The sequence below is a fragment of the Arthrobacter sp. OAP107 genome, from assembly GCF_040546765.1.
Lineage (GTDB): Bacteria > Actinomycetota > Actinomycetes > Actinomycetales > Micrococcaceae > Arthrobacter.
Genome location: NZ_JBEPOK010000001.1, coordinates 1647207 through 2560799, shown reverse-complemented (window position 1 = coordinate 2560799; position 913593 = coordinate 1647207). Strand labels below are relative to the sequence as shown.

The window sequence follows — 913593 nt, the reverse complement described above, 5'->3', positions numbered from 1 at the left end:
GATCAGGAGCGACTCGTAAATGGACTGCTGGACCATCGGGTTCACTGTGGGTGCGAACGGGTTGAAGTTCTGCACAAACGTGCCCATGTCCTCACGCGGGATGGTGAGGAACGCACTGGCGTTGGTCGCGGCGCCACCGTCTGCGGGCTTGTCGACTTTGGCTACGCAGCCGGTCAGCAACATCGCGCCTACCGCCAGACCGGCCGCGGCGATGCGGGCCGGCCTGAAGAATGTGGGTTGTGTCATGATTGGGTTGTCTCTTTCCTGTCTTCATCAGCAAGGTGAAGGGTGGGTGGGGTAGCTCTTCGACGTTGATTTCGCGGTCAGACCGAAGAGCGTTCTAGCAGCGGACAGTCGACCAACTGCTGGTCGGCAGTGATCGGCTGTCCTGCTGTAAGCGCGGCGAGCGTCTGGACTCCCAGGGCGCCCATTTTTTCGAACGGCAACGCAACAGTGGTCAGCTTGGGCCTGAGGTAGGCGGCAATGAGTTCCTGGTTGTCGAAGCCGATCACGGCGATGTCCCCGGGGATGGCCAGGCCGCGTTCCTTGATGGCGTCGTAGGCGCCCATGGCCATGCGGTCATTGAGGCAGAACAGGGCCGTTGGCCTGTCCTTGGCGGGGTAGCGGTCAAGGATTTGGCAGGCAGCGTCGTAGCCGCCGTCGGCCGTCGCATACCCGGCCACCACGAGCTCCGGATCAAGCTCCAGCCCGGCGTCGGCCAGGGCCTCACGGACGCCCTGCAAACGCCCAACGGCTGCCGGGATGCGGGGGTCCAGGTTGATCACACCGATCTTGGTGTGGTCGGCCTGGAGCAGCCGTTCGACGGCGACCCGTCCGCCCGTCCGTTCGTCCGGGACGATCGAGGGCAGTTTCCCGTCCAGGTCGAAACAGTTGATGAGCACCGTGGGCACTTCGTGGGCGCTTCGGGGCACATGTACGCCGCGGTGGTGCGTTGCGGCGTACAGCAAACCTTCCACCCGCTGTTCCAGCAGCTTCTCGACAGCAGCATCCTCCATTCCCTGTTTGGGTCCGGCCGCATCACCCTGGACCGACGGGGCGATAAGGAGGAAGCGGCGGTCAAGCCATGCCTGGTCCTGGGCGCCTTTGATGATGTCCACGGCGAACGGCGCCGTGACGATCTCGGTGACTATTCCGTACCAGTCGCTGCGCTGGGATGCCAGGGCCCTCGCCCCTGCGTTTGGACGGTAGCCCAACGCCTGAACCGCGTCAGCGATGCGGATCCGCGTCTCCTCCGAGATGCTGGCGTTTTCGCGGTTGCTCAGCACGAATGAAACAGCCGTCCGGGACACTCCGGCATGCCTGGCGACGTCATTCATGGTGACACCACGCTGCCGGGCAGTGCCGGCTTTGTCTGAGGAAGTGGTTTTCGCCATTGAATGCTCCAGTGGTCTTCGTTGAGCTGGGTGATGCCAGTAGTGACTCGCGTTGGAGTCTGGCAATTGCCGAAGGTAACACGCGTTACCAAGGCGACTGTGATCTAAGTTACCCGCGTTACTCATCCGTGTCAACCAATTTTTTGTCGACGCGGTGATTTCCCAGGTCTCCGTCCAGGGAGCTGCGGGCAGAACCCGGGCCGGATTGCGGTGGGCTGGGGTGTCCAGCACCGCCGTCCTTGATGGGGTCGTAGGGCGGTTCAGGGACGGTTCTGAAAGGATTCGACCTTCCCCGGGTCTCTTTCGACCACGGGGCCGAGGATGTCGTCGATCTTCAGGAGCAATTCGGGGTCGAGTCTGACTCCTGCGGCCTGGACGTTGTCTACGAGTTGCTCTGGCCGATGCTCCGACGATGGCTGCTGAGACGTTGGGGCTCTGCAGGACCCATGCGACAGCGAAGGCTGCCATGGACAGTCCGGCCTCGTCGGCCAGGGGCCACAGTTGCTGGACGCGGGTGAGGATGTCCTCGCGGAGAAAGCGGTGGTCGTTCTTGAGGTCGCCGTTGTCGGCACGGAAGCGGGAGCCTTGCGGGGCTGCCGCGCCGGGGGCGTACTTGCCGGTGAGGACTCCCTGGGCGAGCGGAGACCAGCAGATCTGCCCGATGCCCAGTTCCTCGCTGAGGGGAACGATTTCCTGTTCGATGACGCGCCAGAGCATGGAATACTGCGGCTGGTTGGAGATGAGCTGGACGCCAAGTTCGTTGGCAAGGGCAACTCCGGATCGGATCTCGTCCGCCGTCCACTCCGACACCCCGATGTAGTGCGCTTTCCCGGCCCTGACAATATCGGCGAAGGCCTGCATGGTCTCTTCCAGTGGGGTCTCGTAGTCGTACCTGTGAGCCTGGTAGAGGTCGACGTAGTCGGTTTGGAGCCGGCGGAGCGATGAGTTGATGGACTCCATGACGTGTTTGCGGGACAGGCCACGATCGTTCCGGCCCTCCCCGGTAGGGAAGTAGACCTTGGTGAAAATCTCCACGCTTTCGCGGCGTGTACCTTTGAGCGCCTCGCCCAAGGCTTCTTCGGCCCGGTTTCGGGCATAGGCATCGGCGGTGTCGAATGTGGTGATGCCCAGGTCCAGTGCCTGCTTGACGCACTGCGCCGCGGCGGCCTGGTCGATCTGCTCACCGTGGGTGAACCAGTTTCCGTAGGCGATTTCGCTGATGTACAGGCCCGAGGAACCCAGCTTGCGGTGTTCCATCAGGCTTTTTCCTTTCCGAAGTCGGTGAGTTGGAGCGCAGCGTCGGTTGTGCCGCCGGTGGAGTACAAGGTGAGGGATGTTTGGGCGGCATCGGGGAAGATCAGTTCGGTCACGGTGGCGAGCCCGGCGTTCGCGAAGACTTCCACGGAGCAGTGGTCAACGAAGATCTGCAGGGTGTAGCTGCCGTCCTGTCCGGCAGCAATCGGGGCGCGGCTGGCGGAGGGAAAGGCTTCATGGAAGCCGGTGTCGCCGGAGTGGGTCCGGTCCACGATGAGTTCTCCGCTGCCGGGGCGGATCCCGATCCGTGTCCCGACCGTGCCGTCGGCTGCCCCCCGGACCACAAGGCCGAATTCCTCGGCACTGCCTGGCGTGAAGGTGATGTCAACGAGCTGCACTGCCGTGCCCCCCTTGACTTCCATTGCCCCGTCTACGCTCACCCGCCTCACGGGACCCGGTTGCGAAGTTGCTCTCACTTCCGTCACGGGTTGCTGCACGAGCCGGGGTTGCCCGTTCACGGAAACGAGGGACACATCCCGGACGAGGCTCATGGGGCTGCGCCAGGGCGAGGTGGGAATGTGGTTGGCATACTGCCAGTTGTTCATCCAGCCGATCATCAGCCGCCGGCCGTCCGGGACATTGCTGAACGAGACGGCGGCGTAGTAGTCACGGCCCCAGTCAAGCCACTGGTAGTCGGTTATGCATTCCGGGTCCTGCATCCCCTCGGTGAGCGTTGTCTCGGAGCTGAACGTAACGCCGTCGAACTGTCCCACAAAGTACTGGCCTGCGGAACCGCCGTTGGGTCCCCCGGGGTTCATGTTCACCGTCAGGACCCATTTCCTGGCCGCGGCATCACCGTCCAGCGGCAGCTCAAAGAGGTCCGGGCATTCCCAGATTCCACCGGTGCCGTTTGCAGGGCCGAAGGTGCTGAGGTATTCCCAGTTTTTGAGGTCCTCCGAGCGGTAAAGCAGGACGGTGAAGTCGTGTGCTTCCACGGCCACCATAACCCAGTAGCTGCCGGCCGGGCCGTTGTAGCGGAAGACCTTGGGGTCCCGGAATTCCGGTGAGTTCCTGGTCAGGACTGGGTTGCCGGCGTACTTGGTCCAGGTGTAGCCGCCGTCGGTGCTCCACGCGATGGACTGGGCCTGGGTGCCCTGGCGGGGGGAACCCGGTTTGTACGCGCTGGTGTAGACGGCCACCAGAGGAGGTTTTCCGTCTGCGCCGAATCCGCTGGTGTTGTGGGTGTCTACCACGATGCTGCCGGAGAAGATCTCCTCAATGTCATCGCAGGGGATCGCAACCGGCTGTTCCTCCCAGCTGACCAGGTCCGTGGAGGTCGCATGACCCCAGGACATGTTGCTGTGGACGTTTCCGAAGGGGTTGTTCTGGTAATACAGGTGATAAGTGCCCTCGTGGAAGACCAGTCCGTTGGGATCGTTAAGCCACGTGTCCCTGGCGGCATAGTGCATGGCCGGTCTGTAGGTCTCAAGGGTGGAGGTGACGCTGTTCATTGTTCTCGTTTCATGGACGGGCGTGAGGTCCGCGGACCCGTAAAGGAGGCGTGCTTCGGCGTGGAGGAGCAGCCCGAACTCGGACAGGCTGGGCCGGAGCAGGAGCAAGGTGGTCAGGAGATCATTTGTATTGGGGCTACACCTGGCCGGCCGGCCTGAAGAATGTGGGTTGTGTCATGATTGGGTTATCTCTTTCCTGTCTTCATCAGCAAGGTGAAGGGTGGGTGGGGTAGCTCTTCGACGTTGATTTCGCGGTCAGACCGAAGAGCGTTCTAGCAGCGGACAGTCGACCAACTGCTGGTCGGCAGTGATCGGCTGTCCTGCTGTAAGCGCGGCGAGCGTCTGGACTCCCAGGGCGCCCATTTTTTCGAACGGCAACGCAACAGTGGTCAGCTTGGGCCTGAGGTAGGCGGCAATGGGTTCCTGGTTGTCGAAGCCGATCACGGCGATGTCCCCGGGGATGGCCAGGCCGCGTTCCTTGATGGCATCGTAGGCGCCCATGGCCATGCGGTCATTGAGGCAGAACAGGGCCGTTGGCCTGTCCTTGGCGGGGTAGCGGTCAAGGATTTGGCAGGCAGCGTCGTAGCCGCCGTCGGCCGTCGCATACCCGGCCACCACCAGCTCCGGATCAAGCTCCAGCCCGGCGTCGGCCAGAGCCTCACCATGGACGCCCCACAAATGCCCGGCCGTAACCGCGAGGCCACGGCGGGGAGCGGTTCGGGATCCCTCTTCAGGGAGGCGGTTCTCGCCATTGAATACTCCAGTGGTGTCGTTGAACTGGGGGTGCTGCCAGTAGAGGGATTGTAGTTGGGCGCTTCTTGGTAACTCGCGTTACTAGGAGTGCTGTGATCTAAGTTACCCGCGTTACTTCTCGAGTGTCAAAGAGTTTTTTAAGTTGGGGGTAGCCATCCACAGACTTTCCCCTCGCCAGAGCCGGACGATCATCGTCGGCAGACTAACCGTCAGCCGCAGGGCCACCACGTTGTATACGGCGCTCGGCCGCTTGGCCGGTAAGGATCAGACAACTGCGTACGACCGCTGTGTTAGTCAACGGTCTTGAGAAGCCCCGCGTAGGGAGAGAGAGTATCGCGTGCGCCAGCCCATGGCTTTGTAAGTCTTTACCCGGTTGTTCTGTGAGCGGCTGGCAGTCTGGTGATGTGGCCGGGGCAGGGATGTGACTCACCCGTCCGGCCGGCCGGACCGAGAGGATAGAGCGTGCATCTGCTGCTTCGGGGTTTTCCCGGCTCGATATTGAATGTTATCGAGCGGCCGTCCGGGCAGGAGTGACACGCTCCGGGATCCTGGTCACAAGTACACCGCCCACCGCTCCTGTCCACGGTGTATCGCCTGGGCCGGGCAGCAAGAGATGCGCGAAAACGTAGCCCTGCTGAAGCGCAATGACCTGTGAGGTGGTCTTGGTGCAATCCAGCGCGAGCTCTATGGGCCGGAAGGGGGCGCCGGGATGCTCCTGCCCGACGGCGACCTTCGCACCGGAAGCACCAACACAGGCTGCGTTGACGGTGTATTGCCCGCTAGCCGGTACCTTCTCGGTACTGCCGAATCCCCTCAGCGGGCCGTCCAGGGGTCCCACGTCGTAAAGGATAACGGGCTCCGGCAATGGCGCGAGGAGCCGGTCCAGCTCAGCGTAGTTCCTGGCCTCCTGTTCCAGTACCAGCCGATCGCTATAAGGCTTCGGGGCGCCCCTTGCCGGTGCCGGATCGGCAGTTGGGGTATGCCCCGGACCGGGGCCAGCTGCTGGGATGTGCACGGGCTCGGGGTAGTCGTAGATGCACCCCGCCGTTCCACTCAGAGGGATCAGTAGACACAGCACAAAACAGAGGCTGCGCCCGCCCTTGGTACACACAATTCCATGGTGGGCGGGCCGGCCGTACAAAGCAACCACCGCCGATCCAGGCGGTCACGGCTCACATTCAGGACACGCCCGCTACCTTCACCGCGTAGGGCAGTGACAGAGGGACCATGAATCCATGACGGCTCCAACAGTGGAAGCATCGATCAACGCCCAATGGATCGCGCCTGGAATGTTGTCTATGACCTGTTCTCGGAGCGGGGCCTGCTCCGTGACGGGCTGGACGTCGAAGAGTACGTCAACAAATCCGGGTCCCCAATATCAGGTTGGGGTGTAGTTTCAGCTGATATGACGCATGTCTGACGCTGATGTGGTCAGGAGGTTCTTGCGTCAGCGGGCAGGAGCAGGCGGATCTGGGCCCTGATGTCCTGCACAATGTCCTCGACGCGAAAAGCGGGATCTGCACTCGCTGCCATGCTGAGGAACATGATCGCCGAAACGATGCGTGCGGTGGTTGTGGCATCACCGGCATTGAAAAGTCCATTGCGGCCCAAGACGGCAGCGATGGCCTCTTCGGTCCGTGCGACGATGGAGAGGGCCTCATTGTGGTGTGGCTCCGTCGGGTCGCCGAAGACCATCTCCCGCAGGTAGGTGCGTCCGTTGTCGACCTGGGTGCGGTTGCATTCAACGATCGGTTGCACGATGGACGTCACCGCTTCCAGCACATCCGGAACGGTCTCAGCAGCAGCCCGGCCCCGGGCAAGGGCCTCGGCGTAATGGGCGTTTTGCACGAGCAGGAGGAGTTCTCCCTTAGTTCTGGCGTAAAGGAACAAGGTGCCGGTGCCGACGTCGGCCTTATCGGCGATCTGCTGCGTCGTGACATCCTCGACGCCGTGTTCAGCGAACAGCTCGCTGGCTGCGGCAGTGATGCGGTCCAGCTTCTGCTGCTTGTTCCGCTCGCGCCGTCCGACGGGCTGGGGAGCGACAGGCATGATGGTTCCTCCCGGAATAAACTGACTATGCTCAGTTATGAGTATAATCTCCCGGCAGTGCTCATAACCATTCGCACGAGATGTTCATTGTTGTCTTCCCGTCGGCGTGCCCATCAGGTGGCAAGGAAGTTGACGGCGACGGGGGTGAATCTGGCGTGGTGCTGGAAGATGCCGCCGTGGCCGGAGTCGGGGTAGATGATCAGTTCGGATCCCTTGATGCGCTGGTGCAGGTCTTCAGAGAGGACTGACGGAACCATGCGGTCGTTGTCGCCGTTGACGATAAGCGTGGGCTGGGTGAGCTTTGATAGGTCCGCCGGGACGGAGCGGCCGAACTTCTGGATTGCCTTCAACTGCGTCTGGAAAGTCCTGGTGCTGATCGGTTTGTCGCGGTCGACAGTGCGCTCCTGGAGGCGCGTGATGAAAGCCTTCGCAGCCGCCTTGCCGGCGGCGTTGCGGCTGAAAAACAGAAATTCCTTCGGGTCCGACCGTGTCAGTACGGCACGGAGGACGTCGTAGTAGGTAGTGCCGACGACCTTGTCCATATTCTTGCCGCCGCGTGGCCCGGTGCCGGTAAGTACGAGTTTGCGGACAAGGTTGGGATGCTTGAGGACCAGGTCCTGGGCAATCATTCCTCCCATCGAAAAAGAGAAGACATCGATCTTGTCGAACCCGAGGGCCCTGATGAAGCTGTAGGCGTCCTCGGCCATTGCCTCGATGCTGTCGGGAACCAGCCCCGTGGAGGCGCCGACGCCGCGCTGATCGAAGGTGATAACGTGTCGGTTCTTCGCGACGGGGTCGATGATGCCGGGGTCCCAGTTGTCCAGGGTTGCGGCGAGGTGCACGAAGAAGAAGACCGGGATGCCGCCCTTCGGTCCCAGCTCGCGGTACGCGAAGGTGACGCCGCCGGCGGTGACCGTACGGGTTGGTGCGTCCGCATAGGAGGTGACGACGGATTCGTCCGGGCTGGCGGTGTTGTTCATGATGATGTTCTCCTGGATGGCGCACGAAGTGAATGGCCGACGGCGGGTCCGCCGGCAAGGGTGACGACGGCTTTGCCGCGGATGCCGCCGCCGGATAGTGATTGCAGCGCTTGGGGCGTCTGGGCGAAGTCGAAAACCTTCCCCACGATCGGGCGCAGCACGCCCTCGTCCACGAGGGTTGCGATCTCACGCAGCTGGTCGCCGCTGGCATGCATGAAGAGGAACTCGTAATGGACGCCGAGCTTTTTCGCCTGCCTCCGGATCTTGCTGCTAAGCCCGGTGATCGCCAACCTCAGCATCGGGTTGAGGCCGACCTCGCTAGCGAATGCCGGGTCCGGCGGCCCGGTGATCCCAATCGCTTTCCCGCCGGGCCTCAGGATGCGAAGCGACTTCTCGAGGTTCCTTCCGCCGAGGCTGTCCAGGACGAGGTCATATCCGTTGAGGATCTGTTCGAAGTTCTGCGTGCGGTAATCGATCACCGTGTCCGCGCCCAGGCCGCGCACGAAGTCGGCGTTGGGACTGCTCGCGGTGGTCGCAACGGTCGCGCCGAGGTGCTTGGCGAGTTGGATCGCGATCGACCCGACCCCGCCGGCGCCGGCGTGAATGAGAACCTTCTGCCCCGGCTGTACATTGCCCTTCTCGACGAGCGCCTGCCACGCCGTAAGCGCCACCAGCGGCAGAGAGCCAGCCTCCACCATACTGACGGATGCGGGCTTAAGTGCCAGATCGGTTTCGGCGACGGCGATGCGCTCGGCGAACGTGCCGATGCGGTCCTTGTCGGGGCGGCCATAAACCTCGTCTCCCGGTTTGAACCGGCGCACATTTGCGCCTACGCGAATGACGGTGCCCGCGAGGTCGTTGCCGAGGATCAGCTGCAGCTTGTAGGGAAGGATCTGCTTGAACTCACCCAACCGGATCTTCTCATCCAACTGGTTCAGGCCAGCTGCCTGCACCTGAACGAGCACATCCCCGTCGCCGACAGCGGGCTCAGGGACGTCCACTTCGCGCAGCGGCTCCTTGTACTTCGTGACGACGAACGCTCGCATGCCTTGATGCTCCTTTTTGACGATGGTGGGCTAACAGTTGCTGCCAGTGACGCAGGCAAATCCCTTGGGGCGCCGGTCGGGTCGCAGGGGCATTGTCCGTAAACGCCGCTCCTGTAATCGGACTGAGATGGACTCCGACTATGCTCAATTATGAGTAGAGTCAGTAATTTAGTCAAGGGAGAGCCGTGGCTATAGGTGCCGTGATCATGACCCCAGGTCATAATCACGGCATTACCGTTTCCCTAGGCTTTGGTGTGCGCAAGTTGTGGGTAGAGAGCCTCGATTGGGCCGCTGAGCCCGGCTTTGAGCTGTACGGAGGTTTCGTCCGCGAGAACCTCGTACTCGCCGGCTTCCACGGCATCCATCACGGTGCGTAGTAGATCGGCTGGGTCCATCTTGGGCCCGGCGGCCTGCGTAGCCATCGCGGTGTCGACGTAGCCGACGTGGACGCCCAGCACGTGTACACCAGTGGGGGCGAGTTCCAGGCGCAGTGAGTTGGTTACAGACCAGAGGGCGGCTTTGGTGGCGCTATAAATGCCACCGATGGCGTACCAGCTCATTGCGGAGTGGATGTCGATGATCACGGATTCATCGTTCGCGGACAGGGTCGGTGCGAATGCGCGGGTGAGGAACAGCGGGCCGAGGAAGTTCGTCTCGACATTGGTTCGGATTTCCTCCTCGGTGTGGGTGAGGATGCCCGTGCTTGCCACGCCGGCTCCGGCGTTGTTGATCAACACCGTGACGTCCCCGGCGGTCTCGGCTGTTGCCTGGATGGAGGCGGGGTCGGTGACGTCGAGGGTGAGCGGGACGATGCGCTCGTCGTCCCAGGTGCGGGGGGTGCGGGCGGTGGCGTAGGCCTTGCTGGCGCCGCGGGCGAGGGCGTCGTGGACGAAGTTTGTTCCGATGCCGCCGTTTGCTCCGGTGACGAGGACGACTGCTCCATTGAATGTAGGCATTTCAGAGTTCCTTCTTGTTGCTGGGTGCATCGCACAGCAGGTCGGCGCGGATGGTTTGGCTGTTGTGTGTGAACCACGAATCAGGACCACGAGTAAATGCCAGCCAAAGAATCGTAGTGATTACACTCGTAACTGAGCGCAGTCAGGAAAAATTCCCATCGCCATACCTTCGTCCTTTGTCGTCAGCCTGCCCTGCCACCTGCGAGCTAGCAGGGGAGCGTCGATAGGAGGGCTCCGGACGGTATGCGGAATCTTCACTCCGTCATTGACGAGCACAGAAACCGCGAAACGTGACGTCACCTACTTGTCGGCCCTGTCTCGCTCCTCCGAAAACGGTCCAGGCTGAATGTCGTCGTCGCGATGAGATCTAAGACCGTCACGACAATTTGTCGCTCATCGGGCCTCCGCTGGCCCATATGCGTGCTTCGTAGACAGCCCCCGCGGCCACCACCCGGTACGAGGCCGCCGAACGCTACGCTGCCGCGGATGGAGCGTGAGCGTGTGGTCCTGCCGAAGTGCCCCCGCACAGTCGTGATCGGCGGGTGTTAGAACAGCTTCTCTACAACCGCGCGGGTGAGTTTGTGGATGACCCCGGTTCGCGCTGGAATGTCCGCCATGCTCCTGCCCAGGGTGTACACCACGAAGGCGTAGGCCCGGCCGCTCTGGACCAGGATGGACGCGTCGTGGAGGTACCCGTTCAGCAGCCCGTACTTGTGGAACACGGTGATGGCGGGTGGGACGGCGGCGGGGATGAGGGTTTCGTAGTTCGTGTGTTGCATGTAGGAGAGCAATTGGTTCGCATGGGCAGTGGTGATCAGGCGCCCGGTGTACAACAGATAGAGCAGTGTGGCCGTCTCCGCGGGGGACAGCTCGTTGAGGGTCCTGTAATAGGAAATCCCCAGGGCTGCGGCGTAATCATGGATCCGTTGGTTGCCGAGGGCGCCAAGAATCAGTGCCCAGGACTGGTTGTTGCTCTGCTGGATCATCTGGTGGATCTGATAGGCCGCGGTATGGCCGCCCATCGGTGCCGTGAGGGACAGCAGGCCCCGCTCCGCGTAGTGGTAGTAGGCGCCCGCGGCCAAGATCTTCGCTGTGCTGGCCGCAACAAACTTTCCCTGGACGCCGTAGGTGTGGATGACGCCATCCGACATGTCAATGAGGGCGACGCCGAGCTGGTACTGGGGATAGGTGGCTATGATGGCGTTTAGCTGTTTCCGGAGAGCGCCGTAGGGTGGTGCGGCCTGAATGAGTCGTTCAGCTGGAACGGCAGCTGTTCCGACAGACGGGCTGAAGGGCTTGGGCCACTGGCCGCGTGCCGGAAAGGCCACGGTGCGGATTTCTGTGGAACTGGTCTCCGACGTGATCGTGTCGCCGACATTGACGTAAATGCTGGCGCGGGGGAAGGACATGCGCTGGATGGCCTGGCCGGGTGCCTCCGAGCCGACCGCGATGTTCCAGCTCTTGGGGGATGATGGCTCATCGTCGGCAACGGCGAAGCTGCTAAGCGACAGTGGCAGGACCAGCGCCGCAATGGATGCGATGAGGCCGCGCCCGAGCCATGTTGTCGGGTGGGTAGTCGATCGGGGAGACATGCGACGTACGCCTTCTACTCTGGGCGGAGTGCCCGCCGGGCTCTCTGGAACGAGCTCGGCGGCGGGGTTCGTTCTGCGAGCAGCAGAGTCCTGGTTGATAACCGATGCAGGCCTGGTCAAAGCCCGATCGGCTCGACATGGTAAATACAAGTTCATGGTGCTCCGGGCGGTTGGAATTGTCGAGGACTTTGGGTTGTTGTCCCGGCTGGTGCATAGCGCGGGTCATTGGTTCAAGAACTCCCGCCTGAAGGTTGGCTACCTAGAGCTCGAGGAAACACCGAATGGTCTGTTCCGGACAAACAGGGCAAAGGCCAGTGAAAGGCCGGTCCCTGTCCAAGGAGGCACCACTCGCCTTCCAGCACACGAACTGAAATCTGGCGCCGGACCAAGGCGCTTGCCCAGGGCCGGGTCCTGCTTCTGATATGCAAGCAAGGAGATGTGGTCCAGGCTCGGTGTACTTCAAGCTGACGGGTAATCACTTCTTCAAGCGCCCGAGCTCTGTGCCTGGAGGACGGCGGGCGGAAACCGGAACTGGGCTCGTGTCGGTTGAGGCGCAAGGCGGACGCTCGGAGTCTTGAGCCGGGTTGCCCTGAAGCGGCGAGGTGTTTGCGGATGGCTTCTTCACCAGCCAGCTCTACGCGTCAGAGCTGATGCGGACAGAGTGAGGCTCCGGGTGGCTGAGTCGGGAAATTTTCCTCGACTACTTGGCTCGCGGGACTTTGGAAACCTGAAGCTGAAAAGCAGTATCTTATGATTCAGCGTCTCTTTGTTGCATTAAATTTCGCGATTACAAGCTCTGCCCGAAAGCGACTCGACGCCATTCATCGCTCATATACCTGAAAACCGGCTAATGGAGCCGCTGGGCTCCATGGGCTTTTGCTGCCGAGGCGAGCGACCAACGGAAGCAGCTTCCCCTGGACTGGCTAAAAAAATATAAGTGGGTAGGGTATCGAGTAACGCAAGCAAAGAAAGGTGTGATTCCGATGTCCGGAAAATCCCCCAGAAGCGGCGCGGCCAAAAAAGCCGGCAAATCCATTCTGGAAAAGCGCGTCGAAAAAAGAGCCAAAAATGAAAACAGCGAACTGAATTTTGTAAAACCCCGCAAAAACCAGCGCTGACATGTCAGCGGGCGCCGGCTCCGGGACTCCTGGCCCGGCCGGCCGCCCTCTGCACATCACGAACCACGTTTTTGAAGGACTTGATCATGCATACCCCCTGCAACGCCCTCGTTGTCCCGGCCCGACTAGCCCACCCGGTACACATCAAAGCTGTTGAACTGGACACGACAACACTGCAGCGGGTGGCCAACGGGGAGGTCGGCGTCATCGCCGGCCGTGCCTGGCACGTCTACCTGGACAGCGAAGCGAACCGGATGGCCGCCCAGAACCTCCGCGCCGAGGTACTCATACGCGAAACCGGCATCAATGTCGAGGAAACCCTCCACGGCACCGCCCTGTTCCTGGGCCACGGGTGTTCCGGCGAAGAGGCCGACGTGCCCCGCCACCTCATCAGGCTTGCTGAGCAACTGTTCGACATGCCGCTCGCCGCCTAAGCAGTGGTGCACAGGGCGCGATGGAGGGCCCTGCCAACGGTAGCGGACGACGGCGGGTAGTCCCGCCGTCGTCCGCTTGCTTTATGTGCGTCCCGCGTAAGGGGGACTCGGCGTGCCAAGCCAACCGCGGATCCGCGTTATTTCACACAGTCCCGTCACGCTTTTTCTGCAGTCTCCGCCGGACTAGATGTTCGAGAGCCCGGAAGGGCTTCGCCACCTCGCTGCGTGGTCCCTCAAAAGACAAAAAGGACGTGCACAATGTGCACACCAGGCTTCGGGTCTTCGTCCTCACCGGCGGACAGGCACTGGCCGAGCACGGCGTGATCGCGCGGATAAGAGAGGACGTCGATGTCTTTGCGCTGTCTTGCCCAGAGAGCGCTGGTGATGGCTGCCGTGGCGATCAGCGGTCTGCAATTGACCGGCAACGAGGGCAGTTCGGTTCCTTCGGTCCGAAGTTGGCGGGGCTCCAGGACGCCTGCCCCGATCAGCGTGTCGGCGGCATCAGTCCGAGCGATTCCGCCGGCCAGTCCTGCCACTCGTACTTGTTGCCGTCATTGCCAGGCCCTATGGCCAGGTGGTTCAAACTTAGGGTGCTCTTCAGCCGCAGCTGACGCAGCGCCAGACGAAGCCAACGATCGCGGCGGCCCCTTCTCGGGGAGCGGTCTCCGGGTTAGTACCCTCCCACTGCTGACTTGATCATCTCCCCGGCGGGACTCACGAGGTACCAGACATTGTTGACTCCCTGGCCCAGGATGTCTCCGGCCTGCTTGTCCTTGGCGTAGTAGTAGACGGGCATGCCATTGATGGTGATCTGCTTGGAACCATCAGCCGTGGTGATGGTACCGATGGTGCCGCTCACTCCATCCGCGGCGGGTGCTGTGGACGTTGTGGTGACTGCGGGCCAGGCCGCCGCGCAGGCATCCTTGCAGGCACTCTTTCCGGAGTCCTTGATGTCCTTGGTGAAGAAATAGACGCTCCTACCGTCTTTGTCCACCACAATCTGCCCCGCCGTTGATGCTGCGGTTTTGAGCTCGACGCCGGCTGCAGGGGTAGTGGACACGCCCGGCGCCGGAGCGGTGGCGCTCGTTGGCAGAGAGCCTGTGGTGGGGCTTGTTGTGCCTGAGTTCCCGCCGCAACCGGCAAGCGCCACAGTCACGGCCAGCGCGGCGAGGCTGACGCGCAGTTGCTTATTCATGTCTCCTCCTTGACCTGATCTCTTGGGGATTTTGCCCCCGCTGGCGCCCAAATCAACGGTCAGAGCACAGGCCTGCAGATCAGAGCGGCTATACGGTACGACGCCGTCTGCCAAAGAATGGTTCAGATTAACCGACGAGGCAGGCTCAACTCCCGATCCATCCGGCTGCCTTCATCACGGCAGCCGCCCCTCAATGTTCTATTGCGGCAGGGATTTTGACGACGGCGGCGCACGCGATTGGGCCTGTCGAGACCAACGCGCCTTACCTCCGCTGTTTGTCCCGTCGCTTGTCCAGGGGCGGGGCGGGCCTCACCCGTGTTCCCTTGGTGCCGATGAAGGTGCAGTGGTCTCCGTCTGGTGCCTGGAGTGTCAGGTGTACCAGGCCATCGTGTTGCTCGGCGGCCAACACGTGGTAGTCATGGTTCCTGATACGCAGTACTGTGCCTTTAATCACAGCGTTGAGTTTGAGCGGATTGTCCGCAGTAGCTTGTTTTGTCTTCATGCAACTTCATCCTGATCTATATCTGTTGATATAGATTTAGTAGCACTCGCCGCCGCATCGCACAAGGTTTCTGTTCCGGTTTCCCGCCCGAAAACTCTTGCGCCCGCGCTGCTGCAGTGCTAAAAATCTATGGTGGTTGATATAGATCATTGATGAGGCTGACACGAACTGACCGGTATTGCACAGGCGGCACGCACCCGTAGCTCAGCCGGGAGAGCAGGGGACTTTTAATCCTCGGGTCGTGGGTTCGATTCCCACCGGGTGCACGCCGGAACAGTGCCGCCGGACTCCTGGTTCGGCGGGGTCCAGACGAAGGGGCGGTGATGCGAAATGGACTCAGAACTCCAGAGGCTGCGGGCACTGGCGGCGGTCATAGCAACCGCCGAAGCCACCCTGGATGTTGCATACAGAACGCTTCGGGAATCCGCCGCGGCGCTGCTGAGAACCGGGGATGCCACCCTTGCCGAGGTCAGCGAGGCGACCGGGCTGAATCAGGGTGAACTGCTGGATCTGCTCAGCCGGAACATTCCCGGCCGGGAACCGTCTTGGAAGAAACCAGGGATTGCAGGCCTTTCGTAGGGATGCATAGGTTCTGTTCCGCCGTGTCAGCGGGCCCCGTGGACGCTGCAGGGCGGGCGCGCCTGTCCTGCCGGAGCCGGTCCGTGCCGCGCAGCCGGCGTGAGGCGGCGGGGGTCCTGGTGCATTACATGCTGTCCTCGTTCGGGCGGGCGCTTCGGGCGCGCTTTAGCTGGCGCCGGAGTCGGGCATTGTCCATTTCCAGTTCCAGTACCTTGGCGACGCCGGCCAGATTGAGCCCCTCCTCCAGGAGTTCTCCGATCCGGCGAAGGACGGCAAGGTCGGATTCGCTGTACTGGCGGGTGCCTCCCTCGGTCCGTTCGGGCGTGAGCAGGCCGCGGCGTTCATAGAGCCGGATGTTTTGTTGGCCCGTCCCCAGGAGTTCCGCCACCACCGAAATCGCGTAGAGCCTTCGTCCGCTCCTGTGCTGGTTTGCCATCACTTTCCCGTCAATTCAGTTGGATTTCCTCTTGCACCAGTTTGTCACCAGTGCTATAAGAAATCTATATCCACTGTCACAGATACCCGGCGGTGGGTAACCATGAAACCTAGATGCTGAAGGGAGTGGGAAATGATGCTAATCCGTACTGACCCGTTCCGTGAGCTGGACCGGCTCACCCAGCAGGTCTTCGGAACAGCAGCCCGTCCGGCCGCCATGCCGATGGACGCATGGCAGGAAGACGGGGAATTTGTCGTGGCCTTCGACCTGCCAGGGATCTCACCCGACGCCGTGGACCTGAACGTTGAAAGGAACGTCCTCACCGTCCGGGCAGAGCGCCGGGACGCCACCCAGCCCAATGTCGAACTAGTGGTCTCCGAACGGCCACGCGGCGTCTTCAGCCGCCAGCTTATCCTCGGCGACACCCTCGACACCGAGAACATCAAGGCCAGTTACGACGTCGGTGTGCTGACATTGCGGATCCCCGTGGCGGAGCAGGCAAAGCCGCGCAAGATTGAGATCGAAAGCAAAGGCCAGCAGCACCAGATCGAGACATAGCCCTTCGATGCGCGTGACGGGACGGCGTCCGGATTTCTGCCTTTGGGCGTCTGCCGGAGGCCGCCCCGGGCCGCTGCCAGCCGCAAAGACCAGCACAATGTTGCAGTAGCCACAGGCTTCATGATGACCAGATCTGTCCCGGACTATTACGCAGTCCTGCACGTTTCCCCTGGCGCATCGCCACGGGAAATCGCGCGCGCCTACCGCACCCTCATGCGCCGGCACCACCCCGATGTTGCCGGCCCCGAAGTGACAGGCGGAGGGGCTGCGCCGGCCGAACTGCAGCTGATCATGCAGGCCTTCTCCGTGCTCCGTGACCCCAAGCGCCGCCACGCCTACGACCGGGAAGCCTCCCGCGCCGGGACCGCAGTTCCGACTCCGGAGCGCAATCGGCCGCAGCAGCGTGGGGACGCGGATGGCCAGGAAACCCGCCGGAGCACCGAAAAGTGGGACGGCAACAGTCCGCAAGATATTCCGGTCCGCTTGGTCCGGCGCCGGGAGCCGCCACTGCGCGTCACACCCGTCAGGTGGGAGAGCGGACCGTGGGCGTAACAACACATGAATCAGACCCAGAGGAGAACAACCACGATGAGCGACTGGCGCCGCTACGACTCGCACCTGATCCCGGCCTTCCACGAGCGCTTCGAACAGCGCTGGGGCAAGGGCACGGCCCCGTTCCTGGACCCCGAGGCCCACGAGGAGCCGCTGCCACGGGCGCAATGGATCAACCCTGCAACCGGTGCCGCCCTGGCTGTGGTGCCCATCTGGAGCGACGACGACCATCAGCACCGTTCCTTCGGGGTGTTCTACCTGCCGCCGGCCGGGGATATCTGGGTGCTTCGCCCGGGCTTTACCGGATTTCTTGAACCCGGCGTGGATGACATTGAACACCTGGCGGCGCTTCGGAATGACGCGTTCCGCAAAGCCGTGTCGCACGCCAACGAATTCCTCTTCGGCCCTCCTCCGCTCGTGGACTAGCTTCAGTCCTGTTCGCACGCGCCCGTGTTATCAGCGGGGCACGGCTGGGCCCACGGCCTATGCGTGGATGGGGACCGTGCCGATGACCAGTGTTCCCTGGGCTGCGGCGTGCCGGATGTCCAGCCCATTGGTCGTGATGACGAGATTGTCTCCGCTGATGACCAGGACGTGGCCGCCGCGGGCGGCCTCGAGCCACAGCGCGTCCTCGGCTTCATCCGGGTGGAGCTGTTCCCCGAAGAGGGTTCTGCCGCCGATGCTGAGGGTGATCAGGCCCTGTCCTGTCAGGGAGAAGCTGCAGCTGGCCGACGTTTCGACGGCGTCTTCCAGGATGCCGGCGTAGTCGGGGCTCATGGCCAATTGGAAGCCGTGGAAGAGCAGGATTGAGACGAGGGCGGAGGTCAGGTCGCCGTCGTTCTCCCGAAAAGCCACCACGGGGACCAGTGTGTACGCCAGCATCGGCACCAGGCGTTCCTGCCCGTTACCGGACTGCTGGGTGAGAACCATCCGGGCGGCCATGGGGGTGAGTCTGTTTGGTACCCACTGGCTCCGCTGGACATTCAGGCCGGGATCACTGCACCGGCGGTGGCAGACGCAGTCGGTGAAGGTGACGTAACTGGTTCCGTCCGGTGCCGTGCTTTCCGTGACGTTCACCAGCAGTGAGAGCGGCTCGCCGGACTCAAGGGGTCCCCCGCAGGCTGCGCACGCGCTGGCCATGGAGGCAGCCGTGAGCACATACTGTGTCGTGTCCCTGCCCTTAAAGCATTCCAAACGCCTGTCCCAGGCAACATTGCGTGTGACTGGCATTTCACTGAGTCTCCCGTCCTCCTCATGGTCTGGTCACGTCGTGCCCCTTCGTCGTGTGGTGTGGCGCGGTCCCCGGGTCACCGGTACCGGGGACCGCGCCCGGGAGGGGCGTCTATCGCCCCGCGACTGCCTGTGCGCGAATGACACGTCGACGTTCATCCCTGAAGGTCAGGCGCGCTGAAACAGCCTGGCGGTTCGGGGCCCCTCCATCCCGGCTAGGCACTGATCTGCTGCTGGGCGCCCTGGCCGCTGGTGATTTCGATCTTCCGTGGCTGAGCCTTGGCAGCGACCGGGATCCGCAGGGTCAGCACCCCGCCGTCGTACCCGGCGGTCACCTTCTCGCCATCCAACGCCTCGCCCAGGACCAACTGCCTGCTGAAGACGCCCTGCGGCCGCTCGGCGGCCACCAGCTCGGCCCCTTCGGGGGCGGTGTTCTTCCGTTCAGCCTTCACGGTCAGGACGTTCCGCTCGATGTCGACGTCAATTGAGTTCACGTCCACACCTGGCAGGTCAACCGCGATCACAAACTCGGTGTCCTCCCGCCAGGCATCCAGTGGCATGGCGGCCGGGTGGGCGGCCGTGCCAAAGACCTGCTGGGCAAGCCGGTCGAGCTGGCGGAAGGGATCGCTCATCATCAACATGACGTACCTCCTTGATCATCATTGACTCAGGCGGATCGATCTATATCCGCTGATATAGATTTTTTACCACTTCGGTTAACCACTGGCAAGAGGTCGGGCGCGTGAAATTCGGCCACCATAACCCCCTTGCTGGCTCGTTCCTCGGCGGAATTCGACGGTGACTGTTTGGCCGGGGCTCTTGCTTCTCAGTGCGGCGAGCAGGTCCTCGGGAGATTCGAGCTCGTCGTCACCGAGTCTGGTGAGGACGTCACCGGGCCGGAGACCGGCTTTGTCTGCGGTCCGCCTTCCTGGACCGTGAGTGCCAGCGCCCCACGGGTGGTGTCCGGCAGCCCCAGTTCTTCGGCGATCTGCCGGGTGATCTCGCCCAATCCCAAGCCTATGAAGGAATGCTCGGCTGTTCCGTCCGCGTGGAGTTGGTCGGCTACCTTTACCGCAGGGCAGCCGGGATGGCGAACCTGAGTGCCACGGCCCCGGACTGCGCGGGTATGTAGGCCTCGCTGATCCCGACGACTTCGCCGCTGCTGTTCACGACTGCGCCGCCGGAGTTTCCGGGGCGATCGCGGCATCGGTTTGGATGAGGTCTGCCAGGGACTGGCTGCGGGACGCAGCCCCCGGGATCTGCCGGTGCAGGACCGAGATTATGCCGGCCGTCGCCGTGTTCTCAAATCCGAGCGGTCAGCCGATCACGACGGCAAGTTCACCGATGCGGGGCAGGGCAGGCTGGAATTTGGCGGCAGTCAGGCCTGTCCGCTTAGCCTCCACCACGGCAAGGTCCGAGATTGGATCCATTGCCCGTACCGTTCCTCTCTCGTATAGGGCCTGGTGCCGCCAGGTGCACCTCGTCCTCCCGCCAGGATTCAGCCGTGGTGAAGTTTTCGAAGTCCGTGGCAAAGGGGAGCGGCACCTGAGTGCGAACGTCGGCCATGTGGAGATCGCCGACGATCAGGCTCAGGTTTTCTGCCGCGCGGTGCGTCGCCGCCAACCCCGCCGGCTAAGCGGTCCGGCTTGAGCCACAAACCACATCGATGTATACGTGCTGACATAGATTTAATAGCAGCGGCGTAACGGGCTGACAAGGTAGTTTCCCGACCGTAGGCGATCTACCCTCGAACCGAATTTGAGACCCCAGTTCTCCCCGTCGGGGACCGCCGCCGGCTTCTCCGGCGCGGGGAGCCCTTCAGTCCTCCCAGCGTAGGATCCCACTCCGCTTCGGCGGGAATGCGCAATCCGCCATGTCAGTTGTAAAGGTTAGATGGATAAGAAAGGAGGAGTACCAACTAGCGTGGGCACATATGAACGAGCGGGTGCGAGGTTCTGTGACTACTACTCTTTCATGTCGTACGCAGACTTCACGGCGTGGGTTGCGGCCGATGATGAGTCCCTCCCCGAGATCTCGTTTTCCGAGACCTCGCTCCGCGGCTGACACTTTCGGCCCCACTGCACAGCCTTTCCCCAGGGCCGCCACCGTCGCCCGTAGTGGAACGCTTGGCCGGGCAGGTGGTGCGGCCCGGTGGATCCGGGCTTGGTCTTTGATTGAGGCGTGACCTGGGGGCTGCGACGCTCAACCGGGCTCGGTTTCGTTGATCGTCACTCCCAAGGGCGCGCGAGGTGGAGCAGAGTGCCATGTCCGGTCAATTCGAAGTTTTCTCGTCTCCCGACGGCGACTAGTGGTTCCGGCTGGTGGATTCTTCCGGGGCTACGTGGGCGACCTCCTCGGAGACGTTTGCCACGAAAGGGGCAGTAGCGGCGGCCATAGCCCCTGTCCGGGTGATCGCCGGGACTGGATACGGATTGATGTCATTGGCCGGCGGTTTCACCAGGCCGTTCGCAGGGCACACCGGAAACCCGGAGCAGTTGAGGCTTCCGATGGTGTCGCGGTTCAGGTGGCGCCGAAGGAAGGAGACGTCATCCCTGTGGATCACCTGCCCGCCCTGGTCCGGATGGATTTCGATGGCCTGACTGACGCCGATCTGATCTTCAGGTACCGGACTATAGGTAGCCCCCGGTGGATCAGTCCCGGTGAGCCCGGGTGACGAAGTGCTCAACCCGGCGGTCAGGAATCAGCCAGATCAGGGCCACGATGGTGTAGACGGCAACCCCAAGCAGTGGCTGGACTGCGGTCAGCCCAAGGCCTGCGAGATAAATCAATGGCGACGTTTTGCCTTTCCAGTCCCGGCCAATTGCCTGCGCGAGGGGGCCATTCCGGCCCTGTTGACGGATCAGTGCCTGTTCCAGGATGAAGTACGCGATCGCGGCGCACAGCAAGTTGATCCCGTATGTCAGCACCGGGATCTGCACGAAGCCGGACTCATCCATCCAGCGGGTGGTGAACGGGATCAGTGAAAGCCAGAACAACAAGTGCAGATTGGCCCAGAGGATCGCGCCGTTGACCCTGCTTGCCAGATGGATCATGTGGTGGTGATTGTTCCAGTAGATTCCGACGTAGACGAAGCTGAGCAGGTAACTGAGGAACGTCGGCAGGACGGACCCCAAACCACGCCAGGTCGGTTCGTCCGGCACATGGAGTTCCAGCACCATGATTGTGATGATAATGGCGAGCACACCATCACTGAACGCCTCCAGGCGGTTCTTGTTCACCGGATTCCCTCCGTCAAAGCAACATCATAATTATGGATCCTCAGCCAGGACCCGGAGAGCTCGGCACGTGACGATCGTCCGTTCATCAAGACCTCCCCGCTGCCAGAATCTGAAGCTCATGCAGGGCCTGCACGGAAAACGCCAAACCGTCATTTTTCCGGGAGTGGGACGTCTCTTCCCCGATCTGGCTCCGGCGTGGGCGATACCTTTCTGCCCCGCGGGGTAGGGAGCAGAGCGCGCAATGTCTGGATGGTGTCGGCCTCCGCGGCCGTCTTGTCGTCACGGTAGCGCTTGACGCGTGCGAACCGGAGGGCGATTCCACCCGGATAGCGGGGAGAGTGCTGAACGCCGTCGATGGCGATCTCGACCACGGTGACCGGCTCGGTCCAGACCGTACCCGCCGTACGCCGCACCTCCAACTCCTGGAACCTCTCCGTCTGCCATCGCAGCAGCGCGTCGGTGAGGCCTTTGAATGTCTTGCCCACCATCACGTAACCGCCGGGTTCACCAAACTCGCCAACAGGGTCCAGGGCTCCCAGGTGCAGGTTCGACAGCAGCCCAGTGCGCCGTCCTGACCCCCATTCGCAGGCGAGCACCACCAGGTCGTAGGTGAGCACCGGCTTCACCTTGATCCAGTTCGAACCCCGCCGCCCGGCGGCGTACGCCGAGCCCACCGCCTTCACGACCACACCCTCATGGCCGGCGGCAAGCGCATCGCGTGACACTCGCTCGGCAACAGCCGCATCCGCAGTGATTTTTCCCGGGATACGGTGACCAGGGGCGATGCGCTCGAGCACGCCGATGCGTGTGGACAGCGGCTCGTCGAGCAGGTCGCGCCCGTCGATATGCAGCACGTCGAAAAACCATGGATGCAGCAGCGTGGTGCGTGCCGCGTCCGCCCCGAACCGGGACATGGTCTCCTGGAACGGCCGGGGCCCGCCGTCCTCGTCGAGGGCTAGGGTCTCGCCGTCGAGGATCACATCGCGCACGGGCAGTCCTCGCACCACCTCCACCACCTCAGGCAGCCGGTGGGTCACTTCGGCCAAGGTGCGGGTGTAGATATGCACGTCGTCGCCGGCACGGTGGACCTGGATGCGTGCGCCGTCGAGCTTGTATTCCACTGAGGCTTCCCCCGTCGCCGCCAACGCCTCGGCGGCATTGGCCGCGGTTGCGGCGAGCATGGGCTGCACGGGACGTCCGACGACGAGGCCGACTGCGTCAAGCTGGGCCGCGGTCCCCGTGATCGCCAGCAGGGCGGCTCCGCCGAGGTCGCCGGAGAGCATCGCAGCACGCCGTACGGCCTCGACCGGCCGGCCGGCGGCGCGGGCAATTGCATCCGTCAGTACGCCTTCGAGCGCACCGGTACGAAGTTCTCCGAGCAGCACGCCGGCGATGAAGGCCTGCTCCCGTTCGGTGGCTTCCGCCATCAGAGCCCGAAGGGTGGTGGCGCGTTCCACGGTCGAGCCGGCGCCTGCGGCTGCCCGCAGCCGGTCGAAGGCAGCGTTGAGGTGGGCGATAGTGAGATTCGGCTCAGGAGCGGGTTCGCCCGCCGCCGCCCTCATGCCGCTCCAGCCGATCCCGAGTCGGCCTTGGCGAGGCTTGGCGGTGAGCAAGCCGACCGCCGTCGGGATGTCCGTTGGGTCGAGCCGGAGCAGCAGGCCTGCCAGCTCGTTGACCTTGGTGAGCCGGGAGCGGGTGGCCGCGACGGCTTCCAAGGTCCTCACGAGCTCGTCGAGCAGCATGACACCAGTCTGTCACGGCCGCTGGCTATGGACAGCGAATAGGCCCTGTTCCAGAATGGGCACGTGGGAATTATCGTCGCCAACCTGTTTGTCACCCTCGACGGCGTCTACCAGGCGCCGGGCGGCAGCGAAGAAGATACCGCGGACGGGTTCGCCTTCGGAGGCTGGCAGGCTCCCGTGTCCGATGACGAGGCCGGCGCTGCCATCGGCGAGGAGATTCGCCGCATCGACGCCCTGCTCCTCGGCAGAAAGACCTACGACATTTTCGCGGCCTACTGGCCGCACCAGTCTGACGAGATCGGCAGCACGCTCAACCGGGTACCCAAGTTCGTCGTCTCCAAGTCGCTGGTTGATCCGGCGTGGGCGGGCACCAAGGTGCTGCCAAATGCAGAGGCAGCGGGCCAGCTCCGTGAAGAGTTCAACGAGGTGCACATGTTCGGCAGCGGCGTCCTCATCCGGTCGCTACTCGCGGCGGACATGCTCGACCGCCTCCACCTCTGGCTCTATCCGATCACCCTTGGGCAGGGCAAGCGCATCTTCGACGCTGGAACCGTACCCGCCTCCTTCCGCCTCGCCGAGCCGGCGCGCACCTTCCCGAAGGGGGCAGTGTCGCTGGTCTACGAGCGAGCAGGCAGCGTGGAGACGCAGGACATGCCGGGGGCCTGATGGGAGGGCATCGCGTCTGTCCCGACGTCCGTTGACGGGTTTATTACCGGCCCAGACGACAGGCCCGGGTGCAGCCCGGGCAAGGGCGGAGACCGTATGCGCTGCTGCGTGATGGGCGGCGCGTGGACCTACTACGGCGGGCACAAGTTCCGGATGCACGGCCCCGCCAAAACCGTTGGCTGGTCCAAGACGACCGCTACCTGAAGACGCATGCGGCCCCGTAAAAAGCTGTCCGACCGAAGTGGGCCACGGGCCGGTCAAGCTTCGGGCCGGTCAGGCTTCGCCCGGAATACAACGCTGCGGACCGCCAGTATCCAGGGTGTAGCCCGGACCGGTCCTACGGCGGTGTCTTGTTGTTGGTTCTCGGGTGCGGGAACCTTGGTGAGTCAGGTCAGTTCACGTTCTACGGGGAGACCAGCCGTGTCATCCACGAGCACCAGGGGCGCGTTCCACGTCTCAGAGCAAGTGGCCGCAGCCGTGGCGGGAGGGCGCCCTGTCGTCGCTTTGGAATCGACCATTTTTACTCACGGCCTTCCCCGTCCGCGCAATCTCGAGGTTGCTTTGGAAGCCGAGGAACGCCTCCGCGGTCAAGGGGTCGTTCCTGCAACAATCGGTGTCTTCGCCGGCGCTCCGACGGTAGGGCTCAGCCTTGAGCAGATCACCTCGCTCGCCAATGACGCGGCAGTGACGAAAATCAGCCTCCGTGATCTTCCTGTAGCCGCTGCTCTTCGGCTCCATGGCGGCACCACGGTGGCGGCGACGGCGTTCCTGGCACACCGAGCCGGCATCAGAGTGTTCTCGACCGGTGGCTTGGGCGGAGTTCACCATGGCGCGGCAACATCATTCGATGAATCTGCCGACATGACGACCTTGGCTACTACCCCGATCATCGTCGTCAGCGCCGGCGTGAAGTCCATACTGGATGTCGCCGCCACCCTCGAACGGTTCGAAACGCTCAACATCCCGGTCGTCGGCTACAAGACCAGGAAGTACCCCGGCTTCTTCGTTTCCGACTCGGGGCATGAGATCGAGTACGTGGTCAACACTCCGGACGAAGTTGCGGCGATCTGCAGCGCCCGCGATGACCTGCACATCGAATCGGCCATCCTGTTGGCAAACCCGGTCGCAGAGGACAAGCAGTTCCCTCCGGCCGAGCTCGAGGACATTCTCTCCCGGGCGTGGGCGCAGGCAGCGAAGAACGGGATCAAGGGCAAGGACACCACACCGTTCCTTTTGGACTTCATTCAGCGCGAGACGAACGGCCGCAGCGTGACTGTAAATGTCGAGGTGTACCGCAATAACGTCTTTCTCGGTGGCGAAGTCGCCATTGCGCTGACCCGTTAACCCGGGGGAGTGACCTTGCTAAGTGCGGTCGGGCGGTTAAGTGCGGTCGGGCGGTTAAGTGCGGTCGGGCGGCGGATTACGCGGGGCGCTCATGGCGGTCCTTTAACGAACCCGCGCTGGGGCAGCTTCTGCCCCCAGAGTGGTGTTTCCCCTGTTCGGTGGCCTCCAGGCCCCTGAGTCCATGGCCGCCACGCCATCGTCGCTCTCCTCGAAATTAATTCCAATCTCGTGATACAGCTTGAGCCGATGACGTATGGCGGAGTGGTTATCGTCGCTGCGGCCAGTTTCCTTCGCGCGCCCCAAAAGGCGTGCAGCCGGCTCCTCGTCGTCAGCAGTCAGCCGGAGAACGACATCGAGTCTCTGGCCACCATCGGCCAGTATCTCGTCCAAGTACTCTCCCTGGGCCGTGGTGCGTGGGAAGCCTACGAGCAGATCCTTCAGGATGCCTTTGGCCGCGCATGCACACGGTATGGCATTGGGCCGACCGGCGGCGCCGACGCAGAGCTCGCTGCGGCTGTACGCAACGCCGTTGCCCACGAGGACATGCCGGCTGCCGTTGAAACTCCAGGGCGACAACCACAAGCTGGTGGCTCGGTCCAACGCCGACGACAGCTTCCTGGACATCAGCATTCCCAAACTAGGTGCAGATTGGCATGCCGTGTTTACCGCTGAGCAGGCCGGGGCCTACAAGCTGGGTTTCCGGGACCTTGTCATGCTGGACCGTGGCGCTGAACCCTTCGCTGATGGCTACAACATCTTCACCGTGAACTCCCTGGACGAGCTCAACAAGCACCTCGGTCTCTGAGCCGACTACGGCCCGGGGGGACGCGGTCTCCTGGAGCCCATCCTTATCGTCAATGGTGCTCATTCCCCGGACGAGGATTAGCATTTCCGGGAAGCCTGCCAGCGATGCTGGCAGGCTTCTTAAATTTTCCGGAACTCTGCCTGGTTCTCGCGGCGAGCGCAAGGAACTCCGGGACTTCGTGACGGAGACCATCGCCCGGTCAGGGTACCGGCTCGGTTGCTGGAATCTGGCCGGCCCTGCTAGGCCTTGCGGTGCTGCTCCGCTTCTTTCACTAGTTCAGTCAGCCAGGGCCGGTGCCCCTTGTGGAAAATCATTCCTGCGGGCAGGCCCTGGACCGTCGGTACCGAATTGGCGATGTCGATCGTGATCCGGCCGCCGCCCATGGGGGCGTTGGTGATGTGCAGGTCGCCGTAGGACTCCGGGAGGACGGGATCCATCCAGAAGCCGCCGCGGGAAACATGGGTGTCGTACCGCATCAGAGTCGTCACGAGCTGGATCGGTGTTGTGGCTGCCCAGGCCTGGGGCGAACACGCTGTCGGGTAGGGGACAGGCTCGGCGAACTGGTCCCGGCTGAAGCCGCAGAACAGCTCCGGCAGGCGGCCGTCTGAATATTCGGCCGCCTCCAGGAGGGCCGTGGAGATGCGTTGCGCCTCCGCCACGAATCCGTACCGCATCAGGCCTGCCGCAATGACCGCGTTGTCGTGCGGCCAGACCGAGCCGTTGTGATAGCTGGCGGGGTTGTAGGCGCCCATGTCGCTGGCCAAAGTGCGCACGCCCCAGCCGCTGAACATCTCCGGCGACATGAGGTGTTCAGCCACCTGCGGCGCCTTATCCTCATCCACCAGGCCCACCCACAGGCAGTGGCCCATGTTGGACGCGCACGCATCGACTTGCCGCTTCTTGCCGTCCAGGGCTATGGCGTAATATCCGCGCTCTGGGATCCAGAACTGCTCGTTGAACCGCTTCTTCAGTAGCTTCGCGCGGTCGGCGAGTTCATCGCCCAAAGGCGTGTCGCCGGCGTCGTACGCAATCCAGGCGCGGGCCATGTAGGCGTCGTAGACGTACGCCTGCACTTCACAGAGCGCGATAGGGGGCTCGGCCATGCGGCCGTTGGCGAAGTTGATGCCGTCCCAGGAGTCCTTCCAGCCTTGGTTGATAAGCCCCCGCGGATTAAGGCGCTCGTATTCGACGAACCCGTCGCCGTCCCTGTCGCCGTAGTCGCGGATCCAGTCCAGTGCACGGTCCGCGTGGGGCAGCAGTGCGGCGATGGTTTCCTTGCCGAAGCCCCAGCGGCTCACCGATCCAAGTACTGTCACGAAGAGCGGGGTGGCGTCGATGCTGCCGTAGTAGACGGACTTGCCGCCGAGCGCGAGCCCGCTGGAGACGTCCAGCCTGACCTCGTGCAGGATCTTGCCCGGTTCCTCCTCGCTCATCCGGTCCACCACGTTGCCTTGGCGGTCGGCCAGCGTTTGCAGCGTGCCCAGCGCCAGGGAAGGGTCGACAGGCATTGCCATCTCCGACGCCCACAATGAGTCGCGGCCGAACAGGGTCATGAACCACGGCGCACCGGCCGCCACCACGACCCGCTCTGGATGGTTCGGGTCCTCGATGCGGAGCGCGCCCAGATCGTCGTAGCTGCGCCGCAGGGTCCGTTCGATGGAGTGGTTGGCCATATGGAGCTTGGGAATCTTGGCCACCCACTCCTGCCGGCGGCGGTCCCGCGGGGACAGTTTCTCGCCGTCACTATGGATGAACGACGGCGGGGGAGGACTCGTTGCCTCGGCGCTCGGCACCGCGGTGAGCACCGTACTCCACTGGCTGTGCGGCGCGAGGGACACGCGGTAGGTCAGGGCATCCTGCACGACGTCGGCTCCGGGAGCCTGGACCAGAAGTCCCTTCCGAACATCCTGCCAGACAGCGCGGATGGTCAAGGTATCGCCGTCCACTTCCCGGGTTTCTTCCCAGCGACCCTGGATCCGCGCCTCCTTGACCTCGAAAAGGTCCGCGAAATCTGCCTCAGCCCTGACGGAAATGGTGCATTCGGCCGGGTCCGTGGAGTAGTTGCGAATCGTGACCTGCTCCTGGATGCCTGCCCCCACTTCGCGGAGGCGCTCCACAATCAGCGGGCTGTCGGCATACCCATCGGAACGGGTGACCCGACCGGCAAACAGCGCGCGATACGGTTCCTTCGTCTCCGCGGCCAGCGGTTCCAGAGCCTGGCCGTTAACGGTCAGGCTCCAACGGGAAAGGATGCGCGTGTCCTGAAAGAAAACTCCGTGCGGATATTCCGGATGGATGTCCCCGTTCGGCAGGGAGATGCAGAAGTACGTGCCTTCCACCAGGGTGATCGTCCCCGCCCCCACAGGTCCGGCAGCAGTGTCAGCGTTCCATCCAGCCACTCCCGGCCCCTCCAAGAACCCAACGCCACGGTGCCTGACCTCATGTGCAGGCAGCCGCCGTCGCCAATTCTGCCACCGACGGTACTCTTGCTTGCTGGCGTAGGCCAGAGCTCCGTACACCGAATCATTCCAGCGACGTCTTCTTCACCCTCATCCGCGTGTGGTGTGCGCTTCTGAGCAGGTCCAGATGTAGGAGTAGACATTGCGGGAAACCAGCAGGTCGTAGTCATCCTCGACATGGAACAGGCGACGGTCTCCGATCTGGTCTGTTACCCAGATCGTTCGACCATCCTCAGTCCGATCATCGATCGAACCCTTGTAGCATTCGACGCCCTGCCGGCAAAGAGTGATGACGTCTCCGCGCTGAAGTGACGTCCACATGGATACACGACGGCTCTGTCGCATGTTGTGTGCCTTTCTGTAACTGCCCCGGTGGCCCCGCCCGCCCTTCCTATCATTCGCTCCGGAAAAACGGTCATTCGCGGGCAGCTGCCGGTGGAAAAACTTCCACGCAAAGCCTATCGTCGATTGTTGACAATTGCTAGGATGAGATCCGTGCCTTCCAACGCAGGCAGGCAGCTACGTACAGGGCGCACAGCCCAGAAGGAGCAACTATGGTCAAGGCGACCGTCATGAGCGACGCAACAACTGCACACCCGGGGGAACCCAAAGCCAAGGAAACCTCAATTACCGAAGGGCAGACCGAGGTCTCCCTGCGTCTCTGGGCCAGGGACGACCTCAAGACGGGCATCTGGGAGGTAACACCGGGAACGTTCAAGAGCACCCGGCCCGGCTACGACGAGATCTGCCAGATTCTGAGCGGGACCGGCACCATCACCGAGCCGGACGGCACAAGCTTCGACATCGGCCCGGGTACCCTGTTCGTTACTCCTGCCGGCTGGGAGGGGAGTTGGACTATCCACGAGACGGTACGCAAGATGTGGGTTGTCAAGGACCTTCCGGCCACGGCTGAGTAGTTCTCAGCACCCCGAGTCCCCCCGGGCAGCAGCAGCAGTTGTCCGGGGGCTCGTGTCCCCGAAGATGCGGCCAGGTACTGGGCCCGGGGTGTCAGCTACTTGGTGGCGGTGAGATCGTCCACGGCCTTTTGCATGTGCCGTTTGATGGCGTTCTGGAGTCCCCTTCTGTCCCGTGCTGCCAGGAGATCCAGGATGTTCTGGTGTTCCTGCACGAGATCATCCACACGGGGATAGGAGACCTCCAGACTGAGAATACACATCCGGGATTCGGCGGCCAGGGTCTCGTAGACCCGGATCAGGCGGGAATTTCCTGTGCCGGCGACGAAGGAGGTGTGGAATTGCATGTCCAGCCGTGCGATTGCCTGCCAGTCGGAAACGGCAACCTGCTTTGCCATGTCCTTGATGATTCCCTGCAGCACGTCGCAGGTGTCTGTGATCTGTGCCTCGCTGCCGTCCAGCAGCGTATTTGCTGCGGCTATTTCCACGGCCTCGCGGACTGCGTAGATCTCCTTGATGTCCTCGGTTGTAAGCTCCAGAACGAACACTCCGCGGTTGCGGTGATTGACCAGTATCCCTTCCTGGCACAGTCGCTGCAGTGCTTCCCGGAGCGGTCCCCTGGACGTGCGCAGCCGGCTGGCCATGGCAGACTCATTGATCTGCTCGCCCGGACGGAAGATCCCCTGCACGATTTGCTCCCGCAGTTGATCGGCAATCAGCTGGGCCGTGGGCCTTCCCTCCAGGACAAATAATCCTTCGGTCGCTGCCATTTCATTCCTCATTTCACTCTTCGGCATATTACCTTTACCAGCCCAGGGCCGGATGCCTGTTCATGCTTTGTTAGAGCACCTTTTCCAGGAAGGACCGAGTCCGGCGCTCCTTCGGGTTGCGGAGAATTTCCCTGGCGTCGCCGCGCTCGATGACGCAGCCTTCCGCCATGAACAGCAGCGAATCTGCGACTTCGCGGGCGAACCCCATTTCGTGGGTAACCACCACCATGGTCATCCCTTTGCTGGCCAGGTCCTTCATGACGGCGAGGACTTCGCCGACCTTTTCGGGGTCCAGGGCCGACGTCGGTTCATCGAAGAGCATGATCTCGGGGTCCATCGCCAGGGAACGCGCGATGGCCACGCGCTGCTGTTGGCCGCCGGACAGCTGAGCGGGATAGTGGTCGCCGAAACCAGAGAGGCCCACACTGGCCAACAGCTCGCTTGCCTGCGTGGCGGCCCGCTTCCTGTCATGGCCTTTGACCAGCACGGGGCCGGCCATGACATTCTCCTGGGCGGTCATGTTGGGGAAGAGGTTGAACTGCTGGAAGACCATGCCGATCCTGGTGCGCTGCCGGGCGACATCCTTCGGGCTGAGGGCGTGATAGGCAGTTTCGGTTTCGTAGTACCCCAAATTTTCACCGTTGACTTTCAGCACTCCAGTATCGACGGTCTCGAGGCCGTTGATGCAGCGCAGGAGGGTGGACTTTCCGGAGCCGCTGGGGCCGATGATGCAGCAGACCTCTCCGCTGGCGATGTCCAGATCGATGCCTTGCAGCACTGTTTTCGGTCCGAACGACTTCCGGATTCCACGGGCGTGAATGGTGCCGTCGGCAGTCATCGTGCCATGCCTTCCGGTGCTGTCAGGGACCCTCGTCTTGCCTTCCTCGGCAGTGCGGAGGTTGCACGCGAGTACCTTTTCTCGAGCCTGGATTGCGGGTAGCTCAGCAGCAGGGTCATCGCGAGGTACCAGAGGCTGGCGACGATAAGCAGCGGGATGGTCTCGTAGGTGCGGGCGTAGATGAGCTGGGCGCTTTGGAGCAGCTCGGCGACGCCGAGCACGCTGACGAGGGAGGTTTCCTTGAACATACCGATGACCTGGTTTCCGGTCGCAGGGATGATCGAGGGCATCGCCTGGGGAATGATGACCTTGCGCATCTTCATCCCGGCGCTCATGCCGAGGGAGTCCGCGGCCTCGATCTGGCCCTTTCCGACGGCGGAGAAGCCTCCTCGGATGATCTCCGCCATGTAGGCGGCTTCATTGAGCGTGAGGCCGACAAGTGCTGCAGTGATGGGTGCCATCAAGGCATTGACATCGACGGCGGTGCTGATGTCGGTGAACGGAATGCCGATCGTCAGGTTCGGGTACAGCGCAGCGATGTTGAACCAGAAGATCAGCTGGACCAGGACCGGGGTGCCGCGGAACAGCGTGATGTAGACGCCCGCGGTGACGGCCACCGGTTTGATGCTGGACGCCCTCATGATGGCAAGCAGCAGGCCCAGCAGGGTACCGAGGGCCATGCTTGCCAGGGTCAGGAAGACCGTGAGCAGCAGGCCGCGGATGATGGTCTCATGGGTGAAGTATCTGGCGACAACATGCCACTTGAAGTTGGGATTGGTTGCAACAGAGATCAGAATGCCAAGACCAAGCAGGGTGCACAGAACCCACGCCACGTACTCAGGGGTGCTCCGGCGCCGCAGCCTCGGTTTAAGGGCGGGGTTTGTGGCGCGCAATGTCTGCTGCCTTCCGCGATTGATGAACTTCAGCACTGTGGGTCCTCAGTTAAGCTTCGCTTCGGTGATGGCGCCTGATTCCAAGCCCCAGTTGCCGAGCGACTTCTTGTATTCGGGGCTTTCAAGCACGGACTGCGTGGCCTTCTGCAGTGCAGGAGTCAGCGGTGATCCCTTCTTCAGGCCAATGGCGGCCACGTGATCCGAGCGCGTATCTACCTGCGGAGACAGAATCGTGAAGGTGTTCGGCTGCTGCAGGTCTGCCCAGACCAGTGAAGGGGTGTCATACAAGATGCCGTCGATCCGCTTGGATGCCAGCTGCGTGAGGGCTTCCTGGATGTTGGGGAGCGTCACAGCGTTAATGGCCTGCTTGCCCTTGGAAGTGCAGGTCCACTCCGAGATGTTCGGAAGATGCTTCAACTGGGCGTTGGATCCCTTGGTGACCGCGATGTTCCTGCCGCACATGTCGTCGTTGCTGATATTCAAAGGATTGCCGGCGCTCACGGCAACCGACAGGCCGCTGTTGAAGTAGTCAATCATGTCCAGCACCTTCAGCCGTTCGGCGGTGGGGGACATGGTAGTGACAGTAAAGTCGTACCGGCCGCCATCAATGCCGGGAATGATGGTGTCAAACGAGGTGTTCTCGAACTTCAGCTTCAGGCCCAGTTTCTTGGCCACGAGGCGTGCGATGTCCGGGTTCAGGCCGATCGGCGTGCTGTTATCGTCTGCCAGGAACGTGGTGGGCGGGTAGTGCAGGTCCATCGCCACCGTCAGTTCACCCTTGTCCTTGTAGGACTGCGGCAACAGCTTGCCTGCGGCCGCGTCGGGCTGGACACCCTCGGAGATGTCGGCCGTACTTGACGTCTTGGAATCGGCTTCCGAATCGCTGTTGGCACCCGAGCCACACGCGGCCAATGCCAATACAACCGCCAAGCCTGCTACCACGCTCTGGACCCTGGTTCTGATCCTCATCGCTGCTTTCCTATTACGACGGCGGTGCCGGACTTGTTCTGCATGCTTTCCCGCCGCCTCCTACCTAATAATGCAACCACCGGATAGCAGATCATCGACAATTTACAGAAAAATTTTTAAGTTTTATCTCCGCCTATCCCTTCCGCGCCGGTGATCCGGTCCTCCCCTCGCGCTCGTGCACTTCCAACGAAGTGCGCTTCGAGTGACTCTCTAGGCGGTGATATCGATGTCCTGCCTGGATGCGGTGAGGTCCTCCACACCCTTTTGCATATGCCGCTTGATGGCGTGCTGGAGTCCCTTTCGGTCTCCTGCTCCCAGCAGGTCCAGGATGCTCTGGTGTTCCTGCACCAGAACATCCACCCGAGGGTAGGCGACTTCCAGGTTGAGAATACACATTCTCGATTCCGCTGCCAGGGTCTTGTAGATCCTGATCAGGCGTGTGTTGCCGGCACCGGCAACGAAGCCGGTGTGGAATTCCATGTCCAGTCGAGCGATCGCCTGCCAGTCTGAGACAGCGACCTGCTTCGCCATGTCCCCGATGATTCCCTTCAGCACCTCGCAGGTGTCGTTGATTTCCTGCTGCCCGGCGTCGAGCAGTATATTCGCGGCGGCTAGTTCCACGGACTCGCGGACGGCGTAGATCTCCTTGACGTCCGCCGTAGAAAGCTCGAGGACGAAGACTCCGCGGTTGCGGTGGCTAACCAGGATCCCCTCCTGGCACAGACGCTGCAAAGCTTCCCGGAGAGGTCCCCGGGACGTTCGAAGCTGGCTGGCCAGGAGAGATTCGTTGATCTGCTGCCCGGGACGGAAGGTTCCTTGGACGATTTGTTCCCGCAGCTGATCTGCAATCAGCTGCGCCGTGGGCCTTCCCTCCAGTACGAACAGTCCCTCTGGTGCCGCCATTGATATCCCCTCATCTCACTCTTCGGCATATTGCATTTTCAGACGGCTATTGCCGTGTACTTGTACTCAAGAAATTCTTCAATGCCGACCTTGCCGCCTTCACGTCCCAGTCCCGACTGCTTGATGCCACCAAAGGGAGCTATGGGGTTGGACACGAGGCCTGTGTTGAGGCCGACCATTCCTACTTCCAGTTCTGCAGAGAAGCGGAGGGCCTTGTCCATGTTTTCGGTAAAAACGTAACCAACGAGACCCCATTCGGTGTCATTGGCCAGGCGGAGCACTTCATCCTCGCTGTCGAAGGGGGTGATGGCGGCTACCGGCCCGAAGATCTCCGTGGTCATTAGCTCTGCATCCGTGGTCACGTCGGTCAGGACGGTGGGGGTGAAGAAGTATCCCGGGCCTTCCGGGCGGCTTCCGCCGGTGAGGATCCGCGCACCCTTCGCGATGGCATCGGTGACGAGGCCTTCGACCTTGTCCAGGCCCTTCTGTTCGATCAAGGGTCCGACGTCGGTTCCCGCCAGGGCGCCATTGCCGACCTGCAGTTCCGACATCCTCTTGGCGAACTTCTCGCCGAATTCCTCGACGGCGGAACGGTGCACGAAGAAGCGGTTCGCCGCGGTGCAGGCTTCGCCCATGTTGCGCATCTTGGCCTTCATGGCACCGTCCACGGCCTTTTCGATGTCCGCGTCGGCGAGGACGATGAACGGAGCATTGCCGCCCAGTTCCATGGAGGAGCGCATGACGTTCTCCGCTGCCTGGCGGAGCAGAATCTTGCCGACCCCAGTAGACCCTGTGAAGCTGATCTTGCGGGCGATGCCACTGTTGGTCCAGTGCTCAACCACGGTGGCTGCAGTGGACGTGGTCACGACGTTGAGGACTCCCTCCGGTAGACCCGCCTGCCGGAAGATGTCCGCGAGGGCCAAGGAGGTCAGCGGTGTCAGCTCGGCAGGTTTGAAGACCATGGTGCAGCCTGCTGCCACGGCGGGAGCAATTTTGCGGGCGCCCATGGCCAGCGGGAAATTCCAGGGGGTGACCAGCACGCAGGGGCCGACGGGTTCCTTGGTGATCAGGATTCGCGTGTTGCCATCCACTGAAGTGGTGTGGTCTCCGCCGATCCGCACGGCTTCTTCGGAGAACCAGCGGAGCATTTCGGCGCCGTAGGCCACTTCGCCCTTGGCCTCGGCCAGGGGCTTGCCCATCTCCGCGGTCATGATGGCTGCCAGCCGGTCGGTGCTGGCGATGACCAGTTCGTAGGCGCGGCGCAGGATGTCGGCGCGTTCACGGGGAGTGGACTTGCCCCATTCCGCCTGGGCGCGGCCTGCTGCTTCGATAGCGCGTGCGGCGTCTTCAGCGTCGCCGTCCGCCACCTGGGCGATGATTTCATTCGTGGCCGGGTTCTCGACGGGGAACGTCGCGCCATTGCTGGCTTTCTGCCAGGCGCCGCCGATAAACAAGTCTGTGTGAAGGGTGCTGGGGTCAAATGAGAGGCTCATTGTCACACTTTCAGTGATGGTAGGACGGGGCCATGCCCGGGCGGGGTCTGGATGCGCCACCGGCGAAGCCCATTCCGGGTTTGGACTAGGAGGTGGCCGCTTTCAGCGCCTGGGTAAACCTGGCGAGACCGCTCTGGATCTCGTCACTGCTGACGTTGAGTGCCGGAATGATCCGGATGACGTTGCCGTAAGGGCCGCAGGTGAGGAGCAGGAGCTCTTCCTTGACTGCCGCCTGCTGGACCGCCAGTGCGGTGGCGGCATCCGGAGTTCCATCTGCTGCGGTGAATTCGACAGACTGCATCAGACCCCGGCCCCGAACGTCCCCGACGGCCGTAAATTGAGCCTTGAGGCCTTCAAGTCCGGAGCGCAGCTCGTCGCCGCGGACGTGTGCATTGGACACCAGGTTCTCGCGCTCAATGACGCCCAGGGTTGCAACCCCGGCTGCGGCGGCGACGGCGTTTCCGCCGTACGTGCCGCCCTGGGAGCCAGGCCATGCTTTGCCCATCAGTTCCGTCGAGGCGGCAATCGCTGAAATGGGGTATCCGCTCGCGAGGCCTTTGGCGGTGATGACAACGTCCGGGGTGATGCCCGCCCAGTCGTGTCCCCAGAACTTGCCGGTGCGGCCCACGCCCGCCTGGACTTCGTCCAGGATGAGGATGATCCCGTGCCGGTCGGCGCGTTCCCGCAAGCCCTGCAGGAATGCCACTGGGGTGGGAATGTAGCCGCCGTCACCGAGAACGGGCTCGATGATGAAACCTGCCGTATCACTGGGGCTGCTGATGCTGACCAGGAGGTGGTCCAGTTCCTTCAGGGCAAAGGCAACGGCTGTTTCTTCATCCCAGCCGTACCTGTAGGCGTGCGGGAAGGGTGCAACGTGCACGCCGCCCATCAGGGGGGAGAATCCGGAACGGAATTTCGTGCCTGCAGTAGTGAGGGAAGCTGCCCCGACAGTGCGGCCGTGGAAGCCGCCCTGGAAGGAAATGATGTTCGGCCGGCCGGTTGCCATCCGGGCCAGGCGCACTGAAGCTTCCACGGCTTCGGAGCCCGAGGTGGCGTAGAAGACGCTGTCCAGCCCCGAGGGCAGGAATTCCCCCAACTTTTCTGTGAGCTCAAGGAGGGGCTTGTGCATCACGGTGGTGTATTGCGCATGGACAATCTTGCCCACCTGTTCGCGGGCGGCGGCGACGACGTCCGGGTGGCAGTGGCCCGTGCTGGTGACACCGATGCCGGTGGTGAAATCGAGATACTTTTTGCCGTCGGTGGCGTGAATCCAGGAGCCGACTGCGTGATCAACGATGACCGGAGTGGCCTGCTTGAGGATGGGGCTAAGAGTTGCCATGGCTTCATACTTTCTCAGGAGGTGTAGATTGTCAACAATTGGCGATACTGGGTGCGCCACGTTGTGTCCGACAAGATGGGTGGTCAGGCGGTGAAACGTTGGGGCCGCGTGAAATCCAGTCCGTCGAAGGACCGTTTGCCGAGGGCTTCGTGGGCGGCGATTTCGCCGAAGCCGGTGGCGTTTTTGAAGCCGGCGCCGGAGAAGCCGGTGGCAACGTAGATTCTGCTGCCCTCGCTGAACCGGCCAAGGAGGGGGTGGCTGTCTTTGGTGTAGAGGTCGGGGAATGCGTCGGAACGGACGATATTGGGGAACAATCCGGGGAAGAACTCGGTGACGGTTTCGGTCGTTTCAGTGATTTCCGCGCTAGTCAGTTCCCTGGGGACGGTGTCAGGGGAAGGGGTTGGTGTTCCGCGGCCGTCGAGGGTGGCTTTGACGGTGACGCCGTCGACGGCGGGTGCGCCGTACATGGACCGGTCCCCGGAGATGCGGATGAAGACGGGGAACTTGTCCGGGGCGAACTGGGCTGCGTCGCGGGCGACGAACCAGGTCAGGAAGATGCGTTTGGTTTGGGTTGCTGCTTTGAGGTGGTCGGGCATGAGCTTGCGGGACCAGCCGCCGGAGGAGACGATGACGTTCTCGTAGGTCCAGGACTTCTCGCCGGAGGTGATGAGGACGCCGTCGTCGGTTTCGGTGATGCTGTCGATGGGGGTGTTGGTGTGGATGGTGGCGCCGTTGGCCTGGGCGGCGGTGACGGCGGCGGTGACGGCGCGGTCGGTGCGCAGGGCGCCGGCGTGGGGGTCGTAGACGGCGATGTCGTCGGGCCGGAGGTTGTGCTGGGGGTAGCGTTCGGCCATTTCGGCGCGGCTGAGGATGGCGTGGTCCGCGCCGTTGGTCCTGGTGGTTTCGAGCAGGGCGGTGAGGTAGGGGCCGTCTTTGGTGCCGATGGAGAGGCCGCCGCAGCGGGTGAGGATGTCCTGTCCGGTTTCGGCTTCGAGTTCGGCCCAGAGGCTGCGGGAGCGTTCCAGGATGTGGTAGTAGCCGGGGTTGCCGCGGTAGATCATGCGGAACAGGCGGGTGTCGCCGCCCACGGCGCTGCGGGTGTGGGCGGGTGTGTGGGCTTCGAATCCGGTGACGGAGTCGGTGAGGCGGGAGGCCTGCCAGAGGGCCATGGAGCCGATGCTGCCCAGGCCGATGACTGCGAGTTTGCCGTTGGTCATTTAGATCACCTTGTCCAGGAAGGCCTTGGTGCGGGGTTCTTTGGGGTTGGACAGGACGTCGCGGGCGTCTCCGCGTTCGACGACGCAGCCGTCGTCCATGAAGATCAGGGAGTCGGCGACTTCGCGGGCGAAGCCCATTTCGTGGGTGACGACGACCATGGTCATGCCTTTTTTGGCGAGGTCCTGCATGACGGCGAGGACTTCGCCGACCTTTTCGGGGTCCAGGGCGGAGGTGGGTTCGTCGAAGAGGATGATCTCGGGGTCCATGGCCAGGGACCGGGCGATCGCGACGCGCTGTTGCTGGCCGCCGGAGAGCTGGGCCGGGTAGTAGTCCCCGAACCCGGCCAGGCCGACACTGGCGAGCAGGTCGTGCGCCCGTTTTATGGCTTGTTTCTTGTCGTGGCGTTTGACCAGGACGGGGCCGGCCATGATGTTTTCGTTGGCGGTCATGTTGGGGAAGAGGTTGAACTGCTGGAAGACCATGCCGACCCGGGTGCGCTGCTCGGCGAGCTTCTTGGGGGGCAGGGCGTGGTAGGCGGTGTCGGTTTCGTAGTAGCCGAAGTTTTCGCCGTTGACTTTCAGGATTCCGGTGTCGACGGTTTCCAGGCCGTTGATGCAGCGCAGGACGGTGGACTTGCCCGAGCCGGACGGGCCGATGATGCAGCAGATCTCGCCGCTGGCGATGTCCAGGTCGATGTCTTTCAGGACTGTTTTGGATCCGAAGGACTTGCGGATTTTACGGGCGTGAATGGTGCCGTCGGTACTCATCGGGCGATACCTTCCGGTGCTGTCAGGACAACCTTTTTCGCCTTCCGGGGAAGCCTGGAGGTTGAACGGGAATATTTTTGCTCGAGCTTGGACTGCGGGTAGCTCAGCAGCAGGGTCATCACGAGGTACCAGAGGCTGGCGACCAGCAGCAGCGGGATGGTCTCGTAGGTGCGCGCGTAGACGAGCTGGGCGCTTTGGAGCAGTTCGGCGACGCCGAGCACGCTGACGAGGGAGGTTTCCTTGAACATGCCGATGAACTGGTTTCCGGTGGCCGGGATGATCGAGGGCATGGCCTGGGGGATGATGACCTTGCGCATCTTCATTCCGGCGCTCATGCCCAGGGAGTCGGCGGCCTCGATCTGGCCCTTGCCGACGGCGGAGAACCCGCCGCGGATGATCTCGGCCATGTAGGCGGCCTGGTTCAAGGTCAGCCCGATCAGGGCTGCGGTGATCGGGCCCATGATCGCGTTCGTGTCCACGGCCGTGCTGATGTTGGTGAACGGGACGCCGATGGTCAGGTTCGGGTACAGGGCTGAGATGTTGAACCAGAAGATCAGCTGGACCAGGACCGGGGTGCCGCGGAACAGGGTGATATAGAGCCCTGCGGCGATGGAAACCGGCTTCACGTGAGAGGCGCGCATGACCGCCAGGAAAAGACCCAGCAGGGTACCCAGGGCCATGCTGGCAAGTGTCAGGAAGATCGTGAGCATCAGCCCGCGCAGGATCGACTCGGCGAAGAAGTACTTCCCGACCACGCCCCACTTAAAGTTGGGGTTGGTCAGAACCGAGACGAGGATCCCGATGCCGACGAGAATGCTGAGGACCCATCCGGCGTACTCGGACGGAGTCCGAAGCCGAAGCCGTGGCTTCAGGGCTGCGTCAGTGCTGACCATCGTTGATCTGCTGCTTCCTTTGTCAATAGCTGTGACCATGACGGGGCTCCCGCTAGTTCAGCTTGGCGTCGGTGATGGCCCCGGACTCCAGGCCCCAGTTCTGCAGGGACTTCTTGTACTCCGGGCTCTTAAGCACGGACTGGAGCGCTGCCTGCATGGCCGGGGTCAGCGGTGAGCCCTTCTTCAGGCCAATGGCGGTCAGGTCGCTGTTGCCGACGTTGACCTGGCCGATGATCGTGAAGGAGTCCGGCTGCTGCTTCTGGGCCCACGCGAGGGAGGTCGTGTCGTAAAGGACGCCGTCGATCCGCTTGGAGTGCAGCTGCGTCAGCGCCTCCTGGACATTGGGCAGCGTCACGGCATTGATCGCCGGCTGTCCCTTGGAGGTGCAGGTCTGCTCACTCAGGGCCGGGAGGCGCTTGAGCTGGCCGGTCGAGCCCTGGGTGACAGCGATGTTCTTCCCGCAAAGGGTCTCAACGGTGAGGTTAAGCGGGTTCCCCGCGGCTGCGGCCACGGAGTTGCCGGCCTTGAAATAGTCGATCATGTCCAGGACCTTGAGCCGCTCTTCGGTCTTGGACATGGTCGTAGCGGTGAAGTCGAAGCGGCCGCCGTCCAGGCCGGGCACGATCGTGTCGAACTTCGTGTCCTCGAACTTCAGCTTCAGGTCAAGCTTCTTGGCAAGGAGCCTGGCAATGTCCGGGTTCAGGCCGATCGGGGTCTGGTTGTCCTCCGCGAGGAAGGTCGTCGGCGGGTAATGCAGGTCCATCGCGACGGTGAGCTCGCCCTTGTCCTTATAGGACTGCGGCAAAAGCTTGACCGCGGCCTCGTCAGGCTTGATGCCCTCCGAGATGTCCGAGGTGTTCGAGGTCTTAGAGCTGTCCGCGGCAGTATCGCTGGCAGCAGTACCTCCACAGGCGCTCAATGACAACAGGACGGCAAGGCCCGCGGCGGCTGTCTGTACTTTGCTGATGGTCTTCATGGTGCTTCCCTTCGAATGGTTTCAGCTGAACTGGGTCCGCTGAAACGGGTGCATTCTTTCCTGGACCGTTCGCTCGTCTTGCCGTGCTGCCGGAAGAGGCGAAAGCGGTGCGTGGTGCTTGGTGCTTCATGCGGTTTGTGATCCGGATCTCGTTCCGCATCCAACAGCAATGGAACGCGCTCAATCACCGATTGTCAACAATTGACGATAAATAAAGACTGGTGATTTTCTGTCCGGCGCGATGAGAAGGAATCTCACTAGGAACTGTTGACAATTTACAATTTACGCGCCTACAGTCGAGAGCAACGGGCTGAAGAGTCTTCCAGCCTGGAAGAAACCAGCAGCTCGGACCACATAGCGGATGGCCAGCAGCCCGGCCACGCATAGAATTTCTAATGGACGGACGAATCATGGCAGAGACCAATTTCCGGCCGAAGTACATCTCTTTCGATGTCTACGGCACGCTGATCAACTTCGACATTGACCCGACCACGCGCCGCCTGCTGGATGGCCGCATCTCTGACGAGCAGTGGCCTACGTTCAAGAAGCAGTTCCGCGGGTACCGGTTCGACGAGGTCCTTGGCGACTTCAAGCCCTACGAGCAGATCCTTCAGGATTCCTTTGACCGCGTGTGCAAGCGCTGGGGCATTGGACCGACCGAAGGCGCCGGTGCCGCGTTCGCTGAGGCGGTACGCGGCTGGGTTGCCCACGAGGACGTGCCGGTTCCGCTGAAACTCATGGGCGATAACTATAAGCTGGTGGCTCTGTCCAACGCCGACGACAGCTTCCTGGACATCAGCATTCCCAAGCTCGGCGCAGATTTCCACGCCGTGCTTACCGCTGAGCAGGCACAGGCCTACAAGCCGCGCTACCAGGCCTTCGAGTACATGCTGGACACCCTGAACGCCAAGCCGGAGGACTTCCTGCACATCTCCTCGCACACACGCTACGACATGCATCCGATGCACGACATGGGCTTCCGGAACCTCTGGATGCTGGACCGTGGCTATGACCCCATTGGCCCGGGCTACGACCTCAACATTGCTAAGTCCCTGGACGAGATCAACAAGCACCTCGGTCTCTAAACCGACTTCGAGGCGAAAGGTCAAACCGTGAAACTCATTCCTTACTGGCTGGACACAGCCGAAGCATCCGGGGACTACCGGCAGACTCCGGTACCCCAGAATGTCGATGTGGCAATCATCGGCGCCGGATTTACGGGGCTGTCCGCGGCCCTTGAATTTGCCAGGCAAGGCGCCAGCGTTGCCGTTCTCGAACGCCACACCGTGGGGTGGGGCGCGTCGGGCCGCAACGGGGGAATGGCGACGACCGGGTTGGCCATCAGCTTCAGCACCGCGGTCAAGCGCTACGGCGCGACGCGCGCCGTGGAGATGTTCCAGGAATACAACGACGCCATCGACACCATCGAGAAGCTCGTCCATGACAATGGCATCGACTGCGACTACAACCGCTTTGGAAAGCTCTCGCTGGCCTTCCACAAGTCCCACTACGAGGGCTTCCTGAAGTCGCAGGACAAGCTGGCCACCCTGGCCAACCACCATGTCACCGTGATCCCCAAGTCCGAGATCCACAGCGAAATCGGCACGGACTTCTACCAGGGCGCGATGGTTGACCCGCTCGGGGCGGGCCTACACGTGGGCAAGTTCGTGCATGGCCTGGCCGGGGTGGCCGTTGCTGCCGGGGCCGATATCTGCGAGAACGCTGCCGTGACCGAGCTGAAGAAGGTCTCCGGCACCGTGCACGACGTGCACACCACCCGGGGCATCACCCGGGCCAAGCAGGTACTGGTCGCCACCAGCGGCTACACCGGCGGGATCACCCCGTGGCTGCAGCGCCGCGTGATCCCGGTGGGCAGCTTCATCATTGTGACCGACCCGCTGCCCGAAGACGTGGTCAACCGCATCCTGCCCAACCGCCGCCAGGCCTCGGACAGCAAGATGCTGACCTACTACTTCCGGATCACCCCGGACAACAGGCTCCTCTTCGGCGGCCGCGCCCGCTTCGCGCTGTCCAGCCCGGACTCGGACGTCAAGAGCGCGGAGATCCTGCGGAAGGCCATGCTCGAACTCTTCCCCTACCTTTCCAACGCCAAGGTGGACTACATCTGGGGCGGATTGGTGGACCTCTCCATGGACCAGATGGTCCACGCAGGTGTCCACGACGGTCTCTTCTACTCCCTCTGCTACAGCGGACACGGGGTACAGATGGCCGCCCACATGGGCAAGAGAATGGCCCACTACATGGCCGGAGACAAGAGGGCCAACGTGTGGGAGGACCTGAAAAACCCGCCCGTGCCCGGCCACTTCGGCCCGCCCTGGTTCCTGCCCTTCATCGGCGCGGCCGCCAAGATCATCGACCGGGTCAAGTAGGCAAGGGCTAACATGACGCTATCCGAATCCCTCGCTGACGCGCGCCCGGAAACAGGGTACAGCCGGGCAGAAATCGCTAACCTTCCCGGCGGTGCCTTCTTCGAAGGCCAATGGCAGACCACCGACATGATCCTGGAAATACGGGACCCTGAAGACGGCATTCTGCTCGGCCGGGTCTGCTCCTCTTCGCCCCAGGACGTCCGCAGGGCGGTCGCCCACATCCACCGCCATCTAATGGGTGCGGAGTGGCCTCTGCGGTCCCGCAGACAGGCGTTGGAGACCGCAGCGCAGATTCTCGCCGATCAATCTGGGCGGTTCGCCAGGATCATCGCCGCGGAGAGCAGCAAAACCATCACCGAGGCGGAACGTGAGGTGCGCCGCTGCATCGAAACCCTGCGCCTTTCAGCTGCCGCTTCCGGAGAACTCACAGGGGAGACCCTGGGCTTCGAGGACAGCATGGCCGGTGCGGGCAAGATCGGCTGGTACAGCCGGAAGCCGGTGGGAATCGTCGCGGCGATCACCCCGTTCAACGATCCGCTCAACCTCGTGGCACACAAGCTGGGCCCGGCCCTCATCGGAGGCAACGGCGTCGTGCTTAAACCGTCCGGCCGGACCCCGCTGACCGGGCTGGCGTTCGTCCAGTTGCTTCTGGAAGCGGGTGTCCCCTCCGGACGCCTCGCCGCGATCGTCGCCGGGCCCGGAGTTTCCGAAGCGCTGGTGGGCGATGAGCAGGTCGATCTGATTTCCTTCACCGGCGGTCCCCGGACTGCGGACCGCATTGCGGCGACAGCCGGAGCAAAAAAAATCCTTTCTGAACTCGGCGGCAACAATGCGACGATCGTGTGTTCCGACGCGGATGCGGTGCAGGCATCTGATGCCATCGTGGCCGGGGCGTTCGGTGTTGCCGGGCAAAACTGCCTCTCGGTTCAGCGCGTCTACGTGCACATCTCGCTGTTCGAGGACGTACTCGAGCGGGTAACCCGCGGCACAAAGGCGCTTAGGACCGGGCCCAAACTGGACCGCAGCACCGACGTCGGGCCGCTCATTTCTGAGGCGGAAGCCCGGAGGGTTGAGGAGTGGGTCGACGAGGCCAGGGCTGCCGGGGCGCGCGTGCACGCCGGGGGTAAGCGGCGGAATGCCTATTATGAGCCGACGGTCCTGACCGATGTGCCGGCGCAGTGCCGGGTGATCTCCGAGGAAGTTTTCGGACCGGTGGTCAGCATCATGCCCTTCATCAGCGTCGCAGACGCTGTCCATGCCGCCAACGGGTCCGACTACGGACTTCAGGCAGGCGTCTTCACCCAGTCTATTGACCGGGCGCTGGCAATAGCCGAGAAGCTGCAGGTGGGCGCCGTGGTGATCAATGAGACCAGTGATGTGCGGATTGATTCCATGCCCTTCGGCGGCTTCAAGAAGTCCGGCGTAGGCCGCGAAGGCGTTAGGTACGCCGTCCGTGAGATGACGGAACCCAAAAGCACCATAGTCAACCTTGGAGAATCGCGTACCGGCTGGCAGCAGCTGCCGGGCGGCCTGCCGGAACGGAAAACGTCATGAGAATCCACAAGATCGCTGTAATTCCGGGCGACGGCATCGGGAACGAAGTCGTCCCCGCCGCCATCGACTGCCTCGAGCGGATCGCAGAACTTCACTCCCTGGAGTTGGAGTTCACATACTTCGACTGGGGATCCGCATACTATGCCAGCCACGGACGGATGATGGCCGCTGACGGGCTGGAGCAGCTCGCCAAGCACGACGCAATTTTCCTCGGTGCGGTAGGTTCCCCGGAGATCCCCGATGCCGAATCGCTGTGGGGGCTGCTGATCCCCATCCGCCGGGAGTTCCAGCAATACATCAACCTCCGTCCCGTGAAAACGCTCGACGGCGTTGCGTCACCTCTTGCGGCCAAGCATCCGATCGACCTCCTCATCGTCCGGGAAAACAACGAAGGGGAATACTCGGAGATCGGCGGAAGGATGTACCGAGGACTGCCCGAGGAAAGCGCCATGCAAACCACGGTCTTCACACGACTTGGCATCCTGCGGGCCGCACATTACGCAGCCCGTCTCGCCGCGTCCAGGAGCGGGCACCTGACCTCGGCCACCAAGAGTAACGGCATCGTGCACACCATGCCGTTCTGGGACGAGATCGTCGCGGAAACGGTTCGCGAGTACCCCACTGTAACTCTCACCAGCGAACTGGTGGACGCCCTGGCCGCACATCTTGTCCTGAAGCCCTGGACCCTGGATGTCATCGTGGCTTCCAACCTGTTCGGCGACATCCTCTCGGACCTGGGCAGCGCAGCTACAGGATCCATTGGTCTGGCACCCAGCGCTAACCTGAACCCGGAGGGGGATTTCCCGTCCCTGTTTGAGCCGGTTCACGGCTCGGCCCCGGATATCGCCGGGAAGGGTCTGGCAAACCCTGTGGGGCAGATCTGGTCGGGCGCCATGATGCTTGAACACCTCGGCCACCCCGAGGCCGCCGCCCACCTGCAAGCCGCGTTCGAATCCGCTCTCCGGGAGGGCCACGGGACCCGTGACGTCGGGGGAACCGCATCGACGTCGGAATTCACCGCCGCTGTGCTGTCCTCTGTCGATGCCCTTGCCGGGAACTACGCCGACAGCACGCCCGCGATATCGGCGCGATGAAGGTCCGGGAACGCAAACGCCCCGTTGTCGCGGCACTCTACCGCGAGGCGCTGCCGCCCCGCCTGACGGAGGTCGAGGAGCTCGCGGAGGTTAGGCTGACCAAGGCCGACGGACTTGCGCAGGCCTTGGACGGCGCAGACGTGCTGTATCAGTGGCACTCGTTCTCGCCGGCCTTGCGGGAGAACTGGGGCGCCGCCTCGTCCCTGAAGTGGGTCCATGTCACGGCGGCGGGAGTCAGCCAGCTGATGTTTGACGGGCTGGTGGCGAGCGACATTACCTACACAAACTCCCGCGGCGTGCTGAGCAGGGCGATCGCTGAGTTCGCGCTGGGTTTTGTGCTGGACATGGCCAAGGATGCACCGGGCTCGTTCAGGCTGCAGCAGCAACAGCGCTGGCAGCACCGGGTCACCCGCAAAATCCACGGGCGAAGCGCCCTCGTGGTGGGTACCGGATCCATCGGCAGGGAGATCGCGCGGCTTTTCCGTGCCGTCGGCATGGACGTCGACGGCGCCGGCCGGACCGGCCGTCCCGGGGACGAGGACTTTGGGCGGATTCATTCCTCCCGGCACCTGGGCGGCGTCGTGCACGACTACGACTATCTCGTGCTCACGGCACCTTTGACCGATGAGACCAGGGGACTCGTGGATGTCGAGGTCCTTGCCGCGATGAAGGCGTCCGCCTGTCTGCTCAACGTGGGTCGCGGGGAACTGGTTGATACCGAAGCGCTGGCGGAAGCGCTGGCCTCGGGAGCCATCGCCGGTGCCGCGCTTGATGTCGTGCATCCCGAGCCCCTGCCGGAAGGGCATGCCCTGTGGGGCATGGAGAACCTCATCATCACACCCCACATGAGCGGCGACACCGAGGGCTATCTCGACGATCTCGGCAAGCTGTTCGTGGACAACCTGAAGCGGTATAGCAGCGGTGAGCCACTGGAAAATGTCGTGGATAAGGCTCTCGGGTTCGTCCCTGCTCCACCCGAGGATTGAGCAATGACACACAGGACCGTGGCGTATTGGTCCTCTTCTCCGGGATGCTCAAGCGCGTCGCAGTGAAGCTGTAGCAAATTTGCAGGTCCACACCGCCTGCACCAGTAGTTAAGGAACTTTCATGCCCACCCTCGCCAAAGCCTATGTCGCAATCTCGCCCACCGCCCCGTTGGAATCCGGCACCGTTGAACGCCGCGATCCCGGTGAGTGCGAGGTGGGCATCGCCATCAAGTTCACAGGGATCTGCCACTCCGACATCCACACGGCCCGTGGCGACTGGACCAGCATAAATTACCCGGTGGTCGTCGGACACGAGATCGCCGGTGTCGTAGAAGCCGTCGGCGCCAAGGTGACGCGCTATTCAGTGGGGGACCGTGTGGGCGTGGGTTGCTTTGTCGATTCCTGCCGCGACTGTGCCAACTGCCGTGCCGGCGAGGAGCAGCACTGCCTCCTGGGAGCCGTCAGCACCTACAACTCGGTGGGCCGGGACGGGCTGCCGACCGCCGGAGGCTACAGCAGCAGCATAGTGGTGGACGAGAACTACGTCCTTCGGATTCCTGATGGTCTTCCGCTCGATTCCGCCGCCCCTCTGCTGTGCGCCGGCATCACTATGTACTCGCCTTTGCGGAACTGGAACGCCGGACCCGGGAAGCGGGTCGCAATTATTGGTATGGGCGGGCTGGGCCATATGGGCGTCAAGATGGCGGCTGCCATGGGTGCCGAAGTCACTGTACTCAGCCAGTCACTCAAGAAGGAGGAGGACGCGCGCCGGCTGGGGGCGCAGCATTACTACGCCACCTCCGACCGCGCCAGCTTCGAAGTCCTGGCGGGTCGCTTTGACCTGATCATCAACACTGTCTCGGCGGATATCGACGTCGACCAGTACCTTTCGTTGCTTGCCCTGGACGGCACCCTGGTACTCGTAGGTCTGCCTTCGAAGCCGCTGACGCAACGCGCCTGGTCACTTGTAGCTTTCAGGCGGAACCTGGCCGGATCCAAAATGGGCGGTGTCCCTCAGACGCAGGAGATGCTGAATTTCTGTGCAGCCCACGGCCTCGGGGCAGAGGTCGAGGTCATTCAAGCGAGCAAAATCAACGACGCTTTCGACCGGGTTATCGCGAGTGATGTGCGGTACCGCTTCGTGATCGACGCCGGCACGTTCTAGGATGCCCTATTCCGGCCCGACGGCTGGTTGCACCAGGTGGTACATTCTGCTCGCCGGACGGGCACTTACCTTGAAACTCACCACGGACGTCGTCGATCGTTGGCCTGGCCGAAGCCCTGCCTGCCCGGCAGCCACTTGTTCGCATACCAACGGCAAGCAGACGCAGTCTCTTGCCGGGGGAAGGGGATGCCCAGATCCTGACGGCTTCGATAATTCGGGAACTCGGCATGAACCGGGTTCAGCTCTGGATCTACTATCTGGATATCGGGGGCAACGCCGATGACAGCAAGTCAGTGCCTACGCCGCCGAGAAGGGCGGCCGCCTACCCGTTCAGTCCTCGAAGTGCAGTCGATTTTCGGCGCTGCCGCTGAGACGGGCGATGATGTCCGCGGCGACGGCATGCAGTTTCTGGTTTCTGTGGCTTGAGGCTTTGCTGAGCAGATCGAACGCTTCCTCGGGACCGCAACGGCTCTGTGACATGATGACTCCACAGGCGCGGTCGATAACGGTTCTGGTGGCCATCGCCGATTTCAAGTCCGCATTGAGCTGTTCCACGGCTTCGATCCTGATCGCCAGGCGTAGGGTGCTGCCGGCAACGTGCGCGAAGGCCGTTGCTTCTTTGATCACGGACTCCGTGAACAAGCCTGCCCTCGGGGCGAAGAAGTTCAAGACCGCTTCGGATGTTTCGCCCAGGTCCATGGGCACACCCAGGGCGCTGTGGCAGCCCTCGGCGGCCAGCGCGCTGCTGTACTGGGGCCAGCTGGTGTCGGTGGCGACATCGGCCAGCAGCACGGGGCGGCCGGCGTCCAGAGCCTCCAGGCACGGTCCTTGGCGAAGTGTTTGTTCGATGTGGTCCAGGTGCACGGCCCGCTCACTGCTTCCGGCGATCGTGGCAGTGCGTTTGCGCCGGCGAAGCGTCAGCGCGCAGTCGATCGTTTCCCTGGTCGCTTGGCTCATCGCGTCCGAGGCAAAGACTGTCACTCCATTGAGGATTACTTTGAGGTCTGCGCTGCCCGCCACGAGCTCATGCAGGCTCCGGATGTGCTCAGCATGTCCTATGGATGTCATAGGCCTAATCGTAAGAAGACATCTGCTCCGCGTCACCTGCTATTCGGCCCGGTCTTCCCACCTGGCCCGCCTTCGACAAGACGACGGGGAAAGTCGGCAGTCCGCAAAGACCGGGCGCAGCCGTCAGTCGTCATTGCCACGAGCCAACAAAGCGAGCGGTTCTTCCGTGTAGCAGACACATGTCCACCAGTCCGGAACGGGCGGCCGTTCCTCGGCCTGCACGGTCCCGGCCCATGGGCCACCGGAAGAGCTTCCCGCTGCCATCCGGTTCCTCCCCAGAACTTCGTTAAGCCTTTTGGCCGGGAAGCACCGGACCGTCGGGGCCGACGAGGATCCCTGCTTTTACCAGGTGTCGGGCTGCCTCTGCGATGTGCTGGGCGTCAATGCCTGCCCAGGCGAGAAGCTCCTGGCCGGTTCCGGATCCGGGCATGCCCCGGACGGCCAGGTGGGTAATGGACAGATCACTTGGTGGTGCCATGAGCAGGGCGTCCTTGGCTGCTGATCCCATGCCGCCTTCAGGGTGGTGGTCTTCAGCTATGACGACGCGGCCCTGAGTCTCGCCTGCTGCGGTGAGCAGCGTCTCTGTGTCTATGGGCTTGATGGAGTAGCAGTCGACGACGCGGGCCTGGATTCCTTCAGCGGCCAGGATTTCTGCAGCCTTGAGTGCTTCATGAAGGGTGACCCCCGCGCCGATGAGGGTGACGTCATCGTTGTCGGAGGACCGGAGGAGCTTGGAACCGCCCACGGGGAACTGCTCTGCAGGGCTGTACAGGACGGGGTAGGCACCGCGTGTGGTCCGGAGATAGCTGATGCCTGGGGTTTCCGCCATGCTCTGCACCAGTGCGGCTGTGCTGGTGGCGTCGGCAGGGTAGAGGACAGTGGAATCATGCACGGCCCGCATCATTGCGAGGTCTTCCAAGGCCATCTGGGAGGGGCCGTCGGCGCCAATCTCAACGCCCGAGTGGGACCCGCAAAGGCGAAGATCGATCCCGGATATGGAACCCATGCGGATGAAGTCATAGGCGCGGGTGAGAAATGCGGCAAAGGTGGAGGCGAAGGCTTTATATCCCCGGGTGCTGAGGCCAGCTGCGGCCGCAATGAGTTGCTGCTCTGCGATGTACATCTCAAAGAACCGGTCAGGGAACGCCTTGGCGAATTCATCGGAATGGGTGGAATTGCCGACCTCCCCGTCCAAGGCGACAACGGCGGGGTCGTTGCCACCAAGCGCCGCCAACGCGTCGCCGTAAGCCTTTCGCGTTGCGATCTTCTCGCCAATTTTGTAGCTGGGGAGCGCTCTGCTGGGAGCGTTGATGTCCGCTTTTGACCCGGCCTCTGGCTGAGGCCCGCGCAGGGTCAGCGCCCTTTCGCCGCCGAGTTCGGCAATCGCCCTCTCAGCCATTTCGGGCGGGAAGGGTTTTCCATGCCAGTCAGGGCTGTCTTCGACCTCGGCGAAGCCCTTTCCCTTGATGGTTTTGGCAAGGATGACAACAGGCTTGTCCTCGGGCGCTTCTGCTGCAGCCGAAAAGGCCTCGTCTATCATGTCGAGATCGTGACCGTCGATGATGATGGCCTGCGCGCCGAAAGCCTGGACCCGCCGGGCGTAGTTCTCCATGTCCCAGCCGAGCTCGGTCGCGCCCCGCTGCCCCAGCCGGTTGACGTCGACGATGGTGATCAGGTTGGTGAGGCCATAGTGGGAGGCCTTGTCCAGGGCTTCCCAGATGGAGCCTTCCGCCATTTCGCTGTCGCCACACAGCACCCAGACCCGGTAGGGGAGCCGGTCAAGGTACTTCCCGGCCAGGGCGACGCCGACGCCGTCGGGTAGTCCCTGCCCCAGTGAACCGGTCGCGACGTCTACCCACGGCAGTGCCGGCGTCGGATGTCCTTGCAGGCGCTGGCCGAAGCGGCGGTAGCCGGTCATGAGCTCCTCGTCAGAGACGACGCCGACCGCCTTGAAGACCGAGTACAGCAGGGGAGAGGCGTGGCCTTTCGAGAAGATCAGGTGATCGTTGACGTCCAGGTCCGGTGCGTCCCAGTCGTAGCGCAAATGACGGCTCACGAGGACAGCCAGCAAGTCTGCGGCGGACATGCTCGACGTTGGGTGGCCGGACCCTGCGGAGGTGCTCGACCGGATGGAGTCCACCCGAAGCTGCGCAGCGAGTTCAGCGACCCTTAAGAGGTCGGGGCCGAGGTTTTCGTGATTTGGCGTGGGCATGGTGATGTCCTTCATCGATGAAACTTCCCGGACCCCTGCAGCGTGCCCCCGGGAGCGGGAGCGAGTCAAGGGCTCTGGTAGTTGTCCGGGACGAAGGCTGCGACGTTGGTGTTGAGTGGTAGCCAGGCTGCGTTCGCGGTTCCGCACAGATACGGGCGGCCTGTTGCCGCGGAAGGGCCCTCGATAAACTTTAAATGCGCCTTTAGCGGGGCGCAGAGATTCGTCAGCGAAAGGCAAGATCATGACGGACAGCAACGGATTTGACGAGCCCACGGATGAGTCAGCCGGTGAAGAACCCGAACTCCGTGGCAGGTATGTCAAAGGCGATTACGGAACCGCGGGAACCGAACGTGGCCGCCACACCGACGATGAGGAAGGCCAGTACATCCAAGGGGACTTTGGCGGGGCCGGCAGAGAGGGCGGCCTACCCGAACCCCTCGGCAGCAAGGCCCGGGAAGCTGGGCGCTTCGTGAAAGGCGACTACGGCTTGGCAGGGGGCGCCGGTGGGCGAACTGCGGAGTCGGAGATAGGCCGCTACACAGAAGGCGACTACGGGCGCGACGGAACTGTAGACCCGACTCGCAAGGCCGCCACCGGAACGGAACAAACCGGCGGACCGGATGAGAAGCCAAGCACATAGTTGGTGATTCATGCGGCCGAAGGAGGCCTGCCTGAGGGCCGCCGGGTGGCTCCGCCCATGATAACCATGGCGGGATCCAAGGGGTTGTGGATAGATCCCGCGATACAGAGGTTCACTTCACGCCGGGAGAGGTCCTCGGCGATGTCCCGCGCGCTCACGTGCCGCCAAGAGGTGGATCCCCAGCCCTGTTTGTCCGATCTTTGCGGGCGTAAGATCTGGCTGCGCCGACTCTGTCCGCGGAACCCGTCCGCCCGGCCGGCAGGCACATATTGAGGGAGTCCACCATGACAATCCTGACCTATAGCACCGTGCCCGGCATGACCCGGGAACAATATGAAGGAACCGCGGCTGCCCTTACGGACAAGCTCAAAACCACTCCTGGATTCATCGCGCATTACGCCTGGGAGCAGGATGGCGGGCTAAGGGTTGTGGAGGTCTGGGAGAGTGCGGAGCAGCACGACGGTTGGTTCAACGACAGCGTCAAGCCAAACTTGCCGGTAGAGGTCACCCCGGAAAAACACGAGCTGATGAACAAGGTGACGCCGTAGCAGTCGCCATCTGCCCTGGCCGCAGAACGGCACTCTGTTATCGCCTGACCCAGCGGCGGTGCGATTCCAGCCGCACGGGGCACGTGGCATAACCGAACTGGTCTGCACGCTGATGACGGCATCGAGGCCCGGGCAACGCCTGCGCCAACAACCGCATTGAGCGACCGCAGATCCTGAAGCCGACGACGGCCTGGGTGGCCAATCCGATCCCGGAGGGCGGAAGGGCAGCCAGCGGGAGAGGTGCCCGATAGTTTGAAACGGAATGCTAAGCATGCTTAGCTGATGTTTATGGCCGTTTGGAACGGCCGCCAACCAGAGGAGGAAACACCATGGGACTGGGCGACAAGATCGAGAACGCCGCTGAGAAGGCCGGCGGCAAGGGCAAAGAAACTGCAGGCGCCGCAACCGGTGATGAGAGCCTGCGCGCCGAAGGCCAGGCCGATCAGGCCAAGGGCGATTTGAAGCAGGCCGGTGAGAAGGTCAAGGACGCCTTCAGGAAGGACTGAGCCGAATGCCCGCGAAAGGGGTGCGCCGCATCGCGGCGCACCCCTTTCACGTGTCGCGGTTATGGCGTGCCCCATCGGCTGGCTGGTTTCACCGTACCCAGCTTTGGCCCCTGGAAATCAGGACTCCCGGCAGAAATGTCGGCGGTTCAGGTCACGAGCAAGAGCGGGCCGATTCTGACACCCGGGCGATCTTTACGTCCAGGTCCAAGTCGGTGCCTTCTCCGGCGAGCCGCTGGAGCAGGTACGCCCGGAGTGCAGCGCTGCTGGTCGTATGCGGGGCAGGCAGGGCTTCACCGCTGAACAGGGCGTAGGAGTCGCTGACGTGAAACACGGAAAGGATGCAGTCGTGGACCTCATCAGTCCGCAGACTCAAGACGGTGTCGCGGAAGCTGCCCTGTGCACCGTTTTTGGGCATGGCCGTCATGGAAAATGTAACTGCCTTCGCCATGAATTCGGCCCTCCGCACGTTTCCTGCCCATGATCGTTGCCCCGGGCCACCACCGAAAGGTTAGCGTCTGAATCCGGCGAGCATAACCCTTACGCGCCAGTAAGTTCTGGGGCTTTTAGCCTTTGCCTTGTTCAAGGGCAATCCGGCCGGGGGCGGTGACCGGGGGTTCAGCCTTTCAGCGTCGTGTCGAGTAGAGCCCGCAGCTCCCGGAAGTGCCGTTCGGTGGCGTCCGGGTCGAAGACGGAGGTGTCGGCCATGGTGTAGCCGTGAGGCGCCCCCGCGTAGATTTGGTTGGATGCCTCAAGCCCTGCGGTCTGGAGGGCTTCGCCGAGCCGGGCGACGGCGTCCGCTGCCATGCTGCGGTCATGGTCCGCATGGCCGAATACGAACCGGGCCCGCGCGTTGCCAAGCTTGAGGTGCGGGCTGTCCGGCTCGTCCGTGGCCAGGCCGCCGCCGTGGAAGCCGCCACACGCTGCCACCACGTCCGGATGTGAGGTTGCCGTCCGCACAGCCAGCCGGGCGCCCATGCAGTAACCTGTGGTCCCGATGGGACCGGGAGTTACGCCGTCGAGCCCGGCCAGCGCGGACACCCACGCATCGATGTCCCGCAGCGCCTTGTCCGGCGTCAGGCGGCCAACCCGGGGAAAGGCAGCCTTGCCTGCAGCCTCCCTGCCTTCCTGGGTGGACATGTCCCCGGCCGGGGCAAGCTCAGCGACTGATCCATCACGATAGAAGACGTTTGGCGCCAACACCACGTAGCCCCAGTCGGCGATGCGCTGGGCCATCTCCTGGATTCGGGGCCGCAGGCCGAAGGCGTCCATGTAGAGGATGACGCCGGGAACAGGGCCGGTTGCGGTGGACGGCCGTGCCACGAGGGCCTCAGCGGTGCCTTCTGCGGCAGGGATTTCGAGGGGCATGAGCCCACACTATCGGAGGCCAGCAGTAATGCCGGGTCCCGCCATGAAATCGGGATGCGGAGCGGTGCCCCCACGGCTACGTACAGTTAGCCGACGACGGCGGGAGGTACCGCCGTCGTCGGCTGTTCCGTCAGACGGTGCTTGAATACGCCTTGACGCGTTGTTCTACCACAAGGTGGATGAGGGCGAAGACGCCGTCATTATCGATGGCGGCAAGGGCCGCGGCGAGGGCCGCGGGAACGTCCTTGTCCTCGGTGACTGTGACGCCGAAACCGCCGAACGCCCTGGCCATCAGTCCGAAGTCGGGGTTCTTCAGTTGGGTGCCGGAAACGCGGTCCGGGTAGTGGCGCTCCTGATGGGTGCGGATGGTGCCATACTCCTGGTTGTCCATGACGATGACCAGCGGGGTGGCGCCATACTGGGCTGCCGTGGCCAGTTCCTGCCCGTTCATGAGGAATTCCCCGTCGCCGGCGATGGTCACCACCCGGCGCTGCGGTTCCGCAAGGGATGCCGCGACGGCCGACGGGATGGAGTAGCCCATGGAGCCGTTGCGGGCGCTGATCATGGAGGCATAGCGGCGGGTGGGGAAGTATCGGTGCGCCCAGTTGGTGTGTTCGCCAGCGCCGAAGGTCACCAGCGCGTCCTCCGGCAGTCCGGGGACCAGGTTTGCCATCAATGTGTCCATCCTTGCCCTGCCTGCAGATGGAGTCGACGCCGGGAGCGCGGCAAAGGACTCCTGCTCGGCCCTCATCCGGCCCGTCCATGCCTTCCACTCCTCCTTGACCGGTAGGTCGATCAGCGCAAGGTCGTGGACAAACGCCTCCGGTTTCGCGAGGATCTGCCGGGAGACCGGACCCGAACGGCCGCGCAGTGCGGGGTCGCTTGTGACCAGGAAGTTCTGCTTGCTCCAGTCCTGCCGGCAGACGAATCCGTCCGTAATCACGTCTCCCGGCACCGTGCCAACAAATACCAGGAGGTCGGTTTCGTCAAGCAGGTCATACGTGGGGCGCGGCCGGCCGTATCCGATGGGCCCGACATAGGACGGGGAATCGAAGGAAACGGTTCCTTGGGTGCGCCACTCCGCTGCAGCGGGTATCTGGTGCCGTTCCAGCCAAGCGGTCAGCTGGTCCGCCGCTGACTGGGTCCAGTCGTTGCCGCCAGTCACAAACAGCGGCTTAGTGGACTCGGCAAGCGCTGCCCTGAGAGCCTCCGCATCCCGGCTGCTCATTCCGCCAGCCGCGACGGGGATAGGCGGGTGCAGTTCCGGCTTAACCTTCTGTTGGAGGATGTCCTCGGGCAGGCCCACCACTACTGGCCCGGGACGTCCGCTCATGGCGGCGAACATCGCCTCGGCGACAATCTCGGAGGCCCGCTCCGCGTGGTCAAGGACCATAACCCGTTTGGCGCCGGTGTCGAACCAGGCTTTGATGTCGAACTCCTGGAACGCTTCGCGGTCACGGTGCGCGAATGGGATCAGGCCGACGAACAGGAGCACCGGCGTCGAATCCTGCCATGCCGTGTGCAGCCCGACGTGCGCGTTGGCGGCGCCGGGCCCGCGGGTGACCATGGCGACTCCAGGCAGCTGGTTCATTTTGCCGTCCGCCTCAGCCATGTAGGCTGCCCCGCCCTCATGGCGGCACACGATCGTCTCGATGTCGGAGTTGTGCAGCCCGTCCAGCACGTCGAGGAAGCTTTCACCGGGAACGACGTAGGTGCGCGCCACGCCATGGGCCGCGAGCGAGTCCACGATCACGTGGCCGGCAGATTTCAGGGCCGGGCCGTGTGCTTCGGCTTCGCCATCGGACTGGACCTGTCGGGGCTTTGGTTCTTGGGGCCGATCATCGTGCGAACGGTTGTCGGATGCGGTCAAGGTGGACTGAGACTCTGTTGTCATGTGCTTTCTTTGTCTTGCTGGCGGGCTGGGTTTTGTGGTGATGCAGGTCTTATTTGATGGGTATCGGGTTGGCGATGACGGGGGACATGCCGGTGAAGCCTTCGCGGGCTTCGGCGATTTCGTGGATGCGTTTGCGGCAGGCGTACCAGCCGGCGACCATGAGGGCGATGGCGATGAGTGTGACTACGAGGGTCAGGGGTGAGTCGATGAAGACCATGACGAGCACGCCGATGAGGAAGAGCAGGGAGAGGTAGCCGGTGTAGGGGGCGCCGAACATCCGGAAGGAGGGGCGTTTGAGCCAGCCTTTGTCTGCCCAGCGTTTGAGTTGGATCTGGCAGAGGACGATGGTGGCCCAGGTGACGATGATGCCGACGGAGGCGATGTTCAGGACGATCTCGAAGGCCTGGGAGGGGACGAGGTAGTTCAGCGGGACGCCGAGCAGGGAGACGCCGGCGGTGATGGCGATGCCGCCGTAGGGGACGCCGGCCTTGTTCATGCGCTGGGCGAATTTGGGGGCGGAGCCGGCCACGGACATGGAGCGCAGGATCCGGCCGGTGGAGTAGAGGCCGGCGTTCAGGGAGGACAGGGCGGCGGTGAGGACGACGAGGTTCATGATGACGTCCACGCCCTGGATGCCGATGGAGCCGAAGAACGTCACGAAGGGGCTGACGCCTTTTTGGTAGGAGGTGAAGGGCAGGAGCAGGGCGAGCAGGATGACGGAGCCGACGTAGAACACGGCGATCCGGAAGACCACGGAGTTGATGGCCTTGGGCATGATTTTTTCGGGGTTTTCGGTTTCGCCGGCGGCGGTGCCGACGAGTTCGATGGAGGCGTAGGCGAACAGGACGCCCTGCATGAGGATGATCATGGGCAGCAGGCCGTTGGGGAAGATGCCGCCGTTGTCGGTGAGGAGGCTGAAGCCGACCTCCTGGCCGGGGACGGGGGTGCCGAAGATGACGAAGTAGGTGCCGATGAGCAGGAACGCGACGAGGGCTGCGACTTTGATGATGGCGAACCAGAATTCCATTTCGCCGAAGACCTTGACGGAGACGAGGTTCAGGCCGAGGACGACGATGAGGGCGGTCAGTGCCCAGACCCACTGGGGGACGTCGGCCATCCAGGGGACGTAGTTGCCGAAGAAGTTCATGTAGAGGGCGGCGGCGGTGATGTCCACGATGGTGGTGGTGGCCCAGTTGATCCAGTAGAACCAGCCGGAGACGAAGGCTGCCTTTTCGCCGAAGAATTCGCGGGCGTAGGAGACGAACGAGCCCGAGGAGGGCCGGTGCAGCACCAGTTCGCCGAGGGCGCGCAGGATCAGGAAGGCGAAGAAGCCGCAGACGGCGTAGGCGATGACCAGGGACGGGCCGGCGGCGTTGAGCCGGCCGCCGGCGCCGAGGAACAGGCCGGTGCCGATCGCGCCGCCGATGGCGATCATCTGGATCTGCCGCGGCTTAAGGCTCTTGTGGTAGCCCTTGTCCTCGGCATGCAACGCCGCTTCCGAAGCATGTGCCTGCTGCGGGATCGCCTGGCGCAAAGCAACCGCATCATTGGGGCTGTTGTGAGGCATGGTGTTCCTTTCTATTGGGAAAGATCTGGCTGGGGTGAGAGGGGAAGGAACCGGTCCGGGGGTATCCGGGACGGGCTGCAGGTCAGAAAACGGACCAGCCGGTGCGGTCGGACAGGTCGGCGAGGGCCGCACTGCCGGCCAGGGAGTTGCCTTTGGCATCCAGGCGGGGGCTCCAGACGCAGATGGCGCAGTGGCCGGGGACGATAACCACGATCCCGCCGCCCACACCGCTTTTTCCGGGCAGTCCTACCCGGTACGCGAATTCACCGGCGGCGTCGTACATACCGCAGGTCAGCATGATGGAACCGATGCGTTTCGCTTCACTCCGGGACAGCACCGTGCCGGAGGCTCCGATACCGCCCCGTGCGAGGAACAGAGCGGCCTTGGCCACTTCCTCGCAGGTCATCATGATGGAACACTGGCGCACGTAGTTTTCCACCACAGACTCAGCGGACTGTCGAAGATTGCCGAAGTCTTTGAGGAAGTGGGCCAGGGCGAGGTTGCGGCTGCTGTTGGAAAGCTCGGTCAGTGCCGCTGCTTCGTCAATGAACGGCCCAGGGCCACCGGCCTCTTCAGTGAGGAAGCGCAGGAGCGCAGAGGCGGCGTCTTGAGTTTCCTTCATCAGGTGGTCGGTGACTACCAGGGCGCCGGCATTAATGAATGGGTTCCTCGGGATGCCGTGCTCCACCTCCAGCTGGACCAGCGAATTGAAGGCGGTGCCGGACGGTTCGCGTAAGACCCTGGACCACACCGAGACAGGACCCTCCCGCTGCAGGGCCATGGCCAGGGTGAACACCTTGGAAATGCTCTGGATTGAGAATGGAACGTACGCGTCCCCTGAAGTAAAGACCTCCCCGGACACGGTAGCCACTGCTATCCCGAACCTGTTGAAGGGGACTGCCGCTAGGGACGGGATGTGAGTCGGGACCGTTCCGGATTCCCGCTGAGGCCTGTGGGTGCGGACGATGTCATCGAGTAGCGGGTCCAGAGGCGGGGCATCGAGTGTTGTAGTCATTTCCTGCCTTGACGTTCGTTATTGGTAGCGCCCAATGCCTGGATATGCAGGATGGCGACCAGCGCATCACGGGGCTTGCCGAAATCCAGCCCAGTGACACGGGCCGCCTTGCTGATCCGGTAGTAGACGGTGTTTTTGTGCAGCGCCATGCGCTTGGCGCATTCGGCAACGTCAAGCGAGACGTCGAAGTACACCCGCAGGGTTTCGGCGAGCTCGGCGTCGTCCCGCAAAAGGGCGGACAGACTGCTGTGACGGAACGGTGACGTCAGGAAGCTCCGAACGGCGTCACGGAAGAGGATTTCGCCCTCGAAATCCGCCACGGTGGCTACGGACCTTTCACCTGATGTCCCAACACAGTCCAGCAGCGCCTCGGTGATCGGGGTAAGGGAATGCAGGGTCAGCAGGTCAGGAGCCACCGGGCTCACAGCGGCGAAGGGGCTGATGCCCAGGTGCTTGTCCGCGTCGCGGACGATGGATTCGGCCATGCTGCGCAGACCGGGTTCCGCGGCGGCTGACTGCAGGCCCGGGATAACGACGGCGGTGACGCCCTTGAACTGACCGACGACCGCTGACGCCTTGTAAGCCGCGGCGTGGATGGAGGCCAGGCTGGCGAGCTCGCCATGCTTCAGCGCGGCATCATCAGCCTGGGAGTCGGTTGGGGACATTCCTATCAGGATCAATGCCGCGGGCCGCTCCGCGGGGATCTTCCCGCTGCGGGCACTGGCGGCGGCCTCCGCCGAACCGGACAGAATCCGGGCAATGCGGTCCTCGCGCATATGCACGGACTGCTGATTGCGGTAACGGATGAGCTCGGCGGAGGCCCGGGCAGCGGATCCGGTGAGCACGTAGTCAACATCGGCGGTGAAACCATCCCCGGTTTCCTGGAGCCAGATATAGCCCATGATCCGGTCACCGGCAAACAGCGTGATGGCCACGCGCTCCCTCAGCCCGTCCTGCGGCCTGGCCGGCACACGCACGGGGAGCCGGGTTCTGTGCAGTTCGCGGTAGGCACCGAGGTCCTTGAGCAGCAGTTCGTACTTCCGCGGGCCGCGCCGGGCCAGGATGGACGCCTTCCGCAGTTCGTCGATGTCGTTCGAGACCGTGGAGTAGGCCAGGACCTTGTTGGCAGCATCCTCTATAACCACATGGCTCGAGGTCAGGCGTGCGGTGGTCTGGGCGATGGCAAACAGGTCTTCTTCCAGCAGGGTCAGCACTTCACTCTGGTAACTGCGCGGCTGGATCCGGTCCTTGGCGATCGACAGGAGTCGGTCCCAATCGGCAGCGGGGTCCACCAGCAGCAGTCCCGTGCCGGCGGCGCCCAGCAGTTCCTCGGCGTCAGTCAGCTCTTCGCGGTTTCCCTTGACCGCAACAACCGGCGGCGGGTTCTTCAGAAGCCGGCGCAGCGCCGGCAAAGCTGAGCGGCCACGGACGCCGATCAGCAGGACAAAGGCTGCGCCGGCGTCGGACGTTTCATCATCGGCATCGACGATCAGGAACCTTTCGACCGCCGAACGCTCGGGGGCGGGGCGCATGATGAGGGTGGCGAAACCCAAGGGGAAGTCCGAAAGGATATCGTCCACAGTAACCGCGGTCATGGTTTCCTTCTGCGTCGATCCGCCCGGACGGCTCTGTCCGGTCACCTCATGGTAGCGAGCGAACTCCACCGAAAATATGTGACGCGATCCAAATGGACCGGTGGATTTTCGGTTTCCGGTCCAAATCGTCTTCAGGTCGCGAGCGGGAAGGTCCTGCACGGATCGTGAATCCGCGCCGTGACGTTGGACTCGTATCTTCCGTCATAGGAATAACGCCGGCCCCAAGGGCCTTGTTCTAATCGGGCTCCGACCATCGGCTGCCCCGCGAAAGGACCACTTTGCCTACTGCTTTTATCCCGTTCACCATGTGCGCCACAGTGCGCGACGAGCATGCGCGCTCCTTCCGCACCGACTTGGAACGCCTCACCTCCAGCCACCGTGGCTGGGCGCCGTTGGACATGGTTAAGTCAACCAACACCAAGGCATTTCTCCGTGGAGCGGTTCCGCAAAGCGATCACACCGCCACCGACGCGAGTCTTGCCCGTTACCTCCAGGACCGCCTCGTCGCCGACAAGGACATCCACTTGGACCTTGTCGTCAGCATCCAGCGGTAACTGAAAGCTGCGAGGGCTGGGGCACCGCTGCTGCCCGGGCTACTGCTCCAGCGCCCCGCCCACCCCGCCGTCACGGGTCCGGAAGGGCATCTGGATTCCCCTGACGATCGGGCGAATCAGCGTCCTCATCGCCTGCGGTCCCGGCTGAGGAGCTCCCCGGGTGGGGATGGCCCAGGGTCGTGGAGCCTGATGCGGGGGAGAGGCCGAGTCGTCGGACCACCTCGGCGGCTTCCTCCGCAGGGGTCCGGCCAACGTCCACGACAATGGTGTTCTCATCTGGTCCGGGCGGCTCCAGCGTCGCGATCTGTGAATCCAGGAGCGTGGCTGGCATGTAGTGGTCCATGCGCGCCGTGAGGCGGCGGGCGATCTGTTCCCTGGAGCCGGACAGGTGAACGAAAACGACGTTTTTTTCGCGGAGGCGGTCCCGGTAGATCCTCTTGAGCGCAGAGCACGTGATGATGCCCGGTATCCCGGCCATGGTGTGCTCGATGATCCAGGATGCGATGGTATCGAGCCAGGGCCACCGGTCCTCGTCCGTCAGCGGAACGCCTGAGGCCATTTTCGCGACGTTTTCCGCCGGGTGCAGGTCGTCTCCCTCTTCGAGGTCCCAGCCCAACTGGCCGGCAAGTATGCCCGCGACCGTGGATTTCCCGGATCCGGACACGCCCATGATCACGAGGACGGGTTGTTGGACCGACGCGGGGACCGGTGCTGCTCCCGGCTGGGTCATAAGATCACCAGGGACAGGATCAGGACCAGCCCGAAGCCGACGACGGAGATGAGCGTCTCCATGACGGACCAGGTTTTGAACGTTTCCCCAACCGTCAGGCCGAACAGTTCTTTGACCAACCAGAAGCCTGCATCGTTCACATGCGAAAGGAAGAGCGAACCGGCGCCTACGGCGAGGACCAGCAGACCTGCGTGGCCTGGGGACAGGGAACTTGCGAGGGGTGCCACGATGCCGGCCGCGGTCACCGTGGCCACCGTAGCGGAGCCGGTGGCCAATCGTATCGCGACGGCGATCAAGTAGCCCAGCACAAGCACGGAGATGTTGGCACCCGTGGCCCACTTGGCTACGGCATCGCCCACGCCCGCGCCGATGAGGGTCTGCTTGAATCCTCCGCCGGCACCGACGATAAGGATCACTGCCGCGATGGGGCCTACTGAAGCGCCGACCTTGCTGCCGATTTTTCCGCCGCCGAAACCGACCGCGTAGCCGAACGTCACTATGGCCAGCAGTACTGCCAATGTCATGGCCACCAGCGGTTCGCCGATGAAGTCGAAGAACACGCGGACGCCGCTCGGGTTCTTGGCGTCCGGATCAACGATGTCGACGATGGCCTTGAGGAGCATCAGCACGACCGGGAAGACGATGGTCAGCAGCGTGATGAGGAAGGTGGGTTGGCGCTTTGCATCGGGATCCGCCTGGGTGTGCTCGGTGTCGACGCCGCCCGCAAGCTTGGGTGCGTCCACCGGCACCCAGCGGGCGGCCAGAGTGGAAAACAGCGGCCCACAAATGATGACGGTCGGAACGGCCACCAGCAGACCGAGCGCCAGGGTGATGCCGAGCGGCGCGTTCAGGCTGGCGATGGCGACAAGCGGACCCGGATGCGGCGGGACCAGCCCGTGCAGGACAGACAGGCCGGCGAGGGCTGGAATCGCCACCCGCATGAGCCTCCCGCCGGAGCGCAGGGCGACCAGGACGATGACCGGCAGCAGCAGCACGAGGCCGATTTCGAAGAACATCGGCAGGCCGATGATCACGGCGACGAGCGCCATGGCCCAGGGGAGCAGTCTCGGAGAGACCTTGCCGAGCAGGGTATCCACTACGCGGTTGGCACCGCCGGAATCAGCCAGTAATTTCCCCAGCATGGCACCCAGCGCGATCAGCAGACCGACCTCTTTGAGTGTGGCTCCAACGCCGTCCTCAAAGTTGCTGATGACCTTGCCGAACTCAACGCCTGACGCCAGGCCAACAAACGCAGAACCGAGGACGAGCGAGAGGAACGGGTGGAGCTTGATCTTAACGATCAGGACCACGATCAGTGCGATGCCTATGGCGGCCACCACCACTAGCTGGGTGTCGTGGCCATTCCACGGCTCCACTGCAGCCGGAAAAAGAAGGGGTTCCATGAGTGTCCTCGAAGTTGAAGGGCAGCCGGCACCCTCATGCTAGTCCCCGACCTGCAGATATGCGACGGCGCACACCCAGAACACGGGAACGGCTCCAAAAGTAGAGACAGCGTTCACGGCCGGTATGAGCCCTGCTTAGGAATCGTTCCGCCACAGTGACAGTGGCACCACGCTGCGGCTGCATCCTGATTCATCCAGGACGTGGCCCAGGCGCTTAAAAGTCCTGACTACAGCTTGGCGGGAGATGACAGTGCTGCCGGGAGCCCTCTCGGACAGTTCGCGTTCGTAGGCCTGGACTTCCAGGTAGTTGCGGACCCACAGGGTGACCAGCAGGTTCTGCGCACCGAGGACTTGGGCGCTGAGCCGGCAGTTGCCCAAAGCGGCGAAGTAGCGTCCGACGTCGTCAATGTGTTGGGCCGGGACGTTCAGGACGAGCGTGACTTCCCGGAGGCCCTGCTGGGCAGAGGTGGACGTATCGCACCGAAGCGCTATGTAACCCGTGGCGAGGAACCGTTCTACCCGCCGTCGGGCTGTCTGCGGTGAGACGCCGCAGGCGGCCCCCAGCTCTGCCCAGCTGGCGCGGCCATCCTTCGTGAGTTCGTCCAGCAGCGCCGCATCAATCCGGTCCGGCGCGAAGGCCGGCTGCTCACGGAGGGGTTCCGCGGATACGAGCCGGGCGCGTGCGGGTTCGAGGGTCCCGCTGCGCCATTCCGAGGCTTGCCGGTACAGCTTGGTGACGAAAACGACCTCGCGGTGCGTGATGCCGGGCAGCCCCGGAAAGGCGCCCGTGACGATGTCCATCAGTTCATCGTGGCTGGACGCGAAGCAGTCCACAAAGAGGTCGTGTGCGCCGGTGACCAGGGAGACGGTGCCGAATGCGGGTTCCGAGCACAGACGTTCGATGAGTGCCTCACTGTCGCGGGGTGTTGAGGAGATGTGGATGAAGGCCGACCAGCCTGCGCTGAGGTAGCGCTGACCGGGAGCAGGCGTGATCCACGCCTGGCCCTGGTCGCTGAGGGCGTGCCATCGCCGTGCCACAGTCGGGCCCGACAGGCCCAGGGCATCCGCAACGCGGCTCCACTCGGCCCGGGGGTTGATCTGGAGGGCATTTACGATTTCAAGATCCGATTCTGAAATCATGGCTGATTCATTCAATGTTTCCTGCCCAAGCAACGATTTAGAGCATTTCCAAGGCCAGCTTAGACGGTGGTCATAGCGTGGTGGCTTGCATCACCACCACTGGCGAGTCCCGCCAAAACAGCAGGCACACACACCATAAGGAATCACATGGAAAGCAAGACGGCCCCTCCAGCTACCGCGGGCACAACACGCAGGACGATCGCGGGCATGATCCTGGCAATGGCGCTGATTGAATCGCTCAGCGGGGTCACCCAGGGATACCTGAATCCCATCCTGCCGGCACTCGGGCCGGTCTTCGAGATTGACGACCCCACCATCAACGGCATCTTTCTCATCTCGAACGTCAGCTTTGCGGTGCTCACCCCGATCATTTCCCGGCTCGGCGACAGCTACGGATACCGCCTGGTGCTCCGCTGGTCCATCGGCGTTGTAGCGGCTGGCGTGCTTCAAATGGCCCTGTGGCCGTCCCTGTGGACAGTGACGCTGGGCGTCGTCATGCTCACCTGCGTGGTGGGCTTCATCCCGCTGATGATGGGAATCCTGCGGGTGAGCAGCCCTGCTCATACCCGCACGGGCGTGAGCGTCCTGATCGGCATGCTGATGATCATGGTGGGGGCCGGCGGGCTTCTCGCCGGAATCGTTGGCGTCACCGATCCGACGCTCGGCTTCTGGGTGGCTGTCCCGTTCGCGGTGGCCGCGGTCGCCTGCTCGTTTGCGCTGCCCTACGCCGGGATCCCGACTCGTGAGGGCATCGCCATGGCGCCGCTCCTGGCTTGCTCGCTCGGGCTGATTGGTTTTGTTGTGGCGCTCTCCATGGCACCGGAGTGGGGTTGGCTCGACGGCCGGACCCTGGTGGCAGGAGTGGTGGGCCTCGCACTTCTGGCGTACTGGGCCACACGCGACTCCAGCGCCAGCGAAGGCCGGAGATTCGTGGATCTGCGGATGCTCACCAACCCGCGTATCCGCATCGTCTCGCTGGCTACCTTCTTTTTCGGCTTCGCCTCCATCAGCTACTTCGGCACCAATGGCATCTTCCTGCATGCCGACCCGGACAAGACCGGTTATGGCTTCGCCATGAGCCCCCTGATGATCGCGATTGTCCTCGCTCTGGCCTCGGTTCTCTCGCTGGTCTCCTCGCTGCTGACGGCCAAGGCCATGAGGAAGTTCGGCGAACGCGCGACTCTGGTTTTCGCCGGCCTCCTGCTGGCGGCCGGCTTCCTGGTGATGGTCGCTGCCCACGGCTCGCTTGCGGGCTACTTCGCGGGCTTCGCCATGTTTAACCTGAGCCTGGGCATGTACCAGGCGGGAACCCGCGCGCTATCCGTTGAGGGCGTCCCCTTGGAGGAAACTTCGACCGCAGCCGGGCTCAACGAACTGGCCCTGTCCGTTGGTATCGCGGTAGGAGCAGCCGTTGTGAAGCTGATCTCTTCAGCGTCTGTGGAATCCGGGCACATCACTGAGGCCGGGCTCGTCCTAATCTGGGGGGCCCTGGCCACCGCAGCCCTGGTCGCCGCAGCTGCGGGTGCCCGCTACCCGAAGCGGCTGACTACGGAGGCGAGTGCATGATGACTGGACCCAACACCGGTATGCGGGGAACCGCCGTCGAACACCCGTCCCACGATGACATCCAGGCCGCACTTGCTGCCGCGGTGGAACGCTGGGAGGCAGACGTCCTGGATCTAAGCCATGCTATCCACGCAGACCCTGAGCTTGGCGGGCGGGAATTCCGTGCCGTCAAACGGGTGCGGCGGGTGCTTCGGATGGCCGGGTTCAGCTTTGATGAGGTCCAGCCCGGGCAACCCACGGCATTCAGTGCGCGCTTCGGAACCGGCAGTCTTGTGGTGGCACTCTGTGTTGAATACGACGCACTGCCTGCCATCGGCCATGCATGCGGGCACAACGTCAACGCGGCCAGCGCGGTTGGGGCGGCCCTGGCTCTGGCAGCGGTCGCTGACGACGTAGGTTTAACCGTCAAAGTGCTCGGCACCCCCGCCGAAGAAACCACAGGCGGCAAAGTCGACCTCATCGAGGAAGGGTTCTTCGACGACGTGTCCTTGGCCATGATGGCCCACGCCGCCGCAACGGATGTGGTTGGTGGTACGTCGTTGGCCATGTGCATGTGGGATGTGCTGTTTGAGGGGCATCCGTCCCATGCCGCCGCTGCCCCCTCGGAGGGTGTCAACGCCTTGGACGCGCTGGTTGTTGCACAAACCGCGATCGCCTTGGCCCGGCAGCAGCTGCCCGCAGGTTCGATCGTTTCGCTGATCGTCACCGAAGGCGGCAGTGCAGTGAACGTCATCCCGGACAGGGCCCGGGCGAACATCGAAATGCGGGCCCCAGGCATCGAGAGCCTCGGCAGGATCCAGGACAAGGTGCGGCGGGCCCTTGAAGCGGGCGCCCATGCGAGCGGCAGCACGTTACAGATCACGCCGCACGGCAACGACTACGCCGAACTGCGTCAGGACGCCTTCCTCACGGAGGCCTACCGGGCAGCCATGACGTCACGGGGGAGGAACGTCGTCTTCAGTGCCAAGCCCGTCGCCTCCACAGACATGGGAAACGTTTCACGGATGGTGCCAAGCATCCATCCGATGGTCGGCTACGACGTAAGGGGCAGCGCCCACCACACCGCAGAATTCGCCTCGTTCGGCGCCTCAGCAGGGGCGGACAGGGCAGTCCTGGACGGCTCCTTCGGCTTGGCCGCAGCTGCATGCGCTGCCGCCTTGGACCCGGAGGAGAGGAACCGATTGCTATCAATGAAGTTGGCGCCGGACTCAACGTCCGGCGCCAACCACGTCACATGCCCGGCGGACAATTTGTCCGCCACCCGCCACTAACCGATCGGCGTGGGCGGCTGCTCGCCGCGGAGCACGGCAAGCGTGTTGTCGGCGGCCAGCACTGCCATGGCGGTGCGCGTCTCGACGGTGGCCGAGCCGAGGTGCGGCACGAGTGTCACATTCTCGAGGTCCAGCAACTCGGGGTGGACCTTGGGCTCGTGCTCGAAGACGTCCAGCCCGGCGCCGGCGATGACGCCCTCGCGCAACGCGGCGGCGAGCGCCGCTTCGTCGACGATGGGTCCGCGTGCGGTGTTGACGAGGTACGTGGAGCTCTTCATCGCTGAAAGCTGTTCCGCGCCGATCAGATGGTGCGTGGCGGGTCCGTACGGACAGTGCAACGAAATGACATCGGAGACAGTCAGCAATTCGTCGAGGTCGACCCGCCGGGCGCCCAGTTCCGCGGCGATGGCAGGGTCGATCTCGCTGCGTGACTGGTAGACGATGTCCATGCCGAAGGCCTTGGCGCGGCGTGCCGTCGCCTGGCCGATGCCGCCCATGCCGACGACACCAAGGGTCTTGCCCTGCAGGCTGCTGCCGAGCAGGAAGAACATGCCCCACTTCCACGCCTGGCCGGCGCGGATGAGCCGTTCGCCCTCACCGAGCCGGCGCGTTGCCATGAGGATGAGCCCGAACGCGATGTCGGCCGTCGCCTCGGTGAGGACACCGGGTGTGTTGGTGGCGACGATACCCCGTTCCGTGCAGGCAGGCACGTTGATGTTGTCATAGCCGACGGCCACGTTAGAGACGACCTTGAGCTGGGGGCCCGCGGCGTCGAGCAGTTCGGCGTCGATGCGTTCGGTGAGCAGGCTCACGATGGCATCGGCCCCCGCGACGCGGCGCAGGAGCTCGTCGCGGCCAATCGACTCCGGACCGGCCCATGCATCGACCTCATGCTCGGCACGGAGCTTTTCGAGCGCTGCCTCGGGCACCCTGCCCGTCACGACTACCCGGCTCATGCCGTCACGATCCATTCGCGCAGGCGTCCGAGGCCCTCGCGGATATCTGCCGCCTCGATGCCCGAGTAGGCGAGCCGGATGTACTGCCGGTCCTCACCGGGCAGTCGCCGGCCAAAGTGCTCCCGCGTGCAGAAGGAGACGCCGGTCTTGTACAGGGCGTCGGAGGCGAAGTCGCCGACTGCCTTGTATCCCATGCGCTCCATGACCTCGGTGACATCGGGGAACAGGTAGAACGTCGACTGCGGCACGGCGACGTGCATGCCGGGGATGGAATTGACGAGCTCGCACGCGGTGTCGCGGCGCGTCTGCAGGGTGTCAAGCATCTGCTGCACAGAATCCTGGGGGCCGCGGAGCGCTTCGATGCCGGCCCACTGCACATAGTGGGTGGTGCAGGACTCGTCGTTGGTGTTCAGGGTGCTGAGGACCTGGGCGATCTCACGTGGCGCGACAGCGCAGCCGAGGCGTGAGCCGGTCATGGCGAACTTCTTGCTGAACGTGTAGAGGATGACCGTACGCTCTGCCATGCCGGGGATCGATGTGATCGAGCTCGAGACGCCCTCGTAGCGGGTCTCGAAGTAGGCCTCGTCGGAGAGTACCCACAGGTCGTGTTCGATGGCGAGCTGTGCGATGGCCTCGCGCTCGGCTGCAGTCGACTCGGCGGAGATGGGGTTCTGCAGGTCGTTGTAGATGATGGCGACCGTGTTCGGGGTGATCGAGGCGCGGATCTGCTCAAGGTCGATCGCGAAGCCCGTGCTCGTGGGCACATAGCGGTACGGAACGGCCGTTCCGCCGAGGTACTCGATCTGTGATTCATAGATCGGGAAGCCGGGGTTGGGGTAGAGCACTTCCTGGCCGGGGTTCATGACAGCCTGCAGGAACTTGGTGATCACGGGCTTGCCGCCGGTCATCACGACTACGTTCTCGGGGGAGAACTCGATGCCGCGGCGTGAGCCGATATCGTCCGCGAGGGCTTCACGCAGCTGCGGGATGCCCGGCCCGGGGCAGTAGCCCGTGTAGCCGTCAGCGATCGCCCGGTTCATCGCATCAACGATGTTCGGGGCGGTAGGGATGTTGATATCGCCGAGATGGAAGGGGTACACCAGGTTCCCCTTGGCCTTCCAGGCGGCGGCGGCTTGCGCGACGCTGAAGGCGGTTTCGGTGCCTAGGCGTTCAAGCCGGTGCGCGAGTTGCTGCATATTCCACTCCTCATCGAGTTGACGGTCGATCTTCTATTGACCACACCTAGTATAGGACTAATATATTAGAACGCGGAAGTTGATCGGCAAATGAAATTTCAGAAAGTTCCGCCACGCTCGCTGCCCTGAACGACGGCCCGTCCGGCCGCCGGCCCAAGGGTCTGGCCGGCCGCACCTAAGGCTTCTTCCCGAGGGGCATCGCAGTTGTGGGACGGGCCGCTTACTTCGACTCTTGCCTAACCTCAGCCGGAGTCCATCCCAGCGCGGGACCCAGATTGCCGGCGATGTCGGTAAGGATCTGGAGGTAGTCCTCGTGATCGAAGCTGAATGGCAGCGCGAAGGCCACCTCGTCGACTTCCTGAAATCCCGCGTGCGCGTACAGTTGCCCGGCGATATCATCGCTGGTGCCGATGAGATCCGGGGCGAACAGCATGCCCTTTGGCCCCTGCGGCGCCCGTGTGCGGGGAGTGCGTTCGTCGACGTACCGCTGGTACTTCTCCCGCTGAGCCGGCGACGCTGAATCGGTCGGGATTACCACCAAGCCCTGCGAGACGCGGGCGGGTCCGTGTGCTTGGGACGAGGTTGCGGCGGCTTCACGGAAGGCACGAATCTGCGATTGCTGAATCTGGGCAAAGTCCGGTTCCTGATCCATCTCGGGAAAGACCACACTGCTGGAGAGCAGATTAAAGCCGTTTGCCCCGGCCCAGACGGCCGACTTCCTGCTGGCCGCCCCGTACCAAAGGCGATCACGCAGCCCGGGGGAGTGCGGCTCGACGCGGTTGGAGTATTCCTCGACCACACCCTGCCTGCCGGAAAAGTCCCGTACCTGTTCGCCTGCGACCAGGCGGGCGAACCGGTCCACGCGGGCGTAGCCGAAGTCCTCCACCTCTGACGAATCCGGGTACAGCTGGTGCTTCACTGTGTCATAAAGCATCGGTTCGCCCACGCTCAGCCCAGGGTTGATGCGTCCTCCGGCGAGCAGATCCACGGTGGCCAGGTCCTCGGCCAGGCGCAATGGATTTTCCCAGCCCAACGGGGTCACAGCGGTTCCAAGCTCGATCCGTGAAGTGCGCTGGCTGGCAGCGGCCATCATCGCGACGGGAGAGGAGATTCCGAACTGCAGGTGGCGGTGGCGCAGCCACGCGCTGTCGAAGCCAAGCCGCTCGCCAAATTCGATGATGCGCAATGTGGATTCATGGCCCGAGGCGGGATCCGCAGGATCGAACAGGCCAATGGTGAGAAACCCAAGCTTGCGTAGAGGGCGTGAGGTGTCGGGCATGACTTCCTTCTGGATCGGCGCGGCTGATCCCCAGACTATGCGTCCGGACCCGGCGGTTCTGCTGACAATGAAGGAGATTGCCCATCGTGTCATTGACAGACGATTTCAAACTTCGAGATGCAACTGCTGAGTTGCCAGGGCATCATTTCATTTCCCCTTGGGTACGGTATCCCCATGGCGGCATCCGAGAAGCGAAAAGAGTCCGGCTCCACACTGCTGACAGTTATCATCGCCTTTACGGCGAACGCGCTTGTTGCCGCCGCCAAGTCGGTCGCCGCCGTCCTCACTGGATCTGCCTCAGTGACCGCAGAAGCCGCGCACTCCTGGGCGGACACCGGCAACCAGGTGTTCCTCTTCATGGCCGAACGTCGCTCCCGGCGCCCGCGGGACACAAGCCATCCGATGGGCTACGGCCGCGAAGCATATGTCTGGTCGATGTTCGCCGCTTTCGGGCTTTTCACCGCAGGGGCGGTGGTGTCCATCCTGCACGGCATCCAGCAGATCATCGAACCGGAGCCCGCGTCCGACTTCCTGGTCGCGTACGTGGTCCTGGCGGTGGCATTTGTCCTCGAAGGAGTTTCGTTTGTCCAGGCTTTCCGCCAGACCAGGTCGGCAGCCCATGAGCTGGACCGGAACACCCTGGAGCAGGTCTTGACCAGCTCCGATCCCACCCTGCGCGCGGTATTTGCAGAAGATGCCGCCGCGCTCGTCGGCCTGGTGGTCGCATTTGCGGGCGTTTTCCTGCACCAGGTCACCGGATCGGCTCTGCCGGACGCCGTGGGATCGATAATTGTCGGCGTTCTGTTGGCAGTTGTTGCGGTTGTTCTGATCGACCGAAACCGGCGGTTCCTGGTGGGCCAGGGCGTCACCCCGGACATCGAACAATCCATGGCCCGGCGGATCCTCGAACACCGGGACATTGCCCGGCTCACCTACCTCCACCTGGAGTTCGTCGGCCCCCGCAAGCTGTACCTTGTTGCGGCAGTGGATCTGCAGGGCGACCACCCGGAACACGAGGTAGCCGTGGCCCTGCGCAGGATCGAGCGCGAGTTGGAAGACCACGAGACCGTGGAGGAAGCCGTTCTGACGCTTGCGACTCCGGACGAATCCGCCTTGCGCTTCTAGGAGGCCGTTGTTGATGACGGGGACCTTGAAGAAAGCTCCGAACAAAGAGCCATGCCCACAAAGATGAGGAGCGGCGCGGCCGTCCGCGAGGATGCCGCGTGCTATGCTCCCACAATTCCACTCGAACGGATGCCAGTTGCAGTCACTGAGGAGGTTCGCTTTGCCGGACACCACCTGCCACATGTCGATCTCACTGGACGGCTTCGTCGCCGGGCCCGACCAAAGCCGCGATGACCCCCTTGGCAAGCGGGGGAGGGAGTTGCACGGCTGGCACATCGGCGACCCGCGGGCCAACGATGCCGACAAGGTTGCCAACGGGTGGCTCATGCGCCCGAGGGGCGCCTATGTGATGGGCAGAAACATGTTCGGCCCGGTCCGTGGGGATTGGGATGAGGAATGGACCGGCTGGTGGGGCCCAGAACCGCCTTACCACGCGCCGGTGTTCGTGCTCACCCACCACGCACATGACCCCATCCAGATGGACGGCGGAACAACCTTCCACTTCGTCACCGGGGGCTTCGACGCTGCCTACACAGCAGCATGCCAGGCCGCCGGGGACAAGGGTGTGGACATCGCCGGCGGGGCCTCGACCGTCCGGCAGGCGCTGATCGCCGGCGTGATCGATGAACTCACCCTCGACATCGCGCCGGTCCTGCTCGGTTCGGGCGAGCGCATTTTCGATGGCGTTGAATCCTTCGGTTTCGAACCCGCCGAGGTGCTGCACTCGCCGCTGTCCACCCACATCCGCTATCGCCGTGTTAGGTAGCTCCGGAGGACGAAGAAATCCTGACCAGGGGCAGTGTCCGATGCGTCATGCCGCCCTCTGTTCCTGCTTCTAACAGTGGTCAGAATGATCCGACGAGGGCCGCGAATTGTGCTGCCAGGGAAAGCTGTTCGCTGTCGCGCGGGTTGAAAAGGGCGGGTTCGCGGCTGTCCTTGGCCTCGGCTTCGGTCATCCGCTGCCCATCCAGCGCTTCGTATGGTTCTCTGTCGGAGTACACCAGGCGGTGCAGGCCGGTCATACTAAATTCTTCGATGCACGACGAGCAAATGGGCAAGCCGCGGATGTGGGCGTGGTTCGGATTCGTCCAGCAGATGTCGCAATAAATAGTTTCTTCAGGCATTCGGTTCCTAACTGTCTGTTGATGCGGGTCTCACATGCACCACGTGCCCGACGCCGGGAGCGCAAGTGACCACGGGCCAGTGCCAGGGATCGCGCTCCTGGACCAAGTCACCGGCTGCCGCCAGGAAGTTCGGGTTTCGGACCGGTGATCAGAAGCCTGGCAGGGGGATGTGTCGGGGCATATGGTCACCACGACCAAATCACGTAGTGGTCTGTGAATTGGCCTTACCCTAGGGGCGCAGGTGCGTCGCGGACGTTCGGTAGGGCCATTGTCGGGTTGAACTCCTGCCCTCAATTTTGCCAGTTCACGACGTCAGAGTTGGCATAGCGGACTTGTGAGATTCGCCATTGGACGGCCTGTTGCGACCCCGGGTGCGACGTCGACATGGGGCGTTTCCCAGTCACCTTCGAGGCTTTTGCCCTTGGCACTGCGGCCTGCATCCTTGCCCTGGGTCACAAAGCAGCGCCACGGAGGGTATTCCGTGGCGCCTGGTTGCCTTGAATGGCTCGGCCCTTATGAGCCGCTCGGCTGCATTCGTTTGCGTTCCGAAATGTGCTCCACCAGTTCGCCCACACGGTCTTCCGAGTAGTTACGTGCGATGTCACCCTGGCTGATGATGCCAACCAGCTTGTGGTCAGCGATGACTGGGAGCCGCCGGACCTGGTACCTTTCCATCATTTCGATGGCCGCGTCGACGTTCGCGTCGGCGTCGATCCAGTAGGGCCTGCCCGTGGCGAGGTCGCGGGCCATCATCTCGCGTGGATCGTGGCCCACGGCCACGCACTTGAGCACGATGTCCCGGTCGGTGATCATGCCCCGCAACTTGCCGTCGTCGCCACAGATAGGCAACGAGCCGCAGTCCAGATCCAGCATCATCCTTGCTGCATCTGCGAGGGACTGGTTCTCCTTGATGCACTGTGCATCCGTAGTCATGAATTCACGTACAGCACTCATTGGTCCTCCTCCATCGATTGGGGTATCGACGCAAGAGTCACCGGGCAGATGCGCCGATGTTGCCAGCCTACGCCGGGTCTTGCGCCGATGTCGACGGCGATTGCGAACCTTCGGGGAGGGGCGCATCGGCCAGCATCGTTGTGCTTCACCAACACGGCGCATGCCCATCCGTCGGAAATATCTTTCCGACTGAGCGCGTGGGCCATGCCCCGAAGCTACTGGCTCACAGAACCGGAAGAATATTGCAGGTTCATGCAGAATGCGGCAGAGTGGGATCCTAGGTGTAATTCCCACTGAGGTTGTGAACGCGGCTGATGGGGGTCTTGCCGCCGATGCCGGTATGGGTTCTGTGGTGATTGTAGTGGTGGAGCCAGGCCTCGTAGGTGGCGGCGCGCTCGGTTTCTGAGGTGTAGGGCCTGGCGTAGGCCCATTCACTGGCGAGGGTCCGGTTGAAGCGTTCGACCTTGCCGTTAGTCTGCGGCCGGTAGGGGCGGGTCCGCCGGTGCTTGACGTGCGGGCCCAGGGCAGCTGCGAAGGCCCGGGAGCGGTAGCAGGATCCGTTATCGGTGAGCACGGCCTTGACGGTGATTCCGTGCGCGGCGAAGAACGCGACGGCCCGGATCCAGAAAGCGGCAGCGGTTTCCTTTTTCTCATCGCCGAGGATTTCTGAGTACGCCAGACGCGAATGGTCATCGACGGCGTGGTGCAGATACGCGTACCCGGTCCCGGCACGGCGGTTCCGCCGACCCCTGGCACGTCCCAAGGCGCGGTGTCCGCCGCCATCGGGGATTCGTCCGAGCTTCTTGATGTCCACGTGGACCAGATCCCCGGCGTTCTCGTGTTCATAGCGTTGCGGCGCCGGCTTTCGGACGGGCAGTCCGGTGCCCTGGTCCAGGCAGGCCAGCCTCGGCATCCGGTACCTGGCCAGAACCTTGCCCACGGTCGAGCGGGCCAGGTGAAGGTGGGCAGCGATCCGGTGCGGTCCCCAGCGGCGTGTGAAACGCAGCGCCACAATCCGTCGCTCAGTGCGCGCGGGCGTGCGGTTCGGGCTCCGTCGAGGCCGGGACGACGCATCAGCCATGCCATCCTCACCCAAGGCCCGGTAGCGGTCCACCCATTTCTTGGCCGTTGCCGGCGAGCACTGGAACCGCTCCGCGGCCCGGCGCAGCGTCCAGCCCTGCTCGATGACCAAACAAGCGAGTTTCCCCCTGGCCTTAGGTGTCAGGTCGGCATTGGCATGGGTAACGTAGGACACGAGGGCCTCCTGGCGTCGAGATGAGTGTGGTAACCCAAATCGATACCGGAGGCCCTCGCCCTTTACATCACGCCACGCTGTTCACAACGTCCCTGGGAATTACACCTAGGGCAGCTAGATCAGCAACATATTTCAGAATCGGGTCGGGTCTTGGACGACGTCAAAAGCATTGGGGCGAACATCAGGCGAGCGCGGAAAGCCGCAGGCATAACGCAGGACATCCTCGCCGACCTGGTCGGCACCTCAGTGCGGACGATCCATGCGATTGAGACAGGGACGGGCAACCCGTCGCTGCTCACGGTCGCTGCCGCCGCCAACGCGGTGGGCCTGCGCCTGAGGGCAAGTGATGACTGAGGAGCTGGAGCGCCTGAAATTCGTCCGCAACGCTGACGTGTACAAAGCAGGGGTGTTGGCTGGTCACCTGGAGCGGACTGGGCACGGCAGTGTGCTCTTTGCGTACGCGCCCGACTACGCCGGATCCGGCGGCGGCCCGGTGGCCAGCTCGCTGCCCGTTACGACGCACTCCGTGGAGGCTCCAAGCGGGGCGCTGCCCGCCTTCTTCGCTGGCCTTCTCCCCGAAGGTCACCGTCTCACCGTGCTTAAGGATGCCGTCAAGACCAGCCTGGCGGATGAGCTGACCCTGCTTTTGGCCATCGGGGCCGATGTCCCCGGCGATGTCCAGGTTGTCCCCAAGGGGAAGCTCCCCGTGGAACCGCAGCCCCTGGCCGACGCCACACGGCCCGAAGATCTGGACTTCGCCGCCCTTGCCGAGGCCGTGGACCTGCACGGTCTGCCGGGTGTTCAGAACAAGGCCAGCGCCTCAATGCTGACCACGCCGCTGGCTCTGGCCAGCCGGCGTTACCTGCTCAAGCTGGATCCGCCGGCCCACCGGCATCTGGTGGTCAACGAGGCCGCGCATCTGGCCGGGGCGAGGGAGTTGAAGATCCCGGTGGCGACCCACCGCGTTGTCGCCGACCGGAACGGGCTGCCCGGGCTGCTCGTCGAACGCTTCGACCGGGTCAAGAACGGCGACGGGCCGCTGCGGCTGCCTCTGGAGGACGCCGCGCAGGTCCTGGATCTGCCGCCAGCCTCCAAGTACGCCGTTAGCTCCGAGGAGGCCGTACTCGCACTGGCAGGGCTCTGCAAAGCGAGGCCGTGGCCGTGAGAAACCAACCGCCATTGACCTGGAGACCCTGCCGTTCACCGGGTCACCGCTTAAAGGTGCCCTGCGCGAGCTACGGTTTCGCCGCGCGGAGCTCGCACGTGCCTAGCTGTCCGCAGGACGCCGCGAGGCCAGGGCGGTGTACTTCAGGGCATTGCCCCGAGCGAGTTCGACGGGGTATTTCTGCGCGTTGACGTCGATTTTGGCCCGGAGCGCCATTTCAAGGTCGACGTCCAGCACGTCGGCGAGCCGCAGCAGGTACCCGAAAACGTCAGCCATCTCGTGTTCCACGGCAGTCCTGTTGGACGGGTCATCGAGCCATCCACTGACCTGCCCGTCCCGGAGCCACTGAAAAAGCGACAGCAGCTCGCCGGCCTCGCCGCTCAGGGCCATGGCCAGGTTCCTGGGCGTGTGGAACTGCTCCCACTCGCGGTCCTGGGCGAAGTCGCGCAACTGGGCCGTCAAAGACTCGATACTCATGGAGCCAGCCTAGGCGAACCTCTTCGGCCGGATGCAGCGCCGGGGCTGCCTTCGTTGGCTCCGAGGGCACGCCGGCGTCGCGTTCACCGGCGTTGCCGCGCGGAGTATATTGGCATTGATGGACGCATTCCCGCTGATGGGCTGAACATACTCCCTCTCGAATGCTGAAGTTCGGAAGTGAGGATCCGATGTCTCACCCAATCCCGCCGGGCGCCAGTGCCCGTCTGTACAACGAGGATTTGGCACCGGCCAAACATCGCACGTGGGGTTTCTATTCACTGTTTGCGATGTGGATGTCGGATATTCACTCGCTCGGCGGTTACACCTTCGCCGCGGGTCTTTTCGCCTTGGGCCTGGGTGCCTGGCAGGTTTTTCTTGCCCTGGTGATCGGAATCATCCTCGTCTTTGTCCTGATGAACTTCTCCGGCTACGCCGGCCAGAAGACCGGCGTTCCCTACCCGGTGCTGGCGCGGATTTCGTTCGGGACATTCGGTGCCAACCTGCCTGCCCTGATTCGCGCGCTGGTGGCCATCGCCTGGTACGGCATCCAGACCTGGCTCGCCTCCCGCGCCGTCATCGTCATCGCTCTGAAGCTCTGGCCCGAACTGAACGGGCTGGCGGCGAACAACTTCCTGGGTGAATCCACTCTCGGCTGGCTGGCCTTCCTGCTGATGTGGGCGCTGCAGCTTCTGCTGCTACGCAACGGCATGGAGACTATCCGGAGATTCCAGGACTGGGCCGGCCCTGCTGTCTGGGCGGTCATGGGCCTGCTGGTGATCTACATCCTGATCAACGCGGGCTGGAACGTTTCCCTTGACCTGCCGGGAGGAATTTCCCAGTGGGGTGCCTTGCATGCCTTCTTTGCCGCCATAGCGCTGACCGTCACGTACTTTTCCACGCTGATGCTCAACTTCTGTGACTTTTCGCGCTTCGCCCCCTCCCGGCGGGCGGTTCGAACGGCGAACCTGTGGGGGCTGCCGGTGAACTTCATTGCGTTCTCCGTGGTCTCGGTCGTCGTTACTGCGGGAACCTTCAAGGTGTACGGGGAACACATTTACGATCCGGTTGAGATCGTCGGGCGGATCGACAGCATCTGGGCGCTTCTGCTCGGGGCTGTCACTTTCGCTATCGCAACCCTGGGTATCAACGTGGTCGCGAACTTCGTTTCTCCGGCTTATGACCTGGCGAATGCGTGGCCGTCAAAGATCGATTTCAGGCGCGGTGGCCTGATCGCAGCGATGATCGCACTCGTCATCACACCCTGGAACCTGTTTAACAGTCCGGTCGTGATCAACCTGTTCCTCGGCGGGCTGGGTGCGCTGCTCGGGCCGCTGTTCGGAATCATCATGGTTGACTACTACGTGCTCCGCGGGCAGCACGTGATCGTGCAGGACCTCTTCAGCGAATCGGGCTACTACACGTACTCGCGCGGCTGGAACCCCAAGGCCGTGGCCTCCTTCGTTCTCTCTGCTGTCCCTGCAGTTATCCTGGCGCTCGTCCCGCTCTTTGGAGCCCTCTCAGCCTTCTCATGGTTTATCGGGGCAATCCTTGCGGCCGCGATGCACTACGCCATCTCGCGCAACGACACGACTCTGGCTGAATCGGTCAGAGCCGCGATAGCCGCAGAAGCCGAACCTAACCCGACATCAGCGCACACTTGGTGAGACGCCGTCTGAGGGCGTACGCCCTGTCATCGACCAGACGGGCGGGCGGTCGGCTCCTAGTCGGGCCTTCCGACGACGACGCTTGACGGGCTGTGCGTGACGTATCCAGTGAGCCAGGAGGAGAGGGCACGGATCTTCTGTTGCGTGCCGGGAAGCAGTGCGAGGTGAACCCCGAGCCAGGAGAGGAACGCCAGTGGTCCTTGCAGCTGGATGCGTTTGCGGCCCAGTTCGGCGACGGCTGCGCCACGGCCCACCATGGCCATGTAACCCTTGTCCCAGTAGGCGAAGGGTTGCCGCGTGCCGCCGGTAAGGTCTGCCTGGATGTTACGGGCTGCCCATTTCCCGGACTGCTGGGCGACGGACCCGAGTTGGGGCAGTTTGGCGCCGGTGGCATCTGTGATGTTGGCGGCGTCGCCCAGGACGTAGACACCTTCGGCGCCGGGCGCGGTCAGGTCCGGCGCCACGTCGATCCGTCCGCCTTTCCCCTGCGGCAGGCCGGACTCGGCAATGACTTTTCCCGCCTTCAGCCCGCCGGCCCAGACGACGATCTGCGCGGGGATGGTGGTCCCGTCCGCCAAGGACACGCCGTCGGCGCGGACTTCGGTAACCCCCTGGCCCATGTGCAGTTGAACGCCGAGTTTTGTCAGCCGGTCACGGGTGTACGCCTGCGACTTGGCAGAGAAGGGCATGAGCACGTTCGGCACCATGTCCACGAGATGGACCCGGCACCGCGCTGCCAGCGCGGGCGAAAAGTATTTTGGAACCAGGTACTTGATGTTCTCGGCGAGGGCTCCCGCGGTCTCGACTCCGGTGGGGCCGCCGCCGACCACCACCACGTCTGCGCGGCCGGAGTTCGCACGGTCCGCGTGGTCCAGGGCTGTAGTCAGGGCGGTGCTCAGGCGGGTGGCGTCGGCCACTGAGTACAGCGGGTAGGCATGTTCCTCGGCTCCGGGTGTGTTGAAGAAGTTCGGGACCGCTCCCGCCGCAATGACCAGGATCTTCGCCTGGTAACGGGAGCCGTCGACGGTGGTGACGGTGCGGGTGGAGGAATCGATCGCTGTCACCTCCGCGGTGAGGACCCGGACAGTTCTGGTGCCGCGGAACACCGACCGCAGCGGCCGGGCCACGGCGGACACGCCGATCTGCGAAGCAGCAACCTGGTAGAGGAGGGGCTGGAACTGGTGGTAGTTGTTGGCATCGATGAGGAGCACCCGGATGCCTTTACGCCCGAGCTGCTCGGCTGCTGTCATGCCGGCGAACCCGCCGCCGACCACGATCACCTGATATGAATCGTCCATTCGTGCAACATACCTTGCCTGGCGACCGTGCAACAGGGCAAGGAATAGACCGCACACTCAGCCCCGGGCCCGACGGGACCGGGGCCTTTCCGAGCACCACAAGCCCATGTGTACCGTCCGACCGCTTTAGACGTAGGTCAGGCTCACCAGCAGCGCCTTGAGTTGGGCGTATTGGTCTGTTGCCATCCACGCCCGGGCGGCGCCCCTGTTCGGGAATCCGTGATTGAAAAGAACACGGGTGCTCAGGCCGCCGTTACCTGTTGGCACGAGATTGCACCACGATGCGACGTCCTCGCCTTCCTCCAATGACCGGGGACCGGTCAGTCCCATGACGTAGGCAATACCAACACCGTTTCCATAGCTTTCCTCGGCGAACCCGAAAACGGGCTCTGTGCCGTCCGGTGCGATCATTCCCGGAACCGCTGCCTGGTCGAGAACACGACGCGATACGGGACCGCCGGCACAACCAGCGGTGAAGCCATTGCCAAGGGAGAGCAGATCGTTGGCCGAATCATCAGTGACGATCGCTTCAACTCCAGGAACGCCGGCAGGGGGGAGCACGGTCCGCACCGACCACGCCGCCGGGTAGGCGAAGGAGATGTGGCCGTCGGGGAATTTGAAGGTCTTCAGTTCTGGATCTGCATGCTTCTTCGAAGAGGCAGCCACCACCGACACAGGCACCTCATTCGCGGCAGCATTGCCTCGCGCCGGTGACCCCCATCCCCCAAGCAACATGCTGGCGGCAAAACCCGCCGTGATGACGGCCGTAAAGAAGCCGCTGCGCTGTGCATTCATTTTCTGTACCCCCGGTTTCTGTGACGGCGGGCTGAACTGCCCGCTCGATAACTAGGTTTCCGGGACCTGGCCAGGAGTTACCGTCAGCAGAAGGAAATCCGGCCGCTGCACCGGCCCGGATGGATCCTGGCGCCGTGACCGCCTAATTGTGCATTGCCTCGTGGATCTGCAATGCAAACCAGAGCTGGGCCGGCGTGGACGTTTCTGTCATGTCCAGCCCCGTCAATTCGCTTATTTTGCGGATGCGGTACATGACGGTTTGCCGGTGGGTGAAGAGCGCCGCGGCGGTCTTTTGCCAGCGCGCTGGCCATCGGCGAGAAGCTGCACGCCCCGGAGTTGCTGCCGGAATTCCTCGCGGCTTGCGAGCAGTTGCCTTTGCGGACCTACCTGGACACCAAAGGTAGCCAGATGGGGTGTGCGCGTGTGCACAACCCATCTGTCGCCGGACTGCACGTACCGCCACCTGAATGGCTCGCCCTTTGCGAGCCGTGCCGCCCGTAAAGTAAGCAGGGTGACCAACAGAATCTGCCCCTACGACGCATGGCAACGTCTGCTTGAAGGGAACGAGCGCTTCGTCTCGGGGGATTCGAAGCACCCAAACCAGAACGCCTCCCGGCGCAGCGAACTGGTGCACTCCCAAAATCCGTTCGCAGTCATCTTCGGCTGCGCGGACTCCCGGCTGGCGGCGGAGATCATTTTCGACGTCGGCCTTGGTGACGTTTTCGTCGTGCGTACCGCCGGGCATGTTATTGATGACGCCGTTCTCGGCTCGCTCGAATACGGCGTCTCGGTGCTCCATGTGCCGCTGATCGTTGTCCTCGGACACGACAACTGCAGCGCCGTTACGGCCGCGAAAGACGCCGTGGAAACTGGAGATGTGCCGCAGGGCCACATCCGCGATTTGGTTGAACGGATCACGCCGTCGGTACTGAGCTCGCTGCGTGAGCACAAGACTGACATCAATGACATGGTGGTCGAACACGCCAAGCAGACGGTACGCCGGCTGCTTGACAGTTCACGGATGATCTACGACGCCGTTGACAACTACTCCACCGCGGTGATCGGCGTCGCGTACCGGCTCGAAGAAGGGCGCGCGCAGCTCGTATCCACGTCGGGCGTCCTCTAGAGCCAGCGGTAGATCGGGGCACGGACCGGCGGCCTGCACAGCGTCGAGGTTTTTCTGCTGCCGGCCTAACGTGAGGCAAGCCACTTGTGCTTTAGTAAAGCCATGGCTGCTCCCATCGAGGATTACGCTCTGCTGTCTGATCTCCAAACCGGGCCCCTGATCTCCAGGAACGGGAGCATCGACTGGCTCTGCTTCCCGCGGTTCGACTCGCCGTCCTTATTCAGTTCCCTGCTTGGAGTCGACAGTCACGGCCGCTGGCTGCTTGCTCCCCGCCAGTCCGAAGCAGCAGTGGTGGAGCGGCATTACGTCGATTCAACGTTTGTGTTGGAAACGGTATGGAGGACGCCCACAGGACTTGCCCAGGTCACGGACTTCATGCCGGTTGGGCATACGGGATCGTCCATTCTGCGCCGGGTCACCGGGCTGGAGGGGCGGGTGCAGATGTGCCAGGAACTCATTATCCGTCCGCGGTACGGCACGGTGGTGCCCTGGTCCAGGCGAATCCAGGACGGCGCTGCCCCCGGCGGAATGGTGCTTTTGGCCATGGCCGGTCCGGATGCCGTTGCGCTGCGGGCACCGCACCTGCCTGAGGCGCACGCGCATGGGCACTCGGGTGAATTCGATGTAGCGCAGGGGGAGGTTGTCGATTTTGAACTGACATGGTTTCCTTCACACCGGCCTGTCCCTCCGGCGGTGGACGTCGAAGCCGCACTTGAACAGTCCATCGATTACTGGACGCGGTGGGGCAGCCACTGCCGTTCCGACGGTCCTTACGGGGGCGCGGTGAAGCGTTCCCTTTTGGTGCTGAGGGCGCTGACGAATTATGAGACCGGCGGCATCGTTGCCGCGCCTACGACTTCGTTGCCGGAGGAGTTCGGCGGTCCGCGCAACTGGGACTACCGCTTCTGCTGGCTGCGTGACGCTGCCTTGACGCTGGAGTCCATGCTGACCCACGGCTATGAAACCGAAGCCCTCCACTGGCGCAACTGGCTGCTTCGGGCCCTCGCCGGCGAGCCCGAAGATTTGCAGATCATGTACGGCATTGGTGGGGAACGGGACTTGCCGGAGAGCGTCCTTGACCATCTGCCGGGTTACCAGGACTCACGGCCGGTGCGCATTGGTAACGCTGCAGTCGCCCAGTTCCAGGCCGACGTCGTAGGTGAAGTGATGGTCGCCCTTGAAAGACTCCGTCTGGCCGGCGGCAAGGAAGACCACTTCTCCTGGGCGTTGCAGCAAATCCTGCTCGGCTACGTTGAGAAGCACATCGAGGACAAGGACTTTGGCCTGTGGGAAATGCGTGGAGATCCGCAGTTCTTTACACACTCACGGGTGATGATGTGGGCTGCCTTCGACTGCGGCATACGCGCAGTCCGGAACCATGGCCTGGACGGACCGGCTAATCACTGGGAACAGCTGCGCGAGAGGCTACGGGCCGAGATTCTGCGCGAAGGGTTCGATCCGGATCTCAACGCCTTCACGCAGACCTACGGCGGGGGGCAGACGGACGCCGCGCTGCTCGTCATGCCCCAAGTCGGCTTTCTGCCCTACGACGATGACCGCATGCTGGGAACCGTAGCCCGGCTGGAGGAGGAACTCCTCACCGAGGACGGGCTGTTGTTGCGGTACCGCACCGAGACCGGCGTCGACGGACTGGACCCGGGGGAGCACCCCTTCCTTGCATGTTCCTTTTGGCTGGTTGAGCAGTACGCGCGCACTGGCCGCAAGTTCGAGGCGAGGAACCTCATGGAAAAACTGGTGGGCTTCTCCAATGAACTCGGCCTGCTAAGCGAGGAGTACGCCACGAAGGAAGGCCGGATGGCCGGCAATTTCCCGCAGGCGTTCTCGCACCTGGCGCTGGTCCGCGCGGCGGACGCCATGCACGGCGTGGACCTGCTTAGCTTGGCAACCCACGCCAACGTTTGACTGCCTCGACGATCTTCCGGAGCGCCCGGGGACAGCGGGCCAGGACGTCCCATACAAAAGGGTAGTTAAAACCATCCAGAATAGGTGTTTTATCTGCCCGGCAACACAAGAATGATGGAGTCAGGCCCACCCCTCGGGGGAGGGGTTGAAGTTACCCGCACTTCGCCGTTGCCGACCCGGCGTGTACAACAGAAAGGCAGATCCAATGAGCAAAACCTTCCAGCCCACCGAGCTCTTCCAGGGCAAGCTCGACGAAGCACCGCTCGGCCCTCCACTGGCCGAGGTGCTGGGTGACGAGATTCAGACGCGAATCGCCGTTCCTTTTACCAGCGACGACTCCCGCATCCTCTCCGGAGTCTGGGAAGCTGAACCGGGCCTCTCCCGCTGGGAGTTCCTGGAGCGCGGCGAGGTCATTCACGTCCTCGAAGGACGCATGGTTGTCACCGAGGACGGCGGGCAACCGGTCACTCTGGAAGCTGGTACTGCCGGCTTCTTCCCCATTGGATGGCAAGGAACCTGGGAGATCCAGGAACGGATCCGCAAGTTCTTCGTGATTTTCAATTCCTAACCAACAACCCTGTACATCTCCGCCTGGGACATTCTCCTGCGGAGACAAATGCCGACCCAGACGTCGATCAGACGAGGCGGAGATGTACAGGATCTTCACGGCGTGCCCACGTGGATGATAGTGCACGGTGTGATCTAAATAACACATGCCTGTGATGGGAACCACATTTAGCCCGATTCCTGCCTTGCATATTCGGGTGTAGCCTGGTATAAGTCACCAGCGATGGTGCTGGTGCTGACCAAGGAGTCGTACCATGAGTATCGAATCAAGCTCCGCGGCAGGGACAGTCCCGGCGGGAAGTGGTCGCAGGACTGAAAATCCCCCAACAGCCCAAGGCGCTGTTGTGTCCCCGCAGGCGGGCATCACGCCGCCATTTGCTGATCCGGCGGCTTTAGGTCTGGGCGCATTTGCGATGACCACGTTTGTCCTCAGTGTGATCAACGCCGGCCTTATCCCCAAGGCCGACGAACCCGTGGTCCTCGGGCTTGCGCTGTTCTACGGAGGAATTGCGCAGTTCGGCGCCGGAATCTGGGAATTTGCCAACCGCAATGTCTTCGGCGCGACGGCCTTCTGCTCATACGGGGCCTTCTGGCTGTCGTTCTGGTTCCTGAGCCAGTTCAACGCGGCCAGCCTTCCGGCAGCGGACGCCGGGAAAGCAGTCGGACTCTATCTGCTGGCCTGGGCCATCTTTACGGCCTACATGACTGTCTCCGCCTGGCGCGTAAGCATGGGTGTCTTCGCCGTCTTCGTCTTGTTGACCCTGACGTTCATCGCACTGTTCCTCGGTGCCTTCGCCGGGGCAACCGGGCTGACGGTGCTGGGCGGCTGGCTGGGCATCGTGACGGCGCTTATCGCTTGGTACTGCTCCCTCGCCGTGGTCGCGAACGCCACCTACAAGCGGTCCGTACTCCCGGTGGGACGACGGTGAGAGGCCATGACCGCAGGCCCAAACGAATCGGATGAGACTCTCGCAAACCTGTTGCACGAGCAGCGCCGGTTTCCTCCGGAAGCAGGCTTCTCCGCCCAGGCCAATGCCACGTTGTCGGACTATGAGGAAGCCGACGGCGACAGGCTGGCGTTCTGGGCACGGCAGGCGGAGCGGCTGGACTGGTCCCAAAAATGGACCGATGTATTGGACTGGTCCTCTCCGCCATTCGCCAAATGGTTCGTCGGGGGCAGGCTCAATGCCGCCTACAACTGCCTCGACCGGCATGTAGCTGCCGGCCGCGGAGACAGAGTCGCCTACTACTTTGAAGGCGAAGGCGGAGATGCCCGTACGATCACCTATGCCCAGCTCACCCACATGGTCTGCCAGGCAGCAAACACGCTGAGCAGTCTGGGCGTGCGGGCGGGTGACAGGGTCGCCATCTACATGCCCATGATTCCCGAGACGGTCGTGGCGATGCTGGCCTGCGCGCGAATTGGCGCACCGCACACGGTCGTGTTCGGCGGGTTCTCCGCGGACGCCCTCCGCACGCGGATCCACGACTGCGATGCGCGGATCGTCATCACCTCCGACGGCGCCTACCGCCGCGGCAAGGCCAACGGGCTGAAGCCCGCCGTCGACGAAGCGCTGCAGGACTGTCCGGATGTCCGCAACGTCCTGGTGGTACGGCGCACGGGACAGGAGGTTGACTGGACCGAGGGGCGCGACATCTGGTGGCACGAATCGGTCGAGCAGGCGCCCATTGAGCACCATGCCGAATCCTTCGACGCCGAGCATCCCCTGTACGTGATGTACACCTCGGGCACCACGGGCAAGCCCAAAGGCATCCTGCACACCACCGGCGGCTATCTGACCGAATGCGCCTACACCCACTGGGCAGTGTTCGACCTTAAAGCCGATACCGATATTTTCTGGACCGCCGCGGACATCGGCTGGGTTACCGGACACAGTTACATCGTGTACGGTCCGTTGGTGAACGGGGCCACGTCCGTTCTGTACGAGGGCACCCCCGACACTCCGCACCAGGGCCGCTGGTGGGAAATCATCGACAAGTACAAGGTCTCGATTCTCTACTGTGCCCCGACGGCCATCCGTACGTTCATGAAATGGGGCGCCCAGATACCGGCGAAATACAGCCTCAGCAGTCTGCGGGTGATCGGCACCGTGGGCGAACCCATCAACCCCGCTGCCTACATCTGGTATCGGGAGAACATCGGTCACAATCAAACGCCTGTTGTGGACACCTGGTGGCAGACCGAGACCGGATCCATCATGATCAGTCCGCTCCCGGGAGTGACGGCAGGCAAACCCGGTGCCGCCATGAGGGCGCTGCCGGGCGTCGTGGCAGACGTCGTGAACGACGCCGGCGCGCCCGTTCCTAACGGCTCGGGCGGCTACCTCGTCCTGGGCGAACCTTGGCCATCGATGCTGCGCACGATCTGGGGCGACAACGACCGTTACGTGGAAACATACTGGTCACGGTTCCCCGGACTATATTTTGCCGGGGACGGCGCGAAGAAGGACGAGGACGGGGATATCTGGCTTCTCGGCCGGGTGGACGACGTGATGAACGTGGCAGGACACCGGCTTTCGACGACAGAAATAGAATCAGCGCTCGTCGCGCATCCCAAAGTCGCCGAAGCCGCTGTCGTCGGCGCCCTCGACGACACCACCGGGCAGGCCATCGTAGCCTTCGTCATCCTTCGCAGCGAGGCGGGCGACGGCGGGCCGGAGGTGGTGCAGGAACTGCGGGAACATGTGGCCAGGGAAATTGGCAAAATTGCCCGGCCCCGGCAAATCATGGTGGTGGCCGAGCTGCCCAAAACCCGTTCCGGCAAGATCATGCGACGGCTCCTCAAAGACGTGGCACAGGACAAGCCGATTGGGGATGTCACCACCTTGGCGGACTCGTCGGTCATGGATCTCATCAAGGCCGGCATGCCGGGCGGCGCAGGCGGCGCGCAATAAAACCAAATTGCAGGCGGCACGCTGACACAGAGATTTTTTGGATACTTAGTCGACACTGGCCCGCTGCACCTGTCGGCCATCAGAGGCGGAGCACGGCACCCGGTCAGTGCAGTATCGCGCTGATCTCCGCCCGGACCAGCCGCTCGGCCAGTTCGCCAAGGTCCAGGTTCAGAACGGCCTTGAGGGCGCGCGCCATGTTGGGAGCGGCGGCGAGGAATTCGGCCAGCCCGGGATCGGATTCCAGCTCCCGGCCAAGCTTTTCCCTGACGTCATCGGCGGTCCAGTGGCTGTCGGTATGCTGACTGGTGAGTACAGTCCTGGTGTTCATGGCCCCGCCCTTCCTTCGTCCTGTGCATTTGGCTTTGCCATAACCGACTTTGCCGCGGCGGGGTCAAGAATCGGTCAGGCAACAGGCCGGATTTGGACAGGTTTCGGCCAAGTTTTGAGAAAGTAAGTGGCGCCGGACACCCGGGGAAGCGGGACTAATTCGGCGGCTGGTGCAGTTATGCGGAAAGGGCTGGGACCTGGACCAGACCGGGATGGGCGCACGCACCGCACTCGAATGACGACGGGAATGAGATTTATGACGACGACGGCTGCCGAAGGAGTCGGATTCCGTTCCCGGCGGGGACCCATCCTTATTGCCCTAATGCTTTCGACAGGCTTGGTGGCGATTGATTCAACCATTGTTGCGACGGCGGTGCCTTCGATCGTGGCCGACGTTGGCGGATTCACGTCGTTTCCGTGGCTTTTCTCCGCCTACTTGCTGGCGCAGGCCGTCTCGGTGCCCGTCTACGCGAAACTCTCGGACGTGGTCGGCCGCAAGCCGATCATTCTGACCGGTATCGGCCTTTTCCTGCTCGGTTCGATCCTCTGCGGAGTGGCCTGGAGCATGCCGGCCCTCATCGCGTTCCGTGTGCTGCAGGGCCTGGGCGCCGGAGCCGTCCAGCCGGTGGCGATCACCATAGCCGGCGATATCTACTCTCTGGCCGAACGGGCGAAGGTGCAGGGCTACCTTGCCAGCGTGTGGGCGGTCTCCTCTGTTGTTGGCCCGACGCTCGGGGGCGTGTTCTCCTCGCTGGGCATCTGGCGCGGCATCTTCCTCGTGAACATCCCGCTGTGCCTCCTGGCAGGGTGGATGCTGGTCCGGGCGTTCCATGAGGATGTCGAGCGCGCGAAGCACCGGGTGGACTACCTGGGGGCAGGGCTGCTGACGGTTTCGCTCAGCCTGCTCATCCTTGGAGCCCTCGAGGGCGGCCAGGCGTGGGCCTGGAACTCTCCGGTCAGCATCGCCGTCTTTGCCATCGGCGCACTCCTGTTCGCCGTCTTCATGCTCGTCGAGCGGAAGGCAGCGGAGCCGGTCCTCCCGCCGTGGGTTGTGTCCCGGCGGCTGCTGGCTACGACGGCGCTGATCTCGTTCGGCGTCGGTGCCGTCATGCTTGGCCTCACCTCATACGTTCCGACGTTCCTCGAAGGGGCACTCCGGACCTCTCCGGTTCTCGCCGGGCTCGCCCTGGCGGCACTGACCATCGGCTGGCCCATCAGCGCGTCCCAGGCGGGCCGGTTCTATCTGCGGATCGGGTTCCGGAGGACCGCCCTGATCGGCGTCACGGTCACGGTCATCGGGACAGCCGTGTTGGCTCTCACCGCCCCGGCACCGAACATTTTGGTGGCAGCGGCAGGTTGCTTCGTCGTCGGACTTGGCCTGGGGCTGGTGGCGACCCCGAGCCTCATTGCCGCCCAGTCAAGCGTCGAATGGAATGAGCGCGGTGTGGTCACCGGCACCAATCTTTTCGCGCGCTCGATCGGCAGCTCCATCGGTGTCGCCGTTTTCGGGGCAGTGGCCAACGCAATCTACGCCGGTGCCCCCAATGGCGTTACCGATCCGCAGACCATCGTGTCGGCGTCGACAGCTGTCTTCATCGCCGTGCTGGTCAGTGCCGTACTCACCGTGGTTGCCGTAATCGCGATGCCGGCCGTGGACGGCAAGAGCGCCGCCCCCGGCGCGGCCGCCAAGGCCGGCACTGCGGCCGCACAGGACTAAGACCGGACGGGCCCCGCGGGCGCCGCCAGCCGCTGCCTCTTCGATCGAACAGCCGGAACTGGCTGCGGGCGGGTGACGGCCAGGATCATGCCGACGCCGGCGAGGGAAGATATCATCGCGGAGCCGCCGTAGGAGATGAACGGCAGGGGCACGCCAATGACCGGCAGCAGACCGGTGACCATCGCGATGTTCACCACGGCCTGGCCGATGATCCAGGTGATTACGCTGGAGGAGACAATGCGGGCGAACGTGTCCTGGGTCCGGGCAATGACCTTGAAAACGGCGATACCGAGGACCGTGAACAGCACAAGCACCAGGAGGGTTCCGGCCAGGCCGAGTTCCTCGCCCAGGATCGTAAAGATGAAGTCATTGTGGGCTTCGGGGATCCAGTTCCACTTTTGGCGGCTCTGCCCAAGCCCCACTCCCAGCCAGCCGCCGGAGGCCAGGGCGTACTGGCCGTGCAGCGCCTGGTAGCCGACTCCCTGGGAGTCGTCAGCCGAACCCGCGCCGAGCCAGGACGAAATGCGGGACACCCGGTTGCCGCTGGTGGCCGCCAGGACGAGGGCCAGCAGGGCGCCGGCGATGCCCGCGGCTCCGAAGACTTTCATCCGTACGCCGCCGTAAAACATGGTGGCGGCGAGGATCATCATGATGATCATGGCCGTGCCCAGGTCGTGACCGAAGGCGACAAGCCCGATGATGATGGCGCCGGTCGGCAGCAGCAACGGGACGATGGCGTGCTTCGACTCATGAAGAAGTGCCTGCTTGCGGGACAGGACGGCCGCCGCCCAGACGATGAGCGCGAGCTTGGCGAACTCGGACGGCTGGACGGTGAAACCTCCGAAGCCCAGCCAATTGCGGTTGCCGTTCACGGTCATGCCCAAGGGTGTGAACACCAGGCCGAGGGATACGACGGCGGCCCCCAGAAGCGGCCATGCCAGCCGGCGGATGTGCCGGGTCCGGAGGCGTGCCAGCCCGAACATGATGGCTATCCCGGCAGCCGTCCACATGGCCTGCTTCAGCGGAAGGTCGTAGGGGTTCTTACCGGCCGCCACGGACTCCACCGACGACGCCGAGGCCACCTCGATGAGGCCGAGCGCGGCCAGAACCAGCACCACTGCCAGGATGACCGGCCGGGTGCGGTCCCCGGACTCATCACCGAGCCAGCGCCCGATGCGGAGCAGAACGTCGCCGCGCTCCGTCACCGTGCCCGACGGAAGCTTCACGCTCATTTGGCCATCACTTGATTCCTTCCCGCGGGTCCGGCCCTTGTTCCGGGCCATTCCGGGAAGGAGAAACCCACCGGGGAGAAATCATACGTCCTGGCGGGCGGGATCCGGTGCTTTGCCGGCTGCGGCTGTTATGCCGGACACCGGGTCATCCCCGATAGAGGTGCCGGCGGTAGAGGTGGCTGCGCCGTGGCTGCCCGACCGGGGGAGCGGAACAGAATCGCTGGAGGTCGGCGACCATCCGGAAGTACCTGTCGGATTCGAGGGCGGCGAGTGCCCGGTCGTAGGCCGCTTCGTACGCGGGTCCTTGGGCGGGGCCGTGGATGTGGGCCCGGTTCTGATCGTGCACCGGTGCCGACTGGCTGAGCGGGCCCAGGGCTTCGGAGAGCCAGGCCAGCTCGCCTCGGAGCCCATCCACTGCGGTCCTGTCGAAGAGTCTGCGGTCGCCGAGAACAGACCAGACCCGCCCCGCGGCGGCATTCATTTCACTGGAGGCATCCCGTTCACCGGCTCGCACGCCGGGATCGTAACCGAGTAACGCCGCGACCTGATCGCTAAGGAAGGATGATGCCTCCGGTGCGGCTTGTTGGTGGGTTTTCTCCAGAGCTTTCAGCATTTTCTGTCCCCGACTGTCCCGATGCCCGGGCCGGAAGAAGGCCCAGATAATTTCATCGCCATCGATACCTTTATGATGATCCGGGGACCTGAGACAGCCATGAGAAGCCTGTGAGGGTCTTCTCATAAGCAGCGCCATTGGACCCTGTGCCATGGGTGTTTATGCTGATGCTTGCAAGGAAGCTCACCGCGAGGCGAACAAGGTCGCCGTCAGGAGGGTAGCGCAATGACTGAAGGTACGGGCCGGGTGGTCTGCGACATCACGGTTACAGCCGACGGATTCTCAGCCGGGCTCAACCAGACCGAGCAGCGCCCGTTCGGTGACGACGGCGGCGACGGCAGCGGCGACGCACTGCACGCCTGGATGTTTAAGACTCCGGACGAGAACCGGGCGGAAATCGACCAAATCACCCGTGCCAAGGCATTCATCATGGGACGCAACATGTTCGGCCCCGTACGTGGTGAGTGGGACCGGCAGTGGAACGGGTGGTGGGGCGAAGACCCGCCGTTCCACGGCCCGGTCTTCGTGCTCACGCACCACGCCCGCGAACCGCAGCCGATGGATGGCGGCACCACCTTCCACTTCGTCACCGACGGCATCGGGTCGGCGTTGGCTCAGGCACGCGCGGCGGCCGGCGGCGGAGACGTCGCGATCGGGGGCGGCGCCACCACCGTCAACCAGTACCTCGCCGCCGGCCTGATCGACGAGCTGCGCCTGCATATCGCGCCGCTCACGTTCGGCGCCGGCACGCGGTTGTTTGAGGGGGTGCCGCCGCTGAAGCTCGAGCAGGTGAAGTCGCGGGCAGCGAGCCTGGTCACGCACGTGACATACCGCGTGCTGTCCTGATCCGGTCGAGCAGCAGCTCTAGGCCAGGTACGCGTCGGCCACAGACAGGGCCTCGTCCAGGATAGCCACGCCAGCGGCCGCATCAGCGTCGGTCACGTTGAGGGGTGGAGCGACATTGACCCGGTTGCCCTGGACCAGCGGCAACAGCCCCCGGTCCAGGCACGCCCTGGCGACGGCAGTCATCGGCGCGTTGTCAGCGGCTGTTGCTCCGGCGCGCACGAGCGGTTCTTTCGTCTGCCTGCTCCGTACCAGCTCCAGGCTCCAGAGCCCCCCGATACCCCGCGCATCACCAACGGACTGGTGCTTCTCTGCCAACCCCCTGAGTGCCGGCCCAAGGACATCGTTGCCCAGGCGGGCAGCTGCCGCCGCGGTCCCTTCCTCGTGCATCGCATTGATGGCGCCCACTGCTGCTGCGCAGGCAAGGGGGTGGCCGCTGTAGGTCATGCCCGCCGGGTAAGGGCGTTTGGTGAACGCCTCGTAGATCGCGTCGCTGACCAGGACGCCGCCGAGCGGAACGTACCCGGAGTTGACCCCCTTCGCGAACGCCATCAGGTCTGGTGCCACATGGGCGTGGTCCACACCGAACCAGGCTCCGGTGCGGCAAAAACCAACCATTACCTCGTCGGCGATATAAACAATCCCGTGGCGGTCGCACAACTCGCGGACCCCGCGCAGGTAGCCAGGCGGCGGCACGAGGACTCCCGAACTGCCAACGACTGATTCCAGGACCAGTCCTGCGATCGTGGTCGGGCCTTCCAGCAGGATCACCTGCTCGAGATGGGCCAGCGCCCGCTCGGACTCTTCCTCCGGCGTCTGCGAACCGAAGGCCGATCGGTACAGGAATGGACCGAAGAAGTGCACGGCGCCCGCCGTGCCCGTGTCCGAGGCCCAGCGGCGCGGATCGCCTGTGAGGTGGATCGATGTGGTCGTGGAGCCGTGGTACGAGCGGTAGGCTGCGAGCACTTTGGGCCGCCCCGTGAAAAGCCGCGCCATCCGCACCGCATGCTCGATGGCCTCGGTCCCGCCGGTGGTGAACAGCACGTGCCCCAGATGCTCCGGTGCCACCTCGATGATCAACCGGGCCGCCTCGCCCCGCACATCGGAAGCATGGCCCGGCGCGAGGGTGCACAGGCGGTCGGCTTGCTCCTTGATCGCAGCCACAATACGCGGATGCTGGTGACCGAGGTTGGTGAACACCAGCTGCGAGCTGAAGTCCAGGTAGCGCCGTCCGTCGACGTCGACGACGTGGCTTCCTGAGCCGCCGACCATCGTGGGCACCTCGCGCGGCCCCTGCACAACCCAGGGATGGAAGACCAGATCATCGGGATTCATGACATCCTCCGTTGGTTGCGTGCGGGGTTGTTTGCATGCCGGGCGTGTTCCGCTCCACTGCTTCACCTTGGCACCTTCCGGCAGCAGTTTCCAGATGCCGGGGACCCTTGAACGGCCGCTCGCTCCGCGGATAGCATTGCCGGCACGGGCGTCGACGGCGCAGCGTTCCGGCGGCCCTCACTGTCGATCAGATCGGGGACACGGCCATGGGCGAGACAACTGCAGAAACGTCATCAGCGGAACTGATGGTAGACCTGATCATCTCGCTGGACGGATATGCCTCGGCCGAGGGGTGGCCCGGCTGGTGGGGACTGGAGGGCCCGGAATACCTGGCCTGGCTCGAGGAGGAGGGAAAGAAAAACTACACCTTCCTCCTGGGCGCAAACACCTACCGCGTGATGTCCAGCATGTCCGGGGAGGCCGCGGCCGAGGGGTCAGGATTCTCCGAGGACGAGGGAGCCGCCCTGACCGGTCTCGATTCCGTGCCCAAGGTGGTCTTCTCCTCCACCCTGCAGGCACCCCTGACGTGGCCCAACTCGGAGCTGGTCACCGGCGACGCCGTCGAGGCCGTGAGGGAAATGAAGCGGACCGGAACAAGGCCTTTGAGCACCCTGGGCAGTCTCAGCCTCTGCCGGTCGCTGCTGACCGCAGGCCTTGTGGACAGGTTCCGGCTGGTCGTCTTCCCGGTGATCACGGGCCGGACCGGGCGGGAGCGCATCTACGACGGCTATCCGGACGTCTCGCTGGAGATGGTGGACAGCAGGACCTTCGACGGCCGGCTTCAGCTCCTCGAGTACGTCCCCACGGTGCTCACCGGGCCGCCGGACAGCAGCCCGGCGTGAGTTGACGTACCACCGTTCTGCGGCTTTTTCGACCATTGACGGCTTGCCCGGGGCTTGGCAAGGTGGAATTTGGATGGAGGAGGCGACCACCATGCAAGAGAAAAGCTGGTCGGTGAACATCGCAATCGACGAACATGAAGGCCAAACGAGGGCCACGGCGCGATTGCGCGCCGGGAACAGCCCGGAACTGGAAGGTATCGGAATGGCCAGGCTGAACCCCGCCGACTCCGACGTCCCCGACATCGGGGATGAGCTGGCGACCGCCCGCGCTCTGGCGGATTTGGCGCATCAGCTGATTGAGGTCACCGCTGCCGATATTGAAAAAGTCACCAACGCTCCTGCGCATCTGCGCGCCTAGCCCTGAATGGGCAGCTCTGAAGGATCAGAGCAACGCCCGGCCGGGAAATCCCGGCCGGGCGTCGGAGTGGCTTGCTTGAGCTGCTACAGGTTCGCTTCAGCGTAGATGCGCAACGCGTCACGGACGAAAGCGGCTCCGGACTCGCCGCCGTAGTTTGCGCTGAACCGCGGATCCGCGACATACATCTCACCCAGGCCCATGACATAGCCCTTCACGTCACCGTGGGGCGCTGCCGCGGGTGTTCCTGGGATGCCGCGAAGCCATTCCACCTGCCGCCGGGCAAGATCCTGGGCCTCGGCGCTGTCGGCTGCGATACCCGAGCCCGCCGCGGCGGTCCAGTCGCTGCCGAGCTGCTGTGAGCGTTGCTTCCAAGCCGCCCTCTGGCCGGCGTCCATTCCGCGCCACCAGGCGTCGCTGCTGGCATAGGCATCCTTGCCCCAGCGCTCCTCCACCTCATCCTTGTAGCGGGCGTGGTCAAAGCCATCGAACATGTTTTCTGCCATAAGTTCTCCACCTCCTTTCACCGCGTCAATCGTGCGCTGGACCGACGAAATTTGCCGGTTCAGCCTGTCCTGCTCCTGCCGGAGCCACTGCAGGTGGCCACTCAGGGCTGTGGCGGCGTCCGCCTCCTTGCCCAGCACCTCGGCGATCACCGGCAGGCCCAGGCCCAGCTCACGCAGCAGCAGGATCCGCTGAAGCTGGATCAGTGCTTCCTGGTCGTAGTGCCGATAGCCGTTGCGGGCAATGCGGCTGGGCCTCAGCAGGCCGATGTCGTCATAGTGGCGCAGGGTCCGGCTGGTGGTCCCGGCGATCCTGGCGATCTGCTGGATCGACCAGTCCATGCCCTCCTCCTTCCGCTTTTGATCCGATCTTCCGACTCTAAAGGTTGACGTTGCGGCAAGGTCAAGGCCGGCCATCGAGACGCCTGGGCTCGTACTTTGCCTCAAGGGAGAGATTCCGGGATGGCGACGGCGCGGTCACAGGACGACAAATTCTTTGAAGCTTTAACTAACTGGGATTACGCTTAACTTCAAGGTTCAAGTAATCCGCAATGGAACGGCGAGGACCCCAGATGACCGGTTGCGCCGCCCAGATGCTGGACGCCCTCGGCGACACGAGCATCCGGCTGCTCAGCAACAACCCGGACAAGGCCGCGCAGCTGACAGCTCTGGGCATCAGCGTCACCGAACAGGTTCCCACCGGCGTGTACCTCTCGCCGGCCAATCGCGCCTACCTGGCGGCCAAGCGGGACCGCACTGCACATACGCTGGAACTTTCGAGGGCCGACGTCGGGCCCGTACGGCCGGCACCGGCAGGCACCGTTCCAGCCACGATGAGATGCTCAGCCGCGTTGACGATCTGGTTCCCCGCCTGCGGGAACGGGCGGAGGAAACGGAGCAGTTGCGCCGCCTCCCGGAGACAACCATGAAAGACCTGAAGGAGGCCGGCGTCTTCAGGATCCTCGCTCCGAAGAGTGTGCGCGGCTACGGCATGGGTGTGGAAACCTATGCCCAGGTCATCCGGCGGCTTGCCCGGGGCTGCGCGTCCACGGCATGGACAGCCGGGCACCTGATCGAGCATGTCTGGATGCTGGCCCGGTGGCCCCGGCGGGTCCAGGACGAAGTCTTCGCCAACGGGCCTGCTCCGCTGGCTGCGGCCACGAGTGCTCCCGTGGGCACGGCCAGGAAGGTCACGGGCGGATTCTCGATCTCGGGCCACTGGAGTTTTGCGTCCGGGATCATGCATTCGGAGTGGGCCCTGCTTGCGGTGGACTCCGACGGCGTTCGGCTGCAGTGCCTGGTCCCTGTGGCCGAGCTGGAGCTGCTTGATGTGTGGCACACGGACGGGCTGCGGGGAACGGGCAGCAACGACCTGCTGGCGGAGGACCTGTTTGTTCCGGAGCACCGGGCCATGGAATGGACACACCTGGGCGCCGCAGACAATCCAGGCAGCCTGATCCATGCGGACACGCTGATCCACACGCCCATGGCAACGCTGCTGAACCTGGTGGAACCCGCGGCTGCCCTGGGAGCAGCCGAGTACGCTCTCGGCGTCTTCCGGGAACAGATGCTGGTGCGCAAGGTGAAGAACACTGCTGACAACCGCCAGGCGGATTCACCGCTGGCCCAGGCGCGCTACTCGAAAGCCTTCGGACTTGTGGCCACTGCGCGCCTGCACTGGCAGGAGGCGGTCAGAACGGTGGCTGGATCCCATCGGCGCCAGCCAGCAACACTGACGGACGAGGAGCGGGCCGGCTACCGGCTCTCGCTTGCGCTCAGCGGTGAGGCAGCGGATCCAGCGCGACGTGAATGTGCTCCACAACCACCCGACCCTGAGCCTGGATCCGATCCTTGAGCAGGCGGGCCGGGGCTTGCTGGGCCGTGGGTTCACAGTTACGTCCTTCTAACTCCCCGCCGGTTCACCGGCACCTTGGCGGCCCCGCCGGTCGACCACACTGACGGTCCTTGGTGCCTGGAAGGACAGCAGCCGGATCCATTCCGGTTCGTGGTCCCGCAGCTGGATCCCGGGCAGCGCCGCCGCGGCTTCCTGGACGATAACGGCGGCCTCCAGTTCGGCGAGCTTGGCTCCGAGGCAGCGGTGGATGCCCGAACCGAAGACCAGGCCGGTTGACGGTCCGCGCCTGGCCTGCTCCGGCAGGGACTGGCTTTCCGATCCGGCGCCCGCAGTGATCTGGTTGCCGGACAGCTCAAGGAGTATCTCGGTACCGGCCGGGATCCGGTCGCCGCCGAGGTCCGTGCTGTGGGCTGCTACCCGGCGCCAGGTGGGGACGGATGATTCGGTGGCGAGCACATGCCGGACAACCGACTGGGCACCGGCGTCAGAAGCCGCTTCCGTCCATGCCACGGGTGCGGCACCCTCCAGCAGCCGGAACAGCGTGGTGCTGATCAGCTGGGTGGTGGTTTCCTGTCCGGCGATCAGCAGGAAGTAGCCGAGTGAGCACATCTCGGTCCTCGAGAGGCCGTGTCCGGCCAGTGACTTGAACAGGTTGCGTCCCGGAGCCGCCACGGAGTCGGCGACGAGCCGGCGCAGCCAGTCGTAAAACTCGGCGGCGCTGCGGGCCAGTTCAAGCTGCCGGTCCGCGTCAGGCCAGCCCCAGAACAGTTCCATTGAGTCAAGGCCCCAGAGCTTGAGGGCCGCCAGGTCCCGGACGGGCAGCCCGAGCAGTTCCAACATGATGACTGCCGGGGAAAGTGCCGCCACTGTCTGCACGAGGTCCGCGTGCCCGGTCCGCGCGAGCTGGTCCGCGGTGTTCACGGCCGCTTCCCGGGCGAGTTCGCGGATCCGAGGCTCCATCGCGGCGACAGTGGCGGGCGTGAAGAAGCCGGCTACCACCTTCCGGATTCCGCCGTGCGTGTCGGTGTCGTTGCTGGCCAGCACGGGTGGCAGCGCGAAGCCCGCCCGCTGCAGCACGCGCAGGGCGGGTCCCTCCAGCGGGGTCACCGCCACCAGCGCATTCGCGGGGCTGAAGTCGGCGGGCCGGTGCAGGATGTCGCGGACCGCGTCCGGGTCCCGGACCACGAGGTATGGGCACCTGGACCCGTCGGGAGCATGCGCCGGGGGCGCCTCCATCGCCGCCGCGATCATGCGGGCATCCCGTTCAGCCATGCGGCGGCGCCGGCGCGGAAGTCAGCCGGGGACAGTTCCGAGGCGCGCTCGGGCAGGGCCCCGATGACCGGCACGCGCAAAGATCCGAGTACCTGCCGGTTGCTGTGGTGTACCGCATCGGGGCTGGCGGGCCAGCTGCCGAGCACGACGCCGAGAACCTCCAGCCCGCGCGCGGCCAGTGCCTCGAGGGTCAGGGCGGTGTGGTTCAGCGTCCCGAGGCCGGGCCGGGCAACAACCACAAATGGCGACGCCAGCAGCGATCCGAGGTCTGCCAGGGTGCCGCCGTCCGAATCCAGCTCCACCAGGACCCCGCCGGCGCCCTCGATCAGGACGTGGTCGTGGGTTGCGGCGAGTTCGCGGATCCGCCCTGCGTGCGAAGCCAAGGCCGGCAGCGGAGTTCCGTCGATGGCGGCAGCCGCGACGGGCGCCATGGGTTCCTGCAGAACAACGCCGGCTTCGGCCGGCACGCCGGCGAGCCGGACAATTTCGGCTGCGTCGGAGTCGCCGTCCGCGGCACCCGACTGGCACGGCTTGAAGACCGCCACGCTGCGCCCCTTTCCGTTCAGGGCGGCGGCGAGGGCCGCCGTCGTAATGGTTTTGCCGACGCCGGTGTCCGTTCCGGTGACCAGAATGACGGGGGACAGGTTCATGGAAGTTCCTCCAAAATGCCGCGCAGCACCGCGCAGCTGTCTTCGATTTCTTCGGGGGTGAGGGTGGCGCGGGCGGTGAGCCGCAGCCGGGAGATGCCATCCGGAACGGACGGCGGCCGGAAACAGCCGATCCGGACGCCGGCGCGGCGGGCGGACTCCCCGGCGGCCAGTGCCGATTCCGCGGACGGCATGGGAATGGACTGGACGGCGCCTACTCGCGGGTCCGGCATAACGCCGCGGGCGGCGAGGGCTGGCGCAAGCCCGACGGCCAGCGCTGCCGCGTTGCTGTGCACAGATCCCGCCCGCCATGTTTCGTCCCCGAGGATCTGCACCGCGGCGAGGGCGGCTGCGGCGGACGCTGGCGCCAGACCGGTGTCGAAAATGAAGCTACGTGCCCGGTTCAGGAGGTGTTCCCGCAGCAGTCCGGATCCCAGGACAGCACCGCCCTGGCTGCCCAGCGCCTTGGACAGGGTTGCCGTCACGATCACGTTCGGGTGCCCGGCAAGCGCGGACCCGGCGACAGAGCCGCGCCCCTGGAAGTTGCCGGCGCCGGTGACGCCGAGGCTGTGCGCTTCATCGATGAGCAGCATGGCGTCGTACTGCTCGGCCAGGGCCAGCAGCTCAGCGAGCGGCGCCGCGTCGCCGAGGACGCTATAGACGGATTCGACGGCGATCATCGCCCGCGGCTCCGGCCGGCCCGCGAGCAGCCGGCCGGCTTCCTCAACGCAGTTGTGGGCGAATGACTCGGTGCGCGAGCGGCTGAGCCGGAACCCGTCGATCATCGAGGCGTGGCAGTGCTCGTCCGCGATGATCAGGGTCCCGGGGCCGCCGAGCGCCGTGATCACCCCGATATTGGCCAGGTAGCCGGAGGAGAAGACCAGCGCCGCTTCCATCCCGGCCAGCGTGGCCAGTTCCTGCTCCAGGTCCAGGTGCAGGTTTGTGGTTCCGGCGACCAGGCGTGAGGAGGTGGCGCCGGCGCCCCACCGCGCCGCGGCCTCCGCGGCTGCCCCGGTAACCCGCGGGTCCGTTGCAAGGCCCAGGTAGTCGTTGCTGGCCAGGTCGATGAACCGTTCGTGCGGGGCGCGGGGAAGAGGCCGGCGCACCTGGCCCCGCCGTTCCCGGACGGCGGCCTGCCGCTCGAGCCACTGGTTCATCGAGCCGCTCACGAGGCACTTCCGGTGTAGGCCGGGACGCGTTCGACCCGGGCTTCGTGGACCTCCGCGACGGCTGCGGTCATGCCCGCGGTGATCTGGGCGATGTCCGTGGCGGTGCTGATGTAGGGCGGCATGGTGTAGATGAGGTTCCGGAACGGCCGGACCCAGACGCCGCGGCGGATGGCTGCCGCGGTGACGGCTGTGACGTCAACGGCGTCGTGCAGCTCGATGACTCCGACGGCGCCGATGGTTCGGACGTCCCGGACGGCCCCGAGTTCCAGGGCAGGCGCCAGCCCGGATGCCAGTCCGGTGCCGATCCGGGCAACGTCGGCACGCCAGCGCCCGTTCTCTATAATGCCGAGGCTGGCATTGGCGACGGCACACGCCAGCGGGTTGCCCATGAAGGTGGGGCCGTGCAGCAGGGCGCCGGCCTGGCTGGCCGAAACAGCCGAGGCCACCTCAGCCGTGCAGAGCATGGCGGCAAGGGTCAGGTAACCACCGGTCAGGGCCTTGCCCACGCACATGATGTCCGGCACGACGCCGGCATGGCCGGCCGCGAACAGTTCGCCGGTGCGGCCGAAGCCGGTGGCGATCTCGTCGAAGATGAGCAGCAGTCCGTGCCGGTCCGCCACCTCGCGCAGTACTGTGAGGCATTGGGCCGGGTAGGCGTGCATGCCGCCGGCACCCTGCAGGACGGGTTCGACGACGATCGCCGCCAGTTCCGCCGCGTTCGCGGCCGCCAGCTCCGCCACACCGTCTGCCCACGCCTGCACCGCTTCCGGGGTCGCCGACGCCGCAGCGGGAGGGCGGGGCCCAAACAGGTTGCCGGCAAGCAGACCCGGAAATGCCGAGTGCATGCCGTCCACCGGATCGCAGACCCCCATGGCCGCGAACGTGTCGCCGTGGTAGCCGCCCCGGAGGCTCAGGAACCGCTGCCGGCGCGGCCGCCGGGCCGCAGTCTGGAACTGCACCGCCAGCTTCAGCGCCACCTCGACGGCCACAGACCCCGAGTCCGCGAGGAACACCCGCTCCAGCCCGGGACCGCCGGGCGCGGCAGGGGCCATGGCGACGAGCCGCTCGGCCAGTTCCACCGCCGGAGCGTGCGTTAGCCCGCCGAACATCACGTGGCTGAACGTGTCCAGCTGTCTTTTGGCGGCGGCATCCAGGACCGGGTGGCGGTAGCCGTGGATCACCGACCACCACGAGGACATTGCATCGGTCACCTCGTGCCGGGTGCCGTCTTCGCCGCGGAGGCGCAGCCGCACGCCGTCGGCCGCCTCCACCTCCCACAGCGGAAGGTCGGGTGAGGCGGGCGCGTAGGGGTGCCAAAGCCGGGCGCGGTCCCGCTGGATCAGGTCCTTCTGCTGCGAATCCTGCATCACGGGACCAACACCCCGTGCCGCGAACATTCGGCGGACCAGCCCAGCGGCGTCACCTGCACTTTCATCCGCCGCCGGCAGGCGGTGCAGTACCGCGGCGGTTCCATGGCCAGCCGTTCGCCGCACTCCCGATGGGCGGACGACGGCGGCCCGTCGCCGCGGTCGTGCGTCCCGCCGCAGTGTCCGCAAAAGGCTGCACCAGTGGTTGGGCTCCCGTTGCTTGAGCGCGTCGAAACCCCGGTCACAGCGTCTTCTGGAGTTCCTTGATCGGCATGTTCAGCTCGACCAATAGATTCAGGTCTGCCGTCGCCGGGCGCCCCAGCGTGGTGAGGTAATTGCCGACGATCACGGCGTTGATGCCGCCGAGGAGACCGTCGCGGGTGCCGAGGTCGCCGAGCGTGAGTTCGCGGCCGCCGGCATAGCGCAGCACGGTGCGTGGCATGGCGAGGCGGAAAGCGGCGATGGCGCGGAGTGCGTCCTTGCCGTCCATGATGCCCTGGTTCTCGAGCGGGGTGCCGGGGCGGGGGTTGAGGAAGTTCAGCGGGACCTCGTGCGGTTCCAGGGCCGCGAGCTGGCCGGCGAGTTCGGCACGCTGTTCGAGGGTTTCGCCCATGCCGATCAGGGCGCCGCAGCACAGCTCCATGCCGGCGGCCTTGACCATGTTGCAGGTGTCGAGGCGTTCCTCGTAGGTGTGCGTGGTGACCACTTCGGGGAAGTAGCTGCGGGCCGTTTCCAGGTTGTGGTTGTAGCGGTGCACGCCCCACTCTGCGAGCTGGTCCACCTGGCGCTGGGTGAGCATCCCCAGCGAGCAGGCGATGTTGATGTCCACTTCCTCGTTGATGCGGTCGATCGCGAACTTGATCTGGTTCATGAGCTTGATGTCGGGGCCGCGGACGGCGGCGACGATGCAGAACTCGGTGGCTCCTGTGGCGGCGGTTTCCTTCGCGGCTTTGACCAGTTCGGGGATGTCCAGCCAGACGCCGCGGACGGGAGAGTCGAACAGGCCGGACTGGCTGCAGAAGTGGCAGTCCTCCGGGCAGCCGCCGGTCTTGATGGAGATGATGCCCTCCACCTCGACGTCCTCGCCGCAGTGCCGGAGCCGGACCTCGTGGGCCAGTTGCAGCGCGGCGGGAAGGGCTTCGTCCGGAAGCCGAAGTACTTCCTCTAGTTGCGCCTGGGTGAGCCCGATGCCGTCCTCGAGGACCTGCTGCCTGGCGGTTTCAAGGATGGGGAAAGGGGCCGGGATGGTCGCGTGGCTTGTGGTTTCGCTCGCGTCTGCCTGAATCGTCATTGATGGGTCCTTTGCGTGTGATGGCTGCGGATATTCCTCTGAACTGACGCTAATTCCCCATCAAGGGCAAGATTTTGTGGGGTACCGACAAGGAGACGGAGGGACGTTGGTCGGGTCCCTACTTCGACCGCGGATCGGACGGGCAAGGGCCGCCGTCGCATTGGTGCGGTGGCGGCCCTTGGGTTCCGGTGGGGCGGTTGGCCGGTGGGGGTTAGCCGTTGATGATTTGGGGGATGCCGAGGTGTTTGAGGCCTTCGACGCCGAATTCGAGGCCGTAGCCGGATTGTTTGGCGCCGCCGAAGGGGACGCGGGGGTCCACGGCGCCGTGTTTGTTGATCCAGACGGTGCCGGCTTGGATGCGGTTGGCGACTTCGCGGGCTGCGGTCAGGTTGGGGGACCAGACGGAGGCGCCGAGTCCGACGTCGAGGGCGTTGGCGTAGTCGATGGCCTGGTCGATGGTGGTGTAGCGGATGATGGGCAGGGCGGGGCCGAACTGTTCTTCGGTGACGAGGGGGTTGTTGTTGTCGATGTCGGCCACGAGGGTGGTGGGGTAGAAGTAGCCGGGCTGGTCGGGGTGGGGGTTGCCGCCGAGCAGGATCCGGGCGCCGGAGTCGCGGGCTTCTTCGACGAGGGCGGCGACGATGTCGTACTGGGCTTTGTTTTGGAGCGGGCCGAGGACGTTGTTTTCGTCCAGGCCGTTGCCCATGGGCATGGTTTTGGCGATGGTGGTGAGTTCGTCGCAGACGGCGTCGTAGATGTCGTCGTGGACGTAGAGGCGTTTGAGGGCGGCGCAGGTCTGGCCGGTGTTGATGAAGGCGCCCCAGAAGAGGCCTTCGGCGATGGTTTTGGGGTCGGCGTCGGGCAGGACGATGCCGGCGTCGTTGCCGCCCAGTTCCAGGGTGAGGCGTTTGACGGTGTCGGCGGAGGATTTGATGATCGCTTTGCCGGCGGCGGTGGAGCCGGTGAACATGATCTTGCCGACGGCGGGGTGTTCGGCGAGGCGGGCGCCGACCTCACGGTCCCCGGCGATGGCGGTCAGGACGCCGTCGGGGAGTTCTTCGTTGAGGACCTTGATCAGGGCCAGGACGGAGAGCGGGGTCATTTTGGAGGGTTTGACCACGGCGGTGTTGCCCATGCGCAGTGCGGGGGCGATCTGCCAGATGGTGATCATCATGGGCCAGTTCCAGGGGCCGATCGCGCCGACGACGCCGATGGGCTTGTAGTGCAGTTCGGCGTAGGTTTCGCCGTCGTCCACGACGACTTCGGGTGTGAGTTCGGTGTCGGCGGTGGCGCGCAGCCAGGCGGCGCAGGCGCCGACCTCGAAGCGGGCGTTGGGGCCGTTGAGGGGTTTGCCCTGTTCGCGGGAGAGCAGGTGGGCGAGTTCCTCGGCGGAGCGTTCGACGGCGTCGGCGGCCTTGAGCAGCGCGGCGGACCGGGCGTCGTGGCCCAGCGCGGCCCAGGCCGGCTGGGCGGCGAGGGCCGCCGCCACCGCGGTCTCGAGGTCCTCAACGGTGTGGACCGGCGCCTGGCCGACGACGCCGCCGGTAGCGGGATCGAAAATGGTCCGGCCGTCTTGACCGGGCGCTGCGGTAACGCTGGCAAGCAATGAATCGTAGGTTTCCATGGGTGTTCCTCAGGAGAGTGGCTTCGTGGGCTAATGCTTGTGGTTGTCCTGCGGGTATTCGGTGTGGTTCAGGACGGTGAGACGGGAGTTGAAAGGCAGAATCACAGGTTCGGCGGCGGGTTCGTCCCAGCCGAACATCCGCCCGATGGAGCGTTGCTCGCGCAGGTCAATGAGGAGGACGGCCTCAACGGTCATCACCTTTTCGGTCCAGAAGAACAGGTACAGGTCCTCGCCAACGTCGAAAGTGAGGCAGCGGTCGGTGTCGGCGAGTCCGGACTCACCGCCGCGAAGGCAGTGCCAGGTGAAGGTGCCGGCGTTCAGGTAGATGTGTTCGTAGGTTTCGACGTCGCTGTAGCGGTAGTAGATCCGTTTGCCGACCAGCCCGCTGGAGCGGGAATGAAGGGCAGCAGACCCTTCCACGTTTCCGTGGCTGAATGTGGTGGCGCAGCGGGTCTTGTCTCCTTCGGCGATGAAAGAACTGACCGCTGTTGTGACGGCGCCGGTGTTCCTGTCGAAGATGATGGTGACATTCTCAGCCTGGTGGTCTTCGCCCCGGATGAGGTCGATGATGAAGATCCCTGGGCGGGCTTCGATCGCCTTGTAGCTGGCTGCTCCGCTGTGGCGGTCTTCGCCGGCAGAGGTCCACGTCAGGGACTGCGCGTCGTGGAAGGTGTACGTCGTGGTGTGGCCCCGGTCCTGGGGGAGGTGCAGTGCGGTGCCGGCCAGGGCCGCGGAGGCGGGGAGGGTCTGGTCTCCGAATCCGTCGAGCATAGTGGCCACGGAGGGCCATTCGTTTTCGGGAACGTAGTCCTGGATATCAGTCGCGGTCATGGGTTTTCCTTTGGTTGAGGTGATTCCTGTTGATCGAGGTTGGAGGAGCGTTTTAGCGTCAGACGATTTCGGAGGCGTAGTCGATGGACCGTTTCTGGGCTCCCCGGGCTATTCCTGCGATGAGGGCCAGGGGGATGCCGAGCAGGAGCCAGCGCGCAACACCGCCGGCGCCGCCGAGCAGGGCGTCGTAATTGTCCAGGGTCAGGTAGCCGATGATGATGAACGAAATGAGGGACAGGACGGGTGCGATGACGGTTACCCAGAGGTTGTCCCGCATCTTCGCCCTGGCGAAGAAGACGATGATCGCTGCGGACGTCAGGAGGAGGATGCTGATGAAGCCGGCGGTTCCGAGGGCGACGAACCACGCGAAGACTGTGGTTATGGGATCGGCCCCTGAAATCAGGAAGACGCTGATGATCACCAGCACGGTGACGCCGTTGACCAGCCCGGCGAATGTCGGGGCGCCGGTCTTGGAAACGGACGCCAGCTTTGCTGGCAGTGTTCCTGCCCGGCCCAAGGCGAAGAGGTATCGTGCGAACATGTTGGCAAGTCCCAGCATCATGGCAATAAAGCTGGTGACGACGAGGATTTGCATGGACAGACTGAGCCACGAGCCGGCACTGGACTGGGCGAGATCGAAGATCATGCCGGCGGGATTCCCGGCGGCTTCTGACTGGATGCGGTCAATGCCGATCGCTCCGCTGATGGCCCAGGTTGAAATCATGTAGAAGAGGCCAACGAAGGCAATGACCAGGTATGCCGCTCGGGGAATCGTCTTGCGCGGGTTCACCGCTTCTTCAGCGAAGACGACTGTCGCCTCGAAGCTTGTGAAGCAGGCAAAGGCAAACAGCAGCGAGATGCCCAGTCCGGGACCCACGATGTTGGCGCCGGTGAACCCCTCGAACGTGAAGATCCCCAGCCCCTTTTGTGCGATCAGAGAGACAACCAGGGCCGCAACGACGAGGGTTTCGCCCAGGATCAGTACGCCCAGAACCTTCAGGCTGGCGTCCACCCCTTTCATGGTCAGGGCGGTGGCCATAGACAGCACGAGGACAATCCAAAAGTACGGCGGGAGCCCCAGGCCTGTCAGGCTCTCAACGAGTTGCTGGGCGAAGACACCGAACTGGGACCAGAGTCCCACCTGGAGGCTGATGTAGGTCAGGATCGCGATGCCTGCACCGCCGGTGGCCCACTTCGTTCCAAGCCCCTTGGCTATGTAGGCAACAAATCCGCCCGCGTTGGTGATGCTGTGGCTCATGCGAAGGTACCCAACGGAAAACAGGGCCACGAGAAGGGCCGCGATGACGTAGATGACGGGGGTGCCGGGGCCGCTGGCCGCGAAGAGGACGGGACTCGCGCCGACAACGGCGGCCATGGGTGCGGCAGCAGCTATGGCGAAGAAAGCAACCGCGAGGACCCCCAGCTTGTTAGGCCGCAGGCGGCCCGACGTGACCGGGGTGTTCTGGTACGCGGGCATCTGCCCGGTTTGTTGGTTCATGATGTGGCTCTTTCGCCAGGGCATGGATTCATGGGTCATGCCGGTGTGGGTAAGTAGGGATACCGGCTGAAGGCGCACCCCCTCGTGCGCGTCTTCCGGCAGAAGCGTTGGTGGTCTCCGGCACGTGAGCCGGATCACGAAACAAAACTCTACAAGTGTTTAGTTTCGTGTGTCAAGGGTCCCAACGCCGAAGGTGCGGGCGGGCTAAAATCGGCTTATGAGCCTCGATTCCCAACGTTTGCCCTACGGGGATGGCCGCGATGCCCTGCTGGCGGCGGTCATTGATGTAGTGGCCGAGAAGGGCCTCCGGGGAGTCACCTACCGTTCTGTGGCCGCCCGTGCGGGTGTGAACCATACGCTGATCACGCATCACTTCGGATCGATCGAGGGGTTACTTGCCGCCACCCTTGAATGGGCCGTGCAGCGGTCGATCGAGGAAACCGGGCTTGCCCGCGTGGCGGATTTCGACGAGAAGTTCGCCGACGCTCTCCTGGCGTCCGTGTCCTCCGAGCCGGAACTGCAACTTTTTCAGTTCGAGATGCTTCTCGAGGCCCGGCGAAAGCCCGAGCTGAAAGCCCTCCTGGACCGCCTCTATGACAACTACATCTCCACGGTGGAGACGGCTCTCCGCGGGCGTTCCCTCGATACCGACGATGAACTTTCCAGGGCAATTTTCGCTGCGCTGGACGGGCTCATGCTCCAGTTTCTGACCTTCGGAAATCCAGCGAAGATCCGTTCCGCCGTCATCCAGGTTGGCCGCCTACTGGAACGTTCGGGCGCAGCCGGCGACGCGAACGCCGCCGGCCTCTCCCCGGCCGGGAAGTAACATCTTTCACTTACCTCCGCTCAGGCATTGCGCCCGTTGAGGATGCCCCGGGCTGCTTCCAGGCCGCTTTCGATGGCGCCGTCGATGAAGCCGCCCCAGCCATTGGCGTAGTCCGAACCTGCGAAGAGGAGGGCACCCTGCGGCTGTTGGAAGCTGGCCAGGGACTCTGTCAGGAAGCCCGGCCGGTGCATGGGCCAGGTCTGGCCCGACAGCGGGTCACTGGTCCAGTCGTGGCTGGCGACGTCCAGGACTTCAAGGTCCGGTGCGAGCAGGTCGAGGGCTGTCTGGACCTGCGTGGCGTCGCTGGCGTCGAGCCGGGCAGTGTCGGGCCCGAAGGCAACGAGAATGGTGTTGCCGTCCTGGTCGTATTCGGCCTGGACAAAATTCAGTGGCCAGTCAGCGGCGCCGAGGGCAACGAACGGCTGCACTTCGCCCTTGACCGTGATCCAGACCTTGATGCCCTTGGAGACCTGGCCTTCGGCGATGCCCTTCCGGCCAGGCGCCGGCAGGGGAGGATCGAAGGCGATGGCGCCCATGGCGCCGAGGGGAAGCGTGCAGACCACGTGCGCTGCCCGGAATTCCTCGCCGTCGTTGGTAATGACGGTGGCGTTCCCTTCGGTGTAGGTGACGGCCGAAACGGTCTTCCCGAGGCGGACGTCTGCTCCGGCGGCGATGGCGTTGATGAGTTCGCCGGTCCCGCCCTGGATCTTGTACGTGGCGCAGGCCTCGAAGTTGACCATCCAGTCGCCATTGGTGAGCGCCACCCAGCGCAGCGCCTGGGTGTAGGCGGCGTCGTCGATGGGGCCGTTGAAGTTCAGTGCCCAGAAGGATTCCAGGATCTCGCGGGAGGAGTCCGGGATTTGCAGTTCGGCGATTTTCTGGGATAGGGACACATGGTCGATGCCTTTGATGTCCGGGTTGGTGAACGGGGCGAAGGGCTGCGGGAAGAACTCGCGGGACTGTTCCATGAGCCTTCGGTTGGGGGCATCGATTTCCTTCAGCAGCTCGTCCGGGCTGCCCTCGTGCCGCGCACTGCCCGACCACCAGTAGGCCCGTTCCGGGACGGGGCTCTGAACGGTGCCGATTCCGTAGCGCTTCATTTCCGCCCAGACGTAGGGCTGGGTCCAGTGGACCCAGGTGCCGCCGATTTCCAGCGGGCGGCCAAGGCGGTCATCCAGCCAGGTGCGGCCGCCGATCCGGTCCCGTGCTTCGAGAACGGTTACGGACAGGCCGGCCTGGAGAAGTTCACGGGCGGCCGTGAGGCCGGCGAAGCCTGCGCCGATAACGACGACGTCGGTCGGCTGGGTGTTGTGGGTGGTGGCAGTCACGGTAGGCCTTCTGTTTCAGATGTTCTGGTTGGCGGTCAGGAGTAGACAAAGAATTCGGTGGTGTCTTCCACGACAGTCCAGCGGGTCTGTGCACCTTTGTTGAAGGAAGCGGCCGAGCCGGGCAGCAGGTCGAAGGTCCCGCCGCCGTCGACCTCAATGTGCATGTGGCCCTCGATGATGTGGATGGTCTCATCCGCCTCGATGAGCAGGTCGAACGGCTCGGGAGCCTCCTCAGTGGTGACGTGCCAGAAACCGGCAGACAGCGCAGGACGGCCGCCGTCTCCGGGGCGTCGCACCCAGTGGACCCGGCCCAGGATGAAGGGCTCGTACCTCTGCGGGTCAAGGGCGTCGTGCACGGTGAATTCGACGGCGTTCGTGGACGTGGACATTGGTTCCTCCTTGGATTGCCAACAACTCCGCAGTTGCTTAGTTGTGTATTGCATCACAGCTAAGCATTTGCTGAGGTTTGAAGTCAATACCCGTCTGCCGGGAGCTAGAATCGGAGACATGAGCGGGCAGAAACAGAACGGCTACGGCACAGGGCGGGAGGCTTTGTTGGCCGCGACTGTGCATGTTGTGGCGCGCAAGGGACTGCGGGGCCTTACATTCCGTGCCGTTGCCGAGCACGCCGGCGTCAATAACACCCTGGTGGTCCATCACTTCGGCAAGCGGGATGCCCTCATCGAAGCCGCACTCGAATGGTCCGTGCGGCAGTCGATCGGGCTGTCACACCTGGAAGCGCTGCCTGCCACCGAGGAGGAGTTCTGCCAAAGCATCCTGTCGCTGATTGACGACAACCCCGACATCCAGATCTTCCAGTACGAGATGATCCTGGAATCGCGGCGGCGCCCCGAACTGGCGGCGCCGGTGCAGCACCTGTACGAAAGCTACATTGCAGCGCTCTCCGACGGCCTGCAACGGATCGGTTTCGGCGGCCAGGAAGGTGCTGCCCAGGCCGCCTTCGCGGCGTTGGACGGCCTGGTGCTGCAGCTCCTGGCCGGTGCGAACACCAAGGGCGTCGAGGCGGCCATCCGCTACCTTTGGGCGGCGTTGGGCGGCCACGTAACCATACCGGCGGTCAACGCCAGCTGATATAGGACGGAGTCCCGCATGCGCGTTCTGGCAGTGAACCACCTCAGCCTCGACGGCGTCCTGCAGGGGCCGGGGCGCCCCGACGAAGACACCCGTGACGGCTTCCGGCACGGCGGATGGGCCCAGGATGACAATGACCCGGCCATGTTCGCCGCCATGGGTGAGCGGCTTGGCCAGGGTTTCTCATGGCTGTTCGGCCGACGCAGCTACGATGACATGCTCGCCTACTGGAACCAGGCCGGCGGCCCATTCAAGGACAGCCTCAACGCGACACGGAAATACGTCGCCTCCGCCAACCCCGACACCCAGCTGAAGTGGCCGAACTCCATGCTCCTGGGTGGGGACGTCCCCGCTCAAGTTGCTGCGCTGCGCGGTCAGCCCGGGGGCAACCTGGTGATCATGGGCAGCGGCCAGCTCATCCGGTCCCTGCTCCCGCTCGGCCTCGTCGACGAGCTGTTCCTGATGATTCACCCGCTGGTGCTCGGCTCGGGCCGCCGCTTGTTCGGACCGGACCACGACGCGCGCCGGCTCCGGCTGGTCGACTCCGCGACCACAGGGACGGGCGTGCTGATGGTGACATACCGGCCGGCGTAACGCTTTCCTCCCGGTGACATCGGCTCCATACTCGATCTAGGTGTGGCCAAACACGACCAGGTGGCGGTGATCATGACTAATACGGGCAGCCGCAGCATTGACCTGCCCCTGGTCGACCACCACTGCCACGGCGTTGCCGAGGCCGAACTGACCGAGGACGAGTTCCGGAGCCTGGCCACGGAGTCCGACTGGCCGGCACCGGCAGGAACGGACAGCCTCGACTCGCCCTTCGGCCTGGCGGTTCGGCGTTTCTGTGCACCGGTCCTCGGACTCGAGCCGCTTGCGCCCCTGGACGAATACCTGGCGCGCCGCAGGAGCATCGGCGCCGCCGAAGCGAACAGGCTGCTGCTTCGCAGTACCGGAACTTCCGACTACCTCCTTGACACGGGCATACGGGATGATCGGCTGCCTGGCCCCGACGCCATGGCGGTGCGTGCTGGCGCGCGGGTTCGCGAGATCGTCCGCATCGAGAGAGTAGCCGAGGACTTAGCGGGGGTGTCCACTGCGGCCGGCTTCGTGGCAAAGTTCCCGGAGACGCTGGCAGCCAGAACCCGGGCGGCTGTGGGAGTGAAATCCATCATCGCCTACCGTCACGGGTTCGACATCCCCGCGGAACGGCCATCCGGGCGTGAGGTCCTCCAGGCGGCTGATGAATGGTTCCGAACCGCCGAGGAAACCGGGTCGTTCAGGATCACTGACCCGGTCCTGCTGAGGTTCGGGCTCTGGTCCGGGATCGACACCGGCCTCCCCATGCAGCTTCACACGGGATACGGCGATTCGGACGTCCAGCTCTTCCGGGCCGATCCATCCCGGCTCAGTCCGCTGTTCCACGCCGCCAGGTCACTGGGCGTTGATTTCATGCTGCTCCACTGCTACCCCTTCGTCAGGGAGGCGGGCATCCTTGCCCAGGTTTTCCCGCACGTCTACCTCGATGTGGGCCTCGTCTCGCATTACCTGGGCCCGAGCGCCGGCACGTCAATCCGCCAGGCACTGGAGATCGCACCATTCAGCAAGATCCTCTACTCATCGGATTCGTACGGCCTTGCCGAGCATTACGCCGTCAGCGCGGCCAACTGGCGGGCTTCCTTCGCTGCCCTGATGGACGACTGGATCGCCTCGCGCTGGGCAACCGCCGATGACGCCGAAAGGATCGCCGGGATGATCGCCTCGGAGAACGCCAAACGCGTCTACACCCTGAATCCCTGAAGCTCAATGCCAATCGCCTGAACAAGTCGTCAGAAGCATGGAAAGGAAAGCTGTGACTTCAAATCCAAAGGCGGATATGGATCTCCAGTATGTCAGGGCTCTCGTCATTTCCTGCCTGGACAACGCGGGGGTAGCAAGGGTCAAGGTTCTGCCGGGACCCAAGGTTGAGGATGCCTTCTCCAATGGCTGCGGCGTCTCAGTGAGCGTCGGAGTCCTGTTGGCCGCCGACGACCACGTCACCCGGTCGTCGGAGATCGATCCCATCGTTGGAGACCTCCGCGGCATACCTGACCGCTCGGCTGTTGCTGTCGTCGATAAGACCACCGGCCTCGCCTGGGCGCCCGCCGACCTGGTGGACATGCATGGTGCTCCTTATCCAACCTGCCAGCGCACGGCACTCAAACGGGTGGCATCCGAATGGGCCACGGCAGGGCTGGAGGTTTCCGTGGGCCTCGAGCTGGAGTTTACGGTGTTCGGCGGCACTCAGGACGCGCCTGTCCTGGCGCACGAAGGTCCGGGTTACAGTGCGGCCGCCTTCCTGCAGCTGGAAGCATGGAGCCTGGACGTGCTGACGGCGCTTGTGGAAGCCGGCGTTCCGGTGGAACAGATCCACCCCGAGTATGGCCGGGGCCAGGTGGAGATCGCCCTGGCCCCGCGGAACCCGGTCCAGGCCGTCGATGATTACCTCCTTGCGCGGTTCATCGTCGCCAGGGTCTCCCGCCGGCATGGACTGCACGTTTCGTACTCCCCGATAGCGGATTCCACAACTGCGACCAACGGATGCCACATCCATTTCTCCGCGAGGAACGGTGACGGAAACGTCTTCTATGACGCAGCAGCCGGCACCGGGATGAGCCCCGGGGGCGAGAGCATGATCGCGGGCGTCCTCGGCAAGCTGGCCGAAAGCGCATCATTGCTGGGCGGAAGCGCCCTGAGCGTGGCCCGGCTTCAGCCGCAACAGTGGGCGGGCAGCTTCATCTGCTGGGGCACGGGCAACCGCGAGGCCGCCGTGCGCTTCGTGCCGGGCCTCAAGGGCTACGAGGACAGGCAATCGAACGTGGAAGTGAAATGCTGCGATGGTGCCGCCAACCAGTACCTCGCCGTGGCAGCAATTCTTGCAGCTGCGCTCGAGGGCTTCAGGGGACAGCTGAGACTCACCGCCGAGGTCACCGTCGACCCCGGGACATTGAGCGCGGCGGAGAGGGAGCGCCTGGACATCCGGGCATTTGCCCCCGACATGTTCACGGCCCTGGACGATCTGGACGGCAGCAATTTCCTCCGCTCAGCATTGGGCCATGAATTGGTGAATGCTTATGTGGCGGTGCGGAGGGGCGAAGCCGAGCGGTTTGCACAGCTCGACCGTGAAGCAGTGATCGCCGCCCTGCGGTGGCGGTACTAGCGGAAGATGAGCCCGTCCGAAGCCTTCAATGCGGGTACAGCCTTTGCACGCCTGGCCGGCGAGGTGCAAAACGTCGAGGAGCTGCACAGGCTGTCCGCGGTACTCACGGTCGGGACCATTCATGCCGGCGGCAGCCCCAATGCAATCCCGGAAGAGGCAACGGTGGCGGGAACCATCCGCACCATGACGGAGCCGCAACGCCAGATGATCCACACCCGCCTGCGCCAGGTGGCAAACGGCGTCGCCACTGCCCACGACTGCACAGTGCGGCTCGAAATCCGGAGGGGTGAGCCGATACTGGAAAGCGACGCCGAACTTGCCGCCGGGATCGGGCGCCACCTTGGCGCCCAAGGGTACGAAGTACGTGAGTTCCGTTCGTATGGTTCGGATGATTTCGCGTTTTATGCCTCGGCGGCCCGCGCCGTGATGATCTTCACCGGGATGCCGGCGGCGAGCGGCAACCTGCACGCCAGCACATTCGCGCCCGATGAACAGGCGGTCGGCCGGGTGGCCACTGCCATGCTCACCGGCTACCTGGTGTCCGCCCAGGTGCTGGCCGGGGGAGGGCGTGAAGCAGGCAGCCAACCAATCAGGAATCGAGAAGCCGGGCCACCGCAAGTGAGATTAGGGTGAGGAGTGCGAAGAATCACAACCAGGAGGGCGCATGCCATACACCGTAGACTTCCAGAACGTGTCCACCGTCGGCCTGGAGTCGTCCCCAGTGGCGGACGCCTTGGCGGGACTGCGTGCCAACGAGGCACGTTATTACAAGAACAAATACGACCACGTGTTCACCGTCGAGCCCGCCGGCGATGCGCCGGAAACGCTCGACTGGGTGAACCGCATCCTGTCCGACGAACGCAACATCGCGTTCTCAGCCCGGCCGCTCGAGGTGACTTCCTTCGAGGTGGACGGCCTTCGGATGGCGTATGTGTTCTACGAATCCGGGCTGTCCGTCAACGTCATGTACGGCATCGAGCAGGGTGCGAAGCGGGCAGTCGGTTTCAAGCTCTCACAGGGCATGGAAGTTCCCGAGGAACTCGCCTCCAGCTTCAAGTTCGCACGGCAGAAGTCGAAGCTGGCCGGCGAGATCCGCGGCTCCTACTTCGTGATCAAGGGCGAGTACTAAGCGGCCCCGCGAAGGCAACCGGCCGCCGTCGTCATTAGCTAGTCGGCGGCCGGCGCTTTTGCTGCCTTTGCGGCGGCCTTGGCTGCCTGCTTGCTGGCGCGCACCTTCGTCAGCGACTCCGGGTCCACGATGTCCGCCACCGAGAGGTAGGAACCCTCCTCGCCGTAGTGGCCCGCGGCCTCACGCCAGCCCGGCGCTTGGAGCCCGCACTGCTTACCGAGCAGCGCCAGGAAGATCTTGGCCTTCTGCTCGCCGAATCCCGGCAGTGCCTTCAGCCTGCGCAGGACTTCCTTGCCGTCGGGTTCCTCCCGGGTCCAGATGGCAGTTGCCTCGCCGCCCCACTCGCTCTGCACGGCCTCGGCGAGCGCCTGGACGCGGGCGGCCATGGAACCGGGGAAGCGGTGGACAGCCGGGCGTTCCTTGAAGACCTCAACGAAGCCTGCCGGGTCATGTTCGGCCACGGCGGCAGGGCTGATGGAGCCGATGCGCGTGCGGATCTTTTCGGGTCCGGCGAAAGCGGACTCCATGGTCACCTGCTGGTCAAGCAGCATGCCGGTGAGAAGCGCGAAGGCGTCGTCGCTGAGCAGTTTGTCGGCGGCATCGTCGCCGGTGATGTGCAGTTCCATGCGCCCATCCTCCCACTTCCGGCCCGTGTCCCGGGTACCGCACGGTGAATCCGTGTCAGGATCAGTCATGGTCAACCGCCTGATGCTGCTCGACACCGCGTCCCTGTACTTCCGCGCCTTCTACGGCCTGCCCGACACCATCCGCCGCGCCGACGGCACCCCGGTGAACGCCGTCCGCGGCCTGCTCGACATGATCGCCCGGCTCACCACCGACTACGGCGCCACGCACCTGGTGGCCTGCTGGGATGATGACTGGCGGCCCCAGTGGCGGGTGGACCTCATTCCCACCTACAAGGCCCACCGGGTGGCGGAGGTGGTGGCCGGGGCGGCCGACGTGGAAGTGGTGCCGGACGGGCTGTCGGCACAGATCCCGCTGATCCGGCACGTGCTGGGCCTGGCCGGCATCGCCGTCGTGGGTGTCCCGGAGCATGAGGCCGACGACGTCGTGGGCACCTACGCCAGCCACGCCGGCCTTCCCGTCGATGTGGTGACGGGGGACCGGGACCTCTTCCAGCTGGTCGACGACGACCGCCGGGTGCGCGTGATCTACACCGCCCGCGGCATGCGGAACCTCGAAGTCCTCACCGACGCTGTCGTCGTCGAAAAGTACCGCGTGCTGCCGCAGCAGTATGCCGACTACGCCACCCTCCGCGGCGACGCCTCGGACGGGCTGCCCGGTGTGGCCGGCATCGGCGAGAAGACCGCGGCAGCACTGCTCCTGGAGCACGGCACCCTCGACGGGCTGCTCATGGCCGCGGCCGATCCCGGCGGCGGGGTGTCCGCGTCGGTGCGCTCCAAGCTTGCCGCCGCCGCGGGTTATCTCAAGGTGGCGCCCGCCGTAGTCAATGTGGTGCGCAATCTGGAGCTGCCGTCCCTGGAGGAAGCGGGCGCGGAACTGCAAACCGTCACCGGTGAGGCGAGGGAGGAACTCGACCGGCTCGCCACCGAGTGGAACCTCGGCGGCTCGGTCCGGCGGCTCCTGCAGGCGCTGGACCGCCTCGGCTAGCCTTCACTTACCCAGCCCGGCCTCAGCCATCAGCTCCGTCAGCCACGGCCGGTGTTCGCGGTGGAAGGTCAGCCCCTCCGGCAGTCCCTGCACGGACGCCTCGGAACCCGTGATGTCGATGGTGATCCGGCCGGCCCCCATGGGCGCGTTGGTGATGTGCAGATCGCCATAGGATGCGGGCAGCACCGGATCCATCCACACGCCGCCACGGGACACGTGGGCGTCGTAGCGCATCAGGCTGGTCACCAGCATGATCGGTGTGGTGGCCGCCCACGCCTGCGGGGAGCACGCCGTCGGATACGGCACAGGTTCAGTGACCTGGTCCCGGCTGAAGCCGCAGAACAGTTCCGGAAGCCGGCCGTCGGTGTAATCTGCCGCCTCGAGCAGGGCCGTGGCGATCCGTTGCGCCTCCTCCACGAAGCCGTAGCGCAGCAGGCCCACCGCAATGACAGCGTTGTCGTGCGGCCAGACAGAGCCGTTGTGATAACTGGCAGGGTTGTAGGCGCCCATGTCGGTGCCCAGCGTCCGGACGCCCCAGCCGCTGAACATCTCGGGGGACATCAGCCGCTCGGCTACGAGCGGCAGCTTGTCCTCATCCACGATGCCGTGCCACAGGCACTGCCCCATGTTCGAAGCGCACGCATCAACGGGCCGCTTGTCCCTGTCGAGTGCCACAGCGTAGTACCCGCGGTCAGGCAGCCAGAACTGCTCGTTGAATTTCCTTTTCAGCTCCGCCGCCTCATCGGTGAGCCGCGCCGCCAAAGCCGTGTCACCGGCGTCGTACGCCATCCACGCCCGGGACAAAAACGCCGAGTACACCAACGCCTGCACTTCGCACAGTGCGATCGGCGGCTCTGCCAGGGTCCCGTCGGCAAAGTTGATGCCGTCCCACGAATCCTTCCAGCCCTGGTTGATGAGGCCCTGGTCGTTGAGCCGCTCATACTCAACGAATCCATCGCCGTCCTTGTCGCCGTATATCCGGACCCAATCCAGCGCACGGTCGGCGTGGGGCAGCAGTGCGGCGATGGTGTCGCGGCCGAATCCCCAGCGGCTCACCGAACCGAGCGCCATGACGAACTGCGGGGTGGCATCGACGCTGCCGTAGTAGGCGGACTTGCCGCCCAGCGCCAGCCCGCTGGAGACGCCCAGCCTGACTTCGTGCAGGATCTTCCCGGGCTCCTCCTCGCTCATCGGGTCCACCACTTTGCCCTGCCGGTCGGCCAGCGTCTTCAAGGTGCCCAGCGCCAGGGACGGGTCCACCGGAAGCGCCATTTCCGATGCCCACAGTGAGTCCCGGCCGAACAGCGTCATGAACCACGGCGCACCCGCGGCCACCACGATCCGCTCAGGGTGGGCGGGATCCTCGATCCGGAGGGCGCCCAGGTCGTCGTAGCTGCGCCGCAGGGTGCGCTCGATGGAGCGGTTGCCCATGTGCAGCTTGGGAATCTTGGCGACCCATTCCTGCCGGCGCCGGTCGCTCGGGGACAGCTCACCGGCGGCCGGACGGATCAACGACGACGGCGGGACCCCGCCGCCGTTGGCGGCAGGCGCCACGCTCACCCGAGAGCTCCACACACCGCGCGGCGGGACCACCGTCCGGAAAGTCAGCGAGTCGGCGGTGACCTCGGCGCCGGCTGCGTTGACGATGACGCTCTTAACGAGGTCCTGCCAGCCGGCCTTGATCACCAGCGAGTCGCCCTCTGGCTGTCGGGATTCCTCCCAGCGCCGCTGGACGCGGGCCTCCTTCACTTCAAAGAGATCCGCGAAGTCCGATTCAACACTGAGCGAAACGACGCACTCGGTCTCCTTCGAGGAATAGTTCCGGATGGTGATCTCCTCGCGGATGCCCGCACCAACCTCCCGCAGGCGCTCCACGATCAGGGGACTGTCCGCGTACCCGTCAGAGCGGGGAACCCGGCCGATGAACAGGGCCCGGTACGGCTCCTTGGTCTCCGCCGTCAGCGCCTCCAGGGGCAGGCCGTTCACTGACAGGTTCCAGCGGGACAAAATGCGGGTGTCCTCATGGAAGACCCCGTGCGGATGTTCCGGATGGATATCCCCGTTCGCCAAGGAAATACAGAAGGACGAACCTTCCACCAGGGTGACCGTGCCCGCCCCCACCGGACCGGCGGCCGTATCAGCGTTCCAGCCAGCAGCCATTTCCGCCTCCTTCGACGGCTCAGGAGGGAGACGGCGCTGCGCGGACCGGAGCCGCACTGCCCTTCACCGCCTACTCCGTTGGGCATGACGCTACGCTCGAACGCGCCCCGATAAAAGGGTCTCTGGCGGCCTTCGGTGAAGACGGCGAGAATGGATTCGTGCCCCAACTTCGCGCCGGGACGGACAACGAGGCGATGAATCCGGCGGCCCGCAAGGTGCAGCGCATCTACCTGACGCTGACACTGGGCAATACCCTTGCAGCCTCCTTCATTTGGGGCATCAACACGCTCTTCCTGCTCGATGCCGGGCTCAGCAACCTTGAAGCCTTTGCCGCCAACGCGTTCTTCACCGCCGGGATGGTCATTTTCGAGGTACCCACCGGCGTGGTGGCTGACGGCTGGGGGCGCCGGGTGTCCTTCCTGCTCGGCACCGCCACGCTGTCCATCTCGACACTCCTCTATTACCTGCTGTGGCAGCTTTCAGCGCCATTCTGGGCGTGGGCACTCGTGTCAGTACTGCTCGGCCTGGGCTTCACGTTCTTCTCCGGCGCCGTGGAGGCATGGCTCGTGGATGCACTGCATTTTTCCGGCTACGACGGCGCGCTGGAGACGGTGCTCGGGCGCGGCCAGATGGTCTCCGGCACCGCCATGCTCATCGGATCAGTCGCAGGCGGCGTGATCGCCCAGGCCACCAACCTCGGCGTGCCATTCCTGCTCCGGGTTGGCGTGCTGCTGGCCATGTTCGGAGTGGCCCTCTGGCTCATGCACGACGTCGGCTTCACCCCCGAACGCTCGGCGCGGCCCCTTCAGGCGACGCGCGCCGTTCTGTCTGCCTCCATCGAGAACGGCCTGAAAAATCCGCCTGTGCGCTATGTGATGCTGGCCGCGCCATTCACTGCAGGCGTCGGGATTTATGTCTTCTATGCCCTGCAGCCGTTCCTGCTTGAGCTGTTCGGCGACCGCGGCGCATACGCCATCGCGGGCCTGGCGGCAGCCATCGTGGCGGCGGCGGAGGTCCTGGGCGGCTGGCTGGCACCCCGCTTTCGGCGCCTGGTCCGCAAACGCACCACGGTGCTGATCCTCAGCGGGGCAGTCAGCGCACTGATCCTGGTGGCGCTCGGATTCACGCGCGCGTTCTGGGTGGCCCTGGTGCTGCTGGCTGTGTGGGCGCTGGTGGCCGAGGTGGGGATTCCGGTGGGGCAGGCCTATCTCAACGACATGATTGACTCCAGGCAGCGGGCCACGGTGCTCAGCTTCGCCTCCCTCATGGGCTCCAGCGGCGGCGTGGTAGTGCAGCCGGTTCTCGGCCGGGCAGCCGACGTGTACGGCTACTCAGCGTCGCTGGCGTTCAGCGGCGTGATCCAACTGCTCGCCGTACCGTTCCTGTATGCAAGCCGCCGGCAGCGCGCCGCCGCTGACGAAGCACACAGCCGGTGACCGGGCCCTACAAGGGCAGGGCTGAAACTCCGGGCCGGTGAATGTTTTCGCCGTTGAGTGTCCTTCCGCCGCGGAGTAGCGTGACAGTACCGTCAACCCGCAATACTCACACCCGGGAGCGACCATGCCATACCTGAGAAGCCGAGTAGCAGCCGTCACCACGGCACTGGCAATGAGCGTGACGGCAGGGGCCGTCGTCAGCCCCGCGTTTGCTGACGAGCGGGTGACCGAAAAGACGGCCACCGCCACCGGCTACGGCGGCGCAGTGAGCACCGTGGACCCCGAGGCATCCGCCGCGGCCATCGAGATCCTCCGCAGGGGCGGGAACGCGGCGGACGCCGCCGTCGCAGCTGCGGCCACCCTCGGCGTGACCGAGCCCTACAGCGCAGGCGTGGGCGGCGGCGGGTACTTCCTCTTCTACAGCTCACACACCGGCCATGTGAGCACCATCGACGGCCGTGAGACAGCGCCGGCCGCCATGCCGCATGACGCCTTCATCGACCCCAAGACCGGCAAGCCCTACAACTTCACTCCCGAGCTCGTTACCAGCGGCGTCTCGGTGGGCGTGCCCGGCACGCCGGCAACGTGGGAGCGCGCGCTGGACCGGTGGGGAACCAAGGACCTTGATGACGTCCTCGAACCCGCCATCAAAGTGGCCGACCGCGGCTTCGTGGTGGACGACACCTTCCGCCAGCAGACCCTGGACAACAAGCTGCGCTTCGAGGCGTTCACCCCCACCAGCAAGCTCTTCCTCCCCGGCGGTGACGCACCCGCCGTCGGCAGCATCTTCAAAAACCCGGACCTCGCGGCAACCTACCGGCTGTTGGCAGACAAGGGCACCCGCGGCTTCTATCACGGCGCGCTCGCCAAAGAGATCGCGGCAACGGTCCAGGCCCCGCCGAAGACCAAGACCACCAAGCTGCCCATCCCGGCCGGCCACATGACGACGGCGGACCTGGCCAGGTACCGCGCCCTGAACCAGCCGCCCACCCACGTGGAATACCGCGGCCTGGACGTCTACGGCATGGCTCCATCGAGCAGCGGCGGCACCACCGTGGGCGAGGCGCTGAACATCCTTGAGCCGTCCGACCTTTCAGGGATGTCCACGCCCAGCGCGCTGCACCACTACCTCGAAGCCAGCGCCCTCGCCTTTGCGGACCGCGGCAAGTACGTGGGCGACCCCGCCTTCGTCGAGGTTCCCACGGACGCACTCACGGACCCGCTGTTCGGCAAGGAACGCTCGTGCGAGATCAACCCGAAGCTTGCGGCCGTGAAGCCCGTCGCGCCGGGTAACGTAACAAATTACGACGGCGCGTGCCCGGCCGCCGCGGCGACCCCCGCCAGCGAGAAGGACACCGAGAACATCTCCACCACCAACCTGACGGTCGCCGACAAATGGGGCAACGTCGTCGAGTACACGCTCACTATCGAGCAGACCGGCGGGTCGGGCATTGTGGTCCCCGGCCGCGGCTTCCTGCTGAACAACGAGCTCACCGACTTCTCCACCGTGTATGACCCGAAGGATCCGAACCGGATCGATCCCGGCAAGCGCCCGCGGTCCTCGATGTCGCCGACGATCATCCTCGAGGACGGCGACCCGTTCCTCGCCCTCGGCTCGCCCGGCGGTTCGACGATTATCACCACCGTCCTGCAGACCCTCCTGAACCGGGTGGACCTGGGGATGAACATCTCCGAGGCCATCGCGGCTCCACGGGCGGCGCAGCGCAACTCGGCCAAGGTCACGGCCGAGCCCGGATTCATCGCAGCGTACGAGAGCAAGCTGGCGCCGTTCGGCCATGAGTTCACACCGTCCGGCGACGCGTTCACCTCGGCAGCGGAGATCGGTGCGGCCACCGCCATCGAGTTCAAGTCAGGCGGGCGCCTGGTCGCCGCGGCTGAACCGGTCAGACGCGGGGGAGGCTCCGCCATGGTGGTCCAACCCGCCCGGTAAGACCCGGCGCGTCGTGCTTCTGCTGTCGTGCTTCTGCTAAGGCCGGCCGCCGCCGGAGCCCGGCAGCAGCTGCCGGTTCCTGATCTGGGACGGTCCGAACTCCACCGTGAGCGGACGTATCTCCCAGGAGCCGCTGCTTTCCCGTGGCCGGTGTCCGCCCGGGCGGTCCTGTAACTTCGGCTTGCCGACGGCAACGTGGGGGCGCCACCGCGGATACCTGTAGCCCAGGGCACGGGAGCTGAGGATGAAGTCGTCGGGGTTGTCCACCAGCAGGTCATCCAGCAGCTCACGGAGTGCCTGAACGAGCGAGACCTGGAAGTCCCGGACGCTCTGGGGCACGTCCACCTCAAGGCCGGACACCCGGCCGCCGCCCAGCAGGACCAGCCGCTCCGCCGTTCCGGAGAAGCCCTCCAGCACGGGCAGGGCGCGCAGCCAGTCAGCCGTCATGACGGTAGCCTCGGCGGGATCCGTGGCGCCCTTGGTCCAGTCGGCAACGTCGGCCGCGAAGTCCTCCAGGACGCCGATGTGGAGCAGAGTCATGTGCAGGCCCTGCGGGCTGCGGAGCCCGTCCGCGTAGACGGCGAGCTGTTCGTAGTCCGCCGGTTTGGTCCCGATGCCAAGCACCGGAACCTCAACTGTGATGCGGGGAAGCCTCAGCATCCGGACCTCCTTAGTCCCATGCCGCCGTCGTGATTTTTGCCTGTGACTGATGCCATTATGCGCTTCCTAGGGTTCCCCGAGGTTTTCCCAACTTGCGGAGCCGAGCATATGCCCGGGGTGCAAGCTGTATGGCTGCGGAGACTAAACCGATCAACAGTGAGGACATGCCATGGGCGCGCTACGGAAACTCAGCACGATCGGGAGCCTTGGGCTGCTGCTGTCGGGTAGCCTGGTTTTCGGTTCATCACCTGCCGCGCTGCGGCCACCTGCCGTCCCGGAACGGCCGTCCCTGTGACCAACCCTGGGGGCAAGGTACTGACCGCCACAACCTTCGAGGGCAACACCATCGCCCCGTTCGTGGCCACGCGGTCGGGCAACGCAACGGTGGCCGTTGCGAGCCCCAGGGCCCACACCGGCACCTGCTCGGTCCGGCTGCGGGCCACCGATACCGTCGGGTCAGTGGCCAATATGGGATACGGCCTGGAGGCCGGCACTAAGCGGGCAAGCGCCGACGCCTGGGTCAACATCGTTTCCGGCGGGCTCCGGGGAAACAACGTGCCCTACTTGCGGTTCTTCTCAGGCGGCACCCGCATTGCCGACGTCTTCCGTGACAACGTCACGGGCATGCCCTGGCTGCGGACCACGAACCCCAACGGGACGTTCTCGTACACCAGGCTCCTGGCCCGGAACATGACCCTGAACACCTGGCACCATGTGCAGATGCAGGTCAGGGCCAATGGCGACAAGTCCTCGATTGAGATTTGGCTCGACGGCGCCCGGGTGTTCGCCAACAACAGGGTCGCCCTTGGCGGCACAAGCCTGAGCAAGGTTCAGTTCGGCGCCGAGCACCCACGCCAGATGGGCGACACCTACATCGACGACGTCGTGGTGCGGCGGTAGTTCGGCTGTCTGCGGGGCCAAAGCTCCTGCACGGTCTGCTTTCCCAGGCCGTGCAGGTCCCGGTGTGGGCCTTCGTTCACTTGAGTGCCCAAGTCGGTAGCAGATCAGGGCGTTCCCAGCGCTGGGAACGCCCTGATCTGCTACCCGGTTTTCATTCAAAAAGATTTTTTCGGTCCGGTCCGCAGGGGGTGTGCTTTCCGCCCTTATATTGTCGTAGCCCCCTGTCATGCTGTGAATATGGATAGCGCAGTAGTTGCGGAGACGTTGGAGGCCATCGGTGCCTCTGCTCTTTCGCTGGCTGCTGGGCTGGAACGGGTGGCTGGTCCGGGTCCGCTGCCTGGTGCGGTGGATCCTTTGGGGGATCTGGCGGATGCGTGCCTGGAGGGTCTGGCCGGTGTGACTGCGATGGAGGCCCGCCTGGCGGCGGTGAAGGTGCACCTCGCCGCCGGGTTCGCCGCGGCGGAGGAGGCCATGACTCCGCCGGGCGCGTCCGGGCAGGACCGCACCGTCCGGCAGATGTCACTGACTGCTGAGGTGGCGTGCGCGCTGACCGTCAGCGAAGGATCGGCGGGACGGTTGCTGGTCGAATCCGCCAAACTCACCCGGGATCTGCCGTTGGCACTGGCCGCGCTCGGGGCGGGAACGCTCTCATGGCAGCACGGGCGGATCATGTGCGACGAAACCGAGGGGCTGGGACCGGAAGCGGCGGCAGCGTTTGAGGCGCACTTCCTGGACCCGGACGCACCCGGGTACGCGCGGGGTTGCCCGGCGGGGGAACTGACGCCGGCGAGGTTCCGGGCCAAGGCCCGGTATTGGCGGGAACGGCATCATCCGGTCAGCATCGAAAAACGCCACCACAAGTGTGTGCAGGACCGGCGGCTGGAGTATGCCCCGGACCGGGACGGCATGGCCTGGCTCTCCGCGTATCTGCCCGCGGACCAGGCCGCCGGGATCTGGAACCGCACCACCACCGCCGCCCGTGCCCTGCAGGGCCCAGCCGAAACCCGCACCCTGACCCAGCTCCGCGTCGACGCCGCCGCCGCATGGCTGCTCGGCCCAGCCCCGGAAGTGGGCAGCCCGGCTGACGACCCGGCCACAGGGTCGGAGCTGGCCGGGCCCCGAGGGTCTGTGCCGGCAGGTGGATCGCTTTCCACAGATCTCCCGCCCGCGGCTTCCCCGTCCACGGGATCCGAGTCGGCCGGGTCTGCGGAATCGGTATCGGCTGGTTCCGTTTTGCCCGGTGGTGTGCCGTCACCGGCGGCGCAGGTCCTGGTCACCGTGCCGGTGTTTTCGCTGCTCGGCCTCTCCGGGGAACCGGCCACTCTCGACGGGCACGGTCCGATCCCGCCGTCCATGGCCCGGCGGCTCGTCGCCGACGGCGCAACCTCATTCCTCCGGGTCCTCACCGACCCGCGCGACGGAGCACCCCTGGAGATCGGCCGCACCAGCTACCGGCTAACCAAACCAATGCGCCAATGGCTGCGGCTCCGCGACGCCAAATGCACATTCCCCAACTGCAACAACCACTCCCTGGACAACGACGCCGACCACATCCTCGCCTGGGCCGACGGCGGCGGCACCGGGGCCGCCAACCTCGGCCAGCCCTGCCCCAAACACCACAGGCTCAAACACACCACAGCGTGGCAACCAGTCGGCGCCACCCGCGACACCCCACCGGGCTGGATCTCACCCAAGGGACGGTCCTACCCCGCCGAGCACCAGGACTGGGAACCACCCACCTGGCCAGAACCACCGCCCGGCCAAGACTGGCGCCAAGCGCCAATCAGCGAAGTCTGGCCCATGCCATCGAACTGGCGGGACGTATCGGACCCTCCCGACGATCTTGACGATGTTGAGCACCCGATGGATATCGACGGCGTTGACCCACCGCTGCCCGCGGATCCATGGCCCTATTGGTCCTCCATAGCTGCCTAGTAATACACCTGCCCGTATCAAGTCCCCTCGCTGTCACCGGCACAATGGAAGGGTGACTTCCGCCCCCCTCCCGCAAGACGACCTACTCGATGCCTTGGGCCAATCCGCGCCGTTCGACCTCCAGGCCATCGGCTCCGGCCTGGTTTTTGCGGAGTCGCTGGCGGAGTTGGCCAGTGTGCTGGCAAGGCAGGGCGCAGGCGGAACCGCGGTGGTCCAGGCCCCGCCGGGCACCGGAAAAACAACCTTGGTCCCCCCATTGGTTGCCAACCTTGCACAGGCTGCCGCAAACGGCGGCAGGCCGCGCATCGTCGTGACCCAGCCGCGCCGGGTCGCCGTCCGCTCCGCCGCCCGGCGGCTGGCGGCCCTGGACGGGACGAAGCTGGGGGACCGGGCGGGCTACACTGTGCGCGGCGAACGACAGGCCGGCTCCGCCACGCTGATCGAGTTCGTGACGCCGGGCATCCTGCTGCGCCGCCTGCTGGCCGATCCCGGCCTCGAAGGCACCGCCGCCGTCATTCTCGATGAGGTGCACGAACGCGGCCTGGAAACCGACCTGCTGCTGGGCATGCTTGCGGAGGTGCGCCAGCTGCGCGGCGACCTCACGCTCGTCGCAATGTCCGCAACCCTGGACGCACCGCGGTTCGCGGCGCTGCTCGGTGGCGACCCCGGCTCCGGGGCGGACCCAGACGGGGAGCACAGCGAGGCCGACGGCGGCGGGCCGGCTCCCGTCGTCGATTGCCCTTCCGCCCTTCACCCGCTCCAAACGGCATGGGCACCCGCGCCGGTACCGCGGATCGACGCCCGTGGCGTGACCCGCGGCTTCCTCGACCACGTGGCGGACACTGCCGCCGCGTCCTACGCGGCAGTCCTTGCCGCAGATCCCGGCACCGACGCCCTGGTGTTCCTGCCGGGCGCCGCGGAGGTGTCCCATGTGGCCGGCCGGCTGCGCACCCGGGTGGGTCCCGGCGTCGAAATCCTGGAACTTCACGGCCAGGTTAGCCCGGCAGCCCAAGACCGCGCTGTTTCCGGCCGCAAGCCCGGGGAACTGGCCAGGATCATCGTGTCCACCGGGCTCGCCGAATCATGCCTGACCGTGCCCGGTGTCCGGCTGGTGGTCGACGCGGGGCTGTCCCGCGAACCGCGCCGCGACGCCGGCCGCGGCATGACCGGCCTGGTCACCGTCTCCTGCTCGCGGGCCTCCGCGGAACAGCGCGCCGGACGCGCTGCGCGGCAGGGGCCGGGGAAGGTGGTCCGCTGCTACGACCAGAAGACCCTCGGGGCCTCACCTGCACACCAGACACCCGAGATCGCCGTGTCCGATCTGACGGGCGCTGCCCTGGTCCTCGCGTGCTGGGGTTCACCGGGCGGCCGCGGGCTGGCCCTGCCTGACGCCCCGCCGCAGGCAGCCATGGCCGATGCCGAAGAGGTGCTGCGCGAGCTCGGCGCGGTGGGGGAGGACGGCCTGGCCACGGACTTGGGCAAAGCCCTGGCACGTATTCCTGCCGATCCACGCCTCGGACGTGCCCTGCTCGTCGGGTCAGCGCTGCTGGGGCACAGGCTGGCAGCAGAGGTTGTTGCCGCCGTCGCAGGGGACCAGCGTGCCGCGGGCGCCGACCTGCCGCGGTTGGTGTCCGTTCTCCGGTCCGGCAAGGATCCTGCTTCCAGGCGCTGGACCGAGGAGGCACGTCGCCTGGACGCCCTGGCACGCCAGTCGCCGCCCGGCGTCGGGCTTCCCTCGGTGGAGGTTCCGGTACTCGACGTGCCGGCGGCAACCGCCGAACAGATCGGCCTGGTGGTGGCCCTGGCGTTCCCGGACCGGGTGGCCCGCCGGGTCCCCGGGGACGGGCCGGAGCGCTACCTGCTGACCTCCGGTACGCGGGCTGGCCTTCCCACCGGCAGCCCGCTCGCCGGGCACGAATGGCTGGCCGTAGCCGAGGTAGCGCGGGCAGAAGGACGGCACACCGCCGGGACCGGCGCGGTGATCCGTTGCGCCGCACCGCTGACGGCGGAGACAGCCGAGGCCGCCGCGGCGCACCTGCTGCTCGACTCGGTGGAGGCAACGTTCAGCCAGGGCCGGGTTACGGCCCGCCGGGAGCGGCGGCTGGGCGCCATCCAGCTCTCCTCCACGCCGGTCCGGGCGTCGGCAGGTGACGGCCGCGCCGCCGTCGCCCGGGCTTTGGCGGAGCAGGGGCTGGGAGCCATCGGATGGTCGACGGCGGCAGAGGCGCTGCGCCGTCGACTCGCCCTGCTGCACCGGGAACTTGGCGATCCCTGGCCGGACATGTCCGAACAGGCGCTGCTGGCCCGGCTCGACGACTGGCTGGGGCCGGAGCTGGAAGCGCTGGCCGGAGGTGCCGGAACCTCCGGCATTGACCTCACGGACCCGCTGCGGCGGCTGCTGCCGTGGCCCGAAGCCGCCAGGCTGGGCGAGCTCGCGCCGGAATTCCTTGAGGTGCCCAGCGGCTCCCGCGTACGGATTGACTATCCGGACGCGGGGGACGACGCCGGCAGGCCGGTAGTAGCCGTCAAACTCCAGGAATGCTTTGGCTTGGACCGGACGCCTCTGCTGGCCGGCGGAAGGGTGGCGGTGCAGTTCCATCTGCTGTCCCCGGCCCGGCGGCCGTTGGCTGTCACGGACGACCTCGCCTCGTTCTGGTCCGGACCTTATGCGCAGGTGCGCGCCGAGATGCGCGGCCGCTACCCGAAGCACCCTTGGCCCGAGGACCCTTGGACAGCGACGGCCACCGCACGGACCAAGGCGCGGAAATGACCGACGCGCTGCACCAAATGGTGCCGAGTTGACTACCGGGCGGACGGCACACCGGTTAGCCGGGCGTACAGGGCCAGATGGGCATCCACCATGCGTTCGGTGCTGAAACGGTCTTCAGCCTGTGCCCGGACTGCCCCGCGGTCCAGGTCCGCCGCGCGTTGTAGAAGGCCCGCCAGGTCTTCCGGCGAGGAAGCCAGGTAGCCGCTCACGCCGTCGTCAACGATTTCCGGGGCTGAGCCCATCGGGGTGGCTACGACGGGTGTGCCGGTGGCCATCGCCTCGATCATCACCAGCCCGAACGGCTCCATCCACTGGATCGGATTGAGCAGGGCGATGGCTTGTCCGAGCAGTTCATACTTGTCCGCGCCGCCCACCTCGCCCAGGAACTCCACGTCCGGACCCTGCAGCGGTTTCACGACATCGTGGTAGTACTGCACTTCGGCGGGTTCCCGCATCTTTGCCGCGATCCGCAGCGGAATTCCGGCCAGTTGGGCCACGTTGATGGCCTCCAGTACGCCTTTGTCGGGGCACATCCGGCCAAGGAAACACGCATAACCGCCCTGTCCGTGCCCTATCGGAACAGCGGCCACCTCCATGCCATGGGGGATGATGGCCGCGACGCGGTCCGCCAGCACGCTGCTGACCTGGCTTTTGGAGATGGCGATCAGGGTTGTGTCCCGGGCGGCTGCGCCATAAACGGCGGCGAACGAAGGGGACAGATCGCTGTGAATGGTTGTCACGACGGGCAGTCCCTCCGGCCGGCCCCGGTAGAGCGGGCCGGCCAGCGTGTGGTCATGGACCAGGTCCACCATGCCGTCCATCCCGGCATACGCGTTGATGACGTGGCTGAGCTCCGAGGAGGTGAAGCCAACGAAGTCAGGTTCGGAGGAACGCATCCCGGGGAGCCGTTCCACCGGGCAGGTGCTGTCCGAGGCGGCGGCGAGCAGCACCTCATGGCCCGCCCTGGTGAAGCCCCTGGCCAAGGCGTCGACCACCAGTTCGATGCCTCCGTAACCGGCCGGGGGAATCGGGTACCAAGGCCCCGCAATTAAACCGATACGCATCAGCAGCTCCCTTGTCGTCCGGATGTACTGAGACCGATTTATTACTGAGACCATTCAGTTGTGGGTGGGACCGGCAGTTACGGCGCCATCAGCCGCTCCAGCGGCGGCCGGGGCTGGTTGAGCACGATCATGCCCTGCGGCAGGCCCTCAATGGAACCCTCGCTACCGGTGGCGCTCAGGGTGATCCGGGAATGATCCATCTGCACGTTATCGGCGCGGAAGCTGCCGAACCCGGCGGGCAGAACCGGGGCCAGGCAGACCTCCTCGCGGGGAAGCAGGGGATCGAAGCGGAGAAGGGTCCGCATCAGGTGCACCGGCGCCGCCGAGGCCCAGGCCTGCGGCGAGCAGGATGTGGGGAAGGGCACGGGATCGGGGAAATCGTCCCGGGAGAATCCGCAGAAGAGTTCCGGCAGCCGCCCGTCGAACAGCTCGGCTGCGTCGAACAGGCCCGTGGCAACCCGTGTGGCCTCCTCGACGAACCCGTACCGCATGAGTCCGCCGGCGATCAATGCAGTGTCGTGGGGCCACACCGAACCGTTGTGGTAGCTGACGGGGTTGTAGGCGCCCATGTCAGAGGCAAGCGTCCGGATTCCCCATCCCGTGAACATCTCCGGCGACATGAGCCGCTCTGCCACCAGGGGTGCCTTGTCCGCGTCGACGATGCCCACCCAGAGGCAGTGTCCCATGTTGGAGGTACAGGCATCCACCGGGCGCTTGTCCTTGTCCAGGGCCACGGCGAAGTATCCCCGCTCCGGGAGCCAGAACTTCTCGTTGAACTCTGCCTTGATATCGGCAGCGCGGCGGTTCCACTTGCTCGCGGTCTCCTCGTCGCCCAGCTGCTGGGCGAGCAGCGCGCGTCCCAAGTAGGCGCTGTAGACGTAGCCCTGCACCTCACACAGTGCGATCGGAGCCTCCGCCATCCGGCCGTCAGCGAAGTTGATGCCGTCCCAGGAGTCCTTCCAGCCCTGGTTTAGCAGCCCGTGCTCGTTGGCGCGCTGGTACTCCACGAAGCCGTCGCTGTCCCGGTCGCCGTAGTGCTCCACCCAATCCAGCGCCCGGTCGGCGTGTGGCAGGAGCGAGTCCAGCAGGTCGCCCGCCAGCCCCCAGCGTCCCAGTTCCGCCAGCAGCGACACGAACAGGGGCGTCGCATCCGCGGTTCCGTAGTACGCCTGGCTGCCGCCGAGTGCGAGTCCGGCGGTGACGCCCAGCCGCACCTCGTGCAGGATCCTCCCTGGCTCCTCCTCGGTGTCCGGGTCAACCTTCTCGCCCTGCAGTGAGGCCAGCGTCTGGAGGGTCCCCGCGGCCAGCTTCGGATCCACGGGCAGCGCCATGTAGGAGGACAGGATGGAGTCCCTGCCGAAGAGTGCCATGAACCAGGGGGCGCCGGCGGCCACTGCTGCCCGCTCCGGGTGGTCGGGATCGAAAATCCGGAGGGCACCAAGATCCTCCTGGCTGCGGGTGAGGACCTTCTCCACGTTCTTGTCCGTCACGGTCAGCCGGGGAACATGTTCCTCCCAGGCGGCGTAGCGCTGGGCGCCCACGTGCGGAGCCGACTCATGCGTGAACGGCTGTTCCGGTCCCGTGCCGTCAATCAGGGGTGTGGTGAGCACGGTGGCAGTCCACAAGCCACGCGGTGCCAGTTCGGCGTCGAACGTCAGGGAATCCTCGGAGATCGCAGCGCCCTCCGCGCTGATGACCACCCCGCGGTGGACGCCGTTACGGATGGCGTCAATCTGCAGGGCGTCGGCCCGGACCTTGCGGCTGTGCTCCGCGGACGGCACCACCTTTCCGCCTTTGACGTCGAACAGGTCGCTCAGGTCTGCATCCACCCGGATCTGGATCCGGCAGGTCCGCGGCTGTTCCGAATAGTTGTGGATCTTGATGTCGTCACGCAGGCCGGGCCCGACCTGCCGGCTGTGTTCCACCACCAGCGGGCTCTCCACCGCACCGTTGGCCCCGCGGGGCCTGCCGACGAAGACCGCCCGGTAGGGCTCACGGGTCTGGCCTGACAGCGGCTCGAGAGGAACGCCGTCGACGGTCAACTGCCAGCGGGACAGAATCCGGGTGTCCTGGTAAAAGGCGCCCTGCGGCTGGCCGGGAAGCACGTCCCCGCTCTCGGCCGAGATGCAAAAGGACGAGCCTTCCACCACGGTCACTGCTGTCAGTCCGGATGATCCAGCACCGATATTTTCATTCCACGCACTCATCGACTGCTCCCTGGCGACTAGTCGGATGGCATGGGCCGGCCTGTGCGGCCACCTTATCCATCGTCCCCCTACCGTGATGACGCCGCAACGGTTATTCCCTGCCGGCGCGGCCGGGGGCGGGAGCGGCCCCGCCGCGCCCGTCGGACTCGCGGTATGGCGCCCGGACCCCTTGCTGATCAGCAGCTTTAGGTGTCGAATCTTCTTACTAAGGCCGCTTGGCGGCTTACGACTAGCAAGCCGGGAGATGGTCATGTCGGCAAGAGGTACTAATGGCCGGGGCAAGGGCCCCGGCCGAGGCAGTTCCGATCTCCGGCGGGCGGACGCGTCCGCCGGAGCACCGGTGGACAAGCCGGAGGGCATCCGCAACGTCGCGCTCGTGGGGCACTCCGGAGCCGGCAAGACCATGCTCCTCGAGGCGCTTCTCGCCGCCGCCGGAGCCATCCCGCGGATGGGTTCCATTGTCGACGGCAACACGGTCAGCGATGCGGAACCGTCCGAGATCCACCAGCAGCGCTCCGTGGTCCTGTCCGTGGCGCCGCTGATTTACGACGGCGTTAAGGTGAACCTGCTGGACACTCCGGGCTACGGGGACTTCACCGGCGAGCTGCGGGCCGGGTTGCGCGCCGCAGACGCGGCACTGTTCGTGGTGTCGGCCGTGGACGGCATCGACGCCGCCACCACCGCGCTGTGGGCAGAGTGCGCCCAACTGGATACGCCGCGGGCCGTGGTGGTCAGCCGGCTTGACCACCCGCGGGCGAATTTCGACGCCGCCCTGGCCGCCTGCCAGGGCGCCTTCGGCCAGTCGGTGGTGCCCGCCTACCTGCCGGTCAGCGGGAATGGCGGCGTGACGGGACTGCTGGGGCTTCTCTCAGGTCAGGTGTCGGAGTACGACGGCGAATCCCCGGAACCAGCGGTCCGGGACGCCAGCGCCGATGAGCTCGCCGCCGCCGAGTCCGAGCGGGGCACACTGATCGAGGGCATCATCTCCGAGAGCGAGGATGAGTCCCTGATGGACCGCTACCTTGGCGGGGAGGACATCGACGTCGATGTCCTGGTGGGCGACCTCGAAACGGCTGTGGCGCGCGGATCGTTCTTCCCCGTCCTGCCTACCTCGGCGGAAACGGGCCTTGGGATCACGGAGCTGCTGGACATGCTGACCAGAGCTTTCCCGACCCCCTTGGAGCGTGCCGTCCCGGACGTGACGGACCTCTCCGGGGAACCGGCCGGGCCGTTGTCCTGTGACCCCGACGGGCCCCTGGCCGGTGAGGTGGTCCGCACCACCATGGACCCGTTCCTGGGACGGGTCTGCCTGGTGCGCGTCTTCTCCGGCACGCTGCGCGAGGATTCGGCCGTGCACGTCAGCGGCCGCGGCCTGGCCGAACGGGGCCATGAGGACCACGACAGCGACGAGCGCCTCACCCACCTCTATTCCCCAATGGGGGCCAGCTTGAAGCCCGTCCCGTTCAGCGTGGCCGGCGACATCTGCGCCATCACCAAGCTGGGCAGCGCCGAGACTGGCGATACCGTGTCCGCGAAGGACGCCCCGCTGCTGATCACCGCGTGGGACATGCCGGAGCCGCTCATGCCGGTCGCCGTCGAGGCCGCCACCCGCAGCGACGAGGACGCCCTGGCCAAGAGCCTGGGCAAGGTGGCCGCCGGCGACCCGACCCTCCGGGTGGAACGAAACTCGGAAACCCATCAGCTGATCCTGTGGTGCATGGGTGAGGCGCACGGCGAGGTGATCCTGGACCGGCTGCGGGACCAGGGCGTGAAGCTGCAGACCGTGCCCGTGGTGACGCCGCTGCGGGAGACCTTCGCCGCGCCGGCCGCGGGGCACGGGCGCTACGTCAAGCAGTCCGGCGGCCACGGCCAGTACGCGATCTGCGACATCGAGGTGGAGGCGCTTGACCGGGGCGCGGGCTTCGAGTTTGTGGACAAGACCGTGGGCGGTGTGGTGCCGAACCAGTTCATTGGCTCTGTGGAGAAGGGCGTGCGGGCGCAGATGCAAAAAGGCGTTTCCGCCGGCTTCCCGGTGGTGGACATCCGTGTGACCCTGGTGGGCGGCAAGGCCCACAGCGTTGACTCCTCGGACGCCGCGTTCCAGTCCGCCGGCGCGCTTGCCCTGCGCGAGGCCGCTGCCGCCGGCCGCATCCAGCTGCTGGAGCCGGTCTCTTCGGTCACTATCAGCATCCCGGACGAATACGTGGGGGCCGTGATGAGCGACCTGTCGTCGCGCCGTGGCAGGCTCACAGGCACGACGTCGTCCGGCGGGGATTTCACGGAGGTCACCGCCGAGGTCCCGGACGGAGAATTGCTGCGGTATGCGGTCCAGCTGCGGGCGCTGACCGCCGGCACGGGCCGGTTCCGGCGCAGCTACCTGCGGCACGAACCGGTCCCGGGCAACGTGGCACCGGCGGCGGCGAACGCCTGAGGTGCCTGGCCGGCCGGACCGGGAATCAACGGGCGCGGGCGTCAGGCGGAGCTGTTGGCCCGCATGAACGCGGCGACCGGCGCCGCCAGCGAGGCACCGATGTCCTCTGCGGTGCGCTTGTTTCCGGCAACCGCGAACGAGTGGTCCCCACCCTCGCACCACTGCAGCGTCGCGGTGGGCCCGATTCGTGCAACCACGCCCTCCAGCAGTTCCCGGGTGGCGAAGGTGTCGCGCGTCCCCTGCAGGAAAAGCATCGGGGCAGTTACCCCGTAGAGGTGCTCATCGCGGAGCTTCTCCGGCTTGCCCGGCGGGTGCAGCGGGTAGCCGAGATAGATCAGGCCGGCGGCCTGCATACCCTCGGCCACGGCCATGGACGCCATCCGGCCGCCGAACGACTTCCCGGCCGCCCACACCGGTTCAGTGCCCCCGGCGGATTCTTCCCGGGCGGTTGCCTCAGCCATTGCCGCCCGCCAGGTGGCGATCGCGGCTGGCGGCCGGTCAGGGAACTTCCGCCCAGCCTCGCGGTACGGGAAGTTGAAGCGCAGGGTGGCGACGCCGTCGTCGTTTAAAGCGCCGGTGAACCCGCGCATGAACGGATGCTCCATGCCAGCGCCGGCGCCGTGGGCCAGCACGAGCGTTGCGAACGGATCGGCCGGACGCGCGTAGGAGCCGGAGACGTGGCCGTCACCGACGGCAATGGTGATGGGCGAGTCAGCGGTGGGCATGACTCCATCATGCCCGATCCGGCGGGCAGGTCTGCGGTCCGGCCGTCAGCCTGGATGAAGCCGCAGTGGGTCAGTTAGCGGGCCGGGACCACCCGGAGCCAGGTGTAGTCCTGCGGCAGCAGCACCAGTCCCTCGTCGATCCGCACCGGCTGCTCGGAAAACAGGTCCAAGGCTTCGGCCGCGAACCCGGACAGCGTTTCTGCCGCCACCACCTGCGGCCCGTCACTGAAGTTGGCCAGCGCCAGGACAACCGTCCCCTCTCCGGGCCGCTGGTACCCCAGCACGGCGGGGTTGTTCGAGGTGAACGGAATGAGGCGGGTGCCAGCCAGCTCCGGGGTTGCAGCGCGGACCTCCACCAGCCGCCGGAGCCCCGCATACACCGCCCCCTCAGGTGTCGCGGGGTCGAGGCGCTTCGCGTATTTTTCGGCCGGGAACTGCGGACGGTGCACCCACCGGCTGTCCGTCTCGTGGCCTTCCTCCTGCGCATAGCCATAATCGTTAAGCTGCCCCACCTCGTCGCCCAGGTACAGCAACGGGATGCCGCCGGTGCTGAAGGCCACCGAATGGGTCAGCAGGACGCGGCGGATGGCCTCGGCCGACCCGTCCTCAAGGCCGCACAACGACGCCGTGGTGCCGGAGATGCGGCAGTCACCGGTCCGCGGGTTGTCCTGGAACGGGACACCGTAGGCGAAGCTGCCGGGGAAACGGTTGACGTAGAAAGAGTTCAGGAACCGGCGGTGGTCGAAGCCGTTGATGCCGAACTCAGCCGCGTCCTCATCGGCGAACGTCCAGCCGATGTCATCATGGCTCCGTACGTAGTTCACCCAGGAAGTGCCTGCTGCAATGTTGTGCCGCCGCTCCAGGGCCTGGGCCAGCAGCGACACGTTGCGCGTGGCCAGGGCTTCCCACGTCAGCGCCATCTGCAGCGGGTTGTAGGAGAGCTGGCATTCTGCCGGATCGATGTACAGTGCCACTTCGTCCGGGTGCACTATCGCCTCGGACTTGAACAGCAGCGACGGCGCGGCGAGCCGGCAGACCGCGTTGAACGCCCGCAGCAGGGTGTGCGCCTCGGGCCGGCTTTCGCACGAGGTTCCGAGCTGCTTCCAGATGAAGGCCACCGCGTCCATCCGCAGGATGTCCACGCCGAGGTTGGCCAGGAACAGCATTTCGCCCGCCATGGCCCGGAACACCTCGGGGTTGGAGTAGTTCAGGTCCCATTGGAAGGTGTGGAAGGTGGCCCAGACCCACCGGCCGTCCGGCAGCTGCACGAAGGAGCCGGGGTGGTCCTCCGGGAAGATCTCCCGCACGTTCTGCTCGAACGCGTCGGGCATCGCCCGGTCCGGGAAGATCCAGTAATAGTCGCTGTACCGCGGATCGCCATTGGCCGCCCGTTGCGCCCACTCGTGTTCGTTGGAGGTGTGGTTGAAGATGAAGTCCACCACCAGGCTGATGCCGTTGGCCCGCAGTTCGGCGGCGAGCGCCCGCAGCTGGTCCATGGTGCCGAGCTTCGGGTTGACCTCGCGGTAGCTGGACACGGCATAGCCGCCGTCGGACATGGGCTCCGGGGCCAGGAACAGCGGCATCAGGTGCAGATAGGTGAGCCCGAGCTCTTTGAAATAGGGGACGCGGGCCCGCACGCCTTCCAGGTCGGCCGCATACCGGTCCACGTAGCAGACGCCGCCGAGCATCCGGTTGGACTGGAACCATTCGGTATTTCCCTCGCGGCCGGCGTCGAGTTCCTTCAGGTCTGCGGGCCGCTCCTGCCAGGAACGCGCGATCTCTAACGCCAGGGCGGCCAGCTGCTCCTCGACATCCGGCCGCGATCCGTAAAGCGAACGGAACAGCCTGGACAGGTCGGGGAAGTGGCGGTCGAAGCGCTGCTCCAGTTCGTTCCAGTCCCGGCCTCCCGGCGCCATGCCTGCCTGCCCGGCCACCGTGCCGAACAGCTGGTGGTTGCCTGTGGGGGACACCCCGGATGGCTGCGGTGCACCCGATTCCTGTGCTGTACCGGATCCCTGAGCGGCGGATGGTCCTTGGGCTGCGTCCAGACTCGGGGATTCAACCATGGAACGGGTCTCCTTCGAGGGTGTTCTGCGCCTGCCGGCGCCCGGTGTTTTCATCCTTACAGATGGCCCCGCCGGTGCCCAGAGCGCACGGAGAAGTTTCTTGAGGCCCGACGGCGGGACCCACCTGAGCGGTCCGCCGGCCATGGACAGCGGCACGAATCGCGGCAGGCGTACTGCTGACGCCGCGGGCCTCGCGGGGTAGGTTGTCCCCATGGCCAGTGAACAGACCACCATCAGTGTCGACGGGCCCCACGGCCCCCGGGAAATGCGCGTCTCCAGTCCGAGCCGGGTGTTGTGGCCCGACCTGGGACTGACCAAGCTGGACCTGGCGCGCTACTTCGTGGATGTGGGGGAGGCGTTCATCCGGGCCAATGGCGACCGGCCGGTGGCGCTGCAGCGGTTTTCAGACACCGTGGACGGCGACCAGTTCTTCTCCAAGAACCCGCCGAAGGGAACGCCGGACTTCATCCGCACGGTCAAGGTCACCTTCCCGAGCGCGCGCTCGCATCCCATGCTGGTCCTGGACGAGCCCGCTGCGGCGGTCTGGGCAGCGCAGATGAACACGGTGGTTTTTCATCCGTGGCCGTCCCACGCGGACAACTCCGACAACCCGGACCAGCTGCGGATCGATCTGGACCCCCAGCCGGGCACCGACTACGACGACGCCATCCCCGCCGCCCTCGAACTGCGCAAGGTGCTCGCCGAGGCAGGGCTGGACGCCTTCCTGAAAACCTCGGGAAACCGCGGACTGCACGTCTATGCCCCCATAGAGCCGACGCGCGAGTTCCTCGATGTCCGGCACGCCGTGATCGCCGCCGCCAGGGAGCTCGAGCGGCGCATGCCAGACAAGGTCACTACCAACTGGTGGAAGGAGGAACGCGGGAAGCGCATCTTCGTCGACTTCAACCAGGCTAACCGGGACCGCACCATCGCGGGCGCATACAGCCCGCGTGCCCTGCCCCATGCGTCCGTGTCCTGCCCGATCACTTGGGCCGAGCTGCCGGACGTCCGCCCCAAGGACTTCACCATCCTCACCGTGCCGGACAGGCTGAAAACTGTGGGGGACCCGTGGGCGGACATGCACACCAAGGCGGGCACCATCGACACGCTGCTCGAATGGTGGGAGCGCGACGTCAGGAACGGACTCGGCGAGCTGCCGTTCCCGCCGGACTATCCGAAGATGCCGGGCGAGCCGCCCCGCGTGCAGCCAAGCCGGGCGAAGAAGCCGGAGTAGCCGGCGGGGCAACGCCTGCCCGGGATGGCGCGGCCAGCTGCCTGAACCGAAACCCTACTCGAACCGGGACGGATCGCCGGTGCCGCGTCGCACTACCTCAGCGGTGCCGCCGGAGAAGTCGACGACGGTGGTTGGCTCGGCGCCGGTGTCGCCGGACTCGATGACGGCGTCCACCACATGGTCCAGACGCTCCTTGATTTCCCAGCCCTGGGTCAGCGGGTCCTCCTCGTCCGGCAGCAGCAGCGTGCTGGACAGCAGTGGTTCGCCGAGTTCGGCCAGCAGCGCCTGCACGAAGTTGTGCCGCGGGATGCGCACACCCACGGTCTTCTTCTTGGGGTGCAGGAGCCTGCGTGGGACTTCCTTGGTGGCGGGCAGGATGAACGTGTAGCTGCCCGGCGTGACGGACTTGATGCTGCGGAACACGTCGTTGCCGATGTTCACGAACTGCCCCAGCTGGGCGAAGTCCCGGCAGACCAGCGTGAAATGGTGCTTGTCATCCAGCTGTCGGATGGAACGGATCCTGTCCAGCGCTTCCTTGTTTCCCAGCTGGGCGCCGAGGGCGTAGCAGGAGTCGGTGGGGTAGGCGATCAGCCCGCCCGAATGAAGGAGCTGCACGATCTGTGAGATCGCGCGGGGCTGGGGGTCTTCGGGGTGGACATCAAAGAATTTCGCCATGCGTTGAGCCTACGGCCCGGCGGCCGTCGGTGCACGCACCCGCGCAATAAGCTCACCCCACGTGCACCCAAGGACGCTTGGTGACATCCGGCTCGGCTTCGCGCAGGACCTCCCGGGTGACGGGGGCGATCTCACCCTCCCCCAGGAACAGGAAGCGCAGCAGGTTCACCACCGGGTTGCCCTCGGTCCAGCGGAAATAGATGTGGGGCATGAGCCCGGTAACGTCCCGGATGTGCAGGAGCACGGAGGCGATGGTGTTCGGCACCACCGGCCCGTGAACTTCGAGTACGCGGTAACCGTGCCGCACCACGCCCTGCACCTGCAGTTCGGTTTCGAAGTCCGAGGAGTCGTCAACGATCACCTCGAGGAACAGCGCCTGGTAGTGGACCGGCAGGTGGCTGACCTCGATGGCTGACGTCAGCTTGTCCCGGTATGCCTCCGCGGTCAGCCGGCGCGGCTCGTGCGCAATGATGCCGATGGGGCCGCTCTCATCCGCGGCGACGAACTCCAGGGCCGTCCGGTCGAGGCGCACGTGCGTGGCGTGCAGCTCAAAGGACCGCCCGATCCTGGACAGCAGCGAAACCACGATGATGCCCGCGATGAAGAATGCGGCGATGCGGATGCCCTCGGGCCGCTCAACAATGTTCGCCACCGTCGTGTAGATGAACACCACGGCGACCAGCCCGAAGCCGGCAGTGCGCGCCCGCTGCCGGCGGCGCCGGGCGGACAGGGCGACGGCGACTGCCGCCGAGGTCATCAGCACCAGCACGCCGGTGGCGTAGGCACCGCCCTGGGCGTCGACGTCGGCTTCGAAAAGAATGGTGACCAGGAATGCAATGGCGCCAAACACCAGAACCAGCGGCCGGACGGCCTTGGCCCACTCGGGCGCCATCCCGTACCGCGGCAGGTACCTCGGCACGAGGTTCAGCAGCCCTGCCATGGCGGACGCCCCGGCGAACCAGAGGATGGCGATGGTGCTGAGGTCGTAGACGGTGCCGAACCCGTTCCCCAGATACTCGTGGGCCAAGTAGGCGAGGGCGCGTCCGTTGGCCTGGCCGCCGGGCTGGAATTCGGCGGCGGGAATGAGAATCACCGTGCTGAAGCTGCTGGTGATGAGGAACGCGCTCATGATCAGCGCGGCCGTGGTCAGCATGCGGCGGGTCCCCTCGACGCGGCCCGCCGGATGCTCCTCCGTGTCCGAATCCCTGCCACGGACCTGCGGCATGACCGCCACACCGGTTTCGAAGCCGGACAGGCCCAGCGCCAGCCTGGGGAACACCAGCAGCGCGATGGCGACGGCGAGTACCGGATTTCCGTGGGATGTCCCCAGGGCCTGCCACCAGTCCCCGACGGCGGCCGGGTGGCCCAGGGTTTCGACGGCGGCTCTCGCCACCACCACGACGTTCAGTCCCAGATAGATCGCCACCAGGACGACGGCGATCCCGATCGCCTCCTTGAACCCCCGCAGGAACACGGCGGCGAGCAGGGCGAGGAGGACGAGGGTCACCGTCACCTCCTGCCCCTGCAGCCAGGCCGGGGCAAAGGGGTTCTGGATGAGGTGCGCGGTGGCGTCGGCGGCGGAGAGGGTCATGGTGATCATGAAGTCCGTCGCGGCAAAGCCCAGCAGCACCAGGACAAACAGCTTGCCGCCCCAGCGGGGGAGCAGCCGCTCCAGCATGGCGATGGAACCCTCGCCGTGGGAACTCTCGCCTGCCACGCGGCGGTACACCGGCAGTGCGCCGAACAGCGTGACGGCTACCAGAACCAGCGTGGCCAGCGGGGAAATGACGCCTGCCGCGAGCGCGGCGATGGCGGGCTGGTAGCCGAGGGTGGAGAAGTAGTCCACGCCGGTCAGGCACATGACCTGCCACCACGCATGCTTCGGTTCATGCGCCATGGTGCGGCCGCCGGGCCCCTGATGGGATCCCTTGCTGTCCTGAAGGCCCAGCAGCAGCCAGCTGGCAAGCCGCTGCCTGCGGGTAGGGTGCAGCTCAGAGGGTTCCGCCGGCGGGCGGCTCATGGTGGTCATGGTGCCTTTCATCCGTGTGGTGCCCCTCTGCCTATCGCAGCGGGCAAAGCCGAACGTAGCACCGGGCAGGAAGGCAGGAACCGCCGGCAGCGGAATCTTGACGGATCCTTAACGCGGTTGTGAGGCACCCCCATCGCGCGTGCTGCCCGGGCCGGTGGACAGCACAGAGGCCGGTGACAGCTGGGAGACGGGCAGTGAAAGAATGGCGTCATGGCAGGGGAACGGATCGTCATTGGCCTGTCGGGAGGCCTTGAGGGGGAGGTCCTGATCCGCCGCGCCGTCAAGGTCCTGGACGGCGCCGGCGGCGGGGACCTGATCGCCGTGCACATCCGCTCGGCGGAGGGCGCGTCGCGCGAATCAACCAGCGCCCTCGAATCCCAGCGCAGGCTGGTGGTGGATCTGGGCGGCAGCTACCACACCGTCGCCGCGCACGACCCCGTCGAAGCACTCCTCGCGTTCGCGTCCCACGTCGGCGCCACCCGGCTGGTCATCGGCCAGTCACGGGCACACCCGGTGTCCAGGATCCTGACCGGCGCAACGGAGACGCGGATCATCCGCCGTGCCTGTGACCTCGACGTGCAGGTGGTGCCGCATCCGCTGGCCGGGCGCGGTGCGGGCCGCAGGCGGCAGCGGGACCTTGGCCGCGTGCGCGTCGCCGCCGGGTTCGTGCTGGCGGTCGCCATTCCCATCCTGATGCAGCTGGCGCTCGCCGTGATCGAGCACAGCGTGGCCACCGCCACCCTGGTCCAGCTCGCCGGGGCCGTGGCCGTGGCACTCGTGGGCGGCCTGTGGCCGGGTGTGGCGGGTGCGCTCTGGAGCAGCCTGCTGGTCAACTACTTCTCGACGCCGCCGGTGGGTGAGCTGGCCATCAAGGACCCGCAGGACCTGCTGGCCCTTGGCGTGTTCGTGGGTGTCTCGGTGGCCGTGGCAGGCGTGGTGGACAGGTCTGCCCGGCGCTCCAAGGAGGCCGCCCGGGCGCGGGCCGAGGCGGCAACACTCGGCGAGCTGGCCCGCGGCGCCACCCGCGCGGAGGACACGGTGGGCAGCCTGCTGGAACAGGCACTGGACGTCTTCGGTGTCCGCGGCGCGGCGCTGTACAGCGGGCCCGCTTTCCGGAATGGGGCAGATTCCCCTGACACGCCGGCTTTCGGAGACCCGGAGGCCATCCGGGACGGGGAGAGCATCCCACGGAGGAAGCTGCTCGCGAGCGCGGGCGAGCTGACCGATTCTGAACGGGACGGCGCGGACTTCGCCGGGGACGCCGTGGAACCCGAGCACACCGTGGAGCCGGTCGACGACGACACCTGGCTGGTACTGTTCGGCAGGACGGTGCCCGCCGCGGACAGCAGCCTGCTGGGCGCCTTTGCCGCGCACGTGCTGGCCCAGCTGGAGCGCCAGCAGCTGGCAGCCAGCCGCCTGGAGGTGCTGCGGCTGGCCGAGGGAAACACCATGCGCACCGCCATCCTGCGGGCCGTCTCGCACGACCTCCGCACACCGCTCGCCGGTATCAAGCTCGCCGTCGGCGGTCTTCTGCAGACCGCCGTCACGTACACACCTGAGGAGCAACAGGAGCTGTTGGAAACCATCGACGAATGCTCGGACCGGCTGGACGCCCTGGTGGGGAACCTCCTCGACATGTCCAGGATCACGGCCGACTCTGTACGCCCCCTGCTGAAGCCCGTCCGCTGGCTCGACGTCGTTCCGGCAGCGCTGCGCGGCCTGCCGCAGGGCAGCGTGCGGGTAGTGCTGCCGCCGAACCTGCCCGCCGTCGACGCCGACGCCGTCCTGCTGGAGCGCGTCATCGCCAACATCGCGGAAAACGCCGTCAAATACGCGCCGGCATCCGACGTCACCGTGACGTCGGCGTCGGGCGGGCTCAGCGGCGCGGTCCTCAACGGCCACCCGGCCGGTGAACTGCGGATCATCGACCACGGGCGCGGCGTGCCGGACCGCAACGTGCCGGCCATGTTCCGCCCCTTCCAGCGCCTGGACGATCTTTCCCAGTCAACCGGCGTCGGCCTGGGACTCGCCGTGGCCAGGGGATTCGTCTCGGCCATGGGCGGCAGCCTGGCGGCAGAGGAGACGCCCGGCGGGGGACTCACCATGGTCATCCGGCTTCCGCTGTCGACGGGACACGGTGCAACGGGACACGGCGGGGACGACGGCGGGTCTTCCGCCGCTGCTGCAGTCCCACCTGCCGTTTCGCCGCAGGAGACTGCCCAGTGACCGGCGTCCTGGTGGTCGACGATGACCAGCATCTGCTGAAGGCCCTGCGGATCACGCTGCAGGCGCACGGCTACACAGTGGAAACTGCCGCGGACGGTGAGGCCGCCCTGATTGCTGCCTCACGCAACCCGCCGGGGATTGTTGTCCTGGACCTCGGACTGCCGGACATGGACGGCGCGGCGGTGCTTCGGGAGCTCCGCCGCTGGAGCACCGCCCCGGTGCTGGTGCTCTCGGCCCGTCACGGCTCATCAGACAAGGTGGACGCCCTCGACGCCGGTGCGGACGACTACATCACCAAGCCCTTCGGGCTCGAGGAACTACTTGCCCGGCTTCGCGCACTCCTGCGCCGGGCCCCGGAAGCCACTGAGCCGTCCACGGTGGACACGCCGGAGTTCAGCGTGGACCTGGGCCGGCGGATGGTCACCCGGAATGGCGAGCCCGTAAAGCTCACTCCCACGGAGTGGAGCATTCTCGAGCTGCTGGTGCGGAATCCCGGGAAGCTCATCACCCAGCAGCAGATCCTGGCCAGCGTGTGGGGACCCGCCTACGAGAAGGAGGCCAACTACCTGCGGGTCTACATGGCGCAGCTCCGGCGCAAACTGGAGGCGGACACAGGCAATCCGCGCCATCTGCTGACCGAGGCGGGCGTGGGCTACCGCTTCCGGCCCTGACCTGCGCTTATGAACGGCCCGTGAACTTCCGTGAACCCCTATGAAGGGGCGCCGGATTCCGGCAACATGTGTAGTGCCGGGCGCCGCACACCGGGCGCCGTACGTACAGCCGAAGGAGAACCGATCGTGTCCACCCTGCTTAACCCGTACCTCAGCTTCCGTGACAACGCCCGCGACGCCATGACCTTCTACCAGTCGGTGTTCGGCGGCGACCTGGCGCTCAGCACCTTCGGGGAGTTCCAGGCCAGTGAGGATCCCGCGGAGGCGGATAAGATCATGCACGGGATGCTGACCTCGGAGAAGGGGCTCGTGCTCATGGGCGCCGACACCCCCAATTCCATGGACTACACGCCGGGGAGCAGCATCTCCGTGTCGCTCAGCGGCGACGACGAGGCCGAACTGCGAGGCTACTACGACAAACTGTCCGGGGACGGCGGTTCCGTCACCGTCCCGATGGAGAAGGCTCCCTGGGGCGACATCTTTGGCATGTGCACCGATAAGTTCGGCATCGCGTGGCTGGTGAACGTCAGCGGAGCTTCAGCGGCTCCTGCTTCCTAGATGTCCCCGGTTCCTGAATAAGGGACGCGGGGTCATTAGTCGCCCAATGGCAGGAGCTTATTGGGCGACAAGTGACCCCGCGTTGCAGTTTCGGCAACTTATGGTCCGGGAGCGGGACGGGTGTTAGGACTGCGGCGGCGACCAGACCCACCCGCGGATGTCGGGCAGGTCCTCGAAATGCTCCCGGATATATTGGGCGTGGGCGTCCAGCTGCCGGTTGCAGTGATCGGCCAGTCCCTCCGCGCCGGCGAACTGCCGCGGCAGCCGGCGGAGTGCCTCCAGCGCCAGGTGGTAGCGGCTCATCCTGTTGACCACCACCATGTCGAACGGCGTGGTGGTGGTGCCCTGCTGGCTGTAGCCGCGGACGTGGAACCTTTCCGGGTTCGGCCGTCCGTGCAGGAGCTGGTGGAAGGAGCGGGCGTAGCCGTGCCACGCCACCACCACTTCGCAGGAGTCCGTGAACAGTGACGTGAACGTCGCGTCGTCGAGCCCGTGCGGGTGCGTGTCCCGCGGCGGCAGCACCATGGCGTCCATGATGTTCACCACGCGCACGGTGGCATCGGGAACGTGGCGCTGCAGCAGCCAGGCCGCCGCCAGTGCCTCCTCGGTGGGGATGTCGCCGGCGCAGGCGAGAATGACGTCGGGTTCAGTGCCGCCGTCCTCGTTGCCGGCCCACTCCCACGTGGAGGCTCCCGCCTCGGCGTGCGCACAGGCTTCTGCCAGTGTCAGGTACTGGGGATGGGACTGTTTGTCCACGACCACAAGGTTGACGTAGTCCTTGCTGCGCAGGGCGTGCTCTGCCGCGGCCAGCAGGGTGTTGGTGTCCGGCGGCAGGTAGATCCTCGTCACCTCGCCGGACAGGGACAGCACCGTGTCGATCAGGCCCGGCCCCTGGTGGCTGAACCCGTTGTGGTCGTTGCGCCAGCATGTGGAGGTCAGCAGGATGTTCAGGCTCGGCACCGGTGACCGCCATTCCAGCTCGCGGGCATGCTGCAGCCATTTGGCGTGCTGGACGGTCATGGAGGCGCTGACCATGGCGAACGCCTCGTAGCTGGCGAAGAAACCGTGCCGGCCGGTCAGCAAGTAGCCTTCCAGCCAGCCCTGGCACAGGTGCTCGGAGAGCACCTCCATCACGCGGCCGTCCGTGGAAACGTGGTCGTCTCCGTCGCCCCCGTCCTGCCCGGGGAGCATGAGGCAGCGGTCGGTGGCCTCGAAAACGGCGCCCAGCCTGTTGCTGTTGGTTTCGTCAGGGCAGAACAGCCGGAACCTCGGATTGTCCGCCGTGCCGGTGTAGAGGTCGCGGAACAGCTCGCCCAGCGGCTTGGTGGTTTCGATGCTGGTGGAACCCGGCTGTCCCGGGTCGACTGCGTACTCCGCGAGGTCCGGAATCTCCAGGGGTACGGACGGCTGGCCGTTGGCCCACGGCGCCGCCCCCATCCGGAGCCTGCCTTCGGGAGCAAGCGCTGCCAGTTCGGGAACAAGCCGGCCGTCGTCGTCGAACAGCGATTCCGGCCGGTAGGAGCGCATCCACTGCTCCAGCAGCGCCAGGTGCTCGGGATCGTCCTTGACCCCGGACAGGGGAACCTGGTGGGCGCGGAATGTGCCCTCCACCGGGCGGCCGTCCACGGTTTCCGGGCCCGTCCAGCCCTTGGGCGTGCGCAGGATGATCGCCGGCCAGCGGGCCGCCGTCACTCTTTTACTGCTGCCGGAGCCGCCATCCCGTGCTATCTGCTGGATATCCCGGATGGTGGCATAAGCGTCATCCACGGCGCCGGCCAGGGCCCGGTGGACCTTCTCGGGCTGGTCGCCGGAAACGGTCACGGGCTCCCAGCCGTTGGCGCGCAGCAGGGCCTCAACATCGTCGTCCGAGCGGCGTCCCAGGACGGTAGGCCCGGAAATCTTGGCCCCGTTGAGGTGCAGGATGGGCAGGACCGCGCCGTCCCGCGAGGGGTTGAGGAAGAACGGCGCCGTCCAGGAAGCGGCGAGCGGGCCGGTTTCGGCTTCGCCGTCGCCCACCACGCAGGCGGCAATGAGATCCGGGTTGTCCAGCACCGCGCCGGTGGCGTGCATGAGTGAATAGCCCAGCTCGCCGCCCTCATGGATGGATCCGGGGGTGGCCGGGCCCACGTGGCTGCCCACACCGCCCGGGGTCGAGAACTGCCGGGCCAGCCGGCGCAGGCCGGCGGCGTCGCGGCTGATGTCCGGGTAGATCTCGGAGTAGGTGCCCTCGAGGTAGACGTTCGCCACCACGGACGGCCCGCCGTGGCCCGGTCCGGCGATGAACAGGACCTCGGCCGAGGTGTTCCTGATCAGCCGGTTCAGGTGCGCGTAAATGAGTGACAGCCCTGGTCCCGTGCCCCAGTGGCCCAGCAGCCGCGGCTTGATATGCTCCGGCCGCAGCGGCTCCCTCAGCAGCGCATTGTCCTGAAGGTAGATCTGGGCCACCGTCAGGTAGTTCGCCGCGCTCCAGTAGCGGTGCAGGAGGTCCAGTTCTTCGTCCGAAATCGTTCCGCTTGCCCCGGCCATGCCCATGTATTGCCTTCCGTCGAATCCGCTCCAGCGCTGACCGGCACAGTCTACCGCGGCGATTTACTGGCCCTCAGATCCACTGCCCGCGCCAGATTCAGCCGGCCCTCAGATCCACTTAGGGGCTGCGGGAACGCGGGACAGCACTTCTGTCCCGCGGCTGGCGGTGACGCCGGAGCCGCCTGCTGCAGCTGTCCGTCCGGCGGCCCAGGCAGCCACGCCGGCGAGCGGGCCGCTGACCGTTACCGGATCCCGCCCGCCCTTGTCGCCGAACTCCATGTTGGTGCCCACCACCCGGATGACCAGCCCGGCATCGGTGCCGCGGGCCTGCCAGGCGCCGGTGATGTCCCGTAGCAGCCGTTCGAGGACGGGTTCCGGGATGTCGGCGAAGGTTGCGCCGTTGTCGAGGTCGACGGCGTGGGTCCAGACTTCGCGGGTGCGCATCCACACGGTTTCGGTCGCGGGGACGGTGCGGCCCTGGATGGTCTTGACTTCGTTGGCCCAGTCCCGCCCGGGCAGGTCTCGCCATTCGGCGGACAGGTGCACGGCGGAGTGGTCGAAGAGATTCCGCAAGGCAATAGGGCTCAGCGTGGCGCCGAAGTTGATCTCGTGGTCCCGGACCTCGGTGGAGGGGTACATGGGTGTCTCCACCCCGGTGCCGGCCCATTCCACCAGGCGGGCGATCGCGCGGGCGTTGTAGCCGACGTGGGCCACGACGTGGCGGCGGGTCCAGCCGGGGAGGAGGGAGCCGCCGTCGAGTTCCGTGTCGGTGAGTTCGTTGAGTTTGCGGGCGAAGAACGCGGTGCCCCGCCGGGCCTGCAGGAGCTGTTCCTGCAGGCCCGGATCGGTGGTGAGGTCGTGCCGGGCGGGCATCAGGCCTCCTTGACCACGCGGTTGGTCAGCTGGCCCAGGCCCTCGATGGTGGTGACCAGGACCTGGTCTTCCTGCAGGTAGCGTTTGGGGTCCTGTGCGTGGCCCACGCCGCCGGGGGTGCCGGTGGCGATCACGTCGCCGGGGTTCAGCGTGATGATCGTGGAGATGTACGAGACCAGGAATTCCGGGGTGAACACGAGGTCCCCGGTGGGGGTGGTCTGCTGGATCTCGCCGTCCACGGCCGAGGTCATGAGCGGGCCTGCGCTGAATTCGTCCTTGGTGACCAGGGCGGGGCCGAACGGGGTGGAGTTTTCCCAGGTCTTGCCCTGCAGCCACTGGACGGTGCGGAACTGGTAGTCGCGCATGCTGATGTCGTTCAGCACGGAGTAGCCGGCGATGTGGTCGGCGGCGTCGGCCTCGCTGATCCGGCGGCCCTGCTTGCCGATCACGACGGCGAGCTCGGCTTCCCAGTCCACGTTGTCGGATTCCTGCGGCAGCGCCAGGTCATCGTTCGGGCCGATCAGGGATTCGGTGTACTTGGCGAACAGGGTGGGGTGGTCCGGGATTTCGCGGCCCATCTCCTTGATGTGGTTCCGGTAGTTGTGGCCCACGCAGATGATCTTGCCCGGGGAGGGTACGACGGCGGCGAGGTCGGCGCCGTCGAGCGCGCGCGTCGCGCCGTTGGCCGCCTTCGCCGTGGCCTCCCAGTTTTCGTTGCGGAGGAGTGCTCCGACGTCGGCGAAGCCGTCGATTTCGGTGAGGGTTCCGCCGTCCTGGCGGACGGCTTTGGTTCCTTCAGCGGTGCGGAGGGTGAGGAGTCTCATGCGTTCTAGCGTCCTTCGGTGTAGGTGCGGTTGAAGTTCAGGCGTTCAAAGATGGGGGCGTCGCTGAACCGGAAAAGATCAAACTCGGTTTCCGCGTCAAGAGACCATTCCTGCCAGGACGGAACCACGAACAGGTCGCCCTTGGCGAGGCCCTTGCGTTCGCCGTTGAGAAGGACGCTGCCGGTGCCTTCGAAGACCTGCCAGACGCTGGAGCCGACCTCGCGCAGCGGCTCGGTGGTGGCGCCGGCGCGGAGCCGGTGGAATTCGGCGCGGATGGTGGGCATGACGTCCCCGCCGGTGGTGGGGTTGGTGTAGCGGATCGCGGCGTGGCCCTGGGAGACGGTGGCGGGGTGGCCCTCGTCCTCCAGGAGGAGCTGTTCGCGCAGGGCCCGGTCGGTGTGTTCCCAGCGGTACGCGGCGATGGGGGAGTTGGTGGTGTTGTCCAGGCCGGACAGGGGGCGCAGGCCGGGGTAGGCCCAGAGGCGTTCGGACCGGGAGATGTCAGGGGTGGCCTCGTCGGTGACGCGCTCGGTGCCGAACTCGAAGAACCCGGCATCGGCGTAGTGCACGAACGGGATGTCCAGGCCGTCGATCCACGCCATCGGTTGATCGGTGTCGTTGTGGTGGCCATGGAAGTTCCAGCCGGGCGTGAGCAGGAAGTCGCCGCGGCGCATCGCCACCGGATCCCCATTCACCACTGTCCAGACGCCTTCGCCCTCGACGACGAACCGGAAGGCATTCTGTGAGTGGCGGTGCTCGGGTGCGGTCTCCCGGGCGCCCAGGTACTGGATGGCTGCCCACAGCGTCGGTGTCGCATAGGGCGTGCCCCCTAACCCCGGGTTGGCCAGCGCTATGGCCCGGCGTTCCCCGCCCCGCCCCACCGGAACCAGGTCTCCGGCGCGGGCAGCCAAGGGATAGAGATCGTTCCAGCGCCACACATGGGGCCGGGCCCTCGGTGACGGAACCATCGGCATCAGGTCACCGATCTCGGTCCACAAGGGGATCAGGTTCTCCTGCTCGAAGTCCTTGTACAGCTGCTCCAGCTGCTCGGCCTCCTCCGGAGTGGGCTCCTGGGCCACCTGGGCGGCGGCAACAGATTCATGGGTCGTGGTCTCGGCGCTGATGGACACGGCGGCCTCCTCGGTGTGTACGGATGATGATGTCTTCGCGTACTACCGAGATTAGGTAGACCGGGGCTGTGAACCACAGCATATTCTGGCTTGCAGAATTATGCGCTCTGGCCCGGCTGCCCTCAGCCGGGTGAGGCGGGATTTGCCGCGATGTCGATCTCCAGCTGCCTGCGCGTTTCGAGCATGACCGGCACCAGCCCGGCGTCGAACACCGCGCGGAACCTGGTCACCGGGGTGGCGACGCTGAAGGCGCCCACCACCTCGCCCTTCCCGTTGTGCAGGGCCACGCCCATAGCACTGATGCCCTCCTCGGTGCCCTCGAAATTCGCCGCGAAGCCGTTGCTGCGGACCGTTTCGAGCTCGCGCAGGAACGCCGGGTACTCGGCCTCGGGAATGCTGTCGCCGCCAATCTCCGCATTGGCGCTCCGGAACAGCTGCTCAAGCAGCGCCGGCTCCAGTTCGGCGAGCATCGCCTTGCCGCCCGAGGCCCTGTTGGCCGGCAGCACTGTGCCCTGCCTGTCGCCCACACGGAGGGCGCTGGTGCCTTCCACCGTTTCCAGGAACCGGACCTTGGTGCCCACCCGGATCATGAGGTTTACGGTCTCGTTGAGGCGGGCGCTCAGCAGCTCCATGTGGGGGCGGGCCAGGTTCCGCAGCAGCCGGGTCCAGGTAACACCTGCCGGGCCTGCCCCCATCGCAGGCCCGGGGACGTAGCGGCGGGTCTCGTCCTGCACGGCGAAGCCCCGGTACACCAGCATGGCCAGCAGGCGGTGCGCGGTGGACGGGGCCACGCCCAGTTCCGTGGCCGCATCCTTGAGCCGCAGGCTTCCCCCGTCGCGCAGGAGCTGCAGGAGCTGCAGCGCGTTGTCCACTGCCTCGATCGAGTAGGTGGGCTTCTTCCGGAGCGGCAAGTTCTGCATAACAGAATTCTATTGGAGGGCCGGTGCTTCAGCCATGAGAGTTGGTGGCATGAATCACACACCTTCCGCTGCCGCGACGGAGCGGCCCGCGCCCGGAGCAGCCCTTCCGCCGGCAACGCCCCGGTTTTCCAAACAGTCCGCCCTGGCCGTGCTCGTCTGCTGGCTGCTGGTGGTCTTCGACGGCTACGACCTCATCGTCTATGGGACCGTCCAGTCGGCCCTCATCAACGACACCGGCTGGGGACTGACGAAAGCCACCGCCGGGACGGTCGGGTCCATGGCGTTCCTGGGCATGATGATCGGCGCCGTCTTCGCTGGCCGGATGGCCGACACCTGGGGCCGCCGCCGCACCATCCTCGGATGCGCCGTGCTGTTCTCCGTGTTCACCATCCTCTGCGCCTTCGCCCCGACCGCCATCATTTTCGGCGCGCTTCGGCTGCTGGCCGGCATCGGACTCGGTGGACTCGTGCCCTCCGCCAACGCCCTCGTGGCGGAACTCGTGCCGGCCAAATGGCGGTCCACCATCGCCACCCTGATGATGTCCGGCGTGCCGATCGGCGGATCACTGGCCGCGCTGGCCGGAATCCCGCTGATCCCGGCCTTCGGCTGGCCCGTGATGTTCCTCGTGGCGGTAGTGGCCCTGGCGGTCATCATCCCCCTGGGCCTGCGCTACCTGCCGGAGACCCTGCCGCCGGCAGGCGTCAAAGGGACCAGCCCAACACAGTTGCCGGACGGACCCGCAGCCGCGGAAAACCGGCGCGCAGGTTTCGGTTCCCTGCTGCGGGCACCCTACCTGGGCGTGAGCGTCCTCTATGCCGTGGCCACGCTGGTGACCCTCTTTGCCTGGTACGGCCTCGGTACCTGGCTGCCAAACCTGATGCAGCTGGCCGGCTACAACCTCGGTTCCGCGCTCACCTTCGCTCTGGCCCTGAACCTCGGTGCCGTGGTCGGCTCCGTCGCCACGGCCTGGGCCGGCACCCGCTTCGGCCCCGTCCCGACGGCGGTCGTGGCCGCGGCGGTAGCCGCCGTCGCCCTCCTGGTGCTCGTCACCGGTCCGCCCGTCACCGTGGTGTACCTGATGCTGGTCCTTGCCGGCGTCGGGACACACGGGACACAGTGCCTGGTGATCGCCGCCGTTGCCAGCCATTACCCCGCCCACCTGCGGGGGACGGCCCTGGGCTGGGCCCTCGGCGTGGGCAGGATCGGCGCGGTGGCCGCCCCGCAGGCCGGAGGCCTGCTGCTGGCTGCCGGCCTGGGCGTCAACTCCAACTTCCTGGCATTCGCCGGGGCGGCCGCCGTCGCAGCACTCCTGCTGATCGCCGTCCGCGCCAAAACCATCCGCACAACCTCAACCCCCGTAGGAGTCAATAATGTCTAACCCGAAACCGTCCACGGACGTCCTGGTGATCGGCGGCGGAATGGCCGGCCTTGCCGGCGCCCTCGCCCTCCGTGAGAACGGCGCCGAGGTCACCCTGCTTGAACGGGCGCCGGAGTTCGGCGAGGTCGGGGCGGGCCTGCAGATGGCACCCAACGCCTCCCGCGTCCTCAAGCGCTGGGGCCTGCTGGAGAAGGCGCTCGAGATCGGTGTCCGGCCCAGGCACCTCGTCTTCCGGGACGCCGTGACGGGTGAGGAACTCACGCGGCAGTCTCTCGGCGACAGCTTCGAGGAGCGCTACGGCGCCCCCTACGTCGTCATCCACCGCAGCGATCTGCACCGCATCCTCCTCGACGCCTGCCGGGACGCCGGCGTCCGCCTCGTCAACGATGTCCTGGTCGAAACTGTCCGTACCGTTGACGGCCGCGCCACCGCACAGGCGGCGGACGGGGCCGCCTACGAGGCAGACGTCGTTCTCGGGGCGGACGGACTCAAGTCCACGCTCCGCCGCGAGGTGGCGCAGGACGGCCCGGTGTCGTCGTCGTACGTGGCCTACCGCGGAACGGTTCCCATCACGGCTGACACGCCCCGGGGCGACCTCGAGGACGTCATCGTCTACCTTGGTCCGGACTGCCACCTGGTCCAGTACCCGCTGCGGAAGGGCGAGCTGCTCAACACGGTGGCCGTCTTCAAATCGGCATCCTTCGAACGCGGCGAGGAACAGTACGGGGGAGTGGACGAGCTCGAGGCCGCTTACCGGGACTGCGTGCCGGCGGTCCGTGACGCACTGAAGAACCTGGCCACCGGCATCCGCTGGCCCATGTACGACCGCGATCCCATCGAAAACTGGGTGGCCGGCCGGATGGTCCTGATGGGCGACGCCGCGCACCCCATGCTCCAGTACCTGGCCCAGGGCGCCTGCCAGGCCCTGGAGGACGCCGCCGTGCTGCAGGAGACCAGCCTCGGGACCGTCTTCACCGCGGACGGCGCCGACGCCGGCGGCTGGGACGCCGCCATCCGGAACTTCAACGCGGCCCGCGCCGCACGCACGGCCCGGGTGCAGCGCACCGCCCGCGTATGGGGCGAGTCCTGGCACGTCTCCGGACTGGCCCGCACACTCCGGAACCTGCTCTTCAAGAGCCGCAAGGACGGCGACTACCAGTACAACGACTGGCTTTACGGCCAGGACGGCGACGGCGTGCCCTCCGCAGCGGCGCCTGCTGCCCGGGAGCAGGTTTCCGCCTAGCGTGGCCCCTTGCCCGTCCCGGCGCCCTGTCCGTAGCGTTGGCGGCAGAGCCGCGGGCAGTGAAGGAACCGGGTGGAGAATACAGTCACGCTGTACCTGGATGTTGACGGCGTCGTGTGCCCGTTCGGCCCCACGGGCACCACGCCGTGGGGCTCGGCCTGGCACTACGCGTACGCGGGGATGCTGGAAGTGGCCTATGCCGCGGAGCTGGTGGCGGCCCTGAACCGGCTGGCGCTGCGGCCCGGGGTCCGGTTCGCCTGGCTGACCAGCTGGGAGGAACTTGCGCCTGCCGTGCTGTGCCCGGTCACCGGACTGGCCGGAAGCACATGGCCGGTGCTCACCGCCGACGGGGCCGGAAGCGGAGCGGAGTGGTGGAAGCTGGAGGCTATCCAGGCCGATGTGGGCAGGAACACGCCGGAGCGGATCATCTGGGTGGACGACCAGCTCGCCTTCGAGGGCCGCGCGCAGGCCTGGGCACGGATCCTTGGCCGCCGGGCCCTGCTGGTCTCACCGGATCCCCGGACCGGCCTGTCGCCGGGCGACCTGGAGGCCATCCGTGCCTTCGCGGGCCGCCAGGACCGGCAGGTGTGACAGTGCCAACGCGTTGCAGGTTGGACCTCGTCTGCATGGCGCGTACCATCGATAAGGTTTCAAGCCGCGCTGCAGCTCCGCTACCCCCACCCCCAGACGTTTTCTTAGACATCGGGTGAACTATGCTGTGCAGTGCAGGCAGGGGAAGTGGAACTGCTGTACGTAGACTCTGCAGATTGGGCAACAGGTGGACATCACCTTCATGGTGGCGCTGGTCATTGCGCTGGCGTTATTTTTCGACTTCACTAACGGTTTCCACGACACCGCGAACGCTATGGCCACCCCCATTGCCACCGGTGCCATCAAGCCGAAGACTGCCGTTGCCCTCGCGGCGGCCCTCAACCTCGTCGGTGCGTTCCTGTCCACGGAAGTCGCCAAAACGGTTTCAGGCGGCATCATCCGGGAGGGGTCCGGCGGGGTCCAGATCACGCCGGACATCATTTTCGCCGGTCTGATGGGCGCCATTCTGTGGAACATGATCACCTGGCTCAAGGGCCTGCCCTCCAGTTCGTCCCATGCGCTGTTCGGAGGACTCATCGGTGCCGCGATCGTTGGCATCGGTTTCCACTCCGTCAACCTTGAGACGCTGCTTCAGAAGGTCATCCTGCCCGCCGTTTTCGCCCCGGTCATCGCCGGGCTTGTGGCCTACGTCTGCACCCGCATCGCCTATGCGCTGACGTCCCGGCACGATCCGGAGACGGGCAGCAAGCTCACGCAGAAGCGCGGCGGCTTCCGGACCGGCCAGATCTTCACCTCCAGCCTGGTGGCGCTGGCCCATGGCACCAACGACGCCCAGAAGACCATGGGCATCATCACCCTGGTGCTCATCTCGGCGGGAACGCAGCAGCCCGGTTCGGGCCCGCAGCTGTGGGTCATCACCGCATGCGCCCTCGCCATCGCCGTCGGAACGTACGCCGGCGGCTGGCGGATCATCAGGACCATGGGCGCCGGCCTCACCGAAGTGAAGCCCGCCCAGGGCTTCGCGGCCGAGTCGAGCACCGCCTCAGCGATTCTGGCCTCCTCGCACCTTGGCTTTGCCCTGTCCACCACGCAGGTGGCCTCCGGATCGGTGATCGGCTCCGGCATGGGCCGCAGGGGCACCACGGTGCGCTGGGGCATGGTGGGCCGGATCGCCCTCGGCTGGCTCCTCACGCTGCCGGCCGCAGGCATCGTCGGTGCCCTGACCGCGCTGCTGGTCAAGACCGGCGTTGTCGGTGTGGTGATTGCAGCAGTGGCCGGCATCGGCACCGTCATGTACATGTTCCTGGTGTCCCGCAAGTCCCAGGTTGGCCACCACAACGCCGTTGAGGTCGAAGAGGCCGGTCAGGCCGTCCGCTTCGCGAAAAAGAAGGCCCTCGCCAGGGCACGCGCCGCCGAGCGCGCCAAGAACAACAACCCGAAGGGCCCGCAGCGATGAAGTGGCTGGAACTCCTCACCGTGGCCGGCGCCACCCTGATTGCCGCCGTGACCGTAGTGGTCCTGTATTCCCTCGGCGTCCGGCTGACCGCCATCGCCGGTGACCGCCAGGCCGTCGCCCCGGCGTGGGTCAGGTATCTCTCTTATGTCTGCTTCGGGCTCTGCGGCATCGCCGTGCTGTTCGGCCTCTACCTGATCATTCCGTACTTCAGCAGCTAGCCGGCCGGGTCCGGCACGGACGCCGCCGGGAGCTTCCCCGCCTCTGGGAAGAGGGAACCTGAGTGGCTAGGCTGGGCCCATGCCCAGTGTCCAGTATTACGTTGCGTCCTCCCTCGACGGCTTCATCGCCACCGCAGACGACGACCTCGCTTGGCTGCTGCAGTTCGACGGTTTCGAAGGCGGCAAGGAAAGCTACGAAAACTTCATGGCCGGCGTCGGCTGCATCGTCATGGGCGGGACCACCTACGAGTGGCTGATGGAGCACGAACCCGGCAACTGGCCCTACCCCGGCACGCCCTGCTGGATCTTCACCCATCACGAGTTCAGCACCCCGCCCGAAGCCGACATCACGCTCGTGCGCGGCGAGGTGACCGAATTCATCGACGACCTCCGGCGTGACGCCGCCGGCAAAAACATCTGGATGGTGGGCGGCGGCGAGCTAGCCGCCCAGTTCGCCCGCGCCGGCCTGCTGGACGAACTGATCGTGTCGGTCATCCCGGTGGTGCTCGGTGCGGGAAAGCGGCTGCTTCCCCTCGCCCAGGGCCCGACGGCGCCACTTGAGTTGCAGGAGGCCCGTCCCCAGGGGCGGGGAATCGTAGAGCTCCGGTACCGCTGGCCCGAACGCTAGGGTTACCGGCGCTGCCCCAAAGACGGCCGTCACCGGCCGATGTCCCGGATGAGGTTGGTGATGCGCGCCGTGGACAGCCGGCGTCCCTGCTCATCGGTCATCACGATTTCGTGGGTGGCCAGCGTGCGGCCCAGGTGAATGGCCGTGCAGGTTCCGGTCACCGTGCCGGCGGACACGGCGCGGTGGTGTGTGGCGCCAACCTCGATGCCCAGTGCCTGGCGGCCGGGACCGGCATGCATCCCGGCCGCAAACGACCCCAGCGTTTCAGCCAGCACCACGTGCGCGCCGCCGTGCAGGATGCCCGCCACCTGCGTGTTCCCCTCCACCGGCATCGTGGCCACGCACCGTTCCGGACTCATCTCCAGGAACCGGATCCCCATCTTCACCACGAGGGCGCCGATGCCGTACCCGGCAAGCCAGTCGTGGAGGTGTTCCGGGACGCCGGCGGCAAACAGCTCTTCCCTGAAGTCGGCTTTGGCTGCGGCCTCCACGGCTGTGGGGCTGGCCTCACTGGCAGGGCCGGGCGTGAAATTGTCCATCATGGCAACTAGGCTGGCACCTGTGAGTGAAACAACCAAACCGGCCCCAATTCCGTCCACAACCCAGACCCTCGAGGACATCGCCGTGTCCCCGTCCGACGCCCCGTCGGTGTCGGCCACCGAGGCGCCCGTCGTCCCCCTGACGGAGCAGCCACGGCTTCTGGTGCTGGACGGCCACTCCATGGCCTTCCGGGCCTTCTTTGCCCTTCCGGCCGACAAATTCTCCACCGCCCGGGGCCAGCACACCAACGCGATCCACGGCTTCACGTCCATGCTCATCAACCTGATCAAGGAACAGAAGCCCACCCACATCGCGGTCGCTTTCGACGTCTCCGACGACACCACTCACCGCAAAGCCGAGTACAGCGAGTACAAGGGCGGCCGCAACGAGACGCCCCGGGAGATGAGCGGCCAGATCGACCTCATCGACCAGGTCATGGGCGCGTGGGGCATCAAGACCATCAAGATGCCCGGCTACGAGGCCGATGACATCCTGGCGACGCTCGCCGCCATGGGTGAGAAGGCCGGCTATGAGGTCCTGCTCGTGTCCGGCGACCGTGACGCCTTCCAGCTCATCACCGACAACGTCTTCGTGCTGTACCCGAAGAAGGGCGTCAGCGACATCCCGCGGATGGACGCCACCGCCGTCGAGGAAAAGTACTTCGTCACCCCCTCCCGGTACTCCGACCTCGCCGCCCTGGTGGGCGAGACCGCGGACAACCTGCCGGGCGTTCCCGGCGTCGGGCCCAAGACGGCGGCGAAGTGGATCAACCTCTACGGCGGCCTGGAGGGCGTGCTGGAAAACCTCGACGCCATCGGCGGGAAGGTGGGCGACTCGCTGCGCGCCAACGTGGATGCCGTGAAGCGCAACCGCAAGCTGAACCAGCTCCACACCGATCTTGCCCTCCCGGTGACGCTGGAAGAACTCGCCGATCCGCGGCCCGACCAGCAGGCCCTCGAAGAGCTCTTTGACGAGCTCGAATTCAAGACCATCCGCACCAGGCTCTTTGACCTTTACGCCAGCGAGGCGCCCGTGCCGGAGCGCGAAGCCCTGGAGACAAGGGACTTCGCCACGCTGACGGACGCCGACACGCTCCGGGCCTTTTTCGCGGCGGGGGCCGGTCAGCGCTCAGCCCTGGCCGTGGACGTGCTGCCCGGCCGGATTGGCGAGGACGCGGACGCGGTCGCGATCGTGCGGCACGATGCCGCTGCGTACGTGGACCTCACCACGCTCGACGCCGAGGCGGAAAACGTCCTGGCGCAGTGGCTCCGGGACGCGGAATCCCCGAAAGTGATGCACGGCTACAAGGCGGCACTGAAAGCCCTGGGTAACCGCGGGTTCGGTCTGGAAGGCGTGGTGGACGACACCTCCATCTCCGGCTACCTCATCCAGCCCGACCGCCGCACCTACGAACTCGGCGAGCTGGCCCAGTTCCACCTGAACATCCACATCACGCCCGAGGCCGCCAAGGCGGGCCAGCTCGAGCTGTCGTTCGACGACGACGCCGCGGCGTCCGGCGCGCTGGTCCAGGTGGCCGCCGTCGTCCATAAACTGAGCCACTACTTCGAATCGGAACTGAAGGAGCGCAAGGCCGAGGACCTGCTGGCCACGCTGGAACTGCCGGTGAGCCGGGTGCTGGCGGACATGGAGACCACCGGCATCGCCGTCTCCATGGAGCTGATGGACGAACAGCTGGCGGACCTGGCCAGGGTGATCGACGACGCCCAGGAGCGGGCGTTCGCCGCTATTGGCCACGAGGTGAACCTCGGCTCGCCGAAGCAGCTGCAGACCGTTCTCTTCGAGGAGCTGCAGCTGCCCAAGACGAAGAAGATCAAGTCCGGCTACACCACGGACGCCGCATCCCTGAAGAACCTGCTGGAGAAGACCGGCCACGAATTCCTGGTCCAGCTCATGGCCCACCGCGAATCGGCCAAGCTGCGGCAGATGGTGGAGACGCTGAAGAAGTCTGTGGCCGAGGACGGCCGCATCCACACCACCTACGCCCAAAACGTGGCTGCCACCGGACGCATCTCGTCCAACAACCCCAACCTGCAGAACATCCCGATCCGGAGTGAGGAAGGCCGCCGCGTCCGCGGCATCTTCGTGGTCAGCGACGGCTACGAGTGCCTGCTCTCCGCCGACTACTCGCAGATCGAAATGCGCATCATGGCGCACCTGTCCGGGGACGCCGGCCTGATCGAGGCCTACCGCGAGGGGGAGGACCTGCACCGCTTCGTCGGCTCGTCCATCTTCCACGTGCCGCCGGCCGAGGTCACCAGCGCCATGCGGTCCAAGGTCAAGGCCATGTCCTACGGCCTGGCCTACGGGCTGACGTCCTTCGGCCTGTCCAAGCAGCTCGAGATCTCCGTGGACGAGGCCAGGAACCTCATGAAGGACTACTTCGACCGCTTCGGCGCCGTGCGCGACTACCTGCGCGGCGTGGTGGACCAGGCCAGGGTGGACGGCTTCACGGCCACGATCGAAGGCCGGCGGCGCTACTTGCCGGACCTCACCAGCACGGACCGGCAACTGCGGGAGAACGCAGAACGGATCGCGCTGAACTCGCCCATCCAGGGTTCGGCCGCGGACATCATCAAGCGCGCCATGCTGGGCGTGCATTCGGAACTGGCAGCACAGGGACTGAAGTCACGCATGCTGCTGCAGGTCCACGACGAACTCGTGCTGGAAGTGGCCAAGGGCGAACGTGCAGCCGTTGAAAAGCTCGTCACGGAGCAGATGGCTGCCGCCGCGGAACTCAGTGTTCCGCTTGAAGTCCAGATCGGCGTCGGCACCAGCTGGTACGACGCCGGCCACTAGCCTTACCGGGTTAAGCCGAACTGTGACGCGCCCGCCGCAGGCGCTTCAGCGTGCCTGTGGCGGGCCGGCGGGTCCATTGGCTAGGCTCGGGGTTGTGTCGAATCTGAGCGTGGACTATGAAATCCGCCGGTTCCAAGCGGCGGCCAAGGACGATCCTGCGTATGCGGACTCGGTTGCGTGGATGCGCGCGGTAGCCTTCGGCTTCCACGAAGCCCGTCGCAGCGACGAGCGCGTGGACAGGAGCATCGAGCTGCAGCGCACCGACGGGCGCGTCATGACCGGTGTTTACCAGACCGGAACCGTGGCCGACCATTCACTCGGCGCCGATGTTCCCGTGGCCACCTTCGGGACCATGACCAAGACTCTGAACATCGGTTTTGGCCGGCTGCTGGATACCCGGCTGGTGACCGCCGTGACGGTCCGAACCTCGCACCGGCGCCGCGGCCTGCTGCGCCGCATGATGGGGGAGGACCTCGCCCTGGCCAAGGCGGAAGGCCTCTCCATGGCAGCCCTCACCGCCTCCGAGGCATCGATCTACGGCCGGTTCGGGTTCGGCGTGGCAACGTCCGAGCAGGCTGTGAAGGTGGACACCACCGGACGTTTTCTTCTCAACCACGCCCCCGTGGGCAGCGTCGAGGTCGCCGACCCCAGCGTGCTACTGGAGCTGGCTCCGGAAATCTTCGACCGGGTGCACCGCAGCACGCCCGGATCGATCGGCCGGCATGAGTTCTACCGGCAGTTCGCCTCCGGTTCCGTCAGCCGCGACGGCGGCGAGGACCCGAAGGTCAAGGTGGCACTGCACTACGGGCCCGGCGGCGACGTGGACGGGTACGTCTCGTACAGGTTCGCCGGCTGGTCCAGCGCGCCGTACACCATGGAGGTCGTGGACCTGGCGGCGGCCACCGGGGCGGCCTACCTTGAGCTGTGGCAGTACCTGGCCGCCATCGACCTGGTGGAACGCGTCACCTGGGAGGAAGCGCCTGTGGATGATCCGCTGCGGTGGGCCCTCGAGGACGCGCGTTGCGTGGAGTCCTCGGCTGCCCGGGACATGCTCTGGCTGCGGATCCTCGACGTGAAGCAGGCACTCGAGGCCCGGCACTACCCTGCCGACGGGCGGCTCGTGCTGAAAGTCGCCGACCCCCTTGGCCTGACCGGCGGCACCTTCACCTTGGAAGTTGACGGTGGCACCGCCGTCGTCACAGCCGCGGCGGGCGGCATGCCGGATCCCGGTACTCCCGACCTGGAACTGGGTGTGGCGGCGCTGTCCGCCATCTACCTCGGGGGCGTCAATCCCGTGACGCTGGCGGCGTCCGGGCGTATTCTGGAGTGCACGCCGGGCGCGGCGTTCCGGGCGGCCCGGATGTTCGCCGTCGAACGCGCACCGCACTGCCTGACGCATTTCTAGCGCTTTGACCCCGGTTGGCGCTTGCCACTAGAATAAACGGGCGTGTACTACGTACATGTTTTTTCTTCAATCCACAAAATCAGGATGACCAGGCACTTCGTTGCGGAGTGCCCACACCTGCGCCTGCGTTCCATAACGCAGGCGCGGCGGTTTGCCTGACCGACTAACTATCCACAACGGAGCCCCTACTACATGACCATCACCTCCACCGAGAAGCCCGGTACCCCCGTAGTCGCGATCAACGACATCGGTACCGCTGAGGACTTCCTCGCAGCTGTCGACGCGACCATCAAGTACTTCAACGACGGAGACCTCGTCGAAGGTACCGTCGTCAAGGTCGACCGCGACGAAGTTCTGCTCGACATCGGTTACAAGACCGAAGGTGTCATCCCCTCCCGCGAGCTTTCCATCAAGCACGACGTTGACCCCGGAGACGTCGTCTCCGTTGGCGATCAGGTCGAAGCCCTGGTGCTCACCAAGGAAGACAAAGAAGGCCGCCTGATCCTCTCCAAGAAGCGTGCTCAGTACGAGCGCGCCTGGGGCGACATCGAGAAGGTCAAGGAAGAAGACGGTGTTGTCACCGGTACCGTCATCGAGGTTGTCAAGGGTGGTCTTATCCTCGACATCGGCCTGCGCGGCTTCCTGCCCGCATCCCTCGTCGAGATGCGCCGCGTGCGCGACCTGGCTCCGTACATCGGTCAGCAGATCGAAGCCAAGATCATCGAACTGGACAAGAACCGCAACAACGTTGTGCTGTCCCGCCGCGCATGGCTGGAGCAGACCCAGTCCGAGGTCCGCTCCACTTTCCTCAACAAGCTGGAAAAGGGCCAGGTCCGTCCCGGCGTCGTTTCCTCCATCGTCAACTTCGGTGCCTTCGTGGACCTGGGCGGCGTAGACGGCCTCGTTCACGTTTCCGAGCTGTCCTGGAAGCACATCGACCACCCGTCCGAGGTTGTCGAGGTTGGCCAGGAAGTCACCGTCGAGGTCCTCGAAGTGGATCTGGACCGCGAGCGTGTCTCCCTGTCGCTCAAGGCTACGCAGGAAGACCCGTGGCAGACCTTCGCCCGCACCCACGCCCTCGGCCAGGTTGTTCCGGGTAAGGTCACCAAGCTGGTTCCGTTCGGTGCGTTCGTTCGCGTCGAAGACGGCATCGAAGGCCTCGTGCACATCTCCGAGCTGGCTGTCCGCCACGTTGAGCTGGCCGAGCAGGTTGTCTCCGTTGGCGACGAACTGTTCGTCAAGGTCATCGACATCGACCTCGAGCGCCGCCGCATCTCCCTCTCCCTCAAGCAGGCGAACGAGGGCGTTGACGCCGACAGCACCGAGTTCGACCCGGCTCTGTACGGCATGGCCGCAGAGTACGACGAAGAGGGCAACTACAAGTACCCGGAGGGCTTCGACCCCGAGTCCAACGAGTGGCTTGAAGGCTACGAAGCACAGCGCGCAGCATGGGAGCAGCAGTACGCTGACGCCCAGACCCGCTGGGAAGCACACAAGAAGCAGGTTGCCCAGCACGCTGCCGACGACGCCGCTGCTGCGACGTCCGGCGACAGCGACTCCGGCACCACCAGCTACTCCTCCGAGCCGGCTGCCACCGATTCCGGTGCAGGCACGCTTGCTTCGGACGAGGCTCTTGCCGCTCTGCGCGAGAAGCTGACCGGCAACTAATTGCCCGGTGCTGGCTAACAGCCAGTAGAACTGCACAGCAGTAAAAAGGTGGCCGTCCCCGGAAGGGGGCGGCCACCTTTTTTAGTCCCGGCGCTTTGCTGTGCCGGCTGAAATGAAGATGTCAGGCGGTCTGCCCGGCATGCTCGCCCTCGGCAATCTCCTCCAGCACTTTGTCGTTGAACGCGGGGAGGTCGTCCGGCTTCCTGCTGGTCACAAACCCCTGGTCCACCACGACTTCCTGGTCGCTCCAGTTGGCGCCGGCATTCCGAAGGTCAGTGGCCAACGTGTGGTAACTGGTGAGGTTCCGGCCCCTGACGACGCCCGCATCGATGAGCAGCCACGGTCCGTGGCAGATGGCCGCGACCGGTTTGTGCTGTTCAAAGAAGCTGCGGGCAAATGCCTGCGCGTCCTTGTCCACCCTCAGGTGGTCGGCGTTCACCACGCCGCCCGGAAGCACCAGGGCGTGGAAGTCCGAGGCGTTGGCGTCCTTCAGGGCCAGGTCGACGTCGAAGGTGTCGCCCTTCTCCACGCCTTGGAAACCCTGCAGCTTTCCACTCTTTGGAGCCACCAGGACTGGCTCGCCGCCGGCGTTCTTGACCGCGTCCCACGGGCTGGTCAGTTCAACCTGCTCCACGCCGTCCGTCAGCAGGAAGGCCACCCTCTTGCCGGTGATGTCGTGCTCTGACATGTGTCCTCCTTCTCCGTGTTGATGCCTTACAGGACCACCCTAGGAAAGCAGAAACTCATAAGCAAGCTGATTATTCCCTGGACCTGCCGTCAGGGCGGGACGTCAATCCACTCCGTGCCCTCGGGCTGGAGGACCGCACTCCCGGCAGTCATGGCAGCCAGCCGGTCCGCAGCCGCCGCCAGGTCATCGGCCGTATCCGGCAGGGCCAGGCGCAGCACCGTGGAACGGGCCTCGTAGCCGGTCTCCGCCATCGCATAGCCCGCGCTCCGAAGGTCGTTCTCCAGGCGCCCAGCGGCGGCGTGCGGTACCCGCACGGCACAGATGCGAAGACGGCGCCGCTGCACCATCGGAGCGAGCTCCAGCGCCGTCGAGACCGACTCGGAGTAGGCGCGCACCAGTCCGCCGGCTCCCAGCAGAATCCCGCCGAAGTAACGCACGACGACGGCACTCACGTCACTGAGGTCCGTCACCCCGGGCGCGGTTTCCCGCCGGAGAAGGGCTTCCAGCATGGGGATCCCGGCGGTGCCGGAGGGTTCGCCGTCGTCGCTGGAACGCTTGATGTCCCGGTCCGGCCCCAGCACAAAGGCGGAGCAGTGGTGCCGGGCGTCATGGAACTCGCGGCGCAGTTCGGACACCAGGGTGCGGGCCTGCTCCTCGGTGGCCGCGCGGCGCAGCACGGTGATGAACCGGGAGCGCTTGATCTCGATCTCGTGGCGGAATCCGTCCCCGGCAGCCAGCGTTGTGAAGGACGACGTCCTGCTCTCTTGCTCTTGCACCGCCCAAGTCTAGTCCGGGCATAGTCTTGGGGGGTGCTGAAGATTGGGTTGACGGGCGGCATCGCCTCGGGGAAGTCGCTGGTGGCAACACGCCTGGCGGAGCTGGGGGCGGTGCTCGTCGACGCCGACGCGATCGCCCGGGAAGTGGTGGAACCGGGCACTCCGGGCCTGGCCGCCGTCGTGGACGCTTTCGGCCCGGAGATCCTCGACGGCGGGGGGCGGCTCGACCGGCCACGGCTCGGGGCCATAGTGTTCCAGCATCCTGAACGGCGGGCGGAGCTCAATGGCATCATCCATCCGCTGGTCCGCGAACGCGCCGCGGCGGTAATCGCGACCGCATCGGCGGAGGCCGTGGTGGTGCAGGACATCCCGCTCCTTGTGGAAACCGGACAGCAGACGAACTTCCACCTCGTGCTGGTGGTGGATGCGCCCGAGGATGTCCGGCTGCAGCGCATGACCGAGCACCGTGGCATGACGGAAGCGGACGCCCGCTCACGGATGGCCGCGCAGGCGTCCCGGCAGGACAGGCTCGCCGCAGCGGACGTGGTCCTCATCAACACCGGGACGCGCGAAGAGCTGCTGGCCGCGGTGGACCGGCTGTGGAACGAACGGCTCGTACCCTTCGCGCGGAACATCAGCCAGGCCGCGGTGGCTGCCCGCAGCGGCGCGCCAGTCCTCGTCGCCGCGGACTCCGACTGGCCGCGCCAGGCTGCCGGCCTGGCCGAACGGCTGAAGGCCGCCGCTCCGGAGGATGTGCTGGCGGTGGACCACATTGGGTCGACGGCGGTTCCCGGCCTCGAGGCGAAGGACGTCATCGACCTGCAGCTCGCGGTTGCTGACCTGGCCACGGCTGACCGGATTGCGCCCCTGCTGGGTGCCGCGGGGTTCCCGCTCTGGCCGGGGATCCTGATGGACAGCCCGCATGGGCGTCCCGGCCCTGCTGCCTGGTCCAAGCGCCTGCACGGCAACGCCGATCCCGCACGTCCGGTGAATCTCCATGTCCGGGTGGCCGGCTCGCCGGGCTGGCGCTTTGCCCTCTGCTTCCGCGACTGGCTGCGCGCCGATCCGGCCGCCCGGTCGGAGTACGCCGCCGAAAAGCGGCGCGTGGTTGCCCTGCATGCCGCCGACGACTCCACCGCAGGCTACGCCCAGGGCAAGGAAGCCTGGTTCAGCGAGGTGGCGGTGCCGCGCATGGAACGGTGGGCCGAAAGCAGCGGCTGGCAGCCGCCGTCGTACGTTTCCACCTCCGCCGACGCCGGCCAACCGTGACGGGTACAGCCCAAAGCTGAATCAGAGGTTCCTGTCAGTGGCCAGCGGTAGATTAGATGCATGAGTCTTGCGCAGGAGATCAACCGCGTCGTTGCGCCCTTCGAGGTCATCAGCGAATTCAAGCCGGCAGGTGACCAGCCGGCGGCCATCGCCGAACTCACCGAACGCATCAAGAACGGTGAAAAGGACGTGGTCCTGCTCGGCGCCACGGGTACAGGTAAGAGCGCCACCACGGCGTGGCTGGTGGAGCAGATTCAGCGGCCCACACTGGTGATGGTCCAGAACAAGACCCTCGCCGCGCAGCTGGCCAACGAGTTCCGCGAACTGCTGCCCAACAACGCGGTGGAGTACTTCGTCTCGTACTACGACTACTACCAGCCTGAAGCCTACGTGGCGCAGACGGACACCTTCATCGAGAAGGACTCCTCCATCAATGAGGAAGTGGAACGGCTTCGCCACTCAGCCACCAACGCCCTGCTGACCCGCCGCGATGTGATCGTGGTGGCCACGGTGTCCTGCATCTATGGCCTCGGCACACCCGAAGAGTACATCGCCGGCATGGTCACTCTCCGCAAGGGTGATGAGATGAACCGCGATGACCTCCTGCGGAAATTCGTGTCCATGCAATACGTGCGCAATGACATGGACTTCCACCGCGGTACCTTCCGGGTTCGCGGCGACACCGTGGAGATTATCCCGATGTACGAGGAACTGGCCATCCGGATCGAGTTTTTCGGCGATGAGATTGAGAACATCCACACGCTGCATCCGCTGACCGGTGAAGTGATCCGGGACGAGGAGGAAATGTATGTCTTCCCGGCCTCGCACTACGTCGCCGGACCCGAGCGCATGGCCAGGGCCATCAAGCGGATCGAAGACGAACTTGCCGACCGGCTGCAGGTCCTGGAAAGCCAGAACAAACTCGTGGAAGCCCAGCGGCTGCGGATGCGCACCACGTACGACCTCGAGATGATGCAGCAGATGGGCTTCTGCAACGGTATCGAGAACTACTCCGTACACATTGATGGCCGTGCCCCCGGTACGGCTCCGCACTGCCTCCTTGACTATTTCCCCGACGACTTCCTGCTGGTGATCGATGAATCCCACGTCACCGTCCCGCAGATCGGCGCCATGTACGAGGGCGACATGTCCCGCAAGCGGAACCTGGTGGACTTTGGGTTCCGCCTGCCCTCCGCCATGGACAACCGTCCGCTTAAATGGGATGAATTCCTCCAACGCGTAGGCCAGACCGTCTACTTGTCCGCCACCCCCGGCAAGTATGAACTCGGCAAGGCCGACGGCTTTGTCCAGCAGATCATCCGCCCCACCGGTCTGATCGACCCCGAAGTGGTGGTCAAGCCCACCAAGGGTCAGATCGATGACCTGCTCGGTGAAATCAAGACCCGGACGGAAAAGAATGAACGTGTCCTTGTCACGACGCTCACCAAGCGGATGGCGGAGGACCTCACAGACTACCTCCTCGGCCACGGAGTGAAGGTGGAATACCTGCACTCCGACGTGGACACGCTGCGGCGCGTGGAGCTGCTCCGCGAACTCCGGATGGGCACTTTCGACGTCCTGGTCGGCATCAATCTGCTCCGGGAAGGCCTGGACCTGCCCGAGGTCTCGCTGGTGAGCATTCTGGACGCGGACAAGGAAGGCTTCCTGCGGTCCTCCACGTCGCTGATCCAGACCATCGGCCGTGCCGCACGTAACGTCTCCGGACAGGTGCACATGTACGCCGACCGCATCACGGACTCCATGGCCCACGCCATCGAGGAGACCAACCGGCGCCGCGCCATCCAGGTGGCGTACAACACGGAAAGAGGCATCGATCCGCAGCCGCTGCGGAAGAAGATCGCCGACATCACGGACCAACTGGCCAAGGAAGACGCCGACACCCATGCGCTGTTGGGAAGCTTCGACTACGGCAAGGGCAAGCGCGGTATTACCTCGGCGGCCAAGCCCGGTGCCAAGGATGGCAAGGGGGCCAAGAAGGGCGCTGCTATCGTCCGGGCAGACGGGCTGGCGGCCGCGCCTGCCGAGGACCTGGTAGGCCTTATCGAGCAGCTGACCGAACAGATGCACGGAGCGGCCGCCGAGCTGCAGTTCGAAGTCGCGGCCAGGATCCGCGACGAGGTCGCCGAGCTCAAGAAGGAACTGCGCCAGATGCAGTCGGCGGGACACGCGTAGCCTCACGTGGAGCGGAGCACGCCGCCTCTAGGGTAAAGTTGTGGACACGTAGGGGAGTATCCCAAGCGCTACGAACGTCAACACGCAGGGCACGGATGCCTTGCCGGGCGTAGCGGGCAGCCACATCAGCACAAAGTGCACAGGTTCGCCGGAGAGACTTACACCGGTTTTCTGTACCCTGCGAAAGGCATTTTTGTGGAACTTCCCGTCTGGTTCGAGGTCGGCTCGTTCGTCGTCCTCGGCATCATCCTCCTTATGGACCTGCTTCTGGTCGTGCGCCGTCCGCACGAACCCTCCATGAAGGAAGCCGGCCTCTGGGTGGCCTTCTATGTGGCACTGGCCCTCGTGTTCGCCGGTGCCATGTTCTTGTTCACGGGACCCGAGTACGGCAGCCAGTTCGTGGCCGGTTGGGTGACTGAGTACAGCCTCAGCATCGACAACCTGTTCGTCTTCATCATCATCATGGCCCGGTTCTCGGTGCCCCGTAAGTACCAGCAGGAAGTGCTGATGGTGGGCATCATCATCGCGCTGATCCTGCGCGGCATTTTCATCATGCTCGGCGCGATCGTGATCGAGCAGTTCAGCTGGGTCTTCTACATCTTCGGCGCCTTCCTTCTCTGGACCGCCTGGAAGCAGGCGCAGGACGAGGGCGAGGACGAAGAGGACAAGGAAAACGCCCTCATCGGCAAGCTCCGCAAGGTGATCCCGATGTCCGAGAAGTTCGACGGCGGCAAGCTGCGCACCACCGTGGACGGCCGGAAGGTGTTCACGCCAATGGTGATCGTCTTCATCACCATCGGCATGACGGACCTGCTGTTCGCCGTCGATTCCATCCCCGCAATCTTCGGCCTCACGCAGAGCGCCTTCATCGTCTTCACCGCGAACATCTTCGCCCTGATGGGCCTGCGGCAGCTGTACTTCCTGCTCGGCGGCCTGATGAACCGCCTCATCTACCTGAAGCACGCGCTGTCCATCATTCTGGCCTTCATCGGCGTGAAGCTGGTCCTGCACGCCATGCACGTCAATGAACTGCCGTTCATCAACGGCGGCCACCACATCGAGTGGGCTCCCGAAATCCCGACGTACGTCTCGCTGGCTGTCATCATCGGCACGATCATCATCGCCGTCATCGCCAGCCTCGTCAGCTCCGGAGCGCAGAAGGCCAAGCTGGACGCCCGCCTTGAAGAGGACGCCCGGAAGAGCCTGAGCGACGTCGACTAGGCTTCGGCTCCCCGTCACAACAGAAAGCAACCCCGGCCACCTGATGGCCGGGGTTGCTTTGTCCGTATTGGAATCTGTCTGGCGAGTTCGCGCGGCATATGTGCCCGTTCGCGCTTTGCCTCAGCGGGCGGAGCGGACCATGCCCAGCAGCCGCCCGAAGATGGCTTCGCCGTCGTCGGCAATGCCGTCGTGGTGGAACTCCCCGGTCTCCCAGGTCTTCAGCTTGCGGACGGCGGCAGCGGTCTCCAGCGAGAGCCCGTGGTCCACATAGATGTCGTCGCGGTAGACGGCAGCGGCGGCCGGAACGGTGTTGGCTGCCAGCTGGTGCGCGTCGTACAGCGGCTTCCAGTCGGCCTTGGCTGCCAGCAGTTCCGCCACGTCCTTCAACGGACTGAGTGCGGGATCCTGCTCGAAGTACCACGGGTAGACCATCTCGCCGGTGAGAAGGATCTCGGCAGCGTCCGGGCTGAACTCGGGGAACTCGTCGAGCACCCGCCAGGCCGCCCATGCCGTGGCCGCGCCCTGGCCGTAGATGGATTCGTGCATGAGCGCGTACAGGGGATTGGCAGCGCGCGAGACCAGGCTGCGGACCTGCTCCAGGAACGGGTCGGAGAGCCGGGGACCGCCAGGCGTCTCCACGAAGGCGTCCTCCAGCAGGTTGTGCAGGTTGTCCACCCGGGTGTTCCCGCCGAGGAAGGATCCCACCATCTGGAACCGCTCCACCGTGAGCTGGGAGCCGTCGGCGAGGTGTTCCGGGATGCTGCGGAGGTGACGGGCAATCCGGTTGACGGCGTCCCGGTCCTCCGGGTACCAGCCGAAGTACTCGGCGTTGCGGGCCGCCACCCGCTGGAACGTCTCGCGGTAGACCCGGTCGGGGGGACCGGTCAGCGGGGCGAGCCCGCCGGTGATCAGCACTTCGCGCAGGCCGGTGGGCGCGAACGACAGGTACGTCAGCGCACAGAAGCCGCCGTAGCTCTGCCCGTAGACCGTCCATGGCCCGGAACCGAGCGCCTGACGGATCAGCTCGGCATCGGCAACGATCGAGTCGGCCCGGAAGTGCTCAAGGTATTTCGCCTGCGCCGCGGTGTCACCGCGCAGCGGCAGCGTGTTGCGGTCAATGGGGGAGGAGAGGCCGGTGCCCCGCTGGTCCAGCATCAGGATGCGGAAGTCCTTGGCGGCCGCCTTGCTCCAGCCGCCCAGCGACGCGAAGCGGTTGCCGCGCCCGCCGGGGCCGCCCTGCAGGTACAGCAGCCACGGCAGTCCGGCCGCCTCGGCCTCGCTGTGGTCGGTGGACACGTATTCCCGGGCGAAGACCGTGATGGTCTCGTCCGCGTCCTCGCCGTCAGCCCCGGCAAAATGGTCCAGCGGCACCGTGAAGTAGTGTTCTGCCGTCCGCATGCCGCGGAACTTGTGCCGGGCGCGTACTGTATGGACAGGGTCCTTCCTTGCAGTGGTGTCCAGCGTTGCCTCAGCCATGGACACCAACCTCGCTGCGGCTGCCGAATTCGGCCAGCGCCGTTCCGGTCAGCCGGAACGTGGACCATTCCTCCATCGGGAACGCGCCGAGCTTCCGGTAGAAGTTGATGGACGGTTCGTTCCAGTCCAGGACGCTCCATTCGACGCGTGCGTATCCGCGTTCGACGGCGGTCGCTGCCAGATGCTGCAACAGCGCCTTTCCGTGGCCCTCGCCGCGTGCCTCCGGGGTGACGTAGAGGTCCTCCAGGTAGATCCCGTGCACGCCCTCCCACGTGGAGTAGTTCAGGAACCAGAGTGCAAAGCCACGCACCTCGCCGTCCTCGTTCTCGGCCATGTTGGCGTACACGCGGGGGTTGCTGCCGAAGAGCACCTCGGTGAGCATCTCAGGGGTGTTGCGGACGGCGTCCGGCTCCTTTTCGTAGACAGCCAGTTCGTGGATCAGCTGCAGGATGACGGGAACGTCGGCGGGTGTTGCGGGGCGGATTACACTCATGGTTCGAGCTTACTGCGTCCCCAAGAGAGCACAGGCGGAGGAAATTGGAGTACATGCTGTTCAATCGAATGCCCTATTACCAGTACCCTAAAAACGGTGCAGCAACCCTATGGAGGCAATGTGGAAAGGCCCGCAGAGCGAGGCATTGACCGGATCCTCTTGGCGGCCGTGAGGCTGTCCGGTGTCGACCTTGGCCAGGCCGGCATCCTGGACCAGGCCGAGCGGCAGCTGGCACTGTCCTTCGGTGCCGGGATCCACCGGGACAGGTTCGTGGCCGGGCGTATCGCCCTGCGCCTACACGCCGCCGCAGTAGCGGACGTCAGTGCCGGCGGGCTGCGAGCAGACTACCTCTGCCGGGAGTGCCGGAAGGACGACCACGTGCACGGTATGCCCCGGTACACGCCCCGCCCCTCCGGTCCGGTTGTCCTCGCGAGCCTGAGCCGGGCCGAGGATTGGTGCCTGCTGGCCGCAACAGCGGATGACCAGGTGCTGGGAGTCGGCGTAGACCTGGAGGCCAGTACAGCCGCTGGCTTCGCCGGCTTCAATGAGGTCGCACTTTCCGAGCGTGAGCGGCAACATCTTCAGCGGGCTGAGCCCGCCCTCAGGCCGGGTATTCAGACACTCCTGTGGACTCGGAAAGAGGCAGTCCTCAAGGCGTTGGGGAGGGGGCTGGCCGTCATCGATCCCAGTCTCGTGGACGTTGCCGGTCCGCTCCCTCTTCTGCCGGGCTTTTTGGAGCCACCTGCCGTCCGGGTGGCCCCTCCGGATGGACTGTCGCCGGTCCGGCCTTCGAAGACGGGCGTGCCTGTGGTGGGGGGCCAGTCAGGCAGCGGCCACCATTGGTTGGTCGACTCCGTGAATCCAGATTTGCTAGGTTTGCCGGATTACTTCACCGGGGCAGTAGCGGTTCTCCTGAAGCGTTATTCGTAGCCCGCGACTCCAGTGCCCCGGAGGTCAGTCCGGACGTGGCCAGTGGTCGGAATCGCCATCTTCAAATGGCGTGGGCCCGGCCGCGAATCCGTTTTGTGCGAAATAGTCCAGGAAGGTGCGCTCGATTACGTCCGAGCCGGCCGGACCGGCAGCTCCGAAGCTTGAGCCATCACCGTCGTGGACGAACCGTCCGCCGTTGGGCGACGCGACCATATCCAGGTTCAGGTTCAGCGTGGTCTGGGACAGTTCGCTGCTGCTTAGGGAATCCACGAAGTGCTTGGAACCGAGCAGATCAACCTCTTCAGCCCCCAGAAAGCAGAACGCACCCTGTTTTTCGGCTTGACCCCGGATTCGGCCATCCAGCGGGCGGTTTCGGGGATAGGGGCTACACCGCTGCCGTTGTCGTTGATCCCGGGACCGCGGCGCACTGAGTCCAAATGTCCTCCCACCACGATGGTGCGGGCCGGATCGCCGGCGGTGTCCGCCAGGATGTTGAAGGTCTCCACGTTGGTGTCCCGCCTGTCGTCACGGTACGTAAAGACCTGACGCACCGGCTTGTACCCGGCTGCACGCAACTGTTGCTCAACGTAGCTGGCGGCGGCGTCGTAGCCTAAAGTGCCGGAAGCACGGTTTCCTCTCACAGCAAATAATGCTCCTGCTGTCGTCCTTCGCAGTCTACGCCTTGAGCGGAACGCGTCTACGATTGAAAGTCACTGTCTGGTGAGCTGCCCGGAAAGACTTTGACAAGAGTCGAGTATGAGGCCGCGCGGGGGGTGCAAGTGTGAGTAAGTAGGTACTCACAGGGCTTTGGATGCAGGTACTCGAAGTGGTTGCGGTTGACCTCGAAACCTGTCTACTGTCGAACCAGCAGGTTGGAAGACTCAACTTCATCTCGGGGTATTCGCGGTGGGGAAACCGGGTATTCGCTGCTGGGGGAAATAGCGGTGGCCGCAGTGTTCCATTCGTGCCGCTTTGCGCGGCTCTTCTTGAAAAGTGAATTGGTCCGGACGCAGATGTCCGCCACCTTCACACACAAGCTGGCATGAACATGGCAGGAAGATCCCCACCCCTGGCCAGGCTCATGGCAGGGGGAACGAGTGAGAACATGCCGATTATCAAGGATCCGCATCTGTTCAACGAGGAATGCCTGTTCATCGACCTGGAAGGAGTGCTGGACCGCCGTCTCTATCTGAAGATCGAGGGGTTCAATTTCGCTGGCTCAATCAAGCTCAAGCCCGCGCGGGAGATGGTTGAGCGCGCCGAGCGCGAGGGGCTGATCGGCCCCGGCTCCATGCTCGTGGAGTCCTCCTCGGGCAACCTCGGGGTCGCGCTCAGCATGATCGCCGCCAGCAAGGGGTACCGCTTCGTGTGCGTGATCGATCCGCGCTGCAACCCGGCAACCCGGCAGCTCATGGAGTCGCTCGGGGCGCAGGTGGACCTGGTCACCGAACCGGATCCCGTCGACGGCTTCCTCGGAGCCCGGCTGAACCACGTGCGGGACCTGTGCGCGTCCGACGAGCGGTACATCTGGCTCAACCAATACACCAATCCCGGCAACTGGGGAGCGCACTACCGCTGGACTGCCCCCGAGATCTCCGATCAGTTCCCCGACCTGGACGTGCTATTCGTGGGAGCCGGGACAACGGGGACCCTGATGGGTTGCGCGCGGTACTTCCGCGAGCACCGGCCCGATGTCCGGATTGTCGCGGTCGACGCTGCAGGATCGGTCTCGTTCGGCGGCCAGCCGGCCACCCGCCTGATCCCGGGACTGGGCATGAGCGTGCGGCCGCCGCAGCTCGACGAGTCCTTGATCGATGACGTGGTGATGGTCGAAGAACTGGACACGGTGCGCGCCTGCCACCGCCTCGCGGCGGCCGGCTTCATGCTCGGTGGCTCCACCGGGACCGTGGTCCACGGCGCCACGTCCTGGCTCGCCGACCACGACGCCCAGGACCTGACGGCGGTGGCCATCTCCCCGGACATGGGCCGCCCCTACCTGGACACCATCTACAACCCCGACTGGGTGCACGATCATTTCGGAGCCGCAGCGCTGGCAACCGCCGATTTGACAGGGGCCCCGGGCCGCCGGTCCGACCCGGTGCCCGGGTCACAGCACCCAGCCCGCGTACCCGTGGCCGCTTACGTGGCCACCGCCGCACTGGGGAGTTTCCTGCGGTGAAAATGCGTCTCGATAACCTGCAGGGCGCCCCGCGTTCCACATCTACCATCGATCCCCGCATTCCTGAGACACCCGCCGCTCCGGCCGGGGACGGCGCTGCAGCCACGCCGGCCACGGGAGCGGACGTTGTCCTGGAGCGCCGGCTGGCGGATCTGCTCGCATCGGTGGTGAACAAGGACGCTGTCCCGGTGAACGCCAACTTCTTCTACGAATTGGGCGCGGACTCGCTGGCGATGGCGCAGTTCTGCGCCCGGGTGCGCAAACAGCCGGACCTGCCGACGGTGTCCATCAAGGACATCTACCAGTACCCCACGATCTCGGCGCTGGCCGCGGCCCTGGCCCCGGTGGAAGAGGCGACGGTGCAGGTGCAGGTGCAGGACCGGTTGGCGGAGATGCTCGCCGGCGTGCTGGACATCGAGCACGTGCCGGTGGGCGCTGACTTCTTTCAGGATCTGGGCGCGGACTCGCTGGTGATGGCGCGGTTCTGTGCCCGGGTGCGCAAGCATCCGGACCTGCCGGCGGTGTCGATCAAGGACATCTACCAGTACCCCACGATCTCGGCGCTGGCCGCGGCCCTGGCCCCGGTGGAAGAGGCGACGGTGCAGGTGCAGGTGCAGGACCGGTTGGCGGAGGTGCTCGCCGGCGTGCTGGACATCGAGCACGTGCCGGTGGGCGCTGACTTCTTTCAGGATCTGGGCGCGGACTCGCTGGTGATGGCGCGGTTCTGTGCCCGGGTGCGCAAGCTGCCGGACCTGCCGGCGGTGTCGATCAAGGACATCTACCAGTACCCCACGATCTCGGCGCTGGCCGCGGCCCTGGGTAGTGCCGAACCGTTGGCTTCGGGCAGCCTGGTGGTTGCAGGCACGCCGGGCTCAAAGGCAACAACTACGGGTACGCCGTTGGCCCGCACACCTGTGGTGGCGTCTGCGCGGAAATCTCGCGGCGGCCGGTACCGCGCTTTCCCCGCGGAACGGGCACGGGCTAGTACGGTCGAGTACGTCGTATGCGGCATGCTGCAGGTGCTGATCTTCCTGGCTTACGCTGCATTGTTTTCGGTGATGTTCGAGAGTGGCCTGGGGTGGATCTGGGCAAGCCGGACTCCGTTTGAGGTCTACCTGAGAAGTGCCGCCTTCGGGGCTGGCAGCTTCGGGGTGATGTGCGCGTTTCCTATCCTGGCCAAATGGGTTCTCGTCGGCCGTTGGAAGCCCGAAGAGATCCGAATTTGGAGTCTGGCGTACGTGCGGTTCTGGTTGGTCAAGACGTTGGTGGTGGCTAACCCGCTGGTTCTCTTTGCAGGCTCCCCACTGTATCTGCTTTACCTGCGTGCCCTGGGAGCCAGGGTAGGGAAGGGCGCGGTCGTTTTCACCCGGCACGTGCCTGTCTGCACTGACATGCTTAGGATCGGCGAGCATGCCGTGATCGACAAGGACACCTTCCTCCTCGGCTACCGAGCCGTCAGCGGTGTGATCCAGACCGGGTACGTGTCAATCGGCAAGAACGTCCTCATCGGTGAGAAGGCCGTGCTGGACATCGATACCTCACTGGGGGACGGGGCCCAGTTGGGCCATGCTTCCTCACTGTATGCTGGTCAGGCCGTTCCCGCCGGCGAGCATTGGCACGGTTCGCCCGGGCGCCGGACGGATTCGGATTACCGTGCTGTCGCACCGGTTGAATGCCGCCCCTGGAAGAGGACGCGGTACGGCATTCTCCAACTGATGCTCCATCTGGGCTTGACGCTCCCGTTGGCATTCGGTGGACTTACATTGGTACTTAAGGTGCCGTGGCTGTCGACCCTCCTCACGGCTCCAGCGGTTTCGTTCACCGGCGCAGCGTTTCTCGGCCTCGTGCTTGCCACCTCCGTGATCGTCTTCTTCGGACGCATCCTCCTCAGCCTCTTTTTTGTCATGACTGTCCCTCGCGTGCTCAACCTCTTTATTAGACCGGATCAGGCCTATCCTCTATACGGTTTCCGTTTCGCATGCCACCGGGCTGTCGAGCGACTGTCCAATCGGCGTTTACTGCACACCCTTTTTGGTGACAGTTCCTTCATCGTCCCGTACCTTCAGCGCCTTGGGTACAAGCTCGCCCCGGTGGTTCAAACCGGGTCGAACTTCGGCACTGAAATCAAACACGACAATCCATACCTCAGCTCCGTCGGCCGCGGAACAGTGGTTGCCAGCGGCATCTCAATCGTCAATGCCAATTACTCCAGCACCTCGTTCAGCCTCTCTCGGACTTCAATCGCGGCCAACAGCTTCTTGGGAAATGAGATCCTCTACCCTCCCCAGTCCAAGGTCGGCCAGGATTGCCTCATTGCCACGAAGGCTCTCGTACCCATCGATGGGCCGGTCCGGGAGGGTGTCGGGCTCTTGGGCTCACCGGCCTTCGAGATCCCCCGCACAGTGCTGCGGGACAGCGAATTTATCCGTATGGCCGGCGACGATGAGTTCCCGCGTCGGCTCGCAGCAAAGAACCGGCACAATCTCGGCACCATCGGGTTGTTCCTGATGGCACGCTGGTTCTACGCCTTTGCTGTCTCCTTCTTCGGGTTCTTGGCGATAGACCTAAACGATACGTTAGGAGCTGCATCAGTGATACTGCTCACGGTGTCCACGCTGCTGTTCAGTGTGTTCTACGGCGTCATCATTGAGCGCGCATCCACGGGATTCAAACCCTTGAAGCCCAAGCACTGCTCAATCTACGACATTGACTTCTGGCGGACGGAACGCTTCTTCAAGCTCGAAGCCGAGGTCAGTCCGCTCTTTAATGGCACGCCGTTCAAGGGCACGATTCTGAAGATGCTGGGTGTACAGGTCGGCAGGCGACTCTTCGACGACGGCGCACAGATGGCGGAGAAAAATCTCATCACCCTCGGCGACGACGTTGCCCTCAACGCTGGGGCCTGGGTTCAGTGCCACTCGCAGGAAGACTACGCCTTCAAATCCGACGCGATCACGATCGGTTCGGGCTGCACGGTCGGCGTCTCCGCGATGATCCTATACAGCGCGAAGATGGGCGACGGCGCTGTGCTCGCGCCGGACTCCTTCCTGATGAAGGGTGAGGAGATTCCCGCGTTCGAGCGTTGGGGAGGTAATCCTGCCGAGGCGTTGGCCGCTTCGGCCTCTGGCCGGCCGGGTCGGCCACTCGGCATTGCCTCACCAGCATCGAGTGGCGGTGCCACAGATGCAGTCGCAGCCTTTTGATCGAGGAGACCAAAGTATGGTTGTGCTGAGTGATGAGCAGCGTGACTTCTGGCGGGCCATGCTCGCTGGAGGCGGGCGCACTGCCCTCCCGCGGTGGACCCCGGATCCCCATCCCGGACTGGACGAGCACCACGAGAACATCCCCCATGATCTGATGGGGACCCTGAGTCGCCTGGTGGACGGCCTTGGGACGACCCCGGACGTTCTGCTGCTGGCCGCCCACGCCAAAGTGGTCGCCGTGTTGGCAGGGGAGCGGGAGGTCATCATCGGGTATGCAGCGGTTCCCGGGCGCCAGCCGGTGCCGTGCCGGTTGACGACCGAACCGACGTCCTGGCGGGCGCTCCTGACAGAAGCGGGCCGCCGGGAGCGGGAGTGCCGCCAGCACCTTGAGGCCGGCGGGTACGGGGATCGCCTCGACGGCCTTTGCCAGGAACTGAATCTGAGCCGCCCGCTCTTTGAGACCGTGCTCGACCCGCGGGACGCCCTGCGGGAGCTGGCCGAGGACACGGTTCTGCAGGTGGCCATATCCCAAGGCATCACCGGTTCCCGGTTGCGGCTGCGGTATCGGACCGATGCTCTTGACGCTGCCGCCGCGGCGCGCATTGCCGGCTACCACGTGGCTGCTTTGAAAGCGATCGCGGCGGACCCCGACGAAGAGCATGCTCGCGTGTGTCTGCTCGCCCCTGAGGAACTGCGTCTGCAATTGGAGGAGTTGGCGGGCCCCAAGCGTGAGCTCCCGGATCTGCGGGTGCACGAGATCTTCGAGCAGCGGACCGAGTCCGGTCCGGAAGCTGTCGCTGCCATTCACGGCGAAAGCCGTCTGACCTACCGCGAGCTGAACGCCCGGGCGAACCGGCTGGGCAGGGCGCTGCAGGCTCGGGGACTCGACCAAGAGGCGGTGGTCACCGTGGTGATGGAACGCAATTTGGATTGGATGGTGACCGTTCTGGCGATCTGGAAAGCCGGGCTGGCGTACCTGCCGCTTGAGCCGCACTTCCCACCCGAGCGCATGGCCACGGCCATATCGCGGGCGGAGTCACCACTGGTCATTACAGAGCGCGCCAGTACCGCCACGCTCGACCAAGCGCTTGCCGCCCTGCCCGAGGTGGAGGAGCTCTTCATCGAGGACCTCGCCGCCGAGGACCACGCCGAGGGGAATCTCGGCGTGGTCGTTGCCCCGGACCAGCTCGCGTACATCCTGTTCACGTCCGGGTCCACCGGGCAGCCGAAGGGCGTGATGTGCGAGCACGCCGGGATGCTGAACCACATGTATGCCAAAATCGAGGACCTCGGAGTGCGCGAAGGCGAAGTCATCCCCCAAACCGGTCCACAATGCTTCGACATCTCGGTGTGGCAGCTGGTGGCGGCCCTGCTCGTTGGCGGGCGGACCCTGTTCGTGGACCAGGACGCGATCCTTGACGCCGAGCGGTTCGTTGACACGGTCGTGGACGGGCGGGCGGGCGTGATCCAGGTTGTTCCGTCATACCTTGAGGTCATCGTGTCTTACCTGGAGCAAAACCCGCGGAAGCTGCCGGACCTGCACTGCGTGTGCCCCACCGGGGACTTCCTGAAGAAGGAGCTCGTCCAGCGCTGGTTCGCGCTCTACCCTGATGTTCCGGTCGTGAACACGTATGGGCTCACCGAGACGTCGGACGACGCGGTCCACGAGATCATGGACCGGGCCCCGGCAGGGCCACGGGTGCCCCTCGGAAGACCGATCAACAATGTACACGTTGACGTGGTCGACGAGTTCGGCAGCCCGGTACCGCTCGGCGCGCCTGGGCTGATTGTGTTCTCCGGCGTGTGCGTGGGCCGCGGGTACGTCAACGATGCAGAGCGGACCGCCGCGATGTTCGGCCCCGATCCGAACCGTGCCGGTGAGCGCATCTGCCGTACCGGTGATTATGGCCGGTGGATGCCGGACGGAAAGCTCGATTTCCTGGGACGGCGCGACAACCAGGTGAAGATCAGGGGATTCCGGATCGAAATCGGAGAGATCGAGAATGCCCTGCTTCGCGTGCCCGGAGTGCGCGACGGCGCCGTCGTCGTCGGTGAGGGCGCCGATCAGGCCAAGTTCCTCGTGGCCTTCTACTCGGGCAGGCGGCCACTCGAGATCGCCGAGTTGCGCAAGCAGATCGCCTCGCAGGTACCGGAGTACATGGTCCCGTCCTCGTACCGGTGGCAGGAGAGCCTGCCTCTGACCGGCAACGGGAAGATCGACCGGAAGTCCCTGGCCAGTACGGCGCAGGACATCGTTCCCGAGGCCGGCAACGTCACTGACGCCCTGTCCGCCACCGAAGCCCTCTCAGCCGCCGAGCAGCGGCTCGCCGGGGCCTGGGCGAGCGTGCTCGGACTGCCAGCGGCCAGGATCGGCGGACAGGACTCCTTCTTTGCGCTGGGTGGGACCTCGCTGTCCGCAGTGAAACTCGCCGTCCTGCTCAAGCGCGCAGTGTCGATCAAGGACATCATGCAGACGCCCGTCCTGTCGGACCTGGCAGCCCTGCTCGAGGCCGCTTCCCCGGCAGACACTGCCGTTCCGCCCGCACCCCGTCCGGCACCAGCCGCCGCCGGGCCCGACTCCATGGCCCCGGTGGGAAGACCTGTCGGCCGCCCCCACCCGCTACCCGTGAAACGAAAGGACCTCTGATGCCGTCGCCTTCACCCAGACTCCAGTTCGACCTGGAACGCCAAGCCGGCCAGCCACCAATGCTCACCGTCGCGGACGGCCACAACCCCGTCCAGTGGGCCGAACAGCACCAGGAATCCCTGCGCACGGCGGTAGCGGAGCACGGCGCCGTGCTGGTACGCGGTCTCGCCCTCCGGGATCCAGCCGAAGTCGCCGATGTCTTTCACCGGCTGGCCCCGGACGGGCTCATGCCGGACCGGGAGGCCTTCGCCGCACGGCAACCCTACCTCGACGGCGTCTACTCGTCCCTGAAATGGCCCGCTAACCAGCCCATGTGCATGCACCACGAGCTCAGCTACGCGCTCGAGTTCCCCGGCCTGATGCTCTTCGCCTGCCTCCACGCACCCAGCGCCGGTGGCGTAACCGGCGTGGCCGACTCCCGCGCCGTGCTCAATGCCCTGCCCCCGAACATCGTCGAGCGGTTCGAAAGCGAGGGATGGCTGCTCGCCCGCAGCTTCAACGAGGACATCGGTGCCTCCTACGAGGAAGCGTTCGGGGTGGCCGACCGCGCCGGCGTCGAGGAGTACTGCCACACCCACGCCATTGAGTTCCAGTGGCAACCCGACGGAGAGCTCCGCACCCGGCAACGGCGCCCCGCCCTAATCCGACACCCCCTGACCGGCCAACGCTGCTGGTTCAACCAGATCGCCTTCCTGAGCGAATGGACGATCGCTCCCGAAGTGCGGGAGTACCTCGTGGACGTCTACGGCCCGGACGGGCTGCCGTTCAACACCCGCTTCGGCAACGGCGAACCGATCGGCGAGGACATCATCGCCCTCCTGAACGATACCTACGAGACCCACACCCTCCGCACCCCCTGGGAGACAGGGGATCTCATGCTGGTCGACAACATCCGCATGGCCCACAGCCGGGAAGCCTATGAGGGGCCGCGGGAGGTGCTGGTCGGCATGGCCGAACCGCGCAACGTATTCGATCTCGACACCCACGCCCAGGACGGTGCACGATGACAGAATTTGCCACTTCCCCAGTCACAGCGACCGCAGAGCCGAAGACGGTCCCGCCGTTCGCGGTCATTCCCGGGGCACAGGTACAGGAAGTACTCAGCGGCCGCGAGAAGCAGCTCGTCGAGCTGGTCGAGCAGACCTACCGCACGCACGCGGCCGGCGACTCGGTAAACCCCCCGTCCTACTTCCTGCGCTTCCCGGACCGGCCCACCGCTCGCATCATCGCCCTGCCCGCCTCGATTGGAGGTGACATAGGAGTCGACGGCATCAAATGGGTCTCCAGCTTCCCGGACAACGTGGCGTCAGGGATACCCCGCGCCTCCGCAGTGTTGATCCTCAACGACCCGGCCACAGGCTACCCCTTCGCCTGCATGGAGAGCTCCATCATCAGCGCCTCCAGGACGGCTGCATCGGCCGCCGCAGCCGCCGACTGGCTCAGCCGCGGCCGCAGACGCCCACGGAGCATCGGGTTCTTCGGGGTCGGCCTCATTGCCCGCTACATCCACACCTTCCTGGACGCAACCGGCTGGACCTTCGACGACATCGGAGTGTTCGACCTCTCAGGTGAAAGTGCAGAGGGATTCAAGGGCTACCTTGAACGCAGCGGCACGCCAGCCCGGGTGACAGTGCACAACGGCCCCGAACAGCTGATACGAAACAGCGACCTCGTCGTATTCGCCACCATAGCGGGCCAGCCACACGTGCACGAAGTGGCGTGGTTCGATCACAACCCGCTGGTACTTCACGTGTCCCTGCGCGACCTCGCCCCGGAAATCCTGCTGGCCTCAACCAACATCCTCGACGACGTCGACCACTGCCTGAAAGCCGAAACGTCGGCCCACCTCGTGGAGCAGATGGCCGGCAACAGGGACTTCGTGGACGGCACCCTGGCCGACGTCATGGAAGGCAAGGTCTCACCCGCCGACGACCGCCCCATCGTGTTCTCCCCGTTCGGCCTGGGCGTGCTCGACCTGGCAGTAGGCAAATACATCTACGACGAACTTGCCCGCAGCGGCCAGCTCGGCGTAATCGACGGCTTCTTCTCGGAGCTGCGTCGGTATGGCTAACGTGGAAAGCTCGGACACGCGGGAGGAGGCGTATCCGGCATGGGCAGAGTGACAGGCTCAGTACGTACCGCCGGGTGCGAGTGGCTGCAGTACGACTATGGTCCCGGTTTGGTTCCGGAAGAGGGGCCTGGACCATTTACGATGTGGCGGTACCGCCACCTCCTGCCCATGTCCGACGGGCCAGTGCGTTACCCCCTGCCCATCGGAGGCACGCCGCTGCTTCCGGCCCCAGCGCTAAGAGTCGCCTTGGGGACACCGTCCCTGTGGATCAAGGATGAGACCCGGGGCCCGACGGCGTCAAACAAAGACCGGGCTACGGCGCTGGTGATTGAGGACGGGTTGCGGCGCGGCCTGGATACCATCACGACGGCTTCGACGGGCAACGCCGCAGTTGCGACGGCGTTCGGGGCGGCAGCTGCGGGAATGCGGGCAGCGATCTTCGTATCGATCGATTGTCAGGAGGACAAACTCGCACTGATGACTCAGGCCGGGGCATGGGTGTTCCAGGTGCCTGATGGCTACGCGGCCGCCGTCGACCTTTCGCGCGCAGCGGTCGAGGAGTTCGGCTGGGTGGACCGGAACACCGGAGTGAATCCGCTGACGACCGAGGCCAAGAAGACCGTGGCGCTGGAGATCTGGGAGCAGCTTGGCCGCCGGATGCCGGACGTGATGGTCGCTCCGGTGGGGGACGGTCCCACTCTCGCCGCGCTCGAGAAGGGCTTCGCCGAGTTGGTCGCGTGTGGAGTTGCCGCCAGTAAGCCCCGCCTGGTCGGTGTGCAGGCCCGGGCCTGCCAACCGCTGGTGCGCGCCTGGCAGGGAACCGATCCAGCACCCGACGAACTGGACCCGGGGTCCACGGTGGCCGACGGGATCGCCGTCTTGCGGCCCGCCGTCGGCGATGCGGTGCTCCAGGCGGTACGTTCCAGCGGCGGCGCGATGGTCGCGGTGAGCGATTCTGAGCTCATGGACGCCGTCGGTTTGCTGGCCTCGACGGCGGGGGTCGGTGCGGAGCCGGCCGGCGCCGCGTCGCTGGCGGGCTTGCGGAGTGCTCTGCGTGAGGGGTTGGTGAACCGCAATGAGACCGTCGTCGTGCTGGTCACCGGCCGCGAGATCAAGGCGGCGGGCTCCCCGAGCCGGGGCAGGGTCGCAGTGGCCGACCGGCTGGATGACGTACGGCAGGCATTCGGAAGGGTTCCCCTGTAACGGAGACTCCGAAGGTGACCGCCCGCTGGCGCAAGGAAGGAAGAGATGACGCAATGAGGAGCAATCCCAAGACCACCGATGACTAGGCTGCCAGCGCGCGCGTGCTGCCAATCCAGTCCCATCAATTCGTGCCCATCCGGGCATCAATTCGCACTCAATGAGGAGTGACACAATGCTCTCGTTACTGCAGATGCTGGGGGATGTGTCCAAAGCGCACGTCCAGTCGCCTGATGGCTGGGCACGGTCGGTCACCGACGTCGTGCGGGACGCCGCGATCTACCACCAAGCCGGAAACGGCTTCTACCGTGCCCAATGTGACGCGTTGGGAGTCGATCCCGCCGCGATCAATGACATCAGGGACCTGCAAGACCTCCCTCTGTTGCCGGTCGCCATGTTCAAGCGTCCCGACGCCCAGGTGCTGCTCACCTGCTCCCTGGCCGACGTCGAGACCGAAACCCGCTCCAGCGGAACCCGCGGTGTCCAGTCCGTCGCCCCCCGCAACAGCGAGACATTGACCCGGGCGCTGGTCGGCCTGACCGGGACCTACCGGGAGTTCTTCAGCCTGTCCGGAGGCGCGGGACTTTTCTTGAACCCGTCGGACCCCGAAGCCTCCGAGATGGGACTGCTCAAGGACTTGAACCTCCTGAACAGCGTCTTCGACCACCACACATATCTCGTCGCCGACGAGGCGTTTGACGCCGGTGAGGCGCTGGAGCACCTGCGCCGGTGGAAGGGCCACATGACACGCCACATCGTCAGTCCGCCATTCCTCATCGGCCGGCTCCTCCGGTTCCTTGAGCGGGAAGAGATCAATGTGCGCATGGACCCGTACAGCATGATCATCACTCTCGGCGGCTGGAAACGGCACACGGCCGAGGCCATCCCTGATGAAGGCTTTCGGCAGCGGTGCCACGACTTGCTCGGCGTGCGCGAGGAGAACGTGCGCGACATGTACGGGATGATCGAGTCGAACATGCTCGCTGTCGAATGCCACCTGCATCGCAAGCACGTTCCGCCGTGGTGCTACATCTCCATCCGGGACCCTGGCCAGGGCGGCAAGGAGCTCGCCCCGGGGGAGACCGGCACCATCGCCATACTGGACGCCCTCAGCACAAGCTACCCCGGTTTCCTCCTCACCGACGATATGGGCGACGTCGAAACCGGCACCTGCGGGTGCGGCAGAACCGGCCAGGTCATCAACTTCCGCCGCCGGGGACAGGGCGGCGCGCTTGGCCATTGCCCCGTCAGCATCGAGCGCTACCTCGGTTCGGGCACCACCGCCGAGGCTGAGGCGGCGGCACTGCTGGGCCGTGTCACGGTGATGGAAACGACAGACCCATGGAATTGGCAACTTCCATCGCCGGAACCCGCCCGTTCCTGAGTACCGCCACCGCCAAGCATAAGGAACCGGTACCGACCGTGGTCAGCCAGATGCATGAGATAACGACGGGCAGCAGCATGCCACCCGCAGTGCAGACGGATCCCGCCGCGAATGTACAGGCGGACGTCACCATCTATTTTCTGGGCGGCGAGCAGAACCTGCTCTACGTTGAGGTCAACGGGCAGTGGGTGGAATACGTCAAGTCCGCCCCGCCGTTTCAGGACCCGGACCCGGTAGCTCAAGCACCCCTGACCCAGCCAATTCCGCACACGGATACAAGCCAAAATGCCCGGCCGGGCCCTGATCCCTGCCCGGGCCCTGTGCACTGGGCAGGCTACACCTGCCACAGCCCGTACGAAATTACGCGGGAACGGAAGCGGCGGGTCTACCATGACCCGGCCGCCAGGCCGGACCTGTTCCCTGTTTTTGACGGGCAGCCGCCCACCCTGCCCCTGCCGGTCCTGGAGCTGACCGGCGACCCGGACCCTGCACCGTGGCTCGACCCCGACACCGGGGAGCGGTTCTCCTCCGACCGGGCAAGCTTGGTCCTGAGACTTTTGATGTACTCCCCTCGAAGTCCGTTTACGACATCCGCTGTTTGGTAAGGCACACGGAGGTTCAGTTTGGCGAATAGCCTGAATGGTCAGCAAGGGCCAGGCCGGCTAAATCGTACGGCCCCCAGACTGTCCGCTAGAGCCTGTTCACCCCGGTCACCCGGACTACTGCCGTACCGGTCCCGTCCGAGGCGGCCAGATCCACCTCCGCGGAAATCCCCCAGTCGTGGTTGCCCGCCGGGTCGTCGAAGATCTGCCGGACCTTCCATACGCCGGGTTCTTCGGTGATGATGAGCAGTCCGGGGCCGCGGGCGTCAGGGCCGGTGCCGATGTCGTCGTGCTCGTCGAAGTAGTCGTCCAGGACGTCTTCCCAGCGGTCCGCATCCCAGCCGGCGTCACCGTCGAGCTCTCCGAGTGCAGCGGCGTCCTCGTCGGCAAAAAGCTCCACGCGCCGGAACATCTCGTTCCGGACCATGACCCGGAACGCCCGGATGTTGGACGTGAGCGACGGCGGCGGGGGAGGCGGCGCGTCGTGCGGCGTCGGGGCGGCCCCGGAGGTCAGTTCCTCCCACTCATCCAGCAGGCTCGAGTCCACCTGCCGCACCAGTTCGCCGAGCCAGGCGATCAGGTCCTCGAGGTCCTCCCGCAGCGCATCCTGCGGCACCGTCTGGCGTAGCGCTTTGAAGCCGTCCGCCAGGTACCGCAGCACGATGCCCTCGGAGCGGGCAAGGCCGTAGAACTGCACGAACTCGCCGAAGTTCATCGCGCGTTCGTACATGTCCCGGATCACCGACTTGGGGGCCAGTTCAAAGTCGCCCACCCACGGCGCAGCCTTCCGGTACACCTCGAACGCCTCGCCCAGGATTTCCGCGAGCGGCTGGGGATAGGTGACCTCGTCGAGCATGGCCATCCGCTGCTCATACTCGATGCCGTCCGCCTTCATGGCGGCCACGGCCTCGCCGCGCGCCTTCTTCTGCTGCGCAGACAGGATCTGCCGCGGCTTCTCCAGCGTGGCCTCAATGACGGAGACCACATCGACGGCGTAGGACGGGGATTCCGGATCCATCAGGTCCAGCGCGGCCAGGGCGAACGGGGACAGCGGCTGGTTGAGTGCGAAGTTCGGCTGCAGGTGGACGGTCAGGCGAACCGTGCGGCCGTCCGCCCCCTGCTCCGCCGCCGGGATGCGCTCCACAACCTCGGCCGCGAGCAGCTCCCGGTAGATCCCCAGCGCCTTCTTCATCAACCGCAGCTGGGAAGGCCGGCTTTCGTGGTTCTCCGTGAGGAGACGCCGGGCCGCGGCGAACGGGTCGCCTGGACGCTCCATGAGGTTCATGAGCATCGCATGGGTCACGGTGAAGCTGGAGTTCAGCGGCTCCGGCACGGATTCCACCAGGCGGTTGTAGGTGGGCTGGCCCCAGGACACGAACCCCTCCGGCGGCTTTTTCTTCACCACCTGGCGCAGCTTCCGCTGGTCGTCGCCGAACTTCGCGGTGGCCTTGGCCATCGCCTTGACGTTCTCCACCACGTGTTCGGGCGCCTGCACCACCACGGTGCCGGCTGTGTCGTACCCTGCCCGGCCGGCCCGGCCGGCAATCTGGTGGAACTCACGGGAGTTGAGCAGGCGGGTGCGTACGCCGTCGTACTTGCTCAGTGCGGTGAGCACGACGGTGCGGATGGGCACGTTGATTCCCACGCCCAGCGTGTCCGTGCCGCAGATGACCTTGAGCAGGCCGGCCTGGGCCAGCTGCTCCACGAGCCGGCGGTATTTGGGCAGCATGCCCGCATGGTGGACGCCGATGCCGTGCCGGACCAGCCGGTTCAGCGTCTTGCCGAAGCCTGCCGCAAAGCGGAAGTTCGCGATCAGCTCAGCGATTTTGTCCTTTTCTTCGCGCGTGCACACGTTGATGCTCATGAGCGTCTGGGCGCGCTCGATCGCCTCCGCCTGGCTGAAATGCACTACGTAGACCGGCACCTCCCTGGTGCCCAGCAGCTCTTCAAGGGTCTCGTGGACCGGCGTCTCGCGGTAGTAATAGTGCAGCGGAATGGGGCGCTCAGCCGAGCTGACGGTGGTGGTGGGCCGTCCCGTGAGTTCGGTCATGCCGGCTTCGAAGCGGCTGACGTCGCCCAGCGTGGCGGACATCAGGAGGAACTGTGCCTGCGGAAGTTCCAGCAGGGGAACCTGCCACGCCCAGCCGCGCTGGGGATCGGAGTAGAAATGGAACTCGTCCATGATGACGGAGCCCAGCTCGGCCGCCGAGCCTTCGCGCAGGGCGGTATTGGCCAGGATCTCTGCGGTGCAGCAGATGATCGGCGCGTCCTGGTTCACCCCGGAGTCGCCGGTGATCATGCCCACGTTCTCCGCACCGAAAATCTCGCAGAGGGCAAAGAACTTTTCGGACACCAGGGCCTTGATGGGCGCGGTGTAGTAGCTACGTTCGCCGCGGGCCATCGCCTGGAAGTGGGCGGCAATGGCAACGAGGGACTTGCCCGATCCGGTGGGCGTCGCCAGGATCACATTCGCGCCGGAAGCCAGCTCCATGATCGCCTCGTCCTGGGCCGGGTAAAGCTGCAGGCCACGGCTTTCGGTCCAGTCCACGAAGCGCTCGTACAGCGTGTCCGGGTCCGCGCCGGCTCCGGTGGCGATCCGTGCGGACGGGGCGGGGAGCTGTTCAACGAGTTTCATTGCCTTCCAGCTTAGTGCCAGCGCGTCCCTCAACGTTTTCGCGCCGGCCCGGCGCTAGGCTCGCTCTGCCAGCACAAATCGTCAACAGGCAACCGGAGGCCATGTGTGGGATCCCGCCAGATACGTCCAGTTTGGTGACTACCGGCAGCGTCCGTTTTTTGACCTGACGGGCCTCGTCCTCGCCGACGCCCCGCGGGAGGTGGTGGACCTGGGCTGCGGCCCCGGGGACCTGACCGCCACCCTCGCGACGCGTTGGCCTGACGCGCGGGTGGTGGGCCTGGACTCCTCCGCCGAGATGCTGGCCACCGCCGAACGGCACCGGCAGTCCGCGCCGGGGCTGGAGTTCAGCCTCGGTGACATCGCCTCCTGGCAGCCGTCCCCGGACACCGATGTGGTGGTGACCAACGCGGCACTGCAGTGGGTCCCGGGGCACCCCGAACTGCTGGCTGGCTGGCTGGGGGCGCTGAAGCCGGGCGCGTGGTTCGCCCTGCAGGTGCCGGGCAACTTCACCTCCGCGTCCCACACGCTGATGCGCGACGTCGCCGAGTCGCCCAGGTGGGCCGGCAAGCTCGCCGGCGTGCTGCGCCACGATGAGGCGGTTGCCGCGCCCGCACGGTACCTGGAGATAATGCTCGACGCCGGGTGCGCGGCGGACGCGTGGGAAACCACCTACCAGCAGGTGCTTTCCGGCGATAATCCGGTGCTGGACTGGGTGCGCGGCGCCGGCCTTCGGCCGGTGCTGGCCGCGCTGCCGCCGGAGGACGCCGCCGCGTTCGAGGCCGACTACGGCGCCCGGCTGGCCGACGCCTATCCGGCCACGGCGCACGGCACGGTGTACCCGTTCCGCAGGATCTTCGCGGTGGCCCGCAAGCTTTAAGGCCGCTGCACCCGCCGCGCGGGTAATGCCCCGCGCGGACCCATGTGATCTGGCTTACAATGGCCAAGCGGTTATTGGGGGCCTGCCCGGGCTCCCGTACGCCTTGGCAATGGAGGAGGCGCGGTGCTGATTCGCTTATTGCTCCGCCTCCTCGGCGAGCACCGGGCCGCGGTCTGGGCGATCATCCTGCTGCAGGTGCTGCAGACGGCGGGAAATCTGCTGCTGCCCACTCTGAATGCCAGCATCATCGACGACGGCATCCTAGCCAACCAGCCCCCAGTGATCCTGGGGCTTGGGGGCTGGATGCTGATCATCACGGCAGTGCAGGCCGCAGCCGCCCTGGGCGCCGGGTACCTCGGCGCCGGTGTCGCCATGAAGATCGGCCACCGGCTGCGGCGGGAGCTGTTCGACCAGGTGCAGGCGATGTCGTCGCAGGAGATCGGCATCTTCGGCACCCCCAGCCTCGTCACCAGGGCCACCAACGACGTCCAGCAAATCCAGACCTTTGCCGTCCTGGTCTTCACCATGCTTGCCGCGGCACCTGTCATGGGCATCGGCGGAATCATCCTGGCCGTCCAGCAGAATGCGGCCCTGTCCTCCGTCGTGATCGTCATCGTCCCCGTGCTTGTCCTCATCATGTACCTGATCGTGCGGCGCCTCATCCCGCTCTACCGGCAGGGACAGGCCCTCATCGACGGCATCACCCGGATCCTCCGCGAGCAGATCATCGGCGCCAACGTCATCCGCGGCTTCGTCCGGCAGCGGCACGAGATTGCCCGCTTCGCGGAAGCCAACCGGCGGCTGACCCGGAACAACCTCCTATCGGCCCTTCTGGTGGCCGGCATGCTGCCGATGATCATGATCGTGGTGAACCTCTCCTCCGTGGCGGTGGTCTGGTTCGGCGGGCACCTGATCAGCAGCGGTGCGATGGAGGTGGGCGCCCTGACCGCCTTCATCGCCTACATCCTGCAGATCCTGCTGGCCATCATGATGGCCATGTACGTATTCAGCACCGCACCTCGCGCGGCCGTCTGCGCGGAACGGATCCAGGACGTGCTGGACGTGACGCCGGCCGTGGCCGGACCTGCTGCGGCAGGGTCCGCCGGAGCAGGGCATGCCGGGGGGCCACCGGTGAGGACACGGCCCGCCGCCGCTGCTTCTGCGAGCCGGGACGGCGGGGGAGTGGAGTTCAGCCACGTCTGGTTCGCCTACCCCGGGGCGGAATCCCCGGTCCTGGCCGACATCTCGTTTTCTGCCCGCCCCGGCACCACCACGGCCATCATCGGGGCCACCGGCAGCGGCAAGACCACGCTGCTGAATCTCCTGCCGCGGTTCCTGAACGCCACCTCCGGTGAGGTCCGGCTCGGCGGAGCCGACGTCCGGGGCCTGCCCGCCGAGCGGCTGAGGCAACGGATTTCCGTGGTGCCGCAGCACTCCTACCTGTTCTCCGGAACGGTGGCGGGCAACCTGCGGATGGGCGCGCCGGAGGCCACCGAGGACGAACTGTGGCGGGCCCTGCAGCTGGCGCAGGCCGAGGACTTCGTCCGTAAGCTCCCGGACGGCCTGCAGGCGCCCGTCGCCCAGGGCGGCGCCGGGCTTTCCGGCGGGCAGCGGCAGCGCCTCTGCATCGCCCGTGCCATGCTCCGCGCCGCGGATCTGTACCTCTTCGATGACAGTTTTTCCGCTCTGGACTACGCCACCGAGGCCGCCGTCCGGCAGGCGCTGGCGCCCGTGTTGCAGGCAGCCACCGTGCTGATGGTGGCCGAACGCATTCCCACCATCATGGGTGCGGACCGGATCCTGGTGCTGGAGGAAGGCCGGTTGGTGGCCCAGGGAACCCATGCCGAGCTGCTGGGATCGTCTCCCACGTACCGGGAGATCGCCGAGTCCCAGCTGGCCCTGGATGAGCAGCCGTGAGCAGCGGTCCGTCGTGAAGGGCACGCACGCGGCCATACGGACCACCGGCAGTTTCCTGCCGGCGGCCAAACGCCTGCTGGGCCTGCTGCGTCCGTCCAAGGGCAGGATGGCCCTGGCCGTCGCAGCAACCTGCGGCTTCGCCGCCCTCAATGTGGCCGCTCCCAAGCTCCTCGGTGACGCCACAGATGTCGTCGTTGACGGTTTCATGCACGGCAGGTTCGACGCCGGCAAACTCGCCATGCTGCTCGGTGTGGTGTCCCTGATGTACGTCGGCACTTCCGTCTTCAACTGGGTCCAGGGCGCCCTGACCGCCCAGGCGGTGCAGCGGCTGGTCTTCGGCCTCCGTGCCGCCGTCGAGGACAAACTGCACCGGCTGCCGTCGACGCACTTCCACGAGCAGGCCCGGGGCGATGTCCTCAGCCGGGCCACCAACGACGTTGACAACATCTCCCAGGCCCTCAACCAGCTGCTTACGCAGCTGATCATGTCCGTTCTGATGCTGTGCGGTTCCCTGGCCATGATGCTGTGGATCTCGCCGCTGCTGGCGGCCATCGCCCTGGTGTCCGTTCCCATCTCCACGCTGATAACCGTGTACATGGCCCGGCAGGCCCAGACCTACTTCGCCGCCCAGTGGGCCTCCACCGGGGAGCTGAACGCCCACATCGAGGAATTCATCACCGGACATGAGGTCATCAAGGCGTTCGGGCAGCAGGACACGGCGTCGGGCATCTTCGGCCGCGGCAATGACCGGCTGGCCCGCACCAGCGCACGCGCCCAGTTTGTTTCCGGAGCGGTGCAGCCGCTGATGGTCTTCGTCGCCAACATCAACTACGTGGCGGTGGCCGTCGTGGGCGCCCTGCAGGTGGCAGCCGGGGCCATGACGATCGGCGGGATCCAGGCGTTCATCCAGTTCAGCCGCCTGTTCACCCAGCCCATGGGGCAGATCGGCGGCATGCTCACCCTGATGCAGTCCTGTGTGGCCTCGGCGGAGCGGGTCTTCGAGCTGCTTGACGAGCCGGAGATCCCCCGCCAGCAGGCTGCCCCTGCCGGCCAGGAAAACCTGCGCGGCCGGATTGACTTCGAGGACGTCACCTTCGCCTACACGCCGGGGTCGCCGGCCGTCAGCGGGCTGTCCTTCTCGGTCCTGCCGGGCCAGACCGTGGCCATCGTCGGCCACACGGGTGCCGGCAAGACCACCGTGGTGAACCTCCTGATGCGCTTCTATGAACCTGATTCGGGCCGCATCACGATTGACGGCACGGACATTGCCACTGTGCCTGTGGACTCCCTGCGGTCCAATTTCGCCGTGGTCATGCAGGATGTCTGGCTGTTCAGCGGAACGGTCCGCGACAACATCGAATACGGCTGGCCGGGCGCCGATGATGACCGGGTCCTGGCAGCCGCCGAGGCCAGCCACGTGGACCACTTTGTGCGGTCGCTGCCCGCCGGTTACGCCACGGTCCTGGGAGACGACGGCGATTCGCTGAGCCAGGGCCAAAGGCAACTGATCACCATCGCCCGGGCCCGCCTCGCCGACCGCAGCGTCTTGATCCTGGACGAGGCAACAAGCTCCGTGGATACCCGGACCGAGGTGCAGATCAAGCTTGCGATGAACCGGCTGAGGAAGGGCAGGACGAGCTTCATCATTGCCCACAGGTTGTCCACGGTGCGCGACGCTGATCTAATTCTCGTCATGGATCACGGACGCATTGTTGAACAGGGGACGCACACCAGCCTGCTGTCCGTGGACGGGCATTACCGGCACCTGTATGAGGCCCAGTTCCGCGGGGTGGACCGCGAACTCGGCTCTATCCGCCGGCACCACGGCAGGCACGCCGCCGGCCAGCACCGCTACCGGGAGTCCGGCCTGTGACCGCCGGCGATGCCTTCCCAGGACAGTGGAAGCCGAACACCGGCAGCTCCGTGGCCCTCTTTGAGCAGCTGCGTCTCCACGTGATCGAGCAGGCCGACAAGGGAAAACTTGCCCCGGGCACGCGGCTGCCTGCGGTGCGGGCCCTCGCCGAAACCCTGGGCGTCGCACCCCACACCGTGGCGAGGGCGTACAAGGAGCTGGAGGCCGCGGGCGTCGTCGCCACCAAGGGCCGCAACGGCACGGTGGTCTGCGCCCGGGACGAGCGCTGGGGCGCTTTGTCCGAGGCCGCAGCCGACTATGCCGCAGCCGCCAAATCGCAGGGTGCAACCTTCGCCCAGGCGGTCCACCTGCTGGCGGCCGCCTACGACGCCGAGTAACGGCAGTGTCGTAGCACACCCGCGTGGATATTCGAAGAAGTTTTCGACTAGCATTAGTGGGTGCCTAAAGCCGTAGCTGAAGAAACCGCTGTTGCCCCCTCCGCCGTCGTCCCCCTGAGCCCCGCCAAACCGGCGCGCCCGGACCTGTCCCGGCTGGTGGTCAAGGGCGCCCGCGAGCACAACCTCCGCAACGTCGACCTCGACCTGCCGCGCGACGCCATGATCGTCTTCACGGGGTTGTCCGGCTCCGGAAAGTCGTCCCTGGCCTTCGACACCATCTTCGCCGAAGGCCAGCGCCGCTACGTCGAATCGCTCTCCGCCTACGCCAGGCAGTTCCTGGGGCAGGTGGACAAGCCCGACGTCGACTTCATCGAGGGCCTGTCGCCCGCGGTCTCGATCGACCAGAAGTCCACCAGCAAGAACCCCCGTTCCACCGTGGGGACCATCACGGAAATCTACGACTACATGCGTCTGCTGTGGGCGCGCGTGGGCCGTCCGCACTGTCCCGTCTGCGGCGAACCGGTCATCAAGCAGACCCCGCAGCAGATCGTGGACCAGCTGCTCGAGCTGGAGGACGGCACCCGTTTCCAGATCCTCGCGCCGGTGGTGCGCGGGCGCAAGGGTGAATTCGTCGACCTCTTCAAGGAGCTGACGGCGAAGGGCTATTCCCGCGCCCGGGTGGACGGCGACCTGGTCCAGCTGAGCGATCCGCCCAAGCTGGGCAAGCAGTTCAAGCACACCATCGAGGTGGTGGTGGACCGGCTCGTGGTCAAGGAAGGCATCCGGCAGCGGCTGACTGACTCCATCGAGACGGCGCTCGGCCTCGCCGAGGGGCGCGTCCTGGCTGACTTCGTCGACCTCGAGTCCGACGACCCCCACCGTACCCGTGCCTTCTCGGAAAACCTTGCCTGCCCCAACGAGCACCCGCTGGCCATCGACGAAATCGAGCCCCGGTCCTTCTCGTTCAACAACCCGTTCGGTGCCTGCTCGGCGTGCAGCGGCATCGGCACCCGGCTGGAAGTCGATGAGGAACTGATCATTCCCAACCCGGAGCTGGCACTGGAGGACGGAGCCATCGCGCCGTGGTCCCTCGGCACCGCCACCACCGAGTACTGGAACCGGCTGCTTGCCGGGCTCGCCAAGGAGCTCGGGTTCTCCATGACCACGCCGTGGCAGGACCTCCCGTCAAACATCCGGCAGACTGTCCTGCACGGCAAGGACCACAAGGTCGTGGTGCAGTACCGCAACCGGTTCGGCCGGGAGCGGAAGTACAGCACCGGCTTCGAAGGCGTGGTGCAGTACGTGCACCGCAAGCACACCGAAACCGAGTCTGACTACGCCCGGGACCGCTACGAGGAATACATGCGGCAGATTCCCTGCGCCGCCTGCGACGGCGCGCGGCTGAACCCGGCGTCGCTCTCGGTTCTCATCAATGGCAAGTCCATTGCCGACGTCGCGCGTCTCCCCATGCGGGAATGCGCAGCATTCCTGGACAACCTCGTGCTGACCGGCCGTGAGGCGCAGATCGCCCATCAGGTCCTCAAGGAGATCCAGGCCCGCCTGACCTTCCTGCTGGACGTCGGCCTGGAGTACCTGAACCTGGAACGCCCCTCCGGCACCCTTTCCGGCGGCGAAGCCCAACGCATCAGGCTGGCCACCCAGATCGGCTCGGGGCTCGTGGGTGTCCTCTATGTCCTGGACGAGCCCTCCATCGGGCTGCACCAGCGGGACAACCGGCGCCTCATCGAGACCCTGACCAGGCTGCGGGACCTGGGCAACACGCTCATCGTGGTCGAACACGACGAGGACACCATCCACGAGGCCGACTGGATCGTGGACATCGGCCCGGGAGCCGGCGAGCACGGCGGGCAGGTGGTCCATTCCGGGTCCTACAAGGAACTCCTGGCGAACACGGAGTCCCTCACCGGCGACTACCTCTCCGGCAGGAAGAGCATCGACGTCCCCAAAGAAGCGGCGCAAATACGACAAGAAGCGCGAACTGAAGGTGGTCGGCGCCCGCGAGAACAACCTCGTCAACGTTGATGCCGCTTTCCCGCTGGGACTGTTCACCGCGGTGACCGGCGTCAGCGGCTCCGGCAAGTCCACCCTGGTCAACGAGATCCTGTACAAGGTACTGGCCAACAAGCTCAACGGCGCCAAGCAGGTGGCCGGCCGCCACCGCACCATCCAGGGCCTCGAACACCTGGACAAGGTGGTGCACGTGGACCAGAGCCCGATCGGCCGCACGCCGCGCTCCAACCCGGCCACGTATACGGGCGTGTTCGACCACATCCGGAAGCTCTTCGCGGAGACCACGGAGGCCAAGGTCCGCGGTTACCTCCCAGGACGTTTCTCCTTCAACGTTAAGGGCGGCCGCTGTGAAGCCTGCTCCGGTGACGGCACGCTCAAGATCGAGATGAACTTCCTGCCGGACGTCTACGTGCCGTGCGAGGTCTGCCACGGTGCGCGGTACAACCGCGAGACCCTCGAGGTGCACTACAAGGGCAAGACCATCGCCGACGTGCTGAACATGCCCATCGAGGAGGGTGCCGAGTTCTTCGCCGCATTCTCCCCGATTGCACGCCACCTCAAGACACTCGTGGACGTCGGCCTCGGCTACGTCCGGCTCGGCCAGCCCGCCACCACGCTGTCCGGCGGCGAGGCGCAGCGCGTCAAGCTCGCGGCCGAACTCCAGAAGCGGTCCAACGGGCGCAGCGTCTACGTCCTGGACGAGCCCACCACCGGGCTGCACTTCGAGGACATCCGGAAGCTGCTCATGGTGCTGCAGGGACTCGTGGAGAAGGGCAACACCGTCATCACCATCGAGCACAACCTCGACGTCATCAAGAGCGCCGACTGGATCGTGGACCTCGGCCCCGACGGCGGCTCCGGCGGCGGACGCATCGTCGCCACCGGCACCCCCGAGCAAGTCTCCAAGTCCTCGGAAAGCCACACGGCGAAGTTCCTCGCCGAGATCCTCGGCTAGGAGCCCCCGCCAGTACGGCGGACAAAAACTCCACATAAGTGGCGGAAGTATTCCTCCGACGGCATACGAGTTTGAGCAGGCGTGCCATCGTGAGAAACTAAGCCGGTGACTTCAACAACAGTGCCCGTGATCTTCGACTTGGACGGCACTCTTGTCGATCCGGCCGGTGGAATAACGGACGGCATAGCCACCGCCCTTCGGGAACATGGCCTCCCCGTCCCCAGCCAGGAGCTCCTCGATGCGATGGTGGGACCCAAGCTGAGCGATTCCCTGCTGAAGGTCGCGGCTGTACCCCCGGCCATGCTGGAGGCGGTCATCCGCACCTACCGGATGCATTACCTCGACGTTGGCATCGCCCAAAGCCGCCTGTACCCGGGCATCGTCGAGCTGCTGGACGAGTACGTGGAGGCGGGGCGGCCCGTGGCGGTTGCGACGCAAAAGCCGGAAGCCCTTGCCCACATTGTTCTTGAGCACCACAAGATCGCCCGCCAGTTCCTCGCCATCAGGGGGTCAGCCGCAGACGAGGCCGCGGCCGCCGCCGGTCCGGTCGGAAAGGCCGGCATCATTGCCGCGGCCATGACGGCCCTCGGTACGCAGCACGCCATGATGGTGGGAGACCGTGCCCAGGATGTGGCCGGTGCCCTGGCCAACGGTCTCGACTGCATCGGAGTCAGTTGGGGCTTCGCGCCCGACGGCGAGCTGGAGGCGGCCGGGGCCGTGGCGGTGGTGGATGACGCCGACGGCCTCCGCAACAAGGTGGACGAGCTGGAAAGCGTCCGTTCCACGGCCCTGAGCGAGGTGCGCAACGATGGAGCTGTTTGACGGCGTCCGCTGGACCACGCGGACCCTCATCTCCGGCAGTTGCCGGCCGACCGTTATCGGACTGGAGAATGTGCCCAAGAGCGGGCCGTTCATTGTGGCGCCCAACCACCTCTCCTTTCTGGACAGCGTGATCGTCCAGGCGCTCATGCCCCGGCCCGTCGCGTTCTTTGCCAAGGCGGAGTACTTCACCACCAAGGGCTTCAAGGGCCGCGTGATGAAGTCCTTCTTCACCGCCGTGGGCTCCATTCCGGTCGAGCGCGGCGAGCAGGCCGCGAGCGTGCAGGCCCTCAAGACACTCCTGGACATCCTCGAGGACGGCAGGGGAATCGGCATCTACCCGGAGGGCACCCGCTCCCGCGACGGAATCCTGTACCGCGGCCGGACCGGCGTCGGCTGGCTGGCCCTCACCACGGGTGCGCCGGTGATTCCGGTGGGACTGATCGGCACCGAGAAGCTGCAGCCCGCGGGCCGCAACGCCGTTAAGCCCCAGCACTTCACCATGAAGGTGGGGGAGCCGATCTACTTCGACAAGACCGGCCCGGACCATTCGCTTCCCGCCCGGCGCCAGGTGACCGACAAGATCATGGACGCCATCGCCGAGCTCAGCGGCCAGCAGCGCTCCACGAGCTACAACCAGAGCAAGGTCATCGAGTAGACCGGCTGTCCGCGGCGGCAATCCGCATCCCCTCAGCTCAGTAGACTGGAAACGTGGCAGATCCATCGAGTTATCGACCCCAGACGGGTGAAATTCCAACCAATCCGGGTGTTTACAGGTTCAGGGATCCCCATGGGCGGGTCATTTACGTCGGCAAGGCCAAGAACCTCCGGTCGCGCCTGAACTCGTACTTCGCGAACCCCGCGGGGCTGCTGCCCAAGACCCACGCCATGGTGTACGCGGCCAGCAGCGTCGAGTGGACCGTGGTGGGCAGCGAGCTGGAATCCTTGCAGCTGGAATACACCTGGATCAAGGAATTCAAGCCGCGGTTCAACGTGGTTTTCCGGGACGACAAGACCTACCCGTACCTTGCCGTCACCATGGGCGAGAAGCTGCCCCGCGTGCAGGTCATGCGCGGCGAGCGGCGGAAGGGCACCCGGTACTTCGGGCCCTATACGGCCGGTGCCATCCGGGAAACCATGGACACCCTGCTGCGCGTCTTCCCCGTGCGCAGCTGCAGCCCCGGCGTGCTAAAGCGTGCCCAGGCCAGCGGCCGGCCCTGCCTGCTGGGCTACATCGACAAATGCTCGGCGCCCTGCGTCGGCCGGGTCACCCCCGAGGAACACCGCGCCCTCGCCGAGGACTTCTGCGCCTTCATGGGAGGCGAGGCGAAGCGCTTCATTTCGCGGCTCGAAAAGGAGATGGGCGCTGCCGTCGCCGTCCTTGACTACGAACGCGCCGCCCGGCTGCGCGACGACATCACCGCCCTCCGGAAGGTCTTCGAGCGGAACGCCGTGGTGCTCGCCGAGGACACCGACGCCGACGTTTTCGCCCTGCACGAGGACGAGCTCGAAGCGGCCGTCCAGGTGTTCCACGTCCGGGGCGGACGGGTCCGCGGCCAGCGAGGCTGGGTGGTCGAAAAGGTGGAGGACTTCACCACTCCCGACCTCGTCGAGCACCTCCTCCAGCAGGTCTACGGCGAGGACGCCGAGGTCCAGGGCAGGCTTCCCCGTGAGGTCCTCGTTCCTGTCGAGCCGAGCAACGCGCAGGACCTCGCCGTCTGGCTCGCCGGCATCCGCGGGACCAAGGTGGACATCCGCGTGCCGCAGCGCGGCGACAAAGCCGCCCTCATGTCCACGGTCCGCGAGAACGCCGAGCACGCGCTCCGGCTGCACAAGACCCGCCGGGCCGGTGACCTGACCGTCCGCTCGCAGGCGCTCCAGGAACTGCAGGAGGCACTGGAACTACCCGTCCCGCTGCTGCGCATCGAATGCTACGACGTCTCACATGTCCAGGGCACCAACGTGGTGGCCTCCATGGTGGTGGTGGAGGACGGGCTGCCGAAGAAGTCGGACTACCGGAAGTTCTCCATCACCGGGGCTGCGGCAACGGACGATACCGCCGCGATGCACGACGTCCTGACCCGCCGCTTCCGCCACTACCTCGTGGACAAGACAGCCCAGGTCGAGGCCGCCGAACTCGTCGCGACGCCGGCGGCCGGCGCCAACGCGGCGGCCGCCAACGGAACCAACGGGACCAACGGGACCAACAAGGCGGCCGTCGCCGCCCTCGACGCCGCACTGTCCGACACCACCACGCCCGCACCGCGCGCAAAATTCGCGTACCCGCCCAACCTCGTGGTGGTGGACGGCGGCAAGCCCCAGGTCAACGCGGCCGCCCGGGCCCTCGAATCGCTGGGCATCGACGACGTCTACGTGGTCGGGCTCGCCAAGCGCCTCGAGGAAGTGTGGCTGCCGGACAGCGACTTCCCGGTCATCCTGCCCCGCTCCTCCCAGGGCCTCTACATGCTGCAGCGCATCCGTGACGAGGCCCACCGTTTCGCCATCTCGTTCCACCGGCAAAAGCGCGGCAAGGCGATGACCGTCTCTGCCCTCGACGGCGTGCCCGGCCTGGGCGATTCCAAGCGGAAGGCGCTGCTCACCCACTTTGGCTCCGTCAAGAAGATCAAGGCGGCATCGGCGGAGGAACTGACGGCTGCCAAGGGGGTCGGGCCGGCGCTGGCCGCTGCCATCGTCACGCACTTCAGTCCGGGCGGAGCCGGCGGCGACACGGGGGACGCCGTTCCGGCGATCAACATGACCACGGGTGAAGTGCTCGAAACTTAGCCCGCGCCCGGAAACTTGGTTAGGGTAAGTACGGGAAATCGGCGTGTGCCGCAAACACTAGCAAACGGCTACCGGGCGGTAATTGCGCGCGGGTAGCAGCAGCAGGAATGAGGCTGGAATCAATGGCAGAGTCGACGGCGGAGTCCAGCACGGAAGAGGACGGCCTGACACCGGTCAAGCCCGCCGAAGCGGAACTGCTTATCGTGACCGGAATGTCCGGCGCAGGCCGCAGCACCGCGTCCGATGCCCTGGAGGACCACGGCTGGTACGTCGTCGAGAACCTGCCGCCGCAGATGCTCGGAACGCTCGCCGAACTCGTGTCCCACGCCCCGCAGTCCATCCCCAAGCTTGCCGTGGTGATGGACGTCCGCAGCAAGGCGCTCTTCGCCGACATCCGGGCGGCGCTGCGGGCGCTCGAAGCCAGCGGCGTCACGTTCCGGGTGCTGTTCCTTGACGCCAGCGACGACGTCCTGGTCCGCCGTTTCGAACAGGGCCGGCGCCCGCACCCGCTCCAGGCCGGCGGCAGGATCCTGGACGGCATCGCCGCGGAGCGTGAACTCCTCAAGGAACTGCGCGACTCCTCCGACCTCGTCCTGGACACCTCGTCCCTGAACGTGCACGGGCTCGCCACCGCGATCACCGAACTGTTCACCGACACCGGACCCATCGCGATCCGCCTGAACATCATGAGCTTCGGCTTCAAGTACGGCCTGCCCGTGGACGCCAACTACGTGGCCGACGTCAGGTTCATCCCGAACCCGCACTGGGTGCCCGCGCTGCGGCCGCACACCGGCCTGGACCAGGACGTCAGCGAGTACGTCCTCGGAGCCGAGGGCGTGCCGAACTTCGTGGAGCGCTATGTCCTCGCGCTTGAGCCTGTCCTGGAGGGCTATCGGCGGGAGAACAAGCACTACGCCACCATCGCCGTCGGATGCACAGGCGGAAAGCACCGCTCGGTTGCGGTCGCCATGGAGCTGTCCAAACGGCTCGCGCAGTATCCCCGGGTTACCGTGACCACGACGCACCGGGACCTGGGCCGCGAGTAATGGGTGTTCTAACCGGCCCGCTGCCCCTGATTCCGCCGGCCGGCCTGACCGGTTCCCAACAGGCCAAGGGGCCCACCGTCGTCGCGCTCGGCGGCGGCCACGGCCTTTCGGCCTCCCTCTCCGCACTGCGCCTGCTGACGTCGGAACTGACAGCGGTGGTCACCGTGGCGGACGACGGCGGGTCCTCCGGCCGCCTCCGGGAGGAGTACGGCGTCCTTCCGCCCGGTGACCTGCGGATGGCGCTGTCCGCCCTGTGCGATGACACCGACTGGGGCCGCACCTGGCGCGACGTCATGCAGCACCGCTTCCGGTCCGCCCGCGGCGGCGCCTCCCTGGATGAACACGCCATGGGGAACCTGCTGATCGTTACCCTCTGGGAACTGCTCGGCGACGCCGTGGCCGGCCTGAAATGGGCCGGCGCCCTGCTCGGCGCCCGGGGACAGGTGCTGCCCATGTCCACCGTTCCGCTCACCATCGAGGGCGACGTCCGCGTGACGGCACCGGACGGCACCAGCACTGTCACCACCATCACGGGCCAAGCCCGCTGCGCGGTCGCGGGTTCGCTGGAGAGCGTCCGGCTGCTTCCCGAGCAGGCTCCCGCCTGCGTTGAGGCCCTGACCGCCGTCGAGCTTGCCGACTGGGTGGTGCTGGGTCCCGGCTCCTGGTACACGTCCGTGCTCCCGCACCTGCTGCTGCCGGAAATGCGGCAGGCGCTCTGCGACACGCCTGCGAAGCGCTGCCTCACCATGAACCTCGCCATGGACACCAAGGAAACGTCAGGCATGTCCGCCGCCGACCACCTTCACGTCCTGCGTGACTACGCGCCGGAGTTCAGCGCCGATGTGGTACTCGCGGACCCGGCGTCGGTTTCAGACCTGGCCGAGTTTAAGCGGGCAGCGGGGATGATCGGCGCCGAGGTTGTCTTGGGTAGAGTAGGGGCTTCGGGCCGGCGACCGGTCCACGACCCCTTGCGGCTGGCCACGGCCTACCAGGATATTTTCGGGAACAGTTAGGAAAGGTGCCATGGCACTGACAGCATCAGTCAAGGAAGAACTCTCCCGCCTGGACATTAAGAAATCATCAGTCCGCAAGGCTGAGGTCTCGGCCATGCTCCGCTTCGCCGGAGGACTGCACATCATCTCGGGCCGGATCGTCATCGAGGCCGAGGTGGACCTCGCCTCCACCGCCCGGCGCCTGCGCGCCGCAATCGCTGAGGTCTACGGGCACCAGAGCGAGATCATCGTCGTCTCCGGCAGCGGCCTGCGCCGCGGCAGCCGGTACGTGGTCCGCGTGGTCCGCGACGGCGAGGCGCTGGCCCGGCAGACCGGCCTCCTTGACGGCCGGGGACGGCCCGTGCGCGGGCTGCCGTCCGTCGTCGTAAATGGCTCGGCCGCCGACGCCGAAGCGGTGTGGCGCGGCGCCTTCCTGGCCCACGGTTCCCTCACCGAGCCCGGCCGGTCCTCGTCCATGGAGGTCACCTGCCCCGGCCCGGAATCGGCCCTCGCACTGGTCGGCGCGGCGCGCCGGCTCGGCATTCAGGCCAAGGCCAGGGAAGTCAGGGGAGTGGACCGCGTGGTGATCCGCGACGGCGATACCATCGCCGCGCTGCTCACCCGGATGGGCGCCCACGACGCCCTCATGGTCTGGGAGGAACGGCGCATGCGCAAGGAGGTCCGGGCGACGGCGAACCGGCTCGCCAACTTTGACGACGCCAACCTCCGCCGCTCGGCGCAGGCTGCCGTCGCGGCCGGCGCACGGGTTGACCGGGCCCTTGAGATCCTCGGCGACGACGTCCCGGACCACCTCAAGTACGCCGGTGAACTCCGGGTGGCCCACAAGCAGGCCAGCCTCGACGAACTCGGCCGGCTTGCCGATCCACCCATGACCAAGGACGCCATCGCCGGGCGCATCCGCCGGCTGCTGGCAATGGCGGACAAACGCGCCTCCGATCTTGGCATCCCGGGTACGGATGCCAATGTGACGCCGGAAATGCTGGACGAGTAAACGGCGCCCATAGAATCAAGACCAGGTGGCGGCTGTTGCCGCCATCGTAGTTTTCCGGATGACCCGTCGTCCGGGATGCACAATCCGAGAGTTAGCACAACCGGACAAACTGTCCACGACATTGGAGGATTTTGTGACCGAGTACGTTCTGCCCGAACTCAGCTACGACTACGCAGCGCTCGAGCCCCACATCTCTGCACGGATCATGGAGCTGCACCACAGCAAGCACCACGCCGCGTACGTGACGGGCGCCAACAACGCGCTGGCCCAGCTGGCCGAGGCGCGCGAAAAGGGCGACTTCGCCAACATCAACCGGCTTTCCAAGGACCTGGCCTTCCACACCGGCGGCCACATCAACCACTCCGTGTTCTGGAACAACCTCTCCCCGGACGGAGGCGACAAGCCCGAAGGTGAGCTCGCCGCAGCCATCGACGACGCCTTCGGCTCGTTCGACGCCTTCCGTGCCCAGTTCTCCGCAGCCGCCCTCGGCCTGCAGGGATCGGGCTGGGGCTTCCTGGCCTATGAGCCCATCGGCGGCAACCTCGTCATCGAGCAGCTCTACGACCAGCAGGGCAACGTCGCATTGGGCACCACCCCGCTGCTGATGCTGGACATGTGGGAGCACGCCTTCTACCTGGACTACGTCAACGTCAAGGCCGACTACGTCAAGGCGTTCTGGAACATCGTGAACTGGGCTGACGTGTCCGCCCGTTTTGCCGCCGCGCGCGCCAATGCGACGGGCCTCATCACCCTCTAAGTGTGATTTGGCGAACATAAAGCAGTAACAAACTTCACATTCGGCGACTTTAGGGCCGAATTCTGGACGGTCTGCCCCCGCACTTGCGGGGGCAGACCTACTTAAACGTAAGATGGATCACGGAAGGCGGTTAGCCTTCAGCAATGAGGCTGGTCGCCCTCCGATCTGAAAAATATCTCTGCCCAATGGCGTGCGGGATCTGTTAGTTGGCTTCAACGCCCGCTTACTAGTTGTGCTTCCAAGGCACAAAGGAGACTAAAGTGACGACCCGTATTGGTATCAACGGCTTCGGCCGCATCGGCCGCAACTACTTCCGCGCAGCGCTTGCCCAGGGCGCGGATCTTGAGATCGTAGCCGTCAACGACCTCACCAGCCCCGAGGCGCTGGCACACCTGCTCAAGTACGATTCCGTGGGCGGACGCCTGGCCGAAACCATTGAGGTCAAGGAAGGCAACCTCGTCGTCAACGGCAACGCCATCAAGGTCCTGGCCGAGCGCGACCCCGCCAACCTCCCTTGGAAGGACCTGGGCGTTGACATCGTCATCGAGTCCACCGGCTTTTTCACCAAGGCTGCTGCGGCCAAGAAGCACATCGAAGCCGGCGCCAAGAAGGTCCTGATCTCCGCCCCCGCCTCGGACGAGGACATCACCATCGTGATGGGCGTCAACGACGGCCTCTACGACCCCGAGAACCACCACATCATCTCCAACGCTTCCTGCACCACCAACTGCCTCGGACCGCTGGCCAAGGTTGTCAACGATGCCTTCGGCATCGAGCGTGGCCTGATGACCACCGTGCACGCCTACACCGCAGACCAAAACCTGCAGGACGGCCCGCACAACGACCTCCGCCGTGCCCGCGCCGCCGCCATCAACATGGTTCCCACCTCCACGGGTGCGGCCAAGGCCATCGGCCTGGTCCTGCCGGAGCTCAAGGGCAAGCTGGACGGCTACGCCATCCGCGTTCCGGTCCCCACCGGCTCCGCCACCGACCTCACCGTGACGGTCTCCCGCGAGACCACCGTCGAGGAAGTCAACGCCACGCTCAAGAAGGCCGCAGAGTCGGACGAGTGGCAGGGCATCCTGACCTACACCGACGCCCCGATCGTCTCCTCGGACATCGTCGGCGACCCCGCCTCGTCCATCTTTGACTCCGGTTTGACCAAGGTCATTGGCAACCAGGTCAAGGTTGTTTCCTGGTATGACAACGAATGGGGCTACTCCAACCGCCTCGTGGACCTGACGGAGCTTGTAGCGGCCAAGCTGGGCTAGGGTTAGCTACATGACATCTCACACCCTCAACGAACTGATCGCTGAAGGTGTCCGCGGGCGGTACATTCTGGTTCGAAGTGACCTGAATGTGCCGCTCGACGGCTCTACAGTGACTGACGACGGCCGCATCCGGGCCTCACTGCCAGTACTGGGAAAGCTCACGGACGCCGGTGCCCGCGTGCTGGTAACAGCCCACCTCGGCCGCCCCAAGGGCGCCCCCGAAGACAAGTACTCGCTCAAGCCGGCGGTGGCCCGCCTGGCCGAGCTGGCTTCCTTCCCTGTCTCCCTCGCGGAGGACACGGTAGGACCCTCGGCCAAGGAGAAGGCGGCTGCGCTGCAGGACGGCCAGGTCCTGGTCCTCGAGAACGTGCGGTTCGACGCGCGCGAGACCAGCAAGGACGGGGCCGAGCGCGGCGCGTTCGCTGACGAACTGGTAGGACTCACCGGTGACAACGGCGCCTTCGTGAACGACGCCTTCGGCGCCGTGCACCGCAAGCACGCCAGCGTTTACGACGTCGCCACCCGGCTCCCGTCGTACCTCGGCGACCTTGTGGGCACCGAGGTGGAAGTCCTCCGCAAGCTGACCGCAGACACCCAGCGTCCCTACGTTGTGGTCCTCGGCGGTTCGAAGGTTTCTGACAAGCTCGCGGTCATCGACAACCTGCTCGGCAAGGCTGACACCATCCTGGTGGGCGGCGGCATGCTGTTCACGTTCCTGGCAGCCGAGGGTCACAAGGTGGCCGGAAGCCTGCTGGAAGAGGACCAGATCCCGGTCGTCCAGGACTACCTCAAGCGCGCAGCCGACGCCGGCACGGAGTTCGTTATCCCAACGGACGTCGTGGTGGCAGCCAAGTTCGCCGCCGACGCCGACCACGAGACGGTCAGCGCCGACGCCATCGAAGGCAGCAGCTTCGGGGCGCAGGGCATCGGCCTGGACATCGGACCCGAGTCCGCCCGGGCGTTTGCCGAGCAGATCAAGGGCGCCAAGACCGTGTTCTGGAACGGCCCCATGGGCGTCTTCGAGTTCGAGGCATTTTCCGCAGGCACCCGGGCCATCGCCCAGGCGCTGACGGAGACCGACGCGTTCACCGTCGTCGGCGGCGGCGACTCCGCCGCTGCCGTCCGCACGCTCGGCTTCGCCGATGACCAGTTCGGACACATTTCCACCGGCGGCGGCGCCAGCCTGGAATACCTTGAAGGCAAGGAACTTCCCGGCCTGAGCGTTCTGGACCGCTAAAGACACACCAGCCGGCAGGGCACCTTCCGCACCGCGGAGGCGCCCTGCCGGCTGTTCACATGATCAGCAGATTGACCGGCACTATTGGAGAACACGTGACTACGTCAACCAACGGCACCTTTGACCGTACGCCTTTGATCGCAGGCAACTGGAAGATGAACATGGACCACGTCCAGGGCATCACCCTCCTGCAGAAGCTGGCCTGGACACTGTCCGACGCCAAGCACGACTACAGCCGTGTGGAAGCCGCCGTCTTCCCGCCCTTCACCGACCTCCGGGGTGTGCAGACCCTCGTCCAGGGCGACGAACTGGACATCGTCTACGGCGGCCAGGACCTGTCGCAGTTCGATTCCGGCGCCTACACCGGGGACATTTCCGGCCAGTTCCTGAACAAGCTCGGCTGCAAGTACGTCCTCGTCGGCCACAGCGAACGCCGGACCATCCATGCTGAATCTGACAAAGTCCTGAACGCCAAGGTCAAGGCTGCCTACCGCCACAACCTCATCCCCGTGCTCTGCGTCGGGGAAGGCCTGGAGATCCGCCAGGCGGGCACACACGTCCAGCACACACTGGACCAGCTCCGCGCCGACGTCGAAGGCCTCACCCCCGAGCAGGCGGCCGAACTCGTCGTCGCCTATGAGCCTGTCTGGGCCATCGGCACCGGTGAGGTTGCGGGCCCGGAGGACGCCCAGGAGATGTGCGCCGCGATCCGTGCCGAGCTCACCGAGCTGTTCGACGCTGACGTGGCCGCCAAGGTCCGCCTGCTGTACGGCGGTTCGGTCAAGGCCAGCAACGCTGCCGCCATCCTCAAAGAGCGCGACGTCGACGGCGTGCTGGTGGGCGGTGCCAGCCTTGATCCCGCTGAGTTTGCTAATATTGTCAAGTTCGAGAGCCACCTCGTAACGGACTAGTCCGGTACCGGCACGCTCCCGCATCCACCAACTTTGGAAAGGCCGTCGTGGACGTTCTTCATGTGATTCTGCAGATCCTGCTGGGCATTACCAGCCTTCTGCTGACCCTGCTCATCCTGCTCCACAAGGGGCGCGGCGGCGGCCTGTCGGACATGTTCGGCGGCGGCATGAGCTCGGGGCTGGCCTCCTCAGGCGTTGCTGAGCGCAATCTGAACAGGTTCACCATCATCCTCGGCGTCACCTGGGGCGTCGTGATTATCGCGCTCGGCCTGCTGATGCGCTTCACGGGTGTGGCTGACTCCTAAGGCTGACGCAGCCGTTTAGTACGACGAGCCCGGCCCGGTCAGGATCTGTTCCTGATTGGGCCGGGCTTTTCCGTGCCGCCAAGGGAAGCACGCACTGATATGTAGATCCGGTTGTCAAGAGGCATATGGATGAGCGGCCTCCTGGGCTCGGTTTTTTGGGGGCCGCTCATCCATATGCCAGCCGGGCGGTGGGCTGCTGGGGTGTTGGCGGGTCGTTGTCGACTGCAGTGTCAGTCTGATATTCGCGGGTTGGTTACCGCAGGACGATTTGTTCGGCTGGAGCAATATCGGTGTCTAAGATCGAGCGTCGGCGGAGATGGGTGGCCCGTCTGCTCATAGTGCGTTCTCGAGTTAGCTCCGGATGCTGGCCTTCGCCCTCCGCTGCTTTCACCGCTCGGTGGCACGTTCGTTAGGCCGCGGTCATGCGACCTCCCTGCTGGAGCGGGGCCGCCAGAGACCAGCACCAGCCGGCGAGTTCGCGGGCGATCGCGGTGTTGGCCTTGACGGGCATCTTGTGGCGTTCGTCGAAGTGTCGCCACTTGCGATGCAGCCGGTGGTTCCCTTCCAGAGCCCGGATGCGGGTTGCTGGGGGACGAGATCAAACTGGCGCAGCAATCGATCCCCCGGCCGGGAGTAGGGGCGCCGGTGCTGCCAGGCTGCTTCAATCAGGAGGCTTCGGGCGTAGGTGTTCCCCGCCTTGGTGATCGGGCCTTGGTGCCGTGATTGGCCGGATGATTCTTCGCTGGGGACCAGGCCAAGATAGGAGCCGATGGACGAGCCGGTGAAGCGGGTCCATTCACCGATCTCGACGGCGAGCCCGAACGCTGTCGTGAGTCGGATGCCGCGAAGACACATCAGTGCGTCAATGACCTGCGTGTAGCGGCAGTTTGCCGCCCTGCTGGCGATTTGTGTATCGATGCGCGCCAGGTGGGTGGCCAGCAGCTCGGCCTGCTCGACATCGGCGTCGTAAGTGAACTGCAGCGCTAGCTCAGGAAAGTGCTGGTGGAGCAACCACGCACGGTGCTCCTGAGTCCACCTTGTAACTTTGGGGTAGCGGATCCCGTGGCGCAACAGGACGGCATTTACCCGCTGGCGGGAGTGCGCGAGGTCCTTGGCCGTGGCGGCGCGCAGCCGCGACAGATCGCGCAAGGCTTCTTCGTCAGGATCCGGGATGCGGACCTCCGTGACCGACCCGACCGCCAGCATGTCAGCCAGAACCTGCGCATCCCGCCGGTCCGTTTTCACCCGGTCGCCGGGGGCCCTCAGCAGCTTTGAAGAAGCCGCCACCACACAGTTGATGCCCGCCTCCTGCAGGTACCGGGCCAAAGAAAACCCGGTGGGGCCGGACTCGTACACAACCTTGACAGGCGGCTCGAACCGCCGCACCCACTCCAGAACTACGGCCGGGTCGACGCCCATCGTGTGCCTGACAATTTCACCGGTGCCTGGGTTCAGTGCATGACCAACTACGTTGACCGCGTGAACATCCAGACCAATGAAAGTATGCTCGAACATAGCCGGGACCTCCCAACCTCACATGTGGCACTACCATTGCACCCCCGATTGGTCACCCAGGCCACGGGAGCCGCCTAATGGCAACCCACGGATGCCGTGAAACAGAAGGCCCCGGCCCCCGTCCCTGTGTACCTGGCCCGTCCGGGATAAAGGACATGACCGCCGGGAAACAGGCCCTGCAGCGCCGCTCCCCGCATCAGGCCAACCGAATCACATCAAGCCGGCGCTGCAGGACCGGCCCCGGCGATGATGGCCGGCACCCCGGGCGGACCAGGTGACCCGTTCCACTTCATATCGTCTAAACTGTCGCTATCGGATCTAACGGCAGCGCCGCCATTAGCAGCGAGGGAGTTCCCATGGTGCATACCTCTTCAGGATTCCGCGGCACCCGCGTGGGTGTCATTCAAGGAGCCGGAATGAAGAACCAGGGGGATGATCCTCTCGGGGAGCCCCTGCCACGTATTTGTGTCTCCTACTGGTGCGCCATGGGACACGAGACGCGGCCTGTCTTTCTTAAGCTGCCGGACGACCAGATTCCGGACTTGTGGGACTGCCGCCACTGCGGCCGCCCGGCGTCGCGCAATCCCGGTGCCGGGCTGCCCGGCGAAACCCCGGAAGAGGGCTTCAAGACCCACCTCGAATACGTTAAAGAAAGACGCTCCAGCCAGGACGCCGAAGACGTACTGGCTGGAGCGCTGGAGCGGCTAAGAGCCGGCCGGCGCCTTCCTGACTAGCTGTTCAGGAACGCGCGAGGCCGCGTTTTCGTCGATCAGCCACAGCGTCCGGGACCGGCCCGCGGGACCGGACGCCGGCACCTGCACGGGATTGGCCCCGGCGAGGGCCAGGCCCACGGCACCGGCCTTGTCCTCGCCTGCCACCACCATCCACACCTCAGCGGAGGTGTTGATCGCCGGCAGGGTCAGGGAGATGCGCTCGGGCGGCGGCTTGGGGGAGTTGCGGACCCCCACCACCGTCAGCTGCTTCTCGCGGATGCCGCCCTGCTCCGGGAACAGGGACGCCACGTGCGCGTCGGGACCCACGCCCAGCAGCACGACGTCGAACCGGGGTAGCCGGCCCGGCTCCTCGGGGCGGTCGTCCGAAGCGTCCGCGGCGTGCTCGGCCGCTGCCGCCTCGCTGAGGCGGCGTGCGTAGTCCTCTGCAGCCTCCTCCGGTGAGCCGAAGTCATCCGTCGACCCGGGCACGTGGACGCGCGCGGGATCAACATTGATGTGCTTCAGGAGCGCTTCCTGGGCCTGGACCGCATTGCGGTCCGGGTCCTGGGCGCCCACGAAACGCTCGTCGCCCCACCAAAAGTTCACCTTTGCCCAGTCCACCGCGGGCGCGGCCGGCGAATCGGCCACGGCCTTCAGCGTTCCGATGCCCACCGTGCCTCCGGTTAGCACCACCGTCGCTTCACCGAATCGGTCCTGCACGTCCACGAGCTTGGTGATCAGGCGGGCCGCAATGGCTGCCATGAGTACGGAAGAGTCAGGATGGATGCTTACTCTGGGCTCAGCGCTCACTGGGACGGACACTCCTTAGATTGGTACGTGGCAGTCCAATAGTAATCACTTCGCCGAATACTTCGTCGGGGTCCAAGCGGCGGAGCTCCTCAGCGAGGCAGTCGCGGAGGCTGCGGCGCGGCAGGGAGATCCGTTGCGCGGGCTGGCCGGGCTGGGTGAGTTCGGCGATGGAGAGTCCGGGGCGGAAGAGCTGGACGTCGCCGCCCGGGCGGGTGAGCCGGACGCGGCGGATGCCGGTGCCTGCGGGGTCCGCCACGATCGTGACCGGGGCGTCCAGGGACAGGGTCAGCCAGGCCGCGAGCAGGATGGTGCTGGGCGAGTCCGAGGCGCCTTCGACCGCGACGGCGGTGACGGGCGAGGAGTCGGCCTGGTCCAGTACGGCGGCGAGCTGGATGCGCCAGTTCGTCAGCCGGGTCCAGGCGAGGTCGGTGTCGCCGGCCTTGTAGGTGTTCCGGATGTTCTCCAGCGCCACCTGCGGCTCGGCCTCGTTCGCCGAGTCGGTGATCCTGCGGTGCGCGATGCGGCCAATCGAGGTTTCGGATGCGTTTTTCGGTGCACCGTGCGGCCACCAGGCCACGATCGGAGCGTCGGGCAGCAGCAGCGCGGCGACCAGGGACTCGCTTTCCTCGGCGAGCTCACCGAAGCCCCGCAGCACGATGACCTCGGAGGCTCCGGCGTCGCCGCCGACCCGGATCTGCGCGTCGAGGCGGTTGGGCGCGGACGAGCCGGCGTCGGCGAGCACGATGATCCGGCAGGGGTGTTCGCGGCTGGCCTCGTTGGCCGCCTCGATCGCTTCTTCCTCGAGCCCGGACTTGGTGACCACCACGAGGGTCAGGACCCGGCCCAGGGCGATCACGCCGCCCTGCTCGCGCAGGGACTGGATCTTCTTGGAAACGTTCGAGGTGGTGGTGTTCGGCAGGTCTACGATCATGGCCTTCTCCAGGTGCGTCCGTCGCGGGCGAGCAGCTCGTCAGCCGAGGCCGGGCCCCAGCTTCCGGGCGCGTACGGCTCGGGCTGTTCGCCCAGGCCGGCCCAGTACTCTTCGAAGGGGTCCAGGATCTTCCAGGACAGCTCCACTTCCTCGTGCCGCGGGAACAGCGGCGGCTCGCCCAGGAGCACGTCCAGGATCAGCCGCTCGTAGGCTTCGGGGCTGGACTCGGTGAACGAGTGCCCGTAGCCAAAGTCCATGGTCACGTCCCGGACTTCCATCTGCGTGCCGGGGACCTTGGACCCGAACCGGATCGTGGCGCCCTCGTCGGGCTGGACCCGGATCACTACCGCGTTCTGCCCGAAATCGTCGTCGCTGTGGTCCCGGAAGAGCAGGTTCGGTGCCCGCTTGAACACCACCGCGATCTCCGTCACGCGGCGTCCGAGCCGCTTGCCGGCCCGCAGGTAGAACGGCACCCCGGACCAGCGGCGGGTATTGATATCCACCCGGATCGCGGCATACGTTTCGGTGGTCGAGTCCGCCGGGATGCCCTCTTCCTCCAGGTACCCCTGAACCTGCTCCCCGCCCTGCCAGCCGCCGGCGAACTGCCCGCGGGCCGAATGCGTGGACAGGTCTTCGGGGAGCCTGACCGCGGCCAGGACCTTTTCCTTCTCCGCGCGCAGGTCATCGGCGTTGAAGGAGATGGGTTCCTCCATCGCTGTCAGGGCCAGCAGCTGCAGCAGGTGGTTCTGGATCACGTCCCGGGCCGCGCCCACGCCGTCGTAATACCCTGCCCGGCCGCCGGTGCCGATGTCCTCGGCCATGGTGATCTGCACGTGGTCCACGTAGTTCGCGTTCCAGAGCGGCTCGAACAGCTGGTTCGCGAAGCGCAGCGCCAGGATGTTCTGGACCGTCTCCTTGCCCAGGTAGTGGTCGATCCGGAACACCGCGTCCTGCGGGAACACCGACTCGACAATGTCATTGAGTTGCCGTGCGGATTCGAGGTCGTGGCCGAACGGCTTCTCGATCACCACCCGGCGCCACTTCTCGCCCTCGGCCTGCGCCAGGCCATGCTTGGACAGCTGCCGGCAGACCTGCTCAAACGCCTTCGGCGGGATCGACAGGTAGAACGCGTGGTTCCCGCGGGTGCCGCGGTTCTCGTCGAGTTCCTTGATCGTCTCGCCGAGCCGCTCAAACGCGGCATCGTCGTCGAACGCGCCCTGCACGAACCGGATGCCCTCGGAGAGCTGGTTCCAGACCGCCTCATCGAACGGGGTCCGGGCGTAGGACTTCACGGCGTCCTTGACCTCGGAGGCGAAGTCCTCGTTGTCCCAGTCCCGCCGGCCGAAACCGACCAGCGCGAAGCTCGGCGGCAGCAGGCCACGGTTGGCGAGGTCATACACGGCGGGCATGAGCTTCTTACGGGCAAGGTCCCCGGTGACTCCGAAGAGCACAAGCGAGGACGGTCCGGCAATCCGGTTCAGCCGCCGGTCCCGCGGGTCCCGCAAGGGGTTCCCGGACCGGCTGGCTGTCCTTTTGCCGTTCAAAGTATCTGGCATGGTGGAATCGGTGCCTTAGCTCTCAGTGGCGGATGCTGCCGTGGCGGCCAGCGACGAAACAATCTCCTGCAGCTGGGCCACGCCCGCTGCCCGGTCGGTCAGGTGCAGGCGCAGCACGGGCCGGCCGTGCTCGCTGAGGACCTGGGCGTCGCCGGCGGCCTGGGCCGCGATCAGCTCGCCGAAGGTGAACGGACGCTCCGGAATCGCGAGGTCCTGCGCGGACGCCGCCGTGACCTGCAGGAAGACACCGATGGCGGGGCCGCCCTTGTGGAACTGGCCGGTGGAGTGCAGGAACCGGGGTCCCCAGCCGAAGGTGACCGGACGGCCGCTCACGGCGGCGAGGTCGTCCCGGACGCCCTCAAGCGGCGCGTAGGCCAGGCGGTCGAAGTAGGCCTGGACGCTCAGGTAGCTGTCGGCCTCGAGTGTGTCCAGCAGTGCCTTTACGGCGCCCTCTGCAGTGGAAGCCTTGCCCAGCCAGTCGCCGCCGCGGACCTCGATGGCACCGTCAACGAAAGCAGCCGGCGTCGGTTCCGGCTGCGCGTCCAGCAGACCGCGGGCAGCCACCTTGGCGGCTTCGACGTCGGGCTGGTCAAACGGGTTGATGCCCAGCAGGCGCCCGGCGACGGCGGTGGCGAATTCCCAGACCATCATCTGCGAGGCGAGGCCCCCGGCAATCGCAACTTCGTTCTCGCCGAGTTCGACGTCGGCATCCGGGTTCACGAGGCGGACCACCAGGACATCTTCGGCGCCGGAGGTGACCTCCGGGGCGTCCGGCCCGGCGACCACCGGCAGGATGCCGGTGCCCAGCTTGCCCGTGGATTCGGCGATGAGCTGTTCGGCCCAGTCAGCGAAGCCGACGATGCCGGAGCCGTCCTCCGCGATGACCACCTTGTTCCGCAGCGGGTTGGTGCCGCCCAGGGTGGCACCCAGGACCAGCCCGATGTTCTCGGGTGCGTCCTCGTTCAGGATCTCGGCGGCTTCCTCTGCCTCGTCCAGCAGGGCCGCGATGTCCACCCCGGCCAGGCCGGAGGGGACCAGGCCGAAGGCCGTCAGGGCCGAGTAGCGGCCGCCCACGTTCGGGTCCGCGTTGAACACGGCCCGGTAACCGGCGTCCCGGGACGCCTTGTCCAGCGGGGACCCCGGATCGGTGACAACGATGATCCGGCTCTTGGCGTCGAGGCCGGCCTCGGTGAAGGCGTGCTCAAAGATCCGGCGCTGCGAATCGGTTTCCAGGGTTGAACCGGACTTCGAGGACACCACGATCGCGGTTTCCTCCAGACGTTCCGCGAGGGCAGCACCGACCTGTTCGGGGTCGGTGCTGTCCAGCACAGTCAGCTCGACGCCAGCGGTGCCGGCAATCACTTCAGGAGCGAGGGAGGACCCGCCCATGCCGCACAGGACAATCCGGGTCACCCCCTCGGCCTTTAGGGCATCCCGGAGTTCCAGGATGCCGTCCACCAGGGACCGGGAGACGGTGGCCGCCTCGACCCAGCCCAGGCGGATGGCCGACTCGGCTTCCGCATCCGGACCCCACAGGGTGTGGTCCTTGGCGAAGATCCGGGTGGCAACCCGGTCTTCCACGAGGGCGGGCAGGTGCTGCTCAAGAGCCTTCCGGGCGGCACCGGTGGCGTCGTAGCTGAGTGTGCTCATGTTGGGTTAGGAAGCCTTCCGTGCGGTGGCGAGAGCGCCTTCAACGTCGGCCAGCAGTTCCTTCCAGCTGGCCACAAACTTGTCCAGGCCTTCGGATTCCAGCAGGGCGACGACCTCGTTGTAGGACACGCCGAGCGCGTCGAGGGCGTTGAGGGTGGCGTTCGCTTCATCGTAGCCGCCGGTGATGGTGTCACCGGTGACCACGCCGTGGTCGAACGTGGCGTCCAGGGTCTTCTCCGGCATGGTGTTGACTACGCCGGGGGCAACGAGCTCCGTGACGTACAGGGTGTCCGGGTAGGCCGGGTCCTTCACGCCGGTGGAGGCCCACAGCGGGCGCTGCGGCAGGGCGCCGGCTTCGGCCAGCACAGCCCAGCGTTCGGTGGAGAAGAGCTCCTCGTAGACCTGGTAGGCGAGGCGGGCGTTGGCGACGCCGGCCTTGCCCTTGAGGGCCTTGGCTTCCTCGGTGCCGATCGCGTCCAGTCGCTTGTCGATCTCGGTGTCCACGCGGGACACGAAGAACGAGGCGACGGAGTGGATCTTGGAGAGGTCGTGGCCGTTGTCCTTGGCCTGCTCCAGACCGCTCTGGAAGGCGTTGATGACGGCGCGGTAGCGCTCCAGCGAGAAGATCAGGGTCACGTTGACGCTGATGCCCTCAGCCAGGGTGGCCGTGATGGCTTCCAGGCCCTCAAGCGTTGCAGGGATCTTGATGTGGACGTTGTCGCGGTTGACCTTCTTGTACAGGTGCTTGGCCTCGGCGATCGTTCCGGCAGTGTCCCAGGCGAGGCGGGGGTCCACCTCGATGGAGACGCGGCCGTCCACACCCTTGGTGGCGGCGGCAACCGGGGCGAAGAGGTCGCAGGCGTCGGCGACGTCCGTCGTCGTGATTTCGAAGATGGTCTCTTCGATGGAGGCGCCGGCAGCGGCCTGGGCCGCGATGGTGGCGTCGTAGTCGTGCCCGGTGGTGATGGCGGCGTGGAAGATGCTGGGGTTCGTGGTGACACCCACAACGTTCTTCTCTTCGATCAGCTTCTGCAGCGTGCCGGTCTTCAGGCGGCCGCGGGAGAGGTCATCGAGCCAGATGGAAACACCGGCGTCGGAAAGCTGCTGGGTGGGAGTGCTAGTCATTTCTAATCTCCTTGAACTGTGGGGTGCTGTCAGGACTGGAGTCCGGCGAGGGAATCCTTGGCGGCGGCGGCAACTGCTTCTGCCGTGATGCCGAATTCCTGGAAGAGGCGCTTGTAGTCTGCCGAGGCGCCGTAGTGCTCGAGGCTGACGGAGCGGCCGGCGTCGCCGACGAATTCCTTCCAGCCAAGGGCAAGTCCCGCTTCGACGGACACGCGGGCCTTGACCGCTGCGGGCAGGACTGCCTCGCGGTAGGCGGCGTCCTGCTTGTTGAACCACTCGACACACGGCATGGACACCACGCGGGTGGCGATGCCTTCGGCCTGGAGTGCCTCGCGGGCCTCGACAGCCAGCTGGACCTCGGAGCCGGTGCCGATCAGGATGACCTGCGCGTCCACGGTCTTGCCGTCCTTGGACGCCTCGGCCAGCACGTAGCCGCCCTTGGCAACGCCAGCAGTCGAACCGAAGGTGTCACCCTCGGCCGCGCCCTCGCCACGCTCGTAGGTGGGGATGTTCTGGCGGGTCAGGACAATGCCGGCCGGGTTCTCGTGGTTTTCCAGCATGGTCTTCCACGCTGCCGCGACCTCATTGGCATCGCCCGGACGGACGACGTCGAGGCCGACGATCGCACGCAGCGAGGCGAGCTGCTCCACCGGCTGGTGCGTCGGGCCGTCCTCGCCCAGGCCGATGGAGTCGTGCGTCCAGACATACAGGGACGGCACGCCCATGAGGGCGCCGAGGCGGATGGCGGGACGCTGGTAGTCGCTGAAGATCAGGAACGTGCCGGAGAATGCGCGGGTCTTGCCGTGCAGGCTGATGCCGTTCACGATCGAGGCTGCGGCGTGCTCACGGATACCGAAGTGCAGGACGCGGCCGTACGGGTTGCCGGACCAGGCGGTGGTCTGCTTCCCTGCAGGAACGAACGACGGCGAGCCTTCGATCGTGGTGTTGTTGGACTCGGCGAGGTCGGCCGAGCCGCCCCAGAGTTCCGGCATGACCGGGCCGATGGCGTTCAGGACCTTGCCGGACGCAGCGCGGGTGGAAACATCCTTGCCGGCCGGGAAGACCGGCAGGGCGCCGTCGAGCTCGGCGGGGAGCTGGCGGGCCTCGACGCGCTCCAGCAGGGCGGCAGCTTCCGGGTTGGCGGACTGCCAGGCGGAGAAGGACTCTTCCCATTCCTTGCGTGCGTGGGCACCGCGGTCGACGACGGCACGGGCGTGGGCCAGCACGTCCTCGTCCACCTCGAAGGACTTCTCGGGGTCAAAGCCGAGGACGTTCTTCAGCGCTGCCACTTCTTCCGAACCCAGGGCTGAACCGTGGATCTTGCCGGTGTTCTGCTTCTTCGGGGCCGGGTAGCCGATGATGGTGCGCAGCGAAATGATGGACGGCTTCGAGGTTTCCGCCTTGGCGGCCAGCAGGGCCGAGTAGAGCTCCTGGACGTCTTCCTTGTAGTCGCCGGTCTTGGTCCAGTCAACGCGCTGGGTGTGCCAGCCGTAGGCTTCGTAGCGCTTCAGGACGTCCTCGGTGAAGGCGATGTCGGTGTCGTCCTCGATGGAGATGTGGTTCTCATCGTAGATGACCACGAGGTTGCCAAGCTCCTGGTGGCCGGCGAGGGAAGAAGCCTCGGAGGTCACGCCTTCCTGGAGGTCGCCGTCGGACGCGATGACCCAAATGGTGTGGTCGAACGGGCTCTCGCCGGCGGGAGCATCGGCGTCGAACAGGCCGCGCTGGCGGCGCTGCGAGTATGCGAAGCCGACCGAGGAGGCGAGGCCCTGGCCCAGCGGGCCGGTGGTGATCTCAACGCCGGCGGTGTGCTTGTACTCCGGGTGGCCCGGGGTCAGCGAGCCCCAGGTGCGCAGAGCTTCCAGGTCCTTCAGTTCCAGGCCGTAGCCGGAGAGGAACAGCTGGATGTAAAGCGTCAGGGAAGTGTGGCCGGGGGAGAGGATGAAGCGGTCGCGGCCGATCCAGTCCGGGTTCGCCGGGTCGTGCCGCATCAGCTTCTGGAACAGAAGGTAGGCGGCCGGCGCCAGGCTCATCGCGGTGCCGGGGTGGCCGTTGCCCACCTTCTCGACGGCGTCGGCGGCCAGGACGCGCACAGTGTCAACGGCGCGCTGGTCGAGGTCGGTCCAAGTCAGTTCTTGCTCTTTCAAATGTGCCACGTAACCGGGCCCCTCTCTGTGTTAACGGCAGCGATAAGAACACACAGCGGCAGGGCATAATTGGTGCCCGCTGCATTTCGTGCCTACCAGCCGTTCACCATTGAAACGTTGATCTTCATTCAGTCGCCGGACGGTCTGGAATGCGGTTTCTAGCCCGTCTTCCAGTGTGCGCTGATCTGCAGACAGCTTAGCTCTATTCCACACTTCGGGCGGCCAAAATCTCACCAGTTGGACGCAATTTCTCTTTTGTGAATCATCCGTGCCGTGAGGCTGCGTTAATGTGATTGAAGCAAGCACGAACGAATCATTTTCAGTGATTTGCCGTCACACGCCGATGCCAACGATCCATGCGGGACCGCGGTATGATATCGGGAGGCCACCGGCGGACAGGGCGGGTTCCACTGCGCACACGACAGCCCCGCCAGCCGCCGTTGAGGGATCGGTCCGGACCGCGTGTCCAGAGCGGCCGATCAGATAAACAGCCAGACAGAAACAGAGTGACTGCCACGTGAGCACAACAGATACGCCGCTGACCTCTTCCCGGGTCCACGGAAGAGCCGGACTAGCCCGCAAGGCGAAGGCGTACCTTGCACTCACCAAGCCCAGGGTCATTGAACTCCTGCTGGTCAGCACCCTGCCCACCATGATCTACGCGCAGCGCGGCTTCCCCTCGCTGGGCCTCATCATGGCCACCCTCGTCGGCGGCGCATTCGCAGCCGGCAGCGCCGGTGCCTTCAACTGCTACATCGACCGCGACATCGACAAGCTGATGCACCGCACCGAGAAGCGCCCCCTGGTGACCGGCGAAGTCACGCCGCGCGAGGCCCTCATCTTTGCGTGGCTGCTGGGAGCTGCGGCCATCGCCATCCTCTGGTTCGGTGCGAACCCGCTCTCCGCGTGGCTCGGACTCGGCGCCATCGTTTTCTATGTGGTCATTTACACGATGATCCTCAAGCGCCGCACGGCACAGAACATCGTCTGGGGCGGCGCCGCCGGGTGTTTCCCTGTACTGATCGCCTGGTCCGCCGTCACCAACACCGTCGAGTGGCCGGCCATCGTCCTCTTCATGGTGATCTTCCTCTGGACCCCGCCGCACTACTGGCCGCTGTCCATGCGTTACGGCGAGGACTACCGCAACGCCAACGTGCCGATGCTCGGTGCCATTGCCGGCGCCAAGGTCGTGTCCGTGCAGGTGGTCCTGTATGCCTGGGCCATGGTGGCTTGCTCGCTGCTCATGATCCCGGCCGGCAACGCGGGCTGGGTCTACACCGCCGTTGCCGTGCTGGCTGGCGCCTGGTTCCTGTACGAGTCCCATGCGCTCTACAACCGTGCGCAGGGCGGAGACCTCTCCGACAAGGGCGCCATGAAGGTCTTCCACGGTTCCATAAGCTACCTGACGCTGCTCTTCATCGCGCTGGCGGTCGACCCGTTCGTCGGCTTGCCGCTCATGGGCTAACCCGCAACCCGCCCAGAACGCTTCCTCACCTCCCGCACGTTTTCCCCGGACGCTCCCTCAGGTCCTGCAGGTTTTCAAGGGACGCTCCCTCACATCCTGCGGGTTTTCCCCGGACGCTTCCTCAAATCCTGCCGAATGCAGAAACGCCCCTTCGCTTCATGTGAAGGGGCGTTTTCCTTCGCCGCAGGGACTATACATTTTCTGGGTAACTGCTGAGGAAGAAGGAAAGCCCGTGACGGATGTGACGGCCGCCGCGAACGACGCGGAGGATGAGGAACTGGTCCGGCAGCTGACGGAGCGTGCCCGGGCCGAGGGCCTTGCAGCTGACCGGTGAGGGCGGACTGCTGCAGTAACTGACCAAGCTGGTGATGGAGCTGGCCCTGACCGCAAGCGGCCCCACTGAGGAAGCGTCAGGGGTGAAGCAACGAAACCTGAGGAAGCGTCGAAAACTACCCGACGGGGCTGGAGCGGGCAATGTCGGCGGCGTTGGTTGCCGCGGCCATCAGCAGGGCGGCACCCAGCATGTGCGCGCCCACGAGCAGCGCCGGAATGCCGTTGTAGTACTGCGTGAAGCCGATGATGGCCTGCAGCACGGTAACGCCGAGGAGCATCAGCACGGCCGTCCTGAACGTGCCGGAGATCCCGCGGCGGAACACGAAGTACAGGGCGAGCAGCGTGCCGGCGGTGACCAGATACGCGGGCACGGCGTGGATGTGCGAGAACAGGTCCCAGTCCAGGTCGTTGCGTGGCGCGTTGGCGTCACCCGCGTGCGGGCCGGCGCCGGTCACCACGACGCCAAGCATGACCGCAATCCATGCAAACACTGCGACGGCGGTCATGGCCGGCCGAAGCACGCCCGGCAGGGCAGCGAGCGGCGAGCTCCGGAACTGGCCGGTCCTGCCGTATGCCCGGTTAACCAGCAGCGTGGCGAATACCACCAGGGCCATGGACACCAGGAAATGCAGTCCAACCACCCACGGGTTCAGCTGGGTAAGCACGGTGATGCCGCCGATGATGGCCTGCGCCGGGATGCTCGCCAGCAGGCCAAGGGCCAGCAGGAACAGGTCCTTGCGCTCCCTGCGCAGATTCCACAGGTACACGAGCATGAGTGCAGCGACGGCGGCCAGGGCAAACGTCAGGAGACGGTTGCCGAACTCGATGAAGCCGTGGATGCCCATCTCGGGGGTGTTCACCAGGGAGTTGCTCGTGCACCTGGGCCAGGTGGGGCAGCCCAAGCCCGAGGCGGTCAGCCGGACGGCGCCGCCGGTGACCACCAGGACCGTCTGTCCGATCAGGGACAGCACGGCCAGGCGGCGGACGGTCGAATCGACGGTGACGGGAAGCTTGGATGCCAGGCGGCCGACGAACTGGGGGAGGCGCGAAGCCGTGCTCACTTTAGTCTCAATTCCATTTGAACCAGCGGATGGCTGCTGCGCCGGCGAGAACCGTCCACATCAGCAGGACAAGAACAGCGTTGCCGTTCACGGCGCCGTGCAGGAACGCGTCCCGCAGGCCTTCGCCGAGGGACCCGGACGGCAGCAGGTGAACGGTGTTCTGGGCGAGTTCCGGCAGCCGCTGCATGGGGATCACGATGCCGCCCAGGGCGCCGAGCAGGATCCACAGCAGGTTGGTGATCGCCAGGGTCGCCTCGGGTCGGACGGTGCCCGCCACCAGCAGGCCAAGGGCCGTGAACGCGGCAGCGCCCAGGACCAGCAGGCCCAGGCCCGGCAGAATCCCCAGGGCATTGGGATGCCAACCGAGGGGAAGGGCGACGGCAGCGACGATGACCACCTGGATCACCAGGACGGCCAGGACCGCGAGGATCTTCCCGGCGATGAGGCCTGCGCGCCCCAGCGGTGTGGTGGACAGAAACCGGAGCACGCCGTAGCGGCGGTCGAAGCCGGTGGCGATGCCCTGCCCGGTGAACGCAGTGGACATGGCGCAGAGCGCGAGGATGCCGGGGACGGCAACGTTGACCCGGCTGTCCCCGATGCCGTCAAGCAGCGGGGTGACCGTCAGTCCGATCAGCGCCAGGAGCGGCAGGACCACGGCCAGAATCAGCTGCTCACCGTTCCGGAGCATGGTGGTGGCCTCGTATTTACCCTGCAGCAGGATCCGGCGGAGCAGGGGAGCGGGTGCGCTGCCCGTGGCTGTCGTCATCGGATTTCCCTTCCGGAAATGTCAAGGAATACATCTTCGAGGCTACGGGCCTCCATGCTCAGCGAGCCCGGCATGATGCCGTGGTGCGCCCACCAGGCCGTCAGCGCGGCGAGGTCCTCGGGTGTCAGCGCCCCCGTGGCCGCGTAGCTTCCGGAACGCGTCTCACGGATCTCGATCTCGGCCGGCAGCACGCCGTCGAAATCCAGCCCCGGCACGGCATCGAAGTGCAGCGTCCGCACGTGGTCCCGGTGGGGCGTCTCCGGCATGTTGTGCTGGAGAAGCTGGGCGACGGTGCCCTCCGCAACGTTCCTGCCGGCGTCGATGATGTACACGTAATCGGCCAGCCGCTGCGCGTCATCCATGAGGTGGGTGGTGAGGATGATCCCCATCCCGCCGTCCCGGAGTTCGGCAATGAGTTCGAAGACCAGCTGGCGGGACTGCGGATCCAGGCCGGCGCTGGGTTCGTCCAGGAACAGGACCTCCGGGTTGCCGATCAGCGCGGCGGCGAGGGCCAGCCGCTGCTTCTGTCCGCCGGACAGCCGCCGGACATTGGTCCTGCTGAACGTGTCGATGCCCAGCCGCTGCACCAATTCATCCAGCGGCCTGGGATTGCGGTACATGCCGGCAACGTGCCGGAGCAAGGGAATGGGGCGGGCCGACGGCGGGAGCCCGCCGTCCTGGAGCATCACTCCCACGCGGGCGCGCAGTTCCGCACCGGCGGTGCCGGGATCCGAGCCGAGCAGCGTAATGGACCCGCCCGTCCGCTGCTGCAGCCCCTGGGCGCATTCGATGGTGGTAGTCTTGCCGGCACCGTTGGCTCCGAGCAGCGCAGTGACCTCGCCACGTCCGGCGACGAGCGAGACGTCGCTCACCACCCTGAGCATCTTGCCATCGAGGGTGGGGAGCGGACCGACGTCCTTGATGAGCCCGTCGATGGTCAGTACGGGGGATTTGGGGGATCGCACCCCAATATTCTACGTGAAGTAGTACTGTCACGTTGGAGCACCGTGCCGGAGCCGCGTATCGGACACAGGTCAGCCTTGCCTTACTGGTACGCCGCAATAAATTACGACATGATTGTGTTGTGTATTCCATGACCAAGACCACTTCCGCGCCTTTGGCCGGACAGGGCGCGCCTGCGGGTGCGCTGCGCGGTGGAAATCGTGCTGCCCTGGCATCCGTGCCTGCCGCGGCCGACTCCGATGAGCGCACGCGCGACCGCGTCCTCAGCGCCGTCCTGGAACACGGGCCGGTCAGCGCCGCGGAACTGGGTGACCTCCTCGGGTTCACCCCGGCCGCCGTCCGCCGCCACCTGGACCACCTGTCCCGCGCCGGCGTTATCGAGGTCAAGCGCGTGGCCCGCGCAGGCGCCGGTGCCGGACGGCCCGCCCGCCGCTACGTCCTCAGCTCCCAGGGCCAGTCCTCACTGGGCGACGACTATCTGAACATCGCCACCCTGGCGCTCAAGCAGCTCGGCGCGGTGGCAGGCGATGAAGCCGTCCGCCAGTTCGCCGTCGAGCGCTTCGCGGAGATGGAACGGCGGTACGCCCCCGAGGTAGAGGCGGCCGGAACGGACATCACCGCCCGCGCGCAGGCACTGTCCGCCGCCCTCTCCCGGGACGGCTTCGTCGCTTCCACTGCCACCATCGAAGCCAAGGCCCCGCTGCCCGCAGCACTGTCCAGCGTCCAACTGTGCCAGGGCCACTGCCCCATCCAGCAGCTGGCCACCCAGTTTCCCGTGTTCTGCGACGCGGAAACGGAAATGTTTTCGCGCCTCGTTGGTGTCGATGTCCGCAGGCTTTCCACGCTCGCCCGCGGGGGACACGTCTGCACCACCCATATACCCACAGGCCGTCCGGCCGTGACGGTGGCCCTGGCCACCGACGCACCGGACAACCTGGACGAAGTATCCAACCATCTGCAAGAAAGGCCGTTATGACGGACCAACTATCAGAGAAGAAGGTTGCCGAGCCTGGTGTTATCGCCGAGATTCTGGAAAAGAATCCCGAGCTGCACGGCATCGGAACCTATGAGTACGGCTGGGCCGACAAGAACGACGTCGGCGCTAACGCCCGCCGCGGCCTTAACGAGGACGTGGTCCGCGACATCTCGGCCAAGAAGAGCGAGCCGGAATGGATGCTTGACCTACGCCTCAAGGGTCTGAAGTACTTCGACCGCAAGCCGATGCCCACCTGGGGTGCTGACCTCTCCGGCATCGACTTCGACAACATCAAGTACTTCGTGCGCTCCACCGAGAAGCAGGCCGCCACCTGGGAAGACCTGCCCGAGGACATCCGCAACACGTACGAGAAGCTCGGCATCCCGGAAGCCGAGCGCAGCCGCCTGGTCTCCGGTGTGGCAGCCCAGTACGAGTCCGAGGTTGTCTACCACCAGATCCGCGAGGACCTCGAGGCCCAGGGCGTCATCTTCCTGGACACGGACACCGCGCTGCGCGAGCACCCGGAGATCTTCCAGGAATACTTCGGCACCATCATCCCGGTGGGCGACAACAAGTTCGCCTCGCTGAACACGGCTGTTTGGTCCGGCGGATCCTTCGTGTATGTGCCCAAGGGCGTTCACGTCGATATCCCGCTGCAGGCCTACTTCCGCATCAACACGGAAAACATGGGTCAGTTCGAGCGCACGCTGATCATCGCCGACGAGGACTCCTACGTCCACTACATCGAAGGCTGCACCGCGCCGATCTACACCTCGGACTCGCTGCACTCGGCCGTCGTCGAGATCGTGGTCAAGAAGGGCGCCCGCGTCCGCTACACCACCATCCAGAACTGGTCCAACAACGTGTACAACCTCGTGACCAAGCGCGCCATCTGCGAAGAGGGCGGCACCATGGAGTGGATCGATGGCAACATCGGCTCCAAGGTCACCATGAAGTACCCGGCCGTGTACCTCACGGGCGAGCACGCCAAGGGCGAGACCCTGTCCATCGCGTTCGCCGGCGAAGGCCAGCACCAGGACACCGGCTCCAAGATGGTGCACATCGCGCCGAACACCAAGAGCTCCATCATCTCCAAGTCCGTTGCCCGCGGCGGCGGACGCGCGGCCTACCGCGGCCTGGTCCAGGTCCGCGAGGGTGCCAAGCACTCCGCGAACACGGTCCGCTGCGACGCGCTTCTGGTGGACACCATCAGCCGCTCGGACACCTACCCGTACATCGACATCCGCGAGGATGACGTCCAGCTGGGCCACGAGGCCACCGTCTCGCGCGTTTCCGAGGAGCAGCTCTTCTACCTCATGTCCCGCGGCATGCGCGAAGACGAAGCCATGGCCATGATCGTGCGCGGCTTCATCGAGCCGATCGCCCGCGAGCTGCCGATGGAATACGCCCTCGAGCTGAACCGCCTCATTGAACTCCAGATGGAAGGATCCGTCGGTTAATGACTGCCGAAATTACTACTGAAAAGGCCCGCATCGGAGCTCCTTCCATCGCCGGGTTCACCGAGGAAGGCGAGGCGCTGGTCCCCGCTAAGGTGGACCACAGCCACAACCACGGCGTCACCGTCATGTCCTCGCGCGCCGAACGGCTCACGAGCTTCGACGTCGCCGACTTCGCGCTGCCCACCGGCCGCGAAGAGGAATGGCGCTTCACTCCGGTCCGCGGACTGGCCAACCTGTTCTCCGACGCAGCGTCGGACGGCGAGGCGGCCACGTTCACCGTGGAAGCCCCCGAGGGCTACGTCCGGGGGAGCCTGGCACAGGGCGCCGCCCCGCGCGGCACCGTCCTGACCCCGGCCGACCGTGCCGCCGTCGTCGCCTCCGCCAACACGGACGAGGCCCTGCACGTGGTCATCCCGGCCGACGCGGAACCGGCTGAGCCGGTCCGCATCCTGGTCGACGGCGCGAGCGCAGGCCGCCGCTCCAACGCACACTTCGTGCTGGAAGCCGGCGCCAACTCCCGCAGCGTCGTTATCGTCGAGCACACGGGTGCCGCCGACCACAACGGAAACCTGGAAGTCATCGTCGGCGACGGCGCGCAGCTCACCTTGATCTCGGTGCAGCTCTGGGACGACGGCGCGCGGCACCTGGGCCAGCACGACGCCCAGGTGGGCAAGGACGCCGTCTACAAGCACATCGCCGTTTCGCTCGGCGGTTCCGTGGTGCGACTGAACTCCAACGTCCGCTTCTCCGGTGAGGGCGCCGAGGCCGAGCTCCTGGGCCTCTACTTCGCCGACGCCGGGCAGCACCTGGAGCACCGGTCCTTCGTTGACCACAACGTGGCCAACTGCAAGTCCAACGTGCTCTACAAGGGCGCCCTGCAGGGCAAGAACGCGCACACCGTCTGGGTGGGCGACGTGCTGATCCAGAAGCAGGCCCTGGGCACCGACTCATACGAGAAGAACCAGAACCTGGTGCTCACCGACGGTTGCCGTGCGGACTCCGTGCCCAACCTCGAAATCGAGACGGGCCTCATCGAGGGTGCCGGCCACGCCAGCTCCACCGGACGCTTCGACGACGAGCACCTGTTCTACCTGATGGCCCGCGGCATTCCCGAAGACGTGGCCCGCCGTCTCGTGGTGCGCGGCTTCCTCAACGAGATCATCCAGCAGATCAAGGTTCCGGCACTCGAAGAGCGCCTGACCGAGGAAGTCGAGCGCGAGCTCGCCGCCACCGAGAACTGACCGTACGGAAACCAGGCCCGGCCCAACCAGCCGGAAACGACAGCACAGGACAACGGATGACTGAACAGCCAAAGGGCGAGCTCGTCTGCAAAGCAAACGAGATCCAGCCCAAGCAGGCCCTGCGGATCCTGATCGACGACTTCCCCGTCGCGATCGTCAAGGACTCCATGGGAGAAATCCACGCAATCGGCGACACGTGCTCGCACGCCGATATCTCCCTCTCCGAGGGTGAAGTGGAAGGCTGCGCCATCGAGTGCTGGGGCCACGGCTCACAGTTCGACCTGCGCAGCGGCGAACCCCTGCAGTTGCCGGCCTACGACCCCGTTCCAGTGTTCGCGGTGGAGATCCACGGAGACGACGTCTACGTGGACTTCACCAACGTCCTGAACGGCGCCGAAGCGCCGAACTTCAGCTGATCCGCAGCCAAGCCTGAAGCCCAGGCGGGCCTGAACCAGAACTTAACAACTTCCAGACCAAAGACCGCACCGCCGACAGAACGGCACGGTGCAGAGGAGAACAAGACACATGTCTACTCTTGAGATCAAGGACCTGCACGTCAGCATCGACACCGAGCAGGGCACCAAGGAGATCCTGAAGGGCGTCAGCCTGACCATCCGCACCGGTGAGACCCACGCCATCATGGGCCCCAACGGCTCCGGCAAGTCCACCCTGGCGTCCACCATCGCCGGCCACCCGCGCTACAACGTCACCCGCGGCACCATCACGCTGGACGGCGAAGATGTGCTGGCCATGAGCGTTGACGAGCGCGCCCGCGCCGGCGTCTTCCTGGCCATGCAGTACCCGGTGGAGGTCCCCGGCGTTACCATGACCAACTTCCTGCGGACCGCCAAGACCGCCATCGACGGCGAAGCCCCGGCCCTGCGCACCTGGACCAAGGACGTCAAGGCCGCCATGCAGCAGCTGCGCATCGACGCCGACTTCGCCCAGCGCAACGTCAACGAAGGCTTCTCCGGCGGTGAGAAGAAGCGCGTGGAGATCCTGCAGCTGGAGCTCTTCAAGCCGAAGTTCGCCGTCCTCGACGAGACCGATTCCGGCCTGGACGTCGACGCCCTCAAGGTGGTCTCCGAAGGCGTCAACCGCGCACACGCCACGGGCAACATGGGCACCCTGCTCATCACCCACTACACCCGCATCCTGCGCTACATCAAGCCTGACTTCGTTCACGTTTTCGTGAACGGCCAGGTTGTGGAAGAGGGCGGCCCGGAACTCGCCGACCGCCTCGAAGAAGAAGGCTACGACCGCTACGCCGCGGGCGCCGGATCAGCCACGGCTGCCGCAGCGGTCCAGGCCTAGTTAGGACTGACCGACCATGACCGAAATCGACGCAGCCCGCACCGGGCTGGAGGATGTCGAAGAGGCACTCAAGGACGTCATCGACCCCGAGCTCGGGGTCAACATCGTGGACCTGGGCCTGCTGTACGGGCTCAAGTACTCGGAGGACGACGGCGCCCTGCTGATCGACATGACCCTCACCACCGCCGCCTGTCCGCTGACCGACGTGCTCGAGGAGCAGGTCGGCAAGGCGCTTGACGGCGTCGTGGACGACTGGCGCCTGAACTGGGTATGGATGCCGCCATGGGGTCCGGAGCGGATCACCGACGACGGCAAGGACCAGATGCGGGCCCTCGGCTTCAACATCTGAATAAGTACGACGGCGGCCGGTCACCTTCCCAGTGAAGGTGACCGGCCGTCGTCTTAATCAGCCTGAGGGTTACAGGGTTCTGGCGCTGAACGTGTCGCACTGGTTAATGTCGCCGGTCTTGTAGCCCTGGTAGAACCACTTCTGCCGCTGTGCGCTGGACCCGTGCGTCCAGCCTTCCGGGTTGACGCGTCCCGTGGCGGCCTTCTGGATCCGGTCGTCGCCAACGGCGGACGCTGCGGAGAGCGCGTCGTTCAGGTCCTGCTGCTTGAGCGGCTCAAGGAAGGGCTTGCCGGTTTTCGGGTCCTTCTGCGTGGTGGCGTACCGGGTCCAGAGCCCCGCGTAGCAGTCGGCCTGCAGCTCCACCCGGACAGCACCGGATTCCGCACCCTGCGGATCCTGCTGGGCCTTGTCCAGGTCGCCGAGGATGTTCTGAATGTGGTGTCCGAACTCGTGGGCCACCACATACTCCTGGGCCAGCGGGCCGCCGGAAGAACCGAAGCGGGTCACCAGGTCCTGGAAGAAGCCGGGATCGAAGTAGGCCGTGGTGTCCGGCGGGCAGTAGAACGGGCCCACCTCGGACGTGGCCGTGCCGCAGCCCGTGCGCGTGGCGCCCTCGAACAGCACAGCCTTCGGCCGCGGGTACTTCACGTTGTAGTCGGCGAGGTACGCGGGCCAGAACGCGTTGAGGCTGTTCACCGTCCCGGCAATCCGGCAGTCGAGGTCCTTGTCGGCGTCGGAACCCAGCTTGCACTGGGTGAGGGGTGTTCCCGTGCTCCGGGCCGGCTGTTCCTGCCCGCTGCCCAGAAGCGGGCCAAGCAGCTGCGGGTTGATGCCAAACAGTGCCGCAAGGAGCAGGATGACGCCGCCCCCGATGCCTCCGCCGATCTTTGTGCCGCGGCCTACTCCGCCGCCGCGCCGGTCTTCCACTTGGGATGGGTCCAGCTCGACCCCGTCATTGAAGCTCATGTTGTCACAATAGTCTTCACCTCGGGGCGGTGGCGGGTTCGGCCCGGTAAAGTTGGTCCGATGCCTTTTCTCAACAATCTCCAGCGTTGGGCCGATGAACGCCCCGACGACACCGCCGTCGTCGTGGCCGGAAAACGGCTCAGCTGGGCCGAACTGCGCGACGCCGCGCAGGCTGCCGCAGCCTCCAGCACGGCTCCGATCACAGTCCTCGCCCAGCCCAATTCCACCCGGTTCGCCGTTGACTTCGCCGCCGCCGTGGCCGGTGACCGTGAGTGCGCGGTCCTGGACCCCACATGGCCGGAACAGCTGCGGGACGAGATCGTCCGGCGTCTGGGCAGCGGCGTTGATCCGGTTGCCGGGGGTGCCGGCAGTGACCTGGCGGATGGGGACCCGGCCGCGTCTTTCCTCATCGGCCTGACCTCCGGCACCACCTCCGTACCCAAGGCGTTCACCCGTTCGCGCCGCTCCTGGCAGCAGTCCTTCGAAGCGTCGATGGAGTTCTTCCGGCTTAGCCAGCAGGACAAGACGCTGGCACCCGGACCGCTGGCCGCCAGCCTGAACCTGTATGCGCTGGCTGAATGCCTCTACGCCGGTTCGGAGTTCCACACCCTGGAATCGTTCGACGTCGGGGATGTCCACGCGGCCATCACCCACGACGGCATCACCCGGCTGGTGCTGGTTCCCACCATGCTGCGGCTGCTCAGCGAACGCGGACTCCTGGGCTGCGTGGACGCGTCGGGTGTCCGGACCATCATCTGTGCGGGTTCGAAGCTGGACGCGCGCACGCTGGAGGCGGCCCGCCGATGGGCGCCGCATGCCACCATCTACGAGTATTACGGGGCGTCGGAACTGAGCTTTGTCTCCGGCGCAGGCCTGGCCGCGGGGGAGCCGTTCGCCGCCGGCAGCACCGCGATCGGCCGGCCGTTCCCGGGCGTCGAGGTGCGGATCCTGGACGACTCCGGCGCGGTGCTCCCCGACGGGGCGGCCGGCAACATCAGCGTCCAAAGCGGGATGGTCAGCAACGGCTACCTCTGGGGCGACGACGGCCAGGCGCTGCGCTGCTTCGACGGCTGGTTCACCGTGGGCGACCAGGGCTACCTTGCCGACGGGGTGCTGCACATCCTCGGCCGCCGCGCCGACATGATCATCACAGCAGGCAAGAACGTCTATCCGCATGAGGTGGAGCTGGCGCTGTCCTCGGTGCCCGGCGTCGCCTCGGCCATTGCCGCCGGCATGGATGACGACCTGCGCGGCCAGCGCGTGGTGGCCGGCATCGTTCCCTCGCATGGCGGCGTCACCGCGACGCAGCTCAAGACCGGGCTGGAGGACGTCCTGCCCAAGGACAAGCGGCCGCTGCAGTACTATGCCCTCGACGAGCTTCCGGTGACGGACCGCGGCAAGGTCAGCCGGCGCCTCCTGCTCGACTGGATCGCGGCCCGTGACAGCCGGGTCCGGCACCTTGTCTAGCGTGCCGTCCGGGCCGGTACCCGGGCATCCGGGGTTCCAGCTGCCGGACGACCGGCAGCCGGTAATCATCGCGGCGCTGCGCACACCCGTCTGCCGGGCGAACGGTGCGCTCAAGCACCTGCGCTCCCACGAACTGCTGGCACCGGTCCTGACGGCGCTGCTGGCTGAAACGGGGGTGGGCGCCCGCGAGGTGGCTGACGTGGTCATCGGCAACGCCGTCGGTGCGGGCGGCAACGTCGCCCGGCTCGCTGCCCTCGAGGCCGGACTGCCCGTCACGGTTCCGGGCCTGACGGTGGACCGCCAGTGCGGCTCCGGCCTGGACGCCATCGTCCTCGCGTCCCGGCTCGTCGCGGCGGGCGCCGGCACGTACCTTGCGGGCGGCGTCGAAAGCATCAGCACCGCGCCGCTGCGCGCGCACCGGAACGACGACGGCGAACCCGCCTTCTTCAGCCGTGCCCAGTTTGCGCCGCACACCCACGGCGACCCGGACATGGGCGTCGCGGCCGAGAACGTTGCCCAGGAATACGGCATCAGCCGCGCCCGGCAGGACGAGTTTGCGCTGCGCAGCCACCGCAGGGCAGTGGCTGCGCAGTCAGACGGCACGTTTGGCCGGGAGACGGTGCCGCTGCCTGCAGCGTCAGGAACGGTTCCGGGGACGGTGACGGCCGACGACGGTCCCCGCCCCAAACTCAGCGAAGCCCTGATGGCGCGGTTCCCCGCGGCCTTCGTGGACTCCGGGACTGTCACCGCGGGAAACTCGTGCTTCGACGCTGACGGGGCCGCCGCCGTCGTGATCACCTCACTGGCCAGGGCCCGGGAACTGGGTGCCGCCGACGGGCTGGCCGTCCTGGGCACGGACACGGCCGGGGTGGAACCGCAGCTGCTGGGGATCGGTGCCGCAGCCGCCGCCTCGCGGCTACTGGCCGCGCAGTCGGTGGACGCGGCGGACATGGACCTTGTGGAGTTTAATGAGGCGTTCGCCTCGCAGACCCTTGCGTGCCTGGACCACCTGGGGATCGATCCGTCCCGGGCCAACGCCGACGGCGGGGCGCTGGCTTTGGGTCATGCGTACGGCGCGTCCGGCGCCGTGCTGGTGACCAGGCTGCTGGCGCAGGCCCGGCAGTCACCGGCCGCGGCTGCTGACGGGAAGCTGGCCCTGGCCATGATCAGCATCGCGGGCGGCATGGGCACTGCGGCACTGTTCCGCCACATCCGGCTGTAAGCCGGGCGCACCTACGGACGTCGATGACTCCCTTGAGGTGCTGCAGCTGGGCGACCTCTGCCCCCAACGCTCTATCAGTTCCTGCAGGTTTTCCCGCGACGCTTCCTCAGCTTCCGCAGGTTTTCCCGCGACGCTTCCTCAGCTCGTGCAGTTCACAGCTCGAGGGGCGCGCGGGTTGGCTGACAATGGAGCCATGTGAGCGTGCCGGCCGCGAACAGCCACAAGGCCGCAGCCAGTGGACGGGCCGATGCACTTCGGTGGGTGACGGACCGCTTCTTCGTATCGGTCCCGGGACCAGGGCCGTGAGGAGGAGCCGGACGAACGGCAGAAGGAGCCTCTAACGCCACTACGGCCCCGAACCTTCGCCGTCAGTCCGCCCCTTGGCCATCCGCAGAATCCAGCCGGCGATGAAAACCACCGCAACGACGGCAACCGCCATCAGCGCCAACGCCAAAAACACGACGACGTGCCAGCCCTCAAGCCTCATCGGTTCCCCATTCCCAATCCGACGCTTTCACCGACCCTACCCCTGCCAAGGTCCATCTCGTAACCTTTGTTGGATGACGGGGGAGAATGCGGGCCGGGTAAAAGTGGGCGGCGCAGAAATCTATTGGGAGACGTCGGGAAATCCCGCGGGGATTCCCGTGCTCTACCTCCACGGCGGCCCCGGCGCCTCTCCTGGCCAGGGTTACCGGACCCGCCATGACGCTTCAAGGTTCTGGACCGTCGGCCTGCACCAGCGCGGCTGTGGGCAGAGCACGCCGGCCGTCCAGGACGATCTTGCTTTCCTGCCGGCCAACACCACCCAGGCCCTGATCGAGGACATCGAGGCCGTGCGCCGGCACCTCCAGGTCAGGAAGTGGATTGTCACAGGAGCGTCGTGGGGGAGCACCCTCGCCCTGGCATATGCCCTTCAGCACCGGGACCGTGTGCTTGGGCTCGCACTGATGGCCGTGACCACCACGAGCCGCGAGGAGGTCGAGTGGATCACCGAGGGCGTGGGCCGGATCTTCCCGGAAGCATGGGCGCAGTTCTCAAGCCAAGCCAAATGCCGGTCCGGGGAACGGGTGGTGGACGCGTACGCCCGCCGCCTCGCGGGCGAGGACCGCGACGATGCCGAGGCGGCAGCCCTGGCATGGGATCGGTGGGAGTCCACGCACATCTCGCTGGATCCGCTGTGGCAGCCCGGCCTGATGTTCGACGACGATCGCAGGCGTATGACCTTCGCCATCCTCGTCACCCACTACTGGTCGCACGACGCATTCCTCAGCGGCGGGCAAGCCATCACGCAAAGGATCCACCAACTCAACGGTATTCCCGGCTACCTCATTCATGGGCGCAAAGACGTCAGCGGGCCCGTGATCACGCCTTGGAGGCTTCATCAGCGCTGGGAGGGGAGCCGACTCCTCGTCGTTGAGAACGAAGGGCACGGCGGCCCGGAGTCGATGGCCGCACTCGTCGACGCCGTCGAAGAAATCGCGGCTGGGCGGCACCGAGCGGTCAGGCCGGGGACATAACAGGACAGCACATCGTGCTTTAGGCTTACACCACATCTCGCGGCCACCCGTCGCGGGTGGCGTATGGACCTGAAGGAAGAGAGGCAGAGCTATGCAGCCAGACCTCGGCCAGCGCGCCGCGAACGAGCACGCCGACGTCGCCCGGTCCCTGCTCGCCGCAGCCGAGCAAGCACTGTCGGGCGCCGATGTCGACGCCGAACTCCAGATCAGGCTGGCCCAGGCCCATGCCACCCTTGCCCTCGCACTCGAAACGCGCGCCGCCGCCTACGACACCCGGACTGCCGCGTACGTTGCATATTTGGCAACGCTCAAATCGGAAGCCCGCGCGGAGAAGAACCAGCACGCCGCCGTCGTCGCGAAGCTTGTCCGCGACCGCCTCGGTTTCGAGGCCGAGTAAGCGGCGGCCCCGTCAGCTCCACCGCTCCCAGTAATCGTCTGCGGCCTGCAGGAACCGGCGCTTGCGGATTTGTTCTCCCAACAGCGGATAGCCGTCGGCCCTTCCCAGCGGTCCTGAGGCATCACCCATGGGTGAATAGCTGATCGCCACCAGCACGGCCAGTGCGGGCAGGGAACCAAGATTGACGGCGGCAAGCGCAAGACCGAGACGGCGACAGCAGGCCCCCAGACAAGAACAGAATAGGTAAGGAAAGCGAAAAGAAGCGAAGGCCAATCGACTAATAAGACCTCCGGATCGTTCATCCGCCGATTCTTACATGAGGGGCCCGCTGGGAGCCGAGCCGTGCCGTTTGTTACTCGTCGATGCCCGTGCTGAGGCTCAGGTCACGCCACTGGTCCAGTTCCGCGCGCTGCGCGTCTGCAACGGCGGCAAACGCGCCGTACGCGTCCTGGCCCAGAACCAGCAGCGACGGCGGGGTGGGGCTTTCGACGACGGCGATGATCGCCTCCGCTGCCTTGACCGGGTCGCCCGGCTGGGTGCCGTGGACGGTGTCGTGCTCCTTGCGGCGCTTGCCGGCCGTCTCCGCGTAGTCCGGAATCGCCGTCGCTGACTGGGTGAGTGAACGGCCGGCGAAGTCGGTGCGGAACGCGCCGGGTTCGATGGCCGTGACACTGATGCCGAGCGGCTGGAGTTCCTTGTGCAGCGAACCCGAGAGGCCCTCCAGTGCCGCCTTGGTGGCGGAGTAGTAGCCGGAACCGGCGGGTGAGATGCGGGCGCCGATGGAGGAGATGTTCAGGATCGCGCCCGCCCGCTTTGCGCGCATGCCCGGCAGGACTGCTTTGATCATGTCGACGGCGCCGAAAAGGTTCGTGTCGAACAGCTGCCGGATATCGGCGTCGTCGGCTTCTTCCACGGCGGCACGGTAGCCGTAGCCGGCGTTGTTGACGAGGACGTCGATACCGCCGAACCGGGCCTGCGCCTGCTGCACCGCGGAGCTGATCTGTTCCTTGTCGGTGACGTCGAGGGGGAGTGCCAGTGCAGTGTCCGGGTAGTCGGCCGCGAGGTCCTTCACTGCGTTGACGTTCCGTGCGGTGACCACCGCGTTATGGCCGTGGGCGAGTACGGCCTGGGCCAGGGCGCGGCCAAGGCCGGTGGAGCAGCCTGTGATGAGCCATGTGGTCATTCGATTTACCTTCCGTCGGTCATACGGGACTTGCGAGTGACATGTCCAGAAAACCGTACTCCGGGCGCGTATGACAGTGGCTGCTGGTACAGGTAACGCCAATGCCTCCCAAGGAGGCCCGAGCGGAGAAATTAATTAAGGCAAACCGTCAGGACACGCCGAGCACGGTCAGGACGATCAGCACGCAGTTCAGGCCGACGATGAGCGTGGCGCTGGTCCATCCGGCGATCTTCAGCGGCGTCGAATCAGTGTGGATGCCCATGACTTCGCGCTTCCCGGTGAGCCGGATCAGCGGAATCAGCGCAAACGGGATGCCGAAGCTGAGGAGCACCTGGCTCAGGACCAGGGCCAGCGTCGGCTCGATGCCGGCCCCGAGGATCACCAGCGCCGGAATCAGGGTGATCACCCGCCGGGTCAGCAGCGGAATCCGGACCTTCAGCAGACCGCCCATGATCGTGGCACCGGCGTAGCAGCCGACGGAGGTGGAGGCCAGGCCCGAGGCGAGCAGGCCGATGGCGAAAACGACGCCGATCGCCGGGCCCAGTGCCTGCGTCACCGCCGCGTGCGCACCGGCAATGGTGTCGGTCCCTTCCACGCCGCGCAGGCTGGATGCCGCCAGCAGCAACATTGCGATGTTGACGACGCCGGCCAGCAGCAGCGCACCGGCTACGTCAAACCGGGTGGCCCGGATCAGGCGGGTCCGCACGGCGGGGTTTTCGGAGAAGCCGTGCCGGTCCCGGGCGAGGGCGGAGTGGAGGTAAATGGCGTGCGGCATCACCGTAGCACCGAGCATGCTCGCGGCGAGCAGGATGGTGTCCGTTCCTTCAAAGCGCGGCACCAGGCCGGTCAGCGCGCTGCCGGCGTCCGGCGGACTGACGAACAGGCCCGACACAAACCCGACGGCGATGACGCCGAGAAGGGTCAGAATGGCCACTTCGAAGGACTTCTGGCTCCGGTTCGACTGCAGCGAGAGGAGTGCCATCGACGCGAGGCCGATGATAATCCCGCCTGCCAGCAGCGGAAGTCCGAACAACAGGTTCAGAGCGACGGCGCCGCCGATCACCTCGGCCATGTCGGTCGCTCCGGCCACGATTTCCGCCTGGGCCCAGTACGCGCGCCGGCGGCGGGTGCCCAGGCGTTTACCCAGGATTTCGGGCAGGCTCATGCCGGTGGCCAGTCCCAGCTTCGCGGACTGGTACTGCACCAGCACGGCCATGGCATTGGCTGCTACGAGCACCCAGACCAGCAGATATCCGTAACTGGCCCCGGCGGTCAGGTTCGCTGCAACATTGCCCGGGTCGACATAGGCGATGGCCGCCACGAACGCAGGACCCAGCAGCAGCAGGCGCGACCACACCCGTGCCGGTGCAGTGCGTTCTGAAAGGGTCGAAACAGCCATCATTCATCCTCGCCATTGGGGGTACCGATAAGACGAGGATAACCGAGATTTAGGTGTACCGAAAAGTAGGGATTAGGCGAACAGGTGGATGCTGGTTCCGGTCAGTAGGCATGCCCTTCCATCGACTTAAGAGGAGAGTGCCCCGCGCACCTCGTGAGAGGCGGTGCGGGGCCTTCCTAGCGGCAGTCCCACGAATCTGCGTGGCAACTGGGGACAAGGTTCTAAAGCAATCCTTCGGACACGCTTATTAGCAACTGGGAATTGCCTGAGAATCAGGCAGCGGCCGAGCCTAGGCAGCTCCAGTTGCGGAAAGCCATCGCAGGGCCGGCCGCCGGAAGTGGGTGGACCCCCTGATCTGGGGGAGGTCGTTGCCGCCGTGCGGTCCAAACCCCCCAGCCAGCACCGGGCGCAGGCCTCGCCAGCGGTGCAATCGGCATCTCTACCGGCAAAAACGGCCCAAGGTTTCCGCAAGGCATCCTCCGCAATCTTGCACCGTCCAATGCAACGTTCAATCAGCGTTCAATCAACAAAATAGGCAGGTACGTCATGAAAGCGTTCCACCCAATAAAAGCCATCGGAGGTGATCGGACGGCATCCCGTGGAGCACCTCGGCGCCCGAAGCACGCACGCGGGAGCCGGCGGCGCCTCTTCGGCGCACCTAACCGCATCGTCGCCGCCGGCGTGGTCATGTCCCTGGTGGCGGCCATCGGCCAGTCAGCAACCATCGCGGCCAACGCAGTGACCGCCCCGGTGGGCCAAGGCTTTACCGTCACGGCATCAGACCTGGCGTTCATCCTCAAGCAGATCAAGATCGCGGAAGCCCATGTGGCCAACACGACGTCGGCCACCGGCCCCTGCGGCGCCCTCATCGGTACGGGGCCCAACCAGATCCCGGACGCCCTGACCTCCTACGGCCTGCGCACTGTCGACGGTTCCTGCAACAACCTCCTGGCCGGGCGCGAAACCTACGGCGCCGCTGATCAGAAGTTCCCCCGCTACACCACGCCGGTCTTCAACGATGCAGACCCCGTGCCCGCCGGTTTCGGTCCCGCCGGCCCCACCTCTTACAAGCAGAAGAGCGGGAACGTTTTCGACAGCAAGCCTCGCGACATCAGTAACCTGATCGTGGACCAGACCTCCACCAACCCTGCGGCCGTGGCTGCTGCCGGCTTCCCGGTCCGCACCCAGGGCGACGTAGGCGTCCACCCCTGCACCACCGACCCGGATCCGCTGGCCACCCCGCCCGTGGAGGGAGTTCCCGCCGGCTGCGTGCCGTCACACAACACGCTCTTCATCCCGAATGTCACCACCGACGTCGGCCTCTCGCCACCCTACAACTCGATGTTCACGCTGTTCGGACAGTTCTTCGACCACGGCGTGGACCAGACCGTCAAGAGCGGCGGCAACGTGTTTGTGCCGCTCCGCTCCGACGACCCGCTGGTGGCCGGCCCGGACCACATCTTTGGCAACGCCGACGACCTGCCCGCCAACCAGCGCTTCATGGTGCTGACGCGTGCCCAGAACCAGCCCGGCCCCGACGGTGTAATGGGCACCGCTGACGACGTCCAGGAGGCCTCCAACACGGATTCCCCGTATGTGGACCAGTCACAGACCTACACGTCGCACCCGTCCCACCAGGTGTTCCTGCGCGAGTACGTGAATGATCCCGACGGCAAGCCGGTTTCCACAGGCAAGCTGCTCGGCGGTGCCGCAGGCACCAACGCGGAGAAGGGCATGGCCAACTGGGCCAACGTCAAGGAACAGGCCAAGACGCTGCTCGGCATCCAGCTCCTGGACAAGGACGTCCTGAACGTGCCGCAGCTCGCCGTCGATCCCTACGGCAAATTCATCCCCGGCCCCGCCCGCGGCCTGCCGCAGTTCGTGACCGCAAGCGGTCTCGTCGAGGCGAACCGTGCCGACAACGGCGGCCTTGGCACCCTGGTGCCGGCGGACGTCCGCTACTTCGACACCCCGTTCCTCACGGACATTGCGCACAACGCGGACCCGTCCCCGCAGGACACGGACCACAACCCGGCCACCCCGCCGGTTACACCGGCGCCCGACGCCGATACGGTTGCCTCGGCTGATTTCGCCAGCCAGCCCCCGGGAACCTACGACGACGAAATGCTGAACGCTCACTTCATCGCCGGTGACGGCCGCGTCAACGAGAACATCGGCCTCACAACCATCCACCAGATCTTCCACTCCGAACACGACCGGCTCGTGGATGATTTCAAGAACACGCTGACCAACGACACCTCGGCCACCGGCGTCGCGGCCCTGGCCGAGTGGAAGCTGGCCGCCGGCACCACCGACGGCTGGAACGGCGAACGCCTCTTCCAGGCCGCCCGTTTCGTCACTGAGATGGAATACCAGCACCTCGTCTTCGAGGAGTTCGCCCGCAAGGTCCAGCCCGCGATCCAGCCGTTCCACGTCTACCACACGGACGTCAACCCTGCGATCCATGCCGAGTTCGCCCATGCGGTGTACCGGTTCGGCCACTCGATGCTGACCGAGACCATCGCCCGCACCAACCCGGACGGAACGGACAACTCGATCCCGCTGCTGAACGGCTTCCTGAACCCGCCGTCGTATACCGATGACGGCCACGGAAACCAGCTCACCTCACAGCAGGCCGCAGGTGCCGTCGTCATGGGCATGAGCGACCAGACGGGCAACGAGCTGGATGAGTTCGTCACCGACACGCTCCGCAACAACCTGCTGGGCCTGCCGCTTGACCTCGCGACGATCAACATGACCCGTGCACGTGAAGCCGGCGTTCCGCCGCTGAACGAGGTGCGCCGCCAGCTCCACGACTCCACCGGTGACGGACAGCTTGCCCCGTACACCAGCTGGGCTGACTTCGGCCAGAACATCAAGCACCCCGAGTCGTTGATCAACTTCGTGGCCGCCTACGGCACCTACCCGAGCATCGTGAACGCCGCCACCTTGGCGGACAAGCGTGCAGCCGCGAAGGCAATCGTGGATCCGGGCCCCAATGCCGTGCCTCCCACGGCGGACATGATCGACTTCATGAACAGCTCCGGCGCCTGGGCCAACCAGGAAACCGGCCTGAACAAGGTTGACCTGTGGGTCGGCGGCCTCGCCGAGAAGACCAACCTCTTCGGCGGCCTCCTCGGCAGCACGTTCAACTACGTGTTCGAGAACCAGCTGACGGACCTGCAGAACGGCGACCGGCTGTACTACCTGGCCCGTACGCCCGGCATGAACCTGCGCACGCAGCTCGAAGGCAACAGCTTCTCCGAGATGATCATGCGCAACACTGACGGCGTGAACACGCTCAAGGCCGATGTGTTTGCCACGGCAGACTGCAAGTTCCAGCTGGGCAACCTCTCCGGCACGTCAGCTGGGTTCACCTCATTCGGTCCCGCAGTCGCAGACGACACCACGACCACCGACTGCAACGAGAACGCGCTGCTCCTGCGGAAGCCTGACGGCACCATCCAGTACCAGGAGAAGAACACCGTGGATCCCTCCGGCATCAACGGCCAGTCCGTGTACAACGGCACTGACGGCGTGGACCGGGTGACCGGCGGCAATGACAACGACACGTTCTGGGGCAACGCCGGCAACGACGTCATTGAAGGCAACGGCGGCGACGACGTGGCGCTCGGCGGCGAAGGCAACGACAGGATCACGGACCTTGCCGGTGCCGATGTGCTCAAGGGCGGTCCCGGCAACGACTACACCAATGCCGGCATCGGCGACGACATCATGATGGGCGGTGACGGCCAGGACTTCATGAACGGCGGCGCCAATGACAACGAGACGTTCGCAGGTCCCGGCAACGACTTCGTCCGGGCCGGTGACGGTGCGGACGCGGTGTTCGGCGACGGCGGCGACGACTGGATCGAGGGCGGCTCGGGGCAGGATCTGCTCCAGGGCGACCACGGTGCTCCGTTCTTCGATGATCCGGCCCAGACCAAGCCGGGCAACGACATCATGGTTGGCCAAGTCGGCGAGAACGACTACGACGCTGAAGGTGGCGACGACCTCATGGCCGCCAACGCTGCGATCGACCGGTTCGCCGGTGCGGCAGGGTTCGACTGGGCCATCCACCAGTACGACACGGTGGGCGCCAACGATGACATGAAGATCAACCAGAACCTGGGCGGCCTGCTGCTGCAGATTGTGGTCAACCGCGACCGGTGGCAGGAAACGGAAGCCAACTCCGGATCCGCGTTCGACGACGTGATCAAGGGTGATGACCGGGTGCCCAGCACCGTGGGCGGCGCCGGCTTCAGCGGCTGCGACGTTCTCGACCAGGCAGGCATCGACAGGATCGCCGGCCTGGGGGACATCCTCCCCGCGCCCAGCACACCGCTGGAACCGATCGCGGCGGCTTCGGCAATGGGAGCCTGCCCGCTTGAGGGCCCGGTATGGGGCGACGGCAACATCCTGCTCGGCGGCCTCGGCAGCGACCGGCTGGAAGGCCGCGGCGCCAACGATGTCCTCGACGGTGACCGTTACGTCCAGGTCCGGATCAGCGTCCGCACCAACCCGAGCGATCCGGCAACGGAGATCGGCAGCACGGACCTCATGGAGCACACCTACCAGGCGGGCAACCCGCACACCCTGGAGGCCGACGTCGCCGCTGGCGTCATCGACCCGGGCAACCTGGTGGCAGTCCGTGAAGTCATCACGCCGACGGCGGCCCAGACCGCGGGCAACGTCGACACCGCAGTGTTCTCCGGTCCGGAGGCCAACTACACCGTCACCACCACCGGCGGCGACGGCACCCTCGGCTCACCCGGTTCGACCACGACGGTAACCGACAACGTCGGCGCCGACGGCACCGATACGCTGCGGAACATCGAATCCCTGGCCTTCGCCGACACGGTGGTCACCAACGCTCCGGTCATCGGTGTCGCAACCGCCGGCAACGCCCGGGCCACGATTACCTGGACCGCGCCGACCATCGGCATCGCCAGCAGCTTCAACGTGAAGACGCTCGATGTGACGACGAACGCGGGCGGTGTCCAGGTGGGCGGCCTGCTCACCGCGCCGGGTACGGACACCAGCCTCGTGGTGCCGGGCCTGACCAACGGCAACAAGTACGTGTTCCAGGTTTCGGCAACGAACGCCCAGGGCACGAGCCCGTTCTCGGCAGCATCCAACGTGGTGACTCCGGCAGCAACCGTGGAGGTTCCCCCGCCGCCTGCCGCCACCGCACCCGGTGCTCCCACCGGAGTGACCGCCACCTCGGGCAACGCGGCAGCGACGCTGGCCTGGACCGTTCCGGCCTCCGACGGCGGTGCGCCGATCTCCGGCTACGAGGTCCGCACGTTCGTTGGCTCGGCAACCACGCCGACACGGACACTGACCGTCGGAACCGGCGCGGGCGCCGTCGTGGACGGGCTGATCAACGCCACCGGCTACACCTTCGATGTGGCGGCGATCAACTCGGCCGGCACCGGAGCCAGGTCGGCCCGGACGGCAGTCACCACCCCGCGCACGGAGTTCGTTGCCCCGACCATCACGGCACGGACCCCGGCAGCCGGAGCGAAGTCGGTCAGCCAGAGCAACAACCTGGCTGTCACCTTCAGCGAGCCGGTGGCCAACGTCACCACGACGTCCGTTGTCCTCCGGCTCGGCACGACGGCCATTCCTTCAAGCGTGGTTTACAACAATGCCACGAGGACTGCCACCATCAACCCGAACGCGAACCTTCTCGCTGACCGGACCTACACGGTCTCGGTGTCCGGGGCTGCTGCGGCCGTCGCAATCCGTGACACGGCCGGCAATACCATGCCGAACGCGGCGTGGCAGTTCACCACAGGTCCCGCCCCCACACTGGTCTCGGTAAGCCCCGGGATCTCGGCTCGGGGCGTGTCCCGGACGGCCAACGTGACGGCCCGCTTCAGCGAACCGATCACCGGAGCCAGCACGGGAACGGTGGTGCTGCGGCTCGGCACAACGGTCGTCCCCGCTGCGGTGAGCTACAACAACGTCACCCGGACGGTGACGCTGAACCCGTCGGCCACTCTGGCGGCGAACCGGACCTACACCATGTCGATCTCGTCCTCGATACACGACCTGGCCGGCAACCCGTTCGTCACCCGGAGCTGGACCTTCACCACGGGAACGCGGTGATCGGGACTAGCCACTGAACCGCAATAACCAAGGGAGCGGGGACCGTCTGTTGCAGACGGTCCCCGTTCCGCTGCGCTGTTGGGCCATGATGGCGGTGTGGCTTACTATGCAGGGTGCCGGGGATTCGCCGCCGTTGCTTCTGCCAGTGCGATGGTGGTGATGGCTGCTGCGGGCTGCGCAAGCTCCTCGGCCGGGGAACCGCCCTGCTTCCCGCCCCCATATTCGGTGAGCCCATCAGAAGCCAGACCGGGGGAGCACGTGACCGTCCAGGCACAGGATGCGGGCTGCAGTCCCCGCTACGGCGCGAACGCGCGGATCCAAATAGGTGTGACTGATTCCTCGGGAGCAAAAGTCATCAACACTACTTCGGCAATGAACGACGGCGGCGCCTTTACTTACACTTTCGTCGTCCCCGCCCGGACTGCCAAGGGCCAAGCAACGGTCACGGCGGTGCCGTACAACATTGACTGGTGCGACGACACCGGCAGGAACAACCGCGTGGCGGTGGGCGCCGTCGTTCTACTGCAGCGGGCGTCGTGTGTATTTCCGGTGAAGCCGTTGACCATCAGCCGGTAGGGCTCCGTCTCCCGAAAGCCGGGAGGCGGACTGCCCCAGGCGTGCCCGGTGAATTGCATGCGCAGAGCATGGCAGCAAGGGCCGCTATGAACCACCCCCCTGCGCTGCCCGGTCACGGATTCACTTATGGATTTACGCGCGTTTCCCGGTCGCTGCCCCGGCCGCTTTGCACTTGGCCCTGAGAAAGGACTGCTCTGCCTGTGACAGCTGATGTTCGCCGTGCTGGTCCTGGGCGACGTGGCCGCCTGAGACCTGGTACACCACATTTGCCACGGTCCGCGGAAGAACCACGCAACCGGGATTTTCAATGAGCCACTTCTTTGTGGGCTCATCAAGCTCATTCCACCACTCAGCAATCGGCCGTTGGCCCATGACGTGCTCCTCGGATTTGAGACCTCAACTAGTTGACTGCGGCCGTCGGGGCTTGCGCTTCAGGCCACATGACGTGCAGAAATCGCCAAAACACACATCGCCTAGGTACTCATGCCCACCTGCCCCCGTCGCGGCGCCGGACCGTCAACACCGCTGCCTGTGAGGTGTCGAGAAGAATTCACGAATTTGTTAATGGGTAATCAGTATCGAGTGTGGTCCCGATGCAGGGAGGGGTCAAGGGGCACCCGTAACGTCGCGCAACCGGCAACGAAAGCCATTCCTGGTGGTCAGCCACTATGCGGGGAAGGGACGGTGGAGTAGCTTTTACACGTCCGGATGGCCGTGCGGCGTCCGCCAGCGAAGACCCTGCTGCCACCCGCCACGAGGAGCCCTCGATGACACGTAAGACAACCGGCCCCCTTGCTGATTTCGGCAGCGGGGACCTTGCGGCCGCCGGTGGGAAGGGCGCAGCACTGGGCGAACTGCTGCGGCACGGGTTTCCGGTGCCTCCCGGATTCATCGTCACCACGGATGCCTACCGCTCGCTCCTCGACGAGACAGGACTGGGAGCGGCCCTGGACGGCATGGATCAAAACATGGCCGACGGCGGCGCCCTCCGTGCGCTGTTCACCCGCTTTGGCATGCCGGCAGCTGTCCGGTCGGAGATTGGCGAAGCGTACGCCGCTCTGGGAGGGGGAGCCGTGGCAGTGCGTTCCAGCGCCACGGCCGAAGACCTGCCCGGGGCGGCGTTCGCCGGCCAGCAGGACACGTTCCTGAATGTCGCCGGTGAGGAAGCTGTCGCCCAAGCGGTCGCCGGCTGCTGGGCGTCGCTCTGGACCGACCGGGCCATTGCCTACCGGCAGCGGCGAGGGATCGACCCCCGCGAGGTGGCGATCGCCGTCGTCGTCCAAAAAATGGTGCCGGCCGACGTTGCCGGCGTCATGTTCACGGCGAACCCGGTCACGGGTGAGCGCGGCGAGATCGTGGTGGATGCCAGCCGGGGCCTGGGGGAGGCGGTGGTCTCGGGAAGGGTGACGCCCGAACACTATGTGCTGGACCGCACGGGCAGGATCCGTAGCTTCGCTCCCGGCGGCGGAGAGGTGGTGATCAGTCCGGACGCAGACGGCGGCACGACGGAGCACCCCGGCAACCGGTCGCCCGTGCCGTCCCTTGCCGAGGCCCGGCTGCGGGAGCTGGCCGACCTGGGCTGCAAGGCGCAGGAGCACTTCGGCCGGCCGCAGGACTTGGAATGGGCGCTGGCCGGGGGCCGGATCCATGTCCTGCAGTCGAGGCCCATGACGGCCCTGCCGCCGCAGCCGCTGCGGCTCAATGCGGTGCAGCGCCGGGTGGGGCCGTTCTTCATCGAGATGTTCCAGGAGCGGCCCTATCCGCTGGATGTATCCGGCTGGATGGGGCGGGGGATCCTGGCCATGCTGCACCGGATGGCCGGCAGCGTCGGAGTGCGGTTCCCCGGAGTTGGGGAGCTGCTGCCGGAGGAGGATGGTGTGGTGGTGCAGCTGGTGCCGCCGGTCCCGCACCCTACGCTCCGCACCCTGGCGGCACCGCTGACCCTGGCCCGCCTTGCGAGACGGTTCAGAATGGCTGAGTGGAAGAACGATCCCCGGTTCATCACCTTCCTGGAGCAGGTGGACCGGCTGAACGCACGGGACCCCCAAGCCTTGCGCTGGTCCGAAATTGTGGGCGTAGCGCGGGACTCCTTCGCCACGATGCAGGGCATCACCGGGCTGCGCAGCTCTTACATGCCCGGGATATTCCTGCCCATGCTTCGGCTGCGCCTGATGCTTCTGCTGTTGGGGCGCCTGAGGCTGGCGTCCGCCCTGGTCGCGGGTTCGGAAACCATGACGAGCCGCGCGAACCGGTCCCTGGAGCAGCTGGCTGCAATGGTCCGGGCGGATCCCGGTCTGGCGGACGCCTTCGCTTCGTTCGACGGCCCGGCCTTGCTCCAGCTTGTGGAGCAGGACCCGGCGCACGCAGCCTTTCGCGAGGCGTTCGCCGGGTTCCTGCGCGAATACGGGAACCGCGAGACCGTCAGCGTGGTGTTGAGCAGTTCGCCCACCTGGTCCGACGCTCCTGACGTGGTGCTGGGGCTCATCAAAGCGCTCCTGGGCCAGCGGCCCGCCACGGCTGACCAGACCGGCGCGGCGCTGGCGGAGCTGAAGCGCCATCCGTTCCTGCGCATCGGGCCGGTCCGTCGGAAGGTGCTGGCCTCCGTCGACGACGCCCGGGCCGGCATGGCGTTCCGCGAGGACAGCCATTTCTACGCCACAAAGGTCATCCCGCCCATGCGGCGGGCGTATCGGGAGCTTGGCCGGCGCCTCGCTGCTGCCGGTGCGATTGACACCGTAGAGGACGTCTACCACCTGCGGTTCGAGGAACTGGAGGCAATAACGGACGACGGCGGCGCGCTGCCGGCTTCCGTCGGGCAGCGTTACCGGCCGCTGGTGCAGGCCAGGGCGGCCAAACGCCTCGAGCTGGAGGGGATTCCGCTGCTGGACACGGCGTTGCTGTTCAGGAACCGCCGCCGTGCGGCGGGCGTTCTGGTGGCCGGTACGCCGGCCAGCCGGGGCCGTGCCGAGGGGCCGGTGCGGATCATCAGGGGACCGGGTGAGTTCGGCCGGCTGCGCAGCGGCGACGTCCTCGTCTGCCCGTACACGAATCCTTCCTGGACGCCGCTGTTCCAGCGCGCGGCCGCGGTCGTCGTCGACATGGGTGGGCTCGGCTCCCATGCGGCGATTGTGGCACGGGAGTACGGCATCCCGGCTGTCATGGGAACGGGCACAGGCACTGGCATCCTGGCCGAGGGGCAGCGCGTCGTGGTGGACGGAAGTGAGGGGACGGTGGTTTCTGCCGCGACCGGTTAGGTGCGGACCTGCCGCTGTCATGCTTTCGCTATGAAGGTCACGGGGGCTTTCGCCCGACGAGTTCTGGTACGGGTACGGGCGTTCACGCGAATCCGGCCCGGTGACAAGTCCTTCGCCTATCTTGCCCGAAACTTTCGCCGATCTTGTCCGAACGGGGTGAGCATAAAACCGAGGCTGAAAGGGGTGAACATAATGGCTGACGACAAAGAAGTGCTGGACTGGGTCTCTCCCCGCAGGCAGCGGGAAATCGACAACCAGGCCGCCTTCCTGCGCTTCCTCCTGGAGCGAGACGAGACGATCGCTCAAGGCAGTGAGAAGTTGTATGGGTGAGTGACTTCCCCAATGCGATGCGGCAACGCGACGATCGGCCCACCTAGGCATGAGGCCCAGGCCACGGTGCCAAACCCCGCGGTAGAGCGGATGCCTGCCAGGGATCTTTAGGGCAGACTGGTGGCGTGAGCGGAATCCCGTGGGTACTGCACGTCGATATTGACCAGTTCATCGCGGCAGTCGAGGTGCTTCGGCGGCCGGAGCTTGCTGGCAAGCCGATCATTGTCGGCGGCCGGGGCGACCCCACGGAACGGGCTGTGGTGTCCACAGCGTCCTACGAAGCCCGGGCATTCGGCGTCGGTTCCGGAATGCCGTTGCGCGTCGCCGCCCGGAAAGTGCCGGACGCTGTGATCCTGCCCGTCGATCATGAGGCGTACCTCGCGGCGTCTGAAACCGTGATGACTACCCTGCGCGCGCAGCCCGGCGCCACCGTGCAGGTGCTGGGCTGGGATGAAGCCTTTGTTGGCACTGAGACAGAGAACCCGGAGGCCTACGCCCGGCAGGTTCAGGCCGCTGTCCTGGACCGAACGCAGCTGCATTGCAGCGTGGGCATCGGCGATACCCTGGTCCGGGCCAAGGTGGCCACGGGTTTCGGCAAACCGGCCGGCGTCTTTCGTCTCACTTCAGCGAACTGGCTCGACGTCATGGGCAGCCGGCCCACGAAAGAACTGTGGGGCGTCGGAACGAAAGTGTCAGGCCGGTTGGCCAAACTCGGCATCAACACGGTCGCCGAGCTCGCCGCGACCGACCCCCAGGACCTGGTCCCGGAGTTCGGCCCGAAGATGGGCCCTTGGTACGCGTCGCTCGGACGAGGGGACGGCGCCAGCGTTGTGGACGACACCCCGTGGGTAGCCCGCGGGCATAGCCGGGAAACCACCTTCCAGCGGGACCTAACCGAGCCTGCCCAGGTGGACGACGCCCTGAAGGAGCTGACAGCGCGCGTTCTTGAAGACGTTGTGGCCGAAGGACGGCCCGTGATTGGGCTGACCCTCAAGGTTCGGTACGCGCCGTTCTTCACCACCACCCACGCGAAGAAGATCCCCGAGACATTCGACCGGAGCGAAATCCTCGCGCGGGTCTTTGACCTCGTAGCCACAATCGAAACGGGCCGTCCCATCCGGCTCCTGGGCCTGCGGGCCGAAATGGCCATGCCCGACGATGCCAGGAAGGGACACACGCCAACGCGCGGCGGTTGGTGATGCCGTCGTTGGGAGAGTCCGAATATCTGATGCTGGTGGACAGCACCCTTGTGCATCGGGTTAGGTTTTGAAAAAAGGAGATTTTAATGAGCGAGAAATTGCGTTGGGGCGTTCTCGGCAGCGCCCGGATCGTCCGCAAGACAATTCCGGCATTGCAGGAAACCAAAAACGGCGAGGTGGTAGGTATCGCTTCCCGCACCGAGGAAAAGGCCAGGGAATACGCGGACAAACACGGCATCCCACAGGCGTTTGCCTCCTATGAGGCGCTGCTGGCATCCCCGGACATCGACGCCGTCTACATTCCGCTGCCGAACGCACTGCATCTCGAGTGGATTCTGAAATCCCTGGACGCAGGCAAGCACGTCCTCTGCGAAAAGCCTCTGGCGATGAGCGTGGCTGAGTGCGAGGAGATTGCGCGTAAGGCCGATGAGACTGGCCTCAAAGTCCTTGAAGGCTTCATGTACCGTTTCCACCCGCGTTTCGAGATGCTGCAGGAGCTGCTCGCGGCAAGCACGGTGGGCCAACTGACCTTCATCCATGTCGCCCACACGTTCGACGCCGGCGGGGACGACAACATACGCTGGTACACAGGGCTGGGCGGCGGAGCGCTGTTCGACACAGGCGGGTACTGCGTCAACGTCAGCCGGATGGTCACGGCAGAGGAGCCGGCGCGTGTCGCGGCCTTCGGCAACTACCGCGACGCCAACGACGGCGGTCAGGTCGACACCAGCATTGCGGGCATGCTGCGGTTTCCCAGCGGCGCAACCGCCCTTTTCGATACCGGGGTGAACCTCGAGCGCCGCAACTTTCTGGAAGTCACTGGCACTGAGGGCCGGCTGTACCTGGACAATCCTTTTGGGCTTTTGGAGGAGGATTCGGTCCTGGAGGAGCACCACTTCGGGCAGGACACGATCTATCACAAGGTCAGGGGCGAAAACCACTTCGTTCGGATGGGCGAACACTTTGCCAACAGCGTCCTCAACGGTACGCCGCTGCGCTATGGACTCACGGACGCAGCGAACAACACGAAGGTGCTGGAAGCTCTGGACAGCGAGGCGCGGAAACAGGAGCGCCTGCCGGGGGAGTGAGCGGCGATCGAATCGAACCGGAAAAGTCGGGCGCGGGCCGAGGCTGATCAGCAGACTTAATGCTGAAAGGGGAAAGCGTGATCGCAGTTCTCAACCGGCTCGTCGATTTCATCGAGACCCACTTGTCCGAGGAAATCGATGTCACCGGCCTGGCGAGCAGCCTTGGCACCACGGAGTACCACCTCCGCAGGATGTTTTCGTCGCTGGCCGGCATGCCGTTGTCCGAGTACGTCCGGCGGCGGCGCATGGGAGTTGCCGCGGCCGACGTCGTCGGAAATGGCGACCTGTTGGGCATTGCGGTGCGGTACGGCTACGGCTCCGCCGAGGCATTCAGCCGAGCGTTCCGGTCGGTGCACGGTGTCAGCCCGGGCGACGTGCGCAGAAACGGCGGCCCCCTTCGCATACAACCGCAGCTCAGGTTCCGCCTGACCGTAGATGGGAACAACTCCATGGACACCCGCATTGCAGAGCATCCGGCGTTCCGGCTCGTCGGCTATTCGGCCCGCGTGCCGCTCATCCACCATGGCGTCAATCCGCACATCCAAGCGCACATCGCCTCGCTTTCCGAAGCCGCGCACCTGCGCCTCAAAGACTTGAGCAATACCGAGCCGGCGGGCCTGCTCCAGGTGAGTGCCGACGTCGACCCCGACTATACGGAAGGCAGTGAGCTGACGTACCTCCACGGCGTCGCCGTGGGCGAAACGACGCCGGTGCCCGCGGACCTTGACGCGATCGAGGTTCCGGCCGGCACCTGGGCGGTGTTCCGCACAGCGGGCCCGTACCCGGCGGCCCTGCAGTCCACGTGGGCAGCGACTGCCACCGACTGGTTTCCCTCCAGCCTCTGGCGGTTGAGGCGTGGCCCCTCGATCGTGGCCATACTCGACCGCGCCAGTGACTTCAGCACGGCGACGTGCGAGTTGTGGCTGCCGGTGGAACGCGCCTAAGGCGTTCCTGACACACAGCCGAGGTCGGCCCCTGACCTTTGCGCGGCACGATGGTGGGCGGTGCTTGCAAGGACCACTCAGAAGTAGCAAGGTCCAGCAAAACACGCTGTACTGTGCCTACGGCGCTTAGTCCTTCTTCAGTTCCTCGGCAAGCATCACGATGATCCCGCTGGGACCGCGGACGTATGTGAGCTTGTAAATGTCCTTGTAGGTCGCCACGCCGCGAAGCGGATGGCAGCCATGCCTGGCGGCTATCTCCAAGGCTTTGTCGATGTCCTCGACTGAGAACGCGATGCGGTGCATGCCAATCTCGTTGGGGAGAGTGGGCTCCGTCTCGATCGCTTCGGGGTGGATGTACTCGAAGAGCTCCAGACGACCTTGCCCGTCTGGTGTCTGCAACATGGCAATGTTGGCGTGATTGCCGTCAAGGCCCACGGCAGTGTCGGTCCATTCGCCACTAACGGTGTCCCGGCCGACAACCGTGAGGCCGAGGTCGGTGAAGAAGGCGATGGTTGCTTCGAGATCGCGAACGGCGATGCCGACGTTCTCAAGTCTGATGGTCATGGTTGCACGCTACCGAGGTGATCGGTACAGGTCCAGCAGCGGCAGGTGCCCTGCTACGCAAAGCTCGAGTTGCCGGCAAATAGTTCGCTTAAGGATTCGAGGGGATAGCGACAGGTGGGGAATGTTCTCAAGCCTTTGGTGGTGGGCATTCTTGGATTGCTCTTTTGCCTGTCCGGCTGCGCAAGGCTGGACGGACATGCAGGCTCTGGGGGAGGGGCGCCCCAGGAAACGCCGGAAACCAGCAAGCCTGTCCGCATCTACACCGATCCTGTCTATACGGGACAGGCCAGTGGCGAGCTGAATGCAATAGGCAACAAGATCAACGACTACACCGCCGCCCATCCGGATACTTTCTCCGGGACCTACTTCTCCTCGGATTCCTCCAAGATTTTCGTCGGTGTCGTGGAGCCTGGCGACGAAGCCGCTTCGGTTTTCGAGAGACTGGCAGACAGGCTTGATCCTGGGCGGAAACGGGTGGTCACAGTGGACGCTCAGTGGTCTTGGACCGAGCTCGACGCGCTGCGCTGAATCGCTTTTGCTTGCCCCAGGCTGCTTATATTCTGCGTACCTTCTCGGCATTCCCGCTGGCAGTCTCTGCGTCGGGATCTTCGGGAATTCTCGTGTGGTCATCCTAGGCACACCCGTTTCGCGTTGGTCGGATTACCGGCTACTGAACGCTATCCGGACGGATCATCGGCGGTAAAGAACAGGATCCGGCAGGGACGTCACGATCGCCTCGGAACACAGCGCCAGGCGGTCCTTGGTGGCCGAAGCCGGCGCTGATCCGACGTCGGGCACTCAGCGCCTGGTCTCGTACCTGGTCAGGACCACACCGTCGGGAAACGTCCGGGTCTCCAGCAGTTTCAGGTTCACCCAGTTGTCCAGGGCTGTGAAGAACGGCGTGCCGCCGCCCACGAGGACCGGATGGGTGACGAGCGCGTACTCGTCGATCAGCCCGGCCCGCATGGCCGCCGCGGCGAGTGTGGCACCGGCGATGTCCATGGGGCCGCCGTCGTCGGCCTTGAGCCGGGTGATCTCGGTGACCGCGTCGCCGGTGACCAGGCGGGTATTCCAGTCGACCTTCCTGGTCGTCGAGGAGAACATCACCTTCGGCATGTCCCGCCACCGGCGGGCGAACTCGATCTGCGCCGGTGTGATGCCTGGCTGCTGGTCGGCGGTCGGCCAGTGGGAGCTCATCGTCTCCCACAGTTTGCGCCCGTACAGCGCCAGGCCCGTCGCCCCCACCCGGTCGGACCACCATTGGAACAGCTCGTCGCTCGGTACGCTCCAGCCGAGGTCGTCGCCGGGCGCGGCGATGTAGCCGTCCAGGCTCACGTTCATGCCGAAGGTCAGGTAGCGCATGGCGTCAGTCTCCCGCGAGCCGGTATTCGTTGTACAGACCAGCACGGCCCCGGCAAAGTCATCGGACAGGCCACACCGAGGGCCAGTTGATCACCATGCCAAGCAAAGCCTGAAAATAGGGCCAGGATGGCCACACCATGATTACTTCGCCGTACTGCCGTGGTGCACTGGTCATTCTGAGGCGCAACGACGACGAGGCAACGTGCCGGCCCGAATATGACGAAGCGGAGCATGACTCACCTCCCGAGCTGGAGCTAAATGCTAGCTTCAGCCTTCGAGCATGACAGTGGGATGGGTGGCTGGCCCGCCATCTCGCCGTACGAGTTTCGAGGTTCTGCAGGTGGATAAATCAGCCCAGGCAATTTCCCGCAGGATTTTGCAAATGCGCAGCCCAAGCCTCGCCGTTCGCGGTCAAACTCGCTAACGTTCGAGGCATCTTCCCGGCGAAGGAATTCTTGACGTTACCGATGTAATGAAGGCGTCGGCATCAGACCTCGGGAGGAGTGCAGATATGCCCGCCGGCGTCTATGGGGTAACCGCAGCGCGGGCATATGGGACGTCCGGCTTCTACTACCTCACGTGTGCGTTTGGCGAATGCGCGAGCGGTGCCTACCGGCATGCGTACCAGCAGCATTTCGGGTACTTCATTACCGTCCTGATCAAGGGGTTCGCCGTTGTCACCAGCGTCGACATCGGTGATGGGGTAAGCCTCTATGACCACATGCGCCATCGTCGGATCCCAACCTAGGCTCATTGCGCCGGTTCGAAACTGTTCCTGAACGGCCTCGAGTGGATCATTGTCGACCAATTCGATGGGAGTCCTGGTGGGAACACTGAAGGGGTTACCTTCAACGGTGATGAGCTGATCGAGAATCTCGTCAATTTTCTCGGCGAGCAGAGCGGATTGCTGCTTCTCCAGAGCGACAGAAACAATTTGCGTCCCTGTGCGTACCTGCAGGTAAAACGTGCGCGCGCCCGGAACGCCGATGGTGCCGATGACGACGCGATCAGGCCAGACAAACTCGTGAACACGTGTAGGCATGACAGTATTTTAGGCGGCATGAGGTGCATTAGACGTTCCATTGGCCTGGTGGGAGTGCCGGGTCGGCGGCGGCTGGGGGCGAGAAATAGGAAAGAAGTAACCCGAAGAGGGCAATCCGCTGGGTATGGCGGATTTACCTCCACCTCCACCCATTGGATACGTGACGATCGGATCGTCCGTGAGCCGTGGTCGCTTCATGTCGCACCGTTGCGCGCAGGTGTCTTGGATCCATTTCAGACGCAGAGGTTTCGAGCTGCGGAGCGCTCCGCGGCGTTGTGGTCTTGAGAAAACGATCTTGTGGCTGGGGTGGGTAGCGGCGGATGATGGCGGTGCCGCGGTCGACGCCGCTGAGTCTTAGTGCTTAGAGCCTGTTTTCGAGCGTGGTGTGGAGGGCTTCCACGGGAACCGTGGATTGGTGCCGCAAGCCCGGCAGCATCGGGTTTGAAGAGCCCGTTTAGTAGATTCCTGAATCATTTCCCCGCCCTTCCCGCGGCATCTGGCACCACCAGCCGGTGGGTGCTGTTGGACCGGATGCGAGGAGTAGATGATGGACATCGTGCACGAGCGTGCCGCGGGAATGGATATCTCGAAACGCGATGCGAAGGTCTGCATCCGGATTCCAGGAGCGCGGGCAGGAACGTCCAGTAGGACAGTGACACATATGGCGCGACGACGAACGAGATCGTGCGCCTGCGCCGTGATCTGGAGGCGGCCGCGGTGACAGTAGTGGTGATGGAGGCCACGGCGACTACTGGAAACCGTTCTACTTCCTGCTGTCAGAGTCGCTGAATGTGCAACTGGTCAATGCCAAAGCTGCGCGGAACATCCCGGGGCGAAAGAGCGACGTTTCAGACGCGACGTGGCTGGCGGAGCTCGCCGCCCACAACCTGCTGCGGGCCAGTTTCGTGCCGCCCGAACCGATTCGCCAGTTACGGGACCTGACTCGCACGCGGTCGAACCTGACCCATGAACGCACCCGCTTGGGACCACTGGGAACGCCACATTAGAGTAACCTACAACGGAACTTCAGCTCAGGATGACGGTCAAACCGGAGAAGAACAACGATCCGGGGACGAATTTAAGCTTTTCCACTTAGCGCCAGCAAGCACGAGAACAATAGGGACATGAAGTCCCATGGCAGGTTTCCCTCGCGGCCACCGTGGGCCGCGAGCTGGCAGCGCCGGAAGATCACGACTACGCAGAGAGCCGCCTCGATGCTTGTTGCCGTGGTGGCCTTTTTGGGTCTTGTGTCATGCAGCGCCGGAGAGCAGCAACCAGGAGGAAGCCAGCCGGCATCCGTTACTCCAGCCGGTAAGACAAGCCCGTCCATCCATGCCATTACTCCACTTGCGAACCGACTCCCAACAGACAGCTCAACGGCGACGGGTAAGACAGTTCCATGGACTCTCGTGAGAATCGACAACGAAGAAAACCGCATCTATCTGTCAGCCGGACAGGTTAGCTGTAAAGTGCCCTCTGTCGTGCACCTCCGGGAAACGCCGACGGAGATCATCCTCGCGGTCACCGGTCCACCGTCCGGTAGCCCATGCACCGCTCAGAAACTGAGCCTCGTCGGTTACGTTCAGCTCAACGACCCCATCGGCGGACGTCGAGTTGTGGGAAACAGCGCGTAGGAGGCAGGGCCGACATTGTGTTCGGACCACCGACGGTAGACGACCACTGTTCCGAAACAGTCACCCGTGATTTCCGAACGGGTTCCCTAGCCAACAATTGCGGGCTGTGGGAGCAGTCCTGGCCCCGTGTGGGAACGGCAACCGGAACGATTCCGATGGACTGACATGAAAATAAGGTTGGTCCCACAAATCGGTTGGCTACGGATCCGGAGGGCAGGGCATGTTGTTTGGGCCCTCGGATCTATCCGGTTGCCGTCAGTGGTTCGATGGTGACTTTGTAGCCGAGTGATTCGAGCTGTCCGATCGCGCGGGTTTGTTTTGGCGGGTGTGTGTCGGGTGAAGTAGTTAACTCCGGGGTCCCTGTAGAGCTCGCCGATGGTGAGCATGTGCCAGGCCGCGGTGAGCATGGCTCGTTCGACGGCGACGAGGGCCTTGAGGGGTCCGCGGCGGGACGCGATGCCGAGGGCGCCCTTGAGGTAACGGTTCCCTGGCCGGGTTTTGGCGGATTTGACCCGGCCGGCGGACTCTTACTGGCGGCCGTTCTACTACCTCCTCGAAGACGACGGGCTGGACGTGATCCTGGTCAACGCTCGCGATGCCAGAAACGTCCCGGGCCCTCCCATGGGCCAACCCTCACTACTAACAACTCGCTAGTTTCTAAGCGCAGAGGTTTAGTGGCCAGCTTCCACGCTCTCGGCCGGCATCCTTCGTCCAGGGTCAGGCGGGAGTGCCTTCTGGCGCCGTCATTTATCTTGTCCGGGAGCAATGACTGAATGGATGGCATGCTGCACATGTAATGGCACGCTGGCCACGCCATTTTCGATTTGAACGATTGGTTCATAGTGGCGTAAAGCGCACAGCTCATTAGCCATTTGAATGGTCTCCTCGTCGGCGGAGGAAAGTGAGCTCGGTGCTCGATGATCTTGTCCAGAATGAGGCGGAGATTTCTAAGCTCCAGTGTTGATGCAAGGTCGAACGGAGCTAGATCAAATCCTTCAACGACCCTCGGCTCGTCCCACTTGTAAGGCGAGCCACCATCGCGCGGCACGTAATCGTAGCGTTTCGTCTCCATGACCTCGATTGGTCTCCCTCAGATGTCACACGTGAAGAGGTCGCCGTCAAAGGCAAGTCAAACGTCTGTCATCAGGTTTCGAGAGGCCGAAATCGAAGTCGGCCGCCTTCAGAAGGAACCAACTACGGGACACATCCGCCGAACTTGAGCCCCGAGGCTAGGATCAGGACTCGACGGGTTGCAACGGTCCAAAGTTGGGGGATGTGAAGATGTTCGTTCTTGCTATCACCGCGTGGGTCCTGTCTGGCGTGATCGCATTACTCGGCGTGAGCGCCGGGTTCCACCATTTGGTTCTACATGGAGCCATTAGTCGATACAGTGCCTGATCCGGCAAGCTACTATGTCGCCGCCGCGGCCGCTTCTTGGCACTGTTCGTTAGCTTGGTAGTAAGTGTCGGCGTGACTGTCCACGCAGCCCGCTACAACGCCGGCGGAAAAGCCCGATCCATGGCTAATCGACTGCCGAACCAGTAATCGAGGGAAAACACGAAGTCCTCAGCGGCTGTCACGCAACTTTGATCTAAGTTCTTCTGCATAGGAAGCCATCGCCTGACGCTGGTCTCGGGTGAATCTTCTGGCCTGCATGTCGAGGACAAACCGACTTCCCAGCTCTCCAACACCCAACAGCTGACCCACCCGACGTCTGGCTTCGTCCACGTCCTCTGAATCCTCAATCTCTTGGAAGACCTCGTCGCGCCGATCCATCGCCTGCACCAGAGCCTCGTGAATCATCAGTTGTTCCCTCGTCTGCCGCTCATCCTCATCCATGCCGCGATTCTTGCACGACGGAAGACATTGGGGCATTGTGCCCAGTTGGGGATCGTGAGCCCAAAACCCTCAATGGGCCGGGGAGGCGGTGTCTACCCGAGTCCTGGGAGGGGGCTTACAGTCAAAGCAATCAAATTGGGGGATTTGTGACGCAGAAATTGACCAGCCCGGACTGTGTCTGGGTTCTTTCAATTGGACTTTCCGGCATTTTGCCGCGTCTTCAACCCTGCCCGCGCCACCGGAGTCGCCAGGAGGTGGGCAGAAGTTGCTGGAACGGCCGTCACTATTACCGGCAGGACGCAGTGGCGGGATGTAGCCATGCAGCCCGGACCCTCCGAACTGCCCCGGGTGGACCCGATAATGGGCGGCATGGACCTGGAGGTAGCGACCACGTTGGCCTCCATTTTGGGTGAACACACCCAGACTCCAGCTTCTGTCTATTTTCTTGCGTGGGAGGGTTACGCCGACCTGAACGATGCCTACCGTGGTTCGGGCACTATCCTTGGCTCCTACGGCAGGCAAATGCATGTGCGGCATGGTTCGCTTGCAGATGTGGGCCCAGTTGCAGCGGCTCGTGGGACGGATATGCCTCTCTGGTGGATCCCCGAGGACTGTTCCTGGACAGTCGGCAACGACATCTATGCACGCAGCGTCTACGTAGGGGGATCTGCAGAGTGCATCGACGACATACTCCAACAGCCCTTGCTCGAAAGCGTTCGAGTGGCAGCAAGCGAGAAAGTAGTCGCGGAGGATTACTAAATAGCGCGGGTTTGCTGTGTCGCTCGGCCAGCGGCTCGGCTATGCGGTTCGAGGAACCGCCAGCGGACAGAATTGATACTTGATACCACTTCCGGCCGTTGCGAAGAGGGTCGGACCCAGCCGGCCAGTCTTCTTCTACAGCTCTCGCCCGACGACTTCGACGACGTGGGCATAGTTTTGTTCGAGGGTGGGTATCGGCGTAGCCAGGCGTCGTAGCGCGACTCTAACGACGTCGACGGCAGACTTCCTGGTGATACGAACCCGAGGGTATCCCTCCTCGACTACCTCCCAGTGGGCGCCGGGAACAGTGTGCGTGAGGAGATCTCCGTAGAACATCCCGATAGGGCGGGCAAATTCGGCCGTCAAACCATCATTGATGGCCTGATCAAGAGTGGCTAGGCTTTCTGCTTGCGTGGCAATGTTTGACCTCGCTCTTGAAAATAGCTGAGGAGTTCGTCGTATCCGCCGACGTTAGTTGGCGGGATTACCACAGCACCCGAAGTGACTGGCTTATATTCTGCGTACCTTCTTGGCATTCCCGCTGGCAGTTTCTGCAGAGGTTCGTCGGGATCTTCGGGTCGGCTCATGTGACTCTCGTGACAGCAAGGTCAGCTCGTTGATCTGGCTGCCGCCTTCGAATTTACAGTGGCTGCTGCACGTCGTAGACGCCGCCCCACAATGACGAATCACACTCTGAAGGAACGGACACATTCCCAAAGCCGCCGCCAAGTCCAACCACCAAGTCGAAAGCAAGGCGCTTGCCGGACAACCCCACGACGGCCTTTCCGTCCTCTGACAGGCGTGTCCCGGCGGGCCAGCGTAAGAGTTTCGGCTTTGACTTTGGGTCGTTGAGGGCGCCCAGTCCGAGGCAGCCGTCGGACTGCTTGATCAGGACTCCAGAGTATTGGGCGAGCATGGCGTCATCTCCATTGCGCCAACTCGTGACAATGAGATGTGCAGCAGCCGGTGAACTGGATACCGGAGCGGGACCACCGCCCGGTCCCTGGGAACATGCTGTCAGACTAAGGCACAGCATCAACGCCGCATCGCCTGCGACTGAGTGGGAAGCCGGGATTTTCGTGGCATTGCTGCCGTCTCCTGACCCGGCGGAAGACCTGACAGAAGAGACCGACAAGCAGCCATGCTGCGCCCCCAAAATTGTGTGCTCCCAAAGCGAGCTACTTCGCGCTCCTCTTTGAGCACAGGACGATCATCTGGCCAGACCAAATCATAAGCAACAGAACCCGAAAGATTTTTCCCCCCCACGACGCAAAATTGTCCCGAAAGGGGCCTGTTCCCATAACGTCCCGTAAGCCGGTCACTCATCGGACGCCCCGCCATCTGATCTGCACCGTTAGGTCTTGGCGGAGACAACCGTTCCGCATGAACAGTCCGGTGATATGTCCGGTGACGGGCTGCTATATGGCGCACTGCCACCCATGTGGCGGACCCTCCTGTTCATGGTTGAAATAAAGGTTGGCTACGCAAGGGTTTCCACCGACGAACAAGACCTCACTGTCCAACGGGATGCCTTGGCGGCCATGGGCGTCGAACCAGATCGTATCTATGTCGATCATGGCCTCACTGGCAGCAACACGAACCGCCCAGGACTGCGTGAAGCGCTGGCCGCGTGCCGAAGCGGCGACACCTTCATGGTGACGAAACTTGACCGGCTGGCCCGCTCCGTCCGGGACGCGCATCAGATCGCGGACGACCTCGCAGCGCACGGGGTGAAGCTGAACATCGGCGGGTCGTTGCATGATCCCGCGGACCCGGTAGGAAAGCTGCTGTTCAACGTTCTGGCCATGGTTGCTGACTTTGAAGGCGATCTCATCCGGGCGCGCACGCGCGAAGGCATGAAGATCGCCAAGGCCAAGGGCCGCCTGCGAGGGAAACAGCCTAAACTATCGGCGAATCAGGAGGCACTCCTGGTCCAGCTGCATGACGCTGGCGAACACACCATGTATGAGCTGGCCGAGCTGTTCTCCGTTGGCCGTGCCACCGTCTACCGCGCGCTCGACCGGGCGCGCGGTAGACGGCGGAAAAGAAGGCCGGCTCTTGACGCATGCATAACTAGAGCTCCCAAGGCAGACACCGCCGTCTGGCGCGCCCTAACGAGCCTCACCGCGCGTCCGAACAAGCCCAAGGCAGGCCACCGCCGCGGCGACCGACACCACAGTGACGACGCCAAACGGGAGGGCGTTCTCCGCCCCGCCGATGCCCACCAGCGGTGCGGCGACGCCGCCGAAGGCAAACCGGGCCAGGCCCAGCAGCGACGACGCGGTACCGGCGATGTCCGGATATCCCTTCAGCGCCAGGGAGGTCGCGGACGGGCTGGCTGCCGCCACGCCGCCAACCATTGTGAACAGGGACAGGATCACCGCAATCAGGGGAAGGTGCAGGAGCGCAGTCACGAGCAGTCCAAAGGAACCGGCAGTGGCCATCGCCAGCCCGATCACCAGCGTCGCCTTCTCCGACCACCGTTCGGCCAGCCGGCCGCCAAAGAAGCCAAAGATCATGAACCCCAGGGAGTTCAGGCCGAAGGCAAACGAGTAGCCCTGCGGCGACAACCCGTAGATGCCCTGCAGGACGAACGTGGCGCCGCTGAGGTAGGCAAAGATCGCAGAGTACGTAAAGCCCGTGATCAGCACCGCGCCGACGAACACACGGTCTGCAAGCAGGCGCCTGAAGTCCTGCAGGGTATGGGCAAATCCGCCAGCCGCCCGCCGCCCGGCCGGAAGGGTCTCCTTGAAGATCACCAGGCAGGCCACCAGGATCGCGACGCCGACCGCCGCGAGGAAGAGGAAGACACCACGCCAGTCTGTGACGGAAGCCAGCTGGCCGCCGATGACCGGTCCCACGATTGCCGCCAGTCCGCCGAGCACGGTCAGGCGGCCGTAGTAACGGAGGAGCTTGGCGCCCCCGTACACGTCCCGCCCTGCGGCCTGCGCAATCACGATGCCCACAGCCCCGGCGAGGCCCTGGACGAACCGGGCGGCGATCAGGGTCTCAACAGTGGGGCTGATAGCACAAAGAACGGACGTCACCGTGTAGGCGGCGACGCCGATCAGCAGGGGGAGCCGGCGGCCAAAGCCGTCCGACAGCGGGCCCGCAATCACTTGACCGATGGCCAATCCAAGCAGGCAGGCCGTGATGGTCAGCTGGGCGGTCGAGGTGGAACTCCGCAGCTCCGCCGTCAGCGCCGGCAGGACGGGCAGGTACAGGTCCATGGAAATCGGACCGAAGATGGTCAGCAAGCCAAGGACAATTGCCAACGGCCGTCCTACTGCCTGTTCGCGCGTGGTCACCGGAGCGTCGGTCACAGTCACGCTGCCTCCGTTCAAGGGGTAAAGGGCTGCCGTCAGTTCGACGGCGGTGATGGGGTGCTGTTCCACCTAACCAGCGTTTTACAACGCTGTGGGAGTCCCTGCTGGTACCCCCTCCACGAGGGACTCCCACCCCCGTCTACCCTTGGGCCGTGGAAACAGCCTGCCCGGAATACCCAGCCCGTTCCAGGGCCTCGAGCGGCGACGCCCAAGCCGCCAGAACCTCCCTGGCGGCAGGGACCTGCTCGACGGCGAGCGCGTGCCGGTGCGCGTCGTCGAGGACGTCCCTGATGAGCACCTTCTGCCCGGTCTGCGAGGACTTCACGGCCGCCTCGACCATCGCCAGGCTCAGGACGTTGGCGTGGATTTCGCCCGAGGGAACCTCGCCCGTCCGCAGGCTCCGGACGAACTCAGCCAGCGCCCCGGCGATCTCTTCCGGCCCGCCGGCCGAAGCGTTGGCGTCCCCGGCCACCGAACCCGGCACCGAAGAAGCTGAACCCAGCTCCCCGCCGTCGTCCTCCAAACCGGCCCCGGCTACAAGCTCCGCGACCGGCGCTAAAACCCCGTCCCACACCGCCGTTCCGTTGGCGCCGTTGATCCGCCAGCTGCCGTTCCACGAGGTCTCCAGCCCGTCGGCGCACCAGCTTCCGGTGTAGACAAAGCGCGTCCCGCCGTCCATCTCGAAGACGGCCGTGGCGGCCGCATCCCCGGCGTACCAGCTCCAGCCCGGGTTGAACTCCTCGCAGTATACGGAGACCGGGTTCTGGCCGAGGAGATACCTCGCGGCATCGAACGCGTGGATCGCCATGTCCACCAGCAGCACGTGCTCCATCTCCTCCCGGAAGCCGCCGAAGTGCGGCGCCTTGAAGAAGTCGCAGGTCAGCACCCCGATCTCGCCGAGCCGGTCGGCCTGCCGCTGGAAGGCGGCGAGCGTCCGGAAGTACCGGCGCGACTGGCTGATCATCAGCACCTGGCCCGTTGCCTCGGCCACCGCAGCCAGTGAGAGGGCCTCCGCAACGGTCGGCGCCGCCGGCTTCTCGCACAGCACGGGCAGCCCGAGGAAGTGCGCCTCGACGTTCACCGGATGATGCGCGGCCGGAACCGTCACGTTGACCACCGCCTGCGCCCCGACGGTGCCGGCCAGCTCGGTCAGGCTCGTCCCCACCGGTACGGAGCCGAGCCCCAGCTCGGCGAGCGCGTCCCGTGCCGCCTGCGGGTTGAGGTCCACCACGCCGGCCAGTTCGACGTCGGCCGACCCACCGAGCAGCCGCAGCCAGGCCCGGCCCATCCCGCCGGCCCCCACCTGCACCACGCGGACGGGCGCCGAAGGATCAGGCAAAGTTGCGAAGCGGCTCAATTCGCCATCGCCCCCTCGTAGCTGTGGCCGGTGTAGAACGCCTCGGTCTCGTACCGCAGCAGGACCGGGTCGGTGCGCTCGGGCCGGACGGTGCGGGCCCATTCCACGCCGTTGGCGATGACCCTGCGCACGTCCTTGTGGTAGTAGACCGGGTAGTCCTGGTCGCCGGGGCTGAAGAAGAAGATCTTGCCGTAGCCCCGCCTGAACGTGCAGCCGCTGCGGAACACCTCGCCGCCGGAGAAGGTGCTCAGGAAGATCAACTCGTCCGGTGCCGGGATGTCGAAATGCTCGCCGTACATCTCCTGCTCCGGAATGATGAAAGGGTGCGGCACGCCCTGCGCGATCGGGTGCGTCGGATCCACCGTCCAGACAATCTCGCGGTCCCGTTCGGAGCGCCAGCGCAGCGTGCAGGTGGTGCCCATGAGCTTGCCGAAGATCTTGGACCAGTGCCCGGAGTGGAGCACCACCAGGCCCATCCCGGCCAGCACGTGCCGGTGGACCCGGTCCACCACCTCGTCCGCCACCTCGGCGTGCGCGGCGTGGCCCCACCAGACCAGGACGTCCGTGTTCCGCAGCTTTTCCTCGGTCAGGCCGTGCTCTGGGTCGTCCAGGGTCACGGTCGCCACCTCTGCCCGCTTGCCGAGGTTCTCCTCGATGCCCTCGCGGATGGTGTTGTGCATGCCGTCCGGGTAGATCTCGGCCACGTGCGGCTGGTGCTGTTCGTGGCGGTTTTCGCCCCATACGGTGACGCGCAGGGGAGTGTGGTTCTCAATCATGAAGGGTTCCTTAGGTTGAAGGCTATTTGACGGCGCCGCCGGTGGCCCCGGCCGCGATGTATTTCTGCGCCAGGACCAGCAGCACGACGGCCGGCAGCGAGGACAGCACCGCCGTCGCCATCACGGCACTCCAGTTGGACACCTGGGTGCCCAGGTACTGGTAGATGCCCAGCGTCACGGGCCGCACGTCCTCGGTGGTGGTCAGCGTCAGGGCGAACAGGAAGTCGCTCCAGGAGAACAGGAAAGCGAACAGGCCCGCCGTGATGAGCGAGTTGCGGCTGATGGGCAGCACGATCGAGACGAACGCCCGCACCAGCCCGGCGCCGTCCACCCTCGCCGCCTCCACAATGCTGGGCGGGATCCGCATCATGAACGCCCGCATGATCAGGATCACGAAGGGGATGGCGTGGGTCGAGTCGGCCAGGATCAGCCCCGGGATGGAGTTGAGCAGGCCGAGATCGTTGTAGGCCGCGTAGAGGGCGTTGGCGATCACGATGCCGGGGATCATCTGCGAAATGAGGATCGCCAGCAGCGCGGCGTTGATCCAGCGGAACCGGAACTGCGCCAGCATGTACGCGGCGGGGGCCGCTACGGCCAGGCTGAACACCACTGTGCCGAGCGAGATGACCAGGCTGGTGAGCAGGTTCGGGCCCTGCTGTGCGATCGCCTTCTCATAGCCCTCAAAACTGGGGTTCAGCGGCAGGAAGTCCGCGGTGAGGGTGTTGCCGGATGGCTGCAGGGACGCGTTGACCATCCAGTACACCGGGAACAGCATCACCGCGAGGAGCAGAAGTCCGACGGCGGTGTGCCCCAGCTTGGGCCTGTTGGCCTTCCGCGGCCGCGGCGCGGCCGGCGCGGAGCCAGCCGTCGTTATTTCCAGGGTTGTCATGGTGGTCCTCTTATTCGTCGACCGCACGGCGGTTCATGCGGAGGTAGACCACCGCGAACACCAGTGAAATCAGGATCAGGATGTTGCTGAAGGCAGCGCCAACGCCGAACTGGAAGTTCACGAACGACTCCTGGTAGGAGCGCACGGCCAGGGTCTGCGTGGCGTTCGCCGGTCCGCCGTTGGTCAGGCCGAGAATGATGTCCAGGACCTTGAGCGTGTAGACGACGCCGAGCACCAGCACCACGCTGACCACCGGCCGCAGGTTGGGCCAGGTGATGTGCCAGAACGCCTTCCAGCCCGTGGCACCGTCAACCGCGCCCGCCTCGTACAGCTCCTCGGGAATCTCCTGGAGCCCTCCGTAGAGCAGGGTGACGTTGAAGGGAATGCCCACCCAGACGTTGACCAGGACCACAGCCAGCAGCGCCACTGATGGGCTGGTCAGCCAGGGGACAGGTTCCTGGATGACGCCGAGGTTCCGCAGGAATGCGTTGAGGATGCCGCTGTCCTGGTCGAGGATCGAGCGCCACGTGGCACTCGAGACGATCAGCGGCAGCAGCCACGGGAGCAGCAGCATCGAACGCAGGAAGCCGCTCAGCGGGAACCGCCGCTTGAAGAAGCTGGCCAGGGCCAGGCCGATCACAAACTGGCCGGCGATCGAGCCGAGCGTGAACAGTGCCGTATTGAGCATGGCAGGGGCGAAAAGGCTGCTCCCGACGGCCGTGGCATAGTTCGCCCGGCCAACCCAGGGCGCTTCTCCGGTGAAGAAGGTCCGGGTGGTGTACTCCTGCAGGCTCATGGCAACGTTCTTCACCACGGGGTAGCCGAAGAACAGCAGGAGGAAGAGCGCGGCCGGTGCCAGGAAGAGTGCCTGGACCAGGCGCTCCCGGCGGGAGCCCCGCCGTCGTCCTTCCCGTTCTGGCGTGACCGGGGCGGCGGGCGAGAGGCCTCCCGGCGCCGGGCTGGTGGTCAGTGTCGGCATGGCGCTGGCTCCTTTCCGCGATGAGTGCTGGTTCTTTGCGTCATCCCGGGCTACTTCCCTTCAGCCTTGCTGAAGGCCTCCTGCGGGGACGCCTGGTCGGTCAGCGCCAGCTGGATCGCCGTGTACATGACCGTCGCCGTCTTGGGCCATTCCTTGCCGAGCTTGCCGGTCCGGGACTGCGCGTGGGCCACCTGCTCCGTGAACGCTGCCATTTCCGGAACGGCCTTCACGTACTCACCGGCGAGCGCGGTCTTGGTGGGTACGGTAAAGCGTTCCTTGGCCAGGGCCAGCTGGTTCTCGTCACTGCTGATGCACTGCACCAGCTGGGCGGACTTGGCCTGCTTGGCCTTATTGCCGGTCTGCGGCACGGTCCAGACCTCACCGCCCAGCGGCGCCACCGGAGTCTGCCCCTGCGCGTTGACCGGGACCTGGACAGCCGCCCACTTGATGTCCGGCGTCTTGGCCAGGGACGGGATCTGCCACGGTCCGTTGATCATCATGGCGGCCTTGCCGGCTGCGAACTGGTCGCGCACGTCCGCCTGGCTCCAGTTCACCACGCTCTTGGACGCGGAGCCTGAGGACACCAGGCCGTCAATGAAGCCCAGCGCCTCAGCCACCTTCGGGCTCTTCAGGTCCGTTTCCTCACCGCCGTTGGTCCACATGAACGGCAGGAACTGCCAGCTGCCCTCGTAGGTGGCGATCGCGGAGAACGCCAGGCCATAGCGGTCGCCGGTTGTGAGTTTCGCCGCCGCCGCCTTGAGCTCATCCCAGGTCTTGGGCGGCTGGATGCCGGCCGCGGCGAGCATCTCCTTGTTGTAGAACAGGCCCAGCGTGTTGGCCGTGGGCGCCAGGCCGTAGACCTTGCCCTCATAGGTGGCGGCGTCCAGCATGCCCTGCGCAAACCCGGAGGTGTCCACGCCGAAGTCGTTCAGCGGGGCCAGCCCGCCGGTTGCCGCGATCTCCTGCACATCCGGGTTGTCCAGCATCAGTACGTCCGGCAGGGTCCGCGAGCTCGACCGCTGAAGAACCTTCTGGATGAGGTCCTTGCCGGGGACAGTCTCACGCTTGAGTGTCACGCCCAGCTGCGCGGCGCACTTGTCCAGCGCACCCTGGATGTGGGTCTTGTCAGGTTCGTTGTTGTAGTAGTCCAGGACAGTGAGCGAGTCGACCTTCTCGTTGGCGGACGCCTGGCTGCTGCCCCCGCCACAGGCGGTGAGGGCGAGGGGTGCGATGGCGGCCATGGCCATCAGGCAGGTGAGTGATGCTTTCTTCATGGGGGGCTCCTTTGCCGTGCTGTGGTTGTTTCGCTGGTTTGGGTTGTTCGGTGGTTCCGGTGTTCGGTTATTTGGGGCGCAATGGATCGGCCGGGCGGCCTGCGGCCGCTGCGGTTGGCGTTTGGTGCTTGGCTCGGGTGTTGGTTCCGGTGGGTGCGTTACGGTGCGTGCTTTGCGGTGCGTGCTTTGCGGTGACGGGAACGACGGCGGCTACGCGCCGGCAGTTACGTCCTGCCATTGGGCGTTGTTGGCGGCGCTGGTTTCGGCGGCGTCGAGGAGGCGCTGGATCTGCAGCCCCTCCGCGAATGATGGCTCTGGCTGTTCGCCGCGGGCAATGCACCGGGCGAAGTCGGCAGCCTGGTGGACGAAGACGTGGTCGTACCCGAGCCCGTGTCCGGGCGGCCACCACGCTCCGGTATACGGGTGATTGGGCTCGGTGACGAGGATCCGGCGGAAGCCCGCCGACTCGGCAGGGTCGGTGTGGTCATGGAACCAGAGCTCGTTCAGTTCTTCGAAGTCGAACGCCACGGAGCCGAGCGAGCCGTTGACTTCAAGCCGGACGGCGTTCTTGCGGCCTGTGGCGAAGCGGGTCGCCTCGAACGTGGCCAGGGCGCCTTCGACGGTCCGGCCGATGACGACGGCGGCATCACCCACGGTTACCGTGCCCAGCCCACCCTTGGTGCCGCCGTGCCCTTCGAGCCCGGGTTGCGCCTGCAGGCCGGAAGACGCGCCGGCGAGCGGCCTGGTCTTGACGAAGGTTTCGGTCAGTTCCCGGGCGTAGGCGAGGGCAGGGGTCTGCCGGTAGCTGAAGCCGACCATGGCCAGCGCCCCGTGGGTCTTGGCTTCCTCCGCGGCCAGGGTCATCTTCTCGGCCTCCGCCAGCGTGTTGGCGAGGGGCTTTTCGCAGAGGACATGCTTGCCGGCCTGGAGAGCGGCGATGGCAATCTCGGCGTGCAGGTTTCCGGGAACGCAGATGTCGACGGCGTCGATATCCGGGTCGTTCACCAGAGTCCGCCAGTCGGTCTCCACCCGGCCGATGCCAAACTTATCCGCAAAAGATCGGGCCGCTTCCTTGTCCCGGCCGCAGACTGCGGCGAGGACGGGCACAACGCCGAGGTCGAAAAACCGTGGTGCCGCGGTCCAGGCCTGGGCGTGGATGGAACCCATGAACGAATAGCCGATGAGTGCTATCCGAAGCTTCCCGGGTTCTGCTGTCGTGGACGTCATCGTCCTCCTGTCGAAGGGTAGGCCGGGTGGGACCAGAGGAGTTAAGCGGTTAACTCAAGAGCCAAAGTCCTGTCACGGTTCAATGTGTTGGGGGATGTCGAAACAACTGTGCATGCCGGGGTGAGGGGTTGTCAAGGAAAAAGTTAACCGGTTTACTGGAGGCCTGTCCTGTTCCCCCCGAGTCCTGAAAGAGGCGTTCTGTGCCCACCATGAGAGACGTTGCGAAGCTGGCGGACGTCTCGATCGCCACGGTGTCGTTCGTTATCAACGACACGAAGCCGGTTGCTCCCGCCACCCGGGCCCGGGTTGAGGAGGCCATGCTGCAGCTCGGCTACCGCCGGAACGCCCTCGGCCGCGCGCTGGCCAGCAAGCGCACCCGGATCATTGCCCTGCTATACCCGGCGCTGCAGCGGAGGCTCAGCGAGACCGCCGTGAAGTTCTTCACCAGCGCCACGCAGACGGCGAAGGACCTCGGCTACAACCTGGTGCTGTGGCCCATCAGCAACGACGCCGAACAGGTTGAGGAGCTCATTTCCAGCGGCTTCATCGACGGCGTTCTGCTCATGGAGGTGCAGCTGGACGATGCACGCGTGGAGCGGCTACAGGGATCCACGCTGCCGTTCGCACTGATCGGACGGACGCGGCATCCGGAAGACCTGCCGTACGTGGACGTCGACTTCGAGAATTCTATGATCGAGGCCGTCTCCTATCTGGAAGGACTGGGCCACCGCCGGCTCTGCTTCGTTGACAGCGGCGGGGCCGAGCATGCCCTGAACGGTTACGGCCCCGTCGTGCGCAGCCGGGCGGCCTTCGCCGCGGAAGTGGACCGCCGAGGGCTGGAATCGGTCCACATCTCGTGCGAGGAATCGCCGATCTCCGGTCAGGGAGCTGCTGAAAGGCTGCTCAGGACCGCCCCGGACACGACGGCCGTGATCCTCATGAACGACAACGCGTCCTTCGGCTTCATCAACGGCCTGGACAAGCACGGCATCGACGTTCCCGGCGACATGTCAGTCCTGCTGATCGGCTCGACGCCCGATGTGGCGGCCACGACGGATCCGCGGCTGACTGTCCTCACCCTGCCCAGCACCGAGCTGGGACGGATGGGTGTGGAGACGCTGGTGGATCAGCTCGAGGAACCGGGCGGTCCCATGCGCCAAGCCGTCGTGATCTGCCGTTTCGAGGAAGGGCAGTCAACGGGGCCGGCAGGGAAGAAGCGGTCGACGGCGGCCAGTTGAGACGGGCGACTGTGGCTCGCTCAGTCCTCCGGCTCACCCAGTCCGCGCGCAGCCAGCGCCTCGCCGGTATGGCGGGCGTAGGCGACAGTGGTGATGAATACCGGCAGGACGAGTGCTCGCGGGTTACGTTCCAGTCCGCGGGCGCGCGCCGAGTCCCGGACGTCGGCGAAGGCCCCGGCGATAAAGGGAATGCTCCGCAGCATGATGGCGATGGTCAGGGCGAAGCGCTCGGGGTCCGCACCGAAGCGCCGGAACGGGCGGGCGAGGGACACCACGCCGTCGAGCAGCCGGTGCAGCGGCGTGGTGGCGGTCAGCAGGGACGCTGCCACGACGCACAGCAGGATGTTCAGGACGATCCGCGCGGCAACGGACCCGCCCAGCTGCCACCACTGGAACGCGCCGATGACCAGCAGGATCGGCAGCAGCGGCCGCACCGCGCGGAAAAGGCGCACGGCCCCGGCGCCACTGAGCAGGAACAGCGCGCACATCACGCCGAGGGCTCCGGCGGCCAGCCGCCAGTCGACTATCAGGAACGAGGCCATTCCGCAGGCCAGGACCAGCAGGAACTTCAGCCACAGCGGCATGCGGTGGATCAGTGACGTGCCGGGCACGTAGTTGGCGAGCAGGAAGCCGTGGCCCCTCACCGGAAGTCCCCGCCTGACAGGCTCCGCGCGGAAAGCGAGCGGTAATGCTCGACGGCGGCGGCAGCAGCGCCGTCGTACGCTATCCGTCCGGCTTCGACCACCAAAACCCGGTCCATGTCCAGCGCCAGCTCCAGGTCATGGGTGGACATGACGATCTGCTGGCTCAGCCCGGCGAGAGTGCGGCGCAGCAGTTCGCGGTTCCGGAGGTCCAGGAGCGTGGAGGGCTCGTCCAGCACCAGGATTCCAGGTTCCACCGCCAGCACGGATGCCAGTGCCAGGAGCTGCCGTTCGCCGCCGGAGAGTTCGTAGATGCTCTGGTCAGCCAGCGGCAGGAGCCCGAAGCGGTCCAGCGCGGCGGTGGCCTGCTCCCGGCGCTCCCTGCCATTCCGCACCGAGCGCCGGAGCGAGAGTTCCACGTCCTCGCGGCCGGTGGGCATGACCAGCTGGGAAAGGGGATCGGTGAACACGAAGCCCACCTGCCGGCGCACGGCGCTTACGTTGCGGAGGGTGTCGGCGCCGTTGACCGTCACGGTCCCTTCGGTGGGGGCCACGAGTCCGTTGAGAAGGCGGAGCAGGGTGGACTTGCCGGAACCGTTGGCACCGATCACACCGATCCGCTGCTCGGTGAGCTCCAGCGAGAGGTCCTGCAGCAGGACTTTGGGGTCAGGGCGGCCGTCCACGGCCACGCTGACCCCTGCGTTCCTGAGGGAGACGGTGCTCACTGCTGGGTGGTTGCTTTCGGCTCCGTGGCTTCCGGCGTTGTTGCCTCCGGCCTGGCAGCCTGCTGCGTGGCCGGCTGCTGCGGGAGCTTCCGGACGCGGCGGACCAGCAGGTCGGGGAACGCCTTGTGCAGGGCGGTGGCCACCGCAACGGCGAGGACGTTCTTGATGATGTCACCCGGGTAGAAGGGGAGGTCGGCCAGGACCGCCTTGTCGAAGTCCAGCTTGGCGTTGACCATCATGCCGGCGACGCCCAGTCCGTGGATCAGCACGATGCTGGCGGCCATGGCGGCGGCGAACAGGAACACGGCACGGAACTTGACCGTGCGGCGGACGACGACGGCGGCCAGCCAGCCCACCGCTGCGGCGGCAAGCGGGAAGGCGATGATGTAACCGGCAGACGGTCCGGCCAGGATGCCCAGTCCGCTGCGGCCACCGCTGAAAATGGGGAGCCCGGCGAGCCCAAGGAGGGTGTAGAGGCCGACGGCGGCGAACGCGCGGCCGGGGCCAAGGGCAAGGCCGGTCAGTATGACGGCGAGGGTCTGGAGCGTGATGGGGACGCCGAGGCCACCCACGGGGATGGCGGCCACCAGGGCTGACGCCGCCACGAGCGCGGCGAAGACTGCGATGAGTCCGAGGTCGGTGGCGTTCCAGCGGCTGCGCTTTGCCGGCTGCACGGTGCCGGCGGAATGGGTCTGGGTCATGGGAGGTCCTGTCGGAGGGGTACAAACAATTATCAGCTGTTCTCGACGTTACTGGTCCGGGATTAGCCGCATTTTGTTGCTGTTCTACAAGAGGGACTGCCCGGGGTCTGGTGCTAGGCACAAATACTCCGCTCTGCTTGGCCGGGAAGCCACTGCTCCGGGTGGATTGGGAAGGTGCTCGTGCGGGCGGGGAAGAGGTGTTCTGGCCGGGTTGCCCCGGCCGGTAGACTTGGACAGGCCGTTCTCCGGCCGGCATCCCCGGCGTTCCATACTTCGCGCCGCGCGGCATGCAATCCGCCGTGCTGCGGCATTCCCTGTTGTGAAAGGCCTTACCTGCTGTGATTACCGTTCAGGAACTTGAACTCCGTGCCGGCGCCCGCCTGCTCATGGACCAGGTGAGCTTCCGCATCGACAAGGGTGACAAGATCGGCCTCGTGGGCCGCAACGGCGCCGGCAAGACGACGCTGACCCGCGTGCTGGCCGGCGAAGGCCTGCCCGCCGCCGGCAAGGTGACCCGCAGCGGCGAAATCGGCTACCTGCCCCAGGACCCGCGCACCCCGGACATGGAGCAGCTGGCGCGGGACCGCATTCTGTCCGCCCGAGGCCTGGACGTCGTCGTCGGCAAGCTGAAGAAGGCGCAGGCGGACATGGCCAGCGAGGACCCGGAGGTCCAGCGCAAGGCGATGGGCCGGTATGACCGGCTCGAGGCCGAATTCCTGTCCGGCGGCGGATACGCGGCGGAAGCCGAAGCGGCCGCTATCTCCTCCAACCTGGCACTGCCGGAACGGATCCTCAACCAGCCGCTCAAAACCCTGTCCGGTGGCCAGCGCCGCCGTGTGGAACTGGCGCGCATCCTCTACTCCGGCGCGGAAACCATGCTGCTGGATGAGCCCACCAACCACCTCGACGCGGATTCCATCTCCTGGCTCCGCGACTTCCTCAAGAACCACCAGGGCGGCCTGATCGTGATCAGCCACGACGTGGAACTGCTGGAGGCCACCGTCAACAAGGTGTACCACCTGGACGCGAACCGGGCGCAGATCGATTTCTACAACATGGGGTGGAAGCGCTACCTGCAGCAGCGCGAGACGGACGAGCGTGCCCGCAAGCGCGAACGCGCCAACGCCGAGAAAAAGGCGCAGGTCCTGATGGACCAGGCCAACAAAATGCGCGCCAAGGCCACCAAGGCCGTCGCCGCGCAGAACATGGCCAAGCGCGCCGAGCGGCTGCTCAGCGGCCTGGAAGCCGTCCGCGAGCACGACCGCGTGGCAGCGCTGCGGTTCCCGGACCCGTCGCCGTGTGGCCGGACCCCGCTGACCGCCGAGGGCCTGAGCAAGTCCTACGGTTCGCTGGAGATCTTCACCGATGTGGACCTCGCCATCGACCGTGGCTCCAAGGTGGTCATCCTCGGGCTCAACGGTGCCGGCAAGACCACGCTGCTGCGGATGCTGGCGGGCGTGGACCGGCCGGACACCGGCGATATCGTCCCCGGGCACGGGCTCAAAGTGGGCTACTACGCCCAGGAGCACGAGACCCTGGACCACGACCGGACAGTCCTCGAGAACATGCGCTCCTCCGCGCCGGACATGAAGGACGCTGAGGTCCGCGGCATCCTGGGCTCGTTCCTGTTCTCCGGTGACGACGTCGACAAGCCCGCCGGCGTTCTCTCCGGCGGTGAGAAGACCCGTCTGGCGCTGGCCACCATCGTGGCCTCCAGCGCCAACGTCCTCCTGTTGGACGAGCCCACCAACAACCTCGACCCCGCCAGCCGTGCAGAGATCCTGGGAGCACTGCGCAATTACACCGGCGCCGTCGTCCTGGTCAGCCACGACGAAGGCGCCGTAGAGGCACTCAACCCGGAGCGCGTGGTGCTGCTGCCCGACGGTGTTGAGGACCTCTGGAACGAGGACTACCTGGACCTCATCACGCTGGCGTAGTTTCGTTGGGGCGCTGGCGTCCGGTTGTTTGCTGATGGTCGCGCTGGAAGCCCTTTAATGTCAGACCCCCGCTTCAGACTGGGTCCATGGAAGGCGTTGGGGGATTCACTGGGGACCGGGCCGGTCGGCCGGGTGCCGGTGGGTTGGCTTCTGGGCTGGTTTCAGTGGGTGCCAACGCCCTTCACAGCGTTCCTGCCGAGGCGGACGCCCGCGTCTTTGAGGGGGACGTGGTTGATCAGGCCCTGGCTTTGTTGTCATCGGATGCGGTCACCGCCGAGGACGCCGCGTTGTGGGGTTTCGGGCACGCCGCGGATTTCGCGGACCGGCTCGAGCGGCTCTCCCGGAGGGTGGAGCGCCTGCAGGTGATCGCCGCCGGGGCGGTGGACCGGTCCCGCACCGCCGCGCTCACCGCCGCCGCCTCACCCCTGGTCCCCGTCCCTGACCCCGCCGCGGTCGCTGAGCCTTCGCCGGGGGATGACGGGTCCCGGAACAGTGTCGAGTTCCTCCGGGACAGGCTGCGGATCAGCTCCGCCGAAGCCCGGCGCCGGATCGGCCTGGCCGATTCGGTCCTGCCCCGGACCGGGTTCGGCGGGCAACAGCTCCCGCCCCGCTACGAACAGCTCGCCGCCGCGGTCGACACCGCCCGGATCAGCTCCCGCACCGCGACCACCATCACCCTGGCCCTGGACCGGGCACGGCATTTCACCACCCCGGACCACACCGCCGCGATGGAACACGACCTGACCCAAGCCGCGGTCGAGAACGACGCCGACTTCCTCACCCGGGTCGCCCGGCACTGGGCCGAGGCCATCGACCAGGACGGCACCGAACCCTCCGAAGGAGCCCTCCGGCAGATCCAGGGCGCCTTCATCCGCCGGCCCAAACACGGCCTGCAGCACCTGGAAATCTTCGCGACCGCCGAACAGTTCGAAACCATCACCACCGTCATGAACACCGCCACCAACCCCCGCACCCCACAACAGGAAGACCGCAAGGACACCGACGGCAACGGCGCCGACGGGAACAGCGCCGACGGGAACGGCGCCGGCAGAACGATCAGTGGCGGGATGGACAGTGGCGGGATGGACAGTGCCGGGGCGGGTGCCGCCGCACCGGCCAGCCTCGCAGGATCCGGCACCGCGGATCCGCCGGAAATCTGCCTGGATCACCGGTCACAGGGTCAGAAACGGCTCGACGGGCTCGTCGGCGCGTTGCAAACAGTGCTCACCACCGACACCCTGCCCGCCAACGGCGGACACCGGCCCCAGATCCTGGTCACCATCAACTACCGCGACCTCCTCGCCGACCTCCAACACCGCCGCAACGCCCAATGGGCCCACAACGCCCAAGACCTCGAAAAATCCCACGGCACTCAGATCACTCAGGGCCCGCGGCCGGCGTACTCTGCCGCCGCCGGCCGCGGAACCAGCCAAGGCACGGCCCTGTTCGCGTTCGGCGGCCCGGTGAACCCGGCCACGATCCGCAAAATCGCCTGCGACGCCGACATCATCCCCGTCGTCCTCGGCAGCCAGGGCCGGATCCTGGACATCGGCCGCGCCTCACGCGTCTTCCCACCCCACATCCGCAAAGCCATCACCGCCCGCGACCAGGGCTGCGCGTTCCCGGGCTGCACCATCCCCGCCGCATGGTGCGAAGCCCACCACATCACCTACTGGTCCCGCGCCGGAACCACCGGCACCGGCAACGGCGTCCTGCTCTGCAGCCATCACCACCACCTCATCCACAAAGAACACTGGAGCATCGAAGTCGCCAACGAAGTGCCATGGTTCAAACCCCCACCAGAACTCGACCCCCAACGAAAACCCCGCCGCAACAACTACTTCCACTCACGACCCCAACACGAATGAACGGCGTTCACCTCCTGCTGGGCCTGGCTCACGCCCTCCCGCGAGCTGCAGAGGCAGCAGCACACCTCCGACCCCTATATAGGCCGGACAGCGGGGGATGCCATTTCACGGGTTGTCCGCTTATGGGCGCCCGGCCCCGCCAGCCGTGTGGGCTCGAAAACCTGTACGCCCGTGCGTTCGCCCGCGATGATCTGCGCACCGCCCGGATGATCGGCGAGGCAGTCTGGAACTGCGGCCCTGATCCTTTCCGGCGTTTCGACACTAAACGGGAAAGAGTGATTAGCCGCGGGAGTTGACAACAAGCGGCGGCTCTGGACGGCAGACTCTATTTGTTCTATAACAAATAGAGTAAAGCGGGTGGAGTCATGATTCTCAACGTCGATCTGTCCAGCGACGTGCCAATCTACCAGCAGCTTCGCGACCGCATCACGGAGGCGATCGCCGAAGGCGTGCTGGCTGAGGGCAGCACGCTGCCGGCCACCAGAACGCTTGCTGCGGACTTCGGGATCAACTTCCACACCGTGAACAAAGCCTACGACCTCCTGCGGCAACAGGGCCTGATCAGGCTCAACCGCAAGACCGGCGCTGTGGTGACCTCCGCCGTCGCGGACCAGCCGTTCCGCGCGGAGTGGACCGCAAGGGCACGCACCCTGTTGGCCGAGGCAGTCGCCAAAGGGCTGCCGGACGCCGAGATTCTCGAAACCTGCCGGTCCCTACTCGATTCATTTGGTGCCCCACATCCAGAGGACACGCCATGACCGTTGCCATCATCGTGAGCTCCGCACTATCGGCACTGCTGCTAACGCTGGCCCTGGTGCTGCCCTCAATCACCAGTCCGACCGTCCCGTTCGGAGTCCGGGTACCGGTCCAGCGCGCAGGCGATCCGGTGGTGGTCCGGCAGACGAGCATCTACCGATGGCGTGTATTCCTCGGCGGAATCCTTGCCGTCGGCCTCGGGGTCGCCATCTACGGGACAACGGGTGAGGCCTGGCTGCTGCCGTTGCCGGTCCTGGTGCTCCTCGCGGTCTGGTACGGCTGCTTTTTTCTGGCCAATCACGCGATCCGGGCCGCCAAAGCCGCCGGGGGATGGTACAAGGGATTGCGCCAAGGGATCGCTGTGGACACCGGACTGCGGACGGATCCGCCGCGGTTCCCCTGGCGCTGGCTTGCACCGGCGCTGATCCTCACTCTCGCCACGATGACTATCGGCGTGGTCAGCTTCCCCTCGATGCCCGAACAGCTTGTAGTGCACTACGGGGCCAACGGCGCACCCGACAGGATAGCGGCCAAGTCGGTGGGCACCGCCTTTTCCCTCGTGTTCGTGCAAATAGGAATGACGGCGCTATTGGCAGGCATGGCAGCGGCCATCTTCCGCGGCCGGCCGGACATCGACCCGGGGCACCCGGTCGGCTCCGCGCGCTGGCACCGTCAGTACACCGCGCTCGGCGCGAAGGCACTGCTCGGACTTGCAGGGGCGATCGACCTGGGCTTGATGGGTTCATCGTTGCTGATGTGGACCGGGACGGCTACGCCGTTGGCGCCGCTGGTGATCGTCCTCCCGGTTCTGGCAGCAGTTGTCGTGGCCGTCCTAGCGATGGCCAGGCACAACCGGGAGCCTCTCGGGGGCGAACGGGATACCGGTCTGGCCCACCGCGACGATGACAAGTACTGGCGGGGCGGCCTGATCTATGTCAACCGCGAAGACCACGCCCTGATGGTTCCGCGCCGGTTTGGTCTCGGGTGGACACTGAACTTTGGCAATCCCCGGGCTGCGATGCTTCTGGCTGGCGTGGCTGCACTCATCAGCCTGGTAGTCATCCTCCGCTTCGGTAGCTAAGCTCTTCCCGCTGTGACATCTGTATTCCCAAGCCCGATCGGCCGAACTCGAGGAGAGCCGCATGAGCGCCACCTACACCTTCGACGTCTTTTCCAGCCTCGACGGCTTCGGCTCGAACCGCGGCAACTGGGGCGGCTACTGGGGCAAGCAAGGTCCCGAACTTCTCGAACACCGCCTCGCCCTCTACGGGGAGGAGCAGCGGATGGTCTTTGGCGCCAACACGTACCGTGCGTTCGCGCGGATGCTGGCCTCGAGCAGCGAGGACTCCGACGTCCGGGACCCCTGGGTCACGCGCATGACGAATCTGCCGGCAACCGTGGTATCGAGAACGCTGCAGGAACCGCTCGACTGGCCGGACGCAGCTGTCGTGAGTGGCGACGCCATCGACGTGGTCACCCGGCTCAAGGAGGAGTCGGATGTGCCGCTGCGCTCCCACGGCAGCCTGTCCATGAACAGGGCACTGATGGCCGCGGGTCTGGTGGACCGTGTCCAGGTGACGGTCTTCCCAGTGATCACCGGCCAGACCGGAGAAGAACCGATCTTCCAGGGTGCCGCCGACTTTGACCTCGAGCTGATTGAGAGCCGGACGCTCGACGGCCACACCCAACAGCTCATCTACCGGCCCAGCCTGCACGTCTGAGTACGGGAAACCGCAGGTCACCGCACGGTAAGCAGTCAGCGCACCCGAAGCGCGTGGGCGTCAGTGATGCGCTGCAGCTCGCCGTAGCTGATCGAAAACATGGAGTGGTGGTCGCCGGCTCCGGCCCACAGCGTTGAGTGCTCCTGGAGAGAGGCATCCAGCAGGGTGCGGATCTTTGCCGGATGCCCCACCGGTGCAACCCCGCCCACTTCCTGGCCGGTGTGGTGCAGGACGAAGTCCGGTGCCGCGCGGCGGATCCGCCCGGTGCCCAGCTGGGAGGCGACCAGCCGGACGTCCACTTTCGCGGCGCCGCTGGCAAGAATCAGCAGGGGAGTGCCGTCCACTTCAAACACCAGGCTGTTGGTGATGGCCGCGACGTCGCAGCCGAGCGCCTCAGCAGCGGCGGCCGCCGTCGGAACTGCACCGGGCAGAACCGTGACGGTGTCGCAGGCGCCTGCTGCTGTGAGGGCACGGCGCACGTTGGCTACCGGGTCGGCAAGCATGTCCGTGCTCCTGTCGTCAGTAGCCCTGGGCATCCAGGATCGCGTCTTCCTCTTCTTCCGCCGTCGGCCGCTTGCGCTTCCGGGGTTCCGGCGGACGACGGCGGGCTCCCGCGGCGGTGAGCGCAGGCCCGCCGTCCAACGCTTCCGCGTCCTCGGCATCCATGACGGCGTTGCGCGCCTGCTGCCGGGCCGCGTACCCGAAGCCCACGAACATGAGGATGCCGAAGGCGAACCACTGCAGCGAGTAGGACAGGTGCGTCCCCTCGTCCACCGAGGGCATGGGGAACGGCTGCGGCATGTCCGCTACCGGCGGTGTCTCCGAGGCGAGCTGCCCGTAGGCTCCGGTCAGCAGCGGGTAGCCGAGCTCAGAGGCGTAGGTGGGTAGGTCAATGGAGGCCAGCTGGCCTTCCGGCGCGCCGCGCTGCAGCGTCGGTTCGCCGTGCTTGAGGCGCACCACGGCCGTGATCTTTCCGGACGGAGGGGCCGGGATCGAGTCCGGCCGGCCGGGGGTCTTGTTACCGATCGGCAGCCAGCCGCGGTCAATCACCACGGTCTCGCCGGACACGAGCTTGAACGGCACCACCACTTCATAGCCAGGCTGCCCGTTGAGGGGCCGGTTGCGCACGATCCGCTGCCCGGCGACGTCGTAGGTGCCCTGCAGCTTAACCTGGGTCCATTCCTTCGAAGGGTCCAACTGGTTGAACTCTTCCCGGGCCTGGGCAAACGTGATGGGAGTGGCGGAGTAGTTGGACGTGACGCGCTGGATTTCCGCCAGCGTCTCTGCCCGGCGGTCCATCTGCCAGCGACCCAGGAACACGCAGCCTGTGGCGAAGACCGCAGCCAGCAGGAGGTAGCCCAGCCACTTGCTGGAAAACAGGAACCTGTACATTCAGCTGTTCCCGCCTGTTCGGGCGGCCTCCAGCGGCACGGTTTCCTTCCAGAGCCCGCGCGTCTGCAGGTAGTCCTCCAGCCAGGCCTTGTGCTCATCGCATGCCAGCCATACTTTGCGGCGCTCGGGCGTGTGGATCTTGGGGTTGTTCCAGAGCAGCTGCCAGGATGCGTCGGCCCGGCAGGCCTTGCGGGAGCACGTCGCCGCGGATGCCGGCCCGGCAAGCTCGCCGCTGCCGTCACCCAGGTTGAAAATGTTCATGAAGCTTTCTGTCCCCGGCCGTCGTCGTCTTCTTCGTCATCAGCAATGAGTTCGCCTTGGAGCACCGTCGGTTCATCGGAACTGTCGGCGCTTTCCGCTGTCCCGGATTCCTCGGCCACGCCCAGCTCAGCGTACGGCGTGTAATCGAGCAGCGCGTCACTGTGGATCTCCGCCTTGTCCGAACCGTTGGCGATCACCACGGCGATCCACGGAAGAAATACCGCGCCCGCCACAGCGACCAGCTTCAACCAGCCGTCCACCACGAAGATCAGAATCAGGCACACCATGCGGATACCCATGGCGAGGGCGTACTTGATCATGCGCTCCCGCATATCTTCGGAATGCGCTGCGGCGGCGTCCGTGATGCTGATTACTTCCGGATGGCCGGCGGCTGCGTCACGCTTCCCGGGCGTCTGCTGTCCGGGTTGGGGTTCAGGTATCACGACTGTCTCATCACGCTCCAATGGCTACCCCAATTCTCTCACCATCCGAAGTTGGCTCCCAATCGGGCGATAAGATCGGAGGCAGTCAAAATTCCAGCCACCACAGCGGAGCCATGCTCCGCGGAAATCCGGAGCACACATGTCTGAAGCAGCAACCAAGGCCCGCAGCGTCCTCATCACCGGCGGAAACCGCGGCATCGGCCTGGCCATCGCGGAGGCATTCCTGGCCAACGGCGACAAGGTGGCAGTGACCTACCGCAGCGAATCGAAGCTGCCGGAGGGCGTCCTGGGCGTCAAGGCCGACGTGACCGACGAGGCCTCTATTGACGCTGCGTTCACCGAGGTTGAGGCCGCCCACGGCCCGGTCGAGGTACTGGTGGCCAACGCCGGCATCACAAAAGACACCCTGCTGCTGCGCATGAGCGAGGACGACTTCACCTCCGTCATCGACACCAACCTGACGGGCGCGTTCCGCGTCATCAAGCGAGCCTCCAAGGGCATGATCCGCCTGCGCCGGGGCCGCGTGGTGCTCATCTCCTCCGTTTCGGGCCTGTACGGCGCGCCGGGCCAGATCAACTACTCCGCCTCCAAGGCCGGGCTCGTGGGCATGGCCCGCTCCCTGACCCGCGAGCTCGGATCGCGCGGGATCACGGCGAATGTGGTGGCTCCCGGGTTCATCAACACGGACATGACGGCCGAACTGCCGGAGGCAACCCAGAAGGATTACCTGTCCGGCATCCCCGCCGGCCGCTTCGCCGAAGCCTCCGAGGTGGCCAATGTGGTGCGCTGGATCTCCAGCGACGAGGCTGCCTACATTTCCGGCGCCGTTATTCCGGTCGACGGCGGCCTGGGCATGGGGCACTAGGCGCCGCCGGCGCCAGCACAACTTTTGCCAACGCGGAGGCCGCCGGGTTCTTTGTGGCGTTCCGACAAAGGAAGGCGTCGCCCCCGCTGGCATGATGGACTTCAGGCCATCAGTAATTAGATGTTTTGAATAAATTAAGACAAGGGAGCCCACATGGGACAGCTGGACAACAAGACAGCCATCGTCACCGGTTCTTCGCGCGGCATCGGCGCCGAAGTTGCCAAGATCCTCGCGGGCGAGGGTGCCGCCGTCGTCGTTAACTATCGCCAGAAGGCGCCGCGCGCCAACAAAGTGGTGGCCGGGATCGAGGCCGAGGGCGGCCGCGCCGTCGCCGTCGGCGCGGACCTGACCACACTTGAAGGCGTGCAGGCGCTGGCCAGCGCCGCCATGGAAAACTTCGGCTCGCTCGACGTGCTGGTCCTCAATGCCTCGGGCGGCATGGAATCCGGCATGGAGGAGGGCTACGCCCTCAAGCTCAACCGCGACGCCCAGGTCAACATGCTCAACGCCGCCGTGCCGCTCATGAAGGAAGGCTCCCGCGTGGTCTTCGTGACCAGCCACCAGGCCCACTTCATCAACTCGGTCGCCACCATGCCCGAGTACGAGCCCGTGGCCCGCAGCAAGCGTGCCGGCGAGGACGCCCTGCGCGAACTGCTGCCGAACCTGGCGGACAAGGGCATCTCCCTGGTAGTCGTATCCGGAGACATGATCGAAGGCACCGTCACCGCCACGCTGCTGGACCGTTCAAACCCGGGCGCCATCGAGGCCCGCCGTGCCGAGGCCGGCAAGCTCTACTCCGTGGAGGAGTTCGCCGCTGTGGTTGCCAGCATGGCCACCGCCGACGTCGAGTCCGGCCACACGGAATACGCCGGCGGCGCGGACTACTTCGGCAAGAACGCCGGCTAGCCACCCCGGCTCTTGCCTCCGCGGATTCCGGACGCGGTGCTTGTACCCGAAGGCCCGGCGCACCAGCGCCGGGCCTTCGGCGTCACTGGCTCTTCGGTGTCCCTCAGTCTTCATTGTCCTGGGTCTTCATTGTCCTGGGTCTTCACTGCCCTGGGTCTTCGCGCCCCGGCCGTTATCTCCGCTTGGCCCCAATTCACGCCCGCGCAGGCGTTGTCCAAGCGGCCCATCGCGCCTAGGGTCGTAGCCATGGCAGAGGATGCGGGAGTACAGAAGCGGACCTATCCGGCCGGCGTGCCGTGTTGGGTGGACAGCCAGCAGCCCGACGTGGCAGCGGCCCGTGAGTTCTACGGGGGACTGCTCGGGTGGGAGTTCGACGGCGGTACGGCACCTCCCGGGGACACCGGCAGTTATGCGATTGCCCGGCTGGGTGGCCAGGAGACGGCCGCCATCACGGACTTGGACGCAGGTCCCCACGGCGTACCGGCCTGGAACACGTACATCGCGGTTGACGATGCAGAGGCGGCGGTGCGTCACCTGCTGTCGGCCGGGGCCACCCTGAAGTCAGCTCCTGCCGATACCGGCGTGGGCGGCGTGCGGGCTTCGCTGGCCGACCCCGAAGGTGCGGAGTTCCGTATCTGGCAGCCGGGGGAGCGGCCGGGCGCCCAGGCGGTCAACCTGCCGGGTGGCTGGAACTTCAGCGACCTCCATGCTGCGGACACGGAGGCCGCCGCGGACTTCTACGCCAGGGCTTTCGCTTGGGAGTTCGACCGTCTCGACTTCGGCATCATGATCCGCCGCCCCGGCTACGGCGACCACTTGGAAGCCACCGTCGACCCCGGGATCCGGGCCCGGCAGTCCGGGGACCTGGTTCCGGGCGGCTTCGCCGACGCCGTTGGCTGGCTCGCTCCGGTGGCCCCAGGCGAGCGGCCGCACTGGCATGTCACCTTCACCGTGGCTGACAGGGACCGGGCGGTGCAGGAGGCCGAGCGCCTTGGCGGTCACGTCCTTGGCCAGGATGACACCATGTGGACCCGGACCGCCCTGGTCCGCGATCCCGGCGGTGCCGTGTTCACCGCAAGCCAGTTCACGCCGCCGTCGGGCTTCTAGCGCCGTAAGATCAGGCCCGCCGGCGGGCCACCGGCTCCCCCCGGGTCTCCAGTTCCCGGCTTTCCAGTGGGGACTTGTTCAGACGCCGGCGATGTGCCGCACAGCGTCGAGGTACGGCATGTTGATGGCGGCGTCAGCCACGGCGCGGACCGCGGGCTTGCCATTGAAGGCCACGCCGATGCCCGCGGCGCCGAGCATGTCAAGGTCGTTGGCGCCGTCACCGACTGCGATGGTGTGCTCCAGTGCAATGCCCTCGGCGGCCGACCAATCGCGGAGGTATTTTTCCTTGGCGGCGCGGTCGATCACGGCGCCGAGGACCTTGCCGGTCAGGGCCCCGTCCACGATCTCAAGCTCGTTGGCGATCCAGTAGTCCATGCCGAGTTCCTCCGCGATGGGGCGCAGGATCTGGTTGAAGCCGCCGGACACCACCGCCACGGCATGGCCTGCGGCCTTAAACGCGGCCACCAGTTCGGCGGCACCCTCGCTCAGCTTCACTTCCGCGATGACCGAGTCGACGACGGCGGCCGGCAGCCCCGCCAGGACAGCCACGCGGGCGTGCAGGCTTTGCGCGAAGTCGAGCTCACCGCGCATGGCAGCTTCTGTGACGGCTGTGACTTCGTCCCGCTTTCCGGCATACGCGGCAAGGAGTTCGACGACCTCCTGCTGGATCAGGGTGGAGTCAACGTCCATGATGAGCAGCTTGCGTTCCGCGTTCCGAAGTTCGGCCGGAACGATGGCGGTGTCCACGCCGGTCCGCTCCGCGTCCTCCTTCGCGGCGGCGATCGCGTGCCGCAGTCCGGCAATGTCCGCAGCGGAGCCAGAGGGTACGGAAAAGTCCACTGTGCAGACTTCGAAGCGTGCGTCACCGGCGCTGGAGGCTTCCCCGAAGGTGGCGCCGGAATCCGCCAGCAGGGACCGCAGGATTTCCGGTTCCGAGGGGGAGAGTTTCAGGCCATAGCTGACCGCAGTCACGTTCGAAGTCATGGCTTCAATCTTATCCAGCGCGGCGCCGCCGCCCGAATCCGTCACGCGGATGCCACGGCCGTGGCATCCGCCGGGCAGCACAACAGCAGTCCCCAGCCGGCTCCCAGCAAACCTCCGGCCTACCCGGAGGCCGGTCCGGCAGAATGGCCCGATGCTCTTTGCCCTGATTGCCCGCCTGCGCCCGGCGCCCTTGCTGAGAGCCTCGCAGCAGGTCCTGTTCTGCTGGGCCGGGGCCCTCCTGGTGGCCGGCGATGCAGTTTTCTGGGTCATGTTCGCTGCCGTCCAGTCGGATTCGGGGCTGGCCGCCCTGGATGGTCCCGTGCACAGCCTGATGGTGGATTCCCGGAACCCTGCGGCCACCGTGCTCCTGGCGGCCCTGACCACAGTGACAGCGCCGGAAACGCTAAGCGTCATCGGCGCGGTGTTTGCCCTGGCCTGGGCGCTGTGGAAGCGGGAGCTGTGGCGCCCGGCTGTGCTGATGGGTGCCATGGTGCTGGCCGTTGTGCTGACAACCCTCATCAAGCAATTCGTCGCCCGGTCGCGCCCTCCCGCCTCCGATTTCCTGCTCGGACCGGACGACGCCCTGTCCTTCCCCTCGGGCCACACCGTAGGCATAGGCGTGTTCACGGTTGTGCTCGCCTACCTCGTCCTGTCAAGGTCAGGGACACGTACGACGGCGGTACTTTGGTTCTCCGCGGCTTTTGCAGTCACGGCGCTGGTTGGCTTAAGCCGGCTGTATTTGGGCTATCACTGGCTCACCGACGTCGTGGCTTCCTTTGGGGTGGCTCTGGTGGTAGCGGCGGTGGCGGTGTTCACCGACGCAGCCCGGCACGGCACTGCCTGGGACGGTACTGCCCGGAACGGCACGGCGAAGAATCGTTCCGCAGCGCGCACCCGCCGGGCACCAAGCAGTCTGCGGGTTTCTGATCCGTCAGCTCCGGACGCGCAGGCGTAGCAGCGCCACGGCTGCGGCGGCGACCACAGCCGCCGCCAGGGCACTGACGCCGGAGTAGCCGGTCAGGCCCATGACAGGCCCTGCGGCCGCGCTTCCCACTGCCCCGGCCAGGGACATCGTGGCGTCGGAGAACCCCTGCACCGGGACACGTTCAGCAGGTGTGAGGGAAGCGACGAGCAGGGTGGAACCGGCTACGGTGGTTGCCGACCAGCCCAGTCCGAGAAGGATCAGGCCGACGGTCACCGAGCCCATGTTCTGGGACACCAGTCCGGTCAGTGCCACAGCCGCGAGCAAGGTGAGCAGGCCAGCCAGCGCGGTGGTGCGCGGCCCTAGGCGGTCGGTGAGGACGCCCATCACGGGTGACAGGGCGTACATGCCCGCGATGTGCAGGGAGATTGTCAGGCCGATCAGTGCGATGGTGTCTGCGTTACCGGCAGCGTGTCCGGCGTGGTGCTGCATGTGAAGCGGTGTCATGGACATCACGGCGACCATTACTGCGTGGGCCGCAACGACTGCGACCACGGCTCCGCGGGCTGTGGGATGCTGCTTGACGATCCGCCATCCTTCCTGCCATGAGCCGGAAAGCTTTGCAGCAGGTGTACGGTCCGCCCCGTCGAGGGCGCGGCGGGTCAGGAGCGGGTCCGGGTGCAGGGACACTGCGACGATGGCAGCGCCCACTACCATCCCCAGCGCGGAAATCAGGAAGGGGCCGGCAGCAGGCGGAATGTCCAGCCAGCCGGCCAGGACGGCTCCGGGGGAGACCATATTGGGGCCCGCGACGGCGCCGATGGTGATCGCCCACACCACCAGGGACAGGTCCCGTCCCCGGTGGGCCGGCTCGGCCAGGTCCGTGGCAGCGAAGCGGGCCTGCAGGTTGACCGCCGAAGCCAGGCCGACGAGGAAGGATCCGGCCAGCAGGACCACGAACAGTTGCGCTGTCACTGCCGTCACCATCAGGAAGGTGCCGGCGATCGCCGCGGCCAGGCCGGTGGTGAGAGCCACGCGGCGGCCCCGCTGCAGTGCCAGCCGCGAGAGCGGAATCGCTGTGACAGCCGTGCCCAGGGTGAGGGCGGTGTTGACGGATCCCGCCCACGCTTCGGAGCCTGAAAGGTCGACGGCCAGGATGGAGCCCAGGGCCAGGGTTGAGCCGTTGCCCAGGCCGGAGAAGATCTGCGCGACCGACAGGGTCCGCACGATTCGGCGCTGGGTGGTACGGGTTGCTTCGGCGGTGCTGGTCAAGTTGCGTGGTCCCCTCGGGCAGGTGCTTGTCGTGGAAAACTCCACACACACAACAACTGTGATGTCATGGGTTTAGGCAGTTCAACCATGACAACGTGCACGGAGTGCGGCTGGCGGAGTCCCTCGTCAACAGGCTGGCCGATGCTCCCGCATCTTCATTTTGAAACGCCGACGCCGTCCGGCGCTACCGGGGCAGGGCGCGCTCAGGCTGATGCGGGTCAGGCTGACCCTGGTCAGGCGGTCACAGGTCGGGTTGACGCGGGCACCGGGGTGAGAGTCATCTCGTCGAGCTTGGGCAGGGCGTGGCGGAGCCGGTGCCCGGCCTCGTGCATGGTCTGCTCAGCCAGCAGAAGGCTGGTTCCGTCGTCGACGCCGATGGTCGCCGCACCCTGGAGGCGGTGCCCGACCCACCGCAGCTGAACGCGTTTCACATCAACGACTCCTGGTGTGCCTTCAAGGGTGCTGCGCGCGCGGTCCACCAGTTCCGGCTCGATTCCGTCCATCAGCCGGCGCCCGATGCTGCCGACGGTTCCCCACAGCAGGATGATGATGGCCGCCGAGATCAGCAGGCCAACGATGGGGTCCGCCAGCGGGAAGCCGAGCATGACGCCGCCGGCGCCAAGCACCACCGCCAGCGAGGTGAAGCCATCCATCCGCGCATGGACGCCGTCTGCCACCAGCGCAGCCGAGCCGATCCTGCGCCCAATCCTGATGCGGTAGATCGCCACGGCCTCGTTTCCGGCGAAGCCGATCAGTCCTGCACCCATGACCCAGCCCAGGTTCTGCAGCGCCTGCGGGTGGAGCAGCCTGTCCACCGACTGCCAGGCAGCCAGCACCGCCGAAAGGGCAACCACGGCCACGATGAACAGCCCTGCCAGATCCTCTGCCCTGCCGAAGCCGTAGGTGTAGCGGCGGGTGGCCGCGCGGCGGCCCAGGATGAACGCGATCCACAGGGGAAGGGCGGTCAGGGCGTCGGAGAAGTTGTGAATGGTGTCAGCCAGCAGCGCGACCGAACCGCTCACCAGGACCACGAGGAATTGCAGGACGGTGGTCCCGAGGAGCAGGAACAGGCTGATCTTCAACGCCCGGATGCCCTGCTCGCTGGCCTCGAGAGCGTCATCCACGGAATCGGCGGCGTCATGGGTGTGCGGGACGAACAGCCCGAAAAGCCAGCCCTTCAGCCCCTTGTGATGCGTGTGGGCGTGATCATGGCCGTGTAAGTGATCGTGTCCGTGTGAGTGGCCATGATCGCCTGAACGACCGTGCGGGTGGTCTTGCCCGTGGTCGTGGTGATGATGCCCCTCGCCGCCCTCAGTCCCGATAGTCACTTTCCGGTCATTCACAGTCCGGTCATTCACAGTCCGGTCATTCACTGTCCGGTCGCTCACGATGCCGCTCCCTTCATGCGGTGGTGGGCCGGCTGCCCGCCGAGCGCGTGCTCGGCCTGGAAGATTGCATCCGCGACGAGCTGGCGTGCGTGCTCGTTTTCGAGCCGGTAGAGGACCCTGGTTCCGTCCTGGCGGGTGGACACCATGCGCGCCAGCCGCATCTTGGCCAGGTGCTGGGAGACCGCCGCCGGCGACTTTCCGACCACTTCGGCCAGGGCGCCCACGGCCATCTCACCCTCGCGCAGGGCCAGGATAATCCGCACCCTGGTGGCGTCTGCCAGCATGGCGAAAATCTCCACCGCCAGCTCCACGTACTGGCTGTCCACGTCGAGCCTGCAAGGATGCTTATCTGCGTTCATACGCATATATTGTCATAAATGGAGACGGTCGGCCGACGGCCGGCGTTACCGGTTATCAGTCGCACCGTGTTTTGTCCTAGTGTCTACTTCTATGAGTGATGTTCTTGAAATGGCCGCCGTCAGCGTTGTGCGCGGAGCCAAAACGCTCCTGAGCAAGGTGGATTGGCAGGTCAGGGAAGGCGAGCGGTGGGTCATTCTGGGCCCCAACGGCGCCGGCAAGACCACTCTGCTGCAGATCGCCGCGGCCCGGCTTCACCCCACCAGCGGCATCGCCGGCATTCTGGACGAAAGCCTCGGAAAGGTGGACGTCTTCGAGCTGCGGCCGCGGATCGGCCTCTCCTCGGCCGCTCTGGCCAACCAGATTCCCGAGTACGAGAAGGTGCTCAACGTCGTCGTCACCGCGGCCTACGGCGTGACCGGCCGCTGGCGCGAAGGCTACGAGAAGGACGACGAACGCCGTGCCTTCGCCCTCCTGAATGACTGGGGCATGGGCCCGCTCCTCAACCGCAAGTTCTCCACGCTCTCCGAGGGTGAGCGCAAGCGCGTGCAGATCGCCCGGGCCCTCATGACAGACCCCGAACTGCTGCTGCTCGACGAGCCCGCCGCCGGCCTGGATCTCGGCGGCCGCGAGGACCTGGTGCACCGCCTCAGCCAGCTGGCCATGGACGAGGACGCCCCCGCGATCGTGCTGGTCACCCACCACCTCGAGGAAGTACCCCCGGGCTTCACCCACGCCATGCTCATGCGCGACGGCGAAGTCGTGGCGGCCGGGCCCGTAAACGAGGTCCTCACCTCCGGTAACCTGAGCCAGACGTTCGGCCTGCCCCTGGACGTTTCGGTGAACGCCGGCCGTTACACGGCAACCGCCCGCCGCTAGCGGGGCGGCCGGCACACGTGGAGTTTTTCAGCGGCATCCTTGTGTTCTTCGCCGGTCTCTGGGCCGGCACCATCAACAGCGTCGTCGGGTCCGGAACCCTGGTCACCTTCCCGGTGCTGATCGCACTGGGCATCGCACCCGTGACGGCCTCGATGAGCAATGCCATGGGCCTGGTGGCCGGCGGCGCAGCCGGGGCCTGGGGTTACCGCCGGGAGCTGAAGGGCCGCGGCCGCCAGCTCCTGCGGCTCCTCCCGGCATCCCTGTTGGGCGGGATCAGCGGCGCCTGGCTCCTGCTCCACCTGCCTGAGAAGGTATTCCACTACGCGGCGCCGGTGCTGATTGTCCTGGCCCTGCTGATGGTGGTGTTCCAGCCCCGGCTCCAGCAATGGGTACGGAACCGTGAGGAAAATCCCGAGCATGCCCTGCGGGACAAGCACCACGGCGTATTGCTGGTGGTCCTCGTCTTCCTCGCCGGTGTGTATGGCGGGTACTTCGTTGCGGCGCAGGGAATCCTGCTGGTGGGCATCCTCGGCGTCTTCATGACGGGCACCATCCAGAACGCCAACGCCATGAAGAACGTCCTGGTGCTGGGCGTGAACCTGATCGCGGCCGCGTCCTATCTGCTGTTTGCCTTCGACCGGATCAACTGGACGGTGGTGGCCATCATCGCCGTCAGCTCCCTCATCGGCGGCCTCGTCGGCGCCAAGGTGGGCCGCCGGCTGTCGCCGCCCGTACTGCGCGGCGTGATTTTTGCCCTCGGCCTGGTGGCGCTCGGCTTCCTGGTCGCGAACCTGCTCAAGTAATGACTGAAATGACTACCAGGTGACTTTCCACTATCTCGAGTCGGCTGCCGATCCACGCGTCGCCGACTACACCCAGCTGACGGACGTGCACCTGCGGAAGCTGCGCGAGCCCGCCGAGGGCATGTACATCGCCGAATCCTCCCGCGTCCTGCGGCGCGCCCTCGCCGCCGGGCACCGGCCGCGGTCCTTCTTCCTCGCCGAAAAGTGGGTTGCGGACCTCGCGGACATCTTCGAGCAGTACCCCGACGTCCCGGCATACATCGGCAGCGCCGGACTCCTGGAGGAAATCACCGGATTCCACCTCCACCGCGGAGCCATGGCGGCCATGCACCGCCCGGCGCCTGTACCGCTGCCGGAACTGCTGGCCGGGGCCCGGCGCGTGGCCGTCCTGGAGGACATCGTGGACCACACGAACGTGGGCGCGATCTTCCGGTCGGCAGCGGCGCTCGACGTCGACGCCGTGCTGGTCTCGCCCCGCTGCGGCGACCCGCTGTACCGCCGCAGCGTCCGGGTCAGCATGGGCACCGTCTTCCAGGTGCCGTGGGCCAGGCTGGAAAGCTGGCCGCAGGATCTCACACTCCTCAAGGAGCAGGGCTTCACGGTGGCGGCGATGGAACTCACCGACGATGCCGTGGACCTGGACGCGCTGGCGGCAGGAAACCCGGAGCGGCTCGCCCTGGTGCTGGGCACGGAAGGTGCCGGCTTGAGCGCTGAGACGCTTGCCGCCGTCGACCTCGCTGTGAAGATCCCGATGCGGGCGGGTGTGGACTCCTTGAACGTGGCGGCGGCGTCCGCCGTCGCCTTCTGGGAGTTGCGGCCGCGGGGCTGAACCCGCCGGAAGGCCGGGGTTCGTTAGTTCCTCCGCGATCCGCTATGATTGATAGCTGGTTCCCCTGTGTTTTTCGCTGGCCTTGCGCCGGCCGAAGCACGGACGGAAGCCATCCCATTCATACCTGGCAACTGGCAAAATCCAGCTGCGTGAACAAAAGGTCCCATTATGAAGTCTGATATCCACCCGAAGTACGAAGCTGTTGTTTTCAACGACCTGGCCTCCGGCACGAAGTTCCTGACCCGCTCCACCGTGTCTTCCTCGAAGACCATCGAGTGGGAAGACGGCAACACCTACCCGGTCATCGACGTCGAAATCTCCTCCGAGTCCCACCCGTTCTACACGGGCAAGCAGCGCATCATGGACTCCGCTGGCCGCGTCGAGCGCTTCAACGCTCGCTTCAAGGGCTTCGGCGGCAAGAAGTAATTCACTTCTCCCCAAGGTTCTTTGGAAAGCCCGCACCGGCAACGGTGCGGGCTTTTCGCGTTTGTGGGGCAGGATGGAAGGCATGACTGCCACGCCAGATTCTGCAATTGAGGAAGCAGCCCCGCGGCTGCACGGTGAATACAAGGTCCCGGGCGGCAAGCTCGTGGTGGTGGACCTGGACGTCGAGGACGGCGCCTTCACGGACGTCTCCCTTAGCGGCGATTTCTTCCTCGAACCGGACGAGGCCCTTCTGGCCATCAACGGAGCCTTGAAGGGACTGCCGGAAAGTTCGACCGCGGCCGAGATCACCGCCGCCGTGGAGGCCTCCCTCCCGGAGGACACGGTCCTGTTCGGGTTCACCGCCGACGCCGTGGCCATCGCCGTCCGCCGGGCCCTGGCCAAGGCCACTGCATGGACGGACCACCGCTGGAGCATCATCCCGCCGAGCGTCCTGCCCACGCACCTGAATGTGGCGCTGGACGAGGTGCTTACCGAGGAGGTCGGCGCCGGGCGTCGCAACCCCACCATCCGCTTCTGGGACTGGGAGGAACCGTCGGTGGTGATCGGCAGCTTCCAGTCGTACCGCAACGAGGTGCATCCCGACGGTGTGTCCCGGCACGGCATCACCGTTGTACGCCGCATCAGCGGCGGGGGAGCGATGTTCATGGAGGCGGGCAACTGCATCACGTACTCGCTCTACCTGCCGCAGACCCTCGTGGACGGCATCAGCTTCGCCGACTCCTACGCGTTCCTCGACGCCTGGGTCATGGCCGCCTTGAAGAAGCTGGGGATCGACGCCTTCTACGTTCCGCTCAACGACATCGCCACCGGACAGGGCAAAATCGGCGGCGCGGCACAGAAGCGGCTCGCAAACGGCGGCATGCTCCACCACGTCACCATGAGCTATGACATCGACGCCGACAAGATGGTGGACGTGCTCCGGATCGGCAAGGAAAAGCTCTCGGACAAGGGAACTACCAGCGCCAAGAAGCGCGTGGACCCGCTGCGCCGCCAGACAGGCCTGGCCCGCGCCGAAATCGTGGCGGCCATGATGGAGGTCTTCGCCGAGCGCTACGGGGCCACGCCGTCGGAGATCACGGACCAGGAACTGGCAACCGCCCGTGAGCGCGTCGCGTCAAAGTTCGGCACGGACGCATGGCTGCACCGGGTGCCCTAGACCCCCGCTGACACCGCCTGCGCCGACAGCGAGCGGTGCAGCTGGCTCCGCTGTTCGACGATGATCCGGCGCAGGGCACGCGGGGCGTCCGGGTGCTCCGCGAGCCAGCGGTCAGTGCGTGCCAGCACGGGATGGTCGTCCGGGTTGTTCGCCGGGCCCAGATGCTGGACGCCGGGGTAAAGTCCGCGGACGATCCGGGTGGCGATTTCGATGCTCCGCTGCGCCCACACCGTTTCCAGGCACTCGAAGTACGGTTCCACGAACGGGTCCAGGAGTTCTTCAGAGGCGGTATTGAACCCTGCGATGGTGGCGCTGAGCAACTGGTTGGAGAGCTCCGCCCGGCGCACTGCGGCGTCCCAGGCCGCCGCCTTGACCGCCGCCCCAGGCCGGGCGGCCAGCGCCGTGGCGTGGCCGGTCTGGCCGGACGCTGTGGTGTCCCTGGCCAGCTCGGCGTCGAGCTCCTGGACAGTGGCCAGGCCGCGGGCAGCCAGCGCGTGCCACAGGCTCCAGCGGAGCTCCGCGTCCACAGCCAGTCCGGGTACCCGCTCACTGCCGTCCAGCAGGCCGCGGAGCAGCACCGCCTGGCTGCCCTCGGTCCGGCTGACCGTGGCAAGCGTCCTGGCCCACGCAAGCTGCTGGTCCGAGCCCGGCTCCGCAGCGTACAGTTCCCGTGCCGCACCCTCGGCAAAGGACTTCCGCAGGGCTTCGCGCTCCGTGGCCGGAACATACTGCTCAATGGCAAGGGTGGCGTTGCCCAGGATGTTCAGGAGAACGCCGATGCCGGTCTCGGCGGCAGCGAAGCGAAGGACAGCATCCACGTACTGCGACGCCGGCGTAATGCCGTCGCGGGCCGAATTCCACAGCGCGGACCAGCTCAGGGCGCGGGCCATGGGGTCGCTGATCCGGTCCAGCGATGACCGGACGGTGGCCTCGGAGCCGCGGTCGAGCCGGACCTTGGCGTAGGTCAGGTCCTCGTCATTGACCAGCAGCAGCGCCGGCCGGCCCTTCCCGGCGAGGGCAGCTATTTCCTGGGCTCCGCCGGCCAGGTCGGTCTCCACGGAATCCGTGCGGACCAGCCCGCCGTCGGCGCCGAAGTTGTACAGCCCGATCCGCAGCCGGTGCGGGCGCGGCTCCTGCTGCCCGGTGACGGGATCGGAAGCGTCCTGCAGCAGCGTGACCCGCTCGAGGATGCCTCCGCCGGGAGTGGGAGTGCCGTCAGCCGCCCCAGCGGTCTCCAGTTCGGCGCTCAGCGTTGAGATGCCGGAAGTCTGGAGCCACTGCCTCGCCCAGGTGGTGAGGTCGCGGCCGGAGGATGCGGCCAGGGCGCCGAGGAGGTCAGCGAGCGTGGTGTTGCCGTACTCGTGGTCCCTGAAATACTGCCGGGAGCCGGCAATGAAGGCGTCGAAGCCGACGTACGCCACGAGCTGCTTCAGGACGGAGGCCCCCTTCGCGTAGGTGATGCCGTCGAAGTTCTGCTTGGCCGCCTCGAGGTCCGGGATGTCGGCGACGATCGGGTGGGTGGTGGGCAGTTGGTCCTGCACGTAGGCCCAGGCCTTGCGGTTGTTCGCGAAGTTGACCCAGGCGGTGTCCCAGTCCGTGGCACTGTCCACGGCGAGGGTGCCCATGTAGTCCGCGAAGGACTCCTTCAGCCACAGGTCGTCCCACCACTGCATGGTTACGAGGTCGCCGAACCACATGTGGGCCATCTCGTGCAGCAGGGTGTTGGCGCGGCCCTGGTACTGGGAATCGGTGGCCCGGGAGGTGAACACGTAGTCTTCCGTGAACGTGACCAGGCCCGGGTTCTCCATGGCCCCGAGGTTGTATTCGGGCACGAAGGCCTGATCGTACTTGCCCCACGGATACGGGTAGTCGAACAGCCCGTTGAAGAAGTCAAGCCCCTGCTTGGTGAGCCTGAACAGCTCTGGGGTGTCGAACGAGGGCGCCATGGAGGCCCGGCAGTAAAGTGCCAGCGGCACGTCAAGGCGTGTCCCGCCGTCGTCCGTCCTGCTCCAGTGGTCCTCGGCCTTGAAGTAGGGGCCGGCCAGGACGGTGGTGATGTACGTGGACATCGGCAGGGTGGGTACGAAGTCCCAGCGGGAGGCCGCGGCGTCCCCTGCCAGGGGCAGGCGCGCCGCCACGGCGCCGTTGGAGGCCACCTCCCAGCCGGCCGGGGCGGTGACGGAGAACGTGAAGCGGGCCTTGAGGTCGGGCTGTTCGAAGTTCGCGAACACCCGGCGGGCATCGGCCGGCTCGTACTGGGTGTAAAGGTAGCACTGGCCATCAGCCGGGTCGAAGAACCGGTGCATGCCCTCGCCCGAACTGCTGTACAGCGCAGTTCCGGTGACCGTCACCCTGTTCTCGGCCTGCAGGTTGTCCAGCCGGATCCGTGCCCCGTCCACCACGTCCGCGACCGGCAGTTCCACGCCGTTGAGGACCACGCTGTGCACGTCACCGGCGATGAAGTCCAGGAAGGTGGACGCACCCGGCTGCACGGCCGAAAAGGAGATAGTGCTGCGGCTGGTGTAACCGGCCTTATCCGGATCCGGTGCGCTGCGGACGTCTAGCGCGACGTCGTAGCTGTGGGTGGTGATCAGGGCGGAACGCTCTGCCGCTTCGCTGCGCTGGAGATTCTGGTTCGGCACCCAGCTATTGAACCATGGGCGTTACTGCACCATGAGCAGCGCGGCGGCCAGGCCCAGGGCCGCGATCAGCAGCCACGCCGCGAGGGCGGCCAGCACGGCGCGCGCCCCGGTGTGCAGCAGGGCGCGGATGCGCACCGCCGAGCCCAGGCCGAACAGGGCCGCGCCCAGCAGCACGTCCTGCAGGCCGGCCGCTGCCTCCAGCCACCCGGCGGAGAGCCAGCCGCTGGAACGCAGCGCCACCATCGCGATGAAACCGATTACGAACAGCGGAACAATCGGAGGCTTGCCCGCAGCAGATCCCCCGTCCCGGCCGCCTGCCGTACTGCCGCCTGCCCTCTGGCGGCCTGCCTCCCGACGGTGCCGGATCCGCTGTTCTGCCCCGGCCATGGCCGCCATGGGTGCCAGCAGAATCACCCGGGTGAGCTTAACGACGACGGCGAGAGCCAGCGCCGCCGGACCCGCGGTTTGCGCCGTGGCCACCACCTGCCCCACGTCGTGGACCGAGGCACCGGTCCACGCACCAAAGGCCTCGGTGCTCAGCTGCAGCGGATGGACCAGCAGAGGCAGCACGCCGATGGCCAGCGTCCCGCACAGCGTCACGAGCGCGACCGGAAGGACCGTGTCCCGGTGGCTGATCCGCCGCACAGCCGCCATCGCGCCGATCGCCGAGGCCCCGCAGATGGAAAACCCGGTGGCGATCAGCAGGGCCGTGTCGGCCGGAAGCCGGAACAGCCGGGAAATCCCGTAGGTGCCGGCGAAGCTGGCCACCACCACAGCCGCGATCAGCAGGAGGGCCAGCCAACCGAGGCCCAGCACGTCGGAGAGGCTCACCTTCAGACCCAGGAGCACGATGCCGCCGCGCATCAGGTGCTTGCCGGCGAAGTCGAGCCCCGGCCGGGCCCGCCCGGCCGTCCACACCGCCGTGCCGGGCAGGTTGGCCGCCAGCAGGCCAAGGACCACGGCCAGCGTCATGGCCGGCAGCGCCGGCACGGCGGCATGGATGGCGAACGCGAAGGCCAGGGCGACGACGGCGGTGAGCAGGCCGGGCAGAATCCGGGTAAGGTTCTGATGCGTCATCCCGCGCAACTGCGACGGCAGCGGCGGCGGGAGTCGGAAGTCTGGCACCTCCCAACCTTGCCGGACGTCGACGCCAAAGACCAACCGGAAGTCCCGCCAACACGCCAGGGCGGAACGGGAAATGAATTCGCAACAAAAAGGTGGTTGGCTAATGACCATGTCTGACCTATTCCAGGATTACTCCGAGGCTGCCGGCCGCACCGGCGCCTACGACGAGATGTTTGCCCCCGGGCAGAAAGCACGCCAGTCGTACGGCCAGGTTGCCGGTGCCCTGCGGGAGCTGTCCCTGGCGGACGTCAGCGCGCGGGCGGACTCGATGGCGAGAACGTTCCTGGACCGCGGCGTGACCTTCGACTTCGCGGGCGAGGAGCGCCCGTTTCCGCTGGACATCGTGCCGCGCGTCATCCCTGCCAGTGAGTGGGACGTGCTGGAACGCGGCGTCGCCCAGCGGGTGCGCGCCCTCGAGGCGTTCCTGAACGACGTCTACGACAAGATGACCGTGGTGTCCGACGGCGTGATCCCGCGCCAGCTGATCACCACCAGCGCCCACTTCCACCGCGCCGTGCACGGCTTTGAACCTGCCGGCGGGGTCCGGGTGCACATCTCCGGCATCGACGTGGTGCGGGACGCCGCGGGGACTTTTCGGGTCCTGGAGGACAACGTCCGCGTGCCGTCCGGGGTGAGCTACGTGCTGGAGAACCGCCGTGCCATGGCAAAGGGCCTCCCGGAGGCCTTCGGCCAGCAGCTCATCCGCCCGGTGGAGGAGTACCCGCGCCGGCTGCTTTCCGCCCTCCGCAAGACGGCGCCGTCGGGCGTGGACGACCCCACTGTGGTGGTGCTCACCCCCGGGGTCTTCAACAGCGCCTACTTCGAGCACACCCTGCTGGCCGGCCTGATGGGGGTGGAGCTCGTGGAGGGCCGCGACCTCATCTGCCGCGGCAACCGCGTGTACATGCGCACTACCGCCGGCGAGCAGCGCGTGGACGTCATCTACAAGCGCATCGACGACGACTTCCTCGATCCCCTGCAGTTCCGCTCCGACTCCATGCTGGGCTGCCCCGGCCTGGTCAACGCCGCCCGTGCAGGAGGCGTCACCATCGCCAACGCCGTGGGCAACGGCGTCGCGGACGACAAGCTCGTCTACAGCTACGTTCCGGACCTGATCCGGTACTACCTCGGCGAGGAACCCGTGATCGCCAACGTGGACACCTTCCGCCTCGAGGAGAAGGAAGCCCGCGAGCATGTCCTGGACCGGCTGGACGAACTCGTGGTCAAGCCCGTGGACGGCTCGGGCGGCAAGGGCCTGGTGATCGGCCCGGACGCGTCCCACGACGAACTGGAGGCGCTGCGCAAGCGCATCATTGCCGACCCCCGCGGCTGGATCGCGCAGCCGGTGCTGCAGCTGTCCACCGTGCCCACGCTCAGCGGCGACAAGTTCGGCCCCCGGCACGTCGACCTCCGCCCGTTCGCGGTCAACGACGGCGACGACGTCTGGGTGCTGCCGGGCGGGCTCACCCGGGTGGCCCTGAAGGAAGGGTCACTGATCGTGAATTCCAGCCAGGGCGGCGGGTCGAAGGACACGTGGGTGCTGGCCGGTTCGCCGCAGGTACCGGTGGAGCGGCTGCCGCGGCCGTCCGTCACCGTCCGCGAGCGGGTCTCCGTGTGGCCGGTCGAGAGCAACTGGCGCGACCGGCAGTCGGAACAGCAGCAGCAGCAGATTTCTGACGCGCAGGAGGTACCCGCGAATGCTTAGCCGAATTGCCGAATCCCTGTTCTGGATCGGCCGCTACGTCGAACGTGCCGACGGCACGGCCCGCATCCTCGACGTCCACCTGGAGCGCCTGAACCACCTGCCCACCGATGAGCGGCGCAGCGTTGCCCGCGAACTGCTCGGCGTCATGGGTGCGCGCCCGCAGAGCGAGGACTTCGGGCTGGAGGAACTGCTCCACGCCCTCGCCTACGACAAGCACAGCGCCACCTCGATTGCCGGGTCCCTTGGCGCCGCCCGCGAGAACGCCCGGCGTGCCCGCGAAACGGTGTCGTCCGGCCTCTGGGAGAGCCTCAACACCACGTACTACGGGCTGAACCAGCACCGCAAGGACGTGGTGGGCACGTACCGCTTCTGCCACTGGGTGCTCGAGCGCACCGCCATGGTCAGCGGCCTGGCCGACACGACGGTCAGCCACGATGACAGCTGGCTCTTCCTGGCACTGGGCCGTTCGCTGGAGCGTGCCGACATGACTGCCCGGATGCTCTCCACCCGTGACGTCCTCTCCGCAGGCATGTCGTGGGTGAACATGCTCCGCTGCGCCGGCGCCTATGAGTCCTTCCTGCGGACCCGCCGCGCCGCGTTCGGCGACCAGCACGCGGCCGAGTTCCTTCTGCTGGACCGGCTGTTTCCGCGCTCCATCGTCTACGCCCTGCGCGACGCCGACGACTGCCTGGCCAAGCTGGACCCCTCGGCCCAGCGCGTCGGCTTCATCAACGACGCCCGCCGGATCGTGGGCCAGGCCCGCACGTTCCTGGAGTTCCACCGCACGGACGACCTCATGTCCGAGCTTCCGGAGCACATGGAGCGCGTGCAGAAGGCCGTCGCCCAGGCGTCCGACGCCATTTCCCGTAAGTACTTCAATCAGGCGGATGAACTGGCCTGGGTGGGAGAAGTTTCATGACCCGGCTGAGCATCGTCCACCGGACCGGCTACAAGTACAAGCGGCGCGTCACGCTGTCCTACAACGAGGCACGCATGACGCCGCTGACGGACCCGCAGCAGGTGGTGCTGGAGTCCTCCATGAAGGTCACGCCGTCGCAGGCCGCGGTCAGCAGCTACCGCGACTACTGGGGCACCAGGGTCACCGCGTTCGACATGCAGATGCCGCATGAGCACCTGGAAGTCCTGGCCACCACCACCGTGGAGGTTCACCGGGCGGTGCGTGTTCCGTCGGAGGCCGACATTGTGGGCTGGGACGACCTTGCTTCCCCCGAGACGCTGAACCAGTTCAGCGACTGGGTCCCGCAGTCACAGCTGACCGGCCCGGGGGAGGAGGTCCTCGGCATCATCCCCGGCGTGGTGGAGGGCAAGAACCCGCATGAGGCCGCCATGGCCATCTTCGCGTGGATGCGCGGCGAGATGACCTACATGAAGGGCACCACCGGGGTCACCACCAACGCCGAGGAAGCCTGGAACCAACGCCAGGGCGTCTGCCAGGACCTGGCCCACCTCGCTATCGGCGCACTGCGCAGCTGCCGCATCCCGGCCCGTTACGTCTCCGGTTACCTGCACCCGCGTTCGACGGCGGACATCGGTGAGACGGTGGCCGGCCAGTCCCACGCGTGGCTGGAATGGTGGGACGGCGAATGGCGCAGCTGGGACCCGACCAACCACAAGCCGGCCGGCGACTTCCACGTGACGGTGGCCCGCGGCCGCGACTACCGGGACGTGCCTCCGCTGAAGGGCATCCTGTCCGGCGGCGGCGGCTCGAACCTGAGCGTGAGCGTGGAGATCACCCGCCTGGCCTAAGCCAGTACGGGCGGGTCACTCCGGCGAGGCCTTCACCGCGCCGCTGAGCTGGGTCCACCAGGTGAGCGGCGGCGTGACCTTGAAGCGCCGGCCCGTGACCGAATCAGGCGTAATGCGGACGAAGTGGTCCTTCTGGCCTGCCTGCCACGGGAAAAGGTAGAGGCTCGCGGAATCGAGGATCTCATCGGTGCCCTTGAGCGCCGCGGCCTTCCCCTTGACCACCACGCTCCAGGCCATCCCCGAATCGGCATCCACGCCATCGGCTTCCAGGGCCACAGGGGATTCCCCGAGGGCGCCACCAAGCTTGGTGCCCTCGGCAGTGCGGAACACCAGCGTGCCGTGGTCCACGGTGTAGTTGAGCGGAAAAATATCCGGGTGGTCCTCCACCCAGACAGCCAACCTGCCAACCGAAACCTGCCGGAGCAGGCTCCAGCACTGGCTGGAGTCCAGATGCTCGACGGAATGTTGGGAAGCGTCGGTAGGCTGAACGTTCGTCATGGACCAGAGCCTACGCTGGAGCCGTAGGTCCCGCCAGAGCGCAGCTGGCTACTCGAACGACGCCCTGCGGCGGTCATCGATCCGGGTTGACCGGATGTGCGGGGCTGCCACTTGAAGCGGTGGCCGGTCAGCACCGCGAGAAAGACAGTCCCGGTTCTACCAGGGGCTTGCTTTGTAATCCTTCAGGAACACCCCGTACTGGTCTTCGCCCTTTTCGCCCATGACGATGGGGTCGTAGACCCTGGCCGCGCCGTCCACCAGGTCCAGGGGCGCGTGGAAGCCTTCCTCCATCAGCCGGACCTTGGTGTAGTGCGGACGTTCGTCGGTGATCCATCCGGTATCGACGGCGGTCATGAGAATCCCGTCGGTCTCCAGCATCTCCTGGGCACTGGTCCGGGTCATCATGTTCAGGGCCGCCTTGGCCATATTGGTGTGCGGGTGCCCGGGCCCCTTGTACGCGCGGGAGAACTGGCCCTCCATGGCGGAGACGTTGACGATGTACTTGCGGCGGGCAGTGGACCGTTTCATGGCATCCCGCAGCCGGCTGACCAGCAGGAAGGGAGCGGTGACGTTGCAGAGCTGCACCTCAAGCATCTCCAGCGGATCCACCTCGTCCACCACCTGCGTCCAGCTGTTGATGGTGGCGAGGTCCGGGACCAGGCCGCCGGCGTCGATGGCCGTTCCGGCGGCGATGCGCTCCAGGGACGCCGAACCGGTGGAGAGCGCCAGCGAGGTGACAGCGTCGCCTGCCAGCACCGGGTGCTCGGTGACGCTGCTGGCGATCGCGAGGGGGTGCTTGTCGTGCGCGTGGCCGAAGGTCACGAGTTCCGGGCCTCCATTGGCTGCCTCCAGGGCTGCGGGGAGCGGCTCGTCCTCGGCATCCACCAGCGGCTTGTAGGCATTGCCGGAGCGGCGCACCGTCTGGGCGGCGTTGTTGATGATGATGTCCAGCGGCCCGGCGGCATTGAGGTCGTCGGTCAGTGCCATGACCTGCGAGGGGTCGCGGAGGTCGATGCCCACGATCTTCAGCCGGTGCAGCCAGTCCCCGCTGTCCTCCATGGCGGCGAAGCGGCGCGCGGCGTCCTTGGGGAAGCGCGTGGTGATGGTGGTGTGCGCGCCGTCGCGCAGCAGCCGCAGGGCGATGTACATGCCAATCTTGGCACGGCCGCCGGTCAGCAGGGCGCGCCGGCCGGTGAGGTCAGTGCGTGCATCGCGCTTGGAATGGCTGAACGCCGCGCATTCGGGGCACAGCTGGTGGTAGAAGGCGTCCACCTGGGTGTAGTGCTGCTTGCAGATGTAGCAGGGCCGGGACCTGATGAGGTGGCCGGCGACCTTGCCCGTGGCGGACGGGGCGAGCTTGTTGCCGCGCGTCTCGTCGTCGATCCGGTCCGGTGCGGCCGTGGCGGTCTGGGCAATGACGGCGCGGTCCGCTTCCGCGATCAGGTCGCGCTTGGTGACGCGGCGGTGCCGCTTGACCGCCTTGAACATCTTGCCGGTGGCGCGGCGCACCGAGACGTAGTCGGGGTGCTCCTCGTCGTAGACGTGGATGGTGTTCAAAACCTTGAGGCAGGCCTGAATCTCTTCAGGCGTCAGATCGGCGGAGCTCATTGATCTGATTTTACAGCCTGCGGAGGGTCAGACCTGCCTCAAGGAAATCCCTTGAACAGGGGATCAGGAACGGACGGCCTGCTGGGCCGGGGAGTCAACGCCCACGGCGGCAGCCTGGCCCTTGCCCACCTGTTCAACTGAGTTGCGGACCTCGGGCCAGTTCTCCGTGGCGGCCTTCACCGCATCCGGGACCAAGTGCAGGTTGGCGGCAGACAGCGCCCGCTCCTCGTCGCCCGGCTCAGGAACAGCCTGGCCCTTGGAGAGCACAGTGATGCCCGAGTCAGTCACCTTGAAGCCGCGGGCGCGGTCCAGCTCAGGATCGAGGCCGATGGCCGCTCCGGCGGGCACCTTGACGTTCTTGTCGATGATGGCCCGGCGCACCACGGCGCCTTCGCCGATCTGGACCTTGTCCATGAGCACCGAGTCGATGACGCGGCTGGCCGACCCGACGTAGACGTCGTTGGACAGCACGGAGCCCTCCACGATGCCGCCGGAGATGACCACGCCGCTGGCCACGATGGAATCGAGGGCCGTTCCCACGGTGTTGTTTTCACCGCGGACGAACTTGGCGGGCGGGGCGATGCTCTGGCGCGTGTAGATGGGCCATTCGGAGTTGTACAGGTTGAACACCGGCAGCGGCGAGATCAGGTCCATGTGGGCGTCGTAGAAGGAGTCGATGGTGCCTACGTCGCGCCAGTACGTCCTGTCCCGTTCGGTGGAGCCGGGAATGTCGTTGAGGGTGAAGTCGTACACCCCGGCCTGTCCCTGGTTCACGAAGTAGGGGATGATGTCCCCGCCCATGTCGTGCTTGGTGTCCAGCCGTTCCGCGTCGACGTGGAGGGCGTCCACCAGGGCGTCGGCGTCAAAGACGTAGTTGCCCATGGATGCGAGGAACTGCGTGGGATCTGCGGCCAGGCCCGGGGTGGAGGCGGGTTTCTCCACGAACGCAGCGATCTTCTGCGGGTCTTCGGGGTCCACCTCGATGACGCCGAACTGGTTCGCCATGTTCAGGGGCTGGCGGACGGCGGCCACCGTGGCCTTCGCGCCGCTCAGGACGTGCTGCTCAACCATCTGGGCGAAGTCCATGCGGTAAACGTGGTCGGCACCCACCACGACGACGATGTCCGGGTTGGCGTCATGGATCAGGTTCAGGGACTGGTAGATGGCGTTGGCGCTGCCCAGGAACCAGCTCTTGCCGACGCGCTGCTGGGCCGGGACGGAGGCGACGTAGTTGCCGAGCTGCGTGGACATCCGCCACGTCTCGGAGATGTGGCGGTCAAGGCTGTGGGACTTGTACTGCGTCAGGACCACGATCTGCAGGTACCGGGAGTTGACGAGGTTGGACAGCGCGAAGTCGATGAGGCGGTAACTGCCGGCAAAAGGCACGCCAGGTTTCGCCCGGTCTGCCGTCAGCGGCATAAGACGGTTTCCCTCGCCCCCTGCAAGGACAATGGCCAGGACTTTCTTTGTTAACGGCATGGTCGCTCCTGTACGCCTTCGTATCTCCCCAAAAAATCCGGTTTGTCCGGACTTTCTTCACACTAGAACAGTTCCACCGTAACGACTACCTTGGGTAACGTGCGAATAGACATTGTGACTAAAGAATTCCCGCCGGAAATTTATGGCGGCGCGGGCGTCCACGTTGCCGAGCTGAGCCGGGTCCTGGCCCAGCACGTCGACCTTCAGGTGCGTGCCTTTGGCGCGCCCCGGGACGCCGACTACCATGGCGCCTCCGTGACCTCCTACTCGGTGCCCGAGGATCTGGGGGCAGCGAATGCTGCTGTGCAGACCCTGGGCGTGGACCTGCGCATCGTCCCGGACGTTGCCGGCGCGGATCTGGTGCATTCGCACACGTGGTACGCCAACATGGCAGGCCACCTGGCCTCGCTGCTGCACGGCATCCCGCACGTGCTCAGCGCCCACAGCCTGGAACCGCTGCGGCCCTGGAAGGCCGAGCAGCTGGGCGGCGGCTACGCCCTGTCCTCGTGGGTGGAGAAAACCGCGTACGAGGCTGCAGCCGCGATCATCGCCGTGTCCGAGGGCATGCGCCAGGACATCCTGCGCAGCTATCCGGACGTGGACCCGGCCAAGGTCAAGGTGGTGCACAACGGCATCGACGTCAGCCTGTGGAACCGCGACGAAAACGACGACGTCATCCGCACCCTGGGCATCGACCCCGCACGTCCCAGCGTGGTGTTTGTGGGCCGCAACACCCGGCAGAAGGGTGTCCCGTACCTGCTGCGGGCAGCCGCCAAACTCCCCGCGGACGTGCAGCTGGTTCTTTGCCTCGGCGCCGCCGATACGCCGGAACTGGCAGCCGAGACCGCCCGGCTGATCGAGGAGCTGCAGAGCCAGCGCAGCGGTGTGGTGCTGATCGAGCGCATGCTTCCCCGCAACGAGCTCATCCAGGTCCTGAGCCACGCCACCGCGTTCGCCTGCCCCTCCATCTACGAACCGCTCGGCATCGTGAACCTCGAAGCGATGGCCTGCGGCGCCGCCGTGGTGGCCAGCGCGACCGGCGGCATCCCCGAGGTGGTCAACCACGGCGAGACCGGGCTGCTGGTGGACCTCGAGCAGGTGACCGACGGAACCGGCACGCCGCTGGACCCGGAGAAGTTCGTCAGCGAGTTCGCCGCGGCCCTGACCGAGGTCGTGTCCGACCCGGAACGGGCCCGCGCCATGGGCCAGGCCGGCCGCAAGCGCGCCGAGGAGCACTTCTCCTGGGAGTCGATCACCCAGACCACGCTGGACGTCTACCGCTCCGTCTTGAGCTAGCGTCTCCCAATCAACACAAACGCCCGACGGCGGCGCCCCCCTTTCGGAGGCACCGCCGTCGGGCGTTGTGCTGTTCAATCACTGGTTGAGCCTGGGGCCACGACCGCCAGGCACCCTGGCCGAGCTTGCTAGGTTAGGGAGCGGTTGGGGAGCGGAGCGACTTCTCCGGCACGGGGGCTGTGCCGCTGGCTCGCTGCACCCGATAGTAATCGCGGGCCTCATCCTGGCGGACCTTTTCAGCGCCGGTGGCGATGGCGGCGCGGAGGTGGGCCTGGCCGTAGCCGAACGCGTCCACGAGGTCCAGCGCATGCGGGCGCAGCTTGACCAGGAGCCGGTTGATGTACCCGCCCACCGTCCGTGCGCGCTGCATCGAGAGCCTGCCGTTCATGAGGTACCACGAGAGGCTGTTCTCGATGAGGGACAGCCCGAACAGGTCTCGGAGCCAGGTCAGCACGGTCCGGGTTCCCGGGTCGGTGATCTTGCCCAGCGCCTCGGTGAAGGCCTCCCACTGCAGCAGTTCGGCATGCGCACGCGCGGCGTCGATGAGCTCGTCCTGGTGCCGGTTGAACAGGGCCGACGCCTCGCGCTGCGGCAGCCGGCTGGCTCCCCTGAGTGCCGTGGCTGCTTCGGCAACCATGGTCTGGACCCGGTCCGTGAGGAGGGCGCGCTGGCTCTCCTCGTCGCGGAGGGCAATGGCCGCCTTCTGGACGGAGCCGTTGTCCGCCACGAACTGTGCCACTTGGCGCAGGCCGGTGCGGTGCACGGCAGTCCCGGCGGCCTGGTTGACCACGTACCGAGCCAGCACCCCGAACGTGGCGCTGCGGAATTCCTTGGCGTAGTCGGCCAGCAGACGCTTGGCCACGAGCTGCAGCAGGACAGTGTTGTCACCCTCGAAGGTGACATAGACATCCAGGTCGGCACGGAGCGAGGCAAAGCGGTTCTCGATCAGGAACCCCGCTCCGCCGCAGGCTTCGCGGCATTCCTGCAGCGTGTCCAGTGCGTGCCAGGTGCTCAGCGGCTTCAGCGCCGCGGCGAGGGTTTCCAGGTCCTGGCGGTCCTCGTCTGTGTCGTGGGCGCCGGAAAAGACGTCGTCCAGCTTGTCAAGCAGCTGGTCATGGGCGAAGCCCGCGGCGTACGTGGTGGCAAGCCGGGTGAAGAGCCGGCGCTGGTGCCGCTGATAGTCCAGCAGCACCTCTTCCTCGACGGGGGAGGACGCGTTGAACTGCCGCCGTTCCGCGGCGTAGGTGATGGCCGTTTTCAGGGCGATCTTGGACGCTGCGACGGCGGCACCGTCCAGGCTCACGCGGCCCTGCACCAGCGTGCCGAGCATGGTGAAGAACCGCCGCCCGGGGCTCGCGATGGGCGACGTGTAGTTGCCCTCGGCATCGACGTCGCCGTAGCGGTTGAGCAGGTTGGTGCGGGGAACCCGTACATGGTCGAAGTGCAGCCTGCCGTTGTCGATGCCATTGAGCCCGCCCTTCACGCCGTCATCCTCGCCGCCGATCCCCGGCAGGAACGCCTTGGTGACGGGATCGCGCAGGTCCACGTAGAACGCGTGCACACCATGGTTGACCCCGCGCGTCACCAACTGGGCGAACACCACCGCGCCGAGGCCGTCAATGGCCGCGTTGCCGATGTAGTCCTTCCAGGCGGCGCGGAACGGGGTGTGGATCACAAACTCCTGCGCGTCCGGGTCATAGGTTGCCGTGGTGGCGATGCTGGCGACGTCCGAGCCGTGTCCGGTTTCGGTCATGGCGAAGCAGCCCGGGATGTCCAGGTTCATGATGCCGGGCAGCCACTTCCCGTGGTGTTCCGCCGTGCCCAGGTGCATCACGGCCGAGCCGAACAGGCCCCACTGCACGCCGGCCTTGATCTGCAGGGACGGGTCTGCCGTGACGAGCTCCTCAAAGCCGGCGATGTTGCCGCCGTGGTCGTCGGATCCGCCGAAGGCGGCCGGGAAGGCGCGGTGGACGGCGCCGCTGTCCACCAGGTGCTTCAGCTGCCCGAAAGTGCGGGTCCGGTGCTCAGTGTGCGTGAGCCCTTCCGTCTTGTGAAGCTCCTCGCGTGCTGCCAGGTCCCGCGCCTGCCGGCGGACGTCGGCCCACTTGCCCAGGAGCAGCTCACCCAGGGCGGCGACGTCGACGGCGGGCGGCGGACCGGCCGTCCCGGTCGAAGCTGCGTGGGTGGTTGTGCCCGCCGGGCGGTCGGCTACTTCAGTCATGTCGCTTCCTTCGTTGGTGATGACAGGTTCGGTGCTATTGCATGTCCGTGAGTTCCGGCGCGATGCCGACGCACAGCCAATCGGTGATTTGGCGTGCCATGGTTTCCTGATCGGGCTTCGCCGCGGATTCCGGGCTGGCCAGCCACTGTTCGCCGGCGTTGCGGACCAGGCCGATGGCGGCGTTGGGCCAATAGCCGACGATGGACTCCCTGCCTTCGCCGAGGTGGGCGCGCATCGGCGTGGCGATCATTTCCGCGATGGCATCAAAGAAATGGCCCAGGGCGCCGGCGGTCGTGATCGAGGTGGGACCGCCGTCGGACTCCGCGGCGGAGTGCCGGGTCACGAACGTGTAGACGTTGGGGCTGGTTTCAGCCATCTGCAGGTAGGCCGAGACCATGGCGAGCAGACCCTCGCGCGGCGTCTGCGCGCTTTGCGCCGCCTCCCTGATGCGCTGCTGCATCTGTCCCAGCACCACTTCCCCCACGGCCTGCTGCAGTCCGGCCTTGTCCCCGAAGTACCGGTAGAACACGGACTTTGATGTGCCGGCCGCCGCGGCAATGTCCTCCATGGACGCGTCGCTGCCGAGCGCGTGCACGGCCCGCCGGGCCGCCTTGATGAGTTCGCGCCTGCGTTCTTCCCGGTGCCCCTGCCAGCGCGAGGCGCGGCCGTCCACGGCTTCTGTTGGGGAGCCGTCGGACGGGGGAGGAGTGGTCAAGTTCACGATACCCAGCGTATCAGGTACGCTGGGTATCGATAACCAGCCGGATCAAAGGAGATAGCACATGCCCGTGAATCGTCAGCCTCAAACCGTGCGGAAAGCCGTGGTGGTGGGCGGCAACAGGATCCCCTTCGCCCGGACAGGCGGTGCGTACACCAAGTCGTCCAACCAGGACATGCTCACCGCAGCACTCGACGGCCTGATCGCCCGCTTCGGCCTGCAGGAGGAGCGCATCGGCGAAGTGGCCGCGGGTGCCGTCCTCAAACACTCCCGGGACTTCAACCTGACGCGCGAGGCAGTCCTGGGCTCGGCACTGTCGCCGGAAACTCCCGCCTATGACCTGCAGCAGGCCTGCGCCACCGGCCTGGAAACAGTGCTGGGCCTGGCCAACAAGATCAGGCTCGGCCAACTGGAGTCCGCCATCGCCGGCGGCGTGGACTCCGCCTCGGATGCTCCCATTGCCGTCAGCGAAGGCCTCCGCGAGGTTCTGCTGGACCTTAGCCGCGCCAAGACGCTTCCGCAGCGGCTTCAGATCCTGGCCCGCCTTCGCCCCAAGGACCTGGCCCCGGACGCACCCAACACGGGAGAGCCCAGGACCGGCCTCTCGATGGGTGAGCATCAGGCCCTGACCACGGCCCAGTGGAACATCTCCCGCGAGGCCCAGGACGAGCTCGCCCTCAACAGCCACCGGAACCTCGCGGCCGCCTATGATGCCGGCTTCTTCGACGATCTCCTCACGCCGTACCGCGGGCTTACCCGGGACTCCAACCTCCGGCCCAATACCAGTTCCGAAAAGCTGGCTTCGCTCAAGCCCGTGTTCGGCCGGAACCTCGGTTCGGAAGCCACCATGACGGCCGGCAACTCCACGCCGCTCACCGACGGCGCCTCTACGGTGCTGCTCGCCTCGGAGGACTGGGCAGACCAGCACGACCTGCCCAAGCTCGCCACCATCCTCGATGGCGAGGCAGCCGCCGTCGATTTTGTCCACGGCAAGGACGGACTGCTGATGGCACCGGTTTTCGCCGTCCCGCGCCTGCTGGCGCGCAACGGCCTCACCTTGGACGACATCGACTTCTTCGAGATCCACGAAGCCTTCGCCGGGACGGTGCTGAGCACGCTCGCCGCCTGGGAGGACGAAAAGTTCGGCCGCGAGCGCCTCGGATTGGATGGTGCGTTCGGCAAGGTCGACCGGTCCAGGCTCAACGTCAACGGATCATCGCTCGCAGCCGGGCACCCGTTCGCTGCCACGGGCGGACGCATCGTGGCCACGCTGGCCAAGATGCTGCATGAGAAGGGCAACGCCGGTGGACGCCCCGCCCTGGGGCTTGTGTCCGTCTGCGCCGCCGGCGGCCAGGGCGTCGTCGCGCTGCTCGAGGCGTACACGGAAAGGAACACCCCGGGGGATATCGATGACTGACACCTACGCCCGGCTGGTGAACCGCGGCCTCGGACGGGATCTCGCCCGGAAACTCGGCCTTCCACAGCCGGCCGAACTGCGGCGCTACCGGAGTGGCCAGCCACTGATCGAGGGGCCGGTCCTGGTGGGCGGTTCAGGCCCCGGTGCCGACGCGATTGCCGCAGAACTGCTTTCGTGGGGACTCGACGTCCGGCGCCACGCCGTGCCCAAGGAAAAGCTTGGCGGAATCGTGCTGGTGCTCGACACCCTCGAAGCCCCCGGCGACCTGGAGCACCCTGTCCTTGCGGCTGCTCCGTCACTGCGGGATCTTGCCCCCGGCGGACGGGTGGTGACTGTCTCGCGCGTGCCCGGCGGTCCGCCAGCCACGGCCGCCGCACGGCAGGGCGTAGACGGTCTGCTGCGGTCGCTGGCCAAGGAACTGCGGGCGGGAGCCACCGGAAACGGCATCCTCCTCGCCGAGGACGTCAGTCCCACCGCCCCTTCGGCCCTGGGGGCCCTGCGCTTCTTCCTCTCGGGCCGGTCAGCGTTCGTGGACGGCCAGTTCGTCCGCGTCACTTCCGGGGAAGGCAGGCTGCCCGACGACGCCGAGGCACCCCTCGCGGGCAAGGTCGCGGTTGTGACCGGTGCGGCCCGCGGTATTGGCGCGGCCATCGCCCGGACGCTGCACCGTGACGGCGCCACCGTGGTGGCGGTGGACGTTCCCGCCGCCGGGGACCATCTGGCGGAGGTTGCCAACGGGATCCGCGGCACCGCGCTGCAGCTGGACATTACCCGCGACGACGCCGGGCAACGCATCATCGACCATGCCGTGCACCGCCACGGCCGGCTCGACATCGTGGTCCACAATGCCGGCATCACCCGGGACAAGCTGCTGGTCAACATGGACCCGACCCGGTGGGGTTCGGTCATTGAGGTGAACATCGCCGCCCAGCTGCGCATCAATGAGGCGCTCCTTGCCTCCGGGCACTTCCGTTCCGCGCCGCGCATCGTGTCGGTGGCCTCCACGAGCGGAATCGCCGGCAACCGCGGGCAGACCAACTACGCGGCGTCCAAGGGCGCGGTCATGGGCATGGTCCGGGCCACCGCACCGCTTCTGGGGCAGTACGGCGGCTCGATCAACGCCGTGGCACCCGGATTCATCGAGACAGAGATGACGGCCCGCATCCCGTTCGCCACACGGGAGATTGCCCGGCGGCTGAACTCCCTGCAGCAGGGCGGGCAGCCGGGGGACGTTGCCGAGGCCATTTCCTTCCTCGCGGGCGATGCCGCCGGGGGCATTTCCGGAGAGGTGCTGAGGGTATGCGGACAAAACCTGGTGGGGGCATGACCGCCAGCCAGCCCCTGATCCTGGAGGAGATGCCGTCCCTCTCCAAGCTGTACGTGAACGCGGCGGCCACGGCCGCCCGCCGCAGGATCCTGGGTTCCCAGGCCGAGGGCGTGCTGCCCGCAGTAAGCCACGAAGTCAGGGACGTCCGGCCCGACGTCGAAATCCTCACGGCCTACCAGCACCTGCTGGGTGAGTCTGCCAGCGACATTCTTCCGGCGGGGTTCATCCATGCAATGGCATTCCCGGTGGCGATGAGCGTCATGAACCGCGAAGATTTTCCGCTTCCCCTGCTGGGGATGATCCATCTGCGGAACGTGATTGAGTACCGCAGACCGGTCAGGTTCACTGAACCCCTGGACATTGTGGCCGCAGCGGAGACGCTCCGGGCTCACCGCGCCGGAACCCAGGTGGATATTGCGGTGGAGGTGCGCGCGGCCGGTGACAGCGCCGTGTCCTGGTGCGGCGTGTCCACCTATCTTGCCAAGGGTGTGTTCCTGCCCGGCATCGATAAGGCCTCGGCGGCGGCGGCGCCCCAGGGGTTCTCGGCACCGGATCCCACCGGGCTCTGGGAACTTGGGGTGGACACCGGCCGCGCGTACGCCGCCGTGTCCGGGGACTTCAACCCCATCCACCTCAGTGTCCTTTCCGCCAAGGCCCTGGGCCTGCGCCGGTCCATCGCCCACGGCATGTACCTCGCGTCGCGGGCACTGGCGGACGTGGGCGCAGCCAAGGGCGACGCCTTCCGCTGGGACGTGCAGTTCGAGGCACCGGTTTTCCTTCCCGCACGTGTGGCGCTGGAGATTTCGACGGCGGAGTCCGGGGACGGCGGCTGGCTCCGGTCCCACTATGTGGCCTGGAGCCAGCGGTCCGGCCGGAAGCACTTCAGCGGATCGGTGGCTGCCCTCTAATTGCTGCGGTCGGGCTGCCTGCCGTTGGGGTTGGCGACCCGGAGGATACGGTGCAGGCTGAGCAGGATTGATCCTGCGGCGCTCGGCGTGCCGGCCTCGATGTCCTCGGAGGCGGTGCGCCCCTCGAGGGAGGAGACGGCCGAGCGGGCCGCCTGGAACAGCTCAGCCTGCCGGTCGGCATCGTCCTCCTCCGCCGAACGCAGCACCTCGCCCACAGCGGCAAGGGCCTCCGCCAGCGGTTCGCTGTAGGGAAGGGGAATCGTGAACGGCATGTCTTCGTTCCAGATGACGTCGGAAAGCACCTCGGTCATGTCCTGGATGTGGAAGGTGATCTGCTCCAGCTCGCGTACGGTGCGGTAGTCCTTGTCCACGTCGCGGGGATGGAAGCGGCGCCGCGGATTGGCCTCTCTGCTGGCATCGGCCTTCTGCACGGCTGCCCGGACCGAACGCGCGGACTGGGCGAGGTCCTCGGACCGGCGAGACCAGTCCTCGTGTTCGGGAGGCCACTTTTCGTGCATGGCCGCCCCCATGTCCTGCAGCTGGCGGGCCAGCGACAGCCGGAGCTCCGCGAGGCTGAGGGCGGCAGCATTGAAGTGCAGCGGGGGAAACACCAGGAGGTTGACGGCGATGCCAACCACGACACCCACGCCCATCTGCAACAGATACCCGAAGGAAAAATCATCCGGGTTCTGTCCGCCAACCAGCAACACCAGCAGGGCCGCCGTCGGAATCCAGTCGCGGCCCGCACCCAGGCGCGGCAGCCCCGCCAGCAGGACGCCCAGTGCCATGACAACCGCCACGCTGAGCGGTGTGGCACCGAAACTGATCAGGACAAACGCCAGGCCGATGCCCACACCCAGCCCCAGCAGGGTCTGAAAACCCTGGCGCATCGAACCCGAAACGTTCTCGTACATGGCCACCAGCGCACCGAGCGGAGCATAGTACGCGTAGTGGGCGGCAACCCCGGGCATGAGGGGCGCCACCCAGATCGCGATGCCCGCTGCCAGTCCTGCCTTCGCCGCCAGCTGCAGGCGCGGCGCGGCGAGGGCGCGCGCAACGCTGGTGGCCGCGGAGCGCCAGATCTTCCGCGGCAACGTATCCCGTTCCATCTTTTCTCCAGCCCTGGCAGCGCCGGCTAGGCGGCCCCGTGCCCCGCGGCCACTTCCTCGCCGGCCTTGACCGGCCCCGGGGGCGTGCCCTCGCCAAAGGGGGTGCCACCCAGCGACTCCCGCCCGTGTGCCGTCAGCCAGCCGGACAGCTCGGGGCCCGCGGGGACGATCTGCGTGGGATTAATGTCCTCGTGCACTATGTAGTAGTGCTGCTTGATCTGCACGAAGTCGATCGTGTCCCCGAAGCCGGGCGTCTGGAACAGGTCCCGGGCATAACCCCAGAGCGCCGGCATTTCGATGAGCTTGTTCCGGTTGCACTTGAAGTGGCCGTGGTAGACGGCATCGAAGCGCGCGAGCGTGGTGAAGAGCCGGACGTCCGCCTCGGTGATCGAGTCGCCCACGAGGTACCTCTGGCCGGTCAGCCGCTCCTCGAGCCAGTCCATGGTGTCCCACAGCCGGGTGTAGGCAGCATCGTAGGCCTCCTGGGATCCGGCGAAGCCGCACCTGTAGACACCGTTATTGACCTCGGTGAAGACGCGCTTGTTGACGCTGTCGATTTCCTCGCGCAGGTGCTCCGGGTACAGCTGCGGAGCGCCGGGGCGGTGGAAGTCGGTCCATTCCGTGGAGAAGTCCAGCGTTATCTGCGGGTAGTTGTTGGTCACCACCGCGCCGCTGGCAACGTCCACCAGGGCAGGAACCGTGATGCCGCGGGGGTAGTCCGGGAAACGGCGGAAATACGCTTCCTGCAGGCGCTCGATGCCCAGCACAGGATCCTTGCCGTCCGCATCCAGGTCGAAGGTCCAGGACCGGGCATCGTGGGTGGGGCCAGGCTGGCCGAGGCTGATGACGTCCTCGAGACCCAGGAGCCGGCGGACGATGACGGTGCGGTTGGCCCACGGGCATGCCCGCGCGGCGATCAGCCGGTAGCGTCCCGGCTCCGCCGGCCAGCCTGGTTCACCGTTAGGCCCGGGGGTGCCGTTCCTGGTGATGCGGTCCTCGATGTAGTTGGTGTCCCGGTTGAACTCGCCGCCCGTGACATAGGCACCCTTTGTACTAAGTTGATCCGTGCCTTCTTGTTCGGTGCCTTGTTGTTCGGTGCCTTGTTGTTCCGTGGTGCGGGGCTCCGCGGCGTGCAGTTCCCTGCTGCGCGGTTCCCCGGCATGGCGTCCCCTGCTGTGTGCTTCGACTGTGCTGGTCTTCTCACTCATGGCACCAGACTATGTTGCCGCGCCAAAGACCCGCGACATCGGCAGCCAGGCAAGTACCCAGCAGCCTGCCACCACAAGGGAGAACAGTGCGATCCAGACGCCGGACGGCACGGCGGTGGCGCGGTACAGGATGTAAGCGTCGGAGGACCGCAGCTGGTCGCGGCGCCGGAGGTGGACGTTCGTGAGCTTGAACAGGTCACGGACGGCGGCAACCAGGAGGGCCACGCCCAGGATGATCGCCACGTGGCCGGTGAACGCGGCGGGCACATTGATGATCATGGCAGCCACCGCCACCACAGCCCCCAGGAGGATGAGCACGCCGGCGGCATTCCGGATGAAAATCAGCGACGCCAGCAGGATCAGCAGTCCGGCAGACATGGCTGCCGGCCCCCACCCGCTGAAGCCCGCCCACACCAGGGCGGCACCGGTCACGCCGGGAACAGGATAGCCCCAAAAGCCTGACCATACGGCGGCTGCACGTCCCCGGGTATAGGACGTGGTGGTGCCGCCGTGGATGAGCTGCAGCCTGATGCCGCCCAGCCGCTGTCCGCTGGTGAGGGCGGCAAAGGCGTGCCCCAGTTCATGGGTCACCGTGGCGAGCAGGCCGAAATAGCGCCACGTGGCACGGGGGACAGAAAGGACCGCCGCGATGAGCACGACGGCCAGGAGCTCGGTGACGGAGACTGCGGGAACGGCGGCCTGGGTGAATCCGGCAATCACCCGGTCGTACCATTGTTCGGGCAGCGACGGGCCGGGGACTTGCACATAAACCATAGGAATCAAGGCTACAGGGGCTATGCCCTTGGGGCCCGGCTCACAGGCCGGGCAGTGTGGGCGGATCCTCCATCAGCGATGAAGCGTCGTCCGGAACCACCAGATCCAGCATGCTCACCACGGGGGCTTCGCCCATCGCGACAAGGAGCTCATTGATTGACATCTGCCCGGCAAGTTCACCGGGATGTTCCTCTTCCATACCTAGAACATATGTGCGAGTGACGCTGACGGGGGCGAAGGACACGCGGCAACAGCCGATCCGGGGCGCTGCAGGTCCCGGACAGTGGGGGGTTCTGGCAGTGCAGCCCGGCCGGGTCCACGATTGAGGTACACACTGATCCCGAGAGAAGGACATCATGGCCACGCTGAAGGAACGCCTCCACGGGGACGTCGTTGCACATCTGAAGGAGCACAACAAGGTGGCCCTGGGCACCGTTCGCAGCGTCCTGGGCGAGATCGAGACCCGGGAGAAGTCCGGCAAGACGCCGGTGGAGCTCGACGACGCCCAGGTGACGGCGCTGCTGCAGAAGGAGGCCGCGAAACGGCGCGACACCGCCCGCATCTACACGGAGGCCGGGGAACCGGAGCGGGCAGCCACGGAAGTCGCCGAAGCCGAGGTCATTGAGGCCTACCTGCCGAAGGCTCTCTCCGCCGCCGAGGTGGAAGGCATCGTGGACGAGGTCATCGAGGGCTTGCGGGCGGACGGCACGGAGCTGTCGGTGCGGCACATGGGCGCCGTGATGAAGCCAGTCACAGCCCGGGTCGCGGGGCGCTTCGACGGAAAGGCCGTGAGCGACATCGTCCGCCAGCGGCTCGCCTGAGCAGCACAGTTTCCAGCCCATCGGCACCATCCCCTCAACGCGCACCGTCCCCTCAATCGACACGCTCGCTCAATCGACCGTCCCCTCAATCGACAGCGTCCGGCAATGGGAGGACGATTAAGCTACACCAACTGTTAGGAGGTCGGTGATGTGCTATTCATCGTGTGAGGGATGGCGGAATTACAGGAAGGAAGCGGCGAAGGAGGCCGAGGGACGTCCGGAGGCAAGGCCGGCCGAGACCCCCGAACCCCAGGTGCAGGCAGAGGAAAGCAGAATGTGGGCCTACCTCGCCCGGCTGGAGGAAGCCGCCGACCGCGAGCCTGACCGCATCCGCGAGAACGCGTAGGCACAACAAAGGAAAGACCCCGCCAGCGCGGGGCCTTTCTTTGGGACTTCTGCTCTTTCTGCTTTCTGCCCTGCCTGTCTCCGGCTACAGGATGTCTGCCGCTATGTCCTGCCCGATCCGGCGCAGCAGGGCGGCGGACAGCCCGGGGTCCCTGGCGGAGTCCCGGTCCGTGTACTCCGCCAGTGTGTAGACCCGGCTCAGTGACATCTCGGCCCAGCGCTCCTCCGGGAGCAGTGACCTGCCTGCGACGGCGATGACCGGTTTCCCGCCCGAGCGCTGTGCGACGGCGGCAGGGAGTTTGCCGGCCAGGGTCTGTTCGTCGATGCTGCCCTCGCCGGTGATGACGACATCGCAGCCGTCCTTGCGGGTGTTGAAGTCCAACAGGTCCAAAAAGTAGTCCGCGCCTGACACCTGCGTTGCCGCCAGGAGCAGGCAGGCGAAGCCGAGTCCGCCGGCGCTGCCGGCGCCGGCGGACTCCGCCAGCTTCCCGGCGTCGGCGATCCCCGCCTCCGACAGCTTGTCCACAAAGCACTTCAGCCCGTCCTCGAGAACCGCGATTTCCCTGGGCCCCGCACCCTTCTGCGGCCCGAAGACGGCGGGAGCGCCCTGACGGCCAAGCAACGGATTGTGCACATCGCTGGCCATGACCAGCTCGACGCCGGCCAACCCTGGAGGGCTGGTCCACTCAATGGACCGGATCCGGCCCAGTGCTTCGCCGGTGCCGTTGAGCTCATGTCCGGCAGCGTCAAGGAAGCGGTAGCCCACAGCGGACAGCATGCCCATGCCGCCGTCGGTGCTGGAGCTGCCGCCCAGCGCCAGCACTACCCGAGCCGGCTTGAGGCCGAGGGCGAACAGGACCGCTTCCCCGAAACCGCGGCTCGAGGCATTCAGCGGGTCCAGCTTGCCGTCCGGCAGCAGTGCGAAGCCACAGGTATTGGCCACCTCGACGACGGCCGTGGCGCCGTCGAAAGCGACGTCCGCCTGGACGGGCCGGCCGGTAGGACCGGCCACGGTGACGCTGTGCCGGGCAAAACCGGAGGTGACTGCGGCATCCACACTGCCATCCCCGCCGTCGGCCAGCGGAAGCAGGTCACAGCGGACCGCCCCGGGCCTGCCGGCCGTGTCAGTCGCGGAGCGGAGCCCTGCAGCCAGGGCATCGGCCACCTCAGCCGCGGTGAGGCTGCCTTTGAACTTGTCGGGTGCGATCAGGACCCTCAGGGGAACCGGTGCGGTGGCGTGGTCCATGTCAGATGGATTCCGAGTAGGCGGGGCTGCGGTCAAGGGCGGGGTCCGCCGTGCGGTGTTTCGCATCCTGGCTGGTGTGGTGCCCGTATTCGCTCAGGTTCGCGTCGATAGAAGTGGCCTCGCCGGCGTGCACGGGATCCTCGGCAGCCAGCGGCTCGACCGTCTCCCCGGCGAAGACCCGGCGGGCCCGGTCGGCGTCGAGGGTGCGGTCCCACCAGGCGATGAAGAGCGTGGCGACGGCGTTGCCGGTGAAGTTCACCAGGGCACGGCACTCCGACATGAACTTGTCAATGCCGAAGATGAGCATGATGCCGGCGGCGGGGATGGTGCCGAGCGTGGTCAGTGTGGCGGTCAGGGCGATGAAGCCGCCGCCGGCAACGCCGGCCGCACCCTTGGAGGTCAGCAGCATCACGGCGAGCAGGCCCAGCTGCTGGCCGATGGTGAGGTTCGTGTTGGTGGCCTGGGCGATGTAGAGCGCGGCCAGGGACAGGTAGATGGCGGCGCCGTCGAGGTTGAAGCTGTACCCGGTGGGGACAACGAGGCCCACGGTTTCCTTCTTCACGCCGGCATGCTCGAGCTTGCGCATCAGGCCGGGCAGCGCCGGTTCGGCGGTGGAGGTGCCCAGGATGAGCATGTACTCCTCTTTGAGGTGGCGGATCATCGTGAAGATGTTCAGCTTCAGGAAGGCCATGACCGAGCCGAGCACGATCACGACGAAGAGGATCGAGGTGGCGTAGAAGAGGGCGATGAGGCCGCCCATGCTGGTGAGGGACGAGACGCCGAACTTCCCCACGGCGTAGGCCATCGCTCCGAAGGCGCCGATCGGGGCGGCCTTCATGATGAAGCCCAGGATCTTGAACATCACTGCGGTGAGGCGCTGCACGCCGTCCAGGACGGGCGCGCCCACCTTGCCCATGGCGTTCAGGGCGATGCCGAAGACGACGGCGATGAAAATGATCTGCAGGATATCGCCTTCAACGAAGGGCCCCACGATGCTGTTGGGGATGATGTGCGTGAGGAACTGCCACCACTCCTGGTGCTGGCCGGCGTCGATGAGCTTCGCAGCGGATTCGGTGGTCTTGATAGTGCTCGCGTCGGCGTTGACGCCGTCTCCGAGCCGGAAGATGTTGATGGCCACCAGGCCGAAGGCCAAAGCGCAGATTGTGCCGATCTGGAAGTAGGTGAGCGCTTTCAGCCCGGTCATCCCCACCTTTTTCAGGTCGGCGACGCTGGCGATGCCGCCCACGATGGTCAGGAACACGATCGGGCCGATGAGCATCTTCATCGCGTTGACGAAGGTGGTGCCGATGGGTTCCATGGCGATGCCGGCGGCCGGGGCCAGCCAGCCGAGCAGGATGCCGAAGACAATGGCTGTCAGCACCCAGAAGTACAGCTGCCTGTACCAGCGTGTCTTACGGGCCGGCGTTGCCTGGCCCGCAGTGGTGGTGTGGTCCATGATTCCTACCTCGTTGTGGAATGTCTTTGGAGAAAGTTAGGGGTTGGCTATGCGCCGTCCCGGGGACCCGATGCGAGCATGCGAGCGTTGGGACGGGGCTTCCGCGGGACGACGGCGGCCGGCCGGCCGCCGTCGTACGTTTTAAGTGCGCGGCCTAGACAGTGGCCAGCGAGTGGGTCAGCGCCGCGATGATCGCTTCGGTGACGTCGTCGGTAGTGGATTCGCCGCCCACGTCGCGGGTCAGGTGGCCGGTGCCGGTGGTCTGTTCGATGGCGGCCTCGACGCGGCGGGCTTCCTCGTGCAGGCCGAAGTGGTCAAGCATCAGGGCTGCGCTGGCGATCGCCCCGATGGGGTTGCTGATGCCCTTGCCGGCGATGTCCGGCGCTGAGCCGTGGACGGGTTCGAACATGCTCGGGAAGCGGCGCTCGGGGTTCAGGTTGGCGCTCGCGGCCAGGCCGAGGCTGCCGGCCAGGGCCGAGCCGAGGTCGGACAGGATGTCGGCGTTCAGGTTGGACGCGACGACGACGGACAGGTCCTCGGGGTGCAGGATGAACTTGGCGCTCATCGCATCGACAAGCACGCTTTCCGTCTGCACGTCGGGGTAGTCCAGGGCCACGCGCCTGAAGGTTTCGTCCCAGAGGACCATGCCGTACTGCTGTGCGTTGGACTTGGTCACCGAGGAGACCTTCTTCACCGTGCGCGTCCGGGCGAGCTCGAAGGCGAACCGCATGATGCGCTCGCAGCCCTTCTCGGTGAACAGCGCGGTCTGCAGGGCCACCTCATTGCCCGGGCCGCGGCCGCTCAGGTTCCGTCCGCCGAGGCCTGCATATTCGCCCTCGGAGTTCTCGCGGACAACGATCCAGTCGAGTTCGGTGTTGTCCGCCTTGCGGAGCGGGGACTGGATGCCGGGGAGGAACTTGACCGGCCGGATGTTGGCCCACTGGTCGAAGTTCTGCGTGATGTTCAGGCGCAGGCCCCACAGGCTGATGTGGTCCGGGACGTTTTCCCAGCCGACGGCACCGAAGTAGATGGCGTCGAAGTCCTTCAGTGCGTCCAGGCCCTTGGGGTCCATCATCTGGCCGGTTTTTTCGAAGTAGCCGCAGCCCCACGGGAATTCGGTCCATTCGAAGGCGAATTTGCCGTCGGAGTTCACTGCCAGCGCGTCGAGGACGCGGCGGCCGGCGGAAACGACTTCCTTGCCGACGCCGTCTGCGGGGATTGAAGCGATGCTGAATGTCTGGGTGGCGCTCATTGCGTTCCTCCTCATTGAGTGTGTTGGCAGGCTCACACTGCCTTTCCTCTTCAAGTAGAGGCCACGCCGGTTGGATGCGTCCAAGACCAAGATTCAATTCGGCAGATAGGTTCAGCCTATGAGTCGGCGTCTGCGTGCTCCTGGGCAACGTGCCGTTCCGCGACGTCGAGGAACGCCCGGGCAGCAGGCGTCAGGCCGTCCTTCCGGCTCAGGATGGCCACATCCAGGTGGGAGACGGGTTCGATCTGCAGGGTACGAAGCCCTGCCTTGTGTGCGGTGGGCGCCCAGGAGGACGGCATAACGGCGTGTCCGACGCCGGCCAGCACCAGTGGCAGTATCGAGGTCCGGTGCGCGACTTCGACGACGATTTCAGCTTTGACGCCGTGGGCCAGTGCATCGTCCACGAGCCAGCGCATCAGCGATCCGCGCTGGCTGGCGATCAGCCGGTGTCCGTCCAGGTCCTCCCGCTGGATGGTGCTCCCGGCGGGGAATGCGTCCGCCGTGGGGTTGACGATGAGGATAAGCGGCTGGCGTTCCACATCCAGGACATTGACTCCCGGGACACGGATGGGGCCGGAGGAGCCGGCCAGCCCTATTTCGGTGCTGCCGCTGCGGACGGATTCGATGACCTCCTCTGGAGTGAAGGCGGCGCTGACGTTGAGGCGGACCTCCGGGTGCAGTCTGGTGAAGGCAGCGGTCATGGACGTCAGCGGCTCGATGCCGGGGGAGGGCATGGTGATGATGTCCAGGCGTCCGCTGCGCAAACCGCGAAGTGCCTGCACGGCGGACTGCGCGGCGTCCAGGTCCCGCATCACCAGCCGGGCGGGACCAACGAGCTCTTTTCCTGCTTCGCTCAGGACTGCCCGGCGCCCGATGCGGTGGAATAGGGGCACGCCCAATTCCTTCTCCAGGCTGGCAATGGTCTGGGACAGGGACGGCTGGGCGATGAGCAGGTGTTCTGCCGCGCGGTTGAAGCCGTCGTGGTCCACCACCGCGAGGAAATACTTCAGCTTCCGGGTGTCCACGCTGGCTCCTGTTCCGGCCCGCCGTGCTGTTCGTCCCGGGCCTGGCCCCGCAGCGCGCCCCGGGGTGGGGCGGACTGCCGGAGCCCTGATAGCTTACGCCTATCAGCGGCTGAGGGCCGTGAGCCGGCAGAGCAGCGCGGTGAAACTGCTGGCATACTCTGGGCATGGCCGTCACCTTTGAAAGCACCACACGGACAACCATCGGGATGACCGAACTGTTCGACCTCTCCCGGAGCATCGATGCCCACAGGGACTCAATGGCCCGCTCGCGGGAGGAAGCCGTCGGTGGCGTCACTTCCGGGCTGATCTCTCTGGGGGAGGAAGTAACCTGGCGCGCCTGGCACTTCGGGCTGCCGATACGGATGACGAGCCGGATTACCGAGATGCAGCAGCCCCACTACTTCGTGGACGAGCAGGTCCGCGGGCCGTTTCGTCACTTCCGCCACGTCCATGAATTCACTGCGGACGGGGCCGGAACCGGAACCATCATGGTGGACAGGATCGACTTCGCGGCGCCGTGCGGGCTCCTGGGACGCCTGGCGGAGAAACTCTTCCTGGCGCGCTACCTCCGCCAACTCATCGAGACGCGCAACCCGCACCTGGCCGCGGGAGCACGGGCTGAGTAATGCCCCCGGCGGTCAGGCGCAGGAGTCCGCTACTGGACTCTGCCTACTGGACTGCAAGCTCCTGAAGGGCGCGCTCCTGTTCTGCCGCTTTCCGGGTTTTCCTTGACTGGGCGAACCGCAGATAGAGCGACGGCACAATGAACAGGTTGAGCAGCGTGGACGTCAGGAGCCCGCCCAGGATGACCACGGCCATCGGGTATTCGATCTCATGGCCGGGGACATCCCCCATGACGACCAGCGGCACCAGGGCAAGTCCGGTGGCAAGGGTGGTCATGAGGATCGGGGAGAGCCTTTCGCCGGCACCCCTCAGCACGAGCGAGCCGCTGAACGGAACGCCCTCAATCCTTTCCAGATGCAGGCAGTGGCTGATGAGCAGGATGCCGTTCCGGGCCGCGATGCCCATGACCGTCAGGAACCCAACGAGCGAACCCAGTGAGAGGACCCCGCCGGTGAAGTAAGCGGCCAGGACTCCGCCCACCAGCGCGATCGGCAGGGTCAGGAGGGCCAGGATGGCCAGCCGCCAGCTGCGGAACGATGCCTGCAGGAGCACGAGGATCAGGATCAGCGCCGCAATGGCGAAAATCGTGAGGCGCTCCGTGGCTGCCTGCCGTTCAGTGTATTCGCCCAGGAGCTGGACGCTGTAGCCGGCCGGCAGGTTCAGGGTTTCCAGGCGTTCCTGCAGTTGTGTGACAACGGCGCCAAGGTCCGCTTTGGGGTCGATGAAGGATCCAACCTCGACCCTGCGGGACCCGTTCGTGCGGTCGATGAGGTTCGGGGTGGACTGCACCTTGACGGCGGCGACGTCGGCAAGCCGCACGCGCTGCCCGTTGGGCGTATCGATGGGCAGGTTCTGGATGCTGGTGAGGCTGGCGCGCGTCTCCGGTGTGCTCCACACCTGGACGTCGTAGGCGCGTCCGTCGCGGAAGACGTCACCCACTTCCTCCCCGGCCACGAGCGTCGCAGCAGCGCGCCGCACGTCCCCGGGCTTGAGGCCGTACCGTTCCGCCGCGGCCAGGTTCACTTTGACAGTGATCTGCGGGACGTCGACTTCCAGGGAAATGTGGGGATCATCGGTCCCCTCAATCTCGCTAAGGACTTGCTTGACCCGCTGGGCCTGTTCGCGAAGCACATCAAGATCGTCACCGTAAACCCGGACCAGGATGGGTTCACTGGCGCCCGTCAGGACCTCTTCGATCCGCTCTTTCAGGTACGTCTGCACGTCCCGGTGCAGTCCCGGGTATCCGTCCACGACCTCCTGGACGGCGGCGACTGTCTCCTCGTAATTGGCATGCCGGTCAATGCTGATCCAGTGCTCTCCGGCGTTAACGCCAACGATTTCGTCTGCCTGGAACGCCTGGCCAATATGTGTTCCGCAGTTAAGGACTCCCGGCACCTTGAGGAACGCCGCACAGCCCCGCTGGGCGATGCGGTATTCCTCCGCTGCCGAGGTGCCGGGTTCCGAAACCCAGTGCATCAGGAAGTCGCGTTCCTTGAACGTGGGGAACAGGGACTGCCCCAGCAGCGGGGCAATCGCCAGCCCGACCAGCGCAAGCGCGCCGAAGCCGGCGTAGCCGTAGCGCGGCCGGTTCATGATCCGGGACAGGACCGCATGGTAGCCGCGTTTGAGCACCCGGACCAGCGGGGGATCGAGTTGCTCCAGCTTCGCCCGGGCCAACAGGATCAGGGCCAGTGCCGGCGTGACAGTCAGGGCCACGAGCATCGATGCGAGGACTGCCAGTGTGTAGGAGACGGCAAGAGGTCTGAAGAACACTCCCGTGAGCCCGTTCAGGAAAAAGATGGGCAAGGCGGCAACCACGATGATCAGCGTGGCATAGACGATCGGGCTGCGCATTTCCAGGGAGGCCTTCAACACCACGGACGCCGTCGATTCACCGCCGCCGTAGGCGCGGTGCTGCCTTAGCCGGCGCATGATGTTTTCGACGTCGATGATCGCATCGTCGACGACGACCCCCACCGCTATGACCAGCCCCGCCAGGATCATGGTGTTGACCGAGCCGCCGGTGAGGTAGAGCACCATGACGGCGGTGAGCAGGGACAGCGGTATGGCGATCAGGCTGATCAGCGCTGTGCGCCACTGGAACAGGAACGCGCTCAGGATCATGACCACCAGCAGGCATCCCAGCAGGAGGGCGAGACTGAGGTTGGAAATGGCCTCCTCGATGAAGCTCGCCGGGCGGAAGATGGTGGTGTCGAAGGTGACACCGCTCAGTCCGGGCTGGAGTTCGTGGAGGGCCTCCTCAACGCCCTTGGTGACGTCGAGAGTGTTGCCCCAGGGGAGCTTCTCGACAATCAGCATCAGGCCGTGGCCGTTGTTGATGACGGCGTCACCGATCAGCGGCTGGTGGTCCTCCACCACCCGCGCCACGTCACCCAGGTGCAGGGCGGTGCCGTGGTCCTCACGGATGGTCACCTTGGCCAGGTCCGCGGGGCTGGTAATCGGCTGGACGTGGCGGATGCTCATCTGCTGGTTCGGGCTGCCGACGAAGCCGCCGGTGCCGATGAATTTCCCGGGTGAGTACTGAAGCAGGCCGGCGTCCACAGCCCCGGCCGTTACCTCCATGACCTGGTTGAGCGAGACATGCTTGGCCTTGAGCCGCTCCGGCTGGACCTGGACCTGAAGCATCTGGAGCCGCTCGCCCCAGATCGCGACGTTGGCCACGCCCGGAACCCGCAGCAGCCGGGCCCGGATGGTCCAGTACGACAGCATGGACATCTCGATCAGGGACCGCTTGGAGGACGTCATGCCGATTTTCATCACACGGCTGGTCGAGGACAGCGGCTGCAGCATGACCGGGGGCGCTGCCCACGTGGGCAGGGCCGCCGTCACCGCGGCCATCCGCTCCGATACCTGCTGCCGCGCGTTCAGCAGGTCCGTGCCCTGTTTGAAGATCAGGATGATCGAGGAAAGCTGGGGCACCGATTTTGACCTCAGCTCATCCAGGCCCGGCATGCCGGACAGGGACGCCTCGATCGGCACGGAGACAAGCTCCTCGACCTCCTGGGCCGTAAGCCCCAGGCATGCAGTCTGGATCTCGACCTGCGGGGGAGCGAACTCCGGGAAGACATCCAGGGATGCCTTACTAAGCTGGACCGATCCCAGCAGCATCACCACGCACGCGATGGCTACCACGATCGTCCTGAACCGGAGGCTGATTCCTACGATCCACCGCATGTCAGCTCGCCACATCCAGTTCAGCGCCGAAGAGTTCTTCGGCGCCCACGGTGACCACAGTCGTGCCCGCGGCCGGACCGTCGCTTAGCGTGGCCACGTCGCCGTCGATCCGCTCCACGATGACGGGCTGGCGGAAGTAGACCCGTGGCCCGGCTATCGTGTAAACCCAGGTCTTGCCTTCGCTGTCGTAGAGGATCGCCAGGTAGGGGACGGTAAGCTTCCCGCTCTTGGCATCCCGCTTCGTCGCCGACGTCTCGAGGCCAATGTTCCCCGCGGCGTGTTCGTTCAGCGTGATCCGCTTCAGGTCGGTTCCCGGTACCTCCTCAAGGCTCGCGGCAACGTCACCGGCCGCCGCAGTCTCCGGCGACGGCTGGCTGCAGGCCGGCAATGCCTGGGTCAGCAGACCCAGGACGGTAAGGACCATCAGGCCGCGCATCCGCGGCGACGTCGTTGTCATGATGCATTCCGGCTTTCACAGGCTTCGGGCTTCGGCAACTGCGGGATCTGTCGCGGGTTGTGTCCCGGCCTGGCCGTGTTCGAAGCGGAGCAGGATGGCGGGGAGCACAAACAGGACGAAAAGCGTGGTGGTCAGCAGGCCACCCCAGATGATGATGGCGATCGGCTGGATGACCTCGGTGCCTGTCACCCCGCCCAGGAGGACAAGCGGAACAAGGGCGACGGCGGTGGTCACCACGGATGCCAGGGTCGGCTTGAGCCTATCCCGGGCGGCGCGGATCACGAGGGCGGGCCCGGCGGCTTCGCTTTGACCGGCGCGGAGGTTCCTGACCTCGCCGGCGAGCAGCAGGCAGCTGCGGACTGCTATGCCCAGGACCGCGGAGAACGCGACAAACGCCGCCAGATAGTTGGCTTCGCCGTCGGCCAAGGCGGCAATGACGGCGCCTGACAGGGACGCGATCAGTCCGAGGAACACCGCGGCTGCGAGCCGCCACCCGCCGAGCGCTGTCTGCAGCAGCACCAGGATGCCGAAGGCAGCTACGCCTGTAAGCAGCCACAGCCACTGGAAGCTGGACTGCTGCTGTGCAAACTGGGTGAGGATCTCCGCGTGGTACGACACCGGGAACTGGATCTGCTGCAGGCCCCTGTCGATGTCCTGCTGCACCTCAGCCAGCCCGCGCCCCTGGATGTCCGCCTTGACATCCACACGCCGCGAAGTGTCGTCATGCAGGATGACCGCATCGTTGGGAACGATGGTCACCTCGGCCACGTCGCCAAGTCGCATATGCCGGCCAGTGGGGGTGTCGATCAGCAGCTCACGGACGCTGGTGAGGCTGTTCCGGGTTGCCGGCGTTCCCTTGACCACCACGGAGAAGACCTTCTGCTGTTCGTAGACGTTGCCCACCTCGATGCCCTGCAGCAGCGCGGCCGCCGCACGCCGGACATCGCCGGGTATGAGGCCTGCCTTCTGTGCTTTCGCCAGGTCCACCTTGACCTGGACGGTGGGCTGTTCAACAGGGGCATCGACCCTGGGATTCACCACGCCGGCCGTGTGCGCCAGAAGCTGCCGCACCTCCTCGGCCTTTGCCCGAAGGGTGGCCATATCCACGCCGTAGACCCTGACGCCGAAGCCGGAATCGGCAGCCGCCCGGATCTGGTCAATTTTCTGTTGGGGGTAGGTGGAAACTGTTGCGCTCAGGCCCGGGTACCCGGCCACGACGCGTCGCACGTCCTCGAAGGTGCTGGAGTACGAGGCATCCTTCGCCACTCCCACCCACAGCTCCCCGGAGCTGATGTCACCCACCTGGTCGGACGTAACGGCACGGCCAACCTCGGCGGCAACGTTGGAAACGCCCTGCACGGCACGCAGTTCGCGGGCCGCGGCGTCGGTGATCCGGACCATCTCCTGGTCAGAGATGCCGGGAGCGGCACTCCACTGGACCACCAGCGTGTTGTCTGCCAGTACCGGCACCACTGGATGGTTGGGGACCAGTTGCGGTGCCAGCGCCAGCGTGGCGAGCGCCATGACTGCCGCGGCGGCGAAGACCAGCGCGGACTTGCCGGGCTGGCGGGACAGCGTCCGCCCATACCGGAGCCGGAGCCGCTGCATGGCCTGGCGCTCGCGGCCCCGGGCCGCAGATGCCGGGGGCAGGAAGAACACCAGGGCCGCCGTCACTGTTAGCGCCACGGCCATGGAGACGCCCAGGGCGAGCAGATACGTCAGCACCAGGGGTCCGAACATGGCCCCGTTCTCGCCGGGGACAAAGAGCATGGGGAGCACGCTCAGTGCCATGATCAGCAGCGCGTAGAAGAGCGAGGTGCGGACAGGCCGCAGTGCCTCCGCAAGCATGACGCCCCTGGAGTCCCCGGCGTCCGTTCCGCGGGAGGCGCGGTACGCCCGGGCGGCGCAGTTCAGGTCTTCCGCCACGTCCCCGATGATGACGCTGAGGGCGAGGATCATGCCGGCGAAGACCATGGTGTTCAATCCGGCCCCGCGGAGGGTTATCAACAGGGCCGCCGCAAGAAGGGAGAGCGGAATGGCGATCAGGCTGATGAGTGCCCTGCGCCAGGACCGGAAGACCACTCCGAACGCCACCGCCACCAGGAGCAGCGTGACGAGCAGCGCAACGCCAAGGGTGCCCATTTCCTGTTCGACATACGACTCTTGCCGGTACACGTTCGTGTCAACGGTGACGCCCGGCAGTCCGGGCTGGAGCTCGCGCAGCGTCTCGTCGAGCCCACGCGTCACTTCCGCGGTGTTCGTCTCCGGGAACTTCTCAATCACCAGCAACAGCTCGGCGTCCTGGCCGGGTTGCGCATCGCCGATCAGCGGCTGGTGATCCGTCTGGACCTGGGCGACATCCCCGAGAGGCAGTTTGCTGGAGGTGCCCTGGAGGCTGACTTTGCCGAGGTCCTCGGGCGTGGTGATGGGCAGGACGTGCTGGACTCCCAGCCTCTGGTGTCCCGTCTCCAGGAAACCGCCCGTGCCCGGTGTTGAGGCCTCAAGGTAACTCAGCGGCGACACCCACACGGAGTTGCCTGTGGTCCTGATGACCTGGTCCAAAGTGACGCCCTTGGCCTCCAGCTGCTTGGGGTCCACGAGCACCTGCAGCTGCTGGTCACGCTGGCCCCAGATGGAAATGTTGGCCACTCCGGGAACGGCCAAAAGTGCCGGCTTCATGGTCCACCGCGCCAGAACGGACATGTCGATGGGGGACATGTCCTTTGACGTGAGCTTGACCATCATCACCCGGCTGGTGGAGGACAGCGGCTGCATGAGCACAGGCGCTGCTGACACGTTGGGCAGCGCCCTCGCCTGGGTCAGGCGCTCGGCGACGAGCTGGCGTGCCCGGAACATGTCCGTCCCCGGCTGGAAGACCAGCTGGATGGAGGACAGGCCGGGAAGCGACTTGGATCGGATCGCCTCCACCCATGCCACGCCGTTCAGCAGGTCGGCCTCCATGGGCGACGTGATGAGCTGTTCGACTTCGGCAGCGGAGAGGCCGAGCGCCTCGGTCTGTATCTCGACCTGCGGCGGTGCGAACTCGGGGAAGGCGTCAACCGGCATGCTGGGCAGCGCGGTGAAGCCGTACCCGAGGACGCCTGCGGCCACAACCAGGACCAGGATCCTGAACTGCAGAACCCAGCCCAAAACCGCGCCCATCATGGCCTGTTCACCGCCAACGTCATTCCCTCTGGATTTACGGTGAACGACAGGCTGCGGGTGCAGCCAAGCCGACGGCGATGTCGGTGTTTGCCGGGCAGTTCGGAGGGTGTCGGCGTTTCAGGAAGCACTGCATGGGGGTTCACCGTCACATCCGCTCTGGCGTGACCGGGAAAAGACGTCTCAACTGCAGAATAAATGCTCACGGCGCGGCTCCATTGCGTTTGCCATAGCGCCCCCCCAAACGTCTAGGAGAATGATGGTCCTCCCAAAGGGCCACGTCAATGGCATCGGCTGGAGCCGTTTTCCAGCGGGCTCAGCGGCCCGCAATGAGCTCTGCGACCCGGACCAGCTCTTCCTCGAGATTGTAGAAATGGATAGCCAGCCGAATGCTGCCGGCCCGGACGGACACAACCACGTTCGCATGGCGCAGCCGGTCCATGACGGCTCCGGATCGTCCACCGGAACGGAGATGATGGTGGAGCGGTGCGGTTCGGGGAAGGAGCGGTAGCTGACGCCTTCCGCCTCCAGCGCGTTCCGCAGGTGAAGGGCAAGCCGCGCGTTGCGTTCGAGGACCGGGCCGATACCGAACCGGTGCAGGACAGCAAGCGCCGCCTGGTCGGCCAGCGCGGGAAACCAGGCCAGCGACGCGTCCAGCTTGGACGCCGTCGGGGACAGGTCCATGTCCGGACCAAGGAAGCTTTCGAGCGGCAGCCGGGCGGCTTTCCAGCCCGGCACGACGGGTCGGAGACGGTCGATCAGTCCCGGGCGGACGTAGAGGTAGCCCATGCCGCGCGAGCCGAGCAGGAACTTGTGGCTGGCGGTGGCGAGGAAATCCACGCCATCGCGCGCCACGTCAAGGGGAACGGCACCGGCCGCCTGGCATGCATCCACGAAAAACCATGCGCCCGAGTCGGCCGCAGTGCGGCTGAGGGAGGCCAGGTCCGCCCGGAAACCGGTGACGGGGTGCACGGCACTGACAGCGATGAGCCGGGTGCCGCCGTCGGCCGCCCGGGTGAGGGCCTCGGCCGGCACCACGTCCCCTTCCGCTGCGACAGCACGGACGTCGTAGCCACGATCCCGGAGCAGAAGCCAGGGGTAGTAGTTCGACGCGAATTCGTTCTCGGCCACAACGATGTTTTCACCGCTTCCGGCGGGCGGCAGGTTGGCGGCAACAATCCCCGCCGCGGTGCTGACAGCGGGGACGATGGCGATGTCTGCCGCTGTGGCTCCGATGATCGCGGCGAACATGCCGCGGGCGTCATCGCCGGCCTGCTCTGCTTCCATCCAGTCGAACCGCCCTGCCGACCAGCGCCCCAGGGCCAGTTCATAGGCCTGCCTGGCAGGCGTGCAGCCGGCGCACATGGTGGCAGTGTTGAGGTAGATGGTGTCCTTGAGGCCGGGGAAAAGCCCGCGGATGTCGCTGACGTTCATTGCGTGGACCTTCAGAGTCACCGCTACTACACCGGTGACGGTCCTCCTGGTTCAACGAACCGCTGGGTCCGCTCGATCTCGGCAACCTTCGGGTCCGTTTCATCGGCGCCGTAGTCCGACCGGCGTGTCTTGTCCTCGCCCTGGGGCACCTTGAGCGCGCGCAGCACCAGGGTCAGTGCGACGGCGACAAGCAGGTTGAGCACAAACGCCGACACGGCGATGTACACGGTGAAACCGGTCCCGGGGACGGGAGCAATGGAGCCACCGAAGTGGGCATGCGTGACTGGGTTGATGACGCTGTAGGCCGAGGCGGTGCCGAACGCAATGCCCACAGCCCATCCAGCCAGCAGCGCCCAGCGGTCAAACCACCGCGTGTAGAGGCCCGCCACAACCGCCGGGAAGGTCTGCAGAATCCAGATGCCGCCCAGCAGCTGCATGTTGATGGCTGCGGACTGGTCCATGGCAATGACGAAAATCAGCGCACCGACCTTCACCACAAGCGAGACAATCTTGGACACCTTCGCCTCGGTCTTGGGGTCGACTTCAGGCCGGAGGAAATCCCGGTAGATGTTGCGGGTAAACATGTTCGCCGCGGCAATGGACATGATGGCCGCCGGCACCAGCGCCCCGATGGCGATGGCTGCCAGCGCCACCCCTGCGAACCACGCGGGGAAGTGGTCCAGGAACAGCTGCGGCACCACGAGCTGTGGGTTGACCGACCCGTTCAGGTCGATCGGCCTGGTGCCGGCCTTGATGGCCACAAAACCCAGCAGTGCAAGGAAGCCGAGCATGAGCGAGTACAGCGGCAGAATTGCGGCGTTGCGCCGGATGGTATTGCGCCCCTTGGACGCGAGCACACCGGTAATGGAGTGCGGGTACATGAACAGTGCCATGGCCGACCCGAGCGCCAGCGTCCAGTACGCCGAGTAGTTCGCGGCCGACGGAATGAACACCCCGTTGGGCTTGCCCGTCGCGTCGTTCACGGTGTCCAGCTTCGTTTTCGCCGCCCCGAAGATGGCGTCCCACCCGCCGAACTTGATCGGCAGGTAGATGACCGCAACGATCACCGCCAGGTAGATCAGCAGGTCCTTGACGACCGCGATCATCGCCGGCGCCCGCAACCCCGAGGTGTAGGTGTATGCGGCCAGCACGACGAACGCCAGGATGAGCGGCAGGTCCGTCAGCAGCACGTTCTCCGAGCTGCCCAGGCCGAGCACGGTGAGGACGGCCTTGATGCCTACCAGCTGGAGGGCGATATAGGGCATGGTTGCCACAATGCCCGTGACGGCGATGGCGAGGGACAGCCACCGGCTCCCGTAGCGGCCGCCCACGAAGTCCGCCGAGGTGACGTAGCCGTGCCGGTGGGACACCGACCAGAGCCGGCTCATGATGATGAAGATGATGGGGTAGAGGACGATCGTGTACGGGACGGCGAAGAAGCCGCTGACCGCGCCCGTCGCCCACATCGCAGCCGGAACCGCCACGAACGTGTAGGCGGTATAGAGATCGCCGCCCAGCAGGAACCAGGTAATCCATGTCCCGAAGCCGCGTCCACCCAGCCCCCATTCGTCGAGGCTGTGCAGTCCCTCGCTCTCCGCCGTCCGGCGCCACCGGGCGGCGAGGAAGCCCATGACGGCGACAACGACGAAGAGCAGCACCACGATGATGAGGGCGACCCAGTTGATCTCGCGCCCGTTCATGACCGCTCTTCTCCGTTAGCTTCGTCCGCGTCGGCGTCGGCAGCGCCCGCGCGGATCGCCGCCCGCCGTCGTCGGTCTTCCGTTGTCACGAGCCAGTACGCCACGCCGCTCAAGGCTGCGGAAATGGGAACCCAGAGCAGCTGGTACCAGTAGAAGAAGGGCATGCCGCCCAAGGTTGGGGCACTGAACGAGTAGGTCTGCGGCATGAGCGGAAGCAGGATCGCCACGGAAAGCAGGACGCCGGCGACGACGTACGGCGCACGCCGTGCCGGGCCACGGGTTGCAGTATTGCGGGTTGGCTGTCCGGCGCCCGGGGGAGCCCCCGGGACGGGGCGCCGTTTCGGGTCAGGACGATCTTGATGGGACACCCGACGACCTCCTTGTCAGCCCGTCTCCCGCACGCCGGTTTGCCGGAGAGCGGTGAGGCGAAGGTTACAAATGTTGCCCTCCAGTTCCTTTTTACGCCCGTCGGCAGCGCTCGGGAAGAGCATGGCCGGTGCCGTCACAGTCAGTAACGCGCCTGACTTTTCTTGATCATCAGCAGTGCGTTTTCGGGGCCTTTTCCGGCAGACGGCAGAAGAACTATGCCCAGCTTTGCAGCGCCGGACCCGGGCGGCGGGGTTGCCGGGTTGGGTGCGTCCCGGAGTTTGGGAAGAAACGAAAAAACCCCCGGGAATCCATTGGATTCCCGGGGTTTTCCCTTTGTGCGCGGAGGGGGACTTGAACCCCCACCCCCTTTCGAGGACTAGCACCTCAAGCTAGCGCGTCTGCCATTCCGCCACCCGCGCAGGTGGTATTTCGGAGGACTCTCTCACGCCTTTCAGCGGTTCGCTTCTCTCCGAAGCAGCGAGAAAAACTCTAACACGAACTTTCCGGAAAGATGGAATCGAGTCGACTGGGTAGGCTGAACCCGGGAGTTACGGCCGCCAAAAGCCGCCACAACCCGCATGAATCCGCGTTTCCCCCGCTACAAGGAGTGATCAATGTCTCACGTTCGGCCAGAGGATGAAGTCGTCACCATCTGCCAGGAGCTCATCCGCATCGATTCATCCAACTACGGGGATGGCTCGGGTCCCGGCGAACGCGCGGCGGCCGAATACACCGCAGGCCTGATCAGCGAGGTGGGGCTGGAGGCGGAAATCTTCGAATCGGAACCGGGCCGGGCCAGCGTGGTCACCCGGATGGCGGGCGAGGACCCCTCTGCCAGCGCCCTCGTGGTCCACGGCCACCTGGACGTGGTGCCCGCCCTCCGTGAGCAGTGGTCCGTGGACCCGTTCAGCGGCGAGCTCAAGGACGGCCTGATCTGGGGCCGCGGCGCGGTGGACATGAAGGACATGGATGCGATGATCCTGTCCGTGCTGCGCAACTTCGCCCGCACCGGGCGCAAGCCCAAGCGGGACATTGTCTTTGCGTTCTTTGCCGATGAGGAGGCGGGCGGCGTGCACGGCGCCCAGTACGCGGTGAAGCACCGGCCCGAGCTGTTCGAGGGTGCCACCGAGGCCATTTCCGAAGTGGGCGGCTTCTCGACCACCATCGGCGGCCAGCGCGCCTACCTGCTGCAGACGGCAGAAAAGGGCATCTCCTGGCTCCGGCTCGTGGCGCACGGCCGCGCCGGCCACGGCTCGCAGATCAACACTGACAATGCCATCACCCGTCTCGCCGGCGCCGTAACCCGCATCGGTGAGTACCAGTGGCCCATCGAGCTGACCGCCACCACGCGCCAGTTCCTGGACGGCGTGACGGAACTGACCGGCGTCGAATTCGATCCCGACAACCCGGAACTGCTGCTGAAGGAACTGGGCACGGTGGCCCGCTTCGTGGGGGCCACGCTGCAGAATACGTCCAACCCGACGCTGCTGGGCGGCGGCTACAAGCACAACGTCATCCCCGAGTCCGCTGAGGCACTGGTGGACTGCCGGACCCTCGCGGGCCAGCAGGACCAGGTCCTCGAGATCGTCAAGGAGCTGGCGGGCAGCGGCGTTGACGTCAGCTACGTGCACAACGATGTCTCCCTGGAAGTGCCGTTCGCCGGTAACCTGGTCGACTCGATGATCGACGCCCTGCACTCTGAAGATCCGGGCGCGAAGGTTCTCCCGTACACCCTGTCCGGCGGCACCGACAACAAGTCGCTTTCCAAGCTCGGCATCACCGGCTACGGCTTCGCACCCCTGCAGCTGCCGGACGACCTCGACTTCACCGGCATGTTCCATGGCGTCGACGAACGGGTTCCTGCGGAATCGCTGAAGTTCGGCGCCCGCGTCCTGAATACGCTGCTCACCAACTACTGAGGCTAGCGGTGGAACCGGAACAGCTGCTGCCCGACAGCCTGCTCGAACGGATCCGGGGGCGGGCAGCGGAGTACGACCAGCAGAACCGCTTTTTCACGGAGGATCTGGAGGAGCTCGCCGCCGCCGGGTACCTGAAGCTTTTCGTGCCGAAGTCCGACGGCGGGGCGGGCCTGGGTCTGGAGGCCGCGGTCCGCTGCCAGCGGCGACTGGCGACGGCGGCTCCCGCCACCGCGCTGGCCGTCAACATGCACCTGGTCTGGACAGGCGTAGCCCGCGTCCTCGCTGCACGCGGCGACTCTTCCCTGGACTTCGTGCTGCAGGAGGCAGCGGCGGGGGAGGTCTTCGCCTTCGGCAACTCGGAGGCCGGCAACGACTCCGTTTTGTTCGATTCGCTGACAGAGGCAAGGCCCCTGCCGGACGGCGGGTACTCGTTCACGGGCACCAAGATCTTCACGAGCCTCTCGCCGGCCTGGACGCGCCTGGGCATCTTCGGGAAGGACCCTGCTGCACGCGACGGCGACGGCGAACTGGTGCACGGCTTCATCCGGCGGGACACTCCCGGCTACCGGATCCTGGAGGACTGGAACACGCTGGGCATGCGGGCCAGCCAGTCCAACACCACCATCCTGGACGGTGCAGTTGTCCCGCCCGGCCGCATCTTCCGGAAGCTCCCGGTGGGTCCCAACCCGGATCCGCTGATCTTTGCGATCTTCGCGTGCTTTGAGACCCTGCTTGCGGGCGTCTACGCGGGCATCGGTGAGCGGGCCCTGGTGCTGTCCGTGGAAGCCGCCAGGCGCCGGACATCATTCAAGAACGGCGGCCGGAGCCTGGCGCAGGATCCCGACATCAGGTGGAAGGTGGCCGAGGCCGCCATGGCCATGGATGCGCTCTACCCCCAGCTTTCGGTGGTGGCCGGCGATGTGGACCGCGTGGCGGACCACGGCAGCCAGTGGTTTCCCAAGCTGGTGGGCGTCAAGGTCCGGGCCACGGAAACGGCGCGGACTGTGGTGGACCTTGCCATCCGGGTCTCCGGCGGCTCCAGCTACTTCCGCGGTTCGGAACTGGAGCGCCTGTACCGTGACGTCCTGGCCGGAATGTTCCACCCCTCGGACGACGAGTCGGCCCACAACACCGTGGCCAACGCCTGGCTGGGCCCGCTCGAAGACTAGCGGGGCGCAGCACATAGCGGGCGCGCATCATCGCGGTGCGCGCCCGGAAGGCCGGAGCGGCCTAGACGGTACGCTGCACCTGAGTGACCCGGCGGCGCAGCCAGAAGCGCCTGCCGCCACCCACGTACAGCCTGCTGCGCTCGAGTTCCCACTTGCCGTACTCGGAGTGTTCCACGAGCCGGCGCCGGGCTTCGGGCAGGGAATCCTCAGGACCGACGGTCAATACGAGGTACTCGTATTGACGTGCGTAGTCCCGTTCCCGCAGGACCGAGCTGGTCAGAAAATGTTCCTTCATTGCTCTCCATTTTCGTCCTTTTCCCGCTAACGTGAAGGCATGAGCATCGATCCGCGTGTCGCGCTTCAGTCCTTGACTGCCGCTTTGGAAGAACACCTTGCAGCCGCCTCGGCCCGCCGCGGGGATGGTGACCCCTCAGTGGAGACGGCATTCTTTGCAGTTGCCGATGCCTTCGAAGTCTATGAGGACGCCCTTTATGAGGCCTACAACGAAGTGACGCCGCTGCAGGTTTTCGATGACGAGGAAGACGAAGAGGAAGAGGGCGAAGTCGACGACGAGGATCTCGAAATCGTCGAAGAGTAACCCTAGGCCAGGCTGCTGGAGACATCCTCCAGGGCACGTGCTATTTCCGCCGGCAGCGGCGTGAGCTGGGCATCCAGGATTTCCTTGAGCTGGACCGGCATGCGCGCACCCACGATGGCGGTAGCCACTCCGTGTTGGGACAGCAGCCAGCTGAGCGCCACGTCCAGGGACGAACGGCCCAGCCCGCGGGCCGCCATGGCAACAGCCTCAACCACCTGCGACGAGGGCTGCTCAAGGTAGGGCTCCACGTAGTTGGCCAGCCGGGTGCCGGCCGCCCTGGAATCGGCGGGCACATGACCGCGGTACTTGCCGGTGAGGACGCCGCGGCCCAGCGGCGCCCACGCCATCAGCCCCAGGCCCGCGTCCTCGATGGCCGGCACCAGTTCCGCCTCGGGCCCGCGCCGCAGGAGCGAGTACTCGGACTGGTTGGCCACGAGCGGGAATTCCGCGATGGCGGCGGCCTTGGCGGTCTGCCAGCCGTTGTAGTTGGCGATTCCCGCATAGCGGGCCCGTCCGCTGCGGACGGCGAAGTCGAGGGCGGACAACGTCTCGCCAAGCGGGACGTTGGGGTCCCATGCCTGGGCGAGCCAGAGATCGACGTAGTCGGTGCCGAGCCGCGCCAGGCTGGCATCCAGTCCGGACAGCATGGCGTTCCGTGACGCGTCCACCCGCTGCCGCCCGTCCGACGGCGACACGCCGGCTTTGGTGGAGATGACCACTTCCGTGCGGGAGACGACGTCGCCCAGCATCGACCCGAGCATGGCTTCAGCCTGGCCGTCCGCATAGGAGGCAGCGGTGTCCACGAGCGTCCCGCCGGCGTCCACGAAGGTGCGCAGCAGCTCCGAGGCATCCTGCTCGTCCGTTTCACGGGACCACGACATAGTACCCAGGGAGAGGGAGGAGGCGCGGAGCCCGCTGTTGCCGATGTAACGCTGCTGCATAGCAGCTAGCTTACGGGGAAACCACCCGCATCATGACGTAGGGTCTTAGCGTGAACTGGATTGAAGCGGCCCTGCTGGGTCTTGTGCAGGGACTGACCGAATTCCTCCCGATTTCATCGAGCGCCCACCTCCGGATTGTGGGGTCCTTCCTGCCGAATGCGGCGGACCCCGGCGCGGCCTTCACCGCCATCACACAGCTCGGCACGGAGACGGCCGTCATCGTCTACTTCTGGCGGGACATCGTCCGGATCGTGAAGGCCTGGTTCGGCTCGCTGACCGGGCGGGTCCCGCGCCAGGACCCGGACGCCCGGATGGGCTGGCTGGTGATTCTGGGCAGCCTGCCCATCATCGTCCTGGGCCTGCTGTTCCAGGACCAGATCGAATCAGTCCTGCGGAGCCTGTGGATCGTTGCCACCATGCTGATCGTCTTCGGCCTCATCCTCGCCGTGGCGGACGCCGTCGGCAAGCAGGACCGGGACCTCTCCAGGCTCACCTACAAGCACGGCATCCTCTACGGCTTCGCCCAGGCCATGGCCCTGATTCCGGGTGTTTCCCGCTCCGGCGGCACCATCACGGCCGGGCTCCTCATGGGCTACACGCGTGAAGCCGCCGCCCGCTACTCCTTCCTGCTTGCCATCCCTGCAGTTTTCGGCAGCGGCCTTTACCAGCTCTTCAAGGTGGTGGCCAAGGACGGCGTGAGCGGCCCCTTCGGCCTGGGGGAGACAGCCCTGGCAACGGTGATTGCGTTCGCGATCGGCTACGTCATCATCGGCTGGTTCCTGAAGTTCATCTCAACGCGGAGCTACCGGCTGTTTGTCTGGTACCGCATCTTCCTGGGCCTCGCCCTGTACCTGCTGCTCGGTTTCAATGTCATCAGCGCCTAGCACTAGGCTTGGTCTGTGAAGTCCTGGATCTCCCGCCCCGTGCCTGTCCTGCCGGGGGAAATGCCCGCGCTCCGCTTGTTTGACACAACCGCGGACCGCGCCGTAACCCTGAATGCCGATGGCGAAAAGTCGATGTATGTCTGCGGGATCACCCCGTATGACGCGACCCACATGGGCCACGCCGCCAGCTACATAGCGTTTGACCTCCTGAACCGCGCCTGGCGCGACGGCGGGCAGCAGGTTGCCTACGTCCAGAACATCACCGACGTCGATGACCCGCTGCTGGAGCGTGCCGAGGCCACCGGCGTCGACTGGCGTGAACTGGCCGAGAGCCAGATCGAGCTTTTCCGGACCGATATGGAAGCCCTCAACGTCCTCGCCCCCGACCATTACGTAGGTGCCGTTGAAGCCATGCCGCTGATCGTGCCCGCGATTGAACGGCTCCTGCACCTGGGACTGGCCTACCGCGTCACCGGCACCCCCGGCGAGCCCGACGGCGACGTCTACTACGACGTCGAAGCTGCCAGCAAGCACGCCGTCGGCGTGGACGCCTGGACACTCGGCGCCGTCTCCGGACTGACCGAAGCCGAGATGCTGGAACTGTTTGCCGAACGGGGCGGCGACCCCGGCCGGGCAGGCAAGCGCCAGGCCCTCGACCCGCTGCTGTGGCGCGTGGCCCGCGACGGCGAGCCCAGCTGGCCCGGCGGCGAGCTGGGGGAGGGCCGCCCCGGCTGGCACATCGAGTGCACCGTCATAGCCCAGAAGTACCTCCCCGCTCCCTTCACCGTGCAGGGCGGCGGCTCGGACCTGGTCTTCCCGCACCACGAGATGGGCGCCGGGCACGCCTACTCACTGTCCGGTGTTCCCCTCGCCGAGCACTTCGCGCATGCCGGCATGGTGGGCCTCGACGGCGAAAAGATGTCCAAGTCCAAGGGCAACCTGGTCCTCGTCTCCAAGCTCCGCGCTGCCGGTGAAGAACCTGCGGCCATCCGCCTTGCCATCCTGGCGCACCATTACCGGTCCGACTGGTCCTGGACGGCGGAAGGCTTCGAGCAGGCGAAGGCGCGCCTCGAACGGTGGCGTTCAGCGCTGGCAGCCGCGCCCGCCGGAACCGCCGTCGAACTGATCGGGCAAATGCGCGAAGCCCTTGCCGACGACCTGGATGCCCCGACAGCCCTGGCAGCCGTCGACCAATGGGCAGACGCGGCCCTTGGCAACCCAGGCCACGCCGGCAGCGCGTCTGAAGCAGACCAGGCTTTGGTGCGCGACGCCGTCAACGCGCTTCTCGGCGTCGAACTCTAACGCCATTTAGACGGTTCCCTGCCCGTTAGACGTTACGCAACGTCTAACGGGCAGGGAACCGTCTAAACGGGGGAGCCGGCCCTTAGGGCTTGTCCTTGCCCCGCCGCTTCAGGTAGCGCTCAAACTCGCGCGCAATGGATTCACCGCTGGCCTCGGGCAGGTCGGCGGTGTCCTTGGCTTCCTCCAGCTGCCGTACGTACGCGGCGATTTCGGGATCCTCGGTGGCCAGTTCGTTGACGCCGCGCTCCCACGCCTCGGCCTCTTCGGCGAGTTCGTGGGTGTCCAGCGGAACCTGGAGCAGTTCCTCGATGCGGTGCAGCAGCGCCAGCTGTGCCTTGGGTGACGGGGCCTGGGCAACGTAGTGCGGTACCGCAGCCCAGAGGGAGACCGTGGGGATGCCGGCGAGCAGGGATACCTCGGACAGTACCCCCACAATTCCCACCGGTCCTTCATACTGCGAAGCCTCGAGGTTCAGCCGTTCCCGGAGTGCACTGTCGTCAGTGGAGGTGCTGACCGGGATGGGGCGGCTGTGCGGCACGTCCGCCAGGAGCGCTCCCACCAGGACCACGTAGTCAACGTGGAGCGCCTCGGCGTGAACCAGCAGTTCCGCCGTATACGCGCGCCACTTATAGGACGGTTCGGTTCCCTGGATGAAAATAACGTCCACGTTGGTGCCGGGGGCGCTGGCCTTGTAGATCCGCGTGGACGGCCACTTGATCTTGCGTTCGCCGGAGGAAGTGCGGCGGACGGTGGGCCGGGTGAACTGGAAGTCGTAGTACTCGTCGGCGTCGATGGACGCGACCTTCTTCCCGCCCCACAGCTTGTTGAGGTAACGGAGCGCATCGCTGGCGGCTTCCCCCGCGTCATTCCAGCCCTCGAACGCAGCCAGCATCACAGTAATGCGCTGACCTTCGGGAACAGGCTGCAGCAGCTGCTCCGTCTCAGGCGCGGTGCCCGGTTCGTTGGTGTCTCCCTCGAAGCTATTCATCCCTTCACCCTACGTCCACAAGTGTTGCTGTTGCATAGAACGAACCGCCGCAGATCCGGACAAACCCCTGTCCCATCGGGTCATTCGTGCGGAACACCCCTCCCGGTCATCCCTGCAGGCCGGCGTGATATTCGCCGACGGCGGACGCCCGGGGGCCTGCGGCAGGGCGCCGCCGGGCGGCCCGGTACAGTGGAAAGTATGGAATCTGCCGCCGCTCAGCCCTTGCTCAAAGCCGTTTTATGGGACATGGACGGCACCATTGTTGACACTGAACCGTACTGGATCGAAGCCGAGCACAACCTTGTCGAGGCCTACGGGGGGACGTGGTCGCACGAACAGGCCATGCAGCTCGTGGGGCAATCGCTGGTGCACTCGGCCGGCATCCTCCAGCGCGCCGGCGTGCGCCTGGAGATCCGCGAGATCATCGATACCCTCACCGCGCAGGTGATCAGCCGCGTCCGGGAAAACGTGCCGTGGCGTCCAGGCGCCCGCGAACTGCTGGATGAACTGTTCAACGCCGGCGTGCGTTGTGCCCTTGTGACCATGTCAGAGGCGCCGCTGGCCCGCGAGATTGTGGCGAGCCTGCCCCGGCCCTACTTCGAGTTCCTCGTCACCGGTGACACCGTGACCAAGGGCAAGCCGCACCCGGAGGCATACCTCAAGGCGATGGACCTGCTGAAGCAGGCGGACCCCCAGCTCACCGTCGACCACTGCGTGGCGCTGGAGGACTCGGAGCCGGGTGTTGCCGCTGCCGTGGGGTCGGGCGCCGTGACCGTGGCCATTCCGCACCTGGTGCCGCTGCCGGAGGACGCCCGCAGGACCACCTGGGACACCCTCGCGGACCGCTCGGTGGGCGAACTCGAGGAGCTGGTCAGGCTCCGCCTCGGCTCCCGCGAATCGGCGGCAGCTTTCGAGAACGTCAACTAAGGAGCCCGAACGTGTCTGAGCCCGCGGGATCCGGTCAGCAGCCCCCGGCCGTGAAGGCCCCTGCCAGCCGCCGGGAGGGAATCCCGCTCGGCAGGATCGCCGGTATCCCCATCGTCCTGGCCTACTCATGGTTCATCATCGCCGGCTTCACGGTGATCGTGTACGGACCCGTGCTGCAGCACGGCACCCCGTCACTCGGTATCGGGGCGTACTACGTGGCGTTCGCCTACGCGCTGCTGCTCCTGCTCTCGGTGCTCGTCCACGAGCTCGCGCACGCGCTGACGGCCAAGGCCTACGGGTGGCCCAGTGAGAAAATCGTGCTCAACCTGTGGGGCGGCCACACCCAGTTTGAAAGCTTCACCGCCACCCCCGGGCGGTCCGTGCTGGTAGCCATGGCCGGGCCCGCCGCCAACTTTGTGCTCGCCGGGGCGGCCTGGCTGGTGATTTCCTCGGGCGGACTGTCCGGCGTCGCGGACACCCTCCTGAACATCTTCTTCTGGGCGAACCTCGTGATCGGCATCTTCAACGTGCTGCCCGGGCTGCCGCTGGACGGCGGCCGCCTGGTGGAGTCCGCCGTCTGGAAGGCAACCGGCAGCCATGCCAAGGGAACTATCGCCGCGGGCTGGGGCGGACGCATCATCGTCATCGCGCTGGGCCTGTGGTTTTTGGTCCGGCCCCTGCTCAGCGGGGACGTTCCGGACACCAGCATGCTGCTCATTACCATCCTGGTCGGCGGTTTCCTGTGGATGGGCGCCTCCGCCTCGATCCAGCAGGGCCGCCTGCGCAGCAGGCTCCATCTGGTCAGCGCCGCCGCGCTGGCCGAACCCGCCGTCGGCCTTCCCGAAACGGGCAGCGTCAGCGACGTCCTGGGGGCAGCAGCAGGCGGCCGGACCGCCGTCGTGCTTTGCGCTCCGGACGGCAGGCCCAACAGCGTGGTGGACCCCGCGGCCCTGGCCGCCGTACCGGCCCAAGTGGCCCGCAGCACGCCCGCCGGAGCGGTCGCTTACCCCCTCGGAGCCGGCGCCTACGTGCCTGAATGGTCCAAGGGGCAGGAGCTGCTCCAGTACCTGGCGCAGCTCGAAGGGCACGACTACGCGGTGGTCGACCACAACGGCCGGGTCACCGGACTGCTGCGGCAGTCCACCGTGGTGACGGCCATAACAGGCAAGGCCCCCCGCTGAACACGCGCCGGCACGGCCGGAACCGGTAGAGTTACGTGCCGGTCGTGAAATCGGCAGCGGGTGCACGGCGCCCTGCCCGACCGCCACGGTGCACGCCAACACAGCTTTCACAGGAGCGAGGACACAGTCATGAGCAGCGAATCTGCCGCCAACGGAACCAGCACGGGCCCTTCCTCCGGCACTGCAGCCGGGACGGCGGACCAGCCGGTGGGCGCTGCCCGGCGGCGCGGCCCCTTCCGGGAAGGCGAACGGGTCCAGCTGACGGACGAGCGCGGGCGCATGAACACCATCAGCCTCGAGTCCGGCGGAGCCTTCCACACCCACCGGGGCTTCCTCAACCACGATGACATCATCGGCAAGGTGGACGGCTCGGTGGTGGTCAACAACGTCGGCCAGCAGTACCAGACGCTCCGCCCGCTGCTGTCCGACTTCGTCCTGTCCATGCCCCGCGGCGCGGCGGTGGTCTACCCCAAGGACGCCGGCCAGATCATCACCATGGCCGACATCTTCCCCGGTGCCCGTGTGGTGGAAGCAGGCGTGGGCTCAGGCGCACTCTCCATCTCGCTGCTGCGTGCCGTGGGGGACCAGGGCTACCTGCACTCCTTTGAACGCCGCGAAGAATTCGCCGCTATCGCCCGCGGCAACGTGGAGACCATTTTCGGCGGCCCGCACCCGGCGTGGCAGATCTCCCTCGGGGACTTTCAGGAGGAAGTGGTCCGCACCGAAGAGCCCGGCTCCATCGACCGCGTGGTCCTGGACATGCTGGCACCCTGGGAATGCCTTGACGCGGTAGCCACCGTCCTGGCTCCCGGCGGCGTGTGGATCAACTACGTCGCCACCGTCACCCAGCTCTCCCGCACGGCGGAGGCCATCCGCGCGGACGGCCGCTTCACCGAACCGGACGCCTGGGAATCCATGGTCCGCGGCTGGCACCTCGAAGGACTGGCCGTGCGCCCGGACCACCGCATGGTGGCCCACACCGGCTTCCTCCTGGTCACCCGGCGGCTCGCCGACGGCGTCACCGGCATCTCCGTTAAGCGGCGCCCCTCCAAGACCGAGTTCAACGAGGAGGACGTCAACGCCTGGACACCCGGCGCCGTGGGGGAGCGCCTCGTCTCCGACAAGAAGCTCCGCCGGGCCGCGCGGGACGCAATCGCCGGCACCAACGTGAAGGACGATCCGGAGATTACAAACTAGTCCGTATTTCGGATGTCGTCGGCTCTACCAGCCAACTTGGGGCTATGGTCTTAAGAGAAGCGCAGGAAGGGGCTGATGATCATGGAGACTCCAAACAACGACTCCGTGCCAACGCCGGCTGAACAGGCTGGCGCCAACGAACTGTCTGTCGCGGACCGGCAGGTCAATATCCTTAGGGACAAACTGAGGCATATCGACCGCCAACTGGCAGCTGCCACGCAAAACAACACCAAGCTCGTGGCGATGCTGGAAACTGCCAAGGCCGAAATACTCCGGCTGAAGAACGCCCTGGACCAGGAGGGGCAGCCGCCATACAGTTTCGGCACCATCCTCCAGCTGAACCCGCGGCGGCAGGCCACAGGCAGCGGCCAGGCAGCCACCGAGGAATCGGTGGACATCTTCAACGCCGGCCGCAAGATGCGGGTTGGCATCAGCCCCCTGGTCAACATCAACCAGTTGGCCGTCGGCCAGGAGGTCCTCCTCAACGAGGCGCTCCTGGTGGTGGCCGGCCTTGGCTATGAGCGCGCGGGCGAACTCGTCACGCTCAAGGAAATGCTCGGTCCGGACCGTGCCCTGGTGCTGGGCCGTGCCGACGAGGAGCGCGTCATCCGGCTCGCCGGCCCGCTGCTGAGCGAGAAGCTGCGGGTAGGCGACGCCCTGTCCATCGATTCCCGCACAGGGTACGCCCTCGAAAAAGTCCCTCGCTCCGAGGTTGAGAACCTCGTCCTGGAGGAAGTCCCGGACATCACCTACGAGGACATCGGTGGACTGGGCCCGCAGATCGAGCAGATCCGGGACGCCATCGAACTGCCGTTCCTGCACCCTGACCTGTACCGCGAGCACGGGCTAAAGGCGCCCAAGGGCATCCTGCTCTACGGCCCTCCGGGCTGCGGCAAGACCCTCATCGCCAAGGCAGTGGCAAACTCGCTGGCCGCACGCGCCGCGGAACGCTCGGGCAACGTAGACCTGAAGAGCTACTTCCTCAACATCAAGGGCCCCGAACTCCTCGACAAGTACGTCGGCGAAACAGAACGCCACATCCGGCTGATCTTCTCCCGGGCACGCGAAAAGGCCTCGGACGGCAGCCCCGTAGTGGTCTTTTTCGACGAGATGGATTCGCTCTTCCGCACCCGCGGCACGGGCATCTCGTCCGACGTCGAAACCACGATTGTGCCGCAGCTGCTGAGCGAGATCGACGGCGTGGAGCGGCTGGACAACGTCATTGTCATCGGTGCCTCCAACCGCGAGGACATGATCGACCCCGCTATCCTGCGCCCTGGCCGCCTGGACGTGAAGGTCAAGATCCAGCGTCCCGACGCCGAGGCCGCGGCGGACATCTTCAGGAAATACATCACCCCGGACCTGCCCTTCCACGAGGACGACCTGGTGGAGCACGACGGCGATGTGCTGGCGACCGTTGATGCCATGGTCCAGCGGACCGTGGAGTCGATGTACTCGACGGAGAAATCCAACGAGTTCCTGGAAGTCACCTACGCCAACGGCGACACCGAGATGCTGTACTTCAAGGACTTCAACTCCGGTGCCGTGGTCCAGAACGTCGTGGACCGTGCCAAGAAGTACGCCATCAAGGACCTCCTGACGACGCAGCAGAAGGGCCTGCGCATCGACCACCTGCTGCGCGCCGTCGTCGATGAGTTCCGAGAGCACGAGGACATGCCCAACACCACCAATCCCGATGACTGGGCACGCATCTCCGGCAAGAAGGGTGAGCGCATCACGTACATCCGCACCATCGTCCAGGGCAAGGCCGGCCAGGAGCCCGGCAAATCCATCGAGACAATGCCCAACACGGGCCAGTACCTGTGACGGCCGGCTCCGAATCAGCGCTGGGAGGTGGCCTGCCGGTTGGCGGCGCCATGCGCGTCATGGGGTCCGAAACCGAATACGGGATTCACGCGCCGGCTGCTCCGGGTGCCAATGCCACCATGATGTCCGCCCGGGTGGTCCAGGCCTACGCCCAGGTCACCCGGCTGCGGGCCGCCGGCGGCGCCGAAACCCGTTGGGACTACACGGACGAAGAACCGCTGCACGACGCCCGCGGCTGGACGCTGGAACGCGGCCAGGCCCACCCCAGCCAGCTGACCGACCAGCCGCCGGTGCTCGACGCCGAGGCCGTGGCCCTTGCCTACGGCCGGGAAGAGCTAGAACTCGACGGCGAGGACGAATCGGGCTCGCTGCTGATGAACATGGTGCTGGGCAACGGGGCACGCCTCTACGTGGACCATGCCCACCCCGAGTACTCCAGCCCGGAGGTCACAAACCCCGCGGCGGCAGTGGCCTGGGACGCGGCCGGTGACCTCGTGGGCCTGGCTGCGGTCCGCAGGCTGGCCAGCGACACGGAACTTCCCGCCGTCAACCTCTACAAGAACAACACGGACAACAAGTCCGTGTCCTACGGGTCGCACGAGAACTACCTCATGCCGAGATCAGTGCCGTTCGGCGACATTGTCCGCGGGCTGACCCCGTTCTTCGTCTCGCGGCAGATCATCTGCGGCTCGGGGCGGGTGGGCCTGAGCCAGGACAGTTCCCGGTCCGGCTACCAGATCAGCCAGCGGGCGGACTTCTTCGAGGCGGAAGTGGGCCTTGAGACCACCATCCGGCGCCCCATCATCAACACCCGCGATGAACCGCATGCAACGGCGGACAAGTACCGGCGGCTGCACGTCATCATCGGCGACGCCAACCTGAGCCAGGTGTCCAACTACCTGAAGTTCGGGACCACCGCCATGGTGCTGAGCCTGATCGAGGCGGGCCTCGCCCCGCGGATTGAGGTCCACGAGCCGGTGGCCGCACTGCAGGCCATCAGCCACGACACCACCCTGACCACCAAGGTCAGGCTGCTGGACGGCCGCCGGGTGACTGCGCTGGACCTGCAGTGGATGTACCACGAGGCCGCCGCCAAGCTCGCCCAGGACACCGGGGTGGGGGACGCCGTTGACGGCGATGGACACACCCACGCCGTGCTGGAGCGCTGGGCCACCACCCTGACCCAGCTGGACAGCGACCGGGCCGCCGCGGCAACGTCGGTCGAATGGCTGGCCAAGCTGTCCATCCTGGAGGGCTACCGCCAGCGCGACGGGCTCCAGTGGGACGACGCCCGGCTGGGCCTGGTGGACCTGCAGTGGGCTGACCTCCGCCCCGAAAAGGGGCTCTACTACCGGTTGCTCTCCCGGAACCGGATGCAGGGGATCGTGGACGACGCCGACATCGCCGCCGCGGTGACCACACCCCCGTCGGACACCCGGGCGTACTTTCGCGGACGCTGCGTCAGCAGCTTCAGCAAGGACGTGGTGGGCGCCAGCTGGGACTCGGTGATTTTCGACGTGCCGGGCTACGGACGGCTGCAGCGCGTCCCCACCCGGGAGCCGCTGCGCGGCACCAAAGCCCTGACCGGCGCGCTGTTTGACCGGCACCGCGAGGCGGGCCCCTTCCTGGCCGAACTCCTCGGATCGGCACCGGCTCCGCCACCGGCATAATGCACCCCGAAAAGGCCCTTTGCGTGGCAATATGGGCATACAAGATGTCCTCCGGAACGGGGGACTGGATAAAGGAGAAGGACATGGCAGGCCAGGAGCAACAGCAGCCACAGCCACGCGACACCGAGGTCGAGGAAGAGGTCCCCGTACCGCCGGCGCCCGCAGAAGGACAGGCATCCGCCTCGACGCAGGGCGTTGACGATCTCCTCGACGAGATCGACGGCGTCCTGGAGTCCAACGCGGAGGAATTCGTCCGGGCATTCGTGCAAAAGGGCGGCCAGTAGACCGGCAGCCACACCACCCGCACCGGGCACGGAGGCCAGAGGGACCGGACAGCCGCTGAAGTATCACGTTGAAGGAGTGCACCAGTGCAGGAGACAACAGCCAACAAGGTAGCCGCCCACGCGACGTCGTCGTTCACTGAGCATCTCCAACGCGACCGTCCGGAACTGCTTCCCCAGTACGCACCATTCGCCACGGGCACGCCCGCCGGCCAGCCCCTCGCCGTGCCCCACGCCACCACCATCGTGGCCATGACCTACGCCGGCGGCATCGTCATGGCCGGCGACCGCCGGGCCACCATGGGCAACATCATCGCCAGCCGACACATCGAAAAGGTCTTCCCCGCCGACCAGTATTCGGTCCTCGGAATTGCCGGCACGGCAGGCATCGCGATCGACCTGACCCGCCTGTTCCAGGTGGAGCTCGAGCACTACGAGAAGATCGAGGGCACCCTCCTGAGCCTGGACGGCAAGGCAAACCGGCTCGGCGCCATGATCCGCGGCAACCTGCCCATGGCGCTGCAGGGCCTCGCAGTGGTCCCGCTTTTCGCAGGCTTCGACACTGCCGCCGGGATAGGGCGGCTCTTCTCCTATGACGTAACCGGCGGCCGCTACGAGGAACAGGAACACCACGCCGTGGGTTCCGGATCAATGTTCGCCCGCGGCGCCCTCAAAAAACTTTGGCGGCCCAACCTGCCCGAAGAGGAAGCCATAGCCGTGGCTGTCGAATCCCTCTACGACGCCGCCGACGACGACTCCGCCACCGGCGGCCCCGACCCCGTGCGGCAACTGTGGCCCGTGGTCTATGCCGTCAACCGGGCCGGTGCCCGGAGGGTTTCCGAGCGGGAACTCGCGGCCATGGCCGGAAACATCATCGAGTCCAGGGCAGCTGCCAGGAGGGAGGCCTGATATGACACAGCAGTTCTATGTCTCTCCCGAACAGCTGATGAAGGACCGTGCGGACTTCGCACGGAAAGGCATCGCCCGCGGCCGGTCCGTCATCGTAATCAGCTGCGAGGACGGGATCGCCCTGGTGGCGGAGAACCCGTCACCGTCGCTGCACAAGATCGGCGAGATCTACGACAAGATCGCCTTCGCCGCCGTCGGAAAGTACAACGAGTTTGAAAGCCTCCGCCAGGCCGGCGTGCGCTACGCCGACGTCCGCGGCTATTCCTACGACCGCGAGGACGTCACCGCCCGGGGACTGGCCAGCGTCTACGCCCAGAGCCTGGGTGCCGTCTTCACCGCGGAACAGAAGCCGTTCGAGGTCGAGCTCGCTGTGGCCGAAGTGGGTGCGAGCCAGGACCTCGACCACCTCTACCGCCTGACGTTTGACGGCTCGATCGCGGACGAGCACAACTTCATCGTGATGGGCGGCCAGGCGGACAAGGTGTCCGGTTCGATCGAGGGCGGCTGGCAGCGCGACCTGTCGTTCGCGGCGGCGATCCGGCTCGCCGTCAGGGGCCTCGCGACGGACAACGAGGCACCTGACCTGCCGGCCAAGGCTTTGGAAGTGGCGGTGCTGCACCGCAGTTCGGAAAGCAACAGGGGGACGCGGAGGGCTTTCCGCAGATTGTCCGACCAGGACGTTGTGGAACTGCTGGCTGAGGAGAGCTGACATGGACAAGAGGATCTTCGGCATTGAAACCGAATTCGGGATTTCCTATTCGAGCCCGGACTCCCGCCCCCTCGCCCCGGAGGAAGTGGCCCGCTACCTGTTCCGCAAAGTGGTCAGCTGGGGACGGTCCTCCAACGTGTTCCTCACCAACGGGTCCCGCCTGTACCTCGACGTGGGCTCGCATCCGGAGTATGCAACCGCAGAATGCGACGACCTCGCCCAGCTGATTGCCCATGACCGCGCCGGGGAGCTCATCCTGGACGACCTCGTGGACGAGGCCCAGTCCAGGCTGGCTGCCGAGGGCTTCAACGGGACGGTGTACCTGTTCAAGAACAACACCGACTCCGCGGGCAACTCCTACGGCAGCCACGAGAACTACCTCATTCCCCGCCGCGGCGAGTTCACCCGGCTGGCCGAGATCCTTATCCCGTTCCTCGTCACGCGCCAGCTCATCGCCGGTGCCGGCAAGATCCTGAAGACGCCGCACGGAGCCACCTACGCGTTTTCGCAACGGGCTGACCACATCTGGGAGGGCGTGTCCTCCGCTACCACCCGTTCGCGGCCCATCATCAACACCCGCGACGAGCCGCATGCCGATGCCGAGTTCTACCGCCGCCTGCACGTGATCGTCGGGGACTCCAACATGTCCGAGACCACGGCACTGCTCAAGGTGGGCACCGTGGACCTCATCCTGCGGATGATCGAGGCGGGAGTGATCATGCGGGACATGCGGATGGAAAACCCCATCCGCAGCATCCGGGAGATCTCCCATGACCTGAGCGGCCGCGCGCTTGTCCGGCTCGCCAACGGCCGCCAGCTCACCGCGCTGGAGATCCAGCAGGAGTACCTGAGCAAAGTCACGGCGTTCGTCGAGGAAAACGGAGCCCACAACCCGCACGTCCCGCTGATCCTGGACCTGTGGGGGCGGACGCTGCGCGCCATCGAAAGCGGCGACTCCAGCACTATCGACACCGAAATCGACTGGGCGATCAAGAAAAAGCTGATGGACAGCTACCGCAGGCGCCACGGCCTGGGCCTGGACGCCCCCCGGATCGCGCAACTGGACCTCACCTACCACGACATCTCCCGTTCCCGCGGCCTGTACTACCTGCTGCAGTCACGCGGCGCAGTCCGCCGGGTGACCGAGGAAACGGCCATCAAGGACGCCGTCGACGCCCCGCCGCAGACCACCCGGGCCAAGCTGCGTGGCGACTTCGTCCGCAAGGCGCAGGAGCTGGGCCGTGACTACACCGTGGACTGGGTCCATCTGAAGCTCAACGACCGCGCGCACCAGACCATTCTGTGCAAGGACCCGTTCCGCAACGAGGACGAGCGGGTGGACGCCCTTCTGGACTCTATGGGCTGATACCCAGCTTTCCGCGTTACTCTGGAAGAGGCCGTTCTGCGGTCCTGACTGCCTTGCCGTGTCCAGCATCCCGGCAGGGCATCCATCTTGCCCCGACGAAAGTTCTTACGTGCGCCGACTACTAGCAATCCTTCTTCCCGTGCTGCTTCTGCTGACCGCCTGCGGTGGCCAGGAGCCCGCAGCCCCGGAACCGACCAGCCAGTCCGCGGGTGAGACCGCCAAGCTCGACTCACTCAAGCTGACGGACAAGGGGGACAAGAAAGCCCCGGGCGTCGAGTTCACCAAGCCCCTCGAGGTTGCCGAACCCACCGTCAAGGTTGTCACCGAAGGCAGCGGGGACCGCGTGAAGGCCAACCAGATCGCCGAGATCTCCGTTCTTGCCCTCAATGCCAAGGACGGCTCCACGCTGGACGACAGCTTCCCCCGCGATCCCGAGCCCCTCGAACTGAACGATGAACTCAAGACCGGCAGCGCGATCGTCTACAACGCGTTTGTCGGCGCCAAGGTGGGCTCCCAGCTCGCCCTCGCCATCCCGGGCAAGGCCGCTGCAAAAGGTGCCGCTGCCCAGCCGACCCAGCTCCTGATCATCAAGGTCATCTCAGCCAAGGAGGCCCCGAAGGTCCTGGAGAAGCCGGAAGGCGAAAAGGTCACCCCGCCGGCCGGCCTGCCGACCGTCACCGAGAAGGACGGCGTTCCGGAGATCTCGGTCAAGGGTGTCGCAGCCCCGAAGAAGCTCATCGCCCAGGACCTGATCAAGGGCAAGGGCGCCGCCGTCAAGGCCACGGATACCCTGACCGTCAACTACGTCGGCGTGGCCCTGGCCAGCGGCAAGAAGTTCGACTCCAGCTTCGACCGCAAGCAGACCGCATCGTTCGCGCTGAACCAGGTCATCAAGGGCTGGACCCAGGGCCTGACCGGCAAGACGGTCGGCTCGCGCGTCCTGCTCGTCATCCCCAAGGACCTCGCCTATGGCGATAAGGGCCAGGGTGACGCCAAGGGGGACCTCGTGTTCGTCGTCGACATCCTCGGCACCAAGTAACGCCACAGCGTAAAGTATCAAGGCGAATACCCAAGTTCCACCAGCAGAAGGAGCAACCATGTCATTTGGCCAGCGCAAGCTCGACCGCGAAAAGCCCGAAATCGACTTCCCCGAAGGCCCGGTGCCCACGGAACTCGTCATCACCGACATCATTGAAGGCGACGGTCCCGAGGCCAAGGCCGGCGACACCGTCTCCACGCACTACGTCGGCGTGGCCTGGTCCACCGGCGAAGAGTTCGACGCGTCCTGGGGCCGCGGCGCCCCGCTGGACTTCCGCGTCGGCGTCGGCCAGGTCATCCAGGGCTGGGACCAGGGTCTGCTCGGCATGAAGGTGGGCGGACGCCGCCGCCTGGAGATCCCCTCCGAGCTGGCCTACGGCTCGCGCGGTGCCGGCGGAGCGATCGGCCCGAACGAGGCCCTCATCTTCGTCGTGGACCTGGTGGGCGTCCGCTAGTCCCCACCCGCCCCCTATCCTCGCAAGTTCGGACAGGGAACCCGGCGGTCGTGGGCCCCCCACCCGCCGCCTATCCTCACAGGTTCGGACAGGGAACCCGGCGGGCGTGGGCCCCCACCCGGCCGCTTTAACTGCGGAAGCGCGGTAACAATCGGAAGGATTTTCCGGATTGTTGCCGCACTTTCGCGTTTTTGCCTGAGCGGCTTTAGTAACGTAACGAGGGTGTCCGCCCAACGTACTGAACGCCTGCTGAACCTCCTGATCGCCCTGCTGAACTCGCGGTACGGCCTGCGGCGCAGTGAGCTGCGGGAGAAAATCTATGCCGGCGGCGCCGCCAGCGACGCCGCGTTTGGCCGCATGTTCGAACGCGACAAGAACGACCTGCGCGACTTCGGCTTCGACGTCGAGACGGTCACGGACCTGGGTTGGAGTTCGGACGATCCCGGCACCACCCGCTACCGGATCGGCAAGGAATCGAACCGCCTGCCGGATGTGGAACTGACTCCGGACGAATGGACTGTCCTGCTGCTGGCCTCGCAGCTTTGGGAGCAGGCTGCCTTGGGCACGGCGGCGGGCAACGCCCTCCGCAAGCTTCAGGCGGCGGGCGGCCTGGCCGACGTCGAACTTCCGGCCGGCGTGCAGCCGCGCATCAAGCCTGCCGGGCAGGTGTTCGAGGACCTGGTGGCCGCCATGCACGCGCAGCACGCTGTCCGTTTTCACTACCTCGCCGGCAGTACGGGCCGGGAAGAGGAACGCATCGTTGAACCGTGGGGCCTGGGCAGCCGCTTCGGCCAGTGGTACCTCGTCGGCTTCGACCGGGGCCGCGGCGCCAAGCGCTTCTTCCGGCTGTCGCGCTTCACGTCGGCGGTCACGGTTCTGGCAAGGGAGGCTTTCACGCCGCCCACCGGTTTCAATGTCCGTGCCGAGCTGAACAGCCTTCCGGAGCTCCCGGTGAGCACCGCCGTCGTGGACGTCCGCGGCGGCAAGCTGCTGGGGCTGCGCAAGCGCGCCGCCGAGACCACCCCGTCCCCGGAGGCAGACGCGGATCCGGGCGACAACAAGGACGGGAAGGCCGACGCCGGCTGGGACCGGCTGGCCGTTCCCTACCGTGACGCTGAGGTGCTTGGGGAGGAACTTGCCTCGTATGGGCCGAATGTCCGGGTGGTGAGCCCCGCGGAGCTCTCCGTAGCCGTGCAGCGGCGCCTGGCGAATGCCGCCGCCTTCATCGACGCTCCGGCACCGTCCTATTCGTTCGGTCATGCGGGGGCGGGAAAGCGGACCCGCAAGCGGACCTCGGAGGACCAGCTCAAGCGGATGCTGCAGCTGGTCCCGTTCCTGGTCCGCAACCAGGGCCTCCCGATCGAGGAGGTCGCCGACAGGTTCGGGGTGACCCGCCAGGAACTGGAGGGCGATCTGCTGATCCTGATCTGTTCCGGCCTGCCGCAGGGGTACCCGGACGAGCTGCTGGACATCCAGTGGGAGGAAGGCCACGTTTTCATCAGCCAGTCCATGGAGCTGAACCGGCCGGTCCGCTTCACCGTGGACGAGGCGTGCGCCCTGCTCACGGGCCTGGAGACCCTGAACGGGCTGCCGGAACTGGCTGAGGGAAGTGCCCTGGACTCGGTGACGCTCAAGCTGATGGCGGCTGCGGGGGAGGAGGGGCTCCGTGCCGCCGCCCTGTCCGGGCCTGAGGTGGGACCGGGAAACTCGGCCAACCTCGAGATCATCCGCGACGCGATCGAATCAGGGTCCCAGCTGCACCTCGTCTACCTCTCCCCGCAGAAGGACACCTTTTCGGAGCGGGACGTGGACCCGCTCCGCCTCTACTCGCTGGACAACACCTGGTACTTCGAGGCCTACTGCCATTCAGCGGCCGGCCTCCGGAATTTCCGGCTGGACCGGATCGAGGACCTCACCCCAACCGGCAGGCCGGTCTCGTCGGGAATAACGCCCGACGGCGGATTCCCGGCAAAGCTGTTCACTCCGAACGACGACGACACTCTGGTCACCGTCCAGCTCACCGCCCGAGGTGCCGGGCTCGCGGACGACTACTATGCCGAGCGGACGGCACCGCTGCCCGACGGCGGCCTGGTGGCGGAAATCCGGTTCGGCAACACGGCATGGCTGCCCATGTTCGTGGCCCAGCACGGCGGAACGGCACGGATCCTGGAACCTGATGCACTTGCGCGCGCCTCCCGGGACTGGATCGAAGCGGCCCTGGCTCAATACAATGGCTGGGCCCAATACAAGAGCTAGCGCCCATTACAAGAGCTAGCAGTACAACGGCCAACCAATACGCCCGCTAGACTACTCAGCATGCCTTGGTGGTCCTGGATCCTAATTTGGGTGGCGCTCGTGTCGCTGTCCCTGCTGTTCTTCGTAGTCATGGGTGTCCGCCTGTTCCGCCAGTTCATGGCGACGGTCAAGGAGCTGGGTGAGGCGGGGGACAAGCTCACCAGCCTCCCGGTTCCCGCGGCAGCATCCGCTGGCGCCGCCGTCACGTCGACCGGTTCCGCCGTCGTCGTGGTTGCACAACCAGTCGGGGTTGCGCAACCAGTCGGGGTTGCACCGGGCACCGCCCCTTTTGCCTCACCCCACCAGGTGCGCCATGAATACCACGTGTCCAAAGAAGCCCGCAAGGAGGCCCGGCGCCGGCGCCGGGTCCGCCGGAAGGCCGAACGCGGCCAGCCCCAGTCGCTGCGCGACATCGAATTCAGATAAACGTAGGATGTTACTAAACGAAAGGAACACCCACCATGAGGCTTGAAGGCTGGCATCTCATCATCATCATCGTCCTGGCTTTGGTGCTCTTCGCTGCACCGAAGCTGCCCGGCATGGCCCGGAGCCTCGGCCAGTCGATGCGTATTTTCAAGTCGGAAGTCCGCGAAATGAAGAAAGACGGAGCTCCGGAAGCCAAGGACGGCACGGATCCCGTTGAAGGCACCGTCGTCAACCACCCGCGGTCCGCCGCGACGGAAAACCGCCCGGCAGACGGCAACGACGTTCCGCCCCCCAACCGCGCCTAAGATTACGTGGCACTAACCATGAGTCGTCGCTCCAACCCTGAGGGACGGATGGCTCTGCTGGACCATCTGCGCGAACTCAGGAACAGGCTGTTCAAGTCCGCCATCGCCGTTGTGCTCGCCACCGTTGCGGGTTTCATGGTGTATCAGCCCATGCTGTCGGCCCTGATCAAACCGATCAAGGACCTCAATAACAACGCGGGCCGCCAGGCGTCGCTCAACTTCGACGGCGTGGCGAGCTCGTTCGACCTCATGATCCAGGTGTCAGTCTTCCTGGGCGTCATCCTGGCCAGTCCCGTGTGGCTGTACCAGCTCTGGGCTTTCATCGTCCCGGGTCTGCATAAGAAGGAACGCCGGCTGGCGCTGTCCTTCGTGGCGGCTGCCGTGCCGCTCTTCGTCGGCGGCGTGGCGATGGCGTGGCTCGTCCTGCCCAATGCCGTCCGTGTCCTCACCGAATTCACTCCCTCCGGCGGCTCAAACTTCATCAGCGCCCAGGTGTATCTGTCCTTCGTGCTGAGGCTGCTGCTCGCCTTCGGCATCGCGTTCCTGCTGCCGGTTGTGCTCGTCGGCCTGAACATGGCCGGGCTGCTGCGGGGGGAACAGCTCATGAGGAGCTGGCGCATCACCGTGTTCCTGGTCTGCCTCTTTGCCGCCATGGCTGCCCCAGGGGCGGACGCGATGAGCATGTTCTACCTTGCCACGCCCATGCTGGTGCTCTTCTTCGCAGCCATCGGCCTGTGTGTGCTGAATGATCGGCGTCGTGCCCGCCGGGCAGAGAAGCGGGCCGCTGAGACCGAGGCCACAGCCGATATCGCGACCCCGAGCAGTGAGCTGAAGAATCTCTAGTCACGCCACCGCTAGGCTTGAGGCATGTCCACCACCACCCCGTCGCCCTCCGAACGGTACCGTGCCAGCGCCGAACGGGCCGCGGAAGCAAAGACCCACCTGGGTGCATTCGCCCGCACACTGAGCTTCGAACTGGATGACTTCCAGCGGCAGGCGTGCAAGTCCCTCCAGGAAGGCCGCGGGGTCCTGGTGGCCGCGCCCACCGGTGCCGGCAAGACGATCGTGGGCGAGTTCGCCGTATACCTGGCGCTCCAGCGCGGGCTGAAGGCCTTCTACACCACGCCCATCAAGGCGCTCAGCAACCAGAAGTTCACCGAGCTGACGGAGAAATACGGCGAGGAGAACGTCGGACTCCTGACCGGCGACACCAGCATCAACGGCGACGCACCCGTGGTGGTCATGACCACCGAGGTCCTGCGCAACATGCTCTACGCCGACTCCGACACCCTGTTCGACCTGGGTTTTGTGGTCATGGACGAGGTCCATTACCTGGCCGACCGTTTCCGCGGTGCAGTCTGGGAGGAAGTCATCATCCACCTGCCCAGCGAGGTGCAGGTGGCATCCCTGAGCGCCACAGTCTCCAACGCGGAGGAGTTCGGCGCGTGGCTGGATACAGTGCGCGGCGACACGGACGTCATCGTCTCCGAACACCGTCCTGTGCCGCTCTGGCAGCACGTCATGGTGGGCCGGGACATCGTGGATCTCTTCGCGGGCGAGACCGCCTTCGACGAAATCGCCCCGGCGGGCAATCCCGCCACGGCTGCTGCGCTGCCCTCGGCACCTTCAGCGGACGAGGCCGGCCAGCGGGGATTCGAGGTCAACCCGGAACTGCTGTCCCTTTCCAGGGCCGAAAGCCAGCTCAACTTCCAGGGCCGCTTCGGCCACGGCGGCCGGAGCCAGCGGCGGCAGCAGCGCCAGCGGTACGGCGACAGGCCCCAGCAGGAGACCCGCAGCGCGGTGCGCCGCGCCAGCCGGCCGCAGGTCATCGCCAGCCTGGACCGGCAGGACCTGCTGCCCGCCATCACCTTCATCTTTTCCCGGGCCGGCTGTGACGCGGCCGTCGCCCAGTGCGTGTCGTCCGGACTGTGGCTCACCACGGAGCGGGAGCAGCGCATCATCGCCCAGCGGGTCGACGAGGCGGGCCAGGACATCCCGTCCGACGACCTTGAGGTGCTGGGCTTTTGGAACTGGCGCGACGGGCTCCTGCGCGGCATCGCGGCCCACCATGCCGGCATGCTTCCCACATTCAAGGAAGTGGTGGAGAAGCTCTTTGCCGACGGCCTGGTGAAGGCCGTCTTTGCCACCGAGACGCTGGCCCTCGGGGTCAACATGCCGGCGCGTTCTGTGGTGCTGGAGAAGCTGGACAAGTTCAACGGCGAAGCCCACGTGGACATCACGGCGGGGGAATACACGCAGCTCACCGGCAGGGCGGGCCGGCGCGGCATCGACGTCGAGGGCCATGCCGTGGTCCTGTGGCAGCCGGGCACGGACCCCGCTGCGGTGGCCGGCCTTGCCTCCCGCCGGACGTACCCGCTGAATTCCAGCTTCCAGCCCACGTACAACATGAGCATCAACCTGCTCGCGCAATTCGGCCGGCCCCGGGCCCGGGAAATCCTGGAGTCCTCCTTCGCCCAGTTCCAGGCTGACCGGTCCGTGGTGGGGCTGGCCCGGCAGGTCCGCAGCCGGGAGGAATCACTGGCTGGCTATGCCAAGTCGATGACGTGCCATCTGGGCGACTTCACCGAGTACGCCCGGCTGCGGCGGGAACTTTCCGACGCCGAGAATTTCAGTTCCCGAACAAAGTCGCGTGCCCGCAAATCGCTTAACGAGGACTCCCTGAGCCGGCTTTTACCGGGCGACGTCGTGGATGTCCCGGCAGGCAGGGCCCCCGGCTTTGCCGTGGTGCTGAGCTCGGACCACAGCTCCCGCGAGCCCCGGCCGGCGGTCCTGACGCTGGAAAGCCAGCTGCGCCGGATCGGCGTCGACGACCTCGAAGGGCCCATTGCGCCGCTCACGAGGATCAGGATCCCCAAGTCCTTCAACGCCAAGGTGCCCAAGTCACGGCGGGACCTGGCCTCTTCCGTCCGGAACGCGCTGCGGGAGAACCGGCCGCCTGCGCGGGGAAGCAGCCGCAACAACGACTTCGGGCTGGGCTCCGCCTCGCAAAACCAGGAGAAGAAGATCGCCGAGCTGCGGCGTGCCCTGCGGGCCCACCCCTGCCATGGCTGCAGTGAGCGCGAAGACCACGCCCGGTGGTCAGAGCGCTGGTGGAAGCTCCGCAAGGAAACGGACGGCCTGGTCCGCCAGATCCAGGGCCGCACCAACACCATCGCCAAAACCTTCGACCGGGTCTGCGATGTCCTCTCGGCATACGGCTACCTCGAGTCCACCGGGGACGGACAGCACCGCATCAGCACCGACGGCCAGCGCCTGCGCCGAATCTACGGTGAGAAGGACCTGCTGATTTCGCAGGCCCTGCGGCAGGGCGCCTTCGATGACCTGGACGCGGTGGAGGTGGCGGCGTTCGCCAGCGTGCTGGTTTACCAGGCGAAACGCGAGGACCGCGGACTGCGGCCCCGCATGCCCAGCATTTCGCTGGAGACCGCCGTGGACATCGTGGTCCGGGAGTGGTCGGCGCTGGAGGACGTGGAGGAACAGAACAAGCTCCCGCTCACCGGCGAGCCTGAGCTGGGCCTGATCTGGCCCATGTACAAGTGGGCCCGCGGCAGGCATCTGCAGGAGGTGCTCAGCGGCTCCGACCTGGCCGCCGGCGACTTCGTCCGCTGGGTGAAGCAGGTAATCGACCTGCTGGACCAGCTGGCCAAGATTCCCGGCCTGGACCCCCGGCTGGCGCGGCTCTGCACCGAGGCCATCCGGCTGATCAGGCGGGGCGTCGTCGCCTACTCCACCGTGGGCTGAGGAACAGCCGGCGCAACATCCGTACCAACTCTGTCTCGACATACCAAGGAGCGCCTCCATGGCCGATGCCCCCGCCCGCCCGCAGGAAGGAACCGGACCGTCAAAGGTCACGCTGTACCGCAACGGTTCGGTCTACACCGCAGCTGATCCCTTCGCCACCGCGATGCTCGTCGACGGCGACACCATCGCGTGGGTCGGCTCGGAGCAGGCTGCCACCTCCATTGCCGACAGCTCCATGGACATCATCGACCTCCGCGGCGCCCTCGTTGCCCCGGGTTTTGTCGATTCGCACGTCCACCTGACCGAGACCGGCATCGCCTTGGACTCGCTGCAGCTGGCCGGTGTCCGGTCGGCCCGCGAGCTGCTGGACGCCGTCGCGGCCTCCGGCGGTGACGGCGCGGTACTGGGGCACGGATGGGATGAGTCCCAGTGGGACGATCCCACGCTCCCGGACGCCGGAGAGCTGGAGCGGGCTGCCGCCGGGCGCCCGGTGTATCTCTCCCGGGTGGATGTGCACTCAGCGCTCGTCTCGCCGTCGCTCGTGGCCAGTGCCGGGCTGGCGGAGTTGGACGGCTACGCGCCGGGTGGCCACGTCAGGCGCCAGGCCCACAGTGCTGCCCGGCAGGCCACCCGCCGTCTGCCTGCCGGTGCGCTGCAGGAATACCAGCGGCGCGCACTGGATGAGGCCGCGGCAAACGGTTATGTGGCGCTGGCCGAGATGGGTGCGCCGAAAATCAGCAGCGTCGCCGACCTGCGGCTGGCCGCCGGCTGGAATGACTCGGCAGGCGCCCGCCCGGCGCCTGAGGTGCTGCCGTACTGGGGACAACTGACGCCGACGGCGGCCGACGCCGAGGCGCTGCTGGCCGGGCTTGGGGTCCGGGTCCGCGGATTCGCCGGGGACCTGAACATCGACGGATCAATCGGTTCCCGCACGGCGTCCCTGCGGTCGCCGTACACGGATGCCCCGGCAGAAACCGGTACCACGTACCTCTCCGTAGCCGAGGCGGCAGCGCACCTGGCGGCGTGCTCCGTGCTGGGCATCCAGGGCGGATTCCACGTCATTGGCGACGCCGGTCTCGACGCGGCCCTGCAGGCCCTCGAGGAAGCTGCCGCCGAAGTCGGGGAGCAGCGGGTCCGGGCCGCGGGGCACCGCCTCGAGCACGTTGAAATGGCCGACGCCGATGCCATCGCCCGCCTGGCGAAGTATTCCGTGACGGTCAGCGCACAGCCGGCGTTCGACGCCGCGTGGGGCGGCCAGGGACGGCTTTACGAGCAGCGGCTCGGATCCCGCAGCCGGGGCATGAACCCCTTCGCCTCGTTCTACTCGGCCGGCGTCCCCGTCTGCTTCGGCAGTGACACCCCGGTGACGCCCCTCCGTCCCTGGTCCAGCGTACGGGCGTGCCTCGAGCACCACGACGTCGACCAGCGGATCTCGGCCCGCGCAGCATTCCTCGGACACACGCGGGCCGGGTGGCGCGCCGCCCGCTACGAAAACCCCATGGCGGGCCAGCTGGTACCGGGCGCACCGGCAACCTTCGCCGTCTGGGAAGTGGATGAGCTGATGGTCCAGGTGGCCGACAACAGGGTCCAGTCCTGGAGCACGGATCCCCGCGCCCGCACGCCGCTGCTGCCCGCGCTGGACACCGGCAACGATCCCCGGTGCCTGCAAACCGTCCGGAACGGGCTGGAGCTGTTCTCCGCAGACGCCCTCCGAGCCTGACCCGCAGCAGACTTAATTCGGCGACACATAGCGCCCGGATCCGACTGGATTACCCTCGCAGACATGCCTCTGACCTGCGGCGATACGTGAACAGGCAGGTCAGGGGACTGTTGACAGCCCCCAGCCAGTCCGTAGCATGGAGCTTCCGGGGGCGGGTCCAAAGCGCAGCAGAAAACAGTTCCTCCATCCGCTTATCGCGGCATCAGGAACTGGCCCGTGGCGCGTGGACCCGCCCGTGGCGGACGGAAGCGCCCCGCAAGGCCCGTATAATAGGGAGTTGCGCTTTACGAGCCGGCGTTCCGCCGGGCTCCCGCGTGCTGACCGCTCCCATCCAGGAAAGGCCTCCCTGTGCGTGTCCTCACCATCATCCCCACCTACAACGAGCTGGAGTCGCTTCCGAAGACTCTGGGACGCCTCCGCGCCGCGGTGCCGGCCTCTGACGTGCTCGTTGTGGACGACAACAGCCCGGACGGCACCGGACAGCTGGCGGACAGCATCGCGGCTGCAGACAACCAAGTCCACGTCCTGCACCGGAAGGGCAAGGAAGGCCTGGGCGCCGCCTACATCGCAGGCTTCAGGTGGGGACTGGATGCCGGCTACGACGTCCTGGTGGAAATGGACGCCGACGGGTCGCACCAGCCCGAGCAGCTCCCCGCCCTCCTGGAGGCCGTTGACCAGGGCGCAGACCTCGCCATGGGCTCCCGCTGGGTGAAGGGCGGAAGTGTCGTGAACTGGCCGCTTTACCGCCAGGCAATTTCCCGGACCGGCAGCACGTACGCGCGCATCATGCTCGGCCTCAAAATCAAGGACGTAACCGGCGGTTACCGCGCATTCCGGCGCACCACGCTGGAGAAGCTGAACCTGGACCAGGTCGATTCAGTGGGTTACGGCTTCCAGGTGGACCTCGCATGGCGTGTCGCCAAGATGGGGCTGAACATCGTGGAGCGGCCCATCACCTTCGTGGAGCGTGAACTGGGGGCCTCCAAGATGAGCGGCAACATCGTGGTGGAGGCCATGATCAACGTGACGAAGTGGGGCCTGACCGCCCGCTGGAAGAAGCTGACCGGCAAAAGCCCCCGCGGCTAGCCGGACACCGGGCCAGGCTGATACCCAAAAGGCCGGACCCGCTGCATCCATGGATGCAGCGGGTCCGGCCTTTTGGCAGTAGCGCCTGCCGACTGGCTAGCAGCGGTTAGGCTGAACGCCGTTCGCCGCGACGCTCGCGCAGAATGGTGAGGCGGTCTTCGAGGATCTGCTCCAGCTCAGGAAGCGAACGACGCTCCAGCAGCATGTCCCAGTGCGTACGGACTGCCTTTTCGTTGCTGGTGTCGGGGCGTTCGCCATCAACGAGCAGCGCTTCCTTGCCGGTCTTGGAAACCCAGACAGGGGGAATTTCGGCTTCGGAGGAAAAGGTTACAAAAACCTGTTCGCCGTCCTCGCACCGGTACTCAACCCGCTGACGCGGAGCCGGCTCCACGCCGGATTCGGTCTCCATGCTTTGGGCGCCAAGACGCATGCCCCGCAGGCTGCGATCGCTCATGATTTCTCCCTCTAATCGGTTCGCGGAGCGGACTCCGCGCTAGTCGGAAGCCCCTGATAAGGGTGCCTCCGGACTACGGTGTGGTTCACGTAGCATCACTAGGTGAAACGCTTCGCCAAGCATTGTTGTTCCGCACGGACTGATCCGGCCGGACAAATATCCCATTATACGGATTCGGACGGGGTGCAGCAATCCGAACCGGCGCAGCGTGCAAAGCAAAGGGAGGCAGGCCGTTGCGGCCTGCCTCCCTGTTGCTCGCCTTGTAGCGCTACGACTGGGTCCGGGCCGCTGCCTCGCCGGGCTGGGCGCTGTCCTGGCTCCCGAACAGGTCGCCGGAGCGGGGATCGGGGTTGGTTCCGCCCAGAGCGCTGCCGATGCCCTTCAGTGCCTCGCCGACTTCGCTGGGGATGATCCACAGCTTGTTGGAGGAGCCGTCGGCGAGCTTTGGCAGGGTCTGCAGGTACTGGTAGGCCAGCAGCTTCTGGTCCGGGTTTCCCTTGTGGATGGCGTCGAAGACCTTCTGGATGGCCTGCGCCTCACCGTCGGCACGAAGGATGGCGGCTTTTGCGTCGCCCTCGGCCTTGAGGATGGCGGCCTGCCGCTGCCCTTCTGCTGTCAGGATGGCGGACTGCTTGGTACCCTCGGCGGTCAGGATGGCGGCGCGGCGGTCACGTTCCGCCCTCATCTGCTTCTCCATCGAATCCTGGATGGAGTGCGGCGGGTCGATGGCCTTCAGCTCCACCCGGGAGACGCGGATGCCCCAGCGGCCGGTGGCTTCGTCCAGGACGCCGCGCAGCTGGCCGTTGATCTGGTCGCGGGAGGTGAGCGCCTCTTCGAGGTTCAGGCCGCCAACCACGTTGCGCAGGGTGGTGGTGGTCAGCTGCTCCACAGCCTGGATGTAGTTGGCGATCTCGTAGGTGGCCGCACGCGGGTCGGTGACCTGGAAGTAGACCACCGTGTCGATGGACACCACGAGGTTGTCCTCGGTGATCACGGGCTGCGGCGGGAAGGACACCACCTGCTCGCGCAGGTCCAGCAGCGGCAGGAGCCGGTCAACGAAGGGGATGAGGAGGGTCAGGCCGGGATTGAGTGTCCGCTGGTACTTGCCCAGCCGTTCCACGACGCCGGCCCGGGCCTGGGGCACGATCCGCACCGACCGGACCAGCACGATGATGACGAAAATAATCAGGACCACCATCACGAACGTGAGGGCAACTCCTCCTGGGCTATCCATACTTCTCCTTTGTCCCCAACTTTCAGTGAAGCTCTAACCTGGCGAAAAACTCGCCGCAATCTGCTGCTCCGCCGCGGCGGGAGCAGAAACCCATGGGAGAACGCCTACTGGATGGCGGTCTCAGCCTGTGGTGAGACGACCGCCGTCGCACCTTCAATGGCCGAGACGATCACGCGCTGCCCTTCGGCCAGGACGCCGGACTGCGAGCGGGCGCTCCAGATGTCGCCGCCGATCTTCACGCGTCCGCCGGAGGCCGTGACCGCCTCCAGGACCAGTGCTGATTCACCGATCAGGCGGTCGATGTTGGTGCGCTGTTCGGGCGGGCCCTTGTGCAGGTGCTTGAGGGTCACCGGGCGGACGAAGGCGATCATAAGCAGCGAGACGACGCAGAACACGACGATCTCCAGCCAGAGGTCGGCGCCTGCGAAGTCGGCCACCAGGCCGGCCAGGGCGCCTCCGCCCAGCATGATGAAAAACAGATCAAGGGTCAGCATCTCCACGGCGGCGAACACCAGGAAGAGGGTGAGCCACACTGCCCACCAGTTTTGGCCAAGCCATTCAAACATCGCGTTCCCCCTTGATCCCGAGGGCTGCGGGGCAGACCCTCAGTAACTTTCTTCCATCGTAGACCGAAGCGGGAGCGCCCGGCAGGGGAATGGGCGGGCAGCGCAGGAACGTGGCCAAGCCGTTATGGAGCGCGGTTTTCCGAGGGCACGAAGACGCTTATGCGGAACCGTGCGGACACCCCGGTGGTTGGCGGCAGGCCGGCCAGCCGCCCGATCAGTGCGGCGCGGTCCGTATGGTGGCCGGCGGGGCCCATAAGCGCAATGTTGGCCACGTCCTCCGGGGAAAGCGAGAGGTCCACGTCAATGTCCAGCGTCGACAGCGCGGAGAAGCGGCCGGCGAGCGCCTCGGCCAGGCGCTCGTCCTTGGCAGGGTCGATGCCCAGCATCCCGGCCTGGCTGGCGATCTCCCCGAGGTGGCCGGCGCGTGGCGTCACCACGATGAGCCTGCCTGAGGGTTTGAGGACCCGGGCGAACTCGGCAGCGTTGCGGGGCGCGAACACCACGGTGATGACGTCGACGGCGGCGTCGGGCAGGGGCAGCGGCTGCCAGACGTCCCCCACCAGGTTGATGGCTTCCGGATTGAGTTTGGCTGCGCGGCGCAGCGCGAACTTGGAGATGTCCAGCCCGACGGCGGCCACGCCGTTGGCCACGGCAGGTATAGGGGCGCCGTCCGCATGTGCGCTCTGCAGATAATCCAGGACCGCCCGCAGGTAGTGTCCCGTTCCCGTGCCGGAGTCAAGGATGGTTGGGGCTGGCCCGTTCAGGGCCGGCGCGGCTGCCCGGGCCAGCGCGTCGGCCAGCGGATGGTAGTGGCCGGCATCGAGAAAGGCTGTCCGCGCCGCGACCATTTCGGCGGTGTCCGGTTCGAAGGCGGTTCCCTTGCCCACCAGCATGTTGAAATACCCCTGCCGGGCGGCGTCGAAGCTGTGCCGCTCCCGGCACGCCAGCGCCCGGATCCGGCCGGTGCCGCCCTCGTGGACCGCCTGGAGATCCTGGCGGCAGACGGGGCAAAGGAGAACGGGCAGGCGCGAAAGCATGAGGACAATCCTAGGGCAGGTGTTTTGTGCCCCTGCCGTTCCGTGCCCCTGCCCGACCCGCTAGGCTCACGTGGATGAAGCCTGAACATTTGCCGCTGCTCAACTCCGTCTCCGCCCCCGCCGTCCACCCCGACGGCACCAGGGCCGTGGTCTCCGTCGTCCGGCCCGACTTTGACGCGGACTCCTATGTCGGCCAGCTGTGGAGCGTCCCGCGGGACCCGGAAAAACTGCCCCGTCGCATAACCCGGGGTTTCCGCGACACGGCGCCGGCTTTCTCGCCGGACGGCCGGGTGCTGGCATTCCTCCGCTCCGCCCCGGGAGGCAGTCCGCAGCTCCACGTCGTGGAGGCCGCAGGCGGAGAACCGCAGGCACTGACCGACAGGAAGATGGGCGTCGGCTCCTTTGCCTGGTCGCCGGATTCCGCGCGGATCGTCTTCGCAGCCAGGGAACCTGAGGCGGGCCGGTACGGAACGCTCGACGGCGTGGGGTCCGGCGCCGAAGACGCCCGGCTCATCACGGAGTACAAGTACAGGCTCAATGGTGAGGGCTACACGGGGGACAAGCCCCAGCAGCTTTTCCTGCTCGATGTTCCGGAACTCGGCGGGGAACCCTGGGTCAAGCCAGTGGGGCGCGCTGCCAAGCGGAGCGGCAGCGGAAAGGGCAAGGCCGATGGTGAGACTGAACGTACGGCCGGGTCCGGCGAGGATTCCGGCGGGTTCCCGAAGGCCCGCCAGCTCACGACGTCGGCAACCGACCACGCCGGCGCCACCTTCAGCAGCGACGGCACTACCGTCTACTTCGTGGCTGCCCTCCACGAGGATGCCGACCAGGACCTGGTGTCAGCGATCTACCGGGTAGCGGCCGACGGCGGGACGCCGGCTTTGGTGCCGGTCCCCAACCTGGGTGCCCAGACAGTTTTCGACGTCCGGGAGTCGTTTGACGGGCGATGGCTGTTCTTCACCGGCCAGGACCTGGGCAGCACCCGCCAGGACTTCGTTGCCAAGAACCCAGTCCTCTACGTCATGCCCGCCGCGGGCGGGGACGCCACAGCCCTCAGCGACGCGGAGAACATGGACGTCGAAGCGCCCGGTGCCAGCATCGGCCTCCGCGGCCCGGACAGTGCGCTGGTGCTCAACAATGCCCAGGGAACGGTGGAGCTGCTCGAATTCAGCGCCACGGGAGACCACTCCCTCCTCGTGCACGGCGACCGCGTGGTCGGCGGGGCCGGGGACGGTGCGGGCACCGTGTTCCTCAGCTACAGCGACGCCGCCACGGCAGGTGACGTGGGAGTCCTCGAGGACGGCCAGCTCCGGCTGCTCACCGACTTCTCCGCAGCGCTGCGGAGCGAGGCGGGCATCATCGAACCCCAGGAACTGACGTTCCCCGCCCCCGACGGCTACCCCGTCCACGGCTGGCTGGTTCTGCCGCCGGGCAAAGGCCCGCACCCGGTGCTGCTGAACATCCACGGCGGACCGTTCGCGCAGTACACCACCGCGTTCTTCGACGAGGCACAGATTTACGCCGCAGCCGGCTACGCCGTTTTGATGTGCAACCCCCGTGGCTCGGCCGGTTACGGCCAGGCCCACGGCCGGAGCATCAAGGAGCGGATGGGCACAGTGGACATGCAGGACGTGCTCGCGTTCCTGGACGGAAGCCTGGAGAAGTTCTCCTCCCTGGACGCCGGCGCGCTGGGAATCATGGGCGGTTCCTATGGCGGTTACCTCACGGCGTGGACCATCAGCCAGGACCACCGGTTCCGGGCAGCCATCGTGGAGCGGGGCTTCCTGGATCCCGTCAGCTTCACCGGCTCGTCGGACATCGGATGGTTCTTCGGCGGTGAATACGTTGGCTCGGCAGCCGAGCAGGTGGCCGCCCAGAGTCCCATGGCAACCGTGAGCGCCGTCCGGACGCCCACGCTGGTGATCCACAGCGAGGATGACCTGCGCTGCCCCGTGGAACAGGGCCAGCGCTACTTCACCGCCCTCAAGCTGCAGGGCGTCGACTCGGCGTTCCTCGTGTTCCCGGGGGAGGACCACGAGCTGTCACGCTCGGGCACGCCGCATCACCGGCGGCAGCGGTTTGAACACATCCTCGACTGGTGGGCGAAGTACCTGCCGACGGACAGCAACCGCCGCGGCTCCGATGCCGGGCCGGTCTGATCCGCTTCGCTAATCGGCCAGGGTCTCCAGGCCGGCCGGGAAGCCGAGCTCCCGGCTGGCCGTGGCGATGCCCGGTTCGGCCCAGCGGGCGGCGTACTCGGTGTTGGTGCTGAGCGAGCGCAGCTCGGCCCGGTCGATGTAGAGCCGGCCGTGGAGGTGGTCGGTTTCGTGCTGCACGATCCGTGCCTGCCAGCCGCTGAAGTCCTTGGCGACCTGGCCGCCGTCGGGCGTTACATACTCCAGCCGCACGCTTTCGGGACGCTCCACCACAGCCTGCAGCCCTGACAGGGAGAGGCAGCCTTCGAAGAAGGCGGCCGTGCCGTTGCCCAGGCGGGAGTACCGCGGATTAAGCATCGCGAAAAACTCCAGCGGTGCCCTGCCCCGGGCCGCGGCCGTGACCTCGTCGATCTCGAACTGGTCTTCGAGGACAGCCAGCTGAAGCGGAATACCCAGCTGCGGTGCTGCCAGCCCGACCCCCGGCGCGGCGTGCATGACCTTCCGCATCAGGACGATCAGCCGGCTGAGTTCCTCGGGCTCGAGCTGGCCCTCGAAGGGAGCCGCGTGCTGCCGCAGCACCGGGTGCCCGGCCTGCACGATGGGTGGCAGGGCCTCCAAGGCCAGCAGTTCCTGGACTGTTTCCCTGATCCGGGCGGGGCTGTAGGTGGTTGGCGGCGATGCGTGGGTCATGGGGACAGCCTAGTGCCGCGCACTGCGTCACTGCATGGTGAAGCGCCGGGCCACCAGGGCGTTGAATGCGGGTATGGCTGCGACGCCGGCGATGGCGGCGTTCCGGGACCGCAGCAGGCCGTCCGGCAGCGGACGGCCAAGTGCCATGTTCACCTCGGCCTGGTGTTTGGCGGCTACTGCCGCCCGCCGCCGCGAGGCATCGAAATGCCGCAGCGCTTGAGCGGACGGCTCACCGTGGAGGACTGCGAGGATCACAGGCAGCAGGGCCTCCGCATCCAGCCAGCCAAGGTTCATGCCCTGGCCGCCGATGGGGCTGATCTCGTGCGCGGCGTCACCGACCAGCGCCGTCCGGCCCGAGGCCATGCGCGCGGCCAGCCGCGCACGGACACTGAAGCTGCTGAGCATGGTGTTCCCACCGGCGTCCAGCGGGACGCCGGTTCTGCGGGCAACGAGTCCGGCCAGCTGCTCCGCATCGGGGCATGCGGGCGGGCTGCCCAGCCGGACCACCCAGCGGCGGACGCCGCCGGGAAGCGGGAAGGACTCCACAATGCCATCGGGTTCCAGGAACAGGGCGGCGTCGCTGCCGAAGGGGCTGGACTCAGGGAAGTCACCCATCAAATAGTTGTCCGGATACAGTTTCTCAGGCGCCGCGACCCCCAGAAGGGAACGCATTGTCGAGTAGGCACCGTCGGCACCCACCGCGAAAGCGGCGGAGTGCCTGGCGGCACCACCGCCACTGACGTTGAGCGTGACCCGGCCGCCGTCGTCGTCCATTCCGGTGACCCGGGCATTCCGCAGCAGCGCGGCGCCGTCCAGCTCCCGGAGCCGCCGCTCCAACACCTCCTCGGTCACGGGCTGGGGCACGGCCAGGACGAACGGATACCGGTCGGAAACCGGAGCGAACGGCATGCGGGCAATCCTGCGGCCTTTGCTCACGGCAAAGCCCTGGCGGATCGGGACGCCCCGGCCGATCAGCTCGCGGGCAACGCCGATGCGCTCCAGGGCGGCGAGCGCCGGCGGATGGATGCCTATGGCCCGGGTGTGGGCGTTACGGCCCGTCCGCCGTTCCAGGACCCGCACCGCGACCCCGTGCTGCAGGAGCAGCGAACCGAGGAAGAGTCCCACCGGTCCGCCGCCCACGATCAGCACATCGGTCATGCCGGACGCCGCCGGTAGCTGAGCAGGCAGTGGAAGGGTGCGTGCGGTTCCACCGTCCAGCCGGCGGGGACCACGGCGGCCAGCTCCGGGACGGTGTAACTGCGCCTGATGGACGTCAGCCCGTCCCCGCGGATGTAGGAGCCGGTGAGCGGCAGGGCCCCGGCGCTGAAAAGGGCATAGGCGGCCGCACTCCGGCTCAGGTCGTTGTGCAGGGCCACGCGGCGGGCGAGCCGGGCGGAATCGGCCAAAAACGACTGCAGCTCCGGCGCCGTCAGGTGGTGCAGCACGTGGTTGGAAATGACGACGTCGTACTGCCGGCCCTCGGCGAGCAGGTCACCGCTGCTCGCCTGGCGGAATCCGACGCCGGGTGCCGGCTTCCGCGCCGCCGCGAACCGGAACGCCCTTTCATCCGGGTCGATCCCCGTCACGTGGAGCCGGATCCCGTCCCTCGCAGCCCAGCGGGCGAGCATCACTGCCAGGTCCCCGCCGCCGCAGCCGACGTCCAGCAGGGTAGCCGGGCCGGTGCCGGACACCTGCGGGCGCACTCTGGTGCGGTACAGCCGGTGCCAGCCGGAGACCACACGGTTGACCAGTGCGAACTGTTCGTAGGTGCGCTGCAGCCGGCCCGGATCGCAGTCCGGCCGGTCCATGTCCTCGACGGCATCCGTGTCCCGCCGGCCGAGGATGCCTGGGCCCGCTCCCGGGATTCTCACCGGATCAGGCCAGGGACGGCTCTGTGTCGCCGGAAAGAGTGCCGCCCGCCAGCGCGTCCGGGTTATTCGCCCGCTGCCGCACCTTCGTGAACAGCCCGGTTTCCACTGTCAGGCCCGGGCCGAACGCCATGGAGCAGATGCGTTCGTCCCCCTCCCGCGGCGGAAGATCCAGAATGTGCTTGAGGACGAAGAGCACCGTGGCGCTGCTCATGTTGCCGTAGTTCCGCAGCGTTTCGCGGGCCGGCCGCAGCTGCTCGTCGGTGAGGTCCAGCCGGGACTGGACCTTGTCCAGGATGCTGCGGCCGCCCGGGTGGATGGCCCAGTGGGTGATGTCGCTGTACGCGAGTTCCCGCAGGGAAGGGTCGCGTGCCAGCAGCGGCTCGAGCGCTCCCACGATGTGGTCGTCGATGATGTGCGGCACGTAGTTGCCGAGCACCATCTCGAAACCTTCATCGCCGATATTCCAGGCCATGGCGTCCTCACCCACGGGAGTCAGGACCGTCTCGAAATGGTCCAGCTGGAGCAACGGCGGGGATGCCAGGTCCCCGCGGGCTGTCACGACGGCGGCTGCAGCGCCGTCCGCAAACAGCGCGGATCCCATGATCGTGTCGGGATCGTTGGAGGTCCGGACATGCAGCGAGCACAGTTCGGCGCACACCACCAGCACAACTGCCCCCGGGTCCGCCTGGCAGAAGGACTTGGCTGCCCGGAGCGCCGGAAAGGCCGCGTAGCAGCCCATGAAGCCCAGGTGGTAGCGCTGCACCGCAGGGTTGAGGCCGAGGGCGCGGACGATCTTGTAGTCGGGCCCAGGGTTGAAAAAGCCTGTGCAGGAGACCGTGATGAGGTGGGTGATATCCGCCGGGTCAACACCATCGCACTTGGATACGGCCGCGTCTGCCGCCTCGATGAAAAGCTTCGTTGCTTCTTCGGCGAAGAGGTTGTTGCGTGCCTTGGTGCTGGGGCTCCGCAGCAGGCCGGTCTGCGGATCGAAAAACTGGGGATTTTCGACGGTGGAGTCCAGGGTCAGTTCGCGGACCGCCGTGTACCGGGTGTCGATGGCGGCCGAATCGAAGCACGTGGACACGAGCCGTGACCCAAGGCGGGTCAGCCCCGGCTGGGCGGCGAACACGTCTCGGGCCTCATGCTGGATGAGGATAGTCGGCGGAACTGCAGTTTCGAGAGCTCTCACATAGACCGTCATTCGTTCATTCTTAACGAGAGCGCACAGTTAAGACAATGGATTGGAGCGGCCGCGAGCGAACGGCTCCGGACTGGACAACTCGGCCGGGAGGTAGCACCATCACGACTGTGACCACAAGACCCGCAGCAGAACAGCGTCTGGACGATCTGGCGCGGCTGCGCCGCGTCCGGGACCGCATCGACAGGGAGTACGCCCAGCCGCTGGATGTCGAGGCGCTTGCCCGCGGCGTGAACATGTCCGCCGGGCACCTCAGCAGGCAGTTCCGGGAAGCCTATGGCGAGCCGCCGTACGCCTACCTGATGACGCGGCGCATCGAGCGGGCGATGGCGCTTCTGCGGCGGGGCGACCTCAGCGTCACGGAGGTGTGTTTCGCCGTCGGCTGTTCCTCGCTGGGGACGTTCAGCACCCGCTTCACCGAGCTGGTCGGCATACCGCCCAGCGCGTACCGGGCACAGGCGGCGGAGGAGACGGCAGGGATGCCCTCGTGCGTGGTGAAACAGGTGAGCAGACCGATCAGGAATCGAGAAGCGGTCCCGTCCGGCCGTACCTAGACTGGCGTCATGAACCTCACCATTCACTGGACATTCCTTCCGCATAACGACGCCGACGCCTCCCTGGCGTTCTATCGCGACACCCTCGGGTTCGAACTCCGCAACGATGTGGGCTACGGCGGGATGCGCTGGCTCACCGTGGGCCCTCCGGACCAGCCCGGCACCTCTGTGGTCCTGGAACCGCCGGCGGCCGATCCCGGCATCACCGAGGAGGAGCGGCGCACCATCACCGAAATGATGGCCAAGGGCACCTACGCCCGCCTCGTGCTCGGCACCCCGGACCTGGACGCCACCTTCGAGAAAGTGCAGGCCAGCGGCGCCGAGGTGGTCCAGGAGCCCACCCAGCAGGCATACGGCGTCCGCGACTGCGCTTTCCGCGACCCGGCAGGCAACCTGATCCGCATCAACGAGGTCAGCTAGGTACTTTCCGATCACCAACCGGCGGGCGCAGCTGTTGCGCCCGCCGGTTGGCGTGCGGCATTACGGATGCCGCTGCCGCGCTTGCCGTTGCCGCAGCTGTTGCCGCAGCGGCGCCGACGAACAAGAATCAGACATGGCGTGCGAAAGCCGGCGGGCTCAGCCCATTACTGCTGAACAGATGGAGACACGATGACCACCACGACGAGGACGGACACGCAGCCGTCCGGACTGCACACCGCCGACGGCCATGACCTGATCCGTGTGCAGGGCGCGCGCGTGAACAACCTCAAGGATGTCAGCGTCGAGATCCCCAAGCGCCGCCTGACCGTGTTCACCGGTGTCTCCGGCTCGGGCAAGAGCTCCCTGGTGTTCGGCACCATCGCCGCGGAATCGCAGCGGATGATCAATGAGACGTACAGCGCCTTCGTGCAGGGGTTCATGCCCACACTGTCGCGGCCTGACGTCGACGTCCTGGAGGGGCTGACGACGGCCATCATCGTCGACCAGGAGCGGATGGGAGCCAACCCGCGCTCCACCGTAGGCACTGCGACCGACGCCAACGCGATGCTGCGGATCCTCTTCAGCAGGCTGGGCCAGCCCCACATCGGCTCACCCAATGCCTACTCCTTCAACATCCCCACTGTGAAGGCCAGCGGCGCAATCACCGTCGAGCGCGGCAACAAGACCAAGGCGGAAAAGGCCACGTTCAACCGGCTCGGCGGCATGTGCCCGCGCTGCGAAGGCATGGGCAACGTCAGCGACTTCGACCTCACGGCCCTGTATGACGACAGCAAGTCGCTCAGCGGGGGCGCCCTGACCATTCCGGGCTACAGCATGGACGGCTGGTACGGCCGCATCTTCAGCGGGGCCGGCTTCAACATGGACAAGCCGATCAACAAGTTCACCAAGAAGGAACTCCACGATCTGCTCTACAAGGAGCCGACGAAGATCAAGGTCGAGGGCATCAACCTGACCTACGAGGGCATCATCAACAAGATCCAGAAGTCGATGCTGTCCAAGGACGTGGACTCGCTGCAGCCGCACGTCCGCGCCTTCGTGGAGCGGGCCATCACCTTCACAACATGTCCCGACTGCGGCGGCACCCGGCTCAGCCAGGAAGCCCTGTCGTCGAAGATCAAAGGCAAGAACATCGCCGACGTCTGCAGCATGCAGATCACCGACCTGGCCGACTGGATCCGGGGACTGGACGAACCGTCCGTGGCCCCGCTGCTCGCCGGGCTGCAGCACCTTCTGGACTCATTCGCGGAAATCGGACTGGGCTACCTTTCGCTGGACCGGCCGTCGGGGACCCTGTCCGGGGGAGAGTCGCAGCGCACCAAGATGATCCGCCACCTCGGTTCGTCGCTGACGGACGTAACCTATGTCTTCGACGAGCCCACGATCGGCCTGCACCCGCACGACATCGAGCGCATGAACGCCCTGCTGCTCCAGCTGCGTGACAAAGGCAACACGGTGCTCGTCGTGGAGCACAAGCCGGAAAGCATCGCCATCGCTGACCACATCGTCGACCTCGGCCCTGGCGCCGGCACCGGAGGCGGCACCGTCTGCTTTGAAGGTACCGTCGACGGGCTCCGGGGGAGTGACACCATCACCGGCCGGCACCTCGATGACCGGGCTCAGCTCAAGAAGTCGGTGCGCTCCGCTTCCGGCGCGCTGGAGATCCGTGGCGCGTCGACAAACAACCTCAAGAATGTCGACGTCGACATCCCGCTTGGCGTGCTATGTGTCCTTACCGGCGTTGCCGGTTCCGGTAAGAGCTCGCTCATCCACGGCTCCGTAGCCAAGCGCGACGGCGTGGTGGTGATCGACCAGACCGGCATCCGCGGTTCACGGCGCAGCAACCCGGCCACCTACACCGGGCTGCTCGAGCCGATCCGCAAGGCGTTTGCCAAGGCTAACGGCGTGAAGCCCGCTTTGTTCAGCTCCAACTCCGAGGGTGCCTGCCCCACGTGCAACGGCGCCGGCGTCATCTACACGGACCTGGGTGTCATGGCCACCGTTGAGACCGTCTGCGAGGAATGCGACGGCAAGCGGTTCCAGGCAGCGGTGCTGGAGTTCACGCTCGGGGGACGGAACATCGCCGAAGTGCTGGCCATGTCGGTGGCGGAGGCGGAGGAGTTCTTCGAGGACGGCGATGCAAGTACGCCGGCCGCCCACAGGATCCTCGACCGGCTGGCCGACGTCGGGCTTGGTTACCTGACCCTCGGCCAGCCACTCACGACCCTGTCCGGCGGCGAGCGGCAGCGGCTGAAGCTGGCCGCGCAGATGGCAGACAAGGGCGATGTCTACATCCTCGACGAGCCAACCACCGGCCTGCATCTGGCCGACGTCCAGAACCTGCTGGGTCTGCTGGACCGGCTCGTTGACTCGGGCAAGTCTGTGATCGTCATCGAGCACCACCAGGCAGTCATGGCGCATGCCGACTGGATCATCGACCTCGGACCAGGCGCGGGGCACGACGGCGGCAGGATCGTTTTCGAAGGATCGCCGGCAGCCCTTGTGGCCGGCCGTTCAACGCTCACCGGCGAACACCTCGCGGCGTACGTCGGCGCCAACTGACGGACCGCGGGTGAACTGACAGGCCTGCGCGAACGTACAGTTAGGGCCCCAAATCCACCCGGTTTTGGGGCCACAACTGTACGTTCGCGCGTTCGGTGGCTAGGCAGCCGGGACCGGCAGGACGGACAGCCCGTCGGCGACCAGCCGGCCCTCGTGGATGACCGTGCGGTCGGTGCCCCGGTCCATGACGGTGCTCGTGACGGTTTCGCCGTCGACCAGGACGATGTCTGCTGAATCCCCGACTGCCAGGCCGGGCCGGTCGTCGGGGCTCGAGAGGCGCTGGACCGTGCGGTCCATGATGGAGGCACCACCCACTGTTGCAATCGCCGCACAGTGCTCGATCAGCCGGTCCTTGCGCAGACGGTGGGTGAAGGCCAGCTGCCAGGTGCGGTCGAGCATGTCGCAATTGCCGTAGGGGCTCCAGTAGTCCCGCTGTCCGTCCTCGCCCAGCCCAACCCGGATCCCGGCGTCGGTCATCTGGGCCAGGTCGAACTGGGTGCCTCCGCTTGCGGGGGCCACGGTCGCCCAGGCGATGTCCAGCTCAGCCATCTGCTCCATGAGCCGCGCGGTCACGTCGGGATGGATGTTGGCCAGGTCGTAGGCGTGGGACAGCGAGACGCGCCCCTCCATACGCAGTGCCCGGGTGCGTTCAAAGATGAGTTCCGCGCTGAAGACGCCGAGGTGGCCGGGCTCGTGGAGGTGGATGTCGACGTCGACGCCGTACTTCTCTGCCAGCCCGAAAACGATGTCCAGATGGCGGGCCGGATCCCGGTCCAGCTGGCAGGGATCGATGCCGCCGATGGTCGTGGCGCCTCCCCGGAGGGCGTCCTCCAGGAGTGGGACGGTCCCGTCCTCGAGCAGCAGTCCGGCCTGCGGAAAAGCCATGACCTCCACCGTTGCGGCGCGGGCGAAGTGTTCCTTGGCAGCCATGACCGCCTCGAAACGCTCCAGTTTGCAGTCGACGTCGATCTGGGCGTAGGAGCGGACACGCGTGGTGCCCCGCGCGATCATCCGTTCCAGCGTTCCCGCCACCACCTCCGGGTAGGGGATGGGGGTGTCGCGCCAGTTCTCCCTGTCGTTGCACATCATGTTCCACACCCCGGGCCCGCCGGTGTGCTCCCGGAACGGCAGGCCGATCCGGGTCGAATCGAGGTGGACGTGGACGTCGGTGAACGCGGGAAGTGCGATCCGGTTTCGCCCGTCCACTGCGTCATTGGAGTTCCCGGCATTTACGACGGCGGTCCCTCCGGCGTGAAGGGCGGCGATCCGCCCCTCCCGGACCTCGAGGTCCACCGCATCCCCGCCCCACGGACGGACGTTGGTGATGAGCATGGTTCCTTCCTTTCGGCCGGCAGTGGCTGGGTACAGCTGACACTGGAGAGGGTACGGGTGCCGGCAGGCCCGTGGCGAGTCGTCTTGACAAGACGACTCATTGAACCATCAACCAATGCCGTGTATATCCAGAATTACCGGAACGGGGGATCGGCCCGCGGAGCCCCGCTTTTGGCCTAGGGATAAAAAACCGGAACGACACCCATGCTGACCCTGACGATGACCACGAAATTCGCCAAGGACCCCGGCTGGCCGTTCGGACGGGATGATCGGCCCGTGCCACAGGAACCGAAATACTCCACAGGGTGCCGACCTGGCAACGTCTGCCGGTACGTCATGGCGGCAAACAGAGCTGAAGCGCCCAGCGAGCCGGTACGGAGATGCTCCGGGCAGCCTACGCCATATACGCATCCGCGATACCGAACGTTTACGCCCCCTTCTGAGCGCCGATACTTAACGCCGATAATCAGCATTATGTAAAGTAAAGCTGAGAGTGCCGCAGTGGATGCAGAATCGACCCTCCCCTCCGCCGCGGCGCGATGATATTCAGAGGCTTACCGGCCAGCGCAACCAACAGTTCGCGCTTGCCAGATCGACGCCGGGAACACCGGCTGATGCGATTCCTGGTATGACATTTTCGACCCGTGTCTGTTACGGCAACCGTGGCCCATATGGATGAGACCTTTGCGGATCGACGCATACTGAAGGATGCCGGCCGGTCCAGCGGTTAGGTTGCCTCAGTCATGGAGGGCTTGCTTTTCGAGGCGGCGTTCCACCGCCAGCTCCAACCGGTACCGCGAAGCTGCGGGCCGCGGCCTCTCCCCCACGCATTGCTCAAGTCGTCGCCGCTTCATGGAGCGCCCTTTCTTCTGGTGACGCCGAAGCTTCGAGCTCAAGCGTGGTGACTGCTGCGGACCGCCTGCGGTGCGCAAACAAAGAACATGGGCTGCTCCACCTGGGCGAACGGGACGACGAGCCACCGACCACCATAGAACTCGACATACGAGTCCGGTGTGCACTTGGCAAAAGCTTCTTCGCGTGTCATCGTCACTCCCTTCCCAACTGGGCTTCCGCTTCTCGGGACTGTCGCCGCTGCCAGAACTATTGAGCTCCGACCCGTTCTGCAGTCCCCGACAGATACTCCTAAGTGTAGACATTCATTGATAAAGGTCAATATACATTCAACGTTAAATGTCACTTCGCGTGGAGCCGCAATGGTCACCTGGAAAGAGCAGCTCGCCTTTGCCCCGCTCGAGAATGCGGACCGTGGCGAGGAGGTCGGACGTCGGCTTAGGCATGCCATCGAGCTCGGAGTGCTCGAGGACGGTTCCCAGCTGCCCAGCGAAAGCTACCTTGCATCGAGGATGGGCGTTTCCACTCTGACACTGAGGGCTGCCCTGGCCGAGTTTGCGCGGACTAGGCCTTGTGGAGACCCGGCGCGGCAAAGGCGGCGGAAGTTTCGTGAAGGCCAATATCGGGGACATCGCCCGCGTCCAACGCCAATCTCTTGCGGGCTATTCTCTTGAAGACCTCCACGATCTACGGGAGTACCGCGCTTTCCTGGCCGGCTGCGCCGCAGCCGCCGCCGCGACGGCCAGCCGGTCCCATCGACTCTCGATGGGACGCCTGCCGGAGAATGCGTGGGAGCCATCGCTGCCGACATCCGCGTCAGTCAACTCCAGGATGCGTTCGAGCCCCTCCTGCGGTCCCTACCGCCGAACAGCTGCATCGTGGACCAGCATGGCGGCATCATCGCCACCAACACGGGCCGCTTCGTAGGCGGAACCATCCCAACGGACGCCCAGGTCACCCGACGAGCCCTTCCGGGAGTCCCCTGGTGGCTCTGCACGAGAATCTCCGAAGAACACGCGGACCAAGCTCCGTAACGACCCACATGGAGCGGCATCAAGGTGTGCCGCTGGCGGGGCCCGCCGATTCACGCTTCAGGCATGAACTCGCCCTGGCCCACCGCCTGCTGGTCAGCGGATGTGAACCCAACCAATGCCGCCGCCGAAGCGTATGCCACCACCGCATACTGCGCACGACCACTTGCCATGGAGCCATCGACGCTCGGCTGCGGTACGGCAGTAGCTGATTTCCCAGGTGTCGGCATCGGCACCGGCCTGCACCATGGCGGCTAACATGACACGGACATCCGTCTCGTAGACGTCCATCGCGTGGAAGTCGCGCAGCTCGCAGCTGGCACTGCGCAGGCACGCCCCGTCGTGCAGCCGGCGGGCAATTGCAAGCACCGCCTGATCGTTGACGGTGACAGACAGGACAGGCGCAGCGAAGTCTTCTGCGGGGCAGGTCCGCGGCGCGGGATGATCAGCAAACGAGTCGTCGATCAGGTCGTTTATTGCGGCAGTCATGGCGTGCTCCTCGGTGCTCCTGCGGTTGTAGTTGTATCCCCCTCATCTGCGGCACTTGTGATGCCAGTAACGTTCACTTGGTTCAGAAGCAAAACTACGGCACTTTAAACATTCAGTCCAGCTTTTTTTATCGTCTTTACGTTAAAAGTGAAAAGCCCTATCGCGGATAGAACCGAATTGCTCCCCGCGTTACGTGGCAGTTCGATGCCGCAAGCACCCGCGGAGCTCACGAAGGTGTGCAACAAAAGAGTCAAGTCTGGGGTTTTAAAGTGGACGCTGCTCCCCCGCCCCTGGGGTTCGAGAACAAACCCGCGGGAGCAATCAGCCAGCCGGACGCAGACCCCCGTGTGACCTCCTGAATGGCCAGATCGAGTCCATCCCCAACGAGACCCTGGAGAGGCTCTGCTAGCGACGTTCCCGCACTCGATCCAGCCACTCGGTAATCAGGGCCTTGAGAAGGCCGGGCTGCTCGTGCGGTAATGCGTGCCCGGCCCGGTCGAGCACGGCGAAAGTGGCCCGTGGATAGTGCTCGAGCAGATCCCATTGACCGGCGTATCCCACCGTGGAGTCCTGGCGGCCGGTGACGATGAGGACGGGGCCGGAGTACGGTTGGCCCGCTTCGGGACTGCTGCCGAACTGCCAGTGTTGGCCGATCCGCTCAAGTCCGGCCTCGTCGACCAGACCCAGGGCGGGGGCAACGTACTCCTTGTATCGCTCCAGCGTGGCCTGAGTCTGCACGACAAAGTAGTCTCGATACACGCTCTCGTCGGCGGGACCAAGCATCTCGCCCGGATCGACCGAGGATTGCAACACCTGATGCACAGGAAGTTTTGGGGCATTCTCGCCCAGCGGACAGATCACCGCGAGCCCCGTCACCCGCTCAGGGCGCCTGCCGGCGATGGCCCGGGCGTAGTAGGCTCCGGCCGAATGGCCCATAAGCCCGAACTGTCCATCGCCGATCACCCCATCTACAAACGCGAGCAGGAGGTCAAGAACCTGATCGCCGCTGCCCAGCGTCCCCGCCGGCGTGCGCCCCATGCCCGGCAGGTCAGGGTAGACGCGCCGATAACCAGGTAGCTCGCTAAATATCGGCTCCAGGGCACCGACCATCTCCCGGTGATCAACCCCGGCACCGTGCAGTATCAAGACCGGAGCCCCGGCGCCGTGCTCGACATAATGCACGGCTATTTCGCGTGTGTTGTACTCCACAGGGTCAGCCTAATCTTGGTCTGTGGGCAACCGGGCCAACGTCGTCGCAAGCCTAACTGAACACGTCTTCGGGGCCGGCCGTGGAGGTCGCATACTCCGGCCGCCCGAGCGGCCGGTACGTCTGGATGGTGATGCCCCGGGACGTGGTCCGCGAGCTGACCAGCTCGAGCGCCATGTCAGGACCGGAATCGGGAAACAGCCGTGTGCCCTGGCCGACGACGACGGGATACGTCACCAGGTCGAGCCGGTCCACCAGGCCGTTGGCCAACAGCGACCGGACGAGGGCGCCGCTGCCCGGCACCAGCAGCTCGCCGTCGCGTTTCGCCTTCAGCTCAGCGATGGCCGTGACAACGTCGCCCCGCAGGACAGTCGTTCCCACCCACTGCGGATCGGTAAGGCTGGTGGACACCACATACTTGGGCCGGTTGTTAAGCGCGGCGGCAATCGGGTTCGTTTCGGGATTTGGCATCACTCCCCAGTAGCCCGCGAAGATTTCGTACGTCCGGCGGCCGAAGAGGAACGCTTCCGCCCCGCCGTAAACCTGGTTGAGGTAGTCCCCGGCTTCAGCGTCGATAAGCGGGATCGCCCAACCGCCGCGCTCGAAGCCGCCGCGGCGGTCCTCATCCGGTCCGCCCAACCCCTGCATCACGCCGTCAACCGAGACGTTGGTCGTGGTGGTCAACCTCATGTCGTGTCACCTCGTCGAACAACGGCCGCGGACCCCTGCTGGATCTGCGCTACCGGCTACAGACAAGCACACTTGCGGTGGCCATGCGAGGGAAAAATGCGCATGGATCCCGCTGTCCGGTGGCTAGGATGTGCATGTGAAACCGCGAACCCATCAGTGGCAGGCCTCCGCCAGCACGTCCGAGCCGTCCCGCGGTGTCTTTTTCGTTGAGGGACCAGCATCAAACTGGGTCGTGGTGCGCGACGAAACGGGATTCCTGGTCATCGACAGCGGCTACCCGTCCGACCGTCCCCTGGTCCTGGAATCCATCCGCCATCTGGGCCTGCGGCCGGCTGACGCCCGGGCGATGCTCATCACGCACGGCCACGTCGACCACACCGGGTCAGCGGCTTACTTCTCCGAAACCTACGGAACGCCCATCCTGTGCGCGCCGGAAGAGCTGGCCCACGTCCAGGGCAGGGAAAAACACCAGGTCACCCTGGGCCAGGTCGTCGTCCGCGCATGGCGGCCCCGCGTGTTCCGCTGGATGGCCCATGCCGTCAAGGCTGGAGCCCTCCAGTCGAAGCCGGCAACGGATGCCCGGGCCTGGAGCGCCGACACGCTGAAGAAGCTTCCCGGTAAGCCTGAGGCCGTTCTGCTGCCGGGGCACACCCCGGGCAATGTCGCGGTCCTGTTTCCCGAAGCGGGCGCCATAGCGGTCGGTGATTCCTTCGTCAGCGGCCATCCGCTGAGCAGGACCCGCGGGCCGCAGATGCTGCACCCGATGTTCCATTCCGATCCAGCACAGGCGCTCGCAGCCACGCACCGCCTGGACGACATCGACGCCTCGGTGGTGCTGCCGGGCCATGGTGCCGCGCTCCCCATGCCGCTGGCCGACGCACTAGCAGCGTTGCGGGGCTAGGAATAACGGCTCCCGTCGCATAAAATGAATGACGTTCATTTATATGGTGCCTGCCTCGTCAAGGGGTGGGGCCGACGCCGTTCAAAACCAAAGGAGCCACCGACAGTGACGCCGGGACAATTACAGGGAAAATCCATGATGCGCGCGACCTCATAGGGACCGAGGTGCGGGTGGAACGGGCAGGAAAGGTCATCCGCGTGGGGTATATGGAAACCGCCACGCCGTCCGGGGAGCTGTTCTGGATCAGGGCCAACGGGTGCGAGCCCCGTGAACTGTTCGGTTCGGCACTGGGCCACACGGTTGTCCCTGCGTCCGAACCTGACCAGGTGGCCGGCTGAATTCCTGCCCACACGGGCGTGGCAGCCCAGGAGCCAGAGCCTAGGGACCGCCAGCGCCGGAACGGTGGTTCACCTCAGCGGTCAGCCGGTCGATCCGGTCAACGGCGGCATCAAGCTTTGAGACAGTTGCCCACAGGGCAGGCTGCTCTTCCCGGATCTGTTCCGGCGTGCGGCCTGCAGACGTGAGCGCAGCGAGGTCGAAACTCACGTTGGTCCGGGCCCCGGTCACCGCCGCCCTGAGGGCCCCGAAGGCGACGACGACATCGGCAACCAACGCCGGGTTCCCGTTGGACGCCAGCCACGCCAGATCCGCAATGGCATCGATGGCGCGCTCCCCGAGCACGGCAGAGGCCTTGGCAGCGTCCACAGACGCCCGGTGTATCGCATCCTCCCGTGCCGGCCCCGGATCCAGCCGGAAGGCGGCGCCAAAAGCCTGGGACGCTGAAGCATCCTCATCGGCCAACCGCAGTGCGGCTTCCCGCAGGGACCGCACCCGCGCGTGAATATCGGCCAGTTCCTGCCTCGGGCGCCCGTCAACTTCCGTATATCCGGCGACCATGGACGCCAGTGAAGCCGCGATGGCAAGCATGACACCAGCTCCGGCGCCGCCGCCAGGGGAACCGACCGACTGCGCCAGGGCCTGCGTCCAATCCTCAACTGTCGAACGCTGGGTCGTCACCGCCATCGAATCATCACTCATGGCACCAGTCTGCCCCACGCCGCACTTTCTGCCCGGCCGAAAACGCCTGGGGAAAAGGCTGACAGAAAAAATGGACGACGGCGGGAACTCCCGCCGTCGTCCCCCGGAGACTTTCCTGATCCGGTGCTACCGGTAGACGCGCACCCAGTCGACGATCATCTGTGTTTGGTTGGTGATGGTTCCGTCCGGGAACCAGTCCAGCTGCAGTGTCTGGTGCATTCCCACCGTCGGCAGGTGGGACGGGTGCGTGTCGATGTACCACGGGACACCGTCGATGTAGCCGGTGATTCCGGTCCGGGTCCACTCGACGGCGTAGTTGTGCCACTGCGTCAGGTCGATGGCCTTGGCCGCCCTGGTCTGGTAGTTGGACCTGGTGCAGGCGTAGTGCAGGCTGAACTTGATCACATTGACGTTGCCCAGCGCCTCCGCGTAATCGACCTCGGCGCAGTTCGGCGACTTGTTGTCGTTGGGCCAGAGCAGTACCACGGGGTGGTATTCCACATCCCGGACACTTGTCCTCATCCGTGTTTCCCAGCGGCCGTACTTCTGTTGGGCGAACTTGGCCGATACCCCGCCCGTGGTGCCGTGTGCGTCACCAGTGATGAAGAGCGCACCGCTGGCAACTTTCACTGCTTTAGGGCTGCGGATCCCGTTGCCGGCGTGGCCCACGCTGTCGTACACCTTCCACTTCAGCGGGTTGGGCGGTCCCAAATAGTTGAACTCATCGCCGGCAACCACCGGACCCCACTTGCGCAGGACTGCCGCCTGCACGTTCGGCACGACGGTGGCGGCGAACGCGCCGTCCCCATGCCCTGCGGAGAAGTCTTCGTTCAGATTAATTGCCGCCACATTCAACGCAACGGCCGCGATGATTGCCGTTGCCAGCTTTCGCCTCCACAACATGTCCTCACCTCGGTTTGCAGCCTTCGCAGCGCCCCGCCCAACGCATCCTGTTCAGTACCCTGCCGACAGGCTACAAACAGCAGCTTGGGAAAACCTTGGGGTTCGTGGGGGGACGGCCCGCCCGGGTGACTACCCGCCGTCGTAAGCGCGCTGGAGGTCAGCGATATCCAGCTTCTGCATGCCCAGCATGGCCTGGACCGCGCGCTCGGCGCCGGCCGGGTCCGGCCTATTAATGAGCCGGCTGAGAACCTTCGGGACTATCTGCCACGAAACGCCGTACCCGTCCTTGAGCCAGCAGCCCTGGCCCTCGATTTCAAATTCGACGACGACAGCCTGGCCTTCCGGGCCGGCGCCGACCGCTCAGGCGGGCGTCCCGGCGCCGGGCGAATGGCTTACCAGCCCGACCGTGTTGCCTTCACTGTCCCTGATGAACGCCATCCATTCGTCCGTACCCGCGGGGCCGAGCCGGGCATCATCGTGGTGGAAGATCACGTGCGGTGCTCCCACCACCTCCACTCCCCTTGCTTCCAGCTCCGCGACACTTGACCGGACGTCGGTGACGTTGAGGTAGATCAGTGACGACGGCGCTCCCCGCTCCAGCAGCAGCCGGACGCCGTCGAGATCGAAAAACAGCAGACCCGGCGGGTCGAAGACCGCCGCCGGGTCTGAGCCCAGGAGAGCGGAGTAGAACTCCGCCGCACGGTCAAGGTCCTCGGCGTGCTGCGCGATCTGGGTGAGCTTCACCTGGCCTCCTTCAGGGGTGCACATGGGTTCCTGCCTGACATCGTCACGGCATATTCGTGCCGGGGCAAGAGCCGCCAAAAACGGATAGGCTCGGAAGCATGCCTTCCACAAGAGACCGTTCCGGAACACGGGCAGTTCCGGCCGTCACAGCAGCCTCAGCGGCGGCCGATGCCGTCCTCATCCTGGTTTTTGCCGCCATCGGCCGCGACGCCCACGCGCGCGGTGAATCGGTGACCGGAATCCTGTCCACCGCCTGGCCCTTCCTGGCCGGGGCAGCCGTCGCCTGGCTGCTGCTGCGGGTCTGGCGGCGGCCTCTGGCACTGTGGCCGGCCGGTGTGGCTGTCTGGCTGGGCACAGTGGCCATCGGCATGGCGCTGCGGGCGCTGACGGGACAGACGGTGGTCCTGCCATTTGTGATTGTGGCCCTGCTGAGCCTGGCGGTGTTCCTGCTTGGATACCGCCTCATCGCCGCCATAGTTCTCCGCCTGCGCGCACGCCGCCGCGCCTGACTCCATGCGGTGCACCCGCCGGGCCGCCCGGCGGACGGCCACCCATGTGCCGGCCAGCCTATGTATTAGGCTGGCAGCACAGCTCAACAGATCCGGAAGGGTTCACAGTGATCACCGCATTCGTCCTGATCAAGACAGACGCCTCGCGCATCCCCGAAACGGCCGAGGAGATATCAGCCATTGAGGGCATCAGCGAGGTCTACTCCGTCACCGGGGAATGGGACCTGATCGCCGTTGCACGAGTGGCACAGCACGAAGACCTCGCGGACGTCATCGCCGACAAGCTGTCCAAGGTGCCCGCCGTCGTGCACACGACTACCCATATCGCCTTCCGTGCTTACTCACAGCACGACCTCGATGCCGCGTTCGCGCTGGGTTTCGAGGAGTAGGTTTCCCGTAATCAACGCCGTTAGCTGACGTCAGAGGGCCGGGCACCTGCAGGTGCCCGGCCCTCTGACGTCAATGCCCTGGGAGGTTGGCTGTCCTAGGCCTGCGAGAGGCTGACCCATTTGTCGAGAACGGCAGCGGCCGCGCCCGAACCAATGGATTCCGCAGCCCGGTCCAGTGCAAGCTTCATGCGGTCCGTCAGCGTGCCGTCAGCCTGCAGGTCGTAGGCCACCAGGCCCGCCGCCGCGTTCAGCAGCACCGCGTCCCTGACCGGGCCCGTTTCCCCGGCCAGGACATTCCGAACGACGGCGGCATTCGCCTGGGCGTCGCCGCCACGCAACTGCTCCACGGTGGCCTGGCGGATCCCCAGGTCCCGGGGCGAGAAGGTCTGTTCGGTCACCCCGCCGCCGCGGATTTCCCACACGGTGGACGGCCCGGTGGTGGTCAGCTCGTCCAAGCCGTCGCTTCCACGGAACACCAGGCCTCGGCTGCCGCGCCGCGCCAGGACGCCTGCCACCAGCGGCGCCATGCGGGCGTTCGCCACGCCGACTGCGGAGGCCTGCACCCGGGCGGGGTTGGTGAGGGGGCCCAGGAAGTTAAACGCTGTGGGGATCGCCAGTTCACGCCGGGGCACCGCGGTGTGGCGAAAGGACGGGTGGAAGACCTGGGCGAAGCAGAACGTGATGCCCGCTTCCTCGGCGTTCCGGGCAACGTTGGCGATGGGGAGATCGAGCCGCACACCCAGCGCTTCCAGGACGTCCGCGGACCCCGACGACGACGACGCCGCCCGGTTGCCGTGCTTAACGACCTTTGCGCCCGCCCCGGCACAGACCAGGGCAGCCATCGTGGAGATGTTAACGGTGTTGAGTTGGTCACCGCCGGTGCCCACGATGTCCAGCTTTTCGCCGGTGATGGAGATCGGATTGGCATGGGACACCATGGCGTCCACCAGGCCGGCAATCTCCTCCACTGTCTCGCCCTTGGCGCGCAGCGCAACCAGGAAGCCGGCGATCTGGACGGGCGTGGCGGCCCCCGACATGATGGTGTCCATGGCCCATGCCGTGCTGTCCGCGCTCAGGTGGTCGCCGTTCAACAGTGCCGAGATGAGGCGCGGCCAGGTGTTGCCTGCCGGTGCCGATACCTGAGAAGTCACCTCCTGATGCTATCGAGGAGCCCGTCGCAAAGACCAATGTGAACGCCGCCGGGAACTTTTCAGCGCGATTTCGCGTCTTTGTAGAAAAAGTCTCCGCAAAAGGCGGTTTGCGTTGGGCAAGCCGAAGTTTTACAGACATAATGTCTATGTGACATCTGCGACCCATGCCCCCAGTACCCCTGCGCACCCCACGCTGAACCGCCCGAATATGGTCTCCGTCGGGACCGTTGTCTGGCTCTCCAGCGAGTTGATGTTCTTCGCCGGCCTCTTCGCCATGTACTTCACACTCCGGTCCACTTCCGGCCAGTTGTGGGCTGAAGAGACGGCCAAGCTCAACTTCCCCTTTGCGCTCGTTAACACCATCGTCCTCGTGGCAAGTTCCTTCACTTGCCAGATGGGCGTTTTCGCCGCCGAAAGGCTCCAGCCGCGACGCAGCGGCGGGCCCCTCCAGTTCACCCGCTGGGGCATGATCGAATGGTTCACCCTGACCTTCCTCATGGGCGCATTCTTCGTTGCCGGCCAGACCACGGAATACGCCATGCTGGTCTCCGAGCACGTGTCGCTGTCCTCTAACGCCTACGGCTCCGCCTTCTACATGACCACCGGCTTCCACGGCCTGCACGTCATCGGCGGCCTCGTCGCCTTCCTCCTCATCATGGGCCGCGCCTTCGCCGCCAAGAAGTTCGGCCACTTCGAGGCGACCTCGGCCATTGTCACCTCTTACTACTGGCACTTCGTGGACGTCGTGTGGATTGGCCTCTTCCTGGTCATCTACGTCCTCAAGTAGTCCGACTTTCCTCCCTCTTCACCAAGAGAACGTATTTCAAGAAGCGGCTCACGGAGCCGACGCACGATCGAATAAAGGAACCACCACGTGAAGGCACTCTCGCAGAAGCGACGTCACCCACTGGCAGCAATAGCCCTGCTGTTGATGGGCCTCCTCCTCACTGGTGGGCTGTACGCCGTTGCCACCACAGTCAACGAGGCCAAAGCCAGCACTGCAGAGTTCACCGCCAGCGATACACAGGAAGGCCAGAAGCTCTTCGAAGCCAACTGCGCCACCTGCCACGGCATGGGTGCCAGCGGTACGCAGGATGGTCCCTCACTGGTCGGCGTCGGCGCCGCCGCTGTTGACTTCCAGGTCGGCACCGGACGCATGCCCATGCAGATGAACGGCCCCCAGGCCTACAAGAAGCCGGCCCAGTTCAACGACACCCAGACCCACCAGCTGGCCGCGTACGTTGCTTCGCTGGGTGCGGGTCCGGCCATCCCGGCCGAGGAATACCTCGACGAAAAGGGTGATGCCGCCAAGGGTGGCGAGCTGTTCCGCACCAACTGCGCCATGTGCCACAACGCTGCGGCTGCAGGCGGTGCCCTCACGCGCGGCAAGTTCGCCCCTGCGCTGGCCGATGTCACCGGCAAGCACATCTACGAAGCCATGGCCACCGGCCCGCAGAACATGCCGGTGTTCAGTGACTCGAACATCACGCCCGAAGGCAAGCGCGACATCATCACCTTCCTGAAGCAGATTGAAGCCAACGGCTCCCCGGGTGGCGCAGACCTGGGTGCCCTGGGCCCCGTTTCGGAAGGCCTGTTCGTGTGGATCGCGGGCCTGGGCGTCATCATCGCCTTCACGATCTGGCTGACGTCCCGCACGTCCTAGCCAACCCGGCACAAAGAATGTCCTGCTGATCACTCAGCAGGTTTGGAACTGAACATTAACTCGGCAAAGGCCGAGACGAGAGAAGGATGAGGCGAATCATGGGCAACCATAGTGACGGCAGTCCGAACCACTCGGGCACCGTAGCTACGGCTGGTCAGCATGAGGTGGAGAAATTCCAGGATCCTGGAATTCCCCCGCACCGCTTGCGCCTGGCTGACACGGACCCGAAGGCCGCCAAGCGGGCAGAACGGCAGGTTGCTGCACTGTTCGCAATCTCAGTCGTTGGCACCATCATCTTCCTGGTGGCGTACTTCGCCATCGATCTGGGAGACGACTCCAGCGTTGCGACGATCCGGCTGCAGAACGCACTGCTCGGCATCGGAACGGCGTTTGCCATGCTCGGCATCGGCACCGGCATCGTGCACTGGGCCAAGGCCCTCATGCCGGACCACGAAGTTTCCGAGGAACGCCACGCGATCCGCACGGAGGACGACCGCCAGGCTGCGGTCCGCATCGTCGATGACATCGTGGAGGAAACGGGCATCAAGCGCCGTCCCCTCATCCGGAACACCCTGCTTGGCGCAGTCGCACTGGCACCCCTGCCGGCCCTCGCCATCTTCGGTGACCTTGGACCCCGCCCGGACGACAAGCTGGCGCACACCATGTGGGCCCCGCAGGACGGCAAGCTCAAGCGCCTGACCCGCGACCCCGATGGCACCCCCATCAAGGCCTCGGACGTCACCATCGGTTCCGCCTTCCACGTCATCCCGGAGGGCCTGAACGAACTGCACGAAGGCAAGCTCAACGAAAAGGCCAAGGCCGTCGTTCTGCTGATGCGCCTGAACCCGCAGGACCTCCACATTTCTGCGGGCCGTGAGAACTGGAGCTACAACGGCATCGTTGCGTACTCCAAGATCTGCACCCACGTCGGGTGCCCTGTTGCCCTGTACGAGCAGCAGACGCACCACCTGCTGTGCCCGTGCCACCAGTCAACCTTCGACCTGACCCAGGAATGCAAGGTTATCTTCGGCCCGGCCAGCCGCCCGCTCCCCCAGCTGCCCATCGCAGTTGACGATGAGGGCTACCTGGTCGCCACCAGCGACTTCAAAGAACCTGTAGGACCAAGTTACTGGGAGCGTGATGAGCATGACCGCCGCATCAACAGCTGAAGCCCCCGCCTACGTAGCCACCACTAAAACCGGACGCTTTACTGACTTCGTCGACGAGCGCGTCGGCGGATCCGGTATTCTCCGCGAATTCGGCCGCAAGGTATTCCCGGACCACTGGTCCTTCATGTTTGGCGAGGTGGCGCTGTACTCCTTCGTCATCCTGCTGATGTCGGGAACCTTCCTGACATTCTTCTTCGACCCCTCCATGGCGGAGACGCACTACGCCGGCTCCTACACGCCGCTGAAGAACGTCGAAATGTCCGTCGCCTACAGCTCGTCGCTGGACATCTCCTTCGACGTCCGTGGCGGCCTGTTCATGCGCCAGGTCCACCACTGGGCAGCACTGCTGTTCGTTGCCTCCGTGGCTGTGCACATGCTCCGCGTGTTCTTCACCGGTGCGTTCCGCAAGCCCCGTGAAATGAACTGGGTGGTGGGTGGCGTCCTGCTGATCCTGGCCATGGCTGCCGGCTTCACCGGTTACTCCCTCCCCGATGACCTGCTGTCCGGTAACGGCCTGCGCATCATCGACGGCGTGATCAAGTCGATCCCAGTGATCGGCACCTACATCTCGTTCTTCCTGTTCGGTGGAGAGTTCCCCGGCACGGTCATCATCAGCCGCCTCTACACGCTGCACATCCTGCTCGTGCCGGCACTGATCCTGCTCATGATCGTCATCCACCTCTTCATGGTGGTTGTCCACAAGCACACGCAGTACCCCGGCCCGGGCCGCAACGACCGCAACGTCGTTGGCTACCCGCTGGGCCCGGTCTACGCTGCGAAGGCCGGCGGCTTCTTCTTCATCGTGTTCGGTGTCATCGCGCTCATGGCTGCGTTCTTCACCATCAACCCGATCTGGAACTACGGCCCGTACGACCCCTCCCCCGTGTCCGCAGGCACACAGCCTGACTGGTACATCGGCTGGGTTGACGGCGCACTGCGCCTGATGCCCGGTGTGGTCAGCGGCTTCCACTTCGAATACATCATCTTCGGCCACGTCCTGACGCTGAATGTTCTGCTTCCGGCACTCGTTCCGGCAGGCGCTGTGTTCACCGTGCTGTTCACCTACCCGTGGATCGAACGCTGGATCACCAAGGACAACCGTGAGCACCACGTCCTGGACCGCCCGCGCAACGCCCCCACGCGTACGGCTATCGGCATGGCCGGCTTCACGTTCTACTGCGTCATGTGGGCCGCCGCGAGCTCCGACCTCATTGCAACGCACTTCCACGTTGCACTGAACGACGTCACGTACTGGCTGCGCGCGCTGTTCTTCCTCGGACCGATCATCGCGTTCGTCGTCACCAAGCGCGTGGCGCTGGCCCTGCAGCGCAAGGACCGCGAAATCGCCCTCCACGGCCGCGAGACCGGACGCATCGTCCGCCTCCCGCACGGCGAGTTCATCGAGGTGCACGCACCGCTGGACGAGTACAAGCGCTACAAGCTGGTTGGCTTTGAGTCACCCGTACCGCTGCCGGCACAGCCGAACGAGCACGGCGTGGTGACCCGCAAGGAAAACCGCCGCGCCAAGCTGTCCCGCTGGTTCTTCGAAGACAGGGTTGCCCCGGCAACGCCTGCCGAACTGGAGGCCGGCCACGGCCACCACGAAGCGGTTGAAGCCGGCGAGGGACAGAAGACCCTGAGCCACTAGAGTTTCACCCCAAGCACCACACAGAGAAGGCCCGGTCCGCCAGGACCGGGCCTTCTCTGTGTCTTAAGACCCCCACGCTGCGGTAGAGACCTGTCCCGCAGCGGCCCGCCCCAAAGGGAGCAGCCGGCCAGGCTACTGCTGGCGGTAACCCGACGCGTAATTGCGCGTAGGCCGGACACCGGGCCGCTGCAGGGGCACCCACAGCTTGTACCGGTCTGCACGGTAGTAGGACACCGAGTAGTCCACCATCGCCCGGGCCACGAAGGCATGCCGCTGAATCTTCAGCAGTGGCGCCCCGTTCTCAACGTTGAGCAGCCTGGCGATGGAGGGCGACGCAGCCGTGGCTTCGATCATGTCCTCGCCCCATTCCATGACCAGGCCGAACTGTTCGCTGAGGACGTTGTAGAGCGAGGTTGGCGGCTCGCCGTCGAGCAGCCCCGGCACCCGGTGGGCGGGGATGAAGTTTTCGTCCACGCTCATTGGCTCGTTATCGGCCAGCAGAAGGCGCCGGAAGCGCACCAGGGGTGTTCCCTCCTCCAGCTGGAGCTCGCGGGCCAGAAAGGCACTGGCAGCGATCTGCTCGAAACTCAGCACCTTCGCAGCCGGCACCATGCCGCGGCGCTGCATTTCCTCGCTGTAGGAGGTCAGCTTGACCTGGAGGTCGAGCTTCGGTTTCCGGACGAAGGTGCCGAGCCCTACCACCCGTTCGATGACCTCTTCCCCCACCAGGGCGTCGATGGCCTGGCGGACGGTCATCCGGGCCAGGCCAAACCGTTCGGCCAGGTCCCGCTCGGAGGGCAGTGCCGAACCTGGCGGGCACGACGTCGCGATGTAGGTCCTGAGGATCTCACGGAGCTGGACGTAGATCGGCGTCCCGCTGGTTCTGTCGATTTCACCGGCTATGCCGGCCACGTTAGCGGCCACGGCGGCCGCACCTGCATTGCATTCTCACAGTTCAAGGGTAAGCCAACCCGGCCACAGGTCTAGACCAGACCGGTCCCCGGCGCTGTGACGCCATGGGGGCCGATATTCTTAAAGGCGAACAAATTAGAGAGACGACGGCGGCGTCCCCCCAAATGTGCCATCCCGTCCAAGACGAAGGAGTCCAGTTGCCCGTTCGTAAGGCAATAGTTTCTGCGGCCATCGGCCTGCACGCCAGACCGGCAGCGGTGTTCGTCCGCGCAGTCACGGAGACAGGCCTGCCGGTGACCATCCGCAAGGACCGCATTGACGCCGTTGACGCCCGCTCGCTGCTCGAGGTCATGACTGCCGACTTCAACTTCGGCTGCGAGGTGGAGCTGGCAGTCAAGGAATCAGCCCTGCCTGCGGGCACGAGCCTTGGCGAGGCCGAGGCGGCACTCTCGGGCCTCGTGGATCTGTTGGCGTCGCAGAAGGCCAGCTAGCCGGCTGAAAGAGCGAATCAGCTGAAACGCAGAACGACGGCGGGCCCCACCGAAAAGGTGGGGCCCGCCGTCGTTCTTGGTACCGAAACTCTTAGTGCGCGTGGTCTCCGCGGCTGTACTCGTACACCCAGCCCACGAGGGCCACCAGCGCCATACCGCCGGCGATGAAGACGATCCAGAAGCCTACAGCCAAACCGAGGAATCCAGCTGCGCAGGAGAGGCCCAGAACCAGCGGCCACCAGCTCCACGGGCTGAAGTGGCCCTGCTCGCCGGCACCTTCATGGATTTCGGCGTCAGCGCGGTCCTCGGGACGCATGCCGACCCGCTTGCCGGTGAAGCCGAGGTAGGCACCGATCATGCCCGCGAGGCCACCTACCAGGAGGATTCCCAGGATGCCGACCCACTCAGACCAGTTGGTGAGGAAGCCGTAGATGATGGAAACCGGAACGAAGAAGAAGACTCCTGCCCCAAAAATCCATGACTCGATTCTCATTGCGCGGTGTCCTTCTGATCGGCGTTGCCCAGCACGCTTGCTGCAGGTGCCGGCGACTCAACGGTGTGTGACTGGGAAAGCTCAGGGTGGTGCAGGTCCAGTGCCGGACGCTCCGAGCGGATGCGCGGCAAGGAGGTGAAGTTGTGCCGCGGGGGCGGGCAGGACGTGGCCCACTCCAGCGAGGCACCGAAGCCCCAGGGATCGTCAACCTGAACCTTCTCGGCGCTGCGTGCGGTGATGTACACGTTCCAGAAGAACGGGATCAGGGACGCACCCAGGACGAACGAGGCGATGGTGGAGAACTGGTTCATCCAGGTGAAGCCATCCTCCACCAGGTAGTCGGCGTAGCGGCGGGGCATGCCTTCGACGCCGAGCCAGTGCTGGATCAGGAAGGTGCCGTGGAAGCCCAGGAACAGGAGCCAGAAGTGGATCTTGCCGAGGCGCTCGTTGAGCATCTTGCCCGTCCACTTCGGCCACCAGAAGTAGAAGCCGGCGAACATCGCGAACACCACGGTGCCGAACACCACGTAGTGGAAGTGGGCCACCACGAAGTAGGAGTCGGAGACGTGGAAGTCCAGCGGCGGGGAGGCCAGGATGATGCCGGTCAGGCCGCCGAAGAGGAACGTGATGAGGAAGCCGATGCTCCACAGCATGGGGGTTTCGAACGTCAGCGAACCGCGCCACATGGTGCCGATCCAGTTGAAGAACTTCACACCGGTCGGGACAGCAATGAGCATGGTCATGAAGGAGAAGAACGGCAGCAGCACCGAACCGGTGACGTACATGTGGTGCGCCCACACGGTCACGGACAGTGCGGCAATGGCGATGGTCGCGTAGACCAGGCCCTTGTAGCCGAAGATCGGCTTGCGGCTGAAGACCGGGAAGATCTCGGACACGATGCCGAAGAACGGCAGGGCGATGATGTACACCTCGGGGTGACCGAAGAACCAGAACAGGTGCTGCCACAGGACGGCGCCGCCGTTCTCCGGGTCGAAGATGTGGGCGCCGAAGCGGCGGTCCGCGCCGAGGGCGAAGAGTGCCGCTGCCAGCGGCGGGAACGCCATCAGGACCAGGATGGCCGTCACCAGCGTGTTCCAGGTGAAGATCGGCATGCGCCACATGGTCATGCCAGGGGCACGCATGCAGATGATGGTGGTGATGAAGTTGACCGCGCCCAGGATGGTGCCGAAGCCGGAGAGTGCCAGGCCGAAGACCCACAGGTCACCGCCCACGCCGGGGCTGAAGGTGGTGTTGGAAAGCGGCGCGTAGGCGAACCAGCCGAAGGAGGCAGCACCCTGCGGGGTGATGAAGCCGGAAACGGCGATGGTGGAGCCGAACAGGAAGAACCAGAAGGCCAGCGCGTTCAGTCGCGGGAACGCGACGTCGGGTGCACCGATCTGGAGCGGCATGATCACGTTCGCAAAGCCGGCAAAGAGCGGCGTGGCGAACATCAGCAGCATGACGGTGCCGTGCATGGTGAACAGCTGGTTGTACTGTTCCTTGGTTTGCAGGATCTGCATACCCGGTTCGAAGAGCTCGGCACGGATGAGCAGGGCCATCACGCCGCCGAAGCAGAAGAACACGAAGGACGCGATCAGGTACATGTACCCGATGGTCTTGTGGTCGGTGGAGGTGATCCAGTTGACGACGACGCGCCCCTTGGATTTGGGAACTACGGGAGCCTCAAGGATCCCGGGGGTCTGGGTGTAAGTAGCCACTTCGCTTCCCTTACTTCGTTGCGTTCAGGTTCGGGTTGCGGTCGTACTCGTCACCAAGCAGGCCCGTGTTGCCGTCCTGGCGAAGCTGGTTCATGTGAGCCTGGAATTCAGACTCGGAAACCACCTTGACGCGGAACAGCATCTCGGAGTGGTACTCACCGCAGAGCTCGGCGCACTTGCCGTCGTAGGTGCCCTCTTTGGTGGGGGTGAACCGGATGTAGTTGGTCTTGCCAGGGATCATGTCCCTCTTCTGCAGGAACGCAGGAACCCAGAAGGAGTGAATCACGTCGCGCGAGTTCAGTTCCAGGTCAACGGACTTGTTGACGGGCAGGTACAGGGTGGGGAGCTTGTCCTTGTTGATCGCCTCACCCGTCAGGTGCGCCTGGACGCCCGCTTCGTGGAGGTCCTCGGTGACGACGTCACCCTTCTTGTAGTTGAAGTCCCATGCCCACTGCTTGCCGCGGACGTCCACTACGACGTCGGCCGGCTGCGAGCGGTCATCGATCGCCTGCTGGTCGCGGTCGGTGAAGTAGAAGAACACCAGGACCATGAAAAGCGGGATCGTCAGGTAGAAGACCTCAAGGGGCAGGTTGAAGCTGGTCTGCCGCGGGAAGCCCACGGTGCCCTTGCGGCGGCGGTAGGCAACGAGGCACCAGACGATCAGGCCCCAAGTGATGATGCCCACCACGAGGGCGGCAATCCATGAGTTGACCCAGAGGTCCATGATGCGGTCAGTGTGATTGGTGGTGCCACGCTCGGTGGGCAGCCACCCCTTCTCTACCTCTGGCGAACATCCAGTCAAAACCAACGCGCCGGCAGTTGCCAAGCCAGTGATCGTAGTGATCGTTTTGCGTCGGCTGCCGGTTCGGTTCTGCGAACTCACAGACGGCCCTTCCTACTTGTTGCTGTTGCCAGGGCGGCAAAAAGCTTCCCGGGCACACTAAAAGTTTTACTACTCGGTGTAGAGCTTACCGCTCCACGCAGGTTTTCGCCCACATGTCCCCACCGTGTGGCGGCGCCGGTTTTCACCGGCGCCGCCAAGAGGTTCAGGAAGGGCTTACTTACCCTTTAGTGGAACGAGTCACCGCAGGCGCATGAGCCGCCCGCATTCGGGTTGTCGATGGTGAAGCCCTGCTTGGAGATGGTGTCTTCAAAGTCGATGCTGGCACCGCTGAGGTACGGCACGCTCATCTTGTCGACGACGACCTCGACACCGTCGAAGTCGCGTACCGCGTCACCCTCAAGGAGGCGCTCGTCGAAGTACAGCTGGTAAATGAGGCCGGAGCAGCCGCCCGGCTGCACAGCTACGCGGAGGCGAAGATCGGTACGGCCTTCCTGCTCCAGGAGGCTGCGGACCTTGCCTGCGGCAACGTCCGTCAGCTGAACCTCGTGGCTCGCCAGTTCCTCACTGGCCGTGCCGGTGGGTTCGGTGCTGTTTTCATTGGTCGTAGTGCTCATTGGCCTACCTTACTAACGACGGTTATGGCTGCCCCGCTTGCACGGTGCCTGCCCCTACGGAAACGGTACGGGCTATAGCTACATGCTACGTCGATCCGGCGCGGAGCTCTAACTTAGTCGTAACCCTCCAAGGCCCCTCATTGTTCCCTGCGCGGCCTAGCGGAGACCCTCTGAGTTCAGCCGTGCCAGCAGCAGCGCCTCGGCAACCACCGCGTTGCGGAAGTCCCCAAGGTGGAGCGATTCGTTGGCGGAATGCGCCCGCGAGTCGGGGTCCTCCACGCCCGTGACGAGGATCTGGACCTCGGGGTACAGCTCGGTCAGGTCGCTGATGAATGGAATCGATCCGCCAATCCCCATTTCCACGGCCGGTACGCCCCAGGCCTCGCCGAGCGCCCACATGGCCAGGCCGGCAGCCGCGGAACCCGTATCCGTCTGGAAGGCGTTGCCGCTCTCCCCCGGCGTGAAGGTCACCCTGGCGCCGAACGGCGCGTGGGTTTCGACGTGCCGGCGCACGGCCTCCATGGCCTCCGCCGGGTCCTGGCCCGGGGCCAGCCGGAGGCTGAACTTGGCGCGGGCGACGGGCAGCAGGGTGTTGGAAGCAACACTGACGGCCGGCGCATCAAAGCCGATGATCGAGAGGGCCGGCTTGGTCCACAGGCGCGAAGCGATGGTTCCCGTACCTGCCAGCTGCACGCCGTCGAGCACTGAACCATCAGCGCGGTACTCGGCCTCGGTGAGGTCCACGGCGGTTTCGTCCCGGCCCACGAGCCCCGCAATGGCCACACTGCCGTCGTCGTCGTGCAGTGTGGCGATCAGGCGCGAGAGCAGCGTGGGTGCATCGAGCACCGGGCCGCCGAACATTCCCGAATGCACGGCGTGGTCGAGGACCTGCACCTCGATGGTTCCATCGACCAGTCCGCGCAGGCTCGTGGTCAGGGCCGGCACGCCCACCTTCCAGTTGCTGGAATCTGCCACTACGATGACGTCGGCGCGGAGCAGCTCGCGGTGCGCTTCGAGGAACGTCCTGAACGTCGGCGAACCGGCTTCTTCCTCCCCCTCGAAGAACAGGGTCACGCCCAGCCCGAAGTCATCCCCGAGAACCCGGGTGACGGCGCCGTAAGCGGCGACATGGGCCATGATTCCGGCCTTGTCGTCGGCCGCGCCCCGCCCGTATAGGCGTCCGTTGCGTTCGACGGCGGTGAAGGGCTCGGACTCCCACAGCGCCGGGTCACCGGGCGGCTGGACGTCGTGGTGGGCGTAAAGAAGGATAGTCGGCTTGCCGGGCGCGGCTTCGCGGCGTGCGACGACGGCCGGGCCGCCGGGGGTGCCGTCTTCCTTGTCGCAGTGCAGGATCCGGACATCCCCGATGCCCGCCGCCCGCACCAGGGAGGCGACGGCCTCGGCGCTGGCATCCAGCGGGGCGGGGTCAAAGCTGGGCCAGGCGATGCCGGGTATCGCCACCAGGTCCTTCAGCTGAGCAACTGTGGTGGCGAAGGCCGCGTCAACGGCAGCCCGCAGGGCGTCGGTGTCGATGCCGGCCGCTGTCCCCCCAAACTGCTGGGCGTCGTACTCTTGCGGGGTCGCCGCAGGGAATGTAGTCATGGCCAAACACTACCTGTGTCACACGCCACAACAAACATCGCCGCTGGGGGGCGCCGGCTGCCACCGCCCGGCATTCTCCGGGCAGTCGGGCATGACCGGGGGCACAGTCCGCCAAGGTATTCTGTTGTGGTGTTCGGACGTAAAAAGGAAGCGCCAGCGGCGCAGGATTTAGTTGACCAGCAGGCTGCCGAGGCAGCCGCAGTAGCAGGCAAAGGCGTCCCGACGCCCAAGCGCAAAGCACAGGAAGCGGCCCGCAAGCGCCCGCTCGTGCCGGAGGACCGCAAGGCCTCCAAGGAAGCGGAACGTGCCGCCGCCCAGGAGCAGCGCCTGAAGATGCGCCAGGCGCTGGACACGGGCGATGAAAGGTTCCTGCCTATCCGTGACAAGGGCCCGCAGAAGCGGTTCGCCCGCGACTATGTGGATGCCCGCTTCAGCCTGGGCGAGTACCTCATGTTCGGCGCCCTGGTATTCGTCATCATCTCCCTCGTGGTGCCTGCCAGCAGCAACATGATGGTTTACGTGCTGGGCGGCTTCTGGGTGATGTTCCTGGCCGTTTTCGTGGACGTGTTCATCCTGTCCCGGAAGCTCCGCAAGCGCCTCGCCGAAAAGTTCGGCGAGATTGAGCGCGGCACCGTCTGGTACGGCTCCATGCGTTCGCTGCAGTTCCGGAAGCTTCGCCTGCCCAAGCCCCTGGTCCGCCGCGGGCAGTACCCGTCCTGATTCCTCGTTTTCCTCCTGCGGCGCAGCAGGCCAGGGGGCGGTCCCGGACCTAAAGCAGCAGCCCGGCGGTAGAACCGCCGGGCTGCTCTGTTTAACTCGCTGTTGTGTTTAACGCGCTGCTGTGTTGGCGCAGGTATTAGCGGTTCTTCGCCAGTTCCTTATTGATCCGGGCGGCCCAGAACGGCCCCTCGTACAGGAAGGCCGTGTAGCCCTGGACCAGGGTGGCTCCGGCGTCCAGCCGGTCCTGGACATCCTGGCCGGTCTCCACGCCGCCCACGGAAATCAGTGTCAGCCGGTCCTGGGTGACGGACTTCAGCCGGCGCAGCACCTCCAACGAACGGCCCTTCAGCGGAGCCCCCGAGAGGCCACCGGCGCCGCAGCCCTCCACCTTGTCCGCCGCGGAGCTGAGCCCGTCGCGGCCGATGGTGGTGTTCGTGGCGATGATGCCGTCCAGCCCAAGGTCCATCGCCAGCCGGGCGACGTCATCAATATCCTCATCGGTGAGGTCGGGTGCGATTTTGACCAGCAGGGGGACGTGCCGGCCCGCGGACTTGTCGGCTTCCTCCCCCACTGCCTTCAGCAGCGGCCGGAGGGTTTCCACGTTCTGCAGGAGCCGGAGCCCGGGCGTATTGGGCGAGCTGACGTTCACCACGAGGTAGTCGGCCGCCGGGGCAAGGCCGCGCGCGCTGATGAGGTAATCCTCCACGGCGTCCTCGAGCTCAACGACCTTGGTCTTGCCGATGTTGACACCGATCACAGGCCGCACCTTGGCGTGGCGCCGCTGCAGCGCTGCCCGGGCTGACTTCAGCCGGGGAGCCACGGCAGAGGCGCCGTCGTTATTGAATCCCATCCGGTTGATGACTGCCCGGTCCTCAATCAGCCTGAACAGCCGGGGCTTCTCATTGCCGGGCTGCGCCTGGCCGGTGATGGTGCCCACCTCGACGTGGCCGAAGCCGAGCTCCGTCAGGGCCTCGATTCCGTGGCCCTCCTTGTCGAAGCCGGCAGCCAGCCCGAACGGCGACGGGAAGGTCAGACCGAGCGCGCTCGTCTGCAAGGACGCCGGCGGGGCCGTAAACCGTTCGAGCAACCGTCCTGCTCCCACGGAATGGACCAGCCGGATTCCTTTGAAACCGATCTTGTGGGCGCGTTCGGCGTCCATCCATGAAAAGGCCAGCCTGAAAAAAGTGGGGTATACGCGCATGCCTCTAGTTTTCCGTCTTCGGCGGTACAGACCAAACCCGGCCGACACAACACCACCGCGCCGGGACCGGAAAGCCTACGCTGGTGCCATGGAGTGGCAAGGCGACATCCTGGGGCCGGGCTTCGAGTCCTGCGCCTTCGACGCCGCGGGCACGGACGGCATCCGCCGCCGGGCGACGCTGATCCGCTTCACTCCCCCGGACGTCCCGGACACTCCGGATACTCCGGACATCCGATCCCGCAGGCCGCGCCGTGCGGTGCTGTTCCTGCACGGCTGGAGCGACTACTTCTTCAACGTCGAGCTGGCCCGGTTCTGGGACGCGCAGGGCTTCAGGTTCTTTGCCCTGGACATGCACAACCACGGCCGCAGCCTGCAGCCGGGCACCCCTGGCGGCTACGTCGCGGATCTGGGAAACTACGACGCCGAGATCGGCACCGCGGTGGGAATGATCGCCGAGTCCGGCGGTGCGGAACCCGTGCAGCTCGCGCTCATGGGGCATTCCACCGGTGGGCTCGTCGCAGCCTTGTGGGCCAGCCGCAATCCCGGCGCGGCATCCCAACTGGTCCTGAACAGTCCATGGCTGGAAATGCACGGCAGCGCCCTGGTCCGGCGCGCGGCCTGGACCATGGTGGAGCCGATCGCCCGCCTGCGTCCGGAGGCGGTGCTCAGGCTGCCGGAGCGCGGATTCTACTGGCGGAGCATCAGCAGTGCCGCAGAAGGCGAGTGGACGCTGGACGCTGCCTACCGGCCGCCCCTTGCCTTTCCGGTGCGCGCGGCCTGGCTCAGCGCCATCCTGGCCGGGCAGGCCAAGGTGGCCCGGGGCCTGGGCATCACCATTCCCATCCTGGTGCTGCTGTCCGCGGCGAGCGAGAACGGGATGGTGTGGAACGAGGAAATGCGCCGCACGGACGCGGTGCTGGACGTCAACACGATCGCCGCCCGCGCGATGTCTCTGGGCAGGAGCGTCACCGTGGAGCGCATCGACGGCGCCCTGCACGATGTATTCCTTTCCAGCGCGGACGTGCGCGACGACGCCTACAGGCGACTGGCCAGGTGGATCAGGGGCTACGCCGCCTGAGCCGGCGCAGGGTATCCAGGACCACGGGACCTAGAGGGCCTTGGCGGCGTCCACTGCCCCGCCGTAACGGCGGTCCCGCTGGGCGTAGATCTCCACCGCATCCCAGAGGGTCCGGCGGTCGACGTCGGGCCACAGGGTGTCCAGAAAGACGAACTCGGCGTACGCCGACTGCCACAGCATGAAGTTGGACAGCCGCTGTTCGCCTGAACTGCGGAGGAACAGGTCGACATCGGGAAGGTCCGGCTCGTCGAGGTACTTCTGGATCGTCTTCTCGGTGATGGCACCGGGCTTGAGCCTTCCGTCGGCCACATCCCGGGCAATGGCGGACACGGCGTCGGCGATTTCCGCCCGGCCGCCGTAGTTCACGCACATGGTCAGCGTGCACGTGCTGTTTCCGGCGGTGTATTCCTCCGCTTCCTCGAGTTCGCGGATCACCGAGCCCCAGAGCCTGGGCCGCCGTCCGGACCAACGGATCCGCACGCCCCAGTCATCGAGCTGGTTGCGCTGCCTGCGCAACACTTCCTTGTTGAATCCCATCAGGAAGCGGACTTCCTCCGGGGACCGGCGCCAGTTCTCCGTGGAGAAGGCGTACACGCTGACATATTCGATGCCCAGCTCAATGGCGCCGGCCACGACGTCCAGCAGAGCCGGCTCCCCCGCTTTGTGGCCTTCGATCCGGGGCAGGCCGCGCTGGTTGGCCCACCTGCCGTTGCCGTCCATCACAATGGCCACATGCCTGGGCACGAACTCGGCCGGAATGGACGGCGGAACCGCGCCTGAGGAGTGCGGGTACGGGGCCACCACCGGGGCGGTGCGGCGCCGGGCAGGACTGGTCTTCTTTCCCAAGGACACTGTTAGGTACGCTCCACATGTTTGAGGGATTTCAGGACACGCTCCAGGTGCCACTGCAGATAGCTTGCCACCAGGCCCGCGGATTCGCGGCGGTGGAGCGGAAGGGAGGCATCCGCCGTCGTCCAGTCCCCGGTGAGCAGCGCACCCAGCAGGGACACCGTTTCCGGTGCCGGCGCCGGCGACCCCGGCGGGCGGCAGCCGCCGCAGACCATGCCGCCAAGAGGGGCGGAGAAGGCGGTGTGCGGTCCGGGCGCGCCGCAGCGCGCGCAGTCCGTGAAGCTGGGCGCCCAGCCGCCGGTGGAAAGGGCCCGCAGGAGATAGGAATCCAGGATCAGTTCCGGGGCGTGATCCCCGCGGCTCAGCGAGGCCAGGGCGCCGACCAGAAGGTTGTACTGCGCGGTTCCGGCTTCACCGTCGACGTCGGTCAGCTTCTCCGCAGTCTCGGTCATGGCCGCCGCCACCGTGTAGCGCCCGTAATCGGCGGCGATGCTGCCCCCGTAGGCCCCTTTCGCGATGGCCTGTGTCACGATGTCGAGGGTCTTGCCGGACACGAGCTGCAGGTCTGCCACCATGAAGGGCTCCAAGCGGGCGCCAAAGCGGCTGGTGGTCCGCCGGACTCCCTTGGCCACCGCCCGGACCTGGCCGTGGTGCTTGGTCAGCAGGGTGATGATGCGGTCCGCCTCGCCCAGCTTGTGGGTGCGCAACACCACGGCGTCGTCGCGGTAGCTGCGCGCTGCAAATGATTGGGCCACGCTTTATCTTCCCATTGACTCCGTGAAAACAGCTCAGCCGCCGAAACAGCTGCGCCGCCGGCGTGGACCGGCGGCGCAGCTGTTTCAGGAAGCTCAGGCCTGGGCGTCCCGGATGGCCCGGTTCACGGCAGAGATAACTGCCTTCAGTGCCGACGTGCTGGTGTTGGAATCGATGCCGACACCCCACAGGACACGTTCCCCGACGGCGCATTCGACGTAGGCCGCGGCGAGGGCGCTGCCGCCTTCAGACAGGGCGTGCTCGCTGTAGTCCAGCACCCGCACGTCCACGCCGTCCTGGCCCAGGATGTCCAGCAGCGCCGCGATGGGGCCGTTGCCGGTTCCGGTGCGGCTGGCGTGGGCGCCGTCGACGCCCAGTGAGGCGTGCAGGGTCATGGCGCCGTCCTCGTCCGATTCGGTTTTCACCGAGCCGAGCGAGTACCGGCCCCACTGGCTTTCCGTCTTGGCGGAGGGCAGGTACTCGTCCTGGAAAATCTGCCACAGCTGGGCGCCGCTGACTTCGCCGCCGACAGTGTCCGTGCGCTTCTGGATGACGCCGGAGAATTCGATCTGCGCGCGCCGCGGCAGGTCCAGGCTGTGCTCGTTCTTCAGCAGGTAGGCCACGCCTCCCTTGCCGGACTGGGAGTTGACCCGGATCACGGCCTCGTAGCTGCGGCCGAGGTCCTTCGGGTCCACGGGCAGGTACGGCACCTGCCAGGTGACGTCGCTGACGTCCTTGCCCGCGGCCGCAGCGTCCTTCTCCAGGGCTTCGAGGCCCTTCTTGATGGCGTCCTGGTGGGACCCGGAGAACGCCGTGAAGACGAGGTCGCCACCGTAAGGGGCACGCTCCGCGACGGGCAGCTGGTTGCAGTACTCCACGGTGCGCCGGACGTCATCGATGTCGGAAAAGTCGATCATCGGGTCGATGCCCTGCACGAACATGTTCAGCCCCAGGGTCACCAGGTCCACGTTGCCGGTGCGCTCACCGTTGCCGAACAGGCAGCCCTCGATGCGGTCGGCGCCGGCCTGGTAGCCCAGCTCGGCCGCGGCCACGCCGGTGCCGCGGTCGTTGTGCGGGTGCAGGGAGAGGATGATGCCTTCGCGCGGGTGCAGGTGCCGGCTCATCCACTCGATGGAGTCCGCGTAGACGTTCGGGGTGGCCATTTCCACGGTGGCGGGCAGGTTGATGATCACCTGGCGGTCGGCTGACGCCTCAAAGACGTCGGCGACGGCGTTGCAGACGCGGACCGCGTACTCCAGCTCAGTGCCGGTGAAGGACTCCGGTGAGTACTCGTAGGTGATGTGGGTGTCGCCCAGGGTTTCCTCGTACTTCTTGCAGAGGCGCGCGCCCTGCAGGGCGATGTCCAGGATGCCGTCCTCGTCCTGGTTGAACACCACGCGGCGCTGCAGGACGGAGGTGGAGTTGTACAGGTGCACGATGGCCTGCTTGGCGCCCACCAGGGACTCGTAGGTCCGCTCGATGAGGTGTTCGCGGGCCTGGGTCAGCACCTGGATGGTGACGTCGTCCGGGATGTGGTTGCCTTCGATCAGCTGGCGGACGAAGTCGAAGTCGGTCTGCGACGCGGAGGGGAAGCCGACTTCAATTTCCTTATAGCCCATGCGGACCAGCAGGTCGAACATCTTCATCTTGCGCGCCGGGCTCATGGGATCGATCAGTGCCTGGTTGCCGTCCCGCAGGTCCACTGCGCACCAGCGCGGCGCGGTGGTGATGATTTTATCCGGCCAGGTGCGGTCCGGCAGATCGACCTTGATCTGGTCCTGGAACGGGATGTAGCGGTGGATCGGCATTCCCGAGGGCTTCTGTGCGTTTCGCATTAATCTGGCCTTTTCTGTGATTCCTGAGTGAAAGGGTGGCCGGGCAACGCAAACTCCGCGACGAGGGTGGGCCTTGCGCTAGATCGCGTCTGAGGCCTCGCCGCGGCAGCTAAGAAGAAGGAGCTCTGCACGCACCATTTCACAGTAACACGGGTGCGTAAGATGAAGGTGCAACACCTCCAGCAACGTCCACCATGCAGACGCTGCACCGGTGAACGTGCCGGCCGCAGCCCGTCATCGAAGGAGCTCCTGTGCCAATTTCGGGGATCGCCCTGTCAAATATCGACCACAGCGTGAGGCCACAGGACGACCTCTACCAGCATGTGAACGGCGCCTGGCTGAAGGACACCACCATCCCCGACGACCGTCCGCTGGAAGGCACTTTCACCGCCCTTCGTGACGGCTCCGAGCTGGCTGTCCGGGAAATCATCGAGGAGGCCGCTGCCAAGGGCGGTGAGGCCAGCGGCATCGAGCGGAAGATCGGCGACCTCTACAGGAGCTTCATGGATGAGGCAGCCGTCGAGGCCAAGGGCATGGACCCCATCCGTGGACGCCTGGCCGAGGTCTTCGCCACGGCCAGCATTTCCGAGCTGCTGGCACTGGCCGGCCGGCTCTTCCGTGCCGACGTGTCGGGCCTTTTCTACATCTACCCTGCACCCGATGCAGGCAATCCCGACCGCGTTCTCCTGTACACGGGCCAGGGCGGCCTCGGGCTCCCGGACGAGTCCTACTACCGCGAAGAGAAATTCGCCCCGGTGGTGAAGTCCTACCGGGAGTACGTGGGCACCATGTTCGGCCTGGCCGGCGTGGCCGATGCCGAAAACGCTGCGGCCCGGGTGGTGACGCTGGAGACCTCGCTCGCCTCGCACCATTGGGACAACGTCACGCTCCGCGACCCGCAGAAGACCTACAACCTGAAGTCTGCTGACGAGGCACGCGAACTCTTCCCGCTGCTGGACACGTGGTTTGACGCCGCCGACGTTGCCGCGGAGAAGCGGCAGGAGATCGTGGTCAGCACCCCTGACTTCTTCGCCGGCGCGGCCGCGCTGCTGGCCTCGGAACCACTGCCGGTTTGGCAGGAGTGGCTTGCCCTGCGGGTCATCAACTCCGCGGCACCCTACCTCTCGTCCGCCTTCGTGGACACGAACTTCGCCTTCTACGGCACCACCATCAGCGGCACCCCGCGGAACAAGGACCGCTGGAAGCGGGGCGTCGCCGTCGTCGAGGCCGGACTCGGCGAGGCCGTGGGCCAGATCTACGTGGCCCGGCACTTCCCCGAGGGCCACAAGGCCCGCATGCAGACCCTGGTGGGTAACCTGATCGAGGCCTACCGGCAGAGCATCAGCGGCCTGGAATGGATGGGCGAGGACACCAAGGCCGAGGCGCTCCGGAAGCTTGGGGCGTTCCGGGCGAAGATCGGATTCCCGGACGAGTGGATCGACTACTCGGCCGTGGTCATCGACCCGGCTGACTTGCTCGGCAACGTCGAACGCGCCCACAACGCCGACGTCGACCGGCACCTTGACGAGGTCGGCAAGCCGGTGGACCTCAACAAGTGGCTCATGACACCGCAAACCGTCAACGCCTACTACCACCCGATGCTGAACGAAATCGTCTTCCCGGCGGCCATCCTGCAGCCGCCCTTCTTCACCGCCGAAGCGGACGACGCCGTGAACTACGGCGGCATCGGGGCCGTGATCGGGCACGAAATCGGCCATGGCTTCGATGACCAGGGCTCGCAGTTCGACGGCAAGGGCGAGCTGCGCAACTGGTGGACCGAGGACGACCGCAAGGCTTTCGAAGCCCTGACCGGGCGCCTCGTGGACCAGTTTGACGCCCTGTCCCCGTACGCCGCACCCGGCCACAACGTCAACGGCAAACTCACGCTGGGCGAGAACATCGGCGACCTGGGCGGACTGACCATTGCGCACAAGGCCTACCGCCTGAGCCTCGACGGCCAGGAACCTCCGGTGCTCGACGGGCTGACGGGTGAACAGCGCTTCTTTGCCTCCTGGGCGGCGGGCTGGCGCCAGGTGATCCGCACCGAGGAGGCCATACGGCGCCTCGCCACGGACCCGCACTCCCCCAACGAGTTCCGTACCAACGCCATTGCCAAGAACCTGGACTCCTTCCACGCCGCGTTCGGCGTCACGGAGGAGGACGGCATGTGGATGCCGCCGGCGGAGCGCGTCAGCATCTGGTAGGTGCAGAAATGCCGGGCCGCCCCCCCTCGGGGCGGTCCGGCATTTTCGTGCCCGGCTGTATGTCTCCGGCCTGCGGCCGGTTACTGCTGGACGACCAGCTCCGGGTTTGCCTGCTGGCAGACGGTGTCGCCCGCCGTCTGGTTGACGACGTCCTTGGGAACGGTGGTCTTGCCGTACTTGGTCCCGGACGGGAAGTCGGAGCCGAGGTACAGCTGCACACCCGCGACGCCCGACGACGGAGCCACCTGGGCGGCCGGAATACCGAACAGGGCTGCCACGTCAGCGGCGACGTCCGCAAACTCGGGCCCGTAGTACACCATGGTCTTTGCCGTGGTGTCGGCCTCCAGCTGCCCCACCTGGGTGAAGCCGCCGGCCACAACGGCGTCCACGATTTCCTGGGTCCGGCCGGCTGCGCCGGTGCCGTTGGCCACGGTGATCGGCTGCAGCGCCTTGTCATACGGCGCCGTCGTGGCCGTGGGCTTGGGGGTGGCCTTCGGAGTGGAGCTGGCCGACGGTGTGGGCTTCGCCGAAGGTGACGGGTTTTCCTTCCCGTCCGGGTCGGTCAGGTCGACATCCTTGCGCAGGGCGGCAAACAGCTGCGCAGCGGCCGGCGCGGCTTCCAGCCGGTTGGGATCGCTGGTGGCCGGGACGGTCGGCATCGCTACAAAGGCGACCTTGCCGACGTCGATCGTCTTTAGCCGGTTGGCGATGGTGATCATCGACGGCACGGAGGCGAGTCCGTCGTCGACCGTCAGGTTCTTGGTGATGACGTCGGCAATGTTCAGCAGCTTGGCCGGGTTGGAGAGGGTGCCGTCATCCTTGATCTTCCGGGTCAGGGAGGACAGGAAGCCCTGCTGGGCCTTGATGCGGCCGAGGTCGCCGCCGTCGCCGAACGCGTGGCGGGTGCGCAGGAACGCCAGGGCCTGTTCGCCCTGCACCTGGGAGGTGCCCTTGGGCAACCGCAGCCGCGAGTCGGGGTCATAGACGGCGTCGCTGATGCACACCGAGACGCCGCCCACGGCATTCGACAGCTCCTTGACGGCATTGAAGTCGGCCATCATGAAGTGGTCCACCTCCATGCCGGTCAACTTGTTGACGGTGTCCACGGCGCAGCCGATGCCGGCCTCCTTCATGGCCTCATTGATCATGATGCCGCTGCGGGCCGGGTACTGCTTGCCGGTCTTCTGGTCGGTGCACTTGGGGATGTTCACCAGCAGGTCGCGGGGGAAGCTGATGACGTTGACCCGCTTGTTGTCCTCGGAGATGTCCATCAGCATCATGACGTCGGAGTTGCCGTAGCCGGTGGAATCCTCCTTGCTGCCGTAATTGGAGTTCTTGCCGTCGCGGGTGTCGGATCCCAGGATCAGGATCTGTAACCTGCCAGTGGCGTCATCCGTAGTGTCCGTACGGCTGCTGCCCGCCCCCAGGGCGGACGTGGAGATGTTGGACTGCAGCCTGAAGTACCAGTAGCCGGCAAAGGCCAGGCCGCCGGCCAGGACCACGGCGACGACGGCGGTGGTCACCTTGAGCCATGCGGGCATGTGGTGGACATTCAAGTGCCGGGCAGCGCCCAGCCGGGCGTCCTCGGCATGCCGGGCAGCTGGCTCGGAGCGGGCGGGTGTGCCCGGTCCTTGGGCGCGGTTGTCGCGGCGTCGCACCACAGGGTGTACCTTCCTCGAAAAAATGGGATCCGGCCTATTTTAGTAGCCGTTTCTGGGAAAACCCCGGAAATCCGGCGTTTGCGGCCCGGCGTGCTGGCGCTTGGCGCCGGAATGCAGGCGGCAGCGGGTCAGAACCCGAGCTTCACCAGCTGCTTGGGGTCGCGCTGCCAGTCTTTGGCGACCTTGACGTGCAGGTCGAGGTAGATGCGTGTGCCCAGGAGCGCCTCGATGCCCTTCCGGGCATTGGTGCCGACCTCCCGCAGGCGGCTTCCGCCCTTGCCGATGATGATCGCCTTCTGCGACGGGCGCTCCACGTAGAGGTTGACGCGGACGTCCAGCAGGGGGTTGTCCTCGGTGCGGCCCTCGCGCGGGACGATCTCCTCGACCACAACAGCCAGTGAGTGCGGCAGCTCGTCGCGCACACCCTCCAGCGCAGCCTCGCGGATGAGTTCAGCCACCATGACGGCTTCGGGCTCGTCGGTCAGCTCACCGTCCGGGTAGAGCGGGGGCGACGGCGGCATGTGGCTGATCAGGACGTCCGCCACGGTGCCCACCTGGAACCCGTCCGCGGCGGAGACCGGAACGATGTCCTTCCAGCCGTCCTCGCCCAGCACTTCCCTGCCGAGTTCAGCGACAGCCAGCAGCTGCTCCGTCAGGGCCTGCCGGTCCACCAGGTCTGCCTTGGTGACCAGGGCAATCACCGGCTTGCGGCCCACGGCGGCAAGCTGGGCGGCGATGAACTTGTCACCGGGGCCGATCTTCTCGTTGGCGGGGATGCAGAACCCGATCGCATCCACCTCTGAGAGGGTGTCGGCGACGAGGTCGTTTAGCCGCTTGCCCAGCAGGGTGCGGGGCCGGTGCAGGCCGGGGGTGTCCACCAGGATCAGCTGGGCGTCCTCGCGATGGACGATCCCGCGGATGGTGTGCCGCGTGGTCTGCGGCTTGGCCGAGGTGATGGCCACCTTCTTGCCCACCAGGGCGTTGGTGAGGGTGGATTTGCCGGCGTTCGGCCGGCCCACCAGCACCGAGAATCCGGCATGGTACCCGCCGAACGGTTCGCCGCCGTCGGCTTTATTCTGCTTGCTCACGTGGAACTCCCTGTTGCATTGATTCGGCCTCGTCGAGAAGTTCTTCAAGGTCAGTATTTTGTGGAACGGGGCCTTTCGGCGCGGCGCCCGCAATGATGTGGCTGACGCGGTTCCGGCGGCCCTCCAGCCGCTCGGCGCGCAGCGAAACGCCGTCGACATCCACGGCGCTGCCCACGATCGGGACCCGGCCCAGGGCCTTGGCCAGCAGGCCGCCCACGGTGTCCACCTCGTCGTCCTCCAGTTCGATGCCGAACAGCTCGCCGAGGTCGTCGATCCCCATCCGGGCGCTCACCCTGAATGTTCCGTCGCCCAGATCGACGACGGCGGCGCTCTCCGAGTCGTACTCGTCCACGATTTCGCCGACAAGCTCTTCGATCAGGTCCTCGAGGGTCACCAGCCCTGCGGTGCCGCCGTATTCGTCGATGACGATGGCCACGTGCGTTGACTCCTTCTGGAGTTCGCGCAGGAGGTCGCTCACCGGCTTGGAATCCGGAACGTAGCGGACCTCGCGGGCCAGCACGTCCACCACAGGCGGTTCGGCCTCGGGGTCCATGCTGTGGATCGCGGCGGCAACGTCCTTCAGGTAGATGATGCCCAGGATCTGGTCGGTGTTTTCGCCGATGACCGGGATCCTGGAGTACCCCGACCGAAGGAACAGCGCCATCGCACTGTGCAGGCTCGAGCCGGCGTCGATGGTCAGGATGTCCGTCCGCGGCACCATGACGGCGCGGACGAGGGTGTCGCCGAACTCGAATACGGACTGGATGAGTTCGGCCTCGTTGTCCTCGATCATGTCCGACTCGGTGGCGCGGTCAACCAGTTCGCGGAACTCCTCCTCGCTGAAGTAGGAGTCGTCACCGTTGGGCGAACCCGGGGCCACGGCGCTGCCCAGACGGACCAGCCAGGCGGGGATGGGCCCCAGGATCCAGGCCAGGAACCGTACCAGCGATGCCGAGTTCCGCGCCACGGCGGCCGGATGCGAACGGCCCAGCTGGCGCGGCGAGACGCCCACCAGCACAAACCCGAGGACCGCCATGATGCCTGTGGCGGCCAGACCGGCCAGCCAGACGTTGTCCAGCAGGCTGTAAAGCAGCACGGCCACGGCCACAGCGGAGGCCGACTCGAACCAGATCCGCCAGAATCGCAGGGCACGCATGTGCGTCATCGGCTGGTCCAGGATCCTGCGCAGCGCCGGGCCCTGGCTCCCCTGCAAGGCCTGCTCGGCGTCGTGGCGCGGCAGAAAGCTGAACGCCGCCTCGGCAGCAGTCAGCAGCGCTGCGGCACCGAGAAACGCCAGCGCCATGCAGACAAGGAGCAGGGAGGTCACTGCGTGGTCTCGGCCGGTGCTTCTTTGCCGGTGAATGCCGTCAGCAGTTCGCGCTGCAGGCCGAACATTTCTGCCTTCTCCTCGGGTTCGGCGTGGTCATAGCCGAGCAGGTGGAGAATTCCGTGCGTGGTCAGCAGCAGCATCTCGTCCTGCGTGGAGTGCCCGGCACTCCGGGCCTGGACCTCGGCCACCTGCGGGCAGATCGCGATGTCGCCAAGCATCCCCTGCGGCGTCGGCTTGTCCGGGGTGCCCGGGGTCAGCTCGTCCATGGGCACTGACAGCACATCGGTGGCTCCGGGCTCATCCATCAGTTCGATGTGCAGCTTCTCCATGGCCGGTTCGTCCACGAGCAGGATGGACAGTTCCGCCTGCGGGTGGATGTACAGCTGTTCGAAGATAAAGCGCGCCAGCGCCACCAGGCCGGCCTCGTCCACCTGGATGCCGGACTCGTTGTTAACTTCGATGCTCATGCGTGCTCTCCCCGTCGTTCCCGGGGAACGGAATGCTTGACCCGGTTGCGTTGTGCTTCGTCCCAGATGCTGTAGGCGTTGACGATGTCGCCCACCAGGCGGTGGCGGACGACGTCGGCGGCGTCCAGGACAGAGAAGCTGACGTCGTCGATTCCGGTGAGGATCTCCTCGACGATGCGCAGGCCGGAGCGGGTCCCGAAGGGAAGGTCCACCTGCGTGACGTCGCCGGTGACCACCATCTTAGAGCCGAAGCCGAGGCGGGTGAGGAACATCTTCATCTGCTCCGGCGTGGTGTTCTGTGCCTCATCAAGGATGATGAAGGCGTCGTTCAGCGTCCGGCCCCTCATGTAGGCCAGCGGCGCCACCTCGATGGTGCCGGCGGCCATCAGCCGGGGAATGGACTCGGGGTCCATCATGTCGTGCAGCGCGTCGTACAGCGGCCGCAGGTACGGGTCGATCTTGTCGCTGAGCGTGCCGGGGAGGAACCCCAGCCGTTCGCCCGCCTCGACGGCGGGGCGGGTGAGGATGATCCGGCTGACTTCCTTCTGCTGCAGGGCCTGCACCGCCTTGGCGACCGCCAGGTAGGTCTTGCCGGTACCGGCCGGGCCGATTCCGAAGATCACCGTGTTGGCGTCGATGGCGTCCACGTAGTTCTTCTGGTTCAGCGTCTTGGGCCGGATGGTCTTGCCGCGGCTGGAGAGGATGTCGTGCGTCAGCACCTCCACCGGGTTCTGCAGCGACTGGCTGCGGAGCAGCGAGACCAGCTGCTGGAGAACTGCCGGCGTGATAACCGTGCCGCGGGCCACGAGACCCCGGACCTCGTTGAGCAGTCGCATGATCCGCGGAACATCGGCCGCGGGGCCGTTGATGGAAAGTTCGTTGCCGCGGACGTGGAAACTGACGGCCGGGAACTGGTCCTCGATAAAGCGGAGGGCCTCGTCGTGGCTACCCAGCGACTGCACCATCTGATCAGAGTTATCGAAGATGACCACCTCCGTCCGCACACCGGGGAGAGTATGGGGGAATTCGCCCGTGGTTCGGTCCCCCGTGTTGAGGCGGCGCTTTCCGTTTGCTGATTCAGTCATGGTGACGGCCCTCAGGCCTTCGGTTCCCTCCAGTTCGGAATATAACTCGTTTGCGTCCTTACATCTTACGCCAGCGCACGCCCCTGCCTGCCGTCCCGAAAGGTGACGGCGGACCGCTTTTCTGTAACGCGTTCCCGCAATTAGGTATCAACTTTGTATCGGCCTCATATCGTTCCCGTTGCAGTTCGGCCGCCTGCCGCGAAAGGGGCCCAGCGCTGCAATGTCTCGTGTAATGCTGGAAAAGGAGCTCGCCGGCAACGGTCCGGCGTGCCCGCACACAACTGCTCATTTGAAGGGATCGCCAGCATCAGTCAGCCAGGAACTCCGGGCCGGAAGGTACCGCGGATGCGCTCCGTGCTGCTGTCCGCGCTGCTTCCGGCTGCCCTGCTGCTGTCGGGGTGCATCGCCGACCCCGATCCCTCGGTGACCTCTGCGAACTCCCCGACTTCCTCGTCGCGGCGGGCAGCCGGTACGGACGGCGTCCCCACCACCAGCGCGCCGCTGGAAACAACACAGTCGTCCAACAAGGCGCCGGTCTATTGGATCGGGCGGAGCAACAGCAACGTCTTCCTGTACCGCGAGTTCCGCGACGTTCCTGACGACGAGAACCCGATCACCCGGGCCCTGCGCGCCATGATGTCCGAAACGCCGCTGGATCCTGATTACTTCACGCCGTGGCAGAACCCCAAAAACCTTGCCACATCGATCTCGGGCACCAATGTCATCACTGTGGACGTTTCCGCGGATGCCTTTAACAGCAACCTCGATGCGGACATGGCCCAGCGGGCCATCCAGCAGCTCGTGTACACCGCAACGGCCGCCGGTGCCAGCTCCGGCCTGATTGACGCGGGCCAGCAAATCGAAGTGGTCATCCTCGTGGACGGGCACACGGACTATCTGGCGTTCAAGCACGTCAAGCTGGGTGCCCCCACGTCCCGCAGCGTCGGAATGGTGGCGCCGGTGTGGATCATTGATCCGCAGGAGGGCACCGAAGTCGGCGACGGCCGGGTCAAGATCTCCGGGCGAAGCACCGTCCCCAACGGCAAACTCCACTGGCGCATCCTCAAGGTCCAGGACAACGGCGACAAGGAAAGCTACCTGACCGGGGAAGCCAGGGCCGCGGCTGATCCCGCCGCCTCGGGGGTCTTCGGCATCACGGTGAATCTCGCGCCCGGGAACTATGAGGTGCGAGTGTCCCAGATCGACCCCGGCAAGCCCGAGGACGAACTCAACGTGGAATCGCGCGGGTTCACCGTCCGCTAAAAGCACCGTCCGCCAAAAGCGCGGTCCGTCAAAAGCACGGTCCGCCAAAAGCACCGTCCGCCGGGTTGGCTGGCCGGCGGTCCCGCCCATCAACAGTGCGCTGGACTTACCAGCGGCCGAGAACGTCGCTGGCAATCACGACGCCGGCCGGTCCCGCCGTCGAGGAACGCAGCACGTGCGGTCCCAACAGTGCCGTGACCGCCCCTGCGCTGCACAGCCGGGTGACCTCGCGGGGACTGATGCCCCCTTCGGGGCCAACAATCAGCAGGATCTCGCCGGGGCCGGACGCCTCCTGGTGTGCCTCGGACCATTTGCCGAGGACCCGCCGCAGCGGCGTGACGGCGTCTTCGTGCAGGATCACGGCGAGGCCGGCTTCCGCCACTTCCCTGGCCAGGGCCTGGGTGTCGACGGCGGGGCGCACCTCGGGAATCCAGGCGCGGCGCGCCTGCTTGGCAGCCGCCGTTACGGCGGACTGCCATTTTCCGTGAGCCTTGGCCGCCCGCTCCCCCTTCCACCTGACGATGGAGCGTTCCGACTGCCAGGGGATCACGGCGTCGATGCCCAGTTCGGTGGCGGTTTCGATCGCGAGCTCGTCCCGGTCCCCCTTGGCGAGGGCCTGCACAAGGACCAGCCGGGTATCAGGCCGCGGTTCCGCGCTGACAGAGGTGCACTCGACCGTCAACTGGGCGGGGGCAGCATCAGCCACGGTTCCGGTGATGCGTTTGCCTGCGCCGTCGGCTATGTCCACCTGCTCGCCCACGGCCAGGCGCTTGACGGTGACCGCATGCCGGGCCTCGGCGCCGTCGAGAACGAACAGCGACCCGGGCGAGGTGCCGTCCAGCGTGCCGGCCGGGGTGAAGAATACGGGGTTGCTCACCGCTAAAGGTTACCGAGGCGGTCCCGCAGTTTGGCGAAGACGCCGCCGCTGGCGGCGAGCTTGCCCTCGGAGAACTGCTCGCCGCGGAGCTTGGCCAGCTGCCGGAGCAGGTCTTCCTGGGCGGGGTCGAGCTTGGATGGTGTTTCCACCTGCAGGTGGACCTTGAGATCCCCGCGGCCGTAACCCCGCAGGTGCGTAACGCCCAGGCCGCGCAGGGTAATAATCTCGCCGGACTGCGTGCCCGCCTTGACGTCGATCTCCTGCTTGCCGTCGAAGGTTTCCAGGCTCAGTTCCGTACCGAGGGCAGCGGCCGTCATGGGAATGTTCAGGGTGGCGTGGAGGTCGTCGCCCTCGCGGACATACGTGGCATCGTTGTTGACCCGGATTTCCACGTAAAGGTCGCCGGACGGGCCGCCAGCAGGGCCGGCCTCACCCTGCCCGGAGAGCTGAATCCGCGTTCCGGTGGCCACGCCGGCCGGAACCTTGATGGTCAGGGAGCGGCGGCTGCGGATGCGGCCCTGGCCGCTGCATTCGTTGCAGGGGTCCTTGATGACCGTGCCGAAGCCCTCGCACGATCCGCAGGGTGCGGCGGTCATGACCTGGCCGAGGATGGAACGGACCGCCCGCTGTACCTGTCCGCTGCCGCCGCAGATGTCGCAGCGCTCCGGATGCGTGCCCGGCTGGCAGCAGGATCCTTCGCAGGTGGGGCAGGTGACGGCCGTGTCCACTTCCAGCTTCTTGTTGACACCGAAGACGGCATCGCGCAGGTCGATGCGGACGCTGATGAGCGCGTCCTGGCCGCGGCGGACGCGGGACGCGGGCCCGGAGGTCCCGCCCGCACCGAAGAAGGTGTCAAAGATGTCCTGGAACGCGAAGCCCTGGCCGGCGTAGCCGCCGCCACCGAAGCCGTTGTCGGTGCCGTTCTCGTTACCGGTGGTGTCGTAGACCCTGCGCTTCTGCGGGTCGGACAGCACTTCATAGGCGTGGGTGACGGCCTTGAACCGTTCGGCTGCGTCTTCCCCGGAGTTGACGTCCGGGTGAAGCGAGCGGGCCAGCTTGCGGTAGGCCTTTTTGATCTCCTCGCCGGTGGCTTCCGGGGAGACTCCAAGAACGTCGTAGTGGCTGCTCAAAGTTCGTATCTCTTCCTGGTTGTACTGCCTGTGGTCAAAGGATGTCCGGGGCGTGCAGTCACGGGCCCAGAATCCTCGAAAGATAGCGGGCCACCGCGCGCACGGCGGCCATGGTGGTGGGATAGTCCATCCGGGTGGGGCCGAGGATGCCCACCTTCGCGGTGGCGTCGGGACCGTAGCCGGTGGCCACCACCGATGCCTCGGCCAGTCCGTCGTAGGGGTTTTCCCTACCGATGCTGACGGCCACGCCGCGCGGGTCCTGCGCCATGTCGCTCAGGAGCCGCAGCATCACCACCTGCTCCTCGAGCGCTTCCAGCACAGGCCCGATGCTGAGCGGGAAGTCCACGTTGGACCGCGCCAGGTTGGCCGTTCCGGCCATGACCATCCGGTCTTCCCGGCTGTTGTGGGCGAGGCCCTCCAGTCCCTTGCCCAGGGCCATGGCCACCGGGCGTTCGGCCGGCGTGCAGCCGGCCACGACGGCGGTCAGGTGCTGGGGCAGGATGGCCACCGGTGTTCCCGCCAGACCGGTCAGAAACCGGGTGCGGAGGGCGGCGAGCGTGTCGTCCGACAGGTCCTGGCCGGCGTCGACCACGCGCTGGTCGACCTTGCCGGAGTCGGCGATCAGCACGATCAGCACCTTCCGCGGCGCCAGCAGCACGAATTCAATGTGCCGCACCACGGCGCGGCTCAGGTGCGGGTACTGCACGACGGCGACCTGGTTGGTCAGCTGGGACAGGAGCCGGGCCGTGCGGTCCAGGACGTCGTCGAGGTCCTCCGACCCCTCAAGGAGGGTCTGGATGGCGCGCTTTTCCGCCGGGGACAACGGCTTGACGGCAGAAATTTGGTCGACGAACAGGCGGTAGCCCTTGTCCGTGGGAATCCTGCCGGCACTGGTGTGGGGGGCGGTGATGAGTCCCTCGTCTTCCAGCGCAGCCATGTCGTTGCGGATGGTGGCGCTGGATACGCCCAGATGGTGCCGCTCCACCAGGGCTTTGGAGCCGACAGGTTCGCGGGAATGGACATAGTCCTCCACGATGGCGCGCAGCACCTCAAGCTTCCGTGGTTCGCTCACAGTCCACCTCCTTTTGGCCTTCACGCGCCGGGCCTTAATCCTGCCCATAGACGCTGTGGTTAGCACTCGACATGCCTAAGTGCTAACAAGTCTAATATGAGTCGCCGCGTTGTTAGCATTGGTACCGCTCCGGGCGAAATTCCGGACTCGTGTCCCCCGGCGGCATGACCGCGGCCGGAGCGGCTCCTTCCTAGTGCAGAGCGGTGAACGAATGCAGTATCAGACCTGGGGCCCGCAGGAGATGGCAGCGCCCGCCAAGAACAGCCTGCCAGAGGTGGCGGTGGAGCGCGGCATGGTGCTCGAGGATGTCCAGTCCGGCTGGGTGGGCGCGGTGACCCGGGTGGAGAAGTCCGGCGGCATGCACGTGGTGGCGCTCGAGGACCGCCGGGGAAAGTCCCGGTCCTTCAAGCTGGGCTTCGGCTTCCTCCTGGACGGCCAGCCGATCCGGCTGATGCCCCCGGCCCCCAAGGCGAAGCCTGCAGGGCAGGGTCCCGCCGGCCGGACGGCGTCGGGGTCGGTGCGGGTGGAAGGGCAGCGGGCACAGGTGGCCAAGGCCAGCAGGATCTGGGTTGAAGGCAAGCATGACGCCGAACTCGTGGAAAAAGTCTGGGGCGACGACCTCCGGGTGGAGGGCATCGTCGTCGAACCTCTCCATGGCATTGATGACCTGGCGGCGGCTGTTGCCTCCTTCCGCCCCGGTCCCGGCCGGAGGCTGGGCGTCCTGGTGGACCACCTGGTCCCGGATTCCAAGGAGTCCAGAATCGCCGACGCCGTGATGGCCTCCCCCGGCGCCGCCGGGAATGTGCTGATCGTCGGCCACCCGTACGTCGACGTCTGGCAGGCGATCCGGCCGTCGGTGCTCGGCATTCCGCAGTGGCCCGTGGTTCCGCGGGGCACGGACTGGAAAACCGGCATCCTCACCGCCTTCGGGTGGCCGCACGAGACCAAGGAGGACATTGGCCTCGGCTGGCAGAAACTCCTGGGCGCCGTGCGCACCTACGCTGACCTTGAGCCCGCCCTGTTGGGCCGGGTGGAAGAGGTCATCGATTTCCTAACGGTTCCGTAGCTTCCACCGCGTGATTCGGCGTTGAGCCCGCGATTGCCCGTATGTCCCGGTATCCTTGGTACGGCGTCACCGCACCGCGGGCCCGGCGCCACATCAAAGCACTATCGCACCAACGCAAGCTAAAGGAAGACACCGTGGCAGAAGACGCTCGCGACCGCAGGGACACACAGTCCGGCCAGGACCTGCCCCAGTACCATGGCGTTCCGGCCAACGCGCTTCCGCTGACAGCGAGCGAGGACCGGCAGTGGGCCACCTTGGCGCACTTCGGCGGCATCCTCGGCTGCGTTCCGGCGCTGCTCATCTACCTCATCTTCCGCGACCGCGGCCCGTTCACCGCGCAGGAGTCCAAGGAAGCCCTCAACTTCACCCTGCCGCCCACCATTGCGGCCTTCGTCGCCAACCTGCTGGTGCTGCTCCCCGTCGTCGGCAACCTGTTCGCCGTCGTGGCCACACTCATCTGGATTGCCCTGACCTGCTTCGCGGTGTCCGCCGGCGTCCACGTCAACAAGGGCCAGCCGCACCGGTACCAGTACAACCTGCGCTGGATCAAGTAACCGGCCGGATCAGCTGGCCAAAAGCAACGCGGGGTCACTTAGCGCCCAATATCCCTACCGGATTGGGCTGGAAGTGACCCCGCGTTGTTTTTCTGTTGTGGCGAATCAGTCCGGCAGGAGCCTGCGGACCACGGCATCGGCCAGCAGCCGGCCTTTCAGGGTGAGGACCAGGCGGCCCCTGAAGGCATCCTCCGGCACCACCAGGCCGTCGGCGATCAGGCCGGCCACGGCCTTCCTGCCGGACGGCGCGAGGACAGCGGTGTCGAGACCCGAGGAAAGCCGCGCCTCCAGCATGACCTTTTCCACGCTCCTGGTTTCGTCGTCGAGCGTTTCACGTCCTGCCGCCGGCGAGACGCCTGAGCCGAGCCGGCCGGCATAGGCGGTGGGGTGCTTGACGTTCCACCACCGCACTCCGCCCACATGTGAGTGCGCGCCCGGGCCGATGCCCCACCAGTCGTCCCCGCGCCAATAGGCAAGGTTGTGGCGGCACGCCTGTTCCGGCGTCGCGGACCAGTTGCTGACCTCGTACCAGTGCAGGCCGGCGTCGGTGATCATCCTCTCGGCGAGTTCATACTTGTCGGCGTGGTCGTCGTCGTCGATTTCCGGAACTTCACCACGGCGGATCTGGGCGGCGAGCTTCGTGCCGTCCTCAATGATCAGCGCGTAGGCGCTGATGTGGTCAGGCTTGTAGGACAGAGCGGTCTCAAGCGAAAAGCGCCAGTCCTCGAGGGATTCCCCGGGTGTGCCGTAGATGAGGTCAAGGCTGACAGCCAGTCCGGCGTCCCGCGCCCACTGCACCACGAGCGGGACACGGCTCGGGGTGTGTGTGCGGTCAAGGACCTTCAGCACGTGGGGCACGGCGGACTGCATGCCGAAGGACACCCGCGTGAAGCCCGCGTCCGCGAGCAGCTGCAAAGATTCCGGCGTAACGGAGTCCGGATTAGCCTCCGTGGTCACTTCGGCGCCGGTTTCGATCCCCCAGGTGTCGATGGCGGCACGGAGGATCCGCGCCAGGTCCTCGGCAGGCAGCAGCGTGGGCGTACCGCCGCCGAAGAACACGGTGCTCAGTTTCCTGGCGGGCAGGCCCGACTCCGCAAGGACCCGCGCGGCAAAATCCACTTCCGAGATGGCAGTGGAGGCGTACGCGTCCTGGGAAGCACCGCCGCCGAGCTCGGTGGCGGTGTAGGTATTGAAGTCGCAGTAGCCGCAGCGCACCGCGCAAAACGGGATGTGCACGTACAGCCCGAAGGCCCGGTTGGCCGCGCCGTCCGCCGCCTGCTGCGGCAACAGGCCGTCCGACGGCGCGGGGTCACCCAGGGGAAGAACGCTAGGCATGCGTGCGGCCTCCGGAGGTTCGGGCCACGGTCATCACTACTTCTTGGCCTTGTCCTTGGAGTCGTCGGTGGTGAGGGCTGCGATGAAGGCTTCCTGCGGCACTTCCACGCGCCCCACCATCTTCATGCGCTTCTTGCCTTCTTTCTGCTTTTCCAGCAGTTTGCGCTTACGGGAGATGTCACCGCCGTAGCACTTGGCGAGAACGTCCTTGCGGATGGCGCGGATGGACTCGCGGGCGATGATCCGGGAGCCGATGGCGGCCTGGATGGGCACCTCGAACTGCTGGCGCGGGATGAGTTCGCGCAGCTTGCCGGTCATCATCACGCCGTAGGCGTAGGCCTTGTCCTTGTGGGTGATGGCGCTGAAAGCATCCACCTGTTCGCCCTGGAGCAGGATGTCCACCTTGACCAGGTCGGCGACCTGTTCGCCGTCGGCCTTCCAGTCCAGCGAGGCGTAGCCGCGCGTCTTGGACTTGAGCAGGTCGAAGAAGTCGAAGACGATCTCGGCCAGCGGCATCCAGTACCGCAGCTCAACCCGGTCCTCGGACAGGTAGTCCATGCCTCTCATGACGCCGCGGCGGCCCTGGCACAGCTCCATGATGGCACCGACGAACTCGTTGGGAGCCAGGATGGTGGCAGCCACCATGGGTTCGCGAACCTCGTTGATCTTGCCGGAGGGGAACTCGCTGGGGTTCGTCACGGTTACCACGTTCTTGTCCTCGAGCGTGACCTCGTAAACCACGTTCGGTGCGGTGGAGATCAGGTCCAGGTTGAATTCGCGTTCAAGGCGTTCACGGACGATCTCCAAGTGCAGCAGGCCGAGGAAGCCCACGCGGAAGCCGAAGCCCAGCGCTGCGGAGGTTTCCGGCTCGTAGATCAGGGCGGCGTCGTTCAGCTTGAGCTTGTCCAGCGCGTCGCGGAGCACGGGGTAGTCGGTGCCGTCGAGGGGGTAGAGGCCCGAGAACACCATCGGCTTGGGGTCAGCGTAGCCGCTCAGTGATTCCGCCGCAGGCTTGGCAAGGTTCGTGACGGTGTCGCCCACCTTCGACTGGCGGACGTCCTTCACACCGGTTATGAGGTAGCCCACCTCGCCAACACCAAGGCCCTTGGAGGGTATTGGCTCCGGGGAGCTGACGCCGATTTCCAAGAGCTCATGGCTGGCCTTGGTGGACATCATCTGGATGCGCTCACGCGGGTGCAGCATGCCGTCCACCACGCGGACATAGGTAACCACGCCACGGTACGTGTCATAGACGGAGTCAAAGATCATGGCCCGGGCAGGCGCGTCGGGGTCGCCGACGGGCGCGGGCAGGTCCCGGACGATCTTGTCCAGGAGGGCTTCAACACCCACGCCGGTCTTGCCGGACACCAGCAGCACGTCTTCGGGATCGCCGCCGATCAGGCTGGCGAGTTCGGCTGCGTACTTCTCGGGCTGGGCTGCCGGCAGGTCGATCTTGTTCAGGACCGGGATGATGGTGAGGTCATTTTCCATTGCCAGGTACAGGTTCGCCAGCGTCTGGGCCTCAATGCCCTGCGCGGCGTCCACCAGCAGAACGGCGCCTTCGCAAGCAGCGAGGGAACGGGACACCTCGTAGGTGAAGTCCACGTGGCCCGGCGTGTCGATCATGTTCAGGGCGTAGCTCAGGCCGTCAAGCTCCCAGGGCATGCGGACAGCCTGGGACTTGATGGTGATACCGCGCTCCCGCTCAATATCCATGCGGTCCAGATACTGGGCCTTCATGTCGCGGGACTGCACGACACCGGTGAACTGCAGCATCCGGTCGGCCAAGGTGGACTTACCGTGGTCAATGTGCGCGATGATGCAGAAATTCCGAATAATGGCCGGATCTGTCGCGGCGGGCACCGGGGCGGTGCGGGCCATGGGAGACACGCAGGGTCCTTACTGTTGGCATTTCAGCGGCGTTGTTCAGGCTGAACTCTGGCCATCCTGCTGCCTGCCGCAATATCTGAACCTCTAGTCTCCCACGTCCCGGGCGCTGGCAGTACATTTTGCGTGGCCCGCACAACCGGATGTCCAGCCGCTGCGGAGCCCACGCCGGTATGGTGGCCCGCATGGCCTTGAACTTCTCCCCGATCGGCGCCGCCGTCCGCGCCTCGCTCCGCTGGCTCGGCGTGCTAAGGCAACCGGCAGCCCGCACTCCTTCGCAGGTCCGCAGCAGGTCCGGAAACACGCCCCTGCCCCCGGCCGGGGTCACAGGCACTTACCCGGGCGACTTCACCGGCACGGCGACCCTGCGCTACTCCCCCTCCCTCGACGGGCGCCCGGACCCCGGTGAGATCGTATGGACCTGGGTTCCCTTCGAAGAGGACTACTCGCGCGGCAAGGACCGACCCGTCCTTCTGGTGGGCAGCCGCGGCAGGTATCTGCTGGGCCTGATGCTGACCAGCAAGGACCACGACGGCCACCCGCGCGGCCGCCTCGATTACGTGGACATCGGCACCGGGCCGTGGGACAGGCAAGGCCGCCCCAGCGAGGCCAAACTGGACCGCGTCCTGCAGATTCACCCGGCCGACATCCGGCGCGAGGGGTCGGTGCTGGAGCGGAAGAAGTTTAGGCTGGTGGCGGACGAGTTGCGTCGGTTGCACGGCTGGAAATGACGCCGACGCGCCCGTCCCCGCACTGAATGGCCACACATGGCTCCGACCTGCTAATATTTATAGCTGTGTGTCCGTGCAGGTCGACGGTCACTGATGGCTGGCCGCCATAGGTATCCCCACGCCGCTCAGTCAAGGCCAGCTTGAAAGCCCTCTAGACCATTTCCGCATTACAAAGAGAGTTCACACGTGGCAAATATCAAGTCCCAGAAGAAGCGCATCCTCACCAACGAGAAGGCCCGCCTGCGCAACAACGCAGTCAAGTCCGAGCTGAAGACGGCCATCCGCGCCGTCAACACCGCCGTTGAGTCCTCCGACAAGGAAGCTGCTACTACTGCGCTCGTTTCTGCCAGCCGTAAGCTGGACAAGGCTGTCAGCAAGGGTGTTCTGCACAAGAACAACGCTGCAAACCGCAAGTCGGCGATCTCCAAGAAGGTCAACGCACTCTAAGGTTTTCCGGTTCATCTGAACTGATGCTTGTGGCCGGCACCATTTGGTGCCGGCCACTTCTCTTTTAACTTCCGACGGCGGGGCTTCCGACGGCGGCCGCCCTCCCTTCTGAGCCCGGCGGCTTCCGAGCCTTCCGCGTGCGGCGCCTGCCGCTCCATTCGCGGCGCGGGCTAACGCCCGCGGGCAGCGGCCGCGATCACCGTCACGGCGTGTTCCACAGCGTAGACCGGATCACGCGATAGCCCTTTGACCTGCGCATCGGCTTCGGCTGTGACCTGGATGGACCGTGCCAGACCCTCGGGCGTCCACCTCCGGACGTCGCGCTGTGCCTGCTCCACCAGCCACGGCTGCATGCCCAACTGCTTGGCGATCTGCGCCGCTGAGCCTTTTGCGCCCGCGACCTTGGCGACTGTCCGGAGCTTCGCCGCCAGTGCCGCCACCAGCGGCACCGGATCGGCGCCGGTGGCCAGCGCATGCCGAAGGGTGGACAGAGCTACGGGCCCATTGCCCGCCATCGCAGCGTCGGCCACCTTGAAGGCCGTCGCCTCCACTCTTCCGCCGTAGTAGCGGTCGACCATGTCAGCATCAACGGCCGTGGAGGCGTCGGCTATGAGCTGGCTGCACGCCGCCGCCAGTTCGGACAGGTTGGCGCCGACCGCGTTGACCAGTGACTGGACTGCCTCCGGCGTGATCCGCCGGGCGGCGGCCTTGAACTCCGCCGTGACGAAGGCGGTCTTTTCCGCATCCTTCTTCAGCGGCTGGCAGTCGACAGTCGGCCATCCCCCGGCCTTCACGGCGTCGAGGAGCTTCTTGCCGCGTGTTCCGCCGCCGTGCCGGAGCACGAGGACAGCGTCCTGCTCCACGTGCTTGAGATAGGTCAGCGCGTCCGCCAGGAAGGCGTCGTTCATCGCCTCGAGGCCGTCAACCTCTATCAGTTTGCTTTCGCCGAACAGTGACGGGCTGACATTCATGGCCAGCGCCCCGGCCTCGTACGAGCCGGCAGTGAGCCTCGTGACTTCCACGTCCGGAGCCGCCGCACGCACTTGTGTCCGGATACGGTCCATCGCACGGATGCCGAGATACTCCTCGGGACCCGTGATCAGGACGACCGCAGCGGGGGCTACGTCCCGCCACGACGCCGAGTTAGCTGCCGGCGTCTTCGGTCGTTGCTGGGCAGCGGCCACTGGTATTTCCTCCCGGAGTTCAGATTGCAGACTCTAAGTCTCCCATGATCGTTGGGGCCGGCGCGGCGGAGCCTGACCTCCGGCAGCCGGTCAAGGATGCGGACAACGCCGGCGTGCGCGGCGAAGACCAGCTTGACGGTCCGCGCAGGGTGGGCAGCCATCCACACGGCGAACAATGTCACAACGGAGAAGAGCAGCATGGTCAGCAACCCGAACACGCCCTCCGGCCAGGGCGGCGCGGCGCCGGGAAGTCCAGCGGTGAACCGGGCGACGGCTGCCACAACACCGGCGAATAAGCCGGCAACGCCGATCAGGACGGTGGCAAGCCACGGCGCGAGGGGCAGGAGTGCCACAGCAGCCGTGCCCAGGATGGTGACGGGCGCTACGATCGGGGCAACAAGCACGTTGGCCAGCAGTGAGTACGTGGAAAACTGTGGCTGCAGCATCACAATGACGGGTCCGCACAGCACCTGGGCTGACAGGGGCACGGCAACAGCTGCCGCCGCCCAGCGCGGCACGCCTGCTGGAAACCAGCCCATGACGCAGCGGCCCAGCACAATGATCCCCAGAGTGGCGAGTACGGAGAGCAGGAACCCGAAGCTGACGCCCAGTTCCGGCTCCACGAGCAGCAGGGCAATTACCGCGAGGCAAAGGAAACTCAGTCCCCGGCCTGCCCGGCCGCCTGCAAGGGAGGCCAACGCAATGGCACCCATCAGCGATGCCCTGAGCACGCTCGCATCGGGACCCACCATGAGGACGAACAGGCCGAGGCCTGTGAGTGCGACGGCTGCGGCTGGAACCCTGGTCAGGCGCAACGAGCGAGCCGCCAACAGCAGAGCGCCAAGAATCAGGCTGCAGTTGGCGCCGGATACTGCCGTCAGGTGAGTGAGGCCCACGGTTTTCATGGCTGTCTCGAGTTCCTCGTCGAGGCCGCTGGTGTCGCCCGTGACCATGCCCGGGAGGAGCCCCCGCGCGTCATCGGCCAGCCACCCCGAAGCTGAGGCGAACCGCTTGCCCAGGGCGGCCGGTGCCCGCTGCCAATCCTGCTCTGCTGCAAGCCTTACAGGCGGCGACGACGCAGTCAGGATCGCAGCCTCCACCCTGCCCGGGTCCGGGGGCCGGAGCTTTCCGGTGACCCGCAGCAACTGCCCGCGGCCTGCATGCTGCCACTCCTCCCCGCCGATAATGACCACCGGCAGATGGGCATGCGTGACCTGGCCTCCGGAGGTCAATGACCGGGCCACCGCCCCGGCTGCCCAGCGTTCGGCACGGCCGGAGGGGCCCGGGGTCTTGAGTGCCCGCGGAGACGCGGTGACCTCGGCTTCCGCCACAACTGACGCCCGCCCGGCGATCAGTCCTGCCAGCTGCTCGTCGTGGCGCTGGGCTGCTGACACCGCAGAATGGGCAGTCGAGGCCGCGGCCAGCATGAGAGCCGCCGTCAGGGTGGTCAGGAAACTGCGGCGCCAGCGCCTTCCGGCCTTCTTCCTCCGCAGAACCGTTGCAAGTAACACTCCGGCAGACGCCGCGAGGCTACCCCACACAACCAGAAGGCTGCCTGGTGTCAGCCAGGGACCGGCGACAGTGGCGACCCACACGAGCAGCGCGGCCGGGGCAAGGCGAAGATCGGTCCGGCGCCGGTTCGTTTCGGTTACGTTTGTGTTCTGTTCACTTGAGAGCAGACGACGACGGATGTCCGCACGGATTTTCTGGCTGAGGCCATGAGCAGGACCGGGCTGGGACGGAGGCTTTGAGGGCACGGATTCCGTAGCGGCGGAATCACCAAAGCCTAAATCATCTGCTGCGAAGTCGGCCCTTGGGAAATCCACAGCCGCCTGGACATACCGCTGCCACCGGCTGGGCGTGGGTCCGGTCCTGCCCTCCATGTCAGACGGTCACCAGCGGGAGCAGAGTTTCCAGCATTTTGGGGCCGACGCCATCGACGGCGTCCAGTTCCTCGGGCGACTTGAAGGGGCCCTGCTGCGTGCGCCAGTCGACGATGCGCTGGGCCAGCACCGGGCCAACCCTGGGCAACTCGCCGAGTTCCTCCACGGTGGCGGTGTTGAGGTTGATCTTCCCGCCGCCATTCCCCGCAGGCCCACCAGTTCGATCGGGGGCACCGCCCGCTCCTGTAGTGCCCTCCGCTCCTGACGTGCCGGCGGCGCCGGATTTGTCCGCTGGCGCGGCACCGGTCGCATCAGCGGGTGCCACCTCGCCGCGGCGCGGTACGTAGATTTTCTGGCCGTCTTCCAGCGGGGAAGCGAGGTTAAGGCGGTCGGGGTCGGCCTCCGGGCGGGCGCCCCCGGCGGCGGCGATGGCCTCATGTACCCGGCTTCCGCGTGCGAGCCGGACTACTCCGGTTTTCTTCACCGCTCCTGCGACGTGCACCACGACGTTCCCAGCTACGCCGTCGTTGTTGGTCCCGTCAGACCCAGTCCGCTCACCGTCTTTCCCGTCAGTGTCTTTGCCCGCAGTTTCTTTCCCGACTCCGCCTGGCTCGCTGCTTTCCGGGCCGCTGCCGTCCGCGCCCTGTTGATCAGATGTGCTGGTGCCCGGTTTCCCCGCCGAATCGTGGGTCACTGAGCTGAGGGGAAGGACTTCAGGTCCATTGGCAGCCACCTGCCACCAGAGCAACGCCCCGGCAATCAGGGACAGCACGCCCACGAATGCCGCGGCTCGAATGCCCAGGCGCCAGCGGAACCGCGGTTCGGCCACTTCGCCGGACTCCGCAGGCCCGGCGGAACCGGACTTCTTGCCGTAGGCGAATCCGGCTCCCGTGCCCGCCTCCAGCAGTCCGATGGCGTCACCGCTGGGCAACTGGGCGGGCTCGTCATCAACGGTGAAGCCGGCATTACCTGTAACGCGAGGTGTGGCAGGCGGCCCGAGTGAGGCGGCCAGCCTTCTGGCTGCCCGCCCATCTGTTGCCCTCGACTGCCTGGAGCGACGTCCACCACGGGAGCGCCCCGGACTTGGGCTCTCCTCGTCAGCGCGCGGCTCAGCGCTGGCTGAGGCTCCAGCGGTCCGGTGTGACATATCCACCACGCTAGGGACCGGTCAGTCTTCCCGACAGTCCCGTAATGCCGTATGTGGAAAGCCTCCACTACCGCTGATAGGTGATGTACGCCTCGTACTGTACACGCCACTTCTCCGGGTCCTTGGGATCGGGGATGGTGGTGGTGAGGAACTGGACGCTCGTCACTTGGCCCTTCAAGTACTTCAGCCATTTTGTGACTTCGTCGGCCACATCCCGGTCAAGCTGGGCGACGTGGTGGACTTGCATGGACATGGGAGCCTCCTTGCTCGGTGGGGAGACTGTACTACCGCCGGGCAGGCACTGCTAGGGCATGACAAGTGGGCAGCGGTTTGAGCCCCCGACGCGGGCAGGGCCTGCGGCGGGGCGTTGGGACCAGCCTTTTCCTAGGCTGCTGATGACGAGTAGGGCCATGGATCAACCGGCAGTGGTGGTTCCGGGACGCCGAAAGCAAACGGGCTCTCGATCACGTCAAGCTCCTCGGGGGCTTCCAAGGGTTCGTCGTCGCGGTACCAGGCCGGGCGGAATTGGGCATCGAACCCGTCGAGGCTATTGGTACCGTCCGAACACTCTGGAGGGTCGGGCCAGTCCGGCGGCTCCGGCCAGTCTTGAGCAGGTGCTGATCCGGTCGAGACTCGGCCGCGTGGTGGCTCCGGCCAGTTCTGGACTGGCGCTGGTTCTGGCCAGGTGGGTGGTTCCCAGTCCTGGTGCTCGGCCTTGTAGGTCCGGCCCGATGGTGATGTCCAGCCCGGTGGGGTGTCGCGGGTGGCGCCGGCCGGTCTCCATTGCGTGGTGTGTTTGAGCCCGTGGTGTTTCGGGCAGGGCTGGCCGAGGTTGGCGACGCCGGTACCGCCGCCGCCGGCCCAGGCGAGGATGTGGTCGGCGTCGTTGTCCAGGGAGTGGTTGTTGCAGTTCGGGAATGAGCATTTGGCGTCGCGGAGCTGCAGCCATTGGCGCATCGGTTTGGTCAGCCGGTAGCTGGTGCGGCCGATCTCCAGGGGTGCACCGTCGCGCGGATCGGTGAGGACCTGGAGGAATGAGGTTGCGCCCTCGGCGACGAGCCGCCGGGCCATGGACGGCGGGATCGGCCCGTACCCGTCGAGAGTGGCCGGTTCCCCAGACAGGCCGAGCAGCGAAAACACCGGCACCGTGACCAGGACCTGCGCCGCCGGTGACGGCACACCACCGGGCAAAACGGAACCAGCCGATACCGATTCCGCAGACCCGGCCGACTCGGATCCAGTGGACGGGTCGTCAGCCGGGCTGCCCACGCCCGGGGCCGGGCCGAGCAGCCATCCGGCGGCGGCGTCGACCCGGCGCTGGGTCAGGGTGCGGGTTTCGGCCGGCCCCTGCATGGCACGGGCTGCGGCGGTGGTGCGGTTCCAGATCCCGGCCGCCTGGTCCGCGGGCAGATACGCCGAAAGCCAGGCCATGCCGTCCCGCTCCGGGGCATACTCCAGCCGCCGGTCCTGCACACACCTGTGGTGGCGTTTTTCGATGCTGACCGGATCATGCCGTTCCCGCCAGTACCGGGCCTTGGCCCGGAACCTCGCCGGCGTCAGCTCCCCCGCCGGGCAACCCCGCGCATACCCCGGCGCGTCCGGGTCCAAAAAATGCGCATCAAACGCCGCCGCCGCTTCCCGTCCCAGCCCCTCGGTTTCGTCGCACATGATCCGCCCGTGCTGCCACGACAGCGTCCCCGCCCCGAGCGCGGCCAGCGTCAACGGCAGATCCGTGCTGAGCCTGGCGCATTCGACCAGCAACCGGGCCGCCGACCCTTCGCTGACGGTCAGCGCACAGGCCACCTCAGCAGTCAGTGACATCTGCCGGACAACACGATCCGACGGGCTCTCAGCCGGCGGCGCCATCGCGGCGTCCGCGGCGGCGAGCCAGGCCGCAAATTGGACCTTCAGCGCCGCCACCTGGGCTTCCAACGTGGCCACCTCCGCCAGCCCCTCCAAGTACGCATCAGCCTGATCCTGGAGAAGATCCGACTGGTCCCCAGCGCCCCCAGCGTCGCCAGGGCCTACCTGGACCGGCCTGCCGGTCCCACGGCGAGCCAAAACAGCAAGCGTAGAGACAGAAGCACCGATGGCCTCCACCGCCTCCACTACTGCGTTCTCTTTCATGCCGAAAGCGTCTCACCAGGCACTGACATTTTTGGCTGATCCAGCCCCAGTTGTACGCCTTGAAGCCGGTTCCGTCGACCCGAACCGCCGATCCAGGCCCTAAATGCCGGCCGCGGTGCCGCTGGCGCCGCCGGCCTTGGAGGGGGCCGCGAGGCAACCAGCCACGGACGAGCTGCTTTCCCCCACGATCACCGCGAGGACGCCAAGTCCGGCGTGGGCCGCCAAGACTGCAGGCAGCGCGCTGATCTGTGCCGGCGGAAGGGCCGGGAGCTTCGCAGCCAGCCGGGCCGCGAGCAGCTCGGCCTCAGGCCGGTTGCCGAAGTGGTGGACGGCCAGCCGGGCTTCCCCCCGCGGCCGGCCCGCGGCCTCCGCCACCACGATCTCCTCAAGCCGGGCAATGGCCTTCGCCGCAGAGCGGACCTTTTCCAGCGGAACGATCTTGCCGCCGTCGACCGCCAGAATAGGCTTGATGGCCAACATGGCCCCGACCAGCGAAGCCGCGGCGCCGATGCGCCCGCCGCGCCGCAACTGCTCCAGGCTGGGCACGTAGAAAAACACCTTGGACCGTGCCGCGCGCTCCTCGGCGAGCCGACGCACTTCACTGGCATCGCGTCCGTCCGCCGCTGCCACCACGGCGCTCTGGACGGCGAGTCCCTGCGCCATGCCCACCGTGCGGGTGTCCAGCACCTCCACGGGGATCTTCACCCGGCCGGCAGCGAGGCGCGCGGCATCAGCGGTGCCGGACAGCCCACCGGAAATGTGGATGGACACGACGGACTCAAAGCCCTGCCGTTCGGCGGCCAGGTACGCCTGCTCAAACTGGCCAGGCGACGGCCGGGAAGTCTTGACAGGTGTCGCGGCGGCCAGGGCCACCGCGATGGTTCCGGCGATGTCGTCCTCGCCCTCGCCGTAGATCTCCTCACCCACCATGACGGGCATGGGGATGACGGCCAGGCGGCCGTTGATGGAGAAAGCCCGCACCCAGTCGGCGGGCAGGGCAGCGGCGGAGTCCGTCACCACGGCGGTACGGACGACGACGGCGGGCTCGCCCGTGGGCGGGACGTGGCCAGGCCTGGTTGCCTGGCGGAGACGGACCAGGTGCTCCTTTAACCACAGCCAGGCTGCCGGCTCTCGGTCAATCACGGCGCAACCCCCTGCAGTTATTTCCGGCCGCCGGCGGTGCCGGCGGCCGGAACCCGGCCAATCAGTCGTCCAAGCTGCTCAAATAACCCAGCTGCCCAAGTAACCCTGCTAGGCCGGGACGATGTTCACCAGTTTAGGTGCCCGCACAATGACGGTCCGGATGCCCCGGCCGTCGAGAGCTCGCTGGACGTTCTCGGAGGCCAGCGCAAGCTCGCGGAGCTCGTCCTCGGAGATGGCCGGCGACACCTCGAGCCGGTCCCTGACCTTGCCCTGGACCTGGACCACAGCGGTGATGGTCTCCTGCACCAGTAGGGCCTCGTCGTGCGATGGCCAGCCAGCGTTGGCGACGGACGCCGGGTGCCCCAGGACGTTCCACAGGTCCTCCGCCGTGTAAGGCGCAAAGAGGCTCAGGATGACGGCCACTGCTTCAGCGGCTTCACGCACGGCAGGATCGGCACCACCGACACCGGAGTCGATGGTCTTTCGCGTCGCGTTGACCAGTTCCATCAGCTTGGCCACCACCACGTTGAACTTGTTGTTGTCCAGCAGCTCCACGGCATCCGCGATGGTCCGGTGCGTGACAGAGCGCAGCGCGCGGTCACCGGTGCTGAAGTCCACCCCGGGTTCGCTGGTGACATCCTGGCCGAGGCGCCAGGCACGGGCCAGGAACTTGGCCGAGCCCGACGGCGAAACATCCGCCCAGTCGACGTCATCCTCGGGCGGGGAGGCGAAAATCATGGTGAGCCGGACGGCGTCGACGCCGTACTTGTCCAGCTGCTCGCCGAGGTCGACGCCGTTGCCCAGCGACTTGCTCATGGCCTTGCCGCCGTTGAGCACCTGGCCCTGGTTGAGCAGGGCGCTGAAGGGCTCGTCCGCTGCCAAGAGGCCCATGTCATGAATGACCTTCGTAAAAAAGCGGGCGTAGAGCAGGTGCAGGATGGCGTGCTCAACGCCGCCCACATACTGCCCGACCGGCATCCAGTCATTGATCTTCTCAGGGTCGAACGGGCCGTCGGTGTAGTGCGGGGAGACGAAGCGCAGGAAGTACCAGGACGAGTCCACGAACGTATCCATGGTGTCCGTGTCGCGCTGGGCCGCGCGTCCGCAGTTCGGACATTCGACGTTGACCCATTCTGCGGCTGCAGCCAGAGGCGACGTGCCCCTTGGTGACAGCGCTTCCCCACGCAGGTCCTCGGGGAGCCTAACCGGCAGTTGGTCGTCGGGGACCGGCACTTCCCCGCACTCAGCACAGTGGATGATGGGGATCGGGGTGCCCCAGAAGCGCTGGCGGCTCAGCAGCCAGTCACGCAGCCGGAAGTTGACGAACTTCTCGCCGGTACCCTGCTGCTCGAGAATCCGAATGGCTTCCGGGATGGCGTCGCTCTTGGGCAGCCCGTCAAGGACGCCGGAGTTGATCAGGGTGCCCTCCCCCGCGGTCGCCTTGCCGGAGACTGCGGGATCCTCCTCGCCGGTGTCCAGTACCGCGCGCACAGGCAGGCCGAACTCCTTGGCGAAGTCGAGGTCGCGCTGGTCGTGGGCGGGGACAGCCATGATGGCGCCCGTGCCGTAGTCGGCCAGGACGTAGTCCGCAGCCCAGACAGGCAGCTTTTCACCGTTCAGCGGGTTGATGGCATAGCGGCCGGTGAACACACCCGTCTTTTCACGCTCGGTGGATTGGCGTTCGATGTCCGAAAGGGCCTTTACTTTTTCACGGTAGGCCATGAGTGCGTCGTGGTGTTCGGGGGTAACCAGGTCCAGGGCCAGATGCGCATCGGCGGCCACGACGAAGAACGTGGCGCCGTACAGGGTATCCGGACGGGTGGTGAAAACCGTGACTTCACGCTCGCCGCGTCCGTCAGACGCCTCGATCACGAACCGGACGTGGGCCCCTTCCGAGCGGCCGATCCAGTTTTTCTGCATCGCCAGCACGCGCTCGGGCCAGTGCCCCTGCAGCTCGGACATGTCGTCCAGCAGCCGGTCCGCGTAGTCGGTGATCTTGAAATACCACTGGTTCAGCGACTTCTTGGTCACTGCCGTGCCGCAGCGTTCGCAGGCACCGTTGACAACCTGTTCGTTGGCCAGCACGGTGAGGTCCTTGGGGCACCAGTTGACCGGTGAATCCTTGCGGTAGGCCAGGCCGCGCTCGTAGAAGCGCTTGAACAGCCACTGCGTCCAGCGGTAGTACTCCGGATCGGAGGTGTGCAGCCTGCGTGACCAGTCAGCGGAGATGGCGTAGCGCTTGAAGGAAGCGGCCTGGGTGTCGATGTTGGCGTACGTCCACTCGCTGGGGTGGGCGTTGCGCTTGATCGCCGCGTTTTCAGCGGGCAGCCCGAAGGAGTCCCAGCCGATCGGGTGCAGCACGTCGTACCCCTGCTGGCGCAGGTACCGGGCCACCACGTCCCCCATGGCGAACGCCTCGGCGTGGCCCATGTGAAGGTCGCCGGACGGGTAGGGGAACATGTCCAGCACGTAGCGGCGCTCCCGGGATCCGTCGTCGGCGGGGGTAAAGACCTTCAGGTCTTCCCACACCTGCGGCCACCGGGCCTCCATCGCCGCGAAGCTGTACGCGCCCTCCTCGGGCGTCTCCGCTCCACCTGCTGCTGTTCCGGTTTCGGTCTCCGGCTGAACGCTCACTGCTGCCCTCTTCTGTTCTGTCATGACCTCTGTCCTGTCACAACGGTCTGATCCCCGCCGCCCGCCGGGAAGGTCTCCCCCGGACACACAAAAGCCCCTCGACATGGAGGGGCGGCCGCTCGATATTCCGGATTTGTTCGGGATACCAAGCGGCTAGCTAAGCAGAAGGATCGCACGCATACAGCCAGTCTAGCGCAACGCAATCACCCTCCCGCCCCTCGTTACCAGTCGCCACGAGCGGCTGAGTGGCAGACGCCGCGGAAGAGAGGAGCCCGCACCCGCCAAGGTGTGGTGGGCACCGCGAAGCGGGCGGGTGCGGCCTCCTCTCTGGAGCTGGACGCGGAAGCCTACCTCACGTCGGCGTCGACCCAGTCCATGGACTTGGTGACGGCCTTCCTCCAGAGCCGCAGCTGCCGTTCCCGCTCCTCTGTATCCATGTTCGGCTCCCAGCGCTTGTCCTCGGACCAGTTCGCGGACAGCTCGCCGAGGTCCTTCCAGAAGCCGACGGCGAGGCCCGCCGCGTACGCCGCGCCAAGCGCCGTCGTTTCCACTACCTTCGGGCGGATGACCGGAACGCCGAGGATGTCCGCCTGGAACTGCATGAGGGCATCGTTGGCGACCATCCCGCCGTCGACCTTCAGTTCGGTGAGCGGAACGCCCGAGTCCGCGTTGACCGCATCCAGCACCTCGCGGGTCTGGAAGGCCGTGGCCTCAAGCGCGGCCCTGGCGATGTGGCTCTTGTTGACGAACCTGGTCAGGCCCACGATGGCGCCGCGCGCGTCCGACCGCCAGTAGGGCGCGAAGAGGCCGGAGAACGCCGGCACGATGTACACGCCGCCGTTGTCCTTGACCGAAGCGGCGAGGGACTCCACCTCGGGGGCGCTGCTGATCATGTTGAGGTTGTCCCGCAGCCACTGGATGAGCGAACCCGTGACGGCGATCGACCCTTCCAGCGCATAGTGCGGCGCCGCGTCGCCCAGCTTGTAGCCGACAGTGGTCAGCAGCCCGTTCTTGGAGTGGACGATCTCCTCGCCGGTGTTGAAGATCAGGAAGCATCCGGTGCCGTAGGTGTTCTTGGCTTCGCCGGTCTCGAACGCTGCCTGGCCGAAGGTGGCTGCCTGCTGGTCGCCGAGGATGCCGGCCACCGGCACCTCCCGCAGCAGCTGCGAGGTGTGGACCGTGCCGTAGACCTCGGAGGAGGACTTGATGGCGGGCATCATGGACGCTGGAACACCGAAGATGCCCAGGATTTCCTGGTCCCACTGCAGCGTGTCGAGGTCCATGAACATGGTCCTGGAGGCGTTGGTGACGTCCGTGACGTGCACCCCGCCGTCCACACCGCCGGTGAGGTTCCACAGCACCCAGCAGTCGGTGTTGCCGAAGACCAGGTTCCCGGCCTCCGCCTTCTCCCGCGCGCCGTCGACGTTGTCCAGGATCCACTTGATCTTGGTTCCGGAGAAGTACGTGGCCAGCGGCAGCCCGACCTTCTGCTTGAACCGGTCCGCTCCCCCGTCCTTCGCCAGTTCGTCCACGATGGGCTGGGTCCGGGTGTCCTGCCACACGATCGCGTTATAGATCGGCTTGCCCGTGGTCTTGTCCCAGACCACCGCCGTCTCGCGCTGGTTGGTGATGCCGACGGCGGCAATATCGTGCCGGGTCAGGTTCGCCTTGGACAGGGCGGAGCCGATGACCTCGCGGGTGTTGTCCCAGATCTCCGCGGGATCGTGCTCCACCCAGCCGGCCTGCGGGAAGATCTGCTCGTGTTCCATCTGGCCGGAGGACACAATGCTGCCGCTGTGGTCGAAGACAATGGCGCGGGTGCTGGTGGTGCCCTGGTCGACGGCGATTACGTATTGGCTCATGATGACGTCCTTGTCGTTGTGCTTGAGTTTGAACAGATGTGGTTATGGATATGGTTTTCGGATGTGGGTGCCGCTTATGAGGGCGCTGTGTGAATCAGTGCCGTTTGAATCAGGCGCCGCGGTTCAGGTGGCTGCCTTGAACACAATGGGCAGCAGCCCCACGAGCCCGGCCAGGATGCCGCCGATGAGCGGACCCGCTACCGGGATCCAGGAGTAGCTCCAGTCGCTGGACCCCTTGCCCTTGATGGGGAGGATGGCGTGGGCGATGCGGGGTCCGAGGTCACGGGCGGGGTTGATCGCGTAGCCCGTGGGGCCGCCCAGCGAGACGCCGATGCCGACGACGAGCAGGGCCACGGCCAGCGGGCCAAGACCGGACGGCGTTCCGCCGAAGGTGAGGATCACGAAGACCAGCACAAACGTGCCGATGATTTCCGTGATCAGGTTCCAGGGGGTGGAACGGATGGCAGGGCCGGTCGAGAAGACGCCGAGCTTGTTGGCGGGCTCGGGTTCGGCATCGAAGTGCTGCTTGTGCGCCAGCCACGTCAACACGGCGCCCAGGAAAGCGCCCAAGAGCTCACCGCCGTAGTAAGTCAGCGTGGACGCGAGGTCGACCGGCACGCCGGGGGCGTATTCGGCCTTGCCGTTGACCAGCAGGCCTGTGGTGACGGCCGGGTTGAGGTGGGCGCCGGACCGGGCGGCAACGTACACGCCGGCGAAGACGGCGATGCCCCACCCCCACGTGACCATCAGGAATCCTCCGTTGTTGCCCTTCGTGCCTTTGAGCGCAACGTTGGCCACCACGCCACAACCCAGCAGGGTCAGCATGGCGGTTCCGAAAACTTCGGAAAGAAAAACCAATCCAAGAGACATCTTTGACTCCTCTATTTTCTGTTGTCAGTCCTTCGCGTGTTGAAGGACGGTTTCCCGCTAAGCGACGAGGCTGTGGACCTCGACGCCGTGGTATCGCTTCAGCACCTCCTGGGCGTGGTTGATCTCCGCGGCAACTCCTGCCGCATCCCAGCCGAGCGGCTCGGCCAAGGCCTCAGCAACATCGTTCAGCAGCTCTCCGGTGACCAGGCCGCGGAAGGCGAGCGAGGTGCGCCGGATCAGCACGTCCACCAGGTGCCCTACCTGTTCGCGGGCAGCCATGAACTGCAGTTCCCTGACACTGAGCTCCCGGGTGGAGCGCAGCAGCCGGTCTTCGCCGGCGTCGAGATAGCTGATGACTTCCTCTGCGCGGGTGCCGTACCTGGTCAGCAGGCCGGCCGTCCGGTCGGCATCGCGGGTGGCGGTCATGTGCGCCTTGATCCACTTCTGGATTCCGGCGTCGCTGTCCGGGAACCCGGCGCCGCCGCCGATGGCGAGCTTCGCCGTCGAAATTTTCCGTTCCAGTCCCAGTTCGGCGAGGACGTCGCCGGCCAAGTGTTCGGCCAGGGCCCGGAAGGTGGTCCATTTGCCACCCACCAGACTGAGCACGACGGCGCCGCCCTCCTGGGCGCCTGGTCCCGGGGCGCCTGGTCCCGGGGCAAGCCGTTCGATGCGGTAGTCCCGCGATACGAATCCCGGCTGGGTGGCGTCGTGCCGGGGCAGCGGACGCACGCCGGAGAACGTGTACACAATCTGGCCGCGGTTCACGGCGATGTCCGGGAAGACGTGCCCAATGAGGTCGAAGAAGTAGTCGATTTCCTCGTCGGTGCAGACGGCGTCCCGGGACATGTCGGCGTCGACGTCCGTGGTTCCCACCAGCACTCGGTCACCCATGGGGTAGATCAGCACGATCCGGCCGTCGGTGTGTTCGAAGAAGATCTCGCGTCCCTTGCAGGCCGCCAGCAGGCCGGGGTGGTCCAGGACGATGTGCGAACCCTTGGTCCCGCCCATGAACGTGGTGGGGGTACCCATGGCCTGGTTGGTGAGGTCCACCCATGCCCCGGTGGTGTTGACGATAACGTCCGCCGTGAAGCCGAATTCTTCGCCGGTCAGTTGGTCGCAGAGAACCGCGGTGCTGGAACCGTCTGCGTTGGACCTGACAGTCGTCAGGGCGAGGTAGTTGCTGGCCCTGGCTGAGTTACGTGCGCTGCCCGCCTTCTCGCCGTCCTGAAGGACGTCCAGGGTGAGGCGCTCCGGGTTGTGCACGGACGCGTCGAAGTAGGTGGCGGTGTATTTGACGCCCGGGTGCAGCATCGGGAGTTCGGCCAGCGCCTTGTGCCGCGTGCGGAACTGGTGGCGGGGGACACTGCCGCCGTCGCGGGAAAAGGAGTCATAGAGGCTAAGCCCCAGCTTGATCAGGAACGCGCCGCGCTCCTTGGGCTTGCCCTGCTGCTTGTGGGTCAGGAACCGCAGGGGCGCGGCCAGGACACCGGAGAAGGTGCTGAAGATCGGAATGGTGGTCTGCAGCGGCTTCACATAGTGGGGCGCGATCCGCAGGAGCCTGTTGCGCTCAACCACGGATTCCCGGACCAGCCGGAATTCCCCGTTTTCCAGGTAGCGGATGCCGCCGTGGATCATGTGCGACGAGGCACCGCTGGCGCCCTGGCAGTAGTCTCCGCGTTCCACCAGTGCCACATCGACGCCCTGGAGGGCGAGATCGCGGAATGTTCCGACGCCGTTGATGCCGCCGCCGATGATCAGGACCCGGGCATTGGGCCGCTGGCGCAGCCGGGAGACGGACTCGCGCTCCGCACCGGGGGCGGCAGCGCTGTTGGTATGGCCGGATGAATCCTTGAGTCCCAAATCTGCTCCTTTGGGTTTGGTTCGAAAAGGCTTGTTGCGGGCAGCGCACCGAATGGTGCGGGGCCGTTCACCACTATTGTTTGAATTATTGGAAAATAACGTCAAGCACTATGCACAAACGTGCAGAACGGAACCATGAATGCCCCGTCCCCGACATTCCGACGCGCTGCGCGCCGCCCAGCTTTACTACATGCAGGACCTGACCATGGACGCCATCGCCCGGGAGTTGCAGACCTCCCGTTCCACGGTTTCCCGGCTGCTTTCAACCGCCCGGGAGACCGGACTGGTACAGATCCAGATCCGCAGTCCGCTGGACACCGGACCTGAATTGGAGCGGCTGATCCGGGCGCAGTACAAGGTGGATGTGCACGTGGTGCCCGTCCTGGACACACTGAATGAGGCGGAGACGCTGGACCGGGTGGCCATGCAGGCAGCACGCACCATCGGCCCCCTGGTGGACTCCAACGCCATCATCGGGGTGGCGTGGGGCGCCACCCTCAGCGCGGTGAGCCGGCACCTGACGCGCAAGATCACCCACGACAGCGTGGTGGTCCAGCTGAACGGCGCGGGCAATATGCAGACCACCGGCATCACCTACGCCAGCGACATCATGCGGCGCTTTGGCAGCGCGTACGGGGCCAGGGTTGAACAGTTTCCCGTGCCGGCCTTCTTCGACCATGCGGCAACGAAGACCGCGATGTGGAACGAGCGGAGCGTGCAGCGCATCCTGGACTTGCAGTCCCGCATGAGCATCGCGATCTTCGGCGTGGGTTCCGTGGACGCGGACTACCCCAGCCACGTCTACGCGGGCGGGTACCTCGACGAGGACGACCTGGTCACCCTGGCGGAGTCCGACGTCGTCGGGGACGTGGCCACGGTGTTCTTTCGCGGCGACGGGTCATCTGATGGCATCACACTGAACGAACGCTCCACCGGACCATCGCTCGACCAGCTCCGCCAGGTGCGCCGCCGGATCTGCGTGGTTTCCGGGGCGTCCAAGATCAACGGGCTCCGCGGTGCACTGGTCGCCGGGCTGGCGACCGACCTGATCCTCGATGAGGCGTCGGCCCGGCGGCTGGTCAGCTTCGAGGGCGCGGGCTGAGCGGCCGGGACCCGTAGTGCTCGGCCAGCCGCGCCAGTCCTTCGTCCAGCGGGACGGCAGGAGTCCAGTCGAGGAGTTCGCGGGTCTCCCGCTGATCGAACCAGTGGGCGGTGGAAAGCTGCTCAGCAAGGAACCTGGTCATCGGCGGCTCCTCGCTCCGGCCGGCCCAGGTCCAGACCTTCTCCACCACCGCTCCAACCGCCCGTGCCATCCCGCCCGGAACAGTCCACGACGGCGCGGTGACGCCCCCTGCAGCGCAGATGCCTGCCAGCAGCTCGCCAACCGGGCGTGGCTCGCCATTGCTCACCACCAGGGCCCGGCCGTGAATGTGTTCGATGCGGTGCAGCGCGGCGACGATCGCCGAGGCGGCGTTGTCCACGTAGGTGGTGTCGATCAGGGCCGCGCCGGCGTCGAGCAGCGGCAGCCGGCCGCGGCCGGCGCGTGCGAGGACGCGTTCCACCAGCTGGGTGTCGCCGGGGCCCCAGACAATGTGGGGGCGCACCGCTGCGACCCGGAACCCGGGATCGTCTGCTGCCAGTGCCAGCAACTCTGCTTTGGCCTTGGTGCGGGAATAGTCGCCATGTGCATGCTCAGGGTCAGCCGGTTCCGCGCCCAGCCCGGCGATGGCGGCGCCGGAGTTGGCCACCGACGGGGAGGAGACGAAGACCAGGTCCCGCACCCCGGCAGCCCGTGCGGCATTCAGCAGACGGCGGGTCCCTTCGACGTTCACTTCGTCGAACTCCGCGGCACGGCCGGTGAAGGAAACCTTCGCAGCCAGGTGGATGATTCCTTCGGCGCCGGCGATGGCGCGGCCGAGCGCCTGATCGTCCGTGACGGACCCGCAGAAGTCCTCAGCGCCGTCGACTCCTGACGGACGGCGCTGGAACGTGGCCACGGCATGGCCCTGGCGGACCAGCAGCCGGGCCACCTCCCGGCCGAGCAGCCCGCTTGCACCGGTAACCAGGACCCTCATGGCTTTCCCGGCCGGCCGCCGGACAGCACGCGCGATGCCCAGCGGGACAGGCGCGTCCTGTCGATCTTGGCATTGTGCCGGATGTCGGTGGGCTGGGCCGGGACTTCGAGCACGGCAGCGATACTGACGCCCGTTTCGAGGGCCGCATCCCGTACCCGCCCCGCAAGGAGCGGCGCAGCCGGGCCGGCTTTGCGGGCGGAGGGTACGGTCTCGACGACGGCGACGACGGCCTGCGTTCCCGACGGACCGACCCCGACGACGGCAGCAAGTCCGACGTCGTCCAGGCGTTCGATGGCCTGCTCGGCGCCCACCGGCGTCACCACGCCACCGGGCGCCGTCACGATGTGGGCAAGGCGTCCCTCCACCCAGAGCCGGCCGGCGGCGTCGAAGTGCCCCACATCGCCGGTGCGGTGCCAGCCGGACGTGCGGATGCTCTCGCGCTGGGTCAGCCAGAGACGGTCGTAGGCTTGCTTGACATGCGGGGCGCTGACGAGGATCTCGCCGGTCACTCCGGCCTCCGTGACCGGTTCGTTCCCGGGTGCGGAGCCGTCCGCCGCCAACGGCACGACGGCGACGCGGGCCCCATGCACCGGCAGGCCCACGCACACGCCGTTGCCGGCCCCCGGCACTGTTCCGGCGGTGGCATCGGCCTCCGCCCCGCGGATCCCTTCAAGGCTGATGTCGGTCACGGGCAGTGCCTCGGTCATCCCGTACGGCGTGTGCAGCGAAGCCTGGGGCAGCAGCCGCTGCACGTCGGCCAGGAGCGGTTCCGGGACGGGCGCCCCGGCGGAGAGAAGCAGCTCCACGCGCCCCATGGCCATGTGTCCGGTCCGGCCCAGTCCGCCGCGGGTCGCGACGACATTGCGCAGCGCTGCGGGCGAGGCGAAGACCACTGTTGCGTCGATGGCTGCGGCGGCGTCCGCCAGCGCGCGGGCCGTCAAGGTTCGGGGCGCGGTGACATCCATGGCCGGCGTCACCGAGACCGCTCCGAGCGCGGGCCCCAGCAAGGCGAACGGCGCGAAAGCCGCCACAAGGCGGGCACCGGAACGGATCCCGAAAGTTTCCGCCACAGTGTCCCGCATCGCGCCCAGCTGACGGTGGGTGTACAGCACGCCTTTGGCGGGGCCGGTGGAGCCGGAGGTGAAGAGCACAGCGGCGTCGGCGTCCGGGTGCGGCGCGGGCGACGGCGCCTCCGGGCTCAGGCCGGAACCGTGCCGGGCAAGGGCGGCAAGGGAGGTTTCGGCGCCCAGAACTCGCTTGGCAGCCGGCGGGACATCACGCACGCTGATCCGGCGTCCCGGCCAACCGAGCACCGCGGCAGCCGCCAGCGCCCTTTCAATGCCGATGAGGAAATCGGGGGTGCCACCCTTCACGGCGCGGCTCAGGCCCCGGGTTCCCAGGCCTGCGTCGGCCACGACAACCACCGCGCCGAGCCGCAGGCAGGCGTAGAGGGCCACGGTCAGGTCCGCCCCGGGGGGAACCATCAGGCTCACCCGGCTGCCGCTCCCCACCCCTGTTGCGCGCAGCCCCGCCGCGAGGGCTGCGATGCTCCGTTCCAGTTCCTGCCAGCTGAGCCGGCGGGCGACGTTGCCGTCCGCGTCCATTTCGGCGACGGCGGTGTCCCCGCCGGCGGCTCCTGCCGCCAGTTCGGTGAGTGGCGCCCATAACGGCGGGACGCCGTCGGCCTCGGCTTTCGTCTCCTCCGGGACAAGGGCTCCGTCCCCACCGAGCTCGGCGAGCCACTCGAAGACCGGGGTGGCGATGTCCCGGTCTTCCGCGACCAGGTGACCGGCGCCTTCGAAGCGGTGCACTTTCGCGTGCGGCAGCCGGGTGATGAGGTCCTTGAGATATCGGTCGGAAAAGATCGGGTCCCGCGGCCCCCAGAGCATCAGGGCCGGAACCGTCAGCCCGTGCAGCCCTTCCGCCACGCCGCTGAGCGCCGGGAAGCTGGGATGGGAAGCATCCACCGGAATATCCGCAACGAAGTTCCCGACGCCGGCCCGGCGCCCGGCGCCACGGTAGGGGGCCATGTAGGCCTTCCGGATGTCGGCGGGCAGCGGCGGGTTCGCCAGCGAGTGCGTCACCCGAAGAAAGGCGTCCGACCTTGTGGTACCCCACCCGTGCACCGCGGGGTGCAGGGCAAGCCGCAGGGCCGGCGGGATCCCCGAATCGGAGGGCTGGTGGACGGCTGTGTTGGTGAGTACTGCCCCGGCGAGCTGCTGCGGATGCGCCAGCGCCCAGCCCAGGCTGATCACGCCGCCCCAGTCGTGGCCCACCGTGACAACCGGCCCGTCCAGGCCCAGCGCCTCGGTCAGGTCACCCAGGTCGTTGATCCGGTCCGCGAGGCGCCGGAATGTGCCGGTGCGTTCGGAGAACCCCATGTCCAGCTGGTCCACTGCCACTACGCGCCACGGATGCACGGGGTCCGATCCGGCTGCGAGCAGGCTCCGCCACAGGTAGGACCAGGTCGGGTTCCCGTGGACGCACAGCAGGGTGCCCGCGGGAGTGAGGCCACGGCGGGAGAGCTGGGCAGCGTTGTCGAGCAGGTGCCAGCGGCGAACGGTTCCGGGCACATCGGCGGCGGAGGTTGAGGCCACAGCGATTTCCCGCGACCATTCGTGGTCGACGCCTGGCCAGCCCGCGGCTACCAAACGATTTCCATCATGGCGGTGTTCAGGCCTGAACCGACTCCCATGCACAGCACCCGGTTGCCGGTTTCGAGGGTCTGGGCCTCTGCGGCCAGGGTCATCGGGAGCGAAGCCGGGCCCACATTGCCCCAGTGCGGGAACGTGATGGGAACCTTGTCCGGGTCCAGGTCGATCGCGTCGATGATGGCCTTCGTGTAAGCATTGCTCACCTGGTGCGTGACGTACCGGTCCATCGAGCCCCAGTCCCATTCCGGCTGCGCCTCGTGCCAGGCGTCGACCACGAGCTGCAGCCCGCCGTCGAGCAGGCCCTTCGTGTCCGTTGCCATGCCGTCGATGCCGCCAACGCACAGCTCATGGTGCTCGGTGCCGGCCCGCATCACCCCGCCCACGATCCGGTGCGCGCCGGGGTTTTGGTCCGCCGGGCCCAGGACCGCTGCGGCAGCCCCGGATCCAAGCGTGAGCGTGGCAAACTCCCGGTTGAAGTCTTCACGCGTGGTCTCGGGCCGCTGCAGCCGGGCCAGGGTGGCCTCCTGCGTTGCCTCGGCATCTTCACCGTTGACGATCATCGCGTACTTGATCTGGCCGGAGTCGATCATGCTGGCCGCCAGGGTCAGCCCGTTGACGAATCCGAGGCAAGCGTTGGCCAGATCGAAGTTCATGGCCGACGACGGCAGACCGAGGCCGTGGTGGATCTTCACCGCGACGGAGGGTTCCAGGTTGCGCCGCGTGACCGACGTATTGATCAGCAGGCCGATGTCGGACGGTTCGACTCCGGCCTCGGCCAGGGCCTTCGCGCCGGCTTCCACCGCGGCATCATCGAATGATGTCCCGGCGGCCCACCAGCGCCGGTGCGTGATGCCGGCTACGCGCTCCAGCAGCCGCGGCGGAAACTTCAGCCGCTGCAGGGTCGAAGCCAACCTGCGATCGAAATCCGTGGAACTCACGATCCGCGGAGCCTCGACGCTGCTCACCGACAGCAGCGCGGTGTTGCTGTGCCGGAAGGTTGCATTTCCTGCCAAGTCAAGCCCCTGTTCGTTTCCGTCTTGCATTCATGCGGTGACTGTACCCATAAACCCATCAGTGCAAGCCCAAGAGAGCTTAACTATGCCGGTGCGAGCCCGGATCATCCTATTTCGCGCCCGCGGCGCCGCCGGCGTTTTTGGGCGCTTTTGCCCGCAATTGCCCCCGAAACCGGTGGGAAACTCTCGGAAAACCATCGCGGCCGTGCGAGGATGACCGCATGAAAATCACCAGACAGATCGTTGTGTTCGACGCCGCCGACCTTCCTGCCGAGAGCACCTTCTGGGCCGGCCTGCTGGGCGGCACCGTGGATGCCGAGGATGACTGGCACACTGTCAGCGTCGACGGAAACGCGCGCCTGGGCTTCCAGCTCGCGCCGAACCACGTGCCGCCGGAATGGCCCGACGGGAATCCGCAGCAGATCCACCTCGACCTCTATGTCGAGGATGTCGCGTCCGCCCACGATGAGGCCATCTCCCTCGGTGCACGCCTGCTGAAGCCGGCGGAGGACATCACCTCCGCCGAGGGCTTCCAGGTCTACGCGGACCCCGCCGGCCACCCCTTCTGCCTCTGCTGGGGCTGAACCGGGGCCACGCTCCCGGGCCCGGGACGGAAACTCTACCTGCCGGTCCCACGCGCCGCGGCACGGTATCGGTAGAGTCGTATCCATGACTACCTCACCCCGGCTCAGCCTGAACAACGGCGTGCTGATCGACCAGTTGGGCTTCGGGCTGTACAAGGTTCCGCCGAAAGGCACCGCCAACCTGGTGGCCACGGCCCTGGAAGCCGGGTACCGCCATTTCGACACGGCTGCCATGTACGGGAACGAATCAGGGGTGGCGCGCGGACTGGTCGAGGTATTCGCCGCTGAAGCCTCCACCGGCGGTTCGGGTGAGGCCGCCCCGGGCACCTCGCGCGAGGACCTCTTCATCACCACCAAGGTGTGGAACGACGACCACGGCTACGACGCGACGCTGCGGGCGTTCGATACGTCGATGATTAATCTCGGCCTGGAATACGTGGATATGTACCTGATCCACTGGCCGTGTGCGAAGCGCGGGCTGTTCCAGGAGACCTACCGCGCCCTGGAGACGCTGTACCGCGAGGGCAAGGTGCGCGCCATCGGCGTCTCCAACTTCCTGCCGCAGCACCTGGACCAGCTACTGGAAACAGCCGAGGTGGTGCCGGCCGTCAACCAGATCGAACTCCATCCCTGGCTGCAGCAGGCCGAGCTGCGGGAGAAGCACCGCGGCCTGGGAATCCGCACCGAGGCGTGGAGCCCCCTGGGCCGCGGACAGGTCCTGGAGGACCCCGTCATCGGTGCCCTTGCGGCCGAACACAAGGTGAGCCCGGCCCAGGTGGTCCTGCGCTGGCAGATCCAGCTGGGCAACATCACCATTCCCAAGGCCAGCTCCGCGGCCCGGATCCGGGAAAACCTCGACGTCTTCGGCTTTGAGCTCTCAGACCTGGACATGGCGGACATCGAAGCCCTGGAGCGCGGATACCGCACCGGCTCCCACCCCGACAACGTCAACTAGGACTCCCCCAGCAGATGAGAACAACCGACTCCGAGCCCGCCACCGCACCATCCTTCGTCAGCAGCGGACTCGCCGCCCGCACCCGTGCCGCCACCGTGCAGCTGGCGGGCAGCAACGTTGCCTACTGGGTGTACGAACCGGAAAAGACCACGCCGGACACCCGCACCATCCTGGTCATCCACGGTTTCCGCGGCGACCACCACGGCCTGCTGCGGGTCGCCGACCAGCTGACTGAGATGCGGCTGATCATGCCGGACCTCCCCGGGTTTGGCAGCTCCGGAGCATTTACCGACGCGGGCCACAGCGTGGAACGCTACGGCCGGTTCATCAGCGACTTTCTGGCGGCGCTGGGACTGGGCCCGGACACCGTCCTGCTGGGCCACTCGTTCGGCTCCATCGTCGCCGCCCACTTCGTCGCAGCCCATCCGGAGGCGGTCTGGCCGCTCATCCTGGTCAACCCCATCGCCGCGCCCGCACTGGAAGGCCCGAAGGGCCTCATGACCCGGCTGGCAGTGCTGTACTACCGCCTCTCGGCGCGGCTCCCCCGCCCCCTCGGCCTCGCGCTCCTGCGCAGTCCGCTCATCGTGCGGGTCATGAGCGCGGCCATGGCCAAGACGAAGGACAAGGACCTGCTCCGCTTCATTCACGGCCAGCACCACGCGTACTTCAGTGCGTTCGCCAACCGGGACAGTCTGCTGGAATCCTTCACCGCGTCCGTCAGCAGCAATGTGGCCGAGATTGCGCCGCGGCTCACCCTGCCCGTGCTGCTCATCGCCGGCGAAAAGGACGAGATCGCCCTGCTGCGGGACCAGCACCGGCTTGCCTCCCTGCTCCCCGACGCAACGCTCGATGTCATCCCGGGCGTCGGACACCTGATCCACTACGAAACGCCCGGGCCTGCCGCAGGATTCATCCGCCGCTTCCTTAAGGACCACTCCGCGTGAAAATAGTGATCGATGCCCGGTTCACCCGGACGGACCACCACGACGGCATCAGCCGCTACGGCTCCAGCCTCATCGCGGCCGTCTCCAAGATCGCCGACGTGTCCATGCTCATCAGCGACCCGCGGCAACTGGCGCTGCTCCCCGATGTTCCCCACACCCTCATCAGCAGCCCGCTCTCCCCCGCGGAACTCTTCGTGGCCCGGAAGGTGAACCGGCTCGGGGCTGATGTGGTGGTGTGCCCCATGCAGACCATGGGCACGTGGGGACGCAAATACGGCCTGGTGCTCACCCTGCACGACCTCATCTACTACGAGCACCCGGCACCCCCGGGCTTCCTGCCGGCACCGGTCCGCATCCTGTGGCGCCTCTACCACAAGGCGTTCTGGCCCCAGCGAGTCCTGCTCAACCGTGCCGATGTCGTCGCCACCATCAGCAGGACCACCGAGGCCCTGATGGCCAAGTACCGCCTGACCAGCCGTCCGGTCCGCATCGTCAGCAACGCCCCGCAGCCGGCCCAGCAGCCCCGCGACCCGGAAGCGGCGCCGGAGAAGACCCTGCTCTACATGGGCTCATTCATGCCCTATAAGAACGTCGAAACCATGCTCGCCGGAATGGCCGGCCTGCCTGACTACACACTGCATCTGCTCAGCCGGATCACGCCGCACCGCCGCGCCGAGCTTGAGGCGCAGATCCCCGCCGGAGCGAACGTCGTGTTCCATAACGGAGTGACCGACGACGAATACGCGGCGATGCTGAACCGCGCCACCGCCCTGGTCACGCTGTCCAAGGCCGAGGGCTACGGCCTGCCCCTGGTGGAGGCCATGGCACTGGGCACCCCGGTGATCGCCAGCGACATCCCGATCTTCCGCGAGGTGGGAGCGGGCGCCGCCACCTACGTTGCGACCGAATCAGCCCCCGAGTTCACCGCCGCCGTCCGCAGCCTCGCGGACCGGCAGCACTGGCAGGACATCTCCCGGCGGTCTGTGACGAGGGCAGAGCAGTTCAGCTGGGACGAATCCGCCCGCCAGCTGGTGGACGTTGCGGCAGAGGTCATGGCACTGCGCCGCAAGTAGCGTCGCCGAACCCGAGGCGTCAGAGCACGTCCACGCCGTCGAGCCGCAGCTGGACCGGGTCCTCGGTGCGTTTCGCGGCGCCTGCGGCCTTCGCTGCCCGGAGCACCCTTGTCACGATGGCTGCCTGCGCGTATGGAATGAACAGCAGCGTGCGCACGTCCACACTCTCCATGCCCGCTGCACTGGTGCTTGCGGTCTGCAGCAGCGGCGCCGGGCCTGCAACGCGCAGCTCCACTCCCTCGTCGGCAAGGAGCTTGGTTGCCGAGGCGGTGAAATGGCCGACGGCGGTGCTGCCGCCGGTGACGGCGGCAACCCGCACCGCCGGCGGCAGCTGCAGCTCGGTGCGCAAGCCCAGTTCCCGCTGGGCATAGCCCGCCGGGTCCCACCGCAGCAGCGCGCCCACGGCGGCGGTGTCGTCGGCGGTGATGACGACGATCCCGCCCTCGGTGGCGGGCTTGACCAGTGAAGCGGCGTTGAACCAGCGCCGGACGGCGTCCTCGCCCGCGCGCAGGTTCTCCCGGCGGAGCAGTGAATCGCCGTCGAGCAGCAGCGCCGCGGCGTATCCGCCCGGAGCAACAGGCTCGGCACCCACCGTGGCGACCACCAGCGCGCACGCGTCCGTCACGGTGGCCTTGACGTTCTGGCCGGATGAGGTGACCACGGCCTTGCCGGGAAATGCCCGGCCCAGTTCCTCTGCCGTGCGGAGAACGCCGGCCGCACCGCGGCGGAGCCGGGTGCCCTGGCAGTGCACGCAGCGCCAGGCCGGTGCCGGCGTCGAACACCAGCGGCACTGAGGAACAGCGGCGCTGCCGGCGATGGCGAGCGGACCCTGGCAGGAAGGGCACCGCGCCGGTTCCCGGCAGGTTTCGCACGCCAGTGACGGCGCGTACCCGGCCCGGGCAACCTGGACCAGCACCGGGCCGCGTTCGAGTGCTTCCTTGGCGGTACGCCACGCGGCGCCAGGCAGCCTGGCCAGCCGGGCGAGCGGGTCGCGCTCCTGTTCGAAGCTGTCGGCCGTGTTCAGGACCCGGGGAACAGTGCGGCGGATTACCGTGCGTTCGGCTTCCACGGGCATCGCCCAGCCGGCGTCCACCAGCCGCTGCACCTCAGTGCTGCGCGCGTGCCCCGCCAACAGGCAGGCCGCGCCGTCCTGTTCGGCACGGAGCAGCAGCACCTCGCGGGTGTGGGCATAAGGGGAACGTTGTTCGACGTGGAGGTCGTCGCCGTCGTCCCAGCAGACGACGAGCCCCAGGTTCTGTACGGGGGCGTAGGCGGCCGAACGGGTGCCGACGGCGACGCCCGCGGTGCCGTTGAGGACCCGGAGGTAGCTGCGGTACCTGGGCGTCTGGCCATCGTCGGCCGTCAGCCGCGCCACGTCATCGGCGGGCAGGATTTCCTCGAGGGCAGCCTGGACCAGGTCCAGGTCGCGGTAGTCGGGAACGACGACGACGGCGCCGCGTCCGGACTGCCTGACCGCCGCCACGGCCTCCGCGATAAGCCGCGGCCAGCCGTCCGGCCCGAATCCCTGCAGCGCGCTGAGGGCAGCCCGGGGCGAGCCTCCGGACCCGAGATGGCGGAGGAAGGCGGCACCGTTCCGGTAGCGGGTCCAGCCGGAGCCGGACAGGTCCGGGCCGGCGGCGGACGGCGTGGCCGGTTCGGCGCCGGCAAGCTCCTTCTCCACCTTGACCACCCGCGGCGGGATCGCCACCCGGAGCACATCGCTGACGGTGCCCGCATAGCGTGCGGCCACGCGGCCAGCGAGCTCCTGCAGCGCGGGGGTCAGCACAGCAACCGGCGAGACGACCTTGTGCAGCGGGACGAGGGGCTGGCCGGCGTCGGACTCCGCAAGCCGTTCCAGGATGTAGCCGCCGAGTTCCTGGCCGCTGAACTTCACCCGGACCCGTACGCCCGGCCGGGCGTCATCATCCAGTTCGGCGGGCACGCTGTAGTCGAACGGCCTGTCCAGATGCGGCAGCGGGGATTCGATGAGCACGCGTGCCACCGGACGGACGGCAGCCAGGGCGGGGCCGCCGTTGGGCCTTGCCGTGGCAGGGAACCCCTGCAGCAATGACAGCTGCAGGGGTTCTGATGTTGGATGCGAAGACATGCGCCTTACCTCCGTCCTGGGTTGCTCATCAGCCAATCACAGGGGTCTGACATTCCCGGTGCCGGCGGACGCGGACGGGACGGCTCAGGCGTTGAAGTACGCCTTCAGGTCGTCCACGCGGTCCAGGCGCTCCCAGGTGAAGTCCGGATCGTCGCGGCCGAAGTGGCCGTGGGCGGCCGTCTTGGCGTAGATGGGACGCTTGAGGTCCAGGGCGTCGATGATGGCGCGGGGGCGCAGATCGAAGATCTCCGCAATTGCGGCGCTGATCTTTGCCGGGTCCACGGTTTCAGTCCCGAACGTCTCGACATAGGTTCCCACCGGGCGGGCCTGGCCGATCGCGTAGGCGATCTGGATCTCGGCGCGCTTGGCCAGTCCTGCGGCCACCACGTTCTTGGCAACCCACCGCATGGCGTAAGCCGCGGAGCGGTCCACCTTGGACGGGTCCTTGCCGGAGAAGGCGCCGCCACCGTGGCGGGCCATGCCGCCGTAGGTGTCCACGATAATCTTGCGGCCGGTGAGTCCGGCGTCGCCCACCGGGCCGCCGATCACGAACGCGCCGGCCGGGTTCAGGATGTTGGTGGTGCGCGAAATGTCCAGGTCCGCCAGGGCCAGGACGGGGTCGATGACGTGCGTCGCGAGGTCCGCCCGCAGCTGGTCAAGGCTGAAGCCGTCGGCGTGCTGGCTGGAGATCACGATGGTTTCCACCGAAACGGGCCGGTCGCCGTCGTACCCGATGGTGGCCTGGGTCTTGCCGTCCGGGCGGAGGTAGGAGAGTTCGCCGTTCTTGCGGACTTCGGTGAGCCGCTCCGACAGGCGGTGCGCGATCCAGATCGGCGTGGGCATGTAGGAGGGTGTCTCGTCGCTGGCGTAGCCGAACATGAGGCCCTGGTCGCCGGCGCCCTGGAGGTCGTAGTCGTCCTCCTGGCGGCCTTCGCGCGCTTCGAGGGAGTTGAAGACGCCGCCGGCGATGTCGTTGGACTGCTGGCCGATGGACACGGAAACGCCGCAGCGTGCGCCGTCGAAGCCGTTGGCGGACGAGTCATAGCCGATGCCCAGGATGGTCTCGCGGACGATCTGCGGGATTTCGACGTACGCGTCGGTGGTCACTTCGCCGGCCACGTGGACCAGGCCGGTGGTGGCCATGGTCTCGACGGCAACGCGGGACTCGGGGTCCTTGGCCAGCAGAGCGTCCAGGATCGCATCACTGATCTGGTCACAGATCTTGTCCGGGTGCCCTTCAGTCACCGACTCCGAGGTGAAGAGCCGAAGCGCGGCGGGTGCTGACCCGTGGGATTCTGGAATGTGCAGCGGTAAAGTCACTCAACTACCTTACTGGTTGGCAAACGGCGGGGCGGCAGCGTGTGTCCCCATGCTAAGGAGACGTTGCTAACGGCCGTCAGGTTCGCGGAAAGACCCGGCTCAGTTCGGAACCGATCCGATCAATGACAATGGCGGCGACGTCCTGCTTGGAGCCGGAGGCGGACTGGGGTTCGGAGCCTGCCCGCGAGAGGATGACCACGGAGTTCTGGTCCTGGCCAAAGACCTTGTCCGCGCCCACGTGGTTCACCACCAGCAGGTCGCAGCCCTTGCGCTTGAGCTTTGCCTCGGCGTAGGAGAGCACATCGCCCTGCTCATCGCCGGTCTCGGCGGCGAAGCCCACCACAATCTGGCTGCTGCCGGCGGCGTCGCGCACTGCGACGAGCTCGTGCAGGATGTCAGGGTTGCGGACCAGCGTGATCACGGGGTCAGCGGTGTCGTCGCGTTTCTTGATCTTGCTTCCGGACACCTCCGCCGGGCGGAAGTCGGCCACTGCCGCCGCCATAATCACGACGTCGGACCCGGCTGCCGCTGCCAGCATGACTTCGCGGAGCTGCAGGGCCGTTTCGACGGCGATGACTTCAACGCCCGCCGGGGCGGGCACCTCCATGTGGGCGGCCACGAGCCGCACGGTGGCTCCGGCGTCGCGGGCGGCCGCGGCCAGCGCCACACCCTGCTTGCCCGAAGAGCGGTTGCCCAGGAACCGGACGGGATCCAGGGGCTCCCGGGTTCCGCCGGCGCTGATGGTCACGGTACGGCCGGCCAGCGGCAACCCGGCGTCCGACCGGAGACCTTGGGCCAGGGCCAGGGCGGCTTCGAAGATGGCTTCAGGCTCGGGCAGCCGGCCGGGGCCTGAATCGCTGCCGGTCAGCCGCCCGCTGGCGGGTTCCAGGACCGTCACGCCGCGGCTGCGCAGAGTTTCGACGTTGGCCTGGGTGGCCGCATTCTGCCACATCTCGGTGTGCATGGCCGGGGCAAACAGCACCGGGCCGCCCGCCATCAGGAGCGTGTTGGTGAGCAGGTCGTTGGCCTGGCCGGTTGCGGCACGCGCCAGAAGGTCGGCCGTGGCGGGCGCCACCACGATCAGGTCTGCCTCGTGGCCGAGCCGGACGTGCTTCACCTGGTCGACGTCGTCGAAGACGCTGTTGGTCACCGGGTTTCCGGACAGGGCCTCCCAGGTGGCCACGCCGACAAAGCGGGTGGCAGCTTCCGTGGGGATGACAGTGACGTCATGGCCGGCTTCAGTAAAAAGCCGGAGGAGTGATGCCACCTTGTAGGCGGCAATCCCTCCCCCGACTCCGAGGACTATGCGCACGTGAACTCCGTCAGCAGGCAGTCTGTTTACTCTGCAGAGGTTACTCTGCAGCTTCGATCGGCGTGGAAACCAGCTTGCCCTCGTTGATCTCGCGCAGGGCGATGGACAGCGACTTCTCGTTCAGCTTGGTGTCAACCAGCGGGCCGACGTACTCGAACAGGCCCTCGTGCAGCTGTGCGTAGTAGGCGTTGATCTGGCGTGCACGCTTGGCACCGAAGATCACCAGGCCGTACTTGGAATCGGCTGCTTCGAGCAGCGAATCGATCGGCGGGTTGATGATGCCTTCAAGGTTCGTGGACACGAATTCTCCAAATTTCTAGCGGGCTGACGGCGTCTGCGACTGGCGCGGATGCGGCGTGAGCCCCATGAGTGAAACAAGCTCGTCCGCTGCCCGGCGGACGTCGTCATTGATGACGGTGTGGTCGAACTCCGGTTCAGCAGCAAGTTCTACTTTACCGGTTTCCAGACGGCGCTGCTGTTCCTCGGCTGATTCCGTGCCCCGGCCCACCAGCCGGCGCACCAGTTCTTCCCAGCTGGGCGGTGCAAGGAAGACGAACTGGGCATCCGGAACGGCCTTCTTCACCTGCCGGGCCCCCTGCAGGTCGATCTCCAGCAGCACGGACCGGCCTTCGGCGATGGCCTGGTTGACGGTGCTCTTCAGGGTCCCGTAGGTGTTTTGCCCGTGAACCACTGCCCATTCGAGGAATTCGCCGGCCGCCACGAGGGCCTCGAACTCCTCCTTGGACTTGAAGTAGTAGTGCACGCCGTCGATCTCGCCGGGCCGCGGGGCTCGGGTGGTGGCCGATACGGACAGCCAGACCTCGGGGTAGGTGTCGCGGATATAGGTGGACACGGTGCCTTTGCCAACAGCCGTAGGACCAGCGAGGACTGTCAGTCCGGGTTTGTTGCTCACGTATTCCTTTGGGCGGTGTCTACAGATGACTCTGTTCGGATAAAGCTATTTCTCGTTCATAAAATCTACCAGCGCCCGGCGCTGGTGGATGCCCAGGCCCCGGACCCTGCGGGACGCGGCGATGCCGAGGCTGTCCATGATGGCCGCGGCCCGGACCTTCCCGATCCCCGGCAGTGCCTCGAGGAGTTCCGAAACGCGCATGCGCGCTATGGCCTCCTCGGTGCCGCCGGAGTCCAGGATCTGGGCCACGGTCAGCTCTCCGGATTTGAGCCGTTCCTTGGCTGAGGCCCTGGCAGCCCTTGCCGCCGCGGCCTTCCTGAGTGCGTCGGAACGTTCCTGCGGTGACAAGGGTCGCAAGCTCACGGTCATTCCCCTGGGGTCAGCCAACGGATCCGCGGCCGGCGGCGTTGGAGCAGCCACGGATTTGTCCTGAACCTACTCCCTGCCGGCCGGAGAAATCAATGGACTATTCGGACCGGAGCCCCGCGAGGGTGCGCTGGGCCGCCTCGGTCAGCGCCCGGACGCCGGGGCCGGCCTTGAGGATGTCCCGGCTGGACGTTCCCAGGACCTGGGGGTACGCGGCGCCGAAGGTCCTACGGAGGTCTGCCGGAGTTGCCCCCTGCGCGCCCAGTCCAGGGGCGAGGATCGGCCCGCGGACGGCCCCGAGGTCAAGCTGCAGGTCCGTCAGCGCGGTCCCCACGGTGGCTCCCACCACGAGGCCCACCGACCCCAGGGCACCGGAGTACCGTTCGTTCTCCGCCGCGGCGGCCTGGACGATCCGGCGTGCCACGGAATCGCTTCCGCCCACGTGCTGCACGGAGGCGCCTTCCGGGTTGGAGGTCAGCGCCAGGACAAACACGCCGCGGCCGTGCCCGGCAGCGAGATCCAGGGCCGGCCGGAGGGACTCGAAACCCAGGTACGGGCTCAGCGTCACGGAATCCGCGGCGAGGGAAGAGCCGTCACTGAGCCAGGCGTCGGCGTACGCGGCCATGGTGGAGCCGATGTCCCCGCGCTTGGCGTCGGCGATGGTCAGCACCCCCTCGTCCCGCGCAGTGGCGAGAACCTCTTCGAGGACTGCCATGCCGGCCGACCCGTGGCGTTCGTACAGGGCCACCTGCGGCTTGACCGCGGCAGCGAGCGAAGACACGGCCTCCAGCGCGGTGAGCGAAAAGCGCCTCAGGCCGGCGGCGTCGTCGTTCAGGCCCCAGCTGGCCAGGAGGGCGGGGTGCGGATCAATCCCGACGCACAACGGACCGCGGTCCGCCATGGCCCGGCCCAGCCGGGAGCCGAACGACTCCCGGCCGGGGCCTGCGGCAGCGTTTCCTGCCTCAGGCATTCTGCTCTGCCGGGCTCTGCGCGGCGGCCTTCTTCAGGGCGGCCTCCTGCGACGCGAGGAGAGCTGCTGCGTGCTCCTGCAGGCTGGTCACGGACCAGGCGTAGGTGCGCAGGGCCTCGATGGCCTGGACGGCGGCGTTGAACTCGGCCACTGTGGTGATGCAGGGGATGCCGATGGACGTGGCGGCGGCACGGAGTTCGTAGCCGTCGCTGCGGGCCTCGCCGCCGGACGGGGTGTTGAACACCATGTCGATTTCGCCCGCAATCACGAGGTCGGCAATGGTGCCTTCACCTTCGGCGCTGCTGCCCTCGGCCACCTTTCGCACCGGGGTGGCCTGGATGCCGTTGCGGCGCAGGACGTCGGCGGTGCCGCCGGTGGAAACGATCTCGAAGCCGAGGTCGGAGAGGCGCTTGACGCCCATGATCACTGAACGCTTGTCGCGGTTGGCGACGGATACGAAGACCTTGCCTTCGGTGGGCAGCGCGTTGTTGGCCGCCGCCTGGCTCTTGGCGAAGGCGGTGTCGAAGTGCTTGTCGATGCCCATGACCTCGCCGGTGGAGCGCATTTCCGGCCCGAGCAGCGAGTCCACGACCTTGCCCTCCGGGGTGCGGAAGCGGCTGAACGGCAGGACCGCTTCCTTGACGGAGACGGGCGCGTCCAGCGGCAGCGTGGAGCCGTCGCCGGTTTCCGGCAGCATCTTGTACGCGCTGCGGAGCTGGCCGATGGTCACGCCGGTTCCGATCAGGGCAGCGGCCTTGGCCATCTGCACGCCGGTGGCCTTGGACACGAACGGCACCGTCCGGGAGGCGCGCGGGTTGGCTTCCAGGACGTAGAGGACGTCCGAGGCCAGCGCGAACTGGATGTTGATGAGGCCGCGGACGCCCACGCCTTCGGCGATGGCGCGGGTGGCGGTGCGGACGCGATCCAGCACGTTGTTGCCCAGGGTGATGGGCGGCAGGACGCACGCGGAGTCGCCGGAGTGGACGCCGGCCTCTTCGATGTGTTCCATGATGCCGCCGAGGTACATGTCCGTGCCGTCGAAGAGGGCGTCGACGTCGATCTCGACGGCGTCCTCGAGGAACCGGTCGATCAGCACCGGGTGCTCGGCGGTGATCTCGGTGGCGTTGGCGATGTAGCGGGACAGGTTCGGCTCGTCGTAGACGATCTCCATGCCCCGGCCGCCCAGGACGTAGGACGGGCGGACCAGGACCGGGTAGCCGATCTCGTCGGCGATCTTCTTGGCGTCCTCGAAGGACACGGCGGTGCCGTTCTTCGGGGAAACCAGTCCGGCCTCGTCCAGCACGCGGGCGAAGGCGCCGCGGTGCTCGGCGAGGTCGATCGCCTCGGGTGAGGTGCCGAGGATGGGCACGCCGGCGTCGGCCAGCTGCTGGGCCAGCTTCAGCGGGGTCTGGCCGCCGAGCTGGACGAAGACGCCCATCACGCCGCCGGTTCGTTCCTCGGCCGCGATGACCTCGAGGACGTCCTCGAGGGTCAGCGGCTCGAAGTACAGCCGGGTGGAGATGTCGTAGTCGGTGGAGACGGTTTCCGGGTTGCAGTTGACCATGACGGTCTCGTAGCCGGCCTTGCGCAGCGCCATGGAGGCGTGGACGCAGGAGTAGTCGAACTCAATGCCCTGGCCGATGCGGTTGGGCCCGGAGCCGAGGATCAGGATGGACGGCTTGGAGTGCAGCGCAACCTCGTCCTCCTCGTCGTAGGCCGAGTAGTGGTACGGCGTGTAGGCGGCGAACTCGGCGGCGCAGGTGTCCACGGTCTTGTAGACCGGGCGGATGCCCAGCGCCTGGCGGACGCCGCGGACCACGGCCTCGGAGTTGTGGGTCAGCGAGCCGATCTGTTCGTCGGAGAAGCCGTGGCGCTTGGCGTTGCGGAGCATGTCCGCGGTGAGGGCGCCGGAGCGGCGGATCTCCTGCGAGATCTCGTTGAGCAGCTGGAGCTGGTCCAGGAACCAGGGGTCGATCTTGGTGGCCTCGTGTAGTTCCTCCACGCTGGCTCCGCCGAGCAGGGCGCGCTGCACCTGGTGCAGGCGGTCCGTCGTCGGGCGCTTGGACTTCTCGATGAGCTCCGGGACTTCCCATTCGGGGACCGGGCTGAAGTCCAGTTGAGAGCCCTTCTGTTCGAGGGAGCGCAGGGCCTTCTGCAGGGCTTCGGTGAAGTTGCGGCCCATGGCCATGGCCTCACCCACCGACTTCATGGTGGTGGTGAGCGTGTTGTCCGCCGCGGGGAACTTCTCGAACGCGAACCGCGGGACCTTGACCACCACGTAGTCGAGCGTGGGCTCGAAGGAGGCGGGGGTCTTCTGCGTGATGTCATTCGGGATCTCGTCCAGGGTGTAGCCGAGCGAGAGCTTCGTGGCGATCTTGGCGATGGCGAAGCCGGTGGCCTTGGATGCCAGCGCCGAGGAGCGGGAAACGCGCGGGTTCATTTCGATGACCACGACGCGGCCGGTTGCGGGGTCGATGGCGAACTGGATGTTGCAGCCGCCGGTGTCCACGCCGACCTCGCGGATGACCGCGATGGAGATGTCGCGGAGCCGCTGGTATTCGCGGTCGGTGAGGGTCAGTGCCGGGGCCACGGTGATGGAGTCGCCGGTGTGCACGCCGACGGGATCGAAGTTCTCGATGGAGCAGACGACAACCACGTTGTCGTTCTTGTCCCGCATCATCTCGAGCTCGTATTCCTTCCAGCCGAGGATGCTCTCCTCGAGCAGCACCTCGCTGGTGGGGCTGTACTGCAGGCCCTGGCCGACGATGCGGCGGAGGTCCTCTTCGTTGTACGCCAGGCCGGAACCGAGGCCGCCCATGGTGAATGACGGGCGGACCACCATGGGGTAGCCCAGGTCGTCGGCAGCCTTCAGGGCCTCGTCCATGGTGTGGATGATGTGGCTGCGGGCGGATTCGGCGCCGCAGCGCTCCACGACGCCCTTGAACTTCTCGCGGTCCTCGCCGAGCTCGATCGCCGCGATGTTCGCGCCGATCAGTTCCACGTTGTACTTCTCCAGCACACCGTTCTTGTCCAGCGCGATGGCGGTGTTCAGCGCCGTCTGGCCGCCCAGGGTGGGCAGCACCGCGTCCGGGCGTTCCTTGGCGATAATCTTCTCCACCACCTCGGGGGTGATGGGCTCGATGTAGGTGGCGTCGGCGAACTCCGGGTCGGTCATGATGGTGGCCGGGTTGGAGTTGACGAGGATGACGCGAAGGCCTTCCTCCTTGAGGACGCGAAGGGCCTGCGTGCCGGAGTAGTCGAATTCAGCGGCCTGGCCGATGACGATCGGGCCGGAACCGATGACCAGGACGCTCTTAAGGTCAGTTCTCTTGGGCATTACTTCTTGTCCTCAGTCTTGTTGTCTGTCGTGTTCGGCTCGGCCTGGTTCTTAATGGCACCGTTTTGCTGGGCACCGGCGGGGTGCTGGGCGTCCACGGGTTCCTTGGACAGGTTGGCCGTGCGGCCGTCCCGGGTACCTTCCATCAGCTCGATAAAGCGGTCGAAGAGGTAGGCCGCGTCGTGCGGGCCGGCGGCGGCTTCGGGGTGGTACTGGACCGAGAAGGCCGGGATGTCCAGGCAGGCCAGCCCTTCCACGACCTCGTCGTTCAGGCTGACGTGGCTGACCTCGACACGGCCGTAGCGCTCTTCGGGCGCCTTGGTGGGGCCGTCCAGCGGGGCGTCGACGGCGAAGCCGTGGTTCTGCGAGGTGATCTCCACCTTGCCCGTGCGGCGGTCCATGACCGGCTGGTTGATGCCGCGGTGGCCGTAGCGCAGCTTGTAGGTGCCGAAGCCAAGGGCGCGGCCCAGGATCTGGTTGCCGAAGCAGATGCCGAAGTAGGGCAGCTTCTCGTCCAGGACGGTGCGGAGCAGCTTGACCTGGTTGTCGGCGGTGGCTGGGTCACCAGGGCCGTTTGACATGAAGAATCCGTCGGGGCTGACGGCCTTGACGTCGTCGATGGTGGCTGTGGCGGGCAGCACGTGCACGCGGACGCCGCGCTCGGCGAACCGCACCGGCGTCATGGCCTTGATGCCGAGGTCGATCGCCGCGATGCTGAAGCGCGCGTCGCCGTCCCAGCCGTGGTCCTTGGGCTCCACCACGTAGGCTTCCTCGATGCTGACTTCCTCGGCCAGCCGGGCGCCTTCCATCGGCTCGCTGGCGAGCACGGCGTCGACGAGTTCCTTGTCCGTGGCCTTGGCCGCCTCGCCGGAGAAGATGCCGGCGCGCATGGTCTTGTGCTCGCGCAGGTGGCGGGTGATGGCGCGGGTGTCCACGCCCTGGATGCCGACGATGCCCTGTTCGACGAGTTCGTCGTCGAGGCTGCGCTCGGAGCGCCAGTTGGACGGGCGGCGGGCGGCGTCACGGACGATGTAGCCGGCCACCCAGATGCGGCGGGATTCGGCGTCCTCGCTGTTCACACCGGTGTTGCCGATGTGCGGGGCCGTCTGCACCACCAGCTGGCGTGCGTAGGACGGGTCGGTAATGGTCTCCTGGTAGCCGGTCATGCCGGTGGCGAAGACCGCTTCCCCCAGGGCGGTGCCCTGCGCGCCGTAGCTGCGGCCGCGGAAGATGCGGCCGTCTTCGAGCACCAGGACGGCGGGGGCGGATGCTGCGGCCTGCGGCGCAGTTCCTGCGTTTACTGTCACTTCGGTTTCCGTCACTTTATTACTTTCCACTATGGGCACCTGCCTGGGGGCCTGGGGAGATCATTTCCTGAAGTTGTTGGAGGACTGCCGGCTTGTCCGCGGCGCGGCGGGTGCGGAAGCCGGTGTCCAGGGCGTGGGTTCCGAGCGTCCAGCTGAGGATCAGCAGCCCGTCCTTTTCCACGAATTTACCGGCCATGCCGCTGTCCTGCCGGACGCCGGCCAGCGAGGCCGCCGGGATGAACAGCGGCCGCGCGCCGGAGCGGTCCAGGAGCACACCTTCCGGATGGATGGAGAGCTCCGCGTTGGTGCGGATGCCGAGGCCGTGCACGGCGATCCTGTCCAGCCAGTCACCCGCGGTGGTGGAAGCCACGTACTGGCCGTCCGCCGAAATCAGCGGCTGGCCCAGCACGTCGGGGACTGCCGGCAGCTGCTCGATGCCGGACTGGCGCCGCAGCCGGCCGCGCCAGCCGATCCAGATCAGGACAAAAACGACGGCGACAACCGCCAGCATCGCAAGTCCGGGAAGGACTTTTTCCATCAGTTGGCACCTGCTGCGCCGGCAACCGGCGCTTCCGACAGGGAGCGGTAGGGCGTGTTGAGCTTGCCGTCCAGGACTGTGGGGTGGCCCTTGAAGAACGTGGCCACCACCTTGCCCGGAAGCTCCATGCCGCGGAACGGCGAGTTGCGTCCCATCGTTGCCATCGCGGAAGGGTCCACGGTCCAGCGTGCGGCCGGATCCACCAGGACGATGTTGGCGGGTTCGCCCTTCTCGAGCGGCCGGCCCTGGTCCGTGAGCCGGCCGATGCCGGCCGGCGCGGTGGAGGTGACCCGGGCGAAGTCGGCCCAGGTCATCAGGCCGGTTTCGATCATGGCGTGCTGGACCACCGACAGGGCGGTTTCCAGGCCGGTCATGCCCATGGCCGCCTGCGCCCACTCGCACTCCTTGTGCTCGCTCGGGTGCGGGGCGTGGTCGGTGCCGACCACGTCGATGGTGCCGTCGGCCAGACCGGCGCGCAGGGCCTGGACGTCGTCGTTGGTGCGCAGCGGCGGGTTGACCTTGTAGACGGGGTCGTAGCTGCGGACCAGGTCATCGGTGAGGAGCAGGTGGTGCGGGGTTACCTCGGCGGTGACATTGATGCCGCGGCTCTTGGCCCAGCGGATGATCTCGACCGAGCCTGCGGTGGACACGTGGCAGACGTGCAGCCTGGAACCGACGTGCTGGGCCAGGAGCACGTCGCGGGCGATGATGCTTTCCTCGGCCACTGCCGGCCAGCCGGTCAGGCCGAGGACGGCGGAAACCTGGCCTTCGTTCATCTGGGCGCCGGCGGTGAGCCGCGGTTCCTGCGCATGCTGGGCCACCACGCCGTCGAACGCCTTGACATACTCGAGGGCGCGGCGCATCAGGACCGGATCGTGGACGCAGATGCCGTCATCAGAGAACATGCGGACCCGGGCGCGGGAGTCTGCCATGGCGCCGAGCTCGGCGAGCTGTTCGCCGGCGAGGCCCACGGTGACGGCGCCCACCGGGCGGACGTCCACCCAGCCGGCGGCCTTGCCCAGGCTGTAGACCTGCTCGACGACGCCGGCTGTGTCCGCCACCGGGGTGCTGTTGGCCATGGCGTGCACGGCCGTGAAGCCGCCCAGGGCTGCGGCGCGGGTGCCGGTTTCCACCGTTTCCGCGTCTTCGCGGCCCGGTTCGCGCAGGTGCGTGTGGACGTCCACCATGCCCGGCAGGGCGACGAGGCCGGCCGCGTCGATTACCGTGGCGCCGTCCGCGGCGATGCCTGTTCCGCGGGCGGTGATCACGCCGTCGCGGATGAGCAGGTCCTCGGCGTCGCCGCCCAGGATCGCGGCGCCCCGGATCAGGTAAGTGGTTTCTTCAGCCATCAGTTGCTCTCCTTCAGGGTGGCGGCTGGTTCACGGGTGTCCCCGGAGAGCAGCAGATACAGGGCGGCCATGCGGATCGAGACGCCGTTCTTCACCTGTGCGAGCACGGTGGAACGGGGCGAATCGGCGGCGGCTGCGGAAATTTCCAGGCCCCGGTTCATCGGGCCGGGGTGCATGATGATGGTGTCCTTCAGGCCCAGTCTGTCCAGGGCCCGAAGCCTGTTGTCGTCAAAACCCCAGCGGCGGGAGTACTCCCGGGTGGAGGGGAAGAACGAGGCGTTCATCCGTTCGCCCTGGACGCGGAGCATCATCACCGCGTCGACGCCCTTTTCCAGGGTCTCGTCCATGTCGTAGCTGATGCTGCAGGGCCAGTGTTCGACGCCGATGGGCAGCAGGGTGGGCGGCGCCACCAGGGTGACGTCGGCACCCAGCGTGCGCAGCAGCCAGACGTTGGACCGGGCAACGCGGGAGTGCAGGACGTCGCCGGCGATGGCGACGCGCATGCCCCGCAGGTCCGCCCCCGTGGAGGGCAGGCCGGAGAGCTTGGTCCAGTGCCGGCGCATGGTGAACGCGTCCAGCAGTGCCTGGGTGGGGTGTTCGTGGGTGCCGTCACCGGCGTTGATGACGGCGGCGTCGATCCAGTCCGTGGCTGCCAGCCGGTGCGGTGCGCCGGAGGCCCAGTGGCGGATAACGACGGCGTCGGCCCCCATCGCGGACAGTGTCTGGGCGGTGTCCTTGAGTGACTCGCCCTTGGAGACCGAGGATCCCTTGGCGGCGAAGTTGATGACGTCAGCGGAGAGCCGCTTGGCTGCGGCTTCGAAGGAAATGCGGGTCCTGGTGGAATCCTCGAAGAAGAGGTTCACCACGGTCCGTCCGCGCAGGGCGGGAAGCTTCTTGACCTCGCGCTCCCCCACGGTCGACATCTCTTCGGCGGTGTCGAGGATGCGGACGGCGTTGGCCAGGCTGAGGTTTTCGGTGGAGAGCAGGTGCTTCATGCGCCGCCCTCGATTACCACTTCGTTGACCGCCTGGCCGTCGACAGCGTCGGTCTCCTCAAGCCGCACCCGGACTTTTTCGGCGGAGGAGGTGGGCAGGTTCTTGCCCACATGGTCGGCGCGGATGGGCAGTTCGCGGTGGCCGCGGTCGATCAGGACAGCCAGGCGCACGATGCGCGGCCGGCCGAGGTCCACGAGCGCGTCGAGGGCGGCCCGGATGGTCCGGCCGGAGTACAGCACGTCGTCGATCAGCACGACGACCTTGTTGTCGATGCCCGTCAGCGGCAGCTGGGTGTGGTGCGGTGGCCTCGTGGGCTGGTGGGAAAGATCGTCCCGGAACATGGTGACGTCCAGCTGGCCGACGATCGCGGCGGCGTCCACTGCGGGATCGGCGGCGGCGATTTTCTGGGCGAGCCGGACTGCAAGCGGGTAGCCGCGGCGGGGAATGCCGAGCAGCACCAGATCCTGGGAGCCCTTGTTGGCCTCGAGGATTTCATGGGCGATCCGAGTGAGGGCACGGTCAATGTCCGCCTGGTTGAGTACAACCCTGGCCGGAACCGGTGCCTGCGTGACATGAGTCATCGCTCGTCTCCCCTTTCCCCGCCTCACGGGACGGAATTAAAAAAGGAACATTTGCCTTCCAAAATTACCACACGGGCGTCTGCCTCCGGCCCCGGCAGAAGGCGTTGTCCGTCACACCGCACTAGGCTCGTGTCTATGTCGATGAACCCGCAGCAGAGGCAGTTCCCCGGACCTGAGTTTCCCGGGCAGCCCGCGAATCCCAGCTGGATGGGGCACGTCCAGCCGCAGAACTACAGGCCGGCGCCCGGGCACAGCGGCGGCGCCGTGGACCAGGTCATCCCGGAGGCCGCGTCCACCGTGGCCGCCCGCCCGGGGGCGGGGACGCTGGGGCTCGTCGTGGGCGGCGGGGTACTGGCCTTCGTGAGCCTGTTCCTGGTGGTGCCGTTCCTCCTGGCCAGCACCGGCGTCACCGGCTTCGTCATCGGTTTTGTTGCATCCCTGATCCCGCTGGCGGCGGTGCTCACCGCAGTGGCCGTCATTGACCGGTGGGAACCGGAACCGAAGCGCCTGCTAATTTTTGCCTTCACCTGGGGCGCGGCCGTTTCGATCGCGGTGACGCTGCTCATCCAGCCGGTCTTCGCCCTGGCGGCCCCGGCCACCGACGAGGAGTCCTTCCGCGATTTCATGACCACCGTGCAGGCCCCGGTGGTGGAGGAGTTCGCGAAGTCCCTGGGCCTGCTGCTGCTTCTTTTGTTCGCCCGCCGGAACTTCGACGGCCCCGTCGATGGCGTGGTGTTTGCTTTCACCATCGCCGGCGGCTTCGCGTTCACCGAGAACATCCTCTACTTCGGCCGGGCGATCGCCGAGTCAGGCACACCCGGCAGCGACCTTGTCCAGATCTTCTTCCTGCGCGGGGTGATGTCGCCGTTCGCGCATGCCATATTCACCGGGACCACTGGCCTGGTCATGGGCCTGGCGGCGCGGCGCGGGCACTCCGGAATCTCGGTGCTCGCGTTCTTCGTGGGCCTGGTCCCCGCCATGATCCTGCACAACAGGTGGAACAGCATGGGCCAGGACTTCCTGGCCCAGTACGTCCTGGTGCAGATCCCGATTTTCCTGCTCGCCGTGGCCTGCATCGTGGTGCTGCGGATCGCGGAAACGCGCCTCACCCGGCAGCGGCTCCAGGAGTACGCCGCCGCCGGCTGGTTCGCTCCAGCCGAGGTGGATCTCCTGTCCACTCCGGGCGGCCGGCGGCAGGCCGTCCGCTGGGCCGGGTCGTACAACCGGGGCGAGGAGATGAAGGAGTTCGTCAAGGCGGCGACGCGGCTGGCCTTCACCCGGCAGCGGATCCTCAGCGGCAGGGATGTCCCGTCGCACCAGCAGGACGAGGCGCAGCAGCTGCGCCATCTGACCGCGCTGCGGGCGGCTGTCCAGCAGTAGGGAACAGTTCAGCAGAAAAATGCAAAAAGTCCCTGCCGGCAAACCGGCAGGGACTTTCTGCGAATACCTCAGCTCAGGCGAGCAGGGACGGCTTCAGCTGCTGAAGGCGCCCCAGGAGGCCGTTGATGAACGACGGCGACTCGTCGGTGGAGAGCGTCTTGGCCAGAGCGACAGCTTCGCTGACGGCAACCCCGTCGGGAACGTCGTCGTTGTAGAGCAGTTCCCAGGTGCCGATCCGCAGGATGATGCGGTCCACGGACGGCATGCGCTCCAGGGTCCAGCCCTGTGAGTAGGTCTCCAGGAACTCGTCGATGGTGGCCTGCATCGACACGACGCCTTCGACGATCTCGAGGGTGTACGGATTGACGATCTGGTCGGTCCTCTCGCGGCGCGCACGCAGCACGTCGAACGCCGAGACAGAACGCTGCTCGGCTTCGAAGAGGACCTCGAGAGCCCTGTTGCGGGCTTTACCGCGGGCGCTCACTAGTCGTTGACCCGGCCCAGGTAGCTGCCGTCGCGGGTGTCAACCTTGACCTTGGTGTTGTTCTCGACGAACAGGGGCACCTGGATCTCGTAGCCTGTTTCCAGGGTGGCGGGCTTGGTGCCGGCGGAGGAGCGGTCGCCCTGCAGGCCCGGCTCGGTGTAGGTGATTTCCAGGACAACGCTCGGCGGCAGCTCGATGTACAGCGGGGTGCCTTCGTGGATGGCGATGTTGACCATCTGGTTTTCCAGCATGAAGTTGGTGGCATCGCCCACAGTGGCGCCGGAAACGGTGATCTGGTCGTAGTCCGAGGTGTCCATGAAGACGAAGTCGGCGCCGTCCTGGTACAGGTACTGGTAGTCGCGGCGGTCCACGGTGGCGGTCTCAATCTTGAGGCCGGCGTTGAAGGTCTTGTCGACGACCTTGCCGGACATGACGTTGCGCATCTTGGTGCGCACGAAAGCGCCGCCCTTGCCCGGCTTGACGTGCTGGAACTCGATAACGTTCCACAGCTGGCCCTCGAGCTTCAGGACGGTTCCGTTCTTGATGTCGTTTGTGGTTGCCACTGGTTTCCTCTGGTTGTGTCTGACTGGTTCTGGCTGCCAGCTGTTATGCCAAGCGGGCATGCCGAACGGCGCGCCAGCGTGTGTTTATCAAAAATCCAGAAACTATTCTATCGGAAAAGGCGGCCACGCTTTTCGGGCCCCCTGCCGGAGCGGCCGGAAGCCCGGCCCGGTCCGGCCGGAGGACCGGTCAGGACGCCAGTTCGAAGACGTCCCGCGCCCGCTGCAGCGCCACCGTTGAGGAGTAGATCAGCGCAGCGTCGGCGGACTGCGCCACCCGGAGGTCCAGCGCCCGTGTGAAGGATTCCACGGCGGCGCCGATGTTCCCTGCCGAAAAGTACGCCTGGCCCAGGTACTGGTGGGCGAGGGCCTCGTTGGCTGTGCCGTGCGCCTCGGAGAGGAGCTGCCGGAAGAGCTCGACGGCGCGGTCGTAGCGGTGCGAGACGCGCAGGACGTCCGCTTCGTAGGCCCGCAGCCGGAACGACTCGGGGTCCTTGTAGCGTGCCTCGGCCAGCAGTTCGGCGGCGTCGGCGGCGCGTCCCTCGACCAGCAGCACGAGGACCCGTTCGGCGGGGTCGGTGGATTCCTCGAGCGCGGCCGCGCACGTCTCTTCGCTGATGATTTCAGGCAGCAGGGATTCGGGGTTGACCCGGATCCCCGGGAATCCGCCGTCGGGCCATTCGATTGTTCCGCTCTGGTCGTCGCGCATCAGGAAGCAATCTCCTGGTAGGCGGCGAAAAGCAGGGAGGTATCCGGCACTTCCAGGATTCCCGGCTTGGCGATCCCGTCGAGGACCACAAAGCGGAGCAGGTCGCCGCGGGACTTCTTGTCACGGCGCATGCCGTCCAGCAGCCCCTGCCAGCGGTCGCGCCGGTAGGTGACGGGCAGCCCGAGGGATTCGAGGATGCTGCGGTGCCGGTCGGCGTCGGCGTCGCTGAGCCGGCCAACGCTGCGGGACAGCTCGGCTGCAAACATCATGCCCACCGAGACGGCGGCGCCGTGCCGCCAGGAATAGCGCTCCACGAGTTCGATCGCGTGGCCCAGGGTGTGGCCGTAGTTCAGGATTTCGCGGAGACCGGATTCCTTGAGGTCCTCCGACACGACGCGGGCCTTGACGGCGATGGCGCGTTCGATCAGCTCACGGAGAATGTCGGAGCCGGGATCCGTCACTGCGTCGGGATCCTTCTCCACGAGGTCCAGGATGGCGGGATCGGCAATGAAGCCGCACTTGATGACCTCGGCCATGCCGGAGATGATCTCGTTCCGCGGCAGGGTCTTCAGCGTGTCCAGGTCCGTGAGGACGGCTGCGGGCGGGTGGAAGGAACCAACCAGGTTCTTGCCTTCGGCGGTGTTGATGCCGGTCTTGCCGCCCACGGCGGCATCGACCATGCCGAGGAGGCTGGTGGGCATGTGGATGACCTTGACGCCGCGCAGCCAGGTGGCGGCCACGAAGCCGGCGAGGTCGGTGACGGCGCCGCCGCCGACGGAGACCACGGCATCGGAGCGGGTGAAATCGTTCTGGCCCAGGACCTGCCAGCAGAACGCGGCAACCTGGATGTGCTTGCCTTCCTCGGCGTCGGGGATTTCGGCGGTGACGGCCGTGAAGCCGGCAGCGGCCAGTTCATCCCGGACGGTGTCGCCGGTGAGCCGGAGGGCCCGGGGATGGATGACGAGGACGCGGCGGACGCGCTCCCCCAGCAGTCCCGGCAGCGTGCCGAGCAGGCCGCGGCCAACTACGACGTCGTAGTTGTCCCCGGCCGACTGGCCGGTGACCTTGATGACGGTTGATTCGCTCACTTTTCAACTTCCTGTTTCGCGGCAGCACTTCCGTTGGCTGCCGTCGTCGCGGTTTTGTTGATCTCGCGGGTGGTGGTTTGGTGCGGCTTGCCGGCGGCGAAGTCGCACAGTGCCGCTTCCAGCTTCAGGCCAAGCTGCGGCACGGTTCCCTGCCGGACATCAAGCACGATGTCCGCGAGGCGTTCATAGACCGGCTTTCGGGTTGCGAACAGCGCCTTCCAGCGCCGGATGCCGTCACCTGCCAACAGCGGCCGTCCGGAGTTCTTGGCGATCCGGGCGGCGACGGTGTCGGCGTCGCACTCCAGGTAGACCACCGTGCACCGTTCCAGCAGCTGCTGGGTGCCGGAGTCCAGGACCGAGCCGCCGCCCAGGGAAACTACGGTGGCGGTGCCGGCCGCGGCCTCAATGATGCGCGCAACCGTCCGGGCTTCGATCTCCCGGAAGGCCCGCTCGCCGCGGTTGGCGAAGATGTCCGCGATGGAACCGTGGCCCTCCACGATGACCGCGTCGGTGTCCACGAACGGGGCATCCAGCTGTTGCGCAAGCTGCTGCCCGATCGCGGACTTGCCGACCGCCATTGGCCCAATGAGCACAATGGGCCGGTCCCCTGCGGCGCAGGGTGTGTTGCTCCGGGGCACTAGAGTCCGATCGTATCCAGCGACGCCGGAATGCTCTCGAGGTAGCCCTTGATGTTGCGGGCGGTCTCGGCCACGGAGTCGCCGCCGAACTTTTCGGTGACGGCCTCGGCCAGGACCAGCGCAACCATGGCCTCGGCCACCACGCCGGCAGCCGGAACCGCACAGACGTCGGAGCGCTGGTGGTGGGCCTTGGCGGCCTCGCCGGTGCTGATGTCGATGGTCTTCAGGGCGCGCGGCACGGTGGCGATGGGCTTCATGGCGGCCCGGACGCGCAGGACGTCGCCGATGCTCATGCCGCCTTCGATGCCGCCGGCGCGGTTGGACGTGCGGATGATCCGGCCGTCGGAGTCCTTGACGATCTCGTCGTGGGCGGCCGAACCGCGGCGTGCGGCGGTGAGGAAACCGTCGCCCACCTCAACGCCCTTGATGGCCTGGATGCCCATGAGGGCGGCGGCCAGGCGGGAGTCCAGGCGGCGGTCCCAGTGGACGTAGCTGCCGAGTCCCGGGGGCAGGCCGTAGGCGAGCACCTCCACCACGCCGCCGAGGGTTTCGCCTTCCTTATGGGCGGCGTCCACCTCCGCAACCATGGCGTCGGATGTTTCGCGGTCGAAGCAGCGCAGGGGGTCGGCGTCGAGCGCAATCACGTTGTCCGGCAACGGCAGCGGCCGGCCCTCGGGGACGGTAACGCTGGCGATGGAGACGGTGTGGCTGACGAGCTCGATGCCGAGGTGCTTCAGGAACTGGGCGGCAACAGTGCCCATGGCAACACGTGTGGCGGTTTCCCGGGCGCTGGCACGTTCCAGCACGGGGCGGGCCTCGTCGAAGCCGTACTTCTGCATGCCTGTGAAGTCGGCGTGTCCGGGGCGCGGCCGGGTCAGCGGGGCGTTGCGGGCCTGGCCTTCGAGTTCCTCCGGGGCCACAGGATCGGCGGACATGATCTGTTCCCACTTGGGCCATTCGGTGTTGCCCACCTGGATGGCTACGGGGCCGCCCTGGGTGATGCCGTGGCGGACACCGCCGAGGATCGTGACGACGTCCTGCTCAAACTTCATCCGCGCCCCGCGGCCGTAGCCAAGCCGCCGGCGGGCAAGGGCATCGGCGATCTGCCCGCTGGTGAGTTCAACACCTGCGGGGACGCCTTCAATAATTCCGACCAGTGCCGGGCCATGGGATTCACCGGCGGTCAACCAACGCAACATAAAAACCATCCTGCCATGTCTGGCGGTCAGGACACCCGCCGGGGTGCCCCGACTGCGTCGCACATCACATCTATGACGTCGGCACTTCCGGCCTCTGCCAGGCCGGTGAAATGGCGGACCTGCTCCACCGCCTGGTAGAGCAGCATCTCCAAGCCGGGGACCACTGTTCCGCCACCGGCATGCCAAGCGGCGGCGATTTTGCTGGGCCAGGGGTCGTAGGCAACGTCCAGCAGGACGCCGTCGGTGCGCCGTCCCAGTGCTTCCAGCTCCGCCGCCATCCCGTCGGCCGCCCGCGGCGGCAGGGTGGAGATTACGACGCCGGCTCCAGCCATCGCTTCGACGGCACCGTCGAGGGAATGGACGGTGATGTCCATGCCGAGCCCGCTGGCCGCAGCCCTGGCTTCTTCAGCCCGGGCGGTGTTCCGGACGTACAGGTCCACGGACACGGCGCCAAGCTCCTGCAGGGCTGCCACTGCCGCGGCCGCCGTTCCGCCGCCGCCGAGTATGACGGCCGAGGGGCCCTCGGCCGCGCCGGCATTGCGGAGGGCGTTGACTATTCCCGCGACGTCGGTGTTGTAGCCGACGCGCCGCGCGGACGCTCCCGCCTCCTCGAACACCACAGTGTTGATGACGCCCAGGACCCGGGCGACGCCGCGGACCTCATCCACCTCGCTGACCATCGCCTTCTTCAGCGGCATGGTGACGGACAGCCCCCGCCAGCCGGGCTCGGTACGGACGGAGTCCATGAACGCCGGCAGCGCCTCCTCGGTCACGTCGATGGCGCTGTAGCCGATGTCCGCTCCGAGCCGCGCGTAGGCGGCAAGGTGGAGCGCCGGCGATTTCGAATGGCCGATGGGGTGCCCCAGGACGGCTGCCCGCAGGCTCATACGCAACGGCCCGGGTTGGCCTCGCACCAGGCGTTGTACTGCTCGACGTAGCCGTTGTGCTCGGCAAGCGTCTTGGAGAACTTCGTTTCCTTGGTGTCGAGGTTGATGGTCACCCAGTACAGGTAATCGTTGTTGTTCGGCTTGGCCGCCGCGTCGATGGCCGTCTTGCCCGGCGATCCGATGGGCCCGGCAGGCAGGCCCTTGATGGCGTAGGTGTTGTACGGATTGGACTTGTCGGCCTTTTCGGCCTCGTCGATGTGGAAGGTCTTCTTGCCCAGGCCGTAGGTGACGGTGGCGTCCGACTGGATCAGCCCGTTGGTTTCCGTGTTGGTGGGCTTCAGGCGGTTGTAGATGGCGCCCGCCACGTCCTTGTATTCGGCCTGGCCGCCCTCTGCCTGCACGATGCTGGCGACGGTCACGACGTCGTACTGCTTGGCGGCGTCCGTGACGCCCTGGGCCTTCAGTTCGTCCTGGGTGGACTTGACCAGCTTGGTGAGGATCTCCTTGGCGGTGGATCCCAGCGGGAAGCGATACTCCCCCGGGGCCAGGAAGCCTTCCAGGTTCTTCGCCTTCGAGGTCAGACCGAACTGCTTGGGTGAGTCGCTGAGTGCCTTGAGCTGGGCCAGGGAAAGGCCGGACCCTTCAGAGATGGCCTGCAGCGATTCATCGATGCGCAGGCCCGCGCTGAGGGCGAAGTACATGACCTTCGCCTGTCCCTCGTTGAGGAGCACGGAGACGGCGTCGGAGTTCTTCATTTCCTGCTTGAACTCGTACTCCCCCGGATTCAGCGTGCCGCCGGACGCGGTCAGGGCCGCCATGAAAGTTTCGGAGTTGGCCACCACCTTCGCGTCCTCGAGCTTGGCCGCGACGGACACCGGCCCTTCGCCCGGAACCACCGATACCTTGACCTGTCCGGTGCCGGGGCCGGGATAGTCGGCCGGCTTGTCGTTCCCCAGCAGCGGCTTCAGGAACTGCGCGCCGACGACGGTGGCGGTGACGAAGAGCGCGAGGGTCAGCAGGAGCGCCACGAGGCGGCGCCGGCGGCGGACCTTCTTGGAGGGCCGTGCCACCGTGGCCGCGCTTTCGGCGCCGGCCAGGAGCTGGTGCCCCACAGCCTGCTGCTCGTAGTGCGCATGGTCCTCGTAGGTCTCGTGGGCTGCCGCGTCATGGTGGACGTCATAGTGGTCGACGTCTTCGTGGTGGACGTCCCCGTGGTGGCCGTGTGCGAACTCGGCAAAGTGCGGCGCGTCCTCGTTCTGGACGCCGTGGATCTCAGCATCCACATACCCGGCGTCGGCGGGAGCTGCCGCGCCGGCATGTTCGGCGGGGTCGTGGATGGTTGGCGGAACCGGCGGAGCGTCGGGAACTTCGGCGGCCGGAAGCGGCTGGGCATCAGGAACCTCGGCGGCCGGAACAGGCCGCGCCTCCGGAACCTGGGCGGCAGGGATGCGGGGTTCCGGCACGGCGGATGCAGCCGGAACGGCGGCCGGTGTCGTCGCCATTGCCGCCGTCCGGGGGCTCGCCAAACCGGAGGCCGATGACCCGGCCCGCTGCGCGGTGCCGACTCCGACGTGCACCTCTTCACCGGACTCGTAGGCCTGCTCGGGCACGGCATCGCCGGACTCGGCGGTGATGGCCTTCTCGCGGGCGCGGATCTCCTTGCGTGTCAGGGGCCGTCCGGCGTCCATGAAGGGGCCGCCGGAGGAGTCGTCGCTATTGACCGGGCTCACTATAGCTGTCCATCCTCTGAAGATTGTGTTTCCTTTTCCGGATCAGGCCGTTCAGCAGTATCTGCGGCGGCGTGTCCGGGCAGCCCCGTACGGGGAAGCGCGCGCACACGGCTCCCCACATCCGTTCCCCTGGCTTTTTGCATATCGATGGCGTGCTGCAGGATTCCTGCAGCCGCAACCTGATCCACCACTTTACGGTGATTTTTGCTGCTCATGCCAGCTTCGTGAAGGTTGCGGTGGGCCGTGACGGTGCTGAGCCGTTCGTCAACCAGGTGCACCGGGACGTCCAAACCTGCGCGGTCCAGCTCGTCAGCCAGCAGCTGGGCGTACTCCGTCGCCATGCGGGCTGAGGCGTGTTCCTCGCCCTTCATGGTCCGTGGCAGGCCTACGAAAATCTGCACGGCTCCCCGGTCTGCCGCCAGGGCGGCAAGGACCCGGACATCCGAATTCTTCTTGGTATTGCGGTCCAGCGTCTTCAGCGGTGTGGCGAGAATCTCATCCCGGTCACAAATTGCGACGCCGACGCGGACGGTCCCCACATCCACCCCCAGTTTGATGCCCCGGGGGTGGACGTGCGGCTCAGCGGAGGAAGTCACGGTTGGTTAGCGCCTGGTGACAGCATCGACGACGGCGGTCAGTGCGGCGCCGACCTTGGAGGCGTCGGTACCGCCGCCCTGGGCGACGTCGTCCTTGCCGCCACCGCCGCCGCCGAGGATTCCGGCCGCGAGCCGGACCAGGGCACCGGCCTTCACGCCGGCTTCACGGGCGGCTGCGTTGGTTGCCACCAGGATGACCGGGCGGTCGTTGCTGACGCCTGCGACGGCAACCGTTGAGGCCTCGGAACCCAGCCGGTTGCGCAGGTCCAGGGCGAGGCCGCGGATGTCGTCGGCTCCGCTGACCTGGCCGGCGTCGTGCGCGATGACCCGGACGCCGGCGGCGTCCACGGCGGTTCCCGCGAGCTGGGCGGCAGCGGCCGCGAGCTGCTCCTTCCGGAGCCGCTCGAGTTCCTTTTCCGTGGCCTTCAGCTTGGCGAGGGTAGCGGAGATCCGGTCAGCCAGCTGGCCCGAGGGCACCTTGAGCATTTCGGTGAGTTCGGTCACCAGGGCGCGTTCGGCGGCCAGGTGCCGGAAGGCGTCCATGCCGACGAACGCCTCGACACGGCGGTTCCCTGACCCCACGGACTGCTCGCCGAGCAGGGACAGGCTGCCGATGAGGGAGGTGTTGGACACGTGCGTGCCGCCGCACAGCTCGCGGGACCACGCGCCGTCGATCTCCACAACCCGGACTTCGCTGCCGTAGTTCTCGCCGAACAGCGCCATGGCGCCGAGGGCCTTGGCTTCGGCGAGGCCCATGACCTTGGTCTCCACGTGGAAGTTGTTCCGGATGGCGAGGTTGGAGACTTCCTCGATCTCGGACTTGGTGGCGGCGCTCAGCCCTTCGCCCCAGGCGAAGTCGAAGCGCAGGTAGCCGGCCTTGTTGAACGAACCGCGCTGGGTGGCCTGCGGGCCGAGGATCTGGTGCAGCGCCGCGTGCACGATGTGCGTTCCGGTGTGCGCCTGCTCGGCAGCGTGGCGCCGTTCGCGGTCCACCGCTGCCCGGACCAGGGCGTCGGAGGCGATCTCGCCCTCGCGGACGATGGCCTTGTGGACGCTCAGGCCCTTGACCGGACGCTGGACGTCCAGGACCTCGACGACGAAGCCGTCGCCGGTGATCAGGCCGGTGTCGGCTGCCTGGCCGCCCGCTTCGGCGTAGAACGGGGTCTCGGCGAGGACGAGTTCGATTTCGTCGCCGGTGGCGGCCTGGGCCACCTTGCTGCCGCCGCTGAGGATGCCGCGGACGCGGGATTCGCCCTCGAGGTCGGTGTAGCCGGTGAAGACGGTCTCGCCCTCGGCCAGCAGCTCCTGGAAGGCGGAGAGGTCGGCGTGGCCGCCCTTCTTGCCCTTGGCGTCGGCCTGGGCGCGCTGGCGCTGCTCGAGCATGAGCTTGCGGAACTCGGGCTCGTCCACCTTCAGCCCGGCTTCCTCGGCCATTTCGAGCGTCAGGTCGATCGGGAAGCCGTAGGTGTCGTGCAGTGTGAAGGCGTCGGCACCGGAGAGCGGGCGGCCGGCGGCCTTGGACTCGTTGACGGCGTCCTCGAGGCGGGCCGTGCCGGACGCGATGGTACGCAGGAACGCCTTTTCTTCGGCGTAGGCGATCCGGCTGATGCGGTCGAAGTCCGTGTCCACGATGGGGTACACGCCCTTCATGGCGTCCCGCGACGCGGGCAGCAGGTCCGGCAGGCAGGCCTGTTCCACGCCCAGAAGGCGCATGGAGCGGACCGCGCGGCGGATGAGGCGGCGCAGCACGTAACCCCGGCCTTCGTTGGAGGGCGTGACGCCGTCGGCGATGAGCATCAGGGCCGAGCGGATGTGGTCGGCGACGACGCGCATGCGGACGTCATCGGTGTGGTGCGGATCGTCCTCGGTCTCGGCGGAGGTGTATTCCTTGCCCGAGAGCTTGGCAGCCATGTCGATGACCGGACGGACCTGGTCGGTCTCGTACATGTTCTCGACGTCCTGCAGGATCATGGCGAGGCGTTCCATGCCCAGGCCGGTGTCGATGTTCTTCTTGGGCAGTTCGCCCATGATGTCGAACTCGACCTTCGAGCGGACGTTGTCGATCTGGTACTGCATGAACACGAGGTTCCAGATCTCCACGTAGCGGTTCTCGTCGGCGATGGGGCCGCCCTCGGCGCCGTAGGCCGGGCCGCGGTCGTAGTAGATCTCCGAGCAGGGGCCGGCCGGGCCGGGCTGGCCGGTGGACCAGTAGTTGTCCGACTTGCCCATGCGCTGGATGCGCTCAGCGGGCACTCCGGTGTTCTTGAGCCAGAGTTCCTCGGCTTCGTCGTCCTCTTCGTAGACCGTCACCCAGAGCCGTTCGGGCGGAAGTCCGTATCCGCCGTCGGCAACGCCCGTGGTGAGCAGCTCCCACGCGAACTTGATGGCGTCTTCCTTGAAGTAGTCCCCGAAGGAGAAGTTGCCGCACATCTGGAAGAAGGTGCCGTGGCGGGCGGTCTTGCCCACCTCCTCAATGTCACCGGTGCGGATGCACTTCTGGACGCTGGTGGCCCGGGTGTAGGGCGGTTCCTCGCGCGCGGTCAGGTACGGGATGAACGGCACCATGCCGGCAACCGTGAACAGCAGGGAGGGGTCGCTGGAGACCAGCGATGCGGAGGGAACCGCCGTGTGGCCTTTGCTGACGAAAAAATCGACCCAGCGCTTTGTGATCTCCTGCGACTTCATGAGCTGATTACTTACCCTTCTTGGTTCACGCATGCTGGCGCGTGACAGTTTGATTCAGAGGCAGTCCCGGTGTCGGTGGGCACTGCAGGTTTTAATTCTCGCGCGTTTAGCGGCGGACGACGTCCTGGGATTCGACACCCAGCGCGGTGCGCAGGTCCGTTTCCCGTTCGCGCATGCCGGCGCGGACGGCGTCGGCAAAGTCGTACACGCCGTCGGCGAGCCGGCCCACGGCCCGGTTCAGGCCTTCGGGGCCCAGCGCCGACTGCGCTTCGGTGACCTTGCGGAACGCGATGACCCCGATGGCCACGCCGATTCCCATCCAGACAAGTCGTTTCATTTCAGTTCTCCGGTGGACTTAGCGGCTGCGGCGGCCGGTGGCGGGCTTCTTGCGGGTGGCGAACGCGGAGCGGACGCCGTAGCTGAACGCAGCCACCTTGATCAGCGGCGAACCGACAGTCGCGGCCACGAGGGAGGACAGGGCGGAGATGTTGGCCGAGGCATCGGAAACGTTGGAGGCGATGCCGTCCACTTTCTTCAGCTGCTGGTTGGTGGTGGAGACCGTCGCGGTGACCTCGTCCATGAGCGGGGTGGCGCCGTCACTGATGGAGCGGATGGAGGTCCGCACCTCATCAAACACCCGCCCCAGCTTGAGGATGGGCACAGCAAGCAACAGGACCAGGAGCGCAAATACCCCGGCCGCGATCAGGCCGGCAATATCGCCACCAGACATAGACGTTCATCTCCTTGAAACTCCGTGGAACTGTACCGGGCATGCGGCGGCCAAAGTGCTGCAGCCGCAAATGTCCCCCAAGTACCTTACATACAAAGAAGCCCGCGGCGCTTGCCACGGGCTTCTTTGTATACGCTGCCGGAATTTAGCGTGCGTAGAATTCGACGACGAGCTGCTCTTCGCAGGTCACGGGGACCTCGGAGCGCTTCGGGCGGCGAACCAGGCGGGCCTGCAGTGCGTCGAGCTTGACGTCCAGGTAGGCCGGAACCTGGGGCAGGACGTCGCGGTGGGCGCCGGCTGCTGCAACCTGGAACGGAGGCATGGTTTCGCTGCGGCTGTGGACGTGGACCAGCTGGCCCTCGCCGACGCGGAAGGACGGGCGGTCAACGCGGATGCCGTCAACCAGGATGTGGCGGTGCACAACCAGCTGGCGGGCCTGTGCGATGGTGCGGGCGAAGCCGGCACGCAGCACGAGGGCGTCGAGGCGCATTTCGAGCAGTTCGATGAGGTTTTCACCGGTCAGGCCCTTGGTGCGGCGTGCTTCTTCGAAGGCACGGGTCATCTGGGCTTCGCGGATGCCGTACTGGGCGCGCAGGCGCTGCTTCTCGCGCAGACGTACGGCGTAGTCGGAGTCCTGCTTCTTGCGGGCACGGCCATGCTCACCGGGGCCGTACGGGCGGCGCTCCATGTACTTGGCGGCCTTGGGGGTCAGAGCGATGCCGAGGGACCGCGAGAGGCGGGCCTGACGGCGAGCACGAGTGTTGTTAGCCACTTGTGTCCTTCCAAATATCTGCGGTGTGTCAGTGTTACTGGCCTCCACGATGGAGAGCATCGGCCAACCGCTGCCTTTTGCTACTGGGCACAGGGCACAGCTCCGTCGAACTAAAATTCGGTGGATTGTGCGTCCGTGCCTTGCCAGACAAACATCCATCCTACCACGGCGGTCACTTGCCCCGGACGATCTTCCGCAGCCGTTCAAGCCGGACAGCGATGTCCCGCTCCGCACCGTTTGCTGTGGGCTCGTAATAGTCGCGGCCCACAAGATCGTCCGGCGGATACTGCTGGGCGGCCACCGAGTGCGGGGCATCGTGGGCGTACTTGTAGCCCACTCCGTGGCCCAGCTGCTTTGACCCTGGATAGTGCGCGTCGCGCAGGTGCGCGGGGATCCCGTTGCCCAGGCCCGCCCGCACGTCAGCGACGGCCTTGTTGATGCCCATGTAGGCCGCGTTCGACTTGGGCGCCGTGGCCAGGTGGACCACTGCCTCGGCGAGGACGATGCGGCCCTCAGGCATACCGATGAGCTGCACGGCCTGTGCCGCGGCAACCGCCGTCTGCAGAGCCGTCGGATCCGCCATGCCCACGTCCTCCGCGGCCGAGATCACGATGCGCCGGGCCACGAAGCGCGGGTCCTCCCCCGCCTCCAGCATCCGCGCGAGGTAATGCAGGGCCGCGTCCACGTCAGAGCCCCGGATGGACTTGATGAACGCGCTGGCCACGTCGTAGTGCTGGTCCCCGGCCCGGTCGTATCGCACGGCTGCAGCGTCCACGGCACGCTCGGTGTGCCGCAGGTCCACGGTGACAGGCTCCCTTGCACCTACATCAACCGTGCCGCCTGCAGCACTGTCACCGTCCTCATCGGTGTCGCCGTCCCCCGCAACGGCACTTTCGACGTCGTCCGCGTCACCGAAGGCAACGCCGGCAGCGGCCTCCAGGGCCGTGAGCGCCCGGCGGGCGTCCCCGCCGGACAGCCGGACGAGGTGTTCCAGGGCCTCGTCGCTGAGCCGGACGTTGCCGTTCAGCCCGCGCGGATCCTCGACGGCCCGCACCAGCAGGCCCTCGATGTCCGCGTCCGTGAGCGGCTTGAGAGTCAGGAGCAGGGAGCGGGACAGCAGCGGCGAGACCACCGAGAACGACGGATTTTCCGTGGTTGCCGCCACCAGGACAACCCAGCCCTTTTCGACGCCGGGCAGCAGCGCGTCCTGCTGGGCCTTGTTGAAGCGGTGGATCTCGTCCAGGAACAGGACGGTGGTGGTCTTGTACAGGTCGCGGGCGGTCAGGGCGTCGTCCATGACGCGGCGGACATCCTTGACCCCGGACGTGATGGCGGAGAGCTCCACGAACTTGCGCCCGGGACCCCGTGCGATCACATGGGCCAGCGTGGTTTTCCCAGTGCCTGGCGGACCCCAGAGGATGAGCGAACTGGGGCCGGCCGGACCGGCAGCATCGGCACCAGCTGCCAGCTGCCGCAGCGGTGACCCCTGGCCCAGCAGGTGCTGCTGGCCCACCACCTCGTCAAGCGTGCGCGGACGCATCCGGACCGCCAGCGGGCTGCGCGGCTGGGCAGAACGGGACTGTGTTGAGCGGGACTGGGCTGAACGAAACTGGCCGGAGTCAGCGGCGTCGTCGTTGTCGCCGTCGTTCCCGTCGTCGCTGTCCTGTGCCGCCGAACCAAAGAGATCATCCACATAGATAGGCTACTTCTAGATTCAGCAGGAAAAATCCGGCCACGAAAGCGGGGAAAACCGGCCATGCCAGGCAGCCGTCCGGAACAGGGACATCAACCGCAGGGAGAGCCAGCGCAGGGACGCCCGGCGTCCACCAGGACCGCCTTCGTCCCCGGCCCGCGGCTGGCCGGGTGGGTTGACCGGTTTGCTGCCAGCCACGGTGCCCTTGACTATGGGGACCACGACGACGGCGTACGGCTGGCTGCCGCGGACGGCGCCACCGCCCTGCTGGTGCCGCCCTGGCCGGACGACGGCCGGCCGGGGCGCGGAGCCGGCCTGGTGGAGCGGCTGGCTGCGCTGGCGGCCCAGCCCCGCACGGTGGGCCTGCTCCTGGTCCGCCGCGGAGGATACGGCGTGGCCGTGGCCAGCGAGGGGATCATCCTCGCCGCCAAGACCGGTTCCAAATATGTGCAGTCCCGCACCGCGGCCGGCGGCCAGTCGCAGCAGCGGTTCGCCCGGCGCCGCGCCAACCAGGCGGACGCGATGGCGGAAGCGGTGGCGGAGCAGGCGCGGCTGGTGTTTTCCGGCCAGGCCTTCGAATACATCGTCCCCGGCGGTGACCGCGCCCTGGCCGACGAAGTTCTGGCACTGCCTGCCCTCAAGCCCTGGGCCGGCAGGCCGCGACTTGCCTACCTCGACGTCCCGGATCCCCGCGCGGCCGTCCTGAAGAAGGCCGCGGCGGACGCCTGCGCGGTGCGGGTCACGGTGACGGACCCGCCCGGCAGCTAGCTGCTCTACTCTTGCGGCGCCAGCGTCACGGTGACCCCGTTGAGGTCCCGGCTGAAGCCCACCTGGCAGGAGAGCCGCGAGCCGCATTCCCGGTAGCCCTCAGCCTCCGCGAGCAGCTCGAGTTCGTCCTCGCTGCGGTCCTCGAGGGTGTCGAAGACCTCCTGCTCCAGGAACACGTGGCACGTGGCGCAGGAGGCGGTGCCGCCACAGGATGCCAGCACGGGCAGGTCGTTGTCCCGCAGGGCCTCCATCATGCTCTGGTCCGGCTCCCATTCAAGGTCATGGGTGGCGCCTTCACGGTCGACGACGGTCAGTTTGTTGTTGCTCATGCCGGTTTCCTTAGGATCGGGCTGCCGCAAGGTCAGCGTCGGTGGGGTTGGGTGTGCCGCAGATGGCTTCGGCGAGCGGGATGGCGGGGTCAGCGGCGAGCACCGGGTCGATCCGGGCTCCCCGGGCGATCAGCCGCTTGGCCGTGCGGAACTCGGCCAGGTTGGCGATGGTGTCGACGGCGGCGAGGCGGCCGTCGCGGACGTAGACCACTGAGAATTTGCCGCCGGCGGGTTCGCCGCGAACGAAAACATCGTCCTCCGGATGGCGGACGCCGGCGGTCTGCAGCCGGACACCGTGCTGGACGGTCCAGAACCACGGAACCTCCGGTTCGGCGGCCGGTTGACCGGTGATGTGCGCCGCTACCCGGTCTGCCTGCGCCAGCGCATTCTGGATGCACTCGAGCCGCTGGCTGGCCCTGTCGATGGGACTGGTGAACCGCGTGACGTCCCCGCTGGCGTAGATGGCGGGATCGGAGGTCCCGCCGTCCCCGTCCACGAGGATGCCGTCCCGGCACTCGAGGCCTGCACCCGCGGCCAGCTCCTGGTTGGGCAGGACGCCGATGCCGGCGAGGACGACGTCGGCAGGAAAGCTCGTGCCGTCGGCCATGGTCACGCGTTCGGCCCGTTCCCCGCCGTCGATCGATGTGACCGCGGCGCCGAAGACGAACCGGACCCCGTGCCGCCCGTGGAGCTGCTCGAAGTGGCGGGAGACGGGGGCTGACGTTACCCTGCTCATCACCCGGTCCTGGAACTCGAGCACAGTGACCTCGCACCCTGCCGCGGCCGCCGCCGCGGCCACCTCCAGCCCGATGTACCCGGCGCCGATGATGGCCACGCGGGCTCCCGGCACCAGCAGCCTTTTGAGTTCGAGGGCATCGTCCCGCGTCCGCAGGGACCGCACCCCCGGAAGACCGGACCCCGGCACGGTGAGGGGCCGCGCCCGTGAACCCGTGGCGATGACCAGGCGGTGGTATGCCGGCCGCGTCCCGTCGGACAGCTGCACGGTCCGGCCTACCCTGTCTATGGACTCCGCGGTGACGCCGGCAAGCCTGGCGATGCCCTTGTCCGCATAGAACTTCTCCTTGCGGAGCACGGCTGGGTCGTCGGGGGCGCCGTCCTTCAGGAGTTCCTTGGAGAGCGGCGGCCGTTCATAGGGCAGTTCCTGCTGTGCGTCGATGAGCAGAATGCCGCCTTCCCAACCGCGGGTGCGGAGCCCTGCGGCGACAGCGACGCCGGAGTGTCCCGAACCGATGATGACCACGGGGTCCTGGGCCGCTGCGGGTGCTGCGGTGCCTGTGCCGTTACGCATTGGTCTCCTCCTTCAGCACCACGTGCAGGTGCTCCGGGCCCGAGTTGGTCAGGTTGTTGCCGCGCACGTATTCGATGGGTCTGTCCGGATCCAGCGTGAGCGAGGCCAGCTTTTCGGCAAGCAGCTTCACGGTGACCAGTACCTCAAGCCGGGCAAGCGGCGCGCCGAGGCAGCTGTGGACCCCGTGCCCGAAGCCGAGGTGGCCGTCGGTGTTGCGGTCGATGTCGAAGCGCTCGCCGTCGGGATACTTGCCGCTGTCCCGGTTGGCGGCGGCGGGCAGCAGCCGGACAATTGCGCCGGCCGGAATCGTCACGCCGGCAACCTCCACCTCCTCCGTGGTGATGCGGCTGGCCCGCTGGACGGTGCCGCGGTAGCGGGCCAGTTCCTCGACGAAGAGGCTCGCGTCATCCGGATTCCGGCGGATCCGGTCCAGCAGGGCGGGCTGCTCGCTGAAGATCCGGAAGGCGTTGGCCAGCAGGATGGTGGTGGTGTCGTGGCCTGCGACAAACACAAAGGCGCAGAGTTCCTTGGCTTCCTTTTCGCTGAGCAGGCCGTCCTTCCACATCCGGGCGATGTGGCCGCCGACCGAGTCGCTGTCCTCCCGGTACAGGCGCTCCATGGTGTCCTTGAGATAGGCGAAGAACTCGAAGGTGCTTTGCTCGTCGGTGCCTGTGCCCTGGGCGTTGCGGGCCAGCCGGCCAAAGTAGCTGAAGGTCTCGTCGGACCAGAACTTCATCTTCTCGAAGTCCTCGGCCGGAACGTCGAGCAGGGCGCTGATGGTGGACATGCTCAGCGGGATGGCGTAGTCGTCCACGGCGTCCCCGCCGCCGGCGGCGAGCATCGGCGCCAGGTACTTTTCAGCGTTCTCCCGCACCCGCTCCTCAAAGCGGGCGATGGCCTTGGGGATGAAGGCCTGCGCCACCACCTGGCGGAGCCGCGTGTGGTTGGGGGCGTCGAACAGCGTCAGGAAGGTCAGCGGGACCGGGTCCACAACCTGGGAGGAGAAGACCTTCGGTGCCCGCATGGCCCGGCGGACGTCGTCGTAGCGGGAGATGAACCAGACATCCGATACCGGTGAATGGGCTCGCAGGACCGGGGCGTTCTCGCGCATCCACTGGTAGTGGCGGTAGGGGTCGCCCTGGGTCCCGTCGTCCACCACTTTGAAGGGCGCCAGGCCCTCCGGCCAGTCAAGTTCGTGCGAATACGGGGGCAGCGTGGTTGGGGGCAGGGTGTTCGGGGACGGTGCGGAGACCGGGGGTGCTGCTGTCAGTGGGCAAGACATCATCGTCCTTCTTTCCGGTTGGCTTCGGCGTCATCGCGTGTGATCCGCCTCTCACACCACAGTGCGGGATCCGCCGCGCCCGCCCCCACAGGTCTTCCGTTCATCGGTTGCGAAAGCCGGCCCGGTAGTGGGCCGAGCGGATTTAGCCGGCCGCACAACTAAGCGGATTTCAGCGCGCGGGAGATCCCGTGCGCAGCGGTCAGCAGGGCGGGGACGATCAAGGGAACCGCGGCGTCCAGCCGCGGCACGATGGCGTTGAGCGCCGCAGCGACCGTATTGCCGGGCCCGAAGACGGGCACCGCGATGCCCGTCCACTCGGTGACGCCGATGCCGGGCAGGGCCACGTAGCCGCGCTGCCTGATCTCGGCCAGGTGCCTGCGGATAAGGGCAGGGTCCGTGATGGTTTCTGGGGTAACGGCCTTTAGGGGCTTTGTGAGCACCCCGGCCTGGACGGCAGGCGGCGAGAACGCCAGCAGTACCAGCCCGGACGAGGCTGCGTGGATGGGCATCCGCTGCGCAATGTGGGCTGCATCGAGGCTGGAGTGCGGCGAGGAGAGGCGCTCCACGTACAGCACGGTGCCGTGGTCCAGTACGGCGAGGGTGGTGTGCTGGTGGACGGCTGCCTGGACGTCCTCCATGAACGGCAGCGCCAGCTCGCGGAGGTTCAGGGCACGGGAGCCGCGGGCGGCGAGCTCCCACATCCGCATCCCTGAGCACAGGTTTCCGTCCGGCAGCCGCTCAATCAGGCCGTGCAGGACGAGGTCATCCACCAGCCGGTGCGCGGTGGTCAGCGGCAGGCCGGCGCGGCGGGCGAGGCCGGAGAGCGTCATGGCCGGCAAGTCCCGGTCGAAGGCGCCCATGAGCCGCACCACGCGGCTGATCACCGATTCCCCCGAGGGAGAGTTCGCCATGGCGGTCTCCGGCCCGGCGCCTAGCGGGGCACCGCGTTGGCTGGCCGCGATCCGGTGTGGTCCCCCGCCCGGTCCGCGTTCCGCTCCCCGGCAAGCCTGGCGATGTCGCGTCCGGCACGGTAGCCGAACACCAGAGCCGGTCCAATGTGGGAGCCGTAGCCGGGGTACCCGCCGCCGAAGACGCTGACCGCGGCCGCGCCCACTGCCAGAAGTCCGGGGACCACTGCCCCTTCGGCCGTGACAACCTCGGAGTTTTCGTTGACGCCGAGGCCGGCGAACGTGCCCAGATCGCCCATTTGGATCTTCGCCGCGTAGTAGGGGCCTCTGCCCACCGGCGCAAGGTTCGGGTTCGGCTTGTGCTCGAGGTCGCCCCGGAAGTGGTTGTACTGGGTGGAGCCGCGGCCGAAGGCAGGGTCCTCGCCTCGCTCAGCCGCCGGGTTGAAGCCGGCGACTGTGGCTTCCAGTCCCTCGGCATCGATGCCTAGCTTTCCGGCCAGCTCGGCCAGGGTGTTCCCCTTAACCAGGTAGCCGGTCCGGTAGAAGTAGCCGCGGGGCATCGGCCATGGCTTGGCGTAGCCGATGCCGTATTTGTGCATCGTTTTCGCGTCGCCGATCACGTAGCCGAAGGTCCTGTCCTCGTCCTTGTTGTGCTCGATCATGGCCCCGCCGAAGTCGTGGTAGCTCAGGGCCTCGTTGCCGAAGCGCCTGCCGTGGCGGTCGACGGCGATCAGGCCGGGCAGGCCGATGGCCCGCAGGTGCGGAAAGAGCCGCTGTGCGCCGCTGAGGTATTTGAACACTGTCACCGGGGCCCAGGAACCAACGCTGAACACGGAATCGTCGATGTAGCCGCCGGCTCGCATCGCAAGCGTGGCGGCGTCGCCGCCGTGGCCCACGGTGGGGGTGAAGTGGTCGTCGCCGCCGGCATCGTGCGGGAAATACCGCTGCCGCAGTTCCCTGTTTCCGGAGAAACCGCCGGCGGCGAGGATGACGCCGGCCCGCGCTGTGACGGTGACGTCCCGTTCTCCGCCGATGACAGCACCGGTGACGGTCCCGGCGTCGTCCCTGGTGAGGGACAGCGCCGGTGAGCCCTTCCACAGCCGGACGCCCAGGTCGTCCGCACTCTTAACCATGCGGGTCATCAGGGCGTTGCCGTTGGAGCGCAGGACCGGACGCTTGTAGCGGGCAGCGTCGGCCCAGGTCCGCAGCAGCTTTTTGGCGACGTAGATAAAGGATTTGACCGACTGGTTCACGTGGAAGAACTCGTTGATGTCCGGCCCCACCTGCGGCATGTAGCCAAAGACTGTGTAGGAACTCATGTACGGCTGCATTAGGAGCCGTTTGTCCCCCAGCACACGTGCGTCCACGTCCTGCGGCAGGATGGCCCTGCCGGACAGCTTCGCCCCGGGCAGGTCCATCTGGTAGTCCGGGGCCTTCTCCGGGTAAGTGAATTTCACGTCGGTTTCGTTTTCGAAGAAGGAGACCGCCTCGGGGACGGTATCCAGGAAGTTCCGGACCCCTGCCTCGTTGAAGGTCTCGGGCGCGAGGTTCTTCAGGTAGGTCTCGGCGTCCTCGCGCGTATCGCCCTGCGCCACGCCCTGCTTGTTGCCGGGGACCCAGGCCCAGCCCGCCGAAATGGCGGTGGTCCCGCCAAAGTACTGTTCCTTTTCGGCGACGATCACACTCAATCCCTGCGAGGCCGCCTTCAACGCTGCGGCCAGCCCGGCCACGCCCGATCCGATGACGAGGACGTCACAGACCGCCGACTTTGCGGGTTCTGTCATGGTTCCTGCTCCGTTCTGCCTGCGGGCCACTCCTTTGCGGCGGCAGGCGTTGACTGACAAACCCCCAGTAGACCCGGGGGCACGGCCGCCCGGGAGGAGGATTACCATTGAGCGGGAATCGACAGGAGGAACAGTGGCCAACTCCGCATCCGGCGAGTCGATCATCGGCCGGTTCGTGAAGATCGTGAGCGCTTTCGATGACCGGCACACCGCCATGAGCGTTGCCGAGCTCGGGCGCCGCACCGGCCTGCCGGTGACCACCACGTACCGCCTGGTCAACGACCTGCTGCTCGAGCGGCTGCTGGAACGCGAGCCCGGCGGGGACATTCACATCGGCACGCGCATGTGGGAACTGGCGTCCCGGGGCTCCAAGATGCTGGGCCTGCGCGAGGCTGCCCTGCCCTTCATGGAGGACGTCCAGGCCGTGGTGCAGCACTCCACCACGCTGGGCATCCTCGATTCGGACGAGGTGCTGTACATCGAGCGGCTCGGCTCGGACAGGACCATCGTGGACATCACCAAGATCGCCGGCAGGCTGCCGGTCCACGCCACGTCCTCGGGACTGGTGCTGCTGGCACACTCCCTGGCCGCGTACCAGGACGCCTTCCTGTCCCGGCCACTGACGAAGTTCACCGAGACGACACTGACCGAGCCGGCCGCGCTCCGGCGCCACCTGGCCGAGATCCGGCAGCGCGGCTTCGCTGCCATGCCCGGGGTGATCGTGCCGGAGTCCAGCGGCATCGCCGTGCCTGTGTTCGGCCCGGACAACACCGTCCGCGCCGCGCTCAGCGTGGTGGTGCCGCGCAACGAGGAGAACACGCCCGCCCGGGTGCCCGTCCTGATGGCGGCGGCCCGCGGGATCTCGCGGGCCCTGGGCTGGCGGGGCGAGCTGAAGGGAACGCTCCGGCAAAGCCACTGAAAGCCGCCTTTGCCGTTCATCGGTAATCGTGTGGTTCCGCTCACAGGTCCCCTGCCACGCTGGCTGGAAAGCAGCGATCAGGCTGCAGGATCACGAGGAGCACCATATGAACCCCACCCAGTACCGCGTGGCCGGAAAGACCGCCATTGTCACCGGCGGACGCGGAGACCTGGGCAGCGCCACCGCCGCCCTCCTTGCCGAACACGGCGCGAAGGTCGCCAGCCTGGACGTCGCCGGCATCCCGGCCGCCGCTGCCCACGAAAACATCAGTGAGTACGACGTCGACGTCACCGGCGAGGCCAGCGTCGCCGAGGCCATCCGCCGGGTCCGCGACGAACTGGGCACGCCGGACGTCCTGGTCAACGCCGCCGGCATCATCGGCCCGGCGGGCGCCTCCCATACCGCGTCGACGGCAGATTTCGACACGGTTTTCAACGTCAACGTCAAGGGCGTCTGGCTGATGACCAAGCACGTGGTGCCGGGCATGATCGAAAAGGGCACCGGCAGCATCGTTAATTTCTCCTCCATCCACGGCATCACCGGCGGCCGGAACGTGCCTCTGTACCACGCCACCAAGGGGGCCGTGCGGCTCCTGAGCAAGTCGGACGCCGCAGCCTACGGCGGTTACGGCATCCGGGTGAACTCCATCCACCCCGGATCCATGAACACCCGGATGAGCCGCCGCTCTGCGGAGCAGTCGGACATCGGACCCGAGGCCTACTACAAGCAGCTGGTGGGCTCCAATCCGCTGCCCCGCCAGGGCGAACCAAACGAAATCGCGTACGGCGTGCTCTACCTCGCCTCGGACGAGTCCCGCTTCACCACGGGTTCCGAGCTGGTCATCGACGGCGGCTACACGGCCGTCTGAGGCCGCCAACTCAGCAGCGCCCAACTGCCGCAGCACCATCATCTTCCTCTTGAAAGGCAACACCCCATGAAATTCGTCAACGGCACCTCCGCGGACACCTACGACGTCGTCGTCGTCGGTTCCGGTGCGGGAGCACTCACGGCGGCGGCCACTGCCGCCCGGGCCGGCAAGTCCGTCGTCGTCCTCGAAAAGAGTGACCTCCTGGGCGGGACCTCGTCCGTATCCGGCGGCATGCTGTGGGTGGCGGACAACCACCACGCCCGGAAGGCCGGGATCACCGATTCCAAGGCTGCGGCCGCGCAGTATGTCCGCGCCGTGGCCCGCGGCCGGGGCCGGGAGGAACTGCTGGACGCAGCGCTGAACTATGGCGACCAGATGCTCCGCTTCGTCGAGGAGCAGTGCGGCGTCCGCTTCATCTTCCTCGACAACTTTCCCGACTACCGGCAGGATCTCCCCGGCGCCATGACAGGCGGACGCACCGTGGAACCCGAGCTGTTCAACAGCACCGAAGCGCTGGGCGGCCTCCGGAAGCATGTTCGCAGTGACGGACGTGCGCCGTTCACCATGCAGGAATACGAGGAGTGGGGCGCCTTCACCAAGTTCCCGTGGGACGACCTGGCCGGCCGCCAGAACGACGGCCTGGTTGCCAAGGGGCAGGCGCTGGTTTCCATGCTGCTCGCCAGCCTGGTCCGCGACAACGCCGCGCTCGTCACCGGGGCACGCGGGCATCGCCTGCTCACCGACGGCCTGCTCAGCGAGGGAGGCCGGGTGGCCGGCGTCGAACTCGAAACAGGCGAAAGGTTCCATGCCCGCGACGGCGTGGTGCTCGCGACCGGCGGCTTCGAATGGGACAAGGCCCTGGCCGACTCCATGCTCGCGTCCCGGCTCTACACGATGTGCTCCCCGCCCTCGAACACCGGCGACGGACTGCGCATGTCGCAGCGCATCGGCGGCCAGACCCGCGGCACGCGCGAGGCCTGGTGGGCGCCGATGTCCGTCACCGGCGACACCCGTGACGGCCAGCCGGTGGGCACCCTGCTCCGGTTCGAACGGCAGGGCCCGGGATCCATCATGGTGAACCGGCACGGCCGCCGCTTCACCAACGAGTCGCAGAACTACAACGACCTCGCCCGCAGCCTGCAGTCCTGGGACTCCGCCGCGAACCGCACACTGAACACCCCGGCGCACGTGATCGTGGACCACGGCTACCTGGAGCGCTACGGAATCCTGGCCCACCGCGCCGGCCAGCCGACGCCGGACTACCTGGTCGAGGCGCCCACCCTGGCGGACCTCGCCGCCAAGATCAACGTTCCGGCCGAAAACCTGGAAGCCACCGTGGCCCGGTTCAACGGGTTCGCGGCCAGGGGCGAGGACCCCGACTTCGGCCGAGGCGAAAGCGCCTACGACAAGTACTGGGGCGACGCCGACTGCCCGTGGCCGAACCCGTCGCTGGGCCCGCTCGAGTCCGGGCCGTTCTATGCATTGGAGGTGGTGAACGGCGCCTTCGGCACCAATGGCGGCGTGGCCACCGACGGATCAGCCCGCGTGCTCGACGTCGACAACCGTCCCATCCCGGGCCTGTTCGCCGCCGGGAACACCACCGAGAACGCCTACGCGGCAGGATATCCCGGAGCCGGTGCCACCCTCGGTCCCATCATGACCATGGGCTACCTCGCCGGCCGCACCCTGGCCGGCCAGTCCCCCGAATATGTTTCTGCCGCGCCGTCACCGGTGGCCGAACTTGCCGGGACCGGTGCCTGAGATGATCCGGCACACCGTGCTCTTCCAGTTCAAGCCCGACTTCCCGCCGGCCGAGCGGCAGGCCTGGATTGACGGGCTCAACCACATGGCCGGAAGGATCCCCGGCATGCTCAGCCTCAGCCATGGCCCTGATGTGCTTAACACCGAGCGTTCCTTCGACTACGCCATCGTGGCCGACTTCGAAAGCGTTGAGGACATCGCGGTGTACAACACGCACCCGCTCCACGAGCCGCTGAAGGCGTACTCGTTCCCCAACAGCCGGCAGATCCTGGCGGTGGACTTCCACCTGCCGGACACCCCGCCGGCGCCCATTGAGACAACGCAGTCTTAAGGAGATTCCCGTGACCACCACCCCATCACCGCAGGTTCCGCTCCAGGTAAGTCAGCCGGCCCCGCGGAAAACGCCCCGCAAGGCCGCACTGGCGTCCTTCCTCGGCAGCACGCTGGAGTATTACGACTTCTTCATCTACGGCACCGCGGCAGCCCTGGTGTTCCCCCACCTGTTCTTCCCCTCCGCGGATCCGGCCATCGGCCTGATCGGCGCCTTCGCCACCTTCGGCGTCGCGTATGTGGCGCGGCCTGTCGGCGGCCTGGTGATGGGGCACTTCGGCGACAAGCTGGGCCGCAAGAAGATCCTGCTGCTGACCCTCGGCATCATGGGCCTGGCTTCCCTCGGCATCGGCTTCCTGCCCACTTACGAGCAGTTGGGCGTCTGGGCACCCATCCTGCTGGTGGCGGGCCGGCTGGCGCAGGGCTTCTCCGCCGGTGCGGAATCGGCGGGAGCCTCCACGCTGACGCTGGAACACTCGCCCGAAGGCAGGCGCGGGTTCTTCACCAGCTTCGTGATGACCGGGTACGCCTCCGGCATGGTGCTGGCCACCCTGGTTTTCATCCCGGTGACGTCACTGCCCCGGGACGCCATGATGGGCTGGGGCTGGCGCATCCCGTTCTGGCTGTCCATCGTGGTGCTGGCCATAGCCTACTGGGTCCGCACACACCTGGACGAAACACCCGTCTTCGAGGAGGCCCAGGAACGCCGGCAGGTGGCCCCGATGCCCCTCAAGGAAGTCCTCCGCTTCCAGGCACCGGACGTGCTGCGCGTGGCGGGAATGTCCATCATGTCCGTGATGCAGACCATTTTCACCGTGTTCGGACTCGCCTACGCCACGTCCGACGCCGGTTTCGACCGGGCCTCAATCCTGACGGTGAACGCCGTGGCCATCGGCCTGTCAATGTTCGCCATGCCGCTGGCGGCCAAGCTGTCGGACCGCATCGGCCGCCGCCCCCTTCTGCTGACCGCGGCGATCGGCTGCTCCGTCACGATCTTCCTGTACTTCCTGGCGCTCTCCTCGGGCAGCATCGTGCTGGTGTTCCTTGCCGCGTTCCTGAACATGACGGTGCTGTACTCGGGCTTCAACGGCGTCTGGCCGGCGTTCTTCGCCGAACAGTTCGCAGCGCCCGTCCGCTACTCCGGCATGGCACTGGGCAACCAGTTCGGCCTGGTCCTGGCAGGCTTCGGCCCGATGATCGCCGGGATGCTGCTGGCCCCCGGAGCCTGGGGCTGGGTGCCCGTGGCAGTCTTCGGCACCGTGTGCATGCTCATCGCCGCAGGATCCGCGTTCTGGTCCCGCGAGACTGCCGCCACGCCCATCGGCGAGCTCGGCGGACCGTACCTGGCGGGGACCGCACGCCGGCGTGAGGCGGAGGCGCAGCAGCCCGCCCTCCAGGACCGCTGAGCCGGCGCCGCCGGGAAGGAAAAGACCATGACGCAACCCACCCGCCGCGAACTGCAGTCAGATGCTGGGCACCCGGCAGAGATGCAGGGCGATTTCGACGGCGAGCTGGTCACCGCCCCCTGGCTGGGCCTGCACTACCGGTCCGAGACCGCGTAACAGGTCAGCAGCCGGTCAGGGATCGCCGCGGCCGCTCCTGCCGGTAGTAATAGCGGGACACCTCAGAGAACCCTGCCCGGGAGTACAGCTCCCGGGCAGCGGTGTTCGACGCCATCACCAGCAGCCAGTAGCCGGCCAGCCCTCTCGCCGCACCGGCGCTGAACAGGGCCTGCTGGACCCGGGTGGCGTACCCGCGGCGCCGGGCGTCGGGCCGGGTGGCCATGCAGTACAGCCCGCCCCAGCTGCCTGCCGCACCGGGAACAACGGCAAGGCGTCCGACGGCGGCCGGCCCGCCGTCGTCGGCCCTCACCAGCGCGTACAGCGCCGGGCAGCCGGTGAGGATGGCACGGGCCGTCTCAAGTTCCGCGGCGCCGCCGCGGCCGTCCACGGACCACCACAGGTCCAGCCATTCCGCCGACGGATACTCAGTGATTTCGACGCCGGCGCCGGGTTCCGGGGCATCCCCGCCGGCGGCAACGGCTAAGTCAGTTCTCCGCACCAGGATCAGCGTCTCGGATTGCCTGGTGAAGCCTTCCGCATCCAGGACGGCGTTCAGCGCGGAGCTGGCGGGAATATCGAACACCTGGAAGATCACCGGCAGCCGCCTGCGGCGGTACCAGGCCCGGGCGTCCCGCAGCGCGGTGAGCCGCTCATCGCCCGCATCCAGGGGCTCCGAGCGCGGCCAGATGGAGTTGGCGCGCTGGGTGACGCCGCCGGCCGCGCGGAGAACCCAGCCGCCGGACAGCGCGCGGTCCGGTGCGGGCCAGGCCGCGTCCATGGCGTACTCCAGATCAGGCAACACGGCCACGGCACTCCTTCGTCAACGGCAGGAGGCTCCCCCGATCTGGTGACAGATCCGGGGAGCCTCCTGCTCCCGGTTTAAGCCTCGCGGTAGCTCACGCGTCGAGCAGCGCGGCTCAGTCGGCCTTCTTCTCTTCCGGTTTCTTGGCCTCGGGCTTGAAGTCGACCCCGGCCTCCTTGCGCTGCTGCCCGGTGATCGGCGCCGGGGCGTCGGTCAGGGGGTCGTGGCCGCCGCCGGACTTCGGGAAGGCGATGACGTCGCGGATCGAGTCCACGCCTGCCAGCAGCGCCACCACGCGGTCCCAGCCGAAGGCGATGCCGCCGTGCGGCGGGGCGCCGTACTTGAAGCCCTCAAGCAGGAAGCCGAACTTCGTCTGGGCATCGGCCTTGTCCAGGCCCATGAGTTCAAAGACGCGCTCCTGGACTTCGCGTTCGTGGATACGGATGGAGCCGCCGCCGATTTCGTTGCCGTTGCAGACGATGTCGTAGGCGTAGGAGAGCGCGGCCTCCGGGTCCTGGTCAAAGTTGTCCAGGAACTCCGGCTTCGGCGAGGTGAAGGCGTGGTGCACGGCGGTCCACTGGCCACCGCCGACAGCCACATCGCCCGATGCCACCGCGGCGGCGGCGGGTTCGAACATGGGGGCGTCGACAACCCAGCAGAAGGCCCACGCGCTGGGGTCGATCAGGCCGGTGCGGTGTCCGATCTCAACGCGGGCAGCGCCGAGCAGCGCGCGGGACGGGGTCTTCTCGCCGGCGGCGAAGAAGATGCAGTCGCCCGGCTTGGCGCCAACGGCGTCGGCCAGGCCTGCGCGCTCGGTCTCGGTGAGGTTCTTGGCCACGGGGCCGGCGAGCTCGCCGTCCTCCTTGTAGAGGACGTACGCCAGGCCCTTGGCACCGCGCTGCTTGGCCCATTCCTGCCAGGCATCGAGTGCACGGCGGGCCTGCGAGGCACCGCCGGGCATGACGACGGCGCCGACATAGGGAGCCTTGAAGACGCCGAAGTTGGTGTCCTTGAAGAACTCGGTCAGTTCGGTCAGCTCCTGGCCGAACCGAAGGTCGGGCTTGTCCGATCCGAAGCGGGCCATGGCGTCGGCGTAGGTGATGCGCTGGATCGGCGTCGGGATTTCGACGTCGATCAGGTTCCAGACAGCCTTGACGATGCCCTCGCCGAGCCGGATGATGTCGTCCTGCTCGACGAAGCTGGCCTCGATGTCGAGCTGGGTGAACTCGGGCTGGCGGTCGGCGCGGAAGTCCTCATCGCGGTAGCAACGCGCGATCTGGTAATACTTCTCGAACCCGCCCACCTGCAGGAGCTGCTTGAACAGCTGCGGCGACTGCGGCAGCGCGTACCAGGAACCCGGCGCCAGGCGGGCGGGGACCAGGAAGTCACGGGCGCCTTCCGGCGTCGAACGCGTCAGGGTGGGCGTCTCGATTTCGACGAAGCCCTCTTCGTGCAGCAGCTCACGGGCCACGCGGTTGGCCTCGGAGCGGAGGCGGAGGTTGCGGCTGGGCCCCGGGCGGCGCAGGTCCAGGTAGCGGTGCTTGAGCCGGGCTTCCTCCCCCACTTCCACGTGCTCGTCGATCTGGAAGGGCAGCGCGTCGGCGGTGTTGAGGATGACCACCTTGTCCGCCATGACCTCCACCTCGCCCGTGGCCAGGGCAGGGTTCTCGTTGCCTTCCGGGCGCTTGGAGACCGTGCCGGTCACCTGGAGCACGTATTCGTTGCGCAGCCCGTGGAAGACCTCTTCCTCACGGACCACCACCTGCGCCACGCCCGAGGCGTCACGCAGATCGACGAATGCGACACCACCGTGATCACGACGGCGGCCAACCCAGCCTGCCAGGGTTACGGTTTGTCCAATGTGCTCGGAGCGAAGGGATCCGAGGTCATGTGTGCGCAGCACAGCATTCCTTTCAGAAGGAAGACAGAATGAAGTTTAAATACGATCGTTGCGGAAACGATCCCGTCCGAGTTTACCCGTTTGAAAGGTTCCTGCCCCGCCATGACCAAGCACCAGCAGCTGCAACGAAGGCTGGGTGTGGCCGACGCAACAGCCATCGGGCTCGGATCCATGCTCGGCGCCGGCGTATTTGTCGTCTTCGCACCGGCCGCCCGGCTCGCCGGATCGTTGCTCCTCGTGGCCATCGCCCTGGCCGGCGCCGTGGCGTACTGCAACGCCGTGGCGTCCGCCCAGCTCGCGGCGAAGTACCCGCAAAGCGGCGGGACATACATCTACGGCCGGAAGCAGCTGGGCGAGTGGCCCGGCTTCCTGGCCGGCTGGGGCTTTGTCACCGGCAAATCGGCCTCCTGCGCGGCCATGGCCCTGACCTTCGGCCAATACGTTGCACCGGGGTATGCCACCCCCGCGGCCATCGCAGCGGTGGCCGCACTGACCGGCGTGAACCTGCTGGGCATCACCCGGACCGCTTTCCTGACCCGCATCCTGCTGGCCGTGGTCCTCGCCACACTTGCGTTCGTGGCCGCGGCGAGCATTCTGGGACCGCACGTTGCCGGCGTCGGAACAGTTTCCGGACCGGGCAGCGCCTGGGGCATCCTGCCCGCAGCTGGCCTGGTCTTCTTCGCCTTTGCCGGGTACGCGCGCATCGCCACGCTCGGCGAGGAGGTCAAGGACCCGGCCCGCGTCATTCCGCGCGCCGTCCTCGGTGCCCTGGCCGGAGCGCTGGCCATCTACCTGCTGCTGGGTGCGCTGCTGCTGGCGCATCTTCCGGTGCAGGTGCTGGCCTCCTCCACGGCGCCGCTGCTCGACGCTGTGGAACAGTCACGCCTGGCCGCCGGAGCGCCGGCCGTCCAGGCCGGGGCCGCTGCCGCCTCGCTCGGTGCACTGCTGGCCCTCATCACCGGGGTGGGACGCACGGCCATGGCGATGGCCCGCGAACGCGACCTGCCCGTCCCCCTGGCCCGGGTGGGCGGCCGCCACCCGGTGCCGGTGACCGCCGAGCTGGCGGTGGCCGCCGTCGTCGTTCTGTTGTTGCTCACCACCGACGTGCTGACGGTGGTGGGTTTGTCCAGCTTTGGCGTCCTGCTCTACTACGCCGTGACGAATGCCGCCGCGTTCACGCTGCGGGACCGGCCCCGGCACGCGCCCAGGTGGCTGAACGCCGCGGGGCTGGCTGGCTGCCTGCTCCTGGCGTTCACCCTGCCAGCCGCCTCGGCGCTCGGCATGGCGGCCGTCATGGCCGCCGGACTCGCCGGCCGGGCCGTTGTGCTGGCGTTCCGGAAGCGGCGGTTGAGCTAGCCCAGGGCGGGAACGCTAGGCCGAGGGTGCGGCGATGACCTGGACGCGGATGTCGTCCTCCGACGGCGTCCACGTCGCCGGGTCGGCGTCAACCTGCACGCCGGAGCGGATGTCCTTGACCTGGTGCTTGCCGTCCTCGTCCGTGAACCAGACGAACGGGATGCCGCGCCGGTCAGCGAACTTGATCTGCTTGCCGAATTTCTCGGCCTTGGCGGCCACCTCTGCGGCGATGCCGCGGCTGCGCAGCTCCGTGGCCACGTCCTGCGCCTCGCCCCAGCTCTCGTCCGAGGTGAGCGCAACGAACACTGCCGTGGGCACTGAACGGGAAGCCTTGGCCAGGTCCTGGCTGAGGATGCGGGAGACGAGCCGGGTCACGCCGATGGACAGCCCGACGCCGGGGAACTTCCGGTTGCCCTTGCTGGCCAGGGCGTCGTAGCGGCCGCCGGAACAGATCGAGCCGAGCTGCTCGTGGCCCACCAGGACGGTTTCCACGACGGTTCCGGTGTAGTAGTCCAGGCCGCGGGCGATGCTGAGGTCGGCGACGACCTTGCCGGGGACCCGCTTTACTGCGGCCTCGATCACCTGTTCGAGTTCGTTCAGGCCCTCTTCCAGGAGGTCGTTGCTGACTCCCAGCGAGCGGACCTGCGCCGCGAAGGACGTGTCCTCGGTCTTGATGCCGGCCAGCTTGAGGGCAGCCTGTGCCTGCTCGTCTGTGGCGCCGAGCTCGGATTTGAGAAGCTCAGCCACCTTCTCCGGGCCGATCTTTTCCAGTTTGTCGATGCTGCGGAGCACGCCGGCGGTGTCGGTCAGGCCGATGCCCCGGTAAAAGCCTTCCGCGAGCTTCCTGTTGTTGATGCGCAGCCGGAACTCCGGGATCGGGAGGGCGCCCAGCGCCTCGGCGATGACCAAAGCGATCTCAACGTCGTAACGGAAAGGCAGCTCGCCGTCACCCACCACGTCAATGTCAGCCTGGGTGAATTCGCGGGCACGGCCCTCCTGCGGGCGTTCGCCGCGCCAGACCTTCTGGATCTGGTAGCGCCGGAACGGGAAGGCCAGGTAGCCGGCGTTTTCCACGACGTACCGGGCGAAGGGCACGGTGAGGTCGAAGTGCAGGGCGAGGGCGTGCGGGTCGTGCTTGCCCTTGGCGTCCTCTCCCTCGTCGTCCTGCAGCCGGCTCAGGCCATAGACCTCTTTGTCGATCTCGCCCTTGCGGAGCAGCTGGCCCACGGTCTCCACTGCGCGGGTTTCGATGGAGCCGAATCCGTGCAGCTCGAAGGTGCGGCGCAGAGAGTCCAGGACATGCTGCTCCACCAGCCGCTCCTCGGGAAGCCACTCGGGGAATCCGGACAGAGAGGCGGTGCGTGCCATGGTGGAGTTTCTCCTCAGGTAAACGAAGGCCGGTGCCGCTGCGCAAATTTCCGCGTCGCCATTTGAATCAAACAGCTGCGGCAGCGGCGGGAGTCCAGCCTGTTCTGCATAAACTTATGTGCGGCAGTCAGTTTATGCTTTCGGCGCCCGCATCTCTAATGCGGGAGGCCGGGCGCCGGGCGGCTGCCGCAGTTCAATCTGCAGCCGTGCAATCTGCTGCCGGGCATGCCTTCCAGGGGCCTGCCCGGCGGGGCAGTCCGATCGATGAGGAGGACCCGTGGCGGCCAGTCCACGCGAAACACGCGAAGCCAAAAGGCGCATCCAGCAGATGGAAGCCAAACGCGAGCTTCGCCGTGACCAGGAGAAGCGCCGCAAGCGGGACAACCTGATAGCGGGATGTGCGGGGGCCGCGGCGGTGGTGCTCGCCGTCGTTCTTCAACTGACGGTGTTTGCCGGGAATCCGACCGAAGAGGAATTCGCTGCCGCCGAGGCGGGACTGGCTTCGCCATCCGCAACCCCTTCCGCCTCCGCCACCCCGACTGCAACGCAGACCAACGCCGCCAACATCCCCAAGCCCGCGACGGCGGCGGGCAAGACCTTCACCGGCTCACTGAAGCTGAACCGCGGGACCCTCGGCGTGCAGCTGGACGGCACCAAGGCCCCGCAGGCAGCCGCGGTGTTCAAGTCACTGGCTGACCAGAACTACTACAAGGGCGTCAGCTGCCACCGGCTCACCACCGCCGAGAACTTCGGCGTCCTGCAGTGCGGCTCCAAGACCGGCGACGGCCAGGGCGACCCCAACTACACGTGGGGTCCGCTGGAGAACACACCGGCGGACAACAAGTACCCGGCCGGCACCATTGCAGTGGCCCGCACCGGAAACAACGCCTACGGCAACGGCACCCAGTTCTTCATCGTCTACAAGGACACCGTCATTCCGTCGGACTCCGCCGGCGGCTACACCGTCGTGGGAAAGGTGACCTCGGGCCTTGACGTCGTCACGAAGATTGCGGCTGCAGGTCTTAAGGCGGGCGAAAGTGGCACAGACGGCGCACCTGCGGAAGCAGTCACGATAGACTCATTTTCTCTGAAGTAGGAACCTTGTGGCACCAGCGGCTACAAGCAACCTATGAACGGGTATCTTCCTCCAAGCGAAAGACTTTTAGCGGTGACAGACAGTCAGCAATCCGACGAAACAGCAGCCGAAGTGACCGAGGTCCAGGCTTCCCCCGAGACGGCTTCCCCCGAGACCGTGGAAACGGCAGCGGACACGGCCGACGCCGTGGAAGGGGCACAGTCAGTGGAAGTGGCACAGGCCGCCGAGTCCGCACCGTCCGATGAGGGGGCTGCACCCTCCGACGAGGCGGCCGCACCGGAGGTTGATGCACAGGCCGAAGAGGCCGGACAGACCGAGGAGGCTGCACAGGCCGAAGAGGCTGCACAGACCGACGCCGCACCGGCGGCAGCGGCTGCCGGCCCGCTGCCGGAGGCTGCGGAGGAAACCGCGGCACCAAGCCCTGCACCGTCACCGCGTCCGGCGCCGGCACCCCGGCCCGCACCCACACCCGCCGCTTTTGCCGCAAGGCCCAAGGCCGGACCGGCTGCCATCGTGACGCCGGCACAGGCCCCGCCCGCCACGTCGCTGGCCGAAGCCGCCCGCTGGGGCCGCGTTGAGGGCGACGGCCACGTATTCCTGACCATCGACGGCGAAGAGCACCCGGTCGGCCAGTACCCGGACGTCAGCAACGACGAGGCTCTCGCCTACTTCGCCCGGAAGTACGACGACGTCGTCGCCCAGATTGTCCTGCTGGAACAGCGGGTGGCCTCGAAGGCCCCCACTACGGACATGCAGAAGACCGTGACGCACCTGCGCGAGCAGCTCGCCGAACGGAACATGGTGGGCGACATCCGTTCCGCGGAAGGCCGCCTCGACACCCTGTCCACCCAGATCACCGAGCTGGAGAAGGCGGAGAAGGCGCAGCACGACGCGGTCCGTGCCGCCGAGCTGGCCGCCCGGGAGGCCATCGTGGCCGAGGCCGAGGCAATCTCGGGCACCGATCCGGCCCAGGTTCAGTGGAAGACGTCCAGCGCGCGCATGAACGAGCTGTTCGAAAGCTGGAAGGCCGCGCAGAAGAGCGGCGTACGGCTGGGCCGCAGCAACGAGGACGCCCTCTGGAAGCGCTTCCGCGCCGCCCGGACGGTCTTCGACAGGCACCGCCGTGCCTACTTCTCCCAGCTGGACAGCAATAACTCGGCGGCAAAGGCCGCCAAGGAAAAGCTCATTGCAGAGGCCGAGGCACTCTCCTCGTCCACCGACTGGGGCTTCGCTGCGGGGGAATACCGCCGGCTAATGGACGAGTGGAAGGCATCACCGCGTGCCAGCCGCAAGGACGACGACGCGCTGTGGGCCCGGTTCCGCGCCGCGCAGGACGTCTTCTTCAGCTCGCGCCAGGCCGCCAACGACGAGATCGACCAGGAGTACGCCGCCAACCTGAAGGTCAAGGAGGCGCTCCTCGAGGAGGCATCGTCCATCGTTCCGGTCAAAGACATCGCGGCCGCCAAGAAGGCGCTGCAGTCCATCCACGACCGCTGGGAAGAGGCCGGCAAGGTCCCCCGTGCGGACATGGGCCGGATCGAGGCCGGGCTGCGCCGGATCGAGGACGCAGTCCGCCAGGCCGAGGACGAGAAGTGGCAGCGCTCCAACCCGGAGACCAAGGCCCGCACCAACAGCGCCCTGAGCCAGCTCGAATCCGCCATCGCCGGCCTGAAGGATGACCTGGCCGACGCAGAAAAGGCGGGCGACCAGCGTAAGATCAAGGCCGCCAGGGAAGCCCTGGAAGCCCGCCAGGCGTGGCTGGACCAGATCCAGCGTTCGGCGAGCGAGCTCTCCTAAGCAGCACCAGCACAGGCCCCGTTCCGGTTATCCACATAGCCGGGACGGGGCCTTACTGGTTAAGGCCCATTCCGGCAGGATGACGGAATGGCACCGTTCTCCCAGCTCCCTGTTTCGCAGACACCTGTGCTTCAGGCGCACCCGTCACACGGCCGGGGTGGTTCGCCGCCGGCCGACTCCCCAGTGCAGCTGCTGGAGCTCTATTCGCCGGGGCTTCCCTTCACCTGGCCGGAGCTGCAGTCCATGGCGGCCGACGGCGTGCTGACGCAGCTCTATCAGCACGGCTACACAGTTCCCGGGACTGATGCTTCCCCGCAGCTGCGGGCACGTGCCGCGGCCCACGGTGTGCCCGCCCCGGTCCGGAGGCGCGTGGTGGCGGGTCGGATGACGGCGGCCTGGATCTACGGCTGCGCACGCGAGCCGGACCGGCTGGCACTCCTGGTGGACGCCAAACGCCGGATCTCCAGCCTTCGCTCCACCCGGGGCTGCACCCTCCATGAGGTGCGGCTGGGTCCGTTCGACGTCGTCAGCCTTGGTGGCCTGATGGTGTCGAGTCCGCTCCGCACGGCTCTGGATATCGCCTTGCACGTCGAGGCCGAGAGGGCAGTTCCGGCCCTGCGGCTGCTCCTGGAGAAGCCCGAACTCGATGTCAGGCTCCGGCTCCTCGTGCTGGCGGTCGAGGCGATGCCCCGGCTGCCGCACAAGAATGCAGCCCTGGAGAAACTCTCGCTGCTAGCTTCGCCGGCGGTTGCCCGTGGTCCGGTAGACGTCGAACACCCCGTCGATCCGCCGTACGGCACTGAGCACGTGGCTGAGGTACTTGGGGTCGCCCATCTCGAAGGCAAACTTTGAGATGGCCACGCGGTCCGTGGATGTGTGGACGCTGGCCGCCAGGATGTTCACGTGGTTCTCGGAGAGCACGCGCGTCACGTCGGAGAGGAGGGACTTCCGGTCCAGCGCCTCCACCTGGATCTCCACCAAAAAGACGCTTGACTGCGTCGGCGCCCAGTCGACGTCGACGATCCGATCCGGCTGGTCCTTGAGGCCTGCCACGTTGGTGCAGTCCGTCCGGTGCACCGACACGCCCGAGCCGCGGGTGACGAAGCCCAGAATGGGGTCCGGCGGCACGGGGGTGCAACAGCGGGCCAGCTTCACCCAGACGTCGCCGACGCCGCGGACCACCACGCCGGAATCCGAGAACCGGGCCTTGCTGACCTGCGTGGGGATGCTGACTTCGGTGAGGTCGTCGTCGGGTGTTTCGTTGCCGCCGAGGCTCTCGACGAGCTTTTCCATGACGGACTGCGCGGAAGTGTGGCCGTCCCCCACCCCGGCGTACAGCCCGGAGATGTCGACGTACTTGAAGTCCTCGGCCACGGCGGCCAGCGCGTCGTGCGTCATCAGGCGCTGCAGCGGAAGGTTCTGCTTCCGCATGGCGCGGGTCAGAAGCTCCTTGCCGCGGTCAATCGCCTCTTCACGGCGTTCTTTGCTGAACCACTGCCGGATCTTGTTGCGTGCCCGGGCGCTCTTGACGAAGTGCTGCCAGTCCTGGCTGGGGCCTGCGCCCTCGGCCTTCGAGGTGAAGATCTCCACCCAGTCGCCGTGGTTGAGCTCGCTGTTGAGCGGCACCAGCTTGCCGTTGACCCGGGCGCCGATGGTGCGGTGGCCTACTTCGGTGTGCACGGCATAGGCGAAGTCCACCGGTGTGGAGCCGGCCGGCAGGGCCATAACCTCGCCCTTGGGGGTGAACACGAACACTTCGCGGGCGTTGATCTCGAACCGGAGCGAGTCCAGGAACTCGCCGGGATCGGAGGTCTCCTGCTGCCAGTCCACGAGGGAGCGGAGCCAGCCCATGTCGCCGTCGCGCGGGCTTCCGGGCCCGGTGGCGGTCCGGTTCGGCTGGTCCTTGTACTTCCAGTGCGCCGCCACACCGTACTCGGCACGGCGGTGCATCTCGTGCGTCCGGATTTGGATTTCAACCGGTTTGCCGCCGGGGCCGATGACAGTGGTGTGCAGGGACTGGTACATGTTGAATTTCGGCATCGCGATGTAGTCCTTGAACCGGCCCGGCAGCGGGTTCCAGCGCGAATGCAGGGTGCCCAGGGCGGCGTAACAGTCCCGGACCGAGTCCACCAGGACACGGACGCCCATGAGGTCGTTGATGTCGTCGAAGTCCTTGTCCCTGACGATCATCTTCTGGTAGATCGAATAATAGTGCTTGGGCCGGCCGGTAATCGTCGCCTTGATCCGCGCCGTTCGCAGATCGTCGGCGATCTGGTTCCGGATCACGCTGAGGCTCTTTTCACGCTCCGGCGTGCGGTCGCCCACCATGCGGACGATTTCCTCGTACACCTTGGGGTAGAGCGCCGCGAAGGACAAGTCCTCGAGCTCCCACTTGATGGTGTTCATTCCCAGCCGGTGTGCCAGCGGCGCGAAGATCTCCAGCGTTTCCCGGGCCTTGCGGGCGGACGACTCGGCGGAGACGAAGCGCCACGTGCGGGCGTTGTGGAGCCTGTCCGCGAGTTTGATCATGAGGACGCGAATGTCCTTGGCCATGGCCACGACCATCTTGCGGACGGTCTCGGACTGGGCAGCCTCGCCGAAGCTGACCTTGTCCAGCTTGGTGACACCGTCAACCAGCATGGCCACTTCGGGACCGAAGTCTGCCCGAAGGTCCTCAAGCGTGTAAGGCGTGTCCTCCACGGTGTCGTGGAGCAGCGCCGCGGCCAGGGTGGTGCCGCTGAGTCCGAGTTCCGCGAGGATCGTCGCGACGGCGACGGGATGGGTGATGTATGGATCACCGCTCTTGCGCTTCTGCCCGCGGTGGCTTTGCTCCGCGACCACGAAGGCGCGCTGGATCAGGTCGAAGTCTTCCTTGGGGTTGTTCGCCCGCACGGTCCGCAGCAGCGGCTCCAGGATGGGCGAGTATGTCGCGGTGCTGCGGCCCGTCAGCCGCGCCAGGCGGGACCTGGTGCGCTCACGCCGGCCCGGGAATGTGGGCCGGACACCGGAGTTGTCCACGGGCACGCCGGGCGCCGGGCGCCCGGCAGCCACCAGACCAGTCTGTTGTCCCTGGCCCGGACCGTTGCCTCCGGCAGCCGTTGGCGCCGACGTCGAACCCTCTTCCAATGAAGTACCCCTCACGACCCGTTTAATTATCCCAGTGTATTCCCGCTCCGGGCCCGACCGATAACCGCGTCCGTCACCAAAGGCGCAGCCGGCCACGCAGCCCGGTACCCGGGCGGTCCGGTGGGGGCGACGCATGCGCTTAACGCAAAGACCGGACGCCGTCGCGGTGACGGCATCCGGTCCGGACGCTCCAGGCTGTTGCGGGAGTTCCTTATGCTTTTGCAGGCTCGGCGGCGGCAGCCTTGGCGGCGGCGTCCACCCGGCGCTGCTTGACGCGCTGGGCTTGCTTGACCAGCGGCGCCTCGCCCTGGCGCAGCCAGGCATACATCGGCGCCGCGATGAAGATCGTCGCCGCGGTGCCGATCAGGATCCCGACGAACAGGGCCAGGGAAAGGTCGCGCAGGGTTCCGGCGCCCAGCAGGCCGGCCCCGATGAACAGGATCGCCCCGACCGGGAGGATGGCAACCATCATGGTGTTGATGGAGCGGACCAGGGTCTGGTTGACGGCCAGGTTGACTTCCTCGCCGAAGGTGCGGCGCGAGGAGGTATCGATGTCGGCCGTGTTTTCACGGATCTTGTCGAACACCACCACAGTGTCGTACAGCGAATAGCTGAGCACTGTCAGGAATCCGATAATCGCCGACGGCGTGACCTCGAAGTCGCTCAGGGCGTAGACACCGGCGGTGATGAACATGGTGACGAGCATGCCCACGATCGCCGAGAGCGACATCTTCCAGGTCCGGAAGTAGAGGGCCATCAGGACGGTCGCGAGGGCAACGAAGACCACGAGCCCGATCAGGGCCTGCTTGGTGACATCGGCACCCCAGGTGGGGCCAACGAAGGTGGAGGTCACCTCATTGTCCGTTACGCCGTAGGCCTTGGTGAGACCTTCCTTGATCTTGAGGGTCTCGTCGTCGGAGAGCTTGTCCGTCTGGATCCGCATAGTGGTTCCGGCCACGTTGGCCACGCGCGGCACGCTGCCGGGAACGACGTCGTGGACAGCCTTCTCTCCCACGGCCGATTCGGTGGTCTTGACGTTGGACACCGTGAACTCGGAACCGCCGCGGAACTCAATGCCCAGGTTGAAGCCGCCCTTGACCACCGGGATCAGGATAGACAGCGCAACCGCAATGGCGGCCACGGTGAACCAGATTTTCTTGGCCCCGACGAAGTCGTAGGAACGCTTGCCGGTATAGAGCTCGTTGCCGAATTTCGCGAAACTGGACATTTACTTGCCCTCCTTGGCCGGGCCCTTGGAGGAACCGGCTAGCTGCTCCTGCTGCTCCGCGCGGCGGCGTTCAGCGATGGTCATCCGGCGCTCAGCCTCAGCCGCGGCACCGGTGTTCTTGGCGCGTACCACTGACGGCTTGTCCTCGGGGCTGCGGAGCCTGCCGGCGCCCCGGTAGAGCGGCACCGCGCCGAGGCGCTCGGGATCAAGACCGGAGAACTTGTGGCCTTCGCCGAAGAACCGGGTCCTGGCCAGCTGCTGCAGCGTGGGGTGGGTGAACATGAACACGACGATGAGGTCGGCGATGGCGGTCAGGCCTAGCGTGAAGGCAAAGCCGCGCACGTTGCCGACGGCCACGAAGTACAGCACCAGTGCAGCCAGGAGGTTGACCGCTTTGGATGCCAGGACGGTCCGCTTGGCCCGCTTCCAGCCGTTCTCCACTGCCGACACCAGGCCGCGGCCCTCGCGGAGCTCATCACGGATGCGTTCGAAGTACACGATGAACGAGTCCGCTGTCTGGCCGATGGCCACGATGAGACCGGCGACGCCGGCGAGGGACAGCCGGTAATTCTCGGTCCAGCCAAGGATTGCAATGGCAAGGTATGTAAGCGCACCCGCCACCACGAGGGAGAAAATGGTGACGAAGCCGAGCGCCCGGTACTGGAACAGCGAGTAGACAACCACCAGCAGCAGGCCGATCAGGCCGGCGAGGAGGCCCATCCGGAGCTGCTCACCGCCGAGGGTGGCGGAAATCTGCTGCTCGCTCTGGATGTCGAAGCTGATGGGCAGGGCACCGAACCGGAGCTGGTCCGACAGCGCCTTGGCCGACTTCTCCGTGAAGCCGCCGGTGATCTGCGGGCGGCCGTCGGTGATGACCGCCTGGGACCGCGGGGCCGAAATGACCTGGTCATCCAGGACAATGGCGAACTGCGACTTGGGATCGCTGCCGGTCTCACCGCCCGCAGCAACGTAGAACTGGTTGAGGCGTTCTGTGACCGTCTTGAACTTGGCCGTACCCTCAGCGTTGAACTGGATGTTGACAGCCCATTCGTTGGTGACGGCACCCTGGGCGCCCTGCTGGAGCTGGAACGTCGAGCCCTGGATCTCCACGCCCTTGACCTCGACCGGACCCAGGATGTACTTGATCGCAGGTGTCTTGTCGGTGGCAGGCTCGCAGGTGACCAGCGGCTTGGCCGGGTCGGAACGCTCCTGCTTCTCCTGCGCCGGGTGGTCACAGTCGAGGGCCTCGAACTGCTTCTGGATGTCCGCGGTGATCCAGTTCGAATCGCTGGCGTTTGTCGGCTTGGCCGTCGGCTTCGGCAGCTGGGCAGCAGGTGTCCGCTGCGCGGCAGGGACCGCTGCTCCGGCGCCTGTGACGAGCACGGGCCGGAAGTTCATGTCCGCGGAGGCCTGGATGAGGGCACGGGTTTCCGTGGACGGGGTGCCGGGAAGGCTCACCACCACGTTGCGCCCGGACTGCGTGCTGATCTCAGCCTCTGCGACACCCGAGCCGTCCACCCGCTGGCGGATGATGGCCACCGCCTGGTTGAGCTGCTCCTCATTGATGTCCGAGTTGCCCTCAACTTTGGGTGCCAGGATCATCTGGGTGCCGCCCTCAAGGTCCAGGGCAAGCTTCGGGCTCCAGCTGGCAACCCCGGACATTGTGCCGCCCGCAAGGACGGCCGTCATGGCGGCCAGGATTACACCAAGCCAGACCAGCACCCGAAGTGATGGTTTTTTGCGGCCAGTTCGTGCCATTGCCTATCTTTCTATTATTTGCGGAGGGCCGCCGGGGCGAACCTCGCCGCCCCCGGCGGCTCCGCAGCCGTAGACAGCTGTACCGTGCGGAAGCGGCGGACTAGATGTCCTTCTTGCCCTCGTCGTTGAGGCGCTTGAGGGTTTCGTCCGGAGTTTCGCCGGCCGTGCCGGCGTTGTTTTCGGGAGTCAGCGCCTCGGGGTCCCGCGGCTCCTCGGCCGTCAGCGCCGATGCGTCATCGGGAACGGCCTGCGTTTCGACGGCGGGCTCCACGATCTTGGTTACGGCCTGGCGGTGGACGGTGGCCAGGTTGCCGGGCGACAGTTCCAGGACGACCTTGTTCTCCGCTTCGTCGATCGACTCGATGCGGCCGAACAGTCCGAAGCTGGTCATGACCTCGACGCCAGGAGCGAACTGCGACTGCAGCTGGGTCTGCTGCTGCTGCGTTTTCTTGTTGCGGCGGAACATCATGAAGATGAACACGCCGAGCATGACGAACAGCAGAATTGTCATTGGATCCAAGAGGATTTTTCCGTTCTGTAACTTGCGTAGCTGGTTGACAGCGACGTCCGCTTTGCACCGGGCTGCCCGCCCGGACACGGGAGACCGGCCGCGGGCGGCCCGCCGAAGCGGGACACGGAAACAAAGCCCGGACGTGCCGAGCGTCCTTCCAGTCTAGAGGGAAAAGCTGGGAGGGCGCTGCTATTGGGTGCTGGAAACCCACTCAGATGACGATTCCTCATCACCCGGCCCCGCCCCGAAAAGGTCCAGGGTTTCCTGGCCGAAGACGCCCGCCGGCACGGCCAGCCCCAAGTGGGTCCAGGCCGGCGCCATGGCGATCCGGCCCCGCGGCGTCCTGCCCAGCAGCCCCTCCCGGACCAAATACGGCTCGGCGACGGTCTCCACCGTCTCCGGCTCCTCCCCCACGGCGATGGCCAGGGTTGACAGGCCCACCGGGCCGCCGCCGAATTTGGTGATCAGCGCTTCCAGCACTGACCGGTCCAGCCGGTCCAGGCCTCGCTTGTCCACTTCGTACATGTCCAGCGCGGCGGAGGCGGAGCGGGCATCGATCTGCTCGATTCCGTGGACCAGCGCCCAGTCCCGGACCCGCCGCAGCAGCCGGTTGGCGATGCGGGGCGTACCGCGTGAGCGTCCGGCGATCTCAGTGAAGCCGGCCGAATTCACCTTCAGGTCGAGGAGTCCGGCGGACCGGCGGAGCACCAATTCCAGCTCTTCCACCGAATAAAACTCCAGGTGCCCGGTGAAGCCGAAGCGGTCCCGGAGCGGACCCGGCAGGAGGCCAGCACGTGTGGTGGCACCCACCAGCGTAAAGGGCGGCAGCTCCAGCGGAATGGCCGTGGCGCCAGCGCCCTTGCCCACCACGATGTCAACGCGGAAGTCCTCCATGGCCATGTAGAGCATTTCCTCGGCCGGGCGGGACATCCTGTGGATTTCGTCCAGGAAGAGGACTTCGCCTTCGGACAGCGAGGAAAGGATGGCGGCGAGGTCTCCGGCGTGCTGGATTGCGGGGCCGCTGCTGATCCGCAGCGGCGCGTTCATCTCGGACGCAACAATCATGGCGAGTGTGGTCTTGCCGAGGCCCGGCGGACCGGAAAAGAGGACGTGGTCCGCGCTGCGCCCGCGCATCCGGGATGCCTTCAGCACCAGGGAAAGCTGCTTGCGGACCCTGTGCTGGCCCACAAAGTCGTCGAGGTTCTTGGGCCGAAGCGCCGCCTCGATGGCCCGCTCTTCCGGCTCTTCTCCTCCGGCGACCAGGGACGGCTCAGCCACGGCTGCCTACCCTGTTGCCTGCCCGGGCGCCGTCCTGGCCCAGCCAGCGCAGTGTGGTGCGCAGGATCTCCGCAACATTGCCTTCGCCGGCGAGTTCCGGCGCATCCGCAAGGGCCTTGTCGATGCTGCCCGAGGCGTCCTTTTCGGACCATCCCAGGCTGGTCATGGCGGCCACGACCTGCGGCTTCCAGACGCCTTCCGATGAAGCAGCCGGCGCTCCCGCTGGCGTGGCTGTGCCGTGCGGCACCAGTTTCCCGGCCAGTTCCAGGACGATGCGCCCGGCGACCTTCGGGCCGATCCCCGGGACCTTGGTGAACGTCTTGCTGTCCTCGGTGTGCGCGGCGATGCGGATGGCCTCGGGATCGTGCACGGCCAGGACTGCGAGGGCGAGCCGCGGACCAACACCGCTGACACTGAGCAGAGTGTCGAAAACTTCCCGCTCGTCGGCGCTGGCGAAGCCGAACAGGGTCAGGGAGTCTTCCCGGACAATCAGGGAGGTGAAAAGCTTCCCCTCCTCACCGGTCCGGAGCTTGCTGAGCGTCTGCGGAGTGGCATAGACGCTCATGCCGGCGCCGTTGAGATCGATTACGGCGGTGGACAGCCCGACGTGCGCCACAGTTCCGCGGAGAAAACTAATCAAGGCCGGGGCTCCTGAACTTGCGCCGGCAAAAACCGACTATCCGAACATATCTACGAATACCCTAGCAAGGGCCGGCGACATTCAGCGCGCACGGCGCGCTTTCGCCTCGGCCTCGGCCCAGGCGCGCTGGGCAGGGGTCAGGGACTGGCTGCCCGGACCGGTGGTGGCGACGGATGCGCCGCTGCCCGCGCGCCAGGCGTGCGTGATGGCGAGGGCCAGGGCGTCCGCCGCGTCCGCCGGACGCGGCGGCGCATCGAGCCGCAGAATCTTGGTGACCAGCTTGGTGACGGCCTCCTTGTTGGAGGATCCGCTCCCGGTCACCGCGGCCTTGACCTCCGACGGCGTGTGCAAGGCCACGGGGATGCCGCGCCGGGCCGCGGCAGCGATGACGACGCCGGAGGCCTGGGCCACGCCCATGACCGTGCTGACGTTGAGCTGCGAGAAAACCCGTTCCACCGCCAGCACGTGCGGCTCGTAGCGGTCGAGCCAGTCGTCGATGGCGAGGGCGATCACCAGCAGCCGCTGGTCGAGCGTTTCCTCGGGGGACGTTCCCACCACGCCGACGGCCACCATGGTGGCGCGGCGGTTCTTTTCGACGTCCACCACGCCGATGCCACAGCGGGTCAGCCCGGGGTCGATGCCCAGTACGCGCAGCGTCACGTGCAAACGCCCCGGTCGGCCGCGCGGAAAATCACTCGGCTTCCAGGGCTGCCTGAACTTCGTCGCTGAGGTCAGCGTTGCTGTAAACGTTCTGGACGTCGTCGAGGTCCTCGAGGGCGTCAACGAGCTTCATGAACTTCTTGGCGGCGTCAAGGTCCAGCGGCACCTCCATGGAGGGCACGAACTCGGCCTCGTCGGTGTCGTAGTCGATGCCGGCTTCCTTGAGCGCATCGCGGACGGCCTGCAGGTCCTTCGGGTCCGAGTGGATCTCGAAGTTGTCCCCGTTGTCCTTGACTTCCTCGGCGCCGGCGTCCAGCACGGCCATCAGGACGTCATCCTCGGTGAGGTCGTTCTTGGGCAGGGTGACAACGCCCTTGCGGGTGAACAGGTAGCTGACCGAGCCGGGGTCGGCGATGGTGCCGCCGTTGCGGGAGATGGCCAGCCGGACCTCTGATGCCGCGCGGTTCTTGTTGTCGGTAAGGCACTCGATCAGCAGCGCCGAACCCTGCGGGCCGCGGCATTCGTACATGATCTCCGTGTAGTCCACGACCTCGCCGGTGAGCCCGGCGCCGCGCTTGATGGCGCGGTCAATGTTGTCGTTCGGCACCGAGGTCTTCTTGGCCTTGGTGACGGCCAGTTCGAGTCCGGGGTTGCCCGCCAGGTCCGGGCCGCCCATCCGGGCCGCAACTTCGATGTTCTTGATCAGCTTGGCGAACGACTTTGCCCGGCGGCTATCAATGATGGCCTTCTTGTGCTTGGTCGTTGCCCATTTGGAGTGGCCTGACATGCTTTACGCTTCTCCTCTGATCATGCGGATAAAAAGTTCATGCACGCGCTTCTCGCCTGTCACTTCCGGATGGAAGGAGGTGGCCAGCAGCTGGCCTGAACGCACTGCAACAATTCTAGCTGTCCCCTGCAGATCGGCCGCGTGGGAGGCATGTTCCTGGTCGGCCGGCTCCACCTGCGCCAGGACCTCAACGCCGGGGCCGACGCGCTCCACCCAGGGGCCGCGGATGAACACCGCGTGAACCGGAGCCACGCCCTGCTCTGTGGCGCTGAACTCCAGGCCCTTGAAGTCGAGGTCGGTCTCGAAGGACTCGCGCTGCCGGCCGAAGGCGTTGCGGCGCACCGTGATGTCCAGGCCGCCGAACGTCTGCTGGGGGTTTCCTGCGAGGTCTGCCGCGGGGTCGGCGATGTCGTCCGCCAGCAGGATCATGCCCGCGCAGGAACCGTATACCGGGAGGCCGTCGGCGATCCGCTGCCGCAGCGGTTCCGCAAGATCGAAGGCGCGGGCCAGCTTGTCGATGGCCGTCGATTCGCCGCCGGGGATGATGAGCCCGTCGAGCCCTTCGAGCTCGGCCGGGCGGCGGACGCCCACGCCGGCGGCGCCGGCGGTCTCGACCGCCCGGAGGTGCTCACGGAAGTCGCCCTGGAGCGCCAGAACGCCGATGCGCAGGCCGGACCCGGGCTTTTCGGCCACGCCGGCCGGGCGCGGAAGGGCGCTGGAAAGGGAATTGGTCATCTAAACAGCATAGTGTCCCGGGCACAAACCGACGTCTCCGCCGCCGGGGGCCGCCACATTGCATGCCGCTGCTGGGATATATTACAGAGCATGTTTTCCCTTAGCGTTCCGCTCGGCAAGTTCGTCCGCCGGGTTTCCCGGCTCAGGGGCGGAGGCTCTGCATTTCCCGGCCTGGTGGTCGAAAAAATCGACCCCGGCTTCATGCAGCGGACCCTGTCCACTCTCCCCCACGGCGTGGCCGTGGTCAGCGGCACCAACGGCAAGACCACTACCACCAAGATGGTGGTGGAACTGCTGGAAAGCCAGGGCCTGAAGGTGTTCACCAACCGTACCGGGAGCAACTTCACCCGGGGCGTGGCGGCCGCCCTGCTCGGCGACGTCGACTGGAGGGGACGGCTCGACGCTGATATCGCCGTGCTGGAGCTGGATGAGGCCCACGCCGTGCACTTCGTCAACCGGGTCCCGCCGCGCTACAGCCTGCTGCTGAATGTCCTCCGCGACCAGCTGGACCGTTTCGGTGAGATCGACAAGACCGCCCAGCTCCTCCAGCACATCGCCTCCAAGACCACCGGGACCGTCGTGCTGAACCGTGAGGACCCGCGGGTGGCCCGCATCGCCGATACGCTGCAGGGCCCCGAGGTCCTCTACTTTGGCCTGGACGACTCCCTGCTGGGCACCTTCCCCAGCGACGACGAACTCCGCGCCGGGCCCGGCAGCCCGGTACCCGCAGTGCCGGAACGGCCCCAGGCCGACGTCGTGCTCCGCCGGGTGGGCGCCTATGACGCCGATTTTGAGTACGACGGCGGCACGGTCACCACCGGGATGAAACTCCGTGGCGTGTACAACATCTTTAACGCCGCCGCTGCGCTGGCCCTTGCCCGCAGCATCTGCGGCAGCGGGGCCGCCACGGCGGACCACGGCACCCTGCTAAAGGCGCTTTCAGAGGTGGCCCCGGCATTCGGACGCGGCGAAAGCCTCACCGTGGACGGGCTCCCGCTGGATCTGGTCCTGGTCAAGAACCCCAGCGGTTTCCGGCTGGGCCTGAAATCGTTCCCCTCGGGCGGCTACGCCACCATGATCGCCATCAACGACAACTACGCCGACGGCCGCGACATGTCCTGGCTGTGGGATGTCGATTTCGACTCGCTGCGCGCCGAGGGCGTGGACCAGGTCACCGGCTCCCGCGCATACGACATGGCCCTTCGCCTGCAGTACGACGAAGTGCAGATCGGCGCGGTGGACACCGACATCCCGGCCGCCCTGGCCGACTTCATCCGCAAGGGCAAAGGCAAGCCGAAGCGGGTCTTCTGCACCTACACCGCGATGCTCGCCATCCGCCGTGAGCTGTCCAAAATCACCACAGTGGAGGTGGTCTCTTGACCCCCGATTCAGCGCCCGGCACCACCGCATCAAAGGGAACCATCCGGGTCCTGCAGTTGTACCCGAGGGAGATGAACATCTACGGTGACTGGGGCAATGCCCTGGTGCTGCAGCAGCGCCTCAAGTGGCACGGTTACACGCCGGAACTGCTCGAGTACAACGTGGGCGACGAGTTCCCCGAGGGTGTGGACATTATCCTCGGTGGCGGCGGGCAGGACAGCGGCCAGCTCGTCATCCAGGACGACCTCCAGTCCCGGGCCGGCCTCCTCAAGGGGATGGCCGAGGACGGCACGCCGATGCTCCTCATCTGCGGGCTCTACCAGCTGTTCGGCCGCTTCTTCAAGACCCGGTCCGGCCCGGTCATTCCCGGCATCGGGGTCCTGGACATTGAGACCCACGGCACGGATGAGCGGCTCATCGGCAACGTGAAGGTCACCACCGCCGAGTTCGGCGAGGTGCTCGGCTACGAAAACCACAGCGGCCAGACCACCCTGGGCCCCGGCGTCGAACCTCTCGGGACGGTGGCGAAGGGCACGGGCAACAACAGCAGCGACGGCCAGGAGGGTGCCCGGTACCGCAACATCGTGGCCAGCTACCTGCACGGTTCCCTGCTGCCCAAGAACCCGGCCATCGCCGACTTCCTGATCCGGACCGCCGTCGAACGCAAGTACGGAACCTTCACGCCCGGCCAACCGGACGACCGCTTCGCCGTCCTGGCCCGCGAGCACGCGGCCCGCAGGCCGCGCTAGGGAGTCACCAGCAACTCGTGGGCTCCGGCGGTTGGAGCCGTCAGCGTTGGAGGTGCATTGCTTCCGGATGGCGTGCCGGATTGTGGCCGGGCATGCTCTGCAGGTCGCTAAAAACGTTGTGAACCGGGGACCTGCATGAAAGGGTTGTTTCATGACCAATCCCCTCCTGTCCCCCAGCACGCTCCCCTTCGGTCTGCCGCCGTTTGCCGGCATCGACGACGCCCACTATGCCGAGGCGGTTGACGCCGGGCTCGCCGAACACCTGGCCGAGATCCAGGCCATCGTGGACAATCCCGAGCCCGCCACGTTCGAGAACACAGCACTGGCCATGGAACGGTCCGGCCGGCTGCTGGACCGCGCCGCGGCTTCGTTCTTCACCCTGGTTTCGGCCCACGCCTCCGAGGCGATCAGGAAACTGGAGACCGACCTGTCGCCCCGCTTCGCCGCCCACCAGGACGCTGTCTACCTCAACCGGGCGCTCTACGAGCGCTTCGCCGCCGTGGACACCGCGGGCCTGGACGCCGAATCGGCACGGCTGGTCGAGGAGTACCTCAAGGAGTTCCGCCAGTCGGGCATTCAATTGGACGACGCCGGCCAGGACCGGCTCCGTTCGCTGAACGCCGAGCTGTCCCGGCTGGGCACGGAATTCGGGCAGCGGGTCAAGGAAGCCATGAAGTCCGCCGCCCTGCTGCTGGACAGCGCCGAGGACCTCGCGGGCCTCCCCGCAGACGAGATCGCCAGCGCCGCGGAGGCAGCCCGCGTTGCCGGACATGACGGCAAGTTCCTCCTGACGCTCATCCAGCCGAGCAACCAGCCCGCCCTGGCATCATTGGACAACCGGGACGTGCGGCGGCGGCTCTTCGAGGCGTCCATTGCCCGAGGCAGCTCCGGCGGTGACCTCGACGTCCTGGACCTCGTGAAATCCATGGTCCGGCTCCGCGCCGAAAAGGGCGCCCTGCTGGGTTTCGCCAACTACGCCGAACTGGTGGTGGACCGGCAGACGGCCCCCGACTTCGGCGCCGTACGGACCATGCTGAACCGGCTCGCGCCCGCTGCCGTAAGGAACGCCGACGGCGAGGCTGCCGCCCTGGCCGAGAGCGCCGGCCACCCGCTCGAGGCCTGGGACTGGGCCTATTATTCCGCCAAAGTGCGGCGCGAACGGTACACCGTGGACGAGCAGGCCCTCAGGCCGTACTTCGAGCTGGACAGCGTGCTGACGGACGGCGTTTTCTTCGCCGCTACCTCGCTCTTCGGCATCACCTTCCACGGGCGCACGGACCTCGCTGGCTACCACGAGGACGTCCGGATCTGGGAGGTCCGGGACGCGGACGGAACAGAGCTTGGCCTGTTCCTGGGTGACTACTACACCCGCGAAACCAAGCGGGGCGGCGCGTGGATGAATTCGTTGGTGGACCAGTCGACGCTGCTCGGCACCAGGCCTGTGGTGATCAACAACCTGAACATCTCCAAGCCGCCGGCCGGTGAGCCTACGCTGCTCACGCTCGACGAGGTACGGACCGCATTCCACGAGTTCGGGCATGCCCTGCACGGGCTGTTTTCCAGCGTCACGTACCCCCGTTTCTCGGGCACGTCGGTGCCGCGGGACTTCGTGGAGTACCCGTCCCAGGTCAACGAGATGTGGATCATGTGGCCGGAAGTGCTGGCCAACTACGCCCGCCACCACGCCACGGGCGAGCCACTGGCCCAGGACGTCGTCGACCGGCTCAACGAGTCCCGTCTGTGGGGCGAGGGGTTCGCCACGACGGAGTACCTCGGCGCGGCGCTGCTGGACCTGGCCTGGCACGTTCTGGAGGCCGGCGGCGTTCCGGAGGACGCCCTCGAATTCGAGGCGAAGGCCCTGGCTGCCGCGGGGGTGGCCCATCCGTTGATTCCGCCGCGGTACCGGACGGGCTATTTCCAGCACATCTTTGCGGGCGACGGCTACGCTGCGGGCTACTACTCCTACATCTGGAGTGAGGTGCTGGACGCCGAGACCGTGGACTGGTTCACCGAGAACGGCGGGCTCAGCCGGGCCAACGGCGACCGGTTCCGCGCCGAACTGCTCTCCCGCGGCAACAGCCGGGACCCGCTCGAGTCGTTCCGCACCCTCCGCGGACGGGACGCCACCCTGGAGCCGCTCCTCAAGCGCCGCGGCCTTGAATGACCGCCGGCGCCCCACCCAAGTAGCGGTCCAGAGCCGCTGTCGCGCCGTGGGGATAGAAAGTTCGCATAACTCAGTCGCGTGCATGGCCGTGGTCGGTGTCAGCGGGGATTATTGAGGTGTCTGCCACGGCGACGCCGATGCTAACTTGGTGCCTTAGTGAGCCCGTCAAGTAGCGTGGCGTGGAGGGCTTCCACGGGAACCGTGGATTGTTGCCAGAGAGCACGAGTATTAGATTCCTGAATTGATTCCCTGTCCTCTCCGCGGCAGACACCACGATCGCAAGGTTCGAGGTGTCAGGAGGAACTGTCATGGATATTGTTCACGAGCGGGCCGCCGGGATGGATATCTCCAAACGCGATGCGAAGGTCTGCCTGCGGGTCCCTGGCGCGCGGGCCGGGACATACACGTCAACTGTCACGACCTGGGGCTCGACGTCCGGGCAGATCCTGGAACTGCGGGACTTTCTGGAACGCGAGCACGTCACCACAGTGGTCATGGAAGCCACCAGCGATTACTGGAAGCCGTTCTTCTACCTATTCGAAGAAACCTTGCCGGTGATGCTGGTCAACGCCAAGGCGGCAAGGAACATCCCGGGACGCAAAACTGATGTTTCCGACGCTGCGTGGCTCGCCCAGCTCGCCGCGCACGGACTGCTGAGGGCCTCGTTCATTCCGCCCGAACCGATCCGCGACCTGCGTGACCTCACCCGGGCCCGGTCCACGGCAACACGCGACCGGACACGTGAGATCCAGCGCCTGGAGAAGTTCCTTGAAGGTTCCGGGATCAAACTGTCCTCCGTGGTCTCGGACCTGACCGGAGTCTCGTCTCGGGCGATGCTCGAAGCCCTCATTCAGGGTGAACGGCACCCGGAAGTCCTCGCAGGTCTGGCCAAAGGAACCCTGCGCTCCAGGATCCCCGCCCTCGTTGATGCGCTCACCGGCAGATTCAAGGAACACCACGCGTTCATGGCCAGACTGCACCTGGACCAGATCGATGCCCAGACCCGTATCATCGATGCGCTCACCGACAGGATCGAGGAGGCGATGGCACCCTTTCGTGCAGCCAGGGATTTCCTGGCCACCATCCCCGGAGTCTCCCTCAAAGTCGCAGACGTAATCATCGCCGAAACCGGCGCCGACATGACCGTATTCGAGACACCCGGCCGGCTCGCGTCCTGGGCCGGTGTCTGTCCTGGTTCCAACGAATCAGCAGGCCGGATCAAATCAGCGCATATCCTGCCCGGCAACAAATACCTCAAAGCCGCTCTCGGCACCGCGGCGCTCTCCGTCTCGCGGAGTAAGAACACCTATCTCGCCGCCAAATACCAGCGCATCAAATTCCGGCGGAGCCCGATGATAGCCATCGTTGCCCTCCAACACTCGATACTCACCGCGGTCTGGCACCTCCTTGCCGACGGGGAATGCTACAAAGATCCCGGCGCCGACTACTTCACCCGGCTCGACCCAGTCAAAGCACGCACCAACGCCATCAACAAACTCAACAGCCTCGGCTACAACGTCACCCTCAGCCCGGCCACCGCAGCCTGACCCACCGACTTTCGTATTAGCTGGCATTTGTTGTCGTTCTGAGGGCTGAAAACGACCACAAGTGCGAGTTAGTTGGGAAGAACGACGCCGGCCGGTCACCTTGGAAGGTGACCGGCCGGCGTCGTAATTAAGCCTGGCGACAATGGCGCCTAACTCTCTCGGCTTAACAAGAGAGGGCGCAGAGGCTCAAGCGCCCGAACGCTACCAGCCGCGCTCGGCGAGGCGGTGCGGCTGCGGGATCTCGTCCACGTTGATGCCGACCATGGCCTCGCCCAGGCCGCGGGAGGCCTTGGCGATGACGTCCGGGTCATCGAAGAAGGTGGTGGCCTTCACGACGGCGGCGGCCCGCTGGGCCGGGTTGCCGGACTTGAAGATACCGGAGCCGACGAACACGCCGTCGGCGCCGAGCTGCATCATCATCGCGGCGTCGGCCGGGGTGGCGATGCCGCCGGCGGTGAACAGCACCACCGGGAGCTTGCCGGTGGCGGCAACTTCCTTGACCAGTTCGTAGGGGGCCTGCAGCTCCTTGGCCGCGACGTACAGCTCGTCCTCGGGCAGAGCCGCGAGCTTGGCGATCTCGGCGCGGATCTGCCGCATGTGACCGGTAGCGTTGGAGACGTCACCGGTGCCGGCCTCGCCCTTGGAGCGGATCATGGCCGCGCCCTCGTTGATGCGGCGCAGCGCCTCACCAAGGTTGGTGGAACCGCAGACGAAGGGAACGGTGAAGTTCCACTTGTCGATGTGGTTGACGTAGTCGGCCGGGGTCAGGACCTCGGACTCGTCAATGTAATCCACGCCGAGGGACTGCAGGACCTGGGCCTCGACGAAGTGCCCGATCCGGGCCTTGGCCATGACCGGGATGGACACGGCGTCGATGATCTGGTCGATCATGTCCGGATCGGACATGCGGGACACGCCGCCCTGGGCGCGGATGTCGGCCGGGACGCGCTCGAGCGCCATAACGGCAACGGCACCGGCATCTTCGGCGATGCGGGCCTGCTCGACGTTGACGACGTCCATGATGACGCCGCCCTTGAGCATCTCCGCCATGCCGCGCTTGACGCGGTTGCTGCCAGTCACGCTGTTGGCGGACGAGCCGGCTTCGTTGCTTACATCAGGTGTAGACACAAAAACCCCTATGGGTAGCTAGATGACCTTCGCCGGCAGTGCAGGCGGCACGGACATGCCGTTTTTACACACACCGGATTACCGGATCCATTGACCGGGCAGTCCTAATACTAGTCCCACCGCGGCAGCCCGGCTTAATCAGGTTTGTTCGGAGTCTTCCAGCGACTGGACGCGCACTGCCAGGACGCGCTGCACGACGGTGACGAGGCTCGCCGCCGCCAGCAGCACCAGGGTGGCCAGCAGCACCACGGGCGGCAGTCCGGCACCCGTCAGCCCGGTTATTACCAGGACTGAAACCAGCCGTTCAGCACGTTCGGCAATGCCCACGTTCGCCTGGAAGCCGAGGGATTCGGCCTTCGCCCGCACATATGAAACCACCATGCCAAGAACAAGGCAGACGACGGCGGCAATAGCTATGGGGGCATCGGCACCACCGGTGAAAAACCAGATGGCCAGGCCGGCAAAGAGGGCACCGTCCGCCAACCGGTCAAGGCTGGAGTCCAGGAAGTTTCCCCAGCGGCCGCCGAGGTTCTGCATCCGGGCCATGATGCCGTCGATGACGTCGGAGAAGATGAACGCCGTGATGAAGACGGTTCCCCAGAACAGCTGGCCCAGCGGATAGAACACCAGGGCCCCGACTACCACGCCGGCAGTTCCCACAATGGTGATGGCGTCCGGTGAGACGCCCAGTTTCAGGAGCCAGCGTGCAAGCGGGGTAAACAGCGCGGTGAAGAACCCGCGGGCATGCCTATTCAGCATGCGTCTCCCCGGGCCAGGCGTCGGCGACCTGCTGGCGGACCTCGTCGAGGGTCTGGGTGATCGCCTTGGTCTGGGCGATGATCGGGAAGAAGTTTCCGTCCCCGCCCCAGCGCGGCACGATGTGCTGGTGCAGGTGCCCCGCGATGCCGGCGCCACCCACAACCCCCTGGTTCATGCCGAGGTTGAAGCCGCCGGGATTCGCCACCTTCCGCAGCACGCGCATGGCGGTCTGCGTCAGGTCGGCGAATTCGGCGGTTTCCTCCACCGTCAGGTCCGTGTAATCGGGGACGTGGCGGTACGGGCACACCAGCAGGTGGCCGGGGTTGTAGGGGAACAGGTTAAGCACCACGTAGCTCGTGCGCCCCCGGTAGACGATGAGGGATTCCTCGTCGGTGCGCGCGGGCGCGATGCAGAACGGGCAGTCGTCAGTGTTCTTGAACTGGTGCTGCCCGCCCTTAATGTAGGCCATGCGGTGCGGAGTCCACAGCCGCTGGAAGGCATCCGGAACGCCGGCGAGGCCAAAATCGTCCGTCACTTCCGCGTCGCCCGGATAGCCCGACCCTGTGTTCTCCTGCACGTGTTCCCCCTCCGCCGCGGCTAGCTGGTCCGGTTGCGGACGGCGTCCACGATCCGCTGGACAGCCTCTTCCACGGGCACGCCGTTGTCCTGGCTGCCGTCCCTGAACCGGAAGGACACGGCGCCCACTTCGGCGTCCTCACCGCCGGCGATCAGCACGAACGGGATCTTGTCCTTGCTGGCCGTACGGATCTTCTTGGGGAAACGGTCCGAGGAGATGTCCACCTCGGCGCGGATGCCGGCAGCCTTGAGCTTGTCGACGACGTCGAACATGTAGTCGTTGAAGGCCTCCGCCACCGGGATGCCCACCACCTGTACGGGAGCGAGCCAGGCCGGGAAGGCACCGGCATAGTGCTCGGTGAGGACGCCCATGAACCGCTCCACCGATCCGAACAGGGCCCGGTGGATCATGACCGGGCGCTGGCGGGTGCCGTCAGCGGCCTGGAACTCGAGTTCGAAGCGCTCAGGCAGGTTGAAGTCGAGCTGGATCGTGGACATCTGCCAGGTGCGGCCCAGCGCATCCTTCGCCTGGACCGAGATCTTGGGTCCGTAGAACGCGGCTCCGCCCGGGTCCGGAACAAGCTCAAGCCCGGAGGCCTCGGCCACTTCGGCCAGGGTGCAGGTGGCTTCCTCCCAGGTGGCGTCGTCACCCACGAACTTGTCCTCGTTCTTGGTGGACAGCTCGAGGTAGAAGTCGTCCAGGCCATAGTCCTTGAGCAGGCCCAGGACGAAGTTCAGCGTGGTGGTGAGCTCGTCCTTCATCTGCTCGCGGGTGCAGTAGATGTGGGCGTCGTCCTGTGTCATGCCCCGCACGCGGGTCAGGCCGTGCACCACGCCGGACTTCTCGTAGCGGTAGACCGAGCCGAATTCGAACAGCCGCAGCGGCAGTTCGCGGTAGGACCGGCCGCGCGAGCGGAAGATCAGGTTGTGCATGGGGCAGTTCATCGGCTTGAGGTAGTAGTCCTGGCCGGGCTTGCGGACCGTCCCGTCCTCATTGTGCTCCGCGTCGATGTGCATCGCGGGGAACATGCCGTCGCGGTACCAGTCCAGGTGGCCGGACACCTCGTACAGGTGCCCCTTGGTGATGTGCGGGGTGTAGACGAACTCGTAGCCGGCGTCCACGTGGCGCTGCCGGGAGTAGTCCTCCATGGCCTTGCGGATGATGCCGCCCTTGGGGTGGAAGACCGGCAGGCCCGAGCCCAGCTCGTCCGGGAAGGAAAACAGGTCCAGCTCGGCGCCCAGCTTCCGGTGGTCGCGCCGCTCGGCTTCGGCGATGCGTTCCTGGTACGCCTTCAGGGCATCCTTGGTGGGCCACGCGGTGCCGTAGATGCGCTGCAGCTGCTGGTTGTTCTGGTTGCCCAGCCAGTACGCGGCCGAGGACCGGGTCAGGGCGAAGGCGTTGGAGATGAGCTTCGTGTTGGGCAGGTGCGGGCCGCGGCACAGGTCGCACCAGACGCTGTCCCCGCTCTTGCGGTCGACGTTGTCGTAGATGGTGATGTCGCCGGCGCCCACTTCGACGTTGACGCCTTCGCCGGCATCGGCGGCGTCGTTCTTCTTGCCCAGCAGTTCGAGCTTGTAGGGCTCGTTCTTCATCGCTTCGCGGGCCTCGTCCTCGGAGACGACGCGGCGGACAAACTTCTGGTTCTGGTTGACGATCTTGAGCATCATCTTTTCCAGCTGGCGCAGGTCCTCGGGAGTGAAGGGCTCCTCGACGTCGAAGTCGAAGTAGAACCCGTCAGTGATGTAGGGACCGATGCCCAGTTTGGCGTCCGGTCGCAGCTGCTGCACGGCTTGGGCCATGACGTGCGCGGTGGAGTGGCGCAGTACGTTGAGCCCGTCGGGGGAATCGATGGTGACGCCTTCAACCTCGGCACCCTCGGGAAGGGGCTGGTCCAGGTCCTTGAGTTCGCCGTCGACCCGGGCCACAACGACGTCGCGGCGCTCAAAGAAGAGTTCCGCGCCGGTGGTCCCGGTAGTCACCTTCATTTCTTCGCCATCGACGATGAGGGTGATCTGCTGGGCATCTGACACGGGTGTCTCCTATTCAAAGTTCAGGCTTCGTAGCTTGTGGCGTACGGGGACCACAGCCAGCCTCGTCAATGTTATCTGTTGCTGAAGTGGCGAGCCAAAGCGCCACGGCGGCAGCCAAGGGGAACACCGCGGAGTTCCGGCGGAAATGGACGGCGGGTCAGCTTCCCAGTCCGGTGATGGCCAGGTTCCTGCCGATGCCTTCGAGCGGCCCCGGCTGCCTAATTTCCTCAGGCACAGCGATCGGTGCAGATTCAGGGAACGGCAGGGTATCCACCTGGCTGAGGTCCCAGGCCATGCTGGCGCTCAGGCTGATGCCGCGCGGACCGGTCCGCCGGGTGGTTCCCCGGATAAGCAGCAGCCGGGTGCCGAACAGCAGCGGTCCGGCGTGCTCCTGCGCCTCGTGGAAGAACACGGAATCCACGCACCCGGTACCGTCGTCGATGCTGATGAAGACCACCCGCCTGCCGCCGCGCATGGGCGGGGTCTGGGTGGCGATCCTCACGCCGGCAACCAGGACCTCCGTGCCGTTGCGCAGCCCAAGCAGCTTGTCCGCTGTGGTGACGCCCAGCCGGTCCAGAAGGGGCCGGTGGCTGGACATCAGGTGTTCGCTGACGTCAACAGCCATCAGGTCAAGTTCTGCCCGGACGTTCTCCACTGTGGTGGGTTCCGGCAGCCCGGCTTTGACGTTCCGCAGTTCGACGTCCCCGAGGGGCAGCGCGAGCTGCCCCTCAACGATGCCGGCGCCTTTCTTTGCCGGCTTGCTCTGCAGGCTTTGCAGGTGCTGGACAAGGTCTGCCCGGTTGGCCGTCCCGCCGGACTCCCGGTGCAGGGTATCGAAGGCACCGAGCTGGGCGAGCCGCTTGATGCTTGGCTTGCTCAGCCTGGAGCGGTCCCTCAGGTCCGCCAGGGAGTCATAGGGCTGGCCCGCAACGATCCGCTTCAGTTCAGAACCGGACAGCCCGAAGATGCCGTTGAGGCTCAGCCGGATGCCCAGCTTCCCCTGGTCGGGGCCTTCCGCGACCCGTTCCACCCTGTACTGCGCACCGCTGCGGTTGATGTCCAGCGGAAGGATGGGGATCCCCATGCGGCGTGCTTCGGCCACCAGGAGCCGCTTGGGGTACATCCCGGGATCGTGCTCCCACAGGCCGGCAAGGAACGCTTCCGGGTGGTGGGCCTTCAGCCAGGCCGACTGGTAGGTGGGCACGGCAAAGGCGGCGCCGTGGGCTTTGCAGAACCCGAAGCTGGCGAACGACTTCAGGGTCCCCCAGACCTTGTCCACGACGTCCGGTTTGTATCCCCTGGCTTTTGCCTCGCGGCGGAAATACTCCTCAACCTGGCCAACCAGGGCGTCGTTGCTCAACGCCCTGCGGAACTCGTCTGCTTTCGCCAGCCCGCAGCCGGTCATCACATCGAAGGTCCGCAGGATCTGCTCATGGAAGACAGTCACCCCGTGGGTTTCCTGGAGCACCGGCTTCAGGTCCGGGTGCGGGTAGGTCTCCGGCGCGAAGCCGTGCCTGTGTTCGAGGAAGGGCCGGACCATGTCAGATTTCATGGGGCCGGGGCGGAACAGTGAGATGTCGATGATGAGGTCGTTGAATTCACGCGGGGCCATCTTGCCCACGAGCTCCCGCTGGCCTGGTGACTCGATCTGGAAGCATCCCAACGTGTGGGTGCTTCTGATCAGCTCGTATGTTGGCTCATCGTCCAGGGGCACGGCATTGAGGTCGATAAGCCCGTCCTCGGTGATGTAGTCGGGTCCGTTTCCGCCAGGGCCAACGGGATGTGCTCCGGCAGCCACAACTTCCGCCTTGGAGGGATGGATCCGGATGATCTCCCGCACGGCAAACGCCATGGCGCTTTGCATCCGGACGCCCAGGACATCCAGCTTCAGCATGCCCATGGGGTCCATGTCGTGCTTGTCGAACTGGCTCATGGGCAGGCCAAGGCCGCTGGGCTGGACGGGGGTCCGGTCCAGCAGGGTGGCATCCCCGAGGATCACACCGCAGGGGTGCATGGAGATGTGGCGGGGAAGGCGGTCCAGCCGTTCGGTGAGGTCCACCAGCAGGTCCAGTTGCTGATTCCCGGTGAAGTTCCGCTGTTCCACGCGTCCGGCGAACTCGCGGAGTTCCGGCTTTTCCTCCAGCGCCTCGCGGAACTTCCGTGCCGAGAAGCGCCACAGCTGTTTGGCGATCTCGCCGACATCACCGTCGTCCATTCCCAACGCCATGCCGGCGTCCCGCACCGCACCGCGAGCGCGGTAGCCGTTCTGCATGCTCATCAGCGTGACGCGCTGGGAGCCGAACCGGTCAAAGATCTTCCGGTAGACGTTGTGCCGCTCCGCGCTTTCCACATCTATGTCGATGTCAGGCAGGGTGGACCGGTCCCCGGAGAGGAACCGTTCGAAGATCAGGTCATGCTGGAGCGGGTTCACCTGGCTAATGTCGATCAGGTAGTTCACCAGGCTGGAAGCCCCCGATCCCCGCGCTGCCGCCCTCACGCCCATGTCCAGGATCATGCGGGAAACCTCGGCCACGGTGAGGAAGTAGGAGGCAAAGCCAAGGCGGGCAATGATCTTCAGCTCATGCTGCAGCCGGATGCGCATGTCCGCTTCCGCCTTCCCGGAGATGCCGGGGAAGCGCCGCGCAATTCCGGCTTCGCACCGCTGGGCGAGTTCTGCCAGCGGATCCCCTTCAATGCCGATGACGGAGGCCTCGGGGACCACCGGCTGCTTCCAGCCCATGTCAGACTCGGGATCCATGCGGCAACGGTCCGCGAGCGCCTCAGTCTGCGACAGCAGCACCTGGACATCGGCGGACCCGTAGCCGGCGGCATGGATGATTTCCTTGCCCAGCTCCACCATTTGGTCCGGGGTTTTCAGCCAGCCCTGCCCGTTGGGCTGGAGCAGCGGCGCGGCGGAGAGCTCTGGCAGTGACTTCAGCGTGCGTGCGGAGTCCAGGACGTCGGCGGTGGCGGCACCGTCCTCCTCGCAGTAACGGACTGCGTTGGTGAGCACGGCCGGCACGCTGTACTCCTGAGCCAGCTTGAGCATGCGGACCGCATGGGCCGTGCTCATTGGCTCCCCCGGTGCACTGAGGTGGGTGACGATCTCTGCCGCGACGCTTCCGGCCGGCATGGCGTCCAGCCAGCCCTTGAACAGGGTGCGGGGGCGGAGGTACCGCCGGCCGCCCAGTGCCAGCCCGACGTCGGAATCCGGTCCCAACAGAACGGTGAGCACCGGTTTCAGGGTTTCCGGTTCCAGGACGCGTGAGGCGAGTTCAGCCCTGGTGACGGCGACCGGCACTGTTCCCCCGGCCTTGCCCGAGGTGCGGGCGTGTGCGTCTGAGATCAGCCGGCACAGGGCCTTGTACCCTGCCCCGTTGTTGTGTCCGTGCGCAAGCACTACCACCCGCCCGGTGACGCGGTCCGCGGAAAACCGGGTTTTGGAAACCCTGGCATCAGGCAACCCGACCCCGTGGTCACCCTCGTCGTCGAACACTGACAGGTCGACGCCGACCACGGGGTCAATCCCGGCAGCCATGCATGCCTTGAGGTGCTTTACGGTGCCATACAGGCCGTCCCGGTCCGTGCAGCCCAGGGCGGTTGCGCCCTGGGCCGCTGCCGCCTGGGCGAGTTCATCCGGCCAGGAGACGCCGTAGTGGGCGCTGAAGGCGGTGGAAACGTGTAGGTGAGTGAAGCTCATGCTGATTTTTGCCGGAGTGCGTCTCTGGGTTTGAGGGCGTCGTGGATCCGGAGCAGCCGCCAGCGTCCGCTGCCGGTATGCCGCACCAGGTCAAGGGTTAGTGGTTCAGCCGGTTCTGCAGCCGGAGTTTCCGGCGGGCTGCTTCTGCCGGCAGGGCGGACCTGCACCCGCCAGATCTCATGGTCCACAAGCCCGGGGCCGCTTCCCAGCGGGGCACGCCGTTCTTCGGCCCACCACTGGCGGCGTTCGTACCAGCGCAGGGGTTCAGCGCAGACCCGGTATTCCCTGCCGCCCCACCGAAGCTCCGCCGGCTCACCTGTAGGTGCGCAGACGACGTCAACAGACTCGCTGAACGTTCCCATGGTGCCTCCGGATACCAATCCCATCCTGCGGATAATACACAGGTAGTCGAATATGTATTCGAATAGTTCCAGTCTACGCCGGGCCGGGGACAAAACCTAGATGGGTGTGGACGGACGGCGGCTCACAGGGCAGGATGGTCCCATGAGTTCCAATGACGCGCTCCTGAAGCAGGTAAGCATCGCCGCCAAAGAAAGCACATTGGTGGCCAGGTTCGATATCGACGGCAGCATTCCAGCATCGGGCGCCTTTGTTGTGGGGCTCGTTGCTGCCACTCCGGATTATTCACATCAACGGAGGCTGGGAATCGAGTTCATGAACGGCGAGGCGGTCTCGATCTACTCCTTCAGCCACGACGGCACGGAGGAGAACTTCGACATCAGCAGCGTTGAACACTCGGGCAACACCATCACGGGCAACTTCCCCATGAGCACGGTTATGGGGCTCGACAAGAGCCACCTCATGTCCGCGTTCAGCGAGGCCGACGGGCGGGAATTCCAGTCCGGCGTCCCTGTCGAGGAGAAGCTCTAGAGGGTCAGCGGCCCCGCGAGCGGCACCGGGCAGCAGCCCGATCGGCCGCCCCGCGGCCCCGGCGTGCCTATGGACAACGGCTGGACAACATCGTGCCAATGGACGACTCAGGCGATCATAAACAGTTCACGCGACTGTAAACAGCTCAGCTGTTGTCGTTGTGGATTTTCATCTCAAGCTCGATGAACTTCGAGATCATGGCCCGGTACGTGGTTTCCACGATGTCCGGGTCGATTTCTTTTTTCTCGGCGGCCTGGCGCACGTGCTCGATAACCCGCTCCACGCGGCCCGGGGCCCGCACTTCAGCGTCATCACCCTTCAGGGTTCCCGCGATGCGGATCAGGCGTTCGCGGCGGGCAATCAGCGTGACGATCTGCTCGTCCACCTCATCCACCGCGACCCGCACGGCGGCGAGCTGTTCCCGGTCTGCCTGGGCGTTTTTCTCGTCTCCGTGATTTGTGGGCATGATCATGACAGTATCGAACCATGCAGCCCAGAGTCGATTTTATTTCATTGGGAAGTGCGCAGCGTGGCCGCCTCCCGGCGCTTCTATGTGGAGGGCCTGGGCTGGCCGGTCCACCGCGAGGTTCCCGACGAAGTCATCTTCATCCAGGCCAACCACGGCCTGATTCTCTCCCTGTGGGATGCCGGGCAGATGCAAGCTGAGGCCGCCGTCGACGCCCCTTCCGCCGTTCCCTGCATTACGCTCAGCCACAACGTGGGCACTGCGGGGCAGGTGGACCAGGTGATGGCGCAGGCAGAGTCGGCCGGCGCCGCCGTCGTGGCTCCTGCCAAGACCCAGCCATGGGGCGGCTACACCGGATACTTCGCGGATCCTGACGGCTTCCGCTGGGAAATTGCGTTCAACCCCACCTGGACAGTGGACGACGGCGGACGGGTCACCGTCTGACCGCAGGCCCGCCCGGACCCGCAGCGTGTCAGAAGAGCGCCTCCACCGGTTCGATGAGCTCGGGAGAGTTGTTGCGGACGTTCCCCACCGCCTTGCCCACGGAATCCACGCGCCAGCCGGCGGCAACCTCGTTCACGCCGGACCGGACCAGATCCACGAGGCCGGCGGCGTCATCCGCCTGCGGGTCAAGCCAGGCCGCCATGGTGTCGCGGCTCATCGGGAGCGGGACACGGTCGTGGAGGGCGGTGAGTTCGGCGAACACAGTCCCTTCAGATCCCGCCGGCGGCGAGTCCGCCGTCATGATGGACATGGACAGCATCCACTGTGCGGGTTCGCCCGGGGGCACGGACGGGTCCTTCCACCACTCGTACAGTCCGGCGAAGGCGATGGCGGACTCGTCCCGGGGATGGACGTAATAGGGCTGCTTGCTGCGGCCCTCGCCCTGCTTCCATTCGTAGTAGCCGTCCGCCGGGACCGCGCAGCGCCTCGACTGCACGGCCTTGCGGAACGCCGGTTTCTCGAGGACCGACTCGCTCCTGGCATTGATCATCTTCGCGCCGATGGCCGGGCTTTTTGCCCAGGACGGCACCAGACCCCAGCGTGCGACGTGCAACTGGCGGACCGTGTCGCCGTCGATAAGCCGTTCCAGGACAATGGGCGCGCCGTCGGTGGGCGCAACGTTCCACGACGGCGGGATTTCAGTTTCATTCTCAAGTTCGGCGTCGAATTCGGCCAGCAGATCCCCCACTGCCCGGGCCATGACGTAGCGTCCACACATGGCACCAGCATGCCATTGCAACAGAGACGGGGGAATACCGGCGCCCGGGTTACGGTTGTGGGGAAGGAAACCGACAGAACCATATCAATCCGAGGAGAGCCCGTGGACTTTACCCCCGAAGACGGCACCATCACCATGTTCTCGACCACCTGGTGCGGCTACTGCAACCGGCTGAAGAAGCAGCTGGACGCCCAGGGCATCGGCTACACCGAGATCAACATCGAAGAGGTCGACGGCACGGCCGAGCTCGTGGAGCAGATCAACGGCGGCAACCGCACGGTCCCCACCGTCCTCTTCCCGGACGGCACCGCCGCCACGAACCCGTCCGCAGCCGAGGTCAAGAGCAGGCTCGCCGCCTAGGTGTAATTCCCAGGGACGTTGTGAACAGCGTGGCGTGATGTAAAGGGCGAGGGCCTCCGGTATCGATTTGGGTTACCACACTCATCTCGACGCCAGGAGGCCCTCGTGTCCTACGTTACCCATGCCAATGCCGACCTGACACCTAAGGCCAGGGGGAAACTCGCTTGTTTGGTCATCGAGCAGGGCTGGACGCTGCGCCGGGCCGCGGAGCGGTTCCAGTGCTCGCCGGCAACGGCCAAGAAATGGGTGGACCGCTACCGGGCCTTGGGTGAGGATGGCATGGCTGATGCGTCGTCCCGGCCTCGACGGAGCCCGAACCGCACGCCCGCGCGCACTGAGCGACGGATTGTGGCGCTGCGTTTCACACGCCGCTGGGGACCGCACCGGATCGCTGCCCACCTTCACCTGGCCCGCTCGACCGTGGGCAAGGTTCTGGCCAGGTACCGGATGCCGAGGCTGGCCTGCCTGGACCAGGGCACCGGACTGCCCGTCCGAAAGCCGGCGCCGCAACGCTATGAACACGAGAACGCCGGGGATCTGGTCCACGTGGACATCAAGAAGCTCGGACGAATCCCCGATGGCGGCGGACACCGCGCCTTGGGACGTGCCAGGGGTCGGCGGAACCGCCGTGCCGGGACCGGGTACGCGTATCTGCACCACGCCGTCGATGACCATTCGCGTCTGGCGTACTCAGAAATCCTCGGCGATGAGAAAAAGGAAACCGCTGCCGCTTTCTGGATCCGGGCCGTCGCGTTCTTCGCCGCGCACGGAATCACCGTCAAGGCCGTGCTCACCGATAACGGATCCTGCTACCGCTCCCGGGCCTTCGCAGCTGCCCTGGGCCCGCACGTCAAGCACCGGCGGACCCGCCCCTACCGGCCGCAGACTAACGGCAAGGTCGAACGCTTCAACCGGACCCTCGCCAGTGAATGGGCCTACGCCAGGCCCTACACCTCAGAAACCGAGCGCGCCGCCACCTACGAGGTCTGGCTCCACCACTACAATCACCACAGAACCCATACCGGCATCGGCGGCAAGACCCCCATCAGCCGCGTTCACAACCTCAGTGGGAATTACACCTAGGGCAGACGCCCCGGCAAGATTGACAGCAGGAAAAACCAGTAAAGGCACCGGAATCCGGTGCCTTTACTGGTTTTGTGACTTTTGCTGTTGCCTGCCCTGCGGCTCAGGCCCTCGGCGAATCAGACCTTTTCGCCGATCCTGTCCTGCACCCGCCCGGGCGCGTGGGCTTGCCTGCGGCGGGGCTCCTTGCGGCGGGCCAGGAAGGCCCACAGCCTTGTCTCGTCCGCGTGGCTCCGGGGTTCCGGATGGTCCACGGGCAACGGGTTGCCGTGCGCAGCTTCCGGCTGTGCCGGTTCCCGGTGCGCCTCAGGCTTTTGGACGGTATCCTTTCGGGTGTCCCAGCCGAAATCCGCCCGCGATGAATAGCACATCACCGACCTCCTTTTCAGCGGCTGTTCCTTAATCGTCCTCTTCCCGGCGTTTGAAATCGACAGCTCTGGGTATGAAAATTCCGGGCCCGGCGACGCTTCCGGCGGTGGCCAGTCCGGCGCGTTACAGTTCGAGTTCCTTCCCGCGTTCCAAAGGATTGCTGTGAACCCAGTTTCCCCGCAGATCGGCACCGTCTTTGTCCCCGTCAGCGATATCGAGGAAGCCCGTGACTGGTATTGCGGCATGCTGGGCGTTCCCGCTGATGACAAGGTCCTGCTGGACCACCTGTACATCCTCCCCATGGAGGGGACCGGCCTGGTCCTGGACAGCAGGATCTACTCCCCCGGCGCCGTCTTCCAGGTTCCGGCGTTCCACTTCAACACCGCGGACATCCATGCTGCCCACGCATTCATGAAAGCCCGGGGCGTGGAACTCACGGACGTCAACGACGACCAATGGTTCAACTTCCGGGACCCGGACGGAAACGTCCTCATGATCTGCCAGATCCCCCCGGCCACCGAATAACCCCGTCGCGGAGGGCGTTCTGCGTCCGGCCGCCACCGCGATCAGGATGTTGCGAGCCGTGCCTCGGGGATCTTCGGCTCGAACAGTTCGATCGGATTGCCGGAGGGATCTTCGATCAGTACCTGATTGCCTCCGACACCGGTGACGATGTCATTTCGGAACGGCACGCCCGCGTCGCGGAGCGCCCGGACGGTTGCCGCGAGGTCGGACACCTCGAGCGTGATTCGGTTCCAGCCGCCCGGCGCGGGACTGGTGCCGTCGGGCATGCTTCGGCCTCCCCCACCTTGGCGGCCCGGAGCACTGAGCAGCAGCCTCAGATCGCCGCGGTCGAGCATGGCAAAAGGCGGAGCGGGATGCATGACGAGCTTGAATGTCAGATGTTCGCAGTAGAAGTTGATCGCAGCATCGACATCATCGACGATATAGCGCACGCTTACGGTTGCCATAAGGAGACCTCCTCGCCCTGCACCCAGCAATACGCTCAGGGTCGCGGCCTGTCAACGCTGCGGTGGAGGCTGCTGAAGTCCGCCGGGCCCATCGTCGCGTAGTCCGCGTAGGTGCGGACCACCGCGTCCTCGATGGCCTGCACGTTCAGGCCGGGCACGAGGTCGTCGACCGCACCGGCTGTCGCCGGATCCCAGTCCAGCCCCAGGGCCGCGTAGCTGGCGGTGAGCACCTCGCGGATGGGGGCCGAGTTCTCCACCACGACGACGGAACTGAACAGCCAGGCGCCGGACACCACACGCTGGGCCGTACCCACCAGCTTGATCCGGTGCGCGGGAGCCACGGGGGCGAAGCCGTGGACGCTGTATTCACCGGGGCAGTACTCGCCGGGGATTTCACCGACGGCGGCGTGCACGCCCACGCTCTGCAGCGCCCCCGCCAGCATCTCGCCGAAAAAGGCGAACCGGCCCTTGGCTCCGGCAATGGCGTCGCTGTGCGGCTCCACGTGGTCGATGATGAGGGTGCCCTCGTGGTACGCGGCAGCGCGGCCTCCCGCCTTGCGGATCAGCGGTTCGAACCCCAGGTCACGACAGGCCTGGGCGGCGGTGCCGAAGCCTGGCAGGCGGGTGTCGCGCTGGCCGAAGGCAACAGTCGGTGCGGGCCGGTACAGCCGAAGGGTGGGTCCGATGTCCCCGGCCCTGGCCTTGCCGAGGAGCTCGATCCCGAAATCGAGGTCCCGGACGGCACCGAGGGACTGCTCCTGCCGGACGAGGGTCAGAGTCCGTGAATCAGCCCCGGCCTGCTGCATGTTGCTAAGCTCCCTTATGGTCATGTTGCAATTCCTGGTCGTCGCCGCTGCCTTCGCCGTGATCGACGCCGTGTGGCTCAAGCTCATGAACCCGTTCTACCGCAGCCACATCGGTGATTTGCTGGCCAGCCGGCCCAATCTAGGGTACGCCGTGGCGTTCTATTTGATTTACATTGCGGGCATCGTTTTCTTCGCCCTGCGGCCGGCGCTCGACGGCGGCACCTGGCTGACCGCCGTCGGCCACGGGGCGGGGCTGGGCGCCTTTGCCTACGCAACGTACGACCTCACCAACGCGGCGACGCTCAAGACCTGGCCGCTGCAGCTCATCGTCGTGGACATGGCATGGGGCGCCCTGCTGACCGCCCTCGCCACGCTGGCGGGCTGGCTGGTCTTCCACTAGGCGGCCAACGGTCGCCGGGCAGCCAGCGGCCAGCGGCAAGCGGGTCAGCTCCTCCGCAGCGTGAGGATCTGTTCCGCCCGCCCGAACGGGCCGGACAGGTCGTGGAGGACGGTCGAGGTGAGGCCGATGCCGTCGGCACCAAAGGACACGGCGTTGTCCAGTCCCAGCCACTCGCCCTCCGGCCGCCGGTACATGTGGATCTGGAGGTCCAGATTGGGGAACGCCCAGCTATCCTTGCCCGGCGGAACCCGCGCGGCAATACCGTTGGCGGTGTCCACCAGCCCCATCAGCCTTGCCGTGTCCGTGCTGTCGTTCCCGTCCGTCAGCGGATGGTCCGTGCGCAGCCACACCTTCCCGGCGCCTGGCCGGTGACCTTCCGCCACCCTCATTTCCAGGGATCGGATGTACCCACCCGGCCACACGCTCGCGCCGTCGTAGGGCTTGCATTCGTCCGGCGAGGGGATGGCGCCGTCCTCGACGGCGGCCACCGCGGACGTATCGCTGGTGATCATGCGCCAGGCCGTCGCCCTGATGGCCACGCGGCCGGCCGCCACCAGCTCAGCCTGCAGCAGCTCGATGGTGCGTCCCGGGCGCAGCGTGGTGGTGACGATGTCAAACTCACCGCCGGGGATCAGTCCCAGGATTTCGTAGCTGAGCCTGGCCATCCGCATGTCGCCCCGGGGCTCATGCCGGTCCAGCTGGTCAGCCAGGAGTCCCGATGCCGGGGCCATGTGCTGTTCGTGGGCGTTCCAGGCCCCCTGGGCGTGGATGGTGGAACGGAAGCGGCCGCCCCCCAGGTCCTGGTAGTAGAAGTCGCCGTCGGCGAGTTCCGGGAGTTCAGCAGTCAACGTTGACTCCTTCAAAGCGTGATCGGTTAATCCCGGTTCACTCTATCGCCTCCGGGCGGGCGGAGCCGCCCTTGGCGCGGACCGGCAAGGCAACAAGTGGGGCAGCACGCGGCGGTCAGGGGCCGCAGCGGTCAGTGGGATCAGGCATACGTCCGGCGCGGCATATTTTTGCTCCGCCGGACGCGCGCTTAATGTCCGGATCTCCATATGATGATCTGGGTAGACTCGGAGACTGGTCCTTCTAGCAGCCCTCGGAAGAGGTGTTCAATGCGAGTTATTAGCTACAACCTCCGCAAGCACAAGGCGAGCGGCGAACTGATGAGTCTGGCCCGCAACTTTGGGATAGATGTCCTCTGCCTTCAGGAATGTGACTCATCCGATCTGCCTGACACCCTCGGCCCTCTCCATCTGGCCGACTACACCAAGGGCAACAGGCTGGGCCTGGCTATCTACTACCGGGCTGACCGCTTCACGGCACTCGATACCCAGACCTTCGCCCTGAAGAAGTCCATGCACGACCGCGTGATGGCACCGGCCCATGAGCGGCTGATCGGCACCCGGATGGTGGACAACGAAACCGACCACGAACTGGTGGTGGGCTCGTTCCACGCCGCCCCGCTCACCGCGTCAAACTCGCTGCGGCGCAAGCAGATCCACGCGGCCCACGCCGAACTGCTGAGCATGGGCACCGGGCTCATGACACTGATGGTGGGCGACTTTAACTACCCGTTCTTCACCAAGAGCCTTGACGCGCACATGAAGAACTCCGGCTACGCGCTGTCCCTGAGCAACCGCAGGACATACACCCGGTACAAGGTCTTCAAGGGCCACTTCGACTTTGCTACATCACTGGGCCTGGACATTGAAAGCGTGGAGACGCTGCCCCGGGGAAAGTCTGACCACCTGCCCATCCTGGTGACGGCCGAATACGGTGCAGACCGGGCCCCGATCAAGGGGCAGCCGGTTTCCTGAGACCACAGCGAGCGCCACGGCGACGAAACCGGTAATGATGGCCGGGACTGCGACCAGGATCCGGTCGGGCCGTGGCGGTGCGGTTATCCGGGCAACTAAGTGGTGTGGTGCTCGACGGTAAAGTCGCCGCCGGGGTACAGGATGGTCTCGTGGCCATCGTCAAAACGGACGTGGTACGGCGGCGCTCCGTTCTGGCCCTTGACCTCCAGAATCTCACCGTGGCGGTCCGAAGACTCCACTGTCCTGCCCCGGATGATGATGCGGTCTCCCTGGGTTGCCTGCATGGCAATCACCTCCAAGCCCTAGAGTACGATGCTCTTCCCTTCCGCGGAACAGGTCCGGGGCATCCTCGGTGAAGTGGTGGGATTACGCCCGGCCCCCAGTGTGGCGGATGCAGAAAGGCGTCCAGGGGCGGGCCTCCAGCCGCCCTTCGGCGATCGGCTCCCCGCATACCGTGCATATGCCGTACGTGCCCGTGCGGATCCGCTCGAGGGCGGCGTCCACTTCCGCCAGTCCGGACCGGCTTTGATCCAGGAGTGCGGACGCCTGCGAGAGTTCGAAGGCGATGGTGGCTCCCTCGGGGTCATGCTCGTCGTCGACATTGGCGTTCTGCCGGGCGGCATTGGCCGAGGCTATGTCCGCGCTGAGCGCCGGCAGCAGGGCGAGCTTCCGCGCCCGTTCCTCTTCCAGCAGCAGCCGGAACTTATCGGTGTCCATCGCCAATGCCGTCCAGCAGCCTGCCTCGCAGCTCCGGCCAGGAGGCGGCGAAGGTAGGGTGCAGGTTGATGCCGGCCACCTCTTCGACGGGAATCCACAGCAGTTCGATGCTCTCCGGGTCATTGATGGCCGGTTCGAACGGTTCCAGCACCCGTACCGCCACGGTGGTGTAGGACCAGTAGCCGACGTCGAACACGGACGTGAAGAGCAGTTTGACGCTCTCTTCGGGAACGGCCGCTTCCTCGTGCGCCTCGCGCAGTGCGCCCGTCACGGCGTCCTCGCCCTGGTGCAGTGCGCCGCCGGGAAGTCCCCAGGTTCCGCCGTGGTGGCTCCATGTGGCGCGGTGCTGCAGCAGGACGCCCTTCGCGGGATCATGGGCCAGCAGGCCCGCCGAACCGAAGCGCCCCCAGAACTTCCCCCGGTCGCCCTCCACCCACGCGTCGCCCGGGTCGCGGGGGCCAAGGGGACGGCGGGGATCACCCGGTGAGGGCGGAATGATTTTCTCCATCGTCCCAGTCTGCCTCATGCGAAGATGCTTCGATGAGCCTCCGCCTGGTCCTTGTTGCCGACACCCACGTCCCGAAGCGCGCCCGGGCACTGCCTGAACAGGTGTGGGCCGCCGTCGAAGAAGCGGACGTGGTGTTCCACGCCGGTGACTGGGTCAGCGAGGGCCTGCTGGACGAGTTCGAACAGCGCAGCCGGCGACTGGTCGGCGTTTACGGTAACAACGACGGCGACGGGCTCCGGCGGCGCTTGCCCGAGACTGCTGGCGTGACGCTCGACGGCGTTCGGTTCAGCATGATCCACGAGACCGGTCAGGCGAAGGGCCGGGAGCAGCGTTGCGAGGCCCTCTTTCCGGATACCAACGTGCTGGTTTTCGGCCACTCGCACATTCCCTGGGACACAGTGGGGCCCGGCGGAATGCGCCTGCTCAACCCCGGCTCCCCCACGGACCGCCGCCGGCAACCAGTCTGCACGTACATGACCGCCGTCGTCGTGAACGGCAGTTTGACCGACGTCCAGCTGGTGGCGGTCGGCACCAAGCCCTGACCCGCGCACAGGAAAGGGAGCCCTGCCCGCAGTTCCAGGCAGGACTCCCTTCGAATCTCCGCTGCAGACGGAGAGCCAGACGTGGTGATCCTGTTTTGCTCAGTCCTTCTTGAAGGCGTCCTTGACCTTTTCACCGGCCTGTTTCAGATCGGCCTTCGCCTGGTCAGTCTTGCCCTCGGCTTCGAGGCCCGGATCGTCGCTGGCCTTGCCAGCCCCCTCCTTGGCCTTGCCGCCAAGCTTTTCCGCTGCATTGTCGATCTTGTCGTCCAGACCCATGCCACTGTCCTTCCGTCTGCCCAGCCCGCTGGCTGCAGGCTGGCTCGTCTTCCCAGTCTAGGTCCGCCACCTATCCGGGTGAAGGGCAGCTACCACTTAGCTGGGCGGGCCCGCCAACAGCCTGTCGGTGGCGGCGTCGGCCTCCCCGCCAAAGTAGTGTTCCAAAACGCGCCGGAATATCTGTTCTTCGGGGGCCGCCCGCAGGAACAGCGTCATGGAGGACTGAAGCTTCCGGGAGTCGATCCCGCCGAAAATCTCCGCCGCGCCGCGGTTGCCCACGTTATCCACCGCCGTGGCGCATTCGATCAGCCGCGGTCCCAGCACGGGATGCTGCAGATATGCCCGGGCTTCATCGAGGGATGCGATGGCATACCTTCTGGAGGTGGCGCTTTGCCCGAGGCCGGCAACCTGGGGAAAGACGAACCACATCCAGTGGCTGCGCTTGCTGCCTGCGCGGAGCTCCTGCAGGGCCTGGGGGTAGGTGGCACCGTCATTCTGCGCAGTGAGGAACCGCTCCAAGTCATAGGGGTCGTTCATGGCAGTCCCTAGCTGGACACGTCCCGTTCTATGTCCTCGGCGAGTTCATCCACGTCCTCGGGCCGCATGCTGATGCCGGCGCCGTCCAAACGTTCCTTGAGGACGTGGCTCACATCGTCGTCTACATGGCCCAGCCGAATCTCGTCGCGCACCTCCTCGGCGATGTCTTCGACGGTGCCGGGGCTGGTGTTCTCCGCCCCTGCCGTGGTTTCAGCGGCTTCCGCCGCAACATCCGCGTGCGGATTCTCAGTGAAATAGTCATCGCCGGTAGCTGCAGATTCAGTCATATCCCATGGTGGCGGCCCCGCTCAGATACGGTCAACAGCTCCGGCAAGGAAACCATCCGGCGCCGGGCAGGAAACCATCCTGTGCCCCGCTACCGCCCCGGCCGTGGATATGTTTCATTCATGTGCTGGTAACGCGGCCTTCCAGGGGCGCCTTTCACGGCCTTTGACCGACGAGCCCCCGGGTTCCCGGCAAAACAACGGCGGCGCCGGTCGAAAACCACCCCGGCCAACAGACTCCGTTAACAAACCCGAAACATGGCAGTCACGCGGGCTTTACGTAGGCGCGATTTTCGAAACGCCCGTGTAACCTTCCACGCCCAGTACCGAAACATGAATCCCCGAATATCAATGAGGGGCGTGGCACCGGCATCAGCGGGCCGCGGAAAGGATGAGTTTCCTGGGAAGGGAAAACGCGTGGAAATCACTGCGGCGAACGTTTGGATGATGGTGTCGGCGGCACTGGTGCTGCTCATGACCCCGGCACTGGGGCTCTTCTACGGCGGCATGACACGGGCCAAAGCCTCCCTCAACATGATCATGATGAGTTTCGTGTCCGCCGGTATCGTCGGCGTCGTCTGGGTGCTCTGGGGCTACTCCATGAGCACCGGCGAAGGCGTTCTGGGCCTGTTCGGCAACCCGTTCGCCAGCTTCGGCCTGAGCAGCCTCATGGGCACCCCCGACCTGATCAAGGCCGGCTTCGCCGGAACGTTTGCGATCCTCACCGTGGCCCTCATCAGCGGTGCGATTGCCGACCGCGCCAAGTTCACCGCCTGGGTACTTTTCGTGCCGATCTGGATCACTGCCGTCTACTGCCCGCTCGCATTCATGATCTGGGGCGGCGGCCTCATGAGCCAGGGTGGAGCGGTCACCGCCATCTTCGGCCAGGTCATCGACTTCGCCGGCGGCGCCGTCGTCGAAATCAGCTCCGGCATCGCCGCCCTGGTACTGGCCGTGATCGTCGGCAAGCGCCACGGTTTCGGCAAGGACCCGGGACACCGCCCGCACAACGTTCCGTTCATCATGCTCGGCGCCGGGCTCCTCTGGTTCGGATGGTTCGGCTTCAACGCCGGCGCCGCCACCACCGTAGAACAGGCCGGACTGATCTGGGTCAACACCCTCGTTACCCCGTGCGCCGCCATGCTCAGCTGGCTCCTCACCGAAAAGGTGCGCCACGGCCACCCCACCTCCCTGGGCGCAGCATCCGGTGCCGTCGCCGGGCTGGTGGCCATCACGCCTTCGTGCGCCAACATCAGCCCAGTGGCCGCCATCGGCCTGGGCCTGGTGTCCGGCGTAGCCTCAGCGCTCTTCGTCGAGCTGAAGTTCAAGTACGGCTACGACGACTCCCTGGACGTTGTCGGCGTGCACCTGGGCTCCGGCCTGGTGGGCACCCTCGCCCTCGGCTTCATCGCCCTCCCCGTCAACGGCGAAGGCGGCGGGCTCTTCTACGGTGGCGGCGTCCAGCAGCTCATCGCCCAGACGGTGGCCGTCCTCATCACGCTCGCACTCTCCGGACTGGTAACCGCTATCATCGGCCTTGCGATTCACAAGACCATCGGCTTCCGGGTCAGCCATGAGGCCGAGGTGGCCGGCGTCGACCGGTCCGAGCACGCCGAGAGCGCCTACGAATTCGGCAGCATGGGGCATAGCCAGTTCCACCCGCTCCGCCAGCACTTCGCCGCCGTTCCGTCCGTCCACCCGGCGGACACGCCTGCCGGTCCCGCCACGGAGGGCGACGTTTCCCCCGAGGCGGCGGAGGAACTGCAGCCCGCACCGGCTTCCGCCTAGTACCCCAGCAGCGCCCCGGATCCGCGGGTCAATGGCGGAAGGCGAGCCGGAGCTCGGGCCTTCGCTCCGCCACGGCATCCAGTACGGCTTCAACGCCCTCCCGATCAGGGCGGCTGCCCGCCGTCGTCGTTGCAGTTGGTGCGTCAGCTGCGATTTTGGCGCGCCGCACGAAACCGTCCCAGTCACCGCCACCCGCTCTGAGTGCCCGCAGGGGCGCCATCAGCGACGCGCGGCGGAGCCAGACGTCCGGGTCCCCCGCCCACCGGTCCAGCACCGCATCCGCACGCCCACGCTGCTGCCCCTCGAGCCCCTCCACCAGCGGGCCAACCACATCGACGGCGAGCGGGTCGACCAGCGTCGGCATGTGAGCGTCCCGCACAAAGCCCTCAATGCGCGTCAGGTCGGAGTTGGTCAGCAGCTCCACCTTGGACTGCAGGAGGACGACGGCGGCCAGGCGCCGCTCATAAACAGGCACCTCCCACAGCTCGGAACTCAGGGCGGTGACATCATCGTGCGCCAGTGCGGCATGACGGCGAAGGGCGTCACGGACCGTTCCGCGCACCGCCCCCACCGACGCCCCGTAGTACCGCATCGCACTGCCGAACCGGTGACGCATGTCCTCGGCCCGGTACCACGACGCCTCGCGCTGCAGGGTGTCGTCCACAAATTCGCCGGCAGCACTCACCCGCCCATTCTTTCGGCCAGGCACCGGGCAGTCCAACTCCGCACCTGATGCGGGTCCTCATGTTCGACGGCGGGGCGACCCCTTTTGTGGACGGCAGTGGACCCTGTTTCCGGCCTGCGTCATAAAAGTGTTCCCGCAGGTCAGTCAAGGGAAACCACCGCACGGCCCGCCCGCGGTCTCCGTGACGCTTTGCGGGCGTTGGTAACGGTCAAGTAACGTTGACGCCTGTTCCCATGGGACGGCCCCGCTGGGGGTCCCGGAGGCCAGCGCTGGGCTCCGGATGCGCAGGGCGGCAGTCAGGCCGCTCCGGCCCCGACGACCGGGGCCCAGAATCGCTTCGTGCTGTTCTTTTTCCACCTAGATTGTGGCTGCCTTCTGCGCGGCAGCCGTTTGCCCGGAGGGGTCTTTTGCTTAAGAAGAACATAGCCATTGCCATTAGCATCGGCGCGCTTTCGCTGACCGGCTGCGGTCTCACTCCCTCCGCGGAGCAGGCCGCCGAACATACTGCTGCCGCAGCCGGATCGCCCGCCACCAGCCAGGCCGCCGTCGCATCGTCCCCGGGCTCCACAGCCGCGAAGAGGGCATCGGCCGTCTCGGCGTCGAGCGCCACCAAAGCTGCGGCAGCGAAGGCTGCCGCAGCCAAGAAGGCCGCTGCTGCGAAAGCTGCTACGGCAAAAGCCGCAGCTGCCAAGACGGCAGCAGCGAAAGCTGCGGCTGCCAAAGCTGCTGCATTGACGGAGACCGCTGCTCAAGCCGCCGCTCCGGCGAAGGCCGCGACCGACGTCGTCGCCCCTGTTGCTGCCGCTCCCGCCCCTGCCGCCGGGGCCGCGGCGCCGAAGGCAGCGGCGGTTCCCGCCAAGACCGCGCCCGCTCCGGCCGCTGCCGCTCCGGCCGCCGCCGCTCCGGCAGCGTCCACGACGGGAAGCGGCACCCAGGCCGCAACCACTCTCGGTTGGGGTTCGGTCGTCACCGGTGACGAGTTCAACTACACGGGCGCTCCGGACGGCACAAAGTGGAGCGTCTACAACAGCTCCGGCCATGCAGGCAATGGCCTGCGCAGTCCCAAGGCGTGGTCAGTGGCCAACGGCGTGGCAACCGTCAGCGGTGACTCTGCGGGAACCACAGGCGGCATGTCTGCAAAGTTCGCGAAGCAGAAGTATGGCCGCTGGGAAACCCGCATGAAGACGAACCAGCGTGATCCGGAATACCATCCTGTCCTCATCCTGTGGCCCGACACCAAGTCCTCGACCTGCGCCGAGATCGACTACGCCGAGAGCACCTCCGAAACGGCACTGGTGAAGTTCTTCCTGCACTACGCCTGCAGCGGCTCCAGCAAGCAGACCTACGCCACGAAGGCCGTTGACACTACCCAGTGGCACAACTACGCGGTGGAGTGGACCCCCACGGGCATCACCGGTTACATCGACGGCGTGAAGACGTTCACCGACACCAACCCGGCCCACCAGCCCTCCGGTACCATGCACCAGACGCTGCAGCTCGACTGGTTCCCGGACGGTTCCAGCCTCACGCCTTCCCAGATGCAGGTCGACTGGGTGCGCGTCTACAAGTAAACAGCCCACCTGTCACCAAGGGTGCCCGCTTTGAGCGCGGGCACCCTTGGCTGTTTAATGCCCCATTCCTGAATGCCCCAGCGGATTCAGGAAGATTTTTTGAATCCGCCCAAATCAGGTGCCGGATCGGCCCTTTATTGTCGGACCCCCTTGGCAGACTGTGTCCATGGACGGCTTCGGGAGTTCGGCAGTGACAGCGGGGGCGCCGCACGGCGACGCGCTGCATGGTGCCGTGGTTCCTGACGGTTTTTTCCACGACCCTGACGCCGCGGTTCTCGACACCGATCCGTACTACGGGCTGCCGTACGACGACGATCTCGACGCCGTGTATCCGGTGTCGTTGCCGGAGGACCCGTTTCCCGAGGTCCTGTTTGCGGACCGTTCTTTCGATGGGGACCCCTTTGATGACGGGCCTTTTGATGACGGCGGCGTCCATGACCGTGGAACTACGCCCGGGTGTTTTCTCCCGGCAGCTGATCTCACGGCTGACAGTGCCGGGCTGATCGATCAGGTCCGCGGGTACGAGAACGTCAAGTGCTGGGCCGCCGGGCAACAGGCGCGGCTTTCGGTGGCCTTCGAGGCCCGGCTCCGGCAGGAACCCACCGACCGGCCGCCCCTGGCCGCCAAAGACCTGGGCAAGGACCGCGCCAGAGACCGGGATCTGGGCGCGGCCGAGCAGATCGCGCTGGCCCGCGGTGAATCCCCAAACCGCGGGCACCGGCTGCTCGGCATGTCCAAGGCCCTGGTCACCGAGATGCCGCACAGCCTGGCCGCACTGGACACCGGCCAGCTCAACGAAGAACGCGCCATGCACCTCGTGAAGGAAACAGCCTGCCTGAGTCCGTCCGACCGGGCCGCCGTGGATGAGGAACTCGCCGCCGACACCGGAACCTTCAACGGCGCCGGAACCCGGGCCGTCATCGCCGCCGTAAAGGCCGCCGCGATCCGCCGCGACCCCCGGTCCGTCACCCAGCGCGCCCGCCACGCCGCCTCGGAACGCAGGGTGAGCCTGCGCCCGGCACCGGACTGCATGACCTACCTGACAGCACTGCTGCCCGTCCACGAAGGCGTCGCAGTTCTCGCCGCACTGACCCGGAACGCCGACACCCTCCACGCCGCCGGCGACCCCCGCTCCCGCGACCAGGCCATGGCCGACACCCTGGTCGAATCCACCACCGGCACCCCCGGCGGCATCACCGGCATCGAACTGAACCTCGTCATGACCGACCGCACCCTCCTCCAAGGCGACACCGAACCCGCCCGCCTCCCGGGCTACGGCATCATCCCCGGCGCCTGGGCCCGGGAACTCATCACGCAAGGACAGGGACAGGGACAGCGACAGGGGCAGGGACAGGGAGAGCCGGGCCGGGTCCAGCCCGCGGCGCGCGATGCGGCTGCGGTCGATCCAACCAGCCTGACAGAACTCAAGATCTGGCTCCGGCGCCTCTACACCGCCCCCGGAACCGGCGACCTCGTCGCCATGGACTCCAAGCGGCGGCTGTTCCCGGCACCGCTGCGCCGCTTCATCCACATCCGCGACGACACCTGCCGCACCCCCTACTGCGATGCCCCGATCCGCCACCACGACCACATCATCCCCTGGCACGATAGCGGCGACACCTCGTTGAGCAACGGCGCGGGGCTCTGCGAAGCCTGCAACCACACCAAAGAACTCCCCGGCTGGAAAGTAAAACCCCGGCCGGGACCGAGACACACCATCGAAATCACCACCCCCACCGGCCACACCTACCACTCCACCGCACCACCCCTGCCAGGCAAGTCCATAGGAAATCCCACGCTGCCGGGTTCCATTTGACGCCCGTGTACTGGAAGATGCCTGCGAGCGCCGCCGTTGGGGCATCCGCGGCGTCATCTGCCCGCCTGCTGCCGGGCCTGTGAGACACTCGGTGCCATGCGCGAACTCGTCGTCCTTGGCACCGCATCGCAGGTCCCGACGCGGACGCGCAACCACAACGGCTACCTGCTGCGGTGGGACGGCGAGGGACTACTCTTCGACCCCGGCGAAGGCACCCAGCGGCAGATGATCCATGCCGGTGTCTCCGCCAGCCAAATCACCCGCATCTGCCTGACCCATGTCCACGGTGACCATTGCTACGGGCTTCCGGGCGTGCTGTCCCGCATGGCCCTGGACGGCGTGAAGCACCCGGTATACCTGCACTATCCCGCGTCCGGAGAAGATGTTGTCCGGGCGCTCGTCTCCGTGGCCTCGCCCGGCATCGACCTTCGCCTGCGGCCCCACTCCGATGCCGGGGAAATCGCCCCGGGGCTCGAGGTGCGGCCCCTCCGCCACCGGATCGAGACCTACGGCTACCGGCTGACCGAGCCGGATGGCCGCACGATGCTGCCGGAGCGGCTGGCGGCGGCGGGCATTACGGGCCCGGACGCGGGTCTTCTGCAGCGAGAGGGCGTCTTGCGCGGTGTGCGACTTGAGGACGTCAGCATTCCCCGCCCGGGACAGGGCTTCGCCTTCATCATGGACACGGCACCGTGCGAGGGAGCCGAAGGGCTGGCCGACGGCGTGGACCTCCTCGTCACCGAATGCACCTTCAGCGACGACGACGCGTCGTTGGCGGCACAGTACGCGCACCTCACGGCCGGGCAGGCCGGGGCCCTGGCCGCCAACGGCGGCGCCGGGACCCTCATCCTCACCCACTTTTCGTCCCGGTACGGGGAAGTGGATATCCTGGCCCAGCAGGCACGGGCCCGCTCAGGAGGCACCGCCGTCGTACCTGCCAATGACCTGGACCGGATCAGCCTTCCCAAGCGGCAGCGGCCGCCCTCCTGACGGGGACCGGAAGAAGCCCGCAGAAAAAGTAGAATTAACCAGACATGCAATGTTCCTACTTTGATGCCGCGCGCTGCCTCTCCTGCACCCACATGGGCAGGCCCTACCACGAGCAGTTGGCCGGCAAGCAGCTCCACTGCCAGACACTGCTCTCCGACCATGCGTCGGTAGAGTGGCTGCCGCCTGCGGCGAGCCGCGAGTCCGGATTCCGCAACAAGGCCAAAATGGTGGTGGGCGGAACGGCGAAGAAACCCACCATCGGGATTCTTGACGCCGAGGGCCGCGGCGTTGACCTGCGCGAATGCGGCGTCTGCTCCCCTGGCCTCCTCGCGTGCTTCCCTGTCCTGGCGGCCTTCATCAGCCGGGCCCGCCTGACGCCCTACGATGTTCCGCGGCGTAGCGGCGAGCTCAAGCACCTGATCATCACGGAATCCCCCGATGGCGAGATCATGCTCCGTCTGGTCCTGCGTTCGGAAAAGCTGGTGCCGCGCATCCGCGAGCACCTTCCCGCGCTCCTGGGCACCCTGCCGCAGGTGAAGGTTGTCTCAGTTAATCTGCACCCGGAACACAAGGCAGTTCTGGAAGGCGACCGCGAAATTCTGCTCACCGGACAGTCCACGCTGCGGATGCGGGTCAATGAGCTCGACCTCCACCTCCGGCCGCAGAGCTTCTTCCAGACGAACAGCGACATGGCAGCGGCCCTGTACCGGCAGGGGCGGGAGTGGGTCAACGAACTGGCTCCGGCGTCTGTCTGGGACCTGTACTGCGGCGTCGGCGGTTTTGCCCTGCACTGCGCCGATCCGTCCCGCGATGTCACCGGCATTGAAACCAGCCGCGAAGCCATCGTTTCGGCCAGGCTCAGCAGCGACGAGGCAGGCCTGCAGCGGATGCATTTTGAGGCGGGCGATGCCACTGCCTTTGCCGTCGCCGCGGACCGGGCGCCCGAGCTGGTTATCGTCAATCCGCCACGGCGCGGCATCGGCAAGGAACTGTGCGGCTGGCTGGAAGCGTCCTCCGTGCAGCACGTGGTGTACTCCAGCTGCAATGCGCAGTCACTGGCCCGTGACCTGGCGGCGCTCCCCTCGTTCACCGCCCGGCGGGCACGGGTGCTGGACATGTTCCCGCAGACCACGCACTACGAGGTCATGGTGCTGCTCGAACGGTCCTAGCGGCCTCCCGCATTCTTGATCCGAACATCGGCAAATGTTTCTCCCGTCTTGAGGTCCCCGCGGGACAGTGTCCGGTAAGCCGCGCAGCAGGGGTCGCGGCACGGACCGATGGGCAGGACATGCAGGGGACAGCAGCAGGCGGTGCACGATGAATGGCGCAGAGGACATCCCCGTCCTTGACGCCGGACCGCTGCAGACCCTTGCCACCGAGGTGGGGCCTGCCTTCGCAGAGGCCTTCATCGATGACTACCTTCAGATGTTGCCCGACCGGGCGTCGAAGATCCTTCGCGCCCTGGCCGGCGGTGACCCGCGGATGGCGGCGGACGCCGTCGTCAGCCTGAAGGCGACTTCCGCCATGGCCGGTGCCCTGCGTCTCGAGCGCTGCTGCAAGGAACTGGAATCACGCATCCGGCGCGGGCAGCGGCTCGAGCCCGATGCGGTCAGGGCAGTGCTGTACGCGAACATTCGGCTGCTGGTGCGTGAAGCCGGGCGGCAGGGGCACCTCCCGAAGTCACGGCCCAAGGGCCAGGACTAAGCACGACGGCGCGTACCCGGTGCACCGTGGGTGGGGGCACCGTGGTCGGGCGCACCGGAGCAAAGCCGCCTGATTCCCCGCCGCCCGCGGACGTAGAATCGTCGGACAGGATCGCCTGAAGATCAGCCGCACGGCTGAACCGATTACAGGAGAATGTCCATGAGCCGCACCAGCACCAGCCCAGTCGCCCCGGTCGCCGCCACGGCTGCACAGACCATTTTCCGTGTAGGCCTCGGCGGCGTCCTCATTGCCCACGGCACCCAGAAGCTCTTCGGCTGGTTCGGCGGCGGCGGGATCGAGGGCACCAGCAAGGGCATGCACGCCATGGGCTTCCGGCCCGCGAAGCCAAGCGCGGTCCTCGCGGGCCTGGGCGAAGCCGGCGCCGGCCTTGCCCTGGCACTGGGCCTCGGCACCCCGGCTGCGGGTGCAGCGGCTGCCACCACCATGGGTGTTGCGGCCAGCGTGCACGCCCCCAACGGCTTCTTCGCCACGGAAGGCGGCCTTGAATACCCGGCGGTCCTGGGGCTCGCGGCGGTATCCTTCACGATAGGCGGGCCAGGCAGCTTCTCGCTCGACTCCGTCACCGGCCACGTCCTGGACCGCCCCTGGATGCGGGCCTTTGCCCTGGCCGTCATACCAACGGCCATCGCGGCTCAGGTGTACCGCCGCCAGAAGGCTCTCGCCCACGACGCGTCCGGCCGCCAGTCCGGCCCGGACACCGCGGGCGCCGGAGCCCCGGACGGCGCCGGCTAAGCAACGTCCTCCAGGCAACGGCAGGCGAGGCAACGGCTAGACGTACTTCTTGAACCAGGCCAGCGTGTCGTTCCAGGCGGCCGTTGCCTGCTGCTCGTTGTAGCGGTCGCCGGTGTCGTTATGGAAGGCGTGGTCGACGCCGGGATACACCTTGAGCTGGTTGCGCACTCTGGTTGCCGCCAGGGCATCCCGGAGTTGCGGCATGGGGCCGGTGATCCTGTCATCGAGTTCGGCGTAGACACCGAATACGGCAGGCTTTATGGAGGGCACCTTGTCCAAGTCAGGGGCTGGCCCGTAGAAGGCCGACGTTGCCTTGAGGCCCGTGATCTCCACCGCCGACTGCCAGGTGATGCCGCCGCCGAAGCAGTATCCGGTCATGGCGATCCGGCCCTGTTCCACGTAGTCCTGCTTCTGGAGGTAGTCGAATCCCGCGGCAAAGTCCGCGACGTGCCGCTGGGCGCCCGCCTGCGTGAGGGCACCGGGGACGGCATCGCGGTCCAGGCTCGCCGTGCCGCCTTCCCTGCTCAGCAGGTCGATCGCCAGGGCCGCGTATCCTTCCTTGGCGAAGCGCCGGGCCACGTCCTGGATGTGGGGTGTCAGCCCGCGGTTCTCGTGGCAGACCAGGACGGCGGGCCCGGGCGTCCCGCCTTCGGGTCTGGCGAGGTAACCACTGATCTCAGTGCCGCCGGACGCAAACGTTACTGTCGACGTCGTAATTCCGGCTGCCCACTCGGGCACAGACAGCGGGCTCTTCGCCCCCGGCACGGCGCCGCCTGAGGCGGTGCCCGCAGCGGAGCCTGGCGTCGGGTTGGGACTGGGCATGGGATCGGTGCTGCGCGGGACTTCCTGGGGCGTGCACCCGACCAGGAGCATCGCAGCGGACGCGGCAGCCATGCTCCCGGTGATGAAGGCGACCCGGCGGGTGAAGGCGTGCTGGCTCATGGCCCCGGCACGGTAGTCGTCGAAGAATTCCTCGATCAGGTACTTCTCAAACTTGCCAAGCTGGGTCATGACGGCCTCCTGGAGTTTTTTGCCGCTCATCCTCCTCCGGTCCCCAACACCAAGCAAGGGGACCTGTGCGCCCGGGACGGCAGGCCTAGGCGCCGTCTTTGAGGCCCTTGGCATAGGCGGCCTGCCCCGCATGCTGAAGGCAGTCGGCAATCGTGCTGACCAAGCGGACGCCGAAGGTGACTGGCGGGTCCCAGCGGGTATCCACGACCCGGTCAAGGCCGTCGTCGACGAGTGCGCCCAGAACGTCCGCCGTCTGCCGGTGGACCGCCTCGTAATATTCCGCGAGCAGCTCCCGCGGTGCCCGCACGGCGTCCACCTTGTCCGACGAATGGCCGTAGCCGGTGTCCCGTTCGGGCAGCGGCAGGTCAAACCGGCCTGCGAATCCCTGCGAAGTCCAGACCTGTTGAAGCCCGGCAGCCGAAGCCACCTGTGCGTCCTCCACCCGGCTGAGGTGCCAGATCAGCCACGCGATGGAGTTGCCGTTGCCGGCTGGCCGGCGGGCCAGGGTTTCTTCGTCGAGCCCTTCGAGCGTGGCTTCCACGATTTCCCGGATGCGGCCAAAGGCGTCCAGCAACACTTCGTTGGATTTCATTGGATCCCCTTTACATCTGGCAGGCTGGCATTCGGTACTGCCTCGTTCGGCGTCATGAGAGTCCTCTGCTTCTGCGGCGGGTCCCCCTAAGTATGCACTGCCCTGCCGGGCCGGCGGCGGAGGGACCCGCGACTGAGCGGGCCACCTGGACCATTGGTATGACTTCGAAGCCATGCGCCCAACACGGCCAGCGCAATAGCCCAGGTTGTTCTCTGCCGTTTCGGGCCCGCTCATTCACAGTTGTCCCCGGGACCATTTCACATCACGACGCCGTCAGGGCGCCATAGCTTCGACGGGCCACTTCCGGCGGCGGAAGACGGATGCGGGCGAGCGCCTTCCGGCGTGAAGCGCCCGGGACTACGATTTTGCCTGTTGTACCGCCCGCGCCAGCCGGCACCGGCCCGGCCCGGCAGGCCAGAGCATATCCCGCCAGGCCAGAGCATATGAGGGGGAATCGCAGTGACCAGGGAGACCAGGCAGAGCGGGCCCCACTGGCGGCGGGTGATGGCGGCCCTCGCCAACCGGGACGCCCGGACTGCCTACGCACAGATAGTACTGGGGGCAGCGCCTCCCGGTCTGACCGGCCAAAGGCGTGACCGTGCCATCACCGCCCTGCTCGACGCAGGCCTGGTCGAACGGACCGCCGGCAACGAACTGGAAGCATCCGAGTCGATCTTCCGCGATCTCCTCACACAACAGCCCAAACGCCAGCCGCAGACTGGAGTAGCGAGGTTCATGCGGCTTGGCCGGATCGACAGGTATCCGGCAAACCAGGCGGAGCGGCGGGAACTTCTGGCCTGGATTGCCGAAGAGACCTTCGAGCCGGGCGAGGAGCTCACCGAGCGAAAGGTCAATGAACGGCTTCTCAGCTATACCGACGATGTGGTGCTGCTGCGACGCTACATGATCGATTTCGGCGTGCTGGAGCGGACGCCGTCGGGATCCTCCTACTTCCGCCCCAAAGACGAATAGCTCAGCCGCCCCGCGCCTTCCGGGTGGCGGCATCGTTGGCTTTCTGCAGTGCCTCGACAAGTTCGTCCTTGTCCATCTTCGAACGACCCTCGATGTTCAGCTCCCGGGCGCGCTTGTAGAGGTGCTCCTTGGAGGCGTTCGCGTCCACGCCTCCCGCGGTGGGCGCCGAGGAATCCAGTCCCTCCGCGGCATGCTGGTCTGAGGGTCCGCGCTGCTCCTTCGGCTCCCAGTGGTCGCCCACCTTCTCGTAGCTGTGTTTCAAGGATGCGAAGGCGGTCCGGGCCGCCCGGCTCTCGTCATTGTCATAGGACTCAAGCGCTGAATCGTAGGTCTTCGCGAAAGTGTCCTGGGCTTTCTGGTCCGAACGCTGCAGGGTCGAGGGAAGCTCATCCTTGCGGGCGTGATCGTTCTTGCCGGTCTTGGGCATGCCACCCACGCTCCTTCATCAAGCGACGAATCATGCGGATGGAACCAGCTTGGCACTGATGCTTCGCAATTGCATGGGCACGTCGGGACGAAGCTGTGCAGAATTTCGCGTGTGCCGGATAGTGGGCTCGATGCCGGTTGGTTAGGCTGTCGCGTATGTGAGTTTGCGGGATATGGGGGCGCGAGCATGACTGGACAGGAACACACTTCCCAATTTGCCGATGCTGTCGACAACCAGGTTGCGAGGTTGTCGGAACAGCATGGTCATCTTTCCGATTCCCTGACGGCAATTCAGGCGGCCATCGAGGCCCGATTACGGGACGACGGGCTCAATTACCACCTGGTCAAAGGGCGCGTGAAGAGTTCCGAGTCCGTCAAGGGAAAGCTAAGCAAACTCGGCCCCGAAGGCACTCCGAAATATCCCAATGGGTTGGATGACCTGGACGATATTTTGGGCGTCCGCGTGATCACCTACATTGAGCCTGACGTTGCCAACGTTGTGTCTGCGCTGACTGGCCAGTTCCGGGTTTTGGAGACCACAGACAAGAAGGCACAGCAGGTTGACAAAGGCGTGCTCGGGTACGCAGCCCACCATCTGATTCTCGAAGTAAGTGAGGACAACACACCCGTCGGATGTGCCGGATGCACAGGTCAGCGTTTTGAGGTACAGGTGAAGACCGTCCTGCAGCACGCCTGGGCGGAATTTGAGCACGACATCCGGTACAAGGCTGTGGGTGCCATACCTCCCGCAATCGACCGGGCTTTTACCCTGGCTTCAGGCCTCATCGAGTTGGCGGACAACGAATTCGTAAAAATACATGAGGCCGTTGCCCGCGAAGACGTAAGCCTGCCGGACGACGCAAAAAGCCGCGCCGAGCCCATAACCTCGGATGCACTGGCGGAGGTTCTCTTGGCGGAACTGCCCGACCACCCGCGAAGTAAGAAAGAACAATATGACTGGCTCGTTGATCTGCTCAATGCCGTGAGCATTACGACCGTTGAGGAGGCCGTGGACCTGATCGGCAGTGCGGACTGGAATTTCGTGCGGGAAAGGATGGCCTACAAGTTTCCTGCCGGACACGTGCGGATTGTGGACGACCTTCTTCTCAAGGAATTTGGGGACCGGTACATCGAGGAAACGAAAGCCCTCGGTGACGATCCCGCCCGCGCATCAAAGCTTCGCTTCCGCCTCAAAAAGCTTGGGTCGTCCTAGCAGCCAGGCATCAATTGCAGGTGCTAGGCATCCTCGGAATCGAGGTCGAAGTCGGGCAGGTCCAGCAGGCCCAGGTCCTCCAGGACCGTGGCGTCCTCATAGGTGGTTGCAATGCACCGGACCAGGGCAGGCGGTACCCGGAAATGGGTGTCGATCGACAGGATCCCCTGCTCCGCAAGGGCCTCGAGTTGGTGCATGGCCGCGGCCTTCAGGCTTTCGACTGTGGCCCTCTCCTCTGCCGACGCGCCCTTCCGCGGGTCCAGGATGGTGCCGGTCCGCGGAGGATCCTCCGAGGCCGCCGCCAGCAGCATCGAGGCCACCGTTGCGGCAACGAGGACTTCCCAGGGCTGTTCAGCGTCATAGCCAAGCACTGAGGCCGAGAGGAACTGTTCGACGAAGAACGCAAGTTCTTCCAGCCGGTCCGGGGTACTGCCGGCCTGGAAAACGGCGGTGGCCTCGGTCGGCTCCGCCTTCGTTGGCCCGATCTTGATCAGGTCGGTGCGGGCCAGCGCCTCCCACACCTGCGCCAGCAGCTGCACCTCATACATGCTGCGGACTGTCGGCACGGGCTTTTCGGAACCGCCGTCCCCGGCCTCCGGGCCGCCGGCCTGTTTGGGGCCGCCCCTGACTTCCAGCCCGAAGCACGCCGCCGCGTTTTCGATATCCTTCGTCCGCAGCGCACCGGTTGCGGTCACCGGCTTTGCGTCGCCCATCCACTGAAGCAGCGCAGTGGTCCGCCGGATCAACGGGAGCTTTGAAAAGACTTTCAGGGCGTCCTCGTCGGAGATGACTGGCACGTCGACGAGGGCCCACTCATTTGTCTCCCCCATAAGGGCGTTGAGAAGTTCAGCGACGTCGGCGAGCTGTTCGGCTGAACCTGACCACCGGTCAGTGTCAGCTAGAAAGTCGACAAATCCGTGCACAGCGGCGACGACAAACTCACCACGGTCGTCGTCTTCGTCTCCCGCCGGCGAGGCGAGATCAGCTGCCAGAGCCTCGGCCAGGATCACAGGATCAAGGCCTGTCAGGTCAGCAGCGGCCACACGGTCCATGTACCGGCCCATGACGCTTTCTATGGCTGCCAGGCAGTCCAGGGCGGCGGCAGCAGCGCCGGGAGCGCCGTCGTCGAACCACCGGACAAATGCCGGCGCAAGCGAGTCGACGGCCCGCCCGGCCCGGAAAGAGCTCAGGGAAGCGGGCGAAGAGCCGCGTGCGGCTGGACTCCCCTTACGGGCGGGACCCTTGCGCTTATTCCGGTTCCGGCCGTTCTTGCTCATGCTGCCCCTGTCTTGCTCATGCTGCCCCCGACTGATTTCGCGTTGGTTCTGTTGGTTCTTACGACGACGGTACTTAGCATTAGCGCGGCGTGCCACACGGCGCGCTGCACCCGCGGGCGTGCTTCCGACCACTAGGCTTCCCGCGCCGGGCTCCGGTTCCGGCCCTGGTAGAGGCCGCGGTAGCTGGAGGCAGCCGCACGAATGTCCACGGGTCTTCTGCCGCCTGGCTTCTGAGATCGCAGGGCCGTCTACACGGCCGTGACGTCAGGGCGCCAAATAATCCAGGCAATGATGATCGCAACGACAACCGCGACCATGAGAAAAGCCGTGACGAGGATTGCCTTGGGCTTCATGGCTTAAAGCCTAGCCCGTGACCCCGCCCCCCTCATTTTGGGGTGGGCCTCCGACTTTTTCCTAGGCCCCGGCACAGACAGTGGGATCGTCCTGAAGGTAAAGGTTTGGGAGGCCCCGTTCAGGACACACCGGGCCCGATGCAATCTCCAACTGCAGCGGACACGGCGCCTAGTCCAACCACGGTCTGAAGCAGGTCTCAAACATGCTCCGTCAACGAGGAACTGGGGCGTTGACTCGCGCCTCGGCCGCAAAGCTGTCCACCCGGCGCTCCTGGCGCCTGCAACGCCGAAGCGCATGGAGTGCCGTTCTGTCGGCAGTCCTTGCAGCGGCCGGACTGTCCGTGAGCGGAGTCGCCGCCGCGGACGTCGGCACGATTGGCCGCGATACGCTGCGGACCGGGTGGAATAACACCGAAAGCATCCTCTCGCCGTCGTCTGTCTCGTCCTCGAACTTCGGCAAGCTGTTCTCGACGGCGGTGAACGGACAGGTCTATGCCCAGCCCCTCGTGGTGGGCGGCACCGTAATTGCCGCGACGGAAAACAACGCCGTTTACGGGCTGGACAGCGCCACAGGAGAGACGAAGTGGCAGCGTTCCCTCGGGCCGGCCTGGCCGGCGTCGACCGTGAGCTGCGGTGACCTCACGCCCAACATCGGAATCACTTCCACGCCGGTCTTCGACCCGGCTACAAACAGCGTCTTCCTGCTGGCCAAGACGAACGACGGAGCGACCCCGCAACTCCCGCACTGGTACATGCACTCCCTCGACCAGGCGACGGGGACGGAACGGCCAGGGTTCCCAGTCCTCATCAGCGGTGCCCCCACCAATGATCCGACCCGCCCCTTCAACGCCATGACCGCCATGCAGCGGCCCGGACTGCTGCTCATGGACGGGGTGGTGTACGCGGGCTTCGCCAGCCACTGCGACTACACTCCCTTCGTCGGCTACGTCATCGGCGTGTCCACCAGCGGACATCAAACGACGATGTGGGCCACCGAGTCAGGCAATGCCAACGCCGAAGGCGGGATCTGGCAGTCCGGCGGAGGACTGGTATCCGACGGTCCCGGCCAGATCCTGTTCGCAACGGGGAACGGCATCTCCCCGCAGGCCGGCCCAGGCAAGACCCCTCCCGGCACCTTGGCTGAATCGGTGGTCAGGGTCCAGGTGGGAGCTGACGGCAACCTGAGCCCCACCGACTTCTTCAGCCCCGCCAACAACCTCAAGCTGGACCAGAACGACACCGATCTGGGCTCCGGGGCCCCGGTTGCCATTCCTGATGGATATGGCACGGCAGAGCACCCGCACCTGCTGGTCCAGGTCGGCAAGGACGGCCACGTCTACCTGCTGGACCGGGACAACCTGGGCGGCATGGGGCAGGGGCCGGCCGGAACCGATGCGGTCCTCGACTCCGCCGGACCGTACAACGGCGTCTGGGGACGGCCTGCGTTCCTCGGGACGAGTGATGGCGGGTATCTCTACACCGTCGAAAACAGAGGCTATCTGCGCGCGTTCAAGCTGGTGCCGACCAGCACGGGCGGGATCAGGCTCGCCTCCGTCGGAACCTCCACGGGGACTTTCGGGTACACGTCCGGCGCGCCAGCGGTGACCTCATCAGGCACGGACGGATCCACCGCCCTTGTCTGGGCGGTCTACTCCACCGGAGGGCCCGGGACCAACGCGGAACTGCGCGCCTACCGCGCCCTCCCGGACAGCACCGGATCCCTCCAACAGGTGTTCAGCGCCCCGATCGGCACAGCCGCCAAGTTCTCCTCCGTGGCCGCTGACAACGGCCGGGTCTACGTCGGCACCCGCGACGGCCATGTGCAAGGCTTCGGCGCCCCAACAACTGCGGCCGTGGGCGCCACGGACACCGACCTGGGCACGGCCGAAGTGGGCGCCACCCAAACCGGCAGCGTCACGATCACCGCCACCAGGGACGTGACGGTAAGCTCCGTCACAACCGGAGCACCCTTTGGGATCGGAACTCCGGCCGGCCTGCCCGCGACTTTGCCCGATGGCGGCAGCCTTACCGTCCCGGTGACCTTCTCCCCCGCAGCTCCCGGACAGGCTGACGGGATGCTGACCGTCACGACGAATGACGGCGAGACCGTCCTCCTCGGCATCCACGCCGTCGGCACAAAGGTTGGCCTGGGCGCCACACCGGCCGCGCTCCAGTTCACCGACGTGCCGACCCTGGCAAGCAACCGGCAGACAGTCAACATCGTCAACACCGGGACAACCGCCGTCGAAATCACCGGCGTCACCCTGCCAGCCAACGCGGCGCTTAGCGCCGACGCCGCCATGCTGCCCGTGGTGGGCCAGCAGATCCAGCCCCTCGCCTCGGTACCCGTGTCTGTGACTTTCAGCCCGACGACGGCGGACCCGGTCACCGACTCGCTGGTGGTCACCAGCGACCGCGGCTCCGTGACCGTGCCGCTGACCGCGACCGCGGTGTCCGGAGCGGCACACCTGGAAATGCCGGCCTCGCTGGACTTCGGGGACGTCCCCGTTGGAACATCGGCCACCGCTGACTTCACCATCTCCAACACCGGCAATATCCCGATGACGGTCACCAAGGCGAAGGCGCCGCAGGGCGCCTTCTCCACAGCCACCCCCATCTCCGAGGGCATCACCATCCCCCCTGATGAGTCCGCCTTCCAGAGCGTGACCTTCACGCCGGCGGCCCTGGGACAGGCCGGCACACAGGACACCTTCTACCTGATCACCACGGACGACAGCCAAGGCGAGCTGAAGGTGATGCTCACCGGCATCGGCACCGACGACCCGATCGCCGTCAAGGCACAACAGATCGGCGCCGGCCGCCCGTCGTCCTCACTCGGGCGGGCGCTCAGCGGAGAGTACGCCGTTGCGGACGGAAAGTGCCAGGACTTCGTTACCGGGGTGATCTGCTGGTCGCCGGCCACAGGGGCGCATGAGGTCCATGCCGCGATTTATACGAGCTACAAGGCTGCCGGCGGCGCCGCGGGCAGCCTTGGGTTCCCGACCACCGACGTAAAGGCCACGCCGGATGGGGTGGGGCGCTACAGCCACTTCACCGGTTCGGGCGGGGCTTCGATCTACTGGTCGCCGAAGACCGGCGCGCACGAGCTGCACGGTGACATCCGCGCCAAGTGGGCGTCGCTGGGCTGGGAGAAGGGCCTGCTCGGGTACCCAATCGCGGACCAGGCGGCCACTGCGGACGGGGCGGGGCAGTACAGCGACTTCTCGGGTTCGGGCGGAGCGTCGATCTACTGGTCGCCCACTACCGGCGCCCATGAGATCCACGGCGCGATCCGCACGAAATGGGCGTCCCTGGGCTCCGAGAAAGGCGTGCTCGGCTACCCAACCACCGATGAGAACATCACGCCGGACCGGATCGGCCGGTACACCCACTTCTCGGGTTCGGGCGGGGCATCGATCTTCTGGTCACCCTCGACCGGTGCCCATGAGGTGCACGGCGAGATCCGGGCCAAGTGGGCATCCCTGGGCTGGGAGAAGGGCCTGCTCGGCTACCCAACCACCGACCAGACGGCAGCTGTAGACGGGGCGGGGCAGTACAGCCACTTCTCCGGTTCCGGCGGAGCGTCGATCTTCTGGTCGCCCACGACAGGCGCCCATGAGATCCACGGCGCGATCCGCACCAAATGGGTGTCCCTGGGCTCGGAGAAGGGCCCGCTCGGTTACCCAACCACCGACCAGAAGATCACGCCGGACCGGGTCGGCCGGTACACCCACTTCTCCGGTTCCGGCGGGGCCTCGATCTACTGGTCACCCAAGACAGGTGCCCATGAGGTGCGCGGGGCGATCCGGGCCAAGTGGGCGTCCCTGGGCTGGGAGAAGGGCAAACTTGGCTATCCGCTGACCGACGAGATGGGCACCCTCGACAAAGTCGGCCGGTACAACCACTTCTCCGGTTCGGGCGGGGCCTCGATCTACTGGTCGCCGAAGACAGGCGGGCATGAGGTGCACGGTGCCATCCGGGCCAGGTGGGCATCACTGGGCTGGGAGAAGGGCCGGCTCGGCTATCCCGTCAGCGACGAGTATGCGGTGCCCGGTGGCCGGCAATCGGATTTCCGCAGCGGCCGGCTGGTCTGGACGGCGCGGACTGGAGTAGTCAGCGGATAAAAATTGCGGCCCCCGCTGCCCTGTTGTTCGGGAAGCGGGGGCCGCAGCGGCTCATGCCACAGTAGAGAAGAAGAACTAGAAGTCCCAGTCCTCATCCTCGGTGTTGACGGCCTTGCCGATGACGTAGGACGAACCCGAGCCCGAGAAGAAGTCGTGGTTCTCGTCGGCGTTCGGCGACAGGGCCGAGAGGATGGCCGGGTTCACGTCGGTGACGGAGGCCGGGAACATGGCCTCGTAGCCCAGGTTCATCAGCGCCTTGTTGGCGTTGTAGTGCAGGAACTTCTTGACGTCCTCTGCCAGGCCGACGCCGTCGTAGAGGTCGTGCGTGTACTGGACTTCGTTCTCGTACAGCTCGAAGAGCAGCTCGAAGGTGTAATCCTTGATTTCCTGCCGGCGGGCCTCGGAGACGGTCTCCAGCCCGCGCTGGAACTTGTAGCCGATGTAGTAGCCGTGCACGGCCTCGTCGCGGATGATCAGGCGGATCAGGTCGGCCGTGTTCGTCAGCTTGGCACGCGAGGACCAGTACATCGGCAGGTAGAAGCCGGAGTAGAAAAGGAAGCTCTCCAGCAGCGTGGAAGCCACCTTGCGCTTCAGGGGATCGTCGCCCTGGTAGTAGTCCATGACGATCTGGGCCTTCTTCTGAAGGTTCTCGTTCTCGGTGGACCAGCGGAAGGCGTCGTCGATCTCCTTGGTGGAGCACAGGGTGGAGAAGATCGAGGAGTAGCTCTTGGCGTGCACGGCCTCCATGAAGGCGATGTTGGTGTACACGGCCTCTTCGTGCGGGGTGATCGCATCCGGGATCAGCGAAACGGCGCCGACGGTTCCCTGGATGGTGTCCAGCAGGGTCAGGCCGGTAAACACGCGCATGGTCAGCTGCTGTTCAGCCGGGGTCAGTGTGTTCCACGACTGGACATCGTTGGACAGCGGCACCTTCTCGGGCAGCCAGAAGTTGTTGACGAGGCGGTTCCAGACCTCGACGTCCTTGTCGTCCTGGATGCGGTTCCAGTTGATGGCCTCGACGTGGCTCAGCAGCTTGACCTTCTCGGTCATGTCATCCCCTAAAAAGTTGGGTGGGTTCTTACTTAAAGCGTACGACGGCGGGCGGGCACCCGCCGTCGTGCGTGGCCTTGGTCTCGTCAGGCTCGACCGGCGGTCAGAGCATGCAGGAAACGCAACCCTCCACTTCCGTTCCTTCCAGCGCGAGCTGGCGCAGACGGATGTAGTAGATGGTCTTGATGCCCTTGCGCCAGGCGTAGATCTGGGCCTTGTTGATGTCGCGGGTGGTGGCGGTGTCCTTGAAGAACAGCGTCAGCGACAGACCCTGGTCCACGTGCTGGGTAGCAGCGGCGTAGGTGTCGATGATCTTCTCATAGCCGATCTCGTACGCGTCCTGGTAGTACTCCAGGTTGTCGTTCGTCAGGTACGGCGCCGGGTAGTAGACGCGGCCGATCTTGCCTTCCTTGCGGATCTCAATCTTGGACGCCACCGGGTGGATCGAGGAGGTGGAGTTGTTGATGTACGAGATCGAGCCGGTCGGCGGCACCGCCTGCAGGTTCTGGTTGTAGATGCCGTGCTCCATGACGGAGGCCTTCAGCTCGCGCCAGTCCTCCTGGGTGGGAATGTGCACGTCCTTGAAGAGCTCCCTGACCTTCTCGGTCTGCGGGACCCATTCCTGCTCGATGTACTTGTCGAAGAACTCGCCTGAGGCGTACTTGGACTTCTCGAAGCCGCCGAACGTCTGGCCGGTCTCGATGGAGAGCAGGTTCGACGCGCGGACCGCGTGGAACACCACGGAGTAGAAGTAGATGTTGGTGAAGTCCAGGCCCTCTTCTGAGCCGTAGTGGACCCGCTCGCGCGCCAGGTAGCCGTGCAGGTTCATCTGGCCCAGGCCGATGGCGTGCGACTGGTCGTTGCCGCGGGCGATGGACGGCACCGAGGTGATGTTGGACATGTCCGAGACAGCCGAGAGCGAGCGGATGGCCGTCTCGATGGTCAGGCCGAAGTCCGGCGAGTCCATGGTCTTCGCGATGTTCAGCGAGCCCAGGTTGCAGGAGATGTCCTTGCCGGTCTCGTCGTAGGACAGGTCATCGTGGTACGTCGTGGGCTGGGAAACCTGGAGGATCTCCGAGCACAGGTTGGACATGATGATCTTGCCGTCAATCGGGTTTTCCCGGTTAACGGTGTCCTCGAACATGATGTAGGGGTAGCCGGATTCGAACTGGATCTCGGCGAGGGTCTGGAAGAACTCGCGCGCCTTGATCTTGGTTTTCTTGATCCGGGAATCGTCCACCATCTCGTAGTACTTCTCAGTGACCGAGACGTCGGAGAACGGCATCCTGTAGACGCGCTCGACGTCGTACGGCGAGAACAGGTACATGTCCTCGTCCTTCTTGGCCAGCTCGAAGGTGATGTCCGGGATGACGACGCCGAGTGAAAGGGTCTTGATGCGGATCTTCTCGTCCGCGTTCTCCCGCTTGGTGTCCAGGAACCGGTAGATGTCGGGGTGGTGGGCGTGCAGGTACACGGCACCGGCGCCCTGTCGGGCACCCAGCTGGTTGGCGTAGGAGAAGCTGTCTTCGAGGAGCTTCATCACGGGGATAACGCCGGAGGACTGGTTCTCGATCTGCTTGATCGGAGCGCCGACCTCGCGGATGTTGGTCAGGGCGAACGCCACACCGCCGCCGCGCTTGGACAGCTGCAGGGCGGAGTTGATCGAGCGGCCGATCGACTCCATGTTGTCCTCGATGCGGAGCAGGAAGCAGGAGACCAGCTCGCCGCGCTGCTTTTTGCCGGCATTCAGGAACGTCGGGGTGGCAGGCTGGAACCGGCCCTCGATGATCTCGTCGACCATCTGGGTGGCCAGCTGCTCGTTGCCGCGGGCCAGGTGCAGGGCCACCATGCACACGCGGTCCTCGTAGCGCTCGAGGAAGCGCTTGCCGTCGAACGTCTTCAGCGTGTAGGACGTGTAGAACTTGAAGGCGCCCAGGAAGGTCTCGAAGCGGAACTTCTTCTTGTAGGCGCGGTTGAACAGGTCACGGATGAAGTTCATCGTGTACTGGTCGAGGGTTTCACGCTCGTAGTACTGGTTTTTTACCAGGTAGTCGAGCTTCTCCTCGAGGTCATGGAAGAAGACCGTGTTGTTGTTCACGTGCTGCAGGAAGTACTGATGGGCCGCCTCGCGGTCAGCCTCGAACTGGATCTCACCGTTTGGACCGTAGAGGTTCAGCATCGCGTTCAGCTCGTGGTAGCCCAGGCCCTTGTAGGCAGCGGGGAGCGCCGGCTTCTCCTGCTTTTCAACAGCCGTGTCCATGGACGCGTCCTTTCCTTCGGGCCTGGTTACTTCTGTGTCTGCGACAGTCGTGTCCAAAACTCTTCCAATCCTTTTTGTACACGGGAGACGTCTTCCGGCGTACCCATGAGTTCGAACCTGTATAGGTGGGGGACTTTGCACTTGGCGGCGATGATGTCGCCCGCCATGCAGTAGTTGTCCCCGAAATTCGTGTTTCCGGCGCCGATGACGCCCCGGAGCAGGCGCCGGTTTTCCGGGTTGTTCAGGAACCTGATGACCTGTTTCGGCACTGAACCCTCGCCGCCTGTCCCGCCGTAGGTGGGGACCACGAGCACGAACGGCTCACAGGCTACGAGGGGTTCATCCTTGGCATGCAGGGGGATCCTGGCGGCGTCCGCACCAAGCTTCTCGATGAAGCGCCTGGTGTTTTCGGAGGCCGAGGAGAAGTAGATGAGGCGGCTGCGGGTCTGGTTCACGGGCGGTGTCTGACTGACGGGCGTCGTGTCCGCAGCGCGGGCTGCGGCCGGCGCATCGGCAAGTGCCGGCGCGGCCATGCGAGTCACCTCATCTACTTGGGAATTCTTTGCCGGAAACGGCGGTGGTGCAGCCCTAGGCCACGGAAGCGGACGCGCTCAGCGCCAGCTCTTCGATCTTGTCCGGACGGAAACCGGACCAGTGGTCCTGGTCCGTGACGACGACCGGCGCCTGCATGTAACCGAGCGACTTCAGGCGCTCAAGGGCGTCCGCGTCCTGGGAGATGTCCACGCTCTGGTAGGCAATGCCCTTCTTGTCCAGCGCACGGTAGGTGGCGTTGCACTGTACGCAGGCCGGCTTGGTGTAAACCGTAACGGTCATGGTTCCTGTCCCCTTTGTTGAAGTCACTGCTGCTGCTCTTCTGAGACCTTGCTGGTGTCTCTGTCTTTAAATCTCTGTCGTGAAATCTCTGGCATCGTAGCGGTGGACTCTGCCCGGACCTTACCGTCCAGTACTGGCTGCGCCGGTCTCCCGCTCAATCTGTATGTCGATACTACATGTAGTGCGCGGCCCCGAATGGGACCCCAAGATGATGTATTACAAGTATGTCATTTAATGCACCTTTAATCCACAGGCCGGCGCCCTCAAAATGTCCGGATTTCCGCGTTTTTGGCGGACGGAATCCACACCCTGTGGAGTAGTTAGACACATTTAAACGCCAGCGTGTCGCGCCGCAGACGGCGTGTCGCGGCACCCCTGAAGGCGCTGTTTGGGTGGCCCGGAACACAACAGTGGGGGTCCCGAAGCATGCTTCGGGACCCCCACTGTGATTAAGAAAACGCCGGGTTACAGCTGCGCCTCCCGGCGGTCCAGGACGATCTGCTGAACATCCAGGTATCCGGACTGGAAACCGGCCCGCGAGTAGCACAGGTAGAACAGCCACATCCGCTGGAAGACCGCGTCGAACCCCAGCCCGCGCACTTCCGCGGCACGCAGCAGGAACCGCTCCTCCCACAGACGCAGCGTGGCGGCGTAGTGGTCACCCAGGCCACGGCGCTCCCTCACCCGGAGCGTGGTGTGCTGCTCCGTGACACTCTCGATCGCCCGCACGGACGGCAGGAAACCGCCCGGGAAGATGTACTTGTGCACCCAGGTGTAGGCGTTGCGGGTGGCGAGCATCCGCCCGTGCGGCATGGTGATGGCCTGGATGGCCACCTTGCCGCCGGGCGCCAGCACCCGGTCGACGGTCTGGAAGTAGACGGGCCAGTATTCGTACCCCACCGCTTCGATCATCTCCACGGACACGACGGCGTCGTACTCGCCTTCGACGGCCCGGTAGTCCTGCAGTCCCACTGTGACCTGTCCGGAGAAGCCCGCTTCCTCGATCCGCCGCTCGGCGAGCGCCTGCTGCTCGCTGGAGAGCGTAACCGTGTACACGGTGGCACCGCGTGCTGCCGCCCGCAGGGCCAGTTCGCCCCAGCCGGTGCCGATCTCCAGCAGGCGGGTGCCCTCCCTCACGCCGGCCTTGTCCAGCAGCCTGTCGATCTTCGCCAGCTGCGCCGCGGCCAGGTCATCCCAGCCCACCTCAGCCAGCCGGCCCGCCGACGCGGGGAACAGCGCCGAGGAGTAACTCATGGTGGCGTCGAGGAAGTTGCCGAACAGCTCGTTGGAGAGGTCATAATGCCGGGAGATGTTGCCGCGGGTGTTCTGCTCGGTGTTTCGCTCCTTCCGCGGCGCCCGCGGCAGGTACAGGCTCCGGAGTTTCTGCAGCGGCACGGGGATGAGTGTGTCCACCGAGGAGGCAAAGACCTCGAGGACACCGGCGAGGTCTGATGCTTCCCAGTCCCCCGCCATGAAGGACTCCCCCAGCCCGATCAGCCCGTTGTCGCCGATCCGGACCGCGAAGTCCTCCGGACGCACCATGGTCATCACCGGTGCGCCGCCGTCGCCGGTTCCCAGCACCGTCCCGTCAGGGTATTCAATCCGGAGCGGCAGGCGGCGTACCGCCGCCTGGAACAGTGAGGAGGCGGCCCTGCCGGCAACCAGCGCTTTGATCCCGGCAGGCGGACGGGCGACGCCGGGCCACACCTCGGCATCGATGGCCGCCGGCGCCGGCGGCACCCGGAAGGCCACGCCTGGCATGGTTCGCCGGTGTGAAGGGTCCCTGAAAGCGGGATCTGTGTATGACGGATCTGTGACAGTCACGAGACTGCCTCCTGTGCTCGGTGGTTAGGACGGTTGTTGATGGGCAATCCGCGGGCCCAGAGTTTGATCCCCTGCCAGCGGATCTGCAGGACAACGCGGAGCGGCGCGAGCGGTACTGTTGCCGCCGCAGCCAGGATGCTGCGGGCTGTGGCAGGCTGCCGGTCGCCGGTCATGGTGGCGGTGAAGGGCTTCCGCCCGGCGCGCTCCAGCACCACCGCCACGGCAAGTTTGTCCGCCGGTTCGGGCAGGCTCATCCGGTAGCTGCCGTCCACGTCGTTGAATGGGGACACGAAAAATTCCTTGCCGGTCCGGGCGCGGCCGGCCCCGTCCGGGTGCAGGAGGTAGCAGTGCCGTTCGCCGTACGTGTTGTGGACCTCGGCGATGACAGCGCGCAGCCTGCCATCGGCGTCATGGCACCAGAAGAGGCTGATCGGGTTGAAGACGTGGCCCAGCACCCTGGCACTGGCCAGCATGGTGACCGTGCCGCCGTCGTGCCCTTCGCCGTTCAGGGCGAGGAAACGGTCTACGTTCTCGCGGATGCTCGACGTTGAATCGCCCAGATGGTCCTTCGCATGGAAACCGGCGAGGGGCCGCAGCCACCAGGGCAGGTTGGGCAGGTCATCGAGGTCCACGTACCAGCTGTAGCTGCGATAGGTGAAGGTGTTCTTCAACGGATCCTGCCGCACATGGCGGATGCTGGTCCGGTAGATGGCCGCTGTCATGGCACCAGCTCCGCGGCCTGGCCGGTAACCGATGCTGCGGCCTCCGTTCCGGGAAAGTCCGGCTCCGCAGCGAAGGGATCCTCCCATCCGCGGCCCAGCTTGGCGGCGGCCCGGACACCGGAAGCGGCGCCGTCCTCGTGGAAACCCCAGCCGTGGTACGCACCGGCGAAGGCCAGCCGGTGGTCGCCCAGCTCCCCCAGGCGCCCCTGGGCGGCCACGGATTCGGGCGTGTACTGCGGGTGCTCGTAGACGAGGTCCTGCAGCACTGAGTCCGGTTCGATCAGGTCCGATTCGCCGAGGCTCACGATGTAGCTGCCGCCGTCGTCGGGGGTGAGTCGCTGCAGCCGGGTGAGGTCGTAGCTGACCAGCACAAGACCGAAGCTGGCGGCACAGGTCGGCAGCCGATAGTTCCAGGATGCACGGGCGGCACGGCTGTACGGCAGCACCGCCGGATCACGGTGGAACTTGATGTGGTTGACGGAATACGGGATGTTCCCCAGGACCTGGACCTCCGCGGGGGTAGGTTCAGCCAGCATGGCGAGTGCTTCGCGGGGGTGGGCGGCGATGACCGCCGCGTCGAAGTGTTCTGTTCCTGCCGCCGTCGTTATTTCCACTCCGGTGGGGATCCGGCGCACGGCGAGGACAGGACTGGAGAGGCGGACATCCTGGAGACCGTCGACCACACGCTCAACGTAGCGCCGGGACCCTCCCTTCACCGTCTTCCACTGCGGTGAGCCTTTGATGCCGAGCATGCCGTGGTGTTCGAGGAAGGTGAACAGATACCGGGCGGGATAGGCCAGGGCCGTGGTGGGGTCGCAGGACCAGACAGCGCTGACCACCGGCGCCATGAAGTGCGAGGTGAAGTAGTCACTGAACTGTTGGCGTTCAAGGAACTCGCCCAGCGTTTCCTCCGGTCCGCCGTGCTCCGCTGCGCCGTCGGCTGGGCTGGCCAGCAGCGCCCGCGCCTTCCGCCAGAACCTCAGGATCTCGGCAAGCATCAGCAGGAACCGCGGCCGGGCGAGGTTGGCGGGCCTGGCAAGGACACCGGCAGCGCCTTTCGCCCCCGCATATTCCAGGCCGCAGCCGTCGCAGCGGATGCTCATGGTCATGTCCGAATCCTGCGTCTCCACGCCCAGCTCGCCGAACAGCCGGACCAGGTTGGGGTAGGTGCGGTTGTTGTGCACAATGAAGCCGGTGTCCACGGCCAGGCTCACCGATTCCTGCGGCACGTCGTGAGTGTGGGCGTGCCCGCCCGGCCGGGCCTCCGCCTCAAAGAGGGTGACATGGTCCCGGCGGCTGAGGATGTACGCGGCCGTGAGGCCCGCCACCCCGCTGCCGACGACGGCGACGTGCCGTCTTTCGTCTCCAGTGCGTGCTGCGCTCGGTGACAATCTTTGCTCCTCTGCTGGACAGTTGCCGTGATTTGGGTAGTCACCGGCTATTCGGAGCAGCCGCGCGTGCCGGATGGGTGCGGAGTCCTTTTTTCCTCCCAAAGCACCCGGAGTAAGGTTGGCTGGTGGTCAACCCAGTGCATTTACGGACGCTCCTTGAAGTGACGCGGCTGGGTTCGTTCGCGGCTGCGGCGGCCCGGCTTGGCTACACCGCCTCAGCGGTGTCCCAGCAGATGTCAGCCCTGGAGCGGGACACCGGCGTCCGCCTGTTCCAGCGCTCCGCCCGGAGCGTGGTTCCCACCGATGCGGCCATGGTGATGGCGCGCCACGCGGCCAAAGTCCTTACGGACATCGAGGCGCTGATGGCGGCGGCCTCAAGGACGCAGGACACCACCAGCCAGGAGCTCCGGCTGGGCATTTTCCCGAGCCTCGCCACCTACGTCCTGCCCCGGATTCTGCGCAGTCCCGCCTGGAAGGACCTGGGCATCGACCTGAAGGTTTCAGTGGCCGAACCGGCGCAGACGATCCAGGGGCTGCGCACCGGAGGCGACACCGATGTGGCCCTCGTGTACCAGGTGGGACAGTCCGGGCTGGCGTGGCCGCACACCATCAACCGGCAGTGGATCGGCGACGACAATTTCCGCGTGGTCCTGCCGTCCGGCTGGGGGTTCCGCACCGACGCGAAGGTGGCGGCGGATCACCTGTCTGAGATGCCCTGGATCATGCACCATCCGGGCACGAGCGATGCAACCGTCATCGAGCGGTTGTTCGCGGGCTGCAACCTGCACCCCCGCGTGGTGGCCTACAGCGACGACTTCCATGCCAGCCTGGAAATGGCCGCCGCAGGGCTGGGGGCGGCACTGGTGCCGGAGCTTGCGCTGCTGCACCGGCCGACCGGCGTCGTGGTGCTGGACGTTCCGGAAATCCGGCTGGCCCGCAACGTCTTTGCGCTGCTCATCAATGACAAGAAGACTGCCCGGGTGCAGCTGTTCGTGGACCTGCTGGCCGAAACGATGGGCAACCTGGGGCAGTCAGTTAAATGATCCCCGAAGCTGGAATGCTCTGCTGTTCGGGTCTATGTTGAAGATATGACCACCAAGGTAGCGAGCCAGCACTTCGGAGTAATCGAGCTGAACCACGGCAGGGACCATAACATTGCCGCGGAGCACGAGCTGGCCGGCCAACGCCTTGAACTGGACCTGAACATCAACGCCCACGACCACTTCGACGAAGCGGCCATGCACAAGGTGGACTACCGCCTCCGGTACCTTCCCGAGCTCGTGGACGAAGTCCGGGAAATGATCGCCGAGGAGCTCGAGCAGGAGGGCACCAGCCCGCAGGAATACCTCCGCTTCCACTGCAACGCCATCAAGGACGAGCACCTGCAGAAAATCTTCGGCGTGAAGGAGAAGAGCCAGCTCACCAATGCGGTGTTCCTGAAGGCCCTCAAACTTGGGCATGTGGGAATCTACCCCGGCCAGCCGGAGCGCTACTTCGTTCTGGACTTCACCCTGGGCGAGCACTTCACGGACGAAGTCCTGGTGGCGTCCGCGGACGAGGACGGCGTGGTCGACGACGAGATCGTCTGGGAATCCTGAGGTTTCGAGAGGGTCAACCAGCCAAGCGCTAAACGACGACGGCGCCCGTCACCTTTTGGTGACGGGCGCCGCTTCGCGAGTGGTGCTCTTTACTACTTGGCTTCCTGCAGCAGTTCGGCGCGGACCGTCTTGGTGGCCGCTACCAGGTTACGCAGCGACGCTTCGGTCTCGGCGTAGCCGCGGGTCTTCAGGCCGCAGTCCGGGTTGACCCAGAGCTGGCGGGACGGAACGTGCTTCACGGCGGTGCTCAGCAGTTCGGTGACTTCCTGCTCGCCCGGAACGCGCGGCGAGTGGATGTCGTAAACGCCGGGTCCGACGCCGCGGCCGAAGCCGTGGGACTCGAGGTCGTGGACGACCTCCATGCGGGAGCGGGCGGCCTCGATCGAGGTCACGTCGGCGTCCAGGCCGTCGATCGCGTCGATGATCACGCCGAACTCGGAGTAGCACAGGTGGGTGTGGATCTGCGTTGCGTCGGCTGCACCGGCGGTGGCCAGGCGGAAGGAGTTGACGGACCAGTCCAGGTATGCGGGCTGGTCGGCCTTGCGCAGCGGGAGCAGTTCGCGCAGGGCGGGCTCGTCAACCTGGATGATCTTGATGCCGGCGGCTTCGAGGTCGGCGATCTCGTCGCGCAGCGCCAGGCCCACCTGGTTGGCGGTCTCGCCCAGCGGCTGGTCGTCGCGGACGAAGGACCAGGCCAGGATGGTGACCGGACCGGTCAGCATGCCCTTCATCGGCTTGTTCGTGAGGGACTGGGCGTACTCGGCCCACTTCACGGTGATGGGGGCGCTGCGGGTGACGTCGCCCCAGAGGATGGACGGACGGGTGCAGCGGGAGCCGTAGGACTGGACCCAGCCGTGGACGGTGACGTCGAAGCCTTCCAGGTTCTCGGCGAAGTACTGGACCATGTCGTTGCGCTCGGGCTCGCCGTGCACCAGGACGTCGTAGCCGAGCTCTTCCTGGAGCTCCACGACGCGCTTGATCTCGTCCTTCATGAGCTGCTCGTACTGCTCGTTGGTCAGGTCGCCCTTGTTGTTGCGGGCGCGGGCCGAGCGGATTTCGGAGGTCTGCGGGAAGGAGCCGATGGTGGTGGTGGGCAGCGGCGGCAGCTGCAGTGCCGCTTCCTGGGCGGCTTCGCGGACCGAGTATTCGGAGCGGTTGAAGTCGCCCGGCGTCAGGGCCTCGGTGCGGGCGCGGACGTCGGCGCGGCGTACACCCTCGGCTGCGGCACGGGATGCGATGACGCGGGTGGCCTCATCGATGGCCGGCTGGACTGCGGCAGCGTCGGTCAGCAGGCCGGCGAGGGTAACAACCTCAACGGCCTTCTGGTCGGCGAAAGCCAGCCAGCTGCGCAGCTGCTCGGACAGCTGGACCTCTTCCTCGACGTCGTGCGGGACGTGCTGGGTGGAGGTGGAGGTGCTGATGGCCAGCTTGGCGACGCTCTTCTGCAGCTCGGCGATCTTGTTGGCCGAGGCCTGCAGGTCGTTGCGCCAGATGTTGTGGCCGTCAACGACGCCGGCAACGAGGGTCTTGGCGCCCAGCGCAGCCAGGGCCGCCGCGGAGGGAACCTCGCCCTTGAAAACGTCGATGTGCAGGGCGTCGATGTTGGTGGCGGCGAGGGTGCCGAGCTGGCCGTTCAGGGCGCCGTAGGGCGTGGAGACGAACAGCTGCGGGCGGCCTGCGGCAGCGGTGAGGACTTCGTAGGCGCGGGCAACGGCGGCCTGGATTTCCTGCTCGGGGGTGTCCTGGTCCACAACCAGGGCAGGCTCGTCCAGCTGGATCCAGCTGGCGCCGGCAGCCGCCAGCTTCTCAAGCAGTGCGGTGTAGACCGGGAGGACGTCCTCGAGGCGGGACAGCGGGCTGAAGCCGGCGGGGGCGTCGTCGGAAGCCTTGCTCAGCAGGAGGAAGGTGACCGGGCCCACGAGGTACGGGCGGGTCTCAACGCCGTTGGCGAGGGCGTATTCGAACTCTTCAACGATGCGGTTGGAGGTGAGCGCGAAGTTGGTCTCCGGGCCGATTTCCGGCACCAGGTAGTGGTAGTTGGTGTCGAACCACTTGGTCATTTCCAGCGGCTGCTGTTCCTTGTTGCCGCGGGCCAGGGTGAAGTAGCCGTCGATGTCCAGCTGTCCCTCAGCGTTGAGGAGGTTGCCGAAGCGGGCCGGAACGGCGCCGACATGGGCGGCGGCGTCGAGCACCTGGTCGTAGAAGGAGAACGTGCCCGGAACCGCAGCGGCTTCGGTGAGGCCGAGGCCCTGGAGTCGCTTGGCGGTGCCCAGCTGGATTTCCTTGGCGGCGGCGTCGAGGGCAGCGGCGTCGATCTTGCCGGCCCAGTATGCCTCCACGGCCTTCTTCAGTTCGCGGCGGCGGCCGATGCGGGGGTAGCCCAGGATCGAGGCGGACGGGAAGGGCGTGCTCTGCACGGGAGTCTGTTCAGTCATGTGAAATTCCTTAAATCGTTGCGAAAAGCTGCGAATGTCTCGGGGAGGAATGCGGTCAGCTGGCGAGCTGGCGACGGGCGAGCGCGTTCAGGCGGCTGCTGGAGCGGGCCGGCCGGGCAAGCTGCAGCTTGTCCAGCACCTCCAGCGCGCTCTGGTGCTCGTTGAAGGTGTAGATGTGGAGCCCGGGCGCTCCGGCGTCCAGGGCCGCGTTGGCCAGGTCCACCGTTGCGCTGACGCCGATCCGGAGCCGTTCAGCGTCCGTATCGGCCGCCGCCATGCGCTCGATGAGCTCCGGCGCGGGTTCGACGCCGGTCAGCTCGCCGAGGCGCTTGAGCCGGCGCAGGCTGGTGAGCGGCATGACGCCGGGGATGATCGGGATGGTGACGCCGGCCCGGCGCGCCCTGGTGAGAAGGTCGGCGTACTGGTCCGTGTGGAAGAACACCTGGGTGATCGCGAAGTCGGCACCGGAGCGCTGCTTGGCGAGCAGCACCTCGACGTCGTGGGCCTCGCTTGGCGATTCCGGATGCCGCGTCGGGTAGGCCGCCACGCCAACGGCAACCTTTCCGGCGCACAGCAGCGCGGAACGCCGCTGCTCGACCCTGCGGATGAGCTCAATCAGGTCCTGGGCGTAGCGCAGCGAACCGCTGACCGGCGCACCACTGTCCTTCGGCAGGTCGCCGCGGAGGGCGAGGATGCCGCGGACGCCGGCGTCGAGCAGTTCGCCGATGATCTCGGCGAGCTCCGTCGGCGTGTTGCCGACGCACGTCAGGTGGGCCAGCGGGCGGAGGGTCGTCTCCAGCACCAGGCGGTTGATGAGTTCGACGGCGGTGTTACGGTTGGAGCCGCTGGCACCGTAGGTGACCGACACGTAGTCGGGATCGGTGGCTTCCAGTTCCCGGATGGTGGTCCACAGGGTTTCGGCTGCAGCAGGCGAACGAGGCGGGAAGAGCTCATAGGAGAGCGCCACCGGTGCGGTCTCGGAGAGATTTGGGTGCGTATCAATAAGGCTTGGTGGTGACATTTGCGTCCTTGGCTATGGGCCATTGAAGGCGGCGCTGCCTTGGCGAAAACCCCGGCAGCATGCGGTCAATGAATTGAGTTTGGGGAACACGGAACGGACTTCGGCAGGGCGCAGCCGCGACTGTTACGCCCGAAAAGAAGTCCACCGTGAGCAAATGTCAGGCCCACATGGGGGCACCCACACCCTCCTTGGCGGCCGGCAGGCGGCTCGCCGCAGCGGAGGATCGCTGACACGTTACCTCGGTAACTTGTATAGAACTCTAGAAGCCGTCCCGGGACGCCTTCAAGTTGACGCCGAATTAAGACGCAGCTTTACGCCAAGTTGGACTGGCCGTTCAGAATTATCTTCGCCGAAAGGGACTCTGGGGTCCATGGGCTGCCGAAACCGGTCCGGCGAGGCCCTTTCCAAACGGCAGAAGTTAGTCCATTCTTTTGTCACGTCGCATCGGATTCGGCAAGGTCTCAGGTTGAGGAGGCTGGATGCTTCTTCTGGTTCTTCCTCGGTGAATCGTCCCGAGAGAACATGATCCGCGCCCGTCTCCTGGCCTGCGTCGCACCGTCCCGAGATTCGCCCGCCGGCAGGGCGCGGTTTGCCAGCATTCTGCCGCAGCCCGGGCACGGCACTGACGGCGCGGTGGAGTTGCTGGAAGCCAGAGATCCCCACGGCGAAAGGCCATCGAGATGTTCCAGCTTCACATACCACCGCTTTACAAATCAGTGTCCGCCCCGGGCTCCGCCCTTGTGCTCCTCCTGGCGCTGGCCACCGTTACGTCCTGCGCTCCCCAGCAAAATTCCGCCCCTCAGGCCACCACCGGTTCTGCCGCACCGACAGCGACGTCGGCCGCGGCTTCGCCAACCGGCTCTGCGGCTTCGGGATCCGCCACCCCCGGTTCAACCGGGACAGCCGGCGCAGACGAGCTCTGCGGTCCCGGCTCCGCGATCAACTTTGACATCTCCCAGTTCCAGTCAACCCCCAACGTGGACAACAAGTGGTTTCCCCTCAAGCCCGGCATGCAGTACACCACTACGGGCGACGTCAAGAGTGCCGAGGGAGACATCAAACGCACGGTGGTGCATTCGATAACGGGACTGACCAAAGTCATCGACGGCGTGAAGACCCAGGTCATGTGGGACCGGGACTACGCGGGCGACGAGCTCGTGGAATCCGAACTGGCGTTCTTCGCCCAGACCAACAGCGGCACCGTCTGGCTGTTCGGCGAGTACCCGGAGGAATATGAGAACGGGAAGTTTACCGGCGCTCCCTCCACCTTCATCCACAGCCTGGATGAGGCCCAGGCCGGCATCGCCATGCAGGCGGACCCCCAGATCAACACGCCCAGCTACGTCCAGGCGCATGCGGCGAGCGTCGACTTCCTGGACTGCGGGCAGGTCTTCAAGCAGAACGACCATGTGTGCGTCGCCACCGGCTGCTATGACGATGTGCTGGTGATTGACGAACGCAACCCGCTGGAACCCGCGGTGGGCCACCAGCGGAAGTACTACTCGGCCGGGACGGGTCTGGTGAAGGTTACCGCAGTGGGCGGCACGGACCAGGAGACGCTGGAGCTCGCCAAGGTCGAACAGCTCACCGATGCGAAACTGAAGGAAATCAACCAGGAGGCCCTCAAGCTGGACAAGCATGCCTACCAGGTCAGCAAGAACGTCTATGCCAAGACGGAGCAGGCTCAGGTTGCCACTGATACGTCCGCACCTGTCAGCAGCCCGCCGACGGCCGACCGCCCAACTGTTCAGCCCGGCTACTAGTACGCCGAAGCGTCCGATACGGGAAAGGGTACCCGGCAAGAGGTTGCCGGGTACCCTCCCCTGTGGCCATGATCCGGTCTATTCTGATGCCATGATCCAGCTACCAGCCAGCTACGAGGAATATCTCGTTGGCAAGGACCCGAGCTTCGTTGACATGGTCCGTCCGGTCCTTCTCCAGTCGGCAGCGGACCAGCTGCATGGCGTCCGCGTGCTGTTTGTTCCCCGGGGACACCAGGCACACCTGGACGACACGATTCCCTACGGGACGATCGTCGAAGACATCGACTGAGGCCTGCCTCCAGCAAGTTAGGATTCAGCAGGCCTAGCCTTCGAGGAGCAGCCGCTGGGCCCGGGGGGCAAGGGTGTGCTCAAGGACCAGGCAGGCAGCGCCCACGGCTCCCACGTCCTCCCCCACGCCCGTGCCAACCACTTCGACGGGGTGGATGTTGCCGGCATCACTGCTTTGCTGGATCAGTCCCGGGATCTTCTCCAGGTAGCGTCCGGACAGCAGCGGCCAGAAGGGGCCGCCGAACACCACCCGGTCCACGTCCAGGGTGTTGGCCACCGCTGACGCCGCCCGGGCCACGAGTTCAGCTGATTTGTCGATGATGGCAGCCGCCTGGCTGTTGCCGGCGTCGGCGGCCTCGCAGAGTATGGCGAACCGTTCCTGCACGGCGGAGCCGCTGGTGGCGGTGCCGGGCTCATCCAGGATGCCGGCGGCTTGGGCCTGCGCAACGAGGACCTGGGGAATACACGTGGACTTAACGCAGCCGCGCAGCCCGCAGTCGCAGGGGGCTCCGTCCGGGTCAACGATGATGTGGCCGATCTCGCCGGCGTTGCCCGAGGTGCCGCGGACAACCTCGTCATTGAGGACGATGCCGCAGCCGATGCCGGTGCCCATGTACATGAAGACGAAGCTTCCCGCGCCGCTGGCCCCGCCGGCCCAGGTTTCTGCCACCGCGGCGCTGGTGACGTCCTTGTCCATGAGCACGGACAGGCCTGTGGCCTCGGCCAGGGCATCCCGGAGCGGCACGCTGTCCCAGCCGTCAAGGAGCGGGGGCTCCACCACTGTTCCGTTGTCATGGTCGATGGGGCCGGGTGCAGCGACGCCCAGGCCGGCGATCTTGGCACGGTCCACGCCCGAAGCCTCGATCAGCTTGTCGATTTCTGCGGCGATCGCGGTGATGACCGCTTCGGGGCGGGAGCTGTCCGGCGTTTTCACGCTCGAATGCTGGACTACTGCGCCCAACAGGTCCAGGACGACGAACGTGGCCACGGCTGGGTCCAGGTGCACGCCGACCGCGTACATGCCGGCGGGGTTCAGGCGGAGAATGGTCCGCGGCTTGCCGGGCCCTGTGCCCTCCTTGCCCGCCTCGACGATGAGGTTCTGGTCCAGCAGGCGGCGGGAGATATTTGAAATGGTTTGCGGGGACAGGCCCACGATCTGGGCCAGTTCCACGCGGCTGAGCCCTGCGGCGGCTCGGCGGATCGCATCAAGAATGACAGTCAGGTTGAAGTCGCCCATCCGGGGCAGGTTGGTTCCGCGCCTCGGCGAGGGCTGGCGGATCTCGGTCAAGGATTCCCCTATCATCTGCTGTTGGCCACTATCAATGTCTGAATGGTACGTTACGCACCCTGTAACGGGTACGCCCCACGCGCGGGGCGGCACAGGGTGGTTCGACGACGGCCGGCGGGGCTCAGATGGCGGCCCGCCGCACGCTGGCGGCCACTGTGAATTTGGTGTTCCGCCCCCGCACCGTGGTGGGACCAACCAGCCGCTCGAGCGCGGGCAAATAGCGCAGGTGGCTGTTGAACACCGTCCAGAGCTGGCCTCCGGGTGCCAGCACCCGGCCCGCTGCCTCGAACAGCTTCAGGCCGGCCCCGGCATGAACGCTGGAGCCGAGGTGGAAGGGCGGGTTCAGCACGATCAGGTCCACGCTTGCGGCCGGAAGGGTGCTCATGGCATCGTCCTGGACAGCTGTGATGCTGGCGGCCAGGCCGTTGGCCCGGGCAGTCGCTGCCGCCGATGCCACCGCGGCGGCGGACCGGTCCGTGGCGAGGACCTCGGTTCCGGGGTGCCGGCGGGCGTACATTGTCGCCAGGATGCCGGTGCCGCAGCCCAGGTCCACGGCCCTGGCGGCGGCAGGGATCTCCGGCAGGAACGTCAGCAGGAACCGGGTCCCAATGTCGAGGCGGGTGCCGGCGAAAACGGCCCCGTGCGCGCAGATGGCGAGATCGAGCTCGGCATTGTGTTCCGTCACGGGATAGGGCGGTGTTCCTTCCGCCCGCTTGAGGCCGGATGCGATGAGAAGCCGTGATTTTTGCCTGGCCAGCTGCGGTTGGACCGTAGCGAAGTACTTGCCCAGCACGGCATTCATGCCGAGCGACATGTGCTTGACCCGGCCGCCGGCAAGCAAAACAGCACCGTCGGGCGCGTGCCGGGCAACGGCGTCGGAAATCTCTTCAAGTTCAGCGAGCGTCTTGGGAAGCTGCAGCAGCACCAGGTCCGCGCCGGCCAGCAGTTCAGCGCCGAGTGGCAGCTGCGTAAAGCCGGCAGCGACTCCCAGCGCTGCGGCATTGTTGCGCAGCGCCCGCTCCCCCGTGATCAGGTCCTGGTGCACCTTCACCCCGGCCGGCACCGGTCCGGCACCGCCGGCCAGCAGCCCGAGCGTGAGCGCCCCGTAGTTGTCGCCGATGACGGCAACCGTGCTGTCCGGGGTGAGCAGATCCGAAGCGGCGTCCAGAAGGAGGGAGTCAGTGGCGTCCCACGCCTGGAGGTTGGCGGCCTCGACATCCGGGTGCCGTCGAAGCAAGCCCATGACCTGCCCAAGACCGTTTTCTGTCACGTGTTGCCGCCGCCTCTTCTTTCCTGGTTGCCCGGGCGGAAATCCGCCTGTGCAAATCTACCGTGGATCCGCCGCGACCGCGGGGGCGGCCAGGAGTTTGAGGATTTCGGTCACCGCGGCCCTACCGGCACGGTTCGCGCCGATGGTGGACGACGACGGGCCGTAGCCCACCAGGTGCACCCGGGGTTCCGCCGCCACCTGCGTTCCTTCCATGGCAATCCCGCCGCCCGGTCCCCGCAGGTGCAGCGGTGCCAGGTGTTCCAGCTCGGCGCGGAAGCCTGTGGCCCACAGGATCACGTCCGCTGCGAGGAACCCGCCGTCGGCCAACCGGACGCCGCCGGGCTCGATCGCGGTGAACATCGGCCGGCGGTCCAGCACGCCGCGTGCGGCTGCCGCCCGGAGCACCGGAGTCCAGATGAGTCCGGTGGCGGCCACGACGCTTTGCGGCGGCAGGCCCTGCCGTACCCGTTCTTCCACGAGGGCGACGGCGTCGTGCCCGGCCTGCCGGTCGAACCCCTCCCGCCATACGGGCTCGCGGCGCGTGAACCAGCTCGTCGACGTGACCTTGGAGATTTCGTCCAGCAGCCCGACGGCGGATATCCCGCCGCCCACCACGATGACGTGCAGGCCCCGGAACTCCTCGGCGGAGACATAGTCGGCCACGTGCAGCTGGCGGCCGGCGAACGTGAACTGGCCCGGATAAATCGGCCAGAACGGCCTGGTCCACGTGCCCGTGGCGTTGATGAGAGCGCGTGCGGTCCATCCGCCGTCGGACGTGGTGATCCTGAGCCGCCCGGCCGGATCGGCATCTTCGCGTTCCACGGCGAGCACCTTGACCGGCCGCTCGACGGCCAGCCCCACCTGCCGCTCGTAGGCGGCGAAGTAGCGGCTGAGGAATGCCGAGCTCGGCTCCGTTGGATCGACGTCCGGCTGCTGTATTCCGGGAAGGTCGCTGATGCCGTTGACCGTGGCCATGAGCAGGCTCTTCCACCGGTGCCGCCAGGCTCCGCCCGGGCCGTCCTCGGCGTCGAGCACCGCATAGGTCGGCCCTTGATCTACTGCCGTCGCCGCGCCAACGGGCGGCTCTCCGGCGGCGGCCGGTGTGAAGCCGCGGCGGGCCAGGTGGAATGCGGCGGAGAGCCCCGCCTGCCCTGCACCGATGACCACGACGTCGGCGTGCCGGGTTGTTCTGCTGGTTACAGTGTCACCGCTCAACAGTGCCGCTCCCCCGGTTTTGCCTATCCGCTCCACATTGTCATCCTAGGCGCCCGCCGTCCGTGCTACACACGGACGCGGCTGCCGCCCGTCCCGGGCATGGGGAAGGTCCTCCCACACCTGGGTGCAGGAGGACCTCCGGGCTTTCGGTTGATTGTGTATCAGTCGTCGCTGCCGTGGCCGCCGCTGCCTCCGCTGTCGTCGCCGGGTTCAGTGGCCTTGTGGTCTCCGCCCTTGTCGTCGCCGGCCTCGGGCGTTGTCCGCAGCCCACCGTGGTCATCGCCCGGTTCAGCAACCCGGGGTGCCTGGTCTGAGCGGAGACCGCCGTTGTCGTCGCCGGGCTCGGCGGTGGTCCGGAGGCCGCCCTTGTCGTCACCCGGCTCGACGGAGATGGAGCCGCTGCCGACGAAGTTCTGCGCCGGCGCTGCCACGGTTCCGCCGTTGTCGTCGCCGCGCTCGGCGGTGGTCCGCTGGCCTCCGTTGTCGTCGCCTGCTTCCGCTGGTTTGGAGGCCTTCTTTGCCGCTGATGCCTTCTTGTCGTCGGCCTGCGTGTCATCCGTTGACTTTGCTGTGGCCTTGGCGGAACTGACGGCAGGGGCCGGAGTCCTGGTGGCAGAGTCGTCCGTTACGAGGACGCTCCGCGCGTCGTCACTGGTGCCCGAGCCGGTGTTGCTCAGCGTCTGGGTGGTGGCGAAGGCGGCACCTCCGGTGAGGAGGATGCCGGCGATGGATAGTGCGAGGGCTGCTCTTGTCTTCATGGCTCCACAGTAGAAATTCGCCGTCGAGGATAGGTGCAGGGGAAATCCAAGAGTTGTCCAAGATTGCCCTCGCGGTTCTCCTCATCGCGAAGTGCCTCCCGCATGGCGCGGAAAGGCATTGTGGGCGCCGCGGGGCAGGTGGAAGCGGCGTGCCCCGGAAGTGCACGCGCAGGAAAGGCAGGGGCAGAGAGCCGCGATAAGGACCTGGTCAGTCGTCGGCGCCGTGGCCGCCGCTGCCGCCGCTGTCATCGCCTGGCTCCGGAGCCTTCCGCAGGCCGCCCTTGTCATCCCCGGGCTGAACCGGGACCACCACAGCCGGTCCAGGAGCGGGCTGAACGGTCACCGGTCCGCCGGTGGACCCGCCGCCGGGGCCGGATGATGATGGTGCAGCCGCTGAACCGGCCGCAGGCCCGGGCGCGGTGACCGGAGTGGACTTCGCCGGATTAGGTTTGGCTGCGGTTGATGCCGCTGCGCCGCCTTTCGCGGGGCCTGGCTTTGCGGGGCTGGATTTCACCGGAGTGGCCGTCTTCTGCGCGCCGGTCCCGTGTGGCGTAGCCTTCGGCGCTGCGGTAGTGGCAGGAGCCGGCACGGGACCGTTCGGCAGGAGGACCACGTTGGCATTTCCGGTGCCCGTCGGCGAAACGCTGAGCACCTGCGTATTGACGGCAAGGGCCGCCGAGCCCGCCGCGAGTATCCCCGCAATGGACAACACCAGGGCAGCTCCCGTTTTCATGGCTCCACTTTAGAGGCAAAGCGGGAAAGACAGGCCCAACGAATATCCAAGATTCATCAAAGATTCGGGGGCACCAGCAGCATGGGCTTAACGGAAAAAGCCGCCGGTTCGTGGTCTAAACCATGAACCGGCGGCTACGTCGTGGAGCTGAGGGGACTCGAACCCCTGACCCCCTGCATGCCATGCAGGTGCGCTACCAGCTGCGCCACAGCCCCAAGCTGTTCCCTCCGGAAACCTTGCGTTTTCCCGAAGCAACCCGACCAGCGTAGTCCAGAAACCGCCAGGATGCGAATCGGCAGCATGTGGCTTCCGTCACGTTCATTGGAGAACCCAAAAGCCGGGTAACGCCGTTTTCGGGCAAACAAAAATCCGCCGGAATCTTTCGATTCCGGCGGATTGTCCGGTGGAGCTGAGGGGACTCGAACCCCTGACCCCCTGCATGCCATGCAGGTGCGCTACCAGCTGCGCCACAGCCCCGTATTCTTGCCGCTTCAGTTTTCGATCTCTCCGAAGCAACTCAAATATCTTAGAACAGCGTTTCCGAAAATTCCAAATCGGGCATATTCGGTCCCGCGGCCTACTCCTGCTCGGCGGTGGCGGCGGCCTTGGCCGAGGCGTCGTCTCCGAGCTGCAGGTCCACTACCGGGCAGTCCTTCCAGAGCCGCTCCAGGGCATAGAAGACACGGTCCTCCTCGTGCTGGACGTGGATGACCACGTCGGCGTAGTCGAGCAGGACCCAGCGGCCGGCCGAACGGCCCTCACGGCGGACCGGGCGGAGGTCCTGCTTGATGAGTTCCTCTTCAATGCCGTCGACGATGGCGTTGACCTGGCGTTCGCTGGGGGCCGAGGCAATGAGGAACACGTCCGCCAGGGCAAGACGTTCGCTGACGTCCAGGGCGACGATGTTTTGGGCGATCTTGTCCGCCGCGGCCCTGGCTGCGTGCCGGGCTGTGGTGACGGACGATTCGGATGCAGTCACGGGACTCCTAGTGGTGATGAAAAGCGTAGATGGGGATACTGGTGAAGTCAGCGTGAAAGGCCGCTGATAATCATGATGACGCCGGCAACGAGTGCGATGGCGCCGAGCGCCAGGACGCCAAGCTGAATCAGCTTCAGCCGGTTCGCCCGGGCGAGTCCGGCGGTGGCGGCGTCGAGGGGTTCCAGCCCGTAGGCGGACTTGGCAGACACCGGCGGCAGCGCCGAAACGTCGTCGCCGGACTCATCGGTCCAGGCATTTTGGCGGGCGCTGGCCGGCGGCGCAGCTGCCGAACGCGCGGCCGCTTCTGCCCGCGCAATGACGCGCGACCGACCGGTGGACGTCCCGGCCGAGCGGGCCGCTTTGGCGGCCCGGTTGCTCCGGGCAGGGACGCGGGGACCGGGATTGGTCACCACGGGAACATGCGACGTGGCCGGCCGCTTCATGACGGGACGGTCCACACCCGGAACCTGTTCAAATTCCAGCGGCGTCACCATGGCGAGGTTGCTGGCGGTAGATGGACCGCTGTGGCCTGTTTGCGGCGCGGTGTTCTGCTCGGCCAGCTTCTGCTTGGCCATGGCGCGCTTGTTGAGCACCGCCGCCCGCTCGGCCAGGGCAATCTGCTGGGCCAGGATTTCCGGATCCACGGCCTCAGGGTCCGTCGCCGCGATGTGCTCCATCTTGGCGATCTGGTTCTTGGCCTGCTCCGCGAGGAGGGCACGCGCCTCAAGTGCCTGCTCCACCGTCATGCCATCGGGAAGCTCGTCCCCCGCCGGTGCCGCTGGCCGCGGACCGGGACCTCCGGCGAGCTGGGCTGCGGGCTTCGGGCCGGTGGCCGGGGCGGGTTTGCCGGACGTACCGGAAGAAGAGCCAGACGCAGAAGCGGGCGATTTCCCGGTGGAGGCACCGCCGTCGGCCGGCGGCACAACAGGCATCGCCGAAGTGACGGCCTGCTCCTTGAGCTGCATTAGCCGCAGCTGGCGGCGTGTGGGCGGGCCACCCCCGGAAAGCTGCTCTTCCTTTTCGGCCAGCTCCTTGATGGTCCGCAGGGCCGCACGGTCACGGGCACGGATCTGTGAGGAACGCTCGGCGGCTGAACCGGCCGGCGGGGAGTCCACGGGGCCCGGCGCTACCCGGCGCACACGTCCGGTGTCCTCCTCGCCGCTGTCGCTGGCGGCCGGACGCTTCGACGCAGGCGGGTTTGACGCGGGACCTTTTGAAACAGGTGGTTTCGAGGCAGGGGCTTGCTCGCCGGCACCCGGAGGGGCGGCGTTCCGGTTCGTGGCCAGGGCTTCATCCCGGGCCTTGCGCAGCTCTCGGCGGCTGCGGATCGGTTGCTGTTCCTGACTCATCTCAAACTCATTCAGTACTGGCTGGATCGTTTGTCTCGGTAGTTTCGGAGCTGCAGTTCCCGGCCGTTGCGGCGTAGAGCCCGTATTTCGCGATGTACTGCACAACGCCGTCCGGCACCAGGTACCAGACAGGGTTATGGGCGGCAACGCGGGCGCGGCAGTCCGTAGACGAGATCGCCATCGCCGGGACCTCGAGCAGGCTGACGTCCTTGCGGCCCATGCCGTCAAGCTCATGGCCTGGCCGGGTAACTCCCACAAAGTGGGCCAGCGACCACAGCTCGTCGATGTCCTTCCACGACAGGATTTGCGCCAGGGCGTCAGCGCCGGTGATGAAGAACAGGTCGGCGTCAGGCCGCTGTGTCCGCAGATCGCGGAGGGTGTCGATGGTGTAGGTGGGACCGGGACGGTCCACATCGACACGGCTGACGGTAAACCGCGGATTCGACGCCGTGGCGATCACCGTCATCAGGTAACGGTGCTCGGGTTCGCTGACCTTCTTGCTGGACTTTTGCCACGGCTGGCCAGTGGGCACGAACACGACCTCGTCGAGTCCGAACTTGTCGGCCACCTCGCTGGCGGCCACAAGGTGGCCGTGATGGATGGGATCGAAGGTCCCGCCCATCACGCCCAGCCGCAGCCGGCGCTGCGTATCCCTGTGGTGCAGTGCGGCGGAAATCTTAGTGGCCCTGGCCGTGGTCGTGCTTGTTGGGGTGCTGGCGGTGCGGGTCAGCGTGCTCGTCAACCGCGCTGTGGCGGTTGCCGAGGTTGGTGTAGGAGAGGGTGACGAACATCAGCACCACGAAGAGGGCGAACATCGAGACGCCGAAGACCCACGGCTCGGCCCACAAGGGCGCCCTTTCTTCGTGTTCGGCAACTGACGCGGCAATCTGCTGGAGCAGCATTTTCTCCCCTAGGAATAAAAGGATGACGACGGCGGAAACTCCCGCCAGTCTGGACTTCTTTACTATGTTACCGCTATGTCAGGAGCGGACTTGGCCCTCGCCCTGGACAATCCACTTGGTGGTTGTCAGCTCGGTCAGGCCCATCGGGCCGCGGGCGTGAAGCTTCTGCGTGGAGATCCCGACCTCGGCCCCCAGGCCCAGCTCCCCGCCGTCGGTAAACCGCGTGGACGCGTTCACGATGACGGCAGCGGAATCGATTTCGGCGATGAAGCGCTCGGCGTTCCGAAGGTCATTCGTCAGGATAGCCTCCGTGTGTCCCGTCGACCACGTCCGGATGTGCTTCACGGCGTCGTCCAGGCTGTCCACCATGGCCACGGCCAAGTCCAGGTCCATGTACTCGGTGGCCCAGTCCTCGTCTGTTGCCGGAAGGGCCTGCACCGAGGCGGGGAGCGCGGCCCGCACACGGTCATCGGCATGCAGCCGGACGCCCGCCTTGCTCAGGGCCGCGGCGACCGCGGGCAGAACCGTGGAGCCGGAGTGCACGAGCAGCGTCTCCACCGTGTTGCAGACACTGGGCCGCTGGGTCTTGGCGTTGAGCAGGATCTCCACGGCCATGTCTTCGCTGGCCGACTCATCGATGAAGATGTGGACATTGCCCTCGCCGGTCTCGATGACCGGCACGGAGGAGTTGTTGACGATGGTCTGGATCAGTTCACGGCCGCCGCGGGGAATCAGCACGTCGACGCGTCCGCGGGCACGCATGAGCACGTTGGCGCCCTCGCGGCCGTACTGGTCCACGGACTGCACGGCATCGGCCGGCAGGCCCACGGACTCCAGGGAGTCGCGCAGCACGCGGATGAGGGCCTCGTTGGTGAAGGCCGCGGCCGAACCGCCGCGGAGGATCACGGCGTTGCCGCTCTTGAGCGCCAGGCCGGCGATGTCCACCGTGACGTTGGGACGCGCCTCGTAAATGGCTGCCACGACGCCCATGGGGACGTTGACCTGGCGCAGGCGCAGGCCGTTGGGCAGGGTTTGTCCGCGCACCACATTGCCCACGGGATCGGGCAGGCCGGCCAGGTTCTCCAGGGCGGCGGCGAGGGCGGCAATGCGGGTGTCGTTGAGGGTCAGCCGGTCCAGGAGCGCGGCGGACGTGCCGTTGGCGCGGCCCGCTTCCACGTCCTTGGCGTTCGCCGCGAGGATCTGCTGCTTGTTCGCGAGCAGGGCGCTGCCGATGGCGCGCAGTCCCTTGTCCTTCCAGGCCCGGTTGGCGCGGCCCATGCTGCGGGCGGCCTGGCGGGAACGGTCGGCGATCGCATAGACGGCCGCCTCGACGTCAGCCGGTGTGGGCTGGCTGTCTGCCGGCAGGGTGGGGACCGTCGTAGCGTCGTTGGATGTCTCAGCTGCTTGGTTCATCAGTGCCTCAGTCATCATTCAAGTCTAGGCGAGTCCGGCGCCTAGACCAGAACCAGGTCGTCAACGTGAACAACTTCACGGTCGAATCCGCGGCCCAGGGCCTCCCCCAGCTCAACGGTGGACCGTCCGAGCATCTGCGGCAGTTCGGCCGCAGAGTAGTTCACCAGGCCGCGGGCCACGACGGTGCCATCAGGCGAGACCATTTCGACGGCGTCGCCGCTTTCGAAGCTGCCCTCAACGGAGGTGATGCCTGCGGGCAGCAGCGAGGTGTGGTTGTCCCGCACGGCCCGGACGGCGCCGGCGTCAAGGAACAGCCGGCCCTGCACGTGGGCCAAATGCGCGAGCCACATCATCCGGACGGACTTGCGTGCCCCGTTGACGGTGAACCAGGTTCCAACGTCATCGCCGGCCAGCGCCGCGGCGGCGTTCCCGGTGGAGGTGACGAGCGCAGGGATGCCCGAATCGGCGGCCATGAGGGCGGCCTCGACCTTGGTCTGCATTCCGCCGGTACCCACGCCGGCTTTGCCGGTCTTGCCGATGGAAACGCCGTCGAGGTCCTCCGGACCGTCCACCTGGGGAATCCGCTTGGCGCCCTGGGCGGGCGGGCCGTCGTACAGGGAGTCGACGTCGGACAGCAGCACCAGCGCATCGGCGCGCACGAGGTGCGCCACGAGGGCCGACAGTCGGTCATTGTCGCCGAAACGGATCTTGTGCGTGGCGACGGTGTCGTTCTCGTTGACGACGGGTACGACGCCGAGGTTCAGCAGCCGGTTGAGGGCGCGGAATGCGTTCTGGTGGTGGCTGCGCCGCATGAGGTCATCTGCGGTGAGGAGCACCTGGCTGACGGTGACACCGTGGGCGGCGAAGGCGTGCGTGTACCGTGCCATCAGCAGGCCCTGCCCCACGCTGGCCGCGGCCTGCTGCGTGGCGAGGTCGCGGGGACGCTTGGCCAGGCCCAGCGGCGCCAGGCCGGCCGAGATGGCACCCGAGGAAACAAGAATGATCTCGGTTCCCGCGTTGCACTTGGCGGCCAGCACATCCGAAAGCTCGGTGAGTGCCTCCTCCGATATTCCGCCCTTGATGCTCGTAAGGGACGACGATCCTACTTTGACCACAATCCGGCGTGCCCTGGCGAGCATGCTGCGGTCGTCGGTTCTGGGTTCCTCGATGACAATTGCGGAAGAATCGGTCACGTGTGCGGGTTCACTCCTCATGTTCGGTGTTCAGTCCGCTCTCCTTGACAGGCTGGGCAGCCCGGCGAGCGCTGACGGACTCGGTCCAGATGCCGGCTTTGCGCTCGGCTTCCAGCTCGGCCCGTGCCGCTGCCTTCGCCTCGCGGCGCTCGATCTGTTCCTCGCGCTTCTGGCTGCGGGTGGGACGGTCGCCGATGTCGGCAAAGCGGACGTCCGTGCCGCGCGGCGAGGCCAGCAGCTCGGCGCCAGCCATCATGGTCGGCTCCCAGTCGAACACCACGCCGTCGTCCTCACCGATCACCACGGTGTCGCCGGGCTTGGCGCCCTGCTTGAACAGCTCGGTTTCGACTCCGAGCTTGGCCAAGCGGTCGGCAAGGTAGCCAATGGCTTCCTCGTTGGTGAAGTCCGTCTGCTTGACCCAGCGCACGGGCTTCTCACCCAGCACGCGGAACAGCGGCTCCAGGTTCTTCTCCTCGCGGCGGATCCGGAAACCGGTCTCGTTGACGGCGCGGGGCCGCAGTACCGGTGCGTGTACCTTCGGCGGCGTGGCTTCCACGCTGTCGCGGGCGGCCTTGACGATCTCTGCCATGGCGAAGCCCAACTGGCGCAGGCCCTCATGGCTCGTGGCTGACACTTCGAAGACACGGTAGCCGCGGGACTCCAGCTCCGGCCGGACAAACTCTGCCATGTCCTTGCCGTCGGGCAGGTCGACCTTGTTAAGTGCCACGAGCCGGGGGCGGTGGTTGAGCGGAACAACTTCGCCGTTCGAGCCGGCATAGCTCATGTCCACCGCATACTTTTCGAGCTCTGCTTCGATAATTGCGAGGTCGGAGAGCGGATCTCGGTCAGATTCCAGCGTACCGCAGTCCAAAACGTGCACCAAAGCTGCGCACCGCTCGACGTGTCGCAGGAAGTTGTGGCCCAGGCCCTTGCCTTCGCTGGCGCCTTCGATAAGACCCGGAACGTCGGCGATGGTAAAGCGGACGTCCCCGGCCTGGACCACGCCAAGGTTCGGGATGAGGGTGGTGAAGGGGTAGTCGGCGATCTTCGGCCGCGCCGCGGACATCGCCGCGATCAGGCTGGACTTGCCGGCGGAGGGGAAGCCCACCAGGGCAATATCGGCGATCGACTTGAGCTCCAGGACAATGTCGCTGGCCTCACCCTCAATGCCGAGCAGCGCAAAGCCAGGCGCCCGGCGCTTCTGGGAGGATAGCGCGGCGTTTCCAAGCCCGCCCTGCCCGCCGGAGGCTGCGACGAATTCGGTGCCTTCGCCCACGAGGTCGGCCAAGACCTTGCCGTCCTTGGTCTTGACGACGGTGCCGTCCGGAACGGGAAGGACCAGGGTTTCGCCGTTCTTGCCGCCGCGCCAGTCACCCATGCCGGGGCCGCCGTTGGTGGCGTGCCGGTGGGGAGCGTGGTGGTAGTCGAGCAGCGTGGTGGTCTGCGAGTCCACGCGCAGGATGACGTCGCCGCCGTCGCCGCCGTTCCCGCCGTCGGGTCCGCCCAGCGGCTTGAACTTCTCACGGTGGACGGAGACACAGCCGTGGCCGCCGGTACCGCCGGATACGTGCAGTACTACCCGGTCTACAAAGCTCGCCACGGTGAATCTCCTCTGTTGCTAAATCCGGCCGTCCTGGACGTCCAAATCGATTGTAATGCGGTTAAAAGAACAGTGGAGCGAGCCATCCTGGCCCGCTCCACCGCTTCAGAACTTGTTGTTACTCTGCAGCTGCAGCAGCAACGATGTTGACGACCCGACGGCCGCGGCGCGTGCCGAATTCGACGGCACCTGCCTGCAGTGCGAACAGGGTGTCGTCGCCGCCACGGCCAACGCCCGCACCGGGGTGGAAGTGGGTGCCACGCTGGCGGACGATGATTTCGCCAGCGGAAACTACCTGGCCGCCGAAGCGCTTGACGCCGAGGTACTGGGCGTTGGAGTCACGACCGTTGCGAGTGGAGCTCGCGCCTTTTTTGTGTGCCATTTGGAATGCCTGCCTTTAATTCTGGAAAAACTGTTGGAAACCTGTTCAGTAACCAGAGGTTACTTGATGCCGGTGATCTTGACCTTGGTCAGTTCCTGACGGTGACCCTGGCGCTTCTTGTAACCGGTCTTGTTCTTGAACTTCTGGATGACGATCTTCGGACCACGGAGGTCCTGGAGGATCTCAGCCGTAACAGTTACCTTGGCCAGGTCCGCAGCTGCGGAGGTGACCTTGTCACCGTCTACCAGGAGCAGCGCGGGCAGCTCAATGGTGCTGCCAGCTCCACCGGCGACGCGGTTCAGGGTAACGAAGTCTCCAACGGAAACCTTCTCTTGGCGGCCGCCTGCGCGGACAATCGCGTACACCACTTGGGAACTCACTTCTCTCGACGTTTATTACTAAATTTGCGTGCGGAACCGGGGTCCGGAAATTGGCCTGGTTCTCGCTGTGCCTCAACGCCGTGGATTGCCCGGGGGGAACCCGTGAGCTATCCCAGGAATAAGTCCGACTGGACGATCCCGGGTCATAACCCAAGTGTTGGCGTAAGCACCGAAGATCTAGAATACGCTAATTCTGTCGTCGGCCGCAAATGAGGCTGGCACCGGCGGGTTGTCCGTGATAGGCGCCACAGGGGCGCTGCTCCGGACATCCAATGCCGTGCGCGACTATCTTACCGGGCGCCGCGGCCGCTTCCGCTCAGCTGTGACGGCTCGGCGCGTCGAAGAATTCCACCTCGTACCGGCAGGAGTGCCGGAAGGCGGTGATCATCGCTTCGCGCTCCGCCGCGGACGCCGCCCTGCCGGCGGTGTCCGCGATTTCGATCGCCCGCAGGGTGGCGGCAGCGAACTCCTCGTCGGCGTACGTCCGCAGCCACTCGGCGTACGGGTGCCCGGCCGGCGCGCCCGCAGCCACATATTCGGCGTGCAGGGTCTCCCCTACCTCGGCGTAGAGCCAGAAGCAAGGCAGGACCGCGGCCACCAGCACCGCGTAGCTGCCTCCGGCCGAGGCCGCCACCAAATGATCGACGTAGGCCTTCGTGACCGGGCCCAGCTCCGACTGAACGGTGCGCGTGCTGAGCCAGTTGCGGTGCAGTTCCGATTCAACTTCCAGGCATTGTTGGGCGGAACGTGCCCAGAACAACTGCTCGGACTCGGTTGGCGCCAGCGCACTGGCCCGGGCCAAAACGCGGGAGTAGCCGTTGAGGTAAATGGCATCCTGCGCGAGGTAGTAAGCGAATTCCTTCTCCACCAGGGTGCCGTCGGCTAACCCGCGGATGAACCCGAGGCCGTAGATGGCTTCCAGGCCGCCAACAGTCTCGGCGCGCAACAGTTCGGCGAACCCGCCCTCGCGTTGGGGCTGGGCTGTCATTCCAGTCCGGGCCAGGTGGTGGAAGTGGTTGATCGGTCCGTTGCCGGCGCCGACTTCCAGCTGGCCGGACGTGCTGAGCGCCCCGGCCAGCCAGGGCTTGACCGCCCGCAGTGACGCTTCCCAGTCCCCCAGTCGCGCCTGGGCCGTGGCCATGGCCGAGGAGAGCGAACACCCGGTGCCATGGCTGTTCCGCGTACTGATCCGCTCGCCCGCAACCTCCACCACCTCCGCCGACAGCAGCCCGGCCGTGTTCACGAGGGCATCCGGGCAGGTGGAGCCGTTCAGGTGGCCGCCCTTGACCAGGACCGTGGCACCGGTCTGGGCCGCAAGCCGCCTGCCCTGCCCAAGGGCGACGGTCCAGTCGGCCGCTTCAGGCTCGCCGAGCAGCATGGCCAGCTCGGGAATGTTGGGGGTGATCAGGTGCGCCAGCGGCAGCAGCTTCCGGAGGGCTGCTTCCGCAGACTCCTGCAGGAGGCGGTCACCGCTGGTGGCCACCATCACCGGATCCAGGACCACAACGCCGGGCCGCACCTCTTCGAGCCAGCTGCGGACTGCGGCAATCACCTGCGCATCGCCCAGCATGCCGATCTTCACGGCGTCCACGTGGATGTCGTCGCTGACGGCGTCGAGTTGCGCTGACAGGAAGGAAGCGGGCGGAACGTGCACGCCCCGCACGCCGGTGGTGTTCTGGGCGGTGAGGGCGGTTATTGCGGCCATCCCGTAGCCGCCGTGGGCCGCGATGCTTTTCAGGTCCGCCTGGATGCCAGCCCCGCCGGACGGATCCGAGCCGGCGATGGCCAGGACCCGGGGAACGTCGCGGGAGGTCGGAACGGCCGGCGACGAGGTTTCCAGGAGGGAACCGGCGGCAGCGGCGGGTGCGGGCAGGAGTGATGCTGATGACAAGGAAGACATCCCTTCGCCGGTGCTAACCGGACAGGTTCAACGGGTTTGGATCTCAGCCGGCCCGTGCGCGGCACCCCGTGTCAGTGCTCCAGCCTAGCGGGTAGAGCGGCGTCGGGCACGGAATTCGACGTTTGCGACAGGCTGGCCGGCGGCAGACAGGGCGGAACCAGAAAGGTCCGGCACCGCAACCGCGGTGCCGGACCTTAACCCGTGGGCTCAGCCCTGAGCCTGTCAGCCCGGGCCTGGTTGTCCTACAGTTCCGAGGCGGGTACCCCGACGCCCAGAATGATCGGTTCGCTGGCTGCCTGCGGAGCCGGCTTGGCCCCCTGCGCATTGCCCGTGTCCGGTGCCTTGGCCTCGTGTGAGTGTCCGGCGGCAGCAGCAGCCGGCGAAACCTCGTGGTGTTCCACCGATGTCTCGTTGGCTGCACCCTGGGCGCGGCTGGCACTGCGGTTACGCCGCGGACGGCGGCTGCGGGACGGCGCAGCGGGGCTCTCCACCGGCTGGCCTGCAGCGGGCTGGCTTTCCGGCTGTCCTGTCGAGGGCTGCGCCGCGGCGGAAACCTCCTCCGGAGCCTCCTCTTCGGCGGGGGCAACCGGAGCACCAAGGTGCGCGAAGGCTTCCTCCAGCCGGTCCAGCGTCAGGGCCGGCGTTTCCTTGGCCGGCTCGTCGCTGTGATCGACAAACGGAAGAATCACCTTTTCACCGCCAAAGGTGAGCACTGCGCCGGGCCGTCCGGAGACGCTCTCCGTCTCCGGAGCGCGGTGCACCACAGGGCTTTCCGGGGCGGCGGCCGCGGGTGCGGCAGGCCGGGTGGCCTCACCCGACGCTGCAGCACTGTGCGCCGCTTCCTCATGCAGGTGGGCGGCATGGGCCGCCGCCGCTATGTTGGCGAGGGCGGCACGGGTCGCTTCAGCCTTGGCGTGGCGTTCCGCTTCCGACGGTTCCGGGTGGTGCGGCGCAGCAGGTGCGGCCGGAGAAATCTCGGAGATGGGCTGTCCGCCCTTGCCCCGGCGTCGCTTCCGCTCTGACCGGGCAGGCGGCTGGACCTCGGCACGGTGCACATGGTGCTCCGCGGCCACGGTGTTGGCGCGGCGGTGCTCCACCGGCTCGTCATGGGTGACGACGCCCCGGCCGGCACATGCTTCGCACTGCTCGCCGAAGACTTCCAGGAGGCCGGTGCCCATGCGCTTGCGCGTCATCTGCACGAGACCCAGGGAGGTAACTTCGGCCACCTGGTGCTTGGTCCGGTCGCGGCCCAGGCATTCCACCAGGCGGCGCAGGACCAGATCGCGGTTGGACTCCAGCACCATGTCGATGAAGTCGATGACGATGATGCCGCCGATGTCGCGCAGGCGCAGCTGGCGGACAACTTCCTCGGCTGCTTCAAGGTTGTTCTTGGTGACAGTCTCTTCGAGGTTGCCGCCGCTGCCGGTGAACTTGCCGGTGTTGACGTCGACCACCGTCATGGCCTCGGTCCGGTCAATGACCAGGGAGCCGCCGGACGGCAGGAAGACTTTGCGGTCCAGCGCCTTGTGGATCTGCTCGTCGATGCGCCAGGCAGAGAAGATGTCCTCGTCCTTGGTCCACTTTTCGAGCCGGCCCACCAGGTCCGGGGCAACGTAGGTGACGTACGCCTCGATGGTGTCCCACGCCTCGTCGCCGGAGACGATCAGCTTGGAGAAGTCCTCGTTGAAGACGTCGCGTACAACCTTGATGGTCAGGTCCGGCTCGCCGTAGAGCAGTTCGGGGGCGAGCACCTTGGTGGACTTCGCCTGGCTCTCAATCCCCTCCCACTGGGCACGGAGGCGGTTGATGTCATGGGTCAGTTCCTCCTCGGAGGCGCCTTCAGCGGCCGTGCGCACAATGACGCCCGCGTCCTCGGGGAGCCGGTCCTTGAGGATGCGCTTCAGGCGGTTGCGTTCGACGTCGGGCAGCTTGCGGGAGATGCCGGTCATGGAGCCGCCCGGGACGTACACGAGGTACCGGCCGGGCAGGGAGATCTGGCTGGTGAGCCGCGCACCCTTGTGCCCCACCGGGTCCTTGGTGACCTGGACCAGGACGGAGTCGCCGGACTTGAGCGCGTTCTCGATCCGGCGCTGCTTGCCCTCGAGGGTGGCCGCGTCCCAGTTGACTTCACCGGCGTACAGCACGGCGTTGCGGCCGCGTCCGATGTCCACGAAGGCAGCTTCCATCGACGGCAGGACGTTCTGGACCTTGCCCAGGTAGACGTTACCGATCAGGGAGTCCTGCTGCGTCTTGGAGACGAAGTGCTCGGCCAGAACGCCGTCCTCCAGGACGCCGATCTGGATTCTGTCGTCGCGCTGGCGGACGATCATCTGCCGGTCCACCGACTCCCGGCGGGCCAGGAACTCGGCCTCCGTGATCACGGTCCGGCGGCGGCCGGTGTCCCGCGATTCGCGGCGGCGCTGCTTCTTGGCCTCCAGGCGGGTGGATCCCTTGACGCTGGTCACGCGGTTGCTCGCCGGTACCTCGCTGATGGCCCGGGGAGCGCGGACGCGGGTGACCGTGTTGGGGGGATCGTCGTCTCCCCCGCCCGTCAGTTCCAGGTCCTGGTCGCCGCGGCGGCGGCGACGGCGACGGCGGGAGGTCACGCCGTCGTCCGGCTGCCCATTTTCCTCTTCGAGGGCCTCCTCGGAAACGTCCGTTTCCTCTTCGCCGTCGGTGATCTCACGGTCGGTCCGGCTGCGGCCGCGGCGGCCGCGGCTGCGCCGCCGGCGCCGGCTGCCCTCATCCTCCAGCTCGTCCTCGCCCTCCTCGGCGGCCGCGTCCTCTTTGGCGGGAGCGGCAGGACGGACCACGGTGTTCAGGTCAGGGGCCTGGAAGATGATCGACGTAACTGATGCCGGCTCCAGGAAAAGAGATCCCAGGGGCGACGGAGCGGCCGGCTCTTCTTCGGCCTCTTCCCCGGCAGCGGCTTCCTGTGCAGCCGCCGGTTCGGCGGCAGGTGCTTCGGATACCGCCGCTGTGGCAGATGAAGCGGCGGCAGGTGCCGCAGCCGCTTCGGTGGGTGCTTCGGTCTCGCCGGCTGACGACGGCCCGGTGGCCGTCACGGCGGCGGGTGCCTCTGCAGATTCCTCGGACTCGGCCGGGCTTTCGGCCGGCTCGGCGGCTTTCACCTTTGTTGTCCGGCGGCGGCGGACGGGCTTGGACTCGGCGACCGGTTCCCCAGTGGCTTGCCCGCCAGCATCCGGAACGGCGGCAGCCTCGGCTGCCGGCTCCGTGGTGGCCACCTGCCCGCCAGCTTCCTGCACGCCGACTTCCGCTCCGGCACCTTCCGCAAAGGCGGGCAGCGGCTCTTCGGCGACCTTCTTCCGGGCGCGGGTCCGGCGGACCGGAGCCTTGGCCGGTGCTTCCGCCGTTTCGGCAGTAGACGCAGGCGCTTCGGTTTCAGATACTGTGCCTTCAGAGGCCAGGGACTCCGGCGTAAGGGACTCGGCGTCCGCTGCTGTGGCCTTGGGCGTAGCCTTGCGCCGGGTCCTGGTGGCTTTCTTGGGCGCCTCGGTGGCGGCTTCGCCGGCGGCAGCCGGTTCAACATTGTCGGCTATAACCTGGTCATTATCCATATGTGGCAACACTCCTGCCCCTGACATGCCGCCACATTCGGCACCCATTGGGGCATATATTGTCAAAACCCGCAGGCATTGACAGAAGTCAATTGGATACCAGCAGGCTCGCACCGGCAGTGGGGTGCGGCAGGCCTGACAGGCCGGCGGGCTTGTTACTGGAACCCGTTGTTTCTGACAACCACAACCAGGTGCCGTCCAATGGAGGGTGGGAGGCTGGATCTTCTTTCCGAAGCCTGCACCACTGCTCATTGGCGGTCTTGGGAACAAGCCACCGGACTGGAGTTCGAATGTGGTTCGCGCTCCAGCCACGTTTATTCTCTCATATTGCCGTTCAAATACGCTGTAATTGTGTGACAAAGCCGGTCAATGCGGCTGTGGGCCGCGGGTACAGGCCGCCTCAAGCTGGCGGCGATACAATCTGGGCAGGAGCACCCCAGACAAAGGACGCCATCCCATGCCACGCACTTCGCCCCCCACGGGCACGGACTACGAAGAGGATCACCAGGACGGTGCCGGGCCTGAATCGGCTTTGGCCGGTGCCGCCGCGCCGGCCATGACACGCGACCGCCCCTTCGGCTGGCTGCTGGTCATCACCGGCATCGTGGGCTGGCTGGCCTCCGGCATCCTGGTGCTGGAAAAACTTGAGGTCCTCAAGGACCCCAACCACGCCACCGTCTGCGATGTAAACCCCTGGATTTCCTGCGGGCAGGTCATGCAGACGTGGCAGAGTTCAGTCTTCGGCTTCCCGAACATGTTCATCGGAATTGTTGCCTTCGCCATCACCACCACTGTGGGAATGGCGCTGCTTGCCGGGGCCCGGTTCGCGCGCTGGTACTGGCTTGGGCTGCAGGCCGGCATCACCCTCGGCTTCATCTTCGTGGTGTGGCTGTGGTCGCAGGCGCTGTATTCCATCCACATCCTGTGCCCGTTCTGCATGGTTGTCTGGGCAGCGATGATTCCGCTTTTCGTCTGGGTCACCGTGCGGAACGTAGTCCACGGCGTGATTCCGGCGCCGGCACGCCTGTCCAGGATCCTGGGCGACTCCGGCTGGATCATCTCGGCACTGCTCTACGTGGCCGTGATCGCCACCATCTTCTTCGCGTTCATCCAGGTGTTCGCCGGCACCTCAGGTTTCTAACACGGCAGGCTTCTAACAGCGCGAACGTACAGTTGTGGCCCCCCGCTCCGAGGAGTGAGGGGCCACAACTGTACGTTCGCGCTTAGCTCAGGCCTGGAACCAGATCTTGATTTCGCGCTCGGCCGAGTCCACCGAGTCCGAGCCGTGGACCAGGTTCTGCTGCACCTTCAGGCCCCAGTCGCGGCCGAAGTCGCCGCGGATGGTCCCGGGGGCCGCCGTCGTGGGATCGGTGGTGCCGGCGAGCGAGCGGAAGCCTTCGATGACACGGTGGCCCTCGAAGATGGCCGCGACGACGGGGCCGCTGAGCATAAACTCCACGAGCGGCTCGTAGAACGGCTTGCCCACGTGCTCCTCGTAGTGCTGCTCGAGCAGTTCCCGGCTGGCGTTGGTCTTCTTGAGTTCGGCCAGGGTGTAGCCCTTGGCTTCGATCCTCTTGAGGATTTCGCCCGTCAGGTTGCGGGTGACGCCGTCCGGCTTGATCAGGACAAGGGTGCGCTCAATGCTCACAGTTGCTCCAATGAGGTTGGTTGTGGGTTTCGACGGTAAGTCTACGGGGTCTGGCCAGCGCCTTCAGTGCCGGCACCTTCATGGCCGGTGGTCTCCGAGTGCGCGGCATCCCATTCGGCCTGCTCCCGCTCGCGCTGGGCCGATTCGCGGTCGATGCGGATTCCGGCCCGGATGCCGTACCACCAGGCGAGGGCGAACAGCGCGCCCACGAGGAACATCATGGGTTCGGCGAAGCCGGTAAGGATGAGCACCAGCTGAAGGACCCAGCCCAGCGCCACGCCCCACGGCTTGGACAGCACGGCGCAGGCGAGGATCAGCACCACGCTCAGCCCGATGCCCACGGAGAGGATCAGCGCCGGGGAGATTTCGGCGCGACGCAAACCGAACACCGCCAGCGTTGCGAAGAAGACAACGAAGGCCTCCAGCAGCAGGACCGTCGAGGCGAACATGACCTTGGTGGACCGCCGCTTCTTGGGCATGCCGGGGCGCCATTCGCGCTGGGCCTTGGTGAGCCGCGCCATCAGGCGGCCGCCTTCCCAAGCAGGATGCGGGCGTCCGCCACCAGCGTGATGGAGCCTGTCACCAGCACACCGCCGGCGAGGTCGTCATTCGCCTCGGCGCGCTCGACAGCCCACTCCAGTGCGTCGTCCAGCTTCTCGGCGATGTGCACGTTTTCCTCGCCAAAGCCTAGGTCGACGGCGAGGTCCGCCAGTTCCGCTGCCGGCACCGCCCGCGGGGAATTGGACTGTGTGAAGCAGAATTCCTCCGCGAGGCCGCCCAGTGACTCCTTGAGCTGGCGCAGGATCTCTTCGGCGTCCTTCTCCTTGAGCACGCCCACCACCACTACCAGCTTGCTGAAGCTGAAGGCCTCCTGGATGGCCTCGGCCGAAACCCGGATGCCGTCAGGGTTGTGGGCGGCATCCACAATGATGGTGGGTGCTGTCCGCAGGACTTCCAGCCGGCCCGGGGATGAGACGGTGGCGAAGGCCTCCTGCAGGACCTCCAGGGACAGCTCCTTCTCGCCGCCGCCAAGGAACGCCTCCAGCGCGGCCACGGCCACGGCAGCGTTCTCGGCCTGGTGGGCACCGTGCAGCGGAACCATGAGGTCCGGGTAACGGCCGGCGAGGCCCTGGACCGTCACCACCTGGCCGCCGACGGCGACCTGCCGGGACTCGACGCCGAATTCCACCCCTTCGAAGCGGAACGGCACCTGCACTTCCTTGGCCTTCTCCAGCAGGACCTGCGCGGCGTCCAGGGGCTGGGCTGCGCTGACGAGGAAGCCGCCGGGCTTGATGATGCCCGCTTTCTCGTAGGCGATGTCCTCGGTGGTGTCGCCCAGCAGGTCGGTGTGGTCGAGGGAGATCGGGGTCACCACAGACACCTGGCCGTCACCGACGTTGGTGGCGTCGGTGATGCCACCAAGGCCCACCTCCATGATGGCGACATTGACCGGCTGGTCGGCGAATACGGCGAAGGCCAGGATGGTGAGGCACTCGAAGTACGTCAGCCGGGGCTGGCCCTCGGCGGTGAGTTCGTCGTCGACGATCTGCAGGTACGGGCGGATCTCGTCCCAGATACGCACGAACGTCTCGTCGGACACGGGTGCCCCGTCCAGGCTGATCCGCTCCGTCACCTTGGACAGGTGCGGGCTGGTGTAGCGGCCGGTGCTGAGGCCGTGGGCGCGCAGGCCGGCCTCGATCATCCGGGCCGTCGAGGTTTTACCGTTGGTACCGGTGATGTGGATGATCGGGTAGGCCTTGTTCGGCTCCCCCAGCACGTCCATGGCGCGGAACAGCGGCGCCAGCCGCGGCTCCATCTTGTTTTCCGGCGCCCGGCCGAGCAGCTCGGCGTAGACGCTCTCCACGGAGAATTCGTCGGTCATGTCTCAGGCCCCCACTTTTTCAACGGTGATACGCGGTTCCGCGGCGTCGGCAGGCACGGCCTCCAGCTCGAGCGTCAGCGTTTCGGTCTTCACCAGTTCGGCGTTCGCCAGCAGGGCGTCGATGACGTTCTGCGCGGCGTTCACGGTGGTCCGGATCCGGTCGCTCACGTTCAGCGCGGCGTCCTTACGGGCCTGCTGGATGGCCCGGACCATGTCACGGGCGAGGCCTTCGGCCTCGAGCTCGGGGGTGACTTCGGTGTTCAGCACCACGAAGCCGCCGGTGGGCAATACTGCGGCAGCAGAAGACGCAGAGGCCGAACCGCCGTCGGACTCTGCCACCACCGTCTCCAGGGTGTATTCCTGCGGTTCCAGCTCAAGGCCGCCCGCGGTGACCACGCCGGCGTCGGAGACTGACCAGTCGCCGGACTTGGAACCCTTGATGGCCAGCTGCACGTTCTTGCCGAGGCGCGGACCGGCGGCACGGGCGTTGACCACGAGCTTCTGCTCGATGCCAAACTCCTCCGGGGAGGCGCTGGCGGCATCCAGCAGGCGGACCGAGCGCAGGTTCAGTTCGTCGGCGACGACGGCGGCAAAGCCTTCCAGCGCATCTGCGCCGGGTGCCACCACAGTGAGTTCCTGCAGTGGCAGGCGCACGCGCAGGTTGGCTGCCTTCCGCAGCGAGGAGCCGGTGGAGCAGATCTGCTGCACGCGGTCCATCGCCTCGACCAGGGCCGCGTTGGAGGGGAACAGCTCGGGGTCCGGCCAGTCGGCGAGGTGCACGGAGCGGCCGCCGGTGAGGCCGCGCCAGATCTCCTCGGACACGAGCGGCAGCAGCGGTGCGGCCACGCGGCACACGGCTTCCAGGGCGGTGTAAAGGGAGTCGAAGGCGTCGGCGTTCTCGTCGAAGAAGCGCTGGCGGCTGCGGCGGACATACCAGTTGGTGAGCATGTCCAGGTAACTGCGGAGCTCGTCGCAGGCCCCGGAGATGTCGTAGGTGTCCAGCTGGGCTGTCATGTTCCGGACGAGGTCGCCCGTGTTGGCCAGCAGGTACTGATCCAGCGTGTCCGTGTAGCCGTCGTACCGCAGCTGGGCGTCGTAGCCGTTGCCGCCCTTCGCGGCGTTCGTGTACAGCGTGAAGAAGCTGTACACGTTCCACAGCGGCAGGATGACCTGGCGGACGCCGTCGCGGATGCCCTGTTCGGTGACCACGAGGTTGCCGCCGCGCAGGATGGGGCTGGACATGAGGAACCAGCGCATGGCGTCGGAGCCGTCGCGGTCCAGGACCTCGGAGACGTCCGGGTAGTTGCGCAGGCTCTTGGACATCTTCTGGCCGTCGGAGCCCAGCACGATGCCGTGGCTGATGACGTTCCGGAAGGCCGGGCGGTCAAACAGCGCGGTGGACAGGATATGCAGCATGTAGAACCAGCCGCGGGTCTGTCCGATGTACTCCACGATGAAGTCGGCCGGGTTGTGGGTGTCGAACCAGGCCTCGTTCTCGAACGGGTAATGCACCTGGCCGTAGGGCATGGAGCCGGAGTCGAACCAGACGTCCAGCACGTCCTCCACGCGGCGCATAACCGACTGGCCCTCTTCGGGGGTGCGGGGATCGTCCGGGTTGGGCCGGGTCAGTTCGTCAATGAACGGCCGGTGCAGGTCCACCTGGCCGTCCTTGTTCAGCGGCAGCCGGCCGAAGTCGGCCTCGATTTCCGCGAGGGAGCCGTACACGTCCGTGCGCGGGTACTCGGGATCGCTGGACTGCCACACCGGGATGGGGCTGCCCCAGTAGCGGTTGCGGCTGATGGACCAGTCCCGGGCGTTGGCGAGCCACTTGCCGAACTGGCCGTCCTTGACGTTGCCGGGGATCCAGTTGATCTCCTGGTTCAGCTCTGACATCCGGTCGCGGAACTTGGTGACCTCCACGTACCAGGAGGAGACGGCGCGGTAGATCAGGGGGTTGCGGCAGCGCCAGCAGTGCGGGTAGCTGTGCTCGTAGCTGGCCTGGCGGACCAGGCGGCCCTGGGCGCGGAGCACCTGGGTGATGGGCTTGTTGGCTTCGAAGACCTGCAGCCCGACGATGTCGTGCAGGTCGCCATGGGCGAACAGGTGCAGGAACTTGGCGCCCTCGTCCACGGAGAGGACCACGGGGATGCCGGCTTCCTCACAGACTTTCTGGTCGTCCTCACCGTAGGCCGGGGCCTGGTGGACGATGCCGGTGCCGTCGGTGGTGGTGACGTAATCCGCCACGAGGAACTGCCAGGCGTTCTGGGTGCCGTACTTTTCCGTGTCGGCGAAGTCGTGCCAGAGCGGCTCGTAGGTGAGGCCCTCGAGCTCGGCACCGGTATGGGTCGAAGTGACAGCGGCAGCCGCGGCCGCCGCGCCAGCGGCACCATCACCGTACCCCAGGTCCTTGGCATAGGTGCCCAGCAGGTCTTCGGCCAGCAGGAAGCTGCCGGTAACGGGAGCCTCCGCCGAGGCGGCCTTCACGCCGTTCGGACCGGCGGGCAGCACGGCGTAACTGATGGCGGGCCCGACGGCGAGCGCCAGGTTGGTGGGCAGCGTCCAGGGCGTGGTGGTCCAGGCCAGCGCCTGCACACCGGCCAGCTGCCTGGACAGTTCCGATTCCCCCGCCTTGACCGGGAACGTCACGGTGACGGTCTGGTCCTGGCGGTTCTTGTAGACGTCGTCGTCCATGCGCAGCTCATGGTTGGACAGCGGCGTCTCGTCCTTCCAGCAGTACGGCAGCACGCGGTAGCCGTTGTAGGTCAGGCCCTTCTCATGCAGCTGCTTGAAGGCCCAGAGCACGGACTCCATGTACTCGACGTTGAGCGTCTTGTAGTCGTTGTCGAAGTCCACCCAGCGGGCCTGGCGGGTGACGTACGCCTGCCACTCGTTGGCGTACTTCATCACGGAGGCGCGGCAGGCATCGTTGAACTTGTCGATGCCCATGGCCTCGATCTGGGTCTTGTCCGTCATGCCCAGCTGCTTCATGGCTTCCAGCTCGGCGGGCAGGCCGTGGGTGTCCCAGCCAAAGCGGCGTTCAACGCGCTTGCCGCGCTGTGTCTGGTAGCGGCCCACCAGGTCCTTGGCGTAGCCGGTCAGCAGGTGGCCATAGTGCGGCAGGCCGTTAGCGAAAGGCGGGCCGTCGTAGAAGACGAATTCGTTGCTGCCGGGGGCGCCGCCGGGAAGGTCGGCGCTGCGCTGGTCGATGCTGGCCTGGAAGGTGCCGTCCTGGTCCCAGTACTTGAGGATCCGCTCCTCGATCTCCGGGAACTTCACGGAGGCGGAGACTCCTGCGGAGGAGCCCTGACCGGACGGGACTGCTGAGGCCTTGGGGTAATACGTCATCTCGAACATCCTGGGTTGAGCTGGTGAACAAGTGGATCATTCAGGATGCGAGGACGGCGCGTGGGCAATCATCCAACTGCGTTGGATAAACACCTCGGCACCGCGGTACCACCTCACTTACCGCTGCCCCACCCCCTAGGGAGTTCGACGGCGGCCGCTCATTGCTGCTGTGACGGGCTTACCCGTCCGGTTCTACTGGCCCGGTCCCCGCGGTCGGTTGTCCGCACCGCAGGCCGGGTGTTCTTCCGGAAGCTCACCGGTGATGGCCGGGTCAAAGCTGTTGGCTCCAGTCTAACTGCTGCGGCCGCGGCGGCCATAACCATGCGGCAGCCTCGGCCTAGACTCGATCCATGACTGCTTCGGCCCGCCGCGCGCAAACCGTCTGGCGGCTGCTGGCGCTCTGCATCCTCGTGCCGGTCGCTGTGCTTTCGGTGTTCCGTGCCATCCCGGCCAAGTGGCCCACACAGGTGGTCCAGCTGTTGTCCTTCACTCCGTGGCTGGTGGTTCCCGCCGCGCTGGCCTTGCTCCTGGCGCTGCTGGGGCGGCGTCTGCCGGTCACGGCCGCTGCCGCCGTGCTTCTCGGGGCGCAGTTGTTCTGGCTCTGGGCCCCCGATGCAGGGGAAGCTGACGCGGGACGAGCCGACACCGGTCGGGTGGAGGCAGGCCAGGCGAAGGCGGGACCGTCCGGTCCCGGCAACAGCGTCCGGCTGACGGTGATGACCATCAATTCGCGCTTCGGCAGGGCCGATGCCGCGGAGATCGTCCGGCTGGTCCGGGACAACGGGGTGGAACTGCTCGCCATCCAGGAGCACACACAGGCGCTGGAGGACCGGCTGGCCGCCGAGGGGCTGGGGAGCCTCCTGCCCCGCAGGATCAGCAGTCCCGCCGAAAACGGCTCGGGCAGCGCAACCTACTCAAGGCACCCCTTCGAAGCCGTAGGGCTGATTCCCGACACCCCGTTCCAGATGCCGACCTTCCGGCTGACTCTGCCCGCGGCCGGCGCCGGCCGTGCGGGCGCCGGCAGTGCAGGTGCCGGCAGCGCAGCCGCCACGGTCGAGGTCACCAACGTGCACACCCTCCCTCCGGTGGATGTCCGCGTCGGGCAGTGGCGCAGGGACCTGGCATCGCTGGGCCGGCTGGTGGCCCGCAACGGTGTGGACGGCCAGGGCAACCAGCTGCTGCTGGGGGACTTCAACGCCACGTACAACCATTCGGAGTTCCGCCAACTGCTCGACGACGGTCCGGGTGGCCGGAAGCTGGTGGATGTCGGCACGGCGTCCGGGGCGCGGTTCACGCCCACGTGGCCGATGGACGGCCAGGCACTGCCCGGCATCACCATTGACCACGTGATCACCAGTCCGCGGATTCCGGCGTCGGGCTATGCCGTACACCGCGTTGCCGGGACGGACCACGCGGCAGTGATTGCCACGCTGGCTGTCCCGGTGGACGGCTGAGGAGGCCGGGAACGGCGGCCGGTCAGCAGGCTCAGGCCTGTTTGCGGATGAGCTTGAAGGTCGAGGCCTGTGCCACTGGACGGATGACGATCTGGTCGAGGTTCACGTGGTGCGGTGCACTAACGGCGTAGCGCACCACATCGGCCACGTCCTCGGCCGTAAGCGGTTTCTCCACGCCCTGGTACACCTTGCCGGCCGCCTGCGCATCACCCAGCCGGTTGAGGGCGAACTCCTCGGTCTGGACCAGGCCGGGCGCGACCTCGATAACCCGGATGTTGTGATCGGCCTCTTCCAGCCGCAGCGCCCCGGTGAGGGCATGCTGGGCGAACTTGGCGGCGTTGTAGCCGCCGCCGCCTTCGTAGGCATCCAGTCCGGCCGTGGAGGTCAGGTTCAGGACGGTGCCTTCGCCGTGTTCGCGCAGCATCGGCAGGAACGCACGGGTGAGCTTCATGGTGCCGAGGACATTCACGCGGTACATCCACTCCCAGTCCTCGGTCACGGCCTGGCCCACGCGGTCCGCCCCGCGGGCGCCGCCGGCGATGTTGACCAGCGTGTCGATCCCGCCGGCGGAGGTCACCTCGGCCAGGAGGTGCGCGACGTCCGCGTCCTCGGAAATATCGGCCGCGAGGGCAACGGCGCCGGTCTCGGCTTCCAGCGCGGCCAGCCGTTCCTGGCGGCGGGCGACGGCGTACACCGTCCAGCCGTCGGCGCGGAGCGCACGCACGGTGGCCTCGCCAATGCCGGAGCTGGCGCCCGTCACAAGGGCTGATTTGCTGGTGGACACGTTGGAGCTTGCGGAAACCTCAGTCATGGCACCACCCTAGCGCCAACAGTTTGCGCCCTGGCCAATGTGTTTACCTGCGCCGCGCCCAATGCCTACTTGCGCGAGGCCAGCCCTGCCAGGAACTCCAGCAGCACCCTGGCATGGTTCACGTCCGGGTCCCTGGCCGCGTAGAGCAGCGTCACTTTTCCCTGCTGTGCAGCCAGTGCCAGGAGCTGATCAACGGCGGGATTGGACGCCAGTTCATCCTCATACTGGGCACGGAAGTCCTCGAACCGCTCCTGCATGTGGGCAAACTCCTTGCGCAGCGGCGGCGACGGCGCAATCTCCTTGAGCCACAGCTCCAGCCGGGCCCGTTCCTTACTGACCCCGCGCGGCCAGAGCCTGTCCACCAGAACCCGGCAACCGTCGTCGTCAGAGGGGTCCTCATAGATACGTTTGATCGCAAAGGACGCGTCTGCTTTCACCATAGGCCGCATGCTACTCCCGTCGCCCGGCAGCAGCGCCCGCCACCGGGCAGGAAACAACTGCCCGGCATGAAACAATTGGGACCATGGCTGAATCAACGCAGGGTACAGACACGCCCGCCACCGCCCCGATCAACGTTCCCGACAAGCCGGCCCTGGAAGGCCTGGAGGCTGCCCTTACGCAGCGCTGGCTCGCAGAAGGAACCTACCGGTTCGACCCCGACACCACCCGGGAGCAGGTCTACTCGATCGACACTCCCCCGCCCACCGCTTCCGGCTCCCTCCACGTGGGCCACATGTTCTCCTTCACGCAGACCGACGTGCAGGCCCGCTACATGCGCATGACCGGCAAGAACGTCTTCTACCCCATGGGCTGGGACGACAACGGCCTGCCCACCGAGCGCCGCGTCCAGAACTACTACGGTGTCCGCTGCGATCCCGCCATCCCGTACAACCCGGACTACCAGCCGCCGGCACAGCCGGCGAAGAACCAGCGGGACTTCGACGTCGTCTCCCGCCAGAACTTCATTGAACTGTGTGAAGAGCTGGCCGTCGAGGACGAGAAGGTGTTCGAGAACCTGTTCCAGACCCTCGGCCTGTCCGTCGACTGGAACCTCACCTACCGCACCATCGACGACACCTCCCGGGCCGTCTCCCAGCGCGCGTTCCTCGCGAACCTGGCGGCCGGCGACGCCTACATGGCCGAGGCCCCCACGCTCTGGGACGTCACGTTCCGCACTGCCGTGGCCCAGGCCGAGCTCGAGGACCGCGAGGTGCCCGGCGCGTACTACCGCTACCCGTTCTTCACCGCCGACGGCGAGAAGATCTTCATCGAGACCACCCGCCCCGAACTGCTTGCGGCCTGCGCCGCTTTGGTGGCCAACCCCGACGACGAGCGTTACCAGCCGCTGTTCGGCAAGACCGTGAGGTCCCCCCTGTTCGACGTCGAGCTGGAAGTCAAGGCCCACCCGCTGGCCAAGGCGGACAAGGGCTCGGGCATCGCGATGGTCTGCACCTTCGGTGACCTGACCGACGTCACCTGGTGGCGCGAACTCCAGCTCCCTACCCGCGCGATCGTGGGCCGCGACGGCCGCATCCTCGCCGAGACTCCGGAATGGATCACCACGGACGCCGGCCGGGAAGCCTACGCCGCCATCGCGGGCAAGACGGTCTTCTCCGCCAAGGAGGCCGTGGTGGAGCTGCTCACGGCAGCCGAACTGCTCGACGGCGAGCCTAAGAAGATCACCCACCCGGTGAACTTCTTCGAAAAGGGTGACAAGCCGCTGGAGGTGGTCACCTCCCGGCAGTGGTACATCCGCAACGGCGGCCGCGACGAGGACCGCCGCGAACGCCTGATCGGCCGCGGCCAGGAAATCGACTTCCACCCGTCCTTCATGCGTTCCCGCTACGAGAACTGGATTGCCGGCCTCAACGGCGACTGGCTCGTCTCCCGCCAGCGCTTCTTCGGCGTGCCGATCCCGGTCTGGTACCCGCTGGACGCCCAGGGCAACCCGGACTACGACAACCCGGTCCTGCCGTCCGACGACCTGCTGCCGGTAGACCCTGCGGCCGACGCCGCACCTGGCTACGACGAATCCCAGCGCGACCAGCCCAACGGCTTCACCGGCGACGCTGACGTGCTGGACACCTGGGCCACCTCCTCCCTGACTCCGCAGATCGTGGGCGGCTGGAGCCGGGACGAGGACCTGTTCGCCAAGGTGTTCCCGTTCGACCTGCGCCCGCAGGGACACGACATCATCCGCACCTGGCTGTTCTCCTCGGCCGTCCGTGCCGACGCCCTGCAGGACGTCGCACCCTGGAAGCACGCGGCCATCTCCGGCTGGATCCTGGACCCGGACCGCAAGAAGATGTCCAAGTCCAAGGGCAACGTGGTGGTGCCGACGGATGTGCTGAACGAGTACGGCTCCGACGCCGTCCGCTACTGGGCCGCCTCAGCACGCCTGGGCGCCGACACGGCCTACGAGATCGCGCAGATGAAGATCGGCCGCCGCCTGGCCATCAAGCTGCTGAACGCCTCGAAGTTCGTCCTGAACCTTGGCGCCACAGAGAACTCGGTGGTTTCCACGGACCTGTCCGTCCTGACCAACCCCTTGGACCGTGCGCTGCTGGCCCAGCTCTCCGACGTCGTGGCCCAAGCCACCAAGGCGTTCGACAACTACGACTATGCCCGGGCGCTGCAGATCAGCGAATCGTTCTTCTGGCAGTTCACCGACGACTACGTCGAACTGATCAAGGACCGCGCCTACGGTGCCGCCGGGGAGACCGAGAAGGCTTCCGTGCTTGCCGCCCTGGCCACCACGCTGGATTCGCTGCTGCGCCTCTTCGCGCCGTTCCTGCCGTTCGCCACTGAAGAGGTCTGGGGCTGGTGGCGGACCGGTTCCGTGCACCGCGCCGCCTGGCCGGCACCGCTGGAGGTCACCGACGGCGACACCGGGATGTTGGGCACCGTGGGCATCGCGCTCAGCGGCATCCGGAAGGCCAAGTCCGAGGCCAAGGTCAAGCAGCGCACCGAGGTCCTGTCGGCTACGATCACTGCGATGGAGCCGCTCGTGGCTCAGCTTCAGGCAGGGCTCGGGGACCTCAAGGCCGCGGCCAACGCCCAGGACATCTCACTCACCACGGGCGAGGGCGAGCTCACGGTCAGCGACGTACAGCTGGCCCCGGCCGAGGAGCCGGCACAGGCCTAGTTCGAACGGGCCCGGATGTATCCGGGCAAAGGGGAAGCCCCATCAGCGTTTTGCCGTTGGTGGGGCTTCGACTTTTCGGCTGTCTGGTGACATCTTTGACAGTCTGGCAAGATCCTCAGAAATTTCAGGTCTTCCTACCTTGTCACCGGTAGCCTGCTTCTAACTTTGCCGAAGGCTGCGTTGGAAGCATGTCACTGAATCTTTGGTTCTTGCGTCTCACTTCTTTCGAAGTGGGTAAGTTCTATCTTTGTCCTCCGGTACCCGATGCGCAAGAGCCCCGGCAGAACTACTCTCGTGTAGTTCTGCCGGGGCTCTGATCACGTCCGCCGGCGAGCCCTGCAGATCAGTCGAACGCGGGGCTTTCGGTCCGGCTGCGCTTGATCTCAAAGAAGTGCGGGTAGGCCGCGAGGGTCACCGACGCGTCCCAGATTTTCCCGGCTTCCTCTCCCCGCGGAATACGGGTGAGGACGGGTCCGAAGAAGGCGGTGCCGTTGAAGGCCACCACGGGGGTTCCCACGTCCTGGCCCACCAGGGAGATGCCCTTTTCGTGGCTGGCCCGAAGCTGGGCATCGTACTCGTCGGAGTCGGCGACGGCTGCCAGTTCTGCCGGGAGGCCGCAGTCGGCGAGGGCCTTGCTGATGACGATCGAGAAGTCCTTCTGGCCGCCGTCGTGGATCTGCGACCCCATGGCGTCGTACAGCGGCTTAACCACGTGGTCGCCGTGCTGTTCCTGGGCGGCGATGATGACCCTGACCGGGCCCCAGGCCTTGTCCATGGCTTCGCGGTACTTGGGATCGAGGTCGCGTCCTTCATTGAGGACGGACAGGCTCATGACGTGCCACTCCGTCTTGATGTCCCGGACGGCTTCCACCTCACCGATCCAGCGGGAGGTGATCCAGGCGAACGGGCAGAGCGGGTCGAACCAGAAATCGGCCTTATGGGCGGCGCTTTCAGACACTGCAAATCTCCTCAGGGAAGTCTTCGGGGTGTGGCGCGCCGTTAAGCCATACTCGCAGGGCGCGCTTAAGCAGCAGCGCTGGACCGGGTGGATTTATTCCGGCTAGGCGGACTTGTTCCGGCGCTTGGCGACGACGTCGTGCGTGATCATGGTGGGCTGGGCCTTCTTGGCCACCACGTCGGCGGTGATGACCACGCTGGCAATGTCATCCCTGCTGGGCAGGTCGAACATGACCGGGAGGAGGACTTCCTCCATGATGGCGCGCAGTCCGCGGGCACCCGTTCCCCGTTCCAGTGCCTGGTCGGCAATCAGGTCCAGGGCGGCGTCGTCGAACACCAGTTCCACGCCGTCCAGCTGGAACATCTTCTGGTACTGCTTGACCAGGGCGTTCTTGGGCGTGGACAGGATCTGGATCAGGGCGGGACGGTCAAGGTTGGACACTGTGGTGATGACCGGCAGGCGGCCGATGAACTCCGGAATGAGCCCGAACTTCAGCAGGTCTTCCGGCATCACTTCACCGTAGGAGTCGGTGTTCTTGACCTCGTTCAGCGGCGCACCGAAGCCGATGCCCTTGCGGCCGGAGCGGGAACCGATGATGTCCTCCAGGCCTGCGAAGGCGCCGGCAACGATGAAGAGGACGTTGGTGGTGTCGATCTGGATGAATTCCTGGTGCGGGTGCTTGCGGCCGCCCTGCGGCGGAACCGAGGCGACCGTTCCTTCGAGGATTTTCAGCAGCGCCTGCTGCACGCCCTCGCCCGAAACGTCGCGGGTGATGGAGGGGTTTTCGCTCTTGCGCGAGATCTTGTCGATCTCGTCGATGTAGATGATGCCCTGTTCGGCCTTCTTGACGTCGTAGTCGGCGGCCTGGATGAGCTTGAGGAGGATGTTCTCCACATCCTCGCCCACATACCCGGCCTCGGTCAGGGCGGTGGCGTCCGCGACGGCGAAGGGAACGTTCAGCCGGCGCGCCAGGGTCTGCGCAAGGTAGGTCTTGCCGCACCCCGTGGGGCCAATCAGGAGGATGTTGGATTTCGCGATCTCAACGTCGTCGTGGTGGACGCCGTCGGCCAGTGTGCCGCTCTTGGGCGCATGGCCGGCCTGGATCCGCTTGTAGTGGTTGTAGACCGCGACGGCAAGGGAACGCTTGGCCGGTTCCTGGCCAATGACGTATTCCTGCAGGAAGTCAAAGATCTCGCGGGGCTTGGGAAGTTCGAAACTGCCCAGATCGGCGACCTCTGCGAGTTCTTCCTCGATGATCTCGTTACAGAGCTCGATGCACTCGTCGCAGATGTAGACGCCAGGCCCGGCAATGAGCTTGCGCACCTGCTTCTGGCTCTTGCCACAGAAAGAGCACTTGAGCAGATCCGCGCTCTCGCCAATCCGAGCCATATGTGAACCCCTTAGTATCTTGCCGCAAGGGCAGCTTTGCTCCGGTTGCTGGAATCACAGCCTCACCTCGCGGATCCGGCAATGATTACATCCACTCTAGGTCACATTCGGCCCGAGGGGTGGAAACCGGACGCCGGTGCGGTTCAAAAATCTAAACCCGCACCGGCGTCCGTTACTGCTGTTTGCCCGGCATGTGCCCGTAATCAGTGGGCGGGTGCCTGTATCTAGCGGGCCAGCGCCTGGGGCTTGATCTTGCGGGAATCGAGGACCTGGTCGATCAGGCCGTAGTCCTGCGCCTCGGCGGCGGTGAGGATCTTGTCGCGCTCGATGTCGTTGTTGACCTGTTCCGGCGTACGGCCGGAGTGCTTGGCCAGGGTATCCTCCAGCCAGGTCCGCATGCGCATGACTTCGGCGGCCTGGATCTCCAGGTCGGATGCCTGACCGCCTTGGCCGCCTGACAGCGCCGGCTGGTGGATCAGGACGCGGGCGTTGGGCAGTGCGAGCCGCTTGCCCGGCGTACCCGCGGCCAGCAGCACGGCCGCGGCACTTGCCGCCTGGCCCAGGCACACGGTCTGGATCTCGGGGCGGATGTACTGCATGGTGTCGTAGATCGCGGTCATGGCGGTGAAGGAGCCGCCTGGCGAGTTGATGTAGATGGTGATGTCGCGGTCCGGGTCCGTGGACTCCAGCACCAGCAGCTGCGCCATGACGTCATCGGCGGAGGCGTCGTCCACCTGGACGCCGAGGAAAATGATGCGGTCCTCGAAGAGTTTGGTGTACGGGTCCTGGCGCTTGAAGCCGTACGGCGTGCGCTCCTCAAACTGCGGCAGAACGTAGCGGCTTGTCGGCAGGTTACCGGCAGACGATCCGAAATTGTAGTTCATGTTCATTGCTCCTGGATTCAGTTCTGTCTTGCTGCCGGTTAGCTCTGGCCGTTGGATGATGCGTTCTGGGTTCCGCCGCCGCCGGCGACAGAACCTGCGTGGGCCGAGATCTTGTCGAAGAAGCCGTATTCGAGCGCCTCCGTGGCGGTGAACCACTTGTCGCGGTCGTTGTCCTTGAGGATGGTTTCCACGGTCTGGCCGGTCTGGTCCGCCGTGAGCTCAGCCATGACCTTCTTCATGTGGAGGATCAGCTCGGCCTGGATCTTGATGTCCGATGCCGTACCGCCGATACCGCCTGAAGGCTGGTGCATCAGGATGCGGGCGTTCGGGGTGGCGTAGCGCTTGCCCTTGGTGCCGGAGGACAGCAGGAACTGTCCCATGGAGGCAGCCAGGCCGGTGGCGACGGTAACGACGTCATTGGGGATGAACTGCATGGTGTCGTAGATGGCCATGCCGGCGGTCACCGAGCCGCCGGGCGAGTTGATGTAGAGGTAGATGTCCTTGTTGGGGTCCTCGGCGGAAAGCAGCAGCAGCTGTGAGCAGATGGCGTTCGCGTTCTCGTCGCGGACCTCGGAGCCAAGCCAAATGATGCGCTCTTTCAGCAGGCGGTTGTAGATGTAGTTGTCCTGGGCTGCAGGATCGACGGTTGCCATGCGGGGGGCCGCTGCTTGCTGTGACATTTGTACTTACCTCTCGCTGGTGATGGTGACGTTACGGTTCGACATCACTGAACTTCACTACTTGGACACTAACCGCTTTGGGAGCGGATTTGTTCGTCGGAATCGCACTGTTCGCTGACGGCGCACGATTGCCAGCGGGAGCCGGGCACCGGCCGTTAACGCGCCAGCCCCCGGATCCGAGGACCCGGGGGCTGGCGTCACTGATGCCTGCAGCTGCTAGAACTTCACGGCCGCGGGATCGTCGTTCGCGACGGTCTCGCCGGCAGCCTCTTCAGCTTCGGTTTCTGCTTCGGCTTCGACGGCCGGAGCCTCTTCGCCGCCGGGGCGGACGAAGTCGCTCAGGTCAACCTTGTTGCCCTCGGAGTCGGTGACCTCGGCCTGGCCCAGGACGACGGCCAGGGCCTTGCGGCGGCGGACCTCGGAGACCATCATGGGAACCTGGCCGCTCTGATCGATGATCTGGGCGAACTGGTTCGGGTCCATGCCGTACTGGCTGGCGGTGGTGACGATGTAGTCGATCAGCTCGTTCTGGCTGACGCCCACTTCTTCCTTCTCCGCGATGGCGTCGAGGATTATTTCATTCTGGAAGGCGCGCTCGGTGTTGGCCTTGACCTCGGCACGGTGCTCTTCCGTGTCGTGCTCGCCTTCACCGTGGGAGTTCTCGGCCTTGAAGTGCTGCTCGAGCTGCTCTTCGACGACGGAGTCCGGAACCGGAACCTCAACCAGCTCAACGAGCTTGTCCAGGACCTTGTCGCGGGCTTCGACGCCCTGCTCGACGACCTTGGAGTCGGCAGCCTGCTTGGCGAGGTCCGCACGCAGTTCGGCCAGGGTGTCGAACTCGGAAGCCAGCTGGGCGAAGTCGTCGTTCGCCTCGGGCAGCTCGCGCTCCTTGACGGACTTGACGACGACCTTGACCTGAGCCGACTCGCCGGCGTGCTCGCCGCCCACGAGGGTGGTGTCGAAGATTGCGTCCTCGTCAGCGCTCAGGCCGGTGACGGCCTCGTCCATGCCCTCGAGCATGGTGCCGGCGCCAACCTGGTAGGACAGACCGGAGGCGGAGTCGACCTCGGCGCCGTCGATGCTGGCCGTGATGTCGATGCTCAGGAAGTCACCGTCAGCGGCCGGGCGCTCCACGGTCTTGAGCGTGCCGAAGCGGCCACGCAGTTCGTCCAGGGCCTTGTCGACGTCGGCGTCGGAGGACTCGGCGGCGGCAACCTCGACCTTGATGCCGGCGTAGTCCGGCAGTTCGATCTCGGGGCGGACGTCAACCTCGGCCTGGAACTTCAGCTCACCGTCGGTGGCGGTGGGGTCCGGGACCTCGGTGATCTCAACCTCGGGACGGCTCAGGGGGCGGATGCCGGATTCCTGGACAGCAGCCTGGTACCAGCCATTGAGGCCCTCATTGATGGCGGTCTCCAGGACGTAGCCGCGGCCGACGCGCTGGTCGATCAGCTTGGCGGGAACCTTGCCCTTACGGAAGCCAGGAACCTGGATCTGCGAAGCAACAGTCTTGTATGCCTCGTCGATGCTGGGCTTCAATTCCTCAAAGGGGACCTCAACATTGAGCTTGACCCGCGTGGGGGTGAGGTTCTCGACAGCGCTCTTCACGGTCTAAGTACTCCTGGTTTTGTTGGATGGTTTCTGCAAACGCGTTGTTGTGACCAGGCCTGGGGCCCGGGCCGCAGAGTCGGGGTGACAGGATTTGAACCTGCGACTTCCTGCTCCCAAAGCAGGCGCTCTAGCCAAGCTGAGCTACACCCCGTAATGCACAGGACAGTCTACGTTCATCCCTGCCGCGATTGCACATTTGACACCTGGGGCATGAATTAGGTTTAGTTATATCCGGCTTGAACAGCCGCCGAAGAAAAGCCTAAAGGCCAGTGCGCCGCAACGCTTTCCTCCGGGGACGTAGCTTAATGGTAAAGCCTCAGTCTTCCAAACTGATTACGCGGGTTCGATTCCCGTCGTCCCCTCCACCCGGAAGAGGCTCCTCGATGAGGGGCCTCTTCCGCGTTAATCCCTGACCATTAGCTGATACCTGCTCAGGCATGGCCCCCGATGTCCACCCTGCCGTGGGTGAGGCGGACTTCGGATTCCAGGAACCGGCCCACCCGCTCCGCCTGCTGCTCCAGCTCCTGCAGCTGCTGTGACCCCGCCGGACCGAACAGTTCGGCGGTGATCTCAAGTTTCTTTCCGGAACGGCGGTGGTGCCACAGTCCGCGGACGACGCCGTCGACGAGTATGACGGGATAGTTACCTGCCTGCCCCCTGGCCAGGGCACGGGTGTTTGCCTCGCCGGGGAACAGCAGCTCCCGGGGCTGGCCGGCCACCACATAGGAATCGAAGTAGGGAAGAAGCCTGACGCCCGACGGTTCCGTAGTGATGGCCGCGGCGTCGGCCCGCAGCACCCAGGCCGGCGAGCCTTCCACGCTGACCGGGGCCAAATCTTCGCGATGGTCGTCAAAGAGGCCTGCGGCCCACGCGTGCGGAACTCCCAGCCACCGGGCAAAGTTGGGCGGCGTAGCGGGGCCGTACGCCTGCAGATAGCTCCGGAGCAGCCAGTCGAGGGCCGTCCCGGGTTCGGCGGGACGGAAGCCGGGAACCAGCTGCCCGGGACTGCGGTAGGTCGCTGCCCTGCCCTTGCCGGCGCCAAAGCACAGCGCTCCGCGGAATCCCGCGGTCCCCATCGCCGCGCGCCAGCGCGGCCACATGGTCTGGAACGCGGGCATCACCGGCTCCGCGGCCCAGGCCCCGGTTCTGGCGGCGATGGCGTCAGTGAGTTCGTCCACGGTCAGCTCCGCCTCCCGCAGGGAATCCGCAATGGCGGCCACGACCTCGTCCGTCTGGGCGGGCGTCAGGAACTGTCCCAGCGCCGGGTTGGGCGGCATGGCACCCAGCGCCCCGGTCCACAGGGACAGGTCGGCTGCCGGCAGCAGATGCACGGTGCCCCGTGGCCCGAGCGTCCGGACCAGGGTTCCGTCCTCCCTGTGGGAGTTGCGCACGTCCGCACGGGACAGCATGGTGCTCCGCATCCCCACGGACAGTTCAGCCGCCGTCATCACCTGGGCGTGCGCGCCGCACATGGCCCGCACGATGTCGGACGGGGAGCCCGCCTGAGAAGGGGCCGCGAGCCACTGGCGCTCCGTGCGCCGGGCACAGACCTGTGCCCACGAGTACTCCCGTTCAGGCCGGTAGGTCATGGCAGGTCGACCACTGAAAGCCGGTTCAGGCGGGCTGCTGGCAGGACGGGCACCAGTACAGTTTGCGGGCGGCGTGTTCGGCCAATGCAACCGGCGTACCGCAGACGCGGCAGGGCTGGCCGTGGCGGCGGTAGACAAAGTGTGCCTCCTCCCCCGGCGGCAGCTGATCGTTCCGGGTCCAGAAACCGGCGGTGGTGGTGATGATCCGCCCGTCGCGGACGCCGTCGGCCATCACCGCGGCGGTGTCGTCCCAGAGGAGGCCGGCGGCGTCCTCGCTGAGCGCGCGGCCGGGAAGCAGGGGGTCGATCCTGCCGCGGAACAGCATTTCGGCCCGGTAGACGTTCCCGACGCCGGCAATCACCTTCTGGTCCATCAGCAGCGTGGCCAGCGGTGTCCGTTTAGCCAGGATGCGCCGGATGAAGTCGTCCCGGCTGCCGCCGGTGTTGTGCAGCGGATCGGGGCCGAGCCTTTCCAGCACTGCTGCCGCCTCGGCATCGGTGATGGCGGCGCACGTGGTGGCGCCGCGGAGGTCGGCCCAGCCGTGGTCACTGACCAGCCGCACCCGCACGGCGCCAACTGGCGCCGGCGGCCCGGCGTACCCGGCCGGGGCGGCACCGCTTGTGGGCCCGGTGACATTGGTGGGCCCGCCGTCGTCGGCCACTTCCCGTTCCCCCAGCCTGCGGGGCGCCCCGATGCTGGAGGCCCCGCGGAACTGGTGGTCGCCGCCGAAGTCCCAGGCCCCGTACAGGCCGAGGTGGACGTGCAGCACCAGCCCGTGCTCGAAATGCAGGAACAGGTGCTTGCCGTGTGCGGACGCGTGCACCATGGTGTGCCCGTCCAGCAGGGCGGCGCCGGCGGAGAAGCGGCCCTGGGGACTGCTGACAGCCAGCCGCTCACCGGCAAACACGTCACCGAACTGGCGGGCCAGCCGGTGTATGGAGTGGCCTTCCGGCACTATTCGACGATCTCGCCGGTGGTTTCGTAGGTGGCGATCTTGCCGATGCGCCGCACGTGCCGTTCGTCGTTGCTGAAGGGCTCCTGCAGGAAGGCCTCGATCAGCGAGGTGGCCTCCTCAACGCTGTGCTGGCGCCCGCCGACGGCCACCACGTTGGCGTCGTTATGCTCGCGGGCCAGCGTTGCGGTGGCGTGGTTCCAGGCCAGGGCGGCACGGACGCCCTTGACCTTGTTGGCCGCGATCTGCTCGCCGTTTCCGGAGCCGCCCAGCACGATGCCCAGGGCGTGGACGCCGGCTTCCTGGTCCGCCACTACTGCGAGCGCCGCGTTGATGCAGAACGACGGGTAGTCGTCCAGGGCGTCGTATTCCTTGGGGCCGTGATCCACCACTTCGTAGCCGTTCGCCGTGAGGTGCTTGACCAGATGGGCACTCAATTCCATGCCGGCGTGGTCGGTGGCGATGTGGACCCGCGGAAAGGCAGGGTTTGTTGTCACGGTTAGCTTCCGTTCAGTCATGAGCACCGGGGCGCGGCCGGGCTGTACAGGTCAAATCAACAGATCCAAGAGTACTCGCTGCGCTGACGGCGGCGCCGTCGAGTCCGGGCGGTCCCGGCAGTTACGCTTCGGCTTCGCCCCTAAGCTGGCGGGTGGGTGTCCGGCGGGCGGGTGTCGCGGCGTGCCCTTGCCGCGACGCGCGTCAGGACCTCGGCGAGCAGGGCGGCGGAGGCGGGGTTTCCGCCGCTCACCGCGAGGCGGTGGCCGTCGGTCTTGCGGACGACGACGGCGGGACCGCTGCTGACGAGCACGGCTGCGGTTCCGTCGTGGTTGCGGTAGCCCCACCCGCCGTAATCGGCGGCGCGGACGTCGGCCGGCTGGGCGGCAGAGATGGCGGTGGCGGGGACGTCGATGACGCGGAGGATGCCGGCGAGGAAGACCCGCAGCCCGCTGCGGTCTGCGGTGATCCTGGCGAACAAGAACGCGGCCCCAACCAGGGCGGCCGCCACCAGCAGGGCGCCGAGCCACGGCACGACGATGGCAATCAGCGAAGCGGGAAACAGGCTGGCGATGGCGATCATGACAAAAACGGAGCTGCGCGCATGCACCCAGAACCGCAGGGAATCCCCGGCCAGTTCCGGGTCGAGCTCCTGCTCCAGCGCCCGCTGCAGGGCCCGGTCATCCTCAGGCGTCCACTGGTGGTCCGCCTTGAAGACGAACCCGATGATGACCCCCAGGGAAAGCGCGGCCCCGCTGCCGGAGGCCAGGACAATCACGTCCACACTGGACTCCCTGGCGTCAGGCACCCCGGCCTGGCCTACCAGGGCGGCCGCCAGCACGGTGGTGACGAACAGGCTCACCGTCAGCCCGGCGCCCATCATGATCCGGCGCATGACGGTCGGCCGAGAAAGCGGGACGGACTGCAGCAGCACCAGCCAGCCGACGAGGACAATCAGGCCCGCACCGCCGCCGACGAAGGCGGGGAACGGCGCAAAGGCGGTACCGCCGTCGTTATTCCACATGACCGCCAACGGTTCCGGCAGATCCGGCCGCAACAGCACGGCACAGACCGCGAACCCCGCGGCAAGCAACACTGGGAAGCCGATCGCGAACCGCAGCGCCTTGGTGTCCACAGCATCGAGGATCTTTCCCATGCCTTAACGCTACCCCCGCACCGGCCGGCTGGTGAGGGCATCCGCAGCGAACCGGTGGCTGGACCCTCCGGAAAGTGAGCCACGCAACTTGCCAAGCGGCGCCGGAATGAAACAATGGCTTCACAGTGATGCATCCGCGCGCGTGAACCCCGTGCGCAGCAGCCGGCGGGCCGGTCCGGCCGCCCCAACCTCTGGAGGCACAACCTTGCCAGGCATGAACCTGACCCGCGCCGAAGCACGCGAGCGCGCCGCCCTGATCGCCGTCGATTCCTACGATGTCAGCCTGGATCTGACCAAGGGTGAGACGGTCTTCGGTTCCACCACCACCGTCAGGTTCACGGCGGAGCCGGGGGCATCCTCGTTCATCGACGCCGTGACGGACGCTGTCCACAGCGTGACGCTGAACGGCCGCGAACTGGACCCCGCCGAGGTGTCCGACGGCGTGCGGATCCAGCTGCCGGACCTGGCTGCGGACAACGAGCTGACAGTGGTGGCGGACGCCCCCTACATGAACACCGGCGAAGGCCTGCACCGCTTCGTGGACCCGGTGGACGGCGAGGTGTACCTGTACACGCAGTTCGAGGTGCCCGACTCGCGCCGGATGTTCGCCGTCTTTGAGCAGCCCGACCTCAAGGCCACGTTCCGGTTCCGCGTCACCGCACCCTCGCACTGGGACGTCATCTCCAATTCGCCGACGCCGGAGCCGGTGGCGGCTGAACCGGGAAACGACGGCGGCGCCTGCTCGGTCTGGGACTTTCCGCCCACGCCCCGCCTCTCCTCGTACGTCACCGCGCTGATCGCAGGTCCGTACCAGTCGGTGCGCAGCGACGTCACCAGTTCGGATGGCCGTGTGGTGCCGCTGGGCGTCTTCGCCCGCAAGTCACTCATGCAGTACCTGGACGCGGACAACATCTTTGAGCTCACCCGGCAGGGATTCGAGTTCTTCGAAGCCGAGTTCGGCTGCCCCTACCCGTTTGAGAAGTACGACCAGCTGTTTGTGCCGGAGTTCAACGCCGGAGCCATGGAGAACGCCGGCGCGGTCACCATCCTTGAAGGCTACGTCTTCCGCGGCAAGGTCCCGGAGGCGCAGGTGGAGCGCCGCGCCATCACCGTGCTGCACGAACTGGCCCACATGTGGTTCGGCGACCTCGTGACCATGCGCTGGTGGAACGACCTCTGGCTCAACGAATCCTTCGCCGAATACATGTCGCACCTGGCCGCGGTGGAAAACACCAAGTTCCAGAGCGCCTGGACCACGTTCGCCTCGGTGGAAAAGTCGTGGGCCTACCGCCAGGACCAGCTCCCCACGACCCACCCGATCTTCGCCGAAATCAACAACCTGCACGACGTCGAGGTGAACTTCGACGGCATCACCTACGCCAAGGGCGCCTCCGTGCTCCGGCAGCTGGTGGCCTGGGTGGGGCCGGACAAGTTCATGGCCGGCGTGCGCGAATACTTTGCCAAGCATTCCTGGCGGAACACCGAGCTGGGTGACCTGATGGTCGAGCTGGAGAAGGCCAGCGGACGCGACCTGGACCAGTGGGGCCGCCTGTGGCTCGAAACTGCGGGCGTGAACTCGCTCAAGCCGGAGCTGGCGGTGGACGCCGACGGCACCATCACGTCCTTCGCCATCCTGCAGTCTGCGGTTGCCGAGCAGCCCACCATCCGCCCGCACCGCCTGGCTGTGGGGTTCTACGACCTCACCGACGAGGGCACGCTGGAGCGCGTGCACCGTGAGGAGCTGGACGTCGACGGCGAACGCACCGCGGTGCCGGAGCTCGCCGGACTGAAGAGGCCGGACCTGATCCTGCTCAACGACGACGACCTCGCCTACGCCAAGGTGCGGCTCGACCAGCAGTCTCTGGCCACGGCAACAGCGCACCTGAAGGATTTCCGGGAAAGCCTGCCGCGGACCCTGGTGTGGGGCTCGGCCTGGGACGCCGCGAGGGACGGGGAAAGCCCCGCCCGCGGTTACGTCGACCTGATCCTGGCCAACATCGCCTCCGAGTCTGATTCCTCGGTGATCCTCGTCCAGCTGCGGCAGCTGGCCACCACGCTGACCTTCTACGTGGCCGAGGAGCACCGCGAAGCCACCACCGTTGCCGCCGTCGACCGGCTGTGGGAACTGGCCTCGGACGTGCCGGGCGGTTCCGACGCCCAGCTGCAGTTCATCAAGTCCTTCGCGCTCCTGGCCCGCAGCGGTGAGCAGCTCGACCGGATCGCCGGGCTTCTGGACGGCTCGGCCACCCTGGCCGGGCTGACCGTGGACCAGGACCTTCGCTGGGAGCTCGTGGCCGCCCTCGTGGCCGGCGGCAGGCTGGGCCAGGCGGACATCGACGCCGAACTGGAACGGGACAACACCTCCAGCGGCCAGAACGCGGCCGCCCTGGCGAAGGCTGCCATCCCTACGCCGGAGGCGAAGGCGGAGGCGTGGGAGTCGATCGTGGTCAAGGGCGATCTCTCCAACGCGATCCAGGCCTCGGCCGTGGCCGGCTTCACCCGCGTCCTGGACACCTCGCTGCTCGAGCCATACGCGGAGAAGTACTTCCAGGCCGTGCCCGGGATCGTCGCTGAACGGACATTTGCCCTGGCGCAGCAGATCGTTCTCGGACTGTACCCGGCGCAGCTGACCACCCAGGCCACCGTGGACCGGACCGACGAGTTCCTGGCGTCACTGCCGGAGGAGAGCGCGGCGCTGCGGCGGATGATGCTGGAAAACCGCGACGGCGTGGCCCGGGCGCTCCGGGCCCGCGCCGCGGACGTCTAGGCAGGACCCGTGGCACTCGACGAGCACCACTATTCGCTGACGGTCCGGTGGACCGGCAACCTTGGAAGCGGCACGTCGTCGTACCGGGATTACTCCAGGGACCACGACATCGAGATTCCGGGGCTGCCGGTCCTGCAGGGCTCGGCCGACCCAACCTTCCACGGCGACCGCTCCCGGTACAACCCCGAGCAGCTGCTGCTGACGGCGCTGGCGCAGTGCCACATGCTCTCCTTCCTGCACGTTGCAGTGAGGCATGGCGTGGTGGTCCTGTCCTATGAGGACAACGCCACCGGCATGATGCGGTTGAACCGCGACGGCAGCGGCCAGTTCGAAACCGTGACGCTCCGCCCGCAGGTGACGGTTGCGGACCCGGAGCACATTGCGCTGGCCGAACAGATGCACCATGAGGCCAACAAGGTGTGTTTCATTGCCCGTAGCGTAAATTTCCCCGTCCTGCACGCTCCAGTTACCACAGCCGGAAGTCCATAGCCAGCGGCAGACCCCGCTAGGCTTAAAGGCGACCAAAGAGCGGCCGGCCTCCCCGGTAACCGCGGAGACCGGCCGCCGCCGGACAGCAGCAAGGAGCCTTCCTGCAGATGCACAGCATGTTCACAACGCCCTCGGCCTCACTGGAGCCCACCGGACTTGACCTGGCCGGCGTGGCCATCAGCCTCGGCGCAGGAATCGTCCTGTGGCTGATCGCGAGTTTCCTGATCGCCAGGATCACCCGGCGCGTGGCGAACGGCACGTCACTGTTCAAGAAACCGCACTTCCGCTGGGTGGCCCCGGCGCTGCGCGCCCTGGACCACGAGCGGCGGGTACAGCGTGCCAACACGATCGGCTCGCTGCTGAAGAGCGGCATCGGCGTGGTCATCGCCGTCATCACCTGCATCTACATGCTGAAGAACCTGGACGTCGACGTGGCGCCCCTGCTCACCAGCGTGGGAATCCTCGGTATCGCCATCGGTTTTGGCGCCCAGCAACTGATCCGGGACTTCCTTGCAGGCATCTTCATCACCATTGAAGACCAGTACGGCATCGGCGACATCATTGAGACCAGCGAAGTCGTGGGCGTCGTGGAGTCAATCGGGCTGAGGATCACCCGTGTCCGCGACGAGAACGGGGCCATCTGGTACCTCCGCAACGGCGAGATCCTCCGCGTGGGCAACCGCTCGCAGGGAAACTACATCGCGCCCTCCGAGGCGGATGATTCGGCCGAAGTCGAGCACGCACCCCAGCAGAAGGCCGGAGAGTAACCATGACCATTCCATCCCTCCCCACCCCGCCGGAGCCGGGGGTCCGCAAGCCGCTGATGCGCAACGACCCCTTCAGCCAGCCGGGCTACACCGACAACTTCTACGACGCCGTAGGCGGCCACGAGACGTTCGTGAAGCTCATTGACGTCTTTTACGACGGCGTGGCCACCGATCCGCTGCTGCGCCCCATGTATCCCGAAGAGGACCTGGGCCCGGCCAAGCGGCGTTTCCTGATGTTCCTTGAACAGTACTGGGGCGGCCCCACCACCTACGGCGAAGAGCGCGGCCACCCGCGGCTGCGGATGCGCCACATGCCGTTCCGGGTGACTCCCGAGGCGAAGGACCGCTGGCTGCACCACATGCGGACCGCTGTCGACTCCCTGGACCTGCCGCCGCTGCATGAGGGGACGCTGTGGGACTACATGGAACGCGCCGCGCTCTCCATGGTGAACAGCCCGTCAGACGCCCAGGGCTAAGGCGGCTGCGTCCGCGGCCTACAGCAGGCCCGCACCCGTCCGCGCCAGCACGTGGCCGCGGCTGCCGCTGAGCCGGAACCAGCGCCCGGAACGGTAAAGCTTCTGTTCGTCCCCGCTCAGTTCGTCTCCGCCCAGGAACCCCAGGGCGAACGCGGCGAACGCCGCTCCGGCCGGCACCCCGTGCCGTTCCTCCAGCCCGCGTCCCCAGACGGCAGCCCGGGCATTGTTGACGATCAGGGCCCCGGGCTTGTCCGGAACGATCCCGGCCACCTCGGCGATGCCAGCTTCGGCAACCTGCCGCAGTTCGGCGTCGGGCACCGAGTCCACCAGTTCCCAGCCGCTGCGGGGCGCGCCCACACCGGCCCATGATTCGGTGACGGTCGACGGCGGGACCGGAAGATCGGCGTCGTTCTCCCCTGCCCGGGCCAGCCGGTCCAGGACGGCACCCAGCGGAACGGTCACGTCAACGGCGGACGGCTCTGCCAGCCCCATGGTCCGGAGGCCGAGGATGGTGGGCGTGGACTCCCCCAGGATCCGGGGGCGAAGCACGCAGACGTAGGCGGCCAGGACAGTGCCGGCTGCCTGCAGCCGGATAGCGCCGTCGTCGATGGCCTTGGCGCGTGTGACAAAGGTCTTCAGATCGGTGAGGTCGCGGGGGTCAGCGAAACGGAAAGACTGGGTAAGGAGATCAGACACGTTAAGAACACTACCGGCTGGGGCCCGGTTGAGCGGTGCCGGGGCGCCGTCTAGAGTCAAACCATGACTGAAGCGGACGCCGGATTGCAGGCCTTGCCCACGAATGACCCCACGACTTCCCTCCTCGACCTGCTGGATCTCGGCGAGCTGGAAGGCGCCCGCACCGACGAGGACATTTTCATGGGTCCGTCACAGCGCCAGCCGCACCAGCGCGTCTTCGGCGGCCAGGTCCTGGCCCAGTCCCTGATCGCAGGAATGCGCACCGTGGACGGGGAGCGCACCGTCCATTCCATGCACGGTTACTTCCTCCGGCCCGGCGACGCGAACAAGCCCATCACCTTCGGGGTCCAGCGCCTGCGGGACGGCCGCTCGTTCTCGGCACGGCGCGTGCACGCCTACCAGGACGGCACACCGATTCTGTCCATGATCGCCTCGTTCCAGGCCGGCGACGACGGCATTGAGCACCAGTCCGACATGCCCGCCGGCATCCCCGATCCGGAGACCCTGCCCAGCACCGCAGACCTGTTGGGCAAGTTCGACCACCCTGTCGCCCGGCACTGGGCGTACGAGCGGCCCTTCGACATCCGCCACGTGGATCCCGCACTGTATGTGGCGGCCACCGGGAAGAAGGAAGCACGCAACGCCGTGTGGATGAAGACGTTCAGCCCCATGCCGGACGACGCCAACACGCACCGCGCCGCGCTGGCGTATGCCAGCGACTACACGCTGCTCGAGTCGATCCTCCGCAAGCACGGGCTGAGCTGGATCACGCCGGGCATGAGCGTGGCGAGCCTGGACCACGCCATGTGGTGGCACCGTCCCGTGCGTGTGGACGAGTGGCTCCTGTACGTGCAGGAATCGCCCAGCGCCCAGGGAGCCCGCGGCCTCGCGACCGGCAAGATCTTCAACCGGGAGGGCCTGCACGTGGCGTCGGTGGCGCAGGAGGGCATGGTCCGGGTGCCGACGGACATCAAGAGCAAGGTGGCCGGCGCCGTCCAGACCAAGATCCTGCAGCACCAGATGCGCAAGGCCTGATTTCGCCAGGCACGAAAAAGCCGGCCCCGGGTTTGATCTGTTCACCAGATCGACCCGGGGCCGGCCTTTTTCGTGCTCAGCGCGTGGTTTGTCGCGGCCCGCTTAGTCGCGGGTCAGGCGGCGGTGCGTGACACGGTGCGGCTTGGCGGCGTCGGGGCCGAGGCGCTGCACCTTGTTCTCCTCGTAGGATTCAAAGTTGCCCTCAAACCAGTACCACTTCGACGGGTTCTCCTCGTCACCTTCGTAGGCGAGGATGTGCGTGGCCACCCGGTCCAGGAACCAGCGGTCGTGGGAGACCACGACGGCGCAGCCGGGGAACTCCAGCAGCGCGTTTTCCAGGCTGCTGAGGGTTTCGACGTCGAGGTCGTTGGTCGGTTCGTCGAGCAGGAGCAGGTTTCCGCCCTGCTTGAGGGTCAGCGCCAGGTTCAGGCGGTTGCGCTCACCACCGGAGAGCACACCTGCCTTCTTCTGCTGGTCCGGTCCCTTGAAGCCGAAGGCGGCAACGTAGGCGCGGGACGGCATTTCGACGTTGCCCACCTGGATGAAGTCCAGGCCGTCGGACACGACCTCCCAGAGGGTCTTGTTGGGGTCGATGCCGCCGCGGCTCTGGTCGGCGTAGGAGATCTTGACCGAGTCGCCGATCTTCAGCTCGCCGCCGTCGAGGGGCTCGAGACCCACGATGGTCTTGAACAGCGTGGACTTACCCACACCGTTCGGGCCGATGACGCCGACGATGCCGTTGCGCGGCAGGGAGAAGGACAGGCCGTCGATCAGGGTGCGGTCGTCGAAGCCCTTTTGCAGGTTCTTGGCTTCCAGGACCAGCCCGCCCAGGCGCGGTCCCGGCGGGATCTGGATCTCTTCGAAGTCCAGCTTGCGGGTGCGGTCTGCCTCGGCTGCCATTTCCTCGTAGCGGGCAAGACGTGCCTTGGACTTGGTCTGCCGGCCCTTGGCGTTGGAGCGGACCCATTCGAGTTCCTCGGCGAGGCGCTTGGCCTGCTTGGCGTCTTTCTTGCCCTGGATTTCCAGGCGGGCGCGCTTCTTCTCCAGGTAGGTGGAGTAGTTGCCTTCGTAGGGGTACAGGTGGCCGCGGTCGACCTCGGCGATCCATTCCGCGACGTGGTCCAGGAAGTACCGGTCGTGGGTGACCGCGAGAACGGCGCCCTCGTAGCTGGAGAGGTGCTGTTCCAGCCACAGCACGCTCTCGGCGTCGAGGTGGTTGGTGGGCTCGTCAAGCAGCAGCAGGTCCGGCTTCTGCAGGAGCAGCTTGCAGAGGGCCACGCGGCGGCGCTCACCACCGGAGAGCAGGGTGACATCCGCGTCGGCCGGCGGGCAGCGGAGGGCGTCCATGGCCTGCTCGAGCTGGGAGTCAAGGTCCCACGCGTCGGCGGAGTCGATGGCCTCCTGCAGGTGGCCCATCTCTTCGAGGAGCGCGTCGTAGTCCGCGTCCGGGCTGGCCATCTCCTCGGAGATTTCGTTGAAGCGCTGGATCTTGCCGTAGATCTCGCCCACGCCTTCCTGGACGTTGCCCAGGACGGTCTTCTCCTCGTTCAGCGGCGGCTCCTGCAGCAGGATGCCAACGCTGTAGCCGGGGCTCAGCCGGGCTTCGCCGTTTGAGGGGGTGTCCAGGCCGGCCATGATTTTCAGGATGGTGGACTTACCGGCCCCGTTGGGGCCAACAACACCAATCTTGGCGCCCGGGAAGAAGGACATGCTTACGTCGTCGAGAATTAGTTTTTCGCCAACAGCCTTTCGGGCCTTGGTCATTGTGTAGATAAATTCCGCCATGGTTCCAAATCTAGTGGGTTGGCGGGGATATCTCACATTCGGGTCAGGCCGGAGCGCCTACGAAGCACTTCCCGTTCGACAGCGCCGGCAGCACGGCGACTGTCACCTTTCCGTCGCGGATCTGGCCGATCACGCATTCCTTGGCCTGGACCGCCGCCGCTTCCATGGAATCCACCTCAAGTCCGGTGGGAGTGCGACCCGCCGAGACCTCCAGGCTCCGCGCCGGAACGCCTGCCGCCGTGAGCGCGGCGCTGATGTCAGCCGTAGCAGGTTTCGGGTTGGCTGCCACCACGCGTCCCAGGACGTCGGTCATGGTCCGCTGCAGCGCGGCCGTGGCCCCGGCGGGAGCTTTGGTGGCCGCCGCAGTTGCCGAAGGTTTGGCCGACGCTGAAGCTGATGCTGCACCGGCTGGCTGCGTGGCCGCCTGTTCTCCGGCGGCTTGTGTGTCCGCCGTCTGGTTCACGGTCGCCGGGTCTCCTGTCGCCGTGCAGGCGGCGAGCGCCGACAACACCACAACCGCCAGCGCGAGCCGTCCGGCAACACTCGTGGCGTTTTCCCGGGCACCGGTCGCATTGCCGCGGAACGTCCCGTTCCGACGGACTATCATCGCTCGCATCACGCTGCCATTCTGCCATGCGGCACCGCCAGGGGGTGCGGCGCCGCACGCCCACCGGCGTTCAGGCAGCGGCTCCGGTAAGCTCTCCCGTTTCGGGATCGAGCGCCAGCTCGTCGCCGGCGTCATCGACGAAGATTCCTGCCGCGGCCGCATCCTCATCGGCTTCGTCATCATCCAACCGGTCATCATCAGCACCGTCGTCGCCCGGCCCTGAGGGGCCGGGAGTGCCGCGGTCGCCGTTCGCGGGACCAAATCCGTCAGCGGCCTGCGGGCTGCCGGAACTGCGGATGAAGTTGGCGGTGCCCCACTTGAGGTCGTGGCCCACGGCATCCGCGTCGATCTCGGCATCGTGGTAGACGCGGCCCTCCTTCTCCCAGCTGCGCATCTTCAGCTTGCCCACGATGATGACGCGCTGGCCCTTCTTGATGCTGCAGCCCATGTTTCCGGCAAGCTGCCGGTATCCCTGGACGGTGAACCAGTTGATGTTGCCGTCCACCCAGGCGTTGGCGGCCTTGTCGAACCGGCGTTCGGCTGAACCGAGGCGGAATGAGGCGGTGGGAACCCCTCCGGGAGTGGTGGAACTGCGGATCTCCGTGGCAACGAAGCCTCGGACGGTAATGGTGTCGGTCATCTTGGTGTCCTGTCTCGAAGTGTCATGCCCTAGCAGGCATTTCAAGCATCAACCGGCAGCAGACGGACAGCGAGAGGCGAAGTTCCGTATGTGGAAAACCGGACGACGGGGCTGAGAACGCGCAGGTGAAACAGCCGGGTGCCTGACGGCGGTGGCGCGCAAGTCAATGTAGACTTTTTAGGCGCCAGCAATGTGCCGGCCAGCCATTGCCCCAGTAGCTCAGGGGATAGAGCAGCGGCCTTCTAATCCGCCGGTCGGGGGTTCGATTCCCTCCTGGGGCGCACATTGACACCCCGGTCTTCGGACCGGGGTGTTTCTCTTTGCCCCTTCGGCAAATGCCAAGCATGCTTACTATTGCGGCCTGACTGTGCTTATGATCGGACTAGGCGCCGGACATCCGCACAGGCCGGCCAACCTGGACCAACAGCCGAGGAAGGAACACCGGCATGCCGCACAGCCAGTCGGGCGAGAACCCCGCCACTCCTGAGACGCCCCGGCCCCCGAGCCCCGCGGCGGCAGGCCAGCCGGGCCCCGCAGTGCCCCCGGAACCCGCGCCGGCGGGAGCGGGCACAGATACCGGCGCGGCGGGTCGCCACCCCGGCGCGGCCGCCATCCCGGGCTACGACGGGACCACATCACCGCAGCCCGGCGTGGCGGAGCCCGAACGGCGCGTCACGCGCGCCGGAATGATCTGGGTAGCCGTGGCCTCGGCCCTGGTGGTACTGGTGCTGCTGATCATCTTCATCCTGCAGAACCAGGAACTCGTCCAGGTGAAGTTCTTCGGCCTCGAAGGGGCGGTCTCGCTCGGGATGTCCCTCTTCATCGCCGCAGTGGGTGGCGGTGTCCTCGTGGCCGTGTCCGGCGCCGCGAGGATCATCCAGCTGCGCGCTGCGGCCCACCGGCGCAGGGTGCAGGCCGGCCGAAAGCGGTAAAGCCGCAGGCGGCAGTCGACACGGTCAGCCCTCCAGGTACCCCTTGAGGTTGCCAAGCACCTTGCTCCAAAGTTTTTCCGACTCCGCGGCCTCGTCGTCGCTCCTGTTGTTGCCCTGGATGATGCTGACCCGGGTACCCTCCGCCACGGGTTCCAGCCCGTATTCCACGGTGTGGTAGTTGCCCGGCTCGTCGGGCAGTCCCGACAGGGGGCTGTAGTGGGTGATGCGCAAGAGCTCGTTGGGGCGCGCCTCCAGAACCGTCCCCCTGTCCTAGTACGACTTGCCTTGCCACTCCCCCTCGAAAGTCACAGGGTCACCCTCCCGCCAGGAGGAGGTCACGTGCGTGCCGAGGAAGTATTCCTTGACGTCGGCCGGATCCGTCAGTGCCTTCCACACCCGCTCGGGTGGTGCGGCGACAACAATGTTCGCCTCGGCGTCCCTGAATTGTTTGTCCATGGCGTCCCCTCCTGGCGCCACCCTACCCGCCGAACCGCAGCGAAGTAAGGGCACGGAGGCAGCCGGGGCCAGACAGGGCGAGGTCCGGTCCCACGCTCGGGACCGGACCTTTGCTCCGGCAAAATTTCGTCATGTCAGGCGAAGGGCTGCACCAACTCCGCGTAGCGGTCCTTCATAGCGGCCAGCACGGAGTCGCCGTCGGCGTCCCAAATCTCCTGGTTGAAGATTTCCACCTCAATGTCGCCGGTGTAGCCGGCCTCGCGGACCCAGGTGCCGATCGTCGCGAAATCGATAACGCCGTCTCCCATCATGCCGCGGGAGAGCAGCGCGTCCGCCGCGATCGGCAGGTTGAAGTCGCACACCTGGTAGGAGGCGATCCGGTTCTCCCGGCCTGCACGCCCGATCTGGGCTTTCAGCTCCGGGTCCCACCAGACGTGGAAGGTGTCGACGGCGACCCCCACCGCCCGGGCGTCATGCGGTGCCGCCAGGTCCAGGGCCTGGCCCAGCGTGGAGATGAGGGCGCGGTCAGCGGCATACATGGGGTGCAGTGGCTCCAGCACCAGCCGGACTCCGTGCTCGACGGCGAACGGGACGAGGTCGTCGAGCCGGTCGGCCACCCGCTGGCGGGCAGCCACGACGTCCTTCTCCCCCGTCGCCAGGCCCCCGACCACGAGGAAGAGTTCCCGGGTATCCAACGCAACGGCCTCCAGGATCGCGGCCCGGTTGTCCGCGAGCGCTGCCGCTTGGCCGTCGGCATCCGGGGCCGTGAGGAAGCCGCCGCGGCACAGCGAGGACACCCGGAGTCCGGCGTCCTTGATCAGTTTCGCGGCCTTGTCCAGCCCGGTCTCGGCGATGATGTCCCGCCAAGGCCCGATTGCGGGGATGCCGGCACGGGCGCACCCGTCAACAGCCTCGGCGAGCGTCCATTTCTTGGTGGTGGCACTGTTGAGGGAAAGCCGTGAAAAGGTGGACGGCTCCGAATTGAAGGTCATACTCCCACTCCGTTGATGCGAAGGAAATCGGACATTCGGAACGCTGCGAGGGCGGGATCCTTCAGCAGCCCGGCTTCGTCGGCCAGTTCGAAGGTCTTGGCCAGGTGCACCACGGAACGGCCCGAGTGCAGCCCGCCCACCATTTGGAAGCCCGGCTGCTTGCCGTTGAGCCAGGACAGGAAGGCGATCCCGGTCTTGTAGTAGAACGTGGGGGCGCTGAAGATGTGCCTGCCCAGTTCCCGGGTGGAATCCAGGATGGCACGCGCTTTGGCGGCGTCTCCGGCGTCGTAGCTCTGCAATGCCGCGGACGCAGCCGGATAGATTGCCGCAAAGATGCCCAGCAGGGCATCCGATTGGAGTGTGCCGTCGCCGTCGATCAGTTCCGGGTAGTTGAAATCGTCGCCGGTGTAGAGACGGACCCCCTCGGGAAGCGCCGCACGCAGCGCGATTTCGTGCGAAGCGTCCAGCAGGGAGACCTTGACGCCGTCCACCTTGTCCGCGTGCTCGCGGATGAGGGCGAGGAACGTCTCGGTGGCGGCGGAGACGCTGTCCGAGCCCCAGTAGCCGGCCAGTGCGGGATCGAACATGGTGCCGAGCCAGTGCAGGATGACGGGTTGGTCGGCCTCCTGCAGCAGCGTGGAGTAGACCTTCAGGTAGTCGTCGGGGCCGGACGCCACCCGGGCAAGCGCCCTGGAGGCCATGAGGATCACCTTGGGTCCGGCCTCGCTGACGACGGCGGCCTGCTCGCGGTAGGCGGCCAGGACGGCCTGTAGGCCGGCGTCGCCGGACGGCATCATGGCGAGGTCCAGCTGGTCGGTGCCGGCACCGCAGGACACGAGGTCCCGGACCGTCATGCCGGCCGTAGCCGTCCCGCCGGCGGAGACCACGGAGGCCGCCTCAGCACCGGTGCGCTTGATCAGCTGCTGGGTGGCGGCCCAGTCCAGGCCCATGCCGCGCTGGGCGGTGTCCATCGCGTCGGCTACCCCCAGCCCGTAGGACCACAGCTCGTGCCGGTAGCCCAGGGTGGCCTCCCAGTCGAGACGGGCCGGGGCGCCGGGGGTGTTGTCGGCGGTGACCTCGGGGATGACGTGGGCGGCCGCGTAGGCCCGGCGCGCTGTCAGCGGTGCCGTCGGCCTGGCCCAGGTCGTGGCGGAACGGAGCCGGTACTCCCGCGTGCCGCCGTCGGACGTGGGAAGGATCAGTGACGTCATCAGAGCGTGATCTCCGGGATGTCGATGGTGCGGCGTTCGCCGCTGGACTGCAGGCCGAGCTCGGCGAGCTGCACACCGCGGGCGGCGGAGAGCAGGCCGAAGCGGTGCTCGCGGCCGGCGACGACGTCGCGCAGGAACTCTTCCCACTGCAGCTTGAAGCCGTTGTCCAGTTCGGCGTTGGCCGGGACTTCCTGCCACTGGCTGCGGAAGGATTCGGTGACGGGCAGGTCCGGGTTCCAGACAGGTTTGGGCGTGTGCGCGCGCTGCTGGGCAACGCATTTGTTCAGGCCGGCGACGGCGGACCCGTGGGTGCCGTCCACTTGGAACTCGACGAGCTCGTCACGGTAGACCCGGACGGCCCAGGAGGAGTTGATCTGGCCGATGACATCGTCCCCGCCGGGGGTCTGCAGCTCGAAGATGCCGTAGGAGGCATCATCCGCCGTTGCCTTGTACTCGGTGCCGGATTCGTCCCACCGGGTGGGGATGTGGGTGGCGGTCTTGGCGTTGACGCTCTTGACCTTGCCGATGATGCCTTCCAGGACATAATTCCAGTGGCAGAACATGTCCGTGGTCATTCCGCCGCCATCTTCCTTGCGGTAGTTCCAGGACGGGCGCTGGGCCGCCTGCACGTCGCCCTCGAAGACCCAGTAGCCGAATTCCCCGCGGATGGACAGGATCCGGCCAAAGAACCCTTCATCCACCAGGCGGCGCAGCTTGACCAGGCCGGGCAGGTAGAGCTTGTCATGCACGACACCGGCGGTGACACCGGCTTCCTTGCCGATGCGGGCCAGCTCGATGGCCTCCTCCAGGGTTTCCGCCGTCGGCTTCTCGGTGAAGATGTGCTTGCCGGCCCGCATGGCCTTCTTCAGGGTCGCGGCCCGCAGGCTGGTCATGGAGGCGTCGAAGACAACGTCGACGGTGGGGTCGTTGATCACGCCGTCAAGGTCGGTGGTCCATTCCGAAATCTTGTGCAGTTCGGCCAGCTCGCGGATTTTCGCTTCGTTGCGGCCAACGAGGATCGGCTCGACCTGGACCCTGGTGCCGTCCTCCATGGTGAAGCCGCCGGCGTCGCGGATCGGAAGGATGGAGCGCAGCAGGTGCTGGCGGTAGCCCATCCGGCCGGTAATACCGTTCATGGCGATACGGATCGTCTTTGTTTCGAAGCCCATGAGTCCTCATTCAGTGGTGGTGGCTGGCATCTCGGGAAAGCGCGTTCCCGCTGCTTCCATAGTGCCGAACCGCAGCACATCTGGCAAGCGCTTTCCACACTTTTTTCCAACTGCGATAATGTGAGCATCAGCCGAGTTTCCCGAAGCTGGGGCCTGTTGAAGAGGAGTTGCGCCTGTGGCTGCAAGCACGTTGACCGAAGTAGCCCGCCTGGCCGGAGTCTCCCCTGCCACGGCCAGCCGCGTTCTGAACGGCTCGGCCAGAACCCCCGGACCTGACATTGCGGAGCGCGTCCGGAAGGCCGCGGACTCGCTGGGCTACATCCCCAACGCCCAGGCCCAGGGCCTTGCCAAGTCGAGCTCAGGCCTCATCGGGCTTATCGTGCACGACATTGCCGACCCCTACTTCTCGGCCATCGCCCGCGGCGTCCAGGCCGCCGCCCGGCACCAGAACAAGATGGTTTTGCTGGCCACCACCGCGGGCAGTCCCGCCGACGAGCGCGCGGCCGTGGCAGCCTTTGCCGCGCGCCGCGCGGACTCGATAGTGATCGCGGGATCGCGGTCTGCGCGGGCCGCCGACAGGCAGGGCAACGCCGAACTGGCCGCCGAACTTGACCGCTATTGCCGCAACGGAGGCCACGTGGGCGTGGTGGGCCACGCCGTGGTGGGCGCCGAATCCGACGAGGGCTATCACGTGGTCGAGGTTCCCAACGAGGAACTCGCAGCCGCACTCGCACGGGAACTCGCCTCACATGCCGGCGCGTTCGTCATCATCGCCGGCCCGGAGGGCCTCCTGACCTCCGACGACCGGGTGCGCGGATTCCAGCGGGGCCTGGCTGACGCGGGCCTGCCGCCGGCGGACGTCCTGCACACCGGGTTCGACCGCACGGGCGGTTACGAGGCTGGCCTGGAACTCGCGGCCCGCATCGGCGAAAGCGGCGAAAGCAGCAAAAGCCGGCTCTGCATCTTCGCTGTCAACGATGTCATGGCCATCGGAGCCACCGCCGCCCTGCGTTCCAAGGGTTTGCGGATCCCCCGCGATGCTGCCATCGCCGGTTTTGACGACATCGAAACCCTGCGCGACTTCCGCCCCACCCTCTCCACCGTCCGCCTGCCACTGGAGGAAATCGGACGGCTGGCAGTTCCCGGTGCGGGCACGGGCCAGACGGCAGCCGCCACCGTGGAGGTGAAGGGCGAAGTGACCCTCCGCCGGAGCACGGAGCCGGCCGGCGAATAAAAGGCCCGGAGGCCAGGGAAGACTGCCATGGCGGACCCTACCCAGGAGGATGATGGCGGACCACAGCGGCCGCCGAGTGGAACGCCACGCGGCGATTGAGCTGACCGGGTTGCGGAGCGTGGCCGGAGACCTGCAGATGCTTCCGGTGTATGAGGAGGTCATTCGAACGGGCTCGTCCTGGGACTATGTGGACGGGGTGGCCCACCGGATCGGCGCACTGCTCAAGGCCCACCGGGCGGAACTGACACGCGTACTGCTCCGGTGGAGTGCCGACCTGGACTTCTGGATCCGGCGGGCATCGATTACGGCCCAGCTGGGCGCCAAAGTCCAGACGGACACGGCTCTGCTCACTGCGGTTATCGAGGCGAACATGGCCGACAAGGAATTCTTCATCCGCAAGGCCATCGGGTGGGCGTTGCGTGAGTACGCCAAATCCAACCCGGCATGGGTCCTGGAGTTCGTGGCACGGAACGGGCCGTACCTCAGTCCGCTCTCGCGCAGGGAAGCCCTGAAAAACCTCGAGGCAGGATGAACCCGGAGGTCAGATGACCGGGCGCGTGGTGACGGGCTGGTCCGCCTTGCTGAACAGCAGCTTGGTGCTGCGGTCCAGGAAGATCAGGTACAGCGCAAACAGCAGGGCGATGATGGCGGCCGCATTGCGGGCAAGCGCCAGTGCCAGGCCCAGATCGTCGGTCTGGAGGTAGGGGAAGACTTCGAGCTGGTCGGAGATGGCATAGACCATGAAGAACGAGACGATGAAGTAGAGCGCCTTGACCTGCCAGTCGTCACGGATGCCCGTGACGGCGAACAACGGAATCAGCCACACCACGTACCAGGACTGGATCATGGGCGCCAGCACCACAACAGCGGCGAAGGCCAGCGTCAGGCGGCGCATAAGACGGTCGTGTTCGCCGCGGAAGATCTGCCAGGCGACGATGCCCACGGCGAGGAGCTTGCCGGCGTCGTAAACCCATTTGGCCAGACCCCAGCCGTCCAGGCTGAACGCGTTGGCGATGGACGCGACCACCAGGCCAAGCAGCCCCACGGGGGCGTACCAGATCCACACGCTGCCCGGCGCGGAGAGGCCGTTGATCCAGCCGAACCCGAAGCCGTTCACCAGGCTCATGGCATAAAGCAGGGCAAAACTGATTCCGGCGGTGAGGCCCCAGAACACGAACTTCCTGGGCCAGCTGGCCCTCTTGCCGGCCCAGAGCAGACCGATGAACGGAAGGAACACCACGGTGATCGGCTTCACCGCGATGGAGGCCGTGACGAGGACGATGCCCAGGATGACCCGCCGCGTGGCGCAGTAGTAGAGGCCCGCGAGGGCCAGCCCAATCATGAGTGAATCGTTGTGGACGCTGGCGATGAAGTTGGTCAGGAAGAGCGGATTCGCCGCCGTCAGCCAGAGGGCACGATGCGGATTGACCCCGTGCAGCTCGGCGAGCTTTGGGACGTAGATGATGCAGAGCACCACGCCCGCCAGCGCGGCCAGCCTGAACAGCATGATGCTGGCTTCCGGCTGGACGTTAGTGGACCAGACCACGAACTGCTCGATCCACAAAAACACCTGGCCATAGGGAACCGGGGCCTCGGTCCACATCTTGTCCGCGCCCAGCTGGAAGTAGTTGGACAGCGCCGAGATGCCGTTCTCGTACGGGTTGAAGCCCTCCACCATCAGCCTGCCCTGGCCGATGTAGGCGTAGACGTCCCGGCTGAACAACGGGACGGTGAACATCATCGGAAGGCCCCACGCGACAACGGCCTGGAGCGTGGCCTTGCGGGCTTCCCTGCCCCACACGTGCACGTGCTGTCCTAGCCTGAGCCAGGCCCGGACCAGCAGCATGCCGCCCACCGCAAGCAGCACGATGGACAGCCCGACGCCGAACGCCTCGGTGCGCATCCAGATGAACAGGGGCATCCGCCGCAGCTCCGAAACCGGCGCCAGCCAGCCGACGCCGAGCGATCCGATGAGCAGGAACATGGAACCGATGAAACCGGAGAGAATCGGTGAGCGCGGGTTCTCCACCTCCAGCCGGGCCAGGTCCGTGGAAGTGCCGGTGGCCGTTTCCCCTATCGCAGGCACAGGCGCCGTCATCTCAGGATCGTCCAATCTCTTCTGCGCCTAGCCATCTAGGCATGTCTCTTTTGGGCGTGCTGCCCCATCTGCAGCCAAGCTGAGCGGCCGGCCGAATTGGGCAGCCAGCCAAATTGGGCGGCGCCGGCCAATTTGGGCGACGCCGGGGACGCGGCCGCCGCAATGAGGCGTTGCCACGTACCCGAAATATTAGCACCGGAGCGCCTCTCCAAGGCTTGCGCGGGGCTAAACGGTAGGCTGAACGGGTGCCTATTACTAATGAACGCATCGTCTGGATCGACTGCGAAATGACCGGCCTGGACAGCGTCAACGACGCCCTCATCGAGGTTGCGGCCCTGGTGACCGACTCCGAACTCAACGTCCTCGGCGACGGGGTGGACGTGGTCATCAAGCCTGACGACGCCGCCCTCGCGCAGATGAACGACTTCGTCCGGGACATGCACACCCGGTCAGGCCTGCTGAACGAGCTTCCGGCCGGCAAAACCATGGCGGAAGCCGAAGCCCTGGTGCTGGACTACATCCGCAAGTGGGTTCCAGACCCCCGCAAGGCGCCCCTCGCCGGCAACTCGGTGGGAACGGACCGGGTCTTCCTTGCCCGGGACATGCCCTCGGTGGTGGAGCACCTGCACTACCGCATCATCGACGTCAGCACCATCAAGGAACTTGCCCGGCGCTGGTATGCGCGCGCCTACTTCCAGGCGCCGGCCAAGCACGGCGGACACCGTGCCCTCGGGGACATCAAGGATTCCATCGACGAACTCCGGTACTACCGGGAAGCTGTCTTCGTGCCAGCCCCCGGACCGGACAGTGCCACGGCCCAGAAGATCTCGCAGCGCATCTCGGCGTCGCCCTCCGCTGTCGAGCTGCCCTCCGCTGTCGACCAGCAGGCCGCGGAAACTGCTACGCCGCCCGCTGCGCAGCAGTCCGGAAAGTAATCTGCGCCACGTTTGAGGAAAATTTTGCCGAAAAAGCCAAAAGTGGCAAAAGCATCCCCCAACAGCAGGTAAGCTATTTGTCGTTGCCTTTTCGGAAGGCCGGGAAACCGGACAGTCCGCAGGGCACATGGTGGGCGTAGCTCAGTTGGCAGAGCGCCTGGTTGTGGTCCAGGAGGTCGCGGGTTCAACCCCCGTCGCTCACCCGCACCGAGGACGGCAGTTTACTGCCGGCCAGCAACAAAGGCCGTACCGGTTATCCGGTGCGGCCTTTGTTGGTTTTCACCCCTGCCGGCTCCCGTCCGGCAAAGCGCCGAAGGAATCCCCTGACATGACCGTTCTGCCCATCACCATCTGGGGTGAGCCGGTGCTGCACCGCCGGGCTGCCGAAGTGGAGGAGTTCGACGACGGGCTTCGCCAGCTGATTGCCGACATGTTCGAAACGAACGACAAGGCGAACGGCGTCGGACTGGCGGCGCCGCAGATCGGCGTGGGCAAGCGGATCTTCGTCTACAAGTACGAGAACGAGGACGGTGCTCCCCCGGCCGGCGCGGTGGTCAACCCAGTGCTGACCCTCTCCAAGGTGTCCGGGGCACTGCCGGATCCGGACGAGGAAGTGGAGGGCTGCCTTTCCTTCCCCGGCGAGCAGTATCCCCTCAAGCGCGCCGAATGGGTGCGGGTGCAGGGCTTTGACGGGCACGGAAACCCGGTGGATTTCGAGGCGACCGGCTGGTTCGCCCGCATCATCCAGCACGAATACGACCACCTGGACGGCAAGCTCTACGTCAACCGTCTCATCGACAGGTATGCCCGCAAGGCGATGAAGCAGGCCAAGAAGAGCGGCTGGGGCGTCCCGGGCCTGACCTGGATGCCGGGCGTTGACCCGGACCCGTTCGGCCACTGACACCGGCGCGGCTTCTGCCGCGCCAGCCGCCGCTGCCCTACCGGGGCACCACCGTCTGCTGCTCCGGGCATGACTCCAGCACGCGGGCCATGGCGTCCTTCTCCGGCTGGGTGACCCAGAGGCCGTACGCTGCCTTCACCGAAACCTGCCGCGCCACATAGTGGCACCGGAGCGCCTTGTTCTTCGGCAGCCAGGCGGCGGCGTCCGACGCGCTTTTCCCCTGGTTGGCGTCACCGTCCGCGGCAATGAGGTTGAGCGGATCGTTGGCAAGGTTCTGCCGGGCTTGCGCAGTCAACTGCTGGGCACCCTTCTGCCAGGCATCACCCAGCGCGACGACGTGGTCGATCTGCACGTCCTTGCTGGACTCTGCTCCGCGGACAAACCTCACCACCAGACCCACGTACGGCTCATGCATGGTGCCGGCGGCAACCTTGCACTTTGATCCCTTGGTGAAAGCAACGTCGTGAAGGTCCCGGCGCAGGATGTCGTTGCGCGTGTCGCAGCCGTTGTGGTCGGCGTCCTGCCAGGCCTGGCCGAACGCCGACCGGTCGTAGTCGCCGCCGGATGCCCTGCCCTTCACAGGCAGGGCTTCCAGTGCGGCGGCCGCGCCGCCCAGCGGGACCGGGTACGGAGGCGTCACCGGCTTCATCCAGGCGGCATCGAACACCGGCGCCTCGCTGGGTCCGGACACCGCAGGCTCGGCGGCGAGGAACTGGCCCGCCGTAAAAAACCACACGGTGCCCGTCACCACCGATACCGCAGCCACACCGAGCACCCCCCCGGCCTGCCGGGAGCGCCGGCGGGCATTCCGGTAGCCGGCCCAGTTGACGCTCATGCAGGCACTCCCGTGCGCCGGGCGTCCCGGGAGTCTCGGGCAGGATATGGGTACACATCCAGAAGCTTAGGTGTAACAACCCGGCGGGATGCGGGTATCCACAGTGTGGAGGACAGGTGCCCTGTGGAGGGCGGGTGGCTTACTGCTCCCGCATAACCCGATGGAGATCCGTGTTGGCGAGGTCAAGCAGCCGCTCCAGCTGGCCTACCCTCTCGTCGCCGATGTCCCCTGCCGCATGCGCGGCGCGCGCCTGGTCCAGAAGCCTCTGGGCTTCTTTCTGGTTCGCCTTTGCAACGTCGAGGGCATGTTCCAGGGTTGTCTCATGCTGAAGTGTCGGGTTCTGTTCCATGACACAAGTTTGTGCCCGTTTCCCGGCTGATTCCAGAGAATTGCCCGCGAACTTCCCGGGAACGGGTCAGCCCCGCCGGCACAGGTGTGCCGGCGGGGCTGACGGAACGCTGCGGTTTAGGCCGGGGCTGCCACGGCCAGGACCGGGGCGGCGTCCTTTTCGGAGTCCTTGGCAGGGAAGGCAGGCGGGTTGACCCCTGCCATTTCCTCCATGACGCGGACCACCTGGCAGCTGTAGCCGAACTCGTTGTCGTACCAGACGTAAACAACCAGGTTCTTGTCGTTGGAGATGGTGGCGAGGCCGTCAACGATGCCGGCACGGCGGGAGCCGACGAAGTCGGTGGAAACAACCTCGGGCGAGTCGATGTAGTCGATCTGCTTGCGCAGCTCCGAGTGCAGCGACATCTCGCGCAGGTAGTCGTTGACCTCGTCCTTGGTGGTTCCCTTTTCCAGGTTGAGGTTCAGGACGGCCAGGGACACGTCCGGGGTGGGGACCCGGATGGAACTGCCGGAGAGCTTGCCCTGCAGTTCGGGCAGTGCCTTGGCGACGGCCTTGGCGGCGCCGGTTTCGGTGATCACCATGTTCAGCGCGGCGGAACGTCCGCGCCGGTCGCCCTTGTGGAAGTTGTCGATCAGGTTCTGGTCGTTCGTGAACGAGTGCACGGTCTCCACGTGGCCGTGGATGACGCCGTACTTGTCGTTGAGGGCCTTCAGGACCGGGGTGATGGCGTTGGTGGTGCAGGAAGCCGCCGTCACGATCCGGTCCGAATCAGTGATGTCGCCATGGTTGATGCCGTGGACGATGTTCTTCAGCTCGCCCTTGCCCGGTGCGGTCAGCAGGACCTTGGCCACGCCCTTGCTCAGCAGGTGCTGGCCGAGGCCTTCGGCATCGCGCCAGCGGCCGGTGTTGTCCACCACGAGGGCGTTGTTGATCCCGTAGGCGGTGTAGTCGATGGTGGCGGGGTTGTCCGAGTAGATGACCTGGATCTGGACGCCGTTGGCCGTGATGGTGTTGGCTTCGGTGTCAACGCGGATGGTTCCCTCGAAGGAGCCGTGCACGGAGTCGCGGCGCAGCAGGCTGGCACGCTTGGCCAGGTCATTGTCGGAACCGCGCCGGACCACGATGGCGCGCAGGCGCAGGCCGTGGCCGCCGCCGGCCTTTTCGATGAGGAGGCGGGCCAGGAGCCGGCCGATCCGGCCGAAGCCGTAAAGCACGACGTCGGTGCTGGTGCGGTCGTCAGCGCCGCGCTTGCCCACGATCTCGGCCAGCTCTGCACGGAGGAATTCCTCCAAAGCCATGCCCGCGCCGTCGGACTTGAACTTCTGGTTCAGGCGGGCGATGTCGATGGCAGCGGCACCCAGGTCCAGCTGTGCCAGCATGTTCAGCAGCGGAGCTGTCTCCTCCAGGAGCAGTTCGTCCTTGCTGATCCGGCGCGCGAAACGGTGGGCCTTCAGGATGTTCATGGTGGACTTGTTGATCAGGCTGCGACCGTGGATGGAGGTAACCACGTTGTTTTCACGGTACAGCCGGCCGATAACCGGGATCATGGCCTCGGCAAGTGCCTCCCGGCCCATCCACGTATCAAGACAAGAATCTGACGTCTGGCTCACAGAACTACCTTCCTTGGTTCAACCGGCCTACGTCCTCGTAAACCGGATGGCGGCCACTGGAAGTTATCCAGGGCAAGCTGGCACCGGCAGGGTTTCGGTCCACCCCGGATGCCGTTGACCGTGCAAAGAAAAACCGCCGGCTGCGAACGCAGATCCGGCGGTAGAACCTCTACGTTCACCATCCATTCTAGGGCGGCGCGGGGACCGGAAAGTGCCGGGAGCCCGTGAAATCACTCACACCGCGTACAGGGCGTGAGGTTGATCCTCCCATCCCGATCCTGGCGGCCGTGTCCTGCTTGAGTGGATGGGTTGACCGATACGCCGGGTTCTGTGCTCCCGCACCGTTGCCGGTGCGGGAGTAGCGGCCATCCATCTACGAGCGCCGTTGCCGACGCCCTCCAGCGGCCTACCCGGACACTCGGGCGGGCAGCCCTCAAACGTGTCCTGTCTGGCCTTGCTCCGGGTGGGGTTTACCTAGCCTTCCCGGTCACCCGGGAAGCTGGTGGTCTCTTACACCACCGTTTCACCCTTACCTGCTTCGTGCCGCTTTCAAATCGGCGCGACGCAGGCGGTCTGTTTTCTGTGGCACTGGCCTGCGGGTTACCCCGAGTGGGCGTTACCCACCACCCTGCCCTGCGGAGCCCGGACGTTCCTCGAGCCACTTGCGTGGCGCGCGGCCGCCTGGTCAACCCATCCGCAGTCCAGTTTACGGGCTTTCCGGCGGCCCCGGACACGCACCGGTTCCGGGGTTAGGATCGGGAAATGGACCAGTCGTCCTTTCCGCGGCCGTCCTTTCCACGGCGGCGCATGCTGCAGCTGGCAGCCGCTGCCGGTCTGAGTGCGGCCGCGACGTCAGCCTGCACCGGCACGCCGTCACCGATTCCCGGCCCGACGACGGCCAACACCGCCACCGCCGGCCCGGTGCCCGATTCCGGCGGACCGACGACTTCGGCAGAGGCAACGACGGCGGCCCCGCCGGCTCCGCCAGCATCCGTGCCGCCTTCCACGGTGCCGGCTTCCGCCGTGCCGATTCCCGCGGTGTCGACCCGGACAGGCGGCTTTGTGTCCCGCTTCCGCCCGGCAGTCATCACCCGCTGGTCCCTGGCCGTGCCGCTTGCGGAGGAGGCCAACCAGCTGCTGCCGGTGGCGGTCTTCCTGCACGGGCTCGGCGGCAGCCACGAGGTTCTGTTGCTCGACCTCGCGGCGGACCGTGCACTGCAGCGCCACCTGGACGACGGCGGGCTGCCCTTTGCGGTGGCCGCCGTGGACGGCGGCGACTCCTGGTGGCACGCCCGCGCCGACGGCAGCGATACGCAGTCCATGCTGGTGCAGGAGTTCCTGCCGTTCCTGGGCGAACAGGGGCTGGATCTCGGAAAGGTCGGCATCTTCGGCACGTCGATGGGAGGGTTCGGCGCCCTCCTCCTGGCGTCGCGGGGCAGGGTGTCCGGGCTTCGCGGGGTGGCTGCCATGAGCCCGGCCGTCTGGTCCAGCTATGAGGAGGGGATACAGGGCGCCTTCGACGGCCCGGCTGACTTCGCAGCGAACAACGTTTTTGCGCTCCGGCCGAGGCTTGCAGCGATTCCGAAGCGGATCGATTGCGGCAGTGAGGATGATCTGGCCGCCACAGTTCGCCGGTACCGTTCGGGACTTCCCGGCCGTGTGGAGGGCGGCTTCCAACCCGGCGGCCACGACGCCTTGTACTGGAGGTCCATCCTGCCGGACGTGCTGGACTTCCTGGGCCGTTCGCTGGGCTGACCTTACCCACCCGGCAGATGCGGACCCCAGCTGACCCGCACCCTGCCGGTAAGATCGTACGGTGCTGATTCTGCTCCCCCCATCCGAAGGCAAGACTCCGGCCGTCCGCGGCGAGGCCATGGACTGGGCTTCGTTGAGTTTCCCTGTGCTGAACACCTACCGGGCCAAGGTGCTCGATGCGCTGGGGACAGTCAGTGCGCACGAGGATGCCCTCGCCCTCCTGGGCGTTGGAGCCTCCCTCAAGGACGACGTCGAACGCAACACCCGGCTCCACGTCGAACCGGCGGCGCCGGCACACCAGGTGTATTCCGGCGTGCTGTACGACGCCCTCGGCTACAAGTCGATGACGCCGGCACAGCGGCGCCGTGCGGATGAATCAGTGCTGGTCATCTCCGCGCTGTGGGGCGCCATCCGGTTCGCTGACTCCGTGCCCGCCTACCGGCTGTCCATGTCAACGGCATTGCCCGACGTCGGACGCCTTGCCTCATTCTGGAAACCGCAGCTTACCGATGCCCTCGGCGAAATTGCCGGCGGCAGTCTACTGGTCGACTGCCGGTCCAGCACCTACGCAGCGGCCTGGGCTCCCCCGCCGGTGGACACCGTGACGGTCAACGTGTTCACGGAGGTGAACGGCGCGCGCAAGGTGGTCAGCCACTTTGCCAAGCACACCCGGGGCGAGCTGGCCCGGCACCTGCTGACGCGGCGCGGCAAAGCCCCGGCGACGCCGGAGCAGCTGCGGAAGGCGGCGGCCGAGAAGTGGCAGGCGGAACTCGTTCCGGGCACCGCACGCAAGGCACACGCCCTCAACATCATCCTGCCGGGCTAGATTTTCCTGCCGGACCAGGCCTCCGTCAGCCCCACTCCGCGGAACGCACCAGGATGCAGCCGGAGTCGGGGCAGAAGACGATGTCGTCCTCGGCGGCGGCCTTGATCTCGGCCAGGTCGCCGGGGCTCAGCTGCATGCCCGACCCTTCGGACGTGCCGTGGAAGAGCCTTGCGGCACCCACTCCGCGGCGGGCCAGCGTTTTCTCGTAGACCGCGAGCATTCCTGTGTCCAGCCCTGCGGCGAAGTCCCTCCGCTTGCGGGCCACCTCGTTCTCCTCGGCCGCGACCTCGGCCAGCGCGGCGTCGAGCTCGGCCCTGATCCCGCCGAATGAGCCCTGGATGTCGTCCACGATGCTCTGCTGCGCCGCCTGCCTTTCGCGCAGGCCGTCCAGCCGCTCCAGGACCTCCAGTTCGACGTCCTCCAAGTCTGAACGGCGCTTGTTGAGCGAGGCAATATCCTTTTGCAGGGCGACGAGGTCCTTGGAGAGCCCGGTGCCGCTGTTGAGCCGGGCCTCGTCCCGTTCGATCCGGGTGGCCACCTGCTCCACGTCCGCTTCGGCCCGCTTCAGTTCCGCTTCGGCGTCGTGGACGGCGAGTTTCGCGGCGCCCAGTTCCCCGTTGGCAACGCTGAGGGCGGCCTCAAGATCAGTGATCCGGGGATCGTTTTCAAGGCTGCGGCGGCGGTTGGACAATGACTTCAGCCGGGCATCCAGGCCCTGGAGCTCTAGCAACTTCAATTGTTCAGCCGGTGCTGCCTTGGCCACGTTTTACCTCCGCTTGATCCCATCCGGCCTCGCGGCCGGCACCCCTGTGGGGTTTTCTAGACTCTAGCGCCTAACGCGCTCCCCAGCCTCGCTACGCTCACCCGGGGCCCCTCGCGCGCCAGGCTTAGCCGGGAGTGAGTATGAAGTCCCACGGATCACTGTTGGTGGTGCTGACCCGGATTTCGACGTCGAGGCCCTGGTCCGCGAGCACGTTGCCCAGGGCCTCGGCTGCGGCCGGCAGCCAGAGCCATTCGCTGGCGAAATGCGATACATCGATGAGGTAGGGCCGGCCGTTCACGGCAGCCTCCCTGGCTTCGGACGCCGGGTGGTGGCGGAGGTCCGCGGTGACGTACAGGTCCGCGTTGCTCGCCCGGACCTCATCAAAGAGGGAATCCCCGGCCCCGCCGCACACGGCAACCCGCTGCACCAGCCCATCCTTGTCCCCGGACACCCGCACTCCGCCGGCCACCGAGGGAAGAATGCCGAAGACCCGCGCGGCGAAATCGCCCAGGGTTATTGACTCGTTGAGGTCCCCGACGCGCCCGATGCCTTCCTCGGGAAGACCGTCGGCTGCCGGGGTCAGTGGCGATACGTTCTCCAGGCCCAGGGCGTCGGCCAGGACGTCGGAAACGCCGCCCACGGCTGAGTCTCCGTTGGTGTGGACCGTCAGCAGGGCGGTGCCGGATTCGATCAGCCGGTGGACCGCGCGGCCCTTGGGTGTGTTGGCGGCGACGGAGGTGACGCCCTTGAGGAGGAGGGGGTGATGCGTGATGAGCAGCTCGGCGCCCCATTCGATGGCCTCGTCGATGACTTCGAGCGTGGGATCCACCGCGAACATGACGCGCGTGACTTCGGCGGACGGATGGCCGGCCACGAGGCCCACCTCGTCCCATGCCTCTGCGAGCGACTCCGGCCAGAGCTCCTCCACGGCCAGCATGAGCTGCCCCAGCGTTGCAGCGGCGGGTGACTCCGCGGCGTCGGGAACGTCTTCCGGTTCCGCTGCAACGTCACTGTTCACAGGTTCCATACTCATATTTTTACCCTACAGTCGGCACTGGCCACTGACCGGCATATGACCCTAGGGTTGGCTGGGGAATCATTGGCGCCCGCGAACCATTAAAGAGGACATGGGTAAAGAGGACTTGAGAACTTTTGTGCTTGGCGGGGGCTGCTTCTGGTGCCTGGACGCCGTCTACCAGAAAACGAGGGGCGTCACGTCGGTAGTGTCGGGATACACCGGCGGCCACGAACGCGACCCGGACTACTATTCCGTCTGCTCCGGCACCACGGGGCACGCCGAGGTGGTTGCCGTGACCTTCGATGAGGAGGTCATCCCGGCCGAGGTCATCCTGGACATGTTCTTCGCCCTGCACGATCCCACTACGCTCAACCGCCAGGGCTACGACGTCGGCACCCAGTACCGCTCGTCCATGTTCTATGAGACCACCGAGGAGAAGATCCTCTTCGAGGAGGCGATCGAACGCAACCAGGCCCTGTGGTCCCGGCCGATTGTGACCGAGGTCAGCCGGCTTCCCGTGTTCTATCCGGCGGAGAACATTCACCAGAACTACTACGCCAAGTTCCCGGAGCAGGGCTATTGCCAGGTCATTATTAACCCGAAGCTGGCCAAGGCACGGAAATATTACTCTGCATGGCTTAATGCTTAGCAGGGGCGCTGACCCCCTCGTTAGGCTGACCAAAGTATTCCCTCCAGAGAGATAGGCGCACGTACACATGGCACGGATCTACGACGATGTAACACAGCTGGTGGGCGGCACCCCGCTGGTCAAGCTCAACCGCCTGACGGAAGGCCTGGACGCCACCGTTGCGGTCAAGCTTGAGTTCTACAACCCGGCCAACAGCGTCAAGGACCGTATCGGCGTCGCCATCATCGACGCTGCTGAGAAGTCCGGCGCACTGAAGCCCGGCGGAACCATCGTCGAAGGCACCTCCGGCAACACCGGCATCGCCCTGGCCATGGTGGGCGCAGCCCGCGGCTACAAGGTCATCCTGACCATGCCGGAAACCATGTCCACCGAGCGGCGCGTCATGCTCCGCGCCTTCGGTGCCGAGATCGTGCTGACCCCGGGCTCCGAAGGCATGCGCGGTGCCGTGGAGAAGGCACAGGAGATCGTGGCCAACACCGAGAACTCCATCTGGGCACAGCAGTTCGCCAACGAAGCCAATCCGGAGATCCACCGCAAGACCACCGCTGAGGAGGTCTGGGCTGACACAGACGGCAAGGTTGACATCTTCGTGTCCGGCATCGGCACCGGCGGCACCATCACGGGTGTCGGCCAGGTCCTGAAGGAGCGCAACCCGAACGTCCAGATTGTTGCCGTTGAGCCCAAGGACTCCCCCATCCTCAACGGCGGAGCCCCCGGCCCGCACAAGATCCAAGGCCTCGGCGCCAACTTCATCCCGGAACTCCTGGACACCAATGTCTACGACGAGGTCCTGGACGCAACTCTGGAGGACTCCGTGGCAGTGGCACGTGAGCTCGGCGTCAAGGAAGGCATCCTGGGCGGCATCTCCTCCGGCGCCATCGTTTGGGGCGCCCTCGAGCTGGCCAAGCGCCCGGAAAATGCGGGCAAGCTGATCGTGGCTGTCGTCTGCGACTTCGGTGAGCGTTACATCTCCACCGTGCTGTATGACGACATCCGTGGCTAGACCTTAGCCAGCCGCTTTCCGTTTCCTGTAGAAAGATCTTTGTGGGTTTCTTCGCAAGACTTAAGGAAGACCTCGACGCCGCCCGGTCCCACGACCCGGCGGCTCGAGGTTCTTTTGAGAACTTTTTCGCGTACTCGGGGCTGCACGCCATCTGGGCGCACCGCCTGACGCACAAGCTGTGGCAGAACCCGTCCACGCGGTTCCCTGCCCGGCTCATCTCGCAGCTCACGCGCTTCCTCACCGGCATCGAGATCCATCCCGGCGCCACCATCGGACGCCGCTTTTTCATCGACCACGGCATGGGTGTGGTCATCGGCGAAACAGCCGAGATCGGCGAGGACGTCATGATCTACCATGGCGTCACACTCGGCGGCCGGTCCCTGGCCAAGGTCAAACGGCACCCCACCATCGGGGACCGGGTGACAATCGGTGCTGGCGCAAAAATCCTGGGGCCGATCATCATCGGCAATGACAGCGCCGTGGGGGCGAACGCCGTCGTCGTCAAGGACGCACCGCCTGAGTCCATCGTCACAGGCATCCCGGCAAGCTGGCGCCACCGCGACGCCCAGCGCGAGACCAAGCCCGCCGTGGACCCGGCAGAGTATTACATCGAATACCGGATCTGATCCGGTCCGGGGTCTGCCCCCTCAGCCGGCGATTCTTTTCAGCACGGCCGTCACGGCCAGGTCGTACACCCGGTCGGGCAGGAGCCGCCGCAGCGCCGTGATGGCGCGGGCACCCCTGCCCACCGGGTAACGAGTCCGGGGTCGGGCCACGGTGGCGGCCTGCAGCACCGCGCCGGCGATGACGTGGGGCGGGGTGGACGTGGCTGTCCGCTCCGTGGACGCCAGCACGGCTGCCATTTGCCTTGCTTGCGCCGCGTACGGCCCACCGCCTGAGCTCGCCAGAAGCCCCTCGGCTGCAATCCCGCCCCACTCCGTGACGGTACTGGCGGGTTCGATGATGCACACGCTGATCCCGTGTGGCTTCAGTTCCAGCCGCAGCGCGTCGCTGAGGCCTTCCACGGCGAACTTGGTGGCGTGGTACCAGGTCCCCAGCGGCTCATAGAACTTGCCTCCGATGGAGGAGATGTTGATGATCCTGCCCCGCCCGGCTGCACGCATGGCAGGCAAAATCAGCTGCGTCATCCGCGCCAGTCCAAAGACATTCACGTCGAACTGCCGGCGGCCCTCCGCCAGCTCCATCTCCTCCAGCGAACCGAAGGACCCGAACCCTGCGTTGTTCACCAGGACGTCGATCCGGCCCTGTTCAGCCAGCACCGCTGCCACCATGGCCTGCATGGACGCGTCGTCCGTGACATCCAGTGCCAGCACCTTGATCCCCAGCGCCTTGAGCGGCTCCATCCTGTCCACCCGCCGGGCACCGGCGTAGACGGTGAATCCGTTGGCGCTGAGCAGCTTGGCCGACTCGAATCCAATGCCGGTGGAAGCTCCGGTGACAATCGCTACGGGCTGGGACACTCGGCACTCCTCGAGGTGAATCGGCTGGACGGTAACCGGCTACGGTGCGGATCGTCGTCGTAAAGAAAGCAGTTGGAGCCGGACGCACGAACGGCCGGTACCTCCCAGACTATGGGGAGGACCGGCCGTTCCTGTGCTACACCGCGGGTGTGGCTAGTGGGTGTCCACTGCCTCAACCTCGGACTTGTCCTCGCCCCACAGGGTGTGGAACGTGCCCTCGGCGTCGACGCGGCCGTAGGTGTGGGCGCCGAAGAGGTCGCGCTGGCCCTGGATCACTGCTGCAGCGAGGCGCTTGCGGCGGAGTCCGTCGTAGTAAGCCAGCGAGGAGGAGAACACGGGAACCGGGATGCCCAGCTGGACGGCCGTTGCGACCACGCGGCGCCATGCCGGCAGGGCACCGGCGATCGCCTTGGTGAAGGCCGGTGCGAACAGCAGGTTTGCCGGCTTCTCCTCAGCCGCGTAGGCGTTGGTGATCTCCTTCAGCAGTTCCGCGCGGATGATGCAGCCGCCGCGCCACAGGGAGGCGATCTCGTCCAGCTTGAGGTCCCAGCCGTATTCCGTCGCAGCGGAGGTAAGCATGTCCAGACCCTGTGCGTAGGACACGAGCTTGGAGGCGTAGAGCGCCTGGCGGACGTCCTCAACGAAGTTCTCGGGAACGTCGACGGCGATTTCTTCACCGGCGAGCAGCTCCTGGCCCAGCTTGCGCTGTTCGGCTTGGGAGGACAGGGCTCGCGCAAAGACGGACTCTGCGATACCCGACACCGGGGAGCCCAGTTCCAGGGCGGAGATGACCGTCCAGCGGCCGGTGCCCTTCTGGCCTGCTGCGTCCACGACGACGTCGACGAACGGCTTTCCCGTCTTGGCGTCCACGTGGCCGAGGACCTCGGCGGAGATTTCGATCAGGAAGGATGCGAGCTCGCCCTTGTTCCATTCAGCGAAGATCTTGGACTGTTCCGCGGGCTCGATGCCGGCGCCGGAGCGGAGGAGGTCGAAGGCTTCGCCGATGACCTGCATGTCGGCGTATTCGATGCCGTTGTGGACCATTTTGACGAAGTGGCCTGCGCCGTCGGTGCCGATCCAGGCGCAGCAGGGCTGGCCGTCGACCTTGGCCGAGATCTTTTCCAGCAGCGGGCCCAGGGCGTCGTAGGACTCCTTGGAGCCGCCGGGCATGATGGAGGGGCCGTTGAGGGCGCCCTCTTCGCCGCCGGAAACGCCGACGCCCACGAAGTGGAGGTCCTTCTTGGCCAGCGCGGCTTCGCGGCGGCGGGTGTCCTCGTAGTGCGAGTTGCCGGCGTCGATGATGATGTCACCGGCTTCCAGCAGCGGTTCGAGCTGCTCGATCACGGAGTCCACCGGCTTGCCGGCCTTCACCATGATCAGGACGCGGCGCGGCTTTTCGAGGGAGTTGACGAGTTCCTCGAGGGACTCGGTCCGGACGAAGTCGCCCTCGTGGCCGTGCTTTTCGAGCAGGGCGTCGGTCTTGCCGACCGAGCGGTTGTGCAGGGCAACGGTGTAGCCGTTGCGGGCAAGATTGCGGGCCAGGTTGGCGCCCATCACCGCGAGGCCGGTGACACCGATCTGTGCTGACATCAAAAACTCCAATTCAGTGTGCGACGTAAGTGCAGGGGGTCCGCAAGTACTGCGGAACACCCTTCAGAAAAGCAGGCTGCTGAATAAAGCATATATATTCGCGGTCGGTGGCGGAAGCGGGTGACCACTCCTTGGACGCAAACCGCGCCATAAAGAGTCTATGATGCGCCCCTCCGGCCGCGTCCAGGCTCCCCAGGTCCGGGGCAACAAAGCCTCCCGGCGCGATTATGCTTACCTCTATGTCAACCAGCCTCCACCACCGTGCCGTCGAGCACCTGGGTACCAGAATCGTCGACGGCAGCCTGCCGCCAGGGCACGTGATGCTGGCGGAGCAGCTGGAGGATGAACTCCAGGTATCCCGGTCTGTAATCCGCGAGGCTGTCCGTGTGCTGCAGTCGCTGGGCCTGGTGGAGACAACCAAGCGGGTCGGCATCAAGGTTCTGCCGGCGCACCGCTGGAACCCGTTCGATCCGCTGGTGATCCGTTGGCGGCTGGCCGGGGAAGGCCGCGGCGCGCAGCTGCGCTCCCTGGCGGAACTCCGCTCCGCCGTCGAGCCCGTGGCGGCCGAACTCGCTGCGGTCAATGCGCCGCAGGAACTGCGGCAGGAGCTGCTCGACGTGGCCCTGGCCATGCGCGAGGCCGGCCAGGCCGGCGACGTGCCGCGCTTCCTGGAGCTGGACATCCAGTTCCATTCCCTGCTGCTCAGCGGTTCCGGCAACGAGATGTTCGCCAACCTCGTGGGCCAGGTGGCCGAAACCCTTACCGGACGCACCGTGCACGGGCTTATGCCCGACCGCCCGCGCGACCTCACGCTGCAGTGGCACCTGGATGTGGCCGAAGCCATCTTTGGCGGCCATGCCTCGGAGGCCCGCGAAGCGTCGAGCAGAATCATGCGCCGCACCATCTCGGAGATGGAGCCCGTGTGGGTGGAGCAGCCGAGGGTTTTCGTTCCGCTGCAGCGGCGGACGCAGTCCGCCTAGACCCTTCTAAGCTCCATCCGCCGGAACTCGGAAGTTGAGGAGGACTTTGCCGGATTGGGCGGAGTTGCGGGCGATGTCGAAGGCGGCGAGGGCCTCGGTGACGGGGTAGTCGTGGGTGATGACCGGGCCGATGCTGAGGGTGCCGTCGGTGAGGGCGGTGATGACCTCGTCGATTTCGTCGTTGAACCGGAACGAGCCTTTGAGGTCCAGTTCGCGGGTGATGGCCAGGGAGATCAGGACCGGCTGCGGACCGGTGGGCAGCAGCCCGACCATGACCACGGTCCCGCCCCTGGCCGCGCCCTGGATCGCGGAGGCCAGGCCGTGGTGGTTCCCGGAGGACTCGATCACGACGTCGGCCTGGACCGCGTTGATCGCCTCACTGTCGGTGGCGGTCAGGACCTCGTCCGCGCCCACCGCCGCGGCGATCTCCAACGGTTTGGCGTGCATGTCGACCGCGACGATCCGGGCCGCGCCGGCGCGTTTGAGGACCGCGACCGCCAACGCCCCGATCGGGCCGGACCCGATCACCAGCGCGGTCTTGCCGGCCACGTCCCCGGCCCGCGCCACCGCGTGCCACGCCACGGACGCCGGTTCGATCAGCGCAGCGGTGCGCAGGTCCAGGGTGTCCGGCAGGGGCCGGAGCATCCGCACCGGCAGGTTCACGTACCGGCTGAACGCCCCGTCCGTGTGCGGATACCGCGCCGCGGACCCCAGGTAGGTGCAGCCCGGGGACAGGTTCGGCCGCTCCGCCGGATACCGGGGCGCGTCCGGACCCGCACCGGGGCCCGGGGTGGCCGGGTGCACCGCCACCGGCGTCCCCGCCACCGGCCCCGCACCGTTGGCCGCGGCCCGGACCACCCGGCCGGAAATCTCATGCCCCAAAACCAGGGGCGCCTTCAGGATCGACTCGCCCGCCGCGCCGTGCAGCCAGTAATGCAGGTCCGACCCGCAAATCCCGCCATACAGCACCTCGACCACCGCCTCATCCGGCCCCGGGGCCTTCAGCGGCAGGTCATCGACCCGCAGGTCCCCCTTGCCGTGCGCGACCACCGCCGGACCCGACACCGGCAACACGGCATCTGCCCCTGTTGAAGCTTTTTCTGTTGCTGCTGGGTGCGTCATCAGACCACCACCGTCATTCCGCCGTCGATAAAGATCGTCTGCCCGTTCACAAAATCAGAACCCGCCGAGGCCAGCCACACCGCCGGCCCGGCCAGATCCTGCACCGTGCCCCACCGCGCGGCCGGGGTCCGGCCCAGGATCCAGGCATTAAAGTCCGGGTCATCGACCAGGTTCTGTGTCATCTCGGTATGGATATACCCCGGCGCGATCCCGTTGATCTGCAACCCCGAGCCCGCCCACTCAGCGGTCATCGCCCGGGTCAGGTTCCGCAGCCCGCCCTTCGCCGCGACATACGGGGCGATCGTGGGCCGGGCCAGATCCGTCTGCACCGAACAGATATTGATGATCTTCCCGTGACCCCGCCCGATCATGTGCCGGGCAGCCTCCCGCCCCACCAAAAAAGCGCTGGTCAGGTCGGTGGAAATCACCCGCTCCCAGTCCGCCACGTCCAACTCCAGCATCGGCACCCGGTGCTGGATCCCGGCATTGTTCACCAGCACCTCCAACGGACCCACCTGCTCCTCCACCCACGCCACACCCGCGGCGGCCTCAGCATCGGAGGTAACATCAAACGCCACACTGTGCACCCGGCCCGGCGCATAGTCGGCCGCCATCGCCGCCTCGGCAGCCTTCAACCGCTCCGCATTCACACCGTTCAACACCACCGTCGCACCAGCATCCGCCAACGCCCGCGCCAACGCATGACCAATCCCCCGGCTCGAACCCGTCACCAACGCAACCCGCCCGGACAAATCAAAAAGTGAAGTCATGCGGAAGTCCCTTCTGCGTCGCTCAGGACGCCAGTCCTGCTGAGGTTTGAAATGGTTTGCCGCACGACGGCAAGGTCCTGGTCCCCCAGGCCCTGCCGCTTCAGTTCGGCATAAAGTTCGACGCCGGCCCGTGCCATCGGGACGGCAGCACCCGTGGCGTCCGCGGAGTCCACCACAAAGGACAGGTCCTTGTGCATGAACTTTGCCGGGCCGGTGGGCGTGTAGTCCTTCCGGGCAATCCGCGGGCCCACCTGCTCCAGCACCCGGCTTCCGGCGAGGCCGCCGGACAGGACCTCAAAGAGGGCCGCGACATCGACACCTGAGCGCTCGGCCAGTTCGGCGGCTTCGGCGAGCGCCGCCGTCGTGGTTCCGACCACCAGCTGGTTGCACGCCTTGGCGAGCGATCCGGAGCCGAGCGGGCCCAGGAGCCGCACGGTGGTGCCCATAGCCTCGAAGAGCGGACGCAGCCGGCGGAAGTCGGCGTCGCGGTCCGCGCCGGCCATGATGGCCAGCGTGCCGTCGGCCGCACCCTTCGTCCCGCCGCTGACCGGCGCGTCCACCACCACCGCGTTGCCGGAACTGGCTTCCAGGACTCGGCGCCCGAAGGCCTTGACCGCGGTGGGGGAAACGCTGCTCATGACCACCACGGCAGTGCCGGCCGCCGGCGGTGATGACTGCCAGCTGGCGAACAGCCCGGCCGCCGCGTCCTCAATATAGGCCAGGTCCGGCAGCATGAAGACGATCACCGGCTCATCCCGGAGCTGCTCCACGCTGTCGGCAGCGGATCCGCCGAGCCGGCGGAAATCCTCCAGCGCAGCCGGTGACCGGTTCCAAGCCGTGACCGTCCAGCCCTTCCGCGCCAGGTTCGCCGCCATCGGCGCCCCCATCAGGCCAAGGCCCACGAAGCCCACTCTCGTATTCATCTCTGGCACCTTCACTCCGTTGTGGTCGAACTATGGTCAAAAGCAAGAAATCTGTTCAGTATTCTAGCCTCCATTCAGTATGATGAACAGCATGACGACTGAAACCACCGTCGCGATCGCCGTCCCGCTCGAAGCCGAGTTCGTGGAACGCATCCGCGCCGTAGATCCCTCCGTGACCGTGCTTTACGAGCCCGACCTGCTGCCGCCCGAACGGTTCCCGGCAGACCATGCCGGCGACCCGAACTTCAGGCGGACGCCCGAACAGGAGGAGCGCTACTGGGAGATGCTGGGCAAGGCCGACGTGCTTTACGGCTTTCCGAACGAAAGCCCCGCCGGCCTGGCGCGGATCGCCAAGGAAAACGCCCGCCTGCAGTGGATCCACGCCATGGCGGCGGGTGCCGGCGGTGCTGTCAAAGCCTCAGGGCTGGATGCCGGGACCCTCAACAAGTTCAAGGTGACCACATCCGCCGGGGTACACGCCCTGCCCCTCGCGGAGTTTGCCGCAATGGGCATCCTCAACGGATTCAAGCGGACCGCGGAGCTGACCCAGGACCAGGGCGCCAAGGTGTGGCCGGAGCTGCGGATACCCACCAAGCTGGTCAACGGTTCCTCGCTTGTGGTCACGGGGCTCGGGGAGATCGGGCTGGAAACCGCCCGCATCGCCCGCGCGCTCGGCATGAAGGTCAGCGGCACCAAGCGCTCCGTGGAACCGATCGAAGGCATCGAGGAAGTGGCGGACAACAGCGGCCTGGCCGGCTTCCTCGCCTCAGCCGACGCCGTCGTGAACACCCTTCCGGGCACCCCCTACACGGAGAAGCTTTTCAACCGCGGGGTCTTCGCGGCCATGAAGCCGGGCACGGTATTCGTCAATGTTGGCCGCGGAACGGTGGTGGACGAGGACGCACTGCTCGAGGCGCTGGAGAACGGGCAGGTGGCCTACGCCTGCCTGGACGTGTTCGCCGTCGAGCCGCTGCCGCAGGACAGCCCGCTGTGGAACCACCCGCGCGTCATGGTGTCGCCGCACACGTCGGCGCTGAGCGCGGCCGAGAACCGCCTGATCGCGGAGCGCTTCTGCAGCAACCTCAGGACATTCCTCGACGGCGGCGAACTCCCCCACCTCGTGGACACGGTCCACTTCTACTAGACCGCGCCTTCAAACATCGGAGAGCCGGGCACCCCCCAGGGTTGCCCGGCTCTTCTGTTGCCCGGCTCTTCTGTTGCCCGTCCCCCCAGTGCCCGTCCCCCCGAACAGCCCAAGCGCGAACGTACACTTACGGCCCCAAACCCGTTACCGGGAGGGGCCGCAAGTGTACGTTCGCGCTGTATAGGCCGTGCGCTCTGGGCTTTGTGGCTTCTAGCGGGCGTCCTCGATGGCCACGAGGTCGCGGCCCTTGGTTTCCGGCGTGAAGAAGGTGCTCACGAAGGAGATCAGGGCAAGGACCAGCGAGTAGATCGCCAGGACCAGCCAGGAGTAGCCTGTGGCCGCGAGCAGTGCAGCTCCCACCAGCGGCACCAGGCCGCCGGCCAGCACGGCGGAGAGTTCGCGGGCCATGGCCACACCCGTAAACCGGTACTGGGAACCGAACAGTTCAGGCAGCAGCGGGCACTGCGGTCCCAGCATTGACTGCACGCCGAGGGCGATGCCCACCACCATGACAACCCACACCAGTGTCACGTTGCCCAGGGTGACGAGGTAGAACGCCGGAAAGGCGATGACAGCCTGGAAGAGGGCCCCGTAACGGTAGACCGGCACTCGGCCAAAACGGTCGGACAGGGCACCGAAGGTGACCACCATGACGGCGGCAAAACCGGCGGCGATCAGGAGTCCCACCGGACCGATGAACTTGTCGCCCGGGAAAACGCCCGCCGGGGCCGCCAGGAACGCCACCAGCAGCGCCGAGTAGATGGAGGAGTTTCCGTTCTCGCCCATGCGCAGGCCGATGCCCACCAGGACGTTCTTCTTGGAGTGCTTCCAGAGCTGGCCCACCGGGTTCTTGACCACGTTCTTGTGCTTCTCCAGCTCCCGGAATACAGGGGTTTCCTTGAGACGCAGGCGGATGAACACCGCAATGGCAATGAGGATCACGCTGGCCAGGAAGGGAACACGCCAGAGCCAGCCTTCAAGGACGGCCTTGTTGGCGGTGGCGATGAGGGCGAAGGTGCCGGCACCCAGGAGGGTTCCCAGCTGGATCCCCACGAACGGCAGGGAGGCGAAGAAACCACGACGGCGGGGCGGAGCCACTTCGGAGATCAGCGTCGTTGCGCCGGCCTGCTCCGCGCCGGCACCGAGGCCCTGGACGATCCGGAGGATGACCAGGAGCACCGCGCCAAGCATTCCTGCCTGCTCGAATGTCGGCAGCAGGCCGATCGCGAAGCTTGCGGCACCCATCAGGCCGATAGTCAGGATCAGCACCATTTTCCGGCCGAACCGGTCGCCGATGTAACCGAAGACGATGCCGCCGAACGGACGGGCAGCGAAGCCCACACCGTACGTGGCGAATGATGCGATCAGCGCGCCTTCGTCGCCGAGCGGCTTGAAGAACAGCGGCCCGAAGATGAGGGCCGAGGCCAGGCCGTAGATGTAGAAGTCGTAGTACTCCAGAGCGGATCCTACGGAACTGGCAAGTGTTGCCCTTCGCAGCTGCTCCGGTTCGACGACGGCGCCGTCCGCATCAGCCAGCGGTGAATCAGTACGAGTTGTCACTAGCACTCCCTCAAAGACACTCCAGGCCCCCGTTGGCCTGGTGGGTAGTGACAGCACTATTGCGTCGGTCACTATGTTGAACAGCGTACAACATAGTGAACGACTAGCCAATAGGGCCGTAAATTCCTCCTAGCCCATGGGGTTGCCGAGGGATCTGGCCAGCTCATTCAGCTCTTTGACCATCTGCGCGCCCTGCTCCTGTGAGTAGGTTGCCTTAAGGGCAGTGACGGACAGGCCAAGGCTGGGGCCATGCGCTCCGCGGGTGGGTACCGTCACGGCGAGGCACACCACGCCCGTAGTGGATTCCTCGTCTTCAAACGCGAATCCCTGCTCGCGGATCTGCTTTAGCTGGGCTTTCAGCTCCGCTCCCGTACGCAGTGACTTAGGCGTGAGCACGGGAAGCTCCGCATCATCAGGAAACATCGCGTCGATGTCGTGATCGTGCAGCCTGGCGATCAGGGCCTTGCCCACGGCGCAGAGCGACACCGGCATCTTGTCGCCGATGTTGGACGTCAGGCGGACGGCCGGATGGCCCTCGTAGCGGGCCAGGTAGATGACGTTGGTGCCGTCCAGCATGGCGATGCGCACTGTTTCACCTGACAGCGTGGGGGCCTGTTCACAGAAGCGATAGAACTCCTGGACCTCATCGAGCCGGCTCAGATATGCGGCACCCAGCTCAACGAGTTTGCGGCCCAGCGTGTATTCGGCGCCCTGCCTGCTGATCAGCCTGGCCTCTTCGAGGGCCAGCAGGAGGTTGGAGGTGGAGGATTTGGGGATTCCGAGGTCCCGGGCAAGGTCGCTGAGCGTGAGCCGGCCAGTGACGGATGCTGCGAGAGATTCCAGGACCGCGGCAGCCCGCGTCACAGCCGGCGCCGGGGATGCGCTCCCCAGTCCGTCGCTGGATTTAGGGGTGCGGGAATCAGCCATGATTCTCCTTTTCGTTACGCGCTCGGACAGCGGGGTTAGGCAGATTGCACCGCGCGCCGAAACCGGCGACGATGCCACGGCGTCCAGTCAACTGAACACCTACCATCATACTGGCTGCAGTGTTGCCACTGAAGGCAGCCTGGGAACAGTGGCCGGACAGTGGAGTACGTAGAGCCACGCAGCGGGTGGCTACCTGCTTAACATTTTCGTGTTTCCGAACCTTCACGGTATATTCAAGTTCAAGCCTTCCACCGCGGCATCCCCCAATAGTCGCGGTGGAAGGCTTATCCAATTCCCGGGCCTTTTTGGTTTTCAGGCCGCATTCGCGACGACGCGTTCCGGCGCAGCATTGTCCGTTACAGCACTCCGCAGCCGCCAACCGCCGCCCAGTCCGTCACGGATGATCTCCATGGTGGTCAGCGCCGAGCCGGGATTCCGCCCCAGTCTGGTCTGAAGCCGCCACACTTCGACGTCGACGCGGCTGAGCCCCACCGGCATCCGGCGTTCCGCCTCCCACCAGCTGACGCGTTCAAACCACCGCAGCGGTTCCGCGCCCACCGTCCATTCCTGGCCGCCGCGGATGACGGCCCCCGGCCGCCCGTCAGCAGCAATCCTCACAAGTACGTGTTCCATGCCCGCAGGCTACGGCCGGGCGCAGACATTTTCCGCCGGCAGCGCGATGCACGGGGATACAAAAAACCCCGTCTGACCAGGCTTAAGAACTTGGTCAAACGGGGTTTGCAGGTGGGTCCTACCGGGATCGAACCGATGACATCCACGGTGTAAACGTGGCGCTCTACCAGCTGAGCTAAAGACCCGAAGAATGGCTTTCGCACCGAAGCGCTCGAACCAACGAACATAGACTCTACCCGAAGAGTGCCGTCAAACGCTAATCGGGTCAGGCCGCCGGGAGCGACGGCAATTCTTCCGCCAGCCAGGCGAGCGACTCACCAACTCCGGCTTCCAGCTTGATCGTGGCGATGTCGTCACCGCGCGTCTGGCCACGGTTGATGATGACAACAGGCTTGCCTTGCTTGGCTGCATGGCGGACGAACCGCAGGCCGCTCATAACGCTAAGTGAGGAACCGGCAACAAGAAGGGCTTCGGCTTCATCCACCATCGCGTATGCGCGCTCCACGCGTTCTTTGGGGACGTTTTCGCCGAAGTACACAAAGTCCGGCTTGAGGACGCCCCCGCACGCGGGACAGCGGGCGACCACAAAACCCCGGATCAGGCGCAGGTCCTCCACCGTTGCGTCGGCGTCAGGGGCCATCTCCACAAGGCCGGACTTGGTGGCATGATCCAGGAAGTCGGGGTTCAGTTCCTCCAATATCCCGGCGAGCAGCTGCCTCGAGTAGGTGCGTCGGCACTCGAGGCAAATCACCTGGTCGAAGCGTCCGTGCAGGTCCACCACGTTGACACTGCCGGCGTCCTCATGCAGGCGGTCCACGTTCTGGGTGATCAGCCCGGTCAGCAGGCCGCGCTGCTCGAGGAGGGCGACGGCGGCATGGCCGGCATTGGGATTGGCCCGCCTCAGGTGGGACCAGCCAATGTGGTTGCGCGCCCAGTACCGCTGCCGGTTGGCAGCATCGCCAACAAACTCCTGGTAAGTCATGGGTGAGCGCGGGGGTGAATCCGGCCCGCGGTAGTCCGGGATGCCAGAATCGGTGCTGAGTCCTGCCCCGGTGAGAAGCGCCAGCGGCAGCCCGGCGAGCACCTCACGGATCCCGCCCAGCGCCTCGAGGTCGCTGGCCGATGACTCGGTGCGCGGGGCGGCAGGCAGACTGGCGAAACCTGTCAGGCCGGTGCCGGTCCGCCGCTGTTCCATCGGGTAATACCTACCCTTGGGCGAGTTCTGCCAGGACGCGGCGGTATTCGGTGAGGTCGCGGGCCTGGCCCCGCGGGTTCACAACGACGTAGCGGACCGTTCCGCCGGCGTCGATGATGAAGGTCCCGCGCCGTGCCATGCCGGTTTCCGCGTCGAACACGCCGTATTGTTCGGCGACGGCGCCGTGCGGCCAGAAGTCCGCGAGCAGGCTGAAGCCATAACCTTCCTGCTCGGCGTAGGCACGGAGGGCAAACTTGCTGTCCACCGAGACCGCCAGCACCTCGGCGTCGGCATGTTCGAAGACTGCCAGGTTGTCCCGGATCTCACACAGCTCGCCGGTGCAGATTCCGGAGAACGCGAAGGGGTAGAAAACAACCACCACGTTGCGTCCTCGGAAGTCGGCAAGCCGGACGGGCTCACCAAACTGATTGACCAGGGTGAAGTCCGGCGCCTGCTGCCCAACCCCGGGCACGCCCGCCAGATCCGCCGCCGCGACGGCGGAGTGTCCGGTCACTTGTTCTTCCTGGTCACCAGGCGCGTGGCGCTCCAGTCCTTGGAAACACCCGCGGACGTGGTGCAGTGCAGCCCCGCAGTGGGTGCGGCGTCCTGGATGTCGGACGGCGAAACATATCCCGGACGGCCGGACTTGGGCGTGAGAACCCACACCACACCGCCCTCGGTGAGCGTCGTCAGCGAGTCGACCAGCGTATCCACGAGGTCGCCGTCGCCGTCCCGCCACCAAAAGATCACGGCGTCCACGACGTCGTGATCATCCTCATCAAGAAGCTCTGACCCGGTCAGATCCTCTATGTCATCACGCAAGTCGAAGTCGACGTCATCGTCGTAACCGAACTCCTGAATCAGATCCCCGTCCTTGAAACCCAATTTTTCCGCCACATTTACCGAAGTGGCGGCGTCGGCCTCGCTCACGTGTTCCTCCTGTGCATAGTGATTTCGATTACTCCAAGCCAACACCCTTTGGGCGTGGGCTTCAAGCTACGTGCGCCGCGGTGCGGCTTATTGTGCGTCACACAACAAGTATGACGGTCAAATAGGGCGGAGGGTTCAGCCGCGGCTACGCATCCGGAAGCCGTCAGAGCTACAGTGACTGTTGACAACTATGCCTAACGGGGCGACCGCCCCGAACAAACAGGCAGTCATACACACGAGATAGAACCCTGCCCGGCGCACATGACCGGGCTGTTGTAACCGATACGACGCACACGACGCGTTCACGCCGGGCAGCTACCCTGCCGGACCTGAGTGCGCCGATGAATGCGCGCAAAGAGAGGTTGGACGTGGCTGCAGGAGAAGATACCTCCCATATCCTCAGCGGGTTGACTAACCAGCTGCCTGATCGTGATCCGGAAGAGACCGCCGAGTGGGTTGAGTCCCTGGATGCGTTGATCAGGGAACAGGGCACGGAGCGTGCCCAATACATCATGCGCAGTCTCCTGCAGCGTGCCGGCGCGCAGAGCGTCGGGGTTCCGATGGTGACCACCACGGATTATGTGAACACGATCCCGGTGGACCAGGAAGCCCAGTTCCCGGGGAACGAGGAGTTCGAGCGCCGGTACCGGGCGTACATGCGCTGGAACGCCGCGGTGATGGTGCACCGGGCGCAGCGGCCCGAGATCGGGGTGGGCGGGCACATCTCCACCTACGCCGGCGCCGCGACCCTGTACGAGGTCGGCTTCAACCACTTCTTCCGCGGCAAGGACCACCCCGGCGGCGGGGACCAGGTGTTCTTCCAGGGCCACGCGTCCCCGGGCATGTACGCCCGGGCGTTCATGGAAGGACGGCTCAGCGAGGAGGACCTGGACGGGTTCCGGCAGGAAAAGTCCAAGGAAGGCCACGCCCTGTCCTCCTACCCGCACCCGCGGCTGATGCCGAACTTCTGGGAATTCCCGACCGTGTCCATGGGCATCGGCCCGATGAACGCGATCTACCAGGCCCAGTCCAACCGCTACCTGCACAACCGGGGCCTGAAAGACACCTCGGACCAGCAGGTCTGGGCGTTCCTGGGCGACGGCGAAATGGACGAGCCCGAATCCCGCGGCCTGCTCCAGCTCGCCGCCAACGAGAACCTGGACAACCTGAACTTCGTGATCAACTGCAACCTCCAGCGCCTGGACGGGCCGGTGCGCGGCAACGGCAAGATCATGCAGGAACTCGAGGCGTTCTTCCGCGGCGCGGGCTGGAACGTGATCAAGGTCGTCTGGGGCCGGGAATGGGATGACCTGCTCACCCGCGACACCGACGGGTCGCTGGTAAAGATCATGAACGAAACCCCCGACGGGGACTACCAGACCTACAAGGCCGAATCCGGCGGGTTCGTCCGCGAACACTTCTTCGGCAAAACCCCGCAGACCAAGGACCTCGTCGCGGACCTGACCGATGACGAGATCTGGAACCTCAAGCGCGGCGGGCACGACTACCGCAAGGTCTACGCCGCGTACAAGGCCGCGACCGAATTCAAGGGCAAACCCACCGTGATCCTGGCCAAAACGGTCAAGGGCTACGGCCTGGGCCCGCACTTCGAAGGCCGGAACGCCACCCACCAGATGAAAAAACTCACCCTGGATGACCTCAAGAAGTTCCGCGACCACCTGCGGATCCCGGTCACGGATGAGCAGCTGGAGAAGGATCCCTACCGTCCGCCGTACTTCCACCCGGGCACGGACGCGCCGGAAATCAAGTACCTGCTCGAGCGCCGCGCGGCCCTGGGCGGTTCGGTGCCGGAGCGGCGCTCGAAGCACTCGGACATCGAGCTGCCCGAGGCGAAGTCCTACGAGGTCGCCAAGCGCGGTTCGGGCAAGCAGCAGGCCGCCACCACCATGGCCTTCGTCCGCCTGCTCAAGGACCTGATGCGGGACAAGAACTTCGGCAAGCACATCGCGCCGATCATCCCCGATGAGGCCCGCACGTTCGGCATGGACGCGTTCTTCCCGACGGCGAAGATCTACAACCCCAAGGGCCAGAACTACCTGTCGGTGGACCGGGACCTGGTCCTGGCCTACAAGGAATCCGCCCAGGGCCAGCTGATCCACCCCGGCATCAACGAAGCCGGCGCCGTGGCAGCCTTCACCGCCGCCGGCACCGCCTACGCCACCCACGGCGTGCCCCTGGTCCCGGTCTACGTCTTCTACTCCATGTTCGGCTTCCAGCGCACCGGCGACGCCTTCTGGGCCGCCGCCGACCAGATGACCCGCGGCTTCATCATCGGCGCCACCGCAGGACGGACCACCCTCACCGGCGAAGGCCTCCAGCACGCCGACGGACACTCCCCCCTGCTGGCCTCCACCAACCCCGCCGTGGTCACCTACGACCCCGCCTACGGCTACGAAATGGGCCACATCGTCCGCGACGGCCTCGAACGCATGTACGGGCCAGCCTCCGACGGAGATAATGCAGACCGTAACCTGATGTACTACCTCACGGTCTACAACGAGCCCATCGTCCAGCCCGCCGAACCGGAGAACCTCGACGTCGAAGGCGTCATCAAGGGCATCTACAAGCTCGCCGACTCCAGCACCGAAGGCCCCAAGAGCCAGATCCTCGCCTCCGGCGTCTCCGTCCCCTGGGCCCTCGAAGCCCAGCGGATCCTCGCCGAAGACTGGGGCGTCTCCGCCGACGTCTGGTCCGTCACCTCCTGGAACGAACTGCGCCGCGACGGCCTCGCCGCCGAAGAGGAAGCCTTCCTCAACCCCAGCAAGGACGCCCGCCAGCCCTTCGTCACCAAACAGCTCGAAGGCGCCCAGGGCCCCGTCGTCGCCGTCTCGGACTACATGAAAGCCGTCCCGGACCAGATCCGGCAATTCATCCCGAACGAATTCGCCACCCTCGGCGCCGACGGCTTCGGCTTCTCCGACACCCGCGCCGCCGCCCGCCGCTTCTTCAAAAACGACATTCACTCTGTCGTGGTGAAGACCCTGCAGCTGCTCGCGGCCAAGGGGCAGGTTGACGGACAGGCACCGGCGCAGGCGATCGAGAAGTACCGACTGCTCAACGTGAACGCCGGAACCACGGGCAACGCCGGAGGCGAGTCCTAACTCGGCCGCTTGAGCCCGGACGAACGACGGCGGTCCCCACCCACGGTGGGGACCGCCGTCGTCGTTTGCGCTACTTCAGCGGTACTTCGGGAAGCATCGGACGAGCCGTGACGCAGCACAACCGAAGTTGTAGCCTTTGCACAAAATGGAGCTTGTCCCGCAGGCACCGTATGCTCGAATCATGCCCGAGCCGTCCCCCGCCCCTGCACCGCGCAAACCGCCCTCCCGGACCATGACTCCGGAGAAGACGGAGACCCTGAAAAAGCTCAGGGTGAGCGTCGGTCAGTTGTCCACCACCACCATGCGCCAGCTGGAAAAATCCCTGCCGTGGTACAGCCGGCTCAGTTCAGACGAGCGGTCCGCACTGGGCCTCGTGGCACAGAACGGCATCGCCGCGTTCGTCACCTGGTACGAGCGTCCCAGTTCCCCATCCTGGATCCTGTCCGACGTTTTCGGCACCGCCCCGACGGAACTGACCCGCTCCATCAGCCTGCAGAAGGCTCTCCAGCTCATCCGGATCGTCGTGGAAGTGGTGGAGGACCAGGTTCCGGTCATCGCTCCCGAAGCGGACCAGCCCTCCCTGCGCGAAGCGGTCCTCCGGTACTCCCGCGAAGTCGCCTTTGCCGCCGCCGACGTATACGCCCGGGCCGCGGAATCCCGGGGCTCCTGGGACACGCGGCTCGAGGCGCTGATCGTGGACGCCATCCTGCGCGGCGAAAACACCGACGCACTGCGCTCAAGGATCGCCGCGCTCGGCTGGAAGGCGCAGGAACGCTTCACCGTGATGGTGGGGAACTCGCCGTCGGAACCCAGCGCCAGCTATGTCAGCGAACTGCGGCGCATGGCCGGGCGGTACGCCGAGGATGCGCTGGTTGGAATCCAGGGCGACCGCCTCATCCTGATCCTGGGCGGCGTCCACGACCGGGAAACCGCGTACGTGAAGCTCAGCGACATGTTCGCGCCCGGTCCCGTGGTGTACGGTGCGGAGGCCAGTTCCCTGCTGGAAGCCAGCGGCTCGGCGCAGTCGGCCTTCGCGGGACTGACCGCCGCACGGGCCTGGCCCGCCGCCCCCCGCCCCGTGGCCGCCGACGACCTCCTGCCGGAACGCGTCATTTCCGGGGACGACGCCGCCCGCCGGTCGCTCGTGAAGAACATCTACCGGCCGCTCCTCGCAGCATCGAACGGGCTGGTGGAAACGCTCGGCACCTACCTGGAGCTGGGGCATTCGCTCGAGGCGACAGCGCGGGAACTGTTCGTCCATGCCAACACCGTGCGGTACCGGCTCAAGCGCGTTTGTGACGTGACGGGCTGGGATCCGCTGCTCCCGCGGGAGGCCTTTGTGCTCCAGGCGGCCCTCGTCGTGGGGCGGCTATCCACTCCGCCCAAGCCCGCCGCCGAGCGTGTTGCCGCGCGGAACACGAACTGAACCGTTGTAGACTTCCTACAATCTGACCCCGTGAGCTTGGTGTACGGAAACACCAATGGATCACCCGGTAATTTGGAAAGCTGGATACGTGCTTGCAATCGTCTGCCCTGGACAGGGCTCACAGACCCCCGGTTTCCTGGCCCCTTGGCTGGAGCTGCCTTCCGTAGCAGGCCATCTGGCCTCCCTGAGCGAAATTGCAGGCATCGACCTCACTGCGCACGGGACCACCTCTGATGAGGAAACCATCAAGGACACTGCCGTGGCGCAGCCGCTCATCGTCGCGGCCGGACTGGTCGCTGCCAAGTCGCTGTTCGACGTCGAACTGAGTACGCTGCCGGTCATCCTGGCCGGACACTCGGTGGGCGAGATCACGGCGTCCGCGCTGGCCGGTGTGCTCACCGAAAAGGAAGCCATGACGTTTGTGCGCGAACGCGCCAACAGCATGGCCGCGGCCGCCGCCGTCACCCCCACGGGCATGAGCGCCGTTGTGGGCGGTGACCCCGCCGAGGTCCTCGCTGCCATCGAGGCCGCCGGCGCAACGCCCGCCAACGTCAACGGCGCGGGCCAGACCGTCGCCGCCGGCACCTTCGATCAGCTCAAGGCCCTCGCCGAGAACCCGCCGGCCAAGGCACGCGTGATTCCGTTGAAGGTCGCCGGGGCATTCCACACCTCACACATGGCTCCCGCGGTGAGCGCTCTCGAGGCGCTCCGCCCGGAGCTGCAGCCGCAGGCACCCGCTGTGCCGCTGCTGTCCAACTTCGACGGCCAGGAGGTCACGGAGGGCACCGCCGCTGTGGACAGCCTGATTGCCCAGGTCTCGCGGCCGGTCCGCTGGGACCTCTGCATGGAGACCCTCGTGAACCGCGGAGTCACCGGCGTGATCGAACTCGCCCCGGCGGGCACCCTGGCCGGACTGGCCAAGCGGGGCATGCCGGGCGTCAAGACAGTTGCCGTCAAAACGCCGGACGACCTGTCCGCGGCCCTTGCACTCTTCGCAGAACTGGAAGGACAGGCATGAGCACGCCGGTACTGAAGCAGACCCCGCTCAACGAGCACACCCGGATCCTGGGCATCGGCGCGTACCGCCCCGACGTCCTGGTCACCAACGAGGATGTGTGCCAGTGGATCGATTCCTCCGATGAGTGGATCCGCCAGCGTACCGGCATCGTCACCCGGCACCGCGCCCCTGCCGACGTCAGCGTGATCGACATGGCCGAGGGCGCCGCCCGTGAGGCCATGGAGAAGGCTGGCATCGAGGCATCCCAGCTAGGCGCCGTCATCGTCTCCACGGTGACCCACCCCTATGCCACACCCTCGGCGGCCGCAAGCCTCGCCGACCGGCTGGGGGCCACGCCTGCCCCTGCCTTCGACATCTCAGCCGCCTGCGCGGGCTACTGCTACGGGATCGCCCAGGCCGACGCACTGGTCCGTTCGGGCGCTGCCAACTACGTCCTCGTCGTCGGCGCGGAAAAGCTCTCCGACGTCATCGACAACCGCGAACGCACCATCTCGTTCCTGCTGGGTGACGGCGCCGGCGCCGTCGTCATCGGCCCCTCGGACACCCCGGGCATCGCGCCGTCGGTGTGGGGATCGGACGGCAGCAAGTGGGATGCCATCGGCATGACCCGCTCCATGCTGGACGTCCGTGACCTCGGCCTGGCGGCACGCCGGTCCGATTCCACCGGCGACCTCGCGCTGCTCGAAGAGGCGCAGGAGCTCTACCCGACCCTCCGCCAGGACGGCCAGACGGTGTTCCGCTGGGCAGTCTGGGAGATGGCCAAGGTTGCCCAGCAGGCCCTGGAGGCTGCCGGCATCCAGGCCGAGGACCTGGTGGCCTTCATTCCGCACCAGGCCAACATGCGGATCATCGACGAGATGGTCAAGAAGCTCAAGCTGCCCGAGACGGTCACCGTGGCGCGGGACATCGCCGATGCGGGCAACACCTCGGCGGCATCGATCCCCCTGGCCACGCACCGCCTGCTCCAGGAGAATCCCGCACTGAGCGGCGGACTGGCCCTGCAGATTGGCTTCGGCGCCGGGCTGGTCTTCGGCGCCCAGGTAATTGTCCTTCCGTAGCAATTCCGATAACCAAGCCGCAACCGCGGTTTGCCCATTTCCGGCATCCCCTGCCGGCAATAACAAGAAAAGGAGCCATCAATGGCTAGCAACGAAGAGATCCTGGCCGGACTGGCTGAAATCGTCAACGAAGAGACCGGCCTGGCCCCCGAGGCCGTCGAGCTGGACAAGTCCTTCACCGAGGACCTGGACATCGACTCCATCTCCATGATGACCATCGTGGTCAACGCCGAAGAGAAGTTCGGCGTCCGTATCCCGGACGAAGAGGTCAAGAACCTCAAGACCGTCGGCGACGCCGTGGACTTCATCTCCAACGCCCAGGCGTAAGCAGGACACCAGCCTTCACAGGCTCCAGCCCTCGCGGCTGAACCCGGCTGGCCGGACCGGACGTCACCTTGTCCGGTCCGGCCAGCCGATGCACCACCCCTATGTTTTTTGCAGACTTCCCCCGCACGCCACCCACTCCGGCCTCTGGCCAGCAGCTCAGGACAAGGCAGGCGCACCGACAGAGAGTGATCCCATGACACGCAAAGTAGTCATTACAGGTCTGGGTGCCACCACGCCCATCGGCGGCGACGTACCCACGATGTGGCAGAACGCGCTGAAGGGGGTATCCGGAGCCCACACCCTTGAAGACGACTGGGTTGCCAAGTATGAACTGCCGGTCCACTTCGCGGCCCGGTGCAGCACCCCCGCCCTGGACGTTCTGAGCCGGGTTGAAGCCAAGCGCATGGACCCCTCAACGCAGTTCGGCGTCATCGCCGCACGCGAAGCATGGGCCGACTCCGGCATCACCGAGATCGACCACGACCGGCTCGCTGTCGCGTTCGCCACCGGCATCGGCGGCGTCTGGACGCTCCTGGACGCGTGGGACACGCTGAAGGAGAAGGGCCCCCGCCGCGTCCTTCCCATGACCGTTCCGATGCTCATGCCCAACGGCGTGGCCGCAGCCGTGAGCCTGGACCTGGGTGCCCGCGCCGGTGCGCACACTCCGGTGTCCGCCTGCGCGTCCGGCACCGAAGCTATGCACCTCGGACTGGATCTGATCCGTTCCGGCAAGGCCGACGTCGTCATGTGCGGTGGCGCCGAAGCCGCCATCCACCCGATGCCGCTGGCAGCCTTCTCCTCGATGCAGGCCCTCTCCCGCCGCAACGACGACCCCGAGGGCGCCTCACGTCCCTACGACCGGGACCGCGACGGCTTCGTCATGGGTGAAGGCGCCGGCGCCCTGGTGCTGGAGGCCGAGGAGCACGCCATCGCCCGCGGCGCCCGGATCTACGGCGAGCTCGCCGGCACATCCGTCACCGCCGACGCGTATCACATCACGGCACCGGACCCCGAAGGCCTGGGTGCCACCCGTGCGCTCAAGGCAGCCATGTTCGACGGCCGTATCCAGGCGGAGGACGTGGTCCACGTCAACGCCCACGCCACCTCGACCCCGGTCGGTGACAAGCCGGAATACACGGCGCTGAAGGCGGCGCTCGGCAACCACGTGGAGAACGTGGCTGTCTCGGCTACGAAGTCGCAGATGGGCCACCTGCTCGGCGCCTCCGGTGCCGTGGAGGCCGTCCTCACCGTTCTGGCGGTCCACGAACGCAAGGCGCCCGTCACGATCAACCTTGAGAACCAGGATCCGGAGATCCCGCTCGACGTCGTGACCTCCGTCCGCGCCCTGCCGGCCGGCGACATCGTCGCGTTGAGCAACTCTTTCGGCTTCGGCGGGCACAATGCCGTCGTTGCCATCCGCAGCGTGTGATGTCAGCTGAATGAACACTGAAGAAGCCCCCGCCTGCTGGCGGGGGCTTCTTCGTTGCTATGGGGGATTGCGTCAGGCGGCCTTGCCCACTATCCGACCTGGTGCAGCCAGCGCACCGGCGCGCCTTCCGCGGCGTGCCGGAACGGTTCCAGTTCCTCGTCCCAGGCCTCGCCGAGGGCAAGCGAGAGCTCGTGGTAGACGGCGGAGGGGTCACCGGCGCCGGCCTCGTAGGCGTAGCGGATGCGGTCCTCGGACACCATGATGTTGCCGTGCACGTCTGTCACGGCATGGAAAATACCCAGCTCAGGTGTGTGGGACCAACGTCCGCCATCCACGCCCTGGCTGGGTTCCTCGGTGACCTCGAAGCGCAGGTGTGCCCAGCCCCGGAGGGCAGACGCCAACTGCGCACCTGTCCCCTGTGCGCCGGTCCAGGACAGCTCCGAGCGGAACATGCCGGGCGCGGCCGGCTGAGGGGTCCATTCGAGGTCCGTTCGCTTGTCCACGACGGATCCGATGGCCCACTCAACGTGAGGGCACAGTGCGGTAGGGGCCGAGTGAATAAACAGCACACCGCGGGTCATTGCAACAGACATTCCATCCTCCATAGCTGTAGGTACGTCTTCCCCAACGACCTGCATGGACGGGATACTTGCTGCTTTGGGCGCCGCGTGGTGCCGGTGATTCCTGCCAATCTATGAAATTACTTGCCGGGCTGACAAGAGGCGCCTGGAGACAGTGCTTCAAGCACAACTTGAAAGTTGCCGAACTTGGATCTTATTGTGCCGTACGGCGTCTAATTACGCCAGTGCAATTCGGCGTGGTGTAGAAAACGCGCCGGGCTAGGCGCGCGGGTGGGCCTGCTGATAGCTCTTCCGCAGGCGGTCCACGGACACGTGGGTGTAGATCTGGGTGGTGGCGAGGCTGCTGTGCCCGAGAATTTCCTGGACCGCCCGGAGGTCCGCACCGCCGTCGAGCAGATGGGTGGCGGCGGTGTGCCGCAGGGCGTGCGGGCCGGTAGCGGACGTGTCGCCCAATGCCTCGAACAAGCCCTTCACCACGCTGCGGACCTGGCGCTGGTCCACGCGGCGGCCGCGCGCACCGAGGAACAGGGCCGGTCCGCTGTCAGCTGCAGCGAGCTTTCCCCGTCCCCGGCGCAGCCAGTCGTCGACCGCGAGCGCAGCCGGAAGCCCGTAGGGCACCGTCCGCTCCTTGTTGCCTTTGCCGAGCACCCGCAGGGTTCTGCGGTCCGGGTCGAGGTCGTCGACGTCCAGACCTGCCAGCTCGCCGACGCGGACACCGGTGGCATAGAGCAGCTCGACCATGGCCCGGTTGCGCAGGCCCATCGGATCACCGTCCTTGGCCGCCTCGTTGAGGTCGGTCAGCAGTCGGGCGAGTTGCTGCTGCTGCAGCACACCTGGCAGCGAGCCGTCGCGCTTGGGGGCCTGCAGCCGCAGGGCGGGATCTGTTTCGATGAGTTCTTCCCGTAGCGCCCAGGCAGTGAAACTCCGCACCGTAGCGGCACGGCGGGCAAGGGTGGAACGGGACGCGCCAGCCTCGCTCTGGCTGCCCAGCCAGCGCCGGAGGGTTCCGAGCTCAAGCCCTGCGGGATCGGTGACTCCCTCACCGGCCGCATAGCCGAGGAGGCTGGCGACGTCCGACAGATAGGCCCGCACCGTGTGTTCGGACCGCGCCCGCTCGCCCGTCAGGTACCGTCCGAAACCCGTAACGGCCCGGGCGAGGGCGGCCGGCAGTTCCTGTTTCTCCACTCCCCCACTGTCGCAGCAATCGGCACAGAATCATGGACCGGCACGCCAATCGTGAACGGCATCGGCCCAGGTCTGCCGCCCGGCGAGGTGGATGTCACCGGGCGGCAGGCCTATGTCGATTGCCTGGTGCGCTTCCAGCCTCCCTTCTCGGAGACAGCCAGTCCGAGCAGCGCCAGCCTGCCCAGGCCCGCGCGGACCGATTCGGCCCCTAAACCGGCCACGCTGCAGAGTTTTTCGACGGAGCTGGCAGCCCGCAGCGGGAGCGCGTCCAGCAGGATCAGGTCCTCGAGTGTCAGGCCGTCATGGTCCGCCGGCTGTCCGCTCTTTTCGTCGGGCAAGGACTCACCGCTCGGCGACGCAAGCTCGGCGACCTCACCTGCATCCGTCACACAGACAGCGCCGCCGTCGCGCAGGAGCCGGTGGCAACCGGCAGAGTTGGCGCTGTGGACCGAGCCGGGAACGGCTCCCACGGCACGGCCCAGGGTCTCCGCATGATGGGCAGTGTTCAAGGCTCCCGAGCGCCATCTGGCCTCCACCACAACCGTGACGGACGCGAGGGCGGCGATCAGTCGGTTCCGCTGCAGGAACCGGTACCGGGTGGGGGCCGAACCGGGCGGGACTTCGGCGAGCACGGCACCCTGGTTGGCTACGGCGCGCAGGAGATCCTCGTTCCCGGACGGATAGAAGCGATCCACGCCACCGGCCATCACGGCGATGGTCGGCATAGCACCTGAACCCCCTGCCAGGGCTGCCCGGTGCGCGTGCGCGTCAATCCCGTACGCGCCGCCGGACACCACCGTGAATCCCTTCTGTGCCAGCGAATAAGCAAGGTCGCCGGTGACTGACGCGCCGTAGCTGGTGCTGTCCCGTGAACCCACGAGGGCCACGGCCTTGGCTGCAGGGGGAAGTTCGAGCTCAACGCCGCGCCACCACAGGCAGATGGGCCGGTGCAGGCCAAGGTCGTCCAGTTGCCGCGGCCACTGGCTGTCCGCGGGGATGATCATACGGCCGCCCAGGCGCTGCATGGTGGCCAGATCGCGCTCAGGGGCGAGGTCGGGAATCCTCGGCGCCCAGCGCTTCAGTGCAGCACCCAGGCCAGCCCAGGAAGTGACGGCACTGTGCTCTGCCAGCAGCCCGGTGATGTCCTGTTCCAGCCCCGGCCCATAGCTGAGCTGGGCGGTGGCTATCCGCAACGCGTTTTCAGCCCCGGCGACGTGCACTAATGCCAGGCCCGCGACGTCCTCCGGCTCCATCAGTCTGGACAGCGCGGCACGGGCAAGTCTCTCATTCTGCATGTGGGTTCCTTTCATGCCGCTGCCGAAGCGGTCTGGCGTAGGCTCAGGGCCTGTCCGATGTCATTCCCGTCCGGCTGCTCCCGGCCGCCAAGGTCGGCCAAAGTCCAGGCTAGGCGCAGCACCCGGTCATAGCCCCGGGCCGTGAGGACGCCGCGTTCCAACGCATGGTCAAGGATCCGGGTGGTGGCGCCCGCCAGCCTCAGGCCGCCGCGCAGGATTCGCCCTGGCACCTGGGAGTTCGTCTCCATGCCCCACGGCTGAAGCCGCTGCAGCTGGCGGGCCCGGGCAGCGAGGACGCGGGCGCCGACAGTTGCGCTGTCCTCCGCTCCCCCGGACTGGCCGAAGTCGGCCAGCGACACGCGGTCCACCTGCAGCTGGATGTCCACGCGGTCCAGGAGCGGCCCGGACATGCGCGACATGTAGCGGCGCCGCATGAAAGGTGTGCAGGTGCATTCGATGCCCTTGCCCGAGGCCTTGCCGCACGGGCACGGGTTGGCCGCCAGCACCAGCTGGAACCGGGCCGGGTAGGCCGCTGCCCCCGCCGAGCGGTGGATCACCAGCTCGCCGCTCTCAAGGGGCTGCCTGAGCGCATCCAGGACCCTGCGTTCGTATTCTGGTGCCTCGTCGAGGAACAGGATTCCGCGGTGCGCGCGGGACGCCGCGCCGGGACGGGGCAGCCCCGACCCGCCGCCAATGATCGCCGCTGCCGTGGCCGTGTGGTGCGGGTTCTCGAACGGCGGCCGCCGCACCAGCTGCACCTCGGATGTGGGGAGCTGGCACAGCGAATGGATCGCCGTCACTTCCATCGCCTCGGCGTCACGCAGGTCCGGCAGCAGCCCCGGAAGCCGCTCAGCCAGCATGGTCTTGCCGGCGCCGGGGGGACTACACACTTAAGTATGCATGCGCGCTGACCTGTGGTTATGTCTCAAAACGGACACCCCGGCGTGGGTGTTTGGAGGCTCAGCTCTCGTCGAACGGCAGGCGGACGACCTCATCGCCCGGGTCTTCCGGACTTGCTGGCGGAGCCGCGCCCGGGTGGTCCTGGTACAGCGCGTCCGAGGCGCTCTGATCGTAGGCGTCGGAGAGGCCTGCGCCATTGGCCCCGAGGACCTGCTCCCAGTCGAATCCCATGCACACGATTTTATCGGCCGTTATCGAACTCGCGAAGGATCGCCTCGACGCGCGCTGAGTTCGTCGGCGCGCTTGAGGATCGGCTCTTCCTCCTCATGTGACATCTGCCGCCCGGGGCTGGCCTGCATCGCAGCCGCAGCAGGCCCCGGTCCAGGTGCGGGCTCAGGACCGTCGAGCAGCATGGCCGCGGCACTGATGAGCGCCGCCAGCGAGGCCGGGTGCATGGAGCGGTAGGCATCGATCCACCCCCAGCGGTCGACGGCCTTGACCCTGTCTCAGCCCGCTCAGGTGGTATTGAGCTTGCCGGCGACCCAAAAGGCTATTGCGCAGGATTTGTCGCCTTCGTGCTTAGTTGACCGATAGCGTGTGACGGAGGACGTCGTAGTCGAAAGGTGCATGCATTGGATACTCATCCTCGAAGCCCGCGAGATCTTTTCGAGGGTCGTCGCCATTTTGAGATTCCCGCGTTTCAACGTCCCTATGTCTGGGATGAGGAGAGCCAGTGGGCCCCTCTGTGGGACGACGTGGTCCGGGTCACCGAGAGCTATCTTCTTGACGGGGGTAAGCCCCCAATTCCGAATCACTTCTTGGGTGCGGTCGTTTACGAGTCGAAGCCGCCGTCTGCCGGCGATGTGACTCGGCATGAGGTCATCGACGGCCAACAACGCATGACGACGCTTCAGCTCTTGCTTGATGCTGCACATGAAATCGTGGCCGAGCGTGGACACCAGACGGAAGCGGATCAGCTCGAAGAGCTCATTCTGAACAAGGCGTTGACCTTCAAAGGCCGCATCGAGCGCTTCAAGCTCTGGCCATCCCAGGCGGACCGAAGCGCGTTTGCCCATGCCATGGATCCAGAGGAACCGCGTGTCGAGGAGCATCGAGTCATCGAGGCCCACGACTTTTTTCGGCGCGAAATAGAACGGTGGCTAACGGGAACGCCGGACGAGGAAGGGATCGTCCCACCCGGAACTGAAGAGCTCCGCGCCAAGGAATTATGCTCGACGCTTGAACATCGACTGGTCGTCGTCGCCATCGACTTGTCAGGACATGAAGACTCACAGCTGATCTTCGAAACGCTGAACGACCGGGGCACGCCTCTGCTGAAAGCGGACCTCATCAAGAACTGGGTCTTCCGCAAGGGCGAACAGATTGGTGCTGACGTGGACAAGTGGTCCAGGACGCACTGGGCCGACTTCGATACCGTATGGTGGCGGGCTGAAATCTCCCAAGGCCGTCAGATTCGGTCCCGCGTGGACATCTTTCTGCAGTACTGGCTCACGATGCGCTTACAGGAAGAAGTCAAAGCGGAGTTGGTGTTCAGAGTTTTCGCGGACTACGCAGGGTCGCGACTGTCCACTCCCGCCAAGGCGGAAGCCCTGCTGACGGAACTGCGGAAGGATGCCGACACCTACCGGGGCCTCAGCGAACTCGACGTAGCGACGCCCGAAGGACGGTTCCGCTCCCGGGTTATCGAAACGATGGAGCTGGCGGCCACCACCCCCCTCTTCCTCTGGCTCCTCTCCGAGAACCACTCGGTTCCCCGCGAGCAGGTGCGGATAGCACTGGATGCCATCGAAAGTTGGGTTATCCGCCGCACACTCCTGCGGAAGACCTCCAAGGATGTAAACCGCTTCATGGTCGCCACCTTGAAGTCGCTCGGGAGCGTTGATGCTCGCGAAGCCGGAAACGCCATAAGGAAGTTTCTTTCGGAGCAGACCGCGGAGACCCGTTACTGGCCTTCCGATCAAGAGATGCTCACGACACTCCCTGATGTGAAGCTCTACGGGAACATCCGCCAGTGGCGGCTCCAGGTAGTCCTCCGTGCTGTAGAGCAACAACTTCGCAACCAAAGCACGAAGTACGAAGCAGTCGAGCTTCCATGGGGATTGGAAATCGAGCACGTCATGCCGCAAGGTTGGCGAACCCACTGGGACCCGCCGCCAAGACTCACTCCCGAAGAGGCAGCTGTCCGTGACCGGGTCGTAAACACGATCGGTAATCTCACGCTCGTGACCAAGTCACTCAATGGTTCGCTATCCAACCGTCCGTGGACAGACAGCGACGCCACGGGACTCATCGACGGAGGTGAGTCCGGCAAGGGTAAGCGAACGCTGCTCGACGCCTTCAGCCTTCTGGTGCTCAACAAAGAAATCATTCAGAGCCACATCGATCTCTGGACTGAAGCCGACATCAAGGAGCGCTCTGTAGTCCTGACCAAGGCAATCACTCAGGTCTGGCCCGGTCCCTCAATGGAGATCCAGGAAGCTGCCTTCGAAGCGGCAAGAGCTTAGTGTTCCGGCAGCTTGATCTCGGTGTTGGTCGCCAGGTCGATGAGTGTGCCGTCTGTATCGGTGATTGTGGCGATGCCCTGTTTGAGACCAGCCTTTGAACACTTCATGCAGCCGCTGAGGAGAAACCAGGCGCGGGCCACGAACCGGGAATTCTGACCGCATAGCGTCGTGGTGGGTGCAGACTTCAAAGCCAGATGAGTGGAAGTACCACCTACTGTTATGACCACCATGACATCCTGCGTGCGTTTCCAATCCGGACCGTACGCCTCATTTGCGAGGATGTTCGGCAGACTGTTCCGGATCGTGATGGGCTCGGGTTCAGACATGGGAACATCCTATGCGGGCGGACCGTCTCTTACGGAGAGGACCGCCGGAGGCCTGACTCAGTCGTAGCCGCTAAATATGCAAAGTCAGGCCTGCAGGGGTTCGTCGCAGGCTTTGCAGGCCTGACGGCCGCCAACACCGGTCTCCTCGACGACCAGAAGCCGTTTGGGGTTGTCGTCCCAGACGTTGCCCACTGAGTTGCACCAGGCCGGGTGATAGACCTTGCCGGAGCTCACCACGTAAACCTGGCCAGGGCCCACTTTGGGTGAGCCATCGCTGCGCCGGGAGGCTGGTTCGATCGCGTGCAGCTCGCCCAGTTCCCTGGACTCTTGCTTGGCTTTTGCTGCCGCCTGCCAGGCGCGGCGTGGACGTGGTGTCATCGGTCGATCAGTTTCTGTTGAGGCCGAATTGTCGTGTCATCAGTGCGTCTTTGTAGTGAGACTCTGCTGAATCCACCTCTGTGGAGGGTGTGCTGGGTCCGAACACGCGAAGAAGGCTGAAGACAAAATGCCGGGCGTGGTCTGTCTTTGTCGTTTCGCCGGCTGCGCCGTCGTAGGCAAGCTCGCACAGCGCGACTCACGCGTCGTCCCGGATGTAAGTTATGCCAAAAGCCTTGACTTGACGGTATTCCTGAAGCTTGGTGGCAAGCTCGAAGGCGTCGCCCGTGATGTACTGAAAGATGTCCAACCCGCGGCCGAGCAGGATCCTCCATCCGGTGTCGGTGAGGATGGACCGATCATGGATGGCTCCGTCGAAGACGATGTCGACATTGATACCGGCGGCAGAGGCTCCCTGCTTGACTTTCAGCAACAGTTCGAACTGCTTGCGGAGCTTGTCTGGTCCCTCGGTGTTCTCAGACGTAACGAGCCGAACATTCACTTCGTCGGCCGCGTCTTTGGTGACCGCGATGCACTCGATGAGTTCCATGAGATTACGGGCCTGATGGAACTGCCGGATGTAGGGGTCCGTGATGGTGATCTGCGTGGCTCCGCGCAGGTACGGTACGAGGAGGGTCTCGAAGGAGACCCCACGCTGGTTCTCCTGGAACTCCTGGTGACCCTCAAACAGCGGTTTTACGGTGATAGGCTCGGGCGCAATTTGCTGACCGTCTTCCGCAGAAGTAGTGGCGTGCCCGGTTGGATCGCCCGTCGCCTCCTCCGCGTCAGTGCTTACGCGGCGCTCACGGTAGTAGTATGCCGGGTACTCATCCTCTTCAAGCGTGGAGACTGATTGCCATGTACCGGCCTTGTCGAGGTAGCCGAACTTTACGTTTGCCATCGTTGAGTCGATGCGGAGGATCTGGTCTTTGACGCGCTTGCGGCCCTCGATGGCGAACTGCAGGATCTCTTCGATTTCTTCGGCCGAGGCTTCCCCGTGCGGGTAAAGGATTTTCATCAGCCCGGAGAAGGTCTTGTGGATTCCGTCGCGATCTCGTGTCGAGATGTCCGATGACAGTGTGAAGTGCTGCTGGTAGCGGTCGGAGTAGTCCGCCGAACGCATCGACTTGAGCACCTCGGCGATGTAGTCGACGACGAACCCGTACCCGTTGGAGAACATCTCACCTCGGATGGTGTCGACTTCCCACCCTGGGATGTAGTGGTGCAGGCGGTCGAGGTACGCCGAGTCGTGGTAGCTTTCGGGAAGCTCGTCGAACAGGTCGGAGTGTTTGAGCATATAGGGCACGGTGTGCGACGTGTTGCCGACGAACACCATTGACGCCTCCGCGCCGAGCGTCTCGACGCCGCGGGAAAACGACTTGTTCGCCATGAAGTTCTTCATGATGTCGACGAGCGCCTTATCGGTGCGCTTCTTCTTACCCGCGAACTCGTCGAACGCGACGACATCCCAGTAGCCGACCAGCCCGATGCGGCCGTTGGAGTTGTTTACGAACAGCTTGGGGACCGTGACCTCGCCACCGGAGATGAGCATGCCGTGGGGTGAGAACTCCGAGAAGATATGCGATTTACCGGTGCCTTTGGGCCCGAGTTCGACGAGGTTGTAGTTTCGCTCGACGAATGGGATGAGCCGCACAAGCTGGATGAGCTTTGCACGGCGTCCGAACAGTTCGGGATTGAACCCGATCGACTGCACGAGCAGGTCAGTCCATTCGCCGGTTGTGAACTCGCTCCGCGCCGCGAGATAGCCCTCGAAGTCGAACTTCGACAACTGGATGGGCTTGATCGACCCCAGTATCCACGGCACCATTCGGGCGTCGTCACTGTGGAAGTACTCGATGTCGCAGATACACCAAACACCACCGACAAGCAGCTTTGGGTGGGCCTTGATCGTCGCGGATTCGACGAGCACGCCCTTGATACCGAGGTTGGCGAACTCTGCCTGGTAGACATCATCCTTCTCGTTGAGCGTGACCGTCACTTTGTCAATGATGCGGTGACGCCCACGCTCCTTGATCGTGGATTTCACGAGTTCGGACTGGTTCCGGTTTACGTAGTGTTCGGCGAGGATCTTGCGCACCGTGTCGATGCCTGCCTGGATGGTGGCTTCGTCGTCGGAGGCAGCATATTGGCCGAGCAGGTACTCCAGCACATAGGAGGGCACAATGGCGTTGCCCTTGACCGCCTTCACCAGATCCTTGCGGACTACAACGCCGGGGAAGAGTTGGTTTATCTTTCGGTCCAGTTCGCTCTGCACCGGAGTGGCGTCTGCCGGTGCGTTGGCCCCAGCGGATATCTCTGGACTGACCTCGCTCACTTCGCTCATAGCCGCACTCTCCTTAGAAGTCGAAGTCCGAGGCGAACGATCGCTTTAGCGTGTAGAACGCCTTGGCGTAGCCGCGCCATTGATTGGTGCCCGGGATGAGTTCTTCAAGCCGGAACTCGACTGGGCGGTTGTTGTAGTCGTTTGCGTCCTGGCTGAGCAGCATGTGCGCGTTCTGGTAGCGGTCACGCTGGTCTGTCGAGTCCTGGTCGAAAGTGAGCGAGAGATGGTTCGATATGAGGATCTCGCCGACATACAGCCCTGCGCGCAGCACAAGGGGGCGAACCTTCTCGCTCACCGGCTCAGCCTGAAACAACTTGATGACCAGCTGGCCTGTCGTGATCTTGTCCGACTCGGGCATGATCTTGACGTTAACTGTTCGCACGTCGCTCTTGCGCTTCTTGTTGATCGCCAGCACCGGAACGACGATCTCCTGCAAGGCTGCACCGCCGTGGACGAATCGCGAGCCTGCGCCTGGAAGCCGCAGCCGGTGAATCGACTTCGGTATCTGCACATCCAGGTCTCCATCGAGGCCGAGTTGAGCTGACGTGAAAGTCTTGAACGCAGGGACTTCCTTCAAGCCGTGGCCGAGGACGTAACGGCGGTTGATCACCTTGATGTCCTCACCTTCCGGCAGCGTCGATAGATAGAAGGCGTCCTCGAGTGCCGTGTCCTGGAACAAGAAGCCGTGGTCCGCAGTGATGAGGATGTTCGTCGCGTTCGCATTGGTCAGTCGCTTGACCAGATCGACCAGTTCGCGAAGCGTGTCCTCGGCGGCCTCAAACACCTGACGCTCGGTGCCCGCCTTGTCGCCTGTCGCGTCAATGCGGTTGTGATAGACGTACAGCACCTGATGTTGCTGGTACAGCTCCCGCAGCTCGTCCCGGGTCAGGGAGAAGACGTTCTCGGCTTGAATCGCTTTCCCGTCAACGGCGTCGAGGAGCTTGCTGCGGTTCACGGTGCCGTCTGTGCGCTGACCGTCCGCCAGAACGGGATCCCCGTCCTTGGAGTGTCCGATCGTGCTGTGTGGCAGCAGTGCCGCCATCCCGAGCTGGGTATAGCTGGGCAGCACGCCGAGCATGGCTTTCAGGTCCGCGTCGTAGCGGTCTTCCTGGCGGATGCGCGAACCAAGTTCGTCAGCGATCTCATAGCGCAGGGCGTCCGAGATGATGACGACAGCCTTGCGCCGGCCATCTCTCGTGATGGGTGCAACGTGGTCGGTGAAGAACGAGGTTTGGGGCCGGAGCAATGTCGAACGCCACTGGTCGATGCCATCGACCTGCTGTTGCCAGGCGTTACCGAGCTCGTAGAGAAACTTGTTGGCGTAGAATTTCTCCACTTGGATGCGCAAGGCCTCCAGCGGACCGGCGAACTCTGCTGTGCGGGCAGCATATGTGAACTGCCGGTAGAGCTGATCGATGCGGAACCAGTCACCCTGATATCGCTCCAATCCCTCATCGAGCGACTGCATCGACAGGTTGAGCGTGCTAAGCACGGTCAGGAGTTCCGAGGCACAGCCGATTGCTGTGTACAGCTTTCGGTATCCTTCGACCCAGATGCTGCTCTGACGGCTGCGGATCACCTCTGTAACCTCGCGGCCTGTGACCGTTCGCTCAGAGACCGCACGAGCCAGATCGCTGATGATCTTGCGGTCAGTCTCCTCGAAAAGGTCGTTGCCCAACAGGTCGCGGAAGCTTGCGTCCTCGATGGTGCTGGCGTAATCCAGATCTCGCGCTGCACGCTTTGCGAGCGTCGTCAATGCCTCCTGGCTACGCCTGTCGTAGCGAAAGCTCCCGAAGTCGAGCTGGATGTTGCGCAAGCCGCCGTGTCGTTCGGACTTGAATCCGGCGTTGGCCTGCCGGAACACCCACAAAACGAAATCGGCGATGCTCGGGCTTGGCGACATGTAGCCGTAGATCGACGCCACGCCTTGCCAGTAGAACTCGTCGAGGCCGTGCTCGGCAAGGGCAGCGTACTTGGCATCCGCACCGCCGGCGTTCTCGATCAGCAGAGTGCGCGTGATCTCCAGTAAGCTGTGCTCGCTTTGACCGAGTAGTACCGCCGACATCTTGGCTTGCAGCAACCGGGCGTCATCGTCGGCGTCCAGCAGCTTCTTCAGGCCTTGGACGCGCTTGGCCCCACGGAAGAACTTCTCGCGGGCTTGTAGGACCTCGCCGATACCGTCCGCGGTGAGCCCGAGTTCCTGCTGCACCAGTGAGGTCCGGTCTGCTGTGAACACTCCGTAGGCAAGCTCCAGGTCCAACAGCCAATTGCCGATCCCCGTCGACACAGCACCCGAACGATAGACAAGGAACTTCGACTTGGGCTCCTGGTGCAGCAGCCGGTTCTTTACCGCATACTCATCGTTATTGACGCGCACAGTCTGCACGCCCTCCAGGTCGAGCGTGTCGAGGTCAGCGGTGTACTCACCCTCGGGGTCGTGCCAGAACACCACACGCTGCACCTCAAAGCGACGCTCCAGATGGGGCCTGACGGCGGCGACACTCATGCTGATACTCCGATCTCGTCGTCTGGCCCAAGAATATCCTCGGTGACAACGCGCTTCGTGAGAGTAGCGATGACGTTCTCCAAGCGGCGCAGCAAGTCGTCGTACGAGATGATGTCGACAACATTCGAGTACTTCCGTCGGACGAATTCGAAGTCGAACCTCTCCTCTGCAGAGAGGTTGCTGTCCCGTCCCACCAGAATGATCGCCTTCGGGTTGGCGATCTTGATCTCAAGGCCAGCGGGAAGATTAGCTGCGTGCTTCTTGCTGATGGCTTTCTCGCCGTCCCTGCCCGACTTGCTCAGGTAGAAGAGGTACTTCTCCGCCTGCATGATCGAGCCCGACAACTCGCGCATGGGGACATGGTTATCCCGATACTGACTCTTCGACATCAGACCGCGCTCGAACGGCTTCTTGAGCTCGATGATGTCCACACATCCGTTGGCCCCGACGAGCATGAGGTCGATGTAGCGGTCTGTCGACTTGGATTCGTTTGAGTACCGTTCCTTGACGTGGACATTGTGCAGAACCGCGATGTATTGGGGGAATACCAGCAGAAACAGGTCTGCCACTGCCCCCTGCCAGTCAGCCTCGGAGTAGCCATCCGCGTCCTCCAACATCTCAACCAAGCGGTCCCGAACGTATGTGAACTTCTCGAGCTCCAGCTCGTTTGCGGCCGGTATCCGACCATGGGCCTCTACCCACTCTTCGGTCCCGGAACGTTCGCGACGCTCGATGTAACTCTCCAGCCGCAGTTCGGCGTCGGACATGGTTTCCAGATATTCGCGGAGGATGCGGGTAACCCGGGTCGCTGCATAGTAGGTGACCTCGGTCGATGTCGGGAATCTTCGAAGCAGCCGGGCGAACTCATCCACGGGGATTGCACCTTCCCGATTCCCTCCGACGACGATCTGCTCCGTGAGTAAGCCGTCGATTCGTCCGAAGATGGAGATGTTGCGTTCGGCGACGAACGTTGATCTCGTCAGCTGCATCGTCGTTACGATCAGCAAGTCGTGCTTGAGACCAAGGACGTCTGATCGTATGGTCCGATATTGACCGTCGAGGCTGCCGATCACAAAGCGCCGGACGTCCGCGTCGTCGCCGTCGTCTTCGTCGTCTTCGTCGTCAGCGTCTTGGCTTAGCAGGTCCGTCTTCTGGACTGTGAAGACTTGCGAGAGGGTGGCATGACCTTCGGAGCCCAGCTTGTTGTCCACCCATGTCACCGGCCTAAAAGTGCTCGGGGTATAGACCAATACAACCTTCGATCCATGATCCTCGAAAGTGATCACGAGTCGGCCTCCAGCCCCGGGATCTTTTTGAGGGCAGCACCGAGCTTCGGGTAGTTCGCCTTGACGCCGTCGTCGAGGTCGATCTGCACCTGCTGGGACGCCAGTGGGTACAGCACGTCGTGCTCGTATTCATCGAGTTCGAGAAGCACCTTGCGCAGGCGGTCGACCTCTTTCTGGGCGGCTGCCTGTTCCCGTGGTGCACCTGTGCCTGCAGCGAGGCGCTCCTGGTGCTGGCGGCTGGCATCCAGCTTTGCTTTGAACTCGCGAAGGTACTCGTTGAGCACAGTTGAGGCGGTCGACGGCGTGTAGCGGTGCATGTAGATGAGCGCGTTGAAGGAGCCCTTGCTGCTGGAGAACAGCCAATAGATCGGGCGTTTCTTGTACCGCTGTACGTGATCCTTGTAGAAGGATTTCACGAAGTAATCGCGCAAGTCCTTCACGCCAAGCGATTCGGTGACAAAGCGGAGGTTCCGCGCAAAGTGCTGATCGCCGAATGCGGTCCGAAGGAACTGCCGGAACCGCGCCACGATGTCGTCTTCAAACCAGTCCCCGTCGACGATGGGGATCACGTTGTCTTTGTCCGGGGTAAACGTCGGATTTGGCACCTTGGCGAGGTAATCCTGGAGCGTGTCGCCCTGATTCGCGAGTATCAGCCCCGGTTCATCGAGGCTATATCGCCCAAACATGCATCCCACGGCATACGAGATCAAGTCATTCATGGCGTCCCGTTTCTGGGCAACGATCAGGTCATCTGCCTTCCGACGTCCGTACCGAAACGCAGGATTTGCTAATAGGGAGACTGGCCCGATCTCGGTCGACTCGCTTGGCAGATTCGCCGCGTCCCTAATCGCGCATTCAATGTCACTCTCGATTTGAGTAAGTTCGTCCACCCATTGGCGCTGCACTTCGGAAACTCGCTGGTGCACGTTCTCTAGCGGATGATCCGGCATCCGCTTCAGAACATGCTCCGGCGCTAAGAAGTCCGGAGAGATCTCTTGTGAATCCCAGTCGCGCTTTGAGAGACTTACCGCGCGGCTTGTGAGCGTTCGTGCGGATTCAGTTGCATCAGGCGACGTCTGAACGATCGGCAGGTCCGCCACCATTCCTGTCTGAACGTTGAGTGTTGAGCCCTTGATCTCTACCAGGCACTTACCCACATTTGAGTTCAGTTGCGCGAGTAGATCGAAAGCCCCGGGGCCGAATATAGCCGGAGCGGCATCGTTGAATCCGTAGCCCTTCGGACGCCACCGGAAACTCGTAGCTCCGGATCCGATTTTTCCCCATGTGACGCCCTCTTCGAACATGAATTGAATGTTCTGAGGGCGCGACTTGAGCGACCCGTCTGGATTGCGATAGTTCTTAATCCGAAAACCATCATCCTCCCAGTCCATTACGTAGGTAAACCCGGCATACCACTTTCGGAATTCGCCAGCCTTGTCGGTCAGGACCCACCTTTTGTCGCGACCGATCCGCTCTGCACTCACTTCCCAATGAAGCCGCATGAATAGGTCGTCATTCCGGGTCCCTACTCCCGCCTTGATTTGGAACCTGTCACCAATTAGTGACCCCGCGTAGAGTGCAATCAATTGCGGTTCTACCCAGTAAACGATGGGGCTGCCTGGGATATTTCGGAAATCCTCAGCTGAAGCACGATAGAAATGGTTTGCCATCGCTGTACGCTCTTGCGTATTAGTGGATCCCTTAGCGTTCCCGGCCTGAATGATCTCGAGGCACCGCGGTCCTTGTTGTGAAGGTCCAACAAAGTCGTTCAGCCTCACGTATCCGCCGGGATATTGCTGCTGGTGACCTCTCTGCAGAGTGAATGCGCAGATGGGCACGGTGGCACCTTCAAAGCCAGAATACTCAAGCTGTACAAGAGAAGTGATTGTCTCCTGGCCTAGGAGACGCTCGCGCAATTCTTTGTAGGTCGAAATGAACATCCATACATAAGGACTCATTAAGCCAAGCTGTCCTCGATCCACTGCCAGGTAGAGATATCGATAGAAGGAAGCGGCGAAGAGATCGGCGCTACCATCCGCGTATTCTGACTTGAGCCATTCAGCAACACGCGGACTCAGGTTCTTTGCACCCATGTATGGCGGGTTTGCTACGACGACGTTGTAACGCTGTGACAGATACTCGGCTTGTGTGATGATGCTATGCGCGCGATTCGCCAGCTCAGTCGTGAGAAGGTCGCCATCCTCCGGAAGGTTAGCGCTGAGATGACGGCGTAGCGACTCGATCAAATCTTCGCGAGGCCGGATGAGGGACCCGAACGTGTCTGCATTCTCGAACTGGTTCCAAAACGTCTCCTCGTCGTGGCGGTTGCCGTTGCTCGTGATCAGGGTTGTCAACTCAGTCCGCGTGAAGGAGATGGGTTCGAGTACGCAGATGTTCGGCTCGATGCCCTTGTTGAAGAAAGTCCGCTGGCGAGCCCGAGCTTTCATCGTGAGAGCGAAGGCAGCGAGCCCGCCGGCGCGGGGATCGATCTCAGTGCCGTAGAGATTGTTAGCGAGGATCAAGCCAGGGATGTCGGACGGAGCATAGCCCTCTTCTTCATAGATGGCGTATAGCAGGTCGAATGCGTAGGTGAGCATGTGGCCGGAGCCGCAGGCTGGGTCAATAACCTTTAGTTCCTCGGGGCTTGAGACCTCCAGGAAGTCGGTCTCCCCGTCGACCGGAGCGATGTAGTAATCCATTTGGTCGATCAAGCGTGAGGAGGGCTTGTTGAGCAGCCACAGCCGCCCGAGCGAATTCTCGACAAGGTAGCGGACGATCCAGTGCGGGGTGAAAAGCTGGGTAGCGGCGGGGATCTCCGCAGCGCCGGCCCTCTCGTTCTTCTTGAACCCCGCGAAGACCTCTTCTTTCCGTTCAGAGATGTAGAACTGGTACAGCCAACCGATGACTTCGACATCCTGGCAGATATCCTCAGTGAGCAGGCTTGTGGCGCGGGCCAGCACCGAGTCGTCTGCGAGCAGGTTCGCGGGGATGAGCAGTTCGGTGTAGTCGCCCTCCCGCTCGAACATGAACGGCATAGAGCGGTTCCAATACCGGCAGTACTCCGCGAGCATCAGCGCGTACGCCTCGCCCTGAGGGTCTGCGCTGCGGCGCGTGCCGTTGAGCAGGCTCGTGACGGTCTCCGCCGTGCGCTTGTTAGTGACGACCGCGCTGTCAATGTTCCCGCGCTTGGCCTCGGCAAGAATTTCGGGCTGTCCTCCCCTGCGGCTCCGTTCGGGCGAGACGACGCCGATGCCGGTGTAACCGTTGGCATCCATGAACCGCAGCGCGATGATGCGGTTGAACCAGGTGTAGGCGACCTTGTCCGCGACTGTGTCGCGGCCCTTGTCGCTGCCGCCGGCAGCGTTGACGGCCTTTTCCAGGGCGGCGACGGCGTTGGGCTGTTCCTGGCGCAGCTCTTCCGATGCCAGAACGACGGAGATGCGGGCTGACACCTCGCGGATGAGAGCTGTGCGTGCCCATGTGGCGAACGATTTAAGCGGTGCGGTTTCCATCAGAGCGCGATTCTCTTTCCGTCGTTGAGCGTGTTCAGCAGCGCACCGCGGAGCGCATCGAGGTAGCGGTCGACGTCGTCTGGGTTCTCAAGCACACCGTGGGCACCGGGCACGGTGATCGTCTTGACCGAGACGGTCTGCTTCGGCGTGGGCTCCGGGCTGTCCGTACCGCCCGTAGACCGGGCCGAGGATGCGAGCTGGTCGAGCAGCTCGGGATAGGTCCGCTCCTCAAAGCCATTACCCTGCTCGCGGATGAGCGCGATCTGCTGCTCACTGCCTAAGCGGGTGATGATCTGGTCGATTGTACGGGTGACCCGCTGCTGCGCTTCCTCCGTGGCGTTGCCGTAGTAGGCGCTGTCGAGTACCTCGGACTTGCGTCCCTCGATGTCCTGGATGACCGTCCTGCGATGGGTGGCGAGCGTGTCCTCGACTTTCGCGCCAAGGGCGTCTGCGGCCTGCTTGAGTTGGGTCATGCGATTGCCCCGGAAGGCGTTGGGATCGTCCAGGAGTCGCCTGACGTCGGCATCGCTTCCTGGGGGCAGGTATCCGAGGTTGTTCGTGTTTGAGGTGAGCAGTACGACGGCCTCGTCGTAGATGACTTTCTGGCCGCCGCCCAGGAACGACTGAATAGGGTCGATGACGTTCTCTTTGGCGTCTAGCAATTCGTCGCTAAGACTGAAATCAGTGAGGTACCACTCGTCAGATTTGCCCACAGCCTGTTCGAGCAGGGCAATGGGGGCAGCCAACTGCTCCACGAACGGGTACTTCGATCCGCTCACTAGCGCCCTTAATTCGTCGAGCTTTGCCCCGAGCTTTTCGCTGCCGTGCCGAGCCAGCTCCAGCGGGTCTTTCGGTGGGGTGGCCTCGTCGAAGAAGTCGGTGCAAAATTTGCGGAACGTCGCGACCTGGCGCTCGTCAAAGAGCTTCTGCGGGGCGACGACGGAATGCGAGTGCTTCTGCGTATTGCGCAGAACGGCAGCTACTTCGGTCCGCTTCAGCACGTTTCCATCGACGGTGACCGTGATCTTTGAGTTTCCAACGAGCCAGGCGATGACGACCTCTATCGATGCGAGATCCCATCCGTAGGGCTTGGCCTGGAATGTATCCACGATCGTCTTGACCGTTATCTGCTCACCGAGCCGGTCGCGCTGCAGCAGGAACGAAAGCAACTCGTCACCTGGAACAGCCAGCATGGAGAGCGATGAATCGTCGAACATGTCCGACTGGTTGGGGTTGGCGAACGCAGCAACCTGCTGCTCACTGTACGCAACGCCGCCAAGCAGCCTGAGCTGGGTGTAAGTGCGGCTGATGAGGTCCTGGAAGCCATCGGTGACGCGCGTGATGGCGTCCTGCGAGGAGGAGGTTACGCCGGCGGCATTGATTACGAGGTCCGCCTTGCCAACTGCGCGGCGGATGCGCTCGATGAGTTCCTTCTCGCGCTCGACGTTCTGCGTCGCCTTCGAGCGCAGGATCTGGTCCTCGATTGCGGACAGCGAAGTCGTCTGCTTGCGCTTGGTGTACTTCTCCGTCTTGATCAGCAGGCGCAGGTCCGAAAGTGCGCGCTCATCGGGCTCCAGGATGACGCGCAGCTCGTCCTTGCCGGCGCTGTGCATCCGTGTCTCTTCAGGGCCGAATGGGTATTCCGGCGTAATGAAGTGCATGGTCAGTTCGCGCTGCTGCCCGTACACCTGATCGTCAAGCTTGTACCCGAAAGCGAAGTCCTGTCCGTTCTTGGCGTACCTCAGCTTGCTCGTGCGAACCACGTCGCCGGAGATAATCTTGAAGAGCCGACCGCTGACATCCGAGGCATCGATGTCGATGTTCTTGATCTCCTCCTCGATGACCTGCTCTTCGTTGGTCAGGTACTCGTAGAGGTTGCCGTTGCGCTGCACGTAAGTCTGCGTCTCCAGCAGGGTCAGTGCCTCTTGCACCTGCTTGGCCAGGGCGGGCAGGTCAAGTCCGAAACGGTCGTAAACCAGCACGGTCAGGTTGCGTGGGGTGGCGTGGAAGCCTTCGACGTACTTCACCAGAAACAGCGCCTTGAGCAGCCGCACGGCCAGTTCGTTGTCCAGGTTGCGCTCGGCAACGTCGATCGAACGCTGAGCGGCCGACTTCAGCGAAGCGCGGATGCCCGCGAACATGTGGTCGAAGGTCGCCAGCCTGCCGACTTCTACGTCGCCGATGTCCTTGGCGACCTGCTGGACGACGCCGAGCATCGAGCGTTCACCGACTGAGCTGTTGCGGCCTTCGAACACATTGTGGTCGGAGATGCCCTCGATCGCCGCCTGGAACAGAGGGAACTGATAACTGACGAACGGGTACGTGCCGACAAAGTGCGCCTCGTCCGTGTAATTGCGGTATGTCTTCGCGCCGTCCACAAAGTCGAACAGGGTCTTGAAGTTGGCGTGCTGCTCTGCATAAATCGAATTCAGCGCGGGCTCGCCGGCCTCGTTCTTCTCCAGCAGTCGCTTGCGGATGACCTCTTCCACATCGGCGCTGGTGAGCTTCACACGGGTGGCGAACCGGGCCTGAATCTTGGAGAAGTCGTTGCCTTGCTGCTTCGTGCGGTCACCGACGACCTTGTCCATGTCCTCCTGGGAAGTCACGAACACCCAGGCACGGCCTTGGCATTTGGTGTTCAGCGACTCGGCAATCGTCTGGAGATTGAGCATCAGGTGCGTGTTCGATCCGATGAACTGGCCGACTTCATCGACGTAGAAGTTCAGCCGGAAGTCGTCTTCCTGCTTATCCAGCCAATCCATCACCTCGTCGGCGAAGTCCTCGATGGAGACTGAATACTCGTTGCGGTACTTGGTGAGGATGTTAGTGGGCGTACTGTCGGTGTAGCCGCTGACCTCGGCGTACGCCTTGGCCACGTTGACCTCTTCGAGCACGCCCTCTTCACGTCCCTGCGCCCAGCTGCGCCCGGAGATACGGGTGTATGCGTCCTTGAATGCTTCATACTGGCCGCGGTTGTCCAGGTCGCGCTCGAACCGGGCGACGTGCCCTTGGCTGCCGTAGTAGCCGCGGCTCTCGTCGAAGACCTTGACGAACACCTTCAGCAAGGCGTCGGTCTGATCCTTCGTAATGAGGGTGGCCTTCTGGTCGATGTTGAACAGCAGGCTCTTCGCCGGGATCCTCTCAGCCTTGGTCAGCAGTGCCGGAAGGAACGCATCCTGTGCCTTGGTGCGGAAGCTCTCGGAGACGCGTGCTCGCGGGAAGTCCTGACCGTCCACGTCACCGAGGAGGTGTGCTAGCAGCTTCAGCAGGTGGGACTTACCGGAACCAAAGAAGCCCGAGATCCACACGCCGTTGGCGTTGGTGTAGTTCGTATAAGCCTCAAGCAGCAGTTCCAGACCCTTGGCTGCCTCGTTGGTCAAGACGTACTCATCAACCTCGGTGCCCAAATGCGCGGTGTCGTCAGCCTTGATGACACCTTCTATCGGGCGCTGAACGTCCTTGGCGAAGATCGCATGCAGATTCATCGAATCAAACCTCCTGGTCCAAGATGTTCTTGGCTCGGTAGTACTGGTCGTCTTGGAGTCGTCCGAACAGCACGAGCGATGATCCAAGTGTGGCGGACTGCTCGTAGCGGCCGGGGAAAAACATGAGCATAGGCTTACGTGTCACGACGCTCTGCAGGTTGTTCAGCACGTTGTGTGAACGGATGTACGGGAAGACCTCGCCGATGCCGGTGAGGAAGAAGATATCGAAGTCACCCTCGGCGAGCTTGGTCCTGATCGCGGACGCAATGTGGAGCTGCGGGTCGAGCATCCCTTGGAGTAACTCACGGAAGTCGGCCTTTTCCTGCTCGGGTTCGAGCGCGATCAGTCGATCCCAGACTCCGCGTTCCTTGAGAATCTCCACTGACAGGTCGTAGAGGTTGACCTCTCGGACCACGACGCCCTTGTTCGCCAGGCGGTTCTTGATGCGCTTTTTCGACCCCGTGACCGCGAGTGCGTCCTCAGGGGCGTAGGGGTAAATGAAGAACGGCACCTCGTTACTCAGGCCCTCCATTTGGAGAAACCGCCTGCCGCTAAGAACGGCGAACAAGTGCTCTTCCTCTTTAGAAAGGTCGGTCTGTGTCACGGCTGGGCCCTCCCCGCAGCATTATGGGTGGTTGGGAAGAACCGCAGGTCATTCGGAGTCCGCGCTGCCAAGGCGCTTTCGACACGTTCAGACATCATGGCCTGCTGTATGTGCCCGCTGTTGGAAAGCAACCCTGCCTCACTAAGCATCCGGAATAAGTTTGAACGCAGCTTGCGCCGAGTGGAGTCCTTGAGTTCAGACAGCTCGGTGTGCCACAAAGACTTGCCACGCACGAAGCTGTCGAAATCGTTGTGATCGAGCGACGGCGTAAGCAAGAGGAACCGCTCGCGTACGACTTCCTCAGCAAACTCTCCGACCAGGTCATATCGACGGCAGGCCGCCGCCCACAGCAAGTGTCCGCGCTCCGTTGACGTTGCCTCGATGAGCAGTTCAATCTCGTCGCCCGTGAGAACGGCGAGCCGCTGGACAATCTCTCGCGCGAGCCTGGACCCAGAGGCAAGCGTGCGTGCTTGCAGTAGGTTCTCCGCGGCGATCTCGGTTCGGACTTTTGCCCACTCGCGCTCTCGCAAATAGATGGGCGCAATGATCGCCGCCTCATGCATGAGGAGGGCACCACTGGTAAATGAGAGTGCATAGCGCTGCGCCTCGGCATGCTGCTCGATCACGTGTAACCCCCCTTTCAGTTTTTCAGGCAAGTAGTTTTGGCGTTATCCGAGAGGTATTCCTTCAGGTGCGGTCGTCAGCTCGGCGTCTCGTCGTCGCTCGATGCTGCAGAGCCTCCGCTGCGGACCCACTCGTCTACCTCGCTTGCCTGGAACTTCCAGAGCCTGCCTACCTTGTGGGCCGGCATGCGTTTGTCGCTGATCCACGTGTAGACCGTGTCCTTCGTGATCCCCAGGTGCGCGGCAATGCCATCGGCGGACAGCCATGGTTCGGCCACGGTGGAGCCTCCAGTCGGGATTGGCAACGACGAACAAAGGCCATCCTAGCTTCAACTGCACGTCTTCTTAGGGTTTGACTGGGTTTGAACGGGTTAAGCCTGTATGAGTTGCGAGGCTTGACCCGCAGGACACGTCTGGAATATCACGTTAGGCTGTCGCAATGACCGAACTCTGGATGGCGTTGGCAGTCGTCGCAGTCGTCGTGTCCGCTGGCGGGCTCCTTACTCTCACTCTTCGCAGGCACAGAAGTGCTCGAGGAGACACGGCAAGAACACCAGTGGCGGCTGAGCCTTTGCTGAGCGACACCTTGGAACCTGTCCGGGTTCTCCCCCCTTCGGGGATTCTGGTTCCAGAGGCCGTCTTGTCCGCCACCGGCGCATCCGTCTCGGTCGAGGAGGCGCTTGAGGTCGCATCAATTCCTATGGCGTTCGAGTACCACCCGATCACCGACATCGAGCTAACAAAGTACAAGTCGGTCCCAGTAAATGCTGCCATTCAGCAAGCACTCACCAACATCGTCCGCGCAGTGGATCCGAAGAGTGCCACACTTTTCAAGGTAGTGCTGCCGAAGGGTGCCGAGCTTGTTCGCGCGGTTGGAACCAGCGGGTTCCGCGGATTCTCTCGCGGACCCGCCAGTATCTCAGCTCAGGCCGTCCTGTACCCGGTGGGGGTCGGAGGTGCCGCGGTTGCTGGTTGGCCGATCTTGGCAGTGGGTGCCTCGGTGATGGCTCTGGACATGCTCGCCCAGCGGGAACAGAGGGTTCATCAGCGGCGGGTCGAGACAATCCTTGGACGTCAGGAGAAGCGATATGTAGACATGCGTATTGCGGCCCAACGAACGACGGACAAACGACTGTCCAAAGCAATCAGTTCCATGCCCGACGGCGGGCTTCCTGATCTGGACGTTGTTCAGCAAAGTGCCGGCGAGGAGTTCCACAACGCGGACATATTCTTGGAGCAAACCTGGTCTGCTATCCAGTCACTCCTGGAGTCTGGTGTGGGCAGCGGTGCTGTTGACTATCGCAACCTGGAAAAAGCCCTTGGCGGCAAGACGAAAGATCTCGACCATTTTTTTCGCGAACTTCACTTCGCTCGTGCCGCTGTCGCCCTCGGACGAAAAGCGCTTCTCGCCGACGCCGCGAAAGCAGCGCTTGCCGATCCTGGCAACCCATACCTTGCCTTTCGAAAGTCTCTTGAGCGAGACGCAGCGGATGTGAGAAGGGCTGAGAACCGCGAGGCTCAGGTCACCGAGGCACTCACCACGCTGGAGCTCACTGGTCGTTGGCATAAGACCAAGAAGTCGATCGCTGGCCGGCAGACAGCTTTTCGTGAACGGGTGACGCCTCCACGGATCGATCCGCCTGACACCGTGCAGTACATCGCGCTTCCTTCGGGTGAGATCCATCAGCTCGTGCCAATTGAAGTCCAGTCCGGCGAGGAGTTAGAGGCTCAACACCCGAATGGCGTATCAGCATGATCAATGCGCCGCGATGGGGCAAAGGTTGATCTTGTTCTTGCCTGATCGCGCGGTCGGGCAACAGTTCGTGGGGGATACCGCGCCTTGCATTTGAGAGTCCAATCGGTACATCTCTCCCCTCGTAGCGGCGTGGTGGAAAGCCATACGTCGTTCGTGCCGTGAGATGATCGGGCCAAGATCTAGATCCATGCGCCGGTCGGATAACCGCGGTTCGCGCGACGATCAGCAACTGCATGGAACGCATTGCTAGTCGCAGTGGTTATGAGAAGGGTGAGACTGTGTCGACGAACAGTGGGATTGAGTGGACTGAGGTGACATGGAACCCTGTCACAGGTTGCGATCGGGTCGCTGCAGGGTGCGACAACTGTTACGCTCTGGCGCTCGCGAAGCGTCTGAAGGCCATGGGTGCGGAGAAGTACCAGACCGACGGTGACCCCCGGACCTCCGGTCCTGGATTCGGGGTCACGACGCACCCGGCAGCATTGAAGCAGCCCCTTAGCTGGCGTAAACCCAAAATTGTCTTCGTGAATTCGATGAGCGACCTGTTCCATGCCAAGGTTCCGCTCGACTTCATTCGCGACATCTTTGACGTCATGCGCCAGACACCACAGCACACCTACCAGGTGTTGACCAAGCGGGCTCATCGGATGGCGAGGGTGGCAGACAAGCTTGATTGGCCAGACAACCTGTGGATGGGAGTCTCGGTGGAGTCGTTTGATGTCGTCGATCGCATTGACTACCTTCGAGCTGTACCAGCCGCAACACGATTCCTGTCCTGCGAACCGCTCATCACAGCATTGCCGACATTGAACCTTGAAAGCATCGACTGGGTGATCGTCGGTGGCGAGTCCGGTCCGCGCGCACGGCCCATGGATCCGACCTGGGCCGAAGACATCCGTGACCAGTGCCTTGAAGCCGATGTGGCGTTCTTCTTCAAGCAGTGGGGCGGACGGAGTCCGAAGGCGAATGGGCGCGAACTCGGAGGACGCACTTGGGATGACATGCCGCAACTCGCTGCAGCGTCAGCCTAGCCGGTGGCCTTGCGAATGACGTGTTGGTGGGGCTTGGCTCCTTTGGTGGCGAACTCAATCTCGCCTGACTTCACGAGCGCGCGAAGTGCGGCCGAGAAGGCCGTCTCCTTGGCCTCGCCGTAAAGATCGCCATAGACCTCCTGGACGTGTTCGACTACAGCCTTCGGCTGGCCGTCCGACACCAATGAACGCAGGTTGTCAGTGATGTGTCTGATCGCCGAGTCGTGTTCACGTTCGAACTGATCTGCGACAGTGTCCCAGAGCATGCCCTCACGTTCGTCAGGGTCCGGTCCGAGGCAGTCGATCCATTCTTCCCGTGCCTTTGCCGCGGCAGCCCCGAACACCCAGAAGCCGTGCGGAGCCTGGGTGAGGAAAATCAAGTAGTACACGGGCTGGTGGCGAATCTGCCGTCGCACCGGCGCGACGACGCTGCCATATTTCGTGCCCGCCGCAAGTCGTCGGGCGTACTCGTGTGCGACGGCGTCCGCGGCCGCCTCCCAGGAGGTTCCGCCAGAAGCCTCGTGTGCTTGCAATGCCACGTCACGCCACCACTCGCCCCCGCACACTGAGTCCGCTTTGGCGACGCCTCCAAGGTCGAGTTGCCCCTTCTTCAGCTGTCCGCCAGCACGGCGAATGAGGTCAGCGTTGAAGTTCAGCAGAACTTCCGTCCGAGGCCATGAACCTCGTTTGAGGAGGACGTTCCTGATCGAATCCATGGGCAGCCCCGCGCCGCAGGGGTCAAGGAAAACGAACAGGCTCGCGCCTACGGCGAGCTGCCTGACCTCGTCGAGGTGCTGCCCGCAATCCCCGTTCCGGCTGTCAACATGGATGCCACGGTTACGGTACTCATCGGCCACCTTGTCGAGAGACACAAAGTCCTCGCGGTTCCTCTCGACCAGGAAGAGGTCGATCCTTGTGGAGTTCTTAGCCTTCTGCGCTGCGAGCATCATTCGCTCGGCGGATCCTGCCTCGCCGGTGTCAAAGCGTCCCCTGCCAGCAAAGCCGTCGAACAGCACCGCCCTCTTCGGCGTCAGCTTGCTGGCCGTCATCGTTGCGAACCTAATGACGTACTGCTCAAGAATCCCGTGCTTGTAGACCGACTGCGGCTTCGGACTCTCCAGCAGTCCAGCCTCGGTTCCAGTGGCCATCCCCCAACTCCGATCTTCCTTAGCAACGTCGAGCTTTGACACGATGGTTATCCAGTAAATGGAGTAATGTCACCATGATAGAGACAGTATGTCAGCGCACAAGAAGGCCCTCGACCGGCATGGGGCGAATCTAGGTGCGTGGAGGCCTTTCGGAGCCTGATTCGCTTCCTGAATCGGTCCACGAGTTCTACGCAGCTCGGCGGGCTCGGGCAGTTGTTGCTTCCAGCGTCAGCCGTACTCGCGGAGGATCTTGGCGACACGGGCGGTTAGCTCGTCGGCCCTGGCGAGGATCTGCTCTTCTTCCTGCGGCGAGATCGCGCGCACGGCGGGACGAGGTTCGGGATCCAACACTGGGGCTGGGACAGGCACGGGGCCCTCGAGCAGGGCGTCCATGGCGCGGATGACCGCCGAGAGTGACGAGGGGTGCATTGAGGAATAAGGGTCGATGTAGCCCCACCGATCGATCGCCGGCAGCATCCCGACGCAGAGGAGCCAGTCGGCACTCGTGTCGGGAAGCAGATGACGGTGTTCGTCGTCCTTCTGGTCAAAGCGGTGACCCAGTGCTCGGACGGCCCTGTGCGACCATCCGGTGTTGGTACCGATCACGTCGAGCCACGACCATACGGCGCACGCGGAGCAGGACTGCGCATCGGGTGTGACGCCGATACGTGAGCGCAGCCGTTGCATCTCATTCGGCCTGAGCCCCAGCGCACCTGCTCGGTCCAGGCCCAGTCCCCCGTGCCCGGGCGGCGCGATCATCACCGCGGCGAAGAGCATTCGCCGCAGGCGCAGACGGAAGACCCATTGGGTCGCAGGATCTTGGATCAGTACGGTGGCGCGCTTTACCAGCCGACGGAGCGATTCGGGGTTGTCTTTGTGGCGGCGCGGCCAAGCCGGGGCGACGGTTGGCTCCTGACTGATCATTCGCCGTAACGAGGCCAGCACAGCGCGCGATGCTCCGACCTGCCTGGAGAAGAGAGCAAGGGTGGCGTCGTCGACCAACTCGGTGGGCTTGCCCGCGACCGAGCACCAGTCGAGCCAGAGATCGGGCAGGGCAGTCGTCATTCTCTTGATTGTCCCACCGGGCGCTGGACAGCTCTGGCTTTTCGTTCTTCGTGTCCCTGCAGCCGAGTGCATGACTATGCGCTGGTTGTGAGTGATTCAACAATCACCGCGTCACGCGAAGGCAGTCCTTCTCCATGCCCCGATAAGCGCACTTACCAGAGACCCGGTTCGAAGCCGCCCCGTCGATCGCGGGTATGGGGAATCGCCACTGACAGACCATTGCGACTTGGATTCTCCGGCCAGTGAGTCGAGACTGGAGTCATGGCAGCACAGGTGAGGCTCGCAGCGCTCAGCGCTCCCACCGTCCCACCTGAACCGGAGGTGGACGACGAGCTGCGCGAGCTCGAAGAAATTTCGCGGTCTTTGGAAGGACACACGCTGTCTGCTGCCACCCGGCGCGCCTATGCCACGGCGTGGCGTGCCTTTGATGACTTCTGTACCGGCCACGGGCTGGAGGCGCTGCCTGCGCATCCGGAGACCGTGCGCTGGTACGTCGCCTGGATGTCCACGCAGCTCGATGACGACGGGCTCCCCCGGTTCTCCGTCGCGACGATCCGCCAGCGCCTGGCCGGTATCGGCGAGAGGCACCTCCGCGGCGGGCTTCTGGATCCCACGGCCCACCGCGGCGTGGTGGATCTCGTGCGCGGGCTGGCCAAGCTGCGGGCCACCAGGCCCCGGCGCAAGCGCCCTCTGCTTCTGGACGACGTGGTCCGGATCATCGCGGTGATGGAGCACGACACATATCCGGCAGGCGTGTCAGCCACCAGGGACGCCCTGGCGGTGTGGCTCGGGTTCGCAGGGGCCCTGCGCAGGAGCGAGGCGGCGGCCCTGACGCTGAACCGGCTCGAGCTGCACCCGGTCGATGGTGTCCACGTTCATGTGGGGGCCTCGAAGGCCGACCCGGAGAACGCGCTGCCGGACGTGGTCGTGCTGCCGTTCGGGAGCTCGCCGGCATCCTGTCCCCCGTGTGCGGTGCACCGTTGGGTCGTGCTGCTCGGGCTCGCCCGGCAGGACGACGCGCGCACACGGCGTCGCGGGATCATGCAGCAGCTGTTCTCGTACGGTCTCGAGGAGCACGTCTGCGGAGCCGCCGGCTCGACGGCGCTCATCAGCAGCGCCGACCTGGCCTCGGGCGCGCCCCTGCTCCGGGCAACGTACCGCAACAGGAAGGACGCCCGGATCCATGCACGGGCGGTGAGCGGCGACGCGCTGCACACGATGCTGCTCTCGCGCATGGTCGAGGCGGGGATGAACCCTGCTGCCTACGGCTTCCACTCGCTGCGGGCCGGGCACGTCACCCAGGCGCGGCGCAACGGTGCGAGCACGGAGGAGATCATGCGCGCCGGCCGGTGGAGCCGGGCAGCGACGGTAGACGTTTACGACCGCGAGTTCAATCCTGCGGCACGCAACAGCGTCATGCGTCTGGGGTTGTAGACCCCTCGATGCCGGGGGCAACCCGGTGCCCGTGCTGGTCGTCCTCCTCGACCGGGACGCGGGCGTCGATGCTTTCCATGAGGCGGAAGTCGACGACACCTTTGAGTTGAGCGCCGCCGCCGAGCACTTGAATGGCCTTGGAGAGCCGCAGCACCTCCAGCCTGTTCTTCTCCCACTCGCGCTGGGCCGCTGCCAGGTCGGCGAGGTACTGCTGCAGCTGGGCCTCGCTCTCTGCCTCCGGATCCTCGGCGACCAGGATCGCCAGGGGGACGTCCAGGGCCTTGGAGGCGGCGACCGCCTCGTCCAGGCGGACGGCGCGGATTTGCTGCTCTATCCGGGTCACCGCCGAAGGGTCGACGTTCGTTCCAAGGATCTCGGCAATCCTGCGGGCCAGCTCAGCCTGGCTGATGCCCAGGCGTTCCCTCTCCTGTCGCAGTCGGCGGGCGAAGAGGTCTCCGGGCAAGGCGTTCATCTGGTTTGGGCTCCTGGTCGGGTACATGGGCGCGAGGGGCTCAGCAAGAAGCGTATGCCGGGCCGTGCCGGAGCCGCACACCGCGCGCCCCGTCATGTGAAATCTACACGTTTTTGAGCAGAACGTCAGTCCTCCCGCCGACACCTCGTTTGCGCTGGTCTTCGAGCACATTCTGGACTCGTATCCGACTCGTCACTAATACGACTATGACTGATGACTCGAATGATGTAGATTGGTCACTGAAGATGTGCACGTATACGAGTCCCTAAAGAGGGGTTGGCCGCATGATTGCAGGCATGTCGTCCCGCTCAACGGGGAGTCACGTCGCATCGGGAGAGACCATTGATAGGGCGCTGTGCTCTGTCTAGGCGAATCGGTTGTGCCAGTCGCCTCGTGACACATGTCATGCAAGCGACCATTCGATAGGCGAGAGGAAAGAACCATGACGAAGATTTACGAGGCGGCACTCGAGCGGGTCGCCCTGCCCACCGCGGCCTGGGACCTGACGAGCTTCCTGGAGAACGCGAAGTCCCAGATCCAGCTCTGGGGCGGGCTGCTGCTCATGCTCCTGGGTGCGGTCGGACTGGTCTGGGGCGGCGTGCTCCTGATCAAGAAGCTGATGGCCACCCCGCAGTCCGCGGGCCAGCAGCAGGGCTGGGGCACCATCGCCCTGCTCATCCTGGTCGGCGGCGCGCTCGGCACCGGTGGGTGGTCGCTGATCAACACCATCGGCTCCGGCGGCCAGAAGACCCTCGAGGACCTCGGCGGCGGCTCTGTCCTCGTGCAGACGGTCAGCCACGTACTGACCAGCGGCGTCCTGGGCTAAGCCCGGCGCGGCAGGAATCAACGGCCGGGCACACAAAGCGTCGACGGACCGCACCGGGTCGGTTGAGGTCACCAGGCCTCAACCGGCCCGGTGCGTCGTTTACGGGGTCGGACGACGGGCGCTGACGACGAGCAGGACAGGCAGAGCAAGGAACAGGACGAACGGGAACGGACATGGGGATCAAGGACAAGGCGCTGGCCTTCGGCAAGCGGTTCAAGCTCGACTCGCACCACGCAATCGAGCGCTTCGGGGTGTTCTTCGGCATCTTCGCTGTGATGGGGCTGGTCGTGGTGGCCGGCTCGGGTGCCGCCGCCTTCAAGGCGGGCAGCGACGCGGTGTCGCACACCGCGCTCTACAACACCGAGTTCACCTCCTCGAAGACCCAGCTCAAGGGCACGGTCGACGGGGTCTACACCAATCACACCGGCAACAGGGCACTGGTCATGATGCACTTCCCCGCCAGCGCGGCGATCTCGTACAACGCGGCGGACTACCAGGCCTTCCTGCTGGGCACCAACGACAAGCTGCAGACCGAGAAGGTCAGTACCAGCGGAATCAGGGGCACCTTCCACGTTTTCGGCTCGACCGGTTACGTCGGGGTCCTCCTGGACGCGGACCGGCCCTTCGACCGGCAGGTGCTCAACCTGACCGTCCGCGCGAACGCCGAGCTGACCTACCACGAGCGGCAGCAGAGCAGGGATGACCAGGTCGTGGGCGACTCGAGCTTCAAGAAGTACGACCAGTGGCGCGTGATCATCAACCCGGGTGCGTCGGGCACCACCGACATCCCGGCCCTGGACGCGGCCAGCTTCGACCCGGCCCGGGCCTATTACGACGTCGTGCTGAAGACCCAGGAGCAGCAGACGCGGGACAAGCTCGACCAGAAGCTGCTCGCGATGCGCACGAGCCTGAAGCAGGTCGAGTCGTACACCTCCGACCTGGCGACCACCAAGGTCGATGGGCTCTTCCTCCGTCCGCCGGCCGTTCCGACCTCCATCGCAGGTGATCAGGTGGCTGGTGTCTCGGCGGCCGAGGCCAAGGACGGGAAAGCGACGCTGGAGCTGAAGACGGGCCATGTCGTGCCCGGCGGATTCGACTTCGACTGGCGCGCGGGCAACGTCTATGCCGGCTACCTCGACACGCTCGTGCCCGCCGGTAAGGGCTATGTGCAGTTCCTCGCCGACAAGCGCGCCGAGGGCAGCGACAGCACGAGCCAGCAGGTCTCGGACATGAAGTGGGTCCTCTCCGACGGCACCGACCTGAAGAAGGACTACCGGTCCTCCGATGTGACGATGCGCCCGCTCACGAACGTGATGAACAACCTCTCTCAGGCCTACCAGGACTACGGCAAGGCCAAGTCGGAGTACCAGTCCGGGCTTCTGCTCGAGCTGCTCGGCCTGGACGTGAAGCTGCGCGATGTGCAGTCCAACAGCACTGCGAACTCGGCCGGGGACTTCCTGACCGTCTATCACTGAGCGCGCTCCACGGAGCGGGCAGTCACCACCCAGGCATCGAGCCGGAAAGGACAAGCTTATGGCCATCGACCAGCCGACGCGGCGGGATGACCCGGCCCGGCGCGCTGCATCGCCCCGCGGGGACCGCAGGTCCGCCGACGGGGGTGCGAAGGAGGAGTCGCAGCCCCCTCGTCGTGAGGGGTCCGGCGTACGCCGCGCCGGGCCCCGTACCGGAGCGGCCTCCGCTCCTTCCCCGTCCGGGGATGCAGCCAAGGGTCTGCCGAAAACCCCGGGGGCCTCCCCCGCGCCGCAGCCCGTGGACCCGACGCCTGCGGGCCGCGGGTCGAAGCACCTGGGAGCCGCACCGGCCCCGGACGCAGCGGCTGCCGCTGGCAAGGCCACAGGTGCGGCCGACACAGCCAGCAAGACCAGCAAGGCCGCCAAGGCTGCCAAGAGCCTCGACGGTGTCGCCGCCGGGGCGGCCGGGGGAGCTGCCCGCAAGGCGGTCGAGGGTGACGGCAGCAGCGCGGTCCGCCGCGGTGCCGGCCGGTACGCGGGAGCGGCTGCCTCGGGAGCTGTCGCCGGGGCGCAGGCCGGAGCCGCCGCCGGTGGTGTCGGCGCGCTGCCCGGGGCAGCGGTCGGCGCTGCCAAGAATGTGGGCCTGGAGACCGGCAAGGATGTTGTCGACGGTGCGTCCAAGGTCACCGGCGGAGGTCCGGACGCCGAGCCTGCCGACAAGCGGCTCGGTGCCGGGGGCACCGGCTACGAGCGGACCTCGCAGAAGGAGAAGGACGGCCAGCTGCTGTCCAAGACCGCCAGGGGTGTCGCCGTCGGCGGCACCGCGGCGGCTGCTCCCCCGGCTGCGGGGCTTCTCATGGTCATGGCCTTCCTGAAGTGGCTCAAGACCATGTTCTTCGCGATGCTCGCGATGGCCGCCAACGCGGCCAGCATGATCTGGGGTTTCATCCTTGGGATCGCCAAGGCGGTCGGGCACACGATCGCCGCACCGTTCATCGCACTGGGCGGGCTGGTCGGCAAGGCGGCAGGAGCCGTGTTCGGGGTCACCGTGACGGCCACCGTCGCCCCGGTGGCCACGGCCGCATCCGGGGTGGCTGCGACCGTTGCCGCGGTGGCTGTGCTCAGCACGGTCCTCACGGGTGTGCTCGACCAGGCCGGCCTCGATGGCGGCCGCGGCTCGACCCTGACCAACTGCATCGTCAATGTCAGCCGCAACGGCCCCGGCGCTGACGTCCCGGCGAACACCGAGGCGAACGCCCGGGCGGTCTACTCCGTGCTGAAGACCTGGGGTATGCCCGAGGAGAACATCGCGGGCATCCTGGGCAACTGGTCGCAGGAGTCGGGCGTGGACCCCACCAGCGTGGAGGGCATCTACAACGAGCCCTACCAGATCGGCCCGCGCAAGCAGACCGCCTGGGACGGGAACTTCACCCACATCCCCGGCCAGTCGCACGGCGGCATCGGTCTGGGCCAGTGGTCGAACGGGCGCACCACGATGCTCCTGGATTATGCCAAGTCCAAGAACCTGGACTGGTACACCATCAAGGCCCAGCTGGCATTCATGGCGGAGGGCGACAGCCCGGGGGACGTGGCCGTGTTCAAGGACATGATCAAGACCTCGCAGGGCTCTCCCTCTGCTGCTGCACTGCACTTCCACGACAAGTGGGAGCGCTCGGCCGACAACGCTTCACAGCTGCAGCAGCGTAAGGCCGACGCCGAGATGTGGTTCGGCAAGATGAGCGGCTGGACCGTCGACACCTCGGTCGTGGGCGGGGTTCAGGACATCGTGGGCGGCATTGTCGACACGGTCGGCAGCGGGATCCGCTCCGTCTTCGGCAACTGCGACAGCGACACCAAGGTGCGCCCGGGCAGCCTCGTCGACGGCGGCATGAACGAGGAGCAGGCCCGGCAGCTGATCGACCTGTACAACCAGGAGGGCGACAAGTTCCTGGACGACAAGTACGGCGCTGGCGGACCGGGCTCCTGCGGCGACAACCACGCCATGAACTGCGTGTCGTTCTCGGTCTACTTCATGAACAAGTACACCTCGTTCCAGCAGTACCCGCCGGGCGACGGCATCCAGACAGCCCACGCGATCGCGTCCATGACGGGCAAGCAGGTCTCGAGTACGCCGACGGCGTACTCGGTCGGTTCCGGGCCGGGTACGGGGTCCGCGGGCCACACCCTCGTGGTGCTGGGCGTGCAGGGCGACAAGGTCATCCTCGGTGAGGCCGGCTACTGCGCGTTCATGGGCCGCGTTCGCGTTGACAGTGCGGAGCGGATGAAGTCCGAGGGGTGGGTGTTCGTCGACGTCACGGACCTCATCACCACGGGCGGCAACCTGCCGGCGTAGCCGGCGGAAGCAGGGCCGGTGTCCGGACGATCCGGGCACCGGCCCTTTCTGCGTCCCGATCCGTGCGCAGTGACCTGTCGAATGGGGCAGACTCGTTATTGAATGACCATTACAGATAGACTTGGAGTCATATATGAGGACAACGCGAGAAAGGGCGGGCATCGTGACGAGTGCGGACGATGATGCGCGTGGCAGGGCCGGGGACACGGTCAAGGACGAGGACGGCGCGCCGAAGAAGCTGAAGGCCCCCGCCACCCGCAGGCGGGTCAGCGGGGTCGAACTCGAGGCCCGCTTCGAGGGCTGGCGCTCCGAGCGGCGCGGAGAGCGGCAGGCACGCACTCCGGAGGAGTCGGCGCGGCGGACGCGCCTGGTTTTGAGCGCCGCAATGGGCGTAGCGATCCTCGGGCTCGCGGCGGCCGCGGGAGTGAGCGGCAAGGGATTCGAGGTGGAGCACGCGGCCAACGCCGACCGGATCTCCGCGCTCCAGGTCCAGATCGAGGATGCCAGGAGCACTCCGGTCGCCCCGGATCTGCCCGGAAAGATGACGCGGCTGATGGAGGCAGCCGCAAAGGACGCCCAGAAGGTCGCGGAGGCCCAGCAGCGCTTCGCTCAGCTGCACCACGAGGCGGCGACACAGCCCAATGCGGGCAACGGTACGCCGAACGCGGCGACACTGCAGATCGCCGAGCACCGCCGGACGCTGGCACCCCTGTTCAGCCCGCGCTCGTTCCTGGCCGACGAGAAGGGGGCCTACTCCTGGACCTCTGTGACGCCGTTCGACCCGAGCACGCAGATCGACCCGCGGTTCCCCTGGTACGTGCGCTACGAGGGTTTGAAGGCTTCCTCGCCTGGAGCGTACGCCTGGTCGGTCGAGTCGGTAATGCCGGACCTCGCCACCCAGGACGCCACGGGCACCACGCGCACGGCGCGGGTGATCTGGCTGTGCCGGGACACCGCGGGTGGACAGGTGCTGGCGTGGGCGAACGCGGCCTACTCCTACGACGGGAAGGCCGGGACTTTCGCGGATCTCAAGGTCGTGGTGACCGCCGCCGGCGCGGAGCACCAGCAGGGCGCATCGACGACGGGTAACGGAAGCGGAGAGGGCTGATGATGCAGGAGCAGCAGATTGACGGCACGGACGAAACGGCAGCGCCGGAACCGGGCTTCATGCGGCGCAACGCCCTGGTGGTCGGGGTCGCGGTACTGCTGGTTACCGCCGTGACGGTGACCGGCCTGACATGGGGGTCCCAGCGCAGTGCACTGGATCAGCAGCAGCAGACGATCACGGGCCTTCAGGGCCAGCTTGCCTCGGTCGGGACCGCGAAGTCCGAGCAGGTCGAGCAGGATGTCATGCAGTCGCTCGGCGTGAGCCAGAGCCGGATCCACGACGACACGCAGATCGTGGACCGCCTGGTGAAGACGGCATTCACCTGGGACTCCGGCCAGGCCTACGAGGCCGCTCGCCGGGACCTGAAAGAGCGCTACCACCTGTCCGAGGACGAGCAGTTCCTGAAGCAGTTCATGCCGCCGGCGCGCTTCAACGAAGACGCCGCGGGCAAGCGCTACTACTACATCGACACCCAAGGGCTGAACTCGGCGGTCAATGCCGACGCGGACCTCGAGGTCGTGAAGGTCACGGCGGACGAGTACACGTATGCCGTGCAGATCGAGGTGGCGGCTACCTCCGATGCGGTGTCCCAGAACAAGGTGGCACCGGACCGGGTCAAGTCGTACCGGACCGTGCTGGTGTACCTCACCGTCGACGCGCAAGGGAAGGTCTCTGGCCTGTCCGCCATTCCCGCTGGCGGTTCGACTCGTCATTCCAGATGATCCGACTCCCTTTCGACTCATCTTCTTGATAGAGTTGTACTGGTACTCGAGACGAAGAGCGAGTTGAGGGGCAATGGCATCGACAAAGATCGGCGAGTCGGGTGTGCAGGCTGACAAGCCTGTCCGCAAGACCCGCTTCGTGGCCGCGCCGGACGCCGGTGCGGCACCGGGCGACGCCGACCCCACTGGGGACGGAAATGTCCCGGGTGCGCTGATGAGCCGCCGGGCGGCCATCGGCGGGGTGTGCACGGGGGCAGCTGCGCTGCTCTGCTTCCTGGTCGGCGCAGGTCTCTCTGGTGGCGAGGCCACCGTCAGCCAAGACAAGGCTCAGCAAATCGTCTCCCTGCGCGAGCAGATCCGCACCGCCGCGGTGCGCACCGACGCCCTCCCGGAGGCCAAGGACGCTGACCGCGCCCTGGTCACGGCACAGGGAGCTGCGGAACAGATCGCCCGGTTGCAGAACGAGTACCGCTACCTGACACCCTCGGTGGCGGACTCGGGCGGGACGCTGGACCAGGCTGCCGCCGAGCCGACGCGCCGGAACCTCACCCCGTACTTCGCCCCCGACGTCGGGCAGGCCACTCTCCAACCCTGGTACCTGCTGGCCTCCGACAAGGACGTCGCCGCGGGCAACGAGATTCCGATGAGCTTCGACTCCGGCTTCAAGTGGGTCGCCCAGCGCCCTTACTCGGTCGAGGTGGACGGCACGATCCGGGTCACCTGGTTGGCGGTGCAGACCCGCCCGGCGGCCGGGCAGGCCCCGGCGGTACTGGCCTGGGCCCGGGCTGACTACGACATGACCCGCAAGAGCTTCTCCGGGGTCCAGACCGGAACGACGACCACGGGCGAGGCCCTGCGGCAGGAGGTGAAGGCACCGTGATCGAGGACGTGAAGGACTGGGTGCGCGCGAGGGCCGGGAAGGTCCTGGTCTGCAGCACCGGAACGCTGCTGGCGCTGTCGCTGCTCTCTCTGGCCCCGGCGCTGCTGGCCGACGGTTCGGCGGACGCCGACGCCAAGGCCGACCAGCTCATCGTCCAGCTCCAGGGCAAGCAGGAGGACGCGCAGGCGGCACTTGAGACCAAGCATGCCCGGTTGCTGGCTGCCCTGCCGGGGATGGATGCCGAGCGGGCCGACCGGGACCGGGCCGCAGCGCGCTCGGTGCTGCTGAGCCTGACGGATTCTTCGGCCGCCTCGCGGACCGTCAAGGAGACGCAGGCCGCCCTCGACGCCCGGTACGGGTTTCTCGGGACCTCGTCCCGGACCCTCACCGAGTTCATCCCGGAGTGGATGGCAGCGACCGGTGCCGGAAAGGGCGCGGGGACGGCGTACCAGCTGGCCGACTTCGACGTCGACGTTGCCGCGGTGAAGGGCCTGGACTACTCCTACATCGGAGTGGCGCGCCTGGACCCGGTGTCCGCCGACGGCAAGTCCACGGCCAAAAGTGAGTACGTGGTCTTCACCTTCGCCACCGGACAGGACGGCACGGTCGCCTCGTTCGAAGCGTACCGGGCCTCGGGCCGGACGCGGGACCAGCTTGCCGCGCAGAGGCCACCTGCCTCTGCTTCACCGGCCGATACCGCCAGCCCCGGACCCAGCCACAGCGGCTGACCGGCGGGACACCCGCACAGACACGACACGACAACCACGAAGGACGAGACGAATGACGATCCAGACTCTGGACAAGACCGGCAGCGCGACCGAGCACGAAGCCCGCGTGGAGGCTGCCACTGCAGTCCCCGTCGAGAAGGCCCCGGTCAAGCCGAAGGCCGGGCGTGGCCCTTCGAAGCTGGCCGGCGCGCTGCGCCGCCTGGCCCCCGGGAAGGGCTCCGGCGGATCGCCGGTGCTGATCTGGGCGGTGTTCTTCCGCTCGGTCGTGCTCATCGCCGACTACGTGCTGGCCTCGATGACTGCGATGGTCGTGATCCCGATGCTCGGCGCGTGGCTGCACCGGCAGTCGGGCGCAGTAAGCGGCGACCTGACCATGGCCGGGACCGTCGCGATGTGGATCGCCCCGCTGCTGTTTGTGGTCCTGTTGCTGGCCGCCGCGGAGATCGCTGCGATGCGCGGGATGTGGCGCTGGTCCACCTGCCGGATCCAGGCTGTGCGCGACGCCCGCACCCCGGCGCTGGCCCCGGCCACCGCCGCCCCCAGGACCACCCGCCCGAGCAAGAAGACCAACCGGAAGAGGAGCAACTGATGCGCACTGCTGGACTGATGATGAACGACGTGTGGGCCGACCGGGCCCTGCGGGAGCGTGGCGTGCAGGCGCACCGCTACGACGGCCTCGATGCCCAGATCGGGGTGCTGGTCGACTCTGTCGAGCTCAAGCACCGCGGCAAGGAGGAGAACTACCGGCCCTACCTGCACGTCGTGGGCGAGCTGCGCTCGATCACTCCCGCCGAGCCGCTGCCGTACGGGATCACCCAGGTGACCTACTCGCACGGCCAGGGCGAGAAGGTCGACGCCTTCTACGAGTTCGACGACGAGCAGCTGGTCGCACTGGCGGCCAAGGGCTACTTCAGCCCTTCGTTCACCGTGCCCGACCAGCTCACGGGGATCGAGTGGGAGCTGCCCGCCAGGGTGGATGCCCTCGTGCTCACCCCGTCTGGGGACCAGGCCGATGCCCCCGTGGTCTTCATGAACGTGCACCGCATCGCCGATCTCGAGATCGACCTGGCCTCCACCGAGTACGACCTGGCGGCCTACTTCGCTGATCGCTCCAAGGATGGTCATGGTCCGGTTGAGTCCGTCGTCGACCAGCGGGGCCTGCGGGCCCGCTCCGACGCGATCAACTCGCTGTTCAGCGAGGACGAGCTCGACTTGGTCGCGCAGGCGGAGAACCTCCAGCGGCCGGAGGCGCAGCAGCCGGCTGCCGAGGGCGTCACCGCGCAGTTGCTGGCGGTCGAGGCCGAGATCACCGCGGAGCGCGAGCAGTATCAGGCTGAGCTGGAGCGCACTGAGGGCACGCCCGAGCACCTGTACCACCAGCGTGTGGCCCCGGCCCTGCACCTGGACGGACCGGAGGATACTGCCGCCCCTGCGGACGCGGAGCCGGATGCCGGCGCGACCCACGATCTGGACTTTGGTCTGGATGAGGAGGCCACCGGGCAGGAGGTGCCCGCGCCGACGCTCGAGGAGCGCAAGCGCGAGGCCTCCCGCCGCGCCGCCGACCTCGACTTCGGCGAGGAAGACGGGCACGGTCTGGGCCACTGAGGCCGAGGCGGGCAGAGCAGTCAGGACGGGCCCCGGTCGCTGGAGGACAGCGGCCGGGGTTCTGTGCATTCACACGACGGAGGGATGAGGCGGGATGGGCCTGAAGCAGTCAGTGGTCATCGTCAACGAGTTCAGTGTGCCGCTGCCCGGCGGCAAGGGGTCCCGGGGCGGCACCCCCGGCGACTACGTCACCCGGTACATGGCGCGCGAGCAGGCGACTGAGTCGCTCGCGCCGATCCAGCGGCTGCGCACGGACGACTTCATCCTGCGCTATATGGCCCGCGAGAGCGCGGTCGAGCGCGCAGGGACGAGCAGGGTCGAGGCCAAGACGACAATGCGCCAGGCCCAGGGCGATGGCGGCGTGGCCTTCGGCTACGGCTCAGTGTCGCTCTCCGACGAGCAGCTGCGGGCTGCGTCCCGGGACATCCAGAAACACTTCGAGAGCGGCAAGACGGTGCTGAAGACCGTGCTCTCCTTCGATGAGGAATACCTGAAACGGCACCGCATCGTCGGCGAGGACTTTCACTGCGAAGGCCGCGGGGACTACCGCGGCCACATCGACCAGATGAAGCTGCGGATGGCGATCATGCACGGGCTGGAGCGGATGAGCTCGGGCACGAGCGGTTTCGACGACCTGCGCTACGTCGGCGTGATCCAGGTCGACACCGAGCACGTCCACTGCCACCTGGCGATGGTCGACGCCGGACACGGCCGCCTGGCCAAGGACGGCACCCAGCGGGGCAAGCTTCTGGATCGGCACAAGTCCCGGTTGCGGCGCGGCGTGGACGCCTGGCTGGACGAGAAGCAGGTCGTCGCGCACCTGTCCAGCGCCGTCGGATACGAGCGCAGGAACGTGACGACCTTCATCAAGCGCTGGGCACACGAGCGCATGCGCTCAGAGGCCCTCCCCCAGTTCCTGCTGGCCTGCCTGCCCGCCGACCGCTCGCTGTGGCGCGCCGGAACCAACGATCTGCGGATGCGCAAAGCCAACCGTCTGGTCTCCGAGCTGGTGGCCGAGCAGCTGGAGCGGCCGGGCTCTCCGCTGCCGGCGGCAATGGAGAGGGTCGTGGAGTACGCCAATCAGCGCCGCGAGGCCGAGGGCCTGCCCACCGACGCGTGGCAGCGCCTGGTCGACGCGGGCCGCAACCAGATCACCGAGCGGGCGGTCAACGGGGTCTACCAGATGCTGCGCGCCCTGCCCGAGGAGGAGCTGCGGGTGCGTACGCCGATGCTTGAGGTGATGGGTATGGACTACGCCGAGATGGCCGCCCTGGCCGCAGAGCGCCAGCAGCAGCACGGCAGCTCGGAGGACGATGTCGTCTCCTTCGGCTTCCGGCTGCGCAGCTATGCCTCCCGCCTGCAGCATCACAAGTCCAAGGCCAGCGCCTACCGCGACCTGGCCCGGCAATGGGAGCGTGCCGAGAAGGCCGAAGTGGCCGTAGAGGACTCCCGGCCGCTCTACGACTTCTACCGCTACGAAGAGGACTGGCACCGGCGGGTGATGAGCAAGTACCAGCACTTCCTGCCGTTTGTCGGCGACGCCAGCCAGTGGTACGCCCAGCAGCAGGAGGTCGCCGCGTACGGCCAGCGCCTGCTCTCGCTGATGGCGCTGCGCCAGGACGCCTCGCTGCAGCGGATGAAGGACGCCGACCAGGCCGAGGAGATGGGCCGCGAGATCTACGGCCAGCCCGGCGGACGGCACCTGACCGCGGGCAAGGCCGGACGGGCGGTGCTGGACGCGCGCATCGAGACGATGAAGCAGGTCTACGACGAACGGCTCCAGGAGCTGCGCACCGACCTGGCCGACTCGGGGCTGGTGCTCGTCGCCGGTCCTGCTGACCAGCGCCGCGCCGTCGCCGGAGGGGATCCGGAGGTCTCCACCCAGCTGTCGATCGAGACCGGGACGGTGCACCCCTTCGACGAGGTCAAGGCACTGGACCTCCATCACCTGGGCTACGACTTCGTGGCCGATGTCGAGATCGGCGAGCGGGCCCGGCGGGAGTTCACCGCAGCCGCGGCCGAACGCCGCCGGCTGCTGCTGGCGGCCATGGAGTACCTCGACCAGTCAGGCCAGTCCGAGGCGATCGCCGACCTCCCTGTCGACGACATCGCCGCGATGACCCGGGTCTCGCGGGAACTGGTTCCGGTGGAGGACGGCTCCACGCGGCCGGTTCTGCGTTCGAGGATCGCGGCGCTGCGCGAAGAGCAGGAACAGGCGGCCCGGATGCGCCGTTCGAAGGCCTCCTCGCTCGACGCCGGCCTGGTGGTGCGTGTCCAGCAGCGGGTCGACGCCGCGGTGGCTGGTGCCGGGGTCCTCCCCGGCCCCGAGCAGGAGCCGGCAGGCCGGTCCGACGGCATCCAGCACGAGTAGGGACACGAGTCGAAAGATCATTCGAATGGTTGCGGAATGCTCTATAGGAGTATTAGTGTATAGAGCAGTTCGGCACTGCACTTCGGGGCTTTGCTCGGACGACGTGAATGATCAAGGCCGTTCTGCCGAGTGGCGGACGGAACGACGAAAGGACGAGATCATGGCACTTCTCAAGGGCAAGGGCGCAATGACCGGGGTCAACCTCATCGCCAAGGTCTATGACAACGGCGCGACCAAGGACGGCAAGTCGCACTACGCCGACATCCAGGTCGACGCCCGCGACTCGCGCGGACCGGAGCAGAGCAACCTGCACCTGAAGTCCGAGCGCGTGAAGGGCCCGGACGGCAAGGAGCGCTTCGCCAACACCGCCCCCTACTCGGTGGGCCAGCTGGAGGAGATCGTCAAGGCCGCGGGCCCGAATACTGAGCCGCTGCTCAACAAGGACGGCGAGAAGGTCGGCACCGTCTACGGCTTCAAGGGCAACGTGATGCCGGCCTCGCGCGGCACCGGTCTGGTGGTCAACACCAAGTCCGTGGAGGCCAGCGACTTCAAGGTCGACGCCAAGACCCTGGACAACCAGTTCGCCTCCATGAAGGCGGCCAAGGAGGCCCAGGCGGCTGCCAAGCAGAGCCAGGCCGGTCCGGAGCAGACCGCCCAGGCCGAGCAGGTCGTCGAGGCCGAGGCCCCCGCGGTCGGCTGACACCGATCCACGGCTCAGCAGAACTCATTGAAAGGCCCCCGGAGAGACCTCTCCGGGGGCCTTTCGCATAGAGAGGAACGAATCATCATGGCAGATCTCAGTAAAAGTTCCCAGGGCCGACCGGAGCACGGCCAGCGCCCGACGTCGTACACGCCCGAGCAGCTGGCGGCGATCCGCGGGGCCACCCCCGATACCGGAGAGCAGCGGGGCCCGAGCTCGCAGGCGGGCCTCGGCGCGGTGCGGGGTCCCCGATACAGCGTGCCCTCCTCCCCCGCTCCCGGCCAGCCGGGCTCGAGGTTCAACCCCAACGTGGTCGAGCGGCGGCCGCGCCCGCAGGCTGAGCCGGCACCGGGGATGATCACTTCAGCGGATGTGCCGAAGCCGGAATCGTCCCGGCAGGAGCAGCCCCAGGCGAAGCAGGCCCATGCCGGCGGCACGGTTCAGGGTCCGGTGAAGGTCCCGCTCACCCAGCGGGCCGCCGGGTCGAAGGTCGGACAGGCCGTGCAGTCCGCGGGCCTCCGCGAGGGAGCCAGGCGGCTCGGCACCGAGACCATGCAGGATGCCGCGGCCCACGCCCAACGTGCCCAGCAGTCTGGTGCATCGACCAGGGGCGTCGCCGCCAGCGCCGCCAGGGGAGCTGCCTTGGGTGCAGCCCGCGGGCTGCACACGGAGCTGGCCGGACATGGCGGACAGAAGGCCCCCCAGGGCTCCGCTGCCGGGGCGGACCTGGTCGGGCGGATGGGCTCGGTTGTCGGCCGTGGTGCTCAGGAGCAGCTGCCGGGCACCTCGCCGCAGGGACGGAAGCCGGTCAGCGAGAGGTACGACTATCAGTTCGAGGGCCAGGGCGGGCCCGAGGGCACCGAGCAGCAGCGCGGGGCCTGAGACAGGCACGGAGGAGGAGAAGGCTATGGCGACGAACGATCCCAGCCCACTGAGCGGCACGAGCCTGCTGGAGCTGGGCCTGGACGAGATCACGGCCCCGGACGAGGGCAAGGACATGTGGGCGGAGGCCGGGCGCGCACTGGTCGACCGCGTGGGTGCCTCGATGCGTCAGCAGCGGGAGGCGAACGAGCGGGCACGGCGCGACCGGGAGCCCAGCAGGCCGCTGAGCGAGCGGTACGACTACCAGTTCGAGCAGGATGGGGCTTCGTCCCAGGAGGACCGCCAGCAGGGGCTGTGACAGCACCCCTACGGAGTGAATGGCCAGGAGGCCCCCGGATATGAGTCCGAGGGCCTTTCGCTGTCCTATCGCAGTCGAGCCGAATAGTGCCATGATAGACTTTCGACTGATCTATCAGATGAATTCAAGTCTTGGCGAGAGGTCTTCCACGGCATGTTCCATGAAGTGCACCTGAATGAGGGCTATCCGCTCCTGTCGAAGCTGTCGGACCCGCTCAAGAGGGCCGAGCGCGAGATCGTCGGCCGCGAGCACGAGAAGCTCCAGCTGCTGGCCTCGATGAGCAGGCCGGAGCTGTGCAACGCCCTGCTCCTGGCCGAGGCAGGTACGGGTAAGACCGCTCTCGTCCAGGCCACGATGGCCGCTGACGCCGAGCGGCTCTATCTCGAGGTCGATCCGTCCCGGATGATCTCCGAGGCCGGCGACTCGGACCGCATGGCCGCCATGCTCAAGGGCTTCTTCGACGAGGCCGAGCACTTCGTGGCGGACGAGAAGCAGGAGCTGGTCCTGTTCATCGACGAGTTCCACCAGATCATCCAGCTTTCCGATGCTGCGGTTGAGGCGATCAAGCCGGTGCTGGCGGCCTCCGGGGCACGCGGCATCCGAATCATCGCCGCGACGACCTATGACGAGTTCCACAGGCACATTGCGCCGAATCAGCCGCTGGTTGAACGGCTGCAGCGCATCAACCTGACGCCGCCGGACCAGGAGACGACGATCCGGATTCTGCAGGGCATGGCCGAGCACTACGACGTCGCCGACCAGTTCTACGACGATCACATCTACCGGCAGATCTATGAGTACACCGAGCGCTACATGCCGGCGAGCTCGCAGCCGCGCAAGTCGATCCTGGTGCTGGACAGCATGGTTGGCTGGCACCGCCTCACCAAGCGGGCGCTGGACCGCGATCTGCTCTCGGACGTGCTCCAGGAGTCCCTGGGCGTCAACGTTGCCTTCAAGGTCGACGGCGCGAAGATCAAGGAGCAGCTGGACTCGAAGGTATTCAGCCAGGACCTGGCCACGCGTGCGGTCGCGCGGCGGCTGCAGCTGTCGGTCGCGGACCTGAACGACAAGGGCCGGCCGGAGGCCTCGCTGCTGTTCACGGGGTCGACCGGCGTGGGTAAGACCGAGCTTGCCAAGCAGCTGGCACGGCTGCTCTTTGGTGACGACCAGCGCCACCTGATCCGCTTCGACATGTCCGAGTACGCCCAGGACTCCTCGATGGACCTGTTCCGCTCCGAGCTGACGAAGCGGGTCTGGGACCTCTCGCACGCCGTACTGCTGTTCGACGAGGTCGAAAAGGCCTCGGCGATGGTCACCCGCCTGCTGCTGCAGGTGCTCGACGACGGCCGGCTCTCCGACGACAACAACCGCGAGGTCAGCTTCCTGAACACCTACATCGTCATGACGACGAACGCAGGCTCGGAGATTTACAAGACCATCGCGCAGTACGCGGCCGACGACACGGGCTCGGGCGAGCAGCTGCTGAAGTACGACAAGCTCATCCGCCGCTCGATCACCGAGACCTCGGCGGACAACCGCTTTCCGCCCGAGCTGTTGGGCCGTATCGACGCCATCGTCCCGTTCCAGCCGCTCTCTGAGGACACGCAGCGCAAGATTGTGCGCAACAAGCTGCGCCACATGGTGCAGGAGGTCCTCATCAAGCACAACGTGCGGGTGGACATCGACCAGAGGGTCCTGCAGTACCTCATCGACGACAAGGGCGACACCGACTCCAATGCCGGCGGTGCCCGTGGCGCGGTGGCGAAGATGACCGACGAGGTCACCACCGGAGTGGCGACGTTCATCAACGAGCATCCCTCTGAGCGGCGGATCCGGATCGACGTCGTCGGCGAGTTGGCGAGCGACCACAAGGACATGCTCACCTCCGATGCGTGCATCGAGGTGAGCGCCGTGCGCTGATCTGCGCCAGCGGCCATTGCGGGCCATTCGGCGTCGTGTCGGATTGCCTATCATTGCACCTATCGACTTATAAGCGATAGGATACTCATAAACCAGGCGAACTGCGTTTCATCATCGAAGGGATCGACACCAATGGGCATTCTGGGCACGGCTGCGGGAAGCCGGAACAAGGATCGGAAGAAGAAGCCTGACGAGCTGCTGTCGTCCGTGGTCAGGGAGACGGCGATCCCCGCAGCAGTCGAACTGCTGCGGTCGAACGCGAAGTTCGTCTTCCCCAGCGGCACGGCGTGGGTCATGCTCGTGCTGGCCGCCGAGTCCATCGGAGGGCTGAGCAAGCGGCACGGCCGCGACGAGGCGAAGGGCTCGCTCATCGAGCTCATTGACTCCGACCAGATCAAGACCGTCGCCACGGCAGAGATGCTGGGCGAAGAGGTCTTCGGCATCATCCCCAACACGGAGACGCTTGCGCGCATGGAGGAGTACTCGCTCCTGGCTGGCGCGGAGTACTCCTGGGCCGTCGTCTGGCAGAAGCCCAGCGGCGAGCTGTTGGTGGACCTGGTAGCCGAGGCCACGTTCAAGCAGGCCCAGGAGGTCGCTTCCGGCACGCTGAGCCTCGAGGAGGCTGTCGGAGCGCAGGCCTGGCGCGAGCACAGCGGCGTCACCACCGACGAGCCCGGGACCCTTCCCGCGTCGGACGCGGACGCTGTTGCTGCCGTGGATACCGCCGACGAGGGTGACCCGATCTTCGACTCGATCCCCGGCGGGGACGAGGGTGCCGGTGACGAGCCGGTCTTCGACGCTGCGGGCGATGAGCCCGTGTTCGACGACGAAGCCGTCGACTTCGGAGACGAGGACGCGGCCCCGGTTGCGGTGGAGCCGGAGCCCGGCTTCGACGGCACGGCCGGCTTCGAGGAGTTCGATGAGGAGTCCGGTCCCGTGACCGCCGACGATACGGCGTACGCCCCGGCTGAGGAGGAAGCCGTCCTGCTGGAGAACCAGGAGCAGGTGCGCGAGGTCATCGCCCGCCGCTTCCTCTCCGAGGACCTGGACCTCGACGTGCGCCTGGACGAGTTCAATGCGACCTTCGCCATCGGCGCGCCGGTCGTGCAGATCGAGGTGCCGCAGGGTGCGACCGAATGGCTCGGCGACCAGGTCGCCCAGCTCAACCGGCAGGCCAACGCCGATCTTGCCCAGCTGCGGTGGGCGCACGAGGACGAACTGCGCACGCTGTACGTGAACCTCATGTCGGCCCACGTCGAGCAGGTCATCCGTGACGTGGCCACCGACCGCGAGGGCTCGCGCTACAAGGCACTCAAGGACGGCACCGAGGCGGCGCACCGCGAGCGGGAGTCCGAGAAGGAACAGCGGATCCGCACCCGCAAGGCCGAGATCGTCCAGGACTACGAGGCCCAGGCGAAGAAGCTCGCCGAGCAGGCCGCCCTCCAGGCGGAGATCCAGTACAAGGAGCGCAACCGCTCCCGCATGGAGCGCGAGCAGGCCGACGCTGTCGCCGAGATCGAGCGGGTGCTCGAGAACTCCTACTCGCACGACCGCCAGGAGATCCTGCGCGTGCGCCGCTCCGACGCCGCCCTGAAGATGCAGGTCGGCACTACGCGGATCTTCGAGGTCCTGGCCGAGAAGCAGAAGGCCTACCTCGAGGCCGAGGAGCAGCGTCTGGGGCAGTGGAAGGCCGAGATCCAGCGGATCGTCGACGACAACCGCAAGGCGGACATCGCCCAGGCCGAGGCTCTGGCAGAGCACCAGCGCACTACCGACGAGATCGGCGTCCTGCGCCGCGAGCAGGAGGCACTGCTGGAGTCGATCCGCAACGAGCACGCCGACCGCATCCGCCGGATGGAGGACGAGCTCGACCGCAACCGCAAGGACGCGATCACCCAGATGCAGGCCCGCGAGACGGAATGGCAGCACAGCCTGTCCCTCGAGAAGGAGAAGACCGACTCGGCCACGCAGCGCAACACGGACCTGCTGCAGCAGATGGAGGTTGTCGAGGACTCGGTCAAGCGCCGTTACGAGGCGCGGCTGGAGGAGATGGCTGCGGACAAGGAGTCCTACGCCAGCGAGCTGGCAAGGGCTTCGGAGATCCAGAGCCGCTACAACAAGATGCTCATCGCCCTGATCGTCGCGCTGCCCGTGCTCGGCGGCCTCGCCGGCTTCATCGGCGGGGCAGCCATGGGCGGCTGATCCGACTCGGAGATCGACGGGGTCTGACGGCGCATGGGGCTCGCACCCCGTGCGCCGTCGGCGTCTTCCGCAATCACAACAGGCGCAGGACACACAGACACACGCGGAAACAGGCAGGGAGAACCATGGCAGGCAGCAAGCGCAGGGCGGCACGGCCCAAGGCCAGCGGCTGGGAGAAGATCTCGGCGCGTCGGCCGGAGGAGACGCTGACGAACCGGGACGTCTATGAAGACCAGCAGCTGGACCGCGGCGAGCGGCTGAGCAAGAAGTCGAACACGTCGGGCCTCGTGCTCGCCGGCGTCGCGGGCCTGCTGGTCGCGATCGTGGCGTGGGTGCTGTACTCGGTCATTGCTACGGCAGTGCTCACGCTCGGGGCGACGATGGGCGGTGGCCTGGGCGGAAACAGCGGCGGAAAGCCGGACTCGTACTACGTGGAGGACACCACGACAGGCCAGGGCGGGGCCCCGATGACGTGCTACCGCGCCGTCAACGAGAAGGGTAACCCCGAGATCGGCTCGAAGTGCTACCCGGATCTCAAGGACGTCCCGGTGCCAGCGTGGTGGACCCACGCAGGCAGCGCCGCCCAGGACGCCCCGAAGGCTGACCAGGGGGCCACGCCCACGGCGACGAACGTCGGCGGGCAGCTGGGGTCCGTCACCGGGTTCAAGCTCTTCCTGACGCTGGGATCGGGCGCGCTGGTCATGATCGTGATCTCCACCTGGACCGGACGCCAGGTCGCCAAGCACAACGCGACGGTCGACCACACGGACATCAACGACCACCGCAACGACCAGCACATCGCGCTGCCGGAGGAGGTCCAGCAGAACTATGACTGGTTCCCGGACGCCGGTGCGCACTCGGGGGTGCAGGTCAGCTCGATGATCAGTCACATGATGCTCAGCAAGAAGGGGCTGGGCACGGTCAAGGTCTCCCGGCGCGCAGAGTCCGACGTGATTGACCAGGACGGCAACATCGTCTACTACAAGGGTGAGGTCATGGATGGCGACGACGGCGAGCCGCTGGTCGAGACCCTGCCGCTGATCGACGAGGAGTTCGGCGAGGCGCTCTTTGACGCCTCGGGCCTGCCCCGGGACAAGCGGCTGCGCCGGAAGTATGACGCAACGGTGATCCCGTACAACCCGCCGACCGAGGAGAGCCGGCGCAAGGCCAAAGAGGCGAAGGACCCTGGGAAGCTCCAGGGCGCGAACCGTGACAAGCTCGGGCCCTACCGTACGGTGTCGGACCTGATCACCGATGACTGGGAGTTCCCGGCGTACGAAGTCCAGCGCCCTGCCGGTGCCTACATCGTCGACACTGCTCCCGTGAACACGATGGTGCTGGCCATCACCAGGGCGGGCAAGGGTCAGACCTACATCGAGCCGATGATCGACATGTGGTCGCGGGAGAAGAAGCCCTCGAACATGGTCATCAACGACCCCAAGGGCGAGCTGCTCGTCAAGAATTACATCCCGCTGGTCACGCGCGGCTTCGAGCCGGTGCAGTTCAACCTGATCAACGCGATGAAGACCGACATCTACAACCCGCTGGGCATGGCCGCCGACGCCGCCCGCGAGGGCGACTCGACCAAGTGCGCGCTCTACATCGAGAACATCGGCGAGGTTTTCTTCCCGCTGGACGGCGGTGAGGACCCGGTCTGGCCGAACGCGGCGAACAACGCCTTCAAACGGGCCGCCTACGGTCTCATCGACTACTACCTCGAGGAGGAGCGTGAGCTGCGCGAGTACGCAGCAGCCACCGGCATGGACCCGGGCACGCTGGAGCAGCGGCTGGACGACATGTGGGGAAAGGTCACGCTGTACAACTGCTACCAGCTCTTCGTGCAGCTGACCTCGAAGAAGTGGAAGAACCCCGCTGCCGAGCTGGAGAAGCGCATCAAGAACGGCGAGTTCGAAGAGGACGAGGACGCCCTGGCCGAGGAGCAGGCCAAGGTCGCCGAGAAGGACTTCCTATGGGAGGGCAAGGCCGAGCAGGACCTGCTCACGCTCTACTTCAACGCCACCCAGGCCCTGCCGCGCAACTCGATGCGCACGCTCGTCGGCAACGCCCACAACGCCCTGGTCGCCATGGCCGGTGCGGAGAAGATGATGTCCTCGGTCTACGGCATCGCGATCACGGGCATGAGCTTCTTCACCGACCCGACGATCTCGACCCTGACCTCGGGCAAGCCGAGCCAGAACACTGACCTGGCGGGCCTGTCCTTCCCGCGGCGGCTGGGCGTGCGGTTCTCGCCGAACTTCATGAAGCGCGACCACCTGCTCGGGCAGATGGCGAGCTGGTCGGCGTACGCGGACCCGATGTTCACCCAGAACCTTGGCAAGGACTTCGAGCACTCGGAGATCGTCGGCCGCGTGGGCTGGGCGCGCTACAACTTCAAGGGAATCTTCCCCGGCGACGAGGCTTGGCTGAAGCTGGAGCTGAAGAACCCGCAGAGCGGCATGCTCGTGCGCACTTTCTACTTCCACTTCCGCAAGAGCTGCCAGCTCTCCCTCAACGGCCGGCACTTCGTGGTCGAGCCGGTCACCGGCAAGAAGATCGTGAAGAACGGCGTGCTGCGCGAGCTGCGACCGGTGCGGGAGGGTGGCACCCGCGACGGGAAGATCCTCTCGTTCCAGCCCGGCGACACGACCTTTCCGAGCCGCAAGCTGGACTTCTCCGGCGGAGGGCACCCTGAGGAGGTCGAGGTCCGGGCGCGCGCGATCACGCAGACGATGGCGCGGTACTCGGAGTCGCCCAAGGCGGTCTTTCTCGTCACTCCCCCGCACCTGATGAAGTACGCCAAGCTGATCCTGATCCTGGTCAAGCAGCTGGTGGACGTCTCGTTTGACCAGTCGTACATGACCAAGTCGAACCAGAAGCCGCTCTACCGCACCCGGTTCATGCTCGACGAGCTCGGCAACCTGCAGTCCGACGGTAATGGCATCGCCGGCTTCGAGACCATGCTCTCCATCGGCCTCGGCCAGGAGCAGCAGTTCACGCTTATCCTGCAGACGCTGCAGCAGCTGCGCGACGTCTACGGCGAGTCGGTCGACAAGATTGTGCAGGGAAACACGAGCAACATCGTCTTCCTCAAGTCGACCGACGACTCGATGATTGAGACGCTGGAGAAGATGAGCGGCAAGACTCACCGTACCCACGCCAGCTCGAAGCAGATCACGCAGAACCTGGACAAGGTGGTCGGCGGGAAGACGGACGGAGCGATTTCGCGCACCTGGTCGACGGAGGAGGAGCCGCTGATCAAGTACAACGATTTCGCCTTCCTCTCGCCGCGCAACTCGATCGTGCTGCGCGCCGGCGACGCGCCGGTCTGGAACCGCAACGAGACGATCCTGCCGATGTCATTCAAGCTGCTCGGCAACACGATCACCCACCCGGGGCACGAGTACTCGCTGCAGACGATCCCCACGCTCAGCTCCGCGATGGAGTTCGACGTGCGCATGAACCAGCCGGACTTCGTCAAGATGCTCGACAAGCGCATGGCCCAGGCAGTCAGGGCGGCCGACGCCAAGACGCTCTACCAGGAGACGTACGACTACAAGGACATCGACATCGAGCGCCTCGACCCGGACGTCTACTCGGACGAGGTCATGGAGGTCATCACGCGGATGGTTTTCACCGACGAGAGTGGCGATCCCAATGCCCCGGTGGTCGTGGACCCGGACGACTACGAGGCCATGATGCTGGGCAACGACGAGGAGTTCCTGGAGGACGTGGAGGTGGCCGCGACCGTGGCTGCCCACCAGGCGACGCAGAAGGACCACAAGCGCCTGGTCTACGCCGAGGGCACGGTCAGCAAGGAGATGCTGATCAATCTCGACGGCTCGGCGAAGGTCAAGGCCCTGGACCTTGAGATTGGTGAGGCGTACAAGACCGCGCTGGTGGAGATGCAGCGGGACCGCGAGCACTTCTCAGTCGGCGGGGACGGCGAGCTGCGCAGCGCCGACGGGTCAAAGACCTACATCAGCCAGGTCCGTTCCGATGCCTACACCGACGCCGCCCGCAGGATCAACGGCCAGATCAGCGACGAGGGCTCGCGCGTGTTCGCCGAGCAGGACGTGACCGAGGAGGATCTGCGGTCGCTGGCCACGGTCAAGGTGCACGCCGCCTTTTACACGTACCTGGCCTCGCTGCCCAGCTGGGAGGTCCTGGCCGACGGGGCTTTCGACCGGGCCATGGCCGTAGAGATGAAGTCCCGGGGGTAGTGCCGGCGGGTCTATTCGCTCCGTGCCGGGACAGTCGATGCAATTCGACTGTCCCGGCATTCGTCTTTTGGCTCGTTTCTGACTCGTCTATCGCCTCCATTTGAATCATAAGGGTATGATCTATACATAGTTATGTCCCCGAGCGTCTACAGGAGGCTGAGTAGCAATGAAGAAGGCACACGGACTGAGGCGGTACTTCTACGAGTACGTCTTCTACAAGGCAGTCGAGCAGGCCCGGGAGCAGAGCGGGGAGATCATTCCGATCTCCCAGGCGAAGGCCATCCGTGCACGGGTCGACCAGATCCTCAGCCAGCGCGGAACCGCCCTGGCTGATCCCGGACTCGGCGTCACCGCGTGTCTGACTGCGATCGACACGGCCTTCTCCGAGCGCGTCCCGGACTACGAGGCGCAGTTCGGCGACCACTCCCCCGCCAACGAGCGCTACCAGACGCTGCAGCGCGAGTTCACCCGTGCCACGGGCGTCGGAGCGGAGATCGACCCGCGTTCGGCGCGGCTGCCGATCAGCCCTTACGACCCGGCCTGGTCCGAGCGCGCGACGGTGAAGCGCGCAGGTACCGAGCGGCTGTACATTCCCGACGAGACGATCGTGAAGAACGCCGGCGGCGAGGTGGAGTCCTTGTCTGAGCCGCGCCGCGGGAACATGACGCTCTGGCGGCTCGACGAGGACGGTAAGCCGTACGAGGCCGGCCGTGCCATGACCAACGACGACGCCGCAGGCCTCACGGCGCTCATGGACAAGATGAGCCGCCAGGAGTACGACCAGGTCCGCGAGTGGGTCATCGACGGCGGACGCGACCCGCAGACCGGCCGCGTTGACCGCAACCGTTTCATGTCCCAGCGGGCGGTGGCGCGCTCGGCGGCGCTGCTCGAGGAGCTGAAGTCCCAGGGCGTGGCCTACGAGGTCCTGCGCGACCGTGAGCCCGGGCAGATCAAGGCCCGGATCTCCGGGACCGGCATGGAGATCCGTCTCACTGACACGCGCCAGGAGGAGTACGCCGGGGCGCGCATCTACTACAACGGAACGGTGCTGCGCTACAGCACCAATCACCGGGTGCCCGGCGGCATGGCCGTGCCCGCCCCGACTTCCGAGGACGCCGTGCGGCTGTTGCGTTTCGCCCAAGGCCTGCCCATCGAACGCCAGGATCTTCCCGGCACGGTGGTCGGCGTCGTCGGCTCCAGCCACCCCGAGCATGGCCGCGGCCGCTCCCTCATCGACGTGCCGGACAGCTATCACGTCGACCGCGAGAGCATGTTCGTCGTCGCGGACTATGTCGTCCCCGGTGAGAGCGCCCCGCGCCCCGGGTCCAAGGTCATGCTGCGCCGGGATGCCAAGAACCACTCCCTGCCGACCTTCTTCGTGGATGCAGAGCCGGCCGAGGCCTACGGTCGCGAGGCCGTGGACACCGCGCGGGAGAACCTGCGCGCCGCCCTGGGCGTCGAGGAGCTGATTCTGCGCGCGGAGTCTGAGCTGCAGCGCACCGAGGGCGCGCTCGACGAGATCGAGCCCCCGGAGTATGCCTCTGACCCCGAGGTCGCGGCGATCCAGCGCTCTTACTGGGACGTACTCACCGGAGCGCGCAGCGAGCTGCTGCGTCCGGGCGCGACCGAGGAGATGTACCAGGAGCGCCTGGAGGAGATCGGCGAGCTGCAGGCCGGTGAGCTTCCGGACCTGGGCAACCTCGTCTATGGTGGCACGGCCGCCGACAAGGTCCGTGCGCACGCTGATGACGTTCCGTTCGAGCTGGTCGGCACCTGGGATGCCGAGCCGCACCTGATCGACGGCGAGTGGCTCGACCAGCGCTTCGACCCCGCCCGCGTCGCCAAGTACATGACCAGCCCGACCGGCCAGTGGTCGAACCTGGACAACCTCGCCTCGGCGCTGCGCCGCTGCGGGGTGCCTCCCACCGAGCTCATGGGTACCAGCTTCCAGGCGACCCGCTTCAAGGACCGGATCGTCTCCTTCCACACGGCCACCGCCGCCCCCATCGCCGAGCATCCCTCGGAGTTCATGCGTCGGATCGGTCAGACCGTCCGGGAGAGCATCGAGCGCAACGCCGCGACGCCGGGTGAGATCCTGGTCGACGCGCAGGGCGTCATCAGCTGGACCGCCGAAAAGCTGCGTCGTGACGGCAAGGCCACGCCGGTCTCCGGTGAGATCGGCCAAGTCTTCGATGTCGGCAGCCATGGGGAGATTGTCACGCGCTTCGCCAGTGGCGAGAACGCGCTGATCGTCCCCGGCTACGAGGCGCGGATCAAGGCCCAGACCCCGGGCGAGGCCCCCAAGTCGGTCGAGGAGCGCACGGTGCTGCGCGGCTACGAACAGCTGATGCACGAGCGCATCCAGTACCAGCTTGCCGGTGACCTCGTCTCCGGCCGCAGCCGGACCGGCGAGCCGGCCTCGCTGAACGCGGTGTACTCGCAGCTCTACGGCACCAAGCACCCGGTTGACTTCATCGAACGGGCCACGACGTATGAGGTCGACCCCGCCACCGGCAAGGCCACCGCACGACTGGACGAGTGGACGGCCTCGATCCTCGAGACCGAGGCCAAGCGCGTGCGCTACTCCAACGAGATCAAGCAGGGCTCGACGATCTACGCCGAGTACCGCGCCGAACGCGATCGCACCGACCCGGCCGACGACAACGTCTTCGACGCCTGGCGGCTCACCGGTGGACGGAACATGACGGTGCTCACGGGAACCGACCGTAACCATGTGACGGCTCCCGGCGGCTTCTTCGATCCGGTGATGACCGGCGGCGCGACCAACCAGGGCATCGTGCGCTACCTCACCGAGGACGCCGCCGTGCGCCCCGACGGCACGATTGAGCCGGGTGACCCGGAGACCGTGACCGGCTCCCGCGCCCCGCTGATGAGCCGGCCGGAGCTGGAGACGCTGCGCTATGACCCGTTCGACCGCCAGCAGATGACGGCCTCGACGATCATGCAGTCTTCCGAGGTGACGAAGCCGACCGGCACCGCTCTGATGACCTTCGGCGGCTGGACGGCCGACGACCCGATCGTGGTGTCGACGGAGTTCTCCGAGCGGCATCGCATCCGCGGGGCCGGTGGCCAGCTGCGCGACCTCGTCGTGGGCGACAAGATCAGCGATCTGCACGGCAACAAGGGTGTCGTCTCTCTGGTGGTCGACCGCCACATGGACCCGGATGAGGCGCGTGCCCAGGGCCTGGAGCAGGAGGTGGCCTGGTTCAGGGAGAACCAGGGCATCGACGTGGTGATGAGCCCGTTCTCGCTGATCTCCCGCCGCAACGCCGGATCGGCGCGCGAGCTGATGGGTGGTGCCGTGGGCGACATCCGCCGCCCGGCCGTCCAGGGCCCCGATGCCGGGCCGGTCGACGGAGGGTTGGGCGAGATGCGGTTCGTGGTCACCCACATGGCTGTCGACGAGAAGACCAAGATCTACGACGACGAACAGGTGCGCGCCGGCAAGGGGCGCAAGGCCTCCTCGCAGCTGGCCTGGGCGCTGCAGTCCCAGGACTGCCCGGCGATCATGCGCGAGTTCTACGGCCACAACTCCGGTGCCGAGTCGAACCTGCGCGAGTATCTGCTGGTGGCGGGACTGGACATGGAGGCCGACGGCACCCTGCGTGTCGTGGGCCAGGCCGAGAGTGTCGACGAGCGGCCCGAGCGCCGTCTGATCCCGATGCCGGAGCTGATGCGCACGCAGCCGCGCAGCGAAGGCGCGACGCCGGGGCTGAACACCACGGCCATGCGCAAGTCCTTCGGCGACCTGATCGGCGATCGTGGCGGCGACATGGAAATCCCCTTTCCGCTGACCTACCCGACGAGTCAGCTGACCGAGACGGTCAGCGCGACTTCGTGGAAGCTGCCGGTGCTCTCTTCGCACCTGCGCAGCGGCCAGGAGTTCGACGACGGCACGTCCGTCACGCATGACTACACGCGCAGCTATCAGGACGTCTTCGTCGAAGCCTGCCGCTACCGGTACATGGCCGAGCAGCTGGACGACCACGGCCTGTCGCCGGACAAGCGCGCCGAGGTGCGCCGGGGCATGAGCGAGTCTGTCTCGCGGGCCCAGCGTGCCTTCGAGGCGATCACCACGGACGTGCAGAACCGCGTGCTGACCGGCAAGAACAACATCTTCAAGACCGGGCTGATGAGCTCGCGCCTGTCGGACTCGGCCACGATGGTCTGGACCGCCGACCCTCGGCTGGACATCGATCAGATCGCTCTGAGCTCGGTCAAGGCCGAGCAGCTGGGCCTGGCCGAAGGCGATCACGCGCTGGTCTGGCGCGACCCGGTCCTGCGCGACGCCGGCGTGCGCTACATGCGCGTGGCGATCGACGACCGGCTCACCGGCGCGGCGATCAACCCGGTGATGGACCAGTGCTTCGACGGCGACTTCGACGGTGACGCGGTCGCCGTCGTGAGGCTGCACAGCGAGGCCGCCAAGGCCGAGGCGATGGCCAGGCTCTCGGTCGGAGCGAACCTCCTGGACACCGGCGTGGTGAAGGCCGACGGCTCGCACCCGCTGGCCATGCAGGTCTCGCTGGACACCCAGGTGGCGCTGTCCAAGAGCCCGGAGCTGGCGGAGAGCCTTGAGAGTGTCGTCAAGGAGGCGAACCGCCTGCGGTTCGTCAGCGATCCGCACGAGGTTGCCGCCGGCCACGAGGTCCTCGTCGAGGAGCTCAGCGATCTCTATCGCTCGGCACAGCGCGGCGAGTTCGGCTCGGCGCTGACCTTCAGCAGCCGCGAGGCGCACTTGCAGAGCGTGCGCGAAGTCTGCGTCGAGACCGGGGCCAAGGGTAGCGAGAAGAAGCTCGGGGACTACGCCCGCAACCTCGGCGACGAGCAGGGCACGCCGGGCATCACGCAGGAGGACCAGGAGGCCTCGATGTTCGCCACGGCGATCAAGGCCCACGGCACGGGACTGGGTGGCTCGTTCTCCCAGCGTGCGGTGCGCGCCCTGCGTGGCGCTGACCTGAAGGCGGTGCTTGAGGTGACCTATCCGGTGACCCAGTCGATCCTGCAGGCCAAGCACGACGCTGCGGAGGCACGGCACAAGTACGAGATGCTGCAGGGTCCCGGGCGCGATCTGTGGCGCGGCCGCAAGCTCGAGCACACCGGCCCCGGCCAGTGGCGTCCCGAGTTCGCCGACGGCGAGGCTGTCCAGGCCACGGCCGAGGAGTGGGAGGCCCAGTTCGTCGAGTTCTACGAGGCCAAGGACGGGTTCAACGTTTCGGTCAACCCGGACTGCGTCGCCCGTGTCGCCCGCGCGCTGGAGGACCCGAAGTCGGGCCTGGTGCGCAACCTCGAGGAGGACCCGTCCCTGGCGGGCACGGTGATGGACCGTATGGCCTACGGCGGCGACTTCGAGGCGCTGGTGCAGGCTGCGAAGAATCGCGAGAGCGTCTTCGACGGCGAGAAGAACGAGCAGTTCGCCTCAGCGGGCACCCGCCGTGCCCGGGCCGCGGCGGCGCGCGAGCTCGACGCGTTCGCGGCGCACGGCCTCGACGGGCTGGACGGCCTGGAGTCCGCGGAGGCCGCGGTGGATGCCGCGGTCCTCAAGCGTGACGTGCTCGCGCAGACCGGGGACGGGGCCGCCAGGGCGCGCGGTGCCAGCCGGCGCTCGGCACACGCCGTCGGCGTGGGCGGCCGTCGCCCGGCCTGGACGCCGAGCTACGAGACCGGGCAGCAGCAGAGTGACGACGACTATGGACTGGGAGGCTGACATGACACAGGACACGGAGCAGGAAATGGGTCCGGGCGGCAGGGGCCGGGGGCGCAAGGCACTGCCTGTCGACCCGTTGGGCGACGTCCATGCCGTGTACGGGATGGACGGCGGGGAGGAGGACATCATCGACGCGGAGATTGTCGACGAGCCGGAGACGCAGGCCGGACACGACACCTCACGCGGGCAGCGCGAGCGGCTGCGCGACCGTGCCCGCGGCTTCTTCGGGGCCACGACGCGGGAGCGGACCGAGGAGCGGGAGCGCCAGCGTGCACGCGACCAGAAGCGCGCTGCGGCCGACGATGACGGCCTCGACGACCGGGAGCGGCTGCTGAAGCTTCGGGCGGAGACGCGGCTGGCGGGCGAGGCGTACATGCAGACGCTGCGCGATTCGAAGCTGCTCGTGCCCGGCTTCAACGACGGGGAGCGCACGAAGGAGTTCGACGCGATGCACGCGGTCTACATGCAGATGATGATGCAGGGCTGCCTGCGTCCGCTCACCCGCGGCGTGAACCCGAACTCGGTCATCCAGGCCGCCGGCATGATGATGGCAATGCGGATGCTCGCTCCTGACTTCAGGAAGGAGATGGACTCCTACCTGCAGCCGTTCAAGGACAAGGTCCAGGACCGGATCGACGCGAAGACCCGGCACATCGGCGAGAGGGCCGAGCGCCAGGCGGCTCTGGTCGGAGATCTGTTCGGGGGCGCGCCGGAGGCGCAGGAGGCCGCCGGCGACGACGGCGGGAAGCAGTCCGGGAAGTCGGGCGGGCGGTGGGGCACCAGCAGGGACGACTTCCTTTCCCGACGCTGGCGTACCCGCCTGGAGGACCTGGAGCGCCGCGAGCGGGGCAACCGTGAGTTGTTTACTCCCGAGTCGGCGGCCATGACCGAGGTCGCACTCATGGAGAACGCCTTCTGGAAGATGCGTGACCTCGAGCAGGACGCGAAGCAGATCAACGCCAGCTACAAGGCCCTGCGCAAGCGCCTGCGCCAGCAGATGGAGGACGACGGGCTCGACCGTGCCGAGGTGGTCAAGCGCGCCCGGACGATCATCGGCGAGCGGATGGAGTCCGAGCCGGAGCTGCGCCTGATGTTCAACGGCGTCGCGCACGGCCGCATCGTCAAGGCCCCGCCGCACGAGGCCCGCCTCGCGGGCACCGACAGGGTACGCGAGGTCTGGACCGGGGAGTTCGACGACCACCTGGGCCGGCGGTTCCCCGACGAGGGCATGTTCACGCTGCGCCTGCCGATGGAGCCGGACGAGCACCAGGTGCAGCTGGCGGAAACCATGAAGGCGGCGATGCTGGACGGCGTCCAGCGTGGCGACGGACAGGCCCTCGGCGGCAGTGTCATGGGCTACATGATCGGTTTCGCGGCCAAGAAGCAGGGCCTGGACACCCGCGGGCTGCCCGAGGACCTCCAGCAGCGCCTCGACCAGTCCGAGAGCATGCTCGCAAGCATGGAGATCGATGGTCTCTCGGACGAGGAGCAGCAGCGTGTCTACTCGAACGCCTACGTGGACGCCATCGAGGAGCTGAACAAGGAGGACCCGGATTTTGAGCACGAGCTCAAGCTGGCCCTCGGCGAGGACTGGCAGGACACGATGCGGGCCGCGGTCGACGATCCCGCTACTTTCCTGGCGGCGCAGCGCACGCGGCCCCAGCCCTTCCGACAGGGGGCCGGCCCCTCGGCCCGGCCGGGGCCGGAGGGCCAGTGGAGCCGCGACCGCGGAGCCGAGGACTACCAGCCGGCATAGTCCGGAAACGAACGAGAAGGAGACAGGACCATGAGCGACGACCAGCAGGTAGAGCAGCAGGAGCGGTACGGTTCCCGGCTCGCCCAGATGTTCGGGTACGTCACGCCCGAGGACCGCGGTCGCTGGGAGCAGCAGCGTGCGCAGAACAAGAAGAACGTCAACGCAACCAAGCAGGGTGCGAAGTCCTCCGTGAGCTCGATGATGGAGTTCGGCGACAAGAACATCAACGCCAAGCTCAACGCGGCCCACCGGATCGCCGACCAGCAGCGGTTCGACGAGTCCCACGACAAGATCGTCAGCACACGGCGCGATCCGAAGACTCGGTCGATTATTGAGTCAGTTGACTACGAGTACAAGGACGACCGCCAGTCCATTGATCCGGATTTCGAGCTTTAGTTTGAATGGATACCGACAGGTCTGTGGATCGCTTTTCGACAGGCCTGTCGGATAAACTGGTTTTCAAGCAGTAAGCGGACGACGAGGGATGATAGGACAAAGGTGTGGGCATGAAGACGACGGTTCATCCGCGGATCAGCAAGCGTGGATTCATCTCGAAGGTGGCCGGCCGCAGCGGACAGCCGATAAGGGTGGTGAGTGAGGTGTACGAGTCGCTCATTGCGGAGCTCACCGACGCCGTGCGCCGTGGAGACACCGTCGTGCTCACCGGCTTTGGCCGCTTCGCCCGGCAGACGCACAAAGGCCACAAGGTCCGGTTCGGCAAGAAGGACGTGGATGACTACTCGGTGCTGAAGTTCTCCGCGTCACGCAGCATCAATCGACGGCTCGATCCGGACGCTGACCTGGGTGGCCCGGAGACCTTGCGGCTGATCGACGAGTTTGACGAGGCTGAGGAGGTCCTTGCCCGGGTGGCGGGATAGACGACGGACAGCTGCTGACAGAAAAAAAGAAGAACCCCGGCGATGCGGAAGCATCACCGGGGTTCTTGTGTCCGTAAGGGGCTGCAGGTGCCAGGACCGGTCCCTGTGCACGGCGCATCGTCAGGGGTCGCTTATGATCGCTCGGTGATCTCGTCTGAATTCCTTACCTGTACCTCCCATGTGCCATTGCTCCAGTCAGTGGTGCAATGCGATCCATTTGGCGTGATTGTCAGGTCGGCGGAACAGGACTGGGACCCGAGCACTTTGTTGTCCGCCCTCAGCCAGGCGTCGGCCGTTCTGGTCGCCATCATTGGAGGTTTCCTTGTCAGCAGGCTTGTTGCGATCTCCAGCGAACGCGAGGGCATCAGGAGGCTGGTGGAGGCAGCAGCTGGACGCATTGGGCACATTGAGGCGGACCTGAAAGAGGCCCATCGGACCCGATTGGACAGGGCGGAACGCTACTTCTACGAAGTGGCAGTGGAAAAACTGCTTGAAAATCCGTCCTTGGACTTGGATGCCCTGATTCAAGAGCGTGTCGCACGGGGAACGGCAGAAGAAGAGCTCAAACCGTACGCGGTTGCACTCCGGCAACGGGTGCAAAATGCAGTGCAGGCCATCAATTTGAAGCTCAGAAAAGGCGATACCAGGAATCTTGACCTTGAAGATCTCGTCGAGCGCGGTCTGGAAATCCCGGACGCCCACCAGGATCTTTATGAACAGGCATTCAAGCGCCGGCGTGCCTTCCTGCCAAAACCTCCCGCACTATCGATTCTTGGATCCACAGATCTCTTCGACTACTCAAATCTGGCAGCGGCGTTGAGACCGGACTGGGCGATCGCAGCGGACGTGCGACGACAGGATGAGGAAATCCGCGCTGAGGCTGATCTGAAGACGCAGCTGCGGGCTGCTGTTGCCGAGCGGGACCGCTTGAAGGAAGAGCTGGCCCGCGTCGGCAAGCCAGAGGGAGTGGCTGCGGCCATGTGGATGCTGGGCCTCCTCTCGCTGGGAATCCTCGTACCTTTGGTCATGATGGCCTTTGAGCCCAAGGGCCTGGACGTCGTGTCCAAGATTCTGCTGCTTGTCAGCTTTGTCATCGGACTGGTGGCGATTCTTTGGTATGTGGGTTGGTTCTGGCTGAAGATCGGCAGTGACAAAACACAAGCTACGCCAGGAAGGTCCTCGGAAGCCCCGCCCCGGTAAAGGCCAGTAGTCACGCAATCTTGATGGCCGCCTTTTGCCGACGTTTTGCCGTTGCATTGCGAACCTCGGCGGCAATGCTCCAGGCAGCCGTTTCCGCAGTTCCGTTGGCCGGATGCACGAGAACACCGTGTGGGCCCGTGAGGCTTTCACCTGTACGGGTGCTGGCGTGCACGCAGTACCTGCGCTGGTTGTGCACGGTGTAGGTGCTTCCAACTCCAGTTCGACATCCCAGATGTGCTGCTGGTCCCGCAGAGCTTTCCTTGTCGCCGCCAGGAACATCAGGGCCGCGGCATCTTCAATCTGCTGTGAGGTGGGTTCCTTGTAGCGCCGGCCACCGGCAGTCCCGGCAGACCCAGCGGGGTTTGTAACAGCTTCAGTGGACATGACGACTCCTGTTTCGAATGTGGTTGGTTTCCCTGATCGAAGAAGGACCCGGTCACAGCTTTGCTGTGACGCTTCCCGGTGCTTGGTGCTGTATCCAGCCGGGAGGAAGCCTTGTTTCCACCCCTGCTTCGCTGGGCTTACGCTGTGCCCACGATGTTCGAAGGTTTGCCGGCCGCCCTGCATCCTCCTGTTGCCCTTGCTTTGGCCAAGGCCGTGGAGTCGATACCACGCGGTGACGAACTGTCCGGCGGCTCAGTCTTTGAGATGAAGTTCGACGGTTTCCGGGCAGTGTGTCTGGTCGGTTCGGATGGGGCGTGGCTCTACAGCAGACAGGGCAAGGATCTGAGCAGGTACTTTCCGGACGTGTTGGCTTCCGTGCGTGAGCAGATCCCTCCGGGCTGTGTTGTCGATGGCGAAGTTGTCGTGTGGTCCGAAGGGCGGCTGGATTTCGATGCGCTGCAGATGCGCCTGGTGAGCTCAAAGGCGGCTCTTGCGGAGCTCGTGATGAAAAGCCCTGCCTCGCTGATCGCCTTCGACGTCCTGGCAGTGGCGGGGCAGGATACCCGCGGGCTTCAATTCCGGGACCGCCGGGCTCTGCTCGAGGAGCTGGCGCGCGGGTGGGTTCCGCCACTGCATCTGTCACCGGCGACCAGCGACCGGGCCCTGGCGGCCACGTGGTTCAGTGACATGACCGCCACGGGCGTGGAAGGAATTGTGATCAAGGGTGAAGGGCAGACGTACGAGCCCCGGCGAATTTGGCTGAAGGTCAAGAGCAGAAGCGCCCTTGATGTGGTTCTTGCGGCGGTCATAGGTCCCATGGCGCACCCGCGGGCAGCGGTGGTGGGTTTTCCGGTACACGGACGGCTGCGGATTGTCGGCCGGTCCACGTCCTTGACGGCTCGTGCGGGAAGGGATCTGGCCACATATCTTCATCCCTCCCCGGGGAAGGCATCCATGGCCGGAGGAAATCAGCGAACGGGTGCTGGACCGCTTCACCAAGGAGGGCGGCACCACTCGCTTGACTTTGGTGGAGCCGTTGGTGGTTGAAGTCTCGGCCGACATAGCCTGGTCGGGTCAGGCATTCCGGCATTCAGTCCGCCTCATACGGGTCAGGCCTGAGTTGTCGCCGACGGAAGTATCCCTCCCGGAAGGCTTCCAGCGTGCCTGGCGATAAAGAATGTAGCCATGTGAAGAATGGAGTCATGCGACGAGAAGATGAACCTGAAGAGTTCGAGATTGCCGACTCGTATTTTCAGGAGCTGAGGACCTGGCTGGGCTTCCGGGATTCCCACGAGGCGTGGATCCCGGAAGCCGGAAGCCGTCTGGCGCAGGACGATGGGCTCATCAAACCCCACCAGGCGTCGCACAACATCGCCAATGCGGTAGTCAGCGCGATCGATCATTTGCACGCGCTGGACAGCATCATGCTTGGTGCCGGAGCATCACATACTCTTGCCCCGTTCTCGCTGGTCAGGGCAGCCATTGAGTGCGCCGCACAGGCCGCCTGGATTTCAGCGCCAGAAGAACAGGCGACCAGGATAGTTCGTTCGCTGTCTCTGTCGCTGAAGGTAGCCAAAGACCGCGAGACTGCGTACAGCGAACTGGCACGTCGCCATCCGAATCTTCAGGGAACGCTTCCGGACTTCGACAGCGACAAGGCGCAACTGCAGGCTATTCTCGATGCCTCCGGGGCCGCTGGAAAGTTGATTCTCCCCAGCAGCACGCACATACTCACGCAGGTCCGCGACCTGGTGCCCAGGACGTCCGCCTTGTCCGTATGGCAGCTGTGCTCGGGTTTTGCCCACGGCAGGCGCAGGGCCGCGGATGCCGTGCTGAAGCCGGCGCAGTCAACTTCTCTGCCGGATGATGTCATCGCCAAGGAAAACCGGCCGACCATGAGGCTGCTTGTCTGGGCCCTTACCCCGGCTGTGGATTTGATCCGGTACAGCCTCGAGCGGCATTCCGAGCTATCGCGGGCCTAAGCACCCAATTTGTGCCCGCTGAAGCAAGAATCGGCAGCCGGAGCGGGTTCCGCGAAAGATGCCGCGCGACTCAGTTATCCGCGATGGCGAAGATCACGATAATGATGATGATCGGGATGAGCAGCACGCCCGCGCCGGCGGTGAGGTGCTCCCAGCTGAACGGCGAGTTGAGGAAGGCGATGAAGCCATCCCACAGGCTACGGACGGAGCCTACGGCCCAGGCGAAGAAGCCGGTAGCCCAGCCGATGACGGCGGTGACCGAGACTCCACTTAGTGCGCACAGCCCCACGATCGTTCTGGTGTTCTTGAGCATGGCCAGTCCCCTCATTTCCGGTCCTCGAACAGCAGGTAGTAGAGCCCAATGTGCGGGGTGACGAGCACGGCGAAGGCCAGCCAGGCCCGCTTCGGGTCCTCGATCACCCATGTGATCCCGTCTTTGACGGGTTCGGCGTAAGCGATCACCGGCGCAAGAACATCGGTGCGGAAGACCACATGGAAGATGCCGTAGGCCATTCCCAGGGCGATCGCCAGGGCAAGGCTCCGGCGGATTGTCAGCTGCGCCCGCGGGCTCATCCCCCGGCGTGGTTCCTCGACGGCCGGAGCCCAGGCCTGGTGGTCCGTGTCGCAGTCGTGCATCACTTAATCCCGTTTCCATCGAATCATCATTCATGCCCATTCTATGAGAAAGGCTGAATGACGAACAGAAACGAGGCGCAATGGTCAGTCGAACTCGAGGTCTGCACCGACGGGTGCGGGTATGTCGAGCCCCCTGCCCGCCTGCGGGGCAGGGTTCTTCGCCGCGGATGCGCGGCGCTGGGCGGCGAGCTGGTCGAGGGTGACCCCGACGGGCCGCCCGAGGCGCTGGCCGGCTGTCCGGTAGACCTCACTGTCGCGGCGTGCGCCGATGGCGACGATCTCGCGCCGGGTGATGCCGCCGGGCGGCTCGGGCCTGATGTCGCGTGAGACGATGCGCAGCGGCGGCTTCTCATGGGGATCCGCACCGACGTAGGTTGTGTCGCAGTCGGAGAGGTCGGCAAAGCGGGAGTCGTAGTCCAGCGGCTTAGTCGGGTGGCGGCGGCCGTTGAGCCGGTGGAGCATGACGATGGTGGCCTCAAGGAGCGCCTCATCCCGGCTGTGCGGATTCTTCAGGGCGCGCTGGTTGAACCGTTCGATGTCCTGGCGGGCCCCGGGGCTGAGATGGACCTTGATCCGCAGCCCCTCAGTCATCGTCGAGCACCTTGCGGATCATTGACCGGGCCGGCTCGCCCAGCTCATCGCCGAGCTCATCGAGGGTCAGGCCGGGCTCCTCGGAGGCGTCGGAGGCACGGATGCGGCGGGAGAGCTCGGCCTGGAAGGCAGCCTCGTCGGCGTGGACCCGCCGGAGCAGGTCGACGAAGTCGGCGAACGGGATTACGGCGGCCTCGGGGACGTTCCCGTCACCGAAGATCAGGGGTTCGGCATCCCCGGCGCGGAAGCGCTCGAGCAGGGTGCCCAGGTCGGCGGCGGTAATCTTCTGGGTCGGGGCGACGTTCACGGAGAACTTCGGCAGGGAGCCCTCGCGCGGGGCCTGGGGGGTCTTGTCGTCAGTCATGGTTCCAGTCTATTCGTGGTCGAATGGGATGCCAGTGCCTCATATCCCACCATTCCTGATGGACACTGAGTCGCTGGGGAATGGCGTAGCGGGGCAGTTGAAGAGAAGCAGGCCCGCGCCCTGCGGCCCACTGCGGGTCGAGGGCGCGGGCCATGCGTCAGAACTCGCCCGAGCCGGGCTGGACGTCGAACACCGGCACGCCGAGGGCCTGCCAGGCGCGGATCACCCTGGGCCGGTCATCCAGCGCGAGCCGGACGTCCCACCGCCCGCGGATGAAGGCCTCGTAGATCTCGGGCTTGACGATGTCGTCCGGCCGGCGGTCGCCCTGTCCGCGCATGAACAGAGGGCAGCTGGCAGTCCACTCCCCCACATGTTCGATGAGCCAGGCGTAGGTCGCGCGGCCGACGTCCCAGCCGTTGTCGTCCATGACCGGCCTGCCGGAGCAGAACACGATCTCAAGTCCGGCAGCGTGCAGGGCGCGCACGGTTTCGATCACTGGCGGGTTGGGCAGGTCCCAGGGGACGAGCCGGTACTCGTGGTGTCCCCTGATGAAGCGTCCGTCGGGAAGGGTGTGCGTTGCGACCGTCCCGTCGATGTCGACGATCACGGCCGGCGAGAGGACCGCGGCCGTGGCAGTGCTGATTTCTGTCATGGTGGGTCCCTCCTTCCGGGCGGTGAGGCTATTCAGTAAACGGACGCTCGGCCTCGACGTCGAGCGGGACGATCGTCCCGAAAAGTCCTGCAGCATGCTGTGACCCGTGCGGGACTGCCAGCAGGTCGGGACCATCGGGTATGACGCCGGACTCTCCGCATGTGGGACACGTCCATGTCCAGGTGACGGGCGCGTGCACAACGCGCCTGTCGATGATCACCCAGTCGAAGCGGTCAAACCAGTCCTCGCGGCCGAGAGGCTGACAGAGATCGGCGTCGAAGAGCGCATCGGGCACTGGTGTCCGGCTGCTCATCGCACTCCTTCTTCGGCCGGTGCGGGACCGGGCTGGGCCACCCAGTACTCCCCGAGGGGCTGGATGGTCCCGTTCTCATGGCCATGGCAGGTCAGTTCGAGAGAGCCCGCCCATTCGTGGGGACCCTGGGTGATCGCGGTGCCAGCCGGCACCTGCAGCGGAGCGTGGTCGTGGCCGTGGTAGTCGCGGCAAGCCGACTCGTCGTCGTTCACGAGCTTGAGGGCGCAGCACGCGCAGAGGATGAAAACACCGCTGGCCAAGGTCAGTCCCCGCCTTCCTGGTTGTCGTACTGGCTGACATAGCCGATGAGAAAGTTGTCGTCGACCGGATCGAAGCCGTGCCGCTCCGTGAACTCCGTGTGGTACTCGGCAGGGTCCCGGTCTCCGGGTGCGGCCGGACGGAGCCGATCGCGTTGGCGATCCACTCCAGTTCGTCGGCACCGGACCACTCCGGCTTGGTGCCGAGGCCGAGGGCAATGGCGTCGACGATGTCGGTGTCGGTCACAGGTCCGGGGTTGCCGTTGGTCCGGGACAGCGGCCTGCGGCAGTCGGGGATGAATCCCATGGCAAGCAGGACGGTCACCGGCAGGTGGTGGGCGTGCCAGATCGCGTCGGCGGCGTCGGTGGGGGAATCGCCCGAGGAGAGTCCGCCGGAGAGGTAGAGCCGGTAGCCGGCGACCTCGATGGTGTCCGTCTCGCTGGAGTTCAGCGCCTCTTCGAGCTCGTCGATGACCCTGCGGCCGACGCGTTTGATGACCTCCGGGCTCGGCTCGCCCTCGGCGTCCAGGTGCATGTCGGGGTCGAAGTCCTCGACCAGCTCCTCGAGCTGGGACTCGGGGTCGTCGAACCGGAACGATTCAGGGTCCGCGGTCTCCTCGACCATCAGGCGGCCGCGTTCGAAGTCGATCGGCTTGGTGCGGTCGGCCGGGACGGCGATGGCCGCGGTGAGCATATCGGCGCTCATGGGTTCTCCTTGGGTCGGGATGTGGGTGGGGTCGGCTCAGGCGGCGGATTGCTGTGTCTTCGCGGCGGCGTGCTCGCGGTAGAGGCGCACAGCCAGGTCGACGCAGTAGCAGGTGAACAGGAAGTGGATGTCCCAGTCGCGCAGGTCCCACTCCCAGGTGTCGGAGCCGACGGTGTCCTCGTGCTCAGCCAGCCATTTGTGGGCCTCCGACTCGCTGTCGGCGTGCCAGCGGGCGTCTTCGATGATTTCCATGCGCCGCTCGGCAGGGGAATGTCGTGGGACCTCGATGTCGGCGAGCTCCATCCAGTTGTGTTCCTCTGTGAGCCGGTCGAACTTCTCGTCGGGGATGCCGTCGGTGCTCCAGAGGGCAGCGCGCGCGGCAGCGGCCGCGTTCCGGCGCTCGTGGTTCAGCACGGTGCCGGTGGCCGCGAGGTGCTCCTGGGCGTTCCAGTGGGCCTCGAAGAGCGCCAACTGTGCGTCCCCGTCAAGGCCGCGCAGTTCGTGCAGGCGCGCCAGCAGCGCCAACTGCTGATGGTGGACCTCCTGGGCCTCGGTGCCGAGTCCCTCGCTTTCTTCGAGGTGCTCCCGCACCAGCTGGATGAAGAGATCCGAGTCGTACTGCTTTACTTCGCGGGAGCGGCCGCCGCAGAGCTTCTCGGCCCAGTAGCGGAAGTCGATGCTTGGCGCACCGTCGGAGTAGTAGCCCTCGCTCTTGCCGGCCGACGCGAAGAACCCGATCATGTCGGGTTCTCGGGTGAACATGTAGCCGTCGGCGATGTCGCCGCTGGTGGCCAGGTGGCCGGGCCAGGTGGTGACGTCCCAGGACCACATGCGGGTCCCTGGGGCCTGGATCCTGAAGTGGCGGTAGAGATCCTCGTCGTGCAGAACGACGAGGACGTGCTCCCGGGTCTGGGCGAGAAAGTCGGCGTACGTACGGGCGTACGGGTTCTCGGGCTTGACGGTGTCAGGTGCGGACATGGCGGGTCCCTTCCGGGTCTGCTGGTCAGGGTTGTGGTCGGGGCCGTCCGCTCGGGCGGTGCTCAGAGGATCGGCAGTGGCCGGCCGGAGGGCTTGTAGTGGCCGTCGGCCTCGTCGAGCACGGCCTCGGTGAGGAGCACGGTGGCGGGCATGAGGAACGCACCCACGAGCGCGGCGAGGCGCTGCTCGTCGGCCAGCACCCGCTCGGGGATGCTGCCGCGGGAGCTGAAGAACATGTCGGCACGCTCGATGAGGCTGGCCCGGCGGGCCTCTCTGGAGGTGAAGTGCTCGGCGATAGTCTGTCCGGGGCCGTACTCGGTGATCACCGAATAGAGCGCGGCGGGAACCTCGGTCTTCTTGCGGGTTGTGCTCACGTAGACCTGGACGCCCCATCGGCGGCAGAGCTTGGCGATGGCGTTGACCACGCTGTCCGGGGCGCTCTCCCACTGCCCGGAGCTGGACTGGTACAGCTCGTGCACTTCGTTCGCGGCGGAGGCGTCGATTGCGCCCAGGACGACGTCCGAGGCGGTCAGCAGCTGCGCGCACATGCGCAGCCGGAATGCTGGCGAGGGGTAGTGGTCGTGGAAGACGATCCGGTCGTCGTGGCAGATGACCAGGTCGTAGGCACTGTCGGGGCCCGGCACGAGCTCCTCTGAGCCGGCCTGGATTCCAGTGGCGGTCATGGCGTGCTCCTTCGAAGCTGCATTGGCTGTGTTTATGGGATGGGAAGCAGGAGGCGCGGGCGCTCCGACCTCTCGTGGAGGTGGAGCGCCCGCGCCGGTGCCGTCGGTCAGACGGCTTCTGCGATCTGCTGCTGGTCGCCGGCGGTACCGGCGTCCTCGTCGTCGACCAGAAGGGTCGGGTCGATGCCCGCAGCGCGCTGCGCGTTCTTCTCGTCACGCTCGGTGAGGGCGTTGACGATCTGTTCGTAGCTGCTCTGGATCGGCGGGTTCTTCGCCGTGCCGTAGGAGAGCACGTACTGGCTCTTCATGGCGCGCGTGAACGCGACGTAGAACATCCGCTTGGTGTCCTGGGTCATCTTCGCGTCCTCCTTGTAGAGGACGACGACGTTGTCGAACTCGAGGCCCTTGGCACCGTGGATCGTCGAGACGACGAGATCGGCCTTGGACTCGAGGTTCTTCCGCTTGCGCTCCTGGTTCTTCTGCTTGTTCACGTTCAGCTTCTGCTGGTTGCGCGTGATCTCGAAGGACAGGAGGTTGTCGCGGAGCCGGTCGAAGAACACGTTCGCAGGCAGGCTGCCCTGGTTGCACAGGGCCACCCAGCCGTTGATCGCGGCGCTGTTCTCGACCCACCACTCGGAGATGGTGCGCAGGATTGCCTTCTCGACGTTGACGTTTCCGGCATTCTTCGTCAGCTTGCCCATGTTGTCCTTGATCCCCTGCGAGACCACGAACGAGGCGTTGGCCGGCTGCACCTGCAGGACGTCGTTCCAGAAGAACTTGATGTACTTCGAGAAGATGTCCGTGGCGTAGACGCGGTCGCTGACGAGCGAGGCCACGTGCTTGTTCGGGTAGGCCTTCTCGAGCACTTCCTGGATCAGCGCCACCTCACGGCGGGCGTAGGCCAGGAAGGCCACCTGCTCGCCGCGGTCCAGGCAGGCCTGAACGTACTCCGGGATCACCGTGTTGCGCACGAGCGGCTGCAGGTCGTTGGCGATGAAGCCGGTCAGGCGGGCCACCTCGTGGTAGTTGAGGGTGACCTTCTCCTGGAAGGAGTCGGCCGTGGGCACCGCCAGCGAGTTGGCCTGCAGCTGGATGTTGGCGAACTGGTTGGTCTCCAGACCGCCAAGCACGACGTTCGCGAAGTCGAGAATCTCCTGGTTGCTCCGGTAATTCGTCGTGAGCCGGAAGGTTGCGAAGACCCCCGAGCCCTCCAGCGTGTTGAGCGCCCTCGGGTTGGCCGATCGGAACTCGTACAGCGTCTGGCTGGCGTCCCCGACGATGAACAGCGACTGGGCGTGCTTGGTGATGTACTTCAGCACGTAGATGAACTCGAAGACCGAGTTGTCCTGGACCTCGTCGATGATCAGGTACTTGCTCTGCACGTGGGCAGGCTCGGACATGTCATCGATCTTCTGGTAGCAGATGATGATCTGCAGCTCCAGCGAGGTCTGCTCGATGCGGTCGAGCAGCGCGATCACCTCGTCGAAGTGGTTCTCGACGAAGGTGTTCAGGGCCGTGAACGCGCCGGTCTTGTTCTGGTCGACCTCCAGCAGGCGGTGTCGGAACGTCGCCGCGAACTGGCTGTTCGGGTAGAAGATGTCGATCGAGTTGATGATCGTGTCGATGGCCGAGACCTTGTGGGTCGGGTGGTTCATCGAATAGATGTCGATGATCATCTTGGCGATCGTCATCGAGCCGACGTTCGGGTTCTTCTCCGTGATGTTGTCGGCGGCGGCGTTGGTGAACGACAGGACGGTGATGTCGCTGGCGGGCACCCCGCAGGTCTCGAGGTACTTGATGCGCTCAAGGATCACGGTCGACTTGCCTGTGCCCGCGCCGGCCTGCGTCATCACGAGCGGCTCGTGCGTGCTGAGCGCGTCGAGCTGCTGCTTGGACAGGTGCGGCGGGAAGACCGGGGCCGTGGCCGGCTGGGGCGGCGTGAGGAGCTGGCCCTTCATGCGCTCCAGGTGGTCGAGGGTGTGGTTCATCAGCAGGCTGAGGTTCTGCTTGGACAGCTTCGCCGCGATCGGCGCGGAGAACGTGGTGTCCAGCTGCTGGTGGATCCGGCGGTAGGCCTCCAGCGGGACGTTGTAGTTCTCCAGGTAGCGCAGCTGCACCGCGAGCATGTTCAGCTGCTCCTCGGTGGGGCTGGCCGGCATGTCCTGCACGTACTGGCAGACGGTGTCCGAGATGGCCTCGGAGTCCCAGATCTGGGCCAGGCGCGTGATGCGCTCGTAGATCGGGTACTCGTCCATCCAGTCGGCGAGCTTGTCGAGGTTGGTGGCACTCAACCCTGCGGCCGAGAGCACATCCTCGATGACGTCGCGGGCATTCTCTGCGGGGCTGGTGTCCCACTGCAGGAACACCGCCGCGTCGTGGTTGCCGTAGCCGATGGAGCGGGACACCGATACGGCGCGCTCGGGCTCGGCCAAGCCCTGCTTGAGGAAGTAGAGCTCCAGGCGGTACTGGATCACCAGGTCACGGCGGATCTTGTCGCCGGACTTATCCTCGTACACGGTCAGGGCCTGGGGGGTCATGTCGAAGTGCACGTCCCAGGAGTTGGTCGGCGTGGCGATGTCGACCTCGAAGCGGTCATCGACATGCGGTACCGGCAGCGTGAACGACCCGCCCGAGAGCAGGGAGCGGCGCGTGATCGGGGCCAGCGGCACCAGCGCGGTGGTGATGTCGTGGTGGGTCGAGCTCTGCTTGACCTCGATGTCGCGGTCAACCGCGTAGGCGGTGTTGGTCGCGGTGTTGATCGGCCGCAGACTCTCATTGAGCAGGCCGGTCTTCTTGCCGGACCCGGTCAGGCGCGAGGAGAAGAACTTCGGGTCGACGTTCTTCTGGGCAGCGACGGCGGCTGCGGAAAGGTCGATGTCGTCAAGCAGAATAGGCATGGTGTCGTCTTTCTTCGAACGAATCAGTAGGCGGGTCGAGAGGGTTTGTCGAATGGAAGCCGCATAGACCATTCTCACAGGAGACGAATGGTCAGTCGAATGCTCGTAGACGAGCGCTTGGGTCACGGGCGCGGGCATGAGAGCGGGAGGGCTCGCCTCTGGCGACGAGCCCTCCCGCGCTCCTCTCAACCCACCCGTCAGGGGCCGTGAGGCCCCTGAATCCGGGCGCGGCGGCGTCAGCCCCGCGGACCCGGACACCGCGCGCTACCCATGCGCGCGGCGGTCAATCGCAGGCTCACCTCTTGGGTAGGCCCGGCGGGAAGCACCTTCAGTCGGCGTTCCAGGGATTGGCCTTGGTGACGGACCCGGAGGGGTCCACCTCGACAAGGCCGAGCATGAGTGCGAGATCACGGCAGTCGGCCGCGTCCGCCGAGTGGGCGGAGACCAGCAGCAGTGCGTCGTCGCAGATCTGCTCGCTCCTGTCTTCGGGCTGTGCCGCACGGACTGTGCCGACGGCGGTGGTGGTCGTGGTGGTCATGGCAGTGACGTCCTTCTTCCTGTGTTCGAACGCGGTACGCGCACGCACGAGCGCCCCCACCCCGGGTATCCGGGACAGGGGCGCTCGAACGCAGTGTGGTGCCGGGATCAATCGACGGCCAGCGCCTCCGGCTCGTCGGAGACGGCGGCAGCGGGTGGGATGAACGCAGTCGACGCAGCCGACGCAGCCTGGGCAGCGAGCAGCCGGTCCTCGATCCACACGCGCACGGCCTTGCCGGCCGGACGCGCACCCTGGGAGTCGACGTAGGTTTCCTCGGCGACGGCACGCAGCTCGTCGTCGGGGATCGACGCGGGCAGTGTCTGGCCCAGGCGGGGCCTGGCGTCCAGGATCCGTTCGCGCTGGCGGCTGTACTCCGCCGCGAGGATCTCCCGGTAGGCCTGCTCGTCGACCGGGTTGAAACCCACGACGAGTGAGAACCGCCCGAGCAGCTCTGCGTCGAAGAACTGAGCCAGCTCCTTGGTCAGGGACCGGTGGGAGACCGCCGGCGGGGCCGAGCCGAAGCCGACCGGCTTGCGGTTCAGGGCTTCCCGCGCGGCGTTGGTCGTGCAGATCACCAGCGCCTTGGAGAAGTCCAGCACCTTGCCGTGGGCGTTGCGGATGTAGCCCTCGTCGAAGGCCGAGAGGAACAGCCGCTGCACGGCTTTGTCCGCCTTCTCGAACTCGTCGAGCAGGATCACCCGGTGGGGGTTGGACTCGAGCGTGTCGAATGGCAGCTCGCGGTTGGAGTCCGAGCCCACGTAGCCGGGAGGTGCCCCGACGATCTTCGCGGTGTCCGAGGGAGTGTGGAACTCCGTCATGTTCAGGATGATCGGCTCGGTGCCGGTCATCTGCTCCGCAATGATCTTCGCGGTCTCGGTCTTGCCCACGCCCGAGGCTCCGGCGAGCATCCAGGTTGTCGGGGTCGACGTCGGGAACAGGTCCAGCTCCTCGCGGGCCAGGCGGTCCACGAGCTTCTCGAGCACGTCGTCCTGTCCGCGCAGGCGGCCCAGCAGGGTCGCCCGGAGGGTTGCGACGTCGAACTCCGGGCGCTGGGCGTTTCCGGTCATCAGACGCTTGGCCACGTCCAGGACGCGCTTGGTAGTCAGCGGCACCTGCGGGATCGACCGCAAGGTGTTCACGAGTGCCGTGTCTCCGGCTGCCTCGGCCTGGACGATGAGCTTCTTCTGCTCCAGCACACGGTCGGCCATCGCCCGGTCCAGCAGCGTGATGGCGCTGTCGGGGCGGTGCTGCCCGGCACGGGAATTCTCCTCCGCGATCCGGACCGTCTCCGCCAGGACATCGTCGGAGACCGCGATCTGGTGGCGGTAGTGCGCCACCAGGCCCGGCCGGACGCTGCCGAGCACCGTGAGGGTTTGCTCGACGGTCAGTTCGTCGACGATGAGCGGGGTGAAGCGCCGCGCGAAGGCAGGGTCGTCGTCGAAGGCCCGGGACTCGGTGGAGGTGGTGGCACCGATGACGCGCATGTCGCCGCGGGCCAGGGCAGGCTTGAGCACCTGCGAGACCTTTCGCAGCACTGAGTCGGTGTGGGAGGTGGATCCACCGGTGATCTGGTGGATCTCGTCCATGAACAGGATGACCTTGTTCTTGGGGTCTGAGGCGAAGTCGATGACGGTCTGGACCTTCTCCTCCAGCTGCCCGACGATGCCGGAGCCGGCGACGAGGTTGGTGATGGGCAGCTCGTAGACGGTGAAGCCCTTGAGCTGGTCCGGGATGAGGGTGTCGCCCAGGGCGATCCGGCGGGCGATGTCCTCGACGATCCGGGTCTTACCAACGCCGGCGGAGCCCTTCAGGAGCACGTTCGGCTTGTTCCGGCTGATCAGGACGGAGAGGACCTGCTCGATGAGCGCGTCGCGGAACATCGTCGGGTCGGCGTTCTTGAACTTCTCGTTGTAGTCGACGAGGAGCTCCTTGACGGCGTCGTCGGACTGGCCGCTCTGGCTGGGGATGCCGCCCATGGGCGGGAAGCTCGGAGGCGTGCCGCCGCTGTTCGTGTCGTCGTCGGAGCCCGACGTGAAGTTGTTGAGGCCCATCGCGGGTCCCTCCTTCGGTGGGGTTCGCCGGGCGGCGCGCTGGGTGGGCGCGCCGGGATGCCCGGCAGGGTTACGGGTAGGTCTGAGGGAGGAGGAGACGCCGGCCGGTTCGGCCGGTCGGCGTCTCCCCTGTGGCCGGGAGCAGGATCAGAGGACCATGCCCAGCAGCTTCTGCCGGATGCTCGGGTCGATGTGCTGCATGCCGTTCGCGTACGCCTCGGCGGAACGGACCATGTATTTCCAGTCCATGGCCGAGCACGGGGCGTAGTAGAGGTTCGGCGGGTGCTCCTCGCGTCTCGAGGGCGGAGACCACTCGAAGTCGGTGATCATCAGCGACAGCCGGCGCTTGCGCACCGGGGAGGCGTTGATGTAGTCCCACACCTGCTTGAACTCGGTGCCGCCGGTGACCTTGGGCACCTTCCGGAACTCCTGCCAGATCTGCCGCGTCGACTTGTTCTCGACCTTCAGCAGCGTCTCCTGGGAGAGCATGTGGCTGAAGGAGTTGAAGTACAGGTTGACGTTGAGCTTCTTGGCGATCCGGATGAGCATCAGCACCGCCTCCTGGTAGTTCTCCTCGGAGATCGACCCGGAGGTGTCGATGAAGACGTGCAGGTCGGGCATGTACTGCACCGAGGTGATCCGGCCCGGCTTGTTGAAGTCGTCCGGGTTGCGGCGGTTGGCCTTGAGGAAGGTCGTCTTCGTCGTCCGGTAGACGTTCTGGGACTTGTTGACCTTGCCCATGCGCTTGAGCACCCGGGTGATGTCCTTGAACAGGTCCAGCTTCGTGGGCGGGGCCTTGCGGAACTTCACCTGGGCCGAGCGCGAGCCCGGCTGTCCCGGCTGCTGCCGTGCGCCCATGGCAGCGGCCCTGGCAGCTGCTCGCGGGAGCGAGGTCAGCTTGGACAGCGCGGCGTTGGAGACGACTTTCACGGGTGAGGCGAGGGACTGGTTGATGAGGTTCCACTCCCCCGTTACCTTCGCGGCGGTGGCGCGGGCGTGGGCCTCGACGTTGACCAGGACCAGCGACCGCGGGCAGAACAGCTCCCCGACGGTAAACGGCATGATGCCGGTGTCGAGGGCGGCCGCGCCTGTTGAGGCGGCCTTGCGCTGCTGGTCGACGTAAGTCATCAGCATGCGGATGACCAGCCGGGCGAAAGAGAACTCGTCGTTGCCGTCGGAGTCGTCCTTGCGCAGCAGCAGCGATTCGGTCAGCCCCTTGAGCGAGAGGTTCGCAAAGTCGTTCAGCAGCCGGAGGGTGTCCGCCGGCATCGCGTTCGCGCCGGCCATCGTCTGCACCTGCTGGTTCAGCCAGATCTTGAAGCCGTCGAACGCGGCAGAGGACTGGAACCAGAACCCGAGGGTATTCGGGTGGTAGGTGTAGGCGACGGAGGCGAAGAAGGCGCTCTCGTCGGCGGAGCCTGCGAGCAGGCCCTTGGCCGCGGGGATGACATCGTTCTGGGCTGAGTAAAGGACCCGGGCTGACGGCGCGGGCCACTTGTTCTGCTGCCCGGCCTGGACAGCGAACAGTTCGCCCACCGGCAGGGGCGTGCCCTGGTCATAGCTGACCATGGTCTGCCCGAGCAGCGCCTTGGCGTTCTTCTCGGCGGCCGGGTCCATCGTCTCGCCGAGGCAGCGCATGACGATGTCCAGGACGTCGCCGGTGATGTCGTGGCCCGAGCCGTCGACGATGCTCGCGGGAGCGCTGGGGTTCAGCGGCTCCAGCAGCGGGTCGACCAGGACCTTCTGGATGGCCGGCATGGGGTCGTAGTCGCCCGTGCACGAGATCGTGTGCAGGGCTTCGAGCACCGCCGGCTTCTGGTTCGTGACGGTGATCGTCATCGTGGTCTCCTAATGCGGTCTGAGGCGACGGGTGTCGTGGGATGGCGGGGGACGCTCCGGAACGGAGCCGGTGGCGTCCCCCGCCGCCCGGTGCCGGGTCGGCTCAGAGGAAGGCCGACAGGGACGGCTTGACCGCGGCCACGATCGGCGAGTCGACCTCGAGGAAGGCCTCCAGGTTCTGCCGGTCGAACTGCCCGGTCGTCACCAGCTCGAACAGGGTGCGCGTGTGCTCCGGCTCAATCTGGATGGCGGCCTGCGCCAGCTGCTCGATGAGGCGCGAGTTGTCCTCCTTCTCCTTCATCGCGTAGAGCAGCGAGCCGGAGACCTCGTTCTGGGTCAGGCCCGAGATCTGCGCGGCAAGGTCGGTGACCGTGCCCGCGGACTTGAGGGTCGTGTAGCAGTTCGGCTTGGGCACATTGACGCGGTTGTGTGCGGGGCCGCCCGAGTTCGATGCGAGGTCTTCGGCGATAACCGCCACGAGCTGGGTGGTGAACATGGTGTCGCCGGTGAAGGCCTCGATCGCCTCGTTGAGCAGCGAGGTGTCGCGGCCGCCGATCTGGACCGGGGTCGCCAGGTGGCTTGCCAGCTCCTGGCGGTCGACGCGGTTCAGCCACCGGGAGAGGTGGTCGATGGTGCGCGGCGTGGTGAGCTGGTTCATCTCCTCGCCGCCGTCGAACAGCTCGGCCATGGTGACGTTGCCGTCGTCATCGTCGTCATCGCGGCCGTCGGCCACGATGGAGTTCGGCGTCGACTTCTGGAAGATGAGTCCGGGGTGCTGGGTGAGGACTTTCTTCACCCAGGGGTTGAGCGCGTCTCCGAGGACGGACATGAGGGTTGTCGCATCGGGCTCGACGTGGAAGATCGCGAAGCGCGACAGCGAGGCCTCGTCGAGAGTCGTGACGTTGCCCTTGTCGTTGCCCGCCACGATGAGGCGCACGTTCTCCGGCAGTTCGATGTGGCCCATGCGCCGCAGGGTCACCAGGGTGAGCGCGCCGGAGGTCACGTCGGAGGTCGTGCGGTTGATCTCGTCGAGGAAGAGGATCGGCCACTCGCGCGGGTTCTCCAGCGCGTAGTCGATGCACTCCTGAATGACCTGGTGCGGGTAAAAGACCTGCTTGTAGGACTGTGTCCCGTCGGTCTTCTCGTAGGGCACCAGGCGCGCGCCGGTGAGGTCGGCCTTGTCGGCGAGCTGGTTGCAGGGCAGGACGAAGGCTTTGGTGCCCATCGAGTAGGCGAGGGCCTCGACGAAGGAGGACTTGCCGATGCCGGGCTCGCCCATGAGCGCGGGCGTGGCCCCGACCTCGAGGGACTGCTGGATCAGAGTAGTCAGGGTGTCGTTGAACTTCATGGGAATGTCTTTCTGGTCGTGGGTGAGCTGTGAGCAGGTGAGACGGGAGACGGACCCACGGCAGGGCTGAGCGCCGTACGGGACATGTCGGAAGCAGGGCCACAAGGCCCGGTGACGGGGGCGGTCGGGCTCAGAAGCCCACCGCCTCCCCATCCCCGATCGGGCTCCGCCCGATCCAGTCCTTGTTCCACCGCCAAACCGATGGGCAACCCCCGAAGGTTCACCCCGCCTCGGCGGAGGCTTCCCGTGCCGCCACCAAAGCAGCGGCACGGTCCAGCAGGAACGGCCTGCCGTTGCGCATCTGGGCGTGCTTGGGCCGAGGCTCGATCACCGCCAGCGAGGTCTTGTACAGCAGCCAGGCCTCGTCACCGGAGGAGAACTGCGCGCCGAAGGACCGGTAGGTGCGCAACGGCAGCTGCATGCCGGTGTAGAGGACACCCAGGACGGAGAACTCCCAGCGGGAGCGGTCGTTGTCGAAGTCCTCGGGCGTCTTCAGCCGGTCGCGGGAGCCGGCGAGTGTCTGCTCGACGATGGCCTCGGCGTACGGGATGTCGGGCATTTCGCCGTCGGTGCCGACGGCGGTCGAGGGGATGCTGATGCTTGGCTTGGCCTTGGCGGCGAGGTCTGCATACAGGTCCGCCACCGAAGAGAACCGGTCGGAGGCTGGTCGCGCCGCAACGTGTTCGACGATCCGCTGCGGCACCGGGTTGCGGGTGAACGTGCACCAATGGTCCAGGAGGATCTCGTACCAGCCGTGCTCCTCGCGCAGGACGCGCTTGTCAGCGGCGATCGGGAAGTCGTGGAGGTTGGCAGGCAGCGGGGCGACCAGGTGGAAGCCCCGGCCCGACATCGACAGCTCCGAGTACAGGATTCCGGGCAGGCGCAGGATGTCTGCGGCCACGTCCGGCGGGCAACCGGGCTCGACGTCGATCACGATCAGACCGTCGGAGGGGGCCTGCAGGTAGAAGGCAGCGTTCGCCGCGTTCGGCAGTGTGTCGGCCAGCTGGTCGAGGGTGAGCAGGCAGGTCGCGTCCAGGGCGAAAGCTCCGCGCAGGGGGCCTGCGTGGCGGCAGCCCGGATTGCAGCCGTCGAGCAGGTGCCGCACATCGATCGGTGCCTTGCGGCCGGAGTCCTCGTCGTCGAGCTCGCCGAGCCGGCCGGAGATGGTCCAGCGGCAGGCGGTCGCCAGGGCGCGAATCGCGGGGTTGTCATAGAAGCTGGGGAAGATCGCGCGGGGATCGACGGCGGTCACATCAATGCCTTCTTGTCGGGAGCGGATGAAAACAGGGCCGGGTTGCACTCTGGCCCTGAAAGACGAGACCCCCGTACGGCATGGATGCCTGCACGGGGGTCTCGTCTGGGGGTTCGGTCGGTCGGATCGGCCTTGGATCAGCCCTGGTAGGTGATTCCGGCCTGCTGGGCATCGCCGGAGCCGCCCCACGTGCCCTGGCCGGCGGGAGCACCCACGGCCGAACCCGCGTTCTTCAACTCGGCGTTCTCACGCTCGAGGCGGGCGAGCTTCTGCTCGGGCGTCTCCTGCTGCGGCTGCACCGCGGGGACCGGGGCGGCAACCGGAGCCACGGCAGGGGCCGCCTGCGGAGTCACCGCGACCGGTTCGGTCAGGACCTGCGCGTGGGCCTGGGCGGGGACCGGACCCGCGACTGAAGCCGCGACGGCGGGCTGCGGGGCCGGGAAGGACAAGCCGTCCTCGACCTCGGTGGCGACCGGCTCCTCGCCGTTGCCGACGGCGGAGCCCGAGCCCGGCTGGGCCTGGACCGCGCGGGGCGGGGCGTTGAAGACGATGCCGCGGGCCGCGAGCTCCCCGCTGGCGACGCCGCCGGCGTTGTAGTAGCGCGGGGTCTCGTGCACAATCACCTGGTCGAGCGACAGGCCGCGGTTGGCGAAGTTCTTCGGCTTGTAGACGCGGAGCACGAGCGTCACGTCCAGTCCCTGTGCCAGCTCCTGGCCGGAGGTGTCCTGGTCATAGGTGCCATCACCCTTCTCGGACGGGATCGCGATGATCGGCAGGTTCGTGCCCTTGGAGTCGATCGAGTAGTTCGCGCCCGAGGCTGGGTTCTTCTTCGAGGTGTAGCGGCGCTCGGAGACGAACTGCTCCTCGACCGTGGGGTTCGCCGGGTCGGCGAACTGCACCTCGGCCTCGGTGATCGTCGCCGTGGTGTGCGGCTTGCCCACGGGGCTCATGCCGTTCTGGACCTTGCGCTGGTCGCTGGCGGCGAGGGCGGCACCCTCGATGAGGCTGGTCAGCCGGGCGAAGGCGAGCTTGCCGCGGATGAAGACGCTGGTGCCCTCGGTGAGCTGGTTGGCGGAGATGGAGTAGTTGGCCATGGTGGTGGGTTCCTTCTGTTGAGTGATTCGGTGGTTCTTGGCGGCCCGTCGGACTGGTCTATGACTCGTCTATCCCTTTCCTATTCTATCAAGATGCACTGGACTACGAGTAGAATGTGCATAAGGACTCGAATAGTCGCAAATGGTGAGCTGGATAGAGAGGGACAGGGATGACGGATACGATGCACAGGCCCGAGGAGAAGGCCGCTGATGCGGCCCCCTCGGCCCGGGTGACGGCGCAGCGGCGGGACCGGCTTGGGCCCCTGGGCTATGGCGGTGGACCGGTGCTGGCGGCCGGGATCATGGCCGGTGGCGCGCTGCTGTTCGCCGGCTGGGGCGCGACGCAGCTCCTCACTGCTGACCGGAGCCCGGCGAGCGATGCGGCGGCAGCTTCCCAGCACGAGGAGGGCACCGTGACGGTGACCTTGCCGGACCGGGACCGCAACGGGGTCCCGGACGCCTTCGAGGCCAAGGCCGGTAACGGCAGCTCTGCGGACGGCCAGGGTTCGGGCACCTCGGCGTCGGGCAAGGGCGACGAGGACAAGCCGGCGCAGGTCCCCGAGCCGAAGCCACAGCCGCGGGCGTACGTGATCCAGTGGGGTGACACCCTCACGGAGATCTCGGCGGAGACCGGAGTGCCGATCGGGGCCCTGGTCGAGAAGAACCGGATCCAGGATCCGAATCTCATCTACGCCGGGGCCTCGCTGCTCATCCCGCCCACGGCGTGAGAGCAGGCCTGGGGCCCGGACTGCGCCGACCTTCAGCGCAGTCCGGGCCTCTTGCTGTGTCCGGAAACGGGCAGTCGGCGGGTCCTGCAAGCATCTGCTGCAGCGATCGCAGCCGCGCCAGCTCGGCCTGCATGCGGGCGACGTCGTCCGGCGGGCAGTCCTGGGGGTAGTCGAGCTTGTACTCGGCGAGCAGCTCGATCTTGGCGGCGAGGAGGTCCGGCACGCCCAGTTCGTCGATCAGGGCCCGGGCGAAGGCCCGGAAAGCGTCCTCGTGGGTGATCGCCGCGCCCTGGGCCCAGCCGAGGGCTTGCGAGGGCGGATTCTCCGTTCTCATGGGTGAGACCGCGGGAGGTGACGACAGCGGCTGCGGCCTTCTCGGTGAGGTTCGCCATCGTCCCGGTCGGGTCAGGCATCGGCATCGCCGCCTTGCCCTGCGGCGCTGTCGCCGGCCGGGGGCGTCGGGGTCTGGATGTCCAGCCAGATCTGCATGGCATCCAGCGCGTTCGAGACCCCGTCGCCTTCGTCTAGCGTGATCAGCTCCGTCCACCCCGACTGCGTGAGCGTCGAGACGGCGAACTCTCCCTTGGCCGCAGTCACCTGGTAGAGCCCAGAGCCGGCGACTTCGTAGATGGTCCGGCCGTGCCGGGCGGAGCCTTCGGCCCGTTCGTACTTGACGGGCAGCTGGGCTGCGCGGAGAGGGACGGTCATGGGCTACTCCTGTGGGTCGTGGCTCTCAAGAACAGACGATTCGGTAACGGTGGCCGCGCCGCGCACCGCGCGGCTGCGACCACCACGGAACGACCCCCGGGACCGGCGTGAGCCGGTCCACGGTCTTTCCACCGGTTCCCCAGGGACGCAAAAGACCCCGCCTCGGCCGAAGCCGGGCGGGGTCGACCGAGCGCCGGAAGAAGTGCTGCGCCGCGCTCAGGCGGCGTCGGTGTCGGCCTCACCGGGATCCTCGGCAGCGTCGTGCTTGTCAAACAGGAAACCCCGGGCCTGGCCGCTGGCCATCATGTCTCCGAGGTGCGCCAGCAGCACCGCGCGCTGCGTGGTCCGGCGGTCCTCCAGCGGGTCGTAGTCGCGCAGGGCATCCAGGTTGACCACCCAGCCGTTCTCGCGTTCGACTGCTTCCTCAAGTTCGGAGCCGGCGGCGACGGCCATACCGGTGAAGTCGTGGTCGAACTCGGGTGTGACGTCGAGCCGCTGTGTCGGGTCGTCGATGTAAAGCGTGTCGCCGAACAGCAGCCCGCCGGAGCGGTCGAAGGCGGTGAGAAAGACGCGGTCGGCGCGGGAGGTGTTCTCGACATGCACGGCGGCCACGGCGTCGTTGGCGAGAAAGTCCGTCTGGCTCAGACGGGCATAGGTGCGTGAGCGGGCCTCGTAGCACCACATGATCGACCGGGCCTCGTCGAATCCGCGGAACTCGTCGGAGGGGGGCTGCATATCGACCATCTGATGCTCCTTCACGGGCGTGATCACCTCAGTCCGGCGGGACATCACGATGTACGGAATCGCCGGGCTGTGGTTCCCATCCTGCCACAGGAGTGGAAAAGATTCCACTCAAATACCAAACGCCGGCACGAGGAAGACGTCCCCAGGGTGGTGGGACCCCGCGGCGGGATCAGTCTTGAGTGGAGTCAGGGCTCTTGGGCGGGTCGTCGAGCTGCTCGCTCTTGCGCGCCAGCTCCACAATGGCCCGGATGCTGGCCAGCGCGCCGTCGCTGAGCCCGTGCACACGCAGGGCGATGGTTCGCTCCTGCGGGGTCAGCTCCTGCTCGGTGGCGCTATCTGGCTCGTTCTCCTCCAGGAAGTAGGACAGGGGGACGTCGAAGGCGTCGGCCAGAGCTCGGAGGTGCTGCAGGCGGGGATTGTGGGCCTCCCCCTTGCGCAGTTGCTGCAGGTAGCTGAGCGACATCGAGGAGATGCCGCGCTGCTCCATTCTCTGGACGATTTCCTGCAGGGTGACGGGGCGACCGTGTGGTCCTGCCGTCTCCGCGAACAAGCGTTCTAGTCGCTGGGCGATGGTCACGGAGCTGGATCCTCCTCGTGATTTCAGACATGAAGTCATCGAGGCGAACGGTGCACGCGACGACACCTTCATACTAGTGGAAGATCTTCCAATGCGGTGGCATCGGCACATTTCCGGTTGCGCCGGAGCAGCGGGCAGTCCTAGCCGGCCGTGGGCATGTACGCACTGGCTCCGAGCATCACGGCGGCCGCCAGGCCGGATCCGAGTGTGAGCTCGAGGCGTGTGTGGTGCTTTAGCTTCAGCCGGGCGAAGGCGACCACGGGCAGCAGGGTTGGGAGGGCGAGCAGCCACCAGGGCGAGAGCAGCATCGCCGCGAGGACGACGAGGGAGGTGAAGCAGAACGCGTGCATGGAGACTTTCGGTCCCAGGAGGGTCACTCCCCCGGCAAGGACGAGCCCGGCAACCATCGTCGGCAGGATCCACAGCAGCGGGCGCGGTGCGTCCAGCAGCACCGCCGTTGCCATGCCTCCAAGCACAGACGCCACGCAGACCAGGAAGACCCGCCAGCGCTGATCGCGCCGGGTGACGTGTCGATCGGTGAGCTGCTCGCGCCGCACGGCGACATGGATGGTTGCTGTCGGGATCACTGCGCAGAAAGAGCCGATCAGGATGCCCCATCCGAGACCAACCCATGTATGCGGGTGGCCTGTGACGCCGCAGAGGACGCAGATGAGGAACACGGACACAGCGGGCGCGAACACGTCACTGAGGATCCGGGCGGCCCGGGCCGCAGGATCGCCGGTCTCGGGGATGCGTATTTTCGTTCCGTTCCCGGTCATCGCCCGTCCGTCCCATTCATGGCACTCATCGCTACTCGGATCTCGTAGAGGCTCTGCACAGAGGCGGCCAAGGTTTCGTCGTCTTTCAGCTTGAGCGTGCGGAGCCGGCTCAGGGCGAGTGTGAACCACCCGAGGCTGGGAACGGCGTTCTCGCCGCTGAGATGGCGCACCAGCCCCGCCGACAGGTGCGGATCCTCGGGGTGCTGCCTGTGCAGGGGTTCCAGTGCGGGGTCGTGGTCCTCGCGGATGAGTCTGAGCGCGTCGTGGGTTTCGATGGTGAGCCTTGAGAGCGTCATCAGCTGATCGAACCCCTGCCTGTCTTCGGGCGGAAGCTTTACGTCGGGGTGAAGAGTGGTGGTCGTTCGCCACAAAGGTACGACGACCTCGTGCGCGAGGCGGAGCGCGAGCCTCACCTGCGTTTCTATGCTGATGCGGCGGATGACCCCTGTTGCGAGTCCCAGGAAGAAGAAGCTGACAACGGTGACGAGGAGTTGTGTCCTCAGTTCAGTTCCGCCGACGACCGGACTGCCAAAGAGGTCCAGGAGTGATGAGCCGATGAACAGGGCAGATCCGATGGCCCCCGTAAAGACGAATGCAACCGGAAGGCGGGCGGAGAAGGGTTGGTTCTTCTGCGTCATGGTCCGCCAACAGCCGACGGCAACTACGGCAGTTGCCGCGGCGAATGCAGAGAGGTACAGGAAGTTGTAGGAGATCAGTGCCCAAGCCTGGCCGCGGGCAAGGGCGGCGTCGATGTCGACCCGGTCGTAGATGGTGCCGTCGGCATGGACGGGGATGAACCACACCAGCACGGCCTCGCCCAGGGCGATGATCCCGGCGAAGAGGTAGATGAACCGGGTTGCACGTCGTGAAAGCGGAGTCGCGCGGAACGTAAGGATGAGCAGCGCCACGGATACCTGGGCGGTCAGGATGGCAAGGCGCTTGAGGAGGTCGACGGCAGGTCCGTCTAAGGGCGGCTCCACGCCACGGCAGACCGTGGCCACGAAGAGGGCGGCACAGGTGACCCTGAGAAGGTTAACCCGGCGTCGGCGTCCTTGATACAGGGCAGAGACGATGATGATCAGGCCCATGGTGATACCGACAATGATGATCTCAGTCATCAGATCTCACCGTCCTCGTTTGATCCGGACAGGAAGGCGAGGACCTCGCTGCGTTCTTCCGATGCCCGCCGCTTCCGGTGCAGAGCATCCATCAGCCGCATGCCGGTGGTCTCGGCGCGCTTCTCCACCGGATCGTCGAACATGCTGCGCAGATGGGTGCAGTCGGTGTCGGCCCGGACGTCGCCGTGCAGGATATGGGCGAACTCGTGGAGGATTGTCTGCTCAATGTTGAGGGGCGGGAGCTCAGGGTCGTAGAAGACGTGGGCCACTCGTCCGATCACAGTGGTGAGGCCGCTGACCTCATAATGGCGCATCTCATCCGGGATGGGCCGTATCACGATCTCGAGGCCGCAAGCTGAGGCGATGGCTTTCCCGAGTGCTTCGAGGCTCAACTCGTTCGGCCAGTCGAAGAGGTCGAGCTGAGCGGGCTTCGGGGTGCAGCTGGTGGCACCGACCTTGGCAGCGCCTTTGCGCATCAGTCGGGCGAACAGGGGGTGACGGGGCTGGCCGTTCCGAGGCGTATCGGCGGTCGCAGCGGATGGAATAAAGGCAGGCATCAGCGTTCCTCTAAATAGCGAGAAGAGCGGACACCGCCTGTCGTTTGTCAACGAAGGGGTACAAGTCCAGTAAAGTTCCGTGTCACAACTTTACAACCTGGGAGGGTAAGAAAAAAATGAGCGACATGGGGAGAACTGCCCTGGTGATCGGTGCAACCCGTGGGATCGGGGCGGCCACGGCTCGAGCCCTGCTCTCCGCCGGCTACCGGACGGCGGGTACGCATCGTACCGGGGGGACCGTGCCCGAGGGGGTGCTCCCCCTCGAGATGGATGTGCGTGACGGTAATTCGATCGCAGCTGGCGTCAAGGCGGCTGCCGCCGACCTGGGTGGTCTGGATGTGCTCGTCGTCGCAGCAGGGATCACCCGCGACAAGCTGCTCATGCGGATGAGCGAGGAGGACCTGATCGAGGTCATGCAGGTCAATGCGATCGGGCCGATGCTGGCCTGCAAGGCGGCCCTGGGGCCGATGCTGCGGCAGCGCGGCGGATCGATCGTGCTGGTTTCATCCATGTCCGTGAAGTACGGCGTTGTCGGCCAGTGCAATTACACTGCATCCAAGGGGGCATTGGAAGCGTTTGCACGATCGATGGCCAGGGAGTACGCAGCCCGGAACATCCGGGTGAACGTTGTTGCTCCCGGCGCAACTGATACGGACATGATGGCTGATGTTGCTGAGGAGGCACGGATGGCAATGCGGGAAGGAATCCCGCTGGGTCGGTTCGGGACGGCAGATGAAGTCGCTTCGGCGATCATTCACACCGCGGAGAATACCTACATGTCGGGGGCCACTGTGCAGGTCTCAGGCGGTATTTGATCATGCAGGTCCAGCTGGATGTAGGTTCCTGGGGCCTTTTCTGCGGAAGCGACGGCAAGCAGCTGGTTCTGGTGGACGATAAGCCCTGTGGTCCGGTCTCCGCTCGGAAGCCCACGCGTGCAATTCCCAGGCGTCTTCTACTTGATGAGAACCGCATCGCCCAGGTGATGCGCAGTGGCAATGTAATTTCCGAGACAGTCCCCCATGCGGACGAGCAGTGGGCAGTTGAGGTACGGCCCGTCTTCTCTCCACGTACCTCCACGGTGATCGGTGTCCTCGCCGGCGTGGCCAAAGCGGCTGATCCGCTTCCGGAACCACCGCTGGTCGGTGGCTGGGAATGGGAGATCGAGCGTGACGCCGACGGTCAACCAACACTGCGCCGGCGCACGTACTGGGACCGGAACCTGTTTCGTATCTATGACGTCGACACAAGCGTCGCCCAGCAGCGCAGTGGCTATTGGGAAGCCGGGGAATGGGCGAGCGAGCTCATCGACCAGTCCGACCGGATGCGCGTGAACAGCCTCATCCGCGACGGCATCCAGGACGGGCTGATGGGCGTAACGGGCAAGGTCCGGTGCCTGACCTACAACATCGTCACAGGTTACGGCACGGCTTCACAGGACCGTCGGCACATGCGCCTGGTCGGCGTGATTCCGCCGATCGAGCCCGATCACGACAAGATCTATCTGCAGGGCTTCAGTTACGAGGCCCCGGAGACTTTTCACGATATGGCCTTCGAGCAAGACGCCAATGCGGGGCGCGTGGACGACGTGCTTCGCGGAGTCATGGCCCTGGCCAAGGAACCGATGGCCGTCGTCGACTCTGCAACGCTGGATGTTCTTATGACGTCGCCATCGTGGCGTCGGGAAGACTTCGGGTATGTCGGCGGCCTTGGTGAATTTGCCATTGACGCTTCAGGTGAGTTGCACAGGTTCATCGCGGCTGCGGCGAGGGATACCGCTCGTTCTCAATCGATGGGTCTGGCGCTTCGCCGGGTCGACGGTTCCGTGCAGGATGTGCGCATCACCGCCACCGGAGTCAGGTCTGGGGCTGAAGGGCGGGATGCAGTCATCAGGCTCGACTTTTAGTCGAGTCCACCTGCCCCGCCGTTTCGCAACGGGTTTCGTGCACTGAACACCGCCACGGTACCGATGACGTCGACCTTCACTTGGTCGAAGCTTCGCCGCAGTGCAGCCTCAAGTCCTGCGGCGTCGTCTTCGCGGTTGTGAAAGATGCCCAGGCGGTTGTACAGGGCCATGAAGCCGCGGCCGATGAGGTTGTGGCTCACGCCACTGCCCAGGATGGTACTGCCGAACAGCACACCGTCAGCAGCGAGCCGCTCCCCTAGGTGTTTGAAAGCTACGCCCTTGTCCGCCCAGGAGCCGGGAACGCAGTGGAAGACGTAGTTCGCCGCGATGGAATCGAATTGGCCGAGAGCCTCGGGGATCGGTTCGAGGACGTTCGCGGTCACACCTCTGGTGCTTACGTGGGTGTGGGCGAGTCTGGACGCTGCGTGCTCCACGCTGTTTTCGTTGAGGTCCATGAGTGTGATCTCAGCAGATTCGGGGAGGTCGGCATTGGCGAGGTACCAACCAGTGCCGGGACCGACATCGAGATGGCGGGTGCCGATGCAACGGTTGTACTGGTCTAGCATGAGCTGGCTGGGGCATCGCCAGGCCAGCGAATTGGAGAACTTCACGACGAGCAGGTCGTAGAAGCCCAGCACCGGCTTGCTGTAGATACCTGCGCCGCGGCGCACTTCCTGGTCGTTCATGTGATCGGAGCCTATCGGTCGAGGTCGGTGAAGTGAGGGTCAGCAGGGTGGTTTCACGAAGGAGCAAGGACGGCTGTGCTGGGGTCCGTGTCCACTGGGTAGCTCTGAGATTGCATCCTAGTGGAAGTAGTTCCACTGGTGAAGTCGAGCCGGTGCGGCGTCAGCCGAAGACCAGCTCGCCGTAGCAAGCGGTCTGAAGGATGATGTCAAGGTCTTGGACGCAGCCGAATCCGAGCTGTTCGGACTCGATGGCGGCAGAGCAGCAGAGGTGGTACCCCTTCTGCTTGGCCTTTCGAAAGGCTTCCTTGATTTGGGCGGCCGACAGCTCGTAGTCCTTGGTCTTGGACTCGTCATCAGACTCTGGATCGTCAAGTGTGATGCTCACGTGCAAGCCGTCCTCTGTCAGCTTGCTCCCGTGGTACCAGGGAAGCGCGCCACCGAAGTAGAACTCTTCGACGTCCTGCAGGACTGAAGCTGCTGATTGGGTGAAGATACCGGTGTTGGTCATGTTTCCATTCCTTCGCGATTCCGTGCGATCAGGGCAAAATGACTTCGCGGGAGGCGAGGTCGGAGAGAACGGCCGGATCCGGGCCCCGTGCATCGACGCTGTCCTCCTCACAGAGGGCATCGATCAAAGGGTGGCCTTCCAGCGCGCTGCGGGCTTCTGTGGGAGATGCGAAGACGACAGCTGTGCGGGGATGGAACTCCCGGTCGATGAGCACGTAGCCTAGTTCGCCGGGCTCGCGGCGCTGCATGCGCAGCAGGTCGAGATGCAACCGTGCCTGCGCTTCGACGGCGGCGACGTCGATACCAAGATCTGCTGAGAGTCGGTCGTCCACAGTCCTGGGCTTGTCGGACTCCGGGGTCTGCCTCGCGCGTTCAGTGTTGTCGTTGATCATGCTCATCCCCTCTCGTAGGTCTTGTGGAAGCCGACGACTTTGCTGGTGATTTTCCATGCAGCGACGATCCAGGATGATGCGGCCACGGTTCTACCTCTGGTCCGCGATCTAGTCGAGGGGGTTCCTGTCCTCCACGGTCATCTGATCGATCGCAGCCAACCGTCTGGCGATTGTTTGTTCGAAGCCATTGCCGGTAGGACGGTAATACTGTGTGCCGCGGACGGCATCGGGTAGGTATTGCTGCAAGACAACTCCGTGTTCGAAGTCGTGAGGGTAGAAGTAGCCTTCTCCGTGCCCGAGGCCCTTCGCGCCCGGGTAGTGCGCGTCGCGCAGGTGCACTGGCACGCTCCCGGTCCGGCCGCGCCGGACGTCTTCCAGCGCTTGGTCGATGCCGCGGATGACGGCCGGCGACTTGGGGGCCGTGGCGATTGCGACCGTTGCCTGAGCGAGGTTGAGCCGCGCCTCGGGCATACCGATCAGCTGGACTGCCTGGGCGGCGGCCACTGCGATGCCCAGCACCGAGGGGTCGGCCATGCCGACGTCCTCGGAGGCGTGCACCACCAAGCGCCGTGCGATGAACCTCGGGTCCTCCCCCGCCTCGATCATCCGGGCCAGCCAGTGCAGGGCCGCATCCGGGTCGCTGCCTCTCATGCTCTTGATGAATGCGCTGACGACGTCGTAGTGCTGGTCGCCATCGCGGTCGTAACGCTGCAGCGCAGCGCCGGTGACCTGCTCCAGCACCTCGCGGTCGACGACGCTCTTGCCTGCGGCCTGCGCAGTTGCGACAGCGGTCTCCAGCCGGTTCAGCGCCTGGCGGACGTCGCCGCTGGACAGCCCTGCAATGATCTGCAGCGCGGGGTCGGCGAACCCGATCCCGGTGGCTGAGAGGACCGGGTCCTCCTCTAGGGCACGCGAGAGCAGGTTCACGACCTCGCCGTCCTCCACAGGGCGTAGGACCAGCAGGATTGAGCGCGAGACCAGTGCCGAGTTGACCGAGAAGCTCGGGTTCTCGGTGGTCGCGCCGATGAGCGAGATGACCCCGGCCTCCACGGCGGGCAGGAGGACGTCCTGCTGCGCCTTGGAGAAGCGGTGGATCTCGTCAATGAACACAAGCGTCTGGAGGTCGTCGTCGAGGGCCTTCTGGGCTCCGGCGAGCGTTTTGCGGACATCGGCTACGCCGGCGCTGGTCGCAGAGAGCTCGACGAAGCGGCGGCTGGTCTGGCGGGCGATCACCGAGGCGATGGTGGTCTTGCCGACGCCGGGCGGACCCCAGAGCAGGACCGAGGTCGCACCCTCGCCCTGGGCGAGCAGCTCGAGCGGCGAGCCGGGAAAGACCAGGTGCTCCTGGCCCACGATCTGGTCGAGGGAGGTGGGCCGCATGCGGGCGGCCAAGGGTTGGATGGCACTCATGGTCTACTCCTTGTTTGGTTCGAGGCGGGCGATCTCGGCCTCGACCCGGGCTTCTTCGCTCTGTGCCGCGGCGGTGCGCGCCCTGGCCTCGGCGAGCCGGGCACGCGCCTCGCGCAGCGCCTGCGCGTCCGACATGGCCTCGACGGCGTGGATCGCTTCGAGCACCGGTGCGGCTGCGTACGAGGGCACCCGGACGCCGATCTGCAAGTAGAAGTCTTCACCGTCAGATGCGTGACCGACGCTGGGCGGCCGGCCGAACGCTGTCGTGCACTCCTCGTTCTTGCGCGTGTGGATCCGGCCGGCGAAGACCTGGGCGGCGGTCACGCTGCAGTCCGCGACGGCGGCGTGGATGGCCCGGAGCACCGGCTCGACGAGCTGGGTGTCGGTGCGCTGCTGTGGATTGACGGTCGGCAGGAGTCCGGGGTCGAGGTGGCTGTCTTCGATGCGGGGGTGCATGGTTGCTCCTTTTGCGGCGGGGGTGGCCATCAGCTCTCGATGCGCGTGAACGGGCCGGAGTTGTGGACGAACAAGGCGATGATCGGCGCGTACCGGGCGTCGCGGTGTACGCCGCCGGCGTCGGTCCAGCCGCCTTGGGCGTCGAGCGTCCAGCGGTCGCCCGTTGCGTCGAGGTACTCTCCCGGCTCGGCCGGGAGCCGATGCTGTTTCACCATCCGGCGGAGCTTGCGGTCAATGGCGGCGCGTTTCCTGGCCGGCATGGGCGCGCCTGTAGTCCGTTCAGGGGGATAGGCGTCCCCGGGCAGCAGGTTCTGCTGCCTGAAGCGGCGCGGGAACAGTGGCATGGCGGTCCTTTCAATTGACGGTGCTGCGCTCAGGCGGAGACGGCGTCCCGCCGCTCCTTGTGCCGGGCGAGCACCCGGTAGACGGTGCGGTCGGTGACCTCGGCCATGTCGGCGATGGTCCGGGGGTCGATCCCTCTGCCGGCCATCGCGACGATGAGGGTGTCGCGTTCCTGCTTTTGCGCCTGGGCGGCGCTACGGTGTGCCACCGGTGAAGTCTTGATAAGGCGGTCGCGTTCGGCGGTGCTGAGTCCGCCCCAGATGCCGAAGCGCTCGTCGGCGCTCAACGCGTAATCCAGGCACTGTGCGCGCACCCCGCACTGGGCACAGACCTTCTTGGCGTCGGTGGTGTTGCCGCCCTTCTCCGGGAAGAACGCGTCGGGGTCTGTTTCTGCGCACAGGGCATCCCTGCGCCACTTCTCGTCGGGGTCCTCGCCGCTCATGACGGTGCGGCCGGGAGGCGGGTGTTCTGCTGTGCGAGCACCGTGGCTCCTCCTAGAAGTTGTCGGGCGTGTGTCGGTACTTCGTTCTCGGGGTGTGCGGGCACAGAGCCCCGGAGGATCCCATTCCTCCGGGGCTCTGTGCGCGAGGCTTCCGTCCTGTACTCCGGGGCGGCTGCGCCGCGCGCTGCTCCCGCTGTTCCTTTTAGTCACTGAAAAGGTGCGCGAAGTGTTCGTCGCTGAGGTCAATCTCGACACGCTGGCCCTCACGAGAGACCGTGAAGACGCAGCCCTCGTCAGCACTGGGCTGCCATGGTCCGCGCTGGAAGACCTCCCGCCAGACCTTGCTGGCGGCCTCAGCGGGCGATGCAGCATCCTGGTCGATCGTCCATCCGACGAGGTACTCCTCGCTGCCGGTGCCCTCAAACGGGTCGAGCTGATCCCGGGGGAAGACCTGGTCGAGCGCACGCTCGAAGTCTTCCCGGGTGGTGTCGCCGCCGGACACAGCTCCGCGGACGAGGTCGGCAAGGCTGTCGATGTGCAGGCTCATGGGGTTGCTCCCTGGGTTTTGGTTCGGGTGGGGTCTGCTGCGACCAGCGCGGCGATGAGCTCGAGGTCGTCTCCGGTGTCGGGGTCGATGAGGGTCCCGGCGGATCCGATGTCGGCCAGCGGCTGCTCGTGCGTCTTGCCTGCCGTGTCCCGGTAGACGAGCGTCACACCGGACAGGTCCACGGCCGTGGTGCTTACCGGGGAGGACTCGGAGGCCTCGAACGCCGGCCGGATCGCCTCGATGAGCGCGATGAGGTGCTGTACCTCTGCTTTCCGTTCGAGCAGCGCCTTGCGCTGGAGTGCGCGCTGCTCGAACCGGGCCAGGTGCGCGTCGCAGCAGGTGTCGGTCTTGTCGGGTTCGTCCTTGGGATAGGACAGCAGGTAGTGGTCCGTCTCGACGGATTTGTCGACGAGCGTATCGAGCAGGATGTCGGCCTGCCGGGCGGTGATGCTGAGGCCGAGGCGCTGCTGCGCCGCTGCCATCAGGACGCCGCCTTCCGGTCCTCCGGGACGATGCCCTTGGTGCACAGCCGGACGAGGGCGGTGAGCATGTCCTGGCGGTGCCCGCCCCAGTGGACGGTGCGGCCGGAGGCCAGCTTGACGACGATCACGGGTGCCTGGGCATATCCGAGGTCTTCGGTGATGTGGCGGTGGTTTTCATCGCCCTGCTCGATGTCGATTTTGGTGTACTGCATCGCGGGCTGCTGCCGATCGAACAGGCTCTTGGCCTTGTCGCAGTTGGGGCACTCCGCCGGCCCGTAGATGGTGATTTTCGGCGCGGTGCGGGCGGTCCGGGGCAGGTCGCCGATCGTGGTGGGGGTAATGGGACTTGGTTTCCTTCTCTCCCCTGCTGGGGGTCGTTGTGGTGTGGAGGCCCTGGCTCTCAGACGTCGGGCTCCAGGTCGAACAGCCCGGGCTGGGCCACACGCTCGCGCAGCTGCCGGGCGGGTTCCTCGCCGAGGCGCTCGACGGCCTTGTCCAGGTCGCGGTAGGCCTCGGACTCGCCGAGTCCACCCATGGCCTCGATCTGGAAGTACAGCTCGGCGAGCTCCCGCTCGCTCAGGCGGTGGCCGAGCACCTCGGGGGCAGCGAGGTCGATGTACGAGGCGCTGTAGCCCAGCTCCCAGTCGGACTCGGTCTGCTGCTCGGCCGTAAAGGCCACGAGGATGCCGTGGTCGGGCACGAGCGCGCCGACGAGCAGGTCCGCCAGCTGGTCCGGTGTCGGGCTCCACGGCTGCGCCTGCTGGAGGACTGCGCGGACCTTGGTCCGCAGCACTGAGTCGGCGTACAGCCCGGGCTTCCCGCACGGGCAGGTGCCCGCGAGGGGGCCGCGATCGATGGGCACCCAGAGCCCGTGGTCGTGCTCGAGGTGTTGGTCGGCGTCGTGCCGGGCGATGGCTGCTGGTGTCGACATGACCGTGCTGTGCTGCCAGCTGCACCCGATGCACGCCATGCCGTCTGCGCGCTGCTGGCCGTAGACGTAGACCTCGTGCTTGCCGGGGTGCTTGGCGCACTTGCCGTCCGGCGTCGCGTCGACCCACCAGTCGGGCAGGGGCGCGTTCACGGCTTCACGTCCTTGGCTGTGCTGTGCATCTCGGCGAGATGGGCGATGGTGCGCCGGCGGAGCCCGTCGTAAAGCGCCCAGAAGGCGTCGTCGCGCGCGGCGAGCTCGTGTATCCAGCTGTTGATCTGTCCGTCCGGGAGCGCTGCGATCTCCGCCGCCTGCTCCGGATCGAGGCCGTGGGCCTCCGGGGCCTCCCGCAGCTCGGCGCGCAGTGACTCTGCGTCGAGCGCGATTCCGGTTGCGGGCCCTCGGTTGTTGTCGGTCATGGGTGGTCTCCTCGGTGTCGCTGCTGGTCGCGGATCGCCTGTCGCTCCCGCTCGCGGCGGGTGCCCTTGCGGGGCTTGGGGGTGTGCCGCTGCGTCGCACTGGACTTGCGGAGTTCCCGCATCCAGTGCGCCTGTTCGGGATTCGCCGACGGCCGGAAGCCCTCGGTGGAGTAGTGCTGCCTGCGCTTTCGGTTCATGGGTTCTTCTCCTCCGCCACGCGGGCGATGTGGCGGGCGCAGCCAGCCGCCCACGTGCGGGCATCGGCGGTCTGCGCGGCGGCCACCGCCTTCGCGGCGCGGTCGGCGTCGATGGGCAGCCGATGCCGGATGAGCAGCGCCAGGGTGACGTCGAGCATCACGGTGCGCTCGTGGTCGCTCAGCTCCGTCTGCTCGGAGTGCTCGTGCACCCCACGGCGTTCGTGCAGGGCACGGTCCGCCCGCGAATCGAGCAGGGTCTGCTCGATCTCAGGGACGAGCTCTTCTGCGGTGGTCGTGGTGGTCTGGGGCGTCATGCGGTTCTTTCCGCCGGGCCGCTTGGCCCGGGATCGAGGAGCCCCGTCGCGCCGCCGTCCCACAGGGACCCGGCCGCGGCGAGGCTGCGGTCGTGTGGTCTGGGTCAGTCCTTCGAGCCGTCGCGGAACTGGAGGTACTCCCGCAGGGTCGGCGCGTCCGCGCCGGGGAGCGAGATCCGGTCGAGGGCTCCGTACAGGTCCTCGTCTCCGATCAGCTCGCCCTCGTGGGCGACGACGGCTTGCGCCAGGCGGACCAGCAGGACCTTCATCTCCTCGGCGCGCTCCTCGTCGGCGGTCCGCAGGCGCTTGATGTCGATGAGGCGCTTCTCGCAGAGGCTCTTGAGGTAGAGCGCGCCCTTGCGCCACTCGAGGAACTCGATCAGCTGTGTGCTGTGATCCAGCGGGGACAGCCGCCAGATCTCGGCGTCGTCCTGGCGGAATGAGAGCTGCTGGTCGATGCTTGAGGCGGTGGTCTTCAGCCAGTGCTCGGTTTGGTTGAGGCCGGCCGGCGTGGTGGTGACCTCGGCCCAGACTGCGTCATCGCGCAGGCAGCTGCGCATCACGGCGTCGAGCGGGTCCTGCAGGCGTGGAGGTGCGGGGCGGGCGGTGGTCGTCATGGTCATGGCGGATGTCCTCGTCGGTCGTGTCGTTGATGGTCTGCGGAGCGTCGGCCCCGACAGCGCGCCCGTGGCACTGGTTGTGGAATTAGGTCTCAGTTCCTGGTGCCGAAGCGCAGGTCGGGCCAGATGGGCTCGACCGAGACGCCCAGCAGCTGGATACGGGGGTCGCGGTCCTTGGCGCGTTTCCAGGCGCGGCGAACGGCTGCGGCCTTGTTCCGGGCCTTCTTCTGGTCGTCGAACGGCCCAATCAGGCGCGAGTAGGTCTGGGGGCTGGCGGACTTCAGGCTCTCGGCCTGCATCATCACCACGACGCCGTAGCCGTTGGCCTCCTCGGCCACCAGGTCCTCCCAGGAATCGTAGGTGCGTTCGGTCTGCGTGCTGTACGCCTTCATGGCGAGACCTCCTGGTCGTCGTGACGGATGTCGATGGGCCGCTCCCAGAGCGGCATCCCGTCCTCGCCGGTCTCGGCCGAGAACTCGAGGCGGACCTCCGGCTGGTCTATGTGTGCGCCGAAGTCCGACCAGCCCGCAGGCGGGAGCCGGTAGATGGGCTGCTCAGCCATGGGACTCGCTCCTTCTCGTTGTGGTGTCGTGGCAATGAGGGGGGACCGGGCCGGGACCCGACCCCCGACATCACTGCCCCGGCACCCGGGTCGGCCCTGCCGACCCCGACGCTGTGCCCTCCGGTGACCAGCACACGCAGGGTGCCGGTCACCGGTCGGTCATGAACCAGCTGCGATGCGTTCCGTCCCGGTCATCCTGGTCTCAGCCATGGGGCTGTTCTCCTGCGTTTCCGGGTTGGGTCTGCCGACGTTCGGCGGCCCAGGGGAGGCGGGAGTCCTGGTCAGCGGAGCACCAGAGCCCGCCAAGCGAGGCGCTGCGGTGGGTGTGGGGCAGGTGGTCCTCCCGGTCTCCGCACAGCCCGAAGGGCAGACCGGCCGGGTCTCCAGTCAGCTCGGCGAAGCGCAGGCGGTACTCGAGCTCGGCAGCATCCGGGCTCCAGGCCTGGATCTCGATCCCGAAGGGCTGACCTGGAACCTCCCAGTCCCCCGCCGGCTCGCCCAGCAGCGCCGCGCGCTCGTCGAGCAGGATCCGCGAGTCGGCGTGCTTCACCTCGGCGGGCATGGCGGGGTCGATGCTGAACTTCTGGGCGATGGCGACCATGACGCCGTCCTCGACGGCCCAGTACTCCGGCATGTGAAGCTTCAGCGGGCGGACCATGTCGCCCACGTATGCCTCTGTCGCGTCGTGCAGCAACGCCCAGAGCGCATGCTCCGGGGCGACGAGTCGCGAGAGGAGTACGCAGTGCTCGGCGACGGACATGAACCGGCGGACGTGGCCGTTGTAGCGGCACTGCATGGACAGCGCGTGTGCGATGTCGGCGATGTCCACGTCCTCGGGCCGCGGGTCCAGCGGGTAGAACCGGCGACCCGTGTAGGTCTGCATCCAGTTGCCGCGCGGAACTACGGTCGTGGCGGGCCGGGCTCCGGCTGTGGCCATCCCTGCTCCGTGATGGCGAGTGACGCTCCTTGTCCCCCGGGCGGGGTCGAAGCTGGCCGGCAGCTCGCGGTCGAAGAGCTCCTCGAGCAGCGCGACGTCGGGGTCGACGGGTTCGTGCTCTGCGCTCTGGAGCCAGAGCACGCCGTAGCGTTCCCCGGTCTCGCGCAGCACGACGTCGTGCAGGCCGTCGTCGGTGTTGTCGATCGTGTAGTCCGTGTTCGGCCCGAGGGCCGGTGCGCGCAGCGGCTTCGTTCCGGGCCGCGCCTGCATGGCTTCCCTGGCCTCGGCGGTGAAGCGCACGCGCGCTCCGTCGGACCAGGCCTGGTGCTTCGGGTCATTCATGGATCAGTCCTCCTCGGGCCGGGTGGCACTGGGGTCGGGGTGGTGCGCCGCGGAGCGTTGGCGTGTGGCTGGCGCTCCGCGACGTCGGAATGGGTTGGTCAGACCCGTTCGGAGACCCACAGGTCGTTGAGGTCGTCCTGGATCTCCTCCTCGAGGGCGACGAGGATCGCCTCCTCGCCGGACACAGCCGAGATGAGGTCGTCCTGGACCTGCTGCTTCTCTGCCAGGACTCCGGGCATCCGCTCGTCCTGAGTGCCCTTGGTGATAATCCGGTGGATCACCACGGGCTTGGTCTGCCCCGTGCGGTAGAGACGGCCGTTGGTCTGCAGGTAGTGCTCGAGCGAGAACGGCAGCGTGTACCAGATCATCGTCGAGCCGCCGTCCTGTAGGTTCAGGCCGTGGCCGGCCGCCGCGGGGTGCAGCAGCATCACCTGGATCTGCTTGGCGTTCCACCGGCGGACCATCTCCCGCGAGCCGTCAAAGACCTGCGCGTCGATGCCCGCCTTCTTGAAGCGCGCCATCAGCTGCTCCAGGTCAGAGCGGAAGTGGTACGCGACCAGCACGGGGTCTCCCCCGCTGTTGCGCACCAGGTACTCGGCCATTTCGAGCTTCTTGTCGTGGATAACCTCGTACTGGCCCTTGGTCGCCGGGTCCTCCGGGTCGGCCGTGTAGAGCGTCCCCGAGGCGAACTGCATCAGTTTGCTGGTGAGGACCGCCTGGTTCTCGGCGACGATCGACTCAACGCTCTGGGTGAGCTTGCCGTCCTCGTCCTGGTAGGTCTTCACGACGTCGAGCACGAGGTCGCGCCTGAACTCCTTGTAGGCCTGCATGAGGTCCGGCGGGAGGGTGACGTTGGCGTCCTGGATCGTCAGGCCCGGCAGGTTGAGGTTGGTGTTCTGCGCGCTCATCACCAGGTGCCTGATGGCCTCATGGATCTCGGCCTCGGCGTTCGGGGTCGGGATCCACTTCGCCGGGGTGGTGGTGCCAGGCACCATCTTCGGGATGAACCACCGGTTGCGGAACTCCGTGATGGTCGGGCCCAGGGCCTCGCCCTGGTCGAGCAGGTAGATCTGGCTCCACAGGTCGTGCAGCCCGTTCGGGCTCGGCGTGCCGGTCAGCTCGATGAGCCGCGTGATGGCCGGGCGGACCGCTTTCAAGGCCTTGAACCGGGCGCTGCTGTGGGACTTGAAGCCCTGCGACTCGTCGATGATTACCGTCTGAAACGGCCAGATGAGGGTGTCCTGTCCGTTGATGGACTGGATCGGCATCTGGTCGACCAGGCCGTAGCGGCACTGCGCGCAGCCGTCGCCGCCGCAGCTGCGACAGTCGTGGCTCTCGCGCTCCAGCGCACCGCGGGTGACGAGCTCGCTGATCGCCTCCTTGACAGCGGTCTTGGTGGGGGCTTTGGTTCCGGACTGCCCGGCAGCCAGCTGCAGGAAGTGTCCGATCAGCTGCTCCTGGGCCATTGGTCCGATCGTCTCGATGAGCCCGCGCAGCCGCACGGCCTCCGGTGAGATCCCGGCGGCGATGGCATCGCCGGTGGGCTCGCCGGTCAGCTGGAGCAGACGCGCACCCTGGGAGGGCTGGGTCAGCAACTCCTGGTTGACGAAGTACATCGTCGGCGGGTCGGAGAAGACTTCCCGAAAGCGTTCCAGGCGCTTCTCCTTGGGCAGCTTCCGGTCGTTCTCGTTGACGATGAGCGACTTGGTTCGGATCGGGAATCCCCATTTGTCGATCTCGTCGAGCCAGGTCGAGCGTGCGATCGCGATCGGTGCGACGACGAGGATGTGGCCCATCGGCCGGACTGTCTGCAGGACGCTGAGGGTCGAAAGCGTCTTCCCGGCTCCGACACCAAGCCAGGCTCCGGCGAAGGGGCGGCTGACGAGGAAGTCGTGGATCTGCTGCTGGTAGGGCTTGAGCACGATGGGCGCGGGTGACGGCTGCGGTGGTGCGATGGTCGTGGTCATGGTGTGCGGCCTCCTCTCGTGGGTTGTCGGTAGTCGGGATCAGGCATGGAATGCCTCGCGGATAAGGCCCAGGCGGACCTCGGCGTCATCGGCCCGGCGTGTCTGGGCGGCGAGCTCTGCCTCCAGCCCGACGATCCTGCGCTGCAGGGCGGTGACACGCGGGTCTTCACCCAGTGCGGTGCGTACGCGCTCAAGCACCGCTTCGGCAGAGGCATCCCCGACGGCCGAATCGGGTATGCGTGTCGCAAGCGGCAGATCTTCCTTGGCCTCGGCGGTCATGTCGTCCTCTGCTTCCTGCCCGGGCTCGGGCGCGATCATCAGGTGTCCCCGGCGGCGGGTGGGCCGGGCCGTCGCGGGCCCCGGCTGGTCTTGTTCCGGTGCATCGGGCTGTGCGGGCGCGTCGACGGGCACGGCCTGGAAGGCCGGCTCCCCGGCCCCGTCGAACGAGACCTCGATGAGCTGGTCCGCAGGCAGGCCCTCGGGCTGGGCGTCGAACCAGCGGGAGAAGGCGGCTGGGTGCTCAACGAAGGCCACCGCGACGGTCATCTGCCGTTTCCCGCGTGGCCTGCGGTCTGCGGCGGATACTGCATGGTCGGCCCGGTGCCCGCCGAGCAGCCGTTTCATGTCGGCACGGGCGTTCTGCGCCGTGCGGTTGGGTGAGGTCATGTTGCGCGGCACCGAGACGGATCCGCCGGCGTTGTTGCGCAGAATGGCGTGGCCCCGGGACGAGACACGCCCAACGCAGCCGGCCCGCATCGCTTCGAGCACGAGCTCCGTGGCCTCGCGATCGAAGGTGCCCAGGTCGGCCCGGGTGAGCTGGCGGAAGGCCGAGGTTGCCTGGCCGTTGCCCTTGGTGACGCGGCCGCTCATCGGGCGGCCTCCGGGGTTCCGGCGTCACCGCGGGCGATCACCGTCCGGGTGCTTTCCGCGGCCAGGAGGTTGAACACCACGGCAGCCGCGTGGTCCTCATCGTCTTCGCGGCACATCCACTGCATGAAGTGGCGGAAGGCGCTGGCGCGGAACTCCTCCATCTCTGCGGCAGTGCTGGCCTGCTCCCAGTCGCGCGAGTCGTACTTGCGCGCTCCACGCTCCACGAGCGCGGCCGTCCTTGTGAGCAGCTGGTCCTGGTAGGGCACCTGAAGGGGTACGAGCAGGTCGAAGCGGGGCTGGCCTGTCTTCACCTCGCGCTGCATGCCGGAGGCGGTGACCCTGCGTGATCCCGAGTCTTTCGTTTCGTAGTCGCGGGCGGTTGTCTCCGGGCCCGCGGCCGTGGCTGTTGCGGTCATGATGCTGCTTTCTGCTGGCTCTCGATCCGGCGGTAACCGAGCACGTGGGTGACGAAGGCGTCGACGGCCTGCTCGTCATCCACGACGTGGATCTCGGCACCGAAACGGCGCATCTTGGCGTGCATGACGCGCTGGCGCTTCTCGAGGTCTCCGCCGGGTCGCTTGACCTCGACGAAGACCGTGCCGGTGGGCGTGAGGACGATTCGGTCGGGGACGCCCCCGCGGGCCGGGGACACAAACTTCAGGCAGAACAGACCGTGCCGGCGGCACTGCGTGAGCAGGTACTGCTCGACGGCCTTCTCCCGCTGGTTCTTCTTCCTCGGCATGGGGGCTCAGTCCTCGTCGGTCCCGGCAGCGTCGGAGGCGTCGCCGTCAAGGAAGTGCCCGAAGCCGACGATGTCCTCGTCGTCGATGTAGGCAGCGATGGCGTCCGGGTCGTAGACGAAGCTCGGGTCGTCAGGGTCGACCACGACCCAGCGCTTGGCCGCATTGCCGTAGTTGGAGAAGCCGTCGATGTCGGCGACGGTCACCAGGCCCTGGTGGGCGAGCTCCTTGAGCCGGGTGCGGATGCCGGAGTCCGAGGAGCGCGGCACCTCGCCGAGGCTGGTGACGACGCGGTCGTGGTAAGCGGCGATGAGCTCGTCGTGGGTGAGCGGGCCCTTCTCGCGGACGATGTCGAGCACGATGGGACGGACGCGGGATGCGCCGAGCGCGGCCTTCACGGCGGCGGCGTAGGAGGTCTCCGGGTCAGTGGAGCGGACAGGGAGTGTTGACTGGGACATGATGGCCTCTCGTGGTCGTGTCGCGTCGAGTCCGAATTGCCTTTCGTACTCAATTATGACTCGAAGTTAATGATCTGTGCGGAACCATTCGCAATGGTGCGCAGAGTTGAACAAGGGGGCCGCGGCGTGCGCGGCCCCCTTGTGCGGGTTGTGGTGGATCGGCTCAGACGGCCTCGTTCATCCAGTTCTTGGTGAACGTCTCCTCGAGCATCCGGACGTAGGTGTCCAGGTCCAGCGAGGCGATGAGCCGCTCGATCCGGTCGGCCGGCAGCTGGTGCAGGTCGTCGTTGACGACGACCATCGACCAGGTTGGGTCGATGGCGTTAATGCGCCGCACCACGACGTCCTGGTCGTCTGGGAGCACGGCGAGCCCGTCCGACATGCTGGCCTCGGCGCGGGAGCGGGCCCAGCCGTGATGGCGCAGCACCTCCAGCGCGACCGGGTCGCGCTTGGTCCGGCCGATGTCCTCCTCGCGGCGCTTGGCCTGGCTGGCCGCGGTGACCTTCCAGGCACCGGCGTTGAGCAGGCTCCGGGCGTTCTCGGTGCCCTCGCGGACGATGAACACCCGGTTGACCATCTGCAGCACCTGTGGGTCGCGGACGTTGGTCACGTGACCCTGCTCGCTGAACTTCACACCCACGGCGGGGTCGATGGGCGCAGCCGAGAAGGGGTAGGTGATCGAGCCGCGGGAGGCCGCGATGACGTTCTGGAACAACAGGAGCGACCGGATCGGGTCGTCCTCCAGGACCGCCTCCTCGATCACCTTCCGGCCCAGCATCAGGTCGAAGGGCTCCGCGATCGCCGACTCCCCCCTGCTCGCCACCGTCTGCAGGTAGCGGGCCAGGGCGAAGTCGATCACGGCCGGGTGGGCCAGCGACTTCGTCGGAGTCGGGCCCGCGTGGCAGGCCAGCGTGCCGCCACCGGCGGCGATGATCGGACTGTCTGCCACGGACCGCCCCGGTTCCGGGGCCTCCAGCTCCAGGCGGTTGTTCGAGTCCTTGCTGATGAGGAACATCAGCTCAGGTTCGATGTCGACGCCGATGGCCTCCTGCTGCTCGGCGAGCACCCGGTTGTTGGTCGCTTCGTCGAATCCGTTCTCGCCGCCGACGACCGAGTAGAGGCCGTCGGTGTTGGTGGAGATGATCCGCGCCCCGGCCAGCGTCTGGGCCTGTCCGATCCGCCAGCTGAACAACTGGCCAAGGATGCGCATCGAGATGATGCGGTTGTTCATCCGGATCGGCGTCCGGTGACTTGCGTCGCCTGCGCCCGAGGCCGAGTTGAGGATCAGCTTCGTGCCGTTGCGCAGCACGTCGAGCCCGGCGATCTGAGCCTTCAGCCGCGCAGCTTCAGGGCTGTCGCCCGGAAGCTGCGCCAGCTGCTTCTTCAGCCCCTTGATCTCCTGGCCGTAGCGCTCTTTGTCGAAGAAGATCTTCGCGTAGCGGTCCTCACCCAGCTCGGGGTTCCAGAACGCCCGCATGTTGCGCAGCAGGTTCGGGTAGTAGCTGGTGAAGTCCTCGTGGATCACCAGGCCAGCCGAGGTACGTGCGAACTTCGGGTGCAACTTGTCGGAGCCGTCTTCCTTGGCGATGAACAGCTCCGGCTTCTTCTTGGCCGGCTCATCGCGGTAGGCGGCATTGGTGGCCGTGCTGTTGGCGAGTACCACCTTGCCTTCCAGGACACCGCCGTCGGGCAGGACGACGTTCAGCGCCTCCGCCTCGGGCCGCTGGGTGGTCAACAGGTCCGCCGGGTCAGGCACCTGGGCCTGGGCGCGGGCGAGCTGCCCGGCCTGGTCAGGGTCGTCCTTCTTCGGCTTGCGGTACTTGACCTTCTCCGGGTCCGAACCCAGCAGGACCAGCCGCTTGTCGACGAAGGTGCCGTCGGGCAGGCGGAGCATGGCGTGCTGACGCTTGGCCTCGGCCACGAAGTCCTTTGCGTCCGGGAAGGCCTGCGCTGCCCGGATGAGCATCATGGTCTGATCGTTGTGCTCGACCTTCTCGGCGTTGAACACCGACAGGTCGGCTTCGGCCCCATGGATGCCGCCGGTGGAGAACGTGGCGAAGCAGGACGACGGCGAGGCGTCCGCCCGGAAATACGGCACGTTGTTCGGGGTCTTGGGCACATCGCGCAGAGACCGGGCCGGAAGGCTGAACTTGTCGCGGTACTCCTCGGAGTCGTTGAAGTTCTGCCCCTCGATCGAGCGGTAGTACGCCACGACTTGCAGGAACTGCCGGTGGGCCTCGCGCTGGGCTGCAGTCACTTCGGAGTGGGTGGCCGGGTCGGGCGCGACGTTCTCCTCGAAGAAGCGCACACACTCGTCGAGCACGTTGACCGGCTCGATCCCGCGTTCTTTAGCGACCTCGGGGTGCGGATATACGAAGGACACCGCCTCGATGTCATCCAGTGAGGCGTAGGGTGCGAGGATGCGGCCCACGAACTTTGCCGATGAGGAGTCGACTGCCAGCCGGTCCTTGCGCACCGCACCGTTATTGGTGAACACCGTTTCGGTGAACTGGGCGAGCAGAGCGGCCTTGAGATCGAAGTTGCTCGCGTACGCCGGGTGCCGGAACAGCTGGGCCAGACCAAGGCAGTCCGAGACGTTGTAGGCCAGCAGCTCATAGAGATCCTCTACCGCCTCGATGCTCGTGTCATGGCTGAGCTTCTCGGATTCCTTGATCTGGCGGCCGAGCATCCCGAGCAGGCGCTTGAGGCTGACCTTGGACTGCAGTTCGTTCAGCCGGGCCACGTCCAGGTGCCGGCCCGAGTGAAGCATGGCGCGGCGGATCTTCGCAGCCGCCCCGTCCCAGCCGAGGTAGCCAGGCATGTACTCGATGTGCTGGGACGAGAAGAGCTGGTCGTTGTGGTCGCGCAGAGTACGGGCCGTGGTCGGCTGAAACGGCCGACCGCTGCCCGGGGCCGGAAACGCCTCGTTGAGGTAGAGCGCGACCATAGTCGTGTCATAGTTCATTGAGTTGTAGCCAGCAAGGAACGGATGCACTGCCGGGTCGTACTCGGGGTCTGTGTCGCAGACCGGACGCAGCGCCGCGGGGTACCCGCCTGGGTCGGAGTGGTTGCACACCTGGTCGGCGTTCGAGAGGCCCATCAGTTCGGCGAGCCGGAGGCTGCCCCGTTCGCCGCCGAGGTTCCAAAGCTGGACGCTGACCGCGGGCAGCCCCGGGTTGGAGCGGATCACGGTGTCGTAGAGGGCTTGGGGGTCGACGGAGGCGACCAGCGCCGGGTCGTCGGCCAGGAAGAAGATCTCCAGGTCGTGGACGGCGCGGCCCGGCCGCGGGGTGTAGGCGCACAGCGTGAAGACGTTCGACAGCGATTCGATGTCGTAGAACGTGAAGAGCGCGGTCTCAGCTGTGACGGGGGTGCGCTGGGTGGTCATGGGTCTGGCCTTTCGGTCGTCACCGGCCGTCACGGCCGGGGTATGCAGTTATCTGGTCGGGGTGCCGGCTGCTGCCGCGGATGGCCTTAGGCGGCGCTTCTTCCTTGTGACGGGCGCGGGGACCGGCCGGGCACCGCGGACCCATCGACCTCCCACCAGGGAGTAGCCGAAGTGCTCACGCTGGCCGATGCAGTCGGCGCATTCCTTTCCGGGTGAGACTCCCTCTCCTGCACATCCGTCCTTCAGTCGATCGGGTTGTGTGGAGAGCGGCGGCGCGGGGCGTCCATCCGACTGGAGGCCTCAGCCACGAGCCGCCGCTTCTCCTCCGGGTCGGCACTGATCTGCGAGCGGACGATCAGGTTGGTGATCCGCTGTTCGCGGGCGACGTCGGCCAGCGCGGTGCTCGCCCTGCCTTGTTGCTTGGCGAGGTCGGTCACCGCCCGGGCGAGCTCGGTGATGGCCCTGGCGATTGTGCGCATGGTCGGATCAGTCCTCTCCTGTGGTGTCCTCGTCGTCGGCGTCCACCTGGGCGGCGGGACCGGTGTGCCGGAGCAGGCCGCGGTAGTTGGCCTGAAGGACCGGCTGCGACTTCTTTTTCGGGTCCGAGCCGCTGTAGTGCGGGTTCATCCACTTCTTCAGCTCGTACTCGGCGATGGTCGTCTCGGGGGTGGCCATCATCTGGCCGGGGCGGATCTTCTTGTTCTTGTCCGGGCAGTGCCACAGCGGGTCAGGCCGCACGATCGCAACCAGGTCCGTGATGAACTGCTTGTTGCTCACCGGCGACCCCGAGGGCGAGACGTCTGCGAACCAGGCCTTGTAGAGGTCATAGGTGAAGGTGAAAGGCACCAGGTCCCACACCAGCCGCTCGCGGAACTCTTCCCAGAAGGCGCGCACGGGGTCGTTGGCCTCCTTGTACTCGGCCAGGACGTCCTTGGTCGCCACCGGCTCGGAGAGCTGGTAGTAGTTGCCCGGGTCGGCTGCGCCGGCGCGGTTGAGCACGTACCAGAGGGCGTACTCCAGGACCTCGCGGCGCTGGAGGTAGTCGTCCTTGATGTACTTGCGCTCCATGCCGGTGAAGCTCTTGTTGAACGGTACGAACAGCTGCCGGCGGTAGAAGCTTTCGGACTTGTCCTTCACGCGCGGGAACTCGTTGAGGCACTGGACCATGAAGCCGAAGAACTGGTAGGCGATCGGCATCCGGTACTTCCGGTTGATCTGGATGACGTCGTTGGTGACGATCGCCTTCAGGTTGGCCGCTTTGTCGATGAAGGTGCCCACGTCGTTCTCGTCGACGATGATCGCGTTGGCGCGCACGAGCGGCTCGAGCGCGAAGTCCTTGCCGAAGTCGCTCAGCGGGATCGAGGTGTGCGAGCGTGGCCCGCACAGGTTGCGCATGAGCGAGCACAGCGTGCCCTTGCCGTTGTTGCCCTGTTCTGAATAGAACCAGGCAGTCTTGCCCCAGCTGACGTGCGGCCGGATGATCGCGCCGATGACCTCCCAGAGCAGCTCGGGGATACCCTCCTCGTCGGAGAGCTCGTGGATCCAGGACTCGATGTCCCAGACCGAGCCGTCGACAGGGTGGACGATCACCGGGTTGTCCGGGTCTTCGACGTAGTCGATGTGGCACTTGGCCAGGAACACCAGTGCCGGGTCGAAGGGTACGAGCGACTTGGGTTCGAAGTGGAAGGCCTTGCCGCCCTCATGGATGTCCCGGGCCTCGCGGCCGTAGTGGAACACGCCGTTGTTCACGGCGATGAGGTCTCTGTGGCTGCACTGGTGCCGGCGCGGGCTGTCCTCGCGGAGTACTGCCAGGACCTCGGCGAACTCCTTGAGTGTCAGCTGCGTGTTGTAACGGCGTGCCGTGGTGCGGATGTCGTCCTCGCTGGTGGTGTACGTGCCGCGGCCCGGGCCGGTGGCCTGGTACATCGCCAGCAGGTCGTACTCGCGGTCAGTGTCCTTGGCGCTGGGGGCGATGCGGATCACGTGGTGCAGGCTCAACAGGATTTGCGCCACTTGCCAGTAGGTCAGGTGCCGGGCCAGGGGCAGCTTCTCGGCAGCCACCTTGGTCTTGCTGTTCTCGGCCTTGGAGACGCCGTTCACGATCGCGAGCAGCTGCTTCTCGAGCAGGCGCGGTGCCGGCGGGTCCGACGGGTCGATCAGCTGGAGGTAGACCTCGGTCGCGCGCGTGACTATTTCGTTTTGCGGGGCGATGTCGCCGCCGTCGGCGAAGTACGTCATGACCTCGGTGAAGGCGTCGGCGACAGGGTTGGTCGAGGGGGTGTCGAAGTCCTCGTCGAAGACGGGCGTTGGGTCGTCAGGAGTCGTCATGCTGCTGTCTTTCTCGATCGCGTCGAGTACCTGCCGGCAGTGAGTGGGAAGCGGATTGGTCTCGTAATCGAATAGGAACGTGCTCACGACTCTATGCCATCCGAATGGTCTTTCGCAACGAGTCGACTGATAGCCGACTCATGGTCCGACAGAGGTCCCGGGTGGTGCCCGGGTGGGGCTCGGAGGGGTCGCGCGCGAGACCCGGAGGCCACGGCGACACGACGAGAGCGTGCGGTCTGGAATGAGAAACAGCGGCTCCGGGGGCGTATGCCCCACGGAGCCGCTGGCTTCTCGTGCTCGAGCACTCCCCCGCGGGCGGCGTGAGCCGCCCGACCCCCTGGTCGGGGTTCGGGGAGTTCTTCCGACCGGCCGGCCGGGAACCTCCAGAGCTGGGATCCGGCTGCAGCAGCGAGCCGGTATACCCCCCGTGGGTATCGGAAGGTGTACCACTTGACGTGGTACACCTGTTTCCCCTGGTCAGTCGGGGATTTCAGGACTTCTCCAAACGGGGTGTACCACATGGAGATTTGCACGTGGTACAGGCGTTTACCCTGGTCAGACGGGCTTTATATACCCCCTGTACCACTTGTACCACTAAATAAAGACTAGATATAGGCGCATGGGGATAAGAGCTCTTACTGGCTGGATGACCGATCGGAGGCGTCCTTCGCGCACATATGTAAACGCTCGGAATCTGGTGGTACTCGTGGTACACCTGCCGAAAACGCTGATCTACCAAGGCAAAACGGCGTACCACGTCCGCTCGGGCACGTGGTACAGACTCCCTCGGCCGCGGTCGCCTGACCCGCCGTTTGAGCAGGCCAGCACTGGGATCGGGAGGTGTACCACGACACGTGGTACACCTCGGCGCTGCGTCCTCCCGTGCAGCGGAGCATCAGGCCCTCACGGCCCTGACGGGAGCGATCGCGATGGATCCGGCGTCCTGGTCGACCGGGCTTCGGAGTGATTCCGAGTGATTCCGAGACAGACCTTCGAATGGTCGACGGAATGGGATGCCAACTGCATTGCACATGATGAATCGACACTGATAGAGTGGGCATTGGTGTTAGGGGCAGGAACCGTCACCAGGCGTTGTTGTCACAGGAACGTGAAAACAGAAAGGCCGGAGAAGCATCCCCGTGGGAAGGGAGCTCTCCGGCCTTTCTGCGCGCTCACGCTGGTGCGAGGCCCAGGGCGCGCCGGCCGCCTAGAAGGCGGCCGCGCTGCGGCCTCGCCGGTATCCCGCATTGGGGGACTCGGGTATGTGGGCACGGACCCGGTGGCCGTCCTCGACGGCGTACAGGATCTCGTAGGTGATGGAGACGTTGCGGTTGCAGGGCATCACACCCTGCCTCCGGCGCATCTCGAGCTTGCGGAAGCCAGCGACGGACTCGGCGCGTTCGAAGAAGCGGGCGAGCATCTCGCGGGCGCGTTCGCGCGCCTGCTCCGCCGTGCCGCCGCTGGTGCTCATGGTGAAGAAGTGCATGGACCCTCGATCGAAGGTCGGCCTCTCACCGGTGTCTAAGTCGCTGGCGAACCGCGCGCGGCGCACTTCGCTGCCGCTGGGGCGCACGAGCCGGCCTTGCGCGTCATACGCGCACTTGTTGACGACGGCCATGGTGGATCCACCTCCTCTCAGGTCTGGCTGACGAAAATCCTTCAGCCAATCCCCCGGTGACCGGATCACCCCGGTCACCCGAGAGCAGGCCCTCCGGAGCGACCGTCGGCCCACGGCCGAAAGGTCGCCCGGAGGGCACCAGCGTCAGTCCTGCACGTTGAGCCCGGCCGCTATGCGGCCTGTGGCTCGCTTTCCCTGCATTCTTCCCCGCCGGCCTCCCTGTCGTCTTGTGCAGGCCCGCACGCGGGTGCCGCCATGCGGTACACCGCCAGGGCGCACGCGAGGAACGCCGCGGTCATCAGCAGCGCTGAGACGGGGTTCGCCAGTGCGCCCAGCAGCTGGGCGGGGACAAGGACGGCCGCGAGGTTGAAGGCCAGGTGGAGCAGCACGCACGGCCACAGGACGCGGGTGCGTTCGTAGACCAGCGCCAGCAGCACCGCCAGGGGCAGCGTGGCAGCAAACTGGACGACGTTGGCGTGCAGCAGGCTGAAGCCCGCGGCGGTGACGAGCACCGCCGCGACGATGCCGACCCTGCGCCGCAGCAGCGGGTAGAGCAGGCCGCGGAAAAGCATCTCCTCGGCCACCGGCGCTGCCACCAGTGCGAGCAGGAGGGCCACGACGGGACCGGCGTCTGTCCTGGCTCGGGTCGATTCATCGAATCCCGCCGAGCCGCTAAGGGTATAGAGCCACAAGGCCAGGGACTGGCCGGCGAAGAACGCCAGAGCCAGGCACCCAAGCACCGTTCGGGTAAAGCGCGGTGTTCCGGACATCGGTCGGACCGTTGGCGCGTTGGCGAACCACCGGGGCCGGAAGAGCCTGGCAGCGCTGACGAGCAGCGCCACCAGGCCTCCGAGCACCGCCGTACCCAGGACGGGCTCGCCGACCACGGAAACTACGGCAAGGCCAAGTCCCAGGTAGGCGGCGAGCACGCCGAGGGGCACGAGGACACACCACGCGATGGAGACGAGCCGGGACTTGATGGGTGGAGCGGGCATCCCCGCCTCCTTTCCGTGGTCAGACAGACGCAGGGATCTGCTCTTCGATGACGGCCTGGACGCGGGTCTCGCCGCGGAAGGTGTTCAGCTGCAGCTTCGCGATGAAACGCAGCGTTCCGACCTCGGTGCGGCTGGCCGACCGCGTCAGAGCCGAAATCTCCGGCTCCTTCTCCTCGGCGACGTTCCACCACAGGCAGGACAGCCCGGACCTGGTGACCAGCCGCAGGTGCTTCTTGCACAGGCGGCACACGCGGTAGCCGCGGGCGTTGGTCATCAGGTTGGCGTCGGTGCGCTCATGGCCGCAGTCAGTATCGGAACCGATCCGGTCCACCCGCAGCCCGAGTGGCTCGACAGCGATTTCGACCACCGGCTCGACGAAGCCGTGGCCGAAGGGCCGCAGCGCTTCCACACGCCGGACGAAGCCGACCAGAGGCTCCAGGTCGTCCAGGCCAGCATCGCAGTCCCGGTCCGGGCCCAGGACCAGGTCGGCACGGCGCTCATCCTGGACGACAGCCAGCAGGGCAACCTGCGTGGCCTCCCGCAATGCTTCGACCAGACCGTCGAGCAGTTCCGCCCGGTCGACCTTGACGCCGCAGGCCTGCTGGTGGCCGATGGCGCGCATGCCGTCCTGGTGCTCGAGTGTGTCGATGATGCCGAACCACGACGGTGCCCGGCCGGAGCCCCCGACGTAGTCATCCGGCCCGGCGGGACGGTTGAGCACGACGACCGGGTGGCCGTGGCGCTCCATCAGCCGGTTGGCGAGCAGACCGTACATGCCCGGGTAGGCCTCGGAGAAGTAGACCCAAGGGGCCAGCGGCTGATCACCCTCCTCGAGCTCCTGGGTGTGGACCTCGACAAGCTCCTTGCGGCTCTCGTTGGTCGCGATGACCTGGTGTGCCGACTCGAGCATCAAGTCCTGGTCAGGCGCGGTGAACACGCCGAAGCACGGTGCGAGCGGGTCGCCCGTGCGGCGCGGGGAGTTCATCGCCGGCGCGAGGTAGAACCCGTAGAAGCCCTCGTCGATGCTGTCGATGTCGCGGACCTTGCCTGCCTGGCCGAAGGCCTTCAGCAGGACCGCGAAGCCCTCGAAGGCCCGGACGAAGGCCGGGTGGTGCGGGTCGACGCGCAGCAGCTGCATCAGCGTCGACCGCCCGACGTCGATCGCCTCGGGGTCCGGGTCGAAGCCCCAGGGGGTCGGGACCGTGCGCGGCGCGGGCGCGTACAGCAGCCGTGCGATGGACAGCGAGTCGCGCACCAGCTGCCGGTTCTCGTACAGCACGGGCATGACGTCGGAGACGGTGCCCAGGCCGGCGAACAGGCGCAGCAGGCGGATCTCCCAGAGCTTCTCCGGCCGGTGGACGCGGGCATAGGCCTCCAACACCTGGTAGAGCACGTGCGCGCCGCAGATGCCGGTGTTGGCGTAGGTCTCGTCCATCCGACAGGGGTCGACGGTGACGTCGGCGCTCGAACCGGGTTCGAGCTCCTCGTGGTGGTCGGTGACCAGGGTCTTCCATCCCAGAGCCCGGGCGGCGGCGATCCCGCGGTGGGAGTTCACTCCCCCGTCGCAGGTCAGCAGGACCTTGGTGTCCGGCCACGTCGCTGCGATCTCTGCGATGTCCTCGGGCGTGAGGTCGTGGCCGCGGCGGTAGTCGGGCACGTGCAGCTCGACGTCGAAGCCGAGCTCTGACAGTCCGGCGTAGCCGAGCACACCGGAGGAGATCCCGTCCATGTCGAAGTCAGGGGCGATGGTGACCTTGTGGCCGGCGGCCCGGGCGTCTTCCAGGGCCTCGACCATCTCGGCCAGGCCCAGGAGCTCGTCGTGTTCAGCTGATTCGATCTCGCGGAGGTACTCGTCGGTCCAGCCGCGGCGCTGGCACATCAGGGCGAACAGGTCGACGCCGTCGTCCGTCAGTGGATGGTCGTCGACGGTCTGGAGAATGGTCATGGCGGGGGGCCTCTCGATCGTGTCGAATGGTCGGTTTACAGGGGTGGGGAAACGCACCCGCTGGCAGTGTGATTTTAGCAGTGTGTCAGGTGGATTATGCTGGAATAGCAGCGTTTTCGGCCTATGATGAAGGCATTCGAAAGATCTGTCGTTCTGGCGTGCCCAAAGACTTCTCTAAGGTGGTTCGGATCGTCTACCATTCAAGACATGGCTATTCGAAATATTGTGGAGTCGGACATCAGTGGCAAGCCGGATGCTGCCACAGTCACCTTCGGACTGGGCGACACCTGGTTCGAGATAGACCTGACCGACGAAGAGCGCAAAGAGCTTGAGAAGAATCTCAAGGAATACATCAGTAAGGGTCGAAAGGCCACTAAGAAGGGCGAGAAGAAGCGACTCGTGCCCGAGACGACGCCCGAGGAACGCGAGGAGATCCGTAAGTGGGCGCGCGAGAACGGTCATGAAGTGCCCGAGTTCGGTCGCATTCCGAAAGCTGTCATGAAGGCCCACGATGAGGCACACGGCATCGAGCGGACTCTCTAGCCCACCCTTTCCGCAGTCTTTCGGGCCATACCGGAGAGATTTCCGGCCACCTATTCGAATCAAGGATCAACAGCCCTGCAGCACCAGCTGCAGGGCTGTTGTCATGTCCGGGGTGTGCACTTGTCAGAACGGAGGCAGGCGCGGGTGGATGACGTCTTCGACCTCGATGCTTGCAGCCAGGGCGCGGGAACGGGCGTGCACGGTGCCATGTGAGAAGTGCCCTGGCGTTCCGGGCATCAGCTGCTGCTGGCCGGTGCGTTGGTCGCACTGGCTGCAAAGGTCCAGGAAGGCGGCGACACGGACCTGCGCTCCCCCGGCGCGCATGGCGACGAGGGCATCGACCATCCGTTGGTTCCGGGTGAAGCCCGCCGCCTTGGGCTCAGCGCTCCAGTCGCCCGGGAACTCAATTACTTCGAAGCCGGCAGCCCGCCACAGCCGCTCGGCCATGGCGTCAGCACCCTTGGGACAGTGCCCTGAGAGGAGCACGGGTCGGGCGACCGCAGACGGTCCCCAGGCTCTCCAGGCCTCGTTCAAAGCCGCCTTCATGGCCTCCGCGGCGTCCCAGGTCCGGGAACCGGTCACGAGCAGCGCATGGCTGAATCCACTGGTCATCGCGATGCCTCCCGGCTGGTCATCTTGGTCATCGGCATAGATCCCGCCGGGGCCGCCGCGGTGGCAGTCCGGATTGTGATACTCGTCTGTCGCTGCATCATTCGCGTCCTCTTTCGCCGCAATGTTTTCCGGAATGATTCCCGGTGTTTCTTCTCAGTCGGCTGGTCACTACGCGGCAGCTGCCGACGCCTGGGCACTGTTGACCCTGGCAGCGCCGCGTTCGTAATGGATTGCCACCCGGACCTTCCGGTCCTCGCTGAGCGGTGCGACGTGAAGGGTGTATCCACCGTCCTTGTCGCGCTGGAGGTAGGCGACGCCGACCGTGCCGCTCTCTTCATCGTCGAAGTCGACCTTGCCAAAGCTCTCCGCCGGAGTCGCCTCAGTGACTCGCTCTCCGTGGGGGATCCACGGCCCGGCCTCGCACCTGGCTCCGGTGTCGTAGGGCGAGAGCTGCGGCTGTGGCCGGCGTGCGGACCTGGATGCCTTCCGGGCGTGTGTCATGACGATGCCTCTTCTGTTTCTCGGGATGTAGGTGTCGGGCATCGAGTGCAGGTCCCGCCAGGGGTCCGCGGAGACTCGATGTACGGTCCAGCTCCCGTGCCAGCTCCGCTGGCCTGACGGCCTTCTGGTGAACCGTGTCGGGAACTGCTCCGACTGGGCCGCGCAGCGGGCCGGCCGACGGGCCGTCCTCCTCGGACAAACCTGGTGCGCAGCGCCAGGTGATCCACCGCCTGGCTGCACCCTTTGCTGCGTCGTCCACCTGTGGATAAATGCGGCGGGGCAGGCGGGGGCGTCCTCCACTCAAGCGCAGCGCTGGGCATAGCCGGAGGGAGCGCAGCGACTGACGGACCGGCGAGCGAAGCGAGCGGTGGAACCTGTCGGCTATGCCGACCAACAGCGTCTCGAAGCGCAGCGAGAGACCGAAGCGAAGCGGAGGGTCCGCAGGACCGCTGTTGCCAGGTTCCCTTATGCCCTTTTCCTCTCTTGCCGCCATTTCGCCATTCCACGGCTGGAGCGTTAGCGGAAGCCTGGAATATCAGGGGAAACGCCCCGTACACCCTTGACCCGTACACCCCCTCTCCATCCGCGCAGCGGGTGTACGGGTCATGTCGTTTCCGCTGGATTTACGGGCTTTTGGGTGTACAGCCCTTTTGCCGTCCGCTGCAACGCCGTACGGATGCATCTTCCGCACCACCGCGAGGCACGAGCGGGTACCCGTACGGGTCCTCACATGTAGCGGGCGCAGCCCGGTCCGCACCCACTGGTGCATCCTGCTGCCGCAGGCGCATCAGACCCGGCGCGCAGCGGTCCACCACTCCCCGCGACCTGTCGCGTCAGGCTGTGGAAAACTCTGCTGTCACAACACTGCACTGATCTGTCGGTGCGCTCGTCGCACCGGTGTGCGGGTGCTCACTCCGGCTCTGTTTCACGGTCGCGCCAGCACCTGTCGCACCGCGTCCGAGGCGGGCCCCACACCGCTTCCTTGCCGGGGTCCGTTCTGGGCCGGCCGCCTGCCCCTCCTGGTGGCAGCTGCACCCCCGGACGAGCGACAGCGAGTCCTCGACGGCCACCGCCCGGCCTGTCCCTCGTGGACGCATCAGAAGAGTAGCTTTCCCGGGAAGCATGAAGCCTCCCTGGATCCAACGGCAGCCCCCGCTTCCACAGCGTCACCGAGCCGTCCGGGTCTCCCACCAGGTGCAGCTTCCTGAAGAGGCTCACGGGTTCTTACCTTCTAGACCCCCACCGCCCGTGAGCCTCTTCAGGAAGCGGAGTTTTTGCCCTTTCGCTCCATGCGGGGCCCTACTACCCAGTTCGCCTTTTCCCTCCGCTCTCCTTGCGGCCCCCCGGCCGGGTCGGTGACGCCACAGGCGCAACCACAGCTGCTCCACCCTGCTCCGACAGCTCCTCCGCTCGCTCCAGGACTGCCTCGAGGTGTCGCCGGCGTTGTTCCAGGTACCGGTCCGGGCCCGCATCGCTGGACCCCTTCTGGTCCCGGAGTGGACAGATCATTGCATCGGCATGGACAGACAGGGACACAGACCAGACCTACACAAGCCCCGAGAGAGTCCAGAAAGGCCATTCAGACCCCATTGAGTGCCGGATGGCGCTCCTCGGGGCCGCTTCGGGCGCACTGCTGGTCTCATGATGGTCTCTCACAGGTCTGCTCTGGTCCGGCTCGCGACGGTGGACTGTTGCTGGTCTCTTCGAGGGCGCTTCTGTGCTTTGCGTGGGACCACCGAGCGCCCTCCAATGTGCCGTGGCCTGATCGAGGTCTTCTGCTGGTCCGCAGCGGACCGCGTGCCGGTCCCGGGTGAGCCCTTGATGAGTCCTGTGTCTTCTGGTTCCCCGGCTGACCCGTGGCCTTCTGCGGGTCCTGCCGGCGGCTCCCACGGGTCCCGCCGCGGCCATGGTCGCTCACGGTGACGCAGGCCTGATCTGCTGGTGGCCTTTTGCTGGTCTTGGCGTGGTCCTTGCAGAGACCATTGAAAGACCAGTAGAATGATGACTGATAAATGAGTCGAAAGGTCACCGACTGGCAGTGGCGCCTCGGGGGCCGCGCATGAGAGGGGGCCGCGATGACCGAGGACAGTGTCCATCAGCACGAGGGCGCAAGGGGGTGCTCGCTATGACCGATAAGGCCGAGCCGCGCCGTCTGCGCTGGAGCGTCCCGCGGGCCGACGAGTCGACGAACCGGTGGCTGGACGAGCAGTACGACATCTCGCGCTCGCTCCAGCTGTTGATCCGCGAGTCCATCCAGCGCGACGGCTATATCGACGTGGTCAACCGTCCCGTTGAGCAGCTTCCCCGGCGCGGCCGCCCGCCGCAGGGCGAGCAGGATCCTGGGCGCAGCGAGGCCCATGAAGGAGAGGAACGCGGCGATGACGGCCGTGACGGGAGTGAAAGCCAGCACGAGAGTCGCGAAGGCCGTGACGAGGCTGCCGTGCCTGTTGCTGTTTCTTCAGAGCCCGTGCAGCGCGTCGAGGCAGCCCAGGCTGTTCAGCCGCCGCCCACGCCTCCTGTCCGCGAGCCCCACCCTGTTCCCGCCGAGGAGCCTTCTGTCCCTTCGGGGCTGGACGCCTTCCTCACCCGCTGATCCGCACCGCACTTCCTGAGACACCGACTTCCTGACCGAGAGGGACACAACCATGAGCAACACCCGCACCGCCGAGAAGACCATCCAGCTCACCGGCGGCATCGACGTCGGCAACGGATACGTCAAGGGCGTCATCCGCGGCGAGGTCCACGGCAAGGAGGTCTTTGACACGATCGACCTTCCTTCTGCCGTGGTGAGCACCTCGCGCTCCACGCCCAAGGTGCCCGAGGCTGACTCGGATGCCTTCAAGATCGTGGTGGAGGACGACTTCTACAACCGCGTCGCCGCCTCGTTCACCACTCCCTTGATCGGGCACTCGGACCTGCGCACCTTCGGCCGCGCGGCACTGAGCACCCCTGGGTCGAAGTTCACGCAGTTCGAGGTCGTCGGATCCCGCTCGAAGGCCGACCAGGAACTGAGCTCGGTGCTCGTCCTGGGCGTCTTCGCCGCCAAGGCCCTGCGCGACTATGTCCGCGAGCACGGCGCGCTGCCGGACCGCGAGCTGCGCGCCACGGTGCGCGCAGGCCTGGCTCTGCCGATTGCCGAGTACGTGCAGCGCCGCAGCGCCTACGCTGCCCAGTTCGTGGGACTCCTGGGCGCGGCCGACCCCACGGTGCACCTGGTGACCGTGAAGAACTTCTCCACGCCGGTCACCGTGCGCCTGCAGTTCGAGGATGTGCAGGTCCTGCCCGAGGGCGCGTCCGCGCAGTTCGCGATCACCGACAAGGGCGCGCCGCTGGCGCAGGCTCTGCTGGACGATCTTCGGGCCTCGGACCCCGAGGAGGCCGCGCGCCTGCAGGGTGTCACCGCCGAGCTGCTGGTCGGTGTGCGCAACACCGTCGGCGTCGACGTCGGCGAGGGCACCGTGAACTTCCCCGTCTTCACCGACGGCGCGTTCAACTCCGAAGCGGCCAGCACGCTGGACCAGGGCTACGGCACCGCGCTGACGAACGCGCTGGACCGGATGAGCACCAGCGGAGACAAGGACCTGAGGTTCAAGAACCGCAAGGCGCTGGCCGACTTCCTGCAGCAGGAGCCCAGCGTATTCCTCCAGGGCAGGTTTGACCGCGCCAAGGGCTACGTCGACGAGGAGGCCGAGTACCTGGCCGAGGAGATCGGCGCACGCTTCGAGGACGTCCTCGCCGAGGTCGGCGGCACCACCGAGGTGGTGTACGTCTACGGCGGCGGTTCGGGCCCGATCAAGGAGATCCTGCGCCCTGTCCTGCAGAAGGCCGCCGGCGGCATCCCGGTGCTCTACCTCGACGCCGCGTACTCGCGCCACTTGAACCGCGAGGGCCTGTACCTGGCGGCGAAGGCCGTCGAGGTCCAGAAGCCCGAGGGCAAGCGCAGCAAGGCCGCGGCGTGACGATCATGCATTCGTAGCCCGGTCCCGAGAGGCTTGCGGTCGGCATCGAGATGATGCGTGCAGGCTGCCGATCGCGTACTGCTTCCTGTGGTACCGCTCACAGTGCTGAGCGGTACCACAGGAAGCCCCGAAAGAGACCACTGATCGACCAACAACAGACCACAGCCCACCCCAGGAGGGATCAATACCATGACCGACCACGACGAGACCCACGACGGACCCAAGAAGGACCAGCGTCAGACCGATGAGAAGCCCTCGGGCATCGTCGCACGGCTCCAGCAGCTGCACGAGGACCGACCTGTAGTCTTCGCCGTGCTCGTGATGGTGGTCTCCGGGCTGGTGTTCCTGCTCGGCGGAGTCCTCACCGGAGCTGTGGACCTCATCGGCATCTCTTTGCTGCCGATGGACAACATGCCGTAGCGCCCGGCAGGCACAGCGCGGGCGAAAAAGAGACCTCCCCGGCGGCAGCTGATGCTGCGCCAGGGAGGTCTTTGCGGTGGTGGTGATCCAGGTCAACAGGATGGTCAATCGATGCCATGCTCGGCCGACAGGGCTGCGAGATCGTGGCTGAGATCTTCCATCGCGGCGATGGCGGCCATGGTGCACTGCTGGGTCGCAGGGCAGCAGAGCGAACGGCGCAGACCTGCTCCGACGATCTCGACGGCCGGCATGTACTTGAAGAGCATGCGGTACATGCGCGAATCCTGGCCGTGGCCGAGCTGGTGCCGGATCGAACCGGCGTTGTCCTTCAGGTCGCTGGCCTTGATGAGCAGCGCCCGGGAACCGGAGTTGGCAAGCCGCGTGAGGTGCTCCTCATAGGAGGTGCTCCCGCCAGGAGTGGTCACCGCCCCAACGAGCACCGAGACGCGCCGGCCGTACAGCCGCGCCAGACAGCCCAGGGGATCCTCACCCGGCTGGCCGAAAGCAGCAAGCAGCTCTTTGCTGCAGTCCTCGACGACATCATGCAGCAGTGCTGCGGCAATCAGTTCAGCGTCGGTGACGCCCCAGCGCAGGAGGCGCAACGCCACGCGCAGCGGATGCTCGATGTACGGCACGCGAGGCATGTCTCCCCTGATGAAGCGGGTCTGCTTCCGGTGCAGGAACGAGGCCGTCGCAGCTGCGCGGGTCACGAGCTCCGTGTTCGTGGGCATGAGGTGTTGGATCTCCCGCTCGAGTTCGAACACGAGCATCGCAGGGTCCATTTGCTTGAGCGGGACACGCGTCGTGGTCAGGGTGGTCATGGCTCTTCCTTTGTTCGGGATGGTTCTCTTGCTGTTGCAAAACACCAGGCGCTGCCCCGCAGCGCGTGGACCCGCCTCAGAGACAGAGCGAGAGCCCCGGCCCCGCGCCGGAGCGCAGGAGCCGGGGCTCTGGTGGGATCAGGCAGGGCGACTGGTCATTGGTGCTGGCTGGGCTGGGTGTCGTTGTGACGGCGTAGCCGGGCAGCCCAGGTCTTCAGGCCCGGAAGTCCAGCAGCCCAGACAGCACCGGACAGGACCACGAGCACCACGCTCGCCGTCCAGTGGCCGGTCCAGGCGCTGGCTGCGATCGCGGGCAGCAGGGCGAGGACGTTCAGCACGATCCCCGTGACGAGGAGCGCCCTGCCGACACTCCGGAGGATCCGCTCGCGGCGGCCGGTGGTCTGCATCGTGTCAGGCATGGTGGTTCACGCTCCTTCGTCGTGGGATGTGTTCTCTCAGAGCTCGATCCGCTTGCCGCGGGCGAGCTCGGCAGCGGGGATGCTCAGCCGGTAACCGCCGACCGGGTAGCTGGGGTGGTCGCTGGCGACGACCGCGCAGTTCCACCAACCAGCGTGGCGCTTGCGAGGACGGGGTTCTTCCTCGCCCTCGGTGCGGGCCTCGCCGCGGTATTCGATGGGCACCACGACGACGCGGTGGCCTGAGCCCCGCTCGGTGGCGTGCCAGGGCAGCTCGATGAGCAGGTCCTGGGGCGACTGCTCGATGGTGACCGGCAGCTTGGACAGTTCGTGGTTGGCCGAGCCCTCGGGCGACTGCGCGAGGCGCTGGGCCTCCTGCTCGGCGGTCTCGACGAATCCGATCTTCTCGAGGAAGGACATGGTGATCAGTGCTCCTGGTTCATGGGTTGGGAAGTCGACGGGTCAGCCTCAACGCTGGACTCGCCGCGGACGAGATCAGCCAGCGCCTGGGCGTAGGCGTCTTTGGCCCGTTCGATTGCAGCCTGCTCGTAGAGTGAGTGGATCTTCTCGCCGGCGGCGATGCGGTCCTCGACCTCGTCCATTGCTATGACGGCGGCGGCGAGCTGGACCCGGGCCTGAGCCTCGGCACGCCGCAGCTCCGGGTAGAAGGCCTTGATCGTGGCGAGCCGGTGGACGGCTGCAACGCGTTGAGCTTCAGCGTCGAGGTCGGGCTCGGAAGTGGTGGCAGTGGACACGGTGATCCCCTCCTGTTTGATGAAGTCGTTTGTTCGATGCCGGACCTGGATCAGCTGCGCTGGTTCCTCAGCCCTCTGCCAGACGGCGGGCGGCCGCCTGGAAGTCCGCGAAGGTGGTCTGGGCGCGTGCTGCCCGTGTGCCGTCCGCCGTGAACGCCGTGCCGCACCATGCGGTGAAGTAGTGCTGGCACAGCTCGCGGTCGGTCTGGCGGGCCTGCTCGTCGTAGACGGGCGCGCTGACGACCAGCACATCAGAGCCGAAGTCGAACGGCAGCGCGTCCTGCACGGGTGCGGCGATGGTGCTCATGGCGGTTCTCCTCGGAATCCTGTGGGGCACGGCGTTGCACTGCAGGCCGTCCTTCGTCGATGACTCCTCCGTGACAGCTCCGCTGTCACCACCACTGGCTGCACCTGAGAATCGAAGATGAAGAAGAACAACAAGAAGGTTCCAACCCCGCGCCGGCAAAGCGCGGATGATCCGCAGCATCGGCACAACCCCTCCACGCACCCTGGGATAGGCTTTCGGCGGAGTTCGAAATTCAACAAAGGGAGAGATTCGTGGCGGGAAGCGCGGTCTATGGCAAGGGCTACCACGCAGGCAAGCAGGATGCCCGTACAGAGGACCTGATCGCCGCGGGGGTCTTGGCGGCTGCAGGTCTGGTCATTGCAGGTGGCGTCAAGGTTTACCGGAAAGTCAAAGAGGCCCACGCAACCCGGCTGGAACAGCGGCTGAAGGACATCGACGACGGAGGTAACTCCGAAGATTCCGGCCAGCAGTAAACCACGAACACAAAAAAGAGACCCCACCGCCGGAGCACGCGCTCTGACGGTGGGGTCTTCTTCAGGCGAACGTCCTGTCCGCAGCGAAGTGCTCGTGCACAGCCTCGCGGGCGGCGGGGTATTCGTCGTAGGGATCCGGGTAAGCAGCATCGAACCGGGCAGCGGTGGTGATGCCCTGGAATCGGAGCAATTCCAGGAGATCCGGCAGGTCCTGTGCACGGCCGGAGAACTCCGCGGTGTCCGCGGCGATGATCTTGGCGCGGGTCAGCGTGGGGACACTGGCCAGCTGAAGCCTGATGCACTCGTACGCTGTGTCGTCGTCGATCCAGCGCGCCTGGTATATCGAGGCCACGAGCTCAGCGTCGTCACCGTCCATCACGTTGTCGTTGTTGATCCAGTCGCGCTCCAGGTTCATTTCGTCGGCCACCTCATGGATTGCCGCCATGACCTCTGGCGCGAAATCGCCGGTGACGCTGTCGATGTCGACGGTGAATGCCCGGTCCGCAGCACGGATGCCGTACTTCATGAGCGCGAAGCCGCCGATCGCACGGATCTGCACCGGGGCGTTCAGCCCCAGGCGCTTCAGCTTTCCGTCGAGCGCCTCGAGCGCCCGCTCCAGCTGGGCCAGGCTGCACTTGTGGTCGTCGTGGCTCATCGTGCTGCTCCTTCTGGTCAGGAAGGAGCGGGTGTCTCCTTCGAGTCCAGATCCGGATCGGCTGTGCCGATCTGACGAGCCGCCAGGAAAGAGACGAGCCCGGCACCAGGGGCTCTCCCCCGTGCCGGGCTCTGTTCAGGCTCAGTGCACGCGTTCGATGCGCGTGGATCCGGACCCGTCCTGCAGGCCGGTGGCGCAGTCGTACCAGAAGCCGTTGGGCAGGCGGACCAGCGTGTGCGCCTCGCGTCCCGGCCAGTTGCCGGCAGCTGCGATCGCGGGTACCGCCCGGCGGTCCATCACGCTGCTCACCCCCAGCTCCTCCACGACCTGTGGGTCGCGGACGTACTTCGTGGTGGAGCCATTGCGGGGATCGCACGGGACCTGCTTCATCCAGGCGGGGTGGTCGAGGACCCTCTTGACGAGGACCTTGTCGCCGACCTGGAGTTCGTCCAGCTCAGAGGGTGCTGTAGGGATGGGCATGTGGTTCTCCTGGTTCGTAGTCTGTAAGTGCAGCAGCTCAGCCGCGGCCGATGGAGGAGCACTGTGAGTGCGCACCGGCATGCAGTGCCACGGCGTTGTCAGCCGCCGTGCGGTACTCGGGGATCCGCTGGGGCTCCGGCTCGCCCTTGGGGAACCAGGGCATGGCGTAGCCGTCGGTGACTTGCTGTCGCGCGGCATCGTTGTGGGCCGGTGTGATGACGTAGGCGAGAGAACGGCCATAACGGTCAGTTCTGTCTGCCCCGGGGTCGAACTCGATGGTCACTGGCATGCCCTGCGGCAGGATGCCGCCAAGATGATCAGTAGCGGCTCTCGCGCCGCACTCGGGCTCGGCATCCTTGTGATAGTTCATTTCGGGCGCGTCGATGCCAAGGAGCCTGACTGTGTGCTCGGGGATCCCGATATGTTTGTCGGTCGCCTCGAGCAGGCCGGCCACCGGCAGCACGGCGACGGTGTCGCCGTCGATGACGCGGATGACTTTGGTCTCCACGCTCGCCGGTCCGCCCGAGGACACCTGTGCCGGGTCCTGGGCTGCCGCAGTGCTGGTGGACGGCGTACCCGGGACGCCGGGGGCCATCGGCAGGTCCTCGCAGCCGGTCAGCGTGACGATACAAAACACGGCGGCGATGAGGCCGCCGAAGACAGATCCGGAGGGGGTGCGCTTCATGGTGGGGTTCCTTGCTGGAGTGGTCGTCGGGCGCTCTGGCCGGGGTGGCAGGCGTGCTTCTCCACGGGCACGCCTGCCAGCTGTGCTGGCTGTTCCGGAAAGAGAAAGACAGGACCCCCGGCCCTGAGCGATGCGCTCGGTGCCAGAGGTCCTGTGAGAGCGATCAGTTGCCTGCCGCGACGGATCCGGAGTCGATGGGTTCGACGATGAAGACGCCGTCGGGCTCGCCCGTGAGTTCAGCAGCGAGCCGGCTCAGTGACTGGGCGTGGTCGAGCCTGTTACCGGCCCAGACGCGCCGGCCAGCGTCGAAGTGCTCGGCGGCTTTCCTGGTCTCCTGTTCGGCACCGAGCGGGGCGATGTGTGCGAGCTTGCGGCGCACGTCCGGGCTGAGCTCGCGGATCAATGCGCTGCGTCCCTTGTGCGTCATGCCGAGCAGCATGCCGTTGCTGATGGGTCCGGTGTACATGGCGGTTTCCTTGCTGGTCAGGGTTGTTCCGGTCCGCGGGCGACGAGCACGAGGCGCGAGCCGCGGACGAGGTGGGCCTCACCGCCGACGGTGAGGACGTGGACAGTGCTGCCCACCGAGGGCCGCACCTGCTCGACGACGGCGGTGCCACCGTCGAGATCGGGGTTCAGGTCGCGCAGCGCGACCCGGTCGCCCCGGCGCAGCATCCGGGCGCTCTTGCCGCCGAGGATGCGGTGGCGCTCGGTCGAGCGCAACAGAGCCTCCTGGACCGCAGGACCGCCGTCTTTGACGATGTCGAGGAAGGCGGGGGTGATGGTGTCGGTCATGGCATTGCCCTCCTGGCTGGTGCAGCTGATGGATCGCTCGGGCCTGTACGACCCTGGGTCTGTGGCGCTCACGGGGATCGAACCCGTGACCTCTCGTGCGTCGCCCTGCAACGGGCCTGTAGCCTGGGTCTGCCCGACCAGGGATTGATGCGGAATCGAACCGCGGGCAGTCAGAACGCCGAGTGCTCTGCCGCTGAGCTAGAGCGCCGTGGGCCGGTTCCGGGAAGGAGCCGGCGAGGGGTTGTGAGGAAAGGGACGAGGAGCCGTTCGCCACTCACTTCCAGGTCGGTGCCCGCAGGGAGTCCGGAGCCGTGCAGCCGTCGCACGGCCTGGCCGCTGGCGCGAGGTGGTGCTCGACGAGATGGGACAGGAACCGGACTCCGACCTCGACGTCCGTCGTGAACGACTCGTCATCGGCCGTGCCGACGATCTGCGCGGAGGCGACCGTCGAGTCGATGTCCAGGTCGATGACCAGCTGCAGGGCGAGGCCCGGCGCGGGGCCGATCAGCTCGACGAGCACCTGGTAGTCCGGCTCGCACGAGTGCGAGACCCAGCCGACGTGGCGCTCGAGCTCGTCGGCGGCGTCGGCGGCGTTCAGCTCCTGGAAGACCGCTGCGACGGCGGACAGGAAGCCGGTGAGGGTGTGGTCGTGGTTGCGGTGATGACGGTGCTGCACGGAGGTCGACATGGCCCCTCCTCGGTCGATGGGCGGTGATTAGCGGATCTCGGAGTAGCCGCACTCCGGGCAGGTGTGGGTGCAGGCGCAACCGCTCCGGCCGGCCCGTTCGCGGGCCGTGGCGGGGGCGTCGGACTCCATCGGCGCGCCATAGTTGGGGCAGCTGAGACCAGACATGGCGGACCTCCAGTGAAGTGTGGCAGGACGGGGACGTTGTCCTTCGTCGTCAGATCCGGATCGGCTGTGCCGATCCCCTCCACGCCCGGCCAGGAACGAAACCTGAACGAAAAGACAGCGCCCCGCCACGCCGCTGCTGCCGGGAGGGCAGGGCAGGGCGCGCGGGGCGCTGGTGGGGCCGGAGCCACGGAGGGATCGAACCGCTCTGTACGGAGGCTCTCAGCGCCGGATCCCGACGGCGGCCTTGCACCGCTTGGTGAGGACCAGGAACTGGAAGAAGGCGACGGCAGCCGACTCACCGAGGAAGTAGTGCACTTCTTCGATCGTCATCCCACTGGGGTCGAAGTCGACGATCTGGGGATATGCCTCGGCGAGGATCCGCGCCGCCGCGGGAAGCCCGGCAGCCCGATGGACCTCGGCGGCGGGCTCGAGCTGCTGGACCAGGCTCATTCCGGGTCCTCCAGGTCCATCCGCCCGGTGACGGTGCGGAAGCGCTCCACGGGGCGGGTACCACCGTGATCGGCGACGAAGACCTGGCTGGCGTGAAGGCGCAGCTTCTGGATGACGGCGGTGACGACGTCGTCGACCATGGCCTCGACATCCGGTCCGGGGTGGTCGGTGATCACCGAGCCGACGACGGCGGTGAGCCCTGCGTGCAGGGCCTGGTCGTGATCGGTGGCCTCGACGGTCGCGTCGGCGACGATCTGCATGGCGGAACTCCTTCTCTTGGCTGATGACGTTGGGGGCAGGGCAGGACGGCGGCCAGCGAAAGCAGATCCCCGTCCGAGCAGCGCGAGGCTCCTCGGACGGGGACTGTCGGCGTGCGTGAGCCGCCTATTCGGTTGTTATTCAGTTGTGGGTTGTGCTGGGTGCGGGGCGCGCTTCTCAGGAGAAGGGCAGCTCCTCGCTGTGGACGGCGCTGGCGACGGCCGGCTGCGGTGCGGCAGCGGCTGCGACGGGAGCCGGAGCCGGCTGGGTCTGCAGGGCCTGGTTCTGCGCCTCGGCGGCAGCCACGCGCTCGTTCACGCGGGCCTGGGTCACCGAGCGGGGCTCGAGGAACGTGATGTCCTCGACGACTGCCTTGAGCTCGAAGACCTCGACACCGTTCTTGGTGTAGCGGTCCTGGCGCAGCTTGAGGTTCACGGCCACGAGGTCACCTTTGTGGATGCTCGCGAACGGGCCGATGCCGTTGGTGGTCGCGCGCACGAAAGCCTCGACCGGCACAGCGTCAGCGCCGCGGTTGCCCTGGCTGTCGGTGTAGTTGTGGTCGGCCATCAGGGTGAACGCGACCTTCTTGGAGCCGTCCTGGTTGTTGAAGACCACCGGGTCCTTGGTCAGGCGGCCGATGACGGTGGCGGAGTTGCGGGGGTTCGACATGAGTGTTTCTCCTCGTTGTGCACGAAACGCGCGGGCAGTGTCCCTGCTCCGCGCGCGATGGTGAGTTGAAGTGTTCGGTTGTCTCTCAGACCCCCATCCGGATCAGCTGTGCTGATCAGACGATGATCTTTCGAATGAAGACTCGGATCAGCTGTGCTGATCGAGCGCTCCTCAGTGCTCCTTCCGGATCAACTGCGTTGATCCCAGATGCCCTTGCATCACGGGTCCCGCATCAGCTGCGCTGATCGAACCCGGTACGCCCGGCCCCAGGCCAGCCCGGTGCTGCCCCCAGATCCCAGAGTTCAGCCTCGATCTGATCGGCCGCGGCCACGTCTCCGCTCTCGCAGGCCCGCCGGTAGTCCTCCTCCAGGTACGCGATCTGCCCGTCCCGGTTCGGGAACCGTCGCCGGAACAGCAACCAGCCCAGCCACGCGAGGCAGATCATGAAGGCAAGAGTGGCGATGAGGACTCCGGTGCTCTCGATGATGTTGTCCATGGCGTTTCTCCTGTCTGCTTCAGATCCGCAGCCGCCGGCGGACCAGGTCCACGAGCGTCGGGTCGGGTGTGTGCCCCTGGGCCTGCTGCAGCTGCAGCCAGGCGAGGACGTTCTGCGTGTCCTGGGCCTCGAGCTGGCGGCGCGCGACCTCCAGCTGTTCCTCGCCGAGGGCGAGCATCCGTCCCTGGAGCTGCTCGATCTTCTCGAGGTGGCCGGTGCTCAGCTTCAGGACGCTCAGCGCATGGGTGTCCGCGGCCATCAGAGCGTCACCTCGACCTCGTGGGCGGTGGAGGCGAACAGGCCGACGGTCACGGAGCGCATGATGCGGACGAACCCCGCATCCTGCAGGCGCTCGGCCAGGCCAGCGTGTTCCGACCAGTCCTTGATGAACACTCGCCCCGGGCCGGCTACGAGGCCATATGCCTCGAGGTTCACCGAGATGCGCTCGGGGGCCTCGTCGGTCAGGAGTATGAGGCTGCGCTGGGCGTCGGCGTGCTGCAGGGTGCCCGTGAGCTCGATGACGCCGAAGTCGACGGCGACGCTGTGCTTGATGAGGGGCGGTGCGATGGTCTGGTCCATGGTTCTTCTCGCTTTCGATGCCTGCACGGGCAGGTGAATGGTTGTTGACCCCGGGCCGCCGTGGCTTCGTTGCCGGGCTGCGGCGGGAACGGTGTGTCCGGCGCTTCTCGCGACGGCCCGGGGCTGTTCGTGGTGCGGCGGTGGGCTGCATGAAGTCTTGACCCAGCCGCGCAGGAGGCCAGGGGCCGGAAGGGGTCTCTTTAGATTCCCCGGCGGGCCCAGTCGTAGACCTCGGCGGGACCGCGACGGGACCTCGCGGAGCCCTGGTGGCACTGCCCCTGGATGAGACGAAGGGCCGGGCGGGCGGTGGGTACAGGAATGGGAACGAGCGAGCTGTCTGCCTCCTCGGCCTGCGGCTGCTGTACTGCCGCTTTGTCTGTATGTCTGCGCCGGAGCGCAGCCTCGGCCTCGGCGTAGAGCCAGATGAGCCCGAGCACAAAGACGGCGAGGAGCACGATGAGGGCCCAGCTCTGCAGTGGTGTCATGGGCATGAGCGGGACGCTCCTTCGCTGGTCGGTGGTTCAGTCGATGAGTCCCCCGGCGCAGCTGCGCTGCGTCGCTGCATCCCTGCTCCGGGTCAGGAGGCCCGGCGGGCAACGGTGTGCCCACAGGCGAGGTACGCGATGTCGTAGAGCGGGGCCGGGCCCCAGGCGGCCTTCCAGTCCGCGGGCAACGGCAGCGGCTCCGTCATGCGCAGGACGACGTCCTGCGGCATGCCAGGGATGCCGCCCTCGACGTCGGGCACCGGATCGTCCCCGGGGGTGCAGCCGCCGCACCACTCCTGTTCGGGCAGGAGCGCAGCGGCGGCCTGCAGTTGGATCTGCTGTGCGATGGCGTCCGACGGCGGTGCGTCGTCGATGACGTCATGGAGGGGGCGGACGATCGTCATGATGGAGTCCTTCGGTCTGTGTGCGGTCAGTGGGATGAGCGGGATGGCAGCCACCCGCGCCAGGGCCGCCGGCTCAGCCCACGGCGAGCTGCGTGGCCCGCGACCAGCTGCCCATCCGGAACCGGATGGTGGCTGCCGGCGGGACATGGGTCCGGCAGATGCCGTCGGTGCCGCCGGTGCGCCAGGCCTCGTAGGCGAGCACGGCGATGGAGCCGGTCTTGATCCAGCACTCGCGCAGGGCGTCGAGGATCATCTCCTCGGTCCACTTCGTGGTCGCGCCCTGGAAGTGCAGCGGCTGCTCGGTGGTGTTCAGGCCCGCTCTCTCCAGGGCTGCATTCCAGGAGCCGAACCGGCGCTCCAGCAGCGGCGCGGATGGTTCGTCGTCGTGTCTGCGGCGGATGTAGTCGTTGCGCGGGAGGCTGTCCCGGTCCGCAGCGCAGCGCAGGAGCGCGTCGACCATCTGCTGTTCGGTGTAGGTCTGGACAGACCCTTGGAAGGTTCGGGCCGGCTCTGCGGGGTCGAATGCCGTGCAGGCGTAGCCGTTTCCGGCCAGCGCGTGGGAAATTGTGTGCTCCGAAATCCAGTGATCGTCCGTGTGCGGATCGGGGTTCTCGCACTGGACGCCGCCGCTCTCGTGGTGCTGGCACGGCAGGTGCTCCTGCACCTGCGGGTCCGCGATCTGGCAGCGCGGCATCAGGTCCGTCGGCACAGTCGTCCGGGTCATTGGCAGTCCTTCTCTCGGGTCGGCGTCGTCCGGGCGCGGCATGCCGTCCCGACCCGGCCCACCAGGGACCGGGTGACGCGCTCGGGACGCGTCGAGCACCCGTCCGGATCAACTCCGTTGATCCCTCCCAGCCCAGCTGCCCTCTGGCGATACCCGGCATCGCCAGGGCCTGGCGCAGACCTTCTGTCAGCCGTCTTTGGTGTCGCTCTTCGCGCATCAACCGATAGACCATTCGATTGGCCTATCGGATAAGATGTACTGGAAGACCAGTCGGATGCGGGCTTTGTGCCATCCGGCGCAGACATCGACCCGACAGGAGAGGCCATGGCGATGAAGACCCCAATGACGAGGAACGCGGCATTGTCCGCCGCCGCACTGGCGGTGCTGGGCAGCCTGCTCGCCGGATGCTCCGCCGGCTCAGAGACAGCGCAGCCATCGCCGAGCCCGAGCACCAGCGCGGCGAAGGTGACCAGCGAGGACCTCGGCAAGGCGCTGGACCGGCTCGTGTTCCAGGGCACCGGGGCCAAGAGCACCGACGGCGGCGCGTGCCTGGTCCGCGCCGCCCAGGACAAGAAGCTCTCGGACACCGCGCAGGCCTACATCGTGGGCAAGGGCAGCGACGACATCGCCGCGGTGGCAAATGGCCTGCGCGAGGTCAGCGCGATGGACGCCGCGATCATGCTCTCCCCCGAGCTGCGCGACAAGTTCGACGCTTGCGTCGACGCGGTGATCCCGCCGACCCCGGCCCCGGGTGCCACGACCAGCAAGGACGGCAAGGATCAGGTCTACGCGCCGCCGAAGCAGGGACAGGAGCTCCCCCAGGCCCGGCAGCCGGATCTCACGCCGAAGTTCCCGGTGCCGCAGGGCACGAGCATCAACTCCTCCTCGCAGCTGACCGCGGGGCTCGTTTCGACGTTCTCCTCCTATGCGCTGAACGAGGATCAGAAGAAGACCTACGCAGCCTCGGGCGAGTGCCTGGCGGGCGTCGTCTTCCAGGCGGGGTTCTCGCAGGAGACGCTGCGCTTCCTCGCCGGCGGCGCATCAATAGGGGCCGGATCGATCTCGGACTTCCTGCCGAAGGACGAGGACAAGAAGATCTGGAAGTCGAAGGACTTCACCTCGGCACTCGTGGACTGCACGGCCAGCGCAAAGGTCTGAGGCTCATCCATCGCGGGTTTTCGTCCTGCCGTTGTTGGCTTCTACCGATCAAAATAAGAACCGGTGCATACTCGCACCGGTTCTTCTTTTCCTGTTCACAAGGCTGCCGAAGTCATAGCAAGCCCCAGATGGCAGCATTCCAGAGTGGAGGACCCTGTTGAGGAGTCGAGCTCGATGTGTCTGCGTCACAGCACTTCGATGGCGACGTCGGCACTAGAGCCGTTTTGGCTGCGCATTGCCGAGGTGCGCGCGCACCACGGCAATGTCCCTCGTCGGGTCGCGCCGGATCCGCTTCGACTTGACGATAAACGCGGACTTCTCGATCACAACCAGCTTCAATCCATGTTCGGGGATAAGAAGGCGCTTGCGTTCGTCGTAGAGGCGACGTTGCTCGCCGCGACCGACACCAGAGACGGTCTCCCGCCGATCGAAGAACGGCGACGGTTTCGAATGCTGCTCCTCCTGGAACTCGACGACGAGCTTGAGATCGGACCAAAAGCCGTCCACGGGTAGCTTGGTGCCGAGGGGTCGCAAATGGGACGGGTCGCCGCGGAGCCAATCGAACGTCGCTTGGCGACAGCTGCTCATGCCGAGGACGCCATCGCACAGGTCAAGCACGTAGTGCTCATCGGACGCAGTGCGGTCGACCATGCCGTGATTCTTGCAGAGTTCAGCCGAGAGGCCCATGCTTCACAGGTTCAAGAACGACGTTTGGTCCGCTCTGAGAGCTTAGGATCTCGGAACCAGGGTGTTTCGGTCAGTGCTGGCGGCGGCCTGATACGGCCCGCTGCCAGTAAGCCGCTTCCGCGCTCGTCAGCATCTCGTAGATCTGCTCGACCACAAACTTCCCCAAATATGGGCGTTCCTCGGCGCTCAAAGTTCCCAGAGACACCAGTGCAGCCGCCAACAGTGCGTCGTCCTCAATCGAAGGCTCAACCCATTCCCGCACGCCATCGTCGGCAAGGTCCTCCCAGACATATGGCGAGGTTGCTATGGCCTCCCTGACCGCGGCGAGTCGCACCCTTACGTCTCCGCTACGGGACCGCGTGTAGAGACGGATCTGATATTCATCCGAGGCCGGGGGCACAAGGGGTGCGCCGCCGGCTAACGGAGGATGAGCAGCAATGACCTGGTAGCGGGCCCGGGCAGGGTGTCGGTCATGGAGGTCCTGGCGTATTTCCCTGATGCGGTGCCCGGGGCGCAATGTCGCAATTCCAGGGATGCGGTTGTCCCGCCTATTCGCGTTGTGTGGTGCCATGACCTGTCCCGACAAGCGGCCAATAGGTGTCCCCTCCCTCATGATAGGCCCGGTTCGGACGGAGGTTGAAGGGCACCGGATCGAGGCGGCTGGGCATACCGGAACGAGCTTGATCGTCCCTGCGGTTTTCCACATACACCAGGACTCCCCTACCGGCAGTCGGCAACCGATGCTGCACTGGAGGCATGCTCAGCTACGAAGACATCATTCTGCTCGGCGAGGAACGGGTCCTGGTCATCCAGGAACACGAAGAGAGCCGTTGCTGGTGTGGCCAGACCTGGCAATGACCAACCTTCACGGGCGCTGTCTTGGTTTTATGGCTGGTGCTTCCTGATGCCGGACTGCTTGCTTCTGGCCGGACCAGGACCTTGCTGGGAAGGGGCCAGGTGAATTCAGCAGGGTATCCGGGCGGAGGAGCATACTGAAACGGTTACACCTCACGGTCCGGAACGCGAATGATGATCATCCGGGATCCTTCCGGGATTTTTGCTTTCGCCGCAGCCATGGCGGTGTCATAGTCGGGGCCCGTCGCGCTGACGCGCATCATTTCGCCCTGGGCATCTTCAATGGTCAATTCAACCTCCATAGCTCTGAGCATAGAGCCCTGCTCGGCCGTCCTCTGTCCGTTGGAGAAGAGAAAGTTGTCAAGTAACAGCATGCGCAGTGAGTAGCCTGCCTAAGCTGTGAAATGAGAGTCTCTGATCGGCGCGCCATCAACGGTGTCGGACTACGGTCGGCAACTTGAATCGGACCGGAGTGAGACTGGGATTGCCGGTAAAGGATAGACTGCCCGAGTGCCCGATCATGATCAAGAAGGCCCGTGCGATCGGGCGCAGCCGCTCAATCCATCACGTCTTCAGCAGCCCAAGGACAAGTCAGTCCAGTCTGAGCCCATTGAAGTGCGCAATTCTGAGGCCGCCGGAGCCTGCGAGCAGGATATGAGCCAGGGCCCGACCCGCTGGCAGCGGATCAAGGAGCATCCGGCTTTCAAGACAGGTCTCGCCGTTGGCGCTCTTGCGGCTGCTGGCGCGGTCACGTTGTTGACACTGAGGTCGCCCGAAGCATTCAAGCAGGTCAGCGCGGCGGTCTGGGAGAAAATCCCTGAGTTCACGGAGGCGGCTTTCGAGGGCATCGGCGAGGAGGCCAGCAGAAAGTCTCCGACCGAGCATAATGTCAGCGGGCACCAGCGCGTGCAGCACTACGGTCCCGGCGGCACCGAGACAAAGTTCGTCCAGGTATCGCCTTACTCGCGTGGAGGTAGTACCTAACAGGCGCATGCGATACTGACCGTGTCGAAAATTGCGGTTGTGCTTGTCGTCAGCGGTTTATGTCATATCAGAAACGGCTTCGGCGGGACGTATTGGGACGGTAGGGCCTTTGGGTATCTTTGATTTCCTTGCGAAGAAGGAAAAAAGCTGGGACGAGATCGATGTCTACGAGGGTGAAACGCCCCCGTGCCCCAACTGTGGGACGCCCCTGGTGAAAAAGTTTGTTTACTCCGAGATGTACTGCCTTGAGTGTCGCTACGGTCTAGATGACGATGACGATGACGATGACGACAGCGAGGCGCTGAGTGTTTACGATGCAGCTCAGATCTGGGCCTCACACGGTAAGGATGAGGATTACATGTTCGGGTATTCCTCGGAGGAACTCGAAGCCGCGCTTTAATGTGGCAGGTCGCTGCTCGAGTTTGCTGCCGGCGCGGGTGCTGTTGAGGTCCTGCGCTTCCCTTACCCCGCTATGCCACAGCGACCGGCAGCTCGTCCCAGTGGGTCGTGCAGCGCTTCGAGAGCATGGCGCGCTTCATCTCCCACGCCGGCGGGGTCTTCATGCCACCCAGGCCCACACCCACTGCCTGCGCGCCGAGCTTTCTCGTGATTTCGTCAAGTACCTTCCCTACTCCCCGATCTTCGAATTCGGATTGGAACACAGGTAGGAACTGAACGCCGTCACCCGCGCGCAGTCCCGTGAGTACAACTCCTGCACGGGCGTAGCGGATACCGGCGGTCGGAAACAGATCAGGCAGGATCACACTGGCAGCTTTCGTAAGCGCGATCGGGTCATCGGTCGGCATGGCCAGCGGAACAGCCCGGTGGGCTGAATGCGGGACGGTTCCTTCGTCGGCCCAGCCGGTCGAAGCCCACACCGAGAGCACGCCGGCGACGGACCCCTGGGCCCGAAGACGTGCTGAGACCCGCTGGGCGTAGATCGACAGAACCTGATGCATCTCGTCAGGGTCCGTAAGCTTGCGCGAGAAGCTCCTGGAATAGATCAGCTGGTCCTTGGCAGCCGGCGGCTGGGTCTCCAGCCCGATACATTTTTGCCCGCGCAGCTCCAGGATGGTTCTTTCCATGACGACGGAGAACCGTTTGCGGAGCCATTTGGCATCAGCGTCGCGCAGTTCTCTGGCCGTGTGGATGCCGAGCGCAGCCAGGCGCTTGCCGTTACGCCCGGCGACGCCCCAGAGGTCAGTCACATGGAGGGAGTCAAGGATCCGGTCAAGCTGCTCCTCTGAAAACCGCCGGAGATCGAGAACTCCATTGAACGCGGGGTTTTTCTTGATGCCGAGAGCCGCTACCTTGGCGAGGGTCTTCGTGGGACCGATCGCGACGCGGACAGGAATTCCGGTCAGCTGGAGGACAGTCCGTCGGATCTCCTGTCCCCGTGATTCGAGTTCTTCAGGAGCGCCCCGCAGCTTCAGCCAGCTTTCGTCGATCGAATACACTTCCTGCCACGCACTGAAGCGGCCCAGAATGGTGGCAACCCGTGCACTCAGCGAGCCATAGAGCTCATAGTTCGATGACCTGGCTTCGACGCCCTTGGCCTGGCACCAGCCGCGGATCTTGAACCACGGCTTGCCCATGATGTCAGGATCGAGCTCCTTCACCAGCGGGCACGCGGCAACCACACAGCCGTCATTGTTCGAGAGGACAAGGGTCGGCCGGTCATGCAGCGTGGGGTCGAAGACGCGCTCCGCGTTGGCGTAAAAGGAGACGCAGTCTACGAGAGCGATTTGATCGGATGCTGGGGTGAGAGTCGTCATTGCCACGGCTGGAGACTATAGGCGGGGTCTGACACCACGTTTGGTTTTCGCAGGAGACAGAATCCATGTGACCACGCCCCAGACTGACATCTCGGTGTGTTCGTGGAGAACGACGTCCGCATAGTCAAGGTTCTCTGCCACGAGAACGGTACGTCCCTGGATGACGTCCAGCCGCTTGACGGTGTATTCGCCGTCAACGACGGCGATCACGATCTTGCCCGGAACGGGATCGATCCCCCGGTCCACGAGCAGCAGGTCGCCGTCATTGATTCCGGCTCCGGTCATGGAATGGCCGGCTGCACGCCAGACAAATGTACATGTTGGGTCCCGGACCAGGTGCTGGACAAGATCAAGGTCCCCGGACCAATATCCCTCTGCAGGGCTGGGGAAGCCGCAGGCGACGGCTTCCGGCGCGAACGGGAGTATCAGCGGCTCGTCGAGCGCCAACGGTTCTGGCTGCGAGGCCTGCATGTCCACTTCCTTTTCGAACATATGTTCGATGGAATCGTACGCCCGGGCGGGAACGGCACGCAACGTGGAGCAACTGCCGGGCGGACCGGACAGGCCTGGGCTCTGGGACTGCGGGCAGGAATAAAGGCCCCGGTGCGCTTCATGCGCGTCGGGGCCTTCTCTTTTTCGCACGAACGGGAGGTGCGAACCAACGTTCAGCGGCCCCGGCCTTGGGGTCGAGGAACCGAGGCTGCCTGGGACACGCGATCAGGCGCTGACCGGGTGACGCAGATGACTCCACCTCTCTGCCCGACCTCTCCGCAAAGGTCTGTCACAAGTCATTGCCCAATCATTCGTGACAGACAATCGAATGACGTTAGAATGGACTCGTACATCAGTCGAATATGACAGGAGAGGCCAGACATGACCGTCGTCGACGAGCCGAAGGCTGCGCCTCCCGCTGCGCGGGCTGCGACCAGGTCCGGTGGACCGAGCATCGACCAGAACGGCAGCGACCGCAGGGAGCGGGTCTTTACCCGCCTGTCCTCGGACGAGAAGCAGCGGGCGGAGTACTGGGCGCAGCGGCGCGGCTACCCCTCCGCCAACGAGTATTACGCCGAGGCGATCGCCGAGAAGATCCGGCGCGAGAATCTCGACTTCGACATCCCTGATCTGCTCACCGCGCGTATCAACCAGGTCGTCGACGAGCTCAAGGCGCTTTCGACGAACAACGCCAACCTCGAGCGGGTCGTGACCATGGGCTTCGATTCCCTGCTCGGGCTGACCAGGGGCGACAACTATCTGCTGGACGAGGAGAACGGGGAGCTGACGTGAGCCAGGGGCTGAACGAGATCATGCCGTCCACCGACGAGCTGATGGACGTCGACACGTCCTTCCTCGATGCGTACCGGACCGGCGGGAGCGAGGGCCTGAAGCGGGCCCAGGAACGGGCACAGCCGGCGGAGCCGGAGCAGGACACGCCGGAGAAGGATGAGGCCCCGCAGCAGAGCGCCGAGAACCTTGACCGGGACACCGGTGCCGGCCAGCGTGGAGGCTCGGGAGCAGGCAGCGCCACTCCCCCGGCCCAGAGCGACGCCGTCGCCGTGGACAAAGCAGCGATGCCGCAGGTGCACGACGACGCAGACGCCGAAGCACACCCCGCGGCCCTCCCGGTGTCGCCGCCGGAAGATGCCAACCTCCTCCCGCCCGTCCCGCTCCAGCACACCGACCATCAGGAGGCCGTGCAGTCTGCGGCGGCCAGGGGCGGCTCCGGTGGAGGGGATGAAGGCAGCGAGTCGTTGCCACAGAGCGGCTTCCGGCTCGAGGGCGTGAAGAGCCAGCCTGCCGTCCGGGCCCTGCCCGAGGCCATCGTCGGCGCGCTGCGGGAGCAGCTGCGCTCAGCGGCCGTCCGTGAGCTCGGTGTCGGCGACACGGCAGCCCGCGAGTTCGCCGAGCGGTTGAGCCAGGCAAGCCTGGTCACGGCCTTTCTGCTGGCCCAGCTCGACCTTGGACTGGCGACTGATGCTGCCACCCGGCGCGCGGCGCAGCTGTTCCGCTCCCGTGATCCGCTGCTGGGCAGCATCGCGGCGCGCATGGAATCCCTGGAGCGGAGGGGCCGTGAGCAGACCCAGGGCCTGGCCGCGCTGCACGGGCAGCTGGGTGAGGTAAAGGAGACCAGCGCGGCGATCGAGCAGGCACTCGCGTACTCGATCGCGGACCGCACGAGCAACTTCCTGCGCGGCTCGCACAATGTCCACGAGGCTCCGATCACGCACAAGGACGCGGTCTTCGTCCGGGACCGGGTGCGGGAGGCGACGAAGAAGCAGGCGAAGCTCGAGCGCGAGCGGGAAGGGCGGCCGATCCGATGAGCGCCGTGACGCACTGGAATACAGCGAACGGTCCTGCGGTGCGTCTCCGCGAACCGTAAAAAGGGTGAATCTTCTATATCTGTCAAGGTGCGATTGGGATCGCTTCAGTGGCAGCGTGGAGTGCATTCAGGGCACGGTAGAGATGGCGGGCGAGGTATCGCTTGAGGCACCGACGGATCTCGCGTGAGCTCTTGCCCTCGGCCGTCCTGCGTTCGGCGTAGGCCCGGGTAGCGGGATCATGGACCATTCACCCCTACTAGCGGGAGGTGCTGCACATCAGAGTCTTTATCGGTAAAATGCGATCCGCGGCGCTATACCTGAATAGCACTGTTATTGGGGTATCCACGCCAAATGCCCTCATGCCCGGGAAGATCGCAGTTTCGCACAACCGTTCAACCTGTGCTCTTGATGCCTCGAGCTGTTGGGGTGCCCCCGAGAGGTCAGAATCCGGGAGGTACCTGTAGTCGAACGAGACCACGGCCTGCCAGACCACGGCGGGCGTACCGTCGGAAGGAAGATTCCGAGTCTTTTTCACCGGCTCAAATTTCCCTTCGACAGTCATCTCAGAATAGACGCCGGGCATGTTTGCCATCAGGTTCGGACCCGTAGCTTGCTCTGCCTTTACGTAGGCCCGCCAGTGCGTCTCCCTGTTCCTGACTAGGTCTCCTGTCATACAGCGACGATGCAGGTGCCGATTTGGTGGCAGCGGGCGCAGCCGTAGTGGTCGAAGCACAGCCGGTCAATGCCAGCAGCGCAACGGTAGTAATCCCCCAAACACGTTTCATAAAACAATTCAACCATTACCGCCAGCCCATCAGCCGCCGCCACAGCGAGGCACCCTGCGGGGTGCCTCTTGTCATGCCCGCTGGTGCCTGCTGAATGGGTTCACCAGTCGGTCTTGCAGGGCCTAGAAGGGGTGAATCTTCTAATATCTGTCAAGGTGCGATTGGGATCGCTTCAGTGGCAGCGTGGAGTGCATTCAGGGCGCGGTAAAGATGGCGGGCGAGGTATCGCTTGAGGCACCGACGGATCTCGCGTGAGCTCTTGCCCTCGGCTGTCCTGCGTTCGGCGTAGGCCCGGGTAGCGGGATCATGGACCATTCTGACGACCGTGGCCAGATGGAGGGCTCTGTTGAGGCGTCTGTCACCGCCCCGGTTGAGCCGGTGCCGGGTGGTGTTTCCCGAGGATGCGGGAATCGGGCTCACTCCGGCGAGAGCGGCGAAGGCGGCCTCAGAACGCACTCGGCCCAGATGCGACCACGCCGTGTAAACCACGGCCGCGGTGACAGGACCAACTCCCGTTTCATCTAGCAAGGGGGCCGCGGGGCTGGCTTCGAGGAGCTCGGTGGTCCGGGAGTTGTTGTCCTTGAGCTCGGAATCAAGCACGGCGATGCGCTTGGCGAGCCGGAGAGTCTCGGCCCGGGCAGTGGCAGCGGCGAGGGGCTCGTCGCGGACGCGCCAGTGAGAGATCTCCGTGATCTTGGTACCGGTGAGGGGCCTGCGCGCGTCGACGCCGAGATCAACGGTGCGCAGGAGAGCGGTGAGGGCATTGACCTTCGCAGTGCGCTCGATCGTCATCTGCTCCCGCGCCGAGACCATGACTCGCAGTGCTGCACGGACGCCATCGTCGTGTCGGGGATTGCGCAGCTGGGATTGTTCGAGCACGACGACTGATGCGGCGATCGCGGCAGCGGAATGGCGAAACCGGCCGTCCCGTGAACCTGGGCCGCTGACCTGCGCCCCTCTGTAGTCGAACCCATCAGCCCGGTGCCATCAGGCAACGGGCTGATTTCATTCTAGAGGCCGCAGGAGGCCCACGGCCGGCGGAGCTAGGACCGGACGGTGAGCCGGCCTTCCTTCATGTCGTCGCGCAGCTGCGACAGCATGTACCAGTGCGCGCCCTTGGGCTTGAGTGAGATGTAGTGCTCGTGCTGCTTGCCATCCTGCTCCCAATCCAGGACCATCTCCGGACGGCGCAGCAGGCCCTGGTATTCGTCGACGTCGGCACGGATTTCCACGCGCACACGTTCGTCCGCAGGCGGCACCAACAGCACCGCGACGTCGCCCTCGTAGCTCAGTGAGACCTCCTGGGCGAGGAGCCGCCGTACGTCGGCCGTGCAGATCTCTCCGCGGGCGACGTCGAAGACGTTCTTGCCGTGCGTGGCGCTCTCCCAGGCGTCGATGCACTCGATCAGCATCGAGCACCCCTGGGCGATACGGATGATGTCCGCCTCGTCCGGCGGCCAGCTGCCCTCCTGCATCTCGATGAGCATGCTGCTGAAGTCCTGTGGTGTGCGCAGGAAAGCGTGGTCGAGGGCCATGGGATTCGTGCTCCTGGGTCGGGCGTGAGCGGGTGGCGACTCTATAGACGTTACCTCGATCCGGGGTCGCCGTGAATGATCCAGACCCTCTCTGACCGGCGTGCCGGCGCGGGTCTCGCCGCTCCCACTCGACTCGCCATGCGACTCGCTCAGACTCGCCATTCGACTCATTCTATCGATAGACTTGTGACTGATTTATGAGTCGACTGGTTTATGAGTCACCGACGAAAGGGAGTCATGATGGTTGTCGGGATCCTCACCGAGAAACCGAGCGCGGCGCGGCACTTCGCTGCAGCCCTCGGCGGCATGAACGGCACGTACAACGGGGAGCAGTTCGTCATCGCCCACGCCCGGGGGCACCTGTACGAGTTCGTCGATCCGCACCGGATGGTGGCGGATCCGGACGTGGCCGGGAAGTACCGGACCTGGGACCTGGGCAACCTGCCCTGGGACCCTCAGCAGCTGGACTGGAGTCTGGAGGTGATCAAGAACGCGAGCTCTGTCGCCCAGGACGTGAAGCGGACCCTGTGCAAGTGCGACGAGATCGTGATCGCCACCGACGTCGACCCCACGGGCGAGGGCGGCATGATCGCGGTCAATGCCTTCCTCGAGTTGGGGCTGAAGCCAGGCAAGTGGTCGCGCATGTATTTCACTGATGAGGCTCCGGCCTCGCTGCAGAAGGCCTTCGCCGCGCGCAAGGTCATTCCGTCGCTCATGGACTTCGACGAGTACCGCAAGGCGCGCTACCGTTCGCAGTTCGACCTGCTCTCGATGCAGTTCACCCGCATCGCCACGAACATGGCGCGCCAGTCCGGGCAGGACACGGTGCTGCGCCAGGGCCGGCTGAAGTCGGCGATGGTCAAGCTCGTCGGCGACCAGCTGAAGGCGTACAACGACTACATCAAGAAGCCATTCTTCCAGAACCGGTTCCGTGACGAGAACGACGTGATGTACGCGAATCCGGAGGAGCCGCGGTTCGACCAGAAGGACCAGGTGCCGAACCAGTACGGCCCCTCCCCCGTCGTGCTCGACGGCAAGGCGACGAAGCAGACCGCGCCACCGAAGCTGCTGGACCTGGCCGCACTGTCCTCGCTCCTGGTGGGCAAGGGGATCAAGGCCCAGCTCGTGCTTTCGACCTACCAGTCCATGTACGAGGCCCAGGCCGTCAGCTACCCGCGCACTGCCGACGTGACGATCACGCCCGAGCAGTTCGACGAGCTCGCGCCCCTGGTGGACAAGATCGCCGGGGTCGTGGGCGTGGACGTGAAGCTCCTGACGCACCGCCAGCCGCGCAAGACGCACGTCAAGCCCCAGGGCGCGCACGGTGCGAACCGGCCGGGCCCGAAGGTGCCCGCTTCACTGGACGAGGTCGAGCAGCGCTTCGGCAAGGCCGGCCGCCTGATCTACGAGACGCTGGGCAAGAACTATCTGGCGATGATCGCCGAGGACTACGTCTACGAGCAGCAGAAGGGCCACGTCAAGGACTACCCGGACTTCGTGGGCATCGCCAACGTCCCGCTGTCGGCGGGCTGGAAGGCGGTGTTCGATCCGGACGCCGGCGACGACACCGCCGAGGGCGATGAGAACGAATCGGCCAAGGGCCTGGGCACCAACGCTGAGCCCTTCGTCTTCGAGGGTGCGAACAAGCGCCCCGAGCACCCGAGCATGAAGTGGCTGATGAAGCAGCTGGAGAAGCGCGACGTGGGCACCGGTGCTACCCGGACCTCGACGTACTCCGAGGTGACCTCGACGAAGACGAAGTACCCGCTGCTGTTGGAGAAGGGCCGCAAGCTCACCCTGGCCGAGGCCGGGGACATGAGCTGGCGGCTGCTGCCGGGCACCCGGATCGGCGACCTGGCGCTGACCGAGAAGGTCTATGCCGATATGAAGGAGATTGCCGCGGGCACCGGCCCGAGCGCAGAGGAGCGCCTCGCGGTCGTGGCCGACTGGGTGCGCGAGGACATCGCGACCATGCAGAAGAACGCCGCGACGATGCGCTCCGCACTGGGGCTCAAGGAGGAGGCCGTCACCCGGAAGGAGCGGGCGCAGGGCACCTGGGCCAAGACGGGCAAGGATGTGGAGTTCGCGCGTGAGTGGGGCGGCCACCGCTTCACCGACGACGAGGTCGCCCGGCTGCTGGCCGGGGAGACGATCGAGTTTTCGGCGAAGAGCACCACGGGCAAGGCCTACGAGGTCTTCGGCGAGCTTGGCGAGGGTACCTTCAAGGGCCGGAAGTTCGTCGGGTTCCAGAAGCTCGGCTTCGGCCGGCGCGACGCCAGCGGCAACGCGTTGCCGCCGGCATCCTGGTGCCACTACACCTTTACGCCCGAGGAGATCGACCGCCTCATGGCTGGCGAGGGCGTCGAGTCCAGCGACTTCGTCTCAAAGAAGGGCAACCGCTTCCAGTGCAAGGTCTTCTTCCGCGAGGAGAAGAAGGGTGAGGGTAAGAAGATCGCGCCTGACTTCGAGGCCTCCCTGGACTCCCCACCGAAGAGCTGGTGCGGGGTTGCCTTCACCGACGACCAGCACGCGGCACTGGCCGCGGGCAAGACGATCAAGGGTACGGGCTTCACCTCGAGCAAGGGAAAGAAGTTCGACGCCGAGCTTCAGTGGAGGAACGAGGGCGGCAAGAAGAAGCTCGTCCCCTCCTTCGGCTGAGGTTGTGGGGACTCGTTCCTGAATGATTATTCGGGGGCCAGTCCGATAGACTGCCCGCCCACTTACATCAGCACGCCACAGCACCGCCCGACGGCATCGGATCGCACGTCCAAGTCCGTTGGGCGATGCCATTCTTGCGTCAGTCGCGCTCAATTCGATAGGTCTATCTAAGGTAGAGTTGTCATGTATCCCTCATCTATGAGGGCATTCGGACAGGCGCAGACAAATCAGTGGTGGCAGCAGGGAGAGATTCATGGCGAAGATGTCGTACAAGGTGCCGACGAGCCTCAACAGGTCATTCCTCGACCACGAGATCACGCTCAGCAAGGGCGGCTGGGCGGCCAAGCCCTCCCCCATCAAGCAGCTGTTCTTCTTCGGCGGGGGCGCGCTGGCGCTGCTGTGGGCGGTGACGCAGACCTTCGTGGCGAGCTCGGGTCCGGTGTTCATCACGCTCTTCGTCATCTGGGGCCTGGCACTGATCGTCTACTTCGGCGGCATGACCAAGACCAAGGAGCTGCGGGCGATGAACGTGCCCGCCCTGCTGGCGTACGCCCCGTCCCGGGCACGCAACGTCTTCACCCGCCGCAGCTCGGACCCGAGCGACTTCTACTCGATCGTCGGTATCGACGGCATCGAGGAGGACGGCCGGATCCACTTCTCCGACTGCGGTGAGGGGCAGGTCTACCTGGTCGTCGGCTCAGCGTCGTACCTGCTCTTCGACGAGGACCGCATCGGCATCCTGGACCGGGTCGACGCCTTCTGGCGCAAGATCGACACGAACTGCGAGTGGGCCTTCGTCACCACGAAGGAGCCGCAGCGGATCTACCACCAGGTGGCCTCGCTCGAGCACCGCAACCACGCCCTCGAGGTCCGCGACCCTGACCTGATCGAGCTGCAGAACGAGCAGTATGACATCCTCACGCAGCACGTCGGTGGCAAGTTCACCTCGATCCACCAGTACCTGCTGCTCAAGGGCAAGAGCGCTGACGCTCTGCGCCGGGCGCACATGGTGCTGCAGTCCGAGGTCGAGGGGTCCGCGCTGATGATCAAGGAGGCTACGGTCCTCGACCGCGAGGAGACCGAGCCCATGCTGCGGGTCTTCTACCAGGGCATCGAGGACGACCTGCACTCTCTCAAGGCCTCACTGAACTGACCGGGCCGAGCTGGACGAACAAAGGAAGGACGAAGGGTGACATGGCGCTGATGACGAAGGCCCGCGCGCAGCTGGGCATTCCGGGTAAGAAGCCCCGGGGCGGGGACGCGACGGCCGTGCCGGCCGTGGATGAACTGGAGGCCGCTCTCGACGGCGATCCCGCCACGGACGGGACGGCGGAGCCGTCCGAGGTGACCGCGCCGGCGGTCGCCGCTGAGCCGGCCGAGGTGGCCGAGCCGAAGAAGAACTGGTGGCAGCGCCGCCAGGAGATGAAGAAGCTGGAAGGGCGGTTCGACTCGTATCCGCACCTGCTGGCGCTCAAGCCTCGGGAGAAGTACGCCTTCCGCTCCGACTACTTCGAGGTCGACGGTTCCGTGGCGTGCGTGCTCGCGTTCTTCCACGACGACGCCGCCCACGACAACTTCGCCGCGTTCTGGGGCATCGACCGGATCCCGGACGGGCTCGACGAGCGCGTCACCGCGGTCGTCCTGGAGCAGGTGCGCCGGATGGACGAGAAGTGGGTGGATTCGTTCACCAAGCAGTCGGAGAAGCTCGACCGCCTTGACGCGAACGAGCAGGAGGAGACCGGCACGACCTCCTCCAAGCGCAAGGCCGCCAAGATCTCCTCTGACCTGGAGGTCACCATCGGCGAGATCCAGGACGGCGCGAGCTACCTGTCGGTGCACAACCGCCTGTTTCTCAAGGCTCCGGACCTCGAGACGCTGGACGACTCGGTCGACCGCGTCACGCGCCTGTACATCGACCGCTTCGGCACGCTGAAGGCTGCGGCGTACGCCGGCGAGCAGCGCCAGGAACTCTCGGGCCTGTTCAAGAACAACGAGAAGAAGCGCGGCAAGGGCTTCCACTTCACTTCGACCGAGCTCGCGGGTTCGTACTCGCTGGTGACTAACGGCCTGAACGACCGGGGCGGCGAGTACGTCGGCTACATGGTCGGCGACGTCAACAACTCGGCCGTACTCATGGACGTGAACCGGTACGAGCACCACGTTGTCGTGGCAGACGCGACCCTGAGCGAGTACCTGGATCGCCAGCGTGTGTCGAACATGTGGTGCTCGAAGATCTCGCAGGCCTGCATGCTCGGCAACGGCTCGGTGGTCCACCTCGTGCTGGACGGGGCGGACCTGGACAAGCTGGGCCCGAACTTCGAGCGGCTGACCTCGCGCGTGGACCTGAACCGCGGTGACGTCAACCCCTTCGAGCTGTTCGGCGACGAGGACGACGAACTGACGGTCTTCGCCGCGCAGATGGAGAAGCTCAAGCTGATGTTTGAGCAGCTCTACGAGACCACGGACGGGGCCATCGGCTCGATCATCCGCTCCGCGCTGGAGGACACGGCGACCGACTTCTACGTCGAGCAGGGCATGTGGCGGCATAACGCCAAGGACCAGCGGCACCGCCTGCGTGTGGTCAACATCCCGCACCAGCAGGTACCGCGACTGCAGATGTTCGTCTCGTACCTCGACACCGCGCACAAGGCCCTGCTGAACTCAAGCAAGACCGACCCCGACCAGCTGCGCGCGTACAACGTGCTGCGCGGCATCGCGAACACGATGCTCAGCACGAACGGCGACCTGTTCAATAACCACACGGCATCGGCCGTGGACGGGGTCCGGGATGCCCGGCGCGTGGTCTACGACTTCTCGCGGCTGATGCGCCGGGGCAAGGGCGTGGCAATGGCCCAGCTGGTCAACATCGTCGGCTTCGCCGTCGGCAAGCTCGGGCTCGGGGACACCGTGGTGATCCACGGCACCGAGCAGATTGACGACCGCGTCAAGAAGTACCTGCGCGACCAGTTCGACCACATGCACGAGCGCGGCGGCCGCGTGGTCTACAGCTACAACGACGTCGACAAGATGCTCGCGGACTCGGACTTCAACAAGTTCGACGCCGCGGACTACACGCTCTTCGGGCCGATGCGCGACCGCACGGTGGCGGAGTACCAGAAGCAGCTGCACCAGCAGATCCCGCCGGACCTCGCCCAGCTCATCACGACCAAGGGCGAGAACCTTACCTACCTTCGCCGGGACGTGTCGAACGTGGTCTTCCACCTCGACCTCGCGCTGGGGATCAACCCCTTCCGCGAGGCCCAGCGCAGGCAGGTTCGCCTGGAGGCCGCCAAGGCCGACGAGGCGGCCCGGATGGACCAGCTGATGAAGGACAAGCCGGCACCCGGCGCGAAGCTCACCAGCGCCCGCCAGAGCGTCGAGTCCGAGGACGACCGCTCTGAGGACCAGGTGGGGCGGGCCGACCGCAGGAAGGCCATGAAGAAGGCCGGGACGGCCCCCCGGAAGCTGGGTAAGTCATGACGGCCATCACGGACACGACAGACAGGAAGGGAAAGATGAACGGGACCATCACGCTCGCGGCGCGGGCCCGGGCCGCGGCGACTGCCCGGGGCGGGCTGGTGCGCGTCCTGGCTCTGTCGCTGCTCGTGGCACTGGTTGTGCCGCTGCTGATGACGGTGTTCGCGCCATCGGCACACGCTGCCGACGACGAGGACCGCGACAATTACTCGCTGTACCAGCTGGCGTCGAATGCCTCGACGTACTTCAGTCAGGAGAACTCCCCCGAAGGCAAGGACAAGCCCGAGGATCGGATGAACGAGGACTGGCGGGCGATCACCGCCGACCCGGCGACGGGCGGCGACATGCTCGGCTACGCCGACTCCGAATTCAGCCTCTTCAACGTAGTCGGCTGGCTCTTCGCCGAGGCGACGGGCTCCACGCAGACCATCGGGTACGACACGCTGAATGCGACAGCCAGCGGCAGCGGCAAGAACGTCTACTCCGGCATGGTGGACTACGCCCACTTCGGCGCGGCCAACGCCGACCTCGGCCTGGACACGATGTCCTCGGGCATCGGTGGACAGATCCTGTCGCTCATCGGCGGCGGCGCGATCTGGCTGCTCTACGCGATGGCGCTGGCCGTGGGCACGCTGTTCTATCTCATCATCCAGCTGCTGAAGGTGCTGAACCCGTTCATGTGGTTCTACCAGGCGGTCGCAGGCGTCGCGGACTCCGGCGGCAATACGAACAGCGCGCACCAGCAGGACCTCGCCGACGGGATGACCGGTGGCCAGGCCGGCGGCGGTGCCCTGGCGGGCCTGCAGCACTGGATCGCAAGCTGGTACGGCCTGCTGCAGTCCATCGCCTGGGAGGCGCTGGTCCCGCTCTTCATCGGATTCCTGATTATTGGCCTGGTGCTGTTCAAGAAGATGGACCGCGGCTCGGCGATCAAGAAGCTCGTCGTGCGCGTCGTCTTCATTGGCGTGGGCCTTCCGCTGATGGGTTCGATGTACACCGGCGTCCTGGACAAGTTCGATGACTCGCTGCTGGGCCAGCACGCCGGCCCGACCCGTGTGGTGCTCTCCACGTACGTGGACTTCGAGGCCTGGATGATGAACGACCGTCTCGGCGTTCCCGATGAGGCCGTTATCGCCTGGGACAACGGCCAGGCCAGCAACAACGCGATGATGTCGGTGCGCACGACGGCACTGGCGATCAACAAGCAGGCGCACGGTTCGACCTTCCGCGACATCAGCGTGGGCCCCGGTGCGACCAATGCCGAGACGGCCTGGAAGAACAGCCTGGTCGGCATGGAGGGCAGCCCGGCGGGTGACTTCAACGCCGTGGGCGAGACCTTCGGCATGCTCAACAGCTACATCTCGGGCCAAATTACATCGGCGTCGGACTTCGAGTCGGGCATCAAGAGCGCGATTACCAACCTGCCGGTCAACAGCGACGTGAAGAAGGAGTGGTTCATCGACAAGAAGTCCTACGGTGACAGCGACAACTTCGGCGGGCACGGCGAGTCGGACTACATCCCGACCAACCACCCGGTGCTGGCGGCCGGCGGCAAGGGCCTGACCTCCTCGAACCCGGGCGGGAACACGACGAGCTTCTCGACCCAGGGCACCAAGCACGGCTGTGGGTTCTCGGTCTGGGCGGACAACGCCCCGGTCTCCTGCAACATGTCGGCGCTGTCGGCGTACAACTACCTGAACACCGGCTTCGGCCCCGACTCGATGACGATGTACAGCTCGAACAACGTCACCAGCGGCCTGACCCGCGAGGACCACATGGCGGTCAGCCAGGTCGGCACGGGCCCGGCGAAGTTCATGTACTGGCAGAACGCCGGCGTCGTGTTGGGCAGCATGGTCCTGCTCGGCTTCTGGTACGCCATCGGCATGCTGGTGGGCGCGGTCAAGCGCACCTTCAGCCTCGTGGCCGCGGTGCCGTTCGCCACGCTGGGCGCGATCGCCGCGATCAGCAAGGTGATCGTCTACTCCGTCGCACTGATCCTCGAGGTGCTGGTGACGCTGTTCATCTACCAGTTCGTCTCGGAGCTGCTGATCTCCATCCCGGACATCATCTCCGGACCGGTGTCGGCCTGGATGTCCGAGGACGGCCTGTGGGGCTCAGGCATGCTCGGCGGGATCATCGTGGTCATCCTGACCCTGATCTCCTCGCTGCTGATCATCGGCATCACCTTGGCGCTCCTGCGGGTGCGCAAGGTCGTGCTGCAGGCGATGGACGAGGTGTTCACCAAGCTCGTGGACAAGTTCCTCGAGACCAACACCGCACCGAAGCCGGACAAGAGCGGCATGCTCCCCGCGCTGGCTGCGGGAGCCGGGGCCGGAGCGGGCATGGCCATGGGTAACAAGCTCGCCTCCGGCGTCGGCGGCAAGCTCGGCGGCAGCGGGGCCACGAAGCCCGGCGGCACCCCCGGTGGCAGCAAGGGCTCGTCGACCAACGCCGGCGGCCTGAACGGTGAGCAGAAGTCGCTTGCTGCCGGGAAGGGCGCACTGGCCCTGGCCGCCGGTCCGAACGACGGTCCGGAAGCCGGCCCCGACGGCGGCAGCCCCGCCGGCCCCGGTCCGGTTCCCGGCGGTGGTGGTGACAGCGGCGGCCGCGGCCCGTCCGCTGGTGGTCCCGAGGGTCCCGGCGACAAGGGCGGTCCTCTGCAGCTCACGGGCGGCAAGGCGGGGAGCTCCCGCTCCGACAAGGAGACTGCTCAGACCCTGAGCGGCAAGGGCGGCCTGTCGAACCTCGGCTACAGCACCGGCCAGGGTCCCTCCTCGCGGGGCGGCCAGGCCACCGGCGGCCAGACGAGCTTCGGGCTCGGCGGCGCGCAGGGCGCTCCTGGTACCGGGCAGCCAGGCCATGGCCAGGGTCAGGGCCAGAAGCGGGACGGGCTCACGGGCGGCACCGATAGCGGTGCGCACACCAGCCGTGGCCGCAAGGCGGACGCCGGCCAGTCGGCACCGACGCAGTTCGGCACCGGACAGCAGGCGGCTCCGGCCTCCTCGGGCCGGGGCCCGCGCTTCACCGCTGGCACCGTCGGGCCCGCGCAGGTGAACCCCGTCGTCGCAGCGGTCCCGGGGATTCCGGGCACCCGGGCGACGCGGGCCGCCGAAGGCCAGCAGCCGCAGGCCAACGCGGGTTCCGGCTCCCGTGCTGTGCAGGCAGGACCGGGTATCCCGCAGGCCAGCGGCAGCCAGCGCCGCAGCCCGCAGGCTCCGGTCCAGGCTCCGACCGGCCAGGGCAGTGCCCACCGGGCTCCGGTCCAGCCCCGCACCGGCGCTTCGGCGCAGGCGCAGGGCCAGTCCGGTCAGCGCCTGCAGGCCCCGGCTCCTGCTCCTGCTTCTACCCAGCCCCGTGTCGGTGGCCGGGTTACCGGAGGCACTCAGGGCAGCCAGGGTGTCCAGCCGACTCCACGCAGCGGACGTCGATCGGCACCGGCGGCTCAGGCTCCGAAGGCCCCGGCCCCGAAGCCGTCGCAGCCGGCTCCGGCCCAGCCGCGGCGGACGGCGGATCCGGCTCCGAAGCGCACGGACGGTCCCGTGTCGCGGAGGAAGCCGGCTGAGGACCCGAAGAACTGATCGTTGGTGATGAGGGCGGCGCACTCCGACAAGGGGTGCGCCGCCCTTTGCCTGCCACGGGGGAAAGGATGGAACGGATGAATCTGCGAGGCAAGGCGCGCGACGAGTTTCCGCTGGGCTGGTGGCACTCGGGGCGCTGGTGGCTCGAGGGACCGCGCGAGCTGGCGGTGAACTGCCTGGCCGCGTTGGCTGCTGTGTTCTTCCTGCGCGAGGCGCTGCGGCTGGTCCGCCATCGCGACAGCCCCGCTGATCTGGCGCGCCGGCGGGTGCCGACGGAGGGTTGGGTGGCCGGGCTCCTGCTCGGGTGCATGGCTTTGGGTAGTTCAACGGCCCTGGCGGCCGTGGCAGCACAGACGGGCTCCTCTGAACGGGGACTGGTCCAGGCGGCGGTCCTCATCGCCATCTTGTGGTGGCTGGCCAACGTGGTCGTTTCAGTAACCGCGCTTGCGGTGCTGGCCAGGTCGCGGGTCCGGCACCGGGACATCTGGGCCGAGATCGATTTCGTCGAGACACATGCGCCAAAGTACGGACGGCCGCCGGAGACGATCGAGGAGTACCGGGCGCTGCGCCTGAAGGGCGGACGGCTGTAGGGCTCATACGGGACTGCCAGCCAGTCAGACACAAGAAGACCCCGTGGACGTGATGTCCACGGGGTCTTCCTTTCTCGTCGGGCGGCAGTCGTACTGCAGCACCGGCCTCAATCCCTCCGGGGGCCCTTGTCGAAGATCCGCGAGATGCGGTCGATTCCCTCGGCGCTGAAGATGTCCGAGACGGCACCGGCGGTCCCGCTGCGCGGCAGCTCCGAGCGCAGGGTGAGCTTGGCGTACCCCCTGGTCGGCCGGGACTCGATGACGTAGACGATCTCGTGCGAAACGAAGGCCGAAGTGGCCGAGTCCGGCTTCTTCTGGTGGGTGAGCACCCGGAAGCCGGCCCGGGTGCCGATGTAGTCGAAGAAGCGTGTGAGTTTCTCCTCCTCGAGCTGCCGCCGCTCCCCCGCGTTGCGGCCGGAGACTTCGATCAGCTGGATGTGCGTGCAGTCCACATCGTCCGTCGGCCGGCGGATGTCGTCGAAATCCCAGGTGGCTCTTGCCGTGCGCAGCTGCTCGTCGCTGGGGTACGCCACCCGCCCCTTGTAGTACCTGGTCGGTCCGATGAGCGTCATGCCCGACCTCCTGCATCCTGTCTGGCGCACGGGCGCGTCCTGGGAGAGAAAAGGCAGAGCCCCGCGGACGCGTGGTCCACGGGGCTCCGGTACTGCAGGTCGATCGGGGCAGTCAAGGGGTCAGCCTCCTCAGCCGCAGTACTTGGTCTTGACGGCCTTGCCCTGCTCGCTGTCGACTGGCACGAGCACGACGTCGTTGACGCCGTTGGAGAAGACGAACTCCATGGTCGACTTGTCCTTGCCGAAGCTGATCGAGCCGGTCTCGGTGGTGCTGCGGCCAGCCTCGGTCCAGTCCACGGAGGACTTGGACTCGTTGATCTTGCCGGTGCCGCGGACGGTGTAGGCGTCCTTGAGCTCGCCCTTCGCCGCGGCCGTCTTCGGGTCGTCGAGGACGGAGTTGATGGAGTGGCAGGCGAGGTCCTGGCGGCTGGCGGTGTCGAAGTAGGTGATCTGGTCACCGTCCACGACGACGATGTCGCCGTTCTGTCCTTCCGAGGTGGCGAAGTACCGCCCGTCCCCGCCGGAGCTGCTGCAGCCGCTGAGCACGAGCGCGGCGCATGCCAGGGCTGCAGCGGTCGCGGCCAGCTTCGTCCGCGTCACGTGTGCGGTCCTGGTGATGTCCATGGTCTTCTCGTCCTTCTGGTCGGTCCTGTCGTCCTGGCTCTGTGTCCAGGCAATGAGTGTTCGGAAGGTCCAGCGTCTCGGCTCCACAGTTCAGAACTGTTTCCCCGAGCCCCCGTTCCCAGGCCATGCCCGGGAGCCGAAGCTGGACTATCCACGCCCGCCTGGACGGACGATCTGCTCAGCCGGGGCTGAGCAGGATTTCCACTCGTATACCTGTTTTCTCTACCAGTATGGCAGACCACGTACCCCCTGTACCACCTTGCACATGTCAGTCAGGAGATGACAGGGACAACTCCAGACACAGAGAGCAGCACGCGGATCCCTGCGCGGAGAACGCCTGCAGGACCCCGGCGTCGTGTCCGGTGTGCCACTCGGACCCGTCGGGGCCGGGGGTTACACCGCACGCGGGGAGGAGGTGACCGGGTGTGGAGTAGAGGTGGTGGACGGTGCAGGGGGCAGAAGCAGTTGGCATGTCCCCATTGTCGGACACTGCGCCGCTTTGTGCCGAGCCGGCAGCGGACCAGGATCAGTCCGTTCCGGACGTTGTCGGAGCCCTTTTATAGCTTGGTGCCCAGGGGATCGAAAAACAGGACCAAAGGTGATTCCCGGGAGAGAGGCGGCCGGCCGTAGCCGCCATCTTTGTGGGTCGCCTATTCGAATATGTGTTCTAAGGTTGTGTTATGTCCTCCGAAGAGTTCGCCGCTGCACTGCAAGCGCAGTATGCGCGGCGGGCCGGCCCGATCGGGCTGACCGTGGAAGAGCTCGACTTCGAACACTTCCCGGCCAAGAACGGGTATCCCGGAATCCCCGTCAAGGCATGGATCCGGTTCCCGAACTGCGCAGAACTGGTGGACGGCGAGGTCTTCGCCTGGACAGCGAAAGCGGTCGAAGTGACATGGAAGGACGGGCCGGTGACGTACCGGACCTGGGTGTGGAGTTCGGCGGTTACCCGCCGGGAAGAAATGATGAACAGGAATCTTGGAGAGCGGACCCGTGGCAGCAACAGCATCAAATAGCAAACCTCTGGACGCTCCAGTGGAGGTCCGCTTCACGGCGAAGGGGGTTCCCCTGGCCGTCAGGCATGACGGCAGGATCTGGGCCGTGGCCGCGGAACCTGTGCACTGGTTCACCCGTGCCGACTGGTGGAACACCGCCAAGCGGGCACCGGTGGGCAGCGGCGACCTGATCAGCGTCGAACACTGGCAGGTTCAGGTCCGGTTGACGTCCACTTCGGCGCTGCGAACCTTCGAGCTGCGCCGCGACCCTTTGTCCGAGCAGTGGCTGCTGGCCGGGATCAGCGACACCGGGGCTGCCGCGGCCTGAGCCCGCTCCATCTCGTCGACTCATCCCCGAGTGTGACGATTCGACTCGTATCAGATTTCCATTCGATTGATCCTCTGACTCATTAGTTGATAGAGTGCCGATAGGCATTGAAAGCACAGCTATCTGAGGCAGGCAGTCATGGCAGGACAGGTCACCACCGCTGAACGCGGTGTGGCTTCGTCTGCATCTGCCTCCCCGCGCAGGCCAGTGCAGATCTCGGCGGCAGCTGCAGCCGCGATCGCCGTCCGCCCGATCCCGGTGGAGGCCATCAAGGCCGGAGCCGCCGTGGCGGCCTCGGTGGCCATCCGGCGGGCGGAGGCAGCTGAGGCTGCCAAGCCTGCGCGCTTGGGTCGCCGTCGGGCCGCCTAGTCCCCGAGAGTCAGCTCCAGGACTGGCGTGAGCCCTTGACCCCGTGCTTGTTGCGGCGGTGGCTGGGCAGCCCGGGCAAAGGGAATTCCTGGCCGCACTCAGGACACGGCACTGGCTGCGGGTGCGCGTAGTTCATGTGGTGGCGCAGGTTGTTCCGGTAGCGGAACGTCCGGGGTTCTTCGCACTTGGGGCACTGGTAGCTGCCGTTCGATGGCATGAGCGAGTACCCGCCCCCGCGGCGCGGCTCCTGGTCGTCAGCTTCGCCGAGATACCAGAAGCCGATCCGGCTCAGGTTCGTGCCCTGGGAGCCGAACATCCCCTTGACCGACCCGCGCTTTCCGTCGTCGGCGTAGACCACGACCTTGCGGAGGAAGGCCCTGATGATCGACTTCTGCTCCGTCTCGGAGAGCTCGAGGAACTCGGCCCCGCTGATGTCGGGGATCGCCCTCGGTCGCCCCTCGGTCTTCTCCGAGATCCGCATCTCGATCTGGCCTTTGAGGGCCTCCTCCTCACCGATGCGGTTCAGCAGTGCCGACATCGCGCTGGCCGGCGCGGTGTTGATCTGGGCCCGTAGGATCAGGATGGAGTCCCCCAGGGCATCAGCCTGTTCGTGGAGCTCGGACAACTCCGAGCTCGCGCTCCCTTCCGCGGCCTGGTTCAGCCTCTCGGCCTGCAGCTCCATCACCTCGGGGCTGTCGAGCGATCCGGCGACGACGTCGCGGATGAAGCGCTCCAGGGCTTCCCTGTTGATTGCAACGCCGGGGCAGTCAGCGCCGCGCATCCGTCCGTTGCACACGTACGATCCCGACTCACCCATCGACCTGTTGCTGGTCATCTTGGTGCCGCAGCCGGCGCAGTAGACGAGGCCGACCAGGGGAAGGCCTCCGGCGCGGGCCCGGGTCCGCTTGAGCGGTTGGGGCTTCATCAGCAGGCGCAGGGTTTCCCACTCGGCCTCCGTGCAGACCGCCTCATGACTCTTGACCGGACGCCCAACCTTGTCGATGACGATCTTGCGCGTGTCGCGGAAGTCCGGACCTGGGCCGCCGCCGCGTCCATCGGCCTTGGCCGTGAGCGAGTTGTATCCGGCCAGGAGCGGATGGCGCAGTAGCGAGGCGACGGCGCGGTATTGGAACGGCCGGCCCTCGCGGTTGGTCAGGCCTTGCTGGTTGAGCTCCCGGACGATCTCGGCGACGGAGAGTCCGTCGAGCCGCCATTCGACGATGCGGCGGACGGTCTTGCTCTCCTCCGGGTGCAGCTTCAGCGTCTTCACGCCGTCGGCGTTGCGCTGCTCGGGCCGCATCCAGCCGTACGGCGCAGGGCCGTTCCAGCCGCCCTTCTGGCGGATGTTCTCGGCGGTGCGCTTCAGCCGCTTGCTCGTGGTCGCCGCCTCGGTCTCCGCCAGGCCGCCGAGGACGGAGATCAGCAGGATGGTGTCGGGCGATCGAGGGGCGAACACGCGGTCATGGGTGTAGATCGTGACGTTGTGGCGGTTGCAGGTGTCGACGATGCGGGCGGTGTCCATCAACCGCCGTGCCAGCCGGTCAAGGTCCCGGACGTAGAGCGCCTTGACGTCGCCTTCGGCGAGGACGCCTTCGAGGCGGTCGCGCTCGGGGCGGTTCCGGTCGCGGTAGGCACTGACGACTTCTTCGAAGATGTCCTGTTTGGCGACTGTGTGGTGGTGCTTCCGGCTTTCCGCCATGATCCAGGCGCGCTGGTCGACGAGCGACGCGTTGCCCTCGGTAGGATCTTTGGATCTGCGGATATAGGCAACGGCTCGCACCCGTAAAGCATACATTTTTAAGGGTGGTGACCCACGTGGTCTGCGTATCGGTGTGATGATGGCCTCTGCAAGTGCTGCATTCCGCAAGGCTCGGCTTGGCCGACCACGTGGGGTGGACTCGTCAGTCGGCCAAAATATCGCGAAGCGTAGAACCTGCGCCTCGGAACATGGAAGGCATTCTTGTCCCTAACTATCAGCGAGTTTCATCGTTCCTTTGCAGGTCGGGTACCCGGCGCAGCCGAAGAACCGGCCGTAGCGCCCTTTGCGTTCCTTCATCGTGTGTTTCTTGCATTTCGGGCAGACCACTGGGGTGATGTCGTCGCCTGTCGCGGATCGGATCTTGACGACACGATCTCCGACCAGCTCGAGGAGGAACGCTGATTCCCTACCGGCGCGCGTGACCAGGAGCACTGAGCGCTTGGCACGGGTCAGTGCGACATAGAACAGGCGTCGTTCTTCTGCGTGTGGGTAGGAGTCAGGGGCGGACATGGCCAGTTGCAGGAGAGCATCATCCTCGACAATGCTGGGGAATCCGTTCCTCTCAAGGCCGAGCACAACGACGTAGTCTGCCTCCTTCCCTTTCGAGGCGTGCACGGTGTTGAACTCGATGGTCAGGTTGGCGTATCTGGCTTCCAGCGCCGAGGTGACATCGTCCTTGGACCGGGAGTACCGGCCGAGCAGCAGCACAGTGGCTGGCTCAGTGAGCTCTGAGTCAAGGGTTGTCAGGTGCTGCCGGACGGCCGATCCGTAGTGGCTGCGCTCCCGTACACTGACGGCGCATAGGGTCTCGCCAGCCTCCGGCGCTGAAGATCGGACGTTCTTGGAGATTTGATTGGGGTTTTTCATCACGAACCCACCCGCGACATCGCACAGGGACTGCGGGGACCGGAAGGTGCGGTCCAGCCAGATGGTGGACGCTGTCCCGAACCAATTATCGAAGCGGGTCATCACACTGAGGTCTGAGCCCGCGAACCTGTTGATCGACTGCCAGTCGTCGCCGACCGCGTAAAGGTAGTTTCCAGGAGCCTTCATCAGCGCCCTCACCAGCGCCGCACGGGCAGAGCTGGTGTCCTGCATCTCGTCGACCATGACGAGCCGGTAAGGGCTCATCCAACGGCCCGACTCGACGTGATCGGTTGCGAGATTCAGCATGTCCTCGAAATCGATCTGGCCCGCGGCTCGGAGCTGACGGTCCCATTCGGCGAGGATGACGCCGTACAGGCGTGTGAAGAGCCTGGCCCGCAAGGTTCGGCTGGCCCGCTGCGTCAGCACGTCAGGGGTGAGGCGGTTGCCCTTCGCGTGGGCCATGAACGACCGCATCAGCGTCATCATGGCTGGTTCGGTGATCGGAGGCTCCCCTACCGCCTCCCGGTAGGGGTCTTCCTCGAGTTGGATTCCGTGTCGGCGGAGCTCCTGTTCGAGGTGCTCGAACCCGGACCCGTCCCGGATGGTTGCCGAGGTTGTCTCGATAAGTCTTGTGCTGTATCGAGTGTGGGTCTGACGCCGCCACGCCATACTCTCGGCATACCCGTCAAAATGTGGCGGCGGGTTGCCGTCTGAACCGAGCGCCCAGTGCTCATGCCAGACGTCGATGTCCGGATAGTAGAAGTCCGGCTGATACTGACGGTGGTGCGCGTCCGCAACGTCGTGCGCGTAGGGTCGCTCGTATTCGTATCGGACGCCGTTGAGGAAGAGCCAGTTGGCGATCATCACCTCTTCCTGGCTCTTGACGACCTCTCCAGCGAGAGTGCCGAAGCCGTTAATACCTGTGTTCCTGTCCCACGTCTCGGGCTCGTCTTCGTCCCCGAGGTCCGGCAGTTGCCTGCCGAACACGAGCCGGAAAAGGTCCCAGTCCCGCCGGAAGGCCGGGTCCCGGTCACGGAGCCCATCAACGATCGCCGCGAGCCGCCCGATCCCGTTGCCATTGGTGATGTCATCGGGGACTGAAGGTTTTCGACCGGTGGCTTCGCCGACGACGCGCAGTCCGAAGGCGTGAAAAGTGCTCGAGGCTACCGACGCACCGTCATCGCCGAGGCGGGAGACGAGCCGCTCCGAGAGCTCACCGGCTGCCTTTTTGTTGAATGCGAGGGCGAGGATCTCCGTCGGCTGGGCGATGCCACGCCGGATCGCATACCCGGCGCGGGCTACCATCGTCGACGTCTTCCCGGAGCCCGCGGCCGCGATGACACGCACCCGGTTGTCGAAGCAGACCGTCGCCCTCGTCTGCTCTTCCGTCAACGGCGACTTCTCGACCTTGCGGAAGAAGTCGGCAAGGTCGTTTTTCTCCCACTCCAGGAACGCCTCGTTGCGCTGGGCAGCCCACCTTGACAAGTCAGTGGTGCAGCAGGCGTCGACTGCGGCACGCTGGTCCTCGCGTTTGCCCTTGGGAAGCCCGGAGAGCCTCGGATCGCTGTCGGCAGCCAGCCACACAGCGACGTCCGGACGGGAGTCCGCGAGCGCGGCGATCGTGTCCTGGTCTGCCCACCGTAGTCGGTCCATCACATCCCGGACCCGGGACCACCACAGGCTGGCCGCCTCGCCCTGCTCCTCAGCCTTTGAGAGCAGGGCGGCGAGATGCCGTCGCTCATCGAGCTCGGAGTGGTACGCAGCGGCAACCTCACGCACCGCGCGACGAGACAGCCCATTGAGCACCGTCTCCGTCCCGTGGACGAGAGTGACGATGAGCTGCCCTGAGCCTTCATCGACTGCGAGTCCGAGGACGTCGATGACATCAGCGTCCACCTCCCGGGGGATTCCGCAGACGCGCAGGCGGCCCTCACGGATCGACAGCACCCATGACCCGGCACCTCTGAACGCGCGTGCCCACCAACCCGGCTTCCACTCCGTCATGCTTCCCCCGACTCACACACGTCTTCAAAAGGAGACTATTTGCCCTCTTTCCACGGTATCAGCGAGGAATTGTGTGTCGTCGAGTGCGTTCACCGGGTTCGTGCTGATCCGCAGGTACTGGACTCGGCGGGCTTGCCCGTCAACCCTTCGATGGCATGGTGGAGGTGGACCTCCCCATCATGGAAGGATATGGCAGAGGTCTTGGCAGAAGGAACGGGTTGTGAGCACCACACACGAAGAAGTGAAAGCCGACCACGGGGCGCAAAAGAAACGTCCGCTCGTCCGCGTTGAGCCGCAAAGCCACCGTGACGACGGGTCGCCCATCGCAGGTGAAGGTCAGGCGTATGTGACCCGGTCGAGCAAGCTTTTCCACACTCAATGGTGCTCGATCATGGATGGTCACTGGCGGGCCGTCAATGGAGGCATCTACGTGACCATGATTGCGGATGTGGGCCTGCGGGGACGTTGCCCGCAATGCGACCAGGACCCTGAAGCGAAGAAGCGCTCCAAATTGGAGCGGGCGGAGAAGCGGGCAGAGAGGCTGCGGCTCAAAGAAGAAGCGAAAGCCGAGCAGCGGGCAAAGGAACGTCCGCTCGTTCGCGTTGAGCCGCAAAGCCACCGTGACGATGGGTCACCTGTGGCAGGTGACGGACAGGTGTACGTGACGCGAACCGGGAAACTGTTCCACACTCAGTGGTGCTCGATCATGGATGGTCAGTGGCGGGCGGCCCAAAGAGGTATCTACGTAACCATGATGGCTGATGTGGGCCCGAGGGGACGCTGCACCCAATGCGACAGGGACCCTGAAGTGATGAAGCGCTCCAAATTCGAGCAGGCAGAATTGCGGCGACTCAACCAGGAACTGGATCAACTGGGCAGGACCATAGCGCGAACCCTCGTGGTGAAGGGACCGGAAAGGGTCAACACATTAGGCCCTCAAGTGATCCGGTTCAGGGAAACCGAGGCAGAGCTGACTGCATTGTCCGGTCGCGTCGGGGGCTCGTTTCCGTACTCATACGAAGCTCCGAACTCGTAGCTATTCCTTCATCGGACGACATCGGCCGGCTGCGAAGCTGGCGCGGGCGGTTGCGGGATTCGACCAAGTTTGTCGTGGCTTCGCTGTGCTTCAGCCGGCGATTCCGAGTTTGCCGGCTCGCCCGCCCTTGATGCCATGGTCCTTGCCGTAGCGCCACAGGATGGCGTCCATGATGCGCAGCTCGGAAATGGGTGTCTGGACCGTAGAAAGCTTGTGAATGCGCCCCAATCGTCCAGCAAGGTCGGGGTCTTCCATGAAGAGGTTGTGCCAATTCAGCCATTGGCCTTCAGAGGTGTCTTTGCCCACGACTGCCCCAATTACTTTGTCCCAGATGGGGATGAGATGCGGTCGCTTCCTCGCCATGATCTTGCTGGCTGTGGTGGCCCCGACATCCCAGCGCGTTTTGGGTGTGCGTCTCAGCTCCTGCCAGAGCAGCCATGAGGGGCTGCCCTCCCCGAGAGTGGCTTCCGCTTCCGCGACCGTGAGGTCGCTCATCTTCACGTCGGTGGGTATATCAGCCAGGAGATCCTGTATTTTCCCCGCCAACAGCTCCTCCTGCAGTCCGATGATGGCCTGGGCCGGCACTTTGACGCTGAGCATGGACACGGCGACAGCGTCGCTGTCGGTGATCCTGTCCCTCACCTGCGGGTTGTCGCCGCGGTTCGCCCATTCATCAAAGTAACTGCCGGTACTGAGCAGCCCCGTCTTTCTGGACGGTTCAAGGTAGTAGCGCCGGAGCAGTTCGGCTGCGGCTTCGAAGTTCTCTTCTTTCAGGATGGCTGGTAGTTCCACGAATCCCCCTATGGCTTCAATGCGCGGACTATGACCCTGACTGACCCTGCGACGTCGCTGGGTAGTCAGTCTGTATGGCGAACCTCAATCCCGGGGTGGTTCTCCATGACCCAGGCGGCCATCCGACGGTTCCGCGCCGCGATGAACTCCAGCGTGGCCTCCCGGTACGTCACGTACTCGTCTTTTGTGGCCGGCATCCCGGAACGCTTGAAGTTGTCGAAGGGCAGGTAGAACCGAACCTCTTCGTAGTCGGGTGTCACGAGGTCTTGAAAGTGGAAGAACTCCACAAACTCCTTGAACCCGTCGAAGAGCGCAAAGAAGTCCGCGTACGCGTTGATGACATCGGCCAGAGGGCTCTCCGGTTCTCCTGCGTAATGACGCCGGATGCACTCCAGGGTCAGATCCATCCGGTCGGCGATGAGCGACCTGAACCCCCGGGCCTGGTTCATCGTGGGTCGGTCCTTCTTCCTGACGGGCCAGATCATCGCGCTGCCGATGGTGTACGGCGGATTCAGGTAGCGGGACCGCTCGTCCTCGTTCAGCGAGGCGATGGCGTTCGCCAGAGACGCCGTACGTGACCGGGGTGGGCTGTATGAGCTCGTGATGGCGTCACTGCCGTACCAATGCCTCGCCTCGGAGGGGTCAGTGAAGATGAGGTAGCCGTCCCCACGCTTCGGCGGCGCGGTCGGTTCGAAGATGACGCCGGGTCGCAGCTCCTTGGTCCACAGCAGCTCGTGGTCCGCCCGGAGATTCGGACTGCCACTGTCCGGGTCAGTCCCTGGAGGGGTGTCGGTCATGTAATTGAACGAAGTATCGAAGACGCGCGGCTGTTGCTGCTGCGGGTATTCCGGATCACTCAAGGTTCCCCCAAAGACCAGAGTTATAAGACGAACGAACCGGTGGTTGGGTCCGCAAATGTCGCGGCCATCGGCTCTGTCCCAGACTAGGTGTCACTTCCTGATATTGAAACCCCAAGTGGCCGACTGACTCTCGGCAATGCCCATGTTCCCTGGGGTTCTGATTGTGTGCCCATGCAGCACTGCACTTTCAGGGAATTTCTCCCGTGTCCCATACGTTGCAGGACCGGTAATACCCCCTCAACAGAGAAGAGATGCACCTCCGTGGCAACCGATTACGATGAACTGCGCACCGACGTCAAGGAATCCCAGGAAAACTCCCTGGAGGCCCTGAAGTCCGCCAAAGCCCCGGATGCGAAATCCGTGGTTCAGGAGCTCGACGAGACTGACGCCCTGGACGGCCTGACCCCTGGCGGGGAGTTCATTGCCGAAGAGCTGGTCGTCCAGGTCATCCCGCAGGCTGACGATGAGTTCACCTGCTGGTCCTGCTTCCTGGTCCGCCACCGTTCGCAGAAGGCCCGTGAGAAGGACGGCCATGCCTACTGCGTCGAATGCGAAGGCTGAGCGGTTTTGGCCGGCTGTCCCGGAGCATATCTGGGACAGCATCCGCGAAGAATTTACCTTGCCGACAGCGGCAGACCTGGAGACGCATTTCCAATACCTCGGCGACCCGGAGGCCATGCGCCGGGCAGTTCGAGTATTCATCGGCGAGGGAACCTTCTGCCCAGGCTTCCAGCTCAAAGATGGGCTCTTCCACGAACCTGTGCTGCGCCTCTTTGACCAGGCGATGAGCCTGAAGATTCCTCATAACGTGTTCGCCACCTGGATGGTCAGCCCACTGCCGGCAGAAACCCGTTCCCGGCCAGTGGACATACTGGGCAGCATGACGCTGCTCCAGAGCTTCTTGGTCGCCTTTGGTGACAGGTACCGGCCGGCCGAAAAGCGCAACTAGCGGCTTGGCTCTGCCGTATCCGAAGTCAGATGGCTTCGTGGAGGGCATGGATAAATGGCTGCACATGTACCCGACCTAGCAGGCATCCTGCCCGCGGTCCAGAATCTGACGAACTTCGCGAAAAGCTTCGAAACGGCGGTTGGCACGGGCTTCCCGAACTGTCGCGACGTCGAGGGGGCCGATGCTTCATCATGGGAGCCTGGGCAGGCGGCCGGACTGCAAGTTCACTACCCATCGATGCCTGGCTTCCTTCCCGTAAGCTGTCCCCTCGGTGTGGTTCCGAGCGGCCTGGAACGTGGGCCCTGACTCAAGCAGGCTTGAACCGGGAGGCAACCGTCTCACGCATCCTCGCCACGTCAACGTCGCCGGCGGGCTTTTCTACAAGCACTTTGGCCAGTCGTTTCGGCCAGAGTACATGAATGCCATGGGTCGAGAATGCGCCTCCGATCAAGGGCCAGTCGGCTTCAACAAAGCACAGCGCCCCGGTGACCGGAACATCCCCGATAAGGTCTCGCACGACGTCGACCTGTTTGAGCACCCCATCGACCAGTTTCGTGCAATCCCGTCGGCCGACGAGGAGTTTCTCGACGCGGGGGCGAAAGATGCCACCCTCGATCTTCAGTTCAGGCCGTCCCTTGTACCTTTTGGCATCGATGACCCAGATTCCACTGCGAGTGATGGCGATGTGGTCGATGTTGGCTTTCGAGCCGGGAATGCGTCGGTCGTGAAGGACGGCCAGGCCGTCGGCGGCCAGGGCATCCAGCCGAGCGCCGAGGCGTTCCTCGCTAATCGCGCCTCGATCCCAGGACTTGGTGCTTTGGCGTTCGTCAGAGAGGGTGACTGCGATGCCGCCGAATGGACCCCATTTCTCGCGGAGCTTTTCCTCGTCTTTCGCTTTGCGACGCTCATACTCGCGTCGGGCTGACGAGCCAGCGATTCCGGACTCAGTGGACAACGAGTTATCACCAACTCGTTTCAGGTGGGGGGCTGTTTCCGGGGTCTCGGTGGCACACTCCAAGCATCGGACGGTCTTCGTCTCGCTCTCGTACATCGCTTCCGTCCCGGCCGGAAGAGATGCACCGCACAGCCGACACGCTCCGGCGTACCGGAGCCTCATCTTCTTCATGAGGACACAGGGTGGAGCATCGACACGGACCCAATCTGCTTGTAGATCACGGCGGTTAAACCGCGGATACGTTTACCATGGCTCAATCCTCGCCCACGGCATGTCAATTCCCTGCAAACCGTCCCAGGAGCTGAGTGAAAATGTCGACCGCCGGCCTTCCGGTGAGCTGTAGTGATCTACGGGCCAACGCCCGTAGGTCACTATGTCGTCTGCTGGCTGTCTGTATCCGGGAATTCACGGAGTGTGGCCGCTATGGCTCTGACTGCCGCCGGGTCTTCCGTCCAGTGCCGGGCCGTACGTGTACATGCGTGGAAGTTTTTCACTTTCGATGCTTTGGCGGCCTCAGTTAGCTCTGCCCACGCTTCCCGGAGTTCCGCTTGGAGCTCCGGTGACATGGGCGCGCTCGGGCCAGGTCCTGCGGCCACGACTGGACTTATGGGTGCCGCGGTTGCGGCTTTTCGTTGAAAAAGACTTCTAAGACCCATTTCCGAGTTCCCCCCTTTCCCCCTAATCCAAAGTATCAATGCTTTCTCAACGCGTGTGGGACCTCCGCCGGACAGCCGTCCGCTGATGCTGCAGTGGAGGCATGCTCGATTATGAAGACATCATCCTGCTTGGAAAATGCGTCCTGGTCGTCCCACGAGCATGAGGATGGCGGCTGCTGGTGCGACGAGATATGGCGTAGACCTTCGCCACGTCGTGTCGCTGGTCGGGCGGGTTAGGCGTCACGAACCCCTCTCCCAAGTGATGCATAGGCACGAACCCGAGGACAGCCACAGTCCACACCAATTCTCAACTCCGAGGTGGTTAGCGAACGTCTCTCTGAACAGCTGCGTTGCATGGGCATGCGGCGCGGAGAGGATTCGACACCCTTCGGAAGCCCGCTGAGTCAGCTTCGGCGACTACTATCTATTTCTCCTCGTCGAACCAACGATTTGTCGAAGAGACTTCATCCAGTGTTTTCAGTCGCCGGGTTCGTTCGGCGAGCAGCCGTTCTGATGCAATCTGCACGATGTCGATAGGCCAGTTCTCAGGCTCGAAGAGTATTTCTTTTGCAAGCGGGACGGTCATGCTTGCGATGATGGCATCGCTTGCCCAGCTGCCTGGCGGGAGGGCTTGACGGGCGTACTTGAACGCACCCAGTTTCAGCTTTCTCTTGGTATACGCGGCACCAACGGCTTCACGCCCGTCAGTGATTCCTGACCGAAGCAAGTCACCGAGTTTCGTTTCGAGCTCCGGTCCCACTCGCTGCTTAGTTGCGTCAGAGCCGACGATTCTCACGAGCCAGAGCGCCCTCCCGGAGAGGTCTATTTGTTTTGTTCGCAGGGCCTCCTGGAGGGCGAGTGGGCGAACCCTGCGGGCTACCGCATCCTTGCGAAGGGTATGTTCCACAATTCTGTAACGCTTCGGTGCAAGTTCTCCGACCATTCTGTCGATGATGTCCGAGAGCTCAATGAACACCTTTGCATGTGAACGCTCAAAAAGGGCCAGGATTGCAATCATGCGATCACAAGGTCCTTTGCTCGCCTCCAAATGAGTCCGCCACCACTCAGAGTTCCCACGGTTTGCACGGTATGCGACTTCTGTTGCAACCGCCTCGGACAGGTCGCTGTTAGTGTTGCGCCCCATGGATTCAATCGCCGCGTTGTCAATGCTCTCCGGTAGCGCCGACACGGCGCGGCGCAAGACATAGCCGCCGCCCCAAACCTCGGCCAACACAAGAAGCCGTTCTTGCCAGTCGACGGGCGACGACGAATCGAAGTTGTCAGGGAATGTCAAAGTAGCTCTCATAATGCGCGAGCTAAAAGAGTCACTGTTGAGCCGGGCCGCACGCTCTCGAGAAAGCATGTCTTCAGCTTGAGGCGTACGGAGGATTGCCCCAGCTGCCGCAATCTCGGCGCATTCGATCAAGATCGTTAAGTCAGTTCTTCCCAAGTCAGATCTGGTGCTGCATGCGGCCCCGTCGTTGAGTTCCCTCCTTGCTGCCTCGAGTATCTCCAAGTCTCCGCCGTCGTATCGTCCTCGGGCGAGAAGGTCTGTGAACCACTCCGAATCCTGGTCGACATTGCTAATCAGGGAGCGTAGGTGGCTAACCTGCACGCCGCCAAGAGCGTTGAAGACTCCAAGGATCGAAGCTGACTCGAACCATTCCGGGCTCAGGTCAAATTGACTCCACCACCAGCTCGCAACGTCATCCTCGGGTATTGCATGGCCCCTGAGGCAACTAGCGATTGCGTCGCGCCGCACATTGGATTCGTTTCCCTCGAGTCGCTCTTTCAAGTGGGCAACAGCTTGGGAACGGCCAGCCCGCTCCCCTAGTCTTAACGGGGCTCCGCCGCCGTCAAACAAACCATCCTCAGCGAGGAGTACCCCCGGGCCATCGAGCACAATGTTCACGGCGTCGCGGATCGTCGAGTCGGTGTGCCCCTCGTAAGTGCGATCATTGAGAATCGTGGCGGCCATTGAACGAATGATGGGCAGCGGCGATACCCGCTTGTCGACGACTCGGAAATTGTCTCGCAGCGCCCGGACTTCCCCGTCTGACAGCATGCCGATGAAGAAGCGGCAGACGTTAGCCCAATAAGGACGCTCCAACAGCGCGTCTAGCCCGTCATCCCTGGAATTGCCGTTTCCCTTAGGCGGAAGGTTCTGGAAAATGTACCAGGCGGCAAAGTACTCACGCAGGGACTGGACTTCAAACTCGAATGCGTCATCCCGCTCGACCAGGCACAGGACTCGGCTTGTGATTGCGGAATATAACGTCTCCGCAAGCTTCAATTCCTCGTTGCGCCCGGCGAGGAATTCCCGAAGGAGCGTGCGGAGTTGGTCGCGGCCGATCGCTCCCGAGCTCTCTCCTTGCTCCGCCTTCGTCTGGATATACCAGGCCAGAAACGCGTGTGTGTTCTCCACGACGCGTCTTTGATTAGCGAGCAGCGGTTCTTTGTCTTCGGTCTGTTCGCGGTCAAGGAACGTCTTCAGATACTCCCTATAGAGCTCTGTTCGCTGCTGCGGTAGGAGCTGTCTCCGGTGAAGCAAATGCAGTAGGATCGCCAGCTGCATCGGGTACGAGGCGAGTTCGTTGATGTGAGGCAAGGATTGGTTGTCCATGAAGGCTGCTTGAAGCCTTTCAGCGGACTCTTTCGAAAGTTTCGAAACCGCGACCCAGCGTTGAAGGTACTGAAGCCTCAAACCCTGGGTGAGCCGCTGCAAGAGTAGGACGGGAAATGACTTGGTTCCTGTCAGAGGCCGCAGCGAGCTCCCTGGTCGTGTTGCTACCAGAATTACCAAGTTGGCGGCGATTGGGCTGAGACGGGCTTGAACTCCCGCGATCTCCTTAGTTACACGCTCACGGAGTGGCAGGCTAGCCACTTCGTCCAGGCCGTCCAGGGCCAGCAGGACCGGTTCCGTAGCCAGCAGCACGGCCAGGTCTCGCGCTTCGAACTTATTGGCCCCGATGTGACGGCCGATGTCCTCAACGACATACTCCTCCAGGCTCCGCCAACCATCATTCACGCCGTCCCAGTGGCTGTCCCGGGATTTTCGACGTGATCGTTTCCCCTTGTGGGACCCCTTCGACGGATTTGCTTCGGCCCATTGCGCGTATTTTCGTAAGTCGACCCGCACTGGAAAACGTGCCGGCGTCGCTGCTCTCGCGAGGTCCAGATCTCCCGCTGTATAGGCGTCTTCGCCGAGCCGGCGTGCACGGTGGAACTGGCACACGTATTGGAGGACGGTCGACTTTCCCTGCCCGGGTCCACCGACGAGAACTGCGTTGCCAACCCAGTCGGGATGCAGAAGGGCCTGAGTGGCACCGGTAACCACGAAATCCGAGGGCATTTCGAGCTCTGCAGTGTCCCCGGGGTCTGCCTCTGCTATCTGTGCCAGAAATTTGGTGATGACAGAGCCGTCCCGGCGGGTGCCAATCGGCACATCAACAAACATGGAATCCACGGAAGGTCCGTGAAGGTCTGCTTGTTGGAATTGGATGATATCTTCTGCGTGGTAGCGATCCCCCAAATACGCTCGAATTGCGGTCTGTAGTTCGTTGTGCCGCTTCTGCTGCTTCTCGTGATCCGACTTGATCTTAAGGAGCCAAGCAACCGTGAACCGAGTCCCATCATCCTTATCGATCAGGGTGTGATGGGTCGGGCACAGCAACAGGAGGTTTTCATGACTGTCGACCTCCGTGTATTCGGGGTCATACCTTGCGCCCCCAGGACTCTGCGCCCGAATATGCGCCTCCTCGCCGAGGACCGTGCTCCCATTGCCTAAATCCGGTGTTTCAATAAGCTCCTGCAAACATGCAGGGTAGGCGCACTGGTTGTGCGCTCGTGCCCACAGAACCTTGCGATCCCGAATTGCGATCCCCATCCCACTCCCCAAATCGAAGGATCCCAGTGTATTTTCACAGAGACGACAGCGCGTTCATCGTGCCAGCCGCTAAGGGCCACGTCTTCACTGGCCTTCGAAGCCTCCACGGCCTCGTGTTGGCCCCTTTCGCACTAGGCCTTAGTGCTCGCGACGAAAAACGATCGCCAACCCGGCCAGGCGTTCTTCCTGAAAGTTCCTCCACCGCTCAGCAAGTTCCCGATCAACCAGCCGGTATCCGGATTCAACCGGATGCTTCACCAGCTCCACCGACTCGTAGGTCAGTCCTTCCGACTCCAAGAATGCCTTGTGCAGGTGACCTCTAGGCGGAGTGAGGTGGACGACATCGGCCATGGTCTTCTCTGGGATCATCTTCCCAGAGAGAGCACATTGAACGGGGCCGCCAGCAAAAGCTTCCGTCCGGAACCGTCGGGTAATATCCAGAGCCTCTTGTGTGAGGGCTTCAGCCACCAATGCTCGCTGCTTCGGTGGCCTCAAGACGTCGGTGTAGCTGAAGCGTACAAGCTCGTCCCGGCCCCTTTGCTTAGCGCGAAATCCCTTCGTTGTGTATCCGAGGTCCCTGTTCGAGGCGACAACCCAGCACTCAATCCCCGCGCCGACTTTATCCGTTGCCTCGGGGTGCTCTCTGGCCAAGGCTGTGAGGAGATCAGCCACCAAAGGATCGGTGACCAACGCACCGACTTCCAGCTCCTCCAGCACTGATCTAAGAAGTTGCTCGACCTCCCCCTTCTTTGAGAAGGAGAATTCGCCGACCACATACTTTGCCATTGCGCCTCACTTCTTTCTTCGAATCATTTGCGGCTCTAACCATCATCTCCGACACTGGGCGCGAGACACCGCAAGGTGACCTGTGTCCGGGAGGACACAGGTCACCTTGCGGTCTTTCACCGTAGGAAGCCTTCATCGCCGCGTCAAGGTCCCGAGCTCAGCGCTTGCACCTCGCCTACGGCTAGCCCGGGCAATAGCTCGGCCGCGCCGGGCAGGCGCTGCTCCCGCGCGCATGTTTCACGGTAAGTCGGTCGCCGCTCGCATGGCTTTACGCATACATGGTTAAGGACATAGACCCGGAGGAAAGCGAATAACGGTGTGAGCGAGGGTGCTGCGATTCTTGCATTATCAGGCAGAACGGTGCGAACACCACATGAACACCAGGGTCGGACTTCTTCCTGCTTAGGCGCATGGACGCGCCGGGAGACAGGAGCCGCGGCATGGACGGATAATGAGCGGCTATGGAACCAAATGCTGAGGTTCCCGCGGTCCCTGTCCAGGGGAAGAGTGGGCCTCGCCTGGTTCAGTTGATGTCCGCGCGACGCATGCCGGGCCTCGGCATATCCAAGGGTTCTTGCCAGTCCGGTCTGCATGACGAAAGAAAGAACCCCGACAGCCGGGGCTGTCGGGGTTCCGTCGAGGCCTGTCAGGAGCCGCTGATCTTCCCTGCCGCGATGAGCTGCTGGGCGCGATGCTGCTGCTCATCGTCGCCAAAGCGCGTCACCGCCGTCATCAGATCCATGCCATCCTCAAGTCCGCCATAGATCTCCTCCAGCCGCTCGCGCGAGCCGCCGAGCAAGTTGATGCCGCCCAGCGCGTTGATCTGCTCGAGCTGCAGGTAGGCGCGGTACACGAGGTCGACGTGTACACCGTCATCGGCGGTGAAGGGGTTCGGGACGTAGTCGGCGTCCGGCGTAAGGCCATCCGTGTCGAGGCCCAACTGGGCCAGCTCGTTCTTGTTCATGGATGCTTCTCCTTGGTTTTGGGACTGTCACTCGGCTGTGACGACTCTCGATCTGAGACGGTCAGGATGCCCCCGGCCGGGCTCCGCCTGGCTGGAACGCCTGCGGGCCGACCATGATGATCACATTGATTTGGACGTCACTTACCTGGCGTACCAGGACGTCATCGACGCCTTTCAGCATACCGATGGGTGGACCAGCAAGCGTGGCAGGAAAGCGTAAAGACCATGTGTGCGCGCCCTGCTGACATCGAAATTCTGGCTGATTGGTGGACGGTAACCAGGATCGGTCCGACCAGCTCTGGGGTTCTCGTGGGTACCGCAGACCTACAAATTCCGTTGCATGTCCTCCAGAATGGGGATACACCAGGGCTAGGCTGGCGGAACACAAAGTCGGAGGAGGATCCCCTGAAGCGCAGAACCGGGTTGTTAGCGGCCAGGAATACTGCCCACAGGGGCGGGGAAGCCCGGGTCAACCGCCGCTTCGAAGCGTTTCGCGAGGTCCGCCGGCTATTGAACGGTGACCCGGTGGTATCTAGGCGAGGCTCTAGCTGCGCTTTTCGAGCGGACGATACCTGTCGCCGAGCATGCGCGCCCAGGCACAGGGGCGCGCATGCTGTACCTTCTCGTCACTGGAGACAGTCCCTGTCCGGGTCCGCCTAATGAATTCCGGCCGCAGCGGGGGCGTTGGCCTGTGCCGCGGTTCGGGAAGGCAAGGTAGCTGCAGCCAGTATTCCTGCAGCCACCAGCAGCCCAGCCGCGACGGCAAGTGCGCTGCCGTATCCGGCGACCAGTTGGCCTGCCTCGGTGACGGCCGAATGCTGGCTGCTGTTGCTGACCGTTGCAGCAACGCCTGCCAAAACGGCCAGTCCGAGGGCAACGCCGATTTGCTGGGCCGAGTTCAGCAGCGCAGAGGCAATTCCGGCCTCGGTTTCCTTCGTGTGATATACGGCGGCCTGGGTCAGGGCGATAATGCCGAGACCGAACCCAAGGGCGAGGATGAACATGGCCGGTGCCAGGTGCAGCCAGTAGTTCGTGTTTACCTGGATGAAGGAGAACCAGAAGGCAGCCCCGGCACTGAGCAGTGCCCCCGCTGCTGCGATGAGGCGCGTGGCCATCTTCAGCAGCAGCTTAGGCGCGGCCCCTGCCCCGAGCACCAGCCCTGCCGCGAACGGCAGCCAGCTGGCACCGGTCCGCAGAGGGCCGTAATGCTGAACCTGCTGGAGATAGAGGGTGATCACGTAGAAGCTGCCCATGGGACCAATGGCTAGCAGCAGCATGGAGGCGTATGCGCCAGCGCGGCCACGGTCCCGGAACAGCCCCAGTGGGACCAGCGGCGTGCTGCTGCGGGATTGCAGGGCGATGAAGGCAGCCAGCAGCAGGGCTGCAGCGGCTACCAGACCAAGGCCCAGAGGGTCAGCGAAACCCTCCTCGCCAAAGCGGGTAATTGCGTACACCAGGGCGACCATGCCGCTGGTTCCCAATACGGCGCCCCTGACATCGAGACTCCCGGCGTGCCGTCCTGCGCTCACCAAGGTCCGGCTGCCCAGGAGCACGAGGATGCCGATGGGTACGTTGATGAAAAAGACCCACCGCCAGCCGAGGGTGTCGGTCAGGCCGCCACCAAGAAGCAATCCCACCACAATTCCGAGAGCGGACATCGCGCCGTACAGCGACAGGGCTGCATCACGGGTCTTGCGTTCGGAGAAGGTTGTCGCAATGAGGGCCAGGGCGTTGGGCGCAACCAGTGCTGCTCCCAGCCCCTGAACCGCTCGGGCGGCGATGAGGGTCTCGCTGTTGGGGCCAAGACCCCCGGCCAGCGATGCGATGACGAAGAGGGCGAGACCGGCCTGCAATGCATGCCGCCGTCCGTAGAGATCGCCAAGCCGACCGCCCAGGAGCAGCAGAGCCCCGAACGTGAGGTTATAAGCATTCACAATCCAGGGCAGATGCACGGCGTTCACCCCGAGTTCCTGCTGGATGCTAGGCAACGCGATGTTCACGATGGAGTCGTCGAGCACCAGCATCAGCTGTGCGGTCGCGATCACCAGCAACGGGACCAATCCGCGCCGCTGTCCTGTTTTTCCGGTCATAGCATGTCCTCTACAAATTGGCGGGCAGCAGAGCCCGCAGAAAGTTCAGGGGGTACCCGAGTCGGGTGTTTTTTGGGGTTGCGCGGCCTGCTGGGGTTCGGGTGGACCCCGCTGGCCAGTTGTGGAGGGATTCATTCGCCCGCGGGCGCGCTTCGATGCCTCCTGTTTCGGGAGGGGGCGCCAACTTCTGGGCCGTTTTTGCGGCGTGAAGTTCCAGGGAATTACTAGCCGCTAACCACGTAACCGGCGGCAATGACGGCTTGGCGTACAGCAGCCGCGGCGGCTTTGCCGCCCATCAGGAGGCGGGAAAGGCCACCAGGAACGAGCTCAATAGCCACAGAATCCACTCCCTCAAGGACCAGGACGGCCTTCTCGACTGTCTGGGCACAATGCCGGCAGGTTAGGCCCTCGAGAGTGAGCTCAGCAGCGGAGGAGGTGGGCTGCGAAAAGACGTTGGCTGTGCAGCAACTGCATCCCGCACTCGAGGCGAGGGGAAGCTCAGTGCGGTTTCCAGATTCAAACATGTCAGTTTCCATTCCTTGATGGAGCATCAATGGGCGCTGGGGTTGACGGGCCGTGAAAGCGGGTGTTGGCACCGGCCGGGACATGCCTTGTCACTGACAACGCATCCACTATACCCCCCGGGGGTATAGTGGATGCGTGGGTAGATTTGAGCGCCGTTTATGCGTGCCTGCGGTATGGGGGTCAGTACAGCTTTCGTACTTGTCCGGTAGAGAGAGCAGGTCGCTGAATTGAAACAAGGCGTCACTGCGGACGCTTTACACGACGAAGGAGCAGAGGAAGAACTATGGCTGTAGACCTCACACGTATGCAGAAGGCCAATTTTGTCGACGAGGACAAGTACGAACTCATTACTATCGGGCGGATCACGAAAAGGATGGTGACCCTTGACGGGGCCAGCGCCCTTCTCGTCCGTTTCCCGGTGGGAGCATCAGTGACGGAGGATGCGGTCAAGACCGGAATTCTCGACACGGATATGTGTCCCATGCCGCATGTCGCCTACATCCTGGAAGGCAGTTTGGGGGTGCGCCAGCGTACCGGATCCGAGGAGGAATTCTCAGCCGGAGATCTTATGATGCTGCCGCCGGAGCATGAAGCATGGACCGTCGGGGACAGGGACTGCGTCTTTATCGAATTCATGCGTGGGACCAGTGACGTCTACGACTACTGGCCGGAGCACTGAGCGGGCGCGTAGGCGCCATGTGAAGTGCGGGCACGATGAGCGCTGAAGATAGCGCTCATCATGCCACGTCTCCCGTTGGGCAAGTCGCCGCGCCTAACGGGAGGCGTGCCAGAAGTCATCATCTAACTGTTCGCCGGCTTCGTCCCAGAGGGGATGGCGGCGCTGTAACATCGAGGGTGTCGACGACAGTCAGGCTGCCTACTTCCGTCGTCGGCGGTCTGCCTGTTCGACCAGTTCCGTAATCCATGGCCGATGTCCGCGTCGAAATTCCATCCACTCAGGCAGGCCCTGAATAGAGGGGCCGGACCTATCGATGTCGATGGTGATCCGGCCGCCACCCACAGGTGCGTTGGTGATGTGCAGATCACCATAGGCTTCCGGAAGCACAGGATCCATCCACAGTCCCCGACGGGAGACATGAACGTCGTACCGCATCAGGTTCGTCACCAGGAGGATCGGGGCCGTTGCTGCCCAAGCCTGGGGCGAACACGCCGTTGGATAGGGTACGGGTTCGGCGAACTGATCACGGCTGAAGCCGCAGAAGAGCTCGGGCAAGCGCCCGCCCGAGAATTCGGCGGCTTCCAATATCGCAGTGGTAATGCGCTGTGCTTCCGCCACGAAGCCGTATCGCAACAGACCGGCAGCGATGATTGCATTGTCGTGGGGCCATACCGAGCCGTTGTGATAGCTGGCCGGGTTATATGCGCCCATGTTGCTGGCCAAGGTCCGTATACCCCAGCCGCTGAACATCTCCGGAGACATAAGCCGCTCGGCAACCTGCGGAGCCTTGTCCTCGTCTACGAGTCCGTAGACCAGACAGTGGCCCATGTTGGAAGCACACGCGTCCACCTGTCGCTTCCTGCCGTCGAGTGCGATTGCATAGTACCCCCGGTCCGGCATCCAGAACTGCTCGTTAAATCTCCGCTTCAGTTCCGCCGCCCGATCGGCGAGATCATCTCCCCGTGCCGTGTCGCCCGCGTCGTATGCCATCCAGGCACGCGCGGTATACGCAGCATAGACATAGGCCTGGACTTCACAGAGCGCGATCGGGGGCTCCGCAAGTGTTCCATCGGCAAAATTGATGCCGTCCCAGGAGTCTTTCCAGCCTTGGTTTATCAGGCCCTGGTCGTTGAGCCGTTCATATTCGACGAAACCGTCGCCGTCCTTGTCCCCGTAGTGACGTATCCATTCCAGGGCGCGGTCCGCGTGGGGCAGCAAACCGGCGATAATATCTGCTCCGAATCCCCACCGGCTGACGGCTCCGAGCACATCCACAAATAACGGAGTCGCGTCGACGCTCCCGTAGTAGGCTGATTTGCCTCCAAGGGCCAAACCGGCATTGAGGCTAAGCCTTACTTCGTGCAGGATCTTGCCGGGCTCCTCCTCGGTCAGCGGGTCCACGATGGTTCCTTGCCGGTCCGCCAGCGTCTGCAGCGTCCCCAAAGCCAGTGAGGGATCCACCGGTAACGCCATTTCCGAGGCCCACAGGGAATCCCGGCCAAAGAGCGTCATGAACCACGGCGCACCTGCCGCCACCACAACGCGTTCGGGATGATCCGGATCCTCGATCCGGAGGGCACCCAAGTCGTCGTAGCTCCGCCGTAACGTACGCTCAATGGATCGGTTACCCATGCGAACGACGGGAATCCTGGCAACCCATTCCTTGCGGCGCCGGTCACTGGGGGACAACTCCTCCCCCTCAGGGTGGACAAGGGTGGCGCTCCGGCCAGAGCCTTCAACCTCAACCCGGGCACTGACGACAGCGCTCCAGTCCCCTTGCGGTGGGACAGATACCAGAAAGGTGACCCCCTCCGGCTTCACCTCTGCTCCCGGAGCCTGAATGACGACCCGTTTTCGCATGCCTTGCCAGACACCGGAAATGGTCAGCTGGTCCCCATCCACGTACCGGGTTGCGTCCCACGCACGCTGGATCCGGGCTTCCTTCACTTCAAAAAGGTCCGCGAAGTCAGCTTCAACCTCGAGGGAAATCGCGCATTCGACGGGTTTGGTTGAATAATTGCGGACGGTAAGTCGCTCCTGAATACCCGCGCCGACTTCCCGCAGGCGCTCCACGATCAGCGGGCTGTCGGCATATCCGTCGGAACGGGGAACGCGACCTGCAAACAGGGCCCGGAACGGCTCGCGCGTCTCGGCAGCGAGGGACTCAAGCGGATGACTGTTGACTGTCAGGTTCCAGCGGGACAGGAATCGGGTGTCCTGCACGAACAGGCCATGCGGGTGCTCGGGATGAATGTCGCCATTGGGCAAAGAAATGCAGAACGAGGTTTCCTCGACCAGGGTGACGGTCCCTGCCCCTACTGGGCCGGCAGCCGTGTCAGCATTCCATCCAGCCATCCTGGTTCCTCCAAGAAAGCAGCGCCGGCACAACGTGGTCTCTTAGACACGCTTGGGCGACGGCACCTCTGTTTACTTGACCCTACTCTCCCCCGGCTAAGGGGTGTAGACCCTGTTTCATATCCCTGCATGGCATCCAGAAACAGGACCCAGTGCAACGTACCTGTATAGCAGGAAGCCGGGAAACGGCGGGCCTGTCAACCGCGGGGCACCGTATGGTGGGCGCTGACCGTTAGGAAGCTGCCCGAGGGGCGAACCAGCCGGAGAAGTCCGCAGCCCACTCTTGCGGGCCAACAAACCCGATGGAGCCCAGCTGCCGCGCCTCCTCACAGCGGCGCAGACCCCACCAGAGGTCGTAGAGCACCCGCGGGGCGACATGAACCTGAAGATCCGGGACACGTTCTGCGCGGCCGATGCTCGCGGTTGTCTTGCTGTTCTCTGTGCAGATCCAGCCATGAAGGGGAGCTCCCCTGACGTTGTCGAACTCGAACCCCAGGACAATCGACTTCCTGGGCAGGGAATCTGTCACAAGGCTGCGGCCCATGTGTTCGAGCAGCGTGCCAAGCCCTGTCCGCAGGTCATTCTCAAAGGGCGCATGCCAATGACTCGCCCAGAGGCCCAGCGACTCCAAGGTCTGCCGCAGCGCGTAGCCGACCGGCGTCAGTCTGTAGCGTCGTGAGCCGCGGGGGCCGGTTTCATCGTTGCGAACGACAAGCTCCAGCTGGACCAGGCGCTTGAGCCGCTGGGAAAGCAGTGTCCGCGAAAGGTCAGGCAGGGCCCGGGACATATCGTTGAACCCCATTTCACCGCAGAGGAGTTCGCGCACGATCAATAGGGACCAGCGGTCACCCAGCAGCCGCAGCCCTTGTGATATCGACCAATAATCGGCACTCGGGCGCCCTGCTGTTTTCGCCAGGTCGTCTTGTTCCCGGGTGAACTGCTCCGAAATGGTCGTCATCGTCCCTGAGCTCCAAGCGATCCGTGAGTTGTGCTGCCACCATTCTTCCCGACCCTTCGAGGTGCTGTGTGTGCGCCACGCACATAAGTTGATGCCCGCCTGTCCGTCGCAGGCCTTCACCGGTTCTGCCTTTAAGCAAGAATCGAAGGTTGGCCGATAACCGTCCAACCTTCGATTCTGCGGTCCGTTTGCTAGAGCCGGATGTCTGCAGACTCCCCCGGTTTCAAGGCGATGAGGAGTTCGCTGAGCCCGGCATCGGCGAAAAGCTTGCTGATCTGGTCCGCATTCTGGCTGAAATGTTCCCACGAATCCTCGTGCACTGGAACGACCTTCTTGACACCCATGATCTTGGCCGCCTCCAGGGCCCGGTCATTGCTGAGGGTGATGTACGCGCCATCTGCGATCACATCGAATTTTGCGCCGCCGACGAAGAGCACAGCGATATCAATGGCTGGAAAACGATCCGCAATTTCGCGCACGATATCCAGCTCGGAGTTATCACCGCTGATGTAAATCGTCGGCATGCCCTCTGCTTCGAGGACAAAGCCAATAACGGGCCCGAGTGCGTCCCACACGCCCTCCGGGCCATGATGCGCCGGCACTGCCGTGATTTTCATCTGCCTGCCATCGGGAAGCGTAACGGTATGAGTCTCGTAGTCGCTGGTCCCGCGGACGTTGGGGCCGAAGTTCTTCGCAGCCTCCGTCGTGGTGAGGGCAAGCGGCACCATCGTCAGAAAACCCCGGCCGGCCAAGTCCAGGTTGTCGATGTGCTCGTGGGAGGCGAGTGCCAGGTCAACGTGGCCAAGCTCCTCGGGGGTGGCGCTGGGGGCGAGCTTCTTGATGACGGGTCCGGCGATTGGGTGGTGGTAGACCTGGGGGGAATCGAAGGTGGGGTCAGTGATCATCCGGTAGCCGGCGATCTCGAGGAGCAGGGTCGGTCCTCCAATGAGGGTTGCTTTGACGTCGTCCATAATTTCAGTCCTTTATCGGGTCGGTGGCGGCCGGGGTTCAGCTCTTGCTCGTCATTTGAGCCGTGATGTCTTCCGCCCCGTGCAGGACATAGACGAGCTTGCCGTCATCGTCGAAAGCCGGAGCGTTCAGGGGCTGGAACCACCGGGGCTCGAAAATCCCGTCTGAGTTCTCGATGTCATAGCGAACAGGCGGAAGAATATCGATCTTGCCGGTTTCGACAACACGCTCGATGGAGCTGCGCAGAATCTCTGTTCCCTTGGCGTCAGGGTTGTCCGGGTTGTCCGGAAAAGCCTCGAGGATGTCCATGCCGACGATTCCCTCGCGGCTCTTTCCCGTAGATGCAAGGAACGAGTCAGTGGCAGCGACGATCGTTCTGTCGGGGGTGACGATGATGTATTGGTTCGGCAGACTTTCGAAGATTTTCTGAAAGTCGGGGTTATGTGCATCTGAGGATGACACTTCGACTCCTTTCCCTGATGAGCGACTCTTTCGCGTCTCGTATTGCCATTGCAGCAGGTGGGGCCGCCCCCCACTAGTGCAATACATGGACTGGAAGGAGTCAGCGTCCCTGCTGTTTCGCCGACCAGGGCCTGCCGCAGATGTCGGGAAAAACGGGGATGCCCTTTGGCTTGGGCCATCGGCGGCATTTGTCCCAGATCCCTAGAGTCCGAAGGCGGTTCCGTGGCCATGCTCGAACACGAGGTTGGTCTGGGTGCCTGCGACGGCAGGATTCGATGACAGATGGTCCAGTACGAATTGACGGATGTGCTCGGTATTCCTGGCCGTGATGTGGATCAGGAAATCATCTGCACCGCCAAGAACGAAGAATTGCTTGATCTCGGGCAGGTCCCGCAACTCATTTCCGAAGGCATTCATCAGGTGCCGGGCCCCAGGCCTAAGCCGCACGCTGACCAGGGCCTGGAGGGGCAGGCCCATTGCTTCGGGTGCGACTTCGACGGTGAAGCGCTTGATTACCCCCGACTCTTTGAGCGCCTTGAGGCGGGCAAGACAGGTTGACGGCGCAAGTCCGAGGGCCTCCGACAACGACTGATTGGTACGCCTTGAATTATTGGACAGCAGGCCTAGAAGCTTGTGGTCCACTTCGTCCAATGGCACCTGTTGCAGTTTCTGCGAGTCCGACACTCTGTAACGCTCCTCACAATGCAGGAATTAATGAGCTGCTTCCATTCTGCCGCAGATCCTGCGAGCAGGGCTCACGTTTCCGCATTTTCTGTCATTCTTTTGCCCACAAGCATCAATCCCCTCAGAAAGCATGAGTCATGATCATCTCCGTCCCCAAGGAAATCAAGAACAACGAGTTCCGCGTCGCGATCACTGCCGCCGGCGTCCACGAATTCAAAGCAAACGGCCACGACGTGCTCGTGGAAACCGGCGCCGGCGCCGGTTCCGGCATCAGCGATCAGGAGTACGCCCTTGCCGGAGCCGAGATCGTCGAGACCGCAGAGGAGGCCTGGGCGCGGGCCGACATGGTGATGAAGGTCAAGGAACCCGTGGCATCCGAATACCGGCACTTCCGTGAGGGCCTGCTACTTTTCACCTACCTGCACCTTGCAGCGGAACCCGCACTGACCCAGGCGCTTGTCGAATCCGGTGTCACCGCCATCGCGTACGAGACCGTTCAGGAAGGCCGGGCACTGCCGCTGCTCGCCCCGATGTCCGAAGTGGCCGGCCGGCTCTCCGTCCAGGTCGGTGCGACCTCGCTCATGGCGCCGGCAGGGGGCAAGGGTGTGCTGCTCGGCGGCGTTCCGGGCGTCCGTCCCGCCAAGGTTGTCGTCCTCGGTGCAGGCGTCGCCGGCACCAACGCCGCGGCCATGGCGCTCGGCCTCGGCGCCGACGTCACCATCCTGGACATCAACATCAACCGGCTGCGCGAGCTGGACGCCCAGTACCAGGGCCGCCTGAAGACCGTAGCGTCCAACTCATACGAGATCGAAAAGTCCGTTATCGATGCTGATCTCGTCATCGGCTCCGTCCTGATCCCGGGCGCCAAGGCACCCAAGCTCGTCACCAACGACCTCGTGGCCCGGATGAAGCCCGGCTCGGTGCTCGTTGACATCGCCGTGGACCAGGGCGGCTGCTTTGAAGATACCCACCCCACCACGCACCAGGAACCCACGTACAAGGTCCACGAGACGATCTTCTACTGCGTGGCCAACATGCCCGGCGCTGTCCCGAACACCTCCACCTACGCCCTGACCAACGTCACGCTCCGCTACGCGGTGGCTTTGGCCAACTACGGCGTCAAGGGTGCTTTCGACCGGCTCCCCGCTCTCGCCGGCGGTCTGAACGTGGCGGCAGGCAAGGTCACCCACAAGTCTGTCAGCGATGCCCACGGGCATGACCTCGCCGACTGGCAGGACCTGGTAACGGTTTAAGGCATCGGCCGTGTCTGCCCGATAGAAGGCAGACACGGCCCGCTTCACAGGAAGGGAAAGCATCGAATGGCATTTCACCTGCAACCCAAGTGGCAGCCGCTGATTGGCCAGCCGGTCATTGTTAAACTTCAGGATGAGGAGATCCGGCGCGGAGTTGTCGATGCAGTCACCGACGATGATCAAATCCTGTGGCTCGACAGTGACGGCGCTGAGCCCCGCCGGCTATTTCACCGGGCAGACGGTTTCAACGTGTGGGTCGACTACAAGTGGGAAACTGAGAGGTTCAGCCGTTGCCCTGACTTCCAGCGGGAGGCTGCATCATGAGGGGCGGGCAGTCCAAGGCGGCTGGATACGTACAGCATCGGGAACGGTTTCACAGTGATAATGAATTGTCAGCAGCAATCACCAGGCTGCGTTCCCAACGGGACAACAGTGAAGCGTCAGGTGTTCTTGTCACCTGGCACGGCCCCTGGTCCTACACCCTGGAGCTCTGCCACCGGATTCCTCCCGGGCTCGTCTACGAGTGCATCGCGTCTGAACGACTGAATATGGCACTCTAATTCAGACCCGGCCTGACGGGCCGCGCCCATCAGCGCTCCCCCAGCAGGCTCGTAACCTCAACGACCGTCCTTTCCGATGGGCGCCAGGCACACGGTCCGCGCGAATGATGTGCCCGCAGTACATGTCGATCACCTGAACCGCCACGAAAATGGTCGAAGATGAACAGCCGCAAGCCCCTCCCCTACCTGGTGTGTCAGAGAGCGGGGAGCGCCACCGGCCCTGTGCAACCTGGCAACGACAAAGGAACCCTGATGTCCGAACTCACTGTTGAAAGAGCAGATCTCGGCATGGCATGGGCGGTCAAAGACAGCTTTGTCCGCTACGTGCAGTCCATGCATGACGGACGCATACTCTTGCGTGACGGTGCTGCCGTGACCAATACCCGGCAGTTCTATTTCCCGTTCAAGAGCCTGGACCAGTCTGCCGGTGACCACTTTGTGCTCCAGTTCGGTGGGGAGGCGCGCTTCCTCGCCCACCATGGGCTTATGTCGGTCGCAATTTGCAACCCAAAAATAGAAGTCGGGCCGGACGGGGCATGCCTGTCCATCGAGCAAGGAAACGAGACGGTGCAGCTCGCCGATCTCCGTTTGCCGGCGGTGTCGGTGGAAGACGGCGTAACCATGTGGGCGAATGTCCAGGTAGCGTTGACCAGCGCAGGAGCGGCTGTCTTCGCAGACAGCTACTCAGCCGGAGAGACCCTGGCTCCGCTGACCATGAGAGCACCATCCTTCGTGAAAGTACCGTGACGTCGTCTTTGAGGGAACCTGTTCGACACCGCTTGGGGCCGGTGCTGGGAAACACCTGAAGACACGGGTGCGTTTGTTTGTTGCAAGGAGCTCAAGATACGTAGGCGCTTCAACATACCTGGCCCTTCGCGTTTAGGCATGGTTCGTTTGTTTGATCCGGTAGGGGCGGTGGCCGCCGGCGGCGAGTAGGCATCTAAGTCTGTAGTTAGTGAAGTTGCGGAAGCCACGGGCGATTCTGCGGGTGGTTTCGATGACGCCATTTATCGCTTCGGTGGGTCCATTGGAGGCGCCGTTGGTGTCGAAGTAGGCCAGGATCGCTGCCTTCCATTGTTTGAGCGTCCGGCCCAGTCGTGAGATTTCCGGGATCGGGCAGGACGGGAACGAAGCGATCACTTCGTTGATTAGTTCCCTGCCTCGCTCGGGTCTGGCGTGGTAGATGTTGCGGAGCTTCTGGTAGCACTGCCAGGCCAGGGTGACCTCGTGGTGCGGGTCCCCGAGGGTGAGCTTCGCGTCGAGCCGGGCGGTTTGTTTGTCGGTGAGGTGTTCGGCGCCGACTTGCAGCGCCCGGCGGATGCCGTAGAGCGGATCGCCCTTGCGGCCGCGGTGTCCGAGGGTGTCCTGCTGGACGCGGCGGCGGACCTCATCGACCATGGCCGATCCGAGTTTTACGACGTGGAACGCGTCCAGGACGGTGATGGCTTCTGGCAATTCATCGCGGATTGCGTTCGCGTAGCCACGGAACGGATCCAGGGCCGCTGTCTTGATGCCGGTGGTGAAGGCGGCACCGCGCTCTTTGAGCCAGTCGGCGTAGGCCTTCCCGGACCGTCCTGGAACGAGGTTCAGCAACCGGGCGTGAACTATGCCGCGGGCGTCCCGTGTGTGGTCCACGATCCCGGTGACCATGCCGGATCCCGGCGGGCCCGTGTGTGACCAGACATGCTCGTCGACGCCGAGCGCGTTCACGCCGGCCAGCCGTTCCGTGATGCCGATGCGCCTGGTGGCCTCTGCCTTGATGGCGTCCCAGACGGTGTGCCAGGAAAAGCCGAGCTGATGGGCCAGGGCTGAAACGGAAGTGTCGAAACGCTGCAGCGCGTCGGTCGCCCATGCCACTGCCCGGGCGGTGAGTTTCGCCCGCGGCCCGGCCAACGGGTGTTCCTCGGTGAAGGTGTTCCCCCGGACAGTCCGGGTCGGGGCAGCGCCAGACGCGATTGGCCCACAGCAGCCGCACCGGACGACCGAAACACGGGGTGTCATGGAGACGAACCGGCCGGCGGCCGTGCCCGACCGCGACGACGCCGCAGCCCGGACAGCCACTGAGGGTTTCACCGGTTTCGACGTGCAGAACCAGGCCGTTGGCGGTTGCTGTGACGGAGTTGATGTGGAGGCCCTCGACACCGAGCAGCGCATCCGGCGCGCGTGCACCAGCGGCCACCGGAACAAGACATAGAGTTATTCATGTCAGGGTCTCTTTTGGGTGTTGGTTTGCTTGGCCGCAACCAATTCAAAGAGGCCCTGACCTTATTCCCACCGCACCACGCCGCACCGACAACATCCAATGCCCGGCGGGGACAGTCTCAGCCAGCACTAACCACGCTCATCTGCGAAGGGCCACATACCTGGCGCATCCGATCACGACGGATATGGCATGTTCCCGCCCCCTTGGAATGACTGGTGCCGGGGGCAGGAGGCGCGGCGCCGGATGTCCAGGACACGTCCAAGCCGCAACGGCAGCGCCGCCACACCACTTGGTCTACTGGGAAGCCACTGTTGCGGTCGTTCGGACCAGGTGGGCGAAGCGTCGTGCCATTGCCTCAGTATGCTCCCTCACAATCTGGTCTTGATTCTCGAACGCCTGCATACCATGCCCTGCCCGCTCCATGGCAACCGCGTCATTCTCGTCGACCAGGGATAGCCACTGGCGGTAGACCGCCGGCGACAGCTCAGGGTGAAACTGAACTCCCCACGACATTTCGCCTACCCGGAAAGCCTGATGCGGATACTGGGCGGTCATCCCGAGCCAGACCGCCGAAGGTGGCAGGTGGTCGATCATGTCCCCATGCATGGCCCCGGCGCAGAAAGGGCCCGGTAACCCGGCCATCAGGGGATCCCCGGCCGCCTCGGACCGTAATGCTACCTCTACGACTCCCGCCTCGAGGCCCTGGTCGCCCCTGGTCACCGTACCGCCGAAAGTCTGTGCCATCAGCTGAGCTCCGAGGCATATCCCAAGTGTGGGCTTCCTGTGGCTGGCAGCAGCTGCCATAAGGCTGCGGATGTGGGCAAGCCAGTGATAGACATGGTCGTCCAGCGAGCTCATGTCACCGCCCAGGACCACCAGGGCGTCCTCCCGAAGTATTTCCGGGATCACGTCGTCATTAAATGGCTGGACAATTCTGGTGGTTATACCCTCATCGTGCAGCCACAGGCCGAGACGGTCGATCGGGCAATAGGGATCCGGCTGTATGACGAGGGCCTGCAAAGTGCCGGCGCCTCGGGAAAGATCTGGCTGGTAGGTCATGCTCGAATTCCTTATCGGGCGATCGGAGTTTCCAATACTTCAAGGTAGCGAACGGCATCGCCGCGACCGCAGTGCCATTTGCACATGGAGATCCGAATGTGTGTGCTTGCAGAGCTGAGGCATTGGCGCTTCGGATGGCTGGGGTCGACACTATTCACACCATGGGACGGTCCTTGAACAGGAATTTAGTTTGGGCGGCCGTTGCCGTCACTGAAGAACCGCGCGCTGGCCTTCCCGCACCGCCAACCGTGCGGCAATGCCTGTGGGTAGCCAGTCTCCGGATTCTTCGAAGGAATGACCGATGAGCTGCTCTACGCGCTGGAGGCGTTGCCGGAGCGTGTTGCGGTGGATGTGCAACTTGGAGACCGTGTCCGCAATGGATCCCTTGTTGGATAGCAGCATGGCAACTGTTTCGGCCAACTGGGTTCCATTTTCTGCGTCGTAGCGCATGAGGGACCTGAGTTCAGCGAGCACGTCCTTGATCTCCGCAGACATCCCTTCCCCTACGAGCGGCACGTCCTGCAGATGTTCTATTTCGCTGAAAGAGGTGACCCGTCTCCCGGACGTCCTGGCAACCAGTTCTGTCCATGCCAGTGCGGTCTCGGCGTCGGAAAGCGCAGGCTGCAGGGAAGCGACATCGCGGGCCACCGGACCGAGGCCGGCGAAGGCTGAGACGCCGCGGTGTTCGTCGAGCTCAGAAAGAGTTGTCTCCAGCTTCGCCTTGATCTCCTCTCCCGTACCGGAGGGGGTATCAATAAAGAGCAGGCTGAGGGGTCCCTCCGTGAAGACGAGGGACCGTGGGCCGGCCAGTTCCTGCAGGTAGGGGGCAATGCGCCTGGACACCGCATCCGAGTCGAATTTCAGCCGTTTCACCCGTACCAGGACAGGCAGTGTGCGGCCCTTTGACCAGCCTGACTCCTCCAGAATGCGGGCGAATGTGCTCGTGCCGACGCTTCGAAGCAGGCGTGAAGCATGGGAGGAACCTACCGATTCCAGTTCTACTGCTTCAAACAGGGCGGCCAGTTGGGAGCAAATGGCGCTGAGTCGGTCAAGTTCCCTGGCGGAATAGCGGCGTGGACGGTAGCAGGTGACGATGCCCCGGGTGCTCGTCAGGCCGAAGGAAACAGATATCCGCTCATGTCCGGCGAAGTTGGATTCGATAAATTCGGAGGTTGCTGTTCGTGAGTGAGTGGTTCGAACCACTGTTCCGCTTCGCTCGCCCTTGTCCATTGCGATGGCAGTGGGCGGGGATGTGGCTGGACCACGACCGAAATATTCGATGACGCAACCGTCGGAGCTCATGTGCTTGAGGATCGACTGGGCGGCCACTTGAGCGCATTGCAGAACCGAAGTGGCGGAGTTGATCGGGAAATCTACAAGGAAATGTGCTGCTGCAGACTGACGCCGCAAGTCATCAACAGTCTCAGCCTGCAGCAGGCCGCTGGCAAGCAGCATGCCCACCTCGTCGGCAATCAGCTTTGACTCCCACGTGAAGGTTTCCTCGACATACGACCAGAGGCTGAATACACCCAGGAGCGTCCCGGTCGGAGCCACGATCGGGACTACCAGCATCGAGTTGAAATCTTCTTCCTGCAGTTCGCTGATGCTGACGAACCGCGGATCCTGCTGAATGTTTTTGTTAAGGACAACTGACTGCCGGGTAAGCCCCACCCAGCCGGTTACCCCCTCGCCGAGGCGAAGGGTGACCCTTCCAACTTGCTGGCTCTGCACTCCAGCGGTACCTGCACGCATAACAAGAACTTGTTCCTGTTCATCCCACAGGTAGACGAAAACCCCTGCTGAGTTTGTTGCCCTGGCAACCAGGTCCACTGCCCTTTGAGCAAGCGCGAGCGGATCGGGTCCTTCCATCATGAGCTGCGTGAGCTCAGACAGGGTATCTGCCCGGAGCTCTGCTATTTGGAGTTTTTGGCGATAGTCAGCCGGCAGGACCTCGTTCGGTTGCGGCGCCGCGGGCTCAGCAGGGGTATTCATCTTTTCAGCTTAGGAGGCTCATGCCCATGGAGGCCCGACTGAACTGCCTTGGCGCGTTGACGCCAATCCAGGCCGCCTCCTCCTCCGCGGATCCGATCCGGTACAAGGCGGCGTTGCGTTCCTCGGCAGCGTAGACCTGCACAAGTTCGCCTTCCGGCGGAAGCATCCCGTGTACCTGGACCTTTCGACCAAACTGCTCCGTCCATCCGTACGGAGCCTGTTCCAGTTCAATGGATTCGAAGCCGGCGAAGTATTCAGCCAGGGCTGCACCGTGCCGTTGCGCCTGAGTCCAACTCTCGAACCGCCGAAACGTTCCGTCCTCGGCCTGCCGTGCCGAAACGTCTCCGATAGCGAAGATCCCGTCAGCGATTTCACCGCTGGTCAGCAGCGCCTTCCCGTCGGCAGTGCAACGGACTCCGTTGGAAATGTCGAGGTCGCTGTAGGTCAGCCATTCAGTATTGGGCCGGGCGCCGACAGCGCTGATAACAAGGTCGGCGTGCAGGTCCAGGCCGCTGACCTGGACTGTCCATGCGGCATCGGTTTTCTGAATGGACTCCACAGCAACTCCAAAGTGGGTTACAACACCGGCCGAGTGCATCCATGCCTTTGCTTCTTCCCCCAGATGTCCTGAAAAGAAGCGCTGCATTGGTTGCGGAGCCAGATCCACTACGGTGACCGCAAGCCCACGCTGGGCCAGTGTGGAGGCGAGCTCCGCACCAATGGTTCCGGCGCCGATGATGATCGCACTGGCAGCCCCTGCATCCACGGCATTGCGCAGGGCGAGGGCATCCTCGGCGGTTCTCAGGCTGAGAACGCCTGCCGGCTCTTTTGGCAGTCTGATGGAACCGGCTCCGGATGCGATGACGACCGCGTCAGCCGCCACTTCTCCGAGCTTGTCCAGCAGAACAGTCCGCTTGTCAGGGAGCAGCCCGATCGCCTTTGCGTTGAGGATCGGCGTAGCCTCCGGCCACCACTCGGCCGGTTCGACGGAACCAGTGCCTAAAAGAAACTGCTTGGACAGCGGGGGCCGGTCGTAAGGCGCATTCGGGTCGGAATCTATGACGATAAATTCGCCTGCAAACCCAAGCTCACGGCTGCGTTCAATCAGCATCGCCGATGCAACCGAAGCGCCAATAATCGCGACCCGGTCTGGCAGATGTGTCACGACGCCGAAACCTCTGCGGCTTTTTCGCCGGCCTCGGTCGATTCCCGTTCAAGGATTGCCCGTTCAGGGCAGTTCCGGATGGCCTTGCGGACGTTCGGCTCGTCGCCGCTGTTTTCGCGGCCAGGAATGACGTGCGCATAGCCTTCCTCGTCGATCTCGAAGGTTTCGGGTGCCAGCGCCCAGCACCGGGCGTGGCCCTGGCAACGCCCTCCATCGACCCAAAGTTCTCCCATAGTGATCAAGCTCCAATCTTGAGGGTAAGCGGGCCGACGCCGTGCCACGGCTCGTCGTCATTCGCCCGTTCAAAGTGAGGGACAGCCTTCAGGAATTCCTCCATGGCAATAACCATCTCGGCGCGGCCAAGGTTCGATCCAAGGCACCGGTGGATACCGCCGCCGAAGGCCAGATGGCGGTTGTCTTCACGGTCAATCTTGATTTCATTGGGTTCTTCGTAGACCTCCGGGTCCCGGTTGCCCGCGCCGAAGACGAGCACGACGCGTTCCCCGGCCTTGATCTCCTGGCCACGGACAACTGTGTCTGCTTTTGCTGTGCGGGCCATGGCCTGGACCGGAGAAAGCGTCCGCAGGAACTCCTCGGCAGCTGTGGGGATCAGGTCCGGGTCTTCACGCAACTGCTGCTGGGCGTGCGGGTTGCCGGCAAGGTACCAAAGGGCGGACCGGATTGCCCAGGCGGTCGTATCCAGCCCGGCCAGGAAGAGCAGGTAGCAGTACGACAGCAGTTCTTCACGCGTGAGCTTCCGTCCCTTCACCTCCGCTTTCAGAAGCTGGGTGATCAGATCGTTGCTGGCCTCTGCTTCCGGTCCGGCCTTTTCCCGTTCGTCGAGAAGGCGGTCGAAGTAATCGTTGAGCTCGCGTCCGGCCGCGTAGGCCGTTTCAGGATGGGCCGTGCGCTCATAGATGATCTCATCGATCCACCGGTCGAAAATCGGCCAGTCCTGCTCCGGATATCCGGCCAGGCGGCTAAAGATGATTGTCGGCATCGGGCGGGCAAGCTTCGCCGAGACATCAACGACGTCGCCCGCCGCGAGGACCTCCTGGCAGAGCTGCCGGGCGGTCTCCCGCATTCCCGGGCCCAGCTTGGAAACATTCATGGGAGTGAACATCGGCAGCAGGATCTTGCGGAAGTCAGCGTGGGTCGGCGGATCGATGTCAATCGGGATAAGGGGGACATCGGTGCCGAAGGCAGGGAGGAGCATGGAGGGACCGACAGCGAAAGTGTCAGGATCCTGCTCTGCATTGAAGATGTCTTCGCTCTTGGTGATGTACCAAAAGCCCCCATACTTGTCGCTGTGACCGACAGGACCGTTGGCGAGCATGTCCTGGTAGTCGTCGAAAATGTTGTCGAGTGCCCGTCCGTGGAAGTCAAAGTCTGACTTGTTGTGGCTGAGCCCGCGCTCGGTTTCTGTGCTCATGAGAATTGCTCCTGAAGTAGTTGCTCTGACTGTGCGTGTGCCGCGGCCTTCTCCACGAGATCCACGAAGAGAGCCTTCTGGGCTTCGTCATAATCGACCATGTGTTCGGGATGCCACTGCACCCCGATCAGGCTGGCATCATCGGCTTCGATTGCCTCAATAACATCGCCTTCCCGTCCCACAATGCGAAGGGCTTTCCCGAGCCTTCCCAGGCCCTGGTGGTGGTAGCTGTTCACCGGGATGCTCAGGCCTTTAGCGATCCGGGCAAGTTCGGAATCAGGTTCCAGCTGCACCCTGTGCCACGGTTGGTGCGAAGGGTTGTCCTGCCAGTGCCCTCGGTCCGGGCTTACTTCCTGGACCAGGGTTCCGCCGCGAATGACGTTGACAAGCTGCATTCCCCGGCAGGTCGCCAGGACCGGTATGCCACGAAGCATGGCCTCGTTGTAAAGCTCGATCTCGAAATCGTCCCGGATATCGCAGACGTCATAGACCGTGTCGATCGGGTCCTCGCCATACAGTCGGGGGCTGATGTCGCCGCCGCCGGTGAGGATGAGCCCGTCGAACCCTTCAAGGGCCGCATCGGGGATTGTTGCCGTTGACGGAAGAATGGCAGGACGGCCGCCCGCGGCAAGGACGCCGTTGGCGTAGGCCATGTTCTGGACTGTTGAAGGCATCGGGCCGAAGGCGGTATCGACGGTTTGCCGAGCCGCTGAAATGGCAATAAGGGGCGCCCTCATGTCAGTAAACCAGCCAGCCACCGTCGACGTGGATGGTGGTACCGGTCACCCAGCTGGCCTCGTCGCTGGCCAGGAACGCGACGGCGTTGGCAACGTCGGACGGGCGGCCGATACGTCCGAGCGGCGTACGGTCAAGGAGGAACTTCACGGCCTCTTGGTTCTCCAGCACGGACTTGGTGAACGGGGTCTCGATGAAGCCCGGGGCAACAGCATTGACGCGGATCTTGGAAGCCGCGGTTTCGATGGCCAAAGCCTTCGTGAACATCAGGAGTGCACCCTTGGAAGCGTTGTAATGCACCTGGGGGTGCCCGCTGCTGGCGATGACGATATGGGCCTCGACTGATGTGATGTTGACGATGGCGCTGGTTGAATCGTCGCCTCGGGCGGCGGCGCCCTTCTCCAGCAGCGGACGTGCAGCCTGGCTGACCAGGAACGGGCCTGTGGAGTTCACGGCGAAGACCTGGTCCCATTCGGCAACGCCGAGGTCATCGAAGTTGCTGCCCTTGACGATGCCTGCGTTGTTGACGAGGGTGTCGAGCCGGCCGAACTTGGCATCGATCTCGGCCATGCCGCTGCCGACCGAAGCCTCGTCGGCGACGTCCATAACAACAGGAACCATTTCCGGGTGCTGGCCAACCAGGCGCTCGAGCGCGGCCTCGTCACGGTCGAGGGCTACGACGGTAGCGCCCTCCTTGAGCAGCTTTTCTGCGATGGCAAGGCCGTTTCCGGACGCGGCTCCGGTGACTGCGGCGATCTTTCCGGGGTGAGTAGTCATTGGGTGTTTCTTCTTTCTTGGTAAGGAAAATGGTGGATTGAACGCTTCTCAGCGCTGCACTGGGCGCTAGATTCGTTCCAGGTAACGTGCGATTTCGAAGTCGGTGACACTGGTCTGAAGCTTGCGGAGCTCCCAGCGCCTCGTCTGGACGTAGTGCGTGACGAAGGTTTCACCGAAGTACTCCTTGGCGACCTCGCTCTTCTCGAACTGTTCGATGGCCTGGCCGAGTGTTGCGGGGAGCTCCTTTACCTGGTGTCCCTCCTCCAGGGCGTATGCGTTGCCTACCACCCGCTTGGGAGCGGTCATCTTTGTGTCCACGCCGTGCAGGCCGGCGGCGATGCTGGCAGCGATGACCAGGTAAGGATTGGCGTCAGCGCCAGGTACCCGGTTTTCGATGCGCGCAGCACTGCCCGTTGACGGGATGGACCTGATGGCAACCGTACGGTTGTCCAGGCCCCAGGTGGCGCTGGATCCGGCCCATTGCCCGCCTTCGGTCCGCTTATAGGAGTTGATGGTGGGCAGGTAGAGGGCGGTAAGCTCCGGCGCCGTCTCGACGACGCCCGCCAGGTAGTTGTACCCGACGGCGCTCAGCTCGCCGGGCTCCTCGGCATTGGCGAAAGCTGACTTGCCGGATTCCGGATCCCAGAGACTCTGGTGCATGTGCCCGGAGGAGCCGGCCCACTCCGGGTTGATCTTGGCCATGAACGATGCCGTGTAGCCGGCTTCAGCTGCGACCTCCTTGACGGTGGCCTTAAGCCGGAGGGCGTTGTCCGCGGCTGCGAGAGCATCCGAGTAGTGGATGTTCATCTCGAACTGGCCCGGGCCGTTTTCGCTGTTGCTGGCCTCGATGAAAATGCCCTGCTCAGACAGGCGGCGGCGGATCTCGCCGATGAGGAACTCGGTGCCTGTGTCCCTGACGAGGCTGTAGGTGTGGCTGCCAGCCGTGATGGGAGTCAGGTCACGCCAGCCGTTGGCGGCAAGCTCGGTTGGAGTCCCCTTGAACAGGTAAAACTCGAACTCGTAGGCGCAGACCGGCGAGTAACCGAGGTCTTCGGCTTTCTTCACAACCCGCTTAAGAATGCTCCGGGGACAGATCGCCGCCGGCTCGCCGGACATTTCGTAGGCATCGCAAATGACGGATGCGACCCCAGGTTCCCCCGGAACAACCTTCAGGGTGTTGAGATCCGGCAGCAGGGTCACGTCAGGGTAGCCCGAGTCCCACCCCGTGTAGCTGAGATCAGAAATGATCTCATCCTGAATGTCCCAGCCGAAGATGATGTTGCAGATGTTTGTGCCGCGCTCAGCGACACTTTCCAGGAAGTACCGGGCGGGGATGCGCTTGCCGCGCCACACACCGTCCAGGTCCACGACGCCCACTTTGAAGGTTTTGATGTCGTTTTCGGAGACGAACTTTTGCAGTTCGTCGTGGGCTGACCCTGCGGCGGTTTTATCCTGCATGTCGATTGCCTCGAGTTCTTGGAGGTCCTCCGGGACCTGTGTGATCGGATTCACTGTGTACCTCTTTATCCTCATTGATATCGGTTACTAAAGACACTAAATGCGGGGTCTCGCGGGCGTATGTGCAAAGTGCACATCATGATTGCCGGCTACATGCATTCGGTAAGCCACGTCACATTTGAGACCGCGTCCCTGCACTCAGGCCAAGGCTTTGTTGTGTTCCTGCCCGGTTCCAGGGGTGCGAAAATCCCCGGAACCGAGCGGGCAGGCAGGCTTAGTAGACGTCCTTGACGTAACGTCCTTCGCCTTTCATGGACTGCAGGTAGTCGTGCGCCAATTCGGGCGTCATTCCACCGTGGCTGATGAGCACGGCCAGCAAGGCTTCGTCAACGTCAGGTGCTATTTGTTTGCCGCCGCACACGTAGACCGAAGCACCGCCCGACAGCCAGGCAAAAACGTCTTCACCTTCCTCGCGGATCCTGTCCTGGACGTAGACCTTGCCCTGTTGATCCCGGGAAAACGCCAGGCTGAGCCGGTCCAGCACTCCATTGGTCTGCAGTTCTTCCATTTCATCCTGATAGAGCCAGGACGGCTTCTCGTGACGGTCCCCGAAGAGCAGCCAGTTCCGTCCCCGGGCCTGTGAGACTTCGCGCTCACGAAGGAAGCCGCGGAACGGGGCAATTCCGACGCCTGGGCCGATCATGATCACATCAGTTGAGCTGTCGTCGGGCAGGTGGAACTCGTGGGCCGGCAGCGGGAACACTTTCATGGCCGTCTTGGTTTCCGCGGCGGACTGGAGGAAACCGCTGCAAGCGCCCGAATGCCGGCGCCCGGCAGCCTCGTACCGCACGGAAGAGACCGTCAGGTGGACACGGTCACCGTCAGCAAGTGGACTGGATGCGATGGAGTAAGACCGGTGCTGCAAAGGCCGCAGCATTGGGATGAACTCGTGCGGATCAACATCTGTTGATCTCGTTTCCTGCAGGACGTCCAGCATGTCCCGTCCCCACAGCCAATTCTCCAACGCCAGGCGATCACCGGACTCGACGAGGTTCCGCACGGGATGATCGGGCGCGAGATCTTCAACCAGCCAGGCCACGATGCCCAGATGAGGCAGCCGAAGCTCATAGTCGTTTTGGAGGGACTCGCGTACTGTCTTGCCGTCGTTACCGAACACCTCGCTTCCCTCGAGGCCCAGAAAGGCGAGGAGGTCATCGACGAGCTCGCCGGAGTTGGCCGGGATTACGGCGAGTGAGTCACCCGGCCGGTAGTTGCGGCCGTCGCCGCTGACCTCCAGCTCATAGTGCCAGACCTCTTTTTCAGACTCCGGAGCGCTCAGGAGGCGGGCCTCGACGACAGTGGCCGTATCAGGTTCCCGGCGGGTGGTTTTGGGCTGCTCAGCGGGCGTTGTTCCCGGGGCGGAGGAGGCTTGCGGGGTTTTGCCTGGCTTCTTGGGAACAACTGTCTTGAAGGTCTCAAGCATGCCCTTGATCCACTTGCCCGACGTCAGGTCATAGTCGACATCGCAGTCAAGGCGGTCAAGGATCCGCTTGCCGCCGAGTTCGCCAAGACGTGTGTCAAGGTCGATGCCGGCCTTGCAGAAGTCTTCGTACATCGAGTCGCCAATGGCAAGGACCGCGAAGGGCACATCCTCAAAGAGGTCTGCGCCAGCGCTCTGAAGTTGATCCCAAAACGGTTGCGCGTTATCGGGCATGTGGCCGTTGTCGTGTGTGGCGGTAACGATCAGCAGCCGGTCCTTGCGCGCCGCATCTTCGGGGGTGAGCATGTCCAGGCTCATCAGCTCGGCTGCATAGCCCTGGGCGTTTGCCTTGTCCACGATCTTGGATGCCAGGAATTCTGCGTTCCCGGTCTGGCTGCCGTAAAGCACGCTCAGGGTCTGCACAGCACTGTCTGTTGCACCGGAAACTTCGGAAGAGATGCCTTGGTCGGTGCGGACCAGTTCCCCTGTCTCAGTTGTCACGATCAGTCCTTACAAAGACGGTTTTGAGTTCGGTGTAGGCCTCGATGGCTGCCTGGCCCAGTCCGCGGCCGATGCCGGACTGCTTGAAGCCGCCAAAGGGCGTTTGCATCCGGATCGAAGAGTTGGAGTTGACGGACAGAGCCCCGGACTCCACTCCCCGTGCTGTCCTGAGTGCCTGGCCTACATCGTTGGTCCAGATGGAGCCGCTGAGCCCGTAGATGGAGCTGTTTGCCAGGGCGATGGCTTCTTCCTCGGTGTCAAAGGGGATGACCGAGGCGATGGGGCCGAAGATCTCATCAGTTGCCACCCGGCTCTTGGGGTCCGGCGCAATAACGATCCGCGGTGCCATCCAGAAGCCGGGACCCTCCGGTGCCTCGCCTGCGGTGACAACGTTCAGTCCGTCACCGAGGAAGCTGGACACGGATTCGCGGTGGCTGGCCGATACCAGAGGGCCGAGATTTGTTGTGGCATCGAGCGGGTTACCGATCTTCAGGGCGCGGGTCGTTTCGATGAACCCTTCAACGAACTCGTCGAAGACTCCCCGCTGAACGAGAAAACGGCTGCGGGCGCAGCAGTCCTGACCAGTGTTGTCGAAGACAGACATAGGCGCCGCCTGGACGCACTTTGCAAGGTCTACGTCGTTGTAGACGATGCTGGCGGACTTGCCACCCAGTTCGAGGGTGACCCGTTTCATCGTCTTGGACGCTGCCTGGATAATCGACCGGCCGGTTTCGGTGGAACCGGTGAAACTGACCTTGTTAACGCCGGGGTGTTCGGCAAGGGCGTTACCGACGCGTGCCCCAGAGCCGGTGAGGACCTGCAGCGCGTCGCCGACGACGCCCAGTTCGTTCACGATTTGGCCAAGACGGACAGTGGACAGCGGGGTGAGGGCCGCAGGCTTAACGATTACGGCGTTGCCGCAGGCGAGGGCAGGTGCGATACCCCATGACGCGATCGGCAGAGGGAAGTTCCACGGGGAGATGACGGCTACGACGCCCATCGGCTCACGGAAGGTCATGCTGATGCCACCGTCGACGGGAATGGTGTCGCCGAGGATCTTGTCGATAATGCCCGCGTAGTACTTGAAGCATTCGGCTACTCCGAGCACTTCCTGCCGGGCGGCGGCCAGCGGTTTGCCCACGTCGGTTGATTCGAGCAAGGCCAGCTCGTCGGTGTGCGCGATGACAGCGTCCGCGATGGCCCAGAGGGCGTCACGGCGTTCGGCGATAGGCTTCCGCGCCCAAATGCTCTGCGCCTTCCGGGCACGCTCGACGGCCGCGTCAACCTCAGCCAAGTCGTACGAAGGGACTTCACCAATCAGTTCCTCTGTAGCGGGGTTGTAAACGGAAATAATGCTGCTCATACTCGGGTGCTCCTTCAGGAGAGTGGATTTCGTCAAAGATTCCTAGTCCCATGTGGAGTCTGGGAAGCTCCGTTGGTATCGAGCATGCCCGGGCTCCGGCCAGGGAGCGAGTGCGACGGGCACCACATCGATGTCAGGCATGTGCAACCTGCACACCGGGGTGACATGCGCCAAAACTGTGCATTGCGACCATGAGCGGTGGGGATAGTGTGCAGAGCTGACACAGCAGCGTGTAAGGAGCGACTTTAGGCTGTAACCCAGTTCACAGCAGCCGTGGCAAGGGGGCCACGACTGCAGTTGGATTTCAGCGGTGCTACTCATTTTCGCCCTGTCGAAAGCATCGTGAAATGACTAGGCTTCAAACGTCCGGGAGGGACGAATGGCAACTAATAATGTTCAATTTGAGCCGGTGGATGCCGGACCCAACGGACTCCTGACCCCCGACAAGTTACTCGGCCGCGGGCTAGGTGTCGGATCAATCGTGTTCATGGTTGTGGCTGGTGCCGCACCGATGACAGCTGTCGTGGCCGGCTGGCCTGTGGTGGTATCTGCCTCGGAAAGCACGGGCGGTCCACTGTTCTTCCTCATCGCCACGGCGATCCTGTTTCTGTTCGCGATTGGCTTCACGCGTATGACGCCGTTCGTGAAAAATGCGGGGGCCTTTTACTCCTACATACAGACTGGCCTCGGCCGGGGCATGGGGCTAGGGGCTTCCACCTTTGCACTGGGTACTTACCTGCTCCTGTTTCTTGCGCTGTGTTCATACCTGGGATCAGCGGCCCAGACCACTGTTCACGATCTGGGCGGCCCGGATCTGCCTTGGTGGCTGTGCAGTCTGGTGCTGATGGCGATCTGCGGTGCTCTTGCGTACCGGGACGTCGAGCTCTCCGCCAAGGTGCTGGGTGTGGTCCTGGTCATTGAAACGGTCGTTCTGTTGGCAGTAAACATCGGGGTGGTTGTCCACGGCGGTGCGGAAGGTTTGAGCGGTGACTCACTGTCCCCCGCCCGTCTGGGTGAAGGTGTCCCGCCGCTGGGCGTCATGTTTGCCTTCTTCTCATTCATTGGTTTTGAGGCCACCGCTGTTTTCCGCAACGAAGCGCGTGACCCCGACCGCACAATACCGCGCGCAACGTACATCGCCGTCCTCGCTGTCGGCATCTTCTACACGTTCACCGCATGGGCCATGCAGGCCGGTATCGGTGACAGCAACATCGTTGAAGTGGCTACGAATGATCCCACCAGCATCGTGGTCGGTTTGGCCGCGAAGTACGTCTCCCCTGTCCTGGCAACTCTCCTTCAAGTCTTCCTGATCAGCAGCCTCTTCGCCTGCATTCTCACGTTCCAGAACGTGCTGACGCGCTACCTGTTCACCCTCGGAACGCAGGGCGTGCTCCCCTCCGGGCTTGGCACGGTCCATCCCCGACACCGGGCTCCTTCCAGGGCCTCGTTGACTGTGTCGGTCGTGGCAATTGCCCTGCTTGGGGTCGAGGCGCTCCTCGGGCTAGACCCGGTGACGCAGGCGTACACCTGGTTTTCGGGATCAGCAACACTCGGCGTGGTGGTTCTGATGGCCCTCACGTCATTCTCGGTGCTCGTGTTCTTCCGGAGAAAGGCAACAGGAAAGCTGTGGGCCACGCTGTTTGCTCCCGCTCTTGCTGTGATCGGTCTCGGCGCGATTGTCTTCCTGGTCGTGCAGAACTTTGGGCTTCTTGTCGGCGGTGACCTGGCTGCAGGCATCCTGCTAACGGTCATGGGAGCCCTGTTTGTCGGCGGTTTGGTGACCGCACTGGTGATGCGCTCAAAACGGCCCGAAGCATACGCCGCGCTTCTGCCCCCGGTATCAAGCCAGGAGCACGAACCGGCCAAAAGCGAGAACTGCGCTACGGCGGAAAACAAGAGCTAACCCCCCGGGATTCCGGACTCGTGCCGGGCCCGAGGCACTGCTGTGGTGACCTCCAGAACGACGTCACCACAGCAGTGCCGAACCCGTTGATCTCTGATCACCCCACTTCTGGTCATACCTGACGGGGTCAACTCGATGGCCCGGCCTGCATCTTCTGAGGCCTGTGCAACACCGCCGGACCTCCACTGAGGCAAGCGACCATCTATCAGCCCTGGTACAAACGCCTCAGAAGGCTCGCCAGGACAGTAAAGGAGTATTCCATTTCTGAGAGCGCTCTGTTGAAGCAGACCATTGATAAGACATACCCGGTGGTCACCCATGGCCGGGGGGTCTACTTGTATGACTCAGCCGGTCTGCAGTACCTGGACGGGTGCAGCGGGGCCATGACTGCAAACATCGGCCATGGCGTAGAAGAAGTTGCAGAGGCGATGAAGGCGCAGTCATGCCGGGTGGCCTTTACTTACCGAACCCAGTTCACGAATGTGCCCGCCGAGGCCTTGGCAAGGCGGCTCACCGATCTGGCACCGGGAGACCTTGACTGGGCATTCTTCGTCAACAGCGGATCAGAGGCGTCCGAGTTCGCCATCCGGACAGCAGTCAGCTACTGGCGCGAAAGGGGGCTCCCGGGCAAAGTCAAAGTTCTCGGCCGGAACATCAGCTATCACGGCATGACCATGGGAGCCCTGTCAATGTCGGGACATGCAGCACGCCGCCCCGACTACGGGCCGTTGTTGCATGCGTTCTCCTTCGCCCCGCCGGCCTACGCGTATCGCTTCGCGCAGCCGGGCGAGAACGAAGAAGCATACGCGCTGCGGGCTGCGCAAGCCTTCGAAGATGCCATTCGGAACGAGGACCCTGGCACGGTCGCAGCAGTGATCGTGGAACCGATCGTTGGAGCCGCCGGCGGGGTCCTGACGCCTCCGGCTAGCTACCTCTCCCGGTTGCGCGAAATCTGTGACCGGTTGAATGTGCTGCTGATCATTGATGAGGTCATCACGGGCGTCGGGCGGACGGGAGATTGGTTTGCGAGTTCCTACGAGAACGTCGTCCCGGACCTTCTTCTCATCGGTAAAGGATTAAGTGCCGGTTATTCCCCTGTTGCCGGCGTCCTGCTCCGAGGCCATGTTGTCGAGGCGCTCAGGGAAGGCAGCGGTGTCGCTCCGTTCGGGCACACCTTTTCGGGGAATCCCCTGGGGGCAGCCACCTGCCTGGCGGTCCTGGACTTCATGGAACGCCGGAACGTCCTTGCAAACGTCCGGCAGCGGGGGAAGCAGCTCAAAGAAGGACTGCTCTCCCTGGCAGCCAGGTACCACTGCATGGCCGATGTCCGTGGCCGGGGCCTGCTGTGGGGCTTCGAGTTCGTTACGGACCAGGAAAGCAAGCAGGCGCCCGATCCTGCGCTCGGAGCGGCCAACACCTTCGTGCAGGAATGCCTCGCCCAGGGGCTTATTGTCTATCCGGCAGGCATTGCTCCGCTGAACAACGCGGTGATCCTGTCCCCGCCCTTGGTGATCAGCGAAGAGGAGACCCGGGTACTGCTGGCGAAGCTGGAGGAAGCCCTTCGCGCCATGGAACACCATGTTGAGCGGTGGGCCGCTGTGGATGACAGCCGGAGCGGATCCCGAGTTGGAAGCGGAAGCTGACTTTAATCCCTGTCATTCCACCATGTGCCGACGCTGGTCACCTTGCACATAGTGGCCGTAAAGGCTGTTCCCTCCACACACTTTTGAAACTCTGCCAGGGCCGAAGATGGTCGAAGCGATCCATCTGCAAATGCCTAAACCCTCAAGGAAGCCAAGTGCCTACACCCATTCTTGCCGCCGTACTGGAAAAGCCCGGAACACCTCTCCAGATCCGCGAGCTGCTGCTGGATGATCCGGAGGACCATGAGGTCCTCATCCGGACGGAGCGAGTTGGCCTTTGCCACAGCGATCTGCACTACCTGAAGGGGGCCCTGGATATCTCCCTGCCGGCGGTCCTCGGACATGAAGTCGTAGGCATTGTCGAGCGCGTCGGCTCCGGCGTCACAAGAATTAAGACTGGAGACCGCGTCGTAACAACCGTAACCCCGTCCTGTGGCGCTTGCCGCAACTGCATCAGCGGGCGCCCGACCCAGTGCGAACGGGTCGACTCGATGCGTGAGCGGCAGCGGCCCAGACTCATCTCACATGATGGATCAAGCGTCGAGTCGCTCGGCGGTATCGGCGCATTTGCGGAGGCCTTCCTGGTGAAAGAGGCATCCGTTGCAGTGGTCGGCTCTGACCTGCCTCCCCAGGTGGCATGTCTTCTCGGTTGCTGCATCAGTACAGGAGTCGGCGCGGTCATTCACGGCGCAAAAGTAGGGCCAGAGGATACTGTCGCCGTAATCGGCTGCGGCGGCGTCGGAATAGCCGCCATCCAGGGTGCAAGGCTGGCTGGGGCTCGACGGATCATTGCCATTGACGCCGTGCCCGCGAAGCTGGAGCTCGCCCGCAACTTCGGTGCCACGGACACAGTTCTCTCATCACCTGACCCGACAGAAACACTCATCCAGGTCCGGTCACTTCTTCCCCAGGGTGTTAGCCATGCAATCGAGGCGGTCGGCCGCAGTGAGACAGCGGAACTCGCCTTTTCGCTCCTGAGCCCGAACGGAACCGCCAGCATACTCGGTCTCATGCCCACCGGGTCCGAACTGCGTATCCCTGCAGATGCACTCATCTACGGCGACCGACACCTCCAAGGCGCGTACATGGGTGCGAACAGGTTCCTCAGCGATGTCGACATGTTCACCGACCACTACCTGAACAATCGGCTGGATCTCGATGGAATGGTTACAAAGAGCTGCCCTTCGACCGCATCAACGAGGGATTCGAAGCGATGGCGGATGCGTCGACGATCCGCGTCGTGCTGAACATGACCAACAGGCAATCGTGATCCAGATAACTGCGTAGATCGTTGCGGCGTCGGCCTGGTTACCGGTGATCGCGATCTTGCTTTGCGCCACAGCCGGGCCGGAACGAACGTTAGGCCGCTGCACAGCCTTCCGAACATGAACAGCAAACATCGGGGGCCAGCCCCTGCCGTCACTGGTTATGGACGACAAAACCCACAAACGAAACCAGAGGAGCAACCCTTAAATGACTGAAGGACTAGCCCAACTGACTGATATTGCCCCCGACCTCGTCGAGCAACGCTCCTTTGTCAATGGCACATGGCTGCAGCTCGAGGAAAACGGCCGCTACCTTACCAACCCAAATACTGGCGAACCCCGGCAGCCGATGCGCAAGACCGCAAAGGATGATGTCGAGCGGGCACTCGCGGCAGCAGCGACCCTTCACAGGTCCGGGAAACTTGAAGACATCAAACTCCCGGACCGCCTTGAGCTCTTGACGAAGGTAGCCGCGTCCCTCGATGCGAAGAGCGAAGAAGTCGCCCTCCAGGACAGCATCAACACCGGGGTTCCTATCCGCACCACCCGCCTGATTGCCGGTGCACTGGGTGACAGAGTCCGCGGAACTATTGCTGAAGCGGAACAGCTTGGTGAATCGGAGACCCTTGACCATGCCAGGTCTGTGGTCATCCGGCGCAAGCCCCTCGGCCCAGCCCTCATCGTCGGCCCCTGGAATGCCCCAACGTTCACCGTGGTCGGCAAGGTGGCGGCAGCCATGGCGGCCGGTTGCCCCGTCATCCTCAAACCCTCCGAGAACGCCCCCAGCGGTTGCCAGCTCTTCGCTGAGGCGATCGTGTCTGCCATGACCGAACTGGGATACCCGGGCGCCGCGTTTCAGCTGATTCATGGGAATTCGGAGACAGGAGCACTGCTGACATCGGACCCCAGGATCGAGGCTCTTTCATTTACGGGTGGCGATTCCGCAGGCCGGACGGTTGCGCAGGCTGCCGCGTCCAACCTGGCGGTCATGCAGATGGAGCTCGGATCCAACAATCCCGTGATCATTCTGAATGACGCCGACGTCAGCTCGGCGGCGCGGTCCATTGTGCAGGGCATGACGCGTCTCAACGGCCAGTGGTGTGAGGCGCCAGGCAAAGTACTGGTTGACGAGTCGATTCACGACCGTTTCGTTGAAGCTATGAAGTTTGAACTCAGTAAGCTTCGGGTCGGAAACGCCTTGGATGAGTCGACGCAAGTGGGTCCCCTGGCATTCCAGCGGCAGCGTGATGGCTTGAAAGCCTCAGTGAATCGGCTCCTCGAGCTGGGGGGAAAGCTCGTCACTGGCGGCGAGCTGCCGGGTCTTGACGGCTGGTTCATGGCACCGGGGATGATCGTCGGATGTGCCGCCGAGGCCGCCACGGAAGAGCTTTTCGGGCCGCTGGTAAGGGTACATCCGGTGCATTCGGTCGAGGAGGCACTTGCCCATGCGAACGGCCCCGCAACCGGCCTGGATGCCTACGTATTCGGTGCCAATGAAGCAAGGGCCATCGAAGTGGGATCCCGTATTCGTGCCGGTGAAGTCCGCATCAACGGCACATTCATGAGCGACCTCGCCGGCAGTTCACGCCAGAGCTTTTGGGGCACCAGCGGTATCGGTGGCCACGGTCCGCAGTATGGCGTCCGCTTCTTCACCGGCGACCGCGTGGTTGGCGTGGACAGGACGGATTCCCCGCTCTAGGCGCCATATCCGACCCCAACAAGCGTAGGCCAGGCCCCGTGGGGGCCTGCGACAAACAGTCCGGGAACGTGACGCGTGGCTAAGACGGGGGTCCGCGTCCTCTCGGGAAAGCAGCAGGCCAGAGCCTGGCAACATGAGACGAGAAAGTCCTTCAATGACAGATACTTCAACGACAGATACGGTGCGGTTTTCACCGCTGAGTTTCCTTGAGGACGCCACAGCGGCGATCCCGGCCTATGGAAGCGACCTGGTCGATTTCCGTAGGGAAATGCACGCCGATCCTGAAGTCGGCCTGTATCTGCCCCGCACCCAGGCCCGGGTCCTTGAGGCACTCAAGGGACTCGACCTCGAAATAAGCCTGGGAAAAGCAGCCTCGTCCGTGGTTGCGGTACTACGCGGCGGGGCCACCCAGGCCCCCGTCGGGAGCCGTCCCACTGTACTGCTCAGAGGTGACATGGATGCCCTTCCTGTGGCAGAAAAGACGGGAATACCCTTTGCCTCGACTAATGGAGCGATGCATGCCTGCGGTCATGACCTGCATACAGCGGGCCTGATTGGTGCCGCCCGGTTGCTTTCGTCCGTACGTGACAGCCTGACCGGTGACGTCATCTTCATGTTCCAACCGGGGGAGGAAGGACATGAGGGGGCCCGCATCATGCTGGAGGAAGGCGTTCTTAACGCAGCCGGCAGGCGACCGGATGCTGCCTACGCCTTGCATGTCGTTTCGGACATCCCGTCAGGCGTGTTCACGACCCGTGCCGGCTCCTACATGGCTGCCTTCGGAGATCTGTCCGTCAAGGTTATCGGGCGTGGCGGGCACGGTTCACGCCCCTTCCAAGCTCTGGATCCCATACAGGTAGCTGCTGAAATGCTTGGCGCGCTCCAAACGTACATCACCCGGCGATTCAACGTTTTTGATCCCGTGGTACTGTCCGTGGGCCAATTCCATGGCGGTTCCGCCTCTAATGTCATACCTGATTCGGCGGAATTCAGGGCCAGCGTCAGGTCTTTCAGCCCCGGTGTCGAAGCGCGGCTCGCACAGGAGTTGCCGGATCTCATCCGGCAACTGGCGACTGCTCATCAACTGACAGCCGAGGCAACGTTCACTCCGGTTATGCCGGCCACCGTCAATCACGAAAGTGACGCCGAACTCTGGGGCAGGACCGCACGGACGTTCTTCGGAGAGCACCGGTTCGTGCCCAGCCCGTCCCCCAGGACCGGCTCTGACGATTTCTCCCGTGTCCTCGTGGAGGTCCCAGGAGCGTACGGGCACCTCGGAGCTGGGTCTCCAGATATCGACCCCATGGAGTGGGCCCCCATGCACTCGCCCAGGGCAGTGTTTGACGACAGTGTCCTCGTCGACCAGACACAATTTATGGCGGGCGTGGCGCTTGGAAAGCTCCAGGAGTTGGAGGTCCTGGGGTAGCCCCGGGCGCAGCTCGGAGGGCTTCCGGAGCGGCCCACGCCTCACTTGAGGCAGCGGACCTAGCAGGACCGGTCTCGAAGCCCCGAATGGATGGCAGTTCAACCACTATCAGATTGGTACACCCAACGTGACGTCAGCGCCCCATCCGGGTCCTGTCACAATAGAGTCCTCTTCTTTCCTTCCTGACAAGGACACGAGTGGGTCCTGGAATGCAATCTGACACATGGGGGCGAAGACGTTCTCCCCTTTGGAGCGCACAGCCCACCCATGGACCACTTCCGCCTTACCCCTGGCACCCGTGGCGCAAGCTGCTAACTCATGCCTACCATCCTTCTTACCGTTGGCCCGGTCGTCCTGGCGGGGTCGATGCAGGCGTGCGAAAGAATGTGCCGAGGCCCAGGGCTGATGGAGTTCAGTACCATCTGAAGACCAGACACTGTTAGCAATAGGGGTGGGTCCGAGAACGTTGCCTCATATGACCAATGAACCCCTCCGTGACTGATCAGGACCCATCTCACTAGATCTGACCGTCTTGCCGGAGACCGCCGCCCAGGCGAGGGCAGCAGCTCGGCCGGGCTCGTGCAGGCGCTGCATCCGCGATGAAAGTCACGAGCACGTTTTGACTGCAATTCAGCCACCGCTCGCGCCTTCACGCATGCATGGTTAAGGACATAGACCCGGCGGTCCGGTCAGCAGCAGGTGGTGGGCACCCGCGGCGGCGACTTCGAGGGCACGGCGAGCTTCCGTTTGGCCGGACACGTCACACATGTCCGGCACAGTCGCGGCCACGGAAGCAGGCCCAGCCGCGGCGGGTTCATCCTCCGGCGCGAAGTCGAGGACAAGTTCCTGCGGGTCGGCCCCAAAATCGAACACCAGCCGCGCCAGGGTCCGGTAGCCGCGGACTTTGGCACCGGGGACGAGTTCGGCCTCGGCTGCATTCGCCTGGGCCACCACGATGTCGTGGAAGCCTGCCTGCACCGCGGACATCACGGCGGGCAGGATGCCTCGCACGGGTCTCAGGCGTCCGTCCAGTCCGAGCTCTGCGATGAAGACGGTCCGGCCGGTGGGTTGGATATCCTCCGCTGCACGCAGCACCGACATCGCGATGGCAAGATCAAAGCCGGAACCGCGCTTGGGCAGGGACGCCGGGATGAGGTTGGCGGTGATCTTCCGCCTGCTCAGCGGAATGCCGGAGTTCTGCGCCGCCGAACGGATGCGGTCCCTGGCTTCGTTGAGGGAGGCGTCCGGCAGGCCGAGCAGCACGAAGGCCGGCAGTGTCTGGCCGATGTCGGCTTCGACCTCCACGATGTAGCCGTTGAGGCCGACGAGGGCCACCGAATAGGTTCTCCCCAGCGCCATCACAGCACCTCCTTGAGGTGCTCCACGGTGGGTCTGCCGACGCCGTCGTCCAGCACCGCAATGACGTCCACCCGGCGCAGCGGCAGCCGCAGTCCGTGGTCCCGGCACCAGGCCGAGCCCAGGCGGTGCAGCCGGGCGAGCTTGTCGGCCCCCACCGCCTCGAACGGGTGCCCGTAGGCGAGCGAACGCCGCGTCTTCACCTCGGCGATGACGAGGGCGTCGCCGTCGAGTGCGACGATGTCGATTTCGCCCTCGGGGCAGCGCCAGTTGCGCGCCACGATCAGCATCCCCAGCGATTCCAGGTATTCCGCCGCGAGTTCTTCCCCGCGCCGGCCCAGCAGGTCCTTGGCTTTCATGTCCACCTCCGCAACAAGACTGCGGCCGGCGCACTGAGGCGGAACAGGTGGCTATTTCGCTATGTGGGAAACACAGGTGTGGAGGAAAGGTGCAGTGACCTCAGTTGCCGAGGCCGACGTCCTTGGGCAGCGCGAGATCTTCGTTGCGCGGCAGTTCCTCGACGTTGACGTCCTTGAACGTGATGACCCGGACACTCTTCACGAACCGCGCCGAACGGTAGACATCCCAAACCCAGGCGTCCTGGAGCGTGAGGTCGAAGTAGACCTCGCCGTCGGCGCTGCGTGCCTGCAGGTCCACGTGGTTGGCAAGGTAGAAGCGCCGCTCAGTCTCGACCACATAGCTGAACAGACCCACGACGTCGCGGTACTCCCGGTAGAGCTGGAGCTCCATATCGGTCTCATAGTTCTCAAGGTCTTCGGCACTCATGGTTCCATCTTGCACCATGCGGCGGGAACCCGCGCGCCGCACGACGCACCGCACTATTCCGTCAGCAGGTTCCAGCTGATCCGGTGGTAGGGGCTTGGGCCGTGGGTGCGGATGGCTTCCCGGTGCGCCGCGGTGGCGTAGCCCTTGTTGACGTCCCAGCCGAAGTCCGGACACTCAAGGTGCAGTTCCCGCATGTGCTGGTCGCGCTCCACCTTGGCCAGGACGCTCGCTGCGGCCACGCTGAGGCACTGCATGTCGGCCTTGACCAGGGTGTGGACGGGCGCGTCGCAGCCGGGGTCGGTAATGACTTCGTCGAACAGCGAGGGCTGGGCCGCGGGCGAGAGCCAGTTGTGGCTGCCGTCGAGCAGGACGACGTCGGGCGTGATGCCGGCGCCGAGGATCTCGAACCATGCCCTGTTTCCGGCCGTCCGGAGGGCACCCATGATGCCGAGCGCGTCGATTTCGCGCGCGCTGGCATGTCCCACCGCGGAGGCGACGCTCCAGGCCCGTACCAGGGGGTCGAGGCGTTCGCGGTCTGCCGCTTTGAGCAGCTTGCTGTCCCGCACGTCGGCCAGCAGCTCCATGTTCTGCAGGTCAACGACGGCGATTCCCACGCTCACCGGCCCGGCGAGGGCACCGCGGCCTACCTCGTCGACGCCGGCCAGGAACCGTGCCCCGCGGGGCAGGAAGCGCTTCTCGTAGTCAAGGGTGGGTGCAACTGACATGGCTAGCCTGCCGGGGGAACATTCTTGAAGACGTCGGGATAGTTGTCCAGGGCGGCCCAGCGGTTCATCGGCCAGGCGATGACCGCTGCCTTGCCTTCAATGTCCGGGATGTCCACGAAACCGCCGTTGGTGTCGGTGTGGGCCCGCGAGTCCGCCGAGTGGTTGCGGTTGTCCCCCATCACCCAGACTTTGCCCTGGGGGACGACGACGTCGAAGGTCCGCACAGCCGGCACTTCGGCCGGATTGACGTAGGTTTCGTCCAGCGCGGCGCCGTTCACGGTGATCTTGCCTCCGGCGTCACAGCAGACGACGTGGTCCCCCGGGAGCCCGATGACCCGCTTAACCAGGTGCTGCTCGGAGTTGTCCGGCAGCAGACCCACGAAGGTCAGCCCGTCCTCCACAACGCTGAACGGACCGTCGGCCTTTTGCGGTGTGGGCGGCAGCCAGCCCTTGGTGTCCTTGAAGACCACCACGTCGCCATGCGACAGGGCGAACGGCTCCGGAACAAGGAGGTTCACGAAGATGCGGTCGTTGATGTCCAGCGTGTTCACCATCGACTCGGACGGAATGTAGAAGGCCCGGAACAGGAAGGTTTTGATGAGGAAGGAAAGCACGACGGCGATCACTACCACGGTGGCGATTTCCTTCAGCCACAGCAGGAAGGGGTTGCGGCCACGGGCCTTTTCCTGGCGGCGGGGACCGGCAGGAGCAGGGGAGCCGGGTCCGGACCCGCCGGGGGCGGACACGTCAGAAGCGGGCTCTTGGGCGGCATGCCGTCCCGGCCGCGCGGCAGCCTGCCGCGGTTCGGAGCTCCCGGGATCAATTTCCGGCATCTACTGTCCGTCCTTTGTTGTTGTATTGACCGCCAACGGCGGCCGTGCCACTGACGCAAATCTATCAAGCGGCCAGAGGATCTGTACCGGCCTGCCGATCACCCTGTCCGCCCGCACCATGCCGCCGCCCGGCGCCCCCAGCAGGCTGCGGGAGTCCGCGGACACCGAGCGGTGGTCACCGAGCAGCCACAGCCGGCCCTCGGGCACAGTCACGTCGAACTTCTGGATGCTCGCCGCATCACCGTCATACAGGTAGGGTTCCACGAGCGGCTGACCGTTGACTGTGAGGCGGCTGGAAGGGTCGCAGCAGACCACGTGGTCGCCGGGGAGGCCAATGACCCGCTTTACGTATGTAGTATCACTGCCGGTCAGTCCCAGCCAGTGCCCTGCCGCGGCCGCCGCTTCCTGGAGCGGACCTTCCCCGCTGTTCAGCGGTGCGAACGAGCCACGGCCGTCGAACACGACGACGTCGCCGCGGCGGATCGGTTCGGACTGGAAGTCTGTGCGGGACACCAGGATCCTGTCCCCCGCGCCGAACAGCGGCTCCATGGAGGCGGACGGAATGTAATAGACGTCAAGCCACAGGGAGCGGATCACCCCGCTGACCAGGACGGCGGCCAGCACAGCCAGCAACGCAAAACGCCAGCCCGGTTTCCCTGGCTGGCGTTTTGTCTGGTCCATAATCCGTATCCTGTGGCGCTGTTGCGGATGGCTCCGGCGCGGGCCGGACACGGGTTGGGACCCGCCGTGAAAGTCCGGCAGGACTTACTTGGCGGTGCTGAAGTCGCGCTTTTCCTTGATCTTCGCAGCCTTACCGCGCAGTGCACGCATGTAGTAAAGCTTGGCGCGGCGGACGTCACCCTTGGTGACAACCTCGATCTTTTCGATGATCGGGGAGTGCACCGGGAAGGTACGCTCAACGCCGACACCGAAGGAAACCTTGCGGACGGTGAAGGTTTCGCGGATGCCGTCGCCCTGGCGGCCCAGGACGAAGCCCTGGAATACCTGGACACGGGAGTTCTTGCCTTCGATGATGTTCACGTGAACCTTGAGGGTGTCACCCGCGCGGAACTCGGGAACGTCAGTGCGCAGCGAGGCTGCATCTACGGAATCGAGGATATGCATTGATCCACTCCTGGTGAACGCCACAGGTCATCCACTTTGGGTCACGGCAGCCAAGCCCGGACATTTCCGGGAATCGCCGCCGAAGTGTTGAGGTCCGGTCCCGCCACCTTTTGGCGGCACCGGGGTGTCCTGCTGTTGGTTGCGCTCCCCCTGTGGCAGGTGCGGACCCAGCAGACACAAGGATTAATTATGCCCCATATGGAACGAATTGGTTAATTGCGGGCCGTTCCGTTCTATAGGGACACGCCGGTTCCCAGGAACAGTTCAGGCCTCCGGGCGCCGCTTCAGGTGGCCGTCGACGACGTCGTACCCCAGGTCCGCGAGAGCGGTGCGATCGGCACGGGGCAGCGTTCCGGCGTCGAACGTCTGCAGCAGGTCTGGACGGCGTTCCGCCGTCCTGCGGTACTGTTCGTGCCGGCGCCACTGCGCGATCTTGCCGTGGTTTCCGCTGAGCAGGACGGCCGGGACTTCCCGCTCCCGCCAGACGGACGGCTTGGTGTAGACGGGGTACTCAAGCAGGCCGTCCGAATGCGACTCCTCCACGAGTGACTCGGGGTTGCCCACCACGCCGGGGAGCAGCCGGCCGATGGCTTCCACCATGGCCAGGACGGCCACTTCACCGCCGTTGAGGACGTAATCCCCGAGACTGACCGGGCGGACCGTGAAGTGCTCCTCGGCCCATTCGATGACCCGCTCGTCGATGCCCTCGTAACGCCCGCAGGCGAACACCAGCTGTTCTTCCTCGGCAAGCTCGTATGCCAGCGCCTGGTTGAAGCGCTCCCCCGCCGGGGACGGGACGATCAGCACGGGTTTCGCCGCACCGGCCGGCCGGGCGGCCGCCACGGACTCGAGCGCCTGGGCCCACGGCTCGGCCTTCATCACCATCCCTGCGCCGCCCCCGTACGGCGTGTCGTCCACGGTGCGGTGGCGGTCGGTGGTGAAGGCGCGGAGGTCGTGCACGTTCAGCTCGAGCAGCCCGTCCTGGCGCGCCTTGCCGATGAGCGACAGCTCCAGCGGCGCCAGGTACTCGGGAAAGATACTGACGACGTCGATTCTCATCTACGCTTTGGCCTCCGGCTCGGCGTCTTCCACGGTGGGGTCCTCATCGGAGTCCTCAGCGGAATCCGAGCCCCTGGTCTCCGGGTCCTCCGCGCCGCCTTCCTCGTTGATCTCGAACAGGCCGTCCGGCGGGGTGAGCAGGACGAAGCCCTCCTCGATGTTAACCTCGGGGACGATCTGTTCCACGAACGGGATGAGGATTTCCTTGCCGTCAGGGGTTTCGACGACGAGCAGGTCCTGCACCGGCATGGTGTTCAGGGCGGCGACCTTGCCCACCGTCTGGGAGCCGACGCGGGCCTCGAGGCCGACGAGCTCGTGCTCGTACCAGCCCTCGTCATCGTCATCGTCCAGCTCTTCAGTCTCGATGAACAGCTTGGCGCCGCGCAGGGTCTCGGCGCGGTTCCGGTCGGCCACCTCCTCGAATCCGAGCAGGAGGATGTCCTTGTTCCAGCGGGCGCTGCGCACGGTGAGCGGCCCGGCGGAGGCGGGCTCCACCACGAACTCGGTACCGGGAAGGAACCGGTCCTCCGGCGCGTCGGTGAGCACCTGGACGGTCACCTCGCCGCGGATTCCGTGGGGCTTGCCGATACGGGCCACCTGAAGCTGCATGTGTTCCTCTGTTTGTGGTGCGGGGTTAGGACTATTGTGGGGGTCCTGAACACAGCCAGGGCCCAAAACAGTCCGGCCCCTCCACCGTTAGCTGGTGGAGGGGCCGGACGTTAAGACAAGTGCTGCAGGCGCGTTACCGGCGGCGGTCGGTGTCGACGACGTCGACCCTGACCTGCTCGCCATCTGCCAGCGCCGCCACGACCGTGCGCAGTGCGCGGGCGGTGCGGCCCTGGCGTCCGATTACCCGTCCCAGGTCTTCCTGGTGAACGCGCACCTCGAGGGTATCCCCGCGGCGGTTGTTCTTGGCGCTGACCTTGACGTCCTCAGGGGAGTCGACAATGCCGCGGACAAGGTGTTCGAGCGCTTCTGCCAGCAACTTACTCAGCCTCGGTGGTCTCTGCTTCAGCCTCGGCGGGGGCTTCCGATGCCTTGGCCTTCTTGGTGATGGCTTCCGGGATGATCACGGAACCCTTCTCCGGAGGCAACGAATGCTTCCTTGTCGGCCTTGGTCTTCAGGGTGCCTTCCTGGCCCGGCAGACCCTTGAACTTCTGCCAGTCACCGGTGATCTTCAGGATCGCGGCGACCTGCTCCGACGGCTGCGCGCCGACGGACAGCCAGTACTGTGCACGCTCGGAGTTGACCTCGATGTATGAGGGCTCCTCGGTGGGGTGGTACTTGCCGATCTCTTCGATGGCACGGCCATCACGCTTGGTGCGCGAGTCGGCGACAACGATGCGGTAGTACGGTGCGCGCATCTTACCGAAGCGCTTAAGGCGAATCTTTACGGCCACTTTTGTGGTCACTCCTGTTTCTAAAACGGGGTTGAACCCGCGTTCTGCACCCGTGGGGCGGGCCGTACTTGGGGGTTCGAAAGGACAGGATCCAGACGCGGAGAGAGGGGCCACGCAGATCGAGTACCTGTTTATTGTGCCAGATCGCCCGCGTTATTTCGACTTGACGTGCTGACGGAGTCCCGCAGGTACCGGAATAACCTGCCCGCGCTACGAAGACCAGACGTAGAGGCCGGTCCTGTTGCCTTCGTCCACAGTGCCGGCGAGCTCTGCCAGCTGCTGGACGTATTTCCTGGCTTCCCCGGCACCAAACGGCATGTCGTCCTCGGCTGCCCAGCGCTCGGCCACGTCGTCCAGGACGTTGCCTTCGCCCTCGGACTCGTACGTGAGGAGCTCAGCGAGCGCCCGGACCATCGCCGCCGGCACGCCCAGCAGTGAATCGCTGGCCACGTCAACCATGGCCAGCTCGTAGTCCGCGCCCGCGGCGTGCACCGCGGCACCGGCGAGGTCGCCGAGCTGTTCGATCTCAAAATCACTGATGCCGGCGATCCGGATGCCGTCCCCGGCGGCCGCACCGCCTGCCAGCGCCTCTGCGCGCTTGAGGGCGTCGTTGTGGGTGGCGACAAACACTTCCGTGAAGCCCATGGATTCGTCCTCATTCCGTCGGCGTGCATGCCCCGGCGGTGCCGGGGCCCTTCGAATGTCAGCGTAACCCAACCGGGCCCCCTGGGCTTAGCGCACTGGGCCTACGGAACAGCGACGCTTATCGAACAGCGACGCGAAGGCGGTTGCGCCACGGATCCTCGAACCGGAGCTCGGCGCCGGTGTGGTGCGATTCGACTCCGGCGACCTTGAGGCGGTCGGCGAGGGCGCCGACGTCGTCCCCCGACGTGACCTCGATGAGAACCTCGCCGAGGCCCAGGGTGTCCCGGCGCGGACCGGCGCCGCGGCTGTTCCAGACGTTCATGGCCATGTGGTGGTGGTAGCCGCCGGCGGACACAAACAGGGCTTGGCCGTGCCAGCCCGCCGTTTTTTCGAATCCCAGGGTGCCGACGTAGAAGTCGTGGGCTGACTGCACGTCGCCGACCTGAAGGTGGACATGCCCCACCTCGGCGCCCGTGCCGCGCTGGCCCCCCACCGCTTCTTGGGTGAGGTGCTCCTGAAGATACCGCTGGGGCGGGAGCGCCAGGCTGTCCATGACGACGTTCTTGCCCTCCCAGGACCATGCCGAACGCGGGCGGTCCCAGTAGAGTTCTATCCCGTTGCCTTCCGGATCGGTGAAGTAGAAGGCCTCACTGACCAGGTGGTCGGCGCTGCCCACGAAAGCCTGAGGCTCATACTGGGCTGCGCTGGCAACGGTGGCGGCGAGCGAGGACTGGTCCCCGAAGAGGAGTGCCGTGTGGAAGAGACCGGCCTCGCCCCGGCCGGGGATATTGAGGCCCGGAGCGGGAGCGAGGTGGACCAGCGGCGTGTTGAGCCGGCCAAGGTAGAGGCCGCCGTCCTGCTCGGCGACGACATCGAGCCCGAGGGCGCGCTGGTAGTAGTCGGTCATGAGCTTCATGTCGCCCACCTTGAGCATGACGGTGCCCATCGTGAGGTCGGCAGGAAGCAAGTCCTGGCTGCTGTCTGCTGCTGTCATTGAATACTCCCGAATGTCCGGACCACCGGATTTCGGCAGCCTCTACATCTCTAAATTACTTGAAGCTTCAATTTATTCCTAATGGATGATCTTGCCGCGAAGCACCACGTTCGAGAGGCTGCGGATGGTCTCCGGCACGGCGCGGGGGTCCTCCCGGCAGACCACCACGTCCGCCGCTGCCCCTTCCGCCAGGCCTTCGGCGCCGAGCCAGCGGCGCGCCCGCCAGCAGGCCGCGTCCAGCGCCGCCGGAGCCGGCAGCCCGGCGGCGTGCAGTTCGAGGATTTCGTCCGCGATGCGGCCGTGGCGGATCACGCTGCCGGCGTCAGTTCCCGCGTAAATTTCGACGCCGGCTTCGTAGGCCTCCAGGACGCGCTCACGACGGCGGGAGAACAGCGCCCGCATGTGCCCGGCATACCGCGGAAACTTCGGCTCGGCCTGCGCGGCGATGTCCGGGAAGGTGGCGATGTTGATGAGTGTCGGCACGATCGGCACCTGCTGCTCGACGAACCGGGGAATGTGCCTGGGCAGCAAGCCCGTGGCGTGCTCGATGCAGTCGATACCTGCGTCCAGCATGTCATCCAGGGTGTCCTCGCCGAAGCAGTGCGCCGTGACCCTCGCCCCTTCGTCGTGCGCGGCCCGGACCGCGTCCCGCACGGCAGTGGCCGGGAACGACGGCATGAGGTCGCCGGCCGTCCGGTCGATCCAGTCCCCCACCAGCTTGACCCAGCCATCACCTTCGCGCGCCTGCTTGCGCACCGCCTCCACGAGGCCCTCCGGTTCGACTTCCACCGCGAAATTCCTCAGGTAACGGCGGGACCGGGCAATGTGCCGGCCGGACCGGATGATGCGCGGCGTGTCGTCCCGCTGCTGCAGCCACCGGGTGTCGCTGGCAGCCCCGGCGTCACGGACCAGCAGCGTCCCGGCGTTGCGGTCCGTCATGGCCTGGTCATATGCCACGTCGTCGTCCACGGCACCGCCCGGGCCCAGCCCGATATGGCAGTGGGCATCGGCGAAACCGGGCAGGACCCAGCCATCCAGGACGGCGTCCGGCCGCCGGCCCGGAGGATCAAACGTCAGCTTCCCGTCCACGGACCAGAGCCCCCTGCGTTCCTTGTCCGCAGCAGTGAGCACGGGTCCGCTGAATTCGATGATGTGCGCCATGGCTTCCAGCTTAATCGGCTTCCGTGGCGGCAAACGGCCCCGCCGGAGCGGCTTCTCACAGATGGACAGGTCCAATCCGCGGTGTGGTAGCTTCGTTTACGACCACACGGGGGCCCCTGCAGGGGCTGAGATCAGGCTGGCGCAGCCTGCGACCGTTGAACCTGTCCGGGTAATGCCGGCGAAGGAAGTGAGCAGTAAATTGAGCACCCAGGAATCACAGCTGAGCCCTGCCCAAATTGACGCAGCCCAAAGCGAAACCGCCGGTAATGCTGCCGGCAGTGTCACGCAGTCGCTGAAATCCCATTCACTGGCCTACCTGGAAGGTGACGGCCTGCGGGTTCCGGTGACGGAAATCGCCCTGGAGCCCTCACCCAACGGCGAGCAGAACGAGCCGCTGAGGGTTTACCGCACGGCGGGTCCGGGCAGCGACCCCGTGGTGGGCCTCGCGCCGTTCCGTTCGGAATGGATTACGGCCCGCGCGGACACGGAGACGTACGACGGACGTGAACGGAACCTGCTCGACGACGGCAAGTCAGCCGTGCGCCGCGGTGCGGCTTCCGCGGAGTGGAAGGGCGCCCGGCCGGTGCCCCGCCGGGCGGCGGAAGGCAAGACCGTGACGCAGATGCACTATGCGCGGCAGGGCGTCATCACCCCCGAAATGCGTTTCGTGGCCCTCCGCGAAAACTGCGATGTGGAACTGGTCCGCAGCGAACTCGCCGCCGGACGGGCCATCATCCCCAGCAACATCAACCACCCGGAATCCGAGCCGATGATCATCGGCAAGGCGTTCCTGGTGAAGATCAACGCCAATATCGGCAACTCGGCCGTCACCAGCTCCATCGCCGAGGAGGTGGACAAGCTGCAATGGGCCACCCAGTGGGGCGCAGACACGGTCATGGACCTGTCCACGGGCGACGATATCCACACGACGCGTGAGTGGCTCATCCGCAACTCCCCCGTGCCGATCGGCACAGTGCCGATCTACCAGGCCCTGGAAAAGGTCAACGGCGAAGCGAACGCCCTCACGTGGGAAATATTCCGCGACACCGTCATCGAGCAGTGCGAACAGGGCGTGGACTACATGACCATCCACGCCGGCGTGCTGCTGCGGTACGTGCCGCTCACGGCGAACCGCGTGACCGGCATCGTGTCCCGCGGCGGGTCGATCATGGCCGGCTGGTGCCTGGCCCACCACCAGGAAAACTTCCTGTACACCCACTTCGACGAACTCTGCGAGATCTTCGCAAAGTACGACGTCTCCTTCTCCCTGGGCGACGGTCTCCGGCCGGGCGCGACGGCGGACGCCAACGACGCCGCGCAGTTCGCCGAACTGGACACGCTGGCTGAGCTGACCCAGCGGGCCTGGGAGTACGACGTCCAGGTCATGGTCGAGGGGCCGGGGCACATCCCGTTCCACCTGGTGCGCGAGAACGTTGAGCGCCAGCAGGAGCTCTGCAAGGGTGCGCCCTTCTACACGCTCGGACCGCTGGTCACGGACGTGGCCCCCGGCTACGACCACATCACCTCGGCCATCGGTGCCACCGAAATCGCCCGCTACGGCACGGCAATGCTCTGCTACGTCACGCCCAAGGAACACCTGGGCCTGCCGAACAAGGACGATGTGAAGACGGGCGTCATCACATACAAGATCGCCGCGCACGCCGCCGACCTTGCCAAGGGGCACCCCGGCGCGAACGAGCGGGACGATGCCCTGTCCAAGGCCCGGTTCGAGTTCCGGTGGCGCGACCAGTTCGCGCTGTCGCTGGACCCGGTGACGGCCGAGTCCTTCCACGACGAGACACTGCCTGCGGAGCCCGCCAAGACCGCACACTTCTGCTCGATGTGTGGGCCCAAGTTCTGCTCCATGCGGATCAGCCAGGACATCCGGAACGAATACGGCTCAGCCGAAGCGCAGGCCGCCCTCGCCGAGATGGCGGAGGGCATGCGCGAGAAGAGCCAGGAATTCCTCGCTGCAGGCGGAAAGGTCTACCTGCCGGAGCTGCGGCTTCCGGAATCGGCGCGCAACTAGGTTCTTCGGGCTTCCGTCCAAGGAGTTCCGACCAAGGGGTTCCGTCCGGCTGGCATTGGGGGCCGGCCGGGCGGGGCCCGGATCTTTTATGACGCCCGGGGCTGCTGCCGCTGGCTGACCTCGGCGATGAATGACCGGATGTAGCGGTCGCCCTCCGGTGAATCGTGGGGCCGGTGCCCTCCGGCAGCGATGCGGTGCAGGGCACCGGTCTCGCGCAGGTAGCCGGCGATCTCCTCGTACAGCGGCTCCCAGCCGCCGGTGAGCACCAGGGTGGGAACACCCGGCACGATCTGCAGCGGCGCCTCCCATGGCGGTGCCTGCAGCCGCAGCCTGCGCGCAGCGCGCTTCGCTTCGGGGGTACTGGGCTCCGGCGTGTCCGCGGCGAAGGCGCGGTGCAGGAACTCGCGCTCGTAATCGTCGTCGCCTAGCTGGTGCCGGACCTCAAACAGGGGCTCCATCAGGGCGCGGTGCCCGGCGGTGGCAGGCAGGTCGGCCGTGAGCGACAGGCAGGCCGGTTCCACGAGCGTCAGCGAGAAGACCAGGTCAGGGCGCTCGACGGCGGCCATCATCGCGGCGATCGCGCCCTGCGAATGCGCCACCACGTGGCCCCCGGCGGCCCCGCGGCCGTCGTCGGCCAGTGAACGCAGCACAATGCGGGCGTCCCCGGCAAAGTCGGTCTCCAGCGGTTCGGCCTCGGCGTCAAAGCCGTGGCGCCGCAGAAACAGGGCGTCGTACCGCAGGGCCATGCCGTGCTGGCGAGGCCACGCCGCGGAGCCGAAATTTCCGGCACCGTGGACGAACACTACGCGCTGCTTATACATGACCCAACCTTATGGCAGCGGTCTGACATCGGCGCAGGCCGACATGACCATGCGCCCTATTTGCCGCCCATGAACTTGTCGAAGCCCTTAGGCAGGTTCAGCTGGGACGGATCGAAGTCGCCCGACTGCTGGCCGAAGGCTGCTCCCGTGGGTACCGCCTTGGCCCCCGCAGCACGCCTGGCCTCGGCTTCGCGGAGCTCCTGGGCTGCCTTGGCAGGATTGCCGGAACGCGCCTTCTTCTTGGGCGCGTTCTTGCCGCCCTTGCGGGCACCGCCGGCCCCCATGCCGGGCATCCCGGGCATTCCCGGCATGCCGCCGCCCTGGGCCATCTTCTTCATCATCTTCTGGGCCTGGGCGAAGCGTTCCAGCAGGCCGTTGACCTCAGACACGTGCACACCTGAACCGCGGGCGATGCGGGCCCGGCGGGAACCGTTGATGATCTTGGGCGCCACCCGCTCGTGCGGGGTCATCGAGCGGACGATGGCCTCCACCCGGTCGATCTCACGCTCATCGAACTGCTCCAGCTGCTGCCGGATGTTCTGCGCACCGGGCATCATCATCAGCATCTTCTTCATCGAGCCCATTTTGCGGATCTGCTGCATCTGCGCGAGGAAGTCATCGAGCGTGAAGTCCTCCTGGTCGGCGAACTTCTTCGCCATCCGGGCGGCTTCTTCCTTGTCCCAGGACTTTTCAGCCTGCTCAATGAGGGACAGGACGTCACCCATGTCCAGGATGCGCGAGGCCATCCGGTCCGGGTGGAACAGTTCGAAGTCGTCCAGGCCTTCGCCGGTCGACGCGAACATCACGGGCTTGCCGGTGACCGACGAAACGGACAGCGCGGCACCGCCGCGGGCGTCGCCGTCGAGCTTTGACAGCACGATGCCGGTGAAGTTCACGCCTTCATCAAACGCGGTGGCCGTGTTGACGGCGTCCTGGCCGATCATGGAGTCGATGACGAAGAGGACTTCGTTGGGGACGATGGCCCGGCGGATCTGGCGCGCCTGCTCCATCATGTCGGCGTCGACGCCGAGTCGGCCGGCGGTGTCCACGATGACGACGTCGTGCAGCTTCTGGCGGGCTTCGTCAACGCCGGCGCGTGCGACGGCGACAGGGTCGCCCGCCGGGTGGGCCAGCTCGGAAGTGGCGCCCGGGTGCGGCGCGAAGACAGGAACGCCGGCGCGCTGGCCCACGACCTGCAGCTGTGTCACGGCGTTGGGGCGCTGAAGGTCACAGGCGACGAGGATGGGGCTGTGGCCCTGCGCCTTCATCCACTTGGCGAGCTTTCCGGCCAGGGTGGTCTTGCCGGCGCCCTGGAGGCCGGCGAGCATGATGATGGTGGGGCCGGTCTTGGCCATCCGGATGCGCCGCGTCTCGCCGCCGAGGATCTCAACAAGCTCCTCGTTGACGATCTTCACGATCTGCTGGCTGGGGTTCAGGGCCCCGGAGACCTCGGCGCCCAGCGCACGCTCACGGACCTGCCCGGTGAATTCCCGGACCACAGGCACGGCAACATCGGCATCCAGCAGGGCGCGACGGATCTCGCGGACTGTGGCGTCGACATCTGCCTCGGTGAGGCGGCCCTTGCCGCGAAGATTCTTGAAGGTTGCTGTCAACCGGTCAGAGAGTGAATTGAACACGCGCCGTGCACTTCTTTCAGTGGATGTACGGGACTCGACTATCTAGGGTATCAAGACACGCCTTCAAGATGGCATGCTGGCAGGGTGACGAGCCAAACGACCGTAAAGACCCTGCTCATTCTCGGTGCCTCCGGCGACCTTACCGGCCGGCTCCTCCTCCCCGGCCTGGCACGGCTGGTGGGCTCAGGCCGCGCCGCCGGCCTGAGGCTCGTCGGGGCCGGTTCGGATCCGTGGTCGCCGGAGCAGTGGAAGGAACGCGTGCACAAGGCCTTCGACGCCGCCGCCGAGAATGCCTCGGAGCCCGGCAAGGACGCCCTGGCAGCGATGGCGAATTCCACGGAATACCATCAGGCGGACGTCACCGCGGACGGCCCGCTCGCGCAGCTCCTGGCCGACCTCGAGGGCCCGGTTGCCGTCTACTTCGCCCTGCCTCCGCAGGTGAGCCAGAAGGCCTGCGAAATCCTGCGCCCGGAGCAGGTCCCCACCGGCACGCGCCTGGTGATGGAGAAACCTTTCGGCTCCGGCGAGGAGTCCGCCCGTGAACTCAACCGGACCCTCCTGTCCCTGGTTCCTGAGGACCACGTCCACCGGGTGGACCACTTCCTGGGCAAGGCCACCGTCCTGAATATCCTCGGGCTGCGGTTCGCCAACAATTTCCTGGAGCCGGTCTGGAGCCGCGACCACATCGCCAAGGTGGAAATCGTCTTCGACGAGGACCTGGCCCTGGAGGGACGCGCCCGCTACTACGACGGCGCGGGCGCCCTGCGCGACATGATCCAGAGCCATCTGCTGCAGATCATGGCGCTGCTGGCCATCGAGCCCCCCGCCACCATCGGCGAGCGCGACCTCCGCGACGCCATCGCCGCCGTCCTGCGGGCCAGCAGCGTCAAGCCGCCCTACACGGACAGCACCCGGCGGGCGCGCTACCTCGCGGGAAGCCTCGGCGGCAAGGACGTCCCCGATTACACCGCGGAGGAGGGCGTGGATCCGGACCGGAACACCGAGACCCTGGCCGAGGTGCACGTGAATATCGACAACTGGCGCTGGAAAGGCGTGCCGTTCATCCTGCGCTCCGGCAAGGCCTTGGGCGACAAGCGGAAGGAGGCCGTGGTCACCTTCCGCCCGGTTCCGCACCTCCCCGCCGGCTTCACCGGAAGGGACACCCCCAACACGCTCCGCATTGGCTTCGGCCCGGACACGCTGGAGCTCGACGTCGACGTGAACGGCCCCGGGGACATCTTCAGTCTGGACCGCGCCGCACTCGTGGCCGAACTCAACGCGTCCGAGCTGCTCCCCTACGGCGAAGTCCTGGAGGGCGTCCTGACCGGTGATCCCCTGTTGTCCGTCAGGGGCGACACCGCGGAGGAGTGCTGGCGGATCGTGGAGCCCGTGCTGGCCGCCTGGGCAGCAGGGAAGGTTCCGTTGGAGGAATACCGGGCAGGCTCCGACGGCCCCGCGCCCAATTAGGCTGCCCGCCCCGGACAGTCCCGACACGCAGGAAGGGCCGGCCACCCTTTGGTGACCGGCCCTTCCGCTGCGTTGGGCTGGCGGCTGGGGCTAGATGGCGGCTACTCCGCGTTCACCCGTCCGCACCCGGACTGCTTCGAAGACATCGACCGTCCAGACTTTGCCGTCGCCGGCGCGGCCCGTGTTGGAGCTGGCGATGATGACATCCAGGATGTCGTCAGCCTGTTCGTCGGTAGCCAGCACCTCGACGCGGATCTTGGGCAGCAAATCCACGTTGTACTCGGCGCCGCGGTAGACCTCGGTGTAGCCGCGCTGCCGGCCGTAGCCGCTGGCCGCGCTGACCGTCAGGCCCTGGACACCGTAGGCCTCCAGGCCTTCGCGGATCGATTCGAGCTTTTCCGGACGAACGATTGCTGTAATCAGTTTCATGCCCCCACGCTTTCCTTACCTGTTGCTGCTTCTGTCTTCTTATCGTCCGTCTTCTTGCCGTCGTTTGCACTACCGGTGATCAGCTCATGCAGGGGCTGGAAGCTGCCGCCGTGGCCGCCGACGCCGAACTCGTATGCGGTTTCGGCGTGCAGGCTGAGGTCCACACCAACCACTTCCTGTTCCTGGGAGACCCGGAAGCCCATGAGCTTGTGGATGGGGTAGGCGATGACGAAGGTCATGACCGAGGTGAACGTGATGGACAGGGCTGCTGCCAACAGCTGGGCGACCAGCTGGGTGGCGCCGCCGCCGTAGAAGAGGCCTGCCGCGCCCTGGGTCGGGGTCGCGAGGAATCCAATCGCCACGGTACCGACGACGCCGGAGACAAGGTGAACGCCGACGACGTCCAGGGAGTCGTCGTAGCCCAGCTTGAACTTCAGTCCGACGGCCAGGGCAGAGGCGATGCCTGCCACCACGCCGAGGCCAATGGCCCCCAGCGGCGAGACGTTGGCACAGGCGGGGGTGATGGCGACCAGACCGGCCACGACGCCTGATGCTGCACCAAGAGAGGTGGGGTGACCGTCGCGGTAACGCTCGACAGCGAGCCAGCCAAGCATTGCTGCTGCGGGGGCCGCGAGGGTGTTGATCCAGATGAGACCAGCCTGTTCAACAGTCGCCGCTGCCCCGGCGTTGAAACCAAACCACCCGAACCAGAGGATGGCCGCACCGAGCATGACGAACGGGATGTTGTGCGGGCGGTGGTTCGGGTCCTTGCCGAAGCCCCTGCGGTTGCCGATGATCAGGACCAGGATGAGGCCGGCGACGCCGGCGTTGATGTGGACGACTGTGCCGCCGGCGAAGTCAATGACAGGAGCGAAAGTCTGGCCGAACCAGCCATCCTTGGAGAAGAGTCCCCCGCCCCAGACCATGTAGGCCATGGGCGCGTAGACCAGCGTGGCCCAGATTGGGGTGAAGATGGTCCAGGCCGAGAATTTGGCGCGGTCAGCGACGGCTCCGGAGATAAGCGCCACGGTGATGATGGCGAAGGTGGCGGCGTAGCCAACCTTCAGCAGGTCCGCCGGGTCGGTGAAGTTGTGCAGGCCGAAGTGGCTGAAAGGATTCGCGAAGATCTGGAAGAAGTTGTCTTCGTTGCTCGTAGCCATGGAAGCACCCCACAGGACCCACATGATGCCTACGGTGCCGATGGCGACGAAGCTCATCATCATCATGTTCAGGGCGGCTTTCGCACGGGTCATGCCGCCGTAGAAGAATGCCAGGCCCGGGGTCATGAACAGCACGAGCGCTGATGCGACCAGGAGCCAAACGAGACCTGCAGTGAGTTCCATGGCCTACGTCCTCTCTTACTTTTTAGTGCGGTATGCCCGCCTGTCCCAACGCCTTTTGCGTTCTGGTTCAAGTTTTGCCGCGATGTGTTTCGCTGGCGGAGGATTTAGATTGCCGGTCTGTTACAACAACCTCCCTGACGTAAATGGTGCATATCCTGCTTGTTACGGTTATGTTTCATCGCTCCCAAACGCCCGCCCGGCCTGTTTCGCAAGGATTCCCCGCTCCATGACGCCACTCCCCCGTAACGCCGCGGGCAAGCCGCGGTTTTCGGCGGTCCGCCGCCCTACCGGCGCTCCGCTGCCCCGTGACATCAAGGTGATGCTCGTCGCAGCCTTCCTGATCGCCCTGGGCTTTGGCCTGGTCGCTCCGGTGCTGCCGCAGTTCGCCACCACGTTCGACGTCGGCGCGACGGCGGCCGCCGTCATCGTCAGTATCTTTGCGTTCATGCGGCTGCTGTTCGCCCCTGCCGGCGGGGCGCTCATCGGCCGGCTTGGGGAGCGGCCCGTCTATGTTGCGGGATTGCTCATCGTGGCGGCGTCCACTGCGGCCTGCGCCTTTGCCCAGAGCTACTGGCAGCTGCTGGTGTTCCGCGGGCTGGGCGGTGCCGGCTCGGTCATGTTCACCGTCGCCTCCATGGCGCTGGTGGTCCGGCTGGCGCCGCCGGAAAGCCGCGGCCGGGTGTCGGGTGCGTACGCGTCGGCGTTCCTGATCGGCAATGTCTGCGGGCCGATCGTCGGCGGCCTGCTGGCCGGCTTCGGCCTGCGTGTCCCGTTCCTGGCCTACGCCGGTGCCCTCGTCCTCGCGGCCCTGGTGGTGCAGACTCAGCTCAGCCATGTACCCGGCTCGGCCCGCGGCGAGGCAACGGGCGAGCCGGCCATGAAACTCGGCGAGGCCGTCCGTGACAGTGCCTACCGGGCAGCCTTGGCCTCCAGCTTCGCCAACGGCTGGGCGACGTTCGGCGTGCGCATGGCCACGGTGCCGCTTTTTGCCGTGACGGCCCTTGGCTCCGGGCCGGGGGCCGCTGGCTGGGCGCTGGCAGTCTTCGCTGCCGGAAACGCCCTCGCGCTGACCGTGTCGGGCAGGCTGGCGGACAGCCTGGGCAGGAAGCCGATGATGGTGGCCGGCCTCGTGGTCACCGGCGCGGCGACTTCCGGGATCGGGCCTTACCCAGGGCCTCGGGTGGTTCCTGGCTGCGTCGATGCTGGCGGGGGTGGGCGCCGGAATGCTCAATCCGGCGCAGCAGGCGGCCGTTGCCGATGTGATCGGCCGGGAACGTTCAGGCGGACCGGTGCTGGCGGCCTACCAGATGACGTCCGACATTGGTGCCATCCTCGGGCCGGTGCTCGTCGGTCTGCTGGCGGACCGGTTCGGTTACAGCTGGGCGTTCGCTGCGACGGGCGCCGTGCTGCTGGCGGCCGCCCTGGGCTGGCTGGCCGCGCGGGAGACGGTGCAGCGGACCCCAACCGGGTAGCAGCAGGGGGCGTTCCCAAGGCTGGGAACGCCCCCTGCTGCTACTTACTTGGCATGCGGGCTAGTTCAGGAGGGCGTCGACGAAGCCCTCGGTCTCGAACGGGGCGAGGTCGTCCGCGCCCTCGCCGAGGCCGATGAGCTTCACGGGCACGCCGAGGCTCTTCTGGATGGCGACGACAATGCCGCCCTTCGCGGTCCCGTCCAGCTTCGTCAGCACGATGCCGGTGATGTTGACGACTTCGGCGAAGACCCGCGCCTGGTTCAGCCCGTTCTGGCCGGTGGTGGCGTCCAGCACCAACAGGACCTCGTCCACCTCTGCCAGCTTTTCCACAACGCGCTTGACCTTGCTTAGCTCGTCCATCAGGCCGACCTTGTTCTGCAGACGGCCGGCAGTGTCAATCATGACGACGTCGACCTCCTGCTCGATGCCGGCTTTGACGGCCTCGTACGCTACCGAGGCCGGGTCGGCGCCGTCGATGTCGGATTTCACGGTGGGGACCCCCACGCGCTGTCCCCAGGTTGCCAGCTGCTCGGCGGCGGCTGCACGGAACGTGTCCGCGGCACCGAGCAGGACATCCTTGTCCTCCGCAACGAGGACGCGGGCCAGCTTTCCTACGGTGGTGGTCTTTCCCACTCCGTTGACGCCGACCACCATGATGACGGCGGGCCGGTCCGCGTGCCGGTCGATCCGCAGGCTCCGGTCCATGGACGGGTCCACAATCTTGATGAGCTCTTCCCGGAGCAGCGCCTTGACGTGCTCGGGGTCGCGCGCGCCCAGGACCTTGACACGTTCGCGGAGCGCGTCCACGAGCTGCATGGTGGGTTCTGTGCCAAGGTCGGCCAGGAGCAGGGTCTCCTCCACCTCATCCCAGACGTTCTCATCGATCTTGTCGCTGGAGAGCAGTGCCAGCAGGCCCTTGCCGAGCACGTTGTTGGACTTGACCAGGCGCTCCCGGAGGCGGGTGAGCCGCCCCGCCACTGGCAGCGGCGTCTCCACCTGGATGGTTTCCAGGCCGGCCGCGTCATCCGGAACGTCGGCTTCCAGTCCTTCAAGGTCGGCGGCGTCCCGGGCCTGGCGATCAGCAGGAGCGGCGGGCGCGGCCGGGCTGTCCTCGAGGAGGGTCCCTCCGCCTCCGAGCGGCTTAACGGGGTCGTTCGCGTCCCGGGTGCCGGGGTATTGCTTACCGGATTTCCGGGCCTTCATCAGCACCGGGACCAGCCCGCCGATAACTACCAGGGCAGCAAGAATGGGCAGAAGAATGGGGAGAATGTCATTCACACCCCTAGCTTCTCACAAGCTGCAGGGGCTTCTCAGACGTCCGCTCCCAGCCGCTGGCTGATGACGGTGGATACCCCGTCGCCCCGCATGGTGACACCATAGAGCGCGTCGGCCACCTCCATGGTCCGTTTCTGGTGGGTGATCACGATCAGCTGGCTGGATTCCCGGAGCTCTTCAAAGATCGTGATGAGCCGGCCCAGGTTGGTGTCGTCGAGAGCGGCTTCAACCTCGTCCATGACATAGAACGGCGAAGGCCGGGCCTTGAAGATGGCCACGAGCAGGGCCACCGCCGTGAGCGACCGCTCGCCGCCGGACAGCAGGGACAGCCGCTTGATTTTCTTGCCCGCGGGCCGTGCCTCCACCTCGATGCCGGTGGTGAGCATGTCCGCGGGGTCGGTGAGGACCAGCCTGCCCTCGCCGCCGGGGAAGAGCCGGCCGAAGACCCGAACGAACTGCGCCGAGGTGTCCGCGAAGGCCTCCGAAAAGACCTTCTGCACGCGGTCATCAACTTCCTTGATGATGTCCAGCAGGTCCTTGCGGCTGGCCTTGAGGTCCTCCAGCTGGGTGTTGAGGAACTGGTGGCGTTCCTCCAGCGCGGCGAACTCCTCCAGCGCCAGGGGGTTGACCTTGCCCAGCGATGACAGGTCGCGTTCCGCCTTGCGGAGCCGCTTTTCCTGTTCCTCCCGGACGAACGGCACGCCCTCCACCACCGGCTGGCCTGCGGCATCGACCGGCGCCCGCAGCGCGGCCCACTTGTCCGTGGAAGCGGCAGCGGCCACGGGCACCGGCTGGTCCGGCCCGTAGTCTGCCACGAGCTGGTCTGCGGTCAGCCCCAGCTCCTCCACCGACTTCGTTTCCAGCGCCTCGATCCGGAGCCGCTGCTGGGCCCGGGCCAGCTCGTCCCGGTGCACCGAGTCGGTCAGCTCCGCCAGTTCCCGGGCCAGGGCATCGTTGGCAGTGCGGATGTCGGCAAGTTCGCGGTCCCGCTGCTCGCGGACATGCTCGGCGTGGTCCCGTTGCCGGCTGGCCAGCTCGACGGAAACGTCGCTGAACCGGGTCAGCTGCTCCGCCGCGGCGGCGACCGCCGCCGCCCGCTTGGCTTGGATCCTTCGACGGCGGGCCCGTTCGGCTGCCTGCTCCCGCGCCCGGCGCTCCGAGGCTGCCGCCCGCTCCAGGGAGGTGGCCCGGTTGCGGATTGCCGTGAGCTGTTCTTCCCGGCTGCGCAGCGACAGGCGGGATTCCATTTCGGCGGAGCGTGCCTGTGAGGCGGCCAGCGCCAGCGCGTCCCGCTGCTCCGTGGACGGTTCCTCCTCGGCGGGCGCGTCCTGGGCCGCGGCCAGCCGGGCGGTCACCGCCGTCAAGGCCTCCTGTTCGGTAACGACGTTTGCCTCGGCACGGGCCAGCGACGCCGCCAGCCGTTCGCTCTCGCCGACGGCGCTCCGCAGGACCGAGTTGAGATGGCCCAGCCGTTCGGCCACCGCGGCCAGCCGGGCATCGGATTCGTGCAGCCGATCCAGCGCTGCGTCTGCCCGCTCCTGCGCCTCGGCGCGGCGGGCCCGGGCGGCAGCAAGGGCAAAGCGGCACTGTTCCAACCCGGCGGTGACGTCCGCCAGGCGCGACGCGGCGTCGTCGACGGCGGCCTGCACCTCGAGCAGCGAGGGCGCTTTCGCGGAACCACCGGTGACTGTCAAGGCGGTGAAAATGTCCCCCGCCAAGGTCACGGCCGTAAGGTCGGGATGCCGGGCGACGAGGTCCGCCGCGGCGTCATGGTCGTCGACGACGGCGGTGGCGGCGAGCAGTGTGCGCACGGCCGCCGCCGTGGTTCCGGAGGCCGTCACCAGGTCCGCCGCGGGGCGGACCCCGGCCGGCAGGGCGCCGGCCGGCGAGGATCCGGCTGCCGTTCCCGCGGAAGGGGGCCGCGGCCTCGAGCAGCAACGTGGCCCGGCCGGCGTCGTCGTCCTTCAGCAGGCGCACCAGTTCCGCCGCCGTTCCGGCGTCCCGCACCACAATCGCGTCCGACGCGCTGCCCAGGGCTGCCGCCACGGCTGCCTCATAGCCCGGTTCAACCGTCAGGGCGGCCGCCAGCGGGCCGACGGTGCCGGACACCCCGGCACCGAGGACATGCTCGGAGCCGTCCTTCCGGTTGAGGCCCAGCTGCAGGGCCTCGTGCCGTGCCTTCAGCGCGTCCCGTTCACGGACGGCGTCGCGCTCGGCGGCTTTAAGCGAATCGATCTCCGCGAGGATGCCGTCGAGGGCAGCGCTGGCATCCTCGTATTCGGCATCGAGGGTTTCCTCGCCGTCTTCGACCCCCGCCACCTGCGATTCGAGCGCCGTGAACTCGGACTGGGCATGCCGTCGCCGCTCATCGCCGGCGGCCAGGGATTCGCGGAGCCTGCCGACTTCGGCCTGCGCCGATTCCACTTTGGACCGTGCTGCCCCCACCTGGCCGGCCAGGCGTGCCAGGCCCTCGCGCCGGTCGGCGGCCGCCCGGAGCGCTGCGGTGAGCCGCTTTTCCTCGGCCGCGGCGGCGTCCTCGGCCGCTGACTTGGCGGCGGTGGCGGCCTCCAGTGCGGCCCGCCCTTCGAGGATGTCCTGTTCCATCTCCCCCTGCTCGGCACGGACCCGTGCGGCCTGCCGCTCCAGCTGTTCCGGGTCCCGGCCCGGCTCCGGCGCGGGGTCTGCGGAGCCCAGCAGGCGGCAGCGTTCCTGCGCCAGGGAGGCGAGCGAGCGCAGGCGCTCCCGTCCCGCGGACAGCTGGTACCACGTGTCCCGGGCGGCGTTCAGCTGCGGCGTCGCCTCCGCCGCGAGCTGTTCGAGGGACGCCTGGCGCCGGCGGCCTTCTTCCAGCTGGGTTTCGACGACGGCGCGCCGCGCCTTGAGCGCCGACTCGTCGGCGATGTCCTGTGCCAAGGCGTTCTGGAGCTTGACCAGGTCATCGGCCAGCAGCCTGGCCCTGGCATCGCGGACCTCGAACTGCACGGTCTGCGCGCGCCGGGCCACTTCGGCCTGCTTGCCGAGCGGCGTGAGCTGCCGGCGGATTTCCCCGGTCAGGTCGCTGAGCCGCTGGAGGTTGGCCTGCATCGCCTCCAGCTTGCGGACAGTCTTCTCCTTGCGCCGCCGGTGTTTGAGGATGCCGGCGGCTTCCTCAATGAAACCCCTGCGGTCCTCGGCAGTGGCGTGCAGCACCCGGTCCAGCTGCCCCTGCCCCACGATGACGTGCATTTCGCGGCCGAGTCCGGAGTCGGAGAGGAGTTCCTGGATATCCAGGAGCCGGCAGGCGGAGCCGTTGATGGCGTATTCGGAACCGCCGGTACGGAACAGCGTTCTGGAAATGGTGACTTCGCTGTATTCGATCGGCAGTGCGCCGTCGGTGTTGTCGATGGTGAGCGAGACGTGCGCGCGGCCCAACGGCGGACGGCCGGACGTGCCGGCAAAAATGACGTCCTCCATCTTTCCGCCACGGAGGGTCTTGGCGCCCTGCTCCCCCATGACCCAGGCCAGGGCATCCACCACATTGGACTTGCCCGAGCCGTTGGGTCCGACGACTGCCGTGACGCCAGGCTCAAAGTCGAACGTCGTGGCCGACGCAAACGACTTGAAGCCCCGGACGGTCAAACTTTTGAGGTGCAAGGTGTTTCAGATCTCCGTAGGTGGCGGCAGCGGCTGCTTGTCATCCACCAAATCTAGTGGCTAATCGGCCGGGATCCCCGGATTTACGGCCCTCCGGGCCCCGGAACGCGGTGGGAATTGTCACCAGCGGCCGTTGCGCGGCCGCGGCTGGCATACCGGGCAGGTGTAGGAGGAACGGTTCATGAACTGCTCGCGCTTCAGGATGCTGCGGATCCCCGCGGCCGCGCAGCGCCGGCACTCCTCACCCTCCCGGCCATAGGCGTTGAGGGAACGCTCAAAGTAGCCGGACGAGCCATTGACGTTGACGTACAGGGAGTCGAAGCTGGTGCCGCCGGCGGCCAGGGCATCGGTCATCACGTCGCGGGCAGCGGCGAGCACGCGCTCGGCGTCGGCCCGCCGGAGGGTGTCGGTGGGCCTCGCATAGTGCAGTTTTGCCCGCCACAGGGCCTCGTCGGCGTAGATGTTGCCAATCCCGGAGACGAGCCCCTGGTCCAGCAGTGCGCGTTTCAGCCCGGTCTTCCGCTTTCGGAGGCGGCGGTAGAAAGTGTCAAAGGAAAAGTGCGGATCCAGGGGGTCGCGCGCGATGTGCGAGGCCTCCTCCGCGATGACCGGCACCGGGTCCTCCGCGAGCCCGCCCGGTCCGCCGTCGTCCGTGGGAACGAGCGTGGTGACGAACAAGCCGCCGAAGATCCGCTGGTCCACGAACCGCAGCTGCTCCGGCATGGTGCCCTCCGGGCTCAGCCGCAGGCGGATCTTCAGATGCTTCTCGTCCGGAACGGAGCTGTCCTGCATCAGCAGCTGCCCGCTCATGCCAAGGTGGGCCATCAGGGCGACGCCGGGCAGTCCCGGGTCGCCGTCATCGACGCTTGGGCGCGGCGCGCCGTCCCCCTGCAAAGGCATCCAGAGGAACTTGCCCCGGCGGACGACGTCGAGGACTTTGGCCCCCTCAAGGTTCCCGGCGAAATCCTCGGGACCCAGTGAGTGCCGGCGCACGGATCTCGGGTCAACCACGTCTACGCCGGTGATGGTCCGGCCGCGCACCCAGTTGACCAGGCCGCGGCGGACCACCTCGACTTCGGGAAGTTCAGGCACGGGAGCTTAGCTGCCCGCGGCGGATTCCGACGGGGCCGCCTTCGCGTCATCCGCTGCGGACTCCGCGCCGGCCGGTGCAGACCCCTCGGCCGAGACCTTGGCTTCCGCGCCAGAGAGCTTCCGCCAGGCATCGGCGGCAGCTTCCTGCTCGGCTTCCTTCTTGGAGTGGCCGGAGCCCTTTCCGTAGGCAGTTCCGCCAATCTGGAGGACGGCGACGAAGGTGCGCGCGTGGTCCGGGCCGGAGCCCTCCACGGCGTAGTAGATGCTGCCCAGCTGGCGTCCCGCTGCCAGCTCCTGGATGCTGGTTTTCCAGTCCGTGCCGGCGCCGAGGGCGGCGGCGTCCTTCAGGAGCGGTCCGATGAGCCGCATCACCAGCTGGCGGGCGGTCTCGATGTCGTTGGACACGTAGGTGGCGCCGATGAGGGCTTCCATGGTGTCGGCCAGGATCGAGGCCTTGTTCTTGCCTTCGGTGAGTTTCTCCCCCTGGCCGAGGTAAATGTAGTCCCCGATGCCCAGGCTGCGGCCGATGCCCGCGAGGGCGCGGGTACTCACCACGGCCGACCGGCGCTTGGCCAGATCGCCCTCGGGGAGCGTCGGGTTGTCGCGGTACAGCGCATCGGTGACGGAGAAGCCCAGGATGGAGTCGCCGAGGAACTCAAGGCGCTCGTTGGTGGGTATGCCGCCGTTTTCGTAGGCGTACGAACGGTGTGTCAGAGCAAGACGAAGCGTCCCGGCGTCAATGAAGACACCGAGACGCTTCAGAAGCTCTTCAGTTGAAGACATCCTGATCAGCTTGGGGGCCGATTAGACGTCCGCGACCTTGCGGCCCTTGTACTCAAGGAACAGCGCAGTGCCAGCCGAGTCGGTAACGACCTTTGCCTGGTGCGGCAGGCTGTAGGTGACCTGGCCGTTCTCGATGGTCTTCACCAGGTGGGGGGCAGTTGCCTTCCACTGGGAGCGGCGGGCGCGGGTATTCGAGCGAGACATTTTCCGCTTGGGAACAGCCACGGCTAACTCATTTCTCTCTAGAAAAACACTTACAAATCAATTTTGCCGGTCAGGCTTAGCCAGATCAGCTAGGGCAGCCCAGCGAGGATCTACGACCTCGTGGTGGTGCCCCGGCTCGTCTTCCAGGCGCGCTCCGCATTCGGAACACAGACCCTGGCAGTCTTCCCGGCACACCGGCTGGAACGGCAGCATGGTAACAACTGCGTCCCGCAACACCGGTTCAAGATCGATCAGATCGTGCTCGACTCGACGTTGCTCTTCATCGTCTTCCCCGTCAGAAAGCTGTACACCTTCGTAGAAGAAAAGTTCTTGCACATTGACCTCAAGGTCATACGCAAGGGGATCCAGGCATCGGCCGCACTCACCTTTTACTTCGGTGAGGGCGGTTCCTGATACCAGAATTCCTTCGTGTACGGCCTCAAGCCTCAGGTCGAGCTCGATATCCGAGCCTTCCTGAACGCCAATGAGCGCCACGCCGAGATCCCCCGGCGCGGGTACATGTTCCGTCAGTGTACGCATGCTCCCCGGACTGCGTCCGAGGTCCTTGACATCTAACATCAAGGGCGAACTTGCATCTCGCTTAATGAGAACTCCTGTTGAACATATGACCGACGTACCATCTTAGCCTGAACTCCCTGACGGACTCAAACCGGATGCCACGCCGGGGCACGCGGCCGGCGTGCACCGGAAACGTACCGGACAAGCCTACCCCCTGGAGGGCTGGCCGGCCTAAGGCGCGCCGCCCGCAAGGAGCCGTTTCAACACAGACCTGGGAACGTACTCAGACACGCTGCCGCCCAGGGAGGCCACTTCCTTGATGAGCGTGGACGACAGGTGAAGGTAGTGCGCCTCCGCCGGAAGGAACACCGTCTCCACTCCGCTCAGCTGGCGGTTCATCGTCGCCATGGGAAGCTCGTAGTCAAAGTCCGACGACGACCGCAGCCCCTTCACGATGGCGGACACGCCGCGCTGCCGGCAGTACTCCGCCAGAAGGCCCTCCCCGACGGGTTCCACGACGATGCCGCGCAGCGAGGCCAGGGTCTCCCTGGCCATCTCGATCCGCTCCTCAAGCGGAAACCGGTACTTCTTGGCATAGTTGGTGGACACTGCGACGATCACCTCATCAAACAGGCTCGCGGCTCTGGCGATCACCTCGAGGTGTCCATTGTGGATGGGGTCGAAGGAGCCTGGGCATACGGCGCGTCTCATGCTCCGAACCTACCGTATCGGCGGGCCGGGATACCATGACACAGGCACCGGCCGCCATGGGGCCGCGGCCGGACAGACAGGCAGGAAACCAATGACACAAACACTTCCGGCACCCTGGCAGCGCGCGGCCAGCGGGGCGAACCTGCTGGCAAGTGACGGCGCGTTGGGCGTGACGATCTTCGAGGAGATGACCACGCTGGCCATGCAGACCGGCGCCATCAATCTGGGGCAGGGTTTCCCCGACGAGGATGGCCCCGCGGAGATCAAGGCGGCCGCCCAGGCCGCGATCGCCGAAGGCTCCAACCAGTACGCGCCGGGCAAGGGGATCCCACAGCTCCGGGAGGCCGTGGCCGCACACCAGAGCCGGTTTTACGGGCTGGAACCGGACCCGGACACCGAAATCATCGTCACCACCGGCGCCACCGAGGCCATCGCCGCGTCCCTGCTTGCCTTCGTCGGCCCCGGAGACGAGGTCCTGACGTTCGAACCGTTCTACGACTCCTACGGCGCCATCATCGGTCTCTCCGGCGCCACGCACGTCACTGCCCCTCTGCTGGCCCCCGATTTCGTCCCTGATTCCGCCGCCCTGGAAGCGGCGTTCACCGACCGCACCAAAGTCGTGCTGCTGAACAACCCGCATAACCCCACGGGTGCGGTCTTCCCGCGCGAGGTGCTTCAGCGCGTCGTCGACCTCGCCCGGAAGCATGACGCGATCATCATCACCGACGAGGTGTACGAGCACCTGACGTTCGGTGTCCGGCACATCCCGGTGGCCACGCTGCCGGGGGCCGCCGACAGGACGGTCACCATCTCCTCGGCGGGCAAGACGTTCTCCTTCACCGGCTGGAAAGTCGGCTGGCTGAGCGGCCCGGAGCACCTGGTGGCGGCGGTCCGGACGGTAAAGCAGTTCCTCACGTACAGTTCCGGCACCCCGTTCCAGAGCGCCATCGCCAGCGGTCTGGCCCTGCCGGACGAGTTTTACCGGGGCATCTCCGCCACGCTGCGGAAAAAACGCGACATCCTCAGCGAGGGGCTGCGCGCGGCCGGCCTGGACGTGTTCACGCCCGACGGCACCTACTTCGTCAACGTGGATACCTCGCCGCTGGGCATCCGGGACTCGGTGGACCTGGCCCGGCGCCTGCCCGGCCTGGTGGGTGTGGCAGCGATCCCGGTTCCCGTGTTTTGCCACCCGGAGGGCGCGGAGCGGACGCGCAGCCTGCTGCGGTTCGCATTCTGCAAGCGCATTGAAGTCCTCGAGGAAGCCGCCGCACGGCTGGCGACCCTTCAGGACAGGCTCTGACCGTGGCCGACGGCGGAGTCCGGGCATCGCGTTTCCTGCGTGCGACCGGCCAGCACGCCGTCATCGAACCGGATACGTATACGGACGGCGGGTTCGTGCTCAGCATCGGCGGGGCCGAGCAGTCCCATGTGGACCTGGCCGATCCCGAGGATATCTTCTACGAATACCTGCGCCGCATCGGGCACATCGTGGACCTCGCAGCTCCGTGGGGTGAACCCATCCGTGCGCTTCACTTGGGCGCCGGCGCCCTGACCCTGGCGCGGTATATCCAGGCGACCCGCCCCGGCTCCGTGCAGTACGCCGTGGAGCTGGAGCGGGAGCTGCTGGACTTCGTGCTGGAGCGGCTGCCGCTGCCGGAGGGCACCGACCTGCATACCGTTATCGGCGACGCGCGCAGTGCCCTGGCGGAGCTGCCTGCGGACCTGCGTTTCGACGTCGTCATCCTGGACATCTTCTCCGGTCCGGAGGCGCCGGCGCACATTGCCTGCACCGGGTTCTACCAGGAGGCCGCTGCGCTCCTCACGGACCGGGGCGTGCTGATCGTGAATGTCGGCGACGAGCCCGGCCTGACGCTCGTCCGGAGCCAGGTGGCAGCGCTGCGAAGGGCCATGACGGACGTGGCCGCCTGTGCCGAGTCGGGGATGTTCACGGGAAAGTATCCGGGGAACATCATCCTTGCCGGCACCAGGAAGCCGTGGCCCCCCGAGTGGTCCGCCGCCCTCACGGCCCGCGGACCCCATCCGGCCAAGGTCCTGGCCGGGGTGGAACTGGACCGGTTGTCGGACTGACTAGTCCTCGGCCTCCAGCGCCACGTCCACGTCCTGGCCGCTGGACGGTTCGGCGTACCACAGCCGCGTCTCACCGTATTTCTTCTCGGCGAACCGCTCCAGGCCTTCCGGCCACCCGGGTTCGGTGGCCCGGGACGAGCGTTCCACCACCACCACCGCGCCGTCGTTGAGGTGCGGCGCAAGCTTTTCCAGGACTGACGCCAGCGCCGGCTCTTCGAGGGGGTAGGGCGGGTCCAGGAAGGCGACGTCCCATGTGGCGTCTTCGGCAGCGCGGTCGAGGAAGGACTCCACCTTGGAGCGGTGGACCGTGACGGCCTTGCGGCCCAGGACTCCGTTGATGACGTCGGCGTTGCGCTGGCACACGGCACTGGCCTTCGCATCGAACTCCACGAGATCGACAGTTTCCGCACCCCTGCTGGCGCTCTCCACCCCCAGTGCACCGGACCCGGCATACAGGTCCAGGACCCGGGCGCCGCCGAGCACGTTGAACGCGTCCAGCCTGGAAAACAATGCCTCCTTGACCCGGTCGGTGGTGGGTCGGGTCTGGGACCCGGACACGTTGGCCAGCGGGGTTCCGCCCGCGGCACCGGCAACGATCCTGCTCATGCCCCTGCCCCCGCCGGCGGCGGCCCTGGTAGCAGGTGTTTCGTGCTAGCCGCGTTCAAGGAACGCCTCCTTCTCCGGATTCAAGTACTCGTCAATGGCCTCGGCAAGTGCCGCATAGCCGGTCAACGCGGGGTCTGCGGCGACGATCTTCTGGGCGTCCTGCCTGGCGCGGGCGATGATGTCCTCGTGCTCGAGCACGCGGAGCAGCTTCAGCGTGGACCGGCCGCCGGACTGCGAGGCGCCGAGGATGTCGCCCTCGCGGCGCAGCTTCAGGTCCTCCTGGGACAGCTCGAATCCGTCGGTGGTGGCCGCCACGGCGTCCAGCCTGCGCCGGCTCGGGTGCCCCGGTTCAAGCGTGGTTACCAGCAGGCACGTGCCCGGCAGCCCGCCCCTGCCCACGCGCCCGCGGAGCTGGTGAAGCTGGGAGATGCCGAAGCGGTCCGCGTCCAGGATGACCATCAGGGTGGCGTTGTGCACGTCCACGCCCACCTCAATGACGGTGGTGGAGACAAGCAGCTTGGTCTGATTGGCGGTGAAGGAAGCCATGGTCTCGGACTTCAGCACCGGGTCCTGGCGCCCGTGGAGCGGCGCCAGCGCCACTCCGGCCAGTGCAGGTTCGTCTTTGAGATGCTCGACGACGGCAGTCACGGACGCCAGTTCGCGTGCGGCTCCGTCGCCCTCCAGTTCCCCGGGCTCAGGTTCCGCTTCACCGGGAGTAAAGTCGCCGTCGTCGTCCGCCCCGATCTTGGGGCAAACGACGTACACCTGGTGTCCTGACTCGATCTCCTCGCGGGACCGGGACCAGATGCGGGCTGCCCAGGCGGGGTTCTCCGCGAGGCCCACCACATGCGTGGTGATGGGCGCCCGGCCTGCGGGCAGCTCGTCAAGCACGGACGTTTCAAGGTCGCCGAACACCGTCATGGCCACGGTCCTGGGGATCGGGGTCGCGGTCATGACCAGCAGGTGCGGCGGCTTGCTGGCCTTGGCACGCAGGGCGTCGCGCTGTTCCACGCCGAAGCGGTGCTGCTCATCCACCACGATGAGGCCCAGATCAAAGAAGGTGACGTTGTCGCTCAGCAGCGCGTGCGTGCCGATGACGATCCCGGCAGTGCCCGAAGCGGCGTCGAGCAGCGCCTGCTTGCGTGCGGCGGTAGGCATGGAGCCGGTAAGCAGGCTGACCTGCACCGAATGGTCACCCAGTCCCCCCAGGAGCCCGTCGCGGGCCAACGGGCCGAGGGTGCGCCGGATGGAGTCGAAGTGCTGTGCCGCCAGCACTTCCGTAGGCGCCAGCAGTGCAGCCTGCCCCCCGGCGTCGACCACCTGGAGCATGGCACGGAGCGCCACAATGGTTTTGCCGGAGCCAACCTCGCCCTGCAGCAGCCTGTTCATGGGCCAGTCCTGGGACAGCTCCGCGGAGAGGGTCTTGCCGACGGCGGACTGGCCGGCGGTCAGGGTGAACGGCAGCTGGCGGTCGAAGGCTGCGAGCAGGCCGTCCGGCACGGGCCGCCGGGCGGTGGCCTCCTCGGAAGCAAGCTGGGCACGGCGGCGGGCCAGGGCCGACTGGAGGACCAGGGCCTCCTGGTAGCGGAACCGCTCCCTGGCCTTGCGCCAGTCCTGCGCGTTCTCCGGGGCATGGATGAGCCGGTAGGCCTCCGGCACGGGAAGGAATTTTTCACGTGCGGCTATGGCCGCCGGAACCGGGTCCGGCAAGGCGTCCAGGTCGGCGGTTTCCAGCAGGGCTTTCACGACCTTCTGGATAGACCAGCTGGTGATGCCCGCGGTGGCCGGATAAATCGGGATGGGCATGGCCGCGAGCTTTTCCGGGTCCATGTCCGGGACCTCCGGGTCCTTGTCCAGCAGCTGGTAGTTCGGGTTGGTCAGCCCCAGTGAACCCTGGTAGCGCGTGACCTTACCGGAGAACATGGCCCGCCGGCCGGGATGCAGCTCGGCCCTGGCGAGGCGGCCGTTGAAGAAACTGATTTTCAGTGTGCCCGTTCCGGCGTCGTCGGTGACGACGACGTCGGTGATGGAGCCCTTCCGGGCGCGCATCTGCCGGGTGCTGTTGGACACGACGCGGGCGATGAGCGTCACTTCCTCATCGAACGGGAGTTCGCTGATGCGCGTCAGGTCGCCGCGGTTGAGGTAGCGGCGCGGGAAGTGGTTGAGCAGGCCGCCGACGGTGGTGATGCCCAGGTGCTTCCCGATGGCCGTCGCGGAGCGCTTGCCGACCCGGCGCTCCAGGCCGAGTTCCAGTTCGGCGTTCATCGTCCTTCTGCGCTCACTTCTCCCGACGGGTCCCGGGGCAGTGCGAGCTCGCTGACGGACACGTCCGCCGGAGCGCCCAGCGACCTGATCATGTCAAGGGCGGGGACCGGGTCCGGGACATGCACGTGGACGCGCCACCGGTACCGGCCCTCGGCGTCGGCGGAAGGGCCCACCTGGCTCATGATCACGGAATCCCCGAGTTCATCCAGCCGCTGGCGGAGCGTGGCGGCGTCCAGCGGGGACAGGCTGATGGTGCACATGACCTCCACGCCGTCGTCGGCCGGCATGCCGGTGTGGATGTGCGGGTCCTGAACGTCGTAGCCGTGCAGGCCGTCGAGGAGTTCGTTGTTGAGCTCCTCGCCGAGCACCGCCGAACGGAGGCAGTCCAGGATCAGCAGCATTCCCACGCCGCCGGCGTCCACCACGTGCGCGGCCTGCAGGGCATCAAGCTGCCCCTCCGTGCGGACCACGGCCTCGAGGGCCGCCTCCACGGCCGCATCCAGGACCAGGCCCAGGGCATGGTTGCTGTGGTTGCCGTTCTGGCCGGCGTCGACGGCGGCCGCAGCCCGGCCCGCTGCCTCCATCACTGAGAGCATGGTGCCGGGAACGGGGTCGCTCAGCGCGGACCAGGCCCTGATCTGGGCCCGGTTGAGGGCTGCGGCGAGCAGCGAGGAGGTGAGCCTGGTGTGTCCGTGCAATGGCTCGGCCGCGGCGCAGAGGAAGACGGAGAACAGCGTGCCGGAGTTCCCCCTGGCCTGCTCCATCGCCGCCTGGCCGGCACGCGCCAGGACGGCGCCCACGTCATTGAGCTGTGCGGGTTGCCCGGTGTGTTCCTGGCCGGCACCCGAGGGAGCGGTAGCATCCTGCAGCGCCCGGGCTGCGGCACGGACCGTGAGGTACAGGTTGGTTCCGGTGTCGCCATCGGCCACCGGGAAGATGTTGATGGCGTTGAGGCGGTCGCTGTGGTTGCCCAGTGCGGTTTCGGCCTTGCCCAGCCACCGCTTCATGGCTTGCGCGTTCGCGGCAACCTTAGTCTGCAAAGTGATCCCATCCCACGGAGTCAGCGGGCCGTCCCGCGATCGTCACGCCCGGCGCCTTGTCTGCGCCGCAGGCCTGTACTGAGCCTATCCCAGTAAACCCGGGCGGTACCTGCATGCCCGCCGGGAATGTGGCGAGGAGCCCGTGGTCTTCGCCGCCGCCGAGCACCCAGGCACGCGGGTCGGCGCCCAGCAGGGTGGCCGCAGGGCGGAGCGGCTCTGCGAGCACGGCCAGCTGCCGGGGGTCCAGGTCCAGCACTACGTTGCTGGCCGCTGCCAGCCTGGTTCCGTCCCGGACCAGGCCGTCGGAAATGTCCATCATGGCCGTGGCGCCGGACATGCGCGCCAGCGGCCCGGCCTCCAGGGGCGGCTCCGGACGGCACTGAAGCTCAAGCAGTGACAGCAGATCCGGCGTCAGCGAAGTCACGTGGTGGCCGGACTCCAGCAGTGCCAGCCCGGCGGCGGCCCAGCCTGCCCGCCCGGCGATGGCTGCCGTGTCGCCCTCCCGGGCGCCGGACCGGAGGACCGGCTGGCCGCCGTCGAGCGTGCCGAGGACTGCAACGGTGACGGACAGTTCGCGGCCGCGGCCAAGATCGCCGCCGGCGACAGAGCAGGCCCCCGCTCCCAATTTGCTGATGGCGGCGGTGAGGCCATCCGCCAGGTCCTCGACCCATCCGACCGGCGTGTCCGCAGGCAAGGTCAGGCTGACCACCATGGAGGTTGCCGTTGCACCCATGGCGTTGATATCGCTGAGATTCTGCGCTGCGGCCTTCCAGCCGACGTCGTAGCCGGTAGTCCGGTAGCCGTTGTTCCACTCAAGCCGGAAATCCTGGTCCTGGACCTGGGTGTCGATGCTGATGACCGTCCTGCCGTCCGGAACCGCAACGATGGCCGCGTCATCACCGGGTCCGAGGACCACGGCGGCACTGTGCACGGCGCTGAGTTCCAGGCGCGGGAAAATGCGTGCCAGAAGCTCCGCTTCGGACAGTTGGGCGACAGTCAATGGTGTTTGAGGCACGCCACTACGCTACCGCCACGGGCAGACATTTTCGGCGGTCCGTCCGGGTCCGCGCGGAACGATAGGCTTGGGGGATGCATTTCCCGCCTGCCCAGAAACCTGCACAGAAACCCCTCCGCAGGCTTGGGGCGGCAGTAGCCGCAGCGTTGACTGGACTGGCGCTCGGCGGCTGTTCACCCGCCGTCGACGTCGCCCCCGCCGCCGATGCAGCCAATCCCGCCTGCGCCCCGATGATGGTGGCGCTTCCGGATGCCATCGGCGATGCCCGGCTACGGAAGACGAACAGCCAGGCCACCGCCGCCTGGGGCGACCCGTCGCAGGTGGTTCTGCGCTGCGGCGTCAACGTCCCCGGGCCCACCACTGACCGCTGCGTCAGCGTCAACGACGTCGACTGGGTCATCAAGGAGGGCAACCCCGTGTGGACCCTGACCACCTACGGCCGGGAACCAGCCACGGAAATCCTGATGGATCCGAACAAAATCAGCTCGGCCACTGTCCTGGCTGACCTCTCCGGCGCGGCCGCGAAGATCAAGGCCAGCCGCAAATGCGTGGGCCAGCAGGATGTCCAGAACCTGCCCACCAGCAAGTAGACAGGTGCCGGTGGGACCCGTGCCGGCTGGGTTCCCTGGCCGAAGCGGAGCGAGGTTAGGGTGCCGGTGGTGGGCCCACGCCGGCCGGGTTCCCTGGCCGAAGCGGAGCGAGGCTAGGGTGCCGGTGGGGACTAGCGCAGGCCGGTCTTGCGGGTCAGCGCCAGGTGGATCAGCTCGTCGATCAGGTCCGGATAGGACAGGCCTGTGGCCGCCCACATCTGCGGGTACATACTCTTCGGCGTGAACCCGGGCATGGTGTTGATCTCGTTGATGATGAGGTCACCGTCCGGCGTGTAGAAGAAGTCGACCCGGCTCAGGCCCTCCGCCTCCACCGAATCGAACGCCGCGGCGGCAAGCTCGCGGACACGGGCAATCGCTTCTTCCGGCATGTCCGCGGGGCAGCTCAGGGCGGCCGCATCATCCACGTACTTGGCCTGGAAGTCATAGAACTCGTGCTCGCCCGCGGCTACGGAGATCTCGCCGGGCAGGGACGTGCGGGGCGCATCGCCGCCGCGGCCCTCAAGCACGGCGCATTCGATTTCCCGGCCCACGATGCCGGCCTCGATCACCAGCTTCGGATCATGCTGGCGAGCCGCCTCAATCGCGGCATCAAGCGTGTCGAGCGAGTCCACCTTGGAGATGCCCATGGAGGATCCGGCGCGGGCGGGCTTGACGAACACCGGGAAGCCCAGCAGGTCAACCTGCTTGCGGACGGCTTCGGGGTCCTTGCGCCACTGCCGGTCGGTCACCGCGATGTACGGGCCGACCTTCAGCCCGGCGGCCTCAAAGACCACCTTCATGAAGTGCTTGTCCATGCCCACGGCCGAGGCCAGGACGCCGGCGCCGACATAGCGCGTGTCGGAGAGTTCCAGGAGCCCCTGGATGGTGCCGTCCTCGCCGAACGGCCCGTGCAGCAGCGGGAACACCACGTCGACGGTGCCGAGCTCCTGCGGGACCTCATTGGGGGCCGTCACGATGAGCTGGTGTGCCCCGCCGATCTCGGTGAGGCTGACCGTCTGTTCCGACGGCGGGACCTCCGGAAGGGAGGTGGCGGAGAGGGACCACTGGGCAGTGTCCCCGGACGCGAGCACCCACTGGCCGGATTTAGCGATGCCGATGGGAACGACGTCGTACTTGGTCCGGTCGATGGCGCCGAGCACTCCGGCAGCGGTCACGCAGCTGACGGCATGTTCACTGGAGCGGCCGCCAAAGAGGACGGCCACCCGCGGCTTGGGCCGGACCGCCCCGTCCTGGGTAGTGGTGCTTTGGTTGGTCTTGTCCGCTGCGGTCAAGTTTTCTTCCGACACTGTCAGTAATCGCCTTCGGCTCTAAGTTCCCGGGACAGCAGCAGCGGCCCGAGTTGGTCAACGGACAATTTTCCGGCGAGGACCGCGACGACGGCCGCCGTGATGGGCATGTCGACGCCGAGCTTGCCGGCCAGTTCGTGGACGGCCTGGCCGGATTTGATGCCCTCGGCCGTCTGCGTCATTTTCTGGGCGACCTCGTCCAGCGTGAGCCCCTGCCCGAGCAGACGGCCCGCGGTGTGGTTCCGGGACAAAGGTGACGAGCAGGTGGCCACCAGGTCGCCGAGACCGGCGAGGCCGGCCATGGTGTGTGCCTTGCCGCCAAGGGCCAGGGCCAGGCGGGAGGTTTCGGCCAGGCCACGGGTAATCACGGAGGCTTTGGTGTTGTCCCCCATCTGCTTTCCCTCACAGATGCCCACGGCCAGGGCGATGACGTTCTTGACGATCCCGCCGATCTCGACGCCGACGATGTCCGAGGTGGTGTAGGGACGGAAGTACGGCGCGGTGCAGCTTCTGGCGATCCAGCCGGCGGCGGCCGCATCGGGGCAGGCGACCACCGAGGCCGTGGGCTCCTCCCGGGCGATCTCCATGGCCAGGTTGGGGCCGGACACGACTGCGATGCGGTCGGCGGGGATGTCCAGTTCTTCGGCGATAACCTCGCTCATCCGGGCATCCGAGCCCAGTTCGAGGCCCTTCATCAGGGACACCACAAGCGCATCGGGCCCGATCAGGGGCTTCCACTGGCGCAGCTGGAGGCGCAGCGACTGCGCCGGAACGGCGAGGACCACCAGGTCGGCCCCGGACAGCACCTCTGCCACATCGGTGGACGCGGTGATGCTCGGCGGAAGGTCGATGTCCGAAAGATACTGGGGGTTGCGGTGGTTGCCGTTGATCTCAGCCACGACCTCCGCCCGGCGGCCCCATATCCGGATCCTGCGGTCGACGTCGGAGGCCGCGGCGGCGTCGGCCAGGGTTTTCGCGAACGTGGTCCCCCACGAACCGGCGCCGAGGACTGCCACGGACAGGGCCGAACCGGGCCGGCCGTGGACAGCCGTCACTTCCCGCCCCGCTCGACGTCGCGGCCGTGCTTCGTTTGATTGTGGGCGCTGGGGTCCCAGCGCCGGGCCGGCGGCTGCTCCCCGCGGAGTTCGGCCAGGAGTCCGGTCACGGCATCCATGATGACCTCCGTGGCCTCCGCCAGTGTGGCCCTGTCCCGGGAGCGTCCCGCGAAGCGCGAGAGGTCAACGGGCTCGCCGATCCGGATCCTGGACGTCTTGCGCGGGAACAGGTGAAAGCGCTTGGCGTAGCGGGGAAAGAGCTCGTGCGCGCCCCAGTGCGCCATCGGCACCACCGGGATGCCGGTCTCGAGGGCCAGGCGGGCGGCACCGGTATGGCCCTTCATCGGCCAGAGGTCGGGGTCGCGGGTCAGCGTGCCCTCCGGGTAGATAATGATCGCCCCGCCCTCAGCCACAATCTCCTGGGCGAGCTGCAGCGAGCGGTTGGCCCCCGCCGTCGAACGTTCCACCGGAATCTGCTTGGTGGCATGCAAAACGGAACCAACCACCGGGACCTTGAAAAGGCCCGACTTCGCCAGGAAGTGCGGGGCTCGCTTGTTGCTGTACAGCATGTGCCCGATCACGAGGGGATCGATCTCGGTGCAGTGGTTGGGCACCGCGATGAAGCCGCCCGCGGGAAGCTTGTCCGTGCCCTCCCATTTCTTGTTCATGATCAGGTTCAGGGCCGGCCGGACAATGCCGGCGATGATCACGAACGTTATGTGGCTTTTGGCCGATTCTTTCACCGGGCCCCCGCTACTTCACGGACGAAATGTCGAAGTCGGCGCCGAGCCCGGCCAGCTTCTCGGTGAACCGCTCGTAGCCGCGGTTGATGATGTCGATTCCGGTCACCCGCGAGGTGCCGGTGGCGGCCAGGGCCGCGATCAGGTGGCTGAAGCCGCCGCGTAAGTCCGGCACGTCGATGTCGGTTCCCTTGAGCTGGGTGGGGCCGGAAATGACGGCGGAGTGCAGGAAGTTGCGCTGCCCGAAACGGCAGGGAACGCTGCCCAGGCATTCCCTGTGCACCTGGATGCTGGCACCCATGCGGATCAGGGCGTCGGTGAAGCCGAAGCGGTTTTCGTAGACGGTCTCGTGCACGATGGACACGCCTTCGGCCTGGGTCAGGGCCACGACGAGGGGCTGCTGCCAGTCGGTCATGAATCCGGGGTGGACGTCCGTTTCGAGGACGAGCGGGCTGAGCTTGCCGCCGCGGTGGTAGAACCGGATGCCGTCCTCGCCGATGTCCATGCCGCCACCCACCTTGCGGAAGGTGTTCAGGAAGGTCATCATGTCCCGCTGCGAGGCGCCTTCGACGAAGATGTCGCCGCGCGTCACCAGCGCCGCCGACGCCCAGGAGGCGGACTCGTTGCGGTCCGACAGGGCCCGGTGGTTGTAGCCGCCCAGGTCGCGGACGCCCTCGATGCGGATGGTGCGGTCCGTCTGGACGCTGATGATGGCGCCCATCTTCTGGAGCACGGCGATGAGGTCGATGATTTCGGGCTCGGTGGCGGCACCGGAGAGTTCGGTGATGCCCTCGGCGCGCGTTGCGCTCAGCAGCACCTGCTCCGTGGCGCCGACGGAGGGGTACGGCAGGGAGATCTTGGCTCCGTGCAGCCCCTTGGGCGCGGAAATGTGGATACCGCCCGGGCGCTTCTCGACGACGGCGCCGAACTGCCGCAGCACGTCCAGGTGGTAGTCGATGGGGCGGTCGCCGATCTTGCAACCGCCCAGGTCCGGGATGAAGGCCTCGCCGATCGCGTGGATCAGGGGCCCGCACAGCAGGATGGGGATCCGGGAATCGCCGGCATGGGCGTCGATGGCCGTGCTCGGCGCCGTCTTGGCCGCCTTGGGATCCAGGGTCAGGTCGCCGGTGACGGGGTCCTTATCCACGGTAACGCCGTGCAGCTGGAGCAGGCTGGTGACCACCTCCACGTCCTTGATCTCCGGAACGTTCCGCAGCACGGAGGGTTCGTTGCCCAGCAGGGCAGCCACCATGGCCTTGGGCACAAGGTTCTTGGCACCGCGGACGCTGACACGGCCAGTTAGCGGGACGCCTCCGCGGATTGTCAGAACACTACTCATTTACCGGTTTCCTCACGACTACTCGCCCCCCAAATCCTTACAAAGGCACCAGCTAAGCATATGAGTTCACGTTACCGAACCGAAATACTGACGCGGGCGTGTGGGGCCCGGTGGCCCGACCGGGGGCAGCGGAAAGGCCCGCCGCGGCTATGCACGGCGGGCCTTCCGGCGTTGCTTATGCGCTACCCGGTCAGGAGGTCCTGGCCGGCAGCGTCAGGGGTTTGAAGGACGGCCGCGTGGCTTCGTAGGCCGTGATGTCCGCCTCGTGCTGCAGGGTCAGCCCAATGTCATCGAGGCCCTCGAGCAGGCGCCAGCGAGTGTAGTCATCGATCTCGAACGGCGCCACCACGTTGCCGCAGGTCACGGTCTTCGAGGCAAGGTCAACGGTCACCTCGGTCCCGGGCGCGTTCTCGAGCGTCTTCCAGATGAGCTCGATGTCATCCTGGGCAACCTGGGCGGCCAGGAGTCCCTGCTTGCCCGAGTTGCCACGGAAGATGTCGGCGAAACGGGAAGAGAGCACCGCACGGAAGCCATAGTCCTTGAGCGCCCAGACGGCGTGTTCGCGGGAGGAACCGGTGCCGAAGTCGGGGCCCGCCACCAGCACGGACCCGGCGTTGAACGGCTCCTGGTTCAGGATGAAGGACGGGTCCTTGCGCCACGCTGAGAACAGCGCGTCTTCAAAGCCGGTGCGGGTGATGCGCTTGAGGTACACGGCCGGGATGATCTGGTCCGTGTCGACGTTGCTCTGGCGCAGCGGGACGCCAATGCCGGTGTGGGTGGTGAACTTTTCCATGGCGTCTTCCTAGGCGGCGTCGGTGGTGAGGGCTGCGGATTCCGGTGCCGGATCGAGGTCCGACGGCGAGCTCAGCGTTCCGCGGACGGCGGTTGCGGCTGCGACCACCGGGGACACGAGGTGGGTGCGGCCACCCTTGCCCTGCCGGCCTTCGAAGTTGCGGTTGGAGGTGGAGGCGCACCGCTCCCCCGGCTCCAGCTGGTCCGGGTTCATGCCCAGGCACATAGAGCAGCCGGCGAAGCGCCATTCGGCGCCAAAGTCCTTGAAGACCCTGTCCAGGCCCTCGGCCTCGGCCTCGAGCCGCACGCGGGCCGAGCCGGGAACCACCAGCATCCGGACCTTCGGGTCCTTCTCGCGGCCGCGGATGATGTCCGCGGCGGCCCGCAGGTCCTCGATGCGGGAGTTGGTGCAGGAGCCCAGGAAGACGGTGTCCACCCGGATGTCCTTCATGGGCGTTCCGGCTTCCAGCCCCATGTACTGCAGGGCGCGTTCCGCAGCGGCCTTGGCGTTCTCGTCGCCGAAGTCCTCCGGGGACGGCACCTTGGCTGACAGCGAGACGCCCTGGCCCGGGTTGGTGCCCCACGTGACGAACGGCTCGAGCGTGTTCGCGTCCAGGTCGACCTGGGCATCGAAAACGGCGTCGTCGTCGGTGCGCAGCGTGTTCCAGTATTCGACTGCGGCGTCCCACTCGGCGCCCTGCGGTGCGTGCGGGCGGCCGTTCATGTACGCGTAGGTGGTCTCGTCCGGAGCCACCATGCCTGCGCGGGCGCCTGCTTCGATGGACATGTTGCAGATGGTCATCCGGGCATCCATGGACAGCGCCCGAATGGCCGAGCCACGGTACTCCAGGACATAGCCCTGGCCGCCGCCGGTGCCGATCTTGGCGATCACAGCGAGGATAATGTCCTTGGCGGTCACTCCGGGGCGGAGCGTGCCCTCGACGTTGATGGCCATGGTCTTGAACGGCTTGAGCGACAGGGTCTGGGTGGCCATGACGTGCTCCACCTCGGACGTGCCGATGCCCATGGCCAGCGCACCGAACGCGCCGTGCGTGGAGGTGTGCGAGTCGCCGCACACCACGGTCATGCCGGGCTGGGTCAATCCCAACTGCGGACCCACGACGTGCACGATGCCCTGCTCGGCGTCACCGAGCGGGTGAAGGCGGACGCCGAACTCCTCGCAGTTGTTGCGCAGGGTCTGGATCTGGGTCCGGCTGGTGAGGTCGGCGATCGGCTTGTCGATGTCCAGCGTCGGGGTGTTGTGGTCCTCGGTTGCGATGGTGAGGTCCGGGCGGCGCAGCTTGCGGCCGGCCAGGCGGAGACCCTCGAACGCCTGCGGGGAGGTCACCTCATGGACGAGGTGCAGGTCGATGTACAGAAGGTCAGGCTGGGCGTTGGCGCCTTCGCCGTCGCCTTTGCGCACCACGTGCGCGTCCCAGACTTTCTCGGCCAATGTTTTGGCCATGGCCATCTCCCTTCGATGCTGTTTGTTGTTGGATCCACTGAAACAGCAGACCCCGGTAATAAGCCAGTCAAAAGATTTGCATCTCAGATAATGAGACGGCAATATCAGTACATGGACAATTCTAGTGGAGTCGGTGTCATTGATAAAGCAGCCCAGGTGCTCGACGCGCTTGAGGCCGGACCCACGACTCTTGCGCAGCTGGTCGCTGCCACGGGACTGGCGCGGCCAACAGTGCACAGGCTGGCGCTGGCGCTGGTCCACCACCGCCTGGTGAGCCGCGACATCCAGGGCCGCTTTGTCCTCGGCAGCCGCCTGGTGGAGCTGGCCTCCGCCGCCGGCGAGGACAGGCTGATCGCCTCCGCCGGTCCGGTCCTCATGCAGCTCCGCGATGCCACCGGCGAAAGCGCTCAGATCTTCCGCCGCCAGGGCGACTGGCGGGTTTGCGTTGCCTCCGCCGAACGGCCCATTGGCCTGCGCGACACCATTCCCGTGGGAACACAGCTGTCCATGAAGGCCGGCTCCGCCGCCCAGGTGCTGCTCGCCTGGGAGGACCACGACCGCCTGCTGGAGGGCCTGCAGTCCGCGCGCTTCACGCCCACCGTTCTGGCGGGAGTACGACGGCGGGGCTGGGGCCAGAGCCTCGGCGAACGGGAGCCGGGAGTCGCCTCAGTCTCCGCACCTGTGCGCGGACCCTCCGGGCGGGTCATCGCCGCCGTTTCCATCTCCGGCCCGATCGAGCGGCTCACCCGCCAGCCCGGCCGGCTGCACGCGGAGGTTGTCTGCAACGCGGCCCGCGTCCTGACGGAAGCCCTCCGCAAGAATAACGACTGACTTCGCGTGGGGTGGCCCCGGCGCCCAACGTTCTGAGATGGATCTAAAAAACTTTCTGGCCCTGGCCACATCTGGTGCCCGATCGACCCTTTAATGTCAGTGGGCATGTTCATGGAAGGCAGCCGGAATTCAGCATTGACAGGAGCGGCGCCGCGCGGCGGCGTTGTGTGCTCTGCTGCGGTTCCTGGGTTTGCGATCCACGGGCTGGCCTACGACGATGACCCCAACTTCGTGTACCCCGACGACGTTTCTCCTGAGGACCCTTTCGCCGACGCCCTGATTGCTGACGATGACTTCGCGGAGGGCCCGTTTCCTGAAGCCCTGTTTGCTGACGTTTTGTTCCCCGACGGCGCTGCCTGTGGCGGACCCAGGCCGAGTTTAACGGACCGGGTCGCGGCGGCACCTACCCTTTTGCAGGTCGACCTCACCGCTGACGGTGCCGGGCTGATCGACCAGACCCACGCGCTGGAGAAACTCAAATGCTGGGCTGCCGGGCAACAGGCGCGGCTTGCGGTTGCCTTCGAGATCCGGCACCGCGAGGAACACGCCGAACTCGGGGAGCAGGGCAGCCCTGAGACAGTATTGGCTGAGGACCTCGGCAAGAAACGCCCCAAGGAACAGCGAATGGGCGCGGCTGAGCAGATCGCGCTGGCCCGGGGCGAGTCCCCAAACCGCGGGCACCGGCTGCTCGGCATGTCGAAGGCCCTGGTCAAGGAGATGCCCCACAGCCTGGCCGCCCTGGACACCGGCCAGCTGAACGAAGAGCGCGCCCTGTACGTCGTGAAAGAGACAGCCTGCCTGAGTGTCGACGACCGGTCCGCCGTCGACGGGGAACTCGCCGCCGACACGGGAACCTTCAACGGTGCTGGAACCCGGGCCGTCATCGCCGCAACCCGGGCCGCCGCCACTGTGTACAAGGCCCTGACCCGGCAGGCTGATGCCCTCCGCTCCGCCGGGGACCCCCGTTCGCGTAACCAGCTCATGGCCGACACGTTCGTCGAGAGGACCACCGGCACCCCCGGCGGTGTCACCGGCATTGAGGTCAACCTCGTCATGACCGACCGCACCCTCCTCCAAGGCGGCAGCGAACCCGCACGGCTCGCTTGCTACGGTGTTGTCCCCGCAGCCTGGGCACGGACGTTGGTGACCGGCAGACAGGCCGAGGGAGACGAAGAGCTCAAAACGTGGGTCCGCAGGCTCTACACCGCCCCGGACACCGGCGACCTCGTCGCCATGGACTCGCGAAGACGCCTCTTCCCGCCTCCGCTGCGCCGCTTCATCCGCGTCCGGGATGACACCTGCCGCACCCCCTACTGCGACGCCCCGATCCGCCACCTTGACCACATCGTCCCCTGGCACGACGACGGCCCAACCAGCCTGGCCAACGGTGCCGGCCTCTGCGAAGCGTGCAACCACACCAAAGAACTCCCCGACTGGAAAGCCCAACCCGGACCCGGCCCAAGGCACACCTACGAAATCACCACTCCAACCGGCCACACCTACCATTCCACCGCACCCCGCTGCCAGGAACCGGGCAGTAGTCTGGGCACATGACCAGCTATGCAGTGTTCCTCCGCGGCATTAACGTGGGCGGCATCAACATCAAGATGGCGGACCTCAAGGAGGCCCTCAAGGCGGGACCATTCACCGGCGTAAAGACCCTGCTGGCCAGCGGGAATGTGGTGCTGGCCAGCGATCTCGGACCTGCAGCCGTCAAGAAGGAATTCGAGGCAACCCTGCGGAAGGCGTTCGGCTACGACGCGTGGGTGGTGGTGCTGACAGCGGACCGCGTGTCGGAGCTCGTGGCCGCATGCCACTATCCCGCCGACGACAGAAGCACGCACACCTATCTCACCCTGGCCTCGGACACGGCTGCGCTGGATGAGCTGTTCGCCATGGGCAAAGCAATGGACGGCGCGGAGCAGGAGCGGCTGGGCCCCGAGGCCATGGCCTGGCTGGCGCCGGCCGGCGGTACGCTCGAGAGCCCGTTCAGCAAACTGTCCGCCAAGCCGAAGTACAAGGCCTCCACCACCACCCGGAACCTCCGCACCATGATCAAAGTCCGGGACGCCGCCGCAGCACTGGAGGCGGCAGCCGGCTGACCGGCCGGGTAGCAGGCTTAGCCCGCGGCGGCCCGCAGCGCCGCGTTGAACGCCGCCAGGCGACGGACCTCCGCCTCCACAGGTTCCACCACCAGCCGGTCCGCCACCTCCGCGACTGCAGCGTTGAGCCGCTTCCTGGCCCTCGCGCCGCGGCGCTTCGCCACGCCGGCAGAGATGAATTTGGCCGTCACTGCAAGGAGAATCCCCAGCGCAGCGCCGCCGGCAATCAGCAGGGTGGGGAGCGGCCAGCCTTCCACCCGGGGCACCTGCGGCACGGGCAGCTGCAGGTAGCCGAGCCCGGCCAGCACGCCAAGCCACCCGAGGCCGGCCACGGCCGCGAGCAGCGCCAGCCATTGCACAACGTTGAACGCGCCCCACCACCAGGACTTCCGGTCGGCGGCGAGGTCAGCCCCGGCGATGGCCTGGTCAAGCGCGTCCGGCAGCCGGTCCCTCCCCTGCCGGGCCGCGGCACGGATGGTTGCCTGCCAGGGCCCGGGGGCACCGTCACTGGCGGCGTCGGCAAACTGGCGGACCGCAGCATCGCTCCGCGCACGCTCCGGGGCTCCCGCGGGCGGCAGCGACGTCCGGTTCACCTCGGCGCGGGCATTGCGCCTCAGGTTGAGCCGGCGGAGCGGATCGGGCCTGAAACGGATAAGCCAGCGGGTCACCGGCCAGCCGGTGCGCCGGGTGGACTCGATCCGGTAGGACGCAGACACCGCGTCAGCCACGAGGGGCACGTTGGCCGCAGTCGCCAGTTCATCGGCAAGCCGTGCCACGGTCCCGCTCCTCACACCGGCGGCTTCCCCGCGGCCCGAGGCTTCCTCCAGCTGCGCCGCTGCCTTGGTCACATCCGCGGACAGCCGCAGCGACAACGCCTCCCGTTGCGACACTACGCGGCGGATGGCAGCCCGGACACCATCCACTCCCGCTCCCGTCAGCGCGGAGGCCGCCAGGACCTGTACCCTACCCAGCCCGTCACGGGCCAGAATTCCCCGCAGCGACTCCAGCACGGGCCCGACGTCCGACGCCGGAAGCCTGTCCACCTGGTTGAGCACCACCAGCGTGACCGCCCCGTGTGACGCCAGCGGAGCCAGGAAGCCATTGTGGACGGCGGCGTCGGCGTACTTTTGCGGGTCCAGCACCCAGACCAGGACGTCAACCATCCCCACGAGCCGCTCCACGATTTCCCGGTTCGCGGTGCGGGTGGAATCGAAGTCGGGCAGGTCCAGCAGGATCAGCCCGGTATCCTCGTCGGCGAATCCGTCCACGGGCTCTGCGAGGTGCCGGGCACGCACGTCCAGCCAGTCGAGCAGCGGTTCACTGCCGTCGGCGCCCCAGACGCTCGCCAGGGGCTCGGAGGTGGTGGGCCGGCGCGCCGCCGCCGTCGCGATCTCAGCTCCGTTCACCGCGTTGAACAGGGTGGATTTCCCGCTTCCGGTAGCCCCGAAGAAACCAACCACCGTATGGTCTGCCGAGAGCGCCCGCCGCGACCGGGCACGTTCCAGCACCCCCAACACGTCCTCGAGGGCGGTCTCGGGCAGCACGCCTTGGGCCAACTCCCGGGCCTTGCCCAGAGCCTCGAGGCGGCCCTGCAGCCGCGTCTCTTCCTTGGCCCTCCCCCGGCGGCTCACGTGGCATCCGCCAGCCGGGTCAGCGCCCGCGCATGTTCGGCGAGTTCGACGGCGGCCTGCCCGGCTTCCGGGTCCAACCGGTCCAGGAAGCGCTCCTGCTCGGCCGCCAGCAGGCCACGGCACCTGCTGCTCAGGTCGTCGCGGGCAGTACGTGCCAGCCGGCGGACGGCGTCCTCACCAAAAACGGCTTCGAGCAGTTTCTGGCCTACGACAGCGGTTCCTCCCGCGACGCCGATCTCCAGGCCGGTCAGCCCGGCGGTCATGGAGAAAACCACGATCATCAGGGCGGCACCAAGGCCGTTGATGCCGAAGGAAAGCCACCGTGCCTGGGTCCGTTTCTCCTGCCCTTCGGTCCTGATCAGTTCCATGAGGCCCGCCTGCCAGTCGCGTATTTCCGCCGCCACCAGGTCCGCGAAGCCGGGGCTCGTTCCCGAGAGGTCGTCCGTGCCCAGGAGCTGCCGGCCCGCCGGGTCCGAGCGCCAGCGCTGGTCCGCGTCCTCAGCCGCCTTGGCAGCCTCATCCAGGATGACGGCCTGGAGGCCTGTCTCAATGGCGGTTTCCACTTTCACGGCGGGCGCGGGCTCGCCGCGGAAGAATGCTCCCAGCCGGTCGCGAAACCGCCCGACGTTCTGCTCCAGGCTCCGGAAGAACTCACCCGTTCCCACGAAGTCCTGCCAGCGGGCCAGGACCTCCCCGCGGAGCAGGGCTCCGTCCTTGGTGGCGTCGATGATCCGGGTGCCCGCATCCCGGTAGGCGGCCCGCACGTCGTCGCCCAGCACGCTGGCCGCGCGGCCCTGCTCGTTGGCGGCGTCGGCGATCCGTCCCACGCGCTGGCCAAGCTCCCGTACAGCGCCGTGCAGGGTCCGCCGCACGATGTCGGCGCGGGCAACGGCGTCGGCTGCGAGGCCGCGAAGCCAGGCTTGCAGGGGCTGCACCGTTTCCGCCGGCAGCATGCCGGAACCGCCAAGGTGGACCTCCGGGATGACGAAGAGGCGGGCGGCTCCAAGTCCCTCCCGCGCCAGCATGCTGCGCAGGTCCTCGCTCACTTCGGCTTCGGCAGCCGGCGGCACGCGGTCCAGGACCACCGACACCATGATGTCCCTCGAGGCCGCGTTCAGCAGCAGCTTCCACGGTACGGCGTCAGCGTAGCGGTTGGCGGTTGTCACGAAGATCCACAGGTCCGCTGCCGCCAGCAGCTGCCCGGCGAGCCTGCGGTTCTCGTCCGAGATGGAGTCAACGTCCGGAGCATCAAGCAATGCAATGCCCTGCGGCACGGCCGACTCACCCACGAGGACCAGTGAAGAGACGGGCGCAGTGTCTGTTGACGTTCGGGGTGGACTGCCGGGCGCAGGCGTGACCCCGGCCGGGACGACGGTTCCGCGGATCCGGCTGAGTCCGGGCAGAACCCGCTGGTCATCGAACCAGCCAGCCTCCGAGGGATGGTGCAGAAGGATGGGCTGCCGGGTGGTGGGCCGAATGGCGCCGGCGCGCGTGACCGGGTGGCCGACGAGCGCGTTCACGAGAGTCGATTTTCCTGCCCCCGTTGAGCCGCCGACGACGGCCAGCAGCGGAGCGTCCAGGCTGCGGTAACGGGGCAGGATGTAGTCATCAAGCTGGGCCACGGAGTTCCGGATCTCCAGAAGCGCCCGGTCAGCCGCCGGCAGAGCCAGGGGCAGCGAAACAGCTGCCAGGACGCGGCGGACCTCCTCCAGGAGGTGAACGCCGGCAGGTTGCGTTTCCATGTCCTGGCCGCTGGTTGGCGGGATCCGGTTGGACGTCACAGCCTCATCATGCCAGTTCAGGCCGGATTTCAGTCGAACCGTCAGCAGACCAACAGTATTTTAGGACAAAGCAAAACCGGCCCCGGGCTGTTGCCCGGAGCCGGTTACTTGTGACCCCAGCGGGATTCGAACCCGCGTTACCGCCGTGAGAGGGCGGCGTACTAGGCCGCTATACGATGGGGCCGTGTACTTTCCGATCAGCGTCTCCGCCGATCAAGCCAAGTTAGTGTTTCACACATTTGGCTTTGTTCCAAATCGATGATTCTCGATTCGCAACACCTGAAAAGCTGCGGAAAATCCGTAGAATTTCAGAGCTGGGATACCAGGACTCGAACCTAGAATGACGGTACCAGAAACCGTAGTGTTGCCAATTACACCATATCCCATTGGCACTTTCGGGCCGGTCGAAAGTCTCTGTCTTTCGCTCCGTGCCCCTCAGCACGAGTAATTACTCTACCCGAGAGTTTTGCGCCGCACAAATCGGCGGGGCGTTACCTGCGCCACACTTTTCGGAGCCGCATTGGGCGCAGGCAACGGTCCCCGCCGGTTAGCTCGTCTCCGTGGGGAGCGCCAGGAGCTCCAGCAGCGAGGTGATCTCCTGCCCCTGGAAACCGGGAGCCTGTTCCCCGCCGCGGTTGAGCCAAATACCCAACAGTCCTGCCGCCGTCGAGCCCTCAGCGTCCAGGAGCCGGTTGTCCCCGATGTACAGCGTGGTGGCAGGCGTGCCGCCGATCAGGCGGACGCCTTCGAGGTAGATGGCGGGGTCCGGCTTGGGGACACCGACAGTGTCGGTGCCCACAAGGAACCGGATACGCTCCAGGCCGGCGCTGTCCAGCTTCACCCGCTGGTAGTCGTGCACGTTGTTGCTCACGGCCCCGTAGGGAATGCCGGCCCCGTCCAGGGCGTCAAGGAGGGGCAGCACATCTTCAAAGGCCCGGACGTAGCTGGGCTGCAGCCGCGAGTAGGTACTGAGCCAGTTGTGCGACTCCTCCCCTTCGCCCATTTCGACGCCGAAGTGGCCCAGAGCTGCACGGCCCCGGAGCAGCCGCTGCTCGTTGAAGGTCAGCTCGCCGGCGAGGTAGCGGTCATAGTAGTGGGTTGTCTCGTGCGTGAAGATCCGGCCAACCTTCTCCCACCCGGCCTGGTCCAGGCCGGGCAGGAGGTGTTCGCTGGCGTCACGCAGCGCCGTGGTCATGGCGTAGGCAAGGTCCACGAGGGTGTCGTCAATATCGAACAGGACACCGCTGACCGCCCCGAGGCTCCGGGACAGGACGGCGGTTTCCACTGCGGGCTGTGACATTAGCCGCGGAAAGCGCGAAGCCGCGCCAGGGACGATTCCTTGCCCAGGATCACCATGGACTCAAACAGCGGCGGCGAGACCCGGCGGCCGGAGATCGCGGTGCGCACGGGGCCGAACGCGAGCCGGGGCTTGATTCCCAGGTCCTCCACGAGCGCCTGCTTCAGCGCGGACTGGATGTTTTCTGCGTTCCAGTCGTCGATCGGCTCGAGCGCAGCCAGCGCCGCATCCACAACCTCGGTGACGTTCTCCGGCAGGCCCTTGCGGGCGTCGTCGGCGACATCGATAGCGTCGTCGGCCTTGAACAGGAACGCCAGCATCTCCGGGGCTTCGCCGAGGAGGGTGATGCGTTCCTGGACCAGCGGCGCGGACTCCGTCAGGATTTCCTCCTGGCGGTCGGTGAGGATCTCCCCCACAAGGCCGGCATGCCGGAGGTACGGGACCAGCCGCTCGCGGAAGTCAGCAGGGTCCAGGAGACGGACGTGGGTTCCGTTGATCGCTTCGGCCTTCTTGAGGTCGAAGCGGGCCGGGTTGGCCAGGACGTCGTGGATGTCGAAGTTCTTCACCAGCTGTTCCACCGTGAAGATGTCCTCATCGGCGCTCAGGGACCAGCCGAGCAGGGAAAGGTAGTTGAGCAGCCCCTCGGGGATGAAGCCGCGCTCCCGGTGCAGGAAGAGGCTCGATTCCGGGTCGCGCTTGGAGAGCTTCTTGTTGCCCTGGCCCATGACGTAGGGCAGGTGGCCGAACTCCGGCATGTATTCCGCAACGCCCACGGCGTAGAGCGCCCGGTAGAGGGCGATCTGCCGCGGCGTGGAGCTGAGCAGGTCCTCGCCGCGGAGGACGTGCGTGATCCCCATCAGGGCGTCGTCCACGGGGTTTACCAGGGTGTAGAGCGGCGCACCGTTGGCACGTACCACGGCGAAGTCCGGGACGGAGCCGGCCTTGAACGTGATCTCGCCACGGACGAGGTCGGTGAACGTAATGTCCTCGTCCGGCATCCGCAGCCGCAGCACGGCTTCCCGGCCCTCGGCTTTGAAGGCAGCAACCTGTTCGGCGCTGAGGTCACGGTCAAAGGCGTCGTAGCCCAGCTTGGGGTCCCGCCCCGCGGCCCGGTGGCGCGCCTCGATCTCGTCCGGCGTCGAGTAGGACTCGTAGATGTGGCCACCAGCCTTGAGCTTGGCGATGACGTCCTGGTACAGGTCTCCACGCTGCGACTGGCGGTACGGCGTGTGGGGGCCGCCCACCTCGACGCCCTCGTCCCAGTCGATGCCGAGCCACTTCAGGGCATCCAGCAGCTGGTGGTAGCTTTCCTCGCTGTCCCGCGCCGAGTCCGTGTCCTCGATGCGGAAGATCATCTTGCCGCCGGTGTGGCGGGCGTAGGCCCAGTTGAACAGCGCCGTGCGGATCAGCCCGACGTGCGGGGTGCCCGTGGGTGAGGGGCAGAAGCGGACGCGGACGGGCGTTTCGGCGGTGACGGCAGGAATGGCAGCAGAAGCAGCGGAGGGGGTAGTCATAGTGATACCAACTTTACCAACCGGGCGCACCTGCCCCGGCCCGGTTGGCGGCCCGCGCTCCCACTAAGCCGTCCTGGGCCGGACTGTCGGAGGCTAGCGGCGGACCACGGGGTTGGACAGCCGGCCGATGCCTTCGATCTCCACCTCGTAGCGGTCGCCGGCCTGGACGAGGCCGACGCCGGCTGGCGTGCCGGTCATGATCACGTCGCCGGGCAGCAGCGTGAACGCGCTGGAGACGATGGAGACCAGTTCGCGGACGCCCCGGATCATCTGGGCGGTGCTGCCGTCTTGGCGCAGTTCGCCGTTGAGCCGGCCCTTGATGGACAGGTCCTCGGGATCGAGTTCGGTCTCGATCCAGGGTCCGAGCGGCGCGGAGGTGTCGAAACCTTTGGCCCGCGCCCACTGCAGGTCGGTCTTTTGGACGTCGCGGGCGGTGAGGTCGTTGCCGCAGGTGTATCCGAAGATCACGTCGTCGGCACGTTCCTCCGGCACGTCCTTGCAGATGCGGCCGATGACGACGCACAGCTCCGCCTCGTAGGAGACCTCCTCGGAGAACTCCGGCAGGACCACGGGATCGTTCGGGCCCACCACGGAGGTGTTGGGCTTCAGGAACAGCAGCGGCTGCTGGGGTACCTCATTGCCGAGTTCGTGGGCGTGCTCCACAAAGTTGCGCCCCACCCCAATCACCTTGCTGCGCGGAATGATCGGCGCCAGCAGGCGGACATCCTCCAGCTTGTGCCGCACAGAGGTGCGTTCCACACCATTAAAGAAGGGATCGCCGTTGATAACAGTGATTTCCTCACTGCCGGGCTGGCCTTCAACAACACCGTAAAGGGGATCAGAATCGACTACAAACCGGGCAATACGCATGGTTCCAAGCCTACAGTCTCAGTCCTGCTCCCTCAGGTGGCGCAGGTATTCCAGCTGTGCCGCCACGGAATTCTCGGCGGCGCGCCGGACGGAGGGGTCGACGTCGGCATACACAACGCTGGTGACCTCGCCTACGCCGGCATCCTGGCCAAGGCCGGCCAGGGCCGTTCGGATCTGCGCCAGCCGGTCCAGCCGGTGGTCCCGGTAGGCGCGGACTACGGCGTCGAGCGCCGGCAGGACGGGGCCGTGGGCAGGCAGCACGGTGGCCGGCCCCAGCCGCTCCAGCCGGTCGAGGGATGAGAGATAGTCGGCCAGCGTGCCGTCCGGATGGTCCAGTACGGTGGTCCCCCGCCCCAGGATGGTATCGCCGGTCAGCACCGAGCCGGCAGGGCCGTCGAGGGGCAGGTGGAAGCAGACGGAGTCGGAGGTGTGTCCGGGGCTGGACACCACACGGATCTCGGTGCCGCCGGCGGCGATAGTCTCCCCCGGCTGCAGCACGGCTCCCCCGTGGCAATGTTCTGGGGCGGCGGCCCGGACCGGGGCACCGGTGATTTCGGCGAGCCGGGCCGAGCCGGCGGTATGGTCCGCGTGGCGGTGCGTGACCAGGACGAGCTCCACGGGTCCGGCAGCCGCGAGGGCCTGAAGGTGCGACTCGTCGAGCGGCCCCGGATCAACCACCACTACGGCCCCGTGGCCAGGCTCCCCGACAATGTAGGAGTTGGTCCCTTCCAGGCTCATCGGCCCCGGGTTGGGCGCGAGGCGGAACCGCGTCAGCGGGCTGCTGTCGGTAAAGGCACTGGTGATGTCCTGGTTCACAGGTTTCATTCTGTCATTGGCGAACAACCAAGCAACGGGAGCGGAAGGATAAAAAGCAGAACGACGGCGGGCGGCCGGTGGGCCAAAACAGCCCAGCCGGCCACACGCCGTCGTTCGCTTCTTCAGTTGTCCTGCTGCCGCGGCTCAGGCGAGCCGGGTCAGCCAGCCGTGCGTGTCCTCGACTGTGCCGGTCTGGATGCCGAGCAGCCGGGCGCGGATGGCCATGGTGGTCTCCCCGGCCTTTGCGTCCTCCGAGCCAATGAATTCCGTGGCGTCCTTCAGCACACCGATCGGAGTGATAACGGCGGCGGTGCCGCAGGCAAACACCTCGGCGATCTCGCCGGAAGCCACGCCGTCGCGCCATTCGTCGAGCGTGATCTTGCGTTCGGTGACCTCACGGCCCATGTCCTTGGCGACCTGGATGATTGAGGAGCGGGTCACGCCCTCGAGGATGGTGCCGCTCAGCGCCGGCGTCACCAGCGAGCCGTCCTTCATGACGAAAAAGACGTTCATGCCGCCGAGTTCCTCAACGGCGTTGTCGTTGAACTGGTCCAGGAACAGCACCTGCTTGCAGCCGTTCGCCTCGGCCTCCTGCTGCGCGATGAGCGAGGCCGCGTAGTTGCCGCCGCACTTGGCAGCACCCGTGCCGCCCCGGCCCGCCCGGGCGTATTCGCGGGAGATCCAGATCGAAATCGGCTTCAGCTCGCCGCCGAAGTAGTTTCCGGCCGGCGAGGCAATGACGCGGAAGGACACCTCACGGGCTGCCCGGACCCCCAGGAATGCCTCCGTGGCAATCATGAACGGGCGCAGGTACAGGGCCTCGCCGTCGCCGGCGGGAACCCATTCCTTGTCCGCCGCCACGAGTTCGCGGATGGCGCCGAGGAAGTATTCGGCCGGAATCTCCGGCAGCGCCAGGCGGCGGGCGGACTTGTTCATCCGGGCGGCGTTGGCCTCCGGCCGGAAGCTCCAGATGGAACCGTCGGCGTGACGGTAGGCCTTCAGTCCCTCGAAGATTTCCTGCCCGTAGTGCAGCACAGCGGCGGACGGGTCCAGCATGATCGGCCCGTAGGCCTCGATCCGCGCATCATGCCATCCGCCGTGGCCGCTGGCGTCGACCGTGTAGTCAACAATCGCAGTGTGGTCGGTGAAGTGGTCGCCAAAGCCTGGGTTCGCCAGGATGGCTGCACGCTCCTCAGCAGACTTCGGGGTGGCCGAGGGCTGCTGGGTGAATTCGACGCCATGGGCAGTCTGAGTCATGGTTCCTCCACGGTCGGCTGCCTGGCATCTGAACGTGGTTCAGCATCGGACCACGGCAGCGATTGGTAATTCAGGTCAAGCTTACGCCTGCTGGCGGAGGCTAAACGGCCGCCGCAATGGCATCGCCGATGGCGCTTGTGCTGCGCACTTCGCCGTTGCGGCTTTCGACGTCGGCCACCACCGCGGACTCGATCCGCCGGGCCGCATCAGCGTAGCCCAGGTGGTCCAGCAGGAGGGCTGCGGACAGGATGGCTGCAGTGGGGTCCGCCTTCTGCTGGCCGGCAATGTCGGGCGCGGAACCGTGTACGGGTTCAAACATGGACGGCGCGGTGCGGTCCATGTTGATGTTGCCCGAGGCGGCCAGGCCGATGCCGCCGGTGACGGCTGCCGCGAGGTCGGTGATGATGTCGCCGAAGAGGTTGTCGGTGACGATGACGTCGAAGCGCGCGGGGTCGGTGACCATGAAGATGGTCGCGGCATCGATGTGCAGGTAGTCGTGGGTGACCTCGGGGAATTCCTTGGCCACGGCCTCGACAGTGCGCTTCCACAGGTGGCCCGCAAAGACCAGCACGTTGTGCTTGTGGACCAGGGTCAGCTTCTTGCGCGGGCGCTCGTTGGCCCGGCGGAACGCATCCCGGACAACGCGCTCCACGCCGTGGGCCGTGTTCAGCGAAACCTCGGTGGCCACCTCGTGCGGCGTGCCGCCGCGCAGGGTGCCGCCGTTGCCCACGTAGGGACCCTCGGTGCCTTCCCGGACGACGATGAAGTCGATGTTGCCTGGCTCGGCCAGGGGGCTGCCCACCGTGCCGTACAGCCGGGAGGGGCGCAGGTTGACGTAGTGGTCGAGGCTGAAGCGCAGCTTCAGGAGCAGTTCGCGTTCGATCAGGCCGGACGGGATGCGGGTGTCCCCCGGCGCTGCGCCGATGGCGCCGAAGAGGATGGCGTCGCGAGTCTTCAGGTCCTCGAGGACAGCATCCGGAAGGGTCTCGCCGCTCTCCAGCCAGTGCTGGGCACCGAGCTTGTAGTGGGTCTGGTCCAGGGTGACGCCTTCGTCGGCCACGACCTTTTCGAGAACCTTCAGGGCTTCGGCGATGACCTCCGGGCCAATGCCGTCGCCCGGAATGACAGCAAGATTGATGGTAGATGCGCTCATATTTTCAGGGTAGCCAAGCCATCCACATTCTGGTCAAGCCGTCTCATTATCCGGTCACCCCATCCAACGCTTCCTCACCTTTCGCCGCCCAAACGCCAGCGCTCTCTCACTTTCCAGAGGAAAGGGAGAGAGCGCTGGGGGAATAGCTGCAGGAACTGATCGAGCGTCGGGGGAATTGCCGCAGGATCAAAGAGAGCGCGTCAGGCGTCCGCGGGTTCCTCGTACTTCGGGAACACCGGCGCGGGGGCGGGCAAGTCCGTGCCCGCGACGATCGGCGTCGCGATGGCCGAGAACTCCCGGGCTGCCCCTTCCGGCTGGCCGAGGTACCCGAGCAGGGCGGCGGTGGCTGTGGGCATCACCGGCTGGGCGAGGATCGACACGATGCGCAGCACCTCGAGCGTCACGTACAGCACCGTCTGCATGCGCTCGACGTCGGTCTTTCGCAGCACCCAGGGTGCCTGCTCGGCGAAGTAGGCGTTGGTGTCCCCCAGCACCGCCCAGATCGCCTCGAGGGCGCGGCTGAACTCCTGCTTTTCAAAGGCCGTCCGTGCCTGCTCGAGGAGCGCGTTGGCCTGGCCCAGGATTGCGGTGTCGGCGTCGGTGAACGCACCCGGCACAGGAACCCTGCCCTCGCAGTTCTTGGCCACCATGGACAGTGAGCGCTGGGCGAGGTTTCCGAAGTTGTTGGCGAGGTCGGAGTTCATCCGGCCCACGATGGCCTCGTGGTTGTAGCTGCCGTCGGCGCCGAACGGTACCTCGCGCAGGAAGAAGAAGCGGACCTGGTCCAGGCCGTACTGCGCCACGAAGTCCGCCGGGGCCACCACATTGCCCAGGGACTTGGACATCTTGACGCCGTTGTTGTGCAGGAACCCGTGGATCATGACGCGCTTGGGCAGCTCAAGGCCCGCGCTCATGAGGAAGGCCGGCCAGTAGATGGCGTGGAAGCGCGAGATGTCCTTGCCGATGATGTGGACATCGGCCGGCCAGTACCTCTTGAACGACTCCGATTCGACGTCCGGGTAGCCGGCGCCGGTGAGGTAGTTGGTCAGGGCATCGACCCACACGTACATGACGTGCTTCTCATCGCCGGGGACCGGCACGCCCCAGTCGAAGGTGGTGCGGCTGATGGACAGGTCCTCGAGGCCGCGCTTGACGAAGCTGATGACCTCGTTGAACCGGGACTGCGGCGCACCGAACTCCGGCTGGGCCTCGTACAGGGCCAGCAGCTTCTCCTGGTAGGCGGACAGCCGGAAGAAGTAGCTTTCCTCGGCGGTCCAGGTCACCGGGGTGTCGGTCTCCTTGGTGTACCGGGCACCGTCCTCCTTGACCACGGTGTCGTCTTCACCGTAATAGGCCTCATCCCGCACGGAGTACCAGCCCTCGTACTTGGACAGGTAGATGTCCCCGTTGGCTTCCATCTTTTTCCAGATGGCCTGCGAGGCGGTGTAGTGGTCCGCGTCCGTGGTGCGGATGAAGCGGTCGTAGCTGATGCCGAGGGCGGCGTGCGCGGCTTTGTAGATCTCCGCGTTCCGGTCCACCAGCTCCTTGGGCGAGATGCCTTCCTTCTCTGCGGTCTGGGCAATCTTCAGCCCGTGCTCGTCGGTGCCTGTCAGGAACTTCACGTCGAAGCCGTCGAGCCGCTTGAACCGGGCCATCGCATCGGTGGCGATGTACTCGTAGGCGTGGCCGATGTGCGGCACGCCGTTCGGGTAGGTGATGGCCGTAGTGATGTAGAAGGGGCTCTTGTCTGAGGAAGTCACGGGCGGAACGTTACCTTTATGCGGAGGGATGGATCTAGATCAGTTCGGTCAGCGTATCGCTCAGCCGGACCAGTTCGTGGTCATGTGACGCCACGAGGACTGCGATGCCGTCGGACGTGGTGTCCTTCAGGATGCTGATGATGCGGTTGGCGGAGGCCCGGTCCAGGCTCGCCGTGGGCTCATCCACCACCAGGACGCGGGTGCCCAGGATCAGGGCCCGGGCGATGGCCACGCGCTGGCGCTCACCGCCGGAGAGCTGCTCGGGACGGTGCCGCATGCGGCGGCCGAGGCCCACGAGGTCCAGCAGGTCTTTGGCCATCTCGCGCCGCTGCTCCACCTCGCCGTCAGGTACGGCCGGGAGGAGCACGTTTTCGAGTGCGCTCATGCCGTCGATGAGGGCGCCGCCCTGGTCAACGTACCCGATCAGGGCACGGCGGCGGTCGGCGATCTCGTCGTCGGACATGGTTTCGAGGGAGTCCCCCTCCCACAGCACCCGGCCCGACGTCGGCAGGGTCAGGCCCGCTCCGACGGTCAGGATGCTGGTCTTGCCCGAGCCGCTTCGGCCGGCCACGCAGTGCATCTCCCCCGCGTTCAGGGTGAGGTCGAAGCCTTCCACGACGCTGACGGCGTCGGACCCGTTCTTGCCTCCGCCGTAACGGATGGTGATGTTGTTCAACTCCAGCGGCGTGGCGTGGTCGGCTGCCTTGACGATGGTGTTGGCCCGGGTCTGGGCGGGGGTTTCGCCTTCGTTGTTCCCGCGCGAGCGGCGAAGGTTCAGGTCGTTAGTCATTTGACCACTTTCGTTGCAATCGGAATCCAGCAGAGAACAGCCACAAGTCCGGCCACTGCGGCCCACAGCGCGGCGTAGGGGGCAAGAACAAGGCCGATGCCCAGGGCGCCAAGGATGCCCAGCGGAACGGCAACCGCGCCCACCAGGGCATTCTCGAAGAAGCGGACCTGGCCCAGCATGTCAGGATTCCAGCCCATCGCCTGCAGCGTGCCGAGATAGCGGCGCTTGGCCTTCAGCTCGAAGCGCCCGGTCACCAGCGTAAGCAGGAGCCCCACCGCCACGCCGGACAGGCCGAGGATGATGCTGGGCAGGGCCACGCTGGCGGCAGCCAGGCCGCTGAGGGCGCTGGCGCCGGCGGCCCGCGGGATGTCGATCAGCAGGGCGATCAGGCCGCCAACCGCCGACGCGAACACACCAACCGCGACGGCCAGCGAGATGGCGTTGAACCGGTGCGTGCTCAGCTGCCGGTTCGCGAAGGTCAGCGGCGAGTCGACGGCGATGAGCTTCTCGTCGTGCTGCGGCTCCTGGTCGACCACCTCGCGGTGGCGCAGCTGCTGGGCGGCGAAGAAGGCCGCGCCCAGGTACAGGGCCAGCACGGACGCCGAGACGATGGCGGTGGCGATATTCCAGCTCAACAGGCTGAGCACAATGCCGGCAACCGCCAGCAGTCCGGCGCCCACGGCGAATTCCTCCAGGACCCATGAGCGGATCCGGCGCTGGGTCCAGCCCATGGCGCGCAGTGTGCCGGCTTCACTGCGGCGAAGCCGCACGTAGCTGACAGTCGAGGCGCCGGTCAGCAGCGCGGCACCGCAGAGGGTGAGGAACAGCAGCGTCAGGTTCGTCGCGGTCAGCGAGCCGGCCACAGCGTCGGCGGCGTTCTGCCGGACCCACGACTGCTGGACGGTGCCGAGCGCGGACTCCTTGCCGGCGTCGTCCTTGGAGTAGCCGGGAACGAAGATACTGGCGTCCTCGCGGGCGGAACCGGCCACAACGGTGGCTTCGAGCCCCATGTCCCGGATCTCGGCGGCGAGCTTGTCCACCTCAGGCTGGACCTGCTTCCAGCTGCCGGCCGCACTGGCGCGGACGCGGACGGCGTCGATGACGGAGGCGTTCTTTTCATAGCCGCGGGCTGCAGCCAGACCATAGTAGTCGGTGATGGCGCCGGCCGACTGGCTGACGAGCCCGGTGGCGCTCAGGGAGGGCTTGAGCGTGGTGCCCGAAATGTCCTTGCCCTGCGCGTCCTTGGTCAGCGTCATGGGCGTGGGATCGTAGCCGCCTAGCGGAAGCCGGTTGACGTCCCCGGCCGCCTGCTGGACGGCGGCGGGATCGAAGGTGCCGTAAACCATGGCGAGCGGGGTGGCAAGCTTCTTGCCCGTTTCGAGGTTCTCCCGGTAGGAGCGCTCGTCCACGGGGTTCCGCTGGGTCTGGTCCACGGCCTCGCCGGTGGCGCTCTTCTCCGGCAGGCGGTTCACGGTGACCCACTCGCCCGGGGTGGCGGTCTTGTCCTCGGCACCGTTGCCTGCGGTGGAGCCGTCCGTGTACTTGGGGGCGGACGCGAAGTTGGTGCTCCAGGTGGCGGGGTTGTAGAGGCCGCGGCTGAAGTTCGCCGAGTTGCCAAGCAGCTTCGAGTAGTCCGTGGACCCGGGCCAGGACAGCGCAAAGGGCGACTTGGAAACGAAGGGCAGGTAGTCCTTGTCCAGGGAGCGTTCGGCGGTGCCAACCTCCTTGACCACGTTTCCGGAGTCGTCGATCTCCTCGATTTTCACGGAGTACTTCAGGTCGACGGACGTACCGGAGCGGACGATCAGGGGAATGGCCTGGGAGTCCTCGGTGAGCTGGCCGTTGCGCTTGGCCTGCTGGTACTGGGTCGTGATGGGAGCCCAGTACTTGAGCTTCACACCGAGGAAGTCGGGGCCCTCCTCGAGTTCCTTCATGCCGATGCCCGTGGTGAAGAGGCTCTCCAGGTGCTGGCCGACCGCCTCGGCGCTGCGGGCGTCGGCCGGGGGTGCCTTCTCCAGCGGCGCCAGGAAGTCACCGGCGGTGCCCAGCAGGGCACGCTCGGAGACGGGGTCGACGGCGACCACAGACTCCGTGACCTCCGGAGCCATGGGCAGGGCAACAGTGAGGTTGAACAGGTTGTGCTCGGACCCGCCGGCCGGAGCAGGGAACTTGATTCCGGTCTCGCCGTCGGGACCGGCGATCCGGATGCTGTTGCCGCCGTCGACCTGCTGCTCGACGAGCTTGCCCTTGCCGAGGGTGCCCTCGGCAGTGGACTTGAAGAGGGTGTGCTGCGAGGATCCGTCGGAGCTCGTGGCGCTGGCCGTGAGGCGGTACTTCTTGGGGGTGTCGCTCAGCACGGACTGCGCTGCCGGCCACTTGCTGGGGTCGGTGCCGCCGGGCTGCCCGGCGGTCGCGGTGCCGACGAGCCCGGCGTTGAAGCCCAGGTAGTCCATGGCCTCCAGGCGCGGCGTCTCGAGGTTCTGCGTCACGCGCGAGACGAGGCTGATGGGCGCGGCGACAGCGGTGCCGGAGAGGTCCCGGATCTTCTGTAGCTGGTCGAAGCTGATGCCGCCCTGGCCGGTGGCAATTTCGGGCTGCATGAGCGTGCCGTCCGAGCCGGCCTTGGCTTGGACCAGGATGTCGTAGAGCCCGCGCGAGTTCTGGTCCACGGTCCGGTTCAGCGCTGCCTGCGACTGGGTCTGGACGAGGACGGACAGGCACATGGCGAAGATCAGAATTGCAGCGGTCAGCAGCAGCACTTTGCTTCTGATGAACCTCTGGACGGCGTTCATTGGGCTCCCTGAAACCTGGATTGCGTGCGCACGCCACGATGACCGCGAAATGTGGAGGTGTCCCTTGCGGGCGTGCAAAAAGTATTGGCCGGCCTGCCGGCTGGATCCTTAAATTCGAACCTAGCTATTGTACGCAGACCGGCCAATCATACTTGGCCGGGGTGAACTCCAGAGGACGTGGAGTTCACCCCGCGTTGGGGACCTGGCCGTTGCCGGCCGGGATTCGTCGGACTAGTCCTCGAGGTCCACTTCGCGCACCATCTCGGCACCGATGCCGGCCTTGATGGCGTCCAGCACCTGCTGCGGGACGGAGCTGTCGATGGTGAGCAGCGCCAGGACCTGGCCGCCCTCCGCGTTCCGTGCCACCTGCATGCCGCCGATGTTGATGTTGTTCATGCCCAGGATGTGGCCGATGGTGCCGATGACGCCCGGACGGTCGGCGTAGGACACCACCACGAGGTGCTCGCTGATGGGGATCTCGACGTCGTAGCCGTTCACGCCGACGAGCTTCTGCACCTGCTTGGGACCGGTCAGGGTACCGGCCACCGAAATCTGCGCACCGTCGCTCAGGGCGCCACGCAGCGTCAGGACGTTGCGGTAGTCCTCGGCCTCGGGGGTGGTGATGAGGCGGACGTTGATGCCGCGCTGCTCGGCGATCACCGGCGCGTTGACGTAGGACACCTGCTCGGTGACGACGTCGGCGAAGATCCCCTTGAGGGCGGCGAGCTCCAGGACCTTGACGTCCAGGGCGGCGATTTCGCCGGCAACCTCGACGTCGATCTGGGTCACGGAGGCGTGGGTCAGCGCGGTGAAGATGCGGCCCAGCTTCTCGATCAGCGGGATGCCCGGTCGGACGTCGGGTGCGATCACGCCGCCGGCGACGTTCACGGCGTCCGGGACCAGTTCCCCGGCGAGGGCGAGGCGGACGGACTTGGCGACGGAGACGCCGGCCTTTTCCTGTGCCTCGTCCGTGGACGCGCCCAGGTGCGGGGTGACCACAACGTTGTCCAGCTTGAAGAACGGCAGGTCGGTGCTGGGCTCCTGGACGAAGACGTCCACGGCGGCACCGGCGATCTGGCGGTCCTGCAGCGCGGTGTAGAGGGCTTCCTCGTCAACGAGGCCGCCGCGGGCCACGTTGATTACGTAGGCCGTGCTCTTCATCTTCTTGAAAGCGTCGGCGCCGAGCATGCCGACCGTTTCCGGTGTCTTGGGCATGTGGATGGTGACAAAGTCGGACTGCGCGAGCAGTTCGTCCAGGGTGACGAGCTTCACGCCGAGTTGCGCGGCGCGGGCGGAGGTGATGTAGGGGTCGAACGCGAGGATCTCGGTGTCAAAGCCCTGCAGGCGGGCGGCCACCAGCGCGCCGATGCGGCCCAGGCCGATGATGCCGATCTTCTTCTCGAACAGTTCAATGCCGGTGTACTTGGAACGCTTCCATTCGCCGTCCTTCAGGGCGGCGCTGGCCTGCGGGATGTGGCGGGCCAGGCTCAGGATGTGGCCGACGGTCAGTTCCGCGGCGGACACGATGTTCGACGTCGGGGCGTTGACCACCATGACACCGGCCTGGGTGGCGGCCTTGATGTCGACGTTGTCCAGGCCGACGCCGGCACGGGCGATGACCTTCAGGTTCTTCGCGGCGGCAATGGCCTCGGCGTCCACCTTGGTGGCGGAGCGGACCAGGATGGCGTCAACGTCCGCGATGGCAGAGAGCAGCTGGGAACGATCGGCGCCGTCGGTCTGGCGGATTTCAAAGTCCGGGCCAAGGGCCTCGATGGTGGCGGGCGAAAGTTCTTCGGCAAGCAATACTACGGGTTTTGACACAGCTGATCCTCTGCGTTGAAGTCCTGGGGGTAAATAAAGTCTAGGCGTACGGAAAGGCCGGGCTCACATTGTTAAGTGTGAACCCGGCCTCACTGTCGCACTGGAAGGCGCAGCCTTAGCGGGCTGCAGAGCCTTCGACGTAGTCCTGGTCCTGCTGCTGCCAGGAGAACAGGGAGCGCAGTTCGCGGCCAACGCCCTCGATCGGGTGCTGCTCAGCCTTGGCGCGCAGCTCCTTGAACTCGACGCCGCCGTTGTCCTGGTCTTCGATGAAGCGCTTGGCGAAGGCACCGGACTGGACGTCTGCGAGGACGGCCTTCATGTTTTCCTTCACCTCAGGGGTGATGACGCGCGGGCCGGAGACGTAGTCGCCGTATTCTGCGGTGTCGGAAACGCTCCAGCGCTGCTTGGCGATGCCGCCTTCCCACATGAGGTCAACGATGAGCTTGAGCTCGTGCAGCACCTCGAAGTAGGCGATCTGCGGCTGGTAGCCGGCTTCGGTCAGGGTTTCGAAGCCGTACTGGACCAGCTGGGACACGCCGCCGCAGAGGACAGCCTGCTCGCCGAAGAGGTCGGTTTCGGTCTCTTCGGTGAAGGTGGTCTTGATGACGCCGGCGCGGGTGCCGCCGATGGCCTTGGCGTAGGACTTGGCCAGGTCCCAGGCGGAACCGGAAGCGTCCTGCTCAACAGCGATGATGTCCGGGATGCCGCGGCCGGCTTCGAATTCGCGGCGGACCGTGTGGCCCGGGGCCTTCGGGGCGATCAGGATGACGTCAACGCCCTCCGGTGCCTGGATGTAGCCAAAGCGGATGTTGAAGCCGTGAGCGAAGGCGAGGGCCTTGCCCGGGGTCAGCTTGTCCTTGATGGAGTCGTTGAAGATCGAGCGCTGGTGCTGGTCCGGCGCCAGGATCATGATGACGTCGGCCCATTCGGCGGCGTCGGCAACGTTCTTGACCTGGAAGCCCGCGTCCTCGGCCTTGGCGATGGACTTGGAGCCTTCCTTGAGGGCGATGACAACCTCGACACCGGAATCGCGCAGGTTCTGCGCGTGGGCGTGGCCCTGGGAGCCGTAGCCGACAATGGCAACCTTGCGGCCCTGGATGATCGACAGGTCGGCGTCGTCGTCGTAAAACATTTCAGTCACTTGCGTAACTCCTCTTGAGTGGATTTCTTGTAGATGTATTGCTTTGGTGCTGCGTTTGCGGGCAATGCTTCCGCTTAGGCGGAGCGCAGCGCCCGATCACTCATGGAGCGGGATCCCCGTCCAACGGCCAAGGTGCCGGACTGCACAATTTCGCGGATACCGAAGGGCTCCAGCACTGACAGCAGTGCCGTGAGCTTTTCGGGATGGCCTGTTGCTTCAATGACCACCGAGTCTGTGGAGACGTCGACCACTGAAGCACGGAACAGGTCTGCAGCCTGGGTCACCTGCAGACGAGTTGCGGCATCCGCACGTACCTTGACCAGGATGTGGTCGCGCTGTACGGAAGATTCGGAGGTCAGTTCAACAATCTTGATCACGTTGACCAGCTTGTTCAACTGCTTGGTGACCTGTTCGATCAGGTCACCGTCGGCGTCGACGACGACGGTCATCCGGGAGATGCCCGGAACTTCCGTCGGGCCGACGGCCAGGGAATTGATGTTGAAGGCGCGGCGGGCGAAAAGGCTGGCCACGCGGGTCAGCACACCGGGCTTGTCTTCGACCAGAACGGACAGTGTGTGGCGGCTCATGATCAGTCCTCCTCTTCCCATTCCGGGGTCATGTTGCGGGCAACCTGGATCTGGTCGTTGCTGACGCCGGCGGGCACCATCGGCCACACCATGGAGTCGGGGCTGACCACGAAGTCGATGACCACGGGGCGGTCATTGATCTCCAGCGCCTTCTGGATTGTTGCGTCGATGTCCTCGTCCCGTTCGCACCGGAAGGAGGCGCAGCCGTAGGCCTCGCCGAGCTTGACGAAGTCCGGGATCCGGATGGTCTCGTGGCCGGTGTTCAGGTCCGTGTTGGAGTAGCGGCCCTCGTAGAAGAGGGTCTGCCACTGGCGCACCATGCCCAGCGAGGAGTTGTTGATGACAGCAACCTTGATGGGAATGTTGTTGATGGCACAGGTGGCCAGTTCCTGGTTGGTCATCTGGAAGCAGCCGTCGCCGTCGATGGCCCAGACCACGCGGTCCGGCTCCCCCACCTTGGCGCCCATGGCGGCGGGCACGGCGTAGCCCATGGTGCCGGCACCGCCGGAGTTCAGCCATGCGTGCGGGCGCTCGTACTTGATGAACTGCGCGGCCCACATCTGGTGCTGGCCCACGCCGGCCACGTAGATGCCTTCGGGACCGGTCAGGGCACCGATGCGTTCGATGACGCGCTGCGGTGCACTCAGGCCGTCCTCGGGTTCGGTCCAGCCCAGCGGGTAGGTCTCCTTCAGGTTATTCAGGAAGGCCCACCAGTTGGCCAGGTCCGGGGTTCCGGTGGTGCCGAACTGGGTCCGGACGGCTTCCGTCAGTTCCGGAATGATCTCCTTGACGGAGCCCACGATGGGAACGTCGGCGGTGCGGTTCTTGGAGATTTCCGCGGGGTCGATGTCCGCGTGGATGACCTTGGCGTTGGGCGCGAAGGTCTTCAGGACGCCGGTGACGCGGTCATCGAAGCGCGCACCCAGGGTTACGAGCAGGTCGGCCTGCTGCAGCGCGGTCACGGCCGAAACCGTGCCGTGCATGCCGGGCATGCCCACGTGCTGCGGGTGCGAATCCGGGAACACCCCGCGGGCCATGAGCGTCGTGACCACGGGGGCGCCGGTCAGCTCGGCCAGTTCGCGGAGCTCGGCCGCGGCGTGGGCCTTGACCACACCGCCGCCCACGTACAGCACGGGCTTGCTGGCGGCGGAGATCAGCTTGGCGGCCTCGCGGACCTGCTTGTTGTGGCCGCGGACCACGGGGCGGTAGCCCGGCAGGTCGATCTTGGGCGGCCAGGAGAAGGTCATCTGCCCCTGCTGGGCGTCCTTGGCGACGTCAACGAGGACCGGGCCCGGACGT

Annotated in this window: 825 protein-coding genes, 12 tRNA genes, 1 other RNA gene, 19 pseudogenes and 2 riboswitches (2 of these 859 running past the window's edge); of the genes and pseudogenes, 329 read left to right on the top strand and 528 right to left on the bottom strand. The window is 65.8% G+C overall.

The features are described from left to right. From ABIE00_RS11955 to ABIE00_RS11905, 11 genes and pseudogenes are all read right to left on the bottom strand, one after another. Positions 1-246, bottom strand: the 5' portion of a protein-coding gene (locus ABIE00_RS11955; protein WP_354260471.1) for an ABC transporter substrate-binding protein. It extends 1431 nt beyond the left edge of the window; 246 of the gene's 1677 nt are visible here — the first part of the coding sequence; its start codon is at positions 244-246; its stop codon lies off the left edge, out of view. Between the two features lie 77 nt (positions 247-323). After that, entirely contained in the window at positions 324-1337 is a 1014-nt protein-coding gene (locus tag ABIE00_RS11950) for a LacI family DNA-binding transcriptional regulator (RefSeq protein ID WP_354263345.1), read from the bottom strand. Positions 1338-1654: 317 nt separating this feature from the next. Further along, positions 1655-2651 (bottom strand): annotated as a pseudogene (locus ABIE00_RS11945) (aldo/keto reductase family protein). Beyond that, positions 2651-4159: a glycoside hydrolase family 32 protein gene (locus tag ABIE00_RS11940; protein WP_354263344.1), complete on the bottom strand. Its 1509-nt coding sequence runs from the start codon at positions 4157-4159 to the stop codon at positions 2651-2653. The pseudogene ABIE00_RS11945 and the gene ABIE00_RS11940 overlap by 1 nt, the downstream one beginning before the upstream one ends. A 255-nt stretch (positions 4160-4414) precedes the next feature. Next, positions 4415-4837 carry a substrate-binding domain-containing protein gene (locus ABIE00_RS11935; protein ID WP_354260469.1) on the bottom strand — a complete coding sequence of 141 codons (423 nt, stop codon included), beginning with the start codon at positions 4835-4837 and terminating at the stop codon, positions 4415-4417. A 580-nt stretch (positions 4838-5417) separates the two neighbouring features. After that, positions 5418-5927, bottom strand: a complete 510-nt coding sequence (locus tag ABIE00_RS11930) for a hypothetical protein (protein WP_354260467.1) — start codon at positions 5925-5927, stop codon at positions 5418-5420. Between the two features lie 416 nt (positions 5928-6343). Further along, the gene (locus ABIE00_RS11925) at positions 6344-6961 is read right to left on the bottom strand and encodes a TetR/AcrR family transcriptional regulator (protein WP_354260465.1); all 618 of its coding nucleotides are present in this window, start codon (positions 6959-6961) and stop codon (positions 6344-6346) included. 113 nt (positions 6962-7074) lie between these two features. Then, positions 7075-7941: an alpha/beta fold hydrolase gene (locus ABIE00_RS11920; RefSeq protein ID WP_354260463.1), complete on the bottom strand. Its 867-nt coding sequence runs from the start codon at positions 7939-7941 to the stop codon at positions 7075-7077. Further along, positions 7938-8987 carry an NADP-dependent oxidoreductase gene (locus ABIE00_RS11915; protein WP_354260461.1) on the bottom strand — a complete coding sequence of 350 codons (1050 nt, stop codon included), beginning with the start codon at positions 8985-8987 and terminating at the stop codon, positions 7938-7940. Before ABIE00_RS11915 ends, ABIE00_RS11920 begins: the two co-directional genes overlap by 4 nt. Positions 8988-9229: 242 nt before the next feature. Then, the gene (locus ABIE00_RS11910; RefSeq protein ID WP_354260459.1) at positions 9230-9943 is read right to left on the bottom strand and encodes an SDR family oxidoreductase; all 714 of its coding nucleotides are present in this window, start codon (positions 9941-9943) and stop codon (positions 9230-9232) included. Positions 9944-10488: 545 nt separating this feature from the next. Beyond that, entirely contained in the window at positions 10489-11535 is a 1047-nt protein-coding gene (locus ABIE00_RS11905; protein WP_354260457.1) for a serine hydrolase, read from the bottom strand. Between the two features lie 983 nt (positions 11536-12518). On the opposite strand from ABIE00_RS11905, the gene ABIE00_RS11900 reads away from it, so the two are divergent. Both ABIE00_RS11900 and ABIE00_RS11895 read left to right on the top strand, forming a co-directional pair. Beyond that, positions 12519-12653, top strand: a complete 135-nt coding sequence (locus tag ABIE00_RS11900) for a hypothetical protein (protein WP_354260455.1) — start codon at positions 12519-12521, stop codon at positions 12651-12653. An 86-nt stretch (positions 12654-12739) separates the two neighbouring features. Beyond that, positions 12740-13087: a hypothetical protein gene (locus ABIE00_RS11895; protein WP_354260453.1), complete on the top strand. Its 348-nt coding sequence runs from the start codon at positions 12740-12742 to the stop codon at positions 13085-13087. A 233-nt stretch (positions 13088-13320) separates the two neighbouring features. On the opposite strand, the gene ABIE00_RS11890 is transcribed toward ABIE00_RS11895, so the two are convergent. Both ABIE00_RS11890 and ABIE00_RS11885 read right to left on the bottom strand, forming a co-directional pair. Next, a complete protein-coding gene (locus ABIE00_RS11890; RefSeq protein ID WP_354260451.1) occupies positions 13321-13623 on the bottom strand; it encodes a hypothetical protein in 303 nt (100 codons plus the stop codon). Between the two features lie 134 nt (positions 13624-13757). Continuing rightward, entirely contained in the window at positions 13758-14282 is a 525-nt protein-coding gene (locus ABIE00_RS11885; RefSeq protein ID WP_354260449.1) for a COG4315 family predicted lipoprotein, read from the bottom strand. A gap of 695 nt (positions 14283-14977) precedes the next feature. Here ABIE00_RS11885 and ABIE00_RS11880 point away from each other — a divergent pair. Then, positions 14978-15050 (top strand) — tRNA-Lys (locus tag ABIE00_RS11880). A gap of 64 nt (positions 15051-15114) precedes the next feature. Beyond that, positions 15115-15363, top strand: coding sequence for a hypothetical protein (locus tag ABIE00_RS11875; RefSeq protein WP_331568961.1), 249 nt, complete (start codon positions 15115-15117; stop codon positions 15361-15363). A 124-nt stretch (positions 15364-15487) separates the two neighbouring features. Here the strand turns inward: ABIE00_RS11875 and ABIE00_RS11870 are convergent, their stop codons facing one another. Further along, a complete protein-coding gene (locus ABIE00_RS11870) occupies positions 15488-15799 on the bottom strand; it encodes a MerR family transcriptional regulator (RefSeq protein ID WP_354260447.1) in 312 nt (103 codons plus the stop codon). A gap of 135 nt (positions 15800-15934) precedes the next feature. Between ABIE00_RS11870 and ABIE00_RS11865 the strand changes: the two genes are divergently transcribed. The 3 genes from ABIE00_RS11865 to ABIE00_RS11855 all read left to right on the top strand — a co-directional run bounded on the left by ABIE00_RS11865 (position 15935) and on the right by ABIE00_RS11855 (position 17335). Then, complete coding sequence (locus ABIE00_RS11865) at positions 15935-16357, top strand: Hsp20/alpha crystallin family protein (RefSeq protein WP_306926819.1); 423 nt, start codon at positions 15935-15937, stop codon at positions 16355-16357. Between the two features lie 120 nt (positions 16358-16477). Beyond that, positions 16478-16909, top strand: a complete 432-nt coding sequence (locus tag ABIE00_RS11860; RefSeq protein WP_354260445.1) for a J domain-containing protein — start codon at positions 16478-16480, stop codon at positions 16907-16909. A gap of 36 nt (positions 16910-16945) precedes the next feature. Then, the gene (locus ABIE00_RS11855; protein ID WP_354260443.1) at positions 16946-17335 is read left to right on the top strand and encodes a hypothetical protein; all 390 of its coding nucleotides are present in this window, start codon (positions 16946-16948) and stop codon (positions 17333-17335) included. Between the two features lie 57 nt (positions 17336-17392). Here the strand turns inward: ABIE00_RS11855 and ABIE00_RS11850 are convergent, their stop codons facing one another. The 6 genes from ABIE00_RS11850 to ABIE00_RS11825 form a co-directional block, all read right to left on the bottom strand. Next, a complete protein-coding gene (locus tag ABIE00_RS11850) occupies positions 17393-18139 on the bottom strand; it encodes a hypothetical protein (RefSeq protein ID WP_354260441.1) in 747 nt (248 codons plus the stop codon). A 215-nt stretch (positions 18140-18354) separates the two neighbouring features. Further along, complete coding sequence (locus ABIE00_RS11845) at positions 18355-18780, bottom strand: Hsp20/alpha crystallin family protein (protein ID WP_331568969.1); 426 nt, start codon at positions 18778-18780, stop codon at positions 18355-18357. A 75-nt stretch (positions 18781-18855) separates the two neighbouring features. After that, the gene (locus ABIE00_RS11840; RefSeq protein WP_354263342.1) at positions 18856-19149 is read right to left on the bottom strand and encodes a PDZ domain-containing protein; all 294 of its coding nucleotides are present in this window, start codon (positions 19147-19149) and stop codon (positions 18856-18858) included. Positions 19150-20444: 1295 nt separating this feature from the next. Continuing rightward, positions 20445-20702, bottom strand: coding sequence for a hypothetical protein (locus ABIE00_RS11835; protein ID WP_354260438.1), 258 nt, complete (start codon positions 20700-20702; stop codon positions 20445-20447). Between the two features lie 88 nt (positions 20703-20790). Continuing rightward, positions 20791-21378, bottom strand: coding sequence for a TMEM175 family protein (locus ABIE00_RS11830; RefSeq protein ID WP_354260436.1), 588 nt, complete (start codon positions 21376-21378; stop codon positions 20791-20793). Positions 21379-21527: 149 nt separating this feature from the next. Continuing rightward, the gene (locus ABIE00_RS11825; protein WP_354260434.1) at positions 21528-23120 is read right to left on the bottom strand and encodes an ATP-dependent DNA ligase; all 1593 of its coding nucleotides are present in this window, start codon (positions 23118-23120) and stop codon (positions 21528-21530) included. 63 nt (positions 23121-23183) lie between these two features. Between ABIE00_RS11825 and ABIE00_RS11820 the strand changes: the two genes are divergently transcribed. Both ABIE00_RS11820 and ABIE00_RS11815 read left to right on the top strand, forming a co-directional pair. Further along, entirely contained in the window at positions 23184-23786 is a 603-nt protein-coding gene (locus ABIE00_RS11820; RefSeq protein ID WP_354260432.1) for a dihydrofolate reductase family protein, read from the top strand. A gap of 465 nt (positions 23787-24251) precedes the next feature. Next, a complete protein-coding gene (locus ABIE00_RS11815) occupies positions 24252-25130 on the top strand; it encodes a pseudouridine-5'-phosphate glycosidase (RefSeq protein ID WP_354260430.1) in 879 nt (292 codons plus the stop codon). A gap of 225 nt (positions 25131-25355) precedes the next feature. Here the strand turns inward: ABIE00_RS11815 and ABIE00_RS11810 are convergent. Beyond that, positions 25356-25562 (bottom strand): annotated as a pseudogene (locus tag ABIE00_RS11810) (AAA family ATPase); the annotation flags it as partial. Positions 25563-25599: 37 nt separating this feature from the next. Here ABIE00_RS11810 and ABIE00_RS11805 point away from each other — a divergent pair. After that, entirely contained in the window at positions 25600-25935 is a 336-nt protein-coding gene (locus ABIE00_RS11805; RefSeq protein WP_354263522.1) for an HAD family hydrolase, read from the top strand. Positions 25936-26174: 239 nt separating this feature from the next. Here the strand turns inward: ABIE00_RS11805 and ABIE00_RS11800 are convergent, their stop codons facing one another. Both ABIE00_RS11800 and ABIE00_RS11795 read right to left on the bottom strand, forming a co-directional pair. Next, positions 26175-28334, bottom strand: a complete 2160-nt coding sequence (locus tag ABIE00_RS11800) for an amylo-alpha-1,6-glucosidase (RefSeq protein ID WP_354260428.1) — start codon at positions 28332-28334, stop codon at positions 26175-26177. A 150-nt stretch (positions 28335-28484) separates the two neighbouring features. After that, the gene (locus ABIE00_RS11795) at positions 28485-28739 is read right to left on the bottom strand and encodes a hypothetical protein (RefSeq protein WP_354260426.1); all 255 of its coding nucleotides are present in this window, start codon (positions 28737-28739) and stop codon (positions 28485-28487) included. A gap of 227 nt (positions 28740-28966) precedes the next feature. On the opposite strand from ABIE00_RS11795, the gene ABIE00_RS11790 reads away from it, so the two are divergent. Beyond that, positions 28967-29311 carry a cupin domain-containing protein gene (locus ABIE00_RS11790; RefSeq protein WP_354260424.1) on the top strand — a complete coding sequence of 115 codons (345 nt, stop codon included), beginning with the start codon at positions 28967-28969 and terminating at the stop codon, positions 29309-29311. 95 nt (positions 29312-29406) lie between these two features. Here the strand turns inward: ABIE00_RS11790 and ABIE00_RS11785 are convergent, their stop codons facing one another. The 11 genes from ABIE00_RS11785 to ABIE00_RS11735 form a co-directional block, all read right to left on the bottom strand. After that, a complete protein-coding gene (locus ABIE00_RS11785) occupies positions 29407-30078 on the bottom strand; it encodes a GntR family transcriptional regulator (protein WP_354260422.1) in 672 nt (223 codons plus the stop codon). Positions 30079-30148: 70 nt separating this feature from the next. Beyond that, positions 30149-30916, bottom strand: coding sequence for an amino acid ABC transporter ATP-binding protein (locus tag ABIE00_RS11780; RefSeq protein ID WP_354260420.1), 768 nt, complete (start codon positions 30914-30916; stop codon positions 30149-30151). Beyond that, the gene (locus ABIE00_RS11775) at positions 30913-31809 is read right to left on the bottom strand and encodes an amino acid ABC transporter permease (protein ID WP_354260418.1); all 897 of its coding nucleotides are present in this window, start codon (positions 31807-31809) and stop codon (positions 30913-30915) included. Before ABIE00_RS11775 ends, ABIE00_RS11780 begins: the two co-directional genes overlap by 4 nt. Positions 31810-31854: 45 nt before the next feature. Beyond that, the gene (locus ABIE00_RS11770; protein ID WP_354260416.1) at positions 31855-32778 is read right to left on the bottom strand and encodes an ABC transporter substrate-binding protein; all 924 of its coding nucleotides are present in this window, start codon (positions 32776-32778) and stop codon (positions 31855-31857) included. A 210-nt stretch (positions 32779-32988) separates the two neighbouring features. Further along, complete coding sequence (locus ABIE00_RS11765; RefSeq protein WP_354260414.1) at positions 32989-33681, bottom strand: GntR family transcriptional regulator; 693 nt, start codon at positions 33679-33681, stop codon at positions 32989-32991. Positions 33682-33719: 38 nt separating this feature from the next. Then, positions 33720-35174 (bottom strand): NAD-dependent succinate-semialdehyde dehydrogenase, encoded by a 1455-nt coding sequence (locus ABIE00_RS11760; RefSeq protein WP_354260412.1) that lies wholly within the window; start codon positions 35172-35174, stop codon positions 33720-33722. 85 nt (positions 35175-35259) lie between these two features. Beyond that, a complete protein-coding gene (locus tag ABIE00_RS11755; protein ID WP_354260410.1) occupies positions 35260-36513 on the bottom strand; it encodes an aspartate aminotransferase family protein in 1254 nt (417 codons plus the stop codon). 83 nt (positions 36514-36596) lie between these two features. Beyond that, complete coding sequence (solA, locus tag ABIE00_RS11750) at positions 36597-37730, bottom strand: N-methyl-L-tryptophan oxidase (protein ID WP_354260408.1); 1134 nt, start codon at positions 37728-37730, stop codon at positions 36597-36599. After that, positions 37731-38498 (bottom strand): amino acid ABC transporter ATP-binding protein, encoded by a 768-nt coding sequence (locus ABIE00_RS11745; RefSeq protein WP_354260406.1) that lies wholly within the window; start codon positions 38496-38498, stop codon positions 37731-37733. Further along, entirely contained in the window at positions 38495-39430 is a 936-nt protein-coding gene (locus ABIE00_RS11740) for an amino acid ABC transporter permease (protein WP_354260404.1), read from the bottom strand. The genes ABIE00_RS11745 and ABIE00_RS11740 overlap by 4 nt, the downstream gene beginning before the upstream one ends. A gap of 13 nt (positions 39431-39443) precedes the next feature. Continuing rightward, positions 39444-40367, bottom strand: a complete 924-nt coding sequence (locus ABIE00_RS11735; protein ID WP_354260402.1) for an ABC transporter substrate-binding protein — start codon at positions 40365-40367, stop codon at positions 39444-39446. 410 nt (positions 40368-40777) lie between these two features. Between ABIE00_RS11735 and ABIE00_RS11730 the strand changes: the two genes are divergently transcribed. From ABIE00_RS11730 to ABIE00_RS11705, 6 genes are all read left to right on the top strand, one after another. Then, positions 40778-41452, top strand: a complete 675-nt coding sequence (locus ABIE00_RS11730; RefSeq protein WP_354260400.1) for a haloacid dehalogenase type II — start codon at positions 40778-40780, stop codon at positions 41450-41452. 27 nt (positions 41453-41479) lie between these two features. After that, complete coding sequence (locus ABIE00_RS11725) at positions 41480-42757, top strand: NAD(P)/FAD-dependent oxidoreductase (RefSeq protein WP_354260398.1); 1278 nt, start codon at positions 41480-41482, stop codon at positions 42755-42757. Between the two features lie 12 nt (positions 42758-42769). Next, complete coding sequence (locus ABIE00_RS11720; RefSeq protein WP_354260396.1) at positions 42770-44311, top strand: aldehyde dehydrogenase family protein; 1542 nt, start codon at positions 42770-42772, stop codon at positions 44309-44311. Further along, positions 44308-45405: a tartrate dehydrogenase gene (locus ABIE00_RS11715; RefSeq protein WP_354260394.1), complete on the top strand. Its 1098-nt coding sequence runs from the start codon at positions 44308-44310 to the stop codon at positions 45403-45405. Before ABIE00_RS11720 ends, ABIE00_RS11715 begins: the two co-directional genes overlap by 4 nt. After that, positions 45402-46391: a D-2-hydroxyacid dehydrogenase gene (locus ABIE00_RS11710; RefSeq protein WP_354260392.1), complete on the top strand. Its 990-nt coding sequence runs from the start codon at positions 45402-45404 to the stop codon at positions 46389-46391. Before ABIE00_RS11715 ends, ABIE00_RS11710 begins: the two co-directional genes overlap by 4 nt. Positions 46392-46512: 121 nt before the next feature. Continuing rightward, positions 46513-47556 (top strand): NAD(P)-dependent alcohol dehydrogenase, encoded by a 1044-nt coding sequence (locus ABIE00_RS11705; RefSeq protein ID WP_354260390.1) that lies wholly within the window; start codon positions 46513-46515, stop codon positions 47554-47556. A 330-nt stretch (positions 47557-47886) separates the two neighbouring features. On the opposite strand, the gene ABIE00_RS11700 is transcribed toward ABIE00_RS11705, so the two are convergent. Together ABIE00_RS11700 and ABIE00_RS11695 are read right to left on the bottom strand one after the other, a co-directional pair. Continuing rightward, entirely contained in the window at positions 47887-48624 is a 738-nt protein-coding gene (locus ABIE00_RS11700) for a GAF and ANTAR domain-containing protein (protein WP_354260388.1), read from the bottom strand. Between the two features lie 286 nt (positions 48625-48910). Continuing rightward, positions 48911-50836: a transketolase gene (locus tag ABIE00_RS11695; RefSeq protein ID WP_354260386.1), complete on the bottom strand. Its 1926-nt coding sequence runs from the start codon at positions 50834-50836 to the stop codon at positions 48911-48913. A 241-nt stretch (positions 50837-51077) separates the two neighbouring features. Here ABIE00_RS11695 and ABIE00_RS11690 point away from each other — a divergent pair, with 241 nt between their 5' ends. The 3 genes from ABIE00_RS11690 to ABIE00_RS11680 all read left to right on the top strand — a co-directional run bounded on the left by ABIE00_RS11690 (position 51078) and on the right by ABIE00_RS11680 (position 52530). Then, positions 51078-51476, top strand: a complete 399-nt coding sequence (locus ABIE00_RS11690) for a hypothetical protein (protein WP_354260384.1) — start codon at positions 51078-51080, stop codon at positions 51474-51476. A gap of 284 nt (positions 51477-51760) precedes the next feature. After that, entirely contained in the window at positions 51761-52024 is a 264-nt protein-coding gene (locus tag ABIE00_RS11685) for an antibiotic biosynthesis monooxygenase family protein (protein ID WP_354260382.1), read from the top strand. Positions 52025-52353: 329 nt separating this feature from the next. After that, positions 52354-52530, top strand: coding sequence for a CsbD family protein (locus ABIE00_RS11680; protein ID WP_354260380.1), 177 nt, complete (start codon positions 52354-52356; stop codon positions 52528-52530). A gap of 151 nt (positions 52531-52681) precedes the next feature. Here the strand turns inward: ABIE00_RS11680 and ABIE00_RS11675 are convergent, their stop codons facing one another. From ABIE00_RS11675 to ABIE00_RS11650, 6 genes are all read right to left on the bottom strand, one after another. After that, on the bottom strand, positions 52682-52954 hold the full coding sequence (locus ABIE00_RS11675) for a hypothetical protein (protein ID WP_354260378.1): 273 nt from the start codon (positions 52952-52954) through the stop codon (positions 52682-52684). Between the two features lie 191 nt (positions 52955-53145). After that, a complete protein-coding gene (locus ABIE00_RS11670) occupies positions 53146-53895 on the bottom strand; it encodes a dienelactone hydrolase family protein (RefSeq protein WP_354260376.1) in 750 nt (249 codons plus the stop codon). 130 nt (positions 53896-54025) lie between these two features. Next, positions 54026-55789: a thiamine pyrophosphate-dependent enzyme gene (locus ABIE00_RS11665; RefSeq protein ID WP_354260374.1), complete on the bottom strand. Its 1764-nt coding sequence runs from the start codon at positions 55787-55789 to the stop codon at positions 54026-54028. 49 nt (positions 55790-55838) lie between these two features. Continuing rightward, positions 55839-57356 (bottom strand): amino acid permease, encoded by a 1518-nt coding sequence (locus ABIE00_RS11660; RefSeq protein ID WP_354260372.1) that lies wholly within the window; start codon positions 57354-57356, stop codon positions 55839-55841. A gap of 82 nt (positions 57357-57438) precedes the next feature. Continuing rightward, complete coding sequence (locus ABIE00_RS11655; RefSeq protein WP_354260370.1) at positions 57439-58371, bottom strand: glutaminase; 933 nt, start codon at positions 58369-58371, stop codon at positions 57439-57441. Then, positions 58368-59966, bottom strand: coding sequence for a PucR family transcriptional regulator (locus ABIE00_RS11650; protein ID WP_354260368.1), 1599 nt, complete (start codon positions 59964-59966; stop codon positions 58368-58370). The genes ABIE00_RS11655 and ABIE00_RS11650 overlap by 4 nt, the downstream gene beginning before the upstream one ends. 278 nt (positions 59967-60244) lie before the next feature. Here ABIE00_RS11650 and ABIE00_RS11645 point away from each other — a divergent pair, with 278 nt between their 5' ends. Beyond that, a complete protein-coding gene (locus ABIE00_RS11645; protein ID WP_354260366.1) occupies positions 60245-60520 on the top strand; it encodes a hypothetical protein in 276 nt (91 codons plus the stop codon). Between the two features lie 70 nt (positions 60521-60590). On the opposite strand, the gene ABIE00_RS11640 is transcribed toward ABIE00_RS11645, so the two are convergent. The 3 genes from ABIE00_RS11640 to ABIE00_RS11630 all read right to left on the bottom strand — a co-directional run bounded on the left by ABIE00_RS11640 (position 60591) and on the right by ABIE00_RS11630 (position 63793). Continuing rightward, on the bottom strand, positions 60591-61250 hold the full coding sequence (locus ABIE00_RS11640) for a gluconokinase (protein WP_354260364.1): 660 nt from the start codon (positions 61248-61250) through the stop codon (positions 60591-60593). Continuing rightward, positions 61247-62653 carry a GntT/GntP/DsdX family permease gene (locus tag ABIE00_RS11635; RefSeq protein ID WP_354260362.1) on the bottom strand — a complete coding sequence of 469 codons (1407 nt, stop codon included), beginning with the start codon at positions 62651-62653 and terminating at the stop codon, positions 61247-61249. Before ABIE00_RS11635 ends, ABIE00_RS11640 begins: the two co-directional genes overlap by 4 nt. A gap of 135 nt (positions 62654-62788) precedes the next feature. Further along, positions 62789-63793, bottom strand: coding sequence for an Lrp/AsnC family transcriptional regulator (locus tag ABIE00_RS11630; RefSeq protein ID WP_354260360.1), 1005 nt, complete (start codon positions 63791-63793; stop codon positions 62789-62791). A gap of 147 nt (positions 63794-63940) precedes the next feature. Between ABIE00_RS11630 and ABIE00_RS11625 the strand changes: the two genes are divergently transcribed. Together ABIE00_RS11625 and ABIE00_RS11620 are read left to right on the top strand one after the other, a co-directional pair. Beyond that, positions 63941-65359 carry an MFS transporter gene (locus tag ABIE00_RS11625; protein ID WP_354260358.1) on the top strand — a complete coding sequence of 473 codons (1419 nt, stop codon included), beginning with the start codon at positions 63941-63943 and terminating at the stop codon, positions 65357-65359. Then, on the top strand, positions 65356-66630 hold the full coding sequence (locus tag ABIE00_RS11620; RefSeq protein WP_354260356.1) for an amidohydrolase: 1275 nt from the start codon (positions 65356-65358) through the stop codon (positions 66628-66630). The genes ABIE00_RS11625 and ABIE00_RS11620 overlap by 4 nt, the downstream gene beginning before the upstream one ends. On the opposite strand, the gene ABIE00_RS11615 is transcribed toward ABIE00_RS11620, so the two are convergent. From ABIE00_RS11615 to ABIE00_RS11605, 3 genes are all read right to left on the bottom strand, one after another. Further along, complete coding sequence (locus tag ABIE00_RS11615) at positions 66627-67586, bottom strand: 2-hydroxyacid dehydrogenase (protein ID WP_354260354.1); 960 nt, start codon at positions 67584-67586, stop codon at positions 66627-66629. The two genes, ABIE00_RS11620 and ABIE00_RS11615, sit on opposite strands and share 4 nt — an antisense overlap. Beyond that, a complete protein-coding gene (locus tag ABIE00_RS11610) occupies positions 67583-68782 on the bottom strand; it encodes a pyridoxal phosphate-dependent aminotransferase (protein WP_354260352.1) in 1200 nt (399 codons plus the stop codon). Before ABIE00_RS11610 ends, ABIE00_RS11615 begins: the two co-directional genes overlap by 4 nt. Before the next feature lie 220 nt (positions 68783-69002). Then, entirely contained in the window at positions 69003-70061 is a 1059-nt protein-coding gene (locus ABIE00_RS11605; protein WP_354263340.1) for an LLM class flavin-dependent oxidoreductase, read from the bottom strand. 174 nt (positions 70062-70235) lie between these two features. Between ABIE00_RS11605 and ABIE00_RS11600 the strand changes: the two genes are divergently transcribed. Both ABIE00_RS11600 and ABIE00_RS11595 read left to right on the top strand, forming a co-directional pair. Continuing rightward, the gene (locus ABIE00_RS11600; RefSeq protein ID WP_354260350.1) at positions 70236-71186 is read left to right on the top strand and encodes a cation diffusion facilitator family transporter; all 951 of its coding nucleotides are present in this window, start codon (positions 70236-70238) and stop codon (positions 71184-71186) included. A gap of 181 nt (positions 71187-71367) precedes the next feature. Next, positions 71368-71952, top strand: coding sequence for a dihydrofolate reductase family protein (locus ABIE00_RS11595; protein WP_354260348.1), 585 nt, complete (start codon positions 71368-71370; stop codon positions 71950-71952). Between the two features lie 79 nt (positions 71953-72031). Here ABIE00_RS11595 and ABIE00_RS11590 read toward each other — a convergent pair whose 3' ends face one another. From ABIE00_RS11590 to ABIE00_RS11580, 3 genes are all read right to left on the bottom strand, one after another. Continuing rightward, complete coding sequence (locus ABIE00_RS11590; protein WP_354260346.1) at positions 72032-72310, bottom strand: hypothetical protein; 279 nt, start codon at positions 72308-72310, stop codon at positions 72032-72034. A gap of 513 nt (positions 72311-72823) precedes the next feature. Beyond that, positions 72824-73264, bottom strand: a complete 441-nt coding sequence (locus ABIE00_RS11585; RefSeq protein WP_331575078.1) for a CBS domain-containing protein — start codon at positions 73262-73264, stop codon at positions 72824-72826. Positions 73265-73541: 277 nt separating this feature from the next. After that, positions 73542-74519, bottom strand: a complete 978-nt coding sequence (locus ABIE00_RS11580) for an IS481 family transposase (protein ID WP_354256999.1) — start codon at positions 74517-74519, stop codon at positions 73542-73544. A 150-nt stretch (positions 74520-74669) separates the two neighbouring features. Here ABIE00_RS11580 and ABIE00_RS11575 point away from each other — a divergent pair, with 150 nt between their 5' ends. Both ABIE00_RS11575 and ABIE00_RS11570 read left to right on the top strand, forming a co-directional pair. Then, the gene (locus ABIE00_RS11575) at positions 74670-74873 is read left to right on the top strand and encodes a helix-turn-helix transcriptional regulator (protein ID WP_354260344.1); all 204 of its coding nucleotides are present in this window, start codon (positions 74670-74672) and stop codon (positions 74871-74873) included. Further along, on the top strand, positions 74866-75684 hold the full coding sequence (locus tag ABIE00_RS11570; RefSeq protein ID WP_354260342.1) for a type II toxin-antitoxin system HipA family toxin: 819 nt from the start codon (positions 74866-74868) through the stop codon (positions 75682-75684). Before ABIE00_RS11575 ends, ABIE00_RS11570 begins: the two co-directional genes overlap by 8 nt. 102 nt (positions 75685-75786) lie before the next feature. Here the strand turns inward: ABIE00_RS11570 and ABIE00_RS11565 are convergent, their stop codons facing one another. Further along, positions 75787-76161, bottom strand: coding sequence for a nucleotide pyrophosphohydrolase (locus tag ABIE00_RS11565; protein ID WP_354260340.1), 375 nt, complete (start codon positions 76159-76161; stop codon positions 75787-75789). A 188-nt stretch (positions 76162-76349) separates the two neighbouring features. Between ABIE00_RS11565 and ABIE00_RS11560 the strand changes: the two genes are divergently transcribed. Then, on the top strand, positions 76350-77825 hold the full coding sequence (locus ABIE00_RS11560) for an NCS1 family nucleobase:cation symporter-1 (protein WP_354260338.1): 1476 nt from the start codon (positions 76350-76352) through the stop codon (positions 77823-77825). 56 nt (positions 77826-77881) lie between these two features. On the opposite strand, the gene ABIE00_RS11555 is transcribed toward ABIE00_RS11560, so the two are convergent. From ABIE00_RS11555 to ABIE00_RS11545, 3 genes and pseudogenes are all read right to left on the bottom strand, one after another. Further along, positions 77882-79123, bottom strand: coding sequence for an NAD(P)/FAD-dependent oxidoreductase (locus tag ABIE00_RS11555; protein ID WP_354260336.1), 1242 nt, complete (start codon positions 79121-79123; stop codon positions 77882-77884). A gap of 126 nt (positions 79124-79249) precedes the next feature. Continuing rightward, the gene (locus ABIE00_RS11550) at positions 79250-79918 is read right to left on the bottom strand and encodes a hypothetical protein (protein WP_354260334.1); all 669 of its coding nucleotides are present in this window, start codon (positions 79916-79918) and stop codon (positions 79250-79252) included. A gap of 142 nt (positions 79919-80060) precedes the next feature. Then, positions 80061-80216: pseudogene (locus ABIE00_RS11545) on the bottom strand (PucR family transcriptional regulator); the annotation flags it as partial. A gap of 213 nt (positions 80217-80429) precedes the next feature. Here ABIE00_RS11545 and ABIE00_RS11540 point away from each other — a divergent pair. From ABIE00_RS11540 to acs, 5 genes are all read left to right on the top strand, one after another. Continuing rightward, a complete protein-coding gene (locus ABIE00_RS11540) occupies positions 80430-81044 on the top strand; it encodes a carbonic anhydrase (RefSeq protein ID WP_354260332.1) in 615 nt (204 codons plus the stop codon). A 102-nt stretch (positions 81045-81146) separates the two neighbouring features. Beyond that, entirely contained in the window at positions 81147-82967 is a 1821-nt protein-coding gene (locus ABIE00_RS11535; protein WP_354260330.1) for a glycoside hydrolase family 15 protein, read from the top strand. A gap of 205 nt (positions 82968-83172) precedes the next feature. Next, on the top strand, positions 83173-83535 hold the full coding sequence (locus tag ABIE00_RS11530; RefSeq protein ID WP_354260328.1) for a cupin domain-containing protein: 363 nt from the start codon (positions 83173-83175) through the stop codon (positions 83533-83535). Between the two features lie 253 nt (positions 83536-83788). Continuing rightward, entirely contained in the window at positions 83789-84463 is a 675-nt protein-coding gene (locus tag ABIE00_RS11525; protein ID WP_354260326.1) for an acetate uptake transporter, read from the top strand. 6 nt (positions 84464-84469) lie between these two features. Further along, a complete protein-coding gene (acs, locus tag ABIE00_RS11520; protein ID WP_354260324.1) occupies positions 84470-86449 on the top strand; it encodes an acetate--CoA ligase in 1980 nt (659 codons plus the stop codon). 103 nt (positions 86450-86552) lie between these two features. Here acs and ABIE00_RS11515 read toward each other — a convergent pair whose 3' ends face one another. Then, positions 86553-86777: a hypothetical protein gene (locus ABIE00_RS11515; RefSeq protein ID WP_354260322.1), complete on the bottom strand. Its 225-nt coding sequence runs from the start codon at positions 86775-86777 to the stop codon at positions 86553-86555. Between the two features lie 255 nt (positions 86778-87032). Between ABIE00_RS11515 and ABIE00_RS11510 the strand changes: the two genes are divergently transcribed. Then, positions 87033-88493: an MFS transporter gene (locus tag ABIE00_RS11510; RefSeq protein ID WP_354260320.1), complete on the top strand. Its 1461-nt coding sequence runs from the start codon at positions 87033-87035 to the stop codon at positions 88491-88493. Here the strand turns inward: ABIE00_RS11510 and ftsW are convergent. Together ftsW and ABIE00_RS11500 are read right to left on the bottom strand one after the other, a co-directional pair. Next, positions 88490-89725 carry a putative lipid II flippase FtsW gene (ftsW, locus tag ABIE00_RS11505; protein WP_354260318.1) on the bottom strand — a complete coding sequence of 412 codons (1236 nt, stop codon included), beginning with the start codon at positions 89723-89725 and terminating at the stop codon, positions 88490-88492. The two genes, ABIE00_RS11510 and ftsW, sit on opposite strands and share 4 nt — an antisense overlap. Positions 89726-89870: 145 nt before the next feature. Further along, positions 89871-90338: a CHAD domain-containing protein gene (locus tag ABIE00_RS11500; protein WP_354260316.1), complete on the bottom strand. Its 468-nt coding sequence runs from the start codon at positions 90336-90338 to the stop codon at positions 89871-89873. Between the two features lie 225 nt (positions 90339-90563). Between ABIE00_RS11500 and ABIE00_RS11495 the strand changes: the two genes are divergently transcribed. Next, on the top strand, positions 90564-91184 hold the full coding sequence (locus tag ABIE00_RS11495) for a dihydrofolate reductase family protein (protein WP_354260314.1): 621 nt from the start codon (positions 90564-90566) through the stop codon (positions 91182-91184). Between the two features lie 18 nt (positions 91185-91202). On the opposite strand, the gene ABIE00_RS11490 is transcribed toward ABIE00_RS11495, so the two are convergent. Further along, complete coding sequence (locus tag ABIE00_RS11490; RefSeq protein WP_354260312.1) at positions 91203-92516, bottom strand: aspartate aminotransferase family protein; 1314 nt, start codon at positions 92514-92516, stop codon at positions 91203-91205. Positions 92517-92722: 206 nt separating this feature from the next. On the opposite strand from ABIE00_RS11490, the gene ABIE00_RS11485 reads away from it, so the two are divergent. Further along, on the top strand, positions 92723-93358 hold the full coding sequence (locus ABIE00_RS11485; protein WP_354260310.1) for a dihydrofolate reductase family protein: 636 nt from the start codon (positions 92723-92725) through the stop codon (positions 93356-93358). Between the two features lie 73 nt (positions 93359-93431). Then, positions 93432-93716, top strand: coding sequence for a DUF1876 domain-containing protein (locus ABIE00_RS11480; RefSeq protein ID WP_354260308.1), 285 nt, complete (start codon positions 93432-93434; stop codon positions 93714-93716). A gap of 83 nt (positions 93717-93799) precedes the next feature. On the opposite strand, the gene ABIE00_RS11475 is transcribed toward ABIE00_RS11480, so the two are convergent. Next, entirely contained in the window at positions 93800-94558 is a 759-nt protein-coding gene (locus ABIE00_RS11475) for a MerR family transcriptional regulator (protein WP_354260306.1), read from the bottom strand. A 230-nt stretch (positions 94559-94788) separates the two neighbouring features. Here ABIE00_RS11475 and ABIE00_RS11470 point away from each other — a divergent pair, with 230 nt between their 5' ends. Together ABIE00_RS11470 and ABIE00_RS11465 are read left to right on the top strand one after the other, a co-directional pair. Further along, positions 94789-95145, top strand: a complete 357-nt coding sequence (locus ABIE00_RS11470) for a GTP cyclohydrolase II (protein ID WP_354260304.1) — start codon at positions 94789-94791, stop codon at positions 95143-95145. Continuing rightward, positions 95142-96071: an acyl-CoA dehydrogenase family protein gene (locus tag ABIE00_RS11465; RefSeq protein ID WP_354260302.1), complete on the top strand. Its 930-nt coding sequence runs from the start codon at positions 95142-95144 to the stop codon at positions 96069-96071. The genes ABIE00_RS11470 and ABIE00_RS11465 overlap by 4 nt, the downstream gene beginning before the upstream one ends. Positions 96072-96119: 48 nt before the next feature. Here the strand turns inward: ABIE00_RS11465 and ABIE00_RS11460 are convergent, their stop codons facing one another. The 9 genes from ABIE00_RS11460 to ABIE00_RS11425 all read right to left on the bottom strand — a co-directional run bounded on the left by ABIE00_RS11460 (position 96120) and on the right by ABIE00_RS11425 (position 105770). Continuing rightward, positions 96120-97343 carry a cytochrome P450 gene (locus ABIE00_RS11460; protein WP_354260300.1) on the bottom strand — a complete coding sequence of 408 codons (1224 nt, stop codon included), beginning with the start codon at positions 97341-97343 and terminating at the stop codon, positions 96120-96122. Then, a complete protein-coding gene (gene bioD / locus ABIE00_RS11455; RefSeq protein WP_354260298.1) occupies positions 97319-97993 on the bottom strand; it encodes a dethiobiotin synthase in 675 nt (224 codons plus the stop codon). Before bioD ends, ABIE00_RS11460 begins: the two co-directional genes overlap by 25 nt. Further along, positions 97990-99147: an 8-amino-7-oxononanoate synthase gene (locus ABIE00_RS11450; RefSeq protein WP_502914283.1), complete on the bottom strand. Its 1158-nt coding sequence runs from the start codon at positions 99145-99147 to the stop codon at positions 97990-97992. The genes bioD and ABIE00_RS11450 overlap by 4 nt, the downstream gene beginning before the upstream one ends. An 8-nt stretch (positions 99148-99155) precedes the next feature. After that, on the bottom strand, positions 99156-100526 hold the full coding sequence (locus ABIE00_RS11445; RefSeq protein ID WP_354263338.1) for an adenosylmethionine--8-amino-7-oxononanoate transaminase: 1371 nt from the start codon (positions 100524-100526) through the stop codon (positions 99156-99158). Further along, on the bottom strand, positions 100526-100771 hold the full coding sequence (gene bsaP, locus ABIE00_RS25950) for a biotin synthase auxiliary protein BsaP (protein WP_502914213.1): 246 nt from the start codon (positions 100769-100771) through the stop codon (positions 100526-100528). Before bsaP ends, ABIE00_RS11445 begins: the two co-directional genes overlap by 1 nt. After that, positions 100768-101817: a biotin synthase BioB gene (bioB, locus tag ABIE00_RS11440; RefSeq protein WP_354260294.1), complete on the bottom strand. Its 1050-nt coding sequence runs from the start codon at positions 101815-101817 to the stop codon at positions 100768-100770. Before bioB ends, bsaP begins: the two co-directional genes overlap by 4 nt. A 211-nt stretch (positions 101818-102028) precedes the next feature. Beyond that, positions 102029-103441 carry an aldehyde dehydrogenase family protein gene (locus tag ABIE00_RS11435; RefSeq protein ID WP_354260292.1) on the bottom strand — a complete coding sequence of 471 codons (1413 nt, stop codon included), beginning with the start codon at positions 103439-103441 and terminating at the stop codon, positions 102029-102031. Positions 103442-103471: 30 nt separating this feature from the next. Next, entirely contained in the window at positions 103472-104272 is an 801-nt protein-coding gene (locus ABIE00_RS11430; RefSeq protein ID WP_354260290.1) for a MoaF C-terminal domain-containing protein, read from the bottom strand. A gap of 58 nt (positions 104273-104330) precedes the next feature. Beyond that, on the bottom strand, positions 104331-105770 hold the full coding sequence (locus tag ABIE00_RS11425) for an APC family permease (protein ID WP_354260288.1): 1440 nt from the start codon (positions 105768-105770) through the stop codon (positions 104331-104333). A gap of 217 nt (positions 105771-105987) precedes the next feature. On the opposite strand from ABIE00_RS11425, the gene ABIE00_RS11420 reads away from it, so the two are divergent. Further along, entirely contained in the window at positions 105988-106596 is a 609-nt protein-coding gene (locus tag ABIE00_RS11420) for a TetR/AcrR family transcriptional regulator (RefSeq protein WP_354260286.1), read from the top strand. A gap of 20 nt (positions 106597-106616) precedes the next feature. Here ABIE00_RS11420 and ABIE00_RS11415 read toward each other — a convergent pair whose 3' ends face one another. Both ABIE00_RS11415 and ABIE00_RS11410 read right to left on the bottom strand, forming a co-directional pair. Further along, on the bottom strand, positions 106617-107924 hold the full coding sequence (locus tag ABIE00_RS11415; RefSeq protein ID WP_354260284.1) for a flavin monoamine oxidase family protein: 1308 nt from the start codon (positions 107922-107924) through the stop codon (positions 106617-106619). Between the two features lie 35 nt (positions 107925-107959). Further along, entirely contained in the window at positions 107960-108313 is a 354-nt protein-coding gene (locus ABIE00_RS11410; RefSeq protein ID WP_354260282.1) for a cupin domain-containing protein, read from the bottom strand. 118 nt (positions 108314-108431) lie between these two features. Between ABIE00_RS11410 and ABIE00_RS11405 the strand changes: the two genes are divergently transcribed. The 6 genes from ABIE00_RS11405 (at position 108432) to ABIE00_RS11380 (ending at position 113344) form a co-directional block, all read left to right on the top strand. Next, positions 108432-109016, top strand: coding sequence for a TetR/AcrR family transcriptional regulator (locus ABIE00_RS11405; protein ID WP_354260280.1), 585 nt, complete (start codon positions 108432-108434; stop codon positions 109014-109016). A gap of 18 nt (positions 109017-109034) precedes the next feature. Next, positions 109035-109610, top strand: a complete 576-nt coding sequence (locus ABIE00_RS11400; RefSeq protein ID WP_354260278.1) for a dihydrofolate reductase family protein — start codon at positions 109035-109037, stop codon at positions 109608-109610. Positions 109611-109682: 72 nt separating this feature from the next. Further along, on the top strand, positions 109683-110816 hold the full coding sequence (locus tag ABIE00_RS11395) for an amidohydrolase family protein (protein ID WP_354260276.1): 1134 nt from the start codon (positions 109683-109685) through the stop codon (positions 110814-110816). A 52-nt stretch (positions 110817-110868) separates the two neighbouring features. Next, positions 110869-112215: a type I glutamate--ammonia ligase gene (locus ABIE00_RS11390; RefSeq protein WP_354260274.1), complete on the top strand. Its 1347-nt coding sequence runs from the start codon at positions 110869-110871 to the stop codon at positions 112213-112215. 6 nt (positions 112216-112221) lie between these two features. Continuing rightward, positions 112222-112848, top strand: a complete 627-nt coding sequence (locus ABIE00_RS11385; protein WP_354260272.1) for a peptidase dimerization domain-containing protein — start codon at positions 112222-112224, stop codon at positions 112846-112848. Positions 112849-112879: 31 nt separating this feature from the next. Continuing rightward, positions 112880-113344: a DUF8821 family protein gene (locus ABIE00_RS11380; protein WP_331573615.1), complete on the top strand. Its 465-nt coding sequence runs from the start codon at positions 112880-112882 to the stop codon at positions 113342-113344. Positions 113345-113382: 38 nt separating this feature from the next. Here ABIE00_RS11380 and ABIE00_RS11375 read toward each other — a convergent pair whose 3' ends face one another. After that, positions 113383-113970, bottom strand: coding sequence for an HhH-GPD-type base excision DNA repair protein (locus ABIE00_RS11375; RefSeq protein WP_354260269.1), 588 nt, complete (start codon positions 113968-113970; stop codon positions 113383-113385). A gap of 67 nt (positions 113971-114037) precedes the next feature. Between ABIE00_RS11375 and ABIE00_RS11370 the strand changes: the two genes are divergently transcribed. Beyond that, entirely contained in the window at positions 114038-114976 is a 939-nt protein-coding gene (locus ABIE00_RS11370; RefSeq protein WP_354263337.1) for a 5'-3' exonuclease, read from the top strand. Positions 114977-114979: 3 nt separating this feature from the next. On the opposite strand, the gene ABIE00_RS11365 is transcribed toward ABIE00_RS11370, so the two are convergent. After that, a complete protein-coding gene (locus tag ABIE00_RS11365) occupies positions 114980-117136 on the bottom strand; it encodes an amylo-alpha-1,6-glucosidase (RefSeq protein WP_354260267.1) in 2157 nt (718 codons plus the stop codon). A 194-nt stretch (positions 117137-117330) separates the two neighbouring features. Between ABIE00_RS11365 and ABIE00_RS11360 the strand changes: the two genes are divergently transcribed. Then, the gene (locus ABIE00_RS11360) at positions 117331-118572 is read left to right on the top strand and encodes an MFS transporter (RefSeq protein WP_354263335.1); all 1242 of its coding nucleotides are present in this window, start codon (positions 117331-117333) and stop codon (positions 118570-118572) included. Positions 118573-118696: 124 nt separating this feature from the next. Continuing rightward, positions 118697-120523, top strand: a complete 1827-nt coding sequence (ggt, locus tag ABIE00_RS11355) for a gamma-glutamyltransferase (RefSeq protein WP_354260265.1) — start codon at positions 118697-118699, stop codon at positions 120521-120523. A gap of 36 nt (positions 120524-120559) precedes the next feature. On the opposite strand, the gene ABIE00_RS11350 is transcribed toward ggt, so the two are convergent. After that, complete coding sequence (locus ABIE00_RS11350) at positions 120560-121183, bottom strand: hypothetical protein (protein WP_354260263.1); 624 nt, start codon at positions 121181-121183, stop codon at positions 120560-120562. Positions 121184-121474: 291 nt separating this feature from the next. On the opposite strand from ABIE00_RS11350, the gene ABIE00_RS11345 reads away from it, so the two are divergent. The 3 genes from ABIE00_RS11345 to ABIE00_RS11335 all read left to right on the top strand — a co-directional run bounded on the left by ABIE00_RS11345 (position 121475) and on the right by ABIE00_RS11335 (position 126788). Beyond that, complete coding sequence (locus ABIE00_RS11345; protein WP_354260261.1) at positions 121475-122083, top strand: hypothetical protein; 609 nt, start codon at positions 121475-121477, stop codon at positions 122081-122083. 237 nt (positions 122084-122320) lie between these two features. Next, entirely contained in the window at positions 122321-124018 is a 1698-nt protein-coding gene (locus ABIE00_RS11340) for an HNH endonuclease signature motif containing protein (protein WP_354260259.1), read from the top strand. 52 nt (positions 124019-124070) lie between these two features. Then, complete coding sequence (locus ABIE00_RS11335) at positions 124071-126788, top strand: ATP-dependent RNA helicase (protein WP_354260257.1); 2718 nt, start codon at positions 124071-124073, stop codon at positions 126786-126788. A gap of 32 nt (positions 126789-126820) precedes the next feature. Here the strand turns inward: ABIE00_RS11335 and ABIE00_RS11330 are convergent, their stop codons facing one another. Together ABIE00_RS11330 and ABIE00_RS11325 are read right to left on the bottom strand one after the other, a co-directional pair. After that, positions 126821-127852 carry a glycosyltransferase family 4 protein gene (locus tag ABIE00_RS11330; RefSeq protein WP_354260255.1) on the bottom strand — a complete coding sequence of 344 codons (1032 nt, stop codon included), beginning with the start codon at positions 127850-127852 and terminating at the stop codon, positions 126821-126823. A gap of 77 nt (positions 127853-127929) precedes the next feature. Continuing rightward, on the bottom strand, positions 127930-130059 hold the full coding sequence (locus ABIE00_RS11325; RefSeq protein WP_354260253.1) for an amylo-alpha-1,6-glucosidase: 2130 nt from the start codon (positions 130057-130059) through the stop codon (positions 127930-127932). 250 nt (positions 130060-130309) lie between these two features. On the opposite strand from ABIE00_RS11325, the gene ABIE00_RS11320 reads away from it, so the two are divergent. Further along, a complete protein-coding gene (locus ABIE00_RS11320; RefSeq protein ID WP_354260251.1) occupies positions 130310-132490 on the top strand; it encodes an elongation factor G-like protein EF-G2 in 2181 nt (726 codons plus the stop codon). Positions 132491-132531: 41 nt separating this feature from the next. Here the strand turns inward: ABIE00_RS11320 and ABIE00_RS11315 are convergent, their stop codons facing one another. Continuing rightward, on the bottom strand, positions 132532-133215 hold the full coding sequence (locus tag ABIE00_RS11315; protein WP_354260249.1) for an alpha/beta hydrolase family protein: 684 nt from the start codon (positions 133213-133215) through the stop codon (positions 132532-132534). A 74-nt stretch (positions 133216-133289) separates the two neighbouring features. After that, on the bottom strand, positions 133290-135131 hold the full coding sequence (locus ABIE00_RS11310; protein WP_354263334.1) for an alpha-amylase family protein: 1842 nt from the start codon (positions 135129-135131) through the stop codon (positions 133290-133292). Positions 135132-135492: 361 nt separating this feature from the next. Between ABIE00_RS11310 and ligD the strand changes: the two genes are divergently transcribed. Further along, on the top strand, positions 135493-136515 hold the full coding sequence (gene ligD, locus ABIE00_RS11305) for a non-homologous end-joining DNA ligase (protein ID WP_354260247.1): 1023 nt from the start codon (positions 135493-135495) through the stop codon (positions 136513-136515). A 54-nt stretch (positions 136516-136569) separates the two neighbouring features. On the opposite strand, the gene ABIE00_RS11300 is transcribed toward ligD, so the two are convergent. Next, positions 136570-137190, bottom strand: coding sequence for an L-threonylcarbamoyladenylate synthase (locus ABIE00_RS11300; RefSeq protein ID WP_354260245.1), 621 nt, complete (start codon positions 137188-137190; stop codon positions 136570-136572). A gap of 52 nt (positions 137191-137242) precedes the next feature. Continuing rightward, the gene (locus ABIE00_RS11295) at positions 137243-139219 is read right to left on the bottom strand and encodes an APC family permease (RefSeq protein WP_354260243.1); all 1977 of its coding nucleotides are present in this window, start codon (positions 139217-139219) and stop codon (positions 137243-137245) included. Between the two features lie 210 nt (positions 139220-139429). Between ABIE00_RS11295 and ABIE00_RS11290 the strand changes: the two genes are divergently transcribed. From ABIE00_RS11290 to ABIE00_RS11280, 3 genes are all read left to right on the top strand, one after another. Then, the gene (locus ABIE00_RS11290; protein WP_354260241.1) at positions 139430-141445 is read left to right on the top strand and encodes a DUF4118 domain-containing protein; all 2016 of its coding nucleotides are present in this window, start codon (positions 139430-139432) and stop codon (positions 141443-141445) included. Next, the gene (locus ABIE00_RS11285) at positions 141442-142116 is read left to right on the top strand and encodes a response regulator (protein ID WP_331571409.1); all 675 of its coding nucleotides are present in this window, start codon (positions 141442-141444) and stop codon (positions 142114-142116) included. Before ABIE00_RS11290 ends, ABIE00_RS11285 begins: the two co-directional genes overlap by 4 nt. A 126-nt stretch (positions 142117-142242) precedes the next feature. Beyond that, the gene (locus ABIE00_RS11280; RefSeq protein ID WP_354260238.1) at positions 142243-142674 is read left to right on the top strand and encodes a VOC family protein; all 432 of its coding nucleotides are present in this window, start codon (positions 142243-142245) and stop codon (positions 142672-142674) included. A 123-nt stretch (positions 142675-142797) separates the two neighbouring features. Here the strand turns inward: ABIE00_RS11280 and ABIE00_RS11275 are convergent, their stop codons facing one another. The 5 genes from ABIE00_RS11275 to ABIE00_RS11255 all read right to left on the bottom strand — a co-directional run bounded on the left by ABIE00_RS11275 (position 142798) and on the right by ABIE00_RS11255 (position 148947). Beyond that, positions 142798-145206, bottom strand: a complete 2409-nt coding sequence (locus ABIE00_RS11275; protein ID WP_354260236.1) for a phosphoketolase family protein — start codon at positions 145204-145206, stop codon at positions 142798-142800. Positions 145207-145308: 102 nt separating this feature from the next. Continuing rightward, positions 145309-146073, bottom strand: a complete 765-nt coding sequence (locus tag ABIE00_RS11270) for a maleylpyruvate isomerase family mycothiol-dependent enzyme (protein ID WP_354260234.1) — start codon at positions 146071-146073, stop codon at positions 145309-145311. Beyond that, on the bottom strand, positions 146073-146897 hold the full coding sequence (locus ABIE00_RS11265; protein WP_354260232.1) for a fumarylacetoacetate hydrolase family protein: 825 nt from the start codon (positions 146895-146897) through the stop codon (positions 146073-146075). The genes ABIE00_RS11270 and ABIE00_RS11265 overlap by 1 nt, the downstream gene beginning before the upstream one ends. 5 nt (positions 146898-146902) lie before the next feature. Further along, positions 146903-148027, bottom strand: a complete 1125-nt coding sequence (locus tag ABIE00_RS11260) for a cupin domain-containing protein (RefSeq protein WP_354260230.1) — start codon at positions 148025-148027, stop codon at positions 146903-146905. Positions 148028-148149: 122 nt separating this feature from the next. Beyond that, on the bottom strand, positions 148150-148947 hold the full coding sequence (locus tag ABIE00_RS11255) for an IclR family transcriptional regulator (protein WP_354260228.1): 798 nt from the start codon (positions 148945-148947) through the stop codon (positions 148150-148152). Between the two features lie 49 nt (positions 148948-148996). Between ABIE00_RS11255 and ABIE00_RS11250 the strand changes: the two genes are divergently transcribed. The 6 genes from ABIE00_RS11250 to ABIE00_RS11225 all read left to right on the top strand — a co-directional run bounded on the left by ABIE00_RS11250 (position 148997) and on the right by ABIE00_RS11225 (position 154422). Next, a complete protein-coding gene (locus ABIE00_RS11250) occupies positions 148997-150325 on the top strand; it encodes an MFS transporter (RefSeq protein ID WP_354260226.1) in 1329 nt (442 codons plus the stop codon). After that, a complete protein-coding gene (locus ABIE00_RS11245) occupies positions 150318-151568 on the top strand; it encodes an FAD-dependent oxidoreductase (protein WP_354260224.1) in 1251 nt (416 codons plus the stop codon). Before ABIE00_RS11250 ends, ABIE00_RS11245 begins: the two co-directional genes overlap by 8 nt. A 72-nt stretch (positions 151569-151640) precedes the next feature. Continuing rightward, positions 151641-152159: an HAD domain-containing protein gene (locus ABIE00_RS11240; protein ID WP_354260222.1), complete on the top strand. Its 519-nt coding sequence runs from the start codon at positions 151641-151643 to the stop codon at positions 152157-152159. Positions 152160-152346: 187 nt separating this feature from the next. Continuing rightward, positions 152347-153576, top strand: coding sequence for an inorganic phosphate transporter (locus tag ABIE00_RS11235; RefSeq protein ID WP_354260220.1), 1230 nt, complete (start codon positions 152347-152349; stop codon positions 153574-153576). After that, on the top strand, positions 153573-153794 hold the full coding sequence (locus ABIE00_RS11230) for a hypothetical protein (RefSeq protein ID WP_354260218.1): 222 nt from the start codon (positions 153573-153575) through the stop codon (positions 153792-153794). Before ABIE00_RS11235 ends, ABIE00_RS11230 begins: the two co-directional genes overlap by 4 nt. A gap of 79 nt (positions 153795-153873) precedes the next feature. Further along, on the top strand, positions 153874-154422 hold the full coding sequence (locus tag ABIE00_RS11225; protein ID WP_354260216.1) for a dihydrofolate reductase family protein: 549 nt from the start codon (positions 153874-153876) through the stop codon (positions 154420-154422). Positions 154423-154451: 29 nt separating this feature from the next. Here the strand turns inward: ABIE00_RS11225 and ABIE00_RS11220 are convergent, their stop codons facing one another. Then, the gene (locus tag ABIE00_RS11220) at positions 154452-154964 is read right to left on the bottom strand and encodes a hotdog fold thioesterase (RefSeq protein WP_331571383.1); all 513 of its coding nucleotides are present in this window, start codon (positions 154962-154964) and stop codon (positions 154452-154454) included. 178 nt (positions 154965-155142) lie between these two features. On the opposite strand from ABIE00_RS11220, the gene polA reads away from it, so the two are divergent. The 3 genes from polA (at position 155143) to rpsA (ending at position 160852) form a co-directional block, all read left to right on the top strand. Continuing rightward, positions 155143-157779 (top strand): DNA polymerase I, encoded by a 2637-nt coding sequence (polA, locus tag ABIE00_RS11215; RefSeq protein WP_354263332.1) that lies wholly within the window; start codon positions 155143-155145, stop codon positions 157777-157779. 103 nt (positions 157780-157882) lie between these two features. Beyond that, a complete protein-coding gene (locus ABIE00_RS11210; protein WP_354263330.1) occupies positions 157883-159184 on the top strand; it encodes a GNAT family N-acetyltransferase in 1302 nt (433 codons plus the stop codon). A 192-nt stretch (positions 159185-159376) separates the two neighbouring features. Beyond that, positions 159377-160852, top strand: coding sequence for a 30S ribosomal protein S1 (rpsA, locus tag ABIE00_RS11205; protein ID WP_354260214.1), 1476 nt, complete (start codon positions 159377-159379; stop codon positions 160850-160852). 121 nt (positions 160853-160973) lie between these two features. Here the strand turns inward: rpsA and ABIE00_RS11200 are convergent, their stop codons facing one another. Beyond that, a complete protein-coding gene (locus ABIE00_RS11200; RefSeq protein ID WP_354260212.1) occupies positions 160974-161540 on the bottom strand; it encodes a type 1 glutamine amidotransferase domain-containing protein in 567 nt (188 codons plus the stop codon). Positions 161541-161629: 89 nt separating this feature from the next. Next, positions 161630-162316, bottom strand: a complete 687-nt coding sequence (locus tag ABIE00_RS11195) for an IMPACT family protein (protein ID WP_354260210.1) — start codon at positions 162314-162316, stop codon at positions 161630-161632. Between the two features lie 33 nt (positions 162317-162349). On the opposite strand from ABIE00_RS11195, the gene coaE reads away from it, so the two are divergent. The 3 genes from coaE to ABIE00_RS11180 all read left to right on the top strand — a co-directional run bounded on the left by coaE (position 162350) and on the right by ABIE00_RS11180 (position 166999). Then, positions 162350-163585, top strand: a complete 1236-nt coding sequence (coaE, locus tag ABIE00_RS11190; RefSeq protein ID WP_354260208.1) for a dephospho-CoA kinase — start codon at positions 162350-162352, stop codon at positions 163583-163585. Positions 163586-163645: 60 nt separating this feature from the next. Then, the gene (gene uvrB / locus ABIE00_RS11185) at positions 163646-165778 is read left to right on the top strand and encodes an excinuclease ABC subunit UvrB (protein WP_354260206.1); all 2133 of its coding nucleotides are present in this window, start codon (positions 163646-163648) and stop codon (positions 165776-165778) included. Positions 165779-165973: 195 nt separating this feature from the next. After that, positions 165974-166999 (top strand): TerC family protein, encoded by a 1026-nt coding sequence (locus ABIE00_RS11180; protein ID WP_331571370.1) that lies wholly within the window; start codon positions 165974-165976, stop codon positions 166997-166999. 120 nt (positions 167000-167119) lie between these two features. Here the strand turns inward: ABIE00_RS11180 and ABIE00_RS11175 are convergent, their stop codons facing one another. Further along, positions 167120-168475 (bottom strand): alpha/beta fold hydrolase, encoded by a 1356-nt coding sequence (locus tag ABIE00_RS11175; protein WP_354260203.1) that lies wholly within the window; start codon positions 168473-168475, stop codon positions 167120-167122. Beyond that, positions 168468-168968 carry a GNAT family N-acetyltransferase gene (locus tag ABIE00_RS11170; protein ID WP_354260201.1) on the bottom strand — a complete coding sequence of 167 codons (501 nt, stop codon included), beginning with the start codon at positions 168966-168968 and terminating at the stop codon, positions 168468-168470. The genes ABIE00_RS11175 and ABIE00_RS11170 overlap by 8 nt, the downstream gene beginning before the upstream one ends. 120 nt (positions 168969-169088) lie before the next feature. Between ABIE00_RS11170 and ABIE00_RS11165 the strand changes: the two genes are divergently transcribed. After that, positions 169089-169898 (top strand): 4'-phosphopantetheinyl transferase family protein, encoded by an 810-nt coding sequence (locus ABIE00_RS11165; RefSeq protein ID WP_354260199.1) that lies wholly within the window; start codon positions 169089-169091, stop codon positions 169896-169898. 24 nt (positions 169899-169922) lie between these two features. On the opposite strand, the pseudogene ABIE00_RS11160 reads toward ABIE00_RS11165, so the two are convergent. Next, positions 169923-170347, bottom strand: a pseudogene (locus ABIE00_RS11160) (M20/M25/M40 family metallo-hydrolase). 656 nt (positions 170348-171003) lie between these two features. Between ABIE00_RS11160 and sbnA the strand changes: the two are divergent. The 8 genes from sbnA to ABIE00_RS11120 all read left to right on the top strand — a co-directional run bounded on the left by sbnA (position 171004) and on the right by ABIE00_RS11120 (position 183187). Next, the gene (sbnA, locus tag ABIE00_RS11155; RefSeq protein ID WP_354260197.1) at positions 171004-172077 is read left to right on the top strand and encodes a 2,3-diaminopropionate biosynthesis protein SbnA; all 1074 of its coding nucleotides are present in this window, start codon (positions 171004-171006) and stop codon (positions 172075-172077) included. A 2-nt stretch (positions 172078-172079) separates the two neighbouring features. Beyond that, positions 172080-175280 carry a Pls/PosA family non-ribosomal peptide synthetase gene (locus tag ABIE00_RS11150; protein WP_354260195.1) on the top strand — a complete coding sequence of 1067 codons (3201 nt, stop codon included), beginning with the start codon at positions 172080-172082 and terminating at the stop codon, positions 175278-175280. Positions 175281-175296: 16 nt separating this feature from the next. Beyond that, positions 175297-177927 (top strand): non-ribosomal peptide synthetase, encoded by a 2631-nt coding sequence (locus ABIE00_RS11145; protein WP_354260193.1) that lies wholly within the window; start codon positions 175297-175299, stop codon positions 177925-177927. Continuing rightward, positions 177927-178934, top strand: coding sequence for a TauD/TfdA family dioxygenase (locus tag ABIE00_RS11140; RefSeq protein WP_354260191.1), 1008 nt, complete (start codon positions 177927-177929; stop codon positions 178932-178934). The genes ABIE00_RS11145 and ABIE00_RS11140 overlap by 1 nt, the downstream gene beginning before the upstream one ends. Continuing rightward, complete coding sequence (sbnB, locus tag ABIE00_RS11135) at positions 178931-179998, top strand: 2,3-diaminopropionate biosynthesis protein SbnB (protein WP_354260189.1); 1068 nt, start codon at positions 178931-178933, stop codon at positions 179996-179998. The genes ABIE00_RS11140 and sbnB overlap by 4 nt, the downstream gene beginning before the upstream one ends. A 39-nt stretch (positions 179999-180037) precedes the next feature. Beyond that, complete coding sequence (locus ABIE00_RS11130; RefSeq protein ID WP_354260187.1) at positions 180038-181201, top strand: threonine synthase; 1164 nt, start codon at positions 180038-180040, stop codon at positions 181199-181201. 172 nt (positions 181202-181373) lie between these two features. After that, positions 181374-182582 (top strand): LuxE/PaaK family acyltransferase, encoded by a 1209-nt coding sequence (locus ABIE00_RS11125; RefSeq protein WP_354260185.1) that lies wholly within the window; start codon positions 181374-181376, stop codon positions 182580-182582. Beyond that, positions 182540-183187, top strand: coding sequence for a hypothetical protein (locus ABIE00_RS11120; protein WP_354260183.1), 648 nt, complete (start codon positions 182540-182542; stop codon positions 183185-183187). Before ABIE00_RS11125 ends, ABIE00_RS11120 begins: the two co-directional genes overlap by 43 nt. Positions 183188-183272: 85 nt before the next feature. Here ABIE00_RS11120 and ABIE00_RS11115 read toward each other — a convergent pair whose 3' ends face one another. Further along, positions 183273-185819, bottom strand: a complete 2547-nt coding sequence (locus ABIE00_RS11115; RefSeq protein ID WP_354260181.1) for a DEAD/DEAH box helicase — start codon at positions 185817-185819, stop codon at positions 183273-183275. A 103-nt stretch (positions 185820-185922) separates the two neighbouring features. Between ABIE00_RS11115 and ABIE00_RS11110 the strand changes: the two genes are divergently transcribed. From ABIE00_RS11110 to secG, 16 genes and pseudogenes are all read left to right on the top strand, one after another. Then, the gene (locus ABIE00_RS11110; RefSeq protein ID WP_354260179.1) at positions 185923-186696 is read left to right on the top strand and encodes a trans-aconitate 2-methyltransferase; all 774 of its coding nucleotides are present in this window, start codon (positions 185923-185925) and stop codon (positions 186694-186696) included. A gap of 123 nt (positions 186697-186819) precedes the next feature. After that, positions 186820-188613 (top strand): ABC transporter ATP-binding protein, encoded by a 1794-nt coding sequence (locus ABIE00_RS11105; RefSeq protein WP_354260177.1) that lies wholly within the window; start codon positions 186820-186822, stop codon positions 188611-188613. Next, a complete protein-coding gene (locus tag ABIE00_RS11100) occupies positions 188600-190486 on the top strand; it encodes an ABC transporter ATP-binding protein (protein ID WP_502914212.1) in 1887 nt (628 codons plus the stop codon). The genes ABIE00_RS11105 and ABIE00_RS11100 overlap by 14 nt, the downstream gene beginning before the upstream one ends. Further along, positions 190483-190863, top strand: coding sequence for a GntR family transcriptional regulator (locus tag ABIE00_RS11095; RefSeq protein ID WP_354260175.1), 381 nt, complete (start codon positions 190483-190485; stop codon positions 190861-190863). Before ABIE00_RS11100 ends, ABIE00_RS11095 begins: the two co-directional genes overlap by 4 nt. Before the next feature lie 60 nt (positions 190864-190923). Then, positions 190924-193849 (top strand): annotated as a pseudogene (gene uvrA / locus ABIE00_RS11090) (excinuclease ABC subunit UvrA). 105 nt (positions 193850-193954) lie between these two features. Further along, positions 193955-194671, top strand: a complete 717-nt coding sequence (locus ABIE00_RS11085; RefSeq protein ID WP_354260173.1) for an HAD hydrolase-like protein — start codon at positions 193955-193957, stop codon at positions 194669-194671. Next, positions 194658-195326 (top strand): lysophospholipid acyltransferase family protein, encoded by a 669-nt coding sequence (locus tag ABIE00_RS11080; RefSeq protein ID WP_331571340.1) that lies wholly within the window; start codon positions 194658-194660, stop codon positions 195324-195326. Before ABIE00_RS11085 ends, ABIE00_RS11080 begins: the two co-directional genes overlap by 14 nt. 53 nt (positions 195327-195379) lie before the next feature. Further along, positions 195380-197452 carry an excinuclease ABC subunit UvrC gene (gene uvrC / locus ABIE00_RS11075; RefSeq protein WP_354260171.1) on the top strand — a complete coding sequence of 691 codons (2073 nt, stop codon included), beginning with the start codon at positions 195380-195382 and terminating at the stop codon, positions 197450-197452. Positions 197453-197574: 122 nt separating this feature from the next. Then, positions 197575-198498, top strand: a complete 924-nt coding sequence (gene rapZ / locus ABIE00_RS11070) for an RNase adapter RapZ (protein ID WP_331571336.1) — start codon at positions 197575-197577, stop codon at positions 198496-198498. Next, the gene (locus tag ABIE00_RS11065; protein WP_354260169.1) at positions 198498-199511 is read left to right on the top strand and encodes a gluconeogenesis factor YvcK family protein; all 1014 of its coding nucleotides are present in this window, start codon (positions 198498-198500) and stop codon (positions 199509-199511) included. The genes rapZ and ABIE00_RS11065 overlap by 1 nt, the downstream gene beginning before the upstream one ends. 10 nt (positions 199512-199521) lie before the next feature. Continuing rightward, a complete protein-coding gene (gene whiA / locus ABIE00_RS11060) occupies positions 199522-200502 on the top strand; it encodes a DNA-binding protein WhiA (RefSeq protein WP_003805560.1) in 981 nt (326 codons plus the stop codon). A 133-nt stretch (positions 200503-200635) separates the two neighbouring features. Further along, positions 200636-201259 carry a superoxide dismutase gene (locus ABIE00_RS11055; RefSeq protein WP_003805561.1) on the top strand — a complete coding sequence of 208 codons (624 nt, stop codon included), beginning with the start codon at positions 200636-200638 and terminating at the stop codon, positions 201257-201259. 260 nt (positions 201260-201519) lie between these two features. Further along, complete coding sequence (gap, locus tag ABIE00_RS11050; RefSeq protein ID WP_003805562.1) at positions 201520-202530, top strand: type I glyceraldehyde-3-phosphate dehydrogenase; 1011 nt, start codon at positions 201520-201522, stop codon at positions 202528-202530. A gap of 10 nt (positions 202531-202540) precedes the next feature. Next, entirely contained in the window at positions 202541-203767 is a 1227-nt protein-coding gene (locus ABIE00_RS11045; protein ID WP_354260166.1) for a phosphoglycerate kinase, read from the top strand. Positions 203768-203862: 95 nt separating this feature from the next. Next, positions 203863-204678 (top strand): triose-phosphate isomerase, encoded by an 816-nt coding sequence (gene tpiA / locus ABIE00_RS11040; protein ID WP_354260164.1) that lies wholly within the window; start codon positions 203863-203865, stop codon positions 204676-204678. A 47-nt stretch (positions 204679-204725) separates the two neighbouring features. Beyond that, complete coding sequence (secG, locus tag ABIE00_RS11035) at positions 204726-204983, top strand: preprotein translocase subunit SecG (protein WP_306923517.1); 258 nt, start codon at positions 204726-204728, stop codon at positions 204981-204983. Between the two features lie 420 nt (positions 204984-205403). On the opposite strand, the gene ABIE00_RS11030 is transcribed toward secG, so the two are convergent. After that, positions 205404-206498, bottom strand: coding sequence for an IS110 family RNA-guided transposase (locus tag ABIE00_RS11030; RefSeq protein ID WP_354260162.1), 1095 nt, complete (start codon positions 206496-206498; stop codon positions 205404-205406). Positions 206499-206854: 356 nt separating this feature from the next. On the opposite strand from ABIE00_RS11030, the gene ABIE00_RS11025 reads away from it, so the two are divergent. Beyond that, positions 206855-207232 carry an RNA polymerase-binding protein RbpA gene (locus ABIE00_RS11025; RefSeq protein WP_354260160.1) on the top strand — a complete coding sequence of 126 codons (378 nt, stop codon included), beginning with the start codon at positions 206855-206857 and terminating at the stop codon, positions 207230-207232. Here the strand turns inward: ABIE00_RS11025 and pgl are convergent. The 6 genes from pgl to tkt are packed head-to-tail and all read right to left on the bottom strand — an operon-like array spanning position 207203 to position 215430. Next, positions 207203-208021, bottom strand: a complete 819-nt coding sequence (gene pgl, locus ABIE00_RS11020) for a 6-phosphogluconolactonase (RefSeq protein ID WP_354260158.1) — start codon at positions 208019-208021, stop codon at positions 207203-207205. The genes ABIE00_RS11025 and pgl overlap by 30 nt on opposite strands. Then, entirely contained in the window at positions 208011-208952 is a 942-nt protein-coding gene (locus ABIE00_RS11015) for a glucose-6-phosphate dehydrogenase assembly protein OpcA (protein WP_307102693.1), read from the bottom strand. Before ABIE00_RS11015 ends, pgl begins: the two co-directional genes overlap by 11 nt. After that, positions 208949-210508 (bottom strand): glucose-6-phosphate dehydrogenase, encoded by a 1560-nt coding sequence (gene zwf, locus ABIE00_RS11010; RefSeq protein WP_331571314.1) that lies wholly within the window; start codon positions 210506-210508, stop codon positions 208949-208951. The genes ABIE00_RS11015 and zwf overlap by 4 nt, the downstream gene beginning before the upstream one ends. 15 nt (positions 210509-210523) lie before the next feature. Beyond that, entirely contained in the window at positions 210524-212158 is a 1635-nt protein-coding gene (locus ABIE00_RS11005) for a phosphoglucose isomerase-related protein (protein ID WP_354260155.1), read from the bottom strand. Positions 212159-212164: 6 nt separating this feature from the next. Next, on the bottom strand, positions 212165-213283 hold the full coding sequence (gene tal / locus ABIE00_RS11000) for a transaldolase (RefSeq protein WP_354260153.1): 1119 nt from the start codon (positions 213281-213283) through the stop codon (positions 212165-212167). Between the two features lie 29 nt (positions 213284-213312). Beyond that, entirely contained in the window at positions 213313-215430 is a 2118-nt protein-coding gene (gene tkt, locus ABIE00_RS10995) for a transketolase (protein ID WP_354263327.1), read from the bottom strand. A gap of 517 nt (positions 215431-215947) precedes the next feature. On the opposite strand from tkt, the gene ABIE00_RS10990 reads away from it, so the two are divergent. Then, entirely contained in the window at positions 215948-216895 is a 948-nt protein-coding gene (locus ABIE00_RS10990) for a heme o synthase (RefSeq protein ID WP_354260151.1), read from the top strand. A gap of 449 nt (positions 216896-217344) precedes the next feature. On the opposite strand, the gene ABIE00_RS10985 is transcribed toward ABIE00_RS10990, so the two are convergent. The 3 genes from ABIE00_RS10985 to ABIE00_RS10975 are packed head-to-tail and all read right to left on the bottom strand — an operon-like array spanning position 217345 to position 220020. Then, complete coding sequence (locus ABIE00_RS10985) at positions 217345-218289, bottom strand: COX15/CtaA family protein (protein ID WP_354260149.1); 945 nt, start codon at positions 218287-218289, stop codon at positions 217345-217347. Between the two features lie 7 nt (positions 218290-218296). Then, the gene (locus ABIE00_RS10980) at positions 218297-219055 is read right to left on the bottom strand and encodes an ABC transporter permease (RefSeq protein ID WP_354260147.1); all 759 of its coding nucleotides are present in this window, start codon (positions 219053-219055) and stop codon (positions 218297-218299) included. Next, the gene (locus ABIE00_RS10975) at positions 219052-220020 is read right to left on the bottom strand and encodes an ABC transporter ATP-binding protein (protein WP_354260145.1); all 969 of its coding nucleotides are present in this window, start codon (positions 220018-220020) and stop codon (positions 219052-219054) included. Before ABIE00_RS10975 ends, ABIE00_RS10980 begins: the two co-directional genes overlap by 4 nt. Before the next feature lie 119 nt (positions 220021-220139). Here ABIE00_RS10975 and ABIE00_RS10970 point away from each other — a divergent pair, with 119 nt between their 5' ends. The 6 genes from ABIE00_RS10970 (at position 220140) to ABIE00_RS10945 (ending at position 225358) form a co-directional block, all read left to right on the top strand. Beyond that, complete coding sequence (locus tag ABIE00_RS10970) at positions 220140-220994, top strand: helix-turn-helix transcriptional regulator (RefSeq protein WP_354260143.1); 855 nt, start codon at positions 220140-220142, stop codon at positions 220992-220994. After that, positions 220991-222454, top strand: coding sequence for a Fe-S cluster assembly protein SufB (gene sufB / locus ABIE00_RS10965; protein ID WP_354260140.1), 1464 nt, complete (start codon positions 220991-220993; stop codon positions 222452-222454). Before ABIE00_RS10970 ends, sufB begins: the two co-directional genes overlap by 4 nt. Further along, entirely contained in the window at positions 222454-223695 is a 1242-nt protein-coding gene (gene sufD / locus ABIE00_RS10960) for a Fe-S cluster assembly protein SufD (RefSeq protein WP_354260137.1), read from the top strand. Before sufB ends, sufD begins: the two co-directional genes overlap by 1 nt. Positions 223696-223751: 56 nt before the next feature. Next, positions 223752-224111: a non-heme iron oxygenase ferredoxin subunit gene (locus tag ABIE00_RS10955; RefSeq protein WP_354260134.1), complete on the top strand. Its 360-nt coding sequence runs from the start codon at positions 223752-223754 to the stop codon at positions 224109-224111. A gap of 109 nt (positions 224112-224220) precedes the next feature. Next, the gene (sufC, locus tag ABIE00_RS10950) at positions 224221-225009 is read left to right on the top strand and encodes a Fe-S cluster assembly ATPase SufC (RefSeq protein WP_331571291.1); all 789 of its coding nucleotides are present in this window, start codon (positions 224221-224223) and stop codon (positions 225007-225009) included. 16 nt (positions 225010-225025) lie between these two features. Then, the gene (locus ABIE00_RS10945) at positions 225026-225358 is read left to right on the top strand and encodes a metal-sulfur cluster assembly factor (protein WP_102973549.1); all 333 of its coding nucleotides are present in this window, start codon (positions 225026-225028) and stop codon (positions 225356-225358) included. Positions 225359-225427: 69 nt separating this feature from the next. On the opposite strand, the gene ypfJ is transcribed toward ABIE00_RS10945, so the two are convergent. Continuing rightward, positions 225428-226324, bottom strand: coding sequence for a KPN_02809 family neutral zinc metallopeptidase (gene ypfJ / locus ABIE00_RS10940; RefSeq protein WP_354260131.1), 897 nt, complete (start codon positions 226322-226324; stop codon positions 225428-225430). Positions 226325-226384: 60 nt separating this feature from the next. On the opposite strand from ypfJ, the gene ABIE00_RS10935 reads away from it, so the two are divergent. Both ABIE00_RS10935 and ABIE00_RS10930 read left to right on the top strand, forming a co-directional pair. Beyond that, positions 226385-227791, top strand: coding sequence for a class I adenylate-forming enzyme family protein (locus ABIE00_RS10935; RefSeq protein ID WP_354260128.1), 1407 nt, complete (start codon positions 226385-226387; stop codon positions 227789-227791). A gap of 1 nt (position 227792) precedes the next feature. After that, entirely contained in the window at positions 227793-229013 is a 1221-nt protein-coding gene (locus ABIE00_RS10930; protein ID WP_354260125.1) for a thiolase family protein, read from the top strand. 346 nt (positions 229014-229359) lie between these two features. Here ABIE00_RS10930 and ABIE00_RS10925 read toward each other — a convergent pair whose 3' ends face one another. Beyond that, the gene (locus ABIE00_RS10925; RefSeq protein WP_354260122.1) at positions 229360-229500 is read right to left on the bottom strand and encodes a hypothetical protein; all 141 of its coding nucleotides are present in this window, start codon (positions 229498-229500) and stop codon (positions 229360-229362) included. Positions 229501-229573: 73 nt separating this feature from the next. On the opposite strand from ABIE00_RS10925, the gene ABIE00_RS10920 reads away from it, so the two are divergent. Both ABIE00_RS10920 and ABIE00_RS10915 read left to right on the top strand, forming a co-directional pair. Continuing rightward, positions 229574-230530: an alpha/beta fold hydrolase gene (locus tag ABIE00_RS10920; RefSeq protein WP_354260119.1), complete on the top strand. Its 957-nt coding sequence runs from the start codon at positions 229574-229576 to the stop codon at positions 230528-230530. A 91-nt stretch (positions 230531-230621) separates the two neighbouring features. Then, the gene (locus ABIE00_RS10915) at positions 230622-230927 is read left to right on the top strand and encodes a hypothetical protein (protein WP_354260116.1); all 306 of its coding nucleotides are present in this window, start codon (positions 230622-230624) and stop codon (positions 230925-230927) included. 12 nt (positions 230928-230939) lie between these two features. On the opposite strand, the gene ABIE00_RS10910 is transcribed toward ABIE00_RS10915, so the two are convergent. The 3 genes from ABIE00_RS10910 to ABIE00_RS10900 all read right to left on the bottom strand — a co-directional run bounded on the left by ABIE00_RS10910 (position 230940) and on the right by ABIE00_RS10900 (position 233509). Beyond that, complete coding sequence (locus tag ABIE00_RS10910) at positions 230940-231200, bottom strand: hypothetical protein (protein WP_354260113.1); 261 nt, start codon at positions 231198-231200, stop codon at positions 230940-230942. 79 nt (positions 231201-231279) lie between these two features. Next, positions 231280-232110 carry an oxidoreductase gene (locus ABIE00_RS10905; protein WP_354260110.1) on the bottom strand — a complete coding sequence of 277 codons (831 nt, stop codon included), beginning with the start codon at positions 232108-232110 and terminating at the stop codon, positions 231280-231282. Between the two features lie 148 nt (positions 232111-232258). Further along, positions 232259-233509: an Nramp family divalent metal transporter gene (locus tag ABIE00_RS10900; protein ID WP_354263325.1), complete on the bottom strand. Its 1251-nt coding sequence runs from the start codon at positions 233507-233509 to the stop codon at positions 232259-232261. A 546-nt stretch (positions 233510-234055) separates the two neighbouring features. Here ABIE00_RS10900 and ABIE00_RS10895 point away from each other — a divergent pair. Both ABIE00_RS10895 and ABIE00_RS10890 read left to right on the top strand, forming a co-directional pair. Further along, entirely contained in the window at positions 234056-239623 is a 5568-nt protein-coding gene (locus tag ABIE00_RS10895) for a peroxidase family protein (RefSeq protein WP_354260107.1), read from the top strand. Positions 239624-239881: 258 nt separating this feature from the next. Then, a complete protein-coding gene (locus ABIE00_RS10890) occupies positions 239882-240199 on the top strand; it encodes a hypothetical protein (protein ID WP_354260104.1) in 318 nt (105 codons plus the stop codon). Positions 240200-240331: 132 nt separating this feature from the next. Here the strand turns inward: ABIE00_RS10890 and ABIE00_RS10885 are convergent, their stop codons facing one another. Further along, positions 240332-240571 carry a hypothetical protein gene (locus tag ABIE00_RS10885; RefSeq protein WP_354260101.1) on the bottom strand — a complete coding sequence of 80 codons (240 nt, stop codon included), beginning with the start codon at positions 240569-240571 and terminating at the stop codon, positions 240332-240334. A gap of 395 nt (positions 240572-240966) precedes the next feature. Here ABIE00_RS10885 and ABIE00_RS10880 point away from each other — a divergent pair, with 395 nt between their 5' ends. From ABIE00_RS10880 to ABIE00_RS10860, 5 genes are all read left to right on the top strand, one after another. Beyond that, positions 240967-243453, top strand: coding sequence for a PEP/pyruvate-binding domain-containing protein (locus ABIE00_RS10880; protein WP_354260098.1), 2487 nt, complete (start codon positions 240967-240969; stop codon positions 243451-243453). Between the two features lie 192 nt (positions 243454-243645). Next, positions 243646-243783, top strand: coding sequence for a hypothetical protein (locus ABIE00_RS10875; RefSeq protein WP_331575018.1), 138 nt, complete (start codon positions 243646-243648; stop codon positions 243781-243783). Between the two features lie 125 nt (positions 243784-243908). Continuing rightward, positions 243909-244982, top strand: coding sequence for a DNA polymerase IV (locus ABIE00_RS10870; RefSeq protein ID WP_354260095.1), 1074 nt, complete (start codon positions 243909-243911; stop codon positions 244980-244982). Between the two features lie 86 nt (positions 244983-245068). Then, positions 245069-246070: a Gfo/Idh/MocA family protein gene (locus tag ABIE00_RS10865; protein WP_354260092.1), complete on the top strand. Its 1002-nt coding sequence runs from the start codon at positions 245069-245071 to the stop codon at positions 246068-246070. 77 nt (positions 246071-246147) lie between these two features. Beyond that, on the top strand, positions 246148-247014 hold the full coding sequence (locus ABIE00_RS10860; RefSeq protein WP_354260089.1) for an AraC family transcriptional regulator: 867 nt from the start codon (positions 246148-246150) through the stop codon (positions 247012-247014). A gap of 126 nt (positions 247015-247140) precedes the next feature. Here ABIE00_RS10860 and ABIE00_RS10855 read toward each other — a convergent pair whose 3' ends face one another. Next, positions 247141-247578, bottom strand: coding sequence for a VOC family protein (locus ABIE00_RS10855; RefSeq protein WP_354260086.1), 438 nt, complete (start codon positions 247576-247578; stop codon positions 247141-247143). A gap of 141 nt (positions 247579-247719) precedes the next feature. Between ABIE00_RS10855 and ABIE00_RS10850 the strand changes: the two genes are divergently transcribed. Further along, positions 247720-248106 (top strand): hypothetical protein, encoded by a 387-nt coding sequence (locus ABIE00_RS10850; RefSeq protein WP_354260083.1) that lies wholly within the window; start codon positions 247720-247722, stop codon positions 248104-248106. Positions 248107-248376: 270 nt separating this feature from the next. On the opposite strand, the gene ABIE00_RS10845 is transcribed toward ABIE00_RS10850, so the two are convergent. Further along, a complete protein-coding gene (locus ABIE00_RS10845) occupies positions 248377-248940 on the bottom strand; it encodes a dihydrofolate reductase family protein (protein WP_354260081.1) in 564 nt (187 codons plus the stop codon). Between the two features lie 487 nt (positions 248941-249427). Continuing rightward, complete coding sequence (locus tag ABIE00_RS10840; RefSeq protein WP_354260078.1) at positions 249428-249982, bottom strand: DUF3090 domain-containing protein; 555 nt, start codon at positions 249980-249982, stop codon at positions 249428-249430. A 755-nt stretch (positions 249983-250737) separates the two neighbouring features. Here ABIE00_RS10840 and ABIE00_RS10835 point away from each other — a divergent pair. Then, positions 250738-250989, top strand: a pseudogene (locus tag ABIE00_RS10835) (IS110 family transposase); the annotation flags it as partial. An 868-nt stretch (positions 250990-251857) separates the two neighbouring features. Here the strand turns inward: ABIE00_RS10835 and ABIE00_RS10830 are convergent. From ABIE00_RS10830 to ABIE00_RS10820, 3 genes and pseudogenes are all read right to left on the bottom strand, one after another. Then, positions 251858-252143, bottom strand: a pseudogene (locus ABIE00_RS10830) (IS110 family transposase); the annotation flags it as partial. A 216-nt stretch (positions 252144-252359) separates the two neighbouring features. Next, complete coding sequence (locus tag ABIE00_RS10825) at positions 252360-252488, bottom strand: hypothetical protein (RefSeq protein WP_354260072.1); 129 nt, start codon at positions 252486-252488, stop codon at positions 252360-252362. 694 nt (positions 252489-253182) lie between these two features. Further along, complete coding sequence (locus ABIE00_RS10820) at positions 253183-253455, bottom strand: DNA gyrase subunit A (RefSeq protein WP_354260069.1); 273 nt, start codon at positions 253453-253455, stop codon at positions 253183-253185. A gap of 369 nt (positions 253456-253824) precedes the next feature. Between ABIE00_RS10820 and ABIE00_RS10815 the strand changes: the two genes are divergently transcribed. Next, positions 253825-254214, top strand: coding sequence for a hypothetical protein (locus tag ABIE00_RS10815; RefSeq protein WP_354260066.1), 390 nt, complete (start codon positions 253825-253827; stop codon positions 254212-254214). Positions 254215-254349: 135 nt separating this feature from the next. Here the strand turns inward: ABIE00_RS10815 and ABIE00_RS10810 are convergent, their stop codons facing one another. After that, entirely contained in the window at positions 254350-254634 is a 285-nt protein-coding gene (locus ABIE00_RS10810; protein WP_354263322.1) for a DUF6278 family protein, read from the bottom strand. Between the two features lie 1040 nt (positions 254635-255674). Between ABIE00_RS10810 and ABIE00_RS10805 the strand changes: the two are divergent. Further along, positions 255675-256250: pseudogene (locus tag ABIE00_RS10805) on the top strand (recombinase family protein); the annotation flags it as partial. Between the two features lie 75 nt (positions 256251-256325). Here the strand turns inward: ABIE00_RS10805 and ABIE00_RS10800 are convergent. The 7 genes from ABIE00_RS10800 to ABIE00_RS10770 all read right to left on the bottom strand — a co-directional run bounded on the left by ABIE00_RS10800 (position 256326) and on the right by ABIE00_RS10770 (position 264042). Then, positions 256326-257537 carry a multidrug effflux MFS transporter gene (locus tag ABIE00_RS10800; RefSeq protein ID WP_502914282.1) on the bottom strand — a complete coding sequence of 404 codons (1212 nt, stop codon included), beginning with the start codon at positions 257535-257537 and terminating at the stop codon, positions 256326-256328. Between the two features lie 142 nt (positions 257538-257679). Then, entirely contained in the window at positions 257680-258897 is a 1218-nt protein-coding gene (locus ABIE00_RS10795; RefSeq protein ID WP_354260060.1) for a Gfo/Idh/MocA family protein, read from the bottom strand. Beyond that, entirely contained in the window at positions 258894-259673 is a 780-nt protein-coding gene (locus ABIE00_RS10790; protein WP_354260057.1) for a ThuA domain-containing protein, read from the bottom strand. The genes ABIE00_RS10795 and ABIE00_RS10790 overlap by 4 nt, the downstream gene beginning before the upstream one ends. A 22-nt stretch (positions 259674-259695) precedes the next feature. After that, on the bottom strand, positions 259696-260562 hold the full coding sequence (locus tag ABIE00_RS10785) for a carbohydrate ABC transporter permease (protein ID WP_354260054.1): 867 nt from the start codon (positions 260560-260562) through the stop codon (positions 259696-259698). A 10-nt stretch (positions 260563-260572) separates the two neighbouring features. After that, complete coding sequence (locus ABIE00_RS10780; RefSeq protein ID WP_354260051.1) at positions 260573-261541, bottom strand: carbohydrate ABC transporter permease; 969 nt, start codon at positions 261539-261541, stop codon at positions 260573-260575. A 50-nt stretch (positions 261542-261591) separates the two neighbouring features. After that, positions 261592-262815: a sugar ABC transporter substrate-binding protein gene (locus ABIE00_RS10775; RefSeq protein ID WP_354260049.1), complete on the bottom strand. Its 1224-nt coding sequence runs from the start codon at positions 262813-262815 to the stop codon at positions 261592-261594. Between the two features lie 210 nt (positions 262816-263025). Next, complete coding sequence (locus tag ABIE00_RS10770) at positions 263026-264042, bottom strand: Gfo/Idh/MocA family protein (protein WP_354260046.1); 1017 nt, start codon at positions 264040-264042, stop codon at positions 263026-263028. 209 nt (positions 264043-264251) lie between these two features. Here ABIE00_RS10770 and ABIE00_RS10765 point away from each other — a divergent pair, with 209 nt between their 5' ends. Next, positions 264252-265280 (top strand): LacI family DNA-binding transcriptional regulator, encoded by a 1029-nt coding sequence (locus ABIE00_RS10765; RefSeq protein ID WP_354263321.1) that lies wholly within the window; start codon positions 264252-264254, stop codon positions 265278-265280. Between the two features lie 20 nt (positions 265281-265300). On the opposite strand, the gene ABIE00_RS10760 is transcribed toward ABIE00_RS10765, so the two are convergent. Genes ABIE00_RS10760 through ABIE00_RS10750 form a run of 3 tightly spaced genes read right to left on the bottom strand, consistent with a single transcriptional unit; the run spans position 265301 to position 267347 of the window. Further along, entirely contained in the window at positions 265301-265924 is a 624-nt protein-coding gene (locus ABIE00_RS10760) for an energy-coupling factor transporter transmembrane component T family protein (RefSeq protein ID WP_354260044.1), read from the bottom strand. After that, positions 265921-266646 carry an energy-coupling factor ABC transporter ATP-binding protein gene (locus ABIE00_RS10755; RefSeq protein WP_354260041.1) on the bottom strand — a complete coding sequence of 242 codons (726 nt, stop codon included), beginning with the start codon at positions 266644-266646 and terminating at the stop codon, positions 265921-265923. The genes ABIE00_RS10760 and ABIE00_RS10755 overlap by 4 nt, the downstream gene beginning before the upstream one ends. Continuing rightward, positions 266643-267347, bottom strand: coding sequence for a biotin transporter BioY (locus tag ABIE00_RS10750; RefSeq protein ID WP_354260038.1), 705 nt, complete (start codon positions 267345-267347; stop codon positions 266643-266645). The genes ABIE00_RS10755 and ABIE00_RS10750 overlap by 4 nt, the downstream gene beginning before the upstream one ends. Before the next feature lie 338 nt (positions 267348-267685). On the opposite strand from ABIE00_RS10750, the gene ABIE00_RS10745 reads away from it, so the two are divergent. The 5 genes from ABIE00_RS10745 (at position 267686) to ABIE00_RS10725 (ending at position 273629) form a co-directional block, all read left to right on the top strand. Continuing rightward, on the top strand, positions 267686-269284 hold the full coding sequence (locus ABIE00_RS10745; protein ID WP_331568882.1) for an ABC-F family ATP-binding cassette domain-containing protein: 1599 nt from the start codon (positions 267686-267688) through the stop codon (positions 269282-269284). A gap of 164 nt (positions 269285-269448) precedes the next feature. Further along, positions 269449-271152, top strand: a complete 1704-nt coding sequence (locus ABIE00_RS10740; protein WP_354260034.1) for an HNH endonuclease — start codon at positions 269449-269451, stop codon at positions 271150-271152. A gap of 365 nt (positions 271153-271517) precedes the next feature. Next, on the top strand, positions 271518-271910 hold the full coding sequence (locus ABIE00_RS10735) for a GntR family transcriptional regulator (RefSeq protein ID WP_354260031.1): 393 nt from the start codon (positions 271518-271520) through the stop codon (positions 271908-271910). Further along, positions 271907-272989 (top strand): DUF1648 domain-containing protein, encoded by a 1083-nt coding sequence (locus tag ABIE00_RS10730; RefSeq protein ID WP_354260028.1) that lies wholly within the window; start codon positions 271907-271909, stop codon positions 272987-272989. Before ABIE00_RS10735 ends, ABIE00_RS10730 begins: the two co-directional genes overlap by 4 nt. 61 nt (positions 272990-273050) lie before the next feature. Continuing rightward, entirely contained in the window at positions 273051-273629 is a 579-nt protein-coding gene (locus ABIE00_RS10725; protein WP_354260025.1) for a dihydrofolate reductase family protein, read from the top strand. A 35-nt stretch (positions 273630-273664) separates the two neighbouring features. Here the strand turns inward: ABIE00_RS10725 and ABIE00_RS10720 are convergent, their stop codons facing one another. The 4 genes from ABIE00_RS10720 to ABIE00_RS10705 are packed head-to-tail and all read right to left on the bottom strand — an operon-like array spanning position 273665 to position 275725. Further along, on the bottom strand, positions 273665-274132 hold the full coding sequence (locus ABIE00_RS10720; protein WP_354260022.1) for a YbaK/EbsC family protein: 468 nt from the start codon (positions 274130-274132) through the stop codon (positions 273665-273667). 16 nt (positions 274133-274148) lie between these two features. Next, positions 274149-275021, bottom strand: coding sequence for an SURF1 family cytochrome oxidase biogenesis protein (locus tag ABIE00_RS10715; protein ID WP_354260019.1), 873 nt, complete (start codon positions 275019-275021; stop codon positions 274149-274151). Next, positions 275022-275282, bottom strand: coding sequence for a hypothetical protein (locus ABIE00_RS10710; RefSeq protein ID WP_354260017.1), 261 nt, complete (start codon positions 275280-275282; stop codon positions 275022-275024). After that, positions 275279-275725, bottom strand: coding sequence for a DUF3099 domain-containing protein (locus ABIE00_RS10705; protein WP_502914211.1), 447 nt, complete (start codon positions 275723-275725; stop codon positions 275279-275281). Before ABIE00_RS10705 ends, ABIE00_RS10710 begins: the two co-directional genes overlap by 4 nt. 139 nt (positions 275726-275864) lie before the next feature. Here ABIE00_RS10705 and ABIE00_RS10700 point away from each other — a divergent pair, with 139 nt between their 5' ends. The 3 genes from ABIE00_RS10700 to ABIE00_RS10690 all read left to right on the top strand — a co-directional run bounded on the left by ABIE00_RS10700 (position 275865) and on the right by ABIE00_RS10690 (position 278603). Continuing rightward, positions 275865-276590: a beta-ketoacyl-ACP reductase gene (locus ABIE00_RS10700; RefSeq protein ID WP_331568860.1), complete on the top strand. Its 726-nt coding sequence runs from the start codon at positions 275865-275867 to the stop codon at positions 276588-276590. A 153-nt stretch (positions 276591-276743) separates the two neighbouring features. Next, complete coding sequence (locus ABIE00_RS10695; RefSeq protein ID WP_354260011.1) at positions 276744-277496, top strand: SDR family oxidoreductase; 753 nt, start codon at positions 276744-276746, stop codon at positions 277494-277496. Positions 277497-277742: 246 nt separating this feature from the next. Further along, a complete protein-coding gene (locus ABIE00_RS10690; protein ID WP_354260008.1) occupies positions 277743-278603 on the top strand; it encodes a VOC family protein in 861 nt (286 codons plus the stop codon). 78 nt (positions 278604-278681) lie between these two features. Here the strand turns inward: ABIE00_RS10690 and serB are convergent, their stop codons facing one another. Next, positions 278682-279587, bottom strand: a complete 906-nt coding sequence (gene serB / locus ABIE00_RS10685) for a phosphoserine phosphatase SerB (protein ID WP_354260005.1) — start codon at positions 279585-279587, stop codon at positions 278682-278684. A 151-nt stretch (positions 279588-279738) separates the two neighbouring features. Here serB and ABIE00_RS10680 point away from each other — a divergent pair, with 151 nt between their 5' ends. Further along, positions 279739-280542, top strand: coding sequence for a phosphatase PAP2 family protein (locus ABIE00_RS10680; protein WP_354260002.1), 804 nt, complete (start codon positions 279739-279741; stop codon positions 280540-280542). On the opposite strand, the gene ABIE00_RS10675 is transcribed toward ABIE00_RS10680, so the two are convergent. From ABIE00_RS10675 to ABIE00_RS10665, 3 genes are all read right to left on the bottom strand, one after another. Next, a complete protein-coding gene (locus ABIE00_RS10675) occupies positions 280519-281781 on the bottom strand; it encodes an MFS transporter (RefSeq protein ID WP_354259999.1) in 1263 nt (420 codons plus the stop codon). The two genes, ABIE00_RS10680 and ABIE00_RS10675, sit on opposite strands and share 24 nt — an antisense overlap. Before the next feature lie 233 nt (positions 281782-282014). Continuing rightward, positions 282015-283109, bottom strand: a complete 1095-nt coding sequence (locus ABIE00_RS10670) for a cation diffusion facilitator family transporter (RefSeq protein ID WP_354259996.1) — start codon at positions 283107-283109, stop codon at positions 282015-282017. A gap of 56 nt (positions 283110-283165) precedes the next feature. Then, positions 283166-283528 carry an ArsR/SmtB family transcription factor gene (locus ABIE00_RS10665; RefSeq protein WP_354259993.1) on the bottom strand — a complete coding sequence of 121 codons (363 nt, stop codon included), beginning with the start codon at positions 283526-283528 and terminating at the stop codon, positions 283166-283168. 91 nt (positions 283529-283619) lie between these two features. On the opposite strand from ABIE00_RS10665, the gene ABIE00_RS10660 reads away from it, so the two are divergent. From ABIE00_RS10660 to lplAB, 5 genes are all read left to right on the top strand, one after another. Continuing rightward, complete coding sequence (locus ABIE00_RS10660; protein WP_354259991.1) at positions 283620-284405, top strand: ABC transporter ATP-binding protein; 786 nt, start codon at positions 283620-283622, stop codon at positions 284403-284405. 17 nt (positions 284406-284422) lie between these two features. Then, complete coding sequence (locus ABIE00_RS10655) at positions 284423-285208, top strand: sulfite exporter TauE/SafE family protein (RefSeq protein WP_354259988.1); 786 nt, start codon at positions 284423-284425, stop codon at positions 285206-285208. Between the two features lie 19 nt (positions 285209-285227). Continuing rightward, the gene (locus ABIE00_RS10650) at positions 285228-286037 is read left to right on the top strand and encodes a TrmH family RNA methyltransferase (RefSeq protein WP_354259985.1); all 810 of its coding nucleotides are present in this window, start codon (positions 285228-285230) and stop codon (positions 286035-286037) included. 168 nt (positions 286038-286205) lie between these two features. Beyond that, positions 286206-286463: a type B 50S ribosomal protein L31 gene (locus ABIE00_RS10645; protein ID WP_003802336.1), complete on the top strand. Its 258-nt coding sequence runs from the start codon at positions 286206-286208 to the stop codon at positions 286461-286463. Positions 286464-286545: 82 nt separating this feature from the next. Continuing rightward, the gene (lplAB, locus tag ABIE00_RS10640) at positions 286546-287640 is read left to right on the top strand and encodes a lipoate-protein ligase LplAB (protein ID WP_354259981.1); all 1095 of its coding nucleotides are present in this window, start codon (positions 286546-286548) and stop codon (positions 287638-287640) included. Here lplAB and pepN (ABIE00_RS10635) read toward each other — a convergent pair. Together pepN (ABIE00_RS10635) and ABIE00_RS10630 are read right to left on the bottom strand one after the other, a co-directional pair. Continuing rightward, complete coding sequence (gene pepN / locus ABIE00_RS10635; RefSeq protein ID WP_354259978.1) at positions 287637-290282, bottom strand: aminopeptidase N; 2646 nt, start codon at positions 290280-290282, stop codon at positions 287637-287639. The genes lplAB and pepN (ABIE00_RS10635) overlap by 4 nt on opposite strands. 21 nt (positions 290283-290303) lie before the next feature. Continuing rightward, a complete protein-coding gene (locus ABIE00_RS10630; protein ID WP_354259975.1) occupies positions 290304-291359 on the bottom strand; it encodes a YeiH family protein in 1056 nt (351 codons plus the stop codon). A gap of 157 nt (positions 291360-291516) precedes the next feature. Between ABIE00_RS10630 and ABIE00_RS10625 the strand changes: the two genes are divergently transcribed. Genes ABIE00_RS10625 through ABIE00_RS10615 form a run of 3 tightly spaced genes read left to right on the top strand, consistent with a single transcriptional unit; the run spans position 291517 to position 294879 of the window. Next, the gene (locus ABIE00_RS10625; protein ID WP_354263320.1) at positions 291517-293112 is read left to right on the top strand and encodes a circularly permuted type 2 ATP-grasp protein; all 1596 of its coding nucleotides are present in this window, start codon (positions 291517-291519) and stop codon (positions 293110-293112) included. After that, the gene (locus ABIE00_RS10620) at positions 293105-294031 is read left to right on the top strand and encodes an alpha-E domain-containing protein (RefSeq protein WP_331568815.1); all 927 of its coding nucleotides are present in this window, start codon (positions 293105-293107) and stop codon (positions 294029-294031) included. Before ABIE00_RS10625 ends, ABIE00_RS10620 begins: the two co-directional genes overlap by 8 nt. Then, on the top strand, positions 294028-294879 hold the full coding sequence (locus tag ABIE00_RS10615; RefSeq protein ID WP_354259972.1) for a transglutaminase family protein: 852 nt from the start codon (positions 294028-294030) through the stop codon (positions 294877-294879). The genes ABIE00_RS10620 and ABIE00_RS10615 overlap by 4 nt, the downstream gene beginning before the upstream one ends. 15 nt (positions 294880-294894) lie before the next feature. On the opposite strand, the gene ABIE00_RS10610 is transcribed toward ABIE00_RS10615, so the two are convergent. The 3 genes from ABIE00_RS10610 to glgC form a co-directional block, all read right to left on the bottom strand. Further along, complete coding sequence (locus tag ABIE00_RS10610; RefSeq protein ID WP_354259969.1) at positions 294895-295377, bottom strand: pyridoxamine 5'-phosphate oxidase family protein; 483 nt, start codon at positions 295375-295377, stop codon at positions 294895-294897. A 156-nt stretch (positions 295378-295533) separates the two neighbouring features. Continuing rightward, positions 295534-296985, bottom strand: coding sequence for an SDR family NAD(P)-dependent oxidoreductase (locus tag ABIE00_RS10605; protein WP_354259966.1), 1452 nt, complete (start codon positions 296983-296985; stop codon positions 295534-295536). 63 nt (positions 296986-297048) lie between these two features. Further along, entirely contained in the window at positions 297049-298464 is a 1416-nt protein-coding gene (gene glgC / locus ABIE00_RS10600) for a glucose-1-phosphate adenylyltransferase (protein ID WP_354259963.1), read from the bottom strand. Between the two features lie 99 nt (positions 298465-298563). Here glgC and glgA point away from each other — a divergent pair, with 99 nt between their 5' ends. Beyond that, positions 298564-299760: a glycogen synthase gene (gene glgA / locus ABIE00_RS10595; protein WP_354259960.1), complete on the top strand. Its 1197-nt coding sequence runs from the start codon at positions 298564-298566 to the stop codon at positions 299758-299760. Between the two features lie 133 nt (positions 299761-299893). Here the strand turns inward: glgA and ABIE00_RS10590 are convergent, their stop codons facing one another. Both ABIE00_RS10590 and ABIE00_RS10585 read right to left on the bottom strand, forming a co-directional pair. Continuing rightward, the gene (locus ABIE00_RS10590) at positions 299894-301981 is read right to left on the bottom strand and encodes an acyl-CoA dehydrogenase family protein (protein ID WP_354259957.1); all 2088 of its coding nucleotides are present in this window, start codon (positions 301979-301981) and stop codon (positions 299894-299896) included. Positions 301982-302015: 34 nt separating this feature from the next. Then, the gene (locus ABIE00_RS10585; RefSeq protein ID WP_502914281.1) at positions 302016-302696 is read right to left on the bottom strand and encodes a TetR family transcriptional regulator; all 681 of its coding nucleotides are present in this window, start codon (positions 302694-302696) and stop codon (positions 302016-302018) included. Between the two features lie 67 nt (positions 302697-302763). On the opposite strand from ABIE00_RS10585, the gene ABIE00_RS10580 reads away from it, so the two are divergent. From ABIE00_RS10580 to ABIE00_RS10570, 3 genes are read left to right on the top strand one after another with little or no spacing between them, the layout of a single operon-like run. Further along, the gene (locus ABIE00_RS10580; protein ID WP_354259951.1) at positions 302764-304116 is read left to right on the top strand and encodes an acetyl-CoA C-acetyltransferase; all 1353 of its coding nucleotides are present in this window, start codon (positions 302764-302766) and stop codon (positions 304114-304116) included. Next, positions 304109-305443, top strand: coding sequence for a 3-oxoacyl-ACP reductase (locus ABIE00_RS10575; RefSeq protein ID WP_354259948.1), 1335 nt, complete (start codon positions 304109-304111; stop codon positions 305441-305443). Before ABIE00_RS10580 ends, ABIE00_RS10575 begins: the two co-directional genes overlap by 8 nt. Beyond that, positions 305440-306351 (top strand): MaoC family dehydratase, encoded by a 912-nt coding sequence (locus ABIE00_RS10570; RefSeq protein WP_354259945.1) that lies wholly within the window; start codon positions 305440-305442, stop codon positions 306349-306351. The genes ABIE00_RS10575 and ABIE00_RS10570 overlap by 4 nt, the downstream gene beginning before the upstream one ends. On the opposite strand, the gene ABIE00_RS10565 is transcribed toward ABIE00_RS10570, so the two are convergent. From ABIE00_RS10565 to ABIE00_RS10550, 4 genes are read right to left on the bottom strand one after another with little or no spacing between them, the layout of a single operon-like run. After that, positions 306348-307460, bottom strand: a complete 1113-nt coding sequence (locus ABIE00_RS10565; RefSeq protein ID WP_354259942.1) for an FUSC family protein — start codon at positions 307458-307460, stop codon at positions 306348-306350. The two genes, ABIE00_RS10570 and ABIE00_RS10565, sit on opposite strands and share 4 nt — an antisense overlap. Positions 307461-307486: 26 nt before the next feature. Further along, positions 307487-308668: a glutathione S-transferase family protein gene (locus tag ABIE00_RS10560; protein WP_354259939.1), complete on the bottom strand. Its 1182-nt coding sequence runs from the start codon at positions 308666-308668 to the stop codon at positions 307487-307489. A gap of 9 nt (positions 308669-308677) precedes the next feature. Further along, entirely contained in the window at positions 308678-309442 is a 765-nt protein-coding gene (locus ABIE00_RS10555; protein ID WP_354259936.1) for a M50 family metallopeptidase, read from the bottom strand. Between the two features lie 40 nt (positions 309443-309482). Continuing rightward, entirely contained in the window at positions 309483-309641 is a 159-nt protein-coding gene (locus tag ABIE00_RS10550; RefSeq protein ID WP_331568787.1) for a hypothetical protein, read from the bottom strand. A gap of 157 nt (positions 309642-309798) precedes the next feature. Here ABIE00_RS10550 and ABIE00_RS10545 point away from each other — a divergent pair, with 157 nt between their 5' ends. Both ABIE00_RS10545 and ABIE00_RS10540 read left to right on the top strand, forming a co-directional pair. Beyond that, positions 309799-310263, top strand: coding sequence for a GatB/YqeY domain-containing protein (locus ABIE00_RS10545; protein ID WP_354259932.1), 465 nt, complete (start codon positions 309799-309801; stop codon positions 310261-310263). Positions 310264-310411: 148 nt separating this feature from the next. Continuing rightward, positions 310412-310609, top strand: coding sequence for a hypothetical protein (locus ABIE00_RS10540; RefSeq protein WP_331568783.1), 198 nt, complete (start codon positions 310412-310414; stop codon positions 310607-310609). 84 nt (positions 310610-310693) lie between these two features. Here ABIE00_RS10540 and ABIE00_RS10535 read toward each other — a convergent pair whose 3' ends face one another. The 4 genes from ABIE00_RS10535 to ABIE00_RS10520 form a co-directional block, all read right to left on the bottom strand. Next, positions 310694-311854 (bottom strand): glycerate kinase, encoded by a 1161-nt coding sequence (locus tag ABIE00_RS10535; RefSeq protein WP_354259930.1) that lies wholly within the window; start codon positions 311852-311854, stop codon positions 310694-310696. 1 nt (position 311855) lies between these two features. Further along, positions 311856-313310, bottom strand: a complete 1455-nt coding sequence (gene dctA / locus ABIE00_RS10530) for a C4-dicarboxylate transporter DctA (RefSeq protein ID WP_354259929.1) — start codon at positions 313308-313310, stop codon at positions 311856-311858. Between the two features lie 154 nt (positions 313311-313464). Next, on the bottom strand, positions 313465-314562 hold the full coding sequence (locus tag ABIE00_RS10525) for a tartrate dehydrogenase (protein WP_354259927.1): 1098 nt from the start codon (positions 314560-314562) through the stop codon (positions 313465-313467). 116 nt (positions 314563-314678) lie between these two features. Further along, the gene (locus ABIE00_RS10520; RefSeq protein WP_354259924.1) at positions 314679-315587 is read right to left on the bottom strand and encodes a LysR family transcriptional regulator; all 909 of its coding nucleotides are present in this window, start codon (positions 315585-315587) and stop codon (positions 314679-314681) included. A gap of 164 nt (positions 315588-315751) precedes the next feature. On the opposite strand from ABIE00_RS10520, the gene ABIE00_RS10515 reads away from it, so the two are divergent. Continuing rightward, the gene (locus ABIE00_RS10515; protein WP_354259921.1) at positions 315752-316213 is read left to right on the top strand and encodes an SRPBCC family protein; all 462 of its coding nucleotides are present in this window, start codon (positions 315752-315754) and stop codon (positions 316211-316213) included. 43 nt (positions 316214-316256) lie between these two features. On the opposite strand, the gene ABIE00_RS10510 is transcribed toward ABIE00_RS10515, so the two are convergent. The 7 genes from ABIE00_RS10510 to ABIE00_RS10480 form a co-directional block, all read right to left on the bottom strand. Next, the gene (locus ABIE00_RS10510) at positions 316257-319406 is read right to left on the bottom strand and encodes an efflux RND transporter permease subunit (RefSeq protein ID WP_354259915.1); all 3150 of its coding nucleotides are present in this window, start codon (positions 319404-319406) and stop codon (positions 316257-316259) included. Position 319407: 1 nt separating this feature from the next. Further along, positions 319408-319863, bottom strand: a complete 456-nt coding sequence (locus ABIE00_RS10505) for a hypothetical protein (protein ID WP_354259913.1) — start codon at positions 319861-319863, stop codon at positions 319408-319410. Positions 319864-319878: 15 nt separating this feature from the next. Next, the gene (locus ABIE00_RS10500) at positions 319879-323028 is read right to left on the bottom strand and encodes an efflux RND transporter permease subunit (protein WP_354259910.1); all 3150 of its coding nucleotides are present in this window, start codon (positions 323026-323028) and stop codon (positions 319879-319881) included. 180 nt (positions 323029-323208) lie between these two features. Further along, complete coding sequence (locus ABIE00_RS10495) at positions 323209-324459, bottom strand: aminotransferase class V-fold PLP-dependent enzyme (RefSeq protein ID WP_354259907.1); 1251 nt, start codon at positions 324457-324459, stop codon at positions 323209-323211. A gap of 26 nt (positions 324460-324485) precedes the next feature. After that, complete coding sequence (gene mctP, locus ABIE00_RS10490; RefSeq protein ID WP_354259904.1) at positions 324486-326159, bottom strand: monocarboxylate uptake permease MctP; 1674 nt, start codon at positions 326157-326159, stop codon at positions 324486-324488. Continuing rightward, positions 326156-326527: a DUF3311 domain-containing protein gene (locus ABIE00_RS10485; protein ID WP_354259902.1), complete on the bottom strand. Its 372-nt coding sequence runs from the start codon at positions 326525-326527 to the stop codon at positions 326156-326158. The genes mctP and ABIE00_RS10485 overlap by 4 nt, the downstream gene beginning before the upstream one ends. Positions 326528-326864: 337 nt before the next feature. Then, positions 326865-326947: transfer RNA gene (locus ABIE00_RS10480), tRNA-Leu, on the bottom strand. Positions 326948-327142: 195 nt separating this feature from the next. On the opposite strand from ABIE00_RS10480, the gene ABIE00_RS10475 reads away from it, so the two are divergent. Beyond that, positions 327143-328447 carry a M20/M25/M40 family metallo-hydrolase gene (locus ABIE00_RS10475; protein WP_354259900.1) on the top strand — a complete coding sequence of 435 codons (1305 nt, stop codon included), beginning with the start codon at positions 327143-327145 and terminating at the stop codon, positions 328445-328447. 8 nt (positions 328448-328455) lie between these two features. Next, positions 328456-329616: an acyl-CoA dehydrogenase family protein gene (locus ABIE00_RS10470; protein ID WP_354259897.1), complete on the top strand. Its 1161-nt coding sequence runs from the start codon at positions 328456-328458 to the stop codon at positions 329614-329616. 61 nt (positions 329617-329677) lie between these two features. Here ABIE00_RS10470 and ABIE00_RS10465 read toward each other — a convergent pair whose 3' ends face one another. After that, complete coding sequence (locus ABIE00_RS10465) at positions 329678-329911, bottom strand: DUF5703 family protein (RefSeq protein ID WP_102973612.1); 234 nt, start codon at positions 329909-329911, stop codon at positions 329678-329680. A gap of 39 nt (positions 329912-329950) precedes the next feature. Between ABIE00_RS10465 and ABIE00_RS10460 the strand changes: the two genes are divergently transcribed. Beyond that, positions 329951-330214, top strand: a complete 264-nt coding sequence (locus ABIE00_RS10460) for a hypothetical protein (protein WP_331568753.1) — start codon at positions 329951-329953, stop codon at positions 330212-330214. A 2-nt stretch (positions 330215-330216) separates the two neighbouring features. Here ABIE00_RS10460 and ABIE00_RS10455 read toward each other — a convergent pair whose 3' ends face one another. Beyond that, entirely contained in the window at positions 330217-331155 is a 939-nt protein-coding gene (locus ABIE00_RS10455) for an aldo/keto reductase (protein WP_354259893.1), read from the bottom strand. A gap of 50 nt (positions 331156-331205) precedes the next feature. On the opposite strand from ABIE00_RS10455, the gene ABIE00_RS10450 reads away from it, so the two are divergent. Both ABIE00_RS10450 and mshC read left to right on the top strand, forming a co-directional pair. Further along, a complete protein-coding gene (locus ABIE00_RS10450; protein ID WP_354259890.1) occupies positions 331206-332039 on the top strand; it encodes an undecaprenyl-diphosphate phosphatase in 834 nt (277 codons plus the stop codon). Positions 332040-332054: 15 nt separating this feature from the next. Then, positions 332055-333341, top strand: a complete 1287-nt coding sequence (gene mshC / locus ABIE00_RS10445; protein ID WP_354259887.1) for a cysteine--1-D-myo-inosityl 2-amino-2-deoxy-alpha-D-glucopyranoside ligase — start codon at positions 332055-332057, stop codon at positions 333339-333341. Positions 333342-333423: 82 nt separating this feature from the next. On the opposite strand, the gene ABIE00_RS10440 is transcribed toward mshC, so the two are convergent. Then, positions 333424-334329, bottom strand: a complete 906-nt coding sequence (locus ABIE00_RS10440; protein ID WP_354259885.1) for a PAC2 family protein — start codon at positions 334327-334329, stop codon at positions 333424-333426. Between the two features lie 198 nt (positions 334330-334527). On the opposite strand from ABIE00_RS10440, the gene ABIE00_RS10435 reads away from it, so the two are divergent. The 18 genes from ABIE00_RS10435 to ABIE00_RS10350 all read left to right on the top strand — a co-directional run bounded on the left by ABIE00_RS10435 (position 334528) and on the right by ABIE00_RS10350 (position 355483). Then, positions 334528-335256, top strand: a complete 729-nt coding sequence (locus tag ABIE00_RS10435) for an HAD family hydrolase (protein WP_354259882.1) — start codon at positions 334528-334530, stop codon at positions 335254-335256. 11 nt (positions 335257-335267) lie between these two features. Beyond that, the gene (locus ABIE00_RS10430; RefSeq protein WP_354259879.1) at positions 335268-336437 is read left to right on the top strand and encodes a site-2 protease family protein; all 1170 of its coding nucleotides are present in this window, start codon (positions 335268-335270) and stop codon (positions 336435-336437) included. Between the two features lie 129 nt (positions 336438-336566). Then, a complete protein-coding gene (locus ABIE00_RS10425) occupies positions 336567-337634 on the top strand; it encodes a tRNA (adenine-N1)-methyltransferase (protein WP_354259876.1) in 1068 nt (355 codons plus the stop codon). Between the two features lie 81 nt (positions 337635-337715). Continuing rightward, positions 337716-339461, top strand: a complete 1746-nt coding sequence (arc, locus tag ABIE00_RS10420; RefSeq protein ID WP_354259873.1) for a proteasome ATPase — start codon at positions 337716-337718, stop codon at positions 339459-339461. A 50-nt stretch (positions 339462-339511) separates the two neighbouring features. Beyond that, positions 339512-341131, top strand: coding sequence for a depupylase/deamidase Dop (dop, locus tag ABIE00_RS10415; protein WP_354263318.1), 1620 nt, complete (start codon positions 339512-339514; stop codon positions 341129-341131). 83 nt (positions 341132-341214) lie between these two features. Then, positions 341215-341415, top strand: coding sequence for a ubiquitin-like protein Pup (locus ABIE00_RS10410; protein WP_076802936.1), 201 nt, complete (start codon positions 341215-341217; stop codon positions 341413-341415). 84 nt (positions 341416-341499) lie between these two features. Next, positions 341500-342321: a proteasome subunit beta gene (prcB, locus tag ABIE00_RS10405; protein ID WP_354259869.1), complete on the top strand. Its 822-nt coding sequence runs from the start codon at positions 341500-341502 to the stop codon at positions 342319-342321. 1 nt (position 342322) lies between these two features. Next, on the top strand, positions 342323-343030 hold the full coding sequence (prcA, locus tag ABIE00_RS10400; RefSeq protein ID WP_354259866.1) for a proteasome subunit alpha: 708 nt from the start codon (positions 342323-342325) through the stop codon (positions 343028-343030). A 1-nt stretch (position 343031) separates the two neighbouring features. Next, positions 343032-344396, top strand: coding sequence for a Pup--protein ligase (gene pafA / locus ABIE00_RS10395; protein WP_314193157.1), 1365 nt, complete (start codon positions 343032-343034; stop codon positions 344394-344396). 109 nt (positions 344397-344505) lie between these two features. Beyond that, a complete protein-coding gene (locus tag ABIE00_RS10390; RefSeq protein ID WP_354259862.1) occupies positions 344506-345435 on the top strand; it encodes an FKBP-type peptidyl-prolyl cis-trans isomerase in 930 nt (309 codons plus the stop codon). Between the two features lie 58 nt (positions 345436-345493). Further along, the gene (locus ABIE00_RS10385; protein WP_307102959.1) at positions 345494-345889 is read left to right on the top strand and encodes an FKBP-type peptidyl-prolyl cis-trans isomerase; all 396 of its coding nucleotides are present in this window, start codon (positions 345494-345496) and stop codon (positions 345887-345889) included. 222 nt (positions 345890-346111) lie between these two features. Then, positions 346112-348145, top strand: coding sequence for a helix-turn-helix transcriptional regulator (locus ABIE00_RS10380; protein ID WP_354259859.1), 2034 nt, complete (start codon positions 346112-346114; stop codon positions 348143-348145). A 60-nt stretch (positions 348146-348205) separates the two neighbouring features. After that, positions 348206-348610: a hypothetical protein gene (locus ABIE00_RS10375; protein WP_354259856.1), complete on the top strand. Its 405-nt coding sequence runs from the start codon at positions 348206-348208 to the stop codon at positions 348608-348610. A 35-nt stretch (positions 348611-348645) separates the two neighbouring features. Next, complete coding sequence (gene tatA, locus ABIE00_RS10370) at positions 348646-348915, top strand: Sec-independent protein translocase subunit TatA (RefSeq protein ID WP_331568719.1); 270 nt, start codon at positions 348646-348648, stop codon at positions 348913-348915. Between the two features lie 48 nt (positions 348916-348963). Further along, positions 348964-349758, top strand: coding sequence for a twin-arginine translocase subunit TatC (gene tatC / locus ABIE00_RS10365; protein WP_354263317.1), 795 nt, complete (start codon positions 348964-348966; stop codon positions 349756-349758). 24 nt (positions 349759-349782) lie between these two features. Further along, positions 349783-352677 carry a DEAD/DEAH box helicase gene (locus ABIE00_RS10360; protein WP_354259852.1) on the top strand — a complete coding sequence of 965 codons (2895 nt, stop codon included), beginning with the start codon at positions 349783-349785 and terminating at the stop codon, positions 352675-352677. 58 nt (positions 352678-352735) lie between these two features. Then, the gene (locus ABIE00_RS10355) at positions 352736-354397 is read left to right on the top strand and encodes an amidohydrolase (protein WP_354259849.1); all 1662 of its coding nucleotides are present in this window, start codon (positions 352736-352738) and stop codon (positions 354395-354397) included. Positions 354398-354745: 348 nt separating this feature from the next. Next, positions 354746-355483, top strand: coding sequence for a polyprenol monophosphomannose synthase (locus ABIE00_RS10350; RefSeq protein ID WP_354259846.1), 738 nt, complete (start codon positions 354746-354748; stop codon positions 355481-355483). Between the two features lie 106 nt (positions 355484-355589). On the opposite strand, the gene ABIE00_RS10345 is transcribed toward ABIE00_RS10350, so the two are convergent. From ABIE00_RS10345 to ABIE00_RS10330, 4 genes are all read right to left on the bottom strand, one after another. Continuing rightward, positions 355590-355937, bottom strand: coding sequence for an RNA polymerase-binding protein RbpA (locus ABIE00_RS10345; protein WP_003802221.1), 348 nt, complete (start codon positions 355935-355937; stop codon positions 355590-355592). Positions 355938-356205: 268 nt separating this feature from the next. After that, positions 356206-357171, bottom strand: coding sequence for an SPFH domain-containing protein (locus tag ABIE00_RS10340; RefSeq protein ID WP_354259843.1), 966 nt, complete (start codon positions 357169-357171; stop codon positions 356206-356208). A 104-nt stretch (positions 357172-357275) separates the two neighbouring features. Beyond that, the gene (locus ABIE00_RS10335) at positions 357276-357737 is read right to left on the bottom strand and encodes an NfeD family protein (protein ID WP_354259840.1); all 462 of its coding nucleotides are present in this window, start codon (positions 357735-357737) and stop codon (positions 357276-357278) included. Between the two features lie 122 nt (positions 357738-357859). Continuing rightward, positions 357860-358774, bottom strand: a complete 915-nt coding sequence (locus ABIE00_RS10330) for a putative RNA methyltransferase (protein WP_354259837.1) — start codon at positions 358772-358774, stop codon at positions 357860-357862. 74 nt (positions 358775-358848) lie between these two features. Here ABIE00_RS10330 and ABIE00_RS10325 point away from each other — a divergent pair, with 74 nt between their 5' ends. Next, complete coding sequence (locus ABIE00_RS10325; protein WP_354259834.1) at positions 358849-360933, top strand: S9 family peptidase; 2085 nt, start codon at positions 358849-358851, stop codon at positions 360931-360933. A gap of 9 nt (positions 360934-360942) precedes the next feature. Here the strand turns inward: ABIE00_RS10325 and ABIE00_RS10320 are convergent, their stop codons facing one another. The 4 genes from ABIE00_RS10320 to ABIE00_RS10305 form a co-directional block, all read right to left on the bottom strand. After that, a complete protein-coding gene (locus ABIE00_RS10320) occupies positions 360943-361620 on the bottom strand; it encodes a peptide deformylase (RefSeq protein WP_354259831.1) in 678 nt (225 codons plus the stop codon). A 27-nt stretch (positions 361621-361647) separates the two neighbouring features. Beyond that, entirely contained in the window at positions 361648-362778 is a 1131-nt protein-coding gene (locus ABIE00_RS10315; RefSeq protein ID WP_354259828.1) for an FAD-dependent oxidoreductase, read from the bottom strand. Then, complete coding sequence (locus ABIE00_RS10310; RefSeq protein ID WP_354263316.1) at positions 362775-363428, bottom strand: class I SAM-dependent methyltransferase; 654 nt, start codon at positions 363426-363428, stop codon at positions 362775-362777. The genes ABIE00_RS10315 and ABIE00_RS10310 overlap by 4 nt, the downstream gene beginning before the upstream one ends. Before the next feature lie 67 nt (positions 363429-363495). Continuing rightward, the gene (locus tag ABIE00_RS10305) at positions 363496-364692 is read right to left on the bottom strand and encodes a type III polyketide synthase (protein WP_354259825.1); all 1197 of its coding nucleotides are present in this window, start codon (positions 364690-364692) and stop codon (positions 363496-363498) included. 107 nt (positions 364693-364799) lie between these two features. On the opposite strand from ABIE00_RS10305, the gene ABIE00_RS10300 reads away from it, so the two are divergent. The 3 genes from ABIE00_RS10300 to ABIE00_RS10290 all read left to right on the top strand — a co-directional run bounded on the left by ABIE00_RS10300 (position 364800) and on the right by ABIE00_RS10290 (position 368243). Further along, positions 364800-365243 (top strand): helix-turn-helix transcriptional regulator, encoded by a 444-nt coding sequence (locus tag ABIE00_RS10300; RefSeq protein ID WP_354259822.1) that lies wholly within the window; start codon positions 364800-364802, stop codon positions 365241-365243. A 9-nt stretch (positions 365244-365252) separates the two neighbouring features. Next, the gene (locus tag ABIE00_RS10295) at positions 365253-365663 is read left to right on the top strand and encodes a VOC family protein (RefSeq protein WP_331568688.1); all 411 of its coding nucleotides are present in this window, start codon (positions 365253-365255) and stop codon (positions 365661-365663) included. A gap of 189 nt (positions 365664-365852) precedes the next feature. Then, positions 365853-368243, top strand: coding sequence for an ATP-binding cassette domain-containing protein (locus ABIE00_RS10290; RefSeq protein ID WP_354259819.1), 2391 nt, complete (start codon positions 365853-365855; stop codon positions 368241-368243). A gap of 99 nt (positions 368244-368342) precedes the next feature. On the opposite strand, the gene ABIE00_RS10285 is transcribed toward ABIE00_RS10290, so the two are convergent. Together ABIE00_RS10285 and ABIE00_RS10280 are read right to left on the bottom strand one after the other, a co-directional pair. Further along, entirely contained in the window at positions 368343-369575 is a 1233-nt protein-coding gene (locus ABIE00_RS10285) for an amidohydrolase family protein (RefSeq protein WP_354259816.1), read from the bottom strand. 892 nt (positions 369576-370467) lie between these two features. Further along, positions 370468-370620 (bottom strand): hypothetical protein, encoded by a 153-nt coding sequence (locus tag ABIE00_RS10280; RefSeq protein WP_331568680.1) that lies wholly within the window; start codon positions 370618-370620, stop codon positions 370468-370470. 169 nt (positions 370621-370789) lie between these two features. Between ABIE00_RS10280 and ABIE00_RS10275 the strand changes: the two genes are divergently transcribed. Together ABIE00_RS10275 and ABIE00_RS10270 are read left to right on the top strand one after the other, a co-directional pair. Continuing rightward, a complete protein-coding gene (locus ABIE00_RS10275) occupies positions 370790-371101 on the top strand; it encodes a GntR family transcriptional regulator (RefSeq protein WP_354259813.1) in 312 nt (103 codons plus the stop codon). Positions 371102-371215: 114 nt separating this feature from the next. Next, entirely contained in the window at positions 371216-371461 is a 246-nt protein-coding gene (locus ABIE00_RS10270; protein WP_354259810.1) for a hypothetical protein, read from the top strand. Positions 371462-371554: 93 nt separating this feature from the next. Here ABIE00_RS10270 and ABIE00_RS10265 read toward each other — a convergent pair whose 3' ends face one another. The 3 genes from ABIE00_RS10265 to ABIE00_RS10255 form a co-directional block, all read right to left on the bottom strand. Beyond that, positions 371555-371947, bottom strand: a complete 393-nt coding sequence (locus ABIE00_RS10265) for a hypothetical protein (RefSeq protein WP_354259807.1) — start codon at positions 371945-371947, stop codon at positions 371555-371557. Positions 371948-372352: 405 nt separating this feature from the next. After that, a complete protein-coding gene (locus ABIE00_RS10260) occupies positions 372353-373156 on the bottom strand; it encodes an alpha/beta fold hydrolase (RefSeq protein WP_354259804.1) in 804 nt (267 codons plus the stop codon). 52 nt (positions 373157-373208) lie between these two features. After that, positions 373209-373844: a dihydrofolate reductase family protein gene (locus tag ABIE00_RS10255; RefSeq protein ID WP_354259801.1), complete on the bottom strand. Its 636-nt coding sequence runs from the start codon at positions 373842-373844 to the stop codon at positions 373209-373211. 136 nt (positions 373845-373980) lie between these two features. Here ABIE00_RS10255 and ABIE00_RS10250 point away from each other — a divergent pair, with 136 nt between their 5' ends. Next, positions 373981-374745, top strand: coding sequence for an MBL fold metallo-hydrolase (locus tag ABIE00_RS10250; RefSeq protein ID WP_354259798.1), 765 nt, complete (start codon positions 373981-373983; stop codon positions 374743-374745). 197 nt (positions 374746-374942) lie between these two features. Further along, positions 374943-375083: a hypothetical protein gene (locus tag ABIE00_RS10245; protein WP_354259795.1), complete on the top strand. Its 141-nt coding sequence runs from the start codon at positions 374943-374945 to the stop codon at positions 375081-375083. A 40-nt stretch (positions 375084-375123) separates the two neighbouring features. Here ABIE00_RS10245 and ABIE00_RS10240 read toward each other — a convergent pair whose 3' ends face one another. From ABIE00_RS10240 to ABIE00_RS10230, 3 genes are all read right to left on the bottom strand, one after another. Next, positions 375124-375783, bottom strand: coding sequence for a cyclodeaminase/cyclohydrolase family protein (locus ABIE00_RS10240; protein WP_354259792.1), 660 nt, complete (start codon positions 375781-375783; stop codon positions 375124-375126). Positions 375784-375909: 126 nt separating this feature from the next. Further along, positions 375910-376686 carry a glycoside hydrolase family 16 protein gene (locus ABIE00_RS10235; protein WP_354259789.1) on the bottom strand — a complete coding sequence of 259 codons (777 nt, stop codon included), beginning with the start codon at positions 376684-376686 and terminating at the stop codon, positions 375910-375912. A gap of 360 nt (positions 376687-377046) precedes the next feature. Further along, the gene (locus tag ABIE00_RS10230) at positions 377047-377430 is read right to left on the bottom strand and encodes a VOC family protein (RefSeq protein WP_354259786.1); all 384 of its coding nucleotides are present in this window, start codon (positions 377428-377430) and stop codon (positions 377047-377049) included. 98 nt (positions 377431-377528) lie between these two features. On the opposite strand from ABIE00_RS10230, the gene ABIE00_RS10225 reads away from it, so the two are divergent. Then, complete coding sequence (locus ABIE00_RS10225) at positions 377529-377939, top strand: DUF3054 domain-containing protein (protein ID WP_354259783.1); 411 nt, start codon at positions 377529-377531, stop codon at positions 377937-377939. A 107-nt stretch (positions 377940-378046) separates the two neighbouring features. Continuing rightward, positions 378047-378328 carry an Lrp/AsnC family transcriptional regulator gene (locus ABIE00_RS10220; protein WP_003800871.1) on the top strand — a complete coding sequence of 94 codons (282 nt, stop codon included), beginning with the start codon at positions 378047-378049 and terminating at the stop codon, positions 378326-378328. 95 nt (positions 378329-378423) lie between these two features. Here the strand turns inward: ABIE00_RS10220 and trpD are convergent, their stop codons facing one another. Further along, positions 378424-379479, bottom strand: a complete 1056-nt coding sequence (gene trpD, locus ABIE00_RS10215) for an anthranilate phosphoribosyltransferase (RefSeq protein WP_354259779.1) — start codon at positions 379477-379479, stop codon at positions 378424-378426. A 148-nt stretch (positions 379480-379627) separates the two neighbouring features. Here trpD and ctaE point away from each other — a divergent pair, with 148 nt between their 5' ends. The 4 genes from ctaE (at position 379628) to qcrB (ending at position 383959) form a co-directional block, all read left to right on the top strand. Next, entirely contained in the window at positions 379628-380266 is a 639-nt protein-coding gene (gene ctaE, locus ABIE00_RS10210) for an aa3-type cytochrome oxidase subunit III (protein WP_502914210.1), read from the top strand. 87 nt (positions 380267-380353) lie between these two features. Continuing rightward, on the top strand, positions 380354-381142 hold the full coding sequence (qcrC, locus tag ABIE00_RS10205) for a cytochrome bc1 complex diheme cytochrome c subunit (RefSeq protein ID WP_331568653.1): 789 nt from the start codon (positions 380354-380356) through the stop codon (positions 381140-381142). 98 nt (positions 381143-381240) lie between these two features. Continuing rightward, positions 381241-382311: a cytochrome bc1 complex Rieske iron-sulfur subunit gene (gene qcrA / locus ABIE00_RS10200; protein ID WP_331568651.1), complete on the top strand. Its 1071-nt coding sequence runs from the start codon at positions 381241-381243 to the stop codon at positions 382309-382311. Continuing rightward, positions 382289-383959: a cytochrome bc1 complex cytochrome b subunit gene (gene qcrB / locus ABIE00_RS10195; protein ID WP_354259774.1), complete on the top strand. Its 1671-nt coding sequence runs from the start codon at positions 382289-382291 to the stop codon at positions 383957-383959. The genes qcrA and qcrB overlap by 23 nt, the downstream gene beginning before the upstream one ends. A gap of 132 nt (positions 383960-384091) precedes the next feature. On the opposite strand, the gene ABIE00_RS10190 is transcribed toward qcrB, so the two are convergent. Next, complete coding sequence (locus tag ABIE00_RS10190) at positions 384092-384883, bottom strand: GntR family transcriptional regulator (RefSeq protein WP_354259771.1); 792 nt, start codon at positions 384881-384883, stop codon at positions 384092-384094. Between the two features lie 185 nt (positions 384884-385068). Here ABIE00_RS10190 and ABIE00_RS10185 point away from each other — a divergent pair, with 185 nt between their 5' ends. After that, positions 385069-385362 (top strand): HPr family phosphocarrier protein, encoded by a 294-nt coding sequence (locus tag ABIE00_RS10185; RefSeq protein ID WP_354259768.1) that lies wholly within the window; start codon positions 385069-385071, stop codon positions 385360-385362. A gap of 91 nt (positions 385363-385453) precedes the next feature. Here ABIE00_RS10185 and ABIE00_RS10180 read toward each other — a convergent pair whose 3' ends face one another. From ABIE00_RS10180 to ABIE00_RS10160, 5 genes are all read right to left on the bottom strand, one after another. After that, positions 385454-385855, bottom strand: coding sequence for a cytochrome c oxidase subunit 4 (locus tag ABIE00_RS10180; protein ID WP_102974540.1), 402 nt, complete (start codon positions 385853-385855; stop codon positions 385454-385456). Beyond that, positions 385852-387573: an aa3-type cytochrome oxidase subunit I gene (gene ctaD, locus ABIE00_RS10175; protein WP_354259764.1), complete on the bottom strand. Its 1722-nt coding sequence runs from the start codon at positions 387571-387573 to the stop codon at positions 385852-385854. Before ctaD ends, ABIE00_RS10180 begins: the two co-directional genes overlap by 4 nt. Positions 387574-387583: 10 nt before the next feature. Next, a complete protein-coding gene (ctaC, locus tag ABIE00_RS10170; RefSeq protein WP_331569378.1) occupies positions 387584-388456 on the bottom strand; it encodes an aa3-type cytochrome oxidase subunit II in 873 nt (290 codons plus the stop codon). 185 nt (positions 388457-388641) lie between these two features. After that, positions 388642-389031 carry a HesB/IscA family protein gene (locus ABIE00_RS10165; RefSeq protein ID WP_003800852.1) on the bottom strand — a complete coding sequence of 130 codons (390 nt, stop codon included), beginning with the start codon at positions 389029-389031 and terminating at the stop codon, positions 388642-388644. Positions 389032-389187: 156 nt separating this feature from the next. Then, positions 389188-390633 carry a dipeptidase gene (locus tag ABIE00_RS10160; RefSeq protein WP_354259761.1) on the bottom strand — a complete coding sequence of 482 codons (1446 nt, stop codon included), beginning with the start codon at positions 390631-390633 and terminating at the stop codon, positions 389188-389190. A gap of 129 nt (positions 390634-390762) precedes the next feature. On the opposite strand from ABIE00_RS10160, the gene ABIE00_RS10155 reads away from it, so the two are divergent. Continuing rightward, positions 390763-391353 carry a DUF3043 domain-containing protein gene (locus ABIE00_RS10155; RefSeq protein ID WP_354259758.1) on the top strand — a complete coding sequence of 197 codons (591 nt, stop codon included), beginning with the start codon at positions 390763-390765 and terminating at the stop codon, positions 391351-391353. A gap of 136 nt (positions 391354-391489) precedes the next feature. On the opposite strand, the gene ABIE00_RS10150 is transcribed toward ABIE00_RS10155, so the two are convergent. After that, a complete protein-coding gene (locus ABIE00_RS10150) occupies positions 391490-392554 on the bottom strand; it encodes a quinone-dependent dihydroorotate dehydrogenase (protein WP_331569385.1) in 1065 nt (354 codons plus the stop codon). 88 nt (positions 392555-392642) lie between these two features. Here ABIE00_RS10150 and ABIE00_RS10145 point away from each other — a divergent pair, with 88 nt between their 5' ends. Then, positions 392643-393632, top strand: a complete 990-nt coding sequence (locus ABIE00_RS10145; protein ID WP_354259755.1) for an alpha/beta hydrolase — start codon at positions 392643-392645, stop codon at positions 393630-393632. 30 nt (positions 393633-393662) lie between these two features. On the opposite strand, the gene ABIE00_RS10140 is transcribed toward ABIE00_RS10145, so the two are convergent. The 3 genes from ABIE00_RS10140 to leuA all read right to left on the bottom strand — a co-directional run bounded on the left by ABIE00_RS10140 (position 393663) and on the right by leuA (position 397069). Continuing rightward, positions 393663-394484, bottom strand: coding sequence for an isoprenyl transferase (locus tag ABIE00_RS10140; protein WP_354259752.1), 822 nt, complete (start codon positions 394482-394484; stop codon positions 393663-393665). A 2-nt stretch (positions 394485-394486) separates the two neighbouring features. Beyond that, positions 394487-395236, bottom strand: a complete 750-nt coding sequence (recO, locus tag ABIE00_RS10135; protein ID WP_354259749.1) for a DNA repair protein RecO — start codon at positions 395234-395236, stop codon at positions 394487-394489. Positions 395237-395329: 93 nt separating this feature from the next. After that, complete coding sequence (gene leuA, locus ABIE00_RS10130; RefSeq protein WP_354259746.1) at positions 395330-397069, bottom strand: 2-isopropylmalate synthase; 1740 nt, start codon at positions 397067-397069, stop codon at positions 395330-395332. Between the two features lie 251 nt (positions 397070-397320). Here leuA and ABIE00_RS10125 point away from each other — a divergent pair, with 251 nt between their 5' ends. Then, the gene (locus tag ABIE00_RS10125; RefSeq protein ID WP_354259744.1) at positions 397321-399273 is read left to right on the top strand and encodes a M13 family metallopeptidase; all 1953 of its coding nucleotides are present in this window, start codon (positions 397321-397323) and stop codon (positions 399271-399273) included. A gap of 80 nt (positions 399274-399353) precedes the next feature. On the opposite strand, the gene ABIE00_RS10120 is transcribed toward ABIE00_RS10125, so the two are convergent. The 5 genes from ABIE00_RS10120 to ABIE00_RS10100 all read right to left on the bottom strand — a co-directional run bounded on the left by ABIE00_RS10120 (position 399354) and on the right by ABIE00_RS10100 (position 404904). Then, entirely contained in the window at positions 399354-400934 is a 1581-nt protein-coding gene (locus tag ABIE00_RS10120) for an LCP family protein (protein ID WP_354259741.1), read from the bottom strand. Positions 400935-401062: 128 nt separating this feature from the next. Further along, entirely contained in the window at positions 401063-402022 is a 960-nt protein-coding gene (era, locus tag ABIE00_RS10115; RefSeq protein WP_331569399.1) for a GTPase Era, read from the bottom strand. Further along, a complete protein-coding gene (locus ABIE00_RS10110; RefSeq protein ID WP_354259738.1) occupies positions 402006-403349 on the bottom strand; it encodes a hemolysin family protein in 1344 nt (447 codons plus the stop codon). Before ABIE00_RS10110 ends, era begins: the two co-directional genes overlap by 17 nt. Further along, positions 403346-403819, bottom strand: coding sequence for an rRNA maturation RNase YbeY (gene ybeY / locus ABIE00_RS10105; protein ID WP_354259735.1), 474 nt, complete (start codon positions 403817-403819; stop codon positions 403346-403348). The genes ABIE00_RS10110 and ybeY overlap by 4 nt, the downstream gene beginning before the upstream one ends. Beyond that, entirely contained in the window at positions 403816-404904 is a 1089-nt protein-coding gene (locus tag ABIE00_RS10100) for a PhoH family protein (protein WP_354259732.1), read from the bottom strand. Before ABIE00_RS10100 ends, ybeY begins: the two co-directional genes overlap by 4 nt. Positions 404905-405249: 345 nt before the next feature. Here ABIE00_RS10100 and ABIE00_RS10095 point away from each other — a divergent pair, with 345 nt between their 5' ends. After that, positions 405250-406167 (top strand): GerMN domain-containing protein, encoded by a 918-nt coding sequence (locus ABIE00_RS10095; protein ID WP_354259729.1) that lies wholly within the window; start codon positions 405250-405252, stop codon positions 406165-406167. Positions 406168-406273: 106 nt separating this feature from the next. On the opposite strand, the gene ABIE00_RS10090 is transcribed toward ABIE00_RS10095, so the two are convergent. The 3 genes from ABIE00_RS10090 to hrcA are packed head-to-tail and all read right to left on the bottom strand — an operon-like array spanning position 406274 to position 409246. After that, entirely contained in the window at positions 406274-407044 is a 771-nt protein-coding gene (locus ABIE00_RS10090) for a 16S rRNA (uracil(1498)-N(3))-methyltransferase (protein WP_354259726.1), read from the bottom strand. Between the two features lie 2 nt (positions 407045-407046). After that, complete coding sequence (gene dnaJ / locus ABIE00_RS10085) at positions 407047-408174, bottom strand: molecular chaperone DnaJ (protein WP_003800829.1); 1128 nt, start codon at positions 408172-408174, stop codon at positions 407047-407049. A gap of 58 nt (positions 408175-408232) precedes the next feature. Next, entirely contained in the window at positions 408233-409246 is a 1014-nt protein-coding gene (gene hrcA / locus ABIE00_RS10080; RefSeq protein ID WP_331569412.1) for a heat-inducible transcriptional repressor HrcA, read from the bottom strand. A gap of 211 nt (positions 409247-409457) precedes the next feature. Here hrcA and ABIE00_RS10075 point away from each other — a divergent pair, with 211 nt between their 5' ends. Continuing rightward, on the top strand, positions 409458-410312 hold the full coding sequence (locus tag ABIE00_RS10075; RefSeq protein WP_354259721.1) for a DUF3097 domain-containing protein: 855 nt from the start codon (positions 409458-409460) through the stop codon (positions 410310-410312). 134 nt (positions 410313-410446) lie between these two features. Beyond that, a complete protein-coding gene (locus tag ABIE00_RS10070; protein ID WP_003800826.1) occupies positions 410447-410866 on the top strand; it encodes a DUF4870 domain-containing protein in 420 nt (139 codons plus the stop codon). A gap of 105 nt (positions 410867-410971) precedes the next feature. Here the strand turns inward: ABIE00_RS10070 and hemW are convergent, their stop codons facing one another. Next, complete coding sequence (gene hemW, locus ABIE00_RS10065) at positions 410972-412201, bottom strand: radical SAM family heme chaperone HemW (protein WP_354259717.1); 1230 nt, start codon at positions 412199-412201, stop codon at positions 410972-410974. Positions 412202-412237: 36 nt separating this feature from the next. After that, on the bottom strand, positions 412238-414091 hold the full coding sequence (gene lepA / locus ABIE00_RS10060) for a translation elongation factor 4 (protein WP_354259714.1): 1854 nt from the start codon (positions 414089-414091) through the stop codon (positions 412238-412240). 182 nt (positions 414092-414273) lie between these two features. On the opposite strand from lepA, the gene ABIE00_RS10055 reads away from it, so the two are divergent. Together ABIE00_RS10055 and rpsT are read left to right on the top strand one after the other, a co-directional pair. Further along, complete coding sequence (locus tag ABIE00_RS10055) at positions 414274-414819, top strand: type II toxin-antitoxin system PemK/MazF family toxin (RefSeq protein ID WP_354259711.1); 546 nt, start codon at positions 414274-414276, stop codon at positions 414817-414819. A gap of 186 nt (positions 414820-415005) precedes the next feature. Continuing rightward, positions 415006-415266, top strand: a complete 261-nt coding sequence (gene rpsT / locus ABIE00_RS10050) for a 30S ribosomal protein S20 (protein ID WP_003800822.1) — start codon at positions 415006-415008, stop codon at positions 415264-415266. Positions 415267-415436: 170 nt separating this feature from the next. On the opposite strand, the gene holA is transcribed toward rpsT, so the two are convergent. From holA to ABIE00_RS10000, 10 genes are all read right to left on the bottom strand, one after another. After that, complete coding sequence (gene holA / locus ABIE00_RS10045; protein WP_354259707.1) at positions 415437-416450, bottom strand: DNA polymerase III subunit delta; 1014 nt, start codon at positions 416448-416450, stop codon at positions 415437-415439. Further along, the gene (locus ABIE00_RS10040) at positions 416387-417961 is read right to left on the bottom strand and encodes a ComEC/Rec2 family competence protein (RefSeq protein ID WP_354259704.1); all 1575 of its coding nucleotides are present in this window, start codon (positions 417959-417961) and stop codon (positions 416387-416389) included. Before ABIE00_RS10040 ends, holA begins: the two co-directional genes overlap by 64 nt. 373 nt (positions 417962-418334) lie before the next feature. Continuing rightward, entirely contained in the window at positions 418335-419264 is a 930-nt protein-coding gene (locus ABIE00_RS10035) for a ComEA family DNA-binding protein (protein ID WP_354259702.1), read from the bottom strand. 283 nt (positions 419265-419547) lie between these two features. After that, positions 419548-419733, bottom strand: coding sequence for a hypothetical protein (locus tag ABIE00_RS10030; protein WP_354259699.1), 186 nt, complete (start codon positions 419731-419733; stop codon positions 419548-419550). A 131-nt stretch (positions 419734-419864) separates the two neighbouring features. Beyond that, on the bottom strand, positions 419865-421607 hold the full coding sequence (locus tag ABIE00_RS10025; RefSeq protein WP_354259696.1) for an HNH endonuclease signature motif containing protein: 1743 nt from the start codon (positions 421605-421607) through the stop codon (positions 419865-419867). Between the two features lie 99 nt (positions 421608-421706). Next, a complete protein-coding gene (locus tag ABIE00_RS10020) occupies positions 421707-422750 on the bottom strand; it encodes a DegV family protein (RefSeq protein WP_354259693.1) in 1044 nt (347 codons plus the stop codon). 108 nt (positions 422751-422858) lie between these two features. Then, on the bottom strand, positions 422859-425384 hold the full coding sequence (gene leuS / locus ABIE00_RS10015; protein WP_354263315.1) for a leucine--tRNA ligase: 2526 nt from the start codon (positions 425382-425384) through the stop codon (positions 422859-422861). 347 nt (positions 425385-425731) lie between these two features. Then, positions 425732-427246, bottom strand: a complete 1515-nt coding sequence (glpK, locus tag ABIE00_RS10010; RefSeq protein WP_354259690.1) for a glycerol kinase GlpK — start codon at positions 427244-427246, stop codon at positions 425732-425734. 123 nt (positions 427247-427369) lie between these two features. Next, positions 427370-428116, bottom strand: a complete 747-nt coding sequence (locus tag ABIE00_RS10005) for an MIP/aquaporin family protein (protein WP_331572752.1) — start codon at positions 428114-428116, stop codon at positions 427370-427372. A gap of 57 nt (positions 428117-428173) precedes the next feature. Further along, positions 428174-429976, bottom strand: coding sequence for a glycerol-3-phosphate dehydrogenase/oxidase (locus ABIE00_RS10000; RefSeq protein ID WP_354259687.1), 1803 nt, complete (start codon positions 429974-429976; stop codon positions 428174-428176). Positions 429977-430115: 139 nt separating this feature from the next. Between ABIE00_RS10000 and ABIE00_RS09995 the strand changes: the two genes are divergently transcribed. After that, complete coding sequence (locus tag ABIE00_RS09995) at positions 430116-431078, top strand: sugar-binding transcriptional regulator (RefSeq protein WP_354259684.1); 963 nt, start codon at positions 430116-430118, stop codon at positions 431076-431078. Here ABIE00_RS09995 and ABIE00_RS09990 read toward each other — a convergent pair. From ABIE00_RS09990 to ABIE00_RS09980, 3 genes are read right to left on the bottom strand one after another with little or no spacing between them, the layout of a single operon-like run. After that, positions 431056-432051 carry an NAD-dependent epimerase/dehydratase family protein gene (locus tag ABIE00_RS09990; RefSeq protein ID WP_354259681.1) on the bottom strand — a complete coding sequence of 332 codons (996 nt, stop codon included), beginning with the start codon at positions 432049-432051 and terminating at the stop codon, positions 431056-431058. The two genes, ABIE00_RS09995 and ABIE00_RS09990, sit on opposite strands and share 23 nt — an antisense overlap. Continuing rightward, entirely contained in the window at positions 432048-434702 is a 2655-nt protein-coding gene (locus ABIE00_RS09985; protein ID WP_354259678.1) for an alpha/beta fold hydrolase, read from the bottom strand. Before ABIE00_RS09985 ends, ABIE00_RS09990 begins: the two co-directional genes overlap by 4 nt. Continuing rightward, positions 434696-435718, bottom strand: coding sequence for a 3-oxoacyl-ACP synthase III (locus ABIE00_RS09980; protein ID WP_331572762.1), 1023 nt, complete (start codon positions 435716-435718; stop codon positions 434696-434698). The genes ABIE00_RS09985 and ABIE00_RS09980 overlap by 7 nt, the downstream gene beginning before the upstream one ends. A 221-nt stretch (positions 435719-435939) precedes the next feature. Here ABIE00_RS09980 and ABIE00_RS09975 point away from each other — a divergent pair, with 221 nt between their 5' ends. The 4 genes from ABIE00_RS09975 (at position 435940) to ABIE00_RS09960 (ending at position 439274) form a co-directional block, all read left to right on the top strand. Continuing rightward, positions 435940-436302: a VOC family protein gene (locus ABIE00_RS09975; RefSeq protein WP_331572764.1), complete on the top strand. Its 363-nt coding sequence runs from the start codon at positions 435940-435942 to the stop codon at positions 436300-436302. Between the two features lie 85 nt (positions 436303-436387). Continuing rightward, a complete protein-coding gene (locus tag ABIE00_RS09970; protein WP_354259673.1) occupies positions 436388-437257 on the top strand; it encodes an aldo/keto reductase in 870 nt (289 codons plus the stop codon). 14 nt (positions 437258-437271) lie between these two features. Further along, on the top strand, positions 437272-438201 hold the full coding sequence (locus tag ABIE00_RS09965; protein WP_354259670.1) for an alpha/beta fold hydrolase: 930 nt from the start codon (positions 437272-437274) through the stop codon (positions 438199-438201). Continuing rightward, complete coding sequence (locus ABIE00_RS09960) at positions 438198-439274, top strand: glycosyltransferase family 4 protein (protein ID WP_354259667.1); 1077 nt, start codon at positions 438198-438200, stop codon at positions 439272-439274. The genes ABIE00_RS09965 and ABIE00_RS09960 overlap by 4 nt, the downstream gene beginning before the upstream one ends. A 19-nt stretch (positions 439275-439293) precedes the next feature. Here the strand turns inward: ABIE00_RS09960 and ABIE00_RS09955 are convergent, their stop codons facing one another. The 13 genes from ABIE00_RS09955 to pyrR form a co-directional block, all read right to left on the bottom strand. Further along, the gene (locus ABIE00_RS09955) at positions 439294-441381 is read right to left on the bottom strand and encodes a primosomal protein N' (protein ID WP_354259664.1); all 2088 of its coding nucleotides are present in this window, start codon (positions 441379-441381) and stop codon (positions 439294-439296) included. An 84-nt stretch (positions 441382-441465) separates the two neighbouring features. Then, positions 441466-442701, bottom strand: coding sequence for a methionine adenosyltransferase (gene metK, locus ABIE00_RS09950; protein ID WP_354259661.1), 1236 nt, complete (start codon positions 442699-442701; stop codon positions 441466-441468). A gap of 76 nt (positions 442702-442777) precedes the next feature. Further along, positions 442778-444013, bottom strand: a complete 1236-nt coding sequence (coaBC, locus tag ABIE00_RS09945) for a bifunctional phosphopantothenoylcysteine decarboxylase/phosphopantothenate--cysteine ligase CoaBC (RefSeq protein WP_354259658.1) — start codon at positions 444011-444013, stop codon at positions 442778-442780. Positions 444014-444053: 40 nt separating this feature from the next. Next, entirely contained in the window at positions 444054-444314 is a 261-nt protein-coding gene (gene rpoZ / locus ABIE00_RS09940; RefSeq protein ID WP_003800778.1) for a DNA-directed RNA polymerase subunit omega, read from the bottom strand. A 15-nt stretch (positions 444315-444329) separates the two neighbouring features. Beyond that, a complete protein-coding gene (gmk, locus tag ABIE00_RS09935) occupies positions 444330-444926 on the bottom strand; it encodes a guanylate kinase (RefSeq protein WP_354259655.1) in 597 nt (198 codons plus the stop codon). A gap of 45 nt (positions 444927-444971) precedes the next feature. Next, positions 444972-445295: an integration host factor, actinobacterial type gene (mihF, locus tag ABIE00_RS09930; protein WP_043418338.1), complete on the bottom strand. Its 324-nt coding sequence runs from the start codon at positions 445293-445295 to the stop codon at positions 444972-444974. A gap of 97 nt (positions 445296-445392) precedes the next feature. Continuing rightward, positions 445393-446262, bottom strand: a complete 870-nt coding sequence (gene pyrF / locus ABIE00_RS09925) for an orotidine-5'-phosphate decarboxylase (protein ID WP_354259652.1) — start codon at positions 446260-446262, stop codon at positions 445393-445395. Further along, on the bottom strand, positions 446255-449599 hold the full coding sequence (gene carB / locus ABIE00_RS09920; RefSeq protein ID WP_354259649.1) for a carbamoyl-phosphate synthase large subunit: 3345 nt from the start codon (positions 449597-449599) through the stop codon (positions 446255-446257). Before carB ends, pyrF begins: the two co-directional genes overlap by 8 nt. After that, entirely contained in the window at positions 449599-450906 is a 1308-nt protein-coding gene (carA, locus tag ABIE00_RS09915; RefSeq protein ID WP_354259645.1) for a glutamine-hydrolyzing carbamoyl-phosphate synthase small subunit, read from the bottom strand. Before carA ends, carB begins: the two co-directional genes overlap by 1 nt. 19 nt (positions 450907-450925) lie before the next feature. Then, on the bottom strand, positions 450926-451444 hold the full coding sequence (locus tag ABIE00_RS09910; protein WP_331572786.1) for a PH-like domain-containing protein: 519 nt from the start codon (positions 451442-451444) through the stop codon (positions 450926-450928). After that, entirely contained in the window at positions 451444-452793 is a 1350-nt protein-coding gene (locus tag ABIE00_RS09905) for a dihydroorotase (RefSeq protein ID WP_354259642.1), read from the bottom strand. Before ABIE00_RS09905 ends, ABIE00_RS09910 begins: the two co-directional genes overlap by 1 nt. Then, positions 452793-453788, bottom strand: coding sequence for an aspartate carbamoyltransferase catalytic subunit (locus ABIE00_RS09900; protein ID WP_331572791.1), 996 nt, complete (start codon positions 453786-453788; stop codon positions 452793-452795). The genes ABIE00_RS09905 and ABIE00_RS09900 overlap by 1 nt, the downstream gene beginning before the upstream one ends. Next, entirely contained in the window at positions 453785-454369 is a 585-nt protein-coding gene (pyrR, locus tag ABIE00_RS09895) for a bifunctional pyr operon transcriptional regulator/uracil phosphoribosyltransferase PyrR (protein ID WP_354259639.1), read from the bottom strand. Before pyrR ends, ABIE00_RS09900 begins: the two co-directional genes overlap by 4 nt. A 135-nt stretch (positions 454370-454504) precedes the next feature. On the opposite strand from pyrR, the gene ABIE00_RS09890 reads away from it, so the two are divergent. Continuing rightward, a complete protein-coding gene (locus ABIE00_RS09890; protein WP_354259636.1) occupies positions 454505-455749 on the top strand; it encodes a PrsW family intramembrane metalloprotease in 1245 nt (414 codons plus the stop codon). Between the two features lie 73 nt (positions 455750-455822). Here ABIE00_RS09890 and nusB read toward each other — a convergent pair whose 3' ends face one another. The 14 genes from nusB to ABIE00_RS09820 form a co-directional block, all read right to left on the bottom strand. Next, positions 455823-456233, bottom strand: coding sequence for a transcription antitermination factor NusB (gene nusB / locus ABIE00_RS09885; protein ID WP_003800750.1), 411 nt, complete (start codon positions 456231-456233; stop codon positions 455823-455825). After that, a complete protein-coding gene (gene efp / locus ABIE00_RS09880; protein ID WP_003800749.1) occupies positions 456233-456796 on the bottom strand; it encodes an elongation factor P in 564 nt (187 codons plus the stop codon). The genes nusB and efp overlap by 1 nt, the downstream gene beginning before the upstream one ends. A 187-nt stretch (positions 456797-456983) precedes the next feature. Further along, a complete protein-coding gene (locus ABIE00_RS09875; RefSeq protein WP_354259632.1) occupies positions 456984-457502 on the bottom strand; it encodes a tetratricopeptide repeat protein in 519 nt (172 codons plus the stop codon). Continuing rightward, complete coding sequence (aroB, locus tag ABIE00_RS09870; RefSeq protein ID WP_354259629.1) at positions 457502-458590, bottom strand: 3-dehydroquinate synthase; 1089 nt, start codon at positions 458588-458590, stop codon at positions 457502-457504. The genes ABIE00_RS09875 and aroB overlap by 1 nt, the downstream gene beginning before the upstream one ends. Further along, entirely contained in the window at positions 458587-459228 is a 642-nt protein-coding gene (locus ABIE00_RS09865; protein ID WP_414640532.1) for a shikimate kinase, read from the bottom strand. Before ABIE00_RS09865 ends, aroB begins: the two co-directional genes overlap by 4 nt. Then, the gene (gene aroC / locus ABIE00_RS09860; RefSeq protein WP_331572804.1) at positions 459228-460427 is read right to left on the bottom strand and encodes a chorismate synthase; all 1200 of its coding nucleotides are present in this window, start codon (positions 460425-460427) and stop codon (positions 459228-459230) included. The genes ABIE00_RS09865 and aroC overlap by 1 nt, the downstream gene beginning before the upstream one ends. 26 nt (positions 460428-460453) lie before the next feature. Next, positions 460454-461314 (bottom strand): shikimate dehydrogenase, encoded by an 861-nt coding sequence (locus ABIE00_RS09855; protein WP_354259624.1) that lies wholly within the window; start codon positions 461312-461314, stop codon positions 460454-460456. Next, complete coding sequence (mltG, locus tag ABIE00_RS09850; protein ID WP_354259621.1) at positions 461311-463044, bottom strand: endolytic transglycosylase MltG; 1734 nt, start codon at positions 463042-463044, stop codon at positions 461311-461313. The genes ABIE00_RS09855 and mltG overlap by 4 nt, the downstream gene beginning before the upstream one ends. After that, a complete protein-coding gene (gene ruvX, locus ABIE00_RS09845; RefSeq protein ID WP_354259618.1) occupies positions 463044-463640 on the bottom strand; it encodes a Holliday junction resolvase RuvX in 597 nt (198 codons plus the stop codon). The genes mltG and ruvX overlap by 1 nt, the downstream gene beginning before the upstream one ends. Before the next feature lie 6 nt (positions 463641-463646). Beyond that, positions 463647-466325 (bottom strand): alanine--tRNA ligase, encoded by a 2679-nt coding sequence (alaS, locus tag ABIE00_RS09840; RefSeq protein ID WP_354259615.1) that lies wholly within the window; start codon positions 466323-466325, stop codon positions 463647-463649. A 106-nt stretch (positions 466326-466431) separates the two neighbouring features. Beyond that, a complete protein-coding gene (locus ABIE00_RS09835) occupies positions 466432-466662 on the bottom strand; it encodes a DUF6167 family protein (protein WP_172411874.1) in 231 nt (76 codons plus the stop codon). 18 nt (positions 466663-466680) lie between these two features. Next, on the bottom strand, positions 466681-467055 hold the full coding sequence (locus tag ABIE00_RS09830; protein WP_003800727.1) for a DUF948 domain-containing protein: 375 nt from the start codon (positions 467053-467055) through the stop codon (positions 466681-466683). Between the two features lie 145 nt (positions 467056-467200). Then, the gene (gene rpsD / locus ABIE00_RS09825) at positions 467201-467827 is read right to left on the bottom strand and encodes a 30S ribosomal protein S4 (RefSeq protein WP_215049997.1); all 627 of its coding nucleotides are present in this window, start codon (positions 467825-467827) and stop codon (positions 467201-467203) included. Positions 467828-467999: 172 nt separating this feature from the next. Next, entirely contained in the window at positions 468000-469520 is a 1521-nt protein-coding gene (locus ABIE00_RS09820; protein ID WP_354259610.1) for a replication-associated recombination protein A, read from the bottom strand. Between the two features lie 63 nt (positions 469521-469583). Between ABIE00_RS09820 and ABIE00_RS09815 the strand changes: the two genes are divergently transcribed. Further along, the gene (locus tag ABIE00_RS09815) at positions 469584-470288 is read left to right on the top strand and encodes an acVLRF1 family peptidyl-tRNA hydrolase (RefSeq protein ID WP_354259607.1); all 705 of its coding nucleotides are present in this window, start codon (positions 469584-469586) and stop codon (positions 470286-470288) included. A gap of 5 nt (positions 470289-470293) precedes the next feature. Here ABIE00_RS09815 and ABIE00_RS09810 read toward each other — a convergent pair whose 3' ends face one another. From ABIE00_RS09810 to chcC2, 5 genes are all read right to left on the bottom strand, one after another. After that, entirely contained in the window at positions 470294-470617 is a 324-nt protein-coding gene (locus ABIE00_RS09810) for a 2Fe-2S iron-sulfur cluster-binding protein (RefSeq protein ID WP_354259604.1), read from the bottom strand. A gap of 10 nt (positions 470618-470627) precedes the next feature. Then, positions 470628-471926, bottom strand: coding sequence for an NAD(P)/FAD-dependent oxidoreductase (locus ABIE00_RS09805; protein ID WP_354259602.1), 1299 nt, complete (start codon positions 471924-471926; stop codon positions 470628-470630). Continuing rightward, the gene (locus tag ABIE00_RS09800) at positions 471919-473211 is read right to left on the bottom strand and encodes a cytochrome P450 (RefSeq protein WP_354259599.1); all 1293 of its coding nucleotides are present in this window, start codon (positions 473209-473211) and stop codon (positions 471919-471921) included. Before ABIE00_RS09800 ends, ABIE00_RS09805 begins: the two co-directional genes overlap by 8 nt. Positions 473212-473366: 155 nt before the next feature. Further along, positions 473367-474119, bottom strand: coding sequence for an IclR family transcriptional regulator (locus tag ABIE00_RS09795; RefSeq protein WP_354259596.1), 753 nt, complete (start codon positions 474117-474119; stop codon positions 473367-473369). A 20-nt stretch (positions 474120-474139) separates the two neighbouring features. Continuing rightward, positions 474140-475900, bottom strand: a complete 1761-nt coding sequence (gene chcC2, locus ABIE00_RS09790) for a 4-oxocyclohex-2-ene-1-carboxylate 5-dehydrogenase (protein WP_354259593.1) — start codon at positions 475898-475900, stop codon at positions 474140-474142. A gap of 133 nt (positions 475901-476033) precedes the next feature. On the opposite strand from chcC2, the gene ABIE00_RS09785 reads away from it, so the two are divergent. From ABIE00_RS09785 to ABIE00_RS09760, 6 genes are all read left to right on the top strand, one after another. After that, complete coding sequence (locus tag ABIE00_RS09785) at positions 476034-476819, top strand: IclR family transcriptional regulator (protein ID WP_354259590.1); 786 nt, start codon at positions 476034-476036, stop codon at positions 476817-476819. 106 nt (positions 476820-476925) lie between these two features. Next, positions 476926-477687 (top strand): SDR family NAD(P)-dependent oxidoreductase, encoded by a 762-nt coding sequence (locus tag ABIE00_RS09780; protein WP_354259587.1) that lies wholly within the window; start codon positions 476926-476928, stop codon positions 477685-477687. 66 nt (positions 477688-477753) lie between these two features. Then, positions 477754-479448: a 4-oxocyclohexanecarboxylate 2-dehydrogenase gene (gene chcC1 / locus ABIE00_RS09775; protein WP_354259584.1), complete on the top strand. Its 1695-nt coding sequence runs from the start codon at positions 477754-477756 to the stop codon at positions 479446-479448. 1 nt (position 479449) lies between these two features. Then, positions 479450-479779, top strand: coding sequence for a Dabb family protein (locus ABIE00_RS09770; RefSeq protein ID WP_354263314.1), 330 nt, complete (start codon positions 479450-479452; stop codon positions 479777-479779). A gap of 10 nt (positions 479780-479789) precedes the next feature. Next, a complete protein-coding gene (locus ABIE00_RS09765) occupies positions 479790-481184 on the top strand; it encodes an MFS transporter (RefSeq protein WP_354259581.1) in 1395 nt (464 codons plus the stop codon). A gap of 27 nt (positions 481185-481211) precedes the next feature. Then, positions 481212-481340 carry a hypothetical protein gene (locus ABIE00_RS09760; protein ID WP_354259578.1) on the top strand — a complete coding sequence of 43 codons (129 nt, stop codon included), beginning with the start codon at positions 481212-481214 and terminating at the stop codon, positions 481338-481340. A 4-nt stretch (positions 481341-481344) separates the two neighbouring features. Here the strand turns inward: ABIE00_RS09760 and ABIE00_RS09755 are convergent, their stop codons facing one another. Further along, complete coding sequence (locus ABIE00_RS09755) at positions 481345-482148, bottom strand: GNAT family N-acetyltransferase (protein WP_502914209.1); 804 nt, start codon at positions 482146-482148, stop codon at positions 481345-481347. A gap of 109 nt (positions 482149-482257) precedes the next feature. Then, positions 482258-484045 (bottom strand): aspartate--tRNA ligase, encoded by a 1788-nt coding sequence (gene aspS, locus ABIE00_RS09750; protein WP_354259575.1) that lies wholly within the window; start codon positions 484043-484045, stop codon positions 482258-482260. Between the two features lie 99 nt (positions 484046-484144). On the opposite strand from aspS, the gene ABIE00_RS09745 reads away from it, so the two are divergent. Then, positions 484145-485398, top strand: a complete 1254-nt coding sequence (locus ABIE00_RS09745) for an APC family permease (RefSeq protein ID WP_354259572.1) — start codon at positions 484145-484147, stop codon at positions 485396-485398. A gap of 15 nt (positions 485399-485413) precedes the next feature. Here ABIE00_RS09745 and hisS read toward each other — a convergent pair whose 3' ends face one another. Further along, the gene (gene hisS / locus ABIE00_RS09740) at positions 485414-486766 is read right to left on the bottom strand and encodes a histidine--tRNA ligase (RefSeq protein ID WP_331572850.1); all 1353 of its coding nucleotides are present in this window, start codon (positions 486764-486766) and stop codon (positions 485414-485416) included. 277 nt (positions 486767-487043) lie between these two features. On the opposite strand from hisS, the gene ABIE00_RS09735 reads away from it, so the two are divergent. The 3 genes from ABIE00_RS09735 (at position 487044) to ABIE00_RS09725 (ending at position 490511) form a co-directional block, all read left to right on the top strand. Beyond that, positions 487044-487862, top strand: a complete 819-nt coding sequence (locus tag ABIE00_RS09735; protein ID WP_354259569.1) for a peptidylprolyl isomerase — start codon at positions 487044-487046, stop codon at positions 487860-487862. 72 nt (positions 487863-487934) lie between these two features. Continuing rightward, positions 487935-489659, top strand: coding sequence for a DUF349 domain-containing protein (locus ABIE00_RS09730; RefSeq protein WP_502914208.1), 1725 nt, complete (start codon positions 487935-487937; stop codon positions 489657-489659). Positions 489660-489746: 87 nt separating this feature from the next. Then, entirely contained in the window at positions 489747-490511 is a 765-nt protein-coding gene (locus tag ABIE00_RS09725; RefSeq protein ID WP_354259566.1) for a type IV toxin-antitoxin system AbiEi family antitoxin, read from the top strand. Here the strand turns inward: ABIE00_RS09725 and ABIE00_RS09720 are convergent. From ABIE00_RS09720 to pdxT, 9 genes are all read right to left on the bottom strand, one after another. Further along, positions 490392-492785: a RelA/SpoT family protein gene (locus ABIE00_RS09720; RefSeq protein WP_306923928.1), complete on the bottom strand. Its 2394-nt coding sequence runs from the start codon at positions 492783-492785 to the stop codon at positions 490392-490394. The two genes, ABIE00_RS09725 and ABIE00_RS09720, sit on opposite strands and share 120 nt — an antisense overlap. Positions 492786-492996: 211 nt before the next feature. Continuing rightward, on the bottom strand, positions 492997-494013 hold the full coding sequence (gene secF / locus ABIE00_RS09715; protein WP_354259563.1) for a protein translocase subunit SecF: 1017 nt from the start codon (positions 494011-494013) through the stop codon (positions 492997-492999). Continuing rightward, positions 494014-495771, bottom strand: coding sequence for a protein translocase subunit SecD (gene secD / locus ABIE00_RS09710; RefSeq protein WP_354259560.1), 1758 nt, complete (start codon positions 495769-495771; stop codon positions 494014-494016). A gap of 100 nt (positions 495772-495871) precedes the next feature. After that, positions 495872-496282 carry a preprotein translocase subunit YajC gene (yajC, locus tag ABIE00_RS09705; RefSeq protein ID WP_354259557.1) on the bottom strand — a complete coding sequence of 137 codons (411 nt, stop codon included), beginning with the start codon at positions 496280-496282 and terminating at the stop codon, positions 495872-495874. Between the two features lie 189 nt (positions 496283-496471). Beyond that, positions 496472-497560 (bottom strand): Holliday junction branch migration DNA helicase RuvB, encoded by a 1089-nt coding sequence (gene ruvB, locus ABIE00_RS09700; RefSeq protein WP_354259554.1) that lies wholly within the window; start codon positions 497558-497560, stop codon positions 496472-496474. After that, positions 497553-498200: a Holliday junction branch migration protein RuvA gene (ruvA, locus tag ABIE00_RS09695; RefSeq protein ID WP_354259551.1), complete on the bottom strand. Its 648-nt coding sequence runs from the start codon at positions 498198-498200 to the stop codon at positions 497553-497555. The genes ruvB and ruvA overlap by 8 nt, the downstream gene beginning before the upstream one ends. Before the next feature lie 81 nt (positions 498201-498281). Beyond that, complete coding sequence (ruvC, locus tag ABIE00_RS09690; RefSeq protein WP_003800677.1) at positions 498282-498860, bottom strand: crossover junction endodeoxyribonuclease RuvC; 579 nt, start codon at positions 498858-498860, stop codon at positions 498282-498284. A gap of 31 nt (positions 498861-498891) precedes the next feature. Beyond that, a complete protein-coding gene (locus ABIE00_RS09685; protein ID WP_190602648.1) occupies positions 498892-499647 on the bottom strand; it encodes a YebC/PmpR family DNA-binding transcriptional regulator in 756 nt (251 codons plus the stop codon). Between the two features lie 3 nt (positions 499648-499650). Further along, a complete protein-coding gene (gene pdxT / locus ABIE00_RS09680; protein WP_354259547.1) occupies positions 499651-500382 on the bottom strand; it encodes a pyridoxal 5'-phosphate synthase glutaminase subunit PdxT in 732 nt (243 codons plus the stop codon). 90 nt (positions 500383-500472) lie between these two features. Here pdxT and ABIE00_RS09675 point away from each other — a divergent pair, with 90 nt between their 5' ends. The 4 genes from ABIE00_RS09675 (at position 500473) to ABIE00_RS09660 (ending at position 506222) form a co-directional block, all read left to right on the top strand. Next, the gene (locus tag ABIE00_RS09675) at positions 500473-501762 is read left to right on the top strand and encodes a Mur ligase family protein (protein ID WP_354259544.1); all 1290 of its coding nucleotides are present in this window, start codon (positions 500473-500475) and stop codon (positions 501760-501762) included. Continuing rightward, entirely contained in the window at positions 501759-502511 is a 753-nt protein-coding gene (locus ABIE00_RS09670) for a type 1 glutamine amidotransferase (protein WP_354259541.1), read from the top strand. The genes ABIE00_RS09675 and ABIE00_RS09670 overlap by 4 nt, the downstream gene beginning before the upstream one ends. Positions 502512-502662: 151 nt before the next feature. Further along, the gene (locus tag ABIE00_RS09665; protein WP_354259538.1) at positions 502663-504675 is read left to right on the top strand and encodes a M3 family metallopeptidase; all 2013 of its coding nucleotides are present in this window, start codon (positions 502663-502665) and stop codon (positions 504673-504675) included. A gap of 308 nt (positions 504676-504983) precedes the next feature. Next, complete coding sequence (locus ABIE00_RS09660) at positions 504984-506222, top strand: IS110 family RNA-guided transposase (protein WP_354259535.1); 1239 nt, start codon at positions 504984-504986, stop codon at positions 506220-506222. A 201-nt stretch (positions 506223-506423) separates the two neighbouring features. On the opposite strand, the gene pdxS is transcribed toward ABIE00_RS09660, so the two are convergent. From pdxS to ABIE00_RS09630, 6 genes are all read right to left on the bottom strand, one after another. Further along, positions 506424-507350 (bottom strand): pyridoxal 5'-phosphate synthase lyase subunit PdxS, encoded by a 927-nt coding sequence (gene pdxS / locus ABIE00_RS09655; protein ID WP_354259532.1) that lies wholly within the window; start codon positions 507348-507350, stop codon positions 506424-506426. A gap of 138 nt (positions 507351-507488) precedes the next feature. Further along, positions 507489-508109, bottom strand: coding sequence for a phosphatidylinositol phosphate synthase (pgsA, locus tag ABIE00_RS09650; RefSeq protein ID WP_354259529.1), 621 nt, complete (start codon positions 508107-508109; stop codon positions 507489-507491). Next, the gene (locus ABIE00_RS09645) at positions 508099-508686 is read right to left on the bottom strand and encodes an HIT family protein (protein ID WP_331572886.1); all 588 of its coding nucleotides are present in this window, start codon (positions 508684-508686) and stop codon (positions 508099-508101) included. The genes pgsA and ABIE00_RS09645 overlap by 11 nt, the downstream gene beginning before the upstream one ends. A gap of 20 nt (positions 508687-508706) precedes the next feature. Continuing rightward, positions 508707-510671, bottom strand: coding sequence for a threonine--tRNA ligase (gene thrS, locus ABIE00_RS09640; protein ID WP_502914279.1), 1965 nt, complete (start codon positions 510669-510671; stop codon positions 508707-508709). Positions 510672-510873: 202 nt separating this feature from the next. After that, positions 510874-514416, bottom strand: coding sequence for a DNA polymerase III subunit alpha (locus tag ABIE00_RS09635; RefSeq protein WP_354259522.1), 3543 nt, complete (start codon positions 514414-514416; stop codon positions 510874-510876). Continuing rightward, a complete protein-coding gene (locus ABIE00_RS09630) occupies positions 514413-514778 on the bottom strand; it encodes a DUF6504 family protein (RefSeq protein WP_354259519.1) in 366 nt (121 codons plus the stop codon). Before ABIE00_RS09630 ends, ABIE00_RS09635 begins: the two co-directional genes overlap by 4 nt. Positions 514779-514920: 142 nt before the next feature. On the opposite strand from ABIE00_RS09630, the gene ABIE00_RS09625 reads away from it, so the two are divergent. After that, on the top strand, positions 514921-515307 hold the full coding sequence (locus tag ABIE00_RS09625; protein ID WP_354259516.1) for a hypothetical protein: 387 nt from the start codon (positions 514921-514923) through the stop codon (positions 515305-515307). A gap of 145 nt (positions 515308-515452) precedes the next feature. On the opposite strand, the gene ABIE00_RS09620 is transcribed toward ABIE00_RS09625, so the two are convergent. Then, on the bottom strand, positions 515453-515779 hold the full coding sequence (locus ABIE00_RS09620) for a chorismate mutase (protein ID WP_331572896.1): 327 nt from the start codon (positions 515777-515779) through the stop codon (positions 515453-515455). A gap of 48 nt (positions 515780-515827) precedes the next feature. On the opposite strand from ABIE00_RS09620, the gene ABIE00_RS09615 reads away from it, so the two are divergent. Further along, positions 515828-516217 (top strand): VOC family protein, encoded by a 390-nt coding sequence (locus tag ABIE00_RS09615; RefSeq protein ID WP_354259513.1) that lies wholly within the window; start codon positions 515828-515830, stop codon positions 516215-516217. 28 nt (positions 516218-516245) lie between these two features. Here the strand turns inward: ABIE00_RS09615 and ABIE00_RS09610 are convergent, their stop codons facing one another. Next, complete coding sequence (locus tag ABIE00_RS09610) at positions 516246-516995, bottom strand: SOS response-associated peptidase (RefSeq protein ID WP_354259510.1); 750 nt, start codon at positions 516993-516995, stop codon at positions 516246-516248. A gap of 102 nt (positions 516996-517097) precedes the next feature. Between ABIE00_RS09610 and ABIE00_RS09605 the strand changes: the two genes are divergently transcribed. After that, on the top strand, positions 517098-517355 hold the full coding sequence (locus ABIE00_RS09605; protein ID WP_078028863.1) for a mycoredoxin: 258 nt from the start codon (positions 517098-517100) through the stop codon (positions 517353-517355). A gap of 105 nt (positions 517356-517460) precedes the next feature. Further along, positions 517461-518438, top strand: coding sequence for an IS481 family transposase (locus tag ABIE00_RS09600; protein ID WP_354259506.1), 978 nt, complete (start codon positions 517461-517463; stop codon positions 518436-518438). Positions 518439-518557: 119 nt separating this feature from the next. Here the strand turns inward: ABIE00_RS09600 and ABIE00_RS09595 are convergent, their stop codons facing one another. Beyond that, positions 518558-518809: a hypothetical protein gene (locus ABIE00_RS09595; protein ID WP_354259505.1), complete on the bottom strand. Its 252-nt coding sequence runs from the start codon at positions 518807-518809 to the stop codon at positions 518558-518560. Between the two features lie 160 nt (positions 518810-518969). Between ABIE00_RS09595 and ABIE00_RS09590 the strand changes: the two genes are divergently transcribed. After that, the gene (locus ABIE00_RS09590; protein ID WP_354259502.1) at positions 518970-519332 is read left to right on the top strand and encodes a VOC family protein; all 363 of its coding nucleotides are present in this window, start codon (positions 518970-518972) and stop codon (positions 519330-519332) included. Positions 519333-519373: 41 nt separating this feature from the next. Here the strand turns inward: ABIE00_RS09590 and ABIE00_RS09585 are convergent, their stop codons facing one another. After that, entirely contained in the window at positions 519374-519778 is a 405-nt protein-coding gene (locus ABIE00_RS09585; protein ID WP_354259499.1) for a VOC family protein, read from the bottom strand. Between the two features lie 35 nt (positions 519779-519813). Then, the gene (locus ABIE00_RS09580; RefSeq protein WP_354259496.1) at positions 519814-520608 is read right to left on the bottom strand and encodes a lipoate--protein ligase family protein; all 795 of its coding nucleotides are present in this window, start codon (positions 520606-520608) and stop codon (positions 519814-519816) included. On the opposite strand from ABIE00_RS09580, the gene ABIE00_RS09575 reads away from it, so the two are divergent. Then, positions 520607-520984, top strand: coding sequence for a DUF2177 family protein (locus ABIE00_RS09575; protein WP_354259494.1), 378 nt, complete (start codon positions 520607-520609; stop codon positions 520982-520984). The genes ABIE00_RS09580 and ABIE00_RS09575 overlap by 2 nt on opposite strands. 44 nt (positions 520985-521028) lie before the next feature. On the opposite strand, the gene ABIE00_RS09570 is transcribed toward ABIE00_RS09575, so the two are convergent. After that, positions 521029-521832: a thioesterase family protein gene (locus ABIE00_RS09570; protein WP_354259491.1), complete on the bottom strand. Its 804-nt coding sequence runs from the start codon at positions 521830-521832 to the stop codon at positions 521029-521031. Between the two features lie 267 nt (positions 521833-522099). Here ABIE00_RS09570 and ABIE00_RS09565 point away from each other — a divergent pair, with 267 nt between their 5' ends. Then, positions 522100-522804, top strand: a complete 705-nt coding sequence (locus ABIE00_RS09565) for an endonuclease/exonuclease/phosphatase family protein (RefSeq protein WP_354259488.1) — start codon at positions 522100-522102, stop codon at positions 522802-522804. Positions 522805-522899: 95 nt separating this feature from the next. Here the strand turns inward: ABIE00_RS09565 and ABIE00_RS09560 are convergent, their stop codons facing one another. The 3 genes from ABIE00_RS09560 to ABIE00_RS09550 all read right to left on the bottom strand — a co-directional run bounded on the left by ABIE00_RS09560 (position 522900) and on the right by ABIE00_RS09550 (position 524029). Then, entirely contained in the window at positions 522900-523088 is a 189-nt protein-coding gene (locus ABIE00_RS09560) for a DUF1918 domain-containing protein (protein WP_331572919.1), read from the bottom strand. An 82-nt stretch (positions 523089-523170) separates the two neighbouring features. Next, positions 523171-523521, bottom strand: coding sequence for a TraR/DksA family transcriptional regulator (locus tag ABIE00_RS09555; RefSeq protein ID WP_354259484.1), 351 nt, complete (start codon positions 523519-523521; stop codon positions 523171-523173). Then, complete coding sequence (locus tag ABIE00_RS09550) at positions 523508-524029, bottom strand: NUDIX domain-containing protein (RefSeq protein ID WP_354259481.1); 522 nt, start codon at positions 524027-524029, stop codon at positions 523508-523510. The genes ABIE00_RS09555 and ABIE00_RS09550 overlap by 14 nt, the downstream gene beginning before the upstream one ends. Positions 524030-524061: 32 nt before the next feature. On the opposite strand from ABIE00_RS09550, the gene ABIE00_RS09545 reads away from it, so the two are divergent. After that, positions 524062-524571: a metallophosphoesterase family protein gene (locus ABIE00_RS09545; RefSeq protein WP_354259478.1), complete on the top strand. Its 510-nt coding sequence runs from the start codon at positions 524062-524064 to the stop codon at positions 524569-524571. 99 nt (positions 524572-524670) lie between these two features. On the opposite strand, the gene ABIE00_RS09540 is transcribed toward ABIE00_RS09545, so the two are convergent. The 3 genes from ABIE00_RS09540 to ABIE00_RS09530 all read right to left on the bottom strand — a co-directional run bounded on the left by ABIE00_RS09540 (position 524671) and on the right by ABIE00_RS09530 (position 525671). Then, positions 524671-524847, bottom strand: a complete 177-nt coding sequence (locus ABIE00_RS09540) for a CsbD family protein (RefSeq protein ID WP_003800599.1) — start codon at positions 524845-524847, stop codon at positions 524671-524673. Between the two features lie 96 nt (positions 524848-524943). Then, positions 524944-525384 carry a DUF1810 domain-containing protein gene (locus tag ABIE00_RS09535; protein ID WP_354259475.1) on the bottom strand — a complete coding sequence of 147 codons (441 nt, stop codon included), beginning with the start codon at positions 525382-525384 and terminating at the stop codon, positions 524944-524946. An 8-nt stretch (positions 525385-525392) separates the two neighbouring features. Continuing rightward, complete coding sequence (locus ABIE00_RS09530) at positions 525393-525671, bottom strand: hypothetical protein (protein WP_354259472.1); 279 nt, start codon at positions 525669-525671, stop codon at positions 525393-525395. Between the two features lie 414 nt (positions 525672-526085). On the opposite strand from ABIE00_RS09530, the gene ABIE00_RS09525 reads away from it, so the two are divergent. Further along, positions 526086-527456, top strand: coding sequence for an ammonium transporter (locus ABIE00_RS09525; protein WP_354259469.1), 1371 nt, complete (start codon positions 526086-526088; stop codon positions 527454-527456). A 28-nt stretch (positions 527457-527484) separates the two neighbouring features. On the opposite strand, the gene ABIE00_RS09520 is transcribed toward ABIE00_RS09525, so the two are convergent. Continuing rightward, a complete protein-coding gene (locus ABIE00_RS09520) occupies positions 527485-528141 on the bottom strand; it encodes a DNA alkylation repair protein (RefSeq protein ID WP_354259466.1) in 657 nt (218 codons plus the stop codon). A 407-nt stretch (positions 528142-528548) separates the two neighbouring features. On the opposite strand from ABIE00_RS09520, the gene ABIE00_RS09515 reads away from it, so the two are divergent. From ABIE00_RS09515 to ABIE00_RS09490, 6 genes are all read left to right on the top strand, one after another. Continuing rightward, positions 528549-529712, top strand: coding sequence for a glycoside hydrolase family 16 protein (locus ABIE00_RS09515; RefSeq protein ID WP_354259463.1), 1164 nt, complete (start codon positions 528549-528551; stop codon positions 529710-529712). Positions 529713-529878: 166 nt separating this feature from the next. Then, the gene (locus tag ABIE00_RS09510) at positions 529879-531528 is read left to right on the top strand and encodes an HNH endonuclease (RefSeq protein WP_354259460.1); all 1650 of its coding nucleotides are present in this window, start codon (positions 529879-529881) and stop codon (positions 531526-531528) included. A gap of 96 nt (positions 531529-531624) precedes the next feature. After that, positions 531625-532518 (top strand): ribonuclease Z, encoded by an 894-nt coding sequence (locus ABIE00_RS09505; RefSeq protein WP_354259457.1) that lies wholly within the window; start codon positions 531625-531627, stop codon positions 532516-532518. 44 nt (positions 532519-532562) lie between these two features. Further along, positions 532563-533687, top strand: a complete 1125-nt coding sequence (gene rlmC, locus ABIE00_RS09500; protein ID WP_354259454.1) for a 23S rRNA (uracil(747)-C(5))-methyltransferase RlmC — start codon at positions 532563-532565, stop codon at positions 533685-533687. A gap of 148 nt (positions 533688-533835) precedes the next feature. Beyond that, entirely contained in the window at positions 533836-534222 is a 387-nt protein-coding gene (locus ABIE00_RS09495) for an Hpt domain-containing protein (protein WP_354259452.1), read from the top strand. A 159-nt stretch (positions 534223-534381) separates the two neighbouring features. Further along, a complete protein-coding gene (locus tag ABIE00_RS09490) occupies positions 534382-534975 on the top strand; it encodes a DoxX family protein (RefSeq protein WP_354259449.1) in 594 nt (197 codons plus the stop codon). Between the two features lie 36 nt (positions 534976-535011). Here ABIE00_RS09490 and ABIE00_RS09485 read toward each other — a convergent pair whose 3' ends face one another. Beyond that, positions 535012-535986: a dienelactone hydrolase family protein gene (locus tag ABIE00_RS09485; protein WP_354259446.1), complete on the bottom strand. Its 975-nt coding sequence runs from the start codon at positions 535984-535986 to the stop codon at positions 535012-535014. An 85-nt stretch (positions 535987-536071) separates the two neighbouring features. Beyond that, the gene (locus ABIE00_RS09480; protein WP_354259443.1) at positions 536072-536578 is read right to left on the bottom strand and encodes a mycothiol transferase; all 507 of its coding nucleotides are present in this window, start codon (positions 536576-536578) and stop codon (positions 536072-536074) included. Between the two features lie 459 nt (positions 536579-537037). Between ABIE00_RS09480 and ABIE00_RS09475 the strand changes: the two genes are divergently transcribed. Beyond that, complete coding sequence (locus ABIE00_RS09475; protein ID WP_354259440.1) at positions 537038-537550, top strand: DUF2087 domain-containing protein; 513 nt, start codon at positions 537038-537040, stop codon at positions 537548-537550. A gap of 1 nt (position 537551) precedes the next feature. On the opposite strand, the gene ABIE00_RS09470 is transcribed toward ABIE00_RS09475, so the two are convergent. Then, positions 537552-537977 carry a ChaB family protein gene (locus ABIE00_RS09470; protein WP_331572960.1) on the bottom strand — a complete coding sequence of 142 codons (426 nt, stop codon included), beginning with the start codon at positions 537975-537977 and terminating at the stop codon, positions 537552-537554. A gap of 186 nt (positions 537978-538163) precedes the next feature. Between ABIE00_RS09470 and ABIE00_RS09465 the strand changes: the two genes are divergently transcribed. After that, positions 538164-539189: a GTP pyrophosphokinase gene (locus ABIE00_RS09465; RefSeq protein ID WP_354259436.1), complete on the top strand. Its 1026-nt coding sequence runs from the start codon at positions 538164-538166 to the stop codon at positions 539187-539189. Positions 539190-539212: 23 nt separating this feature from the next. Here ABIE00_RS09465 and ABIE00_RS09460 read toward each other — a convergent pair whose 3' ends face one another. Then, complete coding sequence (locus ABIE00_RS09460) at positions 539213-540466, bottom strand: hypothetical protein (RefSeq protein WP_354259433.1); 1254 nt, start codon at positions 540464-540466, stop codon at positions 539213-539215. A 583-nt stretch (positions 540467-541049) separates the two neighbouring features. Here ABIE00_RS09460 and ABIE00_RS09455 point away from each other — a divergent pair. Next, positions 541050-544943, top strand: a complete 3894-nt coding sequence (locus ABIE00_RS09455) for an Ig-like domain-containing protein (RefSeq protein ID WP_354259431.1) — start codon at positions 541050-541052, stop codon at positions 544941-544943. 75 nt (positions 544944-545018) lie between these two features. Here ABIE00_RS09455 and nrdF read toward each other — a convergent pair whose 3' ends face one another. The 7 genes from nrdF to ABIE00_RS09420 form a co-directional block, all read right to left on the bottom strand. Continuing rightward, complete coding sequence (nrdF, locus tag ABIE00_RS09450) at positions 545019-545993, bottom strand: class 1b ribonucleoside-diphosphate reductase subunit beta (RefSeq protein WP_306923998.1); 975 nt, start codon at positions 545991-545993, stop codon at positions 545019-545021. A gap of 103 nt (positions 545994-546096) precedes the next feature. Continuing rightward, complete coding sequence (nrdE, locus tag ABIE00_RS09445; protein ID WP_354259428.1) at positions 546097-548253, bottom strand: class 1b ribonucleoside-diphosphate reductase subunit alpha; 2157 nt, start codon at positions 548251-548253, stop codon at positions 546097-546099. A gap of 26 nt (positions 548254-548279) precedes the next feature. Then, on the bottom strand, positions 548280-548786 hold the full coding sequence (nrdI, locus tag ABIE00_RS09440; RefSeq protein WP_354259425.1) for a class Ib ribonucleoside-diphosphate reductase assembly flavoprotein NrdI: 507 nt from the start codon (positions 548784-548786) through the stop codon (positions 548280-548282). Positions 548787-548841: 55 nt separating this feature from the next. Then, a complete protein-coding gene (nrdH, locus tag ABIE00_RS09435) occupies positions 548842-549087 on the bottom strand; it encodes a glutaredoxin-like protein NrdH (RefSeq protein WP_076802586.1) in 246 nt (81 codons plus the stop codon). A gap of 465 nt (positions 549088-549552) precedes the next feature. Then, entirely contained in the window at positions 549553-550848 is a 1296-nt protein-coding gene (locus tag ABIE00_RS09430) for a class I SAM-dependent methyltransferase (protein WP_354263311.1), read from the bottom strand. Between the two features lie 59 nt (positions 550849-550907). Beyond that, complete coding sequence (locus tag ABIE00_RS09425) at positions 550908-551633, bottom strand: DUF1365 domain-containing protein (protein ID WP_354259422.1); 726 nt, start codon at positions 551631-551633, stop codon at positions 550908-550910. Next, a complete protein-coding gene (locus ABIE00_RS09420; protein WP_354259419.1) occupies positions 551630-553024 on the bottom strand; it encodes an NAD(P)/FAD-dependent oxidoreductase in 1395 nt (464 codons plus the stop codon). The genes ABIE00_RS09425 and ABIE00_RS09420 overlap by 4 nt, the downstream gene beginning before the upstream one ends. A 125-nt stretch (positions 553025-553149) precedes the next feature. Here ABIE00_RS09420 and ABIE00_RS09415 point away from each other — a divergent pair, with 125 nt between their 5' ends. Then, positions 553150-554067, top strand: a complete 918-nt coding sequence (locus ABIE00_RS09415) for a LysR family transcriptional regulator (protein ID WP_354259416.1) — start codon at positions 553150-553152, stop codon at positions 554065-554067. Positions 554068-554112: 45 nt separating this feature from the next. Continuing rightward, positions 554113-554622 carry a DUF2004 domain-containing protein gene (locus ABIE00_RS09410; RefSeq protein WP_331572979.1) on the top strand — a complete coding sequence of 170 codons (510 nt, stop codon included), beginning with the start codon at positions 554113-554115 and terminating at the stop codon, positions 554620-554622. A gap of 92 nt (positions 554623-554714) precedes the next feature. Here ABIE00_RS09410 and metE read toward each other — a convergent pair whose 3' ends face one another. Further along, complete coding sequence (gene metE, locus ABIE00_RS09405; protein WP_354259413.1) at positions 554715-557057, bottom strand: 5-methyltetrahydropteroyltriglutamate--homocysteine S-methyltransferase; 2343 nt, start codon at positions 557055-557057, stop codon at positions 554715-554717. A 55-nt stretch (positions 557058-557112) separates the two neighbouring features. Further along, a complete protein-coding gene (locus ABIE00_RS09400; RefSeq protein ID WP_354259409.1) occupies positions 557113-558078 on the bottom strand; it encodes a methylenetetrahydrofolate reductase in 966 nt (321 codons plus the stop codon). Positions 558079-558758: 680 nt separating this feature from the next. Between ABIE00_RS09400 and ABIE00_RS09395 the strand changes: the two genes are divergently transcribed. Further along, complete coding sequence (locus ABIE00_RS09395) at positions 558759-559841, top strand: hypothetical protein (RefSeq protein ID WP_354259406.1); 1083 nt, start codon at positions 558759-558761, stop codon at positions 559839-559841. Positions 559842-559932: 91 nt separating this feature from the next. Then, a complete protein-coding gene (locus ABIE00_RS09390) occupies positions 559933-560130 on the top strand; it encodes a hypothetical protein (RefSeq protein ID WP_003800990.1) in 198 nt (65 codons plus the stop codon). Between the two features lie 33 nt (positions 560131-560163). Here the strand turns inward: ABIE00_RS09390 and ABIE00_RS09385 are convergent, their stop codons facing one another. The 18 genes from ABIE00_RS09385 to ABIE00_RS09300 form a co-directional block, all read right to left on the bottom strand. After that, entirely contained in the window at positions 560164-561417 is a 1254-nt protein-coding gene (locus ABIE00_RS09385; RefSeq protein WP_354259403.1) for an ROK family protein, read from the bottom strand. Between the two features lie 121 nt (positions 561418-561538). Then, positions 561539-562687 (bottom strand): class I SAM-dependent methyltransferase, encoded by a 1149-nt coding sequence (locus ABIE00_RS09380; protein ID WP_354259400.1) that lies wholly within the window; start codon positions 562685-562687, stop codon positions 561539-561541. A gap of 57 nt (positions 562688-562744) precedes the next feature. Beyond that, positions 562745-563902 (bottom strand): NAD(P)-binding domain-containing protein, encoded by a 1158-nt coding sequence (locus ABIE00_RS09375; RefSeq protein WP_354259397.1) that lies wholly within the window; start codon positions 563900-563902, stop codon positions 562745-562747. A 161-nt stretch (positions 563903-564063) separates the two neighbouring features. Next, a complete protein-coding gene (locus tag ABIE00_RS09370) occupies positions 564064-564660 on the bottom strand; it encodes a hypothetical protein (protein WP_354259394.1) in 597 nt (198 codons plus the stop codon). Between the two features lie 208 nt (positions 564661-564868). Then, entirely contained in the window at positions 564869-565393 is a 525-nt protein-coding gene (locus ABIE00_RS09365; protein ID WP_354259391.1) for a hypothetical protein, read from the bottom strand. A gap of 142 nt (positions 565394-565535) precedes the next feature. Beyond that, a tRNA-Ala gene (locus ABIE00_RS09360) sits at positions 565536-565608 on the bottom strand. Positions 565609-565797: 189 nt separating this feature from the next. Further along, positions 565798-565870, bottom strand: a tRNA-Ala gene (locus ABIE00_RS09355). Positions 565871-565970: 100 nt separating this feature from the next. After that, positions 565971-566372, bottom strand: a complete 402-nt coding sequence (rsfS, locus tag ABIE00_RS09350; RefSeq protein WP_314195531.1) for a ribosome silencing factor — start codon at positions 566370-566372, stop codon at positions 565971-565973. A gap of 47 nt (positions 566373-566419) precedes the next feature. Continuing rightward, the gene (locus tag ABIE00_RS09345) at positions 566420-567721 is read right to left on the bottom strand and encodes a hypothetical protein (protein ID WP_354259388.1); all 1302 of its coding nucleotides are present in this window, start codon (positions 567719-567721) and stop codon (positions 566420-566422) included. Positions 567722-567728: 7 nt separating this feature from the next. Then, positions 567729-568385 carry a nicotinate-nucleotide adenylyltransferase gene (nadD, locus tag ABIE00_RS09340; protein ID WP_502914278.1) on the bottom strand — a complete coding sequence of 219 codons (657 nt, stop codon included), beginning with the start codon at positions 568383-568385 and terminating at the stop codon, positions 567729-567731. A gap of 13 nt (positions 568386-568398) precedes the next feature. Continuing rightward, a complete protein-coding gene (locus ABIE00_RS09335) occupies positions 568399-568623 on the bottom strand; it encodes a hypothetical protein (protein WP_331573004.1) in 225 nt (74 codons plus the stop codon). Between the two features lie 78 nt (positions 568624-568701). After that, positions 568702-570051: a glutamate-5-semialdehyde dehydrogenase gene (locus ABIE00_RS09330; RefSeq protein WP_354259385.1), complete on the bottom strand. Its 1350-nt coding sequence runs from the start codon at positions 570049-570051 to the stop codon at positions 568702-568704. Between the two features lie 26 nt (positions 570052-570077). Further along, positions 570078-571175, bottom strand: a complete 1098-nt coding sequence (proB, locus tag ABIE00_RS09325; protein ID WP_331573116.1) for a glutamate 5-kinase — start codon at positions 571173-571175, stop codon at positions 570078-570080. Positions 571176-571239: 64 nt separating this feature from the next. Further along, positions 571240-572829 (bottom strand): GTPase ObgE, encoded by a 1590-nt coding sequence (gene obgE / locus ABIE00_RS09320; RefSeq protein ID WP_354259382.1) that lies wholly within the window; start codon positions 572827-572829, stop codon positions 571240-571242. A gap of 118 nt (positions 572830-572947) precedes the next feature. Next, positions 572948-573211: a 50S ribosomal protein L27 gene (rpmA, locus tag ABIE00_RS09315; RefSeq protein ID WP_003803426.1), complete on the bottom strand. Its 264-nt coding sequence runs from the start codon at positions 573209-573211 to the stop codon at positions 572948-572950. Between the two features lie 59 nt (positions 573212-573270). Continuing rightward, complete coding sequence (gene rplU, locus ABIE00_RS09310) at positions 573271-573579, bottom strand: 50S ribosomal protein L21 (protein WP_003803420.1); 309 nt, start codon at positions 573577-573579, stop codon at positions 573271-573273. A 328-nt stretch (positions 573580-573907) separates the two neighbouring features. Next, the gene (locus ABIE00_RS09305; RefSeq protein WP_354259379.1) at positions 573908-575491 is read right to left on the bottom strand and encodes a bifunctional hydroxymethylpyrimidine kinase/phosphomethylpyrimidine kinase; all 1584 of its coding nucleotides are present in this window, start codon (positions 575489-575491) and stop codon (positions 573908-573910) included. Next, a riboswitch (TPP riboswitch) is annotated at positions 575474-575570 on the bottom strand. It overlaps the preceding gene by 18 nt. Before the next feature lie 163 nt (positions 575571-575733). Continuing rightward, entirely contained in the window at positions 575734-579069 is a 3336-nt protein-coding gene (locus ABIE00_RS09300; RefSeq protein ID WP_354259376.1) for an Rne/Rng family ribonuclease, read from the bottom strand. 457 nt (positions 579070-579526) lie between these two features. On the opposite strand from ABIE00_RS09300, the gene ABIE00_RS09295 reads away from it, so the two are divergent. Next, complete coding sequence (locus ABIE00_RS09295) at positions 579527-580210, top strand: vitamin K epoxide reductase family protein (RefSeq protein WP_354259373.1); 684 nt, start codon at positions 579527-579529, stop codon at positions 580208-580210. An 87-nt stretch (positions 580211-580297) separates the two neighbouring features. Here the strand turns inward: ABIE00_RS09295 and ndk are convergent, their stop codons facing one another. The 4 genes from ndk to ileS are packed head-to-tail and all read right to left on the bottom strand — an operon-like array spanning position 580298 to position 585944. Next, positions 580298-580717: a nucleoside-diphosphate kinase gene (gene ndk / locus ABIE00_RS09290; protein WP_003803412.1), complete on the bottom strand. Its 420-nt coding sequence runs from the start codon at positions 580715-580717 to the stop codon at positions 580298-580300. Between the two features lie 41 nt (positions 580718-580758). Next, on the bottom strand, positions 580759-581238 hold the full coding sequence (locus ABIE00_RS09285) for a DUF4233 domain-containing protein (RefSeq protein WP_354259370.1): 480 nt from the start codon (positions 581236-581238) through the stop codon (positions 580759-580761). Beyond that, complete coding sequence (locus ABIE00_RS09280) at positions 581238-582599, bottom strand: bifunctional folylpolyglutamate synthase/dihydrofolate synthase (RefSeq protein ID WP_354259367.1); 1362 nt, start codon at positions 582597-582599, stop codon at positions 581238-581240. The genes ABIE00_RS09285 and ABIE00_RS09280 overlap by 1 nt, the downstream gene beginning before the upstream one ends. Positions 582600-582602: 3 nt before the next feature. After that, on the bottom strand, positions 582603-585944 hold the full coding sequence (gene ileS, locus ABIE00_RS09275; protein ID WP_354259364.1) for an isoleucine--tRNA ligase: 3342 nt from the start codon (positions 585942-585944) through the stop codon (positions 582603-582605). 350 nt (positions 585945-586294) lie between these two features. Between ileS and ABIE00_RS09270 the strand changes: the two genes are divergently transcribed. Beyond that, positions 586295-587398, top strand: a complete 1104-nt coding sequence (locus ABIE00_RS09270) for an endonuclease/exonuclease/phosphatase family protein (protein ID WP_354259361.1) — start codon at positions 586295-586297, stop codon at positions 587396-587398. A 31-nt stretch (positions 587399-587429) separates the two neighbouring features. Here the strand turns inward: ABIE00_RS09270 and ABIE00_RS09265 are convergent, their stop codons facing one another. Further along, positions 587430-588209: an SDR family oxidoreductase gene (locus tag ABIE00_RS09265; protein WP_354259358.1), complete on the bottom strand. Its 780-nt coding sequence runs from the start codon at positions 588207-588209 to the stop codon at positions 587430-587432. Between the two features lie 65 nt (positions 588210-588274). Beyond that, on the bottom strand, positions 588275-588649 hold the full coding sequence (locus ABIE00_RS09260) for a DUF488 domain-containing protein (RefSeq protein ID WP_354259355.1): 375 nt from the start codon (positions 588647-588649) through the stop codon (positions 588275-588277). Between the two features lie 83 nt (positions 588650-588732). On the opposite strand from ABIE00_RS09260, the gene valS reads away from it, so the two are divergent. Next, complete coding sequence (valS, locus tag ABIE00_RS09255; protein WP_354259352.1) at positions 588733-591354, top strand: valine--tRNA ligase; 2622 nt, start codon at positions 588733-588735, stop codon at positions 591352-591354. A 343-nt stretch (positions 591355-591697) separates the two neighbouring features. On the opposite strand, the gene ABIE00_RS09250 is transcribed toward valS, so the two are convergent. The 6 genes from ABIE00_RS09250 to ABIE00_RS09225 form a co-directional block, all read right to left on the bottom strand. Continuing rightward, positions 591698-592312 (bottom strand): mycothiol-dependent nitroreductase Rv2466c family protein, encoded by a 615-nt coding sequence (locus ABIE00_RS09250; RefSeq protein ID WP_354259349.1) that lies wholly within the window; start codon positions 592310-592312, stop codon positions 591698-591700. Positions 592313-592414: 102 nt separating this feature from the next. Beyond that, positions 592415-593701, bottom strand: a complete 1287-nt coding sequence (gene clpX, locus ABIE00_RS09245; RefSeq protein WP_354259346.1) for an ATP-dependent Clp protease ATP-binding subunit ClpX — start codon at positions 593699-593701, stop codon at positions 592415-592417. Between the two features lie 224 nt (positions 593702-593925). Beyond that, positions 593926-594585, bottom strand: coding sequence for an ATP-dependent Clp protease proteolytic subunit (locus tag ABIE00_RS09240; protein WP_003803394.1), 660 nt, complete (start codon positions 594583-594585; stop codon positions 593926-593928). Between the two features lie 38 nt (positions 594586-594623). After that, a complete protein-coding gene (locus ABIE00_RS09235) occupies positions 594624-595238 on the bottom strand; it encodes an ATP-dependent Clp protease proteolytic subunit (protein ID WP_003803391.1) in 615 nt (204 codons plus the stop codon). Positions 595239-595481: 243 nt separating this feature from the next. Then, on the bottom strand, positions 595482-596873 hold the full coding sequence (gene tig, locus ABIE00_RS09230; RefSeq protein WP_354259342.1) for a trigger factor: 1392 nt from the start codon (positions 596871-596873) through the stop codon (positions 595482-595484). Between the two features lie 79 nt (positions 596874-596952). After that, positions 596953-597027 (bottom strand) — tRNA-Pro (locus ABIE00_RS09225). Positions 597028-597167: 140 nt separating this feature from the next. On the opposite strand from ABIE00_RS09225, the gene ABIE00_RS09220 reads away from it, so the two are divergent. Next, a tRNA-Gly gene (locus tag ABIE00_RS09220) sits at positions 597168-597241 on the top strand. A 66-nt stretch (positions 597242-597307) separates the two neighbouring features. Here ABIE00_RS09220 and ABIE00_RS09215 read toward each other — a convergent pair. The 4 genes from ABIE00_RS09215 to ABIE00_RS09200 form a co-directional block, all read right to left on the bottom strand. After that, positions 597308-598465, bottom strand: a complete 1158-nt coding sequence (locus ABIE00_RS09215; protein ID WP_354259339.1) for a winged helix DNA-binding domain-containing protein — start codon at positions 598463-598465, stop codon at positions 597308-597310. 25 nt (positions 598466-598490) lie between these two features. Then, the gene (locus ABIE00_RS09210) at positions 598491-599420 is read right to left on the bottom strand and encodes an Fpg/Nei family DNA glycosylase (protein WP_354259336.1); all 930 of its coding nucleotides are present in this window, start codon (positions 599418-599420) and stop codon (positions 598491-598493) included. After that, positions 599420-599935, bottom strand: coding sequence for a ribose-5-phosphate isomerase (locus ABIE00_RS09205; protein WP_354259333.1), 516 nt, complete (start codon positions 599933-599935; stop codon positions 599420-599422). The genes ABIE00_RS09210 and ABIE00_RS09205 overlap by 1 nt, the downstream gene beginning before the upstream one ends. Positions 599936-600054: 119 nt before the next feature. Beyond that, a complete protein-coding gene (locus tag ABIE00_RS09200) occupies positions 600055-601068 on the bottom strand; it encodes a hypothetical protein (RefSeq protein WP_354259330.1) in 1014 nt (337 codons plus the stop codon). 214 nt (positions 601069-601282) lie between these two features. Between ABIE00_RS09200 and pepN (ABIE00_RS09195) the strand changes: the two genes are divergently transcribed. The 4 genes from pepN (ABIE00_RS09195) (at position 601283) to ABIE00_RS09180 (ending at position 605567) form a co-directional block, all read left to right on the top strand. Beyond that, complete coding sequence (pepN, locus tag ABIE00_RS09195; RefSeq protein WP_354259327.1) at positions 601283-603835, top strand: aminopeptidase N; 2553 nt, start codon at positions 601283-601285, stop codon at positions 603833-603835. Positions 603836-603844: 9 nt separating this feature from the next. Then, entirely contained in the window at positions 603845-604324 is a 480-nt protein-coding gene (locus tag ABIE00_RS09190; RefSeq protein WP_331573047.1) for an OsmC family protein, read from the top strand. A 107-nt stretch (positions 604325-604431) separates the two neighbouring features. After that, positions 604432-605091 carry a mechanosensitive ion channel family protein gene (locus ABIE00_RS09185; protein ID WP_354259323.1) on the top strand — a complete coding sequence of 220 codons (660 nt, stop codon included), beginning with the start codon at positions 604432-604434 and terminating at the stop codon, positions 605089-605091. A 2-nt stretch (positions 605092-605093) separates the two neighbouring features. Beyond that, a complete protein-coding gene (locus ABIE00_RS09180; RefSeq protein WP_331573051.1) occupies positions 605094-605567 on the top strand; it encodes a globin in 474 nt (157 codons plus the stop codon). 18 nt (positions 605568-605585) lie between these two features. On the opposite strand, the gene ABIE00_RS09175 is transcribed toward ABIE00_RS09180, so the two are convergent. After that, positions 605586-606263, bottom strand: coding sequence for a DUF8185 domain-containing protein (locus ABIE00_RS09175; RefSeq protein WP_354259320.1), 678 nt, complete (start codon positions 606261-606263; stop codon positions 605586-605588). A 63-nt stretch (positions 606264-606326) separates the two neighbouring features. On the opposite strand from ABIE00_RS09175, the gene ABIE00_RS09170 reads away from it, so the two are divergent. Continuing rightward, positions 606327-607298 carry an acyl-CoA thioesterase gene (locus ABIE00_RS09170; RefSeq protein WP_354259317.1) on the top strand — a complete coding sequence of 324 codons (972 nt, stop codon included), beginning with the start codon at positions 606327-606329 and terminating at the stop codon, positions 607296-607298. 102 nt (positions 607299-607400) lie between these two features. On the opposite strand, the gene ettA is transcribed toward ABIE00_RS09170, so the two are convergent. The 3 genes from ettA to ABIE00_RS09155 all read right to left on the bottom strand — a co-directional run bounded on the left by ettA (position 607401) and on the right by ABIE00_RS09155 (position 610330). Then, entirely contained in the window at positions 607401-609083 is a 1683-nt protein-coding gene (ettA, locus tag ABIE00_RS09165; protein WP_331573057.1) for an energy-dependent translational throttle protein EttA, read from the bottom strand. A gap of 43 nt (positions 609084-609126) precedes the next feature. Next, a complete protein-coding gene (locus tag ABIE00_RS09160) occupies positions 609127-609699 on the bottom strand; it encodes a DUF6993 domain-containing protein (protein WP_354263309.1) in 573 nt (190 codons plus the stop codon). Positions 609700-609760: 61 nt separating this feature from the next. Then, positions 609761-610330, bottom strand: a complete 570-nt coding sequence (locus ABIE00_RS09155) for a single-stranded DNA-binding protein (RefSeq protein ID WP_354259313.1) — start codon at positions 610328-610330, stop codon at positions 609761-609763. 208 nt (positions 610331-610538) lie between these two features. Here ABIE00_RS09155 and ABIE00_RS09150 point away from each other — a divergent pair. Together ABIE00_RS09150 and ABIE00_RS09145 are read left to right on the top strand one after the other, a co-directional pair. Then, positions 610539-610611 (top strand) — tRNA-Arg (locus ABIE00_RS09150). 165 nt (positions 610612-610776) lie between these two features. Then, positions 610777-611262, top strand: a complete 486-nt coding sequence (locus ABIE00_RS09145; protein ID WP_354259310.1) for a LapA family protein — start codon at positions 610777-610779, stop codon at positions 611260-611262. 24 nt (positions 611263-611286) lie between these two features. On the opposite strand, the pseudogene ABIE00_RS09140 reads toward ABIE00_RS09145, so the two are convergent. From ABIE00_RS09140 to ABIE00_RS09125, 4 genes and pseudogenes are all read right to left on the bottom strand, one after another. Then, positions 611287-611718 (bottom strand): annotated as a pseudogene (locus ABIE00_RS09140) (SRPBCC family protein). 134 nt (positions 611719-611852) lie between these two features. Continuing rightward, positions 611853-612710 (bottom strand): sugar phosphate isomerase/epimerase family protein, encoded by an 858-nt coding sequence (locus tag ABIE00_RS09135; protein WP_354259307.1) that lies wholly within the window; start codon positions 612708-612710, stop codon positions 611853-611855. Further along, positions 612707-613921 carry a dihydrodipicolinate synthase family protein gene (locus ABIE00_RS09130; RefSeq protein WP_354259304.1) on the bottom strand — a complete coding sequence of 405 codons (1215 nt, stop codon included), beginning with the start codon at positions 613919-613921 and terminating at the stop codon, positions 612707-612709. Before ABIE00_RS09130 ends, ABIE00_RS09135 begins: the two co-directional genes overlap by 4 nt. Continuing rightward, positions 613921-615090: a Gfo/Idh/MocA family protein gene (locus ABIE00_RS09125; protein ID WP_354259302.1), complete on the bottom strand. Its 1170-nt coding sequence runs from the start codon at positions 615088-615090 to the stop codon at positions 613921-613923. Before ABIE00_RS09125 ends, ABIE00_RS09130 begins: the two co-directional genes overlap by 1 nt. 175 nt (positions 615091-615265) lie before the next feature. On the opposite strand from ABIE00_RS09125, the gene ABIE00_RS09120 reads away from it, so the two are divergent. Continuing rightward, positions 615266-616324 (top strand): LacI family DNA-binding transcriptional regulator, encoded by a 1059-nt coding sequence (locus tag ABIE00_RS09120; RefSeq protein WP_354259299.1) that lies wholly within the window; start codon positions 615266-615268, stop codon positions 616322-616324. Between the two features lie 73 nt (positions 616325-616397). After that, a pseudogene (locus tag ABIE00_RS09115) lies at positions 616398-616856 on the top strand (DNA alkylation repair protein); the annotation flags it as partial. A gap of 9 nt (positions 616857-616865) precedes the next feature. On the opposite strand, the gene mptB reads toward ABIE00_RS09115, so the two are convergent. Next, complete coding sequence (gene mptB / locus ABIE00_RS09110) at positions 616866-618422, bottom strand: polyprenol phosphomannose-dependent alpha 1,6 mannosyltransferase MptB (protein ID WP_354259296.1); 1557 nt, start codon at positions 618420-618422, stop codon at positions 616866-616868. Between the two features lie 245 nt (positions 618423-618667). Between mptB and orn the strand changes: the two genes are divergently transcribed. From orn to def, 3 genes are all read left to right on the top strand, one after another. Next, positions 618668-619357: an oligoribonuclease gene (gene orn / locus ABIE00_RS09105; RefSeq protein WP_354259293.1), complete on the top strand. Its 690-nt coding sequence runs from the start codon at positions 618668-618670 to the stop codon at positions 619355-619357. 130 nt (positions 619358-619487) lie between these two features. Beyond that, positions 619488-619560, top strand: a tRNA-His gene (locus ABIE00_RS09100). Between the two features lie 125 nt (positions 619561-619685). Further along, positions 619686-620258 carry a peptide deformylase gene (gene def, locus ABIE00_RS09095; protein WP_354259290.1) on the top strand — a complete coding sequence of 191 codons (573 nt, stop codon included), beginning with the start codon at positions 619686-619688 and terminating at the stop codon, positions 620256-620258. Between the two features lie 37 nt (positions 620259-620295). On the opposite strand, the gene ABIE00_RS09090 is transcribed toward def, so the two are convergent. From ABIE00_RS09090 to rnpB, 4 genes are all read right to left on the bottom strand, one after another. Continuing rightward, the gene (locus ABIE00_RS09090) at positions 620296-621093 is read right to left on the bottom strand and encodes an HNH endonuclease family protein (protein ID WP_354259287.1); all 798 of its coding nucleotides are present in this window, start codon (positions 621091-621093) and stop codon (positions 620296-620298) included. 139 nt (positions 621094-621232) lie between these two features. Continuing rightward, positions 621233-621442 carry a hypothetical protein gene (locus ABIE00_RS09085; RefSeq protein ID WP_331573082.1) on the bottom strand — a complete coding sequence of 70 codons (210 nt, stop codon included), beginning with the start codon at positions 621440-621442 and terminating at the stop codon, positions 621233-621235. A 116-nt stretch (positions 621443-621558) separates the two neighbouring features. Then, entirely contained in the window at positions 621559-623052 is a 1494-nt protein-coding gene (locus tag ABIE00_RS09080) for a glyceraldehyde-3-phosphate dehydrogenase (protein ID WP_354259284.1), read from the bottom strand. Positions 623053-623353: 301 nt separating this feature from the next. Beyond that, an RNA gene (gene rnpB / locus ABIE00_RS09075) (RNase P RNA component class A) lies at positions 623354-623745 on the bottom strand. 69 nt (positions 623746-623814) lie between these two features. On the opposite strand from rnpB, the gene ABIE00_RS09070 reads away from it, so the two are divergent. Continuing rightward, on the top strand, positions 623815-624807 hold the full coding sequence (locus ABIE00_RS09070) for an alpha/beta hydrolase (protein WP_354259281.1): 993 nt from the start codon (positions 623815-623817) through the stop codon (positions 624805-624807). A gap of 61 nt (positions 624808-624868) precedes the next feature. Continuing rightward, positions 624869-625633: a YaaA family protein gene (locus ABIE00_RS09065; protein WP_354259278.1), complete on the top strand. Its 765-nt coding sequence runs from the start codon at positions 624869-624871 to the stop codon at positions 625631-625633. Between the two features lie 25 nt (positions 625634-625658). Here ABIE00_RS09065 and ABIE00_RS09060 read toward each other — a convergent pair whose 3' ends face one another. Both ABIE00_RS09060 and ABIE00_RS09055 read right to left on the bottom strand, forming a co-directional pair. Continuing rightward, positions 625659-626396 carry a zinc ribbon domain-containing protein gene (locus ABIE00_RS09060; RefSeq protein ID WP_354259275.1) on the bottom strand — a complete coding sequence of 246 codons (738 nt, stop codon included), beginning with the start codon at positions 626394-626396 and terminating at the stop codon, positions 625659-625661. Between the two features lie 124 nt (positions 626397-626520). After that, positions 626521-627423 (bottom strand): Nif3-like dinuclear metal center hexameric protein, encoded by a 903-nt coding sequence (locus ABIE00_RS09055; RefSeq protein WP_354263308.1) that lies wholly within the window; start codon positions 627421-627423, stop codon positions 626521-626523. A gap of 115 nt (positions 627424-627538) precedes the next feature. Here ABIE00_RS09055 and msrA point away from each other — a divergent pair, with 115 nt between their 5' ends. The 3 genes from msrA (at position 627539) to epsC (ending at position 629692) form a co-directional block, all read left to right on the top strand. Then, positions 627539-628063, top strand: a complete 525-nt coding sequence (msrA, locus tag ABIE00_RS09050) for a peptide-methionine (S)-S-oxide reductase MsrA (RefSeq protein WP_354259272.1) — start codon at positions 627539-627541, stop codon at positions 628061-628063. Positions 628064-628130: 67 nt separating this feature from the next. Continuing rightward, positions 628131-629066: a cysteine synthase A gene (gene cysK, locus ABIE00_RS09045; protein ID WP_331573096.1), complete on the top strand. Its 936-nt coding sequence runs from the start codon at positions 628131-628133 to the stop codon at positions 629064-629066. Positions 629067-629107: 41 nt separating this feature from the next. Then, positions 629108-629692 (top strand): serine O-acetyltransferase EpsC, encoded by a 585-nt coding sequence (epsC, locus tag ABIE00_RS09040; protein WP_307103428.1) that lies wholly within the window; start codon positions 629108-629110, stop codon positions 629690-629692. A 21-nt stretch (positions 629693-629713) separates the two neighbouring features. Here epsC and ABIE00_RS09035 read toward each other — a convergent pair whose 3' ends face one another. Together ABIE00_RS09035 and gnd are read right to left on the bottom strand one after the other, a co-directional pair. Beyond that, the gene (locus ABIE00_RS09035; RefSeq protein ID WP_354259268.1) at positions 629714-630547 is read right to left on the bottom strand and encodes an oxidoreductase; all 834 of its coding nucleotides are present in this window, start codon (positions 630545-630547) and stop codon (positions 629714-629716) included. A 153-nt stretch (positions 630548-630700) separates the two neighbouring features. After that, a complete protein-coding gene (gene gnd / locus ABIE00_RS09030) occupies positions 630701-632137 on the bottom strand; it encodes an NADP-dependent phosphogluconate dehydrogenase (protein ID WP_331573102.1) in 1437 nt (478 codons plus the stop codon). Between the two features lie 239 nt (positions 632138-632376). Between gnd and ABIE00_RS09025 the strand changes: the two genes are divergently transcribed. Further along, positions 632377-633117, top strand: a complete 741-nt coding sequence (locus tag ABIE00_RS09025; RefSeq protein WP_354259265.1) for a FadR/GntR family transcriptional regulator — start codon at positions 632377-632379, stop codon at positions 633115-633117. A gap of 6 nt (positions 633118-633123) precedes the next feature. On the opposite strand, the gene ABIE00_RS09020 is transcribed toward ABIE00_RS09025, so the two are convergent. Genes ABIE00_RS09020 through ABIE00_RS09010 form a run of 3 tightly spaced genes read right to left on the bottom strand, consistent with a single transcriptional unit; the run spans position 633124 to position 635932 of the window. Next, entirely contained in the window at positions 633124-634239 is a 1116-nt protein-coding gene (locus tag ABIE00_RS09020; protein WP_354259263.1) for an L-idonate 5-dehydrogenase, read from the bottom strand. Continuing rightward, positions 634239-635009: an SDR family oxidoreductase gene (locus ABIE00_RS09015; protein WP_354259260.1), complete on the bottom strand. Its 771-nt coding sequence runs from the start codon at positions 635007-635009 to the stop codon at positions 634239-634241. Before ABIE00_RS09015 ends, ABIE00_RS09020 begins: the two co-directional genes overlap by 1 nt. Further along, a complete protein-coding gene (locus ABIE00_RS09010; RefSeq protein ID WP_354259257.1) occupies positions 635006-635932 on the bottom strand; it encodes an NAD(P)-dependent oxidoreductase in 927 nt (308 codons plus the stop codon). Before ABIE00_RS09010 ends, ABIE00_RS09015 begins: the two co-directional genes overlap by 4 nt. Positions 635933-636011: 79 nt before the next feature. Between ABIE00_RS09010 and ABIE00_RS09005 the strand changes: the two genes are divergently transcribed. Continuing rightward, positions 636012-637076, top strand: a complete 1065-nt coding sequence (locus tag ABIE00_RS09005) for a D-2-hydroxyacid dehydrogenase (RefSeq protein ID WP_354259254.1) — start codon at positions 636012-636014, stop codon at positions 637074-637076. Positions 637077-637286: 210 nt separating this feature from the next. Here the strand turns inward: ABIE00_RS09005 and ABIE00_RS09000 are convergent, their stop codons facing one another. The 7 genes from ABIE00_RS09000 to ABIE00_RS08970 all read right to left on the bottom strand — a co-directional run bounded on the left by ABIE00_RS09000 (position 637287) and on the right by ABIE00_RS08970 (position 642321). Continuing rightward, the gene (locus tag ABIE00_RS09000) at positions 637287-638636 is read right to left on the bottom strand and encodes an MFS transporter (protein WP_354259251.1); all 1350 of its coding nucleotides are present in this window, start codon (positions 638634-638636) and stop codon (positions 637287-637289) included. 129 nt (positions 638637-638765) lie between these two features. Then, the gene (locus tag ABIE00_RS08995) at positions 638766-639563 is read right to left on the bottom strand and encodes an IclR family transcriptional regulator (protein ID WP_354259248.1); all 798 of its coding nucleotides are present in this window, start codon (positions 639561-639563) and stop codon (positions 638766-638768) included. Positions 639564-639875: 312 nt separating this feature from the next. After that, positions 639876-640196 (bottom strand): hypothetical protein, encoded by a 321-nt coding sequence (locus ABIE00_RS08990; RefSeq protein ID WP_354259245.1) that lies wholly within the window; start codon positions 640194-640196, stop codon positions 639876-639878. A 112-nt stretch (positions 640197-640308) separates the two neighbouring features. Then, a tRNA-Val gene (locus ABIE00_RS08985) sits at positions 640309-640381 on the bottom strand. Between the two features lie 80 nt (positions 640382-640461). Next, positions 640462-641391 carry an NAD-dependent protein deacetylase gene (locus ABIE00_RS08980; protein ID WP_354259242.1) on the bottom strand — a complete coding sequence of 310 codons (930 nt, stop codon included), beginning with the start codon at positions 641389-641391 and terminating at the stop codon, positions 640462-640464. Positions 641392-641401: 10 nt separating this feature from the next. Further along, entirely contained in the window at positions 641402-641905 is a 504-nt protein-coding gene (locus ABIE00_RS08975) for a peroxiredoxin (RefSeq protein ID WP_354259239.1), read from the bottom strand. Beyond that, positions 641902-642321, bottom strand: a complete 420-nt coding sequence (locus ABIE00_RS08970; protein ID WP_087873741.1) for a DUF3052 domain-containing protein — start codon at positions 642319-642321, stop codon at positions 641902-641904. The genes ABIE00_RS08975 and ABIE00_RS08970 overlap by 4 nt, the downstream gene beginning before the upstream one ends. Positions 642322-642662: 341 nt before the next feature. Between ABIE00_RS08970 and aceE the strand changes: the two genes are divergently transcribed. The 6 genes from aceE to fabF all read left to right on the top strand — a co-directional run bounded on the left by aceE (position 642663) and on the right by fabF (position 650701). Then, positions 642663-645443 (top strand): pyruvate dehydrogenase (acetyl-transferring), homodimeric type, encoded by a 2781-nt coding sequence (aceE, locus tag ABIE00_RS08965; protein ID WP_354259235.1) that lies wholly within the window; start codon positions 642663-642665, stop codon positions 645441-645443. A 181-nt stretch (positions 645444-645624) separates the two neighbouring features. After that, the gene (locus tag ABIE00_RS08960) at positions 645625-646869 is read left to right on the top strand and encodes a PucR family transcriptional regulator (protein ID WP_354259232.1); all 1245 of its coding nucleotides are present in this window, start codon (positions 645625-645627) and stop codon (positions 646867-646869) included. An 88-nt stretch (positions 646870-646957) separates the two neighbouring features. After that, complete coding sequence (locus ABIE00_RS08955; protein WP_354259229.1) at positions 646958-647887, top strand: ACP S-malonyltransferase; 930 nt, start codon at positions 646958-646960, stop codon at positions 647885-647887. Further along, complete coding sequence (locus ABIE00_RS08950) at positions 647884-648945, top strand: beta-ketoacyl-ACP synthase III (RefSeq protein WP_354259226.1); 1062 nt, start codon at positions 647884-647886, stop codon at positions 648943-648945. Before ABIE00_RS08955 ends, ABIE00_RS08950 begins: the two co-directional genes overlap by 4 nt. Positions 648946-649026: 81 nt before the next feature. Beyond that, the gene (locus tag ABIE00_RS08945) at positions 649027-649272 is read left to right on the top strand and encodes an acyl carrier protein (protein ID WP_003806076.1); all 246 of its coding nucleotides are present in this window, start codon (positions 649027-649029) and stop codon (positions 649270-649272) included. 193 nt (positions 649273-649465) lie between these two features. Next, entirely contained in the window at positions 649466-650701 is a 1236-nt protein-coding gene (gene fabF, locus ABIE00_RS08940) for a beta-ketoacyl-ACP synthase II (RefSeq protein WP_354259223.1), read from the top strand. A gap of 89 nt (positions 650702-650790) precedes the next feature. On the opposite strand, the gene ABIE00_RS08935 is transcribed toward fabF, so the two are convergent. The 5 genes and pseudogenes from ABIE00_RS08935 to ABIE00_RS08915 all read right to left on the bottom strand — a co-directional run bounded on the left by ABIE00_RS08935 (position 650791) and on the right by ABIE00_RS08915 (position 654893). Further along, positions 650791-651294 carry a DUF3145 domain-containing protein gene (locus tag ABIE00_RS08935; RefSeq protein ID WP_003806074.1) on the bottom strand — a complete coding sequence of 168 codons (504 nt, stop codon included), beginning with the start codon at positions 651292-651294 and terminating at the stop codon, positions 650791-650793. Between the two features lie 246 nt (positions 651295-651540). Next, positions 651541-652467 carry a tyrosine recombinase XerC gene (locus ABIE00_RS08930; RefSeq protein ID WP_354259220.1) on the bottom strand — a complete coding sequence of 309 codons (927 nt, stop codon included), beginning with the start codon at positions 652465-652467 and terminating at the stop codon, positions 651541-651543. A gap of 110 nt (positions 652468-652577) precedes the next feature. Continuing rightward, on the bottom strand, positions 652578-653762 hold the full coding sequence (dprA, locus tag ABIE00_RS08925) for a DNA-processing protein DprA (protein ID WP_354259217.1): 1185 nt from the start codon (positions 653760-653762) through the stop codon (positions 652578-652580). Positions 653763-653773: 11 nt separating this feature from the next. Then, positions 653774-654643: pseudogene (locus ABIE00_RS08920) on the bottom strand (YifB family Mg chelatase-like AAA ATPase); the annotation flags it as partial. A gap of 79 nt (positions 654644-654722) precedes the next feature. Further along, positions 654723-654893 carry a hypothetical protein gene (locus ABIE00_RS08915; RefSeq protein ID WP_354259214.1) on the bottom strand — a complete coding sequence of 57 codons (171 nt, stop codon included), beginning with the start codon at positions 654891-654893 and terminating at the stop codon, positions 654723-654725. A 401-nt stretch (positions 654894-655294) separates the two neighbouring features. On the opposite strand from ABIE00_RS08915, the gene ABIE00_RS08910 reads away from it, so the two are divergent. After that, a complete protein-coding gene (locus tag ABIE00_RS08910) occupies positions 655295-657187 on the top strand; it encodes a DUF262 domain-containing protein (RefSeq protein ID WP_354259211.1) in 1893 nt (630 codons plus the stop codon). On the opposite strand, the gene ABIE00_RS08905 is transcribed toward ABIE00_RS08910, so the two are convergent. The 10 genes from ABIE00_RS08905 to ABIE00_RS08860 all read right to left on the bottom strand — a co-directional run bounded on the left by ABIE00_RS08905 (position 657184) and on the right by ABIE00_RS08860 (position 672526). Beyond that, positions 657184-657513, bottom strand: a complete 330-nt coding sequence (locus ABIE00_RS08905; RefSeq protein WP_021474384.1) for a hypothetical protein — start codon at positions 657511-657513, stop codon at positions 657184-657186. The genes ABIE00_RS08910 and ABIE00_RS08905 overlap by 4 nt on opposite strands. Before the next feature lie 84 nt (positions 657514-657597). Beyond that, entirely contained in the window at positions 657598-657891 is a 294-nt protein-coding gene (locus tag ABIE00_RS08900) for a hypothetical protein (RefSeq protein WP_354259206.1), read from the bottom strand. 196 nt (positions 657892-658087) lie between these two features. Next, on the bottom strand, positions 658088-660232 hold the full coding sequence (gene brxL / locus ABIE00_RS08895) for a BREX system Lon protease-like protein BrxL (RefSeq protein ID WP_354259203.1): 2145 nt from the start codon (positions 660230-660232) through the stop codon (positions 658088-658090). Between the two features lie 13 nt (positions 660233-660245). Then, on the bottom strand, positions 660246-662738 hold the full coding sequence (gene pglZ, locus ABIE00_RS08890; protein ID WP_354259200.1) for a BREX-1 system phosphatase PglZ type A: 2493 nt from the start codon (positions 662736-662738) through the stop codon (positions 660246-660248). Continuing rightward, a complete protein-coding gene (locus tag ABIE00_RS08885; protein ID WP_354259197.1) occupies positions 662735-664024 on the bottom strand; it encodes a Shedu immune nuclease family protein in 1290 nt (429 codons plus the stop codon). Before ABIE00_RS08885 ends, pglZ begins: the two co-directional genes overlap by 4 nt. Further along, complete coding sequence (pglX, locus tag ABIE00_RS08880) at positions 664021-667536, bottom strand: BREX-1 system adenine-specific DNA-methyltransferase PglX (RefSeq protein WP_354259194.1); 3516 nt, start codon at positions 667534-667536, stop codon at positions 664021-664023. The genes ABIE00_RS08885 and pglX overlap by 4 nt, the downstream gene beginning before the upstream one ends. Continuing rightward, entirely contained in the window at positions 667536-671021 is a 3486-nt protein-coding gene (gene brxC, locus ABIE00_RS08875; protein WP_354259191.1) for a BREX system P-loop protein BrxC, read from the bottom strand. Before brxC ends, pglX begins: the two co-directional genes overlap by 1 nt. Positions 671022-671025: 4 nt before the next feature. Beyond that, positions 671026-671553, bottom strand: a complete 528-nt coding sequence (locus ABIE00_RS08870; protein WP_502914207.1) for a DUF1788 domain-containing protein — start codon at positions 671551-671553, stop codon at positions 671026-671028. A 68-nt stretch (positions 671554-671621) separates the two neighbouring features. Next, complete coding sequence (locus ABIE00_RS08865) at positions 671622-672251, bottom strand: DUF1819 family protein (RefSeq protein WP_354259185.1); 630 nt, start codon at positions 672249-672251, stop codon at positions 671622-671624. 74 nt (positions 672252-672325) lie between these two features. Next, positions 672326-672526: a helix-turn-helix domain-containing protein gene (locus ABIE00_RS08860; RefSeq protein WP_347783594.1), complete on the bottom strand. Its 201-nt coding sequence runs from the start codon at positions 672524-672526 to the stop codon at positions 672326-672328. Positions 672527-672687: 161 nt separating this feature from the next. Here ABIE00_RS08860 and ABIE00_RS08855 point away from each other — a divergent pair, with 161 nt between their 5' ends. Beyond that, a complete protein-coding gene (locus ABIE00_RS08855) occupies positions 672688-674004 on the top strand; it encodes a hypothetical protein (protein WP_354259180.1) in 1317 nt (438 codons plus the stop codon). A gap of 233 nt (positions 674005-674237) precedes the next feature. Continuing rightward, positions 674238-675035, top strand: a complete 798-nt coding sequence (locus ABIE00_RS08850; protein ID WP_354259177.1) for a DUF5131 family protein — start codon at positions 674238-674240, stop codon at positions 675033-675035. Here the strand turns inward: ABIE00_RS08850 and tcmP are convergent. Further along, on the bottom strand, positions 675032-676225 hold the full coding sequence (gene tcmP / locus ABIE00_RS08845) for a three-Cys-motif partner protein TcmP (RefSeq protein ID WP_354259174.1): 1194 nt from the start codon (positions 676223-676225) through the stop codon (positions 675032-675034). The genes ABIE00_RS08850 and tcmP overlap by 4 nt on opposite strands. A gap of 186 nt (positions 676226-676411) precedes the next feature. Next, positions 676412-677248 carry a hypothetical protein gene (locus tag ABIE00_RS08840; protein WP_354259171.1) on the bottom strand — a complete coding sequence of 279 codons (837 nt, stop codon included), beginning with the start codon at positions 677246-677248 and terminating at the stop codon, positions 676412-676414. A 261-nt stretch (positions 677249-677509) separates the two neighbouring features. Between ABIE00_RS08840 and ABIE00_RS08835 the strand changes: the two genes are divergently transcribed. Further along, complete coding sequence (locus ABIE00_RS08835; RefSeq protein WP_354259168.1) at positions 677510-678682, top strand: hypothetical protein; 1173 nt, start codon at positions 677510-677512, stop codon at positions 678680-678682. Here ABIE00_RS08835 and ABIE00_RS08830 read toward each other — a convergent pair. Next, a complete protein-coding gene (locus ABIE00_RS08830) occupies positions 678663-679154 on the bottom strand; it encodes a helix-turn-helix domain-containing protein (protein WP_133830691.1) in 492 nt (163 codons plus the stop codon). The genes ABIE00_RS08835 and ABIE00_RS08830 overlap by 20 nt on opposite strands. Before the next feature lie 442 nt (positions 679155-679596). On the opposite strand from ABIE00_RS08830, the gene ABIE00_RS08825 reads away from it, so the two are divergent. From ABIE00_RS08825 to ABIE00_RS08715, 23 genes are all read left to right on the top strand, one after another. Beyond that, entirely contained in the window at positions 679597-679980 is a 384-nt protein-coding gene (locus tag ABIE00_RS08825) for a hypothetical protein (protein ID WP_056387364.1), read from the top strand. A 173-nt stretch (positions 679981-680153) separates the two neighbouring features. Further along, positions 680154-681455 carry a hypothetical protein gene (locus tag ABIE00_RS08820; protein WP_354259164.1) on the top strand — a complete coding sequence of 434 codons (1302 nt, stop codon included), beginning with the start codon at positions 680154-680156 and terminating at the stop codon, positions 681453-681455. A 58-nt stretch (positions 681456-681513) separates the two neighbouring features. Next, positions 681514-683805, top strand: coding sequence for a phage tail tip lysozyme (locus ABIE00_RS08815; RefSeq protein ID WP_354259161.1), 2292 nt, complete (start codon positions 681514-681516; stop codon positions 683803-683805). A 133-nt stretch (positions 683806-683938) separates the two neighbouring features. Beyond that, positions 683939-684913: a hypothetical protein gene (locus ABIE00_RS08810; protein WP_354259158.1), complete on the top strand. Its 975-nt coding sequence runs from the start codon at positions 683939-683941 to the stop codon at positions 684911-684913. Continuing rightward, positions 684913-685635 carry a hypothetical protein gene (locus ABIE00_RS08805; RefSeq protein WP_284975291.1) on the top strand — a complete coding sequence of 241 codons (723 nt, stop codon included), beginning with the start codon at positions 684913-684915 and terminating at the stop codon, positions 685633-685635. The genes ABIE00_RS08810 and ABIE00_RS08805 overlap by 1 nt, the downstream gene beginning before the upstream one ends. A gap of 73 nt (positions 685636-685708) precedes the next feature. Further along, a complete protein-coding gene (locus tag ABIE00_RS08800; protein ID WP_133830696.1) occupies positions 685709-686515 on the top strand; it encodes a hypothetical protein in 807 nt (268 codons plus the stop codon). Continuing rightward, on the top strand, positions 686512-687243 hold the full coding sequence (locus tag ABIE00_RS08795) for a hypothetical protein (protein WP_133830697.1): 732 nt from the start codon (positions 686512-686514) through the stop codon (positions 687241-687243). The genes ABIE00_RS08800 and ABIE00_RS08795 overlap by 4 nt, the downstream gene beginning before the upstream one ends. A gap of 52 nt (positions 687244-687295) precedes the next feature. Continuing rightward, complete coding sequence (locus ABIE00_RS08790; protein ID WP_354259154.1) at positions 687296-687832, top strand: hypothetical protein; 537 nt, start codon at positions 687296-687298, stop codon at positions 687830-687832. Continuing rightward, the gene (locus ABIE00_RS08785) at positions 687832-688848 is read left to right on the top strand and encodes a hypothetical protein (protein WP_133830699.1); all 1017 of its coding nucleotides are present in this window, start codon (positions 687832-687834) and stop codon (positions 688846-688848) included. Before ABIE00_RS08790 ends, ABIE00_RS08785 begins: the two co-directional genes overlap by 1 nt. 94 nt (positions 688849-688942) lie before the next feature. Beyond that, the gene (gene mobL / locus ABIE00_RS08780; RefSeq protein WP_166651670.1) at positions 688943-691219 is read left to right on the top strand and encodes a relaxase MobL; all 2277 of its coding nucleotides are present in this window, start codon (positions 688943-688945) and stop codon (positions 691217-691219) included. A gap of 160 nt (positions 691220-691379) precedes the next feature. Next, the gene (locus tag ABIE00_RS08775) at positions 691380-691919 is read left to right on the top strand and encodes a hypothetical protein (protein ID WP_071416492.1); all 540 of its coding nucleotides are present in this window, start codon (positions 691380-691382) and stop codon (positions 691917-691919) included. An 87-nt stretch (positions 691920-692006) separates the two neighbouring features. Then, on the top strand, positions 692007-692801 hold the full coding sequence (locus tag ABIE00_RS08770) for a hypothetical protein (RefSeq protein ID WP_354259149.1): 795 nt from the start codon (positions 692007-692009) through the stop codon (positions 692799-692801). Between the two features lie 25 nt (positions 692802-692826). Further along, on the top strand, positions 692827-693099 hold the full coding sequence (locus tag ABIE00_RS08765) for a hypothetical protein (RefSeq protein WP_354259146.1): 273 nt from the start codon (positions 692827-692829) through the stop codon (positions 693097-693099). A 153-nt stretch (positions 693100-693252) separates the two neighbouring features. Next, complete coding sequence (locus tag ABIE00_RS08760) at positions 693253-695019, top strand: AAA family ATPase (RefSeq protein ID WP_257371042.1); 1767 nt, start codon at positions 693253-693255, stop codon at positions 695017-695019. A 132-nt stretch (positions 695020-695151) separates the two neighbouring features. Beyond that, positions 695152-697221, top strand: coding sequence for a coiled-coil domain-containing protein (locus ABIE00_RS08755; RefSeq protein WP_133830702.1), 2070 nt, complete (start codon positions 695152-695154; stop codon positions 697219-697221). Positions 697222-697346: 125 nt separating this feature from the next. Then, positions 697347-701441, top strand: a complete 4095-nt coding sequence (locus ABIE00_RS08750; protein ID WP_133830703.1) for a type IV secretory system conjugative DNA transfer family protein — start codon at positions 697347-697349, stop codon at positions 701439-701441. A gap of 166 nt (positions 701442-701607) precedes the next feature. Further along, the gene (locus ABIE00_RS08745) at positions 701608-707169 is read left to right on the top strand and encodes a hypothetical protein (RefSeq protein ID WP_354259141.1); all 5562 of its coding nucleotides are present in this window, start codon (positions 701608-701610) and stop codon (positions 707167-707169) included. 1 nt (position 707170) lies between these two features. Further along, positions 707171-708925 (top strand): hypothetical protein, encoded by a 1755-nt coding sequence (locus ABIE00_RS08740; RefSeq protein ID WP_354259138.1) that lies wholly within the window; start codon positions 707171-707173, stop codon positions 708923-708925. Between the two features lie 30 nt (positions 708926-708955). Continuing rightward, the gene (locus tag ABIE00_RS08735; protein WP_166185560.1) at positions 708956-709321 is read left to right on the top strand and encodes a hypothetical protein; all 366 of its coding nucleotides are present in this window, start codon (positions 708956-708958) and stop codon (positions 709319-709321) included. Between the two features lie 110 nt (positions 709322-709431). Continuing rightward, the gene (locus tag ABIE00_RS08730; RefSeq protein WP_133830707.1) at positions 709432-709803 is read left to right on the top strand and encodes an HU family DNA-binding protein; all 372 of its coding nucleotides are present in this window, start codon (positions 709432-709434) and stop codon (positions 709801-709803) included. Between the two features lie 144 nt (positions 709804-709947). Continuing rightward, complete coding sequence (locus ABIE00_RS08725) at positions 709948-711003, top strand: hypothetical protein (RefSeq protein ID WP_354259134.1); 1056 nt, start codon at positions 709948-709950, stop codon at positions 711001-711003. A gap of 495 nt (positions 711004-711498) precedes the next feature. Beyond that, on the top strand, positions 711499-712434 hold the full coding sequence (locus ABIE00_RS08720; protein ID WP_354259131.1) for an ATP-dependent DNA ligase: 936 nt from the start codon (positions 711499-711501) through the stop codon (positions 712432-712434). Positions 712435-712589: 155 nt separating this feature from the next. Next, a complete protein-coding gene (locus ABIE00_RS08715) occupies positions 712590-713369 on the top strand; it encodes a hypothetical protein (RefSeq protein WP_354259128.1) in 780 nt (259 codons plus the stop codon). Between the two features lie 70 nt (positions 713370-713439). Here ABIE00_RS08715 and ABIE00_RS08710 read toward each other — a convergent pair whose 3' ends face one another. From ABIE00_RS08710 to ABIE00_RS08635, 16 genes are all read right to left on the bottom strand, one after another. Then, on the bottom strand, positions 713440-713697 hold the full coding sequence (locus tag ABIE00_RS08710; RefSeq protein ID WP_133830727.1) for a hypothetical protein: 258 nt from the start codon (positions 713695-713697) through the stop codon (positions 713440-713442). Then, complete coding sequence (locus ABIE00_RS08705; RefSeq protein WP_133830728.1) at positions 713694-714008, bottom strand: hypothetical protein; 315 nt, start codon at positions 714006-714008, stop codon at positions 713694-713696. Before ABIE00_RS08705 ends, ABIE00_RS08710 begins: the two co-directional genes overlap by 4 nt. An 81-nt stretch (positions 714009-714089) precedes the next feature. Continuing rightward, a complete protein-coding gene (locus tag ABIE00_RS08700) occupies positions 714090-714596 on the bottom strand; it encodes a hypothetical protein (protein WP_133830729.1) in 507 nt (168 codons plus the stop codon). Next, a complete protein-coding gene (locus ABIE00_RS08695) occupies positions 714589-714960 on the bottom strand; it encodes a hypothetical protein (protein ID WP_133830730.1) in 372 nt (123 codons plus the stop codon). The genes ABIE00_RS08700 and ABIE00_RS08695 overlap by 8 nt, the downstream gene beginning before the upstream one ends. 157 nt (positions 714961-715117) lie before the next feature. Further along, entirely contained in the window at positions 715118-715612 is a 495-nt protein-coding gene (locus tag ABIE00_RS08690; protein ID WP_354259123.1) for a phosphatase domain-containing protein, read from the bottom strand. 28 nt (positions 715613-715640) lie between these two features. Continuing rightward, positions 715641-715925 carry a hypothetical protein gene (locus tag ABIE00_RS08685; protein WP_354259120.1) on the bottom strand — a complete coding sequence of 95 codons (285 nt, stop codon included), beginning with the start codon at positions 715923-715925 and terminating at the stop codon, positions 715641-715643. 75 nt (positions 715926-716000) lie between these two features. Then, positions 716001-716888, bottom strand: coding sequence for a hypothetical protein (locus tag ABIE00_RS08680; protein ID WP_354259117.1), 888 nt, complete (start codon positions 716886-716888; stop codon positions 716001-716003). A 36-nt stretch (positions 716889-716924) separates the two neighbouring features. After that, positions 716925-717866: a hypothetical protein gene (locus ABIE00_RS08675; protein WP_133830734.1), complete on the bottom strand. Its 942-nt coding sequence runs from the start codon at positions 717864-717866 to the stop codon at positions 716925-716927. Positions 717867-717928: 62 nt separating this feature from the next. After that, the gene (locus tag ABIE00_RS08670) at positions 717929-718549 is read right to left on the bottom strand and encodes a hypothetical protein (RefSeq protein ID WP_133830735.1); all 621 of its coding nucleotides are present in this window, start codon (positions 718547-718549) and stop codon (positions 717929-717931) included. A 107-nt stretch (positions 718550-718656) separates the two neighbouring features. Next, positions 718657-721446 (bottom strand): AAA family ATPase, encoded by a 2790-nt coding sequence (locus ABIE00_RS08665; RefSeq protein ID WP_354259112.1) that lies wholly within the window; start codon positions 721444-721446, stop codon positions 718657-718659. A gap of 328 nt (positions 721447-721774) precedes the next feature. Continuing rightward, complete coding sequence (locus ABIE00_RS08660; protein WP_133830737.1) at positions 721775-721984, bottom strand: hypothetical protein; 210 nt, start codon at positions 721982-721984, stop codon at positions 721775-721777. A gap of 107 nt (positions 721985-722091) precedes the next feature. Then, positions 722092-724035, bottom strand: a complete 1944-nt coding sequence (locus ABIE00_RS08655; protein ID WP_354259109.1) for an AAA family ATPase — start codon at positions 724033-724035, stop codon at positions 722092-722094. Positions 724036-724182: 147 nt separating this feature from the next. After that, positions 724183-725874 carry a hypothetical protein gene (locus ABIE00_RS08650; protein ID WP_354259106.1) on the bottom strand — a complete coding sequence of 564 codons (1692 nt, stop codon included), beginning with the start codon at positions 725872-725874 and terminating at the stop codon, positions 724183-724185. Positions 725875-725977: 103 nt separating this feature from the next. After that, a complete protein-coding gene (locus ABIE00_RS08645) occupies positions 725978-727222 on the bottom strand; it encodes an AAA family ATPase (RefSeq protein ID WP_133830740.1) in 1245 nt (414 codons plus the stop codon). Between the two features lie 220 nt (positions 727223-727442). Next, entirely contained in the window at positions 727443-728474 is a 1032-nt protein-coding gene (locus ABIE00_RS08640) for a hypothetical protein (RefSeq protein ID WP_133830741.1), read from the bottom strand. A gap of 137 nt (positions 728475-728611) precedes the next feature. Further along, positions 728612-729568 carry a hypothetical protein gene (locus ABIE00_RS08635; RefSeq protein WP_354259102.1) on the bottom strand — a complete coding sequence of 319 codons (957 nt, stop codon included), beginning with the start codon at positions 729566-729568 and terminating at the stop codon, positions 728612-728614. Positions 729569-729738: 170 nt separating this feature from the next. Between ABIE00_RS08635 and ABIE00_RS08630 the strand changes: the two genes are divergently transcribed. Beyond that, on the top strand, positions 729739-730296 hold the full coding sequence (locus ABIE00_RS08630; protein ID WP_354259099.1) for a LysM peptidoglycan-binding domain-containing protein: 558 nt from the start codon (positions 729739-729741) through the stop codon (positions 730294-730296). Here ABIE00_RS08630 and ABIE00_RS08625 read toward each other — a convergent pair. From ABIE00_RS08625 to ABIE00_RS08595, 7 genes are all read right to left on the bottom strand, one after another. Continuing rightward, on the bottom strand, positions 730277-730630 hold the full coding sequence (locus ABIE00_RS08625; RefSeq protein ID WP_354259096.1) for a hypothetical protein: 354 nt from the start codon (positions 730628-730630) through the stop codon (positions 730277-730279). The two genes, ABIE00_RS08630 and ABIE00_RS08625, sit on opposite strands and share 20 nt — an antisense overlap. A 71-nt stretch (positions 730631-730701) precedes the next feature. After that, positions 730702-731004: a hypothetical protein gene (locus ABIE00_RS08620; protein ID WP_354259093.1), complete on the bottom strand. Its 303-nt coding sequence runs from the start codon at positions 731002-731004 to the stop codon at positions 730702-730704. Positions 731005-731220: 216 nt separating this feature from the next. Continuing rightward, a complete protein-coding gene (locus ABIE00_RS08615; protein WP_354259090.1) occupies positions 731221-731748 on the bottom strand; it encodes a hypothetical protein in 528 nt (175 codons plus the stop codon). A 169-nt stretch (positions 731749-731917) separates the two neighbouring features. Then, positions 731918-732325, bottom strand: a complete 408-nt coding sequence (locus ABIE00_RS08610; protein WP_354259087.1) for a hypothetical protein — start codon at positions 732323-732325, stop codon at positions 731918-731920. A 140-nt stretch (positions 732326-732465) separates the two neighbouring features. After that, positions 732466-733104 (bottom strand): hypothetical protein, encoded by a 639-nt coding sequence (locus ABIE00_RS08605; protein ID WP_284975276.1) that lies wholly within the window; start codon positions 733102-733104, stop codon positions 732466-732468. Continuing rightward, positions 733101-734222, bottom strand: a complete 1122-nt coding sequence (locus ABIE00_RS08600) for a hypothetical protein (RefSeq protein ID WP_133830748.1) — start codon at positions 734220-734222, stop codon at positions 733101-733103. Before ABIE00_RS08600 ends, ABIE00_RS08605 begins: the two co-directional genes overlap by 4 nt. Next, positions 734222-734779 carry a hypothetical protein gene (locus tag ABIE00_RS08595; RefSeq protein ID WP_133830749.1) on the bottom strand — a complete coding sequence of 186 codons (558 nt, stop codon included), beginning with the start codon at positions 734777-734779 and terminating at the stop codon, positions 734222-734224. The genes ABIE00_RS08600 and ABIE00_RS08595 overlap by 1 nt, the downstream gene beginning before the upstream one ends. A 116-nt stretch (positions 734780-734895) precedes the next feature. On the opposite strand from ABIE00_RS08595, the gene ABIE00_RS08590 reads away from it, so the two are divergent. Both ABIE00_RS08590 and ABIE00_RS08585 read left to right on the top strand, forming a co-directional pair. Next, a complete protein-coding gene (locus ABIE00_RS08590; protein WP_354259082.1) occupies positions 734896-735594 on the top strand; it encodes an SDR family NAD(P)-dependent oxidoreductase in 699 nt (232 codons plus the stop codon). A gap of 2 nt (positions 735595-735596) precedes the next feature. Next, entirely contained in the window at positions 735597-736682 is a 1086-nt protein-coding gene (locus tag ABIE00_RS08585; RefSeq protein WP_354259079.1) for a hypothetical protein, read from the top strand. Here the strand turns inward: ABIE00_RS08585 and ABIE00_RS08580 are convergent. From ABIE00_RS08580 to ABIE00_RS08440, 29 genes and pseudogenes are all read right to left on the bottom strand, one after another. Beyond that, positions 736679-737368 (bottom strand): class I SAM-dependent methyltransferase, encoded by a 690-nt coding sequence (locus ABIE00_RS08580; protein WP_056387501.1) that lies wholly within the window; start codon positions 737366-737368, stop codon positions 736679-736681. The two genes, ABIE00_RS08585 and ABIE00_RS08580, sit on opposite strands and share 4 nt — an antisense overlap. A 160-nt stretch (positions 737369-737528) precedes the next feature. Continuing rightward, positions 737529-737876 (bottom strand): hypothetical protein, encoded by a 348-nt coding sequence (locus ABIE00_RS08575; RefSeq protein WP_133830752.1) that lies wholly within the window; start codon positions 737874-737876, stop codon positions 737529-737531. A 28-nt stretch (positions 737877-737904) separates the two neighbouring features. Continuing rightward, entirely contained in the window at positions 737905-738267 is a 363-nt protein-coding gene (locus ABIE00_RS08570) for a hypothetical protein (protein ID WP_354259075.1), read from the bottom strand. Positions 738268-738375: 108 nt separating this feature from the next. After that, complete coding sequence (locus ABIE00_RS08565; protein ID WP_133830753.1) at positions 738376-739677, bottom strand: replication-associated recombination protein A; 1302 nt, start codon at positions 739675-739677, stop codon at positions 738376-738378. A 3-nt stretch (positions 739678-739680) separates the two neighbouring features. Next, a complete protein-coding gene (locus ABIE00_RS08560; protein WP_354259072.1) occupies positions 739681-740133 on the bottom strand; it encodes a hypothetical protein in 453 nt (150 codons plus the stop codon). Between the two features lie 29 nt (positions 740134-740162). Further along, positions 740163-740477, bottom strand: coding sequence for a hypothetical protein (locus tag ABIE00_RS08555; protein WP_133830755.1), 315 nt, complete (start codon positions 740475-740477; stop codon positions 740163-740165). Between the two features lie 215 nt (positions 740478-740692). Then, a pseudogene (locus ABIE00_RS25945) lies at positions 740693-740890 on the bottom strand (WhiB family transcriptional regulator); the annotation flags it as partial. Positions 740891-741119: 229 nt separating this feature from the next. Further along, positions 741120-741464 carry a hypothetical protein gene (locus ABIE00_RS08545; protein WP_071416432.1) on the bottom strand — a complete coding sequence of 115 codons (345 nt, stop codon included), beginning with the start codon at positions 741462-741464 and terminating at the stop codon, positions 741120-741122. After that, positions 741461-741946, bottom strand: coding sequence for a hypothetical protein (locus tag ABIE00_RS08540; protein ID WP_071416431.1), 486 nt, complete (start codon positions 741944-741946; stop codon positions 741461-741463). Before ABIE00_RS08540 ends, ABIE00_RS08545 begins: the two co-directional genes overlap by 4 nt. Then, positions 741946-742227, bottom strand: a complete 282-nt coding sequence (locus ABIE00_RS08535) for a glutaredoxin family protein (RefSeq protein ID WP_354263307.1) — start codon at positions 742225-742227, stop codon at positions 741946-741948. Before ABIE00_RS08535 ends, ABIE00_RS08540 begins: the two co-directional genes overlap by 1 nt. Before the next feature lie 119 nt (positions 742228-742346). Next, complete coding sequence (locus ABIE00_RS08530; RefSeq protein ID WP_354259064.1) at positions 742347-743027, bottom strand: hypothetical protein; 681 nt, start codon at positions 743025-743027, stop codon at positions 742347-742349. Next, a complete protein-coding gene (locus ABIE00_RS08525; RefSeq protein WP_056387532.1) occupies positions 743024-743293 on the bottom strand; it encodes a hypothetical protein in 270 nt (89 codons plus the stop codon). Before ABIE00_RS08525 ends, ABIE00_RS08530 begins: the two co-directional genes overlap by 4 nt. Next, entirely contained in the window at positions 743290-743490 is a 201-nt protein-coding gene (locus ABIE00_RS08520; protein WP_354259060.1) for a hypothetical protein, read from the bottom strand. The genes ABIE00_RS08525 and ABIE00_RS08520 overlap by 4 nt, the downstream gene beginning before the upstream one ends. Further along, a complete protein-coding gene (locus ABIE00_RS08515) occupies positions 743487-743804 on the bottom strand; it encodes a hypothetical protein (protein ID WP_056387538.1) in 318 nt (105 codons plus the stop codon). The genes ABIE00_RS08520 and ABIE00_RS08515 overlap by 4 nt, the downstream gene beginning before the upstream one ends. A 104-nt stretch (positions 743805-743908) precedes the next feature. Continuing rightward, positions 743909-744427, bottom strand: coding sequence for a hypothetical protein (locus ABIE00_RS08510; RefSeq protein ID WP_056387540.1), 519 nt, complete (start codon positions 744425-744427; stop codon positions 743909-743911). 89 nt (positions 744428-744516) lie between these two features. Beyond that, on the bottom strand, positions 744517-744816 hold the full coding sequence (locus ABIE00_RS08505) for a hypothetical protein (protein ID WP_071416427.1): 300 nt from the start codon (positions 744814-744816) through the stop codon (positions 744517-744519). Further along, positions 744813-744986 (bottom strand): hypothetical protein, encoded by a 174-nt coding sequence (locus ABIE00_RS08500; protein ID WP_156400143.1) that lies wholly within the window; start codon positions 744984-744986, stop codon positions 744813-744815. The genes ABIE00_RS08505 and ABIE00_RS08500 overlap by 4 nt, the downstream gene beginning before the upstream one ends. A 202-nt stretch (positions 744987-745188) precedes the next feature. Further along, the gene (locus ABIE00_RS08495) at positions 745189-746265 is read right to left on the bottom strand and encodes an HD domain-containing protein (RefSeq protein ID WP_354259055.1); all 1077 of its coding nucleotides are present in this window, start codon (positions 746263-746265) and stop codon (positions 745189-745191) included. A gap of 98 nt (positions 746266-746363) precedes the next feature. Further along, a complete protein-coding gene (locus ABIE00_RS08490) occupies positions 746364-748232 on the bottom strand; it encodes an SNF2-related protein (protein ID WP_354259052.1) in 1869 nt (622 codons plus the stop codon). A gap of 39 nt (positions 748233-748271) precedes the next feature. Next, the gene (locus tag ABIE00_RS08485; RefSeq protein ID WP_133830760.1) at positions 748272-749102 is read right to left on the bottom strand and encodes a hypothetical protein; all 831 of its coding nucleotides are present in this window, start codon (positions 749100-749102) and stop codon (positions 748272-748274) included. Next, on the bottom strand, positions 749099-749518 hold the full coding sequence (locus ABIE00_RS08480) for a dATP/dGTP diphosphohydrolase domain-containing protein (RefSeq protein WP_133830761.1): 420 nt from the start codon (positions 749516-749518) through the stop codon (positions 749099-749101). Before ABIE00_RS08480 ends, ABIE00_RS08485 begins: the two co-directional genes overlap by 4 nt. Next, positions 749515-749844: a VRR-NUC domain-containing protein gene (locus ABIE00_RS08475; protein ID WP_354259048.1), complete on the bottom strand. Its 330-nt coding sequence runs from the start codon at positions 749842-749844 to the stop codon at positions 749515-749517. The genes ABIE00_RS08480 and ABIE00_RS08475 overlap by 4 nt, the downstream gene beginning before the upstream one ends. Before the next feature lie 6 nt (positions 749845-749850). Beyond that, positions 749851-750300: a hypothetical protein gene (locus tag ABIE00_RS08470; RefSeq protein WP_133830763.1), complete on the bottom strand. Its 450-nt coding sequence runs from the start codon at positions 750298-750300 to the stop codon at positions 749851-749853. 163 nt (positions 750301-750463) lie between these two features. Beyond that, on the bottom strand, positions 750464-753688 hold the full coding sequence (locus ABIE00_RS08465; RefSeq protein WP_354259045.1) for a hypothetical protein: 3225 nt from the start codon (positions 753686-753688) through the stop codon (positions 750464-750466). A 242-nt stretch (positions 753689-753930) separates the two neighbouring features. Continuing rightward, the gene (locus ABIE00_RS08460) at positions 753931-754167 is read right to left on the bottom strand and encodes a hypothetical protein (protein ID WP_133830765.1); all 237 of its coding nucleotides are present in this window, start codon (positions 754165-754167) and stop codon (positions 753931-753933) included. Between the two features lie 7 nt (positions 754168-754174). Then, positions 754175-756103, bottom strand: a complete 1929-nt coding sequence (locus ABIE00_RS08455) for a DNA primase family protein (protein ID WP_354259042.1) — start codon at positions 756101-756103, stop codon at positions 754175-754177. Positions 756104-757223: 1120 nt separating this feature from the next. Next, positions 757224-757589, bottom strand: a complete 366-nt coding sequence (locus ABIE00_RS08450) for a hypothetical protein (protein WP_354259039.1) — start codon at positions 757587-757589, stop codon at positions 757224-757226. Positions 757590-757804: 215 nt separating this feature from the next. Continuing rightward, on the bottom strand, positions 757805-758629 hold the full coding sequence (locus ABIE00_RS08445) for a CPBP family intramembrane glutamic endopeptidase (protein ID WP_354259036.1): 825 nt from the start codon (positions 758627-758629) through the stop codon (positions 757805-757807). Between the two features lie 19 nt (positions 758630-758648). Continuing rightward, on the bottom strand, positions 758649-760574 hold the full coding sequence (locus ABIE00_RS08440; protein ID WP_354259033.1) for a DHH family phosphoesterase: 1926 nt from the start codon (positions 760572-760574) through the stop codon (positions 758649-758651). A 207-nt stretch (positions 760575-760781) separates the two neighbouring features. Here ABIE00_RS08440 and ABIE00_RS08435 point away from each other — a divergent pair, with 207 nt between their 5' ends. After that, positions 760782-761117, top strand: a complete 336-nt coding sequence (locus ABIE00_RS08435) for a histone-like nucleoid-structuring protein Lsr2 (RefSeq protein ID WP_056387574.1) — start codon at positions 760782-760784, stop codon at positions 761115-761117. 123 nt (positions 761118-761240) lie between these two features. On the opposite strand, the gene ABIE00_RS08430 is transcribed toward ABIE00_RS08435, so the two are convergent. Next, on the bottom strand, positions 761241-761729 hold the full coding sequence (locus ABIE00_RS08430) for an SLOG family protein (RefSeq protein WP_354259028.1): 489 nt from the start codon (positions 761727-761729) through the stop codon (positions 761241-761243). A gap of 168 nt (positions 761730-761897) precedes the next feature. Further along, positions 761898-762230 carry a hypothetical protein gene (locus ABIE00_RS08425; protein WP_133830770.1) on the bottom strand — a complete coding sequence of 111 codons (333 nt, stop codon included), beginning with the start codon at positions 762228-762230 and terminating at the stop codon, positions 761898-761900. Between the two features lie 2125 nt (positions 762231-764355). Between ABIE00_RS08425 and ABIE00_RS08420 the strand changes: the two genes are divergently transcribed. From ABIE00_RS08420 to ABIE00_RS08410, 3 genes are all read left to right on the top strand, one after another. Continuing rightward, positions 764356-764823: a hypothetical protein gene (locus tag ABIE00_RS08420; RefSeq protein ID WP_354259024.1), complete on the top strand. Its 468-nt coding sequence runs from the start codon at positions 764356-764358 to the stop codon at positions 764821-764823. Positions 764824-764875: 52 nt separating this feature from the next. Continuing rightward, complete coding sequence (locus tag ABIE00_RS08415; RefSeq protein WP_056387588.1) at positions 764876-766189, top strand: acetate and sugar kinases/Hsc70/actin family protein; 1314 nt, start codon at positions 764876-764878, stop codon at positions 766187-766189. Between the two features lie 189 nt (positions 766190-766378). Further along, a complete protein-coding gene (locus ABIE00_RS08410) occupies positions 766379-766609 on the top strand; it encodes a hypothetical protein (RefSeq protein ID WP_354259021.1) in 231 nt (76 codons plus the stop codon). Positions 766610-766713: 104 nt separating this feature from the next. On the opposite strand, the gene ABIE00_RS08405 is transcribed toward ABIE00_RS08410, so the two are convergent. The 5 genes from ABIE00_RS08405 to ABIE00_RS08385 form a co-directional block, all read right to left on the bottom strand. Continuing rightward, entirely contained in the window at positions 766714-767430 is a 717-nt protein-coding gene (locus tag ABIE00_RS08405; RefSeq protein WP_142133556.1) for an HD domain-containing protein, read from the bottom strand. Positions 767431-767585: 155 nt separating this feature from the next. Beyond that, a complete protein-coding gene (locus ABIE00_RS08400) occupies positions 767586-767849 on the bottom strand; it encodes a hypothetical protein (protein ID WP_056387596.1) in 264 nt (87 codons plus the stop codon). A 36-nt stretch (positions 767850-767885) separates the two neighbouring features. After that, complete coding sequence (locus tag ABIE00_RS08395) at positions 767886-768266, bottom strand: hypothetical protein (protein ID WP_354259018.1); 381 nt, start codon at positions 768264-768266, stop codon at positions 767886-767888. Between the two features lie 5 nt (positions 768267-768271). Then, positions 768272-768601: a hypothetical protein gene (locus ABIE00_RS08390; RefSeq protein WP_354259015.1), complete on the bottom strand. Its 330-nt coding sequence runs from the start codon at positions 768599-768601 to the stop codon at positions 768272-768274. A gap of 67 nt (positions 768602-768668) precedes the next feature. Then, positions 768669-768908 (bottom strand): hypothetical protein, encoded by a 240-nt coding sequence (locus ABIE00_RS08385; protein ID WP_354259012.1) that lies wholly within the window; start codon positions 768906-768908, stop codon positions 768669-768671. 251 nt (positions 768909-769159) lie between these two features. On the opposite strand from ABIE00_RS08385, the gene ABIE00_RS08380 reads away from it, so the two are divergent. Further along, positions 769160-769381: a hypothetical protein gene (locus tag ABIE00_RS08380; protein ID WP_056387604.1), complete on the top strand. Its 222-nt coding sequence runs from the start codon at positions 769160-769162 to the stop codon at positions 769379-769381. A gap of 61 nt (positions 769382-769442) precedes the next feature. Here the strand turns inward: ABIE00_RS08380 and ABIE00_RS08375 are convergent, their stop codons facing one another. The 17 genes from ABIE00_RS08375 to ABIE00_RS08295 form a co-directional block, all read right to left on the bottom strand. Next, the gene (locus tag ABIE00_RS08375) at positions 769443-770036 is read right to left on the bottom strand and encodes a hypothetical protein (RefSeq protein ID WP_354259009.1); all 594 of its coding nucleotides are present in this window, start codon (positions 770034-770036) and stop codon (positions 769443-769445) included. A gap of 141 nt (positions 770037-770177) precedes the next feature. Next, positions 770178-770516 (bottom strand): hypothetical protein, encoded by a 339-nt coding sequence (locus ABIE00_RS08370; protein ID WP_354259006.1) that lies wholly within the window; start codon positions 770514-770516, stop codon positions 770178-770180. Between the two features lie 37 nt (positions 770517-770553). Further along, positions 770554-771201, bottom strand: coding sequence for a thermonuclease family protein (locus ABIE00_RS08365; RefSeq protein ID WP_354259003.1), 648 nt, complete (start codon positions 771199-771201; stop codon positions 770554-770556). A gap of 163 nt (positions 771202-771364) precedes the next feature. Then, the gene (locus ABIE00_RS08360; RefSeq protein WP_354259000.1) at positions 771365-771667 is read right to left on the bottom strand and encodes a hypothetical protein; all 303 of its coding nucleotides are present in this window, start codon (positions 771665-771667) and stop codon (positions 771365-771367) included. A 17-nt stretch (positions 771668-771684) separates the two neighbouring features. Beyond that, a complete protein-coding gene (locus tag ABIE00_RS08355; RefSeq protein WP_316963717.1) occupies positions 771685-771993 on the bottom strand; it encodes a hypothetical protein in 309 nt (102 codons plus the stop codon). Between the two features lie 62 nt (positions 771994-772055). Beyond that, positions 772056-772201 (bottom strand) — tRNA-OTHER (locus ABIE00_RS08350). Between the two features lie 66 nt (positions 772202-772267). Next, entirely contained in the window at positions 772268-772681 is a 414-nt protein-coding gene (locus tag ABIE00_RS08345; RefSeq protein WP_354258996.1) for a hypothetical protein, read from the bottom strand. Between the two features lie 27 nt (positions 772682-772708). After that, on the bottom strand, positions 772709-772846 hold the full coding sequence (locus tag ABIE00_RS08340; protein WP_354258993.1) for a hypothetical protein: 138 nt from the start codon (positions 772844-772846) through the stop codon (positions 772709-772711). A 219-nt stretch (positions 772847-773065) separates the two neighbouring features. Beyond that, positions 773066-773296 carry a hypothetical protein gene (locus tag ABIE00_RS08335; protein WP_354258990.1) on the bottom strand — a complete coding sequence of 77 codons (231 nt, stop codon included), beginning with the start codon at positions 773294-773296 and terminating at the stop codon, positions 773066-773068. Continuing rightward, entirely contained in the window at positions 773293-773556 is a 264-nt protein-coding gene (locus ABIE00_RS08330; protein ID WP_133830782.1) for a hypothetical protein, read from the bottom strand. Before ABIE00_RS08330 ends, ABIE00_RS08335 begins: the two co-directional genes overlap by 4 nt. Positions 773557-773731: 175 nt before the next feature. Further along, positions 773732-774223 carry a single-stranded DNA-binding protein gene (locus tag ABIE00_RS08325; RefSeq protein WP_021473537.1) on the bottom strand — a complete coding sequence of 164 codons (492 nt, stop codon included), beginning with the start codon at positions 774221-774223 and terminating at the stop codon, positions 773732-773734. 232 nt (positions 774224-774455) lie between these two features. Then, positions 774456-774719 carry a hypothetical protein gene (locus tag ABIE00_RS08320; RefSeq protein WP_354258985.1) on the bottom strand — a complete coding sequence of 88 codons (264 nt, stop codon included), beginning with the start codon at positions 774717-774719 and terminating at the stop codon, positions 774456-774458. 19 nt (positions 774720-774738) lie between these two features. Next, positions 774739-774978 (bottom strand): hypothetical protein, encoded by a 240-nt coding sequence (locus ABIE00_RS08315; protein ID WP_354258982.1) that lies wholly within the window; start codon positions 774976-774978, stop codon positions 774739-774741. Then, entirely contained in the window at positions 774978-775298 is a 321-nt protein-coding gene (locus ABIE00_RS08310) for a hypothetical protein (protein WP_354258979.1), read from the bottom strand. Before ABIE00_RS08310 ends, ABIE00_RS08315 begins: the two co-directional genes overlap by 1 nt. A 200-nt stretch (positions 775299-775498) precedes the next feature. Beyond that, entirely contained in the window at positions 775499-775789 is a 291-nt protein-coding gene (locus tag ABIE00_RS08305) for a hypothetical protein (protein WP_354258976.1), read from the bottom strand. Positions 775790-775875: 86 nt separating this feature from the next. Next, positions 775876-776187 (bottom strand): hypothetical protein, encoded by a 312-nt coding sequence (locus ABIE00_RS08300; protein ID WP_354258973.1) that lies wholly within the window; start codon positions 776185-776187, stop codon positions 775876-775878. A 73-nt stretch (positions 776188-776260) separates the two neighbouring features. Then, entirely contained in the window at positions 776261-776911 is a 651-nt protein-coding gene (locus ABIE00_RS08295) for a homing endonuclease associated repeat-containing protein (protein WP_354258970.1), read from the bottom strand. Between the two features lie 324 nt (positions 776912-777235). Between ABIE00_RS08295 and ABIE00_RS08290 the strand changes: the two genes are divergently transcribed. Next, positions 777236-778069, top strand: a complete 834-nt coding sequence (locus ABIE00_RS08290) for a hypothetical protein (protein ID WP_354258967.1) — start codon at positions 777236-777238, stop codon at positions 778067-778069. Between the two features lie 213 nt (positions 778070-778282). Here the strand turns inward: ABIE00_RS08290 and ABIE00_RS08285 are convergent, their stop codons facing one another. From ABIE00_RS08285 to ABIE00_RS08275, 3 genes are all read right to left on the bottom strand, one after another. After that, complete coding sequence (locus tag ABIE00_RS08285) at positions 778283-778720, bottom strand: hypothetical protein (RefSeq protein WP_354258964.1); 438 nt, start codon at positions 778718-778720, stop codon at positions 778283-778285. 106 nt (positions 778721-778826) lie between these two features. Further along, the gene (locus tag ABIE00_RS08280; protein WP_354258962.1) at positions 778827-779090 is read right to left on the bottom strand and encodes a hypothetical protein; all 264 of its coding nucleotides are present in this window, start codon (positions 779088-779090) and stop codon (positions 778827-778829) included. Between the two features lie 667 nt (positions 779091-779757). After that, complete coding sequence (locus tag ABIE00_RS08275) at positions 779758-779901, bottom strand: hypothetical protein (protein ID WP_354258959.1); 144 nt, start codon at positions 779899-779901, stop codon at positions 779758-779760. A gap of 220 nt (positions 779902-780121) precedes the next feature. On the opposite strand from ABIE00_RS08275, the gene ABIE00_RS08270 reads away from it, so the two are divergent. Together ABIE00_RS08270 and ABIE00_RS08265 are read left to right on the top strand one after the other, a co-directional pair. After that, complete coding sequence (locus ABIE00_RS08270; protein ID WP_354258956.1) at positions 780122-780595, top strand: hypothetical protein; 474 nt, start codon at positions 780122-780124, stop codon at positions 780593-780595. A gap of 109 nt (positions 780596-780704) precedes the next feature. Next, positions 780705-780995: a hypothetical protein gene (locus ABIE00_RS08265; protein WP_056387658.1), complete on the top strand. Its 291-nt coding sequence runs from the start codon at positions 780705-780707 to the stop codon at positions 780993-780995. A 70-nt stretch (positions 780996-781065) separates the two neighbouring features. Here ABIE00_RS08265 and ABIE00_RS08260 read toward each other — a convergent pair whose 3' ends face one another. Next, on the bottom strand, positions 781066-782370 hold the full coding sequence (locus ABIE00_RS08260; protein ID WP_354263306.1) for a Y-family DNA polymerase: 1305 nt from the start codon (positions 782368-782370) through the stop codon (positions 781066-781068). Positions 782371-782385: 15 nt separating this feature from the next. Beyond that, positions 782386-782841: a LexA family protein gene (locus tag ABIE00_RS08255; protein WP_133830793.1), complete on the bottom strand. Its 456-nt coding sequence runs from the start codon at positions 782839-782841 to the stop codon at positions 782386-782388. A gap of 402 nt (positions 782842-783243) precedes the next feature. On the opposite strand from ABIE00_RS08255, the gene ABIE00_RS08250 reads away from it, so the two are divergent. Together ABIE00_RS08250 and ABIE00_RS08245 are read left to right on the top strand one after the other, a co-directional pair. Then, complete coding sequence (locus ABIE00_RS08250; protein WP_208294365.1) at positions 783244-783654, top strand: hypothetical protein; 411 nt, start codon at positions 783244-783246, stop codon at positions 783652-783654. After that, positions 783651-784688: a hypothetical protein gene (locus ABIE00_RS08245; RefSeq protein ID WP_354258951.1), complete on the top strand. Its 1038-nt coding sequence runs from the start codon at positions 783651-783653 to the stop codon at positions 784686-784688. Before ABIE00_RS08250 ends, ABIE00_RS08245 begins: the two co-directional genes overlap by 4 nt. A gap of 82 nt (positions 784689-784770) precedes the next feature. On the opposite strand, the pseudogene ABIE00_RS08240 reads toward ABIE00_RS08245, so the two are convergent. The 4 genes and pseudogenes from ABIE00_RS08240 to ABIE00_RS08225 all read right to left on the bottom strand — a co-directional run. Continuing rightward, positions 784771-784932: pseudogene (locus ABIE00_RS08240) on the bottom strand (IS110 family transposase); the annotation flags it as partial. Between the two features lie 12 nt (positions 784933-784944). Then, positions 784945-785361 (bottom strand): hypothetical protein, encoded by a 417-nt coding sequence (locus ABIE00_RS08235; protein WP_354258948.1) that lies wholly within the window; start codon positions 785359-785361, stop codon positions 784945-784947. Positions 785362-785623: 262 nt separating this feature from the next. Beyond that, positions 785624-786379: pseudogene (locus ABIE00_RS08230) on the bottom strand (transposase); the annotation flags it as partial. Between the two features lie 137 nt (positions 786380-786516). Beyond that, positions 786517-787008 carry a hypothetical protein gene (locus tag ABIE00_RS08225; protein ID WP_056387674.1) on the bottom strand — a complete coding sequence of 164 codons (492 nt, stop codon included), beginning with the start codon at positions 787006-787008 and terminating at the stop codon, positions 786517-786519. Between the two features lie 237 nt (positions 787009-787245). Here ABIE00_RS08225 and ABIE00_RS08220 point away from each other — a divergent pair, with 237 nt between their 5' ends. From ABIE00_RS08220 to ABIE00_RS08200, 5 genes are all read left to right on the top strand, one after another. Further along, complete coding sequence (locus ABIE00_RS08220; protein ID WP_354258944.1) at positions 787246-789666, top strand: type IA DNA topoisomerase; 2421 nt, start codon at positions 787246-787248, stop codon at positions 789664-789666. A gap of 253 nt (positions 789667-789919) precedes the next feature. Next, positions 789920-790819: a hypothetical protein gene (locus ABIE00_RS08215; RefSeq protein ID WP_354258941.1), complete on the top strand. Its 900-nt coding sequence runs from the start codon at positions 789920-789922 to the stop codon at positions 790817-790819. Between the two features lie 41 nt (positions 790820-790860). Beyond that, positions 790861-793146: a hypothetical protein gene (locus ABIE00_RS08210; protein WP_354258938.1), complete on the top strand. Its 2286-nt coding sequence runs from the start codon at positions 790861-790863 to the stop codon at positions 793144-793146. Between the two features lie 35 nt (positions 793147-793181). Further along, positions 793182-796721 carry a hypothetical protein gene (locus ABIE00_RS08205; RefSeq protein ID WP_354258935.1) on the top strand — a complete coding sequence of 1180 codons (3540 nt, stop codon included), beginning with the start codon at positions 793182-793184 and terminating at the stop codon, positions 796719-796721. A 77-nt stretch (positions 796722-796798) separates the two neighbouring features. Next, entirely contained in the window at positions 796799-797311 is a 513-nt protein-coding gene (locus tag ABIE00_RS08200; protein ID WP_354258932.1) for a hypothetical protein, read from the top strand. A gap of 107 nt (positions 797312-797418) precedes the next feature. Here ABIE00_RS08200 and ABIE00_RS08195 read toward each other — a convergent pair whose 3' ends face one another. Further along, a complete protein-coding gene (locus ABIE00_RS08195; protein WP_354258929.1) occupies positions 797419-797883 on the bottom strand; it encodes a hypothetical protein in 465 nt (154 codons plus the stop codon). Positions 797884-798012: 129 nt separating this feature from the next. After that, positions 798013-798594: a hypothetical protein gene (locus ABIE00_RS08190; protein WP_354258926.1), complete on the bottom strand. Its 582-nt coding sequence runs from the start codon at positions 798592-798594 to the stop codon at positions 798013-798015. A gap of 593 nt (positions 798595-799187) precedes the next feature. Here ABIE00_RS08190 and ABIE00_RS08185 point away from each other — a divergent pair. The 3 genes from ABIE00_RS08185 (at position 799188) to ABIE00_RS08175 (ending at position 800199) form a co-directional block, all read left to right on the top strand. Then, entirely contained in the window at positions 799188-799523 is a 336-nt protein-coding gene (locus ABIE00_RS08185; RefSeq protein ID WP_257369035.1) for a hypothetical protein, read from the top strand. Beyond that, positions 799501-799830, top strand: a complete 330-nt coding sequence (locus ABIE00_RS08180) for a hypothetical protein (RefSeq protein WP_374111515.1) — start codon at positions 799501-799503, stop codon at positions 799828-799830. The genes ABIE00_RS08185 and ABIE00_RS08180 overlap by 23 nt, the downstream gene beginning before the upstream one ends. A 138-nt stretch (positions 799831-799968) precedes the next feature. Beyond that, a complete protein-coding gene (locus ABIE00_RS08175; RefSeq protein WP_142938820.1) occupies positions 799969-800199 on the top strand; it encodes a hypothetical protein in 231 nt (76 codons plus the stop codon). A 10-nt stretch (positions 800200-800209) separates the two neighbouring features. Here ABIE00_RS08175 and ABIE00_RS08170 read toward each other — a convergent pair whose 3' ends face one another. Further along, positions 800210-801979: a recombinase family protein gene (locus ABIE00_RS08170; protein WP_354258922.1), complete on the bottom strand. Its 1770-nt coding sequence runs from the start codon at positions 801977-801979 to the stop codon at positions 800210-800212. Between the two features lie 186 nt (positions 801980-802165). Further along, positions 802166-804829: a UvrD-helicase domain-containing protein gene (locus ABIE00_RS08165; protein WP_354258919.1), complete on the bottom strand. Its 2664-nt coding sequence runs from the start codon at positions 804827-804829 to the stop codon at positions 802166-802168. Positions 804830-805049: 220 nt separating this feature from the next. On the opposite strand from ABIE00_RS08165, the gene ABIE00_RS08160 reads away from it, so the two are divergent. Beyond that, positions 805050-805865 carry a hypothetical protein gene (locus ABIE00_RS08160; RefSeq protein WP_354258916.1) on the top strand — a complete coding sequence of 272 codons (816 nt, stop codon included), beginning with the start codon at positions 805050-805052 and terminating at the stop codon, positions 805863-805865. 90 nt (positions 805866-805955) lie between these two features. Here ABIE00_RS08160 and ABIE00_RS08155 read toward each other — a convergent pair whose 3' ends face one another. Further along, positions 805956-806657 (bottom strand): DUF6308 family protein, encoded by a 702-nt coding sequence (locus ABIE00_RS08155; RefSeq protein WP_354258913.1) that lies wholly within the window; start codon positions 806655-806657, stop codon positions 805956-805958. 65 nt (positions 806658-806722) lie between these two features. After that, positions 806723-807517: a DUF6994 family protein gene (locus tag ABIE00_RS08150; protein WP_354258910.1), complete on the bottom strand. Its 795-nt coding sequence runs from the start codon at positions 807515-807517 to the stop codon at positions 806723-806725. 261 nt (positions 807518-807778) lie between these two features. Here ABIE00_RS08150 and ABIE00_RS08145 point away from each other — a divergent pair, with 261 nt between their 5' ends. Then, positions 807779-808078, top strand: coding sequence for a DUF4193 domain-containing protein (locus ABIE00_RS08145; protein ID WP_354258907.1), 300 nt, complete (start codon positions 807779-807781; stop codon positions 808076-808078). Continuing rightward, positions 808050-808466, top strand: a complete 417-nt coding sequence (locus ABIE00_RS08140) for a hypothetical protein (RefSeq protein ID WP_354258904.1) — start codon at positions 808050-808052, stop codon at positions 808464-808466. Before ABIE00_RS08145 ends, ABIE00_RS08140 begins: the two co-directional genes overlap by 29 nt. A gap of 307 nt (positions 808467-808773) precedes the next feature. Here the strand turns inward: ABIE00_RS08140 and ABIE00_RS08135 are convergent, their stop codons facing one another. The 6 genes from ABIE00_RS08135 to ABIE00_RS08110 form a co-directional block, all read right to left on the bottom strand. After that, the gene (locus tag ABIE00_RS08135; protein WP_354258901.1) at positions 808774-809592 is read right to left on the bottom strand and encodes a nuclease-related domain-containing protein; all 819 of its coding nucleotides are present in this window, start codon (positions 809590-809592) and stop codon (positions 808774-808776) included. A 909-nt stretch (positions 809593-810501) separates the two neighbouring features. After that, positions 810502-813891 (bottom strand): HNH endonuclease, encoded by a 3390-nt coding sequence (locus ABIE00_RS08130; protein ID WP_354258898.1) that lies wholly within the window; start codon positions 813889-813891, stop codon positions 810502-810504. 210 nt (positions 813892-814101) lie between these two features. Further along, positions 814102-814749 carry a hypothetical protein gene (locus tag ABIE00_RS08125; RefSeq protein ID WP_354258895.1) on the bottom strand — a complete coding sequence of 216 codons (648 nt, stop codon included), beginning with the start codon at positions 814747-814749 and terminating at the stop codon, positions 814102-814104. 646 nt (positions 814750-815395) lie between these two features. Then, positions 815396-815713: a hypothetical protein gene (locus ABIE00_RS08120; RefSeq protein WP_133830821.1), complete on the bottom strand. Its 318-nt coding sequence runs from the start codon at positions 815711-815713 to the stop codon at positions 815396-815398. A gap of 656 nt (positions 815714-816369) precedes the next feature. After that, positions 816370-817803: an MFS transporter gene (locus ABIE00_RS08115; protein WP_166183129.1), complete on the bottom strand. Its 1434-nt coding sequence runs from the start codon at positions 817801-817803 to the stop codon at positions 816370-816372. A 224-nt stretch (positions 817804-818027) separates the two neighbouring features. After that, positions 818028-818327, bottom strand: coding sequence for a heavy-metal-associated domain-containing protein (locus ABIE00_RS08110; protein WP_133830822.1), 300 nt, complete (start codon positions 818325-818327; stop codon positions 818028-818030). 284 nt (positions 818328-818611) lie between these two features. Here ABIE00_RS08110 and ABIE00_RS08105 point away from each other — a divergent pair, with 284 nt between their 5' ends. Further along, on the top strand, positions 818612-819007 hold the full coding sequence (locus tag ABIE00_RS08105; RefSeq protein WP_133830823.1) for a cupin domain-containing protein: 396 nt from the start codon (positions 818612-818614) through the stop codon (positions 819005-819007). Positions 819008-819205: 198 nt separating this feature from the next. On the opposite strand, the gene ABIE00_RS08100 is transcribed toward ABIE00_RS08105, so the two are convergent. The 5 genes from ABIE00_RS08100 to ABIE00_RS08080 form a co-directional block, all read right to left on the bottom strand. Beyond that, a complete protein-coding gene (locus ABIE00_RS08100; protein ID WP_285319834.1) occupies positions 819206-821362 on the bottom strand; it encodes an amylo-alpha-1,6-glucosidase in 2157 nt (718 codons plus the stop codon). Positions 821363-821594: 232 nt separating this feature from the next. Beyond that, positions 821595-822320 (bottom strand): winged helix-turn-helix transcriptional regulator, encoded by a 726-nt coding sequence (locus ABIE00_RS08095; RefSeq protein ID WP_285319835.1) that lies wholly within the window; start codon positions 822318-822320, stop codon positions 821595-821597. Between the two features lie 191 nt (positions 822321-822511). Further along, positions 822512-823291: an MBL fold metallo-hydrolase gene (locus ABIE00_RS08090; RefSeq protein ID WP_354258890.1), complete on the bottom strand. Its 780-nt coding sequence runs from the start codon at positions 823289-823291 to the stop codon at positions 822512-822514. Between the two features lie 37 nt (positions 823292-823328). Beyond that, positions 823329-823751, bottom strand: coding sequence for a PAS domain S-box protein (locus ABIE00_RS08085; RefSeq protein ID WP_205679365.1), 423 nt, complete (start codon positions 823749-823751; stop codon positions 823329-823331). A 201-nt stretch (positions 823752-823952) separates the two neighbouring features. Continuing rightward, entirely contained in the window at positions 823953-824435 is a 483-nt protein-coding gene (locus ABIE00_RS08080) for an Lrp/AsnC family transcriptional regulator (RefSeq protein ID WP_056387789.1), read from the bottom strand. 137 nt (positions 824436-824572) lie between these two features. On the opposite strand from ABIE00_RS08080, the gene ald reads away from it, so the two are divergent. The 3 genes from ald to ABIE00_RS08065 all read left to right on the top strand — a co-directional run bounded on the left by ald (position 824573) and on the right by ABIE00_RS08065 (position 826995). Further along, positions 824573-825688, top strand: a complete 1116-nt coding sequence (ald, locus tag ABIE00_RS08075) for an alanine dehydrogenase (protein WP_166183130.1) — start codon at positions 824573-824575, stop codon at positions 825686-825688. A 66-nt stretch (positions 825689-825754) separates the two neighbouring features. Further along, positions 825755-826012 carry a hypothetical protein gene (locus tag ABIE00_RS08070; protein WP_133830829.1) on the top strand — a complete coding sequence of 86 codons (258 nt, stop codon included), beginning with the start codon at positions 825755-825757 and terminating at the stop codon, positions 826010-826012. Between the two features lie 488 nt (positions 826013-826500). Continuing rightward, positions 826501-826995, top strand: a complete 495-nt coding sequence (locus tag ABIE00_RS08065; RefSeq protein WP_242703048.1) for an HtaA domain-containing protein — start codon at positions 826501-826503, stop codon at positions 826993-826995. Positions 826996-827127: 132 nt separating this feature from the next. Here ABIE00_RS08065 and ABIE00_RS08060 read toward each other — a convergent pair. From ABIE00_RS08060 to ABIE00_RS08005, 11 genes and pseudogenes are all read right to left on the bottom strand, one after another. Beyond that, positions 827128-828452: pseudogene (locus tag ABIE00_RS08060) on the bottom strand (ISL3 family transposase). Positions 828453-828745: 293 nt separating this feature from the next. Beyond that, positions 828746-829510 carry a type 1 glutamine amidotransferase gene (locus tag ABIE00_RS08050; protein ID WP_133830830.1) on the bottom strand — a complete coding sequence of 255 codons (765 nt, stop codon included), beginning with the start codon at positions 829508-829510 and terminating at the stop codon, positions 828746-828748. Between the two features lie 207 nt (positions 829511-829717). Further along, on the bottom strand, positions 829718-831502 hold the full coding sequence (locus ABIE00_RS08045; RefSeq protein ID WP_133830831.1) for a helix-turn-helix domain-containing protein: 1785 nt from the start codon (positions 831500-831502) through the stop codon (positions 829718-829720). Between the two features lie 4 nt (positions 831503-831506). Next, positions 831507-832667, bottom strand: a complete 1161-nt coding sequence (locus tag ABIE00_RS08040) for an NAD(P)/FAD-dependent oxidoreductase (protein WP_285319837.1) — start codon at positions 832665-832667, stop codon at positions 831507-831509. Further along, complete coding sequence (locus ABIE00_RS08035; RefSeq protein WP_133830832.1) at positions 832664-832900, bottom strand: ferredoxin; 237 nt, start codon at positions 832898-832900, stop codon at positions 832664-832666. The genes ABIE00_RS08040 and ABIE00_RS08035 overlap by 4 nt, the downstream gene beginning before the upstream one ends. Before the next feature lie 5 nt (positions 832901-832905). After that, positions 832906-834099: a cytochrome P450 gene (locus ABIE00_RS08030; RefSeq protein ID WP_133830833.1), complete on the bottom strand. Its 1194-nt coding sequence runs from the start codon at positions 834097-834099 to the stop codon at positions 832906-832908. Further along, positions 834096-834836, bottom strand: a complete 741-nt coding sequence (locus ABIE00_RS08025) for a gamma-glutamyl-gamma-aminobutyrate hydrolase family protein (RefSeq protein ID WP_133830834.1) — start codon at positions 834834-834836, stop codon at positions 834096-834098. Before ABIE00_RS08025 ends, ABIE00_RS08030 begins: the two co-directional genes overlap by 4 nt. Before the next feature lies 1 nt (position 834837). Then, positions 834838-835611, bottom strand: a complete 774-nt coding sequence (locus ABIE00_RS08020) for an SDR family NAD(P)-dependent oxidoreductase (RefSeq protein WP_133830835.1) — start codon at positions 835609-835611, stop codon at positions 834838-834840. Between the two features lie 66 nt (positions 835612-835677). Next, positions 835678-837123, bottom strand: a complete 1446-nt coding sequence (locus tag ABIE00_RS08015; protein ID WP_243835349.1) for a glutamine synthetase family protein — start codon at positions 837121-837123, stop codon at positions 835678-835680. Between the two features lie 220 nt (positions 837124-837343). After that, positions 837344-839050 carry a diflavin oxidoreductase gene (locus ABIE00_RS08010; protein WP_133830836.1) on the bottom strand — a complete coding sequence of 569 codons (1707 nt, stop codon included), beginning with the start codon at positions 839048-839050 and terminating at the stop codon, positions 837344-837346. Next, entirely contained in the window at positions 839040-840413 is a 1374-nt protein-coding gene (locus tag ABIE00_RS08005) for an aldehyde dehydrogenase family protein (RefSeq protein WP_133830837.1), read from the bottom strand. The genes ABIE00_RS08010 and ABIE00_RS08005 overlap by 11 nt, the downstream gene beginning before the upstream one ends. Positions 840414-840792: 379 nt before the next feature. Here ABIE00_RS08005 and ABIE00_RS08000 point away from each other — a divergent pair, with 379 nt between their 5' ends. From ABIE00_RS08000 to ABIE00_RS07980, 5 genes are all read left to right on the top strand, one after another. Next, positions 840793-842316 carry an APC family permease gene (locus tag ABIE00_RS08000; protein ID WP_133830838.1) on the top strand — a complete coding sequence of 508 codons (1524 nt, stop codon included), beginning with the start codon at positions 840793-840795 and terminating at the stop codon, positions 842314-842316. Between the two features lie 308 nt (positions 842317-842624). Continuing rightward, positions 842625-843959 (top strand): aminotransferase family protein, encoded by a 1335-nt coding sequence (locus ABIE00_RS07995; RefSeq protein ID WP_285247761.1) that lies wholly within the window; start codon positions 842625-842627, stop codon positions 843957-843959. Positions 843960-844114: 155 nt separating this feature from the next. Next, positions 844115-845206 (top strand): Zn-dependent alcohol dehydrogenase, encoded by a 1092-nt coding sequence (locus ABIE00_RS07990; RefSeq protein WP_354258875.1) that lies wholly within the window; start codon positions 844115-844117, stop codon positions 845204-845206. Between the two features lie 226 nt (positions 845207-845432). Next, positions 845433-846923, top strand: coding sequence for an aldehyde dehydrogenase family protein (locus ABIE00_RS07985; protein WP_354258872.1), 1491 nt, complete (start codon positions 845433-845435; stop codon positions 846921-846923). 154 nt (positions 846924-847077) lie between these two features. After that, the gene (locus ABIE00_RS07980) at positions 847078-848349 is read left to right on the top strand and encodes a M20 metallopeptidase family protein (RefSeq protein ID WP_133830840.1); all 1272 of its coding nucleotides are present in this window, start codon (positions 847078-847080) and stop codon (positions 848347-848349) included. Between the two features lie 675 nt (positions 848350-849024). Here ABIE00_RS07980 and ABIE00_RS07975 read toward each other — a convergent pair. The 14 genes and pseudogenes from ABIE00_RS07975 to ABIE00_RS07910 form a co-directional block, all read right to left on the bottom strand. After that, positions 849025-849708 (bottom strand): annotated as a pseudogene (locus ABIE00_RS07975) (magnesium chelatase domain-containing protein); the annotation flags it as partial. Continuing rightward, entirely contained in the window at positions 849708-850064 is a 357-nt protein-coding gene (locus ABIE00_RS07970; RefSeq protein ID WP_354258868.1) for a YraN family protein, read from the bottom strand. The gene ABIE00_RS07970 and the pseudogene ABIE00_RS07975, both read right to left, overlap by 1 nt. A 100-nt stretch (positions 850065-850164) precedes the next feature. Continuing rightward, complete coding sequence (locus tag ABIE00_RS07965; protein ID WP_354258865.1) at positions 850165-850491, bottom strand: DUF2469 domain-containing protein; 327 nt, start codon at positions 850489-850491, stop codon at positions 850165-850167. A gap of 53 nt (positions 850492-850544) precedes the next feature. Next, positions 850545-851216 (bottom strand): ribonuclease HII, encoded by a 672-nt coding sequence (gene rnhB / locus ABIE00_RS07960; protein ID WP_354258862.1) that lies wholly within the window; start codon positions 851214-851216, stop codon positions 850545-850547. Positions 851217-851218: 2 nt separating this feature from the next. Beyond that, positions 851219-852049 carry a signal peptidase I gene (gene lepB / locus ABIE00_RS07955; RefSeq protein ID WP_354258860.1) on the bottom strand — a complete coding sequence of 277 codons (831 nt, stop codon included), beginning with the start codon at positions 852047-852049 and terminating at the stop codon, positions 851219-851221. After that, positions 852050-852730: a signal peptidase I gene (gene lepB, locus ABIE00_RS07950; RefSeq protein WP_354258857.1), complete on the bottom strand. Its 681-nt coding sequence runs from the start codon at positions 852728-852730 to the stop codon at positions 852050-852052. It lies immediately after the preceding gene. 84 nt (positions 852731-852814) lie between these two features. Beyond that, entirely contained in the window at positions 852815-853174 is a 360-nt protein-coding gene (gene rplS / locus ABIE00_RS07945; RefSeq protein ID WP_111905994.1) for a 50S ribosomal protein L19, read from the bottom strand. 264 nt (positions 853175-853438) lie between these two features. Then, entirely contained in the window at positions 853439-854233 is a 795-nt protein-coding gene (gene trmD, locus ABIE00_RS07940; protein WP_331574831.1) for a tRNA (guanosine(37)-N1)-methyltransferase TrmD, read from the bottom strand. Beyond that, complete coding sequence (rimM, locus tag ABIE00_RS07935) at positions 854234-854842, bottom strand: ribosome maturation factor RimM (RefSeq protein ID WP_354258852.1); 609 nt, start codon at positions 854840-854842, stop codon at positions 854234-854236. Positions 854843-854975: 133 nt separating this feature from the next. Beyond that, the gene (locus tag ABIE00_RS07930; protein WP_076802241.1) at positions 854976-855218 is read right to left on the bottom strand and encodes an RNA-binding protein; all 243 of its coding nucleotides are present in this window, start codon (positions 855216-855218) and stop codon (positions 854976-854978) included. Position 855219: 1 nt separating this feature from the next. Beyond that, a pseudogene (gene rpsP / locus ABIE00_RS07925) lies at positions 855220-855634 on the bottom strand (30S ribosomal protein S16). A 210-nt stretch (positions 855635-855844) separates the two neighbouring features. Next, positions 855845-856279, bottom strand: a complete 435-nt coding sequence (locus ABIE00_RS07920; protein WP_354258849.1) for a hypothetical protein — start codon at positions 856277-856279, stop codon at positions 855845-855847. Between the two features lie 118 nt (positions 856280-856397). Beyond that, on the bottom strand, positions 856398-857273 hold the full coding sequence (locus ABIE00_RS07915) for a VOC family protein (protein WP_354258846.1): 876 nt from the start codon (positions 857271-857273) through the stop codon (positions 856398-856400). A gap of 78 nt (positions 857274-857351) precedes the next feature. Beyond that, the gene (locus ABIE00_RS07910; RefSeq protein WP_354258843.1) at positions 857352-858434 is read right to left on the bottom strand and encodes an amidohydrolase family protein; all 1083 of its coding nucleotides are present in this window, start codon (positions 858432-858434) and stop codon (positions 857352-857354) included. Positions 858435-858530: 96 nt separating this feature from the next. Next, positions 858531-858638: riboswitch (TPP riboswitch) on the top strand. On the opposite strand from ABIE00_RS07910, the gene thiC reads away from it, so the two are divergent. Further along, positions 858634-860463 carry a phosphomethylpyrimidine synthase ThiC gene (gene thiC / locus ABIE00_RS07905; RefSeq protein WP_354258840.1) on the top strand — a complete coding sequence of 610 codons (1830 nt, stop codon included), beginning with the start codon at positions 858634-858636 and terminating at the stop codon, positions 860461-860463. It overlaps the preceding riboswitch by 5 nt. 86 nt (positions 860464-860549) lie before the next feature. On the opposite strand, the gene ABIE00_RS07900 is transcribed toward thiC, so the two are convergent. Further along, positions 860550-861284: an alpha/beta fold hydrolase gene (locus ABIE00_RS07900; protein WP_354258837.1), complete on the bottom strand. Its 735-nt coding sequence runs from the start codon at positions 861282-861284 to the stop codon at positions 860550-860552. 56 nt (positions 861285-861340) lie between these two features. Further along, positions 861341-862921 carry a signal recognition particle protein gene (gene ffh / locus ABIE00_RS07895; protein ID WP_354258834.1) on the bottom strand — a complete coding sequence of 527 codons (1581 nt, stop codon included), beginning with the start codon at positions 862919-862921 and terminating at the stop codon, positions 861341-861343. An 84-nt stretch (positions 862922-863005) separates the two neighbouring features. Here ffh and ABIE00_RS07890 point away from each other — a divergent pair, with 84 nt between their 5' ends. Next, positions 863006-864388, top strand: coding sequence for a glucose-6-phosphate dehydrogenase (locus ABIE00_RS07890; RefSeq protein WP_354258831.1), 1383 nt, complete (start codon positions 863006-863008; stop codon positions 864386-864388). A 90-nt stretch (positions 864389-864478) separates the two neighbouring features. Here ABIE00_RS07890 and ABIE00_RS07885 read toward each other — a convergent pair whose 3' ends face one another. Both ABIE00_RS07885 and ABIE00_RS07880 read right to left on the bottom strand, forming a co-directional pair. Further along, complete coding sequence (locus ABIE00_RS07885; RefSeq protein WP_003806050.1) at positions 864479-864817, bottom strand: P-II family nitrogen regulator; 339 nt, start codon at positions 864815-864817, stop codon at positions 864479-864481. Then, positions 864814-866160: an ammonium transporter gene (locus ABIE00_RS07880; RefSeq protein ID WP_354258829.1), complete on the bottom strand. Its 1347-nt coding sequence runs from the start codon at positions 866158-866160 to the stop codon at positions 864814-864816. Before ABIE00_RS07880 ends, ABIE00_RS07885 begins: the two co-directional genes overlap by 4 nt. Positions 866161-866386: 226 nt before the next feature. Here ABIE00_RS07880 and ABIE00_RS07875 point away from each other — a divergent pair. Beyond that, positions 866387-867632 (top strand): annotated as a pseudogene (locus tag ABIE00_RS07875) (MFS transporter). A 60-nt stretch (positions 867633-867692) separates the two neighbouring features. Here the strand turns inward: ABIE00_RS07875 and ftsY are convergent. From ftsY to coaD, 7 genes and pseudogenes are all read right to left on the bottom strand, one after another. Then, on the bottom strand, positions 867693-868910 hold the full coding sequence (ftsY, locus tag ABIE00_RS07870; protein WP_354258826.1) for a signal recognition particle-docking protein FtsY: 1218 nt from the start codon (positions 868908-868910) through the stop codon (positions 867693-867695). Positions 868911-868942: 32 nt separating this feature from the next. Then, positions 868943-872540: pseudogene (gene smc / locus ABIE00_RS07865) on the bottom strand (chromosome segregation protein SMC). Between the two features lie 120 nt (positions 872541-872660). Beyond that, positions 872661-873632, bottom strand: coding sequence for a bifunctional DNA-formamidopyrimidine glycosylase/DNA-(apurinic or apyrimidinic site) lyase (mutM, locus tag ABIE00_RS07860; protein WP_354258824.1), 972 nt, complete (start codon positions 873630-873632; stop codon positions 872661-872663). Positions 873633-873638: 6 nt separating this feature from the next. Continuing rightward, positions 873639-874415, bottom strand: coding sequence for a ribonuclease III (gene rnc, locus ABIE00_RS07855; protein ID WP_354258822.1), 777 nt, complete (start codon positions 874413-874415; stop codon positions 873639-873641). 21 nt (positions 874416-874436) lie between these two features. Next, positions 874437-874640: a 50S ribosomal protein L32 gene (gene rpmF / locus ABIE00_RS07850; protein WP_003806041.1), complete on the bottom strand. Its 204-nt coding sequence runs from the start codon at positions 874638-874640 to the stop codon at positions 874437-874439. Positions 874641-874676: 36 nt separating this feature from the next. Then, complete coding sequence (locus ABIE00_RS07845) at positions 874677-875201, bottom strand: YceD family protein (protein WP_331574846.1); 525 nt, start codon at positions 875199-875201, stop codon at positions 874677-874679. A 168-nt stretch (positions 875202-875369) separates the two neighbouring features. Next, entirely contained in the window at positions 875370-875849 is a 480-nt protein-coding gene (gene coaD / locus ABIE00_RS07840) for a pantetheine-phosphate adenylyltransferase (protein ID WP_236803789.1), read from the bottom strand. 91 nt (positions 875850-875940) lie between these two features. Between coaD and ABIE00_RS07835 the strand changes: the two genes are divergently transcribed. Continuing rightward, complete coding sequence (locus ABIE00_RS07835) at positions 875941-877149, top strand: aminotransferase class I/II-fold pyridoxal phosphate-dependent enzyme (RefSeq protein WP_354258817.1); 1209 nt, start codon at positions 875941-875943, stop codon at positions 877147-877149. A gap of 2 nt (positions 877150-877151) precedes the next feature. Beyond that, positions 877152-877937 carry a spermidine synthase gene (locus tag ABIE00_RS07830; RefSeq protein WP_354258813.1) on the top strand — a complete coding sequence of 262 codons (786 nt, stop codon included), beginning with the start codon at positions 877152-877154 and terminating at the stop codon, positions 877935-877937. Here ABIE00_RS07830 and rsmD read toward each other — a convergent pair whose 3' ends face one another. The 4 genes from rsmD to ABIE00_RS07810 are packed head-to-tail and all read right to left on the bottom strand — an operon-like array spanning position 877938 to position 882863. Continuing rightward, entirely contained in the window at positions 877938-878543 is a 606-nt protein-coding gene (gene rsmD / locus ABIE00_RS07825) for a 16S rRNA (guanine(966)-N(2))-methyltransferase RsmD (RefSeq protein WP_354258810.1), read from the bottom strand. A 45-nt stretch (positions 878544-878588) separates the two neighbouring features. Next, positions 878589-880808 carry an ATP-dependent DNA helicase RecG gene (locus ABIE00_RS07820; protein WP_354258807.1) on the bottom strand — a complete coding sequence of 740 codons (2220 nt, stop codon included), beginning with the start codon at positions 880806-880808 and terminating at the stop codon, positions 878589-878591. Next, positions 880805-881815: a DAK2 domain-containing protein gene (locus ABIE00_RS07815; protein WP_354263305.1), complete on the bottom strand. Its 1011-nt coding sequence runs from the start codon at positions 881813-881815 to the stop codon at positions 880805-880807. The genes ABIE00_RS07820 and ABIE00_RS07815 overlap by 4 nt, the downstream gene beginning before the upstream one ends. Before the next feature lie 22 nt (positions 881816-881837). Continuing rightward, complete coding sequence (locus tag ABIE00_RS07810) at positions 881838-882863, bottom strand: thiamine-phosphate kinase (protein ID WP_354258804.1); 1026 nt, start codon at positions 882861-882863, stop codon at positions 881838-881840. 74 nt (positions 882864-882937) lie between these two features. Here ABIE00_RS07810 and ABIE00_RS07805 point away from each other — a divergent pair, with 74 nt between their 5' ends. Next, the gene (locus ABIE00_RS07805) at positions 882938-883453 is read left to right on the top strand and encodes a DUF3515 family protein (protein WP_354258801.1); all 516 of its coding nucleotides are present in this window, start codon (positions 882938-882940) and stop codon (positions 883451-883453) included. A 131-nt stretch (positions 883454-883584) separates the two neighbouring features. On the opposite strand, the gene ABIE00_RS07800 is transcribed toward ABIE00_RS07805, so the two are convergent. From ABIE00_RS07800 to leuC, 6 genes are all read right to left on the bottom strand, one after another. Continuing rightward, positions 883585-884745 carry a D-alanine--D-alanine ligase family protein gene (locus ABIE00_RS07800; RefSeq protein ID WP_354263304.1) on the bottom strand — a complete coding sequence of 387 codons (1161 nt, stop codon included), beginning with the start codon at positions 884743-884745 and terminating at the stop codon, positions 883585-883587. Between the two features lie 17 nt (positions 884746-884762). After that, the gene (locus ABIE00_RS07795; RefSeq protein WP_354258798.1) at positions 884763-885815 is read right to left on the bottom strand and encodes an NAD(P)H-dependent glycerol-3-phosphate dehydrogenase; all 1053 of its coding nucleotides are present in this window, start codon (positions 885813-885815) and stop codon (positions 884763-884765) included. Continuing rightward, complete coding sequence (locus ABIE00_RS07790) at positions 885812-886558, bottom strand: lysophospholipid acyltransferase family protein (RefSeq protein WP_354258795.1); 747 nt, start codon at positions 886556-886558, stop codon at positions 885812-885814. Before ABIE00_RS07790 ends, ABIE00_RS07795 begins: the two co-directional genes overlap by 4 nt. 10 nt (positions 886559-886568) lie before the next feature. Then, entirely contained in the window at positions 886569-887894 is a 1326-nt protein-coding gene (gene murA, locus ABIE00_RS07785; RefSeq protein WP_354258792.1) for a UDP-N-acetylglucosamine 1-carboxyvinyltransferase, read from the bottom strand. 190 nt (positions 887895-888084) lie between these two features. Continuing rightward, positions 888085-888687, bottom strand: a complete 603-nt coding sequence (gene leuD, locus ABIE00_RS07780; RefSeq protein WP_354258789.1) for a 3-isopropylmalate dehydratase small subunit — start codon at positions 888685-888687, stop codon at positions 888085-888087. Between the two features lie 9 nt (positions 888688-888696). Next, positions 888697-890151 (bottom strand): 3-isopropylmalate dehydratase large subunit, encoded by a 1455-nt coding sequence (leuC, locus tag ABIE00_RS07775; RefSeq protein ID WP_307103603.1) that lies wholly within the window; start codon positions 890149-890151, stop codon positions 888697-888699. Positions 890152-890262: 111 nt separating this feature from the next. Here leuC and ABIE00_RS07770 point away from each other — a divergent pair, with 111 nt between their 5' ends. From ABIE00_RS07770 to ABIE00_RS07760, 3 genes are all read left to right on the top strand, one after another. Beyond that, complete coding sequence (locus tag ABIE00_RS07770; protein ID WP_043420062.1) at positions 890263-890982, top strand: IclR family transcriptional regulator; 720 nt, start codon at positions 890263-890265, stop codon at positions 890980-890982. Between the two features lie 111 nt (positions 890983-891093). Then, positions 891094-892536: an HNH endonuclease gene (locus ABIE00_RS07765; protein ID WP_354263303.1), complete on the top strand. Its 1443-nt coding sequence runs from the start codon at positions 891094-891096 to the stop codon at positions 892534-892536. Continuing rightward, positions 892533-893084 (top strand): DUF1697 domain-containing protein, encoded by a 552-nt coding sequence (locus tag ABIE00_RS07760; RefSeq protein WP_354258784.1) that lies wholly within the window; start codon positions 892533-892535, stop codon positions 893082-893084. The genes ABIE00_RS07765 and ABIE00_RS07760 overlap by 4 nt, the downstream gene beginning before the upstream one ends. A gap of 17 nt (positions 893085-893101) precedes the next feature. On the opposite strand, the gene ABIE00_RS07755 is transcribed toward ABIE00_RS07760, so the two are convergent. The 17 genes from ABIE00_RS07755 to ABIE00_RS07675 all read right to left on the bottom strand — a co-directional run. Next, positions 893102-894715, bottom strand: coding sequence for a GTPase (locus ABIE00_RS07755; RefSeq protein WP_354258781.1), 1614 nt, complete (start codon positions 894713-894715; stop codon positions 893102-893104). Then, a complete protein-coding gene (locus ABIE00_RS07750) occupies positions 894712-896457 on the bottom strand; it encodes a dynamin family protein (RefSeq protein WP_354263302.1) in 1746 nt (581 codons plus the stop codon). Before ABIE00_RS07750 ends, ABIE00_RS07755 begins: the two co-directional genes overlap by 4 nt. A gap of 150 nt (positions 896458-896607) precedes the next feature. Beyond that, positions 896608-896680: transfer RNA gene (locus tag ABIE00_RS07745), tRNA-Glu, on the bottom strand. A gap of 130 nt (positions 896681-896810) precedes the next feature. Then, a tRNA-Gln gene (locus ABIE00_RS07740) sits at positions 896811-896882 on the bottom strand. 161 nt (positions 896883-897043) lie between these two features. After that, entirely contained in the window at positions 897044-897796 is a 753-nt protein-coding gene (locus ABIE00_RS07735) for an HAD family hydrolase (protein WP_354258778.1), read from the bottom strand. Then, complete coding sequence (gene gltX, locus ABIE00_RS07730) at positions 897796-899307, bottom strand: glutamate--tRNA ligase (RefSeq protein ID WP_354258775.1); 1512 nt, start codon at positions 899305-899307, stop codon at positions 897796-897798. Before gltX ends, ABIE00_RS07735 begins: the two co-directional genes overlap by 1 nt. Positions 899308-899400: 93 nt before the next feature. Further along, complete coding sequence (locus ABIE00_RS07725) at positions 899401-900177, bottom strand: fumarylacetoacetate hydrolase family protein (RefSeq protein ID WP_354258772.1); 777 nt, start codon at positions 900175-900177, stop codon at positions 899401-899403. Between the two features lie 18 nt (positions 900178-900195). Beyond that, positions 900196-901002, bottom strand: coding sequence for an MBL fold metallo-hydrolase (locus ABIE00_RS07720; RefSeq protein WP_354258769.1), 807 nt, complete (start codon positions 901000-901002; stop codon positions 900196-900198). A gap of 135 nt (positions 901003-901137) precedes the next feature. Then, positions 901138-902250 (bottom strand): branched-chain amino acid aminotransferase, encoded by a 1113-nt coding sequence (locus tag ABIE00_RS07715; protein WP_354258766.1) that lies wholly within the window; start codon positions 902248-902250, stop codon positions 901138-901140. A gap of 100 nt (positions 902251-902350) precedes the next feature. Next, positions 902351-903403 (bottom strand): 3-isopropylmalate dehydrogenase, encoded by a 1053-nt coding sequence (locus tag ABIE00_RS07710; RefSeq protein WP_354258763.1) that lies wholly within the window; start codon positions 903401-903403, stop codon positions 902351-902353. 200 nt (positions 903404-903603) lie between these two features. Further along, on the bottom strand, positions 903604-905163 hold the full coding sequence (gene metG, locus ABIE00_RS07705; RefSeq protein WP_354258760.1) for a methionine--tRNA ligase: 1560 nt from the start codon (positions 905161-905163) through the stop codon (positions 903604-903606). A 34-nt stretch (positions 905164-905197) separates the two neighbouring features. Continuing rightward, positions 905198-905953 carry an ABC transporter ATP-binding protein gene (locus tag ABIE00_RS07700; RefSeq protein ID WP_354258757.1) on the bottom strand — a complete coding sequence of 252 codons (756 nt, stop codon included), beginning with the start codon at positions 905951-905953 and terminating at the stop codon, positions 905198-905200. Beyond that, on the bottom strand, positions 905950-908745 hold the full coding sequence (locus tag ABIE00_RS07695; protein ID WP_354258754.1) for an ABC transporter permease: 2796 nt from the start codon (positions 908743-908745) through the stop codon (positions 905950-905952). Before ABIE00_RS07695 ends, ABIE00_RS07700 begins: the two co-directional genes overlap by 4 nt. 231 nt (positions 908746-908976) lie before the next feature. Beyond that, on the bottom strand, positions 908977-910566 hold the full coding sequence (gene serA / locus ABIE00_RS07690) for a phosphoglycerate dehydrogenase (RefSeq protein WP_354258751.1): 1590 nt from the start codon (positions 910564-910566) through the stop codon (positions 908977-908979). A gap of 115 nt (positions 910567-910681) precedes the next feature. Beyond that, positions 910682-911707 (bottom strand): ketol-acid reductoisomerase, encoded by a 1026-nt coding sequence (gene ilvC / locus ABIE00_RS07685; RefSeq protein ID WP_331574867.1) that lies wholly within the window; start codon positions 911705-911707, stop codon positions 910682-910684. Positions 911708-911781: 74 nt separating this feature from the next. Further along, positions 911782-912294 carry an acetolactate synthase small subunit gene (gene ilvN / locus ABIE00_RS07680; RefSeq protein ID WP_003801493.1) on the bottom strand — a complete coding sequence of 171 codons (513 nt, stop codon included), beginning with the start codon at positions 912292-912294 and terminating at the stop codon, positions 911782-911784. Between the two features lie 2 nt (positions 912295-912296). Beyond that, positions 912297-913593, bottom strand: the 3' portion of a protein-coding gene (locus tag ABIE00_RS07675; RefSeq protein ID WP_354258746.1) for an acetolactate synthase large subunit. It continues 605 nt past the right edge of the window; 1297 of the gene's 1902 nt are visible here — the last part of the coding sequence; its start codon lies beyond the right edge, outside the window; its stop codon occupies positions 912297-912299.

What these genes read in the sequence shown, in the direction of transcription:
- ABIE00_RS08320 (WP_354258985.1), bottom strand. Translation starts at nt 774,719, where the DNA reads ATGGACAACATCATCGAGAGCACCGGAGTCCTCATCGCCACTCTTGCC.
- ABIE00_RS10055 (WP_354259711.1), top strand. Translation starts at nt 414,274, where the DNA reads ATGGCCTTGAACTTCTCCCCGATCGGCGCCGCCGTCCGCGCCTCGCTC.
- ABIE00_RS10515 (WP_354259921.1), top strand. Translation starts at nt 315,752, where the DNA reads ATGGCCGTCACCTTTGAAAGCACCACACGGACAACCATCGGGATGACC.
- ABIE00_RS11025 (WP_354260160.1), top strand. Translation starts at nt 206,855, where the DNA reads ATGGTGCATACCTCTTCAGGATTCCGCGGCACCCGCGTGGGTGTCATT.
- ABIE00_RS10695 (WP_354260011.1), top strand. Translation starts at nt 276,744, where the DNA reads ATGGGACAGCTGGACAACAAGACAGCCATCGTCACCGGTTCTTCGCGC.
- ABIE00_RS08790 (WP_354259154.1), top strand. Translation starts at nt 687,296, where the DNA reads ATGACGATCCAGACTCTGGACAAGACCGGCAGCGCGACCGAGCACGAA.
- ABIE00_RS10775 (WP_354260049.1), bottom strand. Translation starts at nt 262,815, where the DNA reads ATGAAGAAAGCATCACTCACCTGCCTGATGGCCATGGCCGCCATCGCA.
- def (WP_354259290.1), top strand. Translation starts at nt 619,686, where the DNA reads ATGACCGTTCTGCCCATCACCATCTGGGGTGAGCCGGTGCTGCACCGC.
- ABIE00_RS10855 (WP_354260086.1), bottom strand. Translation starts at nt 247,578, where the DNA reads ATGACCATCAGACTTGAGAACGTCGGCATCGCCGTTCGCGATCTCGAA.
- ABIE00_RS08165 (WP_354258919.1), bottom strand. Translation starts at nt 804,829, where the DNA reads ATGACGGAGTGGAAGCCGGGTTGGTGGGCACGCGCGTTCAGAGGTGCC.
- rimM (WP_354258852.1), bottom strand. Translation starts at nt 854,842, where the DNA reads ATGCAGCTTCAGGTGGCCCGTATCGGCAAGCCCCACGGAATCCGCGGC.
- ABIE00_RS07880 (WP_354258829.1), bottom strand. Translation starts at nt 866,160, where the DNA reads ATGGAACTCACTGCAGGTCTCGTTTGGCTCCTGGTCGCATCAGCGCTC.
- ABIE00_RS11670 (WP_354260376.1), bottom strand. Translation starts at nt 53,895, where the DNA reads ATGCCCCTCGAAATCCCTGCCGCAGAAGGCACCGCTGAGGCCCTCGTG.
- ABIE00_RS09805 (WP_354259602.1), bottom strand. Translation starts at nt 471,926, where the DNA reads ATGCGTAACGGCACAGGCACCGCAGCACCCGCAGCGGCCCAGGACCCC.
- ABIE00_RS08800 (WP_133830696.1), top strand. Translation starts at nt 685,709, where the DNA reads ATGGCATCGACAAAGATCGGCGAGTCGGGTGTGCAGGCTGACAAGCCT.
- sufD (WP_354260137.1), top strand. Translation starts at nt 222,454, where the DNA reads ATGACTGCCGAAATTACTACTGAAAAGGCCCGCATCGGAGCTCCTTCC.
- ABIE00_RS10875 (WP_331575018.1), top strand. Translation starts at nt 243,646, where the DNA reads ATGGCTGACGACAAAGAAGTGCTGGACTGGGTCTCTCCCCGCAGGCAG.
- ABIE00_RS11175 (WP_354260203.1), bottom strand. Translation starts at nt 168,475, where the DNA reads ATGGCTGAGGCAACGCTGGACACCACTGCAAGGAAGGACCCTGTCCAT.
- ABIE00_RS10865 (WP_354260092.1), top strand. Translation starts at nt 245,069, where the DNA reads ATGAGCGAGAAATTGCGTTGGGGCGTTCTCGGCAGCGCCCGGATCGTC.
- ettA (WP_331573057.1), bottom strand. Translation starts at nt 609,083, where the DNA reads ATGGCGGAATTTATCTACACAATGACCAAGGCCCGAAAGGCTGTTGGC.
- ABIE00_RS08200 (WP_354258932.1), top strand. Translation starts at nt 796,799, where the DNA reads ATGAATCTGCGAGGCAAGGCGCGCGACGAGTTTCCGCTGGGCTGGTGG.
- ABIE00_RS09010 (WP_354259257.1), bottom strand. Translation starts at nt 635,932, where the DNA reads ATGAATACGAGAGTGGGCTTCGTGGGCCTTGGCCTGATGGGGGCGCCG.
- ABIE00_RS10455 (WP_354259893.1), bottom strand. Translation starts at nt 331,155, where the DNA reads ATGCAGCAGCGTTACATCGGCAACAGCGGGCTCCGCGCCTCCTCCCTC.
- ABIE00_RS09540 (WP_003800599.1), bottom strand. Translation starts at nt 524,847, where the DNA reads ATGGGTCTGGACGACAAGATCGACAATGCAGCGGAAAAGCTTGGCGGC.
- ABIE00_RS09530 (WP_354259472.1), bottom strand. Translation starts at nt 525,671, where the DNA reads ATGACTGAATCTGCAGCTACCGGCGATGACTATTTCACTGAGAATCCG.
- ABIE00_RS10630 (WP_354259975.1), bottom strand. Translation starts at nt 291,359, where the DNA reads ATGACGCATCAGAACCTTACCCGGATTCTGCCCGGCCTGCTCACCGCC.
- ABIE00_RS11245 (WP_354260224.1), top strand. Translation starts at nt 150,318, where the DNA reads ATGTCTAACCCGAAACCGTCCACGGACGTCCTGGTGATCGGCGGCGGA.
- ABIE00_RS09565 (WP_354259488.1), top strand. Translation starts at nt 522,100, where the DNA reads ATGCGAGTTATTAGCTACAACCTCCGCAAGCACAAGGCGAGCGGCGAA.
- tal (WP_354260153.1), bottom strand. Translation starts at nt 213,283, where the DNA reads ATGACTAGCACTCCCACCCAGCAGCTTTCCGACGCCGGTGTTTCCATC.
- ABIE00_RS10700 (WP_331568860.1), top strand. Translation starts at nt 275,865, where the DNA reads ATGTCTGAAGCAGCAACCAAGGCCCGCAGCGTCCTCATCACCGGCGGA.
- ABIE00_RS08785 (WP_133830699.1), top strand. Translation starts at nt 687,832, where the DNA reads ATGCGCACTGCTGGACTGATGATGAACGACGTGTGGGCCGACCGGGCC.
- ABIE00_RS08580 (WP_056387501.1), bottom strand. Translation starts at nt 737,368, where the DNA reads ATGAACGACCAGGAAGTGCGCCGCGGCGCAGGTATCTACAGCAAGCCG.
- ABIE00_RS08935 (WP_003806074.1), bottom strand. Translation starts at nt 651,294, where the DNA reads ATGTCTGTTGCAATGACCCGCGGTGTGCTGTTTATTCACTCGGCCCCT.
- ABIE00_RS09955 (WP_354259664.1), bottom strand. Translation starts at nt 441,381, where the DNA reads ATGTCTTCGCATCCAACATCAGAACCCCTGCAGCTGTCATTGCTGCAG.
- ABIE00_RS11470 (WP_354260304.1), top strand. Translation starts at nt 94,789, where the DNA reads ATGACCGGTTGCGCCGCCCAGATGCTGGACGCCCTCGGCGACACGAGC.
- ABIE00_RS10720 (WP_354260022.1), bottom strand. Translation starts at nt 274,132, where the DNA reads ATGCTTGCCGACCCGGTAGCCAACGTGCGCCGTGCCCTCACAGCAGCA.
- ABIE00_RS10735 (WP_354260031.1), top strand. Translation starts at nt 271,518, where the DNA reads ATGATTCTCAACGTCGATCTGTCCAGCGACGTGCCAATCTACCAGCAG.
- ABIE00_RS09555 (WP_354259484.1), bottom strand. Translation starts at nt 523,521, where the DNA reads ATGGACACCGATAAGTTCCGGCTGCTGCTGGAAGAGGAACGGGCGCGG.
- ABIE00_RS11785 (WP_354260422.1), bottom strand. Translation starts at nt 30,078, where the DNA reads ATGGCAGCGACCGAAGGATTATTTGTCCTGGAGGGAAGGCCCACGGCC.
- hisS (WP_331572850.1), bottom strand. Translation starts at nt 486,766, where the DNA reads ATGGCACGCACCGCCTCTCTGTCCGGATTCCCCGAGTGGCTTCCCGAG.
- ABIE00_RS08140 (WP_354258904.1), top strand. Translation starts at nt 808,050, where the DNA reads ATGCCTACTGCGTCGAATGCGAAGGCTGAGCGGTTTTGGCCGGCTGTC.
- ABIE00_RS10320 (WP_354259831.1), bottom strand. Translation starts at nt 361,620, where the DNA reads ATGACCCACGCATCGCCGCCAACCACCTACAGCCCCGCCCGGATCAGG.
- ABIE00_RS08700 (WP_133830729.1), bottom strand. Translation starts at nt 714,596, where the DNA reads ATGACTGAGGGGCTGCGGATCAAGGTCCATCTCAGCCCCGGGGCCCGC.
- gnd (WP_331573102.1), bottom strand. Translation starts at nt 632,137, where the DNA reads ATGTCAGCACAGATCGGTGTCACCGGCCTCGCGGTGATGGGCGCCAAC.
- ABIE00_RS07725 (WP_354258772.1), bottom strand. Translation starts at nt 900,177, where the DNA reads ATGCGTATTGCCCGGTTTGTAGTCGATTCTGATCCCCTTTACGGTGTT.
- ABIE00_RS09795 (WP_354259596.1), bottom strand. Translation starts at nt 474,119, where the DNA reads ATGGCGAACTCTCCCTCGGGGGAATCGGTGATCAGCCGCGTGGTGCGG.
- ABIE00_RS08820 (WP_354259164.1), top strand. Translation starts at nt 680,154, where the DNA reads ATGGGGATCAAGGACAAGGCGCTGGCCTTCGGCAAGCGGTTCAAGCTC.
- nrdH (WP_076802586.1), bottom strand. Translation starts at nt 549,087, where the DNA reads ATGACCGTTACGGTTTACACCAAGCCGGCCTGCGTACAGTGCAACGCC.
- ABIE00_RS11255 (WP_354260228.1), bottom strand. Translation starts at nt 148,947, where the DNA reads ATGCAGAACTTGCCGCTCCGGAAGAAGCCCACCTACTCGATCGAGGCA.
- ABIE00_RS09055 (WP_354263308.1), bottom strand. Translation starts at nt 627,423, where the DNA reads ATGGAACCTGTGAACAGTGACGTTGCAGCGGAACCGGAAGACGTTCCC.
- ABIE00_RS08025 (WP_133830834.1), bottom strand. Translation starts at nt 834,836, where the DNA reads ATGAGGGCGCCCCTTATTGCCATTTCAGCGGCTCGGCAAACCGTCGAT.
- rnhB (WP_354258862.1), bottom strand. Translation starts at nt 851,216, where the DNA reads ATGTCAGTTGCACCCACCCTTGACTACGAGAAGCGCTTCCTGCCCCGC.
- ABIE00_RS08995 (WP_354259248.1), bottom strand. Translation starts at nt 639,563, where the DNA reads ATGGCTGATTCCCGCACCCCTAAATCCAGCGACGGACTGGGGAGCGCA.
- ABIE00_RS08395 (WP_354259018.1), bottom strand. Translation starts at nt 768,266, where the DNA reads ATGTCCTTCCTCGAGAAGATCGGATTCGTCGAGACCGCCGAGCAGGAG.
- ABIE00_RS09995 (WP_354259684.1), top strand. Translation starts at nt 430,116, where the DNA reads ATGCCCCGTCCCCGACATTCCGACGCGCTGCGCGCCGCCCAGCTTTAC.
- ABIE00_RS11045 (WP_354260166.1), top strand. Translation starts at nt 202,541, where the DNA reads ATGACATCTCACACCCTCAACGAACTGATCGCTGAAGGTGTCCGCGGG.
- pgsA (WP_354259529.1), bottom strand. Translation starts at nt 508,109, where the DNA reads ATGCTGAATAGGCATGCCCGCGGGTTCTTCACCGCGCTGTTTACCCCG.
- ABIE00_RS08460 (WP_133830765.1), bottom strand. Translation starts at nt 754,167, where the DNA reads ATGCGCACAATCGCCAGGGCCATCACCGAGCTCGCCCGGGCGGTGACC.
- ABIE00_RS11270 (WP_354260234.1), bottom strand. Translation starts at nt 146,073, where the DNA reads ATGCCCGCCCGGCACGACCTCACCACCGATCCGGGCCTGCAGGAACAG.
- ABIE00_RS09330 (WP_354259385.1), bottom strand. Translation starts at nt 570,051, where the DNA reads ATGACTGAGGCACTGATGAACCAAGCAGCTGAGACATCCAACGACGCT.
- ABIE00_RS09160 (WP_354263309.1), bottom strand. Translation starts at nt 609,699, where the DNA reads ATGCGAGCGATGATAGTCCGTCGGAACGGGACGTTCCGCGGCAATGCG.
- ABIE00_RS09610 (WP_354259510.1), bottom strand. Translation starts at nt 516,995, where the DNA reads ATGTGTGGACGCTACGTCATGGCCCGGGCAGTGGGGGATCTGCTGGCC.
- ABIE00_RS11925 (WP_354260465.1), bottom strand. Translation starts at nt 6,961, where the DNA reads ATGCCTGTCGCTCCCCAGCCCGTCGGACGGCGCGAGCGGAACAAGCAG.
- ABIE00_RS08905 (WP_021474384.1), bottom strand. Translation starts at nt 657,513, where the DNA reads ATGTCTGAACCCGAGCCCATCACGATCCGGAACAGTCTGCCGAACATC.
- ABIE00_RS08050 (WP_133830830.1), bottom strand. Translation starts at nt 829,510, where the DNA reads ATGACCTACCAGCCAGATCTTTCCCGAGGCGCCGGCACTTTGCAGGCC.
- ABIE00_RS11685 (WP_354260382.1), top strand. Translation starts at nt 51,761, where the DNA reads ATGACAATCCTGACCTATAGCACCGTGCCCGGCATGACCCGGGAACAA.
- ABIE00_RS08695 (WP_133830730.1), bottom strand. Translation starts at nt 714,960, where the DNA reads ATGACTGACGACAAGACCCCCCAGGCCCCGCGCGAGGGCTCCCTGCCG.
- ABIE00_RS08425 (WP_133830770.1), bottom strand. Translation starts at nt 762,230, where the DNA reads ATGACACACGCCCGGAAGGCATCCAGGTCCGCACGCCGGCCACAGCCG.
- ABIE00_RS09425 (WP_354259422.1), bottom strand. Translation starts at nt 551,633, where the DNA reads ATGACAGCGGCCATCTACCGGACCAGCATCCGCCATGTGCGGCAGGAT.
- ABIE00_RS10095 (WP_354259729.1), top strand. Translation starts at nt 405,250, where the DNA reads ATGCGCTCCGTGCTGCTGTCCGCGCTGCTTCCGGCTGCCCTGCTGCTG.
- mihF (WP_043418338.1), bottom strand. Translation starts at nt 445,295, where the DNA reads ATGACCGTGAGCTTGCGACCCTTGTCACCGCAGGAACGTTCCGACGCA.
- ABIE00_RS11680 (WP_354260380.1), top strand. Translation starts at nt 52,354, where the DNA reads ATGGGACTGGGCGACAAGATCGAGAACGCCGCTGAGAAGGCCGGCGGC.
- ABIE00_RS08645 (WP_133830740.1), bottom strand. Translation starts at nt 727,222, where the DNA reads ATGAAGTTCAACGACACCCTGACTACTCTGATCCAGCAGTCCCTCGAG.
- ABIE00_RS08105 (WP_133830823.1), top strand. Translation starts at nt 818,612, where the DNA reads ATGGCTGTAGACCTCACACGTATGCAGAAGGCCAATTTTGTCGACGAG.
- ABIE00_RS07695 (WP_354258754.1), bottom strand. Translation starts at nt 908,745, where the DNA reads ATGAACGCCGTCCAGAGGTTCATCAGAAGCAAAGTGCTGCTGCTGACC.
- ABIE00_RS11490 (WP_354260312.1), bottom strand. Translation starts at nt 92,516, where the DNA reads ATGAATCCCGATGATCTGGTCTTCCATCCCTGGGTTGTGCAGGGGCCG.
- ggt (WP_354260265.1), top strand. Translation starts at nt 118,697, where the DNA reads ATGCCATACCTGAGAAGCCGAGTAGCAGCCGTCACCACGGCACTGGCA.
- ABIE00_RS11710 (WP_354260392.1), top strand. Translation starts at nt 45,402, where the DNA reads ATGAAGGTCCGGGAACGCAAACGCCCCGTTGTCGCGGCACTCTACCGC.
- dctA (WP_354259929.1), bottom strand. Translation starts at nt 313,310, where the DNA reads ATGGACCACACCACCACTGCGGGCCAGGCAACGCCGGCCCGTAAGACA.
- ABIE00_RS11565 (WP_354260340.1), bottom strand. Translation starts at nt 76,161, where the DNA reads ATGAGTATCGAGTCTTTGACGGCCCAGTTGCGCGACTTCGCCCAGGAC.
- ABIE00_RS10440 (WP_354259885.1), bottom strand. Translation starts at nt 334,329, where the DNA reads ATGAATAGCTTCGAGGGAGACACCAACGAACCGGGCACCGCGCCTGAG.
- ABIE00_RS11910 (WP_354260459.1), bottom strand. Translation starts at nt 9,943, where the DNA reads ATGCCTACATTCAATGGAGCAGTCGTCCTCGTCACCGGAGCAAACGGC.
- ABIE00_RS08760 (WP_257371042.1), top strand. Translation starts at nt 693,253, where the DNA reads ATGTTCCATGAAGTGCACCTGAATGAGGGCTATCCGCTCCTGTCGAAG.
- ABIE00_RS09260 (WP_354259355.1), bottom strand. Translation starts at nt 588,649, where the DNA reads ATGGTGAAAGCAGACGCGTCCTTTGCGATCAAACGTATCTATGAGGAC.
- ABIE00_RS11530 (WP_354260328.1), top strand. Translation starts at nt 83,173, where the DNA reads ATGAGCAAAACCTTCCAGCCCACCGAGCTCTTCCAGGGCAAGCTCGAC.
- pyrF (WP_354259652.1), bottom strand. Translation starts at nt 446,262, where the DNA reads ATGCCTGAGGCAGGAAACGCTGCCGCAGGCCCCGGCCGGGAGTCGTTC.
- ABIE00_RS09410 (WP_331572979.1), top strand. Translation starts at nt 554,113, where the DNA reads ATGACCACCAAGGTAGCGAGCCAGCACTTCGGAGTAATCGAGCTGAAC.
- ABIE00_RS08750 (WP_133830703.1), top strand. Translation starts at nt 697,347, where the DNA reads ATGGCAGGCAGCAAGCGCAGGGCGGCACGGCCCAAGGCCAGCGGCTGG.
- ABIE00_RS08400 (WP_056387596.1), bottom strand. Translation starts at nt 767,849, where the DNA reads ATGCCTGACACGATGCAGACCACCGGCCGCCGCGAGCGGATCCTCCGG.
- ABIE00_RS11940 (WP_354263344.1), bottom strand. Translation starts at nt 4,159, where the DNA reads ATGAACAGCGTCACCTCCACCCTTGAGACCTACAGACCGGCCATGCAC.
- ABIE00_RS11605 (WP_354263340.1), bottom strand. Translation starts at nt 70,061, where the DNA reads ATGCCCGACACCTCACGCCCTCTACGCAAGCTTGGGTTTCTCACCATT.
- lplAB (WP_354259981.1), top strand. Translation starts at nt 286,546, where the DNA reads ATGACTGCCACGCCAGATTCTGCAATTGAGGAAGCAGCCCCGCGGCTG.
- ABIE00_RS09815 (WP_354259607.1), top strand. Translation starts at nt 469,584, where the DNA reads ATGCCAGGCAGCCGTCCGGAACAGGGACATCAACCGCAGGGAGAGCCA.
- ABIE00_RS09505 (WP_354259457.1), top strand. Translation starts at nt 531,625, where the DNA reads ATGCGCGAACTCGTCGTCCTTGGCACCGCATCGCAGGTCCCGACGCGG.
- ABIE00_RS09665 (WP_354259538.1), top strand. Translation starts at nt 502,663, where the DNA reads ATGACCAATCCCCTCCTGTCCCCCAGCACGCTCCCCTTCGGTCTGCCG.
- bioB (WP_354260294.1), bottom strand. Translation starts at nt 101,817, where the DNA reads ATGACGATTCAGGCAGACGCGAGCGAAACCACAAGCCACGCGACCATC.
- ABIE00_RS08360 (WP_354259000.1), bottom strand. Translation starts at nt 771,667, where the DNA reads ATGTACACCGGACCCATCAGCAACGGCATGCTGCTCGGCATGACGCAC.
- ABIE00_RS08045 (WP_133830831.1), bottom strand. Translation starts at nt 831,502, where the DNA reads ATGAATACCCCTGCTGAGCCCGCGGCGCCGCAACCGAACGAGGTCCTG.
- ABIE00_RS09335 (WP_331573004.1), bottom strand. Translation starts at nt 568,623, where the DNA reads ATGCTGCTCCAGCAGATTGCCGCGTCAGTTGCCGAACACGAAGAAAGG.
- ABIE00_RS08070 (WP_133830829.1), top strand. Translation starts at nt 825,755, where the DNA reads ATGGCATTTCACCTGCAACCCAAGTGGCAGCCGCTGATTGGCCAGCCG.
- ABIE00_RS08950 (WP_354259226.1), top strand. Translation starts at nt 647,884, where the DNA reads ATGAGCACGCCGGTACTGAAGCAGACCCCGCTCAACGAGCACACCCGG.
- ABIE00_RS11380 (WP_331573615.1), top strand. Translation starts at nt 112,880, where the DNA reads ATGCCATACACCGTAGACTTCCAGAACGTGTCCACCGTCGGCCTGGAG.
- ABIE00_RS11805 (WP_354263522.1), top strand. Translation starts at nt 25,600, where the DNA reads ATGGCATTGGGCCGACCGGCGGCGCCGACGCAGAGCTCGCTGCGGCTG.
- ABIE00_RS11650 (WP_354260368.1), bottom strand. Translation starts at nt 59,966, where the DNA reads ATGACCGCGGTTACTGTGGACGATATCCTTTCGGACTTCCCCTTGGGT.
- ABIE00_RS09470 (WP_331572960.1), bottom strand. Translation starts at nt 537,977, where the DNA reads ATGCCCAAGACCGGCAAGAACGATCACGCCCGCAAGGATGAGCTTCCC.
- ABIE00_RS08475 (WP_354259048.1), bottom strand. Translation starts at nt 749,844, where the DNA reads ATGCCGAGGAAGAAGAACCAGCGGGAGAAGGCCGTCGAGCAGTACCTG.
- zwf (WP_331571314.1), bottom strand. Translation starts at nt 210,508, where the DNA reads ATGCCAGATACTTTGAACGGCAAAAGGACAGCCAGCCGGTCCGGGAAC.
- ABIE00_RS11300 (WP_354260245.1), bottom strand. Translation starts at nt 137,190, where the DNA reads ATGGCGAAATTCTTTGATGTCCACCCCGAAGACCCCCAGCCCCGCGCG.
- ABIE00_RS08345 (WP_354258996.1), bottom strand. Translation starts at nt 772,681, where the DNA reads ATGTCGACCTCCGTGCAGCACCGTCATCACCGCAACCACGACCACACC.
- ABIE00_RS08960 (WP_354259232.1), top strand. Translation starts at nt 645,625, where the DNA reads ATGCCCGAGCCGTCCCCCGCCCCTGCACCGCGCAAACCGCCCTCCCGG.
- ABIE00_RS08870 (WP_502914207.1), bottom strand. Translation starts at nt 671,553, where the DNA reads ATGGAGGGCCTGAGTAACGAGGTGCCGTTCTTCATTTACCCCTACGCC.
- ABIE00_RS08745 (WP_354259141.1), top strand. Translation starts at nt 701,608, where the DNA reads ATGAAGAAGGCACACGGACTGAGGCGGTACTTCTACGAGTACGTCTTC.
- ABIE00_RS10345 (WP_003802221.1), bottom strand. Translation starts at nt 355,937, where the DNA reads ATGAGCGATCGCAGCCTGCGGGGCATGCGTCTTGGCGCCCAAAGCATG.
- ABIE00_RS10710 (WP_354260017.1), bottom strand. Translation starts at nt 275,282, where the DNA reads ATGAACATTTTCAACCTGGGTGACGGCAGCGGCGAGCTTGCCGGGCCG.
- ABIE00_RS11745 (WP_354260406.1), bottom strand. Translation starts at nt 38,498, where the DNA reads ATGAGTACCGACGGCACCATTCACGCCCGTAAAATCCGCAAGTCCTTC.
- ABIE00_RS11705 (WP_354260390.1), top strand. Translation starts at nt 46,513, where the DNA reads ATGCCCACCCTCGCCAAAGCCTATGTCGCAATCTCGCCCACCGCCCCG.
- ABIE00_RS10550 (WP_331568787.1), bottom strand. Translation starts at nt 309,641, where the DNA reads ATGGAAGAGGAACATCCCGGTGAACTTGCCGGGCAGATGTCAATCAAT.
- lepB (WP_354258860.1), bottom strand. Translation starts at nt 852,049, where the DNA reads ATGCCGGAAATTGATCCCGGGAGCTCCGAACCGCGGCAGGCTGCCGCG.
- ABIE00_RS11595 (WP_354260348.1), top strand. Translation starts at nt 71,368, where the DNA reads ATGTCGATCTCACTGGACGGCTTCGTCGCCGGGCCCGACCAAAGCCGC.
- ABIE00_RS08435 (WP_056387574.1), top strand. Translation starts at nt 760,782, where the DNA reads ATGGCTATTCGAAATATTGTGGAGTCGGACATCAGTGGCAAGCCGGAT.
- ABIE00_RS09550 (WP_354259481.1), bottom strand. Translation starts at nt 524,029, where the DNA reads ATGGAGAAAATCATTCCGCCCTCACCGGGTGATCCCCGCCGTCCCCTT.
- qcrB (WP_354259774.1), top strand. Translation starts at nt 382,289, where the DNA reads ATGACCGCCGCATCAACAGCTGAAGCCCCCGCCTACGTAGCCACCACT.
- nrdF (WP_306923998.1), bottom strand. Translation starts at nt 545,993, where the DNA reads ATGACCGAGAAGGTCAAGCTGCTGAGCCACGTCGAGGCCATCAACTGG.
- ABIE00_RS08305 (WP_354258976.1), bottom strand. Translation starts at nt 775,789, where the DNA reads ATGCCCATGACACCACTGCAGAGCTGGGCCCTCATCGTGCTCCTCGCC.
- ABIE00_RS11230 (WP_354260218.1), top strand. Translation starts at nt 153,573, where the DNA reads ATGAAGTGGCTGGAACTCCTCACCGTGGCCGGCGCCACCCTGATTGCC.
- ABIE00_RS11625 (WP_354260358.1), top strand. Translation starts at nt 63,941, where the DNA reads ATGGAAAGCAAGACGGCCCCTCCAGCTACCGCGGGCACAACACGCAGG.
- ABIE00_RS10915 (WP_354260116.1), top strand. Translation starts at nt 230,622, where the DNA reads ATGCAGCCAGACCTCGGCCAGCGCGCCGCGAACGAGCACGCCGACGTC.
- ABIE00_RS11460 (WP_354260300.1), bottom strand. Translation starts at nt 97,343, where the DNA reads ATGGCTGAACGGGATGCCCGCATGATCGCGGCGGCGATGGAGGCGCCC.
- ABIE00_RS08330 (WP_133830782.1), bottom strand. Translation starts at nt 773,556, where the DNA reads ATGCAGATCGTCGCCGACGCGACCGTCGAGGCCACCGATCACGACCAG.
- dop (WP_354263318.1), top strand. Translation starts at nt 339,512, where the DNA reads ATGCGCGTCATGGGGTCCGAAACCGAATACGGGATTCACGCGCCGGCT.
- ABIE00_RS10325 (WP_354259834.1), top strand. Translation starts at nt 358,849, where the DNA reads ATGAAGCCTGAACATTTGCCGCTGCTCAACTCCGTCTCCGCCCCCGCC.
- ABIE00_RS11795 (WP_354260426.1), bottom strand. Translation starts at nt 28,739, where the DNA reads ATGCGACAGAGCCGTCGTGTATCCATGTGGACGTCACTTCAGCGCGGA.
- ABIE00_RS10030 (WP_354259699.1), bottom strand. Translation starts at nt 419,733, where the DNA reads ATGTCCATGCAAGTCCACCACGTCGCCCAGCTTGACCGGGATGTGGCC.
- ABIE00_RS08735 (WP_166185560.1), top strand. Translation starts at nt 708,956, where the DNA reads ATGAGCGACGACCAGCAGGTAGAGCAGCAGGAGCGGTACGGTTCCCGG.
- ABIE00_RS11900 (WP_354260455.1), top strand. Translation starts at nt 12,519, where the DNA reads ATGTCCGGAAAATCCCCCAGAAGCGGCGCGGCCAAAAAAGCCGGCAAA.
- ABIE00_RS09215 (WP_354259339.1), bottom strand. Translation starts at nt 598,465, where the DNA reads ATGACCTACCGGCCTGAACGGGAGTACTCGTGGGCACAGGTCTGTGCC.
- ABIE00_RS08370 (WP_354259006.1), bottom strand. Translation starts at nt 770,516, where the DNA reads ATGCCCATCCCTACAGCACCCTCTGAGCTGGACGAACTCCAGGTCGGC.
- ABIE00_RS09130 (WP_354259304.1), bottom strand. Translation starts at nt 613,921, where the DNA reads ATGACGTCACTGATCCTTCCCACGTCCGACGGCGGCACGCGGGAGTAC.
- ABIE00_RS09875 (WP_354259632.1), bottom strand. Translation starts at nt 457,502, where the DNA reads ATGCGCGACGACCAGAGCGGAACAATCGAATGGCCCGACGGCGGATTC.
- ABIE00_RS10925 (WP_354260122.1), bottom strand. Translation starts at nt 229,500, where the DNA reads ATGAGGCTTGAGGGCTGGCACGTCGTCGTGTTTTTGGCGTTGGCGCTG.
- brxC (WP_354259191.1), bottom strand. Translation starts at nt 671,021, where the DNA reads ATGAATCTGCATGCGATCTTCGCCAAGGACGTTCAGCGCCCGATAGAA.
- ABIE00_RS09495 (WP_354259452.1), top strand. Translation starts at nt 533,836, where the DNA reads ATGAATGGCGCAGAGGACATCCCCGTCCTTGACGCCGGACCGCTGCAG.
- ABIE00_RS08740 (WP_354259138.1), top strand. Translation starts at nt 707,171, where the DNA reads ATGACACAGGACACGGAGCAGGAAATGGGTCCGGGCGGCAGGGGCCGG.
- ABIE00_RS07965 (WP_354258865.1), bottom strand. Translation starts at nt 850,491, where the DNA reads ATGAGTGCCGAAGACCTTGAGAACTATGAGACCGATATGGAGCTCCAG.
- ABIE00_RS11610 (WP_354260352.1), bottom strand. Translation starts at nt 68,782, where the DNA reads ATGCAGCAACTCGCGCACCGGCTTGAACGCCTAGGCACCGAAACCGCC.
- ABIE00_RS11885 (WP_354260449.1), bottom strand. Translation starts at nt 14,282, where the DNA reads ATGAATAAGCAACTGCGCGTCAGCCTCGCCGCGCTGGCCGTGACTGTG.
- ABIE00_RS07805 (WP_354258801.1), top strand. Translation starts at nt 882,938, where the DNA reads ATGCATTTCCCGCCTGCCCAGAAACCTGCACAGAAACCCCTCCGCAGG.
- ABIE00_RS09235 (WP_003803391.1), bottom strand. Translation starts at nt 595,238, where the DNA reads ATGGCAACCGTCGATCCTGCAGCCCAGGACAACTACATCTACAACCGC.
- ABIE00_RS08470 (WP_133830763.1), bottom strand. Translation starts at nt 750,300, where the DNA reads ATGTCCCAGTCAACACTCCCTGTCCGCTCCACTGACCCGGAGACCTCC.
- ABIE00_RS11780 (WP_354260420.1), bottom strand. Translation starts at nt 30,916, where the DNA reads ATGACTGCCGACGGCACCATTCACGCCCGTGGAATCCGGAAGTCGTTC.
- ABIE00_RS11445 (WP_354263338.1), bottom strand. Translation starts at nt 100,526, where the DNA reads ATGCAGGATTCGCAGCAGAAGGACCTGATCCAGCGGGACCGCGCCCGG.
- ABIE00_RS10330 (WP_354259837.1), bottom strand. Translation starts at nt 358,774, where the DNA reads ATGCTTTCGCGCCTGCCCGTTCTCCTTTGCCCCGTCTGCCGCCAGGAT.
- ABIE00_RS07980 (WP_133830840.1), top strand. Translation starts at nt 847,078, where the DNA reads ATGACAGATACTTCAACGACAGATACGGTGCGGTTTTCACCGCTGAGT.
- ABIE00_RS10005 (WP_331572752.1), bottom strand. Translation starts at nt 428,116, where the DNA reads ATGTCTCTTGGATTGGTTTTTCTTTCCGAAGTTTTCGGAACCGCCATG.
- ABIE00_RS08205 (WP_354258935.1), top strand. Translation starts at nt 793,182, where the DNA reads ATGAACGGGACCATCACGCTCGCGGCGCGGGCCCGGGCCGCGGCGACT.
- ABIE00_RS09905 (WP_354259642.1), bottom strand. Translation starts at nt 452,793, where the DNA reads ATGGCTGAAGAAACCACTTACCTGATCCGGGGCGCCGCGATCCTGGGC.
- ABIE00_RS09780 (WP_354259587.1), top strand. Translation starts at nt 476,926, where the DNA reads ATGAACCCCACCCAGTACCGCGTGGCCGGAAAGACCGCCATTGTCACC.
- carB (WP_354259649.1), bottom strand. Translation starts at nt 449,599, where the DNA reads ATGCCCAAGAGAACTGACCTTAAGAGCGTCCTGGTCATCGGTTCCGGC.
- ABIE00_RS11475 (WP_354260306.1), bottom strand. Translation starts at nt 94,558, where the DNA reads ATGGACTGGTCGATCCAGCAGATCGCCAGGATCGCCGGGACCACCAGC.
- ABIE00_RS11080 (WP_331571340.1), top strand. Translation starts at nt 194,658, where the DNA reads ATGGAGCTGTTTGACGGCGTCCGCTGGACCACGCGGACCCTCATCTCC.
- ABIE00_RS11715 (WP_354260394.1), top strand. Translation starts at nt 44,308, where the DNA reads ATGAGAATCCACAAGATCGCTGTAATTCCGGGCGACGGCATCGGGAAC.
- rplS (WP_111905994.1), bottom strand. Translation starts at nt 853,174, where the DNA reads ATGCATATCCTCGATTCCGTAGATGCAGCCTCGCTGCGCACTGACGTT.
- ABIE00_RS09295 (WP_354259373.1), top strand. Translation starts at nt 579,527, where the DNA reads ATGCCACGCACTTCGCCCCCCACGGGCACGGACTACGAAGAGGATCAC.
- ABIE00_RS09535 (WP_354259475.1), bottom strand. Translation starts at nt 525,384, where the DNA reads ATGAACGACCCCTATGACTTGGAGCGGTTCCTCACTGCGCAGAATGAC.
- ABIE00_RS10165 (WP_003800852.1), bottom strand. Translation starts at nt 389,031, where the DNA reads ATGAGCACTACGACCAATGAAAACAGCACCGAACCCACCGGCACGGCC.
- ABIE00_RS08110 (WP_133830822.1), bottom strand. Translation starts at nt 818,327, where the DNA reads ATGTTTGAATCTGGAAACCGCACTGAGCTTCCCCTCGCCTCGAGTGCG.
- ligD (WP_354260247.1), top strand. Translation starts at nt 135,493, where the DNA reads ATGGCCAGTGAACAGACCACCATCAGTGTCGACGGGCCCCACGGCCCC.
- ABIE00_RS08095 (WP_285319835.1), bottom strand. Translation starts at nt 822,320, where the DNA reads ATGACGACCATTTCGGAGCAGTTCACCCGGGAACAAGACGACCTGGCG.
- ABIE00_RS11340 (WP_354260259.1), top strand. Translation starts at nt 122,321, where the DNA reads ATGGATAGCGCAGTAGTTGCGGAGACGTTGGAGGCCATCGGTGCCTCT.
- ABIE00_RS11735 (WP_354260402.1), bottom strand. Translation starts at nt 40,367, where the DNA reads ATGAAGACCATCAGCAAAGTACAGACAGCCGCCGCGGGCCTTGCCGTC.
- ABIE00_RS09395 (WP_354259406.1), top strand. Translation starts at nt 558,759, where the DNA reads ATGTTCCAGCTTCACATACCACCGCTTTACAAATCAGTGTCCGCCCCG.
- ABIE00_RS10145 (WP_354259755.1), top strand. Translation starts at nt 392,643, where the DNA reads ATGGAGTGGCAAGGCGACATCCTGGGGCCGGGCTTCGAGTCCTGCGCC.
- ABIE00_RS08115 (WP_166183129.1), bottom strand. Translation starts at nt 817,803, where the DNA reads ATGACCGGAAAAACAGGACAGCGGCGCGGATTGGTCCCGTTGCTGGTG.
- rnc (WP_354258822.1), bottom strand. Translation starts at nt 874,415, where the DNA reads ATGTCTTCAACTGAAGAGCTTCTGAAGCGTCTCGGTGTCTTCATTGAC.
- ABIE00_RS08365 (WP_354259003.1), bottom strand. Translation starts at nt 771,201, where the DNA reads ATGAAGCGCACCCCCTCCGGATCTGTCTTCGGCGGCCTCATCGCCGCC.
- mobL (WP_166651670.1), top strand. Translation starts at nt 688,943, where the DNA reads ATGGGCCTGAAGCAGTCAGTGGTCATCGTCAACGAGTTCAGTGTGCCG.
- ABIE00_RS09675 (WP_354259544.1), top strand. Translation starts at nt 500,473, where the DNA reads ATGTTTTCCCTTAGCGTTCCGCTCGGCAAGTTCGTCCGCCGGGTTTCC.
- ABIE00_RS11630 (WP_354260360.1), bottom strand. Translation starts at nt 63,793, where the DNA reads ATGATTTCAGAATCGGATCTTGAAATCGTAAATGCCCTCCAGATCAAC.
- ABIE00_RS11030 (WP_354260162.1), bottom strand. Translation starts at nt 206,498, where the DNA reads ATGTTCGAGCATACTTTCATTGGTCTGGATGTTCACGCGGTCAACGTA.
- ABIE00_RS09485 (WP_354259446.1), bottom strand. Translation starts at nt 535,986, where the DNA reads ATGACCCAGCTTGGCAAGTTTGAGAAGTACCTGATCGAGGAATTCTTC.
- ABIE00_RS10665 (WP_354259993.1), bottom strand. Translation starts at nt 283,528, where the DNA reads ATGAACGCAGATAAGCATCCTTGCAGGCTCGACGTGGACAGCCAGTAC.
- ABIE00_RS08980 (WP_354259242.1), bottom strand. Translation starts at nt 641,391, where the DNA reads ATGGAACAGCGGCGGACCGGCACCGGCCTGACAGGTTTCGCCAGTCTG.
- ABIE00_RS07985 (WP_354258872.1), top strand. Translation starts at nt 845,433, where the DNA reads ATGACTGAAGGACTAGCCCAACTGACTGATATTGCCCCCGACCTCGTC.
- ABIE00_RS08650 (WP_354259106.1), bottom strand. Translation starts at nt 725,874, where the DNA reads ATGACGATCACCGTCACGAACCAGAAGCCGGCGGTGCTCGAAGCCCTG.
- ABIE00_RS09560 (WP_331572919.1), bottom strand. Translation starts at nt 523,088, where the DNA reads ATGCAGGCAACCCAGGGAGACCGCATCATCATCCGGGGCAGGACAGTG.
- ABIE00_RS08220 (WP_354258944.1), top strand. Translation starts at nt 787,246, where the DNA reads ATGATGGTTGTCGGGATCCTCACCGAGAAACCGAGCGCGGCGCGGCAC.
- ABIE00_RS07820 (WP_354258807.1), bottom strand. Translation starts at nt 880,808, where the DNA reads ATGAACGCCGAACTGGAACTCGGCCTGGAGCGCCGGGTCGGCAAGCGC.
- ABIE00_RS09510 (WP_354259460.1), top strand. Translation starts at nt 529,879, where the DNA reads ATGGACGGCTTCGGGAGTTCGGCAGTGACAGCGGGGGCGCCGCACGGC.
- ABIE00_RS11720 (WP_354260396.1), top strand. Translation starts at nt 42,770, where the DNA reads ATGACGCTATCCGAATCCCTCGCTGACGCGCGCCCGGAAACAGGGTAC.
- ABIE00_RS11115 (WP_354260181.1), bottom strand. Translation starts at nt 185,819, where the DNA reads ATGAAACTCGTTGAACAGCTCCCCGCCCCGTCCGCACGGATCGCCACC.
- ABIE00_RS07710 (WP_354258763.1), bottom strand. Translation starts at nt 903,403, where the DNA reads ATGAGCGCATCTACCATCAATCTTGCTGTCATTCCGGGCGACGGCATT.
- ABIE00_RS09390 (WP_003800990.1), top strand. Translation starts at nt 559,933, where the DNA reads ATGATCCAGCTACCAGCCAGCTACGAGGAATATCTCGTTGGCAAGGAC.
- nrdE (WP_354259428.1), bottom strand. Translation starts at nt 548,253, where the DNA reads ATGGACACGGCTGTTGAAAAGCAGGAGAAGCCGGCGCTCCCCGCTGCC.
- ABIE00_RS11365 (WP_354260267.1), bottom strand. Translation starts at nt 117,136, where the DNA reads ATGGCTGCTGGCTGGAACGCTGATACGGCCGCCGGTCCGGTGGGGGCG.
- ABIE00_RS10645 (WP_003802336.1), top strand. Translation starts at nt 286,206, where the DNA reads ATGAAGTCTGATATCCACCCGAAGTACGAAGCTGTTGTTTTCAACGAC.
- ABIE00_RS11875 (WP_331568961.1), top strand. Translation starts at nt 15,115, where the DNA reads ATGGACTCAGAACTCCAGAGGCTGCGGGCACTGGCGGCGGTCATAGCA.
- ABIE00_RS09185 (WP_354259323.1), top strand. Translation starts at nt 604,432, where the DNA reads ATGCACAGCATGTTCACAACGCCCTCGGCCTCACTGGAGCCCACCGGA.
- ABIE00_RS11465 (WP_354260302.1), top strand. Translation starts at nt 95,142, where the DNA reads ATGAAAGACCTGAAGGAGGCCGGCGTCTTCAGGATCCTCGCTCCGAAG.
- ABIE00_RS08775 (WP_071416492.1), top strand. Translation starts at nt 691,380, where the DNA reads ATGGCACTTCTCAAGGGCAAGGGCGCAATGACCGGGGTCAACCTCATC.
- ABIE00_RS09300 (WP_354259376.1), bottom strand. Translation starts at nt 579,069, where the DNA reads ATGGATAATGACCAGGTTATAGCCGACAATGTTGAACCGGCTGCCGCC.
- ABIE00_RS10385 (WP_307102959.1), top strand. Translation starts at nt 345,494, where the DNA reads ATGTCATTTGGCCAGCGCAAGCTCGACCGCGAAAAGCCCGAAATCGAC.
- mctP (WP_354259904.1), bottom strand. Translation starts at nt 326,159, where the DNA reads ATGAACGGGCGCGAGATCAACTGGGTCGCCCTCATCATCGTGGTGCTG.
- ABIE00_RS10750 (WP_354260038.1), bottom strand. Translation starts at nt 267,347, where the DNA reads ATGACCCAGACCCATTCCGCCGGCACCGTGCAGCCGGCAAAGCGCAGC.
- ABIE00_RS07835 (WP_354258817.1), top strand. Translation starts at nt 875,941, where the DNA reads ATGACACAAACACTTCCGGCACCCTGGCAGCGCGCGGCCAGCGGGGCG.
- ABIE00_RS10280 (WP_331568680.1), bottom strand. Translation starts at nt 370,620, where the DNA reads ATGACACGCGAAGAAGCTTTTGCCAAGTGCACACCGGACTCGTATGTC.
- serB (WP_354260005.1), bottom strand. Translation starts at nt 279,587, where the DNA reads ATGACTTCGAACGTGACTGCGGTCAGCTATGGCCTGAAACTCTCCCCC.
- ABIE00_RS08100 (WP_285319834.1), bottom strand. Translation starts at nt 821,362, where the DNA reads ATGGCTGGATGGAATGCTGACACGGCTGCCGGCCCAGTAGGGGCAGGG.
- ABIE00_RS11620 (WP_354260356.1), top strand. Translation starts at nt 65,356, where the DNA reads ATGATGACTGGACCCAACACCGGTATGCGGGGAACCGCCGTCGAACAC.
- ABIE00_RS11485 (WP_354260310.1), top strand. Translation starts at nt 92,723, where the DNA reads ATGGGCGAGACAACTGCAGAAACGTCATCAGCGGAACTGATGGTAGAC.
- ABIE00_RS11170 (WP_354260201.1), bottom strand. Translation starts at nt 168,968, where the DNA reads ATGAGTGTAATCCGCCCCGCAACACCCGCCGACGTTCCCGTCATCCTG.
- ABIE00_RS09345 (WP_354259388.1), bottom strand. Translation starts at nt 567,721, where the DNA reads ATGAGTCAGGAACAGCAACCGATCCGCAGCCGCCGAGAGCTGCGCAAG.
- ABIE00_RS10265 (WP_354259807.1), bottom strand. Translation starts at nt 371,947, where the DNA reads ATGACTGCCGCAATAAACGACCTGATCGACGACTCGTTTGCTGATCAT.
- ABIE00_RS11325 (WP_354260253.1), bottom strand. Translation starts at nt 130,059, where the DNA reads ATGAGTGCGTGGAATGAAAATATCGGTGCTGGATCATCCGGACTGACA.
- ABIE00_RS08315 (WP_354258982.1), bottom strand. Translation starts at nt 774,978, where the DNA reads ATGGCCGCGGACACCCATGCGCTGAGCGTCCTGAAGCTGAGCACCGGC.
- thrS (WP_502914279.1), bottom strand. Translation starts at nt 510,671, where the DNA reads ATGAAGGTGACTACCGGGACCACCGGCGCGGAACTCTTCTTTGAGCGC.
- ABIE00_RS11275 (WP_354260236.1), bottom strand. Translation starts at nt 145,206, where the DNA reads ATGGGCATGGCCGGGGCAAGCGGAACGATTTCGGACGAAGAACTGGAC.
- ABIE00_RS11510 (WP_354260320.1), top strand. Translation starts at nt 87,033, where the DNA reads ATGACGACGACGGCTGCCGAAGGAGTCGGATTCCGTTCCCGGCGGGGA.
- ABIE00_RS10310 (WP_354263316.1), bottom strand. Translation starts at nt 363,428, where the DNA reads ATGGACCGGCCGGACTGCGATCCGGGCCGGCTGCAGCGCACCTACGAA.
- ABIE00_RS10900 (WP_354263325.1), bottom strand. Translation starts at nt 233,509, where the DNA reads ATGGCTGTTTCGACCCTTTCAGAACGCACTGCACCGGCACGGGTGTGG.
- ABIE00_RS11870 (WP_354260447.1), bottom strand. Translation starts at nt 15,799, where the DNA reads ATGGCAAACCAGCACAGGAGCGGACGAAGGCTCTACGCGATTTCGGTG.
- ABIE00_RS11290 (WP_354260241.1), top strand. Translation starts at nt 139,430, where the DNA reads ATGGCAGGGGAACGGATCGTCATTGGCCTGTCGGGAGGCCTTGAGGGG.
- ABIE00_RS08125 (WP_354258895.1), bottom strand. Translation starts at nt 814,749, where the DNA reads ATGGCAAAGTATGTGGTCGGCGAATTCTCCTTCTCAAAGAAGGGGGAG.
- ABIE00_RS11065 (WP_354260169.1), top strand. Translation starts at nt 198,498, where the DNA reads ATGGGTGTTCTAACCGGCCCGCTGCCCCTGATTCCGCCGGCCGGCCTG.
- ABIE00_RS11430 (WP_354260290.1), bottom strand. Translation starts at nt 104,272, where the DNA reads ATGACCGCGACTGATATCCAGGACTACGTTCCCGAAAACGAATGGCCC.
- ABIE00_RS09170 (WP_354259317.1), top strand. Translation starts at nt 606,327, where the DNA reads ATGACTGAAGCGGACGCCGGATTGCAGGCCTTGCCCACGAATGACCCC.
- ABIE00_RS11550 (WP_354260334.1), bottom strand. Translation starts at nt 79,918, where the DNA reads ATGAATGCACAGCGCAGCGGCTTCTTTACGGCCGTCATCACGGCGGGT.
- ABIE00_RS09200 (WP_354259330.1), bottom strand. Translation starts at nt 601,068, where the DNA reads ATGGGAAAGATCCTCGATGCTGTGGACACCAAGGCGCTGCGGTTCGCG.
- ABIE00_RS10180 (WP_102974540.1), bottom strand. Translation starts at nt 385,855, where the DNA reads ATGAGAATCGAGTCATGGATTTTTGGGGCAGGAGTCTTCTTCTTCGTT.
- ABIE00_RS08260 (WP_354263306.1), bottom strand. Translation starts at nt 782,370, where the DNA reads ATGACGACTCTCACCCCAGCATCCGATCAAATCGCTCTCGTAGACTGC.
- ABIE00_RS09370 (WP_354259394.1), bottom strand. Translation starts at nt 564,660, where the DNA reads ATGAAGACAAGAGCAGCCCTCGCACTATCCATCGCCGGCATCCTCCTC.
- ABIE00_RS10935 (WP_354260128.1), top strand. Translation starts at nt 226,385, where the DNA reads ATGCCTTTTCTCAACAATCTCCAGCGTTGGGCCGATGAACGCCCCGAC.
- ABIE00_RS09070 (WP_354259281.1), top strand. Translation starts at nt 623,815, where the DNA reads ATGGACCAGTCGTCCTTTCCGCGGCCGTCCTTTCCACGGCGGCGCATG.
- ABIE00_RS08465 (WP_354259045.1), bottom strand. Translation starts at nt 753,688, where the DNA reads ATGACCACCCAGCGCACCCCCGTCACAGCTGAGACCGCGCTCTTCACG.
- rpsA (WP_354260214.1), top strand. Translation starts at nt 159,377, where the DNA reads ATGACCATCACCTCCACCGAGAAGCCCGGTACCCCCGTAGTCGCGATC.
- ABIE00_RS09810 (WP_354259604.1), bottom strand. Translation starts at nt 470,617, where the DNA reads ATGAGCAACAACAAACTGACCGTCGTCGACCGTGAAGGCGCCACCCAT.
- ABIE00_RS09270 (WP_354259361.1), top strand. Translation starts at nt 586,295, where the DNA reads ATGACTGCTTCGGCCCGCCGCGCGCAAACCGTCTGGCGGCTGCTGGCG.
- ABIE00_RS10410 (WP_076802936.1), top strand. Translation starts at nt 341,215, where the DNA reads ATGGCAGGCCAGGAGCAACAGCAGCCACAGCCACGCGACACCGAGGTC.
- ABIE00_RS11405 (WP_354260280.1), top strand. Translation starts at nt 108,432, where the DNA reads ATGAGCGGGCAGAAACAGAACGGCTACGGCACAGGGCGGGAGGCTTTG.
- ABIE00_RS10535 (WP_354259930.1), bottom strand. Translation starts at nt 311,854, where the DNA reads ATGGACCACGCCACCGCACCGGTTCCCCTGAGGGTCCTGATCGCACCC.
- ABIE00_RS10100 (WP_354259732.1), bottom strand. Translation starts at nt 404,904, where the DNA reads ATGACTGAATCAGCAAACGGAAAGCGCCGCCTCAACACGGGGGACCGA.
- ABIE00_RS09685 (WP_190602648.1), bottom strand. Translation starts at nt 499,647, where the DNA reads ATGTCAGGCCACTCCAAATGGGCAACGACCAAGCACAAGAAGGCCATC.
- ABIE00_RS10545 (WP_354259932.1), top strand. Translation starts at nt 309,799, where the DNA reads ATGGCCACGCTGAAGGAACGCCTCCACGGGGACGTCGTTGCACATCTG.
- aroC (WP_331572804.1), bottom strand. Translation starts at nt 460,427, where the DNA reads ATGTTGCGTTGGTTGACCGCCGGTGAATCCCATGGCCCGGCACTGGTC.
- ABIE00_RS11435 (WP_354260292.1), bottom strand. Translation starts at nt 103,441, where the DNA reads ATGGAAACCTACGATTCATTGCTTGCCAGCGTTACCGCAGCGCCCGGT.
- leuA (WP_354259746.1), bottom strand. Translation starts at nt 397,069, where the DNA reads ATGCGAAACGCACAGAAGCCCTCGGGAATGCCGATCCACCGCTACATC.
- ABIE00_RS08945 (WP_003806076.1), top strand. Translation starts at nt 649,027, where the DNA reads ATGGCTAGCAACGAAGAGATCCTGGCCGGACTGGCTGAAATCGTCAAC.
- murA (WP_354258792.1), bottom strand. Translation starts at nt 887,894, where the DNA reads ATGAGTAGTGTTCTGACAATCCGCGGAGGCGTCCCGCTAACTGGCCGT.
- secF (WP_354259563.1), bottom strand. Translation starts at nt 494,013, where the DNA reads ATGTCCAGTTTCGCGAAATTCGGCAACGAGCTCTATACCGGCAAGCGT.
- ABIE00_RS08810 (WP_354259158.1), top strand. Translation starts at nt 683,939, where the DNA reads ATGAGGACAACGCGAGAAAGGGCGGGCATCGTGACGAGTGCGGACGAT.
- ABIE00_RS11200 (WP_354260212.1), bottom strand. Translation starts at nt 161,540, where the DNA reads ATGTCAGAGCACGACATCACCGGCAAGAGGGTGGCCTTCCTGCTGACG.
- ABIE00_RS08480 (WP_133830761.1), bottom strand. Translation starts at nt 749,518, where the DNA reads ATGACCGCAACAGCCACGGCCGCGGGCCCGGAGACAACCGCCCGCGAC.
- ABIE00_RS09015 (WP_354259260.1), bottom strand. Translation starts at nt 635,009, where the DNA reads ATGACTTCACTTTTTGATTTGTCCGGGCGGGTTGCGTTGGTGACGGGT.
- ABIE00_RS08225 (WP_056387674.1), bottom strand. Translation starts at nt 787,008, where the DNA reads ATGGCCCTCGACCACGCTTTCCTGCGCACACCACAGGACTTCAGCAGC.
- ABIE00_RS08685 (WP_354259120.1), bottom strand. Translation starts at nt 715,925, where the DNA reads ATGAGCAGCCGGACACCAGTGCCCGATGCGCTCTTCGACGCCGATCTC.
- ABIE00_RS08835 (WP_354259168.1), top strand. Translation starts at nt 677,510, where the DNA reads ATGGCAGCACAGGTGAGGCTCGCAGCGCTCAGCGCTCCCACCGTCCCA.
- ABIE00_RS11860 (WP_354260445.1), top strand. Translation starts at nt 16,478, where the DNA reads ATGATGACCAGATCTGTCCCGGACTATTACGCAGTCCTGCACGTTTCC.
- ABIE00_RS11350 (WP_354260263.1), bottom strand. Translation starts at nt 121,183, where the DNA reads ATGCTGAGGCTTCCCCGCATCACAGTTGAGGTTCCGGTGCTTGGCATC.
- ABIE00_RS10980 (WP_354260147.1), bottom strand. Translation starts at nt 219,055, where the DNA reads ATGACGACAGCCACGGGCAGCGCACCCGCTCCCCTGCTCCGCCGGATC.
- ABIE00_RS08035 (WP_133830832.1), bottom strand. Translation starts at nt 832,900, where the DNA reads ATGGGAGAACTTTGGGTCGATGGAGGGCGTTGCCAGGGCCACGCCCGG.
- ABIE00_RS08680 (WP_354259117.1), bottom strand. Translation starts at nt 716,888, where the DNA reads ATGAGCGCCGATATGCTCACCGCGGCCATCGCCGTCCCGGCCGACCGC.
- ABIE00_RS09835 (WP_172411874.1), bottom strand. Translation starts at nt 466,662, where the DNA reads ATGAAACGACTTGTCTGGATGGGAATCGGCGTGGCCATCGGGGTCATC.
- ABIE00_RS10500 (WP_354259910.1), bottom strand. Translation starts at nt 323,028, where the DNA reads ATGATGGGCGCGGTTTTGGGCTGGGTTCTGCAGTTCAGGATCCTGGTC.
- ABIE00_RS11655 (WP_354260370.1), bottom strand. Translation starts at nt 58,371, where the DNA reads ATGACTACAACACTCGATGCCCCGCCTCTGGACCCGCTACTCGATGAC.
- solA (WP_354260408.1), bottom strand. Translation starts at nt 37,730, where the DNA reads ATGACCAACGGCAAACTCGCAGTCATCGGCCTGGGCAGCATCGGCTCC.
- ABIE00_RS08490 (WP_354259052.1), bottom strand. Translation starts at nt 748,232, where the DNA reads ATGACCACGACCATCGCACCACCGCAGCCGTCACCCGCGCCCATCGTG.
- ABIE00_RS09480 (WP_354259443.1), bottom strand. Translation starts at nt 536,578, where the DNA reads ATGAAATCCAACGAAGTGTTGCTGGACGCCTTTGGCCGCATCCGGGAA.
- ABIE00_RS10680 (WP_354260002.1), top strand. Translation starts at nt 279,739, where the DNA reads ATGCTCTTTGCCCTGATTGCCCGCCTGCGCCCGGCGCCCTTGCTGAGA.
- ypfJ (WP_354260131.1), bottom strand. Translation starts at nt 226,324, where the DNA reads ATGAGCTTCAATGACGGGGTCGAGCTGGACCCATCCCAAGTGGAAGAC.
- ABIE00_RS10360 (WP_354259852.1), top strand. Translation starts at nt 349,783, where the DNA reads ATGTCCACCACCACCCCGTCGCCCTCCGAACGGTACCGTGCCAGCGCC.
- ABIE00_RS11145 (WP_354260193.1), top strand. Translation starts at nt 175,297, where the DNA reads ATGGTTGTGCTGAGTGATGAGCAGCGTGACTTCTGGCGGGCCATGCTC.
- ABIE00_RS07920 (WP_354258849.1), bottom strand. Translation starts at nt 856,279, where the DNA reads ATGGGCTTCACGGAAGTGTTTGTCGCCACCCACAACGACGCCCTCAAG.
- ABIE00_RS08600 (WP_133830748.1), bottom strand. Translation starts at nt 734,222, where the DNA reads ATGACTGAGATCATCATTGTCGGTATCACCATGGGCCTGATCATCATC.
- ABIE00_RS09265 (WP_354259358.1), bottom strand. Translation starts at nt 588,209, where the DNA reads ATGACTGAGGTTTCCGCAAGCTCCAACGTGTCCACCAGCAAATCAGCC.
- ABIE00_RS07765 (WP_354263303.1), top strand. Translation starts at nt 891,094, where the DNA reads ATGGAAGGCAGCCGGAATTCAGCATTGACAGGAGCGGCGCCGCGCGGC.
- ABIE00_RS11130 (WP_354260187.1), top strand. Translation starts at nt 180,038, where the DNA reads ATGGGCAGAGTGACAGGCTCAGTACGTACCGCCGGGTGCGAGTGGCTG.
- ABIE00_RS11295 (WP_354260243.1), bottom strand. Translation starts at nt 139,219, where the DNA reads ATGACCACCATGAGCCGCCCGCCGGCGGAACCCTCTGAGCTGCACCCT.
- ABIE00_RS08235 (WP_354258948.1), bottom strand. Translation starts at nt 785,361, where the DNA reads ATGACAGGAGACCTAGTCAGGAACAGGGAGACGCACTGGCGGGCCTAC.
- nrdI (WP_354259425.1), bottom strand. Translation starts at nt 548,786, where the DNA reads ATGGCCGCGCCGGCACTTGCCGATGCGCCGGCCGCAGCCCGCGCTGCG.
- ABIE00_RS09090 (WP_354259287.1), bottom strand. Translation starts at nt 621,093, where the DNA reads ATGAGCGTCAACTGGGCCGGCTACCGGAATGCCCGCCGGCGCTCCCGG.
- ABIE00_RS11375 (WP_354260269.1), bottom strand. Translation starts at nt 113,970, where the DNA reads ATGGAACTGCACATCACCGGCGACGATGCCGCCGACAAACTGCTCAGC.
- ABIE00_RS09465 (WP_354259436.1), top strand. Translation starts at nt 538,164, where the DNA reads ATGACTGGACAGGAACACACTTCCCAATTTGCCGATGCTGTCGACAAC.
- ABIE00_RS11495 (WP_354260314.1), top strand. Translation starts at nt 90,564, where the DNA reads ATGACTGAAGGTACGGGCCGGGTGGTCTGCGACATCACGGTTACAGCC.
- ABIE00_RS11865 (WP_306926819.1), top strand. Translation starts at nt 15,935, where the DNA reads ATGCTAATCCGTACTGACCCGTTCCGTGAGCTGGACCGGCTCACCCAG.
- ABIE00_RS09725 (WP_354259566.1), top strand. Translation starts at nt 489,747, where the DNA reads ATGGCACCGTTCTCCCAGCTCCCTGTTTCGCAGACACCTGTGCTTCAG.
- ABIE00_RS09970 (WP_354259673.1), top strand. Translation starts at nt 436,388, where the DNA reads ATGACTACCTCACCCCGGCTCAGCCTGAACAACGGCGTGCTGATCGAC.
- ABIE00_RS11915 (WP_354260461.1), bottom strand. Translation starts at nt 8,987, where the DNA reads ATGCGAGCGTTCGTCGTCACGAAGTACAAGGAGCCGCTGCGCGAAGTG.
- ABIE00_RS08385 (WP_354259012.1), bottom strand. Translation starts at nt 768,908, where the DNA reads ATGAGCACCATCGCCGCACCCGTGCAGGACGCGCTGCCGTTCGACTTC.
- ABIE00_RS11825 (WP_354260434.1), bottom strand. Translation starts at nt 23,120, where the DNA reads ATGCTGCTCGACGAGCTCGTGAGGACCTTGGAAGCCGTCGCGGCCACC.
- ABIE00_RS11220 (WP_331571383.1), bottom strand. Translation starts at nt 154,964, where the DNA reads ATGATGGACAATTTCACGCCCGGCCCTGCCAGTGAGGCCAGCCCCACA.
- pglZ (WP_354259200.1), bottom strand. Translation starts at nt 662,738, where the DNA reads ATGAGTGTCGCCGCCGTCAGGCCCCATCTGGAGCGTCGCTTTGAGGTG.
- ABIE00_RS10425 (WP_354259876.1), top strand. Translation starts at nt 336,567, where the DNA reads ATGAGCAGCGAATCTGCCGCCAACGGAACCAGCACGGGCCCTTCCTCC.
- ABIE00_RS11150 (WP_354260195.1), top strand. Translation starts at nt 172,080, where the DNA reads ATGCGTCTCGATAACCTGCAGGGCGCCCCGCGTTCCACATCTACCATC.
- trmD (WP_331574831.1), bottom strand. Translation starts at nt 854,233, where the DNA reads ATGAGAATCGACGTCGTCAGTATCTTTCCCGAGTACCTGGCGCCGCTG.
- arc (WP_354259873.1), top strand. Translation starts at nt 337,716, where the DNA reads ATGGAGACTCCAAACAACGACTCCGTGCCAACGCCGGCTGAACAGGCT.
- ABIE00_RS11850 (WP_354260441.1), bottom strand. Translation starts at nt 18,139, where the DNA reads ATGCCAGTCACACGCAATGTTGCCTGGGACAGGCGTTTGGAATGCTTT.
- ABIE00_RS11360 (WP_354263335.1), top strand. Translation starts at nt 117,331, where the DNA reads ATGAATCCGGCGGCCCGCAAGGTGCAGCGCATCTACCTGACGCTGACA.
- ABIE00_RS11515 (WP_354260322.1), bottom strand. Translation starts at nt 86,777, where the DNA reads ATGAACACCAGGACTGTACTCACCAGTCAGCATACCGACAGCCACTGG.
- ABIE00_RS08990 (WP_354259245.1), bottom strand. Translation starts at nt 640,196, where the DNA reads ATGGAACACGTACTTGTGAGGATTGCTGCTGACGGGCGGCCGGGGGCC.
- ABIE00_RS09180 (WP_331573051.1), top strand. Translation starts at nt 605,094, where the DNA reads ATGACCATTCCATCCCTCCCCACCCCGCCGGAGCCGGGGGTCCGCAAG.
- lepB (WP_354258857.1), bottom strand. Translation starts at nt 852,730, where the DNA reads ATGGACCAGACAAAACGCCAGCCAGGGAAACCGGGCTGGCGTTTTGCG.
- ABIE00_RS07910 (WP_354258843.1), bottom strand. Translation starts at nt 858,434, where the DNA reads ATGGCGCACATCATCGAATTCAGCGGACCCGTGCTCACTGCTGCGGAC.
- ABIE00_RS09580 (WP_354259496.1), bottom strand. Translation starts at nt 520,608, where the DNA reads ATGACCATAAGGGAGCTTAGCAACATGCAGCAGGCCGGGGCTGATTCA.
- ABIE00_RS11845 (WP_331568969.1), bottom strand. Translation starts at nt 18,780, where the DNA reads ATGTTGATGATGAGCGATCCCTTCCGCCAGCTCGACCGGCTTGCCCAG.
- ABIE00_RS11560 (WP_354260338.1), top strand. Translation starts at nt 76,350, where the DNA reads ATGTCTCACCCAATCCCGCCGGGCGCCAGTGCCCGTCTGTACAACGAG.
- ABIE00_RS08445 (WP_354259036.1), bottom strand. Translation starts at nt 758,629, where the DNA reads ATGCCCGCTCCACCCATCAAGTCCCGGCTCGTCTCCATCGCGTGGTGT.
- ABIE00_RS11740 (WP_354260404.1), bottom strand. Translation starts at nt 39,430, where the DNA reads ATGGTCACAGCTATTGACAAAGGAAGCAGCAGATCAACGATGGTCAGC.
- ABIE00_RS08030 (WP_133830833.1), bottom strand. Translation starts at nt 834,099, where the DNA reads ATGAGCACAGAAACCGAGCGCGGGCTCAGCCACAACAAGTCAGACTTT.
- ABIE00_RS11425 (WP_354260288.1), bottom strand. Translation starts at nt 105,770, where the DNA reads ATGAACCAACAAACCGGGCAGATGCCCGCGTACCAGAACACCCCGGTC.
- ABIE00_RS10540 (WP_331568783.1), top strand. Translation starts at nt 310,412, where the DNA reads ATGTGCTATTCATCGTGTGAGGGATGGCGGAATTACAGGAAGGAAGCG.
- ABIE00_RS09760 (WP_354259578.1), top strand. Translation starts at nt 481,212, where the DNA reads ATGACGCAACCCACCCGCCGCGAACTGCAGTCAGATGCTGGGCACCCG.
- ABIE00_RS08250 (WP_208294365.1), top strand. Translation starts at nt 783,244, where the DNA reads ATGACCGTCGTCGACGAGCCGAAGGCTGCGCCTCCCGCTGCGCGGGCT.
- ABIE00_RS08430 (WP_354259028.1), bottom strand. Translation starts at nt 761,729, where the DNA reads ATGACCAGTGGATTCAGCCATGCGCTGCTCGTGACCGGTTCCCGGACC.
- ABIE00_RS11265 (WP_354260232.1), bottom strand. Translation starts at nt 146,897, where the DNA reads ATGAGACTCCTCACCCTCCGCACCGCTGAAGGAACCAAAGCCGTCCGC.
- ABIE00_RS08590 (WP_354259082.1), top strand. Translation starts at nt 734,896, where the DNA reads ATGAGCGACATGGGGAGAACTGCCCTGGTGATCGGTGCAACCCGTGGG.
- ABIE00_RS11535 (WP_354260330.1), top strand. Translation starts at nt 81,147, where the DNA reads ATGGCTGCTCCCATCGAGGATTACGCTCTGCTGTCTGATCTCCAAACC.
- ybeY (WP_354259735.1), bottom strand. Translation starts at nt 403,819, where the DNA reads ATGAGCATCGAAGTTAACAACGAGTCCGGCATCCAGGTGGACGAGGCC.
- ABIE00_RS07760 (WP_354258784.1), top strand. Translation starts at nt 892,533, where the DNA reads ATGACCAGCTATGCAGTGTTCCTCCGCGGCATTAACGTGGGCGGCATC.
- ABIE00_RS08005 (WP_133830837.1), bottom strand. Translation starts at nt 840,413, where the DNA reads ATGAGCAGCATTATTTCCGTTTACAACCCCGCTACAGAGGAACTGATT.
- ABIE00_RS10275 (WP_354259813.1), top strand. Translation starts at nt 370,790, where the DNA reads ATGGTCACCTGGAAAGAGCAGCTCGCCTTTGCCCCGCTCGAGAATGCG.
- sbnA (WP_354260197.1), top strand. Translation starts at nt 171,004, where the DNA reads ATGCCGATTATCAAGGATCCGCATCTGTTCAACGAGGAATGCCTGTTC.
- ABIE00_RS10945 (WP_102973549.1), top strand. Translation starts at nt 225,026, where the DNA reads ATGACCGAAATCGACGCAGCCCGCACCGGGCTGGAGGATGTCGAAGAG.
- ABIE00_RS09430 (WP_354263311.1), bottom strand. Translation starts at nt 550,848, where the DNA reads ATGCCAGGCGTGGCCTTCCGGGTGCCGCCGGCGCCGGCGGCCATCGAT.
- ABIE00_RS10025 (WP_354259696.1), bottom strand. Translation starts at nt 421,607, where the DNA reads ATGAAAGAGAACGCAGTAGTGGAGGCGGTGGAGGCCATCGGTGCTTCT.
- sbnB (WP_354260189.1), top strand. Translation starts at nt 178,931, where the DNA reads ATGACAGAATTTGCCACTTCCCCAGTCACAGCGACCGCAGAGCCGAAG.
- ABIE00_RS09910 (WP_331572786.1), bottom strand. Translation starts at nt 451,444, where the DNA reads ATGGAAAAAGTCCTTCCCGGACTTGCGATGCTGGCGGTTGTCGCCGTC.
- ABIE00_RS09545 (WP_354259478.1), top strand. Translation starts at nt 524,062, where the DNA reads ATGAGCCTCCGCCTGGTCCTTGTTGCCGACACCCACGTCCCGAAGCGC.
- ABIE00_RS08855 (WP_354259180.1), top strand. Translation starts at nt 672,688, where the DNA reads ATGACCGAACTCTGGATGGCGTTGGCAGTCGTCGCAGTCGTCGTGTCC.
- ABIE00_RS08595 (WP_133830749.1), bottom strand. Translation starts at nt 734,779, where the DNA reads ATGCCTGCCTTTATTCCATCCGCTGCGACCGCCGATACGCCTCGGAAC.
- dprA (WP_354259217.1), bottom strand. Translation starts at nt 653,762, where the DNA reads ATGCAGAATGAGAGACTTGCCCGTGCCGCGCTGTCCAGACTGATGGAG.
- ABIE00_RS08825 (WP_056387364.1), top strand. Translation starts at nt 679,597, where the DNA reads ATGACGAAGATTTACGAGGCGGCACTCGAGCGGGTCGCCCTGCCCACC.
- ABIE00_RS10790 (WP_354260057.1), bottom strand. Translation starts at nt 259,673, where the DNA reads ATGATTGAGAACCACACTCCCCTGCGCGTCACCGTATGGGGCGAAAAC.
- ABIE00_RS10335 (WP_354259840.1), bottom strand. Translation starts at nt 357,737, where the DNA reads ATGTTTGAATGGCTTGGCCAAAACTGGTGGGCAGTGTGGCTCACCCTC.
- prcA (WP_354259866.1), top strand. Translation starts at nt 342,323, where the DNA reads ATGACACAGCAGTTCTATGTCTCTCCCGAACAGCTGATGAAGGACCGT.
- ABIE00_RS07700 (WP_354258757.1), bottom strand. Translation starts at nt 905,953, where the DNA reads ATGACTAACGACCTGAACCTTCGCCGCTCGCGCGGGAACAACGAAGGC.
- ABIE00_RS08410 (WP_354259021.1), top strand. Translation starts at nt 766,379, where the DNA reads ATGACCGACCACGACGAGACCCACGACGGACCCAAGAAGGACCAGCGT.
- ABIE00_RS09145 (WP_354259310.1), top strand. Translation starts at nt 610,777, where the DNA reads ATGCCGCACAGCCAGTCGGGCGAGAACCCCGCCACTCCTGAGACGCCC.
- ABIE00_RS10625 (WP_354263320.1), top strand. Translation starts at nt 291,517, where the DNA reads ATGTCTGACCTATTCCAGGATTACTCCGAGGCTGCCGGCCGCACCGGC.
- ABIE00_RS10525 (WP_354259927.1), bottom strand. Translation starts at nt 314,562, where the DNA reads ATGAGCGCCACCCAGACATTCAGCATCGCTTCAATCCCCGCAGACGGC.
- ABIE00_RS10305 (WP_354259825.1), bottom strand. Translation starts at nt 364,692, where the DNA reads ATGACGGTCTATGTGAGAGCTCTCGAAACTGCAGTTCCGCCGACTATC.
- proB (WP_331573116.1), bottom strand. Translation starts at nt 571,175, where the DNA reads ATGCTCGCCAGGGCACGCCGGATTGTGGTCAAAGTAGGATCGTCGTCC.
- ABIE00_RS11755 (WP_354260410.1), bottom strand. Translation starts at nt 36,513, where the DNA reads ATGGCAACTCTTAGCCCCATCCTCAAGCAGGCCACTCCGGTCATCGTT.
- ABIE00_RS08405 (WP_142133556.1), bottom strand. Translation starts at nt 767,430, where the DNA reads ATGACCACCCTGACCACGACGCGTGTCCCGCTCAAGCAAATGGACCCT.
- ABIE00_RS10580 (WP_354259951.1), top strand. Translation starts at nt 302,764, where the DNA reads ATGCCCGTGAATCGTCAGCCTCAAACCGTGCGGAAAGCCGTGGTGGTG.
- mptB (WP_354259296.1), bottom strand. Translation starts at nt 618,422, where the DNA reads ATGACGGCGCCTGTGCCTGCGATAGGGGAAACGGCCACCGGCACTTCC.
- ABIE00_RS08520 (WP_354259060.1), bottom strand. Translation starts at nt 743,490, where the DNA reads ATGAACCGAAAGCGCAGGCAGCACTACTCCACCGAGGGCTTCCGGCCG.
- ABIE00_RS09770 (WP_354263314.1), top strand. Translation starts at nt 479,450, where the DNA reads ATGATCCGGCACACCGTGCTCTTCCAGTTCAAGCCCGACTTCCCGCCG.
- ABIE00_RS11250 (WP_354260226.1), top strand. Translation starts at nt 148,997, where the DNA reads ATGAATCACACACCTTCCGCTGCCGCGACGGAGCGGCCCGCGCCCGGA.
- bioD (WP_354260298.1), bottom strand. Translation starts at nt 97,993, where the DNA reads ATGAACCTGTCCCCCGTCATTCTGGTCACCGGAACGGACACCGGCGTC.
- yajC (WP_354259557.1), bottom strand. Translation starts at nt 496,282, where the DNA reads ATGACAATTCTGCTGTTCGTCATGCTCGGCGTGTTCATCTTCATGATG.
- ABIE00_RS11730 (WP_354260400.1), top strand. Translation starts at nt 40,778, where the DNA reads ATGGCAGAGACCAATTTCCGGCCGAAGTACATCTCTTTCGATGTCTAC.
- ABIE00_RS08625 (WP_354259096.1), bottom strand. Translation starts at nt 730,630, where the DNA reads ATGAGAACGGAGAATCCGCCCTCGCAAGCCCTCGGCTGGGCCCAGGGC.
- ABIE00_RS08615 (WP_354259090.1), bottom strand. Translation starts at nt 731,748, where the DNA reads ATGGTCGATATGCAGCCCCCCTCCGACGAGTTCCGCGGATTCGACGAG.
- chcC2 (WP_354259593.1), bottom strand. Translation starts at nt 475,900, where the DNA reads ATGACAGAACCCGCAAAGTCGGCGGTCTGTGACGTCCTCGTCATCGGA.
- sufC (WP_331571291.1), top strand. Translation starts at nt 224,221, where the DNA reads ATGTCTACTCTTGAGATCAAGGACCTGCACGTCAGCATCGACACCGAG.
- ABIE00_RS08840 (WP_354259171.1), bottom strand. Translation starts at nt 677,248, where the DNA reads ATGACGACTGCCCTGCCCGATCTCTGGCTCGACTGGTGCTCGGTCGCG.
- ABIE00_RS09595 (WP_354259505.1), bottom strand. Translation starts at nt 518,809, where the DNA reads ATGTGCTATTCATCGCGGGCGGATTTCGGCTGGGACACCCGAAAGGAT.
- ABIE00_RS08000 (WP_133830838.1), top strand. Translation starts at nt 840,793, where the DNA reads ATGGCAACTAATAATGTTCAATTTGAGCCGGTGGATGCCGGACCCAAC.
- ABIE00_RS10290 (WP_354259819.1), top strand. Translation starts at nt 365,853, where the DNA reads ATGACCACCACGACGAGGACGGACACGCAGCCGTCCGGACTGCACACC.
- ABIE00_RS11400 (WP_354260278.1), top strand. Translation starts at nt 109,035, where the DNA reads ATGCGCGTTCTGGCAGTGAACCACCTCAGCCTCGACGGCGTCCTGCAG.
- ABIE00_RS11395 (WP_354260276.1), top strand. Translation starts at nt 109,683, where the DNA reads ATGACTAATACGGGCAGCCGCAGCATTGACCTGCCCCTGGTCGACCAC.
- pdxT (WP_354259547.1), bottom strand. Translation starts at nt 500,382, where the DNA reads ATGACCAATTCCCTTTCCAGCGCCCTTCCGCGCCCGGCCGGCGTGGCC.
- ABIE00_RS11420 (WP_354260286.1), top strand. Translation starts at nt 105,988, where the DNA reads ATGAGCCTCGATTCCCAACGTTTGCCCTACGGGGATGGCCGCGATGCC.
- ABIE00_RS11450 (WP_502914283.1), bottom strand. Translation starts at nt 99,147, where the DNA reads ATGAACCAGTGGCTCGAGCGGCAGGCCGCCGTCCGGGAACGGCGGGGC.
- glpK (WP_354259690.1), bottom strand. Translation starts at nt 427,246, where the DNA reads ATGAGCCAATACGTAATCGCCGTCGACCAGGGCACCACCAGCACCCGC.
- ABIE00_RS08120 (WP_133830821.1), bottom strand. Translation starts at nt 815,713, where the DNA reads ATGAACAAGAACGAGCTGGCCCAGTTGGGCCTCGACACGGATGGCCTT.
- ABIE00_RS10725 (WP_354260025.1), top strand. Translation starts at nt 273,051, where the DNA reads ATGAGCGCCACCTACACCTTCGACGTCTTTTCCAGCCTCGACGGCTTC.
- ABIE00_RS07715 (WP_354258766.1), bottom strand. Translation starts at nt 902,250, where the DNA reads ATGACTCAGACTGCCCATGGCGTCGAATTCACCCAGCAGCCCTCGGCC.
- ABIE00_RS08505 (WP_071416427.1), bottom strand. Translation starts at nt 744,816, where the DNA reads ATGAAGGCGTACAGCACGCAGACCGAACGCACCTACGATTCCTGGGAG.
- whiA (WP_003805560.1), top strand. Translation starts at nt 199,522, where the DNA reads ATGGCACTGACAGCATCAGTCAAGGAAGAACTCTCCCGCCTGGACATT.
- ABIE00_RS08325 (WP_021473537.1), bottom strand. Translation starts at nt 774,223, where the DNA reads ATGTCGAACCCCCGCAACTCCGCCACCGTCATCGGCCGCCTGACCAAG.
- ABIE00_RS08540 (WP_071416431.1), bottom strand. Translation starts at nt 741,946, where the DNA reads ATGGCAGCGGCGCAGCAGCGCCTCGGCCTCAGCATCACCGCCCGGCAG.
- chcC1 (WP_354259584.1), top strand. Translation starts at nt 477,754, where the DNA reads ATGAAATTCGTCAACGGCACCTCCGCGGACACCTACGACGTCGTCGTC.
- qcrA (WP_331568651.1), top strand. Translation starts at nt 381,241, where the DNA reads ATGGGCAACCATAGTGACGGCAGTCCGAACCACTCGGGCACCGTAGCT.
- ABIE00_RS08375 (WP_354259009.1), bottom strand. Translation starts at nt 770,036, where the DNA reads ATGAGCCACGACGACCACAAGTGCAGCCTGGCCCAGCTGGAGCGGGCG.
- ABIE00_RS11140 (WP_354260191.1), top strand. Translation starts at nt 177,927, where the DNA reads ATGCCGTCGCCTTCACCCAGACTCCAGTTCGACCTGGAACGCCAAGCC.
- ABIE00_RS11100 (WP_502914212.1), top strand. Translation starts at nt 188,600, where the DNA reads ATGAGCAGCCGTGAGCAGCGGTCCGTCGTGAAGGGCACGCACGCGGCC.
- ABIE00_RS10575 (WP_354259948.1), top strand. Translation starts at nt 304,109, where the DNA reads ATGACTGACACCTACGCCCGGCTGGTGAACCGCGGCCTCGGACGGGAT.
- ABIE00_RS11895 (WP_354260453.1), top strand. Translation starts at nt 12,740, where the DNA reads ATGCATACCCCCTGCAACGCCCTCGTTGTCCCGGCCCGACTAGCCCAC.
- ABIE00_RS09800 (WP_354259599.1), bottom strand. Translation starts at nt 473,211, where the DNA reads ATGATGTCTTGCCCACTGACAGCAGCACCCCCGGTCTCCGCACCGTCC.
- ABIE00_RS10475 (WP_354259900.1), top strand. Translation starts at nt 327,143, where the DNA reads ATGTCTCACGTTCGGCCAGAGGATGAAGTCGTCACCATCTGCCAGGAG.
- ABIE00_RS09125 (WP_354259302.1), bottom strand. Translation starts at nt 615,090, where the DNA reads ATGGGCTTCGAAACAAAGACGATCCGTATCGCCATGAACGGTATTACC.
- ABIE00_RS10605 (WP_354259966.1), bottom strand. Translation starts at nt 296,985, where the DNA reads ATGAGCTCCGCCGATCTGACGCCTGAAGAGATTCAGGCCTGCCTCAAG.
- ABIE00_RS10660 (WP_354259991.1), top strand. Translation starts at nt 283,620, where the DNA reads ATGAGTGATGTTCTTGAAATGGCCGCCGTCAGCGTTGTGCGCGGAGCC.
- ABIE00_RS08560 (WP_354259072.1), bottom strand. Translation starts at nt 740,133, where the DNA reads ATGCACCCCCGCATCGAAGACAGCCACCTCGACCCCGGACTCCTGCCG.
- valS (WP_354259352.1), top strand. Translation starts at nt 588,733, where the DNA reads ATGGCTGAATCAACGCAGGGTACAGACACGCCCGCCACCGCCCCGATC.
- ABIE00_RS11640 (WP_354260364.1), bottom strand. Translation starts at nt 61,250, where the DNA reads ATGACCCAGCCGGGAGCAGCACCGGTCCCCGCGTCGGTCCAACAACCC.
- ABIE00_RS08285 (WP_354258964.1), bottom strand. Translation starts at nt 778,720, where the DNA reads ATGGTCGACCGCACTGCGTCCGATGAGCACTACGTGCTTGACCTGTGC.
- ABIE00_RS10460 (WP_331568753.1), top strand. Translation starts at nt 329,951, where the DNA reads ATGAGCATCGATCCGCGTGTCGCGCTTCAGTCCTTGACTGCCGCTTTG.
- ABIE00_RS10505 (WP_354259913.1), bottom strand. Translation starts at nt 319,863, where the DNA reads ATGACAACGACGTCGCCGCGGATGCGCGGCCTGATGGTCCTTACCGTC.
- ABIE00_RS10355 (WP_354259849.1), top strand. Translation starts at nt 352,736, where the DNA reads ATGGCCGATGCCCCCGCCCGCCCGCAGGAAGGAACCGGACCGTCAAAG.
- ABIE00_RS08310 (WP_354258979.1), bottom strand. Translation starts at nt 775,298, where the DNA reads ATGGACCAGACCATCGCACCGCCCCTCATCAAGCACAGCGTCGCCGTC.
- ABIE00_RS08805 (WP_284975291.1), top strand. Translation starts at nt 684,913, where the DNA reads ATGATGCAGGAGCAGCAGATTGACGGCACGGACGAAACGGCAGCGCCG.
- ABIE00_RS08415 (WP_056387588.1), top strand. Translation starts at nt 764,876, where the DNA reads ATGAGCAACACCCGCACCGCCGAGAAGACCATCCAGCTCACCGGCGGC.
- ABIE00_RS08900 (WP_354259206.1), bottom strand. Translation starts at nt 657,891, where the DNA reads ATGACACCACGTCCACGCCGCGCCTGGCAGGCGGCAGCAAAAGCCAAG.
- ABIE00_RS10255 (WP_354259801.1), bottom strand. Translation starts at nt 373,844, where the DNA reads ATGAGGTTGACCACCACGACCAACGTCTCGGTTGACGGCGTGATGCAG.
- ABIE00_RS10375 (WP_354259856.1), top strand. Translation starts at nt 348,206, where the DNA reads ATGCCTTGGTGGTCCTGGATCCTAATTTGGGTGGCGCTCGTGTCGCTG.
- ABIE00_RS08510 (WP_056387540.1), bottom strand. Translation starts at nt 744,427, where the DNA reads ATGACCATGACGACCACCGCCCGCCCCGCACCTCCACGCCTGCAGGAC.
- ABIE00_RS08090 (WP_354258890.1), bottom strand. Translation starts at nt 823,291, where the DNA reads ATGGACGACGTCAAAGCAACCCTCATTGGAGGACCGACCCTGCTCCTC.
- ABIE00_RS10150 (WP_331569385.1), bottom strand. Translation starts at nt 392,554, where the DNA reads ATGCGCGTATACCCCACTTTTTTCAGGCTGGCCTTTTCATGGATGGAC.
- ABIE00_RS11905 (WP_354260457.1), bottom strand. Translation starts at nt 11,535, where the DNA reads ATGTCTCCCCGATCGACTACCCACCCGACAACATGGCTCGGGCGCGGC.
- ABIE00_RS08850 (WP_354259177.1), top strand. Translation starts at nt 674,238, where the DNA reads ATGGAACGCATTGCTAGTCGCAGTGGTTATGAGAAGGGTGAGACTGTG.
- ABIE00_RS10885 (WP_354260101.1), bottom strand. Translation starts at nt 240,571, where the DNA reads ATGGGCCAACGGCCGATTGCTGAGTGGTGGAATGAGCTTGATGAGCCC.
- ABIE00_RS10780 (WP_354260051.1), bottom strand. Translation starts at nt 261,541, where the DNA reads ATGCCGACACTGACCACCAGCCCGGCGCCGGGAGGCCTCTCGCCCGCC.
- ABIE00_RS08570 (WP_354259075.1), bottom strand. Translation starts at nt 738,267, where the DNA reads ATGATCAACGACAACACTGAACGCGCGAGGCAGACCCCGGAGTCCGAC.
- ABIE00_RS10895 (WP_354260107.1), top strand. Translation starts at nt 234,056, where the DNA reads ATGAAAGCGTTCCACCCAATAAAAGCCATCGGAGGTGATCGGACGGCA.
- ABIE00_RS08675 (WP_133830734.1), bottom strand. Translation starts at nt 717,866, where the DNA reads ATGTCCGCACCTGACACCGTCAAGCCCGAGAACCCGTACGCCCGTACG.
- ABIE00_RS08585 (WP_354259079.1), top strand. Translation starts at nt 735,597, where the DNA reads ATGCAGGTCCAGCTGGATGTAGGTTCCTGGGGCCTTTTCTGCGGAAGC.
- ABIE00_RS08660 (WP_133830737.1), bottom strand. Translation starts at nt 721,984, where the DNA reads ATGACCACCACGACCACCACCGCCGTCGGCACAGTCCGTGCGGCACAG.
- ABIE00_RS10235 (WP_354259789.1), bottom strand. Translation starts at nt 376,686, where the DNA reads ATGTTGTGGAGGCGAAAGCTGGCAACGGCAATCATCGCGGCCGTTGCG.
- metE (WP_354259413.1), bottom strand. Translation starts at nt 557,057, where the DNA reads ATGACTGAACAGACTCCCGTGCAGAGCACGCCCTTCCCGTCCGCCTCG.
- tatC (WP_354263317.1), top strand. Translation starts at nt 348,964, where the DNA reads ATGGCTCTGCTGGACCATCTGCGCGAACTCAGGAACAGGCTGTTCAAG.
- ABIE00_RS08730 (WP_133830707.1), top strand. Translation starts at nt 709,432, where the DNA reads ATGAAGACGACGGTTCATCCGCGGATCAGCAAGCGTGGATTCATCTCG.
- ABIE00_RS08135 (WP_354258901.1), bottom strand. Translation starts at nt 809,592, where the DNA reads ATGAAGAAGATGAGGCTCCGGTACGCCGGAGCGTGTCGGCTGTGCGGT.
- ilvN (WP_003801493.1), bottom strand. Translation starts at nt 912,294, where the DNA reads ATGAGCCGCCACACACTGTCCGTTCTGGTCGAAGACAAGCCCGGTGTG.
- ABIE00_RS09660 (WP_354259535.1), top strand. Translation starts at nt 504,984, where the DNA reads ATGGATATTGTTCACGAGCGGGCCGCCGGGATGGATATCTCCAAACGC.
- ABIE00_RS08575 (WP_133830752.1), bottom strand. Translation starts at nt 737,876, where the DNA reads ATGACCAACACCGGTATCTTCACCCAATCAGCAGCTTCAGTCCTGCAG.
- pepN (WP_354259327.1), top strand. Translation starts at nt 601,283, where the DNA reads ATGAACCTGACCCGCGCCGAAGCACGCGAGCGCGCCGCCCTGATCGCC.
- ABIE00_RS07915 (WP_354258846.1), bottom strand. Translation starts at nt 857,273, where the DNA reads ATGACAGCAGCAGACAGCAGCCAGGACTTGCTTCCTGCCGACCTCACG.
- ABIE00_RS08355 (WP_316963717.1), bottom strand. Translation starts at nt 771,993, where the DNA reads ATGACCGACACCATCACCCCCGCCTTCCTCGACATCGTCAAAGACGGC.
- ABIE00_RS08185 (WP_257369035.1), top strand. Translation starts at nt 799,188, where the DNA reads ATGTCCTCCGAAGAGTTCGCCGCTGCACTGCAAGCGCAGTATGCGCGG.
- ABIE00_RS08630 (WP_354259099.1), top strand. Translation starts at nt 729,739, where the DNA reads ATGACGGATACGATGCACAGGCCCGAGGAGAAGGCCGCTGATGCGGCC.
- ABIE00_RS11920 (WP_354260463.1), bottom strand. Translation starts at nt 7,941, where the DNA reads ATGAACAACACCGCCAGCCCGGACGAATCCGTCGTCACCTCCTATGCG.
- sufB (WP_354260140.1), top strand. Translation starts at nt 220,991, where the DNA reads ATGACGGACCAACTATCAGAGAAGAAGGTTGCCGAGCCTGGTGTTATC.
- ABIE00_RS08290 (WP_354258967.1), top strand. Translation starts at nt 777,236, where the DNA reads ATGGCGATGAAGACCCCAATGACGAGGAACGCGGCATTGTCCGCCGCC.
- ABIE00_RS10465 (WP_102973612.1), bottom strand. Translation starts at nt 329,911, where the DNA reads ATGAAGGAACATTTTCTGACCAGCTCGGTCCTGCGGGAACGGGACTAC.
- ABIE00_RS08335 (WP_354258990.1), bottom strand. Translation starts at nt 773,296, where the DNA reads ATGAGCCTGGTCCAGCAGCTCGAGCCCGCCGCCGAGGTCCATCGGGCT.
- aceE (WP_354259235.1), top strand. Translation starts at nt 642,663, where the DNA reads ATGAATGCGCGCAAAGAGAGGTTGGACGTGGCTGCAGGAGAAGATACC.
- ABIE00_RS09630 (WP_354259519.1), bottom strand. Translation starts at nt 514,778, where the DNA reads ATGGGAACGTTCAGCGAGTCTGTTGACGTCGTCTGCGCACCTACAGGT.
- ABIE00_RS08495 (WP_354259055.1), bottom strand. Translation starts at nt 746,265, where the DNA reads ATGAATGACCCGAAGCACCAGGCCTGGTCCGACGGAGCGCGCGTGCGC.
- hemW (WP_354259717.1), bottom strand. Translation starts at nt 412,201, where the DNA reads ATGCCTAGCGTTCTTCCCCTGGGTGACCCCGCGCCGTCGGACGGCCTG.
- ABIE00_RS11590 (WP_354260346.1), bottom strand. Translation starts at nt 72,310, where the DNA reads ATGCCTGAAGAAACTATTTATTGCGACATCTGCTGGACGAATCCGAAC.
- ABIE00_RS08500 (WP_156400143.1), bottom strand. Translation starts at nt 744,986, where the DNA reads ATGGCTGAGCAGCCCATCTACCGGCTCCCGCCTGCGGGCTGGTCGGAC.
- gltX (WP_354258775.1), bottom strand. Translation starts at nt 899,307, where the DNA reads ATGACTACCCCCTCCGCTGCTTCTGCTGCCATTCCTGCCGTCACCGCC.
- ABIE00_RS07770 (WP_043420062.1), top strand. Translation starts at nt 890,263, where the DNA reads ATGGACAATTCTAGTGGAGTCGGTGTCATTGATAAAGCAGCCCAGGTG.
- polA (WP_354263332.1), top strand. Translation starts at nt 155,143, where the DNA reads ATGGCCTTCCGGGCCTTCTTTGCCCTTCCGGCCGACAAATTCTCCACC.
- ABIE00_RS09585 (WP_354259499.1), bottom strand. Translation starts at nt 519,778, where the DNA reads ATGGCAACCGTAAGCGTGCGCTATATCGTCGATGATGTCGATGCTGCG.
- ABIE00_RS09020 (WP_354259263.1), bottom strand. Translation starts at nt 634,239, where the DNA reads ATGACGCACCCAGCAGCAACAGAAAAAGCTTCAACAGGGGCAGATGCC.
- ABIE00_RS09620 (WP_331572896.1), bottom strand. Translation starts at nt 515,779, where the DNA reads ATGATCATGCCCACAAATCACGGAGACGAGAAAAACGCCCAGGCAGAC.
- ABIE00_RS08300 (WP_354258973.1), bottom strand. Translation starts at nt 776,187, where the DNA reads ATGACGATCGTCCGCCCCCTCCATGACGTCATCGACGACGCACCGCCG.
- ABIE00_RS09490 (WP_354259449.1), top strand. Translation starts at nt 534,382, where the DNA reads ATGAGCCGCACCAGCACCAGCCCAGTCGCCCCGGTCGCCGCCACGGCT.
- ABIE00_RS08420 (WP_354259024.1), top strand. Translation starts at nt 764,356, where the DNA reads ATGACCGATAAGGCCGAGCCGCGCCGTCTGCGCTGGAGCGTCCCGCGG.
- ABIE00_RS08755 (WP_133830702.1), top strand. Translation starts at nt 695,152, where the DNA reads ATGGGCATTCTGGGCACGGCTGCGGGAAGCCGGAACAAGGATCGGAAG.
- ABIE00_RS08770 (WP_354259149.1), top strand. Translation starts at nt 692,007, where the DNA reads ATGGCAGATCTCAGTAAAAGTTCCCAGGGCCGACCGGAGCACGGCCAG.
- ABIE00_RS11120 (WP_354260183.1), top strand. Translation starts at nt 182,540, where the DNA reads ATGGAATTGGCAACTTCCATCGCCGGAACCCGCCCGTTCCTGAGTACC.
- ABIE00_RS10955 (WP_354260134.1), top strand. Translation starts at nt 223,752, where the DNA reads ATGACTGAACAGCCAAAGGGCGAGCTCGTCTGCAAAGCAAACGAGATC.
- ABIE00_RS11525 (WP_354260326.1), top strand. Translation starts at nt 83,789, where the DNA reads ATGAGTATCGAATCAAGCTCCGCGGCAGGGACAGTCCCGGCGGGAAGT.
- ABIE00_RS11330 (WP_354260255.1), bottom strand. Translation starts at nt 127,852, where the DNA reads ATGCGTATCGGTTTAATTGCGGGGCCTTGGTACCCGATTCCCCCGGCC.
- ABIE00_RS08020 (WP_133830835.1), bottom strand. Translation starts at nt 835,611, where the DNA reads ATGACTACTCACCCCGGAAAGATCGCCGCAGTCACCGGAGCCGCGTCC.
- ABIE00_RS08715 (WP_354259128.1), top strand. Translation starts at nt 712,590, where the DNA reads ATGCGACGAGAAGATGAACCTGAAGAGTTCGAGATTGCCGACTCGTAT.
- ABIE00_RS11500 (WP_354260316.1), bottom strand. Translation starts at nt 90,338, where the DNA reads ATGCTGAAAGCTCTGGAGAAAACCCACCAACAAGCCGCACCGGAGGCA.
- pyrR (WP_354259639.1), bottom strand. Translation starts at nt 454,369, where the DNA reads ATGACTCATGTCACGCAGGCACCGGTTCCGGCCAGGGTTGTACTCAAC.
- ABIE00_RS10615 (WP_354259972.1), top strand. Translation starts at nt 294,028, where the DNA reads ATGACCCGGCTGAGCATCGTCCACCGGACCGGCTACAAGTACAAGCGG.
- ABIE00_RS09205 (WP_354259333.1), bottom strand. Translation starts at nt 599,935, where the DNA reads ATGACTGAACGGAAGCTAACCGTGACAACAAACCCTGCCTTTCCGCGG.
- ABIE00_RS09155 (WP_354259313.1), bottom strand. Translation starts at nt 610,330, where the DNA reads ATGACCGACACCATTACCGTCCGAGGCTTCGTTGCCACGGAGATCCGC.
- ABIE00_RS08655 (WP_354259109.1), bottom strand. Translation starts at nt 724,035, where the DNA reads ATGGGCCTCAACAACTTCACGTCGGGCTCCGACGACGACACGAACAGC.
- ABIE00_RS10225 (WP_354259783.1), top strand. Translation starts at nt 377,529, where the DNA reads ATGCCTTCCACAAGAGACCGTTCCGGAACACGGGCAGTTCCGGCCGTC.
- ABIE00_RS09900 (WP_331572791.1), bottom strand. Translation starts at nt 453,788, where the DNA reads ATGAAGCACCTGCTCTCCACCGAAAACCTCAGCCTGGCCAACGCCGTC.
- ABIE00_RS08515 (WP_056387538.1), bottom strand. Translation starts at nt 743,804, where the DNA reads ATGACGCCCCAGACCACCACGACCACCGCAGAAGAGCTCGTCCCTGAG.
- ABIE00_RS10610 (WP_354259969.1), bottom strand. Translation starts at nt 295,377, where the DNA reads ATGACGAACGTTCAGCCTACCGACGCTTCCCAACATTCCGTCGAGCAT.
- ABIE00_RS10565 (WP_354259942.1), bottom strand. Translation starts at nt 307,460, where the DNA reads ATGGAACGGGATACGTTGCCGCGGAAGATCTGGCGCTCCGCGGCCACC.
- ABIE00_RS08485 (WP_133830760.1), bottom strand. Translation starts at nt 749,102, where the DNA reads ATGAGCGGCCGCGTCACCAAGGGCAACGGCCAGGCAACCTCGGCCTTC.
- ABIE00_RS10560 (WP_354259939.1), bottom strand. Translation starts at nt 308,668, where the DNA reads ATGAGTGAGAAGACCAGCACAGTCGAAGCACACAGCAGGGGACGCCAT.
- ABIE00_RS11570 (WP_354260342.1), top strand. Translation starts at nt 74,866, where the DNA reads ATGACTGAGGAGCTGGAGCGCCTGAAATTCGTCCGCAACGCTGACGTG.
- ABIE00_RS08210 (WP_354258938.1), top strand. Translation starts at nt 790,861, where the DNA reads ATGGCGCTGATGACGAAGGCCCGCGCGCAGCTGGGCATTCCGGGTAAG.
- ABIE00_RS08065 (WP_242703048.1), top strand. Translation starts at nt 826,501, where the DNA reads ATGTCCGAACTCACTGTTGAAAGAGCAGATCTCGGCATGGCATGGGCG.
- ABIE00_RS11480 (WP_354260308.1), top strand. Translation starts at nt 93,432, where the DNA reads ATGGAGGAGGCGACCACCATGCAAGAGAAAAGCTGGTCGGTGAACATC.
- ABIE00_RS10785 (WP_354260054.1), bottom strand. Translation starts at nt 260,562, where the DNA reads ATGACAACCCTGGAAATAACGACGGCTGGCTCCGCGCCGGCCGCGCCG.
- ABIE00_RS11315 (WP_354260249.1), bottom strand. Translation starts at nt 133,215, where the DNA reads ATGCCCACCGCTGACTCGCCCATCACCATTGCCGTCGGTGACGGCCAC.
- ABIE00_RS11695 (WP_354260386.1), bottom strand. Translation starts at nt 50,836, where the DNA reads ATGCCCACGCCAAATCACGAAAACCTCGGCCCCGACCTCTTAAGGGTC.
- ABIE00_RS11615 (WP_354260354.1), bottom strand. Translation starts at nt 67,586, where the DNA reads ATGAGCCGGGTAGTCGTGACGGGCAGGGTGCCCGAGGCAGCGCTCGAA.
- ABIE00_RS09890 (WP_354259636.1), top strand. Translation starts at nt 454,505, where the DNA reads ATGTCGATGAACCCGCAGCAGAGGCAGTTCCCCGGACCTGAGTTTCCC.
- ABIE00_RS09025 (WP_354259265.1), top strand. Translation starts at nt 632,377, where the DNA reads ATGTCAACCAGCCTCCACCACCGTGCCGTCGAGCACCTGGGTACCAGA.
- ABIE00_RS09280 (WP_354259367.1), bottom strand. Translation starts at nt 582,599, where the DNA reads ATGACCGACGAATTCTCCGTGGAGAGCGTCTACGCCGAGCTGCTCGGC.
- ABIE00_RS11585 (WP_331575078.1), bottom strand. Translation starts at nt 73,264, where the DNA reads ATGAGTGCTGTACGTGAATTCATGACTACGGATGCACAGTGCATCAAG.
- ABIE00_RS11370 (WP_354263337.1), top strand. Translation starts at nt 114,038, where the DNA reads ATGGTCAACCGCCTGATGCTGCTCGACACCGCGTCCCTGTACTTCCGC.
- ABIE00_RS07720 (WP_354258769.1), bottom strand. Translation starts at nt 901,002, where the DNA reads ATGAAACCTGTGAACCAGGACATCACCAGTGCCTTTACCGACAGCAGC.
- cysK (WP_331573096.1), top strand. Translation starts at nt 628,131, where the DNA reads ATGGCACGGATCTACGACGATGTAACACAGCTGGTGGGCGGCACCCCG.
- secD (WP_354259560.1), bottom strand. Translation starts at nt 495,771, where the DNA reads ATGGCACGAACTGGCCGCAAAAAACCATCACTTCGGGTGCTGGTCTGG.
- ABIE00_RS10765 (WP_354263321.1), top strand. Translation starts at nt 264,252, where the DNA reads ATGAGAGACGTTGCGAAGCTGGCGGACGTCTCGATCGCCACGGTGTCG.
- ABIE00_RS10570 (WP_354259945.1), top strand. Translation starts at nt 305,440, where the DNA reads ATGACCGCCAGCCAGCCCCTGATCCTGGAGGAGATGCCGTCCCTCTCC.
- ABIE00_RS11385 (WP_354260272.1), top strand. Translation starts at nt 112,222, where the DNA reads ATGAGCCCGTCCGAAGCCTTCAATGCGGGTACAGCCTTTGCACGCCTG.
- ABIE00_RS11005 (WP_354260155.1), bottom strand. Translation starts at nt 212,158, where the DNA reads ATGAGCACACTCAGCTACGACGCCACCGGTGCCGCCCGGAAGGCTCTT.
- glgC (WP_354259963.1), bottom strand. Translation starts at nt 298,464, where the DNA reads ATGCCGTTAACAAAGAAAGTCCTGGCCATTGTCCTTGCAGGGGGCGAG.
- ABIE00_RS10160 (WP_354259761.1), bottom strand. Translation starts at nt 390,633, where the DNA reads ATGACTACATTCCCTGCGGCGACCCCGCAAGAGTACGACGCCCAGCAG.
- ABIE00_RS08635 (WP_354259102.1), bottom strand. Translation starts at nt 729,568, where the DNA reads ATGGCCAACTACTCCATCTCCGCCAACCAGCTCACCGAGGGCACCAGC.
- ABIE00_RS08175 (WP_142938820.1), top strand. Translation starts at nt 799,969, where the DNA reads ATGGCAGGACAGGTCACCACCGCTGAACGCGGTGTGGCTTCGTCTGCA.
- ABIE00_RS08195 (WP_354258929.1), bottom strand. Translation starts at nt 797,883, where the DNA reads ATGACGCTCATCGGACCGACCAGGTACTACAAGGGGCGGGTGGCGTAC.
- ABIE00_RS11760 (WP_354260412.1), bottom strand. Translation starts at nt 35,174, where the DNA reads ATGAGCCTCTCATTTGACCCCAGCACCCTTCACACAGACTTGTTTATC.
- ABIE00_RS10295 (WP_331568688.1), top strand. Translation starts at nt 365,253, where the DNA reads ATGAACCTCACCATTCACTGGACATTCCTTCCGCATAACGACGCCGAC.
- ABIE00_RS10555 (WP_354259936.1), bottom strand. Translation starts at nt 309,442, where the DNA reads ATGGTTTATGTGCAAGTCCCCGGCCCGTCGCTGCCCGAACAATGGTAC.
- ABIE00_RS09625 (WP_354259516.1), top strand. Translation starts at nt 514,921, where the DNA reads ATGAGTTCCAATGACGCGCTCCTGAAGCAGGTAAGCATCGCCGCCAAA.
- ABIE00_RS08605 (WP_284975276.1), bottom strand. Translation starts at nt 733,104, where the DNA reads ATGACCGGGAACGGAACGAAAATACGCATCCCCGAGACCGGCGATCCT.
- ABIE00_RS07735 (WP_354258778.1), bottom strand. Translation starts at nt 897,796, where the DNA reads ATGTCACAGCCCGCAGTGGAAACCGCCGTCCTGTCCCGGAGCCTCGGG.
- ABIE00_RS11125 (WP_354260185.1), top strand. Translation starts at nt 181,374, where the DNA reads ATGCTCTCGTTACTGCAGATGCTGGGGGATGTGTCCAAAGCGCACGTC.
- pglX (WP_354259194.1), bottom strand. Translation starts at nt 667,536, where the DNA reads ATGGAAACCGCACCGCTTAAATCGTTCGCCACATGGGCACGCACAGCT.
- ABIE00_RS11225 (WP_354260216.1), top strand. Translation starts at nt 153,874, where the DNA reads ATGCCCAGTGTCCAGTATTACGTTGCGTCCTCCCTCGACGGCTTCATC.
- ABIE00_RS10315 (WP_354259828.1), bottom strand. Translation starts at nt 362,778, where the DNA reads ATGACCGATGTGCTGATCGTGGGCGGCGGACCGGTGGGACTCTTCCTC.
- ABIE00_RS08710 (WP_133830727.1), bottom strand. Translation starts at nt 713,697, where the DNA reads ATGAGGGGACTGGCCATGCTCAAGAACACCAGAACGATCGTGGGGCTG.
- ABIE00_RS08915 (WP_354259214.1), bottom strand. Translation starts at nt 654,893, where the DNA reads ATGGGATTCGACTGGGAGCAGGTCCTCGGGGCCAATGGCGCAGGCCTC.
- ileS (WP_354259364.1), bottom strand. Translation starts at nt 585,944, where the DNA reads ATGACGTATTACCCCAAGGCCTCAGCAGTCCCGTCCGGTCAGGGCTCC.
- leuD (WP_354258789.1), bottom strand. Translation starts at nt 888,687, where the DNA reads ATGGAAAAGTTCACCACCCACACCGGCATTGGCGTCCCGCTGCGCCAG.
- ABIE00_RS09965 (WP_354259670.1), top strand. Translation starts at nt 437,272, where the DNA reads ATGAGAACAACCGACTCCGAGCCCGCCACCGCACCATCCTTCGTCAGC.
- ABIE00_RS10730 (WP_354260028.1), top strand. Translation starts at nt 271,907, where the DNA reads ATGACCGTTGCCATCATCGTGAGCTCCGCACTATCGGCACTGCTGCTA.
- ABIE00_RS09460 (WP_354259433.1), bottom strand. Translation starts at nt 540,466, where the DNA reads ATGAGCAAGAACGGCCGGAACCGGAATAAGCGCAAGGGTCCCGCCCGT.
- ABIE00_RS08525 (WP_056387532.1), bottom strand. Translation starts at nt 743,293, where the DNA reads ATGACCGACAACAACCGAGGGCCCGCAACCGGAATCGCGCTCGACGCA.
- ABIE00_RS09135 (WP_354259307.1), bottom strand. Translation starts at nt 612,710, where the DNA reads ATGACCTTCAATTCGGAGCCGTCCACCTTTTCACGGCTTTCCCTCAAC.
- ABIE00_RS10840 (WP_354260078.1), bottom strand. Translation starts at nt 249,982, where the DNA reads ATGCCTACACGTGTTCACGAGTTTGTCTGGCCTGATCGCGTCGTCATC.
- ABIE00_RS11765 (WP_354260414.1), bottom strand. Translation starts at nt 33,681, where the DNA reads ATGGCGGCACCAGAGGGACTGTTCGTACTGGAGGGAAGGCCCACGGCG.
- ABIE00_RS10820 (WP_354260069.1), bottom strand. Translation starts at nt 253,455, where the DNA reads ATGGATGAGGATGAGCGGCAGACGAGGGAACAACTGATGATTCACGAG.
- ABIE00_RS07970 (WP_354258868.1), bottom strand. Translation starts at nt 850,064, where the DNA reads ATGAAAGCCAAGGACCTGCTGGGCCGGCGCGGGGAAGAACTCGCGGCG.
- acs (WP_354260324.1), top strand. Translation starts at nt 84,470, where the DNA reads ATGACCGCAGGCCCAAACGAATCGGATGAGACTCTCGCAAACCTGTTG.
- ABIE00_RS10825 (WP_354260072.1), bottom strand. Translation starts at nt 252,488, where the DNA reads ATGGCTAATGAGCTGTGCGCTTTACGCCACTATGAACCAATCGTTCAA.
- ABIE00_RS08340 (WP_354258993.1), bottom strand. Translation starts at nt 772,846, where the DNA reads ATGTCTGGTCTCAGCTGCCCCAACTATGGCGCGCCGATGGAGTCCGAC.
- brxL (WP_354259203.1), bottom strand. Translation starts at nt 660,232, where the DNA reads ATGAGCGAAGTGAGCGAGGTCAGTCCAGAGATATCCGCTGGGGCCAAC.
- ABIE00_RS08620 (WP_354259093.1), bottom strand. Translation starts at nt 731,004, where the DNA reads ATGACCGTCCCTCTCCGCGCAGCCCAGCTGCCCGTCAAGTACGAACGG.
- ABIE00_RS08295 (WP_354258970.1), bottom strand. Translation starts at nt 776,911, where the DNA reads ATGACCCGGACGACTGTGCCGACGGACCTGATGCCGCGCTGCCAGATC.
- fabF (WP_354259223.1), top strand. Translation starts at nt 649,466, where the DNA reads ATGACACGCAAAGTAGTCATTACAGGTCTGGGTGCCACCACGCCCATC.
- ABIE00_RS09830 (WP_003800727.1), bottom strand. Translation starts at nt 467,055, where the DNA reads ATGTCTGGTGGCGATATTGCCGGCCTGATCGCGGCCGGGGTATTTGCG.
- ABIE00_RS08690 (WP_354259123.1), bottom strand. Translation starts at nt 715,612, where the DNA reads ATGACAGAAATCAGCACTGCCACGGCCGCGGTCCTCTCGCCGGCCGTG.
- ABIE00_RS09305 (WP_354259379.1), bottom strand. Translation starts at nt 575,491, where the DNA reads ATGTCTTCCTTGTCATCAGCATCACTCCTGCCCGCACCCGCCGCTGCC.
- ABIE00_RS09005 (WP_354259254.1), top strand. Translation starts at nt 636,012, where the DNA reads ATGATGAACAGCATGACGACTGAAACCACCGTCGCGATCGCCGTCCCG.
- ABIE00_RS09575 (WP_354259494.1), top strand. Translation starts at nt 520,607, where the DNA reads ATGTTGCAATTCCTGGTCGTCGCCGCTGCCTTCGCCGTGATCGACGCC.
- rsmD (WP_354258810.1), bottom strand. Translation starts at nt 878,543, where the DNA reads ATGAGCAGGATCGTTGCCGGTGCCGCGGGCGGAACCCCGCTGGCCAAC.
- ABIE00_RS07750 (WP_354263302.1), bottom strand. Translation starts at nt 896,457, where the DNA reads ATGGAAACGCAACCTGCCGGCGTTCACCTCCTGGAGGAGGTCCGCCGC.
- ABIE00_RS10815 (WP_354260066.1), top strand. Translation starts at nt 253,825, where the DNA reads ATGGACCTGGAGGTAGCGACCACGTTGGCCTCCATTTTGGGTGAACAC.
- ABIE00_RS11665 (WP_354260374.1), bottom strand. Translation starts at nt 55,789, where the DNA reads ATGACAACAGAGTCTCAGTCCACCTTGACCGCATCCGACAACCGTTCG.
- ABIE00_RS08665 (WP_354259112.1), bottom strand. Translation starts at nt 721,446, where the DNA reads ATGCCTATTCTGCTTGACGACATCGACCTTTCCGCAGCCGCCGTCGCT.
- ABIE00_RS10715 (WP_354260019.1), bottom strand. Translation starts at nt 275,021, where the DNA reads ATGTACAGGTTCCTGTTTTCCAGCAAGTGGCTGGGCTACCTCCTGCTG.
- ABIE00_RS11555 (WP_354260336.1), bottom strand. Translation starts at nt 79,123, where the DNA reads ATGGACGATTCATATCAGGTGATCGTGGTCGGCGGCGGGTTCGCCGGC.
- ABIE00_RS08215 (WP_354258941.1), top strand. Translation starts at nt 789,920, where the DNA reads ATGGCGAAGATGTCGTACAAGGTGCCGACGAGCCTCAACAGGTCATTC.
- alaS (WP_354259615.1), bottom strand. Translation starts at nt 466,325, where the DNA reads ATGAAGTCGCAGGAGATCACAAAGCGCTGGGTCGATTTTTTCGTCAGC.
- ABIE00_RS10340 (WP_354259843.1), bottom strand. Translation starts at nt 357,171, where the DNA reads ATGGATAGCCCAGGAGGAGTTGCCCTCACGTTCGTGATGGTGGTCCTG.
- ABIE00_RS09855 (WP_354259624.1), bottom strand. Translation starts at nt 461,314, where the DNA reads ATGAGCCTGCGGGCAGCCGTCCTGGGGCACCCCATCGGCCATTCGAAA.
- ABIE00_RS08670 (WP_133830735.1), bottom strand. Translation starts at nt 718,549, where the DNA reads ATGACCGCCACTGGAATCCAGGCCGGCTCAGAGGAGCTCGTGCCGGGC.
- ABIE00_RS07885 (WP_003806050.1), bottom strand. Translation starts at nt 864,817, where the DNA reads ATGAAACTGATTACAGCAATCGTTCGTCCGGAAAAGCTCGAATCGATC.
- ABIE00_RS09635 (WP_354259522.1), bottom strand. Translation starts at nt 514,416, where the DNA reads ATGAGCTTCACTCACCTACACGTTTCCACCGCCTTCAGCGCCCACTAC.
- ABIE00_RS09745 (WP_354259572.1), top strand. Translation starts at nt 484,145, where the DNA reads ATGACCAAGCACCAGCAGCTGCAACGAAGGCTGGGTGTGGCCGACGCA.
- ABIE00_RS11675 (WP_354260378.1), bottom strand. Translation starts at nt 52,954, where the DNA reads ATGACGGCCATGCCCAAAAACGGTGCACAGGGCAGCTTCCGCGACACC.
- ABIE00_RS10920 (WP_354260119.1), top strand. Translation starts at nt 229,574, where the DNA reads ATGACGGGGGAGAATGCGGGCCGGGTAAAAGTGGGCGGCGCAGAAATC.
- ABIE00_RS10770 (WP_354260046.1), bottom strand. Translation starts at nt 264,042, where the DNA reads ATGACGTCCACGACAGCAGAACCCGGGAAGCTTCGGATAGCACTCATC.
- ABIE00_RS10495 (WP_354259907.1), bottom strand. Translation starts at nt 324,459, where the DNA reads ATGAACGTCAGCGACATCCGCGGGCTTTTCCCCGGCCTCAAGGACACC.
- ABIE00_RS11635 (WP_354260362.1), bottom strand. Translation starts at nt 62,653, where the DNA reads ATGGAACCCCTTCTTTTTCCGGCTGCAGTGGAGCCGTGGAATGGCCAC.
- ABIE00_RS10620 (WP_331568815.1), top strand. Translation starts at nt 293,105, where the DNA reads ATGCTTAGCCGAATTGCCGAATCCCTGTTCTGGATCGGCCGCTACGTC.
- ABIE00_RS11320 (WP_354260251.1), top strand. Translation starts at nt 130,310, where the DNA reads ATGTCGGCAAGAGGTACTAATGGCCGGGGCAAGGGCCCCGGCCGAGGC.
- tatA (WP_331568719.1), top strand. Translation starts at nt 348,646, where the DNA reads ATGAGGCTTGAAGGCTGGCATCTCATCATCATCATCGTCCTGGCTTTG.
- ABIE00_RS11690 (WP_354260384.1), top strand. Translation starts at nt 51,078, where the DNA reads ATGACGGACAGCAACGGATTTGACGAGCCCACGGATGAGTCAGCCGGT.
- ABIE00_RS11855 (WP_354260443.1), top strand. Translation starts at nt 16,946, where the DNA reads ATGAGCGACTGGCGCCGCTACGACTCGCACCTGATCCCGGCCTTCCAC.
- coaD (WP_236803789.1), bottom strand. Translation starts at nt 875,849, where the DNA reads ATGAGACGCGCCGTATGCCCAGGCTCCTTCGACCCCATCCACAATGGA.
- ABIE00_RS08565 (WP_133830753.1), bottom strand. Translation starts at nt 739,677, where the DNA reads ATGAGTGCCATCCAACCCTTGGCCGCCCGCATGCGGCCCACCTCCCTC.
- ABIE00_RS11015 (WP_307102693.1), bottom strand. Translation starts at nt 208,952, where the DNA reads ATGATCGTAGACCTGCCGAACACCACCACCTCGAACGTTTCCAAGAAG.
- ABIE00_RS08765 (WP_354259146.1), top strand. Translation starts at nt 692,827, where the DNA reads ATGGCGACGAACGATCCCAGCCCACTGAGCGGCACGAGCCTGCTGGAG.
- ABIE00_RS11310 (WP_354263334.1), bottom strand. Translation starts at nt 135,131, where the DNA reads ATGGCGCCGGGAGGCCGGGACTGGAACGAACTGGAGCAGCGCTTCGAC.
- ABIE00_RS08255 (WP_133830793.1), bottom strand. Translation starts at nt 782,841, where the DNA reads ATGCAGGCCTCGCAGCCAGAACCGTTGGCGCTCGACGAGCCGCTGATA.
- ABIE00_RS10510 (WP_354259915.1), bottom strand. Translation starts at nt 319,406, where the DNA reads ATGCGGTGGATCGTAGGAATCAGCCTCCGGTTCAGGACGATCGTGGTA.
- ABIE00_RS08555 (WP_133830755.1), bottom strand. Translation starts at nt 740,477, where the DNA reads ATGCCACTGTTCCCGCGCCGCTTCAGGCAGCAGAACCTGCTGCCCGGG.
- ABIE00_RS10880 (WP_354260098.1), top strand. Translation starts at nt 240,967, where the DNA reads ATGACACGTAAGACAACCGGCCCCCTTGCTGATTTCGGCAGCGGGGAC.
- ABIE00_RS11950 (WP_354263345.1), bottom strand. Translation starts at nt 1,337, where the DNA reads ATGAATGACGTCGCCAGGCATGCCGGAGTGTCCCGGACGGCTGTTTCA.
- ABIE00_RS09240 (WP_003803394.1), bottom strand. Translation starts at nt 594,585, where the DNA reads ATGAACTACAATTTCGGATCGTCTGCCGGTAACCTGCCGACAAGCCGC.
- ABIE00_RS10285 (WP_354259816.1), bottom strand. Translation starts at nt 369,575, where the DNA reads ATGCTCATCACCAACGTCCGTCCGTGGGGCGGGGATGCGGTGGACCTC.
- ABIE00_RS08830 (WP_133830691.1), bottom strand. Translation starts at nt 679,154, where the DNA reads ATGAACGCCTTGCCCGGAGACCTCTTCGCCCGCCGACTGCGACAGGAG.
- ftsW (WP_354260318.1), bottom strand. Translation starts at nt 89,725, where the DNA reads ATGAGCGTGAAGCTTCCGTCGGGCACGGTGACGGAGCGCGGCGACGTT.
- ABIE00_RS08545 (WP_071416432.1), bottom strand. Translation starts at nt 741,464, where the DNA reads ATGAGCCTGCACATCGACAGCCTTGCCGACCTCGTCCGCGGAGCTGTG.
- pafA (WP_314193157.1), top strand. Translation starts at nt 343,032, where the DNA reads ATGGACAAGAGGATCTTCGGCATTGAAACCGAATTCGGGATTTCCTAT.
- ABIE00_RS11660 (WP_354260372.1), bottom strand. Translation starts at nt 57,356, where the DNA reads ATGCCTCACAACAGCCCCAATGATGCGGTTGCTTTGCGCCAGGCGATC.
- ABIE00_RS10905 (WP_354260110.1), bottom strand. Translation starts at nt 232,110, where the DNA reads ATGACCACATGGCTCATCACAGGCTGCTCCACCGGCCTTGGCCGCGCC.
- leuC (WP_307103603.1), bottom strand. Translation starts at nt 890,151, where the DNA reads ATGGCCAAAACATTGGCCGAGAAAGTCTGGGACGCGCACGTGGTGCGC.
- ABIE00_RS11600 (WP_354260350.1), top strand. Translation starts at nt 70,236, where the DNA reads ATGGCGGCATCCGAGAAGCGAAAAGAGTCCGGCTCCACACTGCTGACA.
- ABIE00_RS10435 (WP_354259882.1), top strand. Translation starts at nt 334,528, where the DNA reads ATGGAATCTGCCGCCGCTCAGCCCTTGCTCAAAGCCGTTTTATGGGAC.
- ABIE00_RS07815 (WP_354263305.1), bottom strand. Translation starts at nt 881,815, where the DNA reads ATGAAGCGGTGGCTGGGCAAGGCCGAAACCGCACTGGGCAACCACAGC.
- ABIE00_RS11410 (WP_354260282.1), bottom strand. Translation starts at nt 108,313, where the DNA reads ATGTCCACGTCCACGAACGCCGTCGAATTCACCGTGCACGACGCCCTT.
- ABIE00_RS09365 (WP_354259391.1), bottom strand. Translation starts at nt 565,393, where the DNA reads ATGAAAACGGGAGCTGCCCTGGTGTTGTCCATTGCGGGGATACTCGCG.
- ABIE00_RS08815 (WP_354259161.1), top strand. Translation starts at nt 681,514, where the DNA reads ATGGCCATCGACCAGCCGACGCGGCGGGATGACCCGGCCCGGCGCGCT.
- ABIE00_RS11770 (WP_354260416.1), bottom strand. Translation starts at nt 32,778, where the DNA reads ATGAGGATCAGAACCAGGGTCCAGAGCGTGGTAGCAGGCTTGGCGGTT.
- ABIE00_RS10590 (WP_354259957.1), bottom strand. Translation starts at nt 301,981, where the DNA reads ATGACTGAAGTAGCCGACCGCCCGGCGGGCACAACCACCCACGCAGCT.
- ABIE00_RS11790 (WP_354260424.1), top strand. Translation starts at nt 28,967, where the DNA reads ATGAGCGACGCAACAACTGCACACCCGGGGGAACCCAAAGCCAAGGAA.
- uvrB (WP_354260206.1), top strand. Translation starts at nt 163,646, where the DNA reads ATGAGTCTTGCGCAGGAGATCAACCGCGTCGTTGCGCCCTTCGAGGTC.
- ABIE00_RS10690 (WP_354260008.1), top strand. Translation starts at nt 277,743, where the DNA reads ATGGCAGAGGATGCGGGAGTACAGAAGCGGACCTATCCGGCCGGCGTG.
- ABIE00_RS11700 (WP_354260388.1), bottom strand. Translation starts at nt 48,624, where the DNA reads ATGACATCCATAGGACATGCTGAGCACATCCGGAGCCTGCATGAGCTC.
- ABIE00_RS08440 (WP_354259033.1), bottom strand. Translation starts at nt 760,574, where the DNA reads ATGACCATTCTCCAGACCGTCGACGACCATCCACTGACGGACGACGGC.
- rlmC (WP_354259454.1), top strand. Translation starts at nt 532,563, where the DNA reads ATGCAATGTTCCTACTTTGATGCCGCGCGCTGCCTCTCCTGCACCCAC.
- ABIE00_RS07900 (WP_354258837.1), bottom strand. Translation starts at nt 861,284, where the DNA reads ATGTATAAGCAGCGCGTAGTGTTCGTCCACGGTGCCGGAAATTTCGGC.
- ald (WP_166183130.1), top strand. Translation starts at nt 824,573, where the DNA reads ATGATCATCTCCGTCCCCAAGGAAATCAAGAACAACGAGTTCCGCGTC.
- ABIE00_RS09285 (WP_354259370.1), bottom strand. Translation starts at nt 581,238, where the DNA reads ATGGCGCGGCTCACCAAGGCCCAGCGCGAATGGCGCCCCGGCATGCCC.
- ABIE00_RS09990 (WP_354259681.1), bottom strand. Translation starts at nt 432,051, where the DNA reads ATGAGGGTCCTGGTTACCGGTGCAAGCGGGCTGCTCGGCCGGGAGGTG.
- clpX (WP_354259346.1), bottom strand. Translation starts at nt 593,701, where the DNA reads ATGGCTCGGATTGGCGAGAGCGCGGATCTGCTCAAGTGCTCTTTCTGT.
- ABIE00_RS09975 (WP_331572764.1), top strand. Translation starts at nt 435,940, where the DNA reads ATGAAAATCACCAGACAGATCGTTGTGTTCGACGCCGCCGACCTTCCT.
- rpmA (WP_003803426.1), bottom strand. Translation starts at nt 573,211, where the DNA reads ATGGCACACAAAAAAGGCGCGAGCTCCACTCGCAACGGTCGTGACTCC.
- ABIE00_RS10075 (WP_354259721.1), top strand. Translation starts at nt 409,458, where the DNA reads ATGCAGTATCAGACCTGGGGCCCGCAGGAGATGGCAGCGCCCGCCAAG.
- ABIE00_RS09400 (WP_354259409.1), bottom strand. Translation starts at nt 558,078, where the DNA reads ATGTCACCACCAAGCCTTATTGATACGCACCCAAATCTCTCCGAGACC.
- ABIE00_RS10845 (WP_354260081.1), bottom strand. Translation starts at nt 248,940, where the DNA reads ATGCGCTACCTGACCTTCGGCATGAACGTGAGCCTGGACGGCTACATC.
- ABIE00_RS09085 (WP_331573082.1), bottom strand. Translation starts at nt 621,442, where the DNA reads ATGGAACAGAACCCGACACTTCAGCATGAGACAACCCTGGAACATGCC.
- ABIE00_RS10240 (WP_354259792.1), bottom strand. Translation starts at nt 375,783, where the DNA reads ATGAGTGATGATTCGATGGCGGTGACGACCCAGCGTTCGACAGTTGAG.
- rapZ (WP_331571336.1), top strand. Translation starts at nt 197,575, where the DNA reads ATGGCAGAGTCGACGGCGGAGTCCAGCACGGAAGAGGACGGCCTGACA.